This window comes from Rhodococcus sp. P-2 (assembly GCF_016598535.1).
Classification (GTDB): Bacteria; Actinomycetota; Actinomycetes; order Mycobacteriales; family Mycobacteriaceae; genus Rhodococcus_F; species Rhodococcus_F baikonurensis.
Window position 1 is genome coordinate 5,437,767 of the sequence record NZ_CP066779.1, and the last position, 731,286, is coordinate 6,169,052.

Here is a 731,286-nt window from a genome sequence, read left to right on the forward strand (position 1 = left end):
GCACTACGCGCACACATCCACGAGTTCGACAATCAACTGCACACCATCTCCGGCCTCGTCCAGCTCGGCGAATACGACGAGGTGGTCGGCTACGTCGAGGGCTTGACCATGGAGCGCGCGCAGGTCAGTGCATCCGTCACCGACAAGATCGCCGACGTCGGTACCGCTGCACTCGTGATCGCCAAGATCGGTGCCGCTGCACAGGGACTGGTCACGGTCGAACTCACCGAGGACACACATCTGGAGACGGTGGACCGCAGGCTCGGACGAGATCTCGCGACGGTGGTCGGAAACCTCGTCGACAATGCCGTCGACGCCGTCGGTGAGATGACGGAAGCCTCGCGCCGCAAGGTTCGGTTGTCGATTCGCGACCGCGGTGCAGCCGTCGAAGTGCGAGTCGAGGACGCCGGCCCCGGTATCGCGCCGGAGAATCGCGACAGGGTCTTCGGTCAAGGGTGGAGCACCAAGGGACAGTCCAGTGACGGACACGGTTTCGGCTTGGCACTGGTGCGCCTGACGTGTCGTCGACGCGGTGGCGACGTCACCGTGAGCACGTATTCGACAGCAGGAATCGAGATACCGGGTATCGAGACAGAGGACATCGAGTGGACTGTCTTCACTGCGGTCCTACACGACGGAGAGGGCGCATGATCCGGGTACTGGTGGTCGACGACGACTTCATGGTGGCGAAGGTGCACAGCGGATTCGTCTCGCGGATAGACGGTTTCGAAGTGTGCGGCGTTGCCCATTCGGCCGAGGCCGCGCTGACCGCGGTCGGTGAGTTGCAACCCGACCTGGTTCTACTCGACGTGCACCTGCCCGGTACCACGGGACTGGATCTGATCGCCCCGTTTCGCGAGCTGGCACCGGAGCTGGACGTTCTCGTCATCACGAGTGAGCGCGAGGCGGGCTCGGTCAAGAAGGCACTGCGCAGCGGCGTCGTGCATTACCTGATGAAGCCCTTCACGTTCGAGGTTCTCCGTGAGCGGCTCGAGCGATACCGATCGACCTACGCGAACCTCGACAGTACCGGCGAAGCAGAACAGGACGCGGTGGACGAGGCTTTCGGAGTGGCCGGTGGCGCAGCGGGGGCGTCGTCCCTCAAGGGGCTACCGAAAGGACTCAGCCCCGAGACCCTTCAGTTGGTCGAGACAGCTCTGCGAGACGACACCGAACCCGCCTCGGCAACAGACATTTCCGAGAGGGTCGGTATCTCACGCGCGAGCGCGAGGCGCTACCTCGAGTATCTCTACGAAACCGGGCGGTCCACCACCTCGCTGAAATACGGAGTGGTGGGCCGCCCGGAGCGTCGATACGTCTGGAAACGCTGACCCTTCGCTGTCGACGCCGGTTCCTAGACTGCGCGGGCGCTGGTCTCCCAGTACCGCGCGCGCAGAGCCTTCTTGTCCAGCTTGCCCAGTGGTGTCAGCGGTAGGGAATCCACGAAGTCGACGCTCTTGGGCGCGTGAACCGAACCCTTGGCCGCCTTCACCTTCTCGACCAGTTCCTCGGTGTCGACGGTCAGTCCTGCTCGAAGTACGACACAGGCCTTGACGGCTTCGCCCCACTTGTCGTCCGGCACACCGACTACCGCCACCGATGCGACGGACGGATGCGCCGAGATCACGTCTTCGATCTCGCGAGGGAACACGTTGAAACCACCGGTCACGATCATGTCCTTCTTGCGATCGACGATGGACATGAACCCGTCCTTGTCCTTACGCGCGATGTCGCCGGTGTGCAGCCAACCGCCCCGGAACGCCTCGGCAGTTTCAGCCGGCTTCTTCCAGTAGCCCTTCATGATCAGCGGGCCGCGGACGCAGATCTCACCGAGTTCTCCCTGCGGCACCTCGTTGAGGTCGTCGTCGAGCAACCGGACGTCGAGCCACGGCACCGGGCGCCCACAGGTAGCGAGGCGGGCCGGATCGTCGGCGAGGTGTTCTTCCTTGCGCAGCACCGAAATTGTCATGCCGCACTCGGTCTGACCGTAGAACTGGAAGAAGATCTGACCGAACTTCTTGATGCCCTCCTGCAACCTGGCAGGAGACATCGCGGAGGCTCCGTAGAACAGCGTCTGCAAACTGGAGACGTCCCGCTTGGGCAGATCGGGGTGGTCCATGAGCATGTAGATCATGGTGGGCACCAACATGGTTGCCGTGATCTTGTGCTTCTCGATCGCTTCGAGCACAGCACCGGGCTCGAAGGCAGGCAGGACGATCAACGCACCGCCGCGCAGCAAGGTCGGGATGAAGAACGCTGCGCCGGCATGCGAGAGTGGCGTGCAGATGAGGAAGCGGTTGTCCTCGGGCCATTGCCACTCCGACATCTGGATCTGATTGAGTGCTGCACCCGAACGGAAGGATCCGACAACACCTTTGGGCTTGCCGGTCGTTCCACCGGTGTAAACCATGCTGCTGGCGTCTTCGGCGTCGACGTGCGCGGCCTTCAGCGGCGCGGGCTCGAACGTGGCAGCCAGCGCGAGGATGTCGATTCCCACCTCGGACGGACCCATCGAGAGCACGTTGGTCAACGAGGGTGAGGACGCCTTCAACTCGGCGGCACGCTCTTCGAAGGCATTGGGATCGAAGATGAGGGTCTCGATCTCGGCGTCGTCGACGATGTACTTGTGGTCGTCGAGCGATCCCATCGGGTTCAAGGCGCTCGCCCGGCAGCCGGTGATCATGGTTGCGCCCATGCTGATCAGGACCTCGGGGCGATTCTTCGAGAGCATCGCGGTGCTGGTGCCCTGAGTGATTCCCAGTGACGCGAGCGCCTGGGCGAAGCAGCTGATCTGATCGCGCATCTGACCGCCGGTGAGGATCACGTCGCCGAGGTACAGCGCGGGCTTGTCGTGATTGCGTTCCAGAGCGGTGATGAGCAGGTCCGGACCGTATACCGGTCGGTGCAGGTCAGCGAACTCGTCTGTCATCTGGTCTTCCTTCTGCTCGGCGCGTGCAGTCATCGAGATGTGCTCCCGGTCACGGATACGATATCCAGAATTGCACAAAACTGGAACAGGTTCCACCTCTTCGATCGAATCCGAGAATGCTCCCGATCAGCGGGAAGCCCGTCGTCACCCGCCAGAGCGGTGGTTAGCGTCGATGTACCCACCGAGACGACAGCGTCTCGGTCGCGTCCAACGGAGAGTGTCATGACTACCAAGCTCGGTACCGCCCACTTCACGGCAACTGCTCCCCGTACCGCCACCACGCTCCTCTCCGATTTCGACTCGTTGTACGGCACCGTGCGCTCCGCACGCGACGGGTCCGTCGTCGAGCAGGATGTGGTGTTCTTCGGACGCCCCGACCCCGGCGCACAGCTCACCGGATCCGTGAGGCCACTGGGTTCGACACTCGAGCGAATCACCGAATACCACGATCAGACCGGGCATCTGGTGGCCGAGGTCTTCGTGCGGGAAGCCCCGACCACTGACGCCGGCGCCGATTCCGTTGCTGCCCTTGCTGATTTCGCCGCTCGGCGTTACGGATCTGCATCGCTACGACGGTTCCGCGGACGGTGCACCGCGACCTCCTCGGGAGCAGACCTGAACTGCTCCGTGACGGTGCTCGCCACGTACGAGAAGGACCACGAGAGCGTCACCGACGTAGCTCTGGTCGCCACCGATCCCACCGGGGTTGTCACTGCCCGGGCCTGGGCGACTCTCGCCGTCGACAATGCCGCGACTCTTGCCGGCTGAATCCCTGCAGGTCACCGAGTGGGTGTTCCATCCAGCGGGAACTGCCGTATCTCCAGCGGACGCTTCGTCGTTGTATGAGACGGATCACATCACTGGAGCGTCGCAAGACGCGGCTCGGAGGAAGACATGGCACTCGGAACCGGCCCACTCACCACTACGGACGCCCCGACGCAGTCGGGCGCCGGCGAGGAAATTCGAGAAATCGAAGCGGCAGCGCCTCCCGCGCGGTTCGCACGTGGATGGCACTGCCTCGGACTCAGCAAGACCTATCGCGACGGTCAGCCCCACCAGATCGAGGCATTCGGCACCAGCCTTGTCGTCTTCGCCGACAGCAAGGGCAACATCAAGATTCTCGACGCCTACTGCCGCCACATGGGTGGCAACCTCGCTCATGGAACCGTCAAGGGCGATTCGATCGCCTGCCCGTTCCACGACTGGCGTTGGGGCGGTAACGGAAAATGTACGGCGATCCCCTACGCACGACGCGTTCCGCCGCTGGCCAAGACGCGGGCGTGGACCACACTCGAGAAGAACGGTCAGCTGTTCGTCTGGCACGATCCCCAGGGAAATCCCCCGCCCGCCGAGGTCACGATTCCCGACATCGAGGGCTTCGGAAGCGATGAGTGGAGCGACTGGAGCTGGAACACGCTCACCATCGAAGGCTCTCATTGCCGCGAGATCGTGGACAACGTCGTGGACATGGCCCACTTCTTCTACGTTCACTACTCCTTCCCCAAGTACTTCAAGAACATCTTCGAAGGTCACGTCGCGAGCCAGTACATGGAATCGGTGGGACGTGAGGACATCATCAGCGGCACCAACTACGGCGACCCCAACGCTGTGCTTCGTTCGGATGCTTCGTATTTCGGTCCGTCGTACATGATCGACTGGATCAAGAGTGAAGCCAACGGGCAGATCATCGAAACCGTTTTGATCAATTGCCACTACCCCATCTCGAACAATGCGTTCGTGTTGCAGTACGGCGCGATGGTCAAGAAACTTCCCGGTATGGACGACGAGTCCACTGCCGCGATGGCTGCGCAGTTCACCGAGGGCGTCGAGATGGGATTCCTTCAGGACGTGGAGATCTGGAAGAACAAGGCTCCGATCGACAACCCGCTGCTGTCCGAGGAGGACGGCCCGGTTTACCAGTTGCGGCGCTGGTACAACCAGTTCTACACCGACGTCGAGAACGTCACGGAAGACATGACGAAGCGCTTCGAATTCGAGATCGACACCACCCGTGCCGTGGAGAGCTGGAAGCGGGAAGTCGCCGAAAACGTTGCCGCACGTGACGCCCAGGCGCTCGAGACAACCTCCTGATCCGCAGTCGAAAACACTGCTGAAACAACCTGACTGGATGCAAGGAACAACATGACGTACGAAGTGCTCGAACAGATCAATGCGATGGCCGACGATATTTTCGCCGAAGGTATCGAGGCCGAGCGGATCGGCCGGGTGGCCGACGACACCGCCAAGAAGATGAAGGCAATCGGTTCCATCCGCATGCTGCAGCCCAAGGAACACGGCGGCATGGAAGCGCATCCTCGCGAGTTCGCCGAGACCGTCATGCGCATGGCTTCGCTCAATCCCTCGGCCGGCTGGGTCCACGGGATCGTCGGAGTTCACCCGTGGCAGCTTGCGTTCGCGGATCCCAAGGTGCAGCAGGAGATCTGGGGATCGGATCCCGATACCTGGATGGCTTCGCCGTACATGCCCGGCGGAATGTGTATCCCGACCGACGGCGGCTACAAGTTCTCCGGCCGCTGGCAGTTCTCCTCCGGCACCGACCATTGCGACTGGGCATTCCTCGGCGCGATGGCGTGCGACAAGGACGGCAACATGGAGATGCCGCCGCGCATGCTCCATGTGATCATTCCGCGCACCGACTACGAGATCATCGAAGACTCGTGGGATGTCATGGGACTTCGCGGCACCGGTTCCAAGGACCTGGTGGTCAAGGATGCCTATGTCCCGGATTACCGCGTCATGGACTGCGACGAGGTCATCGACGGAACGGCAGTACGTAAGTACGGGCGCACCGAGACGCTGTACCTGATGCCGTGGTCGAACATGTTCCCTCTCGGCATCACTGCCGCCACGATCGGGATCTGTGAGGGAATGCTCTTCCACGCCAACGAGTACCAGGCCGATCGCATCAACGCGCAGGGCACGGCGGTCAAGGACGACCCGTACACCTTGTTTGCCATCGGTCAGGCAACTGCCGACATCCGGGCCGCCCGCGACACCCTGCTTGCCAACGTCGACCGCATGTGGGATCGGGTGGACGCCGGTAAGGAAGTGACCTTCGAGCAGCGCGCCGAGGGACGTCAGACTCAGGTGCAGGCCGCCTGGCGCGCAATCAATGCAATCGATCAGGTCTACCCGCGTTGCGGTGGCAACGCACTACGGATGGACAAGCCGCTCCAGCGATTCTGGCGCGACGCTCACGCGGGACAGCACCACGCAATTCACGTGCCGGGCACCGTATTCCACGCCGCCTCATTGAGCCGTCTCGGCGCAGATCCGCAGGGTCCGCTGCGGGCGATGATCTGATCAGACTTCGACACGAGAAATCGACAGGAACAGAACACGATGACACACACCGACATCAAGGGACTTGGCTACGTCAAGATCTCGACCAACGACATGGCACGTTGGCGCACTTTCGCTTTCGATGTTCTCGGATTCGCCAAGGGCAGTGGGCCGGACGAGAACGCCCTCTACCTACGACTCGACGAGCGTGCTGCTCGCATCGTCGTCGTCGAGGGTGAGCGCGACGAGATCGTCAACATCGGTTGGGAGGTCGCCGATCACGCCGCACTGCGCCGCGTTCAGGAGGCCCTCGAGAAGAACGGCACCGAGGTCGAGCAGCTTTCGCTTGCCGAAGCAGATGCTCGACGGGTCGAAGAGGTCATCGCCTTCACCGATCCCGGTGGAGCAGCCATCGAGGTCTTCCACGGAGCGATCCTCGACCACAGCCCCGTGGTGACGCCCTTCGGCGCTCGATTCGTCACCGGCTCACAGGGTCTCGGCCACGTCGTACTCCCGGTGATGGACAGTGCTGCGAGCTTCGACTTCTACACCGAGGTGCTCGGCTTCTACCCACGCGGCGCGTTCCGTCTGCCGGCACCGCCCGAATTCGGGCCGCTGCGAATCCGTTTCATGGGCGTCAACGAGCGTCACCACAGCTTGGCCCTGTGCCCGGCACCGCACGGCGGCGCACCCGGCCTGATTCACATCATGGTCGAGGTGGACACCCTCGACGCCGTCGGCCAGGCACTCGACCGAGTGATGAAGGACGGATTCTCCGTGTCGTCGACCCTGGGTCGTCACACCAACGACAAGATGATCTCCTTCTACGTCCGCGCACCCGGCGGCTGGGACATCGAGTTCGGCACCGAGGGCGCGAAGGTGGATCAGGACTCGTACTCCTCCGAGGAGATCACCGCTGACAGCTACTGGGGCCACGACTGGTCCGGAAGCGAACCACTGGCAGCTATGTAGTACCCGCCCGGTAGTAAACCGACGAAGGGGGCTTGTGCGAATGGTCGCGCAAGCCCCCTTCGTCGTTTCCACCATGACGCGCCCGAAAACAGACCGGTGATCCACTTCACAAATCTGCAACTCTATGACACTATTTCTAATTGAAATAGCCAGTTCACTGGTTGTGGAGCTCTAAGAGAAGTGAGGTACACGATGACACTGCAGGCTGTGGATGCTTTAGGCGGAGATTCGGCCCCGACAGCAATTCTCGATCGCGTCTCGCTGGTTCTCGACGCCTTCGACGGTCCCGGCAGGTTGACGCTCGCTCAGGTCGTTCGGAGCACCGGCCTTCCCCGCTCGTCTGCCCACCGCATGCTCGAACGTCTCGTCTCGATGCGTTGGCTGCGTCGTGACGGCCGCGACTACGAACTCGGTATGCGCCTCGTCGAACTGGGATCGCTCGCGGTTCATCAGGACCGCCTCCACGCTGCAGCCATGCCGCTTCTTCACGAGCTCTACCGCGTCACCGGTTTCGTGGTCCACCTCGGCATCCTCGACGGGCCCGACGTGGTCTACATGGAGAAGATCGGCGGACGCCTCGCCGCCGCGGTGCCGACGCGTGTGGGTGGTCGACGCCGCGCCGAGACCACTGCGATCGGTCAGGCACTGCTCGCGTTCGGTTCGCCGAAGTCCTCGGGTTACGCACTGCCCCACCTCGCCAGAATCCGCGAGTCAGGGGTTGCATTCGAATCCGGAAACGGCCTACCGGGATTCAGCTGTCTTGCGGCACCGATCGGCCCCATCGGCCGCGCTGTTGCCGCGGTATCCATCTGCGCGCCGTCGAAGGCCCTCCGCCTCGACCACGTCAGCGCAGCGCCGGTCCGTATGGCAGCCGCTGCCATTTGGCGAGGCATCGACGGCGGATCGCTGAGTGTCACTCCGACGTTGCAGCGTCGTCACCTGTTGCGCAACATGCCGACCGCAGCCGGGGCCTGACTCAGATATTCGAGCCGTTGCCGGTGAGCCCGGCCTGCTCGAGTGCCAACACGTATTCCTCGACGTTCTTCCATCTGCCGGGCGTCGAGGGCAACGGCGATCCCAGTCGGTCGTGCTCGGCAACGTTCGCGAACTCGGCGGATGCACGGTCGATGTCTTCGAGTAGTTCGCGAGCAAGGTCGATCTCTGCGCGGAAGTACCGTTCCGACCAGCGCAGTGTCATGACCGGGAACGACCACGCCGGCTCGTTCTCGGCATGATCTGCGTGAAGTTTCGCGCGTCGAATCTGCTCTTCGACATTTGCGATGTGGGCTTCCACCAGGGCCTTCAGTCGTTCAGGCTCGTTGAGGTGTCCCATCCACAGACGCAACATCACGCCGTGCTTGAGCACCGGAACTTCCACCGGCGCCTCGCGTGACCACGTCCGGACGGCGTCAGTTCCCGACTGGGTGATCGAGTAGAGGCGCTTGCCCCGCACCCCCGGCTCGGAGACGACCCGGGACTCCACGAATCCGATGCTTTCGAGCTTCTTCAGCTCTGCGTAGACCTGGCTGATGGACGGGCTCCAGTAGAAGAAGCCGACACTCCAGTCGGCCCACTTCTTCAAATCGTTTCCGGTCAGTTCCTCCCCGAACGTCAGCATCCCGAGCACTGCCCAGCTGGTAGCGGGAAGTCCTCGGGACACGTCATCAGGTTCGGACATGCCCGAAGTCTAACAATCACTGGTGATTTGCTGGTTTCGTAGAATCCGAACGGACCGCTGAGCGGGATCAAATTTGCGTGAGGCCCCTCCACCTGGCACTCGGTCGGCCCGGACCCGTGCCGAGAAGCCATTGCTGCCATTGAGTGGGACTGCCGCTGGATTACCGCCGCGCCGCCACACATCGTTGTTTCCGAAGCTGTTTGCAGAGTTTGAACAAGGAGACGACATGACCGTGGAAAACGCCGAGCCGCCAGTTCTGGACGGACGCACACTTCGCAACGTGATGAGCAATTTCTGCACCGGCGTCACCGTCATCACCGCTCACGATGGAGAGTCACCCCTCGGCTTCACCTGCCAGTCCCTGGTCTCGGTATCTCTCGATCCCCCGCTGCTCTCCTTCTGCCCGGCGAAGACGTCGACGAGTTGGCCGAAGCTTCGCGAAACAGGGACTCTCTGCATCAACGTCTTGGCACACGATCAGCAGGACATGTGTTCGGCGTTCGCACGCGGCGGGACGGACAAGTTCCTCGGCGTCGAATGGGATGCCGCCGGCAACGGCGCTCCGGCGCTGAGCGGCGCGCTCGCCCGCATCGAAGCAACGGTCGAGCAGGAGCACGACGCCGGTGATCACACGATCGTCGTCGCACGCATCACCGATCTGAACGTGCTGCGTCACGACGGTCCGCTTCTGTTCTACCGCGGTGGGTTCGGACGCTTCGACGCCTGAGTGCTCAGGCTGTCCCGCTGCGTGGGAGATGCCGGCGCCGAATCGAGACAGCACCGATAGCGTCCGAAGTAGTTGTCAGACCCTGAACTTCTCGACTGATCGGACTAACTCGATGACCACTCTCGAACCAGACACCACGGCCGCGATCACGGCGACGGTTACCACCTACCTCGACGCCGTGGCTCGCGGATCGTCAGCGAACATCGCCGCCCTCTACGCCGAGAACGCGACACTCGAAGACCCGGTCGGCAGTGAACCCCGAGTCGGCAAGGCAGCGATCACCGAGTTCTACGGCGCTCTCGAGGGCGGTTCGCAAGAGACGGAACTGCTGACCCTGCGGGTGAGCGGATCCAGCGCGGCCTTCCACTTCCGCGTCGTCACGCCGGTCGGCGACCAGATCTACGAGGTCGAACCGATCGACGTCATGACTTTCGACGCGGACGCCAAGATCACGAGCATGCGTGCCTTCTGGTCACCGGCCGATCTGATCGCACGCTGATGCGTCAGGTCAGTTGCCGCAACTGCGGAAATCGTGTCCTGGTGGAGAAGTACAGCGACGCGCACACCAGCGTCCAATGGCTCGAAGAGTCGCAAGAGGTGTGCCCGGAACTGGGGCGCGAGAACGGCCGTGCCAACGCTCAACGGACGTGTGGTGCTCTGCGCCAGACGATCAACGATCTCGCCGACGCCGGAGAGCTCGAGATGAGCCTGCGCAGCTATCCAGTGCCGGGCAAGCTGTCCTGAACGCTTCCGCGTAGCACTTCGGCGAACGTGCGCGCCGATTCCAGGTCGTCGGCGTTCGGCCGCCTCTTGCGGATTCCGCCGAACAGCTTGAACGGAAAATACGTATCCCACGCACGGGACGAGAAGGCGGCGACCACATCGAAGCCCTTCTGTTCGAGCAGCTGAACCAGCGGACGCGAGAAGCGATGAATCCCCTTGTCGGGAAAACCACTGGTAGCAAAGACAAAAGCCTTGGATCGTCGTTCTACGGCGAGCGAGTCGATGAACGAGCGTAGATCTTCGTGGTACGAGCGCAGATAGATTCCGGACCCGAAGCCCACGAGGTCGTAGCCGGCGAGCTCCGCGGAGTCGATCTCGCCCGGTTCGACCACGCGAGCATCGAGAACCTCAGCGATGACATCGGCGATCCGCCGCGTATTGCCGTGGGAGACAGAGGTGCACACGATGATCGCCTTCATCGACTGCCTTCATTCGTCGTGGACATATGCGTTTTCTCCCCAGGGTTGGTCACGGAACTCCCCCAAGGATATGGGCAGGAATAGGATCGATTGCCCATTGGTGAGGAAAGATACCCGGCATGTCAGCACGATTGAAGGGGCGAAGACGAGCGGTCAACGCGTTGATCGTCGACGTCGAACGATGGGCCGCCGAGCACGATGACGTCAAAGCTGTAGCCCTGGTCGGGTCCTACGCGCACGGCGCGGAGCGTATGGCGAGTGATGTCGATCTGATGATCCTGGCCGAAGATCCGGACGCGCTTGTGAACGGGGATTGGTTCATGCAAATCCGTCCCGACGCGCGATTCATCAGAGCCGCGAACTGGGGGCCGGTCCGAGAGCGGCGTTTCCGCCTGCGGTCCGGGCTCCTCGTCGAACTGAACTTCGCCGCCGAAAGCTGGGCGGACGTTCCCCTCGACGAGGGCACTCGACGCGTTCTCGCGGACGGCCACCGAATCCTGTACGACACGGGACCTCTCGATGTCGCTACGGGCGCGGCAAGAACTCCTCGATGAGCACCGCGACGGCCTTCGAAATCCTGGCCGCCGAAATCTCCGCCTTGCGCGGCTCTCCCCTCGTCGCGATCGACGGTGTCGATGGGAGCGGCAAGACGACATTCGCGAAAAATTTTGCAGCACAGCTGAATGCACGCCCCGTCATCGTCATTCACGTCGACGACTTCCTCAATCCGCCGGAGATTCGTCATCGCAGAGGTCGGCAATCGCCGGAAGGCTTCTGGCTCGACAGCTACGACTACGACGCCCTCGAACGCCATGTTCTCGATCCACTGACACCGGGAGGAACCCGCGAGTACCTACTACGACGGGACAGCGACGCGTACCTGCATGGAGCCGATGGAGCGATAGTCCTCGTCGAGGGCCTGTTCCTGCATCGTGACGAACTCGCCGAAAGATGGGACTACTCGATTTTCCTCGACGTGCCCTTCGAGGTCACCGCGCAGCGAATGCACCTTCGCGACGGAACGAACGCAGATCCGGAACATCCGTCGATGAACAGATATGTCGGTGGCCAACGGCTCTACTTCGCGGCCGCACGACCCTGGAGCCGAGCGGACTGCGTCATCGACAACTCCGACCCTGCCCTACCGCGCATCCTCTCCTAGTACCGCGTCGAGATCGCAAGCGATACTCGTATTTCGCCATCCCTCCCTGCCTGGGACTTCTCCCGAACGGTCGCGACAAGTCCGTTTTTACGGTTCTATGGACACGCATGCTCGTTCGTCAGATTCTCGATCACTCGAGGTGATCGTGGGGATGTGAAGGAAGTGCCACAGTGGTCGAACACATCGGCAGCAGGGCCGAAGACGCTCTCCTTCGCGGCGGCCGCTTCTTCACTCCTGGCGAGTTCTCCGCCGACCTCAGAACTGTGAATCGTCGAGGGGGACGCGACGGCGACATCTTCTACCGGGATCGCTGGAGTCACGACAAGGTTGTGCGGTCGACGCACGGAGTCAATTGCACCGGTTCGTGTTCGTGGAAGATCTACGTCAAGGACGGCATCATCACCTGGGAGACCCAGGAGACCGATTATCCGACGGTGGGACCTGACCGGCCCGAATACGAACCGCGAGGGTGTCCACGCGGGGCCGCCTTTTCCTGGTACACCTACTCCCCCACCCGCGTCCGGTACCCGTACGCACGCGGCGTGCTCGTCGAGATGTACCGCGAGGCACGAACGCGACTCGGCGATCCGGTGGATGCCTGGGCTGACATTCAAGCCGATCCGCAGCGTCGCCGAAAGTACCAGCAGGCCAGGGGAAAAGGCGGATTGGTGCGAGTGACGTGGGCGGAAGCCACCGAAATGATCGCGGCCGCGCACGTGCACACCATCAAGGAATACGGCCCCGATCGCGTTGCAGGTTTCTCCCCGATTCCGGCGATGTCCATGGTCTCGTTCGCTGCCGGATCGAGGTTCATCGAACTTCTCGGTGGCGTGATGACATCTTTCTACGACTGGTACGCGGACTTGCCGGTCGCCTCACCTCAGGTTTTCGGCGATCAGACCGACGTGCCGGAATCCGGGGACTGGTGGGACGCGTCCTATCTGATGATGTGGGGATCGAACGTCCCGGTGACTCGCACACCCGATGCACACTGGATGGCCGAAGTTCGCTACCGCGGAACCAAAGTCGTTTCGATCAGCCCTGACTACGCCGACAACACCAAGTTCGCGGACGAGTGGATGCCGTGCGCCGCCGGGACCGACGGCGCGATGGCCATGGCGATGGGACACGTCATCCTCTCCGACTTCTTCGTCGAGAAGAGCGAACCGTTCTTCGTCGACTACGTACGGCAGTTCACCGACCTGCCGTTCCTCGTCACCGTCGAGGAACGCGACGGGCGCCTGGTCGCGGGAAAGAATCTGACGGCCGCAGATCTCGGCGAATCGAGTGAGAACGCCGCGTTCAAACCGGTTCTCGTCGACAGCGTCACCGACACCGTGGTCGTACCGAACGGCTCACTCGGCTTCCGTTACGGCGACGAAGGTGTCGGGAAGTGGAATCTCGATCTCGGTGACGTGGTACCGGCATTGACCGTCGCCGCCGACGGAGGCGAGACCGCCGAAATCCATCTTCCTCGCTTCGACACCCCAGACGGTCACGGCGAGAGCATGATTCGGGGAGTGCCGGTGCGCCGCATCGGAGACCGTCTGGTGTGCACTGTCTTCGACCTCATGCTCGCGCAGTACGGGGTGCGGCGCGACGGTTTGCCCGGCCTCTGGCCCACCGGCTTCGACGACGCGAGCGCGCCGTACACCCCCGCCTGGCAGGAATCGATCACCGGTGTCAGTGCGTCGCAGGTGATTCGAATTGCACGTGAATTCGCCACCAATGCCGTCGACTCGGGTGGCCGGTCGATGATCATCATGGGTGCCGGGATCTGTCAGTGGTTCCATGGCGACGCGACGTATCGAGCTGTCCTCAGCCTGCTGATACTCACCGGATCGATGGGCCGGAACGGCGGGGGTTGGGCGCACTACGTCGGGCAGGAAAAGTGCCGCCCTGTCACCGGCTGGACAGCCGTCGCGATGGGCACCGATTGGCTCCGACCGCCTCGCCAGATGGCCGGCACCTCCTACTGGTACGTCCACACCGACCAATGGCGATACGACGGCTACCAGGCCGACGCCTTGTCCAGCCCCACCGGCCGCGGCAATTTCCGTGATCGTCACACCATGGACGTGCTGACCTCGGCCGTGTCGATGGGATGGACGCCGTTCTACCCGCAGTTCGATCGCTCCAGTCTCGATCTCGCCGACGAAGCAGACACTCACGATCGCGATGTCGTCGAACACGTCACAAGCCAATTGGCTTCGGGAGAGCTCAATTTCGCGGTCACTGATCCAGACAATCCCAAGAACTGGCCCCGGGTTCTGAGTGTGTGGCGGGCAAATCTTCTGGGTTCGTCGAGCAAAGGCAACGAGTACTTCCTTCGGCACCTCCTCGGCACGGACTCGAATCTGCAGGCGGAGCCGACACCGGAAGACCTGCGCCCGAGCGAAGTGCCGTGGAGCGACGACATCCCCGAGGGCAAACTCGATCTGCTCATGTCGATCGACTTCCGGATGACGTCCACCACTTTGCTGTCGGATGTGGTTCTGCCGGCCGCGACCTGGTACGAGAAGGCCGACCTGTCGAGCACGGACATGCACCCGTTCATTCATGCTTTCACCCCCGCCATCGACCCGCCGTGGGAAACACGTTCCGACTTCGACGCTTTCGGCTCCATCGCCAAGACATTCAGTGTCCTGGCGCGCAAGCACCTCGGGAAGCGCCGAGATGTCGTGATGGGCACACTCCAACACGACACACCTGGTGCAATGGCCTATCGTGCAGGCAAGGAACACGATTGGCGCGCTCGCGGCGAGACACCTGTCCCGGGAAAGACCATGGGCCCGCTCGTAGTCGTCGAGCGAGACTACCCAGCAGTCGCCGAACAATGGGCTGCGTTGGGTCCACTCGTCGAAAAGGCCGGACTCACCACCAAGGGCGTCACGACGCATCCGACACGCGAAGTTGAAGAGTTGGCGGCGAAACACGGGGTCTTCGATTCAGGTGTTGCCGCCGGTCGACCGGCGCTCGACACTGCCGAGAAGATGGCCGAGACAATTCTGGCGCTGTCCGGCACCTCCAACGGACGATTGGCCGTCGAAGGGTTCGCCCAGCTGGAAAAGCGAACTGGTCGACCACTGACTCACCTGGCATCCGGTAGCGAGGAACGGCGAATCACGTTCGCCGACACTCAAGCTCGCCCGGTTCCGGTCATCACCAGTCCGGAATGGTCCGGTAGTGAAACCGGTGGTCGCCGATACGCACCATTCACTGTCAACATCGAAGAACTCAAACCCTTCCACACCCTGACCGGTCGAATGCATTTCTACCTCGATCACGACTGGATCGAGGAGTTGGGCGAGCAGCTACCGATCTACCGGCCACCGCTCGACATGGCAAGCCTCTTCGGCGAGCCTGCGCTCGGTGATCGGAACGGTGGAATCGGTTTGAGCGTCCGGTATCTGACCCCTCACTCGAAGTGGTCCATCCATTCCGAGTACCAGGACAACCTGTTCATGCTCTCGCTCTCGCGTGGCGGTCCGACAATGTGGATGAGCCCAGGAGACGCTGACAAGATCGCGGTGTCGGACAACGACTGGGTTGAAGCGGTCAATCGCAACGGTGTGGTCGTGTGTCGAGCGATCGTCTCGCACCGGATGCCGGACGGGGTGGTGTACGTCTATCACGCTCAGGAGCGGACCATCGACGTGCCACTTACCGAAACGACGGGAAAGCGTGGCGGAATCCACAATTCGCTGACCAGACTGTTGATCAAACCTTCCCACCTCGCCGGCGGTTACGCACAGACGTCGTTTGCTTTCAACTACCTCGGTCCGACCGGAAATCAACGTGACGAAGTGACGGTCGTACGACGTCGCTCGCAGGAGGTGACGTACTGATGCGAGTCATGGCGCAGCTGGCGATGGTGATGAATCTGGACAAGTGCATCGGCTGTCACACCTGTTCGGTGACGTGTAAACAGGCGTGGACCAACCGATCCGGCACAGAGTACGTGTGGTTCAACAACGTGGAAACGCGACCAGGGCAGGGTTATCCGCGAACCTACGAGGATCAGGAGAAATGGAACGGCGGTTGGGTCCGCGACAAGAACGGCCGACTCCGCCTGCGTGACGGTGGCCGACTGAAGAAGCTCTCACGCATCTTTGCGAATCCGAAAATGCCGTCCATCGAAGACTATTACGAACCCTGGACGTACGACTACGAAAATCTCACGCAGGCGCCCTTGGGCGAGCACATGCCGGTGGCAGCACCACGAAGCCTGATCAGCGGCAAACCGATGAAGGTGGAGTGGTCGGCGAACTGGGACGACGATCTGGCCGGTTCGCCTGAGATCGTGCCGAACGACCCCGTGCTGAAGAAGATCAACGAGGAGGTCAAACTCCAACTCGAAGACAGCTTCATGTTCTATCTACCGCGGATCTGTGAGCATTGCCTGAATCCGTCGTGTGTCGCATCCTGCCCGTCAGGGGCGATGTACAAGCGAACCGAAGACGGGATCGTTCTCGTCGACCAGGACAAGTGCCGCGGCTGGCGGATGTGTGTCTCCGGATGTCCTTACAAGAAGGTGTATTTCAACCACAAGACGGGCAAGGCCGAGAAATGCACGTTCTGCTACCCGCGCGTCGAAGTGGGGCTGCCGACCGTGTGTGCGGAGACCTGTGTCGGTCGCTTGCGCTACATCGGCCTCATCTTCTACGACGTCGACAAGGTACTCGAGGCGGCGACCGTACCCGACGAGAAAGATCTGTACGAGGCTCAACTCGATGTCCTGCTGGATCCGAATGATCCCGAGGTCGTCGAAGGTGCTCGCGCAGAGGGCATCTCGGACGAGTGGATCGAGGCGGCGCAGAGGTCACCCATCCACGCTTTGATCAAGGACTATCGCGTCGCACTGCCCCTTCATCCGGAGTTTCGCACCATGCCGATGGTCTGGTACGTCCCGCCCCTGTCCCCCGTGGTCGATGCCGTGAGCCGCGACGGCCACGACGGGGAGGACGTCGGCAATCTTTTCGGTGCTCTCGACTCGTTGCGGATTCCGATCGAATATCTGGCCGGACTGTTCACGGCCGGCGATACCGATATCGTCGACGGAGTTCTGCGACGACTGGCCGCGATGCGTTCGTACATGCGCGACATCAACCTCGGCCGTGAACCTCAGCCCCATATCCCCGAGGCGGTAGGAATGACGGAGGAAGACATCTACGAGATGTACCGCCTTCTGGCTTTGGCAAAGTACGAGGAGCGCTACATCATTCCCACTGCCTACGCGGTCGACGGGCACAGACTCGAGGAGACGGCAACCGAGTGCGCTCTGGATTTCGACGGCGGCCCCGGTATGCACGAGTCCGGACCGTTCGGCGAGGCCAGCGGTGGCCCGGTCCCGGTGGCAGTCGAGACCTTTCACGCCTTGCGTGAGCGTCAGACGACGGAGGAATTGTCCGCCAACTCCGCTGACCCGTCCCGGGTCAATCTCCTGAACTGGGACGGCAAGGGCAAACCCACTGGGCTCTTTCCCGATCGAGGTGCGCGTCGATGATCGGGTTCGGCCGAGGCAATCGCAGAAGCGGTCGCCGCAGCGCGGTCGCGCAACACCGACTGGTGTGGCATGCCGCCGGATTGCTGTTGGCCTATCCCGACGCGGGTCAAGGCGAGCGACTCGGCGTCGTCGAGGACATCCTCGGCCATCTGCCGCCGAATTCGCGAGATCAGCTCGCCGAGACCTGTCGCTTTCTGCGTGGCTGCGACGAATACGTCGCGGCCACGCAGTACGTCGAGACATTCGACCTCCGGCGGCGCAGCACCCTCTACCTGACGTACTGGACTGCGGGCGATACACGCAATCGAGGGCGCGAGATCTTGTCGTTCGCCGACGCCTACCGCGGGGCCGGAGTCGAGCCTCCGAAGAGCGAATCGGCAGACCACCTGACCGTCGTACTCGAGTTCGCCGCATGCGTCGATCCCGAAGCCGGATCGAAACTGCTCTCAGCGCATCGTGTTCCGCTGGAGACCATCTGGTCTGCACTGACCGACTCGACCTCACCGTACGCGCCGGTTCTCGCGGCGGTGTGCGGAACACTGCCGTCCGTGTCGAATCAGGACGTCCTTCGAGCCCAGCATCTAGCGGCGTCGGGTCCGCCGGCCGAAGCAGTCGGACTCGAACTCTTCACCTTGACCGTCCCACCCCGCCGTGAAGGAGTGACGTGAGATGTCTGCCGGTGAAATCTATTGGGATGTAGTTCCGTACGTGGTCTTGGCGATCTTCGTGATCGGTACGTGGTGGCGCTATCGCTACGACAAGTTCGGTTGGACGACACGATCATCCCAATTGTACGAACACCGATTGCTCCGCATCGGCAGTCCACTGTTCCATTTCGGGATCCTGGTCGTGATCGTCGGGCACTTCATCGGGTTGGTGATACCGCAGTCGTGGACCGACGCGATCGGGATGAGCGAGCACGTTTATCACGTGCAAGCCCTTGTACTGGGCTCGATTGCGGGTGTATCCACATTGGTCGGAGCCGGGATTCTCGTGTACCGCAGGCGCACCCGCGGACCCGTCTTCATGGCAACGACGTGGAACGACAAATTGATGTACGTGGTGCTGATCGCCGCAATCGTCGCCGGTCTGGCAACAACAGTGCTCGGCTCCGGTGCGTTCGGCGAGGAAACCAACTACCGCACAACCGTTTCCCCATGGTTTCGTTCGATCTGGATCCTGCAGCCCCGAGGTGACCTGATGGCTCAGGCCTCGCTCGATTTCCACATCCACGTCTCGATTGCCATGGTGTTGTTCGCATTGTGGCCGTTCACGCGCCTCGTGCATGTCTTCAGTGCACCGGTCGCGTACCTGTTCCGGCCGTACATCGTCTACCGCAGCCGCGACGACGCTCGTAAGAACGAGCTGGTCGGCTCACGTCCCCACCGTCGGGGTTGGTGAACTCACCGCCCGCAATCGTCGCAGCGAAGCGATCAGCAGGACTGTGCACAGCGCTACCGCCGGCCACACCAACACTGCACCTACCGGCTTCAACCAGGTAGCTGACGCCGTCGCTGCGACGGTCAGTGACGCGGCCGAGGTCATGCCCATCGGGAATGCGGTCGACCAGCGTCTGACGTCGTAGTCGAGTCGCGGCCAGACCAATTCGCAGACAAGCAACACTGCGTAACATCCGAGCACGATGACCATGAGCCCCACGCTCAACCGTTGGCAGAAATGATGCAGTCCTTGCGGCCAACCGACAGCCTGCGCTGCTGCGGACAGTTTTCCGGCCGCAAGCGTCGAAATCGCCAGCGCCCCACCGAAGACCCAATGATCTCCGGCACCGATGCGGAGCTGGTTGAACGAGAACCTGACGAGCACCAAGACATAGAACGCCAGGCCGAGAACGAAAGCAACGGCCGACGGAATCGCGATCCAATGCGCCGTGGTTGTGGCCGCCAGCGTTGCTCCCAACACAGCCAGGCCCTGGGTGGCCACACACAGCAGAAAATGCACGCCGACGGTCGGCGAAGTCCAGTGTCGAATCACCGCCGGTATGAGCACGATCCACGCGAGCACTGCGATCGCGAGCGCAGTGAATCCGACAAGACTCCAATCGAACAGGGCGAATCGTGTGCCCAGGACTGTCGTCGCCGCTACGCCCGTGAGTGCCGGAGGGGTATCCGCCTCGTCGATCCACCGTGCTCGATCATCGACCAACCTCGATGCGAACACCACAGTGAGAACGAGCCAGATTGCCGTCCCGATCACCAGCCACACCAGCGAAAACGCCTCGAGCCCGATCAGATGCAACGCTACGGACACGATTCCAGAGGACATCGCGGCCGCTCCCGCGCCCGGAGGGATGACCTCGAGCGTGCGGCCTGCTGTCGATCTAGCGCGGTGATCGCCGGACACACATCCATGATGCGTGACGGTGCAGCCGGGTGCGGTGATTTCGACCCGGCAATTCGAATTGGTCCGCCCCGAATCGTTCCCCGCTCGGCACGCTGAAGCAAGAATCTGGAGCGTTGGATCGCCGTGGCCTGTTGGCCGATTGCCGCAACACTCAGTGCGGTCCAGTTTTTCAAGTCGAGGCCCAACAGCTGAGTACTTGATGTGCACCCTCTGATCCTCGGACGACTGTCCGGAACAGGCCTTCTCTCGCTCACCGGGAAGGCACGTATGGGGCGCCGCCATCTGACCATAGCTTTGTGACATGGACAACAACGTCGATGTCATTGTCATCGGATCGGGTGCTGCCGGATCCGCCGCAGCACTCCAAGCACACGCTGACGGCGCGTCGGTGGTGATTCTGGAGAAGAGCGGACGCGATGCCGCGGGCGGCAATACTCGACTGTCCGGCAGTGGATGGTTCGTCAACCAGGACCCTGCTGCCGCCCGCACCTTCCTGCGTTCGTTGAACGGATCGTTCACCGTTGCCGACGATGTCATCGACGCCTGGGCAGAGAATACGCAAGGACTTTCCGACTGGCTCCGCAGTCTGGGTGCATCTGTAGCGATGACCGGCGATTTCCATTCCACGGCGGAGTACGGCGAACTCGACGGAAGTTCTTGTTACGCAGGGATGGACACCATCGAAGGGAAGATGGGCAATGAACTTCTCTACCACTTCCTCGTTTCCGCTCTCGCTGAACGCGGCATCACCACTCTTTTCGACACCGAAGCCACCAGACTCTTGACGGATGAATCCGGATCGGTGACCGGAGTCGAGGTCCGTTCGAGTGAACAAACTTCGGAGATCCAAGCGCGCCGGGGCGTCATTCTTGCCACCGGAGGATTCGAAGCGAATCCGGCCATGGTGCGCGACTACTTGCGTCTGGAGAATCCGAAGATCTGGGGCTCACCGTCGGCAACCGGCGACGGCCACCGCATGGCGCAGGCAGTGGGCGCAGATCTGTGGCATATGAACAACATGATGACCATTACGGGAATCCCCGGTGATGCCGAGAATCCCACGGGTTTCTTTCTCGCGCTGTGGAATGCACATAATTACGTATTCCTCAGCCGGGAAGGTCGACGTTTCACCGACGAGTCAGCCGAAATGCGGCACGGTCATGTGTTCAGAGAGGGCTCTTACCAACACTTTCCAGTGCAACCGATGAACATCGTCTTCGACGAGACGATGCGGTTGGCCGGACAATTGAGCCCCAGCCGTGACGCACTGCCCGTCGGACACAGAGTCCTCGACGAAAGGTACGAGTGGAGTTCGGACAATCAAGCCGAGATCGACAAGGGTTGGATCGTCAAGGCGGACACGCTTGCCGAGCTCGCCGAGAAGCTCGGACTGGACCCCACAGTCGTGGAAACGAGCGTGCGCCGCTACAACGAGGCGTGCACAGACGGCGTAGACCACTCGTTCGGTCGCAAGCCCGAGACTCTGGCTCCGATAGCGATCGCTCCGTTCTACGCCGTCTCCGGGCCACCGCTGCTGGGATGGAGTAGCGGTGGGCCGCGCCGCGACGGTCATTCCCGCGTACTCGACACCGCCGGTAGCCCGATTCCGGGACTGTATGCGGCGGGCGCGGTGAGTTCCACCTACAGCGCGGCAAAGGACGGTGGATTCCACATTGCCGACGCCTTCGCATTCGGCCGTGTCGCCGGGGCCCACGCTGCCGCGCGCCAAGCTTGATACCGTCGGCCTTTCGACTGACTAGCTGCGCACAATCACGTGGCTCGTCAGTTGTGGGCGATCGTCACGCAGATGAATCCTCTGCGCCGGATGAAACCGGGATTCGTACCGAGACGCTATCGCCTCGGCGGTCCCGTAATAGCTCACATCGCGCGGACGAACCTTCGCGCGCCGCAAGGACTCGTCGAAGCTGGCTTCAACCCAGATTCGTAGGTCGAACTGATCTCGCATCAGTCCCCGAAAGAGCAGAACTCCCTCGACGAGCACGATGGCACGATCTGGAACCCGGGCCTTCGTTACCACCGATTCGTCCGTCTCCGGATCAGTCGAGACGTAGGAAATGTCGGAAACTTCGGCCGACCGTAGCGGCACCAGCACACGACTGCTGAGGATCGAATAGTCGTACGCATCCTCGAGATACCCACGCACCGCGTCGGGATTGTTGTTTCGTACGGCTTTCGCAGTCGAGAACTCGTCGCCACGGATCGTGACGACGTCATGGCCCGCCGTCGAGATACCGTCAGCCAACTCGTCTGCGATGGTCGATTTTCCGGACGCCTCGATTCCCGAGAGCCCGACGACAGTGCGTCCGAAGCGTACTTCGTGGCACCGTACGACGTGCTCGACAAGAGAACCCGAATCATCCGCGCCGAAGGTCTTCTGCCGATTCACACCCGAGCGGCCTTGACCTCGTCGAAGAACGCGATGACGGCGGCTTCATTCTCCGGCGGGACCGTCATTGACGCCCGTGGACCCGCTACCGCGATGGAGTCGTCGGCGAGCCGGTTTCCGATGGTGAGCTTCAGTCCCGACTTCGACGGTTTCGCCTTCACCGCAATGTGTTCGACATGCCAGCGAGCCACTTCGCTCGTGCTCGCAGCGGTGCGGTCGAAGACCTCCACCGTGCGGTGGTCGAGGACCATGACGATGTTGGTCCCGACGGTAACTTCCAGATAGCGTCGTTCCGCCACGGTGTGCGCCTTTCGGTCAGTTGAACCCGACGCTACACACCGTGGCAGATCTCAGCGTGACATAACTCCGCTATTCAAAACTTCAGCTGTTCAGAACTTCTGTTGTTCAGAACTTCAGCGGGATGAACTACCCGCATCCACCGGCAGGGCGACCGACGTGATGTAGCGGGCCTCGTCGGAAGACAGGAACAGAGCAGCGTTCGCTACGTCCACCGGTTCGATCCACGGAATGGCGAGCATGTTCATCGTCATCGCGGCCGCAGCGAATTCCTCCCGCGTCGGGTTCTCGAGATCGGGGCGGAACTTGCCGCGCACCAACGGGTTCTGAATCATCGGGGTGTCGACGTTGGTGGGATGGACCGTGTTGACCCGCACGTTGTACGGCGCCAGTTCCTTTGCCAGCGAACGCATCAGACCGACTACACCGTGCTTGGCTGCGGTGTAATGCGCAACCCCGACCAGCCCCCGAAGTCCGGCGATGGAGCTCGTGAGTGTCATCGATCCCCCACCTCGCTCGATCAAGTGCGGAGCCGCGACCGTCGTGGTGTGCCACACCCCGGTCAGGTTCACGTCCAGCATGGTCTGCCACATCGTTTCCGACATGGTCAGTGCCGCGTCGGAGGACGTGATACCGGCTGTAGCGCACACGATGTCGAGTCCGCCGAGCGCTTCGACCCCCGCGTCGACCGCACTGCGTAGTGCCTCGAGATCCCGAACGTCCACTACTGCAGATTCGACCTTTCGCCCCATCGCCCGAATCTGCGCAACGGTCTCGTCGAGATCGGCCTCTGTTGCGGGCGGCGTGACTGTCGTTTCCACCGACGTGCACACGTCGACCGCGATGATGTCCGCGCCCTCTTCGGCAAAACGCACGGCCTGAGCCCGCCCGATTCCCCGAGCCGCACCCGTGATCAGCGCGATCTTGCCTTCCAATCGAGAAGTCATCAATTCACACTTTCTGGGTCAGGCCGGCGTCGACGACCAACTGACAGCCGGTCATGTAACGGGACTCCGCGGATGCGAGAAACAGGACGGCATTGCTGACATCCACCGGATCGACCCAGGGAACGGGCAACAGGTTGCGTGCGCTCAGTACTGCAGCAGCATCTGCTTCGGTGGGATTCTCGATGTCCGGGCACAGGTTCGCGAACACTCGCGCATTGATGATCATCGGGGTACGTACCGAACCCGGATGCACGGAGTTGACGCGAACGCCCTCCGCCCCCAACTCGTTGGCCAGCGTTCTGGCCAGACCCACCACAGCGTGCTTGGCGGCGCTGTAATGACCCGCTCCGGCAATACCTTTGATTCCGGCGGTCGAGCTGACCAGAACGACGGATCCACCGTCGCCGAAGTGCGGAACACAGGCCTTGACGGTGTGCCACGCCCCGGTGAGATTGACGTCCAGCGATCGGTTCCACACTGCCGGTTCGATGGTCCACGACGGTCCCGGTGTGTCGTAGACGCCGGCGTTGGCGACCACGACGTCCAGACCCCCGAGTTCGGTAACGCACTCGGCCACTACTGCGGCCAAGCCGTCGAAGTCCCGAATGTCCGCCACACCGGTGACCGCGACACCGCCTCGACCACGCACTGCCTGAGCGGTTTCCGCCAACCCCGATTGTGCCTGTTCGACGTCCAACGCGATCACGGACGCGCCTTCTTCGGCTAGCCGCTCACAGTGTGAACGTCCCATTCCGCCGGCAGCACCCGTTACGAGCACCCGCTTGCCCTCGAGACGACTCATGCGTGCACCGCGCTGTTCAGCTCGAAGCCTCGGTATCCCGCTGCTGCCACGTCTGCACAGATGTCGGAGTAGACACCGAAGCCTCCGATGAAGGGCATGAAGATCCTCGGCTTTCCCGGGATGTTGGCTCCCATGTACCAGGAGTTCGCGGATGGAAACAATGTTGCCGACGCCCGACGCGAGCACTCCTCGAGCCAGGTGTCCACGGCTTCGGCGCTCGGCTCGATGGTGTCGATGCCGTTGGAATCGAGATGGTCGATCGCGCCGGCGATCCAGTCGACGTGCTGCTCGGCAGCGAGGATCATGTTCGACACTACACTCGGGCTACCGGGTCCGGTGACGATGAACAGGTTCGGGAAGCCGTGCACTCCCAAGCCGAGATAGGTTCGCGGACCCGCATGCCAGTTCTCTCGCAAGGTCTCGCCGCTGCGGCCACGGATCTCGATGCGATCGAGTGCCCCGGTCATCGCATCGAAACCGGTGGCGAACACCAATGCGTCGAGCTCGTAGTGGGCGTCGGCCGTCTTGATCCCGGCCTCGTCGATTGCCTCGATCGGTGCAGTCTTGAGATCGACCAGGCTCACGTTGTCGCGGTTGTAGCTCTGGTAGTAGTCGGTGTCCGTCACGATCCGCTTGGTCCCGATGGGATGATCGTTCGGGATCAGCAAGTCGGCGATGGCCTGATCTTCGACCACCGATCTGATCTTGGCCTCGGCAAACGCTGCTGCCGTTGCGTTGGCGTCGATGTTGCTGGTCTGGTCGGCGAAGGTTTTGGCGAACAGGACACCGCCGAGCTTCCACCGCTCTTCGTAGGCCGCGTTTCTCTCGGCCTCGGACACCTCGAGCGCACTGCGCGGGTCCGAGACGAACGGTGATCCACCGCCGCTGCGCTTGGACAGTGCTCGACGCTCGGCGTAGTCGGCCTTGATCTCGGCGCGCCGCTTGTCGTCGAGCGGTGTGTTTCCCGCCGGCACACTGTAATTCGCGGACCGCTGGAACACGAAGAGGTGCTCGGCTTGCTCGGCGATCAAAGGAACGGACTGGATGCCCGACGATCCGGTACCAATCACTCCCACTCGCTTGCCGGTGAAATCGACGCCCTCGTGCGGCCAGAAACCGGTGTGGAAGACCTCACCGCCGAAAGTCTCCCGACCTGCAATGTTCGGAACGTTCGCGGTCGAGAGGCTGCCAGTGGCGCACACCACGAAGCGTGAGGTGACGTCATGACCACCGTCGGTGCGCACTCGCCACGTCGACGAAGCCTCGTCGAACTGTGCGCTCTGAACACGGGTATCGAAGGTGAACCCACTGCGTAGGTCGAAACGATCGGCAACGTGATCGAGGTAGGACAGGATCTCCGGTTGCGCGGCGTACTTCTCGCTCCAGTCCCACTCCTGTTGCAGCTCTTCGGAGAACGAGTAGGAGTAGTCGAAACTCTCGACGTCGCAGCGTGCGCCCGGGTAGCGGTTGAAATACCACGTGCCGCCCACTCCGGAGCCCGCTTCGAAGCCGTGGACACGCAACCCCTGCTCGCGAAGTCGGTGCATGGCGTACATGCCGGCGACGCCGGCGCCGATGACTACGACGTCGAGTGGTGCGGTGGAGAAGTCAGGATCGGTCATGGTGGTCACGCTACGAGTGGGTTGGTTGGTAGAGGAACGGGTTCTCCCGCTGGGTGGGCGGGCGAGGCGGGTTTGTCCACCGATAGGAGGACACCGATGTCGTCCGGCACTGGGACCGGTAGGCGGACAGACCCGAAGGGAATTGGGGGCCATAGTTGTCTCATCACCGAAACACACGGTCACCGAGACCGACAAATCGAGGAGAACATGATGAGCACCAACACAATTCGACCCGAAGCAATTTCCTTCTCCGGCCTCAGCATGGCAGCTCTGGTTGCCCGCGCCGCCGGTGCGAACACGGTGAAGTCGATAACCGACACATCCGTCACGACGGCGATGATCAGCAATTCGGGTCGCGGCGCCCTGTATCTGGTCGACGCGTCCAATCCGAACGGCGACTGGGTCGTCCCGCCGGCGGATTACATCCTCCCCAACACGAACGTCAACGTAGTCGCCACCAGTAAGAACCAGAACGACTTCCCCATCGTGCTCACGTACCGCTCCGACGACGGTCGAGTGTTCGTCTTCAGTGCCACCAATTCGAAGACCAGGGCAGATGTCGGCGGTACGTACGCCACCGACGACCACGACGTCACGGTGACGATGACCTCGGGTTACCCGGCCATGAATGTCACCTACGTGATCCGGTGACGCTTGCTCACTCCAACAGACCCTGTCGCATCGCAGCGGCGACGGCGGCGCCTCGATCGTTGACTCCGAGTTTCTCGTAGAGGCGCTGTACGTGGGTCTTGACAGTGGAGGGCGCGAGAAAGAGCTGTGCGGCGATGGCCGGGATGCTTGCGCCCTGCGCGATCAATCCGAGAACCTCACGTTCGCGGGCACTGAGCGTCGGACCGGAAGGTTCACTGCGACGCCGGACCTCCCCCACCAATCCGGCGGCGATGCTGGGCGGCAACACGTCTCGGCCCGCGGCACAGTCGAGTACGGCGCTCACGATCTCGGCGCGAGTGGATTCCTTCGGCAGGAACCCGGCAGCGCCGGCTTGCAGAGCCTGATAGACGACGGACGACTCGTCGTGAGCGCTGAGCAGTAGCACCCTGGTCGGAAGCTCGTCTCTGACCACTGCGGCGGCGACCTGAGTTCCGTCCAGGTGCGGCATCCGGAAATCGAGCAGCGCCACCTTCGGGCGTAGTTCGCGGATCATTGCGAGCGCTGCTGCGCCGTCGTCGGCCTCGCCCAGGACGTCGATGCTGTCACTGCCGGTCAGGGCCCGAACCACGCCCTCACGGAACAGCGGGTGATCGTCGCCGACCACCACGGAAACCTTGCCGACCACCGGCTTCGTGCCTTCTCGCATTGCTCACTTTCTCACGCCCGTATCAGCAATGCGAGCACTTGCGCCTCCCCCGATCGGGGGACAGACGATTCAACCCCGCCGCGGCCCCGTCGGCGGACATACAGCAGCACTCATTCGCGACAAGATTGATTCATCGCCGAGAACGGCAACCACACACCATCCCAGGAGCAGACATCATGCGTACCAACACCACTCGCTTCGTAGCAGTCACCGCAATCGCCCTCGCTCTCGGCGGAACCGCTCTGGGAACCGCAGCGATCGCCAACGCCGGCACCATGCCGACCGACGGCCCGACGGTTGCCATGACCATCACCAACAACACCGACAACCCGATGCTGCTGGACAGCGCGTCCAACCCCTACGGACAGTGGATCAACGGCCCCCGCTCCTACCTCGCCCCGCACACCACCGAGATCGTCACCGCGTACAGCAGCGATCCCCGAGGCATCGGTGTCGACGTCACCTACAACGTGGCCGACGGCGTCCAGACCGTGATGGCGGCCAACAACTACGCCGGCAACCCCACCCTCGACGGCACCCGCATCATCGGCGACCCGACGCACGTCATCCTCACCGACTACATGGCCACCGGCTACCCCACGATGAACGCCTCCTACGACGTCTTCACGCAGAACTGAACCAAGCGTCGAAGCACCCACGAACTTGATCCGCTACGGCCCACGACCCGGTATCCGCATGGATGTCGGGACGTGGTGTGCGCTGACCAGCTCAGACGCGTTCGACCAACACGCAGCGGGCACCACTGAAGATAGTGGGCATGCACTTGTTGCAGTGGATGCACAGTGAATGGGTATCGGATTCGGCTGCGATCCGATTGATCAGATCCGGTTCTCTGAGCAGCGCCCGTGCCATGGCGACGAACTCGAATCCCTCCGCCATTGCCGTATCCATTCCCGCCTTGTCCGTGACACCGCCGAGCAGCACGAGCGGCAGCTTCACCGCAGCACGGATCTGCCGAGCCTCTTCCAACATGAACAGCGGCTTGTACGGATAGGTATGCAACATGCTCTTACCCACCAACTGCACACCGAGTCGAACAGGTTGCGGCATCGCGGCGGCAAACTCGCGGATCGGCGCATCGCCCTTGAACAGGTACATCGGGTTGAGCAGTGAGCTACCCATCGTCAACTCGAGCGCATCGACGCTTCCGGATGCTTCGAGCCACTGCGCCACCTGGATTGCTTCGTCGACCCAAAATCCTCCTGGCACACCGTCGTCCATGTTCAGCTTGGCCAAGATGGCGATCTTGTCGCCGACGGCATCGCGCACACTGCGTGCAGTGTCGAGTACGACGCGAGCCCGGTTCTCCAGTGATCCGCCGTAGGAGTCCTTACGACGGTTGAGTTTCGGGCTCAGGAACGAGCTCGCGAAATAGTTGTGACCGAAGTGGATCTCGACGGCGTCGAATCCTGCCTCGACGGCAAGTCGCGCAGCGCTCCCGTGCGCCGCCGCAATTCTGGTGATGTCCGCTGTCGTGGCAGTGCGAATCATCCTCATGCTCAACGGATTGAACGAACTCGACGGTGCCAGCGCGGGCAGTCCGGTCGACTTCTGGTTCGCCACGGGACCGGCATGCCCGAGCTGCGCCGACGCAGCAGCACCTTCGGCGTGAATGGCATCGGTGAGCCGCCGTAGCCCGGGGAGGGCATCGGGCCGCATCCACAGCTGACCGTATTCGGTGCGTCCTTCCGGTGCGACGGCGCAGTACGCGACGGTGGACATCCCGACCCCACCGGCTGCCGGGCGTCGATGGAATTCGATCAGCTCGTCGGTGACCAGGGCGTCGGGAGTTTTGCCTTCGAATGTCGCGGACTTGATGATTCGATTTCGAAGGGTCACCGGGCCGAGCTTTGCCGGGGCGAGTACGTCGGGAGCAGCGGTCATCAAGTTTGCCTCTCGCGGGAGTTGTTTGCAGGACGGTAAATCCACGGCCGAGAGATGGCCAGCGACCGTGCCACGGAGCGGGAAACGACTTCAGCCCGGCCGAGGTGGCCGGGCTGAAGTCGTCAGTGCCGTTCAGACTCGTCCGAAGTACGCATCCTTGAGCACTGCCAGGTCGTCGATGTCCTTGGCGTCGGCGTCGAGAACCACCTTGCCGATGTCGAGGACCGTCACGTGATCGGCGACGCTCATCGCAGCCTCGACTGCCTGCTCGACCAGCAGAACAGCCAGGCCGGTTTCCTTGAGTTGTTGGACGCGGTCCATCACCTCACCGACGATCACGGGAGCGAGACCGCCCGAAGGTTCGTCGAGAAGGAGTAACCTCGGCTGCGCCATCAGCGCTGCGCCGATCGCGAGCATCTGCTGCTGACCGCCCGACATGGAACCGGCGGGAAGCGAACGCTTCTCCCCCAGGATCGGGAACATCTCGTACATGGACTCGACGGACTCCATGAGTTCGCTGCGCTTCACCTTGCGGGTATAGCCACCGAGCAGGAGGTTTTGTTCGACGGTCTGCTTGTGAAAGACCCGCTTGCCCTCCTGCACGTATGCCATTCCCTGCCGCACCCGCTTGTGCGCGGGAACTCCGGTGATGTCGGCGCCGTCCATTTCGACGGTTCCAGAAGCCACCTTGTTGAGGCCGGACAGGGCACGCAGCGTGCTCGTCTTGCCGGCTCCGTTGCGTCCGAGGAGGGCTGTCACCTGACCGGGATAGACGTCGAACGAGACATCCCAGACGACGCGCAGATCGCCGTACCCGGTCTGCAGGTTGCGGACCTTCAGAATCGGTTCCATCACTTCACCTCACTGGTCTGATGGTCCACCGCGCCGATTTCTTCGAGAAGCGCTTCCTCATCGCCGGACTTCACTCCGAGATACTCGCTCAACACGCGTGGGTGATGTTCGATCGTCGCGGCGTCACCGGTAGCGATCACCTGTCCCTGAGCCAGTACCACGATCTCGTCGGCCAACGAGAGGACGAGGCGGAAGTTGTGCTCCACCAACACCACTGTGGCCCCGGCATCACGCAGCACCCGGATCAGGTCTGCCAGGCGTTCGAGTTCGTCCTCGTCGAGTCCGGATGCCACCTCGTCGAAGAGGACGACCCTCGGCTCGGCGATGACGGCGCGAGCAACCTCGAGCATGCGTCGCATCCCCAGGGGCAGCGACGTCGCGATCTCGTTGCGTAGGTGCGACATCCCCACGAGTTCGAGGACACGTTCGGCCTCGACGATGTCGGCCTTTGCGATCCTGCGGAAGCTGGGCAGACGAAGCACGGCCGACGCCATCGACGCGCGGTGCACCGAATAGCGTCCGGATGCAACAGCTTCCAGAACTGTGATGTTCTCCGGAATCGTCGGAGTCTGGAACGTGCGCGCCACACCCACGCGGGCCACCTTGTGCGGCGACGACTGCGAGACCACCGTGTCACCGATCGTGATCACACCCGCATCGGCGGTGTAGAACCCGCAGATCATGTTGAGCATGGTCGTCTTACCTGAACCGTTGGGTCCGATCAACGCGGTGACCTTACCGGCCTCGGCCGTCAACGTTGCCGCATTGAGTGCCTGGTTACCACCGAATGCCTTGGACACTCCGTCGACCACCAACCGAGCGCCGTTGATCGCCGCAAGTTCCGGTGTCCCACCGCCGTTTTCCTTTGCAGTGACTACGCCCAGGCCGGCCTTGCGATCGAGTTTCGAGACGATCGCTCGTCCGACCTTGGTCAAACCACCGGAGAGCAGCACGCCGCCGATGATCAGGAAGCCGCCGTAGAAGATCAGCGAGTACTCCTGGAACGCCGTCGACTGGTTGGGACCGAGCTGCATGATCGCGGCACCGACAACGGCGCCGTACACACTTGCCGCCCCGCCCAGGATCGACGCCGCCAGAACTGCTGTGGCAAAGGTGAACCCGAAGGCCTCCGGCGAGATGAACAGGTCGGTGTTGGCGAACAGCGCACCCGCCAGACCCGCCGGGAAAGCACCGATCGCATACCCGAGCAGCTTCATCCGGAACACCGACACACCCTGCGACGACGCCAGAACCGGCGACTGCTTGAGCGTGCGGAACGCGATGCCGTGGCGTGAGACCACGAGGTTCCGCATCACCGCGAACCAGAGGACGGTCACGACGACGACCACCATGTAGTACTGCTGAGTGTCGAGTTCGGAACCGAAGAGCGTCGGCGGTTCCATACCGGTGAGGCCGTTTCGGCCGCCGGTCTTACCGCCGAAGATCGCCAGTACGTCCGGTACCAGCAGAACCAGGAAGAACGACGTCATCGCCAGGGACCAGTTGCCCAGGCGCAGACCGGGAACACCGGTCAAGATACCGACCGCCAGCGCCACAGCTCCGGAGGCAGCGAGCTGGAGCAGAATGTCGGTGTGACCGGCCTGGGACATCAGACCCGCGGTGTAAGCACCGGCCGCGTACATCGCGGCCTGGCCGAGGGCCAGTTCACCGGCAAAGCCGAGGCTCAGGTTCAGGCCACTGACCACCAGCGCCAGGATGCAGGCCAATTGAATCTGCCGTGATGTCGACAGGTCGAGTCCCATCACGGGCAGCAACAGGATCACCACGGCCAGGACGAGTGGGATGATCCAGCTCGGTAGGGAACGGAAAGTCCGCCACGCGCTTACCATTTCACACCACCCGTTCTCGGACGTTGCCGAACAAGCCGGCAGGTTTGACCATCAAGATGACGATCAGCACCGTGAAGACGGCGATATTGCTGTACTGACTTCCCGCCCACAGGGCGGTGAACGATTCCACCAGGCCGACGGTCAGTCCGCCGATCAAAGCGCCTGGCAGAGAGCCGAACCCGCCGATCGCCAACGCCACGAACCCCTTGAGGGCCAGCGCGGCCCCCAATGTCGCAACTGCAAACGTCTTGGGACCGACCAGCAGTCCGAGGACACCGGCCAATGCACCCGAGAAGGCAAACGCACCCAGCGCCAAACGTCGGACGTTGACTCCGCGCAGCATCGCCGCTTCACGATCCTCGGAGATACCGATCAGAGCCAGACCCGTCATGGTTTTCTTCGAGACGTAACTCAACCCGATGACCAGTGCGATCGCCGCAACAAGCAGAGCGATCTCGACCGGGTAGGTACGGCCGCCGAGTAGGGTGATCGGTTCGTTCGATCCGAAGAAAGGAACCGTGAGAGGTTCACTACCCCAGATCAATTGGGTTGCACCGTTGAGCAGGGTGGCGACGCCCAACGTCGTGACCAACTGGTTCTGGTGATCGGCCACCGGTCTGATCGCGACGATCTCCTCGACCGAGGCGAGGAGCATCACGGTCACGGTTGCCATGACGGCCACCACGAGAACGGGGAGTTTCAGGGTCACCAGACCCGTGTAGGCGACGAAGGTGCCCACCATCATCAGTTGAGCTTGAGCGAAGTTGAAAGTGTTGGACGAAACGAAAACGATGTTGTACCCGATGGCAACCAGCACGTAGACCGCGCCGAGCGCCAATCCGGACCACAGAATGGTCATGACGCAGCCGGGTTTCCGAACTGACCGTTGAGGATCTTCGTCGGGCTGATGAACTTCAGCTCACTGGTATCCGGGTTCGGGCCGTGGTTGTCGGAGCTGAAGTTGTAGCGCGAGAGGAATGCGGTCTTGGCATTCTCCTGGACCTCTGCGGTTTCCAGTGCTTCGGCGAGCTTCTTCGGATCGGTCGAACTGCCGACCTTCTCCGCTGCGGCCGCGACGAGGGGGAATGCGTCGTAGTTGTCCGCGAGGATCAGCGTCGACGGGATCGAGCCCAGCGACGCCATCGTGTCCACCATCGTGGTGACGAGCGCGTTGTTCGGATCGAACACCGTGCTGGTGAACACCTGCGTCACGAGGTTCTTCACCTGTGGGGTGCCGAGCACACCGGCGGGCGGATCGTTGGCGATCAGGTTGGTGGCAGAGACCGACGTGTTGCCGATCAACGGCACGTCCCAGCCGAGTCGCTCCAGGCTCTGCAACACGTATCCGAGCGGGGCGCCGTACGCGTCCAACGCGATTGCCGTTGCACCGGCATTCTTCAGCGACTGCAACTGAGCCGTCATGTCCAGCGCGGCGGCGTCGTACTCCTCGTTGCCCGCAGCCTTCAAGCCGACCTTCTCGAGCGCACTGGTCATCTCCTCGCCGAAAAGTTCACCGTAGGCGGTACTGCCGTGCAGGACTCCGACGCTGCTGTAGCTCTTGGTCTTTGCATACTCGGAGATGCCGCGAGCGGTGTCGGTCGCACCCGGAGCCAGGTCGAAGTTCAGCGGGAACTTCGAGGGGTCCGTCGAATCGGGAGAAGGCGCCATGCTCAGCGAGAGGATGTTGTTCTGCTTGAGGATCGGGAGAACCGCAGCCGCAATCGACGAAGGACCCGAGTTGAGGTAGAGGTCAGGCTTGTTCCCCGAGTTGATGGCTTCGCGCAGCTTGGTGACGGCGATGGTTGCATCACCCGCGTCGTCGACAGTGGTGAGCTCGATCTGACGGCCACCGATTCCCCCGGCCTCGTTCTGGACCTGAACGCCGGCCTTGGTGGCCAGCAGCGAGGTCTGCGAGTTCGCCGCGAGAACGCCCTGTGCACTGATCCCGCCGGTCAACAGCACTCGGTACGGCGAATCCGCGCCACCTTCGGACTCCGAAGAACCACTACACCCCGCGAGAGCCAGAGCCGTCACGGCTACTGCCGCAACAAGAATGGGCCGACGATTCATGTCTGCACTCCTAGAACACATGTATGCACCGAACGTCAGGCGAATACCTGACGAAAGAAGGGTCGACCGGTGGACGCGCCTGATTTGGAGCACCAGCCGACCAAGCATCCGCTTGATGATCTAGCAAGCAGTTGCTTGGGTTGGAGCATAGAATGTGATCTGGATAACGTCAAACGCGTAAAAGAGGATTCATGGAAGCGGACGCTATGCACATTCAGGTCGCCTCGACAGACCGATTCCCGCTGGGTGGAAACGCCAAAACGGCCCCACGCCCTGCGGGATTCGATGAAATGAATCCGACAGGGCGTGGAGCCGTTTGTGACTAGGTCCGACTACCGCTGGTTGCGGGGTTTCCAGACCACCAACGCGTTGTTGCGCGGAATCGGAACGAGGTCCCGGCGGTAGCCCGCATGGACTTTCGCGATTTCCTCGGCCAATTCGCGGACGCGATGCTGCAAAGCCTCGACCTGGTTGGTCAGTTCGATGATCCGTTTGATTCCGGCAAGGTTGACGCCCTCGTCCTGCGAAAGCCGTTGCACCTCACGAAGAAGCGCAACATCACGCGGGGAGTAGCGTCGTCCTCCACCAGTGGTTCGGTGAGGGGTGACCAAACCGAGTCGATCGTAGTTGCGCAAGGTCTGCGCATGCATTCCGGCCAACTCGGCTGCCACCGAGATCACGAAGATCTGGGCGTCAGGATCGACCGTCGCATCCCATTGATTCTGCGGTCGTTCGGTCATCATGCACCGGCCCACCCGGCCCGTGGATCGAACCCGCTCGCCTTCTCGGCTTCGAGATAGGTCTTCAGCGCTTCGATCGCCGGGTCGTCCAACTTCTGCGGGACGGATACCTTGACGGTGACCAGAAGATCACCAGCACCATCGGGACGCTTGGGGATACCGCGTCCGCGAACTCGCAGAATGCGTCCGTCCACCGTCCCGGCCGGAACCTTCACTCCGACACGGCCCTCCAGAGTCGGCACGGACAGTGTCGTGCCGAGCACCAGTTCGCCGTAGCTCACCGGAACCGTCAGAGTCAGGTCGTCACCGTTGCGGCCGAAGACGCTGTCGGGCTTGACGCGGATGTTGACGAACAGGTCACCGGCCGGTGCTCCGCGGAGGCCCGCTTCGCCCTTGCCCTTGAGCCTGATCTTCTGACCGTCACTCACGCCGGCGGGCACGCGAACCGTGATGGTCCGTGTCCGGTTGGTGACGCCGCTACCGTGGCAGTCCTCGCACGGCGAGTCGATGATCGAGCCGGTTCCCCGGCAATCGTCGCACGGCTCACTGAATCCGAAGGCGCCCTGGTTCCGGCTGACAACGCCGGTTCCGTTGCAATGCGGGCACACTCGCGGGCTGGTGCCTGGCTTCGCGCCGCTGCCGTGGCACGTGGTGCACGACGTCGGACTTGTCAGACGAAGTGGGACGGTGACACCGAGCGCTGCTTCACGGAAGGCGAGCGTCGTCTCGGTCTCGAGATCCTTGCCTCGACGCGGGCGGTTGGGTGCGGCTGTGCGCTGGCCCGCTCCCCCGCGGTTGAACAATCCGCCGAAGATGTCGCCGAGACCCGAGTCCTGCGCGCCGGCACCGCCGCCGAACAGATCGTTGATGTCGAAACCGCCGGCGCCGGGGTTGAATCCGCCGCCGCCTTGGGCGCGGGGGCCGAAGCCTCCGCTGGCAAAGAGGCGCCTGGCCTCGTCGTACTCCTTGCGCTTGTCCGGATCGGACAGAACGGCATGAGCTTCACTGACGGACTTGAAACGCTCTTCGGCCTTCGCATCGTCAGGGTTGGCGTCGGGATGAAGATCCCGAGCCAGCTTGCGATACGCCTTCTTGATTTCGTCGGCCGTCGCGGTGGACGAGACGCCCAGCTCCTTGTAGAAGTCCTTCTCGATCCACTCCCGTTGACTCACTGGGCGTCTCCTCCTCTCACTCTTACTTCGCTTCTTGTTCTGAACCGTCTGCAGGCTTGTCGCCTACCCGGTCCGTCACGGCCACCATCGCGGTCCGAAGGACCCGGTCGCCGAGCTTGTAACCCTTGCGCATGACCGTCCCGAGTACGGGGTCGTGGCCTTCGCCTTCATGCTGCACCGCTTCGTGGAGTGCGGGATCGAAATCGTCACCCTCGTTACCGAAGTCGGTCAAACCCAGACCCGTCAGGGTCGTGTTGAGCTTGTCCGCGAGTGCACGCAGTGGACCCGATTCGAGGTCACCGTGTGCCCGGGCGCGATCCAGGTCGTCGAGGATTCCGATGAGCTCGGTGATGACCGAAGCCCGCGCGGTTTCCTTGATGACCTGCTTGTCACGCTCGACGCGACGACGGTAGTTGGTGAACTCCGCCTGAAGTCGCTGCAGATCCGCAGTTCGTTCGGCGAGCTGATCGGTGGCGGATGCTTCCTCCACGATCGACTCTGCTTCCTGAACTACCCCTGTGTCTTCCGAGTCGAGCGGCGGCAGGGATTCCCCCGCCGCCTCTCCTTGTGCACCGGTCTCGGGGTCGACCGGGTTGTTCTCGGGGTTGTCCGAGGTCACTTCTTGTCCGAGTCGGTGGGCTCGTCGACAACCTCGGCGTCGACGACGTCGTCGTCATTGCCTGCGCCGTCGGTGTTTCCGGCCTCGTTTGCAGCGGAAGCCTCGTAGATGGCCTGGCCCAGAGCCTGCGACTCGGTGCCCAGCTTCTCCACTGCGGTCTTCACTGCAGCGATGTCGGTGCCTGCCAGGGCGTCGTTGACGTCCTTGACCGCTGCCTCGACCTTGGTCAGGATCTCCTCGGAGACCTTGCCCGCGTTCTCACCTTCACGCTGCTCCTTGACGAACTTCTCCGTCTGGTGGACCAGCGACTCGGCCTGGTTGCGAACCTCCGCCTCTTCGCGACGGGCCTTGTCTTCCTCGGCGTGAGCCTCGGCGTCCTTGACCATGCGCTCGATCTCTTCCTTGGACAGACCGGAGCCGTCCTGGATCTTGATCGTGTTTTCCTTGCCGGTGCCCTTGTCCTTCGCCGTCACGTGCACGATGCCGTTGGCGTCGATGTCGAAGGTGACCTCGATCTGCGGAACGCCACGCGGGGCGGGCGGCAGATCGGTGAGCTCGAAGGAACCGAGCAGCTTGTTGTGCGAAGCGATTTCGCGCTCACCCTGGAAGACCTGGATCTGCACCGAAGGCTGATTGTCGTCAGCGGTGGTGAAGGTTTCGGAACGCTTCGTGGGGATCGTGGTGTTGCGCTCGATGAGCTTGGTCATCACGCCACCCTTGGTTTCGATACCGAGGGAAAGCGGCGTGACGTCGAGGAGCAGAACGTCCTTGACCTCACCCTTGAGCACGCCGGCCTGGAGTGCGGCGCCGACTGCGACGACCTCGTCCGGGTTGACGCCCTTGTTGGGCTCACGGCCACCGGTCAGTTCACGAACCAGATCGGAGACGGCCGGCATACGGGTGGAGCCACCGACGAGCACGACATGGTCGATGTCCTTGACGGCGATTCCGCTGTCCTTGATCACTGCCTGGAACGGCGCACGAGTGCGATCGAGCAGGTCCGAAGTGATCTTCTGGAACTCGCTGCGGGTGAGCTGCTCGTCCAGGAAGAGCGGGTTCTTGTCCGCGTCGACCGTGATGTACGGGAGGTTGATGGAGGTGCTCTGCGAGCTGGAGAGCTCGATCTTCGCCTTCTCCGCAGCCTCACGCAGACGCTGCAGCGCCATCTTGTCCTTGGTCAGATCGATGCCGTTCTGAGCCTTGAACTTGTCGACCAGCCAAGCGACGACGCGCTCGTCCCAGTCGTCGCCACCGAGGTGGTTGTCACCGGAGGTTGCGCGAACCTCGACGACGCCGTCGCCGATTTCGAGCAAGGAGACGTCGAAGGTGCCGCCACCGAGGTCGAAGACCAGAATGGTCTGCTCGGTGTCACCCTTGTCCAGTCCGTATGCCAGTGCAGCCGCGGTGGGCTCGTTGACGATACGAAGGACGTTGAGGCCGGCGATCTGGCCGGCTTCCTTGGTTGCCTGACGCTGTGCGTCCTCGAAGTACGCGGGGACGGTGATGACGGCGTCGGTGATGTCTTCGCCGAGGTAAGCCTCCGCGTCACGCTTGAGCTTCATGAGCGTGCGGGCGCTGATTTCCTGCGGCGTGTACTTCTTGCCGTCGATTTCCACGTTCCAGTCAGTGCCGATGTGGCGCTTGACGGAGCGGAGGGTGCGGTCGACGTTCGTGACTGCCTGGTTCTTCGCGGGCTGACCGACGAGAACCTCGCCGTTCTTGGCAAATGCGACCACCGAGGGGGTGGTACGTGAGCCTTCGGCGTTGGCGACCACTACGGGCTCGCCGCCCTCCAGCACTGCAACTACCGAGTTGGTCGTACCGAGATCGATACCGACTGCACGAGCCATAGTGTTCCTACCTTTCGTTCTGCGGTTCTCTGCCCGAGTGGTTGATCTCGAACATGACCGCGAGTTTTTCGCTTGGTGAGCGTCCTCCGCTCAAGTTTGCCTCCGACCGTAGCCGGGAGTCAACTCGAAGTTGAGCCGGGGGCGCTCAAGCTTGTCGAAATGGTCAACTACAGCCCACGTAGATTTGTTCCCGCCTTCCCCGAAAAGCCGAAAAAGTGTGCCACATCACTTCCAGATCTGTATGAATGGCTACGATCGGCCGGTGACCGATCCCGACAATCCTCGCGTTCGACCTGCTCGACCGGCGCCGGCGCGCCCAGCCCCCGAGCGACCCGACGTCTCGGTTCGGCCGCTCCGACCTGCAGCGAACGACGAGACGCCCAAAGCCGTGACGTTGTCTACTTCTGCCTGGATCGGCTCGTTCGTCGTCCTGGCCGGTATCGCCGGAGTGGTAGTCACCAGCCTCGACGACGTCCGGTCAGCCCTCGAGGAATCGACTGCGCGCGACAATCCCGGATACTCGTCCACCGACATCTCCGATGCCGTGACGGTCGTCCTGGTGGGCAGCGGCGGCGGCGCTCTCGTCCTGGTCCTGCTCGCACTCATGAGCCTTCAACTCCTCCGTGCCCGCAAGAACGCCGGGCGGGCGATGACGGCGATCGTGGGAGTCGTGAGCATCGCGGCCGGACTCGGCTTCATGTCTCTGGTCGACGGCGCTGCGGATATCGGCGCTGGAGTTCTGAGATGGGGTCCGATTCTCTACTGCGTCCTTGTCGCAGTGGCGGCGATCGCTCCGTTCACTCCCGGTGTCAGCACCTGGTTGCGAGTACGCCGATGAAGGTTCACGTACAACTCGACTCCGCGCCGGGCGCGGGCGCTGCTCGCAGCCGTGAACTCGCGGAGACCGGCGCCGGCGGCCTGTTCACCTTCGAGGGACCACACGACGTGTTCTTCCCACTCGTCGAAGCGGCATCGGCCGTCGACCTCGACCTGATGACCAACGTCGCCATCGCGTTCCCCCGCAGTCCCATGCATCTGGCGCATTCGGCCAACGACCTGCAGTTGCTCAGTCGCGGGCACTTTCGCCTGGGTCTCGGATCGCAGATCAAACCGCACATCGAAAAACGCTACAGCGCAACGTGGTCGCGTCCAGCGGCCCGCATGAAGGAGACGGTCGCCGCGGTCAAGGCGATCTTCACGGCATGGGAGAACACTTCGACGCTGAACTTCCGCGGCGAGTTCTACACCCACACACTGATGCCACCGACGTTCGATCCCGGCCCCAATCCCTATGGGCCGCCGCCCATCCTGATGGGGGCACTCGGGCCGGTGATGACCCGAACGGCGGCGGAGGTGGCCGACGGACTACTGGTCATGCCGTTCCACACACACCGCCATTTCCTCGAACGAACACTTCCGGCCGTCGATGCCGGTCTTCGTGAATCCGGCCGCACCCGAGAAGAATTCACGATCATCCCGCAGGTCATCGTCGGCGTCGGCCGCGGCGACGAACAACTCGCCGCGGCTGCACGAGGCGTCCGAGCCCTGCTCTCGTTCTACGGTTCGACGCCCGCATACCGTCCGGTGCTCGACGTCGAAGGGTGGGGCGAGGTCCAACCGGAACTCAATGCCCTGTCCAAGCGAGGCGGCTACGCCGACATGGCGTCACTGATCACCGATCCGATGCTGACCACACTCGCCGTCGTCGGCACCCCCGAAGAGTGTGCGGCCGAGATTCGGCGGCGGTTCGGCGAGCATGCCGACGAGGTGTGCTGCTACTTCCCCGGTTACGACGCAGAACCGGCCGACGTGGCGTCGCTGATCTCGTCTCTCGACTGAACTGCTCAGGCTCGCAGAGTGCGTGCCAGCTCGACGAGCGATTCCCGGGCAGCGCGCAGGCTTTCGTCACCCTGCTCGATCAGAGGTGCCATCGCCGGAATACGGTGCGCCAACGTCAGTTCCGCGGTGATGACGGAGACATCCATTCCCATCGACACCCCGAGCACCTGCACGAGTGGCGGGACGGTGTGATCGTTGGCCTCGTTCCCCGAACCCGGCCCATAGGTGTTCCCACGGCTGGACACGATCACCACCGGCTTACCGGCCAGCGGCTGAGTGCGCGTGTCGAAAGGCACCGTCGTCCCCAGGACGTGTACGTAATCGATCCATGCCTTCAACGTGGACGGGATCGACCAGTTGTACATCGGTGCACCGATCACGACTACGTCCGCAGCGATGAGTTGCTCGATGATCCGAGCCTGCAGTGCTTCCGCGGCGGGATCCGGAATCTCCCCATCGACTCGCAAGCGTGGTGCGTAGTGCAGGGCCGCATCCGCGAGGTGCGGCAACGGATCCCGATGCAGGTCCACCGTCACCGTCGTGTGATCCGGGCTGTTCTTCGACCACTGCTGAGCGAACAGGGCAGTCAGATCACGCGAGGTCGAGTTGTGGAGTTCGGCAGACGAATCGATGTGAAGTAGCTGTGGCATCCCTCATCACTACCAGAGCGCGCTCAACTCTTCTCCGCGGCGAGATCGGATTCTGCCGCGTACTGCGCCAGCAGAACACGTTCGCGCTCGCGATGCGGATAGAAGAACGTCACCACCGCGGCCCCGGCGCACACGATGATGATCGCCGCGATGTAGGCGTTTGTATCCCCGTCCAGGAAGGCGTTTTTGGCGGCGGTCATGATTTGGTCCGCGTATTGCGGGTAGCGTTCCGCCAGAACTTCGGCGCTGGAGAAAGATTTGGTGAGCGCGGCCTGAGTTTCGGGAGTCACCTCCGATGCGTTCGGTGATGACGAGATCGCATTACCCAACGATTTTGCGTACCCGGCCGTGAGTATTCCGCCGAGAATCGACTGCATGATGGCCCCGCCCAGGTCACGTTGCAGGTCCGACGTTCCCGACGCCATACCCGCGCGATGCACGGGAACGGATCCGGTCAGCGAACGAGATGCCGGTGTGCCGGCCAGGCCGACGCCGATGCCGACCAGTGCGTAGGCCAGCGCGACCTGCCAGTACTGGGTGCTTTCGTTCCACAGGAACAGCGCGACGAACAACCCCAGAACGACGAACAAGTAGCCGGAGAGCAGTGTGACGCGGGCGCCGTACTTTTCGATCATGGTCGCCGAGCGCGGCGCAACGATCACCATCGCCAGCGCAGCCGGAATGATGGCCGCACCGGCTGCCAGCGTCGAGTAGCCGAGGACGTTCTGCAGGAACTGCTGGCCGATGAACATCGCACCCATGAGCGAACCGAACACGACCAAACCGCCCACCGCCGCGACCCAGAAGGTCGGGCGCGCGGCTACGTGAAGATCGAACAACGGATTGACCGCGCGTCGCTGTTGCAGGAAGAACCCGATACCCGCGACGACCGCTATCGCCCCGAGCACGAGAGCCAACGTGCCCGAACCCTTCACCGGCGCGAAGTTGATGGACAACACCAGCGCCCCGATGAAGACGATCGACACTGTGCCGCCGAGGTGATCGACCCGCTCGGTCGTCTCGTTGACGTGAGCGGGCACCAACACCAGCGAACAGATCAGGGCCACGAGAGCCAACGGAAGGGTGACGAAGAAGACCGAACCCCAGTGAAACTGCTCGAGCAGCGCCCCCGAGACGATCGGACCGAGTGCTGAAATCGCGCCACCGATTGCCGACCACATGGCAATCGCCTTGGTTCGTGCCGGCCCGGCCCACAGCGCCGTGATGATCGCCAGCGTCGTCGGGAATGCCAGACCTGCCGACACGCCCCCGACTATCCGAGCGAGGAACAGCACTTCGAAGTTCCCGGCGAATCCCGCAACGATCGACGCCGGAATGGACAGCGCCATACCGGTGACAAGCAACATCTTGCGGCCGTATCGGTCTCCCAAGGCCCCCAGGTAGAGCACCGTTCCGGCCAGGCCGAGCGAGTACCCGACCGCGATCAGGTTCAGTTGCGTCTGGCTGGCGTCGAAGGCCCGCCCGATGTCCGGCAGCGCGACATTCGCGACCGAGAGATTGAGGTTCGCAACCGCAGCGACCAGGATGAGCGTCCCCAGGACGAGGGTGGCTCGATCCGGTGAAGCGGACTTGATGTCACTCGCCATGCGCGTGCTCCCATCGAGGTGGGACCCGGACCTGGGAGTTACGCCCGGATCATCCCGAACTCAAGATAGAACCCTCTCCAAGCGCTCGCACAGTGAACGGGTCCCTATTCGGGCACAATTTCAGCCAAGACGCCCTCGGCGCTGCGGGCAGCAACCAGGCAGGCGCGCGAGGTAAACCTGTCGAAGAGCGGATGCCTGGACAACTCGCGCCATCGCCGGACAGCCGCGGTAGCCCGCGCACGCTGCACCTCCGGCGATTCTTCCGGTTCGCAGCCCAGACGATCACTGGCCCGGATTCCGTAGCCACCGATCAGTCTTTGCAGTTGTGCCAGGTCGTCGGGTGGCAGATCCGTGTGTACCGAACGAAGTCGCCCGAGCAGTCGAAGTTCGTGGAAACCGTGAACGTCGGCGAGCAACCGTTGTGCCTCTGCCGCGATCTGATCGCCTTCCTCACTCGGATCGGCTTCGAGGATCCGGCCCAACGTCACCAGTGCTGTGTGCGATTTCAGTTGATCCGCGCGCTGCCCGAATTGAACGTCGATCACCTGACGCAGTTCGTCCAGTCCGCTTCGCTCCAACAATTCCGCGGCCAGGGACGGGGAATCAGTGGCGCCCAGCTTGATCGACGTCACGGCGAGACGAATTCCGAAGAGCCCGAACCGATCGGCCAACTGCGCGCGCATGGCCGCGTCGACCGGAAGCGGACTGTCCTGCCTGGCAAAACGGTCCGCGGAGAGCAGCGCAAGGCTCAGATCCTCGGCCGGAACCTGCGCGAGCGCCGAGAAGGCCGCGAACTCACTCTGCCGCATCGTCCGAGCAGCGAGGGCGAGCAAACCTGCCACCGGAACCACCGACTGGCACAGGCCGGTTCGCTCCAACTCCTCGGCAAATCGTGCCGCGACGTCCTTCGCCGAGGACAACGCGTCGAGTCTGCCTGCGCCGACCTCGTCAGCGCGCGAGAGAACACCGATCACTCCGAGCGGGCCGGATTCTCCGCCGACATGATCAGCGATCTTCCCGAGGAACTGCATGTCGCTGGCGTTCAGGGCGCGCAGCAGATAGACCACTGCATCCGCGCCCGGTGCCCCGCCGTCGGGAACAAGCATGTCCCAGGTTCTGGCCGAAACCTCGGTCGAGAGCGACGAGGTACCAGGGGTGTCGATGATCGTCGTGCGAGCCAATGCCGAAGACGGCCAGTCGACGTCGATGCGGTCCACCGAGTCTGCGGTGTACTCCCCCAGATCGAACGTGAGCCTGCCGTCGCGGCGCGTCACCGGCACGTTGAACTCGGCACCGTTCTCGGCCGTCGCGGTCACCTGCGGCGTTGTCCCGTTCCGATACCAGGTGACGACGCGCGTGCACTCCGTCGCGTCGGTCGGCGCTATATCCTGTCCGACAAGCGAATTGAGCAGTGTCGACTTACCCGCTTTGAGGGAGCCGGCGAGCGCCACTCGGAGTGGCTCGTCGAGCCTGGCTGCACATTCTTCCAACTGGGCTCGCGTCTGCGGCTGGTCCGCGTAGACCCGTCTGGCGTGGTCGATCAGTGCGTGTGCCGACTCCACGGCGGTCAGAGCAGTCGCGGCATTCATGCGTTGGTCACCTTTGCCGAAGCAGGAGCGGGAGTTTCGCCGATCAGCGTTCCGGCAACGGCATCAAGCTCTGCGACGACGCGCATGTCGGTCTCCAGACGCTTGATACGAGCTGAATGTTCACTCGACTCCAACTGCGCGGCTTCCTGCGTGGCGCGGAGGGATTCGTTGATCGAGCGCAGCGCCTGCTCGGCGATGTCGGTGAAATGATCCCGCAGAAGCCGCTGCACCAGGCGGAGGCGATCCTTCGACTCCTTGCCCACCTGGAAGCTGACGTCGTCGGCAAACCGTCGGATAGCCGCTTTCGCCTCGGCCCGACGCTTGAGCACCTGCGCTTGCTTGTCTTCGCGATAAGCCTTGGTACCCAGCAGAACCCCGGCTCCGATCGAGATCGGGTTGACCAGTGCCATGCCCATCATCGTGGTGATCAAGCCGAACATCAGGACGCCGCCGTACGAGCCGCGCATGCCGACCAGGACCTTCTGAGTGATCCCGATTCGGCCGGATTCGAGGTCCGACAACGCGCCAACCGGTTCCAGGAAACCGTCGGTGTCGGCAACGTCGAGATGCGGGAGCGCGACGTCGCCGGTCTCCGCAAAGTGCTGCGCCACAACCTCTGCCAACCATTGAGCTCGATCGTGAGCCCACACGAAGTTGTCTCCGATAGCGGTGGCAATCTCCTGTTCGAGCCACTCCCCTACTACGTCCCAGTCCTTACCGGGATCGCCTTCGTCGACAGTCTCTTCGGCCTGGCGGGTGACCCGGCGCAACCGGTCCCGGAGGTCGTGATCGATGTCGGCGGCGAGGTCTGCAATGCCGTCGCCGAGGCTCTGTTGCCAGAGTGAGGTCTTCTTGTGCAGTTCCTCGGCCGCTGCTCGAGCACGCTGCAGGCCGGCGACCGCTGCCTGAGCTGTCGACGGATCCTTCAACGCCGCAAGCTCACTGCCCATCTCCAACGTCAGATGCGCTGCCGCGGAACGGACGTCCATCGCAACGGCGCGTCGAGTGTTCGACTCGGCACGCGCAACGACGTTGTCCCGCAAGAACTGATAGAGGTCCAAAAATCCGGATTCCGCTTCGAGTTCCTTGTCCTCCAGCCTCAGAGCGTGCGACCGCAGTACCGAGGAGATCGGAATGAGCGGCAGGTCCAACCCGGCTCGCTGGAGATGTCCGCGATCGGCGTCGAGGATCTGCCGCCAGTGCGGGTACAGATCGGTCTTGCTGATCAACCCGGCTACCGCAGGACACAGATTGACGACCTGGCGGATGAATCCCAGCTCCGGTTCGGTGAACTCCTGGCTGGAGTCCGACAGAACCAACACTGCATCGGCCGCAGTGATCAATCCCAATGTTCCTGCAGCATGAGGATTTCCATGACCACCGACACCGGGGGTGTCGATCAGAACCAAACCGTCGGCCAACAGAGGACTGGGAACACCCACTTCCACACGCAGAACTTCACGCCCTTCGGCGCGAGGCGTGGCCGGGGTGATCCCCATCAGTTCTTCGAGTGGGAGGGGCACCCGAATGGGCGCCGCACCCGGATCGGCGAGAATCAGTTCGGCGACCGCGGTCTCCGCGTGCTGAACGACCGTCGCCACGGCAGTGGTCTCGTCGTCACCGACCGAGCACACGTCGATGCCGAGCAGAGAATTGACGAACTGGCTCTTGCCCTGCTTGAGGGGTCCGACCACCACGATACGAATACGCGGATCATTGACTCTGACCTGAGCATTCTCGAGTCGGCGCACCAGATCCGTTCGCCCGAAATCCTTCGCCACGACTGCTGTTCGTTCGAGCAACGACGCCGTCGACGACGCGACGCGCGCCTTCCGACTGCTTACCTGACTCGCTGAATCACTCATGAGCTTCGTTGACCCGCAATTCTTCCGGACTCGAATATCCGGCCCTGCGAACGCATAGCGCACGCAGGGCCGGATTTGTTACATCAGGTCATTTTGACCGATTTCAGTTCCTGCGTCAGCAGATCAGGGATGCAGGTGATCGACAACCGCAACCGGGTCGATGTGATCGACCGGCGCTGCAACCGAATCCTCGGCGAAGAGCGAGTGCCCGGCATCGGCGCTCAGTCCCGAATCGGAGCCCGAACCGAAAGCATCGGTCGCATCGATCGACGACCACGGGTTCAGCGCACCGGTCAACGAACTCGTCAGGTCGGACACTCCGCTGACTGCTCCACCGAGTGATCCACCCAGGTCAGCGACGCCGCCGCCGCCGCCAACGGTACCGCCACCGTCGACGGTGCCACCAGCAGCCGCGGCTGCGTCGGCACCGATCGAACCCGTCACGTCGGTAGCTGCTCCGACAGCCCCGCCGAGCGATCCACCGAGGTCGGTGACGCCGTTCAGTGCTGCGCCGAGCGACCCTCCCAAACCGGCTGCCGCGTTCGTGGCTGCGTCGAGACCTGCGGTTGCGTCGAGCCCTGCTGTTGCGTCCAGAGCACCGCCCACCGTCGCTCCGAGATCGCCGGTCACAGCACCGAGGTTCAGTCCGTCCGCCGCTATACCTCCGAGGTCGACGGAAGGCAGTTCAGCGGAGATCGGGCCAAGGTTCACTGCGCCGAGGTCGACGGAAGGCAGGTCGGCGCCGATCGAACCGGTGTCGATTCCGCCGAGGTTCAGTGCCGTGTCCAGCGCTCCACCGAGTGCACCTTCGGCACCGAGAACGCTGTCGAGTGAGCCCCCCAGCCCGAGGCCGGCGCCCAGCGCACCGTCCAGCGCGCCGGTGAGGTCCGTGCCCACGGAACCGACAGCACCCAAGCCACCTGCACCTGCGAGAGCGGTGTCGAGAGCCGCAGCCACACCGGCGGCCAAGCCTGCTTCGCCGCCCAGGCCGAGTGCACCACCGAGGTCGATTCCGGTAAGTCCACCTGCGCCCAGCGCCGCGTCGAGGGCGCCGCCGAGTCCACCTGCGAGCCCGGCATCGACGCCGAGCGCCGAACCGAGGACGCCTTCGAGAGCCGTCGACAGATTCGCGCCGCCGCCCAGAGCCGCTGCGAGGTCTGCTCCGAGACCGCCTTCGATGTCGAGTGCTCCCCCGAGCAATCCGCCCAGTGCGCCGCCCAGGTCGGCTCCGACCGTTCCGCCGGCGCCGAGGGCACCGGAGAGTGCTGCGCTGAGCTGAGCGCCGAGGTCCGCGCCGCCGCCGAGTACGGCGTCAAGGTCGAGTCCTCCGCCGAGGCCCAGTGCTGCGTCGAGTGCGCCGCCGAGTGCAGTTTCCAATCCGCCACCGACGCCGAGTGCGCCGCCGAGTGCGCCGCTCAGGGCAGCACCGAGGTCGAGGCCGCCTGCGATATCGGTGAGGACGCCGACATCCGTGATCGCTCCGAGGACGCCGCCGAGCGATGCACCCAGATCGGCGCCGATCGTGCCGCCGGCTCCCAGGACACCGGAGAGCGCGCCGGACAATGCCGTGCTGAGGTCGCCCGTCAGAGCGCCGGCCAGATCCAGGCCGCCGCCGAGGGCAAGGGCGGATTCCAGAGCGCCGGTCAGGCTCGCCCCCAGTTCGCCGCCGATGTCGAGAAGACCACTGAGGTCTGCTGCGCCGCCGAGGAGTCCACCGAGAGCCAGTCCGAGATCGGCTCCGAGATCGCCACCGATGGCGAAGACGGGTGCGAGAGCTCCGCTGAGCCCTGCCGTCAGGTCGAGTCCGCCGACCGCGCCGATCGCGGCGTCGAGGGCTGCTCCCAGTTCCGCGGTCAGGCCGCCGGTCACCCCGAGGGCACCGCTCAGAGCCGCGCTGAGCTGTGCGCCCAGATCGAGAGCTCCCTCGAGATCGAGTGCACCACCCAGACCGAGACCGGCTTCGATGACGGCGCCGAAGGCTGCACCGAGGTCGGCACTGATCTCGCCGCCGATGGCAAGCGCAGCACTGAGGGCTGCTGCGAAGTCGCCGACCAGGTCGAACTGGCCGCCGAGGGCTCCTCCGACTCCGAGGCCCGCGCCGGCGCCGAGCCCCAGGCTGCCGCCCAGACCGCCACCGAGACCACCGGTGAGGCCGCCGCCGATTCCGAGTCCGCCGCCGATCGCACCGGCAGCGGACGCGCCGGCGTTGACGATCGCGGACAGGTCGGCGCCGCCACCGGCAAAGAGGCCGGACTCGGCGACCAGCGGAGCGACCGCGACGATGTCGGCGGGGCTGACGTCGCACAGACCGGCAGCATTGAGGGCCGCAGTCGGGTTGGCGCAGTAGTTGGCAGCTGCCTCGTCGTCACGAAGTAGCCCGAGGATGAATTCGAGTACGGCGTTGGTTGCCATGGCGGGTTCTCCTGAAGTTCGTTGACCGGGTTGTTGCCGGTGGGTTGTTGCCGGTGATCCGGAAACTGGTGCGCTGCCAGAGGTAGCGAGTGGAATCAACGCTAAGAACTTTTGCGGTGGGGGCCAACGGGGTGCACCCCCCTCATCTGCAGGGGCGGACGGGGAAGTCCCCTATGGGCTACGCACGGTCGGATTAGGGGATTTGCCCCGATTAGGGGATCGGCCCCCTACTTCTTCGCGACGCCTCCGATCCGGTAACGATCTTGGTCCTGAAACCGACATCGCAGACAACCGCGACAGTCCTTCTGTCGCCCACGACCAGGGGAGTTCGTTCATGGCGGCAGGGCTCGGCATCAGCATCGGTTCGGCCACTCTCGTAGCTGTCACCGACGGCTCGACCGGTGAAACGCAACAGGTCCGCTTACCCAGTGCACTGCAATTGGACGACGGATCCGTCATCACCGGATTTGTCGAGCGCGTCGGCGACCCGATTCCGATACTTGCCGCCGACGGTACCGAGTACCGTGGCGAGGCTCTCGCGGCAACAGCGGTAGGCGCGCTCGTGGGCCAGGCGGACGGCGATGAAGGGACAACCGTTGTCCTGGCTCACCCGGTGGCGTGGAACCGCCACACAACACGCACCATGGAGTCCGCGCTGGACGATGCCGGCGTTCACGGGGCTACTCTCGTCGCCGAACCTGCGGCCGTCATGGCGTGGCTCGCCGCTTCCGGAACTGCTGTCAACGACGGTCTGACCGTCGTCTACGACCTCGGCGCTCGCTCGCTGGACGTCACGATGATGTCCACGACCGGCGGACGGAGCGAAATCTTCGGAAAGCCACTGCGCAGCGAGGACATCGGCGGCGACGAATTCGATCACCTCGTCACCGTGCACCTGCTCGATGCGGTTTCCGACCACTTCGCAACCCTTGATCCCTTTGCTCCCGAGACGATTGCCGCGCTGGAAACTCTGCGCGAGAATGCCCGCGCAGCCAAGGAGGAGCTTTCCACCGAGACGGAAACCGTTGCCCGAGTGGCGCTTCCCGGCGCCCTGAGCGACATCCGACTCGTCCGTTCCGAGCTCGAGGATCTGATCCGGCCCGCCCTCACCGAATCGGTGGCTTTGGTGCGTGAAAGCCTGCGATCTGCCGGCGTCGAGTCCAGTGACGTAAATCAGGTTGTTCTGGCCGGAGGAAGCTCGTCCATTCCCCTAGTCGCCGAGCTGTTGTCTGCGGAGCTTCGTGTCCCGGTGATCGCCGACGCCGATCCAGCGTCGTGCGCGGCGTCCGGCGCCGCGGCCCTCGCACTCGACGCCAGAGACTCGCACGTGCCGGCCGCCGCCACTGCAGTGATTCCCGTCGAGCCGTCGCGCAAGCCCGCACCGGTTCCCACCTTCTCCACGCCGTTGATTGCCGAGCCGACCGAAGAAGAGAACACGGCGACTCGACGCTCGTCGAGAGTGGGTGTCGTTGCTGCAGTGGTGGGAGCATTCATCGTGCTCGCCGCAGGCGGACTCGGAATCGGAACAGCCATGGACAAGATCAACATTCCGTCCAGTTCGGCGAACACCACCAACGAGTCCACCTCGTCCACCGCTTCGACCACACCGGACTCTACTCCCGGCAGCACCACGGCAGCCGAAGCAGCAGGCACCGGATCCACGACTGCGAACAACGGCACTCAGAACAATCAGCCCGGATCTCCCGCTGCCGCAGCGGGTTCGACGACGGCGCCAGGGGCAGTGCCGGTTGCCGGCGCACCGGCTGGATCCGCGCCCGCACCGGGCGAGACCGCTCAGTCGGCGCCTGCACCTGCCGCACCCGGCGCCCCGGCTCCCGCACCAGCCCCCGGCCCGGCACCCGCGCCCGCGCCCGCCCCGGGAGCAGGCGTCGGAACCGGTATCGGTGATGCTGCGACCGGCATCGGCAACGGAGTCGGCGGTCTGGTCGACGGCGTCGGGAACGGAGTCGGCGGCGTGGTCGGAGGCCTCGGTAACGTCGTCGGTGGTGTCGGCAACGTGGTCGGTGGTGTCGTCGGCGGCGTCACCGCGCCGATCCGCTGACCGGACGGCTTTCGATGAACCGTGACAGCGGCGCCGAATCGTCCTACATCGCGGGACTTTTGCGCGGCATCGACCTGACTGCATCGCCACTGCGCCTGTTCGTCACCGGGACCGACGCCAGCGCTCGACCCCAAGTGACGAGAGCGGTGCGGAAGAGAATCGAATCGGGTGACAAGCCCGTGGTCACCGCAGTCACGCTTGACGCCCCGGTCGATGCGATCGTGGTGATCGCGGACGCGCAGGCTCTGACCTCCGACGAAATCCGCGCCCTGAACGAACTGGTTCACCGTGACGACCTCGGAGTTGTCATCGCCTCCGATCGGATCGATCCTCCACTCGCACCGATCTATTCGAACATCTCGAGTTTCGGCACCGTCCTTCATCTGAACCCGTTGAACCGATCCGACATTCGGAAGATCGCCGCAGAGCGAAGAGTTCCGCTCGACGACCGTGCCGTGCTGGCGCTCGAGCACCTTGCCGGTGGTTCCTTCGGGGCCGTCGAAGCGTATTTCGCCGCTGCCTCGGCGGGCCGCCCGGAAATGGCGACAGCCGTACGCACACACATCCTCCATCAGGTCACAGCTCTGCATCCGATCGAGCGGGAGATCCTCGCGGTTTCACTCGCCGTCCCGGACATCGACGCCTTCGAACTCGATCTGGGACAGGAGAAGTTCAGCCTCACAGCGGCATTCGACCGAGCACTGGCGACCGGCCTTTTCGGTTCCCGATCACCTCTCGTCGCAAGCGTGCTGGCCGAGTCGACCAGCACCGCGCGCATCCGCAGCGAGCTGATCAGAATCGTCGAATCACGCGCGCACGCGCGAACTCTCGACGTCGACACCGCGCGAAAACTTTTCGACTCCGGCATCCGCCACCGCGACCTCGCGGCCGTACTACGAGACGCAGTCGACGGCAGCACACCGGCGGTCGCGGCAGATCTCTTTCGTCGCGTGAATTCGATCGAGGCTCTCGGCCTGGCCGACACGCTTCTGTACGCCCAGGTCTCGGCTCGAAGTGGTGACCTCGACACCGCTTGCCGCCTGGCCGATTCCGTCATCGCCGAACCCGATCCCGGCAACGCGCAACTGGCGGCGGCGGTACGAATCCGCGCAGCTTCATCCGCGGCGTGCGGCCAACTCGGCGCCGCTGCAGATCTCTACACCTGGCTCGGTCCGGAGCGCACCGGAACCGAATCCCCCTTCGCCGCAATCACCTTCCTCGGCATCGGCAAGGTCGACGACGCGAACGCAGCACTGACCGGAATCACCGGATCACCGTCGAGTTCCACGGTCGGCGCTGCGACCCTGGCCAACGGACTGATGCAGTCGGTGACGGGAGTCGCACCGACTGCGCTCAACACGATGTCGCGCGCGCTCTCGCTCCCCGGCGGAGCAGACACATCTGCATTCCAGCCGGATTCCGCCCCGGCACTGGTAGCTCTTGCACTCCTGCACAACGGCGCCCACGAACGGGCCGCCACTGTCGTCTCGGCCGCGATCGCCGCCGTCGACGCAAGCAGCCACACGTGGGCACGGCTCCACATCCTTCGCGCCTGGATCGCGATGGTCCGCGGGCAGGACGCGGTCCTCGAGGGCCTTCCGGACGAGGTGGTCCGCGGCCCCCTCCGCGAGCGCGACTCACTGTTTCTACACGCGCTGATCGTCGGCCTCGCTCGTCGCACCGGCGATCTCGCTCAGTTACGTCGAGCTTGGTCGGGCGCGGCCGGCGCCCTCTCTTCGTGCAGCGTAGATCTCTTCAATCTCCTCCCCGTCGGCGAACTGTGGCTTGCCGCAGTGCGACTCGACGAGACCGAGCAGGTCGAGCATCTGGTCGACGACGCGCGCTCGCTCCTGCGCGCACTCGGTGAGCCGCCGCTGTGGTCTTCGCCGCTTCATTGGTACGGCGTCCAGGCATCGATCCTCGCGCAGTCACCCGCCGACCTCCTTCCGCATGCGCACGCACTCGCGGAATCAGCCAAAACCCACACGTACGCAGCCGGTTTGGCGACCGCAGGCCGCCAGTGGCTCCTCCTCCTCCAGGGCAGCGTCGACGCTGACGATGTCGAAGCCGCGGCGCGGACGCTGAGTCGGATCGGACTCCCCTGGGACGCAGCCCGCCTCGCCGGCGAAGCAGCGCTCCGCACACCGGACACCAAATCGGCGACGGCATTGCTCCACGTCGCGCGCTCGCTTCGCACAGCGTCGACGGCCGAGGCGAACGGAACCGATTCGGCCGACAATGCGGCGCCACCGTCGGTACTGACCGAGCGCGAACAAGAAGTTGCCGAACTCGTCGTCGTCGGCCTGACGTACCGGGAAATCGGCGAACGTCTCTACATCTCCGCCAAAACCGTCGAGCACCATGTCGCACGCATCAAGCGTCGCGTCGGCGCGCAGTCTCGTTCGGAACTGCTCACCATCCTTCGTAGCATGACACCAATGAACAAATAGTTAGCTGCATATTGTCCGAACGGTTGCATTTATCCGTTCGAGTGATAGTTTTCACAGGAATCAGGGCATACATACCGAGCAAAGTTCGGTAACTGTGAAACGGGGATCGCTATGAAGTGGGGAGTCGGACTCGTCGTCGGCAACAAACAAAGCATTGCCGCGATCGCGAAACCCGACTCGGCACCAGTGATCCTCGAACGCGAATCGGTGCTGCACCACGCTCCTGACGGCACCGTGCAGCTAGGTGGAACCGCGACAGGATCCGCCGGCTTGCGGGGGTTCCTCGACAGGGTCGGAACTGACGATACCGACAACTTCTCCGAGCACATGACCCGAGGAGAGGAACTCGTAGCGACAGCGATGTATTGCCTGGTCAAGGAGGTCCGGACACTCACTGACCAGAGTCCGAACATCTCCGCGGTGATCCCGGCTGGTTGGTCGAACGATTCTGTCGCCGCGCTCCGTGACGCACTCGACAGTATGGATCTCGACGGCGTCGACCTGATTCCGGAAGAGGAAGCCTCCGCGGCTTGGCTCGCGGATCCGGAGGCCGCCGACAGAGCAGCTCGCGGAGCAGCAGCGTTGGCCGCGCCTTTCGCGATCGCCCCTACCCAACCCGAACCCGAACCAACCGACCTGGCCGAGCCGGAGGGAGTCCCCGAGGAGTTTCCACCGTTCGTCCTGATCGAGCCGGAGCCGGAAAGTGACGCAAAGGTCCCGGTCGCGAAAGCACCGAGCGTCGACGGCTGGCTGAATCGTCAGTGGCAGTCGGAGCGCCGACCGATCATCGTCGCAGCAGTCGCCGCAGTTTTTCTGACGCTGTCGGGTTGCGCGGCAGCGCTCGTCATCGCGCACACGTCGACGGTTCCGGCGCCTCGGATTCTCGACGCACAATCTCCCTTGTCCCCCGGCACCACGCCTGACACCGCACCGAGCCCGTCCGGCGGGGCATCGCAGACAGCGACCTCGCTCCCGCCTCAGGTACCCGCGCTCGGATTACGACCGACGACGCCGTGGTCACCCGAACCGGAATCGCTCTCGCCCGACCCCTTGCCGACATCCGAGATTCCGAGCGTCGGCGTCGAAAAATCGCCGACGGGCACCGCGACCGTGCAGCAGGGTTCGCCGATCACCGTGCAGATCCCCCCACTTCGGATCGAGAATCTACCGCCGGCCGTCGGACCGCTGGATCCGGTTACCCCGGACAACCCCACCGCGACCGACCCCACGAATACACAGTCGACGCCGACACAGCCCTCCAACCCGACCGACACAACCGATCCGGCGGCTCCGAATCCCGACATGCCCGTCATGCCCGTGGCCCCGAGACCCGGAATGCCAAGTCAGCCAGAATAATTCAGCTGTCCGAGCGGAGGCGCACATTCGTTGTCGGAACTTTTCCCCTATGGTGGGTGCGGTACCTACCGGCTCGGTGCCGGGGACTTGAAGGGATTTCATGCGTAACTCGTTGGCGATCCGCACCGCTGTGGTCGGCGCCTCGGCACTACTGCTCGCAGCTCCATTCATCACGACGGCATCGGCAGAGCCCGCCTCCGATACGCAGGTCGAACAGCTCGAAGCCGATCAGCTTCCGGCCGAGTTGGTCGAGGCGATCGCACGCGATCTGAAGATCTCTCCACAGGAGTATCTGGACCGCGCCGCCAAGGCTCAGGAACTCGGCGCATACGCCCAGGAGTTCAAGTCCGAGCGCCCTGGCGACTATGCCGGCTCGTGGATGGGACTCGACGGTCAGCCCGTCGTAGCCGTCACCACCACCGAAGCTGCTCGCATCGCCGCCGACGACGGTTACCGCACGCACGTCGCCCCTGTCTCCGCCGACACCCTCGAGAAGACGCTGGCCGACGTCAACGGTTGGATTGCCGGGCTGCCCAAGGAAATCTCACGCGCAGTCAATTCGGCGACGATCGACGTCTTGAACAACCAGGTCGTCATCGACGTCGCGAACAGCCCTGTCGGGCAGGCGCTCAATCTTCCGACCCTGCTCGAGAACACCAAGATCGTTCTCAGCCCGGACGGTGGCGGATCGGTCGAGCCCGGAGCGCTCGGCGGCGACACCTACATCACGTCGACTGGCCCCATTCGTGAGACGCCGACCGAGAACATCTCGGTCTGCTCGTTCGGGTTCAACGCCGTCGACGATCAGAACAATGCTCTCAATATCAGTGCCGGACACTGCAATCCGGCCGAGGGCTCGAAGTCTCCCGTCTACCTGCCGAACCACGCGAACGTCGACGACAGTCAGTTGATCGGCGCGTTCTCACAGTCTTCCGTCGGCAACAACTCCGGCGATCTCGATTACTCGGTCATCAAGTTCGACCAGTCGGGTATCGACGCAGGCCTCGACCGCGCTGCCGTCCGCGGCGCCAACGGGACCACCCTCGCGATCACCGGAACAGCACGTCCCGTGATCGGCGCTCCCATCTGCAAGTCCGGTCAGACGTCCTCGTTCACCTGTGGCGTCGTGGCAGCCGATCGCGTCGAAACACAGCTGCTCATGGCCGACGGTGATTCACGAACCGTCCGCGGATTCGCCGGTACCGCGTGCACCCTCGCCGGGGACAGCGGCGGCGCCATCGTCTCCGGAACCTTGGCGCTGGGTATCACCAGCGGCTCCAACAGCAGCGGCGCACCGAGTTGCAACGAGGCGAACCTGGTACTGGCAACCTCCGGTGGAACCTCGAACCTGGGTATTCCGGTCGGAGACATCCTCGATGCGGCAGATCGCGCATCCGGTGGCGGTGTCGGTTCCGGTATCCGCGTTCGCACTGCCGGTTGACCAACCCCTGATTCACGCTCTGTGCCCGCCGATCTGTTCTCGATCGGCGGGCACAGTGCTGTTATCGGTCGGGATCAGCGCTGTGTGCTCATGTAACGGGTGGGAATAGCGCGTTCGAACCCATATAGTCATGGTCGACTGTGATCGGCTCACCACAAGTCCGTGAGCCGTATCCGTGTGCTCCCAGGGGGGTGGTACGCGGTCAACGAAGTGGAAAGGCCCTCATGCGAAGCTCCATCGCACGTCGTGCCGCAGTGTTCGGTTCGGCCGCGCTGCTGCTCCTCGGACCGATTACCGCGGTCGCGAACGCAGAACCGAACGAATCCGGGGTATCCGACCAGGCAGCCCATCTGCCCGTCGAACTCGCCGACGCTCTACAGCACGACTTGGCGCTGACGCCCGACCAGTTCGTCTCGCGTTCCGAACTCGCACAGAAGCTCGCGGAGTTCGCCGCCATCGCGCGCGTCCAGTTCCCCGACTCCTTTGCCGGCGTGTGGCTCGACGACCTCGGCAAGGGCGTCGTCGCTCTCGCTGACGGTCGCGACAAGGACGCCGCCCGCGAGGCCGCCGAAAAGGCCGGCTTCGAGGTCAAGGACGTCGCGCAGAGCGAGCAGGCTCTGCAGAGTCAGCTCTCGGCACTCAACTCGTGGCTCGATTCGCAGCCTGCCGAGGTCGCGGACCTCGTGCGTGGCATCGCCGTCGACGTGGTCGGCAACGGAGTTGCCCTCACGGCCGATCCGGCCGCCGGCATCGAATTGCCTGAGTTCCTGAAGCGGACCGTTGTGCACACCGCTGCTCCGCTGCTGGTTCCCCCGATCGTCGCGGACCTCATCCCCGCAACCGGATCCGCAACCGGCGACGCCGCACTGGGCGGAGACGCCTTCGGCGCGACCTCAGGCAACACCGGACTGCGTTGTTCATTCGGCTTCAACGGCACCGACGGTTCCGGACGCACGGTCAACATCAGCGCCGGCCACTGCGATCCCAACCGCGCCGCTGCCGGTACCTCGAATTCGAGCCAGGTCTTCCCGATGGTGAACAACCAGACCGGGCCCCGCGTCGGATACTTCGCCAAGAGCAGCTTCGACGGGCGCGACTACTCGATCATCAACATCGACGACAACGCGAAGTACCGCTTCGAGAACAACAGCGTTCGGGTTCCGTTCAACCGTTCGGTCAACATCACCGGTACCGCCGATCCCGTAGTGGGCGCCCCGGTCTGCAAGGCCGGATCGACCACGGGCTTCAGCTGCGGCGTCGTCACCGGCGTCAACCGCGTCGCCAAGGTTTTGGATCACACCCTCGACAACGGCTTCACCACCAATATCTGCGTCCTGCAGGGTGACAGCGGTGGTCCCATCGTCTCCGGAACGTTGGCCGTCGGCATCACGAGTGCGTCCAATGTCGCCACCTCTCCCCTGTGCGAGATCGCGCAGGCCGAGACATTGTTCGGGCAGGAAGCACCGACGCAGTATGCGACGCCGATCAACGACATCCTCGCTGCCAATCCGGGCCTGAAGGTTCGCGACTACTGATCGCACGCATTCCCCGAGACAGCAAAACGGGCGCCACACCTTCTGAAGGTGTGGCGCCCGTTTCGACGTTCGTAACGTCTTACCGGAAGAGCTGCTTACTGGAAGAGCTGTTTACTGGAAGAGCGTTGTTCCGGCCGGAGCGTTCAGGACCTTGATCAGATCCATGCCCGCAACGATTGCGGTTCCGCCGCCGGCGAGGATGGTACCGGCGACTCCACCGATACCGGCACCGGTGACCATGCCGGGGAGGCAGCCGATAACCAGGCCGGGCAGACCCACGATGCAACCGATGACTGCACCGACGATCGTGCCGGTGAGGCTACCGATCTGCGTGGCAAGCCCGAGCTGTGACTGAAACTTCTCGATTGCCTTCTGATCCTCGTCAGGCGAAGCAACCGGGGTGAACTCGGCAGCGACCGGCTTCGGCTTGGAGCTGGCCGGATCCAGGTTCGGCTTGAGGGTGAGGGTCTTGCCGTCCTCACTGACGGTCTCGTCGAACGGGAACTGAACGTCCCCGAGGTTGAACGCGAGCGGCAGACTCACGAGAGTTGCGCCCTGGCTGTTCTGCAGGTCGACGTGTGTTCCGTCACCCGATACCCGGAATGCCCCGGCGTCGATGGTGGTGACAACAGCCTGGTCTACGACCTCGGCGGTATACGAAACGTCGGGTGACGTCTCCGGAGCTGCGTAAGAAGTACCTGCAGCGATGCCCGTAGCGGCAATGGTCATCGCTGCGACGGCCGCAGCTTTACGAATGAACATTTTCAATCCTCCCCGGGATCGGGCGGGCGTCAGTCGATGACTCACACCACCCGTTTCCCCTGTGCGTGACGGGCGTAACGATAACAGCCGGTCGGTTGTCCTCACCTGCTCGGAACCCGAGTTAGGGCTGCCTGACAGATGGACACCTGACGGGCACCGCCTAACGTGACGACCAGACATGTCTGCGTCTGACCAAGCCCGTCCGACGCAGAAGATTGATCTCTCCAGGCCACGAGCGGTTACCAGCCGGTACCTACAGGCTGGTAATGCTAGTTACTGGCGGGTAACATAACGCAGGTTAGTATCAGTGGGCTGTCCCGAGGTGGCCGACGCGTCGCCCTGAAACGAAAGGCCGCGACATGAATGCCCTGACGATTACGTTGGGCACGATTGGTGCTCTGCTGAGCTTGGTGTGTTGGTACATCTTCCTCTCAGGCGCGCTGAGGATGTTCAACACCGTGCGCATCGGCCAGTCGGCACCCGATCGATGGCGCCCGTTCTTCCCTCGCTTCAAGCAGATGATCATCGAGTTCATCGCGCACACGCGCATGAACAAGTTCCGCAGCGTCGGCTGGGCCCACTGGCTCGTCATGGTCGGCTTCCTCGGCGGATTCCTTCTGTGGTTCGAGGCCTACGGACAGACGTTCAACCCCGAGTTCCACTGGCCCATCTTCGGTAACACGTGGGCGTGGCACCTGTGGGACGAGATCCTGGGCCTCGGCACCGTCATCGGTATCACCACGCTGATCGTGATCCGTCAGCTCAACCACCCGCGCCTGCCCGCACGCCTGTCCCGTTTCGGCGGCTCCAACTTCAAGGCCGCTTACGTCATCGAAGGCATCGTCCTGCTCGAGGGCCTGGGCATGATCATGGTCAAGGCCGGCAAGATCGCCACCTACGGTCACGCCAATCCGTGGACCGACTTCTTCACCATGCAGGTCGCAAAGCTGCTTCCCGCCAGCCCCGTCATGATCTCGGTGTTCGCGTTCGTCAAGCTGATGACCGGCATGATCTGGCTCGCCATCGTGGGCCGCAACATCACGTGGGGCGTCGCGTGGCACCGCTTCTCCGCGTTCTTCAACATCTACTTCAAGCGTGAAGACGACGGCACCGTCGCGCTCGGCGCGGCAAAGCCCATGATGTCCAAGGGCAAAGTCCTGACGATGGAGAACGTCGACCCCGACACCGACACTCTCGGCGCCGGAAACATCGAGGACTTCTCCTGGAAGGGCTGGCTCGACTTCACCACCTGCACCGAGTGCGGGCGTTGCCAGTCCCAGTGCCCTGCTTGGAACACCGGAAAGCCGCTCTCCCCCAAGCTGCTCATCATGTCGCTGCGTGACCACGGCTACGCCAAGGCCCCGTACCTGCTCGCCGGTGGACGCAAGGACATGGGCGGCGACGAGATCGGTCTCGTCGACGCCGAAGGCAACGTCAAGGAAGCCGCCCTCGCAGCCATCCCCGAGGCAGCACGCCTCGAGGCCGACCGCAAGCTCGTCGGTGAAACCGTCGAAGGTGAGATGGCCCCGGTCATCGACGCCGAAACCTTGTGGAGCTGCACCAACTGCGGCGCCTGCGTCGAACAGTGCCCCGTCGACATCGAACACGTCGACCACATCATCGACATGCGTCGCTACCAGGTCCTGATCGAATCGGAGTTCCCCTCCGAACTCGCCGGCCTGTTCAAGAACCTCGAGAACAAGGGCAACCCCTGGGGCCAGAACTCCAAGGACCGTCTCAACTGGATCAACGAGATGGACTTCGAGATCCCCGTCTTCGGCAAGGACGCCGACAGCTTCGAGGACTACGAGTACCTCTTCTGGGTCGGCTGCGCCGGCGCCTACGAAGACCGTGCCAAGAAGACCACCAAGGCCGTCGCCGAACTCCTTGCCACCGCGGGAGTGAAGTTCATGGTCCTCGGCGCCGACGAAACCTGCACCGGCGACTCCGCACGTCGTGCCGGCAACGAGTTCTTGTTCCAGCAGCTCGCAATGCAGAACATCGAGATGCTCAACTCGGTCTTCGACGGTATCGAGCAGAAGAAGCGCAAGATCGTCGTCACCTGTGCGCACTGCTTCAACGCTCTCGGCAACGAGTACCCGGAGGTGGGCGGCGACTACGAGGTCGTGCACCACACTCAGCTGCTCAACCGTCTGGTGCGTCAGAAGAGGCTGATCCCGGTTGCATCCGTGAGCGAAGACGTCACCTACCACGACCCGTGCTTCCTCGGACGCCACAACAAGGTCTACGACGCTCCCCGTGAACTCATGGAAGCGTCAGGCTCCAAGCTCGTCGAGATGCCGCGCCACGGCGAACGTTCCATGTGCTGTGGCGCCGGTGGCGCCCGCATGTGGATGGAAGAGAACATCGGCAAGCGCATCAACGTCGACCGCGTCGACGAAGCGCTCTCCACCAACCCCAAGAAGATCGCCACGGGTTGCCCGTTCTGCCGCGTCATGCTCACCGACGGCGTCACTGCCCGCCAGGAGCAGGGCCAGGGCGAAGGCGTCGAGGTCGTCGACGTCGCGCAGCTGATGCTGAACTCCGTCACCCGCCTCGATCCCGCCCAGCTCGGCGAGAACATCAAGGTGATCCCGCGTGAGAAGGCACCGGTCGCTGCTGAGGCAAAGGCTGAGACCGTCGAGCAGGATCGGGTCGCCGAGGTCGAGGAAGCAGCTGCCACCCCGGAAGCCAAGGCAGCTCCGGCAGGCAAGGGTCTGGCCATGAAGGGCCTCGCCAAAGCACCAGGCGCAAAAGCTCCCGGCGCCAAGGCACCCGGCAAGGGCCTCGGAATGGCCGGCGGGGCAAAGGCTCCCGGCGCCAAGAAGGCAGCTCCCGCCGCAAGCGCGGAAGCTCCCGCTGCCGAAGATGCTGCACCGGCCGCACCCGCGGCAAAGCCCAAGGGGCTCGGTCTTGCGGGCGGAGCCAAGGCTCCCGGCGGCAAGGGACTGCAGATGAAGGGCGCCGCCAAGGCACCCGGAGCAAAGGCCGCTGCAGCACCGGCAGCGGAAGCTCCGGCAGCGGAAGCTGCTGAGGCTGCTGCACCCGTCGCCAAGCCGAAGGGTCTGGGCCTGGCGTCCGATGCCAAGGCTCCGGGTGGCAAGGGACTGCAGATGAAGGGCGGAGCCAAGGCTCCTGGCGCGAAGGCTGCTCCGGCTGCCGCTGCGCCTGAAGCACCTGCTGCTGCGGCTGCGCCTGAGGCGCCGACGGAGGCTCCGGCTGCCGAGGCTCCCGCCGCCCAGGCGGAAGCCCCGAAGGCTCCACCGGTCGCCAAGGCAGGCGGGCTCGGATTCAAGTCGGGCGCAAAGGCGCCTGGTGCCCGGAAGGCAGCTCCGGCTGCAGCTCCCGCACCTGCTGCGGAGGCACCGGCAACGAAGACCGAACCCGTGAAGGCAGAACCCGCTGCGGACGCACCTGCCGAGGCGTCTGCACCCGCGGAAGCTGCGGCACCCGCTGTGGCGCCGCCTGCCCCCAAAGCAGGCGGACTCGGCTTCAAGGCCGGTGCAAAGGCTCCCGGCCGCAAGAAGTAAGCGCACCACTCGCGAATGCCCTCACCGTCATGGTGGGGGCATTCGCTTTGTCTGGAGCCCGAGGTCGGCCTGTCAATCTGCGACAAGCATCACCGCACCACGCGCACCACGCGCACGCCCGACGCCCCTTTCCTGCTGCCGTCCGATGACGTAGCGCCCCGGAGCGATTCCGGTCGCGCCGTGCTCCGGATGGATGAGGTAAGCGGTCACCTGGGTGTCGAGCACGCCGAGTGCAAGGCCCCGAGCGTCTTTCACCGGTGTCGACCACACGCACTCCCCTACGTCTGCAACCAGACTGTGAGGGTTCCCGCCCGCCGCGCTTCGCAGCAGTTCCACTCCCGAGAGTGGAACGTCCACGGATCGAGTCCACGGTAAGGGCGTGACGATATTTGCGAGCAGCGAAAACGGGATCACGATGAGATCGCCCTGCGCTTGAAGACCGTCGACGACGGGAATGGACACTTCCTTGTCGAGATAGTCGAAGACGTCGAGGCCGGTGAGGGTGGTGAGAGCGGACAAGGTCATGTTCGAGTTCATAAGTATCACCAAGGGGTTAGAGGGTTCGAGGTTGTGTGTGTGAGGTTCAGGTTCGACGAACGAGGCGTGCATAGTCGGCACCGGTGATGCCGTAGGTCCAGCCGGCTGCATCCAGCGCGGACGTGAACCATCCGGGCACATGCAGTCCGTATCGCCGCCGATGCCCGTCGCGTTCCAGAGAGCCGTTGACCGCGAGCAGGATTCGCCCACTTCGGCCCCAGCCTTCCGGCGACGCGTAGAGCTGTAGCAGGCAACCGGCATTGCCCGGATCATCGGTTTCGTCGACCAGTATCAGTCCGGCGCTCTCGATGTAGGTATCCCAGCCGATGCGCTCGATCGCGCACCGACGGATCTCGACATTGCGCTCCAGTGCGATCCGTTCGGCGGTCGGGTCGAGCACCACCCAGTCGGGAACGATCGCCCCGTGCAGAACGAATGCATGTGCGCCGTCTCCGAATTCAATTGCAGGGCCATCAGAATGGTGCAGTCGCCGCTCTCCCAGCGTGCTGCCCGGTATCGGTTCGCTATGCACGGCGCCGGGTCGTTCAGCCATGATGCACAGGTTGTCGAACGCCCACCACCACCCGGTCGAGTCAGCGAGTGCGGTCTGCACGTCCAGGAGTTCACGATCTTCCGAATCGAAGGTCGCGAGACCGTATCGACGGAACGTGTCGTAGTACGCGATTCGATGGGCTTCCTGCTGTCCGTACCAGGTCACTCCGCCTGCCATCGGGGTCGACATCGTTCGTATCGCGACCGCGACTCCGTCGAACAGCGTGGTGTGCAACGATTCCCAAACGGACGCCCTGATCAGGCGCTGCCTCTGCCGGCGTTCTATCTGCCAGTCAGCTTTCCGACCTTGGATACTCGCGTTCATACGTCGGCGCGATGACGCGAACATGCTCGCGATATGTCCGGACGGGCAGTCGAGTCCGGCGCCGTCGAAGGACATCGTGGTCGACAAACCTTCGGCGGCGATCAGATCCGAACCGGCACGGGGAGACGGAACCCAGACAAACTCCGGTTTCGGGAGTCCGGATCGCCGATATAGTTGCGCGACAGCAGATTCTGCAGTGGATCGATCGGCCGGACGTGTACACAAGCCGCGTTCGAGCCATACATCGCGGACTGCTTCCAAGGCCTGATTGTCTACATCGAAGATATCGATGTTCTCGGTCGATGTCGCTCGACGTGACGTCGACGAGCGAAACGGTGCGGCGCTCACGCGACGGTGGCGGTGTCCGCCTTTCCTGTAGTCATAGTTCTACAGCGTGGCACGCAAATGCTACGGACGCAAGGGTTCCTTGAGTGTGACGCCGAGAACCGGCCACCGATCCCCACACCGAACATCCTCTCCAGCGCCGCGAAACCGGTTCGAAATCCACGACGTTCGTGGGTTCACCGGCCGCGTCACACACGGCCGACCGGTACCCACCGGTCGCACCGCCGAGGACGTGCGCTGGAACGAGAAGCTCCGCGACCAGCTCGGTGACGCGGGGTGGCAGGTCGGTCATTGCGGGCTTCGCACGCAGCCGCGGGGTTGTCAGCTACCGATCGCAGGCTTCCACAGCTCCAGCGTCGGGATGTCTGGTGGGGTGAACCCGAGTACCTGCCCGTAGAAGGACAACTCGGCGTTGCGTGAGCTGATGATGGTCGACTGCTTACGGAATCCGTGCGATTCACCCTCGTAGGCCAGGTAGGCGTGCGGAATACCCTTGGCCACCAGTGCATCCCGGAATCGTTCCGCCTGCGAGGGCGGCACGATCGGATCGTCGAGGCCCTGGAGCAACAACACCGGGCAGTTCAACCCGTCGACGTTGTTGAGCGGAGCACGTTCGGCGTACAGGTCGGCAGATTCCGGCAGTGGACCGATCAACCCGTCGACGTAGCGCGACTCGAAATCGTGAGTTTCCTGCACGAACAGGTCCAGTTCTGCCACCCCGAAATAGGAAGCACCACAGGCGAACACGTCGGACGTGGTCAGTGCGGCCAGAACAGTCCATCCGCCGGCAGACCCACCCTCGATGGCGAGGCGGGCCGGATCTGCGAGCCCCTGCTCGGCCAATCCGGTGACTGCGGTGACGACATCCTGCACGTCGACGACACCCCACTGACCGCGCAATCGATTACGGTACTCACGTCCGTAACCGGTCGACCCGCCGTAATTCACATCCACCACTCCGATTCCGCGGCTGGTGAAGAAGGCGTAGACGAGGTTGAGGGCCGGTGCGACGTGCGCCGTCGGGCCGCCGTGAACAAACGCGACGTACGGCGGCAGTTCGCCGTCGAGTCCTTTGTATCGCGGACTGCGCGGCGGATACGCAACGGCGTGAACTTCTCGCCCGTGTCCGTGAGCCACGACTGCTCGCGCTTCCGGAAGATATGCAGACTCGGGCAATTCTTCGACCGACGAACGGATTTCGGTCAGTTTTCCGGTACCGAGGTCCAGTTCACGTAGCGCGCCCGCCAGTTTCGCGCCTCCCGAGACGAGCAGCAACCGGTCGCCGCGAACCTGCATGAGGCCGATACTGGTGACCCCGGGGATCTCGATGTCGCGTAGTTCTCCCGACGCGGGATCGAGCACCCCCAGGGTGTCGGTTCCCACGGTGCGCGCGGTGAGAAGGTGGCCGTTGTCGAGTTCGACGAACCAGCGCGCACCGAAACGCCACTGTGGCCCACCGAAATCCGCCTCCACCGGGCAGATCGGGGTGATCTCGGCGCCGACGCGATAGATGTTCCACCAGCCGCTGCGATCGCTGATTGCGAAAAGTTCGTCGTCGGTGATCCACTCCGGTTGCAGGACCGACTCTTCGGGTCCGCCGATCAGTACGGAGTAGTCCTGAGCGACGCCGTCGACTAGTGGAGCTACGCGCAGTTCGGTACCGTCCCAGGGCATTTGCGGATGGTTCCACGCGATCCAGGCGATCTTGGTTCCACTCGGCGAAAGCCTCGGTGACGAAAGGAAGTCCGAACCGCCGACGATCGAGCGGATCTCGCCGGAACCGTCCAGCGGAATCGCGCAGATATCGCGAGTGATCGCCCCGTCCTCCGCGTGCGCTTCCCGAACCGCCCACACCTCACCGTTCACGATCTGCAGGTCTGCGTATCGCAACGCGGCCGGCGACGCCGGTTCGGGCGTAAGAGCCCGCGGAGTGACTCCTTCGAGGATGTACACCCGTTGATCGGAGAATTCACTGAAGACCAGTTTTCCGGACTCCGTGACAGTCCAGGCGCCACCGCCGTACTCGTGAACCCTCGTCCGCGCGTTCCACGGCGCCGGGAGGATGTCGACTGGTTGGTTGTCGAGACCGGATCGACGAATCGACGTCCGACCACTCTCGGTCGGACGAATTTCAGCCCACCAGATCTCGTCGCCGACGTATCGTCCGCCCTCGACAGGGTGGCCACCTGCAGCCAGATCAGCTGCTCCGATCGGAGAAGTCCACGATCCGTACGGGGCTGCAATCTGCTCGCTGGGGGTCATCGCTCGACAATAGCCAACTGGTCGCGCGACACGGTCCCCGACAATGCACTTGCACAGTGGTGGAATCATGTAACTCGTGAGCACACCAGAACCCGTCCGCCACCGTCAGCCGCAGCGCGAGCTGGAGCAGTCGTCGAAGCTCCAGAACGTCCTGTACGAAATCCGTGGACCGGTGCACGCGCATGCCGCCCGGCTGGAGGCGGAAGGGCACCGGATCCTCAAGCTCAACATCGGCAACCCGGCACCGTTCGGATTCGATGCCCCCGACGTGATCATGCGGGACATGATCGCTGCGCTGCCCTATGCGCAGGGCTATTCGGAGTCGAAGGGCATTCTGTCGGCGCGGCGCGCAATCGTGACGCGCTACGAACTGGTTCCCGGCTTCCCCGAGCTCGACGTAGACGACATCTACCTCGGCAACGGTGTCTCAGAGCTGATCACGATGACCATGCAGGCCCTCCTCAACAACGGCGACGAGGTGCTGATCCCGGCACCGGACTATCCGCTGTGGACCGCGATGACGAGCCTGTCCGGCGGTACACCCGTCCACTACCTCTGCGACGAGGCAAACGACTGGAATCCCGATATCGCCGATATCGAATCCAAGATCACCGACAAGACCAAGGCTCTCCTCGTCATCAACCCGAACAACCCCACGGGTGCGGTGTACTCGATGGAGGTTCTGCAGCAGTTGGTCGATCTGGCGCGCAAGCATCAGCTCCTGCTCCTCGCCGACGAGATCTACGACAAGATCCTCTACGACGACGCAAAGCACATCTCGCTGGCGACGCTCGCCCCTGATCTGCTGTGCCTGACGTTCAACGGCCTCTCGAAGGCCTATCGTGTCGCGGGCTACCGCTCCGGCTGGGTCGCGATCACCGGGCCGAAGGATCATGCGGCCGGGTTCCTCGAGGGTCTCGATCTCTTGGCTTCGACGCGGCTGTGCCCCAACGTCCCCGGACAGCACGCCATTCAGGTGGCCCTCGGTGGACACCAGAGCATCGAAGACCTGATCCTGCCCGGCGGCCGTCTTCTCGAGCAGCGCGACGTCGCTTGGGAGAGACTGAACATGATTCCGGGCGTTTCGTGTGTCAAACCACGCGGCGCGCTCTACGCCTTCCCTCGTCTGGATCCGAACGTCTACGAGATCCACGACGACGAGAAATTGGTGCAAGACCTGCTTCTCCAGGAGAAGATCCTGATGGTTCAGGGCACCGGGTTCAATTGGCCCAATCACGATCACCTTCGGATCGTCACGCTCCCGTGGGCCCGAGATCTTGCCGTCGCCATCGAGCGATTCGGCAACTTCCTCACCAGTTACAAACAGTAGATTCTCCGGCTGAATCCGGCTGAAATCGAGTAAACAACTCGTTGTACAAATGCCCCGTAAACGTAAAACGACGGGGCATTTGTGCGACCTTGGTCACATTTTTCGCAAACCACACGGTTTGATTGACACTTTAACTATTTAGTGACCTGCCCTGATGTGAAAACGGTCCAACCGGTACGTGATTCGTTGCGGAATTGGTAGTTGGACAACGCGCCAAATCGGTTTGAAATTGGGTACATTAGTTATCAGCACTTCGGTGCCGCGAGCACCTGGTATCCCTCCCCCCCCTGTGGATACCAGGTTGGTGGCGGGGACAACCCCCCCTGTTCCCCGCCACCCAGCTCGACCAATCTCCGTTTCACACCCCTCATCGGTAGCACCGGTTTTCACGGGCACTGCCTTTCGTCGGCACCGCCTTTCACCGACACTGCCTTCCAACACTGCCTTCAGAAGCTGACCATTCGCTTCGGAGCCGATAACATTGCACCGGTGCAAATCCCCAGTCCGACACTCAGTTTCCGATGAGTCACGGCCACGGCCACGGTGGACCCATTCAGATCGGCCCCACCGCCTCACGCGTCGTGATCGGCTTGCTCGTCGTCATCGGCATGATCGTCGTCGCGGCAGCAATCGCACTGTGGCCGGACAAGAACACCATCCCCGTCCCACTCCCTTTTCAGAATGCCGACGGCAGCTCGGTGGAAACCGAGGCGGGCACGGTCACCATGCAAGACCTCGGCGACTGCGGGAGTTCCTCCGCTGGAAGGGTATTCGTCGGCGCCCCGCAACCGCCGCCCACGTCGGCCTATCAATGCCAGCGGAGCATCGTCGACATCGAATCCGGGCCGAATGCCGGAACCAAGACACTGCTCGAGGTCATCCCGGGCGCCGGTCAACCGGATCTACGAGTCGGTGACCACATTCGTCTCGTGCGTCAGACGGACCCGAACGGCAATACTCAGTACTCCTTCGAGGACTATTCGCGTGGACTCCCGCTGGCACTGATCGCCTTGGCGTTTGCCGTAGTCATCATCGCTGTTGCGCGGTGGCGCGGATTGCGCGCTCTCGTCGGACTGGTGATCGCATTCGGCGTTGTCGTCGGATTCCTCCTGCCCGCCTTGCTCGACGGCAAGCCTGCGATACCGGTTGCACTGGTCGCCGGCGCGGTGATCTTGTACGCGGTTCTCTATCTGGCGCACGGTGTCTCACTCAAAACCAGTTCGGCATTGCTCGGCACCCTCGCCGCGATGGTGCTCGCGGCGGTTCTCTCCTATCTCTGTATCGAACTGACCCATCTCACCGGGTTGTCCGAAGAGCAGAACACCAATGTGCAGACATACATCGAACACATCGACATCACGGGCCTGCTGCTGGCGGGCTTCATCATCGGATCGCTCGGTGTTCTCAACGACGTCACCATCACCCAGGCATCTTCGGCATTCGAGTTGGCCGAACTCGACAAGCACGCTCCTCGCCGAAAGGTGTTCAGTGGGGCGATGCGGGTCGGACGCGATCACATCGCCAGCACTGTCTACACCTTGGTCCTCGCGTACGCCGGCGGGGCGCTGCCACTGCTGTTGCTTTTCAGTGTCAGCGGGCGCCCACTCCAAGACGTGTTGGTCGGTGACGCCGTCGCGATCGAAATCGTCCGGTCCGCGGTCGGCGGAATTGCTCTGGCTCTTTCGGTTCCGCTCACCACCGCAATCGCCGTCATTCTCGCGCGCCCGCCCGGTAGTGCGATCAAGACCGGCCCCACGTCAGGTGGACGCCACTCCAAACGCTGACACCGGGTTTCAGAGTCCGGGGATCGGCGGGAGGACCGGCAACAGAATCGGCGGCAGCCCCGGAATGTAGATCGCGGGCGGCGGAGGTGCGGGTGCAGGCGCCGGCGGCACATAGGTGTCCTGCACAACCGGCGGGGCCTCGACCACCGGTGGCGCTTCCTCCGTCGTGGGCGGGGGCGGGGTCGTCGTGGGCGGGGGCGGCGGAGTCGTCGTGGTAGTCGGTGCCGTCGTGGTCACCTCGGTTGCCACAGGTCCGGCTTCGTCGGAATCACCGAAGACCTTTCCGCCATAGCCCAACCCCAACCCGACGATGACGACTGCCGCGATCACACCGGCGCCCAGGCCGGCGAAACGCAGCGGATTCCTCGGTTCCGTGGACGTGGTTTCCGCAGTCTGTGTACCGGCAAGCCACGACGGGTGCGCGGTTCCTGCTCCTACTCCCTCGTCTTCGCGCACCGCCGAGTACGCCTGGGCGTCAACCATCACGGCCTCGGTGTCGGCGTCACGTTCTGTGCCGAATCCGTCCGTGGCCGGGTCGCTGACGGCGACCGCGAGATCTGCGGCCGGATCGAATCGTTGCTCGTGTCGGTTCGGTCGCGGCTGCGGCAGGTCCGCAGCATACGGACTCGACATCTGTTCCTGTGGAACAGACTTCGTCTCGGCAGCGCCCTCCGGCCGTTCCGATTCGGGGAGCGTAGCGACTCCTCCATGACTGAACGCCTGTACCGGGACAGGCACCTCAGCCGGTGTGTGAATCGGATAGGGCGCGAAGATCGGTGCCACAGCAGGGACCTGGACCGGTGCAGCGACAGGTCGTGACGACGGCGCCAGGGACGACTCCGCGATCAGTGCAGCGCCTTGCGCAGCCACCAGTTCAGGCTGTTCTGGCGCGATGACGGGGCAATCCAGCCACGCAGCGAGCGTCGCCCGCACGATCGGGATGCGCGCACCGCCACCGATGAGGACAATCGCGTCCGGGTTACGGCCGGACGTTGCGATGACCTCCCGTATTTCTCGGGCAAAGGCCTCCACCGACGTGATGACCAACGAATCGAAAACTTCCCGCGACAGCAGGAGAAGCCCACCGGGACCGGGCAGGCACACCGCGCTCCGTGTGGACAGTTGTTCCTTGGCAAGTCGGCATCGCGACTGCAGTTCGGAGTCGCCGCCCGGGTCGGCCGGCGTCGAGATTCGGCGGCGTACGGTCTGGTCGGAGTAAACGAGGTCGTCGAAGTGGTCGCCGCTGATCCGAGTCGACCGAGCAGTCACGACGGTAGACCTCGAATGCCTGTCCACAACGCTGATCGTCGATCCCGAGCTACCCATGTCGACGACGACAAGCGTGCTCTGGTCGGTCAGCGCACCGGGTTCCTCGAGCATCCGAAGCGTGGCTGTAACTTCGGGAATCAACTCGAAGTTGCCGATGCCTTTCTGCTCGAACGCGGCCTGGAGTGCACCGGCTTGCGCTTGATCGCGGTAGGCGACGACCGTATGACTGCCAACGCCGACATTCTCGGCCAATGCCACCTTCGTTGCTTCTGCGGCGATTTCCTCGGGAACGTCGCGTCCGCGATCGACCGCTCTTGATCGAAATACCGGACCACGGTGGTCGGGCGTCCCCGGGCGCGCCAAACGCACAGCGCTGGCTCCCACCGTCACACCCAATACCAAGTTCATGATCCACCTTCGTCGACCGTGGACGGGTCCTGTCAGCAGACCCCGTCATTCCCCGGCCGGAAGTCTACCCACTAGGGGTGGTCTACAAGGTTCGCGCATCGCATCTAACGCCTAATCGCAGCTACTTTTTCGCTACCTGGACGTTCGACCTACCGCCCCAATCCGCGATAGTTCCATCCAGCAGCACGCCAGACCTCCGGATCGAGGCAATTTCTGGCGTCGACGATGACGCGTCGACGAACGAGCGGATCCAGATCGGCGGGCACGAGCGAGGCAAACTCGTCCCATTCGGTCGCAATCAAGACGACATCAGCGTTCTTGCAGGCGTCTGACGTGGAGGTTGCGTAGTGAAGGGTGGGAAAGAGTCGGCGAGAATTGTCCATTGCCTTCGGATCGAAGACGGTGACTGCCGCCCCGTGCAACTGCATCATTCCTGCGACGTTGAGCGCAGGCGAATCGCGCACATCGTCGGATTCCGGCTTGAATGCAGCCCCCAGCACCGACACGTTAGCTCCCAGCAAACCATCATCACAGGCCGCCGTCACCAGCTCGACGGCTTTCGTGCGTCGTCGCATGTTGATGCTGTCGACCTCGCGAAGGAAGTACAACGCTTGGTCCACACCCAGTTCTCCGGCCCGCGCCATGAAAGCCCGGATGTCCTTCGGCAGACATCCCCCGCCGAACCCCAACCCCGCATTCAGAAACCGTCTGCCGATCCGATCGTCGTATCCGAGAGCGTCAGCCAACATCGTCACGTCGGCCCCGGTGGCCTCGCACACCTCCGCAATCGCATTGATGAAGGACACCTTGGTGGCGAGAAATGCATTCGCCGATCCCTTGACCAACTCGGATGTCGCCAGGTCGGTCACGAGAAACGGCACCCCCGCGCCCAATATCGCGGCATACACCTCACGAAGAACACCTTCGGCGCTTCCCGGTCGATCACGATCGATCCCCAGAACCAACCGATCAGGTCTCAAAGTGTCCGCGATGGCGTGCCCCTCACGCAGGAACTCCGGATTCCAGGCCACCTCTACTGCTGCGCCCGCCGGCGCGCCGGCACGTAGTCGCTCGCCGAGAGCGGCAGCCGTACCTACCGGAACCGTCGACTTGCCGACGATCAGAGATGGCCGTCGCAACAACGGCGCCAGCAGATCGATCACCGAATGAACGTGGCTCAGATCCGCGCCGTACTCCCCTTTCTTCTGCGGAGTCCCCACACCGACAAAATGAATGTCGGCAAAATCTGCGGCATCGGCATAGGACGTCGTGAACCGGAGCCGACCCGACTCCAGATTCTTCTCCAGCATGTCGGTCAGACCCGGCTCGAAGAACGGGACCTCCCCACGGGACAACTTGTCGACCTTGGACTGGTCGATGTCGACCCCCAGCACGTCGTGACCCAATTCGGCCATACACACAGCGTGGGTCGCGCCCAGGTATCCCGTTCCGAACACGGTCATCTTCATGTGTTGTTGGTATGCGTCCGAACTTTCCGAAACGCGTACGCCAGATGGGCGCGAAACCAACATCGGGCGTACGACGAGTGCGTCGCGCGTGCAACCTATGCTTCTGCCATGCACGTTCTCTTCGTTTGTACGGGAAACATCTGCCGATCACCCACGGGCGAACGCCTCGCACGTGCATATGCCGCCGAAGCCGGGATCATCGGATTCACCGCGTCGAGTGCTGGAACCCGGGCGATGGTCGGGCACCCGATCGAGCCGACGGCCGCGAGGGTTCTCGCGGGGCTCGGCGGCGACCCCACGGAGTTTCAAGCTCGACGCATGACAACAGCGCTGGCCTCGGACGCCGACCTCATTCTCACGATGACCGAAAGTCAGCGAGACAAAGTCCTGGCGATGGCTCCGGCGCGGCTGAAGCGCACGTTCACCCTTCGAGAAGCCGCACGGTTGGGCTCGCTCGCGGATGCAGGAACGGTCGACGACCTCGCCGCCGCCAGGCCCCGATTTCGTGCCACCGAACCCGAGGACGTCCTGGATCCGATGGGTAAGGAAGAGAAGGTGTTTCACGAGATCGGACTTCAGATCGCCGATCTCGTCGGCCCACTGCTCAGCCGACTTCGCTTCGGTGAGCGCTGAGCGAGGTCACCGCGGTCAACTGCGGTAGCGATTTGTCCGACTCGTAGTAATAGCTGTACTCGTACGCATTGCGTCCGCGAGACGGCGTCATCGTGATGACAGTGCCGAGGACGTGCGCACCCACACTCTGTAGGTTTCCGACCGCGCGCGCCAGTTGATCGCGCTTCGTGGAGCCGTGTCGGGCGATCACCAGAGCGCCGTCCGACATCGCGGCCAAAACCGCGGCATCCGTGACGGGGAGCAACGGCGAGGCGTCGATGATGACGTAGTCGTAGCGCGCCCGCAGTTCCCCGAGAACATGTTTGGCCGTGTCCGTACCGAGTAGTTCGCTCGGGTTCGGGGGGATCGGTCCGGAGGCGAGCACAGTCAGCCCGTCGAACTCGGTCGGCTGAAGCACATCGTCCAGCGTCGCTCGACCGGAGAGCACCGAACTGACGCCGACACTTCCGATCAATCCCAAGTACTTCGATACTCGCGGCTTGCGGAGGTCGCCTTCCATCAGGCACACCGATTTGCCGGCCTCCGCCAAGACGAGAGCGATGTTCACGGCCGTGGTCGTCTTACCCTCGGAGGGAAGCGAACTCGTGACGACGATGACACGCGGTGGATGGTCCACCTCGAGGAACTGAAGGTTGGTGCGCAATTCACGGAAGGCTTCGGCACTCACGGAATTTCCGTCACTGAAAGCGATCGCGTGATTGACCTCGACGTCCTTGTCGAACGGGATCGTGCCCACCATCGCCGAACCCGCAATCTCTTCGACCGTTCGACGATCCTTCACCGTGTTGTCGAGCCGATCACGAATCAACGCAAGCGCGATTCCCGACGCCAGTCCCGCCACGGCTCCTAGAGCGAGGTTGCGTGAAGTCTTAGGTGACACGGGAACAGACGGTTCTTGGGCCTGCTGCTCGACGACCACACGCGCAGGCGGCGTTCCGCCGTTCTCAGGCGTCTCCAGTTCCTTTGCCAGTGAGACGAATTCGGACGAAAGAGTATCTGCAATCTCCCGTGCGAGTTCCGGTGAAGGATCCTTGACTCCGAGGTCGATCAGCACAGTGTCGGGCGCCGACGTCGCAGTGACCTTGGACGCCAACTCGTCAGCCGACATCCCGCCGACCACTCTCGGCCCCAGTGCGTCGATCGTCCGCTGCGCGAGAGTTCGGCCGGTCAGGAGTTTTGTATAGGACAGAACACGCTGCTGTGACAGCTGGCTACCTTGAAGTGCCTCGTTGACCGAGGTACCCGCCGACGTCGAAACGAAAAGCCTCGTCGAGGCCTGGTAGACGGGCGTCGAAAGAAGAGAAGCGCCAAGGGCTCCCAGGATTCCGAGCACCGTTACAGCAGCGACGATTCGCCATCTGGCTTGCAATATCTTCAGGTAGTCGACAATTTCCATCTTGATGTCTCCTTCGGCTCACGCATGCCCACTGCGGGTCTGAGCGGTTCTTGCCGGTCAGACCGCGAGGGCGAACCGGGCTTTCTCAACTTCGATATCGATCAACTGCAGCAGGCACGATGCCTGGTACTCACGGACGTCCCAATCCGCGGTATGTCCAACCAGCGCCTCGCCAGTCGTCGGGGGAAAGGCAATTGCGCCCGTCGACGATCACCTTCTTGCGAACCACCGAATCAAGATCGGACGGCTGCAACTTCAAGAATTGGGGCCACTCGGTCAACACCAGGACGACATCAGCACCTTCGCAGGCCTCCAACGCATTTGCCGAATAGGTCAACGTCGGGAACAGCGCACGCGAATTGTCCATGGCCTTCGGGTCGTACACGTTCACCGCGGCACCTTGGAGCTGAATCTGGCCCGCGACATTGAGCGCCGGCGAGTCACGAACGTCGTCCGAGTCCGGCTTGAACGCGGCACCCAGAATTGCAACTCTCGCGCCGAGCAGCGATCCGCATGCCTCCCGTGCCAATTCGACCATGCGTGTACGTCTGCGCATGTTGATGTTGTCGACCTCGCGAAGGAACGTCAGTGCTTGGTCGGCACCTAGTTCACCGGCGCGAGCCATGAAGGCACGGATGTCCTTCGGTAAGCAGCCTCCCCCGAAACCAATTCCCGCGTTGAGAAATCGACGTCCGATCCGAACGTCGTATCCGATCGCGTCGGCGAGCACTGTGACGTCGGCACCAGCAGCCTCGCACACTTCGGAAATGGCGTTGATGAACGAGATCTTCGTGGCCAGGAATGCGTTCGCTGATGCTTTGACCAACTCCGCCGTAGCCAGGTCCGTGACGAGAAAGGGAATCCCCTCATCGACAAGGTCTGCATATACCTCGCGCGCAACAGATTCCGCGCGTCCGTGTCGATTGCGGTCGACCCCGAGCACCAGACGATCGGGATGCAATGTGTCCTGGACGGCAAATCCCTCACGGAGAAACTCGGGATTCCACGCCACTTCGACGGCGTCGCCGCTCGGTGCCAGCTCCCGCGCGCGCTTACCGAGCCGTTCCGCGGTGCCCACCGGTACCGTGGACTTCCCGAAGATGACCGAGGGCTTGGTGAGTAGCGGTGCCAGAGTCTCGATCACGGCATCCACGTAGATCATGTCCGCAGCGAACTCGCCCTTTTTCTGCGGTGTACCGACCCCGAGGAAGTACACGTCCGCAAATTCAGCGGCTTCCTCGTAAGACGACGTGAACTTCAGTCTTCCTCGATCGATATTTCTTCGTAGAACCTCACGCAAACCTGGCTCGTAGAAAGGAACTTCCCCTGCTGCCAGTTTCTCCAGCTTTGCCGCATCGACATCCACTCCGAGGACCTCGTGACCGAGTTCGGCCATACAGGCCGCGTGTGTCGCGCCCAGGTATCCCGTGCCGAAAACTGCTATGCGAGTGCTCATGGTGCTCGATCTACTTTCTCGAGAGTGTGTGAAGTGTTGATGGGATGGGAAATTCACGTACGTAGGGCACCGATGTTGTCGCGGTACCACGAGACCGTCGACGCGATCCCTTCGCACAATCCGATGGTCGGCCGCCATCCAATCTCTCGAATCATGCTCACGTCCAGAAGTTTCTGCATCGTTCCGTCAGGCTTCGAGGTGTCCCATCGCGTCTCGCCGGTGTATCCGACCTCGTCGGCAACCATCGAAGCGATCTCACGAATTGTGTGATCCTCGCCGGTTCCGACATTGACATGCGATGCACCGTCGTAGTTGTCGAGCAGATGCAGACACGCCGACGCCAGATCGTCGACATGCAGAAATTCACGGCGAGGATTGCCACTCCCCCAGTTGACAACCAACGGCACTGCGGACGACTGCGCCTCGTCGTAACGCCGAACGAGGGCGGGCAGTACATGCGATCCGCGCGGCGAGAAATTGTCGCCCGGGCCGTACAGGTTGGTGGGCATCGCCGAGATCCAGGATCGACCATGCTGTCGTCTGGCAGCTTGGACATGGAGTATTCCCGCAATCTTTGCAATTGCATAGGCATCGTTGGTCGGCTCGAGATGCCCGGTGAGCAGGTACTCCTCCTTGATCGGCTGCGGCGCCAATTTCGGGTAAATGCACGATGATCCGAGGAACAGGAGACGCTCGACGCCGTGTGCAAGCGCAGCGTCGAGCACGTTCACCTGGATCCGAAGATTCTCCGACAGGAAGTCGACGAGGAACGCGCTGTTCGCCGCAATTCCACCAACTTTTGCTGCTGCGAGGATCACATTGGTCGGCTTTTCGCGGGCAAAGAAATCGAAGACAGCGTCCCGGTCACGCAAATCGAGTTCGGCGGACGACTTTCCGAGAAGGTTCGTGAAGCCTTCGGATTCCAGGTGCCGCCACACCGAGGAGCCGACCAATCCTCGATGTCCGGCTACGTAGAACGGTGCGCCTCGATCGAGCGCTCGCGCTGCGAACGAATCACTCATCGCGTCGCCAACCAGTCGGGAAGTGCCGGAGTGTCGATCCACGGGCGCCCCTCATGTTCGAGCGCTTCGATGTCTGCGTCGACCATGATCCGGGCCAGTTCGGGGGTGTGCACTCCGGCCTTCCACCCGAGTTTGCGCTCGGCATGACTCGGATCCCCGATCAAGGCGTCGACCTCAGTCGGACGAAGGTACCGCTCGTCGAATCGCACGTGATCTTCCCAGTTCAGACCCGCATGTTCGAAAGCGACTGTCAGGAAGTCGCGCACCGAATAGTTGCCACCGGTGGCGAGCACAAAATCCTCAGGCTCGTCGACCTGCAACATGCGCCACATACCCTCGACATACTCCGGCGCATATCCCCAATCACGAATCGCGTCGAGATTACCCATGTACAGATGATCCTCGATCCCTGCCTTGATACGCGCCACCGCACGCGTGATCTTGCGCGTCACGAACGTCTCACCGCGCCTGGGAGACTCGTGATTGAACAGAATTCCGTTCACCGCGAAGATCCCGTACGCCTCACGGTAGTTCTTCGTAATCCAGTACGAGTACACCTTCGCCGCACCGTAGGGAGAGCGTGGATAAAACGGCGTCTCCTCGTTCTGCGGCGGTGGCGTCGCACCGAACATCTCAGAACTCGACGCCTGGTAGAACCGGCAGTCGAGCCCCGCCATCCGCACCGCCTCCAGAAGACGGATCGACCCCACACCCGTCGTGTTCCCCGTGTGTTCGGGTTCGTCGAAGCTGACCCGGACGTGAGACTGCGCAGCAAGGTTGTACACCTCGTCCGGCTTGATCTGCGCGAGCAGCGTCACCAGGCGCGCTCCGTCACTGAGGTCACCGTAGTGAAGGAAAAGCCGCGCATCCACATGGTGGGGGTCCACATAAATGTGGTTGATCCTCGAAGTGTTGAACGTCGACGATCTACGGATCAGTCCGTGAACCTCGTAGCCTTTGGAGAGCAGCAACTCGGCGAGGTACGAGCCGTCCTGCCCCGTGATTCCGGTAATCAGTGCGCGTTTCATCCTGCGTTCCTTCCGTTGCGGGACAGCCCGCCTGATAGTTGCGAAACCACGGTTGTGGTCCGTATTCCTCCGAATCGACCGGCAGTCTTGATCTCGCTCATGCGTGTCCTCTCGAACGGCCGAGGAACTTTCGAATGTCGCGCGATGCCAACCGGACGAATGTCGAGTTACCGAACAGGTAGCGCCGCCACAGACGTTTGGGTTCCGATGCAAGTCGATACAACCACTCGAATCCCGAATTTCGTACGAAAGACGGTGCCTCAGAAACGGTTCCGGCCAAGAAGTCGAAGGCCGCGCCGACACCGACGGCCACGTAGTCCGTTCGATCCGCTATCGCCTTCGTGACAAAATCCTGCTTCGGCGCTCCCAAGCCGACCCACACGATGTCCGGCGCCGACGGACCGACCTTCGTGATGATGTCATCGACGAACTCCTTGCTGAACGCGGCAAACGGCGGGGCGTAAGTGCCAGCCACCGTGATGCCCGGGTACAACTCTTCCACTCGATCCGTCAAAAGACTCAACGTCTCTTCTGTCGTGCCGACAAAATGGTGACGAAGGCCGTAGCGGCGCCCCTTGTCCAGGGTGGCCTCGAAGAACGATGGACCCCGGACTGGTCGAACACCGACGTGATCGGAAGCGGTGGCGCCGATAAGGCGCATCACCCAACTGACCGGGGTTCCGTCTGCGAAGTTCACACCGGGACCCTTCAAAATCGCGGAGTAGTCACGATCGTTGTGCGCCGCCGACACGCAGTAGGAATTCGACAACCTCACGGAGACTCCGGTTCCCGCTCCCTCTCGTCTGTCGTTGACTACCCAATCAGTAGCTCCCTCGAGGTTGGTCGCGGCAAACGGAATGCCACCCACCTCGATGACCTCGAACGGACTGCTCATCTGTCTCACCACTTTTCAGCGTTCCCTTGTTGACGTTCATTGCACTGGCCGTAGCTGCGCGACAAGACCGATTTCAACCGAGATCGAGTCCAATCACGCTGCGGTTCAAAGAGAGAAAGCTCTGTCTCGACAACCGATCGAGCGATACGCGAGACGAGAGTCGACGCCGGCGCAACCGGGATCGCCACGGCGTTCCTACCGGCCAGTGTCGGTACACCGCCGAGATCCAAACAGACCACCGGCAGGCCCACGGCCGCTGCTTCGGCCGCCACCCAGCCGCCCGAATCGTGCATGCTCGGGAAGAGCAGAACGGAGGAGGCCCCCATCTCGCCCACCACTTCCGATCTGTCGCGCCACCCGCGAAGCGTGATCTGACCGCGGCGATACGGAAGCGACATCTCAATCCGCCCACGGGCGGGTCCCTCCCCGACAAAGGTCATGGACCACTCGGTGCCCAGCTGCTCGAGCGCATCCAGAATCAGATCGATTCCTTTGTACTGCAACAGTCTTCCTACGAACAAGAGTCTTCGTTTCGGCCTGGGTACCGTTTGCTTCTCGATTCCGTCGTAGTCCAGGACACAATTGGGTTGGACGACGACGTTGCGTGCCCGCGGTGCGCCACGTCCGCTGTCGGAGTTCATCGCGATGAAAGTGTCGACTCGTCCTGACATGAAGATGTGTGTCAGTGACCGAGCGGCTTTCGTCGAGCAGGTCCGAACTGCCGTGGTTGCCAGATACCGCAAACCGATGCGCTTGGCGAGTGGCATCGGCGGGTAGGTGTTGCCCCCGGCAGGCCCCCATACGAGTCGTGCGCCGCCGGCTCCACCGAACAGCACCGGTGGGGGCAGCCAGTCGGACGCGAACGTTGCATGGTGCAGGACGTCGAAGTGTGCCGCTTCACGACGAACGAACAGTGAAGTGTGCCAGAGCCATCGGAGATATCGACCGTACGATCCGGCTTCTTCCGCGGTCAAAGTCGCTATTCGTACGACACGAACTTCGCAACCGAGCTGTTCACATTCTGATTCCAATGTGGGGGCCTCACCGGAGCGAGTCACCACCGTGATCGACTCACACAGTTCGGAAGCCGCCGAGAGAAGCGCCCAACCCGCCCCGGATTCACTCCCCTGATTCGGATCGCAGGCGTATGCCGTCATCAACAACCGTGTCATCGCGCTACCTCGAGCCTCTGTGCGCGCGGCATCCGTGAACCGCGGTGGCCGAATTGCTCTGAGAACCAACCGATGTTTCGTGCACCGTTGTCGAGAACCACGCGTTTGATCCGTGGGCTGATCAGGGCAGCGGGGATCAAGGTCGCCGACGCGAGTACGAGCAAAGCGCGTTTGGCAATCTGAACCGTCAGCAGTGGCAGTCCGAGCTGTCCCTGACAGACCGCGAGGATTCGTCCGTTGTTGACGTACCGGGCGAAGAGCCAGGAGTTCCGACGCCGTTCCTCGTCGACGGGTTCGTACGCAAGCGCCTCGTCGCACCACAGCAGCCGGACACCGCCGGCACTCATCCGGAGCGTGAACTCGGTGTCCTCGCCGCCAGGTAGATCCCAGTCGTCACTGAAGTTCAAGCCGTTCAAAGCTTTCAGGTCCAACAACAGATTTCCAGCACCTGCCGACGCAACCGGCGTCCCGGTCGAATGTCGAACGCGAGTGTGCAATGGAAGTTCCGAGGCGGGCAGGCCCACCGGAATCACGGGACCGGCCACAGCACCTGCGTCGAAATCTGCGGCGCAGGTGAGGAGATTCGACAGCCAGTCGAAGTCGACGTACTCGTCGTCGTCGACGAAGATGATGTACCGACGATCTCGTGCACGGGCGAGATCGACCAGCGCACGTCGTGCCGGAGATACCCCGCCGAATCCGAGATGCAATCGTTCGATCCCGTCGGCGACACATATCGGCGTCGTGGATTCCGGATCGTTGTCGCCCACCACGATTTCGGCCTCGACGCCGGCGCCCTCGATCGACGCCTTGACACTCTCGACGCACACAGCAAGTGAGGCTTCTCGACGGAACGTCAGAATCGCGACCATGACGCCGCTCAGGTTCTTCATGAGAGATCAACTTTCGGTCGAGAGGCGTGATTCATCGAGACCAGGAGTGCGACGCTCGCGCTGACACACGCCGACAGCGCCAAGGCTCCAGCGACATAGACGGCATCGTCGGACAGTCCGGCCCCGAGAACGATCAGAAACTGCACCGGCAGCAGCACTGCGCGGAATGTGTTGAGGGTTCCGGTCTTGTCCAGGACGCGGATCGACGTGCCGACGCCCAGAAGAATCCCGTTGAACGCCACCGCCAGCCCGCACATCAGAATGACCGGTATCAAGTTCGGAAAGTGCGTCCCGACCAGATGATCCATCAATCGCACTCCCGAGAGTCGAATCTCGAGCGTGAGACAGATCAGCGAAACGCAGATGATCGAAACCCAGAAGACCTGCAAGCCCACTCGGCGACCGAGTGCCATGCACTCGGCCGGGCTCATCGCTTCGACACCACTGCCGAACTTGCGCATCAGAATTGGCGAGATGCCCGCGAACATCAAGGACAGTGGACCGAGCAGTGTCTGGGCAGTTCTGATCTCACCGATCATCGAGATCGACGCCACCACGGTCAGTATCAAGAACATCGCCTGCTGCGCAGCTGATCCCATCAATATCTCGATCGCAAACGGCACGGATCTGTACCGGTGAGTGCGTGAGTACCTGATTGACGGCACCGGCGGTATCAGACGCATGGTTGCGTGACCGAGAACGAGCGCGACGAAGACACCGACCGTATAGGTCACGAGTGCAAGTGTCAGATTCTCGACCAGGAAAGCTGCTATAAGGACGAACGATAGTGTCACGATCTGTATCGACGCAGAGATCCAACTCGCACCGTCGTGCATCAGCATCGTGCGTATCACGTCGAACACCACGAAACCAGCTGCAGCCAAGGCGTATACCGTGAGATTCATCGAGTCCGAGCCGGCAATCAGGAACAGAGCCCACACCGATGTCACTGATACCGCCGCCAGCGCGATCGTGGGTGCCAACGCCGGTCCGAGCTCGTCGGTCCTCGCCCCTCGTGACAGCCAGACGTCGACGCCGATCGCTCGCCCCAGTGCCAGTGCCAACAGACCCGCCGATTGAATCACGGCAATCTGTCCGACTTCGATCGGACCGCCGAGTCGTGCCACCGAGGTGAGGACGACAAAAGTGAGGATGCTCGAAAGCGCCTGATCCGCCATGAATGTCACATGTCGAGTGCGATCGTTCACGATCTCACCTCGTTGATGAGCTCACGCATCGACGTCGCTGCCTTGCGGGATGTGAAGCGATTCGAGTAGTGGCGATATGCGGATTTACGTATCGCCGATCGGTCGTCCGCTCCGAAGATCCGGTCGAGGGCCTCGCGAATCGACGATTCATCCAAGGAATGGAGAGGCGTTCCGCCAGGTCCGACGATGTCCGCGAGAGCGCCGCTGGTTGCGTAGATGACCGGGGTGCCAACCGACATCGATTCGATCGCAACGCGTCCGAACGGCTCTGCCCATTGAGACGGCACCACGGACGCCGCACTGTCGCGGAGTATCTCGATCACATCTTCGTGTGAAGTGAATCCGGCCAACGTGACGTTGTCGCGAGCTGCGCTGATGCTGGAGATCTCGGCGTACTGCGGTCCGTCACCGAGCACTGTGAGCGAGGGACTTCCCTCGTCCTGTGGCCAGTTGCGCACCAGGTCCAGGACACCCTTCTCCGGTGTCAGTCGGCTGACGCAGACAACCGAATCAGTGCTCCGAAACGCGGGTTTGTTTTCTTCGAATCCGAAGTTCGGACGAACCACGACGCGATCGGAATCGATCAGTGGTCCCTCGATCAGCCGCGCTGTCATCGCGCTCGTTGCCACGAACCTGTGCTGCTTGCATCCCAAGACGCTCAGCTTGACTGCCGCAGCACTCAAGTAGCAGACAAGGCTCTGAAGTCGGCTGTTGCCGTAGCATCCGTTGCGGACACAGCTCGAGAAGTAGTTCGTGGAACCACATTCGGTGCACGTGCCATCCCCGCGCAACTTGGCTGACGGCGTGGCCAGGCGGTAGTTCCGAACCGCCTGCAGCGTAGGAATTCCGGCGGCTCGCGCAGCCACGAGCAACGAGGCCGAAAACGCAGGCCAGAGATTGTTGACGTAGACGACGTCGGGCCGCTCCGAACGGATAATACGAAACGCGTCGACAAGTACCCGCGGGCTGAATACTGCTGTGACTGCCGCCCACGGTCCCCCGGAGATCTCGGAGTTGTCCGTGGTGCACCGAACCGTCTCGTATCCGATCGATTCGAGGAGCTTGGATTCGTTCGCAAAGCTCTGCTCCTCGCCACCCGGGTTCCGATAGATCGCATGGAACATCAAGGCTTTCGGCTGCGTGGATCCACCGGCGGGCGTTAGGGTCACATCAGGCTTCGAACGCGCTACATCGAACGTCTTGTACATCTCACCGACCTCCTCTTTGCTGCGTAGCGAGGCTGTACACATCGTTCGTGTCGGCACGCCGCGCACTGTGAGAGCGGTGCGTCGAGGGTCCGTACGGTGCCAGGAAGACCCATACGATCAACCACATGGCGCCGAAGAAGAGCGTCGATTCCGTCAAGTCCATCGAGAAGACGAGAACCATGATCGCGACGACGGCGATGTACTCCGTTCTGCTGCGAGCTCGCCCGAGCGCCGTGCTCAGAAGCAGGGAAAAGCCGGCCAACAGCAGCAGGAATCCGATCCAACCGATCTGCAGACGAATGTCGAGCATTCCGTTGTGCGCGCTGGTCGCCGGAAAGGACAGCTTGGACCGGATCATCTGTCCAACGGCGCTGTCAGGTGCCCAGACCGAGCCGAAGCCCCAGCCGAGCAGAGGCCGCTGTTCGGCGTAGTAGCCGGATACCGTCCAGAGATGTAGCCGGCCGGTCAACGTGACATCTCGCGAGAGTATCGCTGCGACATCGGGTCCGAGCACCTTCATCGCGCCGGACACCCCGATGTAGAGCCCGATGATCACCGTCGAGGCGAGGTGAGCGTTCGGAGTCCGTCGAAAACACTTCAGAGCAAGCACTGTCGCCAGTGCAATCCCAGCAGCGACGAGACTGGTCTGGCTCCGGGCTTCGAACAACACGATGCCCGCGACAGCAAGCGCCGCCACCCACGGTATCCGCTTGACGTCGGGAAGCATGAGTATGACAGCAACGAGAACAACTTCGATCGCAGCCATTCGGCCCAAAGTGTTCTTGTGGGTGAAGATTCCGCGATAGGCAACGGCGCGGGTGTCCACGTCGATGCCAGTCGAAGGATCGAGAATCACTACGATCAGAGACAGGACGAGTAGTACCAGCAAGGTGATGGCCACAGTCCGCACTCGCACCGCGAAGGTCAACTCCCGGGCGACGATGATTCCCGTGATCGCCAGGCACACGATGACGATGCCGGCGACTGCGGAGTTCCGGGGTAGCGTCGACCAGTACCAGCTGGTCGCCGGAACGCAGGCCGCGATCAGAAGCGCGAAGACGGGCCAGGTCGCATTCCGTGAGTATCGCCGATCGAGGAAGTAGACCAACGCCAGTGTCGCCGCGAGAACGGCCGAACCGTGTACGAGCAACGATCCGAGAGCTGTCTTCTGCGTGTACGCCTGAAAGGCTCCGCTCGCGCCGATGACCGCGATCACCAATGCCGTTCGCAAGATCAGCGGATTGTTCGGTGCCTCATTTTCGCACGGCACCGGTGCCGCCTTCTGGTCAGTAGGCGCCATCACTTCCCACCACCGCCTTGAGCGTCTTCGCGACGATCATGACGTCGCCCATCATCGACCAGTTGTCGACGTAGGAAAGGTCAAGGCGGACAGTGTCTTCCCACGAAAGATCCGAACGTCCACTGACTTGCCACAGGCCGGTGACACCGGGCTTGACCAGCAGTCGGCGACTGACCGCACCGTCGTACATCTCGACCTCGCGCCGAAGCGGTGGCCGCGGTCCGACGACGCTCATCTCTCGCCGAAGGACGTTGACGAACTGGGGCAACTCGTCGATCGAGTACCGACGCATGAAACGACCGACAGTCGTCACCCGCGGATCGTCTCGCATCTTGAAAAGCACCCCGGCGCCTTCGTTCTCCTTCATCAGCGCCGTGACCTGAGAATCCGCATTCTGGACCATCGAGCGGAACTTGAGCATCGGGAACGGCTGCCCGTCCAACCCCATCCGCTCGGACTTGTAAAGAACCGGCCCCTTGCTCGTGAGCTTGACTGCGATCGCAGCCGCCAGAAGCACCGGACTGATCACGACGAGTACCACGGTTGCGAAGACGATGTCGAAGGTCGTCTTCGTGAACTTCTGTGCGCCGTGATAGCGCGGACGCTCGACATGGATCAGCGGAAATCCAGCGACCGGGCGCATCGACAGCCTCGGTCCGGACACGTCCAGAATCCCCGGTGCGACAACAAGGTCCACATGATCACGCTCGAGTTCCCAGGCCAGTTTGCGCAGCCCTTCCGGTCCGAGTCGCTCCGACGCCGTCACCGCCACCGTGTCGGCCCCGACCTGTTCGAGTGCGTCGGCGACGCTGTGCTCGTCCCCGAGCACCGGAATGTCCCGGCCGTTCACTGTGACAACTTCGCCCACGTCTCCGCCGTAGCCAGGTACGCAGACGCCGACGACTCGGTATCCATGGGCATCGTCGCGCTCGAGGTTGCGTGCAAGATCGACAACCGCCCCTCGCACACCGACCACGAGAACTGCAGTTCGAAATTCACCTCGGGCCCGCTCACGAGCAATCACCCGTCGCCAGATCCAACGACTCGCGATCAAGGCGGTCAATCCCATCGGAAACGCAACTGCGAGGTACAGGCGCGCGATCTCCAGGTGAACGAGAAGGCTGGCGATCGCAATCAGTCCGAACAGGCGGAGCGTTCCGACAGCGATCAATCGGTACTCTTCAGGGCCGCTTCCGATCACCCGAGGAGATCTGGTGCGAAACACTCTCAGTACGGCGAACCAGCCGATGATCAGGGCGAAAGACAGTGCGGTGTAGCTCAAATGGCCGAACGCTTCACCGTCGACGACATCCGCGTCGCTACCGAATCGCCACCATTGAGCCAGAAACACAACTGCCGCAACGATGATCGTGTCGGTGATCGCCAGGCGACGAAGATACGCAGATTGCCATTTCCTGCGTGCGGACACTCCACCAGCCCGCTCCGGCGCTACTCGTCGGTGTTGTTGTGGCCGTTCGTTCGTAGGCGCGGCCATATCGAGAACCGTCATGTGTTCAGATACCTTTCCCCATGCACAGAATTCGGCCTGAAGCTGTTCACCGGCCGAGGTCCATCGGACCGCCGTGCCGAATCCCGATACTTCGACTGCGAAGCAACTGCTCCGCATCACTGCGTTCAGTGCGAATGGTCGCATTACGTGCGCCTTGTAGTTAGCCCGGCGACTATTGTCAGGCCTCGGCCCAACGGTCGATTGATGCGGCATTGCCGCAGCTCACATCCCATGATTGAAGCAGAGTCCACTAACGACCCAAACACGGGACGATCGGCGATTTCTCCTCGCCCGCTGACGTCGCCAGCCTCGATATTGCCGGGACTCAGGACTTGGCAATTATTCGGCTAGCTGGTCAGTACCAGTGAGGAGTTTGCCACATTCCGGACAACGTGGCAATAGCGCTTTCCGAACTTCTTCCGGACTCCGGCATTGAACTCAGTTACTTACCCTCCAAGCAGGAAGGTGCGAACATTCCCCACTATTACCGTTGCGTACCTATAGTTTTCATTTCCGTGGTCAATTGGACTCCACGTTTGGACGGAAACAAGCACGCAGTTGGTAATCGCTCTGCAAACCATGCTTTGATGCGTTCAGCGTCGCCTCAACCCTGGACGATTGTCCGATACTTCGCCTATGGGTGTCTTACCTACGACGGGCCGACAATGCGCGAACCTGCGATCGGGTGACACCGAGAATTCGGACATGCGAAAGGAGGAGCCTGCTCCCTCAACGACAGTCTGCGAGGTCCTAAAATAGCTGCAGCACAGTTGAATTCGAGAGGTGCGAATTGTATAGCCCCCCGGCTGCAAAGCGGGGACACCGCTACTGATGGCCATGGCCAGCGTGTGTGGCCACGTATAGGGTCAACTGACGCTCGACACGCTGGTTGGCACCCAGTAGCGGAGCGTGTCTCTCGAATAATCGACGTTGCGGGACAACTGATCAGCTGGGCGCAGGCTATCGAGAAAACCCCGCACGCTTCAATGGCCTTACGCGAACCCGCGTTCGTTTCGTCGCAAGTCATCAAGACACGACCGAGGCCCACCGGTTGTGTGGCATACGTGAGCAACTCCCGCAGAGCAGTCGACGCTCTCCCTTTCCGGTGTTCCGACGGCCGGACCCCTTCTTACCGTCTCGAGCGATCCGCCAGTTGGTTGCCGGGACAATGTCGGGCCCGGCAACGCCGCCGGCTGCGCGAACAGCTCCTGCACCCTCTGTCCAAATCTATCGCGGGATGCAACCAGATCGATCTACCCAACTACTGCGACGACCGATGAACCTGCATTCCGGCAATGCGCGTCGCAGACTCAGAGGACCCGACTAGAGATTGCGTCCGATTCACCACATAGAGAAGGGCCCCCGAGCATTGCTCGGGGGCCCTGTGAGGCGTCGGGTTTTAAAGTACGACCAAGTCAGATGACTGTCGACGTGACCTTTCGTTCGCCAACTGGATTGCTGTCCACGGAACCTCCCACGGCCACGTCAGCGACAACCGGATCGGAATCGTAGTAGTACTTGTATTCGTAGGATCCACGGCCGTTCAGCGGGGTCATCGTGATGACGGTGCCGAGAATCGTCGCACCCACACTGTGGAGATTGCCGACCGCCCTGCTCAGCTGTTCCCTCTTCGTCGAGCCGTGACGCGCAATCACGAGCGCACCGTCCGCCAGAGCTGAAAGAACTGCAGCATCCGTAACAGGAAGCAACGGCGAGGCGTCGATGATGACGTAGTCGAACCTTCTGCGGAGGTCGGCAAAGACTGCATGAGCAGTGTCAGTGCCCAGCAATTCGCTCGGGTTCGGAGGAATCGGACCCGAGGCAAGAACCGTCAGGTCGGCATTGCTCGTAACTTGAAGTACGTCGTCCAGGTCTGCTTGCCCGGCCAGGACCGAACTCAGACCGACGCTTCCGATAAGTCCAAGGTACTTCGAAACGCGAGGCTTACGAAGGTCACCTTCGACGAGACACACCTTCTTGCCTGCCTCGGCCAACACGAGTGCGATGTTGACCGCAGTCGTGGTCTTTCCCTCGGAGGGAAGAGAACTCGTGACGACGATGACACTCGGTGGGCGATCCACGGCCAGGAACTGCAGATTGGTTCGGAGCTCGCGGTACGCCTCGGCACTTGCGGAATTGCCCTCGTGGAAGTTGATCGCTTGATGAACTTCGCGTTCCTTGTCGAACGGAATTGTTCCCACCATCGCCGCGCCGGCGATGTCTTCGACCACCTTGCGCTCTTTGACGGTGTTGTCCAGGCGATCACGCACCACAGCCAACCCGATCCCCAGCAGAAGCCCGATCGCGGCACCGAGCGCCACGTTCCGCGATGTCTTCGGCGACACCGGTTCCGCGGGAGTTTGTGCTCGCTGCTCGACAACGACGCGCGCCGGCGCTGTGCCACCATTCGCAGGCGTACCCAGATCTTTGACCATGACGACAAACTCGTCCGACAGCGCATTTGCGATTTCACGTGCCAGTTCAGGCGACGCATCTTGCACACTCAAATCGAGAAGTACCGTGTCCGGCGCCGATGTCGCGGTCACCTTGGACGAAATCTCCGCAGCGGAAAGCCCGCCGAGCCGATCGGGCCCGACTGAATCGATCGTTCTTTGTGCCAGTGTCTCGCCGGTAAGGAGCTTGGCGTAGGAAGTGACCAACTGCTGCGAGAGCTGGTTACCTTGGTAAGCCTCGTTCACGGTTGTTCCGGTAGAGGTCGACACGAACAGGCGCGTGGAAGCCTGGTAGACCGGCGTCGCAATCAACGAGGCGCCCAATGCGCCCAAGATCACGACCACAGTGACGACAGCGACTATCTTCCACCGTGCCTGCAAAATCTTCAGGTAGTCCCGTACATCCATCGTCGAATCTCCTTCGGCTCGAACACGTATCACGTCTTCGAGTAGTAATCGACAGCCGCTGTCGAGCCGCTGCACTCAATGCAGGCTGAACGAGGCAGCCAATCTTCTATCGCGCGTCCCTGCGTCCCAGCGCGAGGTATTTGCCGAAACAGCCAGGGGGGAGAAGCCTTCACGGCATCTCACACATCTCACTTCCTGGCCGATACATGATCGGGAAGCGGCGAACACGCGACACTGACAAACCCGCGACACTGACATCGGGTCCACTCGCACATCGCGCAGAGCAGACACAACGTGCAGCCAGGCTGAACTCTACTGCGTCATTGGTCTTTTCACCACCGCAACGGAGCCTCGGAACGCCCTCGGTATCGTCAATCGACCGCGCCGACCGCGAAAGGGTCACATACCATGGCGAGCCGTAGGACCAACGTCCGTCGTCGACCAACTACATAACTTGCCGCCGGAAGTTGATGCACACCAACCGAACAAGGCAACATGCCCCTCACCATGCGACGCACGAGCTGCGATCCCAGCATCTCCCCCGGTCACAGCTCGCTCGCTGACAGACTTTGGTCCCGGGCGCACGGCCACTTCCCCTCGATGCCTACAACAACCCAGCCTCCGTGAAGGTTTCACCGGTTTACGGCCTTCCGAGACCTCGGTAGGTCCACCCTGCGTCGCGCCAGGTGGTCGGTTCCAGGCAGTTACGTCCGTCGATGATGACCTTCTTGCGGACGACAGCTTCGAGGTCCGACGGCAACAGCTTTCGAAACTCGGTCCACTCGGTCAGAACCAAGACGACGTCAGCGCCTGCGCACGCGTCAAGTGCGCTCGAAGTGTAAGTGAGGGTGGGGAACAACGCCTTCGAGTTTCCCATTGCTTTCGGGTCATAGACATTGACGGCAGCGCCTTGCAGCTGAATCTGGCCGGCAACGTTCAGCGCAGGTGAGTCACGCACGTCGTCGGAGTCAGGCTTGAAGGCGGCACCGAGAACCGCAACGTTGGCTCCTAGCAGCGAACCACACGCTTCTCGAGCCAGTTCGACCATCCGAGTGCGGCGACGCATGTTGATATTGTCGACTTCGCGTAGGAAAGTGAGTGCTTGATCTGCTCCCAGCTCACCCGCACGTGCCATGAAAGCACGGATGTCCTTCGGTAGGCAGCCACCACCGAAACCGATTCCGGCGTTGAGGAATCGCCTACCGATTCTCTCGTCGTGGCCGATGGCATCGGCGAGAACTGTCACATCCGCGCCTGACGCCTCGCACACCTCCGAGATCGCATTGATGAACGAGATCTTCGTCGCCAGAAATGCATTGGCTGACGCTTTGACCAACTCCGAAGTCGCAAGGTCGGTCACGACAAAGGGAATACCTTCGTTCAAGAGCTGCTCGTACACTTCACGCGCAACCGATTCCGCACGTCCGGGTCGATGGCGGTCGACCCCGAGCACAAGCCGGTCCGGGTGAAGCGTGTCTTTCACCGCGTAGCCTTCTCGGAGAAATTCCGGATTCCACGCCACCTCGACGTCTTGTCCGGCAGGCGCCAGTTCGCGTGCCCGCGCACCCAGTCGCTCTGCTGTGCCCACTGGCACAGTTGATTTCCCGAAAATAACGGTCGGCCTGGTCAAGAGGGGCGCGAGCGTCTCGATCACCGAATCGACGAAACGCATGTCGGCCGCGAACTCCCCCTTCTTCTGCGGCGTGCCGACGCCGAGGAAATGGATGTCGGCGAACTCTGCGGCTTCCTCGTAGGAGGCGGTGAATCGAAGACGTCCCGCGGCTATGTTGCGGCGCAGCACTTCCTCGAGTCCCGGTTCGTAGAAGGGAACCTCCCCAGCTTCGAGCATGGCGAGCTTGTTCGGATCAACATCCACCCCGAGAACCTCGTGGCCCAACTCGGCCATGCACGCAGCATGTGTCGCCCCGAGGTAGCCGGTGCCGAATACCGCAATACGAGAAGTCATAACGATGTCTGCCTGTCGAAGTCGGGTTTACGTCGAATAATGCTGTAGTACTTCATGTCCTGATCGAATCGACATTCTGTCGATACCACTCCACGGTCGATGCGATCCCCGCACGAAGGTCAATCGTGGGCTGCCACCCCAAATCTCGAAGCTTCCCGATGTCGAGCAACTTCCGCGGCGTCCCGTCAGGTTTCGAATGATCCCATTCGATCTCGCCGTCGAACCCGATCTCGTCAGCCACGATCGCGGAGATCTCCGCGATACTCTGGTCCTCGCCCGTACCGACATTGACGTGTTCTGCTCCGTCATAGTGGTCTAGCAAGTGAAGGCAGGCATCCGCCATGTCGTCGACGTGGAGAAACTCGCGCCTCGGCGTCCCGCTGCCCCAGTTCACGACTGACGCAACTCCATCACGGCGCGCGTCGTCGAAGCGCCTGATGAGGGCCGGCAGCACATGAGAGCCCTTGGCGGAGAAGTTGTCACCCGGGCCGTAGAGATTGGTCGGCATCGCGGAGATCCACGGACGCCCGAACTGCTTTCGAACGGCCTGTACCTGCAGGATTCCCGCGATCTTTGCGATGGCATATGCATCGTTCGTCGGTTCCAAATGACCGGTCAGAAGATATTCTTCGCGAATCGGTTGAGGAGCGAATTTCGGGTAGATGCACGATGATCCGAGGAACAGCAGGCGATCTACGTCGAATTCGGCCGCCGCGTCCATCACGTTCACCTGGATGCGAAGGTTGTCGGAGATGAAGTCCACCGGCAGTGTGCTGTTCGCCAGGATCCCGCCGACTCTGGCTGCCGCGAGAACCACGTTCTTCGGCCTCTCAGCAGCGAAGAATTCGAACACTGCACCGCGGTCGCGAAGATCTAGTTCGGCAGACGTGCGACCGACAAGGCGACTAAAACCGTCGGCTTCCAACCGACGCCAAATCGCTGAACCCACGAGGCCACGATGACCCGCGACGTACACCGCGTCGCTCCGATCGAGGGGCTTCTGCGCGTACTCCCCCGTCATCGAGCGTGCTCCCAATCCACCAGGTTCGGACGGTCGATCCAGGGCTTGCCCTCACACGTCAGAGCCTCGATGTCCGCATCGACCATGATTCGAGCCAGCTCAGGGGTATGCACAGTCGCCTTCCAGCCGAGCTTCTGCTCCGCCTTACCGGCATCTCCGATCAACGCATCTACTTCCGTCGGCCGCAGATAGCGCTCGTCGAAGCGCACGTGATCTTCCCAGTTCAGGCCGGCGTGCTCGAAGGCCACCGTCAGGAAATCCTTGACCGAGTAGTTGCCGCCTGTCGCGAGCACGTAATCGTCCGGTTCGTCGGCCTGCAGCATTCTCCACATTCCCTCCACGTACTCCGGCGCATAGCCCCAGTCGCGGATTGCATCGAGATTGCCCATGTACAAATGGCTTTCCAGACCGGCCTTGATCCGTGCCACCGCTCGCGTGATCTTACGAGTGACGAATGTTTCGCCTCGCCGGGGAGATTCGTGGTTGAACAGAATTCCGTTCACGGCAAAGATCCCGTACGCCTCGCGGTAGTTCTTGGTGATCCAGTACGAGTACACCTTCGCAGCACCGTACGGCGATCGCGGGTAGAAGGGAGTCTGCTCGTCCTGCGGAGGCGGTGTCGCACCGAACATCTCGGAACTGGACGCCTGGTAGAACCTGCATTCGAGACCAGCCATCCGGACTGCTTCGAGCAACCTGATCGACCCGATTCCCGTCGTGTCACCGGTGTGTTCCGGCTCGTCGAAACTCACCCGCACATGGGACTGCGCTGCGAGGTTGTAGACCTCGTCCGGGCGTATCTGTGCGAGAAGAGTGACCAAACGCGCCCCGTCGCTGAGATCGCCGTAATGAAGGAACAGTTTTGCATCCGGCGTGTGGGGATCCACATACATGTGATCGATTCGAGCTGTATTGAACGTGGACGATCTACGAATAAGTCCGTGGACCTCGTACCCCTTGCTCAACAACAGTTCGGCCAGGTATGAACCGTCTTGGCCTGTAATTCCGGTAATCAGTGCACGTTTCACTTGAAACTCCGTCCTCGAAGCAGATACTTGTCTGCGAGTAGTCATCGGCCGAATTGTGTTGTGTGGGAATAGCGAACCCACAAACAGAACTGAGAAACCCTCACGGCATTACTGCCCCCTTGATCCGCGATCTCAAGTCCTCCAGTTCCGCGGCAGCGGAATCCATTCCGCGAAAGATACGGATAGATTCGTCGTGCCCGAGATTCAAGCTGCCACCCGTCGCATCGTCCATCCAGGAGGCCTGCGGCGCGAGTACCGGTTCCAGTGAATCCCTCAGCTTCGGTACCGAACTGGTGCCCGACATCACCGGTATCGATCCGCCTCGAGCGCTCAGGATCAAGACATGGAGGCGGTCACTGATGGTTACGGCAGCGCGCTCGTACAGGGCGCGGACAGCGAACTCCTGTTGCCGATGGGTCACGTCATCGTCCCATCCCACGTACGGAATACCCAGCGTTGCAGCAACTTCGCGATTGTGGCTGTCGTCCTCGGCAACTTGGCAGCAGGCCACCAGATTCAAACCGATTGCCTCGACCTGACTCTGGATCGACCGAAGAACCGCGTAGTTCACCGGCCGGTCATGCCGAAGTGAAAGCAAGGCTATTTCTCGGCGCGCAGATTCTCGGCCTGCAGACTTCGCTCCGTCGGATAGGCCGGCCCGGAACGCGAGATCGGGATAGAACCGACTCTTACCTCGCAGGTACTCACACGTCCTTTTGTCACGTGCCGCGTAGACGTCGGCTAGACCGACGAGGATCTTCTCGGGTACTGCCGCCATTGAGCTTCGCACCTCGATCGACCGTCCCAAAACGAGGACTCGTGTACCGAACATACGAAGCACCGCAAAGACTGTCACCAACAACGAGTGCTTGACGACGCTGGCTGCCGAGGCCCCCAGAACCGCCGGCCCAGGTGCCATCACGATCACTGCCCGCCTTCGGCGCACCGTATCGGACCAAATCGCTCGCCAGAAGCTGATACCCGAATCCATGACCTCGTCGGTTGGTTCCCAATCGAAGGCATCGACGTACTCCGCGCTCATGCTGCCCGAAAAGACAACGGGTCTGAATCCCAGTTCACGCATGTAGTCGACTGCTGTTCGGCGTATCTCGATGTCACCCAGATTGCCCTGAGCTGCTGCAATACTCATGAAGAACCTACGCATGGGGATCCCTCCTCATTGCAACGACAACGACACAAGTCAGCAATGCGGTTTGAAATACATAGCTGAGCGAGAGCGACCACCCCGCTCCGAGCGCCCCGTAACGGGGGGCAGCCAGCACGATTCCGACGAGGCAGATCAAGGTGCTCACAACCGTTATGTAGGAGACAATTTCAACTCTGCCTGTACCTTGCAGAATCGCATTCAATTGGGACGAGATCGCCGCGAAGATCAAACTGAAGCAGACGACCTGCATTACCGGTACCGCGTCTACGTATGCATCGCCCAAAATCGGTGGAACGAGTACAGGTATGACAGCTGCGATCACACCGAAGATCACCGCGCTTGCGATGCATACGTACATCGCGGGTCGCAGAATTCCCTGGGTGATTCGCCCGGTGGTCGAGCGCGCCGCCGCAGGCATGAGTACTGCCGCAAATGATGTGGGGATCAGCCGCAACGGAGTGGTGATACGACTCGTCACGCCGTAGATTCCGGAGACGGCCGGCGACGTGACAAGTCCAACCAGCAGTACGTCGAAGTTGCGCGTCTGAGTAGCAACGGAATTCAACCAGAAGTGGGAAGACTTGCCAATGATCGACTTGTACGAGCGCCTCGATCTGACACGAGTGATCGCCGGTTCGAGCTGAATGGCCACGAAGACAGCGATCATCGAAGAGAACGCGAGGCCGACGGAATACCAGAACACTGCGTCGACTCCTGCGAGCCAAGCGGCCCCGACAAAAACCAGAGCAAGTGCTCGCCGGAGGAGCAACGACACCGCGTTCTGCCAGGTATTCCCGTCAGCGAGTGGTAGCGAGAGCAGGGTCTCGACGTAATTGTCCAGAACAACCCACGCTGCCAACGGCACAACGAACCAAAGCGTCGGCTCGAAGACCGCGGCTACAGCCGCGGTCAATGCCAGCAATGCACCAACGGCCAGGTTGGCGCGGCGCGAGAACTCCAACGTCGACGCGATGAGGGGTTCCTGGTCACCCAACGCACGGATCCGAACCAGAAATGGGGTGAACCCGAAGTTCAGAACGGTCTGAAGCACCAGTCCGACACCATAGGCCGCAGCGAAGATTCCAAAGCCGGACGGACCGGAGACGCGTGCGAGTAGGACCATACTCAGTGCCTGAATCAACGCTCCGACAAGACGTCCGCCGGCGATTCCCGTGAACTGAACCACCAGGGGGTTTGTCATCACCTTCACGTTCCACCGCCCAGGCACTCGAACGACTGCGGAACCCCGGCGCAGCGGGGCCGTGCGCCCTTCATGGTCGTCCGATCGACGAAACCGGGGCGCGGACGATCGAACTCGCCGGAACATCAGATGTAACGAGGGAATTTGCGCCGATAACCGAGTGGTCTCCGATCGACGTACCGCGAAGAACTGTGGACCTGGCCGCAATCCACACACCGTCGCCGATGACGATCGGTCCGTTGTCGAACTCGAAAGTCCGTGACTTTCTGCTGTGACTGCCCGCGCACAGTAAAACGTCTTGCGACACACAACTGTTCGACCCGATACTCACTGGTTCGAGATTGAGGATCCAAGCTCCCTCACCCACCCAAGTGTTATCACCGATCGACAGCTTCCACGGCCAATGGATCTTCACGCCGTGCCGAATCAGGACTGCCTCACCGATCTGAGCGCCGAACAGTCTGAGAATGGCCACTCGTATGCGTGCCGGCACGAACCAGGCCCGGAACAGTGGTGCCACTGCGAGCCACGCGACCTGCACTGACGCCGGACGTCCCTTGTCGTATCCTGCCCCGGTGAATTCGCCGAGGGAGAGCTGCGGGTGTGTCATAGCGCTCGGGCTTGCGTCGGTCGAGTGGGCGAACTGTCTCGATTGATGAGCCCGTCGAAGAGGTCACCGAAGGCGGTGGTGGCAGAGCCGGGAGACAAGGTTTCGTGCACGTACTCCCTCCCGTTTCGCGCGAGTTGATCGGCACGGACGGGGTCGGACACCAGCATCTCTATCTCACGTACCAATGCTTCCGGATTTCCGGCGTCAACACGTACTCCCGCCCCGGACAGAGCGATCTCCTCACCGGAGGCACTGTCCGAAGATGTAGCCGCGACGACGGGTACCCCTGAAGCGAAATACGATGTGAGTTTGCTCGGAACAGCCATACTGCGAAGATCGGCCAACTCGTTGAGAAGTAATGCGTCCGCGGCCCGCAGCACATCGGTGAAGTCTTCGCCCCCAACAGGATCCATGAATTCTATCCCGGCGCATCCGTCGGACAGCTCTTCGAGATGGGCCCGCTGATTCCCGTCCCCCATCAGCACGAATTTGATGTCGGACTGCCGTGACCCGAGTAAATGCGCGGCGTCCACCACGTTCTCGAGCCCTTGCTTGGCACCCATATTGCCGGCATGCAGAACTATCTTCTGTTCCGGCCCCCAGCCCAATCGCTTACGCGTATCTTCTCGGGCGCACGCAGACCGGGAGAGATCCAGGTGGGTCCAGTTCCTGATGACTGTGACGCTGCTCGAGTCGACTCCGAGGATGTCCTGAGCATGCTTCGCAAACCGAGGATGGATCACGACGACGTGATCGGACTTTCGCAAGATCCAGGATTCTGCTCGATCGACGAGTGACGACAGGCCTCCGCTCAGCTGACCGGTCTCGGACGCGCCCAGTCCGTAGAAGTCCTGCACCCACAGCACCACGGGTGTGCGCGACCGAAGGAGCCTGGTCCTGATGACAAATGCCGCCGAGGACAAAAGTGTGGGACTTAAACACAGTATGAGGTCTGCTCGATGGAAAAGAGTTGCCCAGGTCGCCCTCAAAGCGAAGCTTGCCTCCATCAGAATTCTTCGCAGAAAGCTGGGATTCCGAGGGATGTAGTGACGAAGTCTTTGCACTGTCAGATTTTCTGACTGCTCTACGGAAGACAGACCTGAGAAGCCATCCATTTTTCGCCAGAATGGATAGTGCGGATACCCTGTCACCACTCTGACGTCAGCACCAGCATCCGCTATCGCATTTGCCAAACCCTCCGTGTAGGGAGCGATACCGGTTGGCTCAGGAGAATAGTTGATTCCCACGATCAGGATTTTATTTCCCTGATTATCCATCGTGCTCATTTCCCTTTTTCAGCTCACTCAGGACGGTAGTCCGTGCACAGCTTGCAGGTGTGCACTTCTCTGCGTGTCACTCTCGAATCGTTCGCCGACTTTCCGTGCCGGCACTCCGACATTCACCGAGAAACTCTCGACGTCATTGGTCACGACCGAACCGGCTCCGATAACTGCACCGTCACCTATCTTCACACCGCTCAATATCACCGAACAGGCACCTATCCATACATCTGTTCCAATTTCGACAGAATCGCGGGCACCAGGCTCACGGTCCCCCACCCACGTCGACGCGAGCATCGGAATACCCACCTCGTTGATCGCGTGGTCTTCGCGCCCCACGATGTAGACGTTCATGCCGATCATGACGTGGGATCCGATGGAACCGTCTACCTGAATAACGGTCCTCGGTCCGACGCTGACATTATCGCCGATATTCAGTCGGTGTGGCGCACTGACGATAGCTCCGCGGCCGGCATCGAAGTCGCGCCCTACTGAAACATTGCCGTTCGATATCGCGAGTCCATTCATAATTCCGCGAAGGGCTCGCCTGACACCTGACGGTAGGCGTGATCGGTTGCTCATCGTACGACCATCTCCTTGGGCCATCCCTCTTTGTCGAATTCGACGACCTGACCTCGCAACGCAGCAGAGATCCCCGACGCCATGGTTTCGGCGGAATAGAGATCCCCGACCTTCGCTGAAACTTTCTCCGCTGAAACGGGATTGGCGACAAGGTGGAGGAAGTACTCTCGCAGCGCCACAGCCAGCGACTCCTCGGTCGTCGGCGAGTAACTCTGCATAGGACCGACAGCAGCAAGTTCGATCTCGGGGGCGTGCGGGGCGTCCTCGGGGTACAGCATCGGGACTCCGAATCCCAAGCTCTGAGTGACACTCAACCCGACGTATCCAGGAGAGATCGACATGATTGATCGTGCGTAGATTTCAGCAAGTTCGATCGGACTTTCAATACGTCCGTGTACCACAACGGACTCTTCTAGACCTAGATCGACAATTTGCCGTTCTATCGTTTCCACTGCATTTCCGAAACCTACGATTTCCAACACGGCGCCCTCGTCTACGAGGCCTGATCGGTGGAAAGCAGGAACCAATTGATCGACGTTCTTCTCGGCAACCAATCGGCCGACATAGACTATTGATTTACGCGATTCACCGATGTTGCCAGCGTTGATGTCAGCGCGTTTGTACAAAGAATTGGGTGCAACCCAAACTGGTTGGCCTGGAACCTCGAGCTTGGCTGGGACCACACTGGCATACCCGTAAAGAATGGTCCCCTGAGACAAGCGGCGCATCGTTCGCCGAAGGAAGGCCGTCTTCGACGAAGAACCTTGCCTGGGGTGCAAATGCCCCCATAGAAGCGTACGGCGACGCGCTATTCGTCGAAGGACCAAAATACTCCACGATGTGAGACTACGGGGGTTCAAATCCAGGATAGTTACGGAAGCTGATAGCGGATTTCTCCAAGAACCCACCTGAAGAAGAATCTTGTCACCGAAGATTCCGATCCGTCGAACGCGGTCGTAGAAATCCTTGTCGATGCCAGTTCGCACCGTGGAGTCCAGCCCGTAGTCCGAAGCCAGGATATCGAGATTTCCTTCTTCCATCTCACGCAACACCTCGATGCACGGATTCCGATAGGTTGGAATCACCGCCAGATACATCGAGTATTTTGTTGATGACATCGAGCCTGCTCTCCCAAAGTTCTCATCGAGCAACACCGATTGGCCAGTGTGCATTTCGCAGTTCCCTTGCTTCGGATCCCAGGCAGAGTTCGCCGGGAATGACGAATCGGATTCGCTGTACGAATACCAACACGAAAGACTGACTGGACGGATCAGTATGCGCCGTCACTCGCCATTACGGCTTTGAGCGTCTTCACGACGATCATCACGTCACCGACCATCGACCAGTTGTCGACATAGGACAGATCCAGCCGAACGGTTTCTTCCCACGAAAGATCCGAGCGCCCGCTCACCTGCCACAAACCGGTGATACCCGGTTTGACCAACAGTCGCCTTTTCACAGCCCCGTCGTATGCCTCTACCTCACGCCTCAACGGTGGCCTCGGACCAACAACGCTCATCTCGCGACGGAGCACGTTGACGAACTGAGGCAACTCGTCGATCGAGAACTTTCGAATGACGCGCCCCACCTTGGTAACCCGAGGATCGTCACGCATCTTGAACAGAACGCCGGCGCCCTCGTTATCCGATAGCAGGCTGTCCACCTGCGTATCTGCGTTCTGAACCATCGATCGGAACTTCAGCATCGGAAAAGGAACCCCGTCCAATCCCATTCGCTCCGACCGATAGAGCACAGGACCCCGACTGGTGAACTTGACTGCCAACGCTGTCACGATCAACACGGGACTGATCAGAATGAGAATGAGAGATGCGAAAACGACGTCGAAGGCAGTCTTGGCGAACCGTTGAGCACCATGGTATCGCGGGCGTTCGACGTGAATCAGCGGAAGGCCCGCCACCGGCCGCATCGACAGTCGCGGACCGGAAACATCCAGGATTCCCGGTGCCACAACAAGATCGACGTCCTTGCACTCCAGATCCCACGCCAGCTTCCGCATACCGTCGTAGCCGAGGTGTTCCGTCGCCGTAACCGCAACCGCATCTGCACCGACCAAATCGAGTGCGTCAGTCACGTCGTGCTCGTCCCCGAGGACCGGTATTTCGTTGCCGTCGACCACTATGACTCTGTCGCGACGACCTAGTTGACTGGGTTGGCAGACGCCCACTACTCGGTACCCGTCACCGGGAGCCCGTTCGAAGGTCTGGGCCATCTTCTTGACTGCGACCGGGCTTCCCACGACCAAAACGGACGTCTGGAAATCGCCGCGAGACCTTTTCCGCGCGATCACCTTTCGCCAAATCCAGCGGCTTGCCATCAGCGCGGTCAGACCGACCGGAAATGCGAAGGCCAGATAGAGCCGTGCGATGTCCAACTGCAACAGCAGGCTGACAATCGCAATGAGCCCGAAGAGGCGAACTGTCGCGACGAAGATTCGTCTGTACTCTTCGGGGCCGCTGCCGATCACGCGAATCGATCGAGTGCGGAAGATCCCCAAAGACGATAACCACATCGCCGCCAATGCAATTGACACACCGGTGTAGCTGAGTTGCCCGAGGATTCCGGGGCTTACCGCACGGCCGTCTCCGCCGAATCGTAGCCATTGAGCCATGAAGACCGTCGCCACGATGATCACCGAATCGCCCAGGAACAGCCTTCTGCGGTATGCCGTTTCCCATTCCCTCCGAGAAGTCGATCCGCGGCGGAGGTCGGGCACTGCGCGGGGAAGCGTGTGCTTGGTCTTGCCCAGTGTGGACACGTCGAGCGCCGTCACGTGATCAGTCCCTTCCTCATTCGTGGAATCCGTGTGTCATTGAATCCGTGTGTCGTTGACAGGTGTTGAGCGTGATTCACCAGATTCGAGCAATCCACTGGAACAGCAAATTGCTCGCTTCGATTCGAAGAGTGCAATTGTTCGAGAATCGGAACGCTCTCACGCTCCGATTGGATTACATTTCAGCACTGTCCGAGCCCAGGATCAAACGCAAAGTCATCCCAGTTCAGGCCTGTAGCCGCCCGCACCCCCACCTATTCCAATGTGGCGCCAGCGCAAGCGCTTTGCCTATCGCCCTTCGGAGGCGGATCGACTGGAACAACAGGATGAGAGATCGATTCAGAAGCAACTATCGCGTTACCTCGACGAAAGTGTGACGAACGGAAGGACCTTACTCGCCAGTAGGCGGTTGCCACAGGGCATCGCATTACCGATACCGCCTGAATAGAGGATCATTTCCATTGGTAACCAACGCTATGACTTTCGCCGACAGAAGGTGCCTGCGCCGTTGGGGACCTACGTCCCCGGCAGGGATCTTGGTCCCTATTGCCGATCCGATGTGCAATTCGAAGGCGAATAGCCCTACAGCCCTTGCTGATACAGGCATCAACATCGGAACGAGAACAGGTCGATCGTCCAGTTCGCAGCAAATCGGCCTCGAAAAGAAATTTTCCTTCGTCTCAACATGTGAGATTTTTGTTCGGCTTCGGCTATCCCACATCGCCCGGTGTTCGGATTCGCACCTTGCGATCGATCACGTAAGGTCGACAAAAGTCGGGTTCGCTGACACAACCTCGCTGCAGCCGACACGGCCGGAGTAGACGACCAGTTCGAATAGGACTACATATCTTGAAGATTCGCGACCTACGCACGCAGTCGGGAATTATCCCCCGCCTCACAGTACGTTGGCTGATGATTGCAGCCGCGACAATCTTTGCTTTCTGGCCCACCTGGACCAATTTGTGGAGGAGCACCGCAAGCGGTACCGCCATCGGCTACGTTTTCGTCCTGCCCCTTCTCTGCCTGATAGCCGCAGTCGGAACAGATTTGCGACGAGGCCCGGACCTTCCGATCCACGACCGCGAGACCGACAAGATTGTCGGCGGTATCGGCTTACTTGTCTCTCTGGGTTTACAAGCACTCCTCATGCCACGTTTTGCCGAGAACTATGAACTGATGCATATCGATGTAATCGCCGCATGGGTATTCGTTTGGAGCGCAGCGGTTCTCATGTTCGGTCTGCGTCCGGTGAATCGCTACTGGGCAATCTGGGTTGTTCCAATCGTTCTGGCGCCGCTCATCTACCGCACGCTGGCAACTGAACTCGGCGGCACACGATTCGACTACAGCATCATCATGGTGTTGGTCGCTTCGGCCGCAACGACGATCGCCGTCAGTAGGACCTGGAGACGGGGATTCGCCGGGTTCGTCGGCTCGTCCATCCTGGGTGCTGCTTTGGTCTACTACCTCTCCAGTCACTACCCGACTGCACCCTTGTTCAGCGTCCAGCTGCTACCAGCACTAGGTAGCGCGTTACTGGTAGGCGGGTTCTTCTACCTGTACGAGCGACGAGGAAGGTCATGGAAGCCGTTCGAGCGTCCGCTCCGGAATCCTTCGACGTCAACCAGCAACTGGACGATCCTGGTGGTGTTCGCCGCGGCGATCGTGATGTTCTTTACGCCGGTCCCCACCGCTCAGAGCGTTCCGGTCTCGGTAGGCCCGCCGGCGACTGCCGATCCACGCCTCGTCCTCCCCGTTGGTTGGCATGAAATCTCGACCAATGAATACGATTGGCCGAGAAAATACTTCGGTTCCACTTCGGCACTCACTCGCCAGACGATTCGTGCTGATACGCCCAATCCTGCCTGGGACACCCAGATGCGCCCACGCACCGTCCAAATGGACGTTGTTCAAGTGCGTCGCCCCTCTACCCTGTCTGTCTATCCGAGCAATACAACCTATGATCTCCAGAACGCACGTGTCAGTCCCACCGTACGAGTTGAGTTGAGTCGTGGAGTTGTCGCGGAAATGTACACAGTTGTCGACGACTCCCTCCTACTCACTTGGAGCAACCTCAATTTCGTGTGGACACGCGGCGACGGTGCCGCACAACGCGTCACACTCTTGACGGTGGACAATCATGAGCCGAATGCCTTGTTCCCCGAACCGAAACCATCGATGGCTTCGAATGGAAGCAACACCTTGGCCGTTCTACTCAGAGGCCGGATATCGACTGTAGACAGCGAATCTCAGTACAAGGATCTAGGTATGCTCCAGTCACTCGGAAGGCTCGTCGTGGAGGCACAGAAGTGGTAGATCCCGAACTCTCGCTTGAGAGTGAAAGCTCTGAAGAATTCAAACGGGCCGCACTCCACGACGCTGTGAACGGACTGCGTGAACGCAAACCGATTTCATCGGCATCAGTTGCGTTCTATCCGTGGCAGCGCAACATCCTGCTCCTGATTCTCGTGGCCACCATGGTGTGTCTGATCTTCTTCCTTACTCCCACGCTCATCGTTCTCACCTTGGCATGCACGATCGGGTACGTGTGGGCGATGGTGGATCGACTCGTGCTGTTCACACGAGGTTTGGATGCTTCCTCGATCGTGACGATCAGCGATCAAGAGGCAAGCTCGCTTTCAGATGAAGAACTCCCGCACTACACAATCCTTGTTCCGGCATACAACGAACCGGAAGTAGTCGGAGACCTGATTTCCGCGATGCGAGCGATCGACTACCCCTCGGACAAATTGCAGGTGCTGTTGCTCCTCGAAGAGGATGACACTGTCACTATCGAAGCTGCGACTGCCGCCGGAGTCGATGCTGTGGTGAGTATCTTGAAGGTCCCTGCTGCAGATCCCCGCACCAAACCCAAAGCCTGTAACTACGGATTGCACTTCTCTACGGGCGAGATAATCACCATCTACGACGCCGAGGACTCTCCGGATCCGCTCCAGTTACGCCGTGTGGTGGCAACTTTCGCAAAACTTCCATCGAATACTGCGTGCGTTCAGGCGAAACTCGCATTTCACAACGGAACTCAGAATTTGTTGACCGCATGGTTCACGGCCGACTACGCCCTCTGGTTCAATTTCATCCTCCCGGGGCTGATGCGCAGTCAGTCACCGATTCCTCTGGGGGGCACGTCCAATCACCTTCGACGAAGTGTGCTCGACGAGATCGGCGCCTGGGATCCCTTCAACGTCACGGAGGACGCAGATCTGGGAGTTCGCATCGCCGAGAGCGGCTACCGGACCGCTGTTCTGAACTCGACGACGTTGGAGGAGGCCAACAGCGACACGATCAACTGGATCCGACAACGCTCACGCTGGTACAAGGGCTACCTGCAGACTTGGTTGGTTCACATGCGTCAACCCGTGAAACTGTGGCGCGGACTCGGCACGGTCGGATTTCTACGCTTCACGATCTTGATGGCGGGGACACCCGTCGTGGCGACGCTGAACATGGCATTCTGGCTGATCAGTCTCGGTTGGATCCTCGGCCAGCCTGAGGTCATCCACGACGTATTTCCCAACTACGTCTACTTTCCGGCACTCGTGTCGCTCGTTTTCGGTAACGCGGCAGTCCTTTACATGAACTTGGTGGCGTGCCGCGAGACGCGGAATCCCATGCTGCTGATTGCCTGCCTCACCGCTCCGCTCTACTGGGTACTGATGAGCATCGCTGCCATAAAAGGCACCTATCAGTTGATACGCAATCCGTCTTACTGGGAGAAAACCTTCCACGGATTGAACACGTAACCTCAGTTCCCGATCGGAGATTGTTGCGCCGGTTGAGCTTTGGAGCTCGCGGTCTGATCGCTGTCGGTCGAAAGACATGCAAACGCGAGTACGACCGGTAGCCAGTAGTATGCCTGCTCGAAAAATGCCGATGTCAGAGCGAACGTCATCATCGAGACCAGAACGCCGGCGGCGGCGGCGTTCTTGCCGGACTTCATCGATCTGAACGCAACCAATGCCGTCGCGCAGATGATCAGTGCCACAGCCAGGGCAAGCACAACCCCGCCTTGGTACCAGGATCGTAGAAATACATTGTGGACGACTGTGACGTTGTCGAACGAGGCCGCATTGGCCGCGTTCAAACCCACCCCGGAGAGCGGATGCGCACGAATAGAATCCCAAGCGAATCCGTAAGTGTCGTTACGGATCTCCAGAGTGCTGACGGCCTTGGTCTGCCCGGTGACCTGAAGGTATCGATCGGCCGGCGTCTCCAGGTGCTTTCCGAACTCGGTGTAGGTGATTGCGATCCAGAAGAGAACGGAGGCACCGGCAAAACTCTTGACGATGGTGGTGATCTTCACTCGCGAAGAAATTGCCACGACGATCAATCCGATCGCGCACGCCGACAACGAACTCAAACTACCGGTTGCCAGCAGCCCCACCGCATTCACAATCGAGATCAGCACCAGAACGACCCGATTTCCTACCTTTTGCACTGCAGCTCCCAGGCACAGAATCAGCGCAAGTGAGGACATGATGCCCAGAACGTTCGGGTGACCTGCCAGACCTGGAGCACGACCGTTCACAACACCGAAACCGAAGACGGATGAACCCGCCAATTGGACAGCGGCGACCAGAGCAGAAACCGATTGGCTTGCTATGAACGCAATGCATACCCGCCTGACAAAATTCGGATCGCGCCGGACATTGGCGACCATCACAAATATTCCGAGCCCTAGAACAATGAAAAGTTGGATTCCAACGTAAAGATTTCCGGTGATATCACTGCCACGCGTCGCTGTTATCGTGGCGACGAGAGCGGCGTAGCCGGCGATCAACCAGACGCCTACAAACTGCGGCCGAGCAACTCGTCCCAGCGCTACTGACGCCACGATGACCGCAAGCACTGCCATCGCCCACAACTGCGTGACGGCGCCGGGCAACGAGCGGTATATCGGAACTACGATCGCGATGGCCATCCACACGGCGGTAGTCGGCGACAAAGGAATTCTGCCTGTTCGCCCTGCCGTCGGAGCGGCATCATCCCGAAGGCCTTCAGGTCTGACTTCACTCGGCGTTGTCACTGAGTTCCCGCTTCCGACAATCGAATTTTTTGCATTTCACCCTCAATTTCACCCTTCGCCGACGCCGGGCTGAATAATCCCCGCTCAGCGCAGAAGTCCGCCTCTGTCGGCGACGTCGCGTAACTGCAAATAAGCGAATCGTCGTCGTAAAACTTTGCCACGACATGGCAGATATCCAATTGTCCTCGACTCGTGGCCGAAAGGAAGTGGCATATACCTCTCGGCTCAGGCAATATGACCGCTATGAGTGGTTTCTCCGCATGGGTCGAGAATCAACTGGAACTTCGCTCGTTCGGCGACATCCAGGAAGCTGCGCGTGCGCTGAAGATTCGACCTTCCGAGCTCAGTCGATGGCTGTCGGCCAAGCGCCCTCCCACGCAGGACACGATGCGGACGGCATGCCAGGTCTTCGACGCTCCGATCATGGAGGTCCTCGTAGCCGCCGGTTATCTGACCTCGGAGGAAGCGGAGCCGGGAACGACTCCACCGTCGGTCATCGCGACGATTGCGACACAGTCCCTGGTGGACGAACTCACCCGACGCGGTATCGCCCAACGCAGCGAATGACTCCGGGCTACCGACATTCACATACGCACTAACCGAAAATGGTGCGAATTCTCTTGCACCACAACATATTTCGACCTCACCTGTCATGGACGGCATTCTTCAGTACGTCAACTGCGGATCCGGCTGATCCAATCGTTCCTTGAGCCAGACTCGCAACTCCGGACCGTACTCGGTGCGGCTGAGCGCATGGTCGAGAGAAGCCCGCAGAAAGCCACCCGGGTTACCCAGATCATGGCGGGTTCCGTGATGGACGACGACGTGAACCGGATGCCCCTCCGCGATCAACAGCGCTATCGCATCCGTCAGCTGCAGCTCGCCACCTTGCCCAGGCGAGATTCGCCGGAGCGCATCGAACACGGCGCGATCGAGCACATAGCGTCCGGCTGCGGCGAGGGTGGACGGAGCATCCACGGGGTCCGGCTTCTCGACCATGCCGACGACTGCGAGCACGTCTGGGTCATCGCCTTCTTCCGGCGCGCGGACGTCGAATACGCCGTACGCACCCACACGATCGGGCGCGACGTCGAACGCGCACAGCACAGAACCACCACGCTCGGCGCGTACCTTCGCCATCGTGTCGAGAACGCCGCAGGGGTGGACCAGATCGTCGGGAAGCAACACCGCGAACGAGTCCTCGTCCGCATCCAGCACCGATTCGACGAGACCGACAGCGTGTCCCAATCCCAGCGGAGACTCTTGCACAACCGGCTCCACCGAGATCAGACCTGGAGCCCGACGCACACGCTCTAGTAGATGATGCTTCCCGCTGGCGGCGAGCTTGCCCTCGAGCACCAGATCCTCGACGAAATGCCCGACGACCGATGCCTTGCCCGGCGCTGTCACGATCACCAGACGTTCCGCGCCTGCTTGCGCCGCTTCACTTGCGACGAGCTCGATCCCGGGTGTATCGACCACGGGGAGCAACTCTTTCGGAACCGTCTTGGTGGCCGGCAGGAAACGTGTCCCCATCCCGGCGGCCGGCACCACTGCAGTCTTGAAAGGCCGTTCAGCGCACCCAGTCATCGTTCACCTTTCCGCTCACGCGATGCTCCACACACTTACCGTTACGCGCATGCAGCGGTCGTCCCCTCATTTCGACGACCGAAAGCTCACATCGCATGTACAGCCTGCGCACAAGGTCTACCGGGCAGCCGATGCTGTCGCAAGTTGACCCGAACTCGGAATTCGTTGCGCGCGAGAGCTACACACCACCCCTCGTTGTCACTTCTACGAGATGCACAACGCGCTCCGCTCACTGCCCGTTACCGCAGCGAACGGTTGTCGCCCTTTTTCGACGTTGACCACGGCGGGACGTGGCTACTGGCCAAAGAGACAGGTACGACGCAACTTACGAGCTCAGCACCTCGACCGGACCGTCCCCAGTCGACCCGGACGTAGGTCCTGGAGGCGTCGCGCAAATGGTCCCGTGCGACTCCACCGGCCTTCAAGTTCGGTTATCCGCAGGTGAATGCCTCTGAATGCCATTGAATACGAACGAAATACGGGTATCGAGTAACGATGCCAGGTTCAGGTTGTTATCAAATCGTGACCATGCTCCCACTTGGCGGAACTCCCAGTGGACTACTAGCAGTGTCCTAGCTTGCCAGTGAAGCGATCACGTCGAAGAGTGGATCGTCAGGCCCGATGTCCATCGTGCATTCGTTAGGCCGTGGATCCGGTACGAATGCCCACAGGAGAGCGCCGGCCGTGCCGGCCGCCTTCTGCCCCGTCAGCTTCGTCTCGATATTCGTGGCTCTGGTCGCCAGTGATTCACAACTACCCGCCAATTCGCCTGTCTCGGCGACCAACAACGGCTTCCCGACGTTCGTCGCCTGCTCGATACGTCGTGCCAGTCCGTTCCACTGGTCGCCCGGAAGCGGCACCCCGTCGGCTCCGTAGTCGTGATACTGCAGAACGTCGACGAAGTCGGACTCGCTCAGGTATTGGTAGTCGTCACCCGCAGTGCCGCACTGACCGCCCCCGACGTATCCGGCCGTGATCAGAGTGTTCGGATCGATCGCTCGAAGTTCGGCGCCTGCCGTGTCCAAGAAGTCCCGCAACACCTGCGCGGAATCAGACGGGCACGTTCTTGTCCACCAGTTGCAGGCGGCATCGGTACACAGGCTCGGTTCCGGCTCCCCCACCAATTCCCACGCCGCGACGGAAGGCTCGTTCTTCCAGCGGTCGACGGCGGTGTGCATCCAGTCCTGGAAGCTCATGGTGGCTCGACCTGGGATCAGGTTCGCGACCTTCCAGTCGTCGGTGTACCAGTCCCTGGATTTGAACAGCCCGTCATCGCACCCGCTGTCCTGGGGTGAGAGCACCGGAATCGTGAACTGGTTGTGCCGCGCGGCAGCGTCGAACACGGCATCCATCGGTCCGAAATCCATCTCTCCGGACAACTTGTTCACCGCGAGCGCCTGGAAGGCGTTGAAACGCGTGACGGAGTTCGGCGGCAGCGAACCGAAGTACGCGTCGAGGTCGACCATCGCGCCACAGCCGAAGTTCACCGACCAATCGGTGGCCAGTTGATAGGCATTCAGCCCGGTAGGCCACCACGGCTGTCCGTCGAGCGTCAGTCCGCTCGACGACGCTCCGACCCGGACCGTCTTAGGCGAATCGGCAACCACCGGCGTCGTGAACATTCCTGTCACCACCGCGACGGTTGCGAAGCCGACTACAGCGGCAGCGATACGGCGACGCACTGTGCGTCGCACACGCGGACGCGCTTCTTCAGAAGACATCTACAACCATCCACGTCATACGGACAATCCTCCCACACGAATTGCCTCATCGACCCGTTTGACGTTCACCGGTGACGCGATACAAACGCCAGGCCGAAGGGTCCATCCCGCCGTCGTTGGGTACCTCGAGCACGAGCGCTCCCACACCGCCGGCACCGGTGTCGTACATCGTCGGATAGCGCCGATTGACCGCGTCCGACACACCGCGACCGGTATTCGGAACCGACAGGATGTATTCGACGTGATGTTCGGCCGGGTTGTTCAGTACGCGCACGAAGTCCGCATCGGAGGGCACGACGAATTGCCGAGGGTTGTTCGACGACGCCACGACGGCATAGCTCTGCACGGTGTCGAGCAGAACCGATCCCTCCGGCAGAGCCAAGTCGTCCAGGTACCTGGCAATGCGACGCTCGGCCGCAAACGTGCGCAGATTCGTCTGCTCCTCGAGGTTCTGCCGGCCCGGAATGATCGCGCTGGCAATGGAATGCTCGAGCACTGCGATCCGCGCATTACCCATCGCGACAAACGTGACCAGCGTCGAGCCGACCAGCAAGCACAGAGAGATCACAAGAGGTAGAGACGGTCCCGCCTGCTCGGGGTACGTCGACACCGAGCGCGACGCAGCAGCCCCCGGTCGACGCGTGACGACCGGCGCTCCGCGAGGAGCGATCAAGACGACCAACACGAAACACAGCGGAATGATCGAAATGTAGAAGCGCAGTAGGGGAAACGTCGATCCCATCACGTACAGCAAGGTTTGGGCGCCGAGGATGGCGCCGAACAACACAAGAGGCACGACCACTTCGGTGTCCCGCCGCCGAAGTGCGTAGATGACGGCCAGGACCGCGAACACCGGGAGCGCCGGCCCGAGGACGGCCATTTCGGTAATCGAGAACCCGAGGCGTGCAATCGGTGAGTCGGTTCCGGCACCAGCCTGCTCCAGGATGGAACTGTTTCCGTACACCGACGAGAACTGTTGGAACGCTTGACCGGTGATGAGCCAACTGGCAAACGACCACAAGGCGAAGGCAAGGAATCCCGGCATCATCACGACGGCACCGTCGAGCGCTGCTGCCCAGAGCCGCAAGCCAGGTCCCGCGCCCTCGCCCCGCTCCTCCGCGGTCGGGCGGAAACGAAGCCAACTCACCACGGTCACCAGCACCACTGCGACAAACAGCGGTGCCAATGCGTCGTAGCGGGTCAGGTACGCCAGAGCGAACGCGAGGCCGGCACCGATGAGGTCGTGGACGTCGTCGCTTCGCATCCACCGAATCAGTCGACGTGTCGCCCACAGAACGAAGAAGAGGAACGGAGCTTCGCTCATTCCGCTCGCCGCGTACATGACGATCATCGGATTGGCAGCGAACAGCACGGTCAAGATGACGGTGACCCATCGCGTACACCCACGGTCACGACTGATCCCGCGGATCTGAATCACAGCACCAGCCATGAAGGCCGCGGACATCACGACCGCAGTGATGTTCCACCGCAGCAGATCCGGCCACCAATGACCCATCAGGCCCATCGGAATCTGGACTGCCGCCGTCAACGGGGTGAACACGAATCCGATCGCCGCGAAGTGCGGATCACGGCTGAGCAACATCGCCGATACCGCGGCGACGCGACTGAGCGAATCGGTGAAGATGAACCCGATACCCGCGTTCATCCACACGCCCAACGCGGTGTAAATCGCGAAGAGGACGACGAACATCGGCCAGGGCTTCCGGCCCGGTAGATCGTGGACCGCGACGGACAGGGCCGGGCGATCGATGACGGTCACTGTCCGCGACGCCGAGCCACGAGCACACCACCGACGGCGACAGCGATCAGAACCACGGTCCCGAATCCGATCCAGCCGATCGTGACCGCGCTCAGTCCGGTCTCCTCTTCGGCCGAGGTCGCAGTGCCCAACGGGGCGACGTTGACTCCGACGTCGAACGGCTCTCCTCCGCGCGGTGCGACCAGGAGATCACCGGTCAGTTCTGCGAACCGGTCCTTTCCACCTTCCAACCAGTTGAGCAGGCCGTCGGCATCGGCCGCATCACTCGCAGATGTCAGCGCCACCACTTCGTTGTGCGAACCCGAAACCACCTGCAAGGCACCGTACTGTCCACCGAATTCCAGACCCTGCAAGCGCAGGAGCCCTTGATCTGCGGTGTCCATGGGTAGAGCCACCGGAGTGGGCAGCGTCCCGTCCGCCGCGATCAACAACGCCGGCAGAGAGCTGGTCGCCGCGTCACCGAACGGGAGCACACGCGGTTGCAACGGAAGATAGCTCAACCGCTGCATCGTGACGACGAGGCGCTGCGCTCGAATGAGATCTGCGAAATCACCGTGACTCAAACCGACATCGAGTGTGGGCAGCATCGACTGCGGCAATGCCTCGAATCCTCCAGGTGTCGGCGGGAATCCGGTAGTGGACGTGATGGTGCTGGCCGGATCGACAGTGAGCGAAGACGGGCTACTGGTGCCGCACTGGAAGTCGCCGGTGACATCCATCGACACCTCGAACGTCAAGTCGCGACGCAGGAGTTCGTTCGGAACATCGACGCCGATGTCGAAGCGCCCAGTCTCGTTCACCGTCTGCGAGGCGAGCCGTGTATCCCCCAGCGAGATCGACAGTTCTCCGTTGCGCGAATTCGGCAGCGGCACATAGGAACCGATCATCCGGATCGACACGTCCTTCATCGGACGGCCAAGTTGAGACTGACTGAACGGGACGTCGACCTCGATGTGATTGAGACCGGAGGCCGTCAACGTTCCGAGCTTCAGCTCACCGACGGTGATGGCGTCCTGGGAAATCTGGGCAACTGTGTTGTCCGGCGACGCCAGCGCTCTGCTCGCCGCCCAGTAGCCGTCGAAGTTCGCCGCCAAGAGACTGACTTGAGGAACGAGAGTCTTGTCGTCCCCCGAAATCCGCAGCACGGGTGAACCATTCGGAGTCGCCGCGAGATCGATGCCGGCGTCCCCACTGTTGCCGATCACTACAGCCCGCTCGAACAGTCCCGGCTCGGCGGACGGTAAGCTCTGGCCGTTCGGCAGCTGCTCCACCACCACGGCGTCAGGCTGACTTCCGTACTTGTTGACAATCGCCGCACTCAGTTGCAAAGCCGCACTCTGCTGCGACCTTGCTGAACCATCCGTGACGTAGATGGTCGCCTTCCTCAAAATCGGCGGAAAGAAGGTTGCAACAGTCATAGGCTGCTGCTCGGCACCGTCGTAGGTGACAAAGGCGTCCCGGAGTGCAAGGGGCTGGTATCTCGTTCGGTCGTAACAGCGGTCGTCGACGGGAACGAGATGAGCGATCATCGACACGGTCACGCTGCGGTCGACCACTTCGAGACCTTGCAGGGGAACCGAAATCGGCAGTCCGGTTCCGGCTTGCCCGGCGTCGAAGTCGACACGGCTCACCAATCTGCCGTCGGCAGTCACTTCGAGCCAACCTCTACTGAAGTCGGTCGGGGCAGTCAGGATTCCGGTCACGGCTGTTGCAGTGAGTCCGTCCGGTACCGGCACGGTCACCAACACGGGTGCGTCATCGGAGGAGAACACGATGTCCGTCCCTCGGCCGAGTTCGGTGAAGGAGATCGGAGTTGTGGCTGCGGCGGCGACCGACGTATCCGTGTCGTCCTCGAAATCCTGGGCCGAGGCGACACTGCCGAGCGGAAGTAACAAAGTCACCGCGACAGCCACCGGCATTGCCAGCGCGCGCGTCAGCCAGGTTCGAGAGTGGCCCATCAGCGTGTCTCCTCGACATTTCTTGTTTCCGCGCAATCACCAAACACAAATCACGAGTAGCAATCTCGCCAGTTCGTGACGGTCGCAGGTCCGATCGCACCATTACGGACAAACGAACCATAACGACCAATTTGTGCGTTTGGCTAATTATCCCGACCGGCGAGACTTTTGTTACGGCGCGTCACATGATTAGCAATCGCTGCCGCTGGGAAGCCGAAAGAAACCGTCCGAAAGCCCGTCAGTACGCCTGAACGTCCGTCCAGTCTGAACACTTCGCGGGCGGATAAATCTCAGATAAGGATGCTGTGACGATCAATTCGATCATCCCCACCGGCAAGAGCGCGATCGGAAAGCTGGTCGGCGCGCCTTTGCACTTCGCATCATCGCTACGTATGGCCAGGGTTTTTCACCCTCACGGGATCGAACTGAAGGGAACGTTGAAGCCGGCCACCCCTTGGTGGCCGGTATCGGAGTCCTCGACGATTTCCGTCACCGCTCGAATGTCGAAAGCCCTCGGAACACCGGGAGACCTACCCGACATACTCGGCCTGGCGCTTCGGTTGCACGAGGTCGGCGCCGATGAAAATCCGTGGGACATTCTTCTCGCAACATCAGGACTTTCTACCTTCTCGAAAATGTTTCCAGCTCCGGCTTTCTCGTGGAACGGCGCGCGATACAGCACACTGGTTCCTTACTCACGCGCAGGCGGTGCGGCGGCGTGGCTGATCGTGACACCGCGCGGCGTCCACCCGACCGGCACTTCTTTGTCGGCATTGAAAACGGCGGTCGATCATTCCCCTCTGCACTTCTCCGTGTACCTCGCGAGAATTCAACTTCAGTTGATACCGATCGGGCATCTCTGTCTCGACGAGGTCGAGGACCACCCGGATTGCCTCCAGCCGTCCTTCGATCCGGTTCTGAACAGGCCCGCCCACATGCGCATGCTTCCGGAGTGGCTCGCAGAAACGCGCAAGTTCGCGTATCGCGGTAGCCGCAACGGCCGAGGAGACACACAAAAGCGCGGTTGACCGGACTTGCCGATCAACCGCGCCGATGCTCACTCAGCTTGTGAACTTGTCCTTGATATCCGAGACCTTGTCACTGACGGTGTCTCCGGCCTTCTTGACCTTTGCCTCGCCCTGATCGGCAACACCTTCGGCCGCCAGATCATCGTTGCCCGTGGCATTTCCGAGCTTTTCCTTCGCCTCGCCGATGAGATCCTCAGCGCGGTGCTTTGCCTTGTCGATGAAGTCAGACATGTATTTCTCCTTCTTTGATTCGGTCGTGCATACGGCCGTGGGATTCGGTCGTGGATTCAGTCGAACTCGAACAGCGTGGAAAAAATGTGTCAGCGTTTTCCGGTGACTGCCTTGACCAGGAACAGCAAGATGACAGCGCCGAGGAGGCAAGTGAGGAAGCTGAAGATCCAGCCGGCGCCCTCGACATCTACGCCGAAGACTCGAAGCAGGAAACCACCGATCAGGCCGCCGATGACACCGACAACGATGTTGAGGAAGATCCCCTGCTGCGCATCGGTTTTCATGATCTTACTGCCGATCCAACCCGCCAGTCCACCGATGATGATCCAGGCGATGATACCGAGAGGAAGCATTTGAACTCCTTAGAGTAAAGAGGGACGGCGCAATGAGAGACTGCCGGTGAAGGGAGAGTTCCGAGCGATCGGCCCGCGCAACTAGACCGTGATCGCGGGTTGTGTTTGCACACAACCGGAGTCTCCGCCGCACGCGCGGGGGATCGTGCACTCAGTAGCAGCCACATTGTCTGCTTACATTTCTATCAGGTGTTCACGACAGAACCAAAATGACTGGCGATTCACCACATACGAGAAACGACACTCACCGACGCACACATGATCAGCGTCACGAAGATCGCGATCGTCACCGAGGTAACGGTCGAGAGGAGCACCGTGACACACAGTGCCACAGCAACATCCATGACTCTGTGGACGATCGGGAGGTCTACCAATACCCGGTCGTCCGGAGGCTCAAACCTCGATCGATCAGAGAGTTCTCGGCTCATCGCGTTTCGCACTTTCCACGGCGATGTGGGTTCTGGTCGCGACGGAGGGATCACCGACCACCACAGCGACTTGATCCCCCGTGCCGGTGACACGAGAAATCAACTCGGACAGTGTTTCCGATCCGGATACGACGCTACGTCTCAGTATCACCCGTAGCTCGACAATGCGAACTCCGCGATCGACCAACGCCTTTCCTCGGACACGCAATACTTCGTCGAAGTCCTCCAGCGATGCGCTCGCTCCTTCCGCCACTGCACCCAGATCCGCGGTGATGGAATTGTGCGAGTTCGACCCTGGGACCGTGATCTCCTTCACCCGCCGCAGCGGCACATGCGAGATCAACCACCGCAATGCGAGGAGGACAAGTAGTACTCCCACGCCTCCGACAGCCCACGGCCACCACGAGTGATCGACAAGATCTTCAGCCCACGGGATCTCGATACGCGCAGGGAGATCCTTGATCACGTCGAGATTCCACAGGATCGCTGCGACTCCCAGCACTACCGCGAGCATCCCCACTACGCATGTCGCCACGCGATCAATCGCCGTCGCCGTCCGAGTCATGACATCGATCCCGTCTGAATACGAACCTTGATTCGCGGCGATGGTGACAGTGACCCGGTCAAGTCCCCCAGCACCGCACGGATTTCCGATTCAGCGGTTGCGGCTCCATCGGGTGTGACCGAGGCCTTCACTTCGAGCTTGCGCCGAGTCGCGTGCGACGAAGCAGATCGAACCTGCGCCAGTGACTCGACGCGAACCGATGCTATCGCCGCTACATCGGCGGGATCGATCCATGTATTCGTGACTCCGACCAAGGCATTGGCAGTCTTTCGTCGCGGTTTGAGTCCGACGATCACGAACCACAGTCCGAGAACGACGGCTGCGATCCCGGCCGGCAACATCCAACCCTGGTACGTGAGCCCGTCCACATATGTGGCAGCCCTTGGTATCCACTGCGAGCCGGTGATCACGCCGGTGTCCACCAGTGCGTCGCGGACGCCGACCACGCCGAGTGCAAGTAGCGCCGCCGCGATGAGAAATCCAGTAACGGCCGATCCGGGCGTCGCAAGGGGAACAGGAGCAGCAGCCCTCGAGGCCGTGGATGGTGGTGCGACCTTTTCCGCAGTCATCGCACTTTCCTTCCCTCGTCACTCTTGGTCGATGCGGGGAGAACGCTCACGATCGCGACGTCCACGCCGTCCACGTCCAGGCCCGATACGGACTGCAACTGCGTTGTCACGTTCTCTCGCACCGCGGTACCGATCACCGACAAGGATCCGGGCCACTCGATCGCGATGTCGACCTTGGCCCGTACCCGCTTGCCGGATACCAGCACTCGCGCCCTCGGCAATTCGCGCCCGGTCAGTTTGTCCATGCCGCCGGCGTGATGACGCACCCCCGGGGTTCCGCGCGTCGCCTCGAGAACCAACTTCTGCGCGACTCTGTCTCGAATCGTCAGCGTTCCGCGATCGCCCGGCTCACCTAGCGCAGACAACTCCGGTCCAACTGTCTCAGCCACGCCCGCGGCCCTTCAACATCACACCGAGATCGAACTCGCCGTCACGCTGACCACCGACGAGGTATCCGATCACGCCGAGAACCAACGCGATGAGGAATCCGGTGAAACCGCCTGCAGCAGCCGCGACTCCGAGGAGTAGTCCTGCCAGTAGGCCGACAGTCGAGGTGGTCATGTGAATCCTCCGTTGTGGATGTTGTTCGATGGTGCGGGTCAGATTTCGGTATAGGTCCTGGCACCCGGAAACCGAGCGCGCACCCGCGTGTACTGGGCCCGAACGGGTTTGGATATCTGTCGCATCGTGCCGCGCAGCGTCGTGCGCACAACCACACCGATCGGGGATGCGAAGTCCCGGTCGACTCGTGCGAGCGCTCGATTGAGCGCGTCCGCAGATCCGCCCACGTCGGGGTGGTAGTTCCTGATCGCCTCTCGGCGTGCGGATCGCCGATCAGGAACTGAACCTCGAGAGTGCTCAGGCATCGTGCGCACGACCGACTACGTCTTCCACGGTCACGTTCACTGGGCCTGCAACGAGTCCCGAAACGGCTTGGCGGATACGTAAAGCCGTATCGCGAACGGCGGCGTCGACGAAGATGCACACATGGATGTCCGTCGACGACTCCGTCACCCGCACGCCGACGACGCGACGACCGGGGAGGTACGTGCCAACCTCGCCGAACATTCCGGCATGAAGCGAGGCGACCCCAGGCACCCGCGTCACAGCCGCCGCGATGGTGTCAGCGATTTCGGAACTCACTGCACCCGTGCAGTCTTGGGCTCGCCGGTTTCGTCGTCACTGCCCTCGTCAAGGTGGACGTCGTGAACCGTGATGTTCACCTCGGTCACCTCGAGACCGGTCATCCGTTCGAGCGCCGCGATGACGTTGCGACGAATGCCGGTGGCCAGATCGGCGAGCGATACGCCGTACTCGGCCACGATGTCGATGTCGACCGCTGCCTGCTTTTCGCCGACCTCGACCGATACTCCCTGGGAGTGGTTGACACTCGCGCCGGGGATCCGCTCACGCAGTGCCCCGACGACTCGGGACGCTCCGCCGCCGACGTCGTACACGCCGCTCACCTCTCGCGTAGCGATGCCGGCAATCTTCGAGACAACGGTGTCGGCGATCGACGTCTTTCCTTGCGAGCTCACGAGAGCCGAGTCGTTCGATGATGCAACATCCTTCGTAGATGCTGTCGCAACCTGCGTGCTGACCATTGTCATCTCCTCCTGTTGATCGATCTACCTGTGTAGTCGCGACTCGAACGCAAAACCGAATGCCTCAGCCGGGTGACGTGCATCACTGACACTTGTTAGTTACTGTCCGTAACATTCAACGCCCCGGCCGCGCGAACAATCTTCGAACGCAGCCGAGTATCCGCATTTCTGCGAGAGGAGCGACTGTGGCGTTACCGCACACACAGGGGCTCGCCGAAGCACCTGACGGCTTGGACCCTGCAACGGTGGACGCCGCGATACTCGGCGACCGAGAAGCATTCGAGTCACTCGTGCACTACTACGGCCCCGCGCTCCACCGATATGCGCGTCGAATGCTCGCGGACGAAGGCGACATTCTCGAGGTAGTCCAGGACACCTTCGTTGCCGCGTGGCGCCGCCTCGATTCATTTCGTGGCGAATCGTCGATGCGAACATGGCTTTTCGCTATCTGTTCCCGAAAGATCGTGGACAGCTATCGAATCAAGCGGGCTCAACCGATCGACGACAAGCTGCTCGATCCTCTCGTGCCGTCTCCCGAGGCCGGTCCGTTCGACGCGACCTCGAACTCCGCGTTCCTGGAAGCTCTGGAAGAAGCCTTGGGTGAATTGCCTTATCGCCAGCGTGCAGCCTGGACACTACGAGAGGTGGAGATGCTCACGTTCGTTCAAATCGGCAAGATTCTGAGACTCACTCCGGATTCGGTGCGCGGGCATCACCATCGCGCACGGGCTAACCTGAGTGAACGAATGACGAGGTGGCGATGACTGAATCACGAACCGACGCATTGATGGCGCACGCATCCGACGTCCTGCGGAACGCTCCCGAGCCAGGATGGGATCGAATCAGCGACAAGGTGATCCGGGCACTGCGGTCGACCTCGGCGTCCAGTTGGCCGCTCGATGCACATGCGTCCGAGGGTCCACGTCTCGGCACGGTGTCGGTGAGCGATCACGTACTCCGCACCCATTTGGCCGCCGAGATCCGTTCTCGACACCACTGCTCGCCGAGCAGTATCGAGTTCTTCGTCGACGGCCACGAAATACGTTCACTACGTATCGAACTGACAGCGCCGTACGGAGTGGATCTGGCCGAACTGTCGGACCGGGTACGGTTCACCGTCGTCGACGTCGTTCACTTGATCCTCGGCGACATGGACCCACCGGTCTCTGCAGAGAGCGTCCACATCGCCGTAGTCGACATCGTGGATGATCTACCTGCCGAGGAGAACACCAAAAGCCACTCCGAACACTAGGTGTTTGTTCGGCAAGTGTTTGGGAACCCGGCACTCATGACCACTCCCCCACCACCGGATCCGGGCCCGGTCCCCGATCCGGGGCCGCCGACACCACCCGCCCCGACACCACCCGATCCGCTGAATCCACCACCTGTGCCGCCGACTCCAACACCACCGAATCCGTATCCCCCGGATCCCATCCCCCAGATCTGAAGTCAGCGAGAATCTGAAGCCACGGGGCCTCAGTAGTCAGGTGGCCTCAGTAGTCAGCCACCGAGTTCGGCGATCATCTCGCTCAACGATTCCGCGGCGATACGTAGTTCACCTTCGTCGGGGTTGTCGTGCGAGGACGGTAGGCGTTCGGCCAACTGCTCACGAGTGACAAGCGAGATACCATCGAGGCCGAACCCTTCTTCGTCGGGGACGTAGATCTCGATCTCGCCACCGACCGCTACCAATTCCGAATGGGGGCCGCTGCCGAGCAGTGCACGCAGGTGTTCGGTCGTCACGGTCATATGGTTCACGTGAAATCTCCTGCTTCGGTGACAGCTGACTTTGCTGGTACGGGCTCGACGTGGCGTACTGACTCGACGTGACGCACTACCACCTACTGAGTACCCCTCGCGGGTGAGCAGGAAACGACAAGTACATGAACAACGACTTCCCGAAGGAAACGCACACACCATGACTGAACAGAATTCCACCGACCACGCGGATCAGACGGACGAGCCGCAGACCACCGACACCGATCATGGTCCCGGAACCGGCTCCGATGCAGCGCACAAAGACGTTCAGACCGATCCGTCGGGCGAGCGAACCTGGGCCGACGAGGGTGGAGCTACGACCACCGGCCCGGCGACCGACACCGACTGATCCCGCAGGGACTTAGTCATCGGGACCAAGGTCCCGTGGGTCGACGCTCACGGGTCCTTGAAATCCGTACGGATCTAACGCTTTTCACCTGGGTTTTCGCGATGCGGTAAGGTAGGCACTCAGCACGGTTGAGTACCCAGCCGTTGAAGACGAGCACGGTTCGTGCGTTGCTTCCCGTGCCGTTTCCCGGTTTCGAACGAAACCGTTTCGAACCAGACCGTTCGAACGAACCGTTTCGAGCAATCCGTCAGGAGTTTCGATGAACGAGTTTTCGAGAACTACAGATGAGCGTACGGACAGTCCCCCCACATTCACCACGACGTGTGCGGAAAACATTCAGTCGCTCGTGGTCAGCGGTGAGATCGACGTCCGGTCCCGAGCTGATTTCGCTGCTTGCGTCGACGACCTGATCGGTGAGCGTCACCCGTTCGTACTCGACTGCTCGGACGTCCAGTTCATCTCCGTCGGAGGTCTTTCCATCATCGAGACTCTGTCGGCCAAGGCACGAAGGCTCGGCGTACCTTGGACGCTCGTCGCAGCGCACCCCGTCAGGCGCCCGCTCTCTCTTCTGAAAATGGACGCCGACATCGTGTTCACCGACTCGACAGCCGAGGCGGTCACGTACCTGTCCTCGACGCCCGTCCTGGACGAGACCCTGGCGGAGCCGATGTCGGCGTGAGTACCGATCTCGAAAAGCTCTCCGAATTCGTCGTCGTCGCAAACCGACTGCCCGTCGATCTCGAAACCGACGAAGACGGAGGCAAGAACTGGAAGCGAAGTCCGGGTGGACTCGTTACTGCGCTCGAACCCATCCTGCGACAGCGAGACGGCGCTTGGGTCGGCTGGCCGGGGGTCGCGGACGAGAAGGTCGATCCGATAGTGGTTGACGGCCTTCGCCTGTTTCCCGTCGAGCTCACCTCTCAGGACCTCGCCGAGTACTACGAGGGATTCTCCAACGACACGTTGTGGCCGCTCTACCACGACGTTCTGGTGGCTCCGACGTTCGAACGGTCGTGGTGGCACACGTACGTCGCGGTCAACCAGCGGTTCGCCGAGGAAACCGCCCGTTGCGCCGCGGACGGAGCCACCGTCTGGGTGCAGGACTATCAATTGCAACTCGTGCCGGCAATGTTGCGCGAGCTGCGCCCGGACCTGACGATCGGGTTCTTTCTTCACATTCCGTTTCCTCCTGTCGAGCTCTTCATGCAGCTTCCGTGGCGCAAGGAGATCGTCAAGGGCATGCTGGGCGCCGATCTGATCGGCTTCCACTTACCTGGTGGCGCAAACAATTTCCTGTTCTTGGCCCGCAAACTACTCGGCCTCAAGACAACGACCGCAGGCGTCGGTGTTCGAAGTGCGCTCGGGCATGTGGATTTCGATTCTCGCGTCGTCAAGGTGGGAGCCTTTCCGATCTCCGTCGATTCGGCCGAGCTCGAGCGGCAGTCGAAGAGCGAATCGGTCCTGCGCCGCGCACGCGAATTGAAGGAAGAGCTCGGAAATCCCGAGAAAATCCTGCTGGGAGTCGACCGCCTGGACTACACCAAGGGCATCGATCTACGGTTGCAAGCCCTCAAGGAACTCCTCGACGAGGGCCGTTTGGATCCGGAGAAGTACACGATGGTGCAGCTCGCGACGCCCAGTCGTGAACGCGTGCAACACTATATCGACCTTCGCAGTGTCATCGAGGAACAGGTGGGCCGCATCAACGGCGACCACAGTCAGATCGGCCGCCCCGTAGTTCACTACCTGTATCAACCGGTCGACCGTGAAGAACTGATCGCGTTGTTCGTCGCTGCCGACGTCATGCTCGTGACGCCGATGCGCGACGGGATGAATCTGGTGGCCAAGGAGTACGTAGCCTGCCGAAGCGACCTGGGAGGCGCTCTCGTTCTCAGCGAGTTCACCGGCGCTGCAATGGAATTACGACAGTCGTATCTGGTCAACCCGCACGATCTGGACGGCGTGAAGAATACGATTCTGACCGCGGTTCATCAGGATCCGAAAGAGGGCCGTCGCCGGATGGCTGCGCTGCATCGGCAGGTCATGACGCACGATGTGCATCAGTGGGCCGAGTCGTTCCTGACCGCGCTTGCCCCACCCGGACCGCTTCCGGACGATCAGTTCGTCACGGAGCGTGAGTCGGACTTTGCGCGCAACAACTGACCCTCGCGGGCTTGCGTCAAGGGCGCTCGGAGACTCGAGCTAGGATTGGTTTCAGTTCATCGTCAAGCAGCGGCTGCGAACTGATCTCCTCGACATAGCCGTGCAATGCTGCATCGGCCCAGAAAGACAGGCCGACCATGCCCCTCACGATGAAGTACTCCGAGACCTACAACGACGCACTCATCGCGCTCGCCGCCGCTACTCATCGGCCGGCCAACGTGGTGAATCTGTTCGGCGAGTACGCCATTCGTGTCGATCTCGAGTACAACCGTTACCTGCTGGCGACAAACACCGCGGCCGGACTCTCCGATCGACCCGACAACGGGGAATCGTGGCTGGTGCGGTTCTTCCAATCCGAGAACACCGACACTGCGGATCGCCTTCTCGCGGAGGCGTCGCACCAATGGTTGGTCGATGCTCTGGACGCCGCGTTCGAACAGATCGAAGCGGCGGGCAACAAGATCTCCGCCGACGCGGACTTCGGCGACCCTACCCGCACCGAAACTCCATCCTGAACAGCATCGTCTCCCGCGGGCGTCACTAGTCGTTCTCGGCGGTCAACTGGCTGATTCGAGCCGCTAAGACTGCATTCTCTGCCTCCAGGGACAGAATCAGACGAATTCCGACAAGATTGACCCCATCGTCGATCAGCGCGGTGATGCGTCCGAGCGTATCCAGGTCGGCCTCGCTGTACCGACGCGTACCACCGTCCGTGCGGGTAGGGGTGAGTAGACCCCTTCGCTCGTAAAGGCGCAGCGTCTGAGGTCCTACCCCGGACAGCTCTGACATCACTGAGATCCCGTATACGCCGCGCAGCGCCCGGGTCTGGGATTCCGACGTCACTGGAACCTCCTAGTTCGGTGTCGGCTGTCTCGATCGGCGTTATCCGACCTTAGCATCATCACGCAGTGAATCTGACGCGGGGAACATAGATTCAAGCGTGTCCAGGGCCACTGACGGCAAAAATTGGAGTGCCAGAAATGCATGTAAATGCAGCTCAAGTCCCATTTCAACGAGATCGCAGAGCTAGCTCCCCTTCGCCACCGAGCCGAAGCAGCCTTGCCAATTATCTACATCGGCTGATATAGATTTTGTAGCACCTGAAAGCGCCATAACCGGAGCTCGATGGTGCAGAACACCCAGACGTCGGAGTCGGTGGTTCAGCCGACTCCCTCACGGCACACTCTTCACCGGGAGCAAGATGACGACGATCGACATCCCGCCCACACAGGGCGAGAGCAACACCGGCATCGGATTCACTGTCGCAAGCGCGACTTTGACAACCGAAGAGGTCAAGCGCCGAATCGCGATGATGTACGGCGACCCGGTGACAGAGGAGCCGGTAGCACTCGCGCACTGAACCTGTCCGACACGCGATCCGATTGACGATGGCGCGAGATCGCCCCGTTTGCGGGCGATCCCCATCACGACGAGAGGAAAACATATGTCCGAGTTCACCGTACCGGGACTGAGCAGCGCAGACGGTTCGTCCGTCGCCGATATTCTGCAGGAACGCCTCAGCGCCTACAACGATCTTCACCTCACGCTCAAGCACGTTCACTGGAACGTCGTGGGCCCCAACTTCATCGGCGTCCACGAGATGATCGACCCCCAGGTGGAGTTGGTCCGCGGCTACGCCGACGATGTGGCCGAACGTATCGCGGCACTGGGTAACTCGCCCAAGGGCACCGCGGGAGCGATCGAGCGGGACCGCACGTGGGACGACTACTCCGTCGGCCGAGACGACGCCCGCGCGCACCTCGCTGCGCTCGACCTCGTTTACACCGGGGTCATCACCGACAGTCGCACAGCAATTGACAGCGTCGGCAAAATCGATCCGATCACCGAAGACATGTTGATCGGCCAGACGGCACAGTTGGAAAAGTTCCAGTGGTTCGTTCGTGCACACCTCGAGAACTCGGGTGGCAGCCTCGTACACGAAGGCGCGTCCACCGAGCAGGATGCCGCAGATGAGGCACGCCAGAGCTGATGCACCGTCCGCGATTTCGGCCGATCGGGGGTCGGCCGAAATCGCACCCCCCACAACAGGAAAGGGCAAGAGCATGTCTGCGGACTCGCGCGGCACGTCGGCACAGACACGTCGCGAGTATCAGATGTTCGTGTTGCAGCAGCGTTTGTTGTTCGGATCGATCGTGGCAGGCACCGCCCTTGGAGTTCTCGCGATCAACTACTTCTGAAATATCAGGGGCCGCAGCCGTCGAAGACAGGACAGAAACGACACAATCATGAGTTCGAGCACTCTCCGCTCGATCGTTCGTAGCGATCGCTTTGCGGCAAGCACTTCTTCTCTTCTGCTCGTGGACAGCGATTTTCGCATCCAGGGCGCAAACGACGAGTACCTTGCCGTATCCGGCCGCAGCCTCGATCAGTTGCACGGAGTGGAGGTGTTCGAAGCCTTCCCCGACAATCCCGACGACTCGTTTGCCGACGGAATCTTCTCGTTGACAGCGTCATTCGAGCGCACGATGCACTCCAGAACTCGGGACGCACTGCCGACTCAGCGTTACGATGTGCGCGACGAGCGAGGCAGCGGGCTGTTTGTCACGCGCTATTGGAATACGGTCAATTCCTCTGTCACCGATGATGACGGCAGGGTTATCGGAGTGCTTCATCGTGTGTACGAGGTTCTACGACCGCGGGCTCAGCAGTCCAGTTCGGCGTCAGACGTACTTGCCCGCCTTCGCGCGGAGAACGACGAACTGAGAAGAGCTTTGGACTCTCGGCCAGTGATCGAGCAGGCCAAGGGATTACTGATGGCAGAGCGCGAGTGCTCTGCCGACCACGCCTTCGACTTTCTGGTTCAGATGTCGCAGGAATGGAACGTCAAGGTGCGCGACATCGCCGGTGGTCTTGTCGCCGCAGCAGAAAGACGTGCCGTGGATCAAAAGAATTCCTGACGACCGGGATTCAAAAGTTGTACGGCTGGGTAATGACCGACCAGAGGTACCCCCGAAATCTTCCCCGCGAGGGAGGAGCCTCGAAGGTCCCGCCGGTTCAGGCCGGCGGGACCGAGCTTTGCCTCAACACCCGACCTGGATCCTCGATCCGAGTCGAGTACGCCACGCAGCGAAGGGAACGTCCATGTTCATGCGCTCCTACACATCTCCCAGGCCCCTTGCCGACGAGTGGGATTGGCAGCTGTCCGGCACCTGCCGCGACACCGATCCCGCCCTGTTCTACGACGACACGAACGAGCGCGGCTCCAGGCGAGCGAAGCGCGAGAGTTCGGCGAAGCTGGTGTGCGCCAGATGTCCTGTCGTGCAGAGATGCCTCGTGCACGCCATCCAGACCGGGGAACCCCACGGCATTTGGGGCGGCATGACGGCGACCGAACGAGAATCGTTGCGTAAAAGTCGAACTGAACCACTGATCAGTGCCGCGGCGAGCTCACCGGAATAGGTAGCAACCTCAAGGTCTGGCCTCGTGGTGTCGCAAACCGTGCGTGCGGCGTCGCTCCTTCATCTCGGCTTCGAAGAGGTGCGATACTCCACCGGCCAGCTTGTCACGCACCACCTGCTCGCATTCGCGAAAGAAGGACCAGTAGTTCTCGTCGAACTCTTCGACGAGCTGGAAGGTCCAGCGCCCTTCGACCACGTTCCGGCCCATCAACTCGCCCTCGATCTGATCGGCCAGCTCGTCGTTACCGCTGGATCGCAGTAACTCGACGACCTCGTCGAGCATGAGATCCGCATGTCCGATCAGCTGATGGAAGTCGTACAGAGCGCCGCGCGCCCGCTCCACCGTTTCGAGGGCGTTCGACAACACCCCCGCTGCCTTCACCTCGTCGTCCGTGACGCCTTCCGGTCGTGTGTGTACGGGGATCTGCCTGTCCGCCTGAGTGCCCATGAAACGGACGTACCCGAACGGGTCACAAATGAAAGATGGGAATCGGTACGAGCGCACCACAGGTGATGTGTCTCACAATTCATCCTCTAGTTCGAGTAAAGAGGATTACTTCGCCGCGCGAAGGGTAATCGAAGGCCATGAATACTTCCGGGGTAGAGATGGCTGGCACGCATGGCCGGTACCGTTCCTTGCCTCGGTCCGCCGGAATTACGCCACATCTACCTACAGGAAGCCCCTTGATCCCTCTGTCGAGTCCGACCGAAGCCGAACTTACTCACGACTCCATCGCCTCGCTCCGCGTCCGAGCGTCCTACTCCCAACTGCCGACTCTGCGCGGGATCACTCGCACTGTTGCCAACAACACCGGGTTGGATGTCGACGGAACAGCCGATCTTGCTCTGGCGATGGACGAAGTCGCGAGCATCCTCATCGGCCATGCGATACCGTCCAGCGACTTGACCTGCCGATTCGAGACCTACGGTCGCACACTGCGGATCGTCGTATCGGTGATTGCGCACTCCGAAATACCCGACAAGTCCCACAGCTTCGGATGGTTCGTTCTCGAAGCACTGGTCGACTCGGTCCGTTTGGAACAATCGGAAATCGACGCGGACGGTCACATCACCCTGACGATGACGCTTGAAAAGGGCTTGCTCCAGGAGCGTGCGTGACCGCTGTCCCACCGGACAAGAAGGACCAGTACGAACTAGCTGTCGAACTGTTCGTCTCGATGGCTTCGCTTCCGCCTGACGATCCGACCCGAGAAAAGATCACCAACTCGATCATCGAACTGTGCCTACCACTGGCCACCCACGTCGCTCGCCGCTACCAGGGGCGCGGCCAGCCATTCGAGGACTTGGAACAAGTTGCGCGCGTGGGTTTGGTACAGGCTGTGCAGCGATTCGACGTAGACAAAGGGTCAGATTTCCTGTCGTTCGCAGTCCCCACCGTAATGGGTGAGGTACGCAAGCACTTTCGCGATCACGGCTGGTCCGTGCGCGTGCCTCGCAGCCTTCAGGAACGACACCTTGCCCTCAACCGGGCGCTCACGTCGTTGTCGCAGACGCTCGGCCGTGCACCGACAGTCGCGGAACTCGCCAAGGAGCTCGACATAGAGCCGGACGAGGTCGAACAGGGGTTGACCGCCGGAAATTCGTATCGAACGACCCCGCTCGACACGGCGTCCGCCGGCGACGGGAGCGGACTGACCCTGATCGATACTTTGGGACAGTACGACGAAGCGATCAGTCGGATCGACAATCACGAAACCCTGCGGCCCGCGCTCCTGGCACTACCGGAGCGCGAGCGCACGATCGTCGTTCTCAGATTCTTCGGACATCTCACCCAATCCCAGATCGCCGACAAGGTCGGCATCTCTCAGATGCATGTATCGAGAATCCTCACTCAGACTCTGAAGCAGCTACGGACCGAGATGGGTGAAATCTTCTGAAGGTACGTCTCGCGGATCAAATGTATTCCTGTGCAAGACGTTCCATCTCATCTCGATCGATGAGGCCGGGCTGGCCGATGTCGAGAGCCTCGAGATACTTGTTGGCGAGGCGATAATCGTGCCCCCAACGACCGTGCTCGCCGTCCTCCTCGGCGCGCTGAACACTGGAACCGGGCGGAACTTCGTCCCTCAGTCCGTTGGTCTGCGCGCCGATCAATGTGTCCAGCTTGGTCGAGATGGCCGTGAGTGCATCGCGGTCGTTCATCTGAATCCCTTCGTCAGGTGACGCTGATCCCCCACCATACCGAAGTGTCTGTCCAAAAACATTGCACCGCTTAATGTTCGACTACAAGCCTGGACCGATCCAAGCCCTCGAGCTACACTGAGCGGTACCGAGGTTGAGAATACAGCCGGGGCTGAAGCCGCTGGCGCTCGGTTCGCATCAAGGCTCTGGATCAGGTCAAATTTTCCTGCGTACATCCATTGGGCTCGATGCTTTCCACACCTGGACTCTTTCACTTTCCGTGCCGTCAGGTCGGTCGTCAGCCTTTCGATGAAAGCACACAGACCGGATCTGCCATGAATCTGAATGATCTCGACCATGCACCGATCGATTTCGTCGATCCCTCAACACAATTGGGGCCGATCGTGGACACACAAGGCTTCGCAGCCTGGCGGATAACACCCTCGACAGTCCTGATCCAGGTCGACGTCGACCTCGACAAACTGTCCGCGCCAGAACTACGAGAACTTCTCGACTCGTACGCAGCGGAGTGGTCGCGCGTCGTTCTCGACCTGTCCAATTCACTGTTCGTCGGTGCGGTCTGCCTCGAACTGTTCGCCGAACTGAACTCCCGTTCGCGAGCCCACGATTTCCAGTGGTCCGTCATCGGGTCACACCCGCTTCGACGCTTGCTCCGGGCCGCACGGGCAGAAGAGGAATTTCCGGTCACCAACTCTGTCGAGGGAGCCATGCGCGCACTCGACGAAGCCGAGCAGTCGCTCGAAGCCTCCTGACGCCACGCCTGCACCGGCGTCGAGCGCCGCACGCTCGCAGCGACTAAGGTTCGTCGGGCTGTCCGACGAGCTGAGAGAGACCGAGAATGACAATCGCCAAGCGCCTCGATGCCTTGCAACAGAAGCATCCGGCACTGGGGTTCCCGATAGCGGTCCTCTACAAGTTCCTCGACGATCAAGGTGTTTATCTCGCCGCGCTGATCGCTTACTACGGTTTCGTCTCGCTCTTTCCTCTTCTTCTGTTGCTCTCGACCATTCTCGGCTTCGTGCTCTCGGGCAACCCCGAGCTTCAGCAACAGATCTTGGACTCCGCGCTGCATCAGTTTCCGGTAATCGGTGACGACCTGGGCAATGCGCAACAGATCGGCGGCGGTGTCACAGGGCTGGTGATCGGAATCGTCGGTGGTCTCTACGGTGGCCTCGGCGTCGCTCTGGCTTGCCAGAATGCAATGAACACGGTGTGGTCGGTGCCCCGAAACATGCGACCGGATCCCATCCGCGGTCGTCTTCAAGGGTTACTGCTCCTCGGCACGATCGGTCTCGCGATCGTGGGGACCACCGCTGTCTCCAACATCGGCGGTGCGCTTCATCTGGGCGGTTCGTTCAGCTTCCTGCTGACCCTTGCGGTAGTCGTATTGAATGCGGGCATCTTCATCGTCGCTTTCCGGCTCACCTGCGCCCGCCCGCTCTCGGTGGCCGATGTGGCACCCGGAGCGATCGCCGCTGCTGTTCTCTGGCAAGCACTTCAGTCCTTCGGTGCCCTTTACGTGACATCCGTGGTGCGAGGCGCCTCCACCACCAATGGCGTCTTCGCCATCGTTCTGGGTTTGTTGGCCTTCTTGTTCCTCGCTGCCGCCTCGATCGTCATGTGCGCGGAAATCAACGTCGTGCGAGTCGACAAACTCCATCCGCGGGCGTTGTTGGCTCCGTTCACCGACAACACCGAACTCATCGAAGGCGATCGGCGCACCTTCGCCGATCAAGCAAAGGCGCAACGCGCGGTTCCTCACGAGAACATCCATGTGACGTTCGACGGGCGCACCAAACCCGACGATTCGGACTGATCTCGACCCCGATCGAGTTGGGTATTTGGTCCCCTCCTGGGTATCGGGGTGGCATTCTGCGCCGCGAATCCAGATTTAACACAAGTGTTGTCATTTCGCGCTGCATCGAAGCGACGAATACATCACAGCAGGTAAACGCGCATAGTTGAACAATCACCTGCTTCCGACGCGGTCCCGGAACGGGACAAAGCCGTCAAATACTGCAACTCGCCATGCATGTAATTGGAGACAGAAAAAGAAGAGCATGGCAGGATCAGGTGTGAGACCGGACTCTCGATGGGAGGGCTCGGCTCGATGGATCCAGGAGAATTTGGTTATGGCTCAGGGCAGTGTCAAGTGGTTCAACGGTGAAAAGGGCTTCGGATTCATCGAGCAGGAAGGTGGCGGACCGGATGTGTTCGTTCACTACTCGGAGATCCAGGGCAGCGGCTACAAGTCCCTCGACGAGGGCCAGAAGGTCGAGTTCGAGATCGGACAGGGCCAGAAGGGCCCCCAGGCTCAGAACGTTCGCGCCATCTGAGTTCGATCCCAGTCTGACTTCAGACTGAAAAGGCTGGACGCTGCACCGCATGGTGCCGGCATCCAGCCTTTTCTTGGTTTCCGAGTCTTCCTGGTCTACCTGGCCTTCTTGGACTCTGAGTCTGGTACCGGCTAGGTCGCTCGCGCTCGCTTCTTCTTGTGTGAGCTGTCGCAGAACGGCGCGATACCGGTTCGTCCGCATCGACACAAAGCAACTGTGGAGCGCTTGTTCTCGATCGGAGTGCCGTCGTCACGGAGCAACTCGAAGTCACCACGCACCAGCAGCGGGCCGTCCGAGCAGGCGGTTATGGTGGTCTTGTTACCGGGAACACTCGGTGTTTCGGCAGATGACGATTCGGGAAACGCGGTCATATGTCCTCTTCACTTCTCGATTCGGCCACTGGCGTGCCCACTTCCATGCCTGTTCCACAGGCGCGCGGCCCACTGAGCGCCACTCTTGTTTCCATTCTGCGCTCCTCGGCCGATCCGAGGGAGCTTACGGCTGCCACCGACGCCTACGAGGATGCACGGTCCATCGACCCCACCTACGACATTCTTCGAGACGACGACGCTCAGTTGACCCTGACGCTCCTCTACGAGCTTCATTTGCAGGGAATCGAGAACGTCTCGGACGAGTGGGAGTGGAATCCGGATCTGCTCGCCGTGCGCTCTCGGCTCGAAGCGCGCTTCGAGTCCGGCATCGCGGAACTTGTGGGAGAGGTTCCGTCCTCCGGCGACGTGGTGGCCGACCTGTGGGCGATGACCGCTCCCAGCGCCGGCCCCGGTCTTGCGTCCTTCATGGCGAAGGACGCCACGGTCGATCAGTTCGCGGAGGTGCTGATTCACCGTTCGCTCAATCAGCTCCGTGAAGCGGATGTGCACACCCTCGGAATTTCGCGGCTCTCCGGTGCCGTCAAGGCGGCACTCGTCGAAGTGCAGAGCGACGAGTACGGAGGCGGCCGCGCCGAGCGTATGCATTCGCGTCTTTTTGCCGACACCATGCGGGCTGTCGGTCTGTCGGACCGCTACGGCCATTACATCGATGCTGTTCCCGCGGTCACCTTGGCGTCGTTGAATGCTCTCTCGCTCTTCGGTTTTCATCGTCGACATCTCGGAACGCTGGTCGGGCACCTGTGCGCCGTCGAGACCACGTCGGCGCTGCCGAGCAAGCGCTACAGTGCCGGACTGCGCCGACTCGGATTCGGTTCGGACGCGACACTGTTCTACGACGAGCACGTGGAAGCAGATTCGGTTCACGAACAGATCGCCGTTCGCGAACTTGCCGGCGGTCTTGCTTCTTCGCAGCCGCACCGCACTGATGACATCTTGTTCGGCGCCGCAGCGTGCCTCGCGTTCGACGACCTTCTCGGCGATCACCTCACATCGAGCTGGGAGAAGGGCGAGACTTCGTTGCGCGAATGATCACGAGTTGTTCGATTTCCTGACCTGTGGTGATCAGCCCTCGCGCCTCCAGCATGGTGCGCCGCTCGCGCATCACGGGCCCGAAGGGAATGTACTTCCGGGCCGAAATCTCCACGGCCATACCGTGTTCCTCGAGTATGGCCTCGGTCTTGTCGACCCCACACAGTACCGACTGCAGGAGAAGAAGTGTGCCGCCGGGGACGAGCACTTCGTGAACCGTGGCCGCGATCCTGTCGATCAGGGCACGACCGTCCTTGCCTGCGTCCCAAGCCCGTTCGATTCCAGCGGTAGGGAGATCATCTGCAAGCGCAGGGACGTACGGCGGGTTGGAGATCACCAGATCGAAGAGTTCCCCGTGCACCGCGCCGGTGAGGTCCCCACGACGGGAGTCGATCAAGGTTCCGTTGAGGATCCCGTTGAGACGAGCGTTGGCACACGCTCGGCGAGATATGTCGACCGCGACGACGTGACCTGCGCCGGCCGCGGATGCCGCGACGGCAAGGGCGCCGGTCCCCGTGCACAGATCCAGCACCCGACTGCGAGCGGTGAGGTGCTCGAACAGCAGCGCATCCGCCAGTAACGACGTGTCGTGTTGCGGTGGATACACACCAGGTAGACGCAGGATCATCATCGGCTCCTCTTTTTCAGGCGACATCGCACATCGCTGCGTGCGGCTACCCAGGAACCTCGGATTTCATGCAACATCGAAGCATCAACCGCCTGGAACGGTTACATCGTCGCAGTTTGCGGAGTAGACCTGAGTCATGACAGGCAATGCGGACACTCCACAGGGAGCCGCGGCGTTTGCTTCCGCAGCAGATTCGCTCGACACTCTCGCCGAAGCGATCGCCGGACTCCGGTCCACTCTGAACACGGACGAGCATCTCGACTCCATGCTCCAACGTCTGGCCGAGACTGCTGTCAAAGCCCTGCCGGATGCCGATGCTGTCAGCGTGACGGTGCTGTCCGCCGATGGCCCACGAACTGCCGCATCCACCGCGGACTACCTTTCCGAAATAGACGACGCCCAGCACTCTGCCGATCGTGGTCCGTGCGTTGACGCCGCGCGCACTGTGTCGTCGGTACGGGCAAAGGTGGGTGATCACGAGGACACATGGCCGGAATTCACCGCCGAGGCCCGCAAACAAGGCGTCCGGTCCTACTTGTCCGTGCCGATCACCATGGGAGAAGGCAGCACCGAACTACTCGGCGCTTTCAACGTCTACGGATTCGCGTCGACAGAGTTCAAGCCCTTCGACGAGGAGTTGATGAAATTGTTCACCGCCGGTGCGGGCGCAGCGATCGCAGATTCACGACGCTGGCGTCAGGCGCACGAACACATCGAACAACTGCACTGCGCCATGGAATCTCGGGCCGAGATCGAACAGGCCAAGGGCGTCCTGATCGCCGTCCACGGTATCGACGCCGACGAAGCATTCAGCCGTCTCGTGCAGCAATCGCAGCACACCAACGTGAAACTGCACGAGGTTGCCCGGATGCTCGTCGATTCGGTGCGCCACCGCCGGTTCTGAAAGAACGCCGGTGACAAAACCCCGTTTTGTACCCCGAAGGTGCAGTTCCCAAACGCATCCAGAGATGTTTCACCGAAACAGTTTTCGACCTGCGTAACTGCTGGCGGTCGCGCGGCGGCACTCGTCCGAAATGTGGTTATCTGTTGAGAACCGGGACGAAAGAAGACCCGACCGTACCAGGGTGAGGAAAGGATCGTCACTGTGCCAATCGACCAGGTTCTTGTCGTAGTTCCCGCCCACAACGAAGCCGAAGACCTTCCCAACTGCCTTCGCGCACTCGCAACAGCGGCATCGGCTTGCGTTGTCCCCGTCCGACTTGTTGCCGTCCTCGACAACTGTTCGGACGGAACCGCGGGGGTCGTCCCCGACGGAGTGGAAGTACTGCGCGTCGAGCATCAGAACGTCGGACGTTCGCGAGCGACGGGCTTCTCCGCGTTCGGCTCAGATTTGGGCGCCTCAGCGTGGTTCACCACCACCGATGCCGATTCGGTGGTCGGCCCTACGTGGATTGCGCGCCAATTGGAATATGCGCGTACAGCGGATGTCGTCGCGGGAACCGTGCGCATCGCCGACTGGGAAGGTCATCCACACTCCGTCCGCGAACGATACGAACGTATGTATCACGAGCATCCGTACGGTCGACACGGTCACGTCCACGGTGCCAACCTCGGTGTCCGCGCCGACATGTACTGGAGCGTCGGAGGATTCTCCGATCTCGAAGAAGACGAGGACGTCGATCTCGTCCGGCGGTTGAGCGAAGCTGGTGCCTGTATCGCATGGGCCGAAGACATTGCGGTCACCACGTCTGCACGTCTCGACGGCCGAACTCCGGGCGGTTTTGCCGGACATATCCGTAACCTGGGTGGTACGACCGCCGATAACGAAGAAGCGGAGCTGGCACGATGAAACGACTACACACACTCCTGGACGCAGGTGGACTGTACTTGCCGTTGCCCGGCGGCGGCGCGACGGCCGCACGATGGACTTCCCTGGCAGAACTCACTCGAGAGAACGTGGTCCTCGGCCGAATGGCTGAGGCCCACACCGATGCAGTCGCGATACTCACCGAACTCGACGGACCCGATCCCGAACCGGGTCAGCTGTGGGGAGTGTGGGCAGCCGAGCCACCCGAACCAGTGGTGAATGCATCTGAGCACGTGGGAATCTGGACGCTCACCGGTCGCAAGTTGTGGTGTTCGGGCGCCAACACCTGCACGCATGCACTGATCACCGCGTTGGTCGACGGTGTCCCCTCGCTCTTCGCGGTCGAGCTCGGGCTACCTGGGGTACATCCCGTTCCCGATTCGTGGAAGGCCGTTGGCATGGCCGAAAGCGACTCCAGCGCAGTCGATTTCGACATGGTTCCGGCAATACCGGTCGGGACGGCAGGCGACTACCTGAGCCGGCCGGGGTTCTGGCACGGCGCGATAGGAGTGGCCGCATGCTGGTACGGCGGTGCCTGCGGCGTCGCAGATCCGTTGTACGACAAGGCCGCAAGCAGCGAGGATCCCTATGTACTCGCGCACCTCGGTGCGGTCGACGCGGCGTTGGCCGCGGCCCGCAACGCGCTCGCAGTCGCGGCGGCGGAGATCGACGCCGACCCTTTCGACGAAAATGCCGAGGCCATGCAACGGGCACTGCGTGTGCGGGCAATCGTCGAGCGCGCCGCCACCGAGACCCTGGATCGGGTGGGACGCGCTCTCGGGGCTGCGCCGCTCTGCATGGACGCCGAGCATGCCGCCCGCGTCGCCGACCTCACCGTCTACTTGCGGCAGAGCCACGCCGAGAAGGATCTCGCAGAACTGGGCCGGATTGCGGCCAAGGGGAAACGGCCGTGGTGAACTCGAAACTGTTCGCGCAGAAGCCCGTCGACGACGGTGGCACCCCCGAATCGACGTGGCGGGAGTGGGGACGCAGGTTTCCGGAACTGGACCTGAGCGGGTGCTCGCGATTGATCGTCGTCGCACCTCATCCTGACGACGAAATCCTCGGCCTGGGTGGAACCGCACTCCTGGCAACACTTTCCGGAATCAATGTCCACGTGGTGTCCGTCACCGACGGCGGCGCTTCACATCCCGACTCACCGACGGTGACTCAGCCCGAGATGGAACAACTTCGACGGTCCGAGTCGGATCGAGCGGCGCGTGTGCTCGGGATTCCCGCGCCGGTTCGATTGAGCATCCCGGACGGGAAGATCGGCGAGAACCGGCGAGAGTTGACCGACCGCCTCAGATCGATTCTCGGTGATTCCTCGGCCGATACCTGGTGCGCCTCGACGTGGCGAGGGGACGGCCACCCGGATCATGAAGCCACCGGTGACGCTGCGGCAAGGGCGTGCGCGGATACCGGAGCACGATTGATCGAGTACCCCATCTGGGCGTGGCATTGGGCCGCGCCGGATCATGCGGCAGTCCCGTGGGACAGAGCAAGAAGAGTGACCTTGCCCTCCGACGTGCAGGCTGCAAAATCTGCTGCCACCAATGAGTTCACTTCACAGATCGCCCCGCTTTCCGATCACCCCGCGGATGCGCCCATCCTCCCCCGACACGCGATGGAACGACTACTGCGACCGTACGAGACGGTGTTCGTATGAGCGATCGTGAACTGCCCGTGGATTACTTCGCCAAGATGTATGCCGCACAGTCCGACCCATGGGATTTCGAATCCCGCTGGTACGAGCAGCGAAAGTACGCGCTCAGTGTCGCCATGCTCCCGAAACCTCGATACCGCCGCGCGTTCGAACCTGGGTGCTCGATCGGGGTTCTCACCGAGAAGTTGGCCGAGCGCTGCGACAGCGTTCTCGCCACCGACATCGTCCCCGTCGCACTGGAGAATGCTCGCGCGCGGCTTTCCGGTCGTGACGCCGAATTTCGTCTCTGGGCTTTGGGTGACGACTGGCCCGACGAGACCTTCGACCTCGTCGTCGTCAGCGAGGTCGGCTACTACCTCACCTTCGAAAAGCTCACCGAGGCAATGCTGCACGTCGTCGAGCACCTCGAGCCTGGCGGAACGCTGCTGTGCGCCCATTGGCGTCACGTCGTACCGGAGTATCCGCAAAACGGTGACGCCGTTCATTCGGCTGTGCGCCAGACGCCGGGGTTGGCGCAGTTCGCGTCGTACCAGGACGAGGACGTGCTGATCGATGTCTTCGTGAAAGGTCCACCGTCACCACCATCGGTAGCTCGTTCCGAAGGTTTGATCTAGAACCCCTGTGCGCGGTTGAGGAGTGTGGGGACTCCTCAACCGCGCACGGGGTCAGTCTCGCTTCTCCAACGCGAGGTCCGTATCCGAGTGCAGTTCACCGACTTCGGACTTCAGGATCCGCATCGACCGGCCGAGGCCGCGGGCCGCGTCGGGCAGCTTCTTCGAACCGAACAGCACCACGAGCACTACTGCGACGATCGCCCAGTGGGTCGGGCTCAGCGCGCCCATCAGGCGGGTTCCTTGCCCTCGGGGTACACCGCATCGACCTCTACCTCGACGAGCCAACCGGCAACCGGCAGTCCGGCAACCTCGAGCGCGAAGCGGGTGGGGCGGGCGCTGTTGCGCTCGATCGGAGCGATCGGCTCGGCAGTGCCCATCGGAACCAGCTCCGTATCACCGGTGTCGAGATTGGTATTGGCGAAGAACTGGCGGTACGCGCGATTCCATCCTGTGTAGTCGGCCTTGTCCGACCCCGGCGCGTTGTCCAGGAAGACGCGCATCGTCACGACGTCTTCGAGACTCAATCCCTGGGCTTCGAGGTTGTCGCGGATCTTCTTGAGTACGTTGATGCCCTGCGCCTCGGTGACGGTGACCCCGGCAGGCAGAACTCCACCGGAGAACTGGCCGTCGATGTACGACTCCGGCGAACCTTCCGGCGCCGCCTTGTTTCCTGCCGACGGGCCGATGCCGCTGGTCTTGTAGATCGCGGTGTCGCCGCCGATCGCGACACCCTGAGCGATCATCGGGTTGGCCTGCCCCGCTTCGAGAATCGATTTGGAGACGAACGAACTCGATGTGGTCTCGGCGTCCGCCTCGTCAGACGAGCAGGCAGTGGCGAACCCCAGTAGCGCGGTGGCGGCGAATGCCGCTGCAAGGACCTTGGTGCTGCGAGATTTCATGATGTGACCTCCAGAAATGTGATGGAAAATGAAGCACGTCAGGCAGTTTGCGCAACGCGCTGATGCAGATGGGTAACGACGTCCTGCGCGGACGTGAAGGCCCCGTGCTGCCAGGCGATGGCATTGGAGAGGTGATCGCCGGCGAAGTAGATCCGGTCGACGGGTTCGAGCAGCTTGGTGTACTCGGGAGTTGCCATGCCGCCGTGGGAATCTCCCGCGCCGGCCCACGACGCCCAGGCGGATTCCGAATACTTGGTACGACGCCAGCTTCCGGAGAAGGACGACGAGATGTCGCGAGTGTATTTGTCGCCGTGGATCTCTGCGCCTTCGGCGATGGCCTTGGCCAGGCGCTGACGGTGCGTGAGCGATTCGAAAGCCTGTTGACGCTTACCCGAGCTGTAATACGCGACGACGACGCCACGGTCGGAGTTGTAGTGGTCGTAGGGGAACATGATCTGGGAGATGTCGCGGTCGGTGTTGGACGCGCCGCCGTAGATGCGGTCCTCGGTCTCCCACCACCGACGCGAGTATTCGATACCGAGCTTGCCCGACGACGACGGCTTGGCTGCATCCAACGCGAGCAAGATGTCGGAGGGCAGGTTGTTGTTCAGCCGCTTGATCAGGTGCGGTGGGATCGTGCAGATCGCGTAGTCGGCGGTGATCGACTTGGTCTTGCCGTCGACGACGTAGTCGACGCTGACGCCTTCCGGCACGTTCTTCATGCCGCTGACCTCGGCGCCGAACTCGATGTTGTCCATGCCGATCGCGTCCTGGAACTTGTAGTAGATCCGGTCCATGCCGCCGACGGGGGTCATCATCGTCATGGCCTGGTCGTAACCGAACTCGAAGGAGAACGCACGCCCGATGCCGCCCTGGATGACATCGCTCATCCCGAAGGGTTCGATCTCGGTTCCGAAGTTGAGGCCGGCGCCCGGCTCCGCGGAGTGCCCTCGACGCGAGGATCCGACGTAGCGGCCGTCGCTGGAGAGATCACCGAAGTCGGTGAGGAAAGACGAGAGTGCTTCCTTGTCTTCCTTGCTCAAGACCTGGTCGAGAGCGCCCTGATTTGTAGCCTTCTGCAGCAGCTCGGACATGTATCCGTAGGTGTCGGCCTTGGCTGCTCGGTAGGTGATCGACTGATTCGCGAGCGGCTTGTTGCCGGTGTAGTTGACGAAGGTGTTCGCATTCTGGTTTCCGAACATCTGCAGTTCGACACCCAGCTCGCGGCAGTAGTCGATGGTGTTGTGATTTTGCGGAATACGCGTCGCACCGAGGTTGTAGAAGTGCCCCTCGGAGAACGTACAGGTCTGTGTCTCACCGTTCAGATCGGTTTCTTCGGTGCCGTTGCGGATCGACCACACCCGACCACCCGGCCGGTTACGCGCTTCGAGGACAGTGACCTTGTATCCGGCCTTCTGCAGTTCGTAGGCGGAGCACAGACCGGACGGTCCGCCGCCGAGGATCACGACGGAGTGATTTCCCTTGACCTTCCCGATCAGGTCACCGGCAGCTGGCGCCTGGAATCGCCTCGGCGTCGACGCCACCGCCGGCGCCAGGCCGATGGACGACATAGCACCGAGTGCCAGGCCGGCGCCGCCGGTGATTCCCAGACTGCGCATGAAAGATCTACGTGTGTATGGCATTCGAGCTCCCCAGTGTGCTCCCGGTGACCCGGGTGGTTGGTGTTGAACACAGACTTCAGGAGCGTTGGGTCCGGAACTTGACGCACAGGAAACAGTCAGTGGGGACCGAGTGAGAAACCTGCGAGCATCCGCATCGGGCTCTCTCACCCGAGTGCGATCAGCGGAAGCATGTCCGCAATATCCGCGTTACAGAACCGGACTAGCGTGACGCGACATGTCCGCTCTCACCGAAGCCATCGCGCGGTCCTTCACCACGCGCGAGAAGCAGCCCCCGGCGCGATCGCCGCTGCGCGCGTTGGGCCGTCGGCAACTCTCCGGCGCGGAGGTGCTGGCCCAGTCGGTGGCAACCACTGCTCCCGCGGTGTCGATGGTCGTTCTGCCCGTCACCATGCTGACACACGGCCGATTGTTGAGCGGGATGATCACCATCATCGCGGCCACCGTGCTGGTGACGCTCATAGCGTTCTGCGTTTCACAGTTCACGCGCCGAATGGCAGCATCAGGTGGGCTGCACAGCTTCGTCTTTCGTGGACTGGGCACCCGGGCAGCATTGACCACCGGCATCGCCATGTTGGTCAAATACGTCGGAAGCGCGGTGATGACGCTCTACCACGGAGGACAGGCCGCAATCGCATTGCTCGGCTTCGCGGGTGTGCACGTGGACAAGACTTTTCACGTCATCGCGCTCTATCTGGGGATAGCCCTGCTGATTCTCGGTGCCCTCGTTCGGGGTGTCAGATTTGCCGCTCTCGCGATCCTCGTCGTCGAAAGCTGTTCACTGCTGTTCATAGTCGGGCTCATGGTCCTGGGCGGTTCCGGAAGCCAACAGGCACAGATCGTTCCGCCCAGCTCCGGCCACGGATTACTGCTCACCGCCCTGGCTGCCGTGTTCGCTCTCGCCGGATTCGAGAGCGCGGCCTTCTTCGGCCCCGAAGCTCGTCGTCCGCTGGTAACCGTCACCCGCACAGTTCTTCTCACCCCGATCATCTGTGGATCGCTCTTCATCTTCGCGGGCTGGGCCGCTTGGTCCGGACGCAGTGACACTCTGGTCAACGCCTATCTTCACGGAACGGCGACAGGTGTGAGCCCCGCCGTCGTGATCGCGCTCAACGTCGGTCTGGGGTGCTCGTGGCTGGCGTCGTCGATGGCGTCGTCCAATGCTGCGTCACGCCTGGTCTATTCGTTCGGCGTCGAGCGGCTACTCCCCCGCCGGTTCGCCTCGGTTCACCGTGCCTTCCGCACGCCGTACTTTGCCTTGACCGCCGTCGTCTGCACAGTCCTGGTAGGCGGTGGAACTTTTGCCGTTCTCGGACGCGGAGAGATTTTCGACGATGTCCGGCTGACGGTTCGCGGCGCCGTCATCGTGGCGTATGCACTGGTGGCGATCGCATCCGTGGTCTTCCTGACACGGATCGGTGAGCACACTCCCGGCGTTCTCGCGGCCGCGTCGTGTGGAAGTGGCGCCGGCGCGATAGTCCTCGGATACCTGGTTTACGCCAACACGATCGACCACGCGTACGTTGCACCGATTGCCGTACTCGTGATCCTGACCTCGGGCACACTCTGGCAGTTCTACCTGCGACGCCGAAGCCCCAAAAGTCTGCTGCACGTCGGAGCTTTCGACAGCCCCGAAACCGAGGACGTACTACCCGGAGCTGGGGTGTTCGCCACCGACGCAGCCGGAAACATCGTGCTGGTGGGCGAGCCGACTGCCGGCGCCCGCTGATGGTGGGCCGACCCCGCGATCTCGGTGGGCACGAACCCCGAGCCGTTCAGCGCGCCCTTGCCCTGCTCGAGTCGGCAGCCAGGCTCGGATCGGGAGCCACCGCCAAAGACATTGCAGCCCTGGCCGACATCCCACCTGCCACCGCGTATCGGTTGCTCAACATCCTTGTCGCCGACGGCTACCTGGTTCGGATCGCCGACCTCTCCGGCTTCGCGCTGGGCCGACGCACCCGCGAATTGGCCGGGGCTGCCGCCGAACCCACACCCGTCGACAACTCGGTGCTCCTCGAAGAACTCCGCGAACAGCTGAGGTTCGGCGTCTATCTCGCGTCGTTTGCAGAGAACAGAATTCGACTTGTGGATCGCGATCCCGACCACGAGCTCAGCGGTGAACGAACACTGGTCACAGCCGTTCACGCATCAGCTATCGGGAAGCTGCTCCTCGCCAGCCGACCCGAATTGGCCGAGACCCCATTGCGAAAGGTCACCGCACACACCATCACCGACGGCGACGCGTTGGAACTCGAACTCTCGCGGATCCGGCGCGGTGAGCCCGCCCGTGAGGTCGACGAGATTCGTGTCGGACGCTCTGCCGTCGCCGTCCCGATCCACGACGCGGAAAGGTGTGTCGTCGGTGCCTTGGCTGCGATAGGTCCGACCGGCAGACTTTCCGTGAACGACGCAGACCTGGTGGCGCTCTTGCGGGAGTACGCGGAACGCATCGTTGCTCCGACGATGTCGAAAGCAAGCTGAAATCACAGGCCGAAAACGCGTTTGGCAAAGCCGAGATGCTCGTCGGCCCAGCCGATGACGCCCAGAGTGGAGTCGAGATTCTGCGGCGGCGTGCGTACCAAGGTGTCGCGTCGGACGAGTCGGCCGAAATCGACCTGCGCTCGGTCGAACTGGACCCCGGCTGTGACCATGATGTTCGCCAGCTCGTGCGCCATCACCCCGTACGCGACTGTTGTGGGATGAACACCGTCGAGCGAGAAGAGGCCGCCCGAAGCGCGGCCACCGCGACCGTCTGCGGAGAGGAACAGTGAGTCCGGCACGGGTTGCAGATCGGTCAGTGCCTTGGGGAGGGGGTACGGCGTCCACCATGACGGCCGCGCATTGACATCGGTGACGTAGCGCCGTGAAGCCACGCGCTCGAGCAACCCGGCAATATCGCAGAGGTACCAGTCCTTCCCCACCCGACGGGCATTCGCCACGGCTTGCTCGATTCCGTCGTTGTACATGTCGATTGCGGTATCGACGGCCCACGCCTGCGCGCCGGTGATGTGTTGATCGCGCTGAGGGTCGAAGTCGGTGTCGCGCACCCATGGTCGCGCGTAATACGGGAAATATCGTGATCCGATTTCGATCTTGCCGCCGAGCCCGTGGGCGATCGGCGCGATGGTCACATGCGGGACCGTGCAAAGAATGACGTGCTGGGCGTTGATCTTGCGGATCGCGGCCAGCACCTCGGTGTACTCCGACGCGAAGTGCTCCGGCTGCCACACCGTGTAATCGCGCTTACCATCCGGGTCGCGGAAGTTGTTGCCACTCCACTCGACCCGAAGTTCGGTGACGGTGCGGAGCGCATTGTTGGCACCGAGGAAGACGATCAGAGTTTCGATGCCTTCCTTGCCCAGCTCCGCTGCTGCGTCGAACGCCGTCATGCGCTTCTCTGCCTCGGAGCCTCGCGGCAGAACTCTCAGTGCGGCACGCTCGCCGTTGTTCTCGACGATCTGGCTGATCAGGTCGTCGTGTGGTTGGTGAAGGGCCGCTTCACACCCCTGCGCGGTCTTGGTCAGAGCATCACGAAGGTCCCACCCGTACACCGAAAGATTGTGATTGACGGCAGAGAAAGTCGGCGCCTCGCTGCCCGGTCCGCGTTCCCAGTAGTCCTCCACCTGGTCCATGAACCCACGTGCAGCAAAGAGCGCGAGCGGAACCTCCCAGAGGTCGAGCCGCGGTCCGAAGCGCTCTTCGAGGGTGCGGAGCAGCAGTTCGATGTTGAGTGGGAGCCCGCCCGGGCCGCCGTATCGGGGAAAGCGGAACTGATCGAGCCAGCCCAACTGGTGAGCAATGATCGACGGGTACGACAGCTCGGTATTGAAGACCGCCCCGCTCTGAAATCCCTGCGACAGCGAATCGCCGATGACCACCAACCTGTGGGGAGCATCGCCCCCAGGCGGAATAACCGGAATACCCAGGGTGGGATCGAACTGCGGAATCCTGGGTCCCCCGGCGGCTGCGGCCACGACGTCGTCGGGAGTATCGGATGGAAGTTCCACGCCCACTCACCTCCGGAAAAGTCCAGCTGGTCAGCTGATCAGTGGTGGCTTACGCCGATCGGCATTGTCCTGATCCGATTGCTTCTCTATGGACCTGACAACCTCGTCGGCCCACTGTTGATTTCGGCCGTCGAATTCTGCGCGGTCCCGGCGCGCGATACCGCGTCCGACCAGGATGGCAATCGGAATGGAACACACGACCCATACGAGTAGTACGCCTCCGACAATCCACCACATACTCAGTAATTGTGCCCGATTCGCCGACCGTTGTGCTCCAGGTCGAAACTTCTGTCCGAATCGTGGCGTTCAATTGAGGTGAGCTCGCAGGTCAGTAGCGATCGGCGTCGACAGTTTCGCGGACCTTACGGACCTGATTCCAACCACGAGCGGCGATGCCGAAGGCAACAAGCGACATCAGATCCGAGACCGTCAGACCGTGTTCTCGATTCAACGACCACAAGACCTGACCTTCCAGCGGGCCGTTGAAGAAGAGCCACGCCACTCCTGCGCAGACGGTCGCAACAACACTGGCCTTCGACGGCTTCATCAAGCACACGGTGCTGGTCACGAACAACAAGTTCATGAAAACCAGACCGTAGAAAATTCCGATCATGCGACTCCCCCCGAAGTTGGTTCGTTCAGCTGCGGTTGAAGTTCAGGTACGCCTTCGACGGAGTCGGGCCGCGCTGACCCTGGTACTTGGATCCTGCCTCGGAGCTTCCGTAGGGGAACTCTGCAGCGCTCGAGAGCTTGAGCAGGCAGAGCTGCCCGATCTTCATTCCCGGCCACAGCGTGATCGGCAGGTTTGCGACGTTGGACAGCTCCAGTGTGATGTGGCCGCTGAAACCCGGGTCGATGAAGCCGGCGGTGGAGTGCGTCAAAAGGCCCAAGCGCCCGAGGCTCGACTTACCTTCGAGGCGCCCGGCCAGGTCGTTCGGCAGTGAGCACACTTCGAGAGTCGAACCGAGAACGAACTCGCCGGGATGCAGTACAAACGGCTCGCCCTCTGCCGGTTCGACCAGGCTGGTCAGCTCGTCCTGGCGCAGTGCCGGGTCGATGTGCGTGTACCGCGTGTTGTTGAAAACCCGAAAAAGACCGTCGAGGCGCACGTCGACGCTCGACGGTTGCACCATGGAATCGTCGAAAGGGTCGATACCCAGACGTCCAACGGAGATTTCGGCACGGATGTCACGATCGGAGAGCAGCACAGGTAGAGGTTACCGGTTCTGCGAGCAGTGCCGACCCATCGCCGGGGGCGATCACATTGCGGTGACGAAGCGCGATGGGTGAGTTCGGGACTCCCACGGCAGAGCCCAGCCCCACCTGTCTCGAGTTCTCCACCCCGAAAGGCGTTCCCGCGCAAAACTTTTAGACGAAACATCCACCAATTTTGCCGACTTCGACACGCGCCTTCTCTTCAACGACGGCCAGTGATACGTCTGCTCGAATGCTCGTCTGATAATGTTCGGAAAGCACGTTGATCGGCGGTGAAAACACGTCCGGTCGGCTGCGACGCCGATGTAGTTCAATGGTAGAACATCAGCTTCCCAAGCTGAATACGCGGGTTCGATTCCCGTCATCGGCTCCACAGATTCAACGCAGGTGGAGGGCGTTTCCGTTCACGGAAACGCCCTCTTGCTTTCACGCTGACGCCGCGAATACGCCGCGCGGCGGGCTTCAGACGCAAGCGTTGATTGCAATCACTGTGCGTTCCACAGTCGCGAGCGCGTCCACAGCGTCGTCCCTACTCAAGGGGTACGAGCCACCAAGTGCTAGAGGACCGGATCTCGGAATTCTGCAGTTCATCGATGCCGTCCGACTGGTCGTGCCCCGGCCTCAATCGGTGTCCATTGCGCGCACTGTCAGGAGAGTGCTGTCGACCTCGAAGCCGATGGTCGCCGGTACCTCGGTTCGTTCACCGTCCATCAGTGATTCGAGCGCGACTACCAACCGATGGGGTTGGAAACTGTTTCTGCTCGGGCACCGCGCGCTTATCAGTTTTTAAAACCGATCTGCCGTAGCGCACCCGGACACCGGGGACCACAACTCACGCAAGAATGCAGGTCTTCTCACAATCACAACTGTGAAAATACCCAAGTCCGTCAAAAATCACCTTCGAAAAGCATCAAGTACGTATTCTTCCTCAGTACCGGACAGCCCTAACCGTAAGTCCCAATGCACGACCATCGGTCTGCACATTAAAAACCCTCACCAACCTACATCTTGTGCCTGCTCGGATCATCCGTGGATCGACTCATACACTCCGGATCCGGAAGAGCCGGATAAATCTCGAAGAAATACCCCAGTTTGGAGGACTGTCACATTAGCGTCGCGCTACCTTCCCGAAGATCTTAAAAAACCGGCAGGTTGGCCCCAATTCGATAGAAGGCCGTAGGTGTCCAGAGTCGAAACCTTATTACTCGCAAGCATTGCAGCGTCTTCCCTGGTTATGACGTTCGGAGCTACGGCTTCTCACGCAACTCCCAAACCGGGCAACTTAGGCGGAGGCAATTTTGGTGGACCTTGGTTGGTGGACTAAAACTCCTCGAATGGCCTCGGATATCAGGACGTCACCTCATTCGGTCCAGGCTCGCCCGCTTACATTGCAGGTCCCAATTTCGATAGCAGGGCCTCTGCCCTGTATGCAGTAGCGAATGCTGCCGGGCTCTCGACGGAGAGAGGAGGTGAATTTGAAATGAATAGCGTTCTCTTTGCTATCGTCAATGTGATCGTGGCGATGGCGAACGGTTCCACGATCCCCTTCTCATTAGAAGGCGCAGGGCCACTAACCGCCCCCCGACTTGTAGGAAGATCGGCCGACCGCATGTGAATGACAGTTTCAGCTCTGCCTGAAACCTGCATATCAGCAGATGCGTGGATCGTGCGGTGGTCACAAACACAATCTCCCCTACCTGTCCAGGAAGGGGAGATTGTGTTTGACAGGTCCCATGCCACGGTGAGGCAGCTACCGATCTCGGACGCGAGCGGGAGCTGTCTCCGAGGTTGACCACGATGGACCTGTACCTAGTTGGCACAGAACCTAGTTGGCACAGACCACTTCAAGTCGTCGACCAGGTAGCCGGTGGAAGCGCTTCGGTCTTCGGCCTGATCACGGGCGGCCGCACTATTTGGTGAGAATCGGTCGGTCGCCTCTTGAAATGTAATTGGCGAATCGCTCAATTCCTGCTTGTGAGAAGCTCCCTCGGCCTGCGCGTTTCAGTGCGGCTTCGACGAATGGGAGCGGTTTCCTGCGGTATGTGCGGTAGATGCTGTCGAGTACTGGTTGCAGTGCCCGGCGTGCGAGGTCTGCTGTTTCCGGGTCTGAACCCCCGAACTTCACTGTCACATTCGGCATTGATACCCCTGTTGGTCGAGTGTCCGATTCCCTGGCCGGAAGCGTACGTATCGGGATCGCGAATCAGTACAGAAACACCAAAACGAGGCGCTAAGTCCCTACTTGCGGTGGATGCGATTCCGTCTTTGGGTTGACGAAAAACAGCCCGACCGCGGCGTGCGGTCCGGCTTCTGTTCTACGACTGCGGGTTACGCCCCGAAGCCGAGGCCGCGGGTTTCGTCTGTTCACGTTGGGTGGCGAATTGCCGATGCTGACGGGTGTTTCGGTCAACCCTGTCCCGTGGTCGACCACCTAGAACGGCGGTTCCACGGTTCCGCAGAAGCTCAATGCCTGTGCGCAGCGCCCCGGGGATCTGGAAGTCGTAGCTGGTCTGCATCCAAGCTGTTCCATCAGCCTCTGCGATGAATTTCCCGATGGGTAGCGCTCGGAGACCCAAGTCATCGGTGCCAGATTCCGCGATCTCATTGCCAACATGCCCCACGACGTTCTATGGTTCATTACATGAGTAATGAACCAGTGAACACCGGGCATCGATCATCGTGATCGACGACGGACGACCACTGTTCCAGCAGATCGCCGAGCAGATCGAAGGCTCGATCATCGACGGCTCACTGCCGGAAGACGGACAGGTGCCCTCAACCAACGAACTGGCGGCGTTCCACCGAATCAATCCGGCGACGGCAGCCAAGGGCCTCAATCAACTCGTAGGCGAGGGGCTCCTCTACAAGAAACGGGGAATCGGAATGTTCGTCACCGTCGGCGCCCGCGATGCACTCAGGTTCAGACGACGAGAAGCGTTCGCGCGCCAATACATCGAGCCGCTGGTCATGGAGGCCGACCGCCTTCAGATTTCCCTCGACGAACTCAAATCCATGCTGGACGACAGGAAGGCGGACCGATGAACTCGAGCACGACAACGACCAAGTCGCACGTCAGGCGTTTCAACGAAACTGAACTCGTCGCCTCGATGCGAGCAGTGAACAGAAGCTACGGGGACGTCGATGCGCTCTCGGACGTCTCGTTCGAGATCAGCCAGAACAAGATCTACGGCCTGCTCGGCCGTAACGGCGCAGGCAAGACCACGATCATGCAGATACTGACCGGACAGGACCTGCACACCAGCGGCGACGTCGAGGTATTCGGCGCTGCCCCATTCGAAAATGCCGACGTCCTGGCGAACGTGTGCTTCGTCAAGGAAAGCCAGACGTACCCCGAAGACCTCAAGGTCAAGCATGTACTCGTCGCCGCCAGCCATCTTCTCCCGCATTGGGACCACGCGTTCGCCGAAGCATTGCTCGACGATTTCCAACTTCCCCTGTGCCGCAAGGTGAAGAAGCTTTCGCGCGGCATGAGGTCAGCGTTGGGGGTAATCATCGGACTTGCCTCTCGCGCGCCGCTGACGCTGTTCGACGAACCGTACCTCGGACTCGATGCCGTTGCGCGCCAACTCTTCTACGATCGTCTGCTTGCGGATTACGCCGAACATCCTCGCACTGTGGTGCTTTCGACTCACCTTATCGACGAGGTAGCCAATCTGCTCGAGCACGTGATCGTCGTAGACAGCGGCCGGATTGTCGTCGACGAGGACGCAGATGCACTGCGAGGTCGCGCCGTAGTGGTATCCGGCCCCATTGATGCGGTGGATGCCGTTGCCACCTCCGGCAGGGTCCTGCGCCGGGAGACACTAGGCGCCCACAGCCGAATCATGTTGCAGGCCGATGTGACCGAGACCGAGCGAATCCGACTGCGGGAGGCCGGAGTCCAAGTAGAACCGGCATCTTTGCAGGAACTTGTCATCGCGACTTCGACGCAGCGCAAGGAGATCACCGCATGAGCATCGCAACGACAGCGCCACGGACGGTCCCGAAGGCGCCCACCCGGTCCAGGATCGGTTCCGTCCTCCAACTGCACACGGTCGCGTGGCCGTTGCTGATCGCCTGGCCGGTGGGCATCCTGTTGATCTCTTTCCTCATCAGCTTCACCATCTACGCGATCGTCCGGAACGATGAGGGTGAGGGATTCACCGGCAGTGTGTTCTCCGTTTACGGTTTCGTGCTGGCGTTCTACCTCCAGTCGATGACCCAGACGTTCCCGTTCGCGCTCGGACTCAGCGTGACTCGCCGCGAGTTCTTCACGGCCACCACGGTAATGGCGCTGGCACAGTCCGCAATCTTCGCAATCGCGCTACAACTGCTGTCAGTGGTGGAATCCGCCACCAACGGCTGGGGTGTGCACATGCGCATGTTCGGCATCGCACGCTATTTCACCGACAGCGCAGCCGTGCAGTTGCTCGCGCTGTTCGCGACACTGCTGCTGACCAGTTCGATCGCAATGCTGACAGGTGCGATCTACCAGCGGTGGAGGACCACCGGTTTGCTCGCCTCCCTCACCGGCCTCTTCGGTGTGCTCGGCCTGTCAGCGATCGTAATCACCTGGGCCAGCTGGTGGCCGGCGATCGGTTCGTGGTTTGCCGATACTTCCCGAGTGGTGCCGATGGCACTACTTCCATTGGCCCTGGCCATCGCCTGCATAGCCGGAGCATGGGGCACGTTACGTCGAGCAACGCCCTGACCGAGTAATCATGTGCGACGCCAGATGTCGCACCGTCTCCGAGCGCCCCTCGGATCGACACCGCCCAGGTAGTTCGGCCCCTCCCTAGCCTAGGGAGGGGCCGAACTTCGTAACAGGTCTATCGCGTCCCCGGGTCCGTTCTACTGCCGAGCCACCCGCTCGACAAAACTCGAAGCACGCAGCACCAGTTCATCTTTCCGGTGCTGGCGCGCAGCAGAGGCGTCGTAGCCGGTGTAAGGAAGAGGTGGGTCGTTACGAACATTGGCTGAGCATTGGAAGTCTCGGCAGATCAGTGTTCCGACTGTGCTGCCGCGGCGACCAGCGGGCCCGGCCAACTTGGCGCCGTAGAAGACGACCTCGTTGGGAAGTCGCGTGTCACGGCACCAGGAGCACTGGGCGCGCGACCGCGGAGTGGCCTCCGCTTGAACGAGCAAAACTCCGATGGTCTCCCCGTCGAGTGTCGGGACAATCGCGTAGGCGCGTCGGCCCATTTTGGGATCTCGCCAGCCCAAATAGTCGAGAACGTCGAAGTCGATGGCGTCGAAGCCGTCCGGCAGGGTGAGATCGGACTTCTCCTTGCGGCTCGCGTTGACCAGGCTGGAACGGATAGATGTATCGGTCAAAATGATCATGGGTGTTTACCAATCGTGGCTCGGTGAAGGTGGGTACAGCTCATGGCCCGATCAGCACCAAGTGCTGTCGGGTCCGAATGCGCTATCTGCTGTCGGCGTAAGCGACGCCGACAACCCCCTCACACCCATAGGGCTTCACCGTGTCCACACCGCGATGGTAGCCACAAGCCTGCGTCACGGGCCACTCTATTTAGCGTCACACCTGCAAGGGCGGGGTATCAGAAGAGACGAATAACGCACTGGACATGAGGAATTCGTGAGACTTCGGATAAGACATTCGGTTCGCCTGCTATCGGTATTCTTGCCTGGTCGCGGAGCGGTCTACCGACTACTGAGAAAGCACTTGCAGGACAATCTCTCCAATAGTCACCGAAATTCCGCACCACAGCAGTCGGGACTCTGCGCTGCAACCGACACAGATGGACAATCCTCACATTCTGCCGATTCAACGTGCCGATCATGCGACAATCGGACCGTGAACGACACCGACAGTGGAGTTTCGCATCCGCACCGATCGCGACTGCTGAGCGTCGGCATCCTCCTCTCTGCCGGTTTACTGTGGTCCACTCCCCTGGCCGCGGCAGCACCCGCCGTATCCGGGCCGGCAAGTTGCGTACCATTCGGAACCGCCCAACTGCCGCCAGGTGTGCCCTCCGGCGGTGGCCGAGTCGGGCTGGCGCACCTACCGACCTTCACCGGTTCGACGGCCCCTACCTCCGTCGAGATTCGCACGCCGATAACTCAATTCAATCGCTTCTGGGACTTCGCGCTCGTCGACCACGACCTGCTCGCCCGTCCGCGGGAGCCTGGCGTACCGACCACGGAAGCCTGGCATTTCGTGCCGATGCCCGAGTGCCTGCGTGGACGACTGGTCGGGATATCGCTGGACGACGACGAACTGGTCGCAGTCGACGACAACGGCTGGATCTACACGATGGACAACGCGTCGCAGGATCCGCTGGTGTGGAACTGGACCTCAGCGTGGGGTGCGCCTCTGTGGAGTGGCCCAGGCAGACAACTCCCAGGCGACCGGCCGAACGGGTGGGCGCTGAGCGTCTCGTCGCCGTGGGACAACCGAACCTTCACCGACGTCGCGGGACGAATCCACTACGTCGGACTGGCCAAGATGACGATGATCCCCACCTTGACCGGGGACGGTAGCCGGATCACCTATGCGGACCCGTGGCTGCCCAACGACGACAGCTACGAGATCGGCGGCCCGCTTGGTGGTCGGTTCCGGGCCGACTCGCTGTCGGCGGCTGGATCGACCACCTTCGTGATGAACAAGTACGGCGACATGTACACCCGCACATTTGATTTCGACTCTTCGGGCTCCGACTCGATCTTCTTCCGATACAGCTGGGAAGACCAGTCGGGTAAGCCCACCGCACCCAACCTCGTTGCAGAAACGCTCGACCGCAACACCGCAGCGATCCAACTTCCGGCGCCGGACTGGGTGCACCAGCCCAAGATTCCGGGTGAAGTCACATCCGCGATCAGTGTGCACTCACTCGGTCCCGGCCCGAACCGGCGCGAATTGCGCGTCGAGGGCCGCCGCGACGCTGAATCCGGCTTCTGGCACAAGGATCTCGTCGGTGGCGTCTGGGAGTTCACACCGACAGGCGCTCCCATCCTCGGCACAGCGATCGAGAACACGCCGACAGACCGCTCGGCAGACACTCTCGCCCCCGCCGCCCCCTGGCACTTGTCCGCATCCCTGCCCGCTCGCAATGGCGCCATCGACGGCCAAACATTGATCGACATCGGGTTTCCGTACTCTGTCGTGGATCCGCGCCTGCTCGACGCCATCGGCCAGCACGCCCAGCCGTCCGGATACCAGCTGAAGGTGGACCACTTCGACCCGGCCGCCACTACCCGGACCGCGACCGTGACTGCACCTGATGGCACGGCGCTACCAGTCGTCCTGCACACCGCCGACGGGTTGAGGATGTCTCCCCGAGAGTCCGGCCTCGACAGCAATCCGCGCCACCTCGTCGGGGCAATCGAGATCCCGGCGACCGCGTACGCAGATCGGGCATCCAATCCGGCCTTGGATACGTTCGTGCGGGACTGGATGCACGGCAACCACATTGCGGCAATCACCCTCAGCGCCACCGACCACGACTTGGTGATCCGCTAGCTGAAACCAGCGTCGCCCAGGCCCGTTCGTCCATTACGCTCTGTAGATGGCCGAAACCACACGCGACGTGCCGATATCGCCCGTCGACGCGATTCACGGCCCGCACGGCCCGCTCGCGCTCGACGGGGCAGCGCTCGTCGAACTCTGGCCGCTTGGCCCGTTGGCCGGCAATGTTCGAGTCGGTTTCACAGCGGTGTCCTACAACGAATACTTCTGGATCGGAATCCAGGCGGATGCAGAGCATCTGCCTCCAGCTTCCAAGATCGCGCACGCCGTCGAGCGAGCTCTCGACGAAATAGCAAGCACTGCAATCTGACTGTGCCCCGCAGGTGATGTCTTGATGTCAGACCCACTCCGCTCATCGCGGGTTCGCACACTCGACCACACCCGCCGAGTGCAGGAGTTCAAGCACCCGATATAGCTACCACCCAGTAGTAATTTTGTGAGCCTTGACACATCAGTAAGGCACTCAATACTGTTCAGCGGACGATAGTCGTCTCTAATTCGGTCGACTCCAAATCTCCCGAAGACAAGGAACCGAGAACTGATGCGCAACAACCGAACCCACAGTGAATACTCCGCCGAGGGGATCCAGTGACCGAACCGAACGTCCAGTCGAGTTCTGTGATTTCTCCGCGCCAGGCCGGAGGGCTCGCCGCCGTTGGCTTCCTCGCATTTTCCGAAGTCACCAGCGGAATGTTGCAGTCGTGGTACATACCACTCATACCGAAAATCGGACAGAGGCTCGACGTCAACCCCGCACAACTCAACTGGGTCTTGGCGGCATACCTACTTTCCACCGTCATCTGCGTCCCATTACTGGCCAAACTGGGCGACAAATACGGTCATCGTCGCATGGTGATGGTTGTGCTCGGCTCCGTAGCCCTCGGAACGATCCTGACAGCTGTAGCTCCGTCCTTCGGAATCTTCTTGTTGGGCAGGGTCATCCAAGGAACACTGGGCGCACTACTTCCACTCGAGCTTGCAATTCTCCGAGAACGAGCCGGTGCCGGTTCCGGACGCGCGATCGGAATTCTCGTGGGGTGCCTTGGCGCCGGAGGAGCCGCAGGAACCCTTTTGGTCGGACTACTCGGAACCAACGCAAGCCTGACTCTGGTCCTCTTCGTGCCCGCTGCGCTCGCACTGGCAAGCCTTGCCACTATTGCACTGTTCGTTCCCGAAACATCCACCCGTGCAACTGGTTCCATCGACTGGACAGGTGCAGCACTTCTTGGCATCGGCCTCGCGATCTTCCTTGTCGGGATCGGCAACGGAAGCAAATTGGGGTGGACTTCCACAACAACGCTCATGGCAATCGGTGGCGGCTTGGCGTTGCTTGTTGCTTTCGTCGCGCTCGAAAAGAAAATCAGCACCCCGCTGGTCGACTTGACCTTGTTGACGAAGGGTGGCGTGGGATTCCTGTTGGGATTGACCAGCCTGTTCGGCTTGCAATTCTACGGAGCTGCCACTGTCTCAGCACTGTATTTCGCTTCCAAACCCGAAGTCGCCGGGTACGGGTTCGGTCTCGATTCGATGGGCATTGCCCTTGCAATCACTCCAGTACCCATCGCCGTCATGATTGCGTCGTCACTCGCCGACAGCGTTGCGCAAAGATTCGGCACCCGAACGACACTGCAGATGTCGGCGATTCTGATTTCCACATGGTTTGCTGGATTGATCGTATTTCGAGACACTCTGTCTGGCTTCATTGCAATGGGATTGGTCGGCGGTACCGGAATCGGTTTGTTCGTCGCACTCCTTCCCGCTCTGGTAATTTCGCGCGCACGCCCGGAGGATTCCGCGATAGCGGGTGCTCTGTACAACACATCGCGAACGGTTGCGGGTGCAGTCGCCGGAGCCGCCTTTACCGCAATTATGTCCGGCATGCTGATCAGCGGGTCGAAACTACCAACTGAGAGTGCGTTCGTCACTATCTGGGCCGTGTGCATCGGAGTGGGTGTTCTGATTTTCGTCTTGGTCCCCTTCCTCAGCAAGCTAGGCGGTAAAGCGTATCGACCCGAACCGATTGAGCAATTGGTCGACATTCCGGTCCGAGAATCATCGTGACGTTGTGCGGGAGGAGTCTTTGCCTCGATTCCTCCCGCTTCGAACGAGAAAGCGGCTTCACTTCGCTGCACCGTCGAGATTGACCCGAACAAACGACTCGACACAGACCCGACGATGGCGCGTGGCATGATGGGTCCATGTCGCGTGCCATGCCACAACCATCTGGTCGTGGGCGACCCAGCGACCCGGACATAGAGACACGCATTCTTTCCTCTGCGTTGGATTTGTACGGAGAACTTGGTTGGGCGAGATTGAACCTCGATATCATCGCCCGACACGCCAAAGTTGGAAAAGCAGCACTCTACCGGCGATGGACGACCAAAGAGCAGATAATGTCGGATGCATTGCGATCGAGCAAGAGAACCGTCCTCGACTTCGATACCGGAACGCTTCGAGGAGACTTGATTGCGATCGGTCACGTCACGGTAGAGCAGTTACTCGGTAAGCACGGCTCAGTACGAATGCGAGCCATGATCGATGCAAAAATCTATCCCGAACTATTCGAGGGAGAAATTGCCGACTTTCGCAGTGAGAGCATTGCCGGCGGTCGCGAAATTATCTTTCGGGCAATCGAACGCGGAGAGATCAGCAAAGGAACGTCACCGGCCTTGATTCTCGACGCCGTGGCAGGAACAATTGAGCACCACTATTTGATGACCCCGATGTCCAAAATCAAAGAGTTCGAAGCCGGATCCGACACGTACGTCGAGTTGGTCGTCGACCTCGTTCTCGCGGGCCTCAAATCCCAACCCGGATCCAACGACGAATAACCAACACTGTTGCCGGTAGTTCGACCCCGACGGATAGCCGGGCGAACCATGGAACGATATTGCGCGTGGCGTTGGAACGGGACTCGAGGTCGTCGACGCTGAGCCCGGTCGGTCAGCATCCGAGCGGATCACGTCCCGTTCACATTTCGGCGCACGAGAAGGAGGCTTGGGAATGACAGAGAACAGTAATCCCACAATCTTGAGTTGGTCTGTGAAAGAGTCTCTGCTACAGTATATTCGCGTGCTGGGTGAGATTTCGTATGCGTCTGGCCTCGTTGAGCTGGGTGACGAATTGGTCTGGCCACTAGCGTCCGATCATCATGACGCAGACGGGGTTCGGATTGCCGAGTTCGGTGGCGCGATCCATCTTCGTGCTCACGACGGGCTTCTCGATATCGTCATTGCCGATCCGGAAGTTCGTGTGAACGAGACGCAGGGGCAACTGAGCGTGAGGACCGCTCTGGACGCGCCGGAACGCGTCGTGATTGCGACCCTCGATGGTATCGAGAGCTCAGCGTCTGTCCTGCGAGCCGAAGTACAGGTGACCGCCGACGGCCCAGCTGTGTTCGGCGCCAATTACCCTTCGGGTACGAGACTCTCGCCATTGACAATCGGCAGTGACCGCAACTGACAGACGTCTTGCGGTCTTTCAGAATGGATCGAGGGACACGTTGTCCTCCTCCCCCATCTCGACTGCGGACGCGTAACGCACTGCGTGGCGCTCCAACGCCACGGCTGCTTGGGCCTCCCCTTCCCACTGGTCCCGCAGAGTAGATCCGTTACTCGTCGATCGCGAAACCCTCGCCGTCGAGAACTCGATGTCAGTGCGAGTGAAGGTGCACCGCTCGAAGTTGGTGGACGCGGAGAATCGCGCGCTTTGGAAGGTGCAATCGACAAAGGCGGTATCGGCGAACTCCGCGCCTGCCAGGTCCGAGTCGTCGAATGCGCACCGCTCGAACAAGGTATTGGGCACAGAGCGGAGCCTGTGTGCTTTCATCCCGGTGAAATCGCAATCGACGACCTTCGGTCCGATCGTCAGACGCGAAGCAGTGACTCCCCGGAAACTGCATCGCTCGAATCGGCGATTGAGTCGTTGCTGACTCGTCAGCGCAGCGAAATCGAAACGGCAGTTGAACATCTCAGCCTCGAAGGCGGTGAGCGCGCCCCGTACGTAGCTCAGGTCAACACGTTCGAGTGCGAGGAATCTGATGTCGAGACCATCGCTACCGACGACTAGACCGCGCAGATCCACGAAACCGTCATCGGTCTCTGTCCAACGAGAAGTGAGAGTGTGAGGGGGCTTGACAATCCGCGACTGGACGACCAATTGCGCGCGCAGATTCTCGACATCCTCATCCGCCCAGCGGCGGCGCAGTGCGGTGATCTCGGCCTTCTTCACAGATCGATCGTATCGAGCACCGAAAATCGGTGTGTGCCTGCCAAGAAGCGGGTCACCTGTAGCCGGCTCACTATCCGATTCATCCCGTCGTCGGGGCAACGCATATTGTCGAGAGGTCCTGACTGATTCGAGCCTGCAAGCCGGTGTCATCTCGACACTGTCGTCGCACTGGGAGGCGAAAGATGTTCACACCCGTGGAATTCGGCAAGGTCTCGGTGTTGATTCCGGAGAACGGTGGAGCCGTCCCCTACGGAAACACCGTGGTGGTGCGCGGATCCGAAGGCACCCTCGTCATGGACCCTTCCCTTTCTCTCGACCGCGACCCCGTCGGCGCGGATCTCGTATTCGTCAGCCACGGCCACGAAGACCACATCGCCGGACTACGTCACTTCGACACACCGGTTTACGCGCACCACCTCGACGCACCCGCGGTTGCATCCCTCGACACGCTGCTCACCAACTACGGACTTCCCCCAGGCCAACGAGCCGAGGTCCAGCAATCGATAGCAACTCAGTACGGCATCCCCTCGACGCACGAGAATGTGGCGGGGATCGATGACGGTCACGTCTTCGACCTCGGCGACCGCACCGCGACAGTCATTCATTTGCCTGGTCATACTCGCGGACACTGCGGCGTCCTTGTCGAGCCCGACGGCTTCTTCTACGTCGCCGACATCGACCTCACCTCCTTCGGCCCGATGTACGGCGATCTTGGCAGCAGCGTCAACGACTTTCTCGACTCCATCGACCACGTCGCAACGATCGACGCGCGTTGGTACGGAACTTTCCACCAGAAAGGCGTAATCGAGGGCAGCGAGGAATTCCGTCGACGCTTGACCGCCTACCGGGACAAACTCCTCAGCCGCGAAGAACGACTCGTCAACTTCCTCGATGAACCACAACGCTTGGAAGACATCGTCGCCCACCGCCTCGTCTACCGGCCCCACGTCAGTGCCCCGTACGTCGACGCCGTCGAACGGCGAACAGCGCAACTTCACCTCGAACGACTTATCGCATCCGGCGCCGTCATCACAGTCGCAGACAAGACGTACCGTCGTGTCCTCTGACGTTGGAGTAGGCAACCTGCCGCTCGACGATCACTCGTAGCATAATCTTCGGCATGAATTGGAACAGTTCCACAGATACCGGATGGTTTGTCAATCTTGCCGAAGACGGTTCAGCCGTAACGATTTTCGATCCATCGGGAAGCGTCTACGGCGCACTGTCCCCCACACACACGGACGAGGGCGATCAGACGCCAGGTAGAAGGAAGCGGGATTCGTCGCGCGCCGCTCGAGATCGACAGGCTCTCACCTTCCGCAAAGGCCATCCCGCAACACTTCGATTGTCCGGAGGGATGACCGGAACTGTGACAGATCAACAACCCAAGGCAATGCGTCGAAAGAACAAGCGATGCGAAGTGGTCATCTCCGACCGGACGTATGTCTTCGCGCATTCATCGAGTCGGAGAGCGACGGCTCTGCGCGACGGATCCGCCTTGGCGCACATGGCCCGCGGACGCTGGTCAAACCGAAGTACCGTCACTCGGAAAACCGTGTCGGTAACGGACGCACTCGACGAGTGCGTGCTGACGCTATTCCAGAAAGTAGTGACTCCCGGCCGTACCGGAGCATTCGATCAGGTGATATCGGACCTCAGCAGTATCTGACACAGCGGTGCCGTCATGGTGTGGTTCCTCCATCGCTGGCTCGTTGCTGGGGATTGCCGTGGCGGACGAACTGTGCCGTACGCCACATTCAGTGGATCTCAACCGCACTCGAGACACTAGCTTTCAACTACCTGGTCCACGCGCATACCCGGATGAGGCAAGACTTCTTGCGTCATCGACTGATGTCCACGCGGTTTGTGGGTGACCGACCATCGGTATTCCTCAGGTTCAACCGGTTTCGGTAGAACATCACGGATCGGAAGGCTGGAACTCGAATCATGGACACTGTCGACGACTTGGATTTACTCACCCAGCGACTGTCACCGGGCGCGATGACCACCGATCCAGATCTCCTCCAATCCTATCGACAGGACTGGAGTTTCGACCCCGCAGCAGGCACACCGGTAGCCGTTGTTCGTGCATCGACGACATCAGACGTGCAGGAGACCCTTCGCTTCGCCGACAGCCGAAGTATTTCAGTTGTCCCACGGGGCGCCGGAACCAGTGTCGTCGGCGGATCCACGGCCATCGACGGCGCGATAACCCTCAGCCTCGAACGAATGAGATCGATCCGGATCAACGCATCGTCACGCACGGCAATCGTCGAACCGGGCGCACTCACCAACGATGTGAAAGCCGCTGCCGCAAAAGAAGGTTTGTACTATCCACCAGACCCGTCGTCATTCGAGATCTGCTCGATCGGCGGCAACGCCGCAACCAACGCGGGTGGTCCTTGTTGCGTGAAATACGGCGTTACCAGCGACTACATTCTGGGAATGACCGTTGTGCTAGCGGATGGGTCCATCGCTGAACTCGGCGGAAACCGCATCAAGGACACCCCCGGGCTCTCGTTGACGAAGTTGTTCGTGGGCAGCGAAGGCACTCTGGGAGTGATAACCGAACTGACACTTCGGCTCATCCCTCAGCCCCCGACTCCTCACACATTGGTGGCCTTCTTCCCGCTGATGTCCGAGGCCGTCACCGCCGCACGGGACATCACAAACCACACACGCCCCTCAGAACTCGAAATCCTCGACAATGCCGCCATCAAGGTGGCTGAAGAGTTCCTTCGCATGGAACTCGACACCGACGCCGGGGCACTCCTCATCGGGCGCTCCGACGCCGGCAACGCCGCAGAGGCCGAGATGGAACTGATGCGCACGTACTGCGAAAAACGGGGAGCCTCAGCTGTATTCGTCACCGACGACCATCACGAAGGTGAGCTGTTCATCCGTCCGCGCTACGCCGTCTACGAAGCCTTCGAGCAGAAAGGCGTGGTCATCGGCGACGATGTTGCCGTCCCGATCGACAAGCTCCCTGAGCTCACCGACGGTATAGCCGACATAGCAAATCGCAACAACACCACTGTCGTCAGCTACACCCACGCCGCGGACGAGCTCACACACCCCGTCCTCAACTATCCGGTCGGCGACGAAGCGGCCGCAGCATCTGCAGCCGCGGCGAGACGAGAGATCTATGACCTCGTGAGGGCACTGGGAGGGACCGTGACAACAGAATACGGCGTGGGACAACACAAACGAGGAAACCTGTCGAATGCCTTGGACCCGGTCGTGATCAAGCTGAACAGGGCAATCAAGAACGCCGTCGACCCCAACAACATCTTGAACCCGCGCGTTCTGATCCCGTAGAGGCCACAAAGGTCGAGTAATCAGCGACCCGAGTTCGGCACACATCCTCCCGAATCTCGGTCCGAAGTCTCAACCGAAAAATCTGGCACTCGAGGTTGCAGAGTGCCAGATTCTTTGGTTATCATGTTCTCGCACAGTGAGTTCGGTCGCCGTCGAGGTGACGGTGACCTTTCTTCGACGATACGGGAGGTGTGTTGCTGTGCTTCGTTTCGATCCTTTCACCGACATCGACGCGATCACCAAATCCTTGCTTGCTACCGGAACCGGTAGTAACCGAAGTCCACGCTTCATGCCGATGGACCTCTACAAGGTCGATGACCACTACGTCCTGCATGCCGATCTCCCCGGCGTCGACCCGGGATCGGTGGACGTACAGGTAGACGGCTCGACTCTGACCTTGACCGCGCACCGTAGTGCCCTCTCCGAAGAGGGCGTGACGTGGCTGGCCGGTGAGCGTTTCACGGGAACGTACAGAAGGCAGTTGTCCATCAGCGAGGACATCGATTCCGAGCGGATCGTCGCCTCGTACGACAACGGCGTATTGACCGTGAGCTTGCCGATCGCCGAGAAGGCAAAACCGAGGCGAATCGAAATCTCGTCGGCGGCTCCTGTCCGATCTGCACATTCCGAGACGGAAGCTCAGGGACAGATCGAAGCCTGACCTGATCGGATCTGTAGCGCTACCCACACGCCTGGATCACGCTGCAAAATTCTGCAGTCCTGGCGCGAAATCGCCTGCACAAGAACCCTTCATCCCAGGAGGTCTCCTATGTCCGCGACAACCGTGGCCCCCGTACCCACTCTCGCTGAACCGGTGCTCTGGAACGAAGACCCGCAGCGGCAAAAGTGGTGGAAGCGCATACTCGCAACCAGTCCGCCGGAGAATCCCCACAACGAAGAGTTTCAACCCTGACAAGGCGACACAAATTTCGCCAAATATGTTGTCCAGCACATAAAACGATGCCTTCCGTCCGGGCGACCGGGCGGAAGGCATCGTGCCGGAGTTGGATTCTCCACTCTTACAGGTTGATGACGTCACCGACAAAGATCTGGTCGGGATCGACGATGTGCGGGTTCATGTCCCAGACCTGCTGCCAGGAAAGCCCACGTTCTGCACCGAGACCGGACAACGTATCGCCAGCCGCAACGATCACCTCTTCGCCCGACACACGGGATTCAGTCTCCGGAATACTTTCTGCCGGTGCAGATTCAGATGACACGGGTTCGACAACCGGAGCGGAAGCGGGCTCCGGTGCGGATTCGATTGCCGCCTCAGGTGCAGGTGCAGGTGCAGGTGCAGCGGCAGGAACAATGCTCGAACCGGTATCGCATGCGCCGACCGAACTCAGGAAGGCCATCGGATCGACGGCCCCACCACTGTGAATCCGCAGATGCAAGTGGGGACCGGTCGAGCTACCGGTGTTGCCGGTTGCCCCGATCTCATCGCCGACCTCGACGTGCTGACCCACTCCGACCCAGGTGTCGGAGAGGTGTCCCATCTGGATCTGCTCGCCGGTGTCCGCTTCCAATTGGATGTAAGTTCCGTATCCTCCTGGATCATTGGGCCCTGCAACAGAAATCGTTCCCGACGTCGGTGCGTGGAGCGTGGTACCGACGCTTACGGCGAAGTCGACGCCGTCGTGGCCCGCGTGGTACCCCTGCGAGAGTGATCCACCTACCGGCCACTCCCAACCGCAACTGGCCGACCAGCCTTGCGCACCGGCGATACCTGCGTTGGCTACTGCTCCGGCACCTACGAGGGCGCTCACTCCCGCGGTCAGGGCGATGAATCGTTTTGTGTTGGAGGGCTTGTGTTTTCTGTGCTTACTCATTGTTTCCTGACTGGATGTGGACGGTGAAGGTGCAGCCTCTACCGGCTGACAGCACTCGAAATGTGCTGAGCTCATGGCGAGCAGCACCGACTCCGTTGTGTAGAACTTTTCGAATGCGCCCAATACGGGGCGTGTAAAAGACGAAGCTCGCGATCGAGGGCACCTGGCGATCAAACGGACCGATCAGACTCTGACGAGTTCTGACTTCGTGGCGGTTCGCTCTGCCGTGCACTGTGAATGCAGGCGCACCGAACTTCAAATTTTTCGATCGCAGACCAATCGAGGCGGGTGTCTACCCGGACGGTCGAGAAAGGGGTGGAACATGCAGATCCTTGCGTTGCGGATGACGAATCACCTCATACGCTGTCGTTTCACGACGCTGCACGCGACGGTTGAACTACCTGGGTACGTACCTGTTTTTGCACGTTCGTCCCGACCGGTCGTGACATAATGCCGCGCCTGACAACGCCCCCACCAGGAAAAATGCCGAACGGGAGACCAGCGCACGTTCCGGTGTCGGAAACGCGCGCTGATCTCCCGTCGGGTAGATCTATTTATGTGGTCGAGCTAGCGCTCTGTGTTTGTCGAGCTACCGCTCTGTGTTTGTCGAGCTACCGCTCTGCGGCGTGATGGGCAGCGATATAGCCGTAAACCAGGCCCTGGCCAATCGTCGCGCCGGCACCTGGATAGGAGTGACCGAATGCGTTGGCCGCGGTATTGCCGATCGCATAGAGACCGTCGATGATGCTGCCGTCCTCACGAAGCACGCGGGCACGCGCGTCGGCTTGTACGCCACCGCAGGTACCGAGGTCACTCAATGTCATCTTCACCGCGTAGAGGGAACGACCGTCGACCGGCCTCAGGTTGGGGTTGGGAGACACTGTCGGGTCACCGTAGTAGCGGTCGTACGCACTTCCTCCACGACCGAATTCCGCGTCGCTACCTGCTGCTGCGGCCTCGTTGTACGTCCGGAAGGTCTCGGTGAACGCGTCCTCCGGCAGTCCGACCTTGCGAGCGAGCTCTGCCGGGTTGCTCGCCTTGTGTGCGATACCGGACTCGAAGAATGCCGGTGGAAGGGGCTGACGCGGGAAGATGCCGCCGGCGAACACGTAGCTGTTGCGGTACTCCTGGTCGAAGACGAACCACATGGACTCAGCCGGGTCGCCCGCCTTCTCCCTCTCGAGCACGCGCTGACCGAAGGTCATGTAGTCGGTTGCCTCGTTCACGAATCGCCGGCCGGTGTGGTCGACGATGAACGAGCCAGGCAGGGCACGCTCCGCGAGCATCACCATCGGCGGCCGTCCCTTGATGCTCGCGACCGCCGGGAACCACCACGACTGGTCCATGGAACCGATACCGGCGCCCAACTCCTGCGCGGCCTCGATCGCCTCGCCAATGTTGCCCTCGGCACCGAGGCTCTCGTGCTCTCCGAGGCTCTCCGACTGGTACTTGTGGCGCCACTCCATGTTGTGGTCGAACCCGCCGGCGGCCAGAACTACGCCGCGCCGGGCCGTCACCATCACCTCGCGGCCGTCTTGCACGACGACTGCACCGGTCACGCGGTCGCCCTCGGTGACGAGCCGAACCAACGACGTCTCCGTCCACACTGGGATACCGGCTTGCACCACACCGGCGAACAGGCCAGCTGCGAGCGCCTGACCACCGGCGATGTATTCACGCTTGAGGACGTACTTGCCGTAGACGCCCTGCGCCAAGCGGCGGATGATGCGCGGAAAAGCCTTGGTCGGCTTCTTCACCATCAGGTTCATCCATTTGTAGTCCGCGCCGGTCACGGGCATCGGCAGCCCGGCTTCCATCAAGCCGGGGCGCAGGCGACCGCGTTCCGCACCGAGCACCGACGCATCGAACGGCAGGCACTCACAGGTGCGGCCGGCGGCGCTACCGCCCGGCAGTTCGGGGTGGTAATCGGAGTATTCCTTGGCCCAGAAGAATTTCATGGGCGTCGTGCGATGGAGCATGTCGACCGTGGCGGCACTGTTGTCGACGAACGCCTCACCGCGTGCGGCAGGTGCCGTATCACCCACCGCTGCATGCACATACGTCTTCGCGCGCGCAATGGTGTCGCCCGCACCGGCTTCTGCCAGTACCGGGTTGGCAGGCATCCAAAACGCCCCACCGGACCGCGCCGTCGAACCGCCAACGTACTGCGTCTTCTCCACGATCAGCGTGGACAAGCCGAGCTCGTTCGCGGTGAGGGCCGCCGCCATGCCGGTACCGGACCCGATCACAAGCAGGTCGACAGCGATGTCATGGGCTCGTGTCGCGGGGGGTGCCTGATTCTTAGCCATTGAACGAATCCCTTCACGTGGTTTATCGACGCAAACGCTAGGGCAGTCGCAGCGGAGTAGGGTCCGGATGCCCATTCAGCGGGACACTGCGAGCGGGTTGGCTCTGACAGCATCCGGTCAGAGTGGGCGCAGTTCGGCCGTCACGGCAAACAGCCCGGTCCCTGAGTGACATATTCGCGGCGGTTGATGCCGGGAGTCGGGAAGAATCGTGGGTGCGTTTGATCGTTCCTCGACATTGTCGACCAATTCGCAGATCGGTCCACCATCACGCCAGTGTGTCCTCGATCCACGAATTTCTCCTATTCGAGCGGATATGGTGAGGCTGTCCCTTCGATCACGACCGTGGTGGAAAGTGGTAACTGCAAGCGACATTGCCGGACACTGGAGGTCTCTCGTGATGAATCTCGTTCGCCGACTCAGCGTCTGCGCATCCGTCGTGATCGTTTCGGCTCTGACGCCGGTAGCCCTCGCATCCGCTTCGGTGACCACTCCGTTTCAGATCAACCCTGCGCCGTACGGCAACCCGAACGGCAGCTTCGACGCGCCTGCCGTCCGCTGCGTAGCTGTAGTCGGCGAACAACCCGGCACGGTGACGATCACCGGCGGCAAGGAAGACCGCTGGGGATGCCTGCTCTCGTCCGAAGTGCGCTGGCTGAACCTTTCGACCGGGGCCTCCGGCTCCGCTCGGCTCTCGGACGGTCTGAACGGAGTCCCGGCAGAGGCGATCATGCAGACCGGGACCGGTCAAGTCGCTGTCGCCGTGCTGTCTGTGGCCGGATCCATCATCACCCCAGGTGTCACATCGTTCTACGTGCCGTAGCACCGAACTCCGCATCACCGGCACGGTGGGACCTAAGGTCCTGTTTACCGACCTGTCATCCCGGTTAGCCTGAAAAGACGCTACCGAGAGGACGCCCATGACCTCGTCAGTGCACGAAACAGTCGCAGTCGATCTGGATTTGATCGACGTGTACAAAGATCTCCACAGTCACCCTGAGCTGGGGTTTCACGAAGATCGCACGTCCAAGATCGTCGAAAAACATTTGCATGCATTGGGATTCGACATCACAACCGGAGTCGGGACTACCGGAGTCGTCGGAGTCCTGAAGAACGGAGCAGGACCCACTGCGCTGCTGCGTGCGGACATGGACGCCCTCCCGGTTCGGGAAGAAACCGGATTGGACTACGCCAGCACCGTGACAACGACCGACGATCAGGGGAAGACCGTCTCGGTCAGCCACGCGTGCGGCCATGACCTGCATACGACTTGCTTACTCGGTGCAGCCCGGATCCTCTCGCAGGACACGACGACCTGGTCCGGCACTCTTGTCCTCGTATTCCAACCGGCCGAGGAACTCGGCGCGGGTGCGCAAGCCATGGTCGACGACGGACTGTTCGAGCGATTCCCGAAGCCCGACATCGTTCTCGGCCAACACGTATCGCCGCTACCGGCAGGCACGATCGCCGGGCACGCCGGCCCCTCGTATGCGGGATCGGACTCACTTCGTGTGAGACTGGTTGGAAAGGGCGCCCACGGATCTATGCCGGAGAACTCGGTCGATCCCGTGGTCATGGCAGCCGAAACCGTGTTGCGACTGCAAACTGTCATCTCACGCGAGGTGCCGAGTACTGCGACGGCTGTCCTCACCGTCGGCTCCATCCATGCGGGCGATGCCGCCAACGTCATTCCCGGCGAAGCAGAACTGCAACTCAACATCCGCAGCTACGACGCGGCTGTGCGCCGACGCATCCTCGACAGCGTCGACCGCATCGTTCGGGGGCGAAGCGGCCACCGCCGGTGCACCTACCCCACCGACCATCACCGAGACTGAGCGTTTTCCGATCGTCGTCAATGACCCGGCAGCGCTCGACAAGACCCTCGATGCTTTTGCCGAATGGCTGGGAACGAACAAGATTCTCGACCCCGGTGCGGGCGCAGGTAGTGAAGACGTCGGCATCCTCGCGACCAGTGCCGGTGCGCCACTGTCGTACTGGCTGTTGGGCGGGACCGACCCTTCACTGTTCACTACAGGTGACATGACTGATCCGGCCCTGCGAACCGTTCCGTCGAACCACTCTCCGCACTACGCTCCAGTGATCGAGCCGACCCTGACCATCGGTGTGAACGCCTTGGTCGTCGCAGCCAGGACGTGGCTCCCAACTCCATAGTGCGGGACCGGTCCGCAATCGATCGATCGTCCACACAGTCAAGGCTGCAAACGCGTAGGCACCGCCGAGAATGCTTGCAGCACCCCACCCTGCCGCGTCGAAAACCATTGTGGTGGTTACTGCTCCAGCGGCGCTGCCCAACGAATAGAACACCATGTAACTGCCGATGATCCGTCCGGCCGATTCCGGTTCGTCCGCGACGATCAGATTCTGGCTCGTGACGTGAACAGCCTGTACGGCGAAGTCCAACGCGACAACACCGACTGCGAGCAGGACAAGCGAATGCGTCGCCTGCGCGTTCAATACCCACGACAGCAAGAGAACAACCAAAGACGCCCCGGTAACACGTTGCGCCTTCCCTTGATCGGCCCAACGTCCGGCACCGATCGCGCCCAATGCTCCGACCAATCCGGCGATTCCGAAGAGCCCGATTTGTGTGGTCGACAACCGCCATGGTTCTTCGCTCAATGGCAGGGCCATTCCACTCCACAAGGCGCCAAAGGACGCGAACAAGAACAAGGTGATGAGAGCCCTCGTGCGAAATAGTCGGTTCGTAATCGCCAATGTCACGACCGATCCCATGGCATGCACATAAGAAGACCGATCCGAGTGCGAGCGAGTGTCTTTCGGCAGCATCGTCAACGCGACTGCCGCGACCAGTACCGAAATGAAAGTGGATCCCGAGTAGACCGCACGCCAGCCTGCCAGATCCGCAACTGCGCCGGCGACAGTTCGAGCGAGGATGATGCCGACGACAACGCCGCTGGTGATCACACCGATGTTTGCGCCCCGCTCGTCCGGGTCGCTGATTGCCGCAGCGTAGGCGACTACGACTTGAACGACAACGGAGAACGTGCCGGCGACGGTCATCCCGATCAGCAGTTGCGCGCTCGTGGTGGCCAGAGCGACAATCATCGTTCCCATTGCAGCAGCGACGATCTGGAGTGCGATCAATCTCTTGCGATTCACGAGATCGCTCAGTGGCACCAACACGATCAACCCGACCACGTAACCGAGTTGGGCGAGTGCCACGACGAAGCCGAGGCCGGCCGGAGGAAGGGAAAGATCCGAGCCGATCTGTCCGAGTAGCGGTTGCGCGTAGTAGATGTTCGCCACCGAGACACCGCAGAGCACGGCGAGCAACAGGCGAAGTCCACGAGGCATTTTCGGCCCTACCGGTGCGATCGTGAGTGCATGACGTTCGGACACTTCCACCTCAACTTGGTTGCATTTTGATACCATTTGAAGGCTACGTCAATTCGGTTTCAAAACGCAACCAATGAGGAATTCAATGCCTGATCGCGCACAGTGGACGGACTCGCACTGCCCGACGGCCCGAGCGGCCGACATCATCGGCGATCGATGGTCGTTGTTGATCGTGCGAGACGCCTTCGACGGGGCATCCAGATTCAGTCAGTTTCAACGAAACCTGGGCATCGCAAAGAACATTCTCACGGACAGACTCAAAGCCCTTGTCGAGCAAGGGATCTTCGAGGTTCGATCAAACGCGCAAGGGACCCGCAACGAGTACGTCTTGACTGAACGTGGCATGGATCTGTTCGTCGTGATCACGAGCCTGCGACAGTGGGGCGAACGCCATGCGTTCGATGACGGTGAACCCCATTCGACGTTGATAGACGACACCACGGGAGACCCGGTACCCGGACTCCGACTGGTCAATGCACGGAAAATCGACCTGAACCCGACCAACACACACGTCGAGAAGGTCGTTGAAGGTTGAGCGACGACTCGGCACAGTGAACGGTGGCCACGCAGGGTTGGTAGTACGCGCATACTCCATTCATGACCGTCGATCTCGAGTTTTCCTGGCCGCAGTTTCTCTGGATCGAATTCATCTTCGTCGGCGTGCCCACGGCTGTCGGTGCGAGCTTCATCTGGACGATTTGGCGTTCGGAACGACTTGACCTGGAGCATTCCACAACCGCCCCCGGTTCCGGGCTCACAGGGTCGGGCTCACTCGGACTGTGGCGCACTGGCCTGTTGGCTTTTGCGCTGGGCGTTCTGTCTTGCGTGGGCTGGCTCAGCTGGTCAGCCGACTACAAAGGCGGATTCCGCGGCCCCGGCCTGCCTGCCCCGACGCAGTTTCCGACCTGGCAGGTCCTCGCCTGCGGATTAACGGTAATTCTCGCGTGTTTCGTTTCCGCACATTGCGCGCGATGGATCAAGTCGGGAGGTCTGACTGCAGCTGCCGGCACGGCTGCAGGATTCACCACAGCTTTCAGCATCGGCGCTAGTACTGATGTCACCGGCCAAGCGGGCGTAGGCGTTGCGCTGTCTGCAATCGGATGGGGGCTAACCCTTACCGCACTGATGCTTCTGCGCGACAGATGGTCGCGACGACGCTGAATCCTGCCCTCAGTACATAGCCCCCGCGGCGCGATTCAGCGGCGACGACAGCATCACGCGGGTGGTAGTCGAATCCTGACGAAGGAATGGACGTGACGTCCAGGCGGATCAATATCGCGAGTAGTGCTGCATTTCCTCGCGATCGGCGGCACAGATGCACTTTCGGTCGAGACCGCGGTCGGCAGTCACCGCGCAGAACCGAACTCCGAGCGGATCGTGGGATTCCATACTGTGCTGACATGCCGGACAGATGGACAATGCTTTCTCATCCGCGTCAGTCGACTCGGCTTGCCCTGGTGCATTCGACACGTCGGACGGGTTCGACGCCATACAGGCGCTCCAGTTCTCGGCCGTTCGACCACGGACCGGGTTGGCGTCGAGGACGACATGGCTTGACCGCGCATATTCGAATGACCCTCGACCTACCCCACGCTACTCGCTTCGGCGCACCGGTTTGTACCAATTTCTGCCCGCGCGACAATCCCCGTCGAGCAGGATAGAACTACTGCACGCGGCAATTTCCGTGCAGGATTCGATTTCGTGCAGTAGTCGATACGAAAGGGCTTCTTGTGAACACTTTCCAACGTGTGTCCGCCGCCGTGAACGTAGTGGTCCAACCACTGATCGGTGCCCCGATAGTGGGCAAGCTTCTCGGCCGTTCGATGACCGTCATCACCTATGTCGGTCGCAAGTCGGGACGCACCTTCAGCGCGCCCGTCTCCTACAAGCGCAAGGGCGACCATGTGACGATCGGCGTTGCCATGCCGGACAAGAAGAGTTGGTGGCGCAATTTCTATCCGGAACAAGGACCGATCATTCTCCAACTGGACGGTATCGATCGCCCGGGTGAGGCACTCGCACACCGAAAAGGAAAGGGCGTCCACGTCTCGGTCGAACTCGCTCCCGTCGACTGAACGAATCGAACCGCCACCGGCGCAATCACATTCAGCTCACACCCACCACGTGGTGACATCGGGGTGATTCAGATCTCGTGACGGTCGGGACCTTTGACTCTGTGCAATCGGCACCCGGTCTCGCACCCTTCGACGCGGGTTTCTTGTCGACCATCGGTCGGACAACCCGATCCTGTCGGGACATTACCGTCCGGTAACATCGATGGCAGGCGTGAGCTGGAAGAGGTGACCACCGTGACGATCGGCATCTATCTGGTCGACGACCACGAGATCGTTCGTCGTGGATTGGCAGACCTGTTGAATCGGGTATCGGGATTCAATGTCGTGGGCGAGGCGTCGTGTGTTCGCGAAGCCTCGACCGGCATACCCGCATGCCGACCCGACGTGGTTGTCATGGACGTCAGGCTTCCCGACGGCAGCGGTGTGGAACTGTGCCGAGAACTGGCGTCGACCTATCCGGAAGCGGCCACCTTGATGCTCACGTCGTATTCCGACGACGACGCCCTCCTCGACGCCATGATCGCGGGCGCACGCGGATTCGTCCTCAAGAACATCCGCGGCCACGACCTGGTTTCGGCGATCCGTACGGTCGCCACCGGCAAATCCCTGTTGAACACTCAGGCAGTCATCGGTTTGGTTCGGCGCATCCGATCCGAGCAGGAGTCGGGCACTGCGGCAGCACTGTTGACCGATCAGGAACTGTTGATCTTCGAGTTGATCGGCAAGGGGCTGAGCAATCGAGAGATCAGCACGCACGCGGAGCTCTCGGAGAAGACAGTCAAGAACTACGTCTCCCGCATCCTCGAAAAACTGGGTCTCGAGCGTCGAACTCAGGCTGCAGTTCTGGCGACAAAGCTTCGTGCGGGCACTGCTCACCCGGATCCTTCCGGACAGGCGACCACTCACTTGCTGACTCCGTCAGGTTCGCCATTCTCCGCCACTACGGGCACACACCATGCCAGGTAGCCGCGACGCGCTCATGCTCAGCCTTTTCGGCGACATCGCCGGAAGCGCCGAGGCGACTGCCCTCAACCCGACCGCGATTCCCAAGCTGCTCAGTGCCGTATTGACTGTCGGATCCACCCTCGAGCTCGACGAAACCCTGCAACAAATTGTCGACGTCGCGCGCCATCTCCTCGAAGCGGACTACGGTGCGCTCGGCGTGAAGTCCCCCGACGGACGCTTGTCGCGATTCATCCACTCCGGTTTGGATCAGGGGCAGGTCGCCGAGATCGGGCATCTTCCAGAAGGTCACGGACTACTGGGCCTGGTCGTTCAAGAACCGTGTCCCGTTCGAACCGAGCGCATTTCCTCGCATCCGTCCTCGGCGGGGTTTCCAGCCAATCACCCTCCGATGGATACGTTTCTCGGAGTTCCGATCTTCGTCAGGGGCGAGGTGTTCGGAAGCATCTACCTCGCGGACAGTTCGGACCGGACTGCATTCGACGACCGCGACGAGGCCGTACTCCAGATCTTGGCAAACGCTGCGAGCATCGCCATCGACAATGCGCGCCTGTTCGAGGAATCCCGGACGCGAGAAGCCTGGCTCAAAGCCGTCGCCGCCGTCAACGCGCGTCTGCTCAGCGGCGGATCGCGCGACGAGACGCTGGCCGAACTCGTACGCACGACGCGCCATCTCACCGACGGCAATCTGGTGTGCATAATTCGCTACGACTTGGGCAGAGAGCCAGTAGTTCACGTCGCGGACGCTGCCGATTCCCAGCCTTTCACGGCGACCGGCTCAGCCGTCGATCTGTCCGGGACCGTGATCGACGACGCTGCGCGCAGTCGTCGACCGATCTCTGCCTTACGTGGCAGTTCCGTTCCGGCGCTGAATGTTTCCGGCGACGATTCGGTGGTCGCGCTCCCCCTCTCCGGAACCTCGTTCGGCGGCGGCGTTCTGTTCGCGTCACGCCGCAGCGACCGCCCGTGGGGCGCCGAGGAGATCGAGCAACTGACGGCAATGGCAGACATCGCTTCTGTCACTGTCGAATTCGCCGAACAGCAACGGAAAGAAAGACTGGTCGACGTCCTCGAAGATCGCGACCGAATCGCGCGCGATCTCCACGACCACGTCATTCAACAGCTGTTCGCCACTGGATTGAGCCTACAAGGGGTATTGCAACGTCCAGGTGACGAGAACACCGTTCGAACCGTATTGGACACCTCTGTCGATCAACTCGATCGAACAGTCCGTGAAATCCGCACCGCAGTCTTCGACCTTCACACGAGCGAGATGTCTACTCCCACAAGCCTGCGGCGCCGCTTACTCGACGCGGTCAACGGTCTGTCCGGCCACTCGTCGATCACTCCCAGCGTCACCTTTGAAGGAACCATCGACAGTTCCGTCCCGGCTCGACTCGCCCCGCACGCCGAAGCCGTTGTGCGCGAAGGTTTGAGCAACGCACTGCGACATGCTCATGCCGATGCCATCGACGTCACCATCCGGGCCACCGAGGAACTTGTCATCAGCATCGTCGACGACGGCGTGGGTATCGACCAGGCAACCAGAATCCACGGTCTCGACAACCTGTCGACCCGCGCCCGTCAGTGCGGAGGCTCGAGCAACATCACCAGCGAGAACGGTGTCACCGAACTGGTGTGGCGGGTTCCGCTGAGCCCCAGGCGAAGTCCGATACCAAGCTCTGGCCGTTGAGCGTCAGAGCGGATCCAGTTGGGCCTTGAGCAGGCAGAACTCGTTGCCTTCCGGATCGGCCAGGACATGCCACTGTTCCTGACCTGTCTGGCCGATGTCGGCCGGGCGCGCACCAAGAGCCAGTAGGCGTTCGAGTTCGGCTTCCTGATCGCGGTCGGTGGCGTTGACATCGATATGCAGGCGGGGCTTACCCTTCTCCGGCTCGTCTCTACGACTGAGGATGATCGTGGGCTGTGGACCGCCGAACCCTTCGCGTGGGCCGATCTCCAACGAACCGTCGTCCATTCGATCGAGCACGACGAAGTCCAGGACCTCGCACCAGAACCGGCCCAGCACCTCGGGTTCCCGGCAACCGAGCACCAGTTCACTGATACGACATGCCATGACCATCTCGCTTTCTTTCCGCCCGTGAAGACAACTCTCTCGACCGTACCGGACCACGTGATCTACGCCATGCCGCCCTGTCCGATCCTCGGGACCTTTTCCCCTCGCCCGAGGTCGTAACCGCCACGATCATTGCGTTTATGTTCCACAGTCCCAAGCATTCTCGGTATGTCGTCACGTCGATGCGCGTAGGCGACCGTCGTGGTTGATCTCGCACCCCGGCCGGTCGACGAAGTTGATATCCACATCGGCGCCACTCCCCGAACCGCTCCGAAGGGTTCGAAACTGGTCGAGATCCTCAGGACCACCGATCACAAGATGATCGGCCTGATGTACATCGTGACATCGTTCGCGTTCTTCCTGATCGGCGGGTTGATGGCGCTGCTCATGCGGATGGAATTGACCGTTCCGGGAATGCAATTCCTGTCCAACGAGCAGTACAACCAGTTGTTCACCATGCACGGCACGATCATGCTCCTGCTGTACGCGACGCCGGTCTTCTTCGGATTCGCCAACTACCTCATGCCACTGCAGATCGGCTCGCCGGACGTGTGTTTCCCGCGACTCAATGCCTTCAGCTACTGGTTGTACCTCTTCGGCGGCCTGATCGCCTCCGCCGGATTCGTAACACCCGGTGGTGCGGCAGATTTCGGCTGGACCGCCTACGTGCCGCTCACCAGCGAACTCCACTCCCCCGGCATGGGCGCCGACCTGTGGATCATCGGTCTCGCTCTCGGCGGCGTCGGCACCATCCTCGGCGCAGTCAACATCGTTTCGACGATCGTCTGCCTGCGCGCCCCCGGTATGACGATGTTCCGCATGCCGATCTTCACATGGAATGCGCTGGTCGCCAGCATGCTGATCCTTCTCGTTTTCCCGCTGCTCGCTGCTGCCTTGATCGGATTGTGGGTGGACCGGCACCTGGGAGCGCACCTGTTCGACCCCGCCACCGGTGGAGTCATGTTGTGGCAGCACCTGTTCTGGTTCTTCGGCCATCCCGAGGTCTACATTCTTGCACTGCCCTTCTTCGGCATAGTCTCCGAGATCTTCCCCGTCTTCAGCCGCAAGCCGATCTTCGGATACACCGGATTGGTCTACGCAACACTGGGAATTGCAGCACTGTCGATCGCTGTGTGGGCGCACCACATGTATGCAACCGGCGCCGTTCTCCTCCCGTACTTCTCGTTCATGACCTTCCTGATCGCAGTTCCGACCGGCGTCAAGTTCTTCAACTGGATCGGCACGATGTGGAAGGGACAGTTGACCTTCGAGTCCCCGATGTTGTTCTCCGTCGGGTTCCTGGTCACATTCTTGTTCGGCGGACTCTCCGGCGTCATCCTTGCCAGCCCGCCCTTGGACTTTCATGTCACCGACTCGTACTTTGTTGTCGCGCATTTCCATTACGTCCTCTTCGGAACAATCGCGTTCGCGACATACGCCGGAATCTATTTCTGGTTCCCGAAAATGACCGGCCGGATGTTGGACGAGAAGCTCGCCAAGATCCACTTCTGGTTGACTCTGATCGGCTTTCACGCGACATTTCTCGTCCAGCATTGGCTCGGCGCTCAGGGTATGCCTCGGCGGTACGCGGACTACCTGCCGTCGGACAATTTCACTCTTCTCAACACGATCTCGACCGTCGGCGCATTTGTGCTCGGAGCCTCGACGATTCCATTCATCTGGAACGTTTTCAAGAGCTACCGGTACGGCCGAATTGTGACAGTCGACGATCCTTGGGGCTTCGGAAACTCGCTCGAATGGGCGACGTCCTGCCCACCACCACGGCACAACTTCACCGAACTCCCCCGAATCCGCAGTGAGCGGCCGGCATTCGAACTGCACTACCCCCACATGGTCGAACGAATGCGCGACGAGGCGCATGTCGGACTGCTTGGCCACAAGTCGGTTTCCGACGTAAGAACTGAGGTGAAACAACATGAATGACGGCACGAAGTACCGAGCCTGGGCAGAAGATCAGCAACACGAACGCCGAGCGAAACCCGGCCATCTTCTCGCGCCGTTGCTCGTGCTCATGTTCGCGGTCACGACGCTGGTGTGGTTGCCCTTGACGACTGCCGCATGCTCGATAGTCGTCGCAGGATTGCTGTTCGGCACTGTCCTGCAAGCCAGTTCGCATTCGACAGACACAGCTCGAGGAGTTCACGATGAAGCCCGAACTATCGACTGACCTCATCACCTCCGAGTGGTCCGCAAACGGAGCGGTCGTCGTGTGCATCGACGGATCCCCTCTGCGCCATGACGTGATCACGTGGGCGGCCGAGTTCGCGCATCGCCACAATCTCTGGATGCGAATTGTTTTCGCAGCTCCGATCACCACCGATCCGAACACCTCGGCGTCACCGACCGGCCTGTTCATGGAAGCCATTCAGATCGCCGAGTCGGTGTCGCCAGATCTTCGGATCCGGACCGATCTGATCTCCGGGGAGAACACCGCAATTCTCACCGCGCTGACCGCTGAGGCCGCCTTGATCGTCACACCACAGGACGATCTCGCTGCCCCTGCCCCGAGGTGTTCGTTCGCAAAAGTCGGAAGACCGCGTGAAAGCATCGCTGCGGCAGCCTTGCCCGTTGTCGTCGGTTTGGACGGAAGCGCCCACAGTGAAAGCGCTTTGGCTATTGCATTCAAAGAAGCAGAGGCAGCGAACACCGAACTGGTCGTCGTGCACGCCGCCCCGCCAGAGGGCGAACTGCGTCGAGACTTCGCATCCGGGCACGCGCCCCAGCACTCGACGCCGTTGACGTGGCAACTATCGGGTTGGGCCACGCTCTACCCTGGCGTCGCCATCCGTCAGATCGAGTTCGACGGCCCCTCAGTTGCCATTCTTGAACAACTCTCTACCGAGGCAAGGCTTCTCGTCGTGGGTCGGCGTGGGCGAGGTTCGTTCGACGACGCCGGTCTCGGCACCACAAGCAGCACGATGATTCGAAACGCTCATTGCCCGGTCATCGTTGCGAGCGAAGTCTGAATCAGATCCTCACCCGGTCAGAAGCCGTAGCTGTGGATGGGTGCGAGCTGACCGTACACCGCTGGTACCAGCGCAAATTGATCGGCCACACGACCACGCTATCGTGTGCAGAAGCGACGGCGCCCCGCGAGAACAAAGCTCGCGGGGCGCCGTCGGTTAATCGGCTGGATCAGCGGGCGTCGAACCGGTCGAGGTCCATCACCTTGGTCCAGGCAGCGGCGAAGTCCTCGGCGAACTTCTGCTTGGCGTCTTCGCTGGCGTACACCTCGGCGAGTGCACGCAGTTGCGAATTCGATCCGAAAACGAGATCGACCGCAGTTGCCGTGTATTTCGGATCGCCCGTCGCACGATCAACGCCGTCGTAGACGTTCTCGTCCGTCTTCGACGGCTTCCACTCGGTACCCATGTCGAGAAGGTTGACGAAGAAATCGTTGGTCAACGTCTCTGGGCGGTCGGTGAACACTCCGTGACCGGTCTTGCCGAAGTTCGCGTTCAGCGCGCGAAGTCCACCGACCAGCACTGTCACCTCGGGCGGGGTCAGCGACAGCATGTACGCGCGGTCGACCAACAGAATCTCGGCCGGAATCTTCTCCCCACCCTTGAGGTAGTTCCGGAATCCGTCGGCCCGGGGTTCGAGTACCTCGAACGAGTCGACGTCTGTCTGCTCCTGCGTTGCGTCTGTACGTCCCGGAGTGAACGAGACCGTGATGTCCTGTCCGGCGTTCTTCGCAGCCTGTTCGACGGCCGCTGTACCACCCAGAACGATCAGGTCGGCGAGCGAAACCTTGGCTCCACCTGCCTGGTTGAAGTCCTGCTGAACCCGCTCGAGAGTCTGAAGCACCGCGGAGAGAGCTGCGGGCTCGTTGACTTCCCAATTCTTCTGCGGTTCCAAGCGGATTCGCGCACCGTTGGCGCCGCCGCGCATGTCGGTGCTGCGGAAGCTCGCAGCCGACGCCCACGCCGTCGATACCAACTGCGAAATGGACAGCCCGGAGTCGAGAAGTCGACTCTTGAGGATCGCGATGTCTGCGTCCCCGATCAGTTGATCCTCCGCCGAGGGAACAGGGTCCTGCCACAGCTGCGGCTCGGGAACCCACGGCCCCAAGTAGCGCGTGACCGGTCCCATGTCACGGTGCAGGAGCTTGTACCAAGCCTTGGCGAACTCTTCGGCGAATTCTTCCGGATGATCGAGCCAGCGCCGGGTGATCTTCTCGTACGTCGGATCCAGGCGTAGGGAGAGGTCGGTTGTCAGCATCGTCGGAGTGCGTCCGGCCGACGAATCGAACGGATCCGGGATCGTGCCCGCCCCCGCGCCGTCCTTCGGAATCCACTGCCAGGCACCCGCCGGGCTCTTGGTCAGCTCCCAGTCGTAGCCGTACAGGATCTCCAGGAAAGTGTTGTCCCACTTCGTCGGAGTGGGCGTCCATACGACCTCGAGACCACTGGTGATCGCGTCCTTGCCCACTCCTGTACCGAAGGCACTCTTCCAGCCCAATCCCTGCTGCTCGATGGGTGCGCCTTCCGGTTCCGGTCCGACGAGGTCGGCCGGGCCGGCGCCGTGCGTCTTGCCGAAGGTGTGGCCGCCGGCGATCAGTGCGGCTGTCTCCACGTCGTTCATCGCCATGCGAGCGAAGGTTTCGCGAATGTCGCGGGCGGCCGCTACCGGGTCCGGTTGGCCGTTGGGCCCTTCGGGATTGACGTAGATCAGGCCCATCTGAACTGCGCCCAGCGGCCCGGACAGCTCGCGGTCTCCGCTGTAGCGCTCGTCGCCGAGCCAGGTGTCCTCAGGACCCCAGTAGATCTCCTCCGGCTCCCAGATGTCTTCTCGACCGAAGCCGAAGCCGAACGTCTTGAACCCCATCGACTCCAAGGCGCAGTTGCCCGCGAACACCAGGAGGTCGGCCCAGGAAACCTGCTTTCCGTACTTCTGCTTCACGGGCCAGAGCAGGCGCCGCGCCTTGTCGAGGCTGGCGTTGTCCGGCCAACTGTTGAGCGGGGCGAAACGCTGAGCGCCCTGACCTCCGCCGCCGCGACCGTCGGCGATGCGATAGGTGCCGGCAGCATGCCAGCTCATACGCACGAAGAGTCCGCCGTAGTGCCCGTAGTCGGCCGGCCACCAATCCTGCGACGCCGTCATCAACGCGATGACGTCGCGCTTGAGTGCCTCGACATCGAGTTTGGCGAATTCCTGGGCGTAATCGAAGTCGGCACCCATGGGATTGGATTTCGACGAATGCGAATGCAGGACAGAGAGATCCGGCTGATTCGGCCACCAGTCACTGTTCGTTCTCGGACGATTCCCGGTAGGTGTCGGAGACGGGATTGCGGGGTTTTCACTTTCGCTGGTGCTCTCGGTGTTTCCATCGTGAGCAACCGGGCAACTATCGGACACGGTAATCCCTCCATGAGCGAGTAGAACGGACTTCGATCACGGGTGTGATCGCAAACTCTGAGTTGTCGAACAGTCGGCACACAGGCCCCAGTAAATGACCTCGGCTTCATCGAGGACGAAGCCGTTGCGCGCCGACGGCGTCAAACACGGTGCCTCTCCGACTGCGCAGTCGACATCGGCAACGACCCCGCAGGACCGGCAGACGACGTGATGGTGGTTGTCGCCGACGCGGGACTCGTACAGCGCCACCGATCCGGACGGTTGGATCCGCCGTATCAGCCCGGCGTCGGTGAGAGCGTGCAACACGTCGTAGACCGCCTGCCGAGATACCCCCGGCAGAACTGCCCGCACAGCATCGAAAATCGTCTCGGTGGCTGCATGTGGGCGTGCATGCACAACCTCGAGCACCGTGACTCTGGGACGAGTCACGCGAAGCTCAGCGTTACGCAGTTGGGCTGCATAATCCGGCGTCGAAGGCACCTTTCCACTATTGCGCAATCTTCTGGACTGAACCCAGACTTTCGCGAAAATCATCGCTGACAGGGCCCTCCCGACCGATTCGTCCGTGCTAGGAGTGAGCCGGATTCCTCGCTTTTTCTGGCGCCCCCACAGCGCCTTCAGGCGTGTTGCGCGTCGGCGCGTCCTGCTGCGTGGTTCCACAAACTACGACAATCTCCCCTTCGTCCAACTACCGTTAAAGAGAGAATCCGCCGAGGTCAGGAGTGATCGTGCCCAAACTGGAGATCAAGAGGAAGTCAGAACTCTCACGGCAGGAAGTCGCCGACCGACTCATCGCCCTCGGCCAAGCCCTCGCCAGTGGATCGGAAGTGGAGCTGGGGTCGGGTGGGGACTCGATCGAAATCAGTGTTCCGGAACAGGTTCGGTGGGAACTCGAGATCGAAGTCGACGGCAACGAAGTCGAGATAGAAATCGAGATTCACTGGCGCGACGACCCTCAGGAAGAATCAGAAGTGAAGTCTCCGACGCCCGCCAAAGCAGTTCGTCGCAGCCGACCGCGCAAGAGCACTGCGAAGTAACTCGTCGCGAACACGGTTGTCAGGTGGTTACGGAGACGCCGACACCTCGAGAGACACAACGCGCAGCAGTGCTCGGAGATCACTTTCGATCCGTCGAAACAGTTGATACACAACGATGAATCCGGCGATCCCGCCCAGACACAACGCACGAACTGTTGCGTTGAGTTCCTCGCCGGCGCCGGAACCGACAAAACTGAGCCCCGCGATTCCCACCAGTGGAACCGATGCCGCCACCGCGAGGTAACGCGTGCTGCTCCGGCCCAGCGAGCGAATATCGCGTCCGTCGTCGCTCCGTAACTCCCCGTGTGACAACAAGATCGGATACAGACATCGAACCGAGTAATACGTCAGGATGAAGAACGGATACGCGACTGCGACGGCGCCGCACACCGCCAGCGACGACATCAAGTGCACGTAGGCTCGCTGCGGAATTCCGCCGGCGGCAATCTGCAATGCAACCGGATATGCGATACCGGCCAGAACCCACAGACCGAATGCGATCACCACCGCGCGGTGTCCGACGTTCAGCGTCGCGGTACGCGCTTTGTTCAAGACATCCGCGCTGTACGTCTGACCGTTGCGCAGTCCGTGAGGCACGGTGAGGGCGAGTCGACACCAATACAGGATCGCTGCGGCGCCGAGAGAGAACGCAGCCACCCCGATGACCAGATGAACCTGCTCGAGGTGCTGCTGAGCCTGCGGCGAGAGTCCCGAGATGATCAGCATCTTGTTGTAGTAGTAGTTGTAGCCCGCCGCCAGGAGATTCGGAATTCCGATCGCTGCCAGAAGAATCGGCAGCGCCCACTTCCACAGCGTCGACCGTGGGCTCCCTTCCGGTGGGTCCACCAGATTGCGGGCCGACCGGTCCAGGCACAGAGCGAACTGACGAGCCAGCTTTCGTCCGCCAGACCACCGTCCGTCTCGCTCGGGCGAGAGAGACTTCACCAGCACTCGGCGCAGCGCCGGCGGACAGTCGTCCGGTAACCGAGCCTCGGCCGCAGGATCCACTCCACGCCGGCGGGCCTCGAGCGCCTTCTTGGGCGACGGCGGGTTCTCTCCCGTGCCGTCGCCCAAGAAAGGCCTACTCCCGGTGAGGAGTTCCCACAGCATCACGCCGAGCGCATAGATGTCGCTACGGGTGTCGAGTGTGCCGGGCGCCCCCACAGAACAGGCCTCCAACTGCTCCGGAGACATGTAGGCAAGCGAGCCTCCGACAAAACATGCTGCATCCTCGGTCGACACCTCCTCGCTCGAACTGACGTTGAAGTCGGCGAGTTTGGGAATGCCTTCGACACTGAGAAGTACGTTCGCCGGCTTGATGTCCCGATGTAGTACGCCGTGCTCACGCGCGTATTCGAGGGCGTCGGCCAGTCTCATTCCCATCCAGGCCACGGTCTCCGGCCACGACATCGCCGCGATCTCGCTCCGTAGGCTCGTCTCGCTCGGCTTCATCTCTCCCTTCTTCGCCAGGGTGTGATCGATGGCGTCGAGAAGTAGTTGTCCGGACCGCTGCGCCTGCGGTGTCACGCGGACAAGTTTGACCACGTCGAGCAGGGTCCCGCCTGGCACGTATTCCATGAACAGAACTCGCAGTGCACGTTCTTCGAGCAGTCGTTGGTCGAAGACGCGAACGATGTTGGGATGGTCGAGTTGGGCGAGAGTCTGCGGTTCGACCCCGACGTTGCGCGAGATCTTCAATGCGACCCACCGCTGCATCGAAAGTTGCCGAGCAAGGAACACTCGGGCAAACGCTCCGTGCCCGAGTTCCAACACCAGTTCGAAATCGTCGAGGTGCTGCCCGATCTCGAACTCGTCGAAACCCGAGAGTCCCAACATCATGACATCTTCGCGCCCGGCCATCGAATCACGGTCGAACAACCGCTCGAAACTCTCTGCCTGCAAGGGGAACTCGCTGAGATAGTCGGCTGCTACGACGTTCTCCCCACTCTGCTTCCGCAGCCGGAACTCCTCGTACAGGAGCTCGGCCGGAAGTGGTTCTTCGAGTAGTTCGGGATACTCGGCACAGTAGTCCGTGAGTCGTTTCGGGTGATCATTTTTCAGCCAGCGATACTCCATGTCGATCCCGACCAATTCGATCAACGCCGCCCGACGAATCTTGGCCGGATCGGGCAGATAGTCGCTCAGGTCGGACGGGGTTCGTCCCTCCTCCCAATCCCCGACAAGTCGCCCGAGGCCGTCGGCACCGTTCTGTCGGTCACGCACCACCGGCGGTGCGGACGGGCGCAACTCGGTGACGGTGCCCCGTTCGGTCAGGGGCCCGCTCGCGATTGTCGCGTCAACGGCCTGCGCACCACGTTCATTCATGACACTTCTGTTCCGCACCTCGATCACGATGAATCGGGGTGACTCACTTCAGCGTAACCCCGGCGGTACCCCAGACCCCAGCGAAACTATTGGGGGTGAACCGGCAGATTCGTGCCGATACCGACAAGTACTTCGCGATCTTTGATCTTGACGCGATCACGCCCATGCTTCACACCGAGATCACGTTCGGCGGCATCGATGCGAAGCCATCCGTCCCAATCGACGGACACGACGTTGCCGGCCCCGAGGAGCCTCGCGATCCCGCTTCGGTCTGCTCGCCGCTCGCCTACCGAATCCAGCTGGTGCAGCATCGTTTCGACGGTCTGGCGAGCATCAGGCCGCGCCGCGCCGATCAGCCCGGCGGCACCTCGCTTCATCCAACCGGTCACGAACAAGCCCTCAACCGGTGAGCCGCTCTCGTCGACCACAGCGCCGCCCCGGTGTACAACGGTGCCGCGCCCGTGATCGAAAGGCACCCCGGCAAGTGGCGTTCCGAGGAATCCGATTGCCCGGTACACAGCGTGAACCGGATAGTCGGTACAGGTGCCCGAAGCGGTGACGTGACCGTAGCCGTCCGGGACTGTCCGCTCGACGCGGAGTGCTTCGACTTTCCCACTGCCGAGAATCTCCGTCGGCTGTCGGTAGAAGTGCAGGTGAACGCGGCGGTGAGAAGTCCGGTCGGCAGACGGGTCCGCGAAGGTGCGGAGTGCCTCGACTGCCAGTCGGGTGTGCACCGACTGCTTTGCCATCCGCTCGATATGCCGGTCCGGTGCGACATCGGCAGCGTCGACGACGACATCGACGCCTGGCAGTTCACCGAGAGCGCGCAACTCGTTCGGGGAGAAGCGAGCGTCGGCTGGTCCGCGCCGGACAAAGATGTGCACTTCGCGAACACGACTGCCTGCTATCCCTTCCCGAACTTCGGCCGATACGTCCGTGGCCTGCAGCGATTTCGCCTCGGCGAGAAGCATTCGGGTGACATCGAGTGCGACGTTGCCACCTCCGATCACCGCAACCGATTCGGCGTTCAGCGGCCACTGCAGCGAACTGTCCGGGTGATCGTTGTACCAGGCGACAAACTCGGCGCCGCCGAAAGAACCTGGAAGCTCGACGCCGGGAATGTCGAGAAGCGCATCCCGCGGCGCACCCGTTGCAATGATCACGGCATCGTAGGAAGAGCGTAGGTCCTCGACGGAAAGGTCCTTGCCGATCTCGACGTTGCAGAACAACCGGAAGTCACTGGCGGCCAGCGTGGCGTGCAGAGAGTGGACGAACTTTTCGGATTCGGGATGCCCCGGCGCGAGCCCGTAGCGCACCAGTCCGTACGGCGTGGGTAGACGCTCGAACACGTCTGTCTTGGTGCCTGGTGCCAGTTCAGCAAGAGCGCCCGCGGCGTGGATTCCCGCCGGCCCCGCCCCGACGATCGCAACACTGAGCGGTGGTGAGAAGAACCGGGGCGACGCAAGCGGGGGTACCACTGAACCTCTCGCACTGATCATGCCCCGAGGCTAGGGGCTCAACTGCACTAGAGATCAAATTCGCTTTTCAGTAACACGAACACGCTTTCAGTAACACGCCGTTCAGTAGCCCTGCGCAGCCGGCTTGTGCTCGGTTGTGTAGCGGTAGAAGTCAGCTAGTTGGAGTTCGCCGGCAGCTGCCTCGTCGACAATGACGGTCACGTGTGGATGCAGTTGCAACACTGATGCCGGGCAGAATGCCGAGACCGGACCCTCGACCGCCGCCCGGACCGCGGGCGCTTTACGGGCGCCGTCCGCGATCAGAACGAGATGCCGTGCATCACTGATGGTTCCGAGCCCCTGCGTGATCACATGATGCGGCACGTCAGCCGGGTCAGCGAAGAACCGTGCGTTGTCGGCGCGGGTCCTCTCGGTCAAGGTCTTCACTCGGGTGCGCGAGGCGAGCGAGGAGGAGGGCTCGTTGAAACCGATGTGCCCGTTGAGGCCGATTCCGAGGATCTGCACGTCGATGGGACCGTTTTCGGCAATGGCTGCGTCGTAGCGTCGGGCCGCTTCACTGGGATCGGCGGCTCCGCCGTCGGGGCTGAACACTCGCGCATTGTCGATGTCGAGATGATCCACGAGTTCCGTGCGGATGGTGTGCGCGTAGGACTTCGGCTTATCGGGCGTGAGACCTACGTACTCGTCGAGTAGATACGCGCTCATCGCCGCGAACGACACTCCAGATTCTCGATGCCGCTTGATCAGCTCCCGATACGTATGCAGCGGTGACGATCCCGTCGCGAGACCGAGCGTCCGCGCTCCGTTTTCGATGGCGCCGCACACGATATCGGCAGCGATTCGTCCGCCGTCTTCCGGACTGGGAACTATGACGATTTCCATTCAGACTTCCTCACTGCTCTTGCCGGCTCCGACGATGGCCTCACGTACCGAACCCGAGGCGCGGTCCAACAATTCGGCTGCTTCGGCGAAGTCGCATTCGGCCAACAACATGACGACCGCTGCCTTCACGTGACCGTCGGCATTTTCGATGGTCTCCGCAGCGATCTCGGTATCCACTCCGGTGGCTGCCGCGACGATCCGGTTTGCACGATCGACCAGTTTGGCGTTGGTAGGCCGAAGGTCGACCATCAGGTTGTGAAACGCCTTGCCGGAACGGACCATGCTTGCCGTCGAAAGCATGTTGCACACCATCTTCTGTGCAGTCCCGGCCTTGAGCCTGGTCGATCCGGTGAGGATCTCGGGGCCGGTCTCCACTTCGATGGCCACGCCGGCGTGCGAACTCATTGCCGCATTTCGGTTGCACGAGACTGCCACTGTTGCGGCGCCGAGTGCGCGGGCATGGTCAAGTCCCCCGATGACGTAGGGAGTACGACCGCTGGCCGCCAAACCCACCACGACGTCCGTGGCGTTCAACGAAATTGCGTCGAGGTCGACCCCAGCCGCTCGCGGATCGTCTTCTGCACCCTCGACGGCGTTCAGAAACGCTCCCGGACCACCGGCGATGATGCCGATCACCTCGCCCGGATCTGTCCCGAAGGTCGGAGGGCATTCCACTGCGTCGAGAACCCCCAGACGCCCACTCGTCCCCGCACCCAGGTAGATCAGTCGACCACCTCGCGCCCGTGCCGCGACGATCAAGTCGACTGCGGCTTCGATGGCAGGTAGTACCGCCGCGACCGCGTCGGCCACGATCGCGTCCTGTTGATTCATCACCGTCAGCAGATCCGACACCGACATGACGTCGAGATCGCGGGTGAGAGGGTTGGGTCTCTCGGTGGAGAGCATTTCCAAGTGCATTGTGGCGAGTCCTCCTCGATCAAGTTCCATTAGACGACTCCTCGTCAGATTCACAGCGACGACTCCTCGTCAGTGCCGCTTCGAAGCAATGGCGTCATGGCTTCGTTGCAGAGCAGAGAGTGCGCTGGGCAGCGAGTGCGCCACCATCGCGAAAATTGTGTCCACTACCAACAGCTGGCCGGTTCGGCTCGCCATCGCAGCCGACCGGAAACCGAATTCTCTACCGGCAGTGAGCAGTACGTGGTCTGACTGCACGGCGAGCGTCGAACGCGCTCCCCCGGTGATCGCAGCCGTCGATGCCCCGGTACGACGGGCAAGGGCGAGTGGTTCGACGACATCGGAAGTCTCACCTGAATGTGAGATCCCCACTGCGATGTCGTCCGGTCCGAGCAAGCTGGCGCTCACCATCGCCGCGTCTCGGTCGAGATGAACCCGGCAGTTGACGTCGATACGCGAAAGCTTCAATGTGAGGTCTTGCGCGACGATGCCTGACGCGCCGATACCGTACACCTCGACCCGGCGGGCGGATCGAATCCGGGAGACAACTTCTTCGAGCGCAGCAGGATCTGTCAATTGCGCCGTGCCCTTGAGTTGTTCGGACTCGAACTCGGCAAGCTTGGCCATCACCTCGCCGGCCGAGTCAGCAGCAACGATGTCCACACCGAGTGGGATCGTGTCGCCGGCGCTGGACCCGCTGATCGCCGCCAGCGCGAGACGAAGCTGTGGATAGCCCTCGAAGCCGAGCCTTTTGGCTGTGCGGACCACTGTCGCCGTGCTTGTCGACGCTCGCTCGGCGAGATCGTTGACCGTCAGCGTGGAGGCCAGGCTGGGGTCGGCTTCGATGATTTCCGCGATCCGCAGCTCGGCAGGCGAGAGGCTGCTCAACGATGCGCGAATACGGGCAAGCAGGTCGACGGACGCCGGAACACTCCGGTCCAAAGTCATAACGCCTCGATTCGCATCGTTTTCGGAGCTGAGGGCACCGATGTGATTCTAGGCAGCCCACGGCTTCCCGGCGTCAAGGATCCGAGCACACTGGCGTGACGCGCACCGGTGCACGAAGCAATGCTTCCGGGCAATCCGTGCGCGGTGAGAAAGCCGAGTACCGCGAAAGCCAATGCTTCCTTGATGTCGGAGGTGACCCCGAGTTCGTCCGAGGAGACGAGCGCAATGTCGCCCAGTTCGACGCGAAGCATCGCCATCAACGTCGGGTTCTTGGTACCACCACCCGATACCACCACTTCGGTCGCCGCAAGCCCTTTGACGGAATCGGCGACGGTTCGGGCGGTCAGTGCAGTCAGTGTCGCGACGATGTCGGCCAGGGACAAGGATTCGTAACCACGCAGAGCGGCGAGTAGATAATCTCGATGGAACAATTCCTTGCCGGTGCTCTTGGGAGCGGGCTGCGCGTAATACGGCTCGCTCAGTAGATGCGCGAGCAGATCGACGTTCGGGGTGCCTGCTGCACCCAGAGCACCACCGAGGTCGAACCACTGCTCCCCCGCCGTGAATTCGCTTACCGCAGCGTCGATCAGCGCATTGGCGGGGCCGGTGTCGAAGGCAATCGGTTCCGCGGCACCGTCTGCCGTCGACGTCGGGGCGCCACCTGGAGCAGTGACGTTCGCGATGCCACCGAGATTGAGCGCGACGGAGCCCGAAGTTCTTCCGTTGAGCCACAATACGTCGAAGGCGCTGACAAGTGGTGCGCCCTGACCACCCGTCGCCACGTCACGAGAGCGCAGATCCGACACGACTGTGCATCCGGTCTCCTCGGCTATCCAGGCCGGCTGCCCGAGTTGAAGAGTGCCCCTTACTTGCGATCCTTCGACCCAGTGGAACATCGTCTGACCATGTGAGGAGATCAATTCCGCACTGCCACCGCACAGTTCCGCGTTCGCCCGCGCGGCCACCGCCGCGAATGCCTGTCCGATCTCGGTATCGAGTTGGCAGATCTGACCGACAGTGGTGGATGCAGGCGGTACCGCAGCAGCCACCGCTGCCCGCAACGCACCGGAATATGGTTCGCTGACCATCCCCAGTGGGGTCAGCACAAGAGTGTCCCCGTCGATCCGGATGTCTGCTGCGGCAGCATCGATAGCGTCGTACGAAGTACCGGACATCAGGCCGATGACTCTCATGAAATATCCCTTACTCGGATTGTTTCGGCATTCGGGAAAGCTACGGTCAGTCGACGAGTGCCCGCTTGTGGGCGTTACCTCGCAAGGTACTCAAGGCGATCGCGCTGACGGCGCATGTCGCCATCACGAAGTAGGCCGGAATATCGAGGTTGGAAGTTTCCTTGATCAACCACGTGATGATCAGACCGGCACAGCCCGAAAAGACTGCGTTGGACAGGGAGTACGCGAGTCCCAATCCGGTGTACCGCACCGAGGTGGGAAACATCTCGGAGAGCATCGCAGGTCCGGGTCCGGCAACGAGTCCCACTGCGGCGCCGGCGGCAAAGACTGCAAATCCCTTGGCGGTCAGAGACGTCTGCTCGTTCTGCAGGACGTTGAGCAGCGGCAGAGCCAAGACCAGAATTATCACGGTGCCGGTGAGCATGACCGCGCGTCGTCCGATGCGATCGCTGAGTCCACCCGCGATCGGAATGGTCACCGCGAAGCCCGCATTGGCGAGCACGGAAGCAACCAGCGCCTGATGGAAGGTCGCGTTGAGCGAACTCTGAAGATAGGTAGGCATCACCACGAGGAAGGTGTAACCGGCAGCAGACCACCCCATCAACCGCCCGATTCCGAGCAGGATCGCTCTGGCAGTCTCCCCGACAGACGGTTGCACTACCGGCACCGCTGTTTCAGCTGTCGGTTCTGACTGGACCGATCGAGCACGCTCGAACGACGGCGTTTCCTCGAGCCGGAGCCGGAGCCACAGGGCAACCAGACCCATCGGAAGTGCAAGGAGGAACGGGATGCGCCAGCCCCAGTCACTGAGCTGTCCCGAGTCGAGCACGGTGGCGAGGAGTGCCGCGATACCCGCACCGGCGAGCAGTCCGAGTGCGACGGTGAACGACTGCCACGAGCCGTACAGCCCACGTCGCCCGGGCGGAGCGAACTCGGTCATCACCGATACAGCACCACCGAACTCACCGCCCGCCGACAATCCCTGGAGGATTCGAAGGACCGTCAAGAGCAGCGGTGCCAGAATTCCGACGCTCTCGTAGGTGGGCAGCACGCCGATCAGAGTCGTCGCACCCGACATCAACAGAAGGACGATCACCAAGGTGGGGCGTCGGCCGATGCGGTCACCGAGTCGACCGAACAGTGCGGCACCCACTGGGCGGAAGAAGAACGCCAGCGCAAACGACGCATAGGTCTTGATCAGGCTTTCGAGGTCGCCGGAGCCGTCTGCGCTGAAGAAGTTCGACGCGATGATCGTCGCGAAGAACCCGTACACACCGAACTCGTACCACTCGATGAAATTTCCGACGGAGCCGGCGACGAGCGCCCTGCGCCGTTTGAGCTGCGCACCATCGTTCCGTGTCTGCACTGTGATGCCCATGCCGTCCTCCGTTGACGAAACCCGAATATGCAACAAAGTTTCATCTGAACGGAGTAGAAATGTCAAGAAGTTTCACAACTGGGTTTTTGTGGGTCCCGAATCCCTATGCACCTGCGAACGTGAATGCCTCCGCCCGTTCGAACCGATCAGTGGAGTCGCCGGAGTAGACGGTGCTCTCGTTCGGACCCAACCCGAGCTTTCGAACGGCAGTCCCTTCTCCGAGATCCATCGACGCCACGTCCACCCAGAAGGTATTCGGCGTCATCGCGGATTCGAAGAAATAAAGCGCACGTTTGTGGTCGACGACCGTGCGCCATCGGGTCGACGAGATGTTGGGCTCGTCGGGAGTCGAAATACCCAGGGGTACCGAAACATTCCGGATGACGCTGAAAGTGGATGCCAAGGCCGATCGAGGATCGTCCGTCTGCGGTATCGCATCCACGTAGAACGACGCCCGGGCGAATCTGTCAGCGGCACGGTTGGTTCCGGGCAGCATGACGGTTCCGTTGATCTGCTTCCAGTACTCGTTGACGGCGAGTTGCTGATCGAAGATGGGTGAATTGGTCATCACCTGGTACTCGCGGCTGTGGTGAATCGTCGGACGTCCACCGATGTACTCGATGATCGCGCTGTCTCCCCCAGCGTCCGAAAGCGACATGTGCAGCGTGGCGAGGCGGTCTTCGCCCGGAACGGCAGCGGTCACCACCGTGAACGGTTCCGACGACAGCACTTCGACCGCTTCCCGAACTGTCGCAAAGCTGTCCAGGACGTACTGCGCCCACGCCGCGATCGACAATCCCGGGCTCGAACCGTCGTACGTCGGATACTCGGACTCGACCAACCACAAGAGATTGGCCGACAACCCAGCCTCGTTGACGCCGTCGGTCGTGCACATGTCGTAGGCCGTCGCGACAACACTTCCGTATTTCGACGTCCACTGGATCGAGTTCGGACCCGCGCAACCCTCTCTGGTCATGCCGCGTGGGAACGCCCAGAGGTTCGTTCCGAGGTCGACCTTCCAATCCATCGATCGAGCCGTGATCACAGTGTCGTTGGGCCCCAGGTAGACCAAGCGTGTGCACATCGAGAGCTCTCCCTTCGTTACGGTGTGACGATATTGAAACTGGGATCGAAAGTGTCCAGTAACCCTCCCAGCGTCTCCAGCGCCGATCCGTCTCCGTCGAGCGAAATCTTCCCCGCCTTGGCCAGTTGGGCGGCGGCGCCCGGCTGTAGAAGTGCCCCTACCAGTGCGGCTTTCGGTCCGGAGACGGTCAGTGGTGTGTTCGGTGACGCGCCCTTACGTGCGTTGAGAACGCCGCGCTTGACCCACACGGTCCATGCCTCGTCGCTGTGATCGGTGAACACGAAATCGATGCGCAGGTCCGCGTCGGCTGCCTTCTCGCCGATCAGATGTATTGCGACGAAGTCGAAGAGGATGTCGATGGGCATCGCGAGGACACTGTCCTGACTCGCCGTGACATACGGGGCAGGCTGGGCACCTTCGCGTAGTTCCAGGGCGGCCGAGAGATAGATTCCACGCCACTGAGGCCCTTCGGCTTGATAACCCATCTGCTCGTAGACGTCGGCTTGGAGATTCCTCGCTTCGGTGTTCTCCGGTTGCGCGAAAACCAACTTGTGCAGAATCTCCGCCGCCCATCGGTAGTCCGCAGCCTCGAAGGCCCGTTTACCCTCGTCCAGGATCTTCTGCGCACCAAGGAGATCGACGAACCTCTTCGCCGATTCAACCGGCGGATGTGGATGAAGCGTCACCGGATCGCCGTCCCACATTCCCAGTTCCTTGGTGTACACGGCGCGCACGTCGTGGTGCAGAGTTCCGTGGTATCCGCGGTTGTACCACTTGCGCGCGAGCTCGTCCGGCAGTTCGATCACCTCGGCGGCTTCGAGCGGCGTGTACCCCTTGTTCGCGAGGCGGAGCGCCTGATCGTGAATGTACTTGTAAGTGTCCCTTTGAGATTCGATGAACGGAACCAGGTTCTCGTTGCCCCACACCGGCCAGGTGTGCGGTCCGTAGTGAACCGCAGCTTCGTCGCCCCACCGTTCGAGAGTCTCGTCCAGATAGCGAGCGAAGTTCCGAGCGTCGCGGGTGCGCGCGCCACGCAACGTCTGAATATTGTGGAGTGAGTGGTTGGCGTTCTCGGCGCACGTCAGGGCCGCGAGTTCCGGAATCCAGATGTGCATCTCCTCCGGCGCCTCGGTATCAGGGGCGTACAGGAACTCGAACTCCAGACCGGCGATCTCGCGCTTGGTTCCGGTCTCCGTGATGCTGTCAGTGGGAGAAATATACGAAATCAGTGGACCTCGAGTACTGATCGTGCCGATGCCGCACGTGACCATCCCCTTGGCATCGAGGTCGAGCAACCCGCCGAATGCGTAGAAGGACCGTCTCGCCATGGCATTTCCCGCGACGACGTTTTCACCGATTGCAAACTTGTCGAACGAGGCGATCGTGCCCGGCGCGATGATCGGCACTCGCCCCGACGTCACGTCGTCGAGGTCGACGATCCCTTTGACGCCGCCGTAGTGATCGATATGTGTGTGCGTGTAAATGATTGCCGCGACAGGCTTGTCGCTGACGTGCTCGCGAATCATCTTCATGCCCTGCCGTGCCGATTCGACCCCTGCCATGCAGTCGATGACGATCAGCCCCTCGTCACCTTCGACAACCGTCAAATTGGCCAGATCGTTGTTTCGGACCTGATAGAGACGATCCGTTACCTGGTAGAGCCCTCCGCGACGCATCAGTTGACCCTGGCGCCACAGGCTCGCATTGACGGTGTCGGGTGCCGGAACGTCGTCACCGATGTACGCCATTGCCTCGGGGTCGAAGACAACGTGCCCGTCATCGGCCACCACCTTGCCCGGCAACGGGGCGATCAGACCGCGATCGGCATCGGCAAAATCTTGCCGGTCCTCCATGGCATACCGCGAAAGCGCTTCGCGATTCGCCGCGACCGTGGCCGGTGTTGCGTCCTTAGGTGTCTGGCACATGGCACTCCCCGCTCGGATACGAGTCGATCAGATACCCCATCATCTGTATCGGGTGCGAACACACTTGGAATCACCCGCGCAGGGTGAAGCTCGAGCGGACGCTCGGTGGTTATCCGTTCGGTTCCTCGGAATTTCGAGATGCAAGTGCAATCGCCAGGACTGCGAGCCCACACCCGGCAACCAGGATCCATCCCGGCCTCGATGCTTGCGCGACATCCACCGGGGCGCTGCCACCGATGATCCCTCCTGCCAGCGCCACACCGAGAGCGGCGCCGAATTGGCGTGCACTGGAGGTTATTCCACCGGCAAGCCCGGCCTGCGATCTCGGCAGCCCGTTGACGGCAGTGTTGGTGATGGGGGCATTCGAGAACCCGAATCCGATACCGAGGAACAGGTAGGCGGCCAACAGCGTCGGAATCGCCGTGTTGTTGTCGAGCGCGACCAGGCACAGCCCGCCGAGTGTCGTGAAGCTACCGGCGATCAGTAGCGGCCGCCGCGGACCGAAGCGCCCGACGAGAATTCCGGACAACGGCGCGCAGACCGTTGCTGCAACAGCCATCGGGAGGGTGATCGCACCGGCCAAGGCCGGACTCATACCGCGGGAGTGTTGGAGATAGAACGTCCCGAGCAGCAGCGTCGCGTTCAAGGCTACGAACACCACGACCGCGCCGATCACGGCCGACGAAAACGGCCGTCGGCGAAACAGTGCGAGATCCATGAGTGGCTCGTGCTTTCGTGATTCGACGCGAATGAACGCGACCAACGCTGCAGCGACGACGACGTACCCGGCCGTCGCCGCGGCAGAGAACCAACCGATTCGCGGACCCTCGATCAGAAGGGCAACCGCACCGCCGACAAGAATCACCAGCAACAGCTGACCGGGAAGATCGAGACGTCGCGACTGCTGCGCTCGGGACTCCGGTACAAACGCAGCAGTCAGGGCGAGCACGGCCAAGATCACGGGCACGTTGATCCAGAAGACCGATCGCCAGCCGAAACTTTCGATGAGCACCCCGCCGACGATCGGACCGGCCGCCATACTCAGGCCGAAGACGGCAGCCCACACCCCGATCGCCTTGGCCCGCTCCTTCGGGTCGGTCATCACGTTGACCACGATCGCGAGGGCAACCGGGCTGAGCATCGACCCGCCGACGCCCTGGAAGATCCGCGCAACGATCAGCACCCCGACGGACGGAGCGAGTGCGCAGGCGATCGACGCCACCCCGAAGACAACGAGGCCGATCTGAAAAACTCGTCTCCTGCCGAAACGATCGGCCACCGCTCCGGACGAAATCAGCAAGCTCGCCAACACAAGTGTGTACGCGTTGACGACCCATTCGAGACCACGGGTTCCGACACGAAATCCCTCCCCGATCGTCGGCAGGGCCACGTTCACGATGGTCGTGTCCAACCCGACGACGAACAGACTCGTGCAGCAGATCGCCAGGACTCCCCATCGCCGCCCTGCATCAAGTCCGATCACTTGCGTTTCGTCGGTCCCGCTCGAAGGTTTCATGGTCGGACTCCATCTCTCGAAGTGTTCTGCCGTGCTCGACTGCCGCGAGGATCGTCACCCGCACACCTGCGAACCCGTTAGAAAACTTGCAGAAACTGCAAAGATGGACAGCATGGATGCTGAATTCGAGCAGTTGATCGCCGATATCGGACCGAGGCTGCGCACGCTTCGACGCGATCGCGGGTTGACTCTCGAGGTGCTGTCCGAGGCCACCGGTATCTCCGTCAGCGCACTCTCACGCCTCGAATCGGGTAACCGTCGTCCGACCCTCGATCTGCTGTTACCGCTCGCGCGGGCTCATCGGGTTGCACTGGACCAACTCGTCGGCGCTCCCGCTACGGGCGATCCCCGGGTTCACCTCACTCCGAGTCGACGCAAGAACGGCAGTGCCGTCGTTCCGTTAACGCGTTATCCCGGACGCGTGCAGGTGTTCAAGCAGGTGATCGGTCCACGTCCACCGAAGCTCGTCACCCACGCCGGCTACGAATGGCTCTACGTCCTCGCCGGGAATCTGCGTGTCATTCTGGGTACGAACGAGGTTGTCCTGCGCCCCGGTGAAGTCGCGGAGTTCGACACTGCCGAGCCCCATTGGTTCGGGCCCGCCGATGAACAGGTGGTGGAAATCTTGCATCTGTTCGGCCCGCAAGGCGAGAAGGCGCATGTGCGCACGACGGCAAGAACGACTACTCCACAAGACCTCGTTCACGAAAGCTAGTTCACTGCATGCGTTTTCAGTCGGTTCGACAGTGTATGAGCGTGCTCGAGGAGTAGCGTTCCCAACTCGGCATGGCGTGCGGGCCGGAAGCGAGTTTCCACTCCGGTCAGGCTCAGCGCCCAGGCCGGGCGACCGTTGCGGTCGAACACCGCGGCACCCATCCCCCAGCTTCCTTCGACGATGAGAGCCGGATTGACGGCGTAGCCGGTGACACGCGTCGACTCGATTCGCTCGCGGATTGACGTCTCACTGTGGATCTCGCCCCATTCCGGTTCCAGATTCACTCGGACGAAATAGTCGTCGACGTCCCGCGTCGGTAGGTGACTCAAGATGGCAAGGCCGGCCGACGCGACTCCCAACGGGAATCGCTTCCCCTCGTGCAACACGTGGGATCGCAGCGGAAAACTGCCTTCCTGATTCAGGACGCAGACTGTCTCGTCACCTCGACGTGCCGACAGGAATGCGCTCTCCCCCGTGACCCGGGCAAGTTCGTCGACGACGTCGCGAGCGCGGTCGGTGATGTCGTACCTGTTTCCCGCCGCCGCCCCCAGCAGGTACAACTCCGGACCGAGAGACCACCGACCGGTTCTCGCATCACGGTCGACCAGTCCTTCGGCAGCCAGAGACGTGAGGAGCCGATGCGCGGTGGGGCGAGCGAGGCCGGTGCCCTTGCCCAGTTCCGTGGTGGAAGTACCCGTTGGCTCGGACGCGCCGAGAGCTCGCAGAAGTGCCGCCACCCGCGCGACCATGGCCGGCGATTGCTCGTGAGTTGGCATGCAGCCATCCTAGCGTCCATTGAGTGAACGAAATTTCTTCAGATGATCAGTAGCCGATCAGTTCTGCATTGATGGTCGAGATTCCTTGAACCTGTGAACTGGAGATAGTTCACTGGATACCGAAGTGAGTGAGTGTCTACTCAATGAACGCTTGGCAGGGAGAGAACATGACAGCAAAGGTGTACGAGTCCGCAGCGGACGCAGTCGCCGACATCGTCGACGGCGCAACGCTGGCCGTCGGCGGATTCGGTTTGTGCGGCATACCCGACGTACTGATCGACGCGATCGCAGCAACGAGCGCAACCGACCTCGAAGTGTTCTCCAACAACTGCGGCGTCGACGATCACGGTCTCGGAATCTTGCTGAGCGCGGGACGCATCCGGCGGGTGACCGCGTCGTACGTCGGCGAGAACAAGGAGTTCGCACGGCAGTACCTGGCCGGCGAACTCGAAGTGGAACTGACGCCGCAGGGCACGCTCGCCGAGCGTCTGCGCGCCGGCGGAACCGGAATCCCGGCGTTCTTCACACCGGCCGGCGTGGGTAGCCCCATCTCCGACGGCGGAATGCCATGGCGCTACGACGCCGACGGCTCGATCGCTATTGCATCGCCTCCGAAGGAGACTCGCGTCTTCGGAACCAAGCGCTACGTGATGGAAGAGGCGATCAACGCCGACTACGCGCTCGTACACGCTGTTCTCGGTGACACCGACGGCAACCTCGTGTTCGACAAGACCGCAATGAACTTCAACCCTCTCGCTGCCATGGCCGGTCGCATCACCATCGCGCAGGTGGAACGCCTCGTCGAACCCGGTGAAATCGACCCGGCGTCAGTGCATCTACCTGGGGTGTTCGTCCAGCGCGTTGTCCACACCGGACCTCAGAACAAGCGAATCGAAAAGCGAACCGTCAGCGCTTCGGAAGGAACCACACGATGACCGCACCAGTGACAGTGACGGGTTGGACGCGCCAGCAGATGGCAGCACGGGCGGCTGCCGAGATGATCGACGGCGAGTACGTCAACCTCGGAATCGGTCTTCCCACACTGATTCCCGGATACCTGGGCTCGGACGTTCGCGTGGTCCTGCACTCGGAGAACGGAATTCTCGGAACGGGACCGTATCCCACCGAGGACAACGTCGATCCTGACCTCATCAATGCCGGCAAGGAGACGGTCACCGTCAATCCCGGTGCAGCATATTTTGATTCGGCCCTCTCGTTCGGGATGATTCGCGGCGGACACATCGACACCGCGGTCCTCGGCGGCATGCAGGTATCGAAGACCGGTGACCTCGCCAACTGGATGGTCCCCGGCAAGATGGTCAAGGGCATGGGCGGCGCGATGGACCTGGTCCACGGTGCCCGTCGTGTCATCGTCGTCATGGAGCACAACGACCGCGACGGTAACCCGAAGATCGTCGACGCCTGCACACTGCCGCTCACCGGCCAGGGCGTGGTGAATCGGATCATCACCAACCTCGCCGTCATCGACGTGAGTGAGGACGGCCCACTCGTCCTGCGTGAACTCGCCCCCGATGTCAGCGTCGAAGACGTAGTCGCCGCAACCGGCACCGAACTGAAAGTTGAACTGGCATGACCGACACGACCACTGTGATTGTTGCGGGAGCTCGTACCCCGATGGGTCGACTCCTCGGATCGTTGAAAGACCTCTCCGGGTCCGACCTCGGCGGCATCGCCATCAAAGGCGCCCTCGACAAGTCCGGAGTCGCGTTACGGCGGTCATAGCGAAGGGGAAACGCCCGGTCCCATTCCGAACCCGGAAGCTAAGCCCTTCAGCGCCGATGGTACTGCACTCGACAGGGTGTGGGAGAGTAGGACACCGCCGAACACACTGTAAGAGAAGCCCCCCAACCAGTCATGGTTGGGGGGCTTTCTCATACCCAAAACACACCCCCCGACCGTGAGCGAACGGTACATTCGTCGCCTCAGATCGACCGAACGTACCGTTCACAACATCAGGGCAGGCCACTGCCGGCACCGTCGCGGCCGGCGCACCACCCCGCCCGACGTCGAGCGAACGGTACCTTCATCGCCTCAGATCGACCGAACGTACCGTTCACACGATCGGGGCAGGGCAGGGCAGGTGAACGGCTGGACAGAACCGACAGGCGTTATCGCAGAGCCGCCTGCAGCACCTCGCAGAGCACGTCCAGCGTCCTCGAGTACTGCGACTGCGTCGGCGTGCTGTAGCCGACGACGATGCCGTCACCGCCGCCGACTGACGACACGTCGGGATGTCGGAAGACGGACAGCCCTTCGAGCCCGAGATCGCGCGCCTTGGCCGCTGCAAGCACAGATTGTTCGGTGCCGGAGGGAAGACGGATCACAGCGTGAAGTCCCGCGGAGATCCCCTCGACCTTGACCTGGGGTACTCGCTGCGCAAGGGTCGCAACCAGTTGATCGCGTCGTCGTCGGTACGAGGTCCGCATCTTTCGAATATGACTGTCGAATCTTCCGGACTCGATGAAGTCCGCCAAGGTCAATTGATCCGTTGAACTGACCCAGCGTTCGTAGGGTCCCTTTATCGCGAGGACGGGATCGATCAGCCTGTCCGGCAACACCATCCATCCGATGCGAATGGCCGGCGACAGTGTCTTGCTGACAGTGCCCAGGTACGCGACGTGCTGCGGCGCAATTCCTTGGAGTGCGCCGACAGGCTTTCTGTCGTAACGGAATTCGCCGTCATAGTCGTCCTCGATGATGACGCCGCCGGTAGTCGCGGCCCATTCGAGAGCGGTCGCGCGCCTCGCCGGTGTGAGGGGGCCTCCGAGGGGGAACTGATGGGTCGGTGTCAGCAGAACACTCTCAGCAGATGTTGACGCCAATTCGTCTGTGCAAGTGCCTGATTCGTCGACCGATAGGGGAATCGTCAGAAGCCCTTCGTCGACAAGTAGCTGTCGGTGCAGGTGAAGGCAGAAGGCGTCGACGGCAATCGTTCCTCCGAGTGCGCGGGCAAGGAGGGAGATCCCGTGACCCGAGCTGGCGCTGATCACAATGCGGTTCGGATCGACGCGAACGCCTCTGGTGCGGCTCAGGTATGTGGTGAGGGCGTTTCGGAGTTCTACTCGGCCTCTGGGATCAGTGGTCGCGAATGCGTCGGTCGGCGCGGTGGTCAAAGCACGTCTGGCGGACGAAATCCATGCAGTGCGGGGAAACGCAGACGCGTCCGGCGATCCGGGGAGAAGGCTGTAGGTCAAGCGCCGTCGGGTCGGTGACGGCTCGACCTCGCGACTGTGTGTGCTGGCGAGTGTGGCGACCACGGTTCCGGAACCCGGCCGTGTGACAAGCCACCCAGCTGCGGCGAGCTCGGCGTAACAGTCCGCAACAGTGTTTCGGGCAACTCCGAGGTCGACGGCGAGGGTGCGGGAAGGTGGGAGTCTGGTGCCGGGCTTCAACAGTCCACTGTCGATCGCGTCGCGAAGCGTCTGAAGCAGCGCAGTGCGAACCCCGATTCCCTGTGGCAACTCGATATGTAGATCGAACCCAAGATTGGCCCATGAATTCATCACCGGATTGAACCATGTTTCGGGGTCTTTCCGGGATTACGGTTTGAGTATGACTACAGCAACAGGACAACGACTGGATATCGCAAAGCTGGCGCCCGAGGTCTACAACGCCATGATTGCGTTGGATGCCGCTGCGCGAAAGGGGCTGGAGCCGACGCTCGTCGAGCTGGTACTCACGCGCGCGTCGCAGCTGAATCATTGTGCGTGGTGCTTGGACATGCATACGCGAGACGCTCGGAAGGTCGGAGTGACGGAGCAGAAGCTCTACCTACTGAACGCGTGGGAAGAGGCGCGAGGGATGTACTCCGATCGCGAACGCGCCGCACTCGCTTTGACCGAGGCCGTGACAGTCCTTACCGACGGTTTCGTTCCGGACGAGGTGTACAGCGAGGCCGCCGCAGAGTTCTCGGACGAGGAACTGGCCCAGCTCATCAGCGTCATCTTGACGATCAATGCGTGGAATCGCATCGCGGTGACCACGAGGAAGGCGCCGCCGGTACGGAGCTGACCCCGAGCCGCATTCGTCACGTGCGATCGGCGACCGGCTGTCTCGGTCGGAGATCTGGGCAATCACTCCAAAGAGGACCAAAAGATTGCTTTCTACTGTGAACAAAACCGACTGAATCTTTGAATGTGATGCAAATCACATAGTCTTGGTCGGAAGGCTGTGCCGGACGCCCGCAGATTGTCGGGATTCCGACAAAGCAGTCTCTGTTGAATTATCCACTGAAGGGGCCCGCCATGCGGGCCCCTTCTTTTGTGTACGGACCGAAAGCGCCCCTTCCTGTGGGTTTCCCGGGAAACCGTGAGTTATCGACTGGCTAGCAGTCGAGGATTGCCGTGATCTTCGGGGTTGGGTGAGCCATTTTTGGGTTGATCGTGACGGTTGTGCGGTTGGACAAGATTCCAGTCACCGACTTGGCTAACTTGTCGCCCGTAGTGCCTTGCGACGTTCGCCTGCTCGGAGCGTGGGTGGACTTTCTTGAAACATGCACTACATTGCCATCTAGTAACTGGCCGGTTGCCAAAAGTAGCTGGCCGATCCTCTCGGAAGTGAGTGCTGGACCGCGTGGTCTTGGGATTCCAGGCAACCTCCCCGCTACCGAAATGTCTTGAAAGGGAAGCTTTGATGACTGTGTCTGGTTCACGGCGGAGGCCGCTTGCTCTCCGACTCTCGCTAACCGCAGCTATTGCCGTAACGGTGGCCGGCAGTAGCGTTGCTTTTGCTTCGCCGGCCGTCTCCGCGCCACTGCCGGTGCGAACCGCTGCCGCTCCGGCGTTCACTGCCGGGTTGTGCGAGGGCACCGAGTACACACCCTCGGAGCAGATGCTCGACATCTCCGGCGTTCGACTGGACCATTACAACGACGGCAACATCGTGCCGATGTACGGCACCACCGATCGAGGTACCTCGACGGCGGTGGATGCTCCGGTCTGCGGTGTCCGCGACGTCGACGGAATTGCGAAGTCGGAATGGATGTACTGCACGGACTTCGATCTCGATCCGTGTTCCGGCGTCGACGAAAATGGTTTGCCGGTCGACAAGCACAACGACGAGATGGGCGCGACGGTGCCGTCTTCGGGCAATCCCGATTTGTCGGCCGACGATCTCGCTGTCATCAGTTGGTTGCTGCAAAATCCCGCCAAACTCGACGGCACTGTTTCGGGCAATGGCAGTGAGAATGCACGTTCGGCGCGCCAGACGCTGGTGTGGTGTGTCTCGGACTACGACAATCCGCTGATGGCCGACTTCAAAGGCCTGTGCGACAGGAACATCGGCGCCGACGAGCGAGCTCGCATCGTCGAGATCATGAACGTGACGCAAACGCTTGATCTTGCCCGCAAGACGCCGGCGACGGGCACTCTGAAGGCCGGGGAGACCGCCGTCTTCACTCTGAACACGAATATGTACCGGAAGCCGATCACTGTTCAGTCCTCGGCGGGAACGGAACTCACTGTCTGTGGTGACAATGCCAAGGCGACGCTGAGTGGAAACCAGTTGACCGTTGACGGTCGCGGAGATGCACCGACTGCCGTTGAACTTTGCCTCGCCGCCACAAACGCCGGGGACTACTCCGTGACCGCAAGTGTCATTCCGGATTCGGTCGAGAACCTGCACTGGAACACGGCCGGGGCAGAGTGCCAGATCTTCGCGTCGTTCGACACCGTTCGGCCGGCTTCGATGAATGCGTCTGCCACCGTCGGATATGCGGCAGCGCCCACGACGACACCCGCAACAACGACACCCGCAACAACGACACCAGCAACAACGACACCTGCAACCACGACACCGTCGACGACGACCCCGGCCACTACGACGCCTGTAACCCCGGTCGTTCCGATCGTGCCGATTGTTCCGATCGTGCCCATCGTTCCGATTGTGCCGGTCGTGCCGGTAGTTCCGGGTGTCCCTGTTCCCTCGCAGCCCGTTGCCACGCCTGCAACTCCGGCGCCGACGACTCCGAAGCCTGCCACCGGACCTCGCCCGGTTGCCATCGACGGTGGTGCTGCTGAACAGAATTCGGGCCGTAACGTCGCCGTCGCAGTGACCGGCCTCGGGCTTGTCGGAATGGCTGCTGCCGGAGCAGTTGCTCTCCGACGTAAGCGTTCCTGACACCAGGCAAATGCAGTAGACGTCGGCACCGATCACAGGCTGTGTGATCGGTGCCGGCACTGATCAGACGCAGGGGGCGTCAATTCGCAAGAGGTGCCGGGGGCACCTAATCCCGCAGGAGACAGTTCGATGACCATGTACGAGTCGGATCCCAATCCATCCAATCCATACGACGATCCCGACGATGATCGGCCCGCGAACACCGGCAAGGGGCGTCGTGTCGCGTACATCCTGGCCGTTGTCGCGGTGCTTGTCGCTGGTGCTTCCATGGCCTTCGTCGGCCTGCGATCATCCGATGACAGTGCCGCGATCCCGCTGAGTCCGGGAGTTGTCATGTCGCACTCCGCGAATCCGGCAGCGCCCACTGATGAGTTGATGACTCCCAACACCCTTTCGCTCGACCCGGTCGGGGTTCAGGCGCCGATCGTGGACGCCACCGTGCCGGAAGGAGTTTTCACTCCGCCGGAGAACGTCAAGAACGTCGGAATCTGGCTCGATGGTGCATCTCTCGATTCCGCCACCGGCACGACCTTGATTGCCGGACACGTCAATCTGACCGGCCAGGGTAACGGTGCGCTGTTCGACCTGGGCACGATCGAGCCGGGTGAAGTGATCCGTACATCAGACGCGACGGGCAAGAGCACGTCGTGGAAGGTGACTGCGGTTACGACGCGCCCGAAGGCCGATGGTGTGGAGGAAAGCGTGCTGGCCGGCCCGGAAGGCCCTCGCAAGTTGGCAGTCGTAACCTGCGGCGGCGAACTGCAATTCGAGGATGGTGTGGGCAACTACGCCGACAACGTCTATCTGTATGCGGACCTGATGGTCTGACGCATTGGAAATCGTGCCCGTTGGATAGTGTCGCAGGTATGGATCTTCACCTGTCTGGAAAGCGTGCGATCGTTGCCGGTGGTAGCAAGGGGATCGGTCTGGCAATCGCCAGAGGTCTGGCCGCTGAAGGTGTCGACATCGCGATACTCGCACGCACTGAGCAAACGGTCGAAAGCGTTGCACGAGATTTGGTTTCGGAGTTCGGAATTCGTGCGATCGGAGTCGTGACGGATACACGCGACGACGACGCGGTTCAGGCGTCGGTGCGGCAAGTAGTAAAGGAGCTCGGCGGTGTCGACATTCTGGTCAACTCCGCAGCGACTCCGTTCAGCGCCGGAAAGCCGACGGATTTCGAGGCGACCACCGACGACGTCGTGCGAGACGAAGTCGAAGTGAAAGTGCTCGGGTACCTGCGAACCGCACGGGCTGTGGCGCCGTATCTGATCGATCAGGGTTGGGGTCGGATCATCAACATCAGTGGGTTGGGCGCGAGGCAGGCCACCTCGATCGCCCACACGATCCGCAACGTCAGTGTTTCTGCTCTGACCAAGAATCTTGCAGACGAGCTGGGCCCCAAGGGAATCAACGTCACCGTCGTCCATCCGGGTGTGACGAGAACCGAAAGGTTGACCGCACGGATTACCCGCGAGTCGGAAGAGTCGGGCCGCTCGGCGGCCGAGGTGGAGCGGGGTATCGCGACGAACTCGATACACCGGATCATCGACGCGGAAGAGGTGGCTGACGTCGTGACCTTCCTGGCATCGCCGCGAAGCATCGCTATCACCGGTGACGCAGTGGCAGCGGGCGGAGGAGTGCCGGGGCCGGTCTACTACTGAAAACTCGCGTGCTGCTACCTGCTCGCGGTGGTGACGATCGTGTGCACGCGTCCGCCGCCGAGTCTCTTGCTTTCGTACATCGCCGAATCGGCAACTTTCTGCATATCCGTGAACGCGGTTGCCCGCTCCTCACCTGCGGTCAATTTGTGGGTGCGCACGGCGATTCCGATGCTCGACGTCGACGGGATCTCGTCGGTATTCGAGTGCATGGCAGGCCCGATCGAGTCGAGCATCGGACCGATTGCCGGCACGGAAAGTCTTTGAGCGAGGATGAATTCGTCGCCGCCGACCCGCGCGACGACAGCATCAGCATGCGCCCAGGACGACAAGCGCTGTGCCACCCGAAGAATGATGCGATCGCCTACGTCGTGACCGTGGACGTCGTTGATCGTCTTGAACCTGTCGATGTCGATTGCGATCACCAGTAGGGCTGCCGATTCCTGGCGCTGGAACTCCGCGAGTACCTTCTCGACGTGGCGATCGAGGCCGCGACGGTTCAGGAGGCCGGTCAGGGGGTCGAGGTCGGAGCTGGATGCGTCCATGCTGAGCATCGTCAGCACGATCTGTGAGATGAACGCGCAGACCACGAGTGCGGTGACGACGACCAGCACTTTCGAAGCACCCAGTGCCGGATCGCGGTCCGGGCCGAACAGTATCGGCTGCGCCGCCACCACGATCATCACAACAGAGAAGGTCAGGTGTGCGATCTGCAACTTCGGGTTGTGAAAATAGGCGATGTAGATGCCGATCAGCGCAAAAATGACGCAGGTGAGCAATCGTGCAAGCTGCGAGGAATCCCCGACCACGGAAATCGTGACTGCGATATCGCAGAACACCACGAATCCGAACGAGCGCCGCTTGGTCGGACCGAAGACCCACCAGGAGACTCCGACCACGAAGCACGAGATCACGACGACAGAGTTGAAGAACAGCGCGATAGTGCTCGTCGGGCCGGCGGGGCTGAACCTGTTGAGTAGCGCGCACACGCCCAACCCGATGACGATGATGCCAAGTAATAGCCGGGTGGCAGTGGTGAGGCCGTTGTCGCGAAGATAGCGAGTGAAGCGGTCGTATTGATCGGGAAGAGCTAACCACTCGCGGGTCAGCGTCCTCATGGACTTCATCTGCGACGTCATGAGTGCTTCAGTCTGCGAAGGCGGGAGTGTGCGCCATTCATCGCGAACTGACTCCTCGGCTGTCTGGCACCTTGCAATGCTAACTGGATCGATGCCGCATTGGACCGAGATGTTCGGATCGGCGACCCGCATGTCTGGGTTGCGCCAGCGTGGAGTATAAATACATCTTGTGTCTATGTTGTATTCCGCTTCCGAAACCGTCTTCCGCGAAGTCAAGGAACTGATCCTGTCCGGCGAGCTCGCCGGAGGGGAGTTGATCAGTGAGGGTGACATCGCCGCACGGACCAATGTGAGCCGAACGCCGGTGCGTGAGGCATTTCTGCGACTGGAAGCGGAAGGCTGGATGCGCCTCTACCCGAAGAAGGGGGCGTTGATCGTCCCGGTCGCGGACGGGGAGGCGGAACATGTGGTCAGTGCCAGGCAACTCGTCGAGACTCAGAGTGTTCGAGTGGTGTCGGTCCGACCCCACGCACGCGAAGCGCTTGTCGCAGCGTTGCGCGCGAACCTGATCGAGCAACGTGAGATTGCTGATCGCGGGGACGTCGCCGCGTTCAGCGCGATCGATGCGGATTTTCACAAGATGATCGTTGCCGCCGGTGGGAACCCACTGCTCGACTCGTTCTACGCGAGTCTGCGCGACAGGCAACGGCGGATGACAGCGCGGTCGATCTCACGCGACCCCGGCCAACTCTCTCGCATCCTTGTCGATCACACCGCGCTGACCGACCTTGTCGAAACAGGCGATGCCGACGGATACAACACTGCCGTACTCACGCACATGCGCCAGGTGCATGGACTCGGCTTCGAAGGAACTCTGTGATGAGCACCCAAACGATGGGCGCTGGGACCGCGGCCGAACCTCGTCTCGACAGTGCACGCGCCGACGGCGGAAAATGGCTGTGGCTGACCGTCGCCGCCAGCATGTTCGCTGCAGCGTGGGGTGGTAACGAGTTCACGCCACTGCTGGTGATGTACCGACTCGACCACGGCTATTCGCCGGTGATGGTCGACTTCTTCCTTTTCGCCTACGTGGTCGGGATCGTGCCGGCTCTCCTGCTCGGCGGACCGCTGTCCGATCGATTGGGCCGACGCCCGATCATGCTTCCGGCGCCGATCATCGCGATCGCCGGCTCGACGCTCCTCGCTTTCGGCGCCGACTCCGCCGCCGTCCTGATTCTGGGAAGGATCCTCTGCGGAATCGCCTTGGGGATCGGAATGGCCGTCGGCGGTTCGTGGGTGAAGGAGTTGTCCACGCAGCCCTGGGATTCGGCGGCGTCGGAAGGTGCGGGCGCCCGGCGAGCGGCGATGAGTCTGACCGCCGGCTTCGCTTTGGGTGCGGGTGCTGCGGGAATCTTGGCGCAGTGGGCGCCCATGCCGAGTGCGTTGGCGTACGTGCTGCACATCGTGATCACCGTGGCTGCGGGCGTGGCGCTGTGGCGTGCGCCTGAAACCCGGCCGGCGCAGGAGAAATCCGAGCGACGCAGGTTGATCGACGACCTCAAGATCCCCTCGGCAGGCCATCGCAGATTCCTCTACGTCGTTGTTCCCTTGGCCCCGTGGGTGTTCGGTGCTGCCAGTGTCGCGTATGCAGTGATTCCATCGCTGATGACCGGGCACAGTGGCGATGCGCCCGTGGCCTTTTCGGCTCTGCTGTGCATGGTCGCGCTGACGTGCGGGTTCGCGATTCAGTCATTGGGGCGCAAGATCGATACCGACCGCAGCGCGCGGGGCGCTCTGGTGGCGCTGGTGTTTCTGGTGGTCGGTATGGCGGCTGCCGCTCTGGTCGCGTCGACGCTGACCGTGGCGGTTGCGATCGTCGCTGCAGCGATTCTCGGCTGTGGGTACGGCATGGCATTGGTGTCCGGATTGCTGGAGATCCAGCGAATTGCGGGGCCGGATGATCTGGCAGGGCTGACGGCAGTGTTCTACTCGATCACCTATATCGGATTTGCCGTGCCGGCACTGCTGGCGATGCTGTCGGAAAGCATTCCGGCGCTGAGCTATACGGTGACGCTCCTGTTCGGATCCGTTGCCGCGGCTGCTTGCCTGGTGCTGATCCTCTTCAAGTCACGTTCGCATCTTCCGGCTGTCTGATGCCGCCGGCCCGCCGACTCCGGTGAGAGTCGGCGGACCGGGATCAATCACGCGTCTACAGTTGCGGACCCGTTCTCAGAACTGTGAACCGAACTGTGTGTCGTACCAGCCGGAACCGATGCGGTCTTGTTCAGGCCGTTGAGCAATCCGGTGATATCGACGCCTGAGCTCTCCAGAGTTTCGATGACGCCGGCAATCACCTGGGGGCTGATGCCCAGGATCGAGCCGATCGAACCCTGCGCCCCGTCACTTCCCCCGACGATGGAGATGCGATCGATGTCGCCGACCGGCTTCGCTGCCGCCGCGGTGGCGTCGACCAGCGCCGCCAGAACGTCAGGCAGAGTGAGCAACTGCGCGGCCTGCGGGGTGTAGGAGTTGAGTGCCTCGGCGATCTGACGCTTACCCGCAGCCTCCGCTTCGAGTTTGGCGCGCAAACCATCTGCCTCGGCTTGCTGCTCGGCGCGAACTGCGTCGGCCGCTACCTTGCGGCCGTCAGCTTCGGCTTCCAGACGTGCTCGCAGACCGTCTGCGTCAGCCTGCTGCTCGGAGCGAACGGCGTCGGCGACGAGCTTTCGTGCATCAGCCTGAGCGCCACCGGCCTGCCTCGCGGACTCTGCCTGTGCCTGGGCGCGGAGGATCGCAGCCTGTCGCTCGCCCTCTGCGCGTGCGATGGAAGCTTGCCGTTCGGCCTCGGCCGGCGCGATGACGTCTGCCTGCAATGCGGCTTCCGATTGCTGGGCGCGTCGACGCTCGACCTCGGTGCGAGCTTCGACGCGGGCCGCCTCGGCCTGCTCACGTGCGATGCCGACGGCCTTCTCCGCTGTTGCCTGCGCGAGAGGTCCGGCCTGGTCGGCTTCGGCGTTCTCGGCTTCGGTCTGTGCTCGCAGACGAGCGAGTTCGACGTCGCGCTTCTGATTCGCACTCGCGATCGCGGTGTCGGCTTCGGCCTGTGCGACGGACCCGGCCTGGCGCGCCTTTGCCGACTGGATCTGCGAATCACGTTCGGCTTCAGCGGTTCCGATCGCGGCGTCACGCTTGACCTCGGCGATTCGACGCTGACCGAGCGATTCGAGATACCCGTTGAAGTCGGAGATTCCCGCGATCTTGATGACATCGACTTCCATGCCGATGCGGGCGAGGTCGCCGCCGGCCTCCTCGACAACACTGCGGGCGAGGGAGTCGCGGTTGGAGTTCAGGTCCTCGACGGTCATGGTTGCGGTGATTCCGCGCAGGCTACCTGCGAGGATTTCGTTGATCTGCTGCTGGAGTTCGTCGAGGTCGGAGGTCAGGAATCGTTGCACGGCAGTCTGAACCGCTTCGTCAGCGGAGCCGATCCGTACCAATCCGACTGCTTCGACGTTGACCGGAACACCGTCGTTGGAGAGCGCGTTCTTGAGGTTGATGCTGACGTTGAACGGCTCGAGCGACATGATGTCGACGCGTTCGATGCCGGGAATCTTGAACCGGGCACCGCCGCGTACCACTTTCGGCTTGCCTCGACCGGTGAAGACCGCCACTTCGTTCGGCGGGACCTTGACGTAGTTCTTCACGTAGATCGCGGGGAGAACGATGAAGATGATTACCGCGACTACAACCGCAATGATGATGATTGGCAGCATGTATCGAGTCCTTAGATCGCGTCGTCAACCGTGACGACGTGAAGGTATTGATCGTCTACATCGGCGATGTAGACGGTGGTGCCGGTGGTGAGCGCGATCGGCTGTGCACTGACGGCCTTGGCCTGCACGCGATTGCCTTCGGCGTCGACGAACGAGACTTCTCCCCAACCTTCGGCTGCGATGGTGAGGGTGACCGTGCCCAACAGCCCGGAGTATGAAGCTCGCCCGATGTGCGAATTATCTTGTTGTTCAAGGAGATAGGGAAGGAGAAGGCCGCGTGTGACGACAACGAGAACGGCGGCGAGTGCGAGTGCTGCAGTCACTGTTGCCAACGTCGGAGCGTCCGCGAGAGTGGCAGCAACGCCGCCGGCGCCGAAGCCGAAAAGTGCTGTGGCCAACGTTGTCAGGCTCAGAAATGGCAGCCCGTCTGCGTGGCCGCCGCCCAGATCTGCAACCTCGCCGACGGCAAAGGCTCCGATCAGAGCGACAACTCCGATCACGAAACATATTGTGAATACAACGAACATCGATCCCCCGATCTACCTGTCGAGGAAGCGCGCCCTGAAGTTTTTGTCGTCGGGGTCGTCCCTCGGCCCATCTATATAGTAAAGGTAAGACAAAGCTAATCGGCGCATTCGGAATGTTTCGGCGTGGTGTGCAGCGGCTCGTTGCGGAACGGAAATCAGGTCACGCCGGTCGACTGTTGCCCGGCGATGCTCGACATTGCGTCAGGTCGTGCCGATGCCGCTGGGGTGAGTGCATCGAAGGACTTCGTGAACAGCGAAGTGCTGGATCTTCCGAAGGGATCGGCGCACTGCCTACCGTGATGGCGCCGGTAGCCGACGGCGTGCTGGCCGTACATGCACACCGCCCGACTGTTTCAGATCATCGGGCGGCGTGCGTCGAGGTCCGTTCGTCGAAGCCTGTTCGTCAAAATCCAGTACGTCACATCCGCGGTAACAGGCGTTGATTCAGCCAAGCGTCCCACAGAGGCCGCAGTGGAGTATCGGTGAAACGTGAAGCGAGATCGGTGAATTGCTCGGTACTGACCGTGCTGTGTCGATGCTTCGTGGTCCACTGGCGGATCAGTTCGAAGAACTTCTCGTCTCCGAGAACGCCGCGCAGGGCGTGCAGAGTCAACGCGCCCCGCTTGTAGATTCGATCATCGAACATGTGGGCAGGCCCGGGATTGCCGATGATCAAGAACTGGGGTTTCCGCCGGAGTCCCTGATAGGCGTTGGCGGCCAGTTGGTCAGAGGACGGGCCACCGGAATTCTCGGACCAGATCCACTCCGCGTAACAGGCAAAGCCTTCGTGTAGCCAGATGTCGCACCATTGTCCGAGAGTGAGACTGTTACCGAACCACTGGTGGGCAAGCTCGTGCGCGACAAGACGTTCGGAGCCGCGCCTACCTGTGCAATGGTTGGCTCCGAAGATCGAGAGCCCCTGCGCTTCGATGGGGATTTCGAGCTCGTCGTCGGTGACGACAGCCGTGTAGTCGGCAAAAGGATACGGGCCGAACAGTTTTCCGAAGACTTCCAACATTTGTGGCTGACGTCCGAAATCGATGTCGAACGCTGCGCGTAGCCGCGGCGGGTGAACGGCGAAGACCGGCACCGGGCCGGCGCTCACCTGCCGATGCTCGTACTGGCCGATCTGAATGGTGGCCAGGTAGGTTGCCATCGGTTCGGTCTGCTCGTAGACCCACGTCGTCTGACTCGCGCGGGTCTGCTTGCGGATCAGCTTGCCGTTGGCGAGAGCGTAGAACGGTGAATCGGTGGTGATCGAAATGCGGTACGACGCTTTGGAAATCGGGTGGTCGTCGCACGGGAACCAGGACGCCGCGCCGTTGGGCTGACTTGCGACCAGGATTCCTTCGTCGAGTTCCTCCCAGCCGACTTCGCCCCACAGACTCCTGATCGGCTCGGGATTGCCGTTGTAGGCGATGGTGACCGACAATGCGCCGCCGGCGGGGATCTTGGCGGACGGCGTGACGATCAGCTTGTTGTTCTGGTGCGCGTACTTCGTGCCGCGGGCACCGTTGACCGACACCTTCGACACCTGCAGGTTCTGTGCGAGGTCGAAGCTGAACTTGGATCTGCTCTCGGTGGTGACTGCGGTGATGACAGCTTTGCCGGCGAGCCGGTTGCTGAAGACCTTGTAGGTCAGTTCCAGTTCGTACCGAGACACGCGGTAACCGCGGTTGCCGTTGTGTGGCAGGTACGGATCGATCGGCTCCTCGAGCATTCTGTTCGGCTTCACGACGCCACCCACGGCGCAATCGGATTGCCCTGCCAGCGGGTGGAGGGCGGAACGGTGTCACCTCGCATCACCAGAGATGCAGGCCCTACCGTCGCTCCCGCGCCGATGCCGGCTGCGGGTAGCGCGACACAGTGTGGTCCCAGCGTTGCTCCTGCTCCCAGGGTGACGGTATCCATGGACATGATCCGATCATGGAAGAGGTGAGTTTGCACGACGCACCCCCGTTCCACCGTTGCTCCGTCGCCCAAAGTCACAAGATCTGCCTCGGGTAGCCAGTACGACTCACACCAAACGCCCTTGCCGATCTTTGCCCCGAGCCCACGTAGGAAGATGTTCAGTACGGCGGTACCAGTCGCCGCCCGCGCGAACCACGGCGCTGCGACGGTCTCGACGAATGCGTCGGCTACCTCGTTGCGCCAGACGAACGAACTCCACAGCGGATGCTCGACCTTGGCGATGCGTCCGACGACGATCCACTTGGCGGCGATGGTGATCGCGCCCGCCACTGCTCCGGCGACGAGCAGAACTACCCCGCTCAGCAGCGCAGCGAACCAGAATCCGACTGCACCGACCAGTGCTTCGAGGGCGAACAGAACACCGAGACCGATGCCGAACGTGACCATCACGGGGAGCAGTCGGCAGGTTTCGACCACTCCGCGGGCGATCTTGAGGCGCATCGGCGGATTGAACGTACGGGCGGCGTCGGTGTCCCCGGCAGCCCTTCTCAGTCGTACCGGTGGACTACCCAGCCACGATGACCCGGACTTCGCCTTGGACGGGGTAGCCGACAGAACCGCCACCAGACCGTTCTTGGGGACGCGTCGACCAGGTGCGGTCATACCGGAGTTGCCGAGGAACGCGCGCTTGCCGATCTTCGCCTGTTCGATGTGCATCCAGCCGCCGCCGAGGCCGTAGCTCGCAACCATGGTGTCGTCGGCGAGGAATGCGCCGTCGGCGACCGTCGTGAACTTGGGAAGGAGGAGCACGGTGGATGCTTCGACGTTCTTGCCGATCTTGGCGCCGAGGAGGCGGAGCCATCCCGGCGTCAGCAGGCTCGCGTAGAGCGGGAAGAGGAAGGTTCTGGCCGAGTCGAGCAGGCGTTCGGTCGCCCACACCTGCCAGCCGATGCGGCTGCGGACAGGGTGGTAACCGGGGGTCAGCCCGATCGAGAGAAGACGAACGGCCACCAGTGTGATGACTGCGAAGACGAGCAAACTCAGTATGGTCGCGACCGGAAGCATGATCAGCGATTGGAGCATGGCACTCGCGAGCGTGTCGGTGTCGCGAATCCACCAACCGATCAACGCGATTCCCGCCATCAGAGCGAAGATCGGCATTCCGGCCAGGAAGACCGAGGTGACGCCGTATACCGGTACCCAGCCGGGTGCGCGCTTCGGATGTTCTGCAGGCCACGGATGATTCGCTTTCCCGATCTTGGTGGCGGGGGATCCGGCCCATTGCTGGTTGGCCTTCACCCGACCGAACACCGCAGATCCGGGTTCGACGACGGCGTCCCGACCGATACGCGCGCCGGGCAGAAGTGTCGAGCGTGAACCGACGGAGGCGCCGTCGCCGATCTTGATCTCGCCGATGTGAATGACGTCGCCGTCGATCCAGTGGCCGGAGAGGTCGACTTCGGGTTCGACGGAGCAGCCGTCACCGAGTTCGAGCATGCCGGTGATCGGGGGAAGCGTGTGGAGATCGACGCCGCTGCCGATATCGGCGCCGAGGGCACGTGCGTAGTAGAGCATCCACGGAGCACCCGAAAGATTGGCTGCGCCACTGGCTTCGGTGAGCCGCAGCGCGACCCACAGGCGCAGATGCTCGCTACCTCCTCGCGGGTACGTACCCGGTTCGAGTTTGCGCAGGAGCAGGCGCGCTCCGACGACGGCGATGGTCATGCGCCCGATCGGCGTGATGAACACGATGAACGCCAACAGGATCCACCACCACGAGACGGTGGGAGCCCAGCTGACGTCGACGAACCAGCCGAGGACGTTGTTCGCGATCGCCAGCCACGTCACCCACTGCAGTCCGGTGAGCGTCGTGAGCGGAACGGTGACGGCGATCTGCGCCAGCTGAGTCTTCAACGGTGTGGGAGCGACGATCCGGGGCTCCACAGTTGCGGTGGGCGCCAATTCGTCCAGATATTCGGCGAGCGACCCCAACCGTGGATGGTCGTAGAGCTGTGCGACGGTCACTTCGGGGAACCGCTCGCGTAGGGCGGTCACCAACTGAGCAGCGGAGAGGGATCCGCCGCCCACTTCGAAGAAGTCGTCGTCGAGTCCGGTGATCTGCGCGCCCAGGATCGAACCCCACAGACCGGCAACCCAGGCAGCGGTGCCGTCGAGCCCCAACGCGGCCCCGGCGTCCTCACCGGCACCGGGCAACGGCCAGGGCAACGCGTTGCGGTCGACTTTGCCCGATGTGCGCGTCGGAAGTTCGTCCATCAACGCCAGACGCGGCACGAGGGCCGCGGGTAGCTGCTCGCTGAGCAGAGCGTGAGCTGCCTTGAGGTCGAAGTCGGGATCCGTGCTCGCGATGTACCCGACGAGGAGTTGATTGCCGGCAGCCGTCTTCTTCACGGCGGCGGCAGCGCCGCTGACGCCCGGCAGGTTCTGCAAGGCGTTGTCGACCTCACCGAGTTCGATGCGCCGGCCGCCGAGCTTGACCTGATCGTCCGCGCGGCCCTGGAACATCAGGCCGGTGGTCTCGAGCCGGACCAGGTCGCCGCTTCGGTAGGCGCGTTCCCACCCGAGCGAGGGCATCGACGCGTACTTCTCGGCGTCCTTCGCGGGATCCAGGTAACGGGCCAGGCCGACGCCACCGATCACCAGCTCGCCCACCTCACCGACTGCGACGGGATTGCTCTGCGCGTCGACGACGGCAAGGTCCCAACCGTCGAGGGGGAGTCCGATGCTGACGGGGCTCTTGCCGTCCATCAGTGCGCCGCAGGCGACGACGGTCGCCTCGGTGGGCCCGTATGTGTTCCAGACCTCGCGGCCCTCGACGGCGAGGCGCTCGGCCAGCTCGGGTGGGCAGGCTTCGCCACCGAAGATCAGGAGCCGAACGGCTTCGAGAGCTTCGGCCGGCCACAGCGAGGCAAGGGTCGGCACGGTGGAGACGATGCTGACGTCACGCGAGACCAGCCACGGGCCGAGGTCCATGCCGCTGCGGACCAGGGAACGAGGCGCCGGAACGAGGCAGGCGCCGTGACGCCACGCGAGCCACATCTCCTCGCAGGACGCGTCGAATGCCACGGACAGTCCCGCGAGGACGCGATCACCAGGTCCGATGGGCTCGTCCTGGAGGAACATGCGCGCCTCGGCGTCGACGAACGCCGCGGCATTGAGATGCGTGACCGCGACGCCCTTGGGGGTGCCGGTAGACCCGGAGGTGAAGATGATCCAGGCGTCGTCGTCGGGTTCGGGTTCGCGAACCGGCGGATGTTCGAGCCGCTTCGGCGCCGTCCCCGGCTGGATACCGTCGCCGGTGATGATCGCCGCTACCTGCGCTTCACCGAAGACCAACTCGGCGCGCTCTTCCGGATCGTCGGCGTCGACGGGCACGTACGCTGCGCCCGCCGCGAGGATCGACAGGATCGCCACGTACAGCGACCGTGAACCTGATGGCATCCTGATTCCGACGCGGTCACCTGCGCCGACGCCGGCATCACCGAGCCAGCGTGCGCCGAGCTCGATCTCGTCGAGCAACTCCGAGTACGACAGTGTGGTGTCGCCGTCGTCGATGGCAGGTGCTTCCGGGTTGGCCTCGGCTGAGGCCCGCACGATGTCGATGAGCGTGCGCGGCGCAGGTGCATGCGCCGACCGTAGGAATACGGACGGAATCCCGAAAGACTGTTCCGTCTCCGACTGCGACTGGAGTGGCAAACCCGTTGGTCCTGTTCTACTCACGAAACTTAGAGTCCTGCGAACTGTCGAGTTGAAAGTCTCATGACAAGTTTGCGAGTTGGTGAACAGATATGCCTAATGCAACATGCCGAACGTGCCGGTCAGTCCGTACTGGCAGCTTGCGCGTGGCCTTCTGCCGAGTCGGCGAACTCGGGTGTGTCGAACACCTCTCCGCCCAGCGGATCGACGACCTTCGAATCCTCGGAGAAGTCGACGGCGCCGGTGTCCGGGTCGATGTTGACCGCATGGGCGGGAACTTCGTGCACCGCGACGAGCATGTGGGCGTCGGAGGGTTCCGTCGTGATCCCGTTTTGCGACGGGGTCAGACCGGCGAAGGTCGACGAGATCTTCAGATCGCGGAGCCGCTTCTCGGTGGGCTGTGGAACGTCGGTCGACGCCGGGGTATTGGTCGAAACTCGCAGGTAGCGCGGTGCCGAAGCGACCTCGTACCGGAACGCCTTCAGCATCGACAGGCACGCGAGCACCATGATGACCGAGAACGGCACAGCGGTGGCGATGGCAACGGTCTGCAGCGCGGTCAGCGATCCACTGCCACCCACGATGAGGAGAACCGCGGCGGCGGCGCCCGACAGGAACGTCCAGTAGACGCGCGTGATCTTGGACGTCTCCAGGCTGCCACCCGTCGCGAGGATGTCGATGACGATCGAGCCGGAATCCGCGGACGTGACGAAGAAGAACACGATCACGACGATCGCGAGGACACTCGAAATCGTTCCGAGCGGAAGTCCGTCGAGAAGCGTGAACAGAGACGTGTTGGTGTCCACGGCGCCGGATGCGTCGAGCATCGTGCCCTCGTTGCGCTGACGCAGGATGCCGGAGTTACCGAAGATCGTGAACCACAGCGAACCGACCAGCGTGGGGGCGAGCAGCACGCCGAAGACGAATTCGCGGATGGTGCGGCCGCGTGAGATGCGCGCGATGAACATGCCGACGAACGGTGCCCAGCTCATCCACCAACCCCAGTAGAAGATGGTCCATGCGCCCTGCCAGCCGTCCTCGGCGAACGGGGACGTGCGCAGCATCAGCTCGGGCAAGGCTTGGACGTATCCGCCGAGGTTCTGCACCCACGACTGCATGAGGAACAGTGTCGGTCCCAGAATCAGGACGAACAGGGCCAGCGCTGCAGCGAGCATCATGTTGATGTTGGAGAGCCACTTGAGGCCCTTGGTGACGCCGGAGACCACCGAGAAGGTGGCCATGCCCGTCACGATGACGATGATGGTGATGACCAACCAGTTGTCGGTCTCCACCCAGCCGAGGTAGTCGAGGCCGGCCGAGATCTGCTGGACACCGAATCCCAGCGACGTAGCGACGCCGAACAACGTGCCGACGATGGCGACGACGTCGATGGCATGGCCGATCTTTCCTTCGATGCGAGCGCGTCCGAGGAGTGGCTCGAGCAGCCAACGGATCGACAGTGGACGACCCTTGCGGTAGGTCATGTACGCCAGACCCAGACCGACGACGACGTAGATCGCCCATGCATGCAGGCCCCAGTGGAACAGCGTCAGTTCCATTGCTTGATTGGCCGCGGCATCCGTGGATCCGGCGATCTGCCCGGCGACGGGAGGAGTCACGTAGTGCGAAAGCGGTTCTGCTACCCCGTAGAACACGAGGCCGATACCCATGCCTGCGCTGAAGAGCATCGCGAACCACGAGAGCATTCCGAACTCGGGCTGCTAGTCGTCGCGTCCCAATCGGATGTTGCCGATACGGCTGATTCCGCAGTAGAGAGCAAAAATCACGAATCCGGTCGCGGAGAGGATGTACCACCAGCCGACGCCGTCGCTGATCACGTTGTTGAGTGTTTCGAAAGCATCCGCGGCGGTTCCCGCGTAGATCACGGCAAAGGCGATCAGGGCAAAGATCACTATCGACGCGGGAATGAACACGGGTTTCCGTAGTTCACGCCACGCAGTTTTGACCGCAGTCATTCCACTCCTCGAACGTTCAGGCATTCACAGCGCCCGTCAGGGCGGCCACGTGTCACGCGTAGGTGGGCGTTTGGCTCACACCATCGCAGTCAAGACCGGGCTATTGCTTTGAAATTCAACGTAACGCCAAGGTTCGGTCAAACTCAACTGAGCGAATGATGCTGCACTGTCGCGAAAATTGTCGTGGGTAGACGCTGATTCTGTTGTAAATCGTTGAACAATAGTCGGATTGGGCTGTTCGTGGAACGCCGAAAGACGAATTCGATTGGTACGGTGAGCTGAATCGGTCGCGTCGACGCTCACCGATTGATCGCATCTGTCAAACTCGGCGAAACAGCCTGTCTGTCAGGTGGTTAACTCCTGGCGTGCTCGCTCGATCCCGGCAGCGAGAGCCGATACCTAACTGTGATTGTGATGGTCGCAACTATCCGTGCTGCGGGCCCTGTTCGCCTCGTTGGGCGTCGATCAGATCCATCGCATCCTTCAGGCCCAAGCCCGGATGTAGTTCGCGTAGTGCCTTGATTGCCGGAATGCGGTCGTCAGTCGACGCGAGTGCATTGCGGACGTCGTCGGTGGGTACTTCGGAGGGGGCAGTTGTCCCGCCCTGCCACGCCGGCTGCGGATTGTTCCTGGTTCGCCAGGCTTGGACGGTGCCGAAGGCAAATCCGACCGTCGCGAAAAGCCAGATCGCGAACCATACCCAATTCCAAGCTGTGGGTTCCGTGATGACTTTGTCGATGGCGCTTGGGCCGCAGAAAACGAGCAGCCAAGCCAGCGTGATCGTCTGCCACCATCGCTCAACACGCCTGCTCGGATTCCACCACTCGGCCATCGATCGAGACTCGCACAGGGGTGCTGTTTCGGTGCGACGATGGAGATCATGGAGATTCGTGATGCGGTGGAGCGATTTCGAGGGGAATCAGGGGTCTCGACGATCTTCGGAGAACCGCACCAGACCAGCGACGGAACGACGATCATCACGGTTTCGCGTCTGCATCGGCGGTGGCGCGGAGACCTCATACCGGTGCCAGTGGGGGTGTTCTCGATCCACGAGGGTGAGCCGTCGTGGTCACCGGCTGCCGATCACACCCGGGCGGCTCTGATGGGGGAGTTCATCGGGTTGGCGGCCGCCGTGATCGCGACTCTGGCCGTTCTACGTCGACCGCCCTGGCCTGATGTGACGATTCAGAAGGGGTGACCCAGAATTACGCCGATCAGCTGGAACGGCATTGCCAGGAACATCGATCCGACATAGAGCGGATAGCGAATCGGATCGCCGGCGAGGTAACCCTCGGCGAGCCAGGCCATTACGTCTGCTGATCCCATATTCGTTACTTCCCTTCGCTGTTGCGGTTCACCGATGTTTTCGGCTGTGGGAGTTGTTTTGTTACAAGCGAACTCGAACGGGAGCAGATGCGATGGCAACGTCGACGCAGCAAACGTCGTCGAGGGCTGTTGGAGGCATTTCTCGGCGACCAACCGCTTCCGCTCGCTGACGACACGTCTGCTGAACCTCCACCAGGACGCTGGACCAACTGATTCTGGGCACTTTGCCCCGTGTGGTCGTGAAATCGGTGCATTCTGCACATATCGGGTCGTTTTAGCGGCTTCTACAGTCACTGCATGACAACTACACTTTCTCTTCTTTCAGGCAAGACCGTCGTCCTGATCGGCGGCGGAACGGGTATCGGGCTGCGAGTGGCGCAGCTTGCCGTCGACGCCGGCGCGCAGGTTGTGCTCGGTGGCCGAACCGCATCCAAACTCGAAGCAGCGGCCTCGCAGCTGGGTGAAGCCGCACACTGGTTCACCGTCGACACCTCGGACGACGACTCGGTGAAAGCGTTCTTCACCAACATCCCCAGCGTCGACGCGCTCTTCACCACGGCTGCCGATTACCAGGTCGGCTCATTTCGTGAACAGAGTGTCGAGGATGCGGCGTCGCCGTTCACATCGAAGTTCTGGGGGCAGTACCGCGTCGTGCACGCTGCACTCGACAAACTGACCCCTACCGCGTCGGTGGTCCTCATGTCCGGCGCTGCCAGTGTGCGGCCACCCGCGGCCGCTGCGGCGTATGTGGCAGCCAATGCGGCAATCGAGGGGCTCGGACGCGGGTTGGCGGTCGAGCTGTCGCCGATTCGCGTCAACACCGTCGCGCCCGGAACCATCGACGGGCATCTCTGGGCTCAGCGCCCGGCAGAGGTTCGGGAGGCGGCCTTCACGTGGAGTGCAGAGAACAACGTCCTCGGCCGCGTCGGGAACGAAGACGAGATCGCACAAGCAGTGTTCTATCTCTTCACCAACACGTACACAACGGGTTCCACCCTCTACCCCGACGGCGGGTACGCGCTGCGCTAGACCCGTGCCACATGACGACTGTGGAATCGCGACTGCGTGAAATCGAGACTGTGCGAAATGCATTGTCGTAACACGAAGAAACGTCGATTCGCCCATAGGCGTGACCCCGGACACATTCGTACCGTCTTCTCCGAGAACACTTCCCAACTATTCGAGGAGTCCGTCATGAACAAAGCATCGACAACCGCCGGCGGCGGCGAGGTGTCCGACGGTGACGACTACGCGCTCACCCGCGTACCCGACGAAGCACGGTATTCGTGGTTTTCGGTGGCAGTACAGCGATTCGGTCAGGTGTCGGCACTCGCGCAGTTCCTGCTCGGTGCGACGCTCGGTTACGGTATGACGTTCTGGAATGCCTTCTGGGCATTGACAGTCGGCGCGGTGATACTCGAAGTCGTCTGTATCTTCATCGGAATCATCGGAGTTCGTGAGGGGCTCAACACGTCGGTGGTCGCGCGCTGGTGCGGGTTCGGTCATGCAGGCTCGGCGGTGATCGGACTGGTGATCGGGGTCAGCCTGATCGGCTGGTTCGGCATCCAATCGGCCGTCTCTGCATCAGGGTTGCACGGGATCATGCCGTTCCTGCCGCAATGGGCGTGGGCTTTGGCTTTCGGTCTCCTGATCACTGCAATAGTCCTGCGCGGGTTCGGCTCCATGCAGCTGATCGCCAACATCACCGTTCCGCTGTTCCTGATCCTGGTGGGATGGGCCGTCATATCCGAACTACGTAATCACTCGCTGTCGGATCTGATGACATCTGCTCCGGCCGGGCCGGAGCTCAGCTTTCTTGCGGGAACCACCATCGTCGCAGGCGGTTTCATAGCCGGCGCGGTGATCACACCCGACATGACGCGCTTCAATCGCACGGCAGGCGACGTCGTGAAGCAGACGCTCGTCGGAATCACGTTGGGTGAATACGTGATCGGGCTGACCGGCGTACTTCTCGCGCATGCCGTTCGCAGCTCCGACATCGCCACGATCATTCTCTCGTCGGTCGGCTGGGTCGGCGTTCTGATCATCGTTCTCGGCACCTTCAAGATCAACGACTGGAACCTCTACAGTTCGGGTCTCGGCATCGTGAACTTCATCGACGTCGTGTTCGGTCGAAGGATCAACCGCGCCGTTGTCACGGCAGTTGTCGGCGTCACCGGTTCGGTCCTCGCCGCCGCCGGAATCCTGAACTCGTTCACCGACTTCCTGATCCTGTTGGGCGTAGGCTTCCCGCCCATTGCCGGGATCATGGTGGCGGAATACTTCATCGTCAAGACCTGGCGCAAGGATCTGGACGAGAGTCGCACCGCCGGCACCCTACCGAGTTCGGCACCCACCTGGGTACCGGCCACGCTGGTGATCTGGATAGTCTCGGCGCTGATCGGTCATTACAGCACCTTCGGACTGCCATCCATCAACGCGGTGGCCTCGGCATTTGTTCTCTATGTCGTCGCGGGTCGACTCGGCCTGATTCGCGGAGTCGGACGCACCGCAACCGAAGCGCCGCAGAAGCCTTCGGGCTCGTCTGCACTCACGCACTAGCACTACAACTGTAGAAAGGAGTTCGCGATGCGAATCGGAATCGACGTCGGCGGCACCAACACCGACGCAGTCCTGATGGACGGGACCACCGTCATCGGGCATGTCAAACACTCGACCAGCAAGGACATCACCGGCGGAATCGGCGGAGCGCTGACGGCGCTGCAGCAGCAGTACTCGTTCTCTCCCAATGCTGTTCAAGCAGTGATGATCGGTACGACGCACTTTCTCAATGCTCTCATCGAGCAGCGCGGGCTTGCTCCCACCGCGGCGCTGCGACTGGGACTTCCGGCGACTGCCGCGCTGCCCCCGATGGTGGGGTGGCCGCGAGACCTGGTCTCCGCTGTGCAGGGAAGGCACTACCTCGCTCACGGTGGGCACGAGTTCGACGGTCGTCGTATCTCGCCGCTGGATCCCGACGAGATTCGTCGCCATGCTGCCGATATGGCTCGCAGTGGTACTCGTTCGGTCGCAATATCTTCGGTGTTCTCTCCGGTCAATCTCGAATGCGAGGTTGCTGCCGCTGAAATCATCCGAGAGGAACTCGGACCGGACGTCGCAATTTCGCTCTCGCACGAGATCGGTCGAGTGGGTCTGCTTCAACGCGAGAACGCGACCATCATCAATGCTGCTCTGCGCGAGCTCGCCGATCACATCGTCGACGGACTCGCCCGTTCATTGGTCGAGCACGGCATCGTCGCACCGCTGTATCTGAGCCAGAACGACGGCACCTTGATGGACATCGAGTACGCAAGGCGTTATCCGGTAGCAACTTTCGCGTCGGGACCGACCAACTCCATGCGCGGTGCCGCTGTGCTGTCCGGTCTGGCGAGCTGTGCGGTGATCGACATCGGCGGAACCACCACGGACGTCGGTGTACTGACCAACGGTTTTCCGCGAGAAGCAACCACCGAGGTGACCGTGGCCGGGGTGCGGACCAATTTCCGTATGCCGGATGTGTTCTCGATCGGCATCGGCGGTGGTTCGTTGGTGGATGCAGACGGACTCACAGTGGGGCCCGGATCGGTGGGATATGAATTGGGTTCACGGGCACTCGTCTTCGGCGGAGACACGTTGACGGCCACCGACATCGCCGTCGCGGCAGGTTTGGCCGACGTTGGTGATCGCCATGCGGTGGCGCACCTCGACCGCGGCCTGGTGTCGACGGCGCTCGAACGGATCTCGCGGAGAGTCGCCGACGCCGTGGAGCAGATGCGAACCACGTCGGATCCGCTACCGGTAGTGGCGGTCGGGGGCGGATCGGTATTGCTGGAGCGTGAACTTCCCGGCCTGGGCACGGTGATTCGCCCTGAGCGTTTCGACGTCGCCAACGCGATCGGCGCCGCCATCGCGCAGGTCAGTGGTGAAGTCGATCGTGTCGAAGCGGTGCGGGACGGTCACCGTCACGTTCTTGCCGACGACGCCCGTCAAGAGGCGATCGATCGGGCGGTGGCCGCAGGCGCACGACCCGAGTCCGTGCAGATCGTGGAGTTCGACGAGGTCCCGATTCCGTACCTGCCGGGCAACGCAACACGTATTCGAGTGAAGGCAGTCGGTGACCTGGCACTGCACAGTGGTCTGGTCTCCACCGGTCAGGAGGGCTCACGATGAGTTGGACACTACGAACGGCAGACCTCGACGACCTCGCCAGGGGCGCAGCTCTGTTGGGCACCGGCGGCGGTGGAGATCCGTTTGTCGGCAAGATGCTGGTCGCGCAGGCGCTCGGTGAAGCCGGTGAGATCACGATTCTGGATCCGGAGGAACTCGACGACGACGCGTGGGTGATCCCCGTCGCGCAGATGGGTGCACCGACCGTTGTGGTCGAGAAAATGCCGCGCGGAACGGAACCCGAGCTGGCACTGATCACATTGGAGCGGCACTCGGGGCGAACCGCGGATGCGACGATGCCGATGGAGTGCGGGGGAATCAATTCGATGATCCCGTTGCTGGTGGCCGCACGGCGCGGACTTCCGGTTATCGATGCCGACGGGATGGGACGGGCATTTCCTCAGCTCGAAATGGAAACCTTTTCGGTGTACGGGATTTCGGCCAGCCCGCTCGCCATGGCGAACGAGCACGACGAGGTGGCGATCTTCGACACCGGCAGCGACAACAGCAGATTGGAAGGTCTCGCCCGCGGGGTGACGTCGAGGTTCGGGGGGATGGCGCACATCGCTCAGTACTCGATGACGGGTGCAGATGTGAAGCGCACGGCTATCCCACGAACTCTGTCATTGGCCCTGACCATCGGTCGGTCCATCAGGCTTTCGCGTGAGCAGCGGGTGGACCCCGTCCAGGCACTGGTGGACAGTCTGTCCGACACGCTCTACGGATACGGGCGAGTTCTCTTTCACGGCAAGGTGATCGATGTCGACCGGCGAACCGATGAGGGGTTCGCTCGGGGTTCGGTGCGGATCGCCGGCGTCGGAGACGAAGAGCTGGAAGTCCAGTTCCAGAACGAGAATCTGATCGCCCTGCATTCCGGAGTACTGCATTCCGGAGTGCTGGTGGCCATCGTGCCTGACTTGATCTGCATCGTCGAGGCCGACACTGCCGAACCCATCACCACCGAGGGCTTGCGGTACGGGCAGCGCGTCGCGGTCATCGGGATCGCGACTCCACCCATCATGAGAACACCCGAGGCACTGGCGGTCTTCGGTCCGGCGAGTTTCGGACTCGATCGGCCGTTCCGGCCGGTGGAGACGCTCGAGCAACCCGTGCTGGCAGAATAACGAGCCGTGAGCAGCCTGCACGCGGTCCGGGAGGCCGACCTCGACGCGATCGCAGCGGGGGCGGTGGTCTTGGGCTGCGGCGGGGGCGGCGATCCACGCCTGTTCGTGGAGATGCTTCGTCCACTCATTGCGTCCACTTCGGTAGAGGTCATCGCGCCGGAGAAGTTGCCCGACGGGGCACTGGTCATGCCGGTGGGAATCGTCGGATCGGCTCTGGCTTTGGAGGAGCAATTGCCATCCGGGCGTGAGTTTTCCGATACTGCAGCAGCTTTGACTCGGTGGACCGGGAAGCGTCCGACCGCAGTGATGACGTTCGAAGGCGGTGGACTCAACGCTCTTTCCGGCATTGCGGCGGCGCTGGCGTTGGGAGTTCCCGTCGTCGACGCGGACCTGCTCGGTCGGGCGATGCCGCGGCTCGATCACTTCTCTCTCGCCGCAGCCGGATTGGAATTGTGCCCGGTCACCCTCGCCCAGCCAGGCGGCCTGATCACCGTTATTGACGGAGTGGATGTGCTGGGCGCCGAGGTAGCAGTGCGCTCTCTGATCGGGCGAACCAGCGGTTGGGGCGCTCTGGCGATCGCGTCGATCGATGCGCGGACCGTGCGGGAGGCCTGTATTCCGGGAACTCTCTCCCGAGCGCACGAACTGGGGCAGCATATCGGTGCGCCCGGCAGTTGGCAGGAGATCGCCGGAAGCGCCGGAGCGCGGGTGCTGGGGACAGGCCGAGTGTGTGCGGTGCGTCGTAGCCGCCCGGGCGCAGACGATCGTCGAGGCAACGTGATTCTCGAACACGATTCTGCGGTGATGCGAGTCGAATTCGAGAGTGAATTCCTGACCGTCGCGTTGGATGGCGAGATGATCGCAACATGCCCGGACATCGTGACGCTGCTCGACGTCCGGACCGGTGCCTTCGTCTCGTGTGAATCCGTGCACGAGGGTCAGGATGTAGCTGTCTTGGTCCTGCCCGGCCCACCGTGGTGGGCGGACGAGGTGGGCAGATTGAAGATTGTCGGCCCGCGGGCGTTCGGAATCGACCATGACGCGGTGCTGATGGAGGCGCGATGAGCGCGAGTGTTTCGGCGTTGCTGAACAACCCGGTCTTTGTCGGGTTGTATCGACTCGCGGGCGAGGGCGACCCCGTCGTCACGACAGTGGGGGCACTCACCGGCGAATCGGCACAGTCGGCGGAGGCAGTGTCGGGTGCGGCGGGTTCGGGATCGGTTCTGGTGATTCTCGATCGAATCGATGTGGGGGAGTGGAGATTCGATGCGCTCCTTCGACGCACGGCAGCGACCGGGTGCCAGGTAGTCGCTGTTCACAGCACTGCGGCCGAGGATGTGAGTCTCTCGTTGCTCGCGGATCGGCTCGGACTGGTGGTGCTCGGCGTCTCCGACCCTTGGCAGTTCAGCGTGGATCTTCGTGATCTTCTCTCGAATTCGCGTGCGGTGATGGCTGACGCAGTACTGCGGGCGACACACGCGGGCCAACGAGCCGGCGGAAGCGTCGAGAATCTTCTGTCGGTGTTACTGAACACCTTTCAGCGTTCGTTCATTCTCCTGGACTCGTCCGGACGTCCGCTGACGGGCGCTGAGCTCTTGTCAGAGGCTGATCGTGCAGGCGCGGGTACGTTGTCGGGTCGTGGGGCACCGACCACCGTCGAGTTGGACTCCGGTGGGGTCCTGATCGCGTGCCCGGTGACGTCCGGCGCGGCCAGAGAGCCCTGGCTGGCTGTACTGCTTCCGGTGCGACAGAGCGTCGAAGAGGCTTCTCTCTCAGTGGTTCTCGACGTGGCCTCGTTGGCTGTCGGGCACCGCCTGGCCGTTGCACGCATGGTCGACGAGCGTGAAGCGCGCCGGCGCAGCGCGTTGCTCGGTGAACTGATCGACACGTCCGCAGACGCCACACCCGGACTGCTCCGGCGCGCACTCGACGCGGGTTGGGTGCTGGACGGATGGCACATCGGCATCAAAGTCCTGGCGGTGGGTGAGGTCGACCTGGTCGCCAGGCGCAGTGAAGTTGCAGACGCCCTCGCCGCCGAGGGAATCGACGCCACTGTCGTCGAACAGGCTGACGGCTGGGCGGCGTGGACGACTCTGCCAGGTGAGCCGCGTCCGGAGGCGATCACCAGGATTGCCGAGAGTATTCGTGCAGGTCAAGCCCGATTGGGGCCCACCATGGAGACATGGGTGGGAGTGGGACGCGCGCACGATGGGCCAGCCGGAATCGGAGCGTCTCTGTCGGAGGCGGGGGATGCCGCTCGGCTCGCCGGTTCCCGGTCGCAAACGGGCCGATTCCTGCACGTGGACCGGCTGGGGTTGGCGCAGTTGCTACTGGCGTGGACGCGAACCGACACGTTTCAGCCCGCGGCCGCGGCACTGCTCGCGCCGCTACGAGATGCGAGTGGGGAGTTGCTGGAGACGCTCTCGACGTACCTCGACGAAGAATCGTCTCTGGCTCATACCGCCACTCGAATGGGCTTGCACCGCAACACCGTATCGAGTCGCATCGATCGAATTCAGCGACTTCTCTCGGTGGATTTGACCGATCCGGAAACCAGGCTTGCGCTCCACCTCGCCTGTCGGACGATCGCGCCGTGACGGCGGTCTTCCCAGCTTCGTCTTGACAAGCACGGGAGGTTCCTGCCATCCTCGTTGCCAGGTCACGAGTACCAGTGTTCAGCCCCGGCTTGCTGGTCGGCAACCCTCCTCCGCGGTGGGGTGCTCCGGGTGACGACCCGGCTGCGTTCGAAAACGAATGCGGCAAGCGCGGACTCTTCCGGGGCCATCTCCCGACGAACGAGTCCTTGAACGTGAGGATTGTCTTCGATGACTGCTGTATTGAGTGCCGACACCTGCTGCACCGCTCCGATCGCCAAGGTTTCGGGTGCAGACCTGCAGGTTCCGCTGGTTCAGGGCGGCGAATGCTCCTACGCCAACTTCGACTACGCCGCGAGCGCGCCGGCATTGGCCCAGGTCACCGACCGTATCGCCGAGTTGTTGCCGACGTACGCCAGTGTTCACCGCGGTGCCGGCTACGCGTCCCGGATCTCCACGCTCACCTACGAGAACGCTCGTGAATCCGTTGCCCGTTTCGTGAACTGTGCCGACGATCAGGTCGTCGTCTTCACCCGGAACACCACCGATTCGCTCAACTTGCTGGCCCAGTGCGTCCCCGGCAGCACCGTTGTCCTCGACGTCGAGCATCACGCAAACCTGTTGCCGTGGAACGACGCTCGTATCGTCACCGCTGCAGACACCATCGAAGAGACGATCGAGCGTCTGATCGGTGAACTGTGCACCAAGCCTGCTGCGCTGCTCGCAATCACCGGCGCCTCCAACGTGACCGGCGAGATCCTGCCGATTGCACGCTTGGCCGACATCGCGCACCGTTGCGGCGCACGTATTCTCGTCGACGCTGCTCAATTGGCTCCCCATCGTCGCATCGACCTGCAGGAATGCGGCGTCGACTACGTGGCGTTCTCGGGCCACAAGCTCTACGCGCCGTTCGGCGCCGGCGTACTGGTCGGACGCCGTGACTGGCTCGACGAAGCTCAGCCCTACCTCGCCGGCGGAGGCGCCGTGCGTGAGGTGACCGTCGAGTCCACCGAATGGGCTTGCGCGCCTGCACGTCATGAGGCCGGTTCCCCCAACGTGCTCGGTGCGGCAGCAATCGCGACCGCATGCGAAACCCTGCACGCCCTGGACTTCGACGTCATCGCCGAGCACGAGAAGGCACTCACCGCGCAGCTCACCGACGGATTGTCCGCCATCGAGGGAGTCTCGTTGGTGCGACTGTGGAACGACGCACCGGACGCCGTCGGAATCGTCACCTTCACCGTCGACGGATTCGAAGCCGGCGAGATCGCCGCATTCCTGTCCGCAGAACACGGCATCGGAGTTCGCGACGGTCGCTTCTGCGCACACCCGGTTCTCGCGCGCCTCGGTCTCTCCGGCGGCGCCGTCCGCGCCAGCCTCGGGCTCGGTAGCAGTTCGGACGACGTGACGCGCTTGGTCGACGCCGTGAACATCCTGGTTTCGAATCAGCGTGATTGGAAGTACGCGAAGACGGCCGGAGCGTGGAACCCCGTGCCCGAGACCCGCCCCTTCCTCGGAGCTGCCGACGACAACGCCGGCGCAGCCGAGTGCGTCTGAGCTGAGCTCGGTCCCCGAAAACTCGAATGGACAACTAGCATGGCAGCCATGGCACCAGCGGATTTTCCCGCCACCCCTTCGAGAGTGAGCATCACTCTCGGTCAGTGGTGCCGTCGTCATGTCGATCTGTGCCGTACCTCGTCAGGAATGTGTTCGAGCTGACGATTCGTCTCGCTCATCCCACACTTTTCTGATTTTCGGAGGTCACACATGTCTTCACTCGCTTCGCATTCTCTGCACGTGGCGGTCGAGTTGACCGGATCCGGTCACCATCCGGCCGCTGAGGGCGCACCAGGAAACCTGCCGATCATCGGCGGCGACTACTGGGTGGACCTCACCGAGAGCGACAGGGCTCTCGATTTGGCTTCATTCCCTACCAATGTGGTTCGGATTCGCGCTGCGGATCTGCGTGAGGCGCAGCTCGAACGCGCCCGGATCCGTGCTGCTGTCGCCGAAGAAGGCCGCGATCCCGACAGTGTCGCAGTGCTGGTCGATCTCGAGATTCTGATCGCACCGGAAGCTCGCTCCGCCCGAAAAGAGCTTGCACAGTTGGACAGTGCGTTGACTGCTCCGCGGGTCCCGGTTTCGCTTCACTATGTCGGAACACCCTCCGGGCTCGGCAGTTTGATCGCCGATATCCGAGCTGCCGAGGTCGCCGACGGCGTTACGTTGCTCCCCCTCGCCTTGCCCCGCACACTCGAACATCTGGTGGACAGCACCATTCCGTGGCTCCAGGATCGCGGACTTGTCACACCGTCCACCGCAGTCGACGAAGTGCTCGGCCGTTTCGGACTGCCGCCCCGTCAGCGCACGCTCGCGTCCTGATCACCGATCGCATCTGCGTACAGGTGGAACAGCGACGGTAATTCGTCTGCACCGTCCACCTGTGCCAGAAGCGCCCAGCACTGTGCCGTGACGAAGCGCGCCCGCGTGCCGATCCAGTTGGTGGGCAGCAGTTCCGGCGGCAGCAGAGGGTCCGGCTCCATAGCTCGCGTGAATTCCGCCGCGAGTTCGATGGTCACCGTGACAGCATCGGTGCCCGGAGTGTTCTGCAGTTTCTCCAGGCGCACAGACGCTACGTCGAGCAACCGTTCGTATCCGGCTGCGATCTCGTCCAGCGGCCACAACTGTGCGGCAATTTTCACGGGATCTTCGAGCCTGCCCACTTTCAGATCCCGAGTGGTGAGAGAAGACAGGTGCTGTTCGACGTCGAGTTCGGCGGCCGCATCGAGAACGTACGGTTCCCAGGCGTGCGGCGAGACGTACAGACCGCCCTGGACGAGCGCGCCGCCGAGGTATACGACCCTGGTGCGCAGCGCATCTCGTGCTTTCCGTGACGACTCCGGAATTGCGAATCCGACCAGATGCCAATACCCGTCCCACGGTGTCGCAGTGTTGCGATCTTGTTGATAGGCCAGTCGAACGAATTCGACGTCGGGTTCCATCTCGCGCACGGCTTTCGGCGTTGCTCGTAGCGTGGCCTGCCGCCCGCGACCTTCCTGAGTGAACTTCCCCTCGGTGACCAACCGCTTGATGCACAGCCGAACCTGTTGATCTGTTTTGTCGAGGGCGTCGGCGGTGGCATAGAGGGTGCGCCCGTCGACAGTTCCGTCCGTGCGCAGTAGACCCTCGATCAAGATCCTCGTGGGCACATCGACGTCCCTGTCCGTCATTGCCGTGTCCTTTCCTTGCCTCTCGACATCTTCGCCCATAACTGTACTATCGAATGCAATACGATCGTTTCAAATTCGTACGTTAGGCGGGAAGATGGCAGTGGGATCGGTGAGTGAGAGGAAGAGTGGCCATCGTTTACGCAGGTGGATGGTTACTTCCCTGGCAGTGGTCGTTGTTCTGATCGTGGGTCTGGTGGGCTGGACGCTGTACCAGAACACCTATGACATCCGTGAGGAAAAAGTGACGATCTCCGGGGGATCGGTGCCGCTCCAGGGAGTCCTTGCACTGCCCGAACACGGTGACGGTCCCTTCGGGCTCGTGGTTTTCGTCCACGGAGACGGGCCGGTCGATGCAACACACGAGACCTTTTACAGGCCGGTCTGGGAGGCGTTCGCCAAGGCCGGGTACGCGTCACTCTCCTGGGACAAGCCGGGGGTGAATGGGGCACCGGGCAATTGGCTCGATCAGAGCATGGACGATCGGGCGGCGGAAACGGAAGCGGCAATCGAGTGGGCACGGGGCCGTTCGGACGTCGATCCGTCTCGTATCGGTCTGTGGGGTGCGAGCCAGGCAGGGTGGGTGATGCCCAAGGTGGTGAACCTCGACCCGGACGTAGCGTTCGTCATTGCCGTGGGTCCGGCGATCAACTGGCTCCAACAAGGCGAATTCAATACTCTTGCCGAACTTTCCGAGAGAAATGCGTCGGCCGACGAATTCGAGAAAGCGCGGGTCGATCGTGCGAAGAACTTGGATCAGTTGGCCCGAGATGCAACGTTCGGCGATCTCGTGGCCTCCGGCGAGGCCGACGGTCTCACCGAAGACCGATGGAACTTCATCCGAAAGAACTACCGATCGGATGCGCGAGCCGATCTCGAAACCGTGAAGGTTCCGGTGCTCTTGATCATCGGCGGACAAGACGTCAACGTCGACGTGGCAGACACCGAAAGGGTGTATCGCGAAGTGCTCGACGCTCCAGGGCAATTGGTGGTCGAGAAGTATCCCGACGCAACCCATTCGATTGTGGACAAGAACCTCGAAGACTCGGAAGTGATGTCGGCTCTGGTAGCCGTTCTTGCTCCCCGTTCGATCTTCGCTCCTGGCTATCTAGCGGATCAGACTGCATTCTTGGAGGGAATTCGTGGCTGACGGAATTACGGTTGTCGCTCTGGGCGGCGCCGGTGCGATGGGCTCGGCAGCAGTTCGACTGGCTGCAACATTGCCGGGAATCGGCAGCGTAGTAGTCGCGGATCGTGATATCGATGCTGCGAATCGTCTTTCAGTTGACCTGGCTCAGGCATCAGCGCAAGTCGAGGCGCGCAGCATCGACGTCACGGACGGTCGCACGCTACGTGAATTGTTGGACGACGCAGACGTGATCATCAATACCGTAGGCCCGTTCTTCCGTTTCGGTGTCGGCATTCTCCAGGCAGCGATCGAGACCGGGACTCACTATCTCGACATCTGCGACGACTGGGAACCGGCCGTCGACATGCTGGAATTGAATTGCGCTGCCAGGGAAGCCGGAATCTGTGCGGTAGTGGGCATGGGCGCAAGTCCCGGGATGAGTAATCTCCTGGCCGCGATGGCAGTCTCGCGATTGGACGTGGTCGACGGCCTGTACACAGCCTGGCCGGTTGATGTCGAAGGCGAGGACGAGTCGGTAGACACATTGAGTGCAGCCGCCGTTCACTGGATGCAGCAGATCAGCGGCAAGGTGCCGGTCGTTCGTGCGGGACGAATCGTCAAAGAAGCACCGTTGCGTTCCATTGCACTGGAACTGCCCGGCGGACGCCGCGGAAACGCTTACGTGGTCGGGCATCCGGAGCCGGTGATGTTTCATCGAACCTTCCGCCCCTCAGGTCATTCGGCAAATCTGATGGTGATCACACCGGAAACCGTTGCGTTTCTCGACGTTCTACGTTCGGATATCGACAAGGGCAGAATCGATCTCGACTCGGCCGCTGAAGAATTGGGCAAGCCCTCGCTCATCCGGATGATCCGTGCTGCGCCTCGCATGCTCACGCGCGCCGACCACGGATCCTTGCCGTCGTTCTTCGCCTCGGCCACAGGGGTGCTCGATGGACGAAAGACGCGCGTCGTGGCACGGATCGCTGATGATTCACCGGTATCGGAGTTGCTGTCGGACATGGCCGGTGCAACCGGAATCCCCTTGGCGCTCGGCCTTGCTCAGGTGGTGTCGCGGCTGGCCGACGGAACGATTTCTGATCGGGTCGGTGTGCACTCAGCTGAGAGCGCCATCGACCCGGAAGTTCTGTTCACTGCACTGGCGCGGTTGTTCGATCGAACCGACTGGAGTGAGATCGTCACCGTCGAATCCGAGTTCAGCTAGTCAGTTCGCGGCGTGTGATCCGATGCGACTTCGGATTTCGGTCTCGACACGATCCGGATCTTTGGGGCTGAACGAAGGCGCTCCGCGACCGGCGAGGGTGAGTACCACCGCGGTCTCCTTCCACGGGCGTGAAAGATCCAGGCTGTACCACGAGCTGAAATCTGTTGTTCCCCAGATTCGTAGGCGTCCACTCAGCCATGACATGACGCCGAGGTCGACGGTTTCGATCTGCGAGTACGGAACGAACTTGCTGACAAACGGAAAGTAGTAGTGGCGGATCGTGACGCCCTGATCGTCGATCCGGACCGTCCTGTCCTCGTAGATGGTCGATGTCCCTGCACTCACAGTGATAACCCGGTTCCTGCTGTTCGATGTACTTGGAGGTTTCCCGAAAACCAACCATACAGTCTCTACTGAGTCGGGACGCTTGCGGCGTGTGTCAGGCTCTGATGTGCCTTGTGGCGACGAGATCGCTGACCGCGATCTGCGCATTGCCGATTGCCGTCTGTACTGGTTCGCAACTGCTCGACGCTCTGGCGAGGGCGAGAATCGCGGTGAGTAGGGCGGCGTCGGGTTCGCCTTCGAACGGCCCGCTCTCGACGTCGAACTTTCCGCTTCGCAACTGCTTTCGGGCGTTGGTGCCAAGTTGTGAAATGACCTCGTCCATTGCGGCCAGGCATTGGGCGAGTGCGCCGATCGACCAGTAGAGATCGGCGGCGACGATGGGTGTCTCCGATGCCACGGTGCCGGCGCGGCGCAATCGGTGATGGGTGTCGAGGAGTATCTCCGGCAGTCTGTGGTCTACGCAGTGTTCCATCCCGCCGCCTTCGTAAGGTGTAAAGTTGGGTTATTCAATTACGGTAAAGCAGGGCGGTAAGGGATGCAAGTAGTTTTAGACGATTACGTCGCCGGTGCGTCGTTCGCGACCGACCTGGTCAATACCTCACCCCGAGTGTGGGTGGAGGCAGGGGACGCGTTGCCTGACCCTCAGGCGCTTCACGATCTACTCGGTGAACACGGACTCTCGCCGGATGCGCTCCCCAACGGGCGGCGGCCTACCCGCGGTGAACTTGCCGACGTGCAGGCGCTCAGAGAGGAGATTCGTTCGATTCTCGATGCTCCGACCTGCGACGAGCTCGTTGATCGCACTCATCGACTCCTGCAAACCGTCCCGCATCACGTTCGGCTCGTGCCTGATTCCCAGGACGACTATCGGTGGAATGCACTACCGGACGGCACAATCGATCTCGCGGGTGAACTCACGTTGTCTATCGGATACTCGTTGCTGGGAACTCTGCGCACATTGGGGTACGAACGATTCCGCCCATGCGCGTCGCCGACGTGCAACGGGGTGTTCGTCGATACGAGTCGGGGAGGGCGACGCCGCTACTGCATGCCGGCGTTGTGCGGCAACCGAATCAACGTCGCGAATCACCGTCAACGGCAGCGTCGTACGTAGCGTCTGCGCTTGCCCGGTCGATAGTGACAATCGAACAGAGTACGGCCGACTGTATGGGGAACTTCAACGAGATACAGACCACGTCAGTCCCGCACGATTGTCGCCATGGCAACTTCTAGTAGATGGCGGCTCGTATGAAAGCCCGTTCTGTCTCCGCGACAGCAGTTATCAGCGTTGGCGTATTCACCCTGACCGGGTGTGGCGGCGCATCCAGTCCCGAAGGTTCGGTCGGTGAGTATGCACAGGACGGCAGTTTCACGACCGTCATCAACGCCGATCCGGGAAATCTGCACCCTCTGATCACCAACCTTACGTCGACTCAGATCGTGAACGCGTACTCGTACGATTCGTTGATCGACATAGACGCGCAGACACGCACTGTGCGTGCGTATCTGGCAGAAAGCTGGAGTGAAGAAGGGAACACACTCAAGTTCGTGCTCAAGAAGGGTATTACGTGCGCCGACGGCACTTCCTTCACCGCACAGACCGCCGCCGATGACATCAACTGGGTCATGGACCCTGAAAACGCTTCACCGCTACGCGGATCCACCGTACCGTTGTCGACGGTCGCGTCCGCGGACGGTGACGAACTGACGGTCACTACAGCCGAACCGGCACCCTTCTTGCTCTCTCGAATCGGCGCGTTGCGGCTGCCGTGCGCTGCGACGCTCGACGACCCGGCCAGTATCCGTTCGAGTAGTAACGGAACGGGTCTGTTCAAGGTCACCGAAGTTGTTCCCAACGATCACATCACGATGGAACGCCGCGACGGCTACACCTGGAGTCCGAACGGGGAGACCACTTCCGACACTCTCGGGGTACCGAAGACGGTGACGATCAAGATTGTCACCGATCCGAGTACGACCGCGAATCTTGTTCTCACCGGCGGAGTGAATGCCGCGGCAGTGACAGGTTCGGACGAGGAACGAGTCTTGGCCGCAGGTCTGGATTCGAAGACCTACACCACGTTGTCCGGCGAGTTCATCTTCAATCATTTCGCGTCTCTACCCACGTCGGACCGCGCTGTGCGGCAGGCGCTCGTTCAAGCAGTCGATCTGGACGACTACACCGAGATCACCACCGGCGGAAAAGGAACCCGCGCACGCGCCCTTGCGGTTTCGGAACCCCTTGCCTGCGACTACAACAGTGTTGAAGGAACGATCCCCGAATTCGACGTCGACGCGGCAAAGAAGACGTTGTCCGACGCCGGCTGGAAGGCAGGGGCCGACGGCGTCCTGACGAAGGACGGGCGACCGCTTGCACTCAACGTGATTTTCAACAACTCGCGCGATACGAACTCTGCCGCCGCCGAATACGTGGCAACCCAGTGGGAAGGACTGGGTGCGAAGGTGAAACTGACCGGCGGCGACTACAGTTTCGTCATCGCCAACACGTTCAGCACCACCGACCTGTCGTCGTGGGACGTTTCCATCGGTTTGACGCTGGGGAGTGATACGCCGAGTATCTTTGCCAAGTACTTCACCGGCCCGCCGAAGCCCGAAGGAGTGAACTTCGCTTCCCTCGACAACAAGAAGTACATCGAATTGTCCACTGAGGCTTCGCTTCTTCCCGGCGACGAGTCCTGCAAGATCTGGGAGGAAAGTGAGCGGGCATTGTTCAACGACATCGACCTGCTTCCGGTGTCGACGACACCTGCTCACATGTTCTTCAACGGAGCAACGTCGATCTACCCACCTTCGAGCGGAATCCTCCCGGGCTCGGCGATCCGGGTCTTGAAGTAGACCACCCGCTAACGCTCACTTTCGGGTATTGATCATCCGAAGTGCAAACCGAAATACCACCGCGGCACCCGCACCTGCAGCCAGGCCGGCGACGACATCGGCAAGTAGAACACCGACGCCTATGCCGAGGACGGCAGCAGCGGCGACGGCAAGGGCGACGTCAGCACGAGGAGCGGCGATCGCGGCATCCTTTCCCCGAGTATCGAACGAGCACTCATCTCAACGGAGCATGTCACGAAACTGTCGTCCGCAGGTGTATCAACCGCAAAACGCCTCGAACGCGTCGGCCCCGGCGGAGTTGAACTCCGCCGGGGCCGACAATGCGTCTTGCTCGCTGGCTCAGTGCGTCGGGACGGATTCCTTCGACGTGGTCGGGGAGGTATCGGAGTGATCGCTACCAATCTCCTTGCGGGAGTTGGAGCTGTTGAACCGAGGGAGGAAGCCGGCCAGGACGAGCGCGATGACGGCGGATCCGGCAGCGAGAGCCATGACGACGCGGAAAGCGTTCTCCGACGGCAGCGTTGCCCCGCCGATGGACATGGTCATCTGGGCGATGACGACACCCGCGATGGCGCTGGCGAATGATGTACCGAGGGAGCGCATCAGGGTGTTGAAGCTGTTGGCTGCTCCGGTCTCGGACGGAGGAACAGCGCCCATGATGAGAGCGGGCATTGCGCCGTAAGCCATACCGGTGCCTGCACCGATGATCACGGCGATCACAACCAGTTCCCAAATCGAGTGCATGGCGAAAATACCGATGCCGTAACCGATTGCGACCACAACGGCGCCGAGCATGAGCGTCACCTTGGGGCCGTGCGAATTGGTGATGCGTGAGGACAGCGGAGAGATGAGCATCATGATGATGCCGGAGGGAGCCATGACCAGACCTGCGGTGAGCATCGAACCGCCGAGGCCGTAACCGGTGACTTCAGGCAACTGGACGACCTGGGGAAAGACCATGCTGGCGGCGAACATCGCGAATCCGAACACGATGGATGCGAGGTTGGTGAAGAGCACCTGGCGGCGGATGGATACGCGTAGATCGACAAGGGGCTTGGGGGTACGTAGTTCCCACCAGGCCCAGAATCCGAATATCACGATCGAGGCGCCGAACAGGGAAAGCGTGAGCGTGCTCGTCCAACCCCAGTCGCCGCCCTTGGAAATAGCAAGGAGTAGAGCGATGAGGGCTGCCGAAAGCGAGATTGCCCCGCCGAAGTCGAACGTGCCACCCGTGCGAACCGTCGATTCGGGGACCAGGACGACAACGAGACAGGCCGCGAGTGCGCCGAGAACTGCAGAAGCCCAGAACAAAACGTGCCAGTCTGCGTATTCCGCGATCAGAGCCGCGATCGGAAGTCCCAGAGCACCACCGACTCCCAGCGAAGCGCTCATCATGGCAACGGCGCCGGCAAGCTTCTTCGGCGGAAGCACGTCGCGCATCACGCTGATACCCAGCGGGATGACGCCGGCGGCGAGGCCCTGCAGGATTCGGCCCGCAACGAGCGGGATCACACTCGAGCTGAGTGCGCCGACCACCGAACCGGTCACCAACAGCGCCATGCTGATCAGGAGCAGACGGCGTTTGCCGAACATGTCGCCCAAGCGGCCCATGGTCGGGACGGCGACGGCGGCGGCGAGCAGCGTGGCGGTCACAGCCCACGCGGTATCGGACGCCGGCGCATTCAGGTATTCGGGCAGGTGCGGGATGATCGGGATGACCAGCGTTTGCATGAGCGAGACGACGATGCCGGAAAACGCCAGTACAGCCACCACTGCCGTGGTGGCTGGTGACTTCGTTGTCTGTGGCGGCGTTGTCGGTGGTGGAGAAGTGGTTGACGACATTGCGGTAACTCCATCGGAGGAAGAACGAATAATGGTTTAAGTCAGTTGCTTGAACTAAAGTTAAATCAAGTGACTGACTCACCGGAAGGGTGTGTCGTCGATCGTGACGAACGTCTCCGGTACCGAGCAATTTCGGACGGTCGAGGATGATGGTGGACATGACTACGAGGACTGAGGATGCGACGGCCGACGCCGGCGGCGCGGCAAACTCCGCGCGTTCTGCCGCAACCCGAGACCGCATCCTCGCCGTCGCCGAGCAGTTGTTCGCCGAACACGGAGTCTTCGCGGTGTCGAACCGTCAGGTGAGTGAGGCGGCGGGCCAGGGCAACAACGCCGCCGTCGGTTATCACTTCGGGACCAAGACCGATCTGGTCCGGGCGATCGTGAACAAACATTCCCGGCAGGTGGAGAAGAAGCGTGGTGAACTGCTGCGTGAGATCGAAGGGTCCGAGGATGTTCGTGACTGGATTTCGTGTCTGGTTCGGGCGTCGACCGATCATTACGCCGAAATGGGTGGCCCGACGTGGTACGCGCGGTTCAGTGCGCAGATTCTCACCGATCCGGTCCTGCGGAAGATCGTCTACGACGAGGTGCTGGCCTCGCCCACTCTTCAGGAGACCCTTCGTGGACTTTCGGCCTGTCTGACTGACATGCCGATGAGTGTTCGACGTGCCCGCGCAGACATCGGACGAAATGCGATCGTGCACATGTTCGCCGAACGTGAGCGCGCGCTTGCAGAATCAGGGCCGGACGAGGTCACGTCGTGGGAGGACTTCACCACCGACCTCGTCGACGCGCTGGTGGGTCTTTGGACTGCCCCGATCACCCGCTGACCGACCGTTCTCCGGCGCTGTCCACCTGCTCCGGAGGAACACTGCGCAACGGACCCCGTGTCGGTGGAAGATCCAGGAGCAGGCCGACTCCGGCAAGAATGATGACAAGCCCGCTGACGAGCGCGAAGGTGACAGGCTCGTTCAACCACAGCACTCCGATGGCCGACGCCGAAATCGGAACCAGAAGAGTGACGGCTGACGCCGCGACAGGACCCGCCTGGCGAATTATCCAGAAGTACACCAGGTAGCCACCGGCGGTAGCCCCCAGTCCCAGGGCGGTCACTGCAATCAGTGGACCGACGGTCACGGGCCCCGGCGGGGGAGCGATGGCGGACACAGGTACCAGTAGGACAACCGCGGCAAGCTGCTGGCCGAGGGCAAGTGTCATCGGTGGGGTGCCCTGGAACGATTTTCGTGTGTAGACACCACCGACTGCGTACAGCAGTGCCGCAGTCAAAGATGCGCCGATGGCCAGCATTGCGCGACTGTCGAGCGCTGACGGAATCCCGCCGACGAGCACCGAGACGCCGGCAATGCCGATCGCGACACCCGAGACTTTTCGCCAGGTGATCTTTTGCCTAAGCCAGAACGCGGCAACGAACACGGTGAACATCGGCGTCGTGGCATTCAGGATCGACGCCGTCGACGAGTTGAGGCCGACGATCGCAGTTGCAACGAGGGTGAGGGGGCCGGCGACGTTGAGGGCTGCCAGCAGTAGGAATGCGGGAAACCGGGAACCGACCGCACGCCAGGTCGATCTGCTGGAAGCCGTTATCAGCGCGAGAACCAACGCTGCAACAATGAAGCGGCCGTGCGTCGTGCCGACGGCGCCGAGAGTTGGTGCCGCCACAGCAACCAGGGGGAACGAGCTTCCCCAGAGCGCGCCGACCAACAGCAAAGCTCCAACTACGGCGAATCGGCTGCCACCGATTGCTTTCCAGTTCTTCATTGAGCCTCTTCGTCGAAGACCTCGTGGGTATGGTCTGTGTACTGACCTAACTTATACCCCCTATAGGTATCAATGTCGCATCCTTGTGGCGTCGGAGGCGAGTGAGGGCTGGGTGATCGATTCTTCGTTCTCCTGCAGTGGCTTACATGATCGAGGGGAGTGAAATGTCGACAGGACTCTCCTATAGTTTCTGGCTCACATACCTATAGGGGGTATGCTCGGAATGTGTGAGCTCGCTTCCCGGGTCACGTCCGTCCGTTAGAGAACAGGAATCGCAATGAGTAGCTGTGGCTGTGGCAATACCCCGACGACAGACGACAACGGTGCTGTAGGCGCTGTCGGTACGGCGATGCCACCCGGTGGAGAAGACCTACTCAACTCGGGGAGTAGCGAACTCGTCGAATGTCGAGTCATGCCCGGTAGCGTGATCGAAAAGACGCGTGCCGAGGCAGAGGGCCTGTTTCGTGACTACGAAGGCAACCGGTACTGGTTCTGCTGCAAGGGTTGTGGACCACGGTTCGACGCAAATCCCAGGAAGTATGCCAACGCGAGCTGAGTAAAAAGTGGTGGTGCAGGCGATGCCTGCACCACCACTTTCTTCCGTCAGTGCAGTGAATGAGTTGCGCCGTTACTCCGCGCCGAGGTCCTACGGTGCCGAATGGTGGAGACAGGTCACGTGGCGCGCTGTCAGATCGACTGACGGTAGCCGAAGAACTCGTGAGCTGCTCGATCGCTTGGGCATCGTCGTAGATGCCCCCATCCCTTCAATTTCTCACTGCAGCAACGATTTTATGTGTTCGATGTTTCGTGACGGCCTCGCGCGGCTTCGGTATCGTGAGGTTCGATGTGCTTGCGGCGGACGAAGAGCACGATCGCCAGGGCCAGCATGGTCAGCACGGCGACAATCGCGAGCGGGTACGAATGATCCGGGGTCGTCATACCGGAGATCAAGGAAAAGTCCCACAAGCCGTGCACCACGGCGGGTATCAGCAGGCCCCCGGTACGTCGCCGAATGATGTACAAGAAGTAGCCGGCCACGATGGTGCTGAACACCTGGAGAAAAGCCTTGGGGCCTTCGGAGAACAGGTTGGTCGAGTGCGCCAACCCGAAGATGACGGTGCTCCACAGGGCAACTTTCTTTTCGGAGAAGCCGTTGCTGCGGAAGCAGGTGATTCCGATTCCTCGGAACATCGTCTCCTCGGTGAGGCCGACGAGAAGGCAAGTAAGAAGAAGGAGTGCAACGAACGTGAGGTCCTGGTCGGCGAGACCTGGGTAGTCGGTGACCACAGCGATCGAAATGACCATCATGATCGGTACGACGATCAACCAGCGTTGTACCGGTCGGTCGTCGATCCACACCGGACGCCACCATCGCAGGCATGCGACTGCCCCGTATACGAGGACGAACGACGCTCCGACCGGCACGATGAGCGAACGCCACAACTGGTCGATGTCGGTCGGAGCTGCGTAGCTGATTTCTTCGTCTCGGGTCAGCAGGAACCCTAATCCTTGAATGACAGCGAGATATACGATCACGAGGGCCACGAACGCTGCGACGGAAAGCCGGCGGCCGGCAACGGTGCGGGATGAAGGCGGGGATGTCGTCATGGGATCGAGGCTAGAAGCCCGTACACGGTTGCACCAAACGAAACCCCCGAGGGAGAAATCCTGGTCATGAATCTCTCCGGAGGTTCCGGAGTCTGCCATTTACCTGGAGTTCCATGGTGTGGACGCACTTTTCGGGTTGCAACCCATCGAATTTCGTTCTATTGCAGAGTGATTCGGCACTGCCGGCGCAACCGGTGATTCCTTGGGGGCAGGCTGCCGAATCAGACGGTGCGAGCGCAGGCGCACTGGGTCGCGGCCAGGGTGCATTCTCCTTGCGTCGTTTCGTAAGTCGCAACAGCGCTCGATGATGCCGGCGTCTCGGTGCCCGTCTCCCGGGGCCAAAGTGCGAACCCTGCAACGGCTCCCACTGTGGCCAGGGCGGCGAGGATGGTCCAGGTGACCGCAAATCCCGCGCTCGAACCAACCCACCCGGCGATCGGGTAGGTGACGAGCCAGGCGAGGTGGGACAGGGAGAACTGGGCTGCGAACACCTCCGGTATACCTGCGGGTTCGACGGAGCGCCGAAGCACCTTTCCGGTCGGTGTGACGATCATGGCCATCCCGGCGCCGACGAGTGCCCACACTGCGGCAGTCAGTATCCACGTGGATATTCCTGCCACGGCGAGGGAGGCTGCGGCGCCGGCACTGAAGACCAGCACAATGGAACCTGCTGTCATCACTGTTCGTTCGGCGGTTCTGTCGAGGACGCGCGGTAGAAGCAGCGCGGTTACCAACGTGCCGGTGCCTGACGCGGCAAGCATCCACGCCACGTCGGATTGGGTTCCACCGAGCTCGTCGCGGACGTAGTTGACGGTGTTGACGACGACGATCGAGCCGGCCGCTGCCACCACGAGATTGAGGGCCATGATGCCGCGCAGTCGCGGCGTGGTCACGAAGATTCGCACTCCCGACGCGATCCGATCCCACGCCTTTCCGTGAGCGCTGGGACGAGCGTTGGGGATTCGAGTGGCCAGCACGAGTAGTGCCGAGACGGCAAAGCCCACGGAGGTGGCGACGAACAACAGGTTGAATGTCATGAAGGAAAGCGCGATCGCGGCGAGAACGGGGCTGAGCAGGCTCTCCATCGTGTAGGCGACCTGCGACGCCGACAGCGCACGGGTGAAATCGGCCTCGTCGGTCACGATGTCGGGAATCACCGCCTGGAACGTGGGAGTAAACGCTGCCGACGCAGCTTGCAGAACGCCTACCAGCACGTAGATGTGCCAGATCTCGCTGACGAAGGGCAAGGCGAGCACAACCGCTGCGCGTATGGCGTCGAGCGCGACGAGGAAAGCCCGTCTCGGCAACCGGTCTACGTACGCCGCCGCGAGCGGAGCGATCACGACGTACAGCGACATCTTGATCGTCAGCGCGGTGGCGAGCACCGCTCCGGCGCTGGGTCCGGCCAGTTCGTAGGCGAGTAGACCCAGGGCAACCGTCGCCAACCCGGTGCCGAACAGCGCGATGATCTGGGCGCTGAAGAGCAGGCGATAGTCGCGAATCAAGAACAGACGCATGCTGTTCCGCTCCGGTGCGGTCCTAGCGGTCCGGTTCATCTGGTTTCACTCCCGCGACAAGGTTGAAAGCTCCGGTCAGGATATTGAGGGCCACGATTCCGACTACGTCGGCGATCTCGCGATCACCGTAGCCGTACGCTCGAAGGCCCGCGATGTGTTCGTCCGAAATCGAGGCAGGTTCCCGATAGACGCGAAGTCCGAGGTCGATCGTCGCCGCGATGGCGGGATCGGCCGATGTGCCCGCGCGGGCGCGCTCGATCTCGTCCAACTCGACGCCGTTGGCGTGCGCGGCGGCAACGTGGGCTTCGAGGCACACGGCGCAACCTTGCTGGACCTGCACAGCGATCGAGATTCGCTCGGTGATCTTGCGGCTGAGTTTCGCGCGCTTCATTGCGCGGCTGAGTTCCAGATAGCCGCCCAGCACTGCGGGCGAGTGAGCCATCGCCGCGACCATGTCGCCGACCTGTCCGTGACGGTTGACGAGCTCGGCGAGAAGGTCTTTGGATGTGCCGACAGCGGTGGCCGGTGTGAGAGGTGCAAGGCGAGGCATGACAAGTCCTAAGTGGTTCCGACGGTGGTGGGTTCGGCCGGTGATCGCCGGCCGAACCCACCACCGGAGTTGGTCAAGAATTGACGCTGGATCTAGCGGTTTCAGACTCGTCGACCTTGGGCGAGCGCATGACTACCGCGGTGATACCTGCGCCCACTACGGCGATGGCGGCTGCACCGAGGAATACCGCGGAGAACCCGTTCGTCAACTCCGTCAGGTCACCGAGTTGATCGGCGCCGAACACCGCTGCGATCGCGGTCATCACCGCGAGACCGACAGCCGAGCCGACCTGGTAACTGACGTTGACGATGCCGGAGGCCAATCCGCCCTCTTCCGGGCGTGCGGCCGAAATCGCCGTACCCAGTGAGGGAATGAACGCCAGCGTCATACCTGCAGCAGCCACCAGCGACGCCGGCAGTACGTCGACCCAGAAGTTGCCGGTGGGCCGGATCAACGACATCCACCCCAATCCGATTCCCAGTACCAGCAATCCGGCCACGATCATTGCTTTCGCGCCGAATCGCGCCATGGCCCGTGGTGCCACCACGATCATGCCGAGCATGACGAAGATGGTCATGGGCAGCAGCGCTGCACCGGCCGGGAAGGCGCTGTATCCGAGCACTTGCTGCAGGTACAGGTTCAGGAAGAACCACATCGGTATCCAGGCGGCGCCGAGCACGAGCTGAGCGATGTTCGCGGCACCGAGGTTGGGCGCCTTGAAGATTCCCAGACGCACGAGAGGTTCACGACGCTTGGACTGGATCAGTACGAATGCGCCCAACAGAGCGGCCGAAACGGCGAGCGCCAGCCAGGTCTGCCCGGATCCCCACCCGACGTCAGGTGCTCTGACGATGCCGAAGACTCCGACAGCGAGGCCTGCGGTGACGGCCAGTGCGCCGAGGAAATCGATCGAACCGGTACGTGCCGGTGCGTTCGGCATCAGGAAGGGGGTAGCGATCAGCGCGACGACGGCGATGGGAATGTTGAGATAGAACACCCAAGGCCAGCTGGTGTATTCGGTGATGACGCCGCCGAGGAACACGCCGGCCGTACCGCCTGCCGGGGCGGCAGCGCCGTAGATGGACAGCGCCTTGGTCATTTCCTTCTGCGTGCTGCCGAACAGCATCATCAGCAGAGTGAGCGCCGAGGGGGCGATGAGTGCTGCGCCTGCGCCCTGAACTGCGCGGCCCGCAAGTTCGACGGCCACGTTACCGGCGGCACCGGCGACAACGGAACCGATCAGCAGGATCAGCCAACCAGCGGAGAACACTCTGCGAGCGCCGAACAGGTCGGACAGGCGGCCGCCGAGGAGGAGTAGCCCGCCGAACGCGATGACGTATGCATTGAAGACCCAGGTCAGGCCTTCCTGGGAAAAGCCGAGGTCGCTCTGCATCTGGGGGAGAGCGACACCGATGATCGACGTGTCCATGATGACCATGAACTGAGCGGCGGCGATCAACGCCAACGCCCACCACTTACGTGTGGATTTCGGTTGTGTGGACATTCTGAATTCCTTACCTGTACGGGGTATAGGTGATGCTTGCGTGGTCAGGGGGCGTCATGAGCGAGCCGCTGCGACATCGGCGCAGTGCTGCGAGGAAATGCATGGGAAAGGGGCGCTTTTCGAACTCGGTCGGCCGACGCTCGGCGTGGGTGCGCATCGGATCTCCTTCGAGTGAATTCACGGTGTTCGAGTAGTTCGTTGCATACCCTAGGGGGGTATGGTACAAATTGCAACAGCTTCGATTTCGAAGAACGCAGAACCCAACGCAAACGGCAACGAAAGTGCTGCCGACCTAGGCTCGGGAGGGCAAGATGTCCAGCAATAACGGCTACACATTGGAATTGGCAACGTCGGAGGCATCAGTCGGCAGCAATGTGCCTCTACAGTTTCGGATCCTGGATTCGGCGGGAACTCCGTTGACTCGGTACACCGATACCCACGACAAGCAGCTGCATCTGATCGTGGTCGGCCTGGACCTGACCGGATTCCAGCACGTGCATCCTGAATTGGACGAGAACGGAAACTGGCATGTGTCAGTAGATTTCGATCACCCAGGCGACTATCGAGTCTTCGCGGACTTCACGCCGGACGGTGGTGACGGAATCACGCTGAGCGCAGATGTGCGCGTCGCCGGCTCCTACGAACCTCGGCCGTTGCCTGCCGCCGCTAGTGCCACGACGGTCGACGGGTACACCGTCTCTCTCGAAGGTGAAGCCCATGCGGGCCAGACATCGAAGCTCACACTCTCGGTCAGTCGAGACGGAATCCCCGTCACGGACCTGCAGCCCTACCTTGCCGCCTACGGGCATCTGGTCGCGTTGCGTGCCTCCGACCTCGCGTATCTCCACGTCCATCCGGACGGCTACCCCGGTGACGGCGTCACACCGGCCGGACCGGCAATCACCTTCTACGCCAACATGCCGAGCGCCGAGGATTACCGATTGTTCTTGGACTTCAAACACGGCGATGTGGTGCGTACCGCGGAATTCACACTGACTGCCGACAATGCGACCACGCCTGAGTCCGAACACGCGCATCACGCCCACCACGGGCACTGAGACCGTATGCGTTTCGCAGCAGCGGGAAAACGGGCATCGCTAATCGCCATGCACCCATCTGTTCGTGCAGTAGCGAAGTGCGTGGCGATGTGCGCAGTGATTGCTCTGCAGGACAACGGAAGCCGAAGAGTATCCGCACATCGCCCCGGGAATGAGAATTGTTGCGACGTCACGCGTTGACGAACAGGAGGACACCGAATGTCGGAAGCGACAGAAGTTGGCAGCACTCCAGGTAGTGCCCCAGGCAGTGATACGACCGGCGATGCGTGCTGCACGGGTGATTCGCACGGCTACATCTCCGCCAAGGGTGACTACCTGGCGCGTCTGCGTCGTATCGAGGGTCAAGCGCGCGGTCTACAGCGCATGGTCGACGAGGACAAGTACTGCATCGACATTCTCACGCAGGTCTCGGCGATGACCAAGGCTCTCCAGGCGGTGGCCATGGGCCTGCTCGAGGACCACATCGGCCACTGCGTCGTCAAAGCTGCGGTTGCCGGCGGCCCCGAGGCGGACGCGAAGATCAAGGAAGCGAACGACGCGATTGCGCGGTTGGTCCGCTCGTAGAGCTGTGTTCGATGAACATTGATACCGTGGTGGGCATGTTCAGTATCGAGATCCGTCGTACATTCGCTGTGAGACAAGGGCTTCCGGCGCCGGTGCGGGACGCAAAGAACTTGCCGCCGCTGATGCCCGCCGAGGGTTTTCGCGTGACGATGCGAGCGGGGTTCTCGTTCGAGGACGACCAACTCGGAGAACGTGGATGGTTCGTAGACACGGACGCTCTGGACGAGTCCGTCGATCGATGTGCAGAGCGGTTGGCGGGCGGTGCCTGGCCGGAGATTTTCGATTTCCGTCCGTCTTTCGAGAACGTTACGAAGTGGGCTTTCACTGAACTGGCGCCCAGCATTCCTCAGCTGGACTACGTCGAGCTCGACAACGAGACAATAGGTGTAACAACGAGATACGTCAGATCGCACTGACCTGACGTATCTCGCTGACGCACAGCGTTCGATCGATCGGACTACTGGTAGAGACGCAGTGCAGACCCGATGAAGGACTTACCGAACGCGAGTCCGACCTTGTTGAAGTAGAAGCTCATGGTCGTATTCGCAAACGGGACTGCGGACACCGTTTTGGTGATCTGCGACTCGGCATCCGCCCACTCTGTGCACGCTGCGTCGCCGGTCAAACCGGAGGCCTTGGCCACTGCTGCTTCGTAGGCGGGGTTGTTGATCGACGAGAAATTCTTACCGGCTGCCGGGGCAGGTCCGGTGAAGAACGGGACGAAGCCGCTGGGAATCGAGTTGTTGATCTGGATCCACGCGATGTCCCACTGGTTGTTGTCCTTGCCACTGAGCATGACGTCGACAACCTTGTTCTGGTCTGCTCCCGTCACCTCGACGGTCGCACCGAGGTCGGACCATGCCGACTGAGTGAGTTCGGCTGCCGCGCTGCGTGCATCTTCGCCGGCAGCGTAGAAGAGGCGGAGGGCCAGCGGCTTTCCGTCCTTGCTTCGTTTTCCGTCCGAGCCGGCGGTCCAACCGGCCGCATCCAAGGTTGCCTTCGCTGCGCTGAGGTCGTAGTCCGGAATGTCGCCGGTGACGGAGTCGTACACGCAGGCGCGGGGTTCGACGCCGACAAGGCTTGTTGCGCGGGTGCCCTGGCCGGCAGTGATAACTTCAGCGAGATCGTCGAGATTCACAGCCTGGATGAGTGCTTTGCGAACGGCGGGATCGCTGGTGGGATTGGACGCGATCTGGTTGAAGTACATCTGACCGGAGGGCATCGGGCGATCGATCGAGGCGAAATTGGCGGCGTCGATCTGATCCTTGTCCGGACCGGCGATGGGAGATGCGTTGAGTTCGCCGGAGAGGAGCTGGTTTGCGGCGGTGCTGACATTGGGCGCCATGACAGCGATGACGGTCTTGGGGACACCTGGTGTGTCGGAGGTGGTGTCGTCGGGACCCCAGTTGTAACCGTCGCGACGTTCGAACGTGTAGTGGTCGTTGGCGGCGATTTCGGTGACTTCGAACATGCCGGAGCCAAGTGATTTCTTGTTCGAGGCGGTCGGGTCTGCGAGTCCGGCGTCGCACATGATCGGGAGGCGACTGACCGTGAGGAGGAGGAAGGGGCTCGGAGCCGGAGTAGTGACCGTGATGGTGCGGGTCGCGGGATCGGCCGTCGCCGAAGCGCCTACGGGGACCGTAGTGCCGCGTTGCTGTGAACCGTTGGCCGGATCGGCGACGAAGTTGATTTTGTTCGCGACGGTCTGTGCGGTCAGCGTCGACCCGTCGGTACAGGTGACTCCTTCGCGGATGGTGAAGGATGCGGAGGTTGGAGTCTCTTCCCATTTCTCTGCCAACCATGGTTTGAATTCACTGGTTTCAGGATCCTGGTAGACCAGGGAGTCGTACGCCAGCTTCGAGATGTCCGCCGTTGCCGCGGAGCCGGACATGATCGGGTTGAGTGCACCCGGATCGGCTTGCAACGCATAACGGAAGGTTCCGTCTGTCAGAGGTTCACCGCCGTCGGAACTCGAGGACGTACCTCCCGAGGCTGCAAGCCGACAACACGAGTGCGAGCCCCGCTGCCGTTGCAAGTGCCGGATAAGAGCGGTGTTTCATTGTGCCTCCGTGAAGGAGCCAGGGCCCGAGCGAATTTCGAGAGGGCGCGGTCGAGTGTGACCGCTAAATCTTGGCGTAGGACGTGACGGGCATCTCGGTCGATCTTCACGAAAATCGTGCCGATTTTTGTTCGATCTCACGAGAACTGGGGTGATGAACCAGTTCAGCTCACAGTGAGTCGAGGTCGTTTCGCTGTGGCCACCCGGTTGCAGCGAGTACTACGGCAGGGACAGAGGTCAACGGAGAGATCGGGCCGAGGGAGAGGAGGTCTTCGTCGTCGTCGATCTCGGACCAGAATTCGTCCACCGAAACATCAAGGCCGAGAACGATCCACGGCGGTCCGGCTTCTTGAAACGCGTACGAGACGGTCCCGGTGCGCGGAACTGTCGCATCGAACAGTCGGTCTCCGACGGGATAACCCTGCTGCTCGCCGACCAAAGTCAAGGTCGTCGGATCGAAGGATGCCTCGCGCAGTATCTTCTCGACGGTGCGGTCGAAACTCCGCTGGGTGCTGAACTCTTCGTCCGGGCTCGAACCGCTGAACTCGGGAAAATGCGCGCAACACAATACGTGTGAGCTCTCCGAGTTGCAGTACAGGCGAAACACGGGAAATCCACCGGCCACGAAGCGTGACGTTAGCAGAGCGTTGAGGTGGAGAAGTTGCTGTTTCAGCAAAGATGGTTGCGTGAATCGTGGGAGGTGTTCATCCTGGATGAATGAGCCACGAACACCACAATCACCACGAGAACTCCGACACGACCGAGAATCCGTACGCCAAGGCGGACGCACAATTCTGGAACTCGCTGTACGAGGAACGCCCAGCGCGCTGGAGCGGAAATCCCAACCCACAGTTGATTGCGGAAGCCTCCGACCTCGAACCGGGCACTGCACTCGACGTCGGTTGTGGCGAAGGTGCCGACGCCTTGTGGTTGGCGCGTCGCGGGTGGAAGGTCACCGGCACCGACATCTCGTCGGTGGCGCTCGGTCGCGCCCAGTCGCACGTCGAGGGCGAGGGCGTCGACATCGAATGGCTGGAAGCCGACCTGACGAAGTGGGATCCGCAGGGGCGCTCGTTCGATCTGGTGTCCGCGCAGTTCTTCCACATGCTCGAACCCGCGCGCGGGGAATTGTTCGGTGCTCTCGGAGATCTGGTCGCGCCGGGCGGACATCTGCTGATCGTGGGTCATTCACCCCACGAGTCGCCGACCGAGCATCATCGGGCCATGCTCCATACGCCCGAATACGTGGAGTCGTTGTTCACGGACGGGTGGAGGGTGTTGGTCTCGGAGTCGCGGGCACGAGATCTTCCCGCGAACCCCGAGATGCATCACACCACGGATACCGTTGTGCTGCTTCAGCGATTGAGCGCGAGTACCGACAGCAGCTCGTAAGCGACGTGAGCCGCTGCGATACCGGTGATCTCGGCGTGGTCGTACGCCGGCGCTACCTCGACGATGTCGGCGCCGACCACGTTGAGTCCGACCAATCCGCGCAGTGTGTTCAACAATTCGCGAGAGGTCATGCCGCCCGCTTCGGGTGTTCCGGTACCCGGAGCGTGGGCGGGATCGAGTACGTCGATGTCGACGGAGACGTACACCGGGCCACCGTCGAGGCGCTTACGCATGCGCTCGACGATGCTGGCGACGCCGTCGACCTCGTAGTCGTCACTGCGGATCACCTGGAAGCCGAGAACGCGGTCGTCTTCGAGGTCCTTCTCGCTGTAGAGCGGTCCACGGATACCGATGTGCTGCGAACGCTCCATGTCGATCAGGCCCTCTTCGCTGGCGCGGCGGAAGGGCGTGCCGTGGGTGAAGGGCTGGCCGAAGTAGGTGTCCCACGTGTCGAGGTGAGCGTCGAAGTGCAGGACGGCGATCGGGCCGTGATCGCGGGCCAGTGAGCGCAGGATCGGCAGTGCGATGGTGTGGTCGCCGCCGAGCGTGAGCACGGAGGAACCGTCGGCGCGCAGGTCGGTGACGGCGGACTGAACCGTCGTGAGAGCTTCCTGGATGTCGAAGGGGTTGACGCCGATGTCACCGAAATCGGCTACCTGCTGGTTGGCAAAGGGGGAGACCTTGAGCGCCGGGTTGTACGGACGCAGCAGCTTCGACGCAGCGCGGATGTGGCCCGGACCGAAACGAGCGCCGGGGCGGTAGCTGACACCCGAATCGAAGGGAATGCCGAGGATCGTCACGTCGGCGCGCGAGACCTCGTCCAGGCGCGGGAGACGCGCAAAGGTGGTCGGCTCGGCGTAGCGGGGGACGCGCGTGGCGTCGACGGGTCCGATGAACGATCCGGGGTTGTTGGTAGCCATGTGCAGAGGTCCCTGCTCTCGATTCGGCGCACACCGGGCGCCCTTCAGTGATGTAGCTCTCTGAGCAAGTATGGTTTCTTCAAGAGGCTCGGTTGTCAACCCCTGTTTCCTGAAAGGGACACGGCGGTCGTGAAGGAGTGGGTTCAGTGGCCAAGGCGAAGGAAGCGGTCGAGCCGGTCGGTCCGCGCATCGGGGCGAGGCTCAAGGCGGCACGTCAATCGAAGCGGTTGACCCTCGACGACCTGGCCGAGGCCTGCGGTGTGACCAAGGGGTATCTCTCGAAACTCGAGCGCGATCACGTCAATGCGTCGGTGGCAACCCTGATCAAAGTGTGTGCGGTACTCGAGATCCCTGTCGGATCCCTGTTCGAGAACGCGTCTGCCGGTGAAGTGGTTCGTGCCGATGCCATGCCGCAAATCAGCTTCGGCGGCGAAAAGATGACGGAATACCTGCTCACGCCTACCAACGAGCGTCGAATTCAGGTGCTGCTCGGCGAGCTGGAACCAGGCGGCGGAAGTGGTCAGGAGTTCTACAGTCTGCCGATCGACGTGAACTTCGTGCACGTGCTCGAGGGCGGCTTGCGGGTCTCGTTCGAGGGCGGTCGGACGGATCCGAACGGTGAGGCCGTCGACGCCGAGGACGTCGTGCTTGCGGCGGGCGATTCCTTCACATTCACGCCGACGCACAACCATAGTTTTCAGGCCGAAGGCTCGGTTCTGGCGAAGGTTCTGTGGGTCTTGAATCCGGCGTTGCCGGAAGGGCCTCGGGCTCCGTCTTCGTGACGCTCGACGGCGAAGATGTTGATTCTTAGGAAACAAGAGTTGACATGATTGGCGGCACCCGTCACGCTGGTAGTTGTCCCCGTCACACGCACCGTCGAAAATTGGCGTCACGGAACTCCTGAAGGAGCGAACCATGCATGTCGATTCTGTCCGAGTTGGCCTGTTCCAAGGTCCGCTCACCACACCGGACACCTTTGCGTCGGTGGAGTTCAACCTCGCTGCGATCGACACCGCTGCCCGTGAGGCTGCTGAGTCCGGCGCAAGGATCCTTCTGACCCCGGAGATGTCTGCAACCGGCTACGACATCGGCGAACTGGTGTCGCTGCGTGCGGAACCGGCCGACGGCCCGATCTTCGATTCCGTCGCCGAGATTGCTCGCAGTGCGGGCATCGCAATCGTCTACGGCTACCCCGAACTCGACGGGGGAGATGTCTACAACAGTGTGCAGGTGGTGGGCCGCGACGGCACCTCGCTTGCGCACTACCGCAAGACGCATCTGTTCGGCACGCTCGACCGTGAGCACTTTCGGCCAGGTGAGACCTTGGTGGTCGGGTTCGATTTCGAGGGTATCCGCTGCGGATTGTTGATCTGCTACGATGTGGAGTTTCCCGAAGCGGTTCGGGCACACGCCGACGCCGGTACCGAATGGCTCATCGTGCCGACAGGCTTGATGACTCCTTACGAACACATTGCGCAGCAAGTGGTTCCGGCCCGCGCCTACGAGAGTCAGATGTTCGTCACCTACGTCAATCGCTGCGGTGCCGAAACCGAGCTGACCTACTGCGGTCTCTCGTGCGCCATCGCACCAGACGGTGCCGAGTTGGCGAGGGCCGGCGGCGACCAGGAATTGCTCTTCGCGGACATCGCCGCCGCCACCGTCGCGCAATCGCGCACTCTCAATACACATCTCGACGATCGACGCCTCGATCTGTATCCAGACCTTCCTGTCACGACTGTCTCCAAGGAGAACCGTAGATGACCATCCCAGTAGCTCCGGACAGTTCCTCGGAACCCGGCAAGCAGCCGCCCCTCACGATGTTCGGACCGGATTTTCCGTTCCCGTACGACGACTACGTTTCCAGTCCGGCGGGACTCGGCTCGGTGCCCGACCTGGCACTGGGTACCGAGGTTGCCGTGATCGGTGGCGGACTCTCCGGCATGATCGCGGCCTACGAGTTGCTCAAGATCGGTCTCAAACCGATTGTCTACGAAGCCGATCAGATCGGCGGCCGGATGCGGTCGGTCGAGTTCGACGGGCACCCCGGGGTTGTCGCCGAGATGGGCGCAATGCGTTTCCCGCCGTCGTCGACGACGTTGTTCCATTACCTGAACGAACTGGGTCTGCAGACCGAAGAGTTCCCCAATCCCCTTGCCGAGGTCACACCGAGCACGGTCATCGATCTCAAGGGTGAGAGCCACTACGCGCACACTCTCGAGGATCTGCCGCCGATCTACACCGAGGTGGCGCAGGCCTGGCAGCGCACTCTCGAAGAGCATGCAGATCTGATTCCGTTGCAGCAGGCCATTCGTGACCGCGACACCGCAGAAATCAAGCGGATCTGGAACGACCTCGTGGTGCGCTACGACGACCAGACGTTCTACGGATTCCTCGCCGCGTCGAAGCACTTCAAGTCCTTCCACATGCGGGAAGTGTTCGGGCAGGTCGGATTCGGTACGGGCGGTTGGGATACCGATTACCCCAACTCGATCCTCGAAATCCTTCGTGTGGTCATCACGGCCGCCGACGACGACCATCGCGGCATCGTGGGTGGATCGCAGCAGTTGCCGATGCGGTTGTGGAACCGCGCCCCGGCGCAGATGGCGCATTGGCCTGCCGGTACGACGGTCGCTTCGCTCAACGACGGCAAGACCTGTCCCCGCGTCACCGAACTCCGCCGTACCGAGCCCGGCAACATCACGGTCACCGACTCCGACGGGTTCATTCGTACCTATGCGAGTGCCGTTGTGACAGTGCAGAGTTGGATGCTGCTCAACAACATCAGGTGTGACGACGACCTGTTCCCGATCGACCACTGGACTGCGATCGAGCGGACTCACTACATGGGTTCGACCAAGGTGTTCGTGCTCGTCGACCGCCCGTTCTGGAAGGACAAGGATCCCGAGACCGGGCGTGATTCGGTGTCGATGACATTGACCGACCGCATGAGTCGCGGCACATACCTGCTCGATCAAGGTGAGGGCAAGCCCGGCCTGATCTGCTTGTCGTACACCTGGTCGGACGACTCGCTCAAGCTGCTGGCGCTCGACGCCACCGAGCGCATGAACATCATGCTGCGCTCTCTCGAAGAGATCTACCCGGGCGTGGACTTCCGCAGCCACATCATCTCGAGCCCGGTGACGCTGTCGTGGGAGACCGAGCGCGACTTCATGGGTGCGTTCAAGGCGAATCTTCCGGGGCACTACCGCTACCAGGAACGCCTGTTCTCGCACTTCGTGCAGAATGATCTCGAACCGCGTCATCGGGGAATCTTCCTCGCCGGTGACGACGTGTCGTGGACCGCCGGCTGGGCCGAGGGCGCGATCCAGACCGCGATCAACGCGGTGTGGGGTGTCGTCAACCATCTCGGCGGCGCCGCGCCTACCGAGAACCCCGGACCCGGCGACGTGTTCGAGGAGCTCGCTCCGATCAGGTTGGGCGACTGAGCTCACCGCAACTGCCGAAATGTCGTGCCCGATGGGGGTTGGTACTCCTATCGGGCACGACCTCTTTCCGGTGATCCACGCAACACTGGAAAGTGTTCGGATCCAATAATTTCCAGGAGGGTGTTCAATGGCGAGCACATCATCGGCGACCAAGACCGCAGCTGCAGAATCGAGATCGGCAGGCGGTGATCGATCCGGTGACCCGGCGCTCGAACTGGTCGCCGAATTGGCCGCAGCGGGCCAGCGACTCGTCTTCCGTCAGGGTGACAACCAGAACAGTGACGATCTGACTTGCGTGGTGCTGTGGCCGTCCGGAGAGCCCTCCCTCTCCGATCTGTGCGAGAACTTCGAGTCTCTCGGACTCCGAGTTTCGACGCACCGCCCGCTTCCGACCGTTCTGGGTTCGGCGCATTACTTCACCTTCGAGCCGAGCACCTTCGACGGCAGTGCGCTGGAGAAGATGGCGGACGCCTTCGAAGCCGTCATCGCCGGACAGACCCGGATGGACGCGTTCTCCAGTCTGATCGGACGAGCAGACATCACCTGGCGCGATGCAGAGTTGCTGCGCGCTGCGTGCCGTTTCCTCGCTCAGGCTCGTATCGGTTTGTCCGAGAGCTACATCGTCGGAGTGTTGGCAGCGAAGCCACTCTTCGTACGGCAGGCGATCGAACTTTTCACCGCGCGTTTCGACCCCGCCGTGGCGGGTGTGCGTGAGACAGCTGTGGCTACCGCAACGGCAGCCATCGACGAATCAGTCGACGGTGCAGACACTCTCGACGAGGACCGTGTTCTGCGCGGCGTGCGTTCGTTCCTGCAGGCGACTCTGCGCACCAACTGGTACCTGCGCGGTGAGAGTGGCGAACCGCTGCCGTACGCGTCGTTCAAGATCGACTCGCAGTTGCTCTCCACTCCGCAGAAGACCGTTCCCTTCCGCGAGATCTACGTCAGCGCACCCAATGTCGAAGGCGTGCATCTGCGTAGTTCCTCCGTCGCCCGTGGTGGCCTGCGTTGGTCGGATCGATACGAGGACTTCCGCACCGAGGCTCTGAGTCTCATGAAGACCCAGAGCGTGAAGAATTCGCCGATCGTTCCTTCGGGAGCCAAGGGCGCGTTCGTGGTTCGAGGCACGTCGTCACCGACTCCGGCGCAGGTGCAGGAGTCGTACAGCACCTTCATTCGCGGCCTGCTGGACGTGGTGGACAACATCGTCGACGGCGCAGCAGTACATCCGGCCGAAGTGATCGAGTACGACGGTGAGGACTCCTACCTCGTCGTGGCTGCCGACAAGGGGACAGCACGGTTCTCCGACGTCGCGAACGGCATCGCCGTCGAGCGTGGTTTCTGGCTCGGCGACGCTTTCGCTTCCGGCGGTTCGGCCGGCTACGACCACAAGGCGATGGGCATCACCGCTCGCGGCGCCTGGGTAGCGGTACGACGCCACTTCGCCGAGCGCGACCTCGACGTCGACACCGATCCCTTCACTGTCGCGGGCATCGGTGACATGTCCGGCGACGTGTTCGGTAACGGAATGCTGCTCTCGCGCAAGATCCGTCTGGTCGCGGCATTCGATCACCGCCACATCTTCATCGACCCGACCCCCGACACCGAGACGACGTTCGCCGAACGCGCTCGACTCTTCACCGTGCCGCGCTCGTCCTGGGACGACTTCGACCGCACCGTGATGTCGCCGGGTGGTGGCGTCTGGCCGCGCAGCGCGAAGTCGATCCGCCTTCCGCTCGAGGCGCGTGCGGCCCTCGGAATCACCGAGGAGAAGCTGACCCCGCAGGAACTCATCCGAGCGATCCTGTGCGCTCCGGTGGACCTGTTGTGGAACGGCGGCGTCGGTACCTACGTGAAGGCATCGACCGAAAGCAACGTCGACGCGGCCGATCCGTCCAACGACGCAGTTCGCGTCAGCGCGGACGAGTTGCGTGCGACGGTGGTGGGTGAGGGCGGCAACCTCGGTTTCACCCAGCGTGCTCGCATCGAATATGCCGCTGGCGGTGGCCGAATCAACGCCGACTTCATCGACAACGCCGCCGGCGTTGCTACCTCGGACCGTGAAGTCAACATCAAGATCGCACTCGCAGAGTTGGACGCGACTGCGCGCAACGAGCTGCTCGCGGCGGCGCAGGACGAGGTGGCCGCATCAGTACTCGAGGCCAGTGAAGATCAGACCCTCGCGATCAGCCTGGCCGAGCACCGAGCTCCCGCACTGCTCGATCAGCACGAGCGGTTGATCGAGAACCTGGTCTCGGCGGGTGCCATGAAGCGACTGGAAGAATCTCTGCCCGACGCCAAGGCGCTGGCGGTCAGGGCGCGTGCCGGTCAGGGTCTGCTTCGACCGGAACTTGCTGTGCTGGTGGCGCAGTCGAAGAACGTGCTGACAGCGGAATTGGGGGCCTCGACCGTCCCGGACAATCAGATTTTCGCCGGTCGCCTTACCGAATACTTCCCGCTCTCCGTCGTCGAGGCCGCACCGGACGCAGTTCGTGCACACCGGTTGGGTCGCGACATCATCATCACCTCGGTGGTCGACGAACTGGTCAACCGCGTCGGCCCCGGCGTGCTGTTCCGGCTCGAGGAACATCTCGGAGTTCGCAGTCCGGAAGCGGCTCTCGCTTACGCTGTGGTCAGCGAAGTGCTTGGTACCGAGGACCTTCGACGCGAAATCCTGAACTCGGATCGCAGTGCCACCGAGCAGTTGAAGGCTCTCGATCGTTTGCAGCAGTTGTTGGAATCCGAGATGAGCTGGGTGTTGCGCCGCCCGGGCGCTGCCGGCCGCTTCACCGTGAACCCGCGCGCCGACATCGATCGATGGGCAGCTCCGGTGCGAGCTCTCACCGAAGGTTTGTCGGCCGGCGACCGTATCGAGGCGTCCTTCGGAGCGCTCGCTCTGGCGGACATTGCCTTGCAGGAGAATACGACGGTCGCGGCCGCTGCCGCGATCTACCGGGAACTCTCCGACGCTCTCGACCTGGGTGATGTTCTCGGAGGCGTCGACGTTGCCGTCGGTGCCTCGCATTGGGAGGTCATGGGAAGCGCCGCCGTGCATGCCAGGTTGACGGCGCGTTTCGCGGATCTCGTGTCCGGAGCGCTCGGTGAAGGTGTTCCGGACGTAGTCGAGTTGTGGACGGCCGCCAATCCGCAAGCGGTGCGCCGGTTCACGGCTTTGATGTCGAGCGTGAGCCGCAGCGGCGCGCTGGACACGGCACGACTGTGCACGGTCGACGCCGAACTCGAACTGCTCGTTCGCGGTGCGTCCAGCTTCGCTTCGGTGCACGCTGCGGAGCGCTCAGCGGCCCTCCCAGGCGAGTAGTGAGAGCAGCAGTTCAGCTCTGACCCTGGCCTGACCGAGGTCGCATTGCAGCAGTTCTTCTATGCGCGCGATGCGACCTCGGAGGGTGTGCCGGTGAACACCGAGTTCGGCTGCCGCCGACTCCCATTGGCCGTTCGCCTCGAGATAGGCGCGCAACGACGCGACCAGTGCGGTCCCGTGTGCCTGGTCGTGTTCGGTCAACACCGGGATGGTGTCCGCAGCCATGGCGATCAGGGCCTCGCGGGCAGGCTCGGACGCCAGAATTGTCGACCCGCTCAGAGCGTCGAACTCGAGAATGCGCGCCGTGGCCGTCGTGAGGTTGGCCGCGGCGCGGGCCTGGACGAGTGCGCGGGGTGCGTCGAGAAGGCGGTGAGGGGTGCTGATTCCGGCACGCACAGCTTTCGCTTCGGTGGGGGAGAGCTGCGCCAGTAGCGTTTTGGCCGTGTCGATCGTGTCGGTTCCGCGAAGGAGTACGGTCAGCGCGCCGTCCTCGGATTGTGCGAACAGTGGCCGACCTGCCCGGGCGAGAGCGTTGTCGAGTTCGCGAAGGACGGGGCCGAGTCCGGATCCGCGAACGTGGACGAGGCGAACGTTGCCGTGTGTGTCGCTCGCTTCGTCCAGGTACGACGGCACACCGTCCTCGGGGATTCGGCCGTCGAGCAGAAGCCCGAAAGCCATGGCATTGAGTCGGGTTCGCTCGGCCCGCAGGCGAACCGGCTTCTCGAGTTCGAGGGTGAGCAACGAGACGGCATGTCCGAGCAGCACCCTGTCGATGTTGCTCAGGGGCCCGGCTCCCGCCATGGCGAGGTAGCCGTGCCAACTGTCGGTCACTCCGACCGGTGACAGCGTCAGCGTCCGCTCGGGTGTGCTCTGCGAGATCGACGCCGGAGAGTTGGGATCGCGGGTGGTGGCCGCGACCGCACGAACCTCGGTGATCAACGACTTCTGGTTTGCCGGATGCACCGCGGTGATCCGATCACCGACAAACGCCACCGAAGTTTTTGTGGCCGTGGCCAGTTCACGCACGATCGCCGACACGCCACCACGCAGTGCAACGCGGGTGATGCGTGTCTGTACTTCTGCGGCGCGCAGGACCGATTCGTATTCCTGCTGGCTCAGGCGAGTCATCACCGCGCGCGTGACCGCCGCGAACGGGGTCGTGAACGGCACTTCCAGCAGGGGGAGTCCGCGACCGCGGGCGGCGGCAATCAGGTCTGCGGGCACACTCTCGTGGGAAAGGCCGGTCCCGAAACCCAGAGCCGATACTTCTGCGGCGGCCAGACGGTCGATGTACTCGCTGTAGTCGGTGGCGTCGGCGCCCACCAGTGCCAGCCCGGTGGTGAGCACCAACTCACCGCCGGAAAGCCACGGTGTGGGGTCCGTCAGCTCTGTGGCCTGCGCAAACGTGACGGGATGGGTGGCGGCTGCTCGGTCGGTGAGCAGGGCCAGCGAGAGGTGTTTCTGGCGCAAGAGCCACGAGATCGGAACCGTCACCTGATCAAGGCTAGCTGTCGTTGCCGATATGGAGTAGCCCGGAAGCTCCGGGTATCCATTTCGGCAGTGCTGGCCGTGCTTCGCGCGTCGCATACTCGAATGCAATACACAACCGAGAGGGTGGTCACATGAGTGCAATCGAATACCGGCTTCCGCAGGAGCGTCGCATCGTCACGGAGTTCCCGGGCCCGCGCTCGGCTGCGCTCGCCGAACGCCGTAAGAAGGTCGTCGGCGCCGGCGTCGCATCCACCCTTCCGGTCTACGTCGCCGACGCAGACGGTGGAGTCATCGTCGACGTCGACGGCAATTCGCTGATCGACCTCGGTGCCGGTATCGCGGTGACCAGCGTCGGCGCTTCCAACCCTGCCGTCGTGTCCGCAGTTCAGGATCAGGTCGCACACTTCACCCACACCTGTTTCATGGTTGCTCCGTACGAGGGCTACGTCGAGGTTGCCGAGCGTCTCGCCGAACTCACCCCCGGTGACCACGAGAAGCGTTCCGTGCTGTTCAACTCCGGCGCAGAAGCTGTCGAGAACGCAGTCAAGATCGCCCGTCACGCAACCGGTCGCGACGCAGTCGTCGTCTTCGACCACGCGTACCACGGCCGCACCAACCTCACGATGGCACTGACCTCGAAGTCCATGCCGTACAAGAGCGGCTTCGGTCCGTTCGCCCCCGAGGTCTACCGCGTCCCGATGTCCTACCCGTACCGCGAGGGCCTCAATGTCGACGGCTCCAAGATCACCGGTGAGCAGGCCGCACAGCGCGCCATCACGATGATCGAGAAGCAGGTCGGCGCTGCCAACACGGCCGCCATCCTCATCGAGCCCATTCAGGGTGAGGGTGGATTCATCGTTCCCGCAGAAGGATTCCTCCCGACGCTCGTCGCGTGGGCCAAGGAGAACGGCGTCGTCTTCATCGCCGACGAGGTTCAGGCAGGCTTCGCTCGTACCGGCGCCTGGTTCGCCAGCGATCACGAGGGCATCGTGCCCGACCTGGTCACGCTCGCCAAGGGCATCGCAGGCGGCATGCCGCTCGCCGCTGTCACGGGCCGCGCCGAGCTCATCGACGCCGTCCACCCCGGCGGCCTCGGTGGCACCTACGGCGGTAACCCCGTCGCCTGCGCCGCTGCATTGGCGTCCATCGACCAGATGCGTGAGCTCGACCTCTGTGGCCGCGCACGCACCATCGAGTCGACCGTTGTCGGCCGAATGAACGCACTGGCAAAGGAACTCGACGTCATCGGTGACGTTCGCGGCCGCGGCGCCATGCTCGCCATCGAGCTGGTCAAGCCCGGTGGGCAGGAGCCGGACGCAGACATCACCAAGAAGATCGCCGCCGAATGCCTCGCTGCCGGCGTCGTGATCCTCACCTGCGGTACCTACGGCAACGTCATCCGTCTGCTCCCGCCGCTGGTCATCTCCGAAGAGCTGCTCGACGACGCGTTGACCGTCCTCGAGACCGCCATCCGCACTGCAGCACAGGGGAACTGACATGTCCAACGTCTCGGATCTTCTCGACTCGGTCCCCAAGGGTCTCTGGCTCGGCGGAAAGCTCGTCCCGGCCGAGAAGACCTTTGCGGTCTACAACCCGGCAACGGGTGAGGAGCTCGCCCAGGTAGCCGACGCCACCGCTGCCGACGGTATCCGCGCGCTCGACCTCGCCGCTGCGGCGCAGGAAGACTGGGCGGCCACTCCGGCACGTGTACGCGGCGAGATCCTGCGCACCGCCTTCGAATTGCTGCATGCCCGCGCCGAGGACTTCGCGCTGATGATGACCCTGGAAATGGGTAAGTCGTTGGCAGAGAGCCGTGGTGAGGTCAACTACGGTGGCGAATTCCTGCGCTGGTTCAGCGAGGAAGCAGTTCGCATCGGTGGACGTTTCACGCAGGCTCCTGCCGGTAACGGTCGCATCCTGGTCACCAAGGAAGCCGTCGGACCGGTTCTCGCGATCACGCCGTGGAACTTCCCGCTCGCGATGGGCACGCGCAAGATCGGGCCGGCGCTGGCTGCCGGTTGCACCATCATCGTCAAGCCCGCCGAGGACACGCCGCTGACCATGCAGCTCCTCGGTCAGGTGTTCGCCGACGCCGGTCTGCCCGACGGTGTGCTCTCGATCCTCCCGACGTCCGATGCGGCCTCCATCAGCGGACCGCTCATGGAGGATTCGCGTCTGCGCAAGGTCACCTTCACCGGCTCCACCGGCGTCGGAAAGCTGTTGGTGCGCAACGCCGCTGACAAGCTGCTCCGCACGTCGATGGAACTCGGCGGCAATGCGCCGTTCATCGTCTTCGACGACGCCGACATCGACGCAGCTGTCGACGGCGCCATGCTGGCGAAGATGCGCAACGGCGGCGAGGCCTGCACCGCGGCCAACCGCATCTACGTCGCCAACTCCGTCCGCGAGGAGTTCACCGACAAGTTCACCGCCAAGGTTGCGGCCTTGAAGGTGGGCGCCGGTGACGCCGAGGGCACCAACATCGGCCCGCTGATCAACACCAAGCAGCTCGCAACCGTCACCGGACTCGTCGACGACGCCGTGTCCAAGGGTGCTCGCGTTCGCACCGGTGGATCGGCACCCGAAGGCCCCGGCTTCTTCTTCACCCCGACCGTTCTGGACCAGGTGCCCGCCGATGCGCGCCTGCTGAAGGAAGAGATCTTCGGACCCGTTGCGGCAGTAGTCGGTTTCGACACCGAAGACGAAGCGATCGCGGCGGCGAACAACACCGAGTACGGCCTCGTGGCGTACTTCTACACCCGCGACATCGACCGTGCGATGCGCGTTTCGGCCAAGCTGGACACCGGCATGGTCGGCGTCAACCGCGGCGCGATCTCCGATGCTGCGGCGCCGTTCGGTGGCGTCAAGGAATCGGGCTTCGGTCGTGAAGGCGGAACCGAGGGTATCGACGAGTATCTCGATACCAAGTACGTAGCGCTTTAACTTGCTGTGCGCCTTTATTAACCGCGGGCGGTTAATAAAGGCGCACAGTTGTCTACTGACCTAACGGAGTGGGGCGGTAGTACTTGCCCTCGTGGTAGAGCAGGGGTGCGGCAGCGGATTCGTCGTCCTCTTCGGCGTGAACCCGCGTGACGAGTCCGATGACCAGAGTGTGATCTCCGACGGGGATCAGCTGGTCGACCTTGACGCGCATCCAACTGGGGGTGCCGTGCAGAACCGGCTCCCCGGTGTCCAGTACCGCCCACAGCGACTCGTCTGCAAAACGTTGATCTGCACTTCGCGCAAAGCGCTGGGCCAGATGTTGCTGATGCTCGCCGAGAAGATGGATCACCAAGGACTCGGCGGCCTTGAGTGCGTTGATGCTCGACGACGTCTCCGCGATGTTGAACGAAACGAGCGGCGGCTCGAGGGAGACGGACGAGAACGAGGTGGCGGTGAAACCCACCGGGCCGGTACCCGAATCGAGGGTCACGACGGTGACACCTGCGGGGTGGCGGCGAAGCGCTGCGCGGTAGTCGCCGGCGCAGATGCCGGTGGACAACTCGGGCGTCGCCGCTACTTCGGGGACGTCGGGGGTGGTGTGGCTGGAAACGGCATTCGGCTTGTCAGACAACGGGAACTCTCCGGCTGGAACTCGAGGTGTGCGGTGTGGTCGAGGTGACTGCGCTCGGCGTACACAGACATGCGTCGGTGCGGCACAGATCTACGTGTCGTCGACGCCAGTGGTTACCGGCCGGGGTCCTGGTTGCAGTGCACATGGTGCGTCCAACTATAGGTGGACGCACGTCTGAGTGGGTTCGGACCGGGTTGGCTGAAGCGCGTCAGTCCATGTCGACGGCGAGGCCGGCGGTGATTCGGAGGAGCTCGGAGTACGTCGTGCGAAAGACCGTGTTCGGGTGCCCGGCGGCCGCCCACAACTCGGGGTACTGCTCGAGGGCGGTATCGATGTAGGTGGGCAGGTTGGTGGGATGCCCGAGTGGCGCGACCCCACCGATCGGCTGACCTGTCGCCGACTTCGCCATTTCCAGCGGCGCCCGCGTGAGCTTGCCTTCGAGGCGTTCTCCGGTTGCTTTCAGGTTGACCTGATGTGCGCCCGACACCAGCAGCAGGACCGGGTCGTCGTCGAGAAGGAACACGAGCGACTTGGTGATCGCGCCTACCTCCACCCCGACGGCCGCCGCTGCCTCGGCCGCGGTGTGCGTGGCTTCGGGCTGCGTGACGATGACGCCGTGGTGACCCCGCGAGATCAGTGTTTCGGCGACGTGCGAGGCGTTGGGGTGGAGGAGGCTCGTCATGAGTTCAGACTAGGACTAGTCGGCGTTCGCCACAGCTGGAGTCGGCGTCGTGTCGGTGGACTTTCGGTTACGACGGATCGTGAAGCCGAACAGCATGACCGCACCGATCAGCGCGTACAGGAAGAGCGTCAGAGCAGGCTGGCCGACGCCGACGTTGTTGAAGTAGACGATGCTTCGCACGCCTTCGGTTCCGGCGCCGGGTGTGATCCATCGGCCGATGGCGGCATAGAACGACGGAATCACGTTGGAGCCGAATGCGCCTCCCGCACTGGGATTGCCGAGGATCACGAAGACGGCGATGGCCAGCGGGACTGCCAGAACGCCGATGGCGGCGCGCAATCCGAGCGTGAACATGGCGGTGCCGAACACCACGGCTGTTCCCAGGATCCAGAGCGGGAACCAGTGGCCGGCGAAAGTTCCGAGCACGTGCGAGGTGATGAGGGCGCCGAGGGCTCCCGAGATGATCGAGTAGATCGCGATCACGCCCGTGTGTGCGCCGGCCTGGCGGAGGGTCTTCGGCGCACCGATGAACAGTCCGATGGCTGCCGCGAGGAGATAGCCGCCGACGACCCAGCCGACCGAGAGGTAGAAGCCGGAGAGGCCGCGGTTGTCGTGCGCTCCGACGGGGATCTCGTCGCGGACGACGAACTGTCGGTCCTGCGTCGCCTCGACCTTCGTGAACACCGCTTCGAGTGACGACGCGATGGAGCTGCCGCCCGCGCTCGCGGTGATCAGGGTGTCCGGTCCGGCCGGATTGATGACAAACGCGCCCTGGATCTCGCGGTCGTTGATCATGCGTCGAGCGGTCGCCGTGCTGTCGACCACCTGAGCGTCGAGCGGGCTGCCGTCGATGGCGTTGAGTTTGTCGGCGATCTGCTGGTCCATACCGTCGGGTGTGCCCTGATCGGCGATGACCGCGATTTCGATGTCTCGCGGAGTGGGCTGATGGAAGGCGGCGACGTAGCTGAGGATGAAGCCCATCTGCAGCAGGAGCACGCCGACGAACAGCGCGGCCATCACCTTGGGTGCGCCGTACTTCACGAGCAGATTGTCGTGGTGGTGTTCGTCGTGGGTGGAGCTGTTGTCTGGTGCGGCGTGTGCCGGATGCGTAGTGGTCACGAAAGAGTCCTGATCTTGTCGAAAGTAAAGAGCTTGTCAATACCCGAGGTATTGAATACTCTAGGTATCGTGACTGAATCTCGTCAACCGGACTGGACGCCGGTAACCCGCCCCGGACGCGACGTGGTGCGGCAAAGACTGCTCGACGCTGCGGCGGAAGAGTTTGCGGAGCGCGGATTCAGTGCTGCACGTCTCACTGAAGTTGCTCGCCGAGCGGGCTTCACCAAGGGGGCTGTCTACTCCAACTTCGAGTCGAAACAGGATCTGTTCGCAGAACTGTTCGCGCAACGGTCTCTGGAACTGGCCGGCCGTGTGCTCGCCGAGATCGCCGGGATGAACCCGGCCGATGCGGCGGGCAAAGGTGGCGAGGCCATTGCGACGTGGATGGTCGACGACCCGGGGTGGTCACTGCTCGTCCTCGAATTCGGAGTGCTCGCCGGGCGTGATCCGCAGATCGCTCAGGCGTACTTACGTGAGCGCCGCCACTTGCGCAGCCAACTCGTGGAGTTGATCGGCGAACGTGCCCGTGAATGGGGAGTGGACGATTCCTTCGATGTGCGGACCACCGCAATCTCGTTGATGGCCTTGATATCCGGGCTCGTTCTCGAACACTCGGTGGATCCGGAAGAAGTTGATCAGAGCGTCATGGGTGCCGCCGTGACGGCACTCTTCGCCGGTGCCGTCGCACGGGCAGGATTGCCCGCAGTCTGAGTTGCTCGGTTGACAGGCAACAGATTTGAGAACTACCCTCGGGGTGCAGTACCTCGTTAGGTGAGGCTTCTGCACGAACACAGGCCACTGATCTCACGACGTCGAGAGACGCCCAAGGTTAGGACAGATCTCCCCGGCTTAAGGGGTGATCCAAAGTGGCTTCCCGGATTCGATCGGGACACGTCGTGCAGTGCCAAAACTCGGACGTGGAGGTGTTTTCGCAGCTTGATGCCGGTTTCTTCCGGCGAAGGCGAGAGTACGTCGATATTCGGTTCTCCTGACGTGTGCTGTGCGCACACAATTGTGGCGTCATCGGACGCCCTAACTTTCAGGAGGTGACCATCGTGGACGACCCGCCGAGTCGATATTCGACCCATCCTTCTGTTCTTGCCGACGATGCTCACCCCGGTCTTTTGCTCTTCAGTCACTGACTCTGTGCATCCTCGGTTTCATCTGCGCGGCTCGCCGCGTCCGCTGACGACTTCCATTGTCGCTCAGCGCATTCTGCTGCCCTCATGTACTGGCATGGTCAGGCGTGTTCGGGCAGCCGAGGAGATTCGTCATGTCATTTTCCGTTCTCGCATTGCGGCCACGGCCCACGAGAAACAGCGCACAACAAGCACATTCAACGGTCCTGGCCAAGGAAAGCGCACAGGAATTGGTCGACTACTCGGCTTCGGACACGCGCACCGTTCTCGCAGATCTGACCACGACGGCCAACGGCCTTCGCGACGATCAGATCGACGATCTTCGTCGGCAACACGGGCGCAACGATGTCCGCCACGACCGCCCGGCACCGGCGATCGTGCAGTTCGCGCAAGCCTTCAAGAATCCGTTCATCCTGATCCTGGTGTTCCTCGCCCTGATCATGGTGGGGACCGACGTGGTCTGGGCGGACCCCGAGGACGGTCCCTCCTACGAGGGCATCATCACTCTCGGGTTGATGATCTTTGTCAGTGTCTCACTGAGGTTCTGGCAGGAATACCGTTCGAGTCGCGCCGCCGAGGCGCTCAAGGCGATGGTCACGACGACCGTCGCGGCCACCCGCAAGATCAACAACACCGTGGTCACGGCGGAGATTCCGATCGAGCAACTACTGCCAGGTGACGTGGTCCAGCTTGCCGCCGGGGACATGATCCCGGCCGATGTCCGCATCATTCGGGCCAAGGATCTACAGGTCAATCAGTCCATGCTCAGCGGTGAATCGATGCCGGCCGAGAAGTCGGCGGAACCGTCGTCGGGAATCGACGTCGATCGGCTGCTCGAAGCCGAGAACATCGGGTTCATGGGTACTTCCGTCGTGTCGGGCAGCGGCACCGCCGTCGCGGTGCACACGGGCAAGCGGACCTACTTCGGTGCCATGACAGCACAATTGGCCTCCAAGCGACCCGAAACCAGCTTCGACGTCGGGGTGCGCAGCGTCAGCTACCTGCTGATCAAGTTCATGCTGATCATGGTTCCCGCGGTGTTCGTCATCAACGGACTGACCAAGGACTGGAGCCAAGCACTACTCTTCGGCGTCGCAACCGCAGTGGGGTTGACTCCGGAAATGTTGCCGCTCATCGTGACTGCGAACCTGGCCAAGGGTGCGCTTCACATGTCGCGCAAGAAGGTGATCGTCAAGCAGATCAACGCGATTCAGAACTTCGGCGCCATGGACGTTCTGTGCACGGACAAGACCGGAACTCTCACCGAGGACCGCATCGTTCTCGGTGAACATCTCGATACTGCCGGACGCAAGTCCGAGGACGTGTTGCGGCTCGCGGCAGTCAATTCCGTGAATCAGACCGGATTGCGCAGTCTTCTCGACGACGCGGTGATCGAGGCCGCCGGTCCCGAAGTGATCGAGGAGATCTCGCGTCGGCACGGGTTGGTGGACGAGATTCCCTTCGACTTCAAGCGTCGTCGGCTCTCGGTGGTGGTCGATCACGGTGACGCCGATCTGATCGTCACCAAAGGTGCAGTGGAAGAGCTTCTTTCGGTCTGTGAATCGGTTGAACTGGACGGGGTGACCCACCAGTTGACGCCGGGATGGCTGGCCCGAGTCGACCGACTGGTCGCGGAACTGAACGGTCAGGGTAAGCGAGTGCTTGCGGTGGCGACCAAGGTCGTTGTCGACGAACAGCGACGCGAGTACTCAACTGCCGATGAAGAGGGCATGACCCTGGTCGGGTTGCTGGCCTTCCTCGACCCGCCGAAGGAATCTGCGGCCGGGGCGATCGAAGCTCTCGCGAGTCACGGCGTCGCCGTGAAGGTGGTGACGGGTGACAACGAACTGGTCGCCGAAACCGTCTGCGGCAAAGTCGGTATCGACGTGGGAACTGTTGTGTCCGGCGCCGAGATCGAAGCGTTGAGCGACGACGCCCTCGACGAGTTGGTGCAACGGACAACCGTCTTCGCGAAGACGGATCCGATGCAGAAGGCACGCATTGTCGAATCGCTGCGGCGGGTCGGCCACACGGTTGGTTTCCTCGGTGACGGTGTCAACGACGCACCCGCACTTCGGGCCGCGGACGTCGGGATCTCCGTCGACACAGCGGCGGACATCGCCCGCGAATCCGCGGACATCATCTTGCTGGAGAAGGACCTCGGCGTACTCGAACAAGGAGTCATCGAAGGGCGTCGCACCTTCGGAAACATCCAGAAGTACATCAAGATGACTGCGTCGTCGAACTTCGGGAACGTCTTCTCGGTGCTCGTCGCCAGTGCGTTGCTGCCGTTCATCCCCATGATTCCCGTAGTTCTGTTGTTGCAGAACCTGATCTACGATCTCTCGATGCTCACGATCCCGTGGGACCGTGTCGACGACGACTTCCTCGCGAAGCCACGCAAGTGGGAGACCAAGAGCCTTCGTCGGTTCATGGTGTTCATCGGCCCGATCAGTTCGATCTTCGACATCTCGACCTTCGCGCTGATGTGGTTCGTGTTCGCCGCCAACTCTCCCGAGCATGCGGCATTGTTCCAATCGGGTTGGTTCATCGAGTCGTTGATCTCACAGACGCTGATCGTTCACATGATCCGCACCCGCAAGATCCCGTTCATCCAGTCGCGTGCTTCGCTACCGGTACTGCTTAGCACGGGTGCCGCCTGCGTCTTCGCGCTGGCGTTCCCGTTCACGTCCTGGGGTCATTCCCTCGGGTTGGTTTCACTGCCGTGGAACTACTTCCCGTGGCTGGTCCTCACTCTCGCGGCATACTGCGTCGTCACGCAGGTGGCCAAGGGAATGTTCATCCGTCGATTCGCGACCTGGCTCTAGGAGTTCACCGTGGAAATCCACGTCATCCTTGTGCGGATAGCGCTCGGACTCGTCCTCGGCGCTGCCGTCGGGATCGAAAGGCAATGGCGCGCAAGGATGGCGGGTCTGCGAACCAACGCGTTGGTGAGCTTGGGTGCGACGCTCTTCGTGATCATGGGCGCGTACGGGTTTGAGGGGCCGGACGCTGATCCGACGCGCGTCGCAGCGCAGATCGTCTCGGGGATCGGCTTCCTCGGTGCCGGGGTGATCATGAAGCAGGGAGCCTCGGTCACGGGCCTGAACACCGCCGCAACCTTGTGGGCCACGGCCGCCGTCGGCGCGCTGGCCGGCGGCGGAATGTACTGGGTGGCGGTGTTCGGAGCCGGTGCGATCATGTTGGCGAACACGCTGTTGAGGCCGTTGGGCCGGATGATGGATCACCAGCCTGCCCGCACCGGGCGCGAGGAACCGCCGGCTGATTACACCTTCGAGGTGACCTGCCACGGTGACGCCGAAGCCCACATCAGAGGGCTTACCGTGCAGTCCATTTCGAGGCCGGAGTTCCAACTGCGGTCAGTGCAGTCCTTCGACATCCCGGACAGCGACCGCGTGCGGGTGGTGGCCGAACTGGCTGCGGCGGAGCGTGACGACGGACTTCTGGAATCCGCCGTCAGCCGGCTTAGCCTGGAACCGTTGGTAACTCACGTTCGGTGGGAGGTGGAGCCGTCGAAGTAGATTCGAGGTCTCGGTCAGCTAGCGTGCATGTTCCTGCGGCGCAAGAGAGTTCCCCGGTGCGATGTCCGCGCAGTTCGACGGCGCAGGCTTGCCGTTCAATCGGTCGTCGACCCAAGCGAGCGCCCCGGGGAGCCAGAGCATGGCGCCGAGGAAGTGGCTGATGGTGTCGTACTGGTCGTACTGAATCGCCAGACCGGCGTCGCAGTACTTGCGTGCGAGGCTGCGGACGTCGCCCGTGATCATCACGCCGTCACCTGCTCCGACACCGGGGCCGCCGGGTTGGGTGCCCTCGATGGTTCCGTTCGCTGCCTGCGCGATGAACATCGGAATCGTCGGTGTCGCGGCAGTGCCCATGTTGATCTTGTTCACGACATCGACGTACTCGGGAACCGTATTGGGATCTGCGTACTCGGGTTTGACCAGGTCCTGCCAGGTCAGGCCGGGATATTGCGCCAGCACATTGCCGATGGACGCGTCTTCGAGTCGAGCCATGACGTCGCGTCCACGGTCGCTGAGATACTTCCCGAAATCGATGTCGTACGAACGCGCAACGCCGACGACTGCCATGCCGACCACGCCGCCCCACCCGATGCTTCCGCTCGCGTAGCGAAGGTTGTTGGCCGGATTGACCAGCACGCCTCCCTGCGCGGCACCGATCAAGTTGTCGTTGATCTCCGGTGCATATGCGGGAGCGAGTATCGAAGCCCAGTTGGTGGCGATCGCTCCGCCGGAGTAACCCATCAGCGCGATCTCTGCGTCGTCGGTGATTCCGGTTTCCGGGACATCGCGGGCGGCACGCAGAGCGTCGAGCGTCATCATCCCGTATTCGGGTCCGGCAGCGAAGTTTGCATCCGGGCCCTCGGTGTCCGGGACGACGATCGTGTAGCCCAATGCGAAGAGCGGCCCGAACAAGGCTGCCTCGATGGACGTGAAGGTACCGCCGATGTTGAAGTTGCGTCCGCTGGGCGTCCAGTCACCGATCGGGGTGTTGCCCGCGATCGCGCGAGACGGACTGTCGTCGGGGTTCAGAGAATCGTAAAAGGACTGGTACGAAACAACTTTGTTCGGTTGAGCGTTGGCGGGGCGCAGGATCGAGGTGACGTTGGCGGACGGTTGTCCCAGGGCGTCGGTTGATCGATAGAGAACCTGCACTGCCTGTATCGGGGTCGGGACGTTGAGCACCGTGTACGGCACGGTGCGAGTCTCGAGGACTGCGCCGGGAGCGTACGACGAGAGGGGCGTCGCGCCGTCGTAGCTGTAGAAACCGTCATCAGGGGACTGGGCAAGAGTCGGCTGTGCGAGCGCTACCGGTGCGCCGACGCCTGTCAGTGCGACAGCGAGTACTCCGACAACTATGCGAGATAAGACCCTTGACGACATACTCGTCCTCCACATTGGTGTGCCACGCCCCACCCTGAGATCGCGGTGTGACGACCACCATATATTACTCGCGGGTAATGTGGGGATCGGTCATCTCGGGCGCCGTGTCGAGTTCTCGGCGTAGAAAGATCTCGGAGGACTCGCCGGGGAGTAGCAATACTCCGGCATCGACGTATCCCATTGCGCGATAGAAGTTCTGGGCTGATTCGTCGGCGAGTGTGGAGGTGAGGACCGTCGAATATCCCGCACGGCGCATCTGTGTTTCCCAATATCTGACCAACGCGCTCCCGATGCCTTGGCCGCGGTTTAGAGACTGGACGGTCAGCATGTTCATGAACGGAATCTCGTCCCAGAACAGGCCCCAACGGAGCCATCCGATTGGATTATCGCTGTCCTCGGCGACGAGTATCCGGCCGCGTTGGACCACCGACACGAGTTCCTCGTCTGCGATGTGCGAGTCGTTCTCACGTAAGAACGGCAAGTCTGTCTGTGCTGCGACGCGAATGTTCACCACACACATCAGTATTGCCGTTCAAGCTGAGGCGGTTACGTTCGGCTTGGACAGGTAGACAACTCCGGGGATGTGGCTGGGATCCGGCGGCAATTGAGCGTAGCCGGCTCGGGTGTAGAGGCGAATGTTCCGCACGCTCTTGCTGCCGGTGAACAACTCGAAACTGGTGATGTGCTCGGGTGCATTCTGTTCCACGTGCTGCAAGAGGCGTCGGCCGAGGCCATTGCCCGCCAAGTCCGGCGCCACCATGAGGCGACCTATCTGCCATGCGGTTCCGTCGGCTGTGCCGCGGACGGCCCCGACGAGCCGGCCGCCGCGTCGTGCGGTCCAGACCGTCGACTCCTGAACCCAGGCTCGGACCGTGGGTAGGTCCTCGTGGAGCGGGGGTATGTCCATGCTGTTGTTCGAGATTGCTTCAGAGACCCAGCAACAGCGTTGTAGAACAAGGATTTCCGCGGCGTCCCCGTCCGTTGCGCCCTCTATGACTATTTCGTCCATGGTTTCCCTTACGAATCGGTTCTTCGTACCCGCAGGGCAATTGTTCACCCGCAGGCTGAATTTGGCGCGCGGCTGAACAATTGGCGCGCGGCTGAACAATTGGCGCGCGGCTGTGAATGCAGAGAGTTTCAATTCAGTCATAACAAACAAAACGCCCGCGACCAATTGGTCGCGGGCGTTTGTGAAAAGAACGTCAGACAGTTGCCGGAGTGTTCTCGTCCAACTTCGGATCGTCGTTCGCGATTCGCTTGTTGCGAATGAGGCTGCTGATGAAAGCAGCGCCGATCAAGAAGACACCGACCAGGCCGGTGATGATCTCGTTGATGTGAACGCCGATGGACACCATCAAGATGACGGCCAGAGCGCCGATGGCCCAGTGGGCACCGTGCTCGAGGTAGACGTAATCGGAGAGCGTGCCCTTGCGGACCAGGAAGACCGTGATGGAACGGACAAACATCGCGCCGACGAAGCCGAGGCCCAGAGCGATGATGATCGGGTCTGCCGTGATGGCGAATGCGCCGATGACGCCGTCGAACGAGAAGGACGCGTCGAGGACCTCGAGGTAAAGGAACAGGAAGAAGCCGGCCTTGCCGGTTGCCTTCGCGAGCTGCGTGGGGCCGCCGGATTTGGAGGTTTCTTCCTCTTCGCCTTCTTCCGGCAGGTTGAACAGTTCACCCAGTCCGTTGACCGCGATGTAGGTGATCATGCCCAGAACACCGGAGATCATGACGGTGGAAACCTTGTCGTCGGCAGCGAGGAAAGAACCACTGAGAACCAGGACGATGCCGGCCACGACGACGGAGAGCTGATCGAGCTTGCCGATGCGAGCGAGCGGCTTCTCCAGCCAGGACAACCACGTGATCTCACGCTCTTCGAAGATGAATCCGAGGAAGAGCATCAGCAGGAACATGCCACCGAAGGCAGCGATCTGCGGGTGAGCGTCGGTGAGGATGGTTTCGTAGCTCGGCTCGCCGTTGGTGAAGTACGCGGCGTCGTCCGCAGGCGGGTTCAGTGCGAGGTCGAGTGCAGCTACGGGTCCGAGACCGGATGCAGCCCAGACGATCACGAGCGGGAACACCAGACGCATACCGAAGACAGCGATGATGACGCCGATGGTGAGGAAGATCTTCTGCCAGAATTCACTCATTCTTTGCAGAACAGTGGCGTTGATGACGGCGTTGTCGAAGGAAAGCGAGATTTCCAGAATCGACAGGATGATGACGAGGAACAGTGCCTCGGGTCCGCCGTAGATGAACGCAACGATCATCGCGAGGATCGAAATTGCGATGGATAAACCGAATATTCGCAGTACCACGGAGCGTGGCCCTTTCTAGTTGGTCAATGCAGAGTGGTTACTGCAAGCGGTCTCTCACCGCATCCGAACGTGAAAACGGGGAGGGTTCCACAGACTACTGCGGAACCTTCCCCGAGTCAGCTCGTCGAGAGCGAAGATCAGACGTTGACGCCGTAATCGCGCGCGATGCCCGCGAGGCCGGACGCGTAGCCCTGGCCGATTGCGCGGAACTTCCACTCTGCACCGTTGCGGTACAGCTCACCGAAGACCATGGCGGTCTCGGTGGAAGCGTCCTCGGAGAGGTCGTAACGAGCGAGCTCGTTGCCGTTCGACTTGTCGACGACGCGGATGTACGCGTTGCGGACCTGGCCGAAGGACTGCGAGCGAGCTTCTGCGTCGTAGATCGAGACGGGGAAGACAACGCTCTCGACCTCGGCGGGAACCGCTGCGAGGTTCACGTCGATCTGCTCGTCGTCGCCTTCGCCTTCGCCGTCCGTGTTGTCACCCTTGTGCTCGATCGAGCCGTCGGGCGAACGGAGGTTGTTGAAGAAGATGAAGTGCTGGTCGGAGAGGACCTTCTTGTTCGAGCCTGCGCCGATCGCGCTGGCGTCGAGGTCGAAAGCAGCTCCGGTGGTGGAACGCGCGTCCCAGCCCAGGCCGACGACCACTGCAGTCAGGTTCGGGGCCTCCTTCGTGAGAGAGACATTGCCGCCTTTGGTCAAGCTGACGCCCATTCAGGGGTCCTTTCAAGAGGAGAGACAAGGCCCACTACGACGCGAAGTCGTCTTGGGAGTGTGTTTACCTCCACCACCCTAACCGCAGTTCCGGTGTGTTCGCCGTAACAGCAGAATTACGAACCGAGAAGCGAAGTGCTGGACCCGTAGGATTCAATCGTGGTGGGAAGATGGTCGGAGCGCTTCAATCGGGGGGCAAGAGTGGGGGAGTCGGTCAGTCGTGCGCGGGAGGCGCAGACGGCCATGGTTTCGGCGTTCCTCGACATGGACAAGCGGCAGACCATCGCGTCGGCAGCAGTCGACGCTTCCGCCGAGCTGTACCCCGAGCGCGGGCTGCGCGCTGCGTGGGAACCCGTTCGGGATCGGTGCTTCCAGGCTGCGTCGGACTACCTCGACACATCCGAGCGCTATGGCAACGATCAGGTACTTCACCAGAACCCGAACGGTGCTCGGGCGGCGTTCGAGAAGTCGGTAGCTGCACTTGTCGAGGCAGCGCAGGGCGTCGACGCCTTCTACAACGGACATCGAGCGCATCTCGAGCAGGCGACGGTCACGATGTCCGCCATTCCCGTTCTCGGCCAACAGGCACGAACCCTGGCGAACGCCGCCCGGGAGAAACTTGCTGCCACTGATCAGCGCTATCGCGAGTACCCGTCGGTGGTGACGGCCTCCGAACACCTCGACGACGCGGTTGCAGCGCTCGACAACGCGCGATCCTCCGGTCGCGCCGACGCAGTCCGCACGCGGGCCGAGAGTGTCCGCGAAGCGGTATCGGCGCTCGAGGAAGCATTGGCAGACGCCCCGTCGACCCAGCACCGTGCAGAGATGACGATCTCCTCGGTCTCGACCAGGTTGTCGGCAGTGCGCACACGAGTGGACCGGCTGGATCCGGCGTACTCCGCATTGCTCCGCGAGTTCAACGCAGCAAGTTCCGCTGACCTCGTCGACAACAGCAGTCGCAGCCGAGCGCACATCGATCAGGCTGACATCGATCTCAAGGAAGCGAAGCAGTCGTTGGCTGCGGGAAACCCCGAACACGCACTGGCTTTGATGGCCGAAGCACGTGTTCACCTCGCCGACGCCGAAGCGTGCGCCGATGCCGTGACGGACCGTCTCGCTACTCTGCGTGCAGTTCGGGCAGATCCGAGCGAAAAGGAACGTGAGGTTCGTTTCCGGCTGAAAGACGCCCAGATGTTCGCTGTTAACCAAGGGTTGGTGGCGGAGTGGGGCTCCGTACTCGATGCTCAACTAGCAAGGATCGAGCGAGCGAGTGCGTCACTGTCGGGAACTCATCCGGACTACTGGTCGTATGTATTACAGCTGGACTCGGTATCGACGTTCATCACCGAAGTTGTCGAGAAGATGCGGGCGCGAGCCGGCAAAAACTGAATGGTCGGGCCGATCGGGGGATCGGAGTAGCTCGACGCGTTGTCACAGGGGGTCGTTTCATGGACTTGATTGCGGTTACAGAGAGAAGAGAAATGCAGCACTTTCAACATCTCGAGGACGACGTGCGGGAGCAACTGTTCCTGCATGCGCCTCGGTCGTTCGCGGATTCCGACGAGAGGGATCTGCTCGCGATTGCTCTGGGTGCAACTCTCTACGTTCCGGCCACCCGGGCCGGGTTGGCCGACATCGTGGTCAAGCGAGCGTCCGAGGGCGTCAGCTCGATGGTGCTCGATCTCGAAGACGCCGTCGCTGATCACGAGGTGGAGTCGGCGCGCGCTAACGCGGTTGACGCTCTCGACAAGATCGCGTCGACCGACGCCGTCGGCATGTTGCTGTTCGTGCGGGTCCGTGAGGTCGCGGACATCCACAAGGTCGCCGCGTCGTTGACCGAGGGGCGTGCCGCGCTCACCGGGTTCGTCATCCCCAAGTTCGGCAGCGAGTCCGGCCCCGTGTTTCTCGACGCCGTCGCGGACGCGTCCGAGCTGCTGGGTAAGCATCTCTACGCGATGCCGGTACTCGAATCACCCGCGCTGGTTCACCGCGATACACGTGATCTCGAATTGCGCACCATCAGTGGAATTCTCGCGCAACACCGCGAGCGCATCCTTGCCGTCCGCATCGGCGCCACCGACATGTGCAGCACCTTCGGCATCCGTCGTGACCGCGATCTGACCATCTACGACGTGCGCGTGGTGGTCGACGTCATCGCCGACATCGTCAACTACCTCGGCCGCGCCGACGGTTCGGGTTTTGTCATCACCGGGCCGGTGTGGGAGTACTTCGCCGATCACGAACGCATGTTCCGGCCGATGCTGCGCGCCACCCCGTTCGAGGAACACGACGCCGTCCGGTTCCGTCAGCACCTCGTCAGCCGCGACCTCGACGGCCTGCTCCGTGAGATCGCGCTGGACCGAGCCAACGGAATCCAAGGCAAGACGGTCATCCACCCGTCGCACGTCGCGGCGGTCAATGCTCTCTCCGCGGTCACGCACGAGGAGTACCACGATGCCCTCGACATTCTCGGTGCCGACGCTGGGGGAGTGCAGGCGTCCGGATACCGGAACAAGATGAACGAGATGAAGCCGCACCGCAATTGGGCTCATCAGACTGCGCTCCGCGCTCACGTGTTCGGTGTGACCAACAAGGGCATCACGTTCGTCGAGTTGCTGACGGCGTTGGTCGATCGATGACAGAGGTCGTCCAGTCCAGGGACGTCCCCTGGGCTACCGCAGAATTCGGCTTGGACCTCGTTCACGGCGATTCGTCACTCGGGCATTCGGTGCCCGATCTGGTGATCCCCGGACTTCGGCGGAATCCGCGTCGCGCTCACTTGCTGGTGTCCACGGTGCTGGGAAAGCACGTACCTACCGAGCCGTCCGTTGTCATCGGCGCTGCCGACGACCTCGGCGACTTGGTGCGGACCGCTCTCGGTGACGGCGTCGACGTCGTCGTGCTCGGGTTTGCCGAAACTGCAACAGGTTTGGGCCACTGCGTCGCGGCTCGTCTGCACGCTCACTGCTACCTGCACTCCACGCGCCGGGACGTACCCGGTGCCACGACGCTCGCCGGATTCGAGGAGGGACACTCGCACGCCACGAGTCATCTGATGCAGCCGACGTCCGCCGAACTGTTCGAGAACGACCTGCCGCTGGTCCTCGTCGACGACGAGATCTCCACCGGCGCAACCGCGATCGACGCCATCCGGGCGCTGCACGGGCAATGCCCGCGAAGCCGTTACGTCGTGGCCTCGCTGGTGGACATGAGGACCGAGGAACACCGAGCCACCAGCGAAGCCGCGGCGGCAGAGTTGGGCGTGCGGATCGACTACGTCTCTCTCGCTTCGGGTTCGACGGTCCTGCCCGACGGCCTGACCGAGCGCGTCACGGCCCTGGATGCTCCGGATCTCAATCCGATCGGCGATCGTCGAGGCTCCTTGGCTCAAGTGGATCTGCCATGGCCCGCACACGTCCCCGACGGTGGCCGGCACGGTTTTCTCGATGGCGACACCGAGGCATTCGAGTCCGCCGTCGAGGCGGCGGTGTCCATCCTCGGAACATCGATCGACCCGTCGCGTGCTGTGATCGTGATCGGTCACGAAGAGTTGATGTACCTGCCATTGCGGATCGCAGCGGGCTTGGAACGCGCTGGGCGAGCAGTTCGGTACCAGACCACAACTCGCTCACCCGCCTACGTCGTCGACCTGCCGGGATACCCGCTGCGTCGTGGGTTCACCTTTCCGGCACCGGAACTGGGTGAAAACGAGCCTCGATACGTGTACAACGCGCAGTGGCCTGATGCGGCGGTCGAAGCCCTTGCATTGCTGGTCGTCGACGAGCCCGCCGACACCGATCGGTTGACGGCGATGGACGGAGTGGTCGAGGTGTTGCGGAACTCGGGCACCGACGTCCTGGTCGCCACCGTTCGCGGGGCCGATCCGTCGGCGCTGCGAGATTCCAGAGCAGGAGGCTCGTCATGAACGAACCATTGGTCGGACCCGATTTCGGTTCGTACGCGCCGGGCGAAGTGAAGTGGCTGCTCAAGGATCTTTCGCACGTGGATCTCGAAGCGGATGTATCCGTGCGCGAGAAGCGTATTCAGTCGGGTGAGGCGCACTATGCCGAGTCTCTTCCCATCGAGTACCAACCCGATCAGGCATATCGGGATCTGTTCGAGACGGTGCTCGCCGAGAGCGCCCCACGGTTGGCGCGCGCTGTCGGGACCGTCATGGACCTGGTGCTGGCCGAGCGCGGAAGTGACATCACGCTGGTCTCACTCGCTCGGGCCGGAACACCGATCGGGATTCTGATGCGGCGCTGGGCCCAGCAGACTCGCGGGTTGACGCTGCCGCACTACGCGGTGTCCATCGTCCGCGGCAAGGGCATCGATTCCGTCGCACTCGATTATCTTGCGCACCATCATGACTCGGAGAACGTCGTCTTCGTCGACGGCTGGACGGGTAAGGGTGCGATCGCCCGCGAACTCGACGCGGCGTTGACTGAGTACCACGAGGCGGGCGGCGCAAAGTTCGACTCCGATCTGGCTGTTCTCGCGGACCCCGGCCACTGCGTGCGAACGTACGGAACCCGCGACGACTTCCTGATCGCGTCGGCGTGCCTCAATTCGACGGTGTCCGGGTTGGTCTCACGAACAGTCCTCAACGACACCCTCATCGGGCCGGGCGATTTCCACGGCGCCAAGTTCTACGCAGATCTGGCCGACGTCGACGTCTCCAACAGGTTGCTCGACGTGGTCTCGGCCGAATTCGAATCCGTCCGTGCCGATGCAGCGGATTCTCTTGCCGCAGTGCTCGCTTCCGATCGGACGCCGACCTGGGCCGGCTGGGAATCGGTGGAGAAGGTGCAGGCCGAGTACGGGATCTCGACGGTCAACTTCGTCAAACCCGGTGTCGGAGAAACAACCAGGGTGCTGCTGCGCCGGCTCCCGTGGAAGGTTCTGGTGCGCGAACTCGAAGCCCCGGAGCATGCGCATATCCGGTTGTTGGCGCAGGCACGTGGGGTTCCGGTCGAGGAAGTACCCGACCTCGCCTACTCGTGTGTCGGCCTGATCAAGGACATCACGTGAGCCGTGCGGACACCGCTGCGTCTCAGGTCCTGATCGCCACGGATCTGGACCGCACGATGATCTATTCACAGGCCGCGATCGGCGGCGATCCCAGTGGCTCCGACCTGGATTCGGCGCCGAGCCCCCTGTGCGTCGAGTACTACAACGGCGGTCCGCTCTCACACATGAGCGTCGAATCGATCGAACTGCTGACTGCGCTCAGCTCGCGGGTTCCGGTGATTCCGACAACGACCCGGACCATCGCACAGTTTCAGCGGATCGATCTCCCCGGCGGACCGTGGAAGTACGCGATCACGAGCAACGGCGGAAACATCCTGGTGGACGGCGAAGCCGATCGCGAGTGGCGAAACGAGATCGACCGTTCGACCCGCAAGGCCGGCGCCGAGTTGCCGCAGGTTCAGGCGGAACTGGAATCGCGCATCGACTCGAGTTGGGTCAGCTCCATTCGTGTTGCCGACGATCTGTTTCCGTACCTGGTCGTAGATCTGGCCGTGATGCCGAGTGAATTCGAGACCGAATGGAATCACTGGTGTGTGGCGCGGGGCTGGAACGTCTCTCGTCAAGGCCGGAAGATCTACACGATGCCCGACGCGGTCTCGAAGTCACGCGCACTGGCAGAGGTGCGCCGTAGATTGGTCGAGTCGGGTGATCTGGATCAGTCCGCCGTGGTGATCTCGGCTGGTGACGGTGCGTTGGATGCGGACATGCTCGAATACTCAGATTTCGCGATCCGGCCGAGGCACGGTGAGCTGGAAGAACTGAATTGGCAACGGCCGACCGTTACTGTGACAGAAAGGTCCGGTATCGCAGCGAGCGCGGAAATATTGCGGTGGTTCTCTTCCTCGCTCGGGTAATACACGCTCTCTATGAAGGGGATTTAGTTGTCTGTATCGCTTGCCAAAGGGCAGAACGGCCCGCTGGACGTCTCGGATGTGGTTGTGTCGGTTCAGTTGGCTGCAGCCGCGGACCTGTCTGCACTCCTCGTGACGAGCAACGGAAAAGTTCGTTCCGACGCCGACTTCGTCTTCTTCAACCAGCCGACCGGACCCGGCGTGCAATTGGTGCCCAACCCGGGCGGCATTGCCTCACTCCGAGTCTCGCTCGCCGGCGTCCCGGCAGACATCGAGCAAGTCCGCGCCGTCATCACGCTCGACGACGCGTCGTCGAACTTCGGGCGCACTGCTGCACCGACCGCTCGGGTCTCCGACGCGGCCGGGAACGTGTTGTACGAGTACGTGATCGACGGCCTCACCGCCGAGTCCATCGTCATCGCGCTCGAGGTGTACCGACGCCAGGGTGCGTGGAAGGTGCGCGCCGTCGGCCAGGGTTACGCCGGTGGATTTGCCGCGCTGGTCACCGATCACGGTGTGTCCGTCGACGATGCTCCCGCGCCGCCGCCGCCGCCGCCCACTCCGGTCGCGGCTCCGGCTCCGATCACCCCGCCGTCGTCTGTCGCTCCTACACCGCCGGCATACAATCAGCCGCCGCAGCAGCAGCCTTCGTACAACGCTCCGCCGGTTCCGCCGGCCCCGCCCGCGTACAACCAACCGCCCGCCTACAACCAGGGCCCGACTCCGCCGGCCTACCCGCCGGCGCAGCAGCCTGCCTACAACCAACAGCCTGCGTACAACCAGCAGCCGACGTACAACCAGGCGCCCCCGGCGCCTCCCGTGCAGAACCAGCCGCCGGCCCAGCAGCCCGAGGTGAGCCTGGTCAAGGGACGTCCTGTCAGCCTGACCAAGGGCCAGAAGGTCACCCTCCGCAAGGAAGGTGGCGTCGCGCTCACCATGATCCAGATGGGGCTCGGCTGGGACCCGATCAAGAAGAGCGGCCTGTTCGGCAGCCGTACTGCCGACGTCGACCTCGACGCTTCGGCTCTCCTGTACGCCGACGGCAACCTCGTCGACGTCTGTTACTACGGTCAGCTGACGTCCAAGGACGGCTCGGTCCGTCACATGGGTGACAACCTGACAGGCGACGGAGATGGTGACGACGAGGTCATGCTCGTCGATCTGCAGCGCGTCCCGGCTCACGTGACCACCGTGATCTTCACGGTGACCTCGTACCGCGGACACACGTTCGAGCAGGTCTCCAACGCTTTCTGCCGCCTCGTGGACAGCACCACCAACTCCGAGCTCGCTCGATACACGCTCCAGGGCGGCATGGCCTTCACCGGAATGGTGATGGCAAAGGTGTATCGCGTGAACGGTGAATGGAAGCTGCAGGCCATCGGTGAAGGTATTCAGGCCAAGCATGCGGGAGAAGCTGCGCCGCAGCTGGGCCGTTTCCTCACTGTGTGAGTCGAGACTGCATAGTCGAGATGAATCCGATTCGGCGGTAGGTGGTTTCGATCGCCGTCCGCCGAACCGGACATCGTTGTCCACTCCGTGCGTTAACCTCATGCGGCATGTCGAGCCGTCAGTCGAGCGGCCGTGCGCGAGAGGACTTGGCACAGTAGATGATCATTCGAGGGAAACTTCTCGGTCGTGCGGCGGCTGTCGCAGGCGTTGTGCTGGCGCTCGTGAGCACCGGAATCGCGCAGGCTTCGGTGCCCCAGTCGGCACCGCCGTCGGGATTTTCCGAGACCGGGATCAAGTACGTCGCCCTCGGTGACTCCCGTGCCTCCGGCCCACGGCTGGAACCGATGTACCCCGACGCCTGCTCGCGCTCGTACGAGAACTTCGCGGGCAAGATCTCTCGGGCACTCGAGGTCGCCGAGTTCGCCGACGTCTCTTGCAGCGCGGCTCGCGCCGAGAACATCATCGACACCCCACAGTTGATTCCGAACTACTGGCCGGTCCAGCTCGACGCCGTGCACCCGGACACCGACCTGATCACCATCTCGATCGGCGGCAACGACTCCAACAGCATTTTCCTCGGGCCCCTGTGCGTCGCTCCGGGACCAGGAACTGATCGTGGATGTCGGTACGACCCGCTCGCGAATTCCGTCGCCCAGTCCGGAATCGACCGGGCTGCCGGAGAATTGGATCGCATCCTGACCGCGGTCACGCAGCGCGCGCCCAACGCTCGCATCTACCTGATCGGTGAGGGCGGCATGATCTCCGCTCGGGGTTGCTGGCCGAACATCCCGTTCTCCGACGCCGACGCGGCCTGGTTCATGGACTACTTCGCGCGCTACAACACGAAGTTCGACGAGGTCGCTCACGCCCACGGTGTGCGCACTGTCGACATTGCGGCGGCGAGCATCGCCGGCGGGCACGACGCGTGCGCAAGTGCAGATCAGCGTTGGTTCGAAGGCCTGTTCTCGGAGTCGACGGCGCAGCGCTTGCACTTCACGGATGCCGGGATGACCGCGGTGGCCGATCTAGTCGTGGCGGACCTGCAAGGCTGACCGAGAGTGCCCGGTCATGGCATAGTTCGCTGCTGTGGGTATGACTTTTGTTCCCGGACAGAACGCGCCGCTGCAGGCGCCCGTGGTGACGTTTCGAGCCGAGAGCCAGACGCCGTTCGACGTGTCGGCGCTGGTAGCGGACGCGAACCTGAGGGCATTGACGTCCGCGGACTTCGTGTTCTACAACCAACCGTCCACCGCTGGAGTGCAACTCGATCAGAGCGGCATCCGGGTGGAACTCGATCGACTTCATCCCGATGCCGCTGCCGTGTTGTGCATCGTGAGCGTGGATCCGGCCGCGACGGCGGCGGGCGCCTTTCGCACGGCCGGGCTCTCCGCCACCCTGAGCGATCAATCCGGTTCGGTCCTGGCCGAATTCGCGATCCCCACCGCAGGTACCGAGACAGCGGTCATCTGCTGGGAGCTGTACCGAAAGTCCGGTGTGTGGAAGATCCGGGCCGTAGGGCAGGGCTACGCGGGTGGTCTGGCGGAACTGATCTCGGTGCACGGCGTCGAGGTGGACGACGAGCCGGCCCAACCAGCCCCGACAGCTGCGCCCGCGTCGGACTCCGCGGTGGAGCCGTTGGAGGTGGGCCGCGGTCTCGAACGTGCATGGATGATCTTCGAGGACGCCTCACGATCTGCCGCTTCCTTCGTCTCCAGCAGTGAGTACGCGCTGGCTCGGCTGGACGAAGATCTGACAGCAGCCGTCGCAGATCCGTCGTTGCGGAACTCGGCAGCCGGAGTGGCAGCGCGTGATGCCGCACAGAAGCGTCACGACGATCTCGTCTCACTCGCACGGGACAATCACGCCCGCGACAGCGCCCAGCTTGCGCACGAACTCGGCGTGATCGACGGTGTGCTCCCACGGTCGATGGCGTCGTGGAAGTCGGTGTCGTGGGCGGGAACAACCGATCCGGCCCAGATCACGGCCGTCAGCGACGGAATGCGTCTGGGCGAGCTGTCGGCTCCGGACCGCGGCACACTCACCGTTCCCTACTGCGTCCCGCTCCCACTGCGTCGGCCCATCTGGGTGGACAGTACGTCGAGCAAAGCAGCGCTCGGTCTGATCAGTGCCGTCACCGTGCGCGTCATGGCCGCAGGCCCGATGCCGCTACTCGACGTCGTCGACCTGACCGGCTCGCTCACGCCACTGACCGACCGACTGGCACCGATGCTCGCGGGGCCGGTCATCACCGCTCACACCGAGATCTCAGCGCGTCTGCGGGCACTCGCCGAAGCCGTCGACATGGGCGAACTCGCGCGAATGAGTGGCGTCGCAGATGGCCCGAGTTCCCTACGACTGTTGATCCTCAGCGATTTCCCGCACGGATACTCCGCCGAAGACGCACAGACCGTCATGTTCCTCGCCGAACGTGGGCCCGCAATCGGTTTGTCGATACTGATTGTCGGAGAGGACGAGTCGAACTTCGCGGAAGAGTCCGTCGCCGCGCTGTCCGAGGGTTGCCAACACCTTTCGGCAGCAGGGCAGACGGAGGTTCACGATCCGTGGACCCGCACGCAATGGCACTTCACCCCGGACGTGCTCGACCCGATCTCCGAGTCGCGAATTCTGGCAGTGTTCGACCGCACCTAGCGGCCGATGGCGGATTGCCGAGCGCACAGGCAGAGTGGTGGTACGACCACGCGCGGTGTGTGGCGGCAATACTCGAGGAGACTCATGGCATTCTGGGATCAGTTGAAGGCTAAGGCTCAGGAGATGAACGGCCAGCTCAAGACAAAGACCAGCCAGTTCCAGAACAAGGAATTCAAGAACGCGAGCATGGCAATGTGCGCGTTGATCGCCGCCGCAGACGGTTCGATCGATCCGTCGGAGCGTCAGAAGACCGCCGCGCTGATCATGAGCAACGAGTCGCTCGCGGTCTTCCCACCGGACGAGCTTCGTGAGCAGTTCGACTGGTACTGCAGCAAGCTGTCCTCGGACTACGAGTTCGGCAAGGTCGAGGCAACGGCAACCATCGCGAAGCTCAAGTCGAAGCAGGATCAGGCCCGGGCGGTCATCCAGATCGGCATCATCATCGGCGGCGCAGACGGAAACTTCGACGAGCACGAGCGCGGCGTCGTACGCGACATGTGTTTTGCAGTCGGAATCTCTCCGGCCGAGTTCGATCTCTGATCTTCAGAGCAGAAAAGCGGGTGCAGCGCGAAAGCGCTGCACCCGCTTTTCTTTTCAGTACTCGGGATAACCGTCCTCGGGTCCCAGCATCCGCTCGATCCTCGTCCGCGTGATCTTGGCGAGCTCGTCGACGCAGACCTTTCGCTCGACGGACCGCTCGTTGGACATGCGCTGGCCGATGTTCGCGAGCAGGTCGTCGGCGTCGTGGCCGTGCGAACACCACAGATACCGGAAGCCGAAGTTTCGCTCGTACTCCTCGCCGGCGCGATAGATGGTTGCCATGACGACGTCGTCCGGAACCCAGATCGAGCATTGCTCGAGGTGGGACGGCACGCTGTTCTTGCGCACGCCTACGGGTGGATGGCACTGCAATGCTCGCTCGACGTCCTCGTCCGAGAGGTTGAGAATCGCGTCCTCGGCTCGCGAGAGGATCTCCGCGTGATCGGCGAACGGACGCCCGTCGCTGACCCACCCGGCCCACGTCAGAGAGCAGCAGCACTCGAACAATGCGTGAACCGCCTTCTGACGCGGTAGTTCGTTGAAGCGCTCCAACCCGATCGATTGATGTAGCAGCATGTGACCTCCCGGCCCGTTGTGCCTTCAGGCGCGCTCGACATGCCGCGCGGTAACCAGATGCGCGGCCAATTCGATAATCCGCTGCTTTACCTGGGAAAGGAAGGTTTGCTCACCGAGTTTTCAGGTTCTTAACGCGGCGTAACGAGCTGACCCACACAACGCAGGAACCCCACGGGCGGCAACCGGCGGGGCTCCAGACCGGGAACCACTGGACGGAAAAGACCCGGATCATGACTGACTCATTCTCCGGCCGGCCCGTATCCAGACAAGGCGCTCGCTCTCGCGATCGCCATTGCCCTCGGCATCACCGCCTGGCGCATTCGTACCTTCCTTCGGCCACCACCGGGACCGGTTCTACGAGAAGCACTCGAGGATGCGTGGAAGACGAGATTGCGGCCACCCACTGCGCCAGGGAACAAACGACGATGATCCACATTTCGCCACCATCGTTGCGGACAAGCGGCAATCGCGCAGATTGTTGCCGACTGCCGCATCGACGCCGTGCTCGACGACCCACGATTCGAGCAGCCCCCTACTAGGCGTAGTGGTGCCTGTAGCGTCCATGCCATGGGCTCCCGAAATTCCCGGCGATGGGGATATGCGCTGACGGCATTGGCGGTCATCGCGGCCGGTATCTCGGTCTTCGGCCCACAGAGCTTTCCGGAGCGAGAGCCGACATTCACCGGGGCCACAGCCTGGAACATCGATCCCGACGGCACCATCACTGAGATTACGGATTCGGACCTCGTTGCCGAAACCACGTTCGAGAACCCGCCGCCGCTCCGGGCAAGCGCAGTCGTCCGTGAGTTCCACGCCGAGGAGGGCTGGGGTGTACTCGACGCAGCCGAAATTCCCGGCGGTTGTTGGGTGTTCTACTCCGAGATTGTGGCGACTGGGTACCGCGTCCTGACTCCAGGCCAGCTAGTGGACCTTGAATACGAGGACCTTGTTGCGCAGTACGGTTCCGACGCGCACCAGGATGGCTACCGTTATCGTGCTACGTCAGTCCGTCCGTGAGCGGGCGATGCAGAAGATCAGGCCAGGTCGGGCACCGCGGATTTGAACGGCTTTTGGCGTGCGAAGTGGAATACCGGGAGTGCACCGACGGCGGACTCAGACACCCAGCATTCAAAGGTATGCGCTCGACAAGTCCGCTGACGAAGTCACCCGCCGGGTCGTCACTGATTCAGTGCAACAGCACAATTGAGGAAGGTTCGTTGTGGACAATTGGTGGTTGTACTGGAGCCCGTTTCCGCAGCCTGTCCGTGAGTGACTGTGGATGATCGTGCAGCAGATTTGGCCTAGCTGAGAATGGGTTATAGCCATCATTCACGCCCTGCCCTCGTACAGGTCAGCTGCGATATCGATGGTCAACCCGGAACCGAAGTGCGGGCCACCGCCGAGGTAGTAGATCCCGGAAATCCGCTTGGGATAGGAGTCGGCATCGACGATCGCCTCGGACCAGGCGTCTAGATAGGAGAACAGTTCGTCGAGGTCGTCGCCGAGCGCATCGAGTCGACAACCTGCGGTATCGCTTCCATACGTGGTGAATTTGGGTTGGTGAAGCACATGCCGCTTCAGCGCAAGGCCGCGAGGTCGGTAGTCAGAAGGGTAAATATTACCGGGTGCGCGACAACTGAACTCCGCTGCGCCAGACAACGAACCCAGTGAGCGCTCCGACCGCAGCGCTGGCCAGTGGCCCGACGATGAGATACAGCGTCGGGCTCTCATCACTGCCAGGGCAGAGGGAGATCGTAGGTAAGTTGGTCGGATCCGTGATCTGCGATGTCAGAGGTGCGTACGAAGAGCAATGGGTCCGTTGTCCGAGCCACCAAAGCACGAAGCCAACGCAGATAAGACCACCAATCAAGAAGGTTGCAGCCCCCGCTGCGATCAACGTACGCATCTCAGCATCCTTCCATGGTCCTCCAACGTAAAGGATGATTGTGGAATAGATTTGGTCTGGCTGAGTCTGCAGCCGGTCGGCGGCGGAATACGATCTTGTAACACCCGGCGGCGAGAGGATCACAAGATGTCGGAACGTATTAATTTCGCCTACGTACGGTCCACTCCGCAGTGGGATGCGCACGTACTGCGCAGTGGTCAGGTCTTGCGGCTGGCTGGCGAACAAATTCCGGACCCGGTACTGAGGGAGAAGCTCGATGCCCTGAACCGTCCTGAACGATCTCGTACCGAACAACTGATTCGTAGCCGAGATCTCCCCGACTGGCGGCGACTCCCGCAAGCCGATTCCAACCTTCGCGCTTCATACGACATATCCCTACCGTTCCCCGCCGACCCCAGCCTCGATCTCCGGTTGACCAACCTGCAGCTATTTCGTACTGGGCTCGCATTCCATGTCGTAGCGCACGAACCCACGCCCGAGGAGATGCCCTCCCTCGCCCAGCCGAGCAACGAGCAGATGAATTTCGGATCCCGGATCAAACCCGGTGAACCGCACAGAATTCGACTCATTGTCGACACCATCACCGGGCCGATTCTCGCGAACTCGACCCACCCCGGCGACTACCCCGACGACCCGAATGAGCCGTGGTTGTACGGTGGCCGTTCGTGGCGTGGTATCGCCGAGAACCTGTTCGGCATCACCACCGGCGGTGAATACTTTCTCAGCCCACCCCCTCAGGGGCCCTTGTGGATCACCGTGTCATATCCCGAGTTCGGCCTGGCTCCGACAACGATCGAATTCGAGTTACCGCAATTGCTGTGAAGGAATACTGCACGTTTCGAATACTGCACATCCGCCCAGTCAACCCGCCGGGTCGTCACTGATTCAGTGCAACAGCACAATTGAGGAAGGTTCGTTGTGGACAATTGGTGGTTGTACTGGAGCCCGTTTCCGCAGCCTGTCCGTGAGTGGCTGTGGATGATCGTGCAACAGATTTGGTCTGGCTGAGACCGTAGACCGGCGAGACTGGTCAGGAAGTCGGCGGTATCTGGCTGACCAGTGATTCGTACAATCGCTCTATTGCTCTTAGGACTTCGGCCGGTTCGATGTATTGGTTCTTCTCACGCAGCGCGTATTCCAGTTCTTCGCCATCGCGAACGCTTTCAGGCACCAGCACGTGCCATTTGTACCCCCGGGGTTGCAACCGGACTCCGGCCTCCGCGAGGTAGGAGTTGACGTTGTCGTTGACCATCCGCAGGTCTTCTTCGGTGTATGGCTCGAACCAGACTTCCTCGGGTTCCCTGCTCGGGTCACCGCGAGTAACCCGTACGGGCGGGTGCGCGGATGCCGGATGCGGTGTCCTGTAGCACCTGCTTGGCCCCGCAACCCACGCGGTCAGCGCTCCGTGTCCATTCGAAATGACGCTGACGTAGCGACCCACAGGCAGGGTACTGGGCACCTGACCGTCGACCTCGGACAATGGATACTCGCTCCAGTACTGCGCCATGTCGTCCATTATCGTGCGCGAGCTGTGATTTCGGCATTAAGGGAGCAGACGCAGCAAGGTGCAACGGATGCAATTGTTCTCTGCCAGAGTTGAATTCCCTAAGGAAATGCCGTTCACGTTGCATGGTAGTTTTCGTCGATGGATTCCGTCTCCTTGGTCCGCGTAACCGAAGCACTGAACGCTGCATGGGGACCCGATACGTGCGCTCCAGAAGACATCGGGGATTGGTCGGAGGAGAATCCCGCGCGCGGGCAATGTGCGACGACTGCGGTGGTGGTGCACGACTATTTCGGTGGTGACCTGGTTCGCGGCGAGGTGCACGTTCGAGGTGAACGAGTGGACTTTCACTGGTGGAACCGGTTACCAGACGGGTCGGAGATTGATCTCACGCGTGAACAATTTTCGGTGCAGGAGAGCGTGATCGGTGGTGTCTATGTTCCGCGTCCGACGGGTTGGACGCGGCTCGATTATGAATACTCACTCCTCTCAGGCCGAGTCGCCGAACACTTGAAGCGCTCAGTATGAATGTCGCCCTCCTCCGCCCGGTGCTCTCGTTGGAGGGAGCGATCGGACTCGACGGTAGTTGGAAGGGGCGGATCGTGAGGCCGGTTGGGTGTGTGGTTGTTGCGCTCGTCGCCACAGTCTCGATAAGTGCCTGCAACGCAACGGCGCCCGAAACGGGCCCGAGTTCGGTTCCTCGGGATGCGTCGCCCACCACCGTTGTACATGCGTTTTTGGATGCGTTGAATGCGCATGACGTGGAGGCGGCGAAGCGTTTGCTGAGTCCTGAGTTCGAGCAGCGGTTCGAGAGCAGTGCGGATAGTTGGTTCACCAACATCGTCAGCATCACGAACATCGAGGTCGGGGATCCAGTGCCTCAGGTCCCCGAGGGTAACGGGATGTCCGGGTACCAGCAGGGCGTTCAAGTCTTGACTCATTTCGACTTGGAGCAGCGGACTGTCGTGTCGATGCACAATGGCGCTACTTCGTGGGGGTACATGCTCGCCCGCGAGTCTGACACTGACCCTTGGCTCATTGTCAGTCAGGGAATGGGGTAGCGCTGGAAATCAACCGATCCATCTGTCACGGATGTGTCGCCGAAACGCCGATCGAGGACTTCACCCGGATCCTGAACCCGCGGCAATTGGCCGGATGATGTGAGTGCGGGGAGAGCGCCGTGGGGTAGACCGTCGGTTCGTTTCGTCGAGTTCTCAGGGACCGCCTTGGAGCGTGTACGGGACGAACATCCCGTTCGCTCCTTGCGCAAGGACGGTGACTGGTTGGCTGGTGGTGACGGGCTGTCCCGGCCGAACTGCGGCGTACAGGTCGATGTTCTCGTTGTCGAGGTGGTCGACTTTCGAGTAGTCGTAGCCACTCGCAGATCGTGGCATGTCGGCGACGGGGTCGCCGTTGCGGTTGTAGTGCCGGCGACGGTAGGTGAGACTGATCGGGAATCCGTCGGCGGGTGTCCGGTGTCGCGAGTAGTAGAGACCGCCGTAGATGGACACCACGACGAGTGTTCCGGCGATCACAAGCATGACGAACGCTGCGACGGCGTTCGTCGGCCACAGCCGTGTCCCTTTGCGCATGCACGAAGTATGGCGAACAGTAGGGCTTCCGTCTGGCGGGTTTTCGATTTCGGGCTACAGACCCGGTGGTGTGTCGTCTCGGGATAAGTAAACGACGGCATCATCTGTGAGCCAGGATGTACCAGATCAAGATTGCGAAGAGGGATGCCAGCGAGCAGTAGGCGAGGAAGCCTCCCATATCAATCCAGGTCCGTTCCCCGAAGGGGCCTGGGCTTACCAGCGACACCTGGACTTCACGACTGCTGCGTCGGGCGAGGTGGATCCACCACACAGCAACATTGCCCACGCCCCATCCCAGCAGTAGCCACATGAGCACCCTGTTGGCTTTGTCGACTGAAGTTCGGTCCTAACTGCGTTGGCGCATGATTGAGTGTCCGCCGTCGGCGGGAATACTGCACGTTTCGAATGCTGCACATCCGCCAGTCAACCTCCCGGGGCCGTAGTCGGAACGGTCGCGGGCCGCGTTTCATAGCGCGTCGGCTTTCGCTTGAACCGTGTTCGTCAGCGGTTCTCCTGTGAGGGTATTCTGCTGTCTCTCAAGATGACTGGGTTGCTGAGTGCGGCCATGTGACCGGTTCGTGAACGCACCTCTGCGCGGACGAACGTCGAAGTTGGAGGAACAGGACGCGACAGTTCGCAGGTTCCGCTGTCGGGCAACAATTCTGAGTGAATTGGTCCTGCATCGGTGTGAATGGTGACGGTGCCGAACGGTACGCCATGGACGGTGGTCTGAACCGTGGCCGATTTGCCATGTGTATCGAGCTCGTCGCCAATCTCTGCGCACTGATCGTCAAGAGTTGCCATGAACGACAGGTCGACTGTGGTTGCGGCTGAGATCCAAGTCCGGCCAGCTTTGATGGATGTCAGGAGATCGTCTGTGTTCAATCGTTCGGCTGCAACGGCATTGTGGGGTGAGCCCATCTGGCTTCTCAAATGCGTATCACTGTTGCCGATCGCGGGGATCCAGCGCCCGGCTGGAACGTCGATGACTAGCTGCTGTGCCCAATGTGCAAGGGCTCGTTCGTTGTCTGCCTGCCACGGTAGATCTGAATCCCAAGCGCCGTTCCATACTTCGACGGCGTCGAACCCTTCGTGCGGGTACGCGAAGGTGCCCGACGGGTAGGGCGCGTATGGGTGTGCCACGACGCATATTCCTCCGGCGTCATGGACGAGGTCACGCTGGGCGTGGAGACCGACGACGTCGGTGTGTTGCCAGTCGACGAGATGTCCGGGTGGGAGTCCGAGTGCCAGCCAGTGTCCGTGAGGGGTGGTGACTTCTTCTCCGAGGATTACTGCGAACTCCTGAGCGATTTTCTCTTGTTGCCACGCGTGGTGAGCCGCTGTTGTGTTGTGGTCGGTAGTGGCCACGAAGTGCAACCCCAGTAGACGAGCGGTCTCCGCCAATTCCGGTGGAGTTTGCTCCCCGTCGGAGTAGGTCGAGTGGATGTGGCAATCACCTCGGAACCACAGACGCTCAGTGGGCTGTACTGGGTCAACCTTTTCGGGCATCACCACATCGTCGCAGAGTGCTCGGCTATAGACTTCTCGGCCATGGCCCTTCTGCTCGATCTCGACAACACTCTCGTCGATCGAGATGGGGCTTTCACGAATTGGACACCAAACCTATTGCGCCTGGGGTGGTGATGCCACAGACAATGAATGAGTCCAGACAATACGTAATCCCTTCTCGCCGTTGGGTCCAGATCGCATGCTCAATCGCGTCAGCCACCAACGATGTCGTCATCATCCTAGCCGTCCTCCAGCCCGGAATCTGCCGTGAGTGCACATCCATCACGAACGCGACATAAACCCAACCCGACCACGCCGAAACGTAAGTAAATCGGCGACCCACAACATTTTTGGCGTCACCGGGTTGAACCTCACTGCACCAGATTGTCCGCGCGATGTCCTTGTGGATCGGCGACGGCGGTGCGCTTGGTCATGCCTCTTCGTGCGCATTCGAGCCCGAAGACACCCATCAATCGTGCACCGTGCCACATCAATGCCCTCACTACGCATTTCCAGCCACACCTTGTGCGCGCCGTAGACCGAATAGTTCTCGGTATGCACGGCTGACCTCGGCTGTAGGTTCTTCGTCGCGCACGGTCCGCTGGCCCCTCGACTGCAGGAGCGGCACCCGAAGATGGTCGAACCAGTACGCCGGCGCCGCCGGTTCGCGCAGAATGGAAGTCGGCGCAGACACCGACGAACCACGGGAGCGATGCGATGATCCGACGACGGCTCGGCCAAGCATTGATGGTGATCGCACTCGCCTCCGCGGCCGTCTCGACCGCGCCCGTCCACGCGCAGGAACCGGCGCCAATCACGACGCCGGGCACAGTGACCGCGGCAACTTCCCTGCCGCACTCCTTCTGGATTCCCGGCGCCGCCAACGCATCAAAGCTCACGTACTGGTCCACGGGACCGCTGAACCAACCCGCGTTGAGTACGGGCGCGCTCTTCCTGCCCCCCGGCGATCCACCCGAAGGCGGTTGGCCGGTCATCTCGTGGGCTCACGGCACTGTAGGTATTTCCGACCAGTGCGCTCCCACCGTGACCGGGACCGTCGGCAGTCCATACCTCACGAACTGGCTCTCGCAGGGCTACGCGATCGTCGCGACCGACTACGTGGGGCTCGGCACGCCGGGAATCCACGCGTACCTGGACGGACCGTCGGCGGCGCACAGCGTGATCGACATGGTGCGTGCCGCGCGTGCGGTCGAACCGTCGCTCTCACCGCGGTGGTTGGCACTCGGACAGTCTCAGGGCGGGCAGGCCGCTATGGTCACGGCAGCGATCGCCACACGGTACGCACCCGAATTGGACTATCGGGGCGCGGTCGCGACCGGGGCGCCGTCCAATCTGGAGAACCTTGCACCACTCGTGGGGCCGGACTTTCCCCGCTTGCCACTGACCGGCAGCACCGTGTTCGTTTCGTACCTCTTGGCCGGACTGCGGGCGGCGCGACCCGATCTCGACATCGATCGCTACTTGACACCACGCGGCACGGATGCCCTGACCCGAGCCGAAACCGACTGCTACCAGGACATGGCATCGGGCCTCGGCGACGTCACGATCGGCGATCTGGTGAACCGGCCCCTCGACGATCCCGCGGTGCTGGCTGCTGCTCGCGGCATGCTGGAAATCCCGACGACCGGGTACGACCGGCCAGTGTTCCTCGGGCAGGGGCTGACGGACGAGATGGTGCCGGCACCGCTGGCTTTGAAACTCGCAGCCGAACTCGCCGCCAACCGCCAGCCAGTTACATTCCGCACATATCCGACCGGTCATATCGAGACGATGCGGGCAGCGCTCCCCGAAAGCCTCTCCTTCGCCTCGAACCTCGTCCAACCGTAGGTGATCATGCGTTTCGTGAGAGCTTGTCCGACCCACTTTTCATCTTCTCAGCACCGTCAGGAGTGCGCGGATGACCGAGGATCTGCCGAAGCCGAGCGTTGCAGCTATGGCGTCGAGGCTCTTGCCCTCGCCGCAGGTTGGACCGTCACCGAACATCGGGAGCGAGGCGCGTCAATAACCATTGACCTCAATATCGCAGGTCCTTGGGGGACCGCGGGTCTAGACACGTACAGCGTCCAGGCGATCGACTTCGACGTTACGGATCGCTTGGGTACACAGGAAGCTGAATCCAGCGGGCTGCCAGGGGTGTGGTTCAACGGACTGACTGATCGATTGTCGACTGAGCTTGGGCTACCTCCTCGTCGTGGGGAGGACAGCATGCGGTGGGACCTGTCTACCGTGGTGGTCACTGCCTATCGGGGGAAGCGGGACAACTTCGTGAACATTGCAAGCCCTCAATACCGAGCAGATGAAGACCAAATCGACGAGTACATCGTCAATTAGAGCCCGACGAGGAGGTGTAGCACGGAAATATCGCTACAGCCACCCTATCCGCGCATACGTGTGCACCGCCCCGTCTCGCCGGTCTTCAGGAAGAATTCGACTGGTCGGAGGCCGTCGACAGCATCGATCCATTCCAGCCACAGTGCGATGCGACCAGGCGTACCGACTTTGACCGTTCTGCTGAAATATTGTTCCTGGCGACAGAATTCGACTGAGCCTGGTCAGGAGATGGCCTAGGTCGCTAGTCCTCGTCCTCGTACTCCGGTTCAGGCTCATCCATCCATGCTTGATATTCCGGACTCTTCAGACGCAGGTGGATCGCACTGACACCCCGGTTCAGTGTGATGACCGCTTTCGGCAGGTCCCATCTGAGAGCTGCCTTTGGTTCGGGTTTGGCGCTCGTGGCTGTCCCCAGGAGTGCGGTAAATGCCACATCGAGGTTCGTGAACCCTTCGACCAGCAGCGGGCGCACCACTGTCATGGGCGTAGCGTCATCTGCCACGTCCGAGACGAAGATTGAGATGTAGCGCATCGAACGGTTACGCCCGAACATTATCGATTCGGGCTGACCAACACGGAGGCCGGTCCGCATCGAGGCGCCGGTTTGATCCAATTCAACGACCTCCCATCCAGCCTGTGCGCAGAAGGGTTCCAGATCGTCGACGGCCCAGGTCCAGTCGAATTCTGCGGCGAGGCGGGCAATGCGGGCGGCGCCCTCGATGTCGACGTGCATGCGTGGATGCTATCTGCGAGTGTCAACATGACCTGCACCTGGAACGGACGCTCCTAGGAATTACACGCTGTCAGAGAACTCGGCCGCCGCGGAGGTAGAGCTGCGCTGAACGCTGAGGTCAGAGATCCCGCGCCGAGTGTCGCAGCGGCGAGGACGCCAATGTGCCTGCCGCGATGGCGAACACGATGGTGACGCCGATCAGGGTGGGGCCTTCGCCGATCGCGCCGACCAACAGGCCTGCTGTCACGGCACCGAGGGCGGCCATGGTGCGGTTGACGGAACGCCGGGCGGCATTCACGCGCCCGAGAAGCTCATCCGGAGTGAGCGCTTGCCAATAGCCCATCTCGTTCGCGTTCTCCGCGCCTGCCGCCAAGCCCTGCAGGCCAAGAGCTGCGAAAAGCAGGAGATGGCCAACAAGTGTGTCGGTCGCGAAGGTAACGAGAAGCCAGGTGAGGGGATACAGCGAGCGGGCGAGGATGACCGTTCGTCCTGGTCCGATGCGCGTGCCGATCGCATGTGCACTGGACGCTCCGAGGAGGCTTGCGACACCGAACGTCGTCAGAAGCAGGCCGTATGTGTAGGCGCTGAACCCGAGTGAGCGGAGGGCGAAGAGAGACAGCACAGTCAACGCGGCTCCGTTGGCGAGGAACCACACGTGTGTCGATATTGCGAGCGGGTTGAGAGTGCGGTGGCGGTAGGTGAATCTCAGACCCTCACGCATTTCGTTCATCAGGTTGCGGGAGCGAGAAGCGGGTCGCGGCTCGTCTACGTCGAGACCGGAATTGAGTGCGGCATCAGCGAAATAGCTGATTGCGTCGACGGCAATCACCACGGGAGCGCCGAGCAGGCCTACGAGTGCGCCTCCGACCGTTGGCCCCAATGTCGTTGCTGCTGCGTCGGCTTGGTCGAGTCGAGCGTTTGCTTTCACCAGTTGGCTGCGTGGAACCAGTCGGGGTAACAAGGACTGCATCGCAGCGAAGCCGAACACCGAGAAGGAGCCGAACAACAGCAACACGATGACCAGGACCCAGATGTGCAGAAGGCCGGCGAGCCACAGAAGCGGAACAGTGCCGAGTGCTACCGCTCGACCGACGCTGGCCCACACTAGGATTGGCTTTCGTCGCCACCGATCGACGTAAACCCCCACGAACAACCCGAGCACCGCATAAGGAATCAACTGAGCCGCGTTCACCATACCGACTTCGAAGGGCGTCGCGTCCAGAAGCTGCACTACCAAAATGGGCATCGCCACAGCTGTCACCGACGAGCCCGCCGAACTGATCACCGCGGCCGTGAGGAAGCGGCGAAATGATGAACGATTGACGGCCGGAGAAACCTCACTCATCGCTTCTACTCACGATGCCGCCACATGTCCGACTCCGCAGGTCCGTCTCATGAAGGGGACTGTAGTCGAGCACGCTCGATATTCGAGGGAAGGCATCACCATGATCGAAACAGCTTCTTTCACAAGCTTTGTCGTGATACCCCGCGCCGGAGAACACGGCGGGTACGAGAACGAGTGCTTCACCCATTACGTCCAAGGCAACGGCGGCCGCTGCTGCCTGCGAGGACCGATGGTCCAGTCGGACGCGGAATGGCTCGCGAACAAGATGAATACACAGTGGGCGGACCAACCAAGAAGGCCCGCAACGTATTCGGTCTGGGCCTCACTGCTGTACTCCTACACCGGGCAGGACGCTCCGGCACCTTCATCAGAACCGGCTTAGCACCCTTGGTGTATCGGTACGCCCACTGACCGCCCTCCAACATCACCGCCTGCCTGGCCCTCGTCCGGGACCGGGCTCCACGCTGCAGTCTCATCCGGTTCTGCGCTCTCGCTCAACTCGGTATTGTCTCAACTTCCGAAAACCGGCCGAATCCAGTACAAACCCGCGCACAGTAGAAGGCGCGAGTGCCGCCACCGGAAAGCCAGTGCCGCCGATGCTCGCCCCACTTGGGCATCCACCAACGGGGGCGCGCTGGCATATTGACTGAACTAGCGGATCGAATCATTGCAGGTCGGGGTCGTGCTGATGCTTTCCTCAGTATGTGCAGCGAGACGCACCGGGAGGATTTTGCAAGGCTCGTCGTTCCCGACGTGGGGCGGCTGATTTCGGCCGGTTCCGAAGCAGAGCCGTATCGGTTGCTCGATGCGTCAGGCGAGGTAATCGGCACAGAGACCCTATTTTTCGAGGAACTTTAAGCGTGTGATCGGTCGTCGTGGTCGGCGACGATCCGATCGTACGGGCATGACTTGTTGCGGTGGTGGAGTTTTCTCGCAGCAGTCGACGTGGGAGGGGAGAGCGACTCCCACGGAGAGCCGTGATTTTGCGCGTTGGATGAAGATTGCGGATAAACCCAGGCGTGAACGCTGGCGGAGCGTGGCGAAAGAGTCTCCGGCACAACACCTGTAGGGGGAACGCGGTCTCGAGTGGTCAACGAGGTCACCGGCAAACCGCTCTTACCTGCATCTTCGGGGTCAACACCTTGTCGCAACAGGAGAACCACCAAACTCCGCTGGCGTGAAAGGATGCTATTCATGCCCGCTCTCGTCGGTCCCGATTCCTCGCCGAATATGTTGAGCTGCCGCAACCAACCCGTCTTGTCGGGTCCCAAGATTCTCCTGCGACCGTGGGTCGACAGCGACGCCAGTTCCGTAGTCGATGCGTACTCCGACCCTGACATCCAGCGGTGGAACATGCGCGCTATGAACGACATCGACGAAGCCCGAAGTTGGATCCGATCATGGCGGACACAATGGTCGGCCGACAGCGACGCAGGCTGGGCCATCACCACCGACCGAGGGGACGTCGCCGGATCTGTCTCACTACGAACCGTGCATTCACCATCGTCGAGCGCACAGATCTCGTACTGGCTTCGGCCGGCAATGCGAGGCTCAGGCCTTGCCGCCCAAGCGGTCGAGACAGTGAGCGCGTGGGCTTTCGCCACCGCAAATTTTCAGCGGTTGTGGTTGACACACTCGGTACATAATCAAGCCTCCTGCGCAGTCGCCCACCACGCTCACTTCCAGCAGGAAGGCACGTTGCGGAGGTACATGCTGCACGCAGACGGATGGCACGACGTGCACCTGCACGCCAGAATCGCCTGAATAGCCCCAGCTATGACCAACTCACCCGAACGAGACAATCCCTGGGACACCGGAGACCCTGCTGTCAGATTCGACCTTCGACAGCAAGCCTTCGGCCTGCACAGGCACCAGCAATCTTCCATGCAGTACGACGAACACCATCAGCCCAATACTTCAGAAAATGCGCAAAGATGCAGTCCACATTGGTATCAACGCCGCGAACCCCCCCAGGCGTTTGTCTCAGAATCTCACCATGCCCGAATTTTGTCTCGTATTTTCGGCGATGGCAGCAATCACCCGGCTGAAATCGATGCAGAGGACGTGGGGAACTTGCGGTTCGTGTCGGCGTGTTGATCCAAATCGGGCCCGGGTTCGACGCAGTCGGCCACTGGGTTCGAGTTTCCTACTGCCCGCATCGGTCCTCACAGTGAAAAATACGCGAGGCAATTTCGCGTTTTCGTCTATCGGAACCATGCCGACAATGCGGTGGCAAGACCGTCCTCGGTGCCTGGTGGGCAGATCTGGTCGGCTGCGGCAAGCACGGAAGCGGGTGCGTGACCCATGGCCACGCCGTGAGCTGCCCAGTCCAGCATTTCCAGGTCGTTGATGCCGTCACCGACGGCTAGGGTCCGTGTTGCGGCGACGCCGAGGTCGATGCGCAGCCTTTCCAGCATCGCAGCCTTGCTTACGCCGGCTGCGGTCAAGTCGGCCAGTGGTTCGTCTCCGTAGCACAGGCTTCGAATGCCGGGGAGGTCGAGAGCAGACAAGATTTCGGTCAGCTCCTGCCCACTGCGTCCAGGCCAGTGGATCGCAAGTCGAGTGGTCGGCGTGGTTGCAAGTTCGTCGACATCGACCAGCTCGACCTCGCCGTGGTGCATATCCGCGTCGTCGACACGGCCGGTTGCTCTGACCCCGATGCCCGGGTTCTCGGCTACGAAGATCGCGCCGGGCAGTTGTTCGCGTAGTACCGCGATGGGAGTGCGTAAATCGAAGACCACTTGCTCCGCGATTTTCCCGGTTGCGGCATCGATCAGCACGGCCCCGTTGGAACAGATCGCGAACCCTGTCATGATGTCGAGCTCGAGTAGGAACGGTCGTGTGGCGGGGGCGAGTCTGCCGGTGCACAGCACGACGTGGGCTCCGGATCGAACAGCGGCCCGCACAGCCGATCTCACTGCGATGCTGATCGTTTCGTGCGCGAGTGGATTCGTGTCCTCCGCGACGTGCAGGGTGCCGTCAATGTCGAGGGCAATCATCATCGGGTGGCCGGATTCGAAAACCAAGGGTCATCCTTCGATAGTGTCAACTCGACAAAATTCATCGGTAGACCGTGTGTAGGTCGGTTCGGGTGCAACATACTCGAATCGGTATTCGTCGCCCAAACAGAACCAGTGTCCGCCACGTCATCGGCACCGTCCACACACTCGGCGGGCGCGGCATCGCATTCCGCTCCCTCACAGAAGGATTCGACACCACCGAGGAGGGACGGTGGTTCCTGAGCTGCGGTCACCGGATCACGCGAGGCCGCCCGCGGCCATTAAATGCCCGAATCAGAAATGTCAGACCTGGTTAGTGAACTCCCCACAAGGTGAGGCGGGTTTCTCGGACACGCTGTCGATTCGACAACTGTTGAAATCGATTTCGCTCCGGAACTGTTTTCTGTCGGCGGACGAGGGTTGGCTTGGTGATCTGCTCTCATTTCTCAGTCGCATAAGGGAACATGTCTCATCCTCCGGTGCCTCAGAAACAGCCTTGGTCTCAACAGTTCACGGCCGATTCTGAGACTGACAGCGAAATCCGAGACCGCAGTCGGCGAACCAAAGAGGGCTTTCCACTCCGGTTGAAGGGTCCCTGGCTGGTATGCCTCGTATGGCCCACGAGATGGCCTGCAAAAAAGGTTTCCGGCGGATTGAGCCGCTACTGTGCAAAGAGTCGGAAACGGTCGTCGCGAATGGCGGCTGCCACTCGTTGGGCACTCTGTTCTACCTCGTCGCCCGACGTGTCCAGTACATGATCGTCGAGCTCGCCGAGGTCGGAGAACTGATCCCACATCGAGAGGATTGGCCCCTCGTCGATCAAGGCGCTTGGTGCGGTTCGGGCTTGAGCTCGCTTCAGCGTGATGTCGCGCTGCGGCCGGAGCACGATGTAGTGGACCGCCAAGTTCGGCTGCTGCGTCGCGTGAGTTCGGAAGTGAGGGAGCATCCACGGCCCGATGATTCCGTCGATCACCGTGGTGAAGTCGCCGCGCGCATAGGTATAGGCGGCGCCAGCGACCACATCCATGACAGTCTGGTTCTGCGCATCGGAGGTGGGATCGTACGGAGGTATCGCGCCCGAAACAATGCAGTGCCAGAAGTCGTCCGTGTGCAGATGAACGCCTTTGCTGTAACCGCGGGCAAGTTTCGCGGCGAGGGTCGACTTCCCTGCCCCTGGTGGGCCGGTCAGAATGATCACTTGTGCGCTCACGCACCACAACCTATCCCTATCTCGACGGCTGAAGCACCCGATTTTCCCGGCGTAGGTCCAGTATTCTCACCGAACGACGCAGCGACGTCGTGCGTAGCTTCGCCGCCGTCGTGCTCGCGGTTTGGTCGCAATGCACGCGGATCGTGCGTTCTCGTGCGGGTAGTGCAATGCACGGCTGGGCGGAGAGTTTCGTGGTTGTCGACGCCGTCGATGGCGGCGTCGAAGTCCCCTATGGCATCTCCGATGGAGATACATCCAACCCCGGGTCAGCTTCGCCGGAAAGTCGAGTATGGTCCGGTCATGGGCCGACTCACAGAACTACTCAAGTCCGTAAGATCACTCGGATCACGCAAGGACACCGCCGCCAAGCAGGAAAAACGCGCACTGGATCGGTGGGAAAACGAAGGCGGCCCTGTCGCAGAGGATCCACGACAACGCTGACCCCGGACGAGTGCCAGCGCGCCTGGACGGATCAACCCAGCCAGAATTGGCCGCAAACTTCCTGATCGGCGCCGGCAGCGCAGACCTCGACGCACACGGAAGTGCAACAGACGTTTTCGACGGCTGAGTTCGGTCGCACTACGTCGTGGGCAGTGACGAATCCCCGTGGTGACCAGTGGCTATGACGACCACCTGAACAACAGCGTCTTCAGGCATCTCGGGGTAGTAGTTGACCCGGAGTTGTCTTGCGAAATTCGTCATGTCGGTGCCGGGTGGCTGGCGAGCTGCTAGCGGCGACAGATGAGCGAGATCGTACGTTTCTACAGCGGTGACCTGTCCTGCAAGGGGGCGGGCGGTCGGGTGATTATCGAAGATGAAAATTGCCGGCCCTTCGTGTATGTCTTCGCGCCAGCGGACGGTGGAAACTTTCGCGCCAGAAACCACTGCCGTGTAATGCTTCTGATCAAAGTGCACGGTTTGAGCAGGCGCGCCGGTCGTCATGTTCGCATTGTCCACTAAGCGTCTGCTCCGGACCATAGATCGAACGAAGAATCGCGTTCAACCACTCCCCGCCCGGTAAGCCCGTCCTGCTCCCAACTGCTTGTCACTGATATTCGCCGACTTCCGAGGCTGCAGATGTTCACCGGATGCGTTCTCGCAGGATGCTCGAACCTCGTGGCCGAGGTCGGTTGTGCCCGAAGCAATCAACAATGCTGGCCGTGCGATCAACTCCGCATCTGTACCCGCGTGAGCGGTCAAGGGGAGTGCCGTGTCAACCGACGTGGACGTGGGGCCGTCGGGACTGATCGGGTTCGGCGCGCCGTAGAACCTCACGGGTCACCGGAGCCGTCTCACCCTCACCGATGAAGAGGAATCGGAGTAGGTACATGATCGGATTTCCCTCCGTCCACTCGAAGTAGACGTCGGGAATCACGCCGGTGATGTCCCTCGTCCGCAGGAGAACCGCCGCAATGGTGTTGGGGACGGCAGGGCTGTCGACCCAGAGAATCCGGTGCTCGCCGCGCTGTCGTCCGTGGACGAGGAGGTCGGTGCTGAATTCGGAGGAGTCCGTGACGTTGACTTCGATGAAGATGATCGACTCCGCCTCCGGGATGTTGCTTTCGGCGCGCTGCTGCGATTCCTTCTGCCGATACTCGTCCTCGTCGAGACGATCGACGTCGTGCGCCACCATCGCGAGGTAACCCTTCTCGGCTGCCTCGGCGATGAATTGCAGCGCCGTCTCGTCGAATTCGACGGAGGTTGCCCGTAGCTCGAAGGCTCGCGAGATCCGGGAAAGAAAGGACACCACCATGATCGCGGCGATGAAGAACGACGCCACTTTCACACCGTCCGGGCGTTCGAAGATGTTCGCGATGGTCGTGTAGACGAACAGAACCGCGACAAAACTGAACCCTACGAACAGTTTTCGCTGTCCGTGCTTGCGAGCAGACAGTGCAACGGCGACGGTCGCCGACGAGATGAGCACAAGGACACCGGTTGCGTACGCGGAACTCTGAGCGTCGACACCGGCGTCGAAGTAGATCGTGACAGTGATGGCGATGACGCTGAACACGAGGACCAGCGGACGCACGGCGCGGGCCCACGACGGCGCCATGCCGTAGCGGGGCAGATACCTCGGAACGAGATTGAGCAACCCTGCCATTGCCGACGCACCGGCAAACCAGAGGATCAGGATCGTGCTGAGATCGTAGACAGTTCCGAAGATCTCACCCAGATAGTCGTGCGCGAGGAAGGCAAGCGCGCGACCGTTGGCAGCGCCTCCGGGCTGGAACTCGTTCTCCGGGATCAGGATGGTGGTGACCAGGCTCGACGTCAGCAGGAATCCACTCATGATCAGCGCCGCCGTGGTGAGCAGGCGCCGTGCGCCTTTGATGCGGCCGCGTGGATTCTGTTCGGTGTCGTGCGGCTCGCCCTTGATCTGCGGCATGACCGCGACGCCGGTTTCGAAGCCGGACAGGCCGAGCGCCAACTTCGGGAAGACGATCAGCGCTATCAGGATCATCATCGCCGGGTTTCCGTGCTCGGTGGTCATGGCGCGCGTCCAGTCGGTGACCAACGACGGCGCAGTCGCGATGTGCCACAAACCCACGGAGATGACCACCACGTTCAAGGCGAGGTAGACGGCGACCAATCCGACCGCGATACCGATGGCTTCGGTGAAGCCGCGGAGGAATACCGCAGCGAGGAGCGCAAGCAAAACCAGGGTGACGGCGACGGTGTGACCGGAGAGAAAGGTTGGTGCAAAAGGATTCTCGACGAGGTGCGCCGTGGCGTCGGCAGCCGAGAGCGTCATGGTGATGAGGAAATCGGTGGCCGCGAAGCCGAGAAGCACGAGAACGAAGATCTTGCCGCGCCACTTGGGGAGCAGCTTCTCGAGCATGGCGATCGAACCCTCGCCGTGCGGACTCTCGCGGGCCACTCGCCGGTAGACCGGGAGCGCACCGAACAGCGTCAGCAGGATCAATACGACTGTCGCGACGGGAGCCAACGTGCCGGCCGCCAGCGCCGCGATACCGGGTTGGTAGCCGAGAGTGGAGAAGTAATCGACACCGGTCAGGCACATCACCTTCCACCACGGGTGGCGCTTCTCCTTCTTCGGCGCCATCCGGTGTGGCCCCAGATGTCCGGCGGGTTCCTCGGTGATGTCCGCGAGCAGCCAGGCCTCGGTGCGTTGTTTCACAGACGGAACCGGGTTTTCAGCCGGGACCTCGTTGTCGGCTGCGGTCACCACGGCGTCACGGCTTCAGATACACATCGTTGAGTGTGACTGTCCGCAGGTTCCGGCTCCGGATGATGTCCACCAGTTGCGGATACACGTGGGTCACGGGCAGATAGTTGAGGTGTCCGATCACTATGGCCCGCGGATTGAAGTACTGGTTCGCCATTTGGAGGATGTACTCCTCGGTGATCAACGAAGAATCCGACAGTGACCCGAACCAGAGGGTGGGCACGGTGTAGCCGACGCTTGCGGCCACGGAATCGACTGTCGCGTTGTGCCTTCCGTACGGCGGTCGAAAGTACGGCGCCGCGTCCACACCGTAGGTGTTGCGCAGGAACGTTCCGTTCTTCGTCAGCTCGTCGGCGATCTGCTGCTTCGACACGGACGTCAGATCCGGGTGCGAGTAGGTGTGATTGCCGAGCTGAATTTGTCCGCTCTCGACCAGCGGTCTCAGAAGTCCGGCGTTTTCGGTCCACGAGTTGTATTGCCCGTTGACGAAGTACGTCAAACGGATACCGGTGTCTTTTGCGAACTGTGTGTAGAGGCGCACGACTTCGGAGCTGGCCCCGTCGTCAACCGTCAGGGCGAGCAGATCTCCGCCACCTGGCAGGGCGGTCAACGAACCGCCACCGGGCAGCGGCACCCGGGCAGACGGCGGTGGAGGCGGCAACAAGGCGGGCGGCAGATCGGGGACAGGCGCGGGGTCCGCTGGTTCGTCGGCTGCGGCGACCGCCGTCCCGACCGAACGTGACGAACAAGCGGTTCCCATGGTCACCGCGGCGGTTCCGGTCAGGGTTGCTGCTGCGAGGGCACTGAGGAAGCGTCGGCGGTCCACAGGGCGGAGCCTAGAGCAGATTTGCCCAATTCGGACTTCATTCTCAGCGTTCTTTCAGCGAATGACCAGCTGTGTCCGGTATCGACAGGTTCTACTCAGGAACGGTGGATAGCGTGTCGGCCGTGGAACCGCGACCTCGACACTCGGCAAGCAGGCACAGGCGTAGGCGTCAACCGCAGCGGTCGACGCTCTCGGTGGGGCGCAAGCTGGCGGCCGCCTCCTTGTCGACGACGATTCTGGTGGGCGTCGGAATCGGGTGGTACGTGCAGTCGGATCTCACGTCGGGGCTGTATCGATCGGACGCGCTCTCCGCTCTCGGTGACGACGCCGGCAGTTCACCAGGCGGGGATACCAACATCTTGTTGATCGGGCTCGACAGTCGTAAAGCGATGGACGGCAGCGATCTGCCGGCAGAGTTCGTCACCGACAAGTTGCATGCGGGGGACAGCGACGTGGGTGGGTACAACACGAACACGCTTATCCTGCTCCATGTTCCGGGCGACGGCGGCAAGGCCAGTGCGGTGGCGATCCCACGCGACGATTACGTCGCGGTGCCCGGCTACGGAATGGCCAAGATCAAGGAAGCCTACGGAATGGCGAAGGCTGACGCGGACGCCAAACTCGTAGCGGACGGTGTGACGGATCCTGCTGCGCGAGAACAGCAAGCACGGGAAGTCGGAAGGCGCTCGACATTGACCACCGTGCAAAATCTGCTCAAGGTTCCGATCGATCACTTTGCCGAAGTGAACCTGATGGGCTTCTACGACGTCGTCTCGGCTATCGGCCCCGTTCAGGTGTGCCTCAACAATCCGGTGCAGGACGACTTCTCGGGTGCCAACTTCCCGGCCGGGATCCAGACTCTCGATGCGTCACAGGCACTTTCGTTTGTCCGTCAACGCCACGGTCTCGACAACGGGGACTTGGATCGCACCCATCGGCAGCAGGCATTCATCAGTGCGGTGATTGCCAACCTGAAGGGCTCCGGCGTCATCGGCAACATTCCGAAGATGACGGCACTCGCCGACGTGGTGAAGAAGGACGTGGTGATCGATTCCGCCATGGATCCCGTCCGATTCGCTTCTCAGGCAAGCGCTCTCGCGGGTGGGAACATCGACTTCTACACCCTTCCGATCGAGGGATACGAGACCGTCGACGGCCAGGACGTCAACACGGTCGATCCGGCGCGTCTGCGTAGTGAAGTGTCGAGGATCTTCGCGGGAGGCGACTCTGCGTCTGCACCTGCGATGGACACCGCGATCTCGACCGGGAACGAAGTTGTGGACATCCGCAACGGAACCGCGACGGACGGGTTGGGTGCCGCGTTGGCGTCGGAGATGAAAGCGTCGGGAGTCGAAGTCGGCGAGGTGAGCACCGCACCTCCGACGGCAAAGTCGGTGGTCAGCTATGGGGTCGGCGCCAAAGCCGTCGCAGAGGCGCTGGCCGAGCAGTTGGGTGTGGTCGCGGTGTCGAACGAGCAGGCAGCGGCCGAATCAGTGTCTGTACTGATCGGCGAGGACAATGCGCAGACCGTGTTCTCGACTGCTCCGGTGCAACCCGGTCCGTCGGTATCGGCCGGGACCGTTCCCGACACGGGAGCGCAGGGATCACCCATCCGAGCCGACGCGAATGGCGGCATCCCCTGTGTGGACTAACTCTCAGGTAATTCGCACGAAACTCACGCTGACTTCTTCGGTCTGCGGGTCTACATTGGAGAAGTCGAACTCGGTCGGGTACTTCACCTTTGGGGTACCTGACTGAGATTGCGTAGTTGAAAGGATCACCGACATGGCTACAACAGCAGCGGTACAGAATCCGACACGCTCACGTGCCAGGACCATGTCCTTGTCCGAGTACGTGGCCGAGCATCCGGCGCAGCGCGTTTTCCCGCCCACGAGTGAGCGGGCGGCCAGGATGGCGATGCTCATCATGTTCGCCCTGATGGCCGTCACCCTCGTCGTACTGGTACTCGACGAGGCAGGAATTTTCGGATGAAGGCAGCGGTCTTCGGCTGAGCCCGACCTTTAGTTACTCTTGAGTAATGACTGAACAGAAGAGCTGGAATGCGTTCACCGTCGAGCGCGAAGACAACATCGCCCAGGTGACGCTGATCGGGCCGAGCAAGGGCAACGCGATGGGGCCGGATTTCTGGAGTGAACTCCCCGAAATCTTCGCCGACCTCGACGCCGATCCCGAGGTGCGTGCAATCGTCATCGCCGGTTCCGGCAAGCACTTCTCGTTCGGCCTGGACCTGCCGGCGATGAGCGGTGAATTCGGTGCCGTCCTCGCGGACAAGGCTCAGGCAGGCCCGCGCACCAAGTTCCACGCCATGATCAAGCGCATGCAGTCGGGCATCAATGCCGTCGCAGACTGCCGCAAGCCCGTCGTCGCAGCTGTGCAGGGCTGGTGCATCGGCGGCGGCGTCGACCTCATCACGGCAGCAGACATCCGCTACGCGAGTGCCGACGCCAAGTTCAGCATCCGCGAGGTCAAGGTCGCGATCGTCGCGGACATGGGCAGCCTCGCGCGTCTGCCCGCGATCATCGGCGACGGACACCTGCGTGAATTGGCTCTGACCGGCAAGGACATCGACGCAGCGCGCGCGGAGAAGATCGGTCTCGTCAACGACGTGTTCGAAGACGCCGACGCAGTACTGGCCGCGGCGCGCGCGACCGCCAAGGAGATTGCTCTCAACCCGCCGCTCGTGGTCCACGGCATCAAGGACGTGCTCGATCACACCCGCAGCGCGGGCGTGAACGACAGCCTTCGCTACGTCGCGGCCTGGAACGCGGCGTTCCTGCCTTCGCAGGATCTGACCGAGGCCATCACCGCCGTCTTCCAGAAGCGCCCGCCGGTCTTCCAGGGTGAGTAGGAACTGCAAGGGCGAGTAAAAACAGCACAAAAAATCCCCGCACATCTTCCGATGTGCGGGGATTTCTGCAAGGCCTGAGAACTCGAGCTCAGTGACCGCCGTCGGCAGCGAGACGCTTGATCGAAGCCTCGATCTCGGCCTCTGCCTCGGCGCGGCCGACCCAGTTGGCTGCCTCGACGTGCTTGTTCGGCTCGAGGTCCTTGTAGTGGACGAAGAAGTGCTTGATCGCGTCGAGCTCGAACTGTGAGATGTCACCCAGATCCTGGATGTGATCCCAGCGGGGGTCGCCGGCCGGAACGCAGAGGACCTTGTCGTCTCCGCCGGCCTCGTCGACCATCTTGAACATCGCGACTGCGCGAGCCTCGACGATGACGCCGGGGAAGACCGACTCGGGGAGCAGGACCATGGCGTCGAGCGGATCGCCGTCCTCACCCAGGGTGTTTTCGATGAAGCCGTAGTCGGCCGGGTAGCCGAAAGCTGTGTAGAGGTAGCGATCGAGTTTGACGCGACCGGTTACGTGGTCGACCTCGTACTTGTTGCGCTGACCCTTGGGGATCTCGATGGTGACGTCGAACTCCACGCCGATTCCTCGCTGTCGTGTCGGTAATGATTCGTCGGAAGGATATCGGGTCAAGGATAAGGTTGCCTGACCACCCAGTAGGCAGAGCACAGACGGAGGGGCGTTGGCGGGCCAAGGAAAGAAGAAGATCGGCTCGTTGGAAGAGAGTCGACGGCGTAACTTCCGCATCCTTCTGGCGGTCGGTGCAGTTGTTGTACTGGCCGTCGCCGGAGTTGTCGTCGTGAAACTCGGTACGTCGAACGACACTGCCGGCAGTGCGACCGTGACTACGTCGCCGCAGCCTGCGCTCGTGACGCCGTCACCTCAGGTGGTGCCCGTCCCGACGGACGCACCGATCCCCAGCGCGTCGGGAATCGCTGCGGCGATCGGCCCGGCCGTGGCCAACCCGGATCTGGGGAAGTTCACCGGAGTCGTGGCTGACGCATTGACCGGCAACGTTCTGTGGAGCGCAGACCCGTCGACGCCGATGACGCCTGCGTCCACGACGAAGGTGCTCACCGCATCGGCGGCATTGCTGAAGTTGCCGCTCGACCACAGGCTGTCCACGACGGTGGTGCCCGGATCGAGCCCCGGCCAGATCGTTCTGGTCGGCGGCGGGGACCCGACGCTGACGGCGACGCCGAAGGGGCAGAGCGGGTACTACGCCAACGCCGCTCACATCGCGGATCTCGTCGACCAGATCAAGGCTGCCGGTACGCCGGTGACCAGCGTCGTCGTGGACTCGAGTTTGTTCAAGGGGGACAACATGGCCACCGGCTGGTTCCCCGCTGACATTGCCGCGGGCTACATCACTCCGATCGAATCGGTGATGATCGAAGGCGGTCGGTACGACGGCACTCAAGACGAGTCGCCCCGTTCGGAGACTCCCGCGTTGGACGCGGGCAAGGTCCTCGCTCAGGCACTCGGCGTCGATCCCGCCAACGTGAGTCTCGGCGCGGCGCCTGCCGGTGCCAAGCCGATCGCCACTGTGCAGTCGGCGCCGCTGAGCGACCGGCTGCTGCAGATGATGGAACATTCCGACAACGTGCTCGCCGAGACCATCGGGCGTGAGGTCGCGATTGCCTCCGGAATCGAAGCCTCGTTCACCGGAGCCGTCGACGCGACCGGTAAGACCTTGCAGGCGGCCGGGTTCGACTACACCGGAGTTTCGCTGCACGATTCCAGCGGACTGTCCGTCGACGATCTCATTCCCGCTCAGGTACTCGATCGCGTCATGACGGCTGCGGCCGGTGACGGTGATCCGAAGCTTCGTCCGCTGCTGGACTACCTTCCGGTGGCCGGCGGAACGGGAAGTTTGTCCGACCGCTACGCGTCCGGAAACCGAACCGGTGCGGGTTGGGTACGCGCCAAGACGGGAACTCTCTCGACGGCCAGCGCGTTGTCAGGATTCGTGGTCGATCAGAACGGGCGAGTGCTCACCTTCGCACTGATGTCCAATGACCGGCCGCCAGAAGTGAGCCGTCCTGCCCTGGACGCGATTGCCGGAGCATTGAGGAATTGCGGGTGCCAATAGTGGCCGAAAAGACTCCACACGATGATGAATCCTCGGCTCCGCTCGGTGGTGCCGTCGACTGGAGTCTTGCCGCCAAAGCCGGGATAAAACTGGCGCGCGGCGGCCCCGCGATGTCTCGCTACACGGCCGAAACGGCAACCGCAGAACTCGCCGAAGCGTCCAAGCGTGCAGAACTGCCGGTTCGTGAGGTGACCGGTTTGGCCGACGGCCTACCGGTCCCGGCCGCTGACGTGCTCGACCGGGCCGGGTGGATCACGGCGGCCTCGCGGTCGATGGCGCATCTCACCGGCGCCGACCCCGACGGCAGTGGCAATCTCATCGTCGGAAAGCCGGCGGGCTTGCAGGCCGGAGCAATGCTGGCGTACCTGTCTTCGGCGATCCTCGGGCAGTACGACCCGTTCACCGGCGAGCACGGCACGCTGCTCCTGGTCACACCGAACATCGTCTCCGTCGAACGGTCCCTTCGGCTGAATCCGAGTGACTTTCGGTTGTGGGTCTGCCTGCACGAGGTCACTCACCGGGTCCAGTTCTCTTCCTCGCCGTGGCTCGCGGAGTACATGAAGGAATCCGTCGAAACGCTCGGAGCGACGGTGGACGAGTCGATGACCGACGTCGTCGGGCGCCTCGCCGCCGAGCTGCGTTCGCGGAAGGAACCCGACTCCAGTGACGGTGCGACGGCGGGCGGGATCATCGGCCTGCTGCGTGCCTCGCAGGCAGAACCCCAGCGTGACGCGCTGGATCGGATGCTCGTGCTCGGCACCCTCCTCGAAGGGCATGCCGACCACGTGATGGACGCCGTCGGCCCTGCCGTGGTGCCGTCGGTGGCCACTATCCGCGCAGCCTTCGACAAGCGTCGGCAGCGCAAGTCCAACCCCGTGCAGCGGATCATCAAGATGCTGCTCGGCATGGACGCCAAGATGGCGCAGTACGTACGCGGCAAGGCCTTCGTCGACGCGGTGGTCCTCAAGGTCGGCATGGAGCAGTTCAACACCATCTGGGCCGGGCCCGAGACCTTGCCGTTGCTCGACGAGATCGACAATCCCGACGCGTGGGTAAAGCGCGTTCTCGGCTAGATGCTGCTGCCTGAGACGCCTGCCCTACTCGCGTTGCGACAGGCTGTGCGGGCGTGGACGGTCGCATACGAGCCACGACGCCGTGTGGTCGTCGCCCTGTCCGGGGGAGCCGATTCGTTGGCGCTGACCGCAGCAGCCGTGGCGGAAACCGATTCTGTCGACGCGTTGATCGTGGACCATCGACTACAAGACGGCTCCGATGCCGTCGCACGCTCGGCCGCGGATCAGGCGCTGGCGCTGGGTTGCCGGACCGCGACGGTGCTGACCGTCGACGTAGCCGATGGTGGGAGTCTCGAGGCCGCAGCGCGTGAGGCTCGGTACAACGCCCTGCGCGACGCCAGGACTGACCTCCCGGTTCTACTCGGACACACGCTCGACGATCAAGCAGAGACCGTCCTTCTCGGACTATCCCGCGGGTCCGGTGGGCGATCGATTCAGGGTATGGCGGCATTCGACGCCCCCTGGGGACGGCCGCTGCTCGGCATCCGTCGATCGGTGACCAGGGCGGCCTGCGTCGACCTGGGAATCACGCCGTGGGAGGACCCGCACAACGACAATCCCGAGTTCACTCGTGTCCGTCTGCGGCACGAGGCGTTGCCGCTACTCGAAGAAATTCTCGGTGGGGGAGTTCCCGAGGCGTTGGCCCGAACCGCGACGCAGTTACGTGAGGACGGCGAGGCGCTCGACGAGTACGCCGAGGCCCTACTCCTACGGGTTGTCGTCGACGGAGAAGTGGAAGTGGACACACTTGCCGAAGCCCCCACCGCAATCCGTCGACGCGCTCTACGGGCCTGGTTACTGCAAGGCGGCGCAAAAGCATTGACCGACAAACAATTACGCGCGGTCGACGCTCTGGTGATCGACTGGCGGGGGCAAGGCGGCGTCGCGATCGGGGGCGGAACACCGGAGGCGAGGTTGGTGGCGGCCCGGCGACGTGGCAGGCTGATCCTCGGATTCGAAGACCGACGAAGGGTTTGACGCGTGTACGAGGGCGACATCGCATCGGTACTGATCTCCGAAGAACAGATCCGTGCTCGAACGGCGGAACTGGCTGAGGACATCGCCAAGCGTTACCCGACAGGCGCCCCCGAAGGGGATCTCCTGCTGATCGGCGTCCTCAAAGGTGCGGTCTTCTTCATGACCGACTTCGCCCGCGCCCTGCCGATCCCGTCGCAGATGGAATTCATGGCCGTCAGCTCTTACGGATCCTCGACCTCGTCTTCGGGCGTCGTCCGCATCCTCAAGGACCTCGACAAGGACATCGCCGGTCGCCACGTGCTGATCGTCGAGGACATCATCGACTCCGGTCTGACGCTGTCGTGGTTGATGCGCAACCTCAAGACTCGTAACCCCGCTTCGCTCGAGGTCGTCACCTTGCTCCGCAAGCCTGACGCGGTCAAGATCGACGTCGACGTCCGGGACGTGGGCTTCGACATCCCCAACGAGTTCGTCGTCGGTTACGGCCTCGACTACGCCGAGCGGTACCGCGATCTGCCGTACATCGGCACCCTGGACCCCGAGGTCTACGGCGGCTGAGCCTGCTCGCCGGTAACACCACTGACTCGTGCACCGATAGCGTCGCTGTCGCCTTCGACCGTGGAGGCAACTTGGACGAGCACGGAGGTATCGGGCCTGATGGGTCTCATGGACGGGTTGATCGGTAACGCTGGAAAAATCGATCCCGCTGCGGCGCACCACGAATACGCACGTCTGCTCGGCCACGGCGAGCAGGTTCATGCGGCGTATCAGTTGGTTCGCGACGCATTTCTGTTCACGAATCGGCGACTCTTGATGGTCGACAAGCAGGGGCTGACGGGCCGCAAGATCGAGTACCACAGTGTGCCGTACCGGTCGATCACCCACTTCGCGGTCGAGACAGCCGGAACCTTCGATCTCGACGCCGAGCTGAAGATCTGGATCTCGGGGAACGCGACACCGATCCAGAAACAGTTCACCAAGCAGGTCGACATCTACGAAGTCCAGGCGATCCTGTCGCATTTCGTCGTGTCCTGACGGACAGCTGAGCGCCCTCGCCGCGACGTACTGTCGGTCCCATATGAAACCGTTGGGTCGGTTGGGATCGACGAGGCGAGGGAGTTCTGGTGACAACTGCCAACAGAGAAGCGGAAAGATCGCTCGACGAGGTCGTCTGGGACGCGATCGACGGAGACACGAATCTGCCTGATGCGGCGAAGTATCTCGTTCTTGCAGCACTCGAGGGTGATGATGCACTCAGCAAGCAGATCGGCGGTGCGGAACAGCTGAGAACCCGACCCGAAACCGCCGGCGGCCCAGACGAAGAACCAGTTGGGGCATTCCTTACATCCATTTCGGTCGCCGGCTTCCGCGGCATCGGGCCGAAAGCCGTTCTCGATCTGCATCCTGCGCCCGGCATCACCATCGTCAGTGGGCGCAACGGGTCGGGTAAGTCGAGTTTTGCCGAAGCTCTTGAATTTGCAGTCACCAGCTCGAGCTACCGGTGGAAAAACAAGGCGAAACTATGGGCTGACAGCTGGCGAAACTTACACAGCCCGGATCCATGCGAGGTGCGTGTCGGGCTGACCGTCGAGGGTTCCCAACCGACCGTCGTCGGCGTCGACTGGCCGATCGGTGCCACGTTGCACGACAACGAAGCGTGGACCCAGACGGGCAAGCAGAAGCGCACTGTCGGCACCGACGAACTCGGATGGAAGTCCGCCGTCGAGCTGCATCGGCCGATCTTGTCTTACGACGAGATCGGAGGGCTGGTGGAGGACAGCCCGTCGACGCTGTACGACGCACTTGCAAAGCTGTTGGGACTGGACGAGATCGCCGACGCTGAGAAGCGGCTCATCGCCGCGCTGAAGGCTGCCAAGATTCCGCGTCAGCGCGCGAATGAAGATCTGCGTCAACTCAAGGAAATCGTCGCTGAATCAGCAGACGAGCGTGCACAATCCGCCGTCACTCAGTTGAAGAAGCGGACTCACGATCTCGACGAAGTGCTTGCGCTCGCGACAGGCTCCGGCTCGGCTGTTGCTCCCACCTTGTCTGGTCTGCGCAGGTGCGCGACTCTGGCGGGCCCGCAGAAGTCGGCGATCGAGGTGGTTGTCGCCGATCTCCGGGTTGCGGTCGCCGACACCGTCGAGCACGCCGGCGATGCTTTGTCCGTAGTGGAACAGCGCAGCGATATCCTCGACAGAGCTATTCAATTGCACAGTGGCACAGGCATAATCGAATGCCCGGTATGCGCGGAGGGGGTGCTGGATGACGCCTGGGCTGCCCAATCCCGAACGCGCCTCGCGGAACAGAACAGCAAGCTGGGTAAGTATCGGCAGTCTCGGCGCGATCTTGACAACGCATGTCGGGCGGCAAAGGAATTGCTGAACGAGCTGGTACGGCTGGAATCGGTCGACGGCCAGGAATTGGAGTCGTTGACCCGGTACCGAGATTCAGTGGTCGCTGCCCAAGGTGTGCCGACCGGAGTAACCGAACTCGCCGAGCACATCGAGAAGACCTTGCCTGCGGTGATCGACGCTGCGAACGCCGTGCGCGAAGAGGCGTCGCTCGCAATCGCTGAGCAGGAAGACACATGGGCTCCGATCGCGGGTCGTTTGATGACGTGGGTCAACCTAGAGCGTGACGCACGTTTGAGTGATGACACCGTCAAAGTCCTGGATGCGGCGAAGAAGTGGGTAGCCGCCCACGCGGCAGAACTGCGGAATCAGAGACTCGAGCCGATCGCGGAGCAGGCGCGCGAGATTTGGTCGGAGCTCAGGCAGGAAAGCAACGTCGACATCGGGTCGATCAGCCTGGAAGGCAGCAATACTCGACGCAGGGCGGTGCTGAAAGGGTCGGTGGACGGAGTGCCGACCGAAGCATTGGCGGTGATGAGTCAGGGGGAGTTGCACGCTTTGGCGCTTGCACTGTTCATTCCGCGTGCGACCACACCGAACAGTCCGTTCCGCTTCATCGTTCTCGATGATCCGATTCAGGCGATGGACCCGGCCAAGATCGACGGGTTCATCCGAGTGCTGTCGAAGTTGTCGGAGACACGGCAGGTCATCGTGTTCTCCCACGACGACCGATTGGCCACCGCGATACGGCAACTTGCGGTGAATGCGCGACTGGTCGAGGTTGCACGTGAGACCGGATCGCAGGTCTGTGTCGCAGAGACACTGAACCAGGCGACTCGCTATGTGGACGACGTCCGCGCGCTGGTGCTCGACGAGAACGTTCCCGACGAGGTCAAGCGCCGAGTGGCACCAGGTTTGTTCCGGTTGGCATTGGAATCCGCGGCGCAACAAGTGTATTACGCGAAGCAGCACAAGGCGGGCGAGAGTCGGGTCGACACCGAGAACCGGTGGACGTCGGTGAAAAAGACGCGAGCCAAGATCGCGCTCGCGGTGTACGGCGATGCCGAGAAGCCTTTGTCACAGTGGCAAATTCTGCGAGAAGGGCGCAAAGCGACGCTCAACATTGCTAACGCCGGCTCGCATGTCGGGGCCGACATGTCGATCACGAGGAGCGAAGTGAATGACCTCAGGAAGACGGTCGACGGGATCCTCGCGGAATGACAACACAGATGCCGCCGGCTGTCGTGCTGCGAAATGCGGAGCTACTGCTCGATGGAAGTGTCGGTGCTGCTGGAAGTTCGGCACGGTTGGCTGCATTTCTGGCCAGGCAGGCATTGGAGGAACTGGTAGCCGAACGGTGCATCGCGCTGAATGCCGAAGCGCCGCAAGCAAGCATGCGCTCGCGATTGGTGATACTGCGTTCCCTCGACACACCGGCACGTGCCGACGCCGCAGCAATGGCATGGAACAGATTGAGCAACGTCTGTCACCACCATGCCTACGAACTTGCGCCGACCGTCGCCGAGGTGCGGCATTTGTGTGGAGTTGTTGCCGTCCTGTTGGAGAGTGGCTGACTCCAAGCTAGTTCACTGAAATCGACGAGGAGGGTGGCGAGTTCCGCGCCCACCTCTAGCTTGCCGCACTCGCTATCGCGCTCAAGAAACGTGTGATCGTCCTTCAAGCCGTGGAGCACGCTCAGATGGACGAGGCCAACCCATTCGAGAGCTTTACTCGCGCGTTGAAGAGCGATCAGTAGCGAGTCTCGAAGTTGGAGTCGGGGATCGCGTCACTGCTCATGGGACTGTCCGAGTTGAGGCTTGACCGATCACACGGTGTTCGTGATTTCGTGTTCAAGTCGAGTGAGGTCGACAAGATGCTGCGGACCGCATACCTGTTGCGGGAGTTGGGAGATGGGGTCGCCATGTCGGACAACGAATCCGACGTGGCGATCGAGATCGTAAGACGGCGTGATGGATCGGTTGTCGTATTTCCCGCTCTCGCCGCCTAGTCCGACCGACCCGTACTGCAAATGAGCCTGTAACAGCCGCTGGGTTCGTCGGTGGCTGTTACAGGTCCAACTTCAGAGCGTCAGCAGTTTCTTCTGCACCTTGCCCATGGCGTTGCGCGGCAAGCTGTCGACCAGACAAACCTGGCGAGGACGCTTGTGGATCGACAGCGATTCGGCGACGAAGTCCGAAACCACTGCGCAGTCGGCTACTTCCCCGACGATGAAGGCGACTATGCGCTGTCCGAGGTCGTCGTCCGGCACACCGACGACGGCGGCTTCGCGAACCCCCGGGTACGCCAGAAGCGCCTGTTCCACCTCGCCTGCACCGATGCGGTATCCACCGGACTTGATCATGTCGACAGACTCGCGTCCGACGATGCGGTGGAATCCGCTGTCGTCGATCACTGCGATGTCCCCGGTGCGGAACCAGCCGTCCTCGGTCATGGATTCCGCTGTCTTCGAGGGGTTCCCGAGGTACTCGTCGAAGAGCACGGCTCCCGAAACTTCCAGTTGCCCAAGCTGCTCACCGTCGTGCGCCGACAGTTCACCGTTCTCGCCGCGCAACCTCGTTCTGACTCCGGGAACAGCGTGGCCGACCCAGCCTGGGCGACGTTCGCCGTCGTGCGTCGTGCTGACGGTGATGAGAGTTTCACTCATTCCGTAGCGCTCGACGGGTGCCAACCCGGTCAGCGATTTCATCCGCTCGAACAACGGAACCGGAAGTGGCGCGCTGCCGGACACGAGCAGACGCGCGGATCGCAATGCTGCTGCCGCCGAGGGATCTCCGCACACTCGTGACCAGACGGTCGGAACACCGAAATACAGCGAGCCACCCGCTGCGGCGTACGACTCCGGGGTCGGTCTGACAGTGTGAATCAGCGGTGAACCGACGCGTAAGGCACCCAACACGCCGAGAATCAACCCGTGGACGTGGAAGAGGGGCAGTCCGTGGACGAGTGTGTCCTCCGGAGTCCAATTCCACACGTGGGCAAGTGCGTCGAGATCCGCTGCGATCGCTGCTCGCGAGAGGACGACGCCTTTTGGCGCTCCGGTGGTTCCCGAGGTGTACATGATCAGTGCAGTAGCTGCCGCGCTCCGTTCGGGATAGGACGTCGCGGATCGCGTGTGAATATCGATGGGAATCAACGGGATACTCGAATCCGTCGGCCCTTCTCCGAGTATCAGTTCGGCCTTGGAATCGGCGATGATGTGCTGACGTTCGAGCGGGCCGGAGTCCGGCGGGATCGGGACCACGGCAACACCGGCGATCAGCGCGCCGGTCACAGCAACGACCGTCTCGAGGCCGGCGGTGGCCTGTACTGCCACTCGCTGTGCGCCGTGGATTCGATCGGCGACCGCGGTGGCGGCGGCCAACAGGTCGGCGCGAGAGAGGGTTGCGCCTTCGCCGAAACTGGCCGCCGCTCCGTGATCGTCGAAGATGTGGGGGTCGAGGGAGCGCAAAAGTGTGGATTCGCTGTTCATTGTGAGTTTCCTTTCTTTGAAAGAAGTTTCAGACGGACCAGGGAACAACGAACAGCAGCCAGGCGAGGATCGGCGTCACGACCATGATCGTCATGCCCCACCGCATCGTCAGCCCGAACACCACGTCGCGTTCTTCCGGAGCGGCGTTCGCCACCACCAGTGCGCCGTTGGTCGAGAACGGACTGCAATCGACCAGAGACGAGGAGATCGCCAGCGCGATGACCAGACCGGTTGCATTGACCTGACCGGTCATGAGGAAGGGAATTGCCAAGGGGATGAGTGCTCCGAGGATTCCCGTTGTGGACGCAAACGCCGAGACGATCGCGCCGATCAGACAGATCAAGAAGGCCGCGAGGAGCGGAATGCCTACGTGCGCTACCGAATCCCCGAGCCACTGGACGGTGTTCTGGTTCTGCAGTAGGGCCACGTACGTGACGATTCCGCCGATGAGGAGCACGGTGCCCCAGCTGATCTTGTCGACGGCTCCGCGGGCGGAGGCCGGGAAGATCAGGGTGAGAAGTACCGCGACGGTCAGTGCGGTGAATCCGACGTCGAGGTCGAAGACCAAGGCGCCGAGGGCAAGTGACGCCAGTCCGAGCAGGGTGAGTCGTCGCTCGAGATTGAGTGCTCCCTCGTGCGGAGCGGTCCCACCCGAGGACCTGCCGCCACCCTTCGAGCTGTCGCCGGAACCCGAACCGGTGATGGTGTCGCCACCGCCCGACGCGTTTCCGACTGCGCTGACGAGCACGCGTTCCGAGGCGCCGCGCGCGATCAGTGCGCGACCGCCGAACGAGACGTACGCGATGGCAGCGACAACGGCCGCGGCCGCGAAGGTCGAGACGAACAGTAAGGCCGGGCTCGACGGGAGACCGTTCTGGCGCATGACGTCGTTGGTGATCACGCCGAAGATTCCGATGGGGGAGAAGCTGCCCGCCGTTGCGCCCTGGACGACCATGAAGCCCATCAGCATGGGGTGGATCCGGTAGCGGGTGGCGAAGCCCATCGCCACGGGCGCGATGATGGCGACGGCAGCGGGACTGACCGCACCCATGGCGGTCACGGCCGCGCAAACAGCGAACATCGCCCACGGCACGAGGGCCACTCGTCCTCTGACCGCCCGCACTGCCGCGTGAATGATCCAGTCGACCGTGCCGTTGTTTCTGGCCAGCGCGAACAGGTAAGTGACACCGACCAGGATGACGAAGAGGCTGGCCGGGAAACCGTCGAGGATCTCGCTGGTATCGACGGTGAAGACCAGTGTTCCGACGACGAAGGCAGCCACCAGGGCAAGCGCACCCATGTTCACCGACCTCACGGTGGATATGACGAACACCAGGACAAGTACTGACAGGGCTATGACATTTGCCATCGAACTCTCAATCCGTTCGCGACCAGCTTGTGGTCTGCATCACTTGGAATTGGCCTAGCCTCTCTGCCACTGCGCCATTTGTCAAGTACACTCCGAGGCATGAATTCGACGTCATCGCCCGGCTCGCGCTCGGGCCTGCCCGGACGATTGAAGCGTCCGCGTCTGTACGAGCAGTTGGCCGAGCACATCTCGAATTTCATCGAGGCTCAAGGTCTTTCGCCCGGCGATCGGCTTCCTCCCGAACGCAGCCTGGCCGCCGAACTCGGCGTGAGTCGCGCGTCGCTGGCTCAAGCGCTCGTTGCCCTCGAGATTCGGGGAAGAGTCGAGATCCAGCACGGCAACGGTGCAGTGATTCGTGAAGCTCCGACGCCCGACGCGGGCCGCTCTGCGGACTCGGGAGTGCGGCTACAGGACCGAACCGTCGACGAACTGACTGCCGCCAGGGAGGCGATCATGGCCGGCCTGGCTCGGGCGGCGGCGTCGAATCCCAACGCTGCGCTGCGGGTCGCGATGCTGACCGACGACGGGACCGCGAGAAACTTCGCCGAGACGTGGCGCTGCATCCGCCACCTGGCCGGAGGTGGCTTACTGGCTGACCTCGACGACACCATCGCCCAGCAGGCGGACGTGCCCGAGTCCTCGGCTCGGCTGTCTGCGCGGCTCGATCAGCTCGCTCACCGCATCATCGACGGTGACCCGTCGGGTGCCGCTGATGCTGTTGCGGGAATCCTCTCCGACACGGCCTGACGAATAACGACGGACAAGCGTCGGAAAAGCGCACGATAACCACTGTGAGCGTGTTCGCTCACGGGAAACTGTGCTGCGACGTAGCCCGGGAACCTGATCGGCAATACGCACGTTGAACACAGTGACGACCGTTCCGACCAAGCGGCACGGCTGCTGGCGGGCATCGATGGGGCCGATCGCGGTAACCTGCAGGTGTCCGGTTGGCAGCCGGAAGGCGACCTGGCAGACCCGCACTCTCGAAAGGACCGGCCACATCGGCCGACCTGTATGAACCGTAAGACTGTGTTCCGTAACGTGCTACTCGTAGCCGTCGTGCTGTTGGTGATCTATGCCTTCAGCTACTTCAGCAACGACACCCGCGACTTCAAGACCGTCGACACCTCGGTCGCGATCTCCCAACTCGACGCCAAGAACGTTGCGTCGGCGCAGATCGACGACCGTGAGCAGCAGGTTCGTCTGTGGCTCAAGAACGGCAACGACGCCACCGACGGTAAGACGCAGATCCTGGCGAAGTACCCCGCGAGTGCGTCGGAGCAGATCTTCGACAAGGTCGAAGGCGCCGGAGCGGACAAGTTCAACACGACGGTCACTCAGGAGAGTTGGCTGACGTCGATCCTTCTGTTCGTGCTGCCGATGATCATTCTGTTCGGCATCTTCTTCTTCGTCATGAACCGGATGCAGGGCGGCGGTGGTCGCGGCGGAGTCATGGGATTCGGTAAGTCGAAGGCCAAGCAGCTCACCAAGGACATGCCGAAAACCACGTTCGCCGACGTCGCCGGTGCGGACGAGGCTGTCGAAGAGCTGTACGAGATCAAGGACTTCCTGCAGAACCCGGCTCGCTACCAGGCGCTCGGCGCCAAGATTCCGCGCGGTGTGCTGCTGTACGGCCCTCCCGGAACCGGTAAGACGCTGCTCGCTCGCGCTGTCGCAGGCGAAGCCGGCGTCCCGTTCTTCACCATCTCCGGTTCTGACTTCGTCGAGATGTTCGTCGGTGTCGGTGCTTCGCGCGTTCGCGACATGTTCGAGCAGGCCAAGCAGAACAGCCCCTGCATCATCTTCGTCGACGAGATCGACGCCGTCGGTCGTCAGCGCGGAGCAGGCCTGGGCGGCGGACACGACGAGCGTGAGCAGACACTCAACCAGTTGCTCGTCGAGATGGACGGCTTCGGTGATCGCACCGGCATCATCTTGATCGCCGCAACCAACCGCCCCGACATCCTGGATCCCGCACTGCTGCGTCCGGGCCGCTTCGATCGCCAGATTCCGGTCGGGGCCCCCGACCTCGCCGGTCGCCGCGCGATCTTGCGCGTGCACTCGCAGGGCAAGCCGATCGATCCCAACGCCGACCTCGAAGGTCTCGCCAAGCGGACCGTCGGCATGTCGGGTGCCGACCTTGCGAACGTCATCAACGAGGCTGCGCTGCTCACCGCACGCGAAAACGGGACCGTCATCACCGAAGCTTCGCTCGAGGAATCGGTGGACCGTGTTGTCGGTGGACCGCGGCGTAAGAGTCGCATCATCAGCGAGCACGAGAAGAAGATCACGGCGTACCACGAGGGCGGTCACACGCTGGCTGCTTGGGCGATGCCTGACATCGAGCCGGTCTACAAGGTCACGATCCTCGCTCGCGGTCGCACCGGCGGTCACGCGATGACGGTGCCCGAGGACGACAAGGGTTTGATGACGCGTTCGGAGATGATCGCTCGTCTCGTCATGGCAATGGGTGGACGCGCCGCCGAGGAGCTCGTGTTCCACGAGCCCACCACCGGAGCGTCGTCCGATATCGACATGGCGACCAAGATCGCCCGCGCAATGGTCACCGAATACGGCATGAGCGCCAAGCTCGGCGCAGTTCGCTACGGACAGGAGGGCGGGGATCCGTTCCTCGGCCGTTCGATGGGCGTTCAGTCCGACTACTCCCACGAGATCGCCCGCGAAATCGACGAGGAGGTGCGCAACCTCATTGAGGCAGCGCACACCGAAGCGTGGGCCATCCTCAACGAGTACCGCGATGCGCTCGACCTCATCGCGACCGAACTGCTCGAGCGTGAGACGTTGACTCGCAAGGACCTCGAGAAGATCCTTGCCGGCGTCGAAAAGCGTCCGCGCATCACGGCTTTCAACGATTTCGGTGGGCGTACGCCTTCGGATCGTCCGCCGGTGAAGACTCCGCGCGAACTCGCAATCGAGCGCGGCGAGACGTGGCCGGAGCCCGCTGCCGCACCTGTTCTCGTCAAGGCAGGCGCACCCAACAGCGGTGCCCCCAACGGTGGTGTCCCCAACAACGGCAACCAGGGACCTTCCAACGGCTACGCACAGCCTTCGTACCCACAGCCGAGTGCTCCGCAGCAGACGCCGCAACCGGGAACACCGGACTACGGAGCGCCCGCCGGATGGTCGGCACCGGGTTGGCCTCCGCGTGAGAATCCGTCTCCGACGTACCCCGGACAGCAGTCGGGTGGATACACCGGTGGACAGAATCCGACCCCGCCGAACCAGTCGCAGGGCCAGTGCGGACAGCCCCAACACGGTCAGCCCCAGCCCGATCAGGGGCAGTACGGTCAGCCGCATCCGGGCCAGCAGGCGTACCCGGAGCAGCCGCATCCCGGCCGCCGTTACCCCGCGCAGCCCGATTACCCGGTGCAGTACCCGGACGGTGGACCCTTCGCCGATCCGAATCGGGGAAACCCGTCCGGCGAAAACCAGTGGCAGAGCCCCACGCCGGAACAACCGCAGACTCCGCCGCCGCATCATTCGGCTGAGGACGACGGCCCGAGCACCGCTCGCTGGGACGGACCGGACGGATCTCGCTGACCCTGCGCCACTAGGCTCTGCGGCGGGGGACCTGTGAACAATTCTCGAGGAGAGTTCGGTTGTCGGTGAATGATGTGGCCAGTGAACTGGTGTCGCTCGGAACGGGCCGCCCGTTCGATCAGGCGCGGGCAGAGGCTGCCGTACGGGAATTGTTGATCGCGGTCGGTGAAGATCCGGAGCGTCCAGGCCTGCTCGATACGCCGGCCCGGGTTGCGCGCTCGTACAAGGAGATCTTCGCGGGTCTGTACTCCGAGCCCGACGACGCGTTGAACACAACTTTCGACGAGGGCCACCAGGAATTGGTGCTCGTGCGAGACATTCCGATGTTCTCGACGTGCGAGCACCACCTGGTGTCCTTCCACGGCGTCGCCCACGTTGGCTACATCCCCGGAAAGTCGGGCAAGGTCACCGGTTTGTCGAAGCTCGCGCGTGTCGTCGATCTGTACGCCAAGCGTCCGCAGGTTCAAGAACGCCTGACCAGTCAGATCGCGGATGCTTTGATGCGCAAGCTCGACCCCCGTGGAGCCATCGTCGTCATCGAAGCCGAGCATCTCTGCATGGCGATGCGCGGTATCCGCAAGCCCGGAGCCAGCACGACCACGTCTGCGGTTCGTGGGCTCCTGCAATCCAGCGCGGCCTCACGGTCCGAAGCGCTGGACCTCATCCTGCGTAAGTGAGCGAGATGTCCGCGGCTCCCGTTGCAGGCAGCGATCCGGCCCGGATGGTCGTGATGGGGATTCTGAACGTCACCGCCGATTCGTTTTCCGACGGTGGTCAATTTCTCGATCGTGACGCGGCGATCGCTCGCGGGCTCGAACTGCAACGCATAGGCGTCGACATCGTCGACGTCGGCGGCGAGTCGACGCGCCCGGGAGCCACCCGCGTCGATCCGAAACTCGAGGCTGATCGTATTGCCCCGGTGATCGAAGAACTCGTGGCAGCAGGAATCCGCGTCAGTGTCGACACGATGCGCGCTTCCGTCGCCGCCGCCGCGATCGAAGCGGGTGCAGGGATCGTCAACGACGTATCGGGTGGTCGCGCAGACCCCGACATGGCATCCGTTGTGGCCGACGCCGGAGTGCCCTGGATTCTCATGCATTGGCGCTCGGCCGGTGACTACGTCCATCGTGGCAGCGCCGATCAGTACGACCACGTGGTCCGTGACGTCCGTGACGAACTGCTGTCGCAGGTCGATCTGGCGTTGAAGGCCGGTGTCGATTCGTCGTCGATCATCCTCGACCCCGGCCTCGGGTTCGCGAAGAACGCCGACCACAACTGGGCACTGTTGCGAGCACTACCCGAGTTCAACGCGACCGGATTCCCGGTGCTCGTCGGAGCCTCCCGCAAGCGTTTCCTCGGGTCTCTGCTCAGCGATCCCGACGGCAATCCCCGTCCGCCCGGTGGGCGCGAGACTGCGACGGCCGTGGTCTCCGCGCTTGCGGCGCGTGAGGGTGCCTGGGGAGTTCGGGTGCACGACGCACAAGCCTCGCTCGACGCCATTGCCGTGGTCGACGCCTGGAACCGTGGACGAGAAAGGGCCTGACATGGGGGACCGAATCGAATTGCGCGGACTGAAGGTTCGCGGCAACCACGGAGTGTTCGACCACGAGAAGCGTGACGGTCAGGACTTCTTCATCGACATCACCGTGTGGATGGACCTGGCTCCAGCCGCAGCGTCGGACGACCTGACTCAGACTCTGCACTACGGCGAGTTGGCGGAGGCCGCCGCAGCCATCGTCGCCGGCCCGTCGCGCGATCTCATCGAGACCGTCGCTGCGGAGATCGCGGACGACGTCATGAAGGATTCGCGGGTCGAGAGCGTCGAGGTCGTGGTCCACAAACCTTCGGCACCGATTCCGCTGGTTTTTGCGGACGTTGCCGTCGTCGCACATCGGACCCGATCGGCATGACGCGCGCTGTTCTGTCGATCGGTTCCAACATCGGCGACAGCGTGGCTCACCTGCAGTCCGTTGTCGACGGGTTGGGCAGCGCCGTCGTTGCTGTCTCACCGGTCTACTCGACCGCGCCGTGGGGTGGCGTCGAGCAGCAGGATTTCTACAACGCGGTGGTGGTGGTCGACGATCCCGAAGCCGATGCCGCTGAATGGCTTCGCCGCTCGCAAGCTCTCGAGGAAGCCGCAGACCGGGTGCGCGAACAGCGGTGGGGGCCACGGAGCCTGGACGTGGACGTAGTCGACTGCGAAGGCGTCGTCAGTTCCGATCCCGTGCTCACACTTCCGCATCCGCGCGCGCATCTTCGGGCATTCGTTCTCGTTCCCTGGCTGGACGTCGAGCCTGACGCGACGCTGATCGTCGACGGCCAGAAGTTGCCGGTGGCACAAATTCTCGACGGCCTCGATCGCACTGAGCGCGAAGGTGTCCGCACTACCGATGTGGTGCTTGCGCGGTGACCGAAAACGACAAGGGTTTGAAGCCGACCCGGATCAGTGAACTCGTGGTACTCGCTGCAGTGGCGGCCGTGGCCACCTGGATTCTGATTCGCGTGTTCTACGGTTCGATGCCGCCCATCCCTGTTTATGCAGGAGCGTCGCTGTACTTCGTGGCTGTTGCCGAGGCCGTCTTCGCTTTTGTCATTCGTTCGCGCGTCAAGAATCGTCAGGTCGGTGACGGGCTCAGACAGCTTCATCCGATCACCGCCGCCCGCGCACTGGCATTGGCAAAAGCATCCGCTTTGGTCGGTTCAGCTACCGTCGGTGTCTGGGTCGGAGTGTTGGTGTATCTCATCCCACAGCGCTCGGTTCTGCAGGCCGCGGCCTCCGACACGCCGGGCGCGTGGGTGGGGTTGGGCGCCGCAATTGCGCTGGTAGCGGCAGCTCTGTGGCTCGAACATTGTTGCAAGACGCCGGAAGATACACCTGACGAGCCCGCGCACTGACAGCCTGGTCGGCAAATCACCCACCGAGGTACGTGGCGACCCCGGTCTCGGCAAGTACCCTGGCAACCATGACAAATTCTGGTCGATCGAAGTCTGCGCGCCGAAGCAAGCGCAGCGCGAGCCAGATGATCATTGCTGCTCTTCTGGCACTTGCTGTCATTGCCTCGCTGTTTCTGATCTTCAGCAACAGCGTTCAGCTTCTTCGGGTGGGTCTGGTCGTCGCTCTGTGGGCAGCCACCCTCGGCGCTATCGCCATGACCAAGTATCGGCGTGAGTCGGCACTGGACAAAGCCAAGGTTGCCGATCTCCAGACCGTCTACGAACTGCAGCTCGAACGTGAAATTTCTGCTCGACGCGAGTACGAGCTGAGCGTCGAAGGTCGCGTGCGACGTGAGGTGACCGCGGACGCGGAGGAACTGGCCGGGCTGCGCGCCGAACTGGTGGCGCTGCGCCGAAACCTCGAAGCACTGTTCGAAGGTGGACTGCTGCCCGAACAGACCGCGCTCAAGACCGATTCGACGCGAGTGCCGGAACTCGGAGGTAGTTCGTACGGCGCGTACCAGCCGGCACCGTCGGGGTTGTACGTTCCCGGTGCCGGCCAGAGCGGACCCAGCCAACCGACACCGAACGTCGGCGGCTTGGCATCGCCCAACGACGATCCGGTGACCGCTGAGACAACCGTCGTGTTCGCGGAGACGTCGTGGCGTGACAGCAGCTTCGTGGCGCCTCGCGTCATTCCGACGCAGAAGTCGCAAGAAACGCAGAAGCCCCAGAGCGGGAACCAAGCACCGAGTTCTCCGGTGAGTTCCTCGCCGACACGAACGGTGAAAGACGTTCCGGTGAAGAAGGATCCGGAGCCGGTCGCGCCGGTCGAGCCTGAAGTCAAGGCTCCCACCCAGGCCCCGAAGATCGAAGTCGCCGTCATCGAAGACGCTGTCGTCGAAGAGGTGCCCGAGGTTGTCCCCGAAGTTGTCGCGGAAGCTGAACCCGACCCCGCTGCGGAGCCTGATGCCGAGCCGCGCCGTCGTCGCCGTGCTGCCCCGGAGGATGCCGCCAGCGGTGCTCATTCCAACGGATTGACCGTCGCCGAAATCATGGCAAACCTGAGTTCGAACAATCCGTCCGAAGGCTCCGGTCGACGTCGTCGCCGAGAGGACTGAGTCGCAGATCACTCGCCCGGCCATGGCATGACGGTTCGGGCGAAGGATATCCTCGGACGCAGAACGTCTGGTACCCGCCGAGCGGGACTGGAACGAACGAGAGGAATCCGGTGACTTCCTTCGGGATCACTAATGGACCTGCACCTGCGCGATTGACGGTAGGAATTGTCTCCGCAGGCCGGGTCGGAACAGCTGTCGGTGCCGCATTGGAGCGAGCCGGTCATGTTGTCAGCGCTTGCTCCGCCGTCTCCAGCGCCTCGGTCGCCCGCGCTGTGAAGCGGCTTCCCGATACCGAAATACTTCCGGCTGCCGACGTCGCAACTCGCTCCGAACTGCTGATTCTCGCCGTTCCTGACGACCAACTTGCGGATCTTGTTCGAGGTCTCGCGGCCACCCAGGCCGTCAAGCCGGGCACGCTCGTCGCCCATACGTCCGGTGCCAACGGCATCGCGATCCTGGCCCCGCTGACCGAACTGGGCGCGCTGCCCTTGGCCATCCATCCGGCGATGACGTTCACCGGTCACGACGAGGACACTGCGCGTCTGTCGTCGGCATGCTTCGGAATCACTGCTGCCGACGACATCGGATACGCGATCGCGCAGTCACTGGTTCTCGAGATCGGCGGCGAGCCCGTCCGAGTACGCGAGGAGAACCGCGCGCTCTACCACGCGGCACTGGCGCACGGCAGTAATCACCTGGTCACGCTCGTAGTCGACGCCGTCGAGGCGCTGCGAGCGTCGTTGCAGGGTGACGAGCTGCTCGGTCAGCAGTTGGTCGACGGAGATCCGGGTGGGGTGGCCGAGCGTGTCCTGCAGCCGCTGCTGTCGGCGGCCTTGGACAACGCGCTACGACGCGGTCCCTCGGCGTTGACCGGCCCGGTGGCACGCGGTGACGCTGCTGCCGTCGACACACATTTGCGCGTACTGACAGACCTGGATCCGGAGCTCGCTGCCGGCTATCGAGCGATGTCCTTGCGATCGGCCCAGCGGGTGGGCGCCCCCACCGAATTGTTCGACATCTTGACTGAAACGGGAGGTGACCGTCGTGAGTGATCTGCAGGGCGGATACAAGCGCGGCGAACTGACGGTGCACCACGATCCGGACAAGCTTCGGCGCGTCTCGCGGGCACTGCGCGGTGTCGGGCGTCAGGTGGCGCTCGTTCCGACGATGGGTGCGCTGCACGCCGGCCACATCGAACTGGTTCGTCAGGCCAAGGTCACCGGCGCGGTCGTGATCGTTTCCATCTTCGTGAACCCGCTGCAGTTCGGTGCCGGCGAAGACTTGGACGCGTACCCACGCACTCTCGATGCGGATCTCGACCTGCTTCGCGCCGAGGGCGTCGAATTGGTGTTCGCGCCGAGCGTCAAGACGATGTACCCGCGTGGTCAGCGCACCACCATCGTGCCCGGGCCGTTGGGCAGCGAACTCGAAGGCGGCGCACGCCCGACGCACTTCGCAGGAATGTTGACCGTTGTGGCGAAGCTGCTGCAGATCGCGGCACCCAATCACGCGTACTTCGGTGAGAAGGATTACCAGCAGCTGACGCTCATTCGTCAGATGGTGTGGGATCTCAACTTCGATGTACAGATCATCGGAGTTCCGACGGTCCGCGAGTTCGACGGCCTCGCGTTGTCCTCTCGCAACCGCTACCTCGACGAGAGCCAGCGCACCGCAGCGGTCGCGCTGTCTGCAGCTCTGATCGCCGGTGCGCACGCGGCGGCCGGGGGCGCGGAAGCAATTCTGGAAACCGCACGCGCTGTTCTGGCAGCTGTTCCGGAAATCGAGGTCGACTACCTCGAGGTGCGGGGCGTAGATCTGGGCCCCGCGCCCGAGCGAGGCGACGGCCGGCTGTTGGTGGCCGCCAAGCTCGGAACCACCCGTTTGATCGACAACGTCGGTGTCGCGGTGGGAACCGGGTTCCTCGAGCGTGACACCGACCCATCCGCCGACGCCATCGACGACCTGCTGTCTCACTGAGCACTTTTCACGAGTAAGGACCTGGATATGTTTCGCACGATGATGAAGTCGAAGATCCACCGCGCCACAGTGACTCACGCCGACCTGCATTACGTCGGTTCCGTCACCGTCGATCAGGATCTGATGGACGCCGCAGATCTCCTCGAAGGCGAACAGGTGTGCATCGTCGACATCGACAACGGTGCGCGTCTCGAGACGTACGTCATCGCCGGCGAGCGCGGAACTGGTGTCATCGGAATCAACGGTGCGGCAGCGCATCTGGTCAAGCCGGGTGACCTGGTCATCCTCATCGCCTACGGCGTGATGAACGAGCAGGAAGTCAAGGAGTACTCCCCGCGCGTCGTGTTCGTCGATGCCGACAACAAGCAGATCGAACTCGGCTCCGACCCGGCTCACGCGCCGGAGGGTTCGGGTCTGATCACCCCGCGCATGCTGTCGACACTCGAGGCCTCGCGCGAATCCAGCCTGGTGTAATCCATGCTGCTCACGGTCGACGTGCGGAACACCAATATCGTTCTGGGATTGTTCTCCGGGACTGGTGAGTATTCGAAGCTGTTGCAGGACTGGCGAATGCGAACCGACCCTCGGATGACTGCCGACGAGTTGGCGTTGACCTTCCGTGGGCTGTTGGGTACTCATGTCGATCAGATCACCGGCGTTGCGGCGCTGTCGACAGTGCCGTCCGTCTTGCGTGAAATCCGCGTGATGCTGGAGCGGTACTGGGGTCACGTTCCCCACGTGGTGGTCGAACCGGGTATTCGCACCGGTGTGCCACTGCTGGTGGACAACCCCAAAGAGGTGGGAGCCGACCGGATCGTCAACAGTCTTGCCGCTCACCATCTTTACGAGGGTCCGTGCATTGTCGTGGACTTCGGTACGTCGACCTGTGTCGACGTCGTTTCCGCCAAGGGTGAGTTTCTGGGCGGCTGCATCGCGCCCGGACTCGAGATCTCGACCGATGCCTTGGCGTCGCAGTCCGCTGCGCTGCGCAAGGTCGAATTGGTGCGCCCGCGTTCGGTGGTCGGCAAGAACACCGTCGAATGCATGCAGTCCGGTGCGGTATTCGGCTTTGCCGGCCTCGTAGACGGACTGGTCAACCGCGTACGCGACGAACTGCCGGAGTTCGGTGGTGACGACGTCTCCGTGATCGCAACCGGGGACAGCGCACCGCTGATCATTCCCGAATCCGACACTATCGATCACCTCGAACGGGACCTCACTCTCGAGGGGTTGAGGTTGGTCTTCGAGCGCAATCAGGCGCGTCGTGGATCCGGTCGACGACCCGTCGCCTGATCGATGGTTTTGCTCCAGCAGTTTCGCGATTGCGAAAGTTGTGCCACAATGGTGCTCGTGAATCGCTGCATGGGTGCTCAGGAGTGTTGTCGAGGCTGACCGCTGCCTTGACCAATTCACATTCCTTGGAGCTAGCTCGTGCTATCCACATATTCTGCAGATCTCTCTGTTTTGGCCCCGACTCTTACTGCTGACCTCGCTGTTTCCGCAGGTCGTAGCTCTAATCGTGGGGCGTCTGGCCGCCGTCCGAGTGGTGCGTCGTTGCCCACCCGCCTTCGCCCGGCCGATTTGCTGCGACTGACCGACGAGGGAGCGAACGGCGTGCTCGACGGCCGTTTCGACCACCTCATTCCCGACGCCTTCCCGACGCTCGATCGTTGGTCCACTCGCCTGCATGCGGACGACGACGTCGATGTGTGGCTCATCAGCTGGGTACCCGAACGCAACACCGAATTGCACGACCACGCAGGTTCGTTCGGCGCATTGACCGTCCTCAGTGGTTCTCTCACCGAATTCCGTTGGGCCGGTGACGCCCTGGTGGAACGCCAGCTCGACGCCGGCGATCAGGCTTCGTTCCCGCTCGGCTGGGTTCACGATGTCGTGCGTTCGACGGATGTTCCTGGTGATCCGATCGAAATCAGCTCTGATGCACCGACTCTGAGTGTTCACGCTTACTCGCCGCCGCTGACGGCAATGTCCTTCTACGAAGTGACGGATCACCGGACTCTTCGTCGCACCCGTACCGAGCTGACCGACCTGCCCGAGGGGGGCACCAAATGACCATCGACCAAATGCTCGACGACGCTCGCGCACAGATCGATCGCATGTACGTTTTCCAGCTCACCGAAGCCTTTCACCGCGGAGCAATCTTCGTCGACATTCGTCCGCAGGCGCAGCGCGCCATCGAGGGAACTCTCCCCGGCGCACTCGCGATCGAGCGGAACGTGCTCGAGTGGCGCCTCGACCCCACCAGCAGCGCGCACCTCGCGCTGGCCACCGACCACGACGTCGAGTGGGTCATCGTCTGCTCCGAGGGCTTCACCTCGAGCCTGGCCGCAGCGTCGTTGCAGCAGCTCGGCCTGCACAAGGCCACCGATCTGGTGGGCGGATACCAGGCGATCAAGGCTGCAGGTTTGCTCGGTGCGCTCAGCGGAGTGCGTCATTGCTCCCGCGAGTTGGCGGCCGTTTCCGCTCACTGACCCGTTTGCTGTGCGCCTTTATTAACCGCGGGCGGTTAATAAAGGCGCACAGCAGGTCTGGCGATAGATCTTCGGACTCACTCCGTGATGGCGGGTGAAGGCCGTCGTGAGGGCGAAGGGGCTCGAGTAACCGACTTCTCGGGCGATCGACGACACCGTTCGTGCCGGGTCTGCGAGCAGATCCGCGGCCACGGACATACGCCATTCAGTCAGATAACCAACCGGCCCGATGCCCATGAGGTTGGTGAACCGGCGAGCGAAAGCTGCTCGCGAACTGCCGGCTTCCTGAGCCAAACTCGCGACCGTCCAGGGATGTTCGGGCCGATTGTGTATGAGCCGCAAGGCATGCCCGATGACGCGATCTTCGTATGCCTTGATCCATCGCGGTGATCGATCCGGATTCTCGGCGAACCACGTACGGACCGCCGAGATCAGGACCAGGTCCAGGAGTCGGTCCAACAAGACTTCCTGCCCTGGCCCATCGGAGGCGATCTGTTGTTCCAGAAGCGTTGTCATCGGCGCATTTTCGATGCTGCCTCGGACCACCGCGACGGGTGTCAGGCTGTCGAGGATCTGGCGGCTGACGTAGGAGTCCAAACGATATGTGCCCGTGAGCATGACGGTTTCGCCGCTCGTCGAGTTGCCCCACGTGCGAACCCCGAGCACTGACATGTCCTCGAGTGGTGAGCCGTCGACCGCGGCGCAGTTCTGCGCTTCGTCGATGAGTACGTGAACCGGGGTGCCGGGCTGATCGGCGACTGTATACGGATCGGGGCCGCGCAGAAGTGCCACGTCGCCGGCCTCGAGATTCTCGGTCTGGCCGGTGTCGGAGACGACGACTGCGGTGCCGCGAACCAGAACCAGCACGGTGACGGGTGCGTGGTCCTCGATACGCAACGACCACGGTGGATCGAGCAACGAGCGCAGCAGAAAAGCGCCCTCCGCCCGCGATCCGGCCAGCATCATCGACAATGCATCCATGATTCGACGGTAGACGCTGGCAAATGTTTTTGCGACGTTCGACTATGGAGCGTATCGCCGTCGCGCGGTCGAATGAAGACATGACTACAAGAGGTGACATTCAATCGGCAGTAGTGATCGGTGGTACCGGCAAGACCGGTGCGCGCGTGGCTCACAGGCTCACCGCGGCGGGCGTGCGGACCCGAATCGCGTCGAGAACCTCCGGGACGCTTTTCGAGTGGAACGATCAAACGACGTGGCAGCCCGCTGTGTCCGGTGTCGACGCGGCATACGTGGCGTATGCGCCGGATCTTGCGGTGCCGGAATCGAGCACGCACATCGAGGAGTTGGCGAATCTCGCGTATCGCGAAGGCGTCAGGCGAATGGTGCTCCTGTCCGGTCGGGGTGAACCGGCAGCGCAGAAGGCCGAGCGGGTGCTGGCCGACAGTGGCCTGGAATGGGCTGTGGTGCGGGCCAGTTGGTTTGCCCAGAATTTCAGTGAAGGGTATCTGCTCGACCCGATTCGAGAAGGCCACCTGGCACTTCCGACAGGTGGGGTGGGGGAGCCGTTCATCGACGTCGACGATCTCGCTGACGTGGCGGTGGCCGCGTTGACTCGAACCGAACTCCTCGGCCGAGTCCTCGAGGTGACAGGTCCGGAGTTACTCACTTTCGCGGAGGCCGTTGAGGCGATTTCGACGGCGTCGGGTCGCGCGGTGGAGTTCGAAAGAATTGGACTGCAACAATTTTCCGACAGCATGACGGAAGTCGGCATCCCGAGCGACGTCGTGGAGTTGCTCACGTACCTGTTCGCCGAGGTTCTCGACGGACGGAATCAAAGCGTGACCGGAGTGGTCGAAGAGGTCCTGGACAGGCCCGCTCGAGATTTCACCACTTTTGCCGCCGAGGTCGCTCGAACGGGGGTTTGGTCATGAAGAAGTCCGAGGTCTTTCTGGAGTTGCTGGTCGGCGTGACTGCGCTCGGCGCGCTCGTCGACGGTGGTGCGTTGTTTGCTTTCTCTTCCTTTGTGATGCCCGCCCTGCGATCGGTGGACACTCATACCGCGATCACGTCGATGCAGGCGATCAACGTCGAAGCACCACGCAGTGCCTTGATGCTGCCGCTCATCGGATCCGCGCTGACTGCACTGTCCGCTGGAATCTGGGCATCGATCTCCAGGCCGAACGGTTGGATGCTCGCGGTCGTCGGTTGCGTCGGCGTCCTCGTTTCCTTCGTGGTGACCGCGATTTACCACGTCCCGCGTAACGACGCTTTTGCCTCGGTGAGCGCTACCGACGCAGCCGCATGGGCGTCGTACGAGGCGGGGTGGACGATGTGGAATCACGTCAGGGTTGCGCTGTACCTCCTGTCGGGAATCGTGCTCGCGGTGGCCGCGGTGCTACCAGCAACAAACGCGGTGGACACGGCCCAGTAGTCTTGTACCCCGTGAGTGATGTAGAAGCCCAGCCAGTCGACGACACCCCCGAGCAGCTCCGTATCCGGCGCGAAAAGCGTGAACGGATCCTCGCGCAGGGGCAGGAGGCGTACCCGGTTTCGGTCGATCGCACCCACACGCTTGCGCAGATCCGCGCGGAGTATCCGGAACTCGAGCCGGACACGGCGACTGGTGTGCTGGTCGGCATCGTCGGCCGCGTCATCTTCATGCGCAACACCGGCAAGCTGTGCTTCGCGACTCTGCAAGAGGGCGACGGCACCCAGCTGCAGGCCATGATCAGCCTCGCCGGTGTCGGCGAAGAGGCACTGGCTGCCTGGAAGTCCGACGTCGACCTCGGTGACTTCGTCTTCATCCACGGCGAGGTCATCAGCTCCCGTCGCGGCGAGCTCAGCGTGATGGCCGACGCCTGGCAGATCGCATCCAAGTCGCTGCGCCCCCTGCCGGTTGCGCACAAGGAAATGAGCGAAGAGTCCCGGGTGCGTCAGCGCTACGCGGATCTGATCGTTCGCCCCGAGGCTCGTGACAACGCCCGCAAGCGCGTCGCTGTCGTCCGCGCGCTGCGCAATGCGCTCGAGAGCCGCGGCTTCCTCGAGGTCGAGACGCCGATGCTGCAGACGCTGCACGGCGGCGCGGCAGCTCGCCCGTTCGTCACGCACTCGAACGCCCTCGACATCGACCTGTACCTGCGTATCGCGCCGGAACTGTTTCTCAAGCGTTGCGTTGTCGGCGGCATCGAGAAGGTCTTCGAGATCAACCGCAACTTCCGCAACGAGGGCGTCGACTCCACCCACTCTCCCGAGTTCGCGATGCTCGAGACGTACGAGGCCTACGGCACGTACGACGATTCCGCGAAGATGATTCGTGAACTCGTCCAGGAAGTTGCGCAGGAAGCGTTCGGAACGCAGGTCCTCACCCTCGCCGACGGTACCGAGTACGACGTCAGCGGCGAGTGGCAGGTTCTCGAGATGTACCCGTCGTTGTCGGCGGCCATCGGCACCGAGGTCACCCCGGATACGACGGTCGACGAGCTTCTTGCTTTGGCGGAGAAGGTCGGCCTCGAGATTCCCAAGGACAAGGGTTACGGCCACGGCAAGCTCGTCGAGGAACTGTGGGAGCACCAGTGCGGCGATCAGCTGTACGTGCCGACGTTCGTCCGCGACTTCCCGGTCGAGACGTCGCCCCTGACCCGAGATCACCGCAGCAAGAAGGGTGTCACCGAGAAGTGGGACCTGTACATCCGCGGATTCGAGTTGGCGACCGGCTACTCCGAACTTGTCGACCCGGTGATCCAGCGTGAGCGTTTTGTCGACCAGGCGCGCCTCGCGTCGGCCGGCGACGACGAAGCGATGGTGCTGGACGAGGAGTTCCTCGCCGCGATGGAACAGGGCATGCCGCCGACCACCGGCACCGGCATGGGAATCGATCGACTGCTGATGGCTTTGACGGGTCTCGGTATTCGCGAGACGATCCTCTTCCCGATCGTCCGTCCGTCCGTTCGCTAGATTCACTTCGATCAGGGTTCGGCCGCACACGTTGCGGCCGAACCTTTTTCAGTTGGGGCGCTCCCGAGGGATTCGATTTGTTCCCGACGATATTCGCCCGCCGCCGCTCTGAGCGGTGACGGAGTTCTGCCGTAGCTTCGGGCCCTGCGCGTTCAGCGCATCGTAGTTCCCGATTCGAAAGTGGGACTCGGAAGAGGTGTTTTCTCGCGCCGTCTTCTGTCATGATCCCCCGCTGCATGCATTCCCCAATGCGTCGCAAGGAGCGTATCGGCACTGTCCTTGTCGCAAGACAAGTCGACTGGCATACCCGGCGGCGATCAGTCCCAATCATCCGGACGAGCCAAGACAGGACGTTTGTCCAGGTGCTATTGTCGCTGCTTATCGAAGGATCTGGGGAGGAATGGTCGTGGTGAAAAAGGTTGTCGTCACGATGGTTGACGATCTGGACAAGAAATCGCCCGCTGACGAAACTGTCGAGTTTTCCGTCGACGGAGTTGCGTACGAAATCGATCTCACCGCCGCCCACGCCGCGGAACTGCGCGATGCACTGAAAAAGTGGATTCCCCATGCGAGAAAGTCGAATTCCGCAAAATCGGCCAACGGATCGGTGGCCAAGTCTCGCCCAGTTGCCGACCGCGATCAGAGTGCCGCCATCCGCGAATGGGCCAAGGGTGCCGGCTTCGAGATTTCGGCCCGCGGTCGTATTTCGACCGAGGTGCGCCGAGCCTACGAAAAGGCCGTCTGAAATGGATCGCGAATGGATTCGGGCGCATTTTGCCGAAACGGATTGATAACGCGTTCTAGTTTGTTAGCGTCTGCACGGTTCGCATCTCTCGTAGAGGAGTCGGTCGTGCGCAGAATCAGGTTGTTCGGGGGAGCGGTCCTTGCCGCGGTGATGCTCATCGGGTTCAGTTCCGTGGCGTCGGCTCAGGCTCCGTTGCCCGTGCCCAATGCATTCCTCGCAGGAGTTCCTCAGGAGTTGGGAAATCCTGGCGGTTCAGCTCCCGGATCCAATGACTTTTCGTGTAAACCGACTGCCGAACATCCCAATCCGGTTGTGCTCGTTCACGGAACGGGTGGAAACAGGCAGACCAACTGGGCCACCTATGCGCCGTTGCTCGCCAACGAGGGCTACTGCGTCTTCGCGCTGACGTACGGCAACTTCCCCGAGCAGCCATGGCCGTTGTCGGCCATCGGTGGAATGCAGGAAATTCCCTCCAGCGCAGCACAATTGTCGAAATTCGTCGATCAAGTACTGGGCGCCACGGGCGCAACGTCGGTAGATCTGATCGGACATTCGCAGGGCACCATAATCAACGGGTACTACGCGAAGTTCCTCGGCGGTGCCGGCAAAGTGGACAACATCGTCTCGGTGGCGTCGCTGTGGAAGGGAACGCTCGGAAACGAGCAGGTAAGTATCGGCCGCAGCCTTCGCGAACTCGGAGTATCCGAGGCAGCGCAGGCCGGATTCCCGATCTGCAAGGCGTGTCTGAACATGGGGGCCGGTTCGGAGTTCATCGAAAATCTCCGTGCGGGAGGCGTTTACGCGCCGGGCGTTCACTACACGAACATCACGACGCGCTACGACGAACTGGTGCTGCCGTACACAAACGGACTGGAGCCCGGGCCCAACGCCACCAACATCGTCGTCCAGGACGGTTGTGAGCAAGACATCTCCGATCACCTCGCCATCGCGGCATCGCTGCGCGCTGCGACTTTTGCTCTCAATGCACTCGACCCCGCGCACCAGCGGCCGGTACCGTGCAACTCGGTATTGCCCGTCGTGGGTTGAGCAACATGTGGAGGCCTTCGGTGGGGATTCGAACATGCGTGGGCGCTCTCGCTCTGGCCGGAGCCGTAGCTGCGACCGCCACACCGCTTGCGTCGGCGAACGAACCTCTTCCCGTTCCGTTCGGTTTCTTCAGTGGAATCGCCCTCGAAGCGACCAACCCGGGTGGATCGGTCCCCGGCACCAACGACTTCTCGTGCAGGCCTTCCGCTGCTCATCCTGATCCCGTCGTTCTGGTGCACGGGACGGCGGCCAACCGTCAGACAAATTGGGGCGTACTCGCACCCGTGCTGGCCAACGAGGGGTACTGCGTTTTCGCGCTCACCTTCGGGAATCGAACGGACCAGCCGTGGCCGATTTCCGCAGCCGGCGGCCTCGCACCACTCGGAGACAGCGCAGGGCAGCTGTCGGAGTTCGTCGACCAAGTCCTTACCGCGACCGGTAGCTCGAAGGTGGACCTGATCGGACACTCCCAAGGGACGACGGTCAGTGCGTACTACGCCAAGTTCCTCGGCGGCGACGCGAAGGTTTCCAAGATCGTCTCCATCGCTCCGTTGTGGGACGGCTCGGAGGTCGGCCCACCGGAAGGCGTCGGCGGACCGGATTTCGACAACGCCACCTTCGTGACCGAACTGCGCGACGCGGGCGTCTACTCCGATGACGTCGAGTACACCAACATCGTGACCCGTTTCGATCAAGTAGTCGTTCCGTACAGCAGCGGAATACTGGCCGCGTCGAATGCGTCGAACATAGTTGTTCAGGACGGCTGCGAACAGGACCTGTCGGATCACATCGCGTTGGTGGCGTCGGCGCGAACGGCGACTCTGACGCTCAACGCGCTGGATCCGTCGAATCCGCGTGAGGTGCCGTGCACTCGGGTACTCCCGATATTCGGCTGATCAGGCGTCGAAAATCGCTGTTCGCTTCAGGCGTACAGGAACCGGGAAACGATTCCCTCAGCTGCGACGTTGTGAACGGTAAGCAGTCCGGCTTCCGCCGCCAATCGGGTGGAGGAGCAGCAGGTGGACTTCGCGCCCTCTAGAGTAATAAGTGGGGTCGTGCAACCTTTGTCGATTCGTGGACGTCAGTCCGCTGACCGGCGAGGCGATCAGTCTGTAGTGCCGGAGCGAAACGCGGCGACCAGGGACGAGACATCCGGTCTCGAACCTGCCCGCCGGAGAGTGTGAGGGAGAGCGATGTTCGAGAGGTTCACCGATCGCGCGCGGCGCGTTGTTGTCCTGGCTCAAGAAGAAGCCAGGATGCTCAACCACAACTACATCGGCACGGAGCACATCCTTCTCGGCCTCATTCACGAGGGCGAAGGTGTTGCAGCCAAGTCGTTGGAGTCGTTGGGTATCTCCCTCGAGGGAGTCCGCAGCCAGGTCGAGGAGATCATCGGCCAGGGCCAGCAGGCTCCGTCCGGTCACATCCCCTTCACACCGCGCGCCAAGAAAGTCCTCGAGCTGAGTCTGCGCGAAGCGCTGCAGCTCGGACACAACTACATCGGTACGGAGCACATCCTGCTCGGTCTCATCCGTGAGGGTGAGGGCGTGGCAGCCCAGGTTCTGGTCAAGCTCGGTGCCGATCTCAACCGCGTCCGCCAGCAGGTCATCCAGCTGCTGTCGGGCTACCAGGGCAAGGAGCCCACCGAAACCGGTGGCACCCGCGGAGAGGCCGGCACGCCGTCCACCTCGCTCGTGCTCGACCAGTTCGGCCGCAACCTGACGCAAGCTGCCCTCGAAGGCAAGCTGGACCCGGTCATCGGCCGCTCGAAGGAAATCGAGCGCGTCATGCAGGTTCTCTCGCGTCGTACCAAGAACAACCCGGTTCTCATCGGTGAACCCGGTGTCGGTAAGACCGCTGTGGTCGAGGGCTTGGCTCAGGCAATCGTCAACGGCGAGGTTCCCGAGACCCTCAAGGACAAGCAGCTGTACACGCTCGACCTCGGGTCGCTCGTGGCCGGCAGCCGTTACCGCGGTGACTTCGAAGAGCGCCTGAAGAAGGTTCTCAAGGAGATCAACACCCGCGGCGACATCATCCTGTTCATCGACGAGCTGCACACCCTCGTGGGTGCGGGCGCGGCCGAGGGCGCTATCGACGCGGCCTCCATCCTCAAGCCCAAGCTCGCCCGTGGTGAGCTGCAGACCATCGGTGCCACCACTCTCGACGAGTACCGCAAGTACATCGAGAAGGATGCCGCTCTCGAGCGTCGTTTCCAGCCCGTCCAGGTGGGCGAGCCGACCGTCGAGCACACCATCGAGATCCTCAAGGGTCTTCGTGACCGCTACGAGGCTCACCACCGTGTGTCCATCACGGACGGTGCTCTGGTGGCAGCGGCGACGCTGGCCGACCGCTACATCAACGACCGCTTCTTGCCGGACAAGGCGATCGACCTCATCGACGAGGCGGGCGCGCGAATGCGCATCCGTCGGATGACTGCACCGCCGGACCTGCGCGAATTCGACGATCGCATCGCCGACGCGCGTCGCGAGAAGGAGTCCGCGATCGACGCGCAGGACTTCGAGAAGGCCGCGAACCTGCGTGACAAGGAGAAGACCCTCGTTGCTCAGCGCGCTGAGCGTGAGAAGCAGTGGCGTGCGGGAGACCTGGACGTCATCGCCGAGGTCGACGACGAGCAGATCGCCGAGGTTCTGGGCAACTGGACCGGCATCCCCGTCTTCAAGCTCACCGAGGAGGAGACCACTCGACTGCTCCGCATGGAAGAGGAACTGCACAAGCGGATCATCGGCCAGGAAGAGGCAGTCAAGTCCGTCTCGAAGGCGATCCGTCGTACGCGTGCAGGTCTGAAGGATCCCAAGCGTCCCTCGGGCTCGTTCATCTTCGCCGGCCCGTCCGGTGTCGGTAAGACCGAGCTCGCGAAGTCGCTCGCCAACTTCCTGTTCGGTGACGACGACGCTCTGATCCAGATCGACATGGGCGAGTTCCACGACCGCTTCACCGCTTCGCGTCTGTTCGGTGCCCCTCCCGGGTACGTCGGATACGAAGAGGGCGGCCAGCTCACCGAGAAGGTGCGCCGCAAGCCGTTCAGCGTTGTGCTGTTCGACGAGATCGAGAAGGCACACCAGGAGATCTACAACACCCTCCTGCAGGTGCTCGAGGACGGCCGTCTCACCGACGGTCAGGGACGTACCGTCGACTTCAAGAACACGGTGCTGATCTTCACGTCCAACCTCGGTACGTCGGACATCTCCAAGGCAGTCGGCCTGGGCTTCAGCTCGGGAACGGGCACGGAGTCGAACTACGAGCGCATGAAGCTCAAGGTTCACGACGAGCTGAAGAAGCACTTCCGTCCCGAGTTCTTGAACCGTATCGACGACATCGTCGTCTTCCATCAGCTCACGAACGAGCAGATCGTTCAGATGGTCGACCTGATGCTCGCTCGCGTCGAGGCGGCACTCAAGAACAAGGACATGGCCATGGAGGTCACCGACAAGGCCAAGTCGCTTCTGGCCAAGCGCGGATTCGATCCGGTACTGGGTGCACGACCGCTGCGTCGCACCATCCAGCGCGAGATCGAGGACCAGATGTCCGAGAAGATCCTCTTCGGAGAGATCGGACCGGGTCACATCGTGCTCGTCGACGTCGAGAACTGGGACGGCGAAGGCTCGGGCGAGGACGCGAAGTTCACGTTCACGCCTACCAAGAAGCCGATCGACGTGCCGGACGCACCGCCGATCGAGCTGACCAAGGCCGGCGAAAGCGAAAGCGCAGCAGAGTAGTACAGCAGAGCAAGTAACGAAACGGGCGGCACCTCACCGGTGCCGCCCGTTTCGTGTATCACGGGAGAGGGCGTACACATGAACGACATCGAACTGGGTCACCTGCGTCGTTGCGTCGAATTGGCAACGGAAGCATTGGATGCCGGCGACGAACCTTTCGGTTCCGTCCTGGCAGCGGCCGACGGAACCTTTCTGGCGGAGGATCGAAACAGAATCGCGGGCGGCGACAACACTCGTCACCCCGAATTCGAGCTGGCGCGGTGGGCGGCTCAGTACCTGACGCCGGAAGAGCGTTCGACGGCAACGGTATTCACCTCGGGTGAGCACTGCGCGATGTGTTCGGCAGCGCACGCGTGGGTGGGACTGGGACGGATCGTCTACATCTGCTCTTCGGCCCAACTCGGCGACTGGCTCGCGGAGTGGGGTGTGGCTCCGGCGCCGGTGAAGTCTCTGTCCGTCAACGAGGTTGCGCCGAACATCCCGGTCGAAGGTCCGGTTCCGGAGTTGGTTCCACAGGTACGAGAACTGCATCGGAAGTTGCATTCGCAGAGCACGTGAAGGACGCACACGAACGGGCGGCACATCGCTGGAGGTGCCGCCCGTTTCATGTCGAGTCAGGAAACGGCGTCGACTGCTCGAACCTTCTCTCGCAGTTCACCCTTGACGACCTTGCCGCTTGCGTTGCGTGGGAGCGCTTCCACGACGACGATGTCCTTCGGGTGCTTGTAGCGCGCGAGACGATCGTTGAGGAAGACGCTCAGCTCTTCGATGGTCAGGTCAACGGCTGAACCCGGCGCCATTGCGACGATCGCGACCGGCACCTCACCCCACTTGGCGTCGGGGCGACCGACGACGGCCGCTTCGACGATCAATTCGTGTTCGTAGAGAACGTTTTCCACCTCGGCGCAGTAGATGTTCTCGCCGCCGGAGATGATCATGTCCTTCTTGCGGTCGACGACGTAGACGAAGCCTTCGTCGTCGACTCGAACGAGATCGCCGGAGTGGAACCATCCACCGTGGAAGGCGTCTGCGGTGGCGGTGGGGTTGTTCCAGTACTCGCTCATCATCGTGGGTCCGCGGTAGACGATTTCCCCGATTTCACCGGGTGCCACGTCGTCCATGTTCTCGTCGACCACCCTGGCGGAGATGGTCGGAATGACCCGACCGACCGATCCGAGCTTACGGATTGCGTCTTCGCCGTCGAGAACGCAAGTGATGGGCGACATTTCGGTCTGACCGAAGACCGCGACATTGAATGCGTCGGGGAAGGTTTCGGCCATTGCCCGCAGGATCGTATCGGACGACGGCGCGGCACCCCACGAGATGTTCTTCAGCGACAGTGCTCGAGGTTGTGCCTTCTGAACTGCGCACACGGCCTGCCATTGCACAGGCACGAGGAACAGACTGGTGACCTTCTCGGCTTCGAGAATGTCGAGTAGTTGGCCCGGGTCGAATGCGCCGACCGGGTGGATCACCGTGGTCGTGCCGAGTTGCAGGCTCGGTGCGATGGAGCCGAGGGCTGCGATGTGGAACATGGGCGACGCGCAGAAACCGATGGAATCGGCGTTGAACAGGTGGAAGGCTCGGATACAGGTCAATGCTTGCGACGACAGGTTCGAGTGGGAGAGTACCGAACCTTTGGGGCGACCGGTGGTTCCCGAGGTGTACATGATCAGAGCAGGAGTGTCGTCCGGGATGTCGACGAACGCGTGCTGCTCACCCTCTTCGCTGATCAGGTCCTCGTAATTCAGGCTGTTACCCTCGGCGGCGGCGCCCACGGTGATGGAAATGTCGATCCCCTCGGATGCGGCGCGAGCCGCGCTGGCCAGCGGAGCCAAGGGGCCTTCGGCGACAATGACTTTGGAGCCGGAGTCGTTGACGAGATAAGCGACCTCGGGTGGCGTCAGACGGAAGTTCACCGGAACAGCGATTGCGCCCAGCGCGTTGGTCGCGAGCACGACCTCGAGGTATTCCGGGCGGTTGAGCATCAGGATGAGCACGCGGTCGCCGAAGCTGACACCGCGTCGAGCAAGGGCGTCTGCCAGCTTCTCGACGCGCGTGTCGAGAGTGCTCCAGGTGATGGAATTGCCCAAAAATCGCAGCGCGGTGCGATCGGGAATCATCTGCGCATGCCTGGCGATCTGATTGTTCCAGTTGGTGCGGCGTGAACGCTGCGCCTCGGAGACTGCATCGGTGGAGGCCATCGATGGGTTCCTCTCATGCGTGGGTGATTGTGTGACTCAGGCTACAGTGAGCCGTCGATGTGCACAGGGGTTTTGTTAACGAAAATTCGCAGGATTACTTGTACTGCGGTGCGCGCTTCTGAAGCATCGCCGTCGCGCCTTCTTTGAAATCGTCACCGGTGAGAAGTTCTGCCTGCCCGATATTTTCGAGCTCCAACGCGGCGTCGAGGCGATCCAACGTAGCCGCATTGAGCGCTCTTTTGGTGAGTTCGAGGGCACGGCGGGGAGCCTTGGACGTTCGATCGGCGATCGACTGGATGTGTGTGGCGAAATCTTCGTCGGAGACGGTGCGGGACACGAGCCCGAAACGCTCTGCGTCCTCGGCGGAGACCCGCTCACCCAGCAACGCCATCTCGGCCGCGCGGGCCCGTCCGATCGCTGCCGGTACCAGCGCACTGGCGCCGCCGTCGGGCATCAGGCCGATGTTGACGAACGAGAGGAGGAAGTACGCGCTCGATGCTGCGTACGTCAGATCCGCAGCCAGCGCGATGGACACTCCGACGCCGGCGGCGGGGCCGTTGACCGCGGCGATCACCGGGACCGGGGCGCTGGTGACGGCGCGAATCAGCGAAGTCGCCGCATCCATGACGACCTTCGGGTCTGCGGGGTTGACCGCAGCTGCGGCGAGGTCGGCGCCGGTGCAGAACGCTCGACCGGAGCCGGTGATGACGATGGTACGAACTGCCGGGTCTGCGCCGCCGTCTCGGACTGCGGCGGCGAAAGCGCTCATCGTGGGCAGGTCGATCGCGTTCATCCGCTTGGGGCGGTCGAAAGTCAATCGCAGTACACCGTCGGTGATCTCGGAGCGGAAGCCCGTCTCGGCGGTGGCGGTCATGCCGCACTCACCGCGGTGACGAATCCGGAAAGCCGTGAGGTGATGATGTGTTCGGCCTCCGAGACCATGCGGTCGATCATGTCGGAAACCGTCGGGATGTCGTTGATCAGGCCTTGACTCTGGCCGGCGGACCAGATGCCCGCGTCGAGATCGCCGTCTTCGAAGACCTTGCGTCCGCGCGCTCCGGCCACCAGATGCTGAATGTCACTGAACTGTGCGTCGCCGCGTGCCTCGATGTCGACGACTTCGGCACTGATCGCATTCGCGGCCACGCGTGCGGTGTTGTGGAGGGTCCGGAAGATCAGCTTGGTGTCGCGTTCGGTGTTGGCGACAATCTGTTCTTTGACCGATTGCGCTACAGGGGATTCCACGGTGCACATGAATCGAGTTCCCATGTTGACGCCGTCCGCGCCCAGCGCGAGGGCGGCGACGAGTCCACGAGAATCTGCGATTCCGCCCGAGGCGATCACGGGAATCGTGAGTTGCTGCGTGGCAGCCGGAATCAGAATCAGCCCCGGTATGTCGTCCTCGCCGGGGTGCCCGGCGCATTCGAATCCGTCGATGCTGACGGCGTCGACGCCCAGTCTCTCGGCCTTGACCGCGTGACGAACTGCAGTGCACTTGTGGATCACCTTCACACCTGCGTCCTTGAAATGTGGAAGGTGATCGATCGGATTCGAACCGGCCGTCTCGACGATCTTGATTCCGGATTCGATGATCGCCTGGCGATATTCGGCGTACGGCGGTGGCGTGATCGACGGCAGAATAGTGAGATTGACACCGAAGGGCTTGTCCGTGAGATCGCGAGTGCGAGCAATTTCCTTGACGAGGTCTTCCGGTGTGGGCTGGGTGAGACCCGTCAGGAACCCGAGGGCACCTGAATTTGCCGTGGCCGCAACAAGTTCTGCGCGCCCTACCCACATCATGCCGCCCTGCACGATGGGGTGGTCTACGCCGAACATTTCGGTGAAGCGAGTGCGAATCATGTGCTCACAACTACTTTCTTACGGTCGGTCAATCGGCATCGAACCCTGTTGTGGGCAAGGAAAAACTCCGTGCCACAAGGAACGAGCCCGCCAGCGGACTACGTGCAAGACTGTGCGAATCGTCACTAACATAACACCGGTGTGAGAGCGGGTGTCAAGACTCTTTTCCGGAATCCGTCCGGCGCGACAGCTGCGTTGTAGGGTTTCGGGTGAAGCTGTACCGGGCGCGAATTGCGACCTTCGTGACGGTTAACATGATCCGTTCGGACTCACGCCTGTAGAAGTGCGGTGCAGCGGACGAAGGCAGTGCAAGAGAAAGCAACGGAAGTGGAGGGTCAGGTGCCCGGACAGACACGCGTCTCCGTGCGTGGCAGCGACCCTGCACCACGGACGCGTCCGAAGAATCGGAAGGCGCAAATTGCGGCCGCTGCCGCGGAAGCATTCAGCGAACGTGGCTACCACGCGGTGGGTATCGACGAGATCGCAGCGAAGGTCGGAATCTCCGGGCCTGCCCTCTATCGTCATTTCCCCACGAAATACGCGCTGTTCGTCTACACCGTGAACAACCTGACCCAGGCGTTGTTGGATGCCAGCGATCCCGCGGTACACGGAAACGACGATCCACGCGAGCAGTTGAAATCCACGATGGTGGGCGTCATTCGCGCGACGATCGAGAATCGGCGTAGGGGAGGTCTCTACCGATGGGAGGGGCGCTACCTGGTCGACGAGGATCGTGAGCAGTTGCGGGTGGGAATGCGCACGCTCAATCTTCGGATTGCCGAGCCGCTGGCCGCAGTTCGCCCGGAACTCGACCCGGCGGACGTGGAGCTCATCGCACCCGCTGTGCTCAGCGTGATCGCCAGTATCACCGGGCATCGATCGGCGTTGTCCGCCAAGCAGATCGAAGCGCTGATCCTTGCAGCATGCTGGTCCGTCGTCGGCGTCGAACTGCCGGTCGGTGTGCAAGGCGGCGCGGGGGTGGCGGCGTCCGAACGCAAAACCGGCCTCGTGCGGACGTCGAAACGTGAAGTGCTGCTTCAGGAAGCAGTCCTGCTGTTCTATCAGCGCGGGTATCACGACGTGAGCATCGAGGAGATAGGCGCCGCGGCGGGTATCAACGCGTCGAGTGTGTATCGGCACTTCGCGAGCAAGGCCGACCTACTGGCTGCGGCCTTCCACCGAGCGTCCGATCGTCTGACGATGACGTTGGGTTCGGCCTTGGCGGAATCCGAGACCCCTCTCGCAGCCGTCGAGACGTTGGCGAAGATGTACGTCGAGGTTTCGTTCGGAACCAGTGAACTGTTGGCCGTGTACTTTGCCGAGATCGGCAGCTTGCCGGATCGATCGCGGACCGAGCTGCGCAACATTCAGCGTTTGAACGTCGAGGAGTGGGCGCACCTGTGCGTCGAGGCACGGCCGGAGTTGACGATCGTCCAAGCCCGTTTTCTCGTCCACGCGGCGCTCGGGCTTGTCTTCGACATCGGCAGAATCGTGCACTTTTCCTCGGAGAACTCCGCACAGGCCCGCGTCGAGAAACTGCTGTCCGCGACGCTCCTCGGGTAGTCCCGTCCGAAACAGTAGGTGTGACGTCACGTATCGCGGGTAGGTTCGTGATCGCAAGGCGTTCACCGAATCATGTGAAGACGGAAGTAGGGACAGCAATGCCAACTCGTACCGCACGCACCGCCTGGAACGGCACCCTCGAGGCCGGATCGGGGCAGGTGGAACTCACCAGCTCGGGCGTCGCGACCTTCGACGTGTCGTTCCCCAAGCGCGCAGCTGAGGAGGCCGGCGGAACCACCAGCCCCGAGGAGCTCATCGCCGCAGCACATTCCTCCTGCTACGCGATGCAGTTGTCGGCCCTGATCGCCGAGGCCGGCGGAACCCCGCAGAGCCTGGACATCACCGCGGACGTGTCGCTCGGACCCGACACGGTCGGCTTCAAGCTCACCGGAATCAAGCTCACCGTTCGCGCCGAGGTCGACGGCCTCGACGCCGACGGCTTCGCCGAGGTCGCCCAGGCGGCCAAGGAAACCTGCCCGGTCAGCAAGGCACTGACCGGCGTCGACATCACGTTGGATGCGGCCCTGGACTGATCAACTCGTGCTCGGGCGCCCCCTCCGGCGCCCGAGTGCGGTTGTGTGTGATGACCAGGTAGCTCGCGAACAGTATCGGGAGCACCCACAGGTCCGATGGATCGCGATAGACCAGGATCGGCAAGAGATCTCCGCGGAATCCTCGTGCGGTCAGGCGGAGAAACCCGATCACCCACTCGTACGCGTCACCGATCGGCGGGACCACCTTCACCGCGGCGAAGCCGATACCCGTGACCGCGATGGACCAGGCGATCGCTGCTCGCCCCACCAGGTTTCGCCTGAGCACCTCGAAAACCGAGAGCAGAAGCAGGGGAAACAGGAACACGCCGGCGACGTCGGACAGCTTGCCCGTCACCATGTTCCCGAAGGCGCCTTTGAGTGCGTGGTCGTTGATCAGAATGATCGCCACCGAAACCAGCGCCCACGGACTCAGCAGCAGATCGCCCGGACGGTTCACGACAGGTTGATCGTTGCCGAGCCGGACGAGAATAGATCGCACTTGAACTGAAGGCGCAGACCGGTTGCGGCCTCGGGGACCTCGTAGGCCAGTTCGCCTCGCTTGGCAGCGCCCGGTGCTAGTTCTCCGTCGACACTCGACGTGCTGCTGTCGGTGAACGTGATGTTGTACGACTTGTTCGCCGAGTCCTGCAATTCGAAGCACATCATCGACGAGACAGTCGACGGCTTGTCACTGTTGTTGGTGACCTCGGTGTCGACCACCACGTAACGGTTTCCGGGATCAGCGGTGATGAACTGATTGGTCGAGACGTAAGGATCGACGACGCCGTGTACCTGTACGCGCCAGTCGCCCAGCTCGACGACGTCACCGATGCCGAAGGCAGCCGCAGGAGCGGTGGACGAACCGTTGTCGTCGACCTTCTTCGCTTCGTCTGTTTCGCCCGAGGCGATGGTTGCGAACAAGGCTGCGCCGACGGCGAGGAGGACGAGGGGAGTGCGGAGTGATCGCATGATGTGCGCCTTTCGAGAGTTGGTATGGCACAAGTCAACGATGCGAAGACTGCTCACCGCTTCAGCCGAAAGATCGGTCCGCCTCATCCTTTCGGTCGGAACCTGGCGGTTCGTCCACCCGTTCGGCTGATTCGAGGCGTCGGTGGCGGTCGATACGCTTGCTCGGTGATCACCACCCAAGGAACTGTTGTGCGACGGCGCGTATGGACCACCACCGCCGTCGCGTTCAGCCTTTTCTGTTCCTTCATGACGGTGGGCATCGCCGGTTCGTCGGGAAACATGCCACCGGTCCTGGTCGGGATCGGGTTCGTCCTGGGCGTGGCGGGCGGGGTATCGCTCGTCTGGCGCCATCAACATCCTTGGATGGTTCTGGCGATCACGCTGGTCGGGCCGCTGTTCTTTCCCACTGATGCAACGGCGGCGCTCATCGCGTTGTTCGCCGTTGCCAGGATCGCACGTGGGCCTCGGCTTGCTGCCGCTGCGGCAGCTGTCTTCGTCGTGTGCGGAATTTCGTTGACCTACGACGCTTTTCGAAATCGTGAGTACTCCGTTCTCACGATGGGCACCATGAAACCCAAGGACGGTTCGGCAGTCGTTCAATACGACGTCGCCATCTGGATCCCGTGGCTCGTCGCGGCCGTCATGGTCGGCATCGTCGTGGCGCTCTCTCTCCTGATCCGGACCAGGACCGAACTCGTCGAGGCCGAGCACGTACGGGATCTGGCCACCGAGAAAACCGACGTGATGCGCGACGAGATGATTCGCACCGAGGAACGAACGCGGATCGCTCGCGACATGCACGATACGATCGCCGCCAGCTTGAGCCGGATTTCGTTGTTCGCCGGCGGGCTGCAGGTGAGCGCGGCAGACAATCCCGAGAAGGTCGTCAACACGGCTGCGATGATCAGAACGACCGCGCACGAGGCTTTGGACGAATTGAAGGGAATCGTCGGAGTGCTCAGAGGAAATGGTGATCGTCGCGAACACGGTGGGCATCAAGGGATCGACGCGATCGGAGATCTGGTCAACAGTGCCCGCGCCGCCGGCATTCACTGCCGTCTCGAATCCGAGTTGCTCCCGGGTGACGTCGGAATGTTGGCGGGGCACGTCTGCTATCGCGTCGTGCAGGAGTCACTGACCAATGTCCAGAAATACGCGAGCGACCAGATGCTCGTCATTTCGGTGACCGGGTCTCCGCACGACGGAATCCGCATCCTCGCACGCAACAAGCTCAGCGAGCTTGCACCCATGACGTCGATCGGTTCGCGATCAGGTCTACGCGGACTGGCCGAACAGGCGCGAGAGATCGGCGGCAAGGTCGAGGCCGGTGCGTTGGGGGACGATTTCCTCGTCAGTTGCTGGGTGCCCTGGTCGTCGTAGCCCGCCCACCCTCTCACTGTCGGGGGCTCTGGGTAATCTGAGCGCACTATGGACGCTGACTCGCGCATCACAGTTTTGATCGTCGACAACGACGCCTGGGTTCGGCGCGGAATGAAGGACATCCTGGAAGCAGCGCCGGACATCGTGGTCGTTGCCGAGGCAGAAGACGGCGATCAGGTCGCAGCCAAGGTCACGCGTTTTCGTCCGCACGTTGTGTTGATGGATCTGAAGATGGCGCGGGTCGGCGGCCTGGAGGCCACCCGAGAATTGATGACCATGAGCAATCCGCCGAAGGTCATTGCGATGACAGCCTTCGACGTCGACGACATGGTCGTGCAGGCCGTCGAGGCGGGCGCGCACAGTTTCCTGAGCAAGGACGCGGCTCCACAGGCGTTCCAGCAGGCAGTACGAGTGGTGGCGTCCGACCACTCGTTGTTCAGTTGCGATTCTCTGCGCGCCATCGTGGCCTCGACGCCGCGTCGGCAAGCCCCCGATCAGACCCCCCTCGCGTCGCTCACCGAACGCGAGCGTGAAGTGCTGGCAATCCTGGCGACGGGCGCGGCCAACAGCGTCATCGCGGAGCGGTTGTACCTCGGTGAGACCACCGTCAAGACGCACATCTCTTCACTGTTCGCCAAGCTCGGCGTGCCCAACCGGGTGGGTGCGTCGTTGATCGCGTTCCGGTGTGGCCTGGTCACGTGACTCGGGACTAATCCCGCCCCTGTTCGTTGTTGCACCTTCGGTGACTGATCAAATCGTGATTGACCAAGACGTGACCATCGAAGTGTGGTCGGACGTCGCTTGCCCGTGGTGCTACATCGGAAAGACCAGGTTCCTCTCGGCTCTGGATCGTTTCGAGAACAAGGACCGCGTCAACGTCATCTGGCGCTCGTACCAGCTCGCTCCGGAGACCCCGGTGGGCGCGGGCCGTACCGAACTCGACGCGTTGGTCGAGATGAAGGGGATGGCGCCTGATCAGGTACGTCAGATGTTCGCCCATGTCAGTGCGACGGCAGCCGAGGTCGGGTTGACCTTGGACTTCGACACCGTGATCGCCGCCAATACCTTTGATGCGCACAGGTTGCTGCATCTCGCGGGTGAGCGGCAGAACGAACTCCTCGAAGCGCTGTTCAAGGCTCACTTCAGCGACGGCAAGGTGATCGACGACCGTGAGGTGTTGGTCGAGCTGGCCGTGAGCGTCGGTCTCGATGCCGATGTGGTGCGCGAGCAACTGGGCTCCGATGCCGCCGCCGAGGCCGTGCGCGAGGATCTGTCCATGGCCCGCCAACTCCAGGTCAGTGGTGTTCCGTTCTTCGTTGCCAACCGTGCGGTCGCAGTGTCGGGCGCTCAGCCCGAAGAGGTGTTTCTGCAGTTGCTTACTCAGGCCTCCGAACCGGCCTGAGTAAGGCGAGCGGCACGTACTGCCGGCGCGTTCGAGAACGGCAACAGATGCGCGCCGTCCACGGGGCAGGACAACGTCACGTGCGCTGCATCGACGAACCGGTACGGCTGCGCTGCAACAACTCCGGCAAGGTTCTTTCGCAGACGTGACATCTCGGCCCGCGCAGTCACCGTGCGGGCCGGGTCACCGAACAGGTCTTGCGCCAACCGAGATGCAGTCAGTCCTCGTCTTTCCGATCCGAGGAGGAACAGAATCTCGGCGTGCCGCTGGGTCGGGGAGTACGCCCATTCGCCGAACCCGGATGTGACGGTCACCGACATGTTCTCGGAATCGCGCAGATCGATATGCACCGTGGGAGCGGTGATTTTCTCGCCGGTGGTGATCGGACGAACCAGCCACCCGCCGGGGAGCGGATCCAGTTCGCACAGGCCCAGAGCCGGAAACCACGTTCTGCCGGGAGCCAAAGCTGCGGGAAGCAGCACGCGCGAGCGATGGGGGAGTGCGTCGACCGCTGCGACCCAACCATGAGTATCGATCACCAATGCGGGTGATCCGCTGCGGGCAAGCATCGGCCCTGCAACAGAACGTAATTGATCGAGATTGTCCCTGTGCTTGTCCCGCAGGTGTGATTGGGCGAGGCGTGCGACGGCGTCGACCAGAGCGAGCGTCGTGGGATGGACGGTCTTCGCCGGACCACTGATGTCCACCACGCCGATGACACGGTCGTCCCGCGGATCGCGGATGGGTGCCCCCGCACATGTCCACGGATGGTGGCTACGCGCATAATGTTCCGCCGAGAAGATCTGCACCGCCTGTCGTGACACCAATGCCGTTCCGATGGCGTTGGTACCGACGCTGTCCTCGGCCCAGTTCGCCCCTTCGACAAAACCCAGACGCGCAGCCTGGTCGAGTACGCGATGGGAACCGCTGCGCCACAGCACAGTTCCGCGAAGGTCCGCTACGACCATGATGTTCTCACCGCTTGCGGTGACCGATTCGAGTCCACGCGTGACGTCGTCGAGCACGTCGTACAGTCCGGACTCACGACGACGGAGATCGAGTTCGGCAACGTCCATCGACGGTTCGACCCGGTTGTGCTCGGGGTCGATACCGAGTTCGCGCAGGCGCTGCCACGATTGGCGCACCACGTCCCTGGGTCGGGCCGGTGCGCGGTCTCCGGCCATCGTCGCGTCGTACACCGCGGCGAGGGTCCTCGCGTAGTCGCGAGGATCCTCGCCGGGTGGCATCGCGGGTTCGGGCAACCGCCTTTTCTGCGAGGGCACCGTTTTCGGCGAAGGCACCGTTCTCAGTGACGACACTTCGGTCAGCGGTAGACGAGACCGCCGTCGATGAGACCGGCCTGCCCGGTCATGTAGTCGGAATCGGGCCCGGCGAGGTACGAGACGAAACCGGCTACATCGTCGGGGGTTTCAGCTCGACTCAGCGCAATTCCGCCGACGAACTTCTCGTAGGTGGCGCCCTCCGGCGCACCGGTCAGTTCGGCGAACCTCTTGTCGATCGTCACCCACATGTCGGTTCCCACGACGCCGGGGCAGTACGCGTTGACGGTGATTCCGTCGGACGCGTATTCCTTGGCCGCGGCCTGAGTGAGGGCCCTGACCGCGAATTTCGTGGCGCTGTAGACGCCGAGCATGGCGAATCCGTCGTGGCCGGCGATGGACGACGCGTTGATGATCTTTCCGCGTTGTCCCAGCGCTTGGAACTTTGCTGCTGCAGCTTGAATTCCCCACAGCACACCGTCGACGTTGACGCTCCAGATCTTGGAGACCTCTTCCGGCGTCGCGTCGGAGATCGGGCCGACGAGAGCGATTCCAGCGTTGTTGACGATGACGTCGAATCCGCCCAATTCCTTGTGTGCGTGTTCGACAGCGGCGTTCACCTGTGCTCGATCGCTGACGTCGGCGACAAACGTGGTCGCCTGACGCCCGATCTGTCGAATCTCGTCGGCAACCGCATCCAGTTTGGTCTGGTCGAGGTCGACCAGTGCGATGTCGGCGCCGTCGTGGGCGAGGCGGAGAGCGATTCCGCGTCCGATTCCTTGGCCGGCGCCGGTGACCAGAACTACCTTGCCCGTGATGCTCATGCAGTTTCTCCTCGTTGGTAGTGAAACGGTTAGCCGTGAACCGGTGAGTGATTTGTATGTGACCGCGACCACAATGCGGAAGGGTTGCACGGTGTTGCAATTCCGAAGAATCGGACAGCGATTGCAACCCTTGGCAACCCTCCCGGTGCCCCGCGCGACAGCTTCATAGTTGCGCGACCACTTCGCGAATCATCTTGCGAGACAATCTGGGAGAGGGAACATGACCGCTACAGTCGACACACCCACAGAACCGGCGACGCCGAACCGGCCACCGTCACGCCGCTGGATCGAGTTCGGAATCACCAATCTTGTGATCGTTCTCGTGCTGGCCGTGGCGAGTTGGTACCTTTTGGCAGATCCGACCACCAGTCCGTGGAATTTCTATCCTTTGCCGTTCAACGCGGCGCTTTTCTGGGCGATCCTCTTTGTGGTGTTCATCGGCTTCAACTGTGAGTTCGCCGGCTTCGATCGACTCCCGCAGCCGGCGAAGGGGCTGGCGATCATGGCCGCGACCGCGGTCTTCGCCGTCGTGGTGACGTGGCTCCTGGCACACGGTTTGGGGAGCTTGTACCCGGATTTCGCGGCCGATCGTGAGGGCGGTCTCGGTTTTTTCGCGGGTGCGCTGTTCGTGCTCTTCGGATTCGGGACCTGGGTGATGGTGGTCCTGAACTGGCAGCACTGGCCGTGGACTTCCCTCGGGATGAAGCAACCGCTGGTGGGGTTGTGTGAGATCGCGTTTGTCGCCGTCCCGACGCTGGCGCTGTACTTCGTGTTCGGCCTGCCGTCCGTGTCGCTTTCCGCCACGGATCCGTTGATGACCGTCGACACCGTGCTCGGTTGGTTCTACTGCGTCGTGGTGGTCGTGATCCTGACCGGTCAGACGCTCGACAACTGGCCGTGGCGACTGTTCGGCGGTGGTGGAAAGACGGCGCTCGCAGCCACGATCGGTAACTTCGCCGCGGGAACCGGCTTGTACTTCGTGGCACTTCCGGTCGTGAAGGCACTGGTGGGAAGCGATGCTGTTGCCGAGTTGGGTGGCGTGGTCCATCAGTTCCCGGCGCAGCTCGGTGTGTGCTGGGCGTTCTGGATGATCTTCTGGGCCAACGCCTTCGGCAACAAGCCGACGGGTTTTGCTGACGGGGTCAACCTCGCGATCCGCGCGCTGCTCACGTTTGCGCTCGCGGTGGTGACCTTCCTGTTCTATTACCGCTTTGCGGCAGAGCACATTCTTCACGAGCCGGCAGTTGTCGACGGATTACACGGTAACGCACTGGGTTTCGTGGACTGGGCTGTGCTGTGGACGCTGTTCTACGTCGTGGGATTTCAGTCGCTGGGACTCGGCAAGTTGAAACCTGCTGAGGGGTGACACGGTTGCCCGCACGACGGTGCGGGCAACCGGTATCGGTCAGTCGCTTGCAGCGGAGATCGACTCGACGGGTATTTTGCTGCGGGAAGACATCTTTCGGACGGGAATCGACAGTGCGATAGCTGCGGCGAGCAGGGCGAACCCGCATCCGATCAACAGACTGGTGCGGAAGCCGGCTTCCGACGGCAGGATATGGCTATCGGCCTGGACGGTCATCTGTGCAAGAACGACGCCGATGACGGCGGCGCACACAGACGTGCCGATCGAGCGCATCAAGGAGTTGAAGCTGTTGGCAGCAGCAGTGGCGGACGGCGGGACCGCGCCCATGATGAGGGCGGGCATGGAACCGTACGCGAGACTGATGCCGGCGTTGGCGATGCAGGCGACGATCAGCAGCCCCCACGTCGAGCCCATCAGCAGCATCGAAGATCCGTAACCGAGAGCGAGGACGAGCGCGCCTGTGATGAGTGTGAACTTGGGCCCGCGCAGTGCGGTGAGGCGTGCGCCGAGTGGAGAGACCGCCATCATCACGAATCCGGGTGGCGCCATCCACAGGCCCATCGCCAACATCGACTGTCCCATGCCGTAACCGGTGGACTCCGGTAGTTGCAGCAGTTGCGGGATGATCAAGAACTGGGTGTACATCGCGAATCCAGTTGCGATGGAAGCGATATTGGTCAGCAACACCTGCGGCTTCGCCGTCACACGTAGGTCCACGAGCGGGTCGTCGGTGCGTCGTTCGAACCAGACCCAGCCGAGAAGAACGATGATCGTGGTCGCGAACAAGCTCACGGTGGTGCCGCTTGTCCATCCCCAGCTGCCGCCTTTCGATACGGCCAGCAGGAGTGAGATCAGGCCGGCTCCGAGCCCGATCGCGCCGATCAGGTCGAACCGTCCGCCGACCTTGTGTACCGGTGTCGCCGGGACGAAGAACCAGGTCAGGATCAGTATCAGCACACTGAGCGCCGCTGATCCCCAGAAGAGTGCCCGCCAGCTGGCGTTCTGAGCTACTGCCGCGGCGATCGGCAGGCCGAGTGCGCTGCCGATTCCCATGGATGAACTCATCAGAGCGATTGCAGAATTGAGTCTCTCCGGCGGAAGCAGATCGCGTAGTGCGCTGACGCCGAGTGGGATCAGGCTGACGCAGATGCCCTGCAATCCGCGTCCGATCACCATCGGAATCAGAGAACTGGCAGTTGCGCAGATGACCGATCCGACTATGAGCGGGATCGTGCAGATCAGAATCAGCCGCCGCTTGCCGTACAGATCCCCGAGACGCCCGGCTATCGGTGTAGCGACAGCGCCCGCCAGGAGCGTCGCAGTGACGACCCACGACGCGTTCGAGGCGGTCGTGTTCAGCAGTGTGGGTAGTTCCGCGATCAGTGGGACGACAAGCGTTTGCATGAGTGCGGCGAGGATGCCGATGAACGCCAGTACGCCGACAAGTCCGCCAGGTCGTACGGCGGGGGCCGTCCGCTCGGCTATAGCGCCTGCTCGTGCCATGCGCGTCTCCTTTGCATATCGCGGGTGGTTCCGGATGCGAAGGGGTGCGCATCGTCGAAGGCGGTTTGAATCGTACATATCGTTGCATTGTTCAACTAGTTTTGTGATCGAGGGATTGGTCACAGTGGGGCGGATTGCAACAGGCTGCAACGCTTGTGACCCGGGCCACTGATGCGATGTGCTGTGTGTCACATTCATAAACAAGGAGAAGTGATGACGCAAACCATCGATTCCGCAGTCGCCCCCGAGGTGAAGCTGACGGCGGTGACACCGCAGGAGCGCGTCGATGCCTGGCTGGCGGATTTCGAGTCGGCACTTGCCGCTCGTGACATCGAGCGTGTTGCAGGCAAATTCGCACTCGACAGTTTCTGGCGAGACTTGGTGTCGTTCACTTGGAACATCAAGACCGTCGAAGGTCGCGAGCAGATCGCCGACATGCTCTCCGCACGACTCGACGACACCGATCCTTCGGGGTTCCGGACCACCGAGACGCCCGACGAGGCCGACGGCGTTACGTCGGCCTGGATCGAATTCGAGACTGCAACCGGGCGCGCGCACGGGCACCTTCGTCTGAAGGGCGATGAAGGTTGGACCCTGCTGACGTCGTTGCAGGAACTCAAGGGCCACGAGGAGGGCAAGGGCACTCGCCGCCCGCGCGGCGCCAAGCACGGTGCAGATCCGAATCGCGTCACGTGGGCCGAGCAGAAGGAGATCGAGGACCGCGAACTCGGTTACACCACACAGCCTTACGTCGTGATCGTCGGCGGTGGGCAGGGCGGAATCGCGCTCGGTGCCCGGATGCGTCAGCTCGGAGTGCCGGCCATCGTGATCGACAGCCACGAGCGACCCGGCGACCAGTGGCGCGGACGCTACAAGTCCCTGTGCCTGCACGATCCGGTGTGGTACGACCACCTGCCTTACATGCCGTTCCCCGACAACTGGCCGGTGTTCGCGCCCAAGGACAAGATCGGCGACTGGCTCGAGATGTACACCAAGGTCATGGAGGTGCCGTATTGGAGTTCTACGACCTGCACGTCAGCGTCGTTCGACGAGAAGACCCAGGAATGGACCGTCGAGGTCGACCGCAACGGCGAGAAGCTGACCTTGCGTCCCAAGCAGTTGGTGATGGCGACGGGTATGTCCGGCAAGGCCAACGTCCCGACGTTCCCCGGGCAGGACAAGTTCCTCGGCGATCAGCACCACTCGAGCAAGCACCCCGGCCCGGATCAGTACGTCGGCAAGAAGGTTGTGGTCATCGGGGCCAACAATTCCTCGCACGACATCTGCGGCGCTCTGTGGGAAAACGGCATCGACGTCACGATGGTGCAGCGCAGCTCGACGCACATCGTGAAATCGGATTCGCTGATGGATCTGGGCCTGGGCGATCTGTATTCGGAGCGTGCGCTTGCCGCCGGCATGACGACGCACAAGGCCGACCTCACGTTCGGTTCGCTGCCGTACCGGATCATGCACGAGTTCCAGATCCCGGTGTACGACGCAATCCGTGAGCGCGACAAGGACTTCTACGATCGCCTCGAGAAGGCCGGCTTCGAGCACGACTGGGGCGACGACGGTTCGGGTCTGTTCATGAAGTACCTACGCCGCGGATCGGGTTACTACATCGACGTCGGTGCCGCCGAACTGGTCGCCAACGGAGACATCAAGCTCGCGCACGGCAACATTCGTGAACTGACCGAGAACAGCGTCATCCTCGAAGACGGTACGGAACTGCCGGCCGACGTGGTGGTCTACGCGACCGGCTACGGCTCGATGAACGGTTGGGTGGCTGATCTGATCGGACAGGACACCGCGGACAAGGTCGGCAAGGTGTGGGGCCTGGGCTCGAACACGACCAAGGATCCGGGACCGTGGGAGGGCGAGCAGCGCAACATGTGGAAGCCCACGCAGCAGGAGGCGCTCTGGTTCCACGGCGGCAATCTGCATCAGTCGCGGCACTACTCGCTGTACCTCGCGCTGCAGTTGAAGGCGCGCTACGAGGGTATTCCGACGCCGGTGTACGGGCTTCAGGAAGTGCATCACCTGAGCTGAAACGAGAACTGCTGTGCGCCTTTATTAACCGCCCGCGGTTAATAAAGGCGCACAGCAGGTTCAGCGAAGGGCGTACTTCTTCGCCACGTCGGCGTTCTTGGTCGCGCGCTCGGTGAGGAAGGCAAATGCCAATCCGAGTACGAGCCACAGCGTCGCCTGTGTAGCGAGCGAGGAAAGCCGGAACTCCCACAGCAGAGTTGCCGGGAAATCCTCACCCACCTCGTTGATGCCGGGAAGCGAGACGTAACCGATCGCGACGATCACCAGGAACGCGGCCACCGGAGCAGCGATGCGCACACTGAGGAACTCGTGTCCGGAAACTGCCTTTGCTGCCGCTGCCGCTGCGGTGACGGACAGCAGTCCGAGAATCACGGCGGCCAGCCACAGCAGTGTGCGCTGATTGATGGTGTCCGGATCTCCGACGGCAGGCGGATTGGCCGGGTACTTGAAGAACGGCACGGCCTCGATGGCCAGCCAACCGCCGACGGCGATGGTGATCGCCAACAACGGTCCGGACATCCCGGTGAGTCGTCGCGCGTAATTCGCGACGACCGAGAAGATCGCGCCGAGTGCCAGTCCGGCCAGCGCTGTGGCCAGGAACAACCCGGCGCGCTGCCCGTCGCGGCTCACCAGTGGTTCTTCTTCGTCCCCGTGTGAATGCCCAGCGGCTTCGCCGGCAGCCTCACCGGTGGCGCTGTTGGCTTCTTCGATCGCAATGGCAGCATTGACGTGCGGTTCACCCAGCACGAACGCAACTCCGCCGGCAAGGATGCCCGCGATCAAACCAGCCAACAAACCACGAATGAGAAGCTTCGTGAAATTGTCGACTAGTGGCACGGCAGGCCCATCAAGTGGCGACCGTCGTGCATCAGTTCATGCATGTACATACCGGTGCGAGAGATAGCGCCCTGGTCGAATCCGACCAGGTAGAGAGCGAGCATCGCGAACAGCACTACTGCAGCGGCAAGGAAAGCCAGACGAGTCGAGTCGATCGACGTATCGGGAGAATAGGCGAGAGCCATCGAAGCCTCCTGGGATTTTCGCGTCCCCTAGGTCCATGCGATGGCCGAAGTGTCTGGCTGTCGAAATGGTCGTGCCGAAAAGACACTTCACCTCGAATTACAGTGGCGCGACCGCTCCGGGCTTTCACCGGATTCCTGTCGGACCATCGCGTTTACATGCGAACTTTTGCACTACTGCCCGCACCGTGTCAACGCGTGAAGCCGAGTTGAGCAGGGATTGCGCCCGCCGCGGCGAGCGCAATCCACGAAATCAGCTCTTGGCGGCTACGTCCAGGACAACTTCGAATTCCAGCAACGACGCACCCGAAGCGACAGGCTTCGCGCGCTCACCGGAGTGTGCTTCGCGGGCAGGGCCGTCACGCCAATCGGCGAATGCCTGCTCGGACTCCCACTGCGTCACCACGAAGTAGCGGCTCTCACCTGCGGTGGGGCGGAGGAGTTGGAATCCGAGGAAGCCCGGTGAGTTCTCGACTGCATGAGCGCGTGCTGCGAAGCGCTTCTCCAGTTCGGGGCCGGCGCCCTCGGGGACCTCGATTGCATTGATCTTCACGACTGCCATGCAAGCGACATTACCCGCGTACCTTCACCGCGTACCGTGACACTCGTGTTGCATGACGAAGGTGGAACGGGACAACCGATTCTGTTGTTGCACGGCCTCATGGGCAGCTCACGAACGTGGCGGCGCCACGTGCCGTGGATCCGCGAGTTCGGCCACGTCTACACCTTCGACGCCGCCGGTCACGGCAGGCCTGCGCCTGCTGAACTGACCACCGAGGCATTCGTCGAGGACCTGGCGTCTGCTGTTGCTTCCGTCGAGGGTCCGATGATCGTGATCGGGCATTCGATGGGGGCGCTGCACGCCTGGTGCTTCGCCGCCGCGCACCCCGACAAGGTCGGTGCCCTCGTCCTCGAAGACATGGCTCCCGATTTTCGCGGACGCACCGCGGCGGATTGGGCTCAGATGATCTCGGCGTGGCCGCAGCCGTTCGCTTCCGAGGACGCGATGAAGGAATTCTTCGGCCCCGTCGCCGGCCAGTACTTTCTCGACTCTTTCGACCGCCGCGACGACGGTTGGTACCTGCACGGCGAGGTGTCGACCTTTCGTGACATCTCGGAGGAGTGGGGTACGCGGCATTTCTGGGATCAGTGGAAGGCGATCGAGGTGCCGACCTTGCTCATCGAGGGGGAGTTCACCATCACCCCGGAAGGACAGATGCGTGAGATGGCCGAGAGGCCGGAAACCCGGTACGTACGTATTGCCGATGCAGGTCACCTGGTCCACGACGATCAACCGCAGCGTTACCGTGACGTGGTGACGGAGTTCCTTCAGACAGTGAGTTGACTGCGGATCGACGCACCCACCTGCTCCAGTTCGACGGCTCTTCTGGCCAGAAGTCCGGCAGCGAACTTAGCCTTGTCGCCGCGATGGCGTGGGACGACGTGCAGGTGCGAGTGGAACACGGTTTGGCCCGCGGCGCGACCGTCGTTGACCAGAAAGTTGACTCCGTCAGCGGCGATGTCGCAGCGGCGAAGGGCTCCGGCGATGAGCGTCCCGACGCGGAACATCTCAGCGCCCTCGTTGCTTTCGAGAGCATCGAGGTTTTCTGCATGGCGTTTGGGAACCACCAGAGTGTGTCCCCGACTCACCGGTCGGGCATCGAGGAATGCGAGAGTCGTCTCGCTTTCGTGAACGAGAATTGCCGGCTCGGTCAGTGCGACGATCTTGCAGAAGACGCAGGTATCGGTGCTCATGCCTACAGAATGTAGTCCGAATCAGTTCCGAACCGGGACTACAGCAAGCGCAGCTGACGTGCCTTCGTGATCGCTTCGTTTCGATTGTGCGCGTCGAGCTTCTTGTAGAGGGTGCGTAGTTGAGTCTTGACGGTGTTGACGGACACGTACAGTTTGTCCGCCATCGCGGCCGACCCCATTCCCAGTGCCAGGAGTGAGAGGACCTTCTGTTCGCGTTCGGTGAGCTCGACGATGCGAACGATCTCCGGAAAGGATTCAGCAGGATGCTTTTTCGCGAACTCGGCGAGTGCGGGCGAATTCGTTTTCGCCATCGATTCGAGCTTCTCGACATCAGCCGATGCGATGGTCGCGAACGAACGCAGAAGTCCGGTCTGATCCGCGATACTGCACGCTCTGGACCATTCCTGCGCCGCGAGGCGCGGTTCACCCAACTCGGAGTGTGCAACCGCTTGCACCAGAAGCGATTCCATCTGTGCTCGCGGATACGACTCGCCGGACCAGTCGAACTGGTGACACAGGGCGACCGCGGCTTCGTTCTGGCCGATCCGCTGTCGTAGGCGTGCCACCGACGTGAGGGTCCACGGGTTGGTCGCGGGATCGATGAATTCCTTGGCCAGTGCTGCGGCCTTGTTTCCCTCTCCGAGAGCGAGCAGGAGATCGATCTCGGCGGATTGCAGCAGCGGGAGCGCGAAAGAGGAAGCCGTGTACTGCATGGAATGCGCTTCGATCGCATTGTGGAGCAACAGTAGTGCCGACGTTCGGTCGCCGGAGGTCAAGGCGAATTGGCAGTGCGCATAGATGACGAATGCCCACAGTTCCTCGGTGTCGGAAGGTAGACCGAGTTCGGTCAGTGTCCCGCGTGCGTCGTCGAAGTCGAGTGTGTCGAGGGCCTCGAGCACCCGTGCCGTGAGGCCGGCGATCTTGACCACAGGTTCCAGCCAACCGCCAGGGTCCGGGTGCTTTTGCTCGAGCTCGAACCAGTATGCGGCCTGGCGAGGTTCACCCGCCAGCGCCCAATTCAGTGCGGCACTGCCCGCGGAGTTGCGAGCGATGAAGTCGACTCCGTGAGACAGTGCGCCGTGGTAGGCCATTCGGGCCTTGATCGTGGATTCGGTGAGCCTGCCGCTCAATTGAAAATTGATCGCCCATTGAAGTCGCATGAGAGGGAGTTGCGCGCTGACGGCTTCCGGGTTGTTCTCCAGCGCACTGCGACTGAGGTGAGACAGGCGCCTGGTGGTTTCTGCTGCGAGCCCGTACTCGCCGGCCATCCTGAGCATGATCGATTGAACGCAGGCAATGCTCAAGGCGTCCTTCGCGCCGGCCTCGCTGCCGAGCTCCCACAGTTCGGTCGGCGATTCGGGTAGCAAGTCGACGACCGCCGAGCGCTCGCTCGGATGCATCGTGAACAGAGCGCGCCCCGCCTCCACAGCAGAGTGTTTGTCTGCAGCTTCCATCGGAATCCGTTGGAGGGCAGAGCGAACCGAGTCCAGGTTGTGGACGATCATCGTCACCCAGTGTTGCTCGACGATGTCTACTGCCAGTGTCCAGTTCTTTGCCTCGACAGCGTAGTCCAGTGCTGACGCGTGATGACCGTTGTCGAGTCGATTGTGCGCGAGGAACGAAAGACGTTGCGCTGGATCGATTCCAGCGTGGGTGTGGCGCGCAAGTATCGATCGACGAATTGCGGGCGGCAACTCCCAGGTTTCTTCTGCTTCGGTCTCGACCCGCGACACCAATCCGGATGTCTCGAGTATCGCCAGGCGCGCGCGAATCTGATGAACGGTCTCGGCAGCGTCCGGGCGTTGGGACTCGAACAGCATTGCGGCGATGTCGACGGTGATCGATCGCGCAAAGGCCGTCGCGAGCAGGAACTCGAGTTGCTTCACGTGCTCAGCGGTGGTGAGAACGGAATTGTTCACGTAATCGTCTATCGCCCGCGCGATGTTCTTTTTGATCATCTGCCCGCGGTTGCCGGTGCCGGAGACGCGGACGGCGGGAACGGCGACGCGAACAAGCGCGGGCAGTCCACCCGTCAAGGATGTGATTTGTTCGGAATCACCGTCAGTCGGTTCTACGCCGGCCTGTTCCAGCACATGGGCGGTATCGGCTGTCGTGAACAACAGCTCACTCGCACTTATCACCTCGTGGTCGGTGTCGAGCAGGTACGGCTCGGAGAACATGCCGAAGCCCGAGAGCGTGACCACGAGGTCCAGATTGTGGCAGAGGGTGAGGAGTTCGATCAGTTGATCGTCCAACTCTGGTTCCGCTGTCAGATCCGGCCTGATCAGCACGAGCAGCACGGGGCGGCTGAGGGCGTTCAGGGATTTGGCGACAGCGGTGAAAGGATCGACGAGATCGTCGATGTCGGGCAGTGCGATTCCGGCGGCATGGATTCGATCGAGGACAATGGCCCAGAAATCTTCGAGAGTCGACGAGGGCTGTGGGGCCGAGACCCAGACGAGTATTCGTTCGGATGCCAGATGAGCGCGCAGCCACGATGCGATCAACGACGATTTCCCGTGACCGTTCGGTGCACGGACGATGGTCAGCGCGGCACGCCGGTCAAGTTTCGAGAACAGTGCCTGCCGGGGAATCGACGTCGCGAGAGTGCGCCTTTCGGGAATAGCTGCCCAGTCATGGCCGTCCATCCCGAACATCAGCGCGGACCCTTTCTGCTTTCGCGCCCCGCAGTAATTGAAGAGTTTGGGCGGATTGTCTCGATCCATCTATCTACAGGGAGGAGCGTAGCTGGTGCGAATCCAGAGCGTGCGATCCCGGGCAATTCACCCGGGACTTCACCCTGGGTGAGAGAAGTTCACCCGCACAATCATGCCGTCACCATTGGCTTTCGCGGCCATCGAGCGACTTCTATTGAACGTAGCTCGGGATTCGCCAAATGTGGCCGCGAGTGCCTGTCGGGAGCCCCGAGAGTCAGACATCGAAGGAGCGTCGTGAGAACTCGTCTGTCAGAGGTGTGGTCGAAGGCCGTTGTCGTCGGACTCCGACCGAGGGCGTGGCGGAGAGGAGTGCGAGGTATCGGCGTCGTTGTCGTGACCGGAGCTCTGGTGGTCGGCGCTGCTGCGCTCGGTGTGCTTCCGATGCAGTCGGATGTTCGATTGGCAGCCGAGGGAGAGTTCACGCCTGCCTTCACCGTCGGGTTGACGGCCATCGACGGTGCACCGCCTTTCGATCCAGCCGACGGCCCCGGCCTCGATTCCGGACCGTCCAACGGGATTGTCCGAGAGGGTGATCCGGTGACGTACGTCGTCGACATCGGTGTCCGGGGCACATCGCTCTCGGACGTGGTCGTACAACTTCAGGTGCCCCGAGGTTTCACTCTGCCGTCCCTGCCGGACTACTGCGGAGTCGGCTCGGACATCGACGAGGCCGGGTTACTGTGCTTGGTAGGGGATCTGGAAGCGGATCGATTCTTCACACGAACTGCGACGATGATTGCGGGCAAGCGGGAAGATACCGACGGTCTACCGACAGCAGTAGTGGTCACTGCCGATAGTGGTGCGGTTCGCGTGCGGTCGAACGACGTCACTGTGCGCGTATCGACTGGACCGGGAGTGTGTGATCCACAAGGGAATTCCGTCGACGGACAAACGGTTCAGGAGGATCCGGTAGTTGCGAACGGGCAGATCTCGGGTCTGGTGACGTCCGGCACCACGCAGACAGTGGCGATCATCGGTATCGATCAATGCGGGCACGCGACAGCGCGGACAGTGACACCGTTCGAGGGTCACTTCTCGTTTCTCGGACTGTTACCGGGGACGTATCGCGTCACGGTCGACGGCCGAGCGCCGGTGGACGTGGTGCTGGAACCAGGTGCAATGGCGGTCGATGGCCTGACGTTCTGATACAGCTTCGCAGTGATGGCAGCACCCGTAACGGCAACAGTCTATGGAGGATCCAGTGCGTGAAAGCCTGGGCGTTGTATTCGAAAACGATTCAATTTCAACAGCTCTCGTAGATGCGGACACACCCCTTCTGGGCTCGATCGACGAGTTCCGTCACCCCTGGGGTGCAGACGGGACCGTTCCCTCTCCGCAGGCGTCGGCACGCGCGCTCGCGTCCGCTGCCGAGGTCGCCACCGGCCGGGCCCTGCGCTCGAATCTGTGTCCCACAGTCGTCGGGGTTATGTGCGAGCGTGCGGACGTGCGTGACCTCGTTCCGGATTCGTTGTCCTCCAGTTCTTTCGAGAACGTGGAGTTGGTCAACGGTCTCGACGCTCGGCTCGCCTACCTGCGGGCGGTCGACGCTCTGAATGGTGTTTCGTCGATTCTCGTGTTCTGGCCGGACGGCGGTGAGACCGTGATCGCGGCCGTCGACCCGAGTGCCGGTGTCGTGGACTCGGCGCACCGTTACGACACCGCCGAGTTGCTTGCAGACAGCTCGACATTTGCTGCGACATTGGACCTCCTCGTCGCCGAACGAGACCCGGTGCCCAAGATGCTCGTCGCGATGCTCGTGAAGGAAGAGTCTCGGCAGCCGTCCGCCGAAGCCGCTGAACTGGCAGGTCTCGGCTTCCTGTTTCTCGGCGAGCGGACCCAACTCGCGATTGGCGCTGCGCTGGTGGCGGCCGATCGGGGAGCTGACGTTCGGTCCGGTGGCGGCATGGCTGTCCGGCCCGTCAACAGGATCCGGTGGGCGGCGGCAATAGTCCTGCCACTTCTGCTCATGCTGACGGGGTTGCTGATCGCGCTGTCTCCAGACGGGCCGCGCGCGGTGTCCACGGATCGCCCGAACGTCGGCGCGGAGCCGGCGACCTCGACCAGTGGACCTCCGCCCGGCGCCGCCCTACCGATTCCGGCTCTGACCCCTTGCGACCCGGCGGTACCTGCCGTTCCTGCTGCACTGCGGCGTTCTGATCCGGACGTCGCACCGCCTCAGGCCGACGAACCCGCAGCCGAAGAATGCAACCCGATGCGAGTCGGTTAAGCCGTACCCTCTCCGGCCAGCGCAAACAGGCCGTCATCCGTCTGCTCGACCAGTCCGTCGACGAGCAGGGAATGCAGTGCGCGGTCACGCTGACCCGGATCGTTCGGCCAGACGATGTCGAGTTGCGCGCGTTCGACCGGACGGTGACTCTCACGAAGAACGGCCATCAATTTTCCTCGTACCTGGCGATCGGTTCCCGCGAACTTCTGCACCTTCTTGGGCGGTCCGGTGTGTGCCGGTTTGCCCGAAGCGACCCAGGCGCAGTTCGGCAACGGGCAGTTTTCGCAGTTCGGCGTCCGCGCAGTGCAGATCAGTGCGCCGAGTTCCATGAGAGCTGCGCTGTAGGTGGCTGCGCGCGCTCGCGTCCGCGGCAGCAGCGCCGCGACATCGGCCAGGTCGCGTGTGTTGGACGGATTGCCTGGTTCGGCGTTGCCATGAACGGCCCGTGCAACAACGCGTCGTACGTTGGTGTCCACCACCGGCACTCGCTGTCCGTAGGCGAAGCACGCCACGGCGCGGGCGGTGTAGGAACCGATCCCCGGCAGCGAGAGCAGGATGTCGACATCTTCGGGCACCACGTCACCGTGCTCGGCAGCCAGGACGCCCGCGCATTCGTGAAGCCGCAGCGCGCGTCGTGGGTAACCGAGTTTGCCCCAAGCGCGAAGCACTTCTGCCTGACTCGACGCCGCCATCGCCGACGGAACCGGCCAGCGCTGCACCCACTCTTCCCAGATGGGCGCGACACGCACCACCGGCGTCTGCTGGAGCATGATCTCGCTCATCAGGATCTGCCAGGCACTGACGCCCTCGCGTCGCCACGGCAGATCACGGGCCGTATCGGAGTACCACTCGAGCAGCACCGAAGATTCCACTGCCACCGCTACCGACACACTCCTCGAACCTGCGCTCCCGGTCGACGAAGGACACGTCGACGTGTGGAGGTCACTTTATCGGCAGTGACCGACAGTCATTTCTCGTGCCCGAAAACCGGGAGGGAGTGGCATCGAGACCACTCACCCCCCGGTTGAATCACGATGCGTACTGAGCGTTCGCAGTCTCCACTCGTGTGCCTACGACTGGCGAGCGTCCGGAGTATCGGCGAACGATCACGTAGAGGCAGATCAATCCGATGGCACCGGCAGCGGCGAGGAAGGAACCGACTTTCCATGCGTTGTCCGGATTGCCGTTGATCAGCATCACCATGATCATCGGCGCGAAACCCCCGATGATTGCGGAGATCTGATAGCCGAGTGAAGCGCCCGAGAATCGAATCTCCGGTGGGAACAGTTCAGCGAAGAGCGTTCCCTGCGTACCGGTTTGGAGGGACATTGCCACCACTCCGACGATAACCGCGACGGCAAACGGCCAGATCGTGTCCGGGCTGGACCCACCGATCATCAGCCACATCAGGATACCCCAGAGCATCATGGCTGCGGTGCCGAGGCCGAAGACGAGTTTGCGACCGTAGAGGTCGGACAGGTATCCCGCCAGCGGAACCAGGGGAATCTGTATTGCGCATGCGATCAGGATGTAGGTGAGGACCGTCGACCGCGGTATCTCCAGGTAGGTGGTCGCGAACTGAACCGACCCGGTGATCATCGTGTAGAAGAAAATCACGCCGATGGCATTGGCGCCCGCTGCAGCTAGGACGGTGCCCGGGTTCTTCTTGAGAACTTCGAGGATGGGGGATTTCCGAACTACCGGCGATTCGGCCAGTTTTTCAGCGAGCGCTTTGAACTCGGGCGTCTCTTCGAGATAGCGGTGGATGAGGAATGCCACAGGAAGCATGATCAAGCTGATCCAGAACGGGATCCTCCATCCCCACGAAAGGAACGAATCAGCCGCGAGAGTTGCTGTCAGAACCAGGAACACGATATTGCCCAGCACCACACCGATCGGAACACCGAGTTGGGCGAAGCTACCGAAGAGCCCGCGGCGGTTTGCCGGTGCGTTCTCGGTGGCAAGCAATACGGCTCCGCCCCACTGTGCTCCCACGGCCAAGCCCTGACAGATTCGCAGCGTCACGAGGATGGCCGGGGCAAGCCACACGACATTGGTGTTGGGTACGAAACCGACCAAGGAGGTCGCCACAGCCATCAGGACCACGGCGGCAACGAGCACGGGCTTTCGTCCGTACCGGTCACCGAAATGACCGGCGAGCACTCCACCGATGGGACGGGCGATGAATCCGACTGCGACGGTGGCAAACGAACTCATTGCAGCGACCACCTCGCTGTCGGTGGCGAAGAAAGTCGAGTTGAACACGAGCGCAGCGGCAGTCGCGTAGATGAAGAAGTCGTACCACTCCAGGGAAGTGGAGATCGCGGCTGCAAAGGACGCGCGCCGAGATCTGCCCGGGCGCTCCACCGCAGATTCGGTGTTGTTGGTCATCGCGATTCGCTCTCTGTGGGGTCGTTCAGGTGAGTTCGGTCAGGACGTGAGTTGCGGCAAGTTCGGTGTGCAGACGACGCAATATCCAAGTGCGAGTGCGATCTTCGATACGAGAAGTCATATCTCGCCATCGTTGCCCTACGGGAAGCGCTCGGACATTCGGGTGGCGAAGGCGTCCACCTCGAGGCAGTCGGCGAGGTGCGCAGTGTCGCGCGTGGCAATGCGGAGGTGCTCATGTTGCCCGCACTCCTTCGTTCCAATTTGCCAAACGATCGTTCGGCTGCGAGCCATCATTGACCTAACGATCGTTAAATGTCAATAGTCGAGAAAAGTGCACTTTTGCAGCGGATTTCTCCGGATGTGCCGTGCGATCCGGAATCTGTTGCCAAACGATCGTTCGCCTGAGATGATGATTCGTCAGTGATGTAGATCTCAGGAATGGGGATACCGATTCGAGCAGTGGGTGTGCGGACGCACGTCGAGGCGCGCTGGTCTCGCACATCGACGGCATTTCGTGGCTTCGGCCCTGCGGCGTTGCAGCCCTACGTGCTTTCAGCCCTTCTCGGCGGAGGTGTCGCCCAGCTCAGCTTGATTCGACCATCGCGGTCGCCAATGCGCAGTAGCGAGACGCGATATCTTCCGCATTCATCGGTCCGTCGACGCGCCACCACACACAGACCTGCTGCCCCATGTTGATAATGGCGCGCACGGCATCCCGGGGAAATGGAGTGTGGAAAGTACCTTCTTCAATTCCGCGCTCGATGACGTCGCGAAACATGCTTTCCTGCTCGTCACGCAGGGTTACGACCAGACGGTGCCCCGATTCGTCCAAGCTGCGCAATTCGGTCGCTCCTACGAGGGCGTCTTCGCGCCTGGTCGTATGGAACATGACCCAAGCGCGGACGAGTGCTTGTAGTTGGTCTTTCGGATCGCCGCCGGAGCGCAGCAGTGCACTACGGGTCATGCTGTTGGCGTCGTGCAGCGCCCGAATCATGATTTCCTGAAGTATTTCCTGCTTCGATTTGAAATGGTGGTAGATGGACGCGACAGTGAGATCGGCGCCGGCGGAGATGTCTCGCATGGACGTCCCGTGATAGCCGCGCTCGTTCATGTTTCGGACAGCGGAATCGAGTATGAGTTGCCGGACAACGACAGTCTTCGCCCCACTCATTGTTCGGTTCCTTCTCATTTCCTCGGTGCCTGCGTCCTGCCCAGCTTAGAGCCGAACAGTCGCGGCACACACCTGATGGAAAGAAACCGCCTTGAACTGCGTATATGGGCAGAACTGGCGATTATCGTTCGCTAATCGCCACCAAGAGAAAAGAGGGACCTGTGGAAAACATATCGATGAGTATCGAAGACGGTATCGCCGTGATCACCCTTGATCGACCGGACAAGCTGAACGCATTCACCACGACGATGGAAAACGAGCTCATCGAAGCGTTCGACGCCACCGACGCGAACGACGCTGTGCGTGCGGTGATCCTGACGGGAGCGGGCCGTGCGTTCTGCGCGGGGGCAGATCTGTCCTCGGGAGCAGAGACGTTCTCCGAATGGAGCGCCGAGTCGAACGGAAATGGCGCGAACGGTGACGATTCACGTCGGGACGGCGTCGATCTACGTCGGGACGGTGGCGGACGCGTCGTCCTGCGGATGTTCGATTCATTGAAGCCGATCATTGCGGCCATCAACGGACCGGCCGTCGGCGTGGGCATCACCATGACTCTTGCGGCCGACTTTCGCTTGGCCGCCGACGACGCCAGGATGGGTTTCGTCTTCAATCGGCGAGGACTCGTGCCCGAGTCGTGTTCGTCGTGGTTGCTGCCGAAACTGGTTCCGCTCCAGCGAGCCCTCGACTGGATCTACTCCGGACGGATCTTCACTGCCGCGGAAGCATTTTCGGCCGGGTTGGTCTACCGACTGCATTCGCGCGAAGATCTTCTCGGGGAGGCGACGGCGCTCGCTCACAGCCTGACCCGTGACACCGCGCCGGTATCGGTTGCCCTGTCGCGTCAGATGGTCTGGCGCATGCTGGGAGTCGAACACCCCATGGTCGCGCATCGCGTCGAGAGCATCGGAATCAATGCTCGCGGTGCTCAGGCTGACGTTCGTGAAGGTATCGCGGCGTTTCTGGAAAAGCGAGAGGCGGTATTCCCCGACCGTTGCAGTGACGCGATGCCGGATCTGTTCTCGTCCCATCTCCCACGCCCCCGGTGGTGAGCCGCTACGACCTTCGAACCGTCGGCGTCGTGGCTCATGCGGTCAACCGCCGCGGCGGGTAAGTTCCCTCCGCTTCTTCAGGGGCGTTGTGGAGAACCAACGCTTACAGCTTCGAGTGAGGGTGCTCGGTTCGGAATAGCCGAGTTGGCGTGACACTTCGGAGAGGGACACGTCTCTGTTCGAGAGAAGACTGCGAGCGAGTTCGCGTCGTGAATCGTCGACTAGTGATTCGAACGCCTTGCCTTCCAACGCCAATCGTCTCTGCAGTGTTCGTGGGTGCAGCATCATCAAAGTCGCGACTTGCTTCAGCGTGGCTGCACCCGCAGGCAGGGAACGCACGATGACAGCCGACACCGCGTCGTGGAACGCCACATCCGGATCTCGACCTGCCATGAAACGCACGGCTAAGTCGTAGGCCATCGGATCCACCCGGGGGAGGTGGCGATGCATGACTCCGCGCGGAAAGGTCAACAGGTTCCGATCCGAGCTGAACTCGACAGAACAACCGAAAAACTCTACGTACCTGCGCAGTTCGGAGATACGTGGATGTTGAAACGAGATGTGCGTCGGATGGAAGTCCGGGCCCGCCATCATCCGGAAAGTCTGAAGCGTCACGCCCATCGCCAGTTCCACGACGTGGGACCGATACGGAAGTCGATGCAGCACGGTATCGATCCCGTAGGACACCTCGGTGTCGCCGACTGTCAGATCTACCGCCAACGCCGGGCTGTACACGTGCGCGTATCGGGCGACGTCGTGCAATGCATCTCCGATTGTCTCGGCACTGCGGGCCGCGATGGCGACCGGACCGAGAATGTCCGGGTCCTGTTTGCCGGCGAGTCTGAGTGCGAAGTCCGGCGCCTCCAACTCATCCGCACAGAGTCCGAGCAGTGTGGACAAGGCACTGAACGGCAAGAAGTGGTCGTACGCGCCGATGACGGCCGGATCGACGCCCACACGGTCGAGGAATTCGTACGGATCTCCGCCGAGTTCGGAGATCAACTCGGGCAGTCGTGTCAGCGACGAGGCGCTGATCAGATCGGCCATGTGTCGAAATGTAAATAAATTGGCGCATCATGTCAATTTTCTCGTCTGTTGGGCAGTGATGATCAACACAGGTTGGCTGGTTCAACGTCGAGCGCCATCCCTGGAGGAGCCACAATGACAACACTCACCGACCGCACTGCACTGTTCATCGACGGACTGTGGAGAGCGCCGGACACTTCCGAAATCATCCGAGTCGTATCACCTTTCACGGAGCAACAGATAGGCTCGTTCCCCGCATCCGTATCGACGGACGTCGACGCAGCTGTATCAGCGGCTCGAAAAGCATTGCGACGGAACGACTGGTCCGATCTTTCCCCTGTCGAACGTGCGCGTGTCATCCGCAGGTTCGCCGACGAACTCGAGAAACGATCCGAGGACCGCGCGGCGGCGGTCACTCACCAGAACGGCATGCCCATCGAGCTCGCCCGTTTCGCCGAGGGGGCCGCGCCCGTCCAACTTTTGCGCTATTACGCAGGCCTCGCCGAGTCGATGCCTACCGAAGAACGACGGGCCAGCCAACCGATGCCAGGTACGACAATCGTGCGACGCGAGCCGATCGGTGTCGTTGCTGCCATCGCGCCCTGGAACTTCCCGGCTGTGCTTTCGATGTTCAAGATCGCCCCGGCTCTTGCTGCGGGATGCACCGTCGTTCTGAAACCCTCTCCCGAAACCACCTTGGACTCCTACATATTGGCCGAGGCCGCCATTGCGGCAGAACTCCCCGAGGGTGTCATCAACATCGTGACTGGCGGACCGGAGATCGGTCAGTATCTCGTGTCGCATCCCGGGATCGACAAGGTCGCGTTCACGGGATCCACTGCGGCCGGTCGACACATCGGTACGGTGTGCGGCGGAATGCTTCGCCCCGTTACTTTGGAATTGGGTGGCAAGTCGGCGGCCCTGGTCCTCGACGACGCGGATGTCGAGGAGACGGTAACCGGTCTGGCAACTGCATCCCTGCTCAACAGTGGGCAGACGTGTTATATGTCGACTCGAATCTTGGTTCCCCGCAGCCGTAGTCGGACGTACGTCGACGCCATCACCGCGATGGCGGAGGGTCTGCAGGTCGGCGATCCGATGGAACCGTCGACGTTCGTCGGCCCGTTGGTGAGCGCGAGGCAACAGGACCGTGTGCTGTCCTTGATCGACCAGGGACGCTCGGAAGGCGGAACTGTCACCACGGGTGGCGGACGCCCCGCCGACCTCGACACCGGATTCTTCGTGCAGCCCACGGTGTTCGCCGATGTCGACAACGGCAGCACCATCGCACGGCAGGAAGTATTCGGGCCGGTGCTGTCAGTCATTTCATACGACGACGTCGATGAGGCTGTCGCGCTTGCCAACAACTCCGAGTACGGCCTCGGTGGGACTGTATGGACCTCCGACGAGGAACGCGGTATCGCAATTGCTCGACGCGTCGAGACAGGCTCGTTCGGTGTCAACACCTTCAACCTCGACTGGGGCTCACCGTTCGGTGGCGTCAAAGCCAGCGGCTTGGGTCGTGAACTCGGTCCCGAAGGGCTTGCGGCGTACCAGCAACTCAAATCCATTTTCCTCGCATCCTCGTAAGAATCGAGCCACCATGTCCGACGCAGGACTCGCCGGCGCTCGTGCGCTGGCAGAAAATACCGTGAAGATAGCCGAGCAATTCGGGACCACCGAATGGGAAGCGGACACTGCGTGCCACGGTTGGCGCGTCCACGACCTCATCGGTCACATGGCGTTCTTCTTCAACTTCATCGCCGACCCGGATCTGGTGTTCCCGTCGAACCCCAGTGGAAAGTCCGAGCGGCTCAACGACGCTGCCGTCCGCGAGCGTGCCGATCTACCGCACGAGCAGATCCTGGACTACTACCGGGAGCAATCCGAAGCGGGGCTCGCGACGTTGGCCGCGCTGCAGACAGAGGAGCTTCGCAACAACACACTCGAGATGCTCGACCTCGGGACTTATCGCCTGCATCAGCTCAGTGACGCGGTGTCGTTCGACCATCTCGTCCATTTGACGTCGGATCTTCTGGCGCCGTTCGGACCGATTCCTCACGGTGAGATCGACGTGGCGGCCGCAGTCGATCCGGCGATCGACTGGATGGTTGCTGGGCTCCCGCAGATGTGCGGCGAAGCTGTCGCCACCGCGTTGACATCGCCTGTGGCACTGCGCCTCAACGGCGCCACCGAGCGCACTTTCGTCATCTCTCATGGCGATGGGGGAGTGACCGTCACCGAATCTGACGACGTGCCGGAGAACGTCGCGACCACCCAGGCCACCGAATTTCTGCGGTGGGGGACCACCCGATCTGCATGGCGGTCTGCCGTCGAGGTCTCCGGCGACCGCAGGACCGTCGCCGCGGTCCTCGATGCCATCGACATCGTCTGACCCACACCGAATCCGAAAACCAGAACACGAGGAAACAGTTATGTCTCAGTACTTGCAGGACAAGGTCATTCTCATCACCGGTGCAGGGGGTGGGTTCGGTCAACTCATCGCCGAGAAGGTGGCTGCGCAGGGCGCCAAAGTCGTCGGCGTGGACATCAACGAGGCGGGCCTGAAGACTGTGTTCGACGGTATCGCGGCCGCGGGATTCACCGGCACCTACAAGGTTGCCGACGTCACCGACATGGATCAGGTCATCGCTGCGGCGCAGCACGGCATTTCGGAGTACGGGGCGCTCGACGTACTCGTCAACAATGCGGGCGTCATGCCTCTCGCATATTTCGCCGATCACGAACGTGCGTGGCAGAAGTGGCACAAGGCAATCGACATCAATATCAAGGGCGTCGTCAACGGAATCTCTGCGGTATACGACCAGATGATCGAGCAGGGTCGCGGTCAAGTCGTCAACATCTCGTCGATCTTCGGAAACGCCGGCGTCGACGGTTCCGGCGTCTACAGCGCAACTAAGGCTGCAGTCACCACGATCTCGGATTCACTGCGAATCGAAGCCAAGGGCAAGATCAAGGTGACGACTGTCAAGCCCACGGGTGTGACAGGAACGAACTTGGCGAGCTGGATCGTCAACGAGAACGCGATCCTCGGTCTCACCGGTCAACGTGCGGGTACCTACATGGAGAACGTCGGGCACCTGGCCGACGGCACCCTCAGCCCCGGGCAGAAGGATGTCGACTCCATCGAATACTGGCTGATCAAGCCCGACGACCTGGCCGACGCTGTCGTTCACATCATCGATCAACCGTGGGGTATCAGCATCAGTGACATAACCGTCCGCGCCAGCGGCGAGGATTACCTGTACTGAGTACCTGATCGAAAGCCGCGCTCTGCCGGTGTGGCTGCGCAAACCTCGCAGAAGACTGCAGTCCGGGACGTTCCGTGGTCGAGCGCCATTGCCATGGCATTGCCTGTCGTCGTAGAGTCTTACTTAACGATCGTTAAGCTGTTGCTGTGGAGGACTCCGTTTGCCGAGGAAGTCGCCGGAATCAGTCCGAGGAGTTTGAATGAAAGCAGTCCACTTGGTGGAGGCGACGGGGCCCGAAGGTTTGTCGTTGGTCGATGTCGACGAACCTGTCGATCCCGCACGGGTGGTAGTTGATTTGCACACCGCCGGCGTGAGTTTCCCTGATCTTCTCCAGACCACGGGCGGCTACCAAATGGTGCGCGAACTACCGTGCGTACCAGGGATTGAAGGTGCCGGTACCGTTCGGAGCGCGCCGCCAGGGTCAGGCTTCGTGCCCGGGCGGCGCGTGGCCGTGCTGACGACCGGGGAAGGCTCGTGGCAGCAGACCGTTGCGGTCGAGCCGTCCAATGTCTTCGCTCTTCCTGATGTGGTCTCGCTCTCGGCCGGTTCGGGATTTCTCCTGAATTATCTGACCGCGCACTTCGCCCTCGACGAACGTGCGCGATACCGTGCCGGCGAGACCGTCCTGATTCACGGCGCGGCCGGTGGGTTGGGTACTGCCGCGTTGCATGTCGCGTCTGCGCTCGGTCTGGAGACGGTCGCTGTCGTGAGTACGGGCGAGAAGGAGAAAATCGCCGCGGAGTCCGGGGCAACGCACGTCGTGTCGGTCGACGGGTGGAAGGAAGGCGTCCAACGGATTACGAATGGGCGCGGTGTCGACATCATTCTCGATCCGGTCGGTGGTGACCGCTTCACCGACAGCCTGCGCAGCCTTGCGCCGAACGGTCGCCTGGTCGTTTTGGGATTCACCGGCGGTGATATTCCCACGGTCAAGGTGAATCGACTTCTCCTGAAGAATATTTCGGTGACGGGTGCAGGATGGGGTGAATATCTGAAAACCGATCCCCGGTATCTACAGCGTCAATGGCAGGAGCTCTATCCCCTGCTCCGGTCGGGAGCTCTGAGGGTGCCTGAGCCCACCCTCTACCCCTTGGCGCGTGCTGCCGATGCACTGACGTCGTTGAGCGAGCGCACGGCGGTAGGAAAAGTCGCGCTTTCTCTCGAATGATCTCCACACGAACAACTTTGTGAACAAGACCTCAGCGAACGAACCTTGGAGTGAACCATGTATCCCGGAGCGTATGTTGCGACAAACCCGGACAAGGCCGCGGTGATCGTTGCCGAGACCGGTGAAGCGGTGACGTTCGCGCAACTGGAATCGAATTCGATTCGGATTGCGCGAGTTCTCCACGGACTCGGGTTGCGGCGGGGCGACAACCTGGCCGTACTCGCCACCAATAACGTTCAGGTCTTCGACATCTACTGGGCGGCTATGCGCTCCGGTGTCTACCTGACGATGGTGAACTGGCACCTGACCGCTCCGGAAGGTGCATATATCGTCGAGGACTGTGAGGCAAAGGTAGTCATCGTCGATGCTGCTCTGAGCGAACTGGCCGCGACATTGTCCGAACTCGTTCCCCGGCAGGTGACCAGGCTTTCCTTCGGCGGCCAACTCGACGGATACGACTCCCTCGACCGGGCGGCTGACATGGAGTCGGACGTCCCGCTCCCGGATCAGCCGCGCGGCGCCGACATGTTGTACTCGTCGGGAACCACCGGCCGTCCCAAGGGCATCAAGCCGGCTCTACCGAATCGTCAGATACAGGATCCAGGCGATCAGATGACGGCGATGAACCAAAGTGTTTGGGGTGTAACCGAAGACGACATCTATCTGTCCCCGGCGCCCCTCTATCATGCCGCTCCGCTCCGGACGTGCGCCTCGGTCCAGGCGCTGGGCGGAACCGTTGTGGTGATGAATCGGTTCGATCCGGAGAAGGCTCTGGAATACATCGAGCGTTATCGCATCACGTACAGCCAGTGGGTGCCGACAATGTTCGTGCGCCTGCTCAAACTGCCACAAGAAACGCGCGACCGTTACGACATGTCGTCTCTGCGACTCGCCGTCCACGCGGCCGCACCGTGTCCCGTCGATGTGAAGCGAAAGATGATCGATTGGTGGGGGCCGATTCTGGACGAGTACTACTCCTCGACGGAACTCAACGGCATGACCATCGTTCACTCGGACGAGTGGCTGCGAAAGCCGGGCACGGTGGGGCGGGCCGCCCTGGGAGTGCTCCACATATGCGGGGAGAACGGCGAAGATCTACCCCCCGGCGAGGTGGGTACGCTGTACTTCGAACGTGACGAGTTGCCATTCAACTATCACAATGCGCCCGAAAAGACCCAGGAGGCACAGCATCCCGCCCACCCGGCCTGGACGACTACGGGTGATGTCGGCTTCGTGGACGAGGAGGGTTACCTATTTCTGACCGACCGTAAGTCCTTCATGATCATCTCGGGCGGTGTGAACATTTATCCGCAGGAGATCGAGAACGTGCTGATCGAGCATTCCTCGGTATTGGACGCGGCGGTGATCGGGTTGCCCGACGACGAGATGGGGGAGATAGTGATGGCTGTCGTCCAGCCAGTCCCCGAAGCCGAAGCCGGCGATGCGCTTCGCGACGAACTGCTTTCTCATTTGCGCGCGCAGATCGCCAAGTACAAGCTGCCGAGGCGACTCGTGTTCAGTACGGATCTACCTCGAACTCCGACCGGGAAATTGGTCAAAGGAAAACTGCGCGATCGCTATTCAGGCAAGGTTTCCATCGGATGAGCGGCCCGTTGCACGGTGTTCGAGTGCTGGAACTCGCGGGGTTGGGTCCGGGGCCGCACGCTGCGATGATGCTTGCAGATCTCGGAGCGGACGTTGTTCGAGTCGAGCGTCCGTCTGGTGGACTCGAGATCTCGCCACGAGAGCAGGACCAACTTTTGCGTGGGAGACGGTCGGTGGAAGCCGACCTCAAGACCGAGTCAGGCCGAGAGTTGGTGAGGGCCCTCGTCTCGAAAGCCGATGTGTTCCTGGAAGGTTTTCGGCCCGGCGTGACCGAGCGGCTGGGTTTCGGCCCCGACGTGTGCACCGAACTCAACAGCCGGCTGATCTACGCACGTATGACGGGATGGGGTCAAGACGGCCCACTCGCGCAGCGGGCGGGACACGACATCACTTACCTGGCGCTGACCGGAGTCCTGCACGCTATCGGTCCGGCCGAGAAACCCACGGTTCCGCTGAACCTCGTCGGAGACTTCGGCGGTGGCTCCATGTTCTTGATCCTCGGAATCGTCTCTGCGTTGTACGAGCGAGAGCGTTCGGGCACAGGACAAGTGGTCGATGCCGCAATTGTCGACGGAACTTCGGTGTTGGCGCAGATGATGTGGTCGTTGCGAGGGAGCGGACAGTGGAGTGACTCACGTGCAACCAACCTCCTGGACGGTTCTACGCCGTTCTACGACACATACGAATGTTCGGACGGCAAGTTCGTAGCAGTCGGTGCCCTCGAACCGCAGTTCTACGCGGCGCTCCTCCAAGGCATGGATATCGCGCCGGAATCGTTGCCCGATCAGATGGATCGAAGTGGCTGGCCCACAATCCGAGAACGGTTCACAGAGGCGTTCTCGTCGCGCACGCGAGACGCCTGGGCAGCGCTGTTCGAATCGACGGACGCTTGTGTTGCTCCTGTCCTGAGCCCCGCCGAAGCCGCGTTGCACCCGCATCTTGCCCAGCGGGGAACTCTTGTCGAAGCCGACGGAATAGTGCAGGCGGCACCCGCGCCGCGGTTCTCCCGTTCCAGGACTGTGCAGCCGTCAGGTGCCCGGCCACCCGGGGTCGATACCACCGCCGTGACGAAGGATTGGCTGGACGACTGAGTGGCAGATCAACTTTTGTAGCACAACTCGATCGAGTCTGACTGACAAGGAATTTCAATGACCGAAACGCGACCGGATGTCTACGCGAGCCGAGACGGCGGAGTGCTCCGCATAGTCGTCAACAGGCCAGCGCGAATGAACGCGTTGACTACCGAAACCCTGGAGAGTCTTGCCACGATCTTCGTCGAGCACGCACAATCCTCGGATGTGCGGGTGGCGGTTCTCGAAGGAGAGGGCAAGGCCTTTTGCACGGGCGCGGACCTCGCGGACGTGACGTTGTCCGGTCCGCCGTCGGCGGACACGATCGATGCCGCCAATGCCTTGGTGCAGACCATTCGAGAGTTTCCGTTTCCGGTGGTCGCTGCGGTACGAGGCCCTGCGGCAGGTGTGGGTGTTTCGCTGGCTTTGGCGTGCGACCTCGTGCTCGCAGCGGAGTCGAGTTACTTTCTGCTCGCGTTCACAAAGGTGGGATTGATGCCGGACGGTGGAGCCACCGCACTGGTGGCAGCGTCGATCGGTCGCGCGCGCGCCATGCGCATGGCACTGCTGGCCGAAAGATTATCCGCTCGAGATGCTTTCGACTGCGGCCTGGTCTCACACGTGTGCGAGGACGACGCTTTCGCGGTGGAGTTGGCAGACCTGACGCACCGATTGGTCGCCGGGTCGTCCCCTGCATTTCGGTTTACCAAGAAGGCGATCAACGACGCTACGCTCACCGAACTCGGTGATGCGTTCACACGCGAGCGCTCAGGCCAGATCGACCTGTTGGGCAGTGGTGATTTCGCCGAAGGTGTTGCGGCGTTTCAGGAAAAGCGCGCAGCAGTCTTCGGATAGACGAAGCGAGAACGGTGCTTACAATGACCGTGGTCCCGAACACAGGATGTTCGGGACCACGGTCGTTCTCGGTGCTGATCAACCCTTCGCGATGTCGCGGCCGATTATCTCCTTCATGATTTCGGTGGTTCCGCCGTAGATGGTCTGGATTCGGCTGTCTACGTAGGCCCGGGCGATCGGATACTCCATCATGTAGCCGTATCCGCCGTGTAGTTGTACGCAACGATCCACGACGCGCTTCTGAAGTTCGCTGGCCCACCACTTCGCCTGTGCCGCTTCGACTGCTGACAGCTGGTCGTCGTTGATGGCCAGGACTGCGTTGTCGACGTATGCCTGTGTCACGTCGATCTCGGTCAGCATCTCGGCGAGGGCGAATCGAGTGTTCTGGAAGTCGCCGATCGGCTTTCCGAAGGCGGTGCGGTCGAACGCGTAGCCTTTGGTCCATTCGTAGGCCGCACGCGCGCAACTGATTGCGCTCACTGCGATCGACAGGCGCTCACGGGGAAGGCGCTCCATGAGATGAATGAGGCCTCCACCCTCCTCGCCCAGGAGGTTGCCTGCCGGGACTCTCACATTGTCGAACGACAACTCGGCTGTGTCCTGACCCGCGAGCCCCACCTTGTGGAGTTTGCGACCGCGGGTGAATCCGTCCATCCCACGTTCGACCACGAGGAGGCTGAATCCCCGCGACCCGGCTTCGGGATCGGTCCGCGCTGCAACGATGACGATGTCGGCGTGAATACCGCTGGTGATGAAGGTCTTCTGTCCGTTCAAGATCCAGTCGTCGCCATCTCGAACAGCCGAGGTCTTGATGCCTTGCAGATCGCTGCCGGTACCCGGCTCGGTCATCGCGATGGCGCAGATGAGTTCGCCGGCAGCCATACCCGGTAGCCAACGTGCCTTCTGCTCGTCTGTGCCGAGGTCGGCGATGTACGGAATGACGATGTCGTCCTGAAGTCCGAGTCCGGCGCCGAACGAGGTGGTACCGGTACGGGCGATCTCTTCGGCGACCACATACCGGTACCGGTAGTCGAGTTCACCCGAGCCTCCGTATTGTTCGGGGACGGCCAGACCGACGATACCCATCTTGCCGGCGGCGAGCCACGCCGATCGGTCGACGAGCCTGGCTTCTTCCCAGCTGTCGTAGTGAGGCATGATCTCGCGGGCAATGAACTCGCGCACGGTCTCTCGGTAGGCATCGTGGTCGGCTGTGAACAGTGTTCGACGCATGGGTTGCTCTCCTGTCCTAGACGGAAACGCGTTCGGTCATCGAACGCAAGCGTGCCCCGATGATGTCCTCTGCTTCGGACACCATGCGCTGGACCAACTCGTCTACGGTGGGGATGTCGTGGATCAGTCCCTGTGATGTGCCGACCGTCCAGATGCCGGCGTCGGGATCACCGGTTTCGTAGACGGTTCGCCCTCGCGCTCCTGCTACCAGGTCGCGCACATCCTCGAATTGCCCGCCGCGGGAGAGTATCTCGACAACCTCTCGGCTGACGGTGTTGCTTGCCACGCGTGCAGTGTTGCGGAGTGGTCGGAAGATCAGTTCGGTCTGTGTTTCGTCTGCGGCGACTATCGCTTCTTTGATGTTCTGGTGGATCGGAGACTCGGTGGTGCACATGAATCGTGTACCCATGTTGATGCCGTCTGCTCCGAGTGCCAGCGCGGCGACCAGACCGCGTGCATCGGCGAAGCCGCCGGAAGCGATCATGGGTATCGAAATCTTCTCTGCGGCAGCTGGAATCAAGACCAAGCCTGCGACATCGTCCTCCCCTGGATGGCCGGCGCACTCGAATCCGTCGATACTGATTCCGTCGACACCGAGATCCTGTGCCTTCACCGCATGCCTGACTGTTGTGCACTTGTGGAGCACTTTGATTCCGGCGTCATGGAAGATCGGCAGGTGAGGTGCGGGATTGGAACCTGCGGTCTCGACGATCTTCACGCCTGAGTCGACGATCACCTGGCGGTACTCGTCGTACGGCGGTGGCGTGATCGACGGCAGAATTGTGAGGTTGACGCCGAACGGTTGGTCGGTCAGGTCGCGGCATCGGGCGATTTCGTTCGCCAGGTCGGCCGGCGTCGGCTGCGTGAGTGCGGTGATGAATCCCAAGGCGCCGGCATTGGCAACGGCTGCGACGAGTTCTGCTCTGCCGACCCACTGCATTCCACCTTGGACGATGGGGTGGCGAACGCCGAACGTTTCCGTGAATGCTGTCGAGATCATGAAAATCCTTGTTGTTCTCTCGGGACGAATGGTCAGAGGTGGGCGATTCCGGCGAGGTCGCTGACGTATTCGCGTGCCCTCGTCGGATCGAAGGAGCGTGAGATCTGCAGTTTCTCGGCCTCGAGCGATCCTTCTGCGTGCGTAGCCAGGACTGACTGGTATCCGCCGTAGTCGCGGGCGGTCAGATCCGCAATGAAGTTCAACAGACGGAGACGCTTTTCGGCAGGAACTGCTGCAGCGTAGTATTTTTCGAGAACTGCACGAATTTCGGGATTGTCCCAGTCTTCACCGCCGGGGCCGGTGGCGAGGAGGCCACCTGAGAGATCGGTGAGGATGGCGACCGCGTTGTGGAATCCATGTGCGAAGTGGTATTTGGCCATATTGACGGCAAGCGGATCTGGTTGCCGGACACCGTGTGCTCCTGGCTTCGATCGAACGGCGGCGAGTTGAGCCAGTCCACGGACGGTCTCGCTCCAGGTGATCAGTTCGGTGATCTTGCCCTTTACATGGCCTGCCTTGCTGATGCCGTTGGCCTCGGCGATCAGTGAAGCTGCTCCGACCATGATGTCGAGTAGGGGCAACTTGTAGTTGATGGCGGTGAAGCGGTGGTAATCGACAAACGCCAGCGCGAGTGGCCCGGCAAGTTCGGGTTGACGGTTGAGGAAGACTCGATTCTTCGGTACTCGGACATCGTTGAAGACGGTGAGCGATTCGAGGAGTTTGTGTTTCGTGGAGATCGGAAATTCGAAGGAGTTGCGTTCTCCGGCAGCGTAGGGAGAGACGTACAGTTCGAGACCTGGTGTGTCGATCGGGATGGCGAAGGACACTGCGTAATCGGCGTCTTCGGGGCCCATCGCGCGGGTGGGCAGCACGATCAACTCGTCGGCGTTGGCGGAGAACGAAGTGTGGCACTTCGCGCCGCGCACGGTGATGGAGTCGGCGTCCTCGTCGACGATGTGCAGGTAGAGGTCTGGGTCTGCCTGTTGGCGCGGTCCAAGTGACCGGTCACCCTTGACGTCGGTTTGCGCGACGGCGAGTGCGAGATCGCCGTCGCAGACCCGCTTGTAGAAAGCGCGCGCATTCTCGAGACCTTCACCCGTGGTTGCACGCAGAAGGGCGAACAACGCATCGCTGCCCACCTCTTTGAGGACGATGGTTCCGCCGCCGCGTCGCGATACTTCCTCGATCAGGGCGCCGCGCCGAATCAGATCGTCCGCAGATGTCGGCGCCACGTAGAACGCGCTGACTGGGTCACCGTCGACATCGGTGACCGCGAGGTCGGGTCGGTCGTCGGCGATGTCGTAGCACAATGCCGAATGATCGACTGCGAGAGTCAGTTCGGGTTCGGCGTAGACATCGGAAATCTTCTTGCCTCGGTAGAAGACTCGACGATCGTCGCTGAGCCCTTTTCGGTACTGGTCACTGGATCGCACGGCCACTGGATACTTCCTTGATCTTCTGTCGCGGTTACTGCACTGAACCTAGCTTAACGATCGTTAAGTAAGTGCGCAATCGTGTGCTCGACGATTTCCGGCGACTCATGGTGCAGGTGACGAATCAGGCCGTGGTGAAGATCGATTTGGTCTGGAAGTAGGCGGCCAGGCCTTCCGGTCCGAGCTCGCGACCGATCCCGCTCGCCTTGGTGCCTCCGAACGGTGCTCCGAAATCGAGTGTGTAGCCGTTGATCCCGAACGAACCGGTATCGACTGAGCGGGCTATTTCCAACCCGCGATCGAAGTCGGCAGTCCACACGGTTCCACCGAGGCCGTACTCGGAATCGTTGGCGATTGCGATGGCCTGTACCTCGTCGGTGTATGGAATGACAGAGAGGACGGGGCCGAAGATCTCTTCGGTTGCAATCGTGTGGTTCGCGGAGACGTTACCGAAAACGGTTGGCTCCAGGAACCATCCGCGCTTGAGTGTGCGCGGTCGTGATCCGCCGGTCGTGATCCGTGCGCCTTCCGCAGTGCCCGTGGCGATGAAGGACTCGACACGTTCGCGCTGCCCGGCGCTCACGAGAGGGCCGATGAAGGTGGTGGGGTCCAACGAGTCGCCCACCGGTAGCGACTCGACCATTGCGGTGACGGCATCGAGCACCTCCTCGTAGCGTCCTTCGGGCGCGAGAATTCTTGTCGAGGCGTAGCAGGTCTGGCCGGTGTTGATCAACGATGCCGTCGCCAAACCTGCCATCGTCGCGTCGAGGTCCGCATCGTCGAGAATGACTGCGGCGGACTTGCCGCCGAGCTCCAGCGATACCGGTCGCAGTAGTTGCCCGCAGGTTGCTCCGATGTGTCGCCCTGCAGGTGTGGAGCCGGTGAAGGCGACCTTGTGCACGCCCGGATGAGCGACGAGGTACTTGCCGATGTCGGGTCCTCCGGTGACGATGTTGAGAACACCGGCAGGAAGGTCGGCCTCCATTGCGGCCTCGGCCAGGACGAACGCGTCGAGCACGGTCTCGGGCGACGGCTTCAGTACAACGGTGCATCCTGATGCGAGCGCGGGGGCGATTTTCATCATTGCGAGAAGCGAGGGGAAGTTCCACGGTGCAATCGCGGCGACAACACCGATCGGCTCTTTCCGAACAATGGTGGTTCCCGTTCCGGCCAGCGCGTTACGGTGTTCTTCGAGCTCGGTCGTGCGGGCAAGCGCGGCGTAATAGCTCAAAAGCCCTGAAGGTCCTTGTCCTTCGGCAACAGTGGAGATCGAGATCGGCATTCCGTTCTGCTGGCTGACCAATCGAGCTGTGAGATCCGCGCGACGCCCCAGGGCCGCGGCAAATCGATCCAAGGCGTCGGCTCGGTCGGCAGGCGCGAGTCGCGACCACGTCCGGAAGGCTCGGCCCGCCGCCGCGACGGCAGTATCGACGTCGTTGGGTGCGCTGTCCGGCACACTGCCGATCTTCTCCTCTGTGCTGGCCGAGTGCACCGAGATGGCGTCCGGCGTCGTCGGTGATTGCCAGGTTCCGTCGATGTAAAGGGCGGAGTGAGTCAGAGTCATGGAGGCTCCTTGCGGCCGAAGGGTGTGCGGGGATCGGGGTGGTCACGGGACGTAGGCGGACCGCCACGCTCATAGACTTAGCGATCGTTATATAAGCGATAGGATTTACAAGCTATGTTGCTCCGTCTGCGGATGTCAATGGTCGAGGTGTTCGGCCGTGCATGAGAGTGGTGACCCGATCGGCGGCTTCCCGCACGAGTTTGCCCAGTTCGGCGATCCGCTCCCCGGTCAGTGGTGACGGGGCATCGACCAGGCAGAGGATCAGTGCCGGTGTCGAGTCCTGGGCGAAGGCGACGGCATTGACGGACAGCAGTTGATAATTGGCGTCGAGGTCGAGTGTTCCGACCGCGACATCCGCAGACAGAAGACGTCGTGCTTCTCTCAGTGCGAGTGCGGCCCTCTGGCCGCCGACTCCCGGCCCGCGCATCTCGGTGACGGCGTCGGAAATTGAACGTTCTTGTTGGCGAAGGCATTCCACGGCGAAACCGCGCTCTCGAATGGCCATGAGGATCGGCTCGTACTCCGACCGTAGAAGTGTGGCCTCCGTGTCCAATGCTTCCTTGCCGAGGAGAAACCATTCGTGAAGGTCGTCCTCGTCGAACCATGCGGCAAGGCCTGCCCCCAGTGGAGGTGCCATCAGTACATTGTCGCCGATGCGCAAGCCGAGAGTTCCGCTGCGTTTGGAGATCGGTTGAATTGCCTCGGCGACAACGAGGTCGGCGCCGGATCGGATGAATCCGAGACAGGCCAGTTCGGATGTGTCGGCCAGCTCTTGCATGACGGTACGGGAAAGATCGACGACATCGATTGCGCGGGAGGCGGCTTGGCCGATGGGAACTAGTGCCGGGCCGAGTTGGTAGGTCTTGCGGATCGGGTGACGTACGAGCCAGCCGGCCTCGGTGAGAGCGACGACCATGGGGTAGCAGGTTGCCTTTGCGACGCCGAGGTGTCGTGCGATGTCGGCGAGGCTCCGCCCCGTCGTGGGGTCGGATGCCAGCAGTTCGGTCAACATGACGATTCGATCGGTTTGGGGGGAATTTCGTGCCATGTGTTCGCATAATGCCACTCTGGCGTCGCACTGTGACCCACGATACAGTGAAATGACTTAGCGATCGTTAATCAAGCAACGAGATTCGGAAGGAAATACATGATTGTCAACGGTGGCGAACTACTGGCCAGGGCACTAGCCGAAGCGGGCACTACCGAGGTCTTCACCCTCCATGGAGGGCATTTGGATGCTTTCCTCGTAGCTTGTCGGCGACATGGCATTCGGCTCACCGACACCCGACACGAAGCCACCGCGGGACACGCTGCGGATGCATACGCGCGGGTGACGGGCAATTACGGCGTTTGTGTGGTCACCTCCGGCCCAGGCTTCACCAATGTCTACACCGCGCTGACCAATGCACTCCTCGATCGCACTCCGACTGTCTTCGTCGTCGGTGCTCCGCCGATGCGCGAGACCGAGACGAATCCGCTTCAGGGTGGTTTCGATCAGATTGCCGCGGCCGTTCCAGTGACCAAGTGGGCATATCGCATCACCGATCCGGCGCGCGTTCCCGAGATAGTTGCTCTGGCAATTCGTAAGGCGACGACCGGAATTCCGGGGCCCGTGTTGCTGGAAGTGCCGATCGACGTGATGTTCGGTGAAGCCGACGAGGACACCGTGAGGTTTCCGGTGAACTACACCCTGAGTGCGAGGTCGGGTCCGACTGCCGCGGCGGTCGAGGCCGCTCTCGATCTGCTCGGTGAAGCGACGAACCCCGCTATTGTGATCGGCGGCGGCGTCACTTTCTCCCACGCGAGCGAGGCACTTGTGGCGTTCGCGGAAACGGTGGACGTGCCGGTGTTCTACCCCGGGAAGTCCGATGGAGCAGTACCCGCAAGCCATCGACTCGCCGGCGGCGGGTTGCTGGCAATCGGTTCATTGCCTGCCCTCGGGCAGCCGACGCCCGACGTGGTGTTCGTTGTCGGGGCCCGCGCCGGAATGTTCACCGGCGGACGCACCAGTTTGTTCCCCGGTGCGCGGTTGGTTCAGATCGACGTCGACGCGTCCGAAATCGGACGTATGCAGGATGTGGACGTTCCGATACTTGCCGACTGTCGAGAAGCACTAATCGGGTTGAAAACTGCTGCTGAGCAACGTCAATGGCCCGATTGGAGCGCCTGGGTCGATGCCGCCACCAGTGCGAAACACGCGCACCGGCATGGTTTCGAGGACCAAGCGACGGAAAGCGGTAAGGCGCATCCGTACTTTGCAGCGCGCGCGATCGTCGAAGCCTGCCCGCCTGGTACGACTTTCGTGATGGACGGTGCCGAGGCCCCGTCGTGGGGTGAATTCTTCACGACCACCGAAGTAGTTGGTGGTGTCTTGAGGCTCGGCTACCTCGGGTGTCTGGGTGTCGGGCCGGGTTTCGCAATCGGCGCACATCGAGCACGACCGGAATCACCGGTCGTACTCATTACGGGTGACGGCGCCGCAGGATTCCACATCCAGGAATTCGACACGATGGCCCGTCACGGAATACCGGTTGTGACAGTGATATTCAACAATGCAGTGTGGGGGATGTCGATCCACGGCCAGGAAGCGGTGTACGGGGACGAAGGAATTGTCGTGTCCGAACTCGCAGACAGTGCATACGAGAAAGTTGCCGAGGCCTTTGGTGGATATGGTGAGCGTGTGAAGGACGTCGCCTCCATTGCCGACGCTATGAAACGTGCGTTCGACGCGGGGGTTCCTGCATGTATCAACGTCGAGGTGGACCCGCACGTGGTCCACCCCATCACGACGATGATGCTGGGCGACGTCACGAGTACGGACGAAATCGTTGTCCCGTACTACGAGAACATTCCTCGCTGATGCCCGGGCGAATGGAAGGTGCGGTAGCCGTCGTCATCGGCGGAGCCTCCGGTATCGGTTGGGCAACAGCGCAATTGCTGGCCGCTGGAGGGGTGATCGTCGTGATCGGTGACATCGACGTCGAAGGCGGGCGGAAACGCGCCGTAGAACTCGGTGGGCGAGCTGAAGCAGTCCGGGTCGACGTCGTCGACGAAGAATCGGTCAAGGCGATATTCGAGGGGGCGAAGGCGCAGCACGGTCGGTTGGATATCGCGGTCAATTGTGCAGGGGTGAATCTGCCGGGCTTCATCACGGATTTGGAGGCGCAAACTTGGCAGCGAACCGTTGACATCTGTCTCACCGGAGGTTTCTTCGTGATCAAGCATGCTGCGCGTGCCATGACTGCCGGTGGATCGATCGTGTCGATCACCTCGCTGAACGCACGACAGGCAGCAGCAGGTTTTGCGGGATACTGCTCCGCGAAAGCGGGCCTCGCCATGCTCACCGAGGTGGCGGCACTCGAACTCGGAGACCGGGGGATACGCGTCAACGCGGTTTCGCCAGGTCTTGTCGAAACGCCTCTTGTCGAGGGTCTCACCGGTGTTCCGGCTATTCAGGCGGACTTCACGGAGAACACTCCGCTCGGCCGTAACGGGTTGCCTCGCGACGTTGCCGAAGCGGTGTTCTTCCTCGCCTCCGATGCTTCTTCGTGGATCACGGGTGAGGTTCTCGATGTCAACGGCGGTGCTCACTTGCGTCGGTACCCGGACGTGATGAAACACATCGAGGCGATGCAATAGCTCGTCGAGAGTTCGTCGGTTAGACAGCGCTCGGGCGTCGTGCACACGCCTGGGCGGGAAGTTACGTCCAATCCAGAAGGGGCTTTTCACGATGTGCTCACAATATCGCCTTGGCGATGAGTCTCGACGCCACGCTGCTGCACGACCGGACGCCCTCGCGTTGACAGGTCGAGACGGGTCGATGACGTTTGCCGAGCTCGACCTCCGTACCAGTCGGCTGGCCAACGTTCTTCTCGACCTGGGTTGTAGCTCGGGAACCAGGGTGGCCGTGGTGGACAGAAGCTCGACTCAAGTCGTCGAGATCGTACTTGCGGCAGCAAAGATCGGGGCAGTGGCAATCCCGATCAATTGGCGGTTGTCCGGCGCCGAGGTTGCCGAGGTGCTCGCCGACGCGGACGCTCGGGTGTTGTTCTTCCACAGTGAATTCGAGGGCGTGGTGTCGGCGGTGCAGGCATCGGGAGTCACGAAGCTGCGCGTTGTGAAGATCGACGGTTCCGAGGAGTTCGACTACGAAGCTCGATCGGCAGGCGCAAGTTCGGTCGATCCGGGATGGCGCGGAAGCCTGGACGACGTTGTACTGCAACTGTATACATCCGGAACCACGGCAAAACCCAAAGGCGTTCTCACGTCCAACAGGAACCTGGAAGCATGCACGCGAACCGGTGGGCCATGGGGATTCGACGAATCCTCGGTCAGCTTGTGTGCGATGCCACTGTTCCACGTCGGCGGATTGGGTTGGGTACTCGTGGGACTCGCGAATGGAGCCCACAACGTCGTTCTCCCGGAATTCACACCTGACGGTCTGTTGGAAGTAATGGAAGGGATGAGTATCACCAATACCTTCCTCGTGCCTTCCGTCATCGGGATGCTGGTCGACGTGCCAGGTGCGCGAGAGCGCAATTTCGCAACTCTCCGATCCATCGCCTACGGTTCTTCCCCGATCACACCGTCGGTCTTGAAGCGAGCTCTCGAGACGTTCCGCACGCCCCTGTTCCAGGTCTACGGGCTGACCGAAACGCATGGAGCAGTAACGCAACTCGATTCTTGTGACCATGCAGTGGACGGCGAGAACGTCGGACTGCTGCGCTCGGTGGGAAAACCGTACCCCTGGGTGGAACTGAAGGTGATGTCACCGGAAGGCGAGGAAGTTGCGATCGGCGAGGCCGGCGAGATCTACGTCAGGTCTCCTCAAACGACCGAAGGCTACTACCGACGTCCGGAAGAGACTGCCGCTGCGATAGATGCCGACGGGTGGTTCCATACCGGCGACGTGGGACGGGTCGACAGCGAGGGCTACGTCTACATCACCGATCGGATGAAGGACATGATCATCACGGGTGGAGAGAACGTCTATCCCATCGAAGTCGAATCGGTCATCGCCGATTATCCGGGAGTATCCCAAGTCGCCGTCATCGGAGTGGAGGATCCATTGTGGGGCGAGGCGGTCAAAGCCGTCGTAGTTGCTGCTGCAGGACATCAACTCGATACCGACGTGATTTCAGGTTTCGTCCGAAGCCGACTTGCCGGTTACAAGTGCCCCAAGTCCATCGAGATAGTCACCGAACTCCCGTTGGGCGCTACGGGCAAGATCCTCAAGCGTGAACTTCGGGCGCGATACACGACGGTGTGAGAATCAACGTGCACGCTTGCGGCTGGGTTTGCATCCAACCGTGTTCAGTGCGATCACGGCGTACTTCTGAGCCACCTCTGCCGGGGTGAGTTCTCCCTCCGCGTGATACCAACGCGGAATCGACTGGCACATCGCGAGCAGCGCGCGCGTGGTCTCGGGTATGTCCGCCACCGAGAAGACGCCTCGTTCCGCGCCTTCCGTCACGATGCCCAGTACCAGTTCCTCGACACCCTTTCGTACGACGCGGTATCGCTGGCGGTTTTCGGGGCTGAGGTACCGCACCTCGCCCTCGAGAGCCGCAAGGCGTGACCGGGTGGTCATGCGAAGGACGATCGCTTCGACGACATTGGTGAGCTGTTGCCGGGGGTCGTCTCCACCGTCGGCGTAGGCGGTGTGTGCTCGTGCGAGCACGTCGCTGGTCGAAACTTCCAGGAGAGCAAGAAGAATCCCTTCCTTGCTCTGGTGGTGGTAGTAGAGAGCGGGAATAGTGACACCGACACGACGCGCGATCTCGCGTACCGACGTTCCGTGGAATCCGTTGTCGTAGAATCCTTCGAGGGCGGCTTCCAGGATAGGAGTCAGCTCGAGCGGCTCGATCCGTCGCCAACTGGCTGTGGCGTCCTTCGCCGAATCTTTCGTGGCCATACAGGGTCCCCTAGCTATCGCTCGATAATGCTCGGGGAGATACTACGCCGTGACGAGGTCACAACAACTGCACGTTGCTCAGTTTCCACTCGCCGTCCTCGCGGACCAGCGACAGTTGCATGCGGTTGCGGTCGATCCTCGGATCCGGGGAGTTGGTGTTCGTAATCGTCTGATCGAGGAAAACGAGCACCTCGGCATTGTCCCGGTCGCTGCTCGCCAGCCCGGCAGAAATGATCTGAGCGGACGAGGTCGCCTGATACTGCACGATCATGTTCTGCAGATTGGCGGCCACCTGGGCGTACTGGCCGGCAAACTCGCCGACGGAGTTGTCGCGCACCACGGAGAGGTTCTGATCGAGGTTCTGGAAGTTGTACGTCGCAAGATCAGTGGCGAATTGCCGTCCGCTGTCCAGTGCGCTGGTGCGGGCGTCTTCGTCGATCGATCTCTGCCAGGTCGCGAAGGCGCCCCAGCCGAGCGCCGCTACGACGACCAAGGCGCCGGCAACGATCAGCAGGGTCTGCTTGCGAAGGCGCGTGGGCTTCTCGACGACTGTGGGTGTTGGACTCTCGGAGATCTCGGGCTCGGGTGTCTCGGACTGAGGTGTCTCGGTCATTGCGTTCCTTGTACTAGTAGTGCGGCAAACGAGTTGTCACCGAGAACGGTGTTCTGACCACCGTTGAGGCCCAGACGAATCGACGTTCCGTCACCGGCTGCAACCGTGCCGAGGGCAGGATCGTATTCGGCAACCCCGTCGATCGTTCCAGTTCCGGTGGGGACGTTCTGTGAGCCGCGATTCTGGATCCGGCCCGACTGGTCCGCGCAGTGTTGGTTCTTGTCGAGCGTGGTCGGTGAGGTGTCCTGTACCGATCGCCGGGGCGTGTCGTAGATACAAACCGGACCCAGTGCTGTGATCAGATCAAGCTGAGCGCGTCCGTCTTCGACGATACTTCCGAACTTCTCGAAACCTTTGGGTACCACTACCAACAAGGCATCGACCGCGGGCATCCGTGCGGTGACGATCTGAGTGGAGACGAGAGAATTGGCCAACAGAAGACTGAACGGCTCGCGGCTCTGTTCGATGAGAGGCAGTATCTGATTGTCGAGAACGCTCGGGCTTCGATCGAGGAGAGTGCGCAGTTGCGGATCGGAGTTTCGTACCTGATCTGTCAATTGGCGAAGTGTGAGTGCAACTTCGGGAAGAGCGTCGACATTTTCCTCGTTCGCAGCAAACAATGAGCGCGAGTTCTCGACGAGCGTGTTGACACGGGGCTGATCGGCTTGAACGGTGCGCGCAAGCACGTCGAAGTTGTCGACGAGCGCTTGTAGATCCGGACCCAATCCGTTCAATCCCTCGCCGAGTTCGTGCGAGAGTGTCCGTAGGTCTGCCGGATCGACAGTGTCGGCAGCAGCGTTGAAGTTCGCGATCACGGTTCCCAACGCGACCGGGATCGACGTGCGCTCAGTCGGAACAACTGAGCCTTCATGCAGATACGGGCCGCCGTCGGTCTGCGAAGTCAACTGAACTTTCAGTACCGGGACTGCGGTGTCCTGGCTGATGGCCGCATGCGAATCGTCGGGGATCTGTTGGTCGGCGGCGATGCTCAGCGTCATCACGACGAGGTCCCGGGCAGATTCAACCTCTACCGACTCGACGTCGCCGACGGTGACTCCGCGATAGGCCACTTCCGAACCCGGAGCGATTCCAGCCGCGTTCTCCAATTCGACGGTGACCGAGAATGTTCCGGTGAAGGGATCTCCAGCACCTACTTGTCGGAGCACATACGTCGTGCTGACCACCGCGATGAGGAGAAAGGCGACGATCTCGAAATAGACGGTTCGGTTCTTCATCGCGTTCCTCCTTGCAGGGGTGTCGTGATCGGCAGTTCCCGATCGGAGGCGGGCAGAGGTGGCAGTGGCGGTGCGGCGCCCGGAATTATCTCGTTGAGCACTCCGGTCACGGTGCCCTCGACATCGACGTCGAGGTCGATGTTCACGTAGTCACCCGGGCTGGCGCGCTCGAGGAGCACTCTCGCATTGTCCAGGTTGGCCATCGTCTCACCCAGTGTCGGGCCCATTGCCGAGAACTGGTCGAGGATAGGTGACAGACGTCCGGTTATCTCTGATATCTGGTCGGCCGACTGGTCGAGTACGGAATTGGTTGCGGTACTGAGTCTGTCGGTTTCGTCGAGTAGATCGAGGAGCGGTTGTCGTTGGTCGGCGATCACGCCCAATGCGGGTGTGAGTGTGCGCAAGCCTTCGTCGATGGTGGCGCTCTCGTCGCCGATGAGAGCGCTCAGCCGATTCAGCGAGTCCAGCGCCGAGTTGATCGATTCCTTTCGGTCTTCGAGTGTCCCGAGAAAAGTGTCCAGGCGCCCAAGTAGATCGCGGATCGTCTCTTCCCTGCCGTCGAGAATCTGATCAGCCTCGCTCACGATGGTCTTGACCTGTGCCAACCCACTGCCGTTCAACAAAGTTCCGACGGCGCCGAGTAGTTGTGCGACGTCGGGTCCGCGGACGGTCTCCGAACGCTCGATGGTGGAACCTGGTACGAGCATGGGGCCGGTTGAATCGACCGGAACTTCGAGGTTGACGAACGCATCGCCGATCGGGGTGGACAACTCGATCCGAGCGCGGGTGCCGGTGGGTAGTTCGATATCGGATTCGATCTCGGTATGTACCACGGCTGCAAAGGTTTCCGCGCTCATCGACGTGACTCTGCCGACCACTGCCTGACCGATACGCACCTCGCCGCCGACGGGAAGCAATGACGCATCGACGAATTCCATGTTCAGCGGGTACGACTCTCCCGGCAGAGAGCGCCCGAGAGGGAGGTGCTGGAAGTTGAGACTGCAGCCGGTCAAAGGCGCCGCGATGGCGAGTGCCACGACAACGCTCACTACGGGCTTGTTCGACGCCATCAGTTGCCCCCACCGAGGATGCGTGCCAGGTCGGAGCTGCCTGCCGAGGGAAATTCGATGGGATTGACGATTCCGGGCCCTGTGCACAGCGGAATCGGCATCTTCTCGCACAGTTCTCGTGTCGTGTCGAACTGTGAGAGATCGGTGGCGACGTTCAACCGTGCTCTGGCTCGGCCTTCTTCGGTGACGAGGTTGGACACGTTCTCGAATCCCGTTGGTGCCGTTTCAATGATCTCGCGCAATTGGTCCTGTTTGGTCGCGACTGCGCCGGCCAACTGTGCAAGCGTACCCAGATCGGCGGTGACCGCCTCGCCGTGTTCGGCGAGTAGCGCTGAGACCTGTCCGAGCAACGTGGTCAGGGAATCGAGCGCCCCGCTGATGTCTTCTCGCTGGGTACCGAACGCGCGTGCCGTGACGGTCACCGAGTTCGACAGCGAGTCGACCTGGATCTGGTTGTCCGCGATCAACTGCACGAGGGTGTTCAGGTTCTTCACCAGTTCGGAGATGTCAGGACTCGCGCCGGCCAGTACCGAACTGGCCTGTGAGATGGACTGCACGGCATCGTTGAATGCTTGCCCGTTGCCGTCCAACGCGTGAGCGCCTTCTCCGATGAGGTCACCGATCCCACCGCCGTCGGCGCCAGGGCCGAGCGCGACCGTCAGTTCGTTCACCGATGCGGTGAGCTGGTCCCATGTCAGCGGGGAGTGAGTTCGTTCGAGAGGGATCACTGCGCCGTCCGCGAGGAATTCACCGTCCTCGTATCCGGGGCCGAGTTCGATTGTGCGGTCACTGATGACCGAGGGAGAAAGGACCCAGGCCTGCGCGTCGGCCGGTATACGTGTTCTGGATGGCAGGCTCAGCGCCACTCGAACCCGGGACCCTTCCGGCGTGACGCTCTCGACCCTTCCGTTGGGAACTCCCAGAATCGTCACCGTGTTACCGGTGAAGATTGCGTCGGTCGAGGTGAATTCGGCGGTGAGAGTGAGTCGGTGTTCGTCACGCGTGACGAACAGGACGGCACCGATCGCGCAGATCACTATCGCTGCCAGCACGGCGAGTTTCTTGACGGTCGTAGTCATCGACACCCCTGAACGAGCCCGACGACGCACAACCAGTTGTCCGGGATGAGTGTGGAGGGTGAGTTGAGATCGAGCCAGTTGCCGTTGCCGGTCGCGTTCGTGACGTACCGAACGCTGGGTGCGAAGTTGTCGAGCAGCGTGGTCAGTGATTGTTCGTTCTCGGACAGAACTCCCGTCACCTCGTGGAGGTCTCCCAAGACCGAGTCGACCAATGCCTGATTCTCACCGAGGAACTGGGCAATGTTGGTGCTCAACTGATTCAGGTCTTGTACGAGCGCAGTCAGCACATCTCGCCGGTCGGCGATCGTTGACATCACCAGATCCGCATTTCCCAGAAGGGTTTCCAGCGTGTCCCTCTGCTCGATCAACGTTGTGGTCGTCTGCTGCGCTCCGGTGAGAAGGGAACGGAATGCATCGTCGTTGTCGTTGACTACTCCGGAGAGTGCGTCGATTCCCTCGAGTGAGCGGCGAATGAGTTCGGGATCGTCCGGTGAGTTGTCGGACACCACGGTCAGCATATTTCGCAGTTGTTGCAGATCAAGGTTTTCCGAAGTGGTTTGTGCTCCTCGTCCGAGATCGTCGAGAGTGAACGGAACACTCGTGTTCTCGACGGGAATGGTCGAACCTCCGGGTAGCGAGCGCGATCCGTTCGGAGTGATGTCGAGCGAGCGTCGGCCGAGCAGAGTCGAGATCTTGATGTCCGCACGGGAGTCTTCGCCGAGTGTGACGCCGTCGTCGAGGCGGAAGGTGACTTCAACGGAATTGCCGCTGACCGCCAACGAGGTGACCACCCCGCTCGGGACTCCTGCGACGTTGACCGGATCGTCCTGCGTCAATCCGGTGGCGTTGGCAAAGACGGCGTGATACTCGTTGGTCTTGACCTTCAAGATCAGTTGAGGGACAACGAGTGCGGCCAGAACTACACAGACTCCGACGAGAATGCAGATGATTCCGTTGCGGACCGGGTTCTTGACGGTGAGCCAGTTCATCGGCACACCGCCGAACGCTCGGGGCCGCCGAGAGTCACCGACTGGTCCAGCGCGCTGAGTCGGAAGTTGCAGATGTAGATGTTCGCCCAGCTTCCGTAGCTCATCGCGATCCCCAACTGGGTGAACAATTGATCGAACGCGGTGATACCGGTCGCCAGCGACTCACGATTGTCGACGACGACCCGAGCCGATTGATCGACGGAAGTCAGCGCGCCAGCCAACTCGGGTTCCACGCGCGTCACCAGGTCCTGAAGGGAAGAAGTCAGGGAACCCGCGGAATCAACTGCGGCCGAGATCTGTTGGCGGTCCTGTGCCAAACCGCCGACCAGTGTGTCGAGCGTGTTGATCATCTCGACGAAGTTGGGTCGATTCGTCGTGGTGACGGTGAGTACCCGGTCCAGGTTGGTCAGTAGTTGGTCCAAGATCCCGTCTCGGGACGTCAAGTTCTCGGTGACGGCAACAGTGCGCTCCAGCAGGCTTTCGATGGTGGAACCTTGTCCTTGGAATACCTGGACGACGTGTGCGGCAAGCTCGTTGACTTCTGTGGGGTCGAGCGCGTCGAACAGGGGACGGAAGCCGCCGAGGATGTCGGTGAGGTCGATCGCGGGCTGAGTCTGTTCGACGGGAATGGTGGCCCCGGGGGAGAGGTAATTGCCGGTTGCGCCCCCGTCTTGCCCTGGTTCGATCGAGATCGTCCGTGCCCCCAACAGATCCGCGTACCTCACCACCGCCCGACCGTCGGTCGGAATACGTTGTGTGGATTCGAGTTCGAACCCGACGACGGCTTGGTTGTTCACCAACTCGACGCTGTCGACGCGCCCGACTCGGACTCCGGCGATCTGGACATCACTGCCGGTGACCAGACCGGACGCATTGACGAAGACAGCCTGGTACTGCGAGCTCGACCCGGAGACGGGGTTGATCAGGGTGCTCACCACGACGACGGTGGCGAGAATTGACAGTGCGGCAAACAATCCGAACCTGATCAGAGATTGCTTCACGCTCATCTGCCCACCACCGTCGTGCCGCGAAATACCGGCCCCGCCACGAGAGTGTCCAAAGCTGTACCGCCCTGGGTGATAGCTGAGATCAGGGATTGTTCGGCAGGGCTGCCGACCGGGCCGACGGTTCCGCCGAACGCGGTCGCGGAGGCAGGACAGTTGGGGCCGCGGGTCCCGTCGTATTGCGGGCAGTCGGTCTTTCCGTACGGATACAGATCTGTGACAGACAACCGTAGGTCGGTGCTGAGCCATGGACCGTGGGCCAACGCGGGCGGAAGTTCGATCGTGAGATTGCGCAGGCCGTTGTAGAAGGTGGTGATGTGGTCTGGCCGCGAAGTGATTGCACCGGTGAGGGAATCGGCGTCGTCGATCAAGGTGATCATGCGGTCGCGATTGTCACCGATCAGACTTGTGGCGGCAGATCCCGTACTGGTGCCGGCCCGCAGAAGCCCCGCTAATCCGTCGGATTTCTCGACGACGGTCTTGGATGTGGTGATGGAGTTCTCGAATGCGGCGAGCATGTCCGGCGCACTCGTCGAGAGACTGTCGGCGAGCGTCGCTATGTCGTCGAGGTCGTCGCCGAGTCCGTCGATGACGGGCTGCGCACCGACCAACGCTTGACGGACTGAATCGAGAGACTCGCCGATCTGGTTTCCCTTGCCGCTCATCGCATCAGAGACTGCCGTGAGCGCCACGTTGATGTCGGCGGGGTCGAGGGAAGAAACGAGCGAGTAGATCCGTGAGATCGATTGGTAGAGCTGGACCGCGACTTCGGACTGATCGGATACCAACTCGGTACCCGGTGCGAGAGCAGGACCACGCGAGAGTTCGTCAGGTTGAATGAGGTCTACGAAGAAGTCGCCGAAGATGTTGCGGGGCATCAGCCGCACCTGACTTGTCGACGGTATGTCCTCGAACGCACCCTCGTCGATTGCGAGCGAGATGGTGGAAGCGGTGGTGCCAGGCTCGATGTCGGCGACCGAACCGACGACGACCCCGCGGTACTGAACCGATGATCCGATTCTCAACGCACCGGCGCCGGCGGGGACGACAGCACTGACCTGCGGTGTGGAACTGAACGTGTCCGTGCCCCTGCTGAACAAGAAGACGTAGGCGACGATCAGCAGGACTACCGCAAGTAAACCACGCAGTGCCAGTGCAATTCGACTGGTGTCCGTGACGATCATCCGGTCAACCCGGGAACCTGAGGTTTGAGTCCCCAGAGCGCGATGGTCATGGCGACGTCGGTGAAGGCAAGGAAGACGATGCTGGTGCGCAGCGCTCGTCCGGCTGCTCGGCCGACGCCTTCAGGCCCACCCGTCGCGGTATATCCGTAGTAGCAGTGCACGAGGGTCACGACGACCGCGAACACCATGACTTTTATCAAGGACAACCAGATGTCGTTGGGAGAGAGGAAAAGACTGAAGTAGTAGCCGTATGTTCCTTCCGACTGGCCTTTGACCCGGATCACCGCAAGCGCCGTTGCCATGTACGAAGCGAACAGGCCGACGAGGTACAGCGGGACCACCGCGATGAGCGCCGCGATCATTCGGGTGGTGACCAGGTACCGCAGCGAGGGAATCGCCATGACCTCGAGTGCGTCGATCTCCTCGGAGATCCGCATGGCTCCGAGTTGCGCGGTGAATCCGGTTCCGACCTTGGCAGCCAGGGTGATTGCGGCAACGAGTGGGGCGACCTCGCGAGTATTCGCGATGGCGGACATCACGCCGGAAAGCGGTGCGAGGCCGACGAGGTTCAGTCCGCGGTAGCCCTCGAGTCCGATCTGGGAACCTGCGAAGAACGAGATCGCGAAGATCACGACGACGCTGCCGCCGCCGGCGAGCAGGGTGCCAGAACCGAAGGCCACCTGGGCGACGAGACGGGCGACTTCACGCCAATAGCGCTTGAGGGTTGCCGGAATCGAGGTGATGACACGCGCGTGGAACGTGAACTGATCGCCGAGGCGACTCAGGCCGTCGACGGTGCGCGAACTGACACGTTTGGCACGAATTGCGATGGGCAGGTGCATCAATAGGCACCTTTCACCGAGACGAACAGCGGGTAGAACTGAGTAATTGCGAGGTTGGCGACAAACACGAGAACGAACGAGAGCACGACGGTCTCGTTGACGGCATCGCCGACGCCTTGGGCTCCACGCTTGACGGTCAGGCCTTTGTAGCAGGCCACGATTCCCGAGATGAGCGCAAAGGCAACGGCTTTGATGCCGGAGACGACGAAATCGCTGGGCTGACTGAATTGAACGAGATTGCGCAGGAAGCTCTGGGCGTTGCCGTCGAGGATCAGGACGTGCACGAAGAGGCTTGCGCCCAAACCGATTACGAGAACTATCGAGTTCAGGAGAAGGCAGACGACGGCGATGGCGATCATCCGCGGGACGACCAGGCGTTCGAGTACCGGCAGTCCCAGCACTTCGAGCGCATCGATTTCCTCACGGATCGTTCGCGCGCCCAAGTCTGCGCAGATTGCGGAACCGCCGACGCCGGCGATGATCAGGGCGCACACCAGAGGCCCGGCCTGTCCGATGATGAGGAACGCGACCACGGCACCGCTGTACGCACCTGCACCGATTTGATCTGCGAGCGCACCGATCTGCAGCGCCACTCCCACGCCGAGGGGAATCATCACCAGCGCCGAGGCGACCGAGGTGACGTGGGCGAGAAACCACATCTGGTCGAGCGCCTCACGCCAGGCGAGACGCTTGCGTCGCAGGGTCGTGATCACAGCAACGCACACGCGAACGGTGAAGGTGAACAGCAGTCCGACTTCGGACAGCAGGTTCGAGAACATGTTCGTCTTGGCGGGGGAGGCGGGTGTTGCGTCCCCGGTTGTTCCAAGTTCGGTGCTCACGCCATTCCCCTTTCCGGCCGCATCGTTCTGGTCGGGTTTCTTCGGTCACATTCGGAAGCTCAAAGTGCTCCAGGTCACGTTCGGAGACGGTATCAGGAAACTGACTCTGAAGTAAGTTCCAATTCGGGCATGCCATCACAAGGCGTGAATGTGGACGCGGAGCTTCCGTTTGCGTCTACGCAACCTTCCCGGCGAGAGCCCGAAATGCGACGGGTGCACAATGAGGGAATGCCACGATCAAGCCCCATTTCCGCTTGGAAGTCCCTTCGCGAAGGCAACGAGCGATTTGTCAACGACGCGTCCATTCACCCCAGCCAGGGAATCGCCGATCGCGCGAAGCTGGTCAACGCACAGCACCCCACCGCGGTGCTGTTCGGTTGCGGTGATTCGCGCGTAGCCGCCGAGATCATCTTCGACCAGGGCCTCGGCGACATGTTCGTCGTGCGCACGGCAGGTCATGTGCTCGACGATTCGGTGCTCGGTTCGATCGAGTACGCCGTTCACGTGCTCAACGTGCCGCTCATCGTCGTCCTCGGGCACGACGGTTGCGGTGCCGTGAAAGCAACGCTCGACGCCCTGGACAAGGGTGCGGTTCCCGACGGCTTCATCCGCAGCGTGGTCGAGCGCGTTGCTCCGTCCATCCTGATGGGCCGCAACGAAGGCTTGTCCACCGTCGACGAACTCGAAGGTCGTCACGTCGTGGAGACCGGCTCGTTGATCATGCAGAGGTCGCGGATCATCGCCGACAAGGTGGACAAGGGTGCGTGCGCGATCGTCGGCGTCACGTACACATTGTCCGACGGTCACATGCGTGTTCAGGGCGCTGTCGGCGACATCGGCGAGAGCGTCGAGGGTTAGATCTTCCGGGGCAGTGATCCCTGGCACCGGACAATGGGTACCGACACGCCGTCTCAGCTGACGGTTAGTCGACCCTGAGCCAACTACCGTTGAGTCCGTGTTGGAACCGAATGGACCACTGCCCCCTGAGATCTACTGGCGTCGCCGGGCGCTGGCCATTGGTGCCGCCGTTATTGCGCTGGCGTTGATCATCTGGGCGGCGTCCGCCCTCTTCGGCGGTGGAAGTGATACCCCGGAGGCCGATTCGGCCGCTGCGAGTTCCTCGCTGACAACAGACGTCTCCTTCACCCCCAACCCTTCCGGATCCAACGCACCGGACGGTGGCGGTGGCTCGGGTGGCGGTGCTGCCGGTGGTTCGGGCGGCTCGGGCACGCAGGCTTCGGGATCTTCTTCGTCGTCTTCGTCTTCGTCGACCACCACCGGGGCTCCGGTCCCGGCCGGTCAGTGTGCCGACTCGTCGCTGGCAGTCAAGGCAACCGCAGACAAGGCGACCTTTGCTCCCGGCGAAGAGCCGTCGTTCACGATCGTCATCACCAACATCGGTTCGGCACCCTGCGATCGAGATCTGGCGGGCGGCCTTCAGCAGGTGCTCGTCTACAGCATCGACGGCAAGACCCGTCTGTGGTCCAACGTCGACTGCTACCCGCAGCCCGCAGCTGACGTGCGCAATCTCGCTCCGGGTGAGCAAGCCGCGTTCAAGGTCGCCTGGTCGGCAACGACGTCGACCCCCGAGTGTGCGACCGCGCAGAACCCCGAGCGCAATCCGGTGGGCGCAGGCGCATACACGGTTGTCGGTCAGCTCGGCGCACTGCGAAGCTCTCCGGAGCCGTTCAACATCGCGTGAGAGCGAGCCTGACCGGGCCCGCTAGTTGAACGATCCGGTGATCGACGTTTCCGCGAGCCGGGAAAGTCCTTCACGGATGTGACGGGCCCACAGCCCGCCGATGCCCTCGACCGACTGCAGATCGGCGGCCGTAGCGGCCAGCAGCGACTGAAGAGTGCCGAAGGATCCGACCAACCGGTGGATCTGATGGAACTGCAATCGAGGCACCCTCATCAGCACGCGGTATCCGCGAGGGGTCATCGGAGTGTCGAGTGCTTCGATCGTGCCCGGATAACCGAGAACCCGCGCAAGTGTCGTGAGATCGAGGAGGTCGGCGTCGGTGACGCGATCGAGTGCGACGAGGACGTTGTCCATCGCCGCGGTGCCGATCGGTTCGGGACCGGCCAGGTAGTCCCGAACGATCAGTTGGCGTGCAATGTCGTTGTCGCCGACCAGTTCCTCGAGCTGCAATGCAAGCTGGCGACCGTCGGTGCCGAGCTCGAGGACGTCCTGCTCGATCTCGATCGACACACGGCGAACCATTTCGAGCCGCTGCACGACTGTCAACGCGTCGCGCAGGGTCACGAAATCCTCGATCTCGACGACCGACAGTTGCCGTGTCACTTCGTCGAGTCGCGCTTTGTATCGTTCGAGCGTGGCGACGGCCTGGTTGGCACGCGAAAGTATGGTGGCCGATCCGTCGATGACATGCCGGATACCGCCGACGTACACACTGACGATCGACATCGACTGGCTGACCGAGACCACGGGATAGCCGGTTTGAATTGCCGTGCGCTCGGCGGCGCGGTGCCTGGTACCGGATTCGACGGTGGGAATCTTGTGATCGGGAACGAGCTGGACGTTGGCACGCACGATGCGTGTGCCGTCGGTCGAGAGGACGACCGCGCCGTCCATCTTCGAGAGTTCACGCAAGCGAGTCGGGGCGAACTCCACGTCCAGATTGAATCCGCCGTCACAGAGCGCTTCCATCTCCTCGTCGTATCCGAGGACGATCAGCGCGCCGGTACGACCGCGAAGTATGCGTTCGAGCCCGTCTCGCAGCGCGGTACCCGGCGCCAACCTGGCGATGGTCTCTCGCAATGCCGACGACGACTGTGTGTCCGCCATCGCACTGATCATTGAGAAACTCCCTGCTGAGGTCGATGTCACTTCGGTCGGGTCCGATGCCTGCGCCGGACTGATCCCCGTTTAGATTACCTATCCATGAGTAGTACCTGGACCCTGCCTGACGACCTGACCCTCCCGGAGCCGACCGAATTCTTTCCGGCCGCCGGCGAGAAGCTGCCTCAGCACTGGTCGAAATGCTTCGGCTGCGGCGACGACCAGCCTGCGGGAATGGCGATGAGTTTCAGGGCCGGCAACGGGCTGGAAGTGACCGGTCGTCTGGAGGTCGCCAAGAAGTATCAGGGCGGTCCGGGTGTCATTCACGGCGGCATTCTGTCGACGGCATTCGACGAGGCTCAGGGCATGGCATGCATGGCTCTCGGCTCGCCGGTGGTGACCGGGCACCTCGAGATCGACTTCGCCCGACCGATCCCGTTGGGATCGGTGCTCGAATTCCGGGCTCGCATCGACGGGGTTTTGCGCCGCAAGGTCTACACCAGCGCGGAAGCAGTGATCGTCGAAGGCCCGACAGCGGATCCGGACACGGTGGTGGGAACCTCCCGAGGGCTGTTCCTGACCATCACCCCGGAACACTTCGCCAAGACCAAGGAGTTCGTGGACGGCGAACCGACTTCTCCGTTCGGCACCTCGTCGGTCTGACGCGGTAGTCGGACACAAGTCGGTCATTTCACCGGAGTGAGCTTGGGGCGAGACGGGGCTTGTTTGCCGCCCATCAATCCGGCATAGGCGAGTGCCTCGGCCAGGTTCGCTACTTCGTTGACGCGCATGCCGGGAATGTTCGGGCCGGAATCGACCGGCACGATGGCGCTGGTGAATCCCAATCGGGCAGCTTCGATCAGCCGCCGGTTGACGCCGGCAACTCGTCGAACCTCTCCGGCGAGTCCGACCTCGCCGAGGATGACGAGCCCTTTGGGGACGGGTTTGGCTTTCACCGCGGAAGCGACCGCTATGGCGAGAGCCAGATCGGCACCCGGCTCGGTCATTCGCATACCGCCGACGGTCGCGGCGTAGACGTCGGCCTTCGAGATCGACACTCCGACGCGGCGCTCCAACACGGCCAGAACCATGGCCACACGGGCGGTGTCGAGCCCGCTGACGGCTCGGCGAGGTGTCGGTAGAGGCGTGGCGGCGACGAGGGCCTGAACTTCACCGAGTAGAGGTCGCTTACCGTCCATCATCACTGTGACTGCAGTGCCTTCCACGGCTTCTTCACGGTGATGCAGGAACAGGCCGGACGGATCGCTGATCTCGTTGATGCCCTGCTCGCTGAGTTCGAAGCATCCCACTTCGTCGGCCGCACCGAATCTGTTCTTGACGCCGCGGACCATGCGCAGGGTGGAGTGCTTGTCACCTTCGAAGTGCAGAACCACGTCCACGAGATGCTCGAGCGAGCGCGGACCGGCGACGGCGCCGTCCTTGGTGACGTGGCCGATCAGAAGCACCGGGATCCCGCTGGCCTTTGCCAGGGAGGTCAGGGCGCTGGTGACGGCCTTGACCTGAGTCACGCCGCCGACGACTCCGTCGACGTCGGCAGCAAGCATGGTCTGTACCGAGTCGACGATGACCAGGGTCGGCTTGACCTGCTCGATGTGGCCGAGAATGGTCGCGAGATCGGATTCTGCCGCCAGATACATCCGTTCGTGGACAGAGTTGGTGCGGTCTGCCCGAAGTCGAACCTGACCGGCAGACTCCTCGCCCGTGACGTACAAGGCTCGATCGTCCGCGCTGCGCATCGCCCAGCGGTAGACGACCTCGAGAAGTAGCGTGGATTTTCCGACACCGGGTTCTCCGGCGAGCAGAACCACCGAACCAGGTACGACGCCACCGCCGAGTACACGGTCCAACTCGCCGATCCCGGTGGGCTTGGCCTGCGTCGAGGTGCTGTCGATCTGTGTCAACGGTGTGGCCGGCGTCGTCGGTAGCACGGCGCTTGATCCCGCTTTTGCGAGTGAGGCGCCGGCGCGGCTGGCGACGGGTGCCACTACGGCGACCTCGGTCATCGAGCCCCACGAATCGCAGTCCGGACATCTACCGACCCATTTGGGCACTACCGACTGGCATTCGGAGCAGCGGTAGTTCGATTTCACTTTGGCCACCGGGACAGACTAGAGGCGGGGTCCGACATGGACCCCGCCTCTAGTGCATTACTGAAGTTGTTCTGCGAAGCGCAATGTGCGCCTTGGTGATTCGGGGCTCAGTGCCCGGCTTCTGCAACGTCAGGCGACTTGTCCGACTCGTTGCGCTCGAGCTGCGGGCCGGCGTCGACAGGCACGTCGACGGTGACCGAACCGGCCTTCTCGAACTTGAAGGTGATCGGGACGGTCAGGCCCGGGCGAACGCCCGCCTTGATGTCCTGGAGAACGACGAGAGTGAGCGCAGCGGGTGCGTCGTCGTTCTCTTCGTTGTTCTTGATCTGGGTCTCGGCCTCGGTCGCGGCACCTTCGCCTGCGGGCAACTGGCCGGCCTGCAGCGACGTCTGCGGCTTGATCGTCAGGCCGCCGACCTCTTCACCTGCGACGACGCGTGCTGCGTAGTCGGTGGTGATGCTGACGAGCTTGTCCGTGGTCTCGGCGCTGTCGTTCACGATGCTGAAGGCGAGCACGGCGTTGCCGCCCGGCTCGATGCTGTACTCCTCGGACGAGGGGTAAGCGATGTGCACGTTGCGCAGTGCGATCTCACCGAGGTCGGCGCTGTTGCCGTTCACGGCGGCCTGCTGGACGGCGGTCTGGCTCACCTGTCCGGAACCGCAAGCGGACAGCGCGATGGCTGCGCCTGCAGCCAGTGCAATGGCGGTAGCGACTCGACGAGTCGGCTTACGGATAGCAGTCACGATTTGTCCTCCACGGCGTCAGGTTCGCACTCCACTAGGCAGAGTAGTAGATAAGGTCCCGCGGGCTGGCCGTCGGGTAGCCACAACGGTTGTCTGCGTGGGCTTTCAGTCGGTTACGCAGGGGTGCTCCAGACCAGTTGAATGCACGTACAACAAGCCCTGTCAACCCCTACGCTCGAGCAAGGATGCCCCTGACCTGCACAGTTGATGAGTGGTCGGTTCTTTCACGTGTTAAACTAGTGGAATCGAAAGGGGCACGGGACACATGATTTTCAAGGTCGGAGACACCGTCGTATACCCCCATCACGGTGCGGCGCTGATCGAAGCTATCGAAACCCGCACCATCAAGGGTGAGCAGAAGGAATACCTGGTTCTGAAGGTCGCTCAAGGCGATCTCACAGTACGGGTTCCTGCAGACAACGCAGAGTACGTCGGAGTTCGTGACGTGGTCGGCCAAGAAGGCCTCGACAAGGTTTTCCAGGTTCTGCGAGCACCGCACACCGAAGAGCCCACCAACTGGTCTCGTCGATACAAGGCAAATCTCGAGAAGCTTGCCTCAGGTGACGTGAACAAGGTTGCAGAAGTTGTACGTGACCTGTGGCGTCGTGAGCAGGACCGCGGACTTTCCGCTGGTGAGAAGCGCATGCTCGCCAAGGCTCGTCAGATTCTCGTCGGAGAGCTCGCGCTCGCCGAGGGCACTGACACCGAGAAGGCAGAGACCATTCTCGACGAGGTCCTCGCGGCCGCGTCCTGACTGCAACTCAACAAAGCTGACAGTGGCAGTAGTAGCCCTGGTACCTGCCGCAGGTCGGGGAGTGCGATTGGGTGAGAAAGTGCCCAAGGCATTTGTCGAACTCGGTGGGTGCACCATGCTTGCACGCGCGGTCGATGGACTCCGGAAATCCGGGGCGATCGACCGCGTTGTTGTCATTGTGCCGCCTGAACTGGTCGAATCCGTCGTAGCCGACCTCGGTCGTGCAGCGGACGTCGACGTCGTCGGCGGTGGTGACGAAAGAACCGATTCGGTTCGTGCCGGCCTCAGTGCGGCAGGCGATGCAGATTTTGTTCTCGTGCACGACGCTGCGCGGGCATTGACACCGCCGGAGTTGATCGCGCGCGTCGTCGACACCCTCCGAGCGGGCAGCTCCGCGGTCATCCCGGTACTCCCGGTTACCGACACGATCAAGTCGGTCGACGTGCTCGGCGCAGTCACCGGTACGCCTCTGCGTTCGGAGTTGCGTGCGGTGCAAACTCCTCAGGGCTTCTCCACCGACGTCCTGCGCAGTGCGTACGAAGCCGGTGACGTCGCCGCGACCGACGACGCCGCTCTGGTCGAGCGTCTCGGTGTCTCGGTACAGACGATTCCCGGCGATGCTCTCGCCTTCAAGATCACCACTCCGCTCGACCTGGTCCTGGCACGGGCGCTCCTGAGCTCGGAGACAGAGTTGAGCGCGGATTCACAGGACGGAAATTAGATGCGCGTCGGTCTCGGCACGGATGTTCATCCCATCGAGGTCGGTCGTCCTTGCTGGATGGCCGGGTTGCTGTTCGAGGAAGCAGACGGGTGCTCGGGCCATTCGGACGGCGACGTAGCCGTCCACGCTCTGTGTGACGCGTTGCTCTCTGCGGCGGGCCTCGGTGACCTCGGTTCGGTTTTCGGCACCGGCAGGCCCGAATGGGACGGCGTGAGCGGCGCTCGAATGCTTGCCGAGGTTCGCAGACTGCTCGAAGAGAACCAGTTCACCGTCGGCAACGCAGCGGTACAGGTCATCGGCAACCGGCCGAAGATCGGGCCGCGACGCGACGAGGCACAGAGGGTGCTCTCGGACATCCTCGGCGCACCTGTTTCGGTGTCCGCGACCACTACGGACGGCCTCGGCTTGACCGGTCGCGGCGAGGGGATCGCCGCCATGGCCACCGCGTTGGTCATGACAACCGAACACGACAGGTAAGATCGCTGGTCGTGACCCTGCGCCTATACGACACCGGTACGCGGGCCCTTCGGGATTTTGTTCCGTTGGCCCCCGGACATGCATCGGTGTACCTGTGTGGGGCGACAGTTCAGGGTGATCCTCACATCGGACACGTTCGCAGCGGCGTCGCTTTCGACGTGCTGCGACGCTGGCTGTTGGCGCACGGCAACGACGTTGCCTTCGTGCGCAACGTGACGGACATCGACGACAAGATTCTCAACAAGGCCGCCGACGCCGGTCGACCTTGGTGGGAGTGGGCGACGACGTTCGAGCGTTCGTTCACGTGGGCCTACGACCAACTGGGTGTGCTGCCGCCGTCCATCGAGCCACGGGCCACCGGTCACGTGACGCAGATGGTCGAGATGATGGAACGCCTGATCGAGAACGGTCACGCGTACGCGGCGGGCGGCGACGTCTACTTCGACGTGCAGAGCTATCCCGAGTACGGCGCGCTGTCCGGCCACAAACTCGACGACGTTCATCAGGGCGAGAGTGCCGCCGAGGGAAAGCGTGATCCTCGCGACTTCACACTCTGGAAGGCCGTGAAGCCCGGTGAGCCCTCGTGGCCGACACCGTGGGGACCCGGCCGTCCGGGCTGGCACCTCGAGTGCTCGGCCATGGCGGAGTTCTACCTCGGGGCGGCATTCGACATCCATTGTGGTGGACGCGATCTCGTCTTCCCGCACCACGAGAACGAAATTGCGCAGGCCAAGTGTGCCGGCGACGATTTCGCTCAGTACTGGTTGCACAACGGCTGGGTCACGATGAGTGGCGAGAAGATGTCCAAGTCGTTGGGCAATGTTCTCTCGGTGCCGAACGTGCTCAAGAAGGTTCGTCCGCAAGAACTTCGGTACTACCTCGGTAGTGCGCACTACCGTTCCAATCTCGAGTACTCGGACGAGGCGTTGGACGAAAGCGCGAAGTCCTACCAGGGGCTGGAGTCGTTCGTCCTGCGCACACACAAGCGTGCGGGTGGCGTCGAACTCGGCACGTGGACCGAAGGTTTCGCGGCGGCTCTCGACAACGACTTGTCGGTGCCGATCGCGTTGGCCGAGATTCACGGCAAGGCGAGCGAAGGTAATTCCGCGCTCGCTGCCGGTGATCTCGACGCGGCTCGGGTGGCTGCCGGTCAGGTGCGGGCCATGCTCGCGATCCTGGGCGTCGACCCACTCGACGAGCATTGGACGCAGTCCGGTGGCGACACCGAGACGGCAATGGAAGCTTTGGACGTGTTGGTGCGGGCCGATCTCGATCGTCGGCAGCAGGCACGTACGGAAAAGAACTGGGCGGTGGCGGACGAGGTCCGCGATCGCCTCATCAAGGCGGGTATCGAAGTAACCGATACTCCCGACGGACCCGAATGGTCCCTTAAGGCAGGGCAGTAACAATGGCTGGAAACTCGAGCAGGCGCGGCGCAGTCCGTAAGGGCGGCACCAAGAAGGGCCAGGTTGCCGGTTCCGGCGGTAAGCACCGTCGAGGTCTCGAAGGGCGTGGCGCTACGCCGCCCGCCGAGGCACGCACCAAGCATCCCGCGGCAAAGCGTGCAGCGCGCGCCGCACGTGCCGACGAGAAGCAGGGCCGCGGTGGCCGTCCGGGTCCGGGCCGCAAGGTTCTCGACGGTCCCGAAACAGTGCTCGGACGCAACCCGGTGGTCGAGTGCCTACGCGCCGGCGTTCCGGCGACGGCACTGTGGGTCGCCGTCGGCACCGAGAGCGACGATCGACTGAAGGAATCCGTTCAGCTCGCTGCGGACGCCGGCATCTCCATTCTCGAGGTGCCCCGCACCGATCTGGATCGCCTCAGCGCCAACGGTCTTCACCAGGGCATCGCCCTGCAGGTTCCGCCGTACCGCTACGCGCACCCGGACGATCTTCTGTCCGAGGCACGCAAGCATGCCGAGCCGCCGCTGCTCGTCGCGCTGGACAACATCACCGATCCCCGCAACCTGGGTGCCGTTGTGCGCTCGGTCGCAGCTTTCGGTGGACACGGCGTCGTGATTCCGGAGCGTCGCAGCGCGAGCGTGAGTGCTGTCGCTTGGCGTACCAGCGCCGGTGCTGCCGCTCGTCTGCCGATCGCTCGGGCCACCAACCTCACTCGTACGCTCAAGGACTGGGCGTCGAAGGGTGTTCAGGTCGTCGGTCTCGACGCCGAAGGTGACACGACCCTCGACGATTTCGACGGCAGCGGTCCCGTGGTGATCGTTGTCGGTTCCGAGGGCAAGGGCCTTTCGCGCCTCGTCCGCGAGAACTGCGACGCGATCCTGTCCATTCCGATGGCCGGTCCGGTCGAGTCGCTCAACGCCTCGGTTGCCGCCGGAGTCGTCCTGGCGGACATCGCCCGCAGGCGTCGTAGCAGCTGAGTTGTAACGGCTTTCAGGTGAGCCTGGCGGGCATCTAGCTCCGTACCGACCAGGCTTCCCAGAGCGCAGCGTAGGAACCGTCCGCGCCGATCAGTTCGTCATGTGTCCCGCTCTCGACTACGCGGCCACCGCTCATGACGAGTATCCGATCGGCGCGGACTGCTTGGCTCAGGCGGTGCGCTATCACCACGGCAGTCCTGCCGCTGACCGCAAGCTCGGCTGCCTGATCGAGAAGACCTGCTGCGGTGGTTCCGGCTTCGGCGGTCGCCTCGTCGAGGATCACGACTGGCGGATCGAGCAGAGCCAGTCGGACGAGGGCTATGTGCTGTGCCTGCGCCGCCGTCAACTGGTACCCGCCGGCCCCGACCCTGGTCTCGAGCCCGTCCGGAAGCTCGTGAATCCATTGAGCTTTCATTCCTTCGACGGCTTCGACGATCTTCGCGTCGTCCGAATCTGGTGCACACAACCGGAGATCGTCGGCGATCGTCCCGACGAATACGTGAACTTCCTGGCTGACCAGGACGACTTTGTGTCGAAGTTCGGCGTCACTCAGGTCGTCAATCGGTGTGCCGTCGACGGTGATTCGCCCGTTCCCGACGGGAATGATTCCCGCAATCAGTTTGGCGAGTGTGGTTTTTCCGGCACCACTGCTGCCGACGACGGCGATTCGTTCCCCCGGTGCAATCGAGATCGAGATCGAATCGATCACCGGGGTGGACTGGTCGTACGAGTACGAAACCCGGTCCACCTCGACGCCGATGGGTTCGGACCGAGCCGAGACAGGAATGCTCGCGGGACGCCCCGGCATCGCGGTGACGCCGATCAGGCGAGCCAGGCTGGCACCCGCATCCTGCAATTCGTCGATGTTCGAGAGAAATACCGCGATGGGGCTGAACAGACTGTGGAAGTAGAGGGCAGCGGCGGTAGCGGCCCCGATGGACACCGATCCCGTGGTCACGAGCCAGTAGCCGACGCTCAGGACCGCAGCGAGTCCGAGCAGTTCGGCGCCGTTGAGTTGGGCGAAGAAGTTGGTACGCAATCGAACTGCCTGCATGTCGAAGCTGATGGCATGCTCGGAGGTCGCGGCGATTCTGCCGATGTGCTCGTCAGTTCTCCGCAGGGCAGTGACAGTGCCTGCGCCACCGAGGGTTTCGATGAGCTGCTGCCCTCGCCTGGCCTGCGCGGCGCGAGAGCGTCGGTAGACGGGTCCGGAGCGTCGGAGGAAATGTCGGAGAGAGAAGTAATGAATCGGCGCAACGGCAACGATTGCTACGGTGAAGCGCCAATCGATCACTCCCACGCCGACAAGCGTCAATGAAATCATGAACAGGGCAGACACCGTTGCGGGCAGTACCCGGGCGATGACAGTGTTGACCGCTTCGACATCACCCGAGACCCGAGAAATCAGATCACCGGTTCCGGCATCCTCGACCAGCGACGACGGTTGCGCGAGCGTAGCGGCGAACACGTCTTCCCGAAGATCGGCCAGCACGTTCTGCGCGACATTCGCGAGAAGCTGTGTGCTCCACCAGGTCAGCGCAACTCCGGCCGCCGCTGCACCGAGCATGAACGCGGTGATGCGCAGGAGCGCGGCAAATGGTTTGCCCTCTGTGACCGCATCGACCATGAGTCCGAGCAACGCCGGGGTGGACAATCCGCAGGCTGTGGCGGAGAGAAGTACGACGGTCGTGAGTGCGAGCGCTCGCCTACGTGGCCGAAGCAGTGCCATCAATGCGCGGACGGTCTGCTTGGTCGACGCGATCGGCAGGGCAGATGCAGGCGGAACAACAGATGCATCCGGAAGGGTATCGGTCACTGTGAGTCTCCTTCCCGAGCGTCGTCGTCGATCGTGACGACACGGTCACACGAATGGAGCAAGGTCGGACTCGAGGTGATCACCAGTATGGCCTTGTCGGGAAAGTTTCTCAGCGAGTGTGCAATTCGATGCTCGGTGACAGAATCCACGGAAGTGGTGGGTTCGTGAAGGACCAGGATCGGCTGCGGTTGATGGAGAGCGCGGGCGAGTAGTAGTCGTTGGCGCTGACCTCCGGAGAGCTTCTTTCCCTGCTCACCGACCTCGGAGTGGTGGCCGTCGGGCAGATGTGTCAACACGTCGTCGAGCGCCGATGACGTCATTGCCGACGAGTCGACGCTCGGTGCTGCCAGATTGTCGAAGACGGTACCGGTGAACACGGTTCCTTCATGGGCGGAGACGAACACCTGATCGCGAACTGCGTCCGGACCGAGTTGTGTTGCATCGGTGCCGAATACGAAATATCGGTTGCGGCCCAGCGGCGTCTGAAAGGCGAGTTGCAGTGCCAGTCGGTGAGCGGAATCGTCAGCGCGCACGCCCACCACTTCTCCGCGGCGAGCCGAGACGACCGTTCCGTTGTCGGTCGAAATCAGCAGGGCGTCTTCACTTCTGTCGGAGTCGATCGCGGCCGTGGAGTGCAGCGATTCGATCAGGTGTGGCTCGGCCAGCAGTTCGGACAGTCTGCGCGCGGAGCCTCGCTTTGCGGCGAGTTCGGCACCGAAGAATCCCAGCGTTTCCATCGGCCCGGCAATCACCCTGCTCAGTCCGACCACGGTGACGAAGTTGCCCACGGTGATCGTGCCTTGATGCGCCATCCACGCCGCCCCCAAGGCGACCGACGCCAGTACCAACGCCGAGACCCCGGAATTCAGCGCGGTCAGGCTGGACATCGCTCGGACCGTCCGGATCGCTGCCTTCATGGATTCGCGGCTTGCGTGCACGTAGCGCGACAGTGCGGTGGGTTCGGCCCCGAAACCTTTCAATACCCGCAGGCCCAGCGTGAAATCCGTTGCCAGCGTTCCTGCCTCGGCTGCCTTCTTCTGCTCTGCATACACGCGCTCGTCCAGCGGACCGCTGATCTTGTGGATGAAAGCGAGTTGCGCAGCCGTGATGAGAACGACGATCAGCGCGAGGGGCCAGGAGACGAAGGCAAGCGAAATCACTGCCGCGGCGAGCCCTGCGAAAGCCGAGCCCTGCTCGGCGACAACCCAGGAAAAGCCCGAGACGTGTGAGGCATCCGAGGTGGAGATGGTGAGAACTTCACCCGTCGAACGCTGAGCTTTCATGCCCCTGGCGTCGAGTACCCGTCTGGCTGCATTCAGTCGTAGGTCGTGTTCGCCGTAGACGAAGACCTGTGTGTTCAGGCGAACCGCGATGCGCCACGACAGAGCAAGTCCGACGAACAGAGCACACAGCACCGCAAGCCACACGAGAAGGGCTGTGCTGTCGGACTTTCCGATTGCCCGGTCGACGACGGTGCCGATCAGCACCGGAATGAGGGCCTGAGCTACCTGATACGACGCCTGCCCTGCGACGGCTGCGACCAACCGCGGTCCGCGTCCGGAGGAGAACGATCCGATCTTGATCATCTCGATAGGACCGGTACGAGTTTCGGGCAGCGCTGACACTCGTGAAACTCCTCGCCCAGATCTGAACACTCGTTGTGCAGTTCTACGGTAGAGCCGGTGTGAGTGCGGAAAGTGCTCGCAGATGCCAAGGGCTACGCGGCAGCGGACAGATGGAGCATCGAGACCCCATTACCGGGATCAGGTCTCGATATACCTGCTTGGTCGAAACAAAGTACGTTTGCGAAGAGAGCTGACAGAAGATGAAAAGCACTATCCGAATAATGGCTGCGGTGGCCGCAATTGCCCTGCTCGCAGGATGCCAGAGCAGCACCGAGTCAACAGCGTCGGAGGACGTGACGCAGTTGGCCGAGGCCGGCGCGCTGCCCGTTACCGTTGATCATGCGTACGGCTCGACCACCATCGAGACCGAACCTCAGCGGATCGTGACCATCGGTTGGAACAGCCAGGATTCGGTCCTCGCACTGGGCAAGACGCCCGTCGCCATGGAGTCGTTCAGTGGGGCAGGCTTGGAGAACGGAATCCTGCCCTGGGACGAAGAATTGTTGGGCGATGTCGAACCCACGTTGCTCGACAGCACTTCCGGTGTGCCGTTCGAGCAGATCCTGGCGTTGGAGCCGGACGTGATCATCGCGGTGGTCTCGGGAATCACCGAAGACGACTATGCACGTCTTTCTCAGATCGCACCCACGATTCCGTTCAAGGAGACCGCATGGGCGACTACGTGGCAGGAGCAGTTGTCGACCATCGGTTCAGTACTCGGACAACCGAAGCGGGCGGCTGAGCTGATCGAGGAAACCGACGATTCCATCGCCGACCTGGCTGCGGGTTCCCCGAATCTGAACGGGAAAACCCTGACCTTCCTGTCGGGAAACATCGACGGCCTCACCAACTACTGCGCTGACGACGGCAGAGTCATCCTGATGTCCCAGCTCGGACTGAAGCAGTCGGCCGGAAGCGCCGAGCTGTGCGGCGACACCCAGGGATCGGTGACTGCATCGCGCGAACAGTACAACGAACTGGACGCGGACGTGATCGTGCTCAACGACGCGAGTGGTCAGGGGCTCCCCGGGTTGATGGGGGACAAGTTGTTTGCCGACCTGCCGGCAGTCAAGGACGGCAGGCTGATTCAGCAGCTCGGTCTGGCACGAGTCATGGCCTTGGCCTCACCCACGTCGCTGAGCGTCAAATATGCCTTCGCCGAACTGGTCTCGAAGATGAACGGGTTCTGACCAGTTAGGCTGACAATTCGCACGCGTCCGAGTAATAGTTCTTCGGTGTCCGTCCGGTGACCTTGCGGAACACGCTGGTGAAGGCGCTGGGGGTTTCGTATCCGACGCGACGGCTCACCGTCGAAACGGGAACGCCCGCAGCGAGATAGGACATCGCGGCGCGGACGCGAACTTGAATTCTCCACTCGGTGAAGGACATCCCCGTGCCCTGAGAGAACACGCGGCTCAGGGTGCGGGGGCTTCCACCGACCACATAGGCCCAATCGGCAAGCCCGCGTTGATCGGCGGGGTCGGCGATCAAGCGGCGTGCAACGGCGAGGGCCCGGGGATCGGCGGGCATCGGCACCGCGACATCGGCCGCCTCGATGGGTGCGAGGGTGTCGAAGACTACTGATTCTGCCCGCAAGCGAGCTTCGGTCGGCATGTTTCGCTGGTGCAGATGGATGAGCATCGTCTTGACCACGTCGTCTATGCCGATGATCGCGGGTTTGGTCCACGGGTGGGGAAACGACTCGGGCCGGAAGTAGGTGAAGCGTGCCTCGGTGGATGCGCCGAGCGTGATGCGGCGTGGAGTTCCAGCCGGAATCCACATGCCGACCGTCGGTGGGATCTGCCAACGAACGTCGTCGATATACGCGCTCATCTCTCCGGAAGCGCCCCACAGGAGTTCATGTTCGGGATGGCGGATCTCGCGCCACACCCGCTTCTGATCGCGCCCGATGGTGGACGTCGTCATGGCGAAGGGGAGCGGTACGTACCGGCCCGCCGGCACAGCCCAGTACGGAAATCCTGTGGAACTCATCGATGGATCATACCGCGAATGACTTAGGTAATGCTTTCCTATTTGGTTGTTCGATGCAGAGCGCGACGGAGTGCGATCGCGACAAAAGTTCGAGGGTGGCACCGAGTCCGAAGATTCGATGCCACCCTCGATCACATTCCCCGACGGAGTGTTCTTGGTGGAGCGGGTGAATCAGCTGCCGTTGGCCAGGACACCGCTGATGATGTCTGAGATGAAGCCGGCCGGGTTGTCCAGGATGGAGGAGCCGGCCGAACCGGTTCCTCCCTCGCCGTCAGAAGAGCCGAAGCCCAGATCTGCAGAGCCCGATGCGGCCGCCTCGCCGGGGTTCTTGGCACGGATCTTGGCGTAGACGCCGCTGATGTTCTGGTCGGTGCCCCACAGCGAGATGCCGATGGAGCTGGGGAGCTCGACGTAAGTTCCCGGTTGTGCGTTGTCCGGAACCAGGTAGCTCACCTCGAAAGTGACCGTCTTGCTGCCGGTGATCGAGACATTCCAACCCGCATCGGGGATGGTGACGGTGCGCGCCGCATTGTCGACGGTGGGGGAGACCTTCTCGGTTTTCTGAGTCAGCCCGAGAAAGTGCCAGGAATCGATCGAGGCGCTGTCCTTGATGTATGTGTATCCGGCCGGAAAGCGGTCCACGAATTTGTTGACGAAGAAGTCCGGATGGCCGTTGGCCGAAACTGTGGTGCGGACAGTCAATTTCCCGCCGGGCGCCACTTCTCCGTCGCCCACGACGCTCTTGGTGATCGTGACCTGGTTCGAAGTCACGGTGCTGGTCTTCGGGTGCGCGGTATCTGCGTGCGCAGCGCCGGTGCTGATGAGAAGTCCGCTGGTTGCAAGCGCAGCGATTGCTACTCCGGTGAGTGTTTTACGCATTGAAAAACGTGACATGAAATTCTCCGTTCGAGGGGTTCACGCTGACGGCGATGGGATGACTCTTCAAAGGTTGCGCCGTGGTAACCATTGAAACCTATCGGACGCTTGCCTATGTGTCAGTTCGGCAGAATTTGCGGAAAAGTCCGAATTGAGAGGACTTTTTCGATCTTGATTGCCTGCTGTTAACTGATTGGCGATCAATTCGGCGAAAAGCTGGGCGAATGTCCAGGTCGACTGTATCGTACTTCGAGAGTCGGGTTGCAACAAGTTCCAGTAATCAACGAATTCGGTTGTCCTGGAACCACTAAGAGTGGAGATTATTCGTGGCAAAGTTTGGATCCAGGAATCGTGGTCTGTCCACCGTCGGAGCTGGCTTGGGGGTGATCGCTCTTGCTGTGGGTGCAAGCGCGCTGGGCGCGGGAGTCGCGACTGCCGAGACCGCAACTTCTGGTGCCTACACATTTACTCGCACCGTGGACAATGCTTCCCCGAAGGTCGGCGACACGATCACCTACACGACCGTTTCGAGCAAGAGCGGGCTCGAAGGGTACGTCAACCGGCTGACCGAGATCCATGCCGGCTGTCTCGAGTTCGTGCCGGGCTCGGCAAAGATTTCGAAGGTCATGGGTGGCCTCCCAGGTTTGGGAGGTGCCATCAAGGAAACGGTGGAATCCCCGAATACCTCGCAGTCGACCGCAACCACGAAGGTCTTCACAAGTAGCGGGTGGTACAACAACGGCAAGAACCCGATAACGATGAAGACCAGCTATGTCGTGAAGTGTGATCCGGGTACCTACGGCAGCGGGTTGACTGTCGGCGCGACACTCATGGGTGGTGGGGCCGGAACCAGCGCCAGCTTCCCTGAAATGGGTCCCACCATCGTGGTGCAGGCAACGGATCCGACCGGCCCAGGTACGGATCCTGGTACTGATCCCGGAACCAACCCCGGCACGAACCCCGGAACGAACCCTGGAACCGGTGGCGGAACCGGATCGCTCGGCTCGTTGAGCGGTGGCCTGGGTTCCCTCAGCGGCCTGTTCGGCTCGAGTTAGCCGAGAATTGTGATACGGCGGGCCGAGACTGTCGAAGTCTCGGCCCGCCGCGGTCGTTCGGTGATCAGGTGTTCAAATCTTTAGGCGCTCAGCCGAATTCGATGGAGGTATTGATTTCTTCCACCTGGTTGGAGGTCTGCATGTTCGTCGTGTCGGTGAACTGGTTTGCAAAGCTGACCAAGTAGACCGGCGAGTTGTCGTCGGCTTGGTAAGCAACGACTGTCATGACGGCGTAGAGCGGAACGTCCAGGTTTGGCGCTGTCCAGGTTCCGGAGAGGCGGAACCCCTGCTGTCCGTCGACGTCGATCTCGGTGTACTTCACCTCGGTCCATCCGTCGAGGGTGGCGATGGTTTCACGCGCAGCGGCAAGAACCTCGTCTTTTGTTGCGGTGCCTTGGTTTTCGACCGTCACCGTGGTGTTGGGCATGAAACCGCTGGGTTCCTGGCTGTTGCTGGACAACGCATCCGTAACGCCGGCAGGGATGTTCTCGCCGTGAGTCCAGCTCGGCGGGAGGCTGACGCTGATGCTCGGCGCTTCGGGGTCGTCGCCGGTTTCGATCGTCGTCCGTTCACCGATGAACGGTGTCCCGTCCCGCAAGGTTGGCGTCGCGGCAGCGGCAGACGGCGAAGATGCAGAACTTTCGGAGGCGGTGGTATCACTGGAGACTGCGTCTCCGCTTTCCGAACTGCTGCATCCGGACAGGACGAGTGCAGCAGTGATCAGTGACGCTATTCCGAGAGCAAGTGTGCTGCTCTTAGGGCTCATAGTGTGACAGTCCTTCAGGTTCTGGCGACGGCCGAGCGCCGCCGGCCGCATAGCTGGCGCGGCTGAGACTATCAGCGCTAGGACGGCCGAGTAGTGGCCTTCAAGGTAATGGTGCTGCCGGGCCGCAACTGTGCCAACGACGCAATCCCCGCGTCGGACACTACAGCGATGACCGGGTATCCGCCGGTCACGGGATGGTCGGCCAGAAACACGACGGGCTGTCCGCCCGGCGGCACCTGGATGGATCCCATCACGACGCCTTCGCTCGGCAGTTCCTCGGTGCGAGAGCGATGCAAAGGCCCCTGCCCCTGCAACCGGACGCCGACTCGGTTGGTGTGTTCGGTGACTTTCCATGTGGTGTGAAGGAGCGCGTGAACGGATGCGGCGGTGAACCAGGAATTTCGGGGGCCGAGCGTGATCTCGATCGGAACTGGGCCGAGCGCAGGTGCCGGCGGTGGAATCAATTCTTCGGTGGGCCACGTTCCTTCTTCGGCCCCGAGGAGGAGTAGATCGCCGGCGGCGAGCGGCGGAGGCCCGAGTCCGGAGAGTGTGTCGGTGGATCTGCTGCCGAGTACCTGCGGGACGTCGACGCCACCGCGTGCAGAGATATACGTTCTCAACCCGGTTGTGCTGTAACCCAATTCGAGAATGCTGCCACCGCCAAGGTGGATGCTCGCGTAGTCAGGTGCCGGCTGTCCGTCGACGGTCAGCGGCACCCGCGCGCCTGTTGCTGCCACCGTCATCGAACCGACGGCCCGCATAGCGAAACCCCCAGTGGTGACTTCGATGGTTGCTGCTCGAAAAGTGTTGCCTACGAGTCTGTTAGCGCTGTCGTGCGAGACCATGTCGACGGCGCCGGATCTGCCGACCCCGAGGGCGCCGTAGCCCGTCCGCCCGCGGTCCTGAACTGTGGCGAGCGGGCCGGTACGCACTACCTCGAGCCAGGCCATGAATCCATTCTCCCGCAACAACGCGGTGAAGACACCAAAATCATGCTTGCACCAAAATCATGCACGGACAAAGGTGACTGTGGTGCCGGGTAGAAGCAATGCCGGCGGTCGACGCTCGGCATCCCACACCGACAGTTCCGTCGTTCCGATCAACTGCCAGCCGCCCGGGGAACTGCGCGGGTAGACGCCCGAGAACGGTCCGGCCAACCCGACTGCACCAGCCGGGACCTGCCTGCGCGGGTCCGATCGACGTGGAACCTCGAGCTTTCTCTCGTTGCTGGTCAGATATGCGAAGCCAGGGGCGAAACCGATGAACGCGACGGTCCACGACGCAGCCGTGTGAGCATCGATCACACCGTCGACCCCGAGTCCGGTCAGCTTGCCCACCTCTACGAGATCGGCGCCGTCGTAGCGGACCGGAATCTCGACAGCAGGCCCACTCTCATCTGCTGTGAGTTCGATCGGTACTGCCCCACGGACCCATTTCTCCACGAGTTTGTGTCCGGTGATCGCGTTGTCGTACTCGATCAATATGGTTCGCGCCGCGGGAATCAGGTCGATCACTCCGGGGATCCGACTGGCGTCGAGAGCCCTGAAGTTGCCCAGCACGCTCGGCCGTTCGTCGTATTCGACGAGGACTGCGGATTCACCGGCTGGCAGGATCGTGATCATGTGAAGGGCGTGATCTCGACGTCGGAGGATTCGAGGAGAGCGCGGATCGCTGCGGCCATGTCGACAGCTGCCGGGCTGTCACCGTGGACGCACACCGATGCTGCGGCGACTTTCACCGTGCTTCCGTCGACTGCGTCCAACTCGCCGTCGACGACCATTCGCCGAACCCGTTCTGCAACCAGCGTCGGGTCGTGCAGAACGGCGCCGGACTCGGTGCGGGGAACCAGGGTGCCTTCCGCCGTGTACGCGCGATCGGCAAAAGCCTCGGCGACGATCTCGAGGCCGGCCTCTCGAGCCTCTTCCAGAAACACCGAACCCGGTAGTCCGAGAACGGGTAGCGAACTGTCGTAGGCGACGACAGCGGCGACGACCGCCCGTGCTTGCCGACGGTGATGGACTATTGCGTTGTAAAGCGCGCCGTGGGGTTTGACGTACGTGACCCGCGATCCGGAGACACGAGCCAAACCGTCGAGCGCTCCTATTTGATAAATGACGTCGGCGGTGAGGTCCTTCGGGGACATGTCGATGAAGCGTCTCCCGAAACCGGCGAGGTCTCGGTAACCCACCTGCGCGCCGATCCGCACGCCGCGGGTGGCTGCGGATTCGCAAGTCGCCCACAGCGTTGTCGGGTCCCCGGCATGGAATCCGCAGGCGATGTTCGCGCTGGTGACAAGTTCGAGCATGGCGTCGTCGTCGCCCAGGGTCCAGGCTCCGAAGCCCTCGCCGAGGTCGCTGTTCAGATCAACGCTGTAGCCCATACCTCGATTCTAGGTACATGAGCTTCGAGATATGCGTGGCTCTCGGTGTTCAGGCGTGCGCCGGAATCCGTCCGGCATTCTTGCGACGTGCGGATCCGAAGAGTCGGCATATCAGGTAGATCACGAACGAGACCGAGGTGACGAAACTCGAGACGGGAACGCCGGGTGCCAGCGAGAGAAGGATGCCGCCGACGGCTGCCAGTTCGGCGAACACGACGGAGAGGATCGTGGCCTTGAGTGGGCTTGCCGTGACGTACGCGGCGGCCGCTGCGGGGGTGATCAGCAGCGACATCACCAGCAGCGCGCCGACGATCTGCACGCCCAGTGCTGCGGTGATGCCGACCAACACGGCGAACACGATCGACAGTGCCCGAACCGGAACACCGCGAGCTGCAGCAACTTCGGGGTCGGTGCTCGCGAACAGCAAAGGGCGGTAGATGAATCCGAGTGTGCCGATCACGATGACCGCGCACAGCAGCAGAAGTTCGAGACCACTGTTTCCCGGCGCCACGATCTGTCCGACCAGCAGTGAGAAGCTGGTTCCCGTGCGACCGTCGTATGCCCACAGGAACAACACCGACAGGCCGAGACCGAAAGCCATGATCACGCCGATCACCGAATCCCGGTCCCGCGCTTTCGCTCCCAGCAGTCCGAACAGCACCGCGGCGACGACCGAACCGACGATGGCACCGAAGCCGACGCCCACACCGACGAGAAGTGCGGCCGATGCGCCGGTCAGTGACAACTCGCTCGTGCCGTGCACCGAGAACGACATCTGACGACTCACGATGAGCGGACCGATGATGCCTGCCAGCAATCCGAGGATGGCACCGGCGATTAACGCCTGTTGGACGAAGTCGTACTGCAGTAGATCGACGGTGGCGGACACGTCGAACATCCGCGACATCGCGTCGGTGAACTTGTTACTCACTGGTGGTGATCCTCATCAGAATGGTGAACGCCTTCTCCCGGGCGTAGTCCGCCGGCGCTGCCGAGTGCGTCGATGGCGTCTCCGGTGCCGATCACGACGAGACGGCCACGAACCTGCAACACTTCGACGTCGGTGTTGTACAGATCCGAGAGAACCTCGGACGTCATCACTTCGGCCGGCGTCCCGATCCGGAATTTGCCGTCCACCAGATAGAGCACTCGATCCACCAACGGCAGGATCGGATTGATCTCGTGCGTCACGAACAGCACCGCGGTGTCATGGCTGCGCCGACGCTTGTCGATCAGCGTCGAGACCAGGTGCTGGTTGGCGAGGTCGAGGCTGAGTAGCGGCTCGTCGCACAGCAGGATCCGCGGGTCGCCGACCAAAGCCTGCGCGATCCGCAGTCGCTGCTGCTCGCCGCCGGACATGGAACCGATAGGAGCGTCGGCAAACGACTGGGCACTGACCTGTGCGATGGCGTCGTCGACGATCTTGCGGCGACGACCCCGACGCAGTAACCCCGTACCCCACTGGTGACCGTCGACGCCGAGGCCGACCAGGTCGCGGCCGCGGAGCGGGAGGCCGTCGTCGATGGATTTCTGCTGCGGGATGTACCCGACGTGTGAATTCCCGGCCCGTGCCGGCGTGCCGACGATCTGTGCGCTACCGCCGCTGAGTTGCAGTTGGCCCAGCAGAATCTTCAGGAGCGAGGTCTTGCCCGACCCGTTCGGTCCGAGTACGGCGATGAACTCACCTGGCTGTACCTCGAGGTCGAGTCCGTCCCAGAGGGTGCGGGCGCCGAAAGACAATCGAGCACCCTTCAGCGTCACAGCGGGCACGGTGTTACCTGAAGGCACGGTGTTTCCTGAAGGCACGGTGTTACCCGGAGGCACAGGAGTATTCGCGGAAGTTTCTGTCACAAGCCGATCGGTTCTTCTCGGAAATGGTGGGGCAAATAATTACTGGGCAGAGAGGGCGTTTGCGAGCGACTCCGCGGTCTGCGTCTGCCACTGAATGTAGTCCAGGCCCTCGGGGAGAGTCTCCGTAACCTCGACGACGGGCACTCCGGCGGTTTCGGCTGTGGTGCGCATGTCCTGGGTCACTTTGTCCTGCGTCTGGATGTTGTAGACCAGTGCGCGGGCCTGCTTCTCCGAGAGGAGTTGCCGGGTTGCGGCGATTGCGGCGGGTGACGGATCGTTGCCGTCTTCGATGGCACTGGTGAACTCCTCGGGAGTTGCGTCCTTCAGTTCAGCTGCGACCAGGAGGTAGTGCGCGATCGGCTCGGTCTGAGCCACCGGTGCGCCCGCGTGGGCAGCGGCGATGGAATCGGTGATCGCGGTGACGCCTGCGAGCTTCTGGCTGTATGCCTTCGCATTGTCCTCGTAGGTCGCCGCGTTGTCCGGATCGAGAGCGCTCAGCTGATCGGCAACCGAATGTGCGACGGCGTCGACGGTCGGGATGTCGAACCAGACGTGTTCGTTGACTGCGCCGTGGGTGTGACCGTCATGCGATTCGCCCGCGGTTTCGCCGGCGTGGATGCCGCCGTCGAGCAGGTTGTAGGCGTTGACCGTCTTCTGCTCGCCCTTGCCTGCGTCGAGGACGTCGGTGATGAACTGGTCGTAGCCGCCACCGTTGTAGACGACGAGCGATGCGTCGGTGATCTTGGCGGCATCGGCGGGCGTCGCCTCGAACGAGTGCGGGTCCGCGGACGGTTCGTTGATGATCGACGTCACGGTCAGCTTGTCGCCGGCGACGGCCTGCGCGACGTCGCCCCACACGTTCGTCGATGCGACGACGGTGATGCCGTCGTCCTTCGAGGAGGTTGAGCTGCACGCGGTGAGCGCGAATGCTGCGGCGACCGAGACGGCCGCGAGGGCGGTGGCGGTGCGGAATTTCGACGACGAACGCACGTGCTTTTCTCCTGAACAAAGGCTGGGCTAAATGCTATTGGAAACCGTTACCGTTACACATTAGCGCATAGTCGCTGGTAGTTCACCTTCGGTTCAGCCCCAACGCGCCGTCTGCGGGCACTACGGCTAACGTCCGTTTATGCCCCGGTCCCGTCAGCCACGCCGTCAAGCCACTTTGGCGTCGCTTGCCGCCGAGCTCAATGTGTCGAGAACTACAGTCTCGAACGCGTACAACCGACCCGATCAGCTCTCCGTCGAGCTACGGGATCGAGTGCTCCAAGCGGCCAAGCGACGCGGATATCCCGGACCCGATCCGGTCGCCCGCTCCTTGCGAACTCGCAAAGCCGGCGCCGTCGGTCTTCTGCTCACCGAAGCACTCAGTTATTCGTTCCGTGACCCGGCCGCCATGAGCTTCCTTGCCGGTCTCTCGGAATCGTGTGAGGACGCCGGCCAGGGCTTGCTGCTCATCCCGGCCGGGCCTGGCCGCGACGAGGTGGATGCTGCAGCCGTGGTCCAGCAGGCGGGTGTCGACGGCTTTGTCGTCTACTCCGTGGCCGACGACGATCCGTATCTCGCTGCCGTGCTCGAGCGTCACATTCCGATCGTCGTGTGCGACCAGCCTCGTGAGATCCCCGGTGCGTCTCTCGTGGGCATCGACGACCGCGCTGCCATGCGCAAGGTCGCCGATTACCTCATCGGTCTCGGACACCGCGACATCGGCGTGCTCTGCATGAGGCTGGGGCGCGACCGGATGGACGGCGTGGTCAGCCAGGAACGACTCAAGTCCCCGCACTTCCACGTCCAGCGTGAGCGGATCGAAGGCGTGCGCGACGCGATGGTGGCGGCCGACATGGACCCACTCTCACTCACGGTGATCGAGCGGTACGTCCACACATCGCAGTCCGGGCACTCGGCGGCGGCGGAAGCTCTCGCGACCAACCCTGAGATCACCGCACTGGTCTGCACCACCGACGTGCTGGCTCTCGGCGCCTTGGACTGGGCGCGCTGGCAGGGCATCGATGTACCTGGCCAACTGTCGATCACCGGATTCGACGGCGTCGACGAGGCGCTGCGCGAATCGCTGACAACGGTGCGCCAGCCCCAGGAAGAGAAGGGCCGACGCGCCGGTGCGCTCCTGATGTCGCCGTCCGGATCCGGCGTCCCGATCGTCGAGATGCTCGACACCGAACTACTGACAGGACGAACATCAGGTCGGATCCGGGTGTAGCCGTCAGGGTGTAGCGCTCACGCCAGGAGTTGGGCGCAGCGCAACAATCCCAGATGGCTGTACGCCTGGGGATGGTTGCCCAGCGAGCGTTCCGCGATGGGGTCGTACTCCTCCGCGAGTAGTCCGGTGGGACCTGCCGCCGCGACCAACTGGTCGAACAGTGCCTCTGCTTGTAGGCGTTGTCCGATCAGTAGGTAGGCCTCGACGAGCCAGGCGGCGCAGAGGTGGAATCCACCTTCGATGCCGGGCAGACCGTCGTCGTGATGGTACCGGTATACCGTTGAGCCGCTGCGTAGTTCAGCCTCGGTGGCTACGACGGTCGCTGCGAAGCGTGGATCCGTCGGATCGATCAGCCCCGACAGTCCGATGTGGAGAGTGGCTGCGTCGAGATCGGTACCGTCGTAGGCTGCGGTGTACGACTGGACGTCGTCCTTCCAGCCCTTGTGGCGCACTTCGTCGGCGATCTGGTCACGCAGTTCCGCCCACTCGGGCAGAGCCTCGCGAGAAAAGCGGGTGGCAAGATCGACAGCGCGGTCGACGGTGACCCAACCCATCACCTTGGAATAGACGTGGTGACGCGGGTTGTCGCGAATCTCCCAGATGCCGTGATCGGGTTCGAACCAGCGTCGCTGCACCGCCTCGACCATGGCGCACACCAGTTCCCAATCGCGGTCGCTCAAAGGATCGGGGGCACCGGCCTTTTCGCGTGCATTCGCCAGTTCGACGATCAACTCGACGATCGGGCCGAACACGTCCAGTTGAACCTGCTGATTCGCGGCGTTTCCGACGCGGACCGGCCTCGAGCCGGCGTATCCGGGAAGCGAATCGATGACGGCCTCGGGCGGTAGCGAAGTTCCGTAGAGCGTGTAGAGGGGGTGCAGGCGCTCGGGTCCCGGCAGCGTTTCGAGTACGCGGTGGACCCAGTCGAGGTAATTCTCGGCTTCGTCGGTGGACCCGACACTCACGAGAGCTGTTGCGGTGAGGGCTGCGTCGCGCAACCAGCAATAGCGGTAGTCCCAGTTACGGACTCCGCCGATCTCTTCCGGCAGGGATGTCGTCGCGGCGGCCATGATGGAACCGGAATCGGCATGAACCAACCCGCGCAAGGTCAGCGCAGAGCGTTTCATCAAGTCCGGCTTCAGCTTCGGGAGTTCGAGCGTCTTGGCCCAATCGGACCAATAGGCTTCAGAAGTCCCTCGACGTTCGATCTCCGGAACTTCCGAGGGTCCGATTTCTTCTGTTCCGCAACGCAATTCGAGTACGACGTCACCCTTGGACGGTTCGACGATGGCGTGGGCGGTCTGCTGATTTCCGTCGGTGGCGATGTTCCACAGCACGCCGGGGGAGCGGAGCACGTACGGCTCGTTGGTGCCGAGGACACGAATGCCCTCGTCGACGACCTCGAGCGTGACCTGACCCTGGCCGAACTCGGGGCGGGGTGCAAACGAGACGATCGCGTCGGCCTGACCGGAAATGATGCGGGTCAGGTCGGTTCGTCCTTGTGGGACGTCGTGGGGGAGGTAGTCGGTGACGGACAGGCTCGCCCAGCGGGTCTGAACGGTCATCGTGCTGTCGATGTACTTCTGGCTCAGCGGCAAGGCTGTTCGGCGAGGCCCGACCGAGAAGTGGCCGGCCCCGGTTCCGCCGAGAAGGTGCGCGAAGACCGCCGCCGAATCCGGTTCCGGGTGACACAACCAGGTCAGCGTCGCATCCGGGGTCACCAGAGCGACGGTGCGCGGACTCGCGAGCATCGAGAGTCGCTCGATGGGCGGAGCGTCGGCACCGGAAAGCCACGTGCGACGCTCGTCGAGCAGGAACGCCAGAGCGGCAGCGACATCCTCGGTGCTGTCGACGCGATAGTCGGCGACGGTGTCCCCGCTGCCGACCTTGATTCCGATGTCCGGCCCCTGAAGCCTGCTGAACGCCTTTTCGTCGGTGACGTCGTCCCCGATGAAGACGGCAGCGGTAGCGCCGTCCTGATGGCGAATCAAGTCGAGTGCGTGGCCCTTGTCTGTGGCGATGACCGCCAACTCGACCACCGACTTACCCTCGGTGACCTGAACACCCGGCCAGAGGGCTGACTCGGTGCGAACGGCGATGAGTGCCTTCTCGGCGTCGTCGGCGCTGGTGTTGCGTACGTGCAGGGCGACGCTGGCGGGCTTCTTCTCCACAGTTGCGCCGGGGGTGTCGGCGGCGATTCGGCCCAACTCGGTGACGATCTCGTCGAGCAGTTTCCTGGCGTCGGCGTCGATCGCGTGAACGAATCCGATGTCGAACTCGGAGCCGTGGCTGCCGACCAACTGCACTTCGGCAGGAAGCCGGGACAGTGCAGCCAGATCCTTGAGAGCGCGGCCCGAGATCACGGCCGCCGTCGTCGACGCCAGGCTGGCGAGGGAGCGGAGCGCACGCACCGTTTCCGCGCGGGGATAGGCCTTGTCCGGGTTGGCGACGATGGGGGCCATCGTCCCGTCGTAGTCGGAGGCTACGAGCAGGCGCGGGGTGCGTGCCACGCCCGACAGCGCTCGGCGGAGTTCGATGGACAGATCTTGTGCGCTCACCTCTTCAAATCTAGGTGATGCAGCGACTCCTGGCTCGATACGTTTCTGCCAGATCAGTGCAAAAATGACAGATGCGACAAAGGATGTCTATTCGGGTTTCCGCGTTCCGTCACCGAGCAGCAGTTCAACCGTCAATTCCAGGCGATTGGCGACATCGGTAGCCGAAGAACGTCGCGTGAGCCATGCCACCAAATTGGACAGCCACACATCGGAGATCACGCGCGCGATCGCCAACTGCTCCTCGGTCGGCTCCTCTTCGGTCATCGCCCGTGCGAAGAGACGGTCCATCAGCTGGCCCACCTGATCGACCTCTGCCGCTGCGGAGGCGTCGGCGAACATGAACGCGCGAGTCATGGCTTCGGTGAGGAGCGGATCGCGCTGCATCGCGCGGGTGATGAGGCTGAGGATCAGCTGCATCCGCTCGAGCGGGCTGGTTCCAGGTGGGATCTTGCCCTTGGAGTCGATCTTCTCGAACTCGCGTGCCAGAGCGGACACCAAAAGGTGAACCTTGGACGGGAAGTAGCGATAGAGCGTTCCGACTGCGACGTCGGCGCGCTCGGCCACGGCGCGCATCTGAACGGCCTCGTAGCCGCCCTTGGACGCCAAGGCGAGTGTTGCGTCGAGAATCCGCTTGCGGCGTTCACGTTGCGCGTTGGAGCTGAGATCGTCGTCCCCGAGCGTTGCAGAAGCAACCGCGTTGGAGCGGGATCGGGATGTTGTGGTCATCGACAAATTCCTTCGCGCCTTGACTCTTGGCCAGGTGTCATATTAGAACACGTTCTAAACAATTGTGTCACTTATCGAGAGGCGGGAACCAGTTGTGACAATCGCCACGACCGATGAACAGCGGGCGGTCCAGGAATCGATAGAGGCCTGGGCGCGCTCGGCCACGCCGATGGACATGGTACGCCGTGGACCAGCAGTTTCGTGGCGGGAGAAATGGTCCGAGTTCGCGTCTCTCGGGATCTTTTCGGTCGCCGTTCCTGAAGCGGTAGGCGGAGTCGGAGCCGAAATCGTCGATCTCGCGGCAATGCTCGAGCAGGCGGCAATCGAACTCGTGCCGGGTCCTGTTCTCACGACTGCGCTGGCCGCTCTGGTGGTGGGGCGTAGTTCGTCGCCCGCTGCCAAACGGTGGTCCGAAACGCTCGCCGACGGTGCGCTGCCGTGTGCCGTCGTATTGGACGAAAGTCCAGTTACGGCAACGGCGAACGCGTCCGGTGGCATCGAGCTTCATGGCGAAGGAGGTTACGCCTGGGGCGCAGATTCGGGTGTATCGGTACTCGTTCCGGCGAGCGTGGTGTCCGGAACCGACGGTTCGCGTGTCGTCTGGGCTCTCGTCGACGGTGACAGCGAAGGCGTGACCTACGAAGCGGTCGACACCATCGACAAGTCGCGACCACTGGCACGAGTCTCGTTCGACCGAGTGACAGTCGACGCCGACCGAATCCTCGATGACATTGCCCCAGGATCGGTTTCCGATCTCGCGGCGGTGCTGGGGGCTGCCGAAGCGGCCGGAATTGCGGCGTGGAGCCTGCGTACTGCGGTGGAGTACGCGAAGATTCGCGAACAATTCGGAAAGCCCATCGGCTCGTTCCAGGCGATCAAACACATCTGTGCCGAAATGCTGTGTCGCGTAGAGAATGCCGGAGCCGTCGCCTGGGACGCCGCGGTCGCTGCAGAGTCGGGCGACGAACTTCCGATCGCGGCGGCGGTGGCGGCCGCGGTGTCTCTGGACGCCGCTGTCGAGACGGCGAAAGACTGCATTCAAGTGCTCGGCGGCATCGGATTCACGTGGGAGCACGAGGCACACTTCTACCTTCGTCGAGCACTGTCACTCCGGCAGATTCTGGGCGGATCATCTCGCTGGCGCGCACGCGTTGCGGAATTGACGATCGGCGGCGCACGGCGTCACCTTCAGATCGACTTGAGTGAACTGGAATCCGACCGGTCCGACATTCGCGAAGAGGTAGCGCAACTGGTGGCGCTACCCGAATCCGAACAGCGCAACGCGCTGGCCGAATCCGGCTACCTTGCACCGCACTGGCCGAAGCCGTACGGCCGGGGCGCCAAGGCCGCACAACAGATTTTGATCGAGGAAGAGTTGGCGGCCGTCGGTATCGGCCGACCCGATCTCGTGATCGGCTGGTGGGCCGTTCCCACCATCCTCGAGCACGGCAGTGCGGAGCAGATCGAAAGATTTGCGACTCCGACGCTCAAAGGTGAGATCACCTGGTGCCAGCTCTTCAGTGAACCCGGTGCAGGTTCGGATCTTGCGGCGCTGCGCACGACCGCGGAAAAGGTCGAGGGTGGTTGGAAGCTGAACGGCCAGAAAGTGTGGACTTCGCTTGCGCGTGAGGCGGACTGGGCCATCTGCCTTGCCAGGACCGATCGCGATGTTCCCAAGCACAAGGGCATCACGTACTTCCTTCTCGACATGAAGACGGCTGGGATTCGGATCTCGCCGCTGCGTGAGATAACAGGCGACGCCCTGTTCAACGAAGTCTTCCTCGACGACGTCTTCGTGCCGGACGAGTGTGTCGTCGGCCAGCTCGGCGGAGGCTGGAAACTGGCCCGCACGACCCTCGCCAACGAGCGAGTCGCGATGAGCGGAGGGTCTTCGCTCGGCGGTGCGATGGAGGAATTGCTCGAGCTGGCCGGCGATCCCGATCCTGTGGTTGCAGACAAGCTCGGTGGGCTGATCGGAACCGCCATGGTGGGCTCGTTGCTGGAATTGCGTACGACACTGCGGCAGTTGGACGGTCAGGATCCGGGCCCGGCGTCGAGCGTCCGCAAGCTGGTAGGCGTGCGTCAGCGTCAGAATGTCGCAGAGTTCGCCATGGAATTGGGTGGCCCGGCCGGATGGGTGGAGGGCCCGCTCTCGCGTGAGTTCCTCAACACGCGATGCCTGTCGATTGCCGGCGGAACCACGCAGATCCTGTTGACCGTCGCCGCGGAGAGAATTCTGGGCCTGCCCCGTGACTAGACGGCGTGAGTAGAGGCCTTTAGAAATGTCCACGTTGGTGATACAACTAGAACACGTTCTACATCAGAGACAGGATTGCCAGCGTGGACTTCACTCCCGATGAAACCCAGGAAGCGGTAGCCGAGGTGGCTACCGCGCTCCTTGCCCGTGAACTGGAGCCGGACGCGCTCTGGGCGGCATTCGCCGAAGCCGATCTGCTCACGTTGGCATTGCCCGAGCGTCTGGGCGGTGAGGGCCTCTCGGTGACTGACGTCGGTTCCCTCCTCGTCGAGGTCGGCCGGGCCGCTGCACCCATTCCGGCTCTCGCGACCCTGGGCTTCGGCGTACTCCCCATCGTTGCTCTGGGGACCGACGCGCAGCAGGACGAATTGCTCACCGGAGTCAGCGATGGCCGGGTGTTCACCGCGGCCCTCGGTGAACCGGGGCAGCAGTTCCCGAAGCAGCCGTCGACTACCGCGCAGCAGTCGGGCGACTGGTATCGCGTCAGCGGGACCGTGCTTGCCGTGCCCTTCGCGGCGAGCGCACACAGAATTCTTGTGCCCACAGACGCCGGAGTCGTTCTTGTCGATCCAACTGCCGCCGGCGTCGCACTGACACCGACTCCCAGTGCGTCCGGCAGTCCGGAGTTCGCAGTCACCATGGACGAGGCGGTCGGTGAACTTCTCGGTGCCGGCGAGGAAGCCGTCCAGACGCTGTACCGGATCGCCACGGCGAGTATCGGAGCCGTTGCAGACGGTTTGGTTTCCGGTGCCGTCGATCTCACTGCGGCACATGTCGGCTCACGCGAGCAATTCGGCAAGCCGCTCGCCACGTTCCAGGCGGTCTCACAGCAGATCGCCGACGCCTATGTCACCTCTCGGACCCTTCACGTCGCGGCGCTGTCGGCGTCTTGGCGCGTGTCGGAGGGCCTGGATGCCCAGTCGGACCTCGACGTCATGGCGTACTGGATCGCCCAGGAGGTTCCCGCCACGATGCAGGTGCTCCACCATCTGCACGGCGGTCTGGGCGTCGACGTCACCTATCCGCTTCATCGTTACTACTCGACTGCAAAAGACTTGGCGCGCCTTCTCGGTGGCGCTTCGCAGCGACTCGACCTCGTGGGGGCCCGGTGTTCATCGATCTGACCGACAGTCAGCACGCATTGCAAGCTGAACTTCGACGCTACTTCTCGACGCTGATCTCGCCCGAGGAGGCCAAGATCATGCGTGTGGAGCGGCATGGCCCTACCTACCGCGAGGTCATCCGTCGCATGGGCAAGGACGGCTGGCTCGGCGTCGGCTGGCCCGTGGAGTACGGCGGACGTGGGTTCGGCGAGGTCGAGCAGCAGATTTTTGTCAACGAGGCTGTGCGGGCGGATGTCCCACTGCCTTCGGTCACTCTGCAGACCGTCGGCCCGACTCTGCAGAAGTACGGCAGCGAGGAGCAGAAGCAGAAATTCCTGCCCGCGATCCTCGCCGGTGAAGTGCATTTCGCGATCGGCTACACCGAACCGGAGGCCGGCACCGACCTTGCAGCGCTGCGTACCTCGGCAGTTCGAAGTGGAGACGAGTACATCGTCAACGGTCAGAAGATCTTCACCACTGGCGGGCATGACGCCGACTACGTGTGGCTCGCCGTGCGAACAGGTTCCGCTGATTCGCGGCACCGCGGCATCTCGATCCTGATCACGGACACCAAAGATCCCGGTTACACCTGGACGCCGATCATCACCTGCGACGGCGCGCATCATGTCAACGCCACCTACTACGAGGATGTTCGCGTTCCGGTGAACATGCTTGTGGGTGAGGAGAATCAGGGTTGGCGCCTGATCACGACGCAGCTCAACCACGAGCGCGTCATGCTCGGCCCTGCAGGTCGTGTCGCAGGGATCTACGACCACGTCTTCGATTGGGCCAAGCGTGAAAACCTGCTCGATCACGTCGACGTACGGCGCGCGCTCGGCGAGATTCACGCGACGTATCGCCTCAACGAACTGCTCAACTGGCAAGTGGCGTCGAGTGATTCGGATTCGGTGGACATCGCCGACGCTTCGGCGACCAAAGTGTTTGCGACCGAACGCATCCAGCGAGTCGGTCGACTCGCGGAAGAGATCGTCGGACGGTACGGAAATCCGATCGATCCCGAAACGGCTGATCTCATGGAGTGGCTGGACATGCAGATCAAGCGCAACCTGGTGATCACCTTCGGCGGTGGAGTCAACGAGGTGATGCGCGAATTGATCGCTACCGCCGGCCTGAAGCTTCCCCGCGTTCCGAGATAGGAAATAAATCGTGTCAGATCCCATTCTCACTGCTGCCGAGCGGGTTCGAGAGGACGGGCCGAGCGCTCCTCGCGCCGGCCGGGACCCCGTGAACCTGCCGATGATCCGCAACTGGGTCGAGGCGATCGGTGACGAGAACCCGATCTACGTCGACGAATCGGCCGCCCGCGCTGCCGGACACGACGGAATAGTCGCACCGCCGGCGATGGCGCAGGTATGGACGATGCGCGGTCTGGGGGCGATTCGAGAAGCCGACGATCCGTTGGGCCGGATGACGGACATTCTCGACGAGGCCGGATTCACGTCCGTCGTCGCGACCAACTGCGATCAGATCTACCACCGCTACTTGAAACCAGGTGAAGAAGTCACCATCTCCTCGGTGTTGGAAGACGTTGTGGGACCCAAGAAGACAGGTCTCGGCGAAGGGTGGTTCTTCACTACCCGCAGCTTCTGGCGGGTCGGCGAAGAACTGGTCTCGGAGATGATGTTCCGGATCTTGAAGTTCGCGCCGCCAGTCAACGAGACGCCCTCGACTGACGTCCCTGCTGACCTGGACGCATCGCGGATGCTGCGCCCGACGCCGTCTCTCGACACACAATTCTTCTGGGACGGTGTTGCCGCACACGAGCTGCGTATTCAACTGCGTTCGGATGGTTCGGTGCAGCACCCGCCGGTGCCCGCGATCTGGAAGGACAAGTCGGAGCAGACCGACTACGTGGTCGCGTCCGGACGGGGAACGGTCTTCAGTTTTGTCGTTCACCACGCGCCCAAGGTTCCTGGTCGGTCGTTGCCGTTCGTCGTGGCCCTGGTCGAACTGCCCGAGGGTGTGCGGATGCTCGGCGAATTGCGCGGTGCCGATCCCTCGAGTGTGTCGATCGGAATGGAGGTGGAGGCGATCTACCTCGACTTCCCCGGAGACGACGAGACCGGGGGAACTCCCTGGACCTTGTACGCGTGGCAGCCGGTTGATGTGTCTGATGTGTCTGCTGTGTCTGGGGCTTCAGCGGTTTCTGCGGTGAAGGAGTGACGATGACTTTGACGACGGATATCACTGTGGGAGAGGTTCTTCCGCAGCTCTCGATCTACGGCGACCCGACGTTTGTGGTCTCGGCAGCGCTCGCTACCCGCGACTTTCAAGATGTTCACCACGACCGTGATCTCGCACAGAAACGCGGCTCGAAAGACATTTTCGTCAACATCCTCACGGATACCGGCCTGGTGCAGCGATTCGTGACCGACTGGGCAGGGCCGCGGGCAGTACTCACGTCGATCAAGCTCCGCCTCGGGGTCCCCTGGTACGCCTACGACACTTTGACGCTCTCCGGAACGGTGACCTCCTACGACGAGGATCTCGTTTCGCTCGCGGTGGTCGGCAAGAACAGTCTGGGAGATCACATCACCGCGCAGGTCACACTGGCATTTCCGGCGTCGGGTTCGAATGGAGACATTGAAAACGGAGACATTGAATGAGCGCACTGTCCGGCAAGGCCGCGATCGTCGGAATCGGAGCCACGGATTTCTCGAAGGACTCCGGTCGCAGTGAACTGCGACTGGCCGCCGAGGCTGTTCAAGCCGCGTTGGACGACGCAGGTCTGACACCCGCCGACGTCGACGGTCTTACCTCGTTCACCATGGACACCAACACCGAAGTCGCGGTGGCTCGTTCGGTGGGTATCCCGAACCTCAAGTTCTTCAGTCGTATTCACTATGGTGGCGGTGCCGCTGCGGCGACGATTCAGCAGGCGGCCATGGCGGTCGCCACTGGCGTCGCAGACGTCGTCGTCGCTTACCGCGCGTTCAACGAGCGATCGGGTGCGCGTTTCGGGCAGGTGAACTCCGGCCTTGTGGCGCAGGTCAATTCGTCGGGGACGGACAACGCCTTCTCCTATCCTCACGGATTGGGTACTCCCGCATCGTTTGTCGCGATGGTCGCGCAGCGGTACATGCACGTATACGGAGCGTCCAGCGAGGACTTCGGTCGAATCGCCGTCGCGGACCGTAAGCACGCAGCCACCAATCCGAAGGCGTTCTTCTATGGAAAACCGATCACCCTCGAGGACCATCAGAACTCGCGATTCATCGCCGAACCTTTGCATCTCCTCGATTGCTGCCAGGAATCCGACGGAGGCATCGCCATCGTCGTCACCTCGGCCGAACGAGCCAAAGATCTGAAGAACACCCCTGCCGTTATCGCTGCGGCCGCACAAGGCAGCGGGGCAGATCAATACATCATGACCAGCTATTACCGTGACGGTCTGACCGGCCTACCGGAGATGGGCCTTGTCGGCGATCAACTCTGGTCACAAAGTGGGCTGCGCCCGTCGGACATGCAGACGGCGATCTTCTACGACCACTTCACGCCCTATGTTCTGATGCAGCTCGAGGAACTCGGTTTCTGCGGTAGGGGAGAGGCCAAGGACTTCATTGCCGGTGGCGCAATCGAACTCGGCGGCAAGCTTCCGATCAACACCCACGGTGGACAGCTCGGCGAGGCATACATCCACGGGATGAACGGTATCGCCGAGGGAGTTCGGCAGATCCGCGGTACTTCGGTCAACCAGGTCGACTCCGTCGAGAATGTACTGGTGACTGCGGGCACGGGAGTTCCGACATCGGGGCTTGTGCTGACTCGCTGATTGATCGAGGGCACAGCTCCGTCCCGCGTCACGGCCTGTTGGCACCGCATCGGAGGATCTCTTCGATGCGGTGCTCGGCTATGTTCTGTTGTGCCTGAGGTTCGTCCTCAGGTTGTGAAGGTGGTGTTCGCCGGCCGCGGGTGCCGCTGCGGATCGATCGAGGGCGGCGGGATGAACCACGGCTTGTTGTCGACCCCGATCCGGATCTCCCATTTGCCGACGAACCCGTTACGGCGGTCATAGCGAAGGGGAAACGCCCGGTCCCATTCCGAACCCGGAAGCTAAGCCCTTCAGCGCCGATGGTACTGCACTCGACAGGGTGTGGGAGAGTAGGACACCGCCGAACACACTGTAAGAGAAGCCCCCCAACCAGTCATGGTTGGGGGGCTTTCTCATACCCAAAACACACCCACCACCCCGCCCGACGTCGAGCGAACGGTACGTCTGTCGCCTCAGATCGACCGAACGTACCGTTCACACCACCAGGGGCAGGCCACTGGCGGCACCGTCACTGCCGGCTCACCACCCCCCGACGTCGAGCGAACGGTACATCCGTCGCCTCAGATCGACCGAACGTACCGTTCACACGATCAGGGCAGGGCAGGGCAGAGCGAAGGCAGACGGGGTGAGGAAGATGCCGGCGCCGAAGCACATAGCGACTTATTAGCCAAGGTACAGATTGTGAACCCCCTCATAAGTTCGAAGTACTCTCCGATTTTGTGCCTTTGTCCCTAGCACTTTGGCCTAGGCTGAGTGACATGGTGGGGTTGAGCAGCTCGAGGGTGTCGCATTTGCGACTCGTTCCGACGGAACCGGAAGAACTGCAAAGGTTTGTTCAAGAAGTTGGCGGAGAGCGTGGGGGCTTTCCGTTTGCGCGCTCGTTGCGTTCGCAGCGGCGCTCGGTTCCAGCGCAGTACGCGATACGTATCAGTGTCGACAATGTTTCCACTCAGATCTGGCGACGAATTCTCGTCACTTCAGATCTGAATCTGGATGACCTGCATTCCGTGGTCCAACAAGCAATGGGGTGGAGTGACCTCCATTCGCACGCCTGGTCCAAGTCCGGAAGGAGATTTCCGGGTGAGGTCGAAGAGTATGTGGCGTCCGGAAGCAACGCAGAACAGCGCCGCCCCGGCCGAGTGGCGGTCGTGGAGTCCGCGGTACGCCTGGACGAGGTCATGGTCTTGCCAGGTGATGAGCTCAGCTATCGCTATGGGCGTTACGGGAATTGGCGCCACACACTGACTCTCGAATCTTCGGACCGACTGCCCGACGGTTTTCAAGTTGTGTGCGCCGCGGGTCGCGGCGCATGTCCTCCGGAAGAATGCGTCGGGCCTGACGAGTACGAGCAGCTCCTCGGTGTCCTCGCTTCGGAGAAGCTGCGCTCCCACGAGTGGACTCTCGAATGGCCGCAAACTGAATTCGAGCCGACACGATTCGAAATCGCCGAGGTCAACGGTCGCCTGTCCGACAGGCGTACATCTCGACCGGACGAGATCGTTGCGCCGTACGACGTTGCAAAGCTCGTCGAATGCCTGGAACCCGCGCGAGTCCCGGAATTGCACGCGGTTCTGGACCGAGCCGGCATCGAAGATCGGTCGGCAGTCGGAGAGCTGATCCACCTCGAGGCCGGCCACCGCCTTCAGGCGGTCCTGACGCTGATCGGTGTCGAAGGGATCGAGGCGGATGATTTCTTCACGACCGTCGATGCGATGCTCGACGAACCTGAACTAGGACCTGTCAATCTCCCCAAAGGGCGTTCACTCTTCGCAGTACTCAAGAGGTTTGGCCTGGTACGAAAGCACAAAGGGCAGATTGTTCTGACGAAGCGGGGACAGTCAGCCCAGCGGGACGCGTCGATGATGTGGTCGGTAATCGTCGAAGGGGTTCCGGTTGCGCCGGGTGGCTCGCAGCGGGCGGTGGAGCTCCTTGCACTCCTCGCAGTTGCGGCTGGCATGTCGCCGTCAGATCGTCATCGCTTCGTCTCGCGTGCGCTCGAACCGATTCGCGCGTCGAGCATCCTGATGTCAGGAGCTCAGACCGCCAAACGTGACACATCGGGGAGCACCGTAGAGGTGCTTGGTTTGATCGGGGCTACGGGCTACGAGCTAGGGAAGTTCGGCACCAAAGCGGACTCGTCCTGGGCTCCCTATCTCGCGAGGGCGATTCTGCAGCGTTAGCTCAAGCATGGTCGCAGACAAACGAAACGGGGTTCAATCCGGAAATACCGGATCAAACCCCGTTTCGCGTACCGATAGAGATCAGATGTTGACGCCGTAGTCGCGGGCGATGCCGGCGAGTCCGGATGCGTATCCCTGTCCGACTGCGCGGAACTTCCACTCGCCGTTGTGGCGGTAGAGCTCACCGAAAAGCATGGCGGTCTCGGTGGAAGCGTCTTCCGAGAGGTCGTAGCGTGCCAGCTCGGAGCCATTCGACAGATCTACGACGCGGATGTAGGCGTTGGTGACCTGCCCGAAGGACTGGAGTCGAGCATCGGCGTCGTGAATCGAGACGGGGAAGAAGATGTTGGTGACGTTGGGCGGTACAGCCGGGAGGTCGACGTTGATGACCTCGTCGTCGCCGTCACCTTCACCGGTGAGGTTGTCGCCGGTGTGCTCGATGGACCCGTCGGGCGAGCGAAGGTTGTTGTAAAAGACGAAGTGCAAGTCGGAAAGGACCTTGCGTTCCGGGCCGGTGACCAACGCGCTGGCGTCGAGGTCGAAGTCGGCACCACTGGTACTGCGTGCATCCCAGCCGAGACCGACTGCGACCTTGGTGAGGTTGGGTGCGGCCTTCGACAGAGATACGTTGCCGCCCTTGGCAAGTGTGACGCCCATTCAGGTTCCTCTCGTTCGAACGAAGTGAATTTCTTCGTTCGGGAGTTCTGTGTTGTCCGTTCTCGACTCACATTACCGTGAGCGGGTGGGTGCGGTTCGACCGAATAGGCACCTCACTCGAACAGCGCGCGAAGATCCTCGGCGTCGAGTCCGGTGCCGAGTGTCCCTTCGGCGTCCATGACATTCGAGAACAATGCCGACTTTTTCGCTTTGAGCGCCATGACCTTCTCTTCGATCGTGTCTTTGGCAATGAGACGGTAGACCATGACGTTTCGCGTCTGCCCGATGCGGTGAGTGCGATCGACCGCTTGTGCTTCGGCGGCTGGGTTCCACCAGGGATCGAGGATGAAGCAGTAGTCGGCCTCGGTGAGATTGAGACCGAAGCCACCAGCCTTGAGGCTGATCAGAAAGACGGGCATTGCGCCAGACTTGAACTCCTCCAGGACTTCACCGCGATTGCGCGTCGAACCGTCGAGGTAGCTGTAGGGGATGCGCTCTGCGTCGAGTCGGGCGCGCACCGAACCGAGGAATCCGGTGAACTGACTGAAGATCAACGCACGGTGCCCGCCGGCGATGACGTCGTCCAATTGCTCGACGAGAGCGTCGACCTTGGCCGACGGGACGGGTCCGTTTTCCTCGTCGACCAGCGAGACGTCGAGGCTGAGTTGGCGTAGCAGCGTCAGCGATTGCAGGATCGTGAATCGGTTCTTGTCGACGTCGTCCAGCAATCCGAGAATCTTCTGCCGTTCGCGTTGTAGGTGAGTGTCGTAGATTGCACGATGACTCGGATGCAACTCGATCTCGAGTATCTGCTCCTGCTTCGGCGGCAAGTCTGCTGCCACCTGTTCCTTGGTGCGCCGAACCATCAGCGGTTTGACGCGCCGTCGTAGTTGCGCCAATCGCTCTGTGTCGCCTTCCTTTTCGATGGGGTTGCGGTAGATGTCGGTGAAGGTGGTGGGGCTGGGGAACAGTCCGGGTGCAGTGATCGCGAGGAGCGACCACAACTCCATGAGATTGTTCTCCATGGGAGTTCCGGTGATCGCGAGTTTGAAAGGTGCGTCCACCGCTCGCGCGAACTGGTGGACTTTGGACTTGTGGTTCTTGGCGAATTGGGCTTCGTCGAGTACCAGTCCGGACCAGAGGACTGCGGAATACGCCTCGTTGTCGAGGCGAAAGAGTGCGTACGACGTCACGACGATGTCTGCCCCGTCGACGAGTGTTGCCAGGTCGGTTCTTCTGCGCCGCAGAGTATCCGTGATGACAGCGGCGTGGAGGGTTGGTGCGAACTTGGCCACCTCGGATTTCCAATTGGAGACCACGCTGGTGGGAGCAACGATCAGAAAGGGCGGCGCCGCTGGATTCGATTGCCGTGCAGCGCAGATCATTGCGAGGGTTTGCAGGGTCTTGCCCAGGCCCATGTCGTCGGCGAGTATGCCGCCCAAGCTGTGCTGCCGGAGGAAGTTGAGCCAGCGGAATCCGTCGACCTGATAGGGACGCAGTGTTGCCGTCAAGGTGTCGGGGACGTCGACGGGATCGATCCCGGAACTGTCGAGCAATCCTGCGATCTGCTTCTTCCATGCTGCTGCCTGATGTTCGACTCTTCCCAGTGTGGTCAATTCATCCCACAGCCCGGCTTGAAACTTGCTGATCGCAAGTTTGCCGGTTGGGCGATCGAGCAGTGACCGCGCTTCGGTGATGAGTCGGTGTAGACCGAGAAGGTCAGGTGCGTCGAGTCGGAAGAAGGCGCCGTCCGGTAGCAGGATGTGGGTCTCACCCTTGCTAAGAGCGGAGAACAGTGTTGTGAACGGAACACTTTGTCCCGCAACGTCGACGGTGACATCGAGGTCGAACCAGTCGGATCCGCTGTTCCCGTCGGGGGCTGACGTGCTGAGACCGATTACGACAGCGTCGTCTGCAGAACGATAGTCGGCCGGCGTGCCCGCGACGGTGAGGTCGACGGCGGCGTTCGCGTCGAGTTGGGGGAGGAGGTCGAGTGTGAACTGCATGGAATCGAGACCGGTCAGCGTTCCCGCGAGAGTGGCCTTCGCCCCGGCCGCACCGAGGCTCTCGGCGATGGCATCTTCGGCCACGTGATTGCGGACCTCGGACTCGTCGGTGGATGTATCCGCGGTAGAAATGATCAGTTCGTCGGCATCGACGGTGTACTTCCATGCCGATTCGATGTCGATGCGATGGTTGTCCTCGTACGTGGCGACCAGTTGTAGCCGAGGACCGGACACAGTCGGTGGGTTGTAGGTGCCGTCGGAAGATGTGACGGGAGCGAGGTTTCCGAGTTTGAACACGAACCGTGAAGTGAACGCATCCCGATGCTCGGCGGGTATGTCGACTGACTTTCCGGAGTCGATCAACTGCCTCAGTTGGTGGGTTACCGGCGTGTGTAGTGGTGCGAGCGTGATCGCGTTGGCGTCGTCGAGCGTGAAGACGCCATGTGCCGGCGTGCCGACGAGTCCCCAGTCGGAATGAGTGACGATGTGCCCACCGGCCTGAATTCGGGGCGTGAGACGGAGGTTGTCGTCTTCTGCTCCGTGGACGTCGAGGCAGATGTTGGCATCGTCGAGTAGGGAGACGTTGCCGAGGCCGGCCTTCGAGTGAACGAGTGAAACACCCAGGCTGATCGCCTCACTAAGCAGCGACCAGAGTTGCGGGCTCGTGAACCCGGCAAGATCGATTTCCGCGGCATTCTGATTGCGGTAGTAATTGCCGGCGCTGTGCAGGAGATGTATGTCGCGTAGCACCCGGAGGTGATCCGCAGGGAACTGAAAGGTGCTTCCGAGTTTGTTCCAGGCGAGTCCGCCGGAGATCCACCCTCTCGCTCCTGGTTGCACTGGTTTGACGAAGAGCCGTGTCGATGTGCCCTTGGTTCGGGTGCTGAATTGAATGCCGAGTCCGCGAGTGGCACCGAGGTCGGGGTCGGGTCGGAGCAACTGCTCGAGCGCGCCGTCCCACCCGTGTTGTTGTGGCGTCGTGTTCGCCTCGGCCACTGCTGCGAGTACCAACGCAGCCACGTGTTTACAGTTCATCCGCACGGGACACGTGCAGAGGCCGCGTGCGAAAGTTGCGGAACCAGTCGCGCTGCGGGTTACCGAAATCGTGCAGGTATACGGCTCTCGTGCAGTTCCCGACACAGCGCCGGTCAAGGTGTCAGCAGTGTCGTTCCATCCGATGGATTCGACTGCATTCTGCCGCAGGTAGGCAAGACCGCGTTCGTAGGTGGTTGTACCCACGACAGCGCGAATTCGGTCGAGGTCGAGGGCCCTGACTGAATCCGGTTGCACGGGGCCAGCCTAGTAGCGGCGACCGACAGATATTGTCGTGGTCGTTTGTCCAAGAAAGTTCGAACTGCACGGTATGTTCACGGAAAACATCTTTGACTGGTTTGGGAGTTTCATGAGGACTGAGCGGCGTGCGTGGATCCGATCTGCGCGCACAGGTGCGGTGTGTGTGGCCGTTTGTGCACTTTCTTTGCAGTTGGGCGGACTGTCGACGGCAGCGCCGAGTTCCGGGAGCGCGGGAAGCTCGGGAAGTCTGGGCAGCGTCGAGGGCAGCGTGAGTTCGGGGTCGACGATCCCGGGACCACTTCAGGAGGATCCGGGCCCCAAACCGGACCTGCGCGACGACATCGTCGTCCCGGCCATCGTCGGTGAGAAGGTGACCGCACCGCAGGCGGTCAGGCTGACGGTGGCGTCGCCTGCACTTCGACGCGAGGTCGGCGTCGAGATTTTGCTACCCGCTGACAATTCGGTTCCGCGCCCGGCGCTGTACATGCTCGAGGGTGTCGATGCCGGTGAGAAGAGCAGCGGATGGATGACGATCGGCGGCGCTCCGGCGTTCTTCGCCGACAAGAACGTCAACGTCGTGATGCTCAACGGTGGAATCGCGAGCCTGTACTCGGACTGGGAGAATCCGGATCCGCGGCTGGGACTGCACAAGTGGGAAACCTTCATCACCGAAGAGTTGCCACCGCTGATCGACGCACGGTTGAAGACCAACGGCATCAACGCGATTGCCGGCAATTCCATGGGTGCAATGGGTGCAATGATGCTCGCCCAACGCTTTCCGGACATGTATCGTGGCGTCGCGGTTTTCAGTGGCTGCTACTCCACGATGGATCCGCTCGGCCGAACTGCCGTCCAGGCCACGATTTCTTCGCGAAGCGGAGATCCGGCCAACATCTGGGGTGTGCCAGGAGGCCCCGAGTGGGAGGCACACGATTCGTTGATCAACGCAGAGAAGCTGCGTGGCAAGGAGATCTACGTGTCGACGGCCAATGGTCGTCCCGGATCCGACGAGACTCTGCAGACTCCGGAACTACTCGAGCGTCTGGTGATCGGCGGCGGCATCGAGGTTGCTGCGCACGCCTGTACCAAGATGTTCGACGCGCGGTTGCAGGAGCTGAAGATTCCGGCGCAGGTGGATTACGAGCCGAACGGCACACATGCGTGGGCATATTGGCGTGAACGACTACCCAAGGCGTGGCCGACTTTGTCCCGGGCGTTGGGCGTCTGACGGTTCGGCAACAGTTTGTGCAGTTCCGGGTGAAAAGCAACGTCCCCGCACCGTATTGCTCAGGTGCGGGGACGCTGCTGTTGTCAGCGAGGGTTACGCGTCGACAAGTTCCTCGGCGAAGGGATCACCGTTGCGGGGAGCGTCGAAGCGCTCCTTGTCGAGGATGCCCTCACGCTTTGCGACGATGACCGGAACCAGAGCCTGGCCGGTGACGTTGACTGCGGTACGGCCCATGTCGACGATCGGTTCGACTGCGAGGAGCAGTCCGACGCCGGCCAGGGGAAGACCCAGGGTGGAGAGCGTGAGTGTGAGCATGACTGTCGCACCGGTGGTTCCGGCCGTTGCTGCCGAGCCGATGACCGAGACAACGACGATCAGCAGGTAGTCGGTGAAAGTCAGCGGGACGTCGTAGAAGCCGGCGACGAAGATTGCCGCGATCGCGGGATAGATTGCAGCGCAACCGTCCATCTTCGTGGTGGCACCGAGCGGAACGGCGAACGAGGCGTACTCACGCGGAACACCGAGGTTGCGTTCGGTGACGCGTTCGGTCAGCGGCAGAGTGCCGATCGACGAGCGCGAGACGAAGCCGAGTTGAGTTGCAGGCCAGACACCGGAGAAGAAGCTTCGGACCGAGAGGCCGTGCGCGGCAATCAGGATGGGGTAGACCACGAAGAAGACGATGGCCAGACCGATGTAGATGGCGGCGGTGAATACGCCCAGCGAGCCGATTGCATCCCAGCCGTAGGTGGCGACAGCGTTGGCGATCAGTGCGGCCGTACCGATCGGGGCAAGGCGAATGATCCACCACAGGACCTTCTGGACGATCGCGAGCAGTGACGCGTTGAACTCGAGGAACGGAGCAGCCTTGGGGCCGATCTTCAGCGCCGCGATACCGATTGCGCCGGCGATGACGAGCAGCTGCAGGACGTTGAAGCTCAGGGATGTGGTTGCTACTCCCTCTGCGACGGAAGTCTTTGCGCCCAGCCCCAGGAAGTTGTTCGGAACCAGTCCGGTGATGAACGCCCACCATGAACCCGAACTCTTGGGTTCCTTCGCAGCGTCGGCGGCGACGTCGGTCCGCGAACCGGGATCGGTGATCAGGCCGACGATGATGCCGATGATCACGGCGATGAAAGCGGTGATGGCGAACCAGAGCAAGGTCTGCACGGCCAGGCGAGCTGCATTGGCGACCTGGCGGAGGTTGGCGATCGAGCTGACGATGGCGGTGAACACCAGCGGGATCACCGCAACGGTGAGCAGCTTGACGTAACTAGAACCGATGGTCTGTACGGTGCCGACCAACCAGTTGACGTTGCCGTCGGCTGCGTCAGGCATTGCCCGGGCGACGAGACCGATGATGACACCGAGTACGAGACCCGCGACGATCTGCGGTCCGAATGCCGTCGCCCAGGACGGAAAACGGGACGTGGACTTTTCCGGCACGCCGGTGGAGGTGGAGCTGGGCATGACTATGCCTTTCGAAAATCATGGGAGCGAAACGCAGCGCGGCACCAGAGGCCGGGCAGAATCGAAGAAATGTTTCCTGGTACGCGTCAAGTCAGAGCGAGCGCGGACACATTGCGCTCGCCTGCAGGCGAAGGTCGACGTAACGCCGACTGGTCAGGAACAACACTGTCCACACACTACTCGCAGCTTCAACTACTCGATCCCGAGGGTGGCCGCGGGAGTTCGCTTCGTGTTCGTCGGGCGTGCCCCGATCAGTCACTGTTGGTCGGTTGACTAGTCTCGACGATCAGTAGGTGCCGCACCGGCGCCTACGCGTCGGCAAGCGGAAGCGAGAGACCGATGAGCGTTCGGAATGCCGAGTACCCGCGTCCGAAGCATTTCCTGGTGCACCTCAGTGACACGCATCTGGTGGCTCAGGGGGAGTTGTACGACGCCGTGGATGCGTCGACGAGATTGCGGGAAGTGCTCAGCGGGATCGTGGCCTCGGGCGCACGCCCGGACGCACTGATATTCACCGGCGACCTGACCGACCAGGGGCACCCCGACGCATACGCGGAACTGAAAGCCATCGTGGAACCTGTGGCGGCCGAGATCGATGCGCAGGTCGTCTGGGCGATGGGCAATCACGACGACCGCCCAATGTTCAGATCGTTGCTGCTGGGCGAGGACGCCACCGATCATCCCGTCGACAACGTCTACGACCTTGACGGACTGCGGGTGATCACCCTGGATTCGTCGGTTCCCGGTCATCACTACGGTGAGATCACGGATCGTCAATTGGATTGGCTACGAGCAGAATTGGCGGTGTCGGCGCCCGACGGAACAATTCTGGCGCTGCATCATCCGCCGGTTCCGTGCATTCAGGATCTCGCCGTTCTGGTGGAGTTGCGCGATCAGTCCCGGTTGGCAGACGTATTGCGTGGCAGCGACGTCCGAGCGATTCTTGCCGGGCACCTGCACTATTCGACGACGGCGACGTTTGCCGGCATTCCGGTGTCCGTGGCGTCGTCGACGTGTTACACCCAGGACTTGAACGTGGAAGTCGGTGGGCAGCGTGGTCGTGACGGGGCTCAGGGGTGCAACCTGGTGCACGTGTACGACGAGACAATTGTTCATTCGGTCGTTCCACTCGGTGCACACGTGACGGTCGGTGAGCCCGTCGACGCGGCCGAGGGTGCCCGCAGGCTCGGCGCTGCCGGTATTCGAATCCGCGAGAGCGAAAAGGCAGGCCGCTCGATCGTCTGAGGTGACAGGCGGTTTCCGGCACCCCCGCGCAGTTCTGGGCGATTGCCGCGCGGTCGCGTACTCACTACCGTCGAGGTAGGTGCAGAGCTCCAGCAACAAGGACCGGCTAGCTGGACGGCAACCCTTCATGCCGATGGGGTGCCCCGGAATCACACCTGGCGATACGCGCGGTGCGTGTCGCAAGCGGCAGTCGCCACGAGAACCGTCAGTCGGGTGCTGACGGTTTCTGCGGTCGGCACTGTGCGCTCCCGAGTAGTTCTCGAACAGGAGTATGCGCCGATGACCTCCACCCCTTCTCGTCTTGCTCCGCTGCATCTCGCCGTAGCGCTGGACGGCGCCGGTTGGCACCCTGCAGCCTGGCGAGAGCCACACTCGCGTCCGAGTGAACTGTTCAGCGCGTCGTATTGGACCGACGTGGTGACGACCGCCGAGCGTGGTCTGCTCGATTTCGTCACCATCGAGGACAGTCTCTCGGTGCCGGCCAACCCACTCGAACCCGTCGACGACGCGGTTGATCGGGTACGTGCTCGGCTCGATGCGCATCTCGTGGCCGCCCGCCTGGCACCGATCACGAGCAACATCGGCTTGATCCCGACCATCACCACCATTCACACCGAGCCGTTCCACGTGTCCAAAGCCGTTGCCACGCTGGATTACACCTCGCGTGGTCGCGCCGGGTGGCAGGTGAAGGTGTCGGTGTCGGAACCCGAGGCAGCACAGTTCGGGCGTCGCGACATCCCGGCCCTCACCGATGCCGACCGTCAGTCGATCGTTTCCGGCGTCCTCCCGGACTTCGTGCGCGACCTGTTCGACGAAGCTGCGGAGGCAGCTGACGTCGTCCGGAGACTCTGGGACAGTTGGGAGGACGACGCCGAGATCCGCGATGTCGAACAGCGTCGATTCATCGACCGGGACAAGCTGCACTACATCGACTTCGAAGGAAAGTACCTCTCGGTTCGTGGACCGTCGGTGACTCCGCGCCCGCCGCAGGGCCATCCCGTCGTCACCGCATTGGCTCATCAGCGGGTCGCATACGACCTGGCGGCGCGGACGGCCGACCTGGTGTTCGTGACGCCGTTCGACGACGAGCAGGTCACGGCGATCCTGGGTGAAGTGCGGGCAGCCGAGGAACACGTGCAGCGCACCGGCGAAGCGCTTCGGGTCTTCACCGACATTGTCGTCTTCTTCGATACGACCGAAGAAACAGGGAAGGAACGACTCGCTCGCCTCGACGCGCAGGCCGGCGCCGAATACCGTTCGGACGCAATGACCTTCACCGGCTCCGCTGCTGAGTTGGCGGATCTCCTGCTCCGGTGGCAGCAGTTGGGAATCGGCGGCTTCCGGTTGCGGCCGGGTGTCGTCGTGGACGACCTCGACGCCATCGCCGGTGAGCTGGTGCCTGAATTGCAGCGGCGCAGCGCATTCCGTACCGAGTATCCGCAGACGAATCTTCGCGGACTACTTGGTCTACCCATCGACGTTCCCAACCGCTACGCCGCCGGTACTCCGGCCGCCTGACAGACGAGGAATACATTTTCATGAGTTCTCAGAAGCGTAAGCAGGTCATCCTCGGCGCCTACCTCGGCGGCGTCAACCATCACACTGCATGGTGGGATCCGCAGGCGGGCAGCCAGATCGAGTTCGATTCTTTCGAGCACACCGCTCGAACCGCCGAGCGTGGGAAATTCGACTTCTTCTTCCTCGCCGAAGGTCTCGCCCTTCGTGAACGCGCGGGACAGATATTCGATCAGGACATTATCGGTAGGCCGGACACCTTCACAGTCCTTGCATCGTTGGCGGCAGTAACCGAACACCTCGGCTTGGCCGGCACCATCAACGCCACGTTCAACGAGCCGTACGAACTGGCCCGCCAATTCGCGACGCTCGACCAGTTGTCCGGTGGCCGCGCCGCCTGGAACGTCGTCACCTCGTTCGACGCATTCACCGGCCAGAACTTTCGCCGCGGCGGATACCTCGACCGCGCGCAACGATACGAGCGTGCGGAGGAGACCGTAGCGCTGGTGCGTGAACTGTGGGATTCGTGGCGCAGTGACGATATCGTGGCCGACAAAGCATCAGGGCGCTTTCTCGCGCGACCGGATGCCGGTGAATTCGCTTTTCATGGATCACATTTCGACGTGAACGGCCGATTCACAGTGCCGCGAAGCCCGCAAGGGCGCCCGGTTATTCTGCAGGCCGGGGTGTCGCCGCAGGGGCGAGATTTTGCTGCTGGTAATGCCGACGCGATCTTCTCACCGTACGGTCAGTTGCCCGAGGCGGCCGACTTCTATCGCGATATCAAAGCACGTGCCGTCGCGGCCGGACGCGACCCGGGTGACATCAAGATCCTGCCGTCGGCGAGTTTTGTTCTCGGCACCTCGGAGGCAGATGCGATCGAGAAGTACCGCGATATTCGCGACCAGCAGGTCACCGGTCAGACGGCCCTGGTGTTGCTCGAGCAGATCTGGAATCTCGATTTGTCGAAGTACGACCCCGAAGGGCCGCTACCCGATATCGCTCCGGACCCCGAAGCTCCGCCGATCATCCAGGGGCGCGCCTTTATTCACCAGGATCGTTTCGCGACCGTGGCAAAACTGCGCGCGGTCGCGGAGAGCAAGAAGTTGAATTTGCGCGAGGTGGTGATCGATCAGTTCGAGCGTGGACCGATCGTGGGTACACCGCAGCAGGTTGCCGCGAAAATCGATTCGTTTGTCGGCAACGACGGTTCGGACGGATTCATCCTCGGCTCGCACCTCGTACCGACGGGACTCGACGAGTTCGTCGACGACGTGGTGCCGTTGCTGCAGGATCGAGGTGTTCTCCGCAGCGACTACGAAGGAACGACGTTGCGTGACAACCTCGGTCTGCCTATTCCGGTGCAGCGGGAGCATGTGACAGCACGCTGATCGACCGCAGTGGCGAGGGCCCAGCCGAAATCGGCTGGGCCCTCGCTTCGTCTAGGCTTCCCAGGGAGCAGGGATGGGGTAGTAGCTCTCCAGGAACTCCGTGATCTTGCGCGTGCGAAGTTCCAGATCGATCTCCGGAGCGCTGCCGTCGTTGAGGCAGAAGAAGTCCATGGAGCGCTTGGCGAGCAGCGAATCCATGTCGCGCAAACCGGCCTTGACCGTCGTGTCGACGTATTTGACGGCTGCGGACTTCTGCACCACCGACCGTCCACTCATCAGTGTGTAGTAGTGATACAGCGAATTGGTCACCGAGATATTGGAACTCGCGCGGAAGGTGCTTGCTGCAGTTGCCGCGAAGTCTTCGGCGAACTCGCGTTCCATCTCGGCCATCACACTCTTGCGCAGTGGCGTCGCTGCATGCTCGAGATGCCTGGTGGTCATCAGACCGAAGCGGTCCTGCAGCAGTCGGCGGTTGACGCGGGCGGCATTCTCGAACCCGCTGCGGTCGTTGTCGTTGTGGCCCAAACCGATTCTGGTGTCGGCCTCGATGAACATGCTGATCCCGCCGGGGGAGAAGAACATGTCCGGGCCGACGGGGCGACCGAAGAACATGTCGTCATTGGAGTAGAGGAAGTGTTCTGCCAGACCCGGAATATGGTGCAGCTGGCACTCGACAGCTTGAGAATTATGAGTGGGCAAGACACTTGGATCGGCGAAGAACTTTTCGCTGGGCATGAACGTGACTCGCGGATCGTCGGCAAGCCAGTCCGGACGATCGGAATCGGTTGCGACGAAGATCCGTCGGATCCACGGCGCGTACATGTGGATGGACCGTAGCGCGTACTTGAGCTCGTCGATCTGACGGAAACGCGCCTCTGATTCGTCCCCCTCACCGACGATGTAGTTCTGCATCCGCTTGGCGCGCTGAGCCTGAAACTCTTTGGAAGAGCCGTCGACCCAGGAAAAGACAAGGTCGATATCGAAGCTGATATCGGAGGCATGATCGGCGAACATGTTCTCGATAGTCGGCCAGATCCGGCCGAATCGCTCGACGGTTCCTCGGACAGCTTCTTCGGGGAGGACGGTTCGTCGTGTCAGTGAGTTCTCGACGGGTAGGACGATTTCTTCGTCGGAAATCGACCACAATTCGATTTGAACGCCGATGTTCGCGCCGTAGTTCATCCCGCTTGCGACGTGAACCCTCGGACGGAACAAGCGGAAGATCCGTGACTTGTTGGTTTTCGACAGGGCACCGTCCGCGACCAGGAGCGCTGGGCTCTTCTTCGCGTCGACAGTTTTGGAATAGAAGGGTGCGTTGGCGCATCCCTCGACAAGTGCCTGCCGCAGGTTCTTGCGTTCGGTCCAGCTGACCGCGATGACCGGGCGCTCGTCGTTCCCGCGCACGAGTAGATACTCGATTCCTGCGGCGTCGAGGATGTCGCGGATGAAGAGCAGATCTTCGACCATCGCTTCGAGCGGCGTGGTGGTCGTGATCGCGAGGGCAAAACGATTCTTGAATCGGACAGTCTCGGGTAGTTCACCCATCCGTGCGCGTGACGCGGCCGACGCCGGTTCCACGGGATTGGGGCTGTCCTGCTCCGGGGGTACGAAGTAGATGTCGTGCGGAGCGGGAGATTCTGTAATGGGATGCCTTCCGATTCTGATCCAGCTGTGTATCTGTCGCCCCCGACGCTGCGAGAGCGTGGTGGCGACGAGCTCAGTCTATGCCGTCGGCGCCGAAAGTCGGACATGAGTGACGGGGATGGGTAGCGCGGGGCGAGTCGGGTACCCCGAGGACCGAAACGAGAGTGAAGGAGGAGTTCCCATGCGTGTGAAAGCGATGGTCGGAACGGGGGCGATGGCGGTTGCGCTGGCTGCCGGCCCAGTTGCGACAGCGTCTGCGGAGCGAACCGAGGCAGCGGGGTCGGAGGGTTCACCGGAGATGCTGACCTGCGAGGTGGTCTTCGATGCACTCGAAGACATGAGCCCTGAATGGACGGAAGAGGGGATCGATCAGGTCGAAGATTGGTGTGAGGCGATCACCGGCGAAGAAGACTGAGCGTCAGCCGCGCGAGATCACTCGTCGCGACAGTCGCCACCGCCCGTCTTCGAGTTCGAACTCGTCGGCGTAACTCCCGACGCCACTGAGCTTGGGAATTGTGGTCGTGTCGACGTAGAACGTCCACACCGCATCCACGCGGGCTGTAGTTTCCGAGGTCACGTCCACGGCGATCGCCGTGGTGACGTGGCGTGTGAATGTGCCCGGGCCTTGTATCCCGGCCGCCCGGCGCTCGCGTACTCCAGCAGCAATTTCTTCACGGCCACGTCGTACCTGTGCGGGGATACTGCGATCGGGATTAGCGGGCATGTTCCATTCGGCCTCGCGGGTGAACTGCTCCACGTAAGCCTCGACCGAGCCGGTATCGGCAAGATGCGCGATCCGAGCGAGCGTTGAACGAATCTGTTCGGCAGGGCCCTCGGGTTGCATGCTGTCCTCCGTAGACGTGGGTGCGGCAGGTCGCACGCTACAGCTCATGACGACAACGACGACGGCCTCGTCCCAGTGAGCGGCAATATTCTCCGACGAGGGAGCGGCGAACTTTGAGATCACCTCGAGTTCAACCGTATTCGAGGCCGCAGCGTCAATGATTGAGTGTTCACAGTAGGCAGCGCCATGACGACTGCCGTGCCCGCAGGCTTGACCGACTCACAGGAGATCGCCATGTCCGTCACCGAACTCGAACGCGTTATCCAGACCCCGGAGCAGATCTACGCTGCCGGCGGAATCACCGTCCACAAAGTGGGCGAGCTGATCGGCGCCCGTATCGACGGCGTCCATCTCTCCGGGGACTTGTCCGAAGAGACCGCCTACGCGATCAACTATGCGCTGGCAGCGCACAAGGTTGTGTTCTTCCAAGGGCAGCAGCATCTCGACGACACGTCGCAGTACGAATTCGCCGGAACCCTCGGCACGCAGACCACCCCGCACCCGACGGTGAAGTCCAGGGGCGACAAGCTGTTGGTGCTCGACCGCGCCGCCAACAGTTGGCATACGGACGTGACGTTCGTCGACCGCATCCCGAAAGCCTCGATTCTGCGAGCGACGACCATTCCCGAGTACGGCGGAGCGACCACGTGGGCGTCCACCACCGCTGCATACGACCAACTGCCGCCTTCACTGAAAGTCTTCGTCGAGAATCTGCGGGCCGTTCACACCAATGCCTACGACTACGCCGAGGTCGCCAACCAGGCGAACCCGGTAGACCCGGAGCGCCTGGCCTACTACGCCGAGTTCACCCGAGAAATCTACGAGACCGAACACCCGGTGGTGCGGATCCACCCGGCGACGGGGGAGAAGACCCTCCTGCTTGGTCACTTCTTCAAGGAGTTCGTCGGGCTCAAGCCGTCCGAGTCGGTCGCTCTCTACCAGATCCTCCAGGCGCGAATCATCAAGTTGGAAAACACTGTTCGATGGAACTGGACGGCCGGCGACCTGGCGATCTGGGACAACCAGGCGACTCAGCACTACGGGATCGCCGACTACGGGACTCAGGCCCGCAGTGTGCACCGAGTGACATTGGCCGGCGACGTCCCCGTCGACGTCCACGGCGAGCAGAGTCGAATCCTCCAGGGCGATGCCGCGGAGTATTCGATCATCGCGGACATCGATCGGCTTCCTGGCTTCGCCGCGAACTGATCAGTCGTGCTGCGGGTGATCCGGCGGGAACATCTGTCCCCATGAGTGACTGCACGCTCGGCACGTCCATTCGGGGGTGTCCGGTCCCACGACGCAGCCTGTTCCGGCGAGCCACGGTAGGTGATCGAACGGATGGACCGGCATCCCCGGGGCACACTGAGCGGTTCTGTGTGCACCGCACTGCGGGCACAGTGGATTCTTCGACAGCATGTAGTCGATGAAGTTGGTGTGCCCGGAAGTGGCCATCCTTCCGGTGCATTTGCGGCACAGGGCGGCTGGGTAGTCGTCCCCAGGTTCGGCCTGCCTGAAGATCCGTGATGCGGAATGAAAGTGAAGGCGATCGCCGCTGTTGAACTTTCGCAACGGCATCGGTGCGCTGCAACCTGTGCAGTTTCCCCGCTCGCGCATCAACGTTCGGGCGTGGGCAGCCGTGGACGTCGGATCCAGTGTGTCGATGTCGCCGAAGTAGGGCACTTCGTATGACTGGACGGCCGCGAGAATCCGGTCGGCCAGTGCGTCGTCGACCGGCCCTGGATCCGTGGGAAAAGTGATGGACCATCGTTGTTCGAGTTCGGGAACGACGGGTAAAGAGCGGAGCGCGCTCACTTCTTCGTCGACTTCCATCCGCGACGTGCCGTCGAACGGCGCAGCCACGGTCTCGATGCAGAGCACCGTGCGAGGAGTGGTGTCGAGAACAGTGATCACCAGGTCACCGATGGCCATCATTCCGTGCATGATCCAGGGATCCACACGCGCTCTGGGTTCGAGAAACGCGACTACGGCATCGATCCATGGCGTGCCGAGTGCGATGAATACGTGTTGACCGGGGCTCCGCGTGATCATCGGACGATTCTCGCAAGGGCTGCCGACAACGTCAGGCTTTGACCACCTTGCGCCCCAGCAGCGATGCAACCAATCCGTCGACGAAGGTCGCCTGACGGCCGAGAGGATCGGAAGCCGCCGCTGCGACGCTTCCGATCGACATCGATCTCGTCAGGCCGGTCTCGCTGATGAATTCGGCGGCCAGGTGCGCTTCTCGGAATGTGAGGCCGCCCAGATGCGTCGTGTCGTCGACGCCGAGAACACGCCCGTCGATGATGTCCATGTCGAAGTGGACGTGGACACCGTTCACACCCTGGCCCGCCGCGGCGAGGACACGAGGCATCAAGGCCGCCATGCCATGACGATCGATCTCGTCGATCGTCACCAGCAACACCCCGTACTCGTCGAGTGCGCGCTTGTGATCGACCGTGGCGTTCTTGACCCCCACCAAGACGGTGTTCTCCAAACTGGGGCCGTGCAGATCCGCCGCGGACGACAGCAATTGCTCGATATCGCCGTGGGAGGCGAAAATGATTGCACCCAAATCGGTTCCGGGTTCGGTGGCGATCGGAATTCTGGTGTTCTGCCAGGCCTCGGAAGTGAGCCACAGCGGCAACGTCGTGAGATCCGCGGCAGCGTTCTCGGCTTGGATGCAGTTGAATCCGATTCCGGACATGTCTTCGCGTAGACCGTGATCGAGGAGATGGCGTGCCAGGCCGGCAGTTTCGAGGTCGATCAATTCGACTGTTGCATTGGCGTCGATCGGTTCGGTGCCCAGGACATAACGCTTTTCGACGTAGGGCGACGTCATCGCCATCAAGAGCGCGCCGTAATCGATCGTGAAGTCGACCGTGCCACCCAGTCGGTATTCGTCACCTGTTTCTCCGGCGTCGACGAGGAGGTGATCGCTGCTGGCACTGATCACCTTCAGACGCGGATCGATCGGGGTCAAGCCTTCCGGCGAGATGTCTTCGCGGCCGATGGACAAGATCAGGCGTCGGCTCGGCTTGTCCTCGTTGTCGAAGACGGGGCGTCGGCCGAACGCATCTTCGCCTGAGACTCCATACGGCCGCGACGGCTTGACCTTCGCCTCGATGATGTCCGCGGTGAGAGTGAAGGCATCGTTGTTCAGCAGTTCGTACAGTCCTGGGGGAGTAGGTGATTCGGCCAGTACGATGCTGGCGCCCAAACGCAGATGGTTGATCCCCTCGGGCATCGTGCCCGTCTCGAGTAGTGGCAGTGAGAACGTATTGCCGCCGGAAACGATCGGCAGTTCGATCGAGAACCGCTTCGTGATTTCGTCGGCTAGGTAGACCAGATTCGACAGGTTGTCGACGGTCGGTTGGATGCCACCGACGCACGCGAGGTTCGCGCCGATTCCGATCAGTCTGATGCCCTCGATGGGAAGGATTTCAGCGACTACGTCCAACGCCTCCGCCGGCAGGATTCCTTCGCGGAGATCTCCGAGGTCGATCATCAGCACGATGTCGTGGACGACTCCTCGCGTTTGTGCTGCTCTGCCCAGAGCAGCAATCGTCGTCAACTCGGAGTTGAGGCTGATGTCCGCGTAGCGGATCGTGTCGTCGATCTCGTTGAGCGACGGTGCGCGGATCAGCATCAGGGGAACGGTGATGCCGTCGCGGCGAATGCGGGCCAGGTTGTCCAGGCGGGAGTCGGCGATCTGCGTGACGCCGCCGCGGACCATTGCTCGTGCCACTTTGGGGGAGCCGCACGTAGATTTGCTGACACCGGCCACCGATATACCGTGAGCGCTGGACGCCTCGACGAGGACGCGCGCATTCTGTTCGATACGACGCAGGTCGACGGTGATGGTCGGGCCGGTCATGATCTCCCCGTTTTCTCCGAAGGCGGTTCACGGTCCGGGCATTCCAGACCGGACGGTTGGCGTGAGCTGGACAACTTTGCTCCAACTGTTGTGTCGCAGGACACTTACGTGCAGTATGAGGATACAACAGTTTCCTACCAGGCACTCTAGAGGAGCGTCGATGGCTACTCTCGTCAAACACGTACTTCGGCGCAAGCCGGCTTTGCAGATAGACCAGGAGACCGACGCAGATACCAACGGCGGTGAGCTGACCCGCAGTATCGGTTTAGCGCAGTTGTCCATGTTCGGCATCGGCGCCACGATCGGCACCGGTATTTTCTTCGTCCTCTCGCAGGCTGTCCCGGTTGCGGGTCCGGCAGTGATCATCTCCTTCGTTGTTGCCGGTCTCGTCGCGGGACTCACGGCGATCTGTTACGCGGAGTTGGCCGGAGCTGTCCCGGCGTCGGGCTCGTCGTATTCCTACGCTTACGCGACGCTCGGAGAGCTTCCGGCCATGGCCGTCGGCGCGTGTCTGCTTCTCGAGTACGGAGTCTCGGCCGCGGCGGTGTCCGTCGGATGGTCGCAGTATTTGAACCAGCTACTGGGTAATCTCTTCGGGTTCCAGATTCCCGACGCGTTGTCACAAGCGCCGGAACAGGGCGGCATCATCAATCTGCCCGCAGTGATCCTGGTGTGCCTGTGCGGTGTTCTGCTCATCCGCGGCGCCAGCGAATCAGCCAAGGCCAACGCCATCATGGTCTCGATCAAACTCGCAATTCTGCTGCTCTTCATCGTGGTCGGCATCGCCGGATGGAACAGCAATCACTTCGCCGACTTCGCACCGTTCGGATTCAGTGGCGTCATGTCCGCCGCCGGAATCATCTTCTTCTCGTACATCGGCCTCGACGCAGTGTCCACCGCCGGCGAAGAAGTGAAGAACCCTCGTCGCAATCTCCCTCTCGCGATCCTCATTGCGCTCGTGTCCGTCACCGCGATCTACATCGCCGTTGTCGCCGTGGCGATCGGTGCACAGGATTCCGCATCGTTCGAAGGTCAGGAAGCCGGACTGTCCGCCATCCTCGAACAGGTGACCGGATCTACCTGGCCGGGAACACTTCTGGCCGCCGGAGCGGTGATCTCCATCTGCAGCGTCACACTCGTGGTCATCTACGGTCAGACCCGCATCCTGTTCGCGATGTCACGCGACGGCATGATTCCGTCGATCTTCCACAAGGTGAACCCGCGGACTCTGACGCCGGTGCCCAACACCATCATCGTCTGCGTCGTCATCAGCATTCTGGCTGGTTTCATTCCGATCAACTTCCTCGCCGAAATGACCAGCATCGGAACCCTGGTGGCCTTCCTCGTGGTCTCGATCGGGGTCATCATCCTGCGGCGCAGTGACCCGGACCTGCCGCGCAGCTTCAAAGTTCCCGGCTATCCGGTGACGCCGATCCTCTCGATCCTGGGCTGCCTGTGGATCATCAAGGACCTCCGAACCGTCACGATCTACGTGTTCCTCATCTGGGTGACCGTCGCGATCATCTGGTACTTCGCCTACGGTATGAAGCACTCGCGCCTCGGTGCGAAGAACCGCGCCGAACTGGGATCGGAGTCCGAGTCATGACGCTGCTCGCGGGATATGCACCTGACGGTGACGGTTCCGGAACCGTCCATCTTGCAACGCTGTTGGCGCGCTCGTCCGGTGAACCGCTGGTGATCTGCGCGGTGATTCCCTCGCCGCCACCGCCCGGAATGGCGCGTGTCGACGCCGAATACCACCAGCAATTGCGAGCCGAAGCCGAAGCGGCACTGGCGAAAGCGCGGGCAGACATGCCCTCCGACGTCGACGTGACTTATGTCGTGCATGAAGCTCAGTCGACGTCGAGTGGCCTGCTCGATCTCGTTCACGAGCACGAAGCCAAGATGATCGTCCTGGACTCGTCCACAGCCGGGGTGTTCGGCCACGTGGCTCTCGGCAGCGTCACCTCCCGCTTGCTGCACAGCTCCGACGTCCCGGTCGCGCTGGCGCCGAGGGGATTTCGAACCAAGCCCGGTGAGGTGGTTCGCCGCGTCACCGCCGCATACTCGGGCACACCCGATCAGGACGACCTGGTGCTCGCCGCCGCGACCGTGGCTGCGCGTGTCGATGCCGGACTCAGATTGGCGGCGTTTGCAGTTCGTGCAAACGCGCAGTACACGACCACGCTCGGGACCGAGGGGGACTCGCCGGTCATCTCCGAGTGGGCCGAGGTGGTCGAGCGCGAGACCAACGCTGCCTTCGAGAGAGTGCGTGCACTGCCCGAAATACCTGACGTCATGGAATCGGTTATCAGCCATGGCCGTAACTGGGCCGAGGCACTCGAGGGCGTCGAGTGGGATCGAGGTGACGTTCTGACGGTCGGCTCGAGCAAGGCGGGTCCACTGGCCCGGGTCTTCCTCGGCAGTCGGGCAGCGAAGATCGTGCGGTACTCGCCGGTTCCGGTGGTGGTGGTCCCGCGATCCGCGTCGACCCGAATTGTCGATCAGGCCGAAGCGGAATAAAGATCAGGGCCGACGAGCGGAGTGCTTGTCGGCCCTGATCTTTCAGACGGAGCGAGCGAAGAGCGCGGGCTCGGAGCCGGGAACCTGAGAGACCTGCTCTCGGGCAACCAGATGGCGAAGGTGAGCTGCGCCCTCGGAGAGTGCCATCGTCTTGCCCATCGGGGAGATCTCGGCCCACGGCTTGTACCACTTCATCTTTGCCGCGACGTCCCACACCGTGAGCTTGTCGTCGGCGAACTCCTGCAGCAGGTGATCGAGTCGTTCCTGGTGGTGCTCGATCAGCTCGCCGGCGCGACCTCCGACGTCGTCGATCGGAATGCCGTGAGCGCCGAGACCGCGGGTGATGTTCATGTTCTGCACCCGTGCGAGCGAATCGAGGAAATCGGCGAGGGCGTCACGCTCGTCGAGTGGGTACACGAAGTTGCCGACGTGTGGGGTTGTCTTCTGCAGGACGTGGTCGCCGGTGAACATGACGTCGGCGTCGTCGAGGTAGAAGCAGACGTGGCCAGGCGTGTGGCCGGGGGTGTAGACAACGCGGAGGCCGCGGCCGGTCAGCGCGATGATCTCGTCGTCCGCGAGAAGGCGGTCGGGAGCGGACTCGGGGCCCACGGGAGACTCACCCGCGGCAGTCAACCGGAAGGCATCGCGGTCGGCTTTCGGGGCTCCAGCGCGTTCCATGTTCTCGAGCTGGTAGGCCATCCACTCGTCGTCGCGTGCAGTCGACATCTGATCGAACAGGTAGTGGTCGTCCTCGTGCATCGCGATCCAGGCGCCGGATGCCTCGCGGACCCGGCCGCACAGTCCAGTGTGGTCCGGATGGAAGTGCGTGACCACGACGCCTTCGATGTCGGTCACCGAATGCCCGATTTCGGCGAGCCCCGCGTTGAGGCCCTGCCAGCCGTTGTCGTCGCCCCAACCAGCGTCGACCAAGATCAGTCCGCCGGGGGATTCCATGGCGTAGACGAGTGTGTGGCCGAGCGGGTTGTCCGTGATCGGGACAGGAATCTGGAATATGCCATCACCGATGGCTGCCGCACCGTTCATATCAAGTACCTCTTAACGATAAGGGAACGCACTCTTAGTACTTCATGTTTACCGTGCGCTCGATTGGTCGGTGACACAGGTCCTGCCTGGCGGGAGTTCGGCATGATTTCGGTCGACTTCGGATCGGCGAGAGTTTTATCGACTGGGTGGTCTCTTCTGGTTGAAAGATGTTGCTGATTAGTAGATTTCGCACGTTGGTTGCATTGGGAGCGTCGGTCGGTTGGCGGATCCGTCGAGGAACCGCGCACTAGCCTCCGAGGGACAGGCGCGCTGTGCGGTTATCGAGAAAGACGGGTCATGCGTTTTCAGGTTCTGGACATCATTTTCAACCCACCCCATCCAGTGACCGGCGAGGAAGTTGCCCCGTCCGATCGGCTCAACCGCGTCGTCGAACTGGCAGTTCTGGCCGAAGAGTTGGGTATCGATTCGTTCTCGGTGGGCGAGCGCCACGCCGGGCCGGTTCTTTCGTCGGCGCCAACCGTCGTTTTGGGGGCAATTGCGCAGGCCACGGACAGAATCCTGCTCTCGACGGGTGTCACCGTCCTGTCGCTACTCGACCCGATTCGAGTCGCCGAAGATTTCGGAACCATCGATCAGCTGAGCCGGGGACGCCTCGAGATCGTGATCGGCAAGGGCAACGAGGTCCTTCAGTACCCGCTCCTCGGGTTGGATATCGCCAAGCAGTACGAGTACCTCACCGAGAACTATGAACTCCTCAAACTGCTGATCAGCGAGGAAAACGTCAAGTGGGTGGGAACCCACCGACCATCGCTCGAGGACGCGACGACGCTACCGCGTCCGTACGACGGTCCGTTCCGGATCTGGCACGGATCGGCTACCTCGTTCGAGGCCGTCGAACTCGCGGCGAAGTGGGGCGACCCCATCGTCACCGCCAATGCTTTCCAGCCCCGTGAGAACTACAAAGTGCTCATCGACCACTACCGCGAGCAGTACCTGGCGTACGGGCACGACCCGTCCAAGGCGTATGTCGGTTCGGGTTCGGGCGGATTGTTCCTCGCCGACACGACCGAGCAGGCCATCGAAGAGTTCCGTCCGATCTACGAAGGCGCCGTTGCGCAGGCCGACAAACGCAAGCACGATCCCAAAGCCGTCGGAAAGTCGACGAGCTTCCGGACCATCGAGGAAGCCGTCGACCGTGGGCCGGCGTTGGTCGGGTCCTCGGAGCGGGTCGCCGAGAAGATCCTCGATTATCACGAGAGTTACGGCCACGATTTCCAATCGGTGTCCGTCAATCACGTGCTCGACTTCGAGCAGCAGAAGGACACTTTGCGCCGCTTTGCGGAGGAGGTTATCCCGCTGGTGAAGGCCGAACTGTCGACGACGCTGTGGACCTCGGCCGACGAAGATCGGGCGAAGGGTTTCACCGCCGTCGACTGAGCGGAGAAGCCTGACTGTCGGGTAAGCAGGTCCGGCGCTGCGACGGCTCACAAGCTGCAGTAACTTGTTACCGACATCGCGGTCGGTTTTGACTGCAATGAAGGTATCCGTGAGTGGGAGTAGTGCGTTGACGTTGGGTGTGAACTCGCTTCCCGCGAACGAGCTGAGTCAGACGCTGTGGGTCGATCTGTTTCCTTGGCTGGACGACTACGTATCCGATCGTGCGGCGCTGCTCGAGCCGCTGGCCCCGTCGCCTGATTGGTGGTTCAGCGAAGCGCCGTCGTTCACTGTTCTCGAGGTCGATCTCGAGAAGGTTCTCGCCGAGCTGGCGTCCCTCTACATCGCCCACCACGCGGCAGCGGTATTACGAGAGAGCTTTCCGCTCCTTGGTGAAGATCTCCCGCTGGAGGCGTTGAGCCTCGATACCCGCGCAGTGACGGCACTGTCTCGGCTCACCACCGACAAAGCAATCGGCGGACTGCTGACGCACACGACCGCTGAGATCTTCGGCGTGCGCGGAACGAGCGAACAGACGGTGCACGACATAGTGCTCAACCTGTTGGTCTGTGCGGTCATGTCGACTCCGCTCGCCCGCGTCGAGACCGCTGAGGAAGCAGTTGCCCCACCCGCGATCACGGCGCTGCTCGACGATCTCGCGCAGCTCGCAATGTGGCGACGGGTCCGAGGCCAGGACAGCAGACCACTCGTCACCGTCGAGATCGACGACGAATCTCCGGCCTCGATTCAGGAAGTTGCCGCCCGGATCTCGGCTTTGACGCCGAACGATCTGCCCGACACCGACCGAACCGACGCGATGGACGAGATCGACAATCTCTTCTCGCAGCTGGATGAGCGGGAGTCGTTGGTGTTGCGTGAGCGGATCGTGGCGCGAGTGCCGCAGCGCAGGGGAGCGATCGGGGCCAAGCTCGGAGTGGGCTCGGGGCGAGTCGGGCAGATTGAGGCCGACGTGAAAGCCAAACTCAACGCGGCGTGCGGATTCGGGACGGCCGTGGGGAACCTGCTTGCCAGCTTGCGAGTCGAGATTCAGCCGGTGGCTTCGCTTGATCGGCTTCTCGAAGTGCATCCGAGCATCGCGGCGGAGGTGCCTGGTTACGGAGTTCCGCTGTGGTTGGTTCTGGATCGCCTCGATGACTATTTCGAGGTGACTGACGGTTGGGCAGCCGCTCCCGGCGTCGCGGCGGCCAAGAAACGCACTCAAACTTTGCTCGAGGACTTCGAATCGCCCAACGGTGTGGTTGCGCTCGACGACGTCGCCGAAGTGGTATCGATGTCACGCGGCGAACTGGAGAAGTGGCTTGCGTGGTGCGGGGTCGTCGTAGTGGCGGATTCTGCGCTGACGCGTGCGCGTCGGATCTCCGATCTGGCAGTCGGCGCGCTCGAAGCCGTCGGATCGCCGAAGTCCGTCGTCGAGCTAGTGGAGTTGCTGAAGTCCGATCGCAGTGACCGGTCGATCGAGCGCGCGCTCGAGGCCGACGATCGCGTGGCGCTCGACGGCGCAGTCTGGCGGCTGCACGCCTGGGGAAGCGCGGATTCCGTTGGGGAGGAATCGGTTTCTTCGGGAGAGGCTGAAGAAGCCAGTGAGTTCAACATTGGTGGTGACGGGATAGTCCGGCGCAAGCGGACACGCAACACTGCGAAGACGCCAGAGTTGACTCGCCGCCTGTACCGGTCAGGTAGTACGTGGCGGTATCGACTGACCGTGACCGCAGATCATCTGCGGGGCTCCGGGTTTGCTGTACCCGCCGGTGTCGCGGTCGCTGCCGGCTGTGCGCGCGGCGCGAACATCGAGTTGGAGAGTCACCTCGGCGTTCAAGCAGTTCGATGGACCGGAGCGCAGCCGACGTTCGGCACTATCCGCCGATTCCTGCGTGAACTCTCCGCTGTGGAGGGCGAAGACGTGTTGCTCGAGTTGTGGCAAGACGGAACCTTCCGCGTGGTCCGACCGGCGATCGTTCACTCTGACATCGACCCACTACGTCAGGCACTCGCAGAGGTTGGCAATCGCGAGCCATTGCGAACTGCCGAGAGACATGTGGTGCGGATTCTCGCCGAGGCCGTGTGTCTGGACGGCGAAGACCGTCCACGAAAGATACTGCGCGCGTATGAAGATCGTGGTGAAGACGTGGTTCTGGACTTCCTGGAGGCGGCATGGAGGCGCGGCGAAGCATCCGAAATCGACGAGGTAGAGGGTAAGGATGCATCCCATGACTGACGTCGCGGACACCCGCATAGTGGGTACCAAGATCCTTGCTGCGGACGAGTCCCTCGCCGGCGCCATCGGCTTGCACCACACCATCGCGACAGCGCTCGCCGATCTGATCGACAACAGCCTCGACGCCGCGGCCTCCCACGTGCTGATCAGGTTCGTTCAGGACGGCACACGGATCGTGTCGATGATGGTGATCGACAGCGGCTCCGGCATGGACAGTGACACCATTGATTCCGCGATGACCTACGGCCGCCGACGCGACTATGCCGCCGAGGACCTGGGTCATTTCGGTGTAGGGATGAAGGCGGCGTCGTTGAGTCAGGCTCGGTTGCTCCGAGTGTGGTCTCGAAAGTCCGGGCACCCGACGCAGGGCCGCGAGATCGACTCGGCCTCAGTGCAGGGGCGTCAGTCAGTTTCGGTGATCGAGGACCGGCAAGCCGAAGAATTCTTCGACGCAGTCACGCCCCGCTTTCCCTTCGACACCGGAACTGTTGTCGAATGGCGCGGCATCACAACATTTCTCATGTCCGCGCACGCGGACGAGCAGACCAGCTGGCTCGAACAGACCATCAACGACGTGCGCAGTCACCTCGGCGTCGTATTTCACCGTCTCATCGAATCCGGCCGGATCGCTCTGACTGTCGATGTCTTCGACGTCGAAGCGGGACGCGCCGGCGCGCTGCGCACAGTCAGTGCCATCGACCCGTTCCGGTATCCGCGCACCGGCGACCCCAACTACCCTCGGACACTTACCGTGTCGATCGCCGGTGCCACAGTAACCACCGAAGCTCACCTGTGGCCCGCCCGGAGCAATGCACCGGAATTTCGCATCCACGGCGCCCCTGGCCGTGACCAGCAGGGGCTCTACTTCTATCGGCACGATCGACTCCTGCAGATCGGCGGCTGGAACGCGATAGTGCGGGGCCGACCGGACTACGGATTGGCACGAATTGCTGTCGACCTGAACGAATCTCTGCTGCAGCACATCACCATCAATCCCGAGAAATCGGGGGTGACGCTCGACGCCACTGCGTCGGCTGCCTTCGACGGGGCCGTCTTCACGGATGGCAACGGTGGATTCCGTTCATATCTGACCGATGCCGAGCGCGTCGTGCGGGCAGCCCGAAGTTCTGCACCTCGGCCGATCAGCGTCATCGAGCCGGCATCCGGCTTTCCGGAAGACGTGCTCGATTCCTTCAGCGACGCCTTCGAATTCAGCGTCGGTGATGATCCTGTTGCCGTGGGTTGGCGAGCTTTGGCGCGTGATCAGTTCTTCGAAGTCGACCTCAAGACTCGAACTTTGTGGATCAATGCGCGTTTTCGGCGTGATCTGCTCGGACGTCGCAGTCTAGACCCGGCTGATGCTCCGGTGCTCAAGACTCTTGTCTTCCTGTTGGTGAGCGAGATGTTCGAAGGAACGAGAATCAGCGCTCGTCAGAGAGAAAAGACGAAGGCGTGGCAGGAAGTGTTGATTTCCGCAGTGTCAGCGCACCGGGAGCAGGTAGTGCAGTGAGTGATGAAGTATTCCGTGCGGTTGCACGTGAACTCGGTGACGGGTTTCCGCCCGAGAACGTGTTGTACCCGGTCAACGCGCGCCTGCGAGCTAGCTATCCGGACGGCCTGACCATCGCGGACATCATCGATGTGTTCCTCGACGACAATGCTGTCGGTGTACGAACGGCGCTCACTTCGCGTCTGCGGCAGTGGGATGCGGAAAGTGTTGAGACATGGGTGGGTTCGACTACCCCGCAGAGCCCGGAACGGCGGGCTCGGATCTACGACTTGTTGGGGTTGCCGGTCGACGCCCACGCCGAGATGGATGCGCGCTTCCCCCGCGAAGGTGGGCCGGTTGTCATTGCTGCTCAGCAGCCGTGGGACCCCTGGTACACCTCCGAGCGCCGGCGCGAGCACGACTTCTATTGGCGTGCCTACAAGCGAGTTCTAGCCGACAAGAACTGGGACGAAGCAACAATCGGAAAGCTGGACATCGCAACGACCGAGGTTGTGCATCGACTCGCCGACCCAACCAGGCCGGAGCCGTATCAGTCCAAAGGTTTGGTGGTCGGCTACGTCCAGAGCGGGAAGACGGCGAATTTCAGTGGCGTAGTGGCCAAGGCGATCGACGCTGGGTACCGCTTGGTCATCGTTCTGACCGGCACTATCGAGATTCTCCGGAGCCAGACTCAGCGACGCCTCGACATGGAATTGGTCGGTCGTCAAAACATCAGTGCCGGTGTGGACGACGACTACGCCAACGACGAGGACTGGCGAACCGGGAACTTTCTCGAACACGAAATCGATCCGAACAAGACGAATGAAATCCCGGCTATCCGTCGACTCACCACCTCGACCTTTGACTACAAGAGCCTGCTCGCGGGCCTGAGCGCACTGCACTTCGAAACCGTGGATCACTCCCTTCCGCTCAATGATCCGAAGAATCTATACCCCAGCAATATTCGCATCGCGGTCGTGAAGAAGAACGTCTCCAGCCTCAAGAAGCTGGTGGCCGATCTGAAGAAAGTGCCGACCGAACTCGATCAGATTCCTGCCCTGATCATCGACGACGAAGCCGATCAAGCATCGGTGAACACGATCGATCCGAAGAAGATGAAAACCGAGCAGATCGAGCGGACGGCGATCAACGGCCAGATCGCTGAGATCCTCGGTCTACTCAAGCGTGCCCAGTACATCGGTTACACCGCAACACCTTTTGCCAATGTGTTTGTCGATCCGGAAGACAGCGTCAACGTCTTTCCTTCGGACTTCATCGTCAGTCTCGAGCGGCCCGCCCCGTACATGGGTGGTGCGGACTTCCACGATCTCGACGATCTCGAAGGCGACGACAAGACTCCGGCCAATTCGAACCAGAAAGCGTACGTACGGGATCTCCGGGCCGAGTGCGACGAGGATCGTTCTGCCGAACAATTGCGGGCTCTCGACTCGTTTGTCCTGACCGGGGCGATCAAGCTTTTCCGGGAATCGAAGGGCGCCAAGCCGTATCGGCACCACACGATGTTGGTGCACGAATCGGTGAAGCAGGCCGAGCACGACGCGGTGGCCAACGATTTCAAGGCCTTGTGGAAGTCGGCGGGGTACAGCCAGGCAAAGAGTCTCGCGAGGCTTGACAAGCTCTGGGCCGAGGACTTTGCAGTGGTGAGTGCGGCACGGGGCAGTGAACTGCCGAACCCTGAGTCTTTTGTCGAGTTGGAGGAGTTCATCGGCGCCGCCTACGACAAGATTTCCGAGGGTACCAGCCCTGTCATCGTGGTCAATGGTGCGGCGGAGAAGGACTACAAGCAGGATTCCCTCGATTTCCAGGAACGAGGAGTGTGGAAGATCCTTGTCGGCGGAACGAAGCTGAGTCGCGGCTTTACAGTCGAGGGCCTGACCATCACCTACTACACGCGTCGAACGGGCCAAGCTGACACATTGATGCAGATGGGACGATGGTTCGGTTTCCGCCCCGGGTACCGAGACCTGGTGCGCCTGTTCATCGGCCGCACGGTTGGCGGACCCGCCGGCGCGGACTACGACATGTACAAGGCGTTCGAGGCGATCGTTCGGGACGAGCAGGAGTTCCGGAATGAGCTCACTCGGTTCAGCGGTGTGAACGAGAAGGGCGAACCGTGGGTCACTCCACGCGATGTGCCGCCGATGGTGTTTCAGCAGCTGCCGTGGCTCAGACCAACGGCTCGAAACAAGATGTTCAACGCCGATCTGGTTTATCGAGGCATGGGTGGTGAAAGTTTCAGCTTCACGATGCAGCCCCCGCGAGGCGACGGTTCGATCAACGCTCGGCACTTCGAGGCGGTTGCACCTTTGTTGAAGTCGTTGGACGAAAGTGGGTCCTTCAATTTCGTTGACAAGGATGATGTTTCGCGATCGTTCACTGCGCGATACGGCATCGTCCCTGCCCGTGTGGTGTTGGCGGCCGTCGACCAGTTCGAGTGGGCGAACGGGTGGGATTTCGGTCCCCACCGCGAAGCGCTCTCGACCGCAATCGAATCCGGATTGCTCGAAGACTTCGCAGTTCTGCTTCCGTACCCCAAGACCCGGGAGCCGATCGAGATCAAGGGTTGGCACGAGAAACTTCCGATCGTCAATCGCAAACGCCAGGAACGCGAGTACCGAACAGGTTTCACCGGTACGGCCGTTCGTGAGCGCGATGCGATCGAGCACATTGCGGGCAGCCCGAAGAAGAACGGTGGACCGCTTGCGGGTGCTCTTCATCGGAAGACTCGCGGTGCATTGATTCTGGTATTTGCGAACGATCCGGCTCCTCGTCAGTTGAAACGGGCACAGGCTGGTCCCGTGGACTCGCGCGATTTTGCGACGTTGTTCTCGTACGCGCTTCCGCACGCGGCGGAGCCGTTGGGGCGAATCGGTTTTCGGGTCAAGCAGTCGGGGACAGGGGCGATCGTCGATGCGAACTAGGTGTGTTGTGGTGGGAGACAGGAATGGGTTCTGATGGCTAAGACGATTGCGACAATCAACCTCAAGGGCGGCGTCGGTAAGACGACGATCACCGCGGGGTTGGCCGAGTTCATGTCGCTCGAATTCGGTCAGCGCGTGCTGCTGATCGACCTCGATGCGCAGATCAATCTCACGACGATGATGATCAGTGAGGATCACTGGCTCGAACTCAACAAGCAAGGGCTGACCAGCGCAACCATTTTCCGTGACGCTGTCGATGGCACGTCGAACTTCGATCTCGAAGCTTCGATTCAGCGCGGAGTCTCGCCGGTCAAGCGAGTGACGGGTGTGGATCTGCTTCCCTCATCTCTCGATTTGATCGAGCTGCAGGAGGAGATCAGTGCCCTTCGGGTTGCTGATCGGAACTCCACCAAGCCGGTTGAATTGTTGAGGGATGCCGTCGCCCCGGTGATGCCGTACTACGACTATGTTCTGATCGATTGCCCGCCGAATCTCGGGCCGATCACACTCAACGGATTGGCCATGGCTGACGGCTACGTGATCCCCACGATCCCGGATGTACTCTCCACGTACGGCATTCCGCAGATCCAGACGCACATCGCGAAGTTCGGCAAAGAACTCGGCCGTGAACTCTTCGAACTCGGGTTGGTGATCACCAAGTACAAGTCCAACTCGGCGGTGCACCGCACGACTGTGCGAAACCTTCGACGCGATCCCAACGTCCCTCACGTATTGCCGGAATATCTCGCGGAGTCGAATCAGATTGCCGCGTCGGCGGAGTTTCACCCGTACAGCACTTTGAAGGTGAAGTACGGCAATGCAGGTCAGTTCGATCAGATGCGTGCAATTACGCAGAACATTCTCACGGAAGCGCAGGCGAAGCTATGAGTGCGGGTATCGATGAGGCGCGTCGTCGGGTGCAGGTGCAGGAGACCGGTGCCGCGCTCTTGAAGTTGGGTGCAACTAATGCCTCGGCCTCGGTGTTGCTGGCCAAGCTGGTTCAGGTAGTCGCGGAGGAAGCTGCCCGTACCCCGCGGTTCGCGAAGGCAATCGAAAGCGCTTTCGCAGTTCCGTCGGATGGATCCGCAGCTGTGGTACCTGCTCCTGCGCCGGCGCCGCGCCGTCGTGCTGCGGCTCCGAAGGTGAAGCGGGAGCCCGGCGCTTTCGATCCGTTCGAGGTCTTCAAGGCGGACGGGGAAGAGGTTCTGTTGGAGCGTCTTTCAGCACTCGATGCTGACGGGATCAAGGACATCATCGCGGAACAGGAAATGGATACCCACAAGGAGACGGGTCGCAAACGCAAGGTGGATGTGCTTGCGGTTTGGACAGTTGAGAGGGTGAAGGCACTCACCTCGAAAGGGAATGCATTCCGGTAGGGGCTCCGCCACATGCGTCTTTTTGGTAGCGGGCGCCACCAGAAAGACGCACCGGTTCGCCGAACTACTTCATCGGTGGATAGCGACCCCCGGAGTGGCTTTGAATCGTTCCGCGCGGCGCCGGCTAGTGTGTGAACTTGCGGGTTGAACACTTACGAGGAAGGCGCATAGTGGCACCTTCGGTGATCTCCGAGTTTCTTGACCCATCGCCCGCCGCGCTGGCGGCGCAATGGAAGTCGGTACTCGCACGACAGGAGGTACCGAAGGGAAGCCGACAGGTTTCGTTCGTTCCAAGCGAGGTCGTGTTGTCGCTCTGTGCATCGCTGTTGGTTGACCATCGCCGGTTCGGTAGCTCCTCTGCACATCGTGCGGGAATGCCGGTCCAGCATCTTGCGCGTCTGTTCAAGCGTCGGCCCACGAGCTTTATCGCAAAGATGGCGAACCTGGATGGAACACGTAGTCATGGCGGGCGGCATGAGGTCGAAGTCGCGTCGTTGATGCTTTCGGACAGCGCGTTGATGCAGGACGTATACCTTCGAATTCTGCGATCGGCGCGTTCCCACGGAATTGACGAACATGTGTTGCCGGACTTCCTCGAATTGGAAAGCGGCGAAACGCTGTGGTTGGTGGGACAAGAAGAGCTAGTCCAAAGTGAGATCGAGAGATCCTTGGAGCAGTCGCTTGAAAAGTGGTCTAGCGAGCGTAACGATATCCCCATCGCGACCACTCAGCGATTGCTGACCTCCAGAGTTCGAATCGGCCAGCATCGGTTCGCCGCTGGCGTACTCAGCAATCACGAGCACCGCTGCGTGTTCTGTGGCCTTAGCGCGAATGTCGGGGGCCGACGCCGGCCGCGCCTCCTTACTGCAAGCCATATCAAGCCCTGGCGAGACAGCACTGACAAAGAGCGACTTGACCGTCGCAACGGCTTCACCGCGTGCCCGACACATGACATTGCCTTCGATACGGGGCTCATCACCGTCGACGAGGACTTGAACCTCCACTACGCGCCCGGCGTCGAGAGCGATATGGAGATCGAAAGTCCGCTTCGCGCCGCACTCGGGAAGCCACCTCTGAGAGACCGATTGATCTTGCCGGACAAGGCGGAGCGTCCGGATGTTGTCTATCTGGACTGGCACCGCACGCAGATCTATGTCGCTTCGTGACAAACACCAACGAGCGCTCTGCGTAGCTGGTCGAAGATGGGCCAGTCTATTTGACTTGGGTAATTCCAAGATCGCCGTCGACGGCGTCTGCTTCATCGCCGCACGCACAGTCACAGTCTCCGCCGCAACCGCCGGGATTGCAGTCGCCGGCGTAGCTGTCGTCGTCTTCGTCGCAGTCGAGGGTGCCGCCGAAGGACTCAGCAAAATCGTCGTCGAGTTCGTGAGTGAAGTCGTGAACCTCGTCGATCAGGTTCAGCAGATGCTGCGGCGCGAAGGGATCGGCGTCGAGCATCGTGGAGACCAGTAGGTGGTCGCCGCTGAAGGCGAAGCGCAGGCGCGGCCATTCCTGCGCGAGTTCGATCAGTCGAGTCGCAGCATGCGAGGGATTGCCGAGGCCGGTCAGAACCGAAGACCAGACGTTGATCTGAGGGCCGTCATCCGCAACTGTCACGTAGACGACAAACCCGTGAACCGGCACGACGATGTCGCCGTCGTCATCGGTGGCAGGCTCACTGCCCAGTAGTTCGGCGAGAGTTTGAACGCACAGGCGAACCAATTCGTCGCGCTCGTCCGTCACCAAGGCAATTGCGCCGTTGATGTGGAGGGGCTGGTCGGCGGTCGTGTGTTGGTCGCTCATGGATCCTCATGTTCTGTGCCAGTCCGAGCAGGCGCTGGGCACTGTTTTCGTGCGGTAGCTGTCAGGTCTACGGTAATCGGCGCACACTATTGTCCGCGCAGTGGATGATCAAAGATGCCTGGGTAGGTCCGTGTTGATCTGGACTTGACAGCCGACCAGCGACGAGATGCGAGCCCCGACAAATCGGGCAACCTTGTGGCAGTGAGTATCTCGGCTGTCGGTAGGTAGATCTAGCCTCCATACATGACGGGTCAGCGAGTTCGGCGAGCTTCACATCTGCGTTTGGTACCTGCATATCAAGCGACGCAAAGCCAGATGAAGGTCCTTACGCCGAGGCAGATGCGGAATCAGCGTCGACGGCCGGAGGTGGCGAACTTTGTCATGCGGATCGAACTCGATTGCATCACGCCGCCTATTTGGAGACGGTTTTCGGTTCCGTCGAATATCGAACTGGACCAACTTCATTCGATAGTGCAGGCGGTGATGGGGTGGGGAGATCAACACGCTCATCAATGGGTGAGTGTCCATCATTCAACGGACAATGGCCCAGATCGGTATATCGCGCCAGAGGTGATCGAGCGCGACGGATACCAGGAAGACGAGTTTGGTGAGGACGAAGTCCGGATCGACGAGGCAGTAACCGCGGTCGGGGAGTACGTCCGTTATGAGTACAACGCCCGCGCACGGTGGAGTCACACGTTGGTTCTCGAGCAGATTGTCGAAGACCAGCCGATTTCTGAGCCATCCTGTCTCGACGGCGAGAGAGCGTGCCCGCCGGAGGATTCTGGCGGTCCGATCGGGTATCGCGAGTTCCTGAACGTGCAGGCGAGTACCGGACTGTTCGATCCCGAACGTTTTGTTCCCGCAGAGTCCAATGCAGCAGTCACCATTGCAGTGGCACTGCATAAATCACCGCCCGTGGAAAGCTCGCTGTTCGAGAATTTCTTGCGCCGCCTGTCGGTTCATTCCGCACCGAAACTGTTTGCCGCAGTCGCCAAATCGGAGCTTCGCGGTGGATATGACAACTATTTCGAGGTGATGCGTGAGGGAGCAACCTGCCAACTGCTGTGGCTGCTGCACTCCGCGCGAGTCGGTGGGATTGCGTTGACGGCGTCCGGGGCACTTCCTTCGGACCATATTGCGGACGCCCGAGACGAACTCGATTGGGGCAGTGACTGGATCGATGTCACGGCAGGGAGTGACTCGCAATTGGCAGTACTCGTTGAAGCCGCCAAGACACTGGGATTTGTCCGGAAACTCCGAGGCACTTTGATTCTGACTCGACTCGGCGCGTCAGTGCTTGCATATGAAGGCGAGCTGTGGCGTCACATCGTGACGGCCATGCCGTTGGGAAAGGGTGAGTTGGCGCAGGAAGCCGGCCGAATTCTGTTCCTTACGTTGGCTGCCGGCTTGTCGGAGTCCGAACGTAGTGAAGTGATGATCGAAGGCCTCACGGCATTGGGTTGGTCGACAACAGACGGAACGCGACTCGGGGACGACGATTGGACGTGGATGGTGCGAGACACTCTCGTGTACCTGCGAATGATCGGGGCGATTGTCTCCAATCCGCTGGACCAGCATGTTTCCGCCGATCCCGAGTGGGGCCGACGGTTTGCCAGGATGGTCCTGTCGATGTAGGTACGCGATCGAATCGAGCATCGATTTCAATCGATGCGGAGTTGTTATATGCGCTGGAAGCGCACGATTTTACTGCGGCGGAAACATGAATATTTTCGGGTGGGAAAATATCGGAGTTTTTGTTCGAAATTGCCATCATGCTATGGTCGATTCTCAGTTGTTGAATTGCGTGGTAGAGCCAAAAGCTTGCGCAGAAACTTTATTTTGTGGAGGTTGGGTTTCCGAAAAGACGAAGTGCGTGTTGCTAGTCAATTGAATATGTGACCGGTGTTGGTATGGCGGTCGCTCCTAGGGCGTGCAGAAACGAAGCGCAAAGATCCTGAACAGGAGTTTTGTGCTTTGCTCTGCCGATTATGTGCGAAGGATGTGGCATGTGACGGGGTCCGACATGGTCCAGTTCAGTACCTTGGTAATTGTTTCACTGCTTGTTGCTTTTTATGGTGGAACATTTCTGATTTCTCTTCGTATTGGTAAGAAACAGGAAAATGCCGACGGTTTTATGACCGCCGGAAACAAATTAGGATTTGGTGTTTCGGCCGCGAGCATGACGGCCACCTGGATTTGGGCGTCGTCGATGTACGCATCTGCCACTTCTGGCTACACCTACGGAATCTCCGGCCCCATTCACTACGGTTTATGGGGCGCGTTGATGATTCTCTTCATTTATCCGTTTGGCCAGCGAATTCGCAAAGTAGCGCCGAAAGCCCACACCCTGGCTGAGGTCATGTACGCGCGGCACGGACGCTCGAGTCAGCTGATGCTCGCGGGCTCCAATATCGTCGGTAGTCTCATCAGTTTGATGTCGAACTTCCTCGCTGGTGGTCTGCTGATCGCGTTGCTTTCGCCGTTCAACTTCATCCAGGGTGTGTTCATCGTTGCGCTGGGCGTTTTGCTGTACACGTTGTGGTCGGGCTTCCGCGCTTCGGTGTTGACCGACTTCGTTCAGCTGATCGGAATGCTCGGTGCGGTAGCGGTTTTGGTGCCGTTCATCTTCTTTGCGGCAGGGTTCCCGGCAGCCTTCGAATCCGGGGCAGGCAACCTTACTGCTGAGCAGGGCAACTTCTTCTCGAGCGTTGCCTTCTTCGAGCAGGGCGCGCCGTACATCGCGGCAGTTCTTGCCTACGCAATCGGCAACCAGACCATTGCCCAACGTCTGTTCGCGGTCCGCGAAGACCTGATCAAGCCCACCTTCATCACCGCAACCGTCGGATACGGCGCAACGGTCATTGGTGTCGGAATGCTGGGTGTTCTCGCTCTATACCTCGGAATCGAGCCGATGGATGGTGACGTCAACAATCTGATTCCGCAGATGGCCGCGTCGTACCTGCCCGGAATTTTGCTGGCTGTCTTCTTTGTCATGATCATCGGCGCGCTGTCATCGACGGCGGACTCGGACCTTGCTGCGCTCTCGTCCATCGTGATGACCGACGTTTACGGCCAAGCCGTCGCAGGCAAGGCTAATGCGAACCCTCGACGGATGCTGCTAATCGGCCGAGTAACGATGATTGTTGCCACGGCGGCGGCTATCTCCTTGGCAAGTCTGCAACTGAGCATTCTGGATCTGTTGGTGTTCGTCGGCGCGCTGTGGGGCGCGCTGGTGTTCCCGGTTATCGCAAGCTTCTATTGGGGAAAGGTCACCAACAAGGCCTTCACTGTGTCGGTGCTGGTGGCTCTTGCTGCCTTCTTGCCCGTCCGATTCAGTTGGGTGCCGATGGATGGGATGTTCGGGCTCTTCTCCGACATCGTTGCCGTTATCGGTATCGGAGTGGTGCTGGGACTCATGACATTTGGATTCTTCGGTCTGAAGGTTGCGCAGATCGTCGGCGGCCTGGCGATCGTGCTGTCCGCGCCGTTCGCGATCGGCTTCCTGCACGACTACCCAACGCTCAGCGGATCCTTGGTGGCCTATGCCGTCAGTACCGTCGTGTGCTTTGCGATGTCCGTCAATCAGCGTGAGACGTTCGATTTCGAACTGATCAAGCAGCGGACGGGAGACTTCGACGAGGAGGAGTTTCCTGCCGTGGGAGCGTCCGGAAAGTAACCGTCGAGACAAGTGGAAGGAATACGAATGAGTACAGCTCTACTGACCATTTACGTTCTGATCTGGCCGGCGTTGGTGCTGGTTGTCTTGGGAGTCATCAGCAAGGGATTCTTCAAAGATTGGGCAACTGCCCGCCGAAACGGTGAAGATCTGGTCTAGCTGTTCACGCCGCCACCGACGCACTTGCTGTCGGTGGCGGCGGTCATATTGCGTCGGACACAGGGATCGGCGTTATAGTTGCCCAGTGCAACACGACGGAGCAATGGCGCTCACCGGTCCACCAGCCGTTCATGACGAGCTGGTGCACCTGACGCGGCAGCTGATGACGGGGGATCGGCATTCCGATGACCACCCGTCGATCGCGCAGCATTCCTTCCTCTCCTTCATCGGCCGCAACGACGGCTGCAAGGCCACGGAGATCTCAGAAGTCTTCGGCGTCAACCGCTCGACCATCTCGCGCCAAGTTCGCGGCTGCATCGAGGCAGGCTGGGTGTATGCCGATCCGGGATCCGTTCGTCAGGGCAATCCGCTACATCTCACGGAGGCTGGCCGCAAATACCTCGACGCCGCCGACGCGCGTCGGCTCGACCAAGTCGCCGGCAGGCTGCACGATTGGACCGAGTCCGAGGTCGCAGACTTCGCCCGCGCACTCCACCGCTTCAGAATCAGCATCGAATCGCAGACCAACGGAGATGACACCCTGTGAGTGAGTACAGCGCCAAAGCCCAGTTCACCATCTCCGACAATGAGTCTGTGGTGCACACCGTCTTCACTCACGCCGAGCGCACGCCAGATCTGACGGTGTTCTCCCGCCCCAAGGGAGAGGATTGGGTAGACGTCACAGCCAAAGAGTTTGCCGAGCAGGTCACCGGCGTCGCAAACGGTCTCATTGCAGCCGGGGTGCAGGCAGGCGACCGCGTCGCACTGCTCTCCGCGACCCGATACGAGTGGACGCTGTTCGACTTCGCCATCTGGGCTGCGGGCGCGGCTACCGTCCCGATCTACGATTCGTCGTCTCAGGGCCAGGTCAGCTGGATCCTCGAAGACTCCGAGGCCGTCATCGCGATCGTCGAAACCGGCGCGCACGAGCAGCTGTTCCAGGACGCGCCGAGCTCTCTCAAAGCCGTTATGCAGATCGACGACGGAGCAGTCGAAAAGCTGACCGCACAGGGCGCCGACGTAGACGACACCGAGCTGAAGAAGCGGCTCGCGGGCATCAAGGCCGACGATCTGGCGTCGCTCGTCTACACCTCCGGCACGACAGGTCGTCCCAAAGGATGCATCCTCACGCATCGCAACTTCCTGTCCGAGGTGCGCGGGATTCTGACGGCATCGATCGGCAAGGTGGCGGTTCCGGGAAACCGAGTCCTGACCTTCCTGCCGCTCGCTCACGTGCTGGCTCGCGCGGTGTCCCTCGCGACGTTCGAAGCTGGTGCGTCGCAGGCGCACTGGTCCGACTTTGCCACCATTACAACTCAATTCGAGCGGTACAAGCCCAACACCATCCTCGGTGTTCCGCGTGTCTTCGAAAAAGTTCGTGACGGCGCAGCACGCAAGGCGGAGTCCGGTGGAAAGATTCCCGGCGCGATCTTCGCCTTCGCCGAAGCCACCGCCAAGGAGTACAGCCAAGCTCTCGACAAGGGCGGTCCTTCGCTGATCTTGAAGGCGAAGCACGCAGTGGCAGACAAGCTCGTGTATTCGAAGCTTCGTGAGGCTCTCGGCGGCGAGTGCTGGTTCGCGATCTCCGGCGGCGGCGCCCTCACTCCTGAGTTGGGACACTTCTTCCGTGGGCTCGGAGTTCCGATCTACGAAGGCTATGGCCTCACCGAAACCACTGCGGCGCACTGCGTCAACGTGCCGGGTGCTCAGAAGATCGGAACCGTCGGACAGCCGATGGGCGGCAACGGGGTTCGCATCGCCGAGGACGGCGAGATCGAACTCAACGGCGGGGTTGTCTTCAAGGGCTACTGGAAGAACGACAAGGCCACCGAAGAGTCGTTTGTCAACGGCTGGATGCGCACCGGGGATCTCGGTGAACTCGACAGCGACGGTTACCTTTCCATCACGGGACGCAAGAAGGATCTACTGGTGACGGCGGGCGGCAAGAACGTCTCGCCCGGCCCGATGGAAGACCGTATCCGTTCGCATTCCATCGTCTCGCAGGCAGTCGTCGTCGGCGACGGGAAGACCTACATCACGGCGCTGCTGACCGTCGACCCCGAGGTGTTCGAGAAGTGGAAGGCGGAGAACGGTAAGCCTTCTGGCGCGACCGTCGCCGAACTACGTGACGACAAGGACCTTCGAGCGGAGCTGCAGAAGGCTGTCGACGACGCCAATGCCACTGTCTCGCATGCGGAGTCGATCAAGAAGTTCGTCATTCTCGATCGCGATCTGACCGAGGAAGACGGTGAGATGACAGCGACGCTCAAGATCAAGCGCAATGTCGTCGTCGATCGGTTCTCGAAGGAGATCGAAGGAATGTACGCGAAGAGCTAGGCGCGTTTGGGGAACTGCTCGCGGTAAGCCATCACGTCATCGAGGCGGAACCTGCGGTGGGTGCCGCGTAGTTCGATCGGGAGTTTCCCGGCGTCGGCGAGTTTGCGCACATACGTGTCCGAAACGCCGAGGATCTCTGCTGCCTGCGAGGTGGTGAGGAGTTCTGCGACGGGCCCGAGGGCGACGCTGTCGCCGGCAGCGAGGTAGGTCAGGAGCTGCACGACGGCGTCGCCGACCGATGGCGGAATCTCGATGCTCACGCCGTCGAACACCAGCGTGGTCGTGTCCGTCGAGGTTGCGGCTCTCTCGGCCAGAGCTGTCTTGATTCGCTCGGCAGCGTCGCCGTCGACTGCGGAAACGATGTGGTCGATGCTCACGCGGTATATCTCCGATCGAAGGCAGTGTCGCAAGCATAGACAGCGACAGTGTCCGTCGGCACGCTGGCTAGCGCCGTGTGCGTTGCATTACATGAGTGCCGTGAGTGGAAAACTATTTACCCACGTAGATCGGAATTCGAAGGTTTTGGCGCCCAAAGATATTCGACTCGACGCATATGTAACTCACCAAATTTGGTGTACCCGCAAGTAACATCCTGAGCGTGGCTAGACGATCGGTAACGGTGAGATTCGACGTAGAGGAACTGAGGGCCCTAGAGACCCTCCAAGAGCTCACGGGCGCGGACATTTCCAGCGTCATACGTGAAGCTGTGATCGAACATGCTCGTCGATGTGTTGTGCAGGGAAAGCCCCGCGACATCACCGAGCGACGTAAATCGCTGACCTTGCAGGAAGCCTTCGCCAAGTACTCCGCGTTGTGCACGGACGAGGAGCGGGAAGCGTCGTAGCGCTCTGTCGATGCGGCGGTGACTGGTTGAGTTCACAGTGATTCTGACTGTGGCGCTGGGTAGTTCGTTCGAGGAATATTGCGGCAACAGAAGTGTTGCGTAGACCTCTGACAGGAGCTGGCCAGTGACGGACGTCCTCGAAATCTCCACCGATGTATTGGTGATCGGTGGTGGCCCCGCCGGCGCATGGGCAGCGTTGCGCGCGGCCAAGGCCGGTGCAGACGTCGTCCTGGTCGACAAGGGCTATTGCGGAACGAGTGGCGCAACGGCCCCCTCCGGAACGGGTGTTTGGTACGTCGAACCGGATGCGACTGCACGTGAGCGGGCAAAGGCCGGACGCGAGGCGCTCGGCGGATATCTGGCCGACCACCACTGGATGGACCGCGTTCTCGAGCAGACCTACTCCAACATGGATCTCCTCGCGGTAGAGGGCAGATATCCCTTCCCCGTCGACACCAGCACGGGCAAGCAGATACGCACCGGCTTGCAGGGGCCTGAGTACATGCGGCGGATGCGCACCTGGATTCGTCGGGCCGGGGTGCGCATCCTCGACCATTCGCCGGCGCTGGAGTTGTTGGTGGACGACGCCGGGCGAGTTCGCGGAGCTGCGGGCTACCAACGCCACGAGCACCAGGACTACCGCGTTTCGGCAGGCGCCGTAGTGGTCGCCAGCGGAGGTTGTGCGTTTCTGTCCGGTGCGTTGGGCACCAATGTCGATACCGGTGACGGTGCATTGATGGCAGCCGAAGTCGGAGCGGAGTTCTCCGGCATGGAGTTCTCCAACGCGTACGGAGTCGCAGCGGCCGGATCGACGATCACCAAGACGGCTTACTACGCGTACGCGACGTTCTTCCACGCCGACGGAAGCGTGCTCGAAGGTGCCGGTTCGGCGAAGGGGAGGTCCGTCATCGCCAGCACGTTGCGGAATGAGCCGGTCTTCGCGCAGATCGATCGGGCCGACGCTGAGGTGCAGCGTCGAATGAGGCTGGGGCAACCCAACTTCTTCCTGCAATTCGATCGCCGCGGAATCGATCCCTTCACTGACAAATTCGAGGTCGGCATGCTCGCTGAAGGCACGGTGCGCGGCACGGGGGGAATCAACGTGGTCGACGACGATTGCGCGTCATCGGTTCCAGGACTGTTTGCCGCCGGGGACGCTGCGACCCGAGAGCGAATCTGCGGAGGGTTTACCGGCGGGGGAAGTCACAACGCCGCGTGGGCGATGTCTTCTGGTTCGTGGGCGGGCACCGGCGCCGCGCGCTATGCGCTGTCGGTCGGACGCGGGGCTACCAGTGGTCTACGCGGAGCCGGAACCGTCGGATTGCGTAATCCGGTACGAACCGGGTTTGCTGCCGACGATGTGGTGAAAGCTGCTCAGGCGCAGCTGATTCCCTTCGACAAGAACTACCTCCGCAGCGGTGATCGAGTATCCGCAGCGCTCGGTGAGCTCGAATCGCTGTGGGGTGCAGTGAGTGCGGATCTGGGCGCGGATCCAGCGGGTCGGATGGCGGCGCGGCAGGCTGCCGCAATCACGGCCGTCGGTCGCTGGATGTATCACTCGACGCTGGCGCGGACCGAGACTCGGGGAATGAGCAAGCGGGACGATTATCCCGAACTCGATGTGACGCAGCACCATCACGTTCTTACCGGCGGTTTGGATTCGGTGTGGACCCGAACTTCTGAATCTGCCGGGTCTGCACTGGTGACGTCATGATCGAGCTGGTGTCTGCGCCTGACTGCATTGGCTGCGACAAGTGCGTAGACGTCTGTCCCACAGATGTTTTCGATCGGACGCGGTCGGGCGTCCCGGTGATAGCGCGCCAATCGGATTGCCAGACCTGCTTCATGTGTGAGGCATATTGCCCGACGGATGCGCTATACGTGCATCCGCAATCCACACCGCTGGAAACGGCCGACGTGATCGAGGAAGATCACGTCGGCCGCTACCGAGAGAAAATCGGATGGGGCAAAGGGAGGGCGCCCGGGTCGCTGACTGCGGTGGGTCCCGAGGTGCCCCGTCCGGTCACGACCTGACGAGAATCTTGACTGCAGTGTCGTTGTGCTCGATCAGAGTGGTGAACCCTTCGGCGATCAACTCTTCGAGCTGAATACGACCGGTGATGAACGGGGCCAGATCGACGACACCGTCCTGGACCATCTTGATGACCGCTTCATGGTCGCGTACATACGCGATGGTTCCGCGTAGATCGATTTCCTTGAGGACCAGCTTCTGCATGTCGATGGTCGCAGGCTTGCCCCAAATCGACACGTTGACAACAACTCCAGCAGGCCGGACCGTGTCGAGCATGGTGTCGAGGACCGCGTTGACGCCTGCGCACTCGAAGCCGATGTCCGCGCCGATGCCTCCGCTGAGTTCGAGGACACGCGCTTTGACGTCTTCGGTGGTGGGATCGATGACGTAGTCGGCGACGCCACTGGAGAGGGCCTTGGCCTTGCGGGCTTCGCTGAGTTCGGTGACGATCGTCGTGACACCCAGCCCATTGAGAACTGCCGCAACGAGGAGTCCGATCGGTCCAGCTCCGCCCACGATGGCGACGTTGCCGCTTTCGGCTCCACTGCGTACGACTGCGTGATGAGCGACACTCAACGGTTCGATGAGAGCTGCCTCGTCGAGCGGGATGTTGCCGATCTTGTGGATCCATCGACGATCGACGACGACCTTCTCACTGAGCCCGCCACCTCCGCCGGCCAAGCCGATGAACCCCATCTTCGTACACAGGTGGTAGTTGCCCGCCTTGCACGGGGCGCACTCGTTGCAGACGAAGTACGGCTCGACGACGACATTTTCGCCGACCTCGACGTCCGTGACACCTTCGCCGACCTCTTCGACGGTGCCGGAGAACTCGTGGCCCATCGTGACCGGCGCATTCTCGTGTGAGAGTGGATGCGGGTGTCCGGGTGCGGAGATGAAGATCGGTCCCTCGAGGTACTCGTGGAGATCGGTGCCGCAGATTCCGCACCATGCGACCTTCAGCTTGACTGTTCCTGGCCGCAATTCGGGCTCAGGGATCTCTTCGATCCGGATGTCTTTCTGCCCGTGGAACCGTGCTGCCTTCATTGATCCGCACCTCACTTCGTTGTGAATCCCCTGGTAGATCGACGTTAGGCCGATTATCGGCGCGGGTGAAGGGTTGCAACGGAATGCAATGGGGTGGAACCGATCGGTGCTGGGGAGCGTCTAATCCTGTGAGCGGGCCGCGAATGAGGGGAGTGCTGTGGGAGTGAGGGGTGCAGTGGTCTTGGTCGCGGCCGCACTGTTGGTCGGGGGTTGTTCCTCAACGGTCGAGGGGCATGCAGTAGGAGCTGTCGAGGCTGTCGGGCTATTCGACCCTTGTAGCGGGATTAGCGACAGCGCCTTGCGCCACGTCGGCGTCGATCCGGCGACTGAAGAACGCGGGATTCTTGGAGTTCAGATTCCACGATTCGAAATCTGCTCATGGAAAGGGACGGGAATTTCGCTGAGCGTCTGGTCAACTGACTATTCTCTCGACGAAGTCGAAGCGAACACCAACAATGCCGATGTTACGACTGTGAGTGTTCATGGCGGCCCTGCTATCCAATTCGGCCAGCGGGACGATGACACCGGGCGGATTTGCTCGGTAGCTTGGACGACCAATCAGGGGGTGCTGATCGTTCGGATCGCCCCAGATTTCGGTGAGACACCGGTCGACCCGTGTGGACTCGCCGCGAAGTCTGCCGACAAACTCTTCCCGGAGCTCCCCAGATGAATCGCTCGCTTGATGAAGGTGGTGCTACGAATGAGTTCATTTGAGAGCTACGGGGCCGAGGTTTCGTTCTCGCTGGATCCGGACACGGCGCGATTGCTAGTTACGGCTTGCGGCGAATACCGAATGACATTGGAGCATTTGTCTGTTGCTGCTGGGAAACTGAGTTGGGTTGGTGGTTTCGGGACGCTCGAATCAGGTCGAGCACTGCAGGTTAAGTTCGAGGAGAAAGCGGTCGGCGGCCCCGATGCGCTGGTCGATGTGTTGGCGAGTCATATCGCGGTCGTGGAGGCAATGCAAGCTCAGTTTCAAGCCTGCATCGACAACGCATTGGATCAGGAGTCGTCGAACGTCTCGACTTTGAGGTCGATCGACCAACCGAACTGAGTCAATGGATGTGTTGCTGCCAATCGGCCGGGACACGACCCTTAGGCCCCGGCGTTGGCTGATCTACGGGATGTGAAGTGGGCGCAGCCAATTCCGGTCCGTCGTATGCCTCGTTGGTTTCGAAGCTCCAGAACCAATCCTCGCCAGGTTCGTAGCTCTGCATGAATGGATGCTTCGTCGAGGCCGCATGCTTGCTCGCGTGCTGTGACGGTGAGGAGTCGCAACAACCGACGTGACCACACTGCGCGCATCGACGCAGGTGCACCCACCAACCGCCGCTCGCATCGCATTCGACGCATCCCGCGCCACTGGGCGGCACGCTCGGATCGATCCCCGCTGGAAGTCCGTCGGTCATGGTCCACCCTCTCGCTGACTGAAGTCGGTCATTTCATCGTGCGCTTTGCCTACCGGCCGTGCAAGGGCGACTAGTCGTCGCGCGTATCCCGCGGTGGGCCCGCGATAGGCAACAAAACTCTGAACCGGGTGTTACCGGGCTCCGACGTCACCCGCAGTTCGCCACGGTGCTTGCCAACCACAATTCGCCACGAAATATCAAGACCGAGACCGGTTCCCTCGCCAACAGGCTTAGTCGTGAAGAACGGTTCGAAGATCCTGTCGATGACGTCATCGGGAATCCCGGCACCGGTGTCGCAGATCTCGATGCACACGCGGTCGCCATCGCGGCTTGTCCGAACGGTGAGTGTTCCCGACCCGTCCATGGCAGACACCGCATTGTCGATGAGGTTGGTCCACACCTGATTGAGTTCGGCGGCGTACGCGTCGATCGGTGGCAGCGCGAGGTCGTATTCCTTGACGACTTCGATTCCGCTTCCGATCTTTTGCCCCAACATGATCAACGTGCTGTCGAGCAGTTCGTGGACGTCGATGGTCTGGAAGGGAGCGCGGTCCATCTGTGAATACTGTTTCGCCGCACCAACTAGCGTCGAGATTCTCGTTGTGGAATCTGCGATTTCGTTCATCAGGAGTTCGGATTCGATGGTGTAATTCAGCCAGCGAATTGCGCCTTCCAGCACCGACTCGTCCACGGCTGCAGCAACATTGTCGAGCCAAGCGGTGTCGAGACCAGCCTGCACGAAGGTCGGAGCCAGATCCCAACCCTCCCGAATCGAATGATCCTCGAACCATTCGCCCAACGAATCCTCCCGATCGGAGGCTTCGAGGGGCGTGAGCGTCGGCGCCTTGGCGACAACTTCTGCAACTTCGTCCTGAAGTCGCATGAGCGTGACGAGGGCATCTCGGTCGTAGGTGCCTGACGCGACCATTCCCAGCTTGTGACGCATACCTGCAACACGCTCGCGCAACGACGCCGTCGCTCGAACTGCCGCGGCTGCAGGATTATTGAGCTCGTGAGTCAATCCCGCCGACAGTGATCCAAGCGCCAGCAGTCGTTCTCGTTGGTCGATGATCTGCTGGGTGTTCTTCTTGCCGAAGAAGACACCCTCGAGTAGATGTACCGCCATCGGAAACCACTCGCGCATCGCGTTGCCGAATTTGTCGGCGTCCAGGACGAAAAACGTCGAAGGAGTCGTCACTCGCATCGACCCCGCGTAGACCTGCGGTACACGATCGCCGAGATACGCCGTCCAGCCTCCCGAGTAGACGCCACGCTGGGTGGTCCTGTTGATTTCGATGTCTTCGCCGCCCGACAGCTTGGACAGCACCACCTCGCCCTCGATCAGGACGTAGAAGCAGGTGGCAGGCTCACCTTCGAGGTAGACCTGACCTCGATCGATCTCGGTGATATGGCCTGCCTGGCACAGTGATTCGAGCTGATCGTCGGTGAGCTTCTCGAACAGGAACAGGGTGCGAAGCAGGTCGGGGCTGCATTCAGGAATGGACATCGAATCTCCCTATTGTTGAGCGAGATAGCGGTGGACGAACATCACGGCCATCGCGCCCTCTCCGACGGCCGACGCGACACGCTTGGCCGATTCGGCGTGTACGTCTCCGGCGACAAATACTCCGGGGACACTGGTTTCGAGATGATGTGGCGCACGGTCAAGAGGCCACCCGTCCGGGGTTACACCTTCGGATGGAAGGTCCGGGCCGGCGAGAACGAATCCGTTGCCATCGCGGACCACCACGTCGCCGAGCCAGTCGGTCAGGGGAGCGGCGCCGATGAAGATGAACAACCACTGAGCATCGACAGTGTCTTCTTCTCCGGTGGCTCTGTTACGCAGCGTGATTCGTTCGAGGTGATCGTCACCCTCGGCTCCGATCACCTCCGTGCACGTGCGCACGGTGATCTTCGGGTTCCTTTCAATCTGCTGAATCAGGTAGTAGGACATCGACGCTTCGAGCGAGTTTCCGCGAATGAGGATGGTGACGGACCTAGCTCCTCGGGAGAGGTAGACCGCAGCTTGGCCGGCCGAATTGGCGCCGCCGACGATGTACACATCTTGTTCGCTGCACCGAGCGGCTTCGGTGACAGCTGACCCGTAGTAGACCCCTCGGCCGGTGTAGGTATCGAGCCCCGGTGCCGAAAGTTGGCGATAGGAAACACCTGTCGCCAAGATGACCGAATGGGCATCGACCGACGAACCGTCGTCGAAACGCACTGTGCGGGCCGAGCCGTTGATTTCCAAACCGGTGACGTCGCGAGCGGTGATGACCTCGGCGCCGAACTTGGTTGCCTGGCGTCGTGCGCGATCGGCCAACTGTGCGCCCGAGACTCCGTCGGGGAACCCGAGGTAGTTCTCGATCCGCGAACTCTGGCCGGCCTGACCGCCTGTCGCTCGCCGTTCGATGAGAACCGTCCGAAGCCCCTCCGAAGCGCCGTACAGAGCAGCTCCCAGACCCGCTGGGCCGCCGCCGATGACAACGAGATCGTAAAAGTCTTCGGAGAGAGTGGTACTCAACCCGAGTTTGTCGGCAAGTTCGGCGTCAGTGGGCTCGACGAGGACATCCCCGTTGGATGCGATGACGACGGGAAGCCGCAGTTCGTCAGTACCGGCAGCCGAGAGCAGTCGTTGGCCCTCCGGCTCGTCCGACATGTACCAACGATAGGCAAGTTGGTTGCGTGCCAAAAATTCTCGAACGTCGGATGATCTCTCGGACCAACGATGGCCGACCACCTTGGTTTCCTCGGCAGGATGATGACTCGAGCTTGCCCAGGCATCGAGCAGCGCGTCGATGACGGGATACAGCTTCTCCTCCGGCGGATCCCACGGCTTGAGGAGGTAGTGGTCGAGGTCGACTACGTTGATGGCGTCGATCGCAGCATCGGTATCGGCGTAGGCGGTCAGCAGAACGCGCCGAGCTACGGGATACAGGTCCATTGCCTGTTCGAGGAACTCGATTCCACTCAAACCGGGCATGCGGTAGTCGGCGACGATCACAGCGACTGCATCGCCGCGAAGTTTCATTTCACGCAAGGTCTCGAGCGCCTGGTCGCCGGACTCCGCGCGAATGATTCGGTACTTCTCGCCGTACCGCTTTCGAAGGTCTCGAACGACGGCACGCGAAACACCAGGATCGTCGTCGACGCTGAGGATCGCTGGTTTGGCCGGGGCTTTCGGTGCGCTCACTCGGTGCCTTCCCGAAGTTGTAGTCAACCTCTCCAGTATGCGACTGCTGAGCTGAGCGTCAATCGCTGGCGATGCGCTCTGAGTGAACCGGGGACCGTGAACTGGGAATTTGAAGATTGCGGGAACCGATCGGGCCTCCGATGCATCCAATAGTGTGGGTCCACATCAACAGGGGGTGCCATGCGGGGGTCGGTGGGGGTTGGGCGACTGCTCATGGCTGGGATGTTGGTGTGGGCTGCGGCAGGATGCAGCTCAGTCGTGGAGGGGGCGGCTGAGCCTGCATCCGGCCAAGAGGGCTTGTTCGATCCTTGCACGGACATTCCGGACTCGGTTCTGGAAGAAGTCGGGCTTGATCCGGCTACCGAGGAAGTTGATATCGCCGGCGTCGAGCAACCGGGTTGGAAGATTTGCTCGTGGACTCAGTCCGGGTACTACGTGATCGTCTTCTCCGGCGAGAACTCTCTTGACGAAGCGAAGGCAAATGCAAGCTTTACGGGGTTTGAGACTTTGTCGATCGGTGGTCGGCCGGGGCTTCGGTTTCACAGTGCCAGTGACCCAGATATCGATCGTTGTTACGTGGGTCTGGACGTATCACTTGGTTCGATTTGGATAGCGGCCGACGCAAAAAATTCTCGGCAACAAGAGGATTCAATGTGTTCCCTTGCTTCCAGATATGCCGAGGCGCTGGAGGGGGCCTTGCCACGCTAGAGCGAGGACTGACTGCGGGTAGCGGAACACTAGAGGGGAACGAAATGACCGGATTCTTTGGCGGTTGGCAGGAAGATCAGATCAGTGTTGATCTCAAGGCGGCACAAGGTTTGGTCGCGTCGTGTTCTGAATTGTTGATCGAATTGTGGGCCGTCGAACGAGAGACAGCGTCACTCGAGTTTCTCGATGCGATGGGAACACTCAAGTCAGGGCAGGACCTCGCCGCGAAGTTCTCCAAGAAGGCCGTCGGCGGTGAAGATTCGTTGGAGAAGTCGTTGAACAGCCACATCCAAGTGGTCACCGAGATGCGGGACTTCTTCCAGCAATGCGTCGACCGCTACGGCGAAGTCGAGGACTCGAATGCGTCAGCGCTGACTAGCGCTGAGACGCCTCGATAGACACAAAAAATCTCGCTGAGCCGATGGCATTCGGCTCAGCGAGACTTGGGTAACGACTAGCTGGTGGGCAGGGCCTTCAACGACTTGACGGTGGCGTCGACCGCGCGCGCAGCCTCGGCGCCCTTCTTCACGAAATGCGTGCTGAAGTACTCGACATGTTCGGCATGCTCGTGGAAGTGATGCGGTGTCAAGACCACCGAGAAAACCGGAACGTCGGTGTCGAGCTGCACGCGCATCAGACCATCGATGACAGCAGTTGCAACGAAGTCATGCCGATAGATTCCGCCGTCGACGACCAGACCTGCGGCGACGATCGCCTGGTAGCGGCCGGTCTTGGCCAACCGCCGAGCGTGCAGCGGGATTTCGAAAGCTCCCGGCACCTCGAAGAAATCAACCGTGTCCTTGGGGTAGCCGAGCTCGACGATCGCGTCGGTGAATCCGTCGCGTGCACGGTCGACGATGTTGCGATGCCACGTCGCCTGAATGAACGCGATACGCTGTCCCTGGATCTCACTCATAACCATGAAACTAGCGCACCGGGAAGCATCGACGCGACCACCCGTCCTAGTCCTGCTGGCGGGGGAAGGCGGTCGAACGACCCCAGCCGGCGTCATTGGTGAGGTGCTCGAGGAGAGGCTGAATCCGATACGGAAGGGGATTGGTCAGAGCGATGGTCGTGGTCGAATGCGTGACGCCTGGAAGCGACACGATCTGCTCGGCCAACTTCTGCAGGGCCGCGTGCGTCGACGTGGCCACGCGGACGAGCAAATCCTCGCGACCGGTCGTGGCGTGAATTTCGATCACCTCGGGCAACTCGGTCAGACTGCGAGCGACTGCGCTGATCTTGCCCTGTTCGAGCTCCAGTCCGACAAATGCCTGAATCGGGATACCGACCTCGGGGAGATTGAGATTCGGCCGAAACCCGGTGAGAAGTCCGTTGGATTCCATGCGCTTCATTCGTGACTGGACGGTGTTGCGGGCGACACCCAACGAGTTGGCCAACTCGGCCACACTCATCCTCGAGTCCTTGCTGAGCAGTCCGAGCAACTGGACGTCGAGCTTGTCGATGCTGAGCACTTTGTGAACCTCTCCTCAGTGATTTGAGTCACTGGATGATCGAATTGACTAGTTCAAGAGATTTGCATTGACCAAATCGTAACTCAGGCAGAGCATTGGTTCCACGAATTGCTCAGCGGGATTCTCTTTGGGTTATTTGTCCCCAATAGTACCCAATGGCCATTTCGCCCCAATATTTCGACTGCGCCCCGTTTATTCTTCGGAAAGGTCTATCCCACAATGACTCTCACCGCCGAGCCCGTGAACTCCGTTGTTTCCCATGACGACACTGCGGGCGTGTTCGATCGCGCCGACTACCTGCGCGATTACCCCCACGAGCAGGTGAGCTTCTTCCAGGATCCCGCGAGCGGCCTCAAGGCCATCGTCGCCATCCACTCCACGACGCTCGGCCCCGCGCTCGGCGGAACGCGCTTCTACCCGTACTCCGACGAATCCGCCGCAGTCACAGACGTTTTGCGTCTCTCTCGCGGCATGACCTACAAGGCTGCCGTTGCCGGCGTCGACCTCGGCGGCGGCAAGGCCGTCATCATCGGCGACCCCGCAACGGCCAAGACCGACGAATTGCTCGGCGCCTACGCAAAATTCGTCCAGACCCTCGGCGGCCGCTACATCACCGCTGGTGACGTCGGAACCAACTCCAACGATCTCGACATCATCGGCCGCAACACCGACTTCGTCGTCGGCCGCAACGCCACCGTCGGCGGTTCCGGCGACAGCGCTCCGATGACGGCCCTCGGCGTATTCCAGTCGATGCGCGCAGCGGCACAGTCGCATTGGGGCACTCCGTCTCTCGCCGGCAAGACCGTTGGTGTCGAGGGCACAGGCAAGGTCGGCTACGAGCTGATCAAGCTCCTCCTCGCAGACGGCGCGACCGTTCTCGCGACCGACGTCAACGCCGGAGCGCTCGATCGCGTCAAGGCGGACTTCCCGCAGGTGAGCATCGTCGACAGCATCATCGACGCCGACCTTGACGTCTACGCACCCTGCGCGATGGGCGCAACCCTCACCGATACGACCGCACGCTCGATCAAGGCTGAGGTTGTCTGCGGCGCTGCCAACAACCAGCTCACCGTGCCCGAGGTCGAGAACATCCTCCGCGACCGCGGCATCACCTGGACCCCCGACTACGTCGCCAACGGCGGCGGCCTCATCCAGGTTGCCGGCGAGCTGAAGGGCAACTCGGCCGAAGAGGTCAAGCTCAAGGTCGAGAAGATCTTCGACACAGTCACCGAGATCTTCGCGAAGTCGAAGAAGGACGGAATCCTCGCCGGCGAGGCTGCTGACGCGGTCGCCGAGGCTCGCATCGCCGAGGCAGCTCGCGTCTCCAAGGGCTGACATCCCTCTCGCAGTCATGTAGCGCGGCCGGTCCCGACTAGTGTGGACACCAGACAAGCAGATTTTGCAGATCTGGACCACATCAGCCGGTAGACCGGCCGCTATGCGTCGGACGCCGGAAGGGCTTACATGACTGAACAATTCGCTGTGTGGACCGAGAACGATGCCGAGCAATCGGCCCGTTGGGGTTCGACGAGCAATGCCCCGGCGCCCAAGCGCATCGTCGTCGCCGACGACACGATGAAGGCCGACGACGCCTATCGCCTGGCGTGCGAAGGCACGGCGTTGCTGTGGCGCGGAGACTTTCAGAACGCTCGCCAACTGTCGAAGGCCGTTGCATCGCGCATCGACCGCAAGCCGCGCCGAGCGTCCGACGATCCCGCCAAAGCTTTCCACCTCCACCGGCAGACCCAAGGACGTCGCGCGCAGATTCTCGGCATGCTGCTCATTCCCTTGGACGCCGATCTGTCGATTCCACTCCGGCGTGCCCCGGACGCGCAAATAGCGTTGACCGAGGCGTTCGGGATCACCGGTGAGCCGTCGGTTCGCTCGTTGCGAGACATCCTCGGCGCAATCGGCGCTCACGAGTGGCATCGCAAAGGTGTTTTCATCGAGGCGCTCGACGCACGAATTCATCCCGCTTTCGGTGTGTTCTCGCCCGTCCGCGGCGAGTATGTCGACCTTGTCGCGTCTGCGCCGCTGCCGTCGACGGATTCCGCTTTCGACATCGGCACCGGTACCGGCGTTCTTGCTGCCGTCCTGGCGCGGCGCGGGGTCAAGACAGTGATGGCCACTGACCAGGACCCCCGGGCGTTGCAATGCGCGCGCACCAACCTGTCGCGGCTTGGCTACGGCGATCAGGTGAACGTGGTGGAAGCAGACCTCTTTCCCGAAGGCACCGCTCCGTTGGTGGTCTGCAATCCTCCTTGGATTCCGGCCAAGGCCACCTCGCCCATCGAATACGCCGTCTACGACCCCGCTGGAGCGATGCTGAAGGGCTTCCTGACTGGTGTCGCAGCGCATCTGGACGACGGGGGAGAAGCGTGGCTGATCCTCTCGGACATTGCCGAACACCTCGGTCTCCGAACGCGATCCGAACTGCACGATCTGATCGCGGCCGGTGGGCTCACTGTTGTCGACCGCATGGACGTCAAACCGACGCACGCAAAGGTCAGTGACCGAACCGATGCGCTTCACGCTGCCCGGGCTCGCGAAACGACGTCGCTCTGGCGGCTTCGCCGTCGTTGAACTCATTCTCAGTCAACGGCATTTCCTTGCTATGAAATGGTAATGAACGAGTAACAAATCGGGTCTAGTTTTCTTCGCAGTCGCACATCGTCACGCACTCCGGAGGAAACTCGATGGAAAACACGCTTGCCCGCAACGCAGCCGAAGACCTGACGAAAGGTCTTGGCCGACGCGGATTCATGAGGGCGGTCGCGGCTCTCGGTGCGGGAGTAGGCGTTGCCGGTGTGGCTTCGGGGTGCGCGCACTCCAACGCGTCGCCAGCTGGATCATCCTCCTCTGCACTGCCGTTCGCCGATGGTGTGCAGATTCTGCAACCGGGCAGTGGAAACGTCAGCGGCGACCACTATCTGAGTTCGGATCCGTCGGACGTCATGTGGGGCTATGTGCCCAACGTCCACACCCGCGAAGTGATGCGGATGAAGTCGGGCCAGACCGTCACCATCGACGCCCTCTCGCACGAGGGAATCCTCGAGGATCAAGGGCGCAATCCCCTCGAATACTTCGGCGGCAAGGGCGTTTCCGAGAAAGACGTGCTCGAGGATGCGATTGCCGTTGCGGCCGAATACAACCGAACCGAACGGAACTTCGACAAGGACGGCCCACATGTCGTCACCGGCCCGGTCTTCGTCGAAGGCGCACAGCCTGGAGACGTACTCAAGATCGAGACACTCGAAGCGATTCCCCGCGTGCCGTACGGTGTTGTGTCGAGCAGGCACGGCAAGGGCGCTCTTGCTGTCACGGCAGACGGAACCGCTCCCGCGGGAATCACTCTGGACGAAGTCATGCCGCCGGTCGCCACGGACGGGCGGGCGACGAAGGATCCGTTGAAGTACGGAGGGGTCTCCACTTTCACCGCGATCGAAGACGGCAAGGGTGTGATGCCCTTCGGCGAGTCCAAGGTGCGGTTTCCCTTGCGGCCCTTCATGGGAATGATGGGAGTTGCCTATTCCACGGATGCCGATCCGACATCCCCGTCGTCGAACTCCATTCCTCCGACGCTGGGCGGCGGAAACATCGACATCAGGCATCTCGGTGTCGGATCAACTTTCTACCTGCCGGTCTTTGCCGAAGGTGCCCTGTTCTACGTCGGTGACCCACACATGGCCATGGGTGACGGCGAGTCCGCGTTGACCGCGATGGAAGGTTCGCTGCGCGGCACGTTCCGACTCAGTGTGTGCAAGAGGGATTCCGGCGACGCCCCATCGGTGGCATTTGGATACCCGTTCGCCGAAACCGAGGAGGCCTGGATTCCGATCGGCTTGTCCGACCCCAACGGTTCGGTCGATGGCCAGAACAGTGACCTCAACGGAGCCATGCGACGTGCAGTGGTGAACGCACTCGACTTCCTCGAGCATGATCGCGGAATGGATCGAGCGACGGCCTACGCCTATCTTTCTGCCGCAGCGGATTTCACGGTCTCACAGGTAGTCGATCGAACCGTGGGCGTCCACGGCCAGATCTTCAAATCCCACTTCGAATAGTGGGAAAGGCGATCTGTCGTGTCAGGACGGATCGTCGAAGAGACTCTGTTGCAAGGGGTCGGCAAACAAGCCCATTTGCTCAGGTTGCGGCTTGGCCGGCGTCTCGGTTCGAGAATTGGGCAGGACCACCAGTCGCAAAGCCCCACGCAAACGGTCGACCATGAGTTCCCACCCACCGACCTGATCCTCGTAGCCCGCGGCTTCCTCGGCATCTCCGCGACTGTGGGCGTCGACGGCTTGACTACGCAGCTGAATCTGCCATTCGTTACTGATGTGGAGGAGCTGAAGAATCAGATCGCGATCGCGACCGCAGACATCGGCTACCGCATCGAGATCCTCGGCCACATCCAGATCGAGGTGCAGCAGGGTCTCGAGTTCGGGAGGCAGGTCCTCGGCCGTCAGATCGGGCTGCAGCGAGGAGGAATCACCGCTCTTGTTCGCGAAGAAGAGGTCTCCGCCGACGCGCGCGGCGAACTCGTCGTCCACGGTACGCAAGAACGACGTCAGGGCCGCGCACGTATCCGTGAGTTGCTTGGGAACGAATGGCGAACCCGCCACCTCGAGGAACACCGACAGACGGTCGTCGATCAAGACGAACTTGATGCGTGACCACTTGCGGTTGAGATCGGCGATCACCTCGGCTGCACGAGTGCGGTTGCTGATGTCCTGAACGAGCGGGGAGAACAACTGCACGTCCATGGACTCGGAAAGCGGACCGACGAACATGACAGTCGAACCGACACGTATGGGTATGTCGCCGTCGCTGTCCCGCTCGGGAAGAGTGCCGAGCATGGGAAGCAATGCGAGAGTGACCAACTCCTTGAGGTGGTCGACATCATTGGGCATGTAGGCCGCAGTGGGGTCCAGTGTCGGAAGTTCGGTCGACTCGACAACCGACGGATCGAAATCCGGAGTCTGCTCGTTGCCGGTGAGATCGCTGGAGAGGAAAGCCGGGTGCTGCACACCGAACACGTCCCGGAATGCAGCGACAGTCATCGCTGCGAGCTGATCGGCCCAGTTCTGCGCCTTGTCGACGCAGAAGGCTGGGGAGTTGTTCGGATCGTAGAGATTTTCGGAAGGCGGATGCCAGCCGAGTGCGATCAACTTTTGTTCGTCGGCATCTTCGAGTCGATAGCGCGGATGAAGGAAGTCGTTGGAAGGAACCTCGCAGCGGACTGTGTTCTCGTCCCACACGAGGAACTGAACGCATGGCGCTGCGCCGTCAGCAGGATCGAAGTCGCCGGTGGACGATTCCACGGCAAGCACGTCGCCGTCGACCATGATGGAAATGTGATCGCCGAGGCGACGTTGAAATTCTGCCCACGCACGGTCGACACTGACATCGAGATCGAAGCCCATTGCGCTCATCAGCCACCTCCTTCCGCAAAAGCTCAGACCTATACGGTATCGCGAGGCTCCGACAATGCTGCTGTCCTTTTCCGGTCGACCGGATTGCAGCGGGCGTCGAACCGTGAGACGAGCAAGGTTGTCGCAGGTTGTCGCAGGTAGATCGGGTATTCGAGAGCGGCGACCGAAGTGTGCCTGTAACCGCCGTCACGCCAGGCGGTATGCAGGCGAAAGAGCGAGGACTATCCGGCGAGAACGGGCGAGACCTCGACGACGGGGGGCGTGGACCCGGTCGTGACAACGGGGGTGGTGCTGGTCTTGGTGGTCGTGGCTGTCGCAGTCGGTGACAACGTCGCGGTAGCCGACGCGGTGGTCGTGGACGAGACCGGTGTTGTCGTGCTGGTTGCCGTCGTAGTCGAGGTAGCGGAACTCGAGCTTGTCGCGGTTACCACGAGCGGCTGATTACGAGGAGCAGTCGTTTCGTCTGCGACTCGCCAGGTAGGCGTCGGCGGAATGACAACCGTGGGGACTGCAACCGAGCTGTAGAACGCGGCGGGTTCGATCCCGGCGACGGACTCGACGGAAACCGACGAGACCAGAGCGGGAGGCGTTACCACAGGGCCGCCGGCACCGAATGCGCCGGCTGCTCCGCCGAACACGAGGCCTGATGTCAGAGAGAGAGCGGCCACTGCGACAGCGCCGATCATGACTGTTCTGTCTTTCATGCACACCTGTCCTTCGGGAGCAGTACGGAAGTACTGTAGGCGAAAAGATGCCGCAATGGAGTATCAGGGCCTGCTGGGCGGGACGCGAATCTGTGTGGCGTAGAACACAAAAGGCCCTGGGTGCCGACGCGGACGTCGGCACCCAGGGCCAGGTCAAGCAGTGAATCAGGCGGGGATCGTCAGCACCTGACCGGCGTTGATGAGATCCGGGTTCGGGATGCCGTTTGCATCCGCGATGCGCTGGTACTGGTTGCCGTCACCGTAGAAACGCTCTGCGATCGCCCACAGGGTGTCGCCGCTTTCGACGGTGTAGCTCTGCGCTGCCGGAGCTGCGGGTGCAGGCTCGGGCTCGGGTGCCGGAGCGGGCTCCGGAGCAGCCTCGGCGGCCGGGGCATCGATTGCGGTGTCCGAAGACCACAGAGCATTTCCACCGGCGGACAGAACGACGTTGCGATCGTCCTGAACCGAGAGGGAGGCACCGTCGTTGCCTGCGGTCTGCGATGCCCACACGGCGTCGGAGTCCTTGTAGATGACGAAGTTTCCGTCAGCCTGAACCTCGGCGCGGTTGGCGCCGGATCCGTTGGTGCCTGCGGCCCAAACAGCCTGTCCGCCCTCGGACAGAACCAGGTTGCCGTCGTCCTGCAAGGTGAGGGTGTACGCGCCGTTGTCGGACTTGAGTTCCTGGCCGACTCCGAGGCTCTGACCTGACTGCAGTGTGCTCACGCTGTCCCTTTCCAAATCTGTTGCGATGACTGTGCCTCCACGATCCCGCTTTACCGTCCAGTTACCTTCTGGCCGTTGGTCTCGTAGGCGACCGAGTGTACGTTACCGAAGAGTACGGAGAATTGTGCAGCGTTCACGGACTGCGTGTCGAGCGTTCGGATCTTGCTGATATTAAGGAGTTTTGAGCGAAAGTGCCGCGACATCCTACGTGAAGTTGCACCGTTGCGATGCACTTTCTCTTGAACGGCAGGTGAAATCGGCGCGTTCTCAGCGCATTATCAGTAACCGTTACGGCCGCATCGATTTGCGAGTCTCGTCGTGGAGCACGGCGAGCAGCTCACGCTCGACCTCGGCGAACTCGGGCGTGGTGATCATGTCCAGTTCGCGTGGCCTCGGCAAGGGAACGTCGACGACGCATCTGACTGTTGCCGGACGCGCAGACAGAACGACCACGCGGTCGGACAGATAGATCGCTTCACGAATATCGTGGGTGATCATCAGCACGGTCCACCGGTACTGCTGCCACACGTCTTGTAGCCAAGCCTGCATCTCGGTGCGGGTCAACGAGTCCAGCGCGCCGAACGGCTCGTCGAGCAACAGGACCGGCTTGCCCTGAACAACGGTGCGCAGCATTGCCGCTCGCTGGCGCATGCCGCCAGACAGCTGTGACGGGCGGGCGTCCTCGAATCCGGTCAGGCCGAACGCGGGGAACAACTCCCGAGCGCGCTCGCGTGCGTCCTTCTTCGCGACTCCCTGGACTTCCAAACCGAGGGCCGTGTTGTCCAAGACCGAGCGCCAAGGAAACAGAAGGTCCTTCTGCGGCATGTACGCGGTGTGTACCTCGGTGGCTGCTTCGGATTCCGTTGCGCGCGTGCCGACACGGACCGAACCCGAGGTCGGGGATTCGAGCCCGGCCAGGACGTTGAAGATCGTGCTCTTGCCGCAGCCGCTCGGCCCGATCACCGACACGAACTCGCCCGCGTCGGCGCGGAAGGACACCGAATCGAGTACGAGACGTGATTCTCCGGCCGTGTCGAACCTCTTGGTCAGGTCCTGGATTTCGACCATTGCATCCTCGACCATCGGGTCAGTCATGTCCGTGACCTTTCGTTCATCGCCCATGGTGCAACGATGCGCTCGACGGCGAACGTCAGCAAGTACAGCGTGACACTGATCAACGCCGTCACCAGTACGGCCGCCAACACCAGGTCGGTGCGGAAGGAGTTCTTCTGGGTGCTCATGTAGATACCCAAACCGGAAGTAGCGCCGACGTATTCGGAGAACACCGCACCCACGACCGCATAAGTGATGCCGATGCGCAGGGCGGTGAAGAATCGCGGAATCGCCGAAGGAAGGCGGACGTAGCGGAACTCCTGCCAGCGAGTGCTACCCATACTGCGCAGGAGAGCGCCCGCTTCCCGGTCGGCTGCGGCAAATCCCTCGATGAGTCCGATGGTCATGGGGAAGAACGTCGCAAGTGCGATCACCAACACCTTCGGCAGCAACCCGAATCCGAACCAGATGATCATCAGTGGCGCGATGGCGATGATCGGCAGCGTCTGCGAGACGACGAAGAGTGGTACCAGCGCGCGTGACAACCACGGCGAAAAGTCCACGACCACAGCAAGAATCCAGGCCAACACCAATGAAACGGTGAAGCCGACCAACGTGACCTGCAATGTCGACCAGGCGTGGTCGGCGATGATCTCGCGGTTGTCCCAACCCTGGGAAACAACGCGACCCGGAGACGGGAGTACTTGCGGCCGAATCCCACTGATCTCGACGTAGATCTGCCACGCCGCCACGAGGAGCACCACCACGGCGAGCGCGGGAAGCGCCCGCCGCGTGGTCGAGACCAATCGCCCGCTCACGTCAGGACGCGTCGAGATACTCATTGGTGAAGTACTCCGACCAGTCCGGCTTCTGGGTCAACGGCTTCCCGTCCGGTCCGGCGAGCAACCCGTTGTCGAAGAGGAATCCCGAGTAGCCCGACCAGGTTTCGAGATTCTGGGCGCCCACGACTCCGTTGGCGTCTTTCATGTAGTCGGCGGCGAGCATCCGCTGGCTCTCACGGACGAGGTCTTCGTCGGTGAATGCTCCGGGATTCGAGTCGATGAGGTCCTGCGCGGCCTGGTCCGGGTTGTCGGCAGCAGTCTGATAACCGCGTTGAACGGCCTTGACGAACTTGCGTGCCTCGTCGGGATGGTCCTTCAACCACTGCTGGTTGCCGTTGATCACGATCGAATACGCATCGGGGAAGCCGTAATCGGTGTACTGGAAGTACCGCATCGGAGTTCCGTTTCGCTCCGCTTCGAGGCCTTCCCAAGCAAAGTAGGAGACGGTGAAGTCTGCCTGGCCCGAGTACACGGCTTCGTACGCGGACGTTCCGAGCGTGACCGTCGTGAAGTTCCCGGTTCCGCCGTCGTTGCGGATGATCTGCTGCAGCGTCTCGACTTCACCCGGATCGCCGAACCCGGCGTACGTCTTTCCGTCGAGATCACGCGGACGCGTGATGTCCCCACGATCCGCCTTCACGCCGATGCCGGTGGCGCGGTGCTGAAGTGGCGCGATGACGGACGTCGTGGCGGCGCCGGCCGCACGGGCGAACGTGGCCTGACTCTGTGTGCTGATGCCGAACTCGGCGTTACCGGCGTCGACGAGGGTGTCGGGCGAGGTGTTGTTGTACGGCAGGATCGAGACGTCCAGACCGGCGTCCTCGAAGTAGCCCTCTTGGAGTGCAACGTACAAACCGGTGTGGTTCGTGTTCGGTGTCCAGTCGAGTGCGAACCGAATGGTCCCGTCGGAAGAGCCGGTGTCAGAGGCGCATCCGGTCAGAACCGTGAATGCGGCTGCGATCGCGGCAGACGTGGCAAGCGTGCGGCGTAGCGCCGCAAACGACATCACGACGCCGGCCAAGGCTGCTGGTGGAGTGCGGAATCCCAGAACATCAGCTCGTAGCGACTGGCGATGCGGAACGCTTCACTCATCGCCTCTCGCTCTGTCTCGGTGGCAGCTTCAGCCGCAGCATCGACCAGTACGCGAGCCTGCGCCACCGATTCGTGGAATTCGGGTGCGTCGTAGGTCGTGACCCACTGTGCGTACGGATGCGACGGATCGGCGTCGAGTACCTCGCGCGCTGAAGCGGCAAGATCGCGGCCGACCTCGGCGTAGATCCAGAAGCAGGGGAGTACTGCCGCTGCGGAGACCGGGTAAGGCGCCGTTGCCGCAGTCGCCGTCAGATACGAGACGTATCCCAGGCAGGCCTGCGAATGCTCCAGCCGCTGCGAACCGGGTGGAAGAATTCCACCGGTCAGCAAACCGTCGTGAAGCGCAGATTCCACCGTCGCTGCCGTGGACGCGGAATTCGACCAGAAGCCCGCGGCCTGCGGATCCGGGGCGTGGGCCGCGACCAGGGACAACGCTTTCGAATATCCCTCGAGATAGAGCTTATCCTGCTCGATGTACGTGCGGAACGCGTCGAGAGGCAACGTTCCGTCGCCGAGGCGGCGGAGGAACTCGAGCGAGTCGATCGACTCGCGGAGGACCTTCGTCTCGGCCCAGAGTCGATCGGTGAACCGATCCGTCGACGGCGCTGTGGCCACCGAGTTTTCGGCAGAATTGTATGCAGGCTGCGTAGTAGCCATGACATCCCTTCGTCAGCATTACCTGATCAGGTTCCCGGGTGTGTTCTCAGCCCCGCCCATGCGGAGCACCCCGTGTCAGAACTAGGCGACCTTAACACCGAGGGATTGTGTACTCGGCGCACACCCGTCCGAGATTGGTAGGTTTGGTCTTGATTGCCACACGCGCGGGTCGGGAGGGGATTCAGACATGGAGACCGACGTTCGACCAAATCTCGGCGAGGACGGAACACTGGTGATCCGTGCCAGAGACGGTGAAGCCCGCGGGTATCCGGATGGCGGTGTGTTCGCGTGGAAGGGCATGCCCTACGCAGCAGCGCCGGTGGGTGCACGGAGGTTCCGCGCGCCGCAACCCGCAGAGCCGTGGGACGGGGTGCGCGACTGTCGTGAATTCGGGCCGATCGCGCCGCAAGGTCAGAGTCCGGCGGTTCCGATCGATCGGGCTTTCAAGATCGACGAGGACTGCTTGTCGATCAACGTCTGGGCCCCGCGACCCGACGGCACGCCTCGACCGGTGATGGTGTGGATTCACGGCGGCGCCTACTGCCTCGGGTCTGCCGCCCAAACGATCTACGACGGCCGTCATCTGGCTGAAACCGGTGACGTCGTTCTCGTCTCCTTCAACTATCGCGTCGGCGCACTGGGATTCTTGGACCTGTCCGCGTTTTCCACCGGGGATACCGTTTTCGAATCGAACTGCGGTCTGCGAGACCAGATTGCGGCGCTCGAATGGGTTCGAGACAACATCGACGCCTTCGGTGGTGACCCGAGTGCGGTGACCGTGTTCGGTGAGTCTTCCGGCGCAGGATCCATCACGACGCTCATGACCTGTCCGAGCGCCGAAGGTCTGTTCCATCGTGCGATTGCCCAGAGTCCTCCCGCGACCTCCGTCTACGGGGCCGAGCGCGCCAAGACCGTGGCAGAGCGGTTTCTCGAACTGCTCTCGATCGACCCTGAAGACGCAGGCGATCTGCTGACCACGGATCTCGAACTTCTCGTGAAGGCAAGCGATGACCTGGTCAACGAGATTCCGACACGGATTCCGGGAACTTTGGCAATGGCACCCGTCGTCGATCGCGATCTGGTGCCGCACTACCCGGTTGCGGCTTTCCAGAAGGGTTACGCGCACCGAATCCCACTGATCATCGGTTCCAACAAGGACGAGGCGTCGATCTTCAAGTTCATGAAGTCGCCACTGATGCCGGTGAGCGCGCAGTCCGTCGAGGCAATGCTCCAATTACTGGCGGACGATCACCCCGACATCTCCGCGACCAAACTTGCCGAGATCATGTCGGCCTACCCAGATCACGCGAAACCGAGTGGCGCGCTGGCGCTCTCCCGGGACGCGGCGTTTCGCATGCCGACTCTGTGGATCGCCGACGCTCACTGCAGGCATTCCCCCACGTGGGTGTACCGCTTCGATCACGCGACGCCGATGCTCAAAGCCGCACGGATCGGCGCGGGTCACGCGACGGAATTACCTTATGTCTTCGGCAATTTCGGGACCCTGAACGTCGACCCCACATTCTGGCTGGGTGGGCGGAAGGCTGCGATGGAGGTGGCCGGCCGTATCCAACGGCGATGGCTGGCCTTCGCCAGGCATGCCGTGCCGGCAGCTCTCGACGGCTCGAAACATTGGGCGCCGTACGAGGAGGAGAAGCGGTCGACGCTGTTGATCGACTCGGCCGACACCCTCGTCAGCGACCCCGATCACGGACTGCGCGTCGCCTGGGGCAACGACGTGATGGGGTTCAACTGACGTCGGTCGAGTGCCGCGGACGATCCAGTTCGCGAAGCACCGGCAGGGAGGCACAGACCGCGGCGATCAGGATGATCGGAATCGACAGGGCCACAAAGGTCGACGCGATTCCGAGTTGATCGAGCAGAGGGCCGACCGCGAGGTAGCCGAGCGGGCCGGCGGCGTAGGCCGTCGACGTCATGACACCGACGACGCGTCCGCGCATGTGCTCCGGGCTGTGCGTCTGCATGGCGTAGTTGGCGATCGGGCCGACTGGTCCGTAGACGAGACCCTGTAGTCCGGCGAGTACGAGGATCACCCACAGCGGAGGTAGAAGCGCCATGACCAGCATCGCTATGCCGAGGACGGCGACAGCAAAAATCATGATCAGGCGCCGGGACATGATCGGTGCCAGCGGGGCGTAGGCGAGAGAGCCGATGATGCCGCCGATCGCCAATGCCATCAATACCGATCCGAGTTGGGCCGGTTGGTCCAACTCCGTGAAGTACACCGGGAACACGACGCTCTCCACCGGCATGTAGAGCGCGACGACGGCCATGTCGATCAGCGCCAGAGTGCGCAGCAGTTTGTTGTTCCAGACGAACCGAAGACCGTCGAGTGTGCCGTGCCAGATCGATTTCGGCCGATGCTCGTGTTCGGGCACTCCGGCGCCGGGAAGCCGGATGAAGGCGACCACGACGATCGAGAACACAAAACCTGCCGCAGTCACCCAGAGCGTGTTCACCGCTCCGATCGTTGCGATCAGGACACCGCCGATGCCAGGGCCGATCAGATATGCGACGTTGAAATTGGCCTCGTACACGCTGTTGGTTCGATCGAGCTTCCACTTGGCGGTCCGCGTTGCTGCGGGCAGCATCGACTCCCTCGCCGCCATTCCGGCGGGGTCGAACACGGCGCCGAGTGCGGCCAACGCCGCGATCACCGGGATCGTCAAGCCCGCGGTGGCCGCGATGATCGGAATCGCTGCAACGGACATCGCAGAGAGTGCGTCGGAAATCATCGACGTTCGACGACGTCCGAATTTGTCGACGAAGGTCCCTGAGAACAGGCTCGACACGAGTAGTGGAACGGCTGCTGCGCCGGCAACTATTGCCGCGTCGGTAGCCCTGCCGGTTCGTTCGAGAACAAGCCAGGGGAGCACGACGATGGCGATACCGTTGCCGATCGCCGAGAACAGCGTCGCGAGATTGACCAGGACGAGAGGGAGATAGCTGGGGGTAGCTACGTCCGTGGACGCAGGTGGACGCCGATCTGCTGAGGCGACCACGTTCTTTCCTTCCCCGAGACGGTGCCGCCTGGGATTTCGACGACGGCACCATCGACGCTAGCAGCGGGGTCTGCAGGTCCGCGAGTGATTTTTCGCGGAGCGTCCTCGTTCGGTTATGCCTGGTAAACGGGGTTCTCGGCAACAAACTTCTCGACGTACGAGCACGTCGGAAGGATCTTCAATCCCTCTTTCCGGGTCTGATCGAGCGCTTCACGCACCACGATGGCTGCAAGCCCGCGCCCACGAAACTGCGGATAGGTCACCGTGTGGTGGAAATCACGGACGCCGGAATGGTCCGAGTACTCGGCAAAACCGGCGAGTTCGCCGTCGACACGGATCTCGAAGCGCGTTTCCGCGGGATTGTGCGCCACTGTCTCGGTCATCTTCGGGCTCCGTTTCGAAAGGGCGGCCGGCTGCGGCGCGCCGCGTCTGCGTTCTGTGGAGTCACGCTACCTGGCAGGCCGTCCGCAATATCGGTTGCCGCCGTGAGTTCCGTTACTTAGCGCAACTACAACTGGACGACCGTTCAAGGGACCTTCGTCGCTGCGCGTAACGAACAAAACTGGTCTGTACGTGCCGATTTGCCCGTACTTTTGTGCCCACAATGGGTGATACATATGCATCGCGATCGTAAACATCCCAATATGTGGGACTCGTCACAAAGTTTTTTGTCATCTGTTCGGATGGATTAAGTGGAGGGCCTGAAACGGGCAAATTGCAGGTCAGCGGGGCGCTGATTGCGTGCCGGCGTAGGGTGCGAGCGCCCGGAAACCCCAGGGGTATTGCCTTGGTCATCAGATCGTTTCTCGGACGTGATCCCAAAGACCCGCTTGGGGGGTTAGCGTTTGAATCGTCGGGGATAGAAGAAGCGTTACAACTTCGCCAAAAAAACTTTGGCGCGGCTTCGCAACGGTTCGATTTCGAGTCTTCGTCGGACAACTTCGAGGAAGGAACGCACATGATTTTCGGGCAGCGTGAGTCGAACAGTTACTTTGCCGCAATTTTTTCGTACGACTTCCTTGACGAAGGTCTGGGATACGAGACCATCGCACGGATCCACCGGGGCGAGATCTGCGAGTGGATTCGCGACCTCGAGGCGTCCGGGTTGTTCTCGGCTGCGGAGGTCCATGCCGCTGAGCTGGCATGGCGCGAAAACCCACGCCTGCTCCTCGACGCCCTTCTCGAGGACGCCGACGAGGTCTCGGTCAAGCGCTGGGAGATTGCGTGGACGAGGCTCGAGCGTCAGTCGCCGGCAGCCGGAACCGCAGTGGCAGAGCACGGCTGATCCAGTCCGGCCGAAGCGGACTGCTCAGTCTGCGTCACGATCAGCGTTCGACGACTATCGCCTCTTGATCGGTAAGCACCGTGAATTGCGCGCCCGCAGTGGTCAGCGCCGCAACCGTCCGCGCGGTCACCTGTGGATCTTCGAGTAACGAATCGCCGCCGTGCGGCACTATCGCGAAGTCGACCAGCGCGAGCCCGGACCAGATCGGGTCGACACCGCAGGTGGGCATGACTTCAGCGGGGTCGTCCGACGCGTCGAGCCCGATCAGAGTCGGAGTAGCCACGCACGCTCCCGCGCTGTATCCCGCATAGGCCACGACGCCTGAACGAACCAACATCTCGATGACCCGATCTGCGCCGCTTCGGGCTAACTGTGCACGCAGAACGAACGTATTTCCGCCGCGGACCCACAGGCAGTCGAATTCGCGAAGCCGGGCTTCGAGTGCTTCCGGTGCGCCCGCGAAGTCGCGGACGTCCACTTCCTCTGCCGTGAAACCCGCTGCCCGTAGTGGGGTCAATTCGCTTGTCACTGCCGAACTGCGGGCATTGAGCGGCCACGAATCGGCAGCCGCAGCGATCACTGCGATGCGAGCGCCGCGGCCTACAAGATCGACAAAGGCCCCGCGGTGGTCGCCGAATCGGTAGGACGAGAGAAACAGTTTCACTTCTCAGTACCTTCGCGACCTTCGAACCCTTTGTGCCCTATCCACCCAACCCTCAAATCGTGAACGCCAGATTGTCGACGACGCGTGTGCCAACCGTGGTGTCACCGCGAAGCGAGATGTCGGTTCGGTGATCGGACGCGTGGACGCGTCCACCGGCAATTCGGGTGAAGAGTGGTGAGCTCATCGAGATTGTCGTGGTCGCCGGCCCGTCCAGCTCCGGGACGAGCGTTGCACGCGCATCAACCGAGACGTGAAGTGAACGGGCAAGTGGCCCTTCGAGTTCGAAAGTGATCCGTGCTCCCTCGGGCGCCTTTCCTCGTTTTCCGACGACGAAACCGAGCGCGCTGGTGATTTCGCCGAAGGCAGTCTCCGCGCGCAATCCGCCTTCCTCGCCCGGGATGCCGACAGCATCTCTGATGTCGAGTTCGTGCATCCAACAGTCGAAGGTCCGAATACGCATGAACCGGCCATAAGGCGCAAGACCGACCGGTGTCTGTGTCTCGGCGTCCCAGTCGGCGCCCGTCATCGAGCGAAGTGCCTCGGTTCGGCTGGCGGTGATATCACGGTAGTGCGCCAACAGGTCCGCGTGCGGTGTCCGCCTCAGGCCTTCGACCCAGCGCTCGTTGAACGCCGCAATCTCGTTGCGGACGTGGGGCAATGCGTGGACGTCGAGGTCGATCGACGGTGGTTCGATACCGGAGAGCAGCGATTCCGTACCGATCAGATGCGACACGATGTCGTGAACCGTCCACCCCGGAAGGTTCGACGGTGCCAACCACTGGTCACCGTCGAGTTCGGCAAGCAGCGCGTCGATGACTCGCCATTCCTCCGTCAACGCGTCGACTACTGCGTCCTGGGGCCAACCACTCATGCGGACATCTCCTGTTTCGGACGGTTCGGTTCTCCTCACTGTATGTCGCGCCGGATAAGTGAGCGGGCATTCCCAGGCCTCGAGTCGGTGTCGCCAAACCTCCGAAGGAAGCAGAGTTCCTGTGGTAGACCAGGATTGTCGACGCCGAAGCAGGCTCACCCGGCGTTGTCGTCACCGACAGAGGAGTCTTCGTGTTTCCAGGAAATTTCGTCCAGTCCACGCCGGACAAGCCCGCCGTCATTCGCCCCGCGACGGGTGAGTCCATCACCTATCGGGAACTCGACGAACGGTCGACGCAGTTGGCGCGATACTTCCGAAGTGTCGGTGCCAAGCCTGGAGACCACGTCGCTCTCATCTCGAACAACGATCTCCGCGCGTTCGAGGTGTACTGGGCCGCATTGAGATCCGGTCTCTACATCACTGCGGTGAACTGGCACCTCACGGCTGCGGAGGCCGCCTACATCGTCGACGACTGCGAGGCGACAATTCTGGTGGCGTCGGGGCAGGCGTCGGCAGCAGTTCCGTTGGACGAGAAGCTGATTCCACGTGTTCGCCATCGACTGGTGTACGGCGGCGCTCTCGAGGGTTTCGACGACTACGAGGATGCGGTCGATACTCAGTCCGCCGATCCACTCGACTCGCAGCCACGCGGGGCTGACATGCTGTACTCGTCCGGAACCACCGGCAGGCCCAAGGGAATCAAGGGAGATCTTCCGGAGGGTGAGGTGGACACCACCATGGATCCGTACACCGCGGTGTTCGCGCCGATGTACGGGTTCGATTCCGACACAGTCTATTTGTGCCCGGCTCCGGTCTATCACGCGGCACCCCTGCGCTTTTGCGGCGTGATCAATTCGGTCGGCGGAACCGTGATCTTGATGGATGCATTCGAAGCCGAGACCGCGCTGGAGTTGATCGGTAAATACGCTGTGACGCACAGTCAGTGGGTACCGACGATGTTCGTTCGAATGTTGAAACTGCCGAAGGAGACCCGCGATCGTTACGACTTCTCGACGGTCAAAGTCGCCATTCACGCGGCTGCTCCCTGCCCGCCCGAAGTGAAGACGGCGATGATCGACTGGTGGGGTCCGGTGATCCACGAGTACTACGCCTCGACCGAGGGCTCGGGCGCCACTTTCATCAACAGCGAGCAGGCTTTGTCTCATCCGGGTTCCGTCGGTCGTGACGGTGTGATGGGGATCGTGCACATCTGTGCCGACGACGGGCGCGATCTTCCGGTCGGCGAGATCGGTACCGTGTTCTGGGAACGGGAGACTCTGCCGTTCCGCTACCACAACGATCCTGAGAAAACGGCCGCCGCGCAGCATCCGGATCATCCGACGTGGACGACGAGTGGTGATATCGGCTATATCGATTCGGAGCGCTTTCTTTATCTGACCGACCGCGCGGCATTCACTATTATCTCTGGTGGCGTCAATATCTATCCGCAGGAGTCCGAGAACATTCTTACCTTGCATCCGAAGGTGTTCGACGTGGCGGTCATCGGTGTTCCCGACGAGGAAATGGGCGAGCAGGTCAAGGCGGTTGTCCAACTAGCGGACGGGATCGAGCCGAGTGCTCATGTCGCCGAGGAATTGCTGGAATATGTCCGCAGCCAGGTTGCACATTTCAAAGCTCCGCGAAGCATCGACTTTGCCGACGAATTGCCTAGGACCGCGACAGGAAAACTCGTGAAGCACAAGTTGCGGTCTCAATATGTGAGCAATTGACCTTCAGAGGAAATGCTAGGACATCAGAGTAATTCTGCGAGATAGTCGGCAAGGACCTGCGCGTGGCTGTATGGCAGGTCCTTGCTTGCTGTCAGTAGAACAACGGGTCGAGCATCCGATGCCGGTGCGATGCGTCCTGCAGGTTTTCGCGCTTGACGCCGCGTGGCCAGAGTCGGTCGACGAGGAGTCGGACGGCGTTACATTCGGAAGTAGGTTCGTAAACTCGCTCGACCCTGATGATTCGGCGCGTCATTTTGATGCCTTTACGTCTTTCGGACGTTTCAAATAGTGGAATAGCCCGCCATTCGAGTGTGATCGGCCTCACAGTAGGCTTCTCCAACTAAGTCCAAACATACTGTTCGGACTCGATTCAGATGGAGAAAGTGCGTCGTCGGTTTCCCTACGCCGCGGTAACTCTGGCTACTATCAGTCACCATTCACCCAAAAGCGGGTCATCTTCCGCTCATCACATGCTGGTTGCCGCTCGTCGCAGCAGGCGAACCACCAACCGCAGAAGGTAATGGAAAATGGAAACATCGAAGAGCGCACAAGTGCGTCCGTCGGTCGGCGTCCCTCGAGAATCGAGTGACGGTGAGCGTCGGGTCGCGTTGGTGCCGAAAATTGTGTCCGCTTTGATCGGCAAGGGTGTCGACGTTGTCGTCGAGTCCGGGGCCGGTCTGGGGGCGTTGATTCCCGACGAGCTGTACACCGCTGCGGGCGCGAAGATCGGCGATCCGTGGACTGCTGACGTGGTGGTCAAGGTAGCGCCTCCGTCGACAGAGGAAATCGCCCGAATCAGCACCGGCGCGAAGCTCATCGGTTTCTTGAACCCGCGTAACGCAGACAATCGCATTGCAGAGTTGAAGGCCGCCGGCATCGAGGGATATGCCGTGGAGGCGATTCCCCGTATCTCCCGTGCACAGGTGATGGACGCGTTGTCCTCGCAGGCGAACGTGTCCGGATACAAGGCTGTTCTGTTGGCGGCATCGGAGTCCACGCGGTTCTTCCCGATGCTCACCACCGCTGCAGGCACGGTGAAGCCTGCGACGGTTCTGGTGCTCGGAGTGGGTGTTGCAGGTCTGCAGGCGCTGGCGACAGCCAAGCGTCTCGGTGGCCGCGCTACCGGGTACGACGTGCGCCCTGAGGTCGCAGACCAGGTGCGCTCGGTGGGTGCACAGTGGCTCGACCTCGGAATCGACGCGGCGGGCGAGGGTGGATACGCCCGCGAGCTGACCGACGAGGAGCGCGCGAAGCAGCAGCAGGCACTCGAGGATGCGATCAAGGGCTTCGACGTCGTGATCACCACGGCTCTGGTTCCGGGTCGTCCCGCGCCGCGCCTGGTCACCGCCGCCGCGGTCGAAGGCATGAAGCCGGGCAGTGTCGTGGTCGACCTCGCGGGTGAAACCGGTGGTAACTGCGAGCTGACCGAGCCGGGTCAAACCGTCGTCAAGCACGGCGTGACCATTTGCTCTCCGCTGAATTTGCCGGCGTCGATGCCTGAGCATGCGTCCGAGTTGTACTCGAAGAACATTTCCGCGCTGATCGAACTGATGTTGGTGGAAGGTGCATTGGCGCCTGATTTCTCCGACGAGGTTCTGGCCGGTGCGTGCGTCACCCGTGAAGAGAAGGGCGCCTGATGTACACATCACTTCTGGCGAACATCGCGATCCTGGTGTTGTCCGGGTTCGTCGGTTTCGCTGTGATCTCCAAAGTTCCGAACACCCTGCACACCCCGTTGATGTCAGGCACGAACGCCATCCACGGCATCGTCGTCCTGGGTGCGTTGGTCGTCCTGGGCAAGGTGCACGATCCGTCGATCGGGTTGCAGATCATCTTGTTCGTCGCGCTCGTCTTCGGAACCGTGAACGTTGTCGGTGGGTTTGTGGTCACGGACCGCATGTTGGCGATGTTCAAGGCCAAGCCGGCCGCCAAGTCTGTGTCGAAGGATGGTGACCAGTAATGGAATACCTGGTCAATGCGCTCTACATTGTCGCGTTCTCGATGTTCATCTACGGCCTCATGGGTCTTACCGGCCCGAAGACAGCAGTCCGTGGCAACCAGATCGCCGCGGTCGGCATGCTCATCGCCGTCGTTGCAACGCTGATCTCCATTCGTGATGCGGAAATGGGTAACTGGATCCTCATCGCTGCCGGCCTGGTCATCGGTGTCGTGCTCGGTGTCCCGCCGGCGCTCCGCACCAAGATGACGGCCATGCCGCAGTTGGTCGCGCTCTTCAACGGCGTGGGTGGTGGCACCGTCGCATTGATCGCGTACGCGGAATTCCTGGACTCGGACGGATTCACCGCATTCCAGCACGGCGAGTCGCCGACGGTGCACATCGTCATCGCTTCGCTCTTTGCTGCCGTGATCGGATCGATTTCCTTCTGGGGCAGCGTGATCGCGTTCCTGAAGCTGCAGGAAACTCTGCCTGGTCGTCCGATCGGAATCGGTAAGCTCCAGCAGCCGCTCAATGCGCTGCTGCTCATTGCCGCAGTCGCGTTCTCGGTGATCATCGGCATCAAGGCGATCTCGCCGGAAGGGCCGACCAGCTCACTGTGGATCGTCGGCGTCCTCGTGCTTTCGGGCATCCTCGGACTGATGGTCGTGCTGCCCATCGGCGGCGCGGACATGCCCGTCGTCATCTCGCTGCTCAACGCTCTGACCGGTTTGTCAGCTGCTGCTGCAGGTTTGGCGCTCAACAACCAGGCGATGATCGTCGCCGGCATGATCGTGGGTGCTTCGGGCACCATCTTGACCAACCTCATGGCCAAGGCCATGAACCGGTCCATCCCGGCCATCGTCGCCGGTGGCTTCGGTGGTGGCGGCGGCGAAGCTGCATCCTCCGACGGTGTCGTGCGCACGGCAAAGGCGACCTCGGCCGCCGACGCGGCTATCCAGATGGCCTACGCCAACCAGGTCATCGTCGTACCGGGATACGGACTTGCGGTCGCGCAGGCTCAGCACGCCGTCAAGGACATGGCGAAGTTGCTCGAGTCGAAGGGCGTCGAGGTCAAGTACGCCATCCACCCGGTCGCCGGTCGTATGCCCGGTCACATGAACGTTCTTCTCGCAGAAGCGGATGTCTCGTACGACGCGATGAAGGAAATGGACGACATCAACGACGAGTTCTCTCGTACCGATGTCACCTTGGTGATCGGCGCGAACGACGTCACCAACCCGGCGGCGCGCAACGATCCGAGCTCACCGATTCACGGAATGCCGATCCTCAACGTGGACCAGTCGAAGTCCGTCATCGTGCTCAAGCGTTCGATGAACTCCGGTTTCGCCGGTATCGAGAACCCGCTCTTCTTCGCCGAGGGCACCTCGATGCTCTTCGGTGACGCCAAGAAGTCGGTCTCCGAGGTTACCGAAGAACTCAAGGCGCTGTAGCGCTGGAACTCGGAAGGGGCGTCCACTCGCAACCGCGAGTGGGCGCCTTTCTCGTGTTCTCACGCTGCAACGACTTCTTGTGCTGCAACGGCGTGTGCTGAAACGACAAAGGCGCCTGGTCCGAGACGAAACTCGGAACAGGCGCCTCTGGCGACGTTTTACGGGACCTCGGGGGTTTCGGGGTCGGAAGAGAAGCCGGAAAGTAGTTCGATCAACTTCTGGATCAGTTCGAGCGGGTTCAGATCTTCGAGGCTCACGGTAAAGACTCCTTCGCTGAGGAACTACTTGATTCGGACATTTCAGAACATACGTCATGCCCCGCCGTCGCGGGAGAGCTATCGGCGAAAATCTCTGGATACCAAAGATTTAGGACTAAAGTCGGATGCTCCGGTGCCTGGAGAACGCGATGGCTGCCGTATCCGGGCGTAGCTCTTCACGTTTCGCGGCGATGGGCGATCGTGCCATCAAAATGGCTGCGACACAGGCCCATACCAGAGCGATCAGAACGCCGGCTATCACTCCGAAAAGGCCGCTCAGCTCGGCGGCTAGTGCGCTGGCACCGATCGCAGCAACTCCGACGAATCCGAGACCGGCGACCACCGGACGCCACTGCGGGGCGGAGATCAAGATCGCCGAGCAGTACAGCGCGGTCGCCGCTGCCACGTGACCGCTGGGCAATAGGTCCTGGGGCGCATCGGGGAGCCAGGAGCCGAATGCCGCGTTGGTGAGATTAGCGCCCATTCCGAGAAGCAGGATCGCGCCGATGCCGTACGGCAGTCCGCGGACCATCGAGACGACGGCCAGAGCGGTAGTGGCTGCGAGTACAGCGGTGACGTCGAATCGGCCTACCGTCCACTCGGCAAGTGCGCGCACCTGTTCCGGGACGTTCACGCCAGGCGAGGTGGGTCGCAAAATATACAAGGCGCCCAGCGCTACGACGGCGATCGCAGCAAGGACGAGGAAGCGAGTGGTTGTGGAGGGAGTGGGGTGCTGGGTGGAGGTCGAGACGGTCACGAGTACCAGCATCCCTGGTGAGTCTGTGCCGATCGTGAGGATCAGCTGTGAGGTCTGTAGGCGGTCGGAGAATCGCGCCGAACGACACCCGCACAACCCGCTGCGACCAGGACGCATGCAAACGGGATCAACATTGCTGTGGTGAGAGGCACAAGCGTGGTGACCCACCCGATGGTCGCCGGACCGGCGAGGAATCCGATGTATCCCATGCCGACGACGCGAGACATGTTGGTACCAGCCGAACCCGAGCCGAGATTTCCCGCGGTGGTGAAGATCTGCGGAATGCATCCAGACAGGCCTGCGCCGAACAGTGCCCAGCCGAGCAATGTCAGTGGTAGCCAGCCGGATGCCACGACGGTCAGCATGCCGACGGACGACAGCAACGCGCCGTAGCGAACCACGGCCACCGGGCCGACCGCCGCGCTGATCCGATCCGCGGTGAACCGGCCGACGGTCATCATGGCCGAGAATGCACCGAACGACAGTGCAGCAACGGCATTCGAGACACCCAGATCTTCCTTGACCTGCAGCGCACTCCAGTCGTTCGCCACTCCCTCGGCGAGCATCAGAACAAAGGCGAGGGTTCCGAGAGCAAGCACGCGAGCCGAGAATCTGCCGTGTGTCTTTCCGGTAGTCGACGCGGTTTCGGCATGCACGTCGACGTGAGGGAGCAGGGGTCGCGAGCACAACCAGACCGCGAGCAAGCCGATTGCCGACGCGATGCTGAGCGTGACGTACGGCGGAAGATCCAGTGCGAGAGTGCCGAATCCGATGACGGACCCTAATACGCCGCCGACCGAGAACATGCCGTGAAAGGCCGCCATGATCGGGCGCCGGTACAACTGTTCGGCCTCGACAGCCTGCGAGTTCATCGACACGTCCAACGCGCCGTTCGCGAAGCCGAATACAACAAGTGCAGCGCCCAGTTGCCAGGTGTTCGTGGCAAATCCCGGGCCGAGAGTGGCGAATGCCAGCCCGCTACCCGCCAGGATGACCATGCGCCTGCTGCCGTATCGATCGGCGAGCGGACCGCTCAATTGCATACCGGCAATGGCTCCGACAGCAAGAAGGAGAAGCAGTGAGCCGAGCGTCGAGTGACTGATTCCCACACGGTGTTCGATGGACGGAATGTGGACGACCCACATCGCGAGCAGAAATCCGTTGATGCCGAAGATGCCGAAGATGCCGGCCCGCGCGCGTACCAGGGCGGAGGTGGGGACTACTCGGTCGGTGTGGTTGACGCTCACTCGTTCCTTTTTACAGGTGAGACAGCAACAGGTCCGGGTCCGCGAGCATCTGTGCGACAAATGAGAGGAATCTCGCGGCCTGCTCACCATCGAGTATCCGGTGGTCGAACGTCAACGTCAGTGTCGCGACGCTCCGCGCTTCGATCTTGCGCTCGATTACCCAGGGACGCTCGCTCACTGTGCCCAGGCAAAGGATGACGGCTTCTCCCGGATTGAGGAGCGGAATGCCCCCGTCGACGCCGAAGACTCCGACATTGGTGATCGTGACGGTGCCACCGGTCAGGTGATGGACATCGGTCACTCCCGCGCGGGCAGCGACGGTCAGTTCGGTCACCGCGCGTGCAAGTTGGACCAGGCTCAGCGTCTCGGCGCTTTTGATGTTGGGCACGGACAGTCCACGTTCGGAGGCGACGGCGATGCCGAGATTCACGTGATCGTCGATGACGGCGTCGCCGCGGGCCTCGTGCCAATGCGCGTTCACCATCGGGTGCGACGAGATCGCCGTAACCAAGGCCTTGGCCGCGAGAGTCAGCGGAGTGAGAGAAAGTCCGGTGAATGCGTCCGAGGGACGGAGCCTGCCGAGTAGTTCCATCGAAGGCGTGACATCGGCGGTGAGGAAGACGCTGGCCTGAGGGGCACGGGTACTGGCGACCATCGCCGACGCCATCTGTTTCCGCATGCCGGACGAGACCGGCTGTTTCTGCATACCGGATCCGGCCGGCCGCGGAGCTTCATTCGACGCGGCCTTCACGCGAAGCGCGTCTGCGACGTCCGCTGCCGTGACGGCACCGTCGAATCCACTTCCGGTGATTTCGCTCAGATCGATGCCGGCTTCGCGGGCCGCGCGCCGCGCCGAGGGTGTTGCGGGCCGACGCTCGGTACTCGCCGCGGTTTGCGAGTGTGGCGTAACCCTGTTCCGTCGTCGGCTCGGTCTCTCGGCCGCGGGTCCGTATCCGACAAGCACACTCGGGGACTGTGAATCACTTGGAGACGGTGAATCTGCAGGCTCCTCGATTCGGATGATCGGAGTGCCGACCGGGACGGTAGAGCCAGGTTCGACGAGGAGTTCTCTGACAACGCCGACGTAGGGCGACGGCAGTTCGACAAGAGCTTTGGCTGTCTCTACCTGGGCGAGAACTTGATTGAGTTCCACCGTGTCGCCGACGCCGACCGTCCACTCGACCAGATCGGCGGACGTCAGGCCCTCGCCGAGATCCGGCAACCGGAATTCGTGCGTCGTACTCATGCTGCCAGCGTTCGGTCGAGCGCTGCGAGGATCCGATCGGCGTCCGGAAGGTGGAATTGCTCGAGCTTGGCAGGCGGATAGGGGATGTCGAATCCGGTGACCCGACGGATCGGTGACTCCAACTGGTAGAAGCAGTGTTCCGCGACGTGTGCTGCGATTTCGGCGCCGACGCCGAGAAACTTCGGCGCCTCGTGGACGACGACCAGCCTGCCTGTCTTGTTCACCGATGCCTCGATCGTGTCGAAGTCGACGGGGGAGAGCGAACGCAGATCCACCACCTCCAGATCGAGGCCTTCGTCTTCGGCGATCCGTGCGGCGTCGAGTGCGGTGGCGACCATGGATCCGTACGCGACCACTGTCGCGTCGTTTCCCGAGCGGGCGACACGGGCGCGGTGGAGCGGAAGCTCGGGCGCGGCATCGGTATTCACCTCGGCGGTATCCCAGTAACGCCGTTTGGGTTCGAGGAAGATCACCGGGTCGTCGGCGGCAATCGATTGCCGGATCATGTGAAAACCGTCGACCGGATTGCTCGGGTACACCACCCGCAGTCCTGCGGTGTGAGCGAAGTAGGCTTCCGGCGACTCCGAATGATGTTCCACGGCACCGATTCCGCCGCCACTGGGAATCCGAATCGTCAGTGGCGCTGTCACGGCTCCCCGGGTGCGGTAGTGGATCTTTGCCACCTGCGAGACGATCTGGTCGAAAGCCGGGTAGACGAAACCGTCGAACTGGATCTCGCAGACCGGCCGGTACCCGCGCAGAGCCAAGCCGAAAGCCGTTCCCACAATCCCTGATTCGGCGAGCGGCATGTCGATCACCCGGGTATCGCCGAAATCCTTCTGCAGGGCGTCGGTAACCCGGAATACACCGCCGAGACGGCCGACGTCCTCGCCCATGATCACCACGCGACGATCGTCTTCGAGTGCGCGTCGCAGGCCGGTGTTGAGTGCGGTCACCAGATTCATGACGGTCATGACAGTGCCCCTTCCATGCTGCCGAGATACGCGCGATGCTCTTCACGTTCGGCGTCGATCAGTGGGTGTGCCTCGAGGTAGACGTGATCGAAGAGCGCTGACGGGGGCGGATCGGCGAGCGCGATGGTTGCGCGTCGTAGTCCAGCTGCGACGTCGTCGGCGGCCGCCGCGATGGTAGTGAGTTCTTTCTCGCCGAGAAGGCCGCGTTGCTCCAGGAGCAGACGCACTCGCTCGAGCGGATCGCGGTTTCTCCACTCCGACATATCCGTATCGGCGCGGTACCTGCTCGGATCGTCGGACGTCGTGTGTGGGCCCATTCTGCAGGTGATCGCCTCGATGAACGTCGGGCCGCTGCCTTCCCGTGCGCGATTGAGTGCCCAGCGCGTGACTGCGAGCACGGCGAGTACGTCGTTGCCGTCGACGCGGATCGCCGGGATGCCGTAACCGATCGCCCGATGTGAGATGGGTGTGCGGGACTGCAGGGATACCGGTTCACTGATGGCCCACTGATTGTTCTGGCAGAAGAAGACAACGCCGGCACGGAAACTGGCAGCAAATCCCATCGCCTCGGCGATGTCGCCCTGACTCGAGGCGCCGTCACCGAAGTAGGCGATCGTCGCGATCTCGGCGCCGTCCAGATGTGCGCCCAATGCGTATCCGGTGGCGTGCAGCCCTTGAGAGCCGACGACGATCGCCGGATTGGTGACGTTGAATTGTTCTGGATCCCAACCGGAATGGGAGATTCCGCGCCACATCGTGGTCAGCAATTCGGGGGGAACTCCCCGGCAGTACGCGACGGCATGTTCGCGATAGCTGGTGAAGGCGAAGTCGTCGGAGGCAAGCGCTCTCGCGGAACCGACCTGCGCGCCCTCCTGGCCGAGCATCGGAGCCCACAAACCTATTTCGCCTTGACGCTGCAGGGCAACAGCTTCGGTGTCGATTCGGCGACTGACGACGAGATCGCGATACAACGACAGCAGTTCGTCAGGCCCGATGTCTGTTATCAGACGGTCGAATTCGGGCCGGCACACTCGTGCGCCGTTCGGTTGGATGAGTTGGACCGGATAATCGAGGTTGTCGATCATCTTCGCTCACCTCGGTTTCTGCTCATGCCCGGCGCGCCTCGTGAGTACGCCGCACAATCCCGATGTGTTGTATGCAGTTGTCGCTCTACCATCAGGATCCCCCTGATTGGGAAATCCGCAAGTATTTTCACTGCCGTATCAAGACCTGGACTGAGAACTGGCGAGTAACAAACGTGTCGGTACGCCCAACCGATCCGGTGTCAACCGCTAGCATCGGTGCGGTGACTGCAGTCGGTTTGAACGAAGAAGCTGTTTCCGCGTGGATCGCCGAACTGGGGGTCGGCGCCACGACACCACTGACTTTCGAGAGGATCGGTAACGGGCAATCGAATCTGACCTACTCCGTGACGGATGCGGGCGGAGGACGGTGGGTACTGCGCAGACCTCCGCTGGGCACGTTGTTGGCGTCGGCGCACGACGTCGTTCGTGAGCACCGCATTCTGTCCTCGCTCCAGGGAACCAAGGTTCCGGTTCCCAAAATCCTCGGTATCACGGAAGACCCGGAGATCACGGACGCTCCGCTGGTCCTGATGAGCTACATCGACGGCATTGTGATCGACGGCGTCCCGGTGGCTCAGAAGTTGACCGAGGACGAGCGTCGTGCGGTCGGACTGGCGATGCCGAAAACCCTCGCGAGCATCCACGGGGTCGACCTAGAAGAGACCGGCCTCGAGGATCTGGCCAGCCGAAAGCCCTTTGCCGAGCGTCAGCTCAAACGGTGGTCGGCGCAGTGGGAGAAGTCAAAGACCCGCGATGTTCCGGACGTCGACCGGTTGGCCGAGATTCTGCACCGAAACATTCCGGAACAGAACGAAGTGACCTTGGTTCACGGCGACTTCCACCTCAACAACGTCATCACCGATCCGGTCGAGGGTCGCATCGTTGCGGTCGTCGACTGGGAGTTGTGCACGTTGGGGGAGCCGCTCGCGGATCTCGGTGCACTGCTCGCGTACTGGCCGGAAGCCGGTGACAAAGTTGCCGGTCCGTTCATGGCGTCCACGCTGGAGGGCTTTCCGAACCGCGAGGAGCTGGTCGCGGCCTACGTCGAGGCGACGGGCCGCGACGTGTCAGCCGTCGGATACTGGCACGTACTCGCGCTGTGGAAGCTCTCGATCATCGCCGAGGGCGTGCTGCGGCGAATCCTCGACGATCCGCGCAACAAGGCCGAGCACGGCGGCCCGACGGTCGCGCTGATCGACGGAATCGTTGCACGCGCCGTCCTGACGGCAGATCAGCTCGGTCTGAGCTAGTTTTCGGTCAAGGTCCCGGCTGCCGATCTGATGGCGGCCGGGATCTCCACCGGCTTACGGGTGTCGGCGTCGACGTAGACGTGGACGAAGCGTCCGGTGGCGGCGGGTTCCCAATTGCCATCGTCGACCTCGTGGAATATCGCCAGGGCGTAGACGATGCTCTTGGTGCCGAGTTTCTCGACGGAGATACCCACCTGCAACTGCTCGGGGAACGACAGTTCGCTCAGGTACCGGCACGACGTCTCGGCGACGACGCCGATGGCAGGCAGATTGCGGATGTCGGTTCCGGTGGAAGACATCAGCCAGGCGTTGACCGCGGTGTCGAAGTACGAGTAGTACGTCACGTTGTTGACGTGGCCGTAGTGATCGTTGTCGTCCCACCGCGTCGGGACGGGCCAGAGAACGGGAAACTCGCTGATCGACGGGGGCGTTTGCGCTGTGCTCACGGCTTCGACTGTAGTGACGACTTTCGCGAGAGTGATGGCAGGGTGGTGCCCTGCAGGACGGCACGCACGATCAGTCCCACCAACAGTGCCCAGAATGCCGAACCGATTCCCAGGATACTGACCCCGGATGCGGCGATCAGAAACGTGACCACGGCACCTTCACGCTCACTCGCCTCGCTCAGCGCCGATGTGAGGGCGCCGGCAAGAGTTGCCAGGAGCGCCAGTCCGGCAACAGTTTCCACGACTCCGGCTGGAGCGGCGGCTACCAGAGCGGCCACGGCGGCCGCGCCGGCAGCGAGAACGAGATAGGCCCAGCCTGCGGTGAAGGCAGCGATCCATCGACGTTTGGGATCCGGATGCGCGGTGGGGGCGGCGGCCAGGGCTGCGCTGATCGCCGCGAGGTTGATCGCATGGCCACCGGCCGGAGCGCCGACGATGGTGCCGATACCCGTCACGATCATCGACGGCCGCCAGGGAACGGTGTAGCCGAACGAATTCATCACGGCCACACCGGGAATGTTCTGCGAAGCCATCGTGACGATGTAGAGCGGAATCGCAATGCCGATCATCGCCTGCCAGGTCCACGACGGCGCCGTGAGATCGATGCGGGGAATCATGGCGCCGGCGTCGAGCACTCGATCCGACGTGACGAGGCTGATCCCGATCACGACCGCTGCGGTGAGAAACGCGAGCGGAACCGCCCATCGCTTGGAGAAGCGCTGCGCCGCAAGCCAAACCAGGATGACCGGCGCGACTGCTGCCGGTGCGTCCCGGACGGCGATGATCGGCGCCAGGCACAACGGCATCAGAACTCCGGCGAGCATCGCCTGCGCGAGGGGCGTCGGGATTGCCGAGATGATCCTTCCGAGCGTCGGCCACAGTCCGGTCAGCACGATCGCGATTCCGACGACGATGAATGCTCCGACCGCCGCCGGCCACCCACCCTCGACGGCTCCGGCGCCGGCGAGCAGAGCGGCACCGGGCGTCGACCAGGCCAGGGTGATCGGCATCCGGTACCGGCGTGAGAGCCAGAGCATTCCCAACGCTTGGGTCACACACAGAACCAGCAGTCCGGACGCCGCCTCGGTCGCGTCCGCGCCGACAGCGGCGAGGCCGGTGAGGACCACCGTGAACGAACTGGTGAAGCCGACGAGGGCCGTGACGATGCCTGCGCTCATCGGTTGCGAGTTGCTACGAACGGCTTCCGGTTCGGTGGTTTCTGTGGAGTCCGACATGGTCAGTGATTCTGCCCGACCCGCTCGGGGCGCGATTTACCTGTCCGGCCGGATGGGTGAGGTGACCGCTTTGCCGTAGATGAGGTGCGTTTGGGCGTGCCAGACTTCGGGATGCGCGGCGAGGTGGTCGATCAATACTCGCTGTAGATGCGCACTGTCGCGGACCGCGACGTGGAGGAAGAAGTCCTCGGGCCCCGAGACGTTGAAGAGCGCAAGGGTTTCCGGCAACGCGAGCGCGTCCGCTGTGAAGCGGTCGACGAGGTCGCGTCGGTGCGGTCGCAATTGCACGGCGATGATCGCCTGCATCGAGCGGCCCACCGCGGCCGGGTCGACAACCGCATGGATACCGCTGATCGTTCCGTTTGCACGCAGGCGTCGTACGCGCTCGTGGCACGAGGACGTCGCCAAGCCGACACGATCGGCTAGAACCTTGTTGGTGATCGACGCGTCGTTCTGCAATTCGGCCAAAATCTTCCAGTCCACCGGATCCAGAGGCTCATTCTTCGTCATCTGCCGAACTATATCCGGAGTCGTTTTGAAGTTCCCGGATCCAGTTGCACACTCCTGGCATGAACATGTGTCTCGAATCAGCTCGGGTGTGAGGTATTTCGGATGAGTGTCGGTCAATGGCTTGCTTTCGGCTCCCTGCTATCCATCGTCCTGTTCACGCCGGGACTGGATTTTGTCCTGATCCTGCGTCATTCTCTGGCAGATCGACGGACCGGTGCGGTGGTGGCGGCCGGCGTGATTTCGGGGCTCTTCGTTCACACGGCGGCCGCGTCACTGGGCCTTTCCGCACTCGTCGCGACGCGTCCGCAGTTGCTCTCCGCGCTCACTTACGCCGGGGCGGCATATCTGACCTGGCTCGGCATCTCCGCGATCCGAAGTGCATTCAAGGCGCGAGCCTCGGACGAGGGACTTCCGGCAGCGAAAGAACCGATCGCGGTCACCACGGCGTTTCGTTACGGCTTCCTCTCGAACTTGCTGAACCCGAAGGCGTTGTTGTTCTTTCTCGGGCTACTCCCACAATTCATCGAGCCCGGTGAAGGAGCAGGGCTGCGCACACTGATGTTGGCGGGAGCGACGGTGGTCGCCGCAGCGTTGTGGTGGGCGATCGTGGTGGTGATGGCGGCCGGAGCCGGCAAGAAGCTGCGTCGTCCTGGCGTCGGCAAGCGCATCGATGTCGTGACTGGAGTGTTGTTGGTGGGTCTCGGTGCCTTCTTCGGGGTTGCGTGAGAGGTCGTGTCAGGATGGGCTCATGACACTTCCCGTGCTGATCGACGTCCAAGAACTGTCCGCTCTCATCGAGGCCGGAGCCGCGCCGCGATTGCTCGATGTCCGGTGGGCGCTGGGTGATTCGAACGGCGAGCAGCATTTTCGCGACGGACACATTCCCGGTGCGGTATTCGTGAACCTCGACGACGAACTGGCTTCGACGCCGTCGACGGACAAGGGAAGGCACCCGCTGCCTGGACTCGAAGACCTGCAGGAGGCCGCGCGTCGTTGGGGAATCGACGACGGTGACTCGGTGGTGCTCTACGACGCCACCGGCAATACCGCCGCTGCCCGCGGTTGGTGGCTGCTGCGGTGGGCCGGACTCTCGGACGTCCGACTCCTCGACGGCGGGTTGCAGGCCTGGGAGTCCGCGGGACTGCCGTTGGCGGCCGGTATCGGCGAGTCCGTCAGCCCGGGCAATGTTACTTTCACCGGAGACAACATGCCGACCGTCGACATCGACGGCGTCGGCAACTGGACGAGCGAGGGCGGTGTCCTGCTCGACGCCCGAACCGGGGAGCGGTACCGCGGCGAGGTCGAGCCGATGGATCCCGTCGCGGGTCACATTCCCGGTGCGGTGAGCGCACCGACCGCAGAGAACGTCACCGGCGACGGTCGATTCCTGGATGCGGCCGCGTTGCGTGAGCGGTTCGCGGGCCTGGGCGTCGGGGACAGGGTGGCGGTGTACTGCGGATCCGGAGTGACTGCAGCGCACGAGATTGCGGCGCTCGCGATCGCAGGGTACGACGCGACCCTGTTTCCGGGCTCGTGGTCGCAGTGGTCGAACGACGGCACTCGCGCTGTCGAAACCGGAGCCTGAGTCAGCCTTTGGCGCGATCGATGAATGACGGCACGAGAAACCACAGTGCTGTGAACATGATAGCGGCGCACGCAGCCAAGATCTTTGCGGCGACTCCGCCGACGGCGACCTCGGCAATCAGCAGGACCGTGCCGGTCATGGAGGCGGCGAGAAAAGCTATGCCGCACAGCGCGAATCGGTTGGCGATGGGCAAGATGTTCTCGCGGTGCCCACGGCGGAAGAGCATACGATGCCACACCGCGGGCGCCATCAGGAACCCGAAGGAGACGGCCACAAGTATCACCGTCACCAAGTGGATGCCGCGGATATACGTCGAGGCCTCCTCGTAGCGTTCGGTGAATGCCACGGCCAGCAAGAAGGCGAACAGGATCTGAACACCCGAGAGTGCAACGCGCAGTTCTTGCAACAACTCGTTGAAATTCCGCGCCAGCTGTTGAGGTGGAGTCTCCCCGGTCTCGTTCACGATGACGTGGTTCCTACGTCCGTGAGTATTCCGACGCTCGCTGGATCTGCTCCGCGCTCGGACGAACGCCGGTGTAGAGCACGAACTGCTCGGCTGCCTGAAGAGCGATGACCGACGCTCCCGTGATCGCCGTCTTCCCGAGTAGGGTCGCCAACGCGATCAGAGGAGTGTTCGCGGGCATCGCGACGACGTCGAAGACTACTTCCGCTGCGCGAACTGCTTCTTCGGGGAACGACAGTGCATCGGCTTCAGCACCGCCGGACATTCCGATCGGGGTCGCATTGATCAGCACACCGGGACGAAGCGGACCGAGTTCGGCCTGCCAGTCGAAGCCGTACTGCTCGGCGAGCGCCGACCCTACTTCCTGGTTGCGGGCGATTACGGTGACGTCGGTGAATCCGGTGTCGCGTACCGCGGCGACGACTGCTTTTGCCATGCCGCCGCTGCCGGCGACAGCGACGGACAGGCTCGTATCGACGTCGTTGTCACGCAGCAGATCGGCCACCGCCTGATAGTCGGTGTTGTAGGCGTGCAGCACTCCGGACTCGTTGACGATCGTGTTCACGGAGTCGATGGCGCTGGCCGAATCATGCATGACGTCGATGTGCTCGATGACCTGTTCCTTGAACGGCATCGACACCCCGCAGCCTCGAATCCCGAGTGCTCGTATGCCGGCGATCGCGGCGGGTACGTCTTCGGTGGTGAAGGCTTTGTAGACGAAGTTCAGGCCCAATTCCTCGTAGAGGTAATTGTGAAACCTGGTGCCGATGTTGCTCGGTCGCCCGGAGAGCGACATGCACAGGAGCGTGTCCTTGTTGAGGTCGACGGTCATCGTTCCCACTCTAATCGCGAGTTCGGAGTAGTTCTTGATGGAGGAGTGCACCCATCCGGATGTCCCGCAGCGCCGAATGTCGGGTATCCGATCGAAGCACCACTCGCACCGACAGAGCCGAGACGACATGGTCACACAGAACATCGACGAGCACCCGAGCACCGAATCTCGTCCACCGCGTCGTAGATGGGCTGCTCACGCGATCTCCGGGGTCTTGGCCGCGGCTGTCGTCCTGGGCGTCGGTGAACTGGTGGCGCTGCCGATCAACCCGGACGCGTCGCCCTTCTACGCCGTCGGTGCAACCACCGTCGACCGAACGCCGGCTTGGGCTCGCGAGTTCGCGATCGACACCTTCGGCACCAACGACAAGCCGGCGCTGTTCATCGGAATGTCGATCTTGATAGTTCTGCTCGGCGCGGTGGCAGGGCTCCTGGAACGGCGACGTCGCCCGATTGGCAGCCTCATCCTCGTTCTGCTCGGTGCGGTTGGCGTGTATGCGGCGTTGCAACGCCCGACTGCCGACGCGATGTACGTGTTCCCGACGCTGGTCGGCGTGGTCGCGGGTGTCGCGACTCTGCGGTTGCTGATCACGCAACTGGAGGTGCCGCTCTCGCCGGGCGTCGCCGACTCGTGGTTGCCTCGTCGTCAGTTCCTTCTGCTGGCAGGTGCGGCGTTGGCAGTGGCTGCGGCCGCGGGTGCCGCCGGGAAGTTCGTGGGGCAGAGAATCGCTGGAGCAGTCGCGAATCGTGAAGATTTCGTCGTGCCCACCGCCGCTGACCCGGCGCCGCCGATTCCGGCGGGTGCAGACATCGGGATTGCGGGTGCGTCGACGTACATCACGCCCAACGACGACTTCTATCGCATCGACACCGCTCTCCTCGTTCCGCAATTGACGACGGACTCATGGGAACTGCGGATTCACGGCATGGTCGACCGCGAGATGACGTTGTCGTTCGACGACCTGGTGGCGCGAACGCCCATCGAGCGGGTGATCACGCTGACGTGTGTTTCCAACGAGGTGGGTGGTGTCCTGGCTGGGAACGCGAAGTGGATCGGTTATCCCATGAAGGACCTGCTCGACGAAGTCGGTGTCCATCCCGACGCCGACATGCTCCTGTCGACCAGCGTCGACGGCTTCACAGTCGGCACCCCGGTCGAGATAGTCACCGACGGCCGTGACGCGATTCTCGCCGTGGCGATGAACGGTGAGCCGTTGCCGTTCGAGCACGGTTACCCCGTTCGGCAGGTAGTTCCCGGCCTGTACGGTTTCGTCTCCGCCACCAAATGGGTGACGGAGTGGGAACTCACGCGTTTCGACAAGGTCGAGGCCTATTGGACCCAGCGCGGTTGGGGTGCGCAGGCACCGATCAAGACGTCGTCGCGTATCGAGGTACCGGCAGCTCTGGCGCCGATCGAGCCGGGCCAGGTGCTGGTGGCGGGAACTGCCTGGGCTCAGCATCGTGGAATCGAGAAGGTCGAGGTTCGCGTGGACAACGGCGAATGGCAACCGGCGACACTGGCGCAGGAGTACTCGATCGACACCTGGCGGCAATGGTCGTGGATGTGGGATGCAGGCTCAGGTTTGCACACCGTGCAGGTCAGGGCGACGGATTTGGACGGGAACGTTCAGGTGGAAGAGCGCACTCCGCCGATTCCCGGTGGCGCCACGGGATGGCATACGAGGTCGTTCACGGTGAAGTGACAGGTAGATCCGAATGGGATTCGGTATACAGGCGGATGACGCACTGGGCCATCCATCCGGCGATCAGGGTTCTCAGGCCGAAGTCGAAGGTGTCGTCGGTTCGCAGTGGGGTCGTGGCCTCACGGGTGATCTCGCTCGGGTTCGAGGATTGAGTCCACGCGACATCCGGCGTCGACAGCTTGACGACTGATCCGAGGACCAAACTGTCCAGCGTGGAAATTGCGTGACGAGTGTCGATCGGATCGAACCCGCCATCCGAAAATGCTTGGACCAGTGCGGTATCGATATCGAAAGTCACCTCGGTGCGGACGCTTCGCGTCATGAGCAGCGGGATGAGACGCCAATGCTCGACCGCAGCTCGGCGATAGGCCCACCCCCAGGCGCTGACCCGCTCGCTCCATCCTGCGGGTGGTTGCGGGACCGAGATCGACGACATCACGCGGATGCGCATGAGTTCGACGATCTCGGATCGACCCGAAACGTGTGTGTAGAGCGAAGACGGAGTCACGTTCAATTGCTTGGCGATTCCGGGCATGGTGAAGTCACCGGTCGCGTCGACAGCATCCAGGGCGGCGTCGGTGATGTTGCCCGTGGACAGTATCGGCTGGGTGGGGCGCGGCATCGATTCTCCTGGTGAGGGATTCGTCGGCAATCTCGGACTCGATCGATTGATGACAACTCCTTGATTTCAGGAGCCGACATGCATCATACTAACCGAACCCTATTCGGTATGTCGGCGGATTCTTCCGGCGATCGGTACACGTCGGAGGAACATTCAATATGTCTGTCGTATGGCTGACCGGTGCAACGATCATCGACGGTACGGGAGCCGAACCGATCGAGAACTGTGCTGTTGCTGTGGAAAGCGGACGCATCAGTGCGATCGGTGGCACGCCGCCCGAGGGGGTGGAGGTGTTGGACTGCACCGGGTTGACGATCACGCCCGGACTGATCGACGCACACGTTCATCTCGGTGGATCGAGTGATCTCGCCCCGAGCCTGCGGCGTCAGATATCGGTAGCCGAACTGGCCGCAGACATGTTCGCGACCTGCGCGTCTACTCTCGACGGGGGATTCACCACGGTTCGTGACTGCGGCGGAATCGACGGTGGACTCGCCGGAGTTGTCGCCTCGGGCAAGATTCCGGGGCCGCGGATCATTCAGTGTGGCCCGATCCAATGCCAGACCGGCGGACACGGACACCTGGCGGCCGAGTGGGAGCCGACTTCGGACTGGTCCGATCACGACATCCCCGGATTGCGTTGTATGTCTCTGCTTTCCGACGGCCCGCACGAAATGCGAAAGAACGTTCGTGAGACGTTCCGCAGAGGTGCCGACTTCCTCAAACTGTGCGTCACCGGGGGAGTGGTATCCACTCATGACAAGCTCACCGACACGCAGTTCACGGTCGACGAGATCGGAGTTGCCGTCGAGGAAGCCAATGCGCGCGGTACGTATGTCACGGTGCACGCTCACAACAACGAGGGAATCCGGAACGCGGTTACCGCCGGCGCGAAATGCGTCGAGCACGGTTCCGACATCGACGACGAGACTGCCAAGTTGATGGCCGAGCACGACGTCGCTTTGGTACCGACCTTGGCTGTGGTGCAGGCGCTCTCGGACAGCGCGGCGTCAGCGGGTCTACCCGAATCGATTTCGGCGCGCATCGGCCAGATGATGCAGGGGCAGATCGACGGACTCCTCGCCGCTCGAAATGCCGGCGTCAGAGTGGGATTGGGATCGGACCTTATCGGTACCGATCAAACAGGTCGGGGGATGGAGCTTGTCCTGCGCGCCAAGGTCGAAACCCCGATGGACGCATTGGTTTCCGCTACCCGGATCAACGCCGACATTCTCGGCATCGCCGACGAGGTCGGCACCATCGAAGTCGGCAAGTTCGCCGACCTCGTTGCCTTCCGCGGCAATCCGTTGACGGATCCGTCCATCTTCGCTGATCGTGAGCGCATCGCACTCGTCATTCAGAGCGGTCGAGTGGTGAAGGACGGCCGGTAGCTCAACAGCGAGTGGCGAGTTCTGTCAACGCCGAGTGATCCGCCCGGCTGACCGGTAAGCCATAGGAAATCGCGACGGTCAAGTACTTGCCTGCGTAGAAACATCGGTACGCAGGATTGGGCGGCAACCAGTCGCTGGGCGTGCTGTCGCCTTTCGACTGGTTGTCGGGGCCGTTGACGGCCAACAGGTTCAGTGACGTGTCGTTCGCGAACCTCATCCGAAGCTCGGGCGTCCAGGAGTTCGCGCCGAAGTCCCAGGCCGCGGCGAGTGGGAAGACGTGGTCGATCTGGACGGACTTGGCCCGGCTTCGTTCGAATTCGACGCGGTCACCGGAGTACGGGTCGGTCATCACGCCGGACAATACGAGGCAGTCACGTGTTCCCGGTTTGAACACCACGTCCGATAGATCGTGGGCCAGAACGTTGTTGCGGGTATCGCACCCGTCGTGGCCACCTGGTGCGTCCTGGTCGTCGGACCACGCGGGGCCGAATACGCAGGCCTCGCCGTTACCGCAGCCGCGCTCGTATCCACCCGGATGTGGTCGGTTGTCGACGACCGCGGTCCGGGACAGGAGCTCCTCCAGGTCCGATCGAGTCGGGCTGCCCGGGGCAGAATCGAGACGCGCGTTCCCGAACCATCCGCAGGACGCAACGAGACATACGAGCACGAGCGTTGCAAGGATCGCAGTCAACCGTGCAACCACCTGTGCCCCCGCCCGTCGTAGACGGTGATTGAACCATCGGCGTCCGACAGAGATCAGCCGAAGTCGATCACCACCTTGCCGGCGGCATGGCCGTCTTCGACTGCAGCGAGCGCTTCCCCGGCGCGGGAGAACGGGTAGCGGCCGGACACGGAAGGGTCGAGGGTCCCGTCGTCCACGAGCGCCGCGACCTCCGTGAATACTGCTGTGGTCCTTCGGCGTTCGACACCACTGCCGCCGAGTCGGCTTGCCGCCAGAGGATCGGCGATGCTCAGGATTGGCGCACCCGGTCGGGTGAGCGCAGCACCGCGAGCGAGAGTGTCCCCGCCGACAAGGTCGAAAACCGCGTCCACCCCACCTGAGGACAGCGCGGACACTTCGTCTGCGAATCCGTCTCCCGACTCGACCCAGCGTGCTCCCGCGTCCTCGATCGCGGTTCTCTTGGATTCGCTCGCGACACCGATCACGTTGACACCCTGTGCCAATGCAAGCGCGATGGTGCTGCGACCGACGCCGCCACCGGCGCCGAGGAGCAGGAGTGTTGCCCCGGGCTTCAGTCCGAGGCCGTGGAGCGCGTCGTAGGCCGTCCCCGCCGCAACCGTCAACACCGCGGCATCCGCCCACGACACGGCAGGCGGCTTGTGTGCTGTCGACGAGACGTTGAGCATGGTCGACTCGGCGTAGCCGCCGAAGCCGGTCGCGGTAGCGCCGAACACTTCGTCGCCGACCTCGAACTCGGTGACCCGCGGACCCACTCCGATGACAACACCGGACACTTCGCGGCCCAGAACCGCAGGCAGCGTCACTGGCACGGTGTCTTTCCGCGTACCAGCGCGAACCTTCCAATCGGCTGGATTGACGCCCGCAGCTCGGACCGACACCAGCAGTTGTCCAGCACCGGGCGGTGGGAGGGTGACGTCGAAGTAGGACTGTGTGTCGGGGCCGCCGTACTCGGTGAAGCCGTATGCCGTCGTCATGCCTGCCAGCCTATTGCCCCGGCATGCCGGAAGGGCGGTCCGGAAGGGTGGTGACGAACAGCGGTGTCGGTGGCACCTGATTGGATGGTCGGATGCTGCATGGACTCTGGTCACCGGGATCGGGGCTCAAACTGTGGGTCGACGGGCACGACGGTGCCGGGACCGACGATCCCCGTGATCCGGTCAGTGCTGTCCTGCACCGCAAGTTCCGTCATCGTGTCAACGTCCCCATGCCGCCTGTGCCTGGCGGGCCTTTGCAGAGTGAGTACGCAGCCGTTGCGTTGGCACCGCCGGACGCGGTCGATCTCCTGTTGCGGTTCAAGGCTGATGACCAGCGAATCGCGGGCGACCTGCATTTTCTCGTGCACGTGGCGCGAGGAATCGACCGTTGGGTTCGTGCCGGGCGGGTGGTGCCGGCGCTGACGCGGGCCGAAGGAAGTTGGTGGCCACGCTGGCAGTTGTCGGTGGGGGAACGCCAGCGCGCGTGGATCGGTGAACTGGTCGTGGCCATGCCACCGGTACAGCGGGCCGTCGGCTCGCCGAGGGCGATGATCGAAGACATCACCAACGAACTCACGGACCCGATCGTCCGCCGTGTTCTCGGTGGCTCGGTGCCGGTGATGCAGACCTCGCTCTGGCAGGCCGTGTTGTCCGGGGACCCTTTCGACGACGTGTCGGTACGAGCGGCCGAGGGACTCGCCGAATGGGGATCCACGTTCACCGCCGGAGAGCCGGACCTGGTTCTGCGGCTGATCGAGCCGGAACTCGACGACAATTCCGATCCGGACGACGATGCGCTGTGGCGTCTGCAGGTGTGCCTGCGTCCCGAAGGCGAAGCGCCCGAGCGTGTTCGACTGCACCGGGCCGACCCTAAACGCATCCAGCTCGGCAGTCGGAAGCTCGAAGAGGCGATCAAGGCGTACCCACGTTTTCGCGACGTGCCGCGCGACGAAGACAGTCTCGATCTGTTGCTGCCCACGCCGGTCGTGATGGACCTGGTCGGACACGGCGCGATTGTCTTGCGAGAGCGGGGAATCACGCTGCTGCTTCCCCGCGCCTGGAACGTGGTGTCTCCTTCGCTGCGTGTGCGGGTGACCTCGGCGTCGTCTCCGATCGTTGCGGAGAATCGCACGGTCGGTATGGATCAATTGCTGGAATACGATTGGGAATTGGCGCTCGGAGACAAGGTGCTCACCGCCGAGGAAATGACCCGACTCGTCGACGCGAAGTCCGATCTGGTCCAGTTGCGCGGCGAGTGGGTGCAGGCAGACAAAGACGTACTGGCCCGCGCGGCTCGTTTTGTCAGTCAGCGGCATTCGAGCGGGGATCGAGCGATTGTCGATTTGATCAAGGACTTGATAGCCGACGACCTCAAAGACCTACCGGTCGAGGAAGTGAAGGCGACCGGATGGGCATCCGCACTGCTCGACCAGTCGGTGGCCCCGCGGCAGGTCGCGGTGCCGTCGACGGTCAACGCGACCTTGCGTCCGTATCAACGACGCGGTCTCGACTGGTTGGCCTACATGAGTGCACTCGGTCTCGGCGCGGTTTTGGCCGACGACATGGGGCTGGGGAAGACGCTGCAATTGTTGGCATTACTTGCCCACGAGAAGTCCAAGACGGCAACACTTTTGGTGTGTCCGATGTCGGTCGTGGGAAACTGGCAGCGTGAAGCGGCGCGATTTGTGCCGAGCCTGCGCGTCTACGTTCATCACGGTTCGGACCGCGCTACCGGGGCGGAGCTTGAACACGCTGTTCGTGAGAGTGATCTGGTGATCACCACCTACGCGCTCATGACCCGCGACGTCGCGGCCCTCAAGGAACTCGACTGGCGGCGCGTAGTGCTCGACGAGGCTCAACACATCAAGAACGCCAAGACATCTCAGGCGAGAGCTGCTCGCAGCATCCCCGCGGATCATCGCGTTGCTCTGACCGGAACGCCGGTGGAGAACCGACTGGACGAGTTGCGGTCCATCCTCGATTTTGCCAATCGCGGTGTACTCGGCTCGGAGCAGATGTTCCGCAAACGGTTCGTCGTACCGATCGAGCGGGAAAAGGATCAACTTGCCGTCTCGCGACTGCGCGCCGTCACGTCCCCCTTTGTGCTGCGGCGCGTGAAGACCGATCCCGCCGTGATCGCGGATCTCCCGGAGAAGTTGGAGATGACGGTTCGAGCGAATCTCAGTGAGGAACAGGCCGCGTTGTACCGCGCGGTGGTGGACGAGATGATGGCGCAGATCAAGGGGACGGAAGGTATGAAGCGCAAGGGCGCCGTCCTGTCTGCGCTGACCAAACTCAAACAGGTATGCAATCATCCGGCGCACTTCCTGCGCGACGGATCGCCGGTGATGCGACGCGGGCAACACCGTTCGGGAAAGCTCGGACTGGTCGAGGACATCGTCGAGTCGGTCACCGGCGACGACGAGAAGGTTCTGTTGTTCACACAGTTTCGTGAGTTCGGCGAGCTGGTGGTGCCGTACCTGGCAGACCGGTTCACCACCGAAGTTCCGTTCCTCCACGGCGGAGTGTCGAAAGCCGGGCGCGACGCCATGGTCGAGGCGTTCCAAGGTGAAGGCGGCCCGCCCATCATGGTGCTCTCGCTCAAGGCCGGCGGCACGGGCCTGAATCTCACAGCGGCCAACCATGTGGTTCACCTCGACAGATGGTGGAACCCCGCGGTGGAGAACCAGGCGACGGACCGTGTCTTCCGCATCGGTCAGAGAAAGAACGTGCAGGTCCGCAAGATGGTGTGCGTCGGAACCTTGGAAGAGCGAATCGACACGATGATCGCGAGTAAAAGTGAACTCGCCGAACTTGCAGTCGGGACCGGTGAGAACTGGGTGACGGAGATGAGCGTCGAGCAATTGGACGAGTTGTTGCGACTCGGCGACGACGCGGTGGGCGAATGAGTCCGCGCGGTAAGGGTCCCGATTTCAGCGAGTACACCGGGCCTCGGCGGCGGGCACCCGCGCCGGTCAAGCCTCGTCCAGCGTTCGGGAGGACGTTCTGGGGCAAGGCTTTTGTCCGCGTCGTCGAAGAGATCGGCGACAAACCTCGCGTCACGCGTGGGCGTACGTATGCGCGTTCGGGTCAGGTCTTGGCGCTCGACATCGAACCGGGAGTGGTGACGGCCGAGGTTCAGGGCAGCCAACTTCAGCCGTTCGTTTCCACGCTGTCGATCGACACCCTCGATCAATCGGATATCGACGACATCATCACCAAGATCCGCCGCGTGCCGGGAAGCCTTGCCGCACTGGTGTCCGGCACTGTCCCGGACATGCTTGCCGCCCAACTGATACCGGACGGCCCGTCGGCTTTTCGCTTCGACTGCACCTGCCCCGATGTCGGTTGGCCGTGCAAACACGCTGCGGCCGTGGCGTTCTTGACCGCCGAGCGGATCGACACCGATCCGCTGAGGTTGCTGAGACTTCGCGGGGTCGACCTGGAGCAGTTGATCGGGGGAGTGGAAGACGAGTCGACCGTTGCGGTGGACGTCGAGAATTGGTTCGGAATCGCGGCTGCCCTGCCGGCGCTACCGAAGGTGCCTTTTCGTGCGGCGATCGACGATCTGGATATCCGGCGGTTGCGCGAGGCGGTTGCGGCACTGGGATTGGACATGGCTCAGCAGAACGTCGCCTTGGACGAAATACGGTCCATCTACCGACGGTTGGACGGTTGAAATCGGACAACTCCGGACTGGTGCTAGTTTCCTGTCGTGAATTCCAGTATCGTTAATTGGACCGGTCCGGTCGGGACCTGCCTGCGATTTCATATCCTTATCGTCGGCGAATAGACGGCTATTCATTTCTCGGAGGGACAGTCGCTGTGATGCCCGTTCATTTGCGCGACAGCGCAATACCCAAACACGAACAGTTGCGCACCATTCTCCTGCGCAAGTGCACCCAAGAACTCCAGCCTGGCGACTTGATGACCAGTGAGCGAAACCTGATGCAGGACTACGGCGTCAGTCGGATCACCGTTCGCGAGGCCATCGGACAACTGGTAAATGACGGACACCTCGTTCGCGTGCGTGGCAAGGGCACCTTCGTTGCGCACCGTGCCGTCCAGTCCAAGCTGCACCTTGCATCCTTCACCGAGGAAATGCGCGCCCAGGGGCATCACCCCACGACAGTGGTCCTGGTCAGCGAGCAGGGGCCGGTCCCCGAAAGCACTGCTGCCGCACTGAATATGCGACCGGGTTCCGACGGTTACCACGTCAAGCGCTTGCGCCTCGCCGACGGCGAGCCCGTGAGTGTGGACGACGGCTGGTTCAATCCCGAACTGTTGCCGGGTCTACTCGACATGGACTTGACGGGTTCGATCTACCGAGCGACCGCCGACAAGTACGACAAGCCGATCGATCGGGCCGAACAGACGGTCAGTGCAGACGGTGCGAGTACGGAGATCGCGACTCTCCTCGGTACTCGTAAAGGCGCCCCGGTTCTGTACTTCGATCGAGTGTCGTTCAGCGAGATCGCACCGGTCGAGCACACTCGTAGTTGGTACCGATCCGACCGCTACCAGTTGCAGATGGAAGTCCAGGGCCAAGCGCGGCCCAAGACACGCGGCGACCAGTAGCCATCGTTCGGAACGAAAGGGCGGGCACACCTTCCGGTGTGCCCGCCCTTTGTGTTACGCCGACCAGTCGAACAGAGTGTCGCCGGTGGCGACGTCTCCACCGACGGAAGGGGATTCGACGGTGTCCGGTTTGGAATCCATCACGACTACCGGGCAGATCGCCGAGTAACCGGTCGTGTCGATGTGCGCTGGATCGAAGCTGACGACGGGATCACCGGCATTGACGGTGTCACCCTCGGCGGCGATGAGGGTGAATCCGTCGCCTTCGAGTTTGACCGTGTCGATGCCGATGTGGACCAGCACGCCCGTGGCCTTCTCGCCGAAGATCACAAATGCGTGAGGGTGAAGTTTCAGGATCTTCCCGCTGATCGGCGCCACGACCGTGAGCGGGCCCTGACCGCGAGCGGGTTCGATCGCGACGCCCGAGCCGACCATCTGCTGAGCGAACACCGGGTCCGGTACGTCGGCAAGTGCGACGACCCGGCCGGGCAGCGGGGCGAGGACGACCGTCACAGGATGTCCTCGATGTCCTCGGCAAGGGTGTCGGCCTCGGGCCCGACGATGACCTGGACAACCGTTCCGGCCTTGAGTACGCCGTGTGCGCCGGCAGCCTTGAGAGCGGACTCGTTCACCTTCGCTCCGTCCTTGACCTCGGTACGCAGGCGGGTGATGCAAGCCTCGATCTCGACGATGTTCTCTGCGCCGCCGAGGCCCTTGATGATTGCTTCCGCTTTCGACATTTGCTGCTCCTGATTGTCGGGTTGGTCGTGATCGTTGAACGGTCGTACAGGTGGGCTGACTAGTTGCTGGTCAAGGCTATCCCGGTTACGTATGTCACATTTGGGTGTTGACAACTCGCCTCCACCAGGTAAAACTACAACTGGTTATGACCGGACAGTACCCGTTGGAAGTCCGGCTCCACAACAGTTTCGACAAAACGGTTTTGCCCTCACTTGCGAGCAAGAACCGTGACCTGCATTTTCACGAAACCTGCACGTGTACGACACCCGAATTTCCAGAACCAGCGGCCGATCGCGACGCGGCCCGGCGAACGAAGAAGGTCCTTGATGACTCTCGAAGACACCCCGAAGAAGGAATCGAAAGTGTTCGCCGGGGTTCAACGCCTCGGCCGAAGCTTGATGCTTCCGATCGCCGTTCTGCCGGCTGCGGGAATCTTGCTCCGCCTCGGCCAGGACGATCTGCTCGGGCGATTCAGTTCGATGCACAGCGCTGCGGCAGTGATCTCTGCGGCAGGACAAGCAGTCTTCACGTGGCTGCCGCTGATCTTCGCGGTCGGTATCGCGATCGGCTGGGCCAAGAAGGCCGACGGCTCGACTGCCTTGGCCGCCGTCGTCGGCTACATGGTGATCGACGGTGTGTTCAAGGCGATGTCGCCGATCGTCCTCGAAGGGAAGACGGACCCGAACGGGGATCAATCCCTGATCAACTACGGTGTGCTCGCCGGCATCGTGATGGGCTTGCTGTCGGCGATCTTGTGGCAGCGATTCTATCGAACAAAACTTCCCGATTATCTCGGATTCTTCAACGGGCGCAGGCTCGTTCCCATTCTGACAGCGATCACCGGTCTTGTCGTCGGTGTCCTGATGGCATTCGTGTACCCCTTGTTCAACTCCGGCCTCAACTGGGTCGGTGAAGCAGTTGCTTCCAATACCGTTGTGGGCGGCGGCATTTACGGCGCAGCGAACCGTCTCCTGATCCCCACCGGCTTGCACCACATCTTGAACTCCGCCGTGTGGTTCCTGATCGGCGACTACCAGGACGCGAGCGGTCAGATCGTTCGCGGTGACCTCAACCGGTTCTTCGCCGGTGACCCCTCCGCCGGTACGTTCATGACCGGCTTCTTCCCGATCATGATGTTCGCCCTCCCCGCTGCGGCCTTCGCAATCTGGCGCAACGCCAAGCCTTCTCAGAAGAAGCTCGTCGGCGGCATCATGCTCTCCACCGGCCTGACCGCCTTCCTCACCGGTATCACCGAGCCGCTCGAATTCTCCTTCATGTTCGTCGCGTGGCCCCTGTACGTCATCCACTCGCTCCTGACCGGAACGTCGATGGCCTTGGTCAATGCGCTGGGGATTCACGACGGATTCACGTTCTCCGCAGGCTTCTTCGACTACGTGTTGAACTTCGGCAAGGCAACCAACGCATGGATGTTGATCCCGATCGGACTCGGCTACGCCGTGATCTACTACTTCCTTTTCAGCTTCGTCATCAAGAAGTGGAATCTGCGCACGCCGGGACGAGAAGAAGAGGTCGAGGTGGCCGCAGGTGAGCCCGACCCCGCGCTGCTCGAGGCCGAACTGGCGCTGGCTGCCGAAGGTGACAGTCGCACCGACGCCCCGCTCGTCGCCGAACTGGAAAACAAGCTCGACAAGGAACTGGAAGGACGCTGAACATGGCGATCGCAACCACGACAATCGGATCCCGCGTCGGACTCCACGCACGACCCGCAGCGCTCTTCGCGCGCGCCGCAGCCGATCTACCGGCCGACGTCACCATTGCGCTCGGCGACGGCGAACCCGTCGATGCCTCCAGCATGTTGTCTGTCATGACTCTCGGTGCCGCATTCGGGGATTCGGTGACCTTGCGTGCCGACGGTGACGGCGCCGATGCTGCGCTCGATTCGCTCGCCGAGCTTCTCGCATCCGAACTGGACGAAGCCTGATGACGGCGAGTGTGGACAACCGCATCGCGGGTATCGGAGTGAGCGCGGGTTCGGTCTGTGCGCCGTGGTTGCGATTCTCCACGCCTGAGCCGACCTCGGCGTCGGACCCGATCACGGGCAGTCCCGAGGCGGAGCTGATCAGGATCCGTGAGGCGCTGGACGCCGTCGCGGAGGAACTGCTCTCGCGTGCAAAGACAGTCGAGGGCGTCTCCGCGGAGATTCTGACGACGTCGGCTGCGATGGCGCGCGATGCGGGCATCGTGAAGGCGGCCAAGACGAACCTGGAATCCGGGCTGCCGACCGCGCACGCCGTCGCAGTTGCCTTCGACGCATTCTGCGAAAAGCTCACGGCGCTCGGCGGGTACATGGCCGAACGGGCAACCGATCTGCGCGATCTCGGGCAGCGAGCCGTGGCCGTTCTTCGAGGGGAGCCGATGCCCGGAATCCCCACCCCCGGTTACCCGTACATCCTGGTGGCGCGCGACCTCGCGCCGGCGGATACAGCGACGCTGGGCAACAGTGACGTGGTCGGACTGTTGACTTCGGAAGGAGGTCCGACCAGCCATACGGCGATCTTGGCGAAGTCGCTCGGAATCCCGGCCGTGGTCAACTGCTCGGGAACCGATCAGCTGACGCAGGGCAAACTCCTCATCCTCGACGGCACCACCGGGACGGTCACCATCGATCCCTCGGCAGAAATGCGTGAGCGCGCTGTCCTCGAAGCATCGTTCGTGGCAGAGCAGTCGGCTTCGGCACACGGCCCAGGACGCACGCGTGACGGGTTCGCGGTGAGGTTGTCGGCCAACATCGGAACCCTCGAGGACGCTGCGCGGGCCGGGGCGGCCGACTGTGAGGGCGTCGGATTGTTCCGTACGGAATTCTCGTACCTCGGGCGCCACGACGCACCTTCGGTGGAGGAGCAAGCACAGACATACGCGTCGGTGCTCGGGCACTTCGCCGGCGAGAAGGTAGTGGTCCGCACTCTCGATTCGGGTTCGGACAAGCCGTTGCCGTTTCTCGATCTCGGGGTCGAGGAGAACCCGGCCCTTGGTATCCGCGGGCTCCGTGTCGGCACGGTCTATCCCGACACGCTCATCAGTCAGCTCGACGCTCTTGCTGCCGCAGGAAACACGTCTGGCGCCGAGTTGTGGGTCATGGCGCCGATGGTGGCCACGGCCGACGAAGCGAAAGACTTTGCAGAACTTGCGCGTTCGCGGGGGATCGGCAAGGTGGGGGCGATGATCGAGATTCCGGCCGCAGCTTTGCGGGCGAGGGACCTCCTGGAGCATCTCGATTTCGTCAGTATCGGCACCAATGATCTGAGCCAGTACACCTGCGCGGTGGATCGTATGGCCGGGAGCTTGGCGCAATTACTCGATCCGTGGCAACCGGCGGTCCTCGATCTGATCGCGATGGTCGGTCAGGCAGGCGCCGACGCCGGGAAACCTGTCGGTGTGTGCGGTGAATCCGCGTCGGATCCGCTGTTGGCGCCGGTTCTGGTCGGTTTGGGCATCACGAGCCTGTCGATGTCGGTCCCCGCGTTGGGTGCCGTTCGCGCGCAACTGGCCTCTCTCGACCTGGCGGTGTGCAAGGACATGGCCGCGGCGGCACGGGGCGCGCGAAACCCGATCGAGGGTAGAGCGGCCGTCGCCCGGATCCGCGAGTCCGTATGAGTACGCCAGGCTCGGGCGCTGTAGGCGATCCGATCGTGTTGCGGGGAACGGTGATCGGCTCTCCGATCGGGAAGATTCACGACGGGGTTGTCGTCGTGGACGGCGAGAAGATCAGCTGGGTCGGCTCGGCTGCGGACTACGTGGCGTCCGCACCGGTCGTGGCTATTCCGGATCGGACCGACGCTGTGATCATGCCTGGGCTGATCGATGTACACAGTCACGGCGCAGCGGGTGCCGGTTTCCCGAACACCGACGCCGAGGGAGCGAGTCGCGCGGCGGCGCACCATTGCGAGCACGGCACGACCGGGATGTTGGCCAGCCTTGTTTCCGCGCCGCGCGCAGATCTGGTGCGACAAGCAACGATGCTCGCCGATCTGGTCGAACGCGGAGAACTTCTGGGTATTCACCTCGAGGGGCCGTTCATCAACGGCGTCCGCTGCGGTGCCCAGGATCCGGCGGCGATCATTCCCGGCGATCCGATTCTGCTCGAAGCCGTGTGTGACGCCGCACGGGGGACCGTCCGGTCCATGACTCTGGCGCCCGAGACCGAGAACTTCGAAGAGTTGCTCGCGATCATGCGTCATCGCAACATCGTGCCGAGTTTCGGTCACACGGATGCGGATGCGGCAACGACGTCGGCGCGCATCGGTGCTGCAGTGCAGGGGGATTGGGCCGGTCAGATCAGCGCGACCCACCTTTTCAACGGGATGCCGCCGCTGCACCATCGATCACCGGGGCCCGTCGCAGCGTGCCTGGCGGCTGCCGCGAGAGGCGAGATGGTGGTGGAACTGATAGCTGACGGTGTGCATCTTGCACCCGAGACCGTGTCGATGGTCTTCGACGCTGTCGGACCGGACCAGATCGCCTTGGTCAGTGATTCCATGGCCGCTGCCGGAATGGACGACGGCGACTACCAACTCGGTGCCCTCGACGTCACGGTTCACGGGGGAGTCGCACGGCTCGCGACAATCGACGGCTCGGCCGGCGCGATCGCAGGAGGGACCGCGAGGCTGCTCGACGTACTGCGCAGCACCGTCTTCGACGGCGGGGTTGCGATGGAAGACGCTGTTGCAGCGGCAACTCGGAGCCCAGCGCGGTTGCTGGGGCTTGGCGACCTGATCGGAACGCTGGCCGTGGGCTGCCGAGCCGACATCCTGGTCACCGATCGTCAATTGCGCCTGGGGCGTGTACTACTCGGCGGAAAAGCCGCCGGAAAGGAACAATCATGGAAATCGTAATTCAGCCGACACCCGCGGAGGTCGACTCGACCGTCGCGGACATCGTCGAAGGATATGTCAGAGCCGGGGCGACGACGCTTGGGCTTGCAACGGGGTCGTCGCCGATCGGAACCTATCGTGAATTGGCAGCGCGGCATCGCGACGCCGAACTCGACTTCTCGCTGGCCCGGGCATTCCTGCTCGACGAGTACCTCGGATTGCCGAAACGCCATCCGCAGTCGTACTACTCGGTGATTCGGGCGGAGTTCGTCGATCACGTCAACCTGGATCCGGCGATGGTGTCCAGCCCCAACGGTGAAGCGCCGTGCCCGGAGCAGGAGATCGCCCGGTACGACCAGAGCATCGCGGCGGCCGGGGGAGTGGACGTGCAGTTGCTCGGCATCGGTACCGACGGCCACATCGGCTTCAACGAGCCCGGATCGTCGTTGACCTCGAGAACCCGCGTGAAGACGCTGACCGAGCAGACCCGGATCGACAACGCACGCTTCTTCGACGGTGTGGACGACGTCCCACACCACGTGCTCACCCAAGGGCTCGGAACCATCAGCGATGCACGGCATCTGGTGATGATCGCGACCGGCGAAGGGAAGGCCGATGCGATCGCCGCCGCCGTCGAAGGTCCGTTGTCTGCGTTCTGCCCGGCCTCGGTCATGCAATTGCATCGCCATGTCACCGTCGTCATCGACGAAGCTGCGGCCAGCTCGCTCAAACTTGCCGACTACTACCGGTATGCGCTCGAACACAAGCCGTCGTGGCAGTCCTTCTGACATGACGGTTCTGGAGCTGGCTGTGCAGGACGTGCGGGGGGCGAGGATCGCGCGTTCGGTAGGAGCGACTCGAGTCGAGTTGTGTGCGGCACTCGGCCCGACGGGGGGATTGACGCCCAGCATCGGAGTGATCGAGGCTGCGTCGGAAGTGGGGATCGCGGTTCACCCGCTGATTCGTCCGCGCGCCGGAGGTTTCGTGTTCTCACCCGACGAAGTGTGGGTGATGGAGCACGACGTACGTGCTGCCGTGGCCGGAGGAGCTTCCGGCATCGTGATCGGCGCACTGACAGAAGACAATACGATCGACACCGTCGTGCTGCGTCGCATCATCGGATGCATGGACCGTGCGCGGGTCGAGGTGACGGTACATCGTGCGATGGACGTGGTGGCCGACCGTCTGACCGCGCTGGACGAACTGATCGAGTTGGGCGTGACCCGCGTGCTGACGTCCGGGGGTGCGGATACCTGCAGTGAGGGTCTCGACGAGATCGGTCGAATGGTCGAACATGCCGCGGGCCGGATCCAGATCATGGCCGGTGGCGGAATCACCGTCGACGACATCCCGGCAATCGCTGCCGTCGGCGTCGATGCGGTGCATCTCTCGGCACGCAAGGTCGTCGCGGTGTCCGGCGGCCCTGGCGGGGGATCGGATGGCTACGACGTCACCGATGCCGACGTCGCGCAGGATGCGGCGTCAGCGCTCCGCGCTGTGAGTGCTTAGAGAGCCCTGGGACTCCTTAACCACTCACGGCCGTTCGGCTCTAGACATACATGGACATCCAACTATAGGATGGTAGACATATTCACTGCTGCCTCCTGGGTGGTCCATACGAGCAAGGAACGGGTTAGCACAATGGTTGAAAATGCGACGGTTCACGAGTTGACGCACTTCGTCGGTGGCAAGCGTGTTCCCGGGACATCTGATCGATTTGCGGACGTGTTCGATCCCAACACCGGCAAGGTGCAGGCCCGCGTCCCCCTCGCGAGCAAGGCCGAGACCGAAGCCATCATCGCCAATGCCGAAGAGGCGCAGCTGGTGTGGGCGGCGTTCAACCCGCAGAAGCGCGCCCGTGTGCTGATGAAGTTCCTCCAGCTCGCTCAGGCCGAGATGGATTCTCTGGCGCGCCTCCTTTCGTCCGAGCACGGCAAGACCGTTGCCGACGCCAAGGGTGACATTCAGCGTGGCCTCGAGGTCATCGAATTCGCCGTCGGCGCTCCGCACCTGCTCAAGGGCGAATTCACCGAGAGTGCCGGCACCGGCATCGACGTGTACTCCATGCGTCAGCCGCTCGGCGTCGTCGCCGGCATCACGCCATTCAACTTCCCGGCGATGATCCCGCTGTGGAAGGCCGGCCCCGCCCTCGCTGCCGGTAACGCCTTCATCCTCAAGCCCTCCGAGCGTGACCCCTCCGTCCCGCTGCGCCTGGCTGAACTGTTCCTCGAAGCCGGCCTGCCCGCGGGTGTGTTCAACGTCGTCAACGGTGACAAGGAAGTTGTCGACGTCCTGCTCACCGACGATCGCATCAAGGCCGTCGGATTCGTCGGCTCCACGCCGATCGCCCAGTACATCTACGAGACCGCCGCAGCTCACGGCAAGCGTGCACAGTGCTTCGGTGGCGCCAAGAACCACGCGATCGTCATGCCGGACGCCGACCTCGACGAGGTTGCCGACGCACTGATCGGTGCAGGCTACGGCAGTGCCGGTGAGCGTTGCATGGCCATCTCGGTTGCCGTTCCCGTCGGCGAGGAGACCGCGGACGCTCTTGTCGCGAAGCTGAAGGAGCGCGTCGCGAAGCTCAAGATCGGTCGCAGTGACGACGAAGGTGTCGATTTCGGTCCGCTCGTTTGCCAGGATGCCCTCGACCGCGTCAACAACTACGTGCAGATCGGCATCGACGAGGGCGCAACGGCAGTCGTCGACGGCCGCGGCTTCACTCTCGAAGGCCATGAAGGCGGATTCTTCGCCGGCGCAACCCTGTTCGACAACGTCACCTCGGACATGCGCATCTACAAGGAAGAGATCTTCGGACCCGTCCTTCAGGTGGTCCGCGCTGCCGATTACGAAGAGGCGCTGCGTCTTCCGACCGAACACGAGTACGGCAACGGTGTCTCCATCTTCACCCGCGACGGCGACACCGCACGTGACTTCACCGCTCGCGTCAACGTCGGCATGGTCGGCGTCAACGTGCCGATCCCGGTCCCGATCGCCTACCACACCTTCGGTGGCTGGAAGCGCTCCGGATTCGGTGACCTGAACCAGCACGGTCCCGACTCCTTCCGCTTCTACACCAAGACCAAGACCGTGACGCAGCGCTGGCCTTCCGGCAAGAAGGAAGAGACCAACCACTTCGTCATCCCCACGATGAACTGATCGGAACACTTTCCATGTTTACTCTGACCGATGACGAGCGGGCGATTCGCGACACTGCCCGCGACTTCGCGGCCGAGCATCTGGCGCCCAACGCAGTGGAGTGGGATCAGACCAAGCATTTCCCGGTGGACGTCCTCCGTAAGGCGGCGTCCCTGGGGATGGGCGGTATCTACATTCGTGAAGACGTGGGTGGCAGTGAACTGAGCCGCGTCGACGCTGCCCGGATCTTCGAAGAACTGGCCAAGGGCGATCCGTCGATCGCCGCATACATCTCCATCCACAACATGGTCACGTGGATGATCGACCAGTTCGGCAACGACGAACAGCGCCACAAGTGGGTGCCCGGACTCTGCTCGATGGATCAACTGGGCAGCTACTGCCTCACCGAACCCGGTGCGGGCTCCGATGCTGCGGGCCTGAGCACCAAGGCCGTTCGCGACGGTGACGACTACATCCTGAACGGCGTCAAACAGTTCATTTCCGGCGCAGGCACTTCCGACGTGTACGTCGTGATGGCGCGCACCGGATCTGCAGGTGCCAAGGGCATTTCGGCGTTCATCGTGCCCAAGGATTCACCCGGACTGTCGTTCGGCGCCAACGAGGTCAAGATGGGCTGGAACGCACAGCCGACTCGTCAGGTGATCTTCGAAGACGTGCGCGTTCCCGCTGCCAACATGCTCGGTGAAGAGGGCAGTGGATTCCGCATCGCCATGAAAGGTCTCAACGGCGGCCGACTGAACATCGCCGCCTGCTCGGTGGGTGGAGCTCAAGCTGCGCTGGAGAAAGCCGTCGCATATCTGGTGGACCGCAAGGCTTTCGGTTCGGCGCTGATCGAGTCGCAGGCCCTGCAGTTCCAGCTCGCCGACATGCGCACAGAACTCGAAGCGGCCAGGACACTACTGTGGCGCGCCGCCGCAGCACTCGAAGACGGAGCGTCCGACGTCGTGGAGCTGTGTGCGATGGCCAAGCGCTTCGCGACCGACACCGGATTCGACGTTGCCAACAAGGCTCTCCAGCTTCACGGCGGTTACGGCTATCTTGCTGAGTACGGGATCGAGAAGATCGTTCGCGATCTTCGGGTTCATCAGATCCTCGAAGGCAGCAACGAGATCATGAGGGTGGTCATCGCGCGCAGCGTGGTCGCATCAGGTCAGGGAAAGCAGGGAGCAGCATGAGCGACGAGCTCGAGGTATTGATCGAAAAGCGTGACGGACTGGGGCTCATCACCCTCAACCGGCCCAAGGCGATCAACGCCCTCAACCATTCGATGGTCAAGGCGATGGCCAAGGCACTCGAGGAATGGAAGTCCGACGACGACGTCAAGGCAGTCGTACTCACGGGCGCCGGCGAACGCGGTCTGTGCGCGGGCGGCGACATCGTCTCGATCTACCACGACGCCAAGGACGGCAAGACCGGTTCGCTCGACTTCTGGCGTGAGGAGTACATCCTCAACTCCGAGATCGCGAACTACCCGAAGCCGTACGTCGCGATCATGGACGGGATCGTCATGGGTGGTGGCGTCGGAGTGTCTGCACACGGCGACATTCGCATCGTGACCGAGCGTTCGATGATCGGAATGCCCGAGACCGGAATCGGTTTCATCCCTGACGTGGGCGGAACGTACCTGCTCTCGCGTGCTCCCGGTGAACTCGGAACGCACATCGCGCTCACCACGGCGCGACTGAGCGCCGGGGATGCCATCGCAGCGGGCTTCGCGGATCACTTCATCCCGTCGGAGAACATCGAGACGTTCATCGCCGCTCTCGCGTCGTCCTCGGTTGCCGACGCCGTGGCGCAGTACGCGGAGCCGGCTCCGGTGTCGGAGCTGTTGGCCCAGCAGAGCTGGATCGACGCCGCGTACTCGGCCGACGACGTCTCCACCATCGTCGAGCGTCTTCGCTCGAGTGGAATCCCCGAGGCGGAGAAGGCGGCGGAGCAGATTCTCGGCAAGTCCCCGATCGCGCTGTCGGTGACCCTGCGATCCCTGCGACACGCCAAAGAAGCGGCAGGCCTGGAGGAGGTCCTCAACGAGGAGTTCCGGGTCTCGACGGCTGCGCTCGCCTCACACGATCTGGTCGAGGGCATTCGCGCTCAGGTCGTCGAGAAGGACCGAAACCCGAAGTGGTCGCCGGCAACTCTCGACGAGGTCACGGCAGAATCCGTCGATGCCTACTTCGCCCCGCTGGGCGACAACGAGCTCGGACTCACCCCCCAACCGCAAGGCAACTGATCACCGCCGAAGGAGCATCACTAATGAGCACCATTGGATTTATCGGACTCGGTCACATGGGTGGCCCGATGGCGGCCAACCTCGTCAAGGCCGGACACAAGGTCGTCGGTTTCGACCTGGCACCTGCGGCACTGGAGCAGGCAGTCAAAGACGGTGCATCGGTAGCGGATTCGGCGGTCGACGCCGTTCGCGGTGCCGACGTCGTGATCACGATGCTGCCGAGCGGTAAGCACGTTCTCGGTCTGTACGAGGAACTGCTGCCGGTGGCGACACCGGGCACGCTGTTCATCGACTGTTCCACCATCGACGTCGCCGATGCCCGCGAGGCACACGACAAAGCCGAAGCAGCCGGTCACCGCAGCGTCGACGCACCGGTCTCCGGTGGAGTCGTCGGAGCAACAGCCGGCACGCTGGCTTTCATGGTCGGCGGCTCGGAAGCGGACTTCCAGGCAGCATCACCGTTGCTGGACGTGATGGGCCGCAAGGTCGTTCACTGCGGCGACGCCGGTGTCGGCCAGGCTGCGAAGATCTGCAACAACATGATCCTCGGCATTTCGATGATCGCGATCAGCGAGGCGTTCGTGCTGGGCGAGAAGCTCGGCCTGAGCAATCAGGCGCTCTTCGACGTGGCGTCCAACGCTTCGGGACAGTGCTGGGCACTGACCACCAACTGCCCGGTGCCTGGACCGGTGCCCACCAGCCCGGCCAACAACGACTACCAGCCAGGCTTTGCCGTCGCACTGATGGACAAGGATCTCGGTCTGGCTGCAAATGCGCTGCGCACCAACGGCGTCGATGCAGAGATCGGGCTCAAGGCCGCCGAACTCTACAGTCGCTTCCATGCCGCGGGCGGTGGCGGTCAGGACTTCTCTGCCATCATCAACGACATCCGTGACCGTTCGACCGAAGGACAGCAGTGACCGACTTCAACACCATCATCCTCGAGCGTAAGGGTCGCGTCGGCGTCATCACGCTCAACCGCCCGAAGGCTCTCAACGCGCTGAACTCCGAGCTGATGAACGAGGTCGTCGCCGCGGTCGCCGACCTCGAAGCGGACAACGGCATCGGAGCCATCCTGATCACCGGCTCCGAGCGCGCCTTCGCTGCCGGCGCCGACATCAAGGAAATGCAGTCCAAGACGTACATGGACGCATACGTCGAAGATTTCTTCACCCCGTGGGACCGCGTCGCAGCAGCTCGTAAGCCGCTGATCGCCGCCGTCTCCGGGTACGCGCTCGGTGGTGGCTGCGAGCTGGCGATGCTCTGCGATTTCATCATCGCTTCGGATACCGCGAAGTTCGGCCAGCCCGAGATCAAGCTCGGTGTCATTCCGGGTATCGGTGGCTCGCAGCGTCTTACGCGTGCGGTGGGCAAGGCCAAGGCCATGGAACTGTGCCTCACCGGCCGCAACATGGACGCAGAAGAAGCCGAGCGCGCCGGCTTGGTCGCTCGGATCGTTCCGGCTGCCGATCTGCTCGACGACGCATTGAAGACCGCAACCACCATCGCCGAGATGTCGCTGCCGATTGCGATGATGGCCAAGGAAGCAGTCAACCGCTCCTTCGAGACCACCCTCGCCGAGGGCGTCCGCTTCGAGCGTCGGGTGTTCCACTCGACCTTCGCGACGGAGGATCAGAAGGAAGGCATGACCGCGTTCGTGGAGAAGCGGTCGGCAGAATTCAAGCACCGCTGAATTCGGGTACCGCTGAGTTCCGAAACAGCTGAAACTGCCCTCACACTCGTCGAGAGTGTGAGGGCAGTTTTTTGTGTGTACGGGTGGTCGGTTCACCACTTGGTGGGTGCGCCGCCGGTGTCGAAGTCACCCGCAGTCTTGCGAAGTTCAGTGAGGATCGTCACCAATTGCTCGAGCTTGTCCTGCTGGAGTCCGGGGTGTGCGAACACCTTGCTGTTGAGCATTTCGGTGGCTTCGAGGGCGAGCGCGCGACCCGCGTCGGAGATCTCGATGAGCGTCGCACGTCGATCGCTGGGATGGGGGACCCGCCGAACCAGCTCGGCTTTCTCCAAGCGGTCGACGGCATTGGTGACGCTGGTGGGGTGAACCTGGAGGCGGGCACTGGCCTTGGCCATCGGGAGTGCGCCCGACCTGGTGAAGGTGAGAAGCGTCAGCAATTCGTAGCGGGCGAAGGTCAGCCCGAGAGGCTTGAGTACCTCTTCGACCCGCGCCATCATGATCTGCTGCGCACGCATCACCGACGTGACCGCAGCCATGCCGTCGGCGACATCGCTCCAACCGTGCTCCGTCCACTGACGATGCGCCTCTTCGATGGGGTCGAGGGGGAGCGGCGCGGGGGGAGACATAGGTTCGATCATCCCATGCTGCGAAGCGGTCGGGTGCCTTGTCTGATTGTGTGTCGCAGCCGCTTACGTCTGTAGAGTCCCACGGGTGATTTCAATCCTCGTAGCGGGTGGCGTCTCGTTGTTCGTCGCGCTCTTCCTGACTCCGTTTCTCATTCGTGTGCTTTCGCGGCAGGGGCTCGGGCACGAGATTCGGATCGAGGGTCCGCAGAGCCATCAGGGCAAGCGTGGCACCCCGTCGATGGGCGGCATCGCGATCATCGCAGGCATGTGGGCGGGCTACCTGGCGGCACACATCATCGGTTTCGGCTCGCGGCTACCGCGGTTGTCTGCATCCGGTTGGCTGGTTCTCGCGCTGGCGACGTCACTGGGAATCGTCGGCTTTCTCGACGACTTCATCAAGATCCGCAAGAAGCGCAATCTCGGGCTGAACAAGACGGCAAAGACTGTCGGTCAGCTGGCGAGCGCCATCATCTTCGGCATTCTGTTCCTGCAGTTCTCCAACAACAACGGAGTCACTCCCGGAAGCCAGTACCTGTCCCATGTTCGTGACATCTCGGTGTTCTCGATGGGTGCCATCGGCTTTGTGGTTTTCTTCTGCATTCTGGTGTTCGCCTGGTCCAACGCCGTCAATTTCACCGACGGCCTCGACGGTCTCGCGGCCGGTTCGATGGGCATGATCCTGGGGACCTACGTCGTCATCGCCGGTTGGCAGTACCGGAACTCGTGTGTCCTCGAGCCTGCCGCCGGTTGCTACGACGTTCGTGACCCCCTGGATCTCGCTATCGTCGCTGCTGCGGCAGGCGGGGCGTGCCTGGGCTTCCTCTGGTGGAATGCCGCCCCGGCTCAGATCTTCATGGGCGACACCGGCTCCTTGGCGCTCGGCGGCCTGGTGGTCGGTCTGTCCGTCACGACGCACACCGAGCTGCTGATGGTCATCATCGGAGCCCTGTTCGTGGCTGAGATCCTGTCGGTGATCATCCAGGTTCTGGTCTTCCGATCGTCCGGTCGACGCGTATTCAAGATGGCCCCGATCCACCACCACTTCGAGTTACTCGGCTGGCCGGAAACCGTCGTGATCGCAAGATTCTGGATCTTCGTCGCGATCTCGTGCGTCCTGGGACTTGCCACCTTCTACAGCGAGTGGTTCTCCGCTGCCGGTTAGACCGATTCGCTCGTTCGGGTCGGATCGCTCTTTCGGGTCCGATCGCTTTTCCGGGTCGTAGCCAGAAGCGCGATCAGACCGAGCGACACACACGCCGTCATCGTGACGGCCAGGGCTGTGCTCGTGTTTCCCAGTAGACCGACGGCCGGCGCGATGGCCGCACCGACGCCGAACTGGAATGCACCGAGCATCGCCGCCGCAGTACCGGCCGCCTCGCCGTGACGAGCGAGAGCCAGTGCCGGGGCGTTGGGGAGAACGAACCCGATTGCGCCGGCCATGACCCAGAGTGCGATCACGAATCCGGCGAGCCCGCCCAGTTCCAAAACCGCGACAGTAATGACTACAGCGCCGGAGACAACCGCAGCCACGAGGGCCCACTTGGTGATCTGCTGAGGAGTCCACCGGTCGAGCAGTCGGACGTTGACCTGCGAAGCACCGATCAACGCGATCGCGCCCGCGCTGAAGAGCAGCGCGAACTCCTGTTGATTGAGGCCGTACTGGTCCTGATAGACAAACGACGCCCCGGAGACATACGCGAACAACGACGCCATTCCGACGCTGGAGACGAGCGTCAGGACCATGAACGTGCGGTCGCCGAGCAGCGAACCGTAGGTGCGGAGAACCGACGTCAATCCGCTCGGGCGACGCTTTTCCTTCGGCAGTGTTTCGGACAGTCCGAACGCACCGATCATCGCCGTGCCGACGCCGATCAGTGCCAGGACGACGAAGATCCCGCGCCAGTCGAGGGCGACGAGGAGGGCGCCACCGATGCTGGGCGCCAGGATCGGCGCAACGCCGAGCACGAGCATCAGCCGGCTCATCACGACGGCAACGGTGTTGCCGCTGTAGAGGTCGCGGACGATCGCCATGGTGACCACTGCCGCGGCCGCCGCGCCCATGCCCTGGAAGACCCGCAGGATTCCGAGGACCGCAATGCTCGGTGCGAAGACCGCCAGCAGCGAAGCCAGGATGTGGACGCCGATTCCGGCCAGCAGCGGCTTCTTGCGGCCGAGCGTGTCCGAGAGCGGCCCGACCAACAGTTGGCCGAGCGCGAGGCCCATGAGGGTTCCGGTGATCGTCAGCTGAACCGTTGACGACGAGACTCCGAGATCGGCGCCGATATCCGGTAGTGCAGGCAGGTACATGTCGATGGTGAAGGGTCCGAGTGCCGTCATGGAACCGAGGGCCAGGATCTTTCCGACACTCGGCTTGCGGTCGACACTGCTCGTTTCCAGCGGGGCCGCCTCCAAGGGCGGAGCTGCCTTCACAAGCGGGGCGATGGCGGTGTTCTCGGCACTCATGAAACCTTCTGGGTTGTCTGGGTCTGGCGAACTGCTCGGTCGTTCGGGCGAAATTCGGGCCGCACTTCGTATGACCTGCGCCCACCGAGGGAGTCAGCATCGAGACTGACCGATTTGTTCCCGAAGGGCTCGCAGTTTTCCCAGAGACTGGAACGCCTTGTGGGATTGCATCCGAATCATGCTGAGCGGAACTGTGGTTCGGCGCCGTCAGTCGGGGCAGAGTTACTCACTGACGCGGGTGTGGCTGAGTGGCTAGGCACCGGCCTGCAAAGCCGTTCACACGGGTTCGAATCCCGTCATCCGCTCGTGTCGGAGACCGGCAGGCATACCGCCTGCCGGTCTCTCTTGTGCGGTCCTGGTTCGCGGTGTCGGCTGCGATAGTCTGGGCTGCCGGAGCGAGCGGACCACTTGAGTGAGGCACTGAATTGATTTCGGGACAGGACCTGCGATCGCGGCGCTTGGACGTGGGGATCAGTCAGTTCCAGTTCGCCCGCCGAGCGGGAGTCTCGTCGGCCGTCGTCTCCGCGTGGGAACTCGACAAGGCGTATCCGAAGCCACCGGTGGCGCGCGCAGTTCTCACAGCCCTCTCCGCGTTGGAAGCGGCAAAGCGTGAGGGCACGTACGCGGCCCCGCGGAAGCGATCGAGTGGTAGTAGCCGTGCGCGTCGCGCGACACCGGTCAACGACCCCGCCTCGGTGGCCAGGCGTGCGGTCGCGGCGGCAGGAAGCGGAGCCCCCACCGTACTGACGGCGTTCTCCGGTTGTGGGGGTATGGCCGAAGGCTTTCGGATGGCGGGATTTTCGGTGGAGGGATACATCGAAGTCGTTCCTGAGGCGCGCGCGACCTTCGATCGGAACTTCCCCGGCGCGAGGTGCCTCGGCGAGGACATCCGGGCAATCGATGAAGCCCGTGTGAAAGACCTTCTGGCACAAGTGGACATCGATGTGTTGGCCGGGGGGCCGCCGTGTCAGGGCTTCAGCCTCGCCGGCCGACGCGACCGCGACGATCCGCGCAACCATCTCTTCCGGAACCTGCTCGAGCTCGCCGACCTGGTGAAGCCGAAGGTCGTGGTGATGGAAAACGTGCGATTGCTACTCAGCATGAATGACCCGGACGGTGGGATGGTCGTCGACCGGATACTCGGCGAGATGGCTGCACGCGGTTACGACGCGTCGGTCAACACGGTCAATGCGCAGGATTACGGCGTCCCGCAGTTCCGGGAACGAGTGTTCATCGTGGCGACCCGCCGCGACAGTGGTATCGGTCCGCTGCGTTTTCCGCCGAAGACTCACGGCGTGAATGGTGTTGCGCCACTGAGGACTTTCCGCGATGCCACCGTCGACCTGGCTCCGCTGGAATCCGGACAGGCCTGCGAAACGGACCCGCTGCACTGGGCCGTCGAGCATCCCGAGCACGTCCTGCGGTGGCTGCGTGATGTGCCGGAAGGAATGTCGGCTCACGACAACGAAGATCCGGCCATGCGACCGTCCTCCGGCTACAACACGACGTACAAGCGATTGCGGTGGGACGAGCCGGCGTCGACGGTCGGAACCACCTTCGGGATGATCTCGGCTTCCCGCAACGTGCACCCGAAACACACGCGGTCGTTGACCGTCCGAGAAGCTGCTCGCCTCCAGACATTTCCCGACGACTACGTATTCGAAGGCAAGTGGGGAGCGGTGCGCACGATGATCGGCAATGCGGTGCCGCCGCAGTTGGCGTCGGTACTGGCAGGAGAGATCAAGAAGGCCCTCGGCTGAGATAGTGCACCTATGGAAAATGGGGCCGACAATGTCGGCCCCATCTCGAGTTACGCCCTGGCAGGGGTGTGGTGCAAGCGAATCAGCTGAGGTTGAGCTTGGCGATCAACGGCTGGACGACCTTGATGATGTCGATGACGGCGCTGAGGGTGTTGATGGAACCCATGTTTCGGTCCTCCGTGTCGTATGTACAGGTTTGTATGTACAAGGTTGTGTCTGCGTGGTGTTTCTGTACGACCTTGTGTCGCAGACACAAGTTAGCAAACTGGACGCTTGTTTGGGTCGAAATGACCGCTTTGCGCTGAAGTTGCTGAAAAGTTCACGGTTTGTTCAGGAATGGAAACAAAAAACAGGCCGGACTCCCCGAAGTCCGGCCTGTCGATGACGCTTTGCGATCAGCTGAATGCCGAAAGTGCGCTGATGAGGCCGATGCCCGCAACTGCGACCTTGAGGACACTCAAGACGTCTTCGAGCTTGACACCCTCGGGCAATACGTTTTCGACAGACTCCATGTTGGATCCTTCATGTGTTGGGGTCGTGGTCCAGTGCCACTGCAAGCAAGATACCCAATCGTGACCACCTGTGAAACCCCGGCGCGAAGATCACGGTTGTGTTGCGCCGGACTCACTGGCCGTCGCGACGACGGTGGCTGCCACTATTTGCTCCACGCTGATGCCTGCTGCCGGTAGGCAGTGGTAGAAAATTCGTTCACAGAGGTCGACCATCTCGCCTCGCTCGAGCGTCGGCTCGTCGATCCAGTTGACGACGATTTCCTCCATGAACGCCTGCCACCCGGCGATTGTCGCCTCCACGGTCGCGTTCGATTCGATGCCCAGATTAGTGAGCGCAGCGACGATCCACGTGGTGAAAGTGCGGCGCATCCCACGGTAGATCGTGCGCATCCGGACGTCGCCACTGCCGGCCATCCGCATCACGGCGAGGTAAATGGTGGGGTGCTCGATAACGGCGTCGACGAAAGTTTCGATACCTGAACGCAGCTGGGACGTGATGGGGAGCTCGGGGTCAGGTCGCATTCGATCTTCGAGATCGGCCGAGGCAGCCTCGAGGATGGCGTTCTGGAAGCCCTTTTTGTTCTTGAAGTAATGGAACAGCAGTGGCGATGAGACGCCGGCCTCGGCGGCAACTCGGTCCATCGACAGTTGGTCGAAAGGCTCGGTCCGCAACATGCGTACTGCCACCTCGAGGATTTGCCTCTGACGGTCTTCGGGGGAGCGTGGGACTGCAGCCATTCCGACATCTTATGTATTGGCTCCGAAGGTTCATTGACTTTTACTCAACGCTGTCTATAACGTGAGGTAACACATACGTGAGGCGAGGAGTCCGACAGTGTCTGCTTTCGACATCGTGGTCAACGACGGGTTGTGGTTCGACGGGACGGGGGCTCCAGGTCTGCGTCGTAATCTCGGAATTCGAGACGGCGTGGTCGCGGAGGTGTCCACGACAGGCCTCGAGATCGGGCCGGACACCGAGGTGATCGATGCGGCCGGCAAGTGGGTGCTCCCGGGTTTTGTCGACGTCCACACGCACTACGACGCCGAGGCCTTGGTCAGTCCAGGGCTTCCGGAATCGGTTCGCCACGGCGTCACGACGGTCGTGCTCGGTAATTGCTCGTTGTCGACGGTGTATTCGACCCCGCGCGAAATTGCGGACCTGTTCAGCCGGGTCGAAGCAGTGCCCCACGACGCGGTGCTGCGCATCCTCGAAGCGAACAAGACCTGGACCGGTCCCGCGGCGTACACCGCTGCACTCGAAGCCCTTCCCCTCGGACCGAACGTCGCGGCCTTCATCGGCCATTCCGACATTCGCACGCACGTACTCGGATTGGGGCGCGGCACCGACAAGAAGGTCAAGCCGACCCGCTCGGAACTCGGCCGGATGGGCTCGATGCTCGAGGACGCCATCGATGCGGGGATGTTGGGCCTGTCGTCGATGACCAACGCCCTCGACAAGATCGACGGCGACGAATACCGTTCTCGCTCTTTGCCGTCGACGTATGCACGGTGGAAGGAGTTCCGATTCCTCAACCGCATCCTTCGTGATCGCGGCAAGATCTTGCAGAGCGCTCCGACCATCAACCTGCATCCGAACGTCGCGGCGTTCTTCGCTGAAAGCTCCGCCATCGGACGCAAGAAGCCGCTCAAGACGTCGCTGCTCTCCGGTGCGGATTCGAAGGCCTACCCGGTGATCGTGTACTTCATGCTTGCTGCGGCCCCGCTGCTCAACCGCTTCGCCAAGACCGATTTCAAGTGGCAGCACCTTCCGGTTCCGTTCACCGTCTATGCAGACGGAATCGACCTCGTCGTATTCGAGGAGTTCGGTGCCGGCGCCGCCGCGTTGCACCTCAAGGACCAGGTGGAGCGCAACGAACTGCTCCAGGACGAGTCGTACCGCCGCGCATTCCGCAAGGACTACGACAACAAGTTCTCACCTCGCATCTGGCACCGCAATTTCTACGACGCCGTGATCGTCGGTTGCCCGGACGAGACGTTGATCGGCAAGAACTTCGGTCAGGTCGGCGACGTCCGGGGAGTGCACCCCGTGGACGCATACCTCGATCTGGTGGTGAAGTACGGACGAGAACTTCGCTGGCGCACCACTATTGCCAATCATCGTCCCAAGTTTGCCAAGAAACTCGCCGCGAGTTCCGGCGTGCAGATGGGCTTCGGCGATGCGGGTGCGCATCTGCGCAACATGGCGTTCTACAACTATCCGGTGCGACTCCTCAAGCGTGTCAAGGACGCCCAGAGTGACCGCAAACCGTTCCTCACCGTCGAACGGGCAATTCATCGCCTGACCGGCGAACTGGCGGATTGGTACGGCATCGATGCCGGGCATCTACGCCAGGGTGACCGCGCGGACTTCGTTGTCATCGATCCAGCCGGGCTCGACGAGTCGGTGGACGGCCTGTTCGAGGCAAAGGTCCCCGAGTACGGTGGCATCAGCCGAATGGTCAACCGCAGCGACGACGCAGCCGTCGCGACGGTGATCAACGGCCGACTCGTCTACCGGGACGGCGAATTCGCCCCGGGATTCGGAATCGAAAAGACAGGCCAGTTCCTGCGCGCTGGTGAAAAGGCTCCGATCACAGGGGTCACGAAGGCTAGCGTGGCGCTATGACTACACCGGCGGATCGCCTCACCTCGTACTCCCGGTCCGGGCTGACCTTCGACGTACGCGACGAAGGGCCGGCAGACGGTCCGGTTGTTGTCCTCCTGCACGGTTTTCCGCAGGATTCGAGCTCGTGGGATCAGCTCGCACCGCTGCTGCACACCCGCGGCTTCCGCACGGTGGCGCCGGATCAGCGAGGGTACTCACCCGGCGCCAGGCCGAAAGCGCGCTGGGCGTACCGCGGGTCCGAACTCGCCGCTGACACTGTCGCACTGATCGACGCGCTCGCGGTGGGCAAGGTGCACCTGGTCGGCCACGACTGGGGTGCCGCAGTCGCATGGCAGGTCGCTGCCGAGCGGCCCGATTTGCTCAACACCGTTACCGCGGTGTCGGTTCCGCATCCACTGGCGTTCGTCAAGGCGATGGTGACCAGCACGCAGGGACTGAAATCGTGGTACATGGGGGCGTTCCAATTGCCCTTCGTTCCCGAGAAGGTTCTGTCCTCCACGTCGGCGGGTGAGAAGTTCCTGATCTCGAGCGGGCAGACGCCGGAGAACGCGCGGCGCGATCTGAATGCCATGCTGGCTCCCGGCCGCCTGCGGGGTGGTCTGAACTGGTATCGCGCGATGTGGATGACCAAGCCGAACCCCGCAACTGCCCGGGTCACCGTGCCGACCATGCACGTCTGGAGCGACGGCGATGCTGCCATCGGGCCCAAGGGATCTGCGCTCACCCCCGCGTTTGTCGACGGCCCGTACCGGTTCGAGGTTCTCAGCGGCGTGAGCCACTGGATTCCGGACGAGGCGCCGGACGAGTTGGACCGACTGCTGGGCGAGCATCTCGGCAGCTGACCGCGTTTCGATCACTGAAGCCCCGCCGATCGGCGGGGCTTCAGTTGTCAGCAAGGTCGTCGGCCAGCGGTTCTCAACGAGTTCCGAATCGCTCTTCCACCTGCTCCTTCGTCAGACCGAACTCCTCGAGCGTGTACTTGTGCGAAGGTTTGCGAGCACCCGAGCGGCTTTCCTCGTGCATGGCCTCCATCGACTGCTGGGCGGTAGATGTCAAAGGGATGTCGAAGTGCGCGTAGATGTTCTCGACGGTTCCCAGCGGATCGGTGACGAAGTCCTGATAGTCGACGTCGATGAACTGAGCCGGATTGTGGTGTGCGCGTGCACTGTCGAACTGCTCGAGTCCCCTGGCCCACAATTCGAGCTGACTTTCGCCGATCACCTTGTCGGTGAACGTGTTCGACCAACCCTCTGTCGCCTGGGCGGCCAGGCTGCATACCGACGGAATGATTGTCGTGGGGGAGCGGTGAGTCTGGATGACGAGAGCGTCGGGGTACGCCTCCATCAATTCGTCGAGCGCAAACAGGTGGCTCGGGTTCTTGAGGACCCACCGTCGATCCTGATCGGGCAGACCGATCAGCTGCAGGTTCTTCTTGTGTCGTGCATAGGCGTTCGACCACTCCTGGTCCTTCAGCCATGCGGAGTACGTGGGTAGATTTGCCAGGCACTCGTACGACACGGACTTGAACGTCTGACGCAAGAGTTGCCAACATTCTTCGACTTCACTGGCGGACATGTAGTGCACGCCCATGAATTCGGGATGCTCGACGTGGTGTTGGCCGAACGTCTCCTCGATCTTGGCGAAGACCGGGTTCGATTCCCAGGTATCGCGAGGTGGACGCGGCTGGGGGAACTCGGTCAGCCACATCTCGAGACCCTGGTGAGCCGGGTCGACCGTGAGGAGGCGGTGTAGCGCTGTGGTGCCGGTGCGTGGCAATCCGGTGACGAAGATCGGCCGCTCGATCTTGACGTCGGCGTGTTCCGGATGTTCCTTCCATGCGGATTCGCTGAGCAGACGTGCCACCAGGGCGCCGCGTAGGAATACCCGAGAGATCTTGCTGCCGAAGGGTGTCAGATCCTCGTCGCGGTCGTACGACTCGAGCAGGACCGACAGAGCTTCGGTGTAATCGTCGACGCCGAAGTCCGTCAGGCCGGTCATCCGCGTCGCCGAGGCATGGAGATCCTCGACGGTGCCGACGTGAGTGCGTTCAGTCATGGTGCTCCTAGTGATGGAATTCGCCGCAGTTGACGTCGATACATTGGCCGGTGATCGCGCTGGCCATCGGGGACGCCAGGAAGATCGCCGCATCGGATACTTCATCCGTCGTCGGCAGGCGCTTGAGGTCGGTGTTCGACGCGGTGTGCTCGTAGATCTGCTCGACGGTCATGCCGAACTTCTCCGCCTGGTGCGCGAAGTAACCCTTGAGGGTGTCGCCCCAGATATAGCCGGGTGCAATCGAATTGACACGAATTCCCTGCGGGCCGAGTTCGGTGGCCAGGGACTGCGACATGGCGAGCAGGGCCGACTTCGCCATCTTGTAGCTGCCGTAACGCTCTTGCGAATGCCGCAACACCATCGAATTGATGTTCACCACGGAGCCGTCCGACTCGGCAAGTGCCGGCGTGAACAGCTGAGTCAGGCGCAGCGCACCCAGTACGGTCAGTTCGATGCTGTCGCGGATGTGCTGGTAATCGGTGCGAGCCAATGGCTTCATCGACGGAATCGAGAAGGCATTGTTGATCAGAGTGTCGACTTTGCCGTAGGCGGCAATGGACTCGGCCACCAGATTCTCGGCGGAAGCCTGGTCGGTGATGTCGGTGGCAACGGTGACGGCGCGCCCACCGGCATCGACTATTTCCTTCGCGACGTCGTCGAGCCGCGATTGCGTGCGCGCTGCGAGAACAAGACTCGCGCCGGCTGACGCACAGCGAAGCGCCAGAGCGCGGCCGAGAGCGGGGCCGACCCCGGAGATGACTACTACACGGTCTTCGAGCAAGGCGGTCATGTTTACCCCAGCATTCGGTTGTCGATGGCGGCCTGGCGCTGGGCAATTCGCGCTGCCCAGTCCTCGGCGCTGATGGCGTTGGTGTCGAAATGCGGCAGGTGCTTCGCAATGTCTTCCACTGGAACGATCTCGACGGTGGGGCCGTCCTCGGGCGTCAGCTCGCGCGAGACCCGCTGCCACCGGAACTGAAGAATGCCGCGCGGGTGCCCGACGGTTTCGATCCAGTTGGTGACACCGGGGTTCTTCTCGCTGACCACCATCCGGACCATCCCGTCCGGATCCACCTGTGCCTGGCCGTTGTTGAGGGAGGTCTGATGATTGACGTAGTCGAGTGAGATGTACCAGAGGCTACCGAGTTGGAAGCCGAGATACGGTGCGTCCGACGCCGGAACCGTGATGATCATCGCCTGCTCGTCGGTTAGTTCGTAATGTCCCACCGACGAGTACTGTGTCGCCAGTCCGCCCGGCGTCAGACGTGGTTCGGTCATGGTGTTGACCGTGAGCTTGAGGTAGAACCACTCCGGAAACTGCAGCCACGTCTTGACCCGCGTGACCAGTGCCTTTCCGGCCCGTGCGTACCGCTTCTCGGTCTCTTCGGCGGTCAGCGGTGGCGGTGCGATTCCGATCGAATCGGTGCGCTCGATTCGGATCACGCCGCGCTGCTGACTCCAGTCGCTGTAGACCTCGCGAACGACCAACTGCGAGGAACCGGGCGCCAGGGTGTAGTAGTTGGCTCGGCCGTCGGCAGGGCCGGGGCCGAACCAAGCGACGAAGTTGCCGTCGTCGTCTATCTCGAGTTCGCGGTCGTCGAAGGCGATCTCGCTTCCGGGGACATTCGAGTTGGTGTAGTTCCCGCTCAACACCTGGAAGCTGAGATCGGCTGTGGTGCCGCGCTTTCCGGTGACCTTGTATTCTTTGTCGTCGTTGATACGGGCGCCGAAGTAGAGGGTGTCCGGGTTGTCGAGACCCATCTTGGTGAACGGCCCAGTGCCCTGGATGAAACTCGGATGAGTCTTTTCGCTGGCCCAGGCGGCATGCGTCGTCGCGATGATTCCGCCGGCCAGATATTGGTATCCCTCCAGTAGATCCTGTTCGGATCTGATGTGCGGCGCAGTCTCGATCAATTTCTCGGCTTCGGCGATCGCCTCGGCAAACGGGTCCGTCAGCACGCTGGCTCCTCACAGTTCCGACTATGTCGCCGGTCCAGAGCGTCGTGGTACAAATATGTACCTATTTGGTAGATGTTGGGTATTCCGACAATAGAACGCGTTCTAGGGAGTGGTCAATGGGTGGACCGGAGAAGGCGCCTGAAGATGGTCGCCCGAGGGGGAGGCAATCGCCTCCCACCGAGCGGGTGGTTCAGGTACTCGATTACCTCGTCGGCCGCCCTGATCAGCGGTTCGGGCTGTCGGAACTGGCCCGCGCGCTCGAGATCAGCAAGCCCACCTGCCTGGGAATCCTCACGGCACTGGCTGATCGTGGATACCTGACTCGGGACGAGGTGTCGAAGACCTACGGGCTCGGTCCGGCCTTGATTGCGGCCGGACGTGCAGCTCAGCGCGGATTTGCCGTCGGCCCTATTGCCCGCACCCATCTGGCGAAGGTGAGTGCGGAGTTCGGGACGACGTGCACGGCGTCCGGCGTGATCGGTGACCAGATCAGTGTTCTCGAGGTGACCGGACCGGTCGGAGCACGTCGCGCTGCCAAGGTCGGGCAGGTGTATCCGTTCGCTCCGCCGGTCGGACTGATGTACGTCCTCTGGGGTTCGGATCACGACATGGACAGTTGGCTGAGCAAGGAGCCGAGCCTGCCGGTGCGCTTGGATCGCGAGCGTCTGTGGAACGTGGTCCGCGAGTGCCGCGCCGCGGGGTACCTGGTCGAGAGTCTGGACCCCGTCGGGCAGCGACTTCACACGCTGATGGCGGGTGTTGCGACGCATGATCTCCCGCCCGAGGTGCGTGAACTGCTCGGTGAGATGGTGTCGAGCCTGGGCGAGAGGGTGTACCTCGGGCGCGACATCAGTTCCGACGACGAGCATCCCGTCAGTCTCATCGCGGCCCCGACCTACGACGCCGAGGGGCATCAGGCGCTTGTGTTGACGCTGTATGTGGGTGGGGCGATTACGGGCGCCGAGATCGAGCGAAGGGCCGCGGCGCTGGTTGCGGCAGCGGATGCGGTGACGGCGGAAGTTGGTGGCCGGAGTCCGGTTCGCGGTCTGTGACGTCTGATTGCCGGACATTGACCTTTGGGTAGAACGAGTTCTATTCTGTGGTTGCGTTCAAATTAGAACCAGTCCGGTACATAAATGTACCGATGCGGAAATGGTGTTCCGCACGGAGTACGTGATGCTCAGGAGCGAAAGACATGGCAACACTCCAGACCCCGCCCGCCTACGAGTTGTCGCATCTGCGAGCACTCGAAGCGGAGGCGGTCCATATATTCCGCGAAGTCGCAGCGACTTTCGAAAAGCCGGTCCTCCTGTTCTCCGGAGGTAAGGATTCCGTCGTGATGCTGCACGTAGCGGCCAAGGCATTCTGGCCTGCCCCATTGCCGTTCGCCGTGATGCACGTCGACACCGGTCACAATTTCGACGAGGTGATCGAATTTCGCGACCGCACGGTCGATCGCTTCAACCTGCGTCTTGTCGTCTCCAGCGTGCAGGACGACATCGACGCCGGTCGCGTCATCGAGGACACCGGAGTCGGTTCCAGTCGCAATCGCCTGCAGACACACGCGTTGCTGCGCGGAATTCGCGACAACAAGTTCGACGCCGTGTTCGGTGGTGCTCGCCGAGACGAGGAGAAGGCACGCGCCAAGGAGCGGGTGTTCAGCTTCCGGGACGAGTTCGGGCAGTGGGATCCCAAGGTGCAGCGACCCGAACTGTGGAATCTGTACAACGGCAAACACCGTAAGGGCGAACATATTCGGATCTTCCCGCTCTCCAACTGGACAGAGCTCGACATCTGGCAGTACATCGAGAGCGAACAGATCGACCTTCCCGGCATCTACTACGCCCATCGTCGCGACGTGGTTCCGCGCGACGGAATGTTGTTGGCACGCACCCGCTTCCTCGAACTTCGCGACGGCGAAGAGTCCTACGAGGCGTTGGTGCGCTTCCGTACGGTCGGCGACGCAACGTGTACCGGATGCGTCGAATCGTCGGCCGAAACGCCGGCTGCTGTCGTGGAAGAAGTTGCAGCGAGCCGTATTACGGAACGTGGCGCAACCAGAGCTGATGACCGAATTTCCGAAGCCGGCATGGAAGATCGTAAGAAAGAGGGGTACTTCTGATGCCGCAACTGCTGAGAGTCGCCACGGCGGGCAGCGTCGACGACGGAAAATCGACACTCATCGGCCGGTTGCTCTACGACTCCAAGTCGATCTTCGAGGACCAACTCGAGGCCGTGGAGCGGAGCAGTCGAGAGCGAGGAGACGAGTACGCCAACCTCGCGCTACTGACTGACGGTTTGCGCGCTGAGCGTGAACAGGGCATCACGATCGACGTGGCCCACCGGTATTTCGCGACCCCTCACCGGAAGTTCATCATCGCCGACACTCCCGGGCACGAGCAGTACACCCGCAACATGGTGACCGGCGCGTCGACGGCCGATCTTGCCCTGATCCTGGTGGACGCACGGAAGGGCGTGCTCGAACAGACGCGGCGGCACGCATTCCTCTCCACGCTCCTGGGGATTCCGCACCTCGTGCTGTGCGTGAACAAGATGGATCTGGTGGGCTGGTCTCAGGAACGGTTCGAGGAGATCAAGGAAGAGTTTCGACAGTTCGCGATCAAGTTGGACGTCCACGACCTGACGTTCATTCCGGTGTCGGCGCTGTTGGGAGACAACATCGTTGCCCGGACCGAGAACATGTCCTGGTACGACGGGCCTTCTCTGCTGCACCATCTCGAGCAGGTGCACATCGCTTCGGATCGCAACTTGATCGACGCTCGGTTTCCGGTGCAGTACGTGATCCGTCCGCAGAAGCAAACAGATGCCGACCTCCACGATTTCCGTGGATACGCCGGAACGGTTGCCAGTGGTGTCTTCAAGCCTGGTGACGAAATCGTGGCGTTACCTTCAGGATTCACCTCGACGGTGAAGGCAGTCCACGGGCCGGGCGGTGACGTGATCGACGAGGCATTTGCGCCGTCGGCCGTATGTATCGAGCTGACCGACGATCTCGACGTCAGCCGCGGGGACCAATTGTGTCGGCTCAACAACCGGCCGCAGGTCGGGCAGGAAATCGATGCGATGGTCTGTTGGTTGACTGAACAGACCACCCTGTCGGAGAACAACCGCTACTCGTTGCTGCACACCACGCGCTCCACGAAAGCGCAGATCGTCAAGCTCGACTATCGCCTGGACGTCAATTCTCTGCACCGCGACGAGAAGGCAGAATCTCTGTCCCTCAACGAGATCGGACGCATCTCGATCAAGACGCAGCAACCGTTGATGTTCGATCCTTACCGCCGCAACCGGGTGACGGGCAGCTTCATTCTCGTGGACGAGACCACGGGCAATACCGTTGCTGCTGGAATGATCAACGGTCCGACGCTCAAGGAGTCGCGCGTCGTCTGGCACAGTTCGGAGGTTTCTCGCGAGGAGCGTGCGACCACCGGTGGGACTGTGTGGCTCACCGGACTCTCGGCCTCGGGTAAGTCGACGATCGCGGTGGAACTCGAGCGCCGGTTGGTGGCCGCGGGTATCCCGGCGTACCGACTCGACGGCGACAACCTCCGGCACGGCCTGAATGCGGATCTCGGGTTCAGTGCCGAGGACCGAGCGGAAAACGTTCGCAGAGTCGGCGCCGTGGCGCAGTTGTTCGCTGATTCAGGTGCAGTGGCAGTGGCTTGCCTGATCAGTCCGTACCGCGAGGACCGCGATCGAGTTCGGGCGGCCCACGAGGCTGCTGGACTGAAGTTCGTCGAGGTCTATGTCGACACCCCGATCGAGCAATGTGAAGCCCGAGACCCCAAGGGTATGTACGCCAAGGCCAGGGCCGGGGAAATCAAGGGTTTCACCGGGGTCGACGATCCTTACGAGGCTCCAGCCAGCCCCGAGCTGGTGATCAGACCCGAAGACGGAACGCCTACCGAACTTGCGCTGCGAATTATGGAAGTGTTGGACCGGTGAGCGAATCCACACACAGCAGAATCGCCGACGAGGCACTCGCGGCGGAATTGGCGCAGGCCGCTGGTGCGATCCTCCTGGGGATCCGAGCCGAGGGCCTGGGTGTCGACGACGGTCGTGAGCTGGGCCGACGAGGCGACAAGGCAGCCGATTCCTACATCCTCGACCGGTTGGCGGCCGAGCGGCCGGAAGATTCCGTGCTCTCGGAAGAGTCGGCCGATGATCGCAATCGTCTGGAGGCATCCCGGGTCTGGATCATCGATCCGCTGGACGGCTCCAAGGAATACGGCTTGCCGGATCATGCGGATTGGGCAGTGCACGTGGCGCTTTGGGAACGCGGTCGTGGAATTACCGCAGCCGCGGTGTCGCAGCCGGCGCTCGGAGCGGTGTACTCCAGTGGCGACGAGGCAGTCTCGGTTGCCGCCAACTCGCCGCTCCGAGTGGTCGTCAGTGGCTCGCGACCGCCCGCATTCACCGAAGCCGTGGCGGCCGAACTCGGCGCAGACGTCGTGCACATGGGATCGGCCGGCGCCAAGGCGATGGCGGTGGTGCGCGGAGAGGTCGACGCGTACCTGCACGCCGGTGGGCAGTGGGAATGGGATTCGGCTGCACCCGTCGGCGTCGCACAGGCGGCCGGGCTGCATTGCAGCCGCATCGACGGTTCGCCGCTGCTCTACAACGAATCACATCCCTACCTACCGGATCTCGTGATCTGCCGACCGGAGTTGTCAGAGTCGATCCTGGGCGCAATTGCCAAGCACTCCACGGAGTCTGCGGTCAGCGGACGCGTCGCCATGGCGCGTGAATACGTGAACGCATTGCTCACTCACGACGCAACGAAGGTCCGATTCGCCGCCGACGCCTGGCGGGTCGAGAACGGTCAGCGAACGGGTGATACCGGCGCTTTCATCAGCAACGAACTCGAACAGGGGCAGCAATATCGCGGAATCGTGGCGATACGTGAACTCGCGCTGCGTGAGTGGGGCGAGAGCGTCGTGGCGCGGTACCTGCTCGACCTCGGAACACCTGGCCAAGCCCCGGCCAGTACGGTTTTCGTCACCGAGTACTTCGGGATACCGGCAGGCGAGATCGAGAGCATCCTGGCAATCATCGAACCCCACGAAAACGATTCGAAAGAGGCTGGCACACAATGACACCGGACAAGCTGATCACCGAATTCTGTGCACTCTGGGCGAACGCCGACGTCGCGAAGATCGTTGAGCACTTCACCGATGACGTCGTTTATCACAACATCCCGATGGAGCCCGTGGTCGGTCGCGAGGCCGTCCGGGCGTTCATCGAGCAATTTGTCGGTGCCTTCGGCAACATCGACTTTCAGATCAAGCGTCAGGTTGCGGACGGCAACACCGTCATGAACGAGCGCGTCGACGTCTTCACCATCAACGGTGCCGAGGTAGCACTCCCGGTCATGGGGGTATTCGAAGTCGAGGACGGAAAGATCAGTGCCTGGCGCGACTATTTCGACATGGCGCCGATCAACGCGGCAGCCGGCCAGGCCTGATCGAGGCGCCTACTCCGCGATGACAGCGTGCGGGTAGTCCGCCGAGCGGTGCTGGAAACGCGTAATGGCGGGATTCACGATGACGCCGTCACGGATTTCGATGGCGCGGTCGACGGTCTCGTCTGCTTTCCAAGCCGTCTCTCCTGCCATCACAGTGGGCAAGTAGGGAAGAAGTGATTCGCTGATCTCCCATGACGCCGAGTTCCACAGGTACGACGGGCTGTGATCGACGCCGTAGTAAGTGATGTTGTCGCCGACGATGAAGGTCGGATCCGCGAACGAGGTGGGACGAGCCCAGCTGAACCCCATGCCTTCGTCGCACGAGACGTCCACGATGAGGCTTCCCGGTTGGAAGTCCATGAGATCTTCCTCGGTCAGGAACGTCAGCGGGGCATCCGTGTTCTGCAGGACGCAGTTGACGACGATGTCGTGCTCGGCCAGGAAACCCGGCACCGGCACGCTGTGATTGTCGAGCATGACGTGGCTGCCGCGGACGTCACCGTTGTCGTTGTCGAAAGAAACCATGCGCGCCGAGTGGATAGGGGAGCTGACGGCGGTGACGCCGCGCTGAGTCAGTACGTCGACTTCATGGATACCGTGCGCCTTGAGTGCAGTGACGGCGCCGCGCGCTGTGGCACCGAAACCGATCACGGCAGCAGTGAGACGGCGGCCGTAGTCTCCGGTGGAACCGATCAACTGCAGGGCGTGCAGTACCGAGCAATAGCCGGCCAACTCGTTGTTCTTGTGGAACACATGCAGATTGAACGATCCGTCGCTGTGCCAGAAGTTCATGGCTTCGAAGGCGATGAGGGTCAGTTTCTTGTCGATCGCGATCTGTGTCAGCTCGGTGTCCTGGACACAGTGCGGCCAGCCCCAGAGAACTTGACCCGATCGGAGTTCGGCGAGGTCACGCACCAACGGCTTCGGCAGCAGAACCACATCGGTTTCCGCCAAAATCTGCTTGCGCGTGCGGATTCCGGCCACCAGGCGCGAGAGGTAGTCGTCGGAGTAACCGAAGGGGTGGCCGTAGCCTTCTTCGAGGTAGATCCGAGAACGTAGTTCGGCATCGATGCGATCGAAATGCGCAGGATGGATCGGCAACCGGCGTTCTGCCGGTTTGCTCGACTGTCCGATGACTCCAAGGGTGCGTGCGTTGTTCAATTGTGTATCTCTCTATAGGAGCAGGTAGAGATGTCAGGCAGGCGCCTGAGGGACTAGCAGAAGCCGCAGGAACGCTGGCAGATTGCCTCGGCCAGGATCGCGTGAAAGCGTGCCGGCTGCGCTGCTGTCGATCGCCGACGGCAACAGAAAGGCGCGTCGGTATGTGCTCAGTCTAGTCCGGAACGGTCCGTGCCCGGTGGCCGGGCGCGGTGCGGTGCTCCTCCGCCGTACGGCTATTGCTCGCGCAGGCGTGAATCCAATACGGCCAGTTGGATTTTGCTGGCGTCCGCGTGTACCTGACGTCCTTTGTCGGTGACGTCGACGAACACCCCGCGCCGGTCGGCTTCGCACAGTGCTCGCTGAACCAGTCCGGCCTTCTCGAGACGGGCCACGCTACGGGAGAGCGCGCTCGGACTCAGGTACATCTCCGAGGCAAGCTCCTGCATGCGTGGACGTTCGCACGTGGCGTCCATGAGCCGGTCGAGAGCCTCGAAGTCGCTCATGCTCAGCCCATGCGCCGACTGCATCTGGCGATCGAGTTCGCACGCGATGTCGTTGTAGCTGGTCGACAGCGAGCGCCAGGTGTTGCGCAATTCGGATTCCGACGTCACGACCGCATTCTAGTTGAAGACTCGATTACGTGCAATTGCATTAAATGCTTGTGCATTATGTGCATGTGCATCTATTCTCGCTGACGTGACTTGCACAGACTCGACACTCAAACCATTCGATTCGCCGGAAACCCCGGGTTCTACGGAATCCACGGACCCGGCCACAGGGGAGGGCTGGTCCCTCAAGCTGTGGGGCATCCTCGCGGTGCTCTGCCTCGTGTTGTTCCTCGACGGTCTCGATGTGTCGATGGTGGGCGTCGCTCTACCGTCCATCGGCAATGAACTGGGCCTGTCCACTACTTCGCTGCAGTGGATCATCAACGGCTACGTCCTCGGGTTCGGCGGCTTGTTGCTACTCGGTGGACGTACCGCCGATCTTCTCGGGCGCAGGAAGGTCTTCCTGATCGCGCTGACCGTGTTCGCCATCGCCTCGCTGGTAGGTGGCCTTGTCGACAACGGAACACTGCTGATCGCATCACGATTCGTGAAGGGGTTGGCTGCGGCCTTCACCGCTCCGACCGCAATGTCCATTCTCACCACGACGTTCAAGGAGGGCCCGGCCCGTAACCGTGCGCTGTCGGTGTTCTCCGTGTTCGGTGCCAGTGGTTACTCGTCGGGCCTGATCCTTGGCGGGCTGTTGACCAGTGCCGGTTGGCGATTCACGTTCCTGATGCCGGTTCCGTTCGCCGTCATCGCGCTGATCGGTGGATACTTCCTCATTCCGCGGGACCGTCCCGCAGATACCGGGGGACACGACCTCGTCGGCGCCGTCACCCTGGTGACGGGAATGCTTCTCACGGTCTACACGATGGTCTCGGCTCCGACCCGTGGGTGGGCACACCCGATGACGCTGGGTTCGTTCGCCGTCGCAGCCGTGCTTCTTGCGACGTTCTTCTTCGTGGAGAAGAAGGTCGCTCATCCACTTGTACGACTTGGGCTTCTGCGCGTCGGCACCATCGTTCGTGCGAATCTGGCCATCATCGCTCTCTTCGGTTCCTACCTGAGCTTCCAGTTCATGATGACGATCTTCCTGCAGTCGGCCCTCGGCTGGTCGCCCCTGAAGATGGCGATGGCATTGCTCCCCGCGGGCATCATCGTCGCATTCGGATCGCCGTTCGTCGGACGGCTGGTCGACCTGTACGGCAGTGCCAAGCTCATCATCGCGGCACTGACGTCGCTCAGCGTCGGGTACCTCTGGTTCCTCTTCGCGGGCAGCGATTCACCGTCGTACGTCGTGGCGATTCTGCCGAGCGTCATCCTGCTCGGACTCGGATTCGCCTTGGGGTACACCTCGATCATGGCCCAGGCCACCTCCGGCGTCGACGACTCGGAGCAGGGTTTGGCGTCCGGGCTGGTGAACACGTCCGCTCAGGTCGGTGCGGCGCTCGTACTCGCTCTGACTACCGCCCTCGTGACCGCCGGATCGCACACCGCATCCGGTGCCGGTACCGCCGGATTCGAACAGTTCCATCCCGGACTGATCCTGGTTACCGGAGTCGCGCTGGTGGGCTTGGCGATCACCGTCTCGCCGCTGGTACGTGGAAGGTCGCTGAGGGGAAACTCGGCGAGTGACAGGCGCGCTGAGGAAGAAAAGGAATTGGCCGAGGTCAACTGAATACTCGCTTCATCCGCGAATGCGCTCGGCCGCGTAGGAGACAATCCTGCGCGGCCGAGTTGCTGTGTCTGAACTAGCGAGCAGCAGATTTCAGGGCTGCATCGATGCTTGTCGACGTAGCTTGCGAACCGAGAATCAGCGCCAGCCGCACCAACATGGCTTCGCGGTCGGACGGATCAGCCTGATCGAGTGCGTTCGACAGTGCCAACCAGACGTGTTCGCGGCGGCCCTCGTCGTCGATCACCGCAGTAGTCGCCGACGGTGCTGCATCGAAGTGCGTGGGCGCAGTACCGGCCGTCAGGTGCTTGGCCACGTCGTTCAATTGCGTGGGATCGCTGATGCGGCAGAGCACCAATCCGTCGGGCCGAATCACGATGATCTCGCCGACACGAGCACCGAGGGCAGATGCGAGATTGCCTTCGGCATCGGGAATCGTGGAGTCGGTAGTTCCCGCGGTGATCACCCGTACGGTTTCCGGAGCAATCGCCTGAGCAAGAATCTCGGCCTGTGCGACGAGTTCGTGGACCGACTCAGCTGACAGTCCGAAAGCCAGCAGGCCGAATCCAGTACCGCGCAGACTGTTCAAGGAGGTTTTCGAACCGTCGATCGAGACCTGGACGAATCTGTCTTCCAACGGATCCCCGGGTAGGACGCCCTCGGTGCCCGCAGCTGTGGGCCACGTCAGCGGCGAGAGTCGGGCATGCGTTGCACTCGACTGGCGCGGGTTGATGAGGTGCGCGAATTCGCTTCGCTTGGTGGCGAGTTCGAGTACGGCGTCGCGGGTGGTTCGGTAGCCGTGACTGCCGGGAGACATGATGAGCGTCGACTTGCCTGCATTGTCGACGTTCTGCTGCCACGCGCTGCGACGTTCCTTCGAATACGCGTCGAGGATGGCGGTATCGGCAGCTCCGTTGATGACGGCGGCCAGTTGCCACACCAAGGTCTCGGCGTCTTCCATACCCGAGTTGAGGCCGCGAACACCGAAGATCGGAACAAGATGCGCGGCGTCGCCGGCAAAGAGCACACGGCCGTGAGTGAAATCTTCCAGGGCGAGTGCATGGGCGCGGTAGAAACCGAACCATTCGAGGGTCCAGGGGATATCGCTCTGCAGCCATTCGAGGTGGCGGGTGATGCGGTCGCGGATGCGATCTTCTTGCGTCTCTGCCTCGGGATCGTCCGACGCGTCGAGCTGGTAGTCGATGCGCCAGATGTCCCGTGGTTGGCGGTGCATGATGATCGTGGACCCCGGGTTGCTGGGTGCGTCGAACCACACCAGACGCTCGGCCGGAAGTTCCGATTCCCAATGAATGTCGGCAATGACGTAGTTGCCCTCGTAGCTGTTGCCCTGCAAGCGGATTCCGCTGAGTTCGCGCATCTTGCTACGGCCACCGTCGGCAGCCACTACCCACGCCGCGCGCAGTTCGCGAGTTCCGAACGCGGTGTCGACGGTCAGCGTCACCTCGTCATCGCCGGCCACGATGCCCGCGATCGACGACGACCAGTGGAAGTTCACCAGAGGGTGAGCGAGCAGCTTGTCCGTCATGATCTGCTCGAACTCGGACTGCGACACGTTGACCATCGGACCGCGTGCGTCGTGATCGGCGGACGCCATGCGGAAGTGCAGCACTTCCTGATCACGGTAGTAGCTCCGGCCACCCACCCACGGCAGAACGATGTCTTCGAGTTCGGCGCCGAAGCCGAGACGCTCGGCAACTTCGAGGCTGTGCCGTGACACGCAGATCGCGCGACTGCCGAACGAGACCTGATCGGCCGCTTCGAGAATCGTGACGGCAATGCCGCGCTGTGCCAAGCCCATGGCTACGCCCATGCCGACGGGGCCGGCTCCGACGATCACGACGGGAAGTGCGTCGGCCGAAGGCGCCGTGGAAGCGAAATCCTCGGGTGCGTACTTCTTCGGATGAAAGTAGGTCGACATGGTCACGAGGCTTTCTGTGCGGCAGTGGTTTTCGGGATCAGTTGAGGTTCCGGGAGTAGCAGGATGGAAACCAGGCTGATCACGGCAATGATCACGAAGTAGACGGTGATGGCGAACGAGGTGTCGAAGGCGGCGTAGAGCGCAGTGGCGATCATCGGGGCCAGACCGCCGCCGAGGATTGCGCCGATCTGGTATCCGAGTGACGCTCCGCTGTAGCGGATATGTGCGGGGAACAACTCGGCGAACAGTGCCGCTTGTGGCCCGGCGCAGCAGCCGAGCGTGAAGCCGAGGGCGATCATCGATACGAGCATCACCGGGACGATCGCCGTGTCGATCAGCGGAAAGAACACCGCTGCCGCCACTACCAGCGCGGTCGAACTGCGGATGTAGACGGTTCGGCGTCCGAGAGTGTCCGACTTGTGAGCGCTGAAAGCCATTCCCGCCATCCAGAACGGGCAGGATGCGATGAGGAGGAAGAGCATCGTGGTTTTGCCGAAGCCGAGTTCGGTCTCGCCGTACTTGAGGACGTACACCATGTACGCGTACGCAATTCCGTTGGTGGCGATGAAGGTTCCGCCGGCGAGGAGCACTGTCTTCCAGTGTCTGGTGAGAACCTCGAGAATCGGCATGGACTCCGCCGGTGCTTCGGACTTCGAAGCGGTGAACTCGTCACTTTCCTCGAGGCCGAGACGGATCCACATCGCAACACCTACGAGAACTGCGCTGAGCAGGAACGGGATTCGCCATCCCCAGGAGTTGAATGCATCGTCGTCCATGAAGGCGGCGAGGGGGAGGTAGACGAGATTGGCCACCAGTACGCCTGCGGGAACACCGATTTGTGGTGCGCTGCCGTACAGCCCCTTCTTGCCCTCCGGTGCGTTTTCGGTGGCGACCAGAACTGCGCCGCCCCACTCGCCGCCGACGCCGAGTCCCTGAACGAATCGCAAAGCCACCAGGAGTATGGGGGCAAAGACGCCGATGGCGGCGTAGTTGGGTAGCAGGCCGATGGCAACGGTGGCGCAGCCCATCAGCATCAACGAGGTGACCAACATGGATTTGCGTCCGATGCGGTCGCCGAAGTGTCCCATCACGATTCCGCCGATGGGTCGCGCGACGAATCCGACGGCGAGGGTGGCGAAGGCGGCCAGGGTGCCGGCCAGATCGGACGTGCCGGGGAAGAACTGCTTGCCGAGCACGAGCGCGGCGGCGGTGCCGTAGATGAAGAAGTCGTACCACTCGATGGCGGTGCCGACAAAGCTGCCGAGGGCGGCCTTGCGCGCCTTGACCGTCGCGGCGGTGCGCGTAGCGGTCGGTGAGGCGATGGAGGTCATGAAGTGCCTTTCGAGATGAATGTGGCTTGAAGAAACAATGACGTGCGCCACAACAATTGAAAAGCGAAAGAATTGGAGGTTCTTGCACGGAAAATACGTGGAACCAGCTCCGCTGCCTGGTAGTGGGACTATTGGGCAGGTTCCGAGGGTGAAACGAATTCTATGAAAGCGCGTGCGACGCGGCTGAGACGAGTGTTCTGGTGCCACGCGAGAACTACGTGCACCGACGGCACGACAGGGGAAGCGATGGTCTTGACGACCACCTCGAGCCCCTCGTACGTGACGTCCATCTTGGGGCGCTGGAGTAACAGCGTCCAGCCGAGTCCGCGCCCGACAAATGCCCGCGCCGTCTCGAAGTTCGCGGTTCTGTATGCAACCTTCGGGATGAATCCGCCTGCGCGACAGACATCGAGCGCGTGTTTGGTGCTCGGCGGAGCGTCGAGGAGAACCATCGGGTGTTCCGCGAGGTCCGGAAGATGGATCGGTCGCTCGGACCGCGCGAGCGGATGTTCGGCACCCAGGACGATCAAGGGTTCGCGGACGGCCAACGGAACCGTGCGCAATTGTGGCGAGAGGTCCAGGTCGTACGCGATCGCGAGGTCCAACTCGCCGTTCTCGAGATGTGTCTGGAGTCGATTCTGAGTGTCCTCGCGGAACTCCACCTGCGCGTCGGGATTCTCACGGGTGAACCCGGCGATCATCGACGGCAGAACCGTCGGCCCCAGAGCGGGATAACAGCCGATCGCAATGGGCCCTGACACGCTTCCGCCGGTTCCGAGTGCGTCGGACTCGAGTTCCCCGGCTTGCTGAAGTAGCGCGCGGGCGCGCACCAGAACGGATTCGCCGGTGCGGGTCAGTTGAATGCCGAATGAGCGACGGCGAACGCACAGTTGAACTTTGAGCGCGCGTTCGAGTTCGGTGAGCGCCGAGGACAGAGCGGAAGGGGAGAGGTGCAGGCGCTCGGCTGCGGCACTGATCGTTCCGGTCTCGGCCACCGCGACAAACGCAGCCAGCTGACGCATCGTGTACGTGGGAGCGGGATCGACGCGAGGCATGAGATCGACAGTAGTCGGGGAGAAGACTCTGGATCTGTTGGCATGGCACCGTAACGAGGTCGAAAATCTGTCGCCGACCTGCGTTTTCGTGGTGCCCCCGGCAGGATTCGAACCTGCGACCTTTCGCTCCGGAGGCGAACGCTCTATCCCCTGAGCTACGGGGGCGCACCGAATACTCGGTGTGCCGATTGGGCTGCGTTAGCGTAGCGCATCACGGGGGGACAAGACCAAACCGGTCCCCGTCTCGGCATGGCGTCGTCGCGGGCGGCAGTCGAGGATGCGACCGGGGACCATGGTCGTCGAATCATCTGTACCGACTGACTCGGATGCTTTTTACGCCTAGGCTCGGCTCTGAGCACAGGCTCGGGCGGACTGCTCGGGCACCCTCGTGAGGTACGGGAGTCGTTGATGACCGATCACCACTATTCCGAAGACCAGCTCGCGCTCGACCTGAAGTGGTGGGCAGCGGCCAACTACCTGACCGTTGCGCAGATCTATCTGAAGGACAACACGCTTCTGCGTGAACCGTTGCGTGCAGAGCACATCAAGCCTCGATTGCTCGGGCACTGGGGGACCAGCCCCGGCCTGTCGATGATCTACACGCTCCTCAATCGGCACATCGTCGCCACCGGTGCGGACTGGCTGTACGTCACCGGTCCGGGTCACGGGGGACCGGCGCTGGTCGCGTCGACGTATCTCGAGGGAACGTATTCGGAGATCTATCCGGAAGTGTCGGACGACGCCGAGGGCATCCATCGGATGTGTCGGCGATTCTCGGCTCCCGGCGGGGTGCCCAGCCACGTGAGCGTGCAGACACCCGGAAGCATCCACGAAGGCGGCGAACTCGGCTACGCCCTTGCCCATGCGGCCGGCGCTGCCTTCGATCATCCGAATCTCGTGGTGGCCTGTGTGATCGGCGACGGCGAAGCGGAGACCGGGCCGTTGTCCGGCTCGTGGAAGCTACCGGCATTCTTGAATCCACGACGCGACGGCGCGGTGCTGCCGATCCTGCACGTGAACGGCGCCAAGATCGCTGGCCCGACCGTGTACGGACGCAGCAGCGACGAAGACATCCAGGCCTACCTCGGCGGCCAGGGGTGGGCGCCGATCGTCGTCTCCGGTGACGATCCCGACGCGGTGTTTCCTCAGTTGTATCAAGCGATCTCGCAGGCACACGAGAAGATCCGCGAGATGCAGGGTGCCGCACGCCGTGGCGAGGAGTGGTCGGGTTCGTGGCCGGCAATCGTCTTGCGAACGCCGAAGGGATGGACCGGTCCACACACCGTCGACGGAATCCTGGTCGAGGGCACACATCGTGCGCACCAGGTGCCGTTGTCCGGCGTGCGAACCAACGAATCACATCTGCGGCAACTCGAGGAGTGGATGCGGTCGTACCGTCCGGACGAGTTGTTCGACGCAAACGGATCACTGGTCGCGGAACTCGCGGCGCTCTCGCCGGCGGGGGACAAGCGCATGGGGAGTACTCCCTACGCGAACGGTGGACGACTTCGCGTCGATCTCCCGATGCCGCCGCTCGAAAAGTACGCGCTTCCCATTCAATCCCCGGGCTCGACCTTCCACGAGACGACGCGAGTGCTCGGCGAGCTTCTGCGCGACATCTACGCCGCGACCGAAACCGAGGACAGCGGCGGGATCTTCCGACTCTTCTGTCCGGACGAGACGTCGAGCAATCGACTCGGGGCCGTGTTCGAGACAACCGACCGCTGCTGGCAACTGCCGATCACCGACTACGACGACGGACTGTCCGCGGACGGTCGTGTCATGGAGGTCCTCAGCGAGCACCTCTGCGAAGGTTGGCTCGAGGGCTATCTGCTGTCCGGTCGACACGGGATGTTCGCGAGCTACGAAGCATTTGCGATGGTGAGCGTGTCGATGCTCATCCAGCACGCCAAGTGGCTCCAACATGCCGTCGACCTGCCGTGGCGGGCGTCCGTCGCTTCGCTCAACGTGCTGTTGACCAGTACGTGCTGGCGCAACGATCACAACGGATTCAGTCATCAGGGCCCCGGCATGATCGACGCCGTTATTCCCTTGGCCCCCAGTGTGATCCGCGTGTGGCTACCGCCGGACTCCAACACCTTGCTCTCGATCTCGGATCACTGCCTGCGTAGTACCGACCACGTCAACCTGATAGTCGTGGACAAGCAACCGCATCTGCAGTACCTCACGCTCGAGCAAGCGCACGAGCACTGCGCGGCGGGAGCTTCGGTGTGGGAATGGGCCGGAACCGAGGCTCGCGGACAGGAACCGGACGTGGTCCTGGCCGCCGCGGGAGATGTGCCGACGCAGGAGATCCTGGCTGCTGCACAGTTGCTGCGCGATCACACACCCGAACTGATCACCCGCGTCGTCAACGTCGTAGATCTGATGGCCCTGCTGACCCCCACCGAGCATCCCCACGGATTCGGGGAGCGGGTCTTCCTCGATCTGTTCACCGCGCAGACCGACGTCGTGTTCGCATTCCACGGATACTCGCGTGCGGTGCACGAACTGATTCACGGGCGTCCGAGTCCCGAACGCTTCCACGTCCGCGGATTCAGTGAACAGGGAACAACCACAACACCGTTCGACATGGTTGTCCTCAACAAGATGAGCCGCTACCACCTGGTGATCGAGGCGCTACGACGCTCCAAGCGCCGGCCGGCCGGGGCGTCCGAGTTGGCGGAGTTCTGCCGCACACAGCTCGAAAAGCACTCGCGTTACATCGTCGAGCACCTCGAAGACATGCCGGAGGTAGAAAACTGGACCTGGTCCTGAAAATTCAGGACCAGGCCCAGTCGGGTCCGAGTTCTCAGTTCAGTTCATGGGCAGCGGCGCTGCGCCGCGAGCTGCCAACATGTCGGTCATCAGCTTGGACTCGCTCTGCTGCGTGTTGACCATGGTCTGTGCCAGGCTGCGCACCGGACCCTCGGTGGCGTCGGCTGCTGCGTACTCCATCATCGGAAGCCCACCTTCGTGGTGACGAAGCATCAGCTGCAGGAACAGGGTGTCGAGTTGCAGGCCTTCCGCCGCGCGGAGAGCCGCGAGGTCCTCGGGGGACGCCATGCCGGGCATGGTGTCGACCGGACCGGAATGAGCCATGTCCATCGTGGCCGAAGTCCCGTGCGATCCGTGACCGGAACCCGAATCGGACGACATCCACTCCATGTACGGACCCACCTTGGACAGCGGCTGATCCCACATGGTCAGCCACGCCTGCATCTGACCGAGCTGGTTCTGCTGCGTGGTCAAGATGTCGAACGCCAGCGTGCGTACGTCGTTGTCGGTGGACTTCGTCAGGGCGATGGACGCCATGTCCACGGCCTGGCTGTGATGCACGCTCATGTCCTGCGCGAAGCCGACGTCCACCGAATCCGATGCCGGAACCGTCAGGGACGACTTCGCGTCGGGTCCCAGAAGATTGGTCAGTGCGCCGAGCGCAAAACCGACGGCGATCGCGCCGATCAGACCGATGATCAGCAGTGCGGTGCGCTGACTCGGCTTCGAAGACTGATCGGTGGTCACTGAACTGTTCACCGGACTATCCACCGGCGGGAATCTGTTCGTCGGTGGCCGGGGTAGCGCCCGTGCCGTCCATCTGGATGGCGTCGGGACCCGGAGGAGTCGGATCGAACGGCGACGTCGACGGAGTGAACAGCGGGTTGGTGCAGCTCGCGCCGACCTCGGGGTAGACGTTCGGATTCTGGTTCAGCGCGGTGATGAACTGATCGATGCGATCGTCGTCGGCCTTGTCGATCTCGAGGCGATGGCCCCACGACTGCAGAGAAATGGGGCTGCTCTGGCCGGGGAACGGCGACATCAGCATGTAGGACTTGCCGTTGACGCGTCCGGCGAGGCTGTCGATCTGGTCCTGATCGACGAGATCGGGGTTGTACGTGATCCAGATGGCGCCGTGCTCGAGCGAGTGAACGGCGTTCTCGGTGCGGATCGGGTCGGCGTACACCGTTCCGGTGCAGTTAGCCCAGGTGGCGTCGTGCGGGCCACCGAACGGCGGAGTCTGGTCGTATGCCACGCGCTGAGTGGAATCGACGTGCTGGCCGGCCGGGTACTCGATCTTGAGGACGCCGTCGATCTTGTCCGACGGATCCTTGTTCTCCGAGCTGTACTTGTACGGCTCGAGCGCCTGCCGCTCCTCGACCTTGGGCCACAGATTGATACCGAGCACGGCGATGAGTGCGAGCACAGCCACACCGGCACCGATCGACAGCCAGGGGATCTGGCGGGGAGCGGGGACGCCACCCTTGCCCTTCTTGGCCGGCCGACTGTTCTTGTTGGCGGCCTTGATGGCCTTGGCTGATTTGGCCCCGGAGTTCTTGTTGGGACCGCGACTATCGGAACCGCTTGGCATCGATTGGGCTCTTTCGGTGTGTGGGCTTGAGGTGTAGCGCGCCCGCGCATGAAGGTACGCGGTGGTAGCTCGGGCATTACCACTGTACTTTCCGAGTCTGAGGGCAAACTTTGAGAGTGGCGTGCGACACGCCACAGCTGCCTCGGACAGGTTCACGGAGAGTGAGGCGTGAGGCGAGTCTCCACTTCCGGTGTGCAGGCAATAGGATGAATACCTGTGACTCCAGCTGACCTTGCCGAACTGCTCCGCGGAACCGCAGCGAGCGTCCTTGCCGATCGTGGCCTCGACGTATCCGTGCTACCCGAAACCCTCACCGTCGAGCGACCACGCAACCCCGAGCACGGCGATTACGCCACCAACATTGCCATGCAGGTAGCCAAGAAGGTCGGCACGAATCCCCGCGAGCTGGCGGGCTGGATCGCCGAAGCCCTCACCGCTGCCGACGGAATCGAATCCGCCGAGATCGCCGGACCCGGCTTCCTCAACATCCGCTTGGACAAGGACGCCCAGGGCGCGATCGTCGTGTCGGTACTCGAAGCCGGTGCGTCGTACGGCTCGGGTGATTCCCTCGCCGGCAAGAAGATCAACCTCGAATTCGTCTCGGCCAACCCCACCGGCCCCATTCACCTCGGTGGAACCCGTTGGGCCGCAGTCGGAGACGCGCTCGGACGCATTCTGTCCGCGCAGGGCGGACTGGTCACCCGTGAGTACTACTTCAACGACCACGGTGCCCAGATCGACCGCTTCTCGCGTTCGCTGATCGCTGCGGCGAAGGGTGAACCCGCTCCCGAAGACGGCTACGCCGGTGCATACATCGCCGACATCGCCGCCTCGGTTCTGAAGCAGCGTCCCGACGTCATGGACCTGCCCGCCGACGAGCAGCAGGAAACCTTCCGCGCCATCGGCGTCGAATTGATGTTCACGCACATCAAGCAGACACTCCACGACTTCGGCGTCGACTTCGACGTCTACTTCCACGAGAACTCGCTCTTCGAATCCGGTGCGGTCGAGAAGGCCGTCGAATCCCTCAAGGGTTCGGGCAACCTCTTCCACGAAGCCGGTGCGTGGTGGCTCAAGAGCACCGACTACGGCGACGACAAGGACCGCGTCGTCATCAAGAGCGACGGCAACGCCGCCTACATCGCCGGTGACATCGCCTACTTCCAGAACAAGCGTGCCCGCGGGTTCGACCTCTGTATCTACATGCTCGGCGCCGACCATCACGGGTACATCGGCCGCCTCAAGGCTGCCGCTGCCGCTTTCGGCGACGATCCGGACACCGTCGAGGTGCTGATCGGCCAGATGGTCAACCTCGTCAAGGACGGCACTGCCGTCAAGATGAGCAAGCGCGCAGGCACCGTCATCACCCTCGACGATCTGGTCGAGGCAATCGGCGTCGACGCCTCGCGCTACGTGATGATCCGCTCGTCGGTCGACTCGAGCATCGACATCGACCTCGATCTGTGGACCAAGACCAGCAGCGAGAACCCCGTCTACTACGTCCAGTACGCGCACGCACGTCTCTCTGCGATCGCTCGCAACGCCGCAGACCTCGGCCTGTCCGCCGACGCGAGCAACCTCGCCCTGCTCACTGTCGAGCAGGAGGGTGACCTCATCCGCACGATCGGCGAGTACCCAAGCGTCGTGTCGAGCGCAGCGAATCTGCGTGAGCCGCACCGTATTGCCCGCTATCTCGAAGAGCTCGCGGGTGCGTACCACCGCTTCTACGGCGCGTGCCGCATCCTTCCGCAAGGCGACGAAGACGCCACCGACGTGCACCGCGCGCGTCTGGCTCTCTGCGCCGCCACCCGACAGGTCCTGGCCAACGGCCTCGAACTGCTCGGCGTCACCGCACCGGAGCAAATGTGAACGCGCACCCCGCCGGCCCCAAGCATGCCGAGCAGTTGCAGGCCCCCGGCTTGCCCGACCGTCCGACCAGCCCCGAAGCCTTCGGTGAACTCTCGCCGCAGGTGTGGCCGCGCAACGCTTCTCGCGGCGACGACGGTGAAGTGACCCTTGCCGGTGTCAAGGTCAGTGAGCTCGCCGAGAAGTACGGCACCCCGCTGTTCGTCATCGACGAGGACGACTTCCGCTCGCGCTGCCGTGACATGGCCCGTGCCTTCGGTCCGGATGCCAAGGTGCACTACGCATCCAAGGCGTTCCTCTGCGGCGAGATCGCACGCTGGGTTGCCGACGAAGGTCTATCGCTCGACGTCTGCTCCGGCGGCGAACTTGCGATTGCGTTGCATGCCGATTTCCCGGCTGAGCGAATTGCGATGCACGGCAACAACAAGTCCGTCGCCGAACTGGCCGCCGGTGTCGCCGCAGGTGTCGGGCACGTCGTGCTCGACTCGGCGATCGAGATCGACCGACTCGATCGTGTCGCCGGTGAGGCCGGTGTCGTTCAGGACGTGTTGATCCGCCTGACCGTCGGCGTCGAAGCGCATACCCACGAATTCATCTCCACCGCACACGAGGACCAGAAGTTCGGTTTCTCGCTGGCCGGGGGAGCGGCAATCGACGCGGTCCGCCGTGTCTTCGCTGCCGACAACTTGCGACTGGTCGGCCTGCACAGCCACATCGGTTCGCAGATCTTCGACGTCGACGGTTTCGAGGTGGCCGCGCACCGCGTGATCGGTTTGCTCCGCGACGTCGTCACCGAGTTCGGAGTCGAGAAGACCAAGCAGATTTCGATCATCGACCTCGGCGGCGGCATGGGGATCTCGTACATCCCGTCCGACGACCCGCCGCCCGTCGACGAACTGGCAGCAAAGCTCGGTCACATAGTGCGCAACGAGTCCGCCCTGGCCGGATTGCCGGAGCCGACGCTTGCCGTCGAACCCGGCCGCGCCATCGCCGGACCTGGCACGGTGACGCTCTACGAGGTCGGCACCATCAAGGACGTCACGGTGGGTAGCTCGCTGACACGCCGCTACATCAGCGTCGACGGCGGGATGAGCGACAACATCCGCACGTCCCTCTACGGTGCGGAGTACGAAGCCAAGTTGGTTTCGCGAACTTCCGAGGCTGATCCGGTCGTTGCACGTATCGTCGGTAAGCACTGCGAGTCCGGTGACGTGGTCATTCGGGACACCTGGATGCCCGAGGACGTCGGGCCCGGTGATTTACTAGCGGTAGCAGCGACCGGTGCATACTGCTATTCGATGTCGAGCAGGTACAACCTGCTCACCCGCCCAGCCGTGGTGGCGGTGCGTGACGGAGTCTCACGCGTGATTCTGCGGAGGGAAACAGTGGAAGATCTGCTCAGCTTGGAGGTATCGCAGTGACGAGCGAATCGGCGCATCGCGCTATCGGTGTGGCCGTTCTCGGCCTCGGCAACGTCGGGAGCGAGGTCGTCCGGATCATTCGTGAGCAGGCCGAGGAACTCGAAGCTCGCGTCGGTGCCCCGTTGGAACTGCGGGGAGTTGCCGTTCGCCGTATCGGCTCGGACCGCGGAATTCCCGAGGAACTGCAGACGACGGACGCCGAGTCCCTGGTCGGTCGTGACGACGTCGACATCGTGGTCGAGGTGATCGGCGGAATCGAGCTCCCTCGCAAGCTGATTCTCTCCTCCCTCAACTCCGGTAAGTCGGTCGTGACCGCCAACAAGGCGCTGCTCGCGGACCACACCGGTGAATTGGCGGAGGCTGCAGAGGCCAATTCTGTCGACCTGTACTTCGAGGCCGCTGTTGCCGGTGCGATCCCCGTGATCCGCCCGCTCACGCAGTCCCTGGCCGGAGACCGCGTCAACAAGGTCGCCGGAATCGTGAACGGCACCACCAACTTCATCCTCTCCGCGATGGACGAGACCGGGGCCGACTACGAGGAGACCCTCGCCGAGGCCGGACGCCTCGGGTACGCGGAAGCAGATCCGACCGCCGACGTCGAAGGCTACGACGCCGCGGCAAAGGCTGCGATCCTCGCGTCGATCGCGTTCCACACCCGCGTCACTGCCGCGGACGTGTACCGCGAAGGAATCTCCACGATCACCTCTGCCGACCTGGCGTCGGCGAAGGCACTCGACTGCACCATCAAGTTGCTCTCGATCTGCGAGCGCATCGTCACGCCCAAGGGCAAGGAGCGGATTTCCGCTCGCGTGTACCCGGCGCTGGTTCCGCTCAGCCACCCGCTCGCTTCGGTCAACGGCGCATTCAACGCCGTTGTCGTGGAAGCAGAGAACGCCGGCCGGCTCATGTTCTACGGCCAGGGCGCAGGCGGCGCCCCCACCGCGTCCGCGGTCATGGGTGACCTGGTGATGGCGGCGCGCAACAAGGTTCACGGCGGTCGCGGCCCCCGCGAGTCCAAGTACGCCAAGCTCAAGGTCGCGCCGATGGGCGACATCCTCACCCGCTACTACGTGAACATGGAGGTCGCGGACAAGGAAGGCGTGCTGTCCGCAGTCGCCGCCGAGTTCGCCAAGCACGGCGTGAGCATTTCCGTCGTCCGCCAGGAGGGCGCCGGCGCCGGCGCGCGTCTGGTGGTCGTCACTCATGTAGCAACCGACGCGGCTCTGTCCGAGACCGTGGCGGCCCTCAACGAACTCGAATTCGTCACCGCTGTGACCAGCGTGCTGCGACTGGAAGGCACTGAACAATGACCGGCATCGTCAACCCCGTCCACAAGGCATGGCCGGGTCTCATCGAGGCATACCGGGACCGTCTCGCGATCGGTGACAACTGGAAGACCGTCACCCTGCGCGAGGGCGGCACCCCGCTCCTGCCGGCCGGCCACCTCTCCGAGATCACCGGTTGCGACGTCTACCTCAAGGTCGAGGGCCTCAACCCCACTGGTTCCTTCAAGGACCGCGGCATGACGATGGCCGTCACCGACGCCTTGGCTCGCGGCCAGCGCGCAGTTCTGTGCGCGTCCACCGGCAACACCTCCGCCTCGGCCGCTGCGTATGCAGCCAAGGCCGGCATGACCTGCGCCGTGCTCATCCCGCAGGGCAAGATCGCCATGGGCAAGCTCGCGCAGGCAGTCATGCACGGCGCCAAGATCATTCAGGTGCAGGGCAACTTCGACGACTGCCTGGAGCTGGCACGCAAGACCACGGCCGAATTCCCCACCATCGGTCTGGTCAACTCGGTCAACCCGGTGCGCATCGAAGGTCAGAAGACCGCGGCATTCGAGATCATGGACGTCCTCGGCAAGGCTCCCGACGTACACGCTCTCCCGGTCGGCAATGCCGGAAACATCACCGCGTACTGGCGCGGGTACTCCGAGTACTACGCAGACGGCCTGACCACGGTCAAGCCCCGCATGCTCGGAGTCCAGGCTGCCGGAGCGGCGCCGTTGGTCAATGGCGCACCCGTCAAGGATCCCGAAACCATCGCCACCGCAATCCGAATCGGTTCCCCCGCTTCCTGGAACGGCGCAGTCGCGGCGAAGGAAGAGTCCAACGGTGCATTCCGTGCCGCCACCGACGAGAAGATCCTCGAGGCGTACCGACTGATCGCCGCTACCGAGGGCGTCTTCGTCGAACCGGCATCGGCCGCCAGCGTCGCGGGCCTGCTCGCCGCACGTGCAGAGGGCTGGCTCGAGCCTGGCCTGACCGTCGTGTGCACGGTGACCGGTAACGGTCTCAAAGATCCTGACACCGCATTGAAGGGGATGCCGAACGTCGAGCCCATCGGTGTCGATCCCGTTGCCGTCGCGGCTGCCCTCGAGCTTGCATAGTGTCCGTGGATTCATCGACCACTCCGCGGAATCCGGTGTCTGACATGACTATAACCCTGCCTATCGGCCTTTCGGTGACTGCTCGCGTCCCGGCCTCGAGTGCAAACTTGGGGCCGGGGTTCGACACCCTCGGTCTGGCGTTGGGGTTGTACGACGAAATCGTGGTCACCACAACGGAATCGGGTCTGCAGATTCGTGTCGAAGGCGAAGGTGCTGCCGACGTGCCTTGGGGTCCTTCGCATCTCGTGGTTCGCGCCATCGAGCGTGGCCTCGAAGCTGCGGGAGTGTGGGCCAGCGGCCTGGATGTGTTGTGCCGCAACGCGATCCCGCATTCGCGCGGGTTGGGTTCCTCGGCTTCCGCGGCCGTCGGTGGACTGGCAGCAGCCAACGGTCTGGCACGCGCGCTCGATGCCGAGATCGGTTTGACGCAAGAGCAGTTGGTTCAACTCTCGTCCGAGTTCGAAGGTCACCCGGACAATGCGTCCGCCAGTGTTCTCGGTGGCGCAGTCGTCTCGTGGAGTTGCCCGCCGGCCGTCGAAGGAGACGAGCCGATCTACTCCGCGGCGAAACTCGACGTGCATCCCGACATCCGTGCCGTGGCACTGGTTCCCGAGGAGCGCTCGTCCACCGCGCACACCCGCGGGCTTCTGCCCGAATTGGTTCCGCACCAGGATGCGTCGTTCAACGCGAGCCGCAGCGCCCTGGCCGTCGTCGCGCTCACCGCGCGCCCGGATCTGCTGATGGCAGCCACCGAAGATCGTCTGCATCAGGCGCAACGCGCGCCCGCTCTGCCGCTCACGACTCGGTGGATCGGCATTCTGCGTCAGGCGGGTATCGCCGCGACCGTTTCCGGCGCCGGCCCCACCGTGTTGGCGCTCAGCACAGAGCCTTTCCCCGTCGAACTCGCCGAAGCTGCGCGGGCCGACGGGCTCCGTGTACTCGAATTGGATATCGCCGACGGTGTGGAAGTAGTCACGACGACCGTCTGATCCCTGCCTTGGTCCTGGTGATTGCCCACTACCGATCGGTAGTGAACTGACACACCCAGTCGCCCAAATTCTTGCCGGACTCAGGTTTGGGCGCTATCCTGGGCTATGTCCGTACATCGTGCGCGTCAGTCGCCGGTGCATCACCAGGGGGCAAAACTCCTTCCCAATCGGGGTCCACAGTCCTTGGCATGATTCTCGCAGGCATGATCCTCGCGCTTGTACCTTCTCCGAAGGTTTGAATCCTCCGCGGATCGAACACTCAGAGGTTCCATGACTCTGGGGTTCAGCACACGGGGGAGTGAATCGTCGACGAAGGCGCGTTGGGCAGGTTTGCGAGCGCATGAAAAGTTTGAGGCGAGAGTTTCCGACAATCATGTGACGGCGGACAAGCCGGCAGTTCTGGACAGCAACCACGTACGGCACCACCGAGTTCGGTATTCAATCGAACTGCGGGACGAACCCTCGACTTTGCGCAGTGCGAGTGAGGGAAGGAAAGGACCTCCGTGACCGATACGGACCTCATCGCCACTTCTGCACCCGCCGGGTCGGAATCAGGCGACAATTCTCAGGCGTCATCTTCAGCATCGAACGGTGCGGTGGCGACCTCCACGAAGCGTGCCGAAACGCGCCGTGGAGCCGGACTCTCCGGCATGGTGCTCACCGAACTCCGCACTCTTGCGGGTGAACTGGGCATCAAAGGCACTTCCGGCATGCGCAAGGGTGACCTGATCGCAGCCATCAAGGAGCGCCAGGGCGGCAGCGCAAAGGCTGCACCCGCACAGAGTGAACTCACTCTCGACGACGCGCCCGTTGCGCGCACTCGTGCCAAGAGCACTCGCGCCGCACGAACCGAAACCCCCGCAGCCGAAACAGCTCCGGCGGCCGAATCGGCTCCTGCCGAGGCCGCGCCGGCACGTACCGAATCCGCCGAGGACGCCGATCAGGCTGCACCCCGTCGTGGACGCCAGCGTCGCGGCGCCGCACGTCGAGCAGGTTCACCCGACCAGGGTGAACTGAGTATCGAGCAGGACACTCCTTCGGCAAAGTCCGACTCGGACACCTCGAAGGCCGCCGAGTCTGCGAAGACAGAGGCTCCGGCCGAACGATCTTCAGGCGCCGAGGGCAAGTCGGAAGCTGAGCAGGCTCCTGCCGAGCAGGGCAACGAGCGTCCCCGCCGCGAGCGAAACCGCGACAACCAGGGCCAGCGAGACAACCAGGGCCAGCGAGACAACCAGGGCCAGCGGGACAACCAGAGCCAGCGAGACAACCAGGGCAACCGGGGCAACCAGGATCGCCAGGACCGTCAGGATCGTGGCAATCAGAACAACGCCGGCCAGAACAATGCCGGTCCGCGCACGGACAACCGCAACAACGGACCGGACGACGACGAAGAGGGTGGACGCGGACGCCGCGGACGCCGTTTCCGCGAGCGCCGTGGCCGTGGTCGCGACCGCGGTGAGGGTGGCGCACCCAACGATTCGCGCGAGACCGAAATCCGCGAGGACGACGTCCTTCAGCCGGTTGCCGGCATCCTCGACGTCCTCGACAATTACGCCTTCGTGCGTACGTCCGGGTACCTCGCCGGTCCCAACGACGTCTACGTCTCCATGAACCTGATCCGCAAGAACGGCCTTCGCCGTGGCGACGCCATCACCGGTGCCGTCCGGGTCTCGCGTGACGGTGAACAGGGCAGCCAGCGTCAGAAGTTCAACCCGCTGGTCCGGATCGACACGGTCAACGGCGGCGACGTCGAGGCCGCGAAGAAGCGCCCCGAGTTCAACAAGCTCACGCCGCTGTACCCCAACCAGCGTCTGCGCCTCGAGACCGAGCAGCACATTCTCACCACGCGTGTCATCGACCTGGTGATGCCCATCGGTAAGGGCCAGCGCGCCCTCATCGTGAGCCCGCCCAAGGCGGGTAAGACCAGCGTGTTGCAGGCGATCGCGAATGCTGTCGCCACCAACAATCCTGAGTGCTACCTGATGGTCATCCTCGTGGACGAGCGTCCCGAGGAAGTGACCGACATGCAGCGCAGCGTGAAGGGCGAGGTCATTTCCTCCACCTTCGACCGCCCGCCGGGAGATCACACCGCAGTGGCCGAGCTGGCAATCGAGCGTGCGAAGCGCCTGGTCGAGATGGGTAAGGACGTCGTCGTACTGCTCGACTCCATCACGCGTCTGGGTCGTGCGTACAACAACTCCTCGCCGGCGTCCGGACGCATCCTCTCCGGTGGCGTCGACTCGACAGCGCTGTACCCGCCGAAGCGTTTCCTCGGTGCTGCCCGCAACATCGAGAACGGTGGATCGCTCACCATCATCGCTACCGCAATGGTCGAGACCGGATCCACCGGCGACACCGTCATCTTCGAAGAGTTCAAGGGCACCGGCAACGCCGAGCTCAAGCTCGATCGCAAGATCGCCGAACGCCGCGTGTTCCCGGCCGTGGACGTCAACCCGTCCAGCACGCGTAAGGACGAGCTGCTCCTGAGCCCGGACGAGGCTGCGGTGCTGCACAAGCTCCGCCGCGTCCTGTCCGGTCTGGACTCGCATCAGGCCATCGATCTGCTGATCGATCGACTGAAGAAGAGCAAGAACAACCTCGAGTTCCTGATGCAGGTCTCCAAGACCGCACCGGGTGCGATCGACGACTGATCGACTCGACGTCAAAAGGCCCACAACCAGCTGGTTGTGGGCCTTTTGCATGGGCGGAACAAAACCGAAGGGCAGTGCGTTGACAACTTCGTACAGCCACCCCGAGGCGTGCGAGACGCGGATTATCCGGTGAGGTACCGCATCTGGCATACTGAACGGCCGAGTCCGGTTCCGGTTCACGATGTCGATTGGCGACGTCGACCCGGCGACCATTGAAAGGGACACCATGAAGGCAGGAATCCACCCAACTTACGTAGCGACCACCGTCGTCTGCGGTTGCGGTAACACGTTCGAGACCCACAGCACCAAGGAGTCCGGACGCATCAACGTCGAGGTTTGCTCGCAGTGCCACCCGTTCTACACGGGCAAGCAGAAGATTCTCGACACCGGTGGACGCGTCGCTCGCTTCGAGGCTCGCTACGGCAAGCGCGCAGACAGCAAGGTCCCGGCCACCGAGTCCTAGCTGTTCCGCCGACGCCCGATCTGCCATGCGCAGATCGGGCGTCGGCTTTTTTGTGCCTGCACTCGGTTTGCGCGTTTCCCGGGTCCCGGCGTCGAAACACCTTCAAGCGCGCACCGTAGGAATCGAAACTCAGAGCGGAGCGAACCATGGCAGGCGCAACCCAGCCCTCGGCCATCGACGACATCTTGGCGGAGCACGCCGGTCTCGAAGCACAGATGTCCGATCCGGCGCTGCACAACGACCCTGCCGCTGCCAGGCGCGTCGGTAAGCGGTTCTCCGAGCTCTCGCCGATCATGTCGACGTACAACAAGCTCACGGCTGCGCAGGACGATCTGGAAGCCGCGCGCGAACTCGCTGCCGACGATTCCAGCTTCGCCGCCGAGATCCCCGATCTCGAAGCCGAGGTCGCGCAGCTCGAGCAGACGCTGACCGATCAGTTGGCGCCGCGTGATCCGCATGACGGCGACGACATCGTCCTCGAAGTGAAGTCCGGTGAGGGCGGCGAAGAATCCGCGCTCTTCGCCTCGGACCTGGCCCGCATGTACGTCCGCTACGCGGAACGGCACGGCTGGCGCGTCGAGATCCTCGACGCGACGGTTTCCGATCTCGGCGGATACAAGGAAGCAACGCTGTCGATCAAGAGCAAGTCAGATACCCCGGACGGAGTGTGGGCGAGGCTGAAGTTCGAGGGCGGTGTTCACCGCGTCCAGCGAGTGCCCGTCACCGAATCCCAGGGACGCGTTCACACTTCGGCCGCCGGCGTGCTGGTCTACCCGGAGCCGGAAGAGGTCGAGCAGGTCCAGATCGACGAGAGTGACCTGCGCATCGACGTCTACCGTTCGTCCGGCAAGGGTGGTCAGGGCGTCAACACGACCGACTCTGCTGTCCGAATCACGCACCTTCCGACCGGCATCGTCGTCACCTGCCAGAACGAGCGTTCGCAGCTGCAGAACAAGGCGCGCGCCATGCAGGTCCTTGCCGCCCGCTTGCAGGTAGTCGCCGAGGAAGCCGCGGACGCAGAAGCGTCGGCAGGTCGCCAGAGTCAGGTCCGGACGGTGGACCGTTCGGAGCGCATCCGCACCTACAACTTCCCGGAGAACCGCATCACCGATCACCGCATCGGGTTCAAGTCGCACAACCTCGACGCGGTGCTCGACGGTGAGCTCGACGCACTTCTCGACGCATTGGGTAAGGCGGACCGAGAGGCGCGTCTCGCGGCCGAGTAGATGCAGACGATGACTGACCTCCATACTGCTGGGAACTCGGTGAACCGCGTGTCGGTCGAGCGTGGCAGGCTGTACCCGTGAGTCGACTTCCACTTCGTTTGGCGCTGATCGAAGCTGCAAAACAGCTCGACGCCGCAGGTGTGCCCAGCCCACGCACCGACGCCGAGTTGTTGGCATCCCACCTGCTCGGCGTCGAACGCACGCGTCTCGGGCTGATTCCGTTGGTCGATCCCGAGGTCATCGCGGCGTTCGACGAGTTGGTTGCGCAACGCGTGAAGCGGATTCCTTTGCAGCACATCATCGGAGTCGCATCGATGGGCAACATCGACGTCGCCGTCGGTCCGGGTGTCTTCATTCCGCGGCCCGAAACCGAATTGCTCATGGGTTGGGCGCTCTCGTTCCTCGAAGGTTGCGGAAGCAAGCCGCCGGTAGTGCTGGACCTGTGCACGGGATCGGGTGTACTCGCGCTGTCCATCGCCGAGGCCCGTCCCGACGCCGTCGTTCACGCCGTGGAGAAGGAACCCGCCGCGCTGGCGTGGGCGCGTCGTAATGCCGCCGACCGCGAGGCCGCCGGTGATACACCGATCCATCTGCATCAGGGCGACGTCACCGATCGGAACTTGTTGCCGGGGCTCGAGGGCGGCGTCGATCTTGTCGTTTCCAATCCGCCGTACATCCCCGAAGGCGCGCAATTGCAGCCTGAGGTCATGGATTACGACCCACACACCGCGCTGTTCGGCGGTGCCGACGGTCTGTCCGTCATCAAACCGATGATCAGCAACATCGCGCGGTGGCTTCGCATCGGCGGCGCGGCAGGCATCGAGCACGACGACACCAATGGCGACGGCGTCGCTGCGCTGTTCTCGGCGCGCCGGGTATTCGGCGAGGTCGCGCAGCATCCCGATCTTGCCGGTCGTCCGCGATTCGTCGTCGCCAGACGTGTCGCCACCGACGTCGAAGCCCAGCGGAATCGAACGCCCGAAGTGCAGAGTGAAAGGATGGCTGAGTGAGCACCGTGTACGACTGCAGTCAGACAGATTCCCGAACCGCAGGCTTGGCCGCCGCGAAGAACGCGCTCAAGGCCGGCCGACTCGTAGTTCTCCCTACCGACACCCTGTACGGACTCGCCGCCGACGCGTTCGACAGCGAAGCTGTCACGAGTTTGCTGCGCGCCAAGGGACGCGGGCGAGACATGCCCGTCCCGGTACTGGTCGGATCGTGGAACACCATCGACGGGCTCGTCTACAGCGTGCGCCCGCAGGCACGGGATTTGATCCGCGCGTTCTGGCCCGGCGGACTGAGCTTGGTCGTCGAGCAGGCGCCGTCACTTGCCTGGGACCTCGGCGATACCCGCGGAACCGTCATGCTCCGTATGCCCCTGCACCCGGTTGCTCTTGAATTGTTGCGCGATGTCGGACCGCTTGCCGTCTCGAGCGCCAATATTTCGGGGCGTCCGCCGGCGACTACCGTCGAGGAAGCTCGAGATCAGCTCGGCGGATCTGCCAGCGTGTATCTCGACGGGGGCAAGGCCGAACATGCCGTTGCTTCCACGATCGTCGACCTGACCGGCAATTCACCGCGTATCTTGCGAGTGGGTGCCGTCTCGGCAGAATCCATCGCCGAGGTATTGGGCACCAGTCCGGAAAGCCTTGTAGAGGGAGTTTCGTAACGATGGTCGGCGCCGGCGGCGAGCGCGCGGGGGAATCCACGTACTGGGGACCGGATTTCGGTGAGCTTGCCACGGCAGACCCCGAGATCGCGGCTATTGCGCTGGCCGAACTCGAGCGTCAGCGCGGCGGACTTCAACTCATCGCGAGCGAGAACTTCACCAGCCCCGCCGTACTGGCCGCTTTGGGTTCGACCCTGAGCAACAAGTACGCCGAGGGCTATCCGGGTCGGCGTTACTACGGCGGGTGCGAGTACGTCGACGCAGCCGAGAATCTGGCGATCGACCGGGCGAAAGCACTCTTCGGCGCTGAGCACGTCAACGTCCAACCGCATTCGGGAGCCACTGCAAATCTCGCGGTGTACGCCGCATTCGCCAAGCCCGGCGACACCGTGCTGGCGATGAGTCTTCCGCACGGTGGGCATCTGACTCACGGGTCTCGGGTCAGCTTTTCGGGGCAGTGGTTCACCACCGTTCCCTATCACGTCGATTCGGTCACCGAATTGATCGACTACGACGAGGTTCGCACCCTGGCTCTGGCGCACAAGCCGAAAATCATCGTCGCCGGCGCGACGGCATACTCCCGCACCATCGACTTCGCAGCCTTCCGCTCGATCGCTGACGAGGTCGGTGCGATCCTGTGGGTCGACGCCGCCCACTTCATCGGACTCGTCGCAGGCCGAGCGATACCGTCGTGTGTTCCGTATGCCGACGTGGTCTCCGCGACGACGCACAAGGTCCTCAGAGGCCCGCGCGGCGGAATGATCTTGTGCCGCAGCGAGCACGCCTCGGCTGTCGATCGCGCGGTGTTCCCCTTCATTCAAGGCGGTCCGATGATGCATGCGATCGCCGCGAAGGCGATTGCCTTCAAAGAAGCATCGACGCCGGAATATCGTTGGTATGCACAGGAAGTGGTTGCCAATGCGTCGGCGCTCGCGCAGTCGTTGGAAGCTCGCGGCCTGCGTACCGTGTCCGGTGGAACCGACACGCATCTGGCACTTCTCGACTTGCGCGCAAGCGGGGTCACCGGAGTCGACGCCGAGCGTAGGTGCGGACTGGCTTCGATCACGCTCAACAAGAATGCGATTCCGTTCGATCCGCAGTCGCCGGCCGTCACGTCCGGAATCCGCGTCGGATCCGCGGCCGTGACGACGCAGGGATTCAACCGTGCCGACATGAGCGTCGTGGGGGAGTTGATCGCGCGTGCAGTCGTCGCGGATCCCGCCACCACGTCCGGGGAGGCCGAGTTGGCGTCAGTAGCCGACGGCGTTCGCGAATTGGTCCGGGCAAAGCCCGCCTACCCCCGCCAGACGGGTGATCTCGCGCAGTGATCACTTCCTACGAGGCGACCACATATCTGGCACAGGGTGGCGGGGGAGCGGGTGTTCCCATCCGTGAACTGTTGCTCGTGCTGTGTACGGCTGCGGTGGTGACCTACCTGGCGACCGGAGCAGTCCGGTTGTTGGCGCTGCGGTTCGGCGCCGTTGCGATTCCGCGTGATCGGGACGTTCATGTCGAGCCGATTCCGCGCCTCGGTGGCGTCGGGATGTACATCGGCATGGCTGTCGGCCTGCTGTTTGCGCAGCAATTACCCGCGCTCACAAGAGGTTTCGGCTTCGGTAGTCCGGACGTACATGCTGCGCTCGTTGCGGGAGCCGTCATCGTCCTCGTGGGTGTGATCGACGACAGATGGGGTCTCGACGCGCTCACCAAGTTCGTGGGTCAGGTGACTGCTGCCGGAGTTCTCGTGGTGATGGGCGTCAGTTGGTTCATCATCTACAACCCGTTCGGCGGTGACGGTGGGTCCACCATCATCCTCGATCAGATTCAATCGGGACTGTTCACGGTGGCTGTTGCCGTCGCGACCATCAACGCCATGAATTTCGTCGACGGTCTCGACGGATTGGCCGCCGGTTTGGGGCTGATCGCGGCCCTGGCAATCCTCATCTTCTCGATCGGTCTGCTCCACGATCAGGGCGGTGACGCCAGCGTCTATCCACCCGCGATGATCGCCGCGGCGTTGGCAGGTGCTTGTCTCGGATTTCTTCCGCACAACTTCAATCCGGCACGCATCTTCATGGGCGACTCCGGTTCGATGTTGATCGGTCTGATGCTGGCTGCGATCTCCACCAGCGCATCCGGTCGTATTCCGCTGGCCGCCTACGGAACCCGCGACCTCGTCGGCCTTCTCGCGCCGTTGTTGCTGGTCGGAGCTGTGATGTTCATCCCGATGCTGGACATGCTCCTGGCCGTGATCCGCCGAACGAAAGCGGGCGTGAGTCCGTTCAGTCCGGACAAGATGCACCTGCACCACCGGCTCTTGCAGATCGGGCACACGCATCGACGAGTCGTGCTGGTCATCTACCTGTGGGTCAGCGTTCTGGCTTTCGGTGCCGTCGGATCCTCACTGCTCAATCGTCAGCTGGTTGTTGTACTCGTCGCGGCCGGTTTGGTCCTTGCGTTGTTCTTCACCGCCGTGCCGTCTTTGATCGATCGCAAGCAGCAGCGGCGCTAGCCACGTTTCCCGATCCATTACCCTTGGGCATCGTGACGAACACGCCGCAGCCTGTACCTGCCTCGCAACCAATCCCTGATTCGACCGCCGCGATGAAGTCGGCCGTGAAGTGGGGTGTGATGGGGCTGATCGCGCTGGCCGTGGTCGGCGCGCTCCTGGGCGGGCTGTTCGCCGGCAAGGAAGGCGTCTACGGCGCTTTGATCGGCGCAGCCGTCGGCGGCGGGTTCATCCTGTTCACCGCGCTGGGCGTACTGCTGACGGCAAAGCTGCCCGCGCTCACGGCCGGTGCAGTTCTGCTCGGAACGTGGCTGCTCAAGATGATTCTCGCGATGGTGGTTCTCTTCGTCCTCTCGGACATGGATTTCTACAACAAGACCGCCCTCGTCCTGGTCATCATCATGTCGCTGGTCGTGGTGCTCGGTGCGGAGACGTACGGCGTTCTCGGAACCAAAACTCCGTACGTCGATCCCACTCCCAGCAGCAACGTCGACGACGACGAGTAGTACTACAAGAGGTAACTAATCGGACTTCCAGGTACCCCATCTACACAATGTCGTAGATGACTTGATAAGGTTCGGTTCAAGCGAGAGCAATGGTGGGCCGAGTAACACTCAGCCGACGATGCCATGTGCTCGCAGGTGGTCGAAATTCTGACCACTGAGTCGACGAGAGTCGCCGACACCGACAGACGCCAGGTCCCTCAAGGGTTCTCCAGCTGCTGACGAATGCGCGAGTCGAACTTGTCGACTTGTAGATCGTCAATGTCCGATCGAACCGCAGTCAATGATGGCTGCGGACCGACTACGGGAGAGAACGCTGAGCGTCACCACCCTGGCCGCGGATGAATTCCATGCGCCGTCACTAGACGATTTTTTCCCGCCCTCCGTGTTGATTCACGCGGGCCCCTTCGAGCTCGACCGTCTGATGCTGATTCGTCTGCTGATGTCGGTGCTGGTCGCAGCCTTCTTCGTGATCGCGATGCGCAGCCCTCGATTGGTTCCCCGCGGACTCCAGAACGCAGCCGAGCTTGCGCTCGACTTCGTTCGGATCAATATCGCCGAGGAGATCCTGGGCAAGGAACAGGGCAAGCGCTTCCTGCCGGTCATCACGACGATCTTCTTCATCGTGGTCGCCAGCAACCTGGCCAGCGTCATTCCCTTCCTGAACATCTCGCCGAACGCGCGAATCGGTATGCCGCTGGTACTCGCAGCGCTTGCCTACATCGTGTTCAACTACGTGGGAATCAAGAAGTACGGCTTCTTCAAGTACGTCAAGAGCAGCATCGTCGTTCCCGGCGTCCCGCTGCCCCTGCACTTCCTGTTGGTGCCCATCGAGTTCATCTCGACCTTCATCCTGCGCCCGTTCACGCTGATGGTTCGTCTCATGGCCAACATGTTGGCCGGCCACATCCTGCTGGTGCTGTTCTTCAGCGCGACGAACTACTTCTTCTTCGTGTCCGGCGGATTCCAGGCGATCTTCGGTGTTCCGTCGATCATCGCCGGTATCGCATTCACGTTCTTCGAGCTGCTGGTCATCTTCCTGCAGGCTTACGTGTTCGCGCTGCTGACCGCGGTGTACATCGATCTGGCGCTCCACGCCGACGAGCACTGACCTTTTACCTCCTCACCAGCTACACCAAGAACTGAGCCTCTTGCCGAATCCGGCGGAGGTCAACAGAAAGGGAATGGAACACCATGAGCATCGCTTACCTCGCTCAGGAAGTTGTCGAGACCAAGTCGCGCGGCTACGGAGCCATCGGCTACGGCCTCGCAGCAATCGGCCCCGGCATCGGCGTGGGCATCGTTGTGGGCAAGGCAATCGAAGGCATGGTCCGCCAGCCCGAGATGGCCGGCCAGGTTCGTACCACCATGTTCCTCGGTATTGCATTCACCGAGGCCCTCGCGCTGATCGGCCTCGTCGCCGGCTTCATCTTCTAAGACCGACATGGCAGCCACCATCGCAATTCTCGCGGCGGAGGGGACGACTGAACACAATCCCCTCATCCCCGAGACATACGACATCGTGTGGTCCGCGGTCGCGCTCGTAGTAGTCGGTTTCGTCTTCTGGAAGCTCGTTCTTCCGAAGTTCCAGAAGGTCTTGGCCGAACGCACCGAGCAGATCGAGGGCGGCATCAAGAAAGCCGAAGACGCACAGGCAGAGGCAGCGGCAGCGCTCGAGCAGTACCGCGCGCAGCTCGCCGAAGCTCGTACCGAGGCAGCGCAGATCCGTGAGGAAGCGCGTACCCAGGGTCAGCAGATCATCGCTGACATGAAGGTTCAGGCGCAGGACGAGAGCGACCGCATCGTGGCCGCAGGCCACAGCCAGCTCGTCGCCCAGCGTCAGCAGATCGTCGCTGAGCTCCGCTCGGATCTCGGCAAGACCGCTGTAGACCTGGCCGAGAAGGTCATCGGGGAGTCCCTCGCCGACGACGTGAAGCGCGCCGGAACGGTTGATCGTTTCCTCAACGAGCTCGACACCGTCAGCGCTGATTCAGCCAGGAAGTGAGCAACATGTACGCAGCGAGCCGTGAAGCCTTGGCGCAGACTCGTTCTGCGCTGAGCAGTGCCCTGGGCGCCGTCTCTGCAGGAGCCGCAACTGCTGCTTCTGCTCAGGCTGGGTCCGAGCTCTTCTCGGTGGTCGAGGTACTCGACGGCCAGCGCGCTCTTCGCAGCGCGCTGGCTGACGCTTCGGCACCGGCCGCTGGTCGCCAGGCTTTGGCAGAGCAGTTGTTCTCCGGAAAGGTCGGCGCCGAGGCGCTCGCCACCGTGAAGGCAGCTGCAGGCCAGGACTGGTCTGCGGCCCGCGACTTGGTCAACTCGCTCGAATTGCTCGGACGCGAAGCTCTGCTCCGCGCCGCAGCCGATCAGAGCCAGTTGGACACCGTTGAGGACGAGCTCTTCCGTCTCGGTCGCATCGTGGCAGGGGACCCCAGCCTGGAGCAGACGCTCTCGGATCTGTCGGTTCCCGCAGCCCGCAAGCGTGAGTTCCTCTCTCGCTTGCTCTACGGCAAGGTCACCGCGGTCACCGAGGCACTCGCCGGACAGGCCGTCGGCCGGTTGAAGTCTGCACCCGCAGACACTTTCGATCAGCTGTCGAATCTTGCCGCAGCGCAGCGCGATACCACCGTTGCTCACGTTCGCAGCGCCTCGGCGTTGAGCTCGGAGCAGTCGGATCGCTTGGCCAGCACTCTTACCCGCACCTACGGGAAGCCGGTAGCAGTACACGTCGAGGTCGATCCAGAACTCCTCAGCGGCTTGGTCGTCCGGGTGGGCGACGAGGTTATCGACGGCAGCGCAGCGGGTCGACTCGCAGCACTGCGGAAGAACCTCAAGTAGTCCTTCAGCCGAACACATACTCCAGATCTTTTCGAAGACCAGACACCGAGAGCAGGAAAAACATGGCGGAGCTGACGATCTCCTCCGACGAGATCCGTAGCGCGATCGACAACTACACCGCGAGCTACTCCCCGGAGGCCTCCCGTGAGGAGGTCGGCACAGTGACCGACACCAGTGACGGCATTGCGCACGTCTCTGGCCTGCCTTCGGCTATGTCCAACGAGCTGTTGGAGTTCCCCGGTGGAATCGTCGGCGTCGCGCTCAACCTGGATGCCACCGAAATCGGTGCCGTCATCCTTGGCGATTACCAGAACATTCAAGAAGGCCAGGAAGTAAAGCGCACGGGCGACGTTCTGTCGGTTCCCGTCGGCGATGCTTTCCTCGGCCGCGTCATCGACCCGCTGGGTGCGCCCATCGACGGTCTCGGCGAGATCGAGAGCACCGAGAACCGTGCACTCGAGCTCCAGGCCGCTTCGGTGCTCGAGCGCCAGCCGGTCGAAGAGCCGCTCCAGACCGGTATCAAGGCTATCGACGCCATGACCCCGATCGGCCGCGGCCAGCGCCAGCTCATCATCGGCGACCGCAAGACCGGCAAGACCGCGGTCTGCATCGACGCCATCCTGAACCAGAAGGCCAACTGGGATTCCGGCGATGTCAACAAGCAGGTGCGCTGCATCTACGTTGCCATCGGTCAGAAGGGTTCCACCATCGCGGGCGTCAAGGCTGCCCTCGAGGAGAAGGGCGCGATGGAGTACACCACCATCGTTGCTGCTCCGGCATCTGATTCCGCAGGCTTCAAGTGGCTCGCACCGTACACCGGCTCGGCCATCGGCCAGCACTGGATGTACCAGGGCAAGCACGTTCTGGTCGTGTTCGACGACCTGACCAAGCAGGCAGAGGCGTACCGCGCCATCTCACTGCTGCTGCGTCGTCCGCCGGGACGCGAGGCTTACCCCGGTGACGTCTTCTACTTGCACTCCCGTCTGCTGGAGCGCTCGGCGAAGCTGTCCGACGCACTCGGCGGTGGCTCGCTGACGGCTCTGCCGATCATCGAGACCAAGGCGAACGACGTCTCGGCTTACATCCCGACCAACGTCATCTCCATCACCGACGGTCAGGTGTTCCTCGAGTCCGACCTGTTCAACAAGGGCGTTCGCCCCGCGATCAACGTCGGTATCTCGGTCTCCCGCGTCGGTGGCGCTGCACAGACCAAGGGCATGAAGAAGGTTTCCGGTTCGCTGCGTCTGGAACTGGCTCAGTTCCGTGAGCTCGAAGCGTTCTCCGCCTTCGCATCCGACCTCGACGCTGCCTCCAAGGCTCAGCTCGAGCGCGGTGCCCGTCTGGTCGAGCTGCTCAAGCAGGATCAGTACAGCCCGATCCCCGTCGAGGACCAGATCGTCTCGATCTACCTGGCCGGCGAAGGCATCTTCGACAGCGTTCCGATCGGCGACGTCCGTCGCTTCGAGAAGGAACTGCTCGAAGACCTCAAGCACTCGGCTGCTGGCGTCTACTCCAGCATCAACGGCGGTAAGGCACTCGATGCCGACAACGCTGCTGAGCTGATCGCTGCAACGAACAAGTTCAAGGAAGGCTTCATCGCATCCGACGGAAGCCGGGTCGTGAACGAGGCCGAGGCTGACGCTTTGGGCGCCGACGAGGTCGCGAACGAGCAGATCAACGTCAAGCGCAAGACCGTCAGCAAGTGACGTACGCGCCCATGACACTGCGAATTCCGAAGGGAGAGTGATTGATCGATGGCGAGCATTCTCGAATTGCGGTCTCGTATCAAGTCGGTCAACTCGACCAAGAAGATCACCAAGGCACAGGAACTGATCGCGACTTCGCGTATCACCAAGGCTCAGATTCGCGTCGCCGCGTCCAAGCCGTATGCCGAGGAGATCACGAAGGTACTCACCGAATTGGCGAGTGCGTCTGCTTCGCTCGATCACCCGTTGCTCAACGAGCGTCCGGAGCCCAAGCGGGCTGCGGTGCTCGTTGTCACCAGTGACCGCGGCATGTGTGGTGGCTACAACTCCAACGTCCTCAAGCAGGCAGAAGAGCTCATGGCTCTCCTCCGCAGCGAGGGCAAGGAGCCGGTCGTCTACGTGCTCGGTTCCAAGGGACTCGGCTACTACACGTTCCGCGGCCGCGACATCGGTGCTGCGTGGACGGGCTTCTCGCAGGATCCGGGATACTCGGATGCAGCGAAGGCCAGCCGCCACCTGGTGGAGCTGTTCATGGCTGGTTCGGGTAACCAGGTTGCCGCTCCGAACGGTGAAGGCACGATCGAGGGCGTCGACGAACTCCATATCGTCTACACCCGCTTCGTGTCGATGCTGACGCAGACTCCCGAGGTTCGCCGTATGGCTCCTCTCGAGGTCTTCGTGTCGGAAGAGCGCATCGAACTCGGTGACGACATGCTGACCAACGGCCACGACGACGACCATGACAATGGACCCGTCGCGGACTTCAGCTTCGAGCCCGAGCCCGAGAAGCTTCTCGGTGCTCTTCTCCCGAAGTACGTCAGCACTCGTATCTTCTCGTCGCTTCTCGATGCTGCGGCATCGGAGTCGGCAGCCCGTCGTACCGCCATGAAGGCCGCGACGGACAACGCAAACGAACTGGTGAACACGTTGAGCCGTCAGGCCAACCAGGCTCGCCAGGCCCAGATCACCCAGGAAATCAGCGAGATCGTCGGCGGCGCCAACGCGCTCGCCTCGAGCGCAGGAAGTGACTAGCACATGACCGCAGCAGTAACCGAAAACAACGGGGCAGGTTCGGCTTCGGCCGTAGCCGGCCGCGTCGTGCGGGTCATCGGTCCCGTCGTGGACGTTGAATTCCCGCGTGGCGCTGTTCCTGAACTGTTCAACGCCCTGAACGCCGAGATCACGCTTCCTTCGGTCGCCAAGACGCTGACGCTCGAGGTTGCACAGCACCTCGGTGACAACCTGGTCCGCACCGTCTCCATGCAGCCCACCGACGGCCTCGTCCGCGGCACTGCAGTGACCGACTCGGGCAAGCCGATCTCGGTTCCCGTCGGTGACGTCGTCAAGGGCCACGTGTTCAACGCACTGGGCGATTGCCTCGACACCCCGGGCCTCGGCCGTGACGGCGAGCAGTGGGGCATCCACCGCAAGCCACCAGCCTTCGATCAGCTCGAAGGTAAGACCGAGATCCTCGAGACCGGCATCAAGGTCATCGACCTCCTCACCCCGTACGTCAAGGGTGGAAAGATCGGCCTGTTCGGTGGCGCCGGCGTCGGCAAGACCGTTCTGATCCAGGAAATGATCACGCGTATCGCTCGCGAGTTCTCGGGCACCTCGGTGTTCGCAGGTGTCGGTGAGCGTACCCGTGAGGGCACCGACCTCCACCTGGAAATGGAAGAGATGGGCGTCCTCCAGGACACCGCCCTTGTCTTCGGCCAGATGGACGAGCCGCCCGGAACGCGTATGCGCGTCGCCCTGTCCGCACTGACGATGGCGGAGTACTTCCGCGACGTTCAGGGCCAGGACGTTCTGCTGTTCATCGACAACATCTTCCGCTTCACGCAGGCAGGCTCCGAGGTTTCCACCCTCCTCGGCCGTATGCCTTCGGCAGTGGGCTACCAGCCCACGCTGGCGGACGAGATGGGTGAGCTCCAGGAGCGCATCACCTCGACCCGCGGTCGCTCGATCACCTCTCTGCAGGCTATTTACGTGCCCGCCGACGACTACACCGACCCCGCGCCGGCTACGACGTTCGCGCACCTCGATGCCACCACCGAGCTCTCGCGCCCGATTTCGCAGATGGGTATCTACCCCGCTGTGGATCCGCTGAGCTCGACCTCCCGCATCCTGGAGCCCGGCATCGTCGGTGCCGAGCACTTCCGCGTTGCCAACGAGGTCAAGCGCATTCTGCAGAAGTACAAGGAACTGCAGGACATCATCGCCATCCTCGGTATGGACGAGCTTCAGGAAGAGGACAAGGTCCTCGTCGGCCGCGCCCGTCGTATCCAGAAGTTCCTCGGCCAGAACTTCATCGTCGCCGAGAAGTTCACCGGTGAGCCCGGCTCCGTCGTGCCGCTCCGCGACACGATCGAAGCCTTCGACCGCGTCTGCAAGGGCGAGTTCGATCACCTGCCCGAGCAGGCATTCAACAGCTGCGGTGGACTCGACGACGTCGAGGCTGCAGCCAAGAAGATGGCCGGGAAGTAGTCCACCATGGCTGAGATGACCGTAGAACTCGTTGCCGTCGAGCAGCGCTTGTGGTCTGGTTCGGCGACGCTGGTCAGCGCTCAGACCACCGAGGGTGAAATCGGCATCATGCCTGGGCATGAGCCGGTCCTCGGTCAGCTGATCGAGGGCGGAACCGTGTCGATCACCTCGGTCGACGGCGAGCGTATCGTTGCTGCAGTACACGGAGGGTTCCTCTCCGTCACTGCGACGACGGTGACGATCCTTGCCGAGTCCGCGGACATGGCACAGGACATCGACGTCGAGGCAGCCAAGGCTGTCTTGGCCGAGAACTCGGGCGATCTCGAAGCGATTGCGGTCGCCAAGGGTCAGCTCCGGGCCGTCGAGCGCGCGTAAGTTACTCGAGTAAAGCCGCGACGGGAGCCGACGAACAGTGACATTCGGAATGACTGTGTTGATCATTCTGGTTGTGCTGCTCGCGGTTCTCGTCGCGGCTTTTCTGTATCGTCTGCTCGTTCTACGTCGCGGCGGTACCGCTGCACTGCTTCGTGTTCTGCCATCCCCAGGGGACAGCGGGTGGCGGCACGGGATCATTCGCTACGGCGAAAGCACATTCGTCTTTTTCAAACTGTCGAGTCTGCGGCCAGGCCCGGACTCCAGGATTGATCGTCAAGGTGTCGAGGTCGAGAGCCGTCGCTCTCCCTCGGGTACCGAATTCGACATCATGAGCGACGACATCGTCGTGGTCAAGGTCAACGACGGATCGTCGGCCTACGAAATCGCCTTGGACAGTGGAGCATTGACAGCGTTCCTGTCCTGGGTCGAATCGCGGCCGGACGGGCGCGCCCGTAGGCGTCGCACCGCCTGACCAGTATCGCTCAAGCCCCGGCGCCGGGCTTCCAGAGCACATCTCCTTCCGGGTTTGCCACTCTTCCCATGATGAAGAGCAGATCCGACAATCTGTTGAGGTATTTCGCGGGGAGGACGCTCGTGTCTTCCGGGTTCGCATCGATGGCGGACCAGGCCGCACGCTCCGCACGCCGCGAGACGGTTCTTGCTACGTGAAGCAGAGCGCCCAAGGCAGTTCCGCCCGGCAGAATGAACGAATTCAACGGTGCCAGTTGCTCATTGAGCTCATCGCACCATCCTTCGAGTCGATCGATGTAGGCCTGCGTCACTCGCAGCGGCGGGTACTTCGGGTTCTCGACCACGGGGGTGGACAAGTCGGCACCTGCGTCGAAAAGGTCGTTCTGGATCTGTCGCAGCATCACGAGCAGATTCGGTGGGGGAGTACCGAGGGCAACGGCCACACCGATCGCCGCGTTGGTCTCGTCGCAATCCGCGTAGGCGACCAGACGCGGATCGTTCTTGGAGACTCGCGAAAAATCGCTGAGGCCGGTGGTCCCGTCGTCGCCGGTCCGGGTGTAGATCTTCGTCAGGTGAACAGACATAGGGCTACGGTACCGGCGCGGTGCCGACGAGGTTGTGGCTCTAGGCTGTGAACCGTGAGTGAGCACTTTCTTGTGACCGGGGGTAACCGCCTCGAAGGTGAAGTACTGGTGGGAGGGGCCAAGAACAGTGTGCTGAAGCTGATGGCCGCGGCGCTGTTGGCCGAAGGCACCACTGTCGTGACCAACTGCCCGGACATTCTCGACGTACCCCTGATGGCGGACGTTCTGCGAGGTCTGGGCTGCGAAGTCGAACTCGAAGATTCCGAAGTGCGGATCACGACGCCGGCCGAGCCGAAGTATCACGCTGACTTCGATGCGGTGAAACAGTTCCGCGCCTCGGTGTGTGTGCTCGGTCCGCTGGTCGCGCGTTGTCGACGCGCTGTTGTCGCACTTCCTGGTGGCGATGCGATCGGCTCGAGACCGCTCGACATGCACCAATCCGGACTCCGGCTGTTGGGTGCGCGTAGCGAAATCGAACACGGTTGTGTCGTTGCCGAGGCAGATGACCTGCACGGAGCGAACATTCGCCTGGTCTTCCCGTCGGTGGGTGCAACCGAGAACATCTTGATGGCGGCTGTGCTCGCCCGTGGCGAAACGGTGATCGACAACGCTGCACGTGAGCCCGAGATCGTGGATCTGTGCAACATGCTCAACGAGATGGGCGCCAAGGTATCGGGCGGCGGAAGTTCGACGCTCACCATTCAAGGCGTCCGCAAGTTGGAACCGACTACCCACCGTGTCATCGGCGATCGGATCGTTGCTGCGACATGGGGTGTCGCTGCATCCATGACCAGGGGTGACGTCCGTGTCCGCGGGGTGAACCACAAGCATCTCGGACTGGTCCTCGACAAGCTTCGGACAGCCGGCGCTGAGGTGACGCCCGAGGTCGACGGCTTCCGTGTCATCCAGCGCGAACGACCTAAAGCGGTCAATTTCGCAACATTGCCGTACCCCGGATTCCCGACCGACCTGCAGCCGATGGCAATCGGTCTGGCTGCGGTTGCGGAGGGCACGTCGATGATCACCGAGAACGTTTTCGAATCGCGTTTCCGATTTGTCGAGGAAATGATCCGACTTGGGGCCGACGCTCGTACTGACGGTCACCATGCTGTGATCCGCGGAGTTCCAGTGCTGTCGAGTGCACCGGTGTGGTCCTCGGATATTCGAGCCGGCGCCGGGCTCGTGCTTGCTGGGTTGGTCGCGGACGGAACCACCGAAGTCCACGACATCTTCCACATCGACCGTGGTTACCCGCGTTTTGTCGAGAACCTCCGTGGACTCGGGGGAGTGATCGAGCGGGTGGGCACCGAATAAGCTCGGTGCTCGGCGTCACACTCGCGTCTTATGGTCGGTGGTGGAATGACAAAACTGTCTGACCTGGCGTTGGCTGCCAAAATCGGTGTGGTGACCAGGCGATTTGTGAATTGATTGAAGGTTCGCGTAACTTATTCCAAGTCAGAGCGACACGGACACCGACTCCCGCCTTCACGGCGAGTGACACGAGGTTGTACGAAGTGCCTGACCAAATTTCGAAGTAGTTTCCATCGTGTATGGTTGCGCTTCACCTCCAGTTCTTCCCCGAATGTTCAGCGGTTTGCGCCGATGATCATGATGGGATAGGCTGGAAAAGTTGCCCCGGAGCGGCGGCCATAGGGTCGTGGTGATGGTGTGTGCGTGTTCTTTGAGAACTCAACAGTGTGTCGATGAATGTCAGTGCCAAAATTGATTTGGTACTTCACATGTCGGATGATGTTCCGGGCCTTCGGGTTTCGGTTCTGATGTTCGGGGTGTGAGTATTTTTCGTCGGTGATTGTTCATTCTTCCGTCTGAATGGTTGCCGACACATTTTTTGCTAGTTGAGTTTTTTTGCTAGTGATTTGACTCTTTTTGTCTATGACTGATTAGCCGGCTAATCAGTCATAGACAAAAAGAGTCAAATCACTAGCAAAAAAACTCAACTAGCAAAAAATGTGTCGGCAACCATTCAGACGGAAGAATGAACAATCACCGACGAAAAATACTCACACCCCGAACATCAGAACCGAAACCCGAAGGCCCGGAACATCATCCGACATGTGAAGTACCAAAATAATTTTGGCACTGACATTCATCGACACACTGTTGAGTTCTCAAAGAACACGCACACACCATCGCTTCAACATGGTTGAAAGCTCCGGGGCAAGGGTTACAATCTTAGCTTGTTTGCTCACGGGAAGCAAGTTCCCGCTGAGCTTGACTGTCTCCGACTTCGTCCAACCGCGTGTCCCCGGCCTGTCGGTCGGGGTTGGTGTCCGTGTCGCTCTGACTTGGACAAAGTTACGCGAATGAAAACTGAGCGTCAAACGTGCAGGTCGCGGATGTTCGTCAGGTTAAATCCGCTGGTAGCCCGCCCGTAGGCGGGCCACCAGCGACCACAGGAGCCCCGCGAGAGCACTGTGACCCCACACACGTCAGTTCGAAAGTATTTTCACGCCGGCGAAGTTGCGCTTTCCGCGCCGGACGACCAACCAGCTGCCGTGAAGCAGATCGGATGCGGCCGGCTCCCAGTCATCGGTCGAGACCTTCTGGTTGTTCACCGAAGCGCCGCCCTCCTTCACTGCACGGCGAGCGGCTCCCTTGCTCTCACACAAGCCGCTTGTCACGAGCAGATCGATGATCGTGCGTGGCTCCCCCGGCGCCAGTTCGCTGACAGACGCTTCCTTCAGCGCAGCAGCAAGCGTCGACTCGTCGAGTTCCGCCAGCTCCGCCTTGCCGAACAACGCCTGGCTGGCGAGCTCGACGGCGCGGGTGTTGTGTTCTCCGTGAACCAAGGTGGTCATCTCGGCGGCCAACCGCTTCTGTGCTTCGCGCGCATGCGGGCGCTCCGCCGTTGCCGTCTCGAGTTCCGCGAGTTCGTCTGCGGTCAGGAAGGTGAACCAGCGCAGGTACTTGATCACGTCGGCGTCGCCCGTGTTCACGAAGTACTGGTACCACGCGTACGGGCTGGTCATCTCGGGGTCGAGCCACAGACTGCCGCCACCGGTCGACTTTCCGAACTTCTTGCCATCGGCCGAGGTCACCAGCGGAACGGTCATTGCGTGAACACTCTCGCCGTCGACACGACGGTTGAGTTCGACGCCCGCGATGATGTTGCCCCACTGATCGGACCCGCCGACCTGCAGAGTGCAACCCAGATCGCGTCGCAAGTGCAGGTAGTCGTTGGCTTGGAGCAGCATGTAGCTGAACTCGGTGTACGACATCCCGTCCGACTCGAGACGACGCTTCACGGTGTCACGCGCAAGCATGACGTTCACGGAGAAGTGTTTGCCGACGTCACGCAGGAAGTCGATGGCCGACATCTTGCCGGTCCAGTTCATGTTGTTCTCGATGACCGCACTCGTCGGAGAATCGTCGAAATCCACGAATCGTTCGAGCTGACCACGGATGCGTCCCGCCCAGTCAGCGACAGTATCGGCGGAGTTCATCGTCCGTTCCCCGACGTCACGGGGGTCACCGATCAAGCCCGTTGCTCCGCCGGCCAGAACGATCGGACGGTTGCCGGCACGCTGAAAACGCTTGAGCGCGAGAAGCGGAACCAGGTGGCCTGCGTGCAAGCTCGGTCCGGTCGGGTCGAATCCCGCATACAGCGTGACCGGTCCGGCCTCGAGATCCTTACGCAAAGCGTCGAGATCGGTTGATTGGGCGATCAGCCCGCGCCAGGTCAGTTCGTCGAGAATATTCTCAGTCACGGACTCGATCATCCCATCTTCACGAAATGGCCGGTGCTCGCGGGCTTCGGCGATACGCGGACACCGCCGGCGAGTCCGGAATCCAGAGGCGCCACGGAACCTCCGCTGCGGTACCGACCCCCACTCGCGGTCCGCTGACCCATTCCTCGGGCTCCCTCAATTCGAGCCGAATCCGCGAGGCTGAGTCGAAAACGTCTGTCCCGTTGTCCGCCAGCGTGATTGCAACAGAAGCGCCGAGATTGCCTGGTCCTCTGGCCCATTGGTGAGATGGCCGATCCGGCGATCGCCGAGCAGACACCACATCGTGACCCGCTTCGATTTCAGCGGCTCGGAGCAGAACACCGCCCGCGACACCGTCCGGGCCGTACGAGATGTTCATACACAAGTGCATTCCGTAACTGCGGTAGACGTAGAGACGGCCCGCCCGCCCGAACATCACGCTGTTCCGCGGCGTTCGCCCCCGATACGAATGTGCTGCCGGATCCGGCCAGGGCCCGTCCTTCTCCCCTCCGTACGCCTCGACCTCGACAATCCTCAGCGAAATGTCGTCGACGATCAGGGTCGAGCCGAGAATTGTCAGGCCCGCTTCCAACGGGTTCTCCACATTTTCCAAGGTCTCGATACTCACCCCTCGATTGTGCCCACGCCGTTGACTCTTCGGTCAGTCGAGTCGCATAATTCAACAAGTGATGAATTATTGAAACGAGGCGCACCGTGACCACAACGCCGGCAATAGACATCCGCGGACTACGAGTCATTCGCGGCAAGCGCGAAGTTCTCCACTCACTCGACCTGCAGGTTTCGTCAGGATCGATCACCGGACTGCTCGGCCCGTCCGGCTGCGGCAAGACAACCCTCATGCGCGCGATAGTCGGAACCCAGATCGTCGAAAGTGGTGAGGTCAGAGTCCTGGGGGATCTCGCCGGGTCCGTTGCTCTTCGCCGTCGGGTCGGGTATGTCACCCAATCCCCCAGCGTGTACGGCGACCTGACGGTTACTCGAAACGTCCAGTACTTCGGCGCTCTGTACGGCAAATCCAGCGCAGACGTCGCAGCAGCGGTCGACGCCGTCGGTTTGCGCCGATACGCCGATCAGACCGCCGCCGATCTGTCCGGAGGTCAACGCGGTCGAGTTTCGCTGGCATGCGCCTTGGTGGCGTCACCTGATGTGTTGATCCTCGACGAACCGACCGTCGGTCTCGATCCGGTGCTTCGCGTCGAATTGTGGGAACGATTTGCCGACCTCGCTCGCAGCGGAACCACCCTGTTGGTCTCCAGCCACGTCATGGACGAGGCCGATCACTGCGCCGAACTCATTCTCATGCGCGACGGCCATCTCCTCGCACAACTCTCCCCCGACGACCTCCGCGCGAAAACCAGATGTGAACGCCTCGAGGACGCCTTCCTCGAACTGATTCGAACCTCACCCGTCGGAGGCGAAATATCATGAGCATCAGGATCTTCGGTGCAACCACCGTTCGAATTCTGCTTCAGCTCCGCCAGGACCACCGCACCGTCGCCATGATCTTGTTGGTCCCGTCGTTGCTGATGATTTTGCTGTATTTCCTCTACCAAGACGTCCCGACTCCGCCCGGCCAGGTTTCCCTCTTCCAACGGGTCGCGATCACGATGTTGGGAATCTTGCCATTTGTCGTCATGTTCCTGGTCACGTCCATCGCCATGCAGCGCGAACGCAGTTCGGGAACACTCGAACGTCTGCTCACCACTCCGATGGGCAAGCTCGATCTTCTTGCCGGATACGGTGCGGCATTTTCGCTCTCGGCCGCCGCTCAGGCAGCTCTCGCGTGCGCTGTAGCTTTCGGATTTCTCGGGCTCACCATCGCGGGCAGTCTTGCGTGGGTCATCGTGATTGCAGTTCTCGGCGCGATCCTCGGCGTTGCTCTCGGTCTGTTGGCCAGTGCGTTCGCGAAGACCGAATTCCAAGCGGTGCAGTTCATGCCTGTAGTGGTGGTTCCGCAGCTCTTCCTTTGCGGACTCCTCGTACCGCGCGACCAACTGCCGACCTGGCTCGAATGGATCAGCAATGTTCTTCCCTTGAGCTACGCCGTCGACGCACTTCAGCAAGTGTCGATGCATGCCGACGCGACGGGCCAGATGTGGCGTGATCTCGCCGTCATGGCGGGCTTTGCCGCCGCAGCGCTCTCGCTGGCCGCGGCAACACTCGATCGCCGAACGCCATGACCGACAACGACACCGCCCCCGCACCGATTCGTTCCGGCCGTCGACCAGGCAAATCGGAGACTCGTGCGCAGATCCTCGAGTCTGCGCGACGAGCGTTCTCCCAGAACGGCTTTCGGCGAACAACCGTCCGATCGATAGCCGCGGCCGCTGACGTCGATCCGGCCATGATTCATCACCATTTCGGAAGCAAGGAGCAGTTGTTCACCGCTGCGATCGCGCTACCGATCGATCCAGCGCAGGTATTGGGACCGGTTCACGCCTCCCCGACCGAAGATCTCGGCGAAAACCTACTCAGGGCAGTGACGGGGCTGTGGGAATCGGAACATAAGCCGGCGATTCTGGCAGCATTTCGATCGGCCATTTCCGGCGACGGATCACAACTGATTCAGAGCTTTCTGCTCGATGTCGTCTTGCGCGACATCATTCCGCGGGTGGACACACCGACAGGCACCGGCCTGATCAGAGCGGAACTGGTGGCCTCTCAGATGGCCGGGCTGCTGGTCACGCGATACGTGCTCGGACTCGAACCACTCGCATCGTTGAGCGTGGACGCGTTGGTACCGCTGGTGGCTCCGAACCTCCAGCGGTACCTGACCGGTGAATTACCGATCTAACCTTCGGCCCGTGCGAGCAGCTTCTCGTGCTCGTCGTCCGCCACGTCGCGTGCCTCGTCTATCAACAGAACGGGAATGCCGTTCTCGATCGGGTACGCACGCCGCAGGCGCGGGTTGTAGAGCAACTCGTCCCCGACCAGCAACAGCGGGCCTTTGTCCTGGGGGCAGGCCAGAATGCTGAGCAACGTCGAATCAATAGCCACGTGAGTCCTCTCGAACCGATCAAACAGAATGTTCTCAGGCTACCGTGCTCCGGTACCCACTCTCGTCGGCATCAACTGGGCAGCAATTGCCTTGGTCAGCCGCTTGTACGACTGCGTCTCGGAATCGAGGAACCAGGTCCGTGGTCCTGGCGCCGGCAGACCGGCGGCTGCCAATGCAGTCGAACTCGGACGGTACGACGAACCCACCGGGATCTCGTCCACCACGTGCACGATGTCCGGACGAGCATCAAAAGCGATGCGCGAGAGTGCCTCTGCCAGTTCGGCAGAGCGGAACTGGCGTCCCGGACGCCATGTCACGGCAGCGACCGCCAGCTGATGTGGTGCGTCGCCGATGCCGTACGCGACGGCGAGATCTACTCGCGCCACACTCGACAGCGCGTCCACGATCGGCTGGGTGAACACGGGTCCGCGGAGCGTGGAGATCACCGTGTTCTTGTGATCGATCAACCAGTAGTCGCCGTCGCCGTCCCGGCGGAAGAGATTCTCGGTCGGAATCCAGGAATCACCGGCCTGGAAGAGACCTCGCATGGCACCGCCCGAGAGATCAGCGGTGAATCCGGCACGCCCGAGCAGTAATCCCACCTCGTCGTCGGCGCACTCACGGACAAATCCGTTACCGTTTTCGAGAAGCCGACCGCTGAGCGGGTCGTAGGCCGCCAACCGCACCTGCGCGCTACCCGGCAGCGGTCGACCCTTGGAGCCGACCTTGGAGCCGGCGACGTTGGCGAGAATCACGTCACCTTCGGTCGACGCATAGAACTCGAGCACCTGCGCGGGGTCGAACGCCTCCGTGGTCCGCTTCCACAGACCGTGCGGCATTCCCGAACCGATGAACAGTCGGACCGGATGGCTGCCGTCGATGAGAAGAAGATCCTCGTCGAGGATCTCGCGCATCATCGACCACGTGTAACTCACGACAGTCACGCCGTAGCGGTGGATCTCCTCGACGAATCGTGCCGGATTCAGTCCGCGCGAGAGCGCGATCCGTGACCCACCGGCCATGGCGCCGCCGATGGTCGCGAGCAAACTCGACGAATGATGGAGCGGTGCAAGGCAGTACACGGTGTCGCCACGATCGAGATCTGCCGCCGTGGCCGTGCCGAAGGCCGACAGTGCCCAACGGTAGTTGGTGATCTGCTTGGCTTCGAGAACGCCGCCGGATTCCGCAAAGATGATGAAGGCGAGTTCACGGGCGACACCGGGATCCGGTCGGTACCACCCGGGCAGATTGACCTTCGTCGGATCGATTTGTTCGAGATCGATCACGTCGTGTGACGGATCCACCTCGAGGCCGCGGGCATCGCCGCCGCCGAGCACCAAGACCGGCCTACCGGTGACCACCGCAGCGTCGACGTTCTCCGGATCGGTGATGATCCGATCAACCGATCCCAGCTTGACCGCCGCCGAGATGTCGGACCCCGGCGGAAGCATGACGGCAACGGCGCCAAGGCGCGACAAGGCCGCGATGGCAGCGAGCGCGCTGGGACGGGTCTCCATCAGGACACCGACATGTGCTGCCGGACGCACTCCCACGGAGATCAATCCACGCACGACATTGTCGATGCGGGCGTTGACCGCTTCATAGGTGTGCACACGATTGTCGAAGAGGAAGCACTCTCCGTTCGGCGCCTTTCGACGCTGCTCCGCGAGCAATTGGCTCAGCGAGATCTTGGTGTGCGGCTGAATTTGGTTGAGCCGTGCCAAACGCGGCAATGCTCGTGCCGCTTCGCCGGACAATTCGAAAGTGCCGCGCAAGGCACCGGCGGCAAGGTCACTGATTCCCTTGGTGACTCCTGCTCCTACTTCGGCGACCGAGGCGACGGTGTGGATGATCCGATTGCTGATCGACACACCGGTCTGGTCTTCGAGGTCGGCGCCGTAGACCATGTTCGCGACACGGTCCGGAAGAGGCCCACCCGTCTCGGTCCACTGTACGAATTCACCGGTGGTCGGCCAGGTGTGATTGGCCGCGGTGGAACCGACAACCAATCCGAAATGACCTGCGCGCAAGGTAGATTCGTAGACCATTGCCCGCGGCGCTGCCTGACTGATCCCACGGACCGCCTGGGGTTGACCGATGTCGTCGACCTCGCCGACGAATGCCAGGATGGGGCAGGTGATCTCGGCAAGCGAGACCAATTGATCCTTGATGACAAAACCACCGGTCATCATTCGGTTGTGCACGATGAACTGCTTGAGCAGTTCGGCAACCGCGGGCCCAGACCACGCGACCCAACCCTCGGTCGCGAGGAAGCGTCGCTGTTGTTCTCGCGGAAGCAAAGCCTCACGGTCGTGCAGTTGCAACAGGAAGTCGACGCGCATCTTCAGCGTCTTCACGGGATCGAGCAACTGGAACCCGGTGCGAGCCATCCACCCGGTGACCGCCAGGCGATTGAAGACGTGATCGGCGAGGAAATCCGCACCCTTGGTGGCCAATCCGGCCGGGATACCGAAGGGCAGCGCGGCGAGCGTGTCGACCGGACTGCCGAAGGTGATGACGCTGGCGATGTTTCGACTACGCCGATACGCGGCAGCTTGATAGGCGAACATGCCACCCTGCGAATAGCCGGAGATGTGAACATCTTTACCGGTGTGACGGTGAATGTGGTCGATGATGTCACTGAGAGCGATGATGTGATCGGCGAGATTGCGATCCCAACCGCCCTCTTCGGAGTCGGGCGAACCGAAATCGACTACCCAGGGGTCCAGGCCCATCTCGTGCAGAATTCCCACAGCACCCTGGTCTCGGGTCACGTCGTACACGTTCGCCGACATCATCATCGGCGGGATCAGCACGATCGGTGCACCGACGGTTTCCGGATCACTGTCCGGGAAGTAGCGGCGGAGCCGGTACATCGCTGCGCGCTCGACGATCTCGAACGGCGATGTGGTCGCATCCGTTTCCAGCCCACCCAACCGGACGACCTCGAGGCCGTTTTGTGCTGTCGCAACCACCCGACGAATCGGGCCCAGCACAGACTTGGAATTCAATCCCACCATTTCACTCCCAAGTTTCTCACCATGTGACGTCAGTCTCATTTTTCCCGCGCGCAACAAGCCTACTGACGACGAATACGCGTACGCGGTCAGGGAGCAAATTCTGCTCCCTGACCGCGTACGACCGAAGGACTACTGCCGAAAAGAGAGGGACAACACTCGTGACCGCGACGTCAGAGGGTCCATTCCCGCAGTGACTGTGCCACTGCTTTGACTCCGTCCAGCTGCTCGGCGACCCGCACCCCCGCGGTGCCGCCCCGCGCATTACGCGAAGCGATGGAACCCTCGACTGTCAGCACCTCACGAACAGCGGGCGTCAGCGCGCTGTCGACGCCGGCCAGTTCCTCGTCCGTGAGGTCTTCGAGTCCGACACCTCGCGCTTCGGCAACACGCACACACGCTCCGGCAGCCTCGTGGGCAACCCGGAACGGCACGCCCTGACGCACCATCCACTCCGCGATGTCGGTGGCCAACGTGAACCCTGCCGGGGCAAGTTCCGCCATGCGCTCGGTGTGGAACTCGAGCGTCTGCACCAGACCGGTGATGGCCGGGAGCAACATCTCGAGCTGCGCAACCGAATCGAAGACCGGTTCCTTGTCCTCTTGCAGATCGCGGTTGTACGCCAGCGGCTGAGCCTTGAGCGTCGCCAACAATCCGGTGAGGTTACCGATCAAACGACCCGACTTACCGCGCGTCAGTTCCGAGACATCCGGATTCTTCTTCTGCGGCATGATCGACGAGCCCGTCGACCACGCGTCGGCAAGCGTGATGTAGCCGAATTCCGGTGTGCTCCAGATGATGATCTCTTCCGCCATGCGGGAGAGATCGACACCGATCATCGCAAGCACGAACGCCGCCTCGGCCGCGAAGTCACGCGAAGCGGTTGCGTCGATCGAGTTCTCGGCCGAGCTGTCGAACTTCAATTCCGCTGCGATGGCTTCGGGGTCGAGACCGAGCGAGGAACCGGCGAGTGCACCGGAACCGTACGGGGACACCGCAGCTCGCACGTCGAAGTCGCGAAGGCGCTGCACGTCGCGCAACAACGGATGTGCGTGAGCGAGCAGGTGATGCGCCAACAAGACCGGCTGAGCCGCCTGCAGGTGCGTCTTGCCCGGCATCACGGCATCCGGGTGAGCCCCGGCCTGAGTCGCCAATGCGTCGACCACGTCGAGAACACCGGTGGAGATGCGGCGAACCGCATCCCGAAGCCACATGCGGAACAGCGTGGCCACCTGGTCGTTTCGCGAACGACCAGCACGCAGGCGCCCGCCGACCTCCGGCCCGACTCGCTCGATCAGACCGCGCTCGAGTGCACCGTGTACGTCCTCGTCCGAGTCACTCGGCCCGAAGGCGCCGCTGGCGACATCTGCCGCCAGACGGTCGAGACCGTCGAGCATCGTCGCGAGGTCGGCCTCGCTGAGAAGACCTGCCTTGTTCAGCACACGAGCGTGCGCCTGTGAGGCCCGCACATCGTACGGAGCGAGGACCCAGTCGAAGTGAGTCGACTTGCTCAGCGCCGCCATGGCAGCGGCCGGTCCGGATTCGAACCGCCCACCCCACAGGGCGCCTTCGTTTGTTCCGTGGCTGCCAGTCACAGTCAGAGTCCCAGATCGCGCTTCGCGGCGACCTTCGACGACAGACCGTGGATCTCGACGAAGCCCTTCGATGCTGACTGGTCGAAGCTGTCACCCTCGTCGTACGTCGCAAGGTTGAAGTCGTAGAGCGACTCGGGGCTACGACGACCGTTGACGGTGATGGCTCCACCGTGCAGGAAGAGACGGATGTCGCCGGTGACGCGCTCCTGCGTCTTGTCGACGAACGTATCCAGTGCGTCCTTGAGGGGCGAGAACCAGAGGCCGTCGTAGACCAGCTCGGACCAACGCTGCTCCATCTGACGCTTGTAGCGACCGAGTTCGCGTTCGAGGGTGACGTGCTCGAGTTCCTGGTGCGCGGTGATGAGAACCATGGCGCCGGGAGCTTCGTAGATCTCACGGCTCTTGATGCCCACGAGACGGTCCTCGACGACGTCGAGGCGACCGACGCCCTGAGCGCCTGCCCGCTTGTTCAGTTCCTGGATGGCTTCGAGAACCGACACCGGGCGGCCGTCGATGGCTACCGGGCGACCCTTGTCGAAGCTGATGATGAGCTCGTCGGGTGCGTTCCAGTTGACTGTCGGGTCCTGGGTGTAGTCGTAGACGTCCTTCGTCGGCGCGTTCCACAGATCCTCGAGGAAACCGGTTTCGACGGCGCGGCCCCAGACGTTCTGGTCGATCGAGAACGGCGACTTCTTGGAGACGTTGATCGGGATGTTGTTCTCTTCGGCGAAGGCGATGGCCTTCTCGCGGGTCCAGGCGTAGTCGCGGACCGGTGCGATGACCTGCAGGTCGGGTGCGAGGGCGCCGAATCCGACCTCGAAGCGAACCTGGTCGTTGCCCTTACCGGTGCAACCGTGCGAGACGATGGTGCCGCCGTGCGAGCGTGCAGCTTCGACGATGTGCTTGACGATCAGCGGACGGCTGATAGCCGAGACCAGCGGGTAGCGGTCCATGTACAGGGCGTTGGCCGCGATGGTCGGCAGGCAGTACTCGTCCGCGAACTCGTCGCGGGCGTCGACGACAACGGATTCGACTGCGCCGCAGTCGATCGCGCGCTGACGCACGACCTCCATGTCCTCGCCACCCTGCCCCAGATCGATGGCGACGGCGACAACTTCAGCGCCGGTCTCCTTACCGATCCAACTGATGGCAACAGAAGTGTCCAGCCCGCCCGAGTAGGCGAGTACGACGCGATCGGCCATGGTTTTTGTGCTCCTTCGGTTGAAAATCTCTATCAAAGAATAAGGGGTCAGGCGAGCGATTCGATCATGGCCGCGAGTTCCGCTCCGGAAAGCGGTTCTCGGGCCACCACGAAGATGGTGTCATCTCCGGCGATCGTTCCCACGATGTCGGGCATCGAGGACCGATCCAGTGCGCTCGCGAGGTAGTGCGCGGCTCCCGGCGGTGTCCGGAGAATCGCCATGTTGCCGCTGAAATCGGTGGAGACCAACAGCTCACCCAACAGCCGCGAGAGGCGGTCGGTACCGCCGGACACACCGCGTACCGGGTTCCCGTCCTCCGGCACCACGTAAACACCGGCGCCGCCGTCGGCGGCGCGCAGTTTCACCGCTCCCAACTCTTCGAGGTCACGCGACAGGGTGGCCTGCGTCGCTTCGATGCCCTCGGCACCGAGCAACGCCGCCAACTCCGTCTGACTTCGGACGGGGTGCGCCGCCAGCAGCGCGATGATGCGCGACTGGCGACCGGCCCGAGTGGGAGCGACGCTCACGCCTGGTCCAGTTGGGTTCGCTGTTCCAGCAGCCACACGAGCAACGCCTTCTGGGCGTGCAGACGGTTCTCCGCCTCGTCCCAGACGACGCTCTGGGGTCCGTCGAGAACCTCGTCGGTGACCTCTTCGCCGCGATGGGCCGGCAGGCAGTGCAGGACGACAGCCTTCGGATCTGCCTTTGCGAGCAGTTCCTTGTTGATCTGGAACGGACGGAACGGGCCGACCCGATCGAGCCCGTCGTTCTCCTGACCCATCGAGGTCCAGGTATCGGTGACCAACGCGTCGGCACCGACGACACCGGCCTGCGGGTCCTGAGTCAGCGTGATGGTCGCGCCGGTTTCCGCGGCGCGTGCGCGAGCTGCTGCCACTACCCAGTCCGCCGGTTCGAAGCCCGCGGGACTTGCGATGGTGACGTCGATGCCTGCGGTGACTCCGCCGAGCATCAGCGAGTGAGCCATGTTGTTGGCGCCGTCGCCCAGGTAGGTGAGCTTCAATCCCTTGAGCTCACCCTTCTGCTCGATCAGCGTTTGCAGATCGGCCAGAACCTGACAGGGATGAAATTCGTCGGACAACGCATTGACGATGGGAATCGTTGCACCCGTTGCCATTTGCTCCAAGCGCTTCTGGCCGAACGTGCGCCACACGACGGCGTCGACATAGCGGGAGAGTACGCGTCCGGTGTCCGCCAACGTCTCTTCACGACCGAGTTGGGTACTGCGCCCGTCGACGACGACGGCGTGGCCGCCCATCTGCGCAATGCCCATCTCGAACGAGAAACGTGTACGCGTCGAGTTCTTCTCGAAGATGACGCCGACTCCGAGAGGACCCTCGAGTGGACGCCGAGCGAACGGGTCCTTCTTGAGAATCGCAGCGAGTTCCAGAACTTCGGCCTGCTGCGCCGGAGTCAGATCGTCGTCCCTGAGAAAGTGTTTCACCACGGTAGTCACTTCTCCCCCGGCTGGTCAGCCGATAGTGCACTGTCGAAGATGGCAGGTAGTGCTGCCACGAAGGTTTCGGCCTGCTCATCGGTAAGGATGAGCGGCGGCGCCAACCGGATCACTCCGGGTTGCGCTGCATTCACAAGGTACCCGGCTTCGCGCGCGGCATTTTCCACCGCGGGCGCCACGTCCTCGGTCAGCACGACACCCAGCAACAGTCCTGATCCCCGTACGTAGTCGACCAACGGATGGCCCAGATCTTCGATGCCCGCCGAGATCGATTTGCCCAAGCTGTCGGCGCGTGAGATCAGGTCTTCCGCTGCAATGGTTTTCAGCACGGCGAGCGCCGCCGCAGCGCACACCGGATTGCCGCCGAACGTCGTACCGTGCTTGCCCGGTCCGAACAACTCTGCCGTTGCCCCAGTCGCGATGCAGGCGCCGATCGGCATTCCGCCGCCGAGTCCCTTCGCGAGAGTGATGACGTCCGGGACGATGCCGACTGCCTGATGTGCGTAGAACCAGCCGGTCCGGCCGATGCCGGTCTGCACTTCGTCGAGTACGAGAAGTGCACCGCGCTCGGCGGTGATCCGCCGAGCCTCGACGAGGTATCCCTCGGGTGGCACCACGACGCCGCCCTCACCCATGATCGGTTCGAGGAACACAGCGGCGGTGTCGGAATCGACGGCCTGCTCGAGTGCCTCGACATCGCCGTACGGCACGAACTCGACACCGGCGGGCATCGGTTCGAACGGCGCCCGCTTGGCCGGCTGACCCGTCAGCGCGAGTGCCCCCATCGTGCGACCGTGGAAGGAGCCTTCGGCCGCGATGATCTTCTTCCGGCCAGTGGCGCGAGCGAGCTTGAAGGCAGCCTCGTTCGCCTCGGTACCGGAATTGCAGAAGAAGGCGCGCCCGCTCACGTTGCCGAGATGAGCGAGCAGCTGCTCCGCCAACTCGACGACCGGCTCGCTGGCGTACAGGTTGGAAACATGGCCGAGTGTCGACAACTGAGTAGTGACGGCTTCGACGACGGCCGGATGTCCGTGTCCGAGGATGTTGACGGCGATTCCGGCCAGGAAGTCGACGTACTGCTTGCCGTCGGCGTCGGTGAGTACAGCGCCGTCACCGCGGACGAGAGCAACCCGGGGTACGCCGTAATTGTTCATCAGCGAAGCGGACCACCGCTGCTGCAGATCGATCGTGCTCATGAGGTAGCTCCCTGCTGGGGACCGGCGACCGAGGAACCCGGCACGACCATCGTGCCGATTCCTTCACCGGTGAAAAGTTCGAGTAGGACTGAATGTTCGAGCCGGCCGTCGATCACGTGCGCCGACGGCACACCTCCGCGCACCGCGCGAAGGCAGGCCTCCATCTTGGGCACCATGCCGGCATCGAGACTCGGCAACAACTGGGCAAGGGCGTCGGTGTCGATCTCGGTGGCCAGCGAGGATCGGTCCGGCCAATCGGTGTACAGACCTTCGACGTCGGTGAGGACAACGAGCTTCTCGGCACCGATCGCCTCGGCCAGTGCGGCAGCGGCGGTGTCTGCGTTGATGTTGTGGACGACACCGTCGGCGTCGGGTGCGATGGTCGAGACCACCGGAATACGTCCTGCCGCAATGAGATCGAGGACCGCATCCGGGTTCACGGTGGTGACGTCTCCGACAAGACCGATGTCGGTCTGCTCCCCCTCGACCGCAACAGTGCGTCGAGTAGCGGTGAACAGGTGCGCATCTTCGCCGGAGATGCCGACCGCGTACGGGCCGTGCGCGTTGATCAGGCCCACGAGTTCACGGCCGACCTGACCGAAGAGCACCATCCGCACGACGTCCATCACCTCGGGCGTCGTCACACGGAAACCACCGCGGAACTCACCCTTCATGCCAAGGCGTGCCAGCATCGCATTGATCTGCGGGCCACCGCCGTGCACGACGACGGGATGGATACCGACAGTCCGCAGAAACGCCATGTCGGCGGCAAATGCCGTTTTGAGCTTCTCGTCGATCATGGCGTTTCCGCCGTATTTGACCACGACGACCTTGTCTCGGAATCTCTGCAGCCACGGCAACGCGTCGGCGAGGACATGCGCTTTCTGATGCTCGCTGATCACGGGATACGTCTCGGTCATGACGAGTACGCCGAATTCTCTTCGACATAGGCGTGCGAGAGGTCGGTGGTGCGAATGCTCACGGATTCGTTGCCGATTCCCAGATCGATGTCGAGTTCGATGTCGATCCCGCTCAGGTCCACCTCACGTGCTCCCGGAGCACCGACGCCGTCGATGCAGACGGGACTCCCGTTGAAGGACACACTGATTCGATCGGGATCGAGCTCGATGGGAGCGATACCCACTGCTGCGAGAACGCGGCCCCAGTTGGGATCGGATCCGAAAAGCGCTGTCTTGACCAGGCTGTCGCGGGCGATGGTCCGGGCGCCGATCAGCGCGTCGGACTCGGATGCCGCACCGCGCACCGTCACCTTGACCCGCTTGGTGACGCCCTCGGCATCTGCCATCAACTGATCGGCGAGATCGTCACACACGGCCAGTACTGCGGCGTTGAGTTCGTCCTGGGTCGGAGTGACACCGCTGGCGCCGGACGCCAACAGCAGCACCGTGTCGTTGGTCGACGTGGCGCCGTCGACATCGAGGCGATCGAAGCTCAGGTGAGTAGCGGCGCGCAGAGCGGTATCGAGCTGCTCGGCCGTTGCGACAGCATCAGTCGTGACGACACACAGCATCGTGGCCAGCGCAGGCGCAAGCATGCCCGCGCCCTTGGCCATTCCGCCCACGTTCCACTTGTTGGCGTGGTGCAGCGACGCCTGCTTCGGAACAGTGTCGGTGGTCATGATCGCGTATGCCGCGTCGGTGCCGCCGGAGATTCCGCCGGCAAGCTCGTGGACCACCTCGGTGACACCGGGGATGAGCTTGTCCATGGGCAAGCGGTCGCCGATGAGTCCGGTCGAACAGACTGCGACCTCGATCGCGCCGGTCTCGGTTCCCCAATTGCTCAGTGCCGACGCAACTTCCTCGGCAGTCTTGTGTGCGTCCTGGAATCCGCCTGCGCCGGTACATGCGTTTGCGCCGCCCGAGTTGAGCACGACCGCGCGCAGCTTGCCCGTCTTCAAAACCTGCTGCGACCACAGCACCGGAGCGGCCTTGACCTTGTTCAGGGTGAAGACGCCGGCAGCAGCCAGATCGGGTCCCTCGTTGAGCACCAAAGCGAGGTCCGACTTGCCGCTCTTCTTGATACCGGCAGCAATTCCGGCACCGCGGAATCCGGCAGGTGCGGTGACGCCCTGTGTGCGGAGCAGACGTCCCCCGGCGACGTGAACCACGTCTGCAACGGTCGCGTCAGGCTCGGTTGCGTTGTCGATCTGCTGCGGATTGTCGGTGCTCACGGAGCTACTCCCACGGTAGAGAGACCTGCGGTCTCGGGTAGGCCAAGGGCAAGGTTCATCGATTGCACAGCGCCACCGGCGGTGCCCTTGGTGAGATTGTCGATTGCCGAGATGACAACGAGCTGACCGGCGTCGGCGTCCACGGTGACCCCGATCTGCACGGCGTTGGATCCGATCACGGCGCCGGTCTGCGGGAAGACGCCGGCAGGCAGCACATGAATGAACGGCTCGTCGTTGTATGCCTTTTCGTAGATTTCGCGTGCCTGCTCTTCGGTCGCGGTGGTGGCTGCCGTGCAGGTCGCAAGGATGCCGCGCGGCATGGGCGCGAGGACCGGAGTGAAGGAGACACTGATGTCCTTGCCGCCTGCGGCCGAGAGATTCTGAATGATCTCAGGGGTGTGGCGATGGACGCCGCCGACGCCGTACGCGCGGACGGAGCCCATGACCTCGGAACCGAGCAGATCAGCCTTCGGTGCCCGGCCGGCGCCCGAAGTGCCACTGACCGCAACCACGTTCACGTGTGAGTCCACGATCCCCGCGGCAACGGCGGGGGCCAGCGCGAGGCTCGCTGCCGTCGGATAGCAGCCCGGAACGGCGATGCGGGTGGCGCCTACCAATTTCTCACGGGCACCGGGCAATTCAGGAAGACCGTAGGGCCAGGTGCCGGCATGAGCGCTCTTGTAGTACTTCTCCCAGGCTGCGGAATCCTGCAGCCGGAAGTCCGCACCGCAGTCGATGATGACCGTCGATTCGGGTAGCAGCTTGGCGTACTGAGCCGAATTTCCGTGTGGGAGACCGAGGAAGACGACGTCGTGACCCGAGAGGATTTCGACAGTGGTCTCTTCGAGTACCCGCAACGAGAGAGGGAGCAAGTGCGGGTGATGCTCACCGAGCGTCGAACCGGCGTTGCCACCGGCGGTCAGCGAACCGATAACCAGACTGCCGTCGGTATAGGAGGGGTGCCCGAGAAGCAGACGCAGAACCTCACCACCGGCGTACCCACTGGCGCCGGCAACGGCGACTCTGATCGGCTTGCGTGCGTGCTCGGCCGTACCACCTTCAGTCATGTCACACAGTATGCATCATTGTGCATCGGAATGCATAATTACTTACCCATGGATCGCCGGATCTCCTCGAGCTTGGCTTTTGCGGCCTTCTGGCGCTCGTCCCACTGCTCGTCGACCGTTTTCCCGGCGGGACTCTCGTGTGCCAATTCGGCCGAACCTGTGGAAGTACCGAAGCGTCCCTCTATCTTCTCCCGAACACGGTCGAAAGTGGGGACTCCCCCTTCGGTGTAGTCGGGTTCGGGAATTCTCGGATCGGTCGCAAGTACCACCGGGACGTCGATGATCTCGTCGACCTCCACAACGGTATCGGGCAGTTCGACTTCTTCTGCGTCGGTGATCGTGTCCTCGTCCGCGTCCTCTACACGGTTCGGCTCGAGGCTCGCGGCAGCGGTGTCCACCACGGAAAGAAGGACCGACAGGCTCGGACGACGCTCGACCACTGCGCGGACCACCGCGAGGAAGTCCTTGTCGTCGAGTGCACTCGCAGCTTCGACTACCTGGCGCACGGACCCGTCATGTTCGGCCCCATCATGTGCGGACCCATCAATTCGTGACACTGTCAGTCCCTTCTCGAAACTCCGACGGACAACTCCGATCCTTCCACGACCGTCCGTCGAAGGGTCAGCGTGAGGCGAGGTAAGCGGCAAACGCGTCCTCGCTCGAATATTCGGGGACGTATCCGAACTGTTCCTTGAGCCGCCGATTGTCGAGAACGGGTCGGTACTGGAGAAATCCGACCCGCTCCGGACCGTGCTCCGTTACGCCCAATCGCCGTCCGACGCGTAGAACGCCTCGCAACAACCATGCAGGAAGCGTCACCGTTCTCTTTCCCATCCGGTAAGCCAACTCGTCGATTGTCAACGCACCGTCGCCCGCGACATTGAAGATGCCAACCTGGCTTCCGGTCACAGCCTCCGCGAAAGCGCCCGCGACATCGGTGTGCCAGACGAACACGAAGGGACTGTCGCTCCCGGCTACCTTGAGCAGCTTGCGGCGATCGAACAACGCGGTGATCTGATTGTCGACGCTCTCACCCAAGATCGTGCCGATCCGGAAGACAACTTGTTCCAACTCCGGGTATTCGACGCGATAGTCAGCGAGCATCTCTTCGACCAGGCGTTTGTGCCGACTGTAAGTGAATTCGTCGTTGCCTCGGACAGGTACGTCCTCGGTGATCCACGGTGGGTTGTCGGAGTGGTAGCCGTACGCCGCTCCGGACGAAGACACGACGATCCGTCCAACCCCGTGTTCGACGCAGGCCGCGAGCACGTTTCGTGTTCCGTCGACGTCGACGCGGTACTCCTGCTCTGCTGTCGTGTTCTTTCCGGGATTCACGATGGACGCAAGATGGATCACGACGTTCGGTCGATACTCACCGAACACCCTCCCTAATTCTGCGGGGTCGCAGACGTCCGCTCGAACGCGGTGGACGCGATCGTCCGGCGTTGCCTTGACCGTGAGGTCGGCACAGACGACGGAGACGCCCTGTGCGATCAGTGCGTCGATGACAGCGGTACCCAGGAACCCGTTCCCGCCCGTTACGAGTGCGACGGTCATGCCGGTACCGCCTTTCGGGCGCGTCGCTTGGACCAGATCGTGGCCAGAGCCAACCCGGCGATGATGTCCCAGATCCCCCACCAGCCGGCCACGACGGCCATGCCACCGAGCCCGTCGAAGAACGTGAACACCAGACCGAGCCCCAGTCCGGCATTGCGGATGCCGACCTCGAACGAGACTGCGCGACGGCTGTATTCGTTCAACCCGGTGACGGCGCCGCAGAAGTATCCCAGCGCGAGGGCAACCGAGTCGTGCAAGAAGACCGCGAGCAATACCACCCCGATGTAGTCGACGAAGTACGACGCATTCCCCGACACTCCCGCAACGATGAAGATCAACAACGCCACCAACGAACCGTTTTTCACCCACGGCTGCGCTTTCGCGGCGATCTCCGGGAACTTTCGCGCCGTCCAGATGCCGAGAACGAACGGCACTCCGATGATCAGGGCGATCTGCGCGACCATCTCGAGTGCATTCAGATCGACGGACTGCAACAGAGCGTCGGTCTCCGGGCGTCGACTCCCCCAGAACGCGAGATTGAGCGGCATGAGGAAGATTGCGAGGACGTTCGACACCGCCGTCATGGACACCGAAAGCGCGACGTCGCCGCCCGCCCGGTGAGTCAGGACGTTCGAGATGTTCCCTGGCGGGCAGCACGCCACCAGGATCATGCCGAGTGCTACCGACGGAGCCGGCGAGAGAATCAGCGTCAGGAGAAATGTCACTGCCGGCAAAAGCAGGAACTGGGCAGCGATACCTACCGCCATCGCCTTGGGTTTGGTGAGCGCCCGACGAAAGTCGTCGACCGAGGTGTCGAGGGCGATCCCCAGCATGATCGCGGCAAGCACCACGTTGAGGATCATCAACGACCCCGGGTTGAAGTTGAGAACCACGTCGTCGATCGGCATCACTGCCCTCCCTTCGCCAGAGCAGTGTCGAGCAGTCCGATGTGTCGCGTGATCGCTGATCGGTAGGCGTTCTTGTTCACGTAGTAGGCCATTCGTCCCAGCTTCAGGTACTTGTATCCCCCGGACAGATCGGGAGGAGGACCCGCCGCCGCGACCGAGAATTCCTGCGCCGCGGCAGGGGCTTCGGTACGTGCGGTGATCAATTTGGCCACCAACTCGGCCTGCTCGAAACGGCCCTGCCACCCGAGCCCGGAGGCTTCCACCATCCCGAGTACGAAGAGATTGTCGTGGCGCCGACTCGCGAGGTTGAGGAACAGGTCAGGGGCAGCGCCCGACCAGCCCAACTCGTCACGCTCGATGAAGGGGTAGTCGAGGTGATACCCCGTGGCGCACAGAACGAGGTCGTACGCGGCGGACGAACCGTCGACGAAATGAACCGTCCTGCCGTCGATCCGGTCGATGTCGCCGCGCACGTGAACATCACCGTGCCCGAGGTGGTGCAGGATCAACGAGTTCACTACCGGGTGCGATTCGTAGATCTTGTAGTCCGGTGCCGGAAATCCGAACCGCACCGGATCTCCCGTGAACTGCTTGAGCACCATTGTGTCGACGCGTTGTTTGATCCACGGCGGCAACGGCTTTCCCTGATTCAAGGTGTCCGAAGGCCGGCCGAACAGATACTTGGGAACAAAGTAGTAGCCTCGCCGAACGCTCAGATCGACGGATTCGGCGTGATGGACGGCGTCCACTGCAATGTCGCATCCACTGTTGCCCGCTCCGATGACCAGCACCCGCTTACCGCGGAAGATCTCGGGGCTGCGGTACTGGCTCGTATGCATCAAAGTGCCGGTGTACTCGCCCTGAAACGTCGGCATATTCGGCTTCGACAGCGTTCCGTTCGCGATGATCACGCCTCGGTACCGCGCGACTGTCGTCTCACCGCTGCGACTGCGCGTGGTGACCTGCCACAGCGAATCGACGGGCGAGACGTCGACGACAGTAGTACCGAAGGTGAAGTACCTGCGAAGATCGTGGGTGTCAGCGTAGTCACGGAAATATTCGGCCAGTTCGACGTGGCTCGGGTAGTCGGCGACGGAATCTGCCATCGGAAACTCCGCGAACGCGGTAGTGGTCTTCGACGAAATGAGGTGCGCCGACTCGTAGACGGTGCTGTGCGGATTGTCGATGTCCCAGAGCCCACCGACGTTGTCGTGGCTCTCGAAACCGTCGAACGCAATGCCGGCCCGATCGAGGTTTCGCGCGCCGGCCAATCCAGACGGGCCCGCTCCGATCAGCGCGTACTTGTCCTCTGTCATCATCCGTCGAGCGTCGCAGATAGTTCGAATCTTGCAGCGATGTGCCGGATAATGACGTTATGAGCGCACTCGATGCCGACAACGATCGCGGGATAGATGAAATCGATCTGAGGATAATCAATGCGCTACAGCTCGCACCGCGATCCACGTGGCTTTCGTTGGCCGGCCCACTCGAACTCGACGCCGCGACTCTCGCCCGGCGTTGGAATCGACTGTCCGAATCGTCGTTGGCCTGGGTAACGGTCACTCCGGGGCCACAGGTGCTGGCCGGCATCGTCACAGCAATCATCGAAATCGATTGCTCCCCTGCACTTCTCGACGCCATCTCGTCACATCTGACTGGGTTGGCCCACGCCGTGACCATCGAAGCGTCAACGGGTAGAGCCGATCTGCTCGTCACGGCCGGTACTGCGGACTTGGCGTCGATGTCGCGCTTCATCTCCGAAGAGGTCGCAACGATCGACGGCGTACTGGGGACACGAACCTCGATCATCACACGCTGGTTCACCGAAGGTGGGCGATGGAGACTCAATGCGCTGGCACCGTCCGAGAAGGGTGTGCTGACCACCAGCGAAAACCGTACTGCCGTACGCGCTCGGCCGACTGGAATTTCCGAACAGGATCGCAAGGTTCTGACCATGCTCGCCTACGACGGGCGCACTCCCATGAAGGACCTGGCCGACGCGATCGGTATAAGTCCGGCTGCGTGCAAACGCCAGATCGACCGGCTCACCTCTTCGGGGTTGGTGGCGCTGCGGTGTGAATTCGCGCGGCCACTGGCCGGACTTCCCGTGCTCGCCACCCTGTGGTGCCACGTCGAACCCGAACTGCTCGATACAGCGGGCCGAGTGCTGAGTCGGGCTCCGGAAGTTCGGAACTGCTTCGCCGTGGTCGGCGCCGACAACCTGGTGGTTCAGTTGTGGCTGCATTCTCCTGCAGAACTCGATGCCTTCGAAATTCGCCTGCGCCAAGAATTCCCAGGCCTGCACGTCGGTGAACGGTCGATCGTTCTCTACCTACGCAAGCTACTCGGTCACGTGCTCGACCAGAACGGACGCAGGACGTCGACGATCGCCCCGGACGTGTGGTTGCCGAGCCGCATCGACTCGCCGGGACACCGATAACCCACAGAGCCCACGACCACCAGCAGTGGTCGTGGGCTCTGTGATCAACTGAAAAAATCAGCCACGCATCTGCGCACCGACGGCCTTCGAGGCAGCCTCGACCGCTGCGTCGCGAGCCGCGCTTGCCTCGTCCTCGGTCAGCGTGCGATCGACACCACGGAATCGCAAGGCGAACGCCAGGGACTTGCGGCCTTCACCGACCTGTTCGCCCTCGAAGACGTCGAACAGCCGAATGTCTTCGAGAAGTTCGCCGCCGCCGGAACGCAAAGCTTCCTGCACCTTCGCTGCGGGAATGTCACGATCGACAACAACCGCAACGTCCTGGAGCACCGCGGGGAACGGCGAAATGCGCGGCGCGGGCAGGTTCTCGACCAACGGCAAAGCGTCGAGGTCGATTTCCAGTGCGCAGGTGCGCGCGGGCAGTCCGGCACGCTCGAGAACGGCCGGATGCAGTTCACCCGCATGACCGACTACGTTGCCGTCGACGACAACCTCGGCACAGCGGCCGGGATGCCACGGCAGGTACTGCGCCGCACGCAGTTCGACCTCGACGCCTGCTGCAGCTGCAATAACCCGCACTGCTGCAAAAGTGTCCGAAGCCTCGGCCGGACGGCCAGGACCCCAGGGGCCGCTCGGCTCACGCAAACCACTCAACACTGCAGCGATGTGAACCGGCTGAGCCGGCAACGACGCAATCAGGTTCGCGATCTGCTCGTCCGTCGGACGGCGATCCACCGGCAATGCATCAACCGGCTTGGTGTCGGGTCCCGGCAACACAACCTGCGCAATGCCGTACAGCGACAGGTCACGCTGACCGCGAGAAGCGTTACGAGCCAGGATTTCCAGCAGACCCGGAAGCAGCGTCGTCGCCAACTCCGGACGATCGGCTTCGAGTGGGTTGAGCACCTTGCTGGTGTTGCGGCGCGGGTCGTCCGCGTCCAAGCCCCAGACGTCGAAGACGTTGGTGGGCAGGAACACCGGAGGAAGAACCTCGACGTACCCGGCGTGAGCCACAGCCTTCGAGACCGTGCGCTTGCGCCGCTGCGACGGAGTCAATCCGCGTCCGGCCGGAGCGGCGGGGAGCACCGACGGAATCTGCTCGAGACCTTCGAGGCGAAGAACTTCCTCGACGAGGTCCGCGGGCTGCACCAGGTCCGGACGCCACGACGGCGGCGTCGCGACCAACTGGCCGTGTCCCCCTTCGCTGACGCCGACCTCGACGTTGCACCCGACCTGGGTGAGGCGGCGAGCAGCGGTGCCGTTCGGGTAGGTGACTCCGGCGACACGGTCGGGCAGGTCGATATCCATACGAATGGCAGCGCGAGGGGCGACTTCGCCCACGTCGGTCAGGACCGGCTCGATCCGTCCGCCGGCAATCTCGACCAGCAGAGCTGCGGCGCGATCGACCGCTGCGAGCGGAATCGCCGGATCGACGATGCGCTCGAAGCGCTTGCTCGCCTCACTCGGCAGCTTGTGTCGGCGCGCCGTCTTGAAGACTGCGAGCGGATCCCAGGTAGCTCCTTCGAGCAGGATGTCCGTCGTAGCCGTTCCCACCTCGGTGGTGGCGCCGCCCATGACGGCAGCCAGCGAGATGACTCCGGAATCGTCGGCGATGACAACGTCTTCGGGATCAAGCGTGCGTTCGACATCGTCGAGCGTCGTCAACTTCTCCCCCGCCTTGGCCCGACGGACCACCAGCTCGCCTTGCACCGCGGTCGCATCGAACGCGTGCAGAGGCTGACCGAGTTCGAGCATCACGTAGTTGGTGACGTCGACGGCCGGCGAGATCGGGCGAACACCCGAGAGCAGAAGTCGACGCTGCAGCCACCACGGGCTCACTGCCGCGGGATCGATACCCGTGATCTTCCGCATCACGAAACGCGACGCCTTCGACTCCGGTTCGAGACGCACCGGCCAGGCTTCACCCTCGGCCGGATGCGCGGGAACCGAAGCGGGATCGGCGTATTCGAGATCGAAACCACAGGCCAGTTCGCGGGTGAGGCCGCGGACCGAGAAGCAGTAGCCCCGGTCCGGGGTGATGTTCAATTCGATGATCGTGTCACCGAGACCGAGCAACTCGTTGCCGTCTGCGCCGGGTTCGGCGGTACCGGGCTCGAGCACCAAGATGCCCGAATGGTCTTTGCCGATACCGAGTTCCGAGACGGAGCAGATCATGCCGTCGGACACCTGGCCGTACGTCTTGCGAGTGGCGATTTCGAATCCGCCAGGCAGCACCGCGCCAGGCAGCGCAACGACGACGAGGTCACCCTCGTTGAAATTGCGGGCGCCACAGACGATGCCGCGAGTCTCGGGTTCGCCGACCTCGACCTGGCAGAAGCGGATCGGCTTCTTGAACTCGGTCAGTTCGGTGATGGAGACGACCTTGCCCACGACCAACGGGCCGTCGATCGCCTCGAGTGTGTCGAGTTCCTCGACTTCGAGTCCCACCCGGACGAATCCGGCGTCCAACTCTTCCGGGGTCACCTCCCAGTCCGGAGTTGCCCGCTGCAGGATCTCGGTCAGCCAGGATTGCGCTACTCGCACGTCTGCTCAGCTCTCTCGTTTGTCGATAAGTCTTTGTGAAGGTTCCGCGTACCGGGCATTTCGAGCACCGGGGATATCGAGCACCGGGTCGGTCAGCCCGCGGCACCGAAAGGCAGCGTGAAACGCACGTCACCTTCGACGATGTCACGCATGTCCGGGATGCCGTTGCGGAACTGCAGGGTCCGCTCGAGGCCCATGCCGAATGCGAAACCCGAGTACTCGTCGGGATCGATACCGCTGGCGCGCAGAACGTTCGGGTTGACCATGCCGCAGCCGCCCCACTCGACCCAGCCGGCGCCACCCTTCTTGTTCGCGAACCAGACGTCGACCTCGGCCGACGGTTCCGTGAACGGGAAGTAGTTGGGGCGCATACGGGTACGCGTCTCGGGGCCGAAAAGGGCACGAGCGAACGCATCGAGAGTTCCGCGCAAGTTGGCCATCGTCAGACCCTTGTCGACGGCCAGGCCTTCGACCTGCGAGAAGACAGGAGTGTGCGTCGCATCGAGTTCATCGGTGCGGAACGTGCGGCCGGGGCACACCACGTAGATCGGCACCTCACGCGAGAGCATGGTGCGGACCTGCACCGGCGAGGTGTGGGTACGCAGCACCTGACGGGAGTTCTCGGGTGCCAGGTGGAAGGTGTCCTGCATCGTGCGTGCAGGGTGGTCCGGCAAGAAGTTGAGCGCGTCGAAGTTGAAGTGCTCGGTCTCCACCTCCGGCCCCTCGGCAACTTCCCAACCCATGGCGACGAATACGTCGGCGACCTGCTCGGAAATCAGGCTGATCGGATGACGCGCCCCGACGGGGTGGCGATCGGAAGGCAGAGTGACGTCGATTGCCTCGGCAACCAACACCGCAGCGTCACGCTCGGCGAGGAGGACCTCACGACGAGCGTCGTACGCGTTGTTGATCCGAGTGCGGAAGATGTTGACGCGCTTGCCGGCGTCCGCCTTTTCCTTGCCCGGAAGGCTGCCGAGTCCCCGGCGAGCGAGGGCGATCGGGGACTTGTCCCCCAGGTGCTCCACCTTGACGTGCGCCAGCGCGTCCAGGTCGGCGGCGTCCGCGAGCGCCTTCTCGGCGTTCTCAGCGGCAGCGGTCAACGCCTCTTCGGTGAGTACACTCGCGTCGACCTCCGGCGGTGTCGCGCCCTCATTTTTGGCCACGGCTGTGACGCTCCTGTCGCTTCTCGGTTTACTTCTCGTACTGCTTACTTCTTGTACTGCTTACTTCTTGTACTGCGAGTTACTTCTCTTACTGCGAGCGAGCATTCGAGCTCACTCGAGCTTTGTCTCTGCTCTTGTATTGTCTCAGGCTTCCGCAAATGGGATTCCGTGAGGTCTTCGCGTGCGTTTTCAGCCGTGATCGGTGGCGCGATTTTGCACTCGTGCGCTTGCGTACAGGCAAATTGCGGCCGCTGTCGCGAGGTTCAGGCTTTCGGCGCGGCCATGGATCGGAATCCGCACCCGATGATCGGCCTGGGCGGCGATCGCCGGATCGAGACCGTGAGCTTCGTTGCCGAACAGCCAGGCCGTCGGCTTGCTCAGCAACTCGTCGGCCTCGTCGAGGTCGACTTCACCGTCAGCTGCGGTCGCGAGGATTTGAATGCCGGCGGCGCGAATCTGCTCGATCACCGACACCGTGTCTCGATCGCGGACGACCGGGAGGTGAAAGAGGCTGCCCGCCGACGAACGAACGACCTTGCCGTTGTGTGGATCGACGCTGTCACCAGCGAGGATTGCCGCATCGGCGCCCACTGCATCGGCGATGCGAATGACGGTGCCGGCATTGCCTGGTTCGTTGACCTCGACCGGCACTGCGAGCAGGCGGGTGTCCTGGTGGACGGCTGCGCTCAGCGGTACATCCAGCAGATCGCTGACGACAACGAGGCCGGGCGGCGTGACGGTATCGCTCAGAGCTTTGATTGCTCGATCGGTGACAAGAGCAACACGAACTCCAGCGGTCAGCGCCCGATCGATGACGTGCTGATAACGCTCGGCCGCGTCCTCTGTGTAGAAGAGATCGTGTACCGGGCGGGTCTCGCCGTTCGAGAGTGCACCGTTCAACAGTTCGGTGACCGAGTTCTCGCCCTCGACGAGGAAACGTCCTGCTTTGCGTCGTTCTGCTGTGCGCAGGAGCTTGACAGCAGAAACGACCCGCGGAGTCCGCTCGGTGAGCGGGTCCACGGGCCGTTGCTGTGATGCGTGAATCAGGCTGCTTCTCCGGCAGGAGCGTTCACGTCGGCCGGCAGAGCGGCCTTCGCGAGTGCGACCAGGCCGGCAAAGGCCTCGGCATCGGAGACAGCGAGCTCAGCCAGGATCTTGCGGTCGACGTCGACCTCTGCCAGACGCAGGCCCTGGATGAGGCGGTTGTACGTGATGTCGTTTGCGCGAGCTGCAGCGTTGATACGCGTGATCCACAGCTTGCGGAACTCGCCCTTGCGCGCACGACGGTCGCGGTACGCGTAGGTGAGCGAGTGGAGCTGCTGCTCCTTGGCCTTGGTGTACAGACGCGAACGCTGTCCACGGTAGCCGCTGGATGCAGCAAGAATTGAACGACGCTTCTTCTGGGCGTTGACCGCCCTCTTTACGCGTGCCACTTGAAAAATCCTGTCAATCTAGGGGCTGAAAGTACGACCCCGGGTGGTCAGTAAGGGGGCGACTCAGATGCCGAGCATGCGCTTGATGCGCGGAGCGTCGTCAGGGCTGACAACAGCGACACCGTCGAGACGACGGGTAACCCTGCTGGACTTGTGCTCGAGAAGGTGGCGACGGCCGGCCTTCTGGCGCATGAGCTTTCCGCTGCCGGACACCTTGAATCGCTTCGAGGCGCCGCTGTGGCTCTTCATCTTGGGCATGGAGTCCTCAGTTCTTGTTACGTGGTGGATCTTGGGAAATCGACTAGCTGGCCGGAGCCTCGGGAGCGGCATCGCCGGTCGCCGGTGCTTCCGGAGCTGCTTCACTGGAAGCCGGTGCGGCCGTAGCCGGACGCGGAGCAGCCTGAGCCACTGGCGCCTGAGCGCTCTCCTGCGCCTTGACGCGAGTCTTGGCGCCCTTGTGCGGTGCCAGGACCATCGTCATGTTTCGGCCGTCCTGCTTTGCCGAGGTTTCGACGAATCCGAGATCTGCGACGTCTGCTCCCAGACGCTGCAGAAGGCGGTAGCCGAGTTCGGGGCGTGACTGCTCACGTCCGCGGAACATGATCGTGACCTTGACCTTGGAACCGGCTTCGAGGAAGCGAACGACGTTGCGCTTCTTGGTCTCGTAGTCGTGGTCGTCGATCTTGGGTCGGAGCTTCTGCTCCTTGATGACCGTCAGCTGCTGGTTCTTACGTGACTCACGTGCCTTCTGTGCAGCCTCGTACTTGAACTTGCCGTAGTCCATGATCTTGCAGACCGGTGGACGGGCATCAGGAGCTACCTCGACCAGGTCGAGGTCGGCCTCAAGGGCCAAGCGGAGTGCATCTTCAACACGCACGATGCCTACCTGTTCGCCGCCAGGTCCGACCAAACGAACCTCGGGAACGCGGATACGATCGTTGATGCGGGTCTCAGTGCTGATGGGGCCTCCTAGGTTGAACGGTGCGGTCTTCATGACCGCACGCAGCCCGTACCGCCCGCACCCCAACAAAAAAGCCCCGCTGTGATGATTGCTCATCCGCGGGGCCCGATGTCGACCGATCACATAAGATCCAGCTCACGCCGAAACCTATCTCCTCGACTGAGCGAGGAACCTGACGAAGAAGGATCTTCGTAATCAGGTGACCGGAACCACTGAACTGCAGTTTTACCTGCCGCGCAGAGGTGGGAGTCGGACTCCACTTGCTGCCCCCGAACAAGTCGGAGGCGGTCGTTGCAACAAGACTAACAGGTCACCGGAGATGAATGAAATCGGCGCCGCTCCGCCGTTGCCGGGAGAGGCCCGATTCAACACCGTCACGGCCTGATGGAATCCTTACATCCATGAGTGAGAACTTCGAGGCAGATCAGAACACCGACGGCGCGAATCCCGACGTCCGCGAACTCTCCGAAGTTCCCGCGGTCGAGGTCATCAGCCGCGCCGCAGTGATGCTGATGAGTTCGGCTGCCGAAAAACTCGGCCTCTCCGACGCCGACCCGTCTTCCAGCCCTTACCTGGACCTCGACGAAGCTCGTCGAGTGATCACCGCGCTTGCCGGACTGGTGACTGCGTCGGTCGAATACCTCGGCCCCCACGCCGGACCCATCCGCGAAGGCCTCCAAGCCCTGCAGCGCGCATTCCGTGAGGCCTCCTCACATCCGGACGAGCCAGGAAAGGGACCGGGCGAGAAGTTCACCGGTCCGGTCTACTGAGTTGGCAACCGCCAACAAGACACAACCGACGCCCGAGGACGTCGACGCATTCATTTCACGCGTCGACGACCGCAAGCGTGCCGACAGCGTCGAGTTGATCTCTTTGTTGTCGGCCGCGACCGGCGAGCCTGCTGTCATGTGGGGTTCGAGCATCATCGGATTCGGGGCACGGCACTACCGGTATGCGAGTGGCCACGAGGGTGACACCCCGCTGATCGGGTTCTCCCCCAGGGCCACCGCACTCACGTTGTACCTGTCGCTGAACTTCGACGACTACACCGACACACTCGCGCGCCTCGGCAAGCACAAGGTCGGCAAAGGTTGCCTCTACGTCAAACGGCTGAGCGACGTCGACATGGCCGCTCTGACCGAACTGATCACGGATTCCGTTACCGCAGCCCGCAACATGATCGACTGAACCACTCACCTTCGATGCGCAACAGGCCGAGCGTCTTCGGGCGGTTGTCCGAAGACGGTCGAATCCCGTGGTGTGAAGTGGTCGTTCGTCAGCGTGGCCCGGCGCATCCGATCGAGTCGAAACCAACGCACGGCGTCGCGCTGGCGACACCAGCCGATGAGAAACCACTGCCCACGGTCCTGCGCCAGAATGTGCGGCTCAACTGCCCGCACCGTCTCCGAACCTTCCCCATCGACGTAGTGCAACGACACGACGCGACTCTGTTCGAGACCCTGCTCTACCGCCTGCCGGTTCCTGCGCGAATCCGTCAGAGCCCCGCCGTCGCCGCGAATCCACACGCGACCACCGAGTTCGGCGACCTTGCGACGACTCTCCTCGTCCATCACGTCGAGTAGTTTCGCCAGAGCTGCTCGTCCATCCGGCGCAAACGGAGCGTCGCCGGCTGCCGTCAACGCCAACGCGATCGAAACCGCTTGCGGAACAGTGAAATTCACCGGCGGTAGAGTGGCACGACCTACGAGTCGGTATCCACCCCCGGGACCTGAGCGCGCCTCGATCGCCGCACCCGCCATCATCAGCGTCTCGATATCCCTCTTGATCGTCCGGGTGGTGACACCGAATTCCTCGGACAATCGGGAGCACGTAGTCCCTCGATCGCCCTGTCGCCGAAGTTCCTCGACGAGAGCATGCAATCTCGCAGCTCGATTCACACTCACGAGTGTCTCAGATTCCGATACCAAACGGTGACATAATCAGTGACACTCTGTTGTCACCAACCCGACTGCACTGTGATCACATGAAAACTCACATCGTTCTTGTTCCCGGATTCTGGCTCGGTTCATGGGCTTGGGATGCAGTTCTCCCCCACCTCGAGCGTCCCGATACCCGCGTGACCAGCCTGACACTGCCCGGGCTCGACGCCGTAGACACAGATCGATCAGCGGTCACCTTCGACGCCCACGTCCGTGCAGTCGTCGACGCCATATCGGACTCCGACGAGCGCACGGTCTTGGTCGTACACAGCGGCGCCGGCCCGGTGGGATACGCGGTCACCGATCGCATCCCGGATCGCGTCGCTCGGATCGTCTACGCCGACTCGGGCCCCATGCCCGACGGCGCGGCGCTGCGACCGGATCTGGCTGCTGATGTCGTCGAGATACCGCTCCCGACGTGGGCGGAACTCGAAGCAGACGGCAGCAGCCTCGAGGGACTCGACGAGAAAGCTCTCGCGGCGTTCCGCGCCAATGCGGTCCCCGAACCGGCCGGGCCCGCGCGTGAGCCGATCGTCCTGACGAACGAAAAGCGCTACCAGGTGCCGTCGACCGTAGTTTGCAGCACGTTCCCCTCCGCAGTGATCGCCCAGATGGCCGACGGGGGTCATCCGATGGCCGCCGAATTGGCGAAACTCCCCGTGACGTATGTCGACCTCCCGACCGGCCATTGGCCGATGTGGTCGCGCCCCGAAGAGCTCGCCCAGGTAATCCTCGAGGCCACCGCCTCCTGACCGAGAGAGCAATGATGCCGGGTCGATTCCGACCCGGCATCACTGCCCGACTTCCACTTGCTCACGTACTACTAGCGCACAGAAGCGGCTTTCTTCCGTGGTGCCGCCTTTTTCGCTGCAACTGCCTTCGTCGCACGTTTCTTGGTAATCGGCTTCGCCTTGGCCGGAGCGTGCTGCGCGGTGAGGACCTCACTGAGGAACTTGCCCGTGTAGCTCTCGGGGACCGCGGCAACGTCTTCCGGAGTACCTTGCGCCACAACGGTTCCGCCGCCGGATCCACCTTCGGGTCCCATGTCGACGACCCAGTCGGATGTCTTGATCACGTCGAGGTTGTGCTCGATCACGATCACGCTGTTGCCCTTGTCGACCAGACCGTTGATCACGATCAGGAGCTTGCGGATGTCCTCGAAATGCAGACCCGTGGTGGGCTCGTCGAGGATGTACACGGTGCGACCGGTCGACCGCTTCTGCAATTCGGCGGCCAGCTTGACGCGCTGCGCCTCACCACCGGACAGGGTCGGAGCCGGCTGACCCAGTCGGACGTAGCCCAGTCCGACGTCGACCAGAGTCTTGAGGTACCGGTGAATAGAGGTGACCGGCTGGAAGAACTCGGCAGCTTCCTCGATCGGCATGTCGAGAACCTCGGCGATCGACTTGCCCTTGTAGTGAACCTCGAGCGTTTCGCGGTTGTACCGAGCGCCGTGGCACACCTCGCAGGGCACATACACGTCCGGCAGGAAGTTCATCTCGATCTTCAGCGTTCCGTCGCCGGAGCACGCCTCGCAGCGTCCACCCTTGACGTTGAACGAGAATCGGCCGGGCTGGTATCCGCGGACTTTCGCTTCGGTGGTGGCCGCGAACAGGGTGCGGATCTTGTCGAACACACCGGTGTACGTGGCCGCATTCGATCGTGGAGTCCGGCCGATCGGAGACTGATCGACCTGCACGAGCTTGTCCAGCTGATCTAGACCGTTGATTCGTGTGTGACGCCCGGGCACCTGGCGTGCACCGTTGAGTTTGTTTGCCATGACGGTCGCGAGAATGTCGTTGACCAACGTCGACTTGCCCGAACCGGAGACACCGGTGACCGCAGTGAGCACACCCAGCGGGAAACTCACGTCGATGCCGTCGAGATTGTGCTCGCGAGCTCCGACGACCGTGACCTGGCGTTTGCGGTCCACCGGTCGGCGAATGGCCGGGACCTCGATGAAGTTACGACCGGACAGGTAGGCGCCGGTCAGAGATTCTTCGCACGTCAGCAGTTCTTCGTACGGTCCGCTGTGGACGACCTTGCCGCCGTGCTCGCCGGCGTACGGTCCGATGTCGACCACCCAGTCCGATGTCCGGATCGTGTCTTCGTCATGTTCGACGACGATCAGCGTGTTGCCGAGGTCACGCAGGCGCGTCAGGGTTTCGATGAGTCGCCGGTTGTCACGCTGGTGCAGGCCGATGGACGGCTCGTCGAGCACGTACAACACACCGACGAGTCCGGATCCGATCTGCGTTGCCAAGCGAATTCGCTGGGCTTCGCCACCGGACAACGTGCCCGCGGCTCGCGAGAGGGAAAGGTATTCCAGGCCGACGTCGAGCAGGAAGCCGAGGCGCGCCTGAACTTCCTTGAGGACCTGACCCGCGATTGCCTCTTCACGCGAGCCGAGAGTGAGGCTGTTCAGGAAATCCGCGCAATCGGAGATCGACAGTTCACAGACCTCGGCGATGGACTTACTGCCGAAGTCTCCCGCCGCGATAGTTACAGACAGGATTTCGGGGCGCAGGCGAGCACCACCACACGCCGGGCACGGGGTGTCGCGCATGTACCCGTCGTAGCGTTCCTTCATCTGATCGGATTCGGTCTGTTCGAGCCGGCGGTGCAAGAACGGCATCACACCTTCGAACTCCGCGTAGTAAGAACGGGTACGGCCGTACCGATTCTTGTACCGGACGTGCACCTGCTCTTCGCTGCCTTCGAGGATTGCTTTGCGGGCCTTCGCCGGCAACTTGTTCCACGGCGTCTTCATGTCGAATCCGAGAATGTCGCCGAGGCCGGACAGCAGGCGTCCGAAGTACTCGGAACTCTGGCCCATCGACCACGGCGCGATTGCACCGTCTTCGAGACTCAGGTCAGGATCGGGAACCACCAGATCCGGGTCGACCTCCTTGCGGATACCGAGGCCGGTGCATTCCGGGCAGGCGCCGTAGGGCGAGTTGAAGGAGAACGAGCGCGGTTCGAGATCGTCGATCGCGAGTGCGTGGCCATTCGGGCAGGCCAGCTTCTCGGAGAAACGACGCTCACGATCAGGTGCATTTTCTTCACGGTCGACGAAGTCGAGGACCACGATGCCTTCGGCCAATCGAAGTGCGGTCTCGACCGAGTCGGTCAGGCGCTGCTTCGAGCTCGCCTTGACCTGCAATCGGTCGACCACTACTTCGATGTCGTGCTTTTCCTGTTTCTTGAGCTTCGGCGGATCTGCGAGTGAATGGACGACTCCGTCGACGCGCACGCGCGAGTAGCCCTGGGTATTGAGCTGATCGAAAAGGTCGACGAACTCGCCTTTACGGGTACGGACTACCGGTGCGAGGACCTGGAACTTGATGCCCTCTTCCATCTCGAGCACCTGGTCGACGATCTGCTGCGGGGTCTGACGTGCGATCTTCTCACCACAGACCGGGCAGTGCGCCGAACCTGCGCGGGCATAAAGGAGCCGGAGGTAGTCGTAGACCTCGGTGATCGTGCCCACCGTCGAACGGGGGTTGCGGTTGGTCGACTTCTGGTCGATGGACACCGCCGGCGACAAACCCTCGATGAAATCGACATCGGGCTTGTCCATCTGACCGAGGAACTGACGCGCGTATGCCGAGAGTGACTCGACGTAGCGACGCTGACCTTCGGCAAAGATCGTGTCGAACGCGAGGCTGGACTTGCCGGAGCCGGACAACCCGGTGAAGACGATCAGGCTGTCTCGCGGGAGGTCGAGATCGACTCCTCGCAGATTGTGCTCACGCGCACCCCGCACGATCAGGCGATCCGCCACACCAATTCCCTTCATTGTCAATCGTCCGGGGCCGTCCCCCCGGAGAAGTCTCGAGTGGCCGCGCAAACGCGAGTCCTCGAGCGATCGTCATCGTAAGCCGAGCCACCGACACGTTTTTCTCACCAGGCGAGCCCATCGCTCTACCTGCCCCTATTCGAAGGTAGCCTGCGTTTCATGACGAATCAGCCCATCGTGATCGACGACTCCTACACCGGTCAGGTCTCCCCCGATTCTGCCCCTCAGCGGCGCACAGTCGACGGTGCCGTCATCACGAAGATGTCGGTCGGCCCCATGGACAACAACACTTACCTCGTCGTCTGTTCCGCGACCGGGAAATCTCTCCTGATCGATGCGGCCAACGAGGCCGAGAAGATCATTGCGCTCATCGAACAGGAAGCACCTGTTTTCGATTCCATCGTCACCACCCATCAACACGGCGATCACTGGTTGGCTTTGCAGGACGTCCACGCTGCCACCAAGGTGCCGACCGCCGCTCACCCTCTCGACGCGGAGGTCCTTCCCGTCACCCCGGACGTACTCCTCGAAGACGGCGACAAGGTGACAGTAGGCAATCTGAGCCTCGACGTCATCCACCTGTCCGGCCACACGCCCGGTTCCATTGCGTTGGCTCTGACCGAACCGAACGGGCAGGTTCACCTCTTCACCGGCGACTCACTCTTCCCCGGCGGCGTAGGCAAGACCGCCGACCCCGAGAAGTTCACTTCCCTGCTCGACGATGTGGAAAACAAGCTGTTCGGAAGGTACGACGACGCGACTGTCGTCTACCCCGGGCACGGCAAGGACACGACGCTGGGTACCGAGCGCCCGCACCTGGCGGAATGGCGCGAGCGCGGTTGGTGACGTTTCACCTGTTCCGTACTGGACCCCGCTAACCGACTTCCTGACTATCGACCTGTTCACCGTCGACGCAAAGTCGCGGAAGCCAGGTCGACAGAGTCCGGCCGAGTCCTTCGACCATCCGTTCCCCGAACACACACAGCGTGCGTTCCCACGGATGGCCGAAGGTCCCTTCCGTGAAGTCGTCACGACTGAATATGTAGTAGTCGCCGTTCGGATAGATCGGGACACGCCACTCCGCCAACTCTTTCGCGGCAGCATGCGCCTCCGCGTCGAAGGTGTAGCCCGGATGCTGCCAATCCAGAACGACGAAGTTGCGATCGTCGTTCCAATCGGTGACGAAACAGCGCAACGCTTCGGCGTTTATCGCATCCACGCGAGCGGCCCACGCCCCTGGAGTCGCAGCTGGCGCCGCACCCAAATCGAAGACCACGGACGGGATGGGCTCGGCGATGGCGGGCCAAGATCGTGCGTCGATGCCGGGCGTGAACCCAAAGCGCGCACGAAAGATCGCCCAGTTTCTCTCGTTCTCCTCATCCGACAGCTGTCCCCAGCCGGCAGGAAGGGTCGAGCCGAAGTTCTGAGTCATCTTGGTGGTCACAACACCATCGTGCTCGAACGGTGCGCATTGTGTGACACCTTCGAACACGCCGTATGCGGATACGCGGTAACGGATACTTCAGAACGGTGTGTCCGGATCGGTGGAGAAGTCATCGACGCAGTACAGCGCGCTTCGGCGACCAGGAATCCGTCAACCGGGTCAGGCGTCGCGGGATCGCCGAACCGGACCAATTCCTTGTGAGATCGCTAGGGTAGAAAACGAACCTACATCGGGAGGCTTGAAACATGCTGGTACGTCGAATTGCTCGTCCACTGCTTTCCACGATCTTCATCGCCGGGGGAATCGATGCTTTGCGCAACCCCGCTCAGCGAGCAGCCAAAGCGTCACCGCTGATCGACAAATCCGTCGAGACGCTGCCAGGAGCAGTGACGCAGAAGGTGCCTGCTGATCCGGAAACACTCGTCAAGATCAACGCCGCCGTCCAGATCGGCGGCGGTGCCCTGCTGGCCACCGGCAAGGCGCCGCGTCTCGCGTCGTTGGTCCTCGCGGGGAGCCTGGTACCGACCACGCTTGCCGGTCACGACTTCTGGAACGAGACCGATCCGTCGCTGCGCGCGATGCAGCGCACCAACTTCATCAAGAACGTCAGCTTGCTCGGCGGACTGATGATCGCCTCCGTCGACACCGAGGGCAAGCCGTCGCTCGGCTGGCGTGGCCGCCGCGCCGCGAAGAAGGCTCAGGCGTCTATCGCCGCGGCACTTCCGTTGGTCGCATCGCAGACCGATCACACGAGCGATCGCGTCGAACACGCTCTGTCGGTGGCGTCCGAACGCGGTTCCGAACTTGCCGAAACCGCGAAGGCGCACGGCACGGATTGGCTCGAACTTGCCAAGGAGCGCAGCTCCGAGTTCGCGGAGATCGCGAGCAAGCGTGCCGCTGAATTCGGAGAGGTCGCCAAAGAACGCGGCCCGGACATCCTCGAAGTCGCGCAGAAGCGCGGCTCCGAACTGGCCGAGACCGCACGTGAGCGCAGCGCCGAACTGGCAGAGCTGGCGAGCAAGCGCAGCTCCGAGTTCGCCGAACTCGCGCTCGAAAAGAGCAACGAGTGGGCCGAAACGGCGTCGGAGCAGACCGAGGTGCTGGGTAAGCGTGCCCGAAAGCGCGCCGAGAAGGCGCTCGAAAAGGCTCGCGCCAAGAAGGACGAATTGACGCACTAAGTGCACCGAAAACACGGTCAGGCCACCTTCGGGTGGCCTGACCTGTATCTATGCGGCAGTTCATCTGGGGGAACTAGACTGTCTTGGCGCTTTTGCAGCGCGTGAATTTCTCATCAAGCCTAGGAGATCCTTTGCCCGACGCGGACCCGTCACTGAACGAGCAAGAGCTCGAGCAGCAGTACGTGACGATGTTGTACTCCCGTCTCGACGATCTTCGAAAGTATGCCCAAACTCGCTTGAGCACGGTCCTCCTCGAGACCGGCGGAACCCCGCAAGCACGCAGTGAACGCGAATCCTTCAATGCCATGTACACCGAGGATCTCGCCAAGTACGACGCAGCCGAGAACGGAATGTGTTTCGGACGCATCGACTTCGACGACGAGCGACGCTACGTCGGCCGACTCGGAATTCTGGACACCGACAACGACTACGAAACGCTACTGCTCGACTGGCGAGCTCCGATGGCACGCCCGTTCTATCTGGCGACGCCCGCGGCGCCTGAGGGCGTCAAGCGACGACGCCATATCCGCAGTCGGAGCCGAACAGTCACCGGAATCAACGACGAATACCTGGACCTCGACGCTGCCCGAGCCGCCGGCGTGGTGACCGAAGCCGGTGGCGTCGCCGGTGAGAGCGCACTCCTGGACGCTCTGAACGCAGCGCGTACGGGTCAGATGAACGACATCGTCGAGACCATTCAGAGTGAGCAGGATGCCATCATCCGCTCCGAGCACAAAAGCGTTCTGGTGGTCCAAGGCGGTCCGGGTACCGGCAAAACCGCAGTCGCCCTTCACCGTGCCGCATTCTTGCTCTACACCTATCGTCAGCAACTGGCCAAGGCCGGTGTTCTCATCATCGGGCCCAACGCGACGTTCCTCGACTACATCAGCCAGGTCCTTCCTTCACTCGGAGAGACCGGAGTTCTGCTCTCGACGATCGGGGACCTGTACCCCGGAGTGCGTGCAACTCGTACGGATTCCCTCGCCGCCGGTGAGATCAAGGGTTCCCTCGCGATCCTCGACGTCCTCAAGAACGCCGTCCGGGATCGGCAGGAAGTTCCGTCGAAGCCGATCACCCTTCGATTCGACACGTACGACTTGAAGCTCGATCGCAAGACTGTCACCAAGGCGCGCGGGCGTGCTCGGTCGTCGCGTCGCCCACACAACCTGGCGCGCCCGATCTTCGTAGCAGCAGTCATCGAGGCGTTGGCACTGCAGATGGCCGAACTCATCGGCGGAAACCTCGTCGACGGCGGGTCACTCCTCAGTCGGGACGACATCGCCGACATTCGCGACGAGATGCGTGAGGACCCGGACATCATGTCCGCCATCGCAAAGCTGTGGCCCGAATTGTCGCCTCAGCAAATCCTCGCCGAACTGTGGACGTCTCCGGCCAGGTTGGCCAAGGCAGCGCCGCAACTCGACGACGCCCAACGCGACGAGCTTCTGCAGAGCGTCGGACCAGGCTTCAGTGCGGCCGACGCTCCCCTGCTCGACGAACTGGCCGAGATTCTCGGCGTCGACGACGCCGCCGAACGCGAACGCGCACAACGTGAATGGCGCGCGCAGATCGCCGACGCCCAGGGCGCTCTCGACATCCTCACCGGCTCTGCACCCCAGGATCTCGAGGACGAGATGGATCCCGAGATCTTGATGGCGTACGACTTGATCGACGCCAGCCAACTCGCCCAGCGCCACGATCAAGGCCAGCGCCAGACCACGGCAGAACGCGCTGCCGGCGACCGGACATGGACCTACGGTCACGTGATCGTCGACGAAGCCCAAGAGCTCTCCGAAATGGCGTGGCGAATGCTGATGCGGCGCATACCTAATCGCTGGATGACGTTGGTCGGCGATACAGCCCAGACCGGAGATCCCGCGGGAACCTCGTCCTGGCAGAAGATCCTCGAGCCTTACGTCGCCAAGCGCTGGAAGCTCACCGAACTGACCGTCAACTACCGAACTCCCTCGGAGATCATGGATGTCGCTCACCGTGTGCTCGAAGAGATCGACCCGGAGCAATCCGTACCCCGGTCGGTACGAGACAGCGGATTTGCACCGTGGGCGCTCAAGACCACTGCCGAAGAATTGGAATCGACCGTGCGCCGTTGCATCGAGTCCGAGTCGCATCCCGGTATTACCGCAGTGATCGCCGGTTCCGAGGTCGTTGCCGACCTGGCGGGCCTTGCGAGTGAGACTGTGAGCGTCCTGTCGGTCAAGGACGTCAAGGGACTCGAGTTCGACACCGTGTTGATCGTCGAACCCGCCGACATTCTCGACGAGTCACCACGCGGAATGAACGACCTCTACGTCGCGTTGACCCGAGCTACCCAGAGGCTCGGCATCATTCACGTCGAGTCGCTCCCCGCGGTTCTCGACGGCATCGAGGCAGCAGAGTTGGCCTTCGATTCGTGAGCCGCACGGAGTAGGTTCGTGCGTGACACCACGAATGGCGGTGTCACCCCAATTTGTGTCGACTACTGAAGGAATGACCCCTCGTGCTTGGCCTGCCCGCAAGTTCCGCCGCACCCATCCGCAAGATCGCTCGCGTGGTGATCGGTGTCGGGATGCTCGCGGCGGTGACAGCCGGCTGTTCGGAGGATGACTCGAGTTCGACGGCTGCTGCCGGCAGCGACGACATCGCTGCTGTTGCTGCAGCACCGACCGAAAAACCGGTAGACGAGGCCGAACGCCTGCGGGCGGCGCTCGCGTCTACCGGGGTGAAGCCCGCCTTTTCCGACGACATGTTGCAGGCGCTCGGTGACGGCGTCTGCCAGCAGCTCGCGGCCGGCACGGATCGAGAGATGATCATCGCGAATTTGCGGACGGTATCGCTGAACGGAGCAAGCGAACCGATGGTCACCACCGGAAACGGCTCGGCCGCATCGACAACACTGCCCAGCGCCGATCAGCTGGCTGAAGTGTTCGTCGATGCGGCCGAGGCCGACTACTGCCGGTAGGTCAGCGAACGGTGTGCACGATCAGAACGTCGGACGTCGCCTTGCGCGCCGCATCGGAAGGCACCGACCCGAGTAGACGCCCGGTCAACGTGTTCAATCCGCGATTTCCGACGACCAGCAAGTCGCCCTTCACCTCGTCGAGCAAAGCGAGAAGCGATTCGACGGGGGCGCCGACGACGGCGCGCTCGACGACATCCTTTGCCCCCTGGGCGTGTGCGCGCTCACGGGCCGTCCGAAGGATCTCGTACGTCGGAGCGGAACCGGTGACCTGATAGGCCTCGTTACCCAATGCGTCAGCAGCAGCGCTCACGTCCTTGGGGTCGGCCGGGTAGTACGCACAAGCGATGACAAGCTGAGCGTCCGAGCCACTGGCAATGGCGGCAGCTCTGTCGACTGCCTTCAGTGACGACTCGGAGCCATCGGTTCCTACGACAACGGTCCGGTAGGCACTCATTCATTCCTCCATGGTTACGGGACGGACGGTACGGCCGGCACCGAGCGCAACGATGTTGCACCCGCTCGACAACCGCTGCGCTGACATTAGCGGGATTGTGCCGCGGATAGTGTTATTTGCAGTACACGCCACAAGCCCACAGTGAATGTGATTCTTCGTCACAGACACATTGGTCCGGTGGTGACCACTCAGCGAAGTTTGCCGAAGCGGGGCCCGAACAGCGCCGCCGGAAAAACTTCCTGCTCGACCAAGGCGGCACGCCACGGCGTCGCCAATTCCAGCAACCGCTTGGCACCCTCCTCACCCAGCGCTTCCCACGGAGCCAGAGCGAGGTCGTCCGTCAGGTCTTCGACGACGTCACGCAAGTCCTGCCCGTCCTCGGTAAGCGCACCGGACGAACGATCCAGCAGTTCGCGGTCCTTCAAACTCTCGACGGCCTCGTCCCACTGTTCCTGCGACCATCCGCGGCGAGTCTGCGCGAACTTACGCTGAAACCCGATTCCCGTCGCGGTGTGCGTGATCAACGCGTCCAGGCCGTTCAATCCCGCGGTCTGAAGGGCCGCAATGTGTCCGTCACCGCGATACTCACGCAGCAGTGTCAGCGCGTGCCAGAAACGCAGATGAGGTTCAGCCGGCCAGTCGAGCGACGCCCAACCCGCGTACAGGGGGCGGCCATCCACTCCAGGAATGTTCTGGGCAGCGATCGACACGAGTTCGGCAGCCTCGGCCATGTCCGCCGATCCTGTCACGTCTGCACCGAACAGGCGGACGTACGCCGCGTCGATTGCCCGATACCGCGCGGCGACAACCTCTGTGGGCCTTGCCAATTCCCAGGCACGCGGGATGACACTGGCAATCAATTCAGGATTGAAGTTGAAAAAGGTAGCCGTGACGACAGTCGCGGGTGGAGCGCCGAGCGGCGCTGATCGCCCCGCGAAGTACACCATCCGGCCGGGCTCCAACCCGACGCCGACAAGTTCCTTTTCCGTCTCCGGGACGAAGTACGCCAAGGAATGGAGAAGTTCCAGCGTCCGCGCGGTCTTGCCTGCAGTCTGTGCATCCATACCTGAAACCGTAGCGGTCGAGAGCACGAACGCACGCGAGGCGACCTACTTGAGACCCGCGGCGTCCATCCCTCGGAGCTCCTTCTTCAAATCCGAGATTTCGTCTCGCAATCGCCCAGCCAACTCGAACTGAAGGTCGCGTGCAGCGTTCATCATCTGATCGGTGAGTTCCTTGACCAGATCTGCCAATTCGGCGCGAGGCATCGATTTGGTGTCGCGCCCCTCGTACACACCGGCACTGACCGCACGACCGGCCTCACCCTGCGCACGCCGACCACGCGTCGCGTTGCGACCCGAACCACCGACGTCCACGGACGCAGCAGTGTCCTCTGCCTCCTCGTACACTTGATCGAGAATGTCCGCGATCTTCTTGCGTAGAGGTTGTGGGTCGACGCCCATCTTCTCGTTGTAGGCGACCTGCTTCTCGCGTCGTCGCTCGGTTTCCTCGATGGCTTGCGCCATGGACGCGGTGATCTTGTCCGCATACATGTGCACTTGACCGGACACATTTCGAGCCGCTCGACCGATCGTCTGAATGAGACTGGTGGAGCTACGCAGGAAGCCTTCCTTGTCGGCATCGAGAATCGCGACCAACGACACCTCGGGAAGGTCGAGTCCCTCACGAAGGAGGTTGATGCCGACCAGCACGTCGTACTCCCCCAGGCGGAGCTGCCGGAGCAACTCGACTCGTCGGAGCGTATCGATATCCGAGTGCAAGTATCGGACGCGAATACCGAGTTCGAGAAGGTAATCGGTCAGATCTTCCGACATCTTCTTGGTCAACGTCGTGACCAGCACACGCTCGTCGCGTTCCGCTCGCTCGCGGATTTCGTGAACGAGATCGTCGATCTGTCCCTTGGTCGGTTTGACGATGACCTCAGGATCGATCAATCCGGTCGGGCGAATCACCTGCTCGACGAACTCACCGCCTGACTGGCCGAGCTCGTACTTACCGGGTGTCGCCGACAAGTAGACGGTCTGACCGATCCGCTGACTGAATTCTTCCCAGGTCAAAGGGCGGTTGTCAGTTGCCGACGGCAACCGGAATCCGAACTCGACCAGGTTGCGCTTGCGCGACATATCGCCCTCGTACATGGCGCCGATCTGCGGAACGGTCACATGTGACTCGTCGATGACCAGAAGGAAATCTTCGGGGAAATAGTCGATCAGAGTTGCGGGGGCGGTTCCAGGGCCACGGCCGTCGATGTGCCGCGAGTAGTTCTCGATGCCGGAGCAGAATCCGACCTGTTTGATCATCTCGAGGTCGTACTGCGTTCGCATGCGCAGACGCTGCGCTTCGAGGAGCTTGCCCTTGCCTTCGAGTTCGGCGAGTCGCTCTTCGAGTTCCGCCTCGATGTCCTTGGCCGCACGCTCCATGCGTTCAGGGCCGGCGACGTAGTGCGTCGCCGGGAAGATTCGGACCGTATCGACCTGGCGAACGATGTCCCCGGTCAATGGATGGAGGTAGTACAGCGCCTCGATCTCGTCGCCGAAGAATTCGATGCGAACTGCCAACTCTTCGTACGACGGAATGATCTCGACCGTGTCGCCGCGCACGCGGAACGAACCTCGTGTGAACGCCATGTCGTTGCGGTTGTACTGGACATCGACGAGCAGGCGCAGGAACGCATCGCGTGGTACCTCGACACCGACGTCGAGCTGAATCGAGCGATCGAGATACGACTGCGGAGTACCGAGGCCGTAAATGCACGAGACCGAGGCCACCACGACCACATCCCGTCGTGACAGAAGGCTGGACGTTGCCGAGTGACGGAGCCGCTCGACATCGTCGTTGATGGACGAATCCTTCTCGATGTAAGTGTCCGTCTGGGCGATGTACGCCTCGGGTTGGTAATAGTCGTAGTACGAGACGAAGTACTCGACCGCATTGTTGGGGAGCATTTCCCGCAACTCGTTCGCGAGCTGAGCCGCCAAGGTCTTGTTCGGGGCCATCACCAGAGCCGGGCGTTGCAGCTTCTCGATCAACCACGCAGTCGTGGCCGACTTACCGGTACCGGTCGCACCAAGGAGGACAACGTCCTTCTCCCCCTCGTTGATCCGTTTTTCCAGTTCGGCGATGGCCGCCGGCTGATCGCCGGCCGGTTCGTACGGGCTGACGACCTCGAAGCGCGCGTCTGAGCGCTCGATGTCACCAACCGGCCGAAACTCGGAATGCGCGACCACGGGATGTTCGGAAGCAAACGCCATGAAACCAGGGTAAGCGCACCCACCGACACAATGCCTGCTCGTCCGCGTTCAGCCGAAAACGCAGTTCGGCGGTAGGTTCATCGATCATGAGCGACGAACGTCCCCACATTCACCGACCGAAGGTCGAAACCTTCGACATCGCAGCTCGCACCAACGTCGATCCCAAGGGTTTCGTTCGCCCGGTCGAGCACTACCGCGAGAAACCGTGGGGGCTGTACATGGCGCGCCACGCCGACCATCCCCAGTTTCACTACCTGGAGTCCTGGATCATCCCCGAACTCGGAATTCGAGCATCGATACTCCACTTCACACCCGAGCACGTCCGTGACTGGGACTTCTACGTCGACATCGGCGAATTCACCCGCGGCGAGCATGTGTGGACCTCAGAGGACCATTACCTCGACCTGGTCGTGCAGACCGGACACAGCATCGAATTACTTGACGTCGACGAACTTCTCGAGGCGAACACCGCCGGGATTCTCGACCTGAAGACCTCGGAACGCGCAATGTTGAATGCCGCGCGGGCAATCGACGGCATCGCCGCCCACGGTCACCACCTCGACGCCTGGCTGGGCGCGTTGGGAATGCCGGTCACGTGGCGCTGAGCGGTCAGAGCGACCAGCCTGATTTCTCGGCCCACTCCCACGCCCGGTGGAAGGCGGCGTCGAACCACGGGGTCTTGACTCCCAGGTAGGCGTCGATCGCCGAGGCGTAGTCGTCGATGCCTGCGGCACTCTCGGCTGCCTTGACCTTGAGTTCGGCGTACTCGGCACGCGCCGACGGATCGGCGCGAAGCCAGTCGCGGAAGAGGATCGCGAACTGCTGACCGGGCCAACCGTCCACCCGAATATGGATGTTCGCGCGACGCCCTGGATCGGCACTGCCGTGAATCCGCTTTGCCCACACCGCCGGATCGGTCTCGCCGCCGAGGTACGACGGTTTCGGGTCGTCGGCGACGATGTGCTCGATCCGGGGGAACCCGGCAGCCGCCAGATCTTCCGCGAGGTCGTCGGCAACACCGAGGTGCTCGACGGTGATCTGAATGTCGATCACGTCCTTGGCATCGAGACCCGGCACTGCGGTCGACCCGATGTGATCGATACGGAGCGCGCGGTCACCGGAAGCCAGCGACAACCGGCCGATGATTCGTTCGGCCTGTGCCGGCCACGACGGGTCGGCTGGAGTCAGCTCCGGCAGTGCGCGTACTACCGTGCCCTCGCGGAGGTTCTTCTCGAAAGGTACAAGTCGATTCGCCCACAGATCGCGGACCACGTCGTCGAGTGAACCCGGCTCTCCGCTGTTGTCGAGCCACACGTCGGCAACAGCACGACGCTGATCGTCGTTTGCCTGCGCTGCGATTCGCGCACGAGCGTCGGACTCCGGCATGCCGCGCGAGCCCACCAAACGTCGAACTCGTTCCTCCTCGTCGACGTAGACGATGACGACCAGATTGAATGCCGGCGCCATCGAACCCTCGACCAACAGCGGAATGTCTTGAACGAGCACTGCATCGGACGGCGCAGACGAGATCTGCTCCATCGTCCGCGTACCGATCAACGGGTGGAGGATGCCGTTGAGAGTGCCGCGCGATGTGTCGTCGGCAAACGCCAACGAGGCCAGCGCAGGTCTGTTGAGGCTGCCGTCCTCGGACAGAATCCCGTCGCCGAATGCATCGACCAGAGCGGCAAGGCCAGGAGTGCCGGGCTCGACCACTTCTCGGGCGATCAGGTCGGCATCGACGATGACGGCTCCCAGTTCGCTGAGGATTTTCGACACTGTCGACTTACCGGCTCCGATGCCTCCAGTGAGGCCTACTCTCAACACACTCGACAGTCTCTCATCTCCGCGCCCGAGAGATCGAGACACGCCTACCGATCGAACACGCCGGGGCATTCGAGGCTCAAATACCACAATTTCGGTGACTGTGCGGTTATGTTCTAGCGAACGCACCTGTACCTGCACCTTCTCGAGAAAGTGGACGCCATGCGAGCAGATCGCGACCATCACGGTCAGCACCGCCTCGGAATGCCGAACGGCGTGCACTGCATAGAGTTTCCCGAAGTTGCTTTTGCCCTGGCAGAGCACCGTCGTACGTGGTTCACGATGCTCGTGAGCCAAGGCCGACACAGCTTCGCGTCGATGCGTAAGCGCACAGCCGAAGCGACCGCCACCTACTGGGTGCCTGCTCCCGCAAACTGAGTTCTCTTCACGAAGTACAAAATGACCGGCAACCCTTCGGTGCCGGTCATTTTTGTGTTCACTCACTGAATTCTTTGTGTGCAAGTGACACTTGACAGAGAAAAGAACCCCGCCCCTGCACGTGCAGGGGCGGGGTTCTTCACAGATCTCGCTTGATCAGATCAAGCGGTAATCCTTATGCGTTGCCCGACAGCTTCTCGCGAAGTGCGGCGAGCTGTGCATCGCTGGCGAGCGATCCGCCAGCGGACTCTGCCGGAGCGGAGCCGGCAGCAGCCGGAGCCTCAGCATCATCTGCAGCAGCCGTCTCCGAGGAGTAGCCGGCAGCAGCGGTGGCAGCCTCAGCGGCCTCGTCTGCAGCGGTCTTCTCCATCTGAGTGGTGTGCATCTTGTGGCGACGCTCAGCCTCGGCGTAGCGGTTCTCCCACTCTTCACGCTGCTTGTCGAAGCCCTCGAGCCATTCGTTGGTCTCGGGATCGAAGCCCTCGGGGAAGATGTAGTTGCCCTGCTCGTCGTACGAGTCGGCCATGCCGTACTTGGACGGATCGAACTCGGCGTTGTAATCCTCGTTGGCCTGCTTCAGCGACAGCGAGATACGACGACGCTCGAGGTCGATGTCGATGACCTTGACGAGGGCATCGTCGCCGACGCCGACAACCTGGTCCGGAACCTCGACGTGGCGCTCAGCGAGCTCCGAGATGTGAACGAGGCCTTCGATTCCCTCTTCGACGCGCACGAATGCACCGAACGGAACCAGCTTCGTGACCTTGCCGGGCACGATCTGGCCGATGGCGTGCGTGCGGGCGAACTGACGCCACGGGTCTTCCTGCGTTGCCTTGAGCGACAGGGAGACGCGCTCGCGGTCCAGGTCGACGTCGAGAACCTCGACGGTGACCTCGGTGCCGACCTCGACAACCTCGGACGGGTGATCGATGTGCTTCCAAGACAGCTCGGAAACGTGAACCAGACCGTCTACGCCGCCCAGGTCCACGAATGCACCGAAGTTGACGATGGAGGACACGACGCCCTTGCGGACCTGGCCCTTCTGGAGCTGGTGCAGGAATTCGCTGCGAACCTCGGACTGAGTCTGCTCGAGCCATGCACGGCGCGACAGGACCACGTTGTTGCGGTTCTTGTCGAGCTCGATGATCTTGGCCTCGATCTCCTTGCCGACGTACGGCTGGAGGTCGCGGACGCGACGCATTTCGACGAGCGAAGCGGGGAGGAAGCCACGAAGACCGATGTCAAGGATGAGGCCGCCCTTGACGACCTCGATGACGGTGCCCTTGACGGCCTCGTCCTTCTCCTTGAGCTCCTCGATGGTGCCCCAGGCACGCTCGTACTGAGCGCGCTTCTTCGACAGGATCAGTCGACCTTCTTTGTCCTCCTTGGTGAGGACGAGAGCCTCGACCGCATCTCCCACGGAGACGACCTCGTTGGGGTCGACGTCGTGCTTGATGGAGAGCTCACGAGAAGGGATGACGCCTTCGGTCTTGTAACCGATGTCGAGCAGAACCTCGTCGCGGTCGACCTTGACGATGGTTCCTTCGACGATGTCACCATCGTTGAAGTACTTGATCGTGGCATCGATGGCGGCGAGGAAGTCCTCGGCGGAGCCAATGTCGTTAATGGCAACCTGCGGCGAGGTGACGGTTGTGGAGGGCATATGTTGAATTGCTCCGGACGAGTTGTGGTCGGTTGATGGATTTTGTCGGACGAGATGCGCAACTGTGGCGTACAAATGTTGGAAGTACTTTGTGAAGTACTTGATCGAAGTACCCAGCTGCATCAATTACGAACAACCGAATACCGGATCACATTCCACACCGCGGAAGCGCACCGCGAGCTCTCTCGGTCCGACTGATTCCGAGACCTTGGTAAAGATCTCGTATAGACAATCGGTCGGATGACAGACACTCGCGTGAGTAAGACTACGCGTCGGCTATCTTGCCGGGCAAACCCGGGTACCCTGCGCCCGCGTCACCCGTTCTACTGTGTTGTTCATGTCTGACGAGCGCCATGCCGCCGCCAATTCCATTCTCGGTACCAGCGGCGTCGGCCGGGTCCGTGTCGATTCGAGTGCCAGCGACCGCGCCAGCCGTGCGTGGTGGGACGCCGACGCCGACGATTACCACCGAACCCACGGCGAGTTTCTGGGCGTGAACAGCGCCGAAGGTGAATTCGTCTGGTGCCCCGAAGGGCTGCACGAGGGCGATCACCACCTGCTCGGCGACATAGTCGACAAAGACATATTGGAAGTGGGTTGCGGCTCGGCGCCGTGCGCCCGATGGCTCGCCGGACACGGTGCTCGGGCTGTCGGTCTCGACATCTCGATGGGGATGCTCGCCCGCGGGCAGGACGCGATGAATGCCGGCGGACCGGCAGTCCCGTTGATTCAGGCGAGTGCAGAACTCCTGCCGTTCGCCGACGAGAGTTTCGACATCGCCTGCTCGGCGTTCGGTGCTGTGCCGTTCGTGGCCGATTCGCAGCAGGTGATGAACGAAGTCGCCCGGGTTCTGCGGCCCGGCGGATCGTGGGTCTTTGCCGTCAACCATCCGATCCGATGGATCTTCCCCGACGATCCCGGGCCAAAGGGCTTGACCGCGACCCTCCCCTACTTCGACCGCACCCCGTACGTCGAGGTCGACGACAACGGAGTCCCCACCTACGTCGAGCATCACCGCACCATCGGCGACCGGGTTCGCGAGATCGTCGCGGCCGGACTCCAGGTCCGCGACATCATCGAGCCCGAATGGCCGGAGTGGTTGGACCGCGAATGGGGACAGTGGAGTCCCCTGCGCGGCCAACTCTTTCCGGGCACTGCAATTTTCAGCGCCGTCAAACCCTGACGGCTACAGCAGCTTCGACAGGAACGCCTTGGTCCGATCGTGCTGCGGATTGGCCAGGAGTTCCCGCGGCTCGCCTGCCTCGACCACAACTCCCCCGTCCATGAACACCAACTGGTCTGCGACCTCGCGGGCGAAACCCATCTCGTGGGTGACGACCACCATCGTCATGCCTTCTTTGGCCAACTGCTTCATCACGGTGAGAACTTCACCGACGAGTTCGGGGTCGAGCGCGGACGTCGGCTCGTCGAACAGCATGAGCTTCGGGTCCATCGCGAGAGCGCGAGCGATGGCAACTCTTTGCTGCTGACCGCCCGACAACTGGGCCGGGTAGGCGTTGGCTTTGGCGCTCAACCCGACCTGATCGAGGAGATCCTTCGCGCGTTCGACGGCCTTCTTCTTACTGACGCGCTTGACCTGCGTCGGCGCTTCGATGATGTTCTCGAGAGCGGTGCGGTGCGGAAACAGATTGAAGTGCTGAAACACCATCCCGATGTCGCGGCGTTGTTTGGCCGCTGCTCGTGGGTGCAGTTCGTACAGTTTGCCGTTCTTCTCCGAGTAGCCCACCAGGTCGCCGTCGACGTACAGTCGGCCGGCGTTGACCTGCTCGAGGTGATTGATGCAGCGCAAGAACGTCGACTTGCCCGAACCGGACGGCCCGACGAGGCACAGGACCTGGCCGGGGTCGATCTCGAGCGAGATCCCTTTCAGGACCTCCACTGCGCCGAAGTTCTTACAAACTCGGTCTGCTTTCACCATCGGTGTCATTTGCGTTCTCCTCCGGGGGTATCCGGAAGCGTTTCCACTACCGTAGCTTTGCCTTGAGCGTCGGCGAGTGCCTGAAGTTGGCGCGTGGTCAGCACACGTGAAGCGCCCTTCGAGTAATGCCGCTCGACGTAGTACTGCCCGATCATGAGCACGCTGGTGATTGCGAGATACCACGTAGCTGCGACCATCAACAACGGAATCGGCTCGAAGTTCGCGCCCGATATGTCACGCGCGCGGCCGTACAGCTCGTAGCTGTAAGGGACCGCCGTCACCAGCGATGTCGTCTTGAGCATGCTGATCACTTCGTTGCCGGTCGGCGGGATAATCACGCGCATTGCCTGCGGCAGCACCGTTCGACGCATCGTCTGACTCCACGTCATACCCAATGCAACAGATGCTTCGGTCTGGCCCTCGTTGACCGAACTCACGCCGGCACGGACGATCTCGGCCATGTAGGCGGCCTCGTTCAATGCCAAACCGATCACCGCAAACAGAAACGCTGCCTGCAAGTCCTGGAGATTGATGTGCGCGAACTGATGCACGAAGGGGATGCCGAGATCGATGCTCTTGTAGATCGACGGAAACAAGCCCCAGAAGACCAACTGGACGTACACCGGGGTGCCGCGAAAGATCCACAGATAACCCCAGGCAGCGGCGCGAAGCACCGGATTGGGAGAGAGTCGCATCACTGCCAGAATCACGCCGAGGACGATTGCGATCACCATTGCCAGCACCGTGAGCTGGATCGTTGTCCACGCACCTGCGGAAATACGTTTGTCGAACAAGTACTGACCGTAAGTCCCCCACGCAAATGCTTCGTTGGTCGCCGCGCCGTAAACGAAGAGTCCGAAGAGGACCACGACGACCACCGCGGCGATCCAACGACCAGGCCTACGTAGTGGGATCGCCTTGATCGGCACCGGATCGCCGGTCTCAGTTGTTGTCATGTTCATCAGCTCTCCGCGCCGTTGATCTTGGATACTTCGATGACGCCGGCCTCGACACTCCAGGTCTGCGCGATCTGTTGATAGACGCCGTTGTCGATCAGATACTGCATTGCCTGCTGCAGGGCGGGTCCAAGGGCGGAACCCTTCACGATCGGCCAGCCGTAAGGCGCCGAATCAAAGGGTTCTCCCGCAGCTTCCATCCGGCCCTTGCTCCGTTTGATCGCATAGCCGGTCACTGGCGAATCAGCGGACAGCGCGTCGACTCGACCGAGAATGAGCGCGTTGGCCGCGTCGTCCTGGCTGTCGTACTTGATCTTGTCGATCGGGGGCTTGCCCTCGGCCACGCATGCCTCGCTCTTGGCAGGCACCTCGTCGATGTCCTCGGTGGTCGTGGTCTGCACCGCCACTCGCAGCCCGCATGCGTTGTTCGGATCGACTGGCTTGTCCGGCCGTTGCGCCCACTGGATACCCGCGCTGTAGTACGTGACGAAGTCGACCGTCTTCTCGCGCTCCTTGGAGTCGGTGAACGAGGACATGCCGAGGTCGTAACTTCCAGACTGGATAGCGGGGATGATCTTGTCGAAGTCGGCTTGGTTGAAGACAGCTTCGACCCCGAGCACGGCGGCAACGGCATTCATCAGGTCGACGTCGAAACCGACGATCTTGCCATTCTCGTCTTTGAATTCGTTTGGGGCGTACGGAATGTTGACGCCGACCTGCAGCTTGCCCGAATCCGTGACCTTGGGCGGCAGAAGTGCGGCGATCTCGGGCACCTTCTGGATATCGAGCGGCGGTCCTTCGGGAACGAGACCCTCGTTGTTGGTGACACATCCGCCGCACAGTGCGACGATCAAGCCCACCAACAGGACTCGCACCACGTTGGCGCGCAAACGCCCGCCGCTGCTCGAGCCATAACTCACGCCACGAGGCCTTGGTGCCCGTGCGTTTTCATCGACCACGACTCTGCTCTCCACTCGTCGATCGCCGCACTTGCAACGTCCATCCGAAATTCAGTCGAACGGTAGGTTACGGCAGGAGTTCCACCGTCGCCGACTTCGCAAGATTCCGGCCTGTCGTACAAGAATCAGCGACGCAGAGTGTGTGCGTACACGACTTCGGAAAATTCGCTGGTCGATGCCAAACCGCCGAGGTCGGCGGTCGCGATGCCCGACGCGATGGTCGTGCGAACGGCATCTGAAATCCGGCGTGCTGCCGCAGACAACAACCGATCTCCCCGTGCATCACCGAGCCAGTCGAGCATCATCGCGCTGGAGAGGAACAGTGCCGTCGGGTTCGCCCGGTTCTTCCCGGCGATGTCGGGTGCTGCACCATGCGCAGCCTGAGCCATGACCTGTGTCTCGGAAGCGTTGATCGACGGCGCGGTTCCGAGTGAACCGGACAGCTCGCCCGCCAGATCGGACAGAATGTCGCCGAACATGTTTTCGGTCACCACGACATCGAAGTCGCCGCCGCGCCGAACCAGGTGCGCCGCCATCGCGTCGACGTGCTCGTCGTCGACGACCACGTGTGGGAACTCTGCGGCGACGGTTCTGCAGGCGTCGCGGAAGAGGCCGGTGGTCAGCGTGAGGACGTTCGCCTTGTGGACGATCGTGACGTGACTGCGCCGACGCGACGCCAACGCGAAGGCAGTGCGTGCGATCCGTTCACACGCACTGCGGGTGAACACACCGACGGCCAGCGCGATGTCGGGCGTCGGCATGAATTCGCCGCTGCCGACCGCCATGTTCCGATCCGCGTACAACCCCTCGGTGTTCTCGCGGACGATCACCAGATCCATGTCGGGGACCATCGCCTTGACGCCGGGGAACGCTGCTGCCGGTCGGATGTTCGCGAACAACTCGAACTTCTTCCGGATGACGCCACCGGGGGTGAGTTGTCCGCGAAACCTCTCGGGATACGACGCGCTGTCATGGGGTCCGAGGATCCAGCCCTGCAGCTGCCCCAACGCATCGATGGTCTCGTCGGGAATCGGCGTGCCATGAGTGTCGATGGCTGCATTCCCGAGCGGAAGCTCGACCCACTCGACGGGAGGAGCATGAACCGATGACAGCGCCGCATCCACGATCTGCCGTGTCGCCGGGACGATTTCGTGGCCGATTCCGTCGCCGTGCATGAGTCCCAGCCGCATGGCCGGAGTACCGATTGCGCTCGCACCTGTCATCAGGCAATCATTGCTCACCATGGTCCAGTCGGTGGAATTGCTCCTCGATCCGGCGAGCGAGTCGGCAGTCCGAGCACAATGGCAGCTTCTCGCCGACGCCGGACTACCAAGTCAGGCGTCCCATCACGGCCCGTCCAACCGCCCGCACATAACGCTGTTCGTCGCCCGCGAGATCCCCGCGGAGATCGACGAACAGTTGAAACGGCGCTTCTCGGCCCCGGACTTCGAAGTCCGACTCGGCGGCTACGTCGTGTTCGGCGGCAAGCAGATGGTCTTGGCGCGCTCGGTCATTCCTTCGCGCGCGCTCCTTCACCTGCACCGGGAAATAGCCGAAGCCACAGCTGGCTCGACGGCACTTCCCGCCCACGTCGAGCCCGGCGGGTGGACGCCGCATGTGACGCTCGCCCGACGCGTCGAACCTGCACGTCTGGGTGAAGCCATCGGCTTGGTCGGTACCGACGTGATTCTCGGGCACAGCGGCGCGATCAGGCGCTGGGACGGTGAACGGAAGACGGAATGGTTACTGACGCCGCCGCTGTGACAGAGCGGGTTGCACGTCGGGTCACCAGGATTCCCGCGATCACCGCCAGCGCACCAACCGGCTGATTCCAGCCAACGCCTTCGTCCAACACGATTGCGCCGAGCGCGACGCCCACCACTGGACTGAGGTAAGTGACGGTGGACGCCGCTGTCGGCCCCCACCCGCGAACGACGTTGGTGTTCCAGATGAATGCGAGTCCGGTCCCCAGTGCGCCCAGTGCGATCATCGACAAGACAACTGCCGGCGTGAGGTGCATCGGCGTGCTTGCGACGATCGGAGAGGCCAGAACCATCACGAAAGCGCCGATACTGATCTGCATAAGCGCGACCGCACGAGTGTCGACACCGAGCGGAAGCACGAAACGTCTGAGGTAGACAAACGAAATGCCGTACGACGCAGTCGCTCCCAGGCAAGCGACCTGAGCACTCACACTTCCGGCGACGCCGAGATTCCACGGCGCCAACACGATCAGCACTCCACCGAATCCGAGAAGCAACCCCAGCGACTTGTATCGCGTCAGCGTTTCCCCCGGCAGAAAGGCAAGGGAGACAGCCATTGTCATCAGCGGCGTGGTGGCGTTGTAGATGCTCGCGAGCCCCGAGGACATGTTCTGCTCCGCCCAACTGAACAGCAGCCATGGCACGATGCATTGCGTCGCTGCGAGAAGCGCCATGTGCTTCCAGACGCGAAATTCCCGCGGTAGGCCGATCCGGCTGACCGCTGACACGAGAATCAGCGCGAGCGCACCGAAGACCAAGCGCCACAGAACCACCTGCGTGAAGGACAGACCTTCGAGCCCGATCTTCATGAAGAGGAAACTGGCTCCCCACACCAGCGCAGCTGCGGTGTATTGAATGGCCAGACTTGCCCTCAAAGGGTGAAGTCTCCATGCGGACTGACATCGTGACGAGTGTCGGGTGTGCGTCCGGCAAGAGCTAGTACGTTCAGGACCAGTAGGACCAGGAGGCTGACGACGATGATTGCCATGTGTACAGCCTGACGGAATGTCCGACACAGCAATAGTGGCAGAAAAGCCAGACTTGGACGATTTTCTGCCACTTCGCCCTTTTTCTGTCACACTCGAAAGATGCTCGCGAAAGTGGTGGTCCCACTGATGCCGATGACCGAGGCGTTCGAACTCGGTGTGGCATGTGAAGTATTCGGCTTCGACCGATCCGACGACGGCCTCCCGACTTACGACTTCTCTCTGATCGCCGCTGTTCCGGGCCCGATCCGAACGCGCTTCGGCTACACCATCGATGTTCCGTACAACCTCGATTCCCTCGACGACGCCGATCTCATCGTCGTTTCCGCCGGCGGAACCTACGACGCAGGCGACGCCTACATGTGTTCACCGAGTCCCGACTCGAGTGTCGATCCCCTGTTGGTCAAACTGCGTGAGGCTGTAGCCCGCGGCGCCAAGGTGGCCAGCCTGTGCACCGGAGCGTTCGTCCTCGGGGCGGCAGGACTCCTGGACGGCAAGCGATGCACGACGCATTGGCGTCACGCAGAAAGGCTGGCGCAGACGTATCCGGAAGCCAAGGTCGATCCGGACGTGCTGTACGTGGACGAGGATCCGGTGTTCACCAGCGCAGGCACTGCGGCAGGAATCGACTTGTGCCTGCACATCGTGCGGAAGGAACAGGGTTCTCGCGTGGCCAACGGCATCGCGAGACGGATGGTGGTGCCACCCCACCGCGACGGTGGGCAGGCCCAGTACGTCGCCACTCCCCTCACCTCGACGCCGAGTGCAACCCTTGCTCCACTCCTCGACTGGATGACGGAGAATCTCGCCCTCGATCTCACTGTCGGTATGGTCGCGGCCCGAGCGAACATGTCCGCTCGCACGTTTGCCCGCCGTTTCCAAGCGGAAACGGGAACGACTCCCGCCCGATGGCTCAGTGATCAGCGGGTACTGGCCGCCCAGCAACTCCTGGAGAATTCGGATCTCTCCGTCGACGTCATCGCAGAACGCGTCGGTTTCGGCGGCGGCGCCGTGCTTCGCCAGCACTTCATCCGGCTTCGCTGCACCACGCCCCAGGCCTACCGCCGGACGTTTCGGGCGACCGAGAACGCAAGCTGAAAACGGCTCAGGGAAGAATCAGCGGTTCCGGGGCGTTGCACACACCAACAGCCCGCACAATGGAAAGGACCCCTGTGGCCACCCAGACACTCACCCAGCAGAACTTCGACGAAACGATCAACGGCAGCGACGTGGTCCTCGTGGACTTCTGGGCCTCCTGGTGCGGCCCGTGCCGCCAGTTCGCGCCTACGTTCGAAGCCTCTTCGGAGAAGCACGCCGACGTCGTACACGCAAAGGTCGACACCGAGGCCGAGCAGGGAATCGCTGCGGCCGCCAACATCCGCTCGATCCCCACGATCATGGCTTTCCGCGAAGGCGTGCTCGTGTTCAACCAGGCCGGCGCTCTTCCCGCCGCTCAGCTCGAAGAGCTCGTCACTCAGGTCAAGGCACTCGACATGGACGAGGTCCGCAAGCAGATCGCAGAGCAGACCGCTTCAGCTGAATAGCGAAAGAGAGCGCGCTCTGAATCGAATTCGATTCGGAGCGCGCTCTTTTCGTGGCCAGACTGTCTTGAAGCCGACTCAGTGAGCCGCGCTGTCCCAGCTTCGACCGGTTCCCACCGAAACATCCAGGGGTACCGACAACTCGATGGCTGTGGCCATCTTGTCCTTGACCAGTGCGGTGACTTCCTCCAACTCGGAGGCGACCACTTCGAGCACCAATTCGTCGTGCACCTGCAACAGCATGCGCGACTTCAATCCGGCGTCGGCGAGAGCCTTCTGAACATTGATCATCGCAACCTTGATGATGTCGGCTGCGGTGCCCTGGATCGGCGCATTCAGGGCAGCACGTTCGGCGACCTCACGACGCTGACGGTTGTCGCTGTTGAGGTCCGGCAGGTAGCGACGACGACCGTAGAGCGTCGAGGTGTAACCGTCCTTACGTGCCTGCTCGACCACCGCGTGGAGGTAATCCCGCACGCCGCCGAAGCGAGCGAAGTACGCATCCATCTGCTGCTTCGCTTCTTCGGTCGAAATCTTCAGCTGCGACGCCAAACCGTAGGCACTCAGCCCGTACGCCAGACCGTAAGACATCGCCTTGACCCGGCGCCGCAGTTCAGGTGTTACCTCTTCGATCGGTACACCGAATGCGCGCGAGCCGACAAAGCTGTGCAGGTCCTCACCGGTGTTGAATGCCTCGATCAGTCCCTCGTCGCCTGACACGTGCGCCATGATGCGCATTTCGATCTGGCTGTAGTCGGCAGTGAGCAGAACGTCGAAACCCTGCCCGACTACGAATCCGTCGCGAATCTCGCGTCCCGCGTCGTTTCGCACCGGGATGTTCTGCAAGTTCGGATCGGTCGACGACAGACGCCCGGTTGCGGCAACCGTCTGGTTGAACGTCGTGTGGATGCGACCGTCTTCGGCGACTGCCTTGAGAAGACCGTCGACGGTCACCTTCATACGCGTCGCATCACGGTGCGCGAGAAGGTGTTCGAGGAACGGGTGTCCTGTCTTGTCGAACAGACCTTGCAACGCCTCGGCGTCGGTGGTGTAGCCCGTCTTCGTCTTCTTGGTCTTGGGCATGTCGAGTTCTTCGAACAAGACCACCTGCAACTGCTTCGGCGAACCCAGGTTGATCTGCTTGTCGATCACCTCGTACGCGGAATTGGCGGCGTCGGCGACCTGGGAGGCGAAACGGCTCTGAAGATCATGCAGATGCGCGCTGTCGACGGCGATGCCGGTGGCCTCTATCTGAGCGAGCTCGATCGTCAACGGCAGTTCCATGTCGGAGAGCAGCGACTTGGACTCGATCGACTCCAACTCGGTGTCCAGCGCAGCTGCCAAGTCGAGAACGGCCTGAGCGCTGAGCATCGCGGTCTCGGCCGCTTCGGCATCGAGCTGTTCGGTGTCGTCGAGCAGTGAAAGCTGTTCCTGTCCGGATGTTTCGGCGCGAAGTTCGCGCTTGAGGTAGCGGAGCGAGAGGTCGTCGAGGTTGAAGCTGCGCTGTCCCGGCCGGACGAGGTATGCGGCCAGAGCGGTGTCGCTGGTCAGTCCACCGAGCGTCCAACCCCGCCCACGCAGAGCGTGGATCGCCCATTTGGCTTCGTGCAGGGCCTTCGGCTGCGATGGGTCGGCGAGCCAATCACCTAGAGCTGCTTCGTCTTCCGACGTTGCCGTCGATGCCGCGATGTATGCACATTCACCGTCCGAGGCCGCGATCGCGAGCGCAGTGACGTCGCCGGCAAACGGAGTTCTGGTTCCGAGCACCGTCACGCCGTGACGCTCACCGGTTCGCGCGTGGGCGTCGAGCCACGCGGCAACCGCACCCGGGGCGAGTGCGTCGCCGCTGACCTCGAACCCTTCCTCTGCTTCGGGCTCGGACGACGACAGGGTGGCGAACAGCCGATCGCGGAGAACCTTGAACTCGAGATCGTCGAACAACGCATGAATCTTCTCGCGGTCCCACGGAGCCAACACCAACTGCTCGGGCGTGTACGGCAACGGAACGTCGCGAACCATCTCGGTGAGCTGACGGTTGAGCAGGACGTTCGCGAGGTTCTCGCGTAGCGAGTCCCCCACCTTGCCGCGAACCTTGTCCACGTTGTCGACCAGTCCCTGCAGGTCGCCGTACTCACGGATCCACTTGGTGGCGGTCTTCTCGCCGACGCCGGGGATGCCGGGGAGGTTGTCACTCGGGTCGCCGCGCAGGGCAGCAAAATCCGGATACTGCGACGGGCTGAGGCTGTACTTCTCCTCTACCGCAGTCGGCGTGAATCGGGTGAGCTCCGAGACGCCCTTCTTCGGGTAGAGCACAGTGACGTTGTCGGTCACCAACTGCAGCGAGTCGCGGTCACCGGTCACGACGAGAACCCGGTATCCGAGTGCCTCCGCCTGCGTGGTCAACGTGGCGATCACGTCGTCGGCTTCGAAACCTTCCTCGGCCATGACCGGGATGCCCAGCGCGCCGAGAACGTCCTTGGTGATGTCGATCTGGCCCTTGAATTCGTCCGGAGCCTTCGCGCGCTGTGCCTTGTACTCGGGGAACAGGTCGGCGCGAAACGTCTGACGCGACACGTCGAAGGCCGCGGCCAAGTGGGTGGGCTGCTCGTCACGAAGAAGATTGATCAACATCGACGTGAAGCCGTACACCGCGTTGGTGGCCTGACCACTATGTGTCTTGAAGTTCTCTGCGGGCAGCGCGTAGAAGGCGCGGAACGCCAACGAATGCCCGTCGAGAAGCATCAAGAGAGGGCGATCGTCCGCCTTGCCGGTGGTGCCGGCTGGAGCGGTGGACGTGCTGGACCGAGTTGTGGTTGCGGGGCTCACGGTTCATCAGTCTAGGGATCGCGACCGACATCGACGCCTTCGCCGTTGTTTATGCAGGAACAGACGCAAGAATCGGACAATTGATGCAGCCATTGCCCTTCGATACGGAACCGAAACATCCCGGAAATCTCAGAACCCCATCTGAAGCGAACGGAGCCGTTAGAGTCCGGAAATCGCAGCAACGGAACAATCCCTCTGCTGCGCGGCACCTTTGTCCAGACGCGCTATTCCCGACCCGCTCGGAGGACGTACGTGGCCCCACCCGTAGTGACACGGCAGACCCTCGCGACACTCAGCCGACTACTGGCCTTTGCATTACTGACGTTCTTCGCATTACTCAGCCTGGCCGGAACTGCTTCGGCTCAGGAACCGACCACTTCCCCTGCACCGCCGACCCCGACATCACCCGCAACACCGACAGCACCGGTTCCCGACAATGCTGTCCCCGTCAGCGGCAATCTCAACAACGGCGGCACACGCCTCGCAGGCGTCACCGTGCGTGCACTCGATTCTTCCGGCACCGAAGTCGCCACCGGAGAATCGGCATCCAACGGCCGTTGGGAACTTGCCGTGGCACCGGGCACCTACACCTTCGAGATCGTTGCCGACACACTCCCCGACGGGGTCAGTGTGCAAGCCGCTGTCGAACGCGAGGTGGTGGCCGGCCGCGCGAACACCGTGATCTTCTCGTTCGGCGAGGTACGTACCGCCTCGAATGTCAGCTTCGGCGAGAAGCTGATTCGCACGACGGTCGACGGCCTGCGGTTCGGCCTCGTGATCGCGATCGCCGGAGTGGGTTTGAGCCTGATCTACGGCACCACGGGCCTGACCAACTTCGCTCACGGCGAGATGGTGACGTTGGGAGCCGTTGCTGCGTGGGTGATCAACACGTCCTTCGGCGTTCCGCTGATTCCGGCCACGATCCTCGCGATCTTGGTCGGCATCGGTATCGGCCTGCTGACCAACGGGATCGTCTGGAAACCACTGCGCAAGCGCAAGACCGGGTTGATCGCACAATTGGTGGTCTCGATCGGTCTCGCGATTTCCCTGCGCTACTTGATCCTGATCTTCTTCTCCGACCGCGCCGAACCGTTCGACGACTACCAGGGCCAGGTCGAGAAGAACTGGGGCCCGATCGCACTGACCGACGCCAACGCGATCGTCATGATCGTCAGTCTGGTCGTCCTGGTCGGCGTCGCCCTTCTCCTGCAGAAAACTCGGATCGGAAAGGCCATGCGCGCTGTCTCCGACAATCGTGACCTCGCCGCGTCCTCGGGAATCAACGTCGAACGCGTGATCATGTTCGTCTGGGGTCTCGGCGGCGGATTGGCCGCCCTCGGCGGTGTGCTGTTCGGTATCTCCGAACTCGGCGGACGCGTCCAGTGGGAAATGGGCTTCAAACTCTTGCTGCTCATGTTCGCCGGAATCACCCTCGGTGGTCTGGGAACCGCGTACGGGGCGCTACTCGGCTGCGTCATCGTCGGACTTCTGGTCCAACTCTCCACGCTCATCATCAACCCCGACCTCAAATACATCGGCGGACTTCTCGTCTTGATCGTGATCCTCGTGGTTCGCCCCCAGGGCATCCTCGGATCCAGACAAAGGATCGGGTGACGAATATGGACATCATGGGAGCTTTCCAGGTTTCCTTCGCCCAGTTGATCGGGCCGTCGGCAATCTTCTACGCACTGCTGGCAATCGGGCTGAACCTGCACTTCGGCTACGCCGGACTGCTCAACTTCGGTCAGATCGGTTTCGCCCTCCTGGGCGGCTACGGCGTCGGCATCATGACCGTGACCTACGACCAGCCGTTGTGGCTCGGCATCCTCGTCGGACTCACCGCAGCCGGTCTCCTCGCACTCGTGCTCGGTATCCCGACGCTGCGTCTGCGCGCCGACTATCTCGCCATCGTCACCATCGCCGCGTCGGAGATCCTGCGTCTGATCTTCCGCTCGACCGCGTCGGATTCGGTGACCGGTTCCACCAACGGCCTGTTCGGTTTCGCAGACCCGTTCACCGCACTGAGCCCCTTCGACTCGGCCAAGCAGTACTCGTTTCTCGGCGTGAAGTTCTACGGAGACGACCTCTGGTCGATGGTCGTGGGATGGACCCTCGTGTTGATCTTGTGCGGATTCGTCTACCTGTTGACGCACAGTCCGTGGGGGCGTGTCCTCAAGGCGGTGCGTGAAGACGAGGACGCAGCGCGATCGTTGGGCAAGAACGTCTTCGTGTACAAGATGCAGGCGCTGGTTCTCGGCGGCGTGATCGGTGGTCTGGCCGGTGTGTTCAACGCCCTGCAGACCAAGTCCATCAACCCGGACTTCTACTCGACCGCGCAGACGTTCTTCGCGTTCGGCGCGCTGATTCTGGGCGGGGCGGCAACGGTATTCGGCCCGGTGGTCGGCGCAATGTTGTTCTGGTTCCTTCTCGCGATCCCTGATGCATTGTTGCGTCAGGCGATCTCCGGCGAAAATCCGCTGCTTTCACTGACGGAACAGCAAGTCGGAGCCACCAGGTATGTCCTGCTCGGGTTGATGATCGCTCTCCTGATGGTCTTCAGACCGCAGGGAATACTGGGTAACAAGCGGGAGGTGCAACTCAATGCTTGACGCCGATACCAGAGCACAGATCTTTGCCGACGTTCCTCACCTTCCCGGATCGGCGAAACCCGACCCGGTATTGGTCGCTGACCACGTCTCGCGGACGTTCGGCGGTCTCAAGGCTGTCGACGTCGATCACCTCGAGATTCAACGCGGGTGCATCACGGGTCTGATCGGCCCCAACGGTGCTGGAAAAACGACGCTCTTCAACCTCCTCACCGGATTCGACCGGCCGGACACCGGTACGTGGTCGATGGACGGTCAATCGCTGGGCCGCATGTATCCCCACCAGGTAGCCAGGAAAGGAGTGGTACGGACGTTCCAGTTGACCAAGGCGCTCTCCAAACTCACGGTGCTGGACAACGTACGACTGGGTGCCACCGGCCAACGAGGTGAACGCATCTTCGCTTCTCTCGTCCCGTGGATCTGGAAAGGGCAGGAACGCGAGATCACCGAACGCGCCAACGAACTCCTCGCACGATTCAAACTCGACACCAAGGCAGACGACCTCGCCGGTTCACTCTCCGGTGGGCAGCGCAAACTGCTCGAAATGGCTCGCGCACTCATGACCTCTCCCTCGGTGGTGATGCTCGACGAACCGATGGCCGGGGTCAATCCTGCTCTGACGCAAAGCCTGCTCGGACACATCAAGTCACTGCGCGACGACGGAATGACGGTCGTGTTCGTTGAGCACGACATGGACGTGATCCGAGACATCAGCGATTGGGTGGTGGTCATGGCACAGGGCAGCGTCATCGCCGAATCCACCCCGGACGAGCTCTCGTCCAACACTGCCGTCGTCGACGCATATCTGGGCAGCCACCATGACCAGGCCCTCGAGTTCGACGACAACGGAAATCCGGTGGGCGAGACGGCCGTTCTGGCCGCCGCTCTGGCTGAAGCCGAGGTCGAAACCCTCGAAACAGGTGGGGATCTGTCGGAGCCCGACATCGACAACCTTCCGGCCGATCTCGCCGCTGCGCTGGAATCGAGTCCCGAGGAACCGCGCGGAAGGCACGAGAAGCCATGAGCGAGAACCAAGCACGTTCACTCACGCCTGCAGAATTCGCCGCAACTGCCGAGGAGCATCAGCGACTGTCGGCCGGTGCCCTGCTCCGCGCCGACAGCCTCGTCGCGGGCTACATTCCCGGCGTCAACATCCTGCGTGAATGCAACTTCTTCCTGAAGGAAGGAGAAATCGTCGGGATCATCGGACCGAACGGCGCAGGCAAATCGACACTCCTGAAATCACTGTTCGGACTGATACCGGTACGCGAAGGGTCGGTCACCCTCCGCGAGGACAACATCACATCTGCGCCCGCCCATGTCCTCGTCCAGAAGGGAGTCGGGTACGTCCCTCAGACACAGAACGTCTTTCAGACTCTGACTATCGAAGAAAACCTAGAAATGGGGATTTATCTGCGACCCCAGGCCTTCGCGGAACGATTCGCCTTCGTGAGTGAGCTGTTCCCGCTGCTGAGTGAACGACGAAAGGTGAAGGCCGGGGCACTCTCCGGTGGTGAACGTCAGATGGTCGCCATGGGCCGCGCCCTGATGATGGATCCGTCCGTTCTGCTCCTCGACGAACCGTCCGCGGGTCTGTCCCCGATGTTCCAGGACGAGGTGTTCATCCGCTGCAAGAAGATCAATGCTGCGGGTGTCTCGGTCATCATGGTCGAGCAAAACGCGCGCCGCTGCCTTCAGATCTGCGACCGCGGCTACGTACTCGATCAGGGTAAGAACGCGTACACCGACACCGGCGCCAATCTGATGAACGACCCCAAGGTGATCGAGTTGTACCTGGGAACGCTCGCCGGAAGCAAAGAGAAGTAGGAAGGACACGAGAACGGGCCAGGGTCTCGCGACCCTGGCCCGTTCTCGTCGACTGCTTACTTGCACACCACTTACTTGCCCACGACCACGAATCCTTCTGTGGTCAGCGTGTTCTCAGGGCCGAATTTGAGCTTTCCGTACGAACCGATGGACGGTTCTCCCGAATCGTTGAAGTCCAACTCACCGGTGATCCCGTCGTAGTCGATGTCGGTTCCCGCCTTCACCAACGGCAGGCACTCGACATAGGACGTGCACTTGGTGCCACCTTCGGTGACGCTGTTGATGTTGGCTGCGATGTCGGTGCCGGCCGTCGACTTCGCCTGCTCGGCAGCGAGCGCTGAGATCACCACCGCGTCGTACGACTCTCCGGCGTAGTTGAAGTCGATCAGGGAGGGGTTCACAGCCTTCAGACGATCCTGGAAGGCAGCTCCGACGTCCGTCAAGGGCGTAGTTCCCTGCATCGTGTCGAGCAACGGCTTCGCCACGGATTCGCCCAGCGCATTACCCATGTTGCCGTCCACGCCGTACATCGCCATTCCGTCCGACGGGCCGATGCCCACTTCGTGCATGCGCGTGATGATCTTCGCCGACTCTTCGAAGCCCACCAATGCCACTGCATCCGGATTGAAGTTCTTGACCTGATCGACTTCGGAGTTGAACGACTGTGCGTTCGGGTCGTAGATGATCTTCTCGATCTGATCGGACGGGACACCCGAATCGATCAGATTCTTTTCGATGTTGTCCGCCAGACCCGTCCCGTACGGGTCGTTGAGGGCCATGATCGCTACGCGCTGACCGCCATCGTCCGAAATGAGCTGTGCGACGGCCTGAGCCTGCAGTACGTCCGTCGGAGCGGTGCGGAAGTACATGCCCTTGTCGGGGTAGCAAACGAATTGGTCCGAGGTGTTGGCAGGCGAGAACATCACGACGCCTGCGCTGGCGATCTTGTCGATCACCTTGAGCGAGACCGACGATGACGCGGCGCCGACGATGACCTGAGTGCCTGCAGCCAATTCGCGGTCGACGGTGGTGTTGGCGGTGTCCGTTGTGGTGTCCCCCGAATCGCCGGGAATCAGCTGGACCGGTTGGCCGAGAACGCCTCCGGCTGCGTTGACGTCGTTGACTCCCAGCTGGGTGCCCGCGACCATCGGCGGCCCGAGGAACGACAAGCTGCCGGTGTCGGGAAGAAGCGTGCCGATGCGCAGTGCTTCCGTGGACGGGGTGGCGCCGGCCTTGGCCTGCTCCGGGGTGCAATCGGTCGTGACGGATGTCGTCGCGGCAGAAGCGCCGGACGTAGAGCCACTCGAAGACGAGTCATCCGACTTGTCCGAGCTACAGCCTGCAAGTGCCAGTGATGCCGCGCCGAGAACTGCAGCAGTACGCACAAGTGTTCGTCTAGCCATCCCACGCTCCTAAGATCAGCCGGTGCTCGCGCCACCCGAACTGGCGCTCGCTGTGGGATCAGACGCTAGACCTTGGAACCGTTTCGCGATCCTTCAAGAAAGCCCTGTGACCTGACTGTTATCTGAAGGCGCACAGTGTTTACACGGCTGTAGCGCTGCGCGAGGTTTCGAACGTCGACGCAGCTGCTCGATACAGCCGGGTTCCGGACACTTCGCTCAAGCGTCCGGTTCACCGCCCAGGGTTTCCAGCACGACCTGTGCGACGGCCTTCATCGTGGAACGCCTGTCCATCGCCGCGCGCTGGATCCACTTGAACGCCTCGGGTTCGGTGAGCGCTTGGCGAACCATCAGAACACTCTTGGCACGCTCGATCAGCTTGCGTGCTTCGAGCCGGTCGGACAGATCGGCGACCTCACGCTCGAGCGCCGTCACCTCTCGGAAACGACTGACCGCCAATTCGACGGCGGGAACGAGGTCACTGATGGAGAACGGCTTGACCAAGTAAGCCATGGCGCCGGCATCGCGCGCGCGCTCCACCAACTCGCGCTGACTGAATGCTGTGAGAATGACAACAGGAGCGATGCGTTTGGCGGCAATCTCCGAAGCGGCGTCGATGCCGTCTCTCCTGGGCATCTTCACGTCCATGATGACCAGATCAGGCTTGAGCGACTCGGCCAACTCCACCGCGACCTGCCCGTCGCCGGCCTCACCGACGACGTCGTAGCCCTCTTCGCGAAGCATCTCGACCAGATCCATACGGATCAACGCCTCGTCTTCAGCGACGACAACACGACGGGGTGCGAGCTGATTGCCTTGCGGCTGCGGCGAATTCATGGCCACCATCCTCCTCCATCGAACCGCCCCGACACGAGACGCGAACGATTAGAGGGTACCGGTGTTTGACATTGAAATCGCATCTTCTAATGTAGTCATCGCAACAAGCCCTCGTATCCCAATTGGCAGAGGAAACGGATTCAAAACCCGTCCAGTGTGAGTTCGAGTCTCACCGAGGGCACAACGAACCGCCTGGCAACAGGCGGTTCTTTGCATTTCTAGATTGCACGCAACATAACCGTGCTACCCCCGCGCTACCCATCAGCGGAGCGCGGTGGGCTAGATCACCCATGTGAGAAAATCCAAGGCGTGGATACAGCGCAGAAGATAGCGAAGCTCAATTATCAGATCGAGACGGCACCCAAGTTTAGAGGTGAACTATCAGCGTGGACCGCCCAGACGAGCACCATTCTGCGCCTCATCCTCGGTGCCGATCACACGACCCTGCTTCAGTACAACAAGATTTCCTACTCCACCAATTTTTCTCCATCCTCAGATGCTTCTATCCGCAACGCGTTCAACTCCGGAGTGGAACGCGGTGTCTCGTTGATTGAGGCAGCAATTACAGAACTCGACTTCAACGAACCACAACCAACCAGCACAGATTCGGCACCAACTGGCAACGGCATCTTCATCGTTCACGGACACGATGAAGCGCACAAATTGAAAGTTGCCAGCTTCGTCGAAGCCGCTACCGGCTTGAAACCAGTTTTGCTCAGCGACAGGCCGAATCGGGGTCGAACACTCTTCGAGAAGTTCGAGGGCGAGGCGTCGAATGCCGGGTTCGCCATAGTGATCGCTACGGCCGATGATATTGGAAGCACCAGAACAGCATCATCGACCAATGCAAGGGCCAGACAAAACGTAATTCTCGAATGGGGTTACTTCGCAGGGAAACTAGGCCGCGAACGAGTAACTCTGCTGTACGAGAGCAACGTGGAGCTCCCGTCTGATATCGATGGGCTCGCGTACACCGCGCTAGATGTCGGTGGAGCCTGGCGTTTTGAGCTGGTCCGCGAACTCAAAGCCGCTGGAATCGATGCAAGCCTCGACAAAGCCATGTCTGCCTAGCTCCACGATCCTCCCGCAGCACTCCTCGACGCCTCTCTACGATCCGTCCACAGGAAAAAACAGACCGTTTTGTCGGTGCTGGCGGGTACGGTGCCGTGCATGAACGAAACAGATGCTCTGTACGCACTCGGAACGTTGCTCACCCCGCCACTGGGGCGAGTTGTTGAACGTGGAAAGAGGGGGCAAACGCTCGAGCCTTGGGGACTGCAGCCGCACCGAGCAGATCCGGGTACTCCGATGGCCAAGGATGACGAGGACGGCTACGACAGCAAAATCCCAGAGGGTCTGACGGGTACCGTCCTGTTCCCGATCGTGAATGCGACAGACGCGCTGGCATCCATACAGATACTTCTCGAGACTGGTGCGAAGCGCACTCCGTTCAAGCATCACACGCCGTCGTTCTTATCCTCCTGCAGAACAGCCTTCGAGTCGTCTGCGCAAGCAATCTGGATTATGAGTCCTGAAGATAGAGACTCCCGACGGGCTCGAGCGGCGGGGCTCGCGCGTATTGGCACCGAGCATGCCCGCGAGTTTCAAAGTGAGGCGATCAACGCCCACGACAACAAGCTGCTGGTCATGCCAGACAAATCATATGAGCAGTCCAAGCGCCAGCACCAGTTCTATCAGGATGAGCTTGACGTGCTGGACACCCTGCCCCAGCAGAAGGGCGGGGGCTACACCGCAATGGTTCGTAAAGCCGCCAACTGGCTCCAAGACAACCCGCCGTTTCACACAACTGACATGGACGGCAAGCACTTTCCGACAATTATGAAACAGCAGTATCGCGTGTGTTCTAGCTTCACGCACGGCCATTCTTGGCCGACTGATCTGGTCAATGGTCCGTCCGCATTGTTCGCGATGATGGCCGACGCAATTGCCACGGCAGTCATCAGCACGGAGTGTGCGATCGCACTGTTCGAAGCCCAATCAACCGATCCCGCGAGCGGACGCACGAACCACTATCCCGATCGCCTTCAGCCGACTATTGACGGATGGCGCGATCGCTATCTGTAGCCAGAATGACGGAATCGCTCCAGGCTTAGCTTGATCGTCGACCAAACAACGGCACCACGTTCGACGGAACCGGTTCAGCCGCAACCGAAATCGGAGTAGGCGGGGCGGACGGCTCGGGGAGCTGGTTACCCGCGCCTCCGTCCTCCGAAGGAATCCAGTCGCCGTAGGTATCGAGAGTTAGCGAATAGTGCGCGTGGCCAAGCCACTGGCTCACTTGCATGAAGTGGACGCCCGCCGATAGTTGCATCGACGCGAACGTGTGGCGGGCGTAATCGTGCAATCGCACGCCACGCTGCGGGGGTTGACCGCCACGCGAAGGGCGACTGACCGACAGGCCTACGACTATCTTTGAGTCAGGCCCGAGAAGCCTTGTCGATGGCCAATGTTCAGTTTGAGGAAAAGGTGGAGGTCCGTGCACTTTTCGACGGACGGGAGTCCACTGTTCCATTCGAATTCCGCCACCACAACGACAAGGTCCACTTGATGGATGCAGTCAACATCAATGGACGTGATCCGGAAGCGAAGGCGCGCGAACTACGTGCACGGATCGTCGCCGCGCGTGCGGCAGCGGTGTCGAAGCACTTCTTCACCTTCTACATGGCAGGGGACAATTCGGATCGGCAGATCGATGAAGTCCTCATGCCGCTCGAAGCTGAATCATCCGCTATCGATGTGACTGATATCGGAAGTGCTGCCGATCGAGTGGCAGAACTCATCACTGCGTAGTCCGAGACGAATCGCGATGACTGCGAGCGGAAGCCCACGAGCGCAGTTGTAGCGTCATGCGCGCGGTTGCCAACCGACCGTCTCGGTGTCGGTCCCAGAACGGTCAAGATCGTCGGGAAACCTCCAATGGCGCCAATGGCCAGATCGCCATTTCGCTTCATCAGGCGCACTCACGCGCCGGAGAACCAGACACCCGACTCAACGGGACGACTGCGAGTCGAGAAAGTAGCTCGCAGTAGCTCGCAGCAGATTTGATGTACCTTGATCGACAAGGCTTACAGGTTCAGGCTTCAAAGGCTCGAAAACAGGTTCTGTCCATGGTATTTAAGTAAAGATCTGTAAGCCTTGTCGTTCAAACCCTGTCCAGGGGAAATGCGTTTGCGCGGATTCAATCCCGTCCAGTGTGAGTTCGAGTCTCACCGAGGGCACCACCTGCCGCAGCTGGCCGCACCGCAAGGTTTCGGCATTCGGCTGTACCCCAGATTGACCGCCGTTAGATTCGATCCATGAACGGTCACCGGCTGATTGCTCTGCTCGGAGCCATATCGATTCTCGCGCTGCTCACCGGGTGTCAAACAGACGGTCAATCCAATACTGCCGGCGAATCCACTGCCGGCGAATCTTCCACCCAGGCCGTGCTCGATGCTGCAACACAGACCGGCACCCTTCAGGTCGGCTCTCCCCCGATCGATGCCCCATCCACCGAGATCTCCATGCCTCCCCCGTTCCCGAACGACACGGAGGTCCCTTCACCGACTCCGCGCGTCGATGTGACCGAGATCGACGTGATCAATCACGATGGTTTCACCCGCATCACCTATCGCTTCGACGGAAGCGGACCTGTGTTCTGGAAAACCGAAGACGTCAGTGAAGCAATCCGAGCGGGTGACAGCACAGTCGTGGACGTCGGAAGTCGATCGATACTTCAAATCGACCTGATGGGAGTCCAATCGGATTCGTCGCTCAACTCCGTATCTCACGAGGGCGAAAACATCACGCGCATAGACAGTGCAGCCAGGAACAGTGCGATCCTGCAGTCGTTTGTCGGGACGGTCGACACCCGTCCGGCATACACCGTATCGACATCCGATTCACCGTCCCAGTTGACGATCGACATCCCCAAAGCAGACAGCTGACTGTCGAATACCCAATTGCGCGCTCAGCTCAGCCATTCCAGCGCAGCGGTGCTCGACGCGGTAATTCGGTTATCGCGGGGCGGATGAATACTCCGTCTCGAAACCGAGGTCTCACAATCGATCCGAGGCGATTGCGGGGTCCGGTTCAACACGACTGTCATGATTCTCACTGCATGCCCGAACTTCCGCTGCTCGAACTGCTGCTGCCAGTGTTTGTTCCAGCAGGACCGCCACCGTCATGGGGCCGACGCCACCCGGCACCGGTGTGATCGCACCGGCATGTGGGAGCGCGGCGGCGTACTCCACGTCTCCGACGTTGCCCGCGTTGTACCCCGCATCGATCACCACTGCCCCAGGCTTGATCCACGCCCCTTTGATCAGTTCCGGAACGCCGACAGCGGCGATGACGACGTCTGCCGTACCGACGTGGGCGGCAAGGTCGACGGTTCGCGAATGGCAGTACGTCACTGTCGCGTCCCGACGCAGGAGCAGCATCCCCATCGGCAATCCGAGTATCGGGCTTCGGCCGACCACGACGGCATGCTTTCCGGCGAGTTCGACGCCTGTGGCGTCGAGCAGGCGCAGGATGCCACTCGGGGTACACGATTCGAATCCCCCACCGTTCAAGGCCATTGCCGCGAACGAAGCCGAGGTAACGCCGTCGACGTCCTTGTCGGCCGAGATCGCGTCGAACGCGACCCGCTCGTCGATATGGACCGGCACCGGATGCTGCAGCAGTATGCCGTCGACCACAGGATCCTCCGACAACGCTCTCAGCACGTCGACGAGTTCTTCGGTGGTTGTACTCACCGGGAGTTCGACCGTCCGCGACGTCATTCCAACGGCGACAGACCGATTGGCCTTCATCCGCACATAGGCCTTCGACGCCGGGTCCGCTCCCACGATGACGGCGGCCAGGCAAGGAACGTGCCCCGTCTCATCACGAAACTGCCTGGTGCGCACCGACAGGTCCGAGAGCGCAGCATCGGCAATTGCGCGTCCGTCGATAACTCGAGCGGGCGCGTTCTGGCTGGGCAGATTTCCGGTAGACAGATTTTCAGTAGGCAGTTTTTCAGTAGACATGGATCCCCTTCACACAAGATGTGTGAAGCACCCAGGCGGTCGATGCCTCGCGATGTGCACTCCCCGGTGGTAATTCCCACCCGCGCCAGTCGTGCATGGTCAGCGTACCGCGCGTTTGTTTCACTGCCACGAAACGCATCCAGAACGCCGCTCTCAAAACGAGACAAATCGACAGAACCTATCAATAGGTAACGATCTGACCTGCAGTTATTCCATCCTAAGCAATTAGATGGCACGATGGGGGCAACCGCACGGGCACCAAGCATTGGAGGCACCGATGGACAACGGCAAGATCAACCTGACCTATGACGGTCGGGTGTCACTGAGCTTCCAATTGGCGATTCCGCACGCACCGGACAAGGTCTGGAAGGTCATAACGGAACGCGAGTACCTCGACGCCTGGTTCCCGGCGGACGTCGATTTCAATCTCACTCCAGGCGCGGATCTGCTGTTCAAGGTGACACCGGAACAAGTCGAGCGATTCGGACTGCCCGCAGATCATGTGACGCGCGGGACGGTCATCAGCGTCCACCCGCACCGAATTCTCGAATTCCTCTGGGACGCAGATACTCTGCATTGGGAACTGGCGCCGGACGGCACCGGCGGCTGTTGGCTGACCCTCACCCACACGATGGAAGACGAAGAGTCGGCGTACGCCCACGCCGCCGGTTGGCACGCGGGCTTGGAAGTTGTTGCGGCCCAACTCGATGGACGCGAGGTCGACTGGTCTCCGTGGGACCGAGCCGACGAACTCTCACCGCAATATCGCAAGTCCGCTTGAATCTGGGCCCGAGTTCAGTCTCGGGCCCGCTTCTCATTCCCCTTTACGCGGGAAATGCCTGATCATTCCTTCTTGGACCACCGTCGCCAACAGCAGTCCTTCCACCGAGAAGTACCGTCCGGTTGCCAGACCGCGCGAACCCGCAGCGACCGGCGATTCGGTGGCGTACAGAACCCAGTCGGTGAACCGGAACGGGCGATGGAACCAGATCGAATGATTGACCGTCGCCGCGACGATACGATCATGACCCCAGGACAAACCATGAGTGGTCAGAATCGAATCGAGCACGGTGGTATCGGACGAATATGCCAGCGTCGCAGCATGAATGAGCGAATCGTCCGGCAGATCACCGTCGGGGCGCATCCACACCCGATTGTGGTTGAGTTTCTCGCCGGTGCCTTTGAGGATCCACGCCGGATCGTTGGCGTACCGCATGTCGATTGGCTTGAGCGCTGCACTGAAATGCGGCAGCTTCTCCTCGTACCCCACCAGATGATCGCCGATGGGAGGCAACGACTCCGGAAGTGGAACATCCGGAATCTCGACAGCATGGTCGAGCCCCTTGCCGGAGTCCTGGAATGCCGCGAGCATCACGAACAATTCGTTCTCACCCTGATAGGCCGTCACCTGGCGATTGGCGAATGCCCTCCCGTCGCGATGACGCTCCACCCGGTAGTCGATAGGCGCCTTGACATCTCCGCCCCGAATGAAGTGGGCGTTCACGGCATGGATGGGGCGATCACCATCGACGGTCCGTCCGGCGGCCATCAGTGCCTGAGACACCAACTGACCGCCGAACGTCCGCGAACCTACCTGTTTCGGGTGGTATCCACGGAACGCGTCTTCACCGATCTGCTCCAGATCCAACAGACCGAGGAGAGTACCGAGGTCGGTGGACGCGTTCGCGTGGGTCACTCAGTGGTCCTCTTCGCCGATGCGATGGACGTGAATGAGGTTGGTGGAGCCGACAGTTCCCGGAGGGGACCCGGCAACGATCACCACGAGGTCGCCCTTGACGTACCGCCCGAGGGAGAGCAATGCACTGTCCACCTGACGCACCATCTCGTCGGTGGTGGCCACTGCATCGACCAGGAACGTCTCGGTTCCCCACGTCAGCGTCAGCTGACTGCGCACAGCGGGCAGCGGCGTGAAGGCGAGCAACGGCAGCGGTGTGTGCAGGCGAGCCAGTCGACGCACCGTGTCACCGGACTGAGTGAACGCAACCAAGGCCTTGGCGTCGAGACGTTCGCCGATGTCGCGTGCGGCGTACGAGATGACACCGCGCTTGGTGCGCGGGACGTGGGTCAGCGGTGGGACACGGGTTGATTCGTTCTCGACGGCCTCGACGATGCGGGCCATGGTGCGAACAGTTTCCATGACGTACTTGCCCACCGAAGTCTCGCCCGAGAGCATGACTGCATCCGCGCCGTCGAGAACGGCGTTGGCGACATCGGACGCCTCTGCACGAGTCGGACGTGAGTTCTCGATCATCGATTCGAGCATCTGCGTGGCGACGATGACCGGCTTCGCGTTCTCACGAGCAATCTGGATTGCGCGCTTCTGAACGAGCGGGACCTGCTCGAGCGGCAACTCGACACCGAGGTCACCGCGGGCGACCATGACGGCGTCGAACGCGAGAACGATGGCTTCGAGATTGTCGATGGCCTCGGGCTTCTCGAGCTTCGCGATGACGGGAACGCGGCGCCCGACTCGATCCATGATGGCGTGAACCAATTCGACGTCCGCGGGTGAGCGAACGAAGGAGAGTGCAATGAAGTCGACGCCCAGCTTGAGGGCGAACTCGAGGTCGGCGATGTCCTTGCCCGACAGGGCAGGAACGGAGACGTTCATGCCGGGCAGCGAAAGGCCCTTGTTGTTGCTGACCGGACCGCCTTCGGTGACCCGACAGACGACGTCGTTACCGTCGATGGAAGTGACGACCAGGCCGACCTTTCCGTCGTCGACCAGCAGTCGGTCGCCGGCCTTGGCGTCGCGCGCCAATTCCTTGTACGTGGTCCCGACGCGATCGTGTGTTCCCTCGACGTCGTCGACGGTGATTCGAACCTCTTCACCGTTGGCCCAGGTGGTCCGCTCGTCCTTGAATCGGCCGAGGCGAATCTTGGGCCCCTGGAGGTCGGCGAGAACACCGACGGCCTTTCCGGTGGCGTCCGACGCGGCGCGGACGCGAATGTAGTTTTCTTCGTGATCGGCATGCTCGCCGTGGCTGAAGTTGAGGCGAGCCACGTCCATGCCGCTCTCCACGAGCTCACGGATGCGGTCGCCAGAAGCTGTCGCAGGTCCAAGTGTGCATACAATTTTTGTCCGTCGGTTCACGGCTCGAGCCTAGTCGCTACCCCACCGCACTTCTATCCGGCATTTGTGACGTGCACTTTCTGTTCTTACTCGATTCAGTTGTTCACCTCACGAACAGCGGAAATGCCTTCGGATGTACCGGCGACGGAAGGTCGGACCCACCGGTGAGATACACGTCGACGGCACGTGCGGCCGACCGCCCCTCGGCAATCGCCCACACGACGAGCGACGCCCCGCGATGCGCGTCGCCGCAGACGAACACGCCGGGTGTCCGGGTCTGCCACCCGACATCACACTCGATTCTGCCGAGCGGATCGGTGCCGACATCGAGGTCGGTAAGCAGCGGCGCGGATTCGACGCCGTCGAATCCGAGAGCGAGCAGCACCATCTCGCACACGAGATCCGTCGTGTCCCCGGTCTGCACCAGGGTCCGCTGTCCGTTCTCTCCCCACGACACGGCGACCGGAACCATCCGGATTGCACGAACCGCACCGTCACCGTCGTCGAGAAATTCCTGCGCCGCCCATCGGAACCGTTTGTCACTGCCCTCCTCGTCTGCCGGGGAGCTGCGTACGATCCGCGGCCACAACGGCCACGGGTCGCGGTCTCGATCGCGATGCCCCGGGGGTGGGACGTGGTAATCCAGTTCCGTCACCGAGCGCGCACCCTGGCGATGCACCGTGCCGAGGCAGTCGGCCGCCGTGTCACCGCCACCGATGATCACGACGTTCTCACCTCGCGCCGAGATACTCGACGCGCCGTCACCCTCGCATTCACGGTTGGCGGCACGCAGGTACTTCATCGCACAATGGATTCCGCGAAGGCCACGCCCCGGCACGTCGGTGTCTCGGGCACGATCGGCCCCGACCGCCAGGACTGTCGCTTCGAATTTCGTCATGAGGTCTTGTGCGCTCACGTCGACTCCGACGGCGCAGCCGGTGACGAATCGGGTCCCCTCGGCGGTCAACTGGGCCAGTCGCCGGTTGATCAAGGCTTTGGGCAACTTGAATTCCGGGATTCCGTAGCGAAGCAGTCCCCCGATTCGATCACTCCGCTCGAACACCGTGACACGATGTCCGGCGCGTGTCAGTTGTTGAGCCGCAGCCAGTCCTGCCGGTCCCGAACCGACTACCGCAACACGGTTGGCGCTGTGAACTACGGGCGCCCGTGGCCCCAACAAACCCGACTCCCAGGCGTTGTCGACGATCGCCTGTTCGATGCGTTTGATGGTGACACCTCCCGACGTGCGCTCGTCGTCGAGTGCGAGAACGCACGCCGTTTCGCACGGAGCGGGGCACAGATGTCCGGTGAACTCGGGGAAATTGTTGGTGGAATGCAGATTCTCCGAGGCTTCGGACCACCGACCTCGCCGAACCAGGTCGTTCCATTCCGGGATGAGATTGCCGAGCGGACAGCCCACCCCGGCTGAATGGCAGTACGGCACAGCACAGTCCATGCATCGCGAGGCCTGTGCAGAAACGTCTCGATTGCGCACCACGGGATCCATCGACTCGTACACCGATTCCCAGTCCCCGACTCGCACATCGGTCGGCCTGGTCGGTGCGCCGGATCGTTTCACGCTGAGGAACCCACGTGGGTCAGGCATGAGCCGGCTCCACCAGTTGGTTCTCTTCCACGACCTTCCGATAGTCGACAGGCAGAACCTTGGTGAATCTAGGACTCTGGCCGACCCAGTCGTCGAGAAGTTGTGCAGCGACCGACGAGCCGGTCGCGGCCAGATGATCACCGAGAATCTCGACCAGCCGACGACAGTCTTCCGCCGAAGGCCGCTCGAGAACCACCATGTCGCAGTTGACCTTCTCGGCGTTCAAGTCGAGTACGAAGGCAAGCCCGCCGGACATGCCTGCAGCAAGGTTCCTACCAGTTGGGCCGAGTATCACGACGCGACCCCCGGTCATGTACTCACACGCGTGATCTCCGACGCCTTCCACCACAGCGACCGCGCCCGAGTTACGCACGGCGAAGCGCTCCCCCACACGCCCCCGTGCATAGAGTGCACCGCTCGTGGCGCCGTACAGCAGAGTATTGCCGGCAATGACCTGCTCCTCGGCCACGAAGGGTGCATCCTCACTCGGCCGGAGCACAATTCGTCCACCGGAGAGACCCTTCCCCACGTAATCGTTTGCATCGCCGACTACGACCAGCGAGATGCCGGGCGGCAGGAACGCACCGAGTGACTGGCCTGCCGTTCCGCTGAGCACGATGTCGATGGTGCCTTCGGGTAGCCCGCCAGCGCCGTAGCGTCTGGTCAGCTCAGCGCCCAGCCTCGTTCCCACCGCTCGGTCCGTATTGTGTACTGGCAGTTCGATATGCACGGGTCGAGCGTCCTCGAGTGAGTTCGCGGCGAACTCGATCAGGGTGCGTTCGAGTTCGCTCGAAACAGGTACACACGGCTTGTAGGCCGCGCCGGCCGGCGCGGCCGGAACGTCGAAGAGTGGTGAGAGGTTCAACGTCCGACTCTTCCAATGCGCCACCGCCGGAGACATTTCCAATACGTCTGCGTGCCCCAGCGCATCGTCGATACTTCGAAACCCCAGTTCTGCCAACAACCGTCGTACGTCGTCGGCGATGAAGCGAAAGAAGTTCTCGACGTACTCCGGCCGGCCCGTGAATCGCTCGCGCAGTTCGGGATTCTGCGTCGCTACTCCGACGGGGCAGGTGTCGAGGTGACATACCCGCATCATGACGCAGCCGGCCGCGACGAGTGGCGCCGTGGAAAACCCGTACTCCTGCGCCCCCAGCAACGCGGCGACGACGACGTCGCGCGCCGTGCGCAAACCCCCGTCACACTGGACGACGATCCGATCGCGTAACCCGTTGAGCACCAGAGTCTGCTGAGTTTCGGCCAGCCCGATCTCCCACGGCGTACCGGCGTGGTGGATGGACGAGAGTGCCGCCGCGCCCGTCCCCCCGTCGTGACCGGAGATCAGCACCACGTCGGCGTGCGCTTTGGCCACACCAGCTGCAACAGTCCCAACTCCGACTGCGCTGACCAACTTCACGTGTATCCGCGCACGATCGTTTGCGCATCTGAGGTCGTAGATCAGTTGGGCGAGATCCTCGATCGAATAGATGTCGTGGTGCGGTGGCGGAGAAATCAGCCCGACTCCAGGTGTCGAGTACCGGGTTTCCGCGATCCACGGGTAGACCTTGGACCCCGGAAGCTGGCCTCCTTCACCTGGTTTGGCACCTTGGGCCATCTTGATCTGAATGTCGGTGGCATTGACCAGGTAATCGCTGGTCACCCCGAAGCGACCACTCGCGACCTGCTTGACAGCGCTACGACGCTTGTCGTCACGCAACCGCTCCGGTGACTCTCCGCCCTCACCGGTGTTGGAACGTCCGCCGAGAGCATTCATCGCAACCGCCATCGTCTCGTGCGCCTCGGCAGAGAGGGAACCGTAGCTCATCGCGCCGGTGTTGAATCGAGCGAGAATCATCTCGACGGGTTCGACCTGATCGAGCGGAATCGGCGAACGAATCCCACGCCGAAATCGAAACAGCCCCCGAAGTGTTCCGCCCTGCGCACTCAGTCGATCGACTTCATCGCTGTAGCGACGAAACATCTCACTTCGCCCTGTCCGGGTCGCATGCTGGAGAAAGAACACGGACTCGGGTGTGAACACATGCAATTCACCACCGCGGCGATACCGGAACTCTCCGCTGCTACTCAACTGCCGATGCTGCACCGCGCGATACGTGGCCGCGTGACGCATCAGAACTTCTCGCGCGACTTCGGTGATACCGATCCCGCCGATCCGGCTTCGTGTGTTGCAGAAGTACGTGTCGATCAAAGCCCGGCCCAAACCCACGGCCTCGAATACCTGAGCGCCGGTGTAGGAGTGAACCGTGGCTATGCCCATCTTCGACATCACCTTGAGCACTCCGGAATTCGTTGCTCTCAGATAGTTCTCCGATGCGGTCTTCCGATCTGTCCCGGGAAGCTCGCCTTGCTCGCTGAGTGCCTCCACGGATTCGAGAGCAAGATAGGGATGAACAGCCGCCGCACCGTATCCGATCAGGAGCGCGATGTGATGAAGTTCGCGGGCATCTCCTGATTCGACGACGAGTGACACCTTGGTCCGCAGGCCATGACGAACGAGATCGTGGTGCACGGCCGATACTGCGAGGAGCGACGGAATGGGAGCCTGGTCTGGGCCCGATCCACGGTCGGAGATCACGAGAATCTCGATACCGTCGACGGCGGCAGTTCGGGCAGACTCCCGAAGCCTCTCGACACCCTCGGTCAGACCGCCCCGAACATCGAACAGTCCCGGTAGGACAAAGGATGTCGGAGTTCGAGGGCTGTGGAGTTCGGTGATCCTCTTCATGTCCACCGGCCCGATCACCGGCTTGTGCAGAACGATCCTCCGACACGAGCGGGCAGATGCTTCGAACAAGTTCTGCTCGGTACCGAGCGTGGTTGCGAGAGTCGTGACAACCTGCTCGCGAATCGCATCCAATGGCGGGTTGGTCACTTGCGCGAAGAGCTGAACGAAATAGTCGTACAACAGCTTCGGCCGATCCGAGAGAACAGCCAGGGGTGTGTCGACACCCATCGATCCCAACGGCTCCGATCCTGAGCGAGCCATTGGAAGGAGAACTTCCTGCAAGTCCTCTGCCTGGTATCCGAAGAGCAGTTGCCTCTGCAACAGCGGAGCCGGATCGCCTCGGGCAGGTGCAGACTCGGGGATCTCCTCGAGACCGACCAATCCTCCGTCGACCCAGCTCCGGTAGGGTGCTGTGCTCGCGAGTTCGGATTTGATCTCCGTATCGGAAACGATGCCACGGCGAGCGGTGTCGACGAGGAACATGCGTCCCGGTTCGAGGCGCCCCTTCTCCAACACCTCGGAAGTCGGAGCGTCGAACACACCGCTCTCACTGGCCAGCACGATACGGCCGTTCTTCATCCGCCACCACCGCCCTGGGCGAAGACCGTTGCGATCCAACACCGCCCCGACGACAGTGCCATCGCTGAAAGTCACGGACGCCGGACCGTCCCACGGTTCCATCAGGCAAGCATGAAATTGGTAGAAGGCCCTCATCTCGTCCGGCATCGAAGAATCGTTCTCCCAGGCACCGGGAATCATCATCGCGATGGCGTGCTGCATGCTGCAGCCCCCGAGGGACAAGAGCTCGAGCACTTCGTCGAACGACGCCGAGTCGGATCCGCCCGGGGTGCAGATCGGAAACAGGCGAGCGATGTCCCCATGGAGCAGTGCGCTTCGCAGCATCGGCTCGCGAGCGCGCATCCAATTCCTGTTTCCCACAATCGTGTTGATCTCGCCGTTGTGAGCGATGCAGCGATACGGCTGTGCGAGTGGCCACGAGGGAAATGTGTTCGTGGAGTATCTACTGTGTACGACGGCCAAGGCAGTTCGCATCCTGCCGTCACGGAGGTCGGTGAAGTATCCGGGCAACTGCGCCGGCGTGAGCATGCCCTTGTACACGATCGTTCGAGCTGACAACGAGGGGAAATACACCGCGGCCCCGTCCTGGTCGATCCGTTCGACTTGCCTCCTGAGCGCAAACACTCGTCGGTCCAAGGCAATTCCGCCCACACTGCGCTCTCGTGGCTCGGCGCACGTCACAAAACACTGGCTGATGTACGGAGCACACTGCGCGGCAACGGTTCCGACGCAGTCGCTCTCGACCGGCACCTCTCGCCACCCGATAATCCGCAGTCCTTCTTCCGCTGCGTACCGGTCTATCCGGACCAGCGCGCAGTCATGTGCTTCCTGATCCACCGGAAGAAAGCAGTTTCCGGCTGCGTAGGTGTTCTCACCCATCGCATTGGGTGGTGGAAGCTCGAACTCGGTCACCGCGTCGAATAACTCCGTCGGCAGCTGAATCAGGATCCCCGCGCCGTCACCGCTGTTGGATTCGCGCCCGGCTGCGCCACGGTGGGTGAGATTTCCCAGGACCGCGATTGCCTCGTCGACAATGGAATGCGCGCGGCGTCCAGAGGTGTCTGCTACCAGGGCTACACCACATGAATCGGTTTCCTGATCGGGGTCGTACAGGCCTCGAGGATCAGGTATTAGAGAAAACGGCACTCGGCGACCTCCACGCGGACATGCAGCCGACGTGCGCCAGTTTATCAGCACATAACCGCAGGTCGCGAGAGAAAACTGTGACCCCCTGACACCGGGGCGTCAGGGGGTCACAGTTTCCGAAAGTCGTTTCGATCAGCTACGCAAAGGGCGGTTGTACTGATCGCGCACGCTGCCGGTCAACATCATGATTCCGTCGATGAGCGGCCAGATGCCACCGATTCCACACGTCAACCAAGTGACCGCGATCTGTGCGACAGCCATGCCGGGCTGGTTGAGGTAAAAACGTCCTGCTCCGAAACCGCCGAGCAGAATGCCCAGCAATCCGGCGGTCGTCTTCGACTTGTCCGAGTACGGTTCGCCGGTCATCGGGTCTCGTCCGTACGGGGCGGACGGGTCGACCAGGCCGTAGCCAGGCTGAGGATAACCCTGACCTTGCGGGTAGCCCTGAGGCTGACCGTAACCCGGCTGCGAATATCCAGGCTGGGAGTAGCCCTGCGGCTGACCGTAGTTCTGGCTTCCCTGCGGCGGAGCGGCGGGGTAGTCCTGCGGCGGAGCCGCGTAGGGATTCGCAGTCTGATCTGCCGGCGCCCCGTACACGGGACCGTCCGTCGAGGATTGGGTAGAACCCGAGTAGTCCGGCGCCGGATAGTTCTGGGCCACGTAGCTTTCCTGCGACGTGTACGGCGCCGTGGGGTGATTCGGGGTGGAATCAGAACCCGCGGTGGGAAAAGCTGTGGTGGATTCGGTTCCGGTCGGCGGCGGGTAGATGGGGTGGTTTCCCCAGCCCGGGCCGTTTCCGACTCCCGAATACGTGTCCCAGCCCGGGCCCGTGCCGGTGGTCTCCGTCGACGGCGTCTTTTCCGTGGGCGCCGAGGTTTCCGTCAACGACGCATCCGCCGTCGCGTCGTAGTCGAATGGCGACCCGAACTGCGGTGGAACCGGCGACTGCGATCCTGACGAGTCCCCCGACTCGGAAGGTTCCGGATTCTTGTTCAAGTTAGGCAACGTACTTTCCTTCGATTCGACGACGGTACGTAATAGCTTTTGTTATCGGGCCGCGCGAAGGATTTCGACCTTCGCGTGGCCGGACCCCCACACATCTGTTTGCGCGTTCATCCTCGCGGTTCATCCCCGTAACGGCCGACGAACACCGTCCCGTGCATTGCCCGAAAGTATCACGATGCCGTCGACGAACGCCCAGATCCAGATTCCGATGGCGAACGGAATCCCGATCAGGAACGCCGACATGAACAGCGCGAAGAACATGCCGAGCAGTTGGCACAATCCGATGCCGACACTTCCGATGTAGAGGCGCCCGACTCCACAGATTCCGAAGAAGCCCAGCAAGATCTGCAACAGTCCAGCGGTGGCCTTCGACTTGTCGGAATACGGTTCCCCGGTTACCGGGTGCCGACCGTACGGGGCATAGGGATCACCGAACCCGTACATCGACGCAGCAGGTAGAGGCTGCTGATAGCCGTACGGATTGGGCGCGCCGTAGACCGGTCCCTGATCGTCGGGGAATCCCCCTTGCGAATAGGGACCTGTCACGGCTTGTCTTTCTTCGACAGCTTCACCGCGTCCGACGACTCGTCCGACGCTGCCGTGGAGTCGCTTGCCTCACTGGCATCGGATTCAGTGACATCGGATCCAGCGGCATCGGATCCAGCGGCCTTCGCTTCGGATGCTTTTGCGTCGGTGACTTTCGCGTCGGCCTTCGCCGAATCCGTGTCGGTGCCTGGCGCTGCGACTCCTGCTTCACCGGCAGCTACCGCAGCGACGTAGTTCTTCGACTTCAAATCAGCCGGATCCTCACGGCCCTTCTTCGCCAGGAAAAAGTAGGCCAGTGCGGCGAAGAACACGATCCCCGAGGTGAATGTGTTGACTCGAATGCCGGCGATCTCGTAGGCGAAATCGTCACGCATCAGTTCGACGACGAACCGGCCCAGGCAATAGCCCGCGACGTACAGAGCAAACAGGCGTCCGTGGCCGATCTTGAATCGGCGGTCGACGAGGACCAGCAGGATCACGATCAAGACGTTCCACACAGCTTCGTAGAGGAACGTCGGGTGAACGACCCGAATGACTTCTCCGTTGGAGACACCAGCCAGTTGATCGAGTTGGCCGGAAGAGTTCACCCGTTCGAAGATCTCGAGGCCCCATGGGACGGTGGTCTCGCGACCGTACAACTCCTGGTTGAAGTAGTTGCCGATACGACCGATGGCCTGTGCGAGCAAGATTCCGGGCGCAATCGCGTCACCTAGCGCGGACACCGGAATGCCGCGTCGACGGCAGCCGATCCACGCACCGATGCCGCCGAGGAACACTGCTCCCCAGATTCCGAGGCCTCCCTGCCACACCTTGAGTGCGTCGAGAGGCTGCCCGTTCTCGCCGAAATAGGCGGGCCAGTCGGTCAATACGTGGTAGAGCCTGCCACCGATCAGACCGAAGGGAACAGCCCAGATCGCGATGTCGAGAACAGTCCCCTTCTCACCGCCGCGGGCCACCCAACGACGATCTCCCCACACGATCGCGACGATGATGCCGAGGATGATGAAGAGCGCGTAGGCGCGCAGCGCTACCGGTCCGACGTACCAGACGCCTTGGGGCGGGCTGGGGATATAGGCCAGCAGGTCCACAGTTGAGGTCACGACGCCACGGTAGCCGAGCGGACGCCCTCGGCGAGTTCTTCGGTGAGCGAGCGAACCGCTCCCAAGCCGTTCTCGACCGCGGAGACCAGAGCCGAGCCGACGATGACGGCATCGGCGTATGCCGCGATTTCGGCAGCCTGTGCGCCGGACCGAACACCCAATCCGACGCCGACGGGAATGTCGGAATGCGCGCGGATTCGTGCGGTCAGTTCCGGAGCCATCGAGGACACGGCGTCGCGAGCGCCGGTGACGCCCATCGTCGAGGCCGCGTAGATGAATCCACTACTCGCGTCGAGCGTCATCGCGAGTCGTTCTTCCGTCGAGGACGGCGCGACAAGGAAGATCCGGTCGAGGTGGTGCTCCTCGGATGCTTCCATCCAGGCGCCTGCTTCTTCCGGAATGAGGTTGGGGGTGATGAGTCCGAGCCCACCGGCAGAGGCGAGGTCTCGTGCAAACTTGTCGACGCCGTACTGCAGTACCGGGTTCCAGTAGGTCATCACGACGGCCTTGCCGCCGACCGAACTGATCTGCTCGATCACGGTGAAGATGTCGCGCAGTCGAACGCCGTTGGTGAGTGCGGTTTCGGCTGCACGCTGGATTGTCGGACCGTCCATGACGGGATCGGAATACGCGACACCGACCTCGATGATGTCGCAGCCACCGTCGACCATCGCCTTGAACACGTCGATCGATTCGGGAACGGTCGGATAACCGGCCGGCAGGTAACCGACGAGGGCGGCACGCTTGTCAGCCTTGCACGCTGCAAAGGTGGGTGCGAGGCGTGATGGTCGTTCGCTCACTTGTCCGAGCCTTCCGTGTTGTCGTTCTGGTCTGCTGCGTCATCCGGAACGGTTGCCTGACCCGAGGCGCCGTCGAAGAGACCGAACCAGCTTGCGGCGGTGTCCATGTCCTTGTCACCGCGACCGGAGAGATTGACGACGATGATCGCGCCCTCTCCGAGTTCCTTGCCCAGTCGGAGTGCGCCGGCGACGGCGTGGGCGGATTCGATGGCCGGGATGATGCCTTCGCGGCGCGAGAGCAGCAGAAGCGCATCCATCGCTTCGCTGTCGGTGACGGGCTCGTAGGTGGCGCGCCCGATGTCGCTCAGGTAAGCGTGCTCGGGCCCGACGCCCGGGTAGTCCAGACCGGCAGAGATCGAATGCGATTCGATGGTCTGACCGTCTTCGTCCTGGAGCAGGTAGGAGTAGGCACCTTGGAATGCGCCTGGGGTACCGCCGGCGAACGTTGCTGCATGCCTTCCGGTTTCGACGCCGTCGCCGGCTGCTTCGTAGCCGACCAGACGGACCGACAGATCGTCGATGAACGGGTGGAAGATTCCGATCGCATTGGAGCCGCCACCGACGCACGCTGTGACTGCATCGGGCAGTCGGCCGGTCAACGCCTGAATCTGCGCGCGAGTTTCGAGGCCGACCACGCGCTGGAAATCGCGCACGATCGTCGGGAAGGGGTGCGGGCCTGCCGCGGTACCGAAGCAGTAATAGGTGTTGTCCGCGTGGGAAACCCAGTCGCGCAAGGCTTCGTTGATCGCGTCCTTGAGCGTGCGCGAACCTGTTTCGACGGAGACCACCTCCGCGCCGAGAAGGCGCATGCGGGCGACGTTCAGTGCTTGACGTTCGGTGTCGACAGCACCCATGTAGATGACGCACTCGAGACCGAGCAGTGCACAGGCGGTGGCCGATGCCACACCGTGCTGGCCCGCTCCGGTCTCGGCGATGATGCGGGTCTTGCCCATCCGCTTTGCCAGCAGAACCTGACCGAGAACGTTGTTGATCTTGTGAGAACCGGTGTGGTTCAGATCTTCGCGCTTGAGGATGATGCGCGCGCCGCCGGCGAACTCGCTCATTCGCGTTGCCTCGAAAATCGGCGACGGACGCCCGGTGTAATCGCGCTGCAAGCGATCGAGTTCGTTCAAGAACGAGTCGTCCGCGCGAGCCTTTTCGTACTCCGCAGTGACTTCCTCGATAACCGCCATGAGTGCTTCCGGCACATGCCGTCCGCCATAGACGCCGAAATGGCCTCCGGCGTCGGGATCGTGAGAGCGCTCGGTGAGTCCCGCGCTGGCCGGCGGCAGATTGCCGCCCTTGAATAGTGCACCGGAGCCTGGTTCCTGAGTACGTGAAGTCACCCCACCAGTCTGCCCCAAGGGTGTCGCTGGTCACCGCCCGGGTGCATCAAAGCACGCCGGGCGGGTGAAGCGATTTATCGCGACGGTTTGGGGCAGGACGGGTGTGCGCCTGCATTGACCAGATCTGCGACGGCCTTGCGAGGGTCGCCGCTGGTCACGAGGCCTTCACCGACGAGCACTGCGTCGGCGCCCGCCCCGGCGTACGCCAACAGATCGGCGGTTCCGCGAACACCGGACTCGGCGATCTTGATCGTCTCGGTCGGCAAACCGGGAGCGATGCGACCGAAGGTGTTCTTGTCCACCTCGAGAGTCTTGAGATTGCGGGCGTTCACACCGATAACCTTGGCGCCGGCTTCAAGCGCGCGGTTGGCTTCTTCTTCCGTGTGCACCTCGACGAGGGCAGTCATTCCCAGAGATTCGGTGCGATCGATGAGCGAGGCGAGGGCCTGCTGTTCGAGTGCGGCAACGATCAGCAAGATGACGTCGGCGCCGTGAGCGCGAGCCTCGTGAATCTGGTACGGCCCCACGATGAAGTCCTTGCGCAGCACCGGAATGGTGACCGCTTTACGGACTGCGTCGAGGTCGGCCAACGAGCCGTGAAAACGGCGCTCTTCGGTGAGGACACTGATGATGCGTGCGCCACCGGCTTGGTACGCCGCGGCAAGCTCTGCGGGATCGGCAATGTCGGCCAGCGCACCCTTTGACGGGCTCGCTCGCTTGACCTCGGCGATGACGCCGATGCTCGATTCCAGAAGTGCTGCTGCAGCATCGAGTGCAGGCGGTGCAGCGGCCGCAGCAGCCTTGACTGCAGCGAAGTCGAGTACGGCTTCGCGGGCGGCGACATCAGCGCGCACCCCGTCGAGAATCGAGTCGAGTACGGTCATCGTGGCCCGAATCCTTTCTGGGCAAGAGCCCGATGTGAGATACGTCATCAGGGTGGTCTCAGCCTAGTGGGACGAAATTTTGCTACTCCGTCGGGGTACCCACGCAGGTGAGGGTTCAGTCTTACTCAGTGGGACGACCCCGGTTTCGCACCGTCGCCTCCCCCAACTCCGTCGTCTCCGTCGGCCACTGTCGGGTCCTCTCCGGCGTCGAGCGCATCCCACAACATCCGTTGTGTCACAGGCTCGTCCGACGCGGGTTTGTCTCCCTGACCGAGCTTGGCTGCGGCTTCGCGGCGCGCGGCAGGGTTGTCGTACTTCGACGACAACCCGCCTCGCACTGGAGGTTTGCGCATCAGAAGTACTGCTGCGCCGAGCGCCGCCACCGCTCCGACCAACGCGAGCAAGGCAGGCAGCACCGAAAAAGTCGTCGAGAGATCTTCCGGGTGACCGGACAACTCGGCCAACTCCACCGCTCGGTCCGCAGAGGCTCCGGACACCAACAACTGCACCGCCGGAACCGCTACCGCGATGGCGACGAGTGCAACCAACAGTCCGACTACCCGAAGTGCCCAACCTCGCACCGCAAACGACGCCGCGATCGCCGCGAGAAGCGCGAGCGCGAGCGGAGTCATCGCCGCCGCCCAGGTGCTGCCGTCGAGATCCGTCGTCCGCTCCAGCGTCTTGCCGTCGCTCGAGGTCAGATGAACCCACGTCATTCGTGAGCTGCCCCACAACGCTGCTGCCGACAACGCAAGCAAAAGCGTTCTCGGCACGGCGGTGCCACGAGAAGCGCTTGTAGGCTGCTCCGCTGCAATCGACTCGTTCTCACTCACAGATCGTCACCTCCGATGGTGCGCAGGGTGTGCGCCGACGCGATGGCGCTCAGTACTGCCATCGCCTTGTTGCGGGCCTCGGTGTCCTCGTAGACCGGGTCCGAGTCGGCGACGACGCCGGCGCCCGCTTGGACATATCCGATCCCGTCCTTGATCAATGCTGTTCGGATCGCGATCGCGGTGTCGGCGTCGCCGGCGAAGTCGAGGTAGCCGACGATGCCGCCGTAGATACCTCGCCTGGTGGGCTCGAGTTCTTCGATCAACTGCATCGCACGCACCTTGGGTGCCCCTGACAGGGTTCCGGCGGGGAAGCACGCCGTGACCGCGTCGAGAGCGTGCTTTCCCTCGGCCAGATGACCGGTGACGGTCGATACGAGATGCATCACGTGGCTGTACCGCTCGATGTGCCGGTAGTCGTGCACCTTCACCGTGCCCGGGCGACAGACGCGCCCCAGATCGTTTCGCCCCAGATCGACGAGCATGAGGTGCTCGGAGTTTTCCTTCTCGTCGGCGAGGAGATCCTTTTCGAGCAGGATGTCGTCCTCCTCCGTGGCACCGCGCCATCTGGTTCCCGCGATCGGGTGTGTTGTCGCTACGCCCTCGGCGACGGTGACCAGTGCCTCAGGGCTCGATCCGACGATCGAAAACGCGGTCTCGCCATCACCGTTCGGCACGTTGAGCAGGTACATGTACGGGCTGGGGTTCGACGCGCGGAGCATCCGGTACACGTCGATCGGCGCTGCAGTGCAATCGATCTCGAATCTCTGCGAGAGGACTACCTGGAATGCCTCGCCCGCTTCGATGTCGCCGATCAACTTTTCGACGTCGACACCGAAGCTCTCGGTGGTGCGCTGACGGCGGTAGTTCGGAGTCGCTTTCGAGAATGTCGACACCGTCGATTTCGCGGGCGCCGCAAGAGCGCGAGTCATCGCGTCCAACCTGGCGACTGCGTCGTCGTACGCCGTGTCGACACGCTCGTCGGTGCCGTCCCAGTTGACCGCGTTGGCGATGAGGGTGATCGCCCCTTCGTGGTGATCTACTGCGGCGATGTCGGCAGCAAGCAGCATGACCATCTCGGGTATCTGCAGGTCGTCGACCGCCGAATCACCCAATCGCTCGAGGCGTCGCACCGCGTCGTAGCCGAGGAATCCGACCATCCCGCCCGTCAACGGGGGTAGGTCGGGCAGCCGCTCCGAACGAAGTAGCTCCAGGGTGGCACCGAGCGCGTCGATCGGATCGCCGCCGGCCGGAGCACCGGCCGGAACGTTGCCGTACCAAGCTGCCTCTCCGTCCACGACGGTCAGTGCAGCCGGACTCCCGACGCCGATGAACGACCACCGCGACCACGAACGACCGTTCTCGGCCGACTCGAGCAAGAAGGTGCCGGGACGATTGCCGGCCAACTTCTCGTACGCCGAGAGCGGAGTTTCGGAGTCCGCCAACACTTTCCGAGTGACGGGAACGACCCGGTGCTCGGCCGCGAGAGCTCGGAACTGCTCCCGAGTGGTGGTGGAATCGGACGCGTCACCGACGATCGCGGTGTCGGACGACCGTGCGGACATGGAGGTGGGCTCGCCGTGCATGACTCCATCATCCCAGGCTCCCCCACGCGGTCGTCGTGCGCGGGTAACCTCGGCCGAATGAAACCAGGCCAACTCGCTCCCGATTTCTCGCTGCCCGACCAGGACGGGACTCCGCGCTCGCTGACGAGCCTGCTCGCGAACGGACCCTTGGTCCTCTTCTTCTACCCGGCAGCCTCGACGCCGGTGTGCACCGCCGAGGCGTGCCACTTCCGTGATCTGGGCAGCGAATTCGCCGCGGTGGGCGCTTCGCGGGCGGGTATCAGCACCGATACGGTCGAAGCTCAGTCCACCTTTGCCACCGCACAATCCTTCGACTACCCCCTACTCGCAGACACCGACGGCAAGGTAGCCGAACAGTTCGGCGTCAAGCGCGGACTCCTGGGCAAGTTGGCTCCGGTCAAACGCTCGACCTTCGTGATCGACACCGACCGCACCGTTCTCAAAGTCATCTCGAGTGAGCTACGCGCCAACACCCACGGCGACCAGGCACTCGAGTTCCTTCGCAATCGAAGCTGACTTTCCTGGGGACCTGATTCCCTAGGCGACCTGAATCGAGCGCTTCGCAAGCCCCATCCAGAATCCGTCGATCACCTGGGTGGGCACCTGTTCCGGATCGGACGACGCACCGAGCGTGACGAACAACGGGGCGAAGTGTTCGATGGTCGGATGCGCGTACGGCATCCCGGGAGCTTGGGCGCGGAAGTCGATCAACGAATCGACGTCACCGGCAGCGAACCTCTCCCCTGCCCACGCGTCGAATTCCGCCGACCACCCCGGGGCCTGCGCCTCCGGCGACGGATCGCGCAGGAACGGTAACCCGTGCGTGGTGAATCCGGATCCCACGATCAATACGCCTTGCTCACGGAGTGGCCGTAGGCGCTCTCCGAGATGGAGCAAACGCTCGGGATCGAGAGTGGGCAGCGAAATTTGCAGTACCGGGATGTCTGCGTCCGGGTACATCACCGTGAGCGGCACGTAGGCACCGTGATCCAGGCCTCGATTCGGCTGCTGAACCACTCGCTCGTTGTCCGGCATCAACGCGGCAACCTGGGCGGCGAGTTCCGGAGCGCCGGGAGAGTTGTACTTCGCGCGGTAGAACCTCTCGGGAAAACCACCGAAGTCGTAGATGAGCGGGGTGCCCGTGGTCGTCGAACCGATCGTCAGCGGCGCCGATTCCCAGTGCGCCGAGACGACGAGGATTGCCGTCGGACGCGGAAGATCGCCGGCCCACGCCCCCAACTGGTCGACCCACAACGCGCTGTCCACCAGCGGCGGAGCACCGTGGCTGAGATACAGCGCAGGCATGGTTGTGGTGGACATACGGACTCCTCGGGATAGACATTCGTCATTAAGTTGAAGGTTCAACCTAATATAGAACTCAACACTTGCGTCCCGCAACTATTCCCCGCAATATTCTTCTGGACATGCGTCTGAGACGCTGTACACCAGCACGCTCCGCGCACGAAGAATGCTCGACCCGAAGGAGAAGTCACCGATGAGTGAACCGACCGCGCAGCCCGACGCGCAGTCTCAGACAAAGTGGCTCACAGCCGAGCAGCAGGAAGCCTGGCTGACACTGATCGCTCTCGTGACTCGATTGCCTGCCGCCCTCGACACTCAACTGCAACGCGATTCGGCACTCACCCACTTCGAGTACTTCGTGCTAGCCGCACTCTCGGACGCCCCAGACCACAAGCTCCAGTTGTCGGTACTTGCCCAGCGCGCGAACGCGTCCCTGTCCCGCCTGTCGCACGTCATCACGAAGATGGAGAAAGCCGGCTGGGTGAAACGGGAAGTCATTCGCGGCAGCCGCGGCTCCAACGCAGTGCTCACCGACGAAGGAATGGCAAAGGTCGTCGCGGCCGCACCGCCGCACGTCGCCTCGGTTCAAGGTCTCCTCTTCGAGGGCCTCGACGATCGACAGGTCGCCCAGCTTTCGTCGTTGGGTACGGCAATGCTCACCCAACTGGACAAGGGAATCGCCGCCGGACTCGGCAAGGCCTGACGCTTCCCGACACGAGCGGGCTGACTTACGACAGCGACTTCGTGAGGTGGAGTGCAGCCAAGTGGCTGAACAACATGCTCGCTCCGATCGGATTTCCACCGCCGGGGTACGTTGCCCCGCTGGCCGCTGCCATCGTGTTCCCCGCAGCGTACAACCCGGCAATCGCCGTACCGTCGGCTTTGAGTACCCTCGCGGTCGCGTCGGTGCGTAGACCACCTTTGGTCCCGAGGTCGGAGATTCCGAAAGCAGCAGCGTGAAACGGACCTTGGTCGATCGGTACGAGCGGCGAAGCCCCCTCCGAGAAGGCGCGGTCGTATGCAGTGTCTCCTCGGCCGAAGTCGTCGTCGACGCCGGTCGCCGCAGACGCGTTGAATCGCTTCACGGTCTCCACCAGTTCCGCTGCGGGGACATCGATCTGGGCGGCGAGGTCTTCGAGCGTCTGCGCACTCTTCCACAATCCCGCATCCACGTATTGCTTCGTTTGCGCCATAGGCACATTGGGTGCCTTCACCGGTGGCACTGCGCCTTCTCTGTTGTCGTAGATCATCCAGTACGGCGTGGTTACTTTCCCTGCCCGCATGTGTTCGATGACGGAGCGACCCAAGCGGTCGTACGGCGCAGACTCGTTGACGAACCGGCGACCCTTGTCGTCCACGAAGATTCCGCCGGTGAACCACAGCGCAAACGCAGAGCGGCCATCTGGATGGGTCAGCCCGGGCGACCACCAGGCCTCCCCCATGAGGTCGGTGTCGGCGCCCACGGCGATGGCCGCCTGGTGAGCCTTACCGAGGTTGCCGGGGCAGCCCATCGTGTCGAGAGCAGAACCAGGGACACCGAATTCGGCCCGCAGGGTCTCGTTCTGTTCGAATCCGCCGGCGGCCAGGATCACTCCTCTGTGGGCTCGGATCCTTCGACGCCGACCACCTTGCTCGACGACAGCGCCGACGACCCGTCCGTCCTCGACAACCAATTCTTCGAGTGCGGTGTTCAGGTGCATGGCGGCATTCGGGTATGTCGAAAGTGCCAGCATGAATCGGCCGATCAACGACTGCCCACCGACGAGGTACGCCGGCAACTCTTCTCCCAACCGCTCCGTCGCGAGCGGCGATCGAAGTGAATCACGAAGCACACCAACCCTCGTCGCGTTCATCGGTTTGGGAACGATGTGTCGACCGCTCGCGCGAGCCTTGGGTTTTTCCCCGAAGTAGTCGGGCCATGGCAGTATCTGGAACTCGAAATTCGAGTCCTCTTCGAGATAGTCGATCAACCCGGCGCCGCCCCGAACGTATGCCTCCTGAACGTCGGCGGGCGTCCGATCACCCACCACCGAACGGTAGTACTCCAGCGCATCGTCGATGGTGTCGTCGTCCCCGGAACGGCGAAGAACGGCGTTGCACGGGAACCACATTCCGCCGCCGCCCGAGTACGCCGTTGTTCCGCCGTACTTGTCGGTCGCTTCGATCACAATGACGTCGAGACCTTCGCGGGCCGCCGTGTACGCGCCGGCGAGTCCGCCGCCCGAGCCCACAGCGAGTACGTCGCATGTCTCGTCCCACTTCGCCATAATCAGCCTCTCCGATCCTGGGCACATTTTCCGAACGTGTTCTAGAAATCGTTCTAACACATGGACTTAGCGATCGCGGGGGATCGAAATTCTGTCCCACCGAGCGGGAGCGAGACATGACACCGAGCGGGAGCGAGACATGACACCAAGCGGGAGCGAGACATGACACCGAGCGGAAGCGACATTGAGAATGTGATAGCGCATACTTTGCTCGCTCGGGTCCGATCCCGTAGTGTCTGGACACATGTCTGGTAAGACCAAGTTCGAGTCCACGCGTCGACGGCTCACACAGCAGCAAGCCGAAACCGTCGATCGACTGACCGCGGCAGCGATCACGGTCCTGCGCGACAAAGGGTTTGCCGATCTGACTGTGCGGATGGTGGCAGCGGAAGCGGGTGTCGCCGCGGCCACGGCATACACCTATTTTTCGTCCAAGAGTCACCTTGTGGCAGAACTGTTCTGGCGCCGACTCGACGCGGTACCTCACGAGCCCTCCCCGGAGGCGGAACGGGAAGCGCAGGTCTGCTCGGTCCTTCGTAGCGTCGCACTGCTCGTTTCCGACGAACCGGAGCTGGCGGCGGCCGTGACCACGGCGATGATGGGCAACGATCCCGACGTCGAACATCTTCGGGGACGCATCGGCAAGAACATCCGGGAGCGGCTCATCGAGGCACTGGGGCCGTCGTACGATCCCGACGTACTCGAAGCACTCGAAATCTCCTGGTCCGGGGCGCTTGTCCGAGCCGGCATGGGATACGAGTCCTATTCGCAGATCGCAGACCGGCTCGAAGTCACTGCCAGGCTGATCATGGCGGGCCGCGAGAACCTTCACTAGACGGGGATCATGGCACTCACCAGCCATGTTCCGTCGACTCGGTCGAGTGTCACCTCGACTCGGCTCGACGTCGACGCTGGTGCCGGCCGCGCGATACTCGTCGTGATCTGATCGACGAACATGAGCAATTCTGCGCGGTCTGCAGCCACGGAGCGCACGCCGACGTCGACTACCCGCGCCTTGGTGCTGTTTCCCTGCTCCTTCGATTGGGGTGCAACCGTTTTCGATCCGAATTCGGCGAAGCTGTCCTGAAACGTTCCGCTTGCGCCCTCGGCAGCACGTGCAAGGTCGTCGTCGACCGTGTCGCTGTTGTAGCTCAAGAGATTCTCGACGAGCATCGGCGCCACACCGATCACCTCTACACGTGCGGTGTCAGCGGCTGCCGAACGGTGATGACTCCAGAGCAGAGTCCCACCGACTCCCACCAAGATCAGCGCCGCACACACCAAGACCACGCGCTTCACGGGACGAACTCCACACTCGACATCAGCACCCGCCCGTCGACCTCCTCGACACCGATGCGCAGACGGTAGGTTCGCGCCGAAGATTCTCCCGCTGAATTGCCGACCTGGGCCGAGGCTGCGATCAGTACCACTCCCGAGGTACCGGATTCCGATGCCAGGGCTGCGGTGTCGACACGACCATCGGAATCGACGGCGAAATCGCGGATCGATGCGACGAACGCAGATTCACCGGACTTCAGTTCGTCTGCAAAAGTTCCCGTAGTCAGCGACTTCAGCGTCGCGAGATCCTCGTCGAGCGTGGCAGAGTGGACGTCGATCAGGGCAAGGGTTCCTGCGACCGCACCGGCGACGAACTCTTGGCGCTGGGACTCTCGGGCGCGGTCCGATCGAACTGCCAGACAGCCGAAGACGACGACGACGCTCAGAGCCGCGAGTGCAATCCAGGCCAGGGCGGTGAGAACACCGGGTTTGCCTCGTACCGGATCCAGCACCTCGCCCCTCAGCGATTCGTCGGCGTCAGCAACTGTTGCCACGGCTCGCCCTCCCCCGGACCGGAGGCGGCCGGAGCCAACTCCGTGTGTTGATAGTCGACTCCGTCAGGCCCGGTGTACAACTCGCCGGGCGCATTGGTACCCGACGGCACGTACGCCTCGGGGCTCCGGCAGATCTCCGGGCTCGGTGCTCGTTTGCCCGGTACCTCGATGCAGGGAATGTTCCGGGATCCACGAACTGCGAAGATCGAGTTCTGTGGAACTTTGCAGTACAGGTCGGCCGGGGTGTCCGGAACACTCGTCTGGGTCGGGTCTCGTCGCTGATCGGCCGGAAGGTAACCGGTCGAGCACGCTGCAGGATCTTGCGCCTGGAGGTGGAAGTTGACGTTCGCGGCACCGTCCACCTGCCCGCGTTGTACGACGGTTTCCTGTGCCGCGACCAATGGCGGCAAGATGACGAGCACCTGCTCCAAGCCGGCGTTGTACGTCAAAGCCACCTGAGCGGTGCTCGTGAAATTGGCAAGCAGCACAGGCAAAGTGGGTTGGAGGCCTTGAAACAGCAGGTCGGCTTCGGTCGCGAAGCCCGGTCCGGTTTCGAGGATATTGCGCACGGCGCCGTCGGCGATCTCCAACTGTCCACTGAGTTGAGCGACACTGGACGCCCACTGGCGAATCTGGTCGCCCGTCACCACCTGTGTCTGCAGGAGCGGATCCAACTGCTGTACGAGCGTCGTTGCCGGTGTCGTGGCAGCGGACATCTGATCGACGAACGAAGTGGTCGAATCCAGCAGACGAGCCAGGTCCTCTCCCCTGCCTCCGAACGCCGCCGCGGACTCGTCGATCACCGATCGCAACTTGTCCTGCGGTACGGATGCGAGCATCGCCTGCGCCTGATCGAGGACCGGTCCGATCTCGGTCGGGATCGTGACAGCGTCGGGGCCGATCACGTCTCCGTCGGACAGAAAGGGTCCGTCCGCGGTGCTCGGTTGCATGTCGACATATTGCTCGCCGATGGCCGACACACTTCGCACCGCTACTGTGAGCCCGCTGGAGGGAACGGGAACCGCGCTCTCCAAAGATAATTCGGCGCGTACCACTCCCGGAGACAGACGCACCGACCTGACCTGACCGATGGTGTCGCCGCGATAGGTCACGTTCGCGTTCCGATACAGGCCGCCGGCGTCGGGCAGTTCGACTGTCACCGAATAGCGCCCGATGCCGAGCATGGTCGGAACTCTCAGGTACGAGATAGCCGCTGCGCTCATGCCTATCACCGCCAGGATCGCGAAGATCGTCAATTGCCTTCGCACCAACTTCGTGAGAATCATCGTCCACCGTCCTGGTCGGTCCGCCCGGTGTCACTTGGGGCGGCCCGCCCGGTACCCAGAGGCGCGGTCAAAGGATCGACCAGTATTCCGTTCTCCACCGGAGTTTGCGGCGCCCCGAACGGAGTACCGAAGCCGAGACCTGACTGGAGGCGATTACTCGTGAGGTCGATCAGCGCCCACAAATTGGTGTAGTCACCGCGCATTCCGTCGTCGATGGTCGTCTGGGGGAAGGGGAAGGTACTCAGATTGCCCAAATTGTTGATCAGGTCCGGTCCGGTTTCGACCACCTTCTGCAGCGTCGATTCCAAGGCGCTCAAATTGGCTTTCACATCGTCGCGGGTCCGGTCGACCAGATCGGTCCCGACGTCCCCGAACCTGCCGACCGCATCGAGGGCGGTGGTCAGGTCGACGCGTTGGGCGCTCAGTTCCGCCAAGGCCGGATCAAGGGTCTCCAACGCCTCACCGAGAACGTCTCGCTGAGCCGTGATCTCGCCGGCGAACACGTCGAGATTCTCCATGGTCGTGACCATCGCCTCGCGTTGACGGTCGAGTGTCTCGGTCACGGTGTCCATCTGGCTCAGCAGGTCGCGCGCCGCATCGGTCCGTCCGCCGAGAGCAGTGTTCAGTTCCGTGGTGATGCTGTGAATCTGGGCCAGCCCACCGCCGTTGAGCACCAGGGACAGTGCCGTCAACGCTTCTTCGGTGGTGGGATAGACACTGGCCGATGCAAGGGGAATCACGGATCCCTCCGACAACCGCCCTTCCGGCGCCACCTCGGTGGGCGGCGCGAGCGCGACGTGTTTGGATCCGAGCAGACTGGTTTGGCCGATCTTGGCAGTCGCGTTGGCGGGCAGCGACACCGAGCCGTCGAGCGCAACCGTCACCCGGGCGTGCCAGTTGTCGGTCTCGATCGCACTGATACTTCCGACTGTCACGTCGTTGACCATGACCGGAGAGTTGGGACTGATCGACGTGACGTCCGGCATCTCGATCACGACCGAGAAACTTCCCTCACCGCGGCCGGCCGCGCCCGGCAGCGACACCGAATTCAGCCCGCTCCATTGACAACCCGTCAGAACGAGCACGGCGCTCGCCGCCACACACACTGTTCCCCACCGGCGGCTAGTCATCGCAATCCTGTCGACGGCATGAGCAAACCGGTCAGATCAGACGCCACCGGCACCGTCGGAAAGCTCAAGGCGCCAGTCGGTTCCAGATCAGGCTCGCTGTACACCAGTTGGTCCGGAAGAGCGCCGAGCGCCCGGGTCGGGTTGATGCTCAGGTCCGGGTAGTTCGCCTTGATCGTGTTGAGCAACGGGCCGAGGTATTCGATGCACATATCCGCGCCCTTCTTCGAGGTGTCGTTGGCCAGGCCGGCGATTCCGCCGCAGATCAAGTCGATCGGGTTGCCGACGTTCTGGAATGCGGGCACACCCACCATCGCTCCTTGGGCCGGCCGGTAGACGTTGTAGTAGTTCGACAACGCTGTCGGAGCCAGATGCAGTACCTTCTCGAGACCTGCGCGCTTGTCGACCAATACCTGGGACACATCTGCCAACTTCGCGATCTGCTCCGTCAAGCCGGTTCGGTTCTGTTCGACAAACCGCTGTACGTCGACGACGGCGGCGTCCAGATCGGCGAGGGCCGGGGCCAATTGCGTTCGGCTCTCGGCGAGCACACTCGAGACATGTGCCAGTCGTCCTTGGAACTGAACGATCTGTTCGTCGCTTGCCGCGAGCGCGGTCGTGAAGGTCTGCAGGCCGCGGATGGTGCCGAACAGATCGGCTCCGCCTTCGTCGAGTGTGCTCATAGCCTCCGAGAGTTCGGTCACCGAGCGCCCCAACGCTTCCCCGTTGCCCGCCAGTGCGGATCCGGCACCGTCGAGGAAGTTGGCGGCGGGACCGCGATCGTCCCCGTCGGGACCCAAAGCATCGGCGGCCCGGCCCAGCTGTTCCTTGATCTGGTCCCACTCGACCGGGACAGCTGTTCGGTCGAGTCCGATCTCCGCACCGTCATTCAGTGCGTCGGCGCCGTCCGTCACCGCCGGTGTCAACTGCACGAAGCGGGCCGAGACCAGCGACTGGGCAACGATCACCGCTTTCGCGTCCTCGGCGACGGGAACCTCGCGGGCCAATTTCAGTTCGACGCGCATTCGATCCCCCTGTGGGGCGATCTCGGTGACGCGGCCGACGTCGACTCCCACGACACGAACGTCGTCACCGACATACAGACCAGTCGTCGAGGTGAAGTAGGCGGTCACGTTGTAGTAGCGCAGATGTTGCACCGCAAGGTATCCCGACGCGACGACGATCGCCGCGCCGACGACGCTTCCACCGACCACGCCGATTCGACGCCAGTTCACCGGTTTGCGAACTCGTAAGGCACCCATCATCGAACCTCCGGAATCGGTAGCGGCGCAGGTGGTAGCCCGAACATCGCGTTGATCAACGGTTGGGTGTATTGCGCCGGTACCAGGTTCTGGACGTAGGCGTAATAGAAGGGACCGCTGGCCACGGTGTCGCCGAGCGTGCCCACGTACGTACCGAGACCGTCGATTCCCTGAGAAAGGTTGTCCTTGTTGTTCTGCAGAATGCCGACAACCGTGTCGAGTTTGCCGAGGACCGGTTGCAATTGCGCCTCGTTGTCGTGGACGAGTCCACTCAGCTGGGTCGACAATGCCGAAATGTTCGTGATCACTTCCCCAAGCGCCGCCTGTCGCCGATCCAGTTCTCCCAACAACGCGTTGCCGTCGACGAGTAGCGCGTTGACCTGTGGTCCACGCTCGGCCAACGTCCCGGCGACGTCGTTTGCATCGGACAGCAAGGTGCGCAACATGTCGTCCCGCCGATTGACGCTGTCGGAGATCCGTGCGACGCCGTCCAGTGCCGGCCTCAGGCTCGGCGCACTGCCGGACATCACCTGTCCCACTGCGTCGAGCGATTCGGAGAGCTGGTCGAGATCGATGTCCTCGACCGTCGTGGTGAGGTCACCGAGAACGTCGGGGAGCGAGTAGGCCGATCTTGTTCGCTCGACCGGGATCTCGCTGCCGACCGCGATCCTTCCCGGACCGTCGAGATCGAGTGAAACAGCTCGCTTGCCGAGCAACGACATCGTGGTGACCGCGGCCGACGTGCTTTCTCCCAAACCGATCGAGCCTTCCAGTGTGAAGTCCACGCGCGCGAGTCCGTGCTCGACCTCGATCCGGTCCACCGTTCCGATCTTCACTCCGGCGGCATTGACTTCGTCTCCCGGCGCGAGACCGCTGGCGTCGGCGAACACCGCGCTGTACCCGACACCCGATTTCAGGAACTGCAGATTCTGATACTGGAGCGATGCCAATACGACGGCGGCCGTGACGACCAATCCCACGACCCCCACGCGTACGGCCTGGCTCTGTGCCATCTCTCTCATCGTGGTGCGCACCTTCCGGTCGTCTGATCCACCAGGTCGACAGTGAGCGGCGTACCGTCGGCACCGTCGACCTTCAGGGCGATTCCGCACAGATAGAAGTTGAAGAACGACCCGTACGAGCCGACTCGGATCAGCTGCTTGTAGTTCGAGGGCATGGACGCGAGAATCCGATCGAGCTCACTCTGTTGCTCGATCAGCGGATTCAGACTTGCGTCCAGCTTCGACAGGTTTCCCGCGACGTCCGGGCGAACTCCGGCGAGGAGGTCGGCGAAGGTGCCTGACGCGGTGTTCACACTCTCGACGGCACTCCCGATCATCTCCCGATCCGCCGCAAGCCCGCTGACCAGCTGTTGTAGGTGATCGAGAGTGTCACTGAACTGTCCACCGCGGCTGCGCAATTCACTGAGCACACCGTCGAGGTTGCCGATCACTCGACCGATCAGTTGGTCGCGGTCTGCGAGAGTGTTCGTGATCGATCCGGTGTGCGCCAGCACCGATGCCACTGTTCCGGACTGGCCTTGAAACACCTCGAGCAAGGACATCGACAACGCGTTGACCTGCTCCGGGTCCAGGGCTTGAAACAGCGGCTTGAAACCACCGAGTAGCGCATCGAGGTCGAGTGCCGGCGCGGTGCGATCGACGGGAATGCTCTCGCCCTGTGGCTGCGGTTCCGCGATCCCCGGATCGTCGAGCAGTTCGAGGTATCGATTACCCACCAGATCCTGATATCGAACAGCGGCTCTGGTCGATACAGTCACGGTGTCACCCGTATCCACACTGAAACTCACGTGGGCACGGTGATTCCCACCGAATTCGACGGAGCCGACAGAACCGACCGGCACACCCGCGATGCGCACCTTGTCGCCCGCTCTGAGCCCGGAGGCGTTGACGAACTCCGCCGAGTACGACCTCGCGTCGCCACCTCGCATCTGGCCGAACACGAGGATCAGCCCGGCGTTGACGAGGATCATCACCAGAACAAAAATTCCGAACTTGACGGTGTACCCACGAACTTTCATCGGATCTCCGTCCCGAACAGGTAGCTCATCAGATCCGGGACCGTGTTCATCGGTTGCCCACCATTCGGCTGACGCTCGGGCGCAAACGGATTCACCCCGGTGTCGGTCACCAGGTACGGAGCATTGACGTTCGGGTCGCGCAGTGGAAGACCCATACACTGCGGGCCACCTGTTGCCGCGACCTTCGGAAGGTCGTCGGGATATCGGTACGGTTCGGTTCCGGCGATCAGACCGATCGACATCTTGATTCCTGGTTGTCCGTTGTAGGCGCCGTCGCCGATCTTCTTGCTCTCCTGCAGTCCGTGGAACATGCAGGGAATCACCGGGGAGTATTCCTCGAGCAGTGCGGTGGTCGGCCGCAGTAACGACAGAACGGTGTCGATACCGTCGGCGTTGGCTCCCAGTACATCTTCTCCGGTGCGGGCGACCCCGATCACGTTGAGCAAGAGGAGATCAAGATTCTGCTGCTCGTCGAGAACAGTGGTTCCCGTCGTCGTGAGCGAGTCGAGGGTGCCGAGCAAGTCGAGAACAGCGTCGCGGTAGGTCTGCGTGACGGCTGGCAAATCAGTCAACACATGATCGAGAGCCTCACGTGCAGTGTTGAATTCGAGCAAGGAGGAATCTGCTTGTTCGAGTGCGACCCCGAGCCGTTCGCCGCGTCCTTGCAGCGCAGTCGAGAGGGCACCCAATGTCGAATCGAGCTTGCCCGGGTCCACGGTCCGGAGCACGGTGGTGAGTTTCTCGAACACCGTGTTCAGCTCGACAGTCACCCGGGATACGTCGATCGTCGCCCCGGCGGCAAGTCGCGCGCTGCTCGGTTGCTCCGGCGAGGACAAGCTGACGAATTTCGCGCCGAAAGCCGTGTTCGACGTGATCGCCACATCCACGTTGGACGGAATCGACTCGAGCGCTTCGGGATCGATCGACAACGACAGTTGCGCGGTGGCGTCGTCAGTCGGCGTGATGGACTCCACCGAGCCCACGGTCACACCGGCCATCTTCACCCGCGCACCCGGATCCATCACGAGCCCAGCGCGCTCCGCGATCACCGTGATCGGGACGCGAGCGACAAACACCTGGTTGAAAGACGCGACCGACAAAGCGATGACCCCGATGATCGCCGCAGCCAAGCCGAGCGCCGCCAACTTGTAACCGTATCTGTGCACGAAGCCCCCTAACCGGACAGATTGAAGTTGCCGGAACCGCCGTAGAGCGCGAGTGAGACGAGCAGGGTCACCGCCACGACGCAGATCAGCGAGAGCCGAACTCCGCGGCCCACTGCAGTTCCCACGCCCGACGGTCCCCCGGACGCTTTGTATCCGTAGTACGTGTGGATCAGCATCACCAGTAGTGCCATCACGAGCACTTGAACGAAGGACCACGCGACGTCGACCGGATCGAGGAACGTCGTGAAGTAGTGGTCGTAAAGACCGGAGGACTGACCGAACAGCACGACCGTGGTGAATCGTCCGGCCAGAAATGATCCGACTAGTGCCAGTGAGTACAGCGGCAAGATCGCGAGCATCCCTGCGGTGACGCGGGTGCTGACGACGTACGGGACCGAACTGATCGCCATCGATTCGAGGGCGTCGATTTCCTCACTGATGCGCATGGCACCGATCTGCGCGGTCGAACCTGCTCCGATCGTGGCCGACAGACCGATTCCTGCGATCACCGGCGCAGCGATACGCACGTTGATGAAGGCGGAGAAGAATCCGGTGAGCGCTTCGACTCCGATATTTCCCAGTGAGCTGAAACCTTGGATCGCAATGGTGCCGCCCGAGGCGAGAGTCAGAAATCCTACGACCGCAACCGTGCCGCCGATCACTGCCAAAGCTCCGGTGCCCATGCTGATCTCGGCTACCAGCCTCAACACTTCTTTCGGGTGTTTGCGAATTGCCCACGGGATGTGAGCGATGGCGCGCGCGAAGAAGACAGCTTGTCGCCCGACGTCGTCGATCGAGCGTGACGTTCGAGCCACCCGCACCCGCGTGCGTCCGAACTTGCCGATTTGTGCCAGCGAATCCGACAGCGTCACCTCGATCACCCCGCCGTCAATCGGATGCCGACCGCGGTGACGATGGTGTTGACGACGAACAACGCCATGAATGCGTACACCACCGTTTCGTTGACGGCCTCCCCCACGCCTTTCGGCCCACCCCGTACCGACAGTCCGCGATAGCAGGCCACCAATCCCGCCAGCATCCCGAACAGTGCAGCTTTGACCATCGACAACGCCACCTCGGGCAGGCCGGTCAGCAACGTGATTCCCTCGACGAAGGCGCCAGGGTTCACGCCCTGGAGAAACACCGAGAAGGCGTAACCGCCGGCGATGCCGATGACGCAGACGAGTCCGTTGAGCAGCAAAGCCACCACGGTCGACGCGACCACACGCGGAATCACCAACCGATTGATCGGATCGATCCCGAGCACCTCCATGGCGTCGATCTCTTCACGGATCGTCCTCGATCCCAGATCTGCGGCGATGGCAGTCGCGCCTGCACCTGCCACGATCAGCACAGTCACCACCGGACCGACCTGAGTCACGGCACCGAGCGCGGCCCCGGCGCCGCTGAGGTCGGCGGCACCGATCTCGCGGAGAAGGATGTTGAGGGTGAAACTCACCAGGACCGTGAACGGCACGGCTACCAACACGGTCGGCACGATCGACACCCGGGCGATCATCCAACTCTGCTCGAGAAACTCCTGCACCTGAAAGCGGGTGCGGAACAAGCCCACTGCGACATCGGCGCCCATCCGGTAGAACTGGCCGAGTTCGCGCATCGGGCCCCCAAGTGCAACTCTTCCGCTGTACACGTCAATGCCCCGAAGGACAAGACGTGGAGTTGCCGTAGTCGACCTTGAATTCCTTGATCCCGTTGAGCCAACCGGACGAGAGCCTGCTCGGATCGCCGAGCTTACTGATGTCGGGCATGTGATCGGCGATCTTGCCGAAGATCAGATCGACCTCCATTCTGGCCAGGTTGGCGCCGACGCAGTAGTGCGGTCCGGTTCCTCCGAACGCGAGGTGCGGGTTCGGGTCTCGGGTGATGTCGAAGACGTCGGGGTTCTCGAAGACGGTTTCGTCGAAGTTCGCCGAGCCGTAGAGCAGTACGACACGCTGCCCCTTCGCAATCGCCGTGCCGGCAATCTGTGTGTCCACCAATGCTGTTCGTTGCATCGACGTCAGTGGAGAAGCCCAGCGGATGATCTCGTCCGCGGCGGTGCGCGGACGCTCACGCTTGTACAGTTCCCACTGATCCGGATGCTCGAGAAATGCCATCATGCCGAGTGTCGTGGCGTTGCGTGTCGTTTCGTTGCCCGCGACAGCCAACATGATGACGAAGAAACCGAACTGTTCCGGGGTGAGTTTCTGTCCGTCGATGTCGGCATGCACCAAGCGCGAGATGATGTCGTCGAGCGGTTCCTCCCGTCTCGCCTCGGCCAGTTGATAGGCGTAGCCCAGGATCTGCGCCGACGCCATCCGAGACTCGCCGGCGAGCGACTCGTCGTCGTATCCCGTCATCTGGTTCGACCAGTCGTACAGCTGACGGCGCCCGTCCTGCGGCACACCGATCAGCTCCGAAATCGCCTGCATGGGTAACTCGCTGGCGACCTGGCTGACAAAATCACCGCTACCTTCCGCCACGGCGGCCGACGTGATGGCCTCCGCGCGCGCTTCGAGGCCGGCTCGCATCGCTTCCACCGACCGCGGAGTGAACAAGCGCGCCACCAACTTGCGCAGCTGTGTGTGCTCGGGGGCGTCCTTGTTGATCAGGACATGTTTAGTTGCCTCCAACTCCTCAGCGGAGATGTTGTCTTCATGCCGAGGAATGCAGCCGTTGACGTTGCTCGAGAACTCCTCGCTGCGCAACGAGACGTCGCGGACGTCTGCGTGGCGGGAGATCACCCAACAACCACCGTCGTGAAATCCACCGGTGCCCGGTTCCTGGGCGTTCCACCAGACCGGAGCGCATCGTCGTAGTTCGGCGAACTCGGCAAGCGGGACGCGCTGGCCGTACAGATGCGGGTCGGTCACGTCGAACCCGTCGGGAAGGTCGATCTCAGGCATTGCAGATGCTCCTTTACGGATGGGGGCCAGGTGCCGGGCGCTGCGTGTGAGCGCTAGTCGATCCGGTGGACCGGGTCGCTGTTCTGCGAGAACTCCTTGGCCCAGCGGTAGTCCGGCTTGCCGCTCGGCGCTCGAACGACCTCGACGGCGATCCAGAAGGAACGCGGAATCTTGTAGCCGGCAAGCTGAGTGCGGGTGTGTTTTTCGATGGAATCGAAATCCGGTTCCACGCCATCGCGGACGCGGAGCACCGCCGCCACCCGATTGCCCCACCGCTCGTCGGCAATACCGATCACTGTTGCGTCGTAGATGTCGGGATGGGCCTTCACCACTGCTTCGACCTCTTCCACGAAGACTTTCTCCCCGCCGGTGTTGACCACCATGTTTCCCCGGCCGAGGAGAGTGACCGAGCCGTCGTCCTCGATTCGCGCTCGATCTCCGGTCACGACTGCTCGCGCGCCGTTCACCTCTCGGAATATCTCGGCCGACTTCACCGGATCGTTGTAGTAGCCGAGTGGGACGTTGCCGAGTTTCGCCAACCATCCTTCGGCGCCCGAACCCGGCTCCAACACACGGTTGTCGTCGTCGACGACGACCGTGAATCTGTTGGCGCCCACCTTGGGTCCTCCACGCTGCTCGAGCCCTTTGGTTGCGAATCCGATTCCGCCGAAGCCTGTTTCGGACGATCCGACCGAATCGGAGATCATCAGATTCGGAAAGACGTCGAAGAACGCGTCTTTGACCGATCCGGAGAAGAGCGCAGCGCCGGAGGCGAGTACAGCCAGGCTCGACGCATCCGGTTGCAATTCGTGATGGGCTTCGACCAGTGGGCGGCCCATGGCGTCGCCGGTGATGACCATGACCTGCGGCCGATATTCGGCGACGACCTTCCAGACTTGTGCCGCATCGAATTTCGGTTCGAAGATGACGGTGTTTCCGGAGAACAGAGCGTTGAACGTCGGCATCAGAGCCGAAGTGTGGATCAGCGGTGGAAGCATGCACCACCGCATCGGTTCGGCTGCCGCGGCGCCACCGCGCGACTGCTGGTACTCGTCGGCGATCGGCTCACCCGAGTAGAAGTCGTAACCGCCGGCCAGCACGCGCCAGATGTCTTCCTGCCGCCAGACGACACCTTTAGGTCGTCCGGTTGTTCCGCCGGTGTAGAGAACGTAGACGTCGTCGCCGGAACGCTCGGGAAATGCATGTTCACCTGCGCGAAGCGGGGATTGGTTGCCGAGCGCATCGGCGTACGCCATTGCCGCCGGAATCGACGGTTCGTTCCCGAGAGCGAGTTCGTCCGGCACCTCGATCACGTACTTGACCCGCGGTGCCGACACCAAGGCACCGGCAACCCGCTCAGCGAAACCACGATGGAAAACCAACGCCTCGAGATCCGCGTTCTCGTACAGGTAGACCAATTCGTCGCTCGTGTAGCGGTAGTTCACCGTGATGGGAACGCCGCGGATCTTGAACGCCGCGAGGACAGCAACCATCGCCTCGATCGAGTTGTGCAGCTGAATACCGATGTGCGAACCAACACCTAACCCGACTGACTGGAAGTAGTGCGCCAATCGGTTGGCCCGCTCGTCCAGCTCACGGTATGTCACCTCCTCGCCGGAAACGATCAGTGCGAGGCGATCGGGCATCGCATCGACGGAATGCTCGAACAGGTCTGCGAACGTGTAGGCCATAGGTTGAGTCCTTCGGTTTCGGCCGGTCAGACGACGAACAGAGGCAAGGGAATTCCGCGATCTTCGAATACGAAGGCCGCGCCGGTACTGACCTTCGTAATGGCGACTTCGACGCATTCCGGAGCGGGAGCTTCGGTGATGTCCACGGTCAGAAGGAGCCCCGCGGCATCTTCGGCCAGCACTCTCACGGTGAAATGCGGATTCACTCCGCGAACCAAAGCCTGGAGGGGATCGAGGTGCTCGCTGCCGAGCAAGGTCGGCCAACCGCCGTCGCGGTCGACAAGAGCGTCTCGCGAGATCCACAGCTCCAGAGCACCGCCGTCCGGTCGGATCTCGCTCTCCACATACTGCTTCGGATTCAGCAAGGGGTGTACGGACAGGACCAATGCCAACGATTCCAGAGTCGAAGGAAGCCCGAGCGCATCTCGAATACGCTGTGCCGCAACTCCCGCGATTCCGGTCAATTGCTTTCGCGTGATCTCGCGCGCCTTGTCTTCGTCGGCGCGGCGGCGAACCGCTGCCAGAAAGCCCAACGCCAACAGATGATGCTGCACGCAGATCTCCTCTGCGATACGAACCAAGGCTGATCGCGAGAAGTCGGAAAACCTCAGGTCCGACAACAACGGACCCGAGTAGTCCGCCCGACCGTCCCCGCCATGATCGATGGGGCTCAGCTCGACCGTCACCGCGGCGGTGCGTCCGATCTGCTCGGTGTGCGCGGTCATCACGGGCGGCGTGTGCGACGGGTCGATGGCAACGGTCCAGGCGCAGTGCGGATGTCGGTCCGCGGGCCTGCGCGGTGGTCGGTGAATCGGACGGATCTGGGCGTGTGGGTTGGTCGCGATGGCCGTCGCATCGAAAGTCGGATCCTCGATGTCGTGACACATCGAGGTCACGAACTCATCGCCCAACGGCTCGACGTCCATGAGTGCTCCACAATGATCGAGCCAGAATTCACCGTGCAGCGGATCGTCGACCCGGTATCGAAAGTCCATGAACTGTGGCGGAGCACCGATGTCGAGTTGTAGCCCTTTGAAGATCGTCACGACGTCGTCGCCCTCGTATCCGAGGGCCTTCTGCATGCGGCGGGTGTACCAGGGGCTGGCCGATTCCCACTCCTCGACGGCCACCTGCGCCATACCCTCGCGTCCGAACTCGACGATCAGATGCGCCATGCCCGAGCGATCGATCAGCTGCCCACACAGGAGCAACTCGGGCACCAACACGGCAAGGTCGCGCTGCGAGAGTGTCTCGAAGGAATCGCGCACGGTCATCGGACTCACCACAGCGGGACCGGCGCGGTGCCCACCGGATACCAGCCCGGTAGCGGGTCGCCCGAGATCGATCGCTGGATCCGGCCCTGCATCCCCTTCGAGAGAGCATTGTTGCCGATCATCTCCATGAACAACGCCGACACGTTCCCGAAGTCGAAGAAGTCACGCTGCCAAGACCATTGGAAGTCCCCGCCGTAGCGGAACCAACTACCGCCGATACCGTAGACGGAGTAGTTGCTACCGTCCTCGCGCTTGGCGTCGGAAATCTGCTTCCACAAGCCGATCACGTTTCCGCTACGTTCGTCGATCACAAACTCTTGATACGGATACTCCCAGCCTTCGAGGCCCTTCATCTCGAGACCGAGCGCGACTTCACGAATCTCCTCGCGCCCCACCGCCATGAAATCCTGCTTGGGACCGTAGTTCCACCCGTACGTGGCGTCCTCGGCGTACATGTCCGCCAACGGTTTCCAATCACCGGCGGCTTCGGCCTTCTTGTTCGCCTCGATCCAGCGTTGGACCATCTCGTCGAGCTCTGCGCGGTCGAAACCCGTCATCTGAACTTCCTCCCTCGAGCACATGAATTCGCTGACATCAATCGACAATCCGCTGCAATCAGTCGACAATCCTCAGGGCGCCGGTCGGGCAGTACCTGACCGCCATCTCGGCTTCACCGCGGAGCGACTCGGGTGGGTCCGGGTCCAGAAGACTGACCTTCCCCCGCTTCGGGACGACAAAGATCTCCGGTGCCTCGAGCTCGCACGCCGCATGGCCCTGGCACAGGTCGAGGTCGACTTCGACGTGCATGATCACCCCTCACGCCCGGGACGTGTTCGGCGCCGGTACCTCACCGCGCACGGCTGCTGCAACTGGACGACCATCTTGCTGTGGTCGTTTCGGTAGGACTCCGACGGCTGCGTCATCTCGAACTCGAAGTCCCGCAGCAGGATCGAGAAGATCGCCTTGAGCTGCATCTGAGCGAACGCGGCGCCGACACAGCGATGCCGGCCGGCTCCGAACGGAATCCACGTCCAGCGGTTGACGATGTCCTCTTGATTCGGGTCGATGTACCTCCCGGGATCGAAGGTGTCCGGTCGCGGGAAGTCCTCGGCGATTCGATTGGAGATCGCGGGTGTCGCGGCGACAAGATGGCCTTCTCGGATCTCGAAGCCGCCCACTTCGAAATCTCCACGTGCCACCCGCAACAGGATGATCAACGGCGGATGCAGTCGAAGGGTTTCCTTGACCACAGCCTCGAGAACCGGAATCTGGCGCAGGGCGTGAAAACTGATGTCGGCGCCGTCGGAGTACAGATTGTCGAGTTCGTCGACGACGTCCGTCATGGTGTCGGGATGCCGCAACATCTCGATCAGCGACCACGCTGCCGTGCCGGAAGTCGTGTGGTGGCCGGCGAACATCATCGAGATGAAGATGCCGGTGATCTCGTCGGCACTGAACCGGAGGTCGCCGTTCTCGTCCTTGACCGACACCAACACGTCCAGCATGTCGCGGTCCTCCTTGCCCTGCGGAGGATTCGCGATGCGGCCGTTCATGATGTCCTGTACCAGAGCGACCAACGCCAACCGTGCCTCGTCGCGGCGGCGGAAACTCTCGATCGGCGCGTACGGATCCACGAAAGCCAATGCATCGGTTCCCTGTTCGAGCTCGTGATACAGCTTGGCGAAACTGTCGTCCAGTTCGTCGCGGAACTTCTTGCCGATCAGGCACGCCGACGAGGTGTAGATGGTCAGCTCGGCGAAGAAGTCGAGCAGATCGATCTCGCCTTCGTCTCCCCACTGCGCGACCATCGCCTCGACCTCGCGGCCGATCGTGGCGGCGTGCCCACGCATCTGTTCGCCGCGCAGAGCCGAGTTGTGGAGCATCTCCTTTCGCCGCTCCGGACTGGCATCGAAAACGACGCCTTCACCGAAGATCGGCTTCATGAAGGGGTATGCAGCTTGTTGGTCGAGATCCTCGTCGGTGGAACGGAAGAAGAACTCGTTTGCCTCGGCTCCGGACAGCAAGATCACAGTGCGATCGGCAAGTTGAAAGGCGCCGACGTCACCGCATTCTTCGCGCACCCGGCGCATGAGCGCTATCGGGTCGGTTCTCAGTTCCTCGAGATGCCCGTGCGGGAGATCCCCGCCGGACACCCGCGGCGGCTCGGGCAGTGTTCGCGACGTCTCCTGCACTCCGTGCGTCATGTCGTCTCCTGTGAGTTCGCAGTGGGAAGTTTGTCCAGTGGTGCCTCGGGCTGAACTTCGACGAGCACGATGTGTGCTCCTCGCGGCGCCGACACGACGGCGACGATGGCATTGGCGATGTCCGAGGCGCGCAGAAAGTAACCGTGTCGGGCGAACCCCCACTTACTCCACGATTCCCCGACCGGTCCGATGATCTCCGGCGTCGTGTCCATTCCCATGCCGGTCAGTGTCGGCCCGGGTCGCACGATCGACGCGCGAATGCCGGTTCCCTCGAGCTCCATTCGCATCTGGCGCCCCATTGCTTCGAGCCCGGCCTTGGCTGCGTCATAAGCACCCATGAGTGGACGCTGGCGCTCGGCACAATCCGAGCCGATCAGTACGAAGTCACCGCGCTGTCGTTGCCTCATACCTGGGAGTACGCGATGCGCCAATCGCTGCGCACCAACGAGGTGGACTTGGATCTGCCGTAGAAACGCCTCGGGATCCATCTCGTCCGCAGCCCCGAATTCGAGATCACCGGCCCCGGAGACGACGATTTCGGCGGGACCGTGCACTGCCTCTGCGGCCGAGACGAATCCGTCGACCGAATCACCGTCCGTGACGTCGAGGAAGTGGGCGAACGCTTCACCACCATTGCTGCGGATCTTCTCGGCGATGGCTTCGCATTCGGTGACTCGACGCGCACCGAGCGCAACCGGATGCCCGAGTTCGGCCAAGGCATACGCGGTAGCAGTGCCGATTCCCGACGACGCACCACTGATCAGTGCCGGCCGGCGAACCGGATTGGGTTCGAAACGAGGCATCAGCGCACCTGCACTTTCACCGGCAGGGCCGCAAAGCCCCGGACGTTTGTCGAATGAACACGCTCGATTCCGGACTCGTCGACTTCGTAGTCGCTGACCCGACGCCCGAACTCCGCCAGGGCGATCTTGGCTTCGAGCTTGGCAAGGTGGGCACCCAGACAGAAGTGCACGCCACCACCGAAACTCGCGAGTTTTCCCGACGAACTCCGGCCGATCTGGAAGCTGTCGGCATCCTCGAAGACGTCGGCGTCTCGGTTGGCCGATCCGATCAGGAGCAGAACCTTCTCCCCCGCCGGAATGGTGCGCCCGTGGTACTCGAGGTCGACGACCGAAGTCCGAGCCACGATCTGGCTCGACGTGTCGTAGCGAAGAGTCTCTTCCACCCATTCCGAGGCTCGTTCGGGATCGTCGAGAACCGGTGTGATCTGCTCCCGATGGTGAGAACCCCAGTACAGCGCGTTTCCGAGAAGCTTGGTCGTGGTCTCGTTTCCGGCCACGACCATCAAAAACATGAATCCGAGGATCTCCTGGTCCGAGAGTTTGTCTCCGTCGATCTCGGCGTCGAGCAAGGCCGAGGTCAGGTCGTCCGTCCGCGATCGGCGCCGCTGCGCAATCATCTCCTTGTAGTAGCCCATCAAACTGATCGAAGCCTCCACCGCAGGTTGCGGCACGTCGAGAACACCTGCCTCTCGATGCACCACCAGATCCGCCTTGCGCCGCAGTTCGGCTCGGTCCGGTTCGGGGACACCCATGAGTTCGGAGATGACGTCCATCGGCAGCTTTCCCGCCACCTCCGTAATCCAGTCGAACTCCCCCGCGCCCAGCGCAGGTACCAGATGTTGCTTCGTGAGTTCGAGTATCCGACCGTCGAGCTCCGCGACCCGCCGCGGTGTGAATCCGCGAGAAACCAACTGGCGCAACCGCATATGGCGGGGGTCGTCCATCGCGAGAAACGACATCACATAATGCGCGTGTGGACCGTAGGCTGCGGGGTCGAGCGATACCCCGTTTGCGCTCGAGAGACGCTTGTTGTCCTTGAATCCGTCGACCACGTCCGTATATCGCGACAACGCCCAAAAGCCCACGTCCGGATTGTGATACAGCGGTGATTCCTCGCGCAGACGCTTGTACGTCGGATACGGATCGTCGTGAAAGTGGTAGTCGTACGGATTGAAGACCACCGGATCGATCAAAGCTTCTGTCATGATTTCTCCAGGATCAGTAGAGCTGAGGCCTCGAGGCGTCCAGCGATTTGCGCGTAGGTTCCGTAGCCGATCCCTGCGCGCAGAAGCGCCCCGGCATACAGCATTTCGAGCGCTTCCAACACTTCAGGCTCGCCGTCAGGATCCAACGCCGAAGCAAGTCGTTGATGGATCTCGAGTCCGATCCGGCCGCGAAGATGTTCCACTTCCGGATCGGAGCCGAGCAGTGCATTGGTCACGGCAGCCGATACCTCCGGTTCGTCCGCGAGAAGCAGCGCGATATTTCGAAGTACAGAGAGCACGTGCGCGGTGCGATCCAACCCTGAGCCGTCAGGCGCCGACGAGTTCTGAAGTCTTCGCCAGAAGACCTCTGCGACCAGATGCTCCTTGGACGCGAAATACGTGTAGGCGGTCGCAGTTCCTACACCCGCTTCGGCCGCAACCGAACGGACAGTCAGTCCGGAAAACTCTTGTTCGCGTAGAACTTTCACTGTCGCTTCGGCAAGCCTGGCCACAGTTTCCGCTTGTTTGCCCGTGAGGCGCCTGCGAGTGGATTCGTAGACAATCGATCCCCCGCTACCTGAATCGCCCCGTTGGCTGGACACGTGTCTGGACGTTACTACAGCGGCCTGTCCAGGGCAACGAAATGGGGAAACTTCGAAAATTCACCACGAACAGGCAGGCGTGACGCGAAAAGTTCTACTACAGAACGATCTTCATTCCGGCACCAGCGTCCACGCGCAGTTGCTGGCCGGTGACGAATCGCGACTCGTCCGACGACAAGTACACGACCGCATGCGAGATGTCCGCGGGCTCGACCCACGGGGTCGGCATCGCCTGCATGAAGGGGAACGTCACTGCCGCATCCTCGACGGTCGGATTCTCGAGGTCGGGACGGAACGTCCGGTACATCGGCATGCTCTGCAACATGTCGGTGTTCACGTTGGTCGGATGGATCGCATTGACGCGAATGGAACTCGGCCCGAGGGTCAGTGCCAACGAACTGGTATAGGCCTGAATCAGCTTCTTGGCCAGGCCGTATCCGTCGCCGCCCGGACCCTGGAGCGCCTGCTGCCCGTTGAATCCGGTCTGCGGCACCAGACCGGCAACAGAGCCGATCGCGATGATCGAACCCCCTTCGCCGAGGTAGTCCATCGATGCATGCACTGTGTTGACGACACCGAGAAAGTTCACATCGAACGCGTCGACGAAACCGGCAGTCGACACGTGCTTGCCGAGCGGACAGATACCGGCGTTCGCCACGACGACATGCAATCCGCCTAACTGCCCTACTGCCTCGGCAAGTGCTGTTTCGAGACCGGCGCGATCACGGACGTCGACACGCGCTGTCACCACCTGCCGCCCGGCCTCTTTCACCAGTCGAGCCGTTTCCTCCAGATCGGCTGGACTGGCGAGCGGATATTCGTTGCTGGCGATGTCTGCGCACAGATCGAAGGCGATGACGTGCGCGCCCTCCTGTGCGAGATGGACGGCATGACTGCGCCCCTGACCTCGAGCAGCACCGGTCACCAGCACCACTTTTCCGTCAACTCTGTTCATTTCGACCTCTCTCCCGTGGATGTGAAGGCGTGGTTGTGAATGTGCGGTGAACCGTAGCGGCGCCACACCAGGCACGAATCGATTTTCACCGAAGTAGATCCAGAGACCCTCTCGAAATCTCTTATGCCCCAGAAACCATTGCCTCAACCACGAGTGTGAACTAGAGTCCAGACACATGTCCAGAAAGAGAGGGTTTGCGTTATGACGCTTCGACCCGCAGACAGTTCTGCACTTCTCGTCGACGGAAAGCTGGTTCCCGGATCCGGTGGAACCTTCGAAGTTTTCAACCCGGCCACCGAGGAACTGATCGGCCGCGCTGCCGAAGGGACCGCCGCGGATATGGACGCGGCCATCGCCGCTGCGCGCCGTGCGTTCGACGACACCGAATGGGCACGCGATCACGGATTTCGCGCTCGCTGCCTACGCCAACTGTGCGACGCACTCCAGTCTCACATCGAGGAGCTGCGCGAGATCACCGTCGCCGAGGTGGGCGCACCCGTCATGCTGACGAGCGGTCCACAACTCGAAGGCCCGATCGAAGATCTTCGCTACTGGGCTGACCTGATCGAAACCTATTCCTGGGAACAAGATCTCGGGCACGCGTCACCGATGGGGATTCCGACTCATCGCCGACTGCTCAAGGAAGCGGTCGGCGTCGTCGGCGCAATCACACCGTGGAACTTTCCGCACCAGATCAATTTCGCCAAACTCGGTCCTGCCCTCGCGGCCGGCAACACCATCGTTCTCAAACCCGCGCCGGACACGCCCTGGTGCGCCGCGCTGGTCGCCAAGGTCATTGCCGAAGAAACCGAGATCCCGGCCGGCGTCGTCAACGTGGTGACGTCGACGGATCACTCTCTCGGCGCCCAGCTGTGCAGCGATCCGCGCGTCGATCTCGTGTCCTTCACCGGTTCCACCGCCACCGGACGCACGGTGATGGCCACGGCCGCGCAAACCCTCAAGAAGGTCTTCCTCGAACTCGGGGGCAAGTCCGCATTCATCGTCCTCGACGACGCGGACATCAAGGGCGCATGCTCGGTTGCCGCGTTCTCCGTCTGCGTTCATGCCGGTCAGGGATGCGCGCTCAGTACCAGACTTCTGGTGCCGCACGCTCGGTACGAAGATGCTCTGGCCGCGGCCTCCGCCGCGATGGCGGGTATCCGAGCCGGTGACCCCAGCGCGCGCGGAACGGTATGTGGTCCGGTCATCTCGGCGCGCCAGCGCGCCAGGGTGGAGAGCTACCTCTCCCTCGCGGTCGAAGAGGGCGGCACGATCGTGACGGGTGGTGGCCGTCCAGACGATCACGAGCGCGGTTTCTTCGTCGAGCCCACTCTCGTTGCCGGGCTGGACAACTCGTCTCGCGTAGCGCAGGAGGAGATTTTCGGTCCCGTTCTCGTGATCATTCCGTACGACAGCGACGACGACGCAATCCGAATTGCCAACGACTCCCCCTACGGCCTGTCCGGCTCGGTATGGGGCACCGATCCCGATCGCGTCGCGCACGTCGTTGCCGGTGTCAGAACCGGAACGCTGAGCGTCAACGGCGGCGTCTGGTATTCGGCCGACGCACCGTTCGGCGGCTACAAGCAATCCGGGATCGGCCGCGAAATGGGCCTCGCGGGTTTCGAGGAATACCTCGAAACCAAGCTCGTCGCTTCACCTTCCTGACATTCCACATCCTCACCACAGGATCATCACCACGAAAGTAGGTCGACATGGGACGTTTCGACGGTCGCACCGCGATAGTCACCGGAGCAGCGCAGGGTATCGGAGAGGCGTATGCCCGGGCTCTGGCCGCGGAGGGGGCCAACGTGGTGGTCGCCGACCTCAATTGCGAACTGGGCGAAGCTGTCGCCAAGCAGATCACCGCGGACGGAGGACGAGCGGTCTTCAAGGACGTCGACGTTGCCGACGGGGAGTCGACTGCGGCACTTGCCGACTTCACGATCGAGCACTTCGGCAGCATCGAGCATCTGGTGAACAACGCTGCCATCTACGGCGGAATGAAGATCGACTCGCTGTTGACCGTCGACTGGGACTACTACCGAAAGTTCATGAGCGTCAACATGGACGGCGCGTTGCACGTGTGCCGGGCGGTCGTACCTCACATGCGGGAGAAGGGTGGCTCGATCGTCAACCAATCCTCCACGGCGGCGTGGCTGTACTCGAACTACTACGGACTCGCCAAAGCCGGAGTCAACAGCCTGACTCAACAACTCGCGACCGAACTCGGCTGGTCGAACATCCGGATCAACGCCATCGCTCCCGGTCCCATCGACACGGAGGCGACTCGAACCGTCACCCCCGGAAATATCGTCAAGGACATGGTCAAACGAATCCCGCTGCAGCGCATGGGTACGCCGGAGGATCTCGTCGGCATGTGCCTGTTCCTTCTCTCCGACGACGCAGGCTGGGTGACCGGGCAGATCTTCAACGTCGACGGCGGCCAGGTGTACCGATCATGACGGATTCGGCGCCCAAAGCCGGCCCTTCGAAACCCAGACTGGGGTACATCGGTTTGGGCAACATGGGTGCGCCCATGGCGACGCGCCTCCTGGACTGGCCGGGCGGACTGGTGGTGTGTGATGCCCGCGCAGAAGCCCTCGAGCCGTTCACCAGTGCGGGCGCGAGTGGAGCATCGACGCCCGCCGACGTTGCAGCGCAGGCGAGAATCATCTCCGTCACGGTGCTCGACGACGCGCAGGTGCGCGAGGTTGTAGGCGGGCCGCACGGCATCCTGTCGACCGCACAGCCAGGCACTGTCGTCGCAATTCACTCCACCATCTCGGACACCACGGCGGTGGAACTCGCTGGTATCTGTCGACAGCGTGGCGTTCTGCTGGTCGACGCACCGATCAGTGGCGGCGCCGGCGGCGCAGCGCAGGGAAGGCTGGCCGTGATGATCGGCGGCTCCGACGAGGCGTTCGAGGCCGTCCGCGAGCCCTTCGGATCCTGGGCCGAGCTGGTGGTTCACGCCGGTGACGTCGGCGCGGGAACGCGAATGAAGCTCGCACGCAACCTTCTTCACTTCGTCTCGTTCACCGCCACGACCGAGGCCGCGCGACTCGCCGAAGCAGCAGGACTCGATCTCCGCACGCTCGGAAAGGTCGTCAGGCACACCGATGCGATCACCGGCGGCGCGGGCGCGATCATGCTCCGCGACACCACCGCACCGGTCTCGGAGGACGACCCGTGGTTCTCGATACTGCGGCATGTTCGAAATCTCGGGGAGAAGGACCTGGCCTTGGCCATCGACCTCGGTGATCGGCTGGATCTCGACCTGCCGCTCGCGCACCTTGCGCTCGCCGGACTCGGTGCCGGTCTGGGCGTCGAGAATGACAGAGAAGACAGGCTCGCCGAGCCTTCACCGGCATCTACGGCGTCCACTACACGGGAGCACGCATGACCGAGACCACTCACACGACCGACACCAATGGAACGGGCGGAAGCCGCGTCTCCGAGACCCGCGCTCGCGGCGTAGCGAAGATGAACGAGGTGTACGGCTGGGAACTCCCCGCCGACGTTCCCGGCGACTTCTTCGCCGTGACCGCCGATCACCTCTTCGCCGACATCTGGACGCGGCCGGGCCTGTCGGTGCGCGATCGGAGACTGCTGCTGATCGGTGCCATCACAGCCCAGGGGCAGAGCGATGTGGCAAAGATCCAGATCAACGCTGCTCTTCACAACGAGGAGTTGACCGAGCAACAATTCGAGGAGGCCGCGATCTTCCTGTGCCACTACGTCGGCTGGCCCCTGGCGACCGGCCTCAACAATGCGCTGATCGCCGTGAAGGCCGACAGACGTAAAGCCGCGCGCGCCAAGGAGAAGGCCGCGGCCGATTCCGCGAAAACGGACACCGACTGACTTTCGGTCGAGATACTGCAATCAGGGCATCGATCACACCTACCGATTCCCCCACCAACCAACCAGAAGAACGAAGGATCCGAATCCATGGCCGAGGCCAGCTCAATCCGTCCGCAGTCCGCCGCAAGCATCGAGCAGTGGCACTTCGAGGCTGACGTCGTCGTCGCCGGCTACGGCATTGCCGGAGTGAGTGCTTCGATCGAGGCGGCGCGAGCGGGCGCCGACGTGTTGGTGCTCGAGCGCACGAGCGGCTGGGGCGGCGCTGCGGCGCTGGCAGGCGGATTCATCTATCTGGGTGGCGGAACCCCGCTCCAACAGGCACTCGGGTTCGAGGACTCCCCTGCCAACATGAAATCGTTCATGATGGCCGCGCTCGGCCCCGGCGCCGACGAGGAGAAGATCACCGACTACTGCGAGGGCAGCGTCGAACACTACAACTGGCTCGTCGACAACGGCGTGCCGTTCAAGGAGAGTTTCTACGGCCAACCCGGGTGGGAAACGCCCTTCGACGACGGTCTCATGTATTCCGGCGGCGAGAACTCGGCACCGTTCAACACGATCGCGACACCGGCCCCTCGCGGACACGTTCCGCAGATGAGCGGCAAGCGTACCGGCGAGAAGGGCGGCGGCTTCATGTTGATGAAGCCGTTGATCGAGACGGCCGAAAGCCTCGGCGTACGAGCAGAATACGACATGCGAGTGCAGCGACTGGTCGTCGACGGCGATCGAGTAGTCGGCATCATCGCCAAGCAGTACGGCAAGGAAGTGGCGGTTCGAGCACGCACGGGTGTCGTGCTGGCGACGGGAAGCTTCGCCTACAACGAAGCGATGATCCAGTCGTACGCCCCACGGCTGATCGGGCGCCCCGGTGCGGCTATCGAAGAGCACGACGGCAAGGCGATCCAGATGGCCCAGGCTCTCGGGGCGGACCTCGCACACATGGACGCAACCGAGGTCGCATTCTTCGGCGACCCCCAGTTGATGATCCGCGGCATTCTCGTCAACGGACGCGGCCAGCGCTACGTCAACGAGGACACGTACCCGGGAAGAATCGGGCAGGAGACGCTGTTGCGCAACGAGAATCAGGCCTACCTGATCATCGACGAAGCCTCCTACGAAGAGGGCTGCGCCGCCGACAGTTCCACACCGTTCTTCAGATTCCAGCCCAAGTGGGTGGCCGAGACCGTCGAGGAACTCGAATCCGACATGGGCCTGCCGGAAGGCACACTTCAGTCGACCGTCGAGGTCTACAACCGCCACGCCGCCCGTGGTGAAGACCCCGTGCTCGGCAAGAAGAAGGAGTGGGTCAAGCCGATCGGCTCACCCGTCGCTGCGCTCGACCTTCGCAACTTCACCGCAGGATTCACGCTCGGCGGTCTGCGCACGTCGATCAACTCGGAGGTCATGCACGTCTCCGGCGAACCGATCCCGGGTCTGTTTGCCGCTGGACGCTGCACCGCCGGTGTCTGCGCCGGCGGGTATGCCTCCGGAACGTCCCTCGGTGACGGCAGCTTCTACGGGCGACGCGCCGGAATCAGCGCTGCCAAGGGCTGAGCGTCTCTTCTCAAAGCTCAGCGTCCTCGCTGCGACGTTCGAGGAACAACGTGTCACGCCACCTGCCACCGAGTTGAGCGATACGCGACCGAGTGCCGACGACTCGGAATCCGACGGCCTGATGCAAAGCGACGCTTGCCCGGTTCTCCGGGAAGATCGACGACTGCACCGTCCAGATCTCGCTGGCGTCGGCAGCTTGCACCTGTCGGCGAAGCAGCAGCTTGCCCACGCCGCGCCCGCGAGCGCCGCTACCGATGTAGATAGAGTTCTCGGCGACCCCGCGGTAGCAGTCTCGCGAGGACACCGGGCTCAGGCTCGCCCAGCCTTCGACGCGGCCGTCGATCTCCGCGACCCATCGATGATCAGGTAACCATTGCGCGTCGAGCTTCTCGGCGGACGGCACCGAGGTGGTGAACGTCGCGGTTCCGGTGTCGATTCCTTCGCGGTAGATCGAGCGCACGGCATCCCAGTCGTCGGATTCCATGCGGCGCAGCACCACGTCGTCGGGAAGAACTCCCAGTGTGTCTTCGACCGGACCACGCGCAGCCACGACGGCGGCGGCTGCCATCAGATCGGAGTATGCCGTTCCGGCAACACTGACAACCGAGGTGCCTTCGCGCACCGAAGCCTCGACGAAACCGACCTCGATCAAGGCCTCGAGGTGCGCACTCAGCGTCGACGGCTCGAGTGATGCGGCGTGTGCAATCGTGTCGACGTCGATCGGACCGCCGGCAGCAAGTCGGAGCACTCGCAGCCGCGTCGGATCACCCAGGCACGCGAACCGGCGCGCAAGTACATCGGTGTCGAGGGGTGCGAGTGTTTCTGAACTCATACCGCGACTATAACGCCGCTGACCTGCAGGTCGGGCGGCTAGGTTCGGCAAGAGCGTCCCGGAGTGAGAAACAACTCAGCCACCGATCCTCGGGTTCGCCGGCTAACGCGCACCGATCGACTCGGCAATCATCGACCACGAGTTGTGAAGATCGTCCTGCCAATAACCCCACGAGTGAGTACCCGTTGCCCGGAAGTCATACGTCGCGGGGATGCCCAGGGAGTCGAGCCGCTCGGCCAAACGCTGGGTGCATTGGTTCGTCCCCGCCTCGATCACTCCGCCGACGATCACCTGATTGGCCAGAACCCCGAGGTCGCCGTTGACCATCGGTCCGCCCAGATTCTCGTGTGGGCCGGGCAAGCCCGATCCGTTGCTGATGTAGAGGTCGACGCCCCGCAATCTCTCGGCATTGACCACAGGGTCGTTGGCTACCCACCCCGGGCCACCAACCGGACCCCACATGTTGTCGACGTTGCCGCCGCGGAATCCGACCACGAATCTCACGTAGTCCTGACCGGGTTGAGTACTCGTCTCGGCGCACCCGCTGAAAGCGCCGACCGCGCGGTAAACCGTCGGCGCAGCCTCGGCCAGGCTCAGAACGGAGGTTCCCGCCATCGACAAGCCGGCGACCGCGTTCACACCCGTGGTGCCGAGCGTGGCGTCGACGATCGGCGGCAACTCCTGGGTGAGAAATGTGGTCCACTTGTTCAGTCCGAGAACAGGATCGGGCTTCTCCCAGTCGGTGTAATAACTGTAGGCTCCGCCGATGGGGTTGACGACGTTGACGTTCTTGTCGCCGAAGAAGTCGACGACGTCTGTCCGTGTCTGCCACGTCGCCGTGTCCTCGCCGCCGCCGGCGCCGTTGAGTAGATAGAGGGTCGGTCGTGGCGCACTTGTGTCTGCCGGCCGAATCACCTCGAGCGGAATCACTTTGTCCATTGCAGCCGAGTAGACGTACATAGTCAGCTGACGGGCGTTGATTTCCTCGACGTGATCGAGAGCTGAACCGTCTGAAGGCAACGTTCGAGCCTGATCAGCCGAGGCGAGCGCGGCTTCGCCGAACAATCCCGTCCAAGCGACGAGGGCGACGACCAGTATCGCCCGAGTACGTCCGATCCTTCTCATTGCCGCTCCTCGTGCTCGATTGCGGTGCCCGGCAACAGCTCGGTGGCGCTCGCTTCGCGGGCGTGCGGCTCGGTGGCTTGAAGGTGTCATGCCCGTTCGGAGTATCCGGAAAACATCGTGAGAAGCCGGGCCATCTCCGGTCCGATGACCGCCATGGCCGGGGCCTCGATCATCTCGTTGTGTCCGCAACGCACCGGCACCTCCACGATCCGTCCCGTCACGAGCGGACGCCATTCCTGTGGCGACCTTTCGCGCGCAATCGTGTCGTCTTTTCCGTCAGCCGGGAAGATCAGCAGGTCTCCCTGGTAGATCTGCGGAACGAACTGGTGGGTGATTCTCTGCGAAGTCTCATACCCGCGGGCAATCCGCTCGAGGTCCCGACCGTCGACTCCCGTTTCGGGCCTGAGCGTCCGGGCCACCACGGCCGCCGCCTCGTCGAAGGTCAGATCTCGGTCGGTCTCGACTTCGAGGCCGAGTCCTCGAAGTAGGTCTCGGACGTCGAGTTCGGCTGACGCAGGCGCATCCCCGTTGTCGGGGTAGCTGTCCATCATGGCCAGTGTGGCGACTTCGCGGTCGGACGATTGCAGTTCGACGGCCATGGCGTGCGCGATGACTCCACCGAGGGACCATCCGAGTAAGTCGTACGGCCCGTCTGGCGAAACGGCCTCCATCTCTTCCACGTAACGATGCGCCAACTGTTCGATCGACTGATAGTCACCGTCGTCGCTGAGTGCGGGTAGCTGAAGTCCGTACACCGGTCTGTCCTCGGGCAGATACCGCACCAATCCGGCATACCCCCAGGACAGGCCGATACCAGGGTGCACACAGAACAGCGGTCGCCCACTTCCTTTCGTCCGCAGCGGAACAACCACGGCGAGAAGCTCTTCCATGCCGGCGTCCACGGTCGGCAAGTCGAGGCGTCGAGCGATTCCAGCGGGCGTCGGGTCGAGGAACATCCACTGAAGCGGAATTCTGCGTTGGAAACGGGAGTGCAGTGCGCTGACGATTCGGGTGGCTACCAGGGAGGACCCGCCCAAGTCGAAGAAGCTGTCGGTAGTGCTCACCCGGTCGAGACCCAGAACCTCGACGAACGAGTCGACCACGGCGCGCTCGGTATCAGTGACCGGCTCGTGGAACTCGGCGGCAGCCGAACCGAATTCGGGTTCCGGTAGAGCCTTTCGGTCGAGCTTGCCCACCGGTGTCATCGGAATCCGCTCGAGAAGCACCACTGCCGACGGAACCATGTGGGAGGGTAGTCGGTCGGCTGCATACGCCCGTATCTCGTCGCTGTCCGTGGCGTCGGCAGCTGACACGCGCACGTACGACACCAGGACCGTGTCACCCGACGGTCCGACGTGGCCGATGGTGGCAGCGAAGCCCACGGCCGGATGATGCATGAGAACTGCATCGATTTCGCCGAGTTCGATCCGGAATCCGCGGACCTTGACCTGGAAGTCGCTTCGCCCGATGTATTCGAGTGTGTGATGTGCGCCCTCGCCGGACCCGACGATTTCGGCACTGTCGCTTTCGGCACTGGCACCGCCGGACTCATGCCAACGCACGACATCCCCGGTGCGGTACATTCGGCGCCCCGGAGACCCGTACACGCAAGCGACAAATCGTTCCGAAGTGAGCGACGCCCGATTATGGTACCCACGTGCCATACCTGGGCCCGTGATGTACAACTCCCCCGGCACACCGACCGGGACGGGCTGCAAACGCCCGTCCAGCACCAAGAAGCCGAAGCCCACTGCCGGCGAGCCGATGTTCACTCCCGCACCGGGTTTCATCGAATCGCTGACGCTTGCCTGCACGGTGGTTTCAGTCGGGCCGTAGCCGTTGTGCAGCCTCCGACCCGGCGCCCATTGCGCGACGACCTCCGGCGGGCAGGCCTCGCCCACCAGATCGAGAACACGGAGCGCCTCGAAACCGTTGGCACCCAACGCCGCCAGCGCGGTCGGTGTAATGGTGGCATGTGTGACCTGCTCCTGCCGGAAGACATCGGCCAATTCGGCGCCACCGAACACAGCAGGCGGAACGATCACCACTCGCGCCGACGCACTGAATGCCATCGTCAACTCGAAGATGGAAGCGTCGAAACTCGGCGAGGCCAACTGTGAAACATGAGAGTCGTGTGTGACCTCGAACCTCTCACGAGTTTCTGCCGTGAAGCTCGCCAAACCTCGATGAGTAATGTTCACTCCCTTGGGTTTCCCCGTAGAGCCCGAGGTGTAGATCAGGTAGGCCGGATGATCGAGGTTCAGTTCACCGGTTCGATCGTCATCGGTGATCGGTTTCGGCGACCGCGCGGCTACCCGTCGGGCGAAGTGTGGGTCGTCGAGTTCCAGCCAGGGAACAACGTCGGGTAGGTGAGTTCGGCTGGACTGCACAGTCAAACCGAGCGAGGCTCGGCAATCGGCGAGCATGTATTCGACGCGCTCGCGCGGATAGGCCGGATCGACAGGCACAAAAGCCGCTCCGGCTTTGGTCACCGACCAGATCGCCACCACCGATTCGATCGAGCGAGGCATCCCCAGCGCCACGAACGTCTCCGGGCCCACACCCCGACCGCACAACTCCCGGGCAACACGATTCGACCACTCGTCCAGGTCGCGATAGCTGAGTTGCCGATTCTCCAGCGACAGGGCCACCGAGTCCGGATCGATCGCCACCGCGTCCGCCAACAACTCAGGCCACAGTTTCGGAGGTACTTCGGGGAGCCCACGCGCCGGCGTCAACGCGCGACGTTCACGATCGCCGAGTAGATCGATGTCACCGATCGGTACCTCCGGATTCCGGGTCACGGACTCGAGTACACGAACGAACATGTCGGCAAACCCGCTGACCGTGCCGGGGTCGAAGAGATCAGTGGCGAAGTCGACGGCTCCGCTCATTCCTCCCGGTGCACCGCGATCGTCGTACTCTTCGGCGAGCAGGAATTCCAGGTCTACCTTCACTACCTCGAGTTCGGGGTCGATCCCGCGGACTTCCAGTCCCGCCAGGTGCAGAATCGGCCGATCGTTGTTCTGGAATTCGAGGGACACCGAGGAAATCGGCGGATAAGCGCTCGACCGTTTCGGCCCGACCGCCTCCACTACCCGCTCGAAGGGAACGTCGGAATGAGCGAACGCGGCGAGGTCGACCTCGCGGCAATGCGCAACCAACTCCCGGAAGGATCGAGCCGGATCCACCTGTGTGCGCAGTGCGAGCGTGCCGACGAACATGCCGACCAGATCATCGAGGGCACGATCTCCTCGGCCGGCGATCGGCGTTCCGATCACGATGTCGTCGGTGCTGCCCAAACGTGCCAGCAAGAGCGCGAGCGCTGCATGCACAGTCATGAATGCAGTGGACTCATGCTGCCTCGACACGTCCCGAATCCGGCGGTGAAGATCACTGCTGATCGAGAAGTGAATCCGCGAGCCGTGAAAACTCTGTTGTGTCGGCCGGTCTCGATCGAGGGGAAGTTCCAAGAGGTCGGGAGCGCCTGACAGTGCGCGTCGCCAGTAAGCCAACTGCTCGGTGATCACCGACCCCGGGTCGTCGGCTGAGCCCAGAATCTCCCGTTGCCAGAGCGCAAAGTCGGCGTACTGGACTGGAAGCGGCGTCCACTGGGGTTCCCCGCCGTGCGCGTGGGCCTCGTATGCAATCATCACGTCTCGGGTCAGCGGAGACATCGAGAAGCCGTCAGCCGAAATGTGGTGCACCACTACGGCAAGTACGTGTTCGCGCTCATTCATGGTGAACAACGATGCCCGCAGGGGAATTCGTGCGGCGACGTCGAAACCGGCCGAGACCATTCGGGCAAGCTCGTCACGGAGATGATGTTCGTCGGTCACCGATGTCTCGGCCAGTTGCGGCAGCTCGGCGCTCTCGGTGGGCACGATGTGCTGGACCGGTCCGTCGCCGCGGACCGGGAACATCGTTCGCAGCGATTCGTGGCGGGCGATGACATCGGACACCGCTGATCTCAACGCCGGCTTGTCGAGTCCACCGCTCAGCCACACCACGAGTGGAATGTTGTACGCAGGAGAACTGGTGTCGAGTTGATTGACGAACCACAATCGCTGCTGGGCAAACGACAAGGGGATGTCGTCGGGTCGGGGGCGCGGTTCCAGTCGCTCCGACCGTTCGGCAACCGAATGGTCGATCACCGTGGCCAACTCGGCCACCGTCGGCGTCTCGAACAGGTCCCGCACCCCGACGGTGGCTCCGAGCACCGCCCGCAACCTCGCCGCGACCGAAGTGGCGCTGAGAGAATTTCCCCCGAGCTCGAAGAAACTGATGTCGGTTCCGACTCGTTCCAGGCCGAGCACCTCTGCGAACACGTCCGACACCGCCTGTTCGACCGGGCCGACCGGGGATCGGAAATCCCCTGTGGTTGTGCCGATCTCGGGGCTGGGCAACGCCGAACGGTCGACTTTTCCGACAGCGGTCAACGGAATGTTCTCCAGCACCGTGAGAACGGCAGGCACCATGTGCGCAGGCAAGCGCCGGGCCACGGCGCGGATCAAGACCCCGGTGTCCAGTTGACCCGCCGTAGGCACGACGTACGACACGAGTCGGGTGTCTCCGGTAGGGCCGGAATCGGCAACCGTAACGGCAAATCCGACGTCGGGCTCTGCCATCAGCGCACTGTCGATCTCCCCGAGTTCGACACGGAATCCTCGAACCTTGACCTGGAAGTCGCTTCGCCCGACGTACTCGACACACAGGTCCGGCGTCCATCGCACGATGTCGCCGGTACGGTACATCCGCGTTCCCGGGTCAGCCGGGTTGGCGACAAAACGTTCTGCCGTCAACCCCGACCTTCGGTGGTATCCCCGTGCCACGCCAGGTCCGGCCAGGTACAGCTCGCCGGGGACCCCGACGGGAACCGCTTGAAGTCGAGCGTCGAGCACCAGTTCGCTGACGCCCCTGACGGGTCCACCGATCGTGATCGGTTCCCCGGCGGCCATCGGCGGACTGACGTTGGACATGATGGTTGCTTCGGTCGGTCCGTACGCGTTGTACAGGCGGCGGCCAGGTGCCCAGCGTGCGACGAGGTCGGGCGGGCACGCCTCGCCCCCGAATACGACGTCCGCAAGTTGTTCCAGCCCAGCCGGATCCACCGATGCCAGTGCCGCCGTGGTGATGAACGCATGCGTGACGGCGTGCTCGGCCAGCAGTTCCGCCAGGTCCTCACCCCCGTAGATCCCGGGTGGAGCGATAACCATTGTCGCCCCGGCGCCGAACGCCTGCAGATATTCGAACAGCGACCCGTCGAAACTCGGAGTGGAGAAGTGCAACGTGCGTGATTGTGGAGTTACGCCGTAGCGTTCGACCTGGTCTCGGGCGAAGTTGTCGAGCCCTCGCTGCGTGACCACGACACCCTTGGGCACGCCGGTCGACCCCGAGGTGTAGACGACGTAGGCGGCTGAATCCAACCCGATCGGACGGAGTCGGTCGTTGTCGGTCAGTGGGCTCCCCGAGAATCCCTCGCACTTCTTCGTGAAGTGCGGATCGTCGAGAATCAGCCACTCCGCGATATCGGGCAGTCGATCTCGGTCAGCGGCGGTGGTCAATCCGAAACCGACCTTCGAATCGATCAGCATGTGGTTTATCCGCTCGTCGGGATAGTCGGGATCGATCGGCACGAATGCAGCGCCTGTCTTGGCGACGGCAAGTATCGCTACCACAGACGTGAGAGAACGTGGGACACCGACTGCGACGTAGTCCTCTGTTCCCAGACCTTGCGAGACAAGCACGCGAGCAATGCGATTGGAGAGGATGTCCAGCTCGCCGTAGGTCATGCTGCCGTCCGTCGATTCCACGGCCGACGCGTTCGGATCACGCTGGGCTGCCGCGTCGAAGATCTCCGGGAAAACACGCGACGACCCACCAGCCGTGCCACGGGCTGGTACCAATTCGGCACGTTCGGACGGGGCGAGCACCGACACCACAGCCACGGGGCGATCCGGCTGGGCACACGCTTCTAGCACACGCCGCAGTCGTCCGGCGATCTCTTCGATGTCGGCGGCACCGAACACCTCGGGTAGGTACTCGAATTTCAGGCGGAGCCTGGTGTCGACCGATGCCACCAGGCTGAGCGGGTAGTGGGCAGCGTCCTTGGCTTGGACATCGGTGATCCGGATCCCCGCAATATCGGTATCGGACGAAAAACCCTGACGGTCAACGGGATACGATTCGAAGACAGTCAACGTGTCGAAGCCGGTCTCCGGCCCGGTGGCTCCTTGGATCTCGGAAAGCCCGAGATAGTGGTGATCCGACAGCTCTGCTTGCTCGGCCTGGATCCGCGCGAGGAGTGTGCCGATACTTTCTGTCGGGCGCAGCGTGATTCGGACCGGAATTGTGTTGATGAACAGCCCGACCATGGTTTCGATCCCGGTCAGCTCGGGAGGTCGACCCGACACCGTCGCACCGAACACCACATCGTCTCTCCCGGTCAGTGCAGCGAGGACGATCCCCCACGATGCCTGAACAATTGTGTTGATCGTCAGTCCGAGTTCACGCGCCATCCCGCGAAGTGAGGCTGTGAATTCCTCGTTCAGATCGAACACCCACTCGGCCGCCATGGTGGAGAGTCGACGGGATCGAACCGCCGGAGCCAGCAGCGTCGGTCCTTCGACTCCGCGCAGCGTTCTCGCCCATACAGCTCTCGAGGCTTGCAGATCGCGGCGGCTCATCCAGGTCAGATAATCGCGATACGCGCGCGCGTGAGGCAAGGCCGACACTTCACCGTCAGCCGCATAGAGCGTCGCCAATTCCCGGATCAGGAGTGGCATGGACCAGCCGTCCAGAAGGATGTGATGGTTGGTGAGCACCAGCGTGAACTTTTCGGAGGTGAGAGCGATCAGGGTGAATCTGATCAACGGCGCCCGCGCCATGTCGAACGGGCGCGCTCGGTCCTCGGCCAGCGCTCGATCACGATCCTGATCTGTTGCACCCGTGAGGTCGATTTCCTGCCACGGCGCTGCCACGTTGCTTCGGACCACCTGGACGGCACGGCCGTCCGCTCCGTGAAGGAAGGCGGTACGCAGGTTCTCATGCCTGCGGAGCAGCGCGTCGGCGGCGCGACGCAGGCGCTCCGAATCGACTGCGCCGGCAAGATCGAGAGCCACTTGTACGAGGTATGCGTCGACCGATCGTTCGGCAAGTTCGGCATGGAACAACAACCCCGCCTGCAATGGAGAGAGCGACCAGACGTCGCTCAGGTCGGGGCACCGACTTTCGAGGTCGTCGACCGCGTCCTGTCGAAGATCGACCAGGTCGAAGTCCGAGGGTGTGAATCCGCCGCCGCCTGCCGCGTACTCTCCGAGCCCGGCCAGTGCGTCGAGCCACCACTGCGCCAGTTGCCGAACGTCGTCCGCACCCAGAATGTCCGGTGGGAACGTCCAGCTGGCAACGAGCTGCGGGCCGTCCTCGGTATCACTGTTGTCGGTGTCACTGTTGTCGACGGTCATCACGTTGACCTCGAGAACGCCGGCGAGCGGAAGATCGACGGCCGCAACCGTCCGCAGGTCCTCGTCACGGATCGGTACCCATCCCGCTGAAGCGTCGGAGTCGGATCCACCGACGCGTCCGAGGTAGTTGAAACTGATCTGCGGCACGGGAAGTTGCGAAAGAGTGTGTGCCGTTTCGCGGTTCAGATAGCGCAGCAACCCGAAGCCGACGCCGCGGTCCGGCACCGCCCGGAGTTGTTCCTTGACGGCCTTGGCAGCGACGCCCGCGGCCGGGCCGCCGGCGAAGGCGTCGATCGGATCCACTCCGCTCAAATCGATCCGCACCGGGAAGATCGACGTGAACCATCCCACGGTGCGAGCAAGATCTGCCCCGGGAACCACCTGCTCCTCGCGTCCGTGACCCTCGAGACTGATCAACGTCTCCGGATTGTCGACCCCGCGGTCCCTATGCCGGCGGAACATCGCAAGAGCCAAAGCCGTCAACAAACCGTCCTCGACGCTCCCGTGAATCGCCTGCGGCACTGTCGTCGACACGACCTCGGTCAGTCCCGGGGGAACTCGTACTTCGATGTCAGTGGTGGCCGAGGCGGTGTCCCTCTTCGTCAGAGCGCGCACACCCAGCTTCGGATCGGGACCCTCGAGCACCTCTCGCCAGTAGTCGAGTTCAGCCACCCGATCCGGCTCGCGCGCGGCGTCGACAAGGCCACGTGCCCATCGACGCATCGACGTCCCGACAGGAGCCAGTGAAGGGTCGACGCCTGACTGCATCTGCGCACAAGCAAGTGCCAGATCGGGGATCAGGATTCGCCAGGAGACCCCATCCATCACGAGATGGTGAGCGACGAGGAGCAACCGTTTCTCGTCGTGTGCATCGGTGTCGAGCAAGACTGCCTGCACCATCACCCCGGCCGCCGGATCAAGCCGATCCAGAGCGGCGTCCACTGCCGTCGAAACCGTCTGCGCCACAGCGCTGTCGACACGCATGCGATGCACGAGTGTCTGGGCCCGCACTGCACCTGGAGGCGCAACGTCCATCCGCCGAACGGAGTCTGGGGGCGACGACGCCCGCAGGCTCGACCGGAGTACGTCGTGATGGTCCACCACGACTTGGATGGCCCGCGTCAGCGTGCCCTCGTCGACCGCGGCAGGAATCGTGAGCAGAACAGATTGTGAGTACCGGCGAAAATCTCCACCACGATCAATCATCCACTTCATGATCGGCGTCAACTCGATCTCACCGACGCCGCCGCCTGACAACTCGTCGAGCACAACGCGGTTGCCGGCCATTCCAGCCGTCTCGGCCAGCGCTGTCACGGTTTTGAGTTCGAACACCTCCCGCGGTGTGATCAGAACTCCGGCAGACTTGGCGCGCGTCACCAACTGGATGGACATGATCGAGTCACCGCCGAGAGTGAAGAACGAATCGTCGACCCCCACCTCGTCGAGTCCCAGAACTTCGGCGAACAGGCCCGCAAGGATGTTTTCCGTCTCGGAGGCGGGGCCACGGCTCACGGTTGCCTGTCGCCCGAAATCAGGTTCAGGCAACGCTTTCCGGTCGAGCTTCCCGTTCACCGTCAGCGGCAAAACCTCGAGAACCGTCACGACAGCGGGGACCATGTGCGGCGCCAACCTCTGAGAGAGATACTCGAGCAACGCCGCCGGCGAGATGGTCGCACCGGGCTCCGGTACCACGTAGCCCACCAACCGGTCTCTGCGGGCCACCACCGCCGACTGAGACACGCCCACTCCGGAGAGCAGCGCAGCCTCCACCTCGCCGAGTTCGATTCGGTACCCCTTCACCTGCACCTGCAGATCGTTTCGTCCGAGGTACTCCAGCTGCCCGCTGTCGTTCCAGCGCCCCAGGTCACCGGACCGATACATACGCGCCCCACTGACCGTGAGGTCGGGAATGAACCGCGCGGAGGTCAGACCGAACCGGCCGAGGTATCCGCGTGAAACCTGATCGCCGGAGACATACAGTTCACCCACCACACCTGGCGGCACTGGATGCAGCCGCTGATCCAGCACGTACACACGCAACCCGGGCAACGCCTGCCCGATCACCGAAGCAGATCCTTCACGCGCCAGCTCACGATCGAGCGGCAGGTGGCTGACGTGCACGGTGGTCTCGGTGATGCCGTACATGTTGACCAGATCTGGTGACGAAGTCCCGCGGCGGGCGTACCAGCGCGTCACCTGTCCGAAGTCGAGGGCTTCTCCGCCGAAGATCACGTAGCGCAATGACAGAGCTCCACCCCCGGTAAGCCGGTCGGCTTCCGCCAATTGATAGAAGGCAGTGGGGGTTTGATTGAGCACCGTGACACGTTCGTGCCCTAGCAATTCGAGGAATGCCTCTGGTGAACGGGCCGTGAAGTAGTCGACCAGTACCAGTCGGCCACCGTGTGCGAGAGCACCCCACATTTCCCAGACCGAGAAGTCGAATGCCTCTGAATGGAACATCGTCCACACATCGCCGCTGTCGAACCCGAAGAGCTCACTGGTGTTTGCCAGCAACGTCACCACGTTGCGGTGAGAAACCTGCACCCCCTTCGGGCGCCCGGTAGACCCCGAGGTGTAGATCACGTAGGCCACCGATTCGGGTCGGAGCGGTTGCAGCCGATCTCGGTCGGTCACCGGAAGCGGAGAAAACCTGTGCAGCGCAACGCGAATCGCCTGGTCGTCCACGGTAATCACTGGAATCTCGTTGTCTGCGACTGCGTCACTGTCTCGTATGTCGTCGCCGTCGGCCCGAGTGGTCAGCACGCACTTCGGCGCGGAGTCACGCAGCACGAAGTCCACCCGGTCGACCGGAGAGGTCAAGTCCACCGGTATGTATCCGCCGCCGGCCTTCACCACCGCCAGCAATGCCACCATCAGGTCGATCGAGCGGGCCATCGCGACTGCCACCAGGGTTTCCGGCATCACCCCCTGCGCCACCAATAGTCGAGCGAGGCGGTTTGCTCGCTCGTCGAGTTCGCGGTAGGTGACGGACAATCCGCCGCAGCGCAACGCCACGGCATCCCCGGACGTCTGCACCGTGCGATCGAAGAGATCCGACAAAGAATCCTCGTGTGTTCCGACGCCCGAGGCCGAGACCGAGGCCGAGCCCGAGGCCGAGCCCGAGGCCGAGCCCGAGGCCGAGGGCGCACCCAGCACCCCGCTGAGTTCGCCGGCCAGAAGTATGTCGATATCGCCGACGACCGCCGACGGGTTCTCGATCACGGCGCCGATCACTCTCTCGAAGCGCGCCGCGATGCGCGCCACCGACATCCGATCGAAAATATCTGTTGCATAACGGAAACCGGCGCTGATACCGGTGGGATCACCGTGCTCGTCGCCGTGCTCCATCACACTCAGTTGCAGATCGAATTTTGCAACCGCGAGATCGACATCGAGCGAGCGAACCGTCAGTTCCGGCAATTCGAAGCGCAGTCCCGTATCGGTCTGGAATTCGAGGAGTACTTGAAAGAGAGGTGAATGTGCGGTGGAACGGTCGGGCGAGAGGTAATCCACCAACCTCTCGAAGGGAATGTCTGCATGGTCCAGTGCACCGAGATCGGTTGACCGCACCGCGGCCAACACCTCGGCAAAGGTTGCTCCGGATGTGACAGGTGTGCGAAGCACGAGCGTGTTGACGAACATCCCGACCACATCGTCGAACACCGATGCACCGCGACCTGCGACCGGGGTCCCGATCACTACGTCGCCCGCCGTCGTGAGCCGTGCCAGCAGTACCGCAAGAGCCGCATGCATCACCATGAACAGGGACGAACCATTTTGGTGTGCAAGTTCGTTCAAAGCTCGATGGGTCTCGGGCGAGAAGTCCATCGAAACCACCGCACCCTCGGCAGACCGTTTCGGCGTCCGCGGTCGATCGAGAGGGAGCGGCGAGACTTCCGGAATACCCGACAGCTTTGCTGTCCAATAATCGAATTCCTCCGAGGACGACGTTTCCGTACCAACTTCTGCGTCGAGGATCTCTCGCTGCCACAGGCTGTAGTCGGCATACTGGACGAGCAGTGGCGCCCAGTCCGGAATCTGCTCCTGAGCACGGGATGTATAGGCGCGCATCAGGTCACGTGCCAATGGTGCCATCGAGAAACCGTCCGCGGCGATGTGGTGAACAACGATCGCAAGAACATACTGCTCCGGGCCGATTCGGAGTAGCCTCACGTGCAGCGGGAACTCTTCGGACACATCGAATCCGATGTCGAAGAACGCGTGCAAGTCCGTAAAAAGCCGCTCGCCGGGAATCGGCACGGGGTGGATTCGAGGAGCAGCGAGCGCTGGTTCGGCGATCACCTGGTAGGGCCCGTTCGCGGACGTCGGGAAGAGCGTTCGAAGGGATTCGTGTCGTTCCACCACATCACCCAGTGCGGCTTCGAGCGCACCCGAATCCAGGAACCCGTCCAATTGTAGTGCGACGGGGATGTTGTAGAGCGGAGACGACGTGTCGAACTGGTTGACGAACCACATACGCGTCTGTGAGAGCGATAGTGGAATGTGTTCTGGCCGTGGCTTACCCGCGATTTCCGAAATCCTCGAACCTTCCAGCCCCGAACCTCGCAGCGCAGCTTCCAGTGGATCGATCGATTCCGCCAGATCCGCGACCACAGGAGTGTCGAACAGGGCCTTCACCCCCACGTTCGTGATCGATTCGGATCTGATGCGCGCTGCGACGCGAGTGGCGCTGAGCGAGTCTCCACCGAGTTCGAAGAAATTGTCATCCGCGCCCACCTGGTCGAGACCGAGTACCTCGGCGACGGCTCGGGCGACCAGAACTTCGGCTCGCGTGCTCGGCATCCGATAGCCCGTAGCTGTAAAAGTAGTGTCCGGGAGGGCTTTACGATCCAACTTCCCATGCACCGTCACCGGAAACTCCCCCAACACCACCACCACCGACGGCACCATGAACCCCGGAAGAGACCTCCGCACCCCCTCCAACACCGCCACCTCGTCCACCACCACCCCCACACACCCCACCACAAACCCCACCAAAAAATCCCCACCCACACCCGTCCTCAACACCACCACCGCACCAGCCACCCCCACCTGAGCAGCCAACACCGCCTCCACCTCACCCAACTCCACCCGCTGCCCCCGCACCTTCACCTGAAAATCACTACGCCCCACAAACTCCAACACCCCACCACACCCCCACCGCACCACATCACCCGTCCGATACACCCGAGCACCCACCACCCCCGACACCGGATCCGCCACAAACCGACCCACCGTCAAATCCGCACGACCCTCATACCCCCGAGCCACCTGCACCCCACCCACATACAACTCCCCCACCACACCCACCGGAACCGGCCGCAACCGCGAATCCAACACCAACACCCGCGTATTCCACACCGGCCGACCAATCGGAACACCCACCCCCACAACACCCTCCACCACATGAAACGTCACATCCACCGACGCCTCCGTCGGCCCGTACAAATTCACCAACTCCGCACCACACACCCCCGCAAACCGCCCCGCCAACACCGACGACAACCCCTCACCAGAAACAAACACCCGACGCAGACTCGAACACCCCACCACCACCGAAGGCTCCCCCACGAACACCTCCAACATCGACGGCACAAAATGCACCACCGACACACCCCACCGCTCGATCACACCCACCAAATACACCGGATCACGATGCCCACCCGGATCCGCCACCACCAACCGCGCACCCACCATCAACGGCCAAAACAACTCCCACACCGACACATCGAACGACACCGGCGTCTTCTGCAACACCACATCCCCCACACCCAACGGAAACTCCCCCTGCATCCACAACAACCGATTCACCACCCCCGCATGCGAGACCACCACCCCCTTCGGACGACCCGTCGACCCCGACGTGAACATCACATACACCGCATGCTCAGGCAACAACACCCCCAACCGATCCCCCACCCCCACCGGACCACCCGAAAACCCCGAAACATCAACACAACCCACATCCACAAACCCCACCCCCACCGGCAAACACCCACCATCACCAGCCCGCGACAACACCACCACCGGATCCACCACCCCCACCACAAACCCCACCCGCTCCACCGGCGCACCCACATCCACCGGAACGAACACCCCACCAGCCCGCACCACCGCAAACACCGCCACCAACAACTCCACCGACCGCGACAACGCCACACACACCCGCGACTCCGGACCCACACCCAACGAAATCAACAACCGCGCAAAACGATTCACCCGAACATCGAACTCACCCCACGACAACACCACCCCACCACACACCAAACCCCCACCACCCACACCAGCAAACCGACCATCCAACACATCCACCAACGTCAAACCCCCCACAGCCACCCCCACACCATCCCAACCACCCACCACCAACCCACGCTCGCCGGCGACAAACACGTCGACCTCGCCGATCGGCGTATCCGCGTTCGCTGCGAAGGCGGCAAGGATCAGCGGCATTCGCTGCGCAATGGTGTCGACCGCGGCGCGGTCGAGTGCCGCCGGCTGATACCGCAGGCTCACCTGCAGCGCGGGTTCCGCGACCGTCAGCACGGTGAGTGGGTAATGCGTGGCGTCCCGGGCAGTCACAGCGGTGACGCGCATACCGGCTATATCGGTGTTCCCGTCCATCTCCGAGGTATCGATCGGATACGACTCGAAGACCGACAGTGTGTCGAATAAAATGCCTGTCCCTACGACAGATTGAATCGCGCCGAGTCCGACATGGTGATGATCGAGCAGAGCCGTCTGTTCGCCTTGTAGTCGAGCGAGCAGCTGCGCACACGTCTCGTCCGGATCCAGTTGCACGCGGACAGGCAATGTGTTGATCAGCAGCCCCATCATGTTTTCCACACCAGGCAATTCAGGTGAACGGCCCGAGACTGTGACGCCGAATACGACGTCGTCGCGGGAAAGCATTCGAGACAGCAGGACACCCCACGCGGCTTGGATCACCGTGTTCATCGTGATCCCACTCCGCTGGACCAGCGCACCGAGTCCGTCGAGCACCGAATCGGGTAGATCGACGGCGACTTCTTCGGGCACCAGTTGCTCCGCGATCGGCGCCGAAGCCGCCAACAACGTCGGCTCGTCGACGCCTTCCATGGCGTCCTCCCATACCGCGAGCGAGGTCTCGAGGTCGCGGTGCACCAACCATTCCAGATAGGTGCGGTATGACGGAGTCTCGGGAAGATCGGCCGGGGCTCTGTCGACCGGGAGACCGTCGGCCGCGTATCGCGTCAGCAGTTCGCGAACCAACAACGGCATCGACCAACCGTCGAGAACGATGTGATGGTTTGTCACCACCAACACGCACCTCGTCGGCGAGGTTCGCAGCAGCGTCAGCCGAAGCAGTGGCGGCGAGGCGAGGTCGAAGGGTGCACTGCGATCCTCGTCGAGGAGGCGCTCCAGATCTGCTTCGGTTGCCGATCCTCGATCACTCAGATCGACCTCGGTCCAGGGAATCACTGCATCGTCGACAATCAACTGCACCGGTAGGCCGTTCACGTCGTAGACGAACGCGGCGCACAGATTCGGGTGGTTTGCGAGTAGTCCAGCAGCAGCGCCGCGTAAACGCTCGGAATCAACCGCTCCTTCGAGTTCGATGCACAACTGCGCTGTGTAGACGTCCGTCGACGTGGCCGCCAGTGAGGCATGGAACATCAGCCCGGCTTGAAGGGGTGACACCGACCAGACGTCGCGCAATCCGGGGAAGTCGTTCTCCCAGCGTTCGATCTGCTGTTGGTCCACCGAGACCAGGGGAATGTCCGACGGCGTCAGACCGCCCGCATCAGGTCGCGACGCGTGCGCGGTGAGTCCGTCGAGTGCACGACGCCACAGTTCCGCGAACTCCGCGATGTCAGCCCTGTCGAGCAATCCGCGGGGAAAGGTGAAAGATGCTGTCAGGTAGGGCCCGCCGACATGGTCCTCAACCGCGGCGTTGATGTCGATCACGGACGCCACCGGCATGAAACGATTCTGGGTTCCGCCGAGCTTTCGATTGTCCTCCACCGGCAGCCAGTCCTGTGCTCCGTCAGAGGAGCTGATCCGACCCAGATAGTTGAAACTGATCTGAGGAGAACGGAATCGGCCGAGCGTGTCGCTCTCGCCAGACAGGTACCGCAACATCCCGAATCCGATTCCACGATCGGGGATCGCACGCACGTACTCTTTGACAGCTTTGAGGGCCCGCCCGGCGTCGGCGCCACCTGCCAGTGCGTCGTCGACGTCGATTCCGCCGAGATCCACGCGCACCGGGTAGAGCGTAGTGAACCAACCAACGGTGCGAGCGAGGTCTGCGCCAGGAACCGCACCCTCCTCGCGGCCGTGTCCTTCGAGAGTGATCAGGGCGGCAGCGGTATCCATACCTCGGCGTCGTCGCCACCCGATCGAGGCCAACGCGACAGCGGTGAGGAGTCCGTCGTTCACGCCGGTGTGAAATGCCGCAGGAACCGTGGTGAGAAGGTTCCTGGTCACCGAAGGCGAGATGTCCACTGTGACGGTGTCGACCGTGTCGTAGACGTCGATCGTGGGATCGAGTGGGCGCGAACCGATCAGTGGGTCATCGCATTTCAGGATCGTTGTCCACACCTCCCGGTCTGCGCTCCGGTCACCCACGTGCTCGACAAGCCCATGCGCCCATCGCCGGAACGACGTTCCGATCGGTGGCAGTTCAGGCGTGACACCGGCCTGGAGTTGCGCTGTCACCGACGCCAGGTCGGTGACCAGAATGCGCCACGAGACGCCGTCGACAACCAGGTGATGAATCACCAGAAGTAATCGGCCCTGCTGGTTCGACAAGTCAGGTTTGTCGGCCAGGTCGAACCAGATCACGCGCACCATGTCAGCGGCGGCGGGATCCAAGCTGTCGGCAGCGGCCTCGAGTTCTCCCGACGCCAAGGCCCGGAAACCTTCGTCGTCGACCGAATCGACAGCTACTCGGTGGATCAGTCCCTCGGCCGAGATCGAGCCGGGTGGTAGGACTTCCATGACCTGCTCACGCTCGACCAGGCGAGCACGGAGCATGTCGTGCCGATCCAGCATCACTTGAACGCCCCGGACAAGGAGGTCCTGGGTGAGATCAGCGGGAGCGGTCAGCACGAGCGCCTGGGTGAACCGGTTCAGCTCACCCCCCTCGAGGCCGCCGCTGCTGCGGTCGAGCATCCACTGCGCCACCGGCGTCAGTGGGAGGGTGCCGATACCGGCTCCGGGCAGCTCCGCGAGCGCATCAGGCCCGTCCTGCTCCACGTGCGCCGACTCGGCAAGTTCGGCAACAGATTTGTGGTCGAATACATCTCGCGGCGAGATGATCACACCAGCATCGCGAGCGCGGGCCACCAATTGGATGGACATGATGCTGTCTCCACCGAGTTCGAAGAAGGAATCATGCACTCCCACGGTGTCGAGGCCGAGAACCTGCGCGAACAGAGCGGCAAGAAGATTCTCGGTTTCCGTTCGCGGTGGCCGGTCGGGTGTGGCCGCGGACGAGAAATCGGGTGCGGGAAGCGCTGCGCGGTCCAGTTTTCCGTGAACCGTCAGCGGAAGTGCGTCGAGCACCACCACCGCCGCAGGCACCATGTACGACGGCAGTCGCGTGCCTGCATGCGCGAGGACGTCTCGCGGATCGACACTCACCCCGCGATCGGGAACCACGTAGCCGATCAACCGATCGCTGCCGTCGCCGTTCCAGACGCCCGTCACCGCCTGGGCCACGCGTGGGTGCGTCTGCAATGCCACCTCGACTTCCCCGAGTTCGATGCGGAACCCACGGACCTTCACTTGGGCGTCGGTGCGCCCGAGATACTCCAGCTGCCGGTCGGGCGTCCACCGCACGCGATCGCCCGTGCGATAGATCCGCGTTCCCGGCGCACCGAAGGGATCTGCGACAAACTGCGCGGCGGTCAGCGCGGATCGCCGGTGATAGCCGCGAGCGAGAGCCGGCCCGGCAAGATACAACTCCCCCGCGACACCTACCGGTACCGCTCGCAGACGCGAGTCCAGCACTACCTCGCTGAATCCGCGAGTAGGTGCGCCGATGGTGACCGGGTCGTTAGGAGCCAGTGCCGCACTGATACTCGACACCACAGTTGCCTCGGTAGGACCATAGGCGTTGAACATCTGTCTGCCCGGCGCCCAGCGGGCCACCAATTCCGGCGGGCACGCCTCCCCACCTGTCACGACACAACCGACAGTGGTGAGACCGTCTGGGTCGACGGACGCCAAAGCCGCCGGAGTCACGAAACAGTGGGTTACGCGCTCGCGCTCCAGTAGCGCCGCCAGCTCCGACCCGCCGTAGACAGTCGGTGGCACGATCACCATCGTGGCTCCAGCACCAACGGCCAGCACGAGTTCGAGAACCGACGCGTCGAAACTCGGCGAGGCGAAGTGCAGGGTTCTTGCTTCGGTGGTGGTAGCGAATGTCTCGCGCTCCTGGAGAGCAAAGTCGCTCAACCCGCGGTGTGTGACTGTCACGCCCTTCGGCGTTCCTGTAGATCCGGAGGTATAGATCAGATAGGCCGGATTGTCGATTCGAATCCGTGCCCGCCGATCCGCGTCGGTGACTTTCGATGGGGAGTACGCCCACAGCCGTTCCTCGAAACCGGCATCGTCGAGAACCAGCCACGGCACGAGGTCGGACAATGCTGCGTGGTGAGCGCGAGACGTCATCCCCCACGCTGCACCGGAGTCGCCCAGCATGTACTCGATACGTGCAGCAGGATGTCCCGGGTCCACCGGAAGGAATGCCGCACCGGTCTTGGCAATGGACCACACCGCCAGAACGGACTCGACGGAGCGTGGAAGACACAACGCCACCACCGATTCGGGACCCACTCCCGATTCGATCAGCAGGCGAGCCAATCGGTTCGACTGTGCGTCGAGTTCGAGATAGGTCACTTCACGTTCCTCGAACACCAGCGCGACGGCGCCGGGATCCTGGGCGGTCGCCTTATCTGTTGCTGCAGTGAGGACGTCCGGAAGGCTCTGAACAGCGGTGGAGATCACACCTCGCACGGGTATCAGTTCGACCGACTCACGGGCGGAGAGAATCTCGATATCTCCGATCCGCGATTGCGGATCCGTGGTGACGCGCTCGAGAATCCGTTGCAGGCGGTCGACGAAGCCCCTTACTGTCTCATTGTCGAAAATATCTGTGGCATAACCGAATTCGGCGCGAATACCGTCCGGTTCACCGGCGTCGTCGACATTCTGGGCCACCGTCAACTGCAGATCGAAGTTGATGGTGTCGATCTCGACACCCATGTCGGTCACCTGCAACTCGGGGAGTTCCAGGGTAGGTCGCTCGATGTCCTGGAACTCCAACATGACTTGAAACAGGGGCGAGTATGCCGTCGAGCGTGAAGGATTCACGATCTCGACGACTCGTTCGAACGGCACGTCCGCATGGGTGAAGGCGCTCAGATCTACGTTTCGGACCTGGTCGAGGAACTCCCCGAATGTCGCGCCGCGGTCCACTGCAGTGCGCAAGACCAAGGTGTTGACGAACATACCCACCAGGTCGTCGAGTTCGCGCTCCCCACGTCCGGCGATGGGAGTTCCGACGGTTATGTCGTCCTCATCACTGAGCCTCGCCAGCAGCACTGCCAAGGCTGCGTGCACAACCATGAAGACCGTGGCGTTGTGTGTGCGCGACAGGGCAACCACACCGGCATGAATCTCCGGGCTGAAGTCGAACCGAATCCGTCCGCGTCGGAGCGAACGCACGTCACCGCGCGGTCGATCAGTCGAAATGTCGAGAACCTCCGGTGTGCCCGCAAGATTCTCGGCCCAATAGATGAGCTGTTTCGAGATCGAGGACCGAGAGTCGGATTCGGAGCCCAACCAACCACGTTGCCACAACGCGTAGTCGGCGTACTGGATCGCGAGCGGCGCCCACCGAGGTGCCTCACCGTTCACACGGGAGGAGTATGCGCTCATGAGATCTCGGGCCAGCGGTACCGTCGAGAATCCGTCGGCGGCGATGTGGTGAATCACGATCACCAGGACATGCGAGTGGGCCTGGTCATCTCGCCGCAACAAGGTGGCGCGCATCGGGACCTGTTGCGTGACGTCGAAACCAACCGAAGCGATCTGCCGGCAACGCTCGCGCAGGTCTTCGCCTCCCTGTACAAGTATCGGTGCGAGATCCGATACCACCTGTGAGGTGGACATGATCACTTGACGCGGTCCGTTGTCCGTGAGAGGAAAAACAGTGCGCAAAGACTCGTGCCGCTCGACGACGTCGACAAATGCAGCGCGAAGCGCACTCACATTCAGTGCGCCGTCGAGCCTCAACGCGCACGTGACGTTGTATGCGGCGGATTCGGGGGCGAACTGATTCGCAAACCACATTCGCTCCTGCGCCGGTGAAAGTGGGATATCCGTCGTCGTACCCCGCGGCGTCAACGCTGGCTTCGCTCCTTCTCCGCCGCTGATATCACCTCCATTGTCCCCTCCGCGGCTCTGCGCCAACTCCGCCAGCGCTGCAACGGTCGAAGCATCGAAGACGTCGCGGATGTTGATCCGTTCGCCGAGAACAGAATTCACTCGCGCAACCAACCTGGCCGCACTGAGAGAGTTCCCACCAAGAGCAAAAAAGTCGACGTACACGCCCACCGTGGACGTTCCCAGCAGATCATCGAAGATTGCGGCAACCGTCTCCTCGACCGGCGTTCGCGGCGCGACATACTGCAGCGATTGAGGTTCGAAGTTGATGTCCGGGAGGGCTTTACGATCCAACTTCCCATGCACCGTCACCGGAAACTCCCCCAACACCACCACCACCGACGGCACCATGAACCCCGGAAGAGACCTCCGCACCCCCTCCAACACCGCGTGTTCGGCGGTGTCCTACTCTCCCACACCCTGTCGAGTGCAGTACCATCGGCGCTGAAGGGCTTAGCTTCCGGGTTCGGAATGGGACCGGGCGTTTCCCCTTCGCTATGACCGCCGTAACTCTATGAAACTGTCACAGTAACCAACTTGTGATCACCTGGTTTCACCACCCGTCAACACCCATTGCTGGTGTTGGGGGATGGAGAAAACAAGGTTCTCTCATCAGTATCTGTGTGTTGTTTCAGATACCGCACAGTGGACGCGTAGCTTCTTTGTGGTAAGTCCTCGGCCTATTAGTACCAGTCACCTGCATGCATTACTGCACTTCCAGTTCTGGCCTATCAACCCGGTGGTCTGCCGGGGGCCTTACCCCCTCGAGGGGGTGAGAAACCTCATCTTGGAACAGGCTTCCCGCTTAGATGCTTTCAGCGGTTATCCCTTCCGAACGTAGCTAACCAGCGGTGCTCCTGGCGGAACAACTGGCACACCAGAGGTTCGTCCGTCCCGGTCCTCTCGTACTAGGGACAGCCTTCCTCAAGTTTCTAACGCGCGCGGCGGATAGAGACCGAACTGTCTCACGACGTTCTAAACCCAGCTCGCGTGCCGCTTTAATGGGCGAACAGCCCAACCCTTGGGACCTACTCCAGCCCCAGGATGCGACGAGCCGACATCGAGGTGCCAAACCATCCCGTCGATATGGACTCTTGGGGAAGATCAGCCTGTTATCCCCGGGGTACCTTTTATCCGTTGAGCGACACCGCTTCCACTTGCCGGTGCCGGATCACTAGTCCCGACTTTCGTCCCTGCTCGACCTGTCAGTCTCACAGTCAAGCTCCCTTGTGCACTTGCACTCGACACCTGATTGCCAACCAGGCTGAGGGAACCTTTGGGCGCCTCCGTTACATTTTGGGAGGCAACCGCCCCAGTTAAACTACCCACCAGGCACTGTCCCTGAACCAGATCATGGTCCGAGGTTAGAGGTCCAATTCGATCAGAGTGGTATTTCAACAACGACTCCACGATAACTGGCGTCACCGTTTCACAGTCTCCCACCTATCCTACACAAACCGAACCGAACACCAATACCAAGCTGTAGTGAAGGTCCCGGGGTCTTTTCGTCCTGCCGCGCGTAACGAGCATCTTTACTCGTAATGCAATTTCGCCGAGTCTACGGTTGAGACAGCTGAGAAGTCGTTACGCCATTCGTGCAGGTCGGAACTTACCCGACAAGGAATTTCGCTACCTTAGGATGGTTATAGTTACCACCGCCGTTTACTGGGGCTTAAATTCTCAGCTTCGCTCCCGAAGGAACTAACCGGTCCTCTTAACCTTCCAGCACCGGGCAGGCGTCAGTCCGTATACATCGTCTTACGACTTCGCACGGACCTGTGTTTTTAGTAAACAGTCGCTTCTCACTGGTCTCTGCGGCCCCACCCAGCTCAGACAGTACATGTCGTCACCAGACAGGGCCCCCCTTCTCCCGAAGTTACGGGGGCATTTTGCCGAGTTCCTTAACCATAGTTATCTCGATCGCCTTAGTATTCTCTACCTGACCACCTGTGTCGGTTTGGGGTACGGGCCGTGTGAAAGCTCGCTAGAGGCTTTTCTCGGCAGCATAGGATCACTGAATTCGCCTCAATCGGCTACGCATCACGTCTCAGGCTATGTGTGACCCGGATTTGCCTAGGTCACGCCCTACACGCTTACACCAGTATTACCACTGACTGGCTCAGCTACCTTCCTGCGTCACCCCATCGCTTGGCTACTACCAGATCAGGTCCCATGCATCCACCAACTCGAGACCCGAAGGTCTTCTCGTGGCTTCAGGATGGTTAGTATCACTGATTCACCATGGGCGCGTTCACACGGGTACGGGAATATCAACCCGTTGTCCATCGGCTACGCCTGTCGGCCTCGTCTTAGGTCCCGACTCACCCTGGGCGGATTAACCTGGCCCAGGAACCCTTGGTCATTCGGCGGACGAGTTTCTCACTCGTCTTTCGCTACTCATGCCTGCATTCTCACTCGTGTGGCCTCCACGGCTAGGTCACCCTGCCGCTTCCATGGCCACACGACGCTCCCCTACCCATCCACACACCTGCCCAACACTCCGCAGAGTGAAGGGGGGCTATTGCGTGAATGCCGCAGCTTCGGTGGTGTACTTGAGCCCCGCTACATTGTCGGCGCAGGATCACTTGACCAGTGAGCTATTACGCACTCTTTCAAGGGTGGCTGCTTCTAAGCCAACCTCCTGGTTGTCTTCGCGACCCCACATCCTTTTCCACTTAGTACACGCTTAGGGACCTTAGCTGGCGATCTGGGCTGTTTCCCTCTCGACTACGAACCTTATCGCCCGCAGTCTCACTGCCGCGCTCTCACTCACCGGCATTCGGAGTTTGGCTGATTTCGGTAAGCTTGTGGGCCCCCTAGACCATCCAGTAGCTCTACCTCCGGTGAGAAACACGCGACGCTGCACCTAAATGCATTTCGGGGAGAACCAGCTATCACGGAGTTTGATTGGCCTTTCACCCCTACCCACAACTCATCCCCTCAGTTTTCAACCTAAGTGGGTTCGGTCCTCCACGACGTCTTACCGTCGCTTCAACCTGGCCATGGGTAGATCACTCCGCTTCGGGTCTAGAGCATGCCACTACGATCGCCCTATTCGGACTCGCTTTCGCTACGGCTACCCCACACGGGTTAACCTCGCGACATGCCACTAACTCGCAGGCTCATTCTTCAAAAGGCACGCCATCACCCCCAGCAGTAAACTGCTCGAAGGCTCTGACGGATTGTAAGCGCACGGTTTCAGGTACTATTTCACTCCCCTCCCGGGGTACTTTTCACCTTTCCCTCACGGTACTAGTCCGCTATCGGTCACCAGGGAGTATTCAGGCTTATCGGGTGGTCCCGACAGATTCACACCAGATTTCACGGGCCCGGTGCTACTTGGGTTTCCATTACAAC

656 protein-coding genes, 4 tRNA genes, 4 rRNA genes, 6 pseudogenes and 6 riboswitches (2 of these 676 running past the window's edge) are annotated in these 731,286 nt (G+C 62.1%); of the genes and pseudogenes, 336 read left to right on the forward strand and 334 right to left on the reverse strand.

The window, feature by feature from the left end:
• Positions 1–651: the final stretch of a sensor histidine kinase gene (locus I7X09_RS25315; protein ID WP_234036708.1), read on the forward strand. Its footprint begins 1,032 nt before the window's first position; 651 of the gene's 1,683 nt are visible here — the last part of the coding sequence; its start codon lies off the left edge, out of view; the stop codon is at positions 649–651.
• Entirely contained in the window at positions 648–1,331 is a 684-nt protein-coding gene (locus I7X09_RS25320) for a response regulator (RefSeq protein WP_200314240.1), read from the forward strand. Before I7X09_RS25315 ends, I7X09_RS25320 begins: the two co-directional genes overlap by 4 nt.
• Before the next feature lie 23 nt (positions 1,332–1,354).
• Here I7X09_RS25320 and I7X09_RS25325 read toward each other — a convergent pair whose 3' ends face one another.
• Complete coding sequence (locus tag I7X09_RS25325) at positions 1,355–2,929, reverse strand: AMP-binding protein (RefSeq protein ID WP_050656320.1); 1,575 nt, start codon at positions 2,927–2,929, stop codon at positions 1,355–1,357.
• 222 nt (positions 2,930–3,151) lie between these two features.
• Here I7X09_RS25325 and I7X09_RS25330 point away from each other — a divergent pair, with 222 nt between their 5' ends.
• The 5 genes from I7X09_RS25330 to I7X09_RS25350 all read left to right on the forward strand — a co-directional run bounded on the left by I7X09_RS25330 (position 3,152) and on the right by I7X09_RS25350 (position 8,179).
• Positions 3,152–3,697, forward strand: a complete 546-nt coding sequence (locus tag I7X09_RS25330; RefSeq protein WP_200314242.1) for a hypothetical protein — start codon at positions 3,152–3,154, stop codon at positions 3,695–3,697.
• Between the two features lie 126 nt (positions 3,698–3,823).
• Positions 3,824–5,020: a Rieske 2Fe-2S domain-containing protein gene (locus tag I7X09_RS25335; protein WP_200314249.1), complete on the forward strand. Its 1,197-nt coding sequence runs from the start codon at positions 3,824–3,826 to the stop codon at positions 5,018–5,020.
• Positions 5,021–5,071: 51 nt separating this feature from the next.
• Positions 5,072–6,253, forward strand: coding sequence for an acyl-CoA dehydrogenase family protein (locus I7X09_RS25340; protein ID WP_019749417.1), 1,182 nt, complete (start codon positions 5,072–5,074; stop codon positions 6,251–6,253).
• Between the two features lie 39 nt (positions 6,254–6,292).
• Complete coding sequence (bphC, locus tag I7X09_RS25345; protein ID WP_019749416.1) at positions 6,293–7,204, forward strand: biphenyl-2,3-diol 1,2-dioxygenase; 912 nt, start codon at positions 6,293–6,295, stop codon at positions 7,202–7,204.
• 192 nt (positions 7,205–7,396) lie between these two features.
• Positions 7,397–8,179 carry an IclR family transcriptional regulator gene (locus I7X09_RS25350; protein WP_206029392.1) on the forward strand — a complete coding sequence of 261 codons (783 nt, stop codon included), beginning with the start codon at positions 7,397–7,399 and terminating at the stop codon, positions 8,177–8,179.
• Position 8,180: 1 nt separating this feature from the next.
• Here the strand turns inward: I7X09_RS25350 and I7X09_RS25355 are convergent, their stop codons facing one another.
• The gene (locus I7X09_RS25355; RefSeq protein WP_020968789.1) at positions 8,181–8,882 is read right to left on the reverse strand and encodes a PadR family transcriptional regulator; all 702 of its coding nucleotides are present in this window, start codon (positions 8,880–8,882) and stop codon (positions 8,181–8,183) included.
• Between the two features lie 226 nt (positions 8,883–9,108).
• On the opposite strand from I7X09_RS25355, the gene I7X09_RS25360 reads away from it, so the two are divergent.
• From I7X09_RS25360 to I7X09_RS25370, 3 genes are all read left to right on the forward strand, one after another.
• Positions 9,109–9,609 (forward strand): flavin reductase family protein, encoded by a 501-nt coding sequence (locus I7X09_RS25360; RefSeq protein ID WP_019749413.1) that lies wholly within the window; start codon positions 9,109–9,111, stop codon positions 9,607–9,609.
• Positions 9,610–9,721: 112 nt separating this feature from the next.
• Positions 9,722–10,108 (forward strand): nuclear transport factor 2 family protein, encoded by a 387-nt coding sequence (locus tag I7X09_RS25365; protein WP_200314251.1) that lies wholly within the window; start codon positions 9,722–9,724, stop codon positions 10,106–10,108.
• The gene (locus I7X09_RS25370) at positions 10,108–10,353 is read left to right on the forward strand and encodes a hypothetical protein (RefSeq protein ID WP_019749411.1); all 246 of its coding nucleotides are present in this window, start codon (positions 10,108–10,110) and stop codon (positions 10,351–10,353) included. The genes I7X09_RS25365 and I7X09_RS25370 overlap by 1 nt, the downstream gene beginning before the upstream one ends.
• Here the strand turns inward: I7X09_RS25370 and I7X09_RS25375 are convergent.
• Positions 10,326–10,811, reverse strand: coding sequence for a flavodoxin family protein (locus I7X09_RS25375; protein ID WP_200314253.1), 486 nt, complete (start codon positions 10,809–10,811; stop codon positions 10,326–10,328). The genes I7X09_RS25370 and I7X09_RS25375 overlap by 28 nt on opposite strands.
• A gap of 119 nt (positions 10,812–10,930) precedes the next feature.
• Here I7X09_RS25375 and I7X09_RS25380 point away from each other — a divergent pair, with 119 nt between their 5' ends.
• The 6 genes from I7X09_RS25380 (at position 10,931) to narI (ending at position 18,880) form a co-directional block, all read left to right on the forward strand.
• Positions 10,931–11,365: a nucleotidyltransferase domain-containing protein gene (locus tag I7X09_RS25380; RefSeq protein WP_200314255.1), complete on the forward strand. Its 435-nt coding sequence runs from the start codon at positions 10,931–10,933 to the stop codon at positions 11,363–11,365.
• Entirely contained in the window at positions 11,362–11,973 is a 612-nt protein-coding gene (locus tag I7X09_RS25385) for a uridine kinase (protein WP_200314257.1), read from the forward strand. Before I7X09_RS25380 ends, I7X09_RS25385 begins: the two co-directional genes overlap by 4 nt.
• A gap of 170 nt (positions 11,974–12,143) precedes the next feature.
• Complete coding sequence (locus I7X09_RS25390) at positions 12,144–15,821, forward strand: nitrate reductase subunit alpha (protein ID WP_200314259.1); 3,678 nt, start codon at positions 12,144–12,146, stop codon at positions 15,819–15,821.
• Positions 15,821–17,479 (forward strand): nitrate reductase subunit beta, encoded by a 1,659-nt coding sequence (narH, locus tag I7X09_RS25395; protein ID WP_200314261.1) that lies wholly within the window; start codon positions 15,821–15,823, stop codon positions 17,477–17,479. The genes I7X09_RS25390 and narH overlap by 1 nt, the downstream gene beginning before the upstream one ends.
• Positions 17,476–18,147: a nitrate reductase molybdenum cofactor assembly chaperone gene (gene narJ, locus I7X09_RS25400; protein WP_200314263.1), complete on the forward strand. Its 672-nt coding sequence runs from the start codon at positions 17,476–17,478 to the stop codon at positions 18,145–18,147. The genes narH and narJ overlap by 4 nt, the downstream gene beginning before the upstream one ends.
• Position 18,148: 1 nt before the next feature.
• Positions 18,149–18,880 carry a respiratory nitrate reductase subunit gamma gene (narI, locus tag I7X09_RS25405; protein ID WP_019749403.1) on the forward strand — a complete coding sequence of 244 codons (732 nt, stop codon included), beginning with the start codon at positions 18,149–18,151 and terminating at the stop codon, positions 18,878–18,880.
• Here the strand turns inward: narI and I7X09_RS25410 are convergent.
• Positions 18,854–19,762, reverse strand: coding sequence for a tellurite resistance/C4-dicarboxylate transporter family protein (locus tag I7X09_RS25410; RefSeq protein ID WP_234036709.1), 909 nt, complete (start codon positions 19,760–19,762; stop codon positions 18,854–18,856). The two genes, narI and I7X09_RS25410, sit on opposite strands and share 27 nt — an antisense overlap.
• Positions 19,763–20,141: 379 nt before the next feature.
• Between I7X09_RS25410 and I7X09_RS25415 the strand changes: the two genes are divergently transcribed.
• Positions 20,142–21,575 carry an FAD-dependent oxidoreductase gene (locus I7X09_RS25415; protein WP_200314265.1) on the forward strand — a complete coding sequence of 478 codons (1,434 nt, stop codon included), beginning with the start codon at positions 20,142–20,144 and terminating at the stop codon, positions 21,573–21,575.
• 21 nt (positions 21,576–21,596) lie between these two features.
• Here I7X09_RS25415 and I7X09_RS25420 read toward each other — a convergent pair whose 3' ends face one another.
• From I7X09_RS25420 to I7X09_RS25440, 5 genes are all read right to left on the reverse strand, one after another.
• A complete protein-coding gene (locus I7X09_RS25420; RefSeq protein WP_200314266.1) occupies positions 21,597–22,247 on the reverse strand; it encodes a uridine kinase in 651 nt (216 codons plus the stop codon).
• On the reverse strand, positions 22,244–22,546 hold the full coding sequence (locus tag I7X09_RS25425; RefSeq protein WP_019749398.1) for a hypothetical protein: 303 nt from the start codon (positions 22,544–22,546) through the stop codon (positions 22,244–22,246). The genes I7X09_RS25420 and I7X09_RS25425 overlap by 4 nt, the downstream gene beginning before the upstream one ends.
• Before the next feature lie 114 nt (positions 22,547–22,660).
• Positions 22,661–23,491 (reverse strand): mycofactocin-coupled SDR family oxidoreductase, encoded by an 831-nt coding sequence (locus tag I7X09_RS25430; RefSeq protein ID WP_029538560.1) that lies wholly within the window; start codon positions 23,489–23,491, stop codon positions 22,661–22,663.
• 4 nt (positions 23,492–23,495) lie between these two features.
• On the reverse strand, positions 23,496–24,293 hold the full coding sequence (locus I7X09_RS25435) for a mycofactocin-coupled SDR family oxidoreductase (protein ID WP_200314268.1): 798 nt from the start codon (positions 24,291–24,293) through the stop codon (positions 23,496–23,498).
• Positions 24,290–25,915 (reverse strand): flavin-containing monooxygenase, encoded by a 1,626-nt coding sequence (locus tag I7X09_RS25440; protein ID WP_200314270.1) that lies wholly within the window; start codon positions 25,913–25,915, stop codon positions 24,290–24,292. The genes I7X09_RS25435 and I7X09_RS25440 overlap by 4 nt, the downstream gene beginning before the upstream one ends.
• Positions 25,916–26,125: 210 nt before the next feature.
• Here I7X09_RS25440 and I7X09_RS25445 point away from each other — a divergent pair, with 210 nt between their 5' ends.
• On the forward strand, positions 26,126–26,566 hold the full coding sequence (locus tag I7X09_RS25445) for a hypothetical protein (RefSeq protein ID WP_200314272.1): 441 nt from the start codon (positions 26,126–26,128) through the stop codon (positions 26,564–26,566).
• Between the two features lie 7 nt (positions 26,567–26,573).
• Here I7X09_RS25445 and I7X09_RS25450 read toward each other — a convergent pair whose 3' ends face one another.
• Complete coding sequence (locus I7X09_RS25450) at positions 26,574–27,233, reverse strand: response regulator (protein WP_200314274.1); 660 nt, start codon at positions 27,231–27,233, stop codon at positions 26,574–26,576.
• A gap of 176 nt (positions 27,234–27,409) precedes the next feature.
• Here I7X09_RS25450 and I7X09_RS25455 point away from each other — a divergent pair, with 176 nt between their 5' ends.
• On the forward strand, positions 27,410–27,871 hold the full coding sequence (locus I7X09_RS25455) for a hypothetical protein (RefSeq protein ID WP_095972469.1): 462 nt from the start codon (positions 27,410–27,412) through the stop codon (positions 27,869–27,871).
• Between the two features lie 91 nt (positions 27,872–27,962).
• On the opposite strand, the gene I7X09_RS25460 is transcribed toward I7X09_RS25455, so the two are convergent.
• The 9 genes from I7X09_RS25460 to dnaK all read right to left on the reverse strand — a co-directional run bounded on the left by I7X09_RS25460 (position 27,963) and on the right by dnaK (position 38,291).
• Entirely contained in the window at positions 27,963–29,138 is a 1,176-nt protein-coding gene (locus I7X09_RS25460; protein ID WP_200314276.1) for an NADH:flavin oxidoreductase, read from the reverse strand.
• Between the two features lie 132 nt (positions 29,139–29,270).
• On the reverse strand, positions 29,271–29,990 hold the full coding sequence (locus I7X09_RS25465; protein ID WP_050656301.1) for an ABC transporter ATP-binding protein: 720 nt from the start codon (positions 29,988–29,990) through the stop codon (positions 29,271–29,273).
• Positions 29,990–31,840, reverse strand: a complete 1,851-nt coding sequence (locus I7X09_RS25470) for a branched-chain amino acid ABC transporter ATP-binding protein/permease (protein WP_200314278.1) — start codon at positions 31,838–31,840, stop codon at positions 29,990–29,992. The genes I7X09_RS25465 and I7X09_RS25470 overlap by 1 nt, the downstream gene beginning before the upstream one ends.
• A 1-nt stretch (position 31,841) precedes the next feature.
• Positions 31,842–32,699: a branched-chain amino acid ABC transporter permease gene (locus I7X09_RS25475; RefSeq protein WP_020906602.1), complete on the reverse strand. Its 858-nt coding sequence runs from the start codon at positions 32,697–32,699 to the stop codon at positions 31,842–31,844.
• Complete coding sequence (locus tag I7X09_RS25480; protein WP_124567337.1) at positions 32,696–33,910, reverse strand: ABC transporter substrate-binding protein; 1,215 nt, start codon at positions 33,908–33,910, stop codon at positions 32,696–32,698. The genes I7X09_RS25475 and I7X09_RS25480 overlap by 4 nt, the downstream gene beginning before the upstream one ends.
• A 332-nt stretch (positions 33,911–34,242) precedes the next feature.
• Positions 34,243–34,653, reverse strand: coding sequence for a heat shock protein transcriptional repressor HspR (locus tag I7X09_RS25485; RefSeq protein ID WP_003944355.1), 411 nt, complete (start codon positions 34,651–34,653; stop codon positions 34,243–34,245).
• Positions 34,650–35,822, reverse strand: a complete 1,173-nt coding sequence (dnaJ, locus tag I7X09_RS25490; protein WP_095972474.1) for a molecular chaperone DnaJ — start codon at positions 35,820–35,822, stop codon at positions 34,650–34,652. The genes I7X09_RS25485 and dnaJ overlap by 4 nt, the downstream gene beginning before the upstream one ends.
• Before the next feature lie 22 nt (positions 35,823–35,844).
• Positions 35,845–36,441: a nucleotide exchange factor GrpE gene (gene grpE, locus I7X09_RS25495; protein WP_095972475.1), complete on the reverse strand. Its 597-nt coding sequence runs from the start codon at positions 36,439–36,441 to the stop codon at positions 35,845–35,847.
• Positions 36,438–38,291 (reverse strand): molecular chaperone DnaK, encoded by a 1,854-nt coding sequence (gene dnaK, locus I7X09_RS25500; RefSeq protein WP_003944365.1) that lies wholly within the window; start codon positions 38,289–38,291, stop codon positions 36,438–36,440. The genes grpE and dnaK overlap by 4 nt, the downstream gene beginning before the upstream one ends.
• Before the next feature lie 262 nt (positions 38,292–38,553).
• Between dnaK and I7X09_RS25505 the strand changes: the two genes are divergently transcribed.
• Together I7X09_RS25505 and I7X09_RS25510 are read left to right on the forward strand one after the other, a co-directional pair.
• Entirely contained in the window at positions 38,554–39,129 is a 576-nt protein-coding gene (locus I7X09_RS25505; protein WP_200314280.1) for a hypothetical protein, read from the forward strand.
• A complete protein-coding gene (locus tag I7X09_RS25510; protein WP_095972476.1) occupies positions 39,126–40,130 on the forward strand; it encodes a TIGR03617 family F420-dependent LLM class oxidoreductase in 1,005 nt (334 codons plus the stop codon). Before I7X09_RS25505 ends, I7X09_RS25510 begins: the two co-directional genes overlap by 4 nt.
• 5 nt (positions 40,131–40,135) lie before the next feature.
• On the opposite strand, the gene I7X09_RS25515 is transcribed toward I7X09_RS25510, so the two are convergent.
• From I7X09_RS25515 to I7X09_RS25535, 5 genes are all read right to left on the reverse strand, one after another.
• Entirely contained in the window at positions 40,136–40,780 is a 645-nt protein-coding gene (locus tag I7X09_RS25515) for an FMN-dependent NADH-azoreductase (protein WP_095972477.1), read from the reverse strand.
• 23 nt (positions 40,781–40,803) lie between these two features.
• Entirely contained in the window at positions 40,804–42,387 is a 1,584-nt protein-coding gene (locus tag I7X09_RS25520) for an MFS transporter (protein ID WP_124567339.1), read from the reverse strand.
• 104 nt (positions 42,388–42,491) lie between these two features.
• Positions 42,492–43,976, reverse strand: coding sequence for a dynamin family protein (locus I7X09_RS25525; RefSeq protein ID WP_095972479.1), 1,485 nt, complete (start codon positions 43,974–43,976; stop codon positions 42,492–42,494).
• Positions 43,973–45,841, reverse strand: a complete 1,869-nt coding sequence (locus I7X09_RS25530; protein WP_200314282.1) for a dynamin family protein — start codon at positions 45,839–45,841, stop codon at positions 43,973–43,975. The genes I7X09_RS25525 and I7X09_RS25530 overlap by 4 nt, the downstream gene beginning before the upstream one ends.
• Positions 45,842–45,964: 123 nt before the next feature.
• Positions 45,965–48,253: an IniB N-terminal domain-containing protein gene (locus tag I7X09_RS25535; protein WP_200314284.1), complete on the reverse strand. Its 2,289-nt coding sequence runs from the start codon at positions 48,251–48,253 to the stop codon at positions 45,965–45,967.
• 334 nt (positions 48,254–48,587) lie between these two features.
• On the opposite strand from I7X09_RS25535, the gene I7X09_RS25540 reads away from it, so the two are divergent.
• From I7X09_RS25540 to I7X09_RS25560, 5 genes are all read left to right on the forward strand, one after another.
• Complete coding sequence (locus tag I7X09_RS25540) at positions 48,588–50,315, forward strand: Hsp70 family protein (RefSeq protein ID WP_200314286.1); 1,728 nt, start codon at positions 48,588–48,590, stop codon at positions 50,313–50,315.
• Between the two features lie 14 nt (positions 50,316–50,329).
• Positions 50,330–52,765 carry a LuxR C-terminal-related transcriptional regulator gene (locus tag I7X09_RS25545; RefSeq protein WP_200314288.1) on the forward strand — a complete coding sequence of 812 codons (2,436 nt, stop codon included), beginning with the start codon at positions 50,330–50,332 and terminating at the stop codon, positions 52,763–52,765.
• A gap of 111 nt (positions 52,766–52,876) precedes the next feature.
• Positions 52,877–54,121, forward strand: coding sequence for a hypothetical protein (locus tag I7X09_RS25550; protein WP_200314290.1), 1,245 nt, complete (start codon positions 52,877–52,879; stop codon positions 54,119–54,121).
• A 100-nt stretch (positions 54,122–54,221) separates the two neighbouring features.
• Positions 54,222–55,562: a S1 family peptidase gene (locus tag I7X09_RS25555; RefSeq protein WP_095972485.1), complete on the forward strand. Its 1,341-nt coding sequence runs from the start codon at positions 54,222–54,224 to the stop codon at positions 55,560–55,562.
• 224 nt (positions 55,563–55,786) lie between these two features.
• Positions 55,787–57,097, forward strand: coding sequence for a S1 family peptidase (locus I7X09_RS25560; protein WP_095972486.1), 1,311 nt, complete (start codon positions 55,787–55,789; stop codon positions 57,095–57,097).
• A gap of 111 nt (positions 57,098–57,208) precedes the next feature.
• On the opposite strand, the gene I7X09_RS25565 is transcribed toward I7X09_RS25560, so the two are convergent.
• Positions 57,209–57,859 (reverse strand): glycine zipper family protein, encoded by a 651-nt coding sequence (locus tag I7X09_RS25565; RefSeq protein WP_050655717.1) that lies wholly within the window; start codon positions 57,857–57,859, stop codon positions 57,209–57,211.
• Between the two features lie 359 nt (positions 57,860–58,218).
• On the opposite strand from I7X09_RS25565, the gene I7X09_RS25570 reads away from it, so the two are divergent.
• Positions 58,219–61,389 carry a (Fe-S)-binding protein gene (locus I7X09_RS25570; RefSeq protein ID WP_200314292.1) on the forward strand — a complete coding sequence of 1,057 codons (3,171 nt, stop codon included), beginning with the start codon at positions 58,219–58,221 and terminating at the stop codon, positions 61,387–61,389.
• Between the two features lie 72 nt (positions 61,390–61,461).
• On the opposite strand, the gene I7X09_RS25575 is transcribed toward I7X09_RS25570, so the two are convergent.
• The 3 genes from I7X09_RS25575 to I7X09_RS25585 all read right to left on the reverse strand — a co-directional run bounded on the left by I7X09_RS25575 (position 61,462) and on the right by I7X09_RS25585 (position 65,410).
• The gene (locus tag I7X09_RS25575) at positions 61,462–61,926 is read right to left on the reverse strand and encodes a hypothetical protein (RefSeq protein WP_095972489.1); all 465 of its coding nucleotides are present in this window, start codon (positions 61,924–61,926) and stop codon (positions 61,462–61,464) included.
• Between the two features lie 46 nt (positions 61,927–61,972).
• Positions 61,973–63,151 carry a DUF6745 domain-containing protein gene (locus I7X09_RS25580; RefSeq protein WP_200314294.1) on the reverse strand — a complete coding sequence of 393 codons (1,179 nt, stop codon included), beginning with the start codon at positions 63,149–63,151 and terminating at the stop codon, positions 61,973–61,975.
• 318 nt (positions 63,152–63,469) lie between these two features.
• Positions 63,470–65,410, reverse strand: coding sequence for a S9 family peptidase (locus I7X09_RS25585; protein ID WP_166814036.1), 1,941 nt, complete (start codon positions 65,408–65,410; stop codon positions 63,470–63,472).
• A 76-nt stretch (positions 65,411–65,486) separates the two neighbouring features.
• Between I7X09_RS25585 and I7X09_RS25590 the strand changes: the two genes are divergently transcribed.
• Both I7X09_RS25590 and I7X09_RS25595 read left to right on the forward strand, forming a co-directional pair.
• The gene (locus I7X09_RS25590; RefSeq protein WP_003943683.1) at positions 65,487–66,740 is read left to right on the forward strand and encodes a pyridoxal phosphate-dependent aminotransferase; all 1,254 of its coding nucleotides are present in this window, start codon (positions 65,487–65,489) and stop codon (positions 66,738–66,740) included.
• A gap of 521 nt (positions 66,741–67,261) precedes the next feature.
• On the forward strand, positions 67,262–68,524 hold the full coding sequence (locus I7X09_RS25595; RefSeq protein ID WP_200314296.1) for a YibE/F family protein: 1,263 nt from the start codon (positions 67,262–67,264) through the stop codon (positions 68,522–68,524).
• A 9-nt stretch (positions 68,525–68,533) separates the two neighbouring features.
• Here I7X09_RS25595 and I7X09_RS25600 read toward each other — a convergent pair whose 3' ends face one another.
• Positions 68,534–70,201 carry an Hsp70 family protein gene (locus I7X09_RS25600; protein ID WP_234036710.1) on the reverse strand — a complete coding sequence of 556 codons (1,668 nt, stop codon included), beginning with the start codon at positions 70,199–70,201 and terminating at the stop codon, positions 68,534–68,536.
• A 149-nt stretch (positions 70,202–70,350) separates the two neighbouring features.
• Positions 70,351–71,670: a UDP-glucose dehydrogenase family protein gene (locus I7X09_RS25605; protein ID WP_200314298.1), complete on the reverse strand. Its 1,320-nt coding sequence runs from the start codon at positions 71,668–71,670 to the stop codon at positions 70,351–70,353.
• A gap of 108 nt (positions 71,671–71,778) precedes the next feature.
• Between I7X09_RS25605 and I7X09_RS25610 the strand changes: the two genes are divergently transcribed.
• Positions 71,779–72,303, forward strand: a complete 525-nt coding sequence (locus I7X09_RS25610) for an arsenate reductase/protein-tyrosine-phosphatase family protein (RefSeq protein ID WP_200314300.1) — start codon at positions 71,779–71,781, stop codon at positions 72,301–72,303.
• On the opposite strand, the gene I7X09_RS25615 is transcribed toward I7X09_RS25610, so the two are convergent.
• The 23 genes from I7X09_RS25615 to I7X09_RS25725 form a co-directional block, all read right to left on the reverse strand.
• Positions 72,275–73,699 (reverse strand): polysaccharide biosynthesis tyrosine autokinase, encoded by a 1,425-nt coding sequence (locus I7X09_RS25615; protein ID WP_200314302.1) that lies wholly within the window; start codon positions 73,697–73,699, stop codon positions 72,275–72,277. The genes I7X09_RS25610 and I7X09_RS25615 overlap by 29 nt on opposite strands.
• A 130-nt stretch (positions 73,700–73,829) precedes the next feature.
• Entirely contained in the window at positions 73,830–75,155 is a 1,326-nt protein-coding gene (locus tag I7X09_RS25620; protein ID WP_166812184.1) for a UDP-glucose dehydrogenase family protein, read from the reverse strand.
• Positions 75,156–75,208: 53 nt separating this feature from the next.
• Positions 75,209–76,177: a GDP-L-fucose synthase family protein gene (locus tag I7X09_RS25625; protein WP_166812186.1), complete on the reverse strand. Its 969-nt coding sequence runs from the start codon at positions 76,175–76,177 to the stop codon at positions 75,209–75,211.
• A complete protein-coding gene (gene gmd / locus I7X09_RS25630; RefSeq protein WP_095971940.1) occupies positions 76,174–77,205 on the reverse strand; it encodes a GDP-mannose 4,6-dehydratase in 1,032 nt (343 codons plus the stop codon). The genes I7X09_RS25625 and gmd (I7X09_RS25630) overlap by 4 nt, the downstream gene beginning before the upstream one ends.
• A gap of 97 nt (positions 77,206–77,302) precedes the next feature.
• Positions 77,303–78,100, reverse strand: a complete 798-nt coding sequence (locus I7X09_RS25635) for a WecB/TagA/CpsF family glycosyltransferase (protein ID WP_124567360.1) — start codon at positions 78,098–78,100, stop codon at positions 77,303–77,305.
• Positions 78,101–78,105: 5 nt separating this feature from the next.
• Complete coding sequence (locus I7X09_RS25640; protein WP_166812191.1) at positions 78,106–79,272, reverse strand: glycosyltransferase family 4 protein; 1,167 nt, start codon at positions 79,270–79,272, stop codon at positions 78,106–78,108.
• Positions 79,269–80,165 carry a glycosyltransferase family 2 protein gene (locus tag I7X09_RS25645; RefSeq protein ID WP_200314304.1) on the reverse strand — a complete coding sequence of 299 codons (897 nt, stop codon included), beginning with the start codon at positions 80,163–80,165 and terminating at the stop codon, positions 79,269–79,271. Before I7X09_RS25645 ends, I7X09_RS25640 begins: the two co-directional genes overlap by 4 nt.
• Positions 80,162–81,373 (reverse strand): hypothetical protein, encoded by a 1,212-nt coding sequence (locus I7X09_RS25650; protein ID WP_200314306.1) that lies wholly within the window; start codon positions 81,371–81,373, stop codon positions 80,162–80,164. Before I7X09_RS25650 ends, I7X09_RS25645 begins: the two co-directional genes overlap by 4 nt.
• Positions 81,370–82,542 (reverse strand): glycosyltransferase family 4 protein, encoded by a 1,173-nt coding sequence (locus tag I7X09_RS25655; protein WP_234036711.1) that lies wholly within the window; start codon positions 82,540–82,542, stop codon positions 81,370–81,372. Before I7X09_RS25655 ends, I7X09_RS25650 begins: the two co-directional genes overlap by 4 nt.
• A 40-nt stretch (positions 82,543–82,582) precedes the next feature.
• Positions 82,583–83,881 (reverse strand): O-antigen ligase family protein, encoded by a 1,299-nt coding sequence (locus tag I7X09_RS25660; protein WP_200314310.1) that lies wholly within the window; start codon positions 83,879–83,881, stop codon positions 82,583–82,585.
• Positions 83,868–85,391 carry a sugar transferase gene (locus I7X09_RS25665; protein WP_200314312.1) on the reverse strand — a complete coding sequence of 508 codons (1,524 nt, stop codon included), beginning with the start codon at positions 85,389–85,391 and terminating at the stop codon, positions 83,868–83,870. Before I7X09_RS25665 ends, I7X09_RS25660 begins: the two co-directional genes overlap by 14 nt.
• A gap of 649 nt (positions 85,392–86,040) precedes the next feature.
• Positions 86,041–86,463 carry a hypothetical protein gene (locus I7X09_RS29535; protein WP_234036712.1) on the reverse strand — a complete coding sequence of 141 codons (423 nt, stop codon included), beginning with the start codon at positions 86,461–86,463 and terminating at the stop codon, positions 86,041–86,043.
• Positions 86,464–86,806: 343 nt separating this feature from the next.
• Complete coding sequence (locus I7X09_RS25675) at positions 86,807–88,252, reverse strand: polysaccharide biosynthesis tyrosine autokinase (protein WP_095971961.1); 1,446 nt, start codon at positions 88,250–88,252, stop codon at positions 86,807–86,809.
• Between the two features lie 640 nt (positions 88,253–88,892).
• Complete coding sequence (locus tag I7X09_RS25680) at positions 88,893–90,218, reverse strand: UDP-glucose dehydrogenase family protein (RefSeq protein WP_166812203.1); 1,326 nt, start codon at positions 90,216–90,218, stop codon at positions 88,893–88,895.
• Between the two features lie 52 nt (positions 90,219–90,270).
• On the reverse strand, positions 90,271–91,239 hold the full coding sequence (locus I7X09_RS25685) for a GDP-L-fucose synthase family protein (protein ID WP_200314314.1): 969 nt from the start codon (positions 91,237–91,239) through the stop codon (positions 90,271–90,273).
• Positions 91,236–92,267, reverse strand: coding sequence for a GDP-mannose 4,6-dehydratase (gene gmd / locus I7X09_RS25690; protein ID WP_020968749.1), 1,032 nt, complete (start codon positions 92,265–92,267; stop codon positions 91,236–91,238). The genes I7X09_RS25685 and gmd (I7X09_RS25690) overlap by 4 nt, the downstream gene beginning before the upstream one ends.
• 100 nt (positions 92,268–92,367) lie before the next feature.
• Positions 92,368–93,432: a polysaccharide pyruvyl transferase family protein gene (locus I7X09_RS25695; RefSeq protein WP_200314316.1), complete on the reverse strand. Its 1,065-nt coding sequence runs from the start codon at positions 93,430–93,432 to the stop codon at positions 92,368–92,370.
• Positions 93,425–94,636 carry a lipopolysaccharide biosynthesis protein gene (locus I7X09_RS25700; RefSeq protein ID WP_200314318.1) on the reverse strand — a complete coding sequence of 404 codons (1,212 nt, stop codon included), beginning with the start codon at positions 94,634–94,636 and terminating at the stop codon, positions 93,425–93,427. Before I7X09_RS25700 ends, I7X09_RS25695 begins: the two co-directional genes overlap by 8 nt.
• Positions 94,637–94,706: 70 nt before the next feature.
• Positions 94,707–95,246 carry a DapH/DapD/GlmU-related protein gene (locus tag I7X09_RS25705; RefSeq protein ID WP_200314320.1) on the reverse strand — a complete coding sequence of 180 codons (540 nt, stop codon included), beginning with the start codon at positions 95,244–95,246 and terminating at the stop codon, positions 94,707–94,709.
• Entirely contained in the window at positions 95,243–96,532 is a 1,290-nt protein-coding gene (locus I7X09_RS25710; protein WP_200314322.1) for a WcaI family glycosyltransferase, read from the reverse strand. Before I7X09_RS25710 ends, I7X09_RS25705 begins: the two co-directional genes overlap by 4 nt.
• Before the next feature lie 18 nt (positions 96,533–96,550).
• Positions 96,551–97,108 (reverse strand): acyltransferase, encoded by a 558-nt coding sequence (locus I7X09_RS29700; RefSeq protein WP_325100594.1) that lies wholly within the window; start codon positions 97,106–97,108, stop codon positions 96,551–96,553.
• Entirely contained in the window at positions 97,105–98,280 is a 1,176-nt protein-coding gene (locus tag I7X09_RS25720; protein ID WP_200314324.1) for a glycosyltransferase, read from the reverse strand. Before I7X09_RS25720 ends, I7X09_RS29700 begins: the two co-directional genes overlap by 4 nt.
• Positions 98,281–98,378: 98 nt before the next feature.
• On the reverse strand, positions 98,379–99,899 hold the full coding sequence (locus tag I7X09_RS25725) for a sugar transferase (protein ID WP_200314326.1): 1,521 nt from the start codon (positions 99,897–99,899) through the stop codon (positions 98,379–98,381).
• 912 nt (positions 99,900–100,811) lie between these two features.
• Between I7X09_RS25725 and I7X09_RS25730 the strand changes: the two genes are divergently transcribed.
• Both I7X09_RS25730 and I7X09_RS25735 read left to right on the forward strand, forming a co-directional pair.
• A complete protein-coding gene (locus I7X09_RS25730) occupies positions 100,812–102,215 on the forward strand; it encodes a hypothetical protein (RefSeq protein WP_234036713.1) in 1,404 nt (467 codons plus the stop codon).
• A complete protein-coding gene (locus I7X09_RS25735; RefSeq protein ID WP_200314328.1) occupies positions 102,209–103,660 on the forward strand; it encodes a glycosyltransferase in 1,452 nt (483 codons plus the stop codon). Before I7X09_RS25730 ends, I7X09_RS25735 begins: the two co-directional genes overlap by 7 nt.
• Before the next feature lie 2 nt (positions 103,661–103,662).
• Here I7X09_RS25735 and I7X09_RS25740 read toward each other — a convergent pair whose 3' ends face one another.
• Positions 103,663–104,838, reverse strand: coding sequence for an O-antigen ligase family protein (locus tag I7X09_RS25740; RefSeq protein ID WP_200314330.1), 1,176 nt, complete (start codon positions 104,836–104,838; stop codon positions 103,663–103,665).
• Between the two features lie 348 nt (positions 104,839–105,186).
• Here I7X09_RS25740 and I7X09_RS25745 point away from each other — a divergent pair, with 348 nt between their 5' ends.
• Positions 105,187–105,510, forward strand: a complete 324-nt coding sequence (locus I7X09_RS25745; RefSeq protein WP_234036714.1) for a helix-turn-helix domain-containing protein — start codon at positions 105,187–105,189, stop codon at positions 105,508–105,510.
• 99 nt (positions 105,511–105,609) lie between these two features.
• On the opposite strand, the gene I7X09_RS25750 is transcribed toward I7X09_RS25745, so the two are convergent.
• The 4 genes from I7X09_RS25750 to I7X09_RS25765 all read right to left on the reverse strand — a co-directional run bounded on the left by I7X09_RS25750 (position 105,610) and on the right by I7X09_RS25765 (position 111,992).
• Positions 105,610–106,533 (reverse strand): UTP--glucose-1-phosphate uridylyltransferase, encoded by a 924-nt coding sequence (locus tag I7X09_RS25750; RefSeq protein WP_200314334.1) that lies wholly within the window; start codon positions 106,531–106,533, stop codon positions 105,610–105,612.
• Positions 106,534–107,105: 572 nt separating this feature from the next.
• A complete protein-coding gene (locus I7X09_RS25755; protein ID WP_200314335.1) occupies positions 107,106–108,254 on the reverse strand; it encodes a cellulase family glycosylhydrolase in 1,149 nt (382 codons plus the stop codon).
• Between the two features lie 46 nt (positions 108,255–108,300).
• Positions 108,301–110,034 (reverse strand): ABC transporter, encoded by a 1,734-nt coding sequence (locus tag I7X09_RS25760; protein WP_200314337.1) that lies wholly within the window; start codon positions 110,032–110,034, stop codon positions 108,301–108,303.
• Positions 110,031–111,992, reverse strand: coding sequence for a hypothetical protein (locus I7X09_RS25765; RefSeq protein WP_166812219.1), 1,962 nt, complete (start codon positions 111,990–111,992; stop codon positions 110,031–110,033). Before I7X09_RS25765 ends, I7X09_RS25760 begins: the two co-directional genes overlap by 4 nt.
• Before the next feature lie 305 nt (positions 111,993–112,297).
• Here I7X09_RS25765 and I7X09_RS25770 point away from each other — a divergent pair, with 305 nt between their 5' ends.
• Positions 112,298–113,020, forward strand: coding sequence for a hypothetical protein (locus I7X09_RS25770; RefSeq protein ID WP_200314339.1), 723 nt, complete (start codon positions 112,298–112,300; stop codon positions 113,018–113,020).
• 33 nt (positions 113,021–113,053) lie between these two features.
• Here I7X09_RS25770 and I7X09_RS25775 read toward each other — a convergent pair whose 3' ends face one another.
• The 9 genes from I7X09_RS25775 to I7X09_RS25810 all read right to left on the reverse strand — a co-directional run bounded on the left by I7X09_RS25775 (position 113,054) and on the right by I7X09_RS25810 (position 116,770).
• Positions 113,054–113,251, reverse strand: a complete 198-nt coding sequence (locus tag I7X09_RS25775; protein WP_200314341.1) for a CsbD family protein — start codon at positions 113,249–113,251, stop codon at positions 113,054–113,056.
• 89 nt (positions 113,252–113,340) lie between these two features.
• Positions 113,341–113,604, reverse strand: coding sequence for a GlsB/YeaQ/YmgE family stress response membrane protein (locus tag I7X09_RS25780; protein ID WP_003943661.1), 264 nt, complete (start codon positions 113,602–113,604; stop codon positions 113,341–113,343).
• Between the two features lie 221 nt (positions 113,605–113,825).
• Complete coding sequence (locus tag I7X09_RS29640) at positions 113,826–113,948, reverse strand: hypothetical protein (protein ID WP_260395499.1); 123 nt, start codon at positions 113,946–113,948, stop codon at positions 113,826–113,828.
• A 64-nt stretch (positions 113,949–114,012) separates the two neighbouring features.
• Positions 114,013–114,597, reverse strand: coding sequence for a hypothetical protein (locus I7X09_RS25785; RefSeq protein WP_200314343.1), 585 nt, complete (start codon positions 114,595–114,597; stop codon positions 114,013–114,015).
• Entirely contained in the window at positions 114,594–115,166 is a 573-nt protein-coding gene (locus tag I7X09_RS25790; protein ID WP_095971915.1) for a DUF6286 domain-containing protein, read from the reverse strand. The genes I7X09_RS25785 and I7X09_RS25790 overlap by 4 nt, the downstream gene beginning before the upstream one ends.
• Positions 115,163–115,555 (reverse strand): Asp23/Gls24 family envelope stress response protein, encoded by a 393-nt coding sequence (locus I7X09_RS25795; RefSeq protein ID WP_095971914.1) that lies wholly within the window; start codon positions 115,553–115,555, stop codon positions 115,163–115,165. Before I7X09_RS25795 ends, I7X09_RS25790 begins: the two co-directional genes overlap by 4 nt.
• Positions 115,548–115,727 carry a hypothetical protein gene (locus I7X09_RS25800; protein ID WP_003943629.1) on the reverse strand — a complete coding sequence of 60 codons (180 nt, stop codon included), beginning with the start codon at positions 115,725–115,727 and terminating at the stop codon, positions 115,548–115,550. The genes I7X09_RS25795 and I7X09_RS25800 overlap by 8 nt, the downstream gene beginning before the upstream one ends.
• Before the next feature lie 297 nt (positions 115,728–116,024).
• Complete coding sequence (locus tag I7X09_RS25805) at positions 116,025–116,309, reverse strand: hypothetical protein (protein WP_095971912.1); 285 nt, start codon at positions 116,307–116,309, stop codon at positions 116,025–116,027.
• Positions 116,306–116,770 (reverse strand): Asp23/Gls24 family envelope stress response protein, encoded by a 465-nt coding sequence (locus tag I7X09_RS25810; protein ID WP_003943699.1) that lies wholly within the window; start codon positions 116,768–116,770, stop codon positions 116,306–116,308. The genes I7X09_RS25805 and I7X09_RS25810 overlap by 4 nt, the downstream gene beginning before the upstream one ends.
• A gap of 185 nt (positions 116,771–116,955) precedes the next feature.
• Here I7X09_RS25810 and I7X09_RS25815 point away from each other — a divergent pair, with 185 nt between their 5' ends.
• Both I7X09_RS25815 and I7X09_RS25820 read left to right on the forward strand, forming a co-directional pair.
• Positions 116,956–117,534 (forward strand): RNA polymerase sigma factor, encoded by a 579-nt coding sequence (locus I7X09_RS25815; protein ID WP_029537811.1) that lies wholly within the window; start codon positions 116,956–116,958, stop codon positions 117,532–117,534.
• A complete protein-coding gene (locus I7X09_RS25820) occupies positions 117,531–118,022 on the forward strand; it encodes a hypothetical protein (protein ID WP_234036715.1) in 492 nt (163 codons plus the stop codon). Before I7X09_RS25815 ends, I7X09_RS25820 begins: the two co-directional genes overlap by 4 nt.
• 248 nt (positions 118,023–118,270) lie before the next feature.
• On the opposite strand, the gene I7X09_RS25825 is transcribed toward I7X09_RS25820, so the two are convergent.
• On the reverse strand, positions 118,271–118,519 hold the full coding sequence (locus tag I7X09_RS25825) for a hypothetical protein (RefSeq protein WP_200318083.1): 249 nt from the start codon (positions 118,517–118,519) through the stop codon (positions 118,271–118,273).
• Positions 118,520–118,688: 169 nt separating this feature from the next.
• Between I7X09_RS25825 and I7X09_RS25830 the strand changes: the two genes are divergently transcribed.
• The 4 genes from I7X09_RS25830 (at position 118,689) to I7X09_RS25845 (ending at position 121,555) form a co-directional block, all read left to right on the forward strand.
• Positions 118,689–118,877, forward strand: a complete 189-nt coding sequence (locus tag I7X09_RS25830) for a PI-type proteinase (protein ID WP_124567378.1) — start codon at positions 118,689–118,691, stop codon at positions 118,875–118,877.
• 259 nt (positions 118,878–119,136) lie between these two features.
• Complete coding sequence (locus tag I7X09_RS25835; RefSeq protein WP_095971908.1) at positions 119,137–119,556, forward strand: STAS domain-containing protein; 420 nt, start codon at positions 119,137–119,139, stop codon at positions 119,554–119,556.
• On the forward strand, positions 119,553–121,040 hold the full coding sequence (locus tag I7X09_RS25840) for an alpha,alpha-trehalose-phosphate synthase (UDP-forming) (protein WP_095971907.1): 1,488 nt from the start codon (positions 119,553–119,555) through the stop codon (positions 121,038–121,040). Before I7X09_RS25835 ends, I7X09_RS25840 begins: the two co-directional genes overlap by 4 nt.
• A gap of 137 nt (positions 121,041–121,177) precedes the next feature.
• Complete coding sequence (locus I7X09_RS25845; protein WP_095971906.1) at positions 121,178–121,555, forward strand: hypothetical protein; 378 nt, start codon at positions 121,178–121,180, stop codon at positions 121,553–121,555.
• Between the two features lie 25 nt (positions 121,556–121,580).
• Here I7X09_RS25845 and I7X09_RS25850 read toward each other — a convergent pair whose 3' ends face one another.
• Positions 121,581–121,883 (reverse strand): MerR family transcriptional regulator, encoded by a 303-nt coding sequence (locus I7X09_RS25850; protein WP_124567380.1) that lies wholly within the window; start codon positions 121,881–121,883, stop codon positions 121,581–121,583.
• Between the two features lie 358 nt (positions 121,884–122,241).
• Between I7X09_RS25850 and I7X09_RS25855 the strand changes: the two genes are divergently transcribed.
• The 5 genes from I7X09_RS25855 (at position 122,242) to I7X09_RS25875 (ending at position 124,460) form a co-directional block, all read left to right on the forward strand.
• On the forward strand, positions 122,242–122,400 hold the full coding sequence (locus tag I7X09_RS25855; protein WP_166812223.1) for a hypothetical protein: 159 nt from the start codon (positions 122,242–122,244) through the stop codon (positions 122,398–122,400).
• 84 nt (positions 122,401–122,484) lie between these two features.
• Positions 122,485–123,030 carry a Dps family protein gene (locus I7X09_RS25860; RefSeq protein ID WP_200314345.1) on the forward strand — a complete coding sequence of 182 codons (546 nt, stop codon included), beginning with the start codon at positions 122,485–122,487 and terminating at the stop codon, positions 123,028–123,030.
• Positions 123,031–123,103: 73 nt separating this feature from the next.
• Positions 123,104–123,238, forward strand: coding sequence for a hypothetical protein (locus I7X09_RS29645; RefSeq protein WP_020968725.1), 135 nt, complete (start codon positions 123,104–123,106; stop codon positions 123,236–123,238).
• A 48-nt stretch (positions 123,239–123,286) separates the two neighbouring features.
• Positions 123,287–123,958 (forward strand): ANTAR domain-containing protein, encoded by a 672-nt coding sequence (locus I7X09_RS25870; RefSeq protein WP_095971902.1) that lies wholly within the window; start codon positions 123,287–123,289, stop codon positions 123,956–123,958.
• Positions 123,959–124,148: 190 nt separating this feature from the next.
• Positions 124,149–124,460, forward strand: coding sequence for a WhiB family transcriptional regulator (locus I7X09_RS25875; protein ID WP_283376884.1), 312 nt, complete (start codon positions 124,149–124,151; stop codon positions 124,458–124,460).
• Between the two features lie 9 nt (positions 124,461–124,469).
• Here the strand turns inward: I7X09_RS25875 and I7X09_RS25880 are convergent, their stop codons facing one another.
• Positions 124,470–124,907 carry a hypothetical protein gene (locus I7X09_RS25880; protein WP_200314347.1) on the reverse strand — a complete coding sequence of 146 codons (438 nt, stop codon included), beginning with the start codon at positions 124,905–124,907 and terminating at the stop codon, positions 124,470–124,472.
• 236 nt (positions 124,908–125,143) lie between these two features.
• On the opposite strand from I7X09_RS25880, the gene I7X09_RS25885 reads away from it, so the two are divergent.
• Complete coding sequence (locus tag I7X09_RS25885) at positions 125,144–125,578, forward strand: ATP-binding protein (RefSeq protein WP_019747468.1); 435 nt, start codon at positions 125,144–125,146, stop codon at positions 125,576–125,578.
• The gene (locus I7X09_RS25890; protein WP_095971901.1) at positions 125,575–126,357 is read left to right on the forward strand and encodes a SigB/SigF/SigG family RNA polymerase sigma factor; all 783 of its coding nucleotides are present in this window, start codon (positions 125,575–125,577) and stop codon (positions 126,355–126,357) included. Before I7X09_RS25885 ends, I7X09_RS25890 begins: the two co-directional genes overlap by 4 nt.
• Before the next feature lie 16 nt (positions 126,358–126,373).
• On the opposite strand, the gene I7X09_RS25895 is transcribed toward I7X09_RS25890, so the two are convergent.
• Positions 126,374–126,622 (reverse strand): modification methylase HgiDII, encoded by a 249-nt coding sequence (locus I7X09_RS25895; RefSeq protein WP_200314349.1) that lies wholly within the window; start codon positions 126,620–126,622, stop codon positions 126,374–126,376.
• Positions 126,623–126,936: 314 nt separating this feature from the next.
• On the opposite strand from I7X09_RS25895, the gene I7X09_RS25900 reads away from it, so the two are divergent.
• The 3 genes from I7X09_RS25900 to I7X09_RS25910 all read left to right on the forward strand — a co-directional run bounded on the left by I7X09_RS25900 (position 126,937) and on the right by I7X09_RS25910 (position 128,958).
• Positions 126,937–127,374 carry an STAS domain-containing protein gene (locus tag I7X09_RS25900; RefSeq protein WP_200314350.1) on the forward strand — a complete coding sequence of 146 codons (438 nt, stop codon included), beginning with the start codon at positions 126,937–126,939 and terminating at the stop codon, positions 127,372–127,374.
• An 86-nt stretch (positions 127,375–127,460) separates the two neighbouring features.
• Positions 127,461–128,438, forward strand: coding sequence for a YihY/virulence factor BrkB family protein (locus I7X09_RS25905; protein ID WP_095971898.1), 978 nt, complete (start codon positions 127,461–127,463; stop codon positions 128,436–128,438).
• A gap of 316 nt (positions 128,439–128,754) precedes the next feature.
• The gene (locus I7X09_RS25910; RefSeq protein ID WP_003943666.1) at positions 128,755–128,958 is read left to right on the forward strand and encodes a cold-shock protein; all 204 of its coding nucleotides are present in this window, start codon (positions 128,755–128,757) and stop codon (positions 128,956–128,958) included.
• Positions 128,959–129,089: 131 nt separating this feature from the next.
• Here I7X09_RS25910 and I7X09_RS25915 read toward each other — a convergent pair whose 3' ends face one another.
• Entirely contained in the window at positions 129,090–129,329 is a 240-nt protein-coding gene (locus I7X09_RS25915; RefSeq protein ID WP_166812229.1) for a CDGSH iron-sulfur domain-containing protein, read from the reverse strand.
• Between I7X09_RS25915 and I7X09_RS25920 the strand changes: the two genes are divergently transcribed.
• Positions 129,330–130,379, forward strand: coding sequence for an iron-containing redox enzyme family protein (locus I7X09_RS25920; RefSeq protein WP_095971896.1), 1,050 nt, complete (start codon positions 129,330–129,332; stop codon positions 130,377–130,379). It abuts the gene before it with no gap.
• On the opposite strand, the gene I7X09_RS25925 is transcribed toward I7X09_RS25920, so the two are convergent.
• Positions 130,336–131,034: a HemK2/MTQ2 family protein methyltransferase gene (locus I7X09_RS25925; RefSeq protein WP_200314352.1), complete on the reverse strand. Its 699-nt coding sequence runs from the start codon at positions 131,032–131,034 to the stop codon at positions 130,336–130,338. The genes I7X09_RS25920 and I7X09_RS25925 overlap by 44 nt on opposite strands.
• 109 nt (positions 131,035–131,143) lie before the next feature.
• On the opposite strand from I7X09_RS25925, the gene I7X09_RS25930 reads away from it, so the two are divergent.
• The 5 genes from I7X09_RS25930 (at position 131,144) to I7X09_RS25950 (ending at position 135,115) form a co-directional block, all read left to right on the forward strand.
• Positions 131,144–131,911, forward strand: a complete 768-nt coding sequence (locus tag I7X09_RS25930) for a GAF and ANTAR domain-containing protein (RefSeq protein WP_124567385.1) — start codon at positions 131,144–131,146, stop codon at positions 131,909–131,911.
• Positions 131,912–132,112: 201 nt separating this feature from the next.
• Positions 132,113–132,817 carry a glycosyltransferase gene (locus tag I7X09_RS25935; protein ID WP_124567386.1) on the forward strand — a complete coding sequence of 235 codons (705 nt, stop codon included), beginning with the start codon at positions 132,113–132,115 and terminating at the stop codon, positions 132,815–132,817.
• Positions 132,814–133,752, forward strand: coding sequence for an acyl-CoA dehydrogenase (locus I7X09_RS25940; protein ID WP_200314354.1), 939 nt, complete (start codon positions 132,814–132,816; stop codon positions 133,750–133,752). Before I7X09_RS25935 ends, I7X09_RS25940 begins: the two co-directional genes overlap by 4 nt.
• The gene (locus I7X09_RS25945; RefSeq protein WP_200314356.1) at positions 133,746–134,504 is read left to right on the forward strand and encodes a PIG-L deacetylase family protein; all 759 of its coding nucleotides are present in this window, start codon (positions 133,746–133,748) and stop codon (positions 134,502–134,504) included. The genes I7X09_RS25940 and I7X09_RS25945 overlap by 7 nt, the downstream gene beginning before the upstream one ends.
• Positions 134,501–135,115 (forward strand): class I SAM-dependent DNA methyltransferase, encoded by a 615-nt coding sequence (locus tag I7X09_RS25950; protein ID WP_200314358.1) that lies wholly within the window; start codon positions 134,501–134,503, stop codon positions 135,113–135,115. The genes I7X09_RS25945 and I7X09_RS25950 overlap by 4 nt, the downstream gene beginning before the upstream one ends.
• A 51-nt stretch (positions 135,116–135,166) precedes the next feature.
• Here I7X09_RS25950 and tatA read toward each other — a convergent pair whose 3' ends face one another.
• Genes tatA through I7X09_RS25965 form a run of 3 tightly spaced genes read right to left on the reverse strand, consistent with a single transcriptional unit; the run spans position 135,167 to position 137,633 of the window.
• On the reverse strand, positions 135,167–135,343 hold the full coding sequence (tatA, locus tag I7X09_RS25955) for a Sec-independent protein translocase subunit TatA (RefSeq protein WP_050655684.1): 177 nt from the start codon (positions 135,341–135,343) through the stop codon (positions 135,167–135,169).
• Positions 135,343–136,014: a Rid family hydrolase gene (locus I7X09_RS25960; protein ID WP_166812239.1), complete on the reverse strand. Its 672-nt coding sequence runs from the start codon at positions 136,012–136,014 to the stop codon at positions 135,343–135,345. The genes tatA and I7X09_RS25960 overlap by 1 nt, the downstream gene beginning before the upstream one ends.
• 38 nt (positions 136,015–136,052) lie before the next feature.
• Positions 136,053–137,633: a flavin monoamine oxidase family protein gene (locus I7X09_RS25965; RefSeq protein ID WP_200318085.1), complete on the reverse strand. Its 1,581-nt coding sequence runs from the start codon at positions 137,631–137,633 to the stop codon at positions 136,053–136,055.
• Positions 137,634–137,871: 238 nt separating this feature from the next.
• Here I7X09_RS25965 and I7X09_RS25970 point away from each other — a divergent pair, with 238 nt between their 5' ends.
• Complete coding sequence (locus I7X09_RS25970) at positions 137,872–139,383, forward strand: APC family permease (protein WP_200314359.1); 1,512 nt, start codon at positions 137,872–137,874, stop codon at positions 139,381–139,383.
• Positions 139,383–140,135: an IclR family transcriptional regulator gene (locus I7X09_RS25975; protein ID WP_200314361.1), complete on the forward strand. Its 753-nt coding sequence runs from the start codon at positions 139,383–139,385 to the stop codon at positions 140,133–140,135. The genes I7X09_RS25970 and I7X09_RS25975 overlap by 1 nt, the downstream gene beginning before the upstream one ends.
• Positions 140,136–140,137: 2 nt before the next feature.
• Here I7X09_RS25975 and I7X09_RS25980 read toward each other — a convergent pair whose 3' ends face one another.
• The 4 genes from I7X09_RS25980 to dcd all read right to left on the reverse strand — a co-directional run bounded on the left by I7X09_RS25980 (position 140,138) and on the right by dcd (position 142,869).
• A complete protein-coding gene (locus tag I7X09_RS25980) occupies positions 140,138–141,661 on the reverse strand; it encodes a hypothetical protein (RefSeq protein ID WP_200314363.1) in 1,524 nt (507 codons plus the stop codon).
• Positions 141,662–141,691: 30 nt separating this feature from the next.
• Positions 141,692–141,898, reverse strand: coding sequence for a hypothetical protein (locus I7X09_RS25985; RefSeq protein ID WP_019747486.1), 207 nt, complete (start codon positions 141,896–141,898; stop codon positions 141,692–141,694).
• A gap of 91 nt (positions 141,899–141,989) precedes the next feature.
• Positions 141,990–142,274, reverse strand: coding sequence for a hypothetical protein (locus tag I7X09_RS25990; RefSeq protein WP_019747487.1), 285 nt, complete (start codon positions 142,272–142,274; stop codon positions 141,990–141,992).
• A 25-nt stretch (positions 142,275–142,299) separates the two neighbouring features.
• Positions 142,300–142,869, reverse strand: coding sequence for a dCTP deaminase (gene dcd, locus I7X09_RS25995; RefSeq protein WP_019747488.1), 570 nt, complete (start codon positions 142,867–142,869; stop codon positions 142,300–142,302).
• 306 nt (positions 142,870–143,175) lie between these two features.
• On the opposite strand from dcd, the gene I7X09_RS26000 reads away from it, so the two are divergent.
• From I7X09_RS26000 to I7X09_RS26015, 4 genes are all read left to right on the forward strand, one after another.
• Positions 143,176–143,249: transfer RNA gene (locus tag I7X09_RS26000), tRNA-Gly, on the forward strand.
• A 2,306-nt stretch (positions 143,250–145,555) separates the two neighbouring features.
• A complete protein-coding gene (locus I7X09_RS26005) occupies positions 145,556–145,918 on the forward strand; it encodes a GntR family transcriptional regulator (RefSeq protein WP_019747490.1) in 363 nt (120 codons plus the stop codon).
• Entirely contained in the window at positions 145,915–146,850 is a 936-nt protein-coding gene (locus I7X09_RS26010) for an ABC transporter ATP-binding protein (RefSeq protein ID WP_200314365.1), read from the forward strand. The genes I7X09_RS26005 and I7X09_RS26010 overlap by 4 nt, the downstream gene beginning before the upstream one ends.
• On the forward strand, positions 146,847–147,587 hold the full coding sequence (locus I7X09_RS26015) for an ABC transporter permease (RefSeq protein WP_200314367.1): 741 nt from the start codon (positions 146,847–146,849) through the stop codon (positions 147,585–147,587). Before I7X09_RS26010 ends, I7X09_RS26015 begins: the two co-directional genes overlap by 4 nt.
• Before the next feature lie 140 nt (positions 147,588–147,727).
• On the opposite strand, the gene I7X09_RS26020 is transcribed toward I7X09_RS26015, so the two are convergent.
• The gene (locus tag I7X09_RS26020) at positions 147,728–148,219 is read right to left on the reverse strand and encodes an FBP domain-containing protein (protein WP_200314369.1); all 492 of its coding nucleotides are present in this window, start codon (positions 148,217–148,219) and stop codon (positions 147,728–147,730) included.
• 475 nt (positions 148,220–148,694) lie between these two features.
• Here I7X09_RS26020 and I7X09_RS26025 point away from each other — a divergent pair, with 475 nt between their 5' ends.
• The 5 genes from I7X09_RS26025 (at position 148,695) to I7X09_RS26045 (ending at position 153,827) form a co-directional block, all read left to right on the forward strand.
• Entirely contained in the window at positions 148,695–150,359 is a 1,665-nt protein-coding gene (locus I7X09_RS26025) for a hypothetical protein (RefSeq protein WP_234036716.1), read from the forward strand.
• Between the two features lie 46 nt (positions 150,360–150,405).
• Entirely contained in the window at positions 150,406–150,675 is a 270-nt protein-coding gene (locus tag I7X09_RS26030) for a WS/DGAT domain-containing protein (protein WP_234036717.1), read from the forward strand.
• A gap of 278 nt (positions 150,676–150,953) precedes the next feature.
• On the forward strand, positions 150,954–152,426 hold the full coding sequence (locus I7X09_RS26035; RefSeq protein WP_200314371.1) for an MFS transporter: 1,473 nt from the start codon (positions 150,954–150,956) through the stop codon (positions 152,424–152,426).
• A 137-nt stretch (positions 152,427–152,563) separates the two neighbouring features.
• On the forward strand, positions 152,564–153,196 hold the full coding sequence (locus I7X09_RS26040; protein ID WP_200314372.1) for a TetR/AcrR family transcriptional regulator: 633 nt from the start codon (positions 152,564–152,566) through the stop codon (positions 153,194–153,196).
• 172 nt (positions 153,197–153,368) lie between these two features.
• The gene (locus I7X09_RS26045; RefSeq protein ID WP_200314374.1) at positions 153,369–153,827 is read left to right on the forward strand and encodes an HtaA domain-containing protein; all 459 of its coding nucleotides are present in this window, start codon (positions 153,369–153,371) and stop codon (positions 153,825–153,827) included.
• Positions 153,828–153,845: 18 nt separating this feature from the next.
• Here the strand turns inward: I7X09_RS26045 and I7X09_RS26050 are convergent, their stop codons facing one another.
• A complete protein-coding gene (locus I7X09_RS26050; RefSeq protein WP_200314375.1) occupies positions 153,846–154,595 on the reverse strand; it encodes a pentapeptide repeat-containing protein in 750 nt (249 codons plus the stop codon).
• A 182-nt stretch (positions 154,596–154,777) separates the two neighbouring features.
• Between I7X09_RS26050 and I7X09_RS26055 the strand changes: the two genes are divergently transcribed.
• The 5 genes from I7X09_RS26055 to I7X09_RS26075 all read left to right on the forward strand — a co-directional run bounded on the left by I7X09_RS26055 (position 154,778) and on the right by I7X09_RS26075 (position 158,826).
• Positions 154,778–155,662 carry an MBL fold metallo-hydrolase gene (locus I7X09_RS26055; protein WP_095971818.1) on the forward strand — a complete coding sequence of 295 codons (885 nt, stop codon included), beginning with the start codon at positions 154,778–154,780 and terminating at the stop codon, positions 155,660–155,662.
• Between the two features lie 53 nt (positions 155,663–155,715).
• Positions 155,716–156,264 (forward strand): hypothetical protein, encoded by a 549-nt coding sequence (locus I7X09_RS26060; protein ID WP_200314377.1) that lies wholly within the window; start codon positions 155,716–155,718, stop codon positions 156,262–156,264.
• 278 nt (positions 156,265–156,542) lie between these two features.
• Positions 156,543–157,913: an FAD-binding oxidoreductase gene (locus I7X09_RS26065; RefSeq protein WP_200314379.1), complete on the forward strand. Its 1,371-nt coding sequence runs from the start codon at positions 156,543–156,545 to the stop codon at positions 157,911–157,913.
• 199 nt (positions 157,914–158,112) lie between these two features.
• Positions 158,113–158,574, forward strand: coding sequence for an Hsp20/alpha crystallin family protein (locus tag I7X09_RS26070; protein WP_095971815.1), 462 nt, complete (start codon positions 158,113–158,115; stop codon positions 158,572–158,574).
• Positions 158,575–158,682: 108 nt separating this feature from the next.
• Positions 158,683–158,826 carry a hypothetical protein gene (locus I7X09_RS26075; protein ID WP_166812263.1) on the forward strand — a complete coding sequence of 48 codons (144 nt, stop codon included), beginning with the start codon at positions 158,683–158,685 and terminating at the stop codon, positions 158,824–158,826.
• 106 nt (positions 158,827–158,932) lie between these two features.
• On the opposite strand, the gene I7X09_RS26080 is transcribed toward I7X09_RS26075, so the two are convergent.
• Together I7X09_RS26080 and I7X09_RS26085 are read right to left on the reverse strand one after the other, a co-directional pair.
• Entirely contained in the window at positions 158,933–159,745 is an 813-nt protein-coding gene (locus I7X09_RS26080; RefSeq protein ID WP_200314381.1) for a M23 family metallopeptidase, read from the reverse strand.
• Positions 159,746–160,356: 611 nt separating this feature from the next.
• Positions 160,357–162,054 (reverse strand): 3-ketosteroid-delta-1-dehydrogenase, encoded by a 1,698-nt coding sequence (locus tag I7X09_RS26085; RefSeq protein ID WP_200314388.1) that lies wholly within the window; start codon positions 162,052–162,054, stop codon positions 160,357–160,359.
• Between the two features lie 397 nt (positions 162,055–162,451).
• Between I7X09_RS26085 and I7X09_RS26090 the strand changes: the two genes are divergently transcribed.
• A complete protein-coding gene (locus I7X09_RS26090; RefSeq protein ID WP_200318089.1) occupies positions 162,452–162,874 on the forward strand; it encodes a hypothetical protein in 423 nt (140 codons plus the stop codon).
• Between the two features lie 97 nt (positions 162,875–162,971).
• Positions 162,972–164,223 (forward strand): annotated as a pseudogene (locus I7X09_RS26095) (amidohydrolase).
• 78 nt (positions 164,224–164,301) lie between these two features.
• Here the strand turns inward: I7X09_RS26095 and I7X09_RS26100 are convergent.
• Positions 164,302–165,465: pseudogene (locus I7X09_RS26100) on the reverse strand (MFS transporter); the annotation flags it as partial.
• 49 nt (positions 165,466–165,514) lie between these two features.
• On the opposite strand from I7X09_RS26100, the gene I7X09_RS26105 reads away from it, so the two are divergent.
• Together I7X09_RS26105 and I7X09_RS26110 are read left to right on the forward strand one after the other, a co-directional pair.
• Positions 165,515–165,964, forward strand: a complete 450-nt coding sequence (locus tag I7X09_RS26105; protein WP_095971950.1) for a winged helix-turn-helix transcriptional regulator — start codon at positions 165,515–165,517, stop codon at positions 165,962–165,964.
• 62 nt (positions 165,965–166,026) lie between these two features.
• The gene (locus I7X09_RS26110; RefSeq protein WP_200314390.1) at positions 166,027–166,590 is read left to right on the forward strand and encodes a hypothetical protein; all 564 of its coding nucleotides are present in this window, start codon (positions 166,027–166,029) and stop codon (positions 166,588–166,590) included.
• A 108-nt stretch (positions 166,591–166,698) separates the two neighbouring features.
• Here I7X09_RS26110 and I7X09_RS26115 read toward each other — a convergent pair whose 3' ends face one another.
• Positions 166,699–166,920: an RGCVC family protein gene (locus tag I7X09_RS26115; RefSeq protein WP_095971810.1), complete on the reverse strand. Its 222-nt coding sequence runs from the start codon at positions 166,918–166,920 to the stop codon at positions 166,699–166,701.
• 239 nt (positions 166,921–167,159) lie between these two features.
• Between I7X09_RS26115 and I7X09_RS26120 the strand changes: the two genes are divergently transcribed.
• From I7X09_RS26120 to I7X09_RS26130, 3 genes are all read left to right on the forward strand, one after another.
• Positions 167,160–167,504 carry a nitroreductase/quinone reductase family protein gene (locus tag I7X09_RS26120; protein WP_200314397.1) on the forward strand — a complete coding sequence of 115 codons (345 nt, stop codon included), beginning with the start codon at positions 167,160–167,162 and terminating at the stop codon, positions 167,502–167,504.
• A gap of 234 nt (positions 167,505–167,738) precedes the next feature.
• Positions 167,739–168,470, forward strand: a complete 732-nt coding sequence (locus tag I7X09_RS26125) for a response regulator transcription factor (protein ID WP_200314399.1) — start codon at positions 167,739–167,741, stop codon at positions 168,468–168,470.
• Positions 168,460–170,160, forward strand: a complete 1,701-nt coding sequence (locus tag I7X09_RS26130) for a GAF domain-containing sensor histidine kinase (protein WP_166812279.1) — start codon at positions 168,460–168,462, stop codon at positions 170,158–170,160. Before I7X09_RS26125 ends, I7X09_RS26130 begins: the two co-directional genes overlap by 11 nt.
• 3 nt (positions 170,161–170,163) lie before the next feature.
• Here I7X09_RS26130 and I7X09_RS26135 read toward each other — a convergent pair whose 3' ends face one another.
• Complete coding sequence (locus tag I7X09_RS26135) at positions 170,164–170,544, reverse strand: VOC family protein (protein ID WP_095971948.1); 381 nt, start codon at positions 170,542–170,544, stop codon at positions 170,164–170,166.
• A 201-nt stretch (positions 170,545–170,745) separates the two neighbouring features.
• Between I7X09_RS26135 and ctaD the strand changes: the two genes are divergently transcribed.
• Genes ctaD through I7X09_RS26150 form a run of 3 tightly spaced genes read left to right on the forward strand, consistent with a single transcriptional unit; the run spans position 170,746 to position 173,531 of the window.
• A complete protein-coding gene (gene ctaD, locus I7X09_RS26140; RefSeq protein ID WP_095971807.1) occupies positions 170,746–172,488 on the forward strand; it encodes an aa3-type cytochrome oxidase subunit I in 1,743 nt (580 codons plus the stop codon).
• Positions 172,481–172,732 (forward strand): hypothetical protein, encoded by a 252-nt coding sequence (locus I7X09_RS26145; RefSeq protein ID WP_095971806.1) that lies wholly within the window; start codon positions 172,481–172,483, stop codon positions 172,730–172,732. The genes ctaD and I7X09_RS26145 overlap by 8 nt, the downstream gene beginning before the upstream one ends.
• Positions 172,710–173,531, forward strand: a complete 822-nt coding sequence (locus I7X09_RS26150; RefSeq protein ID WP_200314401.1) for a universal stress protein — start codon at positions 172,710–172,712, stop codon at positions 173,529–173,531. Before I7X09_RS26145 ends, I7X09_RS26150 begins: the two co-directional genes overlap by 23 nt.
• A gap of 169 nt (positions 173,532–173,700) precedes the next feature.
• Here the strand turns inward: I7X09_RS26150 and katG are convergent, their stop codons facing one another.
• Positions 173,701–175,923 carry a catalase/peroxidase HPI gene (katG, locus tag I7X09_RS26155; protein WP_124567413.1) on the reverse strand — a complete coding sequence of 741 codons (2,223 nt, stop codon included), beginning with the start codon at positions 175,921–175,923 and terminating at the stop codon, positions 173,701–173,703.
• A gap of 36 nt (positions 175,924–175,959) precedes the next feature.
• Positions 175,960–176,403, reverse strand: a complete 444-nt coding sequence (locus tag I7X09_RS26160; RefSeq protein ID WP_095971947.1) for a Fur family transcriptional regulator — start codon at positions 176,401–176,403, stop codon at positions 175,960–175,962.
• A gap of 248 nt (positions 176,404–176,651) precedes the next feature.
• Between I7X09_RS26160 and I7X09_RS26165 the strand changes: the two genes are divergently transcribed.
• A complete protein-coding gene (locus tag I7X09_RS26165; RefSeq protein WP_095971946.1) occupies positions 176,652–176,960 on the forward strand; it encodes an amphi-Trp domain-containing protein in 309 nt (102 codons plus the stop codon).
• A 27-nt stretch (positions 176,961–176,987) separates the two neighbouring features.
• Here the strand turns inward: I7X09_RS26165 and I7X09_RS26170 are convergent, their stop codons facing one another.
• The 10 genes from I7X09_RS26170 to I7X09_RS26215 form a co-directional block, all read right to left on the reverse strand.
• Positions 176,988–179,285, reverse strand: a complete 2,298-nt coding sequence (locus I7X09_RS26170; RefSeq protein ID WP_200314403.1) for a serine/threonine-protein kinase — start codon at positions 179,283–179,285, stop codon at positions 176,988–176,990.
• A gap of 86 nt (positions 179,286–179,371) precedes the next feature.
• Complete coding sequence (locus tag I7X09_RS26175; RefSeq protein WP_200314405.1) at positions 179,372–180,784, reverse strand: FAD-dependent oxidoreductase; 1,413 nt, start codon at positions 180,782–180,784, stop codon at positions 179,372–179,374.
• Between the two features lie 81 nt (positions 180,785–180,865).
• Complete coding sequence (nagB, locus tag I7X09_RS26180) at positions 180,866–181,645, reverse strand: glucosamine-6-phosphate deaminase (protein ID WP_200314407.1); 780 nt, start codon at positions 181,643–181,645, stop codon at positions 180,866–180,868.
• Entirely contained in the window at positions 181,646–182,563 is a 918-nt protein-coding gene (gene murQ, locus I7X09_RS26185) for an N-acetylmuramic acid 6-phosphate etherase (RefSeq protein WP_185564577.1), read from the reverse strand.
• 69 nt (positions 182,564–182,632) lie between these two features.
• A complete protein-coding gene (locus I7X09_RS26190) occupies positions 182,633–183,508 on the reverse strand; it encodes a MurR/RpiR family transcriptional regulator (RefSeq protein ID WP_095971799.1) in 876 nt (291 codons plus the stop codon).
• On the reverse strand, positions 183,505–184,701 hold the full coding sequence (locus I7X09_RS26195; RefSeq protein WP_200314409.1) for an anhydro-N-acetylmuramic acid kinase: 1,197 nt from the start codon (positions 184,699–184,701) through the stop codon (positions 183,505–183,507). The genes I7X09_RS26190 and I7X09_RS26195 overlap by 4 nt, the downstream gene beginning before the upstream one ends.
• Before the next feature lie 46 nt (positions 184,702–184,747).
• Positions 184,748–186,079: an MFS transporter gene (locus tag I7X09_RS26200; protein ID WP_095971797.1), complete on the reverse strand. Its 1,332-nt coding sequence runs from the start codon at positions 186,077–186,079 to the stop codon at positions 184,748–184,750.
• A 103-nt stretch (positions 186,080–186,182) separates the two neighbouring features.
• Positions 186,183–187,163: a linear amide C-N hydrolase gene (locus I7X09_RS26205; protein WP_095971796.1), complete on the reverse strand. Its 981-nt coding sequence runs from the start codon at positions 187,161–187,163 to the stop codon at positions 186,183–186,185.
• A 17-nt stretch (positions 187,164–187,180) separates the two neighbouring features.
• Positions 187,181–189,088, reverse strand: a complete 1,908-nt coding sequence (locus I7X09_RS26210; RefSeq protein WP_200314411.1) for an alkyl/aryl-sulfatase — start codon at positions 189,086–189,088, stop codon at positions 187,181–187,183.
• Positions 189,089–189,197: 109 nt separating this feature from the next.
• Positions 189,198–190,604 carry an MFS transporter gene (locus I7X09_RS26215; protein ID WP_124567421.1) on the reverse strand — a complete coding sequence of 469 codons (1,407 nt, stop codon included), beginning with the start codon at positions 190,602–190,604 and terminating at the stop codon, positions 189,198–189,200.
• Positions 190,605–190,716: 112 nt separating this feature from the next.
• Here I7X09_RS26215 and I7X09_RS26220 point away from each other — a divergent pair, with 112 nt between their 5' ends.
• Positions 190,717–191,319, forward strand: coding sequence for a helix-turn-helix domain-containing protein (locus I7X09_RS26220; RefSeq protein ID WP_200318091.1), 603 nt, complete (start codon positions 190,717–190,719; stop codon positions 191,317–191,319).
• Here I7X09_RS26220 and I7X09_RS26225 read toward each other — a convergent pair.
• Entirely contained in the window at positions 191,316–192,095 is a 780-nt protein-coding gene (locus I7X09_RS26225) for an IclR family transcriptional regulator (protein WP_095971793.1), read from the reverse strand. The genes I7X09_RS26220 and I7X09_RS26225 overlap by 4 nt on opposite strands.
• A 167-nt stretch (positions 192,096–192,262) precedes the next feature.
• Between I7X09_RS26225 and I7X09_RS26230 the strand changes: the two genes are divergently transcribed.
• The 4 genes and pseudogenes from I7X09_RS26230 to rrf (I7X09_RS26245) all read left to right on the forward strand — a co-directional run bounded on the left by I7X09_RS26230 (position 192,263) and on the right by rrf (I7X09_RS26245) (position 193,941).
• Positions 192,263–193,030, forward strand: coding sequence for a CoA transferase subunit A (locus I7X09_RS26230; RefSeq protein WP_172436629.1), 768 nt, complete (start codon positions 192,263–192,265; stop codon positions 193,028–193,030).
• Entirely contained in the window at positions 193,027–193,689 is a 663-nt protein-coding gene (locus I7X09_RS26235) for a 3-oxoacid CoA-transferase subunit B (protein ID WP_003941451.1), read from the forward strand. Before I7X09_RS26230 ends, I7X09_RS26235 begins: the two co-directional genes overlap by 4 nt.
• Positions 193,686–193,823: pseudogene (locus I7X09_RS26240) on the forward strand (acetyl-CoA C-acyltransferase); the annotation flags it as partial. The gene I7X09_RS26235 and the pseudogene I7X09_RS26240, both read left to right, overlap by 4 nt.
• A 1-nt stretch (position 193,824) precedes the next feature.
• Positions 193,825–193,941, forward strand: a 5S ribosomal RNA gene (gene rrf, locus I7X09_RS26245).
• Positions 193,942–194,224: 283 nt separating this feature from the next.
• Here rrf (I7X09_RS26245) and pdxR read toward each other — a convergent pair.
• Positions 194,225–195,619: a MocR-like pyridoxine biosynthesis transcription factor PdxR gene (pdxR, locus tag I7X09_RS26250; RefSeq protein ID WP_200318093.1), complete on the reverse strand. Its 1,395-nt coding sequence runs from the start codon at positions 195,617–195,619 to the stop codon at positions 194,225–194,227.
• Between the two features lie 49 nt (positions 195,620–195,668).
• Here pdxR and I7X09_RS26255 point away from each other — a divergent pair, with 49 nt between their 5' ends.
• The 4 genes from I7X09_RS26255 to I7X09_RS26270 all read left to right on the forward strand — a co-directional run bounded on the left by I7X09_RS26255 (position 195,669) and on the right by I7X09_RS26270 (position 199,897).
• On the forward strand, positions 195,669–196,127 hold the full coding sequence (locus I7X09_RS26255) for a carboxymuconolactone decarboxylase family protein (RefSeq protein ID WP_200314413.1): 459 nt from the start codon (positions 195,669–195,671) through the stop codon (positions 196,125–196,127).
• Between the two features lie 693 nt (positions 196,128–196,820).
• On the forward strand, positions 196,821–198,233 hold the full coding sequence (locus I7X09_RS26260) for a hypothetical protein (protein WP_234036718.1): 1,413 nt from the start codon (positions 196,821–196,823) through the stop codon (positions 198,231–198,233).
• Between the two features lie 129 nt (positions 198,234–198,362).
• A complete protein-coding gene (locus I7X09_RS26265) occupies positions 198,363–199,061 on the forward strand; it encodes a class F sortase (protein WP_200314415.1) in 699 nt (232 codons plus the stop codon).
• Positions 199,062–199,099: 38 nt separating this feature from the next.
• On the forward strand, positions 199,100–199,897 hold the full coding sequence (locus I7X09_RS26270) for an SDR family NAD(P)-dependent oxidoreductase (protein ID WP_200314417.1): 798 nt from the start codon (positions 199,100–199,102) through the stop codon (positions 199,895–199,897).
• 14 nt (positions 199,898–199,911) lie between these two features.
• Here I7X09_RS26270 and I7X09_RS26275 read toward each other — a convergent pair whose 3' ends face one another.
• On the reverse strand, positions 199,912–201,033 hold the full coding sequence (locus I7X09_RS26275; RefSeq protein WP_200314419.1) for a GGDEF domain-containing protein: 1,122 nt from the start codon (positions 201,031–201,033) through the stop codon (positions 199,912–199,914).
• A 175-nt stretch (positions 201,034–201,208) separates the two neighbouring features.
• On the opposite strand from I7X09_RS26275, the gene I7X09_RS26280 reads away from it, so the two are divergent.
• Together I7X09_RS26280 and I7X09_RS26285 are read left to right on the forward strand one after the other, a co-directional pair.
• On the forward strand, positions 201,209–201,853 hold the full coding sequence (locus I7X09_RS26280) for a GntR family transcriptional regulator (RefSeq protein WP_095973438.1): 645 nt from the start codon (positions 201,209–201,211) through the stop codon (positions 201,851–201,853).
• Positions 201,853–203,127, forward strand: a complete 1,275-nt coding sequence (locus I7X09_RS26285; protein WP_200314421.1) for an MFS transporter — start codon at positions 201,853–201,855, stop codon at positions 203,125–203,127. Before I7X09_RS26280 ends, I7X09_RS26285 begins: the two co-directional genes overlap by 1 nt.
• Positions 203,128–203,174: 47 nt before the next feature.
• On the opposite strand, the gene I7X09_RS26290 is transcribed toward I7X09_RS26285, so the two are convergent.
• The 6 genes and pseudogenes from I7X09_RS26290 to I7X09_RS26315 form a co-directional block, all read right to left on the reverse strand.
• On the reverse strand, positions 203,175–204,746 hold the full coding sequence (locus I7X09_RS26290) for a flotillin family protein (RefSeq protein ID WP_200314423.1): 1,572 nt from the start codon (positions 204,744–204,746) through the stop codon (positions 203,175–203,177).
• A gap of 11 nt (positions 204,747–204,757) precedes the next feature.
• Positions 204,758–205,273, reverse strand: a complete 516-nt coding sequence (locus I7X09_RS26295; RefSeq protein WP_095973435.1) for a DUF1449 family protein — start codon at positions 205,271–205,273, stop codon at positions 204,758–204,760.
• Positions 205,274–205,691: 418 nt separating this feature from the next.
• On the reverse strand, positions 205,692–206,993 hold the full coding sequence (locus tag I7X09_RS26300) for a M1 family metallopeptidase (RefSeq protein WP_200318097.1): 1,302 nt from the start codon (positions 206,991–206,993) through the stop codon (positions 205,692–205,694).
• An 11-nt stretch (positions 206,994–207,004) separates the two neighbouring features.
• Positions 207,005–210,898, reverse strand: coding sequence for a Pls/PosA family non-ribosomal peptide synthetase (locus I7X09_RS26305; RefSeq protein WP_200318095.1), 3,894 nt, complete (start codon positions 210,896–210,898; stop codon positions 207,005–207,007).
• Positions 210,899–211,020: 122 nt separating this feature from the next.
• Positions 211,021–212,874 (reverse strand): annotated as a pseudogene (locus I7X09_RS26310) (BCCT family transporter).
• A gap of 424 nt (positions 212,875–213,298) precedes the next feature.
• Positions 213,299–213,706, reverse strand: coding sequence for a hypothetical protein (locus tag I7X09_RS26315; protein ID WP_200314425.1), 408 nt, complete (start codon positions 213,704–213,706; stop codon positions 213,299–213,301).
• Between the two features lie 48 nt (positions 213,707–213,754).
• Here I7X09_RS26315 and I7X09_RS26320 point away from each other — a divergent pair, with 48 nt between their 5' ends.
• On the forward strand, positions 213,755–214,072 hold the full coding sequence (locus tag I7X09_RS26320) for a hypothetical protein (protein WP_442800579.1): 318 nt from the start codon (positions 213,755–213,757) through the stop codon (positions 214,070–214,072).
• Here I7X09_RS26320 and I7X09_RS26325 read toward each other — a convergent pair.
• Positions 214,060–214,200 (reverse strand): hypothetical protein, encoded by a 141-nt coding sequence (locus I7X09_RS26325; RefSeq protein WP_003941170.1) that lies wholly within the window; start codon positions 214,198–214,200, stop codon positions 214,060–214,062. The genes I7X09_RS26320 and I7X09_RS26325 overlap by 13 nt on opposite strands.
• A 297-nt stretch (positions 214,201–214,497) precedes the next feature.
• Between I7X09_RS26325 and I7X09_RS26330 the strand changes: the two genes are divergently transcribed.
• The 8 genes from I7X09_RS26330 (at position 214,498) to I7X09_RS26365 (ending at position 224,467) form a co-directional block, all read left to right on the forward strand.
• Positions 214,498–215,229: an SDR family oxidoreductase gene (locus I7X09_RS26330; RefSeq protein WP_095973428.1), complete on the forward strand. Its 732-nt coding sequence runs from the start codon at positions 214,498–214,500 to the stop codon at positions 215,227–215,229.
• A 165-nt stretch (positions 215,230–215,394) separates the two neighbouring features.
• Positions 215,395–216,762 (forward strand): purine-cytosine permease family protein, encoded by a 1,368-nt coding sequence (locus tag I7X09_RS26335; RefSeq protein ID WP_200314429.1) that lies wholly within the window; start codon positions 215,395–215,397, stop codon positions 216,760–216,762.
• A 27-nt stretch (positions 216,763–216,789) separates the two neighbouring features.
• A complete protein-coding gene (locus tag I7X09_RS26340; protein WP_200314431.1) occupies positions 216,790–218,370 on the forward strand; it encodes a hydantoinase/oxoprolinase N-terminal domain-containing protein in 1,581 nt (526 codons plus the stop codon).
• Entirely contained in the window at positions 218,367–219,491 is a 1,125-nt protein-coding gene (locus I7X09_RS26345) for a DUF917 domain-containing protein (RefSeq protein WP_200314433.1), read from the forward strand. The genes I7X09_RS26340 and I7X09_RS26345 overlap by 4 nt, the downstream gene beginning before the upstream one ends.
• Positions 219,492–219,497: 6 nt before the next feature.
• Positions 219,498–220,556, forward strand: a complete 1,059-nt coding sequence (locus tag I7X09_RS26350) for a DUF917 domain-containing protein (RefSeq protein WP_200314434.1) — start codon at positions 219,498–219,500, stop codon at positions 220,554–220,556.
• On the forward strand, positions 220,553–222,088 hold the full coding sequence (locus I7X09_RS26355; RefSeq protein ID WP_200314436.1) for a PucR family transcriptional regulator: 1,536 nt from the start codon (positions 220,553–220,555) through the stop codon (positions 222,086–222,088). Before I7X09_RS26350 ends, I7X09_RS26355 begins: the two co-directional genes overlap by 4 nt.
• A 60-nt stretch (positions 222,089–222,148) precedes the next feature.
• Positions 222,149–222,263: riboswitch (SAM riboswitch) on the forward strand.
• A gap of 53 nt (positions 222,264–222,316) precedes the next feature.
• Positions 222,317–223,642 (forward strand): aminotransferase class V-fold PLP-dependent enzyme, encoded by a 1,326-nt coding sequence (locus I7X09_RS26360; protein WP_095973422.1) that lies wholly within the window; start codon positions 222,317–222,319, stop codon positions 223,640–223,642.
• Positions 223,643–223,852: 210 nt separating this feature from the next.
• Complete coding sequence (locus tag I7X09_RS26365; RefSeq protein ID WP_124569017.1) at positions 223,853–224,467, forward strand: hypothetical protein; 615 nt, start codon at positions 223,853–223,855, stop codon at positions 224,465–224,467.
• Here I7X09_RS26365 and I7X09_RS26370 read toward each other — a convergent pair.
• Positions 224,446–225,354, reverse strand: coding sequence for a PaaX family transcriptional regulator C-terminal domain-containing protein (locus I7X09_RS26370; protein ID WP_200314438.1), 909 nt, complete (start codon positions 225,352–225,354; stop codon positions 224,446–224,448). The genes I7X09_RS26365 and I7X09_RS26370 overlap by 22 nt on opposite strands.
• A gap of 109 nt (positions 225,355–225,463) precedes the next feature.
• Here I7X09_RS26370 and I7X09_RS26375 point away from each other — a divergent pair, with 109 nt between their 5' ends.
• Together I7X09_RS26375 and I7X09_RS26380 are read left to right on the forward strand one after the other, a co-directional pair.
• Positions 225,464–226,462: an alpha/beta hydrolase family protein gene (locus I7X09_RS26375; protein WP_185564842.1), complete on the forward strand. Its 999-nt coding sequence runs from the start codon at positions 225,464–225,466 to the stop codon at positions 226,460–226,462.
• Positions 226,455–227,666 (forward strand): saccharopine dehydrogenase family protein, encoded by a 1,212-nt coding sequence (locus tag I7X09_RS26380; protein ID WP_200314440.1) that lies wholly within the window; start codon positions 226,455–226,457, stop codon positions 227,664–227,666. Before I7X09_RS26375 ends, I7X09_RS26380 begins: the two co-directional genes overlap by 8 nt.
• Here I7X09_RS26380 and I7X09_RS26385 read toward each other — a convergent pair whose 3' ends face one another.
• Positions 227,667–228,011: a hypothetical protein gene (locus I7X09_RS26385; protein ID WP_124569013.1), complete on the reverse strand. Its 345-nt coding sequence runs from the start codon at positions 228,009–228,011 to the stop codon at positions 227,667–227,669.
• Between the two features lie 94 nt (positions 228,012–228,105).
• Positions 228,106–228,483 (reverse strand): hypothetical protein, encoded by a 378-nt coding sequence (locus I7X09_RS26390; protein WP_200314442.1) that lies wholly within the window; start codon positions 228,481–228,483, stop codon positions 228,106–228,108.
• 63 nt (positions 228,484–228,546) lie between these two features.
• On the opposite strand from I7X09_RS26390, the gene I7X09_RS26395 reads away from it, so the two are divergent.
• Both I7X09_RS26395 and I7X09_RS26400 read left to right on the forward strand, forming a co-directional pair.
• Positions 228,547–229,125, forward strand: a complete 579-nt coding sequence (locus tag I7X09_RS26395; protein ID WP_124569011.1) for a CGNR zinc finger domain-containing protein — start codon at positions 228,547–228,549, stop codon at positions 229,123–229,125.
• 134 nt (positions 229,126–229,259) lie between these two features.
• Positions 229,260–230,867 (forward strand): ABC transporter substrate-binding protein, encoded by a 1,608-nt coding sequence (locus I7X09_RS26400; RefSeq protein ID WP_200314444.1) that lies wholly within the window; start codon positions 229,260–229,262, stop codon positions 230,865–230,867.
• A gap of 339 nt (positions 230,868–231,206) precedes the next feature.
• Here I7X09_RS26400 and I7X09_RS26405 read toward each other — a convergent pair whose 3' ends face one another.
• Entirely contained in the window at positions 231,207–232,709 is a 1,503-nt protein-coding gene (locus I7X09_RS26405) for an MFS transporter (RefSeq protein ID WP_095973415.1), read from the reverse strand.
• Between the two features lie 158 nt (positions 232,710–232,867).
• Here I7X09_RS26405 and I7X09_RS26410 point away from each other — a divergent pair, with 158 nt between their 5' ends.
• Positions 232,868–233,542: a TetR/AcrR family transcriptional regulator gene (locus I7X09_RS26410; RefSeq protein WP_095973444.1), complete on the forward strand. Its 675-nt coding sequence runs from the start codon at positions 232,868–232,870 to the stop codon at positions 233,540–233,542.
• On the opposite strand, the gene I7X09_RS26415 is transcribed toward I7X09_RS26410, so the two are convergent.
• Positions 233,532–234,491, reverse strand: a complete 960-nt coding sequence (locus I7X09_RS26415) for a DMT family transporter (RefSeq protein ID WP_166812624.1) — start codon at positions 234,489–234,491, stop codon at positions 233,532–233,534. The genes I7X09_RS26410 and I7X09_RS26415 overlap by 11 nt on opposite strands.
• A gap of 412 nt (positions 234,492–234,903) precedes the next feature.
• On the opposite strand from I7X09_RS26415, the gene I7X09_RS29545 reads away from it, so the two are divergent.
• A complete protein-coding gene (locus I7X09_RS29545) occupies positions 234,904–235,047 on the forward strand; it encodes a YHS domain-containing protein (protein ID WP_234036980.1) in 144 nt (47 codons plus the stop codon).
• Between the two features lie 233 nt (positions 235,048–235,280).
• On the opposite strand, the gene I7X09_RS26425 is transcribed toward I7X09_RS29545, so the two are convergent.
• The 4 genes from I7X09_RS26425 to I7X09_RS26440 form a co-directional block, all read right to left on the reverse strand.
• Positions 235,281–236,099 carry a CPBP family intramembrane glutamic endopeptidase gene (locus I7X09_RS26425; RefSeq protein WP_200314446.1) on the reverse strand — a complete coding sequence of 273 codons (819 nt, stop codon included), beginning with the start codon at positions 236,097–236,099 and terminating at the stop codon, positions 235,281–235,283.
• Between the two features lie 221 nt (positions 236,100–236,320).
• The gene (locus I7X09_RS26430) at positions 236,321–237,655 is read right to left on the reverse strand and encodes an MFS transporter (RefSeq protein WP_200314448.1); all 1,335 of its coding nucleotides are present in this window, start codon (positions 237,653–237,655) and stop codon (positions 236,321–236,323) included.
• A complete protein-coding gene (locus I7X09_RS26435; RefSeq protein WP_200314450.1) occupies positions 237,639–238,166 on the reverse strand; it encodes a carboxymuconolactone decarboxylase family protein in 528 nt (175 codons plus the stop codon). The genes I7X09_RS26430 and I7X09_RS26435 overlap by 17 nt, the downstream gene beginning before the upstream one ends.
• 73 nt (positions 238,167–238,239) lie before the next feature.
• Positions 238,240–239,670 (reverse strand): MFS transporter, encoded by a 1,431-nt coding sequence (locus I7X09_RS26440; protein WP_095970775.1) that lies wholly within the window; start codon positions 239,668–239,670, stop codon positions 238,240–238,242.
• A 311-nt stretch (positions 239,671–239,981) separates the two neighbouring features.
• Between I7X09_RS26440 and I7X09_RS26445 the strand changes: the two genes are divergently transcribed.
• The 3 genes from I7X09_RS26445 (at position 239,982) to I7X09_RS26455 (ending at position 241,708) form a co-directional block, all read left to right on the forward strand.
• A complete protein-coding gene (locus I7X09_RS26445) occupies positions 239,982–240,728 on the forward strand; it encodes a hypothetical protein (RefSeq protein ID WP_200314452.1) in 747 nt (248 codons plus the stop codon).
• A gap of 198 nt (positions 240,729–240,926) precedes the next feature.
• Entirely contained in the window at positions 240,927–241,292 is a 366-nt protein-coding gene (locus I7X09_RS26450; protein WP_234036720.1) for a metal-sensitive transcriptional regulator, read from the forward strand.
• Between the two features lie 11 nt (positions 241,293–241,303).
• The gene (locus tag I7X09_RS26455; RefSeq protein WP_200314454.1) at positions 241,304–241,708 is read left to right on the forward strand and encodes a hypothetical protein; all 405 of its coding nucleotides are present in this window, start codon (positions 241,304–241,306) and stop codon (positions 241,706–241,708) included.
• Positions 241,709–241,749: 41 nt separating this feature from the next.
• Here I7X09_RS26455 and I7X09_RS26460 read toward each other — a convergent pair whose 3' ends face one another.
• A complete protein-coding gene (locus I7X09_RS26460; RefSeq protein ID WP_234036721.1) occupies positions 241,750–243,183 on the reverse strand; it encodes an ABC transporter substrate-binding protein in 1,434 nt (477 codons plus the stop codon).
• Positions 243,184–243,520: 337 nt separating this feature from the next.
• Positions 243,521–243,976 (reverse strand): hypothetical protein, encoded by a 456-nt coding sequence (locus I7X09_RS26465; protein ID WP_234036722.1) that lies wholly within the window; start codon positions 243,974–243,976, stop codon positions 243,521–243,523.
• Between the two features lie 92 nt (positions 243,977–244,068).
• Between I7X09_RS26465 and I7X09_RS26470 the strand changes: the two genes are divergently transcribed.
• Positions 244,069–244,743 carry a class I SAM-dependent methyltransferase gene (locus tag I7X09_RS26470; RefSeq protein WP_200314456.1) on the forward strand — a complete coding sequence of 225 codons (675 nt, stop codon included), beginning with the start codon at positions 244,069–244,071 and terminating at the stop codon, positions 244,741–244,743.
• On the opposite strand, the gene speB is transcribed toward I7X09_RS26470, so the two are convergent.
• Complete coding sequence (speB, locus tag I7X09_RS26475; RefSeq protein ID WP_003941134.1) at positions 244,707–245,663, reverse strand: agmatinase; 957 nt, start codon at positions 245,661–245,663, stop codon at positions 244,707–244,709. The two genes, I7X09_RS26470 and speB, sit on opposite strands and share 37 nt — an antisense overlap.
• A gap of 146 nt (positions 245,664–245,809) precedes the next feature.
• Between speB and I7X09_RS26480 the strand changes: the two genes are divergently transcribed.
• The 4 genes from I7X09_RS26480 (at position 245,810) to I7X09_RS26495 (ending at position 252,428) form a co-directional block, all read left to right on the forward strand.
• Positions 245,810–246,445: a helix-turn-helix domain-containing protein gene (locus I7X09_RS26480; RefSeq protein ID WP_200314458.1), complete on the forward strand. Its 636-nt coding sequence runs from the start codon at positions 245,810–245,812 to the stop codon at positions 246,443–246,445.
• 133 nt (positions 246,446–246,578) lie between these two features.
• Complete coding sequence (locus I7X09_RS26485) at positions 246,579–247,424, forward strand: carbon-nitrogen hydrolase family protein (protein WP_200314460.1); 846 nt, start codon at positions 246,579–246,581, stop codon at positions 247,422–247,424.
• Positions 247,421–249,109 carry a flavin monoamine oxidase family protein gene (locus I7X09_RS26490; RefSeq protein WP_200314462.1) on the forward strand — a complete coding sequence of 563 codons (1,689 nt, stop codon included), beginning with the start codon at positions 247,421–247,423 and terminating at the stop codon, positions 249,107–249,109. The genes I7X09_RS26485 and I7X09_RS26490 overlap by 4 nt, the downstream gene beginning before the upstream one ends.
• A 127-nt stretch (positions 249,110–249,236) precedes the next feature.
• Entirely contained in the window at positions 249,237–252,428 is a 3,192-nt protein-coding gene (locus I7X09_RS26495; protein ID WP_200314464.1) for an NAD-glutamate dehydrogenase domain-containing protein, read from the forward strand.
• Here the strand turns inward: I7X09_RS26495 and I7X09_RS26500 are convergent.
• The gene (locus I7X09_RS26500) at positions 252,405–253,922 is read right to left on the reverse strand and encodes a PucR family transcriptional regulator (protein ID WP_200314466.1); all 1,518 of its coding nucleotides are present in this window, start codon (positions 253,920–253,922) and stop codon (positions 252,405–252,407) included. The two genes, I7X09_RS26495 and I7X09_RS26500, sit on opposite strands and share 24 nt — an antisense overlap.
• A gap of 128 nt (positions 253,923–254,050) precedes the next feature.
• On the opposite strand from I7X09_RS26500, the gene gabT reads away from it, so the two are divergent.
• Both gabT and I7X09_RS26510 read left to right on the forward strand, forming a co-directional pair.
• Positions 254,051–255,415: a 4-aminobutyrate--2-oxoglutarate transaminase gene (gabT, locus tag I7X09_RS26505; RefSeq protein WP_007727077.1), complete on the forward strand. Its 1,365-nt coding sequence runs from the start codon at positions 254,051–254,053 to the stop codon at positions 255,413–255,415.
• A gap of 1 nt (position 255,416) precedes the next feature.
• Positions 255,417–256,862, forward strand: coding sequence for an NAD-dependent succinate-semialdehyde dehydrogenase (locus tag I7X09_RS26510; protein WP_095970785.1), 1,446 nt, complete (start codon positions 255,417–255,419; stop codon positions 256,860–256,862).
• Positions 256,863–256,914: 52 nt separating this feature from the next.
• Here the strand turns inward: I7X09_RS26510 and dszD are convergent, their stop codons facing one another.
• From dszD to I7X09_RS26525, 3 genes are all read right to left on the reverse strand, one after another.
• Positions 256,915–257,493: an NADH:FMN oxidoreductase DszD gene (gene dszD / locus I7X09_RS26515; protein ID WP_003941189.1), complete on the reverse strand. Its 579-nt coding sequence runs from the start codon at positions 257,491–257,493 to the stop codon at positions 256,915–256,917.
• 208 nt (positions 257,494–257,701) lie between these two features.
• Positions 257,702–258,175 (reverse strand): YbaK/EbsC family protein, encoded by a 474-nt coding sequence (locus I7X09_RS26520; RefSeq protein WP_019746727.1) that lies wholly within the window; start codon positions 258,173–258,175, stop codon positions 257,702–257,704.
• Between the two features lie 15 nt (positions 258,176–258,190).
• Positions 258,191–259,294, reverse strand: a complete 1,104-nt coding sequence (locus tag I7X09_RS26525) for a hypothetical protein (RefSeq protein ID WP_200314468.1) — start codon at positions 259,292–259,294, stop codon at positions 258,191–258,193.
• 126 nt (positions 259,295–259,420) lie between these two features.
• Between I7X09_RS26525 and I7X09_RS26530 the strand changes: the two genes are divergently transcribed.
• The 3 genes from I7X09_RS26530 (at position 259,421) to I7X09_RS26540 (ending at position 263,975) form a co-directional block, all read left to right on the forward strand.
• A complete protein-coding gene (locus tag I7X09_RS26530; protein WP_029254386.1) occupies positions 259,421–260,005 on the forward strand; it encodes a TetR/AcrR family transcriptional regulator in 585 nt (194 codons plus the stop codon).
• A 45-nt stretch (positions 260,006–260,050) separates the two neighbouring features.
• Positions 260,051–260,224: riboswitch (M-box (ykoK) riboswitch) on the forward strand.
• Positions 260,225–260,567: 343 nt separating this feature from the next.
• Positions 260,568–263,261 (forward strand): magnesium-translocating P-type ATPase, encoded by a 2,694-nt coding sequence (gene mgtA / locus I7X09_RS26535; RefSeq protein ID WP_200314469.1) that lies wholly within the window; start codon positions 260,568–260,570, stop codon positions 263,259–263,261.
• A 9-nt stretch (positions 263,262–263,270) separates the two neighbouring features.
• Complete coding sequence (locus I7X09_RS26540; RefSeq protein ID WP_095970789.1) at positions 263,271–263,975, forward strand: MgtC/SapB family protein; 705 nt, start codon at positions 263,271–263,273, stop codon at positions 263,973–263,975.
• 18 nt (positions 263,976–263,993) lie between these two features.
• Here I7X09_RS26540 and I7X09_RS26545 read toward each other — a convergent pair whose 3' ends face one another.
• The 5 genes from I7X09_RS26545 to I7X09_RS26565 form a co-directional block, all read right to left on the reverse strand.
• Positions 263,994–265,355, reverse strand: coding sequence for a lipase family protein (locus tag I7X09_RS26545; protein WP_200314471.1), 1,362 nt, complete (start codon positions 265,353–265,355; stop codon positions 263,994–263,996).
• Positions 265,356–265,419: 64 nt separating this feature from the next.
• Positions 265,420–265,869: a GNAT family N-acetyltransferase gene (locus I7X09_RS26550; RefSeq protein ID WP_124568991.1), complete on the reverse strand. Its 450-nt coding sequence runs from the start codon at positions 265,867–265,869 to the stop codon at positions 265,420–265,422.
• An 18-nt stretch (positions 265,870–265,887) separates the two neighbouring features.
• Complete coding sequence (locus I7X09_RS26555) at positions 265,888–266,262, reverse strand: GNAT family N-acetyltransferase (protein ID WP_234036723.1); 375 nt, start codon at positions 266,260–266,262, stop codon at positions 265,888–265,890.
• A gap of 295 nt (positions 266,263–266,557) precedes the next feature.
• On the reverse strand, positions 266,558–267,679 hold the full coding sequence (locus I7X09_RS26560) for a DUF475 domain-containing protein (protein WP_200314474.1): 1,122 nt from the start codon (positions 267,677–267,679) through the stop codon (positions 266,558–266,560).
• 137 nt (positions 267,680–267,816) lie between these two features.
• On the reverse strand, positions 267,817–268,392 hold the full coding sequence (locus tag I7X09_RS26565; RefSeq protein WP_003941199.1) for a TerD family protein: 576 nt from the start codon (positions 268,390–268,392) through the stop codon (positions 267,817–267,819).
• A gap of 243 nt (positions 268,393–268,635) precedes the next feature.
• Between I7X09_RS26565 and I7X09_RS26570 the strand changes: the two genes are divergently transcribed.
• From I7X09_RS26570 to I7X09_RS26610, 9 genes are all read left to right on the forward strand, one after another.
• Positions 268,636–269,781, forward strand: coding sequence for a hypothetical protein (locus I7X09_RS26570; protein ID WP_166812584.1), 1,146 nt, complete (start codon positions 268,636–268,638; stop codon positions 269,779–269,781).
• Between the two features lie 92 nt (positions 269,782–269,873).
• Positions 269,874–271,031, forward strand: a complete 1,158-nt coding sequence (locus tag I7X09_RS26575; protein ID WP_021342746.1) for an HpcH/HpaI aldolase/citrate lyase family protein — start codon at positions 269,874–269,876, stop codon at positions 271,029–271,031.
• Entirely contained in the window at positions 271,028–272,317 is a 1,290-nt protein-coding gene (locus I7X09_RS26580; protein ID WP_200314476.1) for a phosphoribosyltransferase family protein, read from the forward strand. The genes I7X09_RS26575 and I7X09_RS26580 overlap by 4 nt, the downstream gene beginning before the upstream one ends.
• Positions 272,314–273,423, forward strand: a complete 1,110-nt coding sequence (locus I7X09_RS26585) for a cysteine protease StiP family protein (RefSeq protein ID WP_200314478.1) — start codon at positions 272,314–272,316, stop codon at positions 273,421–273,423. Before I7X09_RS26580 ends, I7X09_RS26585 begins: the two co-directional genes overlap by 4 nt.
• Positions 273,420–274,277, forward strand: coding sequence for an HAD family hydrolase (locus I7X09_RS26590; RefSeq protein ID WP_442800580.1), 858 nt, complete (start codon positions 273,420–273,422; stop codon positions 274,275–274,277). Before I7X09_RS26585 ends, I7X09_RS26590 begins: the two co-directional genes overlap by 4 nt.
• A gap of 27 nt (positions 274,278–274,304) precedes the next feature.
• Positions 274,305–275,723, forward strand: coding sequence for a TerD family protein (locus I7X09_RS26595; RefSeq protein ID WP_200314480.1), 1,419 nt, complete (start codon positions 274,305–274,307; stop codon positions 275,721–275,723).
• A 158-nt stretch (positions 275,724–275,881) separates the two neighbouring features.
• Positions 275,882–276,775: an SGNH/GDSL hydrolase family protein gene (locus I7X09_RS26600; RefSeq protein WP_095970799.1), complete on the forward strand. Its 894-nt coding sequence runs from the start codon at positions 275,882–275,884 to the stop codon at positions 276,773–276,775.
• Positions 276,776–276,815: 40 nt separating this feature from the next.
• A complete protein-coding gene (locus I7X09_RS26605; RefSeq protein ID WP_124568982.1) occupies positions 276,816–278,372 on the forward strand; it encodes a TerD family protein in 1,557 nt (518 codons plus the stop codon).
• 84 nt (positions 278,373–278,456) lie between these two features.
• Positions 278,457–278,912 (forward strand): tellurite resistance TerB family protein, encoded by a 456-nt coding sequence (locus I7X09_RS26610; protein ID WP_003941110.1) that lies wholly within the window; start codon positions 278,457–278,459, stop codon positions 278,910–278,912.
• Between the two features lie 54 nt (positions 278,913–278,966).
• Here the strand turns inward: I7X09_RS26610 and I7X09_RS26615 are convergent, their stop codons facing one another.
• The gene (locus tag I7X09_RS26615; protein WP_200314482.1) at positions 278,967–279,488 is read right to left on the reverse strand and encodes a 2-oxo-4-hydroxy-4-carboxy-5-ureidoimidazoline decarboxylase; all 522 of its coding nucleotides are present in this window, start codon (positions 279,486–279,488) and stop codon (positions 278,967–278,969) included.
• Positions 279,489–279,842: 354 nt separating this feature from the next.
• A complete protein-coding gene (locus I7X09_RS26620) occupies positions 279,843–280,052 on the reverse strand; it encodes a hypothetical protein (RefSeq protein WP_200314484.1) in 210 nt (69 codons plus the stop codon).
• Between the two features lie 3 nt (positions 280,053–280,055).
• On the opposite strand from I7X09_RS26620, the gene I7X09_RS26625 reads away from it, so the two are divergent.
• Positions 280,056–280,505 carry a hypothetical protein gene (locus I7X09_RS26625; protein WP_200314486.1) on the forward strand — a complete coding sequence of 150 codons (450 nt, stop codon included), beginning with the start codon at positions 280,056–280,058 and terminating at the stop codon, positions 280,503–280,505.
• Positions 280,506–280,817: 312 nt separating this feature from the next.
• On the opposite strand, the gene I7X09_RS26630 is transcribed toward I7X09_RS26625, so the two are convergent.
• On the reverse strand, positions 280,818–281,057 hold the full coding sequence (locus I7X09_RS26630; protein WP_200314488.1) for a hypothetical protein: 240 nt from the start codon (positions 281,055–281,057) through the stop codon (positions 280,818–280,820).
• A gap of 463 nt (positions 281,058–281,520) precedes the next feature.
• Between I7X09_RS26630 and I7X09_RS26635 the strand changes: the two genes are divergently transcribed.
• Positions 281,521–282,216: a hypothetical protein gene (locus tag I7X09_RS26635; protein WP_095970803.1), complete on the forward strand. Its 696-nt coding sequence runs from the start codon at positions 281,521–281,523 to the stop codon at positions 282,214–282,216.
• Between the two features lie 208 nt (positions 282,217–282,424).
• Here I7X09_RS26635 and I7X09_RS29550 read toward each other — a convergent pair whose 3' ends face one another.
• Positions 282,425–282,910, reverse strand: a complete 486-nt coding sequence (locus I7X09_RS29550; protein ID WP_095970804.1) for a DUF5956 family protein — start codon at positions 282,908–282,910, stop codon at positions 282,425–282,427.
• A 129-nt stretch (positions 282,911–283,039) separates the two neighbouring features.
• On the opposite strand from I7X09_RS29550, the gene I7X09_RS29790 reads away from it, so the two are divergent.
• Together I7X09_RS29790 and I7X09_RS26645 are read left to right on the forward strand one after the other, a co-directional pair.
• On the forward strand, positions 283,040–283,426 hold the full coding sequence (locus I7X09_RS29790) for a YunG family protein (protein ID WP_095970805.1): 387 nt from the start codon (positions 283,040–283,042) through the stop codon (positions 283,424–283,426).
• The gene (locus tag I7X09_RS26645; RefSeq protein ID WP_095970806.1) at positions 283,423–283,959 is read left to right on the forward strand and encodes a nuclear transport factor 2 family protein; all 537 of its coding nucleotides are present in this window, start codon (positions 283,423–283,425) and stop codon (positions 283,957–283,959) included. Before I7X09_RS29790 ends, I7X09_RS26645 begins: the two co-directional genes overlap by 4 nt.
• Positions 283,960–284,112: 153 nt before the next feature.
• Here the strand turns inward: I7X09_RS26645 and I7X09_RS26650 are convergent, their stop codons facing one another.
• The 3 genes from I7X09_RS26650 to I7X09_RS29795 all read right to left on the reverse strand — a co-directional run bounded on the left by I7X09_RS26650 (position 284,113) and on the right by I7X09_RS29795 (position 286,282).
• Positions 284,113–284,490, reverse strand: coding sequence for a hypothetical protein (locus tag I7X09_RS26650; RefSeq protein WP_095970807.1), 378 nt, complete (start codon positions 284,488–284,490; stop codon positions 284,113–284,115).
• A gap of 501 nt (positions 284,491–284,991) precedes the next feature.
• Positions 284,992–285,999, reverse strand: a complete 1,008-nt coding sequence (locus tag I7X09_RS26655) for a CehA/McbA family metallohydrolase (RefSeq protein ID WP_200314492.1) — start codon at positions 285,997–285,999, stop codon at positions 284,992–284,994.
• 94 nt (positions 286,000–286,093) lie between these two features.
• A complete protein-coding gene (locus I7X09_RS29795; protein ID WP_442800605.1) occupies positions 286,094–286,282 on the reverse strand; it encodes a hypothetical protein in 189 nt (62 codons plus the stop codon).
• Positions 286,283–286,716: 434 nt separating this feature from the next.
• On the opposite strand from I7X09_RS29795, the gene I7X09_RS26665 reads away from it, so the two are divergent.
• Together I7X09_RS26665 and I7X09_RS29800 are read left to right on the forward strand one after the other, a co-directional pair.
• A complete protein-coding gene (locus tag I7X09_RS26665; RefSeq protein WP_095970810.1) occupies positions 286,717–287,847 on the forward strand; it encodes a lipase family protein in 1,131 nt (376 codons plus the stop codon).
• 6 nt (positions 287,848–287,853) lie between these two features.
• Entirely contained in the window at positions 287,854–288,351 is a 498-nt protein-coding gene (locus tag I7X09_RS29800; RefSeq protein WP_356701624.1) for a DUF6301 family protein, read from the forward strand.
• A 241-nt stretch (positions 288,352–288,592) separates the two neighbouring features.
• Here the strand turns inward: I7X09_RS29800 and I7X09_RS26670 are convergent, their stop codons facing one another.
• Together I7X09_RS26670 and I7X09_RS26675 are read right to left on the reverse strand one after the other, a co-directional pair.
• Entirely contained in the window at positions 288,593–289,084 is a 492-nt protein-coding gene (locus I7X09_RS26670) for a DUF6301 family protein (protein WP_200314496.1), read from the reverse strand.
• Positions 289,085–289,202: 118 nt separating this feature from the next.
• Positions 289,203–290,429: an MFS transporter gene (locus tag I7X09_RS26675; RefSeq protein ID WP_200314498.1), complete on the reverse strand. Its 1,227-nt coding sequence runs from the start codon at positions 290,427–290,429 to the stop codon at positions 289,203–289,205.
• 1,194 nt (positions 290,430–291,623) lie between these two features.
• Here I7X09_RS26675 and I7X09_RS26680 point away from each other — a divergent pair.
• Entirely contained in the window at positions 291,624–292,193 is a 570-nt protein-coding gene (locus I7X09_RS26680) for a GNAT family N-acetyltransferase (RefSeq protein WP_172436578.1), read from the forward strand.
• Between the two features lie 440 nt (positions 292,194–292,633).
• Here I7X09_RS26680 and I7X09_RS26685 read toward each other — a convergent pair whose 3' ends face one another.
• From I7X09_RS26685 to I7X09_RS26705, 5 genes are all read right to left on the reverse strand, one after another.
• Positions 292,634–293,455 (reverse strand): HAD-IIB family hydrolase, encoded by an 822-nt coding sequence (locus I7X09_RS26685; RefSeq protein ID WP_020968332.1) that lies wholly within the window; start codon positions 293,453–293,455, stop codon positions 292,634–292,636.
• Between the two features lie 634 nt (positions 293,456–294,089).
• Complete coding sequence (locus I7X09_RS26690; protein WP_020968333.1) at positions 294,090–294,638, reverse strand: AAA family ATPase; 549 nt, start codon at positions 294,636–294,638, stop codon at positions 294,090–294,092.
• 579 nt (positions 294,639–295,217) lie between these two features.
• Entirely contained in the window at positions 295,218–295,580 is a 363-nt protein-coding gene (locus tag I7X09_RS26695) for an ASCH domain-containing protein (protein ID WP_124568977.1), read from the reverse strand.
• A gap of 271 nt (positions 295,581–295,851) precedes the next feature.
• The gene (locus I7X09_RS26700) at positions 295,852–297,831 is read right to left on the reverse strand and encodes an amino acid permease (RefSeq protein WP_200314500.1); all 1,980 of its coding nucleotides are present in this window, start codon (positions 297,829–297,831) and stop codon (positions 295,852–295,854) included.
• 4 nt (positions 297,832–297,835) lie between these two features.
• On the reverse strand, positions 297,836–298,654 hold the full coding sequence (locus tag I7X09_RS26705; RefSeq protein ID WP_200314502.1) for a polysaccharide deacetylase family protein: 819 nt from the start codon (positions 298,652–298,654) through the stop codon (positions 297,836–297,838).
• A 122-nt stretch (positions 298,655–298,776) separates the two neighbouring features.
• On the opposite strand from I7X09_RS26705, the gene I7X09_RS26710 reads away from it, so the two are divergent.
• The 3 genes from I7X09_RS26710 (at position 298,777) to I7X09_RS26720 (ending at position 301,523) form a co-directional block, all read left to right on the forward strand.
• Positions 298,777–300,306: an LCP family protein gene (locus I7X09_RS26710; RefSeq protein WP_234036724.1), complete on the forward strand. Its 1,530-nt coding sequence runs from the start codon at positions 298,777–298,779 to the stop codon at positions 300,304–300,306.
• A gap of 133 nt (positions 300,307–300,439) precedes the next feature.
• Positions 300,440–300,646: a hypothetical protein gene (locus I7X09_RS26715; protein WP_124568973.1), complete on the forward strand. Its 207-nt coding sequence runs from the start codon at positions 300,440–300,442 to the stop codon at positions 300,644–300,646.
• Between the two features lie 46 nt (positions 300,647–300,692).
• A complete protein-coding gene (locus tag I7X09_RS26720; RefSeq protein ID WP_200314504.1) occupies positions 300,693–301,523 on the forward strand; it encodes a crotonase/enoyl-CoA hydratase family protein in 831 nt (276 codons plus the stop codon).
• 88 nt (positions 301,524–301,611) lie between these two features.
• Here I7X09_RS26720 and I7X09_RS26725 read toward each other — a convergent pair whose 3' ends face one another.
• Positions 301,612–302,103 (reverse strand): inorganic diphosphatase, encoded by a 492-nt coding sequence (locus tag I7X09_RS26725; RefSeq protein WP_020968339.1) that lies wholly within the window; start codon positions 302,101–302,103, stop codon positions 301,612–301,614.
• A gap of 103 nt (positions 302,104–302,206) precedes the next feature.
• Here I7X09_RS26725 and dacB point away from each other — a divergent pair, with 103 nt between their 5' ends.
• The 8 genes from dacB to I7X09_RS26765 all read left to right on the forward strand — a co-directional run bounded on the left by dacB (position 302,207) and on the right by I7X09_RS26765 (position 310,029).
• Positions 302,207–303,616: a D-alanyl-D-alanine carboxypeptidase/D-alanyl-D-alanine endopeptidase gene (gene dacB / locus I7X09_RS26730; protein ID WP_200314506.1), complete on the forward strand. Its 1,410-nt coding sequence runs from the start codon at positions 302,207–302,209 to the stop codon at positions 303,614–303,616.
• On the forward strand, positions 303,616–304,689 hold the full coding sequence (locus I7X09_RS26735; protein ID WP_095970821.1) for a zinc-dependent metalloprotease: 1,074 nt from the start codon (positions 303,616–303,618) through the stop codon (positions 304,687–304,689). The genes dacB and I7X09_RS26735 overlap by 1 nt, the downstream gene beginning before the upstream one ends.
• Positions 304,690–305,667, forward strand: a complete 978-nt coding sequence (gene tilS / locus I7X09_RS26740) for a tRNA lysidine(34) synthetase TilS (protein WP_200314514.1) — start codon at positions 304,690–304,692, stop codon at positions 305,665–305,667.
• A gap of 3 nt (positions 305,668–305,670) precedes the next feature.
• Positions 305,671–306,225 carry a hypoxanthine phosphoribosyltransferase gene (gene hpt, locus I7X09_RS26745; RefSeq protein WP_020906068.1) on the forward strand — a complete coding sequence of 185 codons (555 nt, stop codon included), beginning with the start codon at positions 305,671–305,673 and terminating at the stop codon, positions 306,223–306,225.
• Between the two features lie 99 nt (positions 306,226–306,324).
• Complete coding sequence (locus tag I7X09_RS26750; protein WP_030534814.1) at positions 306,325–306,702, forward strand: PH domain-containing protein; 378 nt, start codon at positions 306,325–306,327, stop codon at positions 306,700–306,702.
• A gap of 89 nt (positions 306,703–306,791) precedes the next feature.
• Positions 306,792–309,242: an AAA family ATPase gene (locus tag I7X09_RS26755; RefSeq protein WP_200314516.1), complete on the forward strand. Its 2,451-nt coding sequence runs from the start codon at positions 306,792–306,794 to the stop codon at positions 309,240–309,242.
• Positions 309,239–309,595, forward strand: a complete 357-nt coding sequence (locus I7X09_RS26760) for a hypothetical protein (protein ID WP_234036725.1) — start codon at positions 309,239–309,241, stop codon at positions 309,593–309,595. The genes I7X09_RS26755 and I7X09_RS26760 overlap by 4 nt, the downstream gene beginning before the upstream one ends.
• 272 nt (positions 309,596–309,867) lie before the next feature.
• On the forward strand, positions 309,868–310,029 hold the full coding sequence (locus I7X09_RS26765; protein ID WP_200314518.1) for a hypothetical protein: 162 nt from the start codon (positions 309,868–309,870) through the stop codon (positions 310,027–310,029).
• A 72-nt stretch (positions 310,030–310,101) separates the two neighbouring features.
• Here I7X09_RS26765 and I7X09_RS26770 read toward each other — a convergent pair whose 3' ends face one another.
• Positions 310,102–311,511 carry an acyl-CoA synthetase gene (locus I7X09_RS26770; RefSeq protein WP_200314520.1) on the reverse strand — a complete coding sequence of 470 codons (1,410 nt, stop codon included), beginning with the start codon at positions 311,509–311,511 and terminating at the stop codon, positions 310,102–310,104.
• A 28-nt stretch (positions 311,512–311,539) separates the two neighbouring features.
• Complete coding sequence (locus tag I7X09_RS26775; RefSeq protein WP_095970826.1) at positions 311,540–312,880, reverse strand: SLC13 family permease; 1,341 nt, start codon at positions 312,878–312,880, stop codon at positions 311,540–311,542.
• A gap of 99 nt (positions 312,881–312,979) precedes the next feature.
• Here I7X09_RS26775 and I7X09_RS26780 point away from each other — a divergent pair, with 99 nt between their 5' ends.
• The 14 genes from I7X09_RS26780 to I7X09_RS26845 all read left to right on the forward strand — a co-directional run bounded on the left by I7X09_RS26780 (position 312,980) and on the right by I7X09_RS26845 (position 324,965).
• Positions 312,980–313,627 (forward strand): FadR/GntR family transcriptional regulator, encoded by a 648-nt coding sequence (locus tag I7X09_RS26780; RefSeq protein ID WP_200314522.1) that lies wholly within the window; start codon positions 312,980–312,982, stop codon positions 313,625–313,627.
• Positions 313,628–313,894: 267 nt separating this feature from the next.
• Positions 313,895–316,441 (forward strand): ATP-dependent zinc metalloprotease FtsH, encoded by a 2,547-nt coding sequence (ftsH, locus tag I7X09_RS26785; RefSeq protein WP_200314529.1) that lies wholly within the window; start codon positions 313,895–313,897, stop codon positions 316,439–316,441.
• Positions 316,442–316,500: 59 nt separating this feature from the next.
• Positions 316,501–317,118 (forward strand): GTP cyclohydrolase I FolE, encoded by a 618-nt coding sequence (folE, locus tag I7X09_RS26790; protein WP_019746783.1) that lies wholly within the window; start codon positions 316,501–316,503, stop codon positions 317,116–317,118.
• A 5-nt stretch (positions 317,119–317,123) separates the two neighbouring features.
• The gene (folP, locus tag I7X09_RS26795) at positions 317,124–317,984 is read left to right on the forward strand and encodes a dihydropteroate synthase (protein ID WP_041815553.1); all 861 of its coding nucleotides are present in this window, start codon (positions 317,124–317,126) and stop codon (positions 317,982–317,984) included.
• 1 nt (position 317,985) lies between these two features.
• Positions 317,986–318,351, forward strand: coding sequence for a dihydroneopterin aldolase (gene folB, locus I7X09_RS26800; protein WP_003945780.1), 366 nt, complete (start codon positions 317,986–317,988; stop codon positions 318,349–318,351).
• Complete coding sequence (gene folK, locus I7X09_RS26805; RefSeq protein ID WP_003945848.1) at positions 318,348–318,851, forward strand: 2-amino-4-hydroxy-6-hydroxymethyldihydropteridine diphosphokinase; 504 nt, start codon at positions 318,348–318,350, stop codon at positions 318,849–318,851. The genes folB and folK overlap by 4 nt, the downstream gene beginning before the upstream one ends.
• 17 nt (positions 318,852–318,868) lie before the next feature.
• Positions 318,869–319,336 carry a DUF3180 domain-containing protein gene (locus I7X09_RS26810; protein ID WP_193783879.1) on the forward strand — a complete coding sequence of 156 codons (468 nt, stop codon included), beginning with the start codon at positions 318,869–318,871 and terminating at the stop codon, positions 319,334–319,336.
• 68 nt (positions 319,337–319,404) lie between these two features.
• Positions 319,405–320,496, forward strand: coding sequence for a DUF6779 domain-containing protein (locus I7X09_RS26815; RefSeq protein ID WP_200314530.1), 1,092 nt, complete (start codon positions 319,405–319,407; stop codon positions 320,494–320,496).
• A 110-nt stretch (positions 320,497–320,606) separates the two neighbouring features.
• Positions 320,607–321,548, forward strand: a complete 942-nt coding sequence (locus I7X09_RS26820; protein ID WP_200314532.1) for a Rossmann-like and DUF2520 domain-containing protein — start codon at positions 320,607–320,609, stop codon at positions 321,546–321,548.
• Positions 321,541–322,473 carry a pantoate--beta-alanine ligase gene (gene panC, locus I7X09_RS26825; RefSeq protein ID WP_185564832.1) on the forward strand — a complete coding sequence of 311 codons (933 nt, stop codon included), beginning with the start codon at positions 321,541–321,543 and terminating at the stop codon, positions 322,471–322,473. The genes I7X09_RS26820 and panC overlap by 8 nt, the downstream gene beginning before the upstream one ends.
• A 27-nt stretch (positions 322,474–322,500) precedes the next feature.
• Positions 322,501–322,947, forward strand: coding sequence for an aspartate 1-decarboxylase (gene panD, locus I7X09_RS26830; RefSeq protein WP_003945761.1), 447 nt, complete (start codon positions 322,501–322,503; stop codon positions 322,945–322,947).
• Between the two features lie 3 nt (positions 322,948–322,950).
• Positions 322,951–323,766: a type III pantothenate kinase gene (locus I7X09_RS26835; RefSeq protein ID WP_095970833.1), complete on the forward strand. Its 816-nt coding sequence runs from the start codon at positions 322,951–322,953 to the stop codon at positions 323,764–323,766.
• A gap of 261 nt (positions 323,767–324,027) precedes the next feature.
• A complete protein-coding gene (locus I7X09_RS26840; protein ID WP_200314533.1) occupies positions 324,028–324,546 on the forward strand; it encodes a cysteine dioxygenase in 519 nt (172 codons plus the stop codon).
• Entirely contained in the window at positions 324,543–324,965 is a 423-nt protein-coding gene (locus I7X09_RS26845; protein WP_200314535.1) for a rhodanese-like domain-containing protein, read from the forward strand. Before I7X09_RS26840 ends, I7X09_RS26845 begins: the two co-directional genes overlap by 4 nt.
• Positions 324,966–324,986: 21 nt before the next feature.
• Here I7X09_RS26845 and I7X09_RS26850 read toward each other — a convergent pair whose 3' ends face one another.
• Positions 324,987–325,946 carry an AraC family transcriptional regulator gene (locus tag I7X09_RS26850; RefSeq protein ID WP_200314536.1) on the reverse strand — a complete coding sequence of 320 codons (960 nt, stop codon included), beginning with the start codon at positions 325,944–325,946 and terminating at the stop codon, positions 324,987–324,989.
• Positions 325,947–326,026: 80 nt separating this feature from the next.
• Between I7X09_RS26850 and I7X09_RS26855 the strand changes: the two genes are divergently transcribed.
• From I7X09_RS26855 to I7X09_RS26890, 8 genes are all read left to right on the forward strand, one after another.
• Positions 326,027–326,860 carry an NmrA family NAD(P)-binding protein gene (locus I7X09_RS26855; RefSeq protein WP_200314538.1) on the forward strand — a complete coding sequence of 278 codons (834 nt, stop codon included), beginning with the start codon at positions 326,027–326,029 and terminating at the stop codon, positions 326,858–326,860.
• Positions 326,857–327,360, forward strand: a complete 504-nt coding sequence (locus I7X09_RS26860) for an anthrone oxygenase family protein (protein WP_200314539.1) — start codon at positions 326,857–326,859, stop codon at positions 327,358–327,360. Before I7X09_RS26855 ends, I7X09_RS26860 begins: the two co-directional genes overlap by 4 nt.
• A gap of 11 nt (positions 327,361–327,371) precedes the next feature.
• Positions 327,372–328,883 carry a lysine--tRNA ligase gene (gene lysS, locus I7X09_RS26865; RefSeq protein WP_200314541.1) on the forward strand — a complete coding sequence of 504 codons (1,512 nt, stop codon included), beginning with the start codon at positions 327,372–327,374 and terminating at the stop codon, positions 328,881–328,883.
• A 406-nt stretch (positions 328,884–329,289) separates the two neighbouring features.
• The gene (locus I7X09_RS26870) at positions 329,290–329,628 is read left to right on the forward strand and encodes a histone-like nucleoid-structuring protein Lsr2 (protein WP_042923743.1); all 339 of its coding nucleotides are present in this window, start codon (positions 329,290–329,292) and stop codon (positions 329,626–329,628) included.
• A 150-nt stretch (positions 329,629–329,778) separates the two neighbouring features.
• Positions 329,779–330,675 (forward strand): esterase/lipase family protein, encoded by an 897-nt coding sequence (locus I7X09_RS26875; RefSeq protein WP_200318102.1) that lies wholly within the window; start codon positions 329,779–329,781, stop codon positions 330,673–330,675.
• Between the two features lie 5 nt (positions 330,676–330,680).
• Positions 330,681–331,571, forward strand: coding sequence for an esterase/lipase family protein (locus I7X09_RS26880; RefSeq protein ID WP_442800606.1), 891 nt, complete (start codon positions 330,681–330,683; stop codon positions 331,569–331,571).
• A 297-nt stretch (positions 331,572–331,868) separates the two neighbouring features.
• Positions 331,869–334,412: an ATP-dependent Clp protease ATP-binding subunit gene (locus I7X09_RS26885; RefSeq protein WP_003945604.1), complete on the forward strand. Its 2,544-nt coding sequence runs from the start codon at positions 331,869–331,871 to the stop codon at positions 334,410–334,412.
• A 78-nt stretch (positions 334,413–334,490) separates the two neighbouring features.
• A complete protein-coding gene (locus I7X09_RS26890) occupies positions 334,491–334,970 on the forward strand; it encodes a nucleoside deaminase (RefSeq protein ID WP_124568958.1) in 480 nt (159 codons plus the stop codon).
• A 56-nt stretch (positions 334,971–335,026) separates the two neighbouring features.
• Here the strand turns inward: I7X09_RS26890 and fadD5 are convergent, their stop codons facing one another.
• The 3 genes from fadD5 to I7X09_RS26905 all read right to left on the reverse strand — a co-directional run bounded on the left by fadD5 (position 335,027) and on the right by I7X09_RS26905 (position 338,476).
• On the reverse strand, positions 335,027–336,616 hold the full coding sequence (gene fadD5 / locus I7X09_RS26895) for a fatty-acid--CoA ligase FadD5 (RefSeq protein WP_200314542.1): 1,590 nt from the start codon (positions 336,614–336,616) through the stop codon (positions 335,027–335,029).
• Positions 336,617–336,710: 94 nt separating this feature from the next.
• Positions 336,711–337,490, reverse strand: coding sequence for an enoyl-CoA hydratase (locus tag I7X09_RS26900; protein WP_200314543.1), 780 nt, complete (start codon positions 337,488–337,490; stop codon positions 336,711–336,713).
• Positions 337,487–338,476, reverse strand: coding sequence for an NAD(P)H-dependent flavin oxidoreductase (locus I7X09_RS26905; protein ID WP_200314545.1), 990 nt, complete (start codon positions 338,474–338,476; stop codon positions 337,487–337,489). The genes I7X09_RS26900 and I7X09_RS26905 overlap by 4 nt, the downstream gene beginning before the upstream one ends.
• Positions 338,477–338,815: 339 nt before the next feature.
• Here I7X09_RS26905 and I7X09_RS26910 point away from each other — a divergent pair, with 339 nt between their 5' ends.
• Both I7X09_RS26910 and I7X09_RS26915 read left to right on the forward strand, forming a co-directional pair.
• On the forward strand, positions 338,816–340,039 hold the full coding sequence (locus I7X09_RS26910; RefSeq protein WP_200314546.1) for a TetR/AcrR family transcriptional regulator: 1,224 nt from the start codon (positions 338,816–338,818) through the stop codon (positions 340,037–340,039).
• 98 nt (positions 340,040–340,137) lie between these two features.
• The gene (locus I7X09_RS26915; RefSeq protein WP_095970844.1) at positions 340,138–340,572 is read left to right on the forward strand and encodes an OsmC family protein; all 435 of its coding nucleotides are present in this window, start codon (positions 340,138–340,140) and stop codon (positions 340,570–340,572) included.
• Here the strand turns inward: I7X09_RS26915 and I7X09_RS26920 are convergent.
• Both I7X09_RS26920 and I7X09_RS26925 read right to left on the reverse strand, forming a co-directional pair.
• On the reverse strand, positions 340,547–341,029 hold the full coding sequence (locus tag I7X09_RS26920; protein WP_200314548.1) for a hypothetical protein: 483 nt from the start codon (positions 341,027–341,029) through the stop codon (positions 340,547–340,549). The genes I7X09_RS26915 and I7X09_RS26920 overlap by 26 nt on opposite strands.
• Positions 341,026–341,541, reverse strand: a complete 516-nt coding sequence (locus I7X09_RS26925) for a DUF4352 domain-containing protein (RefSeq protein ID WP_095970846.1) — start codon at positions 341,539–341,541, stop codon at positions 341,026–341,028. Before I7X09_RS26925 ends, I7X09_RS26920 begins: the two co-directional genes overlap by 4 nt.
• Positions 341,542–341,565: 24 nt before the next feature.
• On the opposite strand from I7X09_RS26925, the gene I7X09_RS26930 reads away from it, so the two are divergent.
• Genes I7X09_RS26930 through I7X09_RS26940 form a run of 3 tightly spaced genes read left to right on the forward strand, consistent with a single transcriptional unit; the run spans position 341,566 to position 344,323 of the window.
• The gene (locus I7X09_RS26930; protein ID WP_095970847.1) at positions 341,566–342,921 is read left to right on the forward strand and encodes a sensor histidine kinase; all 1,356 of its coding nucleotides are present in this window, start codon (positions 341,566–341,568) and stop codon (positions 342,919–342,921) included.
• A 48-nt stretch (positions 342,922–342,969) separates the two neighbouring features.
• On the forward strand, positions 342,970–343,623 hold the full coding sequence (locus I7X09_RS26935; protein ID WP_095970848.1) for a response regulator: 654 nt from the start codon (positions 342,970–342,972) through the stop codon (positions 343,621–343,623).
• A gap of 55 nt (positions 343,624–343,678) precedes the next feature.
• Positions 343,679–344,323 (forward strand): DsbA family oxidoreductase, encoded by a 645-nt coding sequence (locus tag I7X09_RS26940; protein ID WP_234036727.1) that lies wholly within the window; start codon positions 343,679–343,681, stop codon positions 344,321–344,323.
• On the opposite strand, the gene I7X09_RS26945 is transcribed toward I7X09_RS26940, so the two are convergent.
• Entirely contained in the window at positions 344,302–345,570 is a 1,269-nt protein-coding gene (locus I7X09_RS26945; protein ID WP_124569058.1) for a GAF domain-containing protein, read from the reverse strand. The genes I7X09_RS26940 and I7X09_RS26945 overlap by 22 nt on opposite strands.
• A 77-nt stretch (positions 345,571–345,647) precedes the next feature.
• Positions 345,648–346,427 (reverse strand): acetoin reductase, encoded by a 780-nt coding sequence (locus I7X09_RS26950; RefSeq protein WP_200314556.1) that lies wholly within the window; start codon positions 346,425–346,427, stop codon positions 345,648–345,650.
• Between the two features lie 220 nt (positions 346,428–346,647).
• On the opposite strand from I7X09_RS26950, the gene I7X09_RS26955 reads away from it, so the two are divergent.
• Positions 346,648–347,793 (forward strand): hypothetical protein, encoded by a 1,146-nt coding sequence (locus tag I7X09_RS26955; RefSeq protein ID WP_200314558.1) that lies wholly within the window; start codon positions 346,648–346,650, stop codon positions 347,791–347,793.
• Between the two features lie 39 nt (positions 347,794–347,832).
• On the opposite strand, the gene I7X09_RS26960 is transcribed toward I7X09_RS26955, so the two are convergent.
• A complete protein-coding gene (locus I7X09_RS26960) occupies positions 347,833–349,296 on the reverse strand; it encodes an MFS transporter (RefSeq protein ID WP_200314560.1) in 1,464 nt (487 codons plus the stop codon).
• Positions 349,297–349,509: 213 nt separating this feature from the next.
• Between I7X09_RS26960 and I7X09_RS26965 the strand changes: the two genes are divergently transcribed.
• On the forward strand, positions 349,510–351,345 hold the full coding sequence (locus I7X09_RS26965; protein WP_124568949.1) for a flavin-containing monooxygenase: 1,836 nt from the start codon (positions 349,510–349,512) through the stop codon (positions 351,343–351,345).
• Between the two features lie 60 nt (positions 351,346–351,405).
• Here I7X09_RS26965 and I7X09_RS26970 read toward each other — a convergent pair whose 3' ends face one another.
• The 3 genes from I7X09_RS26970 to mhuD form a co-directional block, all read right to left on the reverse strand.
• Entirely contained in the window at positions 351,406–352,182 is a 777-nt protein-coding gene (locus tag I7X09_RS26970) for a CbtA family protein (protein ID WP_095970854.1), read from the reverse strand.
• Complete coding sequence (locus I7X09_RS26975) at positions 352,173–352,367, reverse strand: CbtB domain-containing protein (RefSeq protein WP_003945915.1); 195 nt, start codon at positions 352,365–352,367, stop codon at positions 352,173–352,175. Before I7X09_RS26975 ends, I7X09_RS26970 begins: the two co-directional genes overlap by 10 nt.
• A gap of 25 nt (positions 352,368–352,392) precedes the next feature.
• Positions 352,393–352,530, reverse strand: a riboswitch (cobalamin riboswitch).
• A gap of 87 nt (positions 352,531–352,617) precedes the next feature.
• Positions 352,618–352,926: a mycobilin-forming heme oxygenase MhuD gene (gene mhuD, locus I7X09_RS26980; protein ID WP_007726927.1), complete on the reverse strand. Its 309-nt coding sequence runs from the start codon at positions 352,924–352,926 to the stop codon at positions 352,618–352,620.
• Between the two features lie 45 nt (positions 352,927–352,971).
• Here mhuD and I7X09_RS26985 point away from each other — a divergent pair, with 45 nt between their 5' ends.
• Complete coding sequence (locus I7X09_RS26985; RefSeq protein WP_095971015.1) at positions 352,972–353,709, forward strand: alpha/beta fold hydrolase; 738 nt, start codon at positions 352,972–352,974, stop codon at positions 353,707–353,709.
• Here I7X09_RS26985 and I7X09_RS26990 read toward each other — a convergent pair.
• Together I7X09_RS26990 and I7X09_RS26995 are read right to left on the reverse strand one after the other, a co-directional pair.
• Entirely contained in the window at positions 353,694–354,119 is a 426-nt protein-coding gene (locus I7X09_RS26990; protein WP_095970855.1) for an HIT family protein, read from the reverse strand. The two genes, I7X09_RS26985 and I7X09_RS26990, sit on opposite strands and share 16 nt — an antisense overlap.
• Positions 354,120–354,157: 38 nt before the next feature.
• Positions 354,158–356,845, reverse strand: a complete 2,688-nt coding sequence (locus I7X09_RS26995; RefSeq protein ID WP_200314562.1) for a helix-turn-helix transcriptional regulator — start codon at positions 356,843–356,845, stop codon at positions 354,158–354,160.
• A gap of 225 nt (positions 356,846–357,070) precedes the next feature.
• Between I7X09_RS26995 and I7X09_RS27000 the strand changes: the two genes are divergently transcribed.
• Positions 357,071–357,982 carry a carboxypeptidase-like regulatory domain-containing protein gene (locus I7X09_RS27000; RefSeq protein ID WP_200314564.1) on the forward strand — a complete coding sequence of 304 codons (912 nt, stop codon included), beginning with the start codon at positions 357,071–357,073 and terminating at the stop codon, positions 357,980–357,982.
• Between the two features lie 55 nt (positions 357,983–358,037).
• Positions 358,038–359,063 (forward strand): hypothetical protein, encoded by a 1,026-nt coding sequence (locus tag I7X09_RS27005; RefSeq protein WP_234036728.1) that lies wholly within the window; start codon positions 358,038–358,040, stop codon positions 359,061–359,063.
• Here the strand turns inward: I7X09_RS27005 and I7X09_RS27010 are convergent.
• From I7X09_RS27010 to I7X09_RS27020, 3 genes are all read right to left on the reverse strand, one after another.
• Positions 359,060–359,941, reverse strand: a complete 882-nt coding sequence (locus I7X09_RS27010) for an A/G-specific adenine glycosylase (RefSeq protein ID WP_124568945.1) — start codon at positions 359,939–359,941, stop codon at positions 359,060–359,062. The genes I7X09_RS27005 and I7X09_RS27010 overlap by 4 nt on opposite strands.
• A gap of 151 nt (positions 359,942–360,092) precedes the next feature.
• On the reverse strand, positions 360,093–361,454 hold the full coding sequence (locus tag I7X09_RS27015) for an MFS transporter (protein ID WP_200314568.1): 1,362 nt from the start codon (positions 361,452–361,454) through the stop codon (positions 360,093–360,095).
• 583 nt (positions 361,455–362,037) lie between these two features.
• A complete protein-coding gene (locus tag I7X09_RS27020) occupies positions 362,038–362,625 on the reverse strand; it encodes a TetR/AcrR family transcriptional regulator (RefSeq protein ID WP_095970861.1) in 588 nt (195 codons plus the stop codon).
• A 176-nt stretch (positions 362,626–362,801) separates the two neighbouring features.
• On the opposite strand from I7X09_RS27020, the gene I7X09_RS27025 reads away from it, so the two are divergent.
• Entirely contained in the window at positions 362,802–363,674 is an 873-nt protein-coding gene (locus I7X09_RS27025; RefSeq protein WP_442800581.1) for a crotonase/enoyl-CoA hydratase family protein, read from the forward strand.
• Between the two features lie 42 nt (positions 363,675–363,716).
• Here I7X09_RS27025 and I7X09_RS27030 read toward each other — a convergent pair whose 3' ends face one another.
• Positions 363,717–364,721 (reverse strand): AraC family transcriptional regulator, encoded by a 1,005-nt coding sequence (locus I7X09_RS27030; RefSeq protein WP_200314572.1) that lies wholly within the window; start codon positions 364,719–364,721, stop codon positions 363,717–363,719.
• A 114-nt stretch (positions 364,722–364,835) separates the two neighbouring features.
• Between I7X09_RS27030 and I7X09_RS27035 the strand changes: the two genes are divergently transcribed.
• The 7 genes from I7X09_RS27035 to I7X09_RS27065 all read left to right on the forward strand — a co-directional run bounded on the left by I7X09_RS27035 (position 364,836) and on the right by I7X09_RS27065 (position 372,670).
• Positions 364,836–366,290, forward strand: coding sequence for an aldehyde dehydrogenase (locus I7X09_RS27035; RefSeq protein WP_124568942.1), 1,455 nt, complete (start codon positions 364,836–364,838; stop codon positions 366,288–366,290).
• Positions 366,291–366,303: 13 nt separating this feature from the next.
• Complete coding sequence (locus I7X09_RS27040) at positions 366,304–367,095, forward strand: maleylpyruvate isomerase N-terminal domain-containing protein (RefSeq protein WP_200314574.1); 792 nt, start codon at positions 366,304–366,306, stop codon at positions 367,093–367,095.
• 40 nt (positions 367,096–367,135) lie between these two features.
• Positions 367,136–367,972 (forward strand): SDR family oxidoreductase, encoded by an 837-nt coding sequence (locus I7X09_RS27045; protein ID WP_166810836.1) that lies wholly within the window; start codon positions 367,136–367,138, stop codon positions 367,970–367,972.
• Positions 367,973–368,171: 199 nt separating this feature from the next.
• Complete coding sequence (locus tag I7X09_RS27050; RefSeq protein ID WP_200314576.1) at positions 368,172–369,140, forward strand: NADPH:quinone oxidoreductase family protein; 969 nt, start codon at positions 368,172–368,174, stop codon at positions 369,138–369,140.
• Positions 369,141–369,197: 57 nt separating this feature from the next.
• The gene (locus tag I7X09_RS27055; RefSeq protein ID WP_095970868.1) at positions 369,198–370,745 is read left to right on the forward strand and encodes an acyl-CoA synthetase; all 1,548 of its coding nucleotides are present in this window, start codon (positions 369,198–369,200) and stop codon (positions 370,743–370,745) included.
• Positions 370,742–371,836, forward strand: coding sequence for a CaiB/BaiF CoA transferase family protein (locus I7X09_RS27060; protein ID WP_200314578.1), 1,095 nt, complete (start codon positions 370,742–370,744; stop codon positions 371,834–371,836). Before I7X09_RS27055 ends, I7X09_RS27060 begins: the two co-directional genes overlap by 4 nt.
• 57 nt (positions 371,837–371,893) lie before the next feature.
• Positions 371,894–372,670, forward strand: a complete 777-nt coding sequence (locus tag I7X09_RS27065) for an enoyl-CoA hydratase (RefSeq protein WP_200314580.1) — start codon at positions 371,894–371,896, stop codon at positions 372,668–372,670.
• A 78-nt stretch (positions 372,671–372,748) separates the two neighbouring features.
• On the opposite strand, the gene I7X09_RS27070 is transcribed toward I7X09_RS27065, so the two are convergent.
• From I7X09_RS27070 to I7X09_RS27090, 5 genes are all read right to left on the reverse strand, one after another.
• Positions 372,749–373,900: an acyl-CoA dehydrogenase family protein gene (locus I7X09_RS27070; protein WP_200314582.1), complete on the reverse strand. Its 1,152-nt coding sequence runs from the start codon at positions 373,898–373,900 to the stop codon at positions 372,749–372,751.
• Between the two features lie 16 nt (positions 373,901–373,916).
• Positions 373,917–374,900, reverse strand: coding sequence for an NAD(P)H-dependent flavin oxidoreductase (locus tag I7X09_RS27075; RefSeq protein WP_166810833.1), 984 nt, complete (start codon positions 374,898–374,900; stop codon positions 373,917–373,919).
• A 32-nt stretch (positions 374,901–374,932) separates the two neighbouring features.
• Complete coding sequence (locus I7X09_RS27080; protein ID WP_124568933.1) at positions 374,933–376,339, reverse strand: 4-hydroxyphenylacetate 3-hydroxylase N-terminal domain-containing protein; 1,407 nt, start codon at positions 376,337–376,339, stop codon at positions 374,933–374,935.
• Positions 376,340–376,457: 118 nt separating this feature from the next.
• Positions 376,458–377,897 carry an aldehyde dehydrogenase gene (locus tag I7X09_RS27085; RefSeq protein WP_200314584.1) on the reverse strand — a complete coding sequence of 480 codons (1,440 nt, stop codon included), beginning with the start codon at positions 377,895–377,897 and terminating at the stop codon, positions 376,458–376,460.
• Between the two features lie 112 nt (positions 377,898–378,009).
• Positions 378,010–378,945 carry a helix-turn-helix domain-containing protein gene (locus I7X09_RS27090; RefSeq protein ID WP_200314586.1) on the reverse strand — a complete coding sequence of 312 codons (936 nt, stop codon included), beginning with the start codon at positions 378,943–378,945 and terminating at the stop codon, positions 378,010–378,012.
• A 99-nt stretch (positions 378,946–379,044) separates the two neighbouring features.
• On the opposite strand from I7X09_RS27090, the gene I7X09_RS27095 reads away from it, so the two are divergent.
• From I7X09_RS27095 to I7X09_RS27105, 3 genes are all read left to right on the forward strand, one after another.
• Positions 379,045–380,757 carry a thiamine pyrophosphate-binding protein gene (locus tag I7X09_RS27095; RefSeq protein ID WP_200314588.1) on the forward strand — a complete coding sequence of 571 codons (1,713 nt, stop codon included), beginning with the start codon at positions 379,045–379,047 and terminating at the stop codon, positions 380,755–380,757.
• The gene (locus I7X09_RS27100; RefSeq protein ID WP_234036729.1) at positions 380,757–381,536 is read left to right on the forward strand and encodes an SDR family NAD(P)-dependent oxidoreductase; all 780 of its coding nucleotides are present in this window, start codon (positions 380,757–380,759) and stop codon (positions 381,534–381,536) included. The genes I7X09_RS27095 and I7X09_RS27100 overlap by 1 nt, the downstream gene beginning before the upstream one ends.
• A gap of 91 nt (positions 381,537–381,627) precedes the next feature.
• The gene (locus tag I7X09_RS27105; protein WP_200314590.1) at positions 381,628–383,166 is read left to right on the forward strand and encodes a long-chain-fatty-acid--CoA ligase; all 1,539 of its coding nucleotides are present in this window, start codon (positions 381,628–381,630) and stop codon (positions 383,164–383,166) included.
• 3 nt (positions 383,167–383,169) lie between these two features.
• Here the strand turns inward: I7X09_RS27105 and I7X09_RS27110 are convergent, their stop codons facing one another.
• Genes I7X09_RS27110 through I7X09_RS27155 form a run of 10 tightly spaced genes read right to left on the reverse strand, consistent with a single transcriptional unit; the run spans position 383,170 to position 392,666 of the window.
• Complete coding sequence (locus tag I7X09_RS27110; protein ID WP_200314592.1) at positions 383,170–383,811, reverse strand: TetR/AcrR family transcriptional regulator; 642 nt, start codon at positions 383,809–383,811, stop codon at positions 383,170–383,172.
• A gap of 58 nt (positions 383,812–383,869) precedes the next feature.
• Entirely contained in the window at positions 383,870–384,424 is a 555-nt protein-coding gene (locus I7X09_RS27115) for a hypothetical protein (protein ID WP_200314594.1), read from the reverse strand.
• Positions 384,421–385,659 carry an MlaD family protein gene (locus I7X09_RS27120; RefSeq protein ID WP_200314596.1) on the reverse strand — a complete coding sequence of 413 codons (1,239 nt, stop codon included), beginning with the start codon at positions 385,657–385,659 and terminating at the stop codon, positions 384,421–384,423. Before I7X09_RS27120 ends, I7X09_RS27115 begins: the two co-directional genes overlap by 4 nt.
• Complete coding sequence (locus tag I7X09_RS27125; RefSeq protein ID WP_200314597.1) at positions 385,656–386,729, reverse strand: MCE family protein; 1,074 nt, start codon at positions 386,727–386,729, stop codon at positions 385,656–385,658. Before I7X09_RS27125 ends, I7X09_RS27120 begins: the two co-directional genes overlap by 4 nt.
• Positions 386,729–387,808 (reverse strand): MCE family protein, encoded by a 1,080-nt coding sequence (locus I7X09_RS27130; protein ID WP_200314598.1) that lies wholly within the window; start codon positions 387,806–387,808, stop codon positions 386,729–386,731. Before I7X09_RS27130 ends, I7X09_RS27125 begins: the two co-directional genes overlap by 1 nt.
• Positions 387,805–388,797, reverse strand: coding sequence for an MCE family protein (locus I7X09_RS27135; protein ID WP_234036730.1), 993 nt, complete (start codon positions 388,795–388,797; stop codon positions 387,805–387,807). Before I7X09_RS27135 ends, I7X09_RS27130 begins: the two co-directional genes overlap by 4 nt.
• Positions 388,794–389,804, reverse strand: a complete 1,011-nt coding sequence (locus tag I7X09_RS27140) for an MCE family protein (protein ID WP_200314600.1) — start codon at positions 389,802–389,804, stop codon at positions 388,794–388,796. The genes I7X09_RS27135 and I7X09_RS27140 overlap by 4 nt, the downstream gene beginning before the upstream one ends.
• Positions 389,801–390,985, reverse strand: a complete 1,185-nt coding sequence (locus I7X09_RS27145; protein ID WP_200314601.1) for an MCE family protein — start codon at positions 390,983–390,985, stop codon at positions 389,801–389,803. The genes I7X09_RS27140 and I7X09_RS27145 overlap by 4 nt, the downstream gene beginning before the upstream one ends.
• Positions 390,982–391,827 carry an MlaE family ABC transporter permease gene (locus I7X09_RS27150; RefSeq protein ID WP_095970882.1) on the reverse strand — a complete coding sequence of 282 codons (846 nt, stop codon included), beginning with the start codon at positions 391,825–391,827 and terminating at the stop codon, positions 390,982–390,984. Before I7X09_RS27150 ends, I7X09_RS27145 begins: the two co-directional genes overlap by 4 nt.
• Positions 391,827–392,666: an MlaE family ABC transporter permease gene (locus I7X09_RS27155; RefSeq protein ID WP_234036731.1), complete on the reverse strand. Its 840-nt coding sequence runs from the start codon at positions 392,664–392,666 to the stop codon at positions 391,827–391,829. The genes I7X09_RS27150 and I7X09_RS27155 overlap by 1 nt, the downstream gene beginning before the upstream one ends.
• A gap of 228 nt (positions 392,667–392,894) precedes the next feature.
• Here I7X09_RS27155 and I7X09_RS27160 point away from each other — a divergent pair, with 228 nt between their 5' ends.
• On the forward strand, positions 392,895–393,524 hold the full coding sequence (locus I7X09_RS27160) for a carbonic anhydrase (RefSeq protein WP_095970884.1): 630 nt from the start codon (positions 392,895–392,897) through the stop codon (positions 393,522–393,524).
• 97 nt (positions 393,525–393,621) lie between these two features.
• Entirely contained in the window at positions 393,622–394,368 is a 747-nt protein-coding gene (locus I7X09_RS27165; RefSeq protein WP_095970885.1) for a DUF4232 domain-containing protein, read from the forward strand.
• 21 nt (positions 394,369–394,389) lie between these two features.
• On the opposite strand, the gene disA is transcribed toward I7X09_RS27165, so the two are convergent.
• Positions 394,390–395,475, reverse strand: a complete 1,086-nt coding sequence (gene disA / locus I7X09_RS27170) for a DNA integrity scanning diadenylate cyclase DisA (RefSeq protein WP_024487741.1) — start codon at positions 395,473–395,475, stop codon at positions 394,390–394,392.
• 96 nt (positions 395,476–395,571) lie between these two features.
• Between disA and I7X09_RS27175 the strand changes: the two genes are divergently transcribed.
• Positions 395,572–396,132: a PaaI family thioesterase gene (locus I7X09_RS27175; RefSeq protein ID WP_095970886.1), complete on the forward strand. Its 561-nt coding sequence runs from the start codon at positions 395,572–395,574 to the stop codon at positions 396,130–396,132.
• 23 nt (positions 396,133–396,155) lie between these two features.
• On the opposite strand, the gene radA is transcribed toward I7X09_RS27175, so the two are convergent.
• A complete protein-coding gene (gene radA / locus I7X09_RS27180) occupies positions 396,156–397,589 on the reverse strand; it encodes a DNA repair protein RadA (RefSeq protein ID WP_003945739.1) in 1,434 nt (477 codons plus the stop codon).
• 98 nt (positions 397,590–397,687) lie between these two features.
• Positions 397,688–398,323 (reverse strand): copper chaperone PCu(A)C, encoded by a 636-nt coding sequence (locus I7X09_RS27185; RefSeq protein WP_095970887.1) that lies wholly within the window; start codon positions 398,321–398,323, stop codon positions 397,688–397,690.
• 265 nt (positions 398,324–398,588) lie between these two features.
• Between I7X09_RS27185 and carD the strand changes: the two genes are divergently transcribed.
• From carD to rlmB, 5 genes are read left to right on the forward strand one after another with little or no spacing between them, the layout of a single operon-like run.
• On the forward strand, positions 398,589–399,077 hold the full coding sequence (carD, locus tag I7X09_RS27190; protein ID WP_003945666.1) for an RNA polymerase-binding transcription factor CarD: 489 nt from the start codon (positions 398,589–398,591) through the stop codon (positions 399,075–399,077).
• Between the two features lie 22 nt (positions 399,078–399,099).
• Positions 399,100–399,798, forward strand: coding sequence for a 2-C-methyl-D-erythritol 4-phosphate cytidylyltransferase (ispD, locus tag I7X09_RS27195; RefSeq protein ID WP_124568916.1), 699 nt, complete (start codon positions 399,100–399,102; stop codon positions 399,796–399,798).
• Positions 399,799–400,275 (forward strand): 2-C-methyl-D-erythritol 2,4-cyclodiphosphate synthase, encoded by a 477-nt coding sequence (ispF, locus tag I7X09_RS27200; RefSeq protein ID WP_095970889.1) that lies wholly within the window; start codon positions 399,799–399,801, stop codon positions 400,273–400,275. It abuts the gene before it with no gap.
• Between the two features lie 11 nt (positions 400,276–400,286).
• Positions 400,287–401,681, forward strand: a complete 1,395-nt coding sequence (gene cysS, locus I7X09_RS27205; protein ID WP_095970890.1) for a cysteine--tRNA ligase — start codon at positions 400,287–400,289, stop codon at positions 401,679–401,681.
• 2 nt (positions 401,682–401,683) lie between these two features.
• Positions 401,684–402,655: a 23S rRNA (guanosine(2251)-2'-O)-methyltransferase RlmB gene (gene rlmB, locus I7X09_RS27210; RefSeq protein WP_003945749.1), complete on the forward strand. Its 972-nt coding sequence runs from the start codon at positions 401,684–401,686 to the stop codon at positions 402,653–402,655.
• 34 nt (positions 402,656–402,689) lie between these two features.
• Here the strand turns inward: rlmB and I7X09_RS27215 are convergent, their stop codons facing one another.
• Both I7X09_RS27215 and I7X09_RS27220 read right to left on the reverse strand, forming a co-directional pair.
• Positions 402,690–404,471 carry an ABC transporter ATP-binding protein gene (locus tag I7X09_RS27215; RefSeq protein ID WP_200314602.1) on the reverse strand — a complete coding sequence of 594 codons (1,782 nt, stop codon included), beginning with the start codon at positions 404,469–404,471 and terminating at the stop codon, positions 402,690–402,692.
• A complete protein-coding gene (locus tag I7X09_RS27220; RefSeq protein WP_200314603.1) occupies positions 404,468–406,096 on the reverse strand; it encodes an ABC transporter transmembrane domain-containing protein in 1,629 nt (542 codons plus the stop codon). Before I7X09_RS27220 ends, I7X09_RS27215 begins: the two co-directional genes overlap by 4 nt.
• Before the next feature lie 221 nt (positions 406,097–406,317).
• On the opposite strand from I7X09_RS27220, the gene I7X09_RS27225 reads away from it, so the two are divergent.
• Positions 406,318–407,286: an iron-siderophore ABC transporter substrate-binding protein gene (locus I7X09_RS27225; protein WP_166810851.1), complete on the forward strand. Its 969-nt coding sequence runs from the start codon at positions 406,318–406,320 to the stop codon at positions 407,284–407,286.
• A 4-nt stretch (positions 407,287–407,290) separates the two neighbouring features.
• Here I7X09_RS27225 and I7X09_RS27230 read toward each other — a convergent pair whose 3' ends face one another.
• Entirely contained in the window at positions 407,291–408,088 is a 798-nt protein-coding gene (locus tag I7X09_RS27230; protein WP_020968391.1) for a helix-turn-helix domain-containing protein, read from the reverse strand.
• Between the two features lie 171 nt (positions 408,089–408,259).
• Complete coding sequence (locus I7X09_RS27235) at positions 408,260–408,982, reverse strand: hypothetical protein (RefSeq protein WP_234036732.1); 723 nt, start codon at positions 408,980–408,982, stop codon at positions 408,260–408,262.
• A 308-nt stretch (positions 408,983–409,290) separates the two neighbouring features.
• Here I7X09_RS27235 and I7X09_RS27240 point away from each other — a divergent pair, with 308 nt between their 5' ends.
• Positions 409,291–410,019, forward strand: coding sequence for a hypothetical protein (locus I7X09_RS27240; RefSeq protein WP_234036733.1), 729 nt, complete (start codon positions 409,291–409,293; stop codon positions 410,017–410,019).
• 88 nt (positions 410,020–410,107) lie between these two features.
• Here I7X09_RS27240 and I7X09_RS27245 read toward each other — a convergent pair whose 3' ends face one another.
• The 7 genes from I7X09_RS27245 to I7X09_RS27275 form a co-directional block, all read right to left on the reverse strand.
• Positions 410,108–410,785, reverse strand: coding sequence for an LpqN/LpqT family lipoprotein (locus I7X09_RS27245; RefSeq protein WP_200314604.1), 678 nt, complete (start codon positions 410,783–410,785; stop codon positions 410,108–410,110).
• Positions 410,786–410,862: 77 nt separating this feature from the next.
• Positions 410,863–411,735 carry a biotin-dependent carboxyltransferase family protein gene (locus tag I7X09_RS27250; protein WP_095970897.1) on the reverse strand — a complete coding sequence of 291 codons (873 nt, stop codon included), beginning with the start codon at positions 411,733–411,735 and terminating at the stop codon, positions 410,863–410,865.
• 57 nt (positions 411,736–411,792) lie between these two features.
• Positions 411,793–412,407 carry a 5-oxoprolinase subunit PxpB gene (gene pxpB, locus I7X09_RS27255; protein WP_200314605.1) on the reverse strand — a complete coding sequence of 205 codons (615 nt, stop codon included), beginning with the start codon at positions 412,405–412,407 and terminating at the stop codon, positions 411,793–411,795.
• The gene (locus I7X09_RS27260; protein ID WP_095970899.1) at positions 412,404–413,165 is read right to left on the reverse strand and encodes a LamB/YcsF family protein; all 762 of its coding nucleotides are present in this window, start codon (positions 413,163–413,165) and stop codon (positions 412,404–412,406) included. The genes pxpB and I7X09_RS27260 overlap by 4 nt, the downstream gene beginning before the upstream one ends.
• A 49-nt stretch (positions 413,166–413,214) precedes the next feature.
• Positions 413,215–414,096, reverse strand: coding sequence for a metal ABC transporter permease (locus tag I7X09_RS27265; RefSeq protein WP_003945811.1), 882 nt, complete (start codon positions 414,094–414,096; stop codon positions 413,215–413,217).
• Positions 414,093–414,953 (reverse strand): metal ABC transporter ATP-binding protein, encoded by an 861-nt coding sequence (locus I7X09_RS27270; RefSeq protein WP_095971018.1) that lies wholly within the window; start codon positions 414,951–414,953, stop codon positions 414,093–414,095. Before I7X09_RS27270 ends, I7X09_RS27265 begins: the two co-directional genes overlap by 4 nt.
• 102 nt (positions 414,954–415,055) lie before the next feature.
• The gene (locus tag I7X09_RS27275; protein WP_042920537.1) at positions 415,056–416,006 is read right to left on the reverse strand and encodes a metal ABC transporter solute-binding protein, Zn/Mn family; all 951 of its coding nucleotides are present in this window, start codon (positions 416,004–416,006) and stop codon (positions 415,056–415,058) included.
• Positions 416,007–416,145: 139 nt separating this feature from the next.
• Between I7X09_RS27275 and I7X09_RS27280 the strand changes: the two genes are divergently transcribed.
• Entirely contained in the window at positions 416,146–417,234 is a 1,089-nt protein-coding gene (locus I7X09_RS27280; protein WP_095970901.1) for a LacI family DNA-binding transcriptional regulator, read from the forward strand.
• 17 nt (positions 417,235–417,251) lie between these two features.
• Here the strand turns inward: I7X09_RS27280 and otsB are convergent, their stop codons facing one another.
• Both otsB and kstR read right to left on the reverse strand, forming a co-directional pair.
• Positions 417,252–419,792 (reverse strand): trehalose-phosphatase, encoded by a 2,541-nt coding sequence (gene otsB, locus I7X09_RS27285; RefSeq protein ID WP_095970902.1) that lies wholly within the window; start codon positions 419,790–419,792, stop codon positions 417,252–417,254.
• An 87-nt stretch (positions 419,793–419,879) separates the two neighbouring features.
• A complete protein-coding gene (gene kstR / locus I7X09_RS27290; RefSeq protein WP_003945752.1) occupies positions 419,880–420,518 on the reverse strand; it encodes a cholesterol catabolism transcriptional regulator KstR in 639 nt (212 codons plus the stop codon).
• Positions 420,519–420,612: 94 nt separating this feature from the next.
• Here kstR and I7X09_RS27295 point away from each other — a divergent pair, with 94 nt between their 5' ends.
• From I7X09_RS27295 to I7X09_RS27320, 6 genes are all read left to right on the forward strand, one after another.
• Positions 420,613–422,775, forward strand: a complete 2,163-nt coding sequence (locus I7X09_RS27295) for an acyl-CoA dehydrogenase (RefSeq protein WP_200314606.1) — start codon at positions 420,613–420,615, stop codon at positions 422,773–422,775.
• Positions 422,776–422,858: 83 nt separating this feature from the next.
• The gene (locus I7X09_RS27300) at positions 422,859–423,899 is read left to right on the forward strand and encodes an acyl-CoA dehydrogenase family protein (protein ID WP_095970904.1); all 1,041 of its coding nucleotides are present in this window, start codon (positions 422,859–422,861) and stop codon (positions 423,897–423,899) included.
• Positions 423,884–425,035, forward strand: coding sequence for an acyl-CoA dehydrogenase family protein (locus tag I7X09_RS27305; protein ID WP_200314607.1), 1,152 nt, complete (start codon positions 423,884–423,886; stop codon positions 425,033–425,035). The genes I7X09_RS27300 and I7X09_RS27305 overlap by 16 nt, the downstream gene beginning before the upstream one ends.
• Before the next feature lie 7 nt (positions 425,036–425,042).
• Complete coding sequence (locus I7X09_RS27310; protein ID WP_200318105.1) at positions 425,043–426,062, forward strand: bifunctional MaoC family dehydratase N-terminal/OB-fold nucleic acid binding domain-containing protein; 1,020 nt, start codon at positions 425,043–425,045, stop codon at positions 426,060–426,062.
• A gap of 2 nt (positions 426,063–426,064) precedes the next feature.
• Positions 426,065–426,505 (forward strand): MaoC family dehydratase, encoded by a 441-nt coding sequence (locus I7X09_RS27315; protein WP_020968404.1) that lies wholly within the window; start codon positions 426,065–426,067, stop codon positions 426,503–426,505.
• Positions 426,502–427,671 (forward strand): lipid-transfer protein, encoded by a 1,170-nt coding sequence (locus I7X09_RS27320; RefSeq protein WP_003945661.1) that lies wholly within the window; start codon positions 426,502–426,504, stop codon positions 427,669–427,671. Before I7X09_RS27315 ends, I7X09_RS27320 begins: the two co-directional genes overlap by 4 nt.
• Before the next feature lie 107 nt (positions 427,672–427,778).
• On the opposite strand, the pseudogene I7X09_RS29805 reads toward I7X09_RS27320, so the two are convergent.
• Positions 427,779–427,907: pseudogene (locus I7X09_RS29805) on the reverse strand (HNH endonuclease); the annotation flags it as partial.
• Here I7X09_RS29805 and rrf (I7X09_RS27325) point away from each other — a divergent pair.
• Both rrf (I7X09_RS27325) and I7X09_RS27330 read left to right on the forward strand, forming a co-directional pair.
• Positions 427,901–428,017 (forward strand): 5S ribosomal RNA (rrf, locus tag I7X09_RS27325). The pseudogene I7X09_RS29805 and the gene rrf (I7X09_RS27325) overlap by 7 nt on opposite strands.
• Positions 428,018–428,429: 412 nt before the next feature.
• On the forward strand, positions 428,430–429,851 hold the full coding sequence (locus I7X09_RS27330; protein ID WP_234036734.1) for a plasmid pRiA4b ORF-3 family protein: 1,422 nt from the start codon (positions 428,430–428,432) through the stop codon (positions 429,849–429,851).
• Positions 429,852–429,932: 81 nt separating this feature from the next.
• On the opposite strand, the gene I7X09_RS27335 is transcribed toward I7X09_RS27330, so the two are convergent.
• Positions 429,933–430,508, reverse strand: coding sequence for a TerD family protein (locus tag I7X09_RS27335; RefSeq protein ID WP_003940660.1), 576 nt, complete (start codon positions 430,506–430,508; stop codon positions 429,933–429,935).
• 113 nt (positions 430,509–430,621) lie between these two features.
• On the reverse strand, positions 430,622–433,804 hold the full coding sequence (locus I7X09_RS27340) for a DEAD/DEAH box helicase (protein WP_200314608.1): 3,183 nt from the start codon (positions 433,802–433,804) through the stop codon (positions 430,622–430,624).
• Positions 433,805–433,916: 112 nt separating this feature from the next.
• On the opposite strand from I7X09_RS27340, the gene I7X09_RS27345 reads away from it, so the two are divergent.
• Complete coding sequence (locus tag I7X09_RS27345) at positions 433,917–435,035, forward strand: alpha/beta hydrolase (RefSeq protein WP_095971612.1); 1,119 nt, start codon at positions 433,917–433,919, stop codon at positions 435,033–435,035.
• 93 nt (positions 435,036–435,128) lie between these two features.
• On the opposite strand, the gene I7X09_RS27350 is transcribed toward I7X09_RS27345, so the two are convergent.
• Positions 435,129–436,502 (reverse strand): dicarboxylate/amino acid:cation symporter, encoded by a 1,374-nt coding sequence (locus I7X09_RS27350; RefSeq protein WP_095971492.1) that lies wholly within the window; start codon positions 436,500–436,502, stop codon positions 435,129–435,131.
• A 339-nt stretch (positions 436,503–436,841) separates the two neighbouring features.
• Between I7X09_RS27350 and I7X09_RS27355 the strand changes: the two genes are divergently transcribed.
• The 3 genes from I7X09_RS27355 to I7X09_RS27365 all read left to right on the forward strand — a co-directional run bounded on the left by I7X09_RS27355 (position 436,842) and on the right by I7X09_RS27365 (position 440,653).
• A complete protein-coding gene (locus I7X09_RS27355) occupies positions 436,842–437,747 on the forward strand; it encodes a phosphodiesterase (protein ID WP_200314609.1) in 906 nt (301 codons plus the stop codon).
• 78 nt (positions 437,748–437,825) lie between these two features.
• Positions 437,826–437,939: riboswitch (SAM riboswitch) on the forward strand.
• Complete coding sequence (locus tag I7X09_RS27360) at positions 437,922–439,265, forward strand: LLM class flavin-dependent oxidoreductase (RefSeq protein ID WP_200314610.1); 1,344 nt, start codon at positions 437,922–437,924, stop codon at positions 439,263–439,265. (Overlaps the previous riboswitch by 18 nt.)
• Before the next feature lie 20 nt (positions 439,266–439,285).
• Positions 439,286–440,653: an NtaA/DmoA family FMN-dependent monooxygenase gene (locus tag I7X09_RS27365; RefSeq protein WP_200314616.1), complete on the forward strand. Its 1,368-nt coding sequence runs from the start codon at positions 439,286–439,288 to the stop codon at positions 440,651–440,653.
• A gap of 51 nt (positions 440,654–440,704) precedes the next feature.
• Here the strand turns inward: I7X09_RS27365 and I7X09_RS27370 are convergent, their stop codons facing one another.
• Positions 440,705–442,198 carry a stealth family protein gene (locus I7X09_RS27370; protein ID WP_020970156.1) on the reverse strand — a complete coding sequence of 498 codons (1,494 nt, stop codon included), beginning with the start codon at positions 442,196–442,198 and terminating at the stop codon, positions 440,705–440,707.
• 280 nt (positions 442,199–442,478) lie between these two features.
• Between I7X09_RS27370 and I7X09_RS27375 the strand changes: the two genes are divergently transcribed.
• Entirely contained in the window at positions 442,479–442,712 is a 234-nt protein-coding gene (locus tag I7X09_RS27375) for a hypothetical protein (RefSeq protein WP_007729258.1), read from the forward strand.
• Positions 442,713–442,715: 3 nt separating this feature from the next.
• On the opposite strand, the gene I7X09_RS27380 is transcribed toward I7X09_RS27375, so the two are convergent.
• The gene (locus tag I7X09_RS27380; RefSeq protein ID WP_234036735.1) at positions 442,716–443,264 is read right to left on the reverse strand and encodes a nuclear transport factor 2 family protein; all 549 of its coding nucleotides are present in this window, start codon (positions 443,262–443,264) and stop codon (positions 442,716–442,718) included.
• A gap of 111 nt (positions 443,265–443,375) precedes the next feature.
• On the opposite strand from I7X09_RS27380, the gene I7X09_RS27385 reads away from it, so the two are divergent.
• Positions 443,376–444,350: a TauD/TfdA dioxygenase family protein gene (locus I7X09_RS27385; RefSeq protein WP_166813623.1), complete on the forward strand. Its 975-nt coding sequence runs from the start codon at positions 443,376–443,378 to the stop codon at positions 444,348–444,350.
• Here the strand turns inward: I7X09_RS27385 and I7X09_RS27390 are convergent, their stop codons facing one another.
• Together I7X09_RS27390 and I7X09_RS27395 are read right to left on the reverse strand one after the other, a co-directional pair.
• Complete coding sequence (locus tag I7X09_RS27390; RefSeq protein WP_200314618.1) at positions 444,351–445,193, reverse strand: hypothetical protein; 843 nt, start codon at positions 445,191–445,193, stop codon at positions 444,351–444,353.
• Between the two features lie 31 nt (positions 445,194–445,224).
• Complete coding sequence (locus tag I7X09_RS27395; protein WP_200314620.1) at positions 445,225–447,018, reverse strand: alanine racemase; 1,794 nt, start codon at positions 447,016–447,018, stop codon at positions 445,225–445,227.
• Positions 447,019–447,178: 160 nt separating this feature from the next.
• Between I7X09_RS27395 and I7X09_RS27400 the strand changes: the two genes are divergently transcribed.
• Complete coding sequence (locus I7X09_RS27400) at positions 447,179–448,624, forward strand: amino acid permease (protein WP_200314622.1); 1,446 nt, start codon at positions 447,179–447,181, stop codon at positions 448,622–448,624.
• Positions 448,621–449,541 (forward strand): universal stress protein, encoded by a 921-nt coding sequence (locus tag I7X09_RS27405; RefSeq protein ID WP_200314624.1) that lies wholly within the window; start codon positions 448,621–448,623, stop codon positions 449,539–449,541. Before I7X09_RS27400 ends, I7X09_RS27405 begins: the two co-directional genes overlap by 4 nt.
• Positions 449,542–449,583: 42 nt before the next feature.
• Here the strand turns inward: I7X09_RS27405 and I7X09_RS27410 are convergent, their stop codons facing one another.
• The gene (locus I7X09_RS27410; RefSeq protein WP_095971500.1) at positions 449,584–450,585 is read right to left on the reverse strand and encodes an MBL fold metallo-hydrolase; all 1,002 of its coding nucleotides are present in this window, start codon (positions 450,583–450,585) and stop codon (positions 449,584–449,586) included.
• A gap of 297 nt (positions 450,586–450,882) precedes the next feature.
• On the opposite strand from I7X09_RS27410, the gene I7X09_RS27415 reads away from it, so the two are divergent.
• The 7 genes from I7X09_RS27415 (at position 450,883) to I7X09_RS27445 (ending at position 461,189) form a co-directional block, all read left to right on the forward strand.
• Positions 450,883–451,983, forward strand: a complete 1,101-nt coding sequence (locus I7X09_RS27415; RefSeq protein WP_095971501.1) for an LLM class flavin-dependent oxidoreductase — start codon at positions 450,883–450,885, stop codon at positions 451,981–451,983.
• Positions 451,984–452,092: 109 nt separating this feature from the next.
• Entirely contained in the window at positions 452,093–454,216 is a 2,124-nt protein-coding gene (locus tag I7X09_RS27420; RefSeq protein ID WP_234036736.1) for a hypothetical protein, read from the forward strand.
• Positions 454,209–455,726, forward strand: a complete 1,518-nt coding sequence (locus tag I7X09_RS27425) for an ATP-binding protein (RefSeq protein WP_200314628.1) — start codon at positions 454,209–454,211, stop codon at positions 455,724–455,726. The genes I7X09_RS27420 and I7X09_RS27425 overlap by 8 nt, the downstream gene beginning before the upstream one ends.
• Entirely contained in the window at positions 455,723–458,647 is a 2,925-nt protein-coding gene (locus I7X09_RS27430; RefSeq protein WP_200314630.1) for a Z1 domain-containing protein, read from the forward strand. Before I7X09_RS27425 ends, I7X09_RS27430 begins: the two co-directional genes overlap by 4 nt.
• A gap of 33 nt (positions 458,648–458,680) precedes the next feature.
• Entirely contained in the window at positions 458,681–459,535 is an 855-nt protein-coding gene (locus tag I7X09_RS27435; protein WP_003940667.1) for a ParA family protein, read from the forward strand.
• A complete protein-coding gene (locus I7X09_RS27440; protein WP_200314632.1) occupies positions 459,532–460,023 on the forward strand; it encodes a hypothetical protein in 492 nt (163 codons plus the stop codon). The genes I7X09_RS27435 and I7X09_RS27440 overlap by 4 nt, the downstream gene beginning before the upstream one ends.
• Before the next feature lie 170 nt (positions 460,024–460,193).
• Complete coding sequence (locus I7X09_RS27445; protein ID WP_166813591.1) at positions 460,194–461,189, forward strand: HNH endonuclease; 996 nt, start codon at positions 460,194–460,196, stop codon at positions 461,187–461,189.
• Positions 461,190–461,235: 46 nt separating this feature from the next.
• On the opposite strand, the gene I7X09_RS27450 is transcribed toward I7X09_RS27445, so the two are convergent.
• Positions 461,236–461,826, reverse strand: coding sequence for a T3SS (YopN, CesT) and YbjN peptide-binding chaperone 1 (locus I7X09_RS27450; protein WP_200314634.1), 591 nt, complete (start codon positions 461,824–461,826; stop codon positions 461,236–461,238).
• Positions 461,827–462,207: 381 nt separating this feature from the next.
• Here I7X09_RS27450 and I7X09_RS27455 point away from each other — a divergent pair, with 381 nt between their 5' ends.
• The 5 genes from I7X09_RS27455 to I7X09_RS27470 all read left to right on the forward strand — a co-directional run bounded on the left by I7X09_RS27455 (position 462,208) and on the right by I7X09_RS27470 (position 468,001).
• Positions 462,208–463,464 carry a plasmid pRiA4b ORF-3 family protein gene (locus I7X09_RS27455; RefSeq protein WP_200314636.1) on the forward strand — a complete coding sequence of 419 codons (1,257 nt, stop codon included), beginning with the start codon at positions 462,208–462,210 and terminating at the stop codon, positions 463,462–463,464.
• 388 nt (positions 463,465–463,852) lie between these two features.
• The gene (locus I7X09_RS27460; protein WP_234036982.1) at positions 463,853–465,505 is read left to right on the forward strand and encodes a sodium:solute symporter family protein; all 1,653 of its coding nucleotides are present in this window, start codon (positions 463,853–463,855) and stop codon (positions 465,503–465,505) included.
• Positions 465,506–465,532: 27 nt separating this feature from the next.
• On the forward strand, positions 465,533–465,664 hold the full coding sequence (locus I7X09_RS29555; RefSeq protein WP_003941363.1) for a putative transporter small subunit: 132 nt from the start codon (positions 465,533–465,535) through the stop codon (positions 465,662–465,664).
• A 103-nt stretch (positions 465,665–465,767) separates the two neighbouring features.
• Positions 465,768–466,211, forward strand: coding sequence for a MarR family winged helix-turn-helix transcriptional regulator (locus tag I7X09_RS27465; RefSeq protein WP_007726042.1), 444 nt, complete (start codon positions 465,768–465,770; stop codon positions 466,209–466,211).
• Entirely contained in the window at positions 466,208–468,001 is a 1,794-nt protein-coding gene (locus I7X09_RS27470) for an AMP-dependent synthetase/ligase (protein ID WP_200314638.1), read from the forward strand. The genes I7X09_RS27465 and I7X09_RS27470 overlap by 4 nt, the downstream gene beginning before the upstream one ends.
• On the opposite strand, the gene I7X09_RS27475 is transcribed toward I7X09_RS27470, so the two are convergent.
• Entirely contained in the window at positions 467,998–468,378 is a 381-nt protein-coding gene (locus I7X09_RS27475; protein WP_003941392.1) for a helix-turn-helix domain-containing protein, read from the reverse strand. The genes I7X09_RS27470 and I7X09_RS27475 overlap by 4 nt on opposite strands.
• 221 nt (positions 468,379–468,599) lie before the next feature.
• On the opposite strand from I7X09_RS27475, the gene I7X09_RS27480 reads away from it, so the two are divergent.
• The 3 genes from I7X09_RS27480 to I7X09_RS27490 all read left to right on the forward strand — a co-directional run bounded on the left by I7X09_RS27480 (position 468,600) and on the right by I7X09_RS27490 (position 470,879).
• The gene (locus I7X09_RS27480) at positions 468,600–468,845 is read left to right on the forward strand and encodes a hypothetical protein (protein WP_223257939.1); all 246 of its coding nucleotides are present in this window, start codon (positions 468,600–468,602) and stop codon (positions 468,843–468,845) included.
• Positions 468,846–468,969: 124 nt separating this feature from the next.
• Positions 468,970–470,559, forward strand: a complete 1,590-nt coding sequence (locus I7X09_RS27485; protein WP_200314640.1) for an FAD-dependent oxidoreductase — start codon at positions 468,970–468,972, stop codon at positions 470,557–470,559.
• Positions 470,556–470,879: a 4Fe-4S dicluster domain-containing protein gene (locus tag I7X09_RS27490; protein ID WP_200314642.1), complete on the forward strand. Its 324-nt coding sequence runs from the start codon at positions 470,556–470,558 to the stop codon at positions 470,877–470,879. Before I7X09_RS27485 ends, I7X09_RS27490 begins: the two co-directional genes overlap by 4 nt.
• Here the strand turns inward: I7X09_RS27490 and I7X09_RS27495 are convergent.
• The gene (locus I7X09_RS27495) at positions 470,869–471,924 is read right to left on the reverse strand and encodes a 2,3-butanediol dehydrogenase (RefSeq protein WP_200314644.1); all 1,056 of its coding nucleotides are present in this window, start codon (positions 471,922–471,924) and stop codon (positions 470,869–470,871) included. The genes I7X09_RS27490 and I7X09_RS27495 overlap by 11 nt on opposite strands.
• A 175-nt stretch (positions 471,925–472,099) precedes the next feature.
• Here I7X09_RS27495 and I7X09_RS27500 point away from each other — a divergent pair, with 175 nt between their 5' ends.
• Both I7X09_RS27500 and I7X09_RS29560 read left to right on the forward strand, forming a co-directional pair.
• Entirely contained in the window at positions 472,100–472,594 is a 495-nt protein-coding gene (locus I7X09_RS27500) for a DUF3558 domain-containing protein (protein WP_200314646.1), read from the forward strand.
• Between the two features lie 30 nt (positions 472,595–472,624).
• The gene (locus I7X09_RS29560; RefSeq protein ID WP_234036737.1) at positions 472,625–472,978 is read left to right on the forward strand and encodes a hypothetical protein; all 354 of its coding nucleotides are present in this window, start codon (positions 472,625–472,627) and stop codon (positions 472,976–472,978) included.
• A 1-nt stretch (position 472,979) separates the two neighbouring features.
• Here I7X09_RS29560 and I7X09_RS27510 read toward each other — a convergent pair whose 3' ends face one another.
• The 3 genes from I7X09_RS27510 to I7X09_RS27520 form a co-directional block, all read right to left on the reverse strand.
• Positions 472,980–473,333, reverse strand: a complete 354-nt coding sequence (locus tag I7X09_RS27510; RefSeq protein WP_003941317.1) for a UBP-type zinc finger domain-containing protein — start codon at positions 473,331–473,333, stop codon at positions 472,980–472,982.
• 70 nt (positions 473,334–473,403) lie between these two features.
• A complete protein-coding gene (locus I7X09_RS27515) occupies positions 473,404–474,840 on the reverse strand; it encodes an ATP-binding protein (RefSeq protein WP_200314648.1) in 1,437 nt (478 codons plus the stop codon).
• 9 nt (positions 474,841–474,849) lie between these two features.
• Entirely contained in the window at positions 474,850–476,526 is a 1,677-nt protein-coding gene (locus I7X09_RS27520) for an FAD-dependent oxidoreductase (RefSeq protein ID WP_200314650.1), read from the reverse strand.
• A 213-nt stretch (positions 476,527–476,739) separates the two neighbouring features.
• Between I7X09_RS27520 and I7X09_RS27525 the strand changes: the two genes are divergently transcribed.
• Both I7X09_RS27525 and I7X09_RS27530 read left to right on the forward strand, forming a co-directional pair.
• Complete coding sequence (locus I7X09_RS27525) at positions 476,740–477,234, forward strand: DUF3558 domain-containing protein (RefSeq protein WP_200314652.1); 495 nt, start codon at positions 476,740–476,742, stop codon at positions 477,232–477,234.
• 44 nt (positions 477,235–477,278) lie between these two features.
• A complete protein-coding gene (locus I7X09_RS27530) occupies positions 477,279–477,632 on the forward strand; it encodes a hypothetical protein (protein ID WP_200314654.1) in 354 nt (117 codons plus the stop codon).
• Between the two features lie 56 nt (positions 477,633–477,688).
• Here I7X09_RS27530 and I7X09_RS27535 read toward each other — a convergent pair whose 3' ends face one another.
• Together I7X09_RS27535 and I7X09_RS27540 are read right to left on the reverse strand one after the other, a co-directional pair.
• On the reverse strand, positions 477,689–478,150 hold the full coding sequence (locus I7X09_RS27535) for a 6,7-dimethyl-8-ribityllumazine synthase (protein WP_070797143.1): 462 nt from the start codon (positions 478,148–478,150) through the stop codon (positions 477,689–477,691).
• A gap of 46 nt (positions 478,151–478,196) precedes the next feature.
• A complete protein-coding gene (locus tag I7X09_RS27540; RefSeq protein ID WP_003941343.1) occupies positions 478,197–478,709 on the reverse strand; it encodes an Lrp/AsnC family transcriptional regulator in 513 nt (170 codons plus the stop codon).
• A 219-nt stretch (positions 478,710–478,928) separates the two neighbouring features.
• Between I7X09_RS27540 and I7X09_RS27545 the strand changes: the two genes are divergently transcribed.
• The 3 genes from I7X09_RS27545 to I7X09_RS27555 all read left to right on the forward strand — a co-directional run bounded on the left by I7X09_RS27545 (position 478,929) and on the right by I7X09_RS27555 (position 482,773).
• Positions 478,929–480,044 carry a Glu/Leu/Phe/Val family dehydrogenase gene (locus I7X09_RS27545; protein WP_200314656.1) on the forward strand — a complete coding sequence of 372 codons (1,116 nt, stop codon included), beginning with the start codon at positions 478,929–478,931 and terminating at the stop codon, positions 480,042–480,044.
• Positions 480,045–480,173: 129 nt separating this feature from the next.
• The gene (locus tag I7X09_RS27550) at positions 480,174–481,292 is read left to right on the forward strand and encodes a methyltransferase (protein WP_200314658.1); all 1,119 of its coding nucleotides are present in this window, start codon (positions 480,174–480,176) and stop codon (positions 481,290–481,292) included.
• A 113-nt stretch (positions 481,293–481,405) separates the two neighbouring features.
• Positions 481,406–482,773 (forward strand): acetamidase/formamidase family protein, encoded by a 1,368-nt coding sequence (locus I7X09_RS27555; protein WP_200314660.1) that lies wholly within the window; start codon positions 481,406–481,408, stop codon positions 482,771–482,773.
• Positions 482,774–482,794: 21 nt separating this feature from the next.
• On the opposite strand, the gene I7X09_RS27560 is transcribed toward I7X09_RS27555, so the two are convergent.
• The 7 genes from I7X09_RS27560 to I7X09_RS27590 form a co-directional block, all read right to left on the reverse strand.
• Positions 482,795–484,141 (reverse strand): T3SS (YopN, CesT) and YbjN peptide-binding chaperone 1, encoded by a 1,347-nt coding sequence (locus I7X09_RS27560; protein WP_200314662.1) that lies wholly within the window; start codon positions 484,139–484,141, stop codon positions 482,795–482,797.
• 221 nt (positions 484,142–484,362) lie between these two features.
• Positions 484,363–484,845, reverse strand: coding sequence for a hypothetical protein (locus I7X09_RS27565; protein WP_200314664.1), 483 nt, complete (start codon positions 484,843–484,845; stop codon positions 484,363–484,365).
• Positions 484,846–485,010: 165 nt separating this feature from the next.
• Positions 485,011–485,568, reverse strand: a complete 558-nt coding sequence (locus I7X09_RS27570; protein ID WP_200314666.1) for a LysM peptidoglycan-binding domain-containing protein — start codon at positions 485,566–485,568, stop codon at positions 485,011–485,013.
• A 288-nt stretch (positions 485,569–485,856) separates the two neighbouring features.
• Positions 485,857–486,651 carry an ABC transporter ATP-binding protein gene (locus I7X09_RS27575; protein ID WP_166813712.1) on the reverse strand — a complete coding sequence of 265 codons (795 nt, stop codon included), beginning with the start codon at positions 486,649–486,651 and terminating at the stop codon, positions 485,857–485,859.
• 8 nt (positions 486,652–486,659) lie between these two features.
• The gene (locus tag I7X09_RS27580) at positions 486,660–487,463 is read right to left on the reverse strand and encodes an ABC transporter permease (protein ID WP_200314668.1); all 804 of its coding nucleotides are present in this window, start codon (positions 487,461–487,463) and stop codon (positions 486,660–486,662) included.
• Positions 487,441–488,469: an ABC transporter substrate-binding protein gene (locus I7X09_RS27585; protein WP_200314670.1), complete on the reverse strand. Its 1,029-nt coding sequence runs from the start codon at positions 488,467–488,469 to the stop codon at positions 487,441–487,443. Before I7X09_RS27585 ends, I7X09_RS27580 begins: the two co-directional genes overlap by 23 nt.
• Positions 488,469–489,212: a TenA family protein gene (locus tag I7X09_RS27590; protein ID WP_124569509.1), complete on the reverse strand. Its 744-nt coding sequence runs from the start codon at positions 489,210–489,212 to the stop codon at positions 488,469–488,471. The genes I7X09_RS27585 and I7X09_RS27590 overlap by 1 nt, the downstream gene beginning before the upstream one ends.
• Positions 489,200–489,295, reverse strand: a riboswitch (TPP riboswitch). (Overlaps the previous gene by 13 nt.)
• A gap of 104 nt (positions 489,296–489,399) precedes the next feature.
• Here I7X09_RS27590 and I7X09_RS27595 point away from each other — a divergent pair.
• Positions 489,400–490,968: a carboxylesterase/lipase family protein gene (locus tag I7X09_RS27595; RefSeq protein WP_200314672.1), complete on the forward strand. Its 1,569-nt coding sequence runs from the start codon at positions 489,400–489,402 to the stop codon at positions 490,966–490,968.
• Here I7X09_RS27595 and I7X09_RS27600 read toward each other — a convergent pair.
• Both I7X09_RS27600 and I7X09_RS27605 read right to left on the reverse strand, forming a co-directional pair.
• On the reverse strand, positions 490,961–492,163 hold the full coding sequence (locus tag I7X09_RS27600) for an MFS transporter (protein WP_200318111.1): 1,203 nt from the start codon (positions 492,161–492,163) through the stop codon (positions 490,961–490,963). The genes I7X09_RS27595 and I7X09_RS27600 overlap by 8 nt on opposite strands.
• A 185-nt stretch (positions 492,164–492,348) precedes the next feature.
• A complete protein-coding gene (locus I7X09_RS27605; RefSeq protein ID WP_200314674.1) occupies positions 492,349–492,618 on the reverse strand; it encodes a GNAT family N-acetyltransferase in 270 nt (89 codons plus the stop codon).
• Between the two features lie 575 nt (positions 492,619–493,193).
• Between I7X09_RS27605 and I7X09_RS27610 the strand changes: the two genes are divergently transcribed.
• On the forward strand, positions 493,194–493,520 hold the full coding sequence (locus I7X09_RS27610) for a hypothetical protein (protein WP_003941297.1): 327 nt from the start codon (positions 493,194–493,196) through the stop codon (positions 493,518–493,520).
• Between the two features lie 40 nt (positions 493,521–493,560).
• Here the strand turns inward: I7X09_RS27610 and I7X09_RS27615 are convergent, their stop codons facing one another.
• Together I7X09_RS27615 and I7X09_RS27620 are read right to left on the reverse strand one after the other, a co-directional pair.
• On the reverse strand, positions 493,561–494,184 hold the full coding sequence (locus I7X09_RS27615; RefSeq protein WP_200314676.1) for a Type 1 glutamine amidotransferase-like domain-containing protein: 624 nt from the start codon (positions 494,182–494,184) through the stop codon (positions 493,561–493,563).
• Positions 494,185–494,236: 52 nt separating this feature from the next.
• Entirely contained in the window at positions 494,237–495,055 is an 819-nt protein-coding gene (locus I7X09_RS27620; protein WP_095971536.1) for a maleylpyruvate isomerase family mycothiol-dependent enzyme, read from the reverse strand.
• 191 nt (positions 495,056–495,246) lie between these two features.
• On the opposite strand from I7X09_RS27620, the gene I7X09_RS27625 reads away from it, so the two are divergent.
• On the forward strand, positions 495,247–496,785 hold the full coding sequence (locus I7X09_RS27625; protein ID WP_200314678.1) for an AMP-binding protein: 1,539 nt from the start codon (positions 495,247–495,249) through the stop codon (positions 496,783–496,785).
• Between the two features lie 91 nt (positions 496,786–496,876).
• Here I7X09_RS27625 and I7X09_RS27630 read toward each other — a convergent pair whose 3' ends face one another.
• Positions 496,877–497,038 carry a DUF488 family protein, N3 subclade gene (locus I7X09_RS27630; RefSeq protein ID WP_234036738.1) on the reverse strand — a complete coding sequence of 54 codons (162 nt, stop codon included), beginning with the start codon at positions 497,036–497,038 and terminating at the stop codon, positions 496,877–496,879.
• A 274-nt stretch (positions 497,039–497,312) separates the two neighbouring features.
• On the opposite strand from I7X09_RS27630, the gene I7X09_RS27635 reads away from it, so the two are divergent.
• Genes I7X09_RS27635 through I7X09_RS27645 form a run of 3 tightly spaced genes read left to right on the forward strand, consistent with a single transcriptional unit; the run spans position 497,313 to position 500,175 of the window.
• On the forward strand, positions 497,313–498,422 hold the full coding sequence (locus I7X09_RS27635; protein ID WP_095971538.1) for a Re/Si-specific NAD(P)(+) transhydrogenase subunit alpha: 1,110 nt from the start codon (positions 497,313–497,315) through the stop codon (positions 498,420–498,422).
• Positions 498,422–498,745: an NAD(P) transhydrogenase subunit alpha gene (locus I7X09_RS27640; protein WP_003941319.1), complete on the forward strand. Its 324-nt coding sequence runs from the start codon at positions 498,422–498,424 to the stop codon at positions 498,743–498,745. Before I7X09_RS27635 ends, I7X09_RS27640 begins: the two co-directional genes overlap by 1 nt.
• The gene (locus tag I7X09_RS27645; RefSeq protein ID WP_003941368.1) at positions 498,745–500,175 is read left to right on the forward strand and encodes an NAD(P)(+) transhydrogenase (Re/Si-specific) subunit beta; all 1,431 of its coding nucleotides are present in this window, start codon (positions 498,745–498,747) and stop codon (positions 500,173–500,175) included. The genes I7X09_RS27640 and I7X09_RS27645 overlap by 1 nt, the downstream gene beginning before the upstream one ends.
• Before the next feature lie 372 nt (positions 500,176–500,547).
• Here I7X09_RS27645 and I7X09_RS27650 read toward each other — a convergent pair whose 3' ends face one another.
• The 5 genes from I7X09_RS27650 to pdhA are packed head-to-tail and all read right to left on the reverse strand — an operon-like array spanning position 500,548 to position 505,741.
• Positions 500,548–501,201, reverse strand: coding sequence for a hypothetical protein (locus tag I7X09_RS27650; protein ID WP_200314680.1), 654 nt, complete (start codon positions 501,199–501,201; stop codon positions 500,548–500,550).
• Positions 501,202–501,230: 29 nt separating this feature from the next.
• Positions 501,231–502,436: an MFS transporter gene (locus tag I7X09_RS27655; protein WP_200314682.1), complete on the reverse strand. Its 1,206-nt coding sequence runs from the start codon at positions 502,434–502,436 to the stop codon at positions 501,231–501,233.
• Between the two features lie 10 nt (positions 502,437–502,446).
• A complete protein-coding gene (locus I7X09_RS27660) occupies positions 502,447–503,682 on the reverse strand; it encodes a dihydrolipoamide acetyltransferase family protein (RefSeq protein ID WP_200314684.1) in 1,236 nt (411 codons plus the stop codon).
• Complete coding sequence (locus I7X09_RS27665; protein WP_200314686.1) at positions 503,679–504,656, reverse strand: alpha-ketoacid dehydrogenase subunit beta; 978 nt, start codon at positions 504,654–504,656, stop codon at positions 503,679–503,681. The genes I7X09_RS27660 and I7X09_RS27665 overlap by 4 nt, the downstream gene beginning before the upstream one ends.
• Positions 504,653–505,741 carry a pyruvate dehydrogenase (acetyl-transferring) E1 component subunit alpha gene (gene pdhA, locus I7X09_RS27670; protein WP_200314688.1) on the reverse strand — a complete coding sequence of 363 codons (1,089 nt, stop codon included), beginning with the start codon at positions 505,739–505,741 and terminating at the stop codon, positions 504,653–504,655. The genes I7X09_RS27665 and pdhA overlap by 4 nt, the downstream gene beginning before the upstream one ends.
• Before the next feature lie 221 nt (positions 505,742–505,962).
• On the opposite strand from pdhA, the gene I7X09_RS27675 reads away from it, so the two are divergent.
• A complete protein-coding gene (locus I7X09_RS27675; protein WP_095971619.1) occupies positions 505,963–506,991 on the forward strand; it encodes a phosphotransferase family protein in 1,029 nt (342 codons plus the stop codon).
• Here I7X09_RS27675 and I7X09_RS27680 read toward each other — a convergent pair.
• The 3 genes from I7X09_RS27680 to I7X09_RS27690 are packed head-to-tail and all read right to left on the reverse strand — an operon-like array spanning position 506,988 to position 509,182.
• Positions 506,988–507,437: an acyl-CoA thioesterase gene (locus tag I7X09_RS27680; RefSeq protein WP_095971544.1), complete on the reverse strand. Its 450-nt coding sequence runs from the start codon at positions 507,435–507,437 to the stop codon at positions 506,988–506,990. The genes I7X09_RS27675 and I7X09_RS27680 overlap by 4 nt on opposite strands.
• The gene (locus I7X09_RS27685; protein ID WP_200314690.1) at positions 507,434–508,672 is read right to left on the reverse strand and encodes a benzoate/H(+) symporter BenE family transporter; all 1,239 of its coding nucleotides are present in this window, start codon (positions 508,670–508,672) and stop codon (positions 507,434–507,436) included. Before I7X09_RS27685 ends, I7X09_RS27680 begins: the two co-directional genes overlap by 4 nt.
• 36 nt (positions 508,673–508,708) lie before the next feature.
• Positions 508,709–509,182, reverse strand: coding sequence for an Lrp/AsnC family transcriptional regulator (locus I7X09_RS27690; RefSeq protein WP_003941284.1), 474 nt, complete (start codon positions 509,180–509,182; stop codon positions 508,709–508,711).
• Positions 509,183–509,284: 102 nt separating this feature from the next.
• On the opposite strand from I7X09_RS27690, the gene I7X09_RS27695 reads away from it, so the two are divergent.
• Entirely contained in the window at positions 509,285–509,908 is a 624-nt protein-coding gene (locus I7X09_RS27695; RefSeq protein ID WP_200314692.1) for a LysE family translocator, read from the forward strand.
• 22 nt (positions 509,909–509,930) lie between these two features.
• Positions 509,931–510,767 (forward strand): sulfurtransferase, encoded by an 837-nt coding sequence (locus I7X09_RS27700; protein WP_200314694.1) that lies wholly within the window; start codon positions 509,931–509,933, stop codon positions 510,765–510,767.
• Position 510,768: 1 nt separating this feature from the next.
• Here the strand turns inward: I7X09_RS27700 and I7X09_RS27705 are convergent, their stop codons facing one another.
• Entirely contained in the window at positions 510,769–511,230 is a 462-nt protein-coding gene (locus I7X09_RS27705) for a DUF6328 family protein (protein WP_095971548.1), read from the reverse strand.
• 13 nt (positions 511,231–511,243) lie between these two features.
• The gene (locus I7X09_RS27710; protein WP_200314702.1) at positions 511,244–512,062 is read right to left on the reverse strand and encodes a shikimate 5-dehydrogenase; all 819 of its coding nucleotides are present in this window, start codon (positions 512,060–512,062) and stop codon (positions 511,244–511,246) included.
• A gap of 127 nt (positions 512,063–512,189) precedes the next feature.
• Between I7X09_RS27710 and I7X09_RS27715 the strand changes: the two genes are divergently transcribed.
• Positions 512,190–513,764, forward strand: coding sequence for a molybdopterin-dependent oxidoreductase (locus I7X09_RS27715; protein WP_200314704.1), 1,575 nt, complete (start codon positions 512,190–512,192; stop codon positions 513,762–513,764).
• Here the strand turns inward: I7X09_RS27715 and I7X09_RS27720 are convergent.
• A complete protein-coding gene (locus I7X09_RS27720; protein ID WP_166813675.1) occupies positions 513,751–514,386 on the reverse strand; it encodes a TetR/AcrR family transcriptional regulator C-terminal domain-containing protein in 636 nt (211 codons plus the stop codon). The two genes, I7X09_RS27715 and I7X09_RS27720, sit on opposite strands and share 14 nt — an antisense overlap.
• Before the next feature lie 158 nt (positions 514,387–514,544).
• On the opposite strand from I7X09_RS27720, the gene I7X09_RS27725 reads away from it, so the two are divergent.
• Positions 514,545–515,777, forward strand: coding sequence for a metal-dependent hydrolase family protein (locus I7X09_RS27725; protein WP_124569495.1), 1,233 nt, complete (start codon positions 514,545–514,547; stop codon positions 515,775–515,777).
• A gap of 1 nt (position 515,778) precedes the next feature.
• Here I7X09_RS27725 and I7X09_RS27730 read toward each other — a convergent pair whose 3' ends face one another.
• Positions 515,779–516,480, reverse strand: coding sequence for an HNH endonuclease family protein (locus I7X09_RS27730; RefSeq protein ID WP_200314706.1), 702 nt, complete (start codon positions 516,478–516,480; stop codon positions 515,779–515,781).
• A 53-nt stretch (positions 516,481–516,533) separates the two neighbouring features.
• Positions 516,534–517,454, reverse strand: a complete 921-nt coding sequence (locus I7X09_RS27735; protein WP_200314708.1) for an NADP-dependent oxidoreductase — start codon at positions 517,452–517,454, stop codon at positions 516,534–516,536.
• Between the two features lie 92 nt (positions 517,455–517,546).
• On the opposite strand from I7X09_RS27735, the gene I7X09_RS27740 reads away from it, so the two are divergent.
• From I7X09_RS27740 to I7X09_RS27750, 3 genes are all read left to right on the forward strand, one after another.
• Positions 517,547–520,363 carry a DEAD/DEAH box helicase gene (locus I7X09_RS27740; RefSeq protein ID WP_200314710.1) on the forward strand — a complete coding sequence of 939 codons (2,817 nt, stop codon included), beginning with the start codon at positions 517,547–517,549 and terminating at the stop codon, positions 520,361–520,363.
• Positions 520,360–521,133 carry an SWIM zinc finger family protein gene (locus tag I7X09_RS27745; protein WP_124569491.1) on the forward strand — a complete coding sequence of 258 codons (774 nt, stop codon included), beginning with the start codon at positions 520,360–520,362 and terminating at the stop codon, positions 521,131–521,133. Before I7X09_RS27740 ends, I7X09_RS27745 begins: the two co-directional genes overlap by 4 nt.
• Positions 521,134–521,282: 149 nt before the next feature.
• Positions 521,283–522,032 carry a GntR family transcriptional regulator gene (locus I7X09_RS27750; RefSeq protein ID WP_095971570.1) on the forward strand — a complete coding sequence of 250 codons (750 nt, stop codon included), beginning with the start codon at positions 521,283–521,285 and terminating at the stop codon, positions 522,030–522,032.
• Between the two features lie 54 nt (positions 522,033–522,086).
• Here the strand turns inward: I7X09_RS27750 and I7X09_RS27755 are convergent, their stop codons facing one another.
• Both I7X09_RS27755 and I7X09_RS27760 read right to left on the reverse strand, forming a co-directional pair.
• Positions 522,087–522,545: a PTS sugar transporter subunit IIA gene (locus I7X09_RS27755; protein WP_003941386.1), complete on the reverse strand. Its 459-nt coding sequence runs from the start codon at positions 522,543–522,545 to the stop codon at positions 522,087–522,089.
• The gene (locus I7X09_RS27760) at positions 522,542–522,772 is read right to left on the reverse strand and encodes a glucose PTS transporter subunit EIIB (protein ID WP_003941324.1); all 231 of its coding nucleotides are present in this window, start codon (positions 522,770–522,772) and stop codon (positions 522,542–522,544) included. Before I7X09_RS27760 ends, I7X09_RS27755 begins: the two co-directional genes overlap by 4 nt.
• A 327-nt stretch (positions 522,773–523,099) precedes the next feature.
• Here I7X09_RS27760 and I7X09_RS27765 point away from each other — a divergent pair, with 327 nt between their 5' ends.
• The 11 genes from I7X09_RS27765 to I7X09_RS27815 all read left to right on the forward strand — a co-directional run bounded on the left by I7X09_RS27765 (position 523,100) and on the right by I7X09_RS27815 (position 534,687).
• Positions 523,100–524,443 carry a PTS transporter subunit EIIC gene (locus tag I7X09_RS27765; protein ID WP_003941307.1) on the forward strand — a complete coding sequence of 448 codons (1,344 nt, stop codon included), beginning with the start codon at positions 523,100–523,102 and terminating at the stop codon, positions 524,441–524,443.
• A 2-nt stretch (positions 524,444–524,445) separates the two neighbouring features.
• Positions 524,446–524,715 (forward strand): HPr family phosphocarrier protein, encoded by a 270-nt coding sequence (locus I7X09_RS27770; RefSeq protein ID WP_200314712.1) that lies wholly within the window; start codon positions 524,446–524,448, stop codon positions 524,713–524,715.
• Complete coding sequence (gene ptsP / locus I7X09_RS27775) at positions 524,715–526,388, forward strand: phosphoenolpyruvate--protein phosphotransferase (RefSeq protein ID WP_200314714.1); 1,674 nt, start codon at positions 524,715–524,717, stop codon at positions 526,386–526,388. Before I7X09_RS27770 ends, ptsP begins: the two co-directional genes overlap by 1 nt.
• Positions 526,385–527,626 (forward strand): N-acetylglucosamine-6-phosphate deacetylase, encoded by a 1,242-nt coding sequence (locus I7X09_RS27780; protein ID WP_200314722.1) that lies wholly within the window; start codon positions 526,385–526,387, stop codon positions 527,624–527,626. The genes ptsP and I7X09_RS27780 overlap by 4 nt, the downstream gene beginning before the upstream one ends.
• The gene (gene nagB / locus I7X09_RS27785) at positions 527,614–528,393 is read left to right on the forward strand and encodes a glucosamine-6-phosphate deaminase (protein ID WP_200314724.1); all 780 of its coding nucleotides are present in this window, start codon (positions 527,614–527,616) and stop codon (positions 528,391–528,393) included. The genes I7X09_RS27780 and nagB (I7X09_RS27785) overlap by 13 nt, the downstream gene beginning before the upstream one ends.
• Position 528,394: 1 nt before the next feature.
• Positions 528,395–529,114 (forward strand): copper homeostasis protein CutC, encoded by a 720-nt coding sequence (locus I7X09_RS27790; protein WP_166812963.1) that lies wholly within the window; start codon positions 528,395–528,397, stop codon positions 529,112–529,114.
• Between the two features lie 132 nt (positions 529,115–529,246).
• Entirely contained in the window at positions 529,247–530,764 is a 1,518-nt protein-coding gene (locus tag I7X09_RS27795) for a CoA-acylating methylmalonate-semialdehyde dehydrogenase (protein WP_095971576.1), read from the forward strand.
• 14 nt (positions 530,765–530,778) lie between these two features.
• Positions 530,779–531,939 (forward strand): isobutyryl-CoA dehydrogenase, encoded by a 1,161-nt coding sequence (locus I7X09_RS27800; RefSeq protein WP_007726145.1) that lies wholly within the window; start codon positions 530,779–530,781, stop codon positions 531,937–531,939.
• The gene (locus tag I7X09_RS27805; protein WP_200314726.1) at positions 531,936–532,994 is read left to right on the forward strand and encodes an enoyl-CoA hydratase/isomerase family protein; all 1,059 of its coding nucleotides are present in this window, start codon (positions 531,936–531,938) and stop codon (positions 532,992–532,994) included. Before I7X09_RS27800 ends, I7X09_RS27805 begins: the two co-directional genes overlap by 4 nt.
• A gap of 23 nt (positions 532,995–533,017) precedes the next feature.
• Positions 533,018–533,914: a 3-hydroxyisobutyrate dehydrogenase gene (mmsB, locus tag I7X09_RS27810; protein ID WP_095971578.1), complete on the forward strand. Its 897-nt coding sequence runs from the start codon at positions 533,018–533,020 to the stop codon at positions 533,912–533,914.
• Entirely contained in the window at positions 533,911–534,687 is a 777-nt protein-coding gene (locus I7X09_RS27815; protein WP_003941374.1) for an enoyl-CoA hydratase, read from the forward strand. The genes mmsB and I7X09_RS27815 overlap by 4 nt, the downstream gene beginning before the upstream one ends.
• Before the next feature lie 92 nt (positions 534,688–534,779).
• On the opposite strand, the gene I7X09_RS27820 is transcribed toward I7X09_RS27815, so the two are convergent.
• The gene (locus I7X09_RS27820; RefSeq protein WP_054825961.1) at positions 534,780–535,313 is read right to left on the reverse strand and encodes a MarR family winged helix-turn-helix transcriptional regulator; all 534 of its coding nucleotides are present in this window, start codon (positions 535,311–535,313) and stop codon (positions 534,780–534,782) included.
• Positions 535,314–535,398: 85 nt separating this feature from the next.
• Here I7X09_RS27820 and mraY point away from each other — a divergent pair, with 85 nt between their 5' ends.
• Complete coding sequence (gene mraY / locus I7X09_RS27825; protein ID WP_003941316.1) at positions 535,399–536,475, forward strand: phospho-N-acetylmuramoyl-pentapeptide-transferase; 1,077 nt, start codon at positions 535,399–535,401, stop codon at positions 536,473–536,475.
• Here the strand turns inward: mraY and I7X09_RS27830 are convergent.
• Positions 536,472–537,776 (reverse strand): multidrug effflux MFS transporter, encoded by a 1,305-nt coding sequence (locus I7X09_RS27830; RefSeq protein ID WP_200314728.1) that lies wholly within the window; start codon positions 537,774–537,776, stop codon positions 536,472–536,474. The genes mraY and I7X09_RS27830 overlap by 4 nt on opposite strands.
• A 234-nt stretch (positions 537,777–538,010) precedes the next feature.
• Between I7X09_RS27830 and I7X09_RS27835 the strand changes: the two genes are divergently transcribed.
• Together I7X09_RS27835 and dcm are read left to right on the forward strand one after the other, a co-directional pair.
• Positions 538,011–538,081 (forward strand) — tRNA-Cys (locus I7X09_RS27835).
• A 159-nt stretch (positions 538,082–538,240) separates the two neighbouring features.
• Complete coding sequence (gene dcm / locus I7X09_RS27840) at positions 538,241–539,536, forward strand: DNA (cytosine-5-)-methyltransferase (RefSeq protein WP_234036740.1); 1,296 nt, start codon at positions 538,241–538,243, stop codon at positions 539,534–539,536.
• Between the two features lie 82 nt (positions 539,537–539,618).
• On the opposite strand, the gene I7X09_RS29650 is transcribed toward dcm, so the two are convergent.
• Together I7X09_RS29650 and I7X09_RS27845 are read right to left on the reverse strand one after the other, a co-directional pair.
• A complete protein-coding gene (locus tag I7X09_RS29650; RefSeq protein WP_255246884.1) occupies positions 539,619–539,744 on the reverse strand; it encodes a hypothetical protein in 126 nt (41 codons plus the stop codon).
• A gap of 394 nt (positions 539,745–540,138) precedes the next feature.
• The gene (locus tag I7X09_RS27845; RefSeq protein ID WP_200314730.1) at positions 540,139–540,786 is read right to left on the reverse strand and encodes a TetR/AcrR family transcriptional regulator; all 648 of its coding nucleotides are present in this window, start codon (positions 540,784–540,786) and stop codon (positions 540,139–540,141) included.
• Positions 540,787–540,883: 97 nt separating this feature from the next.
• On the opposite strand from I7X09_RS27845, the gene I7X09_RS27850 reads away from it, so the two are divergent.
• A complete protein-coding gene (locus I7X09_RS27850) occupies positions 540,884–542,674 on the forward strand; it encodes an N-acyl-D-amino-acid deacylase family protein (RefSeq protein WP_200314732.1) in 1,791 nt (596 codons plus the stop codon).
• Positions 542,671–543,516, forward strand: coding sequence for an alpha/beta fold hydrolase (locus tag I7X09_RS27855; RefSeq protein ID WP_095971582.1), 846 nt, complete (start codon positions 542,671–542,673; stop codon positions 543,514–543,516). Before I7X09_RS27850 ends, I7X09_RS27855 begins: the two co-directional genes overlap by 4 nt.
• Positions 543,517–543,589: 73 nt before the next feature.
• On the opposite strand, the gene I7X09_RS27860 is transcribed toward I7X09_RS27855, so the two are convergent.
• Genes I7X09_RS27860 through I7X09_RS27870 form a run of 3 tightly spaced genes read right to left on the reverse strand, consistent with a single transcriptional unit; the run spans position 543,590 to position 546,688 of the window.
• Positions 543,590–544,729 (reverse strand): sulfotransferase family protein, encoded by a 1,140-nt coding sequence (locus I7X09_RS27860; RefSeq protein WP_124569481.1) that lies wholly within the window; start codon positions 544,727–544,729, stop codon positions 543,590–543,592.
• A gap of 7 nt (positions 544,730–544,736) precedes the next feature.
• Positions 544,737–545,519 (reverse strand): SDR family oxidoreductase, encoded by a 783-nt coding sequence (locus tag I7X09_RS27865; RefSeq protein ID WP_007726165.1) that lies wholly within the window; start codon positions 545,517–545,519, stop codon positions 544,737–544,739.
• A 2-nt stretch (positions 545,520–545,521) separates the two neighbouring features.
• On the reverse strand, positions 545,522–546,688 hold the full coding sequence (locus I7X09_RS27870) for a hypothetical protein (protein ID WP_095971585.1): 1,167 nt from the start codon (positions 546,686–546,688) through the stop codon (positions 545,522–545,524).
• Between the two features lie 116 nt (positions 546,689–546,804).
• Between I7X09_RS27870 and I7X09_RS27875 the strand changes: the two genes are divergently transcribed.
• The 5 genes from I7X09_RS27875 to I7X09_RS27895 all read left to right on the forward strand — a co-directional run bounded on the left by I7X09_RS27875 (position 546,805) and on the right by I7X09_RS27895 (position 552,173).
• Positions 546,805–547,740, forward strand: a complete 936-nt coding sequence (locus I7X09_RS27875) for a helix-turn-helix domain-containing protein (protein WP_095971586.1) — start codon at positions 546,805–546,807, stop codon at positions 547,738–547,740.
• A 143-nt stretch (positions 547,741–547,883) separates the two neighbouring features.
• Positions 547,884–548,810 (forward strand): sulfate adenylyltransferase subunit CysD, encoded by a 927-nt coding sequence (cysD, locus tag I7X09_RS27880; RefSeq protein ID WP_095971587.1) that lies wholly within the window; start codon positions 547,884–547,886, stop codon positions 548,808–548,810.
• Positions 548,810–550,654 (forward strand): adenylyl-sulfate kinase, encoded by a 1,845-nt coding sequence (gene cysC / locus I7X09_RS27885; RefSeq protein WP_124569479.1) that lies wholly within the window; start codon positions 548,810–548,812, stop codon positions 550,652–550,654. Before cysD ends, cysC begins: the two co-directional genes overlap by 1 nt.
• Positions 550,651–551,805 (forward strand): 3'(2'),5'-bisphosphate nucleotidase CysQ, encoded by a 1,155-nt coding sequence (locus I7X09_RS27890; protein ID WP_200314734.1) that lies wholly within the window; start codon positions 550,651–550,653, stop codon positions 551,803–551,805. Before cysC ends, I7X09_RS27890 begins: the two co-directional genes overlap by 4 nt.
• Positions 551,802–552,173: a limonene-1,2-epoxide hydrolase family protein gene (locus tag I7X09_RS27895; RefSeq protein ID WP_095971590.1), complete on the forward strand. Its 372-nt coding sequence runs from the start codon at positions 551,802–551,804 to the stop codon at positions 552,171–552,173. The genes I7X09_RS27890 and I7X09_RS27895 overlap by 4 nt, the downstream gene beginning before the upstream one ends.
• A gap of 9 nt (positions 552,174–552,182) precedes the next feature.
• Here the strand turns inward: I7X09_RS27895 and I7X09_RS27900 are convergent, their stop codons facing one another.
• Positions 552,183–553,334 carry a N(5)-(carboxyethyl)ornithine synthase gene (locus I7X09_RS27900; protein ID WP_095971591.1) on the reverse strand — a complete coding sequence of 384 codons (1,152 nt, stop codon included), beginning with the start codon at positions 553,332–553,334 and terminating at the stop codon, positions 552,183–552,185.
• A 233-nt stretch (positions 553,335–553,567) separates the two neighbouring features.
• Positions 553,568–553,945 carry a MarR family winged helix-turn-helix transcriptional regulator gene (locus tag I7X09_RS27905; RefSeq protein ID WP_003941367.1) on the reverse strand — a complete coding sequence of 126 codons (378 nt, stop codon included), beginning with the start codon at positions 553,943–553,945 and terminating at the stop codon, positions 553,568–553,570.
• Between the two features lie 85 nt (positions 553,946–554,030).
• On the opposite strand from I7X09_RS27905, the gene I7X09_RS27910 reads away from it, so the two are divergent.
• Positions 554,031–555,560 (forward strand): MFS transporter, encoded by a 1,530-nt coding sequence (locus tag I7X09_RS27910; RefSeq protein ID WP_124569476.1) that lies wholly within the window; start codon positions 554,031–554,033, stop codon positions 555,558–555,560.
• A 73-nt stretch (positions 555,561–555,633) separates the two neighbouring features.
• On the opposite strand, the gene I7X09_RS27915 is transcribed toward I7X09_RS27910, so the two are convergent.
• The 4 genes from I7X09_RS27915 to I7X09_RS27930 form a co-directional block, all read right to left on the reverse strand.
• Positions 555,634–557,496 carry an FAD-dependent monooxygenase gene (locus tag I7X09_RS27915; RefSeq protein ID WP_200318116.1) on the reverse strand — a complete coding sequence of 621 codons (1,863 nt, stop codon included), beginning with the start codon at positions 557,494–557,496 and terminating at the stop codon, positions 555,634–555,636.
• Between the two features lie 2 nt (positions 557,497–557,498).
• Complete coding sequence (locus tag I7X09_RS27920) at positions 557,499–558,827, reverse strand: MFS transporter (protein ID WP_200314736.1); 1,329 nt, start codon at positions 558,825–558,827, stop codon at positions 557,499–557,501.
• A 128-nt stretch (positions 558,828–558,955) separates the two neighbouring features.
• Positions 558,956–559,882 (reverse strand): LysR substrate-binding domain-containing protein, encoded by a 927-nt coding sequence (locus I7X09_RS27925; protein ID WP_200314738.1) that lies wholly within the window; start codon positions 559,880–559,882, stop codon positions 558,956–558,958.
• A gap of 89 nt (positions 559,883–559,971) precedes the next feature.
• Positions 559,972–560,047 (reverse strand) — tRNA-Arg (locus I7X09_RS27930).
• 243 nt (positions 560,048–560,290) lie between these two features.
• Here I7X09_RS27930 and I7X09_RS27935 point away from each other — a divergent pair.
• Complete coding sequence (locus I7X09_RS27935; RefSeq protein ID WP_200314740.1) at positions 560,291–562,660, forward strand: phosphoketolase family protein; 2,370 nt, start codon at positions 560,291–560,293, stop codon at positions 562,658–562,660.
• A gap of 39 nt (positions 562,661–562,699) precedes the next feature.
• On the opposite strand, the gene I7X09_RS27940 is transcribed toward I7X09_RS27935, so the two are convergent.
• Positions 562,700–563,419, reverse strand: a complete 720-nt coding sequence (locus I7X09_RS27940) for a DUF305 domain-containing protein (protein ID WP_200314742.1) — start codon at positions 563,417–563,419, stop codon at positions 562,700–562,702.
• 4 nt (positions 563,420–563,423) lie between these two features.
• The gene (locus I7X09_RS27945; RefSeq protein ID WP_095971602.1) at positions 563,424–564,251 is read right to left on the reverse strand and encodes a DUF3105 domain-containing protein; all 828 of its coding nucleotides are present in this window, start codon (positions 564,249–564,251) and stop codon (positions 563,424–563,426) included.
• A 216-nt stretch (positions 564,252–564,467) separates the two neighbouring features.
• Between I7X09_RS27945 and argS the strand changes: the two genes are divergently transcribed.
• The 22 genes from argS (at position 564,468) to I7X09_RS28055 (ending at position 587,812) form a co-directional block, all read left to right on the forward strand.
• Positions 564,468–566,120 carry an arginine--tRNA ligase gene (gene argS, locus I7X09_RS27950; protein ID WP_200314744.1) on the forward strand — a complete coding sequence of 551 codons (1,653 nt, stop codon included), beginning with the start codon at positions 564,468–564,470 and terminating at the stop codon, positions 566,118–566,120.
• Positions 566,117–567,538: a diaminopimelate decarboxylase gene (gene lysA / locus I7X09_RS27955; RefSeq protein WP_200314746.1), complete on the forward strand. Its 1,422-nt coding sequence runs from the start codon at positions 566,117–566,119 to the stop codon at positions 567,536–567,538. Before argS ends, lysA begins: the two co-directional genes overlap by 4 nt.
• Positions 567,535–568,848, forward strand: coding sequence for a homoserine dehydrogenase (locus I7X09_RS27960; RefSeq protein WP_007726192.1), 1,314 nt, complete (start codon positions 567,535–567,537; stop codon positions 568,846–568,848). Before lysA ends, I7X09_RS27960 begins: the two co-directional genes overlap by 4 nt.
• Positions 568,845–569,927 (forward strand): threonine synthase, encoded by a 1,083-nt coding sequence (gene thrC / locus I7X09_RS27965; protein ID WP_003941280.1) that lies wholly within the window; start codon positions 568,845–568,847, stop codon positions 569,925–569,927. The genes I7X09_RS27960 and thrC overlap by 4 nt, the downstream gene beginning before the upstream one ends.
• Before the next feature lie 44 nt (positions 569,928–569,971).
• A complete protein-coding gene (gene thrB / locus I7X09_RS27970; RefSeq protein ID WP_200314748.1) occupies positions 569,972–570,916 on the forward strand; it encodes a homoserine kinase in 945 nt (314 codons plus the stop codon).
• A gap of 503 nt (positions 570,917–571,419) precedes the next feature.
• A complete protein-coding gene (rho, locus tag I7X09_RS27975; protein ID WP_200314750.1) occupies positions 571,420–573,567 on the forward strand; it encodes a transcription termination factor Rho in 2,148 nt (715 codons plus the stop codon).
• A gap of 226 nt (positions 573,568–573,793) precedes the next feature.
• Positions 573,794–574,030 (forward strand): 50S ribosomal protein L31, encoded by a 237-nt coding sequence (gene rpmE / locus I7X09_RS27980; RefSeq protein WP_003941310.1) that lies wholly within the window; start codon positions 573,794–573,796, stop codon positions 574,028–574,030.
• Positions 574,031–574,176: 146 nt separating this feature from the next.
• Positions 574,177–575,256 carry a peptide chain release factor 1 gene (gene prfA / locus I7X09_RS27985; protein WP_003941341.1) on the forward strand — a complete coding sequence of 360 codons (1,080 nt, stop codon included), beginning with the start codon at positions 574,177–574,179 and terminating at the stop codon, positions 575,254–575,256.
• A gap of 77 nt (positions 575,257–575,333) precedes the next feature.
• Complete coding sequence (gene prmC, locus I7X09_RS27990; protein WP_095971607.1) at positions 575,334–576,266, forward strand: peptide chain release factor N(5)-glutamine methyltransferase; 933 nt, start codon at positions 575,334–575,336, stop codon at positions 576,264–576,266.
• On the forward strand, positions 576,263–576,925 hold the full coding sequence (locus I7X09_RS27995; RefSeq protein ID WP_003941345.1) for an L-threonylcarbamoyladenylate synthase: 663 nt from the start codon (positions 576,263–576,265) through the stop codon (positions 576,923–576,925). Before prmC ends, I7X09_RS27995 begins: the two co-directional genes overlap by 4 nt.
• A gap of 2 nt (positions 576,926–576,927) precedes the next feature.
• Positions 576,928–578,253 (forward strand): serine hydroxymethyltransferase, encoded by a 1,326-nt coding sequence (glyA, locus tag I7X09_RS28000; RefSeq protein WP_200314752.1) that lies wholly within the window; start codon positions 576,928–576,930, stop codon positions 578,251–578,253.
• Complete coding sequence (locus I7X09_RS28005) at positions 578,250–579,437, forward strand: glycosyltransferase family 4 protein (protein WP_083954689.1); 1,188 nt, start codon at positions 578,250–578,252, stop codon at positions 579,435–579,437. Before glyA ends, I7X09_RS28005 begins: the two co-directional genes overlap by 4 nt.
• 32 nt (positions 579,438–579,469) lie before the next feature.
• Complete coding sequence (locus tag I7X09_RS28010) at positions 579,470–579,940, forward strand: glycine zipper family protein (protein WP_019749175.1); 471 nt, start codon at positions 579,470–579,472, stop codon at positions 579,938–579,940.
• 280 nt (positions 579,941–580,220) lie between these two features.
• Positions 580,221–581,048: a F0F1 ATP synthase subunit A gene (gene atpB / locus I7X09_RS28015; protein ID WP_003941403.1), complete on the forward strand. Its 828-nt coding sequence runs from the start codon at positions 580,221–580,223 to the stop codon at positions 581,046–581,048.
• Between the two features lie 83 nt (positions 581,049–581,131).
• Entirely contained in the window at positions 581,132–581,374 is a 243-nt protein-coding gene (locus tag I7X09_RS28020; RefSeq protein WP_003941327.1) for an ATP synthase F0 subunit C, read from the forward strand.
• Between the two features lie 7 nt (positions 581,375–581,381).
• Positions 581,382–581,942 (forward strand): F0F1 ATP synthase subunit B, encoded by a 561-nt coding sequence (locus tag I7X09_RS28025; protein WP_003941337.1) that lies wholly within the window; start codon positions 581,382–581,384, stop codon positions 581,940–581,942.
• A gap of 5 nt (positions 581,943–581,947) precedes the next feature.
• A complete protein-coding gene (locus I7X09_RS28030; protein ID WP_003941304.1) occupies positions 581,948–582,772 on the forward strand; it encodes a F0F1 ATP synthase subunit delta in 825 nt (274 codons plus the stop codon).
• 62 nt (positions 582,773–582,834) lie between these two features.
• Positions 582,835–584,478, forward strand: a complete 1,644-nt coding sequence (gene atpA, locus I7X09_RS28035) for a F0F1 ATP synthase subunit alpha (RefSeq protein ID WP_007726218.1) — start codon at positions 582,835–582,837, stop codon at positions 584,476–584,478.
• 48 nt (positions 584,479–584,526) lie between these two features.
• A complete protein-coding gene (locus I7X09_RS28040; protein ID WP_003941320.1) occupies positions 584,527–585,510 on the forward strand; it encodes a F0F1 ATP synthase subunit gamma in 984 nt (327 codons plus the stop codon).
• Positions 585,511–585,513: 3 nt separating this feature from the next.
• Positions 585,514–586,965 (forward strand): F0F1 ATP synthase subunit beta, encoded by a 1,452-nt coding sequence (atpD, locus tag I7X09_RS28045; RefSeq protein ID WP_003941349.1) that lies wholly within the window; start codon positions 585,514–585,516, stop codon positions 586,963–586,965.
• A gap of 6 nt (positions 586,966–586,971) precedes the next feature.
• The gene (locus I7X09_RS28050; RefSeq protein ID WP_003941287.1) at positions 586,972–587,340 is read left to right on the forward strand and encodes a F0F1 ATP synthase subunit epsilon; all 369 of its coding nucleotides are present in this window, start codon (positions 586,972–586,974) and stop codon (positions 587,338–587,340) included.
• A 49-nt stretch (positions 587,341–587,389) separates the two neighbouring features.
• The gene (locus I7X09_RS28055) at positions 587,390–587,812 is read left to right on the forward strand and encodes a DUF2550 domain-containing protein (RefSeq protein WP_166812995.1); all 423 of its coding nucleotides are present in this window, start codon (positions 587,390–587,392) and stop codon (positions 587,810–587,812) included.
• A 10-nt stretch (positions 587,813–587,822) separates the two neighbouring features.
• On the opposite strand, the gene I7X09_RS28060 is transcribed toward I7X09_RS28055, so the two are convergent.
• Positions 587,823–588,395 (reverse strand): cob(I)yrinic acid a,c-diamide adenosyltransferase, encoded by a 573-nt coding sequence (locus tag I7X09_RS28060; protein WP_095971610.1) that lies wholly within the window; start codon positions 588,393–588,395, stop codon positions 587,823–587,825.
• A 54-nt stretch (positions 588,396–588,449) separates the two neighbouring features.
• Between I7X09_RS28060 and murA the strand changes: the two genes are divergently transcribed.
• On the forward strand, positions 588,450–589,709 hold the full coding sequence (gene murA / locus I7X09_RS28065; protein ID WP_095971611.1) for a UDP-N-acetylglucosamine 1-carboxyvinyltransferase: 1,260 nt from the start codon (positions 588,450–588,452) through the stop codon (positions 589,707–589,709).
• Positions 589,710–590,845: 1,136 nt separating this feature from the next.
• On the opposite strand, the gene tyrS is transcribed toward murA, so the two are convergent.
• Together tyrS and I7X09_RS28075 are read right to left on the reverse strand one after the other, a co-directional pair.
• Complete coding sequence (gene tyrS, locus I7X09_RS28070; protein ID WP_166812426.1) at positions 590,846–592,123, reverse strand: tyrosine--tRNA ligase; 1,278 nt, start codon at positions 592,121–592,123, stop codon at positions 590,846–590,848.
• A gap of 19 nt (positions 592,124–592,142) precedes the next feature.
• Positions 592,143–592,751: a DNA-3-methyladenine glycosylase gene (locus I7X09_RS28075; RefSeq protein ID WP_200314754.1), complete on the reverse strand. Its 609-nt coding sequence runs from the start codon at positions 592,749–592,751 to the stop codon at positions 592,143–592,145.
• An 86-nt stretch (positions 592,752–592,837) separates the two neighbouring features.
• On the opposite strand from I7X09_RS28075, the gene I7X09_RS28080 reads away from it, so the two are divergent.
• From I7X09_RS28080 to I7X09_RS28090, 3 genes are read left to right on the forward strand one after another with little or no spacing between them, the layout of a single operon-like run.
• Positions 592,838–593,572: an ABC transporter ATP-binding protein gene (locus I7X09_RS28080; protein ID WP_200314756.1), complete on the forward strand. Its 735-nt coding sequence runs from the start codon at positions 592,838–592,840 to the stop codon at positions 593,570–593,572.
• Positions 593,569–594,324 (forward strand): ABC transporter permease, encoded by a 756-nt coding sequence (locus I7X09_RS28085; protein ID WP_003944033.1) that lies wholly within the window; start codon positions 593,569–593,571, stop codon positions 594,322–594,324. Before I7X09_RS28080 ends, I7X09_RS28085 begins: the two co-directional genes overlap by 4 nt.
• Complete coding sequence (locus tag I7X09_RS28090) at positions 594,321–594,938, forward strand: TetR/AcrR family transcriptional regulator (protein ID WP_200314758.1); 618 nt, start codon at positions 594,321–594,323, stop codon at positions 594,936–594,938. The genes I7X09_RS28085 and I7X09_RS28090 overlap by 4 nt, the downstream gene beginning before the upstream one ends.
• Here I7X09_RS28090 and I7X09_RS28095 read toward each other — a convergent pair.
• From I7X09_RS28095 to I7X09_RS28160, 14 genes are all read right to left on the reverse strand, one after another.
• Positions 594,935–595,141 (reverse strand): Trm112 family protein, encoded by a 207-nt coding sequence (locus tag I7X09_RS28095; RefSeq protein WP_003944045.1) that lies wholly within the window; start codon positions 595,139–595,141, stop codon positions 594,935–594,937. The genes I7X09_RS28090 and I7X09_RS28095 overlap by 4 nt on opposite strands.
• Before the next feature lie 39 nt (positions 595,142–595,180).
• Entirely contained in the window at positions 595,181–598,162 is a 2,982-nt protein-coding gene (locus I7X09_RS28100; RefSeq protein WP_200314760.1) for an acyl-CoA synthetase, read from the reverse strand.
• Between the two features lie 170 nt (positions 598,163–598,332).
• Positions 598,333–599,754 carry an argininosuccinate lyase gene (argH, locus tag I7X09_RS28105; RefSeq protein WP_124569788.1) on the reverse strand — a complete coding sequence of 474 codons (1,422 nt, stop codon included), beginning with the start codon at positions 599,752–599,754 and terminating at the stop codon, positions 598,333–598,335.
• 2 nt (positions 599,755–599,756) lie between these two features.
• Positions 599,757–600,956: an argininosuccinate synthase gene (locus I7X09_RS28110; RefSeq protein ID WP_003944066.1), complete on the reverse strand. Its 1,200-nt coding sequence runs from the start codon at positions 600,954–600,956 to the stop codon at positions 599,757–599,759.
• Positions 600,957–601,003: 47 nt separating this feature from the next.
• Entirely contained in the window at positions 601,004–601,483 is a 480-nt protein-coding gene (locus I7X09_RS28115; RefSeq protein ID WP_020907875.1) for an arginine repressor, read from the reverse strand.
• Positions 601,480–602,430 (reverse strand): ornithine carbamoyltransferase, encoded by a 951-nt coding sequence (argF, locus tag I7X09_RS28120; protein WP_200314762.1) that lies wholly within the window; start codon positions 602,428–602,430, stop codon positions 601,480–601,482. Before argF ends, I7X09_RS28115 begins: the two co-directional genes overlap by 4 nt.
• Positions 602,427–603,626: an acetylornithine transaminase gene (locus I7X09_RS28125; RefSeq protein WP_095973316.1), complete on the reverse strand. Its 1,200-nt coding sequence runs from the start codon at positions 603,624–603,626 to the stop codon at positions 602,427–602,429. Before I7X09_RS28125 ends, argF begins: the two co-directional genes overlap by 4 nt.
• Positions 603,623–604,546, reverse strand: coding sequence for an acetylglutamate kinase (gene argB / locus I7X09_RS28130; protein ID WP_166812416.1), 924 nt, complete (start codon positions 604,544–604,546; stop codon positions 603,623–603,625). The genes I7X09_RS28125 and argB overlap by 4 nt, the downstream gene beginning before the upstream one ends.
• Complete coding sequence (argJ, locus tag I7X09_RS28135) at positions 604,543–605,793, reverse strand: bifunctional glutamate N-acetyltransferase/amino-acid acetyltransferase ArgJ (protein WP_166812450.1); 1,251 nt, start codon at positions 605,791–605,793, stop codon at positions 604,543–604,545. The genes argB and argJ overlap by 4 nt, the downstream gene beginning before the upstream one ends.
• Positions 605,794–605,813: 20 nt before the next feature.
• Complete coding sequence (gene argC, locus I7X09_RS28140) at positions 605,814–606,884, reverse strand: N-acetyl-gamma-glutamyl-phosphate reductase (protein WP_200314764.1); 1,071 nt, start codon at positions 606,882–606,884, stop codon at positions 605,814–605,816.
• A 38-nt stretch (positions 606,885–606,922) separates the two neighbouring features.
• Positions 606,923–607,390, reverse strand: coding sequence for a hypothetical protein (locus I7X09_RS28145; protein ID WP_200318118.1), 468 nt, complete (start codon positions 607,388–607,390; stop codon positions 606,923–606,925).
• Positions 607,391–607,505: 115 nt separating this feature from the next.
• A complete protein-coding gene (locus tag I7X09_RS28150) occupies positions 607,506–608,441 on the reverse strand; it encodes an SDR family oxidoreductase (protein WP_200314766.1) in 936 nt (311 codons plus the stop codon).
• Complete coding sequence (locus tag I7X09_RS28155; RefSeq protein ID WP_095973321.1) at positions 608,438–609,349, reverse strand: bile acid:sodium symporter family protein; 912 nt, start codon at positions 609,347–609,349, stop codon at positions 608,438–608,440. Before I7X09_RS28155 ends, I7X09_RS28150 begins: the two co-directional genes overlap by 4 nt.
• On the reverse strand, positions 609,349–610,668 hold the full coding sequence (locus I7X09_RS28160; RefSeq protein ID WP_200314768.1) for a flavin-containing monooxygenase: 1,320 nt from the start codon (positions 610,666–610,668) through the stop codon (positions 609,349–609,351). The genes I7X09_RS28155 and I7X09_RS28160 overlap by 1 nt, the downstream gene beginning before the upstream one ends.
• A 56-nt stretch (positions 610,669–610,724) precedes the next feature.
• On the opposite strand from I7X09_RS28160, the gene I7X09_RS28165 reads away from it, so the two are divergent.
• Positions 610,725–611,789: an Lrp/AsnC family transcriptional regulator gene (locus I7X09_RS28165; RefSeq protein ID WP_200314770.1), complete on the forward strand. Its 1,065-nt coding sequence runs from the start codon at positions 610,725–610,727 to the stop codon at positions 611,787–611,789.
• 57 nt (positions 611,790–611,846) lie between these two features.
• Here I7X09_RS28165 and pheT read toward each other — a convergent pair whose 3' ends face one another.
• The 6 genes from pheT to infC all read right to left on the reverse strand — a co-directional run bounded on the left by pheT (position 611,847) and on the right by infC (position 617,923).
• The gene (gene pheT / locus I7X09_RS28170) at positions 611,847–614,333 is read right to left on the reverse strand and encodes a phenylalanine--tRNA ligase subunit beta (RefSeq protein ID WP_200314772.1); all 2,487 of its coding nucleotides are present in this window, start codon (positions 614,331–614,333) and stop codon (positions 611,847–611,849) included.
• A 92-nt stretch (positions 614,334–614,425) separates the two neighbouring features.
• The gene (gene pheS, locus I7X09_RS28175) at positions 614,426–615,496 is read right to left on the reverse strand and encodes a phenylalanine--tRNA ligase subunit alpha (protein ID WP_200314774.1); all 1,071 of its coding nucleotides are present in this window, start codon (positions 615,494–615,496) and stop codon (positions 614,426–614,428) included.
• A 189-nt stretch (positions 615,497–615,685) separates the two neighbouring features.
• Positions 615,686–616,516, reverse strand: coding sequence for a TrmH family RNA methyltransferase (locus tag I7X09_RS28180; RefSeq protein ID WP_200314776.1), 831 nt, complete (start codon positions 616,514–616,516; stop codon positions 615,686–615,688).
• Between the two features lie 23 nt (positions 616,517–616,539).
• Positions 616,540–616,929, reverse strand: coding sequence for a 50S ribosomal protein L20 (rplT, locus tag I7X09_RS28185; RefSeq protein WP_003944011.1), 390 nt, complete (start codon positions 616,927–616,929; stop codon positions 616,540–616,542).
• 63 nt (positions 616,930–616,992) lie between these two features.
• Entirely contained in the window at positions 616,993–617,187 is a 195-nt protein-coding gene (gene rpmI, locus I7X09_RS28190; protein ID WP_003944043.1) for a 50S ribosomal protein L35, read from the reverse strand.
• Positions 617,188–617,230: 43 nt separating this feature from the next.
• Positions 617,231–617,923: a translation initiation factor IF-3 gene (gene infC / locus I7X09_RS28195; protein WP_200314778.1), complete on the reverse strand. Its 693-nt coding sequence runs from the start codon at positions 617,921–617,923 to the stop codon at positions 617,231–617,233.
• A 368-nt stretch (positions 617,924–618,291) separates the two neighbouring features.
• Between infC and I7X09_RS28200 the strand changes: the two genes are divergently transcribed.
• Complete coding sequence (locus I7X09_RS28200; protein ID WP_020907885.1) at positions 618,292–618,660, forward strand: DUF1844 domain-containing protein; 369 nt, start codon at positions 618,292–618,294, stop codon at positions 618,658–618,660.
• Between the two features lies 1 nt (position 618,661).
• Positions 618,662–619,078, forward strand: a complete 417-nt coding sequence (locus I7X09_RS28205; RefSeq protein ID WP_200314780.1) for a DUF1801 domain-containing protein — start codon at positions 618,662–618,664, stop codon at positions 619,076–619,078.
• 5 nt (positions 619,079–619,083) lie between these two features.
• Here I7X09_RS28205 and I7X09_RS28210 read toward each other — a convergent pair whose 3' ends face one another.
• Positions 619,084–619,794, reverse strand: coding sequence for a helix-turn-helix transcriptional regulator (locus I7X09_RS28210; RefSeq protein WP_200314782.1), 711 nt, complete (start codon positions 619,792–619,794; stop codon positions 619,084–619,086).
• A gap of 80 nt (positions 619,795–619,874) precedes the next feature.
• On the opposite strand from I7X09_RS28210, the gene I7X09_RS28215 reads away from it, so the two are divergent.
• On the forward strand, positions 619,875–620,582 hold the full coding sequence (locus tag I7X09_RS28215) for an alpha/beta fold hydrolase (RefSeq protein ID WP_095973330.1): 708 nt from the start codon (positions 619,875–619,877) through the stop codon (positions 620,580–620,582).
• A 71-nt stretch (positions 620,583–620,653) separates the two neighbouring features.
• Here the strand turns inward: I7X09_RS28215 and uvrA are convergent, their stop codons facing one another.
• On the reverse strand, positions 620,654–623,614 hold the full coding sequence (gene uvrA, locus I7X09_RS28220; RefSeq protein ID WP_200318120.1) for an excinuclease ABC subunit UvrA: 2,961 nt from the start codon (positions 623,612–623,614) through the stop codon (positions 620,654–620,656).
• 174 nt (positions 623,615–623,788) lie between these two features.
• Between uvrA and I7X09_RS28225 the strand changes: the two genes are divergently transcribed.
• On the forward strand, positions 623,789–624,475 hold the full coding sequence (locus I7X09_RS28225; RefSeq protein WP_020969731.1) for an MBL fold metallo-hydrolase: 687 nt from the start codon (positions 623,789–623,791) through the stop codon (positions 624,473–624,475).
• A gap of 28 nt (positions 624,476–624,503) precedes the next feature.
• Here the strand turns inward: I7X09_RS28225 and I7X09_RS28230 are convergent, their stop codons facing one another.
• Positions 624,504–625,073, reverse strand: coding sequence for a DUF2716 domain-containing protein (locus I7X09_RS28230; RefSeq protein WP_234036743.1), 570 nt, complete (start codon positions 625,071–625,073; stop codon positions 624,504–624,506).
• Between the two features lie 245 nt (positions 625,074–625,318).
• Between I7X09_RS28230 and I7X09_RS28235 the strand changes: the two genes are divergently transcribed.
• From I7X09_RS28235 to I7X09_RS28245, 3 genes are all read left to right on the forward strand, one after another.
• The gene (locus I7X09_RS28235) at positions 625,319–626,251 is read left to right on the forward strand and encodes a DoxX family protein (RefSeq protein ID WP_003944048.1); all 933 of its coding nucleotides are present in this window, start codon (positions 625,319–625,321) and stop codon (positions 626,249–626,251) included.
• Positions 626,252–626,382: 131 nt separating this feature from the next.
• Positions 626,383–628,665, forward strand: a complete 2,283-nt coding sequence (locus I7X09_RS28240; RefSeq protein WP_200314784.1) for a HelD family protein — start codon at positions 626,383–626,385, stop codon at positions 628,663–628,665.
• 83 nt (positions 628,666–628,748) lie between these two features.
• Complete coding sequence (locus I7X09_RS28245; RefSeq protein WP_095973335.1) at positions 628,749–629,210, forward strand: DUF732 domain-containing protein; 462 nt, start codon at positions 628,749–628,751, stop codon at positions 629,208–629,210.
• Position 629,211: 1 nt separating this feature from the next.
• On the opposite strand, the gene I7X09_RS28250 is transcribed toward I7X09_RS28245, so the two are convergent.
• From I7X09_RS28250 to uvrB, 3 genes are all read right to left on the reverse strand, one after another.
• Complete coding sequence (locus I7X09_RS28250) at positions 629,212–629,664, reverse strand: universal stress protein (protein ID WP_003944055.1); 453 nt, start codon at positions 629,662–629,664, stop codon at positions 629,212–629,214.
• A 188-nt stretch (positions 629,665–629,852) separates the two neighbouring features.
• Positions 629,853–630,728, reverse strand: coding sequence for an SCO6745 family protein (locus tag I7X09_RS28255; protein WP_095973336.1), 876 nt, complete (start codon positions 630,726–630,728; stop codon positions 629,853–629,855).
• A 45-nt stretch (positions 630,729–630,773) separates the two neighbouring features.
• The gene (uvrB, locus tag I7X09_RS28260) at positions 630,774–632,936 is read right to left on the reverse strand and encodes an excinuclease ABC subunit UvrB (protein ID WP_124569807.1); all 2,163 of its coding nucleotides are present in this window, start codon (positions 632,934–632,936) and stop codon (positions 630,774–630,776) included.
• A gap of 86 nt (positions 632,937–633,022) precedes the next feature.
• On the opposite strand from uvrB, the gene I7X09_RS28265 reads away from it, so the two are divergent.
• Complete coding sequence (locus I7X09_RS28265) at positions 633,023–633,541, forward strand: DUF402 domain-containing protein (RefSeq protein ID WP_200314786.1); 519 nt, start codon at positions 633,023–633,025, stop codon at positions 633,539–633,541.
• A 4-nt stretch (positions 633,542–633,545) separates the two neighbouring features.
• Here I7X09_RS28265 and coaE read toward each other — a convergent pair whose 3' ends face one another.
• A complete protein-coding gene (gene coaE / locus I7X09_RS28270) occupies positions 633,546–634,760 on the reverse strand; it encodes a dephospho-CoA kinase (RefSeq protein WP_124569809.1) in 1,215 nt (404 codons plus the stop codon).
• A gap of 159 nt (positions 634,761–634,919) precedes the next feature.
• Here coaE and I7X09_RS28275 point away from each other — a divergent pair, with 159 nt between their 5' ends.
• Positions 634,920–635,135 (forward strand): hypothetical protein, encoded by a 216-nt coding sequence (locus I7X09_RS28275; RefSeq protein WP_003944056.1) that lies wholly within the window; start codon positions 634,920–634,922, stop codon positions 635,133–635,135.
• Positions 635,136–635,310: 175 nt separating this feature from the next.
• On the opposite strand, the gene rpsA is transcribed toward I7X09_RS28275, so the two are convergent.
• Positions 635,311–636,798, reverse strand: coding sequence for a 30S ribosomal protein S1 (gene rpsA / locus I7X09_RS28280; RefSeq protein WP_019748632.1), 1,488 nt, complete (start codon positions 636,796–636,798; stop codon positions 635,311–635,313).
• 337 nt (positions 636,799–637,135) lie between these two features.
• Here rpsA and I7X09_RS28285 point away from each other — a divergent pair, with 337 nt between their 5' ends.
• On the forward strand, positions 637,136–637,981 hold the full coding sequence (locus I7X09_RS28285; protein WP_166812388.1) for a class I SAM-dependent methyltransferase: 846 nt from the start codon (positions 637,136–637,138) through the stop codon (positions 637,979–637,981).
• 3 nt (positions 637,982–637,984) lie between these two features.
• Here the strand turns inward: I7X09_RS28285 and I7X09_RS28290 are convergent, their stop codons facing one another.
• The 4 genes from I7X09_RS28290 to I7X09_RS28305 all read right to left on the reverse strand — a co-directional run bounded on the left by I7X09_RS28290 (position 637,985) and on the right by I7X09_RS28305 (position 641,875).
• Positions 637,985–638,746: an amino acid ABC transporter ATP-binding protein gene (locus tag I7X09_RS28290; RefSeq protein WP_325100595.1), complete on the reverse strand. Its 762-nt coding sequence runs from the start codon at positions 638,744–638,746 to the stop codon at positions 637,985–637,987.
• Positions 638,743–639,699 carry an amino acid ABC transporter permease gene (locus I7X09_RS28295; RefSeq protein WP_166812387.1) on the reverse strand — a complete coding sequence of 319 codons (957 nt, stop codon included), beginning with the start codon at positions 639,697–639,699 and terminating at the stop codon, positions 638,743–638,745. Before I7X09_RS28295 ends, I7X09_RS28290 begins: the two co-directional genes overlap by 4 nt.
• Positions 639,699–640,571, reverse strand: a complete 873-nt coding sequence (locus I7X09_RS28300; protein ID WP_166812442.1) for an ABC transporter substrate-binding protein — start codon at positions 640,569–640,571, stop codon at positions 639,699–639,701. The genes I7X09_RS28295 and I7X09_RS28300 overlap by 1 nt, the downstream gene beginning before the upstream one ends.
• 206 nt (positions 640,572–640,777) lie before the next feature.
• On the reverse strand, positions 640,778–641,875 hold the full coding sequence (locus I7X09_RS28305) for an isocitrate/isopropylmalate dehydrogenase family protein (RefSeq protein ID WP_200314788.1): 1,098 nt from the start codon (positions 641,873–641,875) through the stop codon (positions 640,778–640,780).
• Between I7X09_RS28305 and I7X09_RS28310 the strand changes: the two genes are divergently transcribed.
• The gene (locus I7X09_RS28310) at positions 641,841–642,416 is read left to right on the forward strand and encodes a 2'-5' RNA ligase family protein (protein ID WP_172436779.1); all 576 of its coding nucleotides are present in this window, start codon (positions 641,841–641,843) and stop codon (positions 642,414–642,416) included. The genes I7X09_RS28305 and I7X09_RS28310 overlap by 35 nt on opposite strands.
• On the opposite strand, the gene I7X09_RS28315 is transcribed toward I7X09_RS28310, so the two are convergent.
• The gene (locus tag I7X09_RS28315) at positions 642,361–643,290 is read right to left on the reverse strand and encodes a DMT family transporter (protein ID WP_200314790.1); all 930 of its coding nucleotides are present in this window, start codon (positions 643,288–643,290) and stop codon (positions 642,361–642,363) included. The two genes, I7X09_RS28310 and I7X09_RS28315, sit on opposite strands and share 56 nt — an antisense overlap.
• A gap of 213 nt (positions 643,291–643,503) precedes the next feature.
• Between I7X09_RS28315 and I7X09_RS28320 the strand changes: the two genes are divergently transcribed.
• Both I7X09_RS28320 and trxA read left to right on the forward strand, forming a co-directional pair.
• Positions 643,504–644,499: a helix-turn-helix domain-containing protein gene (locus I7X09_RS28320; protein WP_200314792.1), complete on the forward strand. Its 996-nt coding sequence runs from the start codon at positions 643,504–643,506 to the stop codon at positions 644,497–644,499.
• 74 nt (positions 644,500–644,573) lie between these two features.
• Positions 644,574–644,945, forward strand: coding sequence for a thioredoxin (gene trxA / locus I7X09_RS28325; protein ID WP_003944106.1), 372 nt, complete (start codon positions 644,574–644,576; stop codon positions 644,943–644,945).
• Positions 644,946–645,020: 75 nt separating this feature from the next.
• Here trxA and polA read toward each other — a convergent pair whose 3' ends face one another.
• Positions 645,021–647,768: a DNA polymerase I gene (gene polA / locus I7X09_RS28330; RefSeq protein ID WP_200314794.1), complete on the reverse strand. Its 2,748-nt coding sequence runs from the start codon at positions 647,766–647,768 to the stop codon at positions 645,021–645,023.
• 252 nt (positions 647,769–648,020) lie between these two features.
• Between polA and I7X09_RS28335 the strand changes: the two genes are divergently transcribed.
• Genes I7X09_RS28335 through I7X09_RS28350 form a run of 4 tightly spaced genes read left to right on the forward strand, consistent with a single transcriptional unit; the run spans position 648,021 to position 652,201 of the window.
• On the forward strand, positions 648,021–649,382 hold the full coding sequence (locus tag I7X09_RS28335) for an ABC transporter permease subunit (RefSeq protein ID WP_442800582.1): 1,362 nt from the start codon (positions 648,021–648,023) through the stop codon (positions 649,380–649,382).
• Between the two features lie 5 nt (positions 649,383–649,387).
• Positions 649,388–650,377 carry a branched-chain amino acid ABC transporter permease gene (locus I7X09_RS28340; RefSeq protein ID WP_003944088.1) on the forward strand — a complete coding sequence of 330 codons (990 nt, stop codon included), beginning with the start codon at positions 649,388–649,390 and terminating at the stop codon, positions 650,375–650,377.
• Entirely contained in the window at positions 650,370–651,398 is a 1,029-nt protein-coding gene (locus tag I7X09_RS28345) for an ABC transporter ATP-binding protein (RefSeq protein ID WP_200314796.1), read from the forward strand. Before I7X09_RS28340 ends, I7X09_RS28345 begins: the two co-directional genes overlap by 8 nt.
• Positions 651,395–652,201, forward strand: coding sequence for an ABC transporter ATP-binding protein (locus I7X09_RS28350; protein ID WP_200314798.1), 807 nt, complete (start codon positions 651,395–651,397; stop codon positions 652,199–652,201). The genes I7X09_RS28345 and I7X09_RS28350 overlap by 4 nt, the downstream gene beginning before the upstream one ends.
• A gap of 71 nt (positions 652,202–652,272) precedes the next feature.
• Here I7X09_RS28350 and I7X09_RS28355 read toward each other — a convergent pair whose 3' ends face one another.
• Both I7X09_RS28355 and I7X09_RS28360 read right to left on the reverse strand, forming a co-directional pair.
• Positions 652,273–653,604, reverse strand: coding sequence for an ABC transporter substrate-binding protein (locus tag I7X09_RS28355; RefSeq protein WP_003944031.1), 1,332 nt, complete (start codon positions 653,602–653,604; stop codon positions 652,273–652,275).
• A gap of 216 nt (positions 653,605–653,820) precedes the next feature.
• Positions 653,821–654,438 (reverse strand): ANTAR domain-containing response regulator, encoded by a 618-nt coding sequence (locus tag I7X09_RS28360; protein ID WP_003944029.1) that lies wholly within the window; start codon positions 654,436–654,438, stop codon positions 653,821–653,823.
• Between the two features lie 107 nt (positions 654,439–654,545).
• Between I7X09_RS28360 and I7X09_RS28365 the strand changes: the two genes are divergently transcribed.
• The 5 genes from I7X09_RS28365 (at position 654,546) to I7X09_RS28385 (ending at position 658,385) form a co-directional block, all read left to right on the forward strand.
• Positions 654,546–654,619: transfer RNA gene (locus I7X09_RS28365), tRNA-Leu, on the forward strand.
• Between the two features lie 128 nt (positions 654,620–654,747).
• Positions 654,748–655,509: a TIR domain-containing protein gene (locus I7X09_RS28370; protein WP_200314800.1), complete on the forward strand. Its 762-nt coding sequence runs from the start codon at positions 654,748–654,750 to the stop codon at positions 655,507–655,509.
• Positions 655,510–655,608: 99 nt separating this feature from the next.
• A complete protein-coding gene (locus I7X09_RS28375; protein WP_200314802.1) occupies positions 655,609–656,523 on the forward strand; it encodes a hypothetical protein in 915 nt (304 codons plus the stop codon).
• Between the two features lie 375 nt (positions 656,524–656,898).
• The gene (locus I7X09_RS28380; RefSeq protein ID WP_200314804.1) at positions 656,899–657,249 is read left to right on the forward strand and encodes a hypothetical protein; all 351 of its coding nucleotides are present in this window, start codon (positions 656,899–656,901) and stop codon (positions 657,247–657,249) included.
• Between the two features lie 506 nt (positions 657,250–657,755).
• Entirely contained in the window at positions 657,756–658,385 is a 630-nt protein-coding gene (locus I7X09_RS28385; RefSeq protein ID WP_200314806.1) for an AMIN-like domain-containing (lipo)protein, read from the forward strand.
• A gap of 111 nt (positions 658,386–658,496) precedes the next feature.
• On the opposite strand, the gene I7X09_RS28390 is transcribed toward I7X09_RS28385, so the two are convergent.
• Positions 658,497–659,468, reverse strand: coding sequence for a bifunctional 5,10-methylenetetrahydrofolate dehydrogenase/5,10-methenyltetrahydrofolate cyclohydrolase (locus I7X09_RS28390; RefSeq protein ID WP_234036744.1), 972 nt, complete (start codon positions 659,466–659,468; stop codon positions 658,497–658,499).
• Between the two features lie 22 nt (positions 659,469–659,490).
• Positions 659,491–659,571: riboswitch (ZMP/ZTP riboswitch) on the reverse strand.
• Positions 659,572–659,745: 174 nt separating this feature from the next.
• On the opposite strand from I7X09_RS28390, the gene I7X09_RS28395 reads away from it, so the two are divergent.
• On the forward strand, positions 659,746–660,249 hold the full coding sequence (locus I7X09_RS28395; RefSeq protein ID WP_003944006.1) for an SRPBCC domain-containing protein: 504 nt from the start codon (positions 659,746–659,748) through the stop codon (positions 660,247–660,249).
• 33 nt (positions 660,250–660,282) lie between these two features.
• Here the strand turns inward: I7X09_RS28395 and I7X09_RS28400 are convergent, their stop codons facing one another.
• From I7X09_RS28400 to I7X09_RS28455, 12 genes are all read right to left on the reverse strand, one after another.
• Complete coding sequence (locus I7X09_RS28400) at positions 660,283–661,164, reverse strand: acyl-CoA thioesterase (protein WP_124569818.1); 882 nt, start codon at positions 661,162–661,164, stop codon at positions 660,283–660,285.
• On the reverse strand, positions 661,165–662,583 hold the full coding sequence (gene pyk, locus I7X09_RS28405) for a pyruvate kinase (RefSeq protein WP_003944038.1): 1,419 nt from the start codon (positions 662,581–662,583) through the stop codon (positions 661,165–661,167).
• Positions 662,584–662,665: 82 nt separating this feature from the next.
• Complete coding sequence (locus I7X09_RS28410; RefSeq protein ID WP_200314808.1) at positions 662,666–664,168, reverse strand: glutamate synthase subunit beta; 1,503 nt, start codon at positions 664,166–664,168, stop codon at positions 662,666–662,668.
• Positions 664,161–668,639, reverse strand: a complete 4,479-nt coding sequence (gene gltB / locus I7X09_RS28415; RefSeq protein ID WP_200314810.1) for a glutamate synthase large subunit — start codon at positions 668,637–668,639, stop codon at positions 664,161–664,163. Before gltB ends, I7X09_RS28410 begins: the two co-directional genes overlap by 8 nt.
• Positions 668,640–668,771: 132 nt before the next feature.
• Positions 668,772–669,635 (reverse strand): TM2 domain-containing protein, encoded by an 864-nt coding sequence (locus I7X09_RS28420; protein ID WP_200318130.1) that lies wholly within the window; start codon positions 669,633–669,635, stop codon positions 668,772–668,774.
• 129 nt (positions 669,636–669,764) lie between these two features.
• Positions 669,765–670,190, reverse strand: a complete 426-nt coding sequence (locus I7X09_RS28425; protein ID WP_124569821.1) for a TM2 domain-containing protein — start codon at positions 670,188–670,190, stop codon at positions 669,765–669,767.
• Positions 670,187–671,290, reverse strand: coding sequence for a prolipoprotein diacylglyceryl transferase (gene lgt, locus I7X09_RS28430; RefSeq protein WP_185564982.1), 1,104 nt, complete (start codon positions 671,288–671,290; stop codon positions 670,187–670,189). The genes I7X09_RS28425 and lgt overlap by 4 nt, the downstream gene beginning before the upstream one ends.
• Complete coding sequence (gene trpA / locus I7X09_RS28435; protein ID WP_003944010.1) at positions 671,287–672,090, reverse strand: tryptophan synthase subunit alpha; 804 nt, start codon at positions 672,088–672,090, stop codon at positions 671,287–671,289. Before trpA ends, lgt begins: the two co-directional genes overlap by 4 nt.
• Positions 672,087–673,436 carry a tryptophan synthase subunit beta gene (trpB, locus tag I7X09_RS28440; RefSeq protein ID WP_124569822.1) on the reverse strand — a complete coding sequence of 450 codons (1,350 nt, stop codon included), beginning with the start codon at positions 673,434–673,436 and terminating at the stop codon, positions 672,087–672,089. Before trpB ends, trpA begins: the two co-directional genes overlap by 4 nt.
• A 74-nt stretch (positions 673,437–673,510) precedes the next feature.
• Positions 673,511–674,320 (reverse strand): indole-3-glycerol phosphate synthase TrpC, encoded by an 810-nt coding sequence (gene trpC, locus I7X09_RS28445; RefSeq protein ID WP_003944016.1) that lies wholly within the window; start codon positions 674,318–674,320, stop codon positions 673,511–673,513.
• Positions 674,321–674,445: 125 nt separating this feature from the next.
• On the reverse strand, positions 674,446–675,153 hold the full coding sequence (locus tag I7X09_RS28450; protein WP_200314812.1) for a TIGR02234 family membrane protein: 708 nt from the start codon (positions 675,151–675,153) through the stop codon (positions 674,446–674,448).
• The gene (locus I7X09_RS28455) at positions 675,150–676,736 is read right to left on the reverse strand and encodes an anthranilate synthase component I (RefSeq protein ID WP_095973277.1); all 1,587 of its coding nucleotides are present in this window, start codon (positions 676,734–676,736) and stop codon (positions 675,150–675,152) included. Before I7X09_RS28455 ends, I7X09_RS28450 begins: the two co-directional genes overlap by 4 nt.
• A gap of 57 nt (positions 676,737–676,793) precedes the next feature.
• Between I7X09_RS28455 and I7X09_RS28460 the strand changes: the two genes are divergently transcribed.
• Entirely contained in the window at positions 676,794–677,252 is a 459-nt protein-coding gene (locus I7X09_RS28460; protein ID WP_020907928.1) for a peroxiredoxin, read from the forward strand.
• A gap of 21 nt (positions 677,253–677,273) precedes the next feature.
• Here I7X09_RS28460 and I7X09_RS28465 read toward each other — a convergent pair whose 3' ends face one another.
• Complete coding sequence (locus I7X09_RS28465) at positions 677,274–678,056, reverse strand: dioxygenase family protein (RefSeq protein WP_019748662.1); 783 nt, start codon at positions 678,054–678,056, stop codon at positions 677,274–677,276.
• Positions 678,057–678,231: 175 nt separating this feature from the next.
• On the opposite strand from I7X09_RS28465, the gene I7X09_RS28470 reads away from it, so the two are divergent.
• Positions 678,232–678,741, forward strand: a complete 510-nt coding sequence (locus tag I7X09_RS28470; protein WP_030536759.1) for a MarR family winged helix-turn-helix transcriptional regulator — start codon at positions 678,232–678,234, stop codon at positions 678,739–678,741.
• Between the two features lie 25 nt (positions 678,742–678,766).
• Here I7X09_RS28470 and I7X09_RS28475 read toward each other — a convergent pair whose 3' ends face one another.
• Positions 678,767–680,305, reverse strand: coding sequence for an FAD-binding protein (locus I7X09_RS28475; protein WP_200314814.1), 1,539 nt, complete (start codon positions 680,303–680,305; stop codon positions 678,767–678,769).
• A gap of 244 nt (positions 680,306–680,549) precedes the next feature.
• Here I7X09_RS28475 and I7X09_RS28480 point away from each other — a divergent pair, with 244 nt between their 5' ends.
• On the forward strand, positions 680,550–681,140 hold the full coding sequence (locus I7X09_RS28480) for a TetR/AcrR family transcriptional regulator (RefSeq protein ID WP_095973280.1): 591 nt from the start codon (positions 680,550–680,552) through the stop codon (positions 681,138–681,140).
• Here I7X09_RS28480 and I7X09_RS28485 read toward each other — a convergent pair.
• From I7X09_RS28485 to I7X09_RS28580, 20 genes are all read right to left on the reverse strand, one after another.
• Positions 681,137–681,604: a hypothetical protein gene (locus I7X09_RS28485; protein WP_200314816.1), complete on the reverse strand. Its 468-nt coding sequence runs from the start codon at positions 681,602–681,604 to the stop codon at positions 681,137–681,139. The two genes, I7X09_RS28480 and I7X09_RS28485, sit on opposite strands and share 4 nt — an antisense overlap.
• Positions 681,601–682,137: a hypothetical protein gene (locus tag I7X09_RS28490; protein ID WP_234036745.1), complete on the reverse strand. Its 537-nt coding sequence runs from the start codon at positions 682,135–682,137 to the stop codon at positions 681,601–681,603. Before I7X09_RS28490 ends, I7X09_RS28485 begins: the two co-directional genes overlap by 4 nt.
• Positions 682,104–683,423, reverse strand: coding sequence for an MCE family protein (locus I7X09_RS28495; RefSeq protein WP_200314818.1), 1,320 nt, complete (start codon positions 683,421–683,423; stop codon positions 682,104–682,106). Before I7X09_RS28495 ends, I7X09_RS28490 begins: the two co-directional genes overlap by 34 nt.
• Entirely contained in the window at positions 683,420–684,553 is a 1,134-nt protein-coding gene (locus I7X09_RS28500; protein WP_200314820.1) for an MCE family protein, read from the reverse strand. Before I7X09_RS28500 ends, I7X09_RS28495 begins: the two co-directional genes overlap by 4 nt.
• On the reverse strand, positions 684,550–685,812 hold the full coding sequence (locus I7X09_RS28505) for an MCE family protein (protein WP_200318132.1): 1,263 nt from the start codon (positions 685,810–685,812) through the stop codon (positions 684,550–684,552). Before I7X09_RS28505 ends, I7X09_RS28500 begins: the two co-directional genes overlap by 4 nt.
• On the reverse strand, positions 685,812–686,834 hold the full coding sequence (locus tag I7X09_RS28510) for an MCE family protein (RefSeq protein WP_234036747.1): 1,023 nt from the start codon (positions 686,832–686,834) through the stop codon (positions 685,812–685,814). Before I7X09_RS28510 ends, I7X09_RS28505 begins: the two co-directional genes overlap by 1 nt.
• Positions 686,831–687,853, reverse strand: a complete 1,023-nt coding sequence (locus I7X09_RS28515) for an MCE family protein (RefSeq protein ID WP_200314822.1) — start codon at positions 687,851–687,853, stop codon at positions 686,831–686,833. The genes I7X09_RS28510 and I7X09_RS28515 overlap by 4 nt, the downstream gene beginning before the upstream one ends.
• On the reverse strand, positions 687,850–689,019 hold the full coding sequence (locus I7X09_RS28520; RefSeq protein WP_200314824.1) for an MCE family protein: 1,170 nt from the start codon (positions 689,017–689,019) through the stop codon (positions 687,850–687,852). The genes I7X09_RS28515 and I7X09_RS28520 overlap by 4 nt, the downstream gene beginning before the upstream one ends.
• An 8-nt stretch (positions 689,020–689,027) precedes the next feature.
• On the reverse strand, positions 689,028–689,900 hold the full coding sequence (locus I7X09_RS28525) for an MlaE family ABC transporter permease (protein WP_200314826.1): 873 nt from the start codon (positions 689,898–689,900) through the stop codon (positions 689,028–689,030).
• On the reverse strand, positions 689,897–690,637 hold the full coding sequence (locus I7X09_RS28530) for an MlaE family ABC transporter permease (protein ID WP_021344419.1): 741 nt from the start codon (positions 690,635–690,637) through the stop codon (positions 689,897–689,899). The genes I7X09_RS28525 and I7X09_RS28530 overlap by 4 nt, the downstream gene beginning before the upstream one ends.
• A gap of 34 nt (positions 690,638–690,671) precedes the next feature.
• Positions 690,672–691,925 carry a cytochrome P450 gene (locus tag I7X09_RS28535; RefSeq protein ID WP_200314830.1) on the reverse strand — a complete coding sequence of 418 codons (1,254 nt, stop codon included), beginning with the start codon at positions 691,923–691,925 and terminating at the stop codon, positions 690,672–690,674.
• A gap of 53 nt (positions 691,926–691,978) precedes the next feature.
• Positions 691,979–693,616, reverse strand: coding sequence for an acyl-CoA synthetase (locus tag I7X09_RS28540; RefSeq protein ID WP_200314832.1), 1,638 nt, complete (start codon positions 693,614–693,616; stop codon positions 691,979–691,981).
• A 26-nt stretch (positions 693,617–693,642) separates the two neighbouring features.
• Positions 693,643–694,890 carry a hypothetical protein gene (locus I7X09_RS28545; RefSeq protein ID WP_200314834.1) on the reverse strand — a complete coding sequence of 416 codons (1,248 nt, stop codon included), beginning with the start codon at positions 694,888–694,890 and terminating at the stop codon, positions 693,643–693,645.
• A gap of 5 nt (positions 694,891–694,895) precedes the next feature.
• The gene (locus tag I7X09_RS28550; RefSeq protein ID WP_095973306.1) at positions 694,896–695,447 is read right to left on the reverse strand and encodes a nuclear transport factor 2 family protein; all 552 of its coding nucleotides are present in this window, start codon (positions 695,445–695,447) and stop codon (positions 694,896–694,898) included.
• Between the two features lie 58 nt (positions 695,448–695,505).
• The gene (locus tag I7X09_RS28555; protein ID WP_095973305.1) at positions 695,506–695,697 is read right to left on the reverse strand and encodes a ferredoxin; all 192 of its coding nucleotides are present in this window, start codon (positions 695,695–695,697) and stop codon (positions 695,506–695,508) included.
• A gap of 2 nt (positions 695,698–695,699) precedes the next feature.
• Entirely contained in the window at positions 695,700–697,094 is a 1,395-nt protein-coding gene (locus I7X09_RS28560; protein WP_124569836.1) for a cytochrome P450, read from the reverse strand.
• Positions 697,091–697,897 (reverse strand): SDR family oxidoreductase, encoded by an 807-nt coding sequence (locus I7X09_RS28565; RefSeq protein ID WP_200314836.1) that lies wholly within the window; start codon positions 697,895–697,897, stop codon positions 697,091–697,093. The genes I7X09_RS28560 and I7X09_RS28565 overlap by 4 nt, the downstream gene beginning before the upstream one ends.
• Positions 697,897–699,102: a cytochrome P450 gene (locus tag I7X09_RS28570; protein WP_124569837.1), complete on the reverse strand. Its 1,206-nt coding sequence runs from the start codon at positions 699,100–699,102 to the stop codon at positions 697,897–697,899. Before I7X09_RS28570 ends, I7X09_RS28565 begins: the two co-directional genes overlap by 1 nt.
• Entirely contained in the window at positions 699,099–699,665 is a 567-nt protein-coding gene (locus I7X09_RS28575; protein ID WP_095973308.1) for a TetR/AcrR family transcriptional regulator, read from the reverse strand. The genes I7X09_RS28570 and I7X09_RS28575 overlap by 4 nt, the downstream gene beginning before the upstream one ends.
• Positions 699,666–699,801: 136 nt before the next feature.
• Positions 699,802–700,659 carry a mycofactocin-coupled SDR family oxidoreductase gene (locus tag I7X09_RS28580; RefSeq protein ID WP_200314838.1) on the reverse strand — a complete coding sequence of 286 codons (858 nt, stop codon included), beginning with the start codon at positions 700,657–700,659 and terminating at the stop codon, positions 699,802–699,804.
• Between the two features lie 201 nt (positions 700,660–700,860).
• On the opposite strand from I7X09_RS28580, the gene I7X09_RS28585 reads away from it, so the two are divergent.
• From I7X09_RS28585 to I7X09_RS28605, 5 genes are all read left to right on the forward strand, one after another.
• Positions 700,861–702,327 carry an aldehyde dehydrogenase gene (locus tag I7X09_RS28585; protein ID WP_166812346.1) on the forward strand — a complete coding sequence of 489 codons (1,467 nt, stop codon included), beginning with the start codon at positions 700,861–700,863 and terminating at the stop codon, positions 702,325–702,327.
• Between the two features lie 47 nt (positions 702,328–702,374).
• The gene (locus I7X09_RS28590) at positions 702,375–703,124 is read left to right on the forward strand and encodes an SDR family oxidoreductase (RefSeq protein WP_200314840.1); all 750 of its coding nucleotides are present in this window, start codon (positions 702,375–702,377) and stop codon (positions 703,122–703,124) included.
• Positions 703,121–704,065: an NAD(P)-dependent oxidoreductase gene (locus I7X09_RS28595; RefSeq protein ID WP_200314842.1), complete on the forward strand. Its 945-nt coding sequence runs from the start codon at positions 703,121–703,123 to the stop codon at positions 704,063–704,065. Before I7X09_RS28590 ends, I7X09_RS28595 begins: the two co-directional genes overlap by 4 nt.
• Positions 704,062–704,523, forward strand: coding sequence for a carboxymuconolactone decarboxylase family protein (locus I7X09_RS28600; protein WP_095973295.1), 462 nt, complete (start codon positions 704,062–704,064; stop codon positions 704,521–704,523). The genes I7X09_RS28595 and I7X09_RS28600 overlap by 4 nt, the downstream gene beginning before the upstream one ends.
• 87 nt (positions 704,524–704,610) lie before the next feature.
• Positions 704,611–706,077 carry an FAD-dependent oxidoreductase gene (locus I7X09_RS28605; RefSeq protein WP_095973296.1) on the forward strand — a complete coding sequence of 489 codons (1,467 nt, stop codon included), beginning with the start codon at positions 704,611–704,613 and terminating at the stop codon, positions 706,075–706,077.
• Between the two features lie 10 nt (positions 706,078–706,087).
• Here the strand turns inward: I7X09_RS28605 and I7X09_RS28610 are convergent, their stop codons facing one another.
• The 5 genes and pseudogenes from I7X09_RS28610 to I7X09_RS28630 form a co-directional block, all read right to left on the reverse strand.
• On the reverse strand, positions 706,088–706,909 hold the full coding sequence (locus I7X09_RS28610) for a helix-turn-helix domain-containing GNAT family N-acetyltransferase (RefSeq protein WP_095973297.1): 822 nt from the start codon (positions 706,907–706,909) through the stop codon (positions 706,088–706,090).
• Positions 706,910–707,011: 102 nt separating this feature from the next.
• Positions 707,012–708,034 (reverse strand): alpha/beta hydrolase, encoded by a 1,023-nt coding sequence (locus I7X09_RS28615; RefSeq protein WP_166812335.1) that lies wholly within the window; start codon positions 708,032–708,034, stop codon positions 707,012–707,014.
• 86 nt (positions 708,035–708,120) lie between these two features.
• Positions 708,121–728,334: pseudogene (locus I7X09_RS28620) on the reverse strand (non-ribosomal peptide synthase/polyketide synthase); the annotation flags it as partial.
• Positions 728,322–728,438, reverse strand: a 5S ribosomal RNA gene (gene rrf / locus I7X09_RS28625). The gene rrf (I7X09_RS28625) and the pseudogene I7X09_RS28620, both read right to left, overlap by 13 nt.
• A gap of 154 nt (positions 728,439–728,592) precedes the next feature.
• Positions 728,593–731,286, reverse strand: a 23S ribosomal RNA gene (locus I7X09_RS28630) (it continues 441 nt past the right edge of the window).

Excerpts from the sequence above, each read along its gene's own strand:
- I7X09_RS27895 (WP_095971590.1), top strand. The coding sequence starts at position 551,802 with ATGACACCGGACAAGCTGATCACCGAATTCTGTGCACTCTGGGCGAAC.
- I7X09_RS26455 (WP_200314454.1), top strand. The coding sequence starts at position 241,304 with ATGAACATTGATACCGTGGTGGGCATGTTCAGTATCGAGATCCGTCGT.
- I7X09_RS25595 (WP_200314296.1), top strand. The coding sequence starts at position 67,262 with ATGAGTCACGGCCACGGCCACGGTGGACCCATTCAGATCGGCCCCACC.
- I7X09_RS25640 (WP_166812191.1), bottom strand. The coding sequence starts at position 79,272 with ATGACACGGTTGTTGATGACGGCATACGCCTGCGATCCGAATCAGGGG.
- I7X09_RS27650 (WP_200314680.1), bottom strand. The coding sequence starts at position 501,201 with ATGCTGGTACTCGTGACCGTCTCGACCTCCACCCAGCACCCCACTCCC.
- I7X09_RS25485 (WP_003944355.1), bottom strand. The coding sequence starts at position 34,653 with ATGATGACCGAACGACCGCAGAATCAATGGGATGCGACGGTCGATCCT.
- I7X09_RS26935 (WP_095970848.1), top strand. The coding sequence starts at position 342,970 with ATGGACGCTGACTCGCGCATCACAGTTTTGATCGTCGACAACGACGCC.
- I7X09_RS28345 (WP_200314796.1), top strand. The coding sequence starts at position 650,370 with ATGCTTGACGCCGATACCAGAGCACAGATCTTTGCCGACGTTCCTCAC.
- I7X09_RS26645 (WP_095970806.1), top strand. The coding sequence starts at position 283,423 with ATGAATGTCGCCCTCCTCCGCCCGGTGCTCTCGTTGGAGGGAGCGATC.
- I7X09_RS26930 (WP_095970847.1), top strand. The coding sequence starts at position 341,566 with ATGGCACAAGTCAACGATGCGAAGACTGCTCACCGCTTCAGCCGAAAG.
- I7X09_RS26615 (WP_200314482.1), bottom strand. The coding sequence starts at position 279,488 with ATGCTGCTACATCAATCGATCGGGTTGGAGCGCTTCAACGAACTACCG.
- I7X09_RS25600 (WP_234036710.1), bottom strand. The coding sequence starts at position 70,201 with ATGAACTTGGTATTGGGTGTGACGGTGGGAGCCAGCGCTGTGCGTTTG.
- I7X09_RS25985 (WP_019747486.1), bottom strand. The coding sequence starts at position 141,898 with ATGTGGTGGATTGTCGGAGGCGTACTACTCGTATGGGTCGTGTGTTCC.
- I7X09_RS25905 (WP_095971898.1), top strand. The coding sequence starts at position 127,461 with ATGACAATCGCCAAGCGCCTCGATGCCTTGCAACAGAAGCATCCGGCA.
- I7X09_RS25365 (WP_200314251.1), top strand. The coding sequence starts at position 9,722 with ATGACCACTCTCGAACCAGACACCACGGCCGCGATCACGGCGACGGTT.
- I7X09_RS28505 (WP_200318132.1), bottom strand. The coding sequence starts at position 685,812 with ATGGGTGCCTTACGAGTTCGCAAACCGGTGAACTGGCGTCGAATCGGC.
- I7X09_RS26990 (WP_095970855.1), bottom strand. The coding sequence starts at position 354,119 with ATGAGCACCGATACCTGCGTCTTCTGCAAGATCGTCGCACTGACCGAG.
- I7X09_RS27055 (WP_095970868.1), top strand. The coding sequence starts at position 369,198 with ATGTATCCCGGAGCGTATGTTGCGACAAACCCGGACAAGGCCGCGGTG.
- I7X09_RS27735 (WP_200314708.1), bottom strand. The coding sequence starts at position 517,454 with ATGACGACGGCATACGGCTTCACCGAGTACGGCGGCCCCGACACACAG.
- I7X09_RS26290 (WP_200314423.1), bottom strand. The coding sequence starts at position 204,746 with ATGCTGCCAATCATCATCATTGCGGTTGTAGTCGCGGTAATCATCTTC.
- I7X09_RS27065 (WP_200314580.1), top strand. The coding sequence starts at position 371,894 with ATGACCGAAACGCGACCGGATGTCTACGCGAGCCGAGACGGCGGAGTG.
- I7X09_RS29800 (WP_356701624.1), top strand. The coding sequence starts at position 287,854 with ATGCGTTTCGTGAGAGCTTGTCCGACCCACTTTTCATCTTCTCAGCAC.
- gabT (WP_007727077.1), top strand. The coding sequence starts at position 254,051 with ATGAGTGCAATCGAATACCGGCTTCCGCAGGAGCGTCGCATCGTCACG.
- I7X09_RS25820 (WP_234036715.1), top strand. The coding sequence starts at position 117,531 with ATGACTGAATCACGAACCGACGCATTGATGGCGCACGCATCCGACGTC.
- kstR (WP_003945752.1), bottom strand. The coding sequence starts at position 420,518 with ATGACCACAACATCCCGATCCCGCTCCAACGCGGTTGCTTCTGCAACG.
- I7X09_RS28340 (WP_003944088.1), top strand. The coding sequence starts at position 649,388 with ATGGACATCATGGGAGCTTTCCAGGTTTCCTTCGCCCAGTTGATCGGG.
- I7X09_RS25635 (WP_124567360.1), bottom strand. The coding sequence starts at position 78,100 with ATGAGCAGTCCGTTCGAGGTCATCGAGGTGGGTGGCATTCCGTTTGCC.
- I7X09_RS25835 (WP_095971908.1), top strand. The coding sequence starts at position 119,137 with ATGAACGAGTTTTCGAGAACTACAGATGAGCGTACGGACAGTCCCCCC.
- I7X09_RS27425 (WP_200314628.1), top strand. The coding sequence starts at position 454,209 with ATGACTGACGTCGCGGACACCCGCATAGTGGGTACCAAGATCCTTGCT.
- I7X09_RS25920 (WP_095971896.1), top strand. The coding sequence starts at position 129,330 with ATGTCCTCTTCACTTCTCGATTCGGCCACTGGCGTGCCCACTTCCATG.
- I7X09_RS26855 (WP_200314538.1), top strand. The coding sequence starts at position 326,027 with ATGACTACAAGAGGTGACATTCAATCGGCAGTAGTGATCGGTGGTACC.
- I7X09_RS26045 (WP_200314374.1), top strand. The coding sequence starts at position 153,369 with ATGACAGAGAACAGTAATCCCACAATCTTGAGTTGGTCTGTGAAAGAG.
- I7X09_RS29700 (WP_325100594.1), bottom strand. The coding sequence starts at position 97,108 with ATGAGCAACCGATCACGCCTACCGTCAGGTGTCAGGCGAGCCCTTCGC.
- I7X09_RS25745 (WP_234036714.1), top strand. The coding sequence starts at position 105,187 with ATGAGTGGTTTCTCCGCATGGGTCGAGAATCAACTGGAACTTCGCTCG.
- bphC (WP_019749416.1), top strand. The coding sequence starts at position 6,293 with ATGACACACACCGACATCAAGGGACTTGGCTACGTCAAGATCTCGACC.
- I7X09_RS27105 (WP_200314590.1), top strand. The coding sequence starts at position 381,628 with ATGTGCTCACAATATCGCCTTGGCGATGAGTCTCGACGCCACGCTGCT.
- ptsP (WP_200314714.1), top strand. The coding sequence starts at position 524,715 with ATGACGGCGAGTGTGGACAACCGCATCGCGGGTATCGGAGTGAGCGCG.
- I7X09_RS26370 (WP_200314438.1), bottom strand. The coding sequence starts at position 225,354 with ATGGGCGAAGATGTCGAGAGGCAAGGAAAGGACACGGCAATGACGGAC.
- I7X09_RS25355 (WP_020968789.1), bottom strand. The coding sequence starts at position 8,882 with ATGTCCGAACCTGATGACGTGTCCCGAGGACTTCCCGCTACCAGCTGG.
- I7X09_RS26955 (WP_200314558.1), top strand. The coding sequence starts at position 346,648 with ATGACCGCTACAGTCGACACACCCACAGAACCGGCGACGCCGAACCGG.
- I7X09_RS28515 (WP_200314822.1), bottom strand. The coding sequence starts at position 687,853 with ATGAAAGTTCGTGGGTACACCGTCAAGTTCGGAATTTTTGTTCTGGTG.
- I7X09_RS27800 (WP_007726145.1), top strand. The coding sequence starts at position 530,779 with ATGTTTACTCTGACCGATGACGAGCGGGCGATTCGCGACACTGCCCGC.
- I7X09_RS26545 (WP_200314471.1), bottom strand. The coding sequence starts at position 265,355 with ATGTCGTCAAGGGTCTTATCTCGCATAGTTGTCGGAGTACTCGCTGTC.
- mgtA (WP_200314469.1), top strand. The coding sequence starts at position 260,568 with ATGTCATTTTCCGTTCTCGCATTGCGGCCACGGCCCACGAGAAACAGC.
- I7X09_RS28295 (WP_166812387.1), bottom strand. The coding sequence starts at position 639,699 with ATGAACATGACAACAACTGAGACCGGCGATCCGGTGCCGATCAAGGCG.
- I7X09_RS28395 (WP_003944006.1), top strand. The coding sequence starts at position 659,746 with ATGGACAACGGCAAGATCAACCTGACCTATGACGGTCGGGTGTCACTG.
- I7X09_RS28320 (WP_200314792.1), top strand. The coding sequence starts at position 643,504 with ATGCTCGCGAAAGTGGTGGTCCCACTGATGCCGATGACCGAGGCGTTC.
- I7X09_RS27830 (WP_200314728.1), bottom strand. The coding sequence starts at position 537,776 with ATGAGTGCCGAGAACACCGCCATCGCCCCGCTTGTGAAGGCAGCTCCG.
- I7X09_RS26065 (WP_200314379.1), top strand. The coding sequence starts at position 156,543 with ATGGACACTGTCGACGACTTGGATTTACTCACCCAGCGACTGTCACCG.
- I7X09_RS25525 (WP_095972479.1), bottom strand. The coding sequence starts at position 43,976 with ATGAATGCCGCGACTGCTCTGACCGCCGTGGAGTCGGCACACGCACTG.
- I7X09_RS27925 (WP_200314738.1), bottom strand. The coding sequence starts at position 559,882 with ATGCCTCGCGTCGATCCCGCTCCCACGTACACGATGCGTCAGCTGGCT.
- I7X09_RS27095 (WP_200314588.1), top strand. The coding sequence starts at position 379,045 with ATGATTGTCAACGGTGGCGAACTACTGGCCAGGGCACTAGCCGAAGCG.
- I7X09_RS26575 (WP_021342746.1), top strand. The coding sequence starts at position 269,874 with ATGCAGCACTTTCAACATCTCGAGGACGACGTGCGGGAGCAACTGTTC.
- I7X09_RS26145 (WP_095971806.1), top strand. The coding sequence starts at position 172,481 with ATGAATGACGGCACGAAGTACCGAGCCTGGGCAGAAGATCAGCAACAC.
- I7X09_RS26135 (WP_095971948.1), bottom strand. The coding sequence starts at position 170,544 with ATGGCATGTCGTATCAGTGAACTGGTGCTCGGTTGCCGGGAACCCGAG.
- I7X09_RS26520 (WP_019746727.1), bottom strand. The coding sequence starts at position 258,175 with ATGACGAGCCTCCTCCACCCCAACGCCTCGCACGTCGCCGAAACACTG.
- I7X09_RS25330 (WP_200314242.1), top strand. The coding sequence starts at position 3,152 with ATGACTACCAAGCTCGGTACCGCCCACTTCACGGCAACTGCTCCCCGT.
- I7X09_RS27575 (WP_166813712.1), bottom strand. The coding sequence starts at position 486,651 with ATGGTCGAGGATGCAATGGTCGAAATCCAGGACCTGACCAAGAGGTTC.
- I7X09_RS25445 (WP_200314272.1), top strand. The coding sequence starts at position 26,126 with ATGAGCACCAACACAATTCGACCCGAAGCAATTTCCTTCTCCGGCCTC.
- I7X09_RS27020 (WP_095970861.1), bottom strand. The coding sequence starts at position 362,625 with ATGAGTGGGGCGAAGACTGTCGTTGTCCGGCAACTCATACTCGATTCC.
- I7X09_RS26760 (WP_234036725.1), top strand. The coding sequence starts at position 309,239 with ATGACAACACAGATGCCGCCGGCTGTCGTGCTGCGAAATGCGGAGCTA.
- I7X09_RS25375 (WP_200314253.1), bottom strand. The coding sequence starts at position 10,811 with ATGAAGGCGATCATCGTGTGCACCTCTGTCTCCCACGGCAATACGCGG.
- thrC (WP_003941280.1), top strand. The coding sequence starts at position 568,845 with ATGACCGGCATCGTCAACCCCGTCCACAAGGCATGGCCGGGTCTCATC.
- I7X09_RS26225 (WP_095971793.1), bottom strand. The coding sequence starts at position 192,095 with ATGCCAACTCACGAGCAATCGCCGGCCATGGTCGCGCGGGTGGCGGCA.
- I7X09_RS27745 (WP_124569491.1), top strand. The coding sequence starts at position 520,360 with ATGAGTCCGCGCGGTAAGGGTCCCGATTTCAGCGAGTACACCGGGCCT.
- I7X09_RS28030 (WP_003941304.1), top strand. The coding sequence starts at position 581,948 with ATGTACGCAGCGAGCCGTGAAGCCTTGGCGCAGACTCGTTCTGCGCTG.
- I7X09_RS27015 (WP_200314568.1), bottom strand. The coding sequence starts at position 361,454 with ATGACCAACAACACCGAATCTGCGGTGGAGCGCCCGGGCAGATCTCGG.
- I7X09_RS27665 (WP_200314686.1), bottom strand. The coding sequence starts at position 504,656 with ATGACCGTCATGAATCTGGTGACCGCACTCAACACCGGCCTGCGACGC.
- I7X09_RS25475 (WP_020906602.1), bottom strand. The coding sequence starts at position 32,699 with ATGACCATTCTGTGGTCCGGATTGGCGCTCGGCGCGGTCTACGTGCTG.
- I7X09_RS26335 (WP_200314429.1), top strand. The coding sequence starts at position 215,395 with ATGAACAAAGCATCGACAACCGCCGGCGGCGGCGAGGTGTCCGACGGT.
- I7X09_RS27120 (WP_200314596.1), bottom strand. The coding sequence starts at position 385,659 with ATGAAGAACCGAACCGTCTATTTCGAGATCGTCGCCTTTCTCCTCATC.
- I7X09_RS25685 (WP_200314314.1), bottom strand. The coding sequence starts at position 91,239 with ATGACGGGGGAGTACGCGCAGAAGCCCCTCGATCGGAGCGACGCGGTG.
- I7X09_RS27765 (WP_003941307.1), top strand. The coding sequence starts at position 523,100 with ATGACTCTCGAAGACACCCCGAAGAAGGAATCGAAAGTGTTCGCCGGG.
- I7X09_RS25605 (WP_200314298.1), bottom strand. The coding sequence starts at position 71,670 with ATGAAGATGACCGTGTTCGGAACGGGATACCTGGGCGCGACCCACGCT.
- I7X09_RS26890 (WP_124568958.1), top strand. The coding sequence starts at position 334,491 with ATGAACGACATCGAACTGGGTCACCTGCGTCGTTGCGTCGAATTGGCA.
- I7X09_RS28375 (WP_200314802.1), top strand. The coding sequence starts at position 655,609 with ATGAACGAAACAGATGCTCTGTACGCACTCGGAACGTTGCTCACCCCG.
- I7X09_RS25610 (WP_200314300.1), top strand. The coding sequence starts at position 71,779 with ATGCACGTTCTCTTCGTTTGTACGGGAAACATCTGCCGATCACCCACG.
- I7X09_RS25755 (WP_200314335.1), bottom strand. The coding sequence starts at position 108,254 with ATGTCTTCTGAAGAAGCGCGTCCGCGTGTGCGACGCACAGTGCGTCGC.
- I7X09_RS27550 (WP_200314658.1), top strand. The coding sequence starts at position 480,174 with ATGACTGAACAATTCGCTGTGTGGACCGAGAACGATGCCGAGCAATCG.
- I7X09_RS27690 (WP_003941284.1), bottom strand. The coding sequence starts at position 509,182 with ATGACGAAGAATGAGCCTCTGGATCCGGTGGACTGGAAGATTTTGGCC.
- I7X09_RS26670 (WP_200314496.1), bottom strand. The coding sequence starts at position 289,084 with ATGCACGTCGACATCGAGGGCGCCGCCCGCATTGCCCGCCTCGCCGCA.
- I7X09_RS27375 (WP_007729258.1), top strand. The coding sequence starts at position 442,479 with ATGCGTGTGAAAGCGATGGTCGGAACGGGGGCGATGGCGGTTGCGCTG.
- I7X09_RS28475 (WP_200314814.1), bottom strand. The coding sequence starts at position 680,305 with ATGGCGAAGTGGGACGAGACATGCGACGTACTCGCTGTGGGCTCGGGC.
- I7X09_RS27490 (WP_200314642.1), top strand. The coding sequence starts at position 470,556 with ATGATCGAGCTGGTGTCTGCGCCTGACTGCATTGGCTGCGACAAGTGC.
- I7X09_RS26020 (WP_200314369.1), bottom strand. The coding sequence starts at position 148,219 with ATGATCATTTTGACCGATACATCTATCCGTTCCAGCCTGGTCAACGCG.
- I7X09_RS28390 (WP_234036744.1), bottom strand. The coding sequence starts at position 659,468 with ATGTCTACTGAAAAACTGCCTACTGAAAATCTGTCTACCGGAAATCTG.
- I7X09_RS26600 (WP_095970799.1), top strand. The coding sequence starts at position 275,882 with ATGATCATTCGAGGGAAACTTCTCGGTCGTGCGGCGGCTGTCGCAGGC.
- ftsH (WP_200314529.1), top strand. The coding sequence starts at position 313,895 with ATGAACCGTAAGACTGTGTTCCGTAACGTGCTACTCGTAGCCGTCGTG.
- I7X09_RS29560 (WP_234036737.1), top strand. The coding sequence starts at position 472,625 with ATGAGTTCATTTGAGAGCTACGGGGCCGAGGTTTCGTTCTCGCTGGAT.
- I7X09_RS27335 (WP_003940660.1), bottom strand. The coding sequence starts at position 430,508 with ATGGGCGTCACACTTGCCAAGGGCGGCAACGTATCTCTGTCGAAGGCC.
- I7X09_RS26565 (WP_003941199.1), bottom strand. The coding sequence starts at position 268,392 with ATGGGCGTCAGCTTGACCAAAGGCGGCAATGTCTCTCTCACGAAGGAG.
- I7X09_RS26205 (WP_095971796.1), bottom strand. The coding sequence starts at position 187,163 with ATGTGCACACGCTTGGTCTACCTGGGGCCCAACGACACTGTGATCACG.
- I7X09_RS26445 (WP_200314452.1), top strand. The coding sequence starts at position 239,982 with ATGTCCAGCAATAACGGCTACACATTGGAATTGGCAACGTCGGAGGCA.
- I7X09_RS28160 (WP_200314768.1), bottom strand. The coding sequence starts at position 610,668 with ATGATGACAGAGGACAAGTACGCGCTGATCGGAGCGGGCCCGTCTGGA.
- I7X09_RS27280 (WP_095970901.1), top strand. The coding sequence starts at position 416,146 with ATGCCCCGGTCCCGTCAGCCACGCCGTCAAGCCACTTTGGCGTCGCTT.
- prfA (WP_003941341.1), top strand. The coding sequence starts at position 574,177 with ATGGCAGGCGCAACCCAGCCCTCGGCCATCGACGACATCTTGGCGGAG.
- I7X09_RS27225 (WP_166810851.1), top strand. The coding sequence starts at position 406,318 with ATGGCTGCGGTGGCCGCAATTGCCCTGCTCGCAGGATGCCAGAGCAGC.
- I7X09_RS26055 (WP_095971818.1), top strand. The coding sequence starts at position 154,778 with ATGTTCACACCCGTGGAATTCGGCAAGGTCTCGGTGTTGATTCCGGAG.
- I7X09_RS27370 (WP_020970156.1), bottom strand. The coding sequence starts at position 442,198 with ATGGGTGAACTACCCGAGACTGTCCGATTCAAGAATCGTTTTGCCCTC.
- I7X09_RS25620 (WP_166812184.1), bottom strand. The coding sequence starts at position 75,155 with ATGAGCACTCGCATAGCAGTTTTCGGCACGGGATACCTGGGCGCGACA.
- I7X09_RS28585 (WP_166812346.1), top strand. The coding sequence starts at position 700,861 with ATGACGCTTCGACCCGCAGACAGTTCTGCACTTCTCGTCGACGGAAAG.
- I7X09_RS26325 (WP_003941170.1), bottom strand. The coding sequence starts at position 214,200 with ATGGGATCAGCAGACGTAATGGCCTGGCTCGCCGAGGGTTACCTCGCC.
- I7X09_RS26215 (WP_124567421.1), bottom strand. The coding sequence starts at position 190,604 with ATGAAACCTTCGAGCGGGACCGACGAAACGCAAGTGATCGGACTTGAT.
- I7X09_RS25720 (WP_200314324.1), bottom strand. The coding sequence starts at position 98,280 with ATGCACACTGGCCAATCGGTGTTGCTCGATGAGAACTTTGGGAGAGCA.
- I7X09_RS25545 (WP_200314288.1), top strand. The coding sequence starts at position 50,330 with ATGAACCGTGACAGCGGCGCCGAATCGTCCTACATCGCGGGACTTTTG.
- I7X09_RS28265 (WP_200314786.1), top strand. The coding sequence starts at position 633,023 with ATGAGCGACGAACGTCCCCACATTCACCGACCGAAGGTCGAAACCTTC.
- I7X09_RS26390 (WP_200314442.1), bottom strand. The coding sequence starts at position 228,483 with ATGGAACACTGCGTAGACCACAGACTGCCGGAGATACTCCTCGACACC.
- I7X09_RS26375 (WP_185564842.1), top strand. The coding sequence starts at position 225,464 with ATGGTTACTTCCCTGGCAGTGGTCGTTGTTCTGATCGTGGGTCTGGTG.
- I7X09_RS25975 (WP_200314361.1), top strand. The coding sequence starts at position 139,383 with ATGGTGGGCCGACCCCGCGATCTCGGTGGGCACGAACCCCGAGCCGTT.
- I7X09_RS25675 (WP_095971961.1), bottom strand. The coding sequence starts at position 88,252 with ATGGATGTACGGGACTACCTGAAGATTTTGCAGGCACGGTGGAAGATA.
- I7X09_RS28540 (WP_200314832.1), bottom strand. The coding sequence starts at position 693,616 with ATGGCCTACACGTTCGCAGACCTGTTCGAGCATTCCGTCGATGCGATG.
- I7X09_RS27845 (WP_200314730.1), bottom strand. The coding sequence starts at position 540,786 with ATGGCTGCAGTCCCACGCTCCCCCGAAGACCGTCAGAGGCAAATCCTC.
- I7X09_RS27115 (WP_200314594.1), bottom strand. The coding sequence starts at position 384,424 with ATGACCGAGACACCTCAGTCCGAGACACCCGAGCCCGAGATCTCCGAG.
- I7X09_RS25930 (WP_124567385.1), top strand. The coding sequence starts at position 131,144 with ATGACAGGCAATGCGGACACTCCACAGGGAGCCGCGGCGTTTGCTTCC.
- I7X09_RS27620 (WP_095971536.1), bottom strand. The coding sequence starts at position 495,055 with ATGAGTGGTTGGCCCCAGGACGCAGTAGTCGACGCGTTGACGGAGGAA.
- I7X09_RS26775 (WP_095970826.1), bottom strand. The coding sequence starts at position 312,880 with ATGGCAAATGTCATAGCCCTGTCAGTACTTGTCCTGGTGTTCGTCATA.
- I7X09_RS25800 (WP_003943629.1), bottom strand. The coding sequence starts at position 115,727 with ATGACCACCTCGACTGTCGGCCTACTGGCAGGACTACTCCTCGGAGTC.
- I7X09_RS28090 (WP_200314758.1), top strand. The coding sequence starts at position 594,321 with ATGACCGACAACGACACCGCCCCCGCACCGATTCGTTCCGGCCGTCGA.
- I7X09_RS29555 (WP_003941363.1), top strand. The coding sequence starts at position 465,533 with ATGAGTACAGCTCTACTGACCATTTACGTTCTGATCTGGCCGGCGTTG.
- I7X09_RS26620 (WP_200314484.1), bottom strand. The coding sequence starts at position 280,052 with ATGGACGCTACAGGCACCACTACGCCTAGTAGGGGGCTGCTCGAATCG.
- I7X09_RS25705 (WP_200314320.1), bottom strand. The coding sequence starts at position 95,246 with ATGACACACCCGCAGCTCTCCCTCGGCGAATTCACCGGGGCAGGATAC.
- I7X09_RS26105 (WP_095971950.1), top strand. The coding sequence starts at position 165,515 with ATGCCTGATCGCGCACAGTGGACGGACTCGCACTGCCCGACGGCCCGA.
- I7X09_RS25470 (WP_200314278.1), bottom strand. The coding sequence starts at position 31,840 with ATGGTAAGCGCGTGGCGGACTTTCCGTTCCCTACCGAGCTGGATCATC.
- I7X09_RS27720 (WP_166813675.1), bottom strand. The coding sequence starts at position 514,386 with ATGCCGCGCCCCACCCAGCCGATACTGTCCACGGGCAACATCACCGAC.
- I7X09_RS25550 (WP_200314290.1), top strand. The coding sequence starts at position 52,877 with ATGAAGTGGGGAGTCGGACTCGTCGTCGGCAACAAACAAAGCATTGCC.
- I7X09_RS27760 (WP_003941324.1), bottom strand. The coding sequence starts at position 522,772 with ATGTCGAAAGCGGAAGCAATCATCAAGGGCCTCGGCGGCGCAGAGAAC.
- I7X09_RS26395 (WP_124569011.1), top strand. The coding sequence starts at position 228,547 with ATGCAAGTAGTTTTAGACGATTACGTCGCCGGTGCGTCGTTCGCGACC.
- I7X09_RS27440 (WP_200314632.1), top strand. The coding sequence starts at position 459,532 with ATGAGTGCGGGTATCGATGAGGCGCGTCGTCGGGTGCAGGTGCAGGAG.
- I7X09_RS25960 (WP_166812239.1), bottom strand. The coding sequence starts at position 136,014 with ATGAAATCTCGCAGCACCAAGGTCCTTGCAGCGGCATTCGCCGCCACC.
- I7X09_RS28535 (WP_200314830.1), bottom strand. The coding sequence starts at position 691,925 with ATGCCTGAGATCGACCTTCCCGACGGGTTCGACGTGACCGACCCGCAT.
- tilS (WP_200314514.1), top strand. The coding sequence starts at position 304,690 with ATGCTGCTGCCTGAGACGCCTGCCCTACTCGCGTTGCGACAGGCTGTG.
- trpC (WP_003944016.1), bottom strand. The coding sequence starts at position 674,320 with ATGACCGTACTCGACTCGATTCTCGACGGGGTGCGCGCTGATGTCGCC.
- argB (WP_166812416.1), bottom strand. The coding sequence starts at position 604,546 with ATGACCGAGACGTATCCCGTGATCAGCGAGCATCAGAAAGCGCATGTC.
- I7X09_RS25740 (WP_200314330.1), bottom strand. The coding sequence starts at position 104,838 with ATGGCCATCGCGATCGTAGTTCCGATATACCGCTCGTTGCCCGGCGCC.
- folB (WP_003945780.1), top strand. The coding sequence starts at position 317,986 with ATGGGGGACCGAATCGAATTGCGCGGACTGAAGGTTCGCGGCAACCAC.
- I7X09_RS26460 (WP_234036721.1), bottom strand. The coding sequence starts at position 243,183 with ATGTCCGGCTCCGCGGCAACGGCGGACATCTCGAAGCTGGCGTACGAC.
- I7X09_RS27915 (WP_200318116.1), bottom strand. The coding sequence starts at position 557,496 with ATGTCGACCTACTTTCATCCGAAGAAGTACGCACCCGAGGATTTCGCT.
- panD (WP_003945761.1), top strand. The coding sequence starts at position 322,501 with ATGTTTCGCACGATGATGAAGTCGAAGATCCACCGCGCCACAGTGACT.
- I7X09_RS28305 (WP_200314788.1), bottom strand. The coding sequence starts at position 641,875 with ATGACAGGTGCGAGCGCAATCGGTACTCCGGCCATGCGGCTGGGACTC.
- I7X09_RS25520 (WP_124567339.1), bottom strand. The coding sequence starts at position 42,387 with ATGGCGAGTGACATCAAGTCCGCTTCACCGGATCGAGCCACCCTCGTC.
- I7X09_RS28530 (WP_021344419.1), bottom strand. The coding sequence starts at position 690,637 with ATGCGCGAACTCGGCCAGTTCTACCGGATGGGCGCCGATGTCGCAGTG.
- I7X09_RS25585 (WP_166814036.1), bottom strand. The coding sequence starts at position 65,410 with ATGACCCCCAGCGAGCAGATTGCAGCCCCGTACGGATCGTGGACTTCT.
- I7X09_RS25710 (WP_200314322.1), bottom strand. The coding sequence starts at position 96,532 with ATGAGCACGATGGATAATCAGGGAAATAAAATCCTGATCGTGGGAATC.
- I7X09_RS26195 (WP_200314409.1), bottom strand. The coding sequence starts at position 184,701 with ATGAGAGTCATCGGCCTGATGTCCGGTACTTCGTACGACGCTATCGAT.
- I7X09_RS26330 (WP_095973428.1), top strand. The coding sequence starts at position 214,498 with ATGACAACTACACTTTCTCTTCTTTCAGGCAAGACCGTCGTCCTGATC.
- I7X09_RS26410 (WP_095973444.1), top strand. The coding sequence starts at position 232,868 with ATGACTACGAGGACTGAGGATGCGACGGCCGACGCCGGCGGCGCGGCA.
- nagB (WP_200314407.1), bottom strand. The coding sequence starts at position 181,645 with ATGGAAATCGTCATAGTTCCCAGTCCGGAAGACGGCGGACGAATCGCT.
- I7X09_RS26405 (WP_095973415.1), bottom strand. The coding sequence starts at position 232,709 with ATGTCGTCAACCACTTCTCCACCACCGACAACGCCGCCACAGACAACG.
- I7X09_RS26080 (WP_200314381.1), bottom strand. The coding sequence starts at position 159,745 with ATGAGTAAGCACAGAAAACACAAGCCCTCCAACACAAAACGATTCATC.
- I7X09_RS27045 (WP_166810836.1), top strand. The coding sequence starts at position 367,136 with ATGTCTCAGTACTTGCAGGACAAGGTCATTCTCATCACCGGTGCAGGG.
- I7X09_RS29790 (WP_095970805.1), top strand. The coding sequence starts at position 283,040 with ATGGATTCCGTCTCCTTGGTCCGCGTAACCGAAGCACTGAACGCTGCA.
- I7X09_RS26995 (WP_200314562.1), bottom strand. The coding sequence starts at position 356,845 with ATGGATCGAGACAATCCGCCCAAACTCTTCAATTACTGCGGGGCGCGA.
- I7X09_RS26090 (WP_200318089.1), top strand. The coding sequence starts at position 162,452 with ATGAATCTCGTTCGCCGACTCAGCGTCTGCGCATCCGTCGTGATCGTT.
- I7X09_RS29545 (WP_234036980.1), top strand. The coding sequence starts at position 234,904 with ATGCCCGGTAGCGTGATCGAAAAGACGCGTGCCGAGGCAGAGGGCCTG.
- I7X09_RS29795 (WP_442800605.1), bottom strand. The coding sequence starts at position 286,282 with ATGGATGTGCACTCACGGCAGATTCCGGGCTGGAGGACGGCTAGGATG.
- I7X09_RS27660 (WP_200314684.1), bottom strand. The coding sequence starts at position 503,682 with ATGAGTACGACGCACGAATTCCGGTTGCCGGATCTCGGCGAGGGCCTG.
- I7X09_RS27920 (WP_200314736.1), bottom strand. The coding sequence starts at position 558,827 with ATGACCTCCATCGCCTCACCGACCGCTACGCGCACCGCCGCGACGGTC.
- I7X09_RS25335 (WP_200314249.1), top strand. The coding sequence starts at position 3,824 with ATGGCACTCGGAACCGGCCCACTCACCACTACGGACGCCCCGACGCAG.
- I7X09_RS28235 (WP_003944048.1), top strand. The coding sequence starts at position 625,319 with ATGCTGGTACGTCGAATTGCTCGTCCACTGCTTTCCACGATCTTCATC.
- I7X09_RS27075 (WP_166810833.1), bottom strand. The coding sequence starts at position 374,900 with ATGATCTCGACAGCATTCACGGAAACGTTCGGCGTTCGCCACCCCATC.
- I7X09_RS26345 (WP_200314433.1), top strand. The coding sequence starts at position 218,367 with ATGAGTTGGACACTACGAACGGCAGACCTCGACGACCTCGCCAGGGGC.
- I7X09_RS27415 (WP_095971501.1), top strand. The coding sequence starts at position 450,883 with ATGCGTTTTCAGGTTCTGGACATCATTTTCAACCCACCCCATCCAGTG.
- I7X09_RS26060 (WP_200314377.1), top strand. The coding sequence starts at position 155,716 with ATGAATTGGAACAGTTCCACAGATACCGGATGGTTTGTCAATCTTGCC.
- pdxR (WP_200318093.1), bottom strand. The coding sequence starts at position 195,619 with ATGAATTCATGGGCCAATCTTGGGTTCGATCTACATATCGAGTTGCCA.
- pdhA (WP_200314688.1), bottom strand. The coding sequence starts at position 505,741 with ATGATCGACAACCTCGATTATCCGGTCCAACTCATCCAACCGAACGGC.
- cysC (WP_124569479.1), top strand. The coding sequence starts at position 548,810 with ATGCCGCAACTGCTGAGAGTCGCCACGGCGGGCAGCGTCGACGACGGA.
- I7X09_RS27530 (WP_200314654.1), top strand. The coding sequence starts at position 477,279 with ATGACCGGATTCTTTGGCGGTTGGCAGGAAGATCAGATCAGTGTTGAT.
- I7X09_RS27750 (WP_095971570.1), top strand. The coding sequence starts at position 521,283 with ATGCCCGTTCATTTGCGCGACAGCGCAATACCCAAACACGAACAGTTG.
- I7X09_RS26815 (WP_200314530.1), top strand. The coding sequence starts at position 319,405 with ATGACAAATTCTGGTCGATCGAAGTCTGCGCGCCGAAGCAAGCGCAGC.
- I7X09_RS27070 (WP_200314582.1), bottom strand. The coding sequence starts at position 373,900 with ATGCGTCGAACACTGTTCACAGCCGACCACGATGCCTACCGAGAGACC.
- I7X09_RS26625 (WP_200314486.1), top strand. The coding sequence starts at position 280,056 with ATGGGCTCCCGAAATTCCCGGCGATGGGGATATGCGCTGACGGCATTG.
- I7X09_RS27235 (WP_234036732.1), bottom strand. The coding sequence starts at position 408,982 with ATGTCACGTTTTTCAATGCGTAAAACACTCACCGGAGTAGCAATCGCT.
- I7X09_RS27385 (WP_166813623.1), top strand. The coding sequence starts at position 443,376 with ATGTCCGTCACCGAACTCGAACGCGTTATCCAGACCCCGGAGCAGATC.
- I7X09_RS26320 (WP_442800579.1), top strand. The coding sequence starts at position 213,755 with ATGGAGATTCGTGATGCGGTGGAGCGATTTCGAGGGGAATCAGGGGTC.
- I7X09_RS25480 (WP_124567337.1), bottom strand. The coding sequence starts at position 33,910 with ATGAATCGTCGGCCCATTCTTGTTGCGGCAGTAGCCGTGACGGCTCTG.
- I7X09_RS28025 (WP_003941337.1), top strand. The coding sequence starts at position 581,382 with ATGGCAGCCACCATCGCAATTCTCGCGGCGGAGGGGACGACTGAACAC.
- I7X09_RS27585 (WP_200314670.1), bottom strand. The coding sequence starts at position 488,469 with ATGTCGTTTGCGGCGCTACGCCGCACGCTTGCCACGTCTGCCGCGATC.
- I7X09_RS27315 (WP_020968404.1), top strand. The coding sequence starts at position 426,065 with ATGACTTTGACGACGGATATCACTGTGGGAGAGGTTCTTCCGCAGCTC.
- I7X09_RS27590 (WP_124569509.1), bottom strand. The coding sequence starts at position 489,212 with ATGGCTACTACGCAGCCTGCATACAATTCTGCCGAAAACTCGGTGGCC.
- atpB (WP_003941403.1), top strand. The coding sequence starts at position 580,221 with ATGATGGCTGCGGACCGACTACGGGAGAGAACGCTGAGCGTCACCACC.
- I7X09_RS25775 (WP_200314341.1), bottom strand. The coding sequence starts at position 113,251 with ATGTCTGACTTCATCGACAAGGCAAAGCACCGCGCTGAGGATCTCATC.
- I7X09_RS27060 (WP_200314578.1), top strand. The coding sequence starts at position 370,742 with ATGAGCGGCCCGTTGCACGGTGTTCGAGTGCTGGAACTCGCGGGGTTG.
- I7X09_RS28155 (WP_095973321.1), bottom strand. The coding sequence starts at position 609,349 with ATGCCGATCGACGACGTGGTTCTCAACTTCAACCCGGGGTCGTTGATG.
- I7X09_RS26265 (WP_200314415.1), top strand. The coding sequence starts at position 198,363 with ATGACCATGTACGAGTCGGATCCCAATCCATCCAATCCATACGACGAT.
- I7X09_RS25695 (WP_200314316.1), bottom strand. The coding sequence starts at position 93,432 with ATGCGTAGGTTCTTCATGAGTATTGCAGCAGCTCAGGGCAATCTGGGT.
- atpA (WP_007726218.1), top strand. The coding sequence starts at position 582,835 with ATGGCGGAGCTGACGATCTCCTCCGACGAGATCCGTAGCGCGATCGAC.
- I7X09_RS27740 (WP_200314710.1), top strand. The coding sequence starts at position 517,547 with ATGCTGCATGGACTCTGGTCACCGGGATCGGGGCTCAAACTGTGGGTC.
- I7X09_RS25950 (WP_200314358.1), top strand. The coding sequence starts at position 134,501 with ATGAGCGATCGTGAACTGCCCGTGGATTACTTCGCCAAGATGTATGCC.
- I7X09_RS28020 (WP_003941327.1), top strand. The coding sequence starts at position 581,132 with ATGAGCATCGCTTACCTCGCTCAGGAAGTTGTCGAGACCAAGTCGCGC.
- I7X09_RS26040 (WP_200314372.1), top strand. The coding sequence starts at position 152,564 with ATGTCGCGTGCCATGCCACAACCATCTGGTCGTGGGCGACCCAGCGAC.
- dnaK (WP_003944365.1), bottom strand. The coding sequence starts at position 38,291 with ATGGCTCGTGCAGTCGGTATCGATCTCGGTACGACCAACTCGGTAGTT.
- I7X09_RS25380 (WP_200314255.1), top strand. The coding sequence starts at position 10,931 with ATGTCAGCACGATTGAAGGGGCGAAGACGAGCGGTCAACGCGTTGATC.
- I7X09_RS25565 (WP_050655717.1), bottom strand. The coding sequence starts at position 57,859 with ATGTTCATTCGTAAAGCTGCGGCCGTCGCAGCGATGACCATTGCCGCT.
- I7X09_RS28200 (WP_020907885.1), top strand. The coding sequence starts at position 618,292 with ATGAGTGAGAACTTCGAGGCAGATCAGAACACCGACGGCGCGAATCCC.
- I7X09_RS26570 (WP_166812584.1), top strand. The coding sequence starts at position 268,636 with ATGGTTTCGGCGTTCCTCGACATGGACAAGCGGCAGACCATCGCGTCG.
- I7X09_RS26960 (WP_200314560.1), bottom strand. The coding sequence starts at position 349,296 with ATGGCACGAGCAGGCGCTATAGCCGAGCGGACGGCCCCCGCCGTACGA.
- I7X09_RS25535 (WP_200314284.1), bottom strand. The coding sequence starts at position 48,253 with ATGGCAACCAACGCCGTACTCGAATTCATCCTCGGGCTACTTCGTGAC.
- I7X09_RS26905 (WP_200314545.1), bottom strand. The coding sequence starts at position 338,476 with ATGATTCGCACTCGCTTCACCGAAATGTTCGGCGTAGACCACCCCATC.
- I7X09_RS25510 (WP_095972476.1), top strand. The coding sequence starts at position 39,126 with ATGAAGGTTCACGTACAACTCGACTCCGCGCCGGGCGCGGGCGCTGCT.
- I7X09_RS28050 (WP_003941287.1), top strand. The coding sequence starts at position 586,972 with ATGGCTGAGATGACCGTAGAACTCGTTGCCGTCGAGCAGCGCTTGTGG.
- I7X09_RS25870 (WP_095971902.1), top strand. The coding sequence starts at position 123,287 with ATGAGTTCGAGCACTCTCCGCTCGATCGTTCGTAGCGATCGCTTTGCG.
- I7X09_RS27935 (WP_200314740.1), top strand. The coding sequence starts at position 560,291 with ATGACCGATCACCACTATTCCGAAGACCAGCTCGCGCTCGACCTGAAG.
- I7X09_RS27030 (WP_200314572.1), bottom strand. The coding sequence starts at position 364,721 with ATGGCCGATCTGATCAGCGCCTCGTCGCTGACACGACTGCCCGAGTTG.
- I7X09_RS27145 (WP_200314601.1), bottom strand. The coding sequence starts at position 390,985 with ATGATCGTCACGGACACCAGTCGAATTGCACTGGCACTGCGTGGTTTA.
- I7X09_RS28250 (WP_003944055.1), bottom strand. The coding sequence starts at position 629,664 with ATGAGTGCCTACCGGACCGTTGTCGTAGGAACCGATGGCTCCGAGTCG.
- gmd (WP_095971940.1), bottom strand. The coding sequence starts at position 77,205 with ATGAAACGCGCACTGATTACCGGAATCACGGGGCAGGACGGCTCGTAC.
- I7X09_RS26635 (WP_095970803.1), top strand. The coding sequence starts at position 281,521 with ATGTCGGAACGTATTAATTTCGCCTACGTACGGTCCACTCCGCAGTGG.
- I7X09_RS26425 (WP_200314446.1), bottom strand. The coding sequence starts at position 236,099 with ATGACGACATCCCCGCCTTCATCCCGCACCGTTGCCGGCCGCCGGCTT.
- I7X09_RS26900 (WP_200314543.1), bottom strand. The coding sequence starts at position 337,490 with ATGACCGCCACCGCCGAGACGGGCTTCCGCTCCGAGATCACCGACGGT.
- I7X09_RS26925 (WP_095970846.1), bottom strand. The coding sequence starts at position 341,541 with ATGCGATCACTCCGCACTCCCCTCGTCCTCCTCGCCGTCGGCGCAGCC.
- I7X09_RS27555 (WP_200314660.1), top strand. The coding sequence starts at position 481,406 with ATGGAAAACACGCTTGCCCGCAACGCAGCCGAAGACCTGACGAAAGGT.
- I7X09_RS26275 (WP_200314419.1), bottom strand. The coding sequence starts at position 201,033 with ATGACGTCGCAGATGAAGTCCATGAGGACGCTGACCCGCGAGTGGTTA.
- I7X09_RS27035 (WP_124568942.1), top strand. The coding sequence starts at position 364,836 with ATGACAACACTCACCGACCGCACTGCACTGTTCATCGACGGACTGTGG.
- I7X09_RS28470 (WP_030536759.1), top strand. The coding sequence starts at position 678,232 with ATGAGTGAACCGACCGCGCAGCCCGACGCGCAGTCTCAGACAAAGTGG.
- I7X09_RS25860 (WP_200314345.1), top strand. The coding sequence starts at position 122,485 with ATGTCCGAGTTCACCGTACCGGGACTGAGCAGCGCAGACGGTTCGTCC.
- I7X09_RS25385 (WP_200314257.1), top strand. The coding sequence starts at position 11,362 with ATGAGCACCGCGACGGCCTTCGAAATCCTGGCCGCCGAAATCTCCGCC.
- I7X09_RS25350 (WP_206029392.1), top strand. The coding sequence starts at position 7,397 with ATGACACTGCAGGCTGTGGATGCTTTAGGCGGAGATTCGGCCCCGACA.
- I7X09_RS26210 (WP_200314411.1), bottom strand. The coding sequence starts at position 189,088 with ATGTGCCAGACACCTAAGGACGCAACACCGGCCACGGTCGCGGCGAAT.
- I7X09_RS26450 (WP_234036720.1), top strand. The coding sequence starts at position 240,927 with ATGTCGGAAGCGACAGAAGTTGGCAGCACTCCAGGTAGTGCCCCAGGC.
- I7X09_RS26875 (WP_200318102.1), top strand. The coding sequence starts at position 329,779 with ATGCTCATCGGGTTCAGTTCCGTGGCGTCGGCTCAGGCTCCGTTGCCC.
- I7X09_RS28510 (WP_234036747.1), bottom strand. The coding sequence starts at position 686,834 with ATGAGAGAGATGGCACAGAGCCAGGCCGTACGCGTGGGGGTCGTGGGA.
- I7X09_RS28165 (WP_200314770.1), top strand. The coding sequence starts at position 610,725 with ATGAGCGCACTCGATGCCGACAACGATCGCGGGATAGATGAAATCGAT.
- I7X09_RS26010 (WP_200314365.1), top strand. The coding sequence starts at position 145,915 with ATGAACTCGAGCACGACAACGACCAAGTCGCACGTCAGGCGTTTCAAC.
- I7X09_RS27125 (WP_200314597.1), bottom strand. The coding sequence starts at position 386,729 with ATGGCGTCGAACAAGCCCGTAGTGAGCGTTGTCGTGGCACTCGCCATC.
- I7X09_RS27780 (WP_200314722.1), top strand. The coding sequence starts at position 526,385 with ATGAGTACGCCAGGCTCGGGCGCTGTAGGCGATCCGATCGTGTTGCGG.
- I7X09_RS27820 (WP_054825961.1), bottom strand. The coding sequence starts at position 535,313 with ATGTCTCCCCCCGCGCCGCTCCCCCTCGACCCCATCGAAGAGGCGCAT.
- I7X09_RS27435 (WP_003940667.1), top strand. The coding sequence starts at position 458,681 with ATGGCTAAGACGATTGCGACAATCAACCTCAAGGGCGGCGTCGGTAAG.
- I7X09_RS25730 (WP_234036713.1), top strand. The coding sequence starts at position 100,812 with ATGATTGCAGCCGCGACAATCTTTGCTTTCTGGCCCACCTGGACCAAT.
- I7X09_RS26030 (WP_234036717.1), top strand. The coding sequence starts at position 150,406 with ATGGCCGAAACCACACGCGACGTGCCGATATCGCCCGTCGACGCGATT.
- I7X09_RS28385 (WP_200314806.1), top strand. The coding sequence starts at position 657,756 with ATGAACGGTCACCGGCTGATTGCTCTGCTCGGAGCCATATCGATTCTC.
- I7X09_RS27040 (WP_200314574.1), top strand. The coding sequence starts at position 366,304 with ATGTCCGACGCAGGACTCGCCGGCGCTCGTGCGCTGGCAGAAAATACC.
- I7X09_RS26175 (WP_200314405.1), bottom strand. The coding sequence starts at position 180,784 with ATGATCAGTGCGAGAGGTTCAGTGGTACCCCCGCTTGCGTCGCCCCGG.
- I7X09_RS28570 (WP_124569837.1), bottom strand. The coding sequence starts at position 699,102 with ATGACAGAAGCTTTGATCGATCCGGTGGTCTTCAATCCGTACGACTAC.
- speB (WP_003941134.1), bottom strand. The coding sequence starts at position 245,663 with ATGGCTACCAACAACCCCGGATCGTTCATCGGACCCGTCGACGCCACG.
- I7X09_RS26200 (WP_095971797.1), bottom strand. The coding sequence starts at position 186,079 with ATGGGCATCACAGTGCAGACACGGAACGATGGTGCGCAGCTCAAACGG.
- I7X09_RS28290 (WP_325100595.1), bottom strand. The coding sequence starts at position 638,746 with ATGACACCGATGGTGAAAGCAGACCGAGTTTGTAAGAACTTCGGCGCA.
- I7X09_RS25990 (WP_019747487.1), bottom strand. The coding sequence starts at position 142,274 with ATGATCGGAATTTTCTACGGTCTGGTTTTCATGAACTTGTTGTTCGTG.
- I7X09_RS25465 (WP_050656301.1), bottom strand. The coding sequence starts at position 29,990 with ATGGAACCGATTCTGAAGGTCCGCAACCTGCAGACCGGGTACGGCGAT.
- I7X09_RS27700 (WP_200314694.1), top strand. The coding sequence starts at position 509,931 with ATGACACTTCCCGTGCTGATCGACGTCCAAGAACTGTCCGCTCTCATC.
- I7X09_RS27685 (WP_200314690.1), bottom strand. The coding sequence starts at position 508,672 with ATGTCGGACTCCACAGAAACCACCGAACCGGAAGCCGTTCGTAGCAAC.
- I7X09_RS26885 (WP_003945604.1), top strand. The coding sequence starts at position 331,869 with ATGTTCGAGAGGTTCACCGATCGCGCGCGGCGCGTTGTTGTCCTGGCT.
- I7X09_RS26695 (WP_124568977.1), bottom strand. The coding sequence starts at position 295,580 with ATGACGACCGGCGCGCCTGCTCAAACCGTGCACTTTGATCAGAAGCAT.
- I7X09_RS27640 (WP_003941319.1), top strand. The coding sequence starts at position 498,422 with ATGTACACATCACTTCTGGCGAACATCGCGATCCTGGTGTTGTCCGGG.
- I7X09_RS26170 (WP_200314403.1), bottom strand. The coding sequence starts at position 179,285 with ATGAATGAACGTGGTGCGCAGGCCGTTGACGCGACAATCGCGAGCGGG.
- I7X09_RS27245 (WP_200314604.1), bottom strand. The coding sequence starts at position 410,785 with ATGAGCCCTAAGAGCAGCACACTTGCTCTCGGAATAGCGTCACTGATC.
- infC (WP_200314778.1), bottom strand. The coding sequence starts at position 617,923 with ATGAAGACCGCACCGTTCAACCTAGGAGGCCCCATCAGCACTGAGACC.
- I7X09_RS28225 (WP_020969731.1), top strand. The coding sequence starts at position 623,789 with ATGACGAATCAGCCCATCGTGATCGACGACTCCTACACCGGTCAGGTC.
- I7X09_RS27515 (WP_200314648.1), bottom strand. The coding sequence starts at position 474,840 with ATGTCCATTCCTGAATGCAGCCCCGACCTGCTTCGCACCCTGTTCCTG.
- I7X09_RS26845 (WP_200314535.1), top strand. The coding sequence starts at position 324,543 with ATGACCATCGACCAAATGCTCGACGACGCTCGCGCACAGATCGATCGC.
- I7X09_RS25435 (WP_200314268.1), bottom strand. The coding sequence starts at position 24,293 with ATGAGTCGTCTCGAGGGCAAGCGGGTGCTCGTAACGGGTGCTGCCGGC.
- I7X09_RS27945 (WP_095971602.1), bottom strand. The coding sequence starts at position 564,251 with ATGCCAAGCGGTTCCGATAGTCGCGGTCCCAACAAGAACTCCGGGGCC.
- I7X09_RS27345 (WP_095971612.1), top strand. The coding sequence starts at position 433,917 with ATGAGGACTGAGCGGCGTGCGTGGATCCGATCTGCGCGCACAGGTGCG.
- I7X09_RS25370 (WP_019749411.1), top strand. The coding sequence starts at position 10,108 with ATGCGTCAGGTCAGTTGCCGCAACTGCGGAAATCGTGTCCTGGTGGAG.
- I7X09_RS27350 (WP_095971492.1), bottom strand. The coding sequence starts at position 436,502 with ATGCCCAGCTCCACCTCCACCGGCGTGCCGGAAAAGTCCACGTCCCGT.
- I7X09_RS27565 (WP_200314664.1), bottom strand. The coding sequence starts at position 484,845 with ATGAAAGACAGAACAGTCATGATCGGCGCTGTCGCAGTGGCCGCTCTC.
- I7X09_RS28275 (WP_003944056.1), top strand. The coding sequence starts at position 634,920 with ATGCGAGCAGATCGCGACCATCACGGTCAGCACCGCCTCGGAATGCCG.
- I7X09_RS26270 (WP_200314417.1), top strand. The coding sequence starts at position 199,100 with ATGGATCTTCACCTGTCTGGAAAGCGTGCGATCGTTGCCGGTGGTAGC.
- I7X09_RS25790 (WP_095971915.1), bottom strand. The coding sequence starts at position 115,166 with ATGACTGCGGAAAAGGTCGCACCACCATCCACGGCCTCGAGGGCTGCT.
- mhuD (WP_007726927.1), bottom strand. The coding sequence starts at position 352,926 with ATGGCAGTCGTGAAGATCAATGCAATCGAGGTCCCCGAGGGCGCCGGC.
- I7X09_RS27090 (WP_200314586.1), bottom strand. The coding sequence starts at position 378,945 with ATGGCACGAAATTCCCCCCAAACCGATCGAATCGTCATGTTGACCGAA.
- I7X09_RS26715 (WP_124568973.1), top strand. The coding sequence starts at position 300,440 with ATGGCTACAACAGCAGCGGTACAGAATCCGACACGCTCACGTGCCAGG.
- I7X09_RS26580 (WP_200314476.1), top strand. The coding sequence starts at position 271,028 with ATGACAGAGGTCGTCCAGTCCAGGGACGTCCCCTGGGCTACCGCAGAA.
- I7X09_RS28380 (WP_200314804.1), top strand. The coding sequence starts at position 656,899 with ATGGCCAATGTTCAGTTTGAGGAAAAGGTGGAGGTCCGTGCACTTTTC.
- I7X09_RS26015 (WP_200314367.1), top strand. The coding sequence starts at position 146,847 with ATGAGCATCGCAACGACAGCGCCACGGACGGTCCCGAAGGCGCCCACC.
- I7X09_RS26150 (WP_200314401.1), top strand. The coding sequence starts at position 172,710 with ATGAAGCCCGAACTATCGACTGACCTCATCACCTCCGAGTGGTCCGCA.
- I7X09_RS26720 (WP_200314504.1), top strand. The coding sequence starts at position 300,693 with ATGACTGAACAGAAGAGCTGGAATGCGTTCACCGTCGAGCGCGAAGAC.
- I7X09_RS25340 (WP_019749417.1), top strand. The coding sequence starts at position 5,072 with ATGACGTACGAAGTGCTCGAACAGATCAATGCGATGGCCGACGATATT.
- I7X09_RS27595 (WP_200314672.1), top strand. The coding sequence starts at position 489,400 with ATGGAGACCGACGTTCGACCAAATCTCGGCGAGGACGGAACACTGGTG.
- I7X09_RS28580 (WP_200314838.1), bottom strand. The coding sequence starts at position 700,659 with ATGAACAGAGTTGACGGAAAAGTGGTGCTGGTGACCGGTGCTGCTCGA.
- I7X09_RS26415 (WP_166812624.1), bottom strand. The coding sequence starts at position 234,491 with ATGAAGAACTGGAAAGCAATCGGTGGCAGCCGATTCGCCGTAGTTGGA.
- mmsB (WP_095971578.1), top strand. The coding sequence starts at position 533,018 with ATGAGCACCATTGGATTTATCGGACTCGGTCACATGGGTGGCCCGATG.
- I7X09_RS25660 (WP_200314310.1), bottom strand. The coding sequence starts at position 83,881 with ATGGCGCCTACTGACCAGAAGGCGGCACCGGTGCCGTGCGAAAATGAG.
- I7X09_RS28085 (WP_003944033.1), top strand. The coding sequence starts at position 593,569 with ATGAGCATCAGGATCTTCGGTGCAACCACCGTTCGAATTCTGCTTCAG.
- I7X09_RS26315 (WP_200314425.1), bottom strand. The coding sequence starts at position 213,706 with ATGGCCGAGTGGTGGAATCCGAGCAGGCGTGTTGAGCGATGGTGGCAG.
- folK (WP_003945848.1), top strand. The coding sequence starts at position 318,348 with ATGACGCGCGCTGTTCTGTCGATCGGTTCCAACATCGGCGACAGCGTG.
- I7X09_RS26285 (WP_200314421.1), top strand. The coding sequence starts at position 201,853 with ATGAGCACCCAAACGATGGGCGCTGGGACCGCGGCCGAACCTCGTCTC.
- I7X09_RS25540 (WP_200314286.1), top strand. The coding sequence starts at position 48,588 with ATGGCGGCAGGGCTCGGCATCAGCATCGGTTCGGCCACTCTCGTAGCT.
- disA (WP_024487741.1), bottom strand. The coding sequence starts at position 395,475 with ATGGCGGACACACAGTCGTCGTCGGCATTGCGAGAGACCATCGCCAGG.
- I7X09_RS27405 (WP_200314624.1), top strand. The coding sequence starts at position 448,621 with ATGACGCTGCTCGCGGGATATGCACCTGACGGTGACGGTTCCGGAACC.
- I7X09_RS28040 (WP_003941320.1), top strand. The coding sequence starts at position 584,527 with ATGGCGAGCATTCTCGAATTGCGGTCTCGTATCAAGTCGGTCAACTCG.
- I7X09_RS25460 (WP_200314276.1), bottom strand. The coding sequence starts at position 29,138 with ATGACCGCTGCTCCCGACGTACTCGCCCCGGCAAAGCTCGGCCCGGTG.
- I7X09_RS26075 (WP_166812263.1), top strand. The coding sequence starts at position 158,683 with ATGTCCGCGACAACCGTGGCCCCCGTACCCACTCTCGCTGAACCGGTG.
- I7X09_RS25515 (WP_095972477.1), bottom strand. The coding sequence starts at position 40,780 with ATGCCACAGCTACTTCACATCGATTCGTCTGCCGAACTCCACAACTCG.
- I7X09_RS26190 (WP_095971799.1), bottom strand. The coding sequence starts at position 183,508 with ATGACTTTGGACCGGAGTGTTCCGGCGTCCGTCGACCTGCTTGCCCGT.
- I7X09_RS29640 (WP_260395499.1), bottom strand. The coding sequence starts at position 113,948 with ATGGATGTTGCTGTGGCACTGTGTGTCACGGTGCTCCTCTCGACCGTT.
- pxpB (WP_200314605.1), bottom strand. The coding sequence starts at position 412,407 with ATGATCACGATCCTGCCAGCCGGTGAATCCGCAGTCCTCGTCGAATAC.
- I7X09_RS28215 (WP_095973330.1), top strand. The coding sequence starts at position 619,875 with ATGAAAACTCACATCGTTCTTGTTCCCGGATTCTGGCTCGGTTCATGG.
- I7X09_RS25925 (WP_200314352.1), bottom strand. The coding sequence starts at position 131,034 with ATGTCGCCTGAAAAAGAGGAGCCGATGATGATCCTGCGTCTACCTGGT.
- I7X09_RS28565 (WP_200314836.1), bottom strand. The coding sequence starts at position 697,897 with ATGCCTCGTTTCGAACCCAATCCGGTTCGCCGGCCGGCACTGATCAGT.
- rpmI (WP_003944043.1), bottom strand. The coding sequence starts at position 617,187 with ATGCCCAAGATGAAGAGCCACAGCGGCGCCTCGAAGCGATTCAAGGTG.
- rlmB (WP_003945749.1), top strand. The coding sequence starts at position 401,684 with ATGGCTGGAAACTCGAGCAGGCGCGGCGCAGTCCGTAAGGGCGGCACC.
- I7X09_RS28125 (WP_095973316.1), bottom strand. The coding sequence starts at position 603,626 with ATGAGCACGATCGATCTGCAGCAGCGGTGGTCCGCTTCGCTGATGAAC.
- I7X09_RS26110 (WP_200314390.1), top strand. The coding sequence starts at position 166,027 with ATGACCGTCGATCTCGAGTTTTCCTGGCCGCAGTTTCTCTGGATCGAA.
- I7X09_RS27580 (WP_200314668.1), bottom strand. The coding sequence starts at position 487,463 with ATGAGTATCTCGACGCGTCCTGACGTGAGCGGGCGATTGGTCTCGACC.
- I7X09_RS25560 (WP_095972486.1), top strand. The coding sequence starts at position 55,787 with ATGCGAAGCTCCATCGCACGTCGTGCCGCAGTGTTCGGTTCGGCCGCG.
- I7X09_RS28595 (WP_200314842.1), top strand. The coding sequence starts at position 703,121 with ATGACGGATTCGGCGCCCAAAGCCGGCCCTTCGAAACCCAGACTGGGG.
- I7X09_RS25940 (WP_200314354.1), top strand. The coding sequence starts at position 132,814 with ATGAAACGACTACACACACTCCTGGACGCAGGTGGACTGTACTTGCCG.
- I7X09_RS27250 (WP_095970897.1), bottom strand. The coding sequence starts at position 411,735 with ATGGCCTGGCTCGAGGTAGTGCGTACCGGCCCGCTCGCCACAGTTCAG.
- I7X09_RS27560 (WP_200314662.1), bottom strand. The coding sequence starts at position 484,141 with ATGAGCGCAATGGGCTTCGATCTCGATGTCAGTGTCGACCGTGCGTGG.
- I7X09_RS25415 (WP_200314265.1), top strand. The coding sequence starts at position 20,142 with ATGGACAACAACGTCGATGTCATTGTCATCGGATCGGGTGCTGCCGGA.
- I7X09_RS25895 (WP_200314349.1), bottom strand. The coding sequence starts at position 126,622 with ATGAACGACCGCGATGCACTCACGGCCATCTCGACCAAGCTGGACACA.
- I7X09_RS27450 (WP_200314634.1), bottom strand. The coding sequence starts at position 461,826 with ATGAGCGACCAACACACGACCGCCGACCAGCCCCTCCACATCAACGGC.
- I7X09_RS26585 (WP_200314478.1), top strand. The coding sequence starts at position 272,314 with ATGAACGAACCATTGGTCGGACCCGATTTCGGTTCGTACGCGCCGGGC.
- I7X09_RS28055 (WP_166812995.1), top strand. The coding sequence starts at position 587,390 with ATGACTGTGTTGATCATTCTGGTTGTGCTGCTCGCGGTTCTCGTCGCG.
- I7X09_RS26435 (WP_200314450.1), bottom strand. The coding sequence starts at position 238,166 with ATGCCTCGCCTTGCACCTCTCACACCGGCCACCGCTGTCGGCACATCC.
- I7X09_RS29550 (WP_095970804.1), bottom strand. The coding sequence starts at position 282,910 with ATGGACGACATGGCGCAGTACTGGAGCGAGTATCCATTGTCCGAGGTC.
- I7X09_RS25360 (WP_019749413.1), top strand. The coding sequence starts at position 9,109 with ATGACCGTGGAAAACGCCGAGCCGCCAGTTCTGGACGGACGCACACTT.
- I7X09_RS25970 (WP_200314359.1), top strand. The coding sequence starts at position 137,872 with ATGTCCGCTCTCACCGAAGCCATCGCGCGGTCCTTCACCACGCGCGAG.
- I7X09_RS28255 (WP_095973336.1), bottom strand. The coding sequence starts at position 630,728 with ATGGATGCACAGACTGCAGGCAAGACCGCGCGGACGCTGGAACTTCTC.
- I7X09_RS28600 (WP_095973295.1), top strand. The coding sequence starts at position 704,062 with ATGACCGAGACCACTCACACGACCGACACCAATGGAACGGGCGGAAGC.
- I7X09_RS25440 (WP_200314270.1), bottom strand. The coding sequence starts at position 25,915 with ATGACCGATCCTGACTTCTCCACCGCACCACTCGACGTCGTAGTCATC.
- I7X09_RS25810 (WP_003943699.1), bottom strand. The coding sequence starts at position 116,770 with ATGGTCAGCACGCAGGTTGCGACAGCATCTACGAAGGATGTTGCATCA.
- I7X09_RS27400 (WP_200314622.1), top strand. The coding sequence starts at position 447,179 with ATGGCTACTCTCGTCAAACACGTACTTCGGCGCAAGCCGGCTTTGCAG.
- I7X09_RS26280 (WP_095973438.1), top strand. The coding sequence starts at position 201,209 with ATGTTGTATTCCGCTTCCGAAACCGTCTTCCGCGAAGTCAAGGAACTG.
- I7X09_RS27610 (WP_003941297.1), top strand. The coding sequence starts at position 493,194 with ATGATTTTCGGGCAGCGTGAGTCGAACAGTTACTTTGCCGCAATTTTT.
- I7X09_RS27455 (WP_200314636.1), top strand. The coding sequence starts at position 462,208 with ATGCGGATCGAACTCGATTGCATCACGCCGCCTATTTGGAGACGGTTT.
- I7X09_RS26665 (WP_095970810.1), top strand. The coding sequence starts at position 286,717 with ATGATCCGACGACGGCTCGGCCAAGCATTGATGGTGATCGCACTCGCC.
- I7X09_RS28060 (WP_095971610.1), bottom strand. The coding sequence starts at position 588,395 with ATGTCTGTTCACCTGACGAAGATCTACACCCGGACCGGCGACGACGGG.
- I7X09_RS28550 (WP_095973306.1), bottom strand. The coding sequence starts at position 695,447 with ATGACGGGTTTCGACCGCGCAGAGCTCGACGAGATGGTCCAACGCTGG.
- I7X09_RS27855 (WP_095971582.1), top strand. The coding sequence starts at position 542,671 with ATGACTACACCGGCGGATCGCCTCACCTCGTACTCCCGGTCCGGGCTG.
- I7X09_RS25570 (WP_200314292.1), top strand. The coding sequence starts at position 58,219 with ATGAATGCCCTGACGATTACGTTGGGCACGATTGGTGCTCTGCTGAGC.
- I7X09_RS27330 (WP_234036734.1), top strand. The coding sequence starts at position 428,430 with ATGGTGGGGTTGAGCAGCTCGAGGGTGTCGCATTTGCGACTCGTTCCG.
- I7X09_RS25900 (WP_200314350.1), top strand. The coding sequence starts at position 126,937 with ATGAATCTGAATGATCTCGACCATGCACCGATCGATTTCGTCGATCCC.
- I7X09_RS25880 (WP_200314347.1), bottom strand. The coding sequence starts at position 124,907 with ATGGGCACTCAGGCGGACAGGCAGATCCCCGTACACACACGACCGGAA.
- folP (WP_041815553.1), top strand. The coding sequence starts at position 317,124 with ATGTCCGCGGCTCCCGTTGCAGGCAGCGATCCGGCCCGGATGGTCGTG.
- I7X09_RS26115 (WP_095971810.1), bottom strand. The coding sequence starts at position 166,920 with ATGGCGTCGAACCCGTCCGACGTGTCGAATGCACCAGGGCAAGCCGAG.
- I7X09_RS25750 (WP_200314334.1), bottom strand. The coding sequence starts at position 106,533 with ATGACTGGGTGCGCTGAACGGCCTTTCAAGACTGCAGTGGTGCCGGCC.
- I7X09_RS28350 (WP_200314798.1), top strand. The coding sequence starts at position 651,395 with ATGAGCGAGAACCAAGCACGTTCACTCACGCCTGCAGAATTCGCCGCA.
- I7X09_RS27535 (WP_070797143.1), bottom strand. The coding sequence starts at position 478,150 with ATGAGTGAGATCCAGGGACAGCGTATCGCGTTCATTCAGGCGACGTGG.
- I7X09_RS28605 (WP_095973296.1), top strand. The coding sequence starts at position 704,611 with ATGGCCGAGGCCAGCTCAATCCGTCCGCAGTCCGCCGCAAGCATCGAG.
- I7X09_RS26485 (WP_200314460.1), top strand. The coding sequence starts at position 246,579 with ATGCATGTCGATTCTGTCCGAGTTGGCCTGTTCCAAGGTCCGCTCACC.
- I7X09_RS26975 (WP_003945915.1), bottom strand. The coding sequence starts at position 352,367 with ATGGCTCTCGCCTATTCTCCCGATACGTCGATCGACTCGACTCGTCTG.
- I7X09_RS25665 (WP_200314312.1), bottom strand. The coding sequence starts at position 85,391 with ATGACGGTTCTCGATATGGCCGCGCCTACGAACGAACGGCCACAACAA.
- I7X09_RS27795 (WP_095971576.1), top strand. The coding sequence starts at position 529,247 with ATGGTTGAAAATGCGACGGTTCACGAGTTGACGCACTTCGTCGGTGGC.
- I7X09_RS27510 (WP_003941317.1), bottom strand. The coding sequence starts at position 473,333 with ATGACCGACGGACTTCCAGCGGGGATCGATCCGAGCGTGCCGCCCAGT.
- I7X09_RS26400 (WP_200314444.1), top strand. The coding sequence starts at position 229,260 with ATGAAAGCCCGTTCTGTCTCCGCGACAGCAGTTATCAGCGTTGGCGTA.
- I7X09_RS27465 (WP_007726042.1), top strand. The coding sequence starts at position 465,768 with ATGGCGCTCACCGGTCCACCAGCCGTTCATGACGAGCTGGTGCACCTG.
- I7X09_RS25680 (WP_166812203.1), bottom strand. The coding sequence starts at position 90,218 with ATGACTTCTCGTATTGCGGTATTCGGCACCGGCTACCTCGGGGCGACA.
- I7X09_RS26655 (WP_200314492.1), bottom strand. The coding sequence starts at position 285,999 with ATGCCCGAAAAGGTTGACCCAGTACAGCCCACTGAGCGTCTGTGGTTC.
- I7X09_RS25325 (WP_050656320.1), bottom strand. The coding sequence starts at position 2,929 with ATGACAGACGAGTTCGCTGACCTGCACCGACCGGTATACGGTCCGGAC.
- fadD5 (WP_200314542.1), bottom strand. The coding sequence starts at position 336,616 with ATGGCCTCCACCGATGCAGTCTCCGAGGCGCAGCGTTCACGCCGCACC.
- I7X09_RS27260 (WP_095970899.1), bottom strand. The coding sequence starts at position 413,165 with ATGGGCTACAGCGTTGATCTGAACAGCGACCTCGGCGAGGGCTTCGGA.
- I7X09_RS28150 (WP_200314766.1), bottom strand. The coding sequence starts at position 608,441 with ATGACCGTCGCACTCGTAACGGGCGGGAACGGGTTCCTGGGTACCGCT.
- I7X09_RS27175 (WP_095970886.1), top strand. The coding sequence starts at position 395,572 with ATGAGTAGTACCTGGACCCTGCCTGACGACCTGACCCTCCCGGAGCCG.
- I7X09_RS27025 (WP_442800581.1), top strand. The coding sequence starts at position 362,802 with ATGAGTATCGAAGACGGTATCGCCGTGATCACCCTTGATCGACCGGAC.
- I7X09_RS25410 (WP_234036709.1), bottom strand. The coding sequence starts at position 19,762 with ATGTCCTCTGGAATCGTGTCCGTAGCGTTGCATCTGATCGGGCTCGAG.
- I7X09_RS26750 (WP_030534814.1), top strand. The coding sequence starts at position 306,325 with ATGGGTCTCATGGACGGGTTGATCGGTAACGCTGGAAAAATCGATCCC.
- I7X09_RS27110 (WP_200314592.1), bottom strand. The coding sequence starts at position 383,811 with ATGGCCACGAAAGATTCGGCGAAGGACGCCACAGCCAGTTGGCGACGG.
- I7X09_RS25575 (WP_095972489.1), bottom strand. The coding sequence starts at position 61,926 with ATGAACTCGAACATGACCTTGTCCGCTCTCACCACCCTCACCGGCCTC.
- I7X09_RS26355 (WP_200314436.1), top strand. The coding sequence starts at position 220,553 with ATGAGCGCGAGTGTTTCGGCGTTGCTGAACAACCCGGTCTTTGTCGGG.
- I7X09_RS27770 (WP_200314712.1), top strand. The coding sequence starts at position 524,446 with ATGGCGATCGCAACCACGACAATCGGATCCCGCGTCGGACTCCACGCA.
- I7X09_RS28360 (WP_003944029.1), bottom strand. The coding sequence starts at position 654,438 with ATGAATTCGCCGCAGCCGCAAGGCAATCAGCTCGCACCCCGTCGTGTT.
- I7X09_RS26945 (WP_124569058.1), bottom strand. The coding sequence starts at position 345,570 with ATGCCACCCGGCGAGGATCCTCGCGACTACGCGAGGACCCTCGCCGCG.
- atpD (WP_003941349.1), top strand. The coding sequence starts at position 585,514 with ATGACCGCAGCAGTAACCGAAAACAACGGGGCAGGTTCGGCTTCGGCC.
- I7X09_RS25785 (WP_200314343.1), bottom strand. The coding sequence starts at position 114,597 with ATGACTCGGACGGCGACGGCGATTGATCGCGTGGCGACATGCGTAGTG.
- I7X09_RS26365 (WP_124569017.1), top strand. The coding sequence starts at position 223,853 with ATGTCTTCACTCGCTTCGCATTCTCTGCACGTGGCGGTCGAGTTGACC.
- I7X09_RS26085 (WP_200314388.1), bottom strand. The coding sequence starts at position 162,054 with ATGGCTAAGAATCAGGCACCCCCCGCGACACGAGCCCATGACATCGCT.
- I7X09_RS27710 (WP_200314702.1), bottom strand. The coding sequence starts at position 512,062 with ATGACCGTCGACCTCAACAAGGACACGCTCCTGTGCATGTCGCTCTCC.
- I7X09_RS25830 (WP_124567378.1), top strand. The coding sequence starts at position 118,689 with ATGACTGAACAGAATTCCACCGACCACGCGGATCAGACGGACGAGCCG.
- I7X09_RS26255 (WP_200314413.1), top strand. The coding sequence starts at position 195,669 with ATGACTACAGCAACAGGACAACGACTGGATATCGCAAAGCTGGCGCCC.
- I7X09_RS26850 (WP_200314536.1), bottom strand. The coding sequence starts at position 325,946 with ATGGATGCATTGTCGATGATGCTGGCCGGATCGCGGGCGGAGGGCGCT.
- I7X09_RS27790 (WP_166812963.1), top strand. The coding sequence starts at position 528,395 with ATGACGGTTCTGGAGCTGGCTGTGCAGGACGTGCGGGGGGCGAGGATC.
- I7X09_RS28465 (WP_019748662.1), bottom strand. The coding sequence starts at position 678,056 with ATGTCCACCACAACCATGCCTGCGCTGTATCTCAGCCACGGTGCTCCG.
- I7X09_RS27860 (WP_124569481.1), bottom strand. The coding sequence starts at position 544,729 with ATGACTGAACGCACTCACGTCGGCACCGTCGAGGATCTCCATGCCTCG.
- I7X09_RS27130 (WP_200314598.1), bottom strand. The coding sequence starts at position 387,808 with ATGACTACGACCGTCAAGAAACTCGCCGTGCTGGCAGCGATAGTGATC.
- I7X09_RS26680 (WP_172436578.1), top strand. The coding sequence starts at position 291,624 with ATGCCCGCTCTCGTCGGTCCCGATTCCTCGCCGAATATGTTGAGCTGC.
- I7X09_RS26835 (WP_095970833.1), top strand. The coding sequence starts at position 322,951 with ATGCTGCTCACGGTCGACGTGCGGAACACCAATATCGTTCTGGGATTG.
- I7X09_RS26510 (WP_095970785.1), top strand. The coding sequence starts at position 255,417 with ATGTCCAACGTCTCGGATCTTCTCGACTCGGTCCCCAAGGGTCTCTGG.
- rpsA (WP_019748632.1), bottom strand. The coding sequence starts at position 636,798 with ATGCCCTCCACAACCGTCACCTCGCCGCAGGTTGCCATTAACGACATT.
- I7X09_RS25700 (WP_200314318.1), bottom strand. The coding sequence starts at position 94,636 with ATGACAAACCCCCTGGTGGTTCAGTTCACGGGAATCGCCGGCGGACGT.
- narH (WP_200314261.1), top strand. The coding sequence starts at position 15,821 with ATGCGAGTCATGGCGCAGCTGGCGATGGTGATGAATCTGGACAAGTGC.
- I7X09_RS25455 (WP_095972469.1), top strand. The coding sequence starts at position 27,410 with ATGCGTACCAACACCACTCGCTTCGTAGCAGTCACCGCAATCGCCCTC.
- I7X09_RS25530 (WP_200314282.1), bottom strand. The coding sequence starts at position 45,841 with ATGAGTGATTCAGCGAGTCAGGTAAGCAGTCGGAAGGCGCGCGTCGCG.
- murQ (WP_185564577.1), bottom strand. The coding sequence starts at position 182,563 with ATGCACTTGGAAATGCTCTCCACCGAGAGACCCAACCCTCTCACCCGC.
- I7X09_RS28480 (WP_095973280.1), top strand. The coding sequence starts at position 680,550 with ATGTCTGGTAAGACCAAGTTCGAGTCCACGCGTCGACGGCTCACACAG.
- I7X09_RS26130 (WP_166812279.1), top strand. The coding sequence starts at position 168,460 with ATGCCAGGTAGCCGCGACGCGCTCATGCTCAGCCTTTTCGGCGACATC.
- I7X09_RS27875 (WP_095971586.1), top strand. The coding sequence starts at position 546,805 with ATGGGTGGACCGGAGAAGGCGCCTGAAGATGGTCGCCCGAGGGGGAGG.
- I7X09_RS25845 (WP_095971906.1), top strand. The coding sequence starts at position 121,178 with ATGCCCCTCACGATGAAGTACTCCGAGACCTACAACGACGCACTCATC.
- tatA (WP_050655684.1), bottom strand. The coding sequence starts at position 135,343 with ATGGGCGCGCTGAGCCCGACCCACTGGGCGATCGTCGCAGTAGTGCTC.
- I7X09_RS26300 (WP_200318097.1), bottom strand. The coding sequence starts at position 206,993 with ATGCTCGAGGAGCCGATCGATCCGTACCTGCCACACAACGGCAACCGC.
- I7X09_RS28355 (WP_003944031.1), bottom strand. The coding sequence starts at position 653,604 with ATGGCTAGACGAACACTTGTGCGTACTGCTGCAGTTCTCGGCGCGGCA.
- I7X09_RS27460 (WP_234036982.1), top strand. The coding sequence starts at position 463,853 with ATGGTCCAGTTCAGTACCTTGGTAATTGTTTCACTGCTTGTTGCTTTT.
- I7X09_RS28615 (WP_166812335.1), bottom strand. The coding sequence starts at position 708,034 with ATGAGAAGGATCGGACGTACTCGGGCGATACTGGTCGTCGCCCTCGTC.
- I7X09_RS26610 (WP_003941110.1), top strand. The coding sequence starts at position 278,457 with ATGGCATTCTGGGATCAGTTGAAGGCTAAGGCTCAGGAGATGAACGGC.
- I7X09_RS26675 (WP_200314498.1), bottom strand. The coding sequence starts at position 290,429 with ATGAGTGAGGTTTCTCCGGCCGTCAATCGTTCATCATTTCGCCGCTTC.
- I7X09_RS27605 (WP_200314674.1), bottom strand. The coding sequence starts at position 492,618 with ATGACCGAGACAGTGGCGCACAATCCCGCGGAAACGCGCTTCGAGATC.
- I7X09_RS28590 (WP_200314840.1), top strand. The coding sequence starts at position 702,375 with ATGGGACGTTTCGACGGTCGCACCGCGATAGTCACCGGAGCAGCGCAG.
- I7X09_RS25615 (WP_200314302.1), bottom strand. The coding sequence starts at position 73,699 with ATGGAAATTGTCGACTACCTGAAGATATTGCAAGCCAGATGGCGAATC.
- I7X09_RS26605 (WP_124568982.1), top strand. The coding sequence starts at position 276,816 with ATGACTTTTGTTCCCGGACAGAACGCGCCGCTGCAGGCGCCCGTGGTG.
- I7X09_RS28555 (WP_095973305.1), bottom strand. The coding sequence starts at position 695,697 with ATGCACGTCGAAGTCGACCTCGACCTGTGCCAGGGCCATGCGGCGTGC.
- I7X09_RS26220 (WP_200318091.1), top strand. The coding sequence starts at position 190,717 with ATGGATGCTGAATTCGAGCAGTTGATCGCCGATATCGGACCGAGGCTG.
- I7X09_RS25875 (WP_283376884.1), top strand. The coding sequence starts at position 124,149 with ATGCGCTCCTACACATCTCCCAGGCCCCTTGCCGACGAGTGGGATTGG.
- I7X09_RS27525 (WP_200314652.1), top strand. The coding sequence starts at position 476,740 with ATGGCTGGGATGTTGGTGTGGGCTGCGGCAGGATGCAGCTCAGTCGTG.
- I7X09_RS27865 (WP_007726165.1), bottom strand. The coding sequence starts at position 545,519 with ATGACCGCCTTGCTCGAAGACCGTGTAGTAGTCATCTCCGGGGTCGGC.
- I7X09_RS27715 (WP_200314704.1), top strand. The coding sequence starts at position 512,190 with ATGGTCACACAGAACATCGACGAGCACCCGAGCACCGAATCTCGTCCA.
- I7X09_RS27230 (WP_020968391.1), bottom strand. The coding sequence starts at position 408,088 with ATGAGTTCCACAGGATTTCCGTACTGGGCTGTGCCGGCGGGCCGGTAC.
- I7X09_RS27390 (WP_200314618.1), bottom strand. The coding sequence starts at position 445,193 with ATGATCACGCGGAGCCCCGGTCAACACGTATTCATCGCACTCGGCACG.
- I7X09_RS27160 (WP_095970884.1), top strand. The coding sequence starts at position 392,895 with ATGCCACGATCAAGCCCCATTTCCGCTTGGAAGTCCCTTCGCGAAGGC.
- rpmE (WP_003941310.1), top strand. The coding sequence starts at position 573,794 with ATGAAGGCAGGAATCCACCCAACTTACGTAGCGACCACCGTCGTCTGC.
- I7X09_RS26430 (WP_200314448.1), bottom strand. The coding sequence starts at position 237,655 with ATGAACCGGACCGCTAGGACCGCACCGGAGCGGAACAGCATGCGTCTG.
- narI (WP_019749403.1), top strand. The coding sequence starts at position 18,149 with ATGTCTGCCGGTGAAATCTATTGGGATGTAGTTCCGTACGTGGTCTTG.
- I7X09_RS27355 (WP_200314609.1), top strand. The coding sequence starts at position 436,842 with ATGAGCGTTCGGAATGCCGAGTACCCGCGTCCGAAGCATTTCCTGGTG.
- I7X09_RS27135 (WP_234036730.1), bottom strand. The coding sequence starts at position 388,797 with ATGAACTGGCTCACCGTCAAGAACCCGGTCCGCAACGGAATCATCTGC.
- I7X09_RS26235 (WP_003941451.1), top strand. The coding sequence starts at position 193,027 with ATGACCGCACCAGTGACAGTGACGGGTTGGACGCGCCAGCAGATGGCA.
- I7X09_RS27635 (WP_095971538.1), top strand. The coding sequence starts at position 497,313 with ATGGAAACATCGAAGAGCGCACAAGTGCGTCCGTCGGTCGGCGTCCCT.
- I7X09_RS26360 (WP_095973422.1), top strand. The coding sequence starts at position 222,317 with ATGACTGCTGTATTGAGTGCCGACACCTGCTGCACCGCTCCGATCGCC.
- I7X09_RS28100 (WP_200314760.1), bottom strand. The coding sequence starts at position 598,162 with ATGGTGGGATTGAATTCCAAGTCTGTGCTGGGCCCGATTCGTCGGGTG.
- I7X09_RS25450 (WP_200314274.1), bottom strand. The coding sequence starts at position 27,233 with ATGCGAGAAGGCACGAAGCCGGTGGTCGGCAAGGTTTCCGTGGTGGTC.
- I7X09_RS26470 (WP_200314456.1), top strand. The coding sequence starts at position 244,069 with ATGAGCCACGAACACCACAATCACCACGAGAACTCCGACACGACCGAG.
- I7X09_RS26650 (WP_095970807.1), bottom strand. The coding sequence starts at position 284,490 with ATGCGCAAAGGGACACGGCTGTGGCCGACGAACGCCGTCGCAGCGTTC.
- I7X09_RS28545 (WP_200314834.1), bottom strand. The coding sequence starts at position 694,890 with ATGACCGTGCGCGATTCCTTCGAGACACTCTCGCAGCGCGACCTTGCC.
- narJ (WP_200314263.1), top strand. The coding sequence starts at position 17,476 with ATGATCGGGTTCGGCCGAGGCAATCGCAGAAGCGGTCGCCGCAGCGCG.
- I7X09_RS27050 (WP_200314576.1), top strand. The coding sequence starts at position 368,172 with ATGAAAGCAGTCCACTTGGTGGAGGCGACGGGGCCCGAAGGTTTGTCG.
- I7X09_RS27395 (WP_200314620.1), bottom strand. The coding sequence starts at position 447,018 with ATGACCGGCCCGACCATCACCGTCGACCTGCGTCGTATCGAACAGAAT.
- I7X09_RS25855 (WP_166812223.1), top strand. The coding sequence starts at position 122,242 with ATGACGACGATCGACATCCCGCCCACACAGGGCGAGAGCAACACCGGC.
- I7X09_RS25910 (WP_003943666.1), top strand. The coding sequence starts at position 128,755 with ATGGCTCAGGGCAGTGTCAAGTGGTTCAACGGTGAAAAGGGCTTCGGA.
- I7X09_RS25320 (WP_200314240.1), top strand. The coding sequence starts at position 648 with ATGATCCGGGTACTGGTGGTCGACGACGACTTCATGGTGGCGAAGGTG.
- I7X09_RS28410 (WP_200314808.1), bottom strand. The coding sequence starts at position 664,168 with ATGCCTGACCCACGTGGGTTCCTCAGCGTGAAACGATCCGGCGCACCG.
- I7X09_RS26965 (WP_124568949.1), top strand. The coding sequence starts at position 349,510 with ATGACGCAAACCATCGATTCCGCAGTCGCCCCCGAGGTGAAGCTGACG.
- I7X09_RS26230 (WP_172436629.1), top strand. The coding sequence starts at position 192,263 with ATGACAGCAAAGGTGTACGAGTCCGCAGCGGACGCAGTCGCCGACATC.
- I7X09_RS26490 (WP_200314462.1), top strand. The coding sequence starts at position 247,421 with ATGACCATCCCAGTAGCTCCGGACAGTTCCTCGGAACCCGGCAAGCAG.
- I7X09_RS27085 (WP_200314584.1), bottom strand. The coding sequence starts at position 377,897 with ATGACTCTGACTCACTCCGCCCTTTACATCGACGGAACCTGGCAATCA.
- argC (WP_200314764.1), bottom strand. The coding sequence starts at position 606,884 with ATGACTGAAGGTGGTACGGCCGAGCACGCACGCAAGCCGATCAGAGTC.
- thrB (WP_200314748.1), top strand. The coding sequence starts at position 569,972 with ATGACTATAACCCTGCCTATCGGCCTTTCGGTGACTGCTCGCGTCCCG.
- I7X09_RS27725 (WP_124569495.1), top strand. The coding sequence starts at position 514,545 with ATGTCTGTCGTATGGCTGACCGGTGCAACGATCATCGACGGTACGGGA.
- I7X09_RS27695 (WP_200314692.1), top strand. The coding sequence starts at position 509,285 with ATGAGTGTCGGTCAATGGCTTGCTTTCGGCTCCCTGCTATCCATCGTC.
- nagB (WP_200314724.1), top strand. The coding sequence starts at position 527,614 with ATGGAAATCGTAATTCAGCCGACACCCGCGGAGGTCGACTCGACCGTC.
- I7X09_RS28310 (WP_172436779.1), top strand. The coding sequence starts at position 641,841 with ATGGCCGGAGTACCGATTGCGCTCGCACCTGTCATCAGGCAATCATTG.
- uvrB (WP_124569807.1), bottom strand. The coding sequence starts at position 632,936 with ATGGCGTTTGCTTCCGAACATCCCGTGGTCGCGCATTCCGAGTTTCGG.
- I7X09_RS28455 (WP_095973277.1), bottom strand. The coding sequence starts at position 676,736 with ATGCACGGCGAGCCCACCTCCATGTCCGCACGGTCGTCCGACACCGCG.
- I7X09_RS26860 (WP_200314539.1), top strand. The coding sequence starts at position 326,857 with ATGAAGAAGTCCGAGGTCTTTCTGGAGTTGCTGGTCGGCGTGACTGCG.
- I7X09_RS26780 (WP_200314522.1), top strand. The coding sequence starts at position 312,980 with ATGAATTCGACGTCATCGCCCGGCTCGCGCTCGGGCCTGCCCGGACGA.
- I7X09_RS26295 (WP_095973435.1), bottom strand. The coding sequence starts at position 205,273 with ATGTTCGTTGTATTCACAATATGTTTCGTGATCGGAGTTGTCGCTCTG.
- I7X09_RS26880 (WP_442800606.1), top strand. The coding sequence starts at position 330,681 with ATGTGGAGGCCTTCGGTGGGGATTCGAACATGCGTGGGCGCTCTCGCT.
- I7X09_RS27320 (WP_003945661.1), top strand. The coding sequence starts at position 426,502 with ATGAGCGCACTGTCCGGCAAGGCCGCGATCGTCGGAATCGGAGCCACG.
- I7X09_RS26770 (WP_200314520.1), bottom strand. The coding sequence starts at position 311,511 with ATGAACAGCGAATCCACACTTTTGCGCTCCCTCGACCCCCACATCTTC.
- I7X09_RS27100 (WP_234036729.1), top strand. The coding sequence starts at position 380,757 with ATGCCCGGGCGAATGGAAGGTGCGGTAGCCGTCGTCATCGGCGGAGCC.
- I7X09_RS26340 (WP_200314431.1), top strand. The coding sequence starts at position 216,790 with ATGCGAATCGGAATCGACGTCGGCGGCACCAACACCGACGCAGTCCTG.
- I7X09_RS27410 (WP_095971500.1), bottom strand. The coding sequence starts at position 450,585 with ATGAACGGTGCGGCAGCCATCGGTGATGGCATATTCCAGATTCCTGTC.
- I7X09_RS25645 (WP_200314304.1), bottom strand. The coding sequence starts at position 80,165 with ATGAAGAACCTGAGCGGCGTCATGGTCGCGATTCTGACGTTCCGTCGA.
- I7X09_RS28560 (WP_124569836.1), bottom strand. The coding sequence starts at position 697,094 with ATGACGCACGGAGTGCAGGAGACGTCGCGAACACTGCCCGAGCCGCCG.
- I7X09_RS25965 (WP_200318085.1), bottom strand. The coding sequence starts at position 137,633 with ATGCGCAGTCTGGGAATCACCGGCGGCGCCGGCCTGGCACTCGGTGCT.
- I7X09_RS28495 (WP_200314818.1), bottom strand. The coding sequence starts at position 683,423 with ATGATTCTCACGAAGTTGGTGCGAAGGCAATTGACGATCTTCGCGATC.
- I7X09_RS25915 (WP_166812229.1), bottom strand. The coding sequence starts at position 129,329 with ATGACCGCGTTTCCCGAATCGTCATCTGCCGAAACACCGAGTGTTCCC.
- I7X09_RS27545 (WP_200314656.1), top strand. The coding sequence starts at position 478,929 with ATGACTCTCACCGCCGAGCCCGTGAACTCCGTTGTTTCCCATGACGAC.
- I7X09_RS26555 (WP_234036723.1), bottom strand. The coding sequence starts at position 266,262 with ATGGACATACCCCCGCTCCACGAGGACCTACCCACGGTCCGAGCCTGG.
- I7X09_RS27140 (WP_200314600.1), bottom strand. The coding sequence starts at position 389,804 with ATGAGCGTGAAGCAATCTCTGATCAGGTTCGGATTGTTTGCCGCACTG.
- I7X09_RS25430 (WP_029538560.1), bottom strand. The coding sequence starts at position 23,491 with ATGACTTCTCGATTGGAAGGCAAGATCGCGCTGATCACGGGTGCGGCT.
- I7X09_RS25625 (WP_166812186.1), bottom strand. The coding sequence starts at position 76,177 with ATGAGTGATTCGTTCGCAGCGCGAGCGCTCGATCGAGGCGCACCGTTC.
- I7X09_RS26915 (WP_095970844.1), top strand. The coding sequence starts at position 340,138 with ATGCCAACTCGTACCGCACGCACCGCCTGGAACGGCACCCTCGAGGCC.
- I7X09_RS28500 (WP_200314820.1), bottom strand. The coding sequence starts at position 684,553 with ATGACTAGCCGCCGGTGGGGAACAGTGTGTGTGGCGGCGAGCGCCGTG.
- I7X09_RS26440 (WP_095970775.1), bottom strand. The coding sequence starts at position 239,670 with ATGTCCACACAACCGAAATCCACACGTAAGTGGTGGGCGTTGGCGTTG.
- ispF (WP_095970889.1), top strand. The coding sequence starts at position 399,799 with ATGCGCGTCGGTCTCGGCACGGATGTTCATCCCATCGAGGTCGGTCGT.
- I7X09_RS25765 (WP_166812219.1), bottom strand. The coding sequence starts at position 111,992 with ATGGGCCACTCTCGAACCTGGCTGACGCGCGCGCTGGCAATGCCGGTG.
- I7X09_RS25825 (WP_200318083.1), bottom strand. The coding sequence starts at position 118,519 with ATGACCGTGACGACCGAACACCTGCGTGCACTGCTCGGCAGCGGCCCC.
- I7X09_RS25780 (WP_003943661.1), bottom strand. The coding sequence starts at position 113,604 with ATGCTTCCTCTCGGTATCATCGCCTGGATCATCATCGGTGGACTGGCG.
- glyA (WP_200314752.1), top strand. The coding sequence starts at position 576,928 with ATGGTCGGCGCCGGCGGCGAGCGCGCGGGGGAATCCACGTACTGGGGA.
- I7X09_RS27645 (WP_003941368.1), top strand. The coding sequence starts at position 498,745 with ATGGAATACCTGGTCAATGCGCTCTACATTGTCGCGTTCTCGATGTTC.
- I7X09_RS29645 (WP_020968725.1), top strand. The coding sequence starts at position 123,104 with ATGTCTGCGGACTCGCGCGGCACGTCGGCACAGACACGTCGCGAGTAT.
- I7X09_RS27495 (WP_200314644.1), bottom strand. The coding sequence starts at position 471,924 with ATGAAGGCAGCACGGTTCCACGGGCAGAAAGACATCCGGATCGAAGAG.
- carD (WP_003945666.1), top strand. The coding sequence starts at position 398,589 with ATGATTTTCAAGGTCGGAGACACCGTCGTATACCCCCATCACGGTGCG.
- I7X09_RS25555 (WP_095972485.1), top strand. The coding sequence starts at position 54,222 with ATGCGTAACTCGTTGGCGATCCGCACCGCTGTGGTCGGCGCCTCGGCA.
- I7X09_RS26495 (WP_200314464.1), top strand. The coding sequence starts at position 249,237 with ATGGCGAGCACATCATCGGCGACCAAGACCGCAGCTGCAGAATCGAGA.
- cysD (WP_095971587.1), top strand. The coding sequence starts at position 547,884 with ATGGCAACACTCCAGACCCCGCCCGCCTACGAGTTGTCGCATCTGCGA.
- I7X09_RS27365 (WP_200314616.1), top strand. The coding sequence starts at position 439,286 with ATGAGTTCTCAGAAGCGTAAGCAGGTCATCCTCGGCGCCTACCTCGGC.
- I7X09_RS28110 (WP_003944066.1), bottom strand. The coding sequence starts at position 600,956 with ATGGCCGATCGCGTCGTACTCGCCTACTCGGGCGGGCTGGACACTTCT.
- I7X09_RS27630 (WP_234036738.1), bottom strand. The coding sequence starts at position 497,038 with ATGACGCGCCGAATCATCAGGGTCGAGCGAGTTTACGAACCTACTTCC.
- I7X09_RS28460 (WP_020907928.1), top strand. The coding sequence starts at position 676,794 with ATGAAACCAGGCCAACTCGCTCCCGATTTCTCGCTGCCCGACCAGGAC.
- I7X09_RS26950 (WP_200314556.1), bottom strand. The coding sequence starts at position 346,427 with ATGAGCATCACGGGCAAGGTAGTTCTGGTCACCGGCGCCGGCCAAGGA.
- I7X09_RS27805 (WP_200314726.1), top strand. The coding sequence starts at position 531,936 with ATGAGCGACGAGCTCGAGGTATTGATCGAAAAGCGTGACGGACTGGGG.
- I7X09_RS27150 (WP_095970882.1), bottom strand. The coding sequence starts at position 391,827 with ATGCACCTGCCCATCGCAATTCGTGCCAAACGTGTCAGTTCGCGCACC.
- I7X09_RS28285 (WP_166812388.1), top strand. The coding sequence starts at position 637,136 with ATGTCTGACGAGCGCCATGCCGCCGCCAATTCCATTCTCGGTACCAGC.
- I7X09_RS28610 (WP_095973297.1), bottom strand. The coding sequence starts at position 706,909 with ATGAGTTCAGAAACACTCGCACCCCTCGACACCGATGTACTTGCGCGC.